This window comes from Pseudocolwellia antarctica (genome assembly GCF_049933045.1).
Classification (GTDB): domain Bacteria; phylum Pseudomonadota; class Gammaproteobacteria; order Enterobacterales; family Alteromonadaceae; genus Pseudocolwellia.
In genome coordinates this window covers 2,883,568-3,806,313 of sequence record NZ_CP187926.1, presented here as the reverse complement: position 1 = coordinate 3,806,313, position 922,746 = coordinate 2,883,568, and the positions used below count along the sequence as shown (strand labels likewise).

General features: G+C 36.2%; 789 protein-coding genes, 13 tRNA genes, 4 rRNA genes, 8 pseudogenes and 3 riboswitches (2 of these 817 cut by a window edge). Of the genes and pseudogenes, 471 read left to right on the top strand and 343 right to left on the bottom strand.

All coding sequences use genetic code 11. From position 1 onward, the window contains the following. The 6 genes from ACPUVN_RS16525 to rpmH form a co-directional block, all read right to left on the bottom strand. A protein-coding gene (locus tag ACPUVN_RS16525) for a flavodoxin domain-containing protein (protein WP_426369472.1) crosses the window boundary here: on the bottom strand, positions 1-18 show its 5' end (the start). It extends 426 nt beyond the left edge of the window; only the first 18 of its 444 coding nucleotides appear in the window; its start codon is at positions 16-18; its stop codon lies off the left edge, out of view. A 42-nt stretch (positions 19-60) separates the two neighbouring features. Further along, on the bottom strand, positions 61-1,446 hold the full coding sequence (mnmE, locus tag ACPUVN_RS16520) for a tRNA uridine-5-carboxymethylaminomethyl(34) synthesis GTPase MnmE (RefSeq protein ID WP_426359220.1): 1,386 nt from the start codon (positions 1,444-1,446) through the stop codon (positions 61-63). Between the two features lie 133 nt (positions 1,447-1,579). Then, the gene (gene yidC, locus ACPUVN_RS16515; RefSeq protein WP_426359221.1) at positions 1,580-3,217 is read right to left on the bottom strand and encodes a membrane protein insertase YidC; all 1,638 of its coding nucleotides are present in this window, start codon (positions 3,215-3,217) and stop codon (positions 1,580-1,582) included. A gap of 6 nt (positions 3,218-3,223) precedes the next feature. Continuing rightward, the gene (yidD, locus tag ACPUVN_RS16510; protein ID WP_426359222.1) at positions 3,224-3,472 is read right to left on the bottom strand and encodes a membrane protein insertion efficiency factor YidD; all 249 of its coding nucleotides are present in this window, start codon (positions 3,470-3,472) and stop codon (positions 3,224-3,226) included. Then, complete coding sequence (gene rnpA / locus ACPUVN_RS16505) at positions 3,439-3,795, bottom strand: ribonuclease P protein component (protein WP_426369471.1); 357 nt, start codon at positions 3,793-3,795, stop codon at positions 3,439-3,441. Before rnpA ends, yidD begins: the two co-directional genes overlap by 34 nt. A 40-nt stretch (positions 3,796-3,835) precedes the next feature. Then, positions 3,836-3,970 (bottom strand): 50S ribosomal protein L34, encoded by a 135-nt coding sequence (gene rpmH, locus ACPUVN_RS16500; RefSeq protein ID WP_033080930.1) that lies wholly within the window; start codon positions 3,968-3,970, stop codon positions 3,836-3,838. Positions 3,971-4,431: 461 nt separating this feature from the next. Between rpmH and dnaA the strand changes: the two genes are divergently transcribed. The 6 genes from dnaA to glyS all read left to right on the top strand — a co-directional run bounded on the left by dnaA (position 4,432) and on the right by glyS (position 13,719). Further along, the gene (gene dnaA / locus ACPUVN_RS16495; protein WP_426359224.1) at positions 4,432-5,790 is read left to right on the top strand and encodes a chromosomal replication initiator protein DnaA; all 1,359 of its coding nucleotides are present in this window, start codon (positions 4,432-4,434) and stop codon (positions 5,788-5,790) included. 31 nt (positions 5,791-5,821) lie between these two features. Next, complete coding sequence (gene dnaN, locus ACPUVN_RS16490) at positions 5,822-6,925, top strand: DNA polymerase III subunit beta (RefSeq protein WP_426359225.1); 1,104 nt, start codon at positions 5,822-5,824, stop codon at positions 6,923-6,925. Positions 6,926-6,929: 4 nt separating this feature from the next. Further along, on the top strand, positions 6,930-8,018 hold the full coding sequence (gene recF / locus ACPUVN_RS16485; RefSeq protein WP_426369470.1) for a DNA replication/repair protein RecF: 1,089 nt from the start codon (positions 6,930-6,932) through the stop codon (positions 8,016-8,018). A 10-nt stretch (positions 8,019-8,028) separates the two neighbouring features. Then, on the top strand, positions 8,029-10,473 hold the full coding sequence (gyrB, locus tag ACPUVN_RS16480; protein WP_426359226.1) for a DNA topoisomerase (ATP-hydrolyzing) subunit B: 2,445 nt from the start codon (positions 8,029-8,031) through the stop codon (positions 10,471-10,473). 250 nt (positions 10,474-10,723) lie between these two features. Continuing rightward, on the top strand, positions 10,724-11,647 hold the full coding sequence (gene glyQ, locus ACPUVN_RS16475) for a glycine--tRNA ligase subunit alpha (RefSeq protein WP_426359227.1): 924 nt from the start codon (positions 10,724-10,726) through the stop codon (positions 11,645-11,647). Between the two features lie 5 nt (positions 11,648-11,652). Then, positions 11,653-13,719: a glycine--tRNA ligase subunit beta gene (glyS, locus tag ACPUVN_RS16470; RefSeq protein WP_426369469.1), complete on the top strand. Its 2,067-nt coding sequence runs from the start codon at positions 11,653-11,655 to the stop codon at positions 13,717-13,719. A 112-nt stretch (positions 13,720-13,831) separates the two neighbouring features. On the opposite strand, the gene tusA is transcribed toward glyS, so the two are convergent. Continuing rightward, on the bottom strand, positions 13,832-14,086 hold the full coding sequence (gene tusA / locus ACPUVN_RS16465) for a sulfurtransferase TusA (RefSeq protein ID WP_426359228.1): 255 nt from the start codon (positions 14,084-14,086) through the stop codon (positions 13,832-13,834). Positions 14,087-14,322: 236 nt separating this feature from the next. Between tusA and ACPUVN_RS16460 the strand changes: the two genes are divergently transcribed. From ACPUVN_RS16460 to ACPUVN_RS16445, 4 genes are all read left to right on the top strand, one after another. Continuing rightward, on the top strand, positions 14,323-16,227 hold the full coding sequence (locus tag ACPUVN_RS16460; RefSeq protein WP_426369468.1) for a transglycosylase SLT domain-containing protein: 1,905 nt from the start codon (positions 14,323-14,325) through the stop codon (positions 16,225-16,227). Between the two features lie 86 nt (positions 16,228-16,313). Continuing rightward, on the top strand, positions 16,314-17,630 hold the full coding sequence (gene pepQ / locus ACPUVN_RS16455) for a Xaa-Pro dipeptidase (protein WP_426369467.1): 1,317 nt from the start codon (positions 16,314-16,316) through the stop codon (positions 17,628-17,630). A 3-nt stretch (positions 17,631-17,633) separates the two neighbouring features. Continuing rightward, complete coding sequence (locus ACPUVN_RS16450; RefSeq protein ID WP_426369466.1) at positions 17,634-18,269, top strand: YigZ family protein; 636 nt, start codon at positions 17,634-17,636, stop codon at positions 18,267-18,269. 39 nt (positions 18,270-18,308) lie between these two features. After that, positions 18,309-19,790 carry a TrkH family potassium uptake protein gene (locus ACPUVN_RS16445; RefSeq protein WP_426359233.1) on the top strand — a complete coding sequence of 494 codons (1,482 nt, stop codon included), beginning with the start codon at positions 18,309-18,311 and terminating at the stop codon, positions 19,788-19,790. A gap of 79 nt (positions 19,791-19,869) precedes the next feature. Here ACPUVN_RS16445 and trkA read toward each other — a convergent pair whose 3' ends face one another. Genes trkA through def form a run of 4 tightly spaced genes read right to left on the bottom strand, consistent with a single transcriptional unit; the run spans position 19,870 to position 24,091 of the window. Then, positions 19,870-21,249: a Trk system potassium transporter TrkA gene (trkA, locus tag ACPUVN_RS16440; RefSeq protein WP_426359234.1), complete on the bottom strand. Its 1,380-nt coding sequence runs from the start codon at positions 21,247-21,249 to the stop codon at positions 19,870-19,872. A 1-nt stretch (position 21,250) separates the two neighbouring features. Beyond that, positions 21,251-22,555, bottom strand: a complete 1,305-nt coding sequence (gene rsmB / locus ACPUVN_RS16435; protein WP_426359235.1) for a 16S rRNA (cytosine(967)-C(5))-methyltransferase RsmB — start codon at positions 22,553-22,555, stop codon at positions 21,251-21,253. Between the two features lie 2 nt (positions 22,556-22,557). Then, a complete protein-coding gene (gene fmt, locus ACPUVN_RS16430) occupies positions 22,558-23,559 on the bottom strand; it encodes a methionyl-tRNA formyltransferase (RefSeq protein ID WP_426359236.1) in 1,002 nt (333 codons plus the stop codon). Between the two features lie 19 nt (positions 23,560-23,578). Next, positions 23,579-24,091 carry a peptide deformylase gene (gene def, locus ACPUVN_RS16425; RefSeq protein WP_426359237.1) on the bottom strand — a complete coding sequence of 171 codons (513 nt, stop codon included), beginning with the start codon at positions 24,089-24,091 and terminating at the stop codon, positions 23,579-23,581. Positions 24,092-24,206: 115 nt separating this feature from the next. On the opposite strand from def, the gene ACPUVN_RS16420 reads away from it, so the two are divergent. From ACPUVN_RS16420 to ACPUVN_RS16370, 11 genes are all read left to right on the top strand, one after another. Further along, a complete protein-coding gene (locus tag ACPUVN_RS16420; RefSeq protein ID WP_426359238.1) occupies positions 24,207-25,292 on the top strand; it encodes a LysM peptidoglycan-binding domain-containing protein in 1,086 nt (361 codons plus the stop codon). 40 nt (positions 25,293-25,332) lie between these two features. Then, positions 25,333-26,481: a DNA-processing protein DprA gene (gene dprA, locus ACPUVN_RS16415; protein ID WP_426359239.1), complete on the top strand. Its 1,149-nt coding sequence runs from the start codon at positions 25,333-25,335 to the stop codon at positions 26,479-26,481. A gap of 57 nt (positions 26,482-26,538) precedes the next feature. Beyond that, on the top strand, positions 26,539-27,012 hold the full coding sequence (locus tag ACPUVN_RS16410) for a DUF494 family protein (RefSeq protein ID WP_426359240.1): 474 nt from the start codon (positions 26,539-26,541) through the stop codon (positions 27,010-27,012). 222 nt (positions 27,013-27,234) lie between these two features. Then, positions 27,235-27,795, top strand: a complete 561-nt coding sequence (locus tag ACPUVN_RS16405) for a topoisomerase DNA-binding C4 zinc finger domain-containing protein (RefSeq protein ID WP_426359241.1) — start codon at positions 27,235-27,237, stop codon at positions 27,793-27,795. 335 nt (positions 27,796-28,130) lie between these two features. Continuing rightward, complete coding sequence (gene purE, locus ACPUVN_RS16400) at positions 28,131-28,613, top strand: 5-(carboxyamino)imidazole ribonucleotide mutase (RefSeq protein WP_426359242.1); 483 nt, start codon at positions 28,131-28,133, stop codon at positions 28,611-28,613. A gap of 9 nt (positions 28,614-28,622) precedes the next feature. Next, positions 28,623-29,762, top strand: a complete 1,140-nt coding sequence (locus tag ACPUVN_RS16395) for a 5-(carboxyamino)imidazole ribonucleotide synthase (protein ID WP_426359243.1) — start codon at positions 28,623-28,625, stop codon at positions 29,760-29,762. A 63-nt stretch (positions 29,763-29,825) separates the two neighbouring features. Further along, complete coding sequence (locus ACPUVN_RS16390) at positions 29,826-30,371, top strand: Sua5/YciO/YrdC/YwlC family protein (protein ID WP_426359244.1); 546 nt, start codon at positions 29,826-29,828, stop codon at positions 30,369-30,371. Next, positions 30,368-31,273: an oxygen-dependent coproporphyrinogen oxidase gene (hemF, locus tag ACPUVN_RS16385; protein ID WP_426359245.1), complete on the top strand. Its 906-nt coding sequence runs from the start codon at positions 30,368-30,370 to the stop codon at positions 31,271-31,273. Before ACPUVN_RS16390 ends, hemF begins: the two co-directional genes overlap by 4 nt. A 142-nt stretch (positions 31,274-31,415) precedes the next feature. Next, entirely contained in the window at positions 31,416-32,093 is a 678-nt protein-coding gene (locus tag ACPUVN_RS16380) for an OmpW/AlkL family protein (RefSeq protein WP_426359246.1), read from the top strand. A gap of 116 nt (positions 32,094-32,209) precedes the next feature. Beyond that, complete coding sequence (aroE, locus tag ACPUVN_RS16375; protein ID WP_426359247.1) at positions 32,210-33,037, top strand: shikimate dehydrogenase; 828 nt, start codon at positions 32,210-32,212, stop codon at positions 33,035-33,037. A gap of 83 nt (positions 33,038-33,120) precedes the next feature. Further along, positions 33,121-33,348 carry a hypothetical protein gene (locus ACPUVN_RS16370; RefSeq protein ID WP_426359248.1) on the top strand — a complete coding sequence of 76 codons (228 nt, stop codon included), beginning with the start codon at positions 33,121-33,123 and terminating at the stop codon, positions 33,346-33,348. A gap of 12 nt (positions 33,349-33,360) precedes the next feature. Here the strand turns inward: ACPUVN_RS16370 and ACPUVN_RS16365 are convergent, their stop codons facing one another. Further along, the gene (locus tag ACPUVN_RS16365) at positions 33,361-33,903 is read right to left on the bottom strand and encodes a gamma carbonic anhydrase family protein (RefSeq protein WP_426359249.1); all 543 of its coding nucleotides are present in this window, start codon (positions 33,901-33,903) and stop codon (positions 33,361-33,363) included. A 784-nt stretch (positions 33,904-34,687) separates the two neighbouring features. Between ACPUVN_RS16365 and ACPUVN_RS16360 the strand changes: the two genes are divergently transcribed. The 6 genes from ACPUVN_RS16360 to ACPUVN_RS16335 all read left to right on the top strand — a co-directional run bounded on the left by ACPUVN_RS16360 (position 34,688) and on the right by ACPUVN_RS16335 (position 40,416). Further along, positions 34,688-36,234 (top strand): 16S ribosomal RNA (locus ACPUVN_RS16360). 112 nt (positions 36,235-36,346) lie between these two features. Further along, a tRNA-Ala gene (locus ACPUVN_RS16355) sits at positions 36,347-36,422 on the top strand. Between the two features lie 408 nt (positions 36,423-36,830). Then, positions 36,831-39,726 (top strand): 23S ribosomal RNA (locus tag ACPUVN_RS16350). 250 nt (positions 39,727-39,976) lie between these two features. Next, positions 39,977-40,091: ribosomal RNA gene (gene rrf / locus ACPUVN_RS16345) — 5S ribosomal RNA — on the top strand. A gap of 93 nt (positions 40,092-40,184) precedes the next feature. After that, a 5S ribosomal RNA gene (gene rrf / locus ACPUVN_RS16340) occupies positions 40,185-40,299 on the top strand. Together the 16S, 23S and 5S rRNA genes with 2 tRNA genes alongside form the textbook arrangement of a ribosomal RNA operon. Positions 40,300-40,331: 32 nt before the next feature. Further along, positions 40,332-40,416: transfer RNA gene (locus ACPUVN_RS16335), tRNA-Tyr, on the top strand. A 62-nt stretch (positions 40,417-40,478) separates the two neighbouring features. Here ACPUVN_RS16335 and ACPUVN_RS16330 read toward each other — a convergent pair. Continuing rightward, positions 40,479-42,095, bottom strand: a complete 1,617-nt coding sequence (locus ACPUVN_RS16330; RefSeq protein ID WP_426359250.1) for a response regulator — start codon at positions 42,093-42,095, stop codon at positions 40,479-40,481. Between the two features lie 210 nt (positions 42,096-42,305). Between ACPUVN_RS16330 and ACPUVN_RS16325 the strand changes: the two genes are divergently transcribed. Next, the gene (locus ACPUVN_RS16325) at positions 42,306-43,658 is read left to right on the top strand and encodes a DEAD/DEAH box helicase (RefSeq protein WP_426359251.1); all 1,353 of its coding nucleotides are present in this window, start codon (positions 42,306-42,308) and stop codon (positions 43,656-43,658) included. A gap of 3 nt (positions 43,659-43,661) precedes the next feature. Here ACPUVN_RS16325 and ACPUVN_RS16320 read toward each other — a convergent pair whose 3' ends face one another. After that, complete coding sequence (locus tag ACPUVN_RS16320; protein WP_426359252.1) at positions 43,662-44,114, bottom strand: YaiI/YqxD family protein; 453 nt, start codon at positions 44,112-44,114, stop codon at positions 43,662-43,664. Positions 44,115-44,322: 208 nt separating this feature from the next. On the opposite strand from ACPUVN_RS16320, the gene ACPUVN_RS16315 reads away from it, so the two are divergent. The 3 genes from ACPUVN_RS16315 to ACPUVN_RS16305 all read left to right on the top strand — a co-directional run bounded on the left by ACPUVN_RS16315 (position 44,323) and on the right by ACPUVN_RS16305 (position 45,774). Then, positions 44,323-44,811, top strand: a complete 489-nt coding sequence (locus tag ACPUVN_RS16315; protein WP_426359253.1) for an acyl-CoA thioesterase — start codon at positions 44,323-44,325, stop codon at positions 44,809-44,811. Positions 44,812-44,823: 12 nt separating this feature from the next. Then, the gene (locus tag ACPUVN_RS16310; protein ID WP_426359254.1) at positions 44,824-45,195 is read left to right on the top strand and encodes a DUF2750 domain-containing protein; all 372 of its coding nucleotides are present in this window, start codon (positions 44,824-44,826) and stop codon (positions 45,193-45,195) included. A 108-nt stretch (positions 45,196-45,303) separates the two neighbouring features. Next, entirely contained in the window at positions 45,304-45,774 is a 471-nt protein-coding gene (locus ACPUVN_RS16305) for a c-type cytochrome (protein WP_426359255.1), read from the top strand. Positions 45,775-45,888: 114 nt separating this feature from the next. On the opposite strand, the gene ACPUVN_RS16300 is transcribed toward ACPUVN_RS16305, so the two are convergent. Next, positions 45,889-46,575: a cytochrome b/b6 domain-containing protein gene (locus ACPUVN_RS16300; RefSeq protein WP_426359256.1), complete on the bottom strand. Its 687-nt coding sequence runs from the start codon at positions 46,573-46,575 to the stop codon at positions 45,889-45,891. A 196-nt stretch (positions 46,576-46,771) separates the two neighbouring features. Between ACPUVN_RS16300 and ACPUVN_RS16295 the strand changes: the two genes are divergently transcribed. Beyond that, complete coding sequence (locus tag ACPUVN_RS16295) at positions 46,772-48,001, top strand: DEAD/DEAH box helicase (RefSeq protein ID WP_426359257.1); 1,230 nt, start codon at positions 46,772-46,774, stop codon at positions 47,999-48,001. 342 nt (positions 48,002-48,343) lie between these two features. Next, entirely contained in the window at positions 48,344-49,534 is a 1,191-nt protein-coding gene (locus ACPUVN_RS16290) for a hypothetical protein (RefSeq protein ID WP_426369465.1), read from the top strand. 97 nt (positions 49,535-49,631) lie between these two features. Here ACPUVN_RS16290 and ACPUVN_RS16285 read toward each other — a convergent pair whose 3' ends face one another. The 3 genes from ACPUVN_RS16285 to cynS all read right to left on the bottom strand — a co-directional run bounded on the left by ACPUVN_RS16285 (position 49,632) and on the right by cynS (position 51,620). Further along, a complete protein-coding gene (locus ACPUVN_RS16285; RefSeq protein WP_426359259.1) occupies positions 49,632-49,832 on the bottom strand; it encodes a cysteine-rich CWC family protein in 201 nt (66 codons plus the stop codon). Between the two features lie 201 nt (positions 49,833-50,033). Beyond that, entirely contained in the window at positions 50,034-50,846 is an 813-nt protein-coding gene (locus ACPUVN_RS16280) for a formate/nitrite transporter family protein (RefSeq protein ID WP_426359260.1), read from the bottom strand. Between the two features lie 318 nt (positions 50,847-51,164). Then, complete coding sequence (gene cynS / locus ACPUVN_RS16275; protein ID WP_426359261.1) at positions 51,165-51,620, bottom strand: cyanase; 456 nt, start codon at positions 51,618-51,620, stop codon at positions 51,165-51,167. A 362-nt stretch (positions 51,621-51,982) separates the two neighbouring features. Between cynS and ACPUVN_RS16270 the strand changes: the two genes are divergently transcribed. Next, positions 51,983-53,848: a sigma-54 interaction domain-containing protein gene (locus tag ACPUVN_RS16270; RefSeq protein WP_426369464.1), complete on the top strand. Its 1,866-nt coding sequence runs from the start codon at positions 51,983-51,985 to the stop codon at positions 53,846-53,848. Between the two features lie 47 nt (positions 53,849-53,895). Here ACPUVN_RS16270 and ACPUVN_RS16265 read toward each other — a convergent pair whose 3' ends face one another. Next, positions 53,896-55,437, bottom strand: a complete 1,542-nt coding sequence (locus tag ACPUVN_RS16265) for a GAF domain-containing sensor histidine kinase (RefSeq protein ID WP_426359264.1) — start codon at positions 55,435-55,437, stop codon at positions 53,896-53,898. A 427-nt stretch (positions 55,438-55,864) separates the two neighbouring features. On the opposite strand from ACPUVN_RS16265, the gene ACPUVN_RS16260 reads away from it, so the two are divergent. The 16 genes from ACPUVN_RS16260 to ACPUVN_RS16185 all read left to right on the top strand — a co-directional run bounded on the left by ACPUVN_RS16260 (position 55,865) and on the right by ACPUVN_RS16185 (position 68,881). Then, positions 55,865-56,665: a dual specificity protein phosphatase family protein gene (locus ACPUVN_RS16260; protein ID WP_426369463.1), complete on the top strand. Its 801-nt coding sequence runs from the start codon at positions 55,865-55,867 to the stop codon at positions 56,663-56,665. 264 nt (positions 56,666-56,929) lie between these two features. Then, entirely contained in the window at positions 56,930-57,838 is a 909-nt protein-coding gene (locus ACPUVN_RS16255; RefSeq protein ID WP_426369462.1) for a mechanosensitive ion channel family protein, read from the top strand. Between the two features lie 168 nt (positions 57,839-58,006). Next, positions 58,007-58,870 (top strand): MlaA family lipoprotein, encoded by an 864-nt coding sequence (locus ACPUVN_RS16250; RefSeq protein ID WP_426359267.1) that lies wholly within the window; start codon positions 58,007-58,009, stop codon positions 58,868-58,870. Between the two features lie 2 nt (positions 58,871-58,872). After that, complete coding sequence (locus tag ACPUVN_RS16245; RefSeq protein WP_426359268.1) at positions 58,873-61,302, top strand: efflux RND transporter permease subunit; 2,430 nt, start codon at positions 58,873-58,875, stop codon at positions 61,300-61,302. A 294-nt stretch (positions 61,303-61,596) separates the two neighbouring features. Next, the gene (locus ACPUVN_RS16240) at positions 61,597-62,148 is read left to right on the top strand and encodes a BON domain-containing protein (RefSeq protein WP_426369461.1); all 552 of its coding nucleotides are present in this window, start codon (positions 61,597-61,599) and stop codon (positions 62,146-62,148) included. Between the two features lie 153 nt (positions 62,149-62,301). Continuing rightward, positions 62,302-63,288, top strand: a complete 987-nt coding sequence (locus ACPUVN_RS16235) for a GGDEF domain-containing response regulator (RefSeq protein WP_426359270.1) — start codon at positions 62,302-62,304, stop codon at positions 63,286-63,288. 359 nt (positions 63,289-63,647) lie between these two features. Further along, positions 63,648-64,076, top strand: coding sequence for a hemerythrin domain-containing protein (locus tag ACPUVN_RS16230; RefSeq protein ID WP_426369460.1), 429 nt, complete (start codon positions 63,648-63,650; stop codon positions 64,074-64,076). Between the two features lie 262 nt (positions 64,077-64,338). Continuing rightward, positions 64,339-64,653: a DUF883 domain-containing protein gene (locus tag ACPUVN_RS16225; RefSeq protein ID WP_426359272.1), complete on the top strand. Its 315-nt coding sequence runs from the start codon at positions 64,339-64,341 to the stop codon at positions 64,651-64,653. A gap of 17 nt (positions 64,654-64,670) precedes the next feature. Beyond that, complete coding sequence (locus ACPUVN_RS16220; protein WP_426359273.1) at positions 64,671-65,093, top strand: hypothetical protein; 423 nt, start codon at positions 64,671-64,673, stop codon at positions 65,091-65,093. Between the two features lies 1 nt (position 65,094). Further along, positions 65,095-65,340 (top strand): hypothetical protein, encoded by a 246-nt coding sequence (locus ACPUVN_RS16215; protein ID WP_426359274.1) that lies wholly within the window; start codon positions 65,095-65,097, stop codon positions 65,338-65,340. A 495-nt stretch (positions 65,341-65,835) separates the two neighbouring features. Next, positions 65,836-66,294 (top strand): DUF2846 domain-containing protein, encoded by a 459-nt coding sequence (locus ACPUVN_RS16210; protein ID WP_426369459.1) that lies wholly within the window; start codon positions 65,836-65,838, stop codon positions 66,292-66,294. Positions 66,295-66,442: 148 nt separating this feature from the next. Then, complete coding sequence (locus tag ACPUVN_RS16205; protein WP_426369458.1) at positions 66,443-66,778, top strand: hypothetical protein; 336 nt, start codon at positions 66,443-66,445, stop codon at positions 66,776-66,778. 1 nt (position 66,779) lies between these two features. Further along, the gene (locus ACPUVN_RS16200; protein WP_426369457.1) at positions 66,780-67,076 is read left to right on the top strand and encodes a hypothetical protein; all 297 of its coding nucleotides are present in this window, start codon (positions 66,780-66,782) and stop codon (positions 67,074-67,076) included. Between the two features lie 400 nt (positions 67,077-67,476). Then, positions 67,477-67,857, top strand: coding sequence for a hypothetical protein (locus tag ACPUVN_RS16195; RefSeq protein WP_426369456.1), 381 nt, complete (start codon positions 67,477-67,479; stop codon positions 67,855-67,857). Between the two features lie 145 nt (positions 67,858-68,002). Next, complete coding sequence (locus tag ACPUVN_RS16190) at positions 68,003-68,353, top strand: DOPA 4,5-dioxygenase family protein (protein ID WP_426369455.1); 351 nt, start codon at positions 68,003-68,005, stop codon at positions 68,351-68,353. A gap of 18 nt (positions 68,354-68,371) precedes the next feature. Next, positions 68,372-68,881, top strand: a complete 510-nt coding sequence (locus ACPUVN_RS16185; RefSeq protein ID WP_426369454.1) for a lipocalin family protein — start codon at positions 68,372-68,374, stop codon at positions 68,879-68,881. Between the two features lie 61 nt (positions 68,882-68,942). On the opposite strand, the gene ACPUVN_RS16180 is transcribed toward ACPUVN_RS16185, so the two are convergent. From ACPUVN_RS16180 to ACPUVN_RS16130, 11 genes are all read right to left on the bottom strand, one after another. Next, the gene (locus tag ACPUVN_RS16180; RefSeq protein WP_426359279.1) at positions 68,943-69,191 is read right to left on the bottom strand and encodes a hypothetical protein; all 249 of its coding nucleotides are present in this window, start codon (positions 69,189-69,191) and stop codon (positions 68,943-68,945) included. A 47-nt stretch (positions 69,192-69,238) separates the two neighbouring features. Next, on the bottom strand, positions 69,239-69,415 hold the full coding sequence (locus tag ACPUVN_RS16175; RefSeq protein ID WP_426359280.1) for a DUF1328 domain-containing protein: 177 nt from the start codon (positions 69,413-69,415) through the stop codon (positions 69,239-69,241). Between the two features lie 51 nt (positions 69,416-69,466). Then, positions 69,467-69,661, bottom strand: a complete 195-nt coding sequence (locus tag ACPUVN_RS16170) for a DUF1328 domain-containing protein (RefSeq protein ID WP_426359281.1) — start codon at positions 69,659-69,661, stop codon at positions 69,467-69,469. Between the two features lie 282 nt (positions 69,662-69,943). Next, a complete protein-coding gene (locus tag ACPUVN_RS16165; RefSeq protein ID WP_426369453.1) occupies positions 69,944-71,995 on the bottom strand; it encodes an ATP-binding response regulator in 2,052 nt (683 codons plus the stop codon). A gap of 43 nt (positions 71,996-72,038) precedes the next feature. Then, positions 72,039-72,491, bottom strand: coding sequence for a response regulator (locus tag ACPUVN_RS16160; protein WP_426359283.1), 453 nt, complete (start codon positions 72,489-72,491; stop codon positions 72,039-72,041). 9 nt (positions 72,492-72,500) lie between these two features. Further along, on the bottom strand, positions 72,501-73,979 hold the full coding sequence (locus ACPUVN_RS16155; RefSeq protein WP_426359284.1) for a sensor histidine kinase: 1,479 nt from the start codon (positions 73,977-73,979) through the stop codon (positions 72,501-72,503). Positions 73,980-73,991: 12 nt separating this feature from the next. Then, the gene (locus tag ACPUVN_RS16150) at positions 73,992-74,213 is read right to left on the bottom strand and encodes a histidine kinase (RefSeq protein WP_426359285.1); all 222 of its coding nucleotides are present in this window, start codon (positions 74,211-74,213) and stop codon (positions 73,992-73,994) included. A gap of 13 nt (positions 74,214-74,226) precedes the next feature. Continuing rightward, positions 74,227-75,573, bottom strand: a complete 1,347-nt coding sequence (locus tag ACPUVN_RS16145) for a sigma-54-dependent transcriptional regulator (protein WP_426369452.1) — start codon at positions 75,571-75,573, stop codon at positions 74,227-74,229. 264 nt (positions 75,574-75,837) lie between these two features. Continuing rightward, positions 75,838-76,974: an N-acetylglucosamine-6-phosphate deacetylase gene (gene nagA, locus ACPUVN_RS16140; protein ID WP_426369451.1), complete on the bottom strand. Its 1,137-nt coding sequence runs from the start codon at positions 76,972-76,974 to the stop codon at positions 75,838-75,840. Between the two features lie 9 nt (positions 76,975-76,983). After that, entirely contained in the window at positions 76,984-77,853 is an 870-nt protein-coding gene (locus ACPUVN_RS16135; protein ID WP_426369450.1) for a BadF/BadG/BcrA/BcrD ATPase family protein, read from the bottom strand. A 52-nt stretch (positions 77,854-77,905) separates the two neighbouring features. After that, entirely contained in the window at positions 77,906-78,772 is an 867-nt protein-coding gene (locus tag ACPUVN_RS16130) for an alpha/beta hydrolase family protein (RefSeq protein ID WP_426359304.1), read from the bottom strand. A 322-nt stretch (positions 78,773-79,094) separates the two neighbouring features. Between ACPUVN_RS16130 and ACPUVN_RS16125 the strand changes: the two genes are divergently transcribed. Beyond that, positions 79,095-80,951, top strand: coding sequence for a GNAT family N-acetyltransferase (locus tag ACPUVN_RS16125; RefSeq protein WP_426369449.1), 1,857 nt, complete (start codon positions 79,095-79,097; stop codon positions 80,949-80,951). 8 nt (positions 80,952-80,959) lie between these two features. Beyond that, the gene (locus tag ACPUVN_RS16120; protein WP_426369448.1) at positions 80,960-81,913 is read left to right on the top strand and encodes a histone deacetylase family protein; all 954 of its coding nucleotides are present in this window, start codon (positions 80,960-80,962) and stop codon (positions 81,911-81,913) included. An 88-nt stretch (positions 81,914-82,001) separates the two neighbouring features. On the opposite strand, the gene ACPUVN_RS16115 is transcribed toward ACPUVN_RS16120, so the two are convergent. Further along, positions 82,002-83,186, bottom strand: coding sequence for an NAD(P)/FAD-dependent oxidoreductase (locus ACPUVN_RS16115; RefSeq protein ID WP_426369447.1), 1,185 nt, complete (start codon positions 83,184-83,186; stop codon positions 82,002-82,004). 245 nt (positions 83,187-83,431) lie between these two features. Here ACPUVN_RS16115 and ACPUVN_RS16110 point away from each other — a divergent pair, with 245 nt between their 5' ends. The 6 genes from ACPUVN_RS16110 (at position 83,432) to ACPUVN_RS16085 (ending at position 88,797) form a co-directional block, all read left to right on the top strand. Next, positions 83,432-83,671 carry a hypothetical protein gene (locus ACPUVN_RS16110; RefSeq protein ID WP_426359307.1) on the top strand — a complete coding sequence of 80 codons (240 nt, stop codon included), beginning with the start codon at positions 83,432-83,434 and terminating at the stop codon, positions 83,669-83,671. A 120-nt stretch (positions 83,672-83,791) separates the two neighbouring features. Further along, on the top strand, positions 83,792-84,262 hold the full coding sequence (locus tag ACPUVN_RS16105; protein ID WP_426359308.1) for a hypothetical protein: 471 nt from the start codon (positions 83,792-83,794) through the stop codon (positions 84,260-84,262). Positions 84,263-84,545: 283 nt separating this feature from the next. Continuing rightward, positions 84,546-85,622: an endonuclease/exonuclease/phosphatase family protein gene (locus tag ACPUVN_RS16100; protein WP_426359309.1), complete on the top strand. Its 1,077-nt coding sequence runs from the start codon at positions 84,546-84,548 to the stop codon at positions 85,620-85,622. Positions 85,623-85,799: 177 nt separating this feature from the next. After that, the gene (locus ACPUVN_RS16095) at positions 85,800-86,375 is read left to right on the top strand and encodes a porin family protein (RefSeq protein WP_426359310.1); all 576 of its coding nucleotides are present in this window, start codon (positions 85,800-85,802) and stop codon (positions 86,373-86,375) included. Between the two features lie 106 nt (positions 86,376-86,481). Beyond that, positions 86,482-87,525, top strand: a complete 1,044-nt coding sequence (locus tag ACPUVN_RS16090; RefSeq protein WP_426359311.1) for an OmpA family protein — start codon at positions 86,482-86,484, stop codon at positions 87,523-87,525. 153 nt (positions 87,526-87,678) lie between these two features. After that, positions 87,679-88,797 carry an AI-2E family transporter gene (locus tag ACPUVN_RS16085; RefSeq protein ID WP_426359312.1) on the top strand — a complete coding sequence of 373 codons (1,119 nt, stop codon included), beginning with the start codon at positions 87,679-87,681 and terminating at the stop codon, positions 88,795-88,797. A gap of 71 nt (positions 88,798-88,868) precedes the next feature. On the opposite strand, the gene ftnA is transcribed toward ACPUVN_RS16085, so the two are convergent. The 3 genes from ftnA to ACPUVN_RS16070 all read right to left on the bottom strand — a co-directional run bounded on the left by ftnA (position 88,869) and on the right by ACPUVN_RS16070 (position 90,285). Next, positions 88,869-89,393, bottom strand: coding sequence for a non-heme ferritin (gene ftnA, locus ACPUVN_RS16080; protein WP_426359313.1), 525 nt, complete (start codon positions 89,391-89,393; stop codon positions 88,869-88,871). A gap of 151 nt (positions 89,394-89,544) precedes the next feature. Continuing rightward, positions 89,545-90,018 carry a peroxiredoxin gene (locus ACPUVN_RS16075; protein WP_426359314.1) on the bottom strand — a complete coding sequence of 158 codons (474 nt, stop codon included), beginning with the start codon at positions 90,016-90,018 and terminating at the stop codon, positions 89,545-89,547. A gap of 102 nt (positions 90,019-90,120) precedes the next feature. Then, complete coding sequence (locus ACPUVN_RS16070) at positions 90,121-90,285, bottom strand: hypothetical protein (protein ID WP_426359315.1); 165 nt, start codon at positions 90,283-90,285, stop codon at positions 90,121-90,123. A 222-nt stretch (positions 90,286-90,507) separates the two neighbouring features. Between ACPUVN_RS16070 and ACPUVN_RS16065 the strand changes: the two genes are divergently transcribed. The 3 genes from ACPUVN_RS16065 (at position 90,508) to ACPUVN_RS16055 (ending at position 92,577) form a co-directional block, all read left to right on the top strand. Beyond that, positions 90,508-91,212, top strand: a complete 705-nt coding sequence (locus ACPUVN_RS16065) for a CoA transferase subunit A (RefSeq protein WP_304368824.1) — start codon at positions 90,508-90,510, stop codon at positions 91,210-91,212. Between the two features lie 12 nt (positions 91,213-91,224). Further along, on the top strand, positions 91,225-91,884 hold the full coding sequence (locus ACPUVN_RS16060) for a 3-oxoacid CoA-transferase subunit B (protein ID WP_426359316.1): 660 nt from the start codon (positions 91,225-91,227) through the stop codon (positions 91,882-91,884). 210 nt (positions 91,885-92,094) lie between these two features. Then, the gene (locus ACPUVN_RS16055) at positions 92,095-92,577 is read left to right on the top strand and encodes a chemotaxis protein CheW (RefSeq protein WP_426359317.1); all 483 of its coding nucleotides are present in this window, start codon (positions 92,095-92,097) and stop codon (positions 92,575-92,577) included. A 247-nt stretch (positions 92,578-92,824) separates the two neighbouring features. Here the strand turns inward: ACPUVN_RS16055 and ACPUVN_RS16050 are convergent, their stop codons facing one another. Together ACPUVN_RS16050 and ACPUVN_RS16045 are read right to left on the bottom strand one after the other, a co-directional pair. Next, positions 92,825-93,268, bottom strand: coding sequence for a response regulator (locus ACPUVN_RS16050; protein WP_426359318.1), 444 nt, complete (start codon positions 93,266-93,268; stop codon positions 92,825-92,827). Positions 93,269-93,323: 55 nt separating this feature from the next. Continuing rightward, on the bottom strand, positions 93,324-94,391 hold the full coding sequence (locus ACPUVN_RS16045; protein ID WP_426359319.1) for a sensor histidine kinase: 1,068 nt from the start codon (positions 94,389-94,391) through the stop codon (positions 93,324-93,326). Positions 94,392-94,591: 200 nt separating this feature from the next. Here ACPUVN_RS16045 and ACPUVN_RS16040 point away from each other — a divergent pair, with 200 nt between their 5' ends. The 4 genes from ACPUVN_RS16040 to ACPUVN_RS16025 are packed head-to-tail and all read left to right on the top strand — an operon-like array spanning position 94,592 to position 99,619. After that, positions 94,592-96,310, top strand: a complete 1,719-nt coding sequence (locus tag ACPUVN_RS16040; protein WP_426369446.1) for a two-component system response regulator — start codon at positions 94,592-94,594, stop codon at positions 96,308-96,310. Between the two features lie 48 nt (positions 96,311-96,358). Continuing rightward, entirely contained in the window at positions 96,359-97,573 is a 1,215-nt protein-coding gene (locus ACPUVN_RS16035) for a sensor histidine kinase (protein WP_426369445.1), read from the top strand. Positions 97,574-97,613: 40 nt separating this feature from the next. After that, positions 97,614-98,162 carry a hypothetical protein gene (locus tag ACPUVN_RS16030; RefSeq protein WP_426359323.1) on the top strand — a complete coding sequence of 183 codons (549 nt, stop codon included), beginning with the start codon at positions 97,614-97,616 and terminating at the stop codon, positions 98,160-98,162. 32 nt (positions 98,163-98,194) lie between these two features. Next, the gene (locus tag ACPUVN_RS16025) at positions 98,195-99,619 is read left to right on the top strand and encodes a sensor histidine kinase (protein WP_426359324.1); all 1,425 of its coding nucleotides are present in this window, start codon (positions 98,195-98,197) and stop codon (positions 99,617-99,619) included. Between the two features lie 180 nt (positions 99,620-99,799). Here ACPUVN_RS16025 and ACPUVN_RS16020 read toward each other — a convergent pair whose 3' ends face one another. Beyond that, on the bottom strand, positions 99,800-100,717 hold the full coding sequence (locus tag ACPUVN_RS16020; RefSeq protein ID WP_426359325.1) for a GGDEF domain-containing response regulator: 918 nt from the start codon (positions 100,715-100,717) through the stop codon (positions 99,800-99,802). Positions 100,718-101,168: 451 nt separating this feature from the next. Between ACPUVN_RS16020 and ACPUVN_RS16015 the strand changes: the two genes are divergently transcribed. The 7 genes from ACPUVN_RS16015 (at position 101,169) to ACPUVN_RS15985 (ending at position 107,814) form a co-directional block, all read left to right on the top strand. Then, positions 101,169-102,581, top strand: coding sequence for an OmpA family protein (locus ACPUVN_RS16015; RefSeq protein WP_426369444.1), 1,413 nt, complete (start codon positions 101,169-101,171; stop codon positions 102,579-102,581). A 40-nt stretch (positions 102,582-102,621) separates the two neighbouring features. Continuing rightward, complete coding sequence (locus tag ACPUVN_RS16010) at positions 102,622-102,930, top strand: hypothetical protein (RefSeq protein WP_426359327.1); 309 nt, start codon at positions 102,622-102,624, stop codon at positions 102,928-102,930. After that, a complete protein-coding gene (locus tag ACPUVN_RS16005) occupies positions 102,927-103,772 on the top strand; it encodes a mechanosensitive ion channel family protein (protein WP_426359328.1) in 846 nt (281 codons plus the stop codon). Before ACPUVN_RS16010 ends, ACPUVN_RS16005 begins: the two co-directional genes overlap by 4 nt. 104 nt (positions 103,773-103,876) lie before the next feature. After that, a complete protein-coding gene (locus tag ACPUVN_RS16000) occupies positions 103,877-104,374 on the top strand; it encodes a sigma-70 family RNA polymerase sigma factor (protein WP_426369443.1) in 498 nt (165 codons plus the stop codon). A 122-nt stretch (positions 104,375-104,496) separates the two neighbouring features. Beyond that, positions 104,497-105,312 (top strand): glucosaminidase domain-containing protein, encoded by an 816-nt coding sequence (locus ACPUVN_RS15995; RefSeq protein WP_426369442.1) that lies wholly within the window; start codon positions 104,497-104,499, stop codon positions 105,310-105,312. A 236-nt stretch (positions 105,313-105,548) separates the two neighbouring features. After that, entirely contained in the window at positions 105,549-106,667 is a 1,119-nt protein-coding gene (locus ACPUVN_RS15990) for an OmpA family protein (protein ID WP_426359331.1), read from the top strand. A gap of 346 nt (positions 106,668-107,013) precedes the next feature. After that, positions 107,014-107,814 (top strand): hypothetical protein, encoded by an 801-nt coding sequence (locus tag ACPUVN_RS15985; protein WP_426359332.1) that lies wholly within the window; start codon positions 107,014-107,016, stop codon positions 107,812-107,814. A 151-nt stretch (positions 107,815-107,965) separates the two neighbouring features. On the opposite strand, the gene ACPUVN_RS15980 is transcribed toward ACPUVN_RS15985, so the two are convergent. Continuing rightward, positions 107,966-108,484: a hypothetical protein gene (locus ACPUVN_RS15980; protein WP_426359333.1), complete on the bottom strand. Its 519-nt coding sequence runs from the start codon at positions 108,482-108,484 to the stop codon at positions 107,966-107,968. A gap of 1,002 nt (positions 108,485-109,486) precedes the next feature. On the opposite strand from ACPUVN_RS15980, the gene ACPUVN_RS15975 reads away from it, so the two are divergent. Together ACPUVN_RS15975 and ACPUVN_RS15970 are read left to right on the top strand one after the other, a co-directional pair. Further along, complete coding sequence (locus ACPUVN_RS15975; protein WP_426369441.1) at positions 109,487-122,791, top strand: tandem-95 repeat protein; 13,305 nt, start codon at positions 109,487-109,489, stop codon at positions 122,789-122,791. Then, positions 122,781-123,512: an outer membrane beta-barrel protein gene (locus ACPUVN_RS15970; protein WP_426369440.1), complete on the top strand. Its 732-nt coding sequence runs from the start codon at positions 122,781-122,783 to the stop codon at positions 123,510-123,512. Before ACPUVN_RS15975 ends, ACPUVN_RS15970 begins: the two co-directional genes overlap by 11 nt. Positions 123,513-123,623: 111 nt before the next feature. On the opposite strand, the gene ACPUVN_RS15965 is transcribed toward ACPUVN_RS15970, so the two are convergent. From ACPUVN_RS15965 to prlC, 3 genes are all read right to left on the bottom strand, one after another. Beyond that, the gene (locus ACPUVN_RS15965) at positions 123,624-124,442 is read right to left on the bottom strand and encodes a class I SAM-dependent methyltransferase (RefSeq protein WP_426369439.1); all 819 of its coding nucleotides are present in this window, start codon (positions 124,440-124,442) and stop codon (positions 123,624-123,626) included. A gap of 64 nt (positions 124,443-124,506) precedes the next feature. Next, positions 124,507-125,253 (bottom strand): DNA-3-methyladenine glycosylase I, encoded by a 747-nt coding sequence (locus ACPUVN_RS15960; RefSeq protein WP_426369438.1) that lies wholly within the window; start codon positions 125,251-125,253, stop codon positions 124,507-124,509. 61 nt (positions 125,254-125,314) lie between these two features. After that, positions 125,315-127,345 (bottom strand): oligopeptidase A, encoded by a 2,031-nt coding sequence (prlC, locus tag ACPUVN_RS15955; protein ID WP_426369437.1) that lies wholly within the window; start codon positions 127,343-127,345, stop codon positions 125,315-125,317. Between the two features lie 364 nt (positions 127,346-127,709). Between prlC and gorA the strand changes: the two genes are divergently transcribed. Further along, positions 127,710-129,062: a glutathione-disulfide reductase gene (gene gorA, locus ACPUVN_RS15950; RefSeq protein ID WP_426359339.1), complete on the top strand. Its 1,353-nt coding sequence runs from the start codon at positions 127,710-127,712 to the stop codon at positions 129,060-129,062. 162 nt (positions 129,063-129,224) lie between these two features. Here the strand turns inward: gorA and ACPUVN_RS15945 are convergent, their stop codons facing one another. The 3 genes from ACPUVN_RS15945 to ACPUVN_RS15935 all read right to left on the bottom strand — a co-directional run bounded on the left by ACPUVN_RS15945 (position 129,225) and on the right by ACPUVN_RS15935 (position 132,633). Next, positions 129,225-130,325, bottom strand: a complete 1,101-nt coding sequence (locus ACPUVN_RS15945; RefSeq protein ID WP_426359340.1) for a mechanosensitive ion channel family protein — start codon at positions 130,323-130,325, stop codon at positions 129,225-129,227. Positions 130,326-130,763: 438 nt separating this feature from the next. After that, complete coding sequence (locus ACPUVN_RS15940) at positions 130,764-132,023, bottom strand: cysteine desulfurase-like protein (protein WP_426369436.1); 1,260 nt, start codon at positions 132,021-132,023, stop codon at positions 130,764-130,766. Further along, complete coding sequence (locus ACPUVN_RS15935; protein WP_426359342.1) at positions 132,001-132,633, bottom strand: 2OG-Fe dioxygenase family protein; 633 nt, start codon at positions 132,631-132,633, stop codon at positions 132,001-132,003. The genes ACPUVN_RS15940 and ACPUVN_RS15935 overlap by 23 nt, the downstream gene beginning before the upstream one ends. A 244-nt stretch (positions 132,634-132,877) precedes the next feature. On the opposite strand from ACPUVN_RS15935, the gene ACPUVN_RS15930 reads away from it, so the two are divergent. After that, positions 132,878-133,342: an Lrp/AsnC family transcriptional regulator gene (locus ACPUVN_RS15930; protein WP_304368849.1), complete on the top strand. Its 465-nt coding sequence runs from the start codon at positions 132,878-132,880 to the stop codon at positions 133,340-133,342. Between the two features lie 421 nt (positions 133,343-133,763). On the opposite strand, the gene ACPUVN_RS15925 is transcribed toward ACPUVN_RS15930, so the two are convergent. Then, positions 133,764-134,234 (bottom strand): YHS domain-containing (seleno)protein, encoded by a 471-nt coding sequence (locus ACPUVN_RS15925; protein ID WP_426359343.1) that lies wholly within the window; start codon positions 134,232-134,234, stop codon positions 133,764-133,766. 344 nt (positions 134,235-134,578) lie between these two features. On the opposite strand from ACPUVN_RS15925, the gene ACPUVN_RS15920 reads away from it, so the two are divergent. From ACPUVN_RS15920 to ACPUVN_RS15895, 6 genes are all read left to right on the top strand, one after another. Further along, the gene (locus ACPUVN_RS15920; protein WP_426359344.1) at positions 134,579-135,061 is read left to right on the top strand and encodes a redoxin family protein; all 483 of its coding nucleotides are present in this window, start codon (positions 134,579-134,581) and stop codon (positions 135,059-135,061) included. A 198-nt stretch (positions 135,062-135,259) separates the two neighbouring features. Further along, on the top strand, positions 135,260-135,835 hold the full coding sequence (locus ACPUVN_RS15915; protein WP_426359345.1) for a DUF2780 domain-containing protein: 576 nt from the start codon (positions 135,260-135,262) through the stop codon (positions 135,833-135,835). Between the two features lie 606 nt (positions 135,836-136,441). Continuing rightward, positions 136,442-139,192: a DNA polymerase I gene (gene polA / locus ACPUVN_RS15910; RefSeq protein WP_426359346.1), complete on the top strand. Its 2,751-nt coding sequence runs from the start codon at positions 136,442-136,444 to the stop codon at positions 139,190-139,192. Between the two features lie 538 nt (positions 139,193-139,730). Next, positions 139,731-142,580 carry a M16 family metallopeptidase gene (locus ACPUVN_RS15905; protein WP_426369435.1) on the top strand — a complete coding sequence of 950 codons (2,850 nt, stop codon included), beginning with the start codon at positions 139,731-139,733 and terminating at the stop codon, positions 142,578-142,580. Positions 142,581-142,684: 104 nt separating this feature from the next. Continuing rightward, positions 142,685-143,062 carry a hypothetical protein gene (locus tag ACPUVN_RS15900; RefSeq protein WP_426369434.1) on the top strand — a complete coding sequence of 126 codons (378 nt, stop codon included), beginning with the start codon at positions 142,685-142,687 and terminating at the stop codon, positions 143,060-143,062. A gap of 90 nt (positions 143,063-143,152) precedes the next feature. Then, positions 143,153-143,581: a hypothetical protein gene (locus ACPUVN_RS15895; RefSeq protein WP_426359349.1), complete on the top strand. Its 429-nt coding sequence runs from the start codon at positions 143,153-143,155 to the stop codon at positions 143,579-143,581. Positions 143,582-143,659: 78 nt separating this feature from the next. Here the strand turns inward: ACPUVN_RS15895 and ACPUVN_RS15890 are convergent, their stop codons facing one another. The 6 genes from ACPUVN_RS15890 to ACPUVN_RS15865 form a co-directional block, all read right to left on the bottom strand. Next, positions 143,660-144,163: a 2TM domain-containing protein gene (locus tag ACPUVN_RS15890; RefSeq protein WP_426359350.1), complete on the bottom strand. Its 504-nt coding sequence runs from the start codon at positions 144,161-144,163 to the stop codon at positions 143,660-143,662. Positions 144,164-144,618: 455 nt separating this feature from the next. After that, on the bottom strand, positions 144,619-145,632 hold the full coding sequence (locus tag ACPUVN_RS15885) for an MBL fold metallo-hydrolase (protein ID WP_426359351.1): 1,014 nt from the start codon (positions 145,630-145,632) through the stop codon (positions 144,619-144,621). 121 nt (positions 145,633-145,753) lie between these two features. Further along, entirely contained in the window at positions 145,754-146,341 is a 588-nt protein-coding gene (locus tag ACPUVN_RS15880; protein ID WP_426359352.1) for a HutD/Ves family protein, read from the bottom strand. Positions 146,342-146,352: 11 nt separating this feature from the next. Next, entirely contained in the window at positions 146,353-147,189 is an 837-nt protein-coding gene (gene fghA, locus ACPUVN_RS15875; protein ID WP_426370579.1) for an S-formylglutathione hydrolase, read from the bottom strand. Between the two features lie 45 nt (positions 147,190-147,234). Continuing rightward, a complete protein-coding gene (locus tag ACPUVN_RS15870; protein WP_426369433.1) occupies positions 147,235-148,368 on the bottom strand; it encodes an S-(hydroxymethyl)glutathione dehydrogenase/class III alcohol dehydrogenase in 1,134 nt (377 codons plus the stop codon). Between the two features lie 47 nt (positions 148,369-148,415). Then, entirely contained in the window at positions 148,416-150,122 is a 1,707-nt protein-coding gene (locus tag ACPUVN_RS15865) for a M1 family metallopeptidase (RefSeq protein WP_426369432.1), read from the bottom strand. Positions 150,123-150,534: 412 nt separating this feature from the next. Then, positions 150,535-150,634: riboswitch (TPP riboswitch) on the top strand. 174 nt (positions 150,635-150,808) lie between these two features. Between ACPUVN_RS15865 and thiC the strand changes: the two genes are divergently transcribed. From thiC to thiE, 5 genes are all read left to right on the top strand, one after another. After that, positions 150,809-152,785, top strand: coding sequence for a phosphomethylpyrimidine synthase ThiC (gene thiC, locus ACPUVN_RS15860; RefSeq protein WP_426369431.1), 1,977 nt, complete (start codon positions 150,809-150,811; stop codon positions 152,783-152,785). 19 nt (positions 152,786-152,804) lie between these two features. Continuing rightward, positions 152,805-154,040 (top strand): FAD-dependent oxidoreductase, encoded by a 1,236-nt coding sequence (locus tag ACPUVN_RS15855; RefSeq protein ID WP_426369430.1) that lies wholly within the window; start codon positions 152,805-152,807, stop codon positions 154,038-154,040. Between the two features lie 30 nt (positions 154,041-154,070). Beyond that, positions 154,071-154,304, top strand: a complete 234-nt coding sequence (gene thiS / locus ACPUVN_RS15850) for a sulfur carrier protein ThiS (RefSeq protein WP_426359358.1) — start codon at positions 154,071-154,073, stop codon at positions 154,302-154,304. A gap of 18 nt (positions 154,305-154,322) precedes the next feature. Then, positions 154,323-155,117 carry a thiazole synthase gene (locus tag ACPUVN_RS15845; protein ID WP_426359359.1) on the top strand — a complete coding sequence of 265 codons (795 nt, stop codon included), beginning with the start codon at positions 154,323-154,325 and terminating at the stop codon, positions 155,115-155,117. Positions 155,118-155,293: 176 nt separating this feature from the next. Continuing rightward, positions 155,294-156,871 carry a thiamine phosphate synthase gene (gene thiE / locus ACPUVN_RS15840; RefSeq protein WP_426359360.1) on the top strand — a complete coding sequence of 526 codons (1,578 nt, stop codon included), beginning with the start codon at positions 155,294-155,296 and terminating at the stop codon, positions 156,869-156,871. A 160-nt stretch (positions 156,872-157,031) separates the two neighbouring features. On the opposite strand, the gene ACPUVN_RS15835 is transcribed toward thiE, so the two are convergent. From ACPUVN_RS15835 to ACPUVN_RS15820, 4 genes are all read right to left on the bottom strand, one after another. After that, positions 157,032-157,991 carry a PA2778 family cysteine peptidase gene (locus tag ACPUVN_RS15835; protein WP_426359361.1) on the bottom strand — a complete coding sequence of 320 codons (960 nt, stop codon included), beginning with the start codon at positions 157,989-157,991 and terminating at the stop codon, positions 157,032-157,034. Positions 157,992-158,031: 40 nt separating this feature from the next. Continuing rightward, complete coding sequence (locus ACPUVN_RS15830) at positions 158,032-158,403, bottom strand: PA2779 family protein (protein ID WP_426359362.1); 372 nt, start codon at positions 158,401-158,403, stop codon at positions 158,032-158,034. Positions 158,404-158,606: 203 nt separating this feature from the next. Then, positions 158,607-159,704, bottom strand: a complete 1,098-nt coding sequence (locus ACPUVN_RS15825; RefSeq protein ID WP_426369429.1) for a PQQ-dependent sugar dehydrogenase — start codon at positions 159,702-159,704, stop codon at positions 158,607-158,609. Between the two features lie 222 nt (positions 159,705-159,926). Next, positions 159,927-160,217, bottom strand: a complete 291-nt coding sequence (locus tag ACPUVN_RS15820; RefSeq protein ID WP_426369428.1) for a hypothetical protein — start codon at positions 160,215-160,217, stop codon at positions 159,927-159,929. On the opposite strand from ACPUVN_RS15820, the gene ACPUVN_RS15815 reads away from it, so the two are divergent. Then, complete coding sequence (locus ACPUVN_RS15815) at positions 160,216-160,527, top strand: thiamine phosphate synthase (RefSeq protein ID WP_426370578.1); 312 nt, start codon at positions 160,216-160,218, stop codon at positions 160,525-160,527. The genes ACPUVN_RS15820 and ACPUVN_RS15815 overlap by 2 nt on opposite strands. Position 160,528: 1 nt before the next feature. Here ACPUVN_RS15815 and ACPUVN_RS15810 read toward each other — a convergent pair whose 3' ends face one another. The 8 genes from ACPUVN_RS15810 to ACPUVN_RS15775 all read right to left on the bottom strand — a co-directional run bounded on the left by ACPUVN_RS15810 (position 160,529) and on the right by ACPUVN_RS15775 (position 171,416). Further along, positions 160,529-161,569, bottom strand: a complete 1,041-nt coding sequence (locus ACPUVN_RS15810; RefSeq protein WP_426359366.1) for a CDP-glycerol--glycerophosphate glycerophosphotransferase — start codon at positions 161,567-161,569, stop codon at positions 160,529-160,531. Positions 161,570-161,886: 317 nt separating this feature from the next. Beyond that, positions 161,887-162,984 carry a PQQ-dependent sugar dehydrogenase gene (locus ACPUVN_RS15805; protein ID WP_426369427.1) on the bottom strand — a complete coding sequence of 366 codons (1,098 nt, stop codon included), beginning with the start codon at positions 162,982-162,984 and terminating at the stop codon, positions 161,887-161,889. A gap of 222 nt (positions 162,985-163,206) precedes the next feature. Continuing rightward, a complete protein-coding gene (locus tag ACPUVN_RS15800; protein ID WP_426369426.1) occupies positions 163,207-164,742 on the bottom strand; it encodes a methyl-accepting chemotaxis protein in 1,536 nt (511 codons plus the stop codon). A 236-nt stretch (positions 164,743-164,978) separates the two neighbouring features. Continuing rightward, positions 164,979-165,599, bottom strand: a complete 621-nt coding sequence (locus tag ACPUVN_RS15795) for a c-type cytochrome (RefSeq protein ID WP_426359369.1) — start codon at positions 165,597-165,599, stop codon at positions 164,979-164,981. Positions 165,600-165,717: 118 nt separating this feature from the next. After that, on the bottom strand, positions 165,718-166,968 hold the full coding sequence (locus ACPUVN_RS15790; RefSeq protein WP_426359370.1) for a hypothetical protein: 1,251 nt from the start codon (positions 166,966-166,968) through the stop codon (positions 165,718-165,720). A 3-nt stretch (positions 166,969-166,971) separates the two neighbouring features. After that, entirely contained in the window at positions 166,972-169,296 is a 2,325-nt protein-coding gene (locus tag ACPUVN_RS15785; RefSeq protein ID WP_426359371.1) for an EAL domain-containing protein, read from the bottom strand. A gap of 26 nt (positions 169,297-169,322) precedes the next feature. Next, positions 169,323-169,997 (bottom strand): hypothetical protein, encoded by a 675-nt coding sequence (locus ACPUVN_RS15780; protein WP_426359372.1) that lies wholly within the window; start codon positions 169,995-169,997, stop codon positions 169,323-169,325. A 183-nt stretch (positions 169,998-170,180) separates the two neighbouring features. After that, positions 170,181-171,416, bottom strand: a complete 1,236-nt coding sequence (locus ACPUVN_RS15775; RefSeq protein WP_426369425.1) for a c-type cytochrome — start codon at positions 171,414-171,416, stop codon at positions 170,181-170,183. Positions 171,417-171,619: 203 nt separating this feature from the next. Here ACPUVN_RS15775 and yihA point away from each other — a divergent pair, with 203 nt between their 5' ends. The 8 genes and pseudogenes from yihA (at position 171,620) to ACPUVN_RS15735 (ending at position 176,894) form a co-directional block, all read left to right on the top strand. After that, a complete protein-coding gene (gene yihA / locus ACPUVN_RS15770) occupies positions 171,620-172,267 on the top strand; it encodes a ribosome biogenesis GTP-binding protein YihA/YsxC (protein WP_426359374.1) in 648 nt (215 codons plus the stop codon). Between the two features lie 343 nt (positions 172,268-172,610). Continuing rightward, a complete protein-coding gene (locus tag ACPUVN_RS15765) occupies positions 172,611-173,486 on the top strand; it encodes an RHS repeat domain-containing protein (RefSeq protein WP_426369424.1) in 876 nt (291 codons plus the stop codon). A 30-nt stretch (positions 173,487-173,516) separates the two neighbouring features. Continuing rightward, positions 173,517-173,762, top strand: a complete 246-nt coding sequence (locus ACPUVN_RS15760; protein WP_426369423.1) for a hypothetical protein — start codon at positions 173,517-173,519, stop codon at positions 173,760-173,762. A 193-nt stretch (positions 173,763-173,955) separates the two neighbouring features. Continuing rightward, positions 173,956-174,735 carry an AAA family ATPase gene (locus tag ACPUVN_RS15755; RefSeq protein WP_426369422.1) on the top strand — a complete coding sequence of 260 codons (780 nt, stop codon included), beginning with the start codon at positions 173,956-173,958 and terminating at the stop codon, positions 174,733-174,735. A gap of 484 nt (positions 174,736-175,219) precedes the next feature. Beyond that, the gene (locus ACPUVN_RS15750; RefSeq protein ID WP_426369421.1) at positions 175,220-175,540 is read left to right on the top strand and encodes a hypothetical protein; all 321 of its coding nucleotides are present in this window, start codon (positions 175,220-175,222) and stop codon (positions 175,538-175,540) included. Between the two features lie 15 nt (positions 175,541-175,555). Continuing rightward, positions 175,556-176,242 (top strand): annotated as a pseudogene (locus ACPUVN_RS15745) (RHS repeat-associated core domain-containing protein); the annotation flags it as partial. Positions 176,243-176,282: 40 nt separating this feature from the next. Next, on the top strand, positions 176,283-176,555 hold the full coding sequence (locus tag ACPUVN_RS15740) for a hypothetical protein (RefSeq protein ID WP_426369420.1): 273 nt from the start codon (positions 176,283-176,285) through the stop codon (positions 176,553-176,555). Positions 176,556-176,669: 114 nt separating this feature from the next. Further along, the gene (locus ACPUVN_RS15735) at positions 176,670-176,894 is read left to right on the top strand and encodes an RHS repeat-associated core domain-containing protein (protein WP_426369419.1); all 225 of its coding nucleotides are present in this window, start codon (positions 176,670-176,672) and stop codon (positions 176,892-176,894) included. Here the strand turns inward: ACPUVN_RS15735 and ACPUVN_RS15730 are convergent. Then, a protein-coding gene (locus ACPUVN_RS15730) for an IS3 family transposase (RefSeq protein WP_426358342.1) occupies positions 176,856-177,970 on the bottom strand; the annotation gives its coding sequence in 2 pieces (ribosomal slippage) (positions 176,856-177,718 and positions 177,718-177,970; 1,116 coding nt in all). The two genes, ACPUVN_RS15735 and ACPUVN_RS15730, sit on opposite strands and share 39 nt — an antisense overlap. A gap of 406 nt (positions 177,971-178,376) precedes the next feature. Between ACPUVN_RS15730 and ACPUVN_RS15725 the strand changes: the two genes are divergently transcribed. The 3 genes from ACPUVN_RS15725 (at position 178,377) to ACPUVN_RS15715 (ending at position 181,384) form a co-directional block, all read left to right on the top strand. Further along, on the top strand, positions 178,377-179,774 hold the full coding sequence (locus tag ACPUVN_RS15725; RefSeq protein ID WP_426359394.1) for an ATP-binding protein: 1,398 nt from the start codon (positions 178,377-178,379) through the stop codon (positions 179,772-179,774). Positions 179,775-179,783: 9 nt separating this feature from the next. Beyond that, complete coding sequence (locus ACPUVN_RS15720; protein WP_426369418.1) at positions 179,784-180,458, top strand: response regulator; 675 nt, start codon at positions 179,784-179,786, stop codon at positions 180,456-180,458. A gap of 176 nt (positions 180,459-180,634) precedes the next feature. Then, complete coding sequence (locus ACPUVN_RS15715) at positions 180,635-181,384, top strand: EF-hand domain-containing protein (RefSeq protein ID WP_426369417.1); 750 nt, start codon at positions 180,635-180,637, stop codon at positions 181,382-181,384. Between the two features lie 277 nt (positions 181,385-181,661). Here ACPUVN_RS15715 and ACPUVN_RS15710 read toward each other — a convergent pair whose 3' ends face one another. Continuing rightward, entirely contained in the window at positions 181,662-185,210 is a 3,549-nt protein-coding gene (locus ACPUVN_RS15710) for a PAS domain S-box protein (protein ID WP_426369416.1), read from the bottom strand. Positions 185,211-185,569: 359 nt separating this feature from the next. Here ACPUVN_RS15710 and ACPUVN_RS15705 point away from each other — a divergent pair, with 359 nt between their 5' ends. Next, positions 185,570-186,754 (top strand): efflux RND transporter periplasmic adaptor subunit, encoded by a 1,185-nt coding sequence (locus tag ACPUVN_RS15705; protein WP_426359399.1) that lies wholly within the window; start codon positions 185,570-185,572, stop codon positions 186,752-186,754. A 3-nt stretch (positions 186,755-186,757) separates the two neighbouring features. Continuing rightward, the gene (locus ACPUVN_RS15700; protein WP_426369415.1) at positions 186,758-189,868 is read left to right on the top strand and encodes an efflux RND transporter permease subunit; all 3,111 of its coding nucleotides are present in this window, start codon (positions 186,758-186,760) and stop codon (positions 189,866-189,868) included. Between the two features lie 87 nt (positions 189,869-189,955). Here the strand turns inward: ACPUVN_RS15700 and ACPUVN_RS15695 are convergent, their stop codons facing one another. The 4 genes from ACPUVN_RS15695 to ACPUVN_RS15680 form a co-directional block, all read right to left on the bottom strand. Next, positions 189,956-191,008 carry an NADP-dependent oxidoreductase gene (locus tag ACPUVN_RS15695; RefSeq protein WP_426359401.1) on the bottom strand — a complete coding sequence of 351 codons (1,053 nt, stop codon included), beginning with the start codon at positions 191,006-191,008 and terminating at the stop codon, positions 189,956-189,958. A gap of 23 nt (positions 191,009-191,031) precedes the next feature. Then, positions 191,032-191,460, bottom strand: a complete 429-nt coding sequence (locus ACPUVN_RS15690) for an organic hydroperoxide resistance protein (protein WP_426359402.1) — start codon at positions 191,458-191,460, stop codon at positions 191,032-191,034. A gap of 36 nt (positions 191,461-191,496) precedes the next feature. Then, entirely contained in the window at positions 191,497-192,654 is a 1,158-nt protein-coding gene (locus tag ACPUVN_RS15685) for an iron-containing alcohol dehydrogenase (RefSeq protein ID WP_426359403.1), read from the bottom strand. 154 nt (positions 192,655-192,808) lie between these two features. Continuing rightward, positions 192,809-193,498 (bottom strand): type 1 glutamine amidotransferase domain-containing protein, encoded by a 690-nt coding sequence (locus ACPUVN_RS15680; RefSeq protein WP_426359404.1) that lies wholly within the window; start codon positions 193,496-193,498, stop codon positions 192,809-192,811. 197 nt (positions 193,499-193,695) lie between these two features. Between ACPUVN_RS15680 and ACPUVN_RS15675 the strand changes: the two genes are divergently transcribed. The 3 genes from ACPUVN_RS15675 (at position 193,696) to ACPUVN_RS15665 (ending at position 197,301) form a co-directional block, all read left to right on the top strand. Beyond that, positions 193,696-194,598 (top strand): LysR family transcriptional regulator, encoded by a 903-nt coding sequence (locus ACPUVN_RS15675; RefSeq protein WP_426359405.1) that lies wholly within the window; start codon positions 193,696-193,698, stop codon positions 194,596-194,598. 346 nt (positions 194,599-194,944) lie between these two features. Then, on the top strand, positions 194,945-196,432 hold the full coding sequence (locus ACPUVN_RS15670) for a SulP family inorganic anion transporter (RefSeq protein ID WP_426369414.1): 1,488 nt from the start codon (positions 194,945-194,947) through the stop codon (positions 196,430-196,432). A gap of 17 nt (positions 196,433-196,449) precedes the next feature. Beyond that, on the top strand, positions 196,450-197,301 hold the full coding sequence (locus ACPUVN_RS15665) for a universal stress protein (RefSeq protein WP_426369413.1): 852 nt from the start codon (positions 196,450-196,452) through the stop codon (positions 197,299-197,301). Between the two features lie 96 nt (positions 197,302-197,397). Here the strand turns inward: ACPUVN_RS15665 and ACPUVN_RS15660 are convergent, their stop codons facing one another. After that, positions 197,398-197,982, bottom strand: a complete 585-nt coding sequence (locus ACPUVN_RS15660; RefSeq protein WP_426369412.1) for a TetR/AcrR family transcriptional regulator — start codon at positions 197,980-197,982, stop codon at positions 197,398-197,400. Between the two features lie 193 nt (positions 197,983-198,175). On the opposite strand from ACPUVN_RS15660, the gene ACPUVN_RS15655 reads away from it, so the two are divergent. Beyond that, positions 198,176-198,646 carry a DUF1348 family protein gene (locus ACPUVN_RS15655; protein WP_426369411.1) on the top strand — a complete coding sequence of 157 codons (471 nt, stop codon included), beginning with the start codon at positions 198,176-198,178 and terminating at the stop codon, positions 198,644-198,646. A 117-nt stretch (positions 198,647-198,763) separates the two neighbouring features. Here ACPUVN_RS15655 and ACPUVN_RS15650 read toward each other — a convergent pair whose 3' ends face one another. Then, positions 198,764-199,444 carry a 2OG-Fe(II) oxygenase gene (locus ACPUVN_RS15650; protein ID WP_426369410.1) on the bottom strand — a complete coding sequence of 227 codons (681 nt, stop codon included), beginning with the start codon at positions 199,442-199,444 and terminating at the stop codon, positions 198,764-198,766. 250 nt (positions 199,445-199,694) lie between these two features. Between ACPUVN_RS15650 and ACPUVN_RS15645 the strand changes: the two genes are divergently transcribed. Next, the gene (locus tag ACPUVN_RS15645; RefSeq protein ID WP_426369409.1) at positions 199,695-201,680 is read left to right on the top strand and encodes a S1 family peptidase; all 1,986 of its coding nucleotides are present in this window, start codon (positions 199,695-199,697) and stop codon (positions 201,678-201,680) included. A gap of 206 nt (positions 201,681-201,886) precedes the next feature. Next, positions 201,887-202,027: a CcdB family protein gene (locus ACPUVN_RS15640; RefSeq protein ID WP_426359412.1), complete on the top strand. Its 141-nt coding sequence runs from the start codon at positions 201,887-201,889 to the stop codon at positions 202,025-202,027. A gap of 132 nt (positions 202,028-202,159) precedes the next feature. Here the strand turns inward: ACPUVN_RS15640 and ACPUVN_RS15635 are convergent, their stop codons facing one another. Further along, on the bottom strand, positions 202,160-202,843 hold the full coding sequence (locus tag ACPUVN_RS15635; RefSeq protein WP_426359413.1) for a hypothetical protein: 684 nt from the start codon (positions 202,841-202,843) through the stop codon (positions 202,160-202,162). A gap of 168 nt (positions 202,844-203,011) precedes the next feature. On the opposite strand from ACPUVN_RS15635, the gene ACPUVN_RS15630 reads away from it, so the two are divergent. After that, on the top strand, positions 203,012-203,899 hold the full coding sequence (locus ACPUVN_RS15630; protein ID WP_426359414.1) for a LysR family transcriptional regulator: 888 nt from the start codon (positions 203,012-203,014) through the stop codon (positions 203,897-203,899). 225 nt (positions 203,900-204,124) lie between these two features. On the opposite strand, the gene ACPUVN_RS15625 is transcribed toward ACPUVN_RS15630, so the two are convergent. The 8 genes and pseudogenes from ACPUVN_RS15625 to ACPUVN_RS15590 form a co-directional block, all read right to left on the bottom strand. Further along, positions 204,125-204,589 (bottom strand): DUF5071 domain-containing protein, encoded by a 465-nt coding sequence (locus ACPUVN_RS15625; protein WP_426369408.1) that lies wholly within the window; start codon positions 204,587-204,589, stop codon positions 204,125-204,127. Beyond that, complete coding sequence (locus ACPUVN_RS15620; protein WP_426369407.1) at positions 204,558-205,688, bottom strand: AAA family ATPase; 1,131 nt, start codon at positions 205,686-205,688, stop codon at positions 204,558-204,560. The genes ACPUVN_RS15625 and ACPUVN_RS15620 overlap by 32 nt, the downstream gene beginning before the upstream one ends. A 258-nt stretch (positions 205,689-205,946) precedes the next feature. Beyond that, positions 205,947-206,213: a hypothetical protein gene (locus ACPUVN_RS15615; protein WP_426369406.1), complete on the bottom strand. Its 267-nt coding sequence runs from the start codon at positions 206,211-206,213 to the stop codon at positions 205,947-205,949. A gap of 110 nt (positions 206,214-206,323) precedes the next feature. After that, a complete protein-coding gene (locus ACPUVN_RS15610) occupies positions 206,324-206,692 on the bottom strand; it encodes a hypothetical protein (protein WP_426369405.1) in 369 nt (122 codons plus the stop codon). 120 nt (positions 206,693-206,812) lie between these two features. Continuing rightward, positions 206,813-207,445, bottom strand: coding sequence for a hypothetical protein (locus ACPUVN_RS15605; RefSeq protein WP_426369404.1), 633 nt, complete (start codon positions 207,443-207,445; stop codon positions 206,813-206,815). A gap of 131 nt (positions 207,446-207,576) precedes the next feature. After that, positions 207,577-208,419 (bottom strand): annotated as a pseudogene (locus tag ACPUVN_RS15600) (SDR family NAD(P)-dependent oxidoreductase). Between the two features lie 763 nt (positions 208,420-209,182). Continuing rightward, positions 209,183-209,887, bottom strand: coding sequence for a hypothetical protein (locus tag ACPUVN_RS15595; RefSeq protein WP_426369403.1), 705 nt, complete (start codon positions 209,885-209,887; stop codon positions 209,183-209,185). Positions 209,888-210,198: 311 nt separating this feature from the next. Continuing rightward, positions 210,199-211,113: a LysR substrate-binding domain-containing protein gene (locus ACPUVN_RS15590; protein WP_426369402.1), complete on the bottom strand. Its 915-nt coding sequence runs from the start codon at positions 211,111-211,113 to the stop codon at positions 210,199-210,201. 321 nt (positions 211,114-211,434) lie between these two features. Here ACPUVN_RS15590 and katG point away from each other — a divergent pair, with 321 nt between their 5' ends. From katG to ACPUVN_RS15575, 3 genes are all read left to right on the top strand, one after another. Further along, positions 211,435-213,690 carry a catalase/peroxidase HPI gene (katG, locus tag ACPUVN_RS15585; protein ID WP_426369401.1) on the top strand — a complete coding sequence of 752 codons (2,256 nt, stop codon included), beginning with the start codon at positions 211,435-211,437 and terminating at the stop codon, positions 213,688-213,690. Positions 213,691-213,867: 177 nt separating this feature from the next. After that, positions 213,868-214,854 carry a cytochrome-c peroxidase gene (locus ACPUVN_RS15580; protein ID WP_426369400.1) on the top strand — a complete coding sequence of 329 codons (987 nt, stop codon included), beginning with the start codon at positions 213,868-213,870 and terminating at the stop codon, positions 214,852-214,854. A gap of 117 nt (positions 214,855-214,971) precedes the next feature. Continuing rightward, positions 214,972-215,208 (top strand): RNA recognition motif domain-containing protein, encoded by a 237-nt coding sequence (locus ACPUVN_RS15575; protein WP_426369399.1) that lies wholly within the window; start codon positions 214,972-214,974, stop codon positions 215,206-215,208. Positions 215,209-215,311: 103 nt separating this feature from the next. Here ACPUVN_RS15575 and ACPUVN_RS15570 read toward each other — a convergent pair whose 3' ends face one another. Next, positions 215,312-216,583 (bottom strand): alpha/beta hydrolase, encoded by a 1,272-nt coding sequence (locus ACPUVN_RS15570; protein WP_426369398.1) that lies wholly within the window; start codon positions 216,581-216,583, stop codon positions 215,312-215,314. A 216-nt stretch (positions 216,584-216,799) separates the two neighbouring features. Between ACPUVN_RS15570 and ACPUVN_RS15565 the strand changes: the two genes are divergently transcribed. The 3 genes from ACPUVN_RS15565 to ACPUVN_RS15555 all read left to right on the top strand — a co-directional run bounded on the left by ACPUVN_RS15565 (position 216,800) and on the right by ACPUVN_RS15555 (position 218,765). Beyond that, complete coding sequence (locus ACPUVN_RS15565; RefSeq protein ID WP_426369397.1) at positions 216,800-217,639, top strand: AraC family ligand binding domain-containing protein; 840 nt, start codon at positions 216,800-216,802, stop codon at positions 217,637-217,639. Between the two features lie 179 nt (positions 217,640-217,818). Further along, positions 217,819-218,466: an AzlC family ABC transporter permease gene (locus tag ACPUVN_RS15560; protein ID WP_426370577.1), complete on the top strand. Its 648-nt coding sequence runs from the start codon at positions 217,819-217,821 to the stop codon at positions 218,464-218,466. Then, positions 218,463-218,765, top strand: coding sequence for an AzlD domain-containing protein (locus tag ACPUVN_RS15555; protein ID WP_426369396.1), 303 nt, complete (start codon positions 218,463-218,465; stop codon positions 218,763-218,765). The genes ACPUVN_RS15560 and ACPUVN_RS15555 overlap by 4 nt, the downstream gene beginning before the upstream one ends. A gap of 35 nt (positions 218,766-218,800) precedes the next feature. On the opposite strand, the gene ACPUVN_RS15550 is transcribed toward ACPUVN_RS15555, so the two are convergent. From ACPUVN_RS15550 to ACPUVN_RS15525, 6 genes are all read right to left on the bottom strand, one after another. Further along, on the bottom strand, positions 218,801-219,136 hold the full coding sequence (locus ACPUVN_RS15550) for a tRNA-binding protein (protein ID WP_304367725.1): 336 nt from the start codon (positions 219,134-219,136) through the stop codon (positions 218,801-218,803). 15 nt (positions 219,137-219,151) lie between these two features. Beyond that, a complete protein-coding gene (locus ACPUVN_RS15545) occupies positions 219,152-219,733 on the bottom strand; it encodes an EamA family transporter (RefSeq protein WP_426369395.1) in 582 nt (193 codons plus the stop codon). A gap of 14 nt (positions 219,734-219,747) precedes the next feature. Continuing rightward, complete coding sequence (locus tag ACPUVN_RS15540) at positions 219,748-220,107, bottom strand: EamA family transporter (RefSeq protein WP_426369394.1); 360 nt, start codon at positions 220,105-220,107, stop codon at positions 219,748-219,750. A gap of 107 nt (positions 220,108-220,214) precedes the next feature. After that, positions 220,215-220,928 carry a helix-turn-helix domain-containing protein gene (locus tag ACPUVN_RS15535; protein WP_426369393.1) on the bottom strand — a complete coding sequence of 238 codons (714 nt, stop codon included), beginning with the start codon at positions 220,926-220,928 and terminating at the stop codon, positions 220,215-220,217. Positions 220,929-220,971: 43 nt separating this feature from the next. After that, on the bottom strand, positions 220,972-224,055 hold the full coding sequence (locus ACPUVN_RS15530; protein WP_426369392.1) for a DUF2339 domain-containing protein: 3,084 nt from the start codon (positions 224,053-224,055) through the stop codon (positions 220,972-220,974). Positions 224,056-224,099: 44 nt separating this feature from the next. Further along, positions 224,100-225,731, bottom strand: coding sequence for a phospholipase D family protein (locus ACPUVN_RS15525; RefSeq protein ID WP_426359429.1), 1,632 nt, complete (start codon positions 225,729-225,731; stop codon positions 224,100-224,102). A 334-nt stretch (positions 225,732-226,065) separates the two neighbouring features. Between ACPUVN_RS15525 and ACPUVN_RS15520 the strand changes: the two genes are divergently transcribed. Then, complete coding sequence (locus ACPUVN_RS15520) at positions 226,066-227,832, top strand: lysophospholipid acyltransferase family protein (RefSeq protein WP_426359430.1); 1,767 nt, start codon at positions 226,066-226,068, stop codon at positions 227,830-227,832. A gap of 156 nt (positions 227,833-227,988) precedes the next feature. On the opposite strand, the gene ACPUVN_RS15515 is transcribed toward ACPUVN_RS15520, so the two are convergent. From ACPUVN_RS15515 to ACPUVN_RS15505, 3 genes are all read right to left on the bottom strand, one after another. After that, a complete protein-coding gene (locus tag ACPUVN_RS15515) occupies positions 227,989-228,501 on the bottom strand; it encodes a DinB family protein (protein WP_426369391.1) in 513 nt (170 codons plus the stop codon). A gap of 241 nt (positions 228,502-228,742) precedes the next feature. Next, positions 228,743-230,446 carry a protein kinase domain-containing protein gene (locus ACPUVN_RS15510; RefSeq protein WP_426359432.1) on the bottom strand — a complete coding sequence of 568 codons (1,704 nt, stop codon included), beginning with the start codon at positions 230,444-230,446 and terminating at the stop codon, positions 228,743-228,745. Between the two features lie 181 nt (positions 230,447-230,627). After that, complete coding sequence (locus ACPUVN_RS15505) at positions 230,628-231,440, bottom strand: formate/nitrite transporter family protein (protein ID WP_426359433.1); 813 nt, start codon at positions 231,438-231,440, stop codon at positions 230,628-230,630. Positions 231,441-231,786: 346 nt separating this feature from the next. On the opposite strand from ACPUVN_RS15505, the gene oxyR reads away from it, so the two are divergent. Beyond that, positions 231,787-232,683 carry a DNA-binding transcriptional regulator OxyR gene (gene oxyR / locus ACPUVN_RS15500; RefSeq protein WP_426369390.1) on the top strand — a complete coding sequence of 299 codons (897 nt, stop codon included), beginning with the start codon at positions 231,787-231,789 and terminating at the stop codon, positions 232,681-232,683. A gap of 21 nt (positions 232,684-232,704) precedes the next feature. Here oxyR and ACPUVN_RS15495 read toward each other — a convergent pair whose 3' ends face one another. The 9 genes from ACPUVN_RS15495 to ACPUVN_RS15455 all read right to left on the bottom strand — a co-directional run bounded on the left by ACPUVN_RS15495 (position 232,705) and on the right by ACPUVN_RS15455 (position 242,245). After that, complete coding sequence (locus ACPUVN_RS15495; RefSeq protein ID WP_426370576.1) at positions 232,705-233,322, bottom strand: putative manganese transporter; 618 nt, start codon at positions 233,320-233,322, stop codon at positions 232,705-232,707. Then, positions 233,213-233,902, bottom strand: a complete 690-nt coding sequence (locus tag ACPUVN_RS15490) for a putative manganese transporter (RefSeq protein WP_426369389.1) — start codon at positions 233,900-233,902, stop codon at positions 233,213-233,215. The genes ACPUVN_RS15495 and ACPUVN_RS15490 overlap by 110 nt, the downstream gene beginning before the upstream one ends. Positions 233,903-233,920: 18 nt before the next feature. After that, positions 233,921-234,352, bottom strand: a complete 432-nt coding sequence (locus tag ACPUVN_RS15485; RefSeq protein WP_426369388.1) for a plastocyanin/azurin family copper-binding protein — start codon at positions 234,350-234,352, stop codon at positions 233,921-233,923. 470 nt (positions 234,353-234,822) lie between these two features. Beyond that, positions 234,823-236,430 (bottom strand): alkyl hydroperoxide reductase subunit F, encoded by a 1,608-nt coding sequence (gene ahpF / locus ACPUVN_RS15480; protein WP_426369387.1) that lies wholly within the window; start codon positions 236,428-236,430, stop codon positions 234,823-234,825. A gap of 172 nt (positions 236,431-236,602) precedes the next feature. Next, positions 236,603-237,172 carry an alkyl hydroperoxide reductase subunit C gene (gene ahpC, locus ACPUVN_RS15475; protein WP_426359437.1) on the bottom strand — a complete coding sequence of 190 codons (570 nt, stop codon included), beginning with the start codon at positions 237,170-237,172 and terminating at the stop codon, positions 236,603-236,605. Positions 237,173-237,591: 419 nt separating this feature from the next. Then, positions 237,592-238,449 (bottom strand): MBL fold metallo-hydrolase, encoded by an 858-nt coding sequence (locus ACPUVN_RS15470; RefSeq protein ID WP_426369386.1) that lies wholly within the window; start codon positions 238,447-238,449, stop codon positions 237,592-237,594. An 89-nt stretch (positions 238,450-238,538) separates the two neighbouring features. Beyond that, positions 238,539-239,846: a TMEM143 family protein gene (locus tag ACPUVN_RS15465; protein WP_426359439.1), complete on the bottom strand. Its 1,308-nt coding sequence runs from the start codon at positions 239,844-239,846 to the stop codon at positions 238,539-238,541. Between the two features lie 85 nt (positions 239,847-239,931). Continuing rightward, positions 239,932-240,480 carry a hypothetical protein gene (locus ACPUVN_RS15460; protein ID WP_426359440.1) on the bottom strand — a complete coding sequence of 183 codons (549 nt, stop codon included), beginning with the start codon at positions 240,478-240,480 and terminating at the stop codon, positions 239,932-239,934. Positions 240,481-240,628: 148 nt separating this feature from the next. After that, complete coding sequence (locus ACPUVN_RS15455; protein WP_426369385.1) at positions 240,629-242,245, bottom strand: YHYH protein; 1,617 nt, start codon at positions 242,243-242,245, stop codon at positions 240,629-240,631. 153 nt (positions 242,246-242,398) lie between these two features. Here ACPUVN_RS15455 and ACPUVN_RS15450 point away from each other — a divergent pair, with 153 nt between their 5' ends. Then, positions 242,399-243,100 carry a response regulator transcription factor gene (locus tag ACPUVN_RS15450; RefSeq protein WP_426369384.1) on the top strand — a complete coding sequence of 234 codons (702 nt, stop codon included), beginning with the start codon at positions 242,399-242,401 and terminating at the stop codon, positions 243,098-243,100. After that, entirely contained in the window at positions 243,090-244,514 is a 1,425-nt protein-coding gene (locus tag ACPUVN_RS15445; protein WP_426369383.1) for a histidine kinase dimerization/phospho-acceptor domain-containing protein, read from the top strand. The genes ACPUVN_RS15450 and ACPUVN_RS15445 overlap by 11 nt, the downstream gene beginning before the upstream one ends. 328 nt (positions 244,515-244,842) lie before the next feature. Here the strand turns inward: ACPUVN_RS15445 and ACPUVN_RS15440 are convergent, their stop codons facing one another. Continuing rightward, on the bottom strand, positions 244,843-256,230 hold the full coding sequence (locus ACPUVN_RS15440; RefSeq protein ID WP_426369382.1) for an Ig-like domain-containing protein: 11,388 nt from the start codon (positions 256,228-256,230) through the stop codon (positions 244,843-244,845). Between the two features lie 431 nt (positions 256,231-256,661). Between ACPUVN_RS15440 and ACPUVN_RS15435 the strand changes: the two genes are divergently transcribed. Continuing rightward, positions 256,662-257,441 (top strand): spermidine synthase, encoded by a 780-nt coding sequence (locus ACPUVN_RS15435; RefSeq protein ID WP_426359445.1) that lies wholly within the window; start codon positions 256,662-256,664, stop codon positions 257,439-257,441. Between the two features lie 219 nt (positions 257,442-257,660). On the opposite strand, the gene ACPUVN_RS15430 is transcribed toward ACPUVN_RS15435, so the two are convergent. Further along, positions 257,661-258,164 (bottom strand): hypothetical protein, encoded by a 504-nt coding sequence (locus tag ACPUVN_RS15430; RefSeq protein WP_426359446.1) that lies wholly within the window; start codon positions 258,162-258,164, stop codon positions 257,661-257,663. Between the two features lie 115 nt (positions 258,165-258,279). Here ACPUVN_RS15430 and ACPUVN_RS15425 point away from each other — a divergent pair, with 115 nt between their 5' ends. The 3 genes from ACPUVN_RS15425 to ACPUVN_RS15415 all read left to right on the top strand — a co-directional run bounded on the left by ACPUVN_RS15425 (position 258,280) and on the right by ACPUVN_RS15415 (position 260,286). Then, positions 258,280-258,627 (top strand): rhodanese-like domain-containing protein, encoded by a 348-nt coding sequence (locus tag ACPUVN_RS15425; RefSeq protein ID WP_426369381.1) that lies wholly within the window; start codon positions 258,280-258,282, stop codon positions 258,625-258,627. Between the two features lie 86 nt (positions 258,628-258,713). Further along, positions 258,714-259,130 carry a Zn(2+)-responsive transcriptional regulator gene (zntR, locus tag ACPUVN_RS15420; RefSeq protein ID WP_426369380.1) on the top strand — a complete coding sequence of 139 codons (417 nt, stop codon included), beginning with the start codon at positions 258,714-258,716 and terminating at the stop codon, positions 259,128-259,130. Then, positions 259,114-260,286 (top strand): SO_0444 family Cu/Zn efflux transporter, encoded by a 1,173-nt coding sequence (locus tag ACPUVN_RS15415; protein WP_426369379.1) that lies wholly within the window; start codon positions 259,114-259,116, stop codon positions 260,284-260,286. Before zntR ends, ACPUVN_RS15415 begins: the two co-directional genes overlap by 17 nt. 39 nt (positions 260,287-260,325) lie before the next feature. Here ACPUVN_RS15415 and ACPUVN_RS15410 read toward each other — a convergent pair whose 3' ends face one another. The 4 genes from ACPUVN_RS15410 to ACPUVN_RS15395 form a co-directional block, all read right to left on the bottom strand. Next, positions 260,326-261,372, bottom strand: coding sequence for a WD40 repeat domain-containing protein (locus ACPUVN_RS15410; RefSeq protein ID WP_426359450.1), 1,047 nt, complete (start codon positions 261,370-261,372; stop codon positions 260,326-260,328). 5 nt (positions 261,373-261,377) lie between these two features. After that, positions 261,378-261,845 (bottom strand): copper chaperone PCu(A)C, encoded by a 468-nt coding sequence (locus ACPUVN_RS15405; RefSeq protein ID WP_426369378.1) that lies wholly within the window; start codon positions 261,843-261,845, stop codon positions 261,378-261,380. Positions 261,846-261,953: 108 nt separating this feature from the next. After that, a complete protein-coding gene (locus ACPUVN_RS15400) occupies positions 261,954-262,511 on the bottom strand; it encodes a DUF6436 domain-containing protein (protein ID WP_426359452.1) in 558 nt (185 codons plus the stop codon). Beyond that, positions 262,495-263,961 (bottom strand): methyl-accepting chemotaxis protein, encoded by a 1,467-nt coding sequence (locus tag ACPUVN_RS15395; RefSeq protein WP_426369377.1) that lies wholly within the window; start codon positions 263,959-263,961, stop codon positions 262,495-262,497. The genes ACPUVN_RS15400 and ACPUVN_RS15395 overlap by 17 nt, the downstream gene beginning before the upstream one ends. A 223-nt stretch (positions 263,962-264,184) precedes the next feature. On the opposite strand from ACPUVN_RS15395, the gene ACPUVN_RS15390 reads away from it, so the two are divergent. The 6 genes from ACPUVN_RS15390 (at position 264,185) to ACPUVN_RS15365 (ending at position 270,087) form a co-directional block, all read left to right on the top strand. After that, positions 264,185-264,787 (top strand): energy transducer TonB, encoded by a 603-nt coding sequence (locus tag ACPUVN_RS15390; RefSeq protein ID WP_426359454.1) that lies wholly within the window; start codon positions 264,185-264,187, stop codon positions 264,785-264,787. Between the two features lie 53 nt (positions 264,788-264,840). After that, on the top strand, positions 264,841-265,434 hold the full coding sequence (locus tag ACPUVN_RS15385; protein ID WP_426369376.1) for an RNA polymerase sigma factor: 594 nt from the start codon (positions 264,841-264,843) through the stop codon (positions 265,432-265,434). Next, positions 265,431-266,171 (top strand): TonB family protein, encoded by a 741-nt coding sequence (locus ACPUVN_RS15380; protein ID WP_426359456.1) that lies wholly within the window; start codon positions 265,431-265,433, stop codon positions 266,169-266,171. Before ACPUVN_RS15385 ends, ACPUVN_RS15380 begins: the two co-directional genes overlap by 4 nt. A 53-nt stretch (positions 266,172-266,224) precedes the next feature. Beyond that, positions 266,225-266,932, top strand: coding sequence for an SIMPL domain-containing protein (locus tag ACPUVN_RS15375; RefSeq protein WP_426359457.1), 708 nt, complete (start codon positions 266,225-266,227; stop codon positions 266,930-266,932). 313 nt (positions 266,933-267,245) lie between these two features. Further along, entirely contained in the window at positions 267,246-267,785 is a 540-nt protein-coding gene (locus ACPUVN_RS15370) for a DUF1294 domain-containing protein (RefSeq protein WP_426369375.1), read from the top strand. A 229-nt stretch (positions 267,786-268,014) separates the two neighbouring features. After that, positions 268,015-270,087, top strand: a complete 2,073-nt coding sequence (locus ACPUVN_RS15365; RefSeq protein WP_426359459.1) for a TonB-dependent receptor — start codon at positions 268,015-268,017, stop codon at positions 270,085-270,087. Between the two features lie 195 nt (positions 270,088-270,282). Here the strand turns inward: ACPUVN_RS15365 and ACPUVN_RS15360 are convergent, their stop codons facing one another. The 4 genes from ACPUVN_RS15360 to ACPUVN_RS15345 form a co-directional block, all read right to left on the bottom strand. Beyond that, positions 270,283-271,518, bottom strand: a complete 1,236-nt coding sequence (locus ACPUVN_RS15360; protein WP_426359460.1) for a serine hydrolase domain-containing protein — start codon at positions 271,516-271,518, stop codon at positions 270,283-270,285. Between the two features lie 2 nt (positions 271,519-271,520). Beyond that, on the bottom strand, positions 271,521-272,702 hold the full coding sequence (locus tag ACPUVN_RS15355; RefSeq protein WP_426369374.1) for a c-type cytochrome: 1,182 nt from the start codon (positions 272,700-272,702) through the stop codon (positions 271,521-271,523). 54 nt (positions 272,703-272,756) lie between these two features. Then, complete coding sequence (locus tag ACPUVN_RS15350) at positions 272,757-274,856, bottom strand: serine hydrolase (RefSeq protein WP_426369373.1); 2,100 nt, start codon at positions 274,854-274,856, stop codon at positions 272,757-272,759. A gap of 309 nt (positions 274,857-275,165) precedes the next feature. Continuing rightward, positions 275,166-277,529 (bottom strand): TonB-dependent receptor, encoded by a 2,364-nt coding sequence (locus ACPUVN_RS15345; protein ID WP_426369372.1) that lies wholly within the window; start codon positions 277,527-277,529, stop codon positions 275,166-275,168. A 777-nt stretch (positions 277,530-278,306) separates the two neighbouring features. On the opposite strand from ACPUVN_RS15345, the gene ACPUVN_RS15340 reads away from it, so the two are divergent. The 7 genes from ACPUVN_RS15340 to ACPUVN_RS15310 all read left to right on the top strand — a co-directional run bounded on the left by ACPUVN_RS15340 (position 278,307) and on the right by ACPUVN_RS15310 (position 287,300). Next, positions 278,307-279,686, top strand: coding sequence for a M24 family metallopeptidase (locus tag ACPUVN_RS15340; protein WP_426359465.1), 1,380 nt, complete (start codon positions 278,307-278,309; stop codon positions 279,684-279,686). 120 nt (positions 279,687-279,806) lie between these two features. After that, positions 279,807-280,829 (top strand): DUF1838 family protein, encoded by a 1,023-nt coding sequence (locus ACPUVN_RS15335; protein ID WP_426369371.1) that lies wholly within the window; start codon positions 279,807-279,809, stop codon positions 280,827-280,829. A gap of 621 nt (positions 280,830-281,450) precedes the next feature. Beyond that, complete coding sequence (gene lexA / locus ACPUVN_RS15330) at positions 281,451-282,065, top strand: transcriptional repressor LexA (RefSeq protein ID WP_426369370.1); 615 nt, start codon at positions 281,451-281,453, stop codon at positions 282,063-282,065. 604 nt (positions 282,066-282,669) lie between these two features. Further along, positions 282,670-284,154, top strand: a complete 1,485-nt coding sequence (gene coxB / locus ACPUVN_RS15325; protein WP_426360523.1) for a cytochrome c oxidase subunit II — start codon at positions 282,670-282,672, stop codon at positions 284,152-284,154. A 9-nt stretch (positions 284,155-284,163) separates the two neighbouring features. Then, the gene (gene ctaD / locus ACPUVN_RS15320; protein WP_426359469.1) at positions 284,164-285,768 is read left to right on the top strand and encodes a cytochrome c oxidase subunit I; all 1,605 of its coding nucleotides are present in this window, start codon (positions 284,164-284,166) and stop codon (positions 285,766-285,768) included. Between the two features lie 57 nt (positions 285,769-285,825). Continuing rightward, positions 285,826-286,377, top strand: coding sequence for a cytochrome c oxidase assembly protein (locus ACPUVN_RS15315; protein ID WP_426359470.1), 552 nt, complete (start codon positions 285,826-285,828; stop codon positions 286,375-286,377). A 38-nt stretch (positions 286,378-286,415) separates the two neighbouring features. Continuing rightward, the gene (locus ACPUVN_RS15310; protein WP_426359471.1) at positions 286,416-287,300 is read left to right on the top strand and encodes a cytochrome c oxidase subunit 3; all 885 of its coding nucleotides are present in this window, start codon (positions 286,416-286,418) and stop codon (positions 287,298-287,300) included. A 71-nt stretch (positions 287,301-287,371) separates the two neighbouring features. Here the strand turns inward: ACPUVN_RS15310 and ACPUVN_RS15305 are convergent, their stop codons facing one another. Continuing rightward, on the bottom strand, positions 287,372-287,644 hold the full coding sequence (locus ACPUVN_RS15305) for a DUF2909 domain-containing protein (RefSeq protein WP_426359472.1): 273 nt from the start codon (positions 287,642-287,644) through the stop codon (positions 287,372-287,374). Here ACPUVN_RS15305 and ACPUVN_RS15300 point away from each other — a divergent pair. The 5 genes from ACPUVN_RS15300 to ACPUVN_RS15280 all read left to right on the top strand — a co-directional run bounded on the left by ACPUVN_RS15300 (position 287,622) and on the right by ACPUVN_RS15280 (position 291,637). Next, entirely contained in the window at positions 287,622-288,353 is a 732-nt protein-coding gene (locus tag ACPUVN_RS15300; protein ID WP_426359473.1) for an SURF1 family protein, read from the top strand. The two genes, ACPUVN_RS15305 and ACPUVN_RS15300, sit on opposite strands and share 23 nt — an antisense overlap. Before the next feature lie 36 nt (positions 288,354-288,389). Next, positions 288,390-288,950: a hypothetical protein gene (locus ACPUVN_RS15295; RefSeq protein WP_426369369.1), complete on the top strand. Its 561-nt coding sequence runs from the start codon at positions 288,390-288,392 to the stop codon at positions 288,948-288,950. A gap of 68 nt (positions 288,951-289,018) precedes the next feature. Further along, positions 289,019-290,023 carry a COX15/CtaA family protein gene (locus ACPUVN_RS15290; protein ID WP_426359475.1) on the top strand — a complete coding sequence of 335 codons (1,005 nt, stop codon included), beginning with the start codon at positions 289,019-289,021 and terminating at the stop codon, positions 290,021-290,023. Positions 290,024-290,031: 8 nt separating this feature from the next. Then, positions 290,032-290,940 carry a heme o synthase gene (gene cyoE, locus ACPUVN_RS15285; RefSeq protein WP_426359476.1) on the top strand — a complete coding sequence of 303 codons (909 nt, stop codon included), beginning with the start codon at positions 290,032-290,034 and terminating at the stop codon, positions 290,938-290,940. Between the two features lie 58 nt (positions 290,941-290,998). Further along, positions 290,999-291,637 (top strand): SCO family protein, encoded by a 639-nt coding sequence (locus tag ACPUVN_RS15280; protein WP_426359477.1) that lies wholly within the window; start codon positions 290,999-291,001, stop codon positions 291,635-291,637. Positions 291,638-291,910: 273 nt separating this feature from the next. Here ACPUVN_RS15280 and ACPUVN_RS15275 read toward each other — a convergent pair whose 3' ends face one another. Then, positions 291,911-292,999: a polysaccharide deacetylase family protein gene (locus ACPUVN_RS15275; RefSeq protein ID WP_426359478.1), complete on the bottom strand. Its 1,089-nt coding sequence runs from the start codon at positions 292,997-292,999 to the stop codon at positions 291,911-291,913. A gap of 284 nt (positions 293,000-293,283) precedes the next feature. Between ACPUVN_RS15275 and ACPUVN_RS15270 the strand changes: the two genes are divergently transcribed. After that, positions 293,284-293,706 carry a GNAT family N-acetyltransferase gene (locus tag ACPUVN_RS15270; RefSeq protein WP_426359479.1) on the top strand — a complete coding sequence of 141 codons (423 nt, stop codon included), beginning with the start codon at positions 293,284-293,286 and terminating at the stop codon, positions 293,704-293,706. Positions 293,707-293,973: 267 nt separating this feature from the next. On the opposite strand, the gene nfuA is transcribed toward ACPUVN_RS15270, so the two are convergent. Continuing rightward, on the bottom strand, positions 293,974-294,552 hold the full coding sequence (gene nfuA / locus ACPUVN_RS15265; RefSeq protein ID WP_426359480.1) for a Fe-S biogenesis protein NfuA: 579 nt from the start codon (positions 294,550-294,552) through the stop codon (positions 293,974-293,976). A 456-nt stretch (positions 294,553-295,008) separates the two neighbouring features. Between nfuA and ACPUVN_RS15260 the strand changes: the two genes are divergently transcribed. Continuing rightward, positions 295,009-296,982 carry a M14 family zinc carboxypeptidase gene (locus ACPUVN_RS15260; RefSeq protein WP_426369368.1) on the top strand — a complete coding sequence of 658 codons (1,974 nt, stop codon included), beginning with the start codon at positions 295,009-295,011 and terminating at the stop codon, positions 296,980-296,982. Between the two features lie 25 nt (positions 296,983-297,007). After that, the gene (locus ACPUVN_RS15255; protein ID WP_426369367.1) at positions 297,008-297,589 is read left to right on the top strand and encodes a hypothetical protein; all 582 of its coding nucleotides are present in this window, start codon (positions 297,008-297,010) and stop codon (positions 297,587-297,589) included. Between the two features lie 154 nt (positions 297,590-297,743). Here the strand turns inward: ACPUVN_RS15255 and ACPUVN_RS15250 are convergent, their stop codons facing one another. Then, positions 297,744-298,217 (bottom strand): VOC family protein, encoded by a 474-nt coding sequence (locus tag ACPUVN_RS15250; RefSeq protein WP_426359482.1) that lies wholly within the window; start codon positions 298,215-298,217, stop codon positions 297,744-297,746. Positions 298,218-298,340: 123 nt separating this feature from the next. Further along, entirely contained in the window at positions 298,341-299,114 is a 774-nt protein-coding gene (locus ACPUVN_RS15245) for a ComF family protein (RefSeq protein WP_426359483.1), read from the bottom strand. A 54-nt stretch (positions 299,115-299,168) separates the two neighbouring features. On the opposite strand from ACPUVN_RS15245, the gene bioH reads away from it, so the two are divergent. From bioH to ACPUVN_RS15230, 3 genes are all read left to right on the top strand, one after another. Then, on the top strand, positions 299,169-299,984 hold the full coding sequence (gene bioH / locus ACPUVN_RS15240; protein ID WP_426359484.1) for a pimeloyl-ACP methyl ester esterase BioH: 816 nt from the start codon (positions 299,169-299,171) through the stop codon (positions 299,982-299,984). Positions 299,985-300,213: 229 nt separating this feature from the next. Beyond that, positions 300,214-300,498, top strand: a complete 285-nt coding sequence (locus tag ACPUVN_RS15235; RefSeq protein ID WP_426359485.1) for a hypothetical protein — start codon at positions 300,214-300,216, stop codon at positions 300,496-300,498. Between the two features lies 1 nt (position 300,499). Next, entirely contained in the window at positions 300,500-301,444 is a 945-nt protein-coding gene (locus ACPUVN_RS15230) for a putative metalloprotease CJM1_0395 family protein (protein ID WP_426359486.1), read from the top strand. Positions 301,445-301,530: 86 nt separating this feature from the next. Here the strand turns inward: ACPUVN_RS15230 and pyrE are convergent, their stop codons facing one another. Further along, positions 301,531-302,184, bottom strand: coding sequence for an orotate phosphoribosyltransferase (gene pyrE, locus ACPUVN_RS15225; protein ID WP_426369366.1), 654 nt, complete (start codon positions 302,182-302,184; stop codon positions 301,531-301,533). A 15-nt stretch (positions 302,185-302,199) separates the two neighbouring features. Beyond that, on the bottom strand, positions 302,200-302,913 hold the full coding sequence (rph, locus tag ACPUVN_RS15220; RefSeq protein ID WP_426359488.1) for a ribonuclease PH: 714 nt from the start codon (positions 302,911-302,913) through the stop codon (positions 302,200-302,202). Between the two features lie 208 nt (positions 302,914-303,121). Here rph and ACPUVN_RS15215 point away from each other — a divergent pair, with 208 nt between their 5' ends. The 4 genes from ACPUVN_RS15215 to ACPUVN_RS15200 all read left to right on the top strand — a co-directional run bounded on the left by ACPUVN_RS15215 (position 303,122) and on the right by ACPUVN_RS15200 (position 307,413). Next, the gene (locus tag ACPUVN_RS15215; RefSeq protein ID WP_426359489.1) at positions 303,122-303,547 is read left to right on the top strand and encodes a group I truncated hemoglobin; all 426 of its coding nucleotides are present in this window, start codon (positions 303,122-303,124) and stop codon (positions 303,545-303,547) included. 718 nt (positions 303,548-304,265) lie between these two features. Beyond that, the gene (locus ACPUVN_RS15210; protein WP_426369365.1) at positions 304,266-306,098 is read left to right on the top strand and encodes a YfiR/HmsC family protein; all 1,833 of its coding nucleotides are present in this window, start codon (positions 304,266-304,268) and stop codon (positions 306,096-306,098) included. A gap of 137 nt (positions 306,099-306,235) precedes the next feature. Continuing rightward, a complete protein-coding gene (locus ACPUVN_RS15205; protein WP_426370575.1) occupies positions 306,236-306,466 on the top strand; it encodes a DM13 domain-containing protein in 231 nt (76 codons plus the stop codon). Between the two features lie 83 nt (positions 306,467-306,549). Continuing rightward, positions 306,550-307,413 carry a YicC/YloC family endoribonuclease gene (locus ACPUVN_RS15200; RefSeq protein WP_426359491.1) on the top strand — a complete coding sequence of 288 codons (864 nt, stop codon included), beginning with the start codon at positions 306,550-306,552 and terminating at the stop codon, positions 307,411-307,413. A 140-nt stretch (positions 307,414-307,553) separates the two neighbouring features. On the opposite strand, the gene ACPUVN_RS15195 is transcribed toward ACPUVN_RS15200, so the two are convergent. The 3 genes from ACPUVN_RS15195 to ACPUVN_RS15185 form a co-directional block, all read right to left on the bottom strand. Further along, positions 307,554-310,793 (bottom strand): DUF748 domain-containing protein, encoded by a 3,240-nt coding sequence (locus ACPUVN_RS15195; RefSeq protein ID WP_426369364.1) that lies wholly within the window; start codon positions 310,791-310,793, stop codon positions 307,554-307,556. A 114-nt stretch (positions 310,794-310,907) separates the two neighbouring features. Further along, positions 310,908-311,912 (bottom strand): 1-aminocyclopropane-1-carboxylate deaminase/D-cysteine desulfhydrase, encoded by a 1,005-nt coding sequence (locus ACPUVN_RS15190; protein WP_426369363.1) that lies wholly within the window; start codon positions 311,910-311,912, stop codon positions 310,908-310,910. Between the two features lie 96 nt (positions 311,913-312,008). Further along, on the bottom strand, positions 312,009-312,320 hold the full coding sequence (locus ACPUVN_RS15185; RefSeq protein WP_426369362.1) for a BolA family protein: 312 nt from the start codon (positions 312,318-312,320) through the stop codon (positions 312,009-312,011). 303 nt (positions 312,321-312,623) lie between these two features. Here ACPUVN_RS15185 and ACPUVN_RS15180 point away from each other — a divergent pair, with 303 nt between their 5' ends. Beyond that, entirely contained in the window at positions 312,624-313,772 is a 1,149-nt protein-coding gene (locus tag ACPUVN_RS15180) for an MltA domain-containing protein (RefSeq protein WP_426359495.1), read from the top strand. An 82-nt stretch (positions 313,773-313,854) separates the two neighbouring features. Here the strand turns inward: ACPUVN_RS15180 and ACPUVN_RS15175 are convergent, their stop codons facing one another. Next, the gene (locus tag ACPUVN_RS15175) at positions 313,855-314,307 is read right to left on the bottom strand and encodes a TlpA family protein disulfide reductase (protein WP_426369361.1); all 453 of its coding nucleotides are present in this window, start codon (positions 314,305-314,307) and stop codon (positions 313,855-313,857) included. A 206-nt stretch (positions 314,308-314,513) separates the two neighbouring features. Here ACPUVN_RS15175 and ACPUVN_RS15170 point away from each other — a divergent pair, with 206 nt between their 5' ends. Further along, a complete protein-coding gene (locus tag ACPUVN_RS15170; RefSeq protein ID WP_426369360.1) occupies positions 314,514-314,993 on the top strand; it encodes a hypothetical protein in 480 nt (159 codons plus the stop codon). 40 nt (positions 314,994-315,033) lie between these two features. On the opposite strand, the gene ACPUVN_RS15165 is transcribed toward ACPUVN_RS15170, so the two are convergent. The 6 genes from ACPUVN_RS15165 to ACPUVN_RS15140 all read right to left on the bottom strand — a co-directional run bounded on the left by ACPUVN_RS15165 (position 315,034) and on the right by ACPUVN_RS15140 (position 321,239). Beyond that, entirely contained in the window at positions 315,034-315,393 is a 360-nt protein-coding gene (locus ACPUVN_RS15165) for a hypothetical protein (RefSeq protein WP_426359498.1), read from the bottom strand. 133 nt (positions 315,394-315,526) lie between these two features. Next, entirely contained in the window at positions 315,527-316,567 is a 1,041-nt protein-coding gene (locus ACPUVN_RS15160) for an XrtA/PEP-CTERM system-associated ATPase (protein WP_426359499.1), read from the bottom strand. 4 nt (positions 316,568-316,571) lie between these two features. Next, positions 316,572-318,149: a TIGR03016 family PEP-CTERM system-associated outer membrane protein gene (locus ACPUVN_RS15155; RefSeq protein WP_426359500.1), complete on the bottom strand. Its 1,578-nt coding sequence runs from the start codon at positions 318,147-318,149 to the stop codon at positions 316,572-316,574. Next, a complete protein-coding gene (locus tag ACPUVN_RS15150) occupies positions 318,112-318,957 on the bottom strand; it encodes an XrtA-associated tyrosine autokinase (RefSeq protein WP_426369359.1) in 846 nt (281 codons plus the stop codon). Before ACPUVN_RS15150 ends, ACPUVN_RS15155 begins: the two co-directional genes overlap by 38 nt. A gap of 3 nt (positions 318,958-318,960) precedes the next feature. Next, positions 318,961-320,550, bottom strand: a complete 1,590-nt coding sequence (locus ACPUVN_RS15145; protein WP_426359502.1) for an XrtA system polysaccharide chain length determinant — start codon at positions 320,548-320,550, stop codon at positions 318,961-318,963. 47 nt (positions 320,551-320,597) lie between these two features. Continuing rightward, positions 320,598-321,239: an XrtA/PEP-CTERM system exopolysaccharide export protein gene (locus ACPUVN_RS15140; RefSeq protein ID WP_426359503.1), complete on the bottom strand. Its 642-nt coding sequence runs from the start codon at positions 321,237-321,239 to the stop codon at positions 320,598-320,600. Positions 321,240-321,454: 215 nt separating this feature from the next. On the opposite strand from ACPUVN_RS15140, the gene ACPUVN_RS15135 reads away from it, so the two are divergent. From ACPUVN_RS15135 to ACPUVN_RS15070, 14 genes are all read left to right on the top strand, one after another. Then, positions 321,455-322,858: a TIGR03013 family XrtA/PEP-CTERM system glycosyltransferase gene (locus ACPUVN_RS15135; RefSeq protein ID WP_426359504.1), complete on the top strand. Its 1,404-nt coding sequence runs from the start codon at positions 321,455-321,457 to the stop codon at positions 322,856-322,858. A 29-nt stretch (positions 322,859-322,887) separates the two neighbouring features. Then, complete coding sequence (locus tag ACPUVN_RS15130; RefSeq protein ID WP_426369358.1) at positions 322,888-324,090, top strand: TIGR04063 family PEP-CTERM/XrtA system glycosyltransferase; 1,203 nt, start codon at positions 322,888-322,890, stop codon at positions 324,088-324,090. Next, positions 324,090-325,217, top strand: a complete 1,128-nt coding sequence (locus tag ACPUVN_RS15125) for a glycosyltransferase (protein WP_426359506.1) — start codon at positions 324,090-324,092, stop codon at positions 325,215-325,217. The genes ACPUVN_RS15130 and ACPUVN_RS15125 overlap by 1 nt, the downstream gene beginning before the upstream one ends. Further along, the gene (locus tag ACPUVN_RS15120) at positions 325,198-325,719 is read left to right on the top strand and encodes a serine O-acetyltransferase (protein WP_426369357.1); all 522 of its coding nucleotides are present in this window, start codon (positions 325,198-325,200) and stop codon (positions 325,717-325,719) included. The genes ACPUVN_RS15125 and ACPUVN_RS15120 overlap by 20 nt, the downstream gene beginning before the upstream one ends. Then, complete coding sequence (locus tag ACPUVN_RS15115) at positions 325,713-326,855, top strand: glycosyltransferase family 2 protein (protein ID WP_426359508.1); 1,143 nt, start codon at positions 325,713-325,715, stop codon at positions 326,853-326,855. The genes ACPUVN_RS15120 and ACPUVN_RS15115 overlap by 7 nt, the downstream gene beginning before the upstream one ends. Continuing rightward, the gene (locus ACPUVN_RS15110) at positions 326,855-328,018 is read left to right on the top strand and encodes a hypothetical protein (RefSeq protein WP_426359509.1); all 1,164 of its coding nucleotides are present in this window, start codon (positions 326,855-326,857) and stop codon (positions 328,016-328,018) included. The genes ACPUVN_RS15115 and ACPUVN_RS15110 overlap by 1 nt, the downstream gene beginning before the upstream one ends. A gap of 16 nt (positions 328,019-328,034) precedes the next feature. After that, positions 328,035-329,033, top strand: coding sequence for a polysaccharide deacetylase family protein (locus tag ACPUVN_RS15105; RefSeq protein WP_426369356.1), 999 nt, complete (start codon positions 328,035-328,037; stop codon positions 329,031-329,033). 2 nt (positions 329,034-329,035) lie between these two features. Further along, complete coding sequence (locus tag ACPUVN_RS15100) at positions 329,036-330,382, top strand: phenylacetate--CoA ligase family protein (protein ID WP_426359511.1); 1,347 nt, start codon at positions 329,036-329,038, stop codon at positions 330,380-330,382. A gap of 20 nt (positions 330,383-330,402) precedes the next feature. Next, positions 330,403-331,479 (top strand): glycosyltransferase family 4 protein, encoded by a 1,077-nt coding sequence (locus ACPUVN_RS15095; RefSeq protein ID WP_426369355.1) that lies wholly within the window; start codon positions 330,403-330,405, stop codon positions 331,477-331,479. 27 nt (positions 331,480-331,506) lie between these two features. Continuing rightward, complete coding sequence (locus ACPUVN_RS15090) at positions 331,507-332,430, top strand: glycosyltransferase family 2 protein (RefSeq protein ID WP_426369354.1); 924 nt, start codon at positions 331,507-331,509, stop codon at positions 332,428-332,430. A gap of 77 nt (positions 332,431-332,507) precedes the next feature. Next, positions 332,508-333,383 (top strand): oligosaccharide flippase family protein, encoded by an 876-nt coding sequence (locus ACPUVN_RS15085; protein WP_426369353.1) that lies wholly within the window; start codon positions 332,508-332,510, stop codon positions 333,381-333,383. Beyond that, positions 333,376-334,023, top strand: a complete 648-nt coding sequence (locus tag ACPUVN_RS15080; protein WP_426369352.1) for a polysaccharide biosynthesis C-terminal domain-containing protein — start codon at positions 333,376-333,378, stop codon at positions 334,021-334,023. Before ACPUVN_RS15085 ends, ACPUVN_RS15080 begins: the two co-directional genes overlap by 8 nt. A 105-nt stretch (positions 334,024-334,128) precedes the next feature. Next, positions 334,129-335,223 carry an acyltransferase family protein gene (locus ACPUVN_RS15075; protein ID WP_426369351.1) on the top strand — a complete coding sequence of 365 codons (1,095 nt, stop codon included), beginning with the start codon at positions 334,129-334,131 and terminating at the stop codon, positions 335,221-335,223. 98 nt (positions 335,224-335,321) lie between these two features. Beyond that, positions 335,322-336,101: a hypothetical protein gene (locus ACPUVN_RS15070; RefSeq protein ID WP_426369350.1), complete on the top strand. Its 780-nt coding sequence runs from the start codon at positions 335,322-335,324 to the stop codon at positions 336,099-336,101. A 37-nt stretch (positions 336,102-336,138) separates the two neighbouring features. On the opposite strand, the gene ACPUVN_RS15065 is transcribed toward ACPUVN_RS15070, so the two are convergent. The 8 genes from ACPUVN_RS15065 to xrt all read right to left on the bottom strand — a co-directional run bounded on the left by ACPUVN_RS15065 (position 336,139) and on the right by xrt (position 345,760). Next, positions 336,139-337,335: a polysaccharide pyruvyl transferase family protein gene (locus ACPUVN_RS15065; protein ID WP_426369349.1), complete on the bottom strand. Its 1,197-nt coding sequence runs from the start codon at positions 337,333-337,335 to the stop codon at positions 336,139-336,141. A 239-nt stretch (positions 337,336-337,574) separates the two neighbouring features. Then, positions 337,575-338,369, bottom strand: coding sequence for a hypothetical protein (locus ACPUVN_RS15060; RefSeq protein WP_426369348.1), 795 nt, complete (start codon positions 338,367-338,369; stop codon positions 337,575-337,577). Between the two features lie 2 nt (positions 338,370-338,371). Further along, a complete protein-coding gene (locus tag ACPUVN_RS15055; protein ID WP_426369347.1) occupies positions 338,372-338,767 on the bottom strand; it encodes an adenylyltransferase/cytidyltransferase family protein in 396 nt (131 codons plus the stop codon). A gap of 12 nt (positions 338,768-338,779) precedes the next feature. Further along, a complete protein-coding gene (locus tag ACPUVN_RS15050) occupies positions 338,780-339,967 on the bottom strand; it encodes a CDP-glycerol glycerophosphotransferase family protein (RefSeq protein ID WP_426369346.1) in 1,188 nt (395 codons plus the stop codon). Positions 339,968-340,029: 62 nt separating this feature from the next. Continuing rightward, positions 340,030-341,385, bottom strand: a complete 1,356-nt coding sequence (locus ACPUVN_RS15045; protein ID WP_426369345.1) for an O-antigen ligase family protein — start codon at positions 341,383-341,385, stop codon at positions 340,030-340,032. 127 nt (positions 341,386-341,512) lie between these two features. Then, a complete protein-coding gene (locus ACPUVN_RS15040; RefSeq protein ID WP_426369344.1) occupies positions 341,513-342,601 on the bottom strand; it encodes a GNAT family N-acetyltransferase in 1,089 nt (362 codons plus the stop codon). Then, entirely contained in the window at positions 342,602-344,116 is a 1,515-nt protein-coding gene (locus ACPUVN_RS15035) for a hypothetical protein (RefSeq protein ID WP_426369343.1), read from the bottom strand. It abuts the gene before it with no gap. Between the two features lie 252 nt (positions 344,117-344,368). Further along, the gene (xrt, locus tag ACPUVN_RS15030) at positions 344,369-345,760 is read right to left on the bottom strand and encodes an exosortase (RefSeq protein ID WP_426369342.1); all 1,392 of its coding nucleotides are present in this window, start codon (positions 345,758-345,760) and stop codon (positions 344,369-344,371) included. A 323-nt stretch (positions 345,761-346,083) separates the two neighbouring features. Here xrt and prsT (ACPUVN_RS15025) point away from each other — a divergent pair, with 323 nt between their 5' ends. Together prsT (ACPUVN_RS15025) and prsT (ACPUVN_RS15020) are read left to right on the top strand one after the other, a co-directional pair. Then, the gene (gene prsT / locus ACPUVN_RS15025) at positions 346,084-348,828 is read left to right on the top strand and encodes an XrtA/PEP-CTERM system TPR-repeat protein PrsT (protein ID WP_426359524.1); all 2,745 of its coding nucleotides are present in this window, start codon (positions 346,084-346,086) and stop codon (positions 348,826-348,828) included. A 39-nt stretch (positions 348,829-348,867) separates the two neighbouring features. Next, the gene (prsT, locus tag ACPUVN_RS15020; protein WP_426369341.1) at positions 348,868-351,630 is read left to right on the top strand and encodes an XrtA/PEP-CTERM system TPR-repeat protein PrsT; all 2,763 of its coding nucleotides are present in this window, start codon (positions 348,868-348,870) and stop codon (positions 351,628-351,630) included. Between the two features lie 462 nt (positions 351,631-352,092). Here the strand turns inward: prsT (ACPUVN_RS15020) and ACPUVN_RS15015 are convergent, their stop codons facing one another. After that, positions 352,093-354,048 (bottom strand): ThiF family adenylyltransferase, encoded by a 1,956-nt coding sequence (locus ACPUVN_RS15015; RefSeq protein ID WP_426369340.1) that lies wholly within the window; start codon positions 354,046-354,048, stop codon positions 352,093-352,095. Positions 354,049-354,060: 12 nt separating this feature from the next. Then, positions 354,061-354,831, bottom strand: coding sequence for a PEP-CTERM/exosortase system-associated acyltransferase (locus ACPUVN_RS15010; RefSeq protein WP_426359528.1), 771 nt, complete (start codon positions 354,829-354,831; stop codon positions 354,061-354,063). 262 nt (positions 354,832-355,093) lie between these two features. Here ACPUVN_RS15010 and ACPUVN_RS15005 point away from each other — a divergent pair, with 262 nt between their 5' ends. Beyond that, positions 355,094-355,858: a S1C family serine protease gene (locus ACPUVN_RS15005; protein ID WP_426359529.1), complete on the top strand. Its 765-nt coding sequence runs from the start codon at positions 355,094-355,096 to the stop codon at positions 355,856-355,858. Between the two features lie 30 nt (positions 355,859-355,888). Here the strand turns inward: ACPUVN_RS15005 and ACPUVN_RS15000 are convergent, their stop codons facing one another. The 4 genes from ACPUVN_RS15000 to gpmI are packed head-to-tail and all read right to left on the bottom strand — an operon-like array spanning position 355,889 to position 359,445. Further along, entirely contained in the window at positions 355,889-356,680 is a 792-nt protein-coding gene (locus ACPUVN_RS15000; protein ID WP_426359530.1) for a divergent polysaccharide deacetylase family protein, read from the bottom strand. 43 nt (positions 356,681-356,723) lie between these two features. Continuing rightward, positions 356,724-357,356 carry a murein hydrolase activator EnvC family protein gene (locus ACPUVN_RS14995; RefSeq protein WP_426369339.1) on the bottom strand — a complete coding sequence of 211 codons (633 nt, stop codon included), beginning with the start codon at positions 357,354-357,356 and terminating at the stop codon, positions 356,724-356,726. Between the two features lie 49 nt (positions 357,357-357,405). Next, positions 357,406-357,876 (bottom strand): murein hydrolase activator EnvC family protein, encoded by a 471-nt coding sequence (locus ACPUVN_RS14990; RefSeq protein ID WP_426369338.1) that lies wholly within the window; start codon positions 357,874-357,876, stop codon positions 357,406-357,408. Between the two features lie 9 nt (positions 357,877-357,885). Continuing rightward, a complete protein-coding gene (gene gpmI / locus ACPUVN_RS14985; protein ID WP_426359532.1) occupies positions 357,886-359,445 on the bottom strand; it encodes a 2,3-bisphosphoglycerate-independent phosphoglycerate mutase in 1,560 nt (519 codons plus the stop codon). 235 nt (positions 359,446-359,680) lie between these two features. Between gpmI and ACPUVN_RS14980 the strand changes: the two genes are divergently transcribed. From ACPUVN_RS14980 to gpsA, 4 genes are all read left to right on the top strand, one after another. Further along, positions 359,681-360,124 carry a rhodanese-like domain-containing protein gene (locus tag ACPUVN_RS14980; protein WP_426359533.1) on the top strand — a complete coding sequence of 148 codons (444 nt, stop codon included), beginning with the start codon at positions 359,681-359,683 and terminating at the stop codon, positions 360,122-360,124. Positions 360,125-360,139: 15 nt separating this feature from the next. Continuing rightward, entirely contained in the window at positions 360,140-360,394 is a 255-nt protein-coding gene (gene grxC, locus ACPUVN_RS14975) for a glutaredoxin 3 (protein ID WP_426359534.1), read from the top strand. Positions 360,395-360,469: 75 nt separating this feature from the next. Next, positions 360,470-360,979: a protein-export chaperone SecB gene (gene secB / locus ACPUVN_RS14970; protein ID WP_426359535.1), complete on the top strand. Its 510-nt coding sequence runs from the start codon at positions 360,470-360,472 to the stop codon at positions 360,977-360,979. Continuing rightward, positions 360,980-361,987: an NAD(P)H-dependent glycerol-3-phosphate dehydrogenase gene (gene gpsA, locus ACPUVN_RS14965; protein WP_426359536.1), complete on the top strand. Its 1,008-nt coding sequence runs from the start codon at positions 360,980-360,982 to the stop codon at positions 361,985-361,987. A gap of 114 nt (positions 361,988-362,101) precedes the next feature. Here the strand turns inward: gpsA and trmL are convergent, their stop codons facing one another. Continuing rightward, positions 362,102-362,566, bottom strand: a complete 465-nt coding sequence (gene trmL, locus ACPUVN_RS14960) for a tRNA (uridine(34)/cytosine(34)/5-carboxymethylaminomethyluridine(34)-2'-O)-methyltransferase TrmL (RefSeq protein ID WP_426359537.1) — start codon at positions 362,564-362,566, stop codon at positions 362,102-362,104. Positions 362,567-362,738: 172 nt separating this feature from the next. Between trmL and ACPUVN_RS14955 the strand changes: the two genes are divergently transcribed. Then, positions 362,739-363,653, top strand: coding sequence for a cation diffusion facilitator family transporter (locus ACPUVN_RS14955; protein ID WP_426369337.1), 915 nt, complete (start codon positions 362,739-362,741; stop codon positions 363,651-363,653). Here the strand turns inward: ACPUVN_RS14955 and ACPUVN_RS14950 are convergent. From ACPUVN_RS14950 to rsgA, 5 genes are all read right to left on the bottom strand, one after another. Next, positions 363,617-364,594: an alpha/beta fold hydrolase gene (locus ACPUVN_RS14950; protein WP_426359539.1), complete on the bottom strand. Its 978-nt coding sequence runs from the start codon at positions 364,592-364,594 to the stop codon at positions 363,617-363,619. The two genes, ACPUVN_RS14955 and ACPUVN_RS14950, sit on opposite strands and share 37 nt — an antisense overlap. Positions 364,595-364,757: 163 nt before the next feature. Continuing rightward, positions 364,758-366,635 (bottom strand): M56 family metallopeptidase, encoded by a 1,878-nt coding sequence (locus tag ACPUVN_RS14945; RefSeq protein ID WP_426359540.1) that lies wholly within the window; start codon positions 366,633-366,635, stop codon positions 364,758-364,760. A gap of 22 nt (positions 366,636-366,657) precedes the next feature. Beyond that, on the bottom strand, positions 366,658-367,041 hold the full coding sequence (locus tag ACPUVN_RS14940) for a BlaI/MecI/CopY family transcriptional regulator (protein WP_426359541.1): 384 nt from the start codon (positions 367,039-367,041) through the stop codon (positions 366,658-366,660). A gap of 93 nt (positions 367,042-367,134) precedes the next feature. Beyond that, complete coding sequence (gene asd / locus ACPUVN_RS14935) at positions 367,135-368,010, bottom strand: archaetidylserine decarboxylase (RefSeq protein WP_426359542.1); 876 nt, start codon at positions 368,008-368,010, stop codon at positions 367,135-367,137. A gap of 75 nt (positions 368,011-368,085) precedes the next feature. Then, complete coding sequence (gene rsgA / locus ACPUVN_RS14930; protein WP_426359543.1) at positions 368,086-369,123, bottom strand: small ribosomal subunit biogenesis GTPase RsgA; 1,038 nt, start codon at positions 369,121-369,123, stop codon at positions 368,086-368,088. Positions 369,124-369,298: 175 nt separating this feature from the next. Here rsgA and orn point away from each other — a divergent pair, with 175 nt between their 5' ends. The 3 genes from orn (at position 369,299) to ACPUVN_RS14915 (ending at position 373,914) form a co-directional block, all read left to right on the top strand. Next, positions 369,299-369,844 (top strand): oligoribonuclease, encoded by a 546-nt coding sequence (gene orn / locus ACPUVN_RS14925; RefSeq protein WP_426369336.1) that lies wholly within the window; start codon positions 369,299-369,301, stop codon positions 369,842-369,844. Positions 369,845-370,054: 210 nt separating this feature from the next. Then, a complete protein-coding gene (locus ACPUVN_RS14920; protein ID WP_426369335.1) occupies positions 370,055-373,669 on the top strand; it encodes a hypothetical protein in 3,615 nt (1,204 codons plus the stop codon). Between the two features lie 2 nt (positions 373,670-373,671). Next, a complete protein-coding gene (locus tag ACPUVN_RS14915) occupies positions 373,672-373,914 on the top strand; it encodes a DUF1289 domain-containing protein (RefSeq protein ID WP_426359546.1) in 243 nt (80 codons plus the stop codon). 420 nt (positions 373,915-374,334) lie between these two features. Here ACPUVN_RS14915 and queG read toward each other — a convergent pair whose 3' ends face one another. Next, a complete protein-coding gene (queG, locus tag ACPUVN_RS14910; protein WP_426359548.1) occupies positions 374,335-375,498 on the bottom strand; it encodes a tRNA epoxyqueuosine(34) reductase QueG in 1,164 nt (387 codons plus the stop codon). Between queG and ACPUVN_RS14905 the strand changes: the two genes are divergently transcribed. From ACPUVN_RS14905 to hflC, 9 genes are all read left to right on the top strand, one after another. After that, a complete protein-coding gene (locus tag ACPUVN_RS14905) occupies positions 375,497-375,637 on the top strand; it encodes a hypothetical protein (protein ID WP_426359549.1) in 141 nt (46 codons plus the stop codon). The genes queG and ACPUVN_RS14905 overlap by 2 nt on opposite strands. Positions 375,638-375,720: 83 nt before the next feature. Further along, positions 375,721-376,236, top strand: a complete 516-nt coding sequence (gene tsaE, locus ACPUVN_RS14900) for a tRNA (adenosine(37)-N6)-threonylcarbamoyltransferase complex ATPase subunit type 1 TsaE (protein ID WP_426359550.1) — start codon at positions 375,721-375,723, stop codon at positions 376,234-376,236. A gap of 7 nt (positions 376,237-376,243) precedes the next feature. After that, positions 376,244-377,566 carry an N-acetylmuramoyl-L-alanine amidase gene (locus ACPUVN_RS14895; RefSeq protein WP_426369334.1) on the top strand — a complete coding sequence of 441 codons (1,323 nt, stop codon included), beginning with the start codon at positions 376,244-376,246 and terminating at the stop codon, positions 377,564-377,566. Positions 377,567-377,571: 5 nt separating this feature from the next. Beyond that, a complete protein-coding gene (gene mutL / locus ACPUVN_RS14890) occupies positions 377,572-379,527 on the top strand; it encodes a DNA mismatch repair endonuclease MutL (RefSeq protein ID WP_426369333.1) in 1,956 nt (651 codons plus the stop codon). A gap of 25 nt (positions 379,528-379,552) precedes the next feature. Beyond that, a complete protein-coding gene (gene miaA, locus ACPUVN_RS14885) occupies positions 379,553-380,500 on the top strand; it encodes a tRNA (adenosine(37)-N6)-dimethylallyltransferase MiaA (RefSeq protein ID WP_426359553.1) in 948 nt (315 codons plus the stop codon). 91 nt (positions 380,501-380,591) lie between these two features. Next, positions 380,592-380,840 carry an RNA chaperone Hfq gene (gene hfq / locus ACPUVN_RS14880; RefSeq protein ID WP_304367606.1) on the top strand — a complete coding sequence of 83 codons (249 nt, stop codon included), beginning with the start codon at positions 380,592-380,594 and terminating at the stop codon, positions 380,838-380,840. 175 nt (positions 380,841-381,015) lie between these two features. Beyond that, on the top strand, positions 381,016-382,302 hold the full coding sequence (gene hflX, locus ACPUVN_RS14875) for a ribosome rescue GTPase HflX (protein ID WP_426359554.1): 1,287 nt from the start codon (positions 381,016-381,018) through the stop codon (positions 382,300-382,302). Positions 382,303-382,345: 43 nt separating this feature from the next. After that, the gene (gene hflK / locus ACPUVN_RS14870; RefSeq protein WP_426369332.1) at positions 382,346-383,488 is read left to right on the top strand and encodes an FtsH protease activity modulator HflK; all 1,143 of its coding nucleotides are present in this window, start codon (positions 382,346-382,348) and stop codon (positions 383,486-383,488) included. A 3-nt stretch (positions 383,489-383,491) separates the two neighbouring features. Further along, a complete protein-coding gene (hflC, locus tag ACPUVN_RS14865; RefSeq protein WP_426359555.1) occupies positions 383,492-384,373 on the top strand; it encodes a protease modulator HflC in 882 nt (293 codons plus the stop codon). A gap of 709 nt (positions 384,374-385,082) precedes the next feature. Here hflC and ACPUVN_RS14860 read toward each other — a convergent pair. From ACPUVN_RS14860 to ACPUVN_RS14850, 3 genes are all read right to left on the bottom strand, one after another. Continuing rightward, positions 385,083-385,304, bottom strand: coding sequence for a hypothetical protein (locus ACPUVN_RS14860; RefSeq protein WP_426369331.1), 222 nt, complete (start codon positions 385,302-385,304; stop codon positions 385,083-385,085). Next, the gene (locus tag ACPUVN_RS14855) at positions 385,291-385,467 is read right to left on the bottom strand and encodes a transposase (protein WP_426369330.1); all 177 of its coding nucleotides are present in this window, start codon (positions 385,465-385,467) and stop codon (positions 385,291-385,293) included. The genes ACPUVN_RS14860 and ACPUVN_RS14855 overlap by 14 nt, the downstream gene beginning before the upstream one ends. Before the next feature lie 84 nt (positions 385,468-385,551). Then, positions 385,552-386,016 carry a hypothetical protein gene (locus ACPUVN_RS14850; protein WP_426369329.1) on the bottom strand — a complete coding sequence of 155 codons (465 nt, stop codon included), beginning with the start codon at positions 386,014-386,016 and terminating at the stop codon, positions 385,552-385,554. Positions 386,017-386,628: 612 nt separating this feature from the next. Here ACPUVN_RS14850 and ACPUVN_RS14845 point away from each other — a divergent pair. The 3 genes from ACPUVN_RS14845 to ACPUVN_RS14835 all read left to right on the top strand — a co-directional run bounded on the left by ACPUVN_RS14845 (position 386,629) and on the right by ACPUVN_RS14835 (position 390,719). Further along, on the top strand, positions 386,629-387,927 hold the full coding sequence (locus ACPUVN_RS14845) for an adenylosuccinate synthase (RefSeq protein WP_426369328.1): 1,299 nt from the start codon (positions 386,629-386,631) through the stop codon (positions 387,925-387,927). Positions 387,928-388,574: 647 nt separating this feature from the next. Continuing rightward, complete coding sequence (locus ACPUVN_RS14840) at positions 388,575-389,816, top strand: malic enzyme-like NAD(P)-binding protein (protein WP_426369327.1); 1,242 nt, start codon at positions 388,575-388,577, stop codon at positions 389,814-389,816. A gap of 489 nt (positions 389,817-390,305) precedes the next feature. Further along, on the top strand, positions 390,306-390,719 hold the full coding sequence (locus tag ACPUVN_RS14835; protein WP_426369326.1) for a hypothetical protein: 414 nt from the start codon (positions 390,306-390,308) through the stop codon (positions 390,717-390,719). Positions 390,720-390,729: 10 nt separating this feature from the next. On the opposite strand, the gene metJ is transcribed toward ACPUVN_RS14835, so the two are convergent. Then, positions 390,730-391,059, bottom strand: coding sequence for a met regulon transcriptional regulator MetJ (gene metJ / locus ACPUVN_RS14830; RefSeq protein ID WP_426369325.1), 330 nt, complete (start codon positions 391,057-391,059; stop codon positions 390,730-390,732). A 211-nt stretch (positions 391,060-391,270) separates the two neighbouring features. On the opposite strand from metJ, the gene metB reads away from it, so the two are divergent. The 3 genes from metB to ACPUVN_RS14815 all read left to right on the top strand — a co-directional run bounded on the left by metB (position 391,271) and on the right by ACPUVN_RS14815 (position 396,450). After that, positions 391,271-392,428: a cystathionine gamma-synthase gene (gene metB / locus ACPUVN_RS14825; protein WP_426359559.1), complete on the top strand. Its 1,158-nt coding sequence runs from the start codon at positions 391,271-391,273 to the stop codon at positions 392,426-392,428. A 70-nt stretch (positions 392,429-392,498) separates the two neighbouring features. Further along, positions 392,499-394,964: a bifunctional aspartate kinase/homoserine dehydrogenase II gene (gene metL / locus ACPUVN_RS14820; RefSeq protein ID WP_426369324.1), complete on the top strand. Its 2,466-nt coding sequence runs from the start codon at positions 392,499-392,501 to the stop codon at positions 394,962-394,964. A 58-nt stretch (positions 394,965-395,022) separates the two neighbouring features. Next, a complete protein-coding gene (locus ACPUVN_RS14815; RefSeq protein ID WP_426359562.1) occupies positions 395,023-396,450 on the top strand; it encodes a hypothetical protein in 1,428 nt (475 codons plus the stop codon). Positions 396,451-396,539: 89 nt separating this feature from the next. Here ACPUVN_RS14815 and argE read toward each other — a convergent pair whose 3' ends face one another. Continuing rightward, entirely contained in the window at positions 396,540-397,694 is a 1,155-nt protein-coding gene (gene argE, locus ACPUVN_RS14810; RefSeq protein ID WP_426369323.1) for an acetylornithine deacetylase, read from the bottom strand. Positions 397,695-397,940: 246 nt separating this feature from the next. Here argE and argC point away from each other — a divergent pair, with 246 nt between their 5' ends. The 16 genes from argC to tuf (ACPUVN_RS14730) all read left to right on the top strand — a co-directional run bounded on the left by argC (position 397,941) and on the right by tuf (ACPUVN_RS14730) (position 413,175). Beyond that, positions 397,941-398,981 (top strand): N-acetyl-gamma-glutamyl-phosphate reductase, encoded by a 1,041-nt coding sequence (argC, locus tag ACPUVN_RS14805; RefSeq protein WP_426369322.1) that lies wholly within the window; start codon positions 397,941-397,943, stop codon positions 398,979-398,981. After that, on the top strand, positions 398,981-399,787 hold the full coding sequence (argB, locus tag ACPUVN_RS14800; RefSeq protein WP_426359566.1) for an acetylglutamate kinase: 807 nt from the start codon (positions 398,981-398,983) through the stop codon (positions 399,785-399,787). Before argC ends, argB begins: the two co-directional genes overlap by 1 nt. Before the next feature lie 93 nt (positions 399,788-399,880). Next, on the top strand, positions 399,881-400,801 hold the full coding sequence (locus tag ACPUVN_RS14795; RefSeq protein ID WP_426359567.1) for an ornithine carbamoyltransferase: 921 nt from the start codon (positions 399,881-399,883) through the stop codon (positions 400,799-400,801). A gap of 251 nt (positions 400,802-401,052) precedes the next feature. After that, the gene (locus tag ACPUVN_RS14790; protein ID WP_426369321.1) at positions 401,053-402,327 is read left to right on the top strand and encodes an argininosuccinate synthase; all 1,275 of its coding nucleotides are present in this window, start codon (positions 401,053-401,055) and stop codon (positions 402,325-402,327) included. A gap of 2 nt (positions 402,328-402,329) precedes the next feature. After that, complete coding sequence (argH, locus tag ACPUVN_RS14785; protein WP_426369320.1) at positions 402,330-404,261, top strand: argininosuccinate lyase; 1,932 nt, start codon at positions 402,330-402,332, stop codon at positions 404,259-404,261. A 41-nt stretch (positions 404,262-404,302) separates the two neighbouring features. Then, positions 404,303-405,613 carry an amino-acid N-acetyltransferase gene (gene argA / locus ACPUVN_RS14780; RefSeq protein ID WP_426359570.1) on the top strand — a complete coding sequence of 437 codons (1,311 nt, stop codon included), beginning with the start codon at positions 404,303-404,305 and terminating at the stop codon, positions 405,611-405,613. A 271-nt stretch (positions 405,614-405,884) separates the two neighbouring features. Next, positions 405,885-406,391, top strand: a complete 507-nt coding sequence (locus tag ACPUVN_RS14775; protein WP_426369319.1) for a polysaccharide biosynthesis/export family protein — start codon at positions 405,885-405,887, stop codon at positions 406,389-406,391. Next, complete coding sequence (locus ACPUVN_RS14770) at positions 406,388-408,550, top strand: GumC family protein (protein WP_426369318.1); 2,163 nt, start codon at positions 406,388-406,390, stop codon at positions 408,548-408,550. Before ACPUVN_RS14775 ends, ACPUVN_RS14770 begins: the two co-directional genes overlap by 4 nt. Positions 408,551-408,623: 73 nt before the next feature. Continuing rightward, the gene (gene murB / locus ACPUVN_RS14765; protein ID WP_426369317.1) at positions 408,624-409,655 is read left to right on the top strand and encodes a UDP-N-acetylmuramate dehydrogenase; all 1,032 of its coding nucleotides are present in this window, start codon (positions 408,624-408,626) and stop codon (positions 409,653-409,655) included. Next, positions 409,642-410,625 carry a bifunctional biotin--[acetyl-CoA-carboxylase] ligase/biotin operon repressor BirA gene (birA, locus tag ACPUVN_RS14760; protein WP_426360525.1) on the top strand — a complete coding sequence of 328 codons (984 nt, stop codon included), beginning with the start codon at positions 409,642-409,644 and terminating at the stop codon, positions 410,623-410,625. Before murB ends, birA begins: the two co-directional genes overlap by 14 nt. Beyond that, positions 410,622-411,350 carry a type III pantothenate kinase gene (locus ACPUVN_RS14755; RefSeq protein ID WP_426359575.1) on the top strand — a complete coding sequence of 243 codons (729 nt, stop codon included), beginning with the start codon at positions 410,622-410,624 and terminating at the stop codon, positions 411,348-411,350. The genes birA and ACPUVN_RS14755 overlap by 4 nt, the downstream gene beginning before the upstream one ends. A 171-nt stretch (positions 411,351-411,521) precedes the next feature. After that, positions 411,522-411,597 (top strand) — tRNA-Thr (locus tag ACPUVN_RS14750). A gap of 44 nt (positions 411,598-411,641) precedes the next feature. Next, positions 411,642-411,726 (top strand) — tRNA-Tyr (locus ACPUVN_RS14745). A gap of 28 nt (positions 411,727-411,754) precedes the next feature. Continuing rightward, positions 411,755-411,829: transfer RNA gene (locus ACPUVN_RS14740), tRNA-Gly, on the top strand. A 15-nt stretch (positions 411,830-411,844) separates the two neighbouring features. Then, positions 411,845-411,920: transfer RNA gene (locus tag ACPUVN_RS14735), tRNA-Thr, on the top strand. A gap of 70 nt (positions 411,921-411,990) precedes the next feature. Beyond that, positions 411,991-413,175 carry an elongation factor Tu gene (tuf, locus tag ACPUVN_RS14730; protein ID WP_426359576.1) on the top strand — a complete coding sequence of 395 codons (1,185 nt, stop codon included), beginning with the start codon at positions 411,991-411,993 and terminating at the stop codon, positions 413,173-413,175. 505 nt (positions 413,176-413,680) lie between these two features. Here tuf (ACPUVN_RS14730) and ACPUVN_RS14725 read toward each other — a convergent pair. Next, positions 413,681-414,310, bottom strand: coding sequence for an OmpA family protein (locus tag ACPUVN_RS14725; protein WP_426369316.1), 630 nt, complete (start codon positions 414,308-414,310; stop codon positions 413,681-413,683). Between the two features lie 306 nt (positions 414,311-414,616). On the opposite strand from ACPUVN_RS14725, the gene ACPUVN_RS14720 reads away from it, so the two are divergent. The 13 genes from ACPUVN_RS14720 to tuf (ACPUVN_RS14660) all read left to right on the top strand — a co-directional run bounded on the left by ACPUVN_RS14720 (position 414,617) and on the right by tuf (ACPUVN_RS14660) (position 431,580). Further along, positions 414,617-414,693, top strand: a tRNA-Trp gene (locus ACPUVN_RS14720). Between the two features lie 86 nt (positions 414,694-414,779). Beyond that, a complete protein-coding gene (gene secE, locus ACPUVN_RS14715; RefSeq protein WP_426359578.1) occupies positions 414,780-415,160 on the top strand; it encodes a preprotein translocase subunit SecE in 381 nt (126 codons plus the stop codon). 3 nt (positions 415,161-415,163) lie between these two features. Beyond that, positions 415,164-415,778: a transcription termination/antitermination protein NusG gene (gene nusG / locus ACPUVN_RS14710; RefSeq protein ID WP_426359579.1), complete on the top strand. Its 615-nt coding sequence runs from the start codon at positions 415,164-415,166 to the stop codon at positions 415,776-415,778. 270 nt (positions 415,779-416,048) lie between these two features. Next, positions 416,049-416,477: a 50S ribosomal protein L11 gene (gene rplK, locus ACPUVN_RS14705; RefSeq protein WP_426359580.1), complete on the top strand. Its 429-nt coding sequence runs from the start codon at positions 416,049-416,051 to the stop codon at positions 416,475-416,477. Positions 416,478-416,480: 3 nt separating this feature from the next. Beyond that, the gene (gene rplA, locus ACPUVN_RS14700) at positions 416,481-417,176 is read left to right on the top strand and encodes a 50S ribosomal protein L1 (RefSeq protein ID WP_426359581.1); all 696 of its coding nucleotides are present in this window, start codon (positions 416,481-416,483) and stop codon (positions 417,174-417,176) included. Positions 417,177-417,481: 305 nt separating this feature from the next. Continuing rightward, positions 417,482-417,976, top strand: coding sequence for a 50S ribosomal protein L10 (gene rplJ, locus ACPUVN_RS14695; protein WP_426359582.1), 495 nt, complete (start codon positions 417,482-417,484; stop codon positions 417,974-417,976). 100 nt (positions 417,977-418,076) lie between these two features. Beyond that, positions 418,077-418,439, top strand: a complete 363-nt coding sequence (gene rplL / locus ACPUVN_RS14690; RefSeq protein ID WP_426359583.1) for a 50S ribosomal protein L7/L12 — start codon at positions 418,077-418,079, stop codon at positions 418,437-418,439. A gap of 204 nt (positions 418,440-418,643) precedes the next feature. Continuing rightward, on the top strand, positions 418,644-422,672 hold the full coding sequence (gene rpoB, locus ACPUVN_RS14685) for a DNA-directed RNA polymerase subunit beta (RefSeq protein WP_426359584.1): 4,029 nt from the start codon (positions 418,644-418,646) through the stop codon (positions 422,670-422,672). A gap of 95 nt (positions 422,673-422,767) precedes the next feature. Continuing rightward, a complete protein-coding gene (gene rpoC / locus ACPUVN_RS14680) occupies positions 422,768-426,964 on the top strand; it encodes a DNA-directed RNA polymerase subunit beta' (RefSeq protein WP_426359585.1) in 4,197 nt (1,398 codons plus the stop codon). 201 nt (positions 426,965-427,165) lie between these two features. After that, positions 427,166-427,540 (top strand): 30S ribosomal protein S12, encoded by a 375-nt coding sequence (gene rpsL, locus ACPUVN_RS14675; RefSeq protein WP_077343579.1) that lies wholly within the window; start codon positions 427,166-427,168, stop codon positions 427,538-427,540. Between the two features lie 96 nt (positions 427,541-427,636). Continuing rightward, complete coding sequence (gene rpsG, locus ACPUVN_RS14670; protein ID WP_426359586.1) at positions 427,637-428,107, top strand: 30S ribosomal protein S7; 471 nt, start codon at positions 427,637-427,639, stop codon at positions 428,105-428,107. 90 nt (positions 428,108-428,197) lie between these two features. Beyond that, positions 428,198-430,303 (top strand): elongation factor G, encoded by a 2,106-nt coding sequence (fusA, locus tag ACPUVN_RS14665; protein WP_426359587.1) that lies wholly within the window; start codon positions 428,198-428,200, stop codon positions 430,301-430,303. A 92-nt stretch (positions 430,304-430,395) separates the two neighbouring features. Further along, positions 430,396-431,580 (top strand): elongation factor Tu, encoded by a 1,185-nt coding sequence (tuf, locus tag ACPUVN_RS14660; protein ID WP_426359588.1) that lies wholly within the window; start codon positions 430,396-430,398, stop codon positions 431,578-431,580. A gap of 746 nt (positions 431,581-432,326) precedes the next feature. Here the strand turns inward: tuf (ACPUVN_RS14660) and ACPUVN_RS14655 are convergent. Both ACPUVN_RS14655 and fusA (ACPUVN_RS14650) read right to left on the bottom strand, forming a co-directional pair. Next, the gene (locus tag ACPUVN_RS14655; protein ID WP_426358621.1) at positions 432,327-433,076 is read right to left on the bottom strand and encodes an IS5 family transposase; all 750 of its coding nucleotides are present in this window, start codon (positions 433,074-433,076) and stop codon (positions 432,327-432,329) included. Positions 433,077-433,247: 171 nt separating this feature from the next. Next, entirely contained in the window at positions 433,248-435,350 is a 2,103-nt protein-coding gene (fusA, locus tag ACPUVN_RS14650) for an elongation factor G (RefSeq protein ID WP_426359589.1), read from the bottom strand. 550 nt (positions 435,351-435,900) lie between these two features. On the opposite strand from fusA (ACPUVN_RS14650), the gene rpsJ reads away from it, so the two are divergent. The 29 genes and pseudogenes from rpsJ to ACPUVN_RS14505 all read left to right on the top strand — a co-directional run bounded on the left by rpsJ (position 435,901) and on the right by ACPUVN_RS14505 (position 451,272). Beyond that, positions 435,901-436,212, top strand: a complete 312-nt coding sequence (gene rpsJ / locus ACPUVN_RS14645; RefSeq protein ID WP_019026497.1) for a 30S ribosomal protein S10 — start codon at positions 435,901-435,903, stop codon at positions 436,210-436,212. Positions 436,213-436,226: 14 nt separating this feature from the next. Then, the gene (gene rplC / locus ACPUVN_RS14640; RefSeq protein ID WP_426359590.1) at positions 436,227-436,865 is read left to right on the top strand and encodes a 50S ribosomal protein L3; all 639 of its coding nucleotides are present in this window, start codon (positions 436,227-436,229) and stop codon (positions 436,863-436,865) included. 17 nt (positions 436,866-436,882) lie between these two features. Then, complete coding sequence (gene rplD / locus ACPUVN_RS14635) at positions 436,883-437,488, top strand: 50S ribosomal protein L4 (RefSeq protein WP_426359591.1); 606 nt, start codon at positions 436,883-436,885, stop codon at positions 437,486-437,488. After that, positions 437,485-437,787 carry a 50S ribosomal protein L23 gene (rplW, locus tag ACPUVN_RS14630; RefSeq protein ID WP_304369574.1) on the top strand — a complete coding sequence of 101 codons (303 nt, stop codon included), beginning with the start codon at positions 437,485-437,487 and terminating at the stop codon, positions 437,785-437,787. The genes rplD and rplW overlap by 4 nt, the downstream gene beginning before the upstream one ends. Positions 437,788-437,798: 11 nt before the next feature. Continuing rightward, the gene (gene rplB, locus ACPUVN_RS14625) at positions 437,799-438,623 is read left to right on the top strand and encodes a 50S ribosomal protein L2 (protein ID WP_426359592.1); all 825 of its coding nucleotides are present in this window, start codon (positions 437,799-437,801) and stop codon (positions 438,621-438,623) included. Between the two features lie 26 nt (positions 438,624-438,649). Beyond that, positions 438,650-438,926, top strand: a pseudogene (gene rpsS, locus ACPUVN_RS14620) (30S ribosomal protein S19). 10 nt (positions 438,927-438,936) lie between these two features. Next, positions 438,937-439,269, top strand: a complete 333-nt coding sequence (gene rplV, locus ACPUVN_RS14615; protein WP_304369576.1) for a 50S ribosomal protein L22 — start codon at positions 438,937-438,939, stop codon at positions 439,267-439,269. Between the two features lie 11 nt (positions 439,270-439,280). Beyond that, entirely contained in the window at positions 439,281-439,979 is a 699-nt protein-coding gene (rpsC, locus tag ACPUVN_RS14610) for a 30S ribosomal protein S3 (protein WP_076420827.1), read from the top strand. 11 nt (positions 439,980-439,990) lie between these two features. Further along, a complete protein-coding gene (rplP, locus tag ACPUVN_RS14605) occupies positions 439,991-440,404 on the top strand; it encodes a 50S ribosomal protein L16 (RefSeq protein ID WP_426359593.1) in 414 nt (137 codons plus the stop codon). After that, a complete protein-coding gene (gene rpmC / locus ACPUVN_RS14600) occupies positions 440,404-440,595 on the top strand; it encodes a 50S ribosomal protein L29 (protein ID WP_426359594.1) in 192 nt (63 codons plus the stop codon). Before rplP ends, rpmC begins: the two co-directional genes overlap by 1 nt. Continuing rightward, complete coding sequence (gene rpsQ, locus ACPUVN_RS14595) at positions 440,595-440,846, top strand: 30S ribosomal protein S17 (RefSeq protein ID WP_304369579.1); 252 nt, start codon at positions 440,595-440,597, stop codon at positions 440,844-440,846. Before rpmC ends, rpsQ begins: the two co-directional genes overlap by 1 nt. 872 nt (positions 440,847-441,718) lie before the next feature. Further along, complete coding sequence (gene rplN / locus ACPUVN_RS14590) at positions 441,719-442,087, top strand: 50S ribosomal protein L14 (RefSeq protein ID WP_070375069.1); 369 nt, start codon at positions 441,719-441,721, stop codon at positions 442,085-442,087. Positions 442,088-442,099: 12 nt separating this feature from the next. Further along, positions 442,100-442,414, top strand: a complete 315-nt coding sequence (gene rplX / locus ACPUVN_RS14585) for a 50S ribosomal protein L24 (RefSeq protein WP_426359596.1) — start codon at positions 442,100-442,102, stop codon at positions 442,412-442,414. 12 nt (positions 442,415-442,426) lie between these two features. Beyond that, the gene (rplE, locus tag ACPUVN_RS14580; protein WP_426359597.1) at positions 442,427-442,972 is read left to right on the top strand and encodes a 50S ribosomal protein L5; all 546 of its coding nucleotides are present in this window, start codon (positions 442,427-442,429) and stop codon (positions 442,970-442,972) included. A 4-nt stretch (positions 442,973-442,976) separates the two neighbouring features. Next, the gene (gene rpsN / locus ACPUVN_RS14575) at positions 442,977-443,282 is read left to right on the top strand and encodes a 30S ribosomal protein S14 (RefSeq protein ID WP_426359598.1); all 306 of its coding nucleotides are present in this window, start codon (positions 442,977-442,979) and stop codon (positions 443,280-443,282) included. A gap of 19 nt (positions 443,283-443,301) precedes the next feature. After that, positions 443,302-443,691: a 30S ribosomal protein S8 gene (gene rpsH / locus ACPUVN_RS14570; protein WP_426359599.1), complete on the top strand. Its 390-nt coding sequence runs from the start codon at positions 443,302-443,304 to the stop codon at positions 443,689-443,691. Positions 443,692-443,701: 10 nt separating this feature from the next. Continuing rightward, positions 443,702-444,235, top strand: a complete 534-nt coding sequence (gene rplF, locus ACPUVN_RS14565; RefSeq protein ID WP_426359600.1) for a 50S ribosomal protein L6 — start codon at positions 443,702-443,704, stop codon at positions 444,233-444,235. Positions 444,236-444,244: 9 nt separating this feature from the next. Next, positions 444,245-444,598 carry a 50S ribosomal protein L18 gene (gene rplR / locus ACPUVN_RS14560; RefSeq protein ID WP_304369584.1) on the top strand — a complete coding sequence of 118 codons (354 nt, stop codon included), beginning with the start codon at positions 444,245-444,247 and terminating at the stop codon, positions 444,596-444,598. 9 nt (positions 444,599-444,607) lie between these two features. Next, entirely contained in the window at positions 444,608-445,111 is a 504-nt protein-coding gene (gene rpsE, locus ACPUVN_RS14555; protein WP_426359601.1) for a 30S ribosomal protein S5, read from the top strand. Between the two features lie 6 nt (positions 445,112-445,117). Then, positions 445,118-445,297 (top strand): 50S ribosomal protein L30, encoded by a 180-nt coding sequence (rpmD, locus tag ACPUVN_RS14550; protein WP_304369585.1) that lies wholly within the window; start codon positions 445,118-445,120, stop codon positions 445,295-445,297. 2 nt (positions 445,298-445,299) lie between these two features. Further along, a complete protein-coding gene (gene rplO, locus ACPUVN_RS14545; protein WP_426359602.1) occupies positions 445,300-445,734 on the top strand; it encodes a 50S ribosomal protein L15 in 435 nt (144 codons plus the stop codon). Between the two features lie 8 nt (positions 445,735-445,742). Further along, positions 445,743-447,068 (top strand): preprotein translocase subunit SecY, encoded by a 1,326-nt coding sequence (gene secY, locus ACPUVN_RS14540; RefSeq protein WP_426359603.1) that lies wholly within the window; start codon positions 445,743-445,745, stop codon positions 447,066-447,068. A gap of 33 nt (positions 447,069-447,101) precedes the next feature. Then, entirely contained in the window at positions 447,102-447,215 is a 114-nt protein-coding gene (gene rpmJ, locus ACPUVN_RS14535; protein WP_009839384.1) for a 50S ribosomal protein L36, read from the top strand. Between the two features lie 129 nt (positions 447,216-447,344). Continuing rightward, positions 447,345-447,701, top strand: coding sequence for a 30S ribosomal protein S13 (gene rpsM / locus ACPUVN_RS14530; RefSeq protein WP_304369590.1), 357 nt, complete (start codon positions 447,345-447,347; stop codon positions 447,699-447,701). Between the two features lie 12 nt (positions 447,702-447,713). Beyond that, positions 447,714-448,103, top strand: a complete 390-nt coding sequence (gene rpsK / locus ACPUVN_RS14525; protein ID WP_076420861.1) for a 30S ribosomal protein S11 — start codon at positions 447,714-447,716, stop codon at positions 448,101-448,103. A gap of 34 nt (positions 448,104-448,137) precedes the next feature. Further along, positions 448,138-448,758 (top strand): 30S ribosomal protein S4, encoded by a 621-nt coding sequence (rpsD, locus tag ACPUVN_RS14520; protein ID WP_426359604.1) that lies wholly within the window; start codon positions 448,138-448,140, stop codon positions 448,756-448,758. Between the two features lie 24 nt (positions 448,759-448,782). Further along, positions 448,783-449,772, top strand: coding sequence for a DNA-directed RNA polymerase subunit alpha (locus tag ACPUVN_RS14515; protein ID WP_426369315.1), 990 nt, complete (start codon positions 448,783-448,785; stop codon positions 449,770-449,772). Between the two features lie 41 nt (positions 449,773-449,813). Then, positions 449,814-450,215, top strand: coding sequence for a 50S ribosomal protein L17 (gene rplQ, locus ACPUVN_RS14510; RefSeq protein ID WP_304369596.1), 402 nt, complete (start codon positions 449,814-449,816; stop codon positions 450,213-450,215). A gap of 157 nt (positions 450,216-450,372) precedes the next feature. Next, positions 450,373-451,272 (top strand): phosphoribulokinase, encoded by a 900-nt coding sequence (locus tag ACPUVN_RS14505; RefSeq protein ID WP_426369314.1) that lies wholly within the window; start codon positions 450,373-450,375, stop codon positions 451,270-451,272. A gap of 65 nt (positions 451,273-451,337) precedes the next feature. On the opposite strand, the gene ACPUVN_RS14500 is transcribed toward ACPUVN_RS14505, so the two are convergent. Beyond that, complete coding sequence (locus tag ACPUVN_RS14500) at positions 451,338-451,748, bottom strand: OsmC family protein (protein WP_426359606.1); 411 nt, start codon at positions 451,746-451,748, stop codon at positions 451,338-451,340. Between the two features lie 14 nt (positions 451,749-451,762). Next, entirely contained in the window at positions 451,763-452,116 is a 354-nt protein-coding gene (locus tag ACPUVN_RS14495) for a DUF3802 family protein (RefSeq protein WP_426369312.1), read from the bottom strand. A gap of 579 nt (positions 452,117-452,695) precedes the next feature. On the opposite strand from ACPUVN_RS14495, the gene ACPUVN_RS14490 reads away from it, so the two are divergent. After that, the gene (locus ACPUVN_RS14490; protein WP_426369311.1) at positions 452,696-455,626 is read left to right on the top strand and encodes a TonB-dependent receptor; all 2,931 of its coding nucleotides are present in this window, start codon (positions 452,696-452,698) and stop codon (positions 455,624-455,626) included. 350 nt (positions 455,627-455,976) lie between these two features. Here ACPUVN_RS14490 and ACPUVN_RS14485 read toward each other — a convergent pair whose 3' ends face one another. The 9 genes from ACPUVN_RS14485 to nirB all read right to left on the bottom strand — a co-directional run bounded on the left by ACPUVN_RS14485 (position 455,977) and on the right by nirB (position 468,466). Beyond that, positions 455,977-457,416 (bottom strand): tetratricopeptide repeat-containing sulfotransferase family protein, encoded by a 1,440-nt coding sequence (locus ACPUVN_RS14485; RefSeq protein ID WP_426359609.1) that lies wholly within the window; start codon positions 457,414-457,416, stop codon positions 455,977-455,979. A 92-nt stretch (positions 457,417-457,508) separates the two neighbouring features. Then, positions 457,509-458,318, bottom strand: a complete 810-nt coding sequence (locus tag ACPUVN_RS14480; RefSeq protein ID WP_426359610.1) for a DUF1338 domain-containing protein — start codon at positions 458,316-458,318, stop codon at positions 457,509-457,511. Between the two features lie 268 nt (positions 458,319-458,586). Further along, positions 458,587-460,059, bottom strand: coding sequence for a succinylglutamate-semialdehyde dehydrogenase (astD, locus tag ACPUVN_RS14475; protein WP_426359611.1), 1,473 nt, complete (start codon positions 460,057-460,059; stop codon positions 458,587-458,589). Between the two features lie 121 nt (positions 460,060-460,180). Then, complete coding sequence (gene astA, locus ACPUVN_RS14470; protein ID WP_426359612.1) at positions 460,181-461,197, bottom strand: arginine N-succinyltransferase; 1,017 nt, start codon at positions 461,195-461,197, stop codon at positions 460,181-460,183. A 306-nt stretch (positions 461,198-461,503) separates the two neighbouring features. Further along, the gene (locus ACPUVN_RS14465; RefSeq protein WP_426359613.1) at positions 461,504-462,718 is read right to left on the bottom strand and encodes an aspartate aminotransferase family protein; all 1,215 of its coding nucleotides are present in this window, start codon (positions 462,716-462,718) and stop codon (positions 461,504-461,506) included. Positions 462,719-463,100: 382 nt separating this feature from the next. Then, the gene (locus tag ACPUVN_RS14460; RefSeq protein WP_426369310.1) at positions 463,101-464,246 is read right to left on the bottom strand and encodes an HDOD domain-containing protein; all 1,146 of its coding nucleotides are present in this window, start codon (positions 464,244-464,246) and stop codon (positions 463,101-463,103) included. Between the two features lie 117 nt (positions 464,247-464,363). After that, positions 464,364-464,963 carry an anthranilate synthase component II gene (locus ACPUVN_RS14455; RefSeq protein ID WP_426359615.1) on the bottom strand — a complete coding sequence of 200 codons (600 nt, stop codon included), beginning with the start codon at positions 464,961-464,963 and terminating at the stop codon, positions 464,364-464,366. A 597-nt stretch (positions 464,964-465,560) separates the two neighbouring features. Then, positions 465,561-465,893, bottom strand: coding sequence for a nitrite reductase small subunit NirD (nirD, locus tag ACPUVN_RS14450; RefSeq protein ID WP_426359616.1), 333 nt, complete (start codon positions 465,891-465,893; stop codon positions 465,561-465,563). A gap of 11 nt (positions 465,894-465,904) precedes the next feature. Then, positions 465,905-468,466: a nitrite reductase large subunit NirB gene (nirB, locus tag ACPUVN_RS14445; RefSeq protein ID WP_426359617.1), complete on the bottom strand. Its 2,562-nt coding sequence runs from the start codon at positions 468,464-468,466 to the stop codon at positions 465,905-465,907. 455 nt (positions 468,467-468,921) lie between these two features. Between nirB and ACPUVN_RS14440 the strand changes: the two genes are divergently transcribed. Next, positions 468,922-471,438 carry a TonB-dependent receptor plug domain-containing protein gene (locus ACPUVN_RS14440; RefSeq protein WP_426360526.1) on the top strand — a complete coding sequence of 839 codons (2,517 nt, stop codon included), beginning with the start codon at positions 468,922-468,924 and terminating at the stop codon, positions 471,436-471,438. A gap of 113 nt (positions 471,439-471,551) precedes the next feature. Here the strand turns inward: ACPUVN_RS14440 and ACPUVN_RS14435 are convergent, their stop codons facing one another. The 6 genes from ACPUVN_RS14435 to ACPUVN_RS14410 form a co-directional block, all read right to left on the bottom strand. Further along, positions 471,552-473,354: a protein kinase domain-containing protein gene (locus ACPUVN_RS14435; protein WP_426359618.1), complete on the bottom strand. Its 1,803-nt coding sequence runs from the start codon at positions 473,352-473,354 to the stop codon at positions 471,552-471,554. Continuing rightward, entirely contained in the window at positions 473,344-474,813 is a 1,470-nt protein-coding gene (locus ACPUVN_RS14430) for a NarK family nitrate/nitrite MFS transporter (protein WP_426359619.1), read from the bottom strand. The genes ACPUVN_RS14435 and ACPUVN_RS14430 overlap by 11 nt, the downstream gene beginning before the upstream one ends. Positions 474,814-475,033: 220 nt before the next feature. Further along, positions 475,034-476,203, bottom strand: coding sequence for a biotin-dependent carboxyltransferase family protein (locus tag ACPUVN_RS14425; protein WP_426359620.1), 1,170 nt, complete (start codon positions 476,201-476,203; stop codon positions 475,034-475,036). Beyond that, positions 476,203-477,051 (bottom strand): 5-oxoprolinase subunit PxpB, encoded by an 849-nt coding sequence (pxpB, locus tag ACPUVN_RS14420; protein WP_426369309.1) that lies wholly within the window; start codon positions 477,049-477,051, stop codon positions 476,203-476,205. The genes ACPUVN_RS14425 and pxpB overlap by 1 nt, the downstream gene beginning before the upstream one ends. Further along, positions 477,045-477,818, bottom strand: coding sequence for a 5-oxoprolinase subunit PxpA (locus ACPUVN_RS14415; RefSeq protein WP_426359622.1), 774 nt, complete (start codon positions 477,816-477,818; stop codon positions 477,045-477,047). Before ACPUVN_RS14415 ends, pxpB begins: the two co-directional genes overlap by 7 nt. Positions 477,819-477,828: 10 nt before the next feature. Continuing rightward, on the bottom strand, positions 477,829-479,019 hold the full coding sequence (locus ACPUVN_RS14410; protein ID WP_426369308.1) for a YcbX family protein: 1,191 nt from the start codon (positions 479,017-479,019) through the stop codon (positions 477,829-477,831). A 223-nt stretch (positions 479,020-479,242) separates the two neighbouring features. On the opposite strand from ACPUVN_RS14410, the gene mpl reads away from it, so the two are divergent. The 3 genes from mpl (at position 479,243) to ACPUVN_RS14395 (ending at position 482,003) form a co-directional block, all read left to right on the top strand. Next, positions 479,243-480,622 (top strand): UDP-N-acetylmuramate:L-alanyl-gamma-D-glutamyl-meso-diaminopimelate ligase, encoded by a 1,380-nt coding sequence (mpl, locus tag ACPUVN_RS14405; RefSeq protein ID WP_426359624.1) that lies wholly within the window; start codon positions 479,243-479,245, stop codon positions 480,620-480,622. Between the two features lies 1 nt (position 480,623). Further along, positions 480,624-481,265 carry a flavin prenyltransferase UbiX gene (locus ACPUVN_RS14400; protein ID WP_426359625.1) on the top strand — a complete coding sequence of 214 codons (642 nt, stop codon included), beginning with the start codon at positions 480,624-480,626 and terminating at the stop codon, positions 481,263-481,265. Between the two features lie 81 nt (positions 481,266-481,346). Further along, the gene (locus tag ACPUVN_RS14395; RefSeq protein ID WP_426359626.1) at positions 481,347-482,003 is read left to right on the top strand and encodes a Bax inhibitor-1 family protein; all 657 of its coding nucleotides are present in this window, start codon (positions 481,347-481,349) and stop codon (positions 482,001-482,003) included. A 180-nt stretch (positions 482,004-482,183) separates the two neighbouring features. Here ACPUVN_RS14395 and ACPUVN_RS14390 read toward each other — a convergent pair whose 3' ends face one another. Beyond that, on the bottom strand, positions 482,184-483,986 hold the full coding sequence (locus ACPUVN_RS14390) for a metallophosphoesterase (RefSeq protein WP_426369307.1): 1,803 nt from the start codon (positions 483,984-483,986) through the stop codon (positions 482,184-482,186). A 383-nt stretch (positions 483,987-484,369) separates the two neighbouring features. On the opposite strand from ACPUVN_RS14390, the gene ACPUVN_RS14385 reads away from it, so the two are divergent. The 4 genes from ACPUVN_RS14385 to ACPUVN_RS14370 all read left to right on the top strand — a co-directional run bounded on the left by ACPUVN_RS14385 (position 484,370) and on the right by ACPUVN_RS14370 (position 486,312). Beyond that, positions 484,370-485,065: an aspartate/glutamate racemase family protein gene (locus tag ACPUVN_RS14385; RefSeq protein ID WP_426359629.1), complete on the top strand. Its 696-nt coding sequence runs from the start codon at positions 484,370-484,372 to the stop codon at positions 485,063-485,065. 105 nt (positions 485,066-485,170) lie between these two features. Continuing rightward, positions 485,171-485,431 (top strand): hypothetical protein, encoded by a 261-nt coding sequence (locus tag ACPUVN_RS14380; protein ID WP_426359630.1) that lies wholly within the window; start codon positions 485,171-485,173, stop codon positions 485,429-485,431. Positions 485,432-485,542: 111 nt separating this feature from the next. Continuing rightward, positions 485,543-485,779, top strand: coding sequence for a hypothetical protein (locus ACPUVN_RS14375; RefSeq protein WP_426359631.1), 237 nt, complete (start codon positions 485,543-485,545; stop codon positions 485,777-485,779). Positions 485,780-486,003: 224 nt separating this feature from the next. Continuing rightward, the gene (locus ACPUVN_RS14370; protein ID WP_426359632.1) at positions 486,004-486,312 is read left to right on the top strand and encodes a DUF1272 domain-containing protein; all 309 of its coding nucleotides are present in this window, start codon (positions 486,004-486,006) and stop codon (positions 486,310-486,312) included. Positions 486,313-486,372: 60 nt separating this feature from the next. On the opposite strand, the gene ACPUVN_RS14365 is transcribed toward ACPUVN_RS14370, so the two are convergent. Continuing rightward, positions 486,373-488,256, bottom strand: coding sequence for a methyl-accepting chemotaxis protein (locus ACPUVN_RS14365; protein WP_426359633.1), 1,884 nt, complete (start codon positions 488,254-488,256; stop codon positions 486,373-486,375). Positions 488,257-488,814: 558 nt separating this feature from the next. On the opposite strand from ACPUVN_RS14365, the gene ACPUVN_RS14360 reads away from it, so the two are divergent. From ACPUVN_RS14360 to ACPUVN_RS14315, 10 genes are all read left to right on the top strand, one after another. Next, on the top strand, positions 488,815-489,441 hold the full coding sequence (locus ACPUVN_RS14360) for a LysE family translocator (RefSeq protein WP_426359634.1): 627 nt from the start codon (positions 488,815-488,817) through the stop codon (positions 489,439-489,441). Positions 489,442-489,507: 66 nt separating this feature from the next. Next, entirely contained in the window at positions 489,508-490,164 is a 657-nt protein-coding gene (locus ACPUVN_RS14355) for a peroxiredoxin-like family protein (protein ID WP_426359635.1), read from the top strand. Positions 490,165-490,292: 128 nt separating this feature from the next. Beyond that, entirely contained in the window at positions 490,293-490,424 is a 132-nt protein-coding gene (locus tag ACPUVN_RS14350) for a hypothetical protein (RefSeq protein ID WP_426369306.1), read from the top strand. 41 nt (positions 490,425-490,465) lie between these two features. Then, positions 490,466-490,678, top strand: a complete 213-nt coding sequence (locus ACPUVN_RS14345; RefSeq protein ID WP_426369305.1) for a DUF3565 domain-containing protein — start codon at positions 490,466-490,468, stop codon at positions 490,676-490,678. Positions 490,679-490,719: 41 nt separating this feature from the next. Further along, the gene (locus tag ACPUVN_RS14340) at positions 490,720-491,187 is read left to right on the top strand and encodes an OsmC family protein (protein ID WP_426359638.1); all 468 of its coding nucleotides are present in this window, start codon (positions 490,720-490,722) and stop codon (positions 491,185-491,187) included. 26 nt (positions 491,188-491,213) lie between these two features. Further along, a complete protein-coding gene (locus ACPUVN_RS14335; RefSeq protein ID WP_426369304.1) occupies positions 491,214-491,576 on the top strand; it encodes a VOC family protein in 363 nt (120 codons plus the stop codon). Between the two features lie 51 nt (positions 491,577-491,627). Continuing rightward, positions 491,628-492,332, top strand: coding sequence for a dienelactone hydrolase family protein (locus ACPUVN_RS14330; RefSeq protein WP_426369303.1), 705 nt, complete (start codon positions 491,628-491,630; stop codon positions 492,330-492,332). A gap of 104 nt (positions 492,333-492,436) precedes the next feature. Then, a complete protein-coding gene (locus ACPUVN_RS14325; RefSeq protein WP_426369302.1) occupies positions 492,437-494,251 on the top strand; it encodes an assimilatory sulfite reductase (NADPH) flavoprotein subunit in 1,815 nt (604 codons plus the stop codon). Next, a complete protein-coding gene (gene cysI, locus ACPUVN_RS14320; protein ID WP_426369301.1) occupies positions 494,251-495,984 on the top strand; it encodes an assimilatory sulfite reductase (NADPH) hemoprotein subunit in 1,734 nt (577 codons plus the stop codon). Before ACPUVN_RS14325 ends, cysI begins: the two co-directional genes overlap by 1 nt. Further along, a complete protein-coding gene (locus ACPUVN_RS14315) occupies positions 495,977-496,726 on the top strand; it encodes a phosphoadenylyl-sulfate reductase (protein WP_426369300.1) in 750 nt (249 codons plus the stop codon). Before cysI ends, ACPUVN_RS14315 begins: the two co-directional genes overlap by 8 nt. A gap of 47 nt (positions 496,727-496,773) precedes the next feature. Here ACPUVN_RS14315 and ACPUVN_RS14310 read toward each other — a convergent pair whose 3' ends face one another. Together ACPUVN_RS14310 and ACPUVN_RS14305 are read right to left on the bottom strand one after the other, a co-directional pair. After that, on the bottom strand, positions 496,774-497,301 hold the full coding sequence (locus tag ACPUVN_RS14310; protein ID WP_426359644.1) for a GNAT family N-acetyltransferase: 528 nt from the start codon (positions 497,299-497,301) through the stop codon (positions 496,774-496,776). Next, positions 497,291-497,572, bottom strand: a complete 282-nt coding sequence (locus ACPUVN_RS14305) for a DUF1778 domain-containing protein (protein ID WP_426359645.1) — start codon at positions 497,570-497,572, stop codon at positions 497,291-497,293. The genes ACPUVN_RS14310 and ACPUVN_RS14305 overlap by 11 nt, the downstream gene beginning before the upstream one ends. Positions 497,573-497,889: 317 nt before the next feature. On the opposite strand from ACPUVN_RS14305, the gene ACPUVN_RS14300 reads away from it, so the two are divergent. Beyond that, on the top strand, positions 497,890-498,639 hold the full coding sequence (locus ACPUVN_RS14300; RefSeq protein WP_426358621.1) for an IS5 family transposase: 750 nt from the start codon (positions 497,890-497,892) through the stop codon (positions 498,637-498,639). A gap of 710 nt (positions 498,640-499,349) precedes the next feature. Here ACPUVN_RS14300 and ACPUVN_RS14295 read toward each other — a convergent pair. From ACPUVN_RS14295 to ACPUVN_RS14285, 3 genes are all read right to left on the bottom strand, one after another. Further along, complete coding sequence (locus ACPUVN_RS14295) at positions 499,350-499,694, bottom strand: hypothetical protein (protein WP_426369299.1); 345 nt, start codon at positions 499,692-499,694, stop codon at positions 499,350-499,352. Between the two features lie 37 nt (positions 499,695-499,731). Continuing rightward, positions 499,732-500,055: a transposase gene (locus tag ACPUVN_RS14290; RefSeq protein WP_426359646.1), complete on the bottom strand. Its 324-nt coding sequence runs from the start codon at positions 500,053-500,055 to the stop codon at positions 499,732-499,734. Between the two features lie 67 nt (positions 500,056-500,122). Then, positions 500,123-501,031 carry a TIGR03899 family protein gene (locus ACPUVN_RS14285; RefSeq protein WP_426359647.1) on the bottom strand — a complete coding sequence of 303 codons (909 nt, stop codon included), beginning with the start codon at positions 501,029-501,031 and terminating at the stop codon, positions 500,123-500,125. Between the two features lie 427 nt (positions 501,032-501,458). Here ACPUVN_RS14285 and fadB point away from each other — a divergent pair, with 427 nt between their 5' ends. Both fadB and fadA read left to right on the top strand, forming a co-directional pair. Continuing rightward, positions 501,459-503,627 (top strand): fatty acid oxidation complex subunit alpha FadB, encoded by a 2,169-nt coding sequence (gene fadB / locus ACPUVN_RS14280; RefSeq protein ID WP_426369298.1) that lies wholly within the window; start codon positions 501,459-501,461, stop codon positions 503,625-503,627. A gap of 15 nt (positions 503,628-503,642) precedes the next feature. Beyond that, entirely contained in the window at positions 503,643-504,806 is a 1,164-nt protein-coding gene (fadA, locus tag ACPUVN_RS14275; protein ID WP_426369297.1) for an acetyl-CoA C-acyltransferase FadA, read from the top strand. Positions 504,807-505,042: 236 nt separating this feature from the next. On the opposite strand, the gene ACPUVN_RS14270 is transcribed toward fadA, so the two are convergent. From ACPUVN_RS14270 to ACPUVN_RS14235, 8 genes are all read right to left on the bottom strand, one after another. Beyond that, on the bottom strand, positions 505,043-506,191 hold the full coding sequence (locus tag ACPUVN_RS14270; protein ID WP_426359650.1) for a lipase family protein: 1,149 nt from the start codon (positions 506,189-506,191) through the stop codon (positions 505,043-505,045). Beyond that, positions 506,188-506,733 carry a DUF6795 domain-containing protein gene (locus ACPUVN_RS14265; protein ID WP_426359651.1) on the bottom strand — a complete coding sequence of 182 codons (546 nt, stop codon included), beginning with the start codon at positions 506,731-506,733 and terminating at the stop codon, positions 506,188-506,190. The genes ACPUVN_RS14270 and ACPUVN_RS14265 overlap by 4 nt, the downstream gene beginning before the upstream one ends. 300 nt (positions 506,734-507,033) lie before the next feature. Then, positions 507,034-507,558 carry a DUF6795 domain-containing protein gene (locus ACPUVN_RS14260; protein ID WP_426369296.1) on the bottom strand — a complete coding sequence of 175 codons (525 nt, stop codon included), beginning with the start codon at positions 507,556-507,558 and terminating at the stop codon, positions 507,034-507,036. Positions 507,559-507,859: 301 nt separating this feature from the next. Further along, the gene (locus tag ACPUVN_RS14255) at positions 507,860-508,117 is read right to left on the bottom strand and encodes a hypothetical protein (protein WP_426369295.1); all 258 of its coding nucleotides are present in this window, start codon (positions 508,115-508,117) and stop codon (positions 507,860-507,862) included. Positions 508,118-508,165: 48 nt separating this feature from the next. Continuing rightward, positions 508,166-508,705, bottom strand: coding sequence for a GNAT family N-acetyltransferase (locus tag ACPUVN_RS14250; protein ID WP_426370574.1), 540 nt, complete (start codon positions 508,703-508,705; stop codon positions 508,166-508,168). A 118-nt stretch (positions 508,706-508,823) separates the two neighbouring features. Beyond that, positions 508,824-509,747 carry a manganese-dependent inorganic pyrophosphatase gene (locus tag ACPUVN_RS14245; protein ID WP_426369294.1) on the bottom strand — a complete coding sequence of 308 codons (924 nt, stop codon included), beginning with the start codon at positions 509,745-509,747 and terminating at the stop codon, positions 508,824-508,826. A 202-nt stretch (positions 509,748-509,949) separates the two neighbouring features. Beyond that, complete coding sequence (locus ACPUVN_RS14240; RefSeq protein ID WP_426359655.1) at positions 509,950-510,918, bottom strand: class 1 fructose-bisphosphatase; 969 nt, start codon at positions 510,916-510,918, stop codon at positions 509,950-509,952. 284 nt (positions 510,919-511,202) lie between these two features. Continuing rightward, complete coding sequence (locus ACPUVN_RS14235; protein ID WP_426359656.1) at positions 511,203-512,192, bottom strand: DMT family transporter; 990 nt, start codon at positions 512,190-512,192, stop codon at positions 511,203-511,205. A 96-nt stretch (positions 512,193-512,288) separates the two neighbouring features. Between ACPUVN_RS14235 and ACPUVN_RS14230 the strand changes: the two genes are divergently transcribed. Further along, positions 512,289-513,734, top strand: a complete 1,446-nt coding sequence (locus ACPUVN_RS14230) for a PLP-dependent aminotransferase family protein (RefSeq protein WP_426359657.1) — start codon at positions 512,289-512,291, stop codon at positions 513,732-513,734. 252 nt (positions 513,735-513,986) lie between these two features. Here the strand turns inward: ACPUVN_RS14230 and ACPUVN_RS14225 are convergent, their stop codons facing one another. The 4 genes from ACPUVN_RS14225 to aroQ form a co-directional block, all read right to left on the bottom strand. Beyond that, positions 513,987-514,160: an oxidoreductase-like domain-containing protein gene (locus ACPUVN_RS14225; RefSeq protein WP_426369293.1), complete on the bottom strand. Its 174-nt coding sequence runs from the start codon at positions 514,158-514,160 to the stop codon at positions 513,987-513,989. 129 nt (positions 514,161-514,289) lie between these two features. After that, positions 514,290-515,636, bottom strand: a complete 1,347-nt coding sequence (gene accC, locus ACPUVN_RS14220) for an acetyl-CoA carboxylase biotin carboxylase subunit (RefSeq protein WP_426359659.1) — start codon at positions 515,634-515,636, stop codon at positions 514,290-514,292. Positions 515,637-515,659: 23 nt separating this feature from the next. Then, positions 515,660-516,094 (bottom strand): acetyl-CoA carboxylase biotin carboxyl carrier protein, encoded by a 435-nt coding sequence (gene accB, locus ACPUVN_RS14215; RefSeq protein ID WP_426369292.1) that lies wholly within the window; start codon positions 516,092-516,094, stop codon positions 515,660-515,662. A gap of 76 nt (positions 516,095-516,170) precedes the next feature. After that, positions 516,171-516,620 (bottom strand): type II 3-dehydroquinate dehydratase, encoded by a 450-nt coding sequence (gene aroQ / locus ACPUVN_RS14210; RefSeq protein WP_426369291.1) that lies wholly within the window; start codon positions 516,618-516,620, stop codon positions 516,171-516,173. A 339-nt stretch (positions 516,621-516,959) separates the two neighbouring features. Between aroQ and ACPUVN_RS14205 the strand changes: the two genes are divergently transcribed. The 3 genes from ACPUVN_RS14205 to ACPUVN_RS14195 are packed head-to-tail and all read left to right on the top strand — an operon-like array spanning position 516,960 to position 521,067. Beyond that, positions 516,960-517,418, top strand: coding sequence for a substrate-binding domain-containing protein (locus ACPUVN_RS14205; RefSeq protein WP_426369290.1), 459 nt, complete (start codon positions 516,960-516,962; stop codon positions 517,416-517,418). Then, positions 517,390-518,631 carry a hypothetical protein gene (locus tag ACPUVN_RS14200; RefSeq protein WP_426369289.1) on the top strand — a complete coding sequence of 414 codons (1,242 nt, stop codon included), beginning with the start codon at positions 517,390-517,392 and terminating at the stop codon, positions 518,629-518,631. The genes ACPUVN_RS14205 and ACPUVN_RS14200 overlap by 29 nt, the downstream gene beginning before the upstream one ends. A gap of 3 nt (positions 518,632-518,634) precedes the next feature. Beyond that, entirely contained in the window at positions 518,635-521,067 is a 2,433-nt protein-coding gene (locus tag ACPUVN_RS14195; RefSeq protein ID WP_426359664.1) for a putative bifunctional diguanylate cyclase/phosphodiesterase, read from the top strand. A 182-nt stretch (positions 521,068-521,249) separates the two neighbouring features. Here ACPUVN_RS14195 and ACPUVN_RS14190 read toward each other — a convergent pair whose 3' ends face one another. Together ACPUVN_RS14190 and cutA are read right to left on the bottom strand one after the other, a co-directional pair. Further along, positions 521,250-523,154 carry a protein-disulfide reductase DsbD gene (locus ACPUVN_RS14190; protein WP_426369288.1) on the bottom strand — a complete coding sequence of 635 codons (1,905 nt, stop codon included), beginning with the start codon at positions 523,152-523,154 and terminating at the stop codon, positions 521,250-521,252. Positions 523,155-523,156: 2 nt separating this feature from the next. After that, positions 523,157-523,471: a divalent-cation tolerance protein CutA gene (gene cutA / locus ACPUVN_RS14185; RefSeq protein WP_426359666.1), complete on the bottom strand. Its 315-nt coding sequence runs from the start codon at positions 523,469-523,471 to the stop codon at positions 523,157-523,159. 402 nt (positions 523,472-523,873) lie between these two features. Here cutA and ACPUVN_RS14180 point away from each other — a divergent pair, with 402 nt between their 5' ends. From ACPUVN_RS14180 to groL, 3 genes are all read left to right on the top strand, one after another. Then, positions 523,874-524,413 carry an FxsA family protein gene (locus ACPUVN_RS14180; RefSeq protein WP_426369287.1) on the top strand — a complete coding sequence of 180 codons (540 nt, stop codon included), beginning with the start codon at positions 523,874-523,876 and terminating at the stop codon, positions 524,411-524,413. A 315-nt stretch (positions 524,414-524,728) separates the two neighbouring features. Then, positions 524,729-525,019, top strand: a complete 291-nt coding sequence (locus tag ACPUVN_RS14175) for a co-chaperone GroES (protein ID WP_426359668.1) — start codon at positions 524,729-524,731, stop codon at positions 525,017-525,019. Positions 525,020-525,193: 174 nt separating this feature from the next. Then, positions 525,194-526,846 (top strand): chaperonin GroEL, encoded by a 1,653-nt coding sequence (gene groL / locus ACPUVN_RS14170; protein ID WP_426359669.1) that lies wholly within the window; start codon positions 525,194-525,196, stop codon positions 526,844-526,846. Positions 526,847-527,199: 353 nt separating this feature from the next. Here groL and ACPUVN_RS14165 read toward each other — a convergent pair whose 3' ends face one another. Beyond that, on the bottom strand, positions 527,200-528,015 hold the full coding sequence (locus ACPUVN_RS14165; protein ID WP_426359681.1) for a RecX family transcriptional regulator: 816 nt from the start codon (positions 528,013-528,015) through the stop codon (positions 527,200-527,202). A gap of 210 nt (positions 528,016-528,225) precedes the next feature. Between ACPUVN_RS14165 and grxB the strand changes: the two genes are divergently transcribed. After that, a complete protein-coding gene (grxB, locus tag ACPUVN_RS14160) occupies positions 528,226-528,885 on the top strand; it encodes a glutaredoxin 2 (RefSeq protein WP_426359682.1) in 660 nt (219 codons plus the stop codon). 54 nt (positions 528,886-528,939) lie between these two features. Here the strand turns inward: grxB and ACPUVN_RS14155 are convergent, their stop codons facing one another. Continuing rightward, positions 528,940-529,854, bottom strand: coding sequence for a hypothetical protein (locus ACPUVN_RS14155; protein ID WP_426359683.1), 915 nt, complete (start codon positions 529,852-529,854; stop codon positions 528,940-528,942). Positions 529,855-530,516: 662 nt separating this feature from the next. On the opposite strand from ACPUVN_RS14155, the gene ACPUVN_RS14150 reads away from it, so the two are divergent. The 3 genes from ACPUVN_RS14150 to ACPUVN_RS14140 all read left to right on the top strand — a co-directional run bounded on the left by ACPUVN_RS14150 (position 530,517) and on the right by ACPUVN_RS14140 (position 533,993). Beyond that, positions 530,517-532,025, top strand: coding sequence for a hypothetical protein (locus ACPUVN_RS14150; protein WP_426369286.1), 1,509 nt, complete (start codon positions 530,517-530,519; stop codon positions 532,023-532,025). Positions 532,026-532,043: 18 nt separating this feature from the next. Beyond that, a complete protein-coding gene (locus ACPUVN_RS14145; RefSeq protein WP_426369285.1) occupies positions 532,044-532,751 on the top strand; it encodes a winged helix-turn-helix domain-containing protein in 708 nt (235 codons plus the stop codon). A 192-nt stretch (positions 532,752-532,943) separates the two neighbouring features. Further along, positions 532,944-533,993 carry a hypothetical protein gene (locus tag ACPUVN_RS14140; protein WP_426359687.1) on the top strand — a complete coding sequence of 350 codons (1,050 nt, stop codon included), beginning with the start codon at positions 532,944-532,946 and terminating at the stop codon, positions 533,991-533,993. Between the two features lie 121 nt (positions 533,994-534,114). Here the strand turns inward: ACPUVN_RS14140 and ACPUVN_RS14135 are convergent, their stop codons facing one another. Continuing rightward, positions 534,115-534,759 carry a peroxiredoxin-like family protein gene (locus tag ACPUVN_RS14135; protein WP_426369284.1) on the bottom strand — a complete coding sequence of 215 codons (645 nt, stop codon included), beginning with the start codon at positions 534,757-534,759 and terminating at the stop codon, positions 534,115-534,117. A gap of 134 nt (positions 534,760-534,893) precedes the next feature. On the opposite strand from ACPUVN_RS14135, the gene ACPUVN_RS14130 reads away from it, so the two are divergent. Together ACPUVN_RS14130 and ACPUVN_RS14125 are read left to right on the top strand one after the other, a co-directional pair. Next, complete coding sequence (locus tag ACPUVN_RS14130) at positions 534,894-535,466, top strand: TetR/AcrR family transcriptional regulator (RefSeq protein ID WP_426359689.1); 573 nt, start codon at positions 534,894-534,896, stop codon at positions 535,464-535,466. Between the two features lie 92 nt (positions 535,467-535,558). Beyond that, positions 535,559-535,882: a ribonuclease E inhibitor RraB gene (locus ACPUVN_RS14125; RefSeq protein ID WP_426359690.1), complete on the top strand. Its 324-nt coding sequence runs from the start codon at positions 535,559-535,561 to the stop codon at positions 535,880-535,882. A gap of 108 nt (positions 535,883-535,990) precedes the next feature. Here the strand turns inward: ACPUVN_RS14125 and ACPUVN_RS14120 are convergent, their stop codons facing one another. Continuing rightward, positions 535,991-536,980, bottom strand: a complete 990-nt coding sequence (locus tag ACPUVN_RS14120; protein ID WP_426359691.1) for a LysR family transcriptional regulator — start codon at positions 536,978-536,980, stop codon at positions 535,991-535,993. A 314-nt stretch (positions 536,981-537,294) separates the two neighbouring features. Between ACPUVN_RS14120 and ACPUVN_RS14115 the strand changes: the two genes are divergently transcribed. The 4 genes from ACPUVN_RS14115 to ACPUVN_RS14100 all read left to right on the top strand — a co-directional run bounded on the left by ACPUVN_RS14115 (position 537,295) and on the right by ACPUVN_RS14100 (position 542,706). Then, positions 537,295-538,884, top strand: coding sequence for a flavin monoamine oxidase family protein (locus tag ACPUVN_RS14115; protein ID WP_426369283.1), 1,590 nt, complete (start codon positions 537,295-537,297; stop codon positions 538,882-538,884). After that, positions 538,874-539,488 (top strand): c-type cytochrome, encoded by a 615-nt coding sequence (locus ACPUVN_RS14110; protein ID WP_426359693.1) that lies wholly within the window; start codon positions 538,874-538,876, stop codon positions 539,486-539,488. The genes ACPUVN_RS14115 and ACPUVN_RS14110 overlap by 11 nt, the downstream gene beginning before the upstream one ends. A 16-nt stretch (positions 539,489-539,504) precedes the next feature. Then, positions 539,505-539,999, top strand: coding sequence for a RidA family protein (locus ACPUVN_RS14105; RefSeq protein ID WP_426369282.1), 495 nt, complete (start codon positions 539,505-539,507; stop codon positions 539,997-539,999). 91 nt (positions 540,000-540,090) lie between these two features. Then, complete coding sequence (locus ACPUVN_RS14100; RefSeq protein ID WP_426369281.1) at positions 540,091-542,706, top strand: TonB-dependent receptor plug domain-containing protein; 2,616 nt, start codon at positions 540,091-540,093, stop codon at positions 542,704-542,706. 103 nt (positions 542,707-542,809) lie between these two features. On the opposite strand, the gene ACPUVN_RS14095 is transcribed toward ACPUVN_RS14100, so the two are convergent. From ACPUVN_RS14095 to ACPUVN_RS14060, 8 genes are all read right to left on the bottom strand, one after another. Continuing rightward, positions 542,810-543,238, bottom strand: coding sequence for a rhodanese-like domain-containing protein (locus ACPUVN_RS14095; protein ID WP_426359696.1), 429 nt, complete (start codon positions 543,236-543,238; stop codon positions 542,810-542,812). A gap of 42 nt (positions 543,239-543,280) precedes the next feature. Beyond that, a complete protein-coding gene (locus ACPUVN_RS14090) occupies positions 543,281-544,144 on the bottom strand; it encodes a cobalamin biosynthesis protein CobD/CbiB (protein ID WP_426369280.1) in 864 nt (287 codons plus the stop codon). A gap of 126 nt (positions 544,145-544,270) precedes the next feature. Then, the gene (mtnN, locus tag ACPUVN_RS14085) at positions 544,271-544,996 is read right to left on the bottom strand and encodes a 5'-methylthioadenosine/S-adenosylhomocysteine nucleosidase (RefSeq protein WP_426369279.1); all 726 of its coding nucleotides are present in this window, start codon (positions 544,994-544,996) and stop codon (positions 544,271-544,273) included. A 270-nt stretch (positions 544,997-545,266) separates the two neighbouring features. Continuing rightward, positions 545,267-545,932 carry a DUF2726 domain-containing protein gene (locus ACPUVN_RS14080; RefSeq protein WP_426359699.1) on the bottom strand — a complete coding sequence of 222 codons (666 nt, stop codon included), beginning with the start codon at positions 545,930-545,932 and terminating at the stop codon, positions 545,267-545,269. 340 nt (positions 545,933-546,272) lie between these two features. Then, positions 546,273-547,337, bottom strand: coding sequence for a DcaP family trimeric outer membrane transporter (locus ACPUVN_RS14075; protein ID WP_426359700.1), 1,065 nt, complete (start codon positions 547,335-547,337; stop codon positions 546,273-546,275). Between the two features lie 165 nt (positions 547,338-547,502). Continuing rightward, positions 547,503-548,066, bottom strand: a complete 564-nt coding sequence (locus ACPUVN_RS14070; RefSeq protein WP_426359701.1) for an AMP-binding enzyme — start codon at positions 548,064-548,066, stop codon at positions 547,503-547,505. A gap of 182 nt (positions 548,067-548,248) precedes the next feature. Beyond that, positions 548,249-548,938 carry an exonuclease domain-containing protein gene (locus ACPUVN_RS14065; protein ID WP_426359702.1) on the bottom strand — a complete coding sequence of 230 codons (690 nt, stop codon included), beginning with the start codon at positions 548,936-548,938 and terminating at the stop codon, positions 548,249-548,251. Between the two features lie 12 nt (positions 548,939-548,950). Beyond that, a complete protein-coding gene (locus ACPUVN_RS14060; RefSeq protein WP_426359703.1) occupies positions 548,951-550,795 on the bottom strand; it encodes a putative nucleotidyltransferase substrate binding domain-containing protein in 1,845 nt (614 codons plus the stop codon). 396 nt (positions 550,796-551,191) lie between these two features. On the opposite strand from ACPUVN_RS14060, the gene ACPUVN_RS14055 reads away from it, so the two are divergent. The 4 genes from ACPUVN_RS14055 (at position 551,192) to ACPUVN_RS14040 (ending at position 557,259) form a co-directional block, all read left to right on the top strand. Further along, positions 551,192-551,443 carry a DUF4212 domain-containing protein gene (locus ACPUVN_RS14055; RefSeq protein WP_426359704.1) on the top strand — a complete coding sequence of 84 codons (252 nt, stop codon included), beginning with the start codon at positions 551,192-551,194 and terminating at the stop codon, positions 551,441-551,443. Next, complete coding sequence (locus ACPUVN_RS14050) at positions 551,443-553,182, top strand: sodium:solute symporter family protein (RefSeq protein ID WP_426359705.1); 1,740 nt, start codon at positions 551,443-551,445, stop codon at positions 553,180-553,182. Before ACPUVN_RS14055 ends, ACPUVN_RS14050 begins: the two co-directional genes overlap by 1 nt. A gap of 100 nt (positions 553,183-553,282) precedes the next feature. Beyond that, positions 553,283-553,720 carry a hypothetical protein gene (locus ACPUVN_RS14045; protein ID WP_426359706.1) on the top strand — a complete coding sequence of 146 codons (438 nt, stop codon included), beginning with the start codon at positions 553,283-553,285 and terminating at the stop codon, positions 553,718-553,720. A gap of 101 nt (positions 553,721-553,821) precedes the next feature. After that, entirely contained in the window at positions 553,822-557,259 is a 3,438-nt protein-coding gene (locus ACPUVN_RS14040; RefSeq protein WP_426359707.1) for a hybrid sensor histidine kinase/response regulator, read from the top strand. 77 nt (positions 557,260-557,336) lie between these two features. On the opposite strand, the gene ACPUVN_RS14035 is transcribed toward ACPUVN_RS14040, so the two are convergent. Both ACPUVN_RS14035 and agaR read right to left on the bottom strand, forming a co-directional pair. Beyond that, positions 557,337-557,990: a response regulator gene (locus ACPUVN_RS14035; protein ID WP_426359708.1), complete on the bottom strand. Its 654-nt coding sequence runs from the start codon at positions 557,988-557,990 to the stop codon at positions 557,337-557,339. Positions 557,991-558,524: 534 nt separating this feature from the next. Further along, positions 558,525-559,301, bottom strand: a complete 777-nt coding sequence (gene agaR / locus ACPUVN_RS14030; protein ID WP_426359709.1) for a transcriptional repressor AgaR — start codon at positions 559,299-559,301, stop codon at positions 558,525-558,527. A gap of 418 nt (positions 559,302-559,719) precedes the next feature. On the opposite strand from agaR, the gene ACPUVN_RS14025 reads away from it, so the two are divergent. After that, positions 559,720-561,006 carry a glycoside hydrolase family 27 protein gene (locus tag ACPUVN_RS14025; protein ID WP_426359710.1) on the top strand — a complete coding sequence of 429 codons (1,287 nt, stop codon included), beginning with the start codon at positions 559,720-559,722 and terminating at the stop codon, positions 561,004-561,006. A 132-nt stretch (positions 561,007-561,138) separates the two neighbouring features. On the opposite strand, the gene ACPUVN_RS14020 is transcribed toward ACPUVN_RS14025, so the two are convergent. Further along, positions 561,139-562,167, bottom strand: a complete 1,029-nt coding sequence (locus tag ACPUVN_RS14020) for a zinc-binding alcohol dehydrogenase family protein (RefSeq protein ID WP_426369278.1) — start codon at positions 562,165-562,167, stop codon at positions 561,139-561,141. 143 nt (positions 562,168-562,310) lie between these two features. Between ACPUVN_RS14020 and ACPUVN_RS14015 the strand changes: the two genes are divergently transcribed. Beyond that, positions 562,311-563,246: a LysR substrate-binding domain-containing protein gene (locus tag ACPUVN_RS14015; RefSeq protein WP_426369277.1), complete on the top strand. Its 936-nt coding sequence runs from the start codon at positions 562,311-562,313 to the stop codon at positions 563,244-563,246. A 205-nt stretch (positions 563,247-563,451) separates the two neighbouring features. On the opposite strand, the gene ACPUVN_RS14010 is transcribed toward ACPUVN_RS14015, so the two are convergent. From ACPUVN_RS14010 to ACPUVN_RS13995, 4 genes are read right to left on the bottom strand one after another with little or no spacing between them, the layout of a single operon-like run. Continuing rightward, positions 563,452-564,375, bottom strand: coding sequence for a DMT family transporter (locus tag ACPUVN_RS14010; RefSeq protein ID WP_426369276.1), 924 nt, complete (start codon positions 564,373-564,375; stop codon positions 563,452-563,454). Between the two features lie 46 nt (positions 564,376-564,421). Continuing rightward, positions 564,422-565,381: an N-acetylglucosamine kinase gene (locus ACPUVN_RS14005; protein ID WP_426369275.1), complete on the bottom strand. Its 960-nt coding sequence runs from the start codon at positions 565,379-565,381 to the stop codon at positions 564,422-564,424. A gap of 38 nt (positions 565,382-565,419) precedes the next feature. After that, entirely contained in the window at positions 565,420-566,577 is a 1,158-nt protein-coding gene (locus ACPUVN_RS14000; RefSeq protein WP_426369274.1) for an SIS domain-containing protein, read from the bottom strand. A 16-nt stretch (positions 566,578-566,593) separates the two neighbouring features. Next, entirely contained in the window at positions 566,594-567,877 is a 1,284-nt protein-coding gene (locus tag ACPUVN_RS13995) for a D-tagatose-bisphosphate aldolase, class II, non-catalytic subunit (protein ID WP_426359716.1), read from the bottom strand. Positions 567,878-568,129: 252 nt separating this feature from the next. Here ACPUVN_RS13995 and ACPUVN_RS13990 point away from each other — a divergent pair, with 252 nt between their 5' ends. The 4 genes from ACPUVN_RS13990 to ACPUVN_RS13975 all read left to right on the top strand — a co-directional run bounded on the left by ACPUVN_RS13990 (position 568,130) and on the right by ACPUVN_RS13975 (position 575,135). Beyond that, positions 568,130-569,269, top strand: coding sequence for an amidohydrolase family protein (locus ACPUVN_RS13990; protein ID WP_426369273.1), 1,140 nt, complete (start codon positions 568,130-568,132; stop codon positions 569,267-569,269). A gap of 76 nt (positions 569,270-569,345) precedes the next feature. Next, positions 569,346-571,472, top strand: coding sequence for a glycoside hydrolase family 36 protein (locus ACPUVN_RS13985; protein ID WP_426359718.1), 2,127 nt, complete (start codon positions 569,346-569,348; stop codon positions 571,470-571,472). Continuing rightward, the gene (locus ACPUVN_RS13980) at positions 571,465-572,061 is read left to right on the top strand and encodes a TlpA family protein disulfide reductase (RefSeq protein ID WP_426359719.1); all 597 of its coding nucleotides are present in this window, start codon (positions 571,465-571,467) and stop codon (positions 572,059-572,061) included. The genes ACPUVN_RS13985 and ACPUVN_RS13980 overlap by 8 nt, the downstream gene beginning before the upstream one ends. Before the next feature lie 329 nt (positions 572,062-572,390). Continuing rightward, on the top strand, positions 572,391-575,135 hold the full coding sequence (locus tag ACPUVN_RS13975) for a TonB-dependent receptor (protein WP_426359720.1): 2,745 nt from the start codon (positions 572,391-572,393) through the stop codon (positions 575,133-575,135). A 131-nt stretch (positions 575,136-575,266) separates the two neighbouring features. Here the strand turns inward: ACPUVN_RS13975 and ACPUVN_RS13970 are convergent, their stop codons facing one another. Continuing rightward, positions 575,267-575,872: an NUDIX domain-containing protein gene (locus ACPUVN_RS13970; protein WP_426359721.1), complete on the bottom strand. Its 606-nt coding sequence runs from the start codon at positions 575,870-575,872 to the stop codon at positions 575,267-575,269. Positions 575,873-576,160: 288 nt separating this feature from the next. Between ACPUVN_RS13970 and ACPUVN_RS13965 the strand changes: the two genes are divergently transcribed. The 6 genes from ACPUVN_RS13965 to ACPUVN_RS13940 all read left to right on the top strand — a co-directional run bounded on the left by ACPUVN_RS13965 (position 576,161) and on the right by ACPUVN_RS13940 (position 581,801). Further along, entirely contained in the window at positions 576,161-576,502 is a 342-nt protein-coding gene (locus ACPUVN_RS13965) for a DUF2956 domain-containing protein (protein ID WP_426369272.1), read from the top strand. Positions 576,503-576,580: 78 nt separating this feature from the next. After that, the gene (locus tag ACPUVN_RS13960) at positions 576,581-577,525 is read left to right on the top strand and encodes an ABC transporter ATP-binding protein (RefSeq protein WP_426369271.1); all 945 of its coding nucleotides are present in this window, start codon (positions 576,581-576,583) and stop codon (positions 577,523-577,525) included. Between the two features lies 1 nt (position 577,526). Next, a complete protein-coding gene (locus ACPUVN_RS13955) occupies positions 577,527-578,300 on the top strand; it encodes an ABC transporter permease (RefSeq protein ID WP_426369270.1) in 774 nt (257 codons plus the stop codon). Next, a complete protein-coding gene (trmB, locus tag ACPUVN_RS13950; RefSeq protein ID WP_426359725.1) occupies positions 578,300-578,998 on the top strand; it encodes a tRNA (guanine(46)-N(7))-methyltransferase TrmB in 699 nt (232 codons plus the stop codon). Before ACPUVN_RS13955 ends, trmB (ACPUVN_RS13950) begins: the two co-directional genes overlap by 1 nt. A 412-nt stretch (positions 578,999-579,410) precedes the next feature. Then, a complete protein-coding gene (gene panP, locus ACPUVN_RS13945; protein ID WP_426369269.1) occupies positions 579,411-581,042 on the top strand; it encodes a pyridoxal-dependent aspartate 1-decarboxylase PanP in 1,632 nt (543 codons plus the stop codon). 609 nt (positions 581,043-581,651) lie between these two features. Further along, positions 581,652-581,801, top strand: a complete 150-nt coding sequence (locus ACPUVN_RS13940; RefSeq protein ID WP_426359726.1) for a hypothetical protein — start codon at positions 581,652-581,654, stop codon at positions 581,799-581,801. A gap of 439 nt (positions 581,802-582,240) precedes the next feature. On the opposite strand, the gene panC is transcribed toward ACPUVN_RS13940, so the two are convergent. The 7 genes from panC to sfsA all read right to left on the bottom strand — a co-directional run bounded on the left by panC (position 582,241) and on the right by sfsA (position 588,372). Next, a complete protein-coding gene (panC, locus tag ACPUVN_RS13935) occupies positions 582,241-583,098 on the bottom strand; it encodes a pantoate--beta-alanine ligase (RefSeq protein WP_426369268.1) in 858 nt (285 codons plus the stop codon). Between the two features lie 10 nt (positions 583,099-583,108). Next, positions 583,109-583,903, bottom strand: coding sequence for a 3-methyl-2-oxobutanoate hydroxymethyltransferase (gene panB, locus ACPUVN_RS13930; RefSeq protein ID WP_426359728.1), 795 nt, complete (start codon positions 583,901-583,903; stop codon positions 583,109-583,111). A 41-nt stretch (positions 583,904-583,944) separates the two neighbouring features. Further along, positions 583,945-584,436 carry a 2-amino-4-hydroxy-6-hydroxymethyldihydropteridine diphosphokinase gene (folK, locus tag ACPUVN_RS13925; protein ID WP_426359729.1) on the bottom strand — a complete coding sequence of 164 codons (492 nt, stop codon included), beginning with the start codon at positions 584,434-584,436 and terminating at the stop codon, positions 583,945-583,947. After that, entirely contained in the window at positions 584,437-585,846 is a 1,410-nt protein-coding gene (gene pcnB, locus ACPUVN_RS13920) for a polynucleotide adenylyltransferase PcnB (protein WP_426370573.1), read from the bottom strand. It lies immediately after the preceding gene. 139 nt (positions 585,847-585,985) lie between these two features. Further along, complete coding sequence (gene gluQRS / locus ACPUVN_RS13915; protein ID WP_426359731.1) at positions 585,986-586,882, bottom strand: tRNA glutamyl-Q(34) synthetase GluQRS; 897 nt, start codon at positions 586,880-586,882, stop codon at positions 585,986-585,988. Positions 586,883-586,928: 46 nt separating this feature from the next. After that, the gene (gene dksA, locus ACPUVN_RS13910) at positions 586,929-587,375 is read right to left on the bottom strand and encodes an RNA polymerase-binding protein DksA (RefSeq protein ID WP_426359732.1); all 447 of its coding nucleotides are present in this window, start codon (positions 587,373-587,375) and stop codon (positions 586,929-586,931) included. Positions 587,376-587,688: 313 nt separating this feature from the next. Then, the gene (sfsA, locus tag ACPUVN_RS13905) at positions 587,689-588,372 is read right to left on the bottom strand and encodes a DNA/RNA nuclease SfsA (RefSeq protein WP_426359733.1); all 684 of its coding nucleotides are present in this window, start codon (positions 588,370-588,372) and stop codon (positions 587,689-587,691) included. 193 nt (positions 588,373-588,565) lie between these two features. On the opposite strand from sfsA, the gene hrpB reads away from it, so the two are divergent. After that, positions 588,566-591,220: an ATP-dependent helicase HrpB gene (hrpB, locus tag ACPUVN_RS13900; protein WP_426359734.1), complete on the top strand. Its 2,655-nt coding sequence runs from the start codon at positions 588,566-588,568 to the stop codon at positions 591,218-591,220. Between the two features lie 118 nt (positions 591,221-591,338). Here hrpB and ACPUVN_RS13895 read toward each other — a convergent pair whose 3' ends face one another. Both ACPUVN_RS13895 and miaA (ACPUVN_RS13890) read right to left on the bottom strand, forming a co-directional pair. Beyond that, entirely contained in the window at positions 591,339-592,193 is an 855-nt protein-coding gene (locus tag ACPUVN_RS13895; protein WP_426369267.1) for a hypothetical protein, read from the bottom strand. Positions 592,194-592,202: 9 nt separating this feature from the next. Beyond that, positions 592,203-593,108 (bottom strand): tRNA (adenosine(37)-N6)-dimethylallyltransferase MiaA, encoded by a 906-nt coding sequence (miaA, locus tag ACPUVN_RS13890; protein ID WP_426369266.1) that lies wholly within the window; start codon positions 593,106-593,108, stop codon positions 592,203-592,205. Positions 593,109-593,293: 185 nt separating this feature from the next. On the opposite strand from miaA (ACPUVN_RS13890), the gene mrcB reads away from it, so the two are divergent. Together mrcB and ACPUVN_RS13880 are read left to right on the top strand one after the other, a co-directional pair. Beyond that, complete coding sequence (gene mrcB / locus ACPUVN_RS13885) at positions 593,294-595,624, top strand: penicillin-binding protein 1B (protein WP_426359737.1); 2,331 nt, start codon at positions 593,294-593,296, stop codon at positions 595,622-595,624. Positions 595,625-596,001: 377 nt separating this feature from the next. Next, positions 596,002-596,436: a hypothetical protein gene (locus ACPUVN_RS13880; protein WP_426359738.1), complete on the top strand. Its 435-nt coding sequence runs from the start codon at positions 596,002-596,004 to the stop codon at positions 596,434-596,436. Positions 596,437-596,664: 228 nt separating this feature from the next. Here ACPUVN_RS13880 and hemL read toward each other — a convergent pair whose 3' ends face one another. The 4 genes from hemL to ACPUVN_RS13860 all read right to left on the bottom strand — a co-directional run bounded on the left by hemL (position 596,665) and on the right by ACPUVN_RS13860 (position 601,298). After that, positions 596,665-597,948 (bottom strand): glutamate-1-semialdehyde 2,1-aminomutase, encoded by a 1,284-nt coding sequence (hemL, locus tag ACPUVN_RS13875; RefSeq protein WP_426359739.1) that lies wholly within the window; start codon positions 597,946-597,948, stop codon positions 596,665-596,667. Between the two features lie 28 nt (positions 597,949-597,976). Beyond that, entirely contained in the window at positions 597,977-598,984 is a 1,008-nt protein-coding gene (locus ACPUVN_RS13870; RefSeq protein ID WP_426359740.1) for an aspartate carbamoyltransferase, read from the bottom strand. A gap of 167 nt (positions 598,985-599,151) precedes the next feature. After that, entirely contained in the window at positions 599,152-599,583 is a 432-nt protein-coding gene (locus tag ACPUVN_RS13865; protein ID WP_426369265.1) for a CopD family protein, read from the bottom strand. Further along, positions 599,583-601,298, bottom strand: coding sequence for a chloride channel protein (locus ACPUVN_RS13860; RefSeq protein WP_426369264.1), 1,716 nt, complete (start codon positions 601,296-601,298; stop codon positions 599,583-599,585). The genes ACPUVN_RS13865 and ACPUVN_RS13860 overlap by 1 nt, the downstream gene beginning before the upstream one ends. Positions 601,299-601,432: 134 nt before the next feature. Here ACPUVN_RS13860 and ACPUVN_RS13855 point away from each other — a divergent pair, with 134 nt between their 5' ends. From ACPUVN_RS13855 to ACPUVN_RS13845, 3 genes are all read left to right on the top strand, one after another. Beyond that, on the top strand, positions 601,433-602,188 hold the full coding sequence (locus ACPUVN_RS13855) for a DUF6776 family protein (RefSeq protein ID WP_426369263.1): 756 nt from the start codon (positions 601,433-601,435) through the stop codon (positions 602,186-602,188). Positions 602,189-602,242: 54 nt separating this feature from the next. Further along, positions 602,243-602,584 (top strand): iron-sulfur cluster insertion protein ErpA, encoded by a 342-nt coding sequence (erpA, locus tag ACPUVN_RS13850; RefSeq protein ID WP_426359744.1) that lies wholly within the window; start codon positions 602,243-602,245, stop codon positions 602,582-602,584. 225 nt (positions 602,585-602,809) lie between these two features. Next, positions 602,810-604,207 (top strand): M20/M25/M40 family metallo-hydrolase, encoded by a 1,398-nt coding sequence (locus ACPUVN_RS13845; protein WP_426359745.1) that lies wholly within the window; start codon positions 602,810-602,812, stop codon positions 604,205-604,207. A 100-nt stretch (positions 604,208-604,307) separates the two neighbouring features. Here ACPUVN_RS13845 and ACPUVN_RS13840 read toward each other — a convergent pair whose 3' ends face one another. Together ACPUVN_RS13840 and ACPUVN_RS13835 are read right to left on the bottom strand one after the other, a co-directional pair. Beyond that, positions 604,308-604,835, bottom strand: a complete 528-nt coding sequence (locus ACPUVN_RS13840) for a GGDEF domain-containing protein (protein WP_426370572.1) — start codon at positions 604,833-604,835, stop codon at positions 604,308-604,310. A gap of 6 nt (positions 604,836-604,841) precedes the next feature. Then, positions 604,842-605,333: pseudogene (locus ACPUVN_RS13835) on the bottom strand (DUF484 family protein); the annotation flags it as partial. Positions 605,334-605,575: 242 nt separating this feature from the next. On the opposite strand from ACPUVN_RS13835, the gene ACPUVN_RS13830 reads away from it, so the two are divergent. Then, on the top strand, positions 605,576-606,193 hold the full coding sequence (locus ACPUVN_RS13830; RefSeq protein WP_426359747.1) for a tetratricopeptide repeat protein: 618 nt from the start codon (positions 605,576-605,578) through the stop codon (positions 606,191-606,193). Between the two features lie 71 nt (positions 606,194-606,264). Here the strand turns inward: ACPUVN_RS13830 and ACPUVN_RS13825 are convergent, their stop codons facing one another. Continuing rightward, positions 606,265-608,130 (bottom strand): DUF885 domain-containing protein, encoded by a 1,866-nt coding sequence (locus ACPUVN_RS13825; RefSeq protein ID WP_426359748.1) that lies wholly within the window; start codon positions 608,128-608,130, stop codon positions 606,265-606,267. A gap of 168 nt (positions 608,131-608,298) precedes the next feature. On the opposite strand from ACPUVN_RS13825, the pseudogene rnr reads away from it, so the two are divergent. From rnr to tldD, 30 genes and pseudogenes are all read left to right on the top strand, one after another. Further along, positions 608,299-610,711: pseudogene (rnr, locus tag ACPUVN_RS13820) on the top strand (ribonuclease R). Between the two features lie 58 nt (positions 610,712-610,769). Further along, the gene (gene rlmB, locus ACPUVN_RS13815) at positions 610,770-611,525 is read left to right on the top strand and encodes a 23S rRNA (guanosine(2251)-2'-O)-methyltransferase RlmB (protein WP_426359750.1); all 756 of its coding nucleotides are present in this window, start codon (positions 610,770-610,772) and stop codon (positions 611,523-611,525) included. A 402-nt stretch (positions 611,526-611,927) separates the two neighbouring features. Next, positions 611,928-612,347 carry a 30S ribosomal protein S6 gene (gene rpsF / locus ACPUVN_RS13810; protein ID WP_426359751.1) on the top strand — a complete coding sequence of 140 codons (420 nt, stop codon included), beginning with the start codon at positions 611,928-611,930 and terminating at the stop codon, positions 612,345-612,347. A 6-nt stretch (positions 612,348-612,353) separates the two neighbouring features. After that, positions 612,354-612,674: a primosomal replication protein N gene (priB, locus tag ACPUVN_RS13805; protein ID WP_426359752.1), complete on the top strand. Its 321-nt coding sequence runs from the start codon at positions 612,354-612,356 to the stop codon at positions 612,672-612,674. Between the two features lie 9 nt (positions 612,675-612,683). Further along, complete coding sequence (gene rpsR / locus ACPUVN_RS13800) at positions 612,684-612,911, top strand: 30S ribosomal protein S18 (protein ID WP_076417170.1); 228 nt, start codon at positions 612,684-612,686, stop codon at positions 612,909-612,911. Between the two features lie 20 nt (positions 612,912-612,931). Further along, a complete protein-coding gene (gene rplI / locus ACPUVN_RS13795; protein ID WP_426369262.1) occupies positions 612,932-613,384 on the top strand; it encodes a 50S ribosomal protein L9 in 453 nt (150 codons plus the stop codon). A 309-nt stretch (positions 613,385-613,693) separates the two neighbouring features. Next, entirely contained in the window at positions 613,694-614,593 is a 900-nt protein-coding gene (locus tag ACPUVN_RS13790) for a hypothetical protein (protein WP_426359754.1), read from the top strand. Next, the gene (locus ACPUVN_RS13785; protein ID WP_426359755.1) at positions 614,590-615,213 is read left to right on the top strand and encodes a PilN domain-containing protein; all 624 of its coding nucleotides are present in this window, start codon (positions 614,590-614,592) and stop codon (positions 615,211-615,213) included. The genes ACPUVN_RS13790 and ACPUVN_RS13785 overlap by 4 nt, the downstream gene beginning before the upstream one ends. Continuing rightward, positions 615,206-615,922 (top strand): hypothetical protein, encoded by a 717-nt coding sequence (locus tag ACPUVN_RS13780; RefSeq protein ID WP_426359756.1) that lies wholly within the window; start codon positions 615,206-615,208, stop codon positions 615,920-615,922. Before ACPUVN_RS13785 ends, ACPUVN_RS13780 begins: the two co-directional genes overlap by 8 nt. Continuing rightward, positions 615,915-616,226 (top strand): hypothetical protein, encoded by a 312-nt coding sequence (locus tag ACPUVN_RS13775; protein ID WP_426359757.1) that lies wholly within the window; start codon positions 615,915-615,917, stop codon positions 616,224-616,226. Before ACPUVN_RS13780 ends, ACPUVN_RS13775 begins: the two co-directional genes overlap by 8 nt. A gap of 20 nt (positions 616,227-616,246) precedes the next feature. Beyond that, complete coding sequence (gene mshL, locus ACPUVN_RS13770; protein WP_426369261.1) at positions 616,247-617,965, top strand: pilus (MSHA type) biogenesis protein MshL; 1,719 nt, start codon at positions 616,247-616,249, stop codon at positions 617,963-617,965. Positions 617,966-617,970: 5 nt separating this feature from the next. Beyond that, complete coding sequence (locus ACPUVN_RS13765) at positions 617,971-618,873, top strand: ExeA family protein (RefSeq protein ID WP_426359758.1); 903 nt, start codon at positions 617,971-617,973, stop codon at positions 618,871-618,873. Beyond that, positions 618,870-620,084 carry a tetratricopeptide repeat protein gene (locus ACPUVN_RS13760; RefSeq protein ID WP_426359759.1) on the top strand — a complete coding sequence of 405 codons (1,215 nt, stop codon included), beginning with the start codon at positions 618,870-618,872 and terminating at the stop codon, positions 620,082-620,084. Before ACPUVN_RS13765 ends, ACPUVN_RS13760 begins: the two co-directional genes overlap by 4 nt. A 2-nt stretch (positions 620,085-620,086) precedes the next feature. After that, positions 620,087-621,802, top strand: coding sequence for a GspE/PulE family protein (locus tag ACPUVN_RS13755; protein WP_426359760.1), 1,716 nt, complete (start codon positions 620,087-620,089; stop codon positions 621,800-621,802). Positions 621,803-621,810: 8 nt separating this feature from the next. Next, positions 621,811-623,049 (top strand): type II secretion system F family protein, encoded by a 1,239-nt coding sequence (locus ACPUVN_RS13750; RefSeq protein WP_426359761.1) that lies wholly within the window; start codon positions 621,811-621,813, stop codon positions 623,047-623,049. Positions 623,050-623,083: 34 nt separating this feature from the next. Continuing rightward, complete coding sequence (locus ACPUVN_RS13745) at positions 623,084-623,584, top strand: hypothetical protein (protein ID WP_426359762.1); 501 nt, start codon at positions 623,084-623,086, stop codon at positions 623,582-623,584. Between the two features lie 102 nt (positions 623,585-623,686). Beyond that, complete coding sequence (locus tag ACPUVN_RS13740; RefSeq protein ID WP_426359763.1) at positions 623,687-624,310, top strand: type II secretion system protein; 624 nt, start codon at positions 623,687-623,689, stop codon at positions 624,308-624,310. A gap of 52 nt (positions 624,311-624,362) precedes the next feature. Then, entirely contained in the window at positions 624,363-624,860 is a 498-nt protein-coding gene (locus ACPUVN_RS13735; protein WP_426369260.1) for a type II secretion system protein, read from the top strand. A 174-nt stretch (positions 624,861-625,034) separates the two neighbouring features. Beyond that, positions 625,035-625,562, top strand: a complete 528-nt coding sequence (locus ACPUVN_RS13730; RefSeq protein ID WP_426369259.1) for a type II secretion system protein — start codon at positions 625,035-625,037, stop codon at positions 625,560-625,562. Continuing rightward, complete coding sequence (locus tag ACPUVN_RS13725; protein ID WP_426369258.1) at positions 625,552-626,127, top strand: type IV pilus modification PilV family protein; 576 nt, start codon at positions 625,552-625,554, stop codon at positions 626,125-626,127. The genes ACPUVN_RS13730 and ACPUVN_RS13725 overlap by 11 nt, the downstream gene beginning before the upstream one ends. Beyond that, positions 626,127-626,987: a PilW family protein gene (locus tag ACPUVN_RS13720; RefSeq protein ID WP_426359767.1), complete on the top strand. Its 861-nt coding sequence runs from the start codon at positions 626,127-626,129 to the stop codon at positions 626,985-626,987. Before ACPUVN_RS13725 ends, ACPUVN_RS13720 begins: the two co-directional genes overlap by 1 nt. Beyond that, the gene (locus ACPUVN_RS13715; RefSeq protein ID WP_426359768.1) at positions 626,977-627,447 is read left to right on the top strand and encodes a hypothetical protein; all 471 of its coding nucleotides are present in this window, start codon (positions 626,977-626,979) and stop codon (positions 627,445-627,447) included. Before ACPUVN_RS13720 ends, ACPUVN_RS13715 begins: the two co-directional genes overlap by 11 nt. Before the next feature lie 345 nt (positions 627,448-627,792). Then, complete coding sequence (locus ACPUVN_RS13710; protein ID WP_426359769.1) at positions 627,793-628,836, top strand: rod shape-determining protein; 1,044 nt, start codon at positions 627,793-627,795, stop codon at positions 628,834-628,836. A gap of 43 nt (positions 628,837-628,879) precedes the next feature. Continuing rightward, positions 628,880-629,824, top strand: coding sequence for a rod shape-determining protein MreC (mreC, locus tag ACPUVN_RS13705; protein ID WP_426359770.1), 945 nt, complete (start codon positions 628,880-628,882; stop codon positions 629,822-629,824). Further along, positions 629,811-630,290: a rod shape-determining protein MreD gene (mreD, locus tag ACPUVN_RS13700; protein ID WP_304367848.1), complete on the top strand. Its 480-nt coding sequence runs from the start codon at positions 629,811-629,813 to the stop codon at positions 630,288-630,290. Before mreC ends, mreD begins: the two co-directional genes overlap by 14 nt. Positions 630,291-630,332: 42 nt before the next feature. Next, complete coding sequence (locus ACPUVN_RS13695) at positions 630,333-630,947, top strand: Maf family protein (RefSeq protein ID WP_426359771.1); 615 nt, start codon at positions 630,333-630,335, stop codon at positions 630,945-630,947. Then, positions 630,944-632,422 (top strand): ribonuclease G, encoded by a 1,479-nt coding sequence (rng, locus tag ACPUVN_RS13690; protein WP_426359772.1) that lies wholly within the window; start codon positions 630,944-630,946, stop codon positions 632,420-632,422. The genes ACPUVN_RS13695 and rng overlap by 4 nt, the downstream gene beginning before the upstream one ends. Positions 632,423-632,556: 134 nt before the next feature. Beyond that, entirely contained in the window at positions 632,557-636,549 is a 3,993-nt protein-coding gene (locus ACPUVN_RS13685; protein ID WP_426359773.1) for a YhdP family protein, read from the top strand. After that, positions 636,542-637,396 carry a carbon-nitrogen hydrolase family protein gene (locus ACPUVN_RS13680; RefSeq protein ID WP_426359774.1) on the top strand — a complete coding sequence of 285 codons (855 nt, stop codon included), beginning with the start codon at positions 636,542-636,544 and terminating at the stop codon, positions 637,394-637,396. Before ACPUVN_RS13685 ends, ACPUVN_RS13680 begins: the two co-directional genes overlap by 8 nt. Further along, positions 637,389-638,828 carry a metalloprotease TldD gene (gene tldD, locus ACPUVN_RS13675; RefSeq protein WP_426359775.1) on the top strand — a complete coding sequence of 480 codons (1,440 nt, stop codon included), beginning with the start codon at positions 637,389-637,391 and terminating at the stop codon, positions 638,826-638,828. Before ACPUVN_RS13680 ends, tldD begins: the two co-directional genes overlap by 8 nt. Before the next feature lie 133 nt (positions 638,829-638,961). Here the strand turns inward: tldD and ACPUVN_RS13670 are convergent, their stop codons facing one another. The 4 genes from ACPUVN_RS13670 to ACPUVN_RS13655 all read right to left on the bottom strand — a co-directional run bounded on the left by ACPUVN_RS13670 (position 638,962) and on the right by ACPUVN_RS13655 (position 643,942). Then, a complete protein-coding gene (locus ACPUVN_RS13670) occupies positions 638,962-641,157 on the bottom strand; it encodes a hypothetical protein (protein WP_426369257.1) in 2,196 nt (731 codons plus the stop codon). Between the two features lie 455 nt (positions 641,158-641,612). Continuing rightward, positions 641,613-642,521: a mechanosensitive ion channel family protein gene (locus ACPUVN_RS13665; protein ID WP_426359778.1), complete on the bottom strand. Its 909-nt coding sequence runs from the start codon at positions 642,519-642,521 to the stop codon at positions 641,613-641,615. 47 nt (positions 642,522-642,568) lie between these two features. Further along, positions 642,569-643,399: a CvfB family protein gene (locus tag ACPUVN_RS13660; RefSeq protein WP_426359779.1), complete on the bottom strand. Its 831-nt coding sequence runs from the start codon at positions 643,397-643,399 to the stop codon at positions 642,569-642,571. Positions 643,400-643,489: 90 nt separating this feature from the next. Then, a complete protein-coding gene (locus ACPUVN_RS13655) occupies positions 643,490-643,942 on the bottom strand; it encodes a TerB family tellurite resistance protein (protein WP_426359780.1) in 453 nt (150 codons plus the stop codon). Between the two features lie 478 nt (positions 643,943-644,420). Between ACPUVN_RS13655 and ACPUVN_RS13650 the strand changes: the two genes are divergently transcribed. The 6 genes from ACPUVN_RS13650 to ACPUVN_RS13625 all read left to right on the top strand — a co-directional run bounded on the left by ACPUVN_RS13650 (position 644,421) and on the right by ACPUVN_RS13625 (position 655,250). Then, positions 644,421-645,617: an efflux RND transporter periplasmic adaptor subunit gene (locus ACPUVN_RS13650; protein WP_426359781.1), complete on the top strand. Its 1,197-nt coding sequence runs from the start codon at positions 644,421-644,423 to the stop codon at positions 645,615-645,617. A 2-nt stretch (positions 645,618-645,619) separates the two neighbouring features. After that, positions 645,620-648,802, top strand: coding sequence for an efflux RND transporter permease subunit (locus ACPUVN_RS13645; RefSeq protein ID WP_426359782.1), 3,183 nt, complete (start codon positions 645,620-645,622; stop codon positions 648,800-648,802). 222 nt (positions 648,803-649,024) lie between these two features. Then, entirely contained in the window at positions 649,025-651,589 is a 2,565-nt protein-coding gene (locus ACPUVN_RS13640; RefSeq protein ID WP_426369256.1) for an EAL domain-containing protein, read from the top strand. A 255-nt stretch (positions 651,590-651,844) separates the two neighbouring features. Further along, positions 651,845-652,690: an HDOD domain-containing protein gene (locus ACPUVN_RS13635; protein ID WP_426359784.1), complete on the top strand. Its 846-nt coding sequence runs from the start codon at positions 651,845-651,847 to the stop codon at positions 652,688-652,690. 113 nt (positions 652,691-652,803) lie between these two features. Beyond that, a complete protein-coding gene (locus ACPUVN_RS13630; RefSeq protein WP_426359785.1) occupies positions 652,804-654,228 on the top strand; it encodes a sodium-dependent transporter in 1,425 nt (474 codons plus the stop codon). Between the two features lie 128 nt (positions 654,229-654,356). Next, positions 654,357-655,250 carry a class I SAM-dependent methyltransferase gene (locus ACPUVN_RS13625; protein WP_426359786.1) on the top strand — a complete coding sequence of 298 codons (894 nt, stop codon included), beginning with the start codon at positions 654,357-654,359 and terminating at the stop codon, positions 655,248-655,250. Positions 655,251-655,329: 79 nt separating this feature from the next. Here the strand turns inward: ACPUVN_RS13625 and ACPUVN_RS13620 are convergent, their stop codons facing one another. Both ACPUVN_RS13620 and ACPUVN_RS13615 read right to left on the bottom strand, forming a co-directional pair. Further along, positions 655,330-655,944: a LysE family translocator gene (locus ACPUVN_RS13620; protein WP_426359787.1), complete on the bottom strand. Its 615-nt coding sequence runs from the start codon at positions 655,942-655,944 to the stop codon at positions 655,330-655,332. A 2-nt stretch (positions 655,945-655,946) separates the two neighbouring features. Then, entirely contained in the window at positions 655,947-656,786 is an 840-nt protein-coding gene (locus ACPUVN_RS13615) for a DNA ligase (RefSeq protein WP_426369255.1), read from the bottom strand. A 112-nt stretch (positions 656,787-656,898) separates the two neighbouring features. On the opposite strand from ACPUVN_RS13615, the gene ACPUVN_RS13610 reads away from it, so the two are divergent. Continuing rightward, positions 656,899-657,375, top strand: coding sequence for a hypothetical protein (locus ACPUVN_RS13610; RefSeq protein ID WP_426369254.1), 477 nt, complete (start codon positions 656,899-656,901; stop codon positions 657,373-657,375). A 149-nt stretch (positions 657,376-657,524) separates the two neighbouring features. Then, a complete protein-coding gene (locus ACPUVN_RS13605) occupies positions 657,525-657,776 on the top strand; it encodes a PGPGW domain-containing protein (protein ID WP_426369253.1) in 252 nt (83 codons plus the stop codon). Between the two features lie 61 nt (positions 657,777-657,837). On the opposite strand, the gene ACPUVN_RS13600 is transcribed toward ACPUVN_RS13605, so the two are convergent. Both ACPUVN_RS13600 and ACPUVN_RS13595 read right to left on the bottom strand, forming a co-directional pair. Further along, positions 657,838-658,545 (bottom strand): DUF3581 family protein, encoded by a 708-nt coding sequence (locus ACPUVN_RS13600; protein WP_426359791.1) that lies wholly within the window; start codon positions 658,543-658,545, stop codon positions 657,838-657,840. 173 nt (positions 658,546-658,718) lie between these two features. Next, on the bottom strand, positions 658,719-659,024 hold the full coding sequence (locus ACPUVN_RS13595; RefSeq protein ID WP_426359792.1) for a GIY-YIG nuclease family protein: 306 nt from the start codon (positions 659,022-659,024) through the stop codon (positions 658,719-658,721). 117 nt (positions 659,025-659,141) lie between these two features. Between ACPUVN_RS13595 and ACPUVN_RS13590 the strand changes: the two genes are divergently transcribed. The 5 genes from ACPUVN_RS13590 to ACPUVN_RS13570 all read left to right on the top strand — a co-directional run bounded on the left by ACPUVN_RS13590 (position 659,142) and on the right by ACPUVN_RS13570 (position 664,020). Then, positions 659,142-659,975: a DUF2797 domain-containing protein gene (locus tag ACPUVN_RS13590; protein ID WP_426359793.1), complete on the top strand. Its 834-nt coding sequence runs from the start codon at positions 659,142-659,144 to the stop codon at positions 659,973-659,975. An 83-nt stretch (positions 659,976-660,058) separates the two neighbouring features. Then, positions 660,059-660,904 carry an HDOD domain-containing protein gene (locus ACPUVN_RS13585; RefSeq protein WP_426359794.1) on the top strand — a complete coding sequence of 282 codons (846 nt, stop codon included), beginning with the start codon at positions 660,059-660,061 and terminating at the stop codon, positions 660,902-660,904. 285 nt (positions 660,905-661,189) lie between these two features. Beyond that, positions 661,190-661,528 carry a P-II family nitrogen regulator gene (gene glnK, locus ACPUVN_RS13580; RefSeq protein ID WP_304367871.1) on the top strand — a complete coding sequence of 113 codons (339 nt, stop codon included), beginning with the start codon at positions 661,190-661,192 and terminating at the stop codon, positions 661,526-661,528. A 12-nt stretch (positions 661,529-661,540) separates the two neighbouring features. Continuing rightward, positions 661,541-662,821, top strand: coding sequence for an ammonium transporter (locus ACPUVN_RS13575; protein ID WP_426359795.1), 1,281 nt, complete (start codon positions 661,541-661,543; stop codon positions 662,819-662,821). Positions 662,822-663,084: 263 nt separating this feature from the next. After that, positions 663,085-664,020 (top strand): Dyp-type peroxidase, encoded by a 936-nt coding sequence (locus ACPUVN_RS13570; protein ID WP_426359796.1) that lies wholly within the window; start codon positions 663,085-663,087, stop codon positions 664,018-664,020. A 346-nt stretch (positions 664,021-664,366) separates the two neighbouring features. On the opposite strand, the gene argR is transcribed toward ACPUVN_RS13570, so the two are convergent. After that, positions 664,367-664,825 (bottom strand): transcriptional regulator ArgR, encoded by a 459-nt coding sequence (gene argR / locus ACPUVN_RS13565; protein ID WP_426369252.1) that lies wholly within the window; start codon positions 664,823-664,825, stop codon positions 664,367-664,369. 229 nt (positions 664,826-665,054) lie between these two features. Between argR and mdh the strand changes: the two genes are divergently transcribed. Beyond that, positions 665,055-665,990, top strand: coding sequence for a malate dehydrogenase (gene mdh, locus ACPUVN_RS13560; RefSeq protein ID WP_426369251.1), 936 nt, complete (start codon positions 665,055-665,057; stop codon positions 665,988-665,990). A 99-nt stretch (positions 665,991-666,089) separates the two neighbouring features. On the opposite strand, the gene ispB is transcribed toward mdh, so the two are convergent. Then, positions 666,090-667,061: an octaprenyl diphosphate synthase gene (gene ispB, locus ACPUVN_RS13555; protein WP_426369250.1), complete on the bottom strand. Its 972-nt coding sequence runs from the start codon at positions 667,059-667,061 to the stop codon at positions 666,090-666,092. Between the two features lie 233 nt (positions 667,062-667,294). Between ispB and rplU the strand changes: the two genes are divergently transcribed. The 4 genes from rplU (at position 667,295) to folA (ending at position 670,094) form a co-directional block, all read left to right on the top strand. Beyond that, on the top strand, positions 667,295-667,606 hold the full coding sequence (gene rplU, locus ACPUVN_RS13550; protein WP_304367876.1) for a 50S ribosomal protein L21: 312 nt from the start codon (positions 667,295-667,297) through the stop codon (positions 667,604-667,606). 16 nt (positions 667,607-667,622) lie between these two features. Then, positions 667,623-667,880: a 50S ribosomal protein L27 gene (gene rpmA / locus ACPUVN_RS13545; protein ID WP_304367877.1), complete on the top strand. Its 258-nt coding sequence runs from the start codon at positions 667,623-667,625 to the stop codon at positions 667,878-667,880. A gap of 132 nt (positions 667,881-668,012) precedes the next feature. Further along, positions 668,013-669,173 carry an Obg family GTPase CgtA gene (cgtA, locus tag ACPUVN_RS13540; protein ID WP_426359799.1) on the top strand — a complete coding sequence of 387 codons (1,161 nt, stop codon included), beginning with the start codon at positions 668,013-668,015 and terminating at the stop codon, positions 669,171-669,173. Positions 669,174-669,608: 435 nt separating this feature from the next. Then, positions 669,609-670,094 (top strand): type 3 dihydrofolate reductase, encoded by a 486-nt coding sequence (folA, locus tag ACPUVN_RS13535; RefSeq protein ID WP_426359800.1) that lies wholly within the window; start codon positions 669,609-669,611, stop codon positions 670,092-670,094. Between the two features lie 89 nt (positions 670,095-670,183). Here the strand turns inward: folA and ACPUVN_RS13530 are convergent, their stop codons facing one another. The 7 genes and pseudogenes from ACPUVN_RS13530 to lptD all read right to left on the bottom strand — a co-directional run bounded on the left by ACPUVN_RS13530 (position 670,184) and on the right by lptD (position 678,973). Further along, positions 670,184-672,202 carry a methyl-accepting chemotaxis protein gene (locus ACPUVN_RS13530; RefSeq protein WP_426359801.1) on the bottom strand — a complete coding sequence of 673 codons (2,019 nt, stop codon included), beginning with the start codon at positions 672,200-672,202 and terminating at the stop codon, positions 670,184-670,186. A gap of 157 nt (positions 672,203-672,359) precedes the next feature. Beyond that, the gene (locus ACPUVN_RS13525; protein WP_426359802.1) at positions 672,360-673,187 is read right to left on the bottom strand and encodes a symmetrical bis(5'-nucleosyl)-tetraphosphatase; all 828 of its coding nucleotides are present in this window, start codon (positions 673,185-673,187) and stop codon (positions 672,360-672,362) included. A gap of 2 nt (positions 673,188-673,189) precedes the next feature. Continuing rightward, on the bottom strand, positions 673,190-673,573 hold the full coding sequence (gene apaG, locus ACPUVN_RS13520; protein ID WP_426359803.1) for a Co2+/Mg2+ efflux protein ApaG: 384 nt from the start codon (positions 673,571-673,573) through the stop codon (positions 673,190-673,192). 3 nt (positions 673,574-673,576) lie between these two features. Continuing rightward, positions 673,577-674,392 (bottom strand): 16S rRNA (adenine(1518)-N(6)/adenine(1519)-N(6))-dimethyltransferase RsmA, encoded by an 816-nt coding sequence (rsmA, locus tag ACPUVN_RS13515; protein WP_426359804.1) that lies wholly within the window; start codon positions 674,390-674,392, stop codon positions 673,577-673,579. Then, positions 674,392-675,373: pseudogene (gene pdxA / locus ACPUVN_RS13510) on the bottom strand (4-hydroxythreonine-4-phosphate dehydrogenase PdxA). The gene rsmA and the pseudogene pdxA overlap by 1 nt, the downstream one beginning before the upstream one ends. Then, positions 675,373-676,671 (bottom strand): peptidylprolyl isomerase SurA, encoded by a 1,299-nt coding sequence (surA, locus tag ACPUVN_RS13505; protein ID WP_426359806.1) that lies wholly within the window; start codon positions 676,669-676,671, stop codon positions 675,373-675,375. Before surA ends, pdxA begins: the two are co-directional and overlap by 1 nt. Before the next feature lie 16 nt (positions 676,672-676,687). Further along, positions 676,688-678,973, bottom strand: a complete 2,286-nt coding sequence (gene lptD, locus ACPUVN_RS13500) for an LPS assembly protein LptD (RefSeq protein WP_426369249.1) — start codon at positions 678,971-678,973, stop codon at positions 676,688-676,690. Between the two features lie 362 nt (positions 678,974-679,335). Between lptD and ACPUVN_RS13495 the strand changes: the two genes are divergently transcribed. Genes ACPUVN_RS13495 through djlA form a run of 3 tightly spaced genes read left to right on the top strand, consistent with a single transcriptional unit; the run spans position 679,336 to position 682,003 of the window. After that, positions 679,336-680,397: an aminoglycoside phosphotransferase family protein gene (locus ACPUVN_RS13495; RefSeq protein ID WP_426369247.1), complete on the top strand. Its 1,062-nt coding sequence runs from the start codon at positions 679,336-679,338 to the stop codon at positions 680,395-680,397. Continuing rightward, positions 680,394-681,155: an N-acetylmuramate alpha-1-phosphate uridylyltransferase MurU gene (gene murU / locus ACPUVN_RS13490; protein WP_426359809.1), complete on the top strand. Its 762-nt coding sequence runs from the start codon at positions 680,394-680,396 to the stop codon at positions 681,153-681,155. Before ACPUVN_RS13495 ends, murU begins: the two co-directional genes overlap by 4 nt. A gap of 47 nt (positions 681,156-681,202) precedes the next feature. Next, complete coding sequence (djlA, locus tag ACPUVN_RS13485) at positions 681,203-682,003, top strand: co-chaperone DjlA (RefSeq protein WP_426369246.1); 801 nt, start codon at positions 681,203-681,205, stop codon at positions 682,001-682,003. Between the two features lie 262 nt (positions 682,004-682,265). On the opposite strand, the gene ACPUVN_RS13480 is transcribed toward djlA, so the two are convergent. From ACPUVN_RS13480 to rapA, 3 genes are all read right to left on the bottom strand, one after another. Further along, positions 682,266-683,189 (bottom strand): DUF3530 family protein, encoded by a 924-nt coding sequence (locus ACPUVN_RS13480; protein ID WP_426369245.1) that lies wholly within the window; start codon positions 683,187-683,189, stop codon positions 682,266-682,268. A gap of 231 nt (positions 683,190-683,420) precedes the next feature. Next, positions 683,421-684,089, bottom strand: coding sequence for a bifunctional tRNA pseudouridine(32) synthase/23S rRNA pseudouridine(746) synthase RluA (gene rluA, locus ACPUVN_RS13475; RefSeq protein ID WP_426359813.1), 669 nt, complete (start codon positions 684,087-684,089; stop codon positions 683,421-683,423). Continuing rightward, on the bottom strand, positions 684,089-687,007 hold the full coding sequence (gene rapA / locus ACPUVN_RS13470; RefSeq protein ID WP_426369244.1) for an RNA polymerase-associated protein RapA: 2,919 nt from the start codon (positions 687,005-687,007) through the stop codon (positions 684,089-684,091). The genes rluA and rapA overlap by 1 nt, the downstream gene beginning before the upstream one ends. Before the next feature lie 762 nt (positions 687,008-687,769). Here rapA and ACPUVN_RS13465 point away from each other — a divergent pair. Continuing rightward, entirely contained in the window at positions 687,770-689,149 is a 1,380-nt protein-coding gene (locus ACPUVN_RS13465; RefSeq protein WP_426359815.1) for a PhoH family protein, read from the top strand. Positions 689,150-689,241: 92 nt separating this feature from the next. Here ACPUVN_RS13465 and ACPUVN_RS13460 read toward each other — a convergent pair. From ACPUVN_RS13460 to ACPUVN_RS13445, 4 genes and pseudogenes are all read right to left on the bottom strand, one after another. After that, positions 689,242-689,742, bottom strand: a pseudogene (locus ACPUVN_RS13460) (GGDEF domain-containing protein); the annotation flags it as partial. Positions 689,743-689,911: 169 nt separating this feature from the next. After that, positions 689,912-690,466, bottom strand: coding sequence for a carboxymuconolactone decarboxylase family protein (locus ACPUVN_RS13455; RefSeq protein WP_426359816.1), 555 nt, complete (start codon positions 690,464-690,466; stop codon positions 689,912-689,914). 1,064 nt (positions 690,467-691,530) lie between these two features. Then, positions 691,531-693,903, bottom strand: a complete 2,373-nt coding sequence (locus tag ACPUVN_RS13450) for a fatty acid cis/trans isomerase (protein WP_426369243.1) — start codon at positions 693,901-693,903, stop codon at positions 691,531-691,533. Between the two features lie 173 nt (positions 693,904-694,076). Then, positions 694,077-694,679: a TetR/AcrR family transcriptional regulator gene (locus ACPUVN_RS13445; protein ID WP_426359819.1), complete on the bottom strand. Its 603-nt coding sequence runs from the start codon at positions 694,677-694,679 to the stop codon at positions 694,077-694,079. A gap of 285 nt (positions 694,680-694,964) precedes the next feature. Between ACPUVN_RS13445 and ACPUVN_RS13440 the strand changes: the two genes are divergently transcribed. The 4 genes from ACPUVN_RS13440 to ACPUVN_RS13425 all read left to right on the top strand — a co-directional run bounded on the left by ACPUVN_RS13440 (position 694,965) and on the right by ACPUVN_RS13425 (position 701,272). Next, positions 694,965-696,098 (top strand): hypothetical protein, encoded by a 1,134-nt coding sequence (locus ACPUVN_RS13440; protein WP_426359820.1) that lies wholly within the window; start codon positions 694,965-694,967, stop codon positions 696,096-696,098. 59 nt (positions 696,099-696,157) lie between these two features. Continuing rightward, entirely contained in the window at positions 696,158-698,305 is a 2,148-nt protein-coding gene (gene ovoA / locus ACPUVN_RS13435) for a 5-histidylcysteine sulfoxide synthase (RefSeq protein WP_426359821.1), read from the top strand. A 220-nt stretch (positions 698,306-698,525) separates the two neighbouring features. Further along, a complete protein-coding gene (locus tag ACPUVN_RS13430; protein WP_426359822.1) occupies positions 698,526-699,227 on the top strand; it encodes a glutathione S-transferase family protein in 702 nt (233 codons plus the stop codon). 107 nt (positions 699,228-699,334) lie between these two features. After that, positions 699,335-701,272 (top strand): RecQ family ATP-dependent DNA helicase, encoded by a 1,938-nt coding sequence (locus tag ACPUVN_RS13425; RefSeq protein ID WP_426359823.1) that lies wholly within the window; start codon positions 699,335-699,337, stop codon positions 701,270-701,272. Between the two features lie 109 nt (positions 701,273-701,381). Here the strand turns inward: ACPUVN_RS13425 and ACPUVN_RS13420 are convergent, their stop codons facing one another. Both ACPUVN_RS13420 and ygfZ read right to left on the bottom strand, forming a co-directional pair. Further along, a complete protein-coding gene (locus tag ACPUVN_RS13420; RefSeq protein WP_426369242.1) occupies positions 701,382-701,870 on the bottom strand; it encodes an FKBP-type peptidyl-prolyl cis-trans isomerase in 489 nt (162 codons plus the stop codon). Positions 701,871-701,886: 16 nt separating this feature from the next. After that, complete coding sequence (ygfZ, locus tag ACPUVN_RS13415) at positions 701,887-702,867, bottom strand: tRNA-modifying protein YgfZ (RefSeq protein ID WP_426369241.1); 981 nt, start codon at positions 702,865-702,867, stop codon at positions 701,887-701,889. A gap of 133 nt (positions 702,868-703,000) precedes the next feature. On the opposite strand from ygfZ, the gene ACPUVN_RS13410 reads away from it, so the two are divergent. After that, the gene (locus tag ACPUVN_RS13410; RefSeq protein WP_426359826.1) at positions 703,001-703,252 is read left to right on the top strand and encodes a succinate dehydrogenase assembly factor 2; all 252 of its coding nucleotides are present in this window, start codon (positions 703,001-703,003) and stop codon (positions 703,250-703,252) included. Positions 703,253-703,289: 37 nt separating this feature from the next. Then, positions 703,290-703,697, top strand: a complete 408-nt coding sequence (locus tag ACPUVN_RS13405; protein WP_426359827.1) for a hypothetical protein — start codon at positions 703,290-703,292, stop codon at positions 703,695-703,697. Between the two features lie 11 nt (positions 703,698-703,708). Here the strand turns inward: ACPUVN_RS13405 and nadB are convergent, their stop codons facing one another. Continuing rightward, positions 703,709-705,307, bottom strand: a complete 1,599-nt coding sequence (gene nadB, locus ACPUVN_RS13400) for an L-aspartate oxidase (RefSeq protein ID WP_426359828.1) — start codon at positions 705,305-705,307, stop codon at positions 703,709-703,711. A 217-nt stretch (positions 705,308-705,524) separates the two neighbouring features. Here nadB and rpoE point away from each other — a divergent pair, with 217 nt between their 5' ends. The 12 genes from rpoE (at position 705,525) to ACPUVN_RS13340 (ending at position 715,044) form a co-directional block, all read left to right on the top strand. Next, the gene (gene rpoE / locus ACPUVN_RS13395) at positions 705,525-706,103 is read left to right on the top strand and encodes an RNA polymerase sigma factor RpoE (RefSeq protein WP_426359829.1); all 579 of its coding nucleotides are present in this window, start codon (positions 705,525-705,527) and stop codon (positions 706,101-706,103) included. Between the two features lie 40 nt (positions 706,104-706,143). Beyond that, entirely contained in the window at positions 706,144-706,764 is a 621-nt protein-coding gene (locus ACPUVN_RS13390) for a sigma-E factor negative regulatory protein (RefSeq protein WP_426359830.1), read from the top strand. Then, positions 706,761-707,723, top strand: coding sequence for a MucB/RseB C-terminal domain-containing protein (locus tag ACPUVN_RS13385; protein ID WP_426359831.1), 963 nt, complete (start codon positions 706,761-706,763; stop codon positions 707,721-707,723). The genes ACPUVN_RS13390 and ACPUVN_RS13385 overlap by 4 nt, the downstream gene beginning before the upstream one ends. Next, entirely contained in the window at positions 707,723-708,190 is a 468-nt protein-coding gene (locus tag ACPUVN_RS13380) for a SoxR reducing system RseC family protein (protein WP_426369240.1), read from the top strand. Before ACPUVN_RS13385 ends, ACPUVN_RS13380 begins: the two co-directional genes overlap by 1 nt. An 87-nt stretch (positions 708,191-708,277) precedes the next feature. Continuing rightward, entirely contained in the window at positions 708,278-710,068 is a 1,791-nt protein-coding gene (lepA, locus tag ACPUVN_RS13375) for a translation elongation factor 4 (RefSeq protein WP_426359833.1), read from the top strand. A gap of 31 nt (positions 710,069-710,099) precedes the next feature. After that, a complete protein-coding gene (gene lepB, locus ACPUVN_RS13370) occupies positions 710,100-711,020 on the top strand; it encodes a signal peptidase I (RefSeq protein ID WP_426359834.1) in 921 nt (306 codons plus the stop codon). Positions 711,021-711,023: 3 nt separating this feature from the next. Continuing rightward, complete coding sequence (gene rnc / locus ACPUVN_RS13365; protein ID WP_426360529.1) at positions 711,024-711,701, top strand: ribonuclease III; 678 nt, start codon at positions 711,024-711,026, stop codon at positions 711,699-711,701. A 2-nt stretch (positions 711,702-711,703) separates the two neighbouring features. After that, positions 711,704-712,615: a GTPase Era gene (era, locus tag ACPUVN_RS13360; RefSeq protein WP_426359835.1), complete on the top strand. Its 912-nt coding sequence runs from the start codon at positions 711,704-711,706 to the stop codon at positions 712,613-712,615. A 43-nt stretch (positions 712,616-712,658) separates the two neighbouring features. Continuing rightward, positions 712,659-713,339 carry a DNA repair protein RecO gene (gene recO, locus ACPUVN_RS13355; protein ID WP_426359836.1) on the top strand — a complete coding sequence of 227 codons (681 nt, stop codon included), beginning with the start codon at positions 712,659-712,661 and terminating at the stop codon, positions 713,337-713,339. An 84-nt stretch (positions 713,340-713,423) separates the two neighbouring features. Further along, positions 713,424-714,161: a pyridoxine 5'-phosphate synthase gene (pdxJ, locus tag ACPUVN_RS13350; protein WP_426359837.1), complete on the top strand. Its 738-nt coding sequence runs from the start codon at positions 713,424-713,426 to the stop codon at positions 714,159-714,161. A gap of 57 nt (positions 714,162-714,218) precedes the next feature. Then, complete coding sequence (gene acpS, locus ACPUVN_RS13345; RefSeq protein WP_426359838.1) at positions 714,219-714,599, top strand: holo-ACP synthase; 381 nt, start codon at positions 714,219-714,221, stop codon at positions 714,597-714,599. Between the two features lie 196 nt (positions 714,600-714,795). After that, complete coding sequence (locus ACPUVN_RS13340) at positions 714,796-715,044, top strand: hypothetical protein (RefSeq protein WP_426359839.1); 249 nt, start codon at positions 714,796-714,798, stop codon at positions 715,042-715,044. A gap of 14 nt (positions 715,045-715,058) precedes the next feature. Here ACPUVN_RS13340 and barA read toward each other — a convergent pair whose 3' ends face one another. Further along, positions 715,059-717,872 (bottom strand): two-component sensor histidine kinase BarA, encoded by a 2,814-nt coding sequence (gene barA, locus ACPUVN_RS13335; RefSeq protein WP_426369239.1) that lies wholly within the window; start codon positions 717,870-717,872, stop codon positions 715,059-715,061. Positions 717,873-718,025: 153 nt separating this feature from the next. On the opposite strand from barA, the gene rlmD reads away from it, so the two are divergent. From rlmD to mazG, 3 genes are all read left to right on the top strand, one after another. Then, positions 718,026-719,369, top strand: a complete 1,344-nt coding sequence (gene rlmD, locus ACPUVN_RS13330) for a 23S rRNA (uracil(1939)-C(5))-methyltransferase RlmD (protein ID WP_426359842.1) — start codon at positions 718,026-718,028, stop codon at positions 719,367-719,369. A 124-nt stretch (positions 719,370-719,493) separates the two neighbouring features. After that, entirely contained in the window at positions 719,494-721,689 is a 2,196-nt protein-coding gene (gene relA, locus ACPUVN_RS13325; protein WP_426369238.1) for a GTP diphosphokinase, read from the top strand. Between the two features lie 73 nt (positions 721,690-721,762). After that, entirely contained in the window at positions 721,763-722,596 is an 834-nt protein-coding gene (gene mazG, locus ACPUVN_RS13320; RefSeq protein ID WP_426369237.1) for a nucleoside triphosphate pyrophosphohydrolase, read from the top strand. A gap of 97 nt (positions 722,597-722,693) precedes the next feature. Here mazG and ACPUVN_RS13315 read toward each other — a convergent pair whose 3' ends face one another. Both ACPUVN_RS13315 and ACPUVN_RS13310 read right to left on the bottom strand, forming a co-directional pair. Next, positions 722,694-723,428: a YebC/PmpR family DNA-binding transcriptional regulator gene (locus ACPUVN_RS13315; protein WP_426359845.1), complete on the bottom strand. Its 735-nt coding sequence runs from the start codon at positions 723,426-723,428 to the stop codon at positions 722,694-722,696. A gap of 99 nt (positions 723,429-723,527) precedes the next feature. Then, positions 723,528-724,412 carry a LysR family transcriptional regulator gene (locus ACPUVN_RS13310; RefSeq protein ID WP_426360530.1) on the bottom strand — a complete coding sequence of 295 codons (885 nt, stop codon included), beginning with the start codon at positions 724,410-724,412 and terminating at the stop codon, positions 723,528-723,530. Between the two features lie 847 nt (positions 724,413-725,259). Between ACPUVN_RS13310 and ACPUVN_RS13305 the strand changes: the two genes are divergently transcribed. After that, positions 725,260-726,279: a YHYH protein gene (locus ACPUVN_RS13305; RefSeq protein ID WP_426359846.1), complete on the top strand. Its 1,020-nt coding sequence runs from the start codon at positions 725,260-725,262 to the stop codon at positions 726,277-726,279. Continuing rightward, positions 726,279-726,593, top strand: coding sequence for a hypothetical protein (locus tag ACPUVN_RS13300; protein ID WP_426359847.1), 315 nt, complete (start codon positions 726,279-726,281; stop codon positions 726,591-726,593). Before ACPUVN_RS13305 ends, ACPUVN_RS13300 begins: the two co-directional genes overlap by 1 nt. Before the next feature lie 154 nt (positions 726,594-726,747). Here ACPUVN_RS13300 and ACPUVN_RS13295 read toward each other — a convergent pair whose 3' ends face one another. The 11 genes from ACPUVN_RS13295 to mutY form a co-directional block, all read right to left on the bottom strand. Next, positions 726,748-728,679: a putative bifunctional diguanylate cyclase/phosphodiesterase gene (locus ACPUVN_RS13295; RefSeq protein WP_426369236.1), complete on the bottom strand. Its 1,932-nt coding sequence runs from the start codon at positions 728,677-728,679 to the stop codon at positions 726,748-726,750. A 209-nt stretch (positions 728,680-728,888) separates the two neighbouring features. After that, on the bottom strand, positions 728,889-729,602 hold the full coding sequence (locus tag ACPUVN_RS13290; RefSeq protein WP_426359849.1) for a hypothetical protein: 714 nt from the start codon (positions 729,600-729,602) through the stop codon (positions 728,889-728,891). Between the two features lie 79 nt (positions 729,603-729,681). After that, on the bottom strand, positions 729,682-730,479 hold the full coding sequence (locus tag ACPUVN_RS13285) for a class I SAM-dependent methyltransferase (protein ID WP_426359850.1): 798 nt from the start codon (positions 730,477-730,479) through the stop codon (positions 729,682-729,684). Positions 730,480-730,647: 168 nt separating this feature from the next. Continuing rightward, positions 730,648-732,351, bottom strand: a complete 1,704-nt coding sequence (locus tag ACPUVN_RS13280) for a sensor domain-containing diguanylate cyclase (protein ID WP_426359851.1) — start codon at positions 732,349-732,351, stop codon at positions 730,648-730,650. 354 nt (positions 732,352-732,705) lie between these two features. Beyond that, the gene (locus ACPUVN_RS13275) at positions 732,706-733,221 is read right to left on the bottom strand and encodes a DUF6702 family protein (RefSeq protein ID WP_426359852.1); all 516 of its coding nucleotides are present in this window, start codon (positions 733,219-733,221) and stop codon (positions 732,706-732,708) included. Next, positions 733,221-735,695, bottom strand: coding sequence for a M1 family metallopeptidase (locus ACPUVN_RS13270; RefSeq protein WP_426369235.1), 2,475 nt, complete (start codon positions 735,693-735,695; stop codon positions 733,221-733,223). Before ACPUVN_RS13270 ends, ACPUVN_RS13275 begins: the two co-directional genes overlap by 1 nt. A gap of 983 nt (positions 735,696-736,678) precedes the next feature. After that, positions 736,679-736,754 (bottom strand) — tRNA-Thr (locus tag ACPUVN_RS13265). 614 nt (positions 736,755-737,368) lie between these two features. After that, positions 737,369-737,444: transfer RNA gene (locus ACPUVN_RS13260), tRNA-Thr, on the bottom strand. A 93-nt stretch (positions 737,445-737,537) separates the two neighbouring features. Beyond that, positions 737,538-737,613, bottom strand: a tRNA-Phe gene (locus tag ACPUVN_RS13255). 190 nt (positions 737,614-737,803) lie between these two features. Next, entirely contained in the window at positions 737,804-738,076 is a 273-nt protein-coding gene (locus tag ACPUVN_RS13250; RefSeq protein ID WP_426359853.1) for an oxidative damage protection protein, read from the bottom strand. Positions 738,077-738,105: 29 nt separating this feature from the next. After that, the gene (mutY, locus tag ACPUVN_RS13245; RefSeq protein WP_426359854.1) at positions 738,106-739,197 is read right to left on the bottom strand and encodes an A/G-specific adenine glycosylase; all 1,092 of its coding nucleotides are present in this window, start codon (positions 739,195-739,197) and stop codon (positions 738,106-738,108) included. A gap of 178 nt (positions 739,198-739,375) precedes the next feature. Between mutY and ACPUVN_RS13240 the strand changes: the two genes are divergently transcribed. After that, a complete protein-coding gene (locus tag ACPUVN_RS13240) occupies positions 739,376-739,714 on the top strand; it encodes a 50S ribosome-binding protein YggL (RefSeq protein WP_426359855.1) in 339 nt (112 codons plus the stop codon). 123 nt (positions 739,715-739,837) lie between these two features. Then, on the top strand, positions 739,838-740,566 hold the full coding sequence (trmB, locus tag ACPUVN_RS13235) for a tRNA (guanosine(46)-N7)-methyltransferase TrmB (RefSeq protein WP_426359856.1): 729 nt from the start codon (positions 739,838-739,840) through the stop codon (positions 740,564-740,566). 48 nt (positions 740,567-740,614) lie between these two features. On the opposite strand, the gene ACPUVN_RS13230 is transcribed toward trmB (ACPUVN_RS13235), so the two are convergent. The 9 genes from ACPUVN_RS13230 to ACPUVN_RS13190 all read right to left on the bottom strand — a co-directional run bounded on the left by ACPUVN_RS13230 (position 740,615) and on the right by ACPUVN_RS13190 (position 751,175). Next, a complete protein-coding gene (locus tag ACPUVN_RS13230) occupies positions 740,615-740,953 on the bottom strand; it encodes a hypothetical protein (protein WP_426359857.1) in 339 nt (112 codons plus the stop codon). A gap of 91 nt (positions 740,954-741,044) precedes the next feature. Then, positions 741,045-741,743 carry a uracil-DNA glycosylase gene (gene ung / locus ACPUVN_RS13225; RefSeq protein WP_426369234.1) on the bottom strand — a complete coding sequence of 233 codons (699 nt, stop codon included), beginning with the start codon at positions 741,741-741,743 and terminating at the stop codon, positions 741,045-741,047. A gap of 125 nt (positions 741,744-741,868) precedes the next feature. Then, complete coding sequence (gene thrC / locus ACPUVN_RS13220) at positions 741,869-743,161, bottom strand: threonine synthase (protein ID WP_426359859.1); 1,293 nt, start codon at positions 743,159-743,161, stop codon at positions 741,869-741,871. Positions 743,162-743,261: 100 nt separating this feature from the next. Beyond that, on the bottom strand, positions 743,262-744,242 hold the full coding sequence (thrB, locus tag ACPUVN_RS13215) for a homoserine kinase (protein WP_426359860.1): 981 nt from the start codon (positions 744,240-744,242) through the stop codon (positions 743,262-743,264). Further along, complete coding sequence (gene thrA / locus ACPUVN_RS13210; RefSeq protein WP_426369233.1) at positions 744,224-746,680, bottom strand: bifunctional aspartate kinase/homoserine dehydrogenase I; 2,457 nt, start codon at positions 746,678-746,680, stop codon at positions 744,224-744,226. Before thrA ends, thrB begins: the two co-directional genes overlap by 19 nt. 961 nt (positions 746,681-747,641) lie before the next feature. Continuing rightward, a complete protein-coding gene (locus ACPUVN_RS13205) occupies positions 747,642-748,355 on the bottom strand; it encodes a M48 family metallopeptidase (RefSeq protein ID WP_426369232.1) in 714 nt (237 codons plus the stop codon). Positions 748,356-748,427: 72 nt separating this feature from the next. Further along, complete coding sequence (locus ACPUVN_RS13200; protein WP_426369231.1) at positions 748,428-748,826, bottom strand: YebG family protein; 399 nt, start codon at positions 748,824-748,826, stop codon at positions 748,428-748,430. 115 nt (positions 748,827-748,941) lie between these two features. Beyond that, a complete protein-coding gene (gene dbpA, locus ACPUVN_RS13195) occupies positions 748,942-750,330 on the bottom strand; it encodes an ATP-dependent RNA helicase DbpA (protein WP_426359865.1) in 1,389 nt (462 codons plus the stop codon). Between the two features lie 107 nt (positions 750,331-750,437). Further along, positions 750,438-751,175 carry an alpha/beta fold hydrolase gene (locus ACPUVN_RS13190; RefSeq protein WP_426359866.1) on the bottom strand — a complete coding sequence of 246 codons (738 nt, stop codon included), beginning with the start codon at positions 751,173-751,175 and terminating at the stop codon, positions 750,438-750,440. Positions 751,176-751,336: 161 nt separating this feature from the next. Between ACPUVN_RS13190 and ACPUVN_RS13185 the strand changes: the two genes are divergently transcribed. From ACPUVN_RS13185 to ACPUVN_RS13170, 4 genes are all read left to right on the top strand, one after another. Further along, positions 751,337-752,983 (top strand): response regulator, encoded by a 1,647-nt coding sequence (locus ACPUVN_RS13185; protein WP_426359867.1) that lies wholly within the window; start codon positions 751,337-751,339, stop codon positions 752,981-752,983. Positions 752,984-753,141: 158 nt separating this feature from the next. Beyond that, positions 753,142-753,810: a GntR family transcriptional regulator gene (locus ACPUVN_RS13180; protein WP_426359868.1), complete on the top strand. Its 669-nt coding sequence runs from the start codon at positions 753,142-753,144 to the stop codon at positions 753,808-753,810. Positions 753,811-754,156: 346 nt separating this feature from the next. Beyond that, a complete protein-coding gene (locus ACPUVN_RS13175; protein ID WP_426370571.1) occupies positions 754,157-754,480 on the top strand; it encodes a DUF1289 domain-containing protein in 324 nt (107 codons plus the stop codon). Positions 754,481-754,591: 111 nt separating this feature from the next. Continuing rightward, positions 754,592-754,667: transfer RNA gene (locus ACPUVN_RS13170), tRNA-Phe, on the top strand. A gap of 492 nt (positions 754,668-755,159) precedes the next feature. Here ACPUVN_RS13170 and ACPUVN_RS13165 read toward each other — a convergent pair. From ACPUVN_RS13165 to ACPUVN_RS13125, 9 genes are all read right to left on the bottom strand, one after another. After that, complete coding sequence (locus tag ACPUVN_RS13165) at positions 755,160-758,993, bottom strand: response regulator (protein ID WP_426369230.1); 3,834 nt, start codon at positions 758,991-758,993, stop codon at positions 755,160-755,162. A 398-nt stretch (positions 758,994-759,391) separates the two neighbouring features. Continuing rightward, on the bottom strand, positions 759,392-760,066 hold the full coding sequence (locus ACPUVN_RS13160; RefSeq protein ID WP_426369229.1) for a hypothetical protein: 675 nt from the start codon (positions 760,064-760,066) through the stop codon (positions 759,392-759,394). Positions 760,067-760,283: 217 nt separating this feature from the next. Then, the gene (locus tag ACPUVN_RS13155; protein WP_426359871.1) at positions 760,284-761,195 is read right to left on the bottom strand and encodes a cobalamin-binding protein; all 912 of its coding nucleotides are present in this window, start codon (positions 761,193-761,195) and stop codon (positions 760,284-760,286) included. Between the two features lie 4 nt (positions 761,196-761,199). Beyond that, positions 761,200-761,805, bottom strand: a complete 606-nt coding sequence (gene cobO / locus ACPUVN_RS13150) for a cob(I)yrinic acid a,c-diamide adenosyltransferase (protein WP_426359872.1) — start codon at positions 761,803-761,805, stop codon at positions 761,200-761,202. A 13-nt stretch (positions 761,806-761,818) separates the two neighbouring features. Further along, positions 761,819-762,529: a histidine phosphatase family protein gene (locus ACPUVN_RS13145; protein WP_426359873.1), complete on the bottom strand. Its 711-nt coding sequence runs from the start codon at positions 762,527-762,529 to the stop codon at positions 761,819-761,821. A gap of 5 nt (positions 762,530-762,534) precedes the next feature. Beyond that, positions 762,535-763,353 (bottom strand): adenosylcobinamide-GDP ribazoletransferase, encoded by an 819-nt coding sequence (locus ACPUVN_RS13140; protein WP_426359874.1) that lies wholly within the window; start codon positions 763,351-763,353, stop codon positions 762,535-762,537. Continuing rightward, on the bottom strand, positions 763,350-764,390 hold the full coding sequence (gene cobT / locus ACPUVN_RS13135; protein WP_426359875.1) for a nicotinate-nucleotide--dimethylbenzimidazole phosphoribosyltransferase: 1,041 nt from the start codon (positions 764,388-764,390) through the stop codon (positions 763,350-763,352). Before cobT ends, ACPUVN_RS13140 begins: the two co-directional genes overlap by 4 nt. A 12-nt stretch (positions 764,391-764,402) precedes the next feature. After that, on the bottom strand, positions 764,403-765,389 hold the full coding sequence (locus tag ACPUVN_RS13130) for a FecCD family ABC transporter permease (RefSeq protein WP_426359876.1): 987 nt from the start codon (positions 765,387-765,389) through the stop codon (positions 764,403-764,405). Next, complete coding sequence (locus tag ACPUVN_RS13125) at positions 765,386-766,198, bottom strand: ABC transporter ATP-binding protein (protein WP_426369228.1); 813 nt, start codon at positions 766,196-766,198, stop codon at positions 765,386-765,388. The genes ACPUVN_RS13130 and ACPUVN_RS13125 overlap by 4 nt, the downstream gene beginning before the upstream one ends. A gap of 156 nt (positions 766,199-766,354) precedes the next feature. Then, positions 766,355-766,551: riboswitch (cobalamin riboswitch) on the bottom strand. Between the two features lie 170 nt (positions 766,552-766,721). Here ACPUVN_RS13125 and ACPUVN_RS13120 point away from each other — a divergent pair. Further along, complete coding sequence (locus tag ACPUVN_RS13120) at positions 766,722-768,707, top strand: methyl-accepting chemotaxis protein (RefSeq protein ID WP_426359878.1); 1,986 nt, start codon at positions 766,722-766,724, stop codon at positions 768,705-768,707. Between the two features lie 77 nt (positions 768,708-768,784). Here ACPUVN_RS13120 and ACPUVN_RS13115 read toward each other — a convergent pair whose 3' ends face one another. After that, positions 768,785-769,714 carry a PhzF family phenazine biosynthesis protein gene (locus ACPUVN_RS13115; protein WP_426369227.1) on the bottom strand — a complete coding sequence of 310 codons (930 nt, stop codon included), beginning with the start codon at positions 769,712-769,714 and terminating at the stop codon, positions 768,785-768,787. A 79-nt stretch (positions 769,715-769,793) separates the two neighbouring features. Between ACPUVN_RS13115 and ACPUVN_RS13110 the strand changes: the two genes are divergently transcribed. The 9 genes from ACPUVN_RS13110 to ACPUVN_RS13070 all read left to right on the top strand — a co-directional run bounded on the left by ACPUVN_RS13110 (position 769,794) and on the right by ACPUVN_RS13070 (position 779,444). Continuing rightward, entirely contained in the window at positions 769,794-771,242 is a 1,449-nt protein-coding gene (locus ACPUVN_RS13110) for an alpha/beta hydrolase (RefSeq protein ID WP_426369226.1), read from the top strand. Positions 771,243-771,252: 10 nt separating this feature from the next. Next, positions 771,253-772,002 (top strand): ATP-binding cassette domain-containing protein, encoded by a 750-nt coding sequence (locus ACPUVN_RS13105; RefSeq protein WP_426359882.1) that lies wholly within the window; start codon positions 771,253-771,255, stop codon positions 772,000-772,002. Continuing rightward, a complete protein-coding gene (locus tag ACPUVN_RS13100; protein ID WP_426359883.1) occupies positions 771,999-773,162 on the top strand; it encodes an ABC transporter permease in 1,164 nt (387 codons plus the stop codon). The genes ACPUVN_RS13105 and ACPUVN_RS13100 overlap by 4 nt, the downstream gene beginning before the upstream one ends. Positions 773,163-773,962: 800 nt before the next feature. Next, complete coding sequence (gene glyA, locus ACPUVN_RS13095) at positions 773,963-775,219, top strand: serine hydroxymethyltransferase (protein WP_426359884.1); 1,257 nt, start codon at positions 773,963-773,965, stop codon at positions 775,217-775,219. Between the two features lie 156 nt (positions 775,220-775,375). Beyond that, positions 775,376-775,831, top strand: a complete 456-nt coding sequence (gene nrdR / locus ACPUVN_RS13090) for a transcriptional regulator NrdR (RefSeq protein ID WP_426359885.1) — start codon at positions 775,376-775,378, stop codon at positions 775,829-775,831. A gap of 3 nt (positions 775,832-775,834) precedes the next feature. After that, a complete protein-coding gene (gene ribD / locus ACPUVN_RS13085; protein ID WP_426359886.1) occupies positions 775,835-777,025 on the top strand; it encodes a bifunctional diaminohydroxyphosphoribosylaminopyrimidine deaminase/5-amino-6-(5-phosphoribosylamino)uracil reductase RibD in 1,191 nt (396 codons plus the stop codon). A gap of 43 nt (positions 777,026-777,068) precedes the next feature. Next, on the top strand, positions 777,069-777,728 hold the full coding sequence (locus ACPUVN_RS13080; RefSeq protein WP_426359887.1) for a riboflavin synthase: 660 nt from the start codon (positions 777,069-777,071) through the stop codon (positions 777,726-777,728). A 10-nt stretch (positions 777,729-777,738) separates the two neighbouring features. Continuing rightward, positions 777,739-778,848, top strand: a complete 1,110-nt coding sequence (gene ribBA / locus ACPUVN_RS13075) for a bifunctional 3,4-dihydroxy-2-butanone-4-phosphate synthase/GTP cyclohydrolase II (RefSeq protein ID WP_426369225.1) — start codon at positions 777,739-777,741, stop codon at positions 778,846-778,848. A gap of 221 nt (positions 778,849-779,069) precedes the next feature. Next, the gene (locus tag ACPUVN_RS13070) at positions 779,070-779,444 is read left to right on the top strand and encodes a PH domain-containing protein (RefSeq protein WP_426359888.1); all 375 of its coding nucleotides are present in this window, start codon (positions 779,070-779,072) and stop codon (positions 779,442-779,444) included. A gap of 15 nt (positions 779,445-779,459) precedes the next feature. Here ACPUVN_RS13070 and ACPUVN_RS13065 read toward each other — a convergent pair whose 3' ends face one another. Beyond that, positions 779,460-780,194, bottom strand: a complete 735-nt coding sequence (locus ACPUVN_RS13065; protein WP_426359889.1) for a FadR/GntR family transcriptional regulator — start codon at positions 780,192-780,194, stop codon at positions 779,460-779,462. A 576-nt stretch (positions 780,195-780,770) separates the two neighbouring features. On the opposite strand from ACPUVN_RS13065, the gene ACPUVN_RS13060 reads away from it, so the two are divergent. Further along, positions 780,771-781,655 carry an NAD(P)-dependent oxidoreductase gene (locus tag ACPUVN_RS13060; protein WP_426359890.1) on the top strand — a complete coding sequence of 295 codons (885 nt, stop codon included), beginning with the start codon at positions 780,771-780,773 and terminating at the stop codon, positions 781,653-781,655. Positions 781,656-781,775: 120 nt separating this feature from the next. On the opposite strand, the gene ACPUVN_RS13055 is transcribed toward ACPUVN_RS13060, so the two are convergent. Together ACPUVN_RS13055 and ACPUVN_RS13050 are read right to left on the bottom strand one after the other, a co-directional pair. After that, a complete protein-coding gene (locus ACPUVN_RS13055) occupies positions 781,776-782,516 on the bottom strand; it encodes a FadR/GntR family transcriptional regulator (protein ID WP_426359891.1) in 741 nt (246 codons plus the stop codon). Between the two features lie 266 nt (positions 782,517-782,782). Next, positions 782,783-783,046 (bottom strand): hypothetical protein, encoded by a 264-nt coding sequence (locus ACPUVN_RS13050; RefSeq protein WP_426359892.1) that lies wholly within the window; start codon positions 783,044-783,046, stop codon positions 782,783-782,785. 171 nt (positions 783,047-783,217) lie between these two features. Here ACPUVN_RS13050 and ACPUVN_RS13045 point away from each other — a divergent pair, with 171 nt between their 5' ends. The 4 genes from ACPUVN_RS13045 (at position 783,218) to ACPUVN_RS13030 (ending at position 788,351) form a co-directional block, all read left to right on the top strand. After that, positions 783,218-785,491: a chondroitinase-B domain-containing protein gene (locus ACPUVN_RS13045; protein WP_426359893.1), complete on the top strand. Its 2,274-nt coding sequence runs from the start codon at positions 783,218-783,220 to the stop codon at positions 785,489-785,491. Positions 785,492-785,692: 201 nt separating this feature from the next. After that, positions 785,693-786,070: a cupin domain-containing protein gene (locus ACPUVN_RS13040; RefSeq protein ID WP_426359894.1), complete on the top strand. Its 378-nt coding sequence runs from the start codon at positions 785,693-785,695 to the stop codon at positions 786,068-786,070. Then, positions 786,070-787,389, top strand: a complete 1,320-nt coding sequence (locus ACPUVN_RS13035; RefSeq protein WP_426369224.1) for an MFS transporter — start codon at positions 786,070-786,072, stop codon at positions 787,387-787,389. The genes ACPUVN_RS13040 and ACPUVN_RS13035 overlap by 1 nt, the downstream gene beginning before the upstream one ends. 5 nt (positions 787,390-787,394) lie before the next feature. Then, positions 787,395-788,351 carry a sugar kinase gene (locus ACPUVN_RS13030; protein WP_426359896.1) on the top strand — a complete coding sequence of 319 codons (957 nt, stop codon included), beginning with the start codon at positions 787,395-787,397 and terminating at the stop codon, positions 788,349-788,351. A 228-nt stretch (positions 788,352-788,579) separates the two neighbouring features. Here the strand turns inward: ACPUVN_RS13030 and ACPUVN_RS13025 are convergent, their stop codons facing one another. Both ACPUVN_RS13025 and ACPUVN_RS13020 read right to left on the bottom strand, forming a co-directional pair. Beyond that, complete coding sequence (locus tag ACPUVN_RS13025; RefSeq protein ID WP_426359897.1) at positions 788,580-789,152, bottom strand: CBS domain-containing protein; 573 nt, start codon at positions 789,150-789,152, stop codon at positions 788,580-788,582. Between the two features lie 135 nt (positions 789,153-789,287). Further along, the gene (locus ACPUVN_RS13020) at positions 789,288-789,572 is read right to left on the bottom strand and encodes a hypothetical protein (protein ID WP_426359898.1); all 285 of its coding nucleotides are present in this window, start codon (positions 789,570-789,572) and stop codon (positions 789,288-789,290) included. 744 nt (positions 789,573-790,316) lie between these two features. Here ACPUVN_RS13020 and ACPUVN_RS13015 point away from each other — a divergent pair. Continuing rightward, entirely contained in the window at positions 790,317-793,172 is a 2,856-nt protein-coding gene (locus ACPUVN_RS13015; RefSeq protein WP_426370570.1) for a TonB-dependent receptor, read from the top strand. A gap of 595 nt (positions 793,173-793,767) precedes the next feature. Here ACPUVN_RS13015 and dxs read toward each other — a convergent pair. Genes dxs through ACPUVN_RS13000 form a run of 3 tightly spaced genes read right to left on the bottom strand, consistent with a single transcriptional unit; the run spans position 793,768 to position 796,814 of the window. Next, positions 793,768-795,633, bottom strand: a complete 1,866-nt coding sequence (gene dxs / locus ACPUVN_RS13010; protein ID WP_426359899.1) for a 1-deoxy-D-xylulose-5-phosphate synthase — start codon at positions 795,631-795,633, stop codon at positions 793,768-793,770. Positions 795,634-795,671: 38 nt separating this feature from the next. Next, on the bottom strand, positions 795,672-796,562 hold the full coding sequence (gene ispA, locus ACPUVN_RS13005) for a (2E,6E)-farnesyl diphosphate synthase (RefSeq protein ID WP_426359900.1): 891 nt from the start codon (positions 796,560-796,562) through the stop codon (positions 795,672-795,674). Further along, positions 796,563-796,814: an exodeoxyribonuclease VII small subunit gene (locus tag ACPUVN_RS13000; protein WP_426359901.1), complete on the bottom strand. Its 252-nt coding sequence runs from the start codon at positions 796,812-796,814 to the stop codon at positions 796,563-796,565. It lies immediately after the preceding gene. A gap of 222 nt (positions 796,815-797,036) precedes the next feature. Here ACPUVN_RS13000 and pomA point away from each other — a divergent pair, with 222 nt between their 5' ends. The 3 genes from pomA (at position 797,037) to thiI (ending at position 800,535) form a co-directional block, all read left to right on the top strand. Beyond that, complete coding sequence (pomA, locus tag ACPUVN_RS12995; protein WP_426359902.1) at positions 797,037-797,801, top strand: flagellar motor protein PomA; 765 nt, start codon at positions 797,037-797,039, stop codon at positions 797,799-797,801. Between the two features lie 11 nt (positions 797,802-797,812). Further along, positions 797,813-798,751 (top strand): flagellar motor protein MotB, encoded by a 939-nt coding sequence (locus tag ACPUVN_RS12990; RefSeq protein WP_426359903.1) that lies wholly within the window; start codon positions 797,813-797,815, stop codon positions 798,749-798,751. Positions 798,752-799,080: 329 nt separating this feature from the next. Then, positions 799,081-800,535, top strand: coding sequence for a tRNA uracil 4-sulfurtransferase ThiI (thiI, locus tag ACPUVN_RS12985; RefSeq protein WP_426359904.1), 1,455 nt, complete (start codon positions 799,081-799,083; stop codon positions 800,533-800,535). Between the two features lie 60 nt (positions 800,536-800,595). On the opposite strand, the gene ACPUVN_RS12980 is transcribed toward thiI, so the two are convergent. Together ACPUVN_RS12980 and ACPUVN_RS12975 are read right to left on the bottom strand one after the other, a co-directional pair. Next, positions 800,596-801,552: a ketopantoate reductase family protein gene (locus tag ACPUVN_RS12980; RefSeq protein WP_426359905.1), complete on the bottom strand. Its 957-nt coding sequence runs from the start codon at positions 801,550-801,552 to the stop codon at positions 800,596-800,598. Then, entirely contained in the window at positions 801,536-801,832 is a 297-nt protein-coding gene (locus tag ACPUVN_RS12975) for a VanZ family protein (protein WP_426359906.1), read from the bottom strand. Before ACPUVN_RS12975 ends, ACPUVN_RS12980 begins: the two co-directional genes overlap by 17 nt. A gap of 260 nt (positions 801,833-802,092) precedes the next feature. On the opposite strand from ACPUVN_RS12975, the gene ACPUVN_RS12970 reads away from it, so the two are divergent. Both ACPUVN_RS12970 and ACPUVN_RS12965 read left to right on the top strand, forming a co-directional pair. Next, positions 802,093-802,575: a YajQ family cyclic di-GMP-binding protein gene (locus ACPUVN_RS12970; protein WP_426369223.1), complete on the top strand. Its 483-nt coding sequence runs from the start codon at positions 802,093-802,095 to the stop codon at positions 802,573-802,575. Positions 802,576-802,861: 286 nt separating this feature from the next. Further along, the gene (locus tag ACPUVN_RS12965) at positions 802,862-804,208 is read left to right on the top strand and encodes a sodium-dependent transporter (protein WP_426359907.1); all 1,347 of its coding nucleotides are present in this window, start codon (positions 802,862-802,864) and stop codon (positions 804,206-804,208) included. Between the two features lie 106 nt (positions 804,209-804,314). On the opposite strand, the gene trxA is transcribed toward ACPUVN_RS12965, so the two are convergent. Next, a complete protein-coding gene (gene trxA, locus ACPUVN_RS12960) occupies positions 804,315-804,626 on the bottom strand; it encodes a thioredoxin (RefSeq protein WP_426359908.1) in 312 nt (103 codons plus the stop codon). 155 nt (positions 804,627-804,781) lie between these two features. Between trxA and ACPUVN_RS12955 the strand changes: the two genes are divergently transcribed. Continuing rightward, positions 804,782-805,660, top strand: a complete 879-nt coding sequence (locus ACPUVN_RS12955) for a LysR family transcriptional regulator (RefSeq protein ID WP_426369222.1) — start codon at positions 804,782-804,784, stop codon at positions 805,658-805,660. Positions 805,661-805,720: 60 nt separating this feature from the next. Here ACPUVN_RS12955 and ACPUVN_RS12950 read toward each other — a convergent pair whose 3' ends face one another. Both ACPUVN_RS12950 and ACPUVN_RS12945 read right to left on the bottom strand, forming a co-directional pair. Beyond that, complete coding sequence (locus tag ACPUVN_RS12950; protein WP_426359910.1) at positions 805,721-806,473, bottom strand: TIGR01621 family pseudouridine synthase; 753 nt, start codon at positions 806,471-806,473, stop codon at positions 805,721-805,723. A 50-nt stretch (positions 806,474-806,523) separates the two neighbouring features. Beyond that, a complete protein-coding gene (locus ACPUVN_RS12945) occupies positions 806,524-807,885 on the bottom strand; it encodes a Na+/H+ antiporter NhaC family protein (RefSeq protein WP_426359911.1) in 1,362 nt (453 codons plus the stop codon). 376 nt (positions 807,886-808,261) lie between these two features. Here ACPUVN_RS12945 and gshA point away from each other — a divergent pair, with 376 nt between their 5' ends. Next, complete coding sequence (gshA, locus tag ACPUVN_RS12940) at positions 808,262-809,833, top strand: glutamate--cysteine ligase (RefSeq protein ID WP_426359912.1); 1,572 nt, start codon at positions 808,262-808,264, stop codon at positions 809,831-809,833. A 135-nt stretch (positions 809,834-809,968) separates the two neighbouring features. On the opposite strand, the gene bluB is transcribed toward gshA, so the two are convergent. After that, entirely contained in the window at positions 809,969-810,622 is a 654-nt protein-coding gene (gene bluB, locus ACPUVN_RS12935) for a 5,6-dimethylbenzimidazole synthase (RefSeq protein WP_426359913.1), read from the bottom strand. Positions 810,623-810,773: 151 nt separating this feature from the next. Between bluB and ACPUVN_RS12930 the strand changes: the two genes are divergently transcribed. The 3 genes from ACPUVN_RS12930 to ACPUVN_RS12920 all read left to right on the top strand — a co-directional run bounded on the left by ACPUVN_RS12930 (position 810,774) and on the right by ACPUVN_RS12920 (position 813,180). Continuing rightward, entirely contained in the window at positions 810,774-811,379 is a 606-nt protein-coding gene (locus ACPUVN_RS12930; RefSeq protein WP_426370569.1) for a hypothetical protein, read from the top strand. A gap of 606 nt (positions 811,380-811,985) precedes the next feature. Then, positions 811,986-812,246 (top strand): hypothetical protein, encoded by a 261-nt coding sequence (locus ACPUVN_RS12925; RefSeq protein WP_426359914.1) that lies wholly within the window; start codon positions 811,986-811,988, stop codon positions 812,244-812,246. 178 nt (positions 812,247-812,424) lie between these two features. After that, positions 812,425-813,180: a hypothetical protein gene (locus ACPUVN_RS12920; protein ID WP_426359915.1), complete on the top strand. Its 756-nt coding sequence runs from the start codon at positions 812,425-812,427 to the stop codon at positions 813,178-813,180. Between the two features lie 623 nt (positions 813,181-813,803). Here the strand turns inward: ACPUVN_RS12920 and ACPUVN_RS12915 are convergent. Both ACPUVN_RS12915 and ACPUVN_RS12910 read right to left on the bottom strand, forming a co-directional pair. After that, positions 813,804-815,090 (bottom strand): HlyC/CorC family transporter, encoded by a 1,287-nt coding sequence (locus ACPUVN_RS12915; RefSeq protein WP_426359916.1) that lies wholly within the window; start codon positions 815,088-815,090, stop codon positions 813,804-813,806. Between the two features lie 92 nt (positions 815,091-815,182). Then, a complete protein-coding gene (locus tag ACPUVN_RS12910) occupies positions 815,183-815,983 on the bottom strand; it encodes a cytochrome C assembly family protein (protein WP_426359917.1) in 801 nt (266 codons plus the stop codon). 567 nt (positions 815,984-816,550) lie between these two features. Between ACPUVN_RS12910 and ffh the strand changes: the two genes are divergently transcribed. Further along, positions 816,551-817,942 (top strand): signal recognition particle protein, encoded by a 1,392-nt coding sequence (gene ffh / locus ACPUVN_RS12905; protein WP_426359918.1) that lies wholly within the window; start codon positions 816,551-816,553, stop codon positions 817,940-817,942. 506 nt (positions 817,943-818,448) lie between these two features. Beyond that, positions 818,449-819,498, top strand: coding sequence for a TIGR04552 family protein (locus ACPUVN_RS12900; RefSeq protein WP_426359919.1), 1,050 nt, complete (start codon positions 818,449-818,451; stop codon positions 819,496-819,498). Between the two features lie 66 nt (positions 819,499-819,564). On the opposite strand, the gene ACPUVN_RS12895 is transcribed toward ACPUVN_RS12900, so the two are convergent. Continuing rightward, on the bottom strand, positions 819,565-820,854 hold the full coding sequence (locus tag ACPUVN_RS12895) for an ammonium transporter (protein WP_426359920.1): 1,290 nt from the start codon (positions 820,852-820,854) through the stop codon (positions 819,565-819,567). A 460-nt stretch (positions 820,855-821,314) separates the two neighbouring features. Here ACPUVN_RS12895 and ACPUVN_RS12890 point away from each other — a divergent pair, with 460 nt between their 5' ends. Beyond that, complete coding sequence (locus tag ACPUVN_RS12890; protein ID WP_426369221.1) at positions 821,315-824,509, top strand: ATP-binding protein; 3,195 nt, start codon at positions 821,315-821,317, stop codon at positions 824,507-824,509. A gap of 614 nt (positions 824,510-825,123) precedes the next feature. Here the strand turns inward: ACPUVN_RS12890 and ACPUVN_RS12885 are convergent. Further along, the gene (locus ACPUVN_RS12885; protein WP_426359921.1) at positions 825,124-826,068 is read right to left on the bottom strand and encodes a hypothetical protein; all 945 of its coding nucleotides are present in this window, start codon (positions 826,066-826,068) and stop codon (positions 825,124-825,126) included. A gap of 181 nt (positions 826,069-826,249) precedes the next feature. Between ACPUVN_RS12885 and ACPUVN_RS12880 the strand changes: the two genes are divergently transcribed. The 4 genes from ACPUVN_RS12880 (at position 826,250) to ACPUVN_RS12865 (ending at position 830,711) form a co-directional block, all read left to right on the top strand. Next, entirely contained in the window at positions 826,250-828,037 is a 1,788-nt protein-coding gene (locus tag ACPUVN_RS12880; protein ID WP_426370568.1) for an acyl-CoA dehydrogenase C-terminal domain-containing protein, read from the top strand. 635 nt (positions 828,038-828,672) lie between these two features. Beyond that, positions 828,673-829,407, top strand: a complete 735-nt coding sequence (locus tag ACPUVN_RS12875; protein WP_426369220.1) for a 1-acylglycerol-3-phosphate O-acyltransferase — start codon at positions 828,673-828,675, stop codon at positions 829,405-829,407. Next, positions 829,407-829,757: a ribonuclease E inhibitor RraB gene (rraB, locus tag ACPUVN_RS12870; protein WP_426359923.1), complete on the top strand. Its 351-nt coding sequence runs from the start codon at positions 829,407-829,409 to the stop codon at positions 829,755-829,757. Before ACPUVN_RS12875 ends, rraB begins: the two co-directional genes overlap by 1 nt. A gap of 732 nt (positions 829,758-830,489) precedes the next feature. After that, positions 830,490-830,711 (top strand): TIGR02922 family protein, encoded by a 222-nt coding sequence (locus ACPUVN_RS12865; RefSeq protein ID WP_426359924.1) that lies wholly within the window; start codon positions 830,490-830,492, stop codon positions 830,709-830,711. Between the two features lie 110 nt (positions 830,712-830,821). Here the strand turns inward: ACPUVN_RS12865 and ccmE are convergent, their stop codons facing one another. Genes ccmE through ccmA form a run of 5 tightly spaced genes read right to left on the bottom strand, consistent with a single transcriptional unit; the run spans position 830,822 to position 833,704 of the window. Then, positions 830,822-831,319: a cytochrome c maturation protein CcmE gene (gene ccmE, locus ACPUVN_RS12860; RefSeq protein ID WP_426359925.1), complete on the bottom strand. Its 498-nt coding sequence runs from the start codon at positions 831,317-831,319 to the stop codon at positions 830,822-830,824. Then, complete coding sequence (gene ccmD / locus ACPUVN_RS12855) at positions 831,303-831,566, bottom strand: heme exporter protein CcmD (RefSeq protein ID WP_426359926.1); 264 nt, start codon at positions 831,564-831,566, stop codon at positions 831,303-831,305. Before ccmD ends, ccmE begins: the two co-directional genes overlap by 17 nt. Continuing rightward, positions 831,566-832,312 (bottom strand): heme ABC transporter permease, encoded by a 747-nt coding sequence (locus tag ACPUVN_RS12850; RefSeq protein WP_426359927.1) that lies wholly within the window; start codon positions 832,310-832,312, stop codon positions 831,566-831,568. The genes ccmD and ACPUVN_RS12850 overlap by 1 nt, the downstream gene beginning before the upstream one ends. A 1-nt stretch (position 832,313) precedes the next feature. Then, entirely contained in the window at positions 832,314-833,018 is a 705-nt protein-coding gene (ccmB, locus tag ACPUVN_RS12845) for a heme exporter protein CcmB (protein WP_426359928.1), read from the bottom strand. Positions 833,019-833,059: 41 nt separating this feature from the next. Continuing rightward, complete coding sequence (ccmA, locus tag ACPUVN_RS12840) at positions 833,060-833,704, bottom strand: cytochrome c biogenesis heme-transporting ATPase CcmA (protein WP_426360535.1); 645 nt, start codon at positions 833,702-833,704, stop codon at positions 833,060-833,062. Between the two features lie 396 nt (positions 833,705-834,100). Between ccmA and ACPUVN_RS12835 the strand changes: the two genes are divergently transcribed. Genes ACPUVN_RS12835 through hemH form a run of 5 tightly spaced genes read left to right on the top strand, consistent with a single transcriptional unit; the run spans position 834,101 to position 839,450 of the window. Then, positions 834,101-836,092 carry a heme lyase CcmF/NrfE family subunit gene (locus ACPUVN_RS12835; RefSeq protein WP_426359929.1) on the top strand — a complete coding sequence of 664 codons (1,992 nt, stop codon included), beginning with the start codon at positions 834,101-834,103 and terminating at the stop codon, positions 836,090-836,092. After that, positions 836,092-836,640: a DsbE family thiol:disulfide interchange protein gene (locus tag ACPUVN_RS12830; protein ID WP_426359930.1), complete on the top strand. Its 549-nt coding sequence runs from the start codon at positions 836,092-836,094 to the stop codon at positions 836,638-836,640. The genes ACPUVN_RS12835 and ACPUVN_RS12830 overlap by 1 nt, the downstream gene beginning before the upstream one ends. After that, positions 836,640-837,122, top strand: coding sequence for a cytochrome c-type biogenesis protein (locus ACPUVN_RS12825; protein WP_426359931.1), 483 nt, complete (start codon positions 836,640-836,642; stop codon positions 837,120-837,122). Before ACPUVN_RS12830 ends, ACPUVN_RS12825 begins: the two co-directional genes overlap by 1 nt. A gap of 4 nt (positions 837,123-837,126) precedes the next feature. Continuing rightward, complete coding sequence (gene ccmI, locus ACPUVN_RS12820) at positions 837,127-838,407, top strand: c-type cytochrome biogenesis protein CcmI (protein WP_426369219.1); 1,281 nt, start codon at positions 837,127-837,129, stop codon at positions 838,405-838,407. 23 nt (positions 838,408-838,430) lie between these two features. Next, the gene (gene hemH / locus ACPUVN_RS12815; protein ID WP_426369218.1) at positions 838,431-839,450 is read left to right on the top strand and encodes a ferrochelatase; all 1,020 of its coding nucleotides are present in this window, start codon (positions 838,431-838,433) and stop codon (positions 839,448-839,450) included. An 899-nt stretch (positions 839,451-840,349) separates the two neighbouring features. Here the strand turns inward: hemH and ACPUVN_RS12810 are convergent. The 4 genes from ACPUVN_RS12810 to pepA form a co-directional block, all read right to left on the bottom strand. Beyond that, positions 840,350-840,559 (bottom strand): cold-shock protein, encoded by a 210-nt coding sequence (locus tag ACPUVN_RS12810; protein ID WP_426359934.1) that lies wholly within the window; start codon positions 840,557-840,559, stop codon positions 840,350-840,352. A gap of 294 nt (positions 840,560-840,853) precedes the next feature. After that, positions 840,854-843,727 carry a valine--tRNA ligase gene (locus ACPUVN_RS12805; RefSeq protein WP_426359935.1) on the bottom strand — a complete coding sequence of 958 codons (2,874 nt, stop codon included), beginning with the start codon at positions 843,725-843,727 and terminating at the stop codon, positions 840,854-840,856. Between the two features lie 75 nt (positions 843,728-843,802). Continuing rightward, the gene (locus ACPUVN_RS12800; RefSeq protein ID WP_426369217.1) at positions 843,803-844,288 is read right to left on the bottom strand and encodes a DNA polymerase III subunit chi; all 486 of its coding nucleotides are present in this window, start codon (positions 844,286-844,288) and stop codon (positions 843,803-843,805) included. 105 nt (positions 844,289-844,393) lie between these two features. After that, entirely contained in the window at positions 844,394-845,902 is a 1,509-nt protein-coding gene (gene pepA, locus ACPUVN_RS12795) for a leucyl aminopeptidase (protein ID WP_426359937.1), read from the bottom strand. 241 nt (positions 845,903-846,143) lie between these two features. Here pepA and lptF point away from each other — a divergent pair, with 241 nt between their 5' ends. Continuing rightward, positions 846,144-847,289, top strand: a complete 1,146-nt coding sequence (gene lptF, locus ACPUVN_RS12790) for an LPS export ABC transporter permease LptF (protein WP_426359938.1) — start codon at positions 846,144-846,146, stop codon at positions 847,287-847,289. After that, positions 847,286-848,350, top strand: a complete 1,065-nt coding sequence (lptG, locus tag ACPUVN_RS12785; protein ID WP_426360536.1) for an LPS export ABC transporter permease LptG — start codon at positions 847,286-847,288, stop codon at positions 848,348-848,350. The genes lptF and lptG overlap by 4 nt, the downstream gene beginning before the upstream one ends. Positions 848,351-848,385: 35 nt before the next feature. Here lptG and ACPUVN_RS12780 read toward each other — a convergent pair whose 3' ends face one another. Then, positions 848,386-848,889, bottom strand: coding sequence for an RDD family protein (locus ACPUVN_RS12780; protein WP_426359939.1), 504 nt, complete (start codon positions 848,887-848,889; stop codon positions 848,386-848,388). A gap of 210 nt (positions 848,890-849,099) precedes the next feature. On the opposite strand from ACPUVN_RS12780, the pseudogene ACPUVN_RS12775 reads away from it, so the two are divergent. The 12 genes and pseudogenes from ACPUVN_RS12775 (at position 849,100) to ACPUVN_RS12720 (ending at position 874,140) form a co-directional block, all read left to right on the top strand. Beyond that, positions 849,100-850,571 (top strand): annotated as a pseudogene (locus tag ACPUVN_RS12775) (NAD-dependent succinate-semialdehyde dehydrogenase). Between the two features lie 497 nt (positions 850,572-851,068). Then, a tRNA-Leu gene (locus ACPUVN_RS12770) sits at positions 851,069-851,153 on the top strand. Between the two features lie 151 nt (positions 851,154-851,304). Further along, positions 851,305-851,583: a peptidylprolyl isomerase gene (locus tag ACPUVN_RS12765; protein WP_426359941.1), complete on the top strand. Its 279-nt coding sequence runs from the start codon at positions 851,305-851,307 to the stop codon at positions 851,581-851,583. 375 nt (positions 851,584-851,958) lie between these two features. Next, entirely contained in the window at positions 851,959-853,038 is a 1,080-nt protein-coding gene (locus tag ACPUVN_RS12760; RefSeq protein ID WP_426369216.1) for a glycoside hydrolase family 26 protein, read from the top strand. Between the two features lie 323 nt (positions 853,039-853,361). Further along, positions 853,362-853,943, top strand: coding sequence for a PEP-CTERM sorting domain-containing protein (locus ACPUVN_RS12755; protein WP_426359943.1), 582 nt, complete (start codon positions 853,362-853,364; stop codon positions 853,941-853,943). A gap of 280 nt (positions 853,944-854,223) precedes the next feature. Further along, on the top strand, positions 854,224-865,770 hold the full coding sequence (locus tag ACPUVN_RS12750; RefSeq protein ID WP_426369215.1) for an Ig-like domain-containing protein: 11,547 nt from the start codon (positions 854,224-854,226) through the stop codon (positions 865,768-865,770). Positions 865,771-865,869: 99 nt separating this feature from the next. Next, the gene (locus ACPUVN_RS12745) at positions 865,870-868,044 is read left to right on the top strand and encodes a type I secretion system permease/ATPase (protein ID WP_426359945.1); all 2,175 of its coding nucleotides are present in this window, start codon (positions 865,870-865,872) and stop codon (positions 868,042-868,044) included. Then, complete coding sequence (locus tag ACPUVN_RS12740) at positions 868,041-869,414, top strand: HlyD family type I secretion periplasmic adaptor subunit (protein WP_426369214.1); 1,374 nt, start codon at positions 868,041-868,043, stop codon at positions 869,412-869,414. Before ACPUVN_RS12745 ends, ACPUVN_RS12740 begins: the two co-directional genes overlap by 4 nt. Positions 869,415-869,461: 47 nt before the next feature. Further along, the gene (locus ACPUVN_RS12735; RefSeq protein ID WP_426360537.1) at positions 869,462-870,862 is read left to right on the top strand and encodes a TolC family outer membrane protein; all 1,401 of its coding nucleotides are present in this window, start codon (positions 869,462-869,464) and stop codon (positions 870,860-870,862) included. Next, positions 870,855-871,487 (top strand): OmpA family protein, encoded by a 633-nt coding sequence (locus ACPUVN_RS12730; RefSeq protein WP_426359947.1) that lies wholly within the window; start codon positions 870,855-870,857, stop codon positions 871,485-871,487. Before ACPUVN_RS12735 ends, ACPUVN_RS12730 begins: the two co-directional genes overlap by 8 nt. A gap of 15 nt (positions 871,488-871,502) precedes the next feature. Next, a complete protein-coding gene (locus ACPUVN_RS12725; RefSeq protein ID WP_426369213.1) occupies positions 871,503-872,210 on the top strand; it encodes a transglutaminase-like cysteine peptidase in 708 nt (235 codons plus the stop codon). A gap of 4 nt (positions 872,211-872,214) precedes the next feature. Further along, positions 872,215-874,140: a bifunctional diguanylate cyclase/phosphodiesterase gene (locus ACPUVN_RS12720; RefSeq protein ID WP_426369212.1), complete on the top strand. Its 1,926-nt coding sequence runs from the start codon at positions 872,215-872,217 to the stop codon at positions 874,138-874,140. A 412-nt stretch (positions 874,141-874,552) separates the two neighbouring features. Here ACPUVN_RS12720 and ACPUVN_RS12715 read toward each other — a convergent pair whose 3' ends face one another. Further along, positions 874,553-874,951 (bottom strand): hypothetical protein, encoded by a 399-nt coding sequence (locus ACPUVN_RS12715; protein WP_426359950.1) that lies wholly within the window; start codon positions 874,949-874,951, stop codon positions 874,553-874,555. Positions 874,952-875,232: 281 nt separating this feature from the next. On the opposite strand from ACPUVN_RS12715, the gene tpx reads away from it, so the two are divergent. Then, positions 875,233-875,733, top strand: a complete 501-nt coding sequence (gene tpx / locus ACPUVN_RS12710) for a thiol peroxidase (protein WP_426359951.1) — start codon at positions 875,233-875,235, stop codon at positions 875,731-875,733. 82 nt (positions 875,734-875,815) lie between these two features. Next, on the top strand, positions 875,816-876,121 hold the full coding sequence (locus tag ACPUVN_RS12705; RefSeq protein ID WP_426359952.1) for a DUF2007 domain-containing protein: 306 nt from the start codon (positions 875,816-875,818) through the stop codon (positions 876,119-876,121). Positions 876,122-876,194: 73 nt separating this feature from the next. Here ACPUVN_RS12705 and ACPUVN_RS12700 read toward each other — a convergent pair whose 3' ends face one another. Further along, a complete protein-coding gene (locus ACPUVN_RS12700) occupies positions 876,195-879,335 on the bottom strand; it encodes a response regulator (protein WP_426369211.1) in 3,141 nt (1,046 codons plus the stop codon). 298 nt (positions 879,336-879,633) lie between these two features. On the opposite strand from ACPUVN_RS12700, the gene ACPUVN_RS12695 reads away from it, so the two are divergent. Together ACPUVN_RS12695 and ACPUVN_RS12690 are read left to right on the top strand one after the other, a co-directional pair. Continuing rightward, on the top strand, positions 879,634-880,152 hold the full coding sequence (locus ACPUVN_RS12695; RefSeq protein ID WP_426359954.1) for a hypothetical protein: 519 nt from the start codon (positions 879,634-879,636) through the stop codon (positions 880,150-880,152). Next, complete coding sequence (locus ACPUVN_RS12690; RefSeq protein ID WP_426369210.1) at positions 880,149-881,243, top strand: hypothetical protein; 1,095 nt, start codon at positions 880,149-880,151, stop codon at positions 881,241-881,243. The genes ACPUVN_RS12695 and ACPUVN_RS12690 overlap by 4 nt, the downstream gene beginning before the upstream one ends. A 138-nt stretch (positions 881,244-881,381) precedes the next feature. Here the strand turns inward: ACPUVN_RS12690 and nhaR are convergent, their stop codons facing one another. Then, the gene (gene nhaR / locus ACPUVN_RS12685) at positions 881,382-882,290 is read right to left on the bottom strand and encodes a transcriptional activator NhaR (RefSeq protein WP_426359957.1); all 909 of its coding nucleotides are present in this window, start codon (positions 882,288-882,290) and stop codon (positions 881,382-881,384) included. A gap of 152 nt (positions 882,291-882,442) precedes the next feature. Between nhaR and nhaA the strand changes: the two genes are divergently transcribed. The 3 genes from nhaA to ACPUVN_RS12670 are packed head-to-tail and all read left to right on the top strand — an operon-like array spanning position 882,443 to position 884,557. Continuing rightward, positions 882,443-883,633, top strand: a complete 1,191-nt coding sequence (gene nhaA, locus ACPUVN_RS12680; protein ID WP_426359958.1) for a Na+/H+ antiporter NhaA — start codon at positions 882,443-882,445, stop codon at positions 883,631-883,633. A gap of 46 nt (positions 883,634-883,679) precedes the next feature. Continuing rightward, on the top strand, positions 883,680-884,141 hold the full coding sequence (locus tag ACPUVN_RS12675) for a hypothetical protein (protein ID WP_426359959.1): 462 nt from the start codon (positions 883,680-883,682) through the stop codon (positions 884,139-884,141). A 41-nt stretch (positions 884,142-884,182) separates the two neighbouring features. After that, a complete protein-coding gene (locus tag ACPUVN_RS12670) occupies positions 884,183-884,557 on the top strand; it encodes a hypothetical protein (RefSeq protein ID WP_426359960.1) in 375 nt (124 codons plus the stop codon). 192 nt (positions 884,558-884,749) lie between these two features. Here ACPUVN_RS12670 and ACPUVN_RS12665 read toward each other — a convergent pair whose 3' ends face one another. The 8 genes from ACPUVN_RS12665 to rpsU all read right to left on the bottom strand — a co-directional run bounded on the left by ACPUVN_RS12665 (position 884,750) and on the right by rpsU (position 892,987). After that, positions 884,750-885,484, bottom strand: a complete 735-nt coding sequence (locus ACPUVN_RS12665) for an endonuclease (protein WP_426359961.1) — start codon at positions 885,482-885,484, stop codon at positions 884,750-884,752. 219 nt (positions 885,485-885,703) lie between these two features. Beyond that, positions 885,704-885,780 (bottom strand) — tRNA-Ile (locus tag ACPUVN_RS12660). 219 nt (positions 885,781-885,999) lie between these two features. After that, positions 886,000-886,593 (bottom strand): peptidoglycan-binding domain-containing protein, encoded by a 594-nt coding sequence (locus ACPUVN_RS12655; RefSeq protein ID WP_426359962.1) that lies wholly within the window; start codon positions 886,591-886,593, stop codon positions 886,000-886,002. Between the two features lie 118 nt (positions 886,594-886,711). After that, on the bottom strand, positions 886,712-888,154 hold the full coding sequence (locus tag ACPUVN_RS12650) for a choice-of-anchor L domain-containing protein (RefSeq protein WP_426359963.1): 1,443 nt from the start codon (positions 888,152-888,154) through the stop codon (positions 886,712-886,714). 198 nt (positions 888,155-888,352) lie between these two features. Further along, positions 888,353-890,194 carry an RNA polymerase sigma factor RpoD gene (gene rpoD / locus ACPUVN_RS12645; protein ID WP_426369209.1) on the bottom strand — a complete coding sequence of 614 codons (1,842 nt, stop codon included), beginning with the start codon at positions 890,192-890,194 and terminating at the stop codon, positions 888,353-888,355. A gap of 172 nt (positions 890,195-890,366) precedes the next feature. Then, on the bottom strand, positions 890,367-892,118 hold the full coding sequence (gene dnaG / locus ACPUVN_RS12640) for a DNA primase (RefSeq protein ID WP_426359965.1): 1,752 nt from the start codon (positions 892,116-892,118) through the stop codon (positions 890,367-890,369). Between the two features lie 168 nt (positions 892,119-892,286). Continuing rightward, entirely contained in the window at positions 892,287-892,733 is a 447-nt protein-coding gene (locus ACPUVN_RS12635; protein ID WP_426359966.1) for a GatB/YqeY domain-containing protein, read from the bottom strand. Positions 892,734-892,771: 38 nt separating this feature from the next. Beyond that, positions 892,772-892,987: a 30S ribosomal protein S21 gene (rpsU, locus tag ACPUVN_RS12630; protein WP_076420232.1), complete on the bottom strand. Its 216-nt coding sequence runs from the start codon at positions 892,985-892,987 to the stop codon at positions 892,772-892,774. Between the two features lie 198 nt (positions 892,988-893,185). Between rpsU and tsaD the strand changes: the two genes are divergently transcribed. Further along, positions 893,186-894,211 carry a tRNA (adenosine(37)-N6)-threonylcarbamoyltransferase complex transferase subunit TsaD gene (gene tsaD, locus ACPUVN_RS12625; protein ID WP_426359967.1) on the top strand — a complete coding sequence of 342 codons (1,026 nt, stop codon included), beginning with the start codon at positions 893,186-893,188 and terminating at the stop codon, positions 894,209-894,211. A 34-nt stretch (positions 894,212-894,245) separates the two neighbouring features. Here tsaD and plsY read toward each other — a convergent pair whose 3' ends face one another. Next, the gene (gene plsY, locus ACPUVN_RS12620) at positions 894,246-894,842 is read right to left on the bottom strand and encodes a glycerol-3-phosphate 1-O-acyltransferase PlsY (protein ID WP_426370567.1); all 597 of its coding nucleotides are present in this window, start codon (positions 894,840-894,842) and stop codon (positions 894,246-894,248) included. A gap of 611 nt (positions 894,843-895,453) precedes the next feature. On the opposite strand from plsY, the gene folB reads away from it, so the two are divergent. From folB to ACPUVN_RS12600, 4 genes are all read left to right on the top strand, one after another. Beyond that, positions 895,454-895,810, top strand: a complete 357-nt coding sequence (gene folB, locus ACPUVN_RS12615) for a dihydroneopterin aldolase (RefSeq protein ID WP_426359969.1) — start codon at positions 895,454-895,456, stop codon at positions 895,808-895,810. After that, positions 895,810-896,322: a 2-amino-4-hydroxy-6-hydroxymethyldihydropteridine diphosphokinase gene (gene folK / locus ACPUVN_RS12610; RefSeq protein WP_426359970.1), complete on the top strand. Its 513-nt coding sequence runs from the start codon at positions 895,810-895,812 to the stop codon at positions 896,320-896,322. The genes folB and folK (ACPUVN_RS12610) overlap by 1 nt, the downstream gene beginning before the upstream one ends. Then, positions 896,319-897,134: an undecaprenyl-diphosphate phosphatase gene (locus ACPUVN_RS12605; protein WP_426359971.1), complete on the top strand. Its 816-nt coding sequence runs from the start codon at positions 896,319-896,321 to the stop codon at positions 897,132-897,134. Before folK (ACPUVN_RS12610) ends, ACPUVN_RS12605 begins: the two co-directional genes overlap by 4 nt. Before the next feature lie 152 nt (positions 897,135-897,286). Then, positions 897,287-898,135 carry a co-chaperone YbbN gene (locus ACPUVN_RS12600; protein ID WP_426359972.1) on the top strand — a complete coding sequence of 283 codons (849 nt, stop codon included), beginning with the start codon at positions 897,287-897,289 and terminating at the stop codon, positions 898,133-898,135. Positions 898,136-898,325: 190 nt separating this feature from the next. Here ACPUVN_RS12600 and msrA read toward each other — a convergent pair whose 3' ends face one another. Further along, a complete protein-coding gene (msrA, locus tag ACPUVN_RS12595) occupies positions 898,326-898,865 on the bottom strand; it encodes a peptide-methionine (S)-S-oxide reductase MsrA (RefSeq protein WP_426359973.1) in 540 nt (179 codons plus the stop codon). A 392-nt stretch (positions 898,866-899,257) separates the two neighbouring features. On the opposite strand from msrA, the gene ACPUVN_RS12590 reads away from it, so the two are divergent. Continuing rightward, entirely contained in the window at positions 899,258-899,473 is a 216-nt protein-coding gene (locus ACPUVN_RS12590) for a DUF3820 family protein (protein WP_304370195.1), read from the top strand. Between the two features lie 379 nt (positions 899,474-899,852). Further along, a complete protein-coding gene (gene rmf / locus ACPUVN_RS12585; RefSeq protein WP_426359974.1) occupies positions 899,853-900,026 on the top strand; it encodes a ribosome modulation factor in 174 nt (57 codons plus the stop codon). A gap of 167 nt (positions 900,027-900,193) precedes the next feature. Here the strand turns inward: rmf and ACPUVN_RS12580 are convergent, their stop codons facing one another. From ACPUVN_RS12580 to moaA, 10 genes are all read right to left on the bottom strand, one after another. Next, the gene (locus ACPUVN_RS12580) at positions 900,194-900,946 is read right to left on the bottom strand and encodes a HesA/MoeB/ThiF family protein (protein WP_426359975.1); all 753 of its coding nucleotides are present in this window, start codon (positions 900,944-900,946) and stop codon (positions 900,194-900,196) included. After that, positions 900,947-902,101: a molybdenum ABC transporter ATP-binding protein gene (gene modC, locus ACPUVN_RS12575; RefSeq protein WP_426359976.1), complete on the bottom strand. Its 1,155-nt coding sequence runs from the start codon at positions 902,099-902,101 to the stop codon at positions 900,947-900,949. Beyond that, the gene (modB, locus tag ACPUVN_RS12570; protein ID WP_426359977.1) at positions 902,098-902,817 is read right to left on the bottom strand and encodes a molybdate ABC transporter permease subunit; all 720 of its coding nucleotides are present in this window, start codon (positions 902,815-902,817) and stop codon (positions 902,098-902,100) included. The genes modC and modB overlap by 4 nt, the downstream gene beginning before the upstream one ends. Next, positions 902,814-903,608, bottom strand: coding sequence for a molybdate ABC transporter substrate-binding protein (gene modA / locus ACPUVN_RS12565; RefSeq protein WP_426359978.1), 795 nt, complete (start codon positions 903,606-903,608; stop codon positions 902,814-902,816). Before modA ends, modB begins: the two co-directional genes overlap by 4 nt. A 67-nt stretch (positions 903,609-903,675) precedes the next feature. Beyond that, complete coding sequence (moaE, locus tag ACPUVN_RS12560; RefSeq protein WP_426359979.1) at positions 903,676-904,152, bottom strand: molybdopterin synthase catalytic subunit MoaE; 477 nt, start codon at positions 904,150-904,152, stop codon at positions 903,676-903,678. A 5-nt stretch (positions 904,153-904,157) separates the two neighbouring features. After that, the gene (locus tag ACPUVN_RS12555) at positions 904,158-904,406 is read right to left on the bottom strand and encodes a MoaD/ThiS family protein (protein ID WP_426359980.1); all 249 of its coding nucleotides are present in this window, start codon (positions 904,404-904,406) and stop codon (positions 904,158-904,160) included. Beyond that, positions 904,403-904,948, bottom strand: coding sequence for a cyclic pyranopterin monophosphate synthase MoaC (gene moaC, locus ACPUVN_RS12550; RefSeq protein WP_426359982.1), 546 nt, complete (start codon positions 904,946-904,948; stop codon positions 904,403-904,405). The genes ACPUVN_RS12555 and moaC overlap by 4 nt, the downstream gene beginning before the upstream one ends. Further along, on the bottom strand, positions 904,948-905,502 hold the full coding sequence (gene moaB, locus ACPUVN_RS12545) for a molybdenum cofactor biosynthesis protein B (RefSeq protein ID WP_426369208.1): 555 nt from the start codon (positions 905,500-905,502) through the stop codon (positions 904,948-904,950). Before moaB ends, moaC begins: the two co-directional genes overlap by 1 nt. Positions 905,503-905,580: 78 nt before the next feature. Then, on the bottom strand, positions 905,581-906,264 hold the full coding sequence (gene mobA, locus ACPUVN_RS12540) for a molybdenum cofactor guanylyltransferase (protein ID WP_426359984.1): 684 nt from the start codon (positions 906,262-906,264) through the stop codon (positions 905,581-905,583). A gap of 3 nt (positions 906,265-906,267) precedes the next feature. Beyond that, positions 906,268-907,239 (bottom strand): GTP 3',8-cyclase MoaA, encoded by a 972-nt coding sequence (moaA, locus tag ACPUVN_RS12535; RefSeq protein ID WP_426369207.1) that lies wholly within the window; start codon positions 907,237-907,239, stop codon positions 906,268-906,270. Next, positions 907,226-907,391: riboswitch (molybdenum cofactor riboswitch) on the bottom strand. (Overlaps the previous gene by 14 nt.) Before the next feature lie 184 nt (positions 907,392-907,575). On the opposite strand from moaA, the gene glp reads away from it, so the two are divergent. Further along, positions 907,576-908,841, top strand: coding sequence for a gephyrin-like molybdotransferase Glp (gene glp, locus ACPUVN_RS12530; RefSeq protein ID WP_426359986.1), 1,266 nt, complete (start codon positions 907,576-907,578; stop codon positions 908,839-908,841). Between the two features lie 148 nt (positions 908,842-908,989). Here the strand turns inward: glp and ACPUVN_RS12525 are convergent, their stop codons facing one another. Further along, positions 908,990-910,111, bottom strand: coding sequence for an ISAs1 family transposase (locus ACPUVN_RS12525; protein WP_426369206.1), 1,122 nt, complete (start codon positions 910,109-910,111; stop codon positions 908,990-908,992). Between the two features lie 249 nt (positions 910,112-910,360). Between ACPUVN_RS12525 and iscX the strand changes: the two genes are divergently transcribed. From iscX to ACPUVN_RS12475, 10 genes are all read left to right on the top strand, one after another. Further along, positions 910,361-910,561 (top strand): Fe-S cluster assembly protein IscX, encoded by a 201-nt coding sequence (iscX, locus tag ACPUVN_RS12520; RefSeq protein ID WP_304370182.1) that lies wholly within the window; start codon positions 910,361-910,363, stop codon positions 910,559-910,561. Between the two features lie 155 nt (positions 910,562-910,716). After that, on the top strand, positions 910,717-912,408 hold the full coding sequence (locus tag ACPUVN_RS12515; protein WP_426359987.1) for an NAD-dependent malic enzyme: 1,692 nt from the start codon (positions 910,717-910,719) through the stop codon (positions 912,406-912,408). A 227-nt stretch (positions 912,409-912,635) separates the two neighbouring features. Continuing rightward, positions 912,636-912,884, top strand: a complete 249-nt coding sequence (gene rpsP / locus ACPUVN_RS12510; protein WP_426359988.1) for a 30S ribosomal protein S16 — start codon at positions 912,636-912,638, stop codon at positions 912,882-912,884. A gap of 25 nt (positions 912,885-912,909) precedes the next feature. Next, positions 912,910-913,443, top strand: a complete 534-nt coding sequence (gene rimM / locus ACPUVN_RS12505) for a ribosome maturation factor RimM (protein WP_426360539.1) — start codon at positions 912,910-912,912, stop codon at positions 913,441-913,443. Between the two features lie 30 nt (positions 913,444-913,473). Then, entirely contained in the window at positions 913,474-914,256 is a 783-nt protein-coding gene (gene trmD / locus ACPUVN_RS12500; protein WP_426369205.1) for a tRNA (guanosine(37)-N1)-methyltransferase TrmD, read from the top strand. A 12-nt stretch (positions 914,257-914,268) separates the two neighbouring features. Further along, positions 914,269-914,622 carry a 50S ribosomal protein L19 gene (rplS, locus tag ACPUVN_RS12495; RefSeq protein WP_077341269.1) on the top strand — a complete coding sequence of 118 codons (354 nt, stop codon included), beginning with the start codon at positions 914,269-914,271 and terminating at the stop codon, positions 914,620-914,622. Positions 914,623-915,385: 763 nt separating this feature from the next. Further along, positions 915,386-917,332 (top strand): acetate--CoA ligase, encoded by a 1,947-nt coding sequence (gene acs / locus ACPUVN_RS12490; RefSeq protein WP_426369204.1) that lies wholly within the window; start codon positions 915,386-915,388, stop codon positions 917,330-917,332. A 253-nt stretch (positions 917,333-917,585) separates the two neighbouring features. Then, on the top strand, positions 917,586-918,680 hold the full coding sequence (locus ACPUVN_RS12485) for a 3-deoxy-7-phosphoheptulonate synthase (RefSeq protein ID WP_426359990.1): 1,095 nt from the start codon (positions 917,586-917,588) through the stop codon (positions 918,678-918,680). 340 nt (positions 918,681-919,020) lie between these two features. Further along, entirely contained in the window at positions 919,021-920,157 is a 1,137-nt protein-coding gene (gene tyrA, locus ACPUVN_RS12480) for a bifunctional chorismate mutase/prephenate dehydrogenase (RefSeq protein WP_426359991.1), read from the top strand. 32 nt (positions 920,158-920,189) lie between these two features. After that, positions 920,190-920,726, top strand: a complete 537-nt coding sequence (locus tag ACPUVN_RS12475; protein WP_426359992.1) for a thioredoxin family protein — start codon at positions 920,190-920,192, stop codon at positions 920,724-920,726. Here the strand turns inward: ACPUVN_RS12475 and ACPUVN_RS12470 are convergent. Beyond that, a complete protein-coding gene (locus ACPUVN_RS12470) occupies positions 920,723-921,328 on the bottom strand; it encodes a hypothetical protein (RefSeq protein ID WP_426359993.1) in 606 nt (201 codons plus the stop codon). The genes ACPUVN_RS12475 and ACPUVN_RS12470 overlap by 4 nt on opposite strands. A gap of 74 nt (positions 921,329-921,402) precedes the next feature. Further along, positions 921,403-922,143 carry a hypothetical protein gene (locus ACPUVN_RS12465; protein ID WP_426359994.1) on the bottom strand — a complete coding sequence of 247 codons (741 nt, stop codon included), beginning with the start codon at positions 922,141-922,143 and terminating at the stop codon, positions 921,403-921,405. 226 nt (positions 922,144-922,369) lie between these two features. On the opposite strand from ACPUVN_RS12465, the gene ACPUVN_RS12460 reads away from it, so the two are divergent. Continuing rightward, positions 922,370-922,746: the 5' portion of an RNA methyltransferase gene (locus ACPUVN_RS12460; RefSeq protein ID WP_426359995.1), read on the top strand. It continues 148 nt past the right edge of the window; the window shows 377 of its 525 coding nt (coding positions 1-377); it begins with the start codon at positions 922,370-922,372; the stop codon falls past the right edge of the window.

Here is a 922,746-nt window from a genome sequence, read left to right as displayed (position 1 = left end):
AATTTGATATGAACTCATATTTCTCTCATAAATGGGGTTAAATAATACGGATTTTTAGCTTTATTTACCGATACAAAACGATGAAAATATCTCAGTTAATAAGTCATCATTAGTAAATTCACCTGTTATTTGGTTAAGTTCTTCTTGGCAAAACCTTAGTTCTTCAGCAAGTATTTCACCTGCTACATAAGATTCTAGTTGTTCTAAACCTATCTCTAAATGATTATGTGCTTTTTCCAATGAAGATAAATGCCTACGGCGAGCCATAAAACCACCTTCAGTACTTCCCTGATAGCCCATAATCTCTTTTAAATGCTCTTTTAGTACAGCAACACCATCGCCACTTTTAGCTGATAATGTGATTGTAGGTGTGTTATTTGGATTTGAGTATCCTGTTTGAACTTTACTAATGTCAGCTTTATTACGAATAACCGTTAAACCAATTTTTTCAGGTAGTTTGGCAAAAAACTCAGGCCATTGTTGCTTAGGATCCTCATCAATATTTAGTGATGAATCCACCATAAGTAATACACGATCGGCTTGGCTAATTTCGTTCCATGCGCGCTCAATACCTATTTGTTCAACCTTATCTGTGCTTTCTCGTAAACCTGCAGTATCAATAATATGTAGTGGCATTCCGTCAATATGTATTTGCTCTGAGAGGACGTCGCGAGTTGTGCCAGCTATGTCAGTTACTATCGCGCTTTCTTTACCGCTTAGTGCATTCAGTAAACTTGATTTACCTGCGTTAGGTCTACCTGCGATAACAACACGCATCCCTTCTCTAATAATCGCTCCTTGGTGTGCTTGCTTACGCACATCAATCACTTGAGCAATGATACTTTTTAGCTTATCTACAACTTTTTTATCTGCTAGAAAATCAATTTCTTCTTCTGGAAAATCTATGGCAGCTTCTACGTACATTCTTAAATGAATTGTATCTTCAACGAGTTGATTAATAAGTTTAGAGAAATCACCTTGTAGGGAATTAAGTGCACACTTTGCTGCTTGCTCTGAGCTTGAATTGATTAAATCAGCAATGGCTTCTGCTTGTGTTAAATCGAGTTTATCGTTTAAAAATGCTTGTTCACTGAATTCACCAGGATTTGCCATTCTGACTTTAGGTACGGATAAAATTTCTTTAAGTAACATATCTAAAATTACAGGGCCGCCGTGACCTTGAAATTCAATAATATCTTCACCAGTAAATGAATTTGGACCTTTAAAATAAAGTGCGATGCCCTGATCTAATATTTCATTATTTAAGCTTTTAAAAGGCAGGTATTCAGCTTTTCTTAGTTCAGGAACTTTACCTAAAATAGCTTTAGCTACATTTTGTACTTCTGGGCCAGATACTCTGATAATGCCAACTCCACCTCTACCTGGTGCGGTAGCTTGTGCAGCAATGGTTTCTTTAGATGTATTAGAAAAGCTAAGCTCTGTCATTGTTTATCTCAGTTAAATCGATTTAATTTTCAACTGTATTATAAACGTAGAATGCTTTTGATGAAACGAGAGGATTTTTTTATAGGTATAAAAAAAGGTGGCATGAGCCACCTTTGTTATATTGCATCAACTATTATGCTTGTTGTGCTTTCTTTTTCTCTATGCCGGAAAATATAATTTTCATTTGAGCGATAGATATCAAGTTACTTATGAACCAGTAAAGTACAAGACCTGATGGGAACCATGCCATAAAGACCGAAAAGGCTACAGGCATATACTGCATAATTTTTTGTTGCATTGGATCTTGTACAGTCATAGGTTGCATTTTTTGCATTACAAACATACTAGCTCCCATAAATACAGGTAGTACAAAGTATGGATCCATAGCAGATAAATCTTGTATCCATAACATAAATGGCGCATGGCGTAATTCAACACTTTCTAAAAATACCCAGTATAACGCTAAGAAAATTGGCATTTGTATTATAAGAGGTAAACAACCACCAGCTGGGTTTACTTTCTCTTTACGATACATTTCCATAGTAGCTTGCGACATCTTCTGTCTGTCGTCACCGAAGCGTTCTTTAAGCTGTGCCATTTTAGGTGCTAATGCACGCATTTTTGCCATAGAGGTATATTGCGCTTTAGTTAATGGGTACATACCACCTTTAACTATTAAGGTAATAACAATAATAGCTAATCCCCAGTTAGAAACGAGAGATTGTATTTTAATAAGCAACCAGAATAATGGTTGGCTTATCATTGATAAAAATCCGTAATCAATAGTCAAGCCTAAATGAGGTGCTATAGATTCTAGTAATACTTGATCCTTCGGTCCTACATAAAAAATAGCCGATGTAACGGCTTCAGTATTGGGTTGTACACTAAGAACTGGTGCTTTAAAGCCTATTACTGCATCTTGATTTATATAAGAGCTATAAAATTGATTTGAATCATCTTGATGTGGAACCCATGAAGAAACAAAGTAATGTTCTAACATAGCTACCCAACCACCCATAGTTGAAATATTCAACTTAGTTTCTGCAATATCATCAAAGCTATATTTTTCGTATCTATCATCATCAGTTGAATAAGCAGCTCCGCGATACGTTGGCATAAGTGCTGAACCGCTTTCTACTAGTGTTGATTGCTTAAGTTGACCATACATTTGAACACTAGCCACAGTCGCTGTGTTGTTTTTAACAATGTATTCTATATTAATACTATAGCTCGACTTATTAAATGTGAAACGCTTAGTTACTGCTAAACCGTCGTTAGTCACAAAATCTAAATCAACAGTTAATGACTCTTTATCTGCTAAGTCGTACTGTTTTTCGGATGTTTGATAAATAGGGCGACCAGCTATTACACGGTCAATACCTTGCTCACCAATTAAGCCACTTTGTGCTACATATTTTTTAGGTCCATTTTGCATTACTGTAAATGGAATACCGTTACCTTGTTCGGTATCGAATTTTAATAATTTGGCGTCAACAATGTCACCACCACGAGTATCAATTTTTAATGTCAAAACATCAGTATTAATTGAAATTAGTTGTTTAACAGGACTCGCTACTTCTTGAACAATTGAAGTATTTGAAGAAGACTCTGGAATATATTCGCCATCAGCGTTTTGAATAGTATTTGTTGGTACTTGCTCTGATTGTTCAATTATTACTGGTGCAGGGGCATTTGATTGTTGCCATTCACTAAATAATAAATAGGTTACAACCAGAAGCGCAATGAACAGAAAACTGCGTTGAGATTCCATAATGAGTTATTTCTCTTTTTTTGATGGTGGCACGGGATCAGATCCTCCCGCATTAAGTGGATGGCATTTTAGTATACGTTTGCTCGCTAACCAACAACCTTTTAACACACCAAAGCGATTAATTGCTTCAATAGCATAAAAAGAGCAAGTTGGATTGAATCTACAATTGTTACCAAGTAGAGGGCTGAGTAAGCGTTGGTAAGCTTTTATAAAAAATATAGCTACGCTTTGTGGCGCTGAATTATTTTTCGCCATATTTTTTCTAATTGTTGATTAATTTCGCTGTTGTCTAGTTTATCAGTACCTGATTTCACCATAACGACAATATCTATATGGGGGAGGTCATGCTGATTTAAACGAAAACTTTCTCTAATCAATCTTTTAATTCTGTTTCGCTGAACAGCAAGCTTCACTCGTTTTTTAGCTATAGCTAAACCCAAGCGATTGTTATTATCAGGATTTTGAGAAACAAGAATTGTGATGTGGTTAGAACCAAATCTAATTGGCTTAGTAAAAACTGATTGAAATTGACCGGGAGTCAACAAACGTGACTCCCGATTAAATTCATAAGTAACCATGGTAGTTACTCGAACTCTATTTGATAAATCAAGATAGAGATTATGCGCTTAAGCTTGCGCGGCCTTTAGCACGACGACGTGCTATAACTGCACGACCGTTCTTAGTTGCCATACGAGCACGAAAGCCGTGGTTGCGTTTACGCTTTAATACACTAGGTTGAAATGTTCTTTTCATTACGCTAATCCGTCGGTTGTTGTTGCCCTGGCAAGTCGCCTTAAAATGAGCACACTGGTCTAAAAAAGAGGCAGAATTATATACAGAATAATTATAGGCGTCAACATCAACTCAATGTATTTTTTTAAAGGATCGTTGGTGATCTTTATTAAAAATACTCAAGTATCCACAGTTTCATCACATTTTGAATATATCATTAAAATAATTTGATATTTTTATGATTAAATTTCTTCGTTTTTTAATATAAATATTATAATGTTATTAAATTTAAATGTTATAATAAATAATTACTTAGATGTAATTCTAGTATCTTTGTTACATTATTCTAAATGTCAATATTGAAGTTGTGGATAAGTACGTAGATAATGCTATTTATAGTTATTAATTTTAGTTAATTTCCTGTCATATAATTTGTTCTTCTAATTTAGAATAAATAAAAACTGACATCTTAGGAGTTTTGGTTGGATCAATCACATTGGCAACGTTGTCTGTCTATCTTACAAGAAGAGTTGCCTGCCCAACAATTTAGCATGTGGATTCGTCCATTACAGTGCGTTATTGATAATAATGTTGTTACTTTATTCGCACCTAATAGATTTGTATTAGATTGGGTAAGAGATAAATATCTAAATCGTTTAACTGAACTTGTTTCTTTAAACGATCCTGCTAACCCTCCTATGTTACGTTTTGATGTTGGTAGTATTCCCACAGCCAATACGGCGAAAGTTGCAACTAAAGTCCCTGCAGCTGAACCTGACACGGTTAAAAAAGCTAAAGCACCTATTGATTCTAACTTACCTAAAACCGCTAATGTTCGTAACAAGTATACTTTCGATAACTTTGTAGAAGGTAAATCTAACCAATTAGCAAGAGCCGCTGCTTCTCAAGTAGCAGACAATCCAGGTACTGCATATAACCCTTTGTTTATATATGGTGGCACTGGTTTAGGTAAAACGCATTTATTACACGCAGTAGGTAACGGTATTTTAGCCAATAAACCTGATGCAAAAATTGCTTATATGCATTCAGAACGATTTGTTCAAGACATGGTCCGTGCTCTGCAAAATAATGAGATGGAAAAGTTTAAGCAATATTATCGATCTGTAGATGCTCTATTAATAGATGATATTCAATTCTTTGTTGGTAAGGATCGTACGCAAGAAGAATTTTTCCATACCTTTAATGCATTACTTGAAGGTAATCAGCAAATTATTTTAACGAGTGATCGTTACCCTAAAGAAGTTGATGTTGAAGACCGACTTAAATCTCGTTTTGGTTGGGGTCTCACTATAGCGATTGAACCACCAGAATTAGAAACACGTGTAGCGATCCTAAAACGTAAAGCTCAAGAGAGTAATATTAATCTAGCTGATGAAGTTGCTTTCTTTATTGCGAAACGTTTGCGCTCTAATGTACGTGAACTTGAAGGCGCTCTTAATCGAGTTGTAGCTAACGCAAACTTTACTGGCAGGGCTATTACTATAGATTTTGTTAGAGAAGCTCTACGTGATTTACTTGCACTTCAGGATAAACTTGTCACAATTGACAACATACAAAGAACCGTTGCTGAATATTACAAAATTAAAGTATCAGATCTGTTATCTAAAAGGCGTAATCGTTCTGTCGCAAGACCAAGACAAATAGCTATGGCGCTTTCTAAAGAACTTACCAATCACAGCTTACCTGAAATTGGTGATGCATTTGGTGGTAGAGATCACACAACTGTTCTGCATGCTTGTCGTAAAGTTAAATCTTTGAGAGAAGAAACTCACGACATTAAAGAAGATTATTCAAACTTAATAAGAACACTTTCATCTTAATCAGTCAGTTTAAATTTTTATAGGTATAAAAATGAAGTTTTCAATAAATAGGGAATTACTTTTAAAACCATTATTACTTGTTTCTGGTGCTGTTGAAAGAAAGAGTACTTTGCCAATTTTAAGTAATGTGCTTTTAGAAGTTAGTGGGCAATCACTTACTTTAACAGCTACAGATTTAGAGCTTGAAATGGTTTCTTATGCTCAAATTGATAACCATGCTGAAGATTCAAAAGTAACCATACCAGCTCGTAAACTTTTAGATATCTGTAAAAGCTTACCTGATGACTCACTTTTAGAGTTTGAGTTAGAAAATGATGTTATTAAGATTTCTACAGGTAGAAGTAAATATTCTCTTTCAACTTTATCAGCTGAAGACTTTCCTAATATTGAAGAGTGGAAAGGTGACGTTGAATTTCAATTACTAAAATCTGAATTTTTAAGATTAATTGAAAGTACTCATTTTTCAATGGCGAACCAAGATGTTCGATACTACCTAAATGGTATGTCGATTGAAACTGAGGGTAATGAAATACGTTCGGTTGCTACAGATGGTCACCGTTTAGCTATTTGTAAAATATCTAACGACTCTTTAGCTTTACCTACGAGACAAGTGATTGTTCCTCGTAAAGGTATACTTGAAATTATTAGACTGCTTGATCCTGTAGAAGAAACTGTAAAAGTATTTTTAGGTTCAAACCATATTCGTATTATTGATACAGAGTTTTCATTTACGAGTAAATTAGTTGATGGTCGCTTTCCTGATTACAGAAGAGTTCTACCTCGTAATGGCGATAAAATATTATTGACGAGTCGTGAACAAATGCGTCAAGTATTATCACGTGCTGCAATTTTATCGAATGAAAAGTTTAGAGGTGTTCGTTTAAATTTTTCTAGTACAGAATTAAAAATCACTGCCAACAACCCAGAGCAAGAACAAGCTGAAGAAGTTGTTGAAATAGAATTTCCGTTTGATGATGTTGAAGTTGGTTTTAACGTGAGTTATGTATTAGATGTACTTAATGCAATTAAAGATACTAACGTTAAATTTACTTTAGCTGACGCGAACAGTAGTGTAGTAATCGAAGGTGCAGATACTGGCGAAGCTACTTACGTTGTTATGCCAATGCGTTTGTAATTAAATGAGTGTAGTACGTTTAATTACGCAAAATTTTCGAAATATAGAACAAGCTAAAATAGATTTACATCCGCAACTAAATTTTCTAGTGGGCGATAATGGAAGTGGTAAAAGTAGTTTCTTAGAAGCTATTTTTTTTCTTGGACATGGAAAGTCATTTCGCACGTCTAAGATTGAAAACTTAGTTTCACATGACCAATCTAGTTTTGTTGTAAGTGTAAAAGATGATTTAGATGCTCAGATAGGTATCTCCAAAAATTTTACTTCTAATCAAACAGAAATAAAAATTAATGGAGAGCGTCATACTAAACTATCAGAACTTGCTAAAAATATAGCTGTTCAAATAATTACACCTGAAAGTTTTAAATTATTTTTTGGTGGACCAAAAGAACGCAGACGTTTTGTAGATTTAGGATTGTTTCACGTGGAACAATCATTTTCTAGAGAATGGAAAGATTTTAATCGTATTTTAAAACAAAGAAATGCTTACTTAAGATCAGGTATAAATATAGAAGGTATAAAATATTGGGATGAAGTTTTCTGTGTTCATTCTAATAATGTTTCTGAATTAAGAATTAAATACATAACTAGTTTTAAAGAAGAGTTTTTACATTGGGCTAAGTTACTACTGCCTAATATTTTTGAGAACATTCAAATTCAATACTCTCAAGGTTGGAAACAAAATACTAAACTAGAAGATATATTACAAAATAATAGATCAAGAGAAGTGCTACTAGGTTACACCACTTCAGGTACACATAAATTTGATTTAAGATTTATTATGAATAAACAGCCCTTAGAAAATCAACTCTCAAGAGGGCAACAGAAGTTGTTTTTACTCGCTTTAACTTTTGCACAAGCTAAGCTAATTGAAAAAGTAAAACGAGTAAAACCAATTTTATTGATTGATGATGTTGGAGCAGAGCTAGATTCAAACTCTAGAACTGTTTTGAATAACGCTATTAATCAGTTAAATTGTCAGGTAATTATTACCGCAATTGATAAAGTCGCTGTGGAACCTTTGATTCCAAATGACCATGATTACAAAATGTTTCACGTGAAACATGGTAAAATTTTTGAAATGAGTGAATAGGCTAAAAGCTATGACAATAGAAAATGAATATGATTCGGCCAGTATAAAAGTACTAAAAGGTCTTGATGCAGTACGTAAAAGACCAGGTATGTATATAGGTGATACAGATGATGGGTCTGGATTACATCATATGGTATTTGAAGTATTAGATAACTCGATTGATGAAGCATTAGCTGGTCACTGTAGTGAAATTGTAGTTAGAATTCACTTAGACGGTTCAGTATCTGTTAGAGATGATGGTCGTGGTATTCCTACTGAAATACATCCTGAAGAAGGTGTTTCTGCTGCAGAAGTTATCATGACAGTATTACATGCTGGTGGTAAGTTTGGTGGAGAAGACTCAGGTTATAAAGTTTCTGGTGGTTTACATGGTGTTGGTATTTCAGTTGTAAATGCCTTAAGTGATAAATTGAAGTTAAATATTCGTCGAGGTGGCAAATTATTTGAGCAATTTTATCATCATGGTGAGCCTGAAGCACCATTAGCCGAAATTGGTGAAAGTGATAAAACAGGAACAGAAGTAAGGTTCTGGCCTAGTTCAAATACATTTTCTGATGTTTTATTTCATTACGATTTATTAGTAAAACGTATACGTGAACTTTCTTTCTTAAACTCAGGTATATCAATAAGATTAATTGATGATCGTGAAGAAGGTAAAGAAGACCATTTTAAATTCGATGGTGGCATACAAGCATTTGTGGATTATTTAAATACAAATAAAACACCAGTTAATGAAGAAATATTTTATTTTGATTTAGAACGTGAAGACGGAATCATTGTAGAAGTGGCTATGCAATGGAATGATGGTTTTCAAGAAAACATCCATTGTTTTACCAATAATATTCCACAAAAAGATGGTGGAACACATTTAAGTGGTTTCAGAACCGCATTAACCAGAACGCTAAATAGCTATATGGTTAAAGAAGGGTTAAACAAAAGTAAGAAAGGCGGAGCCACAGAGACTAATGCTTCAGGTGATGATGCTCGAGAAGGTTTAACTGCAGTTATTTCTGTTAAGGTTCCTGATCCTAAGTTTTCTTCACAAACAAAAGACAAATTAGTTTCATCAGAAGTTAAAACGGCTGTTGAACAAGCTATGGGTGAAAAATTAGGTGAATACCTATTAGAAAAACCTTCAATAGCTCGTACAATCATAATGAAGATAGTTGACGCAGCAAGAGCTCGTGAAGCGGCACGTAAAGCACGTGAAATGACACGACGTAAAGGTGCATTAGATATTGCGGGTTTACCTGGCAAGTTAGCTGATTGCCAAGAAAAAGATCCTGCACTTTCTGAACTATATATAGTGGAAGGGGACTCTGCTGGCGGATCAGCCAAGCAGGGAAGAAACAGAAAAAACCAAGCTATACTTCCGTTAAAAGGTAAAATATTAAACGTAGAAAAAGCTCGTTTTGATAAAATGATCTCTTCACAAGAAGTTGGAACCTTAATTACAGCATTAGGTTGTGGTATTGGTAGAGATGAATATGACCCTGAAAAGTTAAGATATCATAGTATCATTATAATGACCGATGCTGATGTCGATGGATCTCATATCCGAACATTACTACTAACTTTCTTTTATCGTCAAATGCCTGAAATTATGGAACGTGGTTATATCTACATTGCTCAGCCTCCATTGTATAAAGTGAAAAAAGGTAAGCAAGAAAGATATATTAAAGATGACGATGGCTTAACAGAGTACTTAACAACATTAGCATTAGATAATGCTGAATTACATGTTAATGAATCTGCTCCTGCTATATCTGGTGTTGCTTTAGAAAGTTTAGTAAACCAATACAGAAAAACCATGGATACGATTAAAACACTTTCAAGACAGATACCAGCTGATATCTTAGAGAAAATGATTTACTCAAAACCTATTGCTAAAGAAGACTTTAGTAATGAAACATTAGTTGATGCGTGGACAGCTGATTTAATTAAGCAGTTAGACGATCAAGACGGCAACGGTTCTATCTATTCCGTAATTGTTAAACAAGACAAAGAAAGAAAAGTATTCTACCCAAGCTTTATTGTTCGTAAACATGGTATTGATACAGAATATAACTGTAGCTACGAGTTTATAGAATCTAACGAATTCAAATCAATTGTTGGATTAAATACGGCAATTAATGGTCTGATAGAAGAAGGTGGCTACGTTAAACGTGGTGAAAAAATCAAACCAGTTACAGAGTTTGAAGAAGCACTAACTTGGTTAATGGCAGAATCTAAACGTGGTCAGTATATACAACGCTATAAAGGATTGGGTGAGATGAACCCTGATCAATTATGGGAAACGACTATGGATCCAGCAACACGAAGAATGCTTCGAGTAACTATTGAAGATGCAATTGCTGCTGATCAGTTGTTTACAACGTTAATGGGTGATCATGTAGAACCAAGAAGAAACTTTATTGAAGAAAATGCACTTAAAGTAGCTAACTTAGATATATAGTTATCATATAGTTCTTTATATTCAATAAGATAAAGCCATTCTAGTAACTAGAATGGCTTTTTTATTATCCCAAGAAAAGTGAACTGAAATAAGAGGTAAAAATATGATGTCCGAGTGTGTAATTTAACAGCAATAATAACTATTACAAAATAATCACAAAAAAATACGATACATACTAGGCTAACAAAAGCACAGTGCGTATAATTGCTAACAAAATAGAAACTTATACACTATTTAAAATTGGATATTCATGAGTACGTTTAATATAAAAACATTTCAAGGTTTAATCTTACAGTTACAAGATTATTGGGCAAGACAGGGCTGTGTAATTATTCAGCCTTTAGATTTAGAAGTAGGTGCTGGTACTTTCCATCCTATGACTTTCTTACGAGCTATTGGTCCAGAACCAATGAGTAGCGCGTATGTACAACCTTGTAGACGTCCTACTGATGGTCGCTATGGTGAAAACCCAAATAGACTGCAACATTATTACCAATTTCAGGTCATGTTGAAACCATCACCAAAGAATATCCAAGAGTTATATTTAAATTCGTTGAAAGAGTTAGGTATAGATCCATTAGTACATGATATTAGATTCGTAGAAGATAACTGGGAATCTCCAACATTAGGTGCTTGGGGTTTAGGTTGGGAGATTTGGTTAAATGGTATGGAAGTTACCCAGTTTACTTATTTCCAACAAGTAGGCGGCTTAGAGTGTGCACCAGTAACAGGTGAAATCACTTATGGTTTAGAGCGCTTAGCTATGTACATTCAAAATGTTGATAGTATTTATGACCTAGTGTGGACTGATGGTCCAATGGGTACAGTATTATATGGTGATATATTTCATCAAAATGAAGTTGAGCAATCAACGTATAATTTTGAACATGCAGATGTTGAAGCCTTGTTTAAACAATTTGACCAATGCGAGCTAGAAAGCCAACGTTTAAACGAAGCTAATCTTCCTTTACCTGCTTATGAACAAGTAATGAAAGCCTCACATGCATTTAACTTATTAGATGCTCGTCACGCTATTTCAGTAACTGAAAGACAACGTTATATTCTTCGAGTTAGAGCTTTATCGAAAGCATGTGCAGAATCTTATTATGCTAAACGTGAAGAACTTGGTTTTCCACTTTGCAATAAAAAACCATCAAAAGTGGGACAGGAGTAACTAATATGACTAAAGAAACATTATTAATTGAATTAGGTACTGAAGAGTTACCACCGAAAAGCTTAAAAACATTAGCAACTACATTTTATGATCAAATCAAAAGCCAGTTAGATAGCGCTAATTTAGAATATAGTGATATTAAATGGTTTGCTACTCCAAGACGCTTAGCCGTTAAAGTTATTGATCTAGATGAAAAACAGCAAGATAAAGAGATTGAAAAGCGTGGACCAGCAGTAAACGTTGCATTTGATGAAGCAGGCAATGCAAGCAAAGCGGCGCAAGGTTGGGCACGTTCAAATGGAATTACAGTTGAACAAGCTGAACGCTTAGTTACTGATAAAGGTGAATGGTTACTTCATAAAGCAGTGCAAGTAGGTAAGTCAGTTGATGACTTAATACCTGATATGGTTAATCAAGCGGTTACTAAATTACCTATTCCAAAGCCAATGCGTTGGGGCAGTTCACGTACGCAATTTATTAGACCCGTTCATACTTTAGTACTTATGTATGGCGACAAAGTAATTGCTGGTGAAACTTTAGGTGTTAAATCAAATAATTTAGTAACAGGTCATAGATTTCATCATGAAGGCTTAGTGACTATTGATCACGCTAATAATTATGAAACGATAATGCATAGCGCATACGTTATGGTTGATTTCGAAGAACGCCAACAATTAATCTTAAAGCAAATTAGTGCAGTAGCAGACGAAATTAACGGTGTACCATTATTAGATGATGATCTAGTTAATGAAGTAACCGCAATAGTAGAATGGCCTGTAGCTTTAGCTGGAAGCTTTGATAAAGAGTTTTTAAATGTACCACCAGAGCCATTAATATATTCGATGAAAGATCATCAAAAATATTTCCCAGTAAATGATAAAGATGGAAAACTTTTAAACCAATTTATCTTTATTACTAACATTGAGAGTAAAGATCCAAATCAGATTATATTTGGTAATGAAAAGGTTATTCGTCCACGTTTAGCTGATGCTGAATTTTTCTTTAAAACAGATAAAAAGCAAAAGCTAGAAGACAGATTAGAAAGCTTAGAGTCAGTATTGTTTCAAAAACAGCTAGGCACACTTAAAAGTAAATCAGTACGTATTGGTTCATTAAGTGAATTTATTGCCAGCATTATTGGTGAGAATACTCAAGACGCTAATAGAGCAGGTTTATTAAGTAAAACCGACTTAATGTCTGAAATGGTATTAGAATTCCCACAAGTGCAAGGTACTATGGGGAAATACTATGCTCAAAATGATGGTGAAAATGAAGCTGTAGCTCAAGCATTAGAAGATCAATACAAACCTAGATTCTCAGGTGATACATTACCAGAAGGTAATATTGGTTGTGCAGTAGCAATTGCTGACAAAGTTGATACGTTAGTGGGTATTTTTGGTATTAACCAACAGCCAAAAGGTGATAAAGACCCATTTGCACTACGTCGTGCGGCTATTGGTTTGATCCGTATCATTATTGAAAAACAACTTGAACTCGATATAACTGAATTACTCAAGAAAAGCATAGAGCTTTATGGTGAAAAGCTAACAAATAAAAACACTTTAGATGAAGTAGTAGAGTTTGTTCTTGGTCGTTATAAAGCTTATTACCAAGAGAAAAACATAAGTGTTGATGTTATTCAGGCAGTATTAAATAACTCACCTACAGCACCGTTAGACTTTGATAAACGTATTAATGCAGTAACTCATTTTAAACAGTTACCTGAAGCAATAAACTTAGCTGCAGCTAACAAACGTGTTGGTAACATATTAGCTAAATTTAAAGGTGAGTTATTTACTAACGTGAAAGCTGAGTATGCTTCAGAAGCAGCTGAAAAAGATTTATTAGCTGTTTTCGAACAGGTAAGTGCTAAAGTTAAACCATTAACTGAAGCTAAAGAATATCAAGCTGCATTAACTGAGTTAGCGTTATTAAGAGATCCTATTGATACATTTTTTGATAATGTAATGGTAATGGCTGATGATGAAAACGTGAAAACCAACCGTTTAACGTTATTAAACGATGTACGTAATAGTTTTTTTGCTATTGCTGATATATCAGTTCTTCAGTAAAAACTATTAACAGTCCATATTTACTGTGAATAAAGTTAAAACTAAAAAGGAAGCATTATGCTTCCTTTTTTTGTCTGCAACAAAGAAAAACCTAATAAAGAGAATATAAATTTTACTGCTTTTTAATTAAATAACAGTAGGGCTTATCATCAATTTTTTTAGCTACAAGCTCATGATCCATAAAACGACAGAAGCTTGGAATATCTCGAGTTGTTGATGTGTCATCAGCGGTAATTAATAATGTTTCACCACTCTCCAATTGTCTTATCTTTTTTCTAATCATCATTACAGGTTCTGGACAACGTAAACCAATGGTGTCTAATTGATGATCTGCTTGAAGAAATAAATCGTTTAAATCGTTAGACATTAAACCCTCGGTAGCCTTGTAAAAAGAAGCATAAGTTTAAGCATTGCATTCATTTTATCAACCATTAAAAATATATAACTATGAAAAACTCATGAATTAAATGTTTTTTAAAAAGAACTCAGTTATTTGGTTACAAATTTATTTTACAAAAATATTCATTTTACCTTGATTTATAAGGCGTTGAGAGAATAATGTATATATAGTTTTCAAACATACTTTTTAGGCTTGGAGCCAACTTGTTTTTTAAAAATGTCTTATTAATTTCCGTACTTTTACCGAGTTTCTTTGCCAACTCTAGTTCTGCAGTAAATAGCTCTCAGCGTAATGTTTTTTTAGAAGCAGAGAAAAAAATATGGCAATCTAAGCCCGATGAGTTTCAAAAGTTATATGAACAGCTAGATAACTATCCGTTAAGACCTTACCTAGATCAGCAACGTTTAATGCATAAAATAAGCATTACCGACGGTAACGAAATAACTCAGTTTTTAAAAAAATATGAAGGGACACCTTTAGATTGGCCATTAAGAAAAAAATGGTTAGAGTTTTTAATAGAAAATAAACAACAAAACTTATTCTTATATCACTACAAACCAACAAGCGTAGCTACTTTAAACTGTGCGTATTATCGATACAGCTTAGATAAAGGTGTAGCAAAAGAAGTTATTTTACCTAAAGTAACTAAGCTTTGGACTGTGGGTAAATCTCAACCTAAGATTTGTGATCCGTTATTTAAAAAATGGAAAACGGCCGGTTATTTAACGGAAGATGTTGTTTGGCAAAGAATTGGTTTAGCAGCCGATGGAGGCAAACATACTTTATTACCTTATTTAACAAAATTACTTCCTAGCTCTGAACGTTATTTGGGAACTCTATGGCATAAGGTTAGACGCAGTCCAGCTTATATAACTCGAAGCAATGTTTTTAAAAAGTTCAACGCGAGAGAAGCTGAAATTTTTACTTACGGTATAAAACGGCTTATTTGGCGTGAGCCTGAAAAAGCCATTGATATATATAGTAAATTAAAAATAAAACTAAAATTAACTCAACAACAGCAACAAGAAATCACCCAAAAATTTGCACTGTCGCTAGCAAATAATAACCATCCTGAAGCTCAAAAATGGTTACATCAGGTAGATGAAGAGTTTTTAACTTCTAGCATAGCGCAATGGCGAATAGCTGATGTATTGAGAAAACAGAATTGGGATCTCATATTAAGAGAACTTGAAAGCTTTCCTGTAGCAAAGCAAAGTAGTAATCAGTGGCAGTACTGGCATAGCCGTAGTTTGGTCGAAACAAATAATAAAGAACAAGGCTTAGCAGGGCTTAAAATATTAGCCGAAAATAGGCATTACTATGGATTTTTAGCGGCTGGGTATCTAAAAGCACCTTATAATTTGCAAGATGAACCCATAAAAATAACAGACATTGAAAGAAATACCTTACTTAAAGATGATGCTGCAATAAGGGCGTTTGAACTTTTTCATATTAAAAAATATAGTGAGGCACGAAAAGAGTGGAACTATTGGTTAGCTAAACTAACTGAACGTGAAAAGTTAATTGCATCTAAAGTATCAAATGAACATCACTGGTTCGATCGAGCTATTTTTACCTTACCTAAAGTTGGGTACTTAAATGATGTTGATTTAAGATTTCCACTCGCTTTTGGAGACGATATTAAATTACATGCTAACAAAAATAATATTGATCCTGCTTGGGCATTTGCTATTGCTCGTAGAGAAAGTTCTTTTATGCCTGATGCTAACTCGGGAGCTGGCGCTAGAGGCTTGATGCAAATAATGCCAGCAACAGCAAAACAATTAGATCGTAAAAGAGTTTCCAGCCATTATTTATTTAACGCTGAATATAATGTGAAGTTAGGTACTAAATATTTAAAAATGCTGTCAGACCAATACATAGGTAATCATGTTTTAGCTACAGCATCATATAACGCAGGACCTCATCGAGTTAAGCAATGGGTAAAAGACGTGCAGGGCATGCCTATTGATATGTGGATAGAAACAATCCCTTTTAAAGAAACGCGTGAATATGTAAAAAGTGTATTAGCGTACCAACAAATATATCAATTTAAGCTTGGGGAAAATGATCCTATATTTGAAGATCTGCTTAAAAGTAAAATATAGTTAAGCATAATCGAGATCAGTCGACCCTAAACTTAACTCTAGTGGTACAATGTGTTTAGTCGCAAAGTTTTAATGGAATTTCTAATATGAATGAATTACAAAAATATTACCCTAGTCACATAGCTGAACTACAAAGCAGAAGTAAAAAAGCACTACAGAGAGACAACCTGCAAGGTTTTGTTATTCATTCTGGTCAAGAAATTAAAGTGTTCTTAGATGATTACAGCTACCCATTTAAAGTTAACCCTCACTTTAAAGCATGGCTACCTTTAACTAACTTGCCTAACTCTTGGTTAATTATTAATGGTGAAGATAAGCCTACGCTTATTTATTATCAGCCAGATGATTTTTGGCATAAAGTTGAGGTGCTCGAAGATAACTATTGGAATGAAAGCTTTGATATTAAGGTGATCAGCAACGCTAAAGATGTAGAAAAGTTATTACCTTATGATAAAAAAGGTTTTGCCTACATTGGCGCGCATACAGAAGTTGCTAAAGCTTTAGGTTTTGAGTTTATTAATCCTGAATCATCATTAAACTATATTCATTATCACCGAGCTTATAAAACAGAATACGAGCTAGTGTGTTTACGTCGTGCAAATACTATTGCAGTTAAAGGGCATAAAGCTGCTAAAGCTGCATTTTTAGATGGCGCTTCAGAATTTGATATTCAACAACATTATTTAAAAACCATTCAACATACTGCAAACGAAACACCTTATGGAAATATTGTTGCATTAAATAAAAATGCATCGATATTGCATTATACCGCTCTTGAAAAAAGCGTACCTCAAGCTCATCGTTCATTTTTAATTGATGCAGGTGCTAGCTTCAGTGGTTATGGTGCTGATATTACTCGTACATATTCTTTTAAACGTGACAAATTTGCAGATCTTATTGCACGTATGGATAGCTTAATGCTTAAAGCGGTAGATAGATTAAAGCCTGGTGCTAGTTATGTTGATTTACATATTCAAACATACAAAGATATAGGTAATGTTTTAGCCGAATTTGATTTTATCAATGTTACTGCAGAACAAGCTTTTGAAGCGGGTATTATTTCAACATTCTTCCCTCATGGTTTAGGTCATCACTTAGGCTTACAAACACATGATGTTGGTGGCTTTATGGCAGATGAGCGAGGTACACATGTTACCTCTCCAGAAGAACATCCATTCTTAAGAACAAGTCGTATCATTGAAGCTAATCAAGTTTTTACTATTGAGCCAGGCTTATATTTTATTGATTCACTTTTAAGTAAATTAAAAGCATCAAAAAATTCTAAGATGATCAATTGGAGCGCTATAGACGAAATGAAAGTTTATGGTGGTATTCGTATTGAAGATAATATTATTGTTCATCAACTTCATAACGAAAATATGACTAGAGACCTCGACTTATAAATTGTGTCTACCTCTTATCTAGTTGCTGACAATGATGTTATTGAAGAAATAATAGTTAATCGTAGTCGGTTTATTTGTTACCTAACACCTTGTACGTCAATAGACGCTTGCAAGGTGTTTGTTAAAGACATTCAGCAACTACATCCCCAAGCTTCACATCATTGTTATGCCTATTTGTCTGAAAGACCCGATAGTAGTCAGTATTATGGTTTTTCAGATGATGGAGAACCTTCAGGTACTGCAGGGCGGCCTATGTTGTCAGTATTGCAAGGTCATGGCGTTGGTGAGGTTTGTGCTGTAGTTGTTCGCTATTTTGGTGGTACTAAATTAGGTACTGGTGGCTTGCAAAGAGCTTATGGTGGCAGCGTTAGAGAAGCTTTAACTTTGTTAACCAGTAAAATAAAAATACCTATGGTTTCTAGAACGCTAGCGTGTCAATATACTCAAATAAATGATGTACTACATGTTATTGAAAAATCAAAAGGTCTTGTTGTAGAACAAGATTTTTCAGCTGAAATTAAGTTATTAGTTAACGTACCACAAGATAATCTTGAACAAATAGAGCAACAAATACAAATCATTTCATCAGGCTCTATTACGTTACGTAAAGTAGACAAACAGCCTAGTGAAAATAACTGATAAATAACCAGTCATAACAACAATTAAGATCGACAAAACGTGCAATACAAAAATATAATTCGAATTTTAGGGCTACTCGTTGCTATTCTTAGTGTAACCATGTTGCCGCCAGCATTTATCTCTTTGATATATAGGGATGGTGGTGGCTTACCATTTTTAATGGCTTTTATATTTTGTTTAGTGGTTGGTATCGCCTCTTGGTATCCGAATCGAACATATAAAGATGACTTAAGACCTCGAGAGGGTTTTCTCATTGTTGTACTTTTCTGGACCGTTCTCGCCAGTTTCTCTGCTATTCCACTGCTACTTCTTGAAGAACCTAATTTATCGTTTGCAGATGCTTTTTTTGAATCTTTTTCAGGGCTAACAACAACAGGCGCAACCATATTAACTAAAATTGATGGTTTGCCTCATGCCGTATTATGGTATCGCCAGCAACTACAATGGTTAGGTGGTATGGGGATAATCGTATTAGCTGTAGCCGTTTTACCTATGCTTGGTGTAGGGGGGATGCAGCTATATAGAGCAGAAACTCCTGGGCCAGTAAAAGACTCAAAAATGACACCACGGATTGCTGATACCGCTAAACATTTGTGGTATATCTATCTTTCGTTAACAGTGCTTTGTTCGTTGTGTTATTGGTTGGCAGGTATGTCGACATTTGATGCTATTTGTCATGCTTTCTCAACAATCGCTATTGGTGGTTTTTCAACTCATGATGCAAGTATGGGAGCTTTTGGTAGCCCACTTATTAACTTCATTTGTGTTTTCTTTTTGTTGGTAGCTGGTGTTAATTTCGCATTACATTTTGCTGTATTGCATAGTAAATCATTACGTAATTATTTTTACGATCCAGAATTTAAAGTATTCATCTCCATTCAATTTGTATTAACCGCTATTTGTTTTGCTGTGTTATTGGCACACAATACCTATAACAATGAATTTGAAGCATTCGATCAAGCTTTATTTCATGCTGTATCTATGAGTACGACAGCAGGCTTCTCATCTTCAGTTCCTATAGTTGATGGTGTTACTCCTGTTTCGTTTGCTAGTTGGCCAACACTACTGCCTTTGTTACTTATTTTCTCAAGTTTTATTGGTGGCTGTGCTGGTAGTACGGGCGGTGGTATGAAAGTAGTTCGTATATTACTTTTATACCTACAAGGCTTTAGAGAGCTAAATAAATTGATCCACCCTAAAGCTATTTTCAGTATTAAATTAGGCAAAAAAGCTTTACCGAACAAAGTAGTGGAAGCTATTTGGGGATTCTTCTCAGCATATACTGCTGTATTTGTAGTGTGTATGTTGTTATTGCTTGCCTCAGGTGTCGACGAAATTACAGCTTTTACTGCTGTTGCGGCATGCTTAAATAATTTAGGGCCGGGGTTAGGTGAGGTGGCGAGTAACTTTTCTAGCTTAGGTGACTTTAGTAAGTGGGTGTTAATTGTTGCTATGCTGTTTGGGCGACTTGAGATATTTACACTATTGGTTTTATTTACACCAGGATTTTGGCGTTCATAATTTATCAATAAGTAATGTTTAAACCAACACACCCTTTGGATATGTTGATTTGATTAGTTTGAAACACGCCAACAGAATATTAATAGAAGCTTAAAGCGTCTAATTGAAATAAAGCTTCAACTTCAGATATATAGCGCTTGTTCACTAGGAATATTATCACTTGGTCTTCTGACAATATTTTAGTATTTGAATGAGCAATAATTACTTCATTACCACGCACAATAGCACCAATATTAGCACCTGGCGGTAACTTCAAAGATTTGATTGTTCTACCTACTACTTTTGATGATTTCTCATCACCTTGAGCCGCTATCTCTATAGCTTCGGCTGAACCACCTCGTAAACTATATACATTAGCGATATTACCTCGACGTACATGTGTCAGTAACGCTGAAATAGTCGCGTGTTGCGGCGATACGGCAATATCTATGTTGCCACCATGAAGTAAGTCAACATAAGCATCACGTTGAATGAGTACCATGGCTTTTCTTACACCTAATTTTTTAGCTAATAACGACGACATAATATTTGCTTCATCGTCATTAGTAACGGCAATAAACACATCAAATTGATCTATGTGTTCTTCTAGGAGTAATTCTTGATCTGAAGAATCGCCTGTAAATACAAGTGTATCACTTAATTCTGATGCTAAATATTCAGCACGTGCTGGTGAGCGCTCGATCAATTTAACTTGATGGTTTTTTTCTAATATACGCGCTAAGCCAGAACCGATATTACCGCCACCTGCAATCATAATACGTTTATATGCGGGTTCTAGTTTCTGTAGCTCGTTCATTACTGCACGAATATGAATACTTGCCGCAATAAAAAACACTTCATCATCAGCTTCAATGATTGTTGTACCTAAAGGTCTAATTGGCTTCCCGTTTCGATAAATTGCAGCAACACGGGTATCAATATTTGGAATGTGTTCTTTTAATGTAGAAAGGGCATGACCAACTAATAAACCACCATAGTAGGCTTTAACCGCAACTAAGCTCACTTTACCTTCAGCAAATTCTAATACTTGTAATGCCCCTGGATAATCAATTAAACGTGCAATATCACGTGTGACAAGCTGCTCAGGCGCAATTATGTGATCAACAGGGATATTTTCGTTTTGAAATAATTGTTCTTGGTATTTCAATATTTTAGATGAACGGATACGAGCTATTTTAGTACTAGTTCTAAATAAAGAATAACAAATTTGGCAGGCGATCATATTGGTTGCGTCATCACTGGTTACTGCTATAACCAAATCAGCATCTTCAATACCTGCTTTTATTAGCACATCTGGGTGACAACCTTGTCCTTGAACGACTTGTAAATCCATTTTATCTTGAAGTTCAAGTAAGGTGTCGTTGTTGATATCTATAAGTGTTATATCGTTTTCTTCTCTAACTAAATTCTCAGCTAGAGTACCACCCACTTGACCTGCGCCAATAATAACTATTTTCATTTTATTGTTCTTTTTTTACTAGTTTAGCGTAATAAAATCCATCCATTGAATGCTCATTAGGTAGTATTTGCCAACCAATATCTGAATCATTCTCTGTAATTGGAATAAGGTCTACATCGTTATTATTTTCAATAAAGCGTTGAACTTGTGTACTATTTTCTTCAGGTAAAATACTACAGGTTGCGTACAGCAAAGTACCACCCGGTTTGAGTAATGACCATATGTTTTTTAGTATTTTTGCTTGTAGTTCAGCGAGTTTTTCAATGTCGTCAGCTTTACGTAGCCATTTAATATCTGGGTGTCTTCGAATAACACCAGTAGCAGAGCAGGGAACATCAAGTAATATTTTGTCGTAAAGTTTTCCATCCCACCAATCTTGGCTGGCGGCATCTCCAGTAATAACTTTAGCTTCTAGCTGAAGGCGTTCAAGGTTCTCGTTTACTCGAACAAGTCTGTTTTCGTCAATATCTATCGCTGTCATGCTTGCTATGTCAGGTGTGCTTTCTAATATATGACAGGTTTTACCGCCTGGGGCTGCACAGCAATCAAGTACATTATCGCTAGGCTTACAATCTAATAATATTGCTGCCTGTTGTGCCGCACCATCTTGAATAGAAACATGACCAAGCGAAAAACCAGGTAGTTTTTCTACGCCAACGGCTTGGCTAAGTTTAATTGCTTGGCTTTTCGGGTCGATGTAATCAAAACCAACTTCAACACTTTTAAGCTGTTCAATATAGTTTTCTGGAGAGTTATGTTGTTGATTTACTCTTAACCACATAGGCGGGCGTTCTTGGTTAGCAATGAGTATATTTTGCCATTGGTCAGGGTAGGCGACTTTGATTTTTTTAATAAACCAACCCGGGTGACTGTATTTCACTGGATCTGATAATTCAGGTTGTTCAGTATCATCCGTTTGTTTTTCTATTTTGCGTTGGTAGTTTCTTAACACACCGTTAATTAGCCCACCAAGATGACGACTTTTAAGTGCATTAGCAGCCTCCACTGTTTCACTAACAGCAGCATGATCTGGAATACGCATGTATTTTAATTGGTAGATACCAACAAGCATCAAAAAATGGAAAACACGTTGTTTTCCTTTTAATGGCTTTTGAATGAGTTGCTGAACTTCGTTTTCTAATTCAGGTAGATAACGTAAAACACCATAACAAATTTCTTGTAATAGACCTTTGTCTTTTGGATCTATTTTCGCTATTTGTTTTGGTAGCTCATCGCCTAAGCTTCTACCTTGATCAATAACAGCATAAGCACATTTAGCGGCAAGCGCTCTAATATTAGCAGCCATTTCTATTGTGCTCCGAAGTCAGTTGAGTTTGCACCTGTTATTACTTGTCCAGCAACAAACCAATCGGCTTTCGAATTAAGAATATCACTCACAGCTAAGGCTTTTTTACCTGGTATTTGTAATATTTCTAATTGAATAGCTTGGTTAGCGGTACCCGTGGCAACAGCGATGCCGTGTTTATCAGCTGATATAATCGTACCTGCTGTAGCATTTGATTCAGTTGCAACAACACTGGCTTGCCAAATTCTAATGCGATGCTCTTTCATTGATGAAGCTTCAACATAAGTAAATTGAGCTACAGGCCAAGGAATGTAAGCTCTAATTTTACGATGTAAAACTACAGCGTCTTCTTGCCAATTGAGTTCAGCTTCAGCTTTGTCTAATTTAGCAGCATAAGTAGCAAGATCATTGTTTTGTGGAACACTAGTATGTAAGTGAGTACTCATTAACTTTAAAGCATCAGTTAATGCGGCAGGACCTGCTATGGCTAATTTCTCATATAAAGTTGTACTGGTATCTTCAAGGGTAATATCGCAAGTAGCTGTTGAAATCATGTCTCCAGTATCAAGACCTTTATCCATTTGCATTATGGTTACACCTGTAATGTCATCACCAGCTTCAAGTGAACGCTGTATTGGCGCAGCACCACGCCATTTAGGTAATATTGAACCATGTACATTAATACAACCTAAACGGGGGGCCTCTAAAATAACTTCAGGTAATAAAAGTCCGTAAGCAACCACTACCATTACATCAGCTTTATAAGTGGCTAGATGAACTTGGTCAGCTTCAGCTTTAAAGTTTACAGGTTGTTCAACCGGTAAGTTATGCTCTAAGGCTAATAGCTTAGTAGCGCATGCCATCATTTTTTTACCACGACCCGCTGGTTTGTCAGGAGGACAATAGACAGCTACTACGTTATGTTCAGAGTCGATTAATGCTTTCAGGTGTTTTGCAGCAAAATCAGGCGTACCTGCAAAAATGATATTAAGTGCTTTAGACAATTTATTTCCTAAATATTATTTATTTGGCGTTATTTAAACGAGCTTCTTTTTCAAGCTTGGTTTTTATACGCTGGCGTTTTAATGGTGAAAGGTAATCAACAAACAAAATACCTTTTAAATGGTCTAGTTCGTGTTGAATACAAATAGCTAATAACTCTTCGCCGTCTAAGGTAAATTCTTTACCGTTAATGTCGAGTGCTTTAACAGTAACTTGTGTATGTCTATCAACTTTAGCGTAACAACCCGGTACTGATAAACAGCCTTCTTCATTGATCAGAGTTTCTTCACCTCTAGCAATAATTTCAGGATTTATGAGTACAATAGGTGTTTCTTTATTTTCAGAAACATCTATTACTACAATTTGTTGATGAATATTGACTTGAGTTGCAGCTAAACCAACACCATTTTCGTCGTACATGGTTTCAAACATATCATTAACAATAGTTTTAATATTATCGTTAACTTCAGTAACTTGTGTTGCTTTGGTCTTTAATCTCTCGTCTGGAAAGCGTAAAACAGATAAAATGGTCATAATTTTCCAAAAGGGTTCGCGAAAATTCGCATAGGATGTTATGTTTCAATTTTAGCTACTAATTTAAGTTAATAATAGTGGTTTAGGATAAATGCTTAAGAATAGGAAGACTAGCATGAGAAAAAAGGTCTTATTAATAATAATTACCCTACTTTTACCTATGGGTTTATTAGCAGATGAATTAACATTAAATAAGAATGCACCTAAATCGTATACCGTTGTAAAAGGGGATACACTTTGGGATATTTCAGGAATATTTTTAAAGCAACCTTGGTTGTGGCCGAAGTTGTGGCGTATAAATCCTGATATTAGTAATCCACATTTAATTTATCCTGGTGATGTATTACGTTTAGTTTTCGATAAAGACGGTAATCCAATGTTGGTTAAGGGCAAACCGCAACTAAAATGGTCTCCTTCCATAAGAACAACGTTAAAAGATTTATCTCCCGTAAATACCATTCCTTTGAATGTTGTAGCGCCTTTTATTAAATACGATGCTCTTTTTTCAGAAGATGAATACGATAACTTACCTTATGTACTTGGTAACGAAGGTGGTTATAAGTCAGGTATTGATGGTATTAAAGCTTACGTGAAAGGCAATTTAGATGTTGGCCAAAGCTATGCGATATACGAAAAAGGCGAAGAGGTTTTTGATCCGGAAAGTTTTAAAAGCTTAGGTTATTACGCTCGCTTAGTAGGAACAGCTAAAGCAATTAGAGCTGGAGACATTGATAATAAAGAGCCATCTACACTTTACATAGATAGCGCTAAGCGTGAAATTCGCTCAGGCGATTTTGTTGCTCCTATTAATGAAGGACAAATGTTACCTTCGTTTTTCACTATGCAAGCAGCTAAAACGACTTTAGAAGCCTCAATTATTAAAGCCTCATCAGACTCTCGTGAATTTGGTAAGTTTGAAGTGGTTATGATTAATAAAGGTCAGCAAGATGAAGTTCAGCTAGGTGATGTGTTATCAATAAAAAGACAAAGCCCTGCTGTAATTGAAACGGATAATGGTCCTGAGTATAAGAAAGATACTTCACGTTGGAATTTATTATCATCAGACTCTAATGAATATAAGATGCCTATAGAGTCTGTAGGCCATATGATGGTATTTAAAACTTATGATGAAGTTAGTATGGCGTTAATATTAAGTACCTCTTTGCCAATTAGAATTACAGATATGGTGACCGCACCATAAATTAATTATCCCTATCAGCCTAATCTTAAGGAGAAGATGAATGGCGATAAATACAGTATCGGATATTAAAAAAACAAATGCGCATTATTGGCTAGCCCTAAAGTTTATACCTAGGCTAGCCATTCATAAAAAACTTCAATTAGTTCAAGAGATTGGACTGATGAAGCTTTTTTCATTTTTACCTCCTTCCCAATTAGCTTCTTTAAAATTAACAGATAAACAACAAGCCGCGATTACACATCCTGATTGGGACAAAATTAATAAAATAATTAACGATTGTCATTTATGCGGCTGCGATATTATTTGTTTTGATGAAGCTGAATACCCAGAACGTTTAAAACAAATATACGATCCGCCACTGGTTTTATTTACTCAAGGTAATAAACAATTACTATCTGAACCTCAAGTCGCTATTGTAGGTAGTAGAGGCGCTACAGCTTTTGGTAGAGAAAATGCATTTATATTTTCAAGAGACTTAGTTCAACATGGAATTGTTGTAACGAGCGGTTTAGCTTTAGGCATAGATGGTGCGGCTCATAAAGGAGCTGTATCTAATGGAGGTAGAACCATTGCAGTAGTCGCTACAGGTTTAGACAGAGTTTATCCTAGCCGCCATAAAAAGCTGGCGCATGACATAGTTAATAATAACGGACTTATTATTAGCGAGTTTATACCTGGCACTATTCCCAAAGCTGGTTTTTTCCCTAAACGAAATCGTATCATTAGTGGTATGAGCCATGGCGTGTTGGTAGTGGAAGCAACTATAAAAAGTGGCTCATTAATTACAGCTCGTTGTGCGCTTGAGCAAAACCGAGAAGTATTCGCTATTCCAAGTTCAATTAATAATCCGCAGGGCAAAGGATGTCACTGGTTAATTAAACAAGGAGCTAAGTTAGTAGAAGAGTGTAACGATATTATTGAAGATCTTAATCTTCCTACAAAAACTGGTCTACACTTAAATAAACACATTGAAAAAGAAAATGATTATTCCGAACCATTAGCTAAAAAAAATCTCCAACAGGGCTTGTTTAACGATTCATTGTTAGATAATGTTGGATATGAAGTTACTCCAATAGATGCCATTGTATTGAGGAGTAAGCTACCCATAGACGTAGTATTAACACAGTTAACAATTTTAGAGCTGAAAGGTTTAGTTTCAGCAGTTCCAGGGGGATACCTCAGAACTTAATCAGTAAAGTTATCGTTCGTTAGTTTGTTATATCAGTGTTTTTTAAAGGGGCTAGTTATGTTTGATATATTAATGTATTTATTTGAAAATTATATTCATAGTGAAGCCGAAGTAATGGTTGATCATGATGTTCTAACTGATGAGTTAACCCGAGCGGGTTTCCATCAAGACGAAATATATAAAGCACTCGCTTGGTTAGAAAAACTTGCAGCTCTGCAAGATAGTGATGCTTATCCTTACTTAACACGTATTGGTAGTCAATCTACACGTGTTTACACTTCTGAAGAAATGCAATTATTAGATGTAGAATCTCGTGGATTCTTAATGTTTCTTGAGCAAGTGAATGTTTTAGACTTCACCACACGCGAGATGGTTATTGACCGAGTGATGGAACTGGATACTAAGTTCTTCTCGATTGATGATCTTAAGTGGGTTGTTCTTATGGTGCTATTTAATGTACCAGGAAAAGAAAGTGCTTATTCTCAAATGGAAGATCTGATTTTTGATGAGCAAGAAGGTCCACTTCATTAATATCAAGTATCTTTAAATGGTTGATTACTTGGTCTCACTAAAACAAATCAAATAAACAAAGCGATTAACTTTAATCCTATTGTTCTGTTTTGGTTTGTTTTTCCTGCTTCCGAGTAACTAAAAATTTAGTCGGATAACTGTTTAGTTAATCACCTCAAGTTTATGGCATAATGCGCACTTGAACTAAAGCAATCGACTTAGTTTATGTTAAATAGGTGCGTTATGTCTAAACCCGACAATTCAATTTTTAAACATCATGAGCATGCATTAGAAAAAAGCCATGAGCCTTGCCCAAGCTGTGGCGCAGAGCTATCTATCAAACGTGGTAAATCAGGACCCTTTCTAGGTTGTAATAATTACCCTAGTTGCGAATATACGCGTCCTGTTGTTGAACATGAAAAAGTTGAAGACACTATTTTACCTGGCACACATTGTCCAAATTGTGACAGTCCGCTTGCAGTTAAGCAGGGGCGCTATGGTATGTTTATTGGTTGCACTAACTTTCCTGAATGTGAACATATCGAAGATACCAACCAAAACGATGATATTGATGTACATTGTCCAAGTTGTGCTAAAGGTAAACTTTTCGAAAAAACTAATCGCTACGGTAAAACTTTCTATTCATGCGATCAGTATCCATCATGTAAATATGTCATAAATTATCCACCAGTGAATGAGTCTTGTCCTGAATGTCATTGGGCAATTTTAGTGACTCGTAAAATGGCAAGTGGTGATGTGGTTATATGTCCACAGAAGAAATGTAGCTACAAACGAAAACTTTAGGGCATGTTAAACTTTTAGGGTTAAATCTTAAATAAACCCAAAGAGCAGCACATGTTTTAAACTCCTAATTTTGAATAGACAGGGTATTATCGTATGTTCAAGTAGCTAGTTACACGCAACATACTCTGCTTTGTCTAAACATCAAACATGTTACTGTAAAAGTAATTTCGAAAGATCAATAGAGCTTAGTAATAACGAGTTGAGCTATCAAAGTACAAAAATTGATAGTTACTGAGTTTTTATCTAATTCGAACAAGGTTATAATGTTCGATTGTGATGTCTCTTATTGAGGCATTTTTAGAATTTAATATTAAATAATATAAAGGCGTTTGATCATGACAGTAGGTATTATCATGGGTTCTAAGTCGGATTGGCCGACAATGAAACATACAACCGATATGCTAGATCTTCTTAATGTTCCATATGAAACTAAAGTAGTATCAGCTCATAGAACTCCTCACTTACTTGCTGAATATGCAGAAAGTGCAAAAGACCGTGGTATTAAAGTTATTGTTGCTGGCGCTGGTGGCGCAGCTCATTTACCAGGTATGGCTGCTGCATTTACAAGTTTACCTGTATTAGGTGTGCCTGTTCAGTCTAAAGCGTTAAGTGGTCAAGACTCTTTATTGTCTATTGTACAAATGCCAAAAGGTATTGCTGTAGGTACTTTAGCTATTGGTAATGCTGGCGCGGCAAATGCTGGTTTATTAGCAGCTCAAATTATAGGTACTTACGACGAAACGGTAATGACTGCTATTGAGAAGTTCAGAAAAGAACAAACTCAAAACATTCTTGATAACCCAAACCCAGCTGAGTAGGTTATTTACATGAAGGTTTTAGTATTAGGCGCAGGTCAGTTAGCCAGAATGATGGCATTAGCAAGTAAGCCACTTAATATAGACGTTAAAGCTTATGATGTTGGTAGCAATCGAGTGGTTGATCCCTTATCGCTAAGTGTAGATTATGGTGATTTAGCTCAAGGTATTGCAGATGCAGACTTTATAACGGCTGAATTCGAACATATTAGCCACGATGTCTTAGCTCTTTGTGAGCAATCAGGAAAATTATTTCCTAGTAGCCAAGCGATTAAAACAGGTGGAGATAGAAGGTTAGAAAAAACCTTACTTGAACAAACCCATGTCACTAATGCTAAACATAAAGTTGTTGCTAACAAAGCAGATTTTGATGCAGCAATCGCCTCATTAACTTTACCTCTTATTATGAAAAGCGCTTTAGCTGGCTATGATGGTAAAGGTCAGTGGCGCTTAAAAGATAAGTCTGAAGCTGAAGCTATTTGGCAAGACATTCAATTATTTATTGAAGGTGATACGAGCGGTCAGCCACAAGCTATTGTTGTTGAACAAATGGTACCTTTTGATAGAGAAGTTTCAATGGTAGGTGTTCGTAGTAAAACAGGCGAAACACTGGCTTATCCATTAACTGAAAATCATCACAGTAAAGGTGTGTTAAGTGTTTCATTAGCACTCAATGAACATCAACACCTACAAGCACAAGCCACTGAAGCTTTTGATAAAATAGCTAATGCTTTAGATTATGTAGGCATACTTGCTATAGAATTTTTTCAAGTTGGAGACTCATTATTAGTTAATGAGATTGCCCCACGTGTTCATAACTCAGGACATTGGACACAACAGGGTGCTGATACTTCTCAATTTGAAAATCATATCCGTGCTGTTTGCCAACTACCTTTAGGTTCCACAGAGTTAGTTAAACCATCAGCTATGGTTAACATATTAGGAACGGATACTGTTCCTAATAGTGTTTTTGAAATACCTAGCGTGACTATGCACTGGTACGGCAAAGGTAAACGTCCAGGTCGTAAAATGGGTCATATTAATGTTTGCGGTAAAGACCGAGCTGAATTGGTTAGTCGATTAAATCAGTTAGCTGAAATATTACCTAAAGATGATTTCCCCGACGTTAGTGAATATGTGAAGTCACTTTAATTAATATTAAGCGCCGCGATAGGCGCTTTTTATTTGAGTGCTAATATAAATATGATGAGCAACATGTCTACAGTATTTGATACTTATCACCAAGGTGGCGTTATTGCCTACCCAACAGAAGCTGTATTTGGTTTAGGATGTGATCCTGATAATGAACAAGCTATTGTTAAACTATTAGAGATTAAGAACAGACCTAAATCTAAAGGTTTGATTTTACTTGCGAGTAGTTTTGAGCAATTAACACCTTATCTTGATCTAACTCAACTGAGCGATGCACAAATTACGCTAATATTAAGCCGCTGGCCAAATGGTGTTACACAAGTATTACCTGCTAACGCTGAAATATCGTCATACTTAACAGGCGACTTTTCAACGATAGCTGTACGAGTTACAGATCAACCTGATGTTGTATCTTTGTGTACACAAACTAATAAACCTATTGTTTCAACCAGTGCTAACTTATCTGGGTTAGAACCTGCCAAAATTTGGCAAACTCTTGATCCAGAATTATTACACATGATTGATCACTTAGTAGAAGGTGAAACATTAGGATTCACACAACCATCAACAATTATTGATGGTTTAACAGGCGAGGTTTTTCGCACATGAGTGCTGTAGATATAAATACTGTTGTTGAATTTTTAAAAGGCTTACAAGATCAAATTTGTGATGCATTAGAACAAGCTGATGGCGAAGCTAAGTTTGTTGAAGATAATTGGGTCCGAGCCGAAGGTGGCGGTGGTCGTACGCGAGTGATCACGAACGGCAATATTATTGAACAAGGTGGCGTGAACTTTTCTTTAGTATCAGGTGATAAATTACCTCCTTCTGCTTCAGTACATCGTCCAGAATTAGCGGGTAGAAAATGGAAAGCCTGTGGTGTTTCATTAGTTATTCATCCTAAAAATCCATATATACCCACATCTCACGCTAACGTTCGTTTTTTTATTGCTGAAAAAGAAGGTGAAGAGCCTGTTTGGTGGTTTGGTGGCGGATTTGATTTAACGCCATTTTATGCATTTGAAGATGACATCATTCATTGGCACCAAACAGCAAAAACACTTTGTCAGCCTTTTGATGAATCCATCTATCAAGCTCATAAAGAATGGTGTGATGACTACTTCTACTTAAAACATCGTGATGAAACGCGCGGTGTTGGCGGATTATTCTTTGATGATTTAAATAAATGGGACTTTGAAAAGTGTTTTGATTACATCAAAGCCGTAGGCGCTGGTTTTATCGATGCTTACGTACCTATTATTGAAAAGCGTAAAAACATTGAATATGGAGAGCGTGAGCGTCAATTCCAACTATACCGACGTGGACGTTATGTAGAATTTAACCTAGTGTTTGACCGTGGTACTTTATTTGGTCTGCAATCAGGCGGTAGAACTGAATCTATATTAATGTCTATGCCACCATTAGCTCGTTGGGAATATAACTATCAAGCAGAAGCAAGCTCTGAAGAATATAAACTTAATGAATATTTAGTACCTCGTTCTTGGGTATAACTTACCTTTAACTTGATTTAGATCAGGTATCGTTTAGTTACCTATTAACAAGAGTTAAGTTGAACCTAATAACTTGAGCTAAATCAAAATTCTATTTAATTATTCCCTTTAAAATGGCTTCATTAATTTAAAGGGAATAATCATGAAAAAAAATATACTTACACTCACTCTTCTTTCAATTCTTACTGCTTCTTCTTATGGCGCTGATTATCAAGCTGGCGACTTTGTTGTTCGTGGTGGTTTAACCAATGTGAATCCAGACAGTGATCATGCTGCTGTTATACTTGCTGGCGCAGATTCAACAATGACATTAACCGCAGATGATAGTACACAGCTAGGCTTAAACTTCTTATATTTCTACACTGATAACATCGCAGTAGAATTATTAGCAGCAACTCCGTTTGCACATGATGTAACTATTCATGATAAAAACTCAGTTTTAAATGTAGATGGCTTAAGATTAGCTGAGGCAAAGCAACTACCACCAACCTTAAGTGTATTATATTATTTTGATACGCAGTCTGTGATTAAGCCTTATGTTGGTGTTGGAGTTAACTACACCATATTTTTCGACGAAGGGTTTGAAGAGGCTCCAAAAGAACTAGGCTTAAGTAACTTAGAGTTAGATTCATCAGTAGGCTTGTCTTTTCAAGTTGGAGTGGACTATTTGTTAAATGATAAATTTCATATTAACTTTTCTGCTCGTTATATTGATATTGCAACAGAAGCTACATTTGATGTTGGTGGAGAGAGTATTGGTAAAGCCGATATAGATATAGACCCTATGGTGTATTCAGTAATGCTTGGTTATAAGTTCTAAATAACCTTTTATATAATATGTTTAAACCAATTTCATCTAAAAAAGCATCGATAAGTCGATGCTTTTTTTTCGTATCTGATTTAAGCTGAAAAAAATTGCATTAAATAGAAGTCATCATGGATCAGTATCTCGTTTACGGTAACCCAATAAAACAATCTAAATCTCCAACTATTCATACAGCCTTCGCTAAAGAAACAAATCAAAATATTGAATATAAAATTCAATTTGCAGAATTAGACGCTTTTGAAGAAACCGTCAAAGTATTTATTAAGGCAGGAGGTAAGGGCGCAAACGTTACTGCTCCTTTTAAAGAAGAAGCCATGGCAATGTGTGATGAACTGTCTGAGCATGCCAAATTTTCGGGTGCAGTTAATACACTAACGTTTAAAAACGGTAAAATTTATGGTGATACAACCGATGGCGTAGGTCTAGTGAATGATCTTCTATCTCAAAATGTTAAATTAGAAAACAGTCGTATTTTATTACTAGGCGCTGGCGGGGCATCAAAAGGTGTTGTATTACCTTTATTGCACCAAAACCCAAAACAGCTAACCATAGCAAATCGAACCGTATCAAAAGCTGAAGCTATAGCAGAGCAATATAGCGATCAACCTATACAAGCCATGTCATTTGAAGATGCTAATAAAGAAGCGTTCGATCTGATCATTAATGCCACATCAGCAGGGTTGTCAGGAAGTGGAGTACCTATTTCAGAGAAAATCATAACCGCAAATACTATTTGTTATGACATGACTTACGGAAAAGAACTAACGCCATTTCTTAAAATGGCTACAGAGTGTGAAGCAAAACAGGTTATTGATGGTTTAGGTATGTTAGTAGGGCAAGCTGCAGAGAGTTTTTATCTATGGCGAAATGTACGTCCAAAAACCGATAACGTTTTGAGCCAATTACGAGAAGAGCTAAATAACCTGAACTCGGTTTAAATAGCTAAGTTCTTATTACTAAGCCCGTATTATAAGTATTAGTGAGTATATCTATATACTCACCCCAACATTGAAGTCTTCGCATGAACCAAGCAATTATCATTAATGATGATCACGAATATCATCATGAAAACAAATACTGGCAATGTACCGCTATGCTGTCAGGTGAAAAAATTATAATAAAAATAGCTAGCGAGATATTACCTGAGCAACTTACTCAAGATAATAAGTTTGATTGGGAATGTGAGATAGAAGATTGGCTCGAATCAAACGAACCAATCAATAGTATAATAGAGCTTGATATGAATTAATGTAGAGCTTACTTATACCTCTGCTAAATATTCATTTTTAAATTGAACATAATTTTCAGCCGACTTCTTTAAAAAGCCTAACTCAGCTTCAGTAAGTTCTCTCGCTTGTTTCATAGGGTTACCCATATATAAGTAACCGCTCTTTAATACCTTGCCAGGAGGAACAAGCGTACCCGCACCAATAAACACATCATCTTCAACAACAGCATTGTCCATAATAATAGCGCCCATACCTACTAAGATGCGATTACCTACAGTACAACCATGCAACATACATTTATGCCCAATAGTTACATCATCTCCAATGATTAGTGGGTAACCTTCAGGATTCTTCTTATTTTTATGAGTAACATGTAATACCGAACCATCTTGTACATTTGATCTATCACCAATAACAATATGATTAACGTCACCTCTAATGGCAACTAATGGCCAAATACTCACTTCATCACCTATTCTAATATCTCCAATAAGAACAGCAGACGAATCAATATAGTTATTTTTTCCAAACGTAGGGGAGGTATTTTTAAAAGATCTAATATTTAAAGTGTTCATATCGAGAAAATGTTCCAGTTTTATCAAAGTTATTTAAATCTAATAGGACAAAAACAACTAAAAAAGCATTCAAATGAAAATAGATACCCAATATAAGCCATATTAAGGAGGGGTTCAACGCTCTTTAAATGCACTATATGTTCGTAAAGAAAGCAATAAAACCGTGGTCTGTACGAAAATAAAGCAAACAAACATTAATTATCAAATAAGTGTTGACGTACCCTCAGAAATCTCTAAAATGCGCTCCACTTCTTAAGGGAAACCAAGAGAAGCCAAGTATAGGAAATACTTGTTTCACTTAATATGGATAGCGAAGTGAGAGTTTTGAACTGTTTAGTTAAGCTTAACTGATTAATTAGACATGAGATAACTTAGAATTTGATTTGAAATTAAATCAAAAGAATTCAAAAAGTTGTTGACATCAAAACTGAGTTGCGTAGAATGCGCATCTCGCTTCAGGCAAGGCCTGCAGCAACAAGAGCTTAACGAATGCGATTAACCTCTTTATTCTCAATGAGAATATTTCTTTAACAATTAGTTATCATGCAATTTGTGTGAACACTCACATTAAGATTGATTTTACATAGTCGGCCTTTTTACTTGATATTTATATCAGTGTTTAGGAAGACGTAAAACAGCTTATGTTGAATGTCACACAAAAAAGTATGATTTGATATTTATATCAAATCATACGTTTTATGTAGTTATCTACTTATGTAGGTAACACGACAGAATTCATTGAGCAGTAACACATCGCTTGCGATGAGGTTACACAAACGATTTATAATTGAAGAGTTTGATCATGGCTCAGATTGAACGCTGGCGGCAGGCTTAACACATGCAAGTCGAGCGGTAACAGAGAATAGCTTGCTATTCTGCTGACGAGCGGCGGACGGGTGAGTAATGCTTGGGAATATGCCTTATGGTGGGGGACAACAGTTGGAAACGACTGCTAATACCGCATAACGTCTACGGACCAAAGGAGGGGATTCTTCGGAACCTTTCGCCATTTGATTAGCCCAAGTGAGATTAGCTAGTTGGTAAGGTAAAGGCTTACCAAGGCGACGATCTCTAGCTGGTTTGAGAGGATGATCAGCCACACTGGGACTGAGACACGGCCCAGACTCCTACGGGAGGCAGCAGTGGGGAATATTGCACAATGGGCGAAAGCCTGATGCAGCCATGCCGCGTGTGTGAAGAAGGCCTTCGGGTTGTAAAGCACTTTCAGCGAGGAGGAAAGGGTATAAGCTAATAACTTATATCTGTGACGTTACTCGCAGAAGAAGCACCGGCTAACTTCGTGCCAGCAGCCGCGGTAATACGAGGGGTGCAAGCGTTAATCGGAATTACTGGGCGTAAAGCGTGCGTAGGTGGTTTGTTAAGCAAGATGTGAAAGCCCCGGGCTCAACCTGGGAACTGCATTTTGAACTGGCAAACTAGAGTTTTGTAGAGGGTAGTGGAATTTCCAGTGTAGCGGTGAAATGCGTAGAGATTGGAAGGAACATCAGTGGCGAAGGCGGCTACCTGGACAGAGACTGACACTGAGGCACGAAAGCGTGGGGAGCAAACAGGATTAGATACCCTGGTAGTCCACGCCGTAAACGATGTCAACTAGCCGTCTGTAGACTTGATCTGTGGGTGGCGTAGCTAACGCGCTAAGTTGACCGCCTGGGGAGTACGGCCGCAAGGTTAAAACTCAAATGAATTGACGGGGGCCCGCACAAGCGGTGGAGCATGTGGTTTAATTCGATGCAACGCGAAGAACCTTACCATCCCTTGACATCCTACTAAGTTACTAGAGATAGTTTCGTGCCTTCGGGAAAGTAGTGACAGGTGCTGCATGGCTGTCGTCAGCTCGTGTTGTGAAATGTTGGGTTAAGTCCCGCAACGAGCGCAACCCCTATCCTTATTTGCTAGCGCGTAATGGCGAGAACTCTAAGGAGACTGCCGGTGATAAACCGGAGGAAGGTGGGGACGACGTCAAGTCATCATGGCCCTTACGGGATGGGCTACACACGTGCTACAATGGCAAGTACAGAGGGCAGCAATACCGCGAGGTGGAGCGAATCCCACAAAGCTTGTCGTAGTCCGGATTGGAGTCTGCAACTCGACTCCATGAAGTCGGAATCGCTAGTAATCGTAGATCAGAATGCTACGGTGAATACGTTCCCGGGCCTTGTACACACCGCCCGTCACACCATGGGAGTGGGTTGCAAAAGAAGTGGCTAGTTTAACCCTTCGGGGAGGACGGTCACCACTTTGTGATTCATGACTGGGGTGAAGTCGTAACAAGGTAACCCTAGGGGAACCTGGGGTTGGATCACCTCCTTATCTTGAAGTAAAACGTTTTAATGGAATTTACATGCAAATGTACTTTCTGAGTGTTCACACAAATTGCCTGATAACGAAATTGAAGAAGTGTACAGCTCTTATAGCAATATAAGGGGCTATAGCTCAGCTGGGAGAGCGCCTGCCTTGCACGCAGGAGGTCAGCAGTTCGATCCTGCTTAGCTCCACCACTTCTTCTTTAAAGAAAGAGACCAAATTTAACGTATCTCAACGTGTAAAATGAGATGGTTTAAATTTGGTTTTTTAAACCAAATTTTTCAGTCGAATGCGTACTGGAAATTGATTCTTTAACAATCTGGAAAGCTGATATAAATACCGGTATTTATATAGCACTCAACGGTGTCGCGCTGTTGTTTGTACGTTATAAATACCAAGCTGTTGTTACTTCTTTTATCGGGAAGTAATAATGGTGATTATGTTTCCTCCTCGGAAATGTAATCAACCCGATAAAACCGTAAGGTTTTATCAACTCTTATTCAAGACACACTTTGTGTGCGTGAAAATGTCAGACTTTACAATTGGGAAGGTTTTGTCACCTTCTTGTACTGAATATCTTTCGAGACTATTTAGGGTTGTATGGTTAAGTGACTAAGCGTATGTGGTGGATGCCTTGGCAGTTAGAGGCGATGAAGGACGTGTTAATCTGCGAAAAGCTCAGATAAGGTGATAAAAACCGTTATAGTCTGAGATGTCCGAATGGGGAAACCCACCCGTCGTAAGGCGGGTATCGTTAAGTGAATACATAGCTTAACGAGGCGAACCGGGAGAACTGAAACATCTAAGTACCCCGAGGAAAAGAAATCAACCGAGATTTCGTTAGTAGCGGCGAGCGAACGCGAATTAGCCCTTAAGTGGTTTGTAAGTTAGTGGAATCTACTGGAAAGTAGAGCGATACAGGGTGATAGCCCCGTACACGAAAATAAACTTACCATGAAATCGAGTAGGTCGGCACACGTGAAACGTTGACTGAACATGGGGGGACCATCCTCCAAGGCTAAATACTCCTAACTGACCGATAGTGAACCAGTACCGTGAGGGAAAGGCGAAAAGAACCCCTGTGAGGGGAGTGAAATAGAACCTGAAACCGCATACGTACAAGCAGTGAGAGCTAGATTTAGTCTAGTGATTGCGTACCTTTTGTATAATGGGTCAGCGACTTATATTTTGTAGCAAGGTTAACCGAATAGGGGAGCCGTAGCGAAAGCGAGTGTTAACTGCGCGTTTAGTTGCAAGGTATAGACCCGAAACCCGGCGATCTACCCATGGGCAGGTTGAAGGTTGAGTAACATCAACTGGAGGACCGAACACACGTATGTTGAAAAATGCGGTGATGACTTGTGGGTCGGAGTGAAAGGCTAATCAAGCCGGGAGATAGCTGGTTCTCCCCGAAATCTATTTAGGTAGAGCCTCGCACGAACACCATTGGGGGTAGAGCACTGTTAAGGCTAGGGGGTCATCCCGACTTACCAACCCTTTGCAAACTCCGAATACCAATGAGTGATATGCGGGAGACACACTACGGGTGCTAACGTCCGTTGTGAAGAGGGAAACAACCCAGACCGCCAGCTAAGGTCCCAAAGTACTAGTTAAGTGGGAAACGATGTGGAAAGGCATAGACAGCTAGGAGGTTGGCTTAGAAGCAGCCATCCTTTAAAGAAAGCGTAATAGCTCACTAGTCGAGTCGGTCTGCGCGGAAGATGTAACGGGGCTAAACTAGTCACCGAAGCTGCGGATTTGAACTTAGGTTCAAGTGGTAGGGGAGCGTTCTGTAAGCCGTTGAAGGTGTGTTGTAAAGCATGCTGGAGGTATCAGAAGTGCGAATGCTGACATGAGTAACGATAAGGGGAGTGAAAAACTCCCCCGCCGAAAGACCAAGGTTTCCTGTCCCATGTTAATCAGGGCAGGGTAAGTCGGCCCCTAAGGCGAGGCGGAAACGCGTAGTCGATGGGAAACAGATTAATATTTCTGTACTTCTATATATTGCGAAGGAGGGACGGAGTAGGCTAAACAAGCACGGCGTTGGTAGTCCGTGTGAAAGTAAGTAGGTGGTTGTCTTAGGTAAATCCGGGACTTCATTTAAACACTGAGATACGAGACGAGACTCTACGGAGTTGAAGTTGTTGATGCCATGCTTCCAGGAAAAGCTTCTAAGCTTCAGATATATAGGAACCGTACCCCAAACCGACACAGGTGGTTAGGTAGAGAATACTAAGGCGCTTGAGAGAACTCGGGTGAAGGAACTAGGCAAAATAGTACCGTAACTTCGGGAGAAGGTACGCTCTCTCGTGTGAAACCCTTGCGGTGTAAGCACAGGAGAGTCGAAGTAACCAGGTGGCTGGAACTGTTTATTAAAAACACAGCACTGTGCAAAATCGAAAGATGACGTATACGGTGTGACGCCTGCCCGGTGCCGGAAGGTTAATTGATTCGGTTAGTCCTCGGACGAAGCTGATGATCGAAGCCCCGGTAAACGGCGGCCGTAACTATAACGGTCCTAAGGTAGCGAAATTCCTTGTCGGGTAAGTTCCGACCTGCACGAATGGCGTAATCATGGCCACACTGTCTCCACCCGAGACTCAGTGAAATTGAAATTGCGGTTAAGATGCCGTATACCCGCGGCTAGACGGAAAGACCCCGTGAACCTTTACTATAGCTTGACAGTGAACATTGCTCCTACATGTGTAGGATAGGTGGGAGGCTTTGAAGATGTGTCGCCAGATACATTGGAGCCAACCTTGAAATACCACCCTTGTATGCGTGATGTTCTAACCTAGGGCCCTAATCGGGCTTGGGGACACTGTCTGGTGGGTAGTTTGACTGGGGCGGTCTCCTCCCAAAGAGTAACGGAGGAGCACGAAGGTTGGCTAAGTATGGTCGGACATCATACGGTTAGTGCAATGGCATAAGCCAGCTTAACTGCGAGACAGACACGTCGAGCAGGTACGAAAGTAGGTCATAGTGATCCGGTGGTTCTGTATGGAAGGGCCATCGCTCAACGGATAAAAGGTACTCCGGGGATAACAGGCTGATACCGCCCAAGAGTTCATATCGACGGCGGTGTTTGGCACCTCGATGTCGGCTCATCACATCCTGGGGCTGAAGTCGGTCCCAAGGGTATGGCTGTTCGCCATTTAAAGTGGTACGCGAGCTGGGTTTAGAACGTCGTGAGACAGTTCGGTCCCTATCTGCCGTGGGCGTTTGAGAATTGAAGAGGGCTGCTCCTAGTACGAGAGGACCGGAGTGGACGAACCGCTGGTGTTCGGGTTGTTATGCCAATAGCATTGCCCGGTAGCTACGTTCGGAACTGATAACCGCTGAAAGCATCTAAGCGGGAAACAGGCTTTGAGATGAGTTCTCACTGGAGCTTTAAGCTCCCTAAAGGGTCGTTGGAGACTACAACGTTGATAGGTCAGGTGTGTAAGGACTGCGAGGTCTTGAGCTAACTGATACTAATTGCCCGTGAGGCTTAACCATACAACACCTAAATAGTTTTGGCTATGAAGTGAATTGTATGAAGTTTGACAAAATTACCGAGAGGTAGGTGTAGGAATACACCATCGCGTATATAAAATGTGCGAATAAGAGATTAAAATGTATTTATATTGAACATTGTATAGGACGTCCATCGCTCCTGCCATCCATGGCATTGCGATATTAGTACATCCTGTACGTCAGCTTTCTAAGATTTTAAATCTTGTTATTAATTTAACAAGTACAGTTTTTGTCTAGCGACAATAGCGACATGGCCCCACCTGATCCCATTCCGAACTCAGAAGTGAAACGTGTTAGCGCCGATGGTAGTGTGGGAGTTCCCATGTGAGAGTAGGACATTGCTAGGCTTCTAATTATAAAAGCCCGTTGCTGATGTAACGGGCTTTTAAACTCTAGAAGTTAGTTAATTTATTAAGTTATTTAACTTCTAAAGTTTTTTGTTTAGCGACAATAGCGACATGGCCCCACCTGATCCCATTCCGAACTCAGAAGTGAAACGTGTTAGCGCCGATGGTAGTGTGGGAGTTCCCATGTGAGAGTAGGACATTGCTAAGCGTCTATTTCAACCTAGAGATAGGTTACCCCGTGGAGGGGTTCCCGAGTGGCCAAAGGGACCAGACTGTAAATCTGATGGCTCAGCCTTCGGTGGTTCGAATCCACCTCCCTCCACCACTTCTTTCTTTTCTATATATTCTTATTTTAAATCCTTAAAACTTCATTTATTCCTTATTTATTCAATCGTTCAATCTATTCTTTAATTTCTGATATCTATTATATGACTCAGTATTTTCTGATAATTTACTAAACTCTTTCGTTAAAATACCCAACTGTTCTATATCTCGATCTCTTTCTACACCTGTTTCTCTCGATATGAGTATTGCTTGAAACAAGTTAAGCTTAATTCCAATATGATTTGGGAAGAGTAAAGACGCCTTATTTAACTTATCAATCGCTAAACTATATTCACCAGCACGATATAAGTTTGTGCCTGTTTCTAATGCAATTTGAGCATCAATCTTATTCTGGTCACTGATTGGCTGATTAATCATTTTAGATATATCAGACATAAGTTCTGAATCATCAGGATGAGATTGAGCTAGAGTCGTTATAAGCTTGTTTGCTAAATCATTTTTATCCATAGATATAAGTGATTTTGCTATAGATAACGATCCCTTAGGAGAATATTCAGTATTAACTTTACTGAGTAAACGCTCGGCTTCGCTTAGTGATGTTGAAGCTAAGGTAAAATCTTTAACTTTATTGTGTAATCGAGAAGATATTAATAAAGACAATACTTTCAACTCAGGAAGTTTAAAGTCGTGAGTCATTTTCTTCAAAGCACTAAAGGCTTTAATATTTAATTGTTTGATTTGAAATACAGACAACTGATCTGCATATTCTAATAATGCTTCAGCAAAGTTTATCGTATTCTCAGGTTTTCTATGAATTGAATGGTAGGCTAAATCGTGAGTATTACTATAAGCCGTAGTCGCATTTTCATAGTTTTTGTTTGCTAAGCATTGATCTGCATATCGTTTTAAACGCATTACAGAACGTGGAGATACATGAATGGCTTTTTCTAAGGTTATTTCAACCTCTATAGGTTCATTAAGTAGCTCGTGTGTATTAGCTAACCAATCATAAGAAGAAAGGTAATGAGGATAATCGTCTATAACTGTTAATAAATAACTTTTAGCAAGTTCGTAATCTTTATTAATAATCGCTATTTTACTTAACCCAATAATCGCCCACTGACAATTTTCTTCACTCTCGTAAGCAAGGTATATCTTTTTAGCGAGATCATATTGCTTAAGTTCATAATATTGTCTTGAAATTATTCCTAAACACTCATGCTTATATAAACTATTTTTTCTCACCATCTTATTACATAGTGTTATTACTTTAGCGTAATCATATTCATCCATCGCTACATAAACTGGAGCCATAGCTTGTTTTTTGATTAAGCATTTTTCTAGGCGCGATGAAATAGTGCCTAAAGTATAAGGTTTAGTTAAATAATCATCGGGTTTATGTTCTAAAGCTGCGAGAACCATAGCTTGTGATATTTCGGCTGTGATCATTATGACTACGCAATGACGTGATATTACATTTTTAACACGTAACTCTTCTAAGATCTGTTGGCCATTTTTTCGATCTTCGCCAAGGTCGTAACCCAGCAAAATAACATCGTAATCAACATTCTCACATTTATTAATAATATCAGGCGCATGCTGACTGGTATCAATACGTAAAGCATTAATACTCTGTGCAAATTGTTTTAAAATTTCTCGTGACTGGCGAACACCATCAATAATTAAAATGTTCTTGTTATAACAAACAGCGTCAAGCATGAAATACCTTTAATATCATTGAGATAATGACTTTTGAATAAATCCATTTATTTGATTTTAACAGTAATTTATCTTTTATATAAGTAAGCCCTTAGCCTATATTGTAATAATGAATTAATGGTAGCGACGATCTAGGTAAATTGCCTTAATAACAGCTATAATGTAAGCTTCAGCGCCGCAATTGGCGGTGCATTATGCATTGAGAAAATTATGAGCTTTACATCTTTAGGCCTTTCGACAGAAATATTGACCGCTTTATCTGAAAAAGGTTATGAAAAACCTTCCCCTATTCAAGAGCAAGCAATTCCTGCCGTATTGTCTGGAAAAGACGTTATGGCTGCAGCTCAAACGGGTACAGGTAAAACAGCTGGTTTTACATTACCTATTTTAGAAATATTATCTAAAGGTCAAAAAGTTAAGACTAATCAAGCGAGAAGCTTAATCTTAACTCCTACACGTGAACTAGCGGCTCAAATCGCAGTGAATGTAGAAACATACAGCAAATATTTATCTCTTAGTTCTACCGTAGTATTCGGTGGAGTTAAAATAAATCCTCAAATGATGAGATTACGTCAAGGTGCAGATATTGTTATCGCTACGCCGGGTCGATTATTAGATTTGTATAACCAAAAAGCGATTCGTTTCGATCAACTTGAAATCTTAGTATTAGATGAAGCTGACAGAATGCTTGATATGGGCTTTCTTCGCGATATCAAAAAAATCCTATCTTTCTTACCTAAGCAAAGACAAAACTTATTATTCTCAGCGACTTTCTCTGATGATATTCGTGATCTTGCTCGTGGTTTAGTTAATAACCCTGTTGAAATTTCGGTAACACCAAAAAACAGTGCAGCAGAAAGTGTAGAGCAACTGGTTTATCCTGTTGATAAAAAGAAGAAGCCTGATCTATTAATTAAATTAATTTTAGATAACGACTGGCAACAAGTTCTTGTGTTTATGAAAACTAAACATGGCGCGAACAAGTTAACAAAAACGTTAGAAGGTGCAGGCATTAAAGCTGCAGCTATTCATGGTAATAAAAGCCAAGGAGCTCGTACTAAAGCTTTAGCTAACTTTAAAGAAGGTAGTATCAGTGTATTAGTTGCTACAGATATTGCTGCGCGCGGAATCGATATTGATCAATTACCACAAGTGGTTAACTTTGAATTACCGAATGTACCAGAAGATTATGTACATAGAATTGGTAGAACAGGTCGTGCAGGCGCAAGTGGTCATGCGGTTTCATTAGTTTGTTCAGATGAAATAGATTTATTAAATGACATTCAACACGTTATGCAGAAGTTTATTCCTCGTGATATCCACGAAGGTTTTGCACCATTTAACGAGTTGCCTGAATCTAGAACTTTACGCCCATTAAAGGCTAATAAATCTAAAAAACCTAAAGCTAGCTTTGAACATAAAGATGGTCAACGTTCTGGTGAAAATGCTCGCGGACATAAACCTAAAAGTAAAAACTCAAGCCATAAAGTACAAGGTGGAGGAGCTCGTAAGCCTAACCCACAAAGTACAGGCTCAAAAGACCCTTATGCAGGTTCAAGATAGTTTTTATTTAGCCTGATTAGCAGCAAGCCATTTGTCTAAATTATTAGCGAAGGCTTGCCTATCATTTTGACTAATAGGTGGTACGCCACCTGTTTGTATTCCACTTGATCTCAATGTATCCATAAAGTCTCTCATATTAAGTTTTTGCTTAATATTTTGAGTCGTATAAAGCTCTCCTCTCGGATTCAAAGCAGTACAACCTTTTTCAACAACTTCAGCAGCTAACGGTATATCAGCGGTTATCACTAAATCTTTTGGATCGGCTCTTTTAACTATCTCATCATCAGCGACATCAAACCCTGAGCTCACTTGAACAAAGTTGATAAATTTAGAAGGTGGTGTTTTTAAATAATGATTCGCGACTAGAGTTACTTCAATTTTAGCTCGGTCAGCAGCACGAAAAAGTATATCTTTAACCACTACTGGACATGCATCAGCATCAACCCAAATTTTCATTTTTAATTCCTATTCTTATCAAGTAATGCTTCTTTTTGGTGCAATTAAAAAGCGTTAATATTCTATATCTCAATTTTGGCTGTTTTAACGCTGTTATTAAAGGTTTAAATAGGAAAAACAGCGCTTTTAAGGTTATTATTAATGTGGAACAGAAACTGCTTAACTATATCTATTAGATTTAGCTATCCATTACATAAGAGACGTAAAGATGAACAAACCACAAAGAGATATAACACTAAGATTTTTAGCTGAACCACAAGATGTAAACTTTGGTGGTAAAGTTCATGGTGGAGCTGTAATGAAATGGATCGATTTAGCGGCTTATGCTTGTGCTGCTGGTTGGAGTGGTCGTTACTGTGTAACTGCATACGCGGGTGGTATTAAATTTGTAGCACCTATTCATGTAGGTAGTTTAGTAGAAGTTTCAGCAAAAGTTATTTATACAGGTACATCTTCAATGCATATCGCGTTAGAAGTAAATGCTTGTGATCCTAAGTCACTTATCCGTCGTAAAACCACACATTGTATTGTGATCATGGTAGCGGTTGATGAAACAGGACAAAAAATTGAAATACCAGAATATATTCCAGAAACCGAAGAAGATATTTCTCAACACGATGCAGCATTTAAGTTGATGGAAATGAGAAAGAAAATAGGTGCTGAAATGGAAATATTTGCAATGCCTAAGCAAAAATAGAAAAGGTTAAATATGAGTAACGAACAAAGCTTAAAGCAAATTATTAATTTAAATGATGAAGACCGCGTTAAATATTTTTTAAAAGAGGTTCGTCAACAACAAGCTATTTGGATATTAACAGACGAACACGGTTGTGTGATGTTAAATACCGAAGATGAAGATTGCGTACCTGTTTGGCCTTCACAAGAAACAGCAGAGCTTTGGATAAACGAAGAATGGACAACGTGTAAAGCTGAATCTATCGGCTTAAACAAATGGTACAGCCGTTGGACCAACGGTTTAATGGATGACGAGCTAGCGATTGTTGTTTTTCCTAATACCAATGAAGAAGGACACGTTTTTTATCCTGATGAATTAGAAAACGAATTAAGAAAGAAAGGTTAACTTTAATGTTACCTTTACTGACAAATTACCTTAATAAAAAACTTTACTCGGTAATGCGTATTCAATTATGCTAAATATCTATACATTTAATTTAGGGAGCTAATAAGAATGAGAAAATTATTAACAGCTATCGTTGTAGCATCTTCATTTGTAGTAACTGCAACAGCTACTGCTGATACAGCAACGTCATTAAAGCATGCTGAAAAATCTGCAGAAACGCGTAAAGCGGTATTCGGTTTATTAGGTAGCAACATGGGCCCATTAGGCGCTATGGCTAAAGGTAAAATCCCTTTTGATGCAAAAGCTGTTGAAAAATATGCTTTACGTATTAACCAATTATCATTAATGATCGAAGATTACATGAGTACAGATACGTCAGGATTTAAAGTTCCTGGTGATGCACTTAAAGATATTTGGGAAAAGCCTGAAGCATTCGAAAAGCGTACTACTGCATTAGTATCTGCATCAGCTGATTTATTAGCAGCAGCTAAATTAGGTGAAGAAGCAGCAATCAAAAAAGCGATTGGTGGTGTAGGTAAATCTTGTGGCGGTTGTCATAACGAATTTAGAGAAGATTAATTTAATCCCAATCTAAACCATCTACGTAAAAATTCAAAAGGCTGCTATTAGAAATAATAGCAGCCTTTTTTTATGTGTTTTTTTAGCAAATTCGTATCAATAATCCAAAAAATATTAGTAGTAATATTCTTCCACGACAGGAGCATTTATTATTACTAGCCAATAAATAAAAGCGGCGACGGCAAGTGCAATAATTACAGCCAGTATTATTTTTGAATGTTTTATTCCATCGCTTTCAGATACATCTTTAGATGATTTTTTACCTGTGATCATAGGTAATACTAACGATTTATTCTTAAACTTTTTATAACCAATAATCGCGATAATATGCATGGCAATAGCACCTAAAATGAAATCAAAACTATTACGATGTATAAAAACTAAAATAGCCTCTATGTCTTTATCTATAGCTCCGTTATAAGGCCCTGCAGTAAAAATATCATCATTCATAAACAAACCACTTATGGCTTGTAATAAAATAATGGTCAACATGAAAACAACCATTAAACTGCCTAAAGGATTATGCCCTGCAGGCTCTTTTGCTTGTTCGTTTTGTTTTACATAATTAATCAGCTTATTTGGTGTTGGAATAAAGTTTTTAAATTGAGAATGTCGTGTACCAAAAAATCCCCAAAGTATTCTAAATACCATTAAACCTAATGCGACATAACCACAAATAAGATGGTAATCAATTACGCCATTATCTTGATCTGATGTATACCAAGCTACCGCTATAGTGACGACTAAAACCCAATGAAATATTCTTAGCGGTAAATCCCAAATTAAATGTTTTGTTGTCATTAAACCTTATCCCTAATGGATTGAATTGTTTTAAGCATTAATGAATTTTACGCGTTATAAATGCGCAGCAAAAGCTTTTACCCTTACAATAAATTAATCTATTGGGTATCAATTGTAAAAGTTCTTTACGGCATTCATTATTCATTAACTCTGGTACAATAGCGCTATTAGAAATTTTAACAACTGTGAACATTGTATGAGCTTTACCTCTTTAGGATTAAACCCTGTTTTATTAAAAGCGATTGAAGATTCTGGCTACGAAAAACCTACGCCAATTCAGTTAGCTGCAATTCCCGCTATTTTAGAAAATCACGACGTTATGGCAGGCGCACAAACAGGTACAGGTAAAACAGCTGCTTTTACATTACCCATCTTGCACCACATCTTATCTAAACCTGCTACCAGAGCGGTTAAAGCTTTAGTTTTAACGCCGACTCGAGAGTTAGCTCAGCAAGTGTTTAAAAATATAGAAACCTATGCAAAGCATACCGAAATTAAAGCTGTGTTGGTTTATGGCGGAGTAAGTATAAGGCCACAAACTGAAGCTATAAATGCAGGTGCAGACATTATTGTTGCTACGCCTGGTCGATTATTAGATCACTTAATTAATGGTTCATTAACTTTAGCTGACCTAGAATATCTAGTTTTTGATGAAGCCGACAGAATGCTTGATATGGGCTTTAAAGATGAAATAAATAACATCCTAAAAAGAATCCCAGCTAAACGTCAAACCCTACTTTTTTCCGCAACCTTCGACGACAGCATATTTAAATTAAGTAAAACCTTATTAAATGAACCGAAACTTATCGAAGTAGGTGAACGTAATACTGCTGCAGCAGACGTAGAGCAAGTTGTTTACACCGTAGATGCGGATAGAAAACGTGAATTAACGTCATTCTTAATAGGTTCGAAAAATTGGCGACAAGTGCTTATTTTTATCCGTACTAAGCAGGGTGCTGATGCGCTTGCCAAAGAAATGTGTAAAGACGGAATAAAAACGCAATCGATTCATGGCGATAAATCTCAAGGCGCGCGTGACAAAGCTTTAGCTGAATTCAAAGAAGGTAAAACAAGAGCCCTTGTTGCAACTGATGTTGCCGCTCGTGGTATTGATATTATCGATCTCCAGTATGTGATTAATTATGAATTACCTTATGTGGCTGAAGATTATATTCATCGAATAGGTAGAACAGGTCGAGCTGGTAAAGCGGGTTTAGCTCTATCTTTAATGAGCCCTGATGAAGAATGGTTATTAAAAGCGGTTGAAGAAGTGCTTGATACTCGACTTTTACCACAATGGTTACCAGGCTATGAACCTGATCCAAATAAACCTGCAAAAAATGGTCGAAGAACTCAAAGTCCACCATCTAAGAAAACAGCACGAAAAAAAGCTTTAGGCGAACGATCAAATCGTAGAAAACGCTAAGCCACTTTTCGTTGTTTTAGTTACACCCAATCCGATGAGGCAGAACTGATGACTTTGCTAGTAATATATGGTTGTAATATTGTGCTTTTTAACGTTATATTTGCTCAATAAATATTTATCCCCTAACACTCAAATGAGCATCCTAGGGGTTAACAGATTAAGGTTGTTGTTATTAGAATTTCACTTCAAACATGGATAGTTACGTTACTTTGCTGCTTTACTTTAAGTTGTGGTGGAGGTAGCAAAGCGACAACTGACAATACCGTACAGGTAAATATCACTCCAGAAACAGAGCCTTTCATTAACCTAACTTTGCAAAGTAAAGTTGAGCAAGTGCAACCTATGACAGGTATTGTTTTTTGGGATACTCACGAGACGTGGAAATCAGCTGAAAAAGCTGCTTTAGCTGATGCGACTTCACTAGAATATAGCTACATATCTATTAATCAAATTGTTACAGCTGAGGACGTTTACGACTGGACTTACCTTGATAACAAACTCGATAAAATAGCCGCGCGAAACCATCAAGCCATTTTTAGGCTGTATTATACTTACCCAGGTAGAAACACAACAGTTCCCGACTATATTAAAAGCTTACCTGACTACAACGAAACTGTAGGTACAACGGAAGGTTTAACCACACACTTTCCTGATTGGAGTCATGCTGAGCTACAAGCTTTTACACAAGAGTTTCATAGCAAATTTGCACAACGCTACGACAATGATAATCGCATCGCCTTTTTACAGGTAGGATTTGGATTATGGGGCGAATATCATATATATGATGGACCTGACCGATTAGGCGATACCTTTCCAAGCAAAGCCTACCAAAAAACCTTTTTAACCCACCTAGCAGGCCTTTACAGCAACTTACCTTGGTCTATATCAATAGATGCATCAGATATACAACAAACGCCGATGAATGAAGCTGAGGTCATCAATTTACCTTTTGGTTTATTTGACGATTCCTTCATGCATCAAGATCATTCTGGCTATAACGAAAGCGCTTGGAATTTCTTTAATTACAACGAGCGTTATAAAACGGTGCCTTTTGGTGGCGAGTTTAGTTATGCAGAAGCTACTGATCAGCTTAATGTTTTGAAACCCGATGTAGGCGCTTACGGCACATCGTATGAAGAGTTTGCCGATAAATTTCACATCTCATATATGATAGGTAACGATACTTATCATGGTGATTCAAGTGAAGAGCAACCTATTTCACGTATCAAAGAAGCCTCGATGGCAAGTGGTTATCAGTTTACCATCACCGCTTTTTCAGCTAACTCAACGCATATTAAAGTAACCGTTAAAAACACGGGTGTTGCGCCGATATACTACGATGCTTTTGTGGTGATTGATGAGATAAAATCGACAGTATCATTAAAGGGGCTTTTACCTAACAGCTCTCAAGAATTCATTATCGAGAAAAGCGTTGATATAAATACTGCTACAACAACTGACTCACCAAGCGTCACTATCGTTAGTGATCATATCTTATCGAGTCAAACTATCGAGTTTAATGCTGATTTATAAGGTTTAAACGCGATAAAGAAAGAGTTTGATAAGATAAAGAGCTTGAGAATATAAAGCTTTGGAAGAAAGAAATTTTAAAACAAAGAAGCATCAAAAATCAGTTAACACTTTTGGCTAGCTGATTAAATTTTTCTACACAGCTTGCACAAATACACGATTTATTCTTTTTTTCGCTCGGTACTTGCCTGATAAGTCCTTCAGGGATCTTTTTAGCCATACACCAACAAGGCTCAGCTGAATTTACAGCGCAACTATTTAGCTGTTGGCATAAAGGGCAGTTCAATTCAGTTTCAGTCATTATTAACACTTATCAGCGGTAGTTTTCATATTCGCTATAGTAACGTTAAAAATGTCATATCGTAATAATAATTCTTATCGGTTACTTCTTAAAAACTAACAACAGCTTATAAAAAAGGCTCCGAGAGATAACTCACGAAGCCTAAAATTAAACATTTAATCGTATTAACAATAATACATTAGGTCTTTTACAGTCTGTATTCTAAGACATTTTACGCTCAGGTGAAGTTCTCACATGGGTAAAGTACAACGGTAAGCCTACTAATAATAAGCCACCTGCTAAGTTACCTAAAACCGTAGGGATCTCATTCCATAAAATATAATCGTAAACAGTAAAGTCACCACCCATGATCATAGAGAAAGGGAATAAAAACATATTCACAATTGAATGCTCAAAACCCATGAAGAAGAACAACATAACAGGCATCCACATCGCTGCCATTTTAGCGCCAGCCGATGTAGAAATCATCGCACCGACAACACCCATAGATACCATCCAGTTACATAACATGCCACGGATAAATATCGTTAACCAACCGCCAATACCGTGCTCTTGATAACCAACGGTTCTTGATTCACCTATATGAGCTACTTTAGCTGCAATCGCACCACCATCTGTTCCGTAACCGTAGGTTAAAATAAACGACATAAAGAATGCGGTTGTTAATGCACCACCGAAATTGCCTAGAAATACTAAGCCCCAGTTACGCATTACGCCGCCAAAAGTAACACCTGGTCGCTTATCTAATAAAGCTAAAGGCACTAATGTAAATACACCGGTTAATAAATCAAACTTCATTAAATAAAGCATGATGAAACCAACAGGGAATAAACATGCGCCTAAAATAGGGCTACCTGTTTTGGTTGCTACAGTAATAGCAAAAATAGCGGCTAGGCCAAGAATAGCCCCCGCCATAAATGCACGAATAATGGTGTCTTTCGTCGACATGTAAACTTTCTGTTCACCAGAGTCGACCATTTTGGTTACAAATTCACTTGGTTCAATATAAGCCATGGAGTTTTCTCTCTTATTAGATTGATGGAGCTAAGGATTGATAAACCTCAGCTCGGGTTAAGCTATTTTACTCAATAATGCTATTTAAGCGCCTATCAGCGTTGCCTGCATGGATGCAGGTACTTGGTTTTTATCAGGAATAAAAAAAACCGTATTTTTACGCCCAATAGCCAGCTATTGGTTTATAAAAATGCCTTGATAACCACATAAATATTATCATTGAGATAAGATTAAAATTTTTTAGTATATTTATCAGCATAAAGCTAAATATAAGATTATAAATCAACAATATATAAAACCCATTAACCCGAGCTAAGGTTAATAAGTTTTATAAGGTAAAAATTTACCACTTAATAAAATTTGAACACGATCACCGTTCTCGTTAGGCTCACGTTTTAAATCCATATTGAAATCAATCGCACTCATTATTCCGTCACCAAACTCTTCATGTATTAATTCTTTAAAAGTGGTTCCGTAAACGCTAATTAATTCGTAAAAACGGTAAATAAGAGGATCAGTCGGTACAGCTGTTGGTAACGAACCTTTGTAAGGCACAACTTGTAGTTGAATAATGGCAGCTTCAGGTAAATCTAATTTAGCGCCAATCTTCTTAGCTTGTTCAGCTGTTAACGTCATTTGTCCTAATAAAGCAGCAGTCGTCCACTCTTTACTTAAACCCAGTACTTCAGCTAATTCGCTCCACGAAACTTTCTTGTAAAGTTTTTGAGTCACAATAAGTTCAGTTACTTCGTTACGTGTTATCGTATTTGTCATGGGTAATCCTCGTTAAGTTTTAAAAAGCGTAAAAATAAATAAGTTGGTTTTAAATTACATTGCACAGGTATAGAACAAAGCTTCGACATATTGTTTATCAATAAAGCAATAAGTCGTCGGCTGTTTACCTTGGTTAACTTATTTAAAATATAAAATGAAAGTTAACCTGATATAGCGATAACCGTGCCATAGCTTTCAAAGTTTTTATTTTATTGATTTATAAGGATAAAATTCATTATTTAGCAAAGAGGAATAACAACGAGTTTTCGTTATAAACGATTTTTCGTTGGTAAGTAACGATAATTCGTTGTTTGGCATAGCAATTGTATAAAGATAAGCAGTGAATGTTTTAGGAAAAGAATATGCTGAATCCATTGTTTATGAACGCACCAACAGCCATGTTATTGATCGATCCAACCAATAACCATATTTTGCAGGCTAACAATAAAGCAAAAGCTCTCTTTGGTTTAAACGCTGATGAAGCAACTCACGCTTTGGCACATTATCAAGTTTCAGCATTTTTTCCTGATTGCTTAGAGCAACTCATTCACTTTACTCAGCAAGTGTTAATTCAAAAAGAAGCTTGGACAAGTAACTTAAGTATCAAGGTAAATAAACAGACTATTCATCTTGAAATCAACGCTTCACAAATAGATGAAAACATCTTAATGAGTTGTCAAAATAGTGTTGAAAGCTTTGCTCGATACCATCAAGCGATTGTTGAATCTAATTATCAATCAGGCTTAACTCACTGGCGTAAAAATGAAACCGTTTTTGAAGAAATAGAACGTCAAAATCAACTGCTATTAACCGCTGTGGGCGATGGGATTTATGGTGTTGATGCACAAGGCAATACTACCTTTGTTAATTTAGCCGCAGAGCAAATTATCGGTTGGAAAAAAGAAGACCTTATTGGCAAAAATATTCACCAAGTTATGCATCATTCCCATCTTGATGGCAGTAAATATCACGCTCACGATTGTCCAATATATGCAGCATTTAATGACGGTGAAATACACAGTGTTGATAACGAAGTCTTTTGGGCAAAAGAGGGGACCCCTATTCCTGTGGAATACACCAGCACGCCAGTGACTGAACACGGAATATTAATAGGTGCGGTGGTTATTTTTAGAGACATTACCGAGCGTAAACGTATACAAGAAAAACTCCTCAATGCCGTTGAAGAAATAGACTCGTTAAAGCGCCGTTTAGAAATGGAAAATGCTTACTTACTTGAAGAGCTGAACGCTGATTTTAACTATCATCAAATTATTGGGCAAAGTGCGCAAGTACAACACATGGCTCAACAAATTGAATTAGTGGGACCAACTAACGCCAACGTTTTAATTATAGGTGAGTCGGGTACAGGTAAAGAGCTTATTGCTCGCGCGATACATGAAGTGAGTGAGCGTAAAGCAAGACCACTCATTCGTGTGAATTGTGCCGCGATTCCTGCAGACTTATTTGAGAGTGAGTTTTTTGGTCATGTTAAAGGTGCATTCTCGGGGGCTATTTCAGATCGCGTTGGGCGATTCGAGCTTGCTGATGGCGCAACCATATTTTTAGACGAAGTAGGCGAAATACCTATTCAACTGCAAGGTAAGCTATTACGTGTTTTACAAGAACAGCAGTTTGAACGCGTCGGTGAATCAAAAACACGCAGTGTCGATTTACGTGTTATTTCAGCCACCAATCAAGACCTAAGACAGCTAATAAAAGAGAACAAGTTCAGAGAAGATTTATATTACCGACTAAACGTTTTTCCTATTCAGTCACCCGCACTACGAGATCGTATTGATGATTTACCGCTGTTAGCAAAACACTTTATTGATAAGGTTTGTACGCGTATTAATAAACCTCAACCTAAAATATCTTTAGCGCAAATGCACTTACTCGAACAGTACAGTTGGCCTGGGAATATACGCGAATTAGAAAACATTATTGAACGACAAATTATTTTAGCGAAAGATCAGAAAATCAACTTCGACATTTTAACGAAACAGAATAACAATATTCAACACACCACTAAGACAGTAGCGCCATTAGAATTGATGAGCGCGATACAACACAAAGCCTTAGAGAAAACTAATATCGAGCAGGCATTGCAACACTGTAAAGGGAAGATTTATGGAGCGGATGGTGCAGCTGAGTTATTAGCATTAAAGCCCACAACTCTTGCTTCTAAAATAAAAAAATACGATATAAACCGTCATCTACATAAAATGTAGATCACAAAGCTGAGTCATATTTTATATAAACACATAGGCGTGTTTATTTATGAGTTTGGGGGAATATCAATTTTTGGCCAATTGATAATAAACTTACAACCTTTACCTTCTTCTGACTCAATCTTGATTGTTCCGTCATAAAAGTTAATCGCTTTTTGTACCATAGACAAACCTAAGCCACTGCCTTCAATTTCATCTTTAGAGTTCAGTTTGTTAAAGCGTAAAAATATTTTCTCATGGTATTTTGGATCTATGCCTGGACCATCATCTTCAATACAAAGTTGGTAACGGTCAGCTTGCTCAATACAGGTAATATCAATTCTGCCATTTTTCTTAGTGTGATGTTTTATGGCATTAGATAAAAGATTCGTTAATATCATTTCTAACGGTATTCTCGGTAATAAAACATCTATTGCTTGCGTATTAATGGTGAATTCTTTAGGCATGTTTAATAAGAATAAACAGTCGGTTACCACTGATTTTAAATTCAATGTGTGAACTTCTTTACCACATCGTTCAATTTTAGAATAACTCAGTAAGTCTTCTACTAAGCGTTTCATTCTACTGACGCGCTTCTTGATTAAACGAAAGTGCTCTTGGCTATCTTCATCAAGTTTGCCTTCTGTATCTTCTTCTATCCAATCAACTAAGTTTTCAATCGCATTTAAAGGCGACTTCAAATCGTGAGATGCGCTGTGAGCGAACTCATCTAAATCTTTGTTGGATTTTTTCAATAAGTCGATAAGGTTTTCATTTTCAGTAATATCTCGAGCAATACCTAAAATGTAATCTTCACCCTTCGCATTTTTAAAGCGTTTCTTTATAGTAAATAGCGATTTAGTTTCACCACTTGGGAAAGCTATTTTCTCTATTACTTCAGATATACCTTTTTCAAAAGCGATTTTATCTTGCTCTAGAAAAACATCAATATCTTCTTTTTTGTAATTTTCTAAAGTGGTGTAGCCGAGAATTTTATCGCGATTTTCTTCAGGGTATAAATTGATAAAGGCAGAATTTGCATGAATAATTTTAAAGTCTTTATCTTTTGCAAAGATAATATCGGGATTAGTTTCACTGATCAGTTCGTATATCTCTAAAATCCGATCAAATTGATCATTCTTTTTACTGAGCTCAAATTGTGTTGTAGCGTTTTGGGCTAACAAGATTAAAAAGGATATTTGAACGTCATCCAATAACTTGGCTTTAGTATCCATAGCAACAAGGTAGCCTAACAAATAACCTGTTGATGAAATTAAAGGTGCACTGCCATAAAAGCGAATTTGGTTGCTTGTTAAAGGGGAGGTTTTATCTTCAAAGCTTTCTTCAGTTGTAATATCGGCTATCTGAATAAAATTACAATGTTGAGTTACATGAGCCGCAATAGAATGATTAGGAATAACATCTTCATCAAAGCCTATTTTGGCTTTAACCAAAATATTACCTGAATTAATGATTTGGATAAATGCGTAAGGTACATCGCAATTCTTGCGTGTTTGTTCCATAACATTATTAAACATAGGGGCTAAATCTATTTGAGTAATATCAAAATTGATTAGCTCTATTGGTTTTAAATTCCCTTGATGTGGCATGTATCTTCCTAACCTTGTAAAGGCTACGTGTAAATTTATAAGAAATAGCAGTACATATAATAATAGCAGGGAGTTTATTTTCAGCAAGGTTATATGGAAATTTTCATTACATGAAAAAGACTTACACCAATATACATACCGTATACATAGTGCATTACAAAGAAAATCATTTAATTTAAATTAAGAACACACCCTTTAAAATAACGATGTAAGGCTTTTATCTTCAGCTAATTTTTGCTGTTAATAACAATTGTTAAGTGGAGTCAGTAAATCCCGAGCTTAGATTACATAGAAGCGTGTAAATTTTACACATATGAGTATTTATTTTAGGTGTCTATAATATTAATTATATTATTATCAATAGCTTGTGTTATGGCGTGAGGCTTGCAATATAACTGATATAAATTACAAATAAAGAGAAATCCTTATGGTTATTCACTTCTATTATTTTATATCGGCTATCGTTTTAGGTTTATTGGGTTATTACACTAGCTCTGTAACGTCTTTTATCTTTTATTGGTCCTGCTCATCATTTTTAGTGGTTACATCCGCTTATCTTATCAAACAGCCGAATGTGTTTAACAAAAGTAGTCATGGTGAAATACCACTGCATATCAATCTATTACTTTTACCTTTTATTTCAGTTAACTATTTGCATAACTTGATTGCTCAATACTTTGATAAAACAGACAAAGTACAACAAATAGATAAAGGTTTTTTTATTGCCTCGCGTTTAAATATTGATGATCTAAAAGCTAGAGACTTAAATGCTACAGATGAAAAAATCACATACGCTATTGTTGATATGACAGCAGAATCTAGCAGCCTAAATTGGCAGGCTCCAAGGTTAAAATTGGCTTACTTAAATACGCCAACATTAGCTCAGAAAACTCCAGATATTGATTCACTACAAAGAACCTTATTTTGGATTGATGAACATATTAACCAAGGTCATAAGGTTATTGTGCAATGTGGTTTGGGTACTGAGAGTTCAGTATTTGTAGCTGCGGCTTATTTACTGATTAAATACCCGCAACTTACTGTTGCTGGCGCATTGCAAAAAATACAGACTATTCGTCCACAAGCAAATATGTACTCAGAGCATATAAATGAATTAGTTGAGTATCGTCGAACACATGAGTTATACGCTTATCCAACATCTAAACTTGCTATGAGCGCAGTCATACGAGAAGCTAAATGGAAGCCTCAGTATGCTAATGGAATGTAACTAAAAGGCTGCCCTAAGTATGTAAACCAAATCATTTAAGCAGTTCCAAAAATTAATAAAGACTCTCAAGTCAGTTAATTATTCATTTACCCAAAAGGTATAGTGAATAATTAACAATTTCTTTGTAAAAATTACTCTCCAATTTTAAATTATTTACCTCACCACAAATAAATTCATTGTTTATCAATGTATTAAGTTTAGGCGCGAATGTTGCTCTACTTTGTACATACGCACATAAAAATAATACTGAATGTAGGAATGATAATGGATCTTTTGAATGTAGATAAATATTGGGAGCTTATTAGAGATAAGCTCATCAATTGGTTAGAAACCGCCGTGCAGCACATACCTAACCTTATTGTTGCTATCGTCTTTATTATTTTCTTCTCTTTCTTTGTCGGCATTGTTGGTAAGGTATTACAAAAGGGCTTGAGAAAAGCTTTCGACTCAGTACAAATTGCAGACCTAATTGCAGCTATTTTGAAAACCGCTCTGATCATGGTGGGTATATTCATCTGTTTAGACTTTATGGGCTTAAAAGGTACGGTAACCTCATTGCTTGCGGGTGCTGGTATTATTGGGCTTGCGATTGGTTTTGCTTTTCAAGACATGACGGAAAATCTTATTGCAGGTATCTTTATGGGCATTCGCAAACCCTTTAAAACAGGCGATGTTATTCAAGCTGATCACGTGTTTGGCTCTGTTAAAATGATCAACTTAAGAAACACCTTAGTTGAAACCTTTTCAGGTCAGATAGAAATTATCCCCAATAAAATATTATTCCGAAATATTCTGACCAACTTTTCTATTATGGGCGTGAGAAAAGTCGAAGTACCTGTTTCCATTTCTTATGCTGATGACCCTGATCACGCAAGCGGAGTTATTGTTAATGCCATTAAAGATTGTGACTTTGTTATAAAGCCAGAAGAAACCAGCGTATTTGCTGAAAGCTTTGGCGATAGTGGTATTAACTTACTGGTTTGGTTTTGGATTGATTACCCAGGAGAACCTGGTTTTATGGTCGCTAGACATGAAGCCATCACGCGTATTAAAAAATCTTTAGAAGCAGCAGATATCTTAATTCCATTTCCTATTAGAACACTCGATTTTGGTGCGAAGGGCGGTAAAGAGCTTGGCGATGTATTAGCCGAACAAACCAAAGCCACAAAGTAGATCATATTAATAAACTAAATAATCAACTATAAACGTACGCTAAGGCTCCCTTCATGCTCATCAGGTGTTATCTGATAAAGCATGTTAGGTGATTAATCACTTAAACATACCCCTTAAATAAAGGGAGATGGCGTTCAATAAAAAGAGATAAAAATACAAGAGGTTAATATGTTAAAAACTCATAAAAATAATCTTATAACGGCTATCACTCAAAAGCTGACTTACGTATTTGTAGCACTCAGCTTTACGGTATTATCGGCATGTTCATCTACGCCCTCGTCACAAAATGATCAGCTCGAACAAGCTGGTGCAACCGCTCAACAAGTAGCGCCTCAAAAAGGACCTTACGAAACGGATGTAATGAATCAACCGAGTGTTGTTAGTTACGTTGCACCAGAAGATCCACTTCGGTTTATCAACGAACCTATCTTTTCCTTTAACGACACGGCATACACGTATGTATTCAGTCCGTTAGCGGCAGGCTATAAAAAAATAATGCCAGAAGCGGTTGCCGAAGCTATCTCCAACTTCTTTTACAATTTACGCGAGCCACTTTATGCCTTGAATCATTTATTACAGGGTAACTTCAATGAAAGTTGGGAAAGCGTAAAGCGTGTTGTGGTTAACAGCACCGTAGGTTTAGCAGGCTTATTTGATGCCGCTGACGGCTTAATGGAAATTGAAAGAAACAAAACCACCTTCGGTAATACCTTGCAGTCTTATGGGGTAGGTCATGGTGCTTATCTTGTTTTACCTTTGCTAGGTCCGTCAGATTTTCGTGATACGGGTTCATTGGCTTTTAACTACTTTGCTCATCCACTTAATTTTATTAACGACGAAAGCGCAGCTCAGCACTTATTGATTATTGATGCAGCCCAATCGCAAGTACCTGTGTTATCTAATTATCCTAAAGTGCTTGGCGATGTAGAAAACAAATACGAATTTGTTAGAAACCTCTACATGCAAAATTTGCAGCGCGACGGAAACGCTAAGCGCCAAGAAGCCTTCACGCCTAAACAAGCAGAAGAGTAATTATGCCTAAATATAAACTTAACTTTAAAGCCTTGGCTTATACACTGTGTGTTTTATTTAGCATTATCACAGTGGCGTTAGCATGGCAGGCTCGAAACTTCGAAATTAACGCTTCTGCAGATACCTTGCTGGTAGACGACAACAAGCATTTTATTTTAACTCAGTTAGCTGATCAGCGTTATGGCTCAGAAGAGTTCATTCTTATTGCTTATCAACCAAAAACAGACAGTGTGTTTGACGAAGCCACGTTAAATACGGTGTCAAATATTGGTAAAGAGATCTCTACTATTGCTCGTGTTAAAAAAGTAAATAGTATTGTGAATGTTCCAATCTTCTCTGCAGCTAAAACCTTTTCTACCGACATTGAAAAACTTACGAGGGAAGAACAAAAGTTTCCTAAAAACCAACTGTTATTGAGTTTGAAGAACCATCCTTTGTACGAAGATTTGTTAATTAACAAAGCGCAAACAGCCTTATCGCTACAAGTTATTTTTAACAGTGAACCTGAGCTGGTTGAGTTAAATAACCAAATCATCAATATTAAAAAGCATTTGTTAACACGCGAACTCACTGAAAAAGAACGTACACAGCTAAATACGTTAAAAGACAAAAGGGCGCTAGCCAATAAAAAGCTAGAAACAAAACGCATTAATGAAATTGAAGAAATACGAAAAGTATTAAAACCTTACCAAGCCAATGGCGAGTTTTATCTCGGTGGCAATAACTTACTCACTTACGAGCTGATCAAAATTATAAAGAATGATTTATTACTATTCGGCACCGCTATTTTTGCCTTAGTTATTATTATTCTCGCGTACTTATTTCGTCGTACAAGCTGGGTGCTGTTACCTATTGTATGTTGTGCCACAAGTGTCATTATTACTGTAGGTTTATTAACTGCCTTAGCGTTTAAAGTTACGGTGATCTCAGCCAATGTTTTTGCTCTGCAAATTATTTTATCGCTGGCGATGATCATTCATCTGATTGTTCACTACCAAGAGTTAGTGACTAAGCATCAAGACTGGTCTCATAAAAAACTTGTGATTGAAACCATTAAACAAAAGGTTCGTCCGTGTTTTTATGCAGGCTTAACAACCACAATAGGTTTTGGTTCACTTATATTTAGTGGTGTTCAACCCGTTATTAGTTTTGGTTGGATGATGGTTGTGGCTATGCTGGTGAGTTTTTTAGTGAGCTTGTTATTTTTCCCTGCATTGCTACTCGCCTTTTTTAATAAACAATCTTATGTAGCGCAACATAAAGGCATTGAGCGTGGCATGTCGTGGTGCGCTAAAACCGTTAACCAAAAACCTAAACGTTTAGTTATTGGATCCATTTTATTAACGGCGATTGGTTTAGGCGGTTGTTTGTTATTAACAGCAGAAAACAGCTTTTTAAATTACTTTGATGAGTCGACAGATGTTCGTAAAGAGCTTACTTTTATTGATCAACAGTTTGGTGGTTCAACCCCGTTAGATGTTTTATACACCATTCCAGAAGATGAAAGAGAAACTGATCTCGTTATCTCAGCGGCAGCGGTTCAAACAGTTACTAGCATTCAAAACATGCTTGCCGAGCAAAAAGCTGTTGGGTCAATTACCTCGTTGGCAGATTTTACTAAAATCGCCCAGGTAGTTAACGGTAAGCCTTTAACCGAATACGAACTTACCTTGCTCTATAAAAGCTTGTCGCCTGATTTACAAAAAGATTTATTCGGCGCTTATTTCTCTGAGAAAGATAACCAAGCGCGCATTTCAGTACGCATACAAGACAGCACTGAAGGGCTAAACCGTGCTGAGCTATTAACTGCAATTCATCAAAACCTAGCAGAGTTAGGTATAGAGAAAGAAGAATACACACTCACTAGCTTATTTATATTGTACGAAGACATATTGTCGCGCTTGGTGGACTCGCAAATATTAACCTTAGCGATAGTGTATAGCGCCATGGCGATAACCTTAATGATCATCTTCTCGTCAATCAAAGTCGCGCTTATCGCTTTAGTGCCTAACTTTATTACCACCGCAATTATTATGGGAGTAATGGGGATTTTTGCGATACCTCTCGATTTAATGACAATAACCATCGCCGCTGTTGCTATGGGAATATCCATGGACGATACAATACATTACGTACATCGTTACTTAGGTGAGTTAAAAAATAGTGATAATGACGATAAAACCGACCTTGTATTAACAACAAATGTGTCAGTAGGTTACGCCTTAATGTATACCACCACGATTATTGTTGTTGGCTTTGGTTCGCTTATTTTTTCAAACTTTGTACCTAGCATGTTGTTTGGCTTACTCACCAGTATCGCTATGCTTGTCGCCTTAATAACCGACATTACTATTTTGCCAGTTATGTTAAAAAGGTATTTGAATAGTTCTGCAAAAACGTCTTATCAAGCACCAGCTATTAAAGAGGCTTAAGCTACATCTAGAAACATATGAAATAATTCTTAACAAAAGTGATCTTTATTAACGCCATTGTTGTAGTGACAATGGCGTTTATGTTTTTTAGTGTTTGTATTTATCAAACGGAAATAAAATAGCAATGAATAACGCTGTAATCGCTGTGTAATTTTTACATAACAGCATGTAAAAAAATACAGATATAAGCAGAGTAGAATTGAAGTGAATCTAAATGTCCCTTTAAAATCAGTATTTTAGCTTGTGGCACGGAAGTGGCATTAGTTAAAGTGAATTAATTAAAAGGAGATTACTATGAACAACTCAATTCGTTCTATTGTTACGTTAACGTTATTAACTCTTGGTTCATCTGCGGTTTATGCAGACAACACTTGGGAAGATAAATCTAAAGATGCATGGTTAGACGGCAAAGCCGAAAGCACTTTGCTATTTAACGGAAATCTAAATTCTTTTGATATAAACACAGATGTCAAAGACGGCGTCGTTATTCTTACAGGTAAGGTCGATAGTAAAGTAGACAAAGCCTTAGCTGCTGAATTAGTGCAAAGTTTAGAAGGCGTTAAATCGGTAGAGAACAAACTTACTGTCCTTAACGATAAAGAGCCAGAAGATAGCACAATAGTGGCTACCTTAACTGACTCAAAAGTAGAAGCGGTTGTTAAAGCTAAGCTTTTATTGGAATCAGAAGTTAGTGGTACCAACATCGAAGTAGAAGTGAATGCTGGTGTAGTAACCCTAACAGGTAAAGTTGGCTCAGACAGCGCAAAACAATTAGCCGTTGCCATAGCTAACAATACTAAAGACGTTAAGTCAGTGGTAAATAAATTAGAAGTCGCATTAAGTTAATCGGATTAATTAGCCTGGTTAAAAAAAAAGCACATAAATGTGTGCTTTTATCTGGCAAATGTTGTGATTCACGTCTATACATAGGTGTTGATTAATTAATCACTCGTTAAACTTAAAAGCTCAATAACATTATGGATAATTGGAGAATATGGGATGAAGATCAGAAAGGAGGCTAAAAACAAAGTACATCATTTGGCCTCAGCTAAAAACAATCTTCATTTAGTGACGCGTGTAAAAGAAAACTTAACCATTTTACTTGTACACGAACACGACAGCCAATTAGCTCATTGGGTTGATATTTTTAAACATGATTATTCGATTAAAATTGCTCACGATGCCATCACAGCATTAAAGCTAGTATTAGACGAGAACATCGATCTTGTTCTATCTGCTGTGAACTTACCTGATATGTCTGGGTTAGATGTTTGTAAATTTGTTAAGCAGCATATTACAACGAAAGACATTCAAGTAATGTTCGTGAGTGATCACTACAACGAACTTGAAGAAGAACAAGCTATTGAATTAGGCGCAATAGATTATATTTCGCGCGACACCCAAAGTAACATTCTATTCAACCGTGTAAAAAATCAAATGAAGCTGATTCAACGCAGTAACGAGCTTGAACACGTTTCAAAAACTGATTCTTTAACGGGTATTGCTAACAGAATGTGTTTTGATCTTCAGCTTAAACAAGATTGGACAACAGCGATAAGAGGTGAGAGTACAATCTCTCTTATCATGATAGACATTGACCATTTTAAACTTTATAACGACGAGTTTGGTCATGTAAAAGGTGACGAGTGTTTAACATTAATTGCTCAAATCCTATCAAGATCTAACTATCGTTCTCAAGATCTTGTTGCCCGATTTGGTGGTGAAGAATTTGTTATTTTATTGCCTTTTACAGACGCTGCTGGCGCTAAGAAAATAGCCAAAGATGTGGTTAATGCTATTAATAGCTTAAACATACCGCATGCATCTAAAGCTAGCCATAGCAACGTTACTATCAGTGCAGGCGTAACATCTTACTCACCAACTTATAAGAATAAAGTTGACTTCAGTTCGACAGAACTACTACAAGCAGCGGATTCTAAATTATATCAAGCGAAGAAAAACGGTCGTAACCAATACTGCTGTTAATACACATCTTGAATTGGTTTTTATAAAATCAGAGGTATCAGATGATGAAATCATACGTTAATCAGCTTTTATTCATTTTTAAAAAGATGAATAAAAGAAGCACACCAATCGCACCAGCTACAATCAGTCAATGTTACTGTTGGTACAGCGAAAATAAATAACAAGGCAGTTGGTCATTTAAGTCAGTATAAATGACCAACTAGTTAACCTGAACTCGAGATAATGGGTTTTGTAAGTTATTTTGATTGGTATATATCAAAGGGTATTCATCCCTTAAATTTTCAAAGAAAACCTCACATTTATAAGGTATTAGAACCTTAATCTATATCGAGTTAGTTCATTAACTTTAGGAGATAAAGATGAAAATATTTGAAGCATTACGAAACGATCATGACAAACAAAGAGCATTGATCAATCTGCTATTAAACACCCACGGCAAGTCAGACGTTAGAAACGAATACTATCAACAACTAAAAGCCGAACTTGAAACCCATGCCGTAGCAGAAGAACGCTACTTCTATGCGCCCTTGATACAACTAGACAACACAGTTGGGCTTTCTCGTCATGGTGTTGCTGAGCATCATCAAATCGACAAATACATAGCCGAATTAGATGATCTCGAAATGAGTTCACCACAATGGTTAGCTACATTTAAAAAGCTCGCTCATAAAGTAGATCATCACCTAGCGGAAGAAGAACACGAATTCTTTCAGCAGGCAGGTAAAGCACTTACCGAAAAAGATAAGAACAAAATGGCTGATAACTACCTCACCGAAATTGCTTCATAACGCCAATAGTTACATCACCATTTTGAATAAACACTAGCGCTCTTAACGGGCGCTTTTTTTTGCAAAACTTTCAATATACCTTGCAATATTTACATACCTTTCTACAACCCAATAAACACTACATTCACAAGTGACTGATATGGTTATATAAAATAACTGGTTTGATAGTTGCAACACTAAGTATGAGACAACGTTATAAGTACGAAAATAACGTAATCGCAATGAAAATTGTATATTTCAATAACTGAAAAGGAAAATCAACATGGCACAGTCAAAACAAGCAACTAAAGCTGACTTAGAAAATACTATCCAAGAAGAGCACCCAGTTACTGATAAGTTACAAGGCACGTTACACAACTCTGTAGACACATTAGCGGGCAAAGCAGGTAAAGCGGAACAAACCATCCGTGAAACTGCACAAAGTAGCTCAGAAACGCTGGCGCAAAAGCAAAGCGAAATGGAAGACAAATGGAATAAGTCATCTGTTAAAAAATATGCCGTAGAAAACCCTGTAGCAACCGCAGGTATCGCATTTACTGTAGGTATGCTGGTTTCATCTCTTCTAAAAAGAAAATAATCGAGGCGTAGATTAGCATGGACACTTCAGAGCAAAATAACACGTTTGAAAAACAACCTCATGATAACGAGCTAGACGTACCAGCAGCATCGTTCAAGAAAACCTACGAAAGTATTGAGGCGTTATTTGGAAGTAAAATCGCCAGGCTGATCGCGTCTAAAAACCTAATAGCTGCTGAGGCTAAACTTAGCCTCAGCGCTATCTTACTTTCGTTTGCTATTAGCTTAACCTTAGTCGTTATCGCCGCCGTAGTATGGATACTGTTAAATATAGGCGTCGGGTTAATCGTATATCACTTAATTCAATCGTTAAGTTTGTCGATAATTTTATTACTGATCATCAATATTTCTTTAGGTTTGTGGCTGTTTAGCCAACTTAAAAAAATATGGGATTTAGTAGGATTTCACTCAACCGTCGCACAAATTGTAGAAGGAGAATAGTATGAAGTTTATTATTGAAGACGAAATAAAAGCCGCTCAAAACGCACAACAAATTTATACCGCCGCTTGCGCCTTCGATAATCATACAAGCAAGGTGGTTAAAGCCAACATCAACACCTTACTTGCTTCTAAAGAAGGTATCATGGCGTCTTTCGGCGCAGGTTTTGCCAAAGGAATGGTAAGCCAACCAAGCACTTCATCTAAATCAGCATTGCCTGGTTTAATGCAAATTTTAATGAAGTTGTAAGGTGTTATTGCTTTTATCTTTTTTTACTCAGTGAAACACCTTCAACAACAGCCCCAATAAATAAAATTTAACTACACTAAAAAAACCTACTTAATTCAGTTATGAATTTAACTTTATAACTATTAGCTTGCACCATTCAAACTTAAGCAACAAAAGCAATCTACAAACCTTAATACCATGCGATATATACTTTAATTGATACTGTTTCTAGGCTTAGTATATTCAGCGATGCTTAACCTCTTTTTCTATAAGAAAGCATAATCGCACCCTCTTTTTACACCTTAAATAGCCAAACTTATATTTTTAACTTATTGATTTATAAATAATGATCGCGTAATGTCGATGCCAATTATTAATTAAAGATGATTATCGACCTTTATAGAAAGGCGGATTTAATCTTTTTAATAAGTTGTTATGCATTTTAAATCTCATCTATTTCAAACCAATAAAAAACAAATGAGTAGTTGAAGCTCATGAATATAAAAAGGGAAAACAATGAATAAAGTTTTACTAACGATCGCAGTTACAGCATCACTAATTACAGGGTGTACAAGTGTACCAATGGAATCTAAAGAAAAAAGTGAATTAGCAAAACAGTATAATTCACCATCCGAAGGGAAGTCTGGTATATATGTTTATAGATCAGGTAGTTTTGGTGGAGCTTTAAAGAAAGATATATGGCTAGACGATAAATGTGTAGGTGAAACAGCACCTAACATGTTTTTTTATGAGGAAGTAAGTGGTGATAGTGAGCATAAGATCTCAACAGAATCAGAATTTTCGGCAAATGATTTAATTATTAATACAGAAAGTGGTAAAAACTACTTCGTGAGTCAATATATTAAAATGGGGGTTTTTGTTGGTGGTGCAGGTGTTGAGTTAGTTGATGAAAATAAAGGAAAGAAAAAAGTATCAAAATTAGACATGGCCATAAAAGGTAAGTGTAGTTCATAGCATACAAGAAAATTAACATAAGCTTTACAGCTGGCTGTTTTGTTCCTTAACATTATCAGCCAGCAATAAAGCCTATTATTTTGCGTTTATGTTTTTTTTTGTACTTTTAGTACGAAAAAATTCGTTTCACTATCAAACAGGAATTATAATGAAACTTAGTAGTAAAGCAGCCCTAATGTTAACTCTATTATCCACAGCTGTAATCGCAAGCGAATACAGTTCGCCTGTAGAAAATGTCGAAGTTTATAAAACTGAATTCTCGACTTTATCAATACAAAACCTTTCAAATGAAAAAATTGAAATTGACCTTTATGGTCAAAATTTCAATTTAACTCCTGCGTCTGGAGTTCAATTTGAGTGTTCAGGTTATGACAACCTTGAACTTCAAATTAAGAACAATGATCATGAGTACTTTGAAGTCCCTTGCAAGTCTCGAGTAGTGATCACTGAATTATTTACTAATCAATTTATGCAAGGCGAATAACATGAGAAAATCATTAATCTTAACAGCTATATTTGCTTTAACTGCATGTGGCGGCAGCAACGATGACGGTTCATCTAAATCTACATACTCATCTTGCAAAATAACGAGCTCTAAAGCTTTGTTCGCCGCAGATCGCTCTAATGATTTAGAACAATGCTGGAATGCTGGTGGTAAAGGTTACGAAAGCAAAGGCGATGCACTACAATGGTGTGAACAACAAGTGAATACATATATTGCCAACCAATACTTATTTGGTCACACTGTTGAATATGCAATAGAATCAACCAACTGTACATAATAGAAATATAATAAGCTGTTAAAGTCAGGAAATGATCTTCCTTCGCCTTAAAGAGCACCTCCTCATTAAAATGAGGAGGTTGAAATGCCCAGATTATCCCACTTAAAAATTAGAGTAGTTACGTTAAGCTTATTAAACGATGTATTATCAAAGAATACTAAATATTTGGCTTTAATGTTACTCAACCTAATACTTTAAAATGAAAAACCTCAACAGTCTATTTGAAATAGATGCGACTATTTATAAAACTTCTAAAATAGTTACAATTAATGCTATGGAGCTATTTATAATTTAAGCTTATATTGGGAAGAAAAATTTTTCTCATATCTGGTGTGACTAATGCTTTTTAGTATAGAGCCTAATGGCTTGATATATGGAATGTGTAAAACTAGGTGTTGTTATGAAAAGAATATTTATTATTTTTTGTATGTTATTTACTCTCTCTTGCTCTGAACTAGATAAGGGAGATTCCTGCTCTATTACAGTTGATTCAGTGAGTATAATTGATTCAATTGTTATTAAAAATAAAACATATTACTTAGTTTATAGGGTTTCAGGCTGGAGCGATAAAACTGAAATTCTAGAATTATACGATAGTAAACCTATATTTGATAATTGCTCAAATAGTAAAACAGCAATGGTTTTTGGTGATTCGTTAGAGTCATCAAAAATAGTTACCCATGTCTACCTAAATCCAAGTCAAAATACTTTGGAGATAACATATATAGATGGGATCCCTGACGGCAAAAGTAATAGCATATTAAAATTACAAATTAGGTGATTTAAATGATAACGCTAACAACACTCAAACAGACAAATTCGACTTTAGTGTAATTTGTGTGGATTTAACTTTTAACTCAATAAAAAAGTCTGCTCCACTTGAATTAATGCAGACGCTTTAATATTACCCAACCTGGTATCTTAAAATGAAAAAAGCCAAACTTCCTGTAAATATTCACGATGCGTATCATGCTCATGTTTATTTTGATGCAACAACCGCTGTGCAAGCGAAAGCCTTGTGTGATGCGATTAATACAAACTTTGCTTTAAAGGTGGGGCGTTTTCATGAAAAACCTGTAGGTCCTCATCCTTGTTGGAGTTGCCAAATAATTTTTGCGGCTAAAGATTTTGATGTGTTTGTTGCATGGCTTGAAGAACACCGAAACGGCTTAACTATTTTTATTCATGGTTTAACAGGTGATAACTTAAAAGATCATACCGATTATGCTTACTGGCTAGGTGAGGAAAAACAGCTAAACTTAGCTTTATTTTTATAGATATTTATAAGGCATATTATGAATAAAATCTTATTAATTATTAGCGTTTTTCTTTTAAGTAGCTGCTTAGGTATGCCTGAGTCGGTAAAGCCTGTATCTGATTTTGAATTACCCAAGTATTTAGGTAAATGGTACGAAATTGCTCGGTTGGACCATCCTTTTGAACGTGGTTTAAGCCAAATATCGGCTGAATACAGTTTGAAAGAAGATGGTGGTGTTAAGGTAATTAATCGAGGCTTTTCTAAAGAGGATAAGCAGTGGGATCAGGCGGAAGGCAAAGCTTATTTTGTTAATGACACTGCTCAGGGCTATTTAAAGGTTTCGTTCTTTGGTCCATTTTATGGTTCTTATGTTGTTTTTGAATTAGACGAAAACTATCAATATGCTTTTGTATCAGGACCTGACACTGAATATTTATGGTTGTTAGCAAGAACGCCAACGGTTGATAACAAGGTACTTGAGAAGTTTATAACTATGTCGAAAGCGCGAGGCTTTGATACCGATAAGCTTATTTATGTAGAGCAGTAAACGCGCGAACATCAGCGCTGGAAGGGGAGGTCCAGAACTGATGTTCGCGATAGTTAGTGAATTAACAATCCTTGTCTTTTGCACCTAATCCATCTTTGATATTTTCACAGGCATCTTCTACTGCGTTACCTGCATCCGTTGCAGAATCTTTAATTGAATCGCCAATATCAGATGTTGCATCTTTTGCGTCTGAAATTACGTGTTCAACTTTCTCACCCGCAGTTTCTTCTTTCGGTTCACTACATGCTGCTAAACCTAAAGCTGCAACAATTGTTAATAATAGTAATGACTTGTTTTTGTTAATATTCATAATAATACTCCGTTAAAAATAATTAGTTTGTAAGTGGCACTTAGCGATTAAGGCTTAGGTGCTTTCCCTCGTATGGCATTGGAAATTAAGGAAATAACCAATAATACGATGAAGATAAAAAATATAACTTTTGCTATACCTGTTGCGGCTCCAGCTATTCCGCCAAAACCTAATATGGCTGCAATGATAGCAATAACAAAAAAAGTAAATGCCCAACCTAACATCTGTTTCTCCTTTTCAATTGATAGTTAAATAATGTGTGTCTAGAGTTCAACTTAATAACTTATTCTTGCCTCGTCGGCTTTACATCTAATAGCATTTATCGTTAATGAAATTGCTAATAATACGATGAAAATAAAGAATACGCCTTTTGCTATTAATGTTGCGATTCCTGCTCCGACTGTTCCGCCAAAACCGAATATGCTCGCAATAACTGCTATAACCAAAAAGGTTAATGAAAAAACTAACATGTGTTCTCCTTTCTGATTTATTGCTTAAGTGCGTTGTTCTTACTTATAGATAATGCGATTGTTGTGCCAATAGGTAAGTTATTGTTATTAAATGGATTTGTGTCTTATGGGTTTTTAGGTGGCATGAGGTAACAGTAAAGTTTACAAGAGGAAGTGTATTATTTTCACGGTTGGATAACGTAAGCTGAATTAAATAAGGGTTTTAATCCAGCTTGGTATAAATTTAATAGGAATTAGTTAATCTCAGCTCGGAGCTATTTAGAAATGGTTATTAATAGCAGACTAATCTAGGCTTTTCAGCATGTTTAAGTTAATAGGCTTTAATAGCGCTTGGTCGATTGAGAAGTCGACTAAAACCTTTGCCGAAATATCGTTACCACTAATAATGGTAATTTTACTGGCTGGCGATAATTCACGTATCTCTTTAGACAGTTCTAATCCGTTAGCATCAGGTAAATTAATGTCTAATAATATGCGATCATAAGCAGGGCTGCTGGCGTTATGTGTATTGCTTGTTAAAAGCGGTAAAGCTTCTGCAGCGCTATGAGCTATGGTTGTTTCGATGTTAAGGCTATTAAGCAGTAGGGCGGTTATTTGTGCTGCGTCTTTATCATCTTCAATAATAAGAAAGTGTTTAGCACTTACGCTTTCTGTTGTTGCTAGCGTTGGCTGTGTTGATGGTTGTATTGAAGGTTGTATTGAAGATAATGCGGACGTTTGTACTGAGGCTTGTGTAGTCAGTTCAGCTAAGGTTTGCTTGTTTAAGCAACGAGATAAGGCTTGATACAAACCGTGTTTATCGACAGGTTTCGCCACTACATCATTAAAACCTAAACTTTTAAGCTCTTTGTGAACACCTTTCATGGTTGCTGCAGTAACCGCTATAATTGGCGCAGTAATGCCCATTTCTCTTAACTGTAAAATGGTGCGCTTACCATCTAAAACAGGCATGTGAATATCCATCAAAATAGCATAGAATTGATTAGCTTGTTGTTGAGCTTCAACTATTTTGGTCATGGCGTGTTCACCATTTATAGCAAAAGATGTTTCTAAACCAAACGAGGCACAAATAAAGCCCATAAGGTTTCTAATATCTTTTATATCGTCAACAATTAATACATGACCAGCTAAAGATGGCAGGCTTTCTAGCATAGGGCTGGCGTTTACGTGATTAAACGATAATTGCTCAATACGGGTATTGGATAAATCACCTAAATCTAGGCTGATAGTAAACTTGCTGCCTACGTTTACTTCAGACTCTACACGGATTGTGCCGTTCATTTGTTTTAATAATTCGCAACAAATTGCTAAGCCTAAGCCTGCACCTTCTTCGTTACGAGAAACAATATCTTCCACTTGCTCAAAAGGCTTAAATATAGTGTTGAGTAAGTGCTTGGGTATGCCAATGCCAGTGTCTGTAATAGTGCAATGTAATGTGTTGTTAAGTGGGTTTTCGTTATTTGTGTCTAACCAAATATCAACAGTCACTTCACCTTTGTCGGTAAACTTTATCGCGTTATGGATCAGATTAATAAAAACTTGTCGTAACCTGAGTTCATCAGCATTAATGTTGAGAGGCAAAGGTGTTGTAGCGTTAATATTTAACTTTATACCTTTGTCTTGTGCTGCTACAGATAACAAGGCATACAAGTCGACTATAAAGCTATCGACAGCAACCGTTGCATAGTTAAGTTCTAGTTTGTCAGCAGCAATTTTAGAAAGGTCTAATACGTTATTAAGTAGCCCAAGTAGATGTTTGCCATTGCTTAAAATAGTGTTTAATTCAGATTGAATATGAATATTATCTTTATTAAATAAGAGTAACTCGGTATAGCCTAAAATAGAGGTTAACGGTGTGCGTAATTCATGGCTAAGGTGTGCAACAAATTTATCTTTGGAGCGGTTTCTGGTTTCAGCTTTAATGCGTTCTAACCGTTCATTTTCAATTTCTTTTCGAGAAAGGGCATAACGAATCGCACGATGGAATCGATTGGTATTTAGTTCTGACTTTACAACATAATCAACAGCACCAGCATCTAACGCATCGTTATCGAGTTGATTGTCTGACTGTCCCGTAAGCATAATAATGGGTATGCCACAGCCTTCACTTATCGCTTGTTTAAGTACGGTTAAACCATTAATTGAGCCAAGTTGATAATCTAATAAGCAGATGTCGTGTTTGTTTTGCTTAAGTAATTCAAGTGCTTCAGTAGAGCTATCGGTCCACTGAATATCAAACTCATAGTTAGAGACTTGCTGAAGATAATCACTAGTAAGTATGTAATCGTCTTCATCATCTTCTACTAATAAAACACTTTTAATCGAACTCGACATAGCTTAATTATTACCGTTTGGCTGAGGTTAATCTAAATTAAGGTTATTTATCGTCAGAGTCTGGAAATTCAACAAACTCTATCCAATATTTTCCTAGGGTTTTCATTAAATCGACTAAGCCTTCAAAGTTTACTGGCTTGGTGATATATGATGCTGCACCTAGGTTGTAGCCTTTTACTTTGTCTTCTTCTTGCTTTGATGTTGTTAAAATAACAACAGGAATACCTTTGAGCGCAGGGTTTGCTTTAATTTCTTTAAGGGCTTCGCGACCGTCTTTACGCGGCATGTTTAAATCTAACAAAATCAAGTTAGGTCGAGGTGACTTAGCTTTGTCTTGATATTTACCTTCGCGATTCAAATATTCAAGTAGCTCTACACCGTCTTCAACACAATAAAGTGTATTAAGTACGCGGCTTTCGGTTAGGGCATCTTGTGTTAATAATCTGTCGTCTTCATCGTCGTCAGCTATTAAAATAGTGATTGCATTTGTGTTCATTGAATTACCTTAACCAGTTGTTGTATATATAAAATTATGTGGAATTTTTATGATGAATTCAGAACCTAAGTCGGTTTCACTTTTTACTGAAATTGCGCCACCATGGCGCTCAACTATACGTCTACATACCGCTAAACCAATACCTGTACCTTTGTATTGAGTGCGTGCATGTAAGCGTTGAAACGGGATAAATATTTTGTCTTCAAATTCTTGTGAAAACCCTATGCCATTGTCTTTAACTTTAATTTCGTACCATAAACTATCTGTTTGGAGTACGGTATCGAAAACCATTTCTTCTCTGTAACTAATGTTGATAACAGGCGCTATGTCGGTTTTTCTAAATTTAATCGCATTACTTAATAGGTTTAAGAAGAGTTGATTAAGCTGTGTAACATCGCCATTAATTATAGGTAACGGATCAGCGCTAATAACGGCTGAACTTTCTTCTACCGCAACTTCTAAATCACCAATCACATCAACTAATACTTGATCGAGAGATACTTCTACAAACTCTTTACCACGGGTGTTTATACGTGAATACTCGAGTAGATCGCTGATCAAGTTAGACATACGTTCGGCAGCATTGTACATACGTTTTAGGTAGTCTTGCCCTGTTGGATCTATGTCGGCAGCGTAGGTTGTCATGAGTCGGTCACCAAAAGCCCTGATCTTTCTTAAAGGCTCTTGTAGATCATGAGAGGCAACAAAAGCAAAGTCTTCTAACTCGCGGTTACTACGTGAAAGCTCTTCAGAATAAAGAGTTAGTTCTTTAGTTCTTACTTTTACTTCATCAAGAAGTTTTAGGTTTTGTGCTTCTAAAGAATCTTTATATTGCTGTTCAGCTTTGTTATTTACGCGCACTAAAACCCATAAGCCAAGTAATAATAAAAAGCTGGTGATAGCTGAAATGCTGAAGGTGAATTTGGCTTCTTTTTCAATAAGGGCTAGTTTTTTATAGAGGTGGTTACGGTGTTCTATTTCAGCACCTTGTAGCTCGTCGAAATGCAGTTTTATTTCATTGTAGAAGTTTTTTCCGCGCCCAGTCATCATGGCTTTTAGGGCTCTTTTTTCTTCATCACCTAACGCCAATTCAACGGTATAACTAAGTTCTATGAGTTTTTGTTCAACTAGACTAAGTAGCTCTTGTTGTTTGCTTTCAAGCCCAACCATATCAAGACGTAGTTTTTTAACCTCTTTAATTTGGCTCATAACTAACGAGATAGCTTCTTGGTAAGGTGCTAAGTATTCTTCATTTTCAGTTAACAAATAGCCGCGTTGACCTGTTTCAGCAGACAATACAAGAATGTGCAATTTGTCGAGAGATAGAATCACTTCACCTGTATTGGTTAGGCCTTTTTGTGTTTTAGCTAATTCGTCAACGGTATTGATTGCTAGGCTGACATTGATAAAAATGACCCCAGTAATAATGATATAAACTAACGCCCACGATACTTTTTTATTATTGAATAATCGTTCGATGGTTGACATTAAATGACTCGTTTATTTATTCGAAATTTGTTCCAAGAACTGACTACATTCTTGGCATGAATTAATGATTTTAGTGGCTGCCTCTATCGCTTTTTCTGGTGGCATATTATTTTCTAAAACCAGCTTTATGAGTTCAGCTTGCATAGATATTCTATTTAACGGCGCGCGCGCATCGTGTATTAATTCATTGATGTTTTTTGATGTAGAACTTTCATTGTTTTCTGTCGCACTCATATTTATTACCTGTTTATTCTTTAAATTCGCCATAAGCATGCAGACGGTTGTAAAGGGTTTTGGTGCTAATACCTAACATTTCTGCGGCTAATGATTTGTTTCCATCAACATCGGCAAGGGTAACTTTTATGAGCTCTTTTTCAACGTCTTCTATTGTTTGACCTGCCGCTAAGCTATGTTTCTTGTCTGAAACCGATGAGAAAGGCGATCTGAAATCTTTTGGTAATTCTATCGATGTTGATTGTGGATCCGACATAATAAATGCGCGATGAATGGTATGGCGTAATTCACGCACATTACCTGGCCAATCGTAATCCACTAAGCGTTGTAGCTGTACCGCAGCCCATTGGTAATTACGTTCGTATTCGTCATTTAATTCGCTTAAAAAGGTATTGGCTAATAAAGGAATATCTTCTTTACGTTCACGCAGAGCTGGGATTGAAATTGGGAAAACAGCAAGACGGAAATAGATATCTTCACGCAGACATTTTTTCTCAGCTATTTCGGCTACAGAACGGTTTGATGCTGATATTACACGACAATTAACGTCAACTTCTTTGATACCACCAACAGGTGTTACTTTTTTGTTTTCAAGCACTCGCAATAAGTTAGGTTGCATATCTATTGGCATTTCGGTGACTTCATCTAAAAATAAAGTACCGTTGCCAGCGCGTTCAAACACGCCAACTTTTTTCGCGATAGCGCCTGTAAATGCGCCTTTTTCATGACCAAATAATTCACTCACAATTAAGTCTTTAGTCATAGCTCCACAGTTAGTGGCAACGAGTTTATGCTGACTATTGTTAGCTTTGTTGGTGGCTTGATGTATAGCTTGCGCAACCACTTCTTTACCTACGCCACTTTCACCCATCAACATAACATTGGCTTGAGTAAGAGCTACGCGCTCTATCATGGTATAAAGCTCTTGCATGACTGGTGATTCGCCAATTAAACAATCGAAATGTTTATTTGGCATTGAAGTTTTATTCTTTTTGCCTGCCGCAGGTTTAGCTTTTTGGTTTAACGCTTGCTCTAAGTCTTCGCGTTGTAGAGGTTTAGCTATGTAACCTATTTTAGGTCCACACAAGCTAGTTAACATACCTTTAACTAAAGGATGACCAGTAATTAGGGTGATGTAAGGCGTTTTCTCTTGTTTATTGATGTGATCTATTAAATGTAAACCGCTGCCATCGGGAAGCATAAAGTCTAAAAATATGTGATCGAATTCGTTGTGCTCAAGAACTTGATAAGCATCTTGTAAAGAGTTGGCTGTTAAAACGTCGTGACCAAGAAATTCTATAATATGACAAGCGACATCGGTAAATTCTTCGTCATCATCAACTAGTAGTATATTTAACACGTTTATATTTCACTCATTTTATTTAGGCAACATGGGTTGTTAGCATTTTTGTTTGTATTTATAAGCACTTGAATAACAAAACTTGAATATGCGTTGTAAATTTTGATTTGAACAATTGTAAATGATTTATGATGAAACCTCACTATCTATGAGGGTTTGAAATAAAAAACGTACATTACATGCCATACGTTTGCTTAATCATTTTAGATCACAATGATAGTAAAAATATATCGCCGATGATGCTCTTATTAAACAAAGCTCTGGTTAAATACTGAAGACTTGTTCGCCTCCAATATAGGTTTGTGTAACGTGAAAGTCATCCGTTAAAACCACCCAATCTGCATCATAACCTTCACTCAACTGACCTTTGTTATGATGTAATTCAATAAACTTGGCAGGAGTTGAAGACGCCATTTGTAAGGTTTGATCTAACGGAGTATCAAGGTTAGTTACGGTATTCCGTACTGCTGTTGCCATGTCTAACGCTGAGCCTGCTAAGCGACCGCCTTCAATCGTTAATTTGTTACCTGTTCTCGAAATTTCCATACCCGCGAACGTTAATGAGGTTTGGTTACTACCGACATGAGACATAGCATCGGTGACTAACATGAGCTTTTTGCTGGTTTTGCATTTTATTGCTAGCTGGCAGCTCACTTTATCAACGTGTTCGTGATCTACAATAAGCCCACAATAAGCTTCATCTCTGAGTAAAGCGGCTCCTACCATACCAGCAGCACGGCTAGTGAGTGGTGACATCGCATTATATAAATGAGTGAAGCCTGTCGATCCTGTGTCTATAGCAGCAAGGGTTTGTTCAACACTTGCATTTGAATGCCCTAAACATACTTTAACGCCTGCGCTAACCAATTCTTTTATAACATCGCATGAAACATTTTCTGGCGCTAATGTGATACAAACCACACCTAAATCTTTACGCTTAAATATGGCTAATTCTTTTTCTGATATTGGGCGAATATGAGATTCTGGGTGAATGCCTTTTTTAGGTGAACTTAAATGCGGACCTTCAAAATGAATGCCTATAATTCCAGGCACTTTATTTTTTAACGCTAAAGATACGGCATTAGCAGCTAATTCCATAGTGACTAAACTATCAGTGATAAGTGTAGGCAGCATAGCTGTGGTGCCAAAGGTTTGGTGGGCACGGCTCATGGTTTTTAACGTGTCTAAACTCGGCTCATTATTAAATAACTTACCGCCACCACCGTTAACTTGCACATCAATAAAACCTGGAGCAACTAAACCTGAGAGTAGAATGTCAGCTTCATCAGTATTGTCAGGTGAGCTTTGTTCTATTGAAACAATTTTATGATTTTTTACGGTAATGATTTGATTGCTTTTGAAGTTTAATCCATCAAATAAACGTTTTGCAAAGTAGCGCATTTTTTTACCCTAATACTTTGAATATAAAATAGCCCCTTGTTCAGGACTCCCTAACGGGTTTTGAATTTTTTCTCTAAGCTCTAGATCTAAATACGGTGTAATAATATCGGTAAGTCCGCCAATTAATGAAAACCTCGCCGGCTTTAACTTAAATAACTGATTGCTTAGTTTGTTAATGTAATCGGCAGCGTCTTCTACTAATATTTTGGCATAAGGTTCTTCTTGTTTAGCCAGAGAAAATACCAAGGGTGCAAGTGTGGCAAAAAAGTGTGGCTTAGCGGCCAAAGTTAATGTGACTAATTGATGCGCTGTAGAACACCCGAAAAATGCCATGACTTCATCAGTAAACTTATCTCGGTTTTTAATGCCATCAAGCGCTTCTAAAGTATAAGTTACCGCCATTTTTCCTAACCAAGCGCCACTGGCTTTATCACCAACCGCAAAACCATGACCACCTAATTCAAATTGTTGCTTACCTTTTATAGCAACACCTGAAGAGCCCGTTCCAATAATCACTATCGCTCCATCATCTATTTGATGAGCGCCTAAACAGGCAATGTATAGATCGGTGGTAATGTTGGTGTTGGCAAAGGGCAGTGATTTTGCTTTAAACTCGGTCATCACTTCGGGAATATTTAACCCGGCTAAACCTATGCCAGCATTAACATTCTGCGGCGTTAAGTTCGCTATACCTGACTCAGAAATGACTTTGTCGGTAGCCTCTAAAATAGAATGAATTGAACCATCGAGATCACCTGCAGCATTTGCAGGCCCAGCAAAGGCTTCCGCTAATAAGTTACCTTGAGCATCTTCTAAACGTGCTTTGCATTTTGTGCCTCCGCCATCGATACCGATAAAGTATTTTTGATGATTATTCACCTATTGCTCCTAATGTCATTATTGATTGAACACTGTGAATATTCATTTCAGGCTACTTACAATTATCATTTAAAAAGTTAACAGTTGTTTCAATTAACTGGGTACGAGACGAGTTAAAGCTATGGTCGTCGTTTATTAACTTGTAAGATATTTTATTGTTTTTAGTGCCACGTAATGCTTTTAATAATGGTGTGATATGCGATTCCATAGGAATAACTGCGGTATCGGCTGCAATAAGCATCACAGGTCTGCCGTTTAATGTATTTACTCGGCGCACTAAGTTAAGAGCTTTAGCATTTTCTTTTAGCTCGGTTAGTGCTTTTTTGCCAGACCATCCTTCTAACATAAACAAAGTATCGCTATATTCTGCCCAAGGAATTGTTGTTGCCGGATCTGCTGCTATGCCTAAATCATTAACACCTAAATTAGCTCCGTCGTAAGCGATGGCACAACTTACTTCTGGGTTATCCAGTATGCCTGCTATCGACAGGTGACCTCCCATGCTATGACCGACAAGGGATATGGATTTTTCATCTATGCGTAACTTATCAGCGTTGTTTTTCATGTATTTCAGCACACTTTGCACATCAGCTTCTGCATTTAAAAAAGAGAATTCGCCTTCACTTCCCCAAGCGCCACGATAATGGAAAAAAACTACGTTCCAGCCTATGCTTCTTAGGGCTTGAGCAACATCTAAATTCTTTTCATTTCCAGGGTAGCCATGTAATAACAACACGCTTGGGTGAGACCCTTTACCTGCAGCTTGGTAAATAAAACCTGACATTTTTTTGCCATCAGACTCAAAGGTTAATTCTTCTGAACTTGCTGCATATTCGCCATGAGACTTTGCCTGAGTTAGATTTGATAAGCCCAATGCAGCTAGCATGCAGAGCAAATGTAGTTTTGAAAAGCGTTTCATGAACTTACCTTTTTAGGTTATTAAAAAATATGTGATTTAGTTTAAGTTCAACTAAAGTCTCATTGATAGTCTTGGTAAAGATTGAGATTATAATGTATCAGTATATACCCAAGCCATTTTATTCTACATCTACAAATAGTTGAGTAAAACCAAGATACAATTGATAGCGGTCAATAAACACTTTTTTAATAAGCGCATACTTGAGAAGTTAACTTTAGACATTCATTTCAGACGTAAATAAGCTTTCAGGTGTTAGCGCAGGCTAAAATGAAAGATGATAACCGCGATAGCTCAACACATAGATTTCAGCAAAGGAAACATTATGACGACACAACATGAGTCAGCTGGTAGTAATAAACAAACCATTAAATGGGGCGATTATCTTAAGTCAGGTAACCGTATATTTATTGGCTCTAATGCCGCTGTGCCTAATGCATTAATTGATGATTTAATTGCCAATAGCCAAGGTTTGCACGATATTGAAACGGTGCACATGTTAACTCTGTCTGAAAACGTTTGGGCAAAGCCAGAGCATAAAGATTTATTTAAAGTAAATAGCTTGTTTATTGGCGGCAAGAATATTCGTGAAGCTATTGCTGAAGGACGTGGCGACTATACGCCATGTTTTATCTCTGATGTGCCGCGTTTATTTAATGAAAATGTATTACCGCTGGATGTAGCATTAATTATGGTAAGTCCGCCAGATGAATATGGTTACTGCTCTCTTGGTGTGAGTGTTGACATTGTTTCATCTGCATTGAAATCTGCTAAATATGTTATTGCACAAATAAACTCTAAAATGCCACGTACCAATGGTCATAGCTTTGTTCATGTAAACCAAATTCATGCCTCTATTCATGTTGACCAAGCTATTCCTGAAATAATGCCGCCAGAGATGGATCAGCGTACAGAACAAATAGGTCAGTATGTTTCTATGTTGGTCGAAAATGGCGCTACATTGCAAATAGGTATAGGTAAAATCCCTGAAGCAGTATTAACGTATTTAGGTAATCATAAAGATTTAGGCGTACACAGCGAAATGATCTCTGACGGCTTGATTGACCTGATGCTTAAAGGCGTGATCAACAACCGTAAGAAAACCTATCATAAAGGTAAATCTGTCGCGACTTTCTGTATTGGCAGTCAAAAGGTTTACGACTATGTTGATGGTAATCCTCATATAGAGTTTTATCCATCAGAGCATGTTAACTCGCCCGTTAAAATTGCTAGAAATGACAATATGATTTCTATTAATAGTGCCATTGAAGTCGATTTAACAGGGCAAGTGGTTTCCGATTCTATTGGCTATCAATTTTATAGTGGTATTGGAGGGCAAGTAGACTTTGTGCGTGGCGCTTCGTTAAGTAGTGGTGGCAAGCCGATTATTGCACTGCCTTCAACCACTAAAGACGGTAAAATTTCACGTATTGTTGCACATATAACTGAAGGTGGTGGAGTGGTTACGTCTCGTGGTCATGTATCGTATGTGGTGACTGAATTTGGTATCGCGTCGTTACGTGGCAAAAGCATACGAGAGCGTGCTTTAGAGCTTATTCGTATTGCGCATCCTAAATTTAGAGATCAACTACTTAATGATGTACGTAAACATTATTGGGTACCTGAATATCAAGAAACTTCACCAAGCTCTGTGCCTGAATTAGGCCGAATTGAAATGAAGCATTTCATCTTCGACAAAATGAAATATATATTGCGTCCTTTAGCTCCAGCAGATGAACGCAAGCTGCAAGAGTTCTTTTATTCTCACAATAAAGAAACCTTGATGATGCGTTATAACCATCATGTGACTCAAATGACACGAGAAAAATCGTGTAATTTGGTGAGTGTAAATCAGCATACTGATCTGGCGTTATGTTTCACTAAAAAAGATGCGTTAGGCGAAGCCATATATGCGGTTGCTCGATACTATTATCTTGAAACCATTAATAGCGGAGAAGTCGCCTTTGTGATCAAAGAAAGCTTACGCGGTTTAGGTATGGCGAGCACCTTGTTGGGAGAGATTATTGCCATTGCCAAAATTCGTAAACTAAACAGTTTAGTTGCTTGTGTACGACGCGATAATGCCTCTATGTTAAAAGTATTTGAGAGAGCAGGATTTATTCGTCAACCAAGTGAAGATTTTGATGAAGTAAGTTTAGAACTACCACTACAAGAAAAATAGGAATTAGCATGACTGTTGGAATAATAGGACATTATCACTGTGCTGAGCACGACATGGGCGAGCATCATCCAGAAAGTGGCAAACGCTTAGATGCGATATCTGATCAACTTATCCGCAGTGGCTTGGAATATGTTATCAGGCAGTTTGATTCTAAACCTATTGATAAAAGCTTATTTGCGTTAGCGCATACACAAGAACACATAGATTTTGTTTATGATAATGCGCCACAAGCAGGTGAAGAAAACTTTACAGCGGGTGCAGATGCTGTGATGAATGACAAAACCCTTACTTCTATTTTATATTCTGCTGGCGCTGCGGTTGATGCTGTAGATTTAGTGATGGATAAGAAATTAAGAGCGGCATTTTGTTTAACCAGACCGCCTGGCCATCACGCCACACGTAATGAAAGTATGGGCTTTTGCTTTTTCAATAATGTCGCTATTGCTGCTGCTTATGCGAAACAGAAATACGGCTTAAAGCGTGTTGCTATTGTTGATTTTGATGTGCATCACGGTAATGGCACTGAAGACATCATCACAAATCACTTTAATGCGACAGCAGAAGACGATAAAGGCTTTTTGTTCTGCTCAAGCTATGAATATCCGCTTTATCCTTTTGAGGTAACAGAAAGCGATACACCCCCTATTATCAACGTACCTTTAGCCGCAACAACGAAAGGTCCACAGTTTCGTGAAAAACTTGCAGAACATTGGTTGCCTGCGCTGCATAAATTTAAGCCTGAGATGATTTTTATCTCCGCTGGCTTTGATGCACATATTGAAGACGAAATGTCGCAAGTGAGTTTAACTGAAGCTGATTATCGCTGGATAACTGACGAGGTAAGAGTTATTGCTAACGAATATAGTGAAGGGCGCATTGTGTCTGTACTTGAAGGCGGATATGCACCCAGCGCACTAGGCAGAAGTGTTGTGGCTCATATTAATGGTTTGATTGGTAATTAGAGTTAACTAAGCTGGGACTCTATTAATAATAAAAAATAAGCGTTGTAATAATTACAGCGCTTATTTTTAGTTTACACAAAGAGTTTTTCTAAACCGCCAACCCACAAGCAACTCCAGCAGCCCAGCAAAATGAAAAATTGTAGCCTCCCAACCAACCCGTTACATCAATAACTTCACCAATAAAATAAAGGTTAGGTTCTTTTTTAGCAGCGAAAGTTTTTGAGCTCAGTTCGTCAGTATCAACACCACCTAGAGTGACTTCCGCTGTTCGGTATCCTTCTGTGCCATTAGGTTTTATTACCCAAGCATGCAGGTAGTTACTGATTTGAGTTACATCATCTTTACTTAGCTGATTTATAGCTTTGCCGGTTATTTCATTTTTGCTGACCATAGCTTCAATAAAGCTTTTAGGTAGTAGGGTCGCTAGCATGTTTTTAAGGGATTTTTTCGGGTTGCTGTCGCGCCATTCTTCAATATGTTCAGCTATATTTGAGTCAGGTAGAAGATTGAGTGTAACTGCTTGTCCTGCTTGCCAGAACGAGGATATTTGTAAAATAGCAGGGCCTGATAAGCCTCGGTGGGTAAATAAAATGTTTTCTTTAAAACTAACGCCATTTTCGCTGCTTATTTCAGTTGGAATACTGATACCTGAAAGGCCATCGAAACGCTCTTTGTCAAAGTCGTGCAAGGTAAAAGGAACTAATGCTGCTGTAGTTGGTAATACGTTTAAACCAAACTGTTCTGCAATTTTATAACCTATTGGCGAAGCGCCTAACTTGGGCATAGTTAGCCCACCAGATGCGACGATCAATGACGAACATTGATATTGCTCGGTTGTGGTTGAAACTAAGTAGCCTTGCTCGTTTTTGGTAACACTTGAAACTTCGCTACGTAGGTTTACTTCAACACCTGCCCAATCACACTCGGTCATCAATACATCAACAATATCTTGTGCGCTATTGTCACAAAAAAGCTGACCTAAGGTTTTATGATGATATTCAACACCATGACGTTCAACTAATTCTATAAAGTCTTGCGCGCCATAACGGCTAAGAGCTGATTTTACAAAATGAGGGTTGCCACATAAGTAGTTATCAGGTGTTGGATTTTCGTTGGTAAAATTGCAACGGCCACCGCCACTGATCAGTATTTTTCTACCAGGCTTTTTGCCCATATCAACAACAATAACTTTTTTGCCGCGATAACCTGCTGTAGCTGCTGCCATTAAACCTGCGGCACCTGCGCCAATAATTAATATGTCGGTAGTGATCAAAGTAGAACCTAAAAATATGTTTTGTATTAGTAGCACTATTATACGGGTAAAAGGAAAGGAGCATATAGCTGCTTTTTACTCTGCTGTGAAAACTATACATTCTTACTCTGTAAAATTTACTGCCTCTTTAGTGTTTTTACACACCTAAACAAAATAAAGCACTAAATAACAACGAGTTAATAGTTGGCTTAACTATCGCATTATAGTGATTAGATCGAATTTCAGTTTTGGCGGAAGAGCAGGTATTGCGTCAGGATAGTGAATATTCTATTTTTCAACGGAGAATTATTATAATTATCAATAAAAACAGACCATTACTCGTATTAACACTTGTCGCTACTTCAGGCTTAACAGCTTGTGCATACGATGGAGCTGATAATACGGGGGAACAAATAGACAAGGTAATTTCTGATGCAGCCAATGCACTAGAAGATGCTTGTGAAAATGCAAAAGAAGATATGAGCGCTAAAAACGAAGACTGCTAAATCGTATTCTATCCTAACCATAAACACTGTTATTTATAAGTAGCCGTGTTTTTCTTGGTTCAATAATTTAATTACCCAATTGACCGAAATAATATTTTTCGTAGTCAGGAGTCATAATCAATGAACAATACGATGCACTTAGCGATAAGAAGAGTTTTTGCCTTATCATTTACGATAATATTTTTAGGACTAGCCGCAGCTATACTCATATCTTTAGTGATTAATGTATTTAATCAGCTCGCTACAGGGGTTGATATCATGCAAATATTTTTAAATAGTATTAATACAGGTGTAATAGGTTTAGCTGTATTTGAGCTAGCTCTTGTTATTAATAAAGAATATTCAAATAGTAAAGAAGACGAGCATGAAGATGACGCTATTGCGGTATTAAGAAGAACAATGCCAAGGTTTATAGGTACAGTATGTGTTGCCTTATCACTTGAAGGATTGATTATGGTAATCAAATATAGCCAATTAGATCTTGCGGGTAATCTTTATTACCCCGTCGCGATAATATCTTGTACGGCTTTGTTATTAAGTGCTTTAGGTGTGTTTTTACACTTAACCCGTGAACATAGAGTTAATGCCTAATTTCAATACTTAGACTTAATGTTGAGCCTTAATATTTAACCTTATTACCCACTTTAAATAGCAATCACTTACCAAGGTCATAAAATAAAATAGTCGTAAGAGTAAGTCGCCAGTGTGAAGGTTAAAGGTGATTTACTCTTAATTATCCTCATAGATCGTTAACTTGAATTATACTGAGTATATTGCCGATAAAGGTTTTGATAGGTGAAGCTTTGAGATAAAACGATCAGATCGCTCAGGTTGTTTTTCTGTAAATTGATAAAATCAAATAATAGGATTTAAAATGCTCTTTCTTACAATCAGCCTAACGTTTCTATTTGTTGCAACAACGCTTATACCGTTATCACGTTGTTCTCATTGGCTTGTAAGAGTTTTTGATTTTCCTCGATTACAATTTGTTTTTTTTGGGATGATCTTATTAATAAGCCAATTTATCTTTATACAAATCCCGTCTACTTTGTTTTTCGCGTGTTTTATCCCGACAATATCTTCTATCGTTTGGCAGTTATGGTGGGTTTTGCCTTATACAAGGTTTTGGCGTAAAGAGGTCAAAGCATCAAGAGAACCTAGTGAAGAAAATCAATTAACCGTCCTTAATTCTAATGTGCTTATGACAAATAGAAATGCTGAGGCTTTAATTGAGTTAGTTGAGCTTCATAAGCCTGATGTACTTGTTACTTTAGAATCTGACTTATGGTGGGAAAACGCGCTAAGTAGTTTAAAAAATGAAATGTCTTATACCATTAATTGTCCTTTAGATAATTTATATGGAATGCATGTTTTTTCTAAACTGCCTTTAACAGATCAAGAAACTAAATATCTTGTTGAATCACATATACCCTCAATGCATACCTCAATAACATTGAGAAACGGCGTTAAAGTGCGCGCTCACTTTCTACATCCTGCACCACCAAGCCCAACTGAAAACGAACGTTCGGCTGAGCGCGATGCAGAATTAATTATAGTTGCAGAGAGTATTGCTAAAACTGAACAGCCTGTTGTAGTTTCAGGAGATCTTAATGATGTGGCTTGGTCTTCTACCACTCGACTTTTTAGGAAAATAAGTGGTTTGTTAGACCCTCGTATAGGCAGAGGTATGTTTAATACCTTTCATACATCTTATGTGTTTGCGCGCTGGCCTTTAGATCACTTATTTCATAGCCAACACTTCACTGTGGCTAAAATCATACGTTTGCCTTCAATAGGCTCTGATCACTTTCCGTTACTTACAACCCTGACCTATGGACCTAACAAAAACTATAAAGGAATTACTCCTGAGTCTGATGATATCAAAAGAACAAAAGATATTACTCAGGCAGAAAGTGTTAGTCATCACGATGTACCTCAGCCAGGAAATTAAGTTCCCCAGATTTTGTAAAATTTTCTTATCCCTTGTTATTTTTACAATTTATCTTTCATAAACCCTTCCATAAAAATCAACTTAAACATATAACTTACTGAATATAATGGCTTTTATGTTTTGGTATGTGATTTGCTTTGTACTTAGTGAACTTTTTAATTAGTACAAGGAAAACTTATGAAAAATAAATCAATAATATCTTTAGCTCTATCATCGATGTTTTTCATTCCTGCTTATGCTGCTGACGATTCTCCTATTGATACTCATGGTTTGTATGTAGGTGCTGGTTATGGATTAACGAGTGCGGATAGCGAAAGTGATTTTGATGAAGATGATAATGCTTACAGCGTTTACGTCGGTACTCAATTTAACGAAATAGTATCACTAGAAGCTGGTTACATTGATTTTGGTAAGTATGGCAGCAGTAATCTTAATGCTGAACTCGATGGTTACACTTTAGGGTTGAAACTAAGTTACCCAATTAACGACTACATTTCGCTATTTGTTAACGGAGGACAATTATGGTGGGACGCTGATATTAATGGCGCTACTGGAAATACCTCAACAGATGGTAATGAATTCTTTTACGGAGCAGGAGCTACATTCGCTATTGCTCAAGACTGGGATTTAAACGTGAATTACACAAGATTTGATTTCAATTTTGATGAAGACGAAATTGGTGTTTTGTCGAATATAGATAATCTAGATACTGAAATTGATTACGCGAGTGTATCTGTTCAGTACACATTTTAAATCACCAAAGAATACTCAAAACATATAACTAAATAATTACTTAATACATTGTTTTTTTCTTAAATATTTATTCAAAGCATACAATGTATTTCACAAAGGATAACACATGAAAATTTTTAAAATATCTATCTTAACTGCATTAATCAGTACATCAGCAATGGCAGACGAAACTATTGATAAAACCTGGGAAGTAGGCGTTTTCGGCGACTATGTTAAATCGAGTACAGGTAAAGAAACAGCATTAGATTGGCAACAAATAGAAGCGGGTAAATCATTAGGTATCGATTTACAAAGAGCAGTTAATGACTTTTGGAAAGTAAGAATAGAGTTTGCTCGTACTCGCTACGACGTTTTAAACGGTAATGAAAAATCATACGGTAATCGTTACGGTGTAGACGCTATTTATTCGCCTGAAGATTCTGATATGTATTTATTTACGGGTGTAAAACGTTTCAATAATGTTAAAAGCTACAACGCGGTAAATGTGGGTATTGGTTATGACTTCGAACTGAGCACACGTTCTTCAATTTATACTGAAGCTGCAATGTATCGTGATGTGAATAATGGCTATACAGACCATGGTTTCAAACTAGGTTATAAATATGCCTTTGGAGACACTAAAAAGTCTGCTCCAATAAAAGCAGAAAAACCAGCCAATATTCAGCCTGTAGTAAGGAATTTAGATGGCGATAAAGATGGTGTTTTTGATAAAGACGATTTTTGTAAAGATACACCAATGAGCGTTAAAGTTGACTCTAGAGGTTGTACTTTATATGCCGAAGAAAGTGTGTCTATTAACTTAAATGTTAACTTCCCTATCGAAAGTGCAGGATTAAGCCCTAAAGGTATGATAGAAATTCAACGTTTAGCTGACTTTATGAAAGAATATAAAGATACCGATGTTGTAATTGAAGGCCATAGTTCTTCAACAGGTGAAGCTAGTTACAACCTAGACTTATCAGAAAAACGAGCTTATTCAGTACAAAATGCTTTGATTAACAATTTCGATATTAGCCCAGCTCGTCTTAGTGTGAAAAGCTTTGGTGAAACTCAACTTCTATCGGAAGGTAATACAGCAGCCGACCATAGGTTAAATCAACGTGTTGTTGCTCAAATACAAACAACAACGAAAGAAGTTGTTGAGAAGTAACATAAGCAGCATTAATAGCGGTATTCATTTACATCGCTAAATAATACGAAGTAAAAACAGTGATAAATACTTTTAATTTATCACTGTTTTTTTGTTTTTAACTTACAATAAGCCCAATCCATTTAAGCACCTAAAAATAAGGTTGGAATATAAGTGACATCAATCCCTCAAGAAAACAAACCTGTAAATAAAAGCTTAGTTTGTACTGTTACGCTAACCGTTTTAGCTGTTCTTTATACTGCCTATTTCGCGCAAGAATTAATTCTCCTTTTAGTGGCGTCTGCTTTAATATCATTATTACTCAGCTCAGGTGTTAATGCGCTAGAGCGTTTATATGTGCCAAGAGTTTTGGGTGCGATATTTCTATTAAGTTGTTTAATTGTGCCTACCAGTGCGTTAGTGGTTCAACTGGAAGAGCCTGTGACTAAATGGACCAAGATGCTTCCGCAAATATCGACACATATTTCAGAAAAGTTAGATAAGTATCAAAATATTATCGATACTAAAAGTGCAGATATTGTAGATAACACAAACGATACAAGTAATAGCTGGTTTTCATGGTTTAAAGAAAAACCAAAAATTGATAAAAATTCAGAGAATAAATCTCTGATCCAAACGCGATTAAAAGAATCATTATTTTCTTTTGCTGCAGAGTTTATGGTTCTAGCGCCTTTTGCCTTGATACAGCTTATTACCGCGATCATTTTAATTTTATTTACCTTGGTCTATTCACCCAAACTTTTTAGACATTATGTGCAGCTTTTCGTTATTGAAAGTAGGCAAAAAAAGGCCTTTAAATTTGTTCTAGATGTGCAGCAACAACTGTCTCGATATATATTAACCGTTAGCTTAATTAACTTATTTCTTAGTTTAATCGCTACGATTTTATTTACATTTATGGGATTGGAAGATGCTTTGCTGTGGGGGTTAATTGTCGGTTTTGTTAATTTTATTCCATTCGTTGGACCTGCTTTTGCTTTGGGCGCTCTCACGCTTGCAAGCTCAGTTCAATGGGGTATAGATATTAAAGTATTGATAGTCGTAGGTGGCGTATTATCACTGAATGTACTTGAATCACAATTTATCACGCCTTTAGTCTTGTCTAAAAATATGCGTATTAATCCATTTATCATTATTGTTTGGTTATTAATAGTAGGGTGGTTATGGGGATTGATTGGGCTGTTGATTGCCGTACCTTTACTGGTTTGTATTAAGCTAATACTGACATTGTCTGATCGAACATTATCATGGGTTCGGTTTTTAGAAACTTAGATTTTTATTAAATTATAAACAAAAAAAAGGAGCATATTGCTCCTTTTTAGTACGGTAAGTTAACTGATGTTTTAGTTAGCTTTAATAATACTGCCTTCTGCGTTTGAGTTAGCCATAGCTGCTAAATCTTTATCAACGAAGAATAATGCGTGGCCGTCGTCGCCCACTAAGTTGATTTTGTCTAATACACTTTTAAATAGTGTTTCTTCTTCGTGCTGTTCAGCAACATACCACTGTAAGAAGTTAAACGTAGAGTAATCTTGGTTAGAAAATGCTTCGTGCGCTAACGAGTTAATACGTTCTGTAATTAAACATTCGTGCTCGTATGTTTTTCTGAAAAGGTCACCTAAAGATTCAAACTCATGTGGTGCAGCTTCAATTGCGCCTAAAATAGGTAATGCACCTGTTTCACTTACGTAGGTAAATAGGCGAGTCATGTGATCCATTTCTTCAGCCGCGTGCTTACGCATAAACTTAGCAGCACCTTCAAAGCCATTTTCTTCACACCAAGCACTCATTTGTAAATAAAGGTTTGATGAATAAAATTCTAAATTAATTTGGGTATTTAGTTTTTCAACCATTTGAGGTTTTAGCATTGTGTTTCTCGAGTGTTGTTTTATGGGGCGTATTCTGCATGGTTTATCTAATTAATTCAAGTTAAAAATAAAGAAAACCATAATAAAAACAGTAACATATAATGATAATGGTTTTCGTTTCTTTTACTAATTAGAATAGTATTAGTATTGTTTATAAACTTGCTAGAACAGTTTCAGCTTTGCTTGCTTCAAATTCTTTTGGTTTTTCAACAAGTAATGTTGTTACAACGCCGTTGTCGATTACCATAGCGTAACGTTGTGAGCGTGTTCCGCCAAAAGCTGCAGTTTCTAATGCTAAGCCTAACTGTTTTGTGTAACTGCCATCGCCGTCTGCAACCATAGTAATATGTTCAGCATTACTTGCCTTACCCCAAGCGCTCATTACAAATGCATCGTTTACTGATAAACAAATAATTTGATCAACGCCCTTAGCTTGAAGTTGGTCAGCTAATACAACATAACCTGGTAAATGAGATTCTGAACACGTAGGTGTAAATGCGCCTGGTACAGCAAATAATACAACTTTCTTGTTAGCAAATAGCTCGTCTGTGTTATGAGTAACCATACCGTCAGCTGTTAATTCTGATAATTCACCTGTTGGCATTTTCTCGTTTTGCTTAATCATTTGTTGTCCTTACTCTAAAGAGTTTATTAGGGATTGATGTAATGTCTTTTACTTAACCTGAACTCTGGATAATGAATTTTGTCATTAATTGGTTCAGGTTACTTAATTCGATAAAGGTAACTTTACTGGTTTACACAGGTAACCTTTATCGTGTGCTACTCGCGCGCAGTCTTTACAAACAAAGCGCGGCTTATCAACAATATGTACTAATTCGTGAAGACCTTTTTCAATCTCTTTCTTTTTCCACTTACATAAAGTTTTAGTCATAGGTTTAGCCTTCTGCCTGCTATCACCTTATTCTAGATTATTATTAAGCTCTTTGGCTAGAAAATGGTGCTATTTCTCCAAGCCTATCTGTAACCATATATTAAGTACGTATTGATAGATAAAACTTATTAATAGTTTGAATCTTTAAATTTGATAAAACTATAGCTGTGGTAGAGAATAAAAGATTAGGTTTTAGCGATTTATATTTTGGAGAAAAATATCATGTCGGGTTTTAACAAAGTGGTTGAAAGTTACGAAGAGGCCATGTCTGGCTTAGAAGACGGTATGACAATTATTGCAGGCGGCTTCGGTCTTTGTGGTAATCCAGAAAATTTAATTAAAGAAATTAAAAAGAAAGGCACTAAAGGCCTAACCATAGTTTCAAATAACTGTGGCACAACGAATCACGGTTTAGGTATTTTGTTACATGATAAGCAAGTCAAAAAGATGGTGGCTTCTTACGTGGGCGAGAACGAAGAATTTGAACGCCAAATGATGAGTGGCGAGCTAGAAGTTGAATTAACGCCACAAGGTACGCTAGCTGAAAAAATGCGTGCAGCAGGTGCGGGTATTCCAGCATTTTTTACTGCGACAGGTTACGGAACGCCCGTTGCTGAAGGTAAAGAAACACGCGAAATAAATGGTCGTCATTACATTTTAGAAGAGTCTATTAAAGGTGACTTCGCCATTGTTAAAGCTTGGAAGGCGGATACCTACGGTAATTTAGTTTTCCGTAAAACTGCGCGTAACTTTAATCCTATGGCTGCAACGGCAGGAAAAATTACAGTCGTTGAAGTGGAAGAAATTGTTCAGCCAGGCGAGTTAGACCCAGATCATATTCATACGCCAGGTATTTATGTTGACCGTGTTATTAAGGGCAACTTCGAGAAAGTAATTGAACAACGTACTACACGTCCTTCAGCTTAAGGGAGCAATATTATGGCTTTATCAAGAGAACAATTAGCGCAGCGCGTTGCACAAGAATTACAAGACGGATATTACGTTAACTTAGGCATTGGTATTCCAACCTTAGTTGCCAACTATGTTCCTGAAGGTATTGAAGTTATGCTTCAATCAGAAAACGGCTTACTCGGCATGGGTCAGTTTCCAACAGATGAAGAAGTGGATGCTGATTTAATTAATGCAGGTAAACAAACGGTCACTATGGCAACAGGAGCATCGTTATTTGATAGCGCAGAGTCTTTTGCCATGATACGTGGTGGCCATGTAGACTTAACGGTTTTAGGTGCGTTTGAAGTAGATTGCCAAGGTAATATCGCTTCGTACATGATCCCAGGCAAGTTAATTAAAGGCATGGGCGGCGCAATGGATTTAGTGGCTGGCGCAGATAACATTATTGTTACCATGACACATGCTTCTAAACACGGTGAGTCTAAACTTCTAGCTGAATGTACCTTACCGTTAACAGGTAAAGGCTGCATTAAGAAGGTACTTACTGATTTGGCGTTTATTGAAATTAAAGATGGTAAATTCCATTTACTTGAACGTGCGCCAGGTGTTTCAGTAGAAGACATTATTAAATTAACGGCAGGTGAGTTAGTTGTACCTGCAAATGTACCTGAGATGACATTCTCTTAATACTCGTTAAAAATGATATTAAAGCCCCTATGCAAACTTTGTAGCAGGGGCTTTTTTGTATCTACGATTTGGTGATTGATCTCTGTTTTGTGCGACCTACTTAATTAACTTTATTAAATCAGTACTTAGCGGTATTTAATTGTATAATTCAGTAGTACCAACTAAAGTATTTATATACAGCAACTATTAAAGTGCACACTGGAGTTAAACATGAGTAAATCAACAACGGGATCTAATTCACAAAATGAAACAACACAGTGGGTAAAATTTAGTTTAGGCGGTGAGAGTTACGGTATCCGTGTGCTTAAAGTTCAAGAAATTCAACGTTACAGTGAAATATCTCCAATTCCAGGTGCACCAAGCTATGTATTAGGTATTATTAATTTACGTGGTAGTGTGATCAGTGTTTTAAATACGCGTGAAAAATTCGGTTTACCTGATTATGAAATCACTGACGATTCTCGTATTGTTATTTTAGAAGTTGGAAAACAAATTATAGGTATTCTTGTTGATAGTGTTGCTGAAGTGATCAGCTTACAAGCAAGCGATGTTGATGTAGCGCCTAATGTTGGTAACGATGAAACCGCTAAATTTATTGATGGTGTGTCGAACAAGAGCGGAGAGCTTTTGATTTTATTAGATGCAGAAAAAATATTGAATGAAGATGAATGGGAAGACCTTAGTCATTTATAGTAAATAACTCTCATCATTTATTACTCATTACTCATTACTCATTACTCAGAATCAATCAAATTAATAATCTAAGTTAAACTAGCGCAAGGGTATAGTTAACTTAGATTACTCAAATCATTTAGAACACTCAAAATATACTCACAGTTTTGTTATTCCCGATAAAAACTAAGTACCTGCATCCATATAGGCAACGCAGATAGACGGTTAAATAACAATATTAGGCATAATTGCTTATCCAGTTTTCAGGTTACTTAGGCAGTTCAGAAGTTAACACCCAGTAATAATTTAATTCTGCCATTTTATTCGAAAACTCTTCAAATTGTAATGGCTTAGTTACATAGCCGCTAGCGCCTAATCGGTAACATTCTTTAATTTCTGGTCCTGTGGTGGATGTACTGATCATAACAACTGGTATATCTTGTAAATCAGTGTCCTTTTTAATTATTTTAAGTGTTTCTATACCACCTTGTCGTGGCATTCTAATATCTAAAAATATAATGTCAGGTCGAGAGTATCTTTCTTTATCTTCGTAAGGAGGCAGATTCTTTAAATAAACAATTGCCTGTTCACCATCCATCACATGATCAATAGCATTTTTAACATTAAATTCATGGAAAGCGTCCAGCATTAATTCAGCATGGTCTATATTATCTTCAACCATTAGCCCCGAGATCGCTTTAAAGTTATTCATTTTATATCCTTTATTCATTTCTAATTATCGTCAGACGCAAGCGCCTGAAATTCAATTATTCTTTTATAAAATTGAGGGTAAATAAGCTGCCTTTATCTATTTCTGATTCAACTTTAATACTACCGTCATGTTTTTCAACAATTCTTTTCACAATACTTAAACCTAAGCCTGAGCCGTTGTAGCTGTTTTTATGTGCAAGGCGCTTAAACGGAGTAAACATATCATAGGATTTATCGGTATCAAAACCAATGCCGTTATCTTTAACTGATATTTGCAGCAACTGATCTGTTTCTTCAAATGTTACAGTAATGATAGGTGAGTTCTCATTAAACTTAATACTGTTACTAAATAAATTATGAAAAAGTAAATGCATTAGTGCGGTATTACCACGGAATTTAGGTAAAGGTCTTTCAACCTTAATAACGAATTCTTTCTCAACAGATACTTTTAATACCGCCGATGCTTTGTTGATGACTCTATTAAGATCGACTATATCGTTAGACTTTTGCGAATACTCCATAGCTAAGTAATGCTGCAGATCATCAACAAGCTGATGGATTTCAGCGGTACTATTATTTAAATATTCGAATAAGGTGACTTCTCCAGGTGTAAGATCAAGTCTTTCTTCTAAATCTAATTTAAGAATAGCTGATACGCCTTTAATACGAATAATTTGACCGTTAAAGTCGTGTGACAAGCTAGAACAAAACGCTTTCATGTCTTTATTATAAGTTTCAATTTCACGCTGATGTTTCCATCTTTCTATCGCATATCTACAGGTACGAAAGAGAAGTAGTGGTGAAATATCATCTTTTATTATGTAATCTTGAATGCCCTTATTAAGTAAGGTTTTCGTTATTTGGATACTATTAATCGACGTTAAAATAACTATTGGCGCTGGAAAATTACGTGTTGCTAACCATTCAACCGTTTGCTCTAAAGGTGAGTCAGGTAAGTTTAAATCACATAAACAAGCATCAAAGTGCTCAGTAAGTAATAAGCGATTTCCTTCCGCGATTGAATCTACTGCTATTGTTGTAACATCAACTTCTGTTATTGATTCTAATGCATCTTTTATAACATCAAGATGATCAGAGTTATCTTCAATAATTAAAATGTTCAATAGTGAGTGTCCCTATTTATTTTCTGTAAAGTAAAAAAAAGATCTATTTTGTAAATATAGTCTAAAATTAACTTATTACTTATCTACAGCAATTTTTTTTATAAGAATGTTAAAAATAAATGCTTAACATTAGTTTTATGTTAAAAATTTGTCTTGTCTTGTCTTGTCTTGTTCTGTCTTGTTTTAGCTTGGAGTTATGAATGCGAATACTGATTGTTGATGATAACGTGATAGATATAGCGCTACTAAAAAGAGAATTAGATACATCACTGCTCTGTGATTTTACCATTAAAACATCAATCTCAGTGGCTGATGGTTTAAAGAAGTTAGAAACTGAAAGCTTTGATGTAATCTTGTTAGATTATGAAATGCCTGAAATTGACGGCATAGAAATGATCATTGAAATTCGTTCAAAACCTAACTTAGGCAATACTGCCATTATTATTGTCAGCGCATCGTTAGACTCTAGCGTCGCGCTCAATTGCATAGAGGCGGGCGCGCAAGACTTTATTCCCAAAAGTAGCATCACCCAAGTGAAACTCTATCAAGCTATTATTCATTCTCGTAAGCGTTTTGAGATGGAACAGAAAATGTACGAAAGTTATTTGTCTGTTAAAACCATGGCTGAAAAAGATCCGCTAACAGGCTTGCACAATCGATACTTTTTCGATGAAAATTTACAAATGATGATTGCTGCCAGTCAGCGCTCTAATACTGCGATTGGTATGCTGGCGCTCGATTTAGATAATTTTAAACATATTAATGATTCGATGGGTCATGAAGCGGGTGACTTATTGTTAAAAGAAGTCGTTGCACGTATAAAAAGATGTTTAAGAGTTAATGATGGTTTTGCTCGATTAGGTGGAGACGAATTTGCGATAACCCTTTCAAACATTAACGCAATAAGTGAAATTAATATGGTTACAGACCGTATTACTAATGCTTTTAAAGAGCAGTTTGAACTCTCAGGTAAAAAAGTCACTTGTACTATGAGTATTGGTGCTGCTTTATATCCCAATGATGCGCCTAGTGGTAGTGAGCTAGTAAAGTGTGCTGATATTGCCATGTATAGAGCAAAACAAGGTGGAAAAAATGGCGTCTGTTTTTATGAGTCTCATTATCAAGCTGAGTTTAATCGCCGTTTCACTATTCAAAACGACATTATTGATACCTTAGCCGACTCTACTTTTAGGCTTTTTTATCAACCCATTTTTTGTGATCAAGGTAAGAATATATTGGGCTTCGAAGCTTTGATCCGCTGGCCTGACAGTGCTAATTCACACTTCCCTGATATTTTTATTCCTATCGCAGAAGAGAGCCGTTTAATCAATGATATTGGCATTTGGGTCATTAAAACCGCGATAAAACAGTTATCAGAATGGCAAAAAAAATACTCAGATGCTTTGTATATGTCTGTCAATATTTCACCTATGCAGTTACATGACAGTGCTTTGCTCGACTTATTAAAATCAATAACAAGTAAATATGATATTAGCCCTGAGTTAGTCACTCTTGAAATTACAGAAACCGCTTTACTCGAACATAACGATACAACAGTAAAAACCCTCAAAGATTTATCGGCTTACGGATTTAAAATAGCCTTGGATGACTTTGGCATGGGCTATTCGTCAATATCTCACCTAACGAACTTTGTTATTGATGTTGTAAAGATTGATAAATCAATGCAACCTGTTGATAAAAATGACAATAAACGTAAAAATTTACTTGAGGCGCTTGCCATGATGTTAATACAGCTTAACTTCAAAGTAGTTGCTGAAGGTGTTGAAACAGAAGAACAACTGTCTTTGTGTAAAACACTCCACATCGATTTAATTCAAGGCTATTTACTCAGTGTGCCTATGTCGGCAGATAAAGTAGAACTACAATTAAACACCGCCTTTCATAATGTACTTGCCTGAAATAAAGACACATTGAGTGCTCTAAGTAAATCAACGGATTAATAATGAATGAGACCTAAGCTAAAAGCTGAAGAGGGATTACGCCTTGAAGCTTTATACGAATACAATATTTTAGATACTGAAAATGAAGAAGTTTATGATCAGTTAACTGAGCTTGTGGCTAATATTTGCTCAACCCCCATTGCCTTAATTTCAATAATTGATGAGGAAAGAGAATGGTTCAAATCGCGTTACGGATTAACAGATATTGAAAAACCTAAAGATTGGGCGTTTTGCAGTGAAACCTTATTAAAAGATGGTGTGTTTGAAATTAAAGATTGCTTGAATGATGAGCGAGTTGAAAATATTCCATTATTGCAGAATGGTCTTCAAGTAATATTTTATGCCGGTGCACCTATCATCAATGCTGAAGGGCATCATATTGGTACCTTGTGCGTTATCGACCATCAACCATCTTGCCTGCAAGATGAGAAAAAGGTGCAATTAAAAATATTAGCTAAGCAGGTTTTATATTTATTAGAATTAAGAAAGGGTCATGATGTTAAAGAAGCATTACTACGCCAATCTATTAAAGATGCAAAAGAATTAGAGCAAAAAAACAAACAGCTTGAACAGTTTGTATATACAGTATCTCATGATCTAAAAGCGCCTTTGATAACGCTTTCTGCTTTTGCAAAAACTTTATCAAAGGAACTTGAACCCCATACAAATGATAAACAAAAGTACCGTTTTACTCGTATTCAAGAGAATGTTTCTCAGATGGGAGATTTACTTGCAGATCTTTTAGAATTATCGCGTGTAATGAGTCAAAATATTAAACGAGAGCATTTAGATACAGAGTTACTCATAAGAAAACAATGGCAAAGCTTAAACCTTGAAGACGAGATGATTAATTGTGTTATTGATCTTCCTGTAGATAGTATATTGGCTAATAAAACCTTGTTTTCGCGCAGTATCTTAAATGTTTGTTATTATGCCATTCAGAATAAAGTGCCGAATGGGACTTTAGATATTAGAATTTATACAGAAAATTGTGGCTCTCATGTCTCCTTGTTTATTATTGATAACAGTTTAGGCATGGCTGAAGAAGATCAAGAACGTGCTTTTTGTATTTTTGAACAAGTAGAGAAACAAAAAGGTACAGGCATGGGGTTATGTATTGTAAAAGCTGCAATGGAAAAACATGGTGGTGAAATAAAGCTGACTTCTACCTTAGGTGTAGGTAATCGGTTTGAATTAATCTTTCCCGTAGCCGCCTATTAAACTTGCTGTTAAAAGCATGTATGTAAATTAAGGAAAAACGATGAATGAATGGCTTCAGCAATTTGTAAACCCTAGTTTTATGCCGCATGGGCATTGTTACTTATGGCGTCCTGATATTTTATGGACACATGTAATTTCAGATGCCGTAATAGGTGTAGCGTATTATGTTATTCCTATCGTATTTGGCCTTTTGATCATGAAGAGAAAAGGCGTATTACCTCATAAAGATATTTTTGCGTTATTTACCGCTTTTATTTTCTTTTGCGGCACAACGCATTTCGTACAGATATATATTACTTGGTATCCAATGTACGAGTATCAAGGCTGGCTTAAAGTATTAACGGCATTCACTTCCATCTTAACCGCATTGGTTCTTGCGCCTAAACTACCTGAGCTACTTAAATTCTCTACGTTGGAAGACGATTATAGAAGTAACTTAAAAGAGTTAGATACGTTAAAAATTAAAAACGAACAAATGAACGCTGTGTATTCTGCCACTATTCGTCGAGAGCAAAAGGTGATTGAATTACAAAAAGAGATCAATGACTTGATGACTGAGATGGGTCGAGAGAAACGCTATGACGTTTAACTTTAACATTCAACAATTAGACATGTGTAATTATGAATATTAAAAGCCTCATATTAAGCACACTACTCTTATTTTTGATCACATTAGAGGTGTTAATCGCTTTAGATTATCTCGCCCAAGAAAAACAAATGCGAGGTAAACGCATTGAAATTTACCAAACAATTATTGAGCTACAAAGTCAGATTGGTTACGTAGGGCTTATTCATAATTTTAAAAATTATATGTTAAGACCTGAGCAAACAAATTATCGAGATAGAGCCATTGTGAACTACAAAATGGCGTCAAAACAAGTGGAGTCATTAGAAGTTATGGGTGACGAGTTGATAGGTAACATTCGTATGCCTGAAACACGCATCATGTTATTAGCTTATAAAGAGCGCTTAGATAGATTACCTGGGTTGATGATAGAAAATGTGTCTGCTCGTGAATTAGATAACTTTGTAAAATTTAACGATTTACCATCAAGAAATGAAATTGAACTTGTTTTTAGAGAGTTTTCTCAAGCACTCGATTCGAAAGCAACAAACGTACTTTATAGTAGTTTAACGTCTTGTTTAGTGATTCTAATTGGACTGATATTTACTCTAGTGCTGATGATACGTTCTTTATTTAAAGAGCAACGCGGAGCATTAACAACAAGTAATCAGCTTAATGCTGAGCTAGAAGAAAATAAAGTCAAAATAGAATGTTCTCAGATCGTATTATTGAATGTGATGAAAGATGTAGAAAATGAAAAGCAAGCAGCATCAATATTAAATAAAGAGCTTGTTAGTAAGAATAATGAGATGGAACAGTTTATTTATACGGTTTCTCATGACCTTAAATCACCCTTAGTTACCATCAGTGGTTTCGCCAACAAGTTACATTCAGAATTAGCCGATACACTAACGGAGCGACAGGCACACCGTCTTAACCGAATCATTGAAAATGTTAATAACATGGAACACCTGCTCTCAGATTTGTTAGAGCTATCAAAAATAGTTCAACAACCTATTGTTATTGAAGATGTTGATGTAGGAAAAATAATTCAAGAGCAATCACTTGTGCTCGAAGATACCATTATTGAAAGTGAAGCCACTATTAACTTGGCTGATAATTTACATACAATTAAAGCAAATGAACGTTTGTTTTCTGAAATTATATTAAACTTGTTGAGTAACTCTCTTCGTTATAGAGAGCCTAGCCGTAAACTAGTTATTGATATTTCTACATCTCAAACCGACAAAGCGACCATAGTTCATGTGAAAGATAACGGCACAGGTATTGATGCGAAATATCATGCACTTGTTTTTGATATTTTTGAAAGGCTATCAACTCATGAAGGTAGCGGTGTTGGCTTAACCATTGTTAGAACGGTTATGGAAAAACATAAAGGCAAGGTATCGTTAAAATCAGAACTAGGAAAAGGTTGTCACTTTTTATTAGAGTTTCCGAATAATGAAAAAGATTTGTTTTAACTTGTTTTTAAAGCTTATTTTTAAATTCTAGGTGTAAAGCTAATGTCGAATTAAAGGCATTAGTTCAAGGTATTAATTCAAGGTGTTAATGCAAATTTTAGGATAGAGTTTTGATATCAGATGTTTACAAAAACTTTAACGGATATCTTTTAAGATCCGTTAAAGTCTTCAATTATAGAATTATGCGCAAGCATTTCTGCCTAATCTTTTAGCTTCATATAATTGTCTATCGGCAACGCTAAATAGTTCTTTATGGTTACCTACACTGTTTAATGAAGACACGCCCGCACTTGTTGTAACAATATGATAAGGCGAACAAATATGAGGAGTTTTTTGCGCCATAATCGCAGATATAATTTTATTAGCGACATATCTTGCACCATTAAGATCTGTGTCAGGTAAGATTAAAACAAACTCTTCTCCACCATAACGCATCGCTGAATCAGTAGGTCGGTGTAACTGTGACTTTATGGCTTGAGCAACATTAATTAAACATTGGTCGCCTTGCTGATGACCATATTTATCATTAAATTGCTTAAAATAATCTAGATCTAATACAACAATAGATAAGTCTTTTTTAGTTCTTAAAGCTAAAGAAACTTGTTCTTTGTAAATATTATTATAATGGCGTCTGTTGCCTAGCCCAGTTAAGCTATCGAAGTAAGCAAGTTCTTGCTGCGCATCCGATTTTAATTTGAGTTGCAGGTGAGCTTCAATACGCTTCATCAAGGTTTGAGGTATGCCTGGCTTAGTGACAAAGTCAGAGCCGCCCGCTTCCCAGCAAGCAATCTCATCTTCAACAGTTTCTAATGTTGTTGAAAATATAATAGGGCAATTTTCCATCTCAGGCATAGATTTAAGTATTTTACAGGTAGCGTAGCCATCCATTGAAGGCATCACTACATCTAATATCACTAAATCGGGAGGGGTTTCTTTACAAAACTCAATGGCGTCGACGCCAGAATGTACTTCATAAACTTGTTGAAACATTTTTAGTGATCTAACTAAAATTGCTGTATTGATTTTATCGTCATCCACTAAAAGTATTTTAGCGTTAACCACATCCTGTGATGATAAATTCGTTGTAGAATTTTGCATCTTATTACCTTTTTTAAATAAGTTTTCTCTGATCTTGGTTATGTATTTTTAAACGTTATCAGATTAACTTTGAAATATAGTTATTTTTCTATCTTATGTGTAGAGCTCGTTAACTTATCATTATTTTGGTAACTCATTGAATGTAAGGTTTAAAATCATGTGAGATCTTTGTTTTTATCACCTTGATTATCATCCTACGTTAAAAAAAAGTTTATGTCTTTAGCTTTTTAAAGGTTTGTGTACAGCGTTTTTGCGTTAAATAAACAATTATATTTATTAGTTTTTTCTAATACAGGGAAGATATTTAGCTCTATTTGCGGCGCTTATTTTTAGTTAAATAAAATAGTTAATAATAAAAATAATATTTTTTGTGACTTTTTAGATCTAACCTTCGTCTAACTCAGTATTGAATATTTATAACCTTACTTTTTAACTAATAAAGAGAACTAAAATGAAAAAAACAATAATTGCTAGCAGCCTGTCGTTTTTATTATTTACGGGGTGTGCGTCAAACACAGTTTTATCTCAAAATGATATTATGGAACAGTTTCCAAATATTAAAGAAGCACGCTTGTTATTAGAAAAAGCGAGCAACGAAAATATCGAATACTACTCACCTGAAAAAATGGAAACAGCTCAAAGTGTTTTCGATGAAGCGGTTAAACAAGCTAAATCGGGTAAAACATCAGCAAATACTGCTGCAGCTAATGCTATAACTGCTGTTAACGCTGCGGTTAAACAATCTGAAAAAGCTAAATATGTTTTAGAAGAAGTTTTTGTTGCACGTAACAAAGCAATGGCAACTAATGCCAACAATTTAGTACCTGAGAAGTTTGAAGTTGTAGAAAAGCAATTAAAGAAAATGCTTGGCTTGTTAGAAAATGGCGAAGAAGATCGTGCAAAACGTGATATTACGTCATTAAAAAACCAATACTTAGGTTTAGAATTAGCAGCACTTAAAACGAATATGTTAGGTGTAGCAGATAAAACCATTAAAACAGCAATGAATAAAGATTTGGATGATGTAACTCCAATTCTAATTACCCAAGCTAAAAACGAATACCAATTAGCGTTAGATACTTTAGAAGTAAACAGAACAGATACTGAAAAAGCTAACGTGCATTCTAATAAAGCTATCTGGATTGTTAAGCGCGCAGAAGGCGTAGCTGAAATTAACCAGTACTTTAAAGATGCTGACTTTACAGAAGAACAAAAAATTGTGTGGTTTCAAGATCAATTAGCGTTGGCATTTTCTCCGCTAAACAGTGCGTTACCTTTTAACCAATCAAACAAAGAAGTGCTTAACGGCGCTAAAGATAGCTTGAGCCAAGTGATGGATCAAAACCAAACATTAAGCTTCAATGTTTCAGAGCTTAAAGATCGATTAGAGTCGACGCAACAATCGTCTAAATTAGAGTTACAAAAAGAACAAACGGCTAAGCGTGAAGATATTGCTCGATTTAATGGTGTTCAATCATTGTTTAATGAAGATGAAGCAACTGTTTATCGTCAAGTAAATAATGTGTTGATCAGAGCGCAAGGTTTCTCATTCAAGCCAGGTGGCAGTGAAATTGAATCAACTAACTTTGTACTACTTAACAAAATTATTGATGCAGTGAATCGTTTCCCTAAAGCAAATATCGTAGTGTCTGGTCATACAGATTCAACGGGTAGCAACGACTTGAACTTACAATTGTCTCAAGACCGAGCTAAAACAGTTGCTAACTTTATGACACAAGTAGGTAATATCAACGCTAGCCGTATTCAGTTTAAAGGCTATGGTAAAGGCAAGCCTGTTGCAAGTAACGAAATAGCAGAAGGTCGTGCACAAAACCGTCGCGTTGAAATACTTATTATCAACTAATTGTTAGCGTTGTGAATACAAATAAATAGCAGGATACATAATGAAATTTAATGAAGACGAACTCAAATTAATGTGGCAAGAAAGCGAGCCAGTTGTTAATGAAGAAGAAGAGCTTAAAAAGGTGCTGAATAAGTCATCAAACGTAACAGCTGCTAAAGATGTTACTGGGCTGTTTTTTGGATGGGTGTGGGTTGTCTTCTTAGGTTTTGGTGCTTCTATGTATTCTGCTAAACGTAAACTCGAACTACACAAAAAAAACGATTCAAAGAAAAACACGATCATTAACAAACAATCAGGAGACGCTGCAGAAGTGGCTCTATTAAGTAACACCACTGGAGACCAGAAATGAATTTAGACGTTTGGACACAATCTTTAAGTAATGCACTATCCAGATTTTGGACAGAAATAGCAGGCTTCTTACCTAATTTACTGGCAACTATTTTGGTTGTTGTTATCGGATTGTTTTTATCAAAAATCATTACAAAGTGGGTTGCTAAAATAATAGAAACACTCGGTTTCGATAAATTATGTGACAAGTTAGGTGTAAATAAGATTTTAAAAACGCTGGGTTTGCAATCAACGCCTTCTCAATTAATTGGCGGTTTACTGCATGTGTTTTTTGTTCTGATTATTCTTGTGGCAGGTTCTGAAACTTTAGGGCTGGATAGATTTTCAGCTATTTTAGATTCATTCGTTTTATATTTACCTAAACTATTAGGTGCTTTGGTTATTACCTTATTAGGTTTATTCATTGCTAAGTCAGGTAAAGCTAAAATAGAAGCTTCACTTGACAATATGGGTGTTGAATATGGTTCTTCAGTAGGACGCGTTTTACAAATACTTGTACTGGCTATCACTTTTTCTTTAGTTATTGGTCAGCTTGAGCTTGAAACAGAATTATTAAATACAATATTCACCGTATTAATCGCAAGCTTAGGTGTTGCACTCGCTTTAGCCTTAGGTTTGGGTACTAAAAGTATCGCTAACAGTATCGTTTCAGGTATTTATGCTAGAGAACAATTACTCCCAGGTGATGAAGTAGAATTTGAAGGTTTTATTGGTAACGTGGTTGCAGTAAGCACTGTAAATACATTGCTCGAAAACAAGGAAGGTCGTCGACTAAGCGTACCAAACCAAGACTTATTAACGCATAAGTTTATTGTTACGCCAATGAATGACTCGATTAAATAGACTTTAACAATGAGTTAACTATGAAAACACCAGAGAACGAGAGAAACCTTGTCTCTGATTGATTGTCACAACAGGAAGATTCTGAGCTGGTACGTATTGCCTGCATGCAATTACCTTATGTGACAACGGCTTATGAAGTGCTCTTTCATCGATACCATAACAAGTTAATACAAATCTGTTATCGATACCTAAACTCGACAGAAGAAGCTGAAGAGGCGGTTAATGACACTATGTTAAATGTGTTTAACAACCTCAAAAGCTTTGAACAACGAGCTAGTTTTAAAACGTGGATATTTCGAATTGCATACAATCAGGCGTTAACTAGACTAAGAAAGAAGAAATTAGATCAGGTCGACTTAGATGAAACCCATGAGGAGGTTTCACAAGAGACCTCTGACGATTCTACTGATAGAAGCAACCAACTTAATAGTTTGTTGGCTCAGCTTAGTTTAGAAGAGCGTTCAATCGTAGTTTTTCGTATTGCGGGTGATCTTGAGTTTAATGATATTGCTTTAATCGTGGAGCAAAAACTAAGTACCGTAAAAATGCGTTATAAAAGAGCATTAGAAAAAATGGCCGGCAGTGCTAGCACTGAAGATTAAGAGAGAGAACGAAGAGAAGAATTAATAATAAGTTAGGTAAAATTAGCCTGACCAGCAGGCGTCTTTTTTAAATATTATAAAAAATAAAGACCCTGATAAATCTTTAAAATGGATACAAAATAATGAACATACTAAAAAATAAAATAATGTTAGTCATAAGTTTACTTGTTATAGGTGCGCTTATCTTTTTAGCTACATCGGAAGAAGGTGATATACATTTAATTTCGGTTGCCGAAGCACAAACACAAAACAAATTAGATAAGCTACCTGATTTTTCACAGATCAATGATGTTAAAGAGAAAAAAGAACAATTCTTTAATACCCTTTACCCAATTATTAAAGAAGAAAATAAACATGTATTAAAACTCAGACAAATTATTGTTTTGTTACAAAGTGTTCCTGAAGAAGAATTAACGAGTAAACAAAAGATATGGCTAAATAAGGTAGCGACTCATTATAAAGTGAGTAGTGAATACGGTGGAGATAGTTTTTTTGCTAATCTTCTTGAAAGAGTTGATGTTATTCCTCCGTCTTTAGCATTAACCCAAGCCGCGATAGAATCGGGTTGGGGAACGTCTCGTTTTTCTAAAAAAGGTAATAATCTTTTTGGTCAGTGGTGTTTTTCAAAGGGTTGCGGCATTGTTCCATCGTCTAGAGACTCTGAAAAGTTTCATGAAGTGGCTAAGTTCGCTTCTGTTAATTTAGCAGTAAGAGCTTACATAAAAAATCTGAATACAAACGCAGCTTATATCGAATTGAGAAAGATGCGCTCTAAGCTTCGTAAAAATGAAGAAGACATTACAGGACTTGTTTTAGCAAAAACTCTCGATAAATACTCAGAAGAAGGTCAGCATTATGTGACTAAAGTGAGTAAATTTATCGATCAAAACAAATTACAGCGTTTCACTAATGAGTTTAATGAATCAATTGAGCTATAATAGTTAATAGGTGATACAAGAGCGCATTTTTAAAGGTATTAAAATAGCAGGTAACTCAAGGGGATTTTTGTACCTGATATTTTATTTCACATTATTTTAAATTGATTGTGACTTTTCAACTTTTGCTGTCGTCTAAGGTTATGAAACTAGTAATACCGAATTGGTTAACTTATTCGATTCGGTATAAACAACTATGTTAAAAATAAATTAAACATGAATCTAAAGGTAATATTAAAATGAAAAACAAACTTTTTGCATTAAGCGTGCTTACTCTTTTATCACAAACTGCTTATGCAGATAACTCGTCAGAAAATCAATCTTGGTTTGGCGGTTTTGGCGAATTTTATAATTCAGATAATGAGAAATTTTTACCTGGTCCACAATACAACAACGGTTTAGGGTTAGGTCTTGAATTTGGTACTCGTTTTAGTGAATCTTGGGGTGCTAGAGTTGAATGGTCACACCTTAATATTGATGCAAAGAACCCAAGCCAAAGCATTGGTGGTGATAGAGGTGGTGTAGACATCTTATTCTACCCTCAACAATCAGACTACTATGTATTTACGGGTTTAAAAGCTGAGAAATTTGATGAAACACAAGGCTTAGTAAATGTTGGTTTAGGTCGTCACTGGGATGTAAGTTCTAACTTCAGAGTGATTACTGAAGTTGCTGCTTACCATGACTTTGGTGAAGCTTACCTTGATCACAGTGTAAAACTAGGTTTTGCTTATTCTTTTGGCGGTAATGCTAAGCCTGCACAAGTTGTAGAAAAAGTTATCGATACAGACAATGATAGTGTTGAAGATAGCCGTGACTTATGTCCTAACACACCATTAAACAGCAATGTTGATAGTAACGGTTGTGTTGTTACTAAGTCTGTAGTTGCAGACAATGATAACGATGGCGTTTCTAATAAAACAGATATGTGTGCTGATACTCCGTCAACTGACAAAGTAGACAGCAAAGGTTGTAGTATATTTGAAGAACAAGAAGTTGAAATGCAACTTGATATTAAGTTTGCACATAACTCTAGTCTTGTTAAAACAGGCGATATGTCTGAATTAGCTGACTTTGCAGCTTTCTTGAAACGCTTCCCTAATACAAATGCGGTAATCGAAGGTCATAGTTCATCGTTAGGTGACAAACAGTATAACGTATGGTTATCACAAAAAAGAGCTGAATCAGTTCGTGACATATTAGTTAAACAATATGGTATTAAATTCGATCGTGTAGATGTTAAAGGCTACGGTGCTTCTCAGTTATTAGATAACAGCGGCACAATTAAAGCACATACAGTAAACAGACGTATCGTTGCTAATGTAACAGCTGTAGAACGTAAAAAAGTAACTAAGTAATCTAGTAACTTTTAAGTAGACAGTAAGGGAGCTATTTAGCTCCCTTTTTTATTGTCTAAAACTTTGTGTCATATAGGATGAACGAATGAAAAGAGTTCTGTACTTGGCCTTAAATTTCAAATTTTTAGCAATTATTTATACGAGTATTGGTTTGGATTTAATTGCTAGTCTATGATTAATATTAATACCTAGTTGATCAATTTATTTTTGAAAACGGTATAGGTCCTCTCAAACTTAAGTTAAATCATCATATCTCTTATCATCTCTTAACGTATCAGAAAACATTGCCAGTATGTCTAATGAGCGTGGAAAGCAATCTGAATTATGAATTTCAAAAGGTGTTTATATGAATAAATATGTAGTGGGGACTTTGTTCTTTACTTATGTGTTTTTGGTAGAGAATGTTAGTGCAGAAGTACTGCAGAGCGATACTATCATTAATGATCCACAAACAAGTCGGCACGCCGCCTTTGAGCATACTCAATCAACTAATTCAGATAAGGCTTTTGGCTGGGACTCGCGTATTTTCATTGAAAGTGATTATATAACTGAGGGTAGAGATAACCTTTCTGGTCGTGGTCTTTATTCTGTTTCGACTGAATTTAACTATGGTGATTTTTATATAACCCCTTGGTTAGCTAAAGGCATAAGCGCTGATTATTCAGAGGTTAACTTAAATGTTAATTATGGGATTTATGCCGTCGATAAATTAGAAGTATTCGTCGGCTACGGTTATTTGAAGTCTTATGAAGGGGATATTGACGCAACAGATCATGAAGTGAATATCGACTTTTCTTACGATTACCGCAACGACATTCAAATACTAGCCAGTATTTACCATTCGTTTGATGCCGATGGATTATTCTCAGAAATAGCTTTCATAAAAAGTTATAAATTTAAGGGGGTTTTACTTGTGGATGTTAGTAGTTCGTTGGGCTTTAATTCAGGCTATATAGCTGATGGTCATAATGGACTTAACTTTGGTCAGCTTCGTGTGCATGCATCTTATGTGCTTAAAAATAAAATTGAGCTACATGCTTATACAAGTTACAGCGTAGCGGTAAATGAAGATAGCCAACGCTTTGCTGGTGATGAGTCGTTATCTAATATGTTATCTGGCGGGGCAGGTTTAAGTTATCGCTTTTAAGATGTTGATTTGGTTTTACCATAAAGTAATTTTTCATAAAAAAGGCGAGTAAGTTAATTAACTTACTCGCCTTTTTATTGTTTCACTGGCTTACTTTAAATAAAGGGTATTGCCTTAACTTAAGTATCGAGCTTAAGCTACCAAGCTTAGGTTACTTAGTTTCAGAAGTTAAAGGTTGCTCAAGTCTCATGCGTTGGCTATTGCGAATAAAGTTAGTGCCTTGCTCAACAAGTTTACGACCGTTTGAAATTTGTTGTTGGCCTTCTACTTTTTTCTTTTCAGACTGCGCAATCAATTTATTACCTTCTTTCACACTATCTTGTGCATCTTCCCAATTTTCACCTATTGACGCTAAACGCTCAGCTTCGTACTCAATTTCTTTTGGACTAGATGAACGACCCGCTTTACTGGCTTCTAGTTGGTAATCCTGACGTGATCTTTGGATCGCATCATTACCCGATAATATAAGCGCTTTGCCTTTATTAGCGTTAATACGTGCATTCTCTATGGTTTTCTCGCCTTTAATAATCAGAGCTTCACCTTTTTTGGATAACGCCTTACCTTCTTCCCATAATCCGCTTGGATTATTGGTGTAATCTTCTAATTTTGGTTGTGTAGCACAGCCTGTAAATAATAATGCTGCACAAGTTATGATGATAATACGATTCATGTTTTTCCTTAATATTACTGCTATATAGCGCGTTGTTAATAAGTTAGATGAGTGTGTTGAGGAAAAAGTCACATAAATGATTAAAATAAATGTTTATTTCGGCTACTTCTCAAAATAACCAGCTAACGTGTATAAATAACCTGAATTCTGGATAAGCAATATTCCACAATAACGTTATTTTAAACGTTCTCGGCGTTACTTTTACGTACTCAATAACCCGTTATTGAGTACGTAAAAGTGCCTTGATAACGAATAAACTATCATCATTGTGACGTTAACTAGGGGCTGTTGATCTTTCAGGGTTAAATTTTATTCAATTTAAAACGGATTTAATCGCGATGTGAGCTTTGTCTAATAGTCATTCTCGGCTTTGTCTCCTGAGTCGCCCTACCTTCTGCATCCATGCAGTCGTATTAAAAAAGCGAACACGGGTTATACGTTCCAACATAACCCAAGTACCTGCATCCATGCAGGCAGCAATGAGTAAATTCGTTTTAAATGAACCCAAAGGGCAGCATGTGTTTGAAATTCCTAACTTTGGATAGACAGGGCGTTATCGTCTGTTCGAGTAGCCAGCTACACGTCACATACTCTGCCTTGTCTAAATATCAAACACCTTGCAGTAAAAATAATCTCGAAAGATCAACAGACCCTAAAATATTGATTAATTTTCATGGATTTAAAAATTCATTATCCAGAACTCGGGTTAAATAAATTATCAGATATATGAATGAGTGATGACGTTTAATTTTTTGTAAAATTATAAATTATTTTCAAGCATTTTTATGAACTGTTTAGATAATGTTATTGCTCTTAAATAACCCTATTTAATGTAGGTTTAATAAGCAGTTTGTTATTAGGTTGTAAATAGGGAGTTTATGATATGTTTGAGTTATGTAAAGGTTATGTGTAAGTGTAATTTTTTATGTTTTTTCTTTGTATTCAATGGTTTGTTATTTTATTCTTGTACAATAATAACAACTGAATTTTGGATCTGCCTGCATGCTAACTCACTTTTTTCGACACTTATTTATTGCTACTTCAGCATTAACTTTAAGCTTTCAAGCTTTTGGTGCAACTCCGACTGTGACGAATGAATTACCAGCTTCAGCATTTGCTGGAGAAGAGCAGTGTTTTGATGTTGGTTTTAGTAATACGGGCACTACAGGATATGGCCCTTATATTCGCTTAATAACCGATGCCAAAATTACACTTAACAGTGCGAGCATGTTTGGTAATGCATTAAGTGTTGAATCATTAGGTGATTTTTCTTCATCAGGAACAATTACTGATTCGTTGAGTAATTCTGAGGTAACTGGTACGCAGGGCGACGCGTTACATATAATAAAACTATCAGTAGGCTCGGTAGTTGCGAACGGACCTATGCTTAATACGTCGGTATGTATAACATTAGGTGCGAGTGCAGATATAGGTGAAAACTTAAATGTAGATGCGCAACCTGTGTATCAATATGGCGACTCTGCAACAGGCGATACAGCCATTATAGGTACAAAGCTGAGTGCTAATATTCAAGCAACAGTGACATCGTATGAATATCGCAATGACGCTATCGAATCAGAAATTGTTCCAGGGCCAAACTTTCTTCTAACTTATCGCCATATTATTGATGTTGCCAATTCAAAACAGATTTTTAACACCCTTTTACAAGATACCTTAGATAATAACTTACAGTTTACAGCTCCCGTGTCTATTACCGGAGGAACTAATTGTACGGTGGATGATGAACCTGAAAGCGCTAACCAAGGAGGTATGATAAGTGTTAGCTGTGACAATATTCAGGGTTCAAATAGCTTAAATGATTCTGAAATCAGGATTTCTGGTTATGTACCTGAAAGTGTTCTAAATGGTGCTAGCTGTAGTGCTGTCACTATTCAAAATAATGCAACATTTGATAGCGAATATCCTGCTGGCACAACGCTTACTCAACTTGCATCAACAGGCACAACAATAACAGCCAAACATTTAGCGGTTCAGCAAAGCTTTTCTGAAACAGCTTTATCGCCAGGCCAAGTGATCACGATTACCGATAACATTCAGTTAAGTGAGTATGATGAAGCTAATGGTTTAGTGTTAGTAGATACACTTCCTGACGGCTTAATATTTACTGCTCATACAAGTATGACTGTATCGGGCGTAACTACATCAATTACACCTACAACAGGTACAAGTGGCGACGATACTACCGTAACTTATGATATCCATTCAGTAACGGGCGATTTAGCTGCAAGTACAACTATTACCATTCAATATACCGCAACGGTTCAGCAAGCATATAAATCTACAGACTCTGTATTTGCATCAGACGCATTAGGTAGTGCTAGTTTGGCTACTTATTCTCTAACCGCTGGCGCTGTAAACTGTATGGATAATTCATCTGCTGGCGGCGTTATTATTCCTATTACTACCAGTAAAGTTATTGTTAATTCAGCAGCTGAATATGTACCAGGGCAGGCGGTTACGTTTAGATTAAGCATGAACATTCCGTCGGGCGATACACAAAATATTGTGTTTGATGATTTCTTCCCTTTACCGGTATTCGACGTAACAAGTATCAGCACATCGTTTGGTACAGATATCGTATTATCAGTTGATGATACAGCGGGTTTAACGCCTAGCAATATTGAGCATGTTAGTTCAACTAATTCACTTAACATTACTTGGCCAGATTTAAATACGACTGAAGCTAAGGTTATTTCGGTAGATATTACTGCAACCATATCTACAGACCCTTTTTCTGATGAACTTTCTTTAACTAATTTATTTCAGGGCAGTACAGAAAATACCGCTGGCGAGGCTGCACTCGAAATTAATAGCGTGCCATTAATGGTTAGAGCCCCAAGCTTATCTATCACATTAATTGATAACGCATCTGCAACGGTAGATGCTGGCGATGTTATAACCTACACATTAACCATTGAGAATACTGGCGGTGCAGATGCACATGATATTACGGCTAACGCACCAGCAATAACAGGATTAGACGGCGCAGTATTAACAAGTGTTACTGTAGATGACACGGCTACAACAGCATATTCTGGAACATTAGCTGACGGCGATTTAACGTTGAACAATGCTGTTCCTGCAGGCTCAATTGTAGTTATTACTTATACACGCGATGTTTCTGACGATGTTACACCACGCCAAACCATTAACTCAACTGCTGAAGCTGCATGGGCTAGTGCTAATGGGGCTCCAGCTTTTCCTGCAGAAAGTAGCGAAAAAACTTTAACGGTAGCCAGTGCGTCTATAAGTACATCTATCAATAGTGTTTCACCTAATGGTTCAGGCTCGAGTAGCAACTTTGTTGTTGGCGATACCGTAACGTATCTTGTTGAAGTTACTTTACCTGAAGGTGAAACATCGGGTTTAAGTATTACAACCGAACTACCGGGCGGTGTAGAGTTTGATGCAAGTTCTCCTGCTGTTTCAATATCAGGTTTTGCAGGCACAGTTGATACAGATCCAACAGTTACTCCGACAGGCTCGTTTACGAGTGGACAAGATGTTGTGTTTAACTTTGATTCGCCATCTACAACTACTGTTACAGGTGATAATGATACAAGCAACAACACCTTTTCTTTTACTTTTGATGCTATTGTTCGAGATGTTGCAGCTAACGCGGCATTAAATGCACCGCAAACAAAAACGCTTGATACTGATTTAACTTATAATTCGTTCTCAGGAACTACTGTAAATACAAGTGTATCTGGCTCTTTTGTAGAGCACGAGTTAGAGGTTACGACTTCACTTTCACCGAGTAGTTCTTTACAAGCGGGCGATACTGTTACCACAACTATTACTGTAAAGAATGTGGGTACAGCAACAGCGTACGATATAGATATTAATAGCGCGCTTAACGCTAATTTATTTGATCTAACTACAGGTGCAACAGCAGATACAACTGCCCCAGGTTATACTTATACTTATAATGGCACTTCAGTAGACTATATAACAACGGGTTCTCTTGCTGTAAATGAAACAGTGACCTTTACTTATACTGCCGTTGTTAAAGATGACGTACAATCTGGCGCATCATACTCGACGGTAACGTCAGGTACTGCAGACAGCCAAAGTGGTGATGTAGCGTTAGAGCGAGATAACTCAACTAACGTTACTGAAACGGCTTCTACTACTAACCCAACAGCGGATAGCTTAACGCTTATTTCATCGAGCGAAAGCTGGACAAGCGAATCAGGCACACCAGTGTTTGCGATTGGCGAAGTAGCAAAATATTCATTACAAGTAACCATTCCAGAAGGTACAACAGCCGCTACAGCAGCTAATGCATTGATTGATGTTACCTTACCAGCAGGCGTTGGTTATGTTGATGGTACTGCGACAGTACGAGGCGTTTTCGATACAGGTTTATCATCAGCAGTAGAGAGTAATCTTTCAACTACAGATCAAAGTATTACTGCCACGGTTGATGCTAATAACGTACTTAAATTCGACTTAGGTGATATTACTAATATCGACAATGATGGAAATGCCGAATATATTATTGTTACTTTTGATGCGGTATATCTGAATACTGAAGACAACAACCGTACCGATAACAAAACTCTTAACGGGCAAATACACTACAATAATCAGTCAAATGTTGCTCAAGCAGATAGCGCTTCAACAAGTGGCGTTATAGGAACACCACATTTATCGTTAACTAACATAGCCACACCAGACAGTGTAGACGGTGGCGATACTTTAAATTACACGTTAACTGCTACCAACGACAACCAAACAGATGTAGTACGTGGTTGGGAATGGCTAATAGAAGAAACATTACCAACACGCTTAAATTCACCATCAATAACAAGTGCAACAATTACACGTGCTAATAGCAGTACTGTTGACGTATCAAGTTGTGCGAGTTTTTCAGGGAACGATTTAACTGTTGATAGTTCATGTTTAACAGACGAGGAACAACGCTATTTAGATGCGGGCGAGTCTCTTGAAGTTAAATACAGTGCTAATGTAGATGTAAGTATTGGTTTTGAAGAACAAGTTTCTACAATCGCAGACTTTAGCATAACAACTCTACCAGGCGCTAAAGGTACAAACGATGCAGCTCCCGGTGCAGCAGATAGTGATACAGGTGAACGCACAGGTAGCCAAGAAAATAATACATCGAGCCAAGCAGTTAACGACTTAATTGTAATGACTACAGAGGTTATTACAGCAAATGCACCAACAGTAAGCCTAATTACATCAGCAGAAAACGCTAATATTAAAGATACAGTTACGCTAACGGCTACGTTTGGTATTCCTACAGGAACAACCGATGACTTTGTTTATACCTTAGATTTACCAGCAGGCTTAACCTTTGATAACACGCCAATAGCAATTAATTTACCAGCAAGCGATTTTTCTGCAACGCTTAACCCAAGTACCACTCCGGGTTCAGGTACTGATCCAATAATTTTAGATTTTGGAACGATAGAAAACAGCAGCACTAATGCACAAAGCGTATCAATAGAAATAGAGGTTTCTGTAGATAACATTTTAACTAATCAACAAGGTGTCGAGCTAGATTCAACAGCAACGTTAAACTATGCAGGTGTAACAACTCCGCCAAGCAGTGATGTTACAATTGCAGTAACTGAACCAAACTTAGCCATAAGCCATACTATAATTTCGGGTGCTACAGGTAGTGACGCAGGCGATACTATTTCGTATCAAACGGTATTAACCAATACATCAACAGACAGTACCGCATTTCGTGCAGATTTATTAAATATTATACCAGCGTCTTTATTAGGTGCACCAGATGGAACAGGTTCTGGTTCTGAGGCTTTTTCTAATATTACATTAACTAATACCAATAATGATGTTGTATTAACGGGTACATCAACAGTGGCAAGTGTAAGTGATGTAAGCCAACAAACCACGAATCTAACAGGTGATACTTTACAATTAGCCACTGTAGACTTACCGCCATTGTCTACTTTAACGCTTACTTATGATGTTGTTGTTGCTAACTCAGCAAGTGCTGGCGATAGTGTAAGCGACCAAATTACTGCATCATATTTCAGTACGTTAACTGGAGATGCTAGAGATGGAAGCACAGAAAATAGCGACGATGATAGCGACACGTTACTTAATAACTATAACGAGTCAGGCTCAAGCACGGTAACTATTCATAACTCTATTGCAGTTCAATCTGAGTTAAATGAGCTTCATGCAAATAATAATCATATAACGATTGGTGAAACGGTAAGTATCGATCTTCGTGTAGACGTAATTGAGGGTGATATTAGCGATGTACTTGTTATCAATACATTGCCAGACAATCTAGAATTTAAGTCGAGCACCTTATCTGCAGGTAGTAACATTCATGTAACTGGAGATGCAACAATAGGATCGGTAGATGGCAACAACGTCACTATTGATTTAGGTGATGTTAGCAACGTGTCTGACGGAGATACAACGAACGACTTCTTTATGTTAACAATAGTCGCAACTGTATTAGATGAAGCTGATAACTCTCAAGGCACTACATTAACTAATTCAGCAATAGCAAGTGGTGGTGGTGCAACCGCAACCGCATCTACATTAGATATTGTTATTATTGAACCTAATTTAGTAGCAGAAATCACCTCAAACAAAAGTACAGTATCTTTAGGCGATAGCGTTGTATATACAGTAGAAATAACACCTGATACCAATGGCAGTGATGCGTTTGATACTTCGTTAGAGCTAAAAATTCCAAGTGGACTTACCTATGTAAATAGTAGTTTTGACGGCAATGGAACATTAGATGATACAGACAGCGCATTACTAAAAGTTGATTTAGGCAGTATTACCGTTGTTAATGGCAAAAAGACCTTTTCGTTTGAAATGACTGTAGATAATAACGCTGATATTGACCATGCTTTACTGGTTGAATTACAAAACGGAAAATATTCAAGTTTAGTGGGTGAAGACACAAATGAACGTGAATATAGTTTTAGTGACTCTTTAGCGGTAACGTCTAACAGCGCTAGTTTTATCAATGCAGGTCAAACATTTATCATAAGTAATGATTTAAATGGCGATGGTTATGCTGATCCAGGTGACACATTAACCATTGAAGCTACATTATATAATGATGGATCTGATACTACTGGTGTTGTTTTCACGGGCAATATCCCAAATAACACAACTTATGTTGCTAACTCGGTAACAACTACAGGTACTATTACTGAAACAGCTACGCAAATTACTGCTGATATAGGTAGTTTAAATAGCGGCACGTCTGCAATTATTACCTATGAAGTGGTTGTGAATGAAAACGTTGCAGATGGTACAACCATTACCGCACAAGGTAGCGTAGATTCAGACCTTACTGTATCAGAGCTTACCGATGCAGATAACGATGACAGCAACGGCGACCAAGCAAATAGCTTAGTGGTAGGTGCTCCTACAGAAGCAACCAATAATTTATATGTTGAGCAAAGCATTCAGTTATCAGATGATACCGATAATAATACAGCCGTTAGTGTTGGCGACACATTAACCGTTACTTATAACCTAAGTAACCTAGGCACAGAAGAACTTACGGGTATTACTTTAGCCGACATCATTCCTGCAGGATTAAGCTACTTAGATGGTACGTTTACCATTAGTGATGGAACAGGTAGCGTTACTACCGATAATTTATCGGCTGTTATAAATACATTAGCCGCAGGTAGTTCTGTTTCAGTAACGTTTGATGTGAGTGTTGAGACCGAAGGTTCGTATGATTTACAAGGTAATGTTGGAAGCGACCAAACGCCAACGGAAAATACCGATAGTAACAGCTCAGAAGTAGACGGATATCAAGCCTCTTCAATCAATGCGATTGCTCAAAATGCAAACGCAACTGAAGGTGCACCAGATGTTGTAGTGAATGAATATTGGACGTTAACGAATGATGTTGATGGCGATGGTAATGTTGACCCAGGTGATACGGTTCGATACGACTTTTCATTACTCAACCAAGGTTCAGTAACCGCAACGGACGTAGATTTACAACAACCAATACCGACTAATACAACGTTAGTATCTGGCTCTGGTATTGTAAGCCAAGGCTCTATTGTAACCACAGAACCTTATGATGCTAACGTGGGCAGTGTTCTGCCAGGGAGCAGTGTTACAGGTTCATTCAGTGTTGTAGTTGATGCAGGTGTTGCTGACGATACGGTTATATCCTCTCAATTAACGGCTTCAGGTACTAACTTTACAGACACAATGTCTGATGATAATGCCAACAGCGCTGATAACAATAACCCTACTTTATTTACAGTAACCAGTGCAGACGAACTGTCAATTTCAGTTGTAGCCGAATTAACAGAAACCTCAGATACAGATACTGTAGATGCAAACTTTGTTCAAGGCGAAGAGTTATCGTTAGCTCTTACCGTTTCAATTCCAGCAGGTAGTCTTAATGATGCAAATTTAGTATTCACGCTGCCTCCATTGTTAACCTATGTTGAAAACTCAGCCACATTAACATCTATATTCGAAACAGGTTTGCATACAGCAAATAACCCTAACGATATAAATGATGCGGCTACTGATGTTCCTGTAAATTTAGATGTGACTCAAAGTGGACAGTTAATAACGCTACCTTTAGGTGGAATAGTTAACTCTGACAATGATACTAACCTTGAACAATATGTACTCTTCTTAAAAGTGAATACAGATAACCTTGTACCTGAACAAGCAACAACTGAATTGGCGGTATTAGGTGAGTTGAATTATGTAGATGGGCTAAATCAACGTCAGCAAGTTGAAGCAACTAACTTAGCACTTACATTAGTAAACCAAACGCCTGTTGCTAACAATGATAGCCAAAATGTTGATGAAGATTCTAACGCAACATTTATTGACGTTTTAACAAACGATACAGAAAGTGATACAGGTCAAACATTAACGGTATTAAGCGTCGACAGTATAAGTTCAGGTGGTAGTGCCATTATATCAACAGGACCAAGTGGTATTTCTTACCAGCCAGCAGCTGATTTTTATGGCACAGAAACTATTACTTATTCAATTAGTGATGGTGCAGGCGGATCAGCGTCAGCAACATTAACTGTTGAAGTTAGCGCAACGCCAGATGCTCCTCAAGCGAATGGCGACACAGCATCATTAAATGAAGATGGTATGGTAACTATTATCGCGTTGAGTAACGATGTTGATGTAGATGATGAAGACATAACTATTCTTAGTGTTAGTGTACCTGCAAATGAAGGTACAGTTATCATAAACAGTGATGGCAATATTGTATTTACTCCACTTGCAGACTTTAATGGTATTGCAACCATAACTTATACAATTACAGACGGTAATACCGATGCAGGCAGTAGTTCTGCAACTAATCAGGTTGCAGTAACGGTTGTTAGCGTAAATGATGCACCCGTTGTTGTCTCTGAAACACGCAGTGTTGACGAAGACAATAGCTTAACGATTGACGTGTTAAATAACGACAGCGATGTAGATGGCGACACGTTAACTGTAACCGCGTATAGCACAGAAGAAGGTACCGTTGAGCTATCTGAAAATGGCGAGATTATTTATACGCCAAGTGAGCACTTCCACGGTACTAATATCATTAACTATACGGTTTCTGACGGTACCATTGGTGTTGATGGCACAGTAACAGTCACGGTGAATAGCATTAATGATTTACCGATACTTGAGATAGATGCGGCAACGATTGATGAAGATACCAGTGTAGAAATTGATGTATTAGCGAACGATAGTGATGCTGATGGCGATACGTTATCAGTGACAGGACTGTCAGTAGATAATGGTACTGTATCGATTACAGAAGAAGGCGCAATACTGTTTGTTCCTGATGCAGACTTTAACGGTACAAGTACTATCAGCTATACCGTTTTTGATGGACAAGAAGGCGTAGAAACTACGACGATTGTTACGGTTGACAGTGTTAATGATGCACCTATAGCGAATAGCGATATAGCAACAACCGATGAAGATACGACCGTTATTATCGATGTACTAAACAACGATACGGATGTTGATGACGATGCATTAACTATCATCGATGTATCAACAGATTCTGGTGAAGCCACGATAACAGAAGAAGGTAAAGTTGAGTTTGTTCCAACAGCCAACTTCAATGGTGAAGCGACACTGAGCTATACCATTTCAGATGGTAACGACGCAGAAGTGGTTGGTACGGTTGCAATAACCGTCAATAGCGTTAACGATGTGCCCGTTATAGGTATTAATGAAGAAAGCGTGAATGAAGATACAAGTATAACAATCACAGGTTTAGCGAATGTTACTGATGTTGACGGCGATACCTTAACGGTTTCAGGTCAGTCAGTTGATACTGGTAGTGTATCTTTATCTGAATCAGGCTCAATTGTTTACGTACCTGACGCTGACTTTAATGGTACAGCGACCATAACCTATACCATTAAAGACGGTAATGGCGCAGAGATTGAAGTAACAGCCGAAGTCACCGTTGTTAGCGTTAATGATGCACCGGTTGTTGTCTCTGAAACACGCAGTGTTGACGAAGACAATAGCTTAACGATTGACGTGTTAAATAACGACAGCGATGTAGATGGCGACACGTTAACGGTAACCGCGTATAGCACAGAAGAAGGTATCGTTGAGCTATCTGAAAATGGCGAGATTATTTATACGCCAAGTGAGCATTTCCACGGTACTAATATCATTAACTATACGGTTTCTGACGGTACCATCGATGTTGATGGCACAGTAACAGTCACGGTGAATAGCATTAATGATTTACCGATACCTGAGATAGATGCGGCAACGATTGATGAAGATACCAGTGTAGAAATTGATGTATTAGCGAACGATAGTGATGCTGATGGCGATACGTTATCAGTAACTGAACTGTCAGTAGACAATGGCACGGTGTCCATTACAGAAAAAGGCGCAATACTGTTTGTTCCTGATGCAGACTTTAACGGTACAAGTACTATCAGCTATACCGTTTTTGATGGACAAGAAGGCGTAGAAACTACGACGATTGTTACGGTTGACAGTGTTAATGATGCACCTATAGCCAATAGCGATATAGCAACATTAAATGAAGATACAAATATTACGTTTGATGTATTGATTAACGATACGGATGTTGAGGGCGACACCTTAACAATAACCGAAATATCTGTTGATACAGGTATCGTTAATATATCAGCTACGGGCGAAGTGACTTATACACCGTTACCTGAATTTAATGGAACAGCGATTATTAGTTATACCATTTCAGATGGTCAAGATGCTGAAGCAAGTACAACGGCAACTATAACGGTTATCAGCATAAACGACTCACCTGTTATTAATGACATAACGGCTAATACACTGTTATCACAAGGCGTAATTATTGATGTGCTAAGTGCTACTAATGATGTTGATATGGATGCCCTTAGTATTTCATCAGCAATCAGTGAAAATGGTACAGTAATAATTAATTCAGACGGTACAATAACATTTACACCTACAGATGAATTTGTTGGTGTCGCTATAGTTAATGTATGTGTGTCGGATATTAATGGTGGAGTAACATGTACGGATGTTTCGGTTACCGTAGTTGACCCTAATGTGGCACCAACCGTTAATGATGTGGCTTTAAAAGCAATTGAAGATACCTCTTTAACCTTTACGTTAGTGGGTTCAGATTTAGAAAATGATGATTTAACCTTCATCTTAATCGACCAACCTAATGGAGAAGTTAGCGGATCATTACCATTGGTAACTTATACACCACCAGCAAACTTTAACGGCGAAACAACCCTTACTTATCAAGCAAACGATGGCAAGCTTGACTCTAATATCGCAACAATAACGATAACGGTAGAATCAGAAAATGACTTACCAGTAGCGATTGATGACAACGTAACCATATTTTCTTTCGACCCAACTGAAATTGACGTATTAGCGAATGATACTGATGTAGATGAAGATGATGTGCTTAGTGTAATTGGTGCAACAGCTTCTATTGGTGAAGTGAGTTGGACAACTACAGGTTTAAGCTATACGCCAGATGCAAGTTTTGTTGGCAGCACGTTTGTTGAATACACTATCGAAGATAGTAGTGGCGCTACAGATACTGCAATTGTATTTATTGATATAAATACTGAAGGCGACGAGTTACTCCCTGTGATTTCTGTACCTGAAGACATATTTATTGATGCTAATGCCTTGTTTACCAAAGTTGATTTAGGTGAAGCAAGCGCAGTTGATCGATTTGGACAGCCATTACCTGTGTCGTTAGTTGATGGGCTTATTTTCTACGAGCCAGGTGTAAATACTGCGTTTTGGTCTGCTATGGATGAAGAAGGTAGAGTTAGCATTGCTAGCCAGTTAGTTAAAGTTAGACCTTTAGTGTCTATCGATAAAGACCAAGAAGTATTAGAAGGTCATACAATTTCGGTAGGTGTTCATTTAAATGGTCATTCACCAGAATATCCACTTTCAATACCTTATACGGTAACAGGTAGTGCAGACGGCAGTGATCATACATTAGTGGATGGTGTTTTAATCTTCGAATCGGGCAGTAACGAACTGATCAAGTTTGAAGTATTAGCCGATGATGTGATGGATCCACTAGAAACCATAACTATTACCTTATCAGACACGATCAACCGAGGTAACAAGTTTGAACATAACATTACGATTAGAGAAGACAACGTAGATCCTGATGTTACTTTAGTGGCAACTCAATCAAACGAACAACGTGTAGTTATAACGCAAGGTGGCGAAAACGTTACTATTTCAAGTAATATTATTCACCCAAATGCTAATAACGAATACTTATACACTTGGGACAACATTGAAGGTGTGCTTATTGATGAAGATAGCGAGATAGATACGTTCAGCTTTAATCCTAATAATGTACCTTTAGGTTTATACCAAGTGACCTTAGACATTGTTGACCTTGACGATACTGAGTTTGATGACAAAGCTACTATTTTCATTGAAGTTGTATCAACATTAGCAACATTAACAAGTGCTGATAGTGACGGCGACGGCATACCTGATGACCAAGAAGGGTTTAGTGACAGCGATGGTGATGGTATACCTGATTACTTAGATGCAATTTCAGAATGTAATGTTTTACCTGAACAAGGTTCATTTACTAAAGGATACTTAGTAGAAGGTGACCCAGGAGTATGTTTACATATTGGTACTTACGCATTTACGAGTAATACAGGTGGAGCTCAAGTAAGCGACGAAACTGATTCAGATAATACTGACGAGAATACAGAAGTATTAGAAGACGATCTTGAAGCAACAAACGTTGGCGGTATATTTAACTTTATTGCTTACGGTTTACCTGACGAAGGTCAATCGTACAAAATTGTAATGCCACAACGCAGACCTGTACCTGAAAATGCTGTGTACCGAAAATACTTTGAAGATACCGGTTGGTTTAACTTTGTAGAAACGGGCAATAACTTTGTACGCTCTACTGCTGGTGAACCAGGATATTGTCCTCCTCCAGGTGGTAATGTTTGGGAAGCGGGCTTAATTGAAGGTTACTGGTGTGTTGAAATTGAAATTGTAGATGGTGGACCGAACGACGCTGATGGCTTAGTTAACGGTACTATTATTGACCCAGGCGGAGTAGGTGTTTTAGGTACAGGTGGTAATACATTACCTGAAGCTGAAGACGACGAGGTTGAACTGGTTTTCAATACATCAATAGAGATAGATATTCTTGGTAACGATGTAGATGCTGACGGCGATTTACTGGAAATAACATCAGCAACAGCATTCTTTGGTGAAGTTGAAATTATTAATAATGCGTTGTTCTATACTCCACCTGAAAACTTTATCGGGCAAGAGCAAATAACTTACGGTATTTCTGACGGTAATGGCGGTACAGATATAGGAACAGTTCGCATAAATATTATTAGTAATAACCCACCTATCGCAGTTGACGATGTAGCAACAGTTGATGTGGAAAATTCAATTATTATTGATGTGCTAAGTAACGATACTGATCCAAATAACGACATTATTACCTTAGTGGATGTTACAAGCACAAGCGGTACTGTATTTATCATGTCAGACGGAACCATTAGCTTTACACCAGCAGCAGGAGAGAGCGGCATTGTATTCTTAGATTACATAATCGCCGATGAAAGAGGTGCAGAAGCTACTGCACAAGTTACTATAACGGTAAATAAAGTCACGGTACGAATAGATAACTCATCAGGTGGTGCAATTAACTTTGGTACATTATTCATGCTAATTTCATTTACTTTATTCGTGATTCTACGTCGTAACAACAATAGGAAGTCAGCACATTATGCACATTAAAACCACTTCAAAACTTATAGCTCTTACTGGGCTAATGGCAGTGGCATTTGGTGCCAATGCTAAACAAGACACAACAGTTATAAATGCATCAGACAAGCCGGTATATACATTAAAATCGCACTGTGTTGCAGAGCAAGATTGTTTGTTTGAACAGTTTTATATTTCTGCAGGCATAGGTTGGGTTAAAGGTGATTGGTCTGACGGTGATGTTACTAGTCAAACAAGTAACTTAGGTTTTGATGTTTTTGATATTGACGTTGACGACGACAGAGTAGGCGGAAAAATTAACCTAGGTACTTCGTTAACTGAAAAATGGAGTTTAGAGCTAGGTTATACTAACCTCGGCAAAGTTAATGCTGCTTTTTCAACAACAACTGCAGTTCCATCAGACTTTTTTAAGTTAACACAGGTTGTACATCCAACCTCAGTGAAAGGTTTTACTTTATCTGCCGTGTATTCTTTTTGGGAACACGACGATTGGTACTTACATGGTAAAGTAGGAGCTTTTAAATGGCGTGGTGATTACGACTCATTAGACGTATTTGAAACACAAGATATTGAACGTGAAGCTGATATAAACGATACCGATTTATATGCAGGTATAGGTGCAAATTATAAATGGGACGAGAACATACAGCTTATTTTAGAATGGGATCATTACCGCGTTGATGGGGCTAAAATTAACTTTATTTCAATTGGCTTAGCGTATCATTTTGATTAGTTAATTTGATCTTAACGATATGTCGTTAGACAAAATTAAAGGTTAATATATGAGGTGATCAATTTACGTTGGTTACCTCATTTTTTATTTTTAACTTATGATTTTATTGATTTATTTTTCTTTATCTAGCTTAGGAATACCTTGAATCACATACACATCGAATCTGTTTTTCTTCATTTTTATACTGGTAGACGGTTTTTTATTTGCTAAAGGTGGTGCATAAGTAGGGCGCTTAACAACAACTCTATATTTTGCTATAGCAAGTGCTGGTGCTAATAAGGCATCGGCATCTAAGTCTTCACCCACTAAGGTTTGAAATACACGCATTTCTTTTTTAACGGCTGCTGACTTTTCTCTGTGCGGGTACATAGGATCTAAATACACGACATCAGGCATTAATGTATCAAAACTGTCTTCGGTTAATGATGTATGTACCAGCTCCATATTGCTAATAATGTCAGACACTTCAGTACTTAGCCTTGCGCGTTCTAAACCATTCTCTAGAAGTGCGGCTACAATCGGCATACGTTCAATCATAGTAACTTGGCAACCTAATGAGGCTAATACAAATGAGTCTCTGCCTAGTCCTGCGGTTGCGTCTAACACATGTGGAGTAAAACCATGTTTGAGTCCTACGGCTTTAGCAATATCTTGACCTCTACCTCCACCAAACTTACGGCGATGAGCTGCAGCACCTTCAACAAAGTCGACTTTAATCGCGCTGAGTTTAGGTTCGTCTATTTTTACCAATTCAAGCACTTGAAAGTTAACTTGTAGCAAAAAGGTAAGCTTTGGATGTTTATCAAGTGAAGCCACATGACCTATGTATTGTAGTCGCCATTTTTGCGCGACTTGTTTTGCCAACTCTGCATCAGAGCTATCTACATAACCAACGGCAACATGGGAAAAGGCTTCATTTAACTCAATCATTTAATTTACTCATTCAGTTCACTCATTTGGTTCAGTCATTTAGTTTATGCATGTCGTATGGCTGTTAGGCAACTTGTACACTGTTATCGCCTGTTGAATAAGCGACTAAACGACTTAGCTGGCTTAAAGATAAATCACATTCAGTCTGCCATTGGTTAAAGCTGTCTTGAATCGCTTTTAAGCTGGATTTCGTTTGAATGCCGCCTGTTACAATATCATGGGCACGGAAGTAAGCTTCAATATCACGCGTAATTAAAAAGGTATCTATACCTAAAGCTCTCAAAGCGTAAGGACCTGTATTACCACCTAAACGTTGACCGTTCTTTTTAAGGTAAGCCCATAAGCCTATCATGTCGCTTGCTGACCAGTTTGCGATAAATTCGATAAAACTATGACCGTTCTGCTGTTCGTCAAATATCATTTGGGCATTGGCTTTAATGGTTTTAACTTTGTTGTAATTACGAATTATTTTAGGATCGGCGGCTTTTCTTTCCATCATTTCTTCAGGCATCATTAACACTTTTTCTAGGTTAAATTGAAAAAATGATTCTTCAAATCCGTCCCATTTGTTTTCGACAACACGCCATACAAAACCTGATTGAAATATCTTTTTTGTAAAAGCTGATAATACCCGGTTATCAGTAACGACTTCTTTTAATTCGGCATTACTCAAGTAATGAACCTCATCTAATAAAAAGTCTAATGCGCGCTTACCGCCTTTACGCTCAGCAGCTCTATGATATAAAGATTTAAATGACTCTAATTTATCCATGGAATGAAAGGGGTCTTGTTGGTTAAATGAAAAATGCATTGGCTAACAAGCCAATGCATTTACAGTTTTGTGATTATACTAAAGTTTAACTTTTAGTACCTTAAAGAATACCACTATGGCGTAGTAAAGCGTCAATATTTGGCTCTCTACCTCTAAAGGCTTTAAATAAGTCACTTGGCTCTTGCGAACCGCCTTTTTCAAGAATATTTGTCAAGAAATCGTTACCTACTTCTTTATTAAATACACCTTCTTTTTCGAATCTTGAAAAAGCATCTGCAGATAGTACTTCAGCCCATTTATAGCTGTAATAACCTGCAGCATAACCGCCACCAAATATATGACCAAATCCATGTTGAAAACGGTTAAAGCTTGCGGCTTTAGTTACTGAATATTCAGCTCTTACTTCATCTAAAACCGATTGAATGTAAGTTGAGTTGTCTTTAGTGTTATCAAAATTTAAATGCATTTTAAAATCAAACAACGAGAACTCTAATTGACGTAGCATTTGCATAGCCGATTGGAAGTTTTTAGCTGCAAGCATTTTGTCTAGCATTTCTTTTGGAAGTGGTTCGCCTGTTTCGTAATGACCCGACATAAAAGCTAAAGCTTCAGGTTCGTAACACCAGTTTTCTAAAAATTGACTTGGTAATTCAACAGCATCCCAAGGAACACCATTGATACCAGATACACCGCTTGCATTAATTTGTGTAAGCATGTGATGAATACCATGACCAAACTCATGAAATAAGGTAACCACTTCGTCGTGGGTAAATAACGCAGGCTTGTTACCTACAGGCTTATTAAAGTTACATGTTAAGTAAGCAACAGGTAGTTGAATTTCACCATTCGGTAATTCTCTGCGACCAACACAATCATCCATCCAAGCGCCGCCACGCTTTTTAGAACGAGCATACAAGTCTAAATAAAAGCTACCACGCTGATTGTTGTTAGCATCGAACACATCGTAAAACTTAACGTCTTTGTGCCAAGTATCAATGTCGTTACGTTCAGTAATGGTTAAACCAAATAATTTATGAACAACCTCAAATAAGCCCGCAACAATTTTATTCTCTGGGAAGTAAGGGCGTAACTCTTCATCTGAAATTGAGTATTTTTCTTGTTTCAGCTTTTCGCCGTAATAAGCTAAATCCCACGCTTGTAAATTAGTTGCTGAAGCATCGACTGTTTTCGCAAATTCAGTTAATTCGTTAAGTTCAGTTTGACCTTGGCTTTTTGATTTAGCCGCTAAGTCTTCTAAAAACTGAATAACTTGAGTCGTTTCTGAAGCCATTTTAGTCGCAATAGACTTTTCAGCGTAATTATTAAAACCTAATAGTTGAGCAATTTCATGACGAAGGTTAAGAATTTCTAGCATGTTGTCGCTGTTATCAAACTCCCCAGCGTTAGGGCCTTGATCAGACGATCGAGTAGCAAAAGCTGTGTACATTTTTTCACGCAAGTCGCGATTGTCGCTGTAGGTCATTACAGGTAAGTAACTTGGGAAATCTAAAGTAAATAACCAGCCTGATAAATCTTGCTCTGCTGCTAAAGCTTGTGCTGCTTCTTTCGCGCTTTCAGGTAATCCTGCTAATTCAGCTTCGTCAGTAATATTCACAGTAAATGCTTGCGTTGCATCTAATACGTTGTTGCTAAATTGCGAGCTAAGTTCTGACAAGCGTGTTGAAATTTCACCATAACGCTTTTGCTGATCATCAGCTAAAGCGATACCTGATAAAGTAAAATCACGTAAAGCGTTATCAATCACTTTCTTTTGTGCTGTGTTTAAGGTGTTGTAATGCTCGCTGTCAGCAAGTTGTTGGTACGCTTGGTAAAGCGGTTTGTGTTGACCGACAAAAGTACCGTACTCAGACAATAACGGTAAACATGACTCGTACGCTTCGCGCAGCTCATCACTACTCACTACTGAGTTCATATGAGAAATAGGAGAGAAGAGTTTACCTAAGGTATCGTCTATATCGTCGATAGGTTCAACGAGAGATGTCCATGTGTATTCTTTGGTTGAAGATAAAACATCGGCAATCACTTGCTTACAATCATCAATGGCTTTTTCAACGCTAGCTTTAATGTCTTTTGGTAAAATTTCTGAAAATACGGGTAATGTTTGTGCCATAAATAATGTTCAAGGTGATGAATTATCTTATATATGTAATAACGCTTAACGCATATTTCAAGGTGTTGGCACGATTAAACCCTATAATTAGATATCTAAGACGTTAATTTATATATTTACTAGGGCTAATTGCAAATCGAGTAATGAACAGTATTGATGTCACTTAATATTTATTACATCATGGGGGAAATAGCACTGTTTGCTTGATAAAGTAGAGTTTTGTACCCATTTATTCTATATATATTAAGTAAATCGAAATGGTTTCAACATTTCATCGGTCTTTAATTTACATCTTTTATGCATAATCTGAAAAATTTAATGTATTAATCAGGTTACTTACTTTTATTCTTTTATCGGGGCATTCATGACTCAACATTTTGATTATATTTCTATCGGAGGCGGTAGCGGTGGTATTGCATCAGCTAATCGTGCAGCTAAATTAGGTAAAAAAGCGGCGGTTATTGAAGCTAAATATATTGGCGGTACCTGTGTAAATGTGGGTTGTGTACCTAAAAAAGCGATGTGGTATGCAGGGCAAATTTCTGATGCATTAAAATATGCGACAGACTTTGGTTTTAAAGCGCCATTACAAAGTTTTGATTGGGGCAAACTAGTTGCTAATCGTGAAGCTTATATTGAGCGTATTCATGCAGCTTACCAAAGAGGCTTCGATGCCAACAAGGTTACTGTAATTAATGGTTTTGCTAAGTTTGTTGATAAAAACACAGTTGAAGTAAACGGTGAATTATACACAGCCGATCATATAACTATTGCTACAGGCGGTCGCCCAAGCATTCCTACTATTGAAGGTGCTGAGCACGGTATTGATTCTGATGGATTCTTTGCCTTAACTGAACAACCTAAAAGTGTTGCTGTTGTAGGTGCGGGTTACATTGCTGTAGAACTTGCTGGCGTATTTCATGCGTTAGGCACAGATGCTCATTTATTAGTGAGAAAAGACAAGCCATTACGTGCTTTTGATGAAATGTTAAGTGAGACTTTAGTTGAGCAAATGGCTAAACATGGTCCTACATTACACACAAATAGCACACCTAAAAATATTGAAAAACATGATAACGGTCAAGTCACTGTTCATTTAGAAAGTGGTGAATCTGTTGGTCCTGTTGATCAGCTTATTTGGGCAATCGGTCGTGAGCCAGCAACTGACAATATTAATATTGAAGCTGCAGGTATTACGTTAGATGAACGCGGTTTTATCCCAACAGATAAATATCAAAATACTAACGTAAGTAATATTTACGCAGTAGGTGATAATACAGGTCGAGCTCAACTTACACCTGTTGCTGTTGCTGCTGGTCGTCGTTTATGTGAACGTTTATTTAATAACAAACCTGATGAGCATTTAGATTATTCAAACATAGCTACGGTTGTGTTTAGTCACCCTGTTATTGGTACGGTTGGCTTAAGTGAAAAAGAAGCGATTGAAGAACATGGTGAAGAAAACGTAAAAGTGTATAAGTCTCAATTTACGGCTTTATACCAAGCGATCACTGAAGATTATCGTGATCCAACACGCATGAAACTTGTATGTGTTGGTAAAGAAGAAAAGATTGTTGGTATTCATAGTATTGGTTTTGGTAGCGACGAGTTACTACAAGGTTTTGCTGTGGCAATGAAAATGGGCGCAACAAAAGCTGATTTTGATAATACAATTGCAATACATCCAACGTCTGCTGAAGAATTTGTGACTATGTAGGCATAGCTATAAAACCTAAAGCTATAAATTTATAATCTCAGGAAAGTCATACTAAGCTTAATATAGATACCCTTTGGGCAGATCTTATTTTAGTGTGACTTTTATGATTAAGTTAGATAATTTTAATATTGACCGTAAATGCCTTTTCCATGATTATCAATCTTAAGTCTTGTCATTTTTTATAAGTTCTTTAATGACTTCATTTGATTTTTCTTGAGAGAAATTAACCGCACTGATTGGATAAGGTATCACTATTCCTTCAAGTTTAAAGCGTTTATGTAATGCTTTGATATAGGCTGATTTTATAAAAAATCTATTAAAATACTCTTGAGCTCTTAACATGACAGTAAAGTTTATACTTGAATTGTCAAAGGTATGAAAGATAACAAAAGTATCATAGTCATCAATTCCCCACTTGTGAGAAATTAGAACCTCCCTCGCTACCTCTAATGCAACTTGCTCCACTCTTTCCAGATCAGAGTCATAATGAACAGAACAATCTACAGGTACAGAAAGCTGCTTTTCAGGGTAGTAATAATTAATTATTTTAGATTTTGCTAATAGCGAGTTAGGAATAATAATGATGTTGTTAGGAAGCATTTTTATCCAGACAGATCGCCAGCCAATCTTCTCTACAAAACCTTGTTCGCCAGACTCTAACTCAACATAGTCGCCAACCCTAATGGGTTTATCTGCTAAAATTTGCATACCAGAAAATAAATTTTCAAGCGTTGGTTGAAGTGCTAATGCAACGGCTAAGGAACCGATCCCTAGTGATGCCAAAATAGGCGTAATGGATACCCCAAATGTTCCTAAAAGGACCAGTATGCCAATGACGAAAATAATAATTCGTAAGGCACTTTTTACAAGATTTCCACTCGTTTTAAGTAACGGGGATTGGGCTTCATAATGAAGAATTGTCTGTTTTAGCATTTTGTCGATAAACAAAATCAGTGCAAGTATAAATATGACTTTTGATATTAATACTACATTTGATTTAAATGAGTCATCAATAATTTCTTGTTGTCTAAGTATTGCTTCAGTTGTAAATAAACTAATAGCTACTAGGAGTAAGCTTAAGGGGCGCTTTGATGCTTCAAGTAAAATGGTAGCAAAAGCAAATGATGATACTTTTGAAATAGCGAACAACAAGGTTCGCTTGGTAAGCCAAATTAATATAGCTATTACTAAGAATAATGAAACCATAGTGACAAGAAGTGGCATTGTATGAAATATGTCAACAAGCTTATTTAAAAATTGCATTGTTTTATGTTCTCTTGCTCAAGTAATATTTATATGCTTATAAGGTCTATATGCAAAAAACAATCCATAGAGAAACCTCTTATATATCATTTGTATAAGTATTTTAGATGCGAGTTATTTGCCTCGTTCCTGTGAAACGTGCACCTTTATAGAGAAGAAAAAATATGAACTAGGTAGATTTGGTGTCTTTAAACTCATATTGATTTTAATATGAGGCTGCTTTGAATAGCCTCTTTCAATATCAACACATAAAGTGATTTAAATAAGTTTTTACGTTTGTATGCAGCTGAAGGAATAAATCCTTGTTGGTTAAGTGGTTTTTATGATGACTATCAAATAATGTAAAAATACACAGCCAATATCTAATACACCTAAAAAAAAGAAGGTTTGATGAGAAATAGTTGAATAAATAAAGCACTATTTCTCTGTATGTGATGTCTACTCCACGGTCGAACTATCTAGTATTTTATTAAGTACTTCAAAAAAGTAACTAACTTCCTCAATCGTATTATAGTGAGTAAGGCCAACCCGCAATACACCTCCTGACTCGCTTAATGATAATGCCTCGATTAATTTGTCAGCATATAAATGTCCACTCCAAGTGCAAATACTCTTTTCGCCTAGTTTTCTCGCAATATTATTAGGGTCATGAGCTTCAAAAGAGAGTGCAAAAGTAGGTGTACGCCTATTCAAATTGTGATCTGGAATTCCATAAAGCGTGACGTTTTCTAGTCGATTTGTTTCTTCCAAGAACAACTTTGTTAGATACTGCTCATATTCTATAATATTGCTATAAGCATCATTTAACTGTTCATCTAATGTACTGCCTTCACCTAAGGAAGCTATATAATCAACGGCGGAAATAGTTCCTGCTAATGCTTCAAAATTCAGTGTTCCTGTTTCCCAACAATTAGGTGCGTAGTTTGGTGCAGGTATGACTTTATAAGGGTGTAGAGTATTAAGAAGGTGCTTCTTACCATAAACAACCCCAAGATGTGGACCAAAGAATTTATAGACAGAACAGGCTAAAAAATCGCAATCTATCTGCTTAACATCCACACGCCGATGTGGCAGTAGGTGAACAGCATCTATATAACTTATCGCATTGACTGTTTTTGCCTTTTGAACAATATATTCTATATCGGTAAGTGTACCGGTTACATTACTAGCTGCAGTAACGGCAACTAAACGTGTTCTTTCATTTAATAACTGATCAAATTGTTGCAAATCGAGTTGACACTGTTTATCGCTGATCGTCAAGTAATGTACTTTAACACCGCGTTCTATTGCTATTCGCTCCCATGCACTGCGATTACCAGCATGGTCTAACTCTGACAAAATAATATTATCACCAGCCTGCCAACTCTCGCTAATTGAGCGGCTCATGTGCAAAGTCAGTGTTGTCATATTCGCACCAAATATAATATTTTCTGAAGATGGTGCTCCAATTAATATTGCCATACGCTCACGAGCTGTTTGAACCAAAGCCACGGTTTGTTGGCTCGCTAAAAAATGACCGCCAAGATTAGAGTTACCTTGTTGCAAATAAGAACTTATAGATTGAATAACAACATTAGGAATTTGCGTACCTCCTGGTCCGTCAAAATAAACAGGGGTTGGCTTAACCTGTAATGCAGGAAACTGTTGTCGAATATAATCAATATTATTCGCTATTTTAGGCTGTAAATACGAAGACATCTCTCACTCCTTTTTGACCTTTTTTGTTAGATAAAATTTCAGAAACATAATGATAATAACGTTTATCATTAAAAATAATGAATTGATTTTCCTCTAGAACCGTATCAATGTGAGCATGTTGTCCTGCTGCATCGCTAAAAATTCGAGTGTTCCCACCACTGATATCCACCCGTTTCAAACAACAAATACCGACATAGTCAAAACCATCTTGATGAATACCTTCTGGTACCGGGCTACCGGTACTACCTTCATCACATGTTACCCGAATTTGATGTACTTCTATCACGCCATCAGTATCAGCTCCTAGTGTGTACTCAGCAAAGGATTTAAGTAAATGTTGGAACTCTTCGGTACAATCAATTTCATCAACCATGGGTGAGAAATCTCGCTCAATATTCCCTACAAGATGATTAATATTTGAAGTTTGGCAAAAAAAAGCATGAGGTAATCGGGTATATACATCGCCCTTTTTTTCGTAACGTGCATAAGTTCTAAATCGGTAATCACCTTCAATATAAGGATCTTTGGGGAGTTCAGTAAAATAGCACCCCAAGTTTTGATTAAGGTACTCAGGAGTTTTAAAAGCCGCGAGTAGCAAGTCATTTTTCATTGTTTCATCCTCTATATAAAGTCGCTATTTTACAAATATGTCTTCACCCACCTTTGGATACCTTCGGCTTTTTCCTCTTGATAAGTTATATTTACTATATCAACTACGGACTGTGAAAATTATGCTTTATATCTAACAGGAACAATATTTTTGAATAATTTATTCAATACAATTCAATTTATAGATAATTTAATTGCTAGTGGTATTATATTGTTAATAATTATTCCGAGATTACAGGTGTGAAATGATAGATACATTAGATAAAACTGATTTAGCCATATTGCAGTTATTACAGATAGACTCCAGCCTTTCAACTTCTGAAATCGCGGAACGTGTCAATTTGTCACAAGCCCCTTGTTGGCGAAGAATCCAACGATTAGAAAATAAAGGATATATTCAAAAACGAATAGCGGTATTAAATCGGAAAGCTTTGGGGTTTAGTCTTGTAATGTATACCGAGGTTAAATTAATCGATAATAATCTAAAAACCTTAAAGGAATTTGAATCTGCGGTCTGTAAATACCCCGAAATTACGGAATGCTATTCTATGCTAGGTAATGCTGATTTTTTATTACGCATAGTGACAAAAGACATGCAAAGCTGCGAACACTTTTTTTACCAACATCTATCAAAATTACCTAATATACATGCATTTAATTCTAATGTTGTATTGAGTGAGCTAAAAAACACTCAAGCATTGCCCTTATAATTGATTGGTTCTAAGAATATTTTTGCACTGACTTTTAATGGGACGTGGCTTATTGTCTAAAAAGATAAGCCATGTTGCAGAAGATCAATGACCTAAGTTTAGATTCTACATTCGGTGATAAACATGCTTTATATCTTCAGGTTATAGAGGCATATACACAAGACCAAATGTGTGAGTTTAAACTAACCTTTGAAGGATAACCGAACATGGCACAGCATCATTATCATATTTTAATGAGGCAAAAGCGCTCATTGTGTTGTTTATCTGTAATCATTGTCCTTATTGTTATAAGTTGGGCTTTGTAAAAGCTTTAGTGATTACAGTTTAAGGGAGAATAACAAGATACGGGGAGTTTTTTGATTGAATAGATAGAGTCAAATTTTGACCCTATCGATTTCAACTATCTGAAGTTTTTAAATTCTTATTTCTTAGAAAAAGTATTTATATTAGTGACTTCAGGGTAGTACAAGTTAGCATCATCAATTCGATACATTTTGTCTGCTAACCATTTTTTCTGAATACGTTTACTGTAGTTTAAGTAAAGCTTACCATCTGTGATATGCCATGCTTCAGGGTCGATACGCACAGTAGCTTCATTCGACATACCATAAGCACACCAACCACCATATTGTGCAGCATATTTTTCAGGGTTTTCATTAAATAAAGCTAGGTTCTCTTCACTAGAAAACTGCCAAGTTGCGTCATGCCAAACAGCGGTGATTTTTTTATCGCCTTTAACTGGTTTGCTTTCAGTAAAATAAGCAACGGTATCGTAACCATCAATGGCAATATCATTAAAACGGCCAGTGTTTACTGCATCGTCTAATGCTAAAGCAGGTAATGCAAAAGCGGTAATAGCAATAACTGCTAAATATTTAAATAAATGTCTCATGTGTATCCCTTTGGTGAATAATGTTTTACCTCGGTATTGACCGTTCTATTGAGGTGAATATTTCAAGAAATTTAATCTACACTCGATATTCTGGTTAAGTCACAGCTGTATGTAGCCTGACTTGATTGTAATACCTGATATAAGCATCAACTTCTTTTTTCATCCCCTGACGTGCTAAATGATAAATATGTAACAGCCATTCGTTTTATAATAGCCTAACTATACAGAAACGCTTGAAATGTTAATAAAAGGTTAATATAGTAAAACCATTGCTATGAATTTTGTTTAAATTCATTCAAAATAGGCGCCGTAAAATAAACATCCCTTATTTTTAGGCGAAAAACATGGCAATGACAGAATCAACAATGATGGCATTAGGTACACAAGCTCCATCATTTACATTAAAAAACACAGAACACGGCACTACTTCATTATCTGATTTTGACGATGCTAAAGCGCTTGTTGTGTTATTTATCTGTAATCATTGTCCTTATGTTATTCATATCGCGCCAAAGCTTGCTCAACTTGCAAAGCAATATTCAGGTAAAGGTGTTCAGTTTGTTGCTATTAATAGTAATGATGCTAAGAACTTCCCAGCTGATAACTTTGAACATATGATCAAAGAGAAACACTACGCGATTATACTTTCCCTTATTTATTTGATGAAACGCAATCAGTCGCTAAAGCGTTTGATGCGACATGTACGCCAGATATTTTTGTTTTTGATGATCAGCAGAAACTTGCTTATCGAGGACAATTTGATGCAACCCGACCGACAAGAATTTCGTCAGGTAATTATAATTCAGATAGCGGAGCTACAGGTGTAGATTTAAAAACAGCACTTGATGACTTATTAACAAATAAAGAGATCAGCGTAAAACAAATACCCTCTGTTGGCTGCAATATTAAATGGCAGGCGGGTAACGAACCACAATATTAATACCACGGGCGACATTAAACAGAATGGCAGCTCGTTAACTTTTAAAACACACAACACATTATTTATATAACATTTAAGGATTAACATGAAATTACGTACAATTTTAGCTTCATCGCTTTTAGTAGCAACAACATTTTCTGCTAACGCAGAAGGCTTTTTAGATTCAATTAAAAATGCATTTGGTTTTGGCGATAAAGAAGTTGCTGAGCAAGTACAAACGGTAGCAGAAGCAAATACTGTAGTTGAAGACATCAAAGAAGCTACGGGAATTAATACTGATCTTGTTGGCTATGCTTCTGAGCAATTAGGCTTATCTTCAGATATGACTTCAGGCGCATTAGGTGCTTTATTTAAAGTTGCTCAAGATAACTTAGGCGATAACTTCTCTTCAATTAGCGAAGCTATTCCTGATGTGAGCAGCTACATTGATAGTGCTCCTGTTTTATCTGAGTCTTCTTTAGGCGGTTTAGCTTCTTCATTAGGTGGAGAGCAATTAGGTCAAGCAGCTGCAAGCTTAAGTTACTTAAACTCAGCATTTGAATCATTAGGTATCCCAAAAGAAACTATTTTACCTTTAGTAGAAACAGTAACTGGTTACTTAGAAGCAAATGATTACGGTACAGCTGCTTCTATGCTTAAACAAGGCGTTAACTTTTTATAAGTTTGAGCTGATGTATTAATTAATATTAGCCTTGTATCGGCTTCTATTAGATTAGGAGGTTATTGGTTTTGCTTATGATATTTTTCATATGCAAATAATCAATAATCTCTTTTTTATTTATTTTTATATTAAATTTTTGTTAATTTATTTTTAATAAGTTTGCACTAATATCTACAAGCCTTGTGTTTCCTCGCTTATGTTTTTTTGTTATTTAGCACTGTCTTATTTCTTTCAAAATAGTTTAATAATTATCTGGTAATCGTCTAAAAATCTGGTAATCTTTCGTCTCGATTAATTATGCCGTTCATAAAGTGAACAGCACTTAGGTCAACGCAATGTTAACCATGTAATTAATTTATCCACAAAACATATAATAATAATAATTAGTTAATTTAAACCTCGATTTATTAAATTTTCCAGTTATAACAATAAGTTAAAACAACGCCTTCGTATCGGTCATCAGATCTTTATGATAATTAACTATGTTTTCAACAAACTTATCCACAATTATAACGATTATTTTTAGCTAATTTTTACCTTATAAGTAGAGTCAATTAGCGTTATATGGCATTCTTGTTTCAAATTGTCAGTCAGTAAAAACTTATCATGCCAACTTCATCTTTATCTCCACTTATTTTAGTGGATGGTTCTTCATATTTATTTCGTGCTTACCATGTTCCATATTTACAAGCGTTGTCTACTTCCGATGGTCAATCTACAGGGGCAATAACTGGCGTATTAAATATGCTAGGTAGTTTGAAAAAAGATTATCCTAATGGAAATATTATCGTTATTTTTGATGCGAAGGGTAAAACTTTCCGTAATGATTTATACCCAGAATACAAAGCCAATCGCCCACCAATGCCAGACGATTTACGTACTCAAATAGCACCATTGCATCAAATTGTTGAAGCTATGGGTTTACCGCTATTGGTTATTGAGGGTGTAGAGGCTGATGATGTAATTGGAACTTTAGCTCAACAAGCGAGTAATGAAGGCATAGAAACTGTTATATCTACAGGTGATAAAGATATGGCTCAGCTCGTTACTGAGCATGTGCGTTTAATTAACACCATGACCAACGTAGAGCTTGATGTTGAAGGCGTTAAAGAAAAGTTTGGCGTTCGTCCTGATCAAATCATCGATTACCTCGCTTTAATGGGCGATAAAGTGGATAACATTCCAGGTGTTGAAAAATGTGGGCCTAAAACAGCCGTTAAATGGTTACTTGAGCATGAAACCTTAGATAACGTAATGGCTAATGCAGACAATGTTAAAGGTAAAATTGGTGAAAACCTTCGCACAGCCTTAACTCAGTTACCATTATCTTATGAATTGGCAACAATAAAGCTCGATGTTGAGTTAGATGTAACAGCCAGCAGCTTAGCGCCTAAAGAGCGTGACGTTGAAGCGTTAACTGAACTGTATACTAAATATGAATTACGTCGTTTATTAGCTGATCTTTCTAAAGCTAAAAACAGTGATAAAGGCGAAAGTGCAACTGAATCTGCTGATGTAGAAGAAGCGGTAACGGTATCTGATATTGAATCAGAATATGAAACCGTATTAACAAAAGAAGCCTTTGAAGCGTGGATCACTAAACTTAAATCAGCTGATTACTTTGCCTTTGATACTGAAACCACTAGTGTTGAATACATGAAAGCTGAATTAGTTGGCTTATCATTTAGTGTTGAAGTGGGTAAGGCCGCTTATGTTCCACTTACTCATGATTATGAAGATGCTCCAGAGCAGTTAGACTTAGCATGGGTATTAGCATTACTTAAACCTTTATTAGAAGATAAAACGGTAGCTAAGGTTGGACAAAACCTTAAATATGATGCGAACGTACTTTCTCATTACGATATTCAAATGCAGGGTATTGTGTTCGATACCATGATCGAATCTTACTGTTTAAATAGCGTAGCAACACGTCACAATATGGACGCGTTGGCTGATAAGTATTTAGGTTATAAAACGGTACATTTTGAAGATATTGCTGGCAAAGGCGCTAAGCAATTAACCTTCAATCAAATTGAAATTGAGAAAGCCAGCCATTATGCCGCTGAAGATGCCGACATTACATTAAGACTACACGAAGCTATTTACCCTAAGTTAAGTAAATCTGCAGATCAGTTAACTGTGTTTAACGAAATAGAAATGCCGTTATTGCCTGTTTTAGCAAGAATGGAGCAACATGGCGTACTTATCGATAGCTATTTACTCGATCAGCAAAGTCATGCCCTAGGAATGCGTTTAAACGAGCTAGAAATTGAAGCACATAATATTGCAGGGCAAAGTTTCAACTTAAGTTCGCCTAAGCAATTACAAAAAATACTGTTTGAAGACTTAAAAATTCCTGTAATTAAGAAAACACCAAAAGGTGCGCCATCAACGGCTGAAGAAGTACTGCAAGAACTTGCACTTGATTACCCTCTACCTAAAGTGATTTTAGAAAATAGAGGATTAAGCAAACTTAAATCGACTTATACCGATAAGCTGCCTTTGTTAGTGCGTGAAAAAACAGGTCGTGTGCATACTTCTTATCATCAAGCCGTTACGGCAACGGGTCGTTTATCTTCGACCGATCCTAATTTACAAAACATTCCAATTAGAAGTGAAGAAGGGCGTAAAATTCGCCAAGCCTTTATTGCACCAACTGATCATAAAATTGTGGCAATAGATTACTCTCAAATTGAATTACGTATTATGGCGCATTTATCTGATGATCCAGGTTTAGTGTCTGCGTTTAGTAAAGGCTTAGATGTTCATAAAGCTACAGCCGCTGAAATATTCTCAGTATCGTTAGATGAAGTAACCACAGATCAACGTCGCAGCGCAAAAGCCGTTAACTTTGGTTTGATTTACGGTATGTCGGCTTTTGGTTTAGCGAAGCAACTTGATGTACCACGCCATAAAGCACAAGAATATATGGATACTTACTTTGAGCGTTATCCTAATGTGCAAAATTATATGGAAGATACACGTCAAAATGCGACAGAGAATGGTTATGTAGAAACCTTGTTTGGTAGACGTTTATATTTACCAGACATTAAATCTAAAAATGGTATGAGAAGAAAAGGTGCTGAACGTGCTGCGATAAATGCACCAATGCAAGGTACTGCTGCCGATATCATTAAAAAAGCGATGCTAAATGTTGATGCTTGGATTGAAGCGCAACAAGATCCACGCATTAAAATGACCATGCAAGTTCACGATGAATTAATTTTCGAAATTCACAAAGATATAGTAGAAGAGATGACTCAAACCCTTGTTCAGTTAATGAATGATGCTGTTACTTTGAGTGTTCCACTTATTGCTGAAGCAGGAATTGGCAATAATTGGGACGAAGCCCATTAAAAAAAAGTTACAAGATATTAACAATTTAGCAGTAATTACGTAATTTTATTACATTTGGGCTTTACACATTAAGCCCATGTATCTTATAATTCCTTTGTGCTCCTGTTGGACGTTCGTTGTAAGATTGTAATTTTTAAACTTTCCTCATAGTAAAGTATGCCGATGATTCTATCATCGGTTTTTTTTTGCTTAAAAAATAATGAAAGCGCTATCAATCAGATAATTCATTTATATTCATCGACTATACCCACCTTTCTTTATTCAATAAATAACGTAATAAAATTACAAAATGGTATATTAACTACATTGGTTAACATGAGTTAGCCTGAACTCGGGATAAGTTATTAAGCTCAACTTAAACTTTATGCCCTGTACCCCGCGTAACAATTGTAAATAATAATGTCTGCTACTGGTTAAACTAGCGTTTTTCAGTTCTAATAAAGCATAGCTTTGCTAATCTACTCATTACTTTAGACATTATTCGAGATTGTTTTATATTGTCTTACAGTCGCTACACCTTTGCTTAGGAGCATCAACGTTGAAAAAATTGACTCTTCCTTTACTTATTACTGTTTTGGCAGCCTGTGAAAATACAGCCATTAACCATGATAAAAACAATGTATCTCTTAGTGATATCACTTTTGTTGAGCAAGTTGAGAAGATAAGTGATGAAACTGTTATCCCTTATCAAAAATATGTTTTAGATAATGGCTTAACCTTAATTCTGCATACCGATAAATCAGATCCTTTAGTGCATGTAGACATGACCTACCATGTAGGTTCAGGTCGTGAAGACGTTGGGAAGTCAGGCTTTGCTCACTTTTTCGAACACATGATGTTTCAAGGTTCTGAACATGTTGCAGACGAGCAGCATTTTAAATTAGTGACAGAGGCGGGTGGTACCATGAACGGTACAACCAACAGCGATCGCACTAACTATTTCCAAACAGTACCAGCTAATCAATTAGAAAAAATGTTGTGGCTAGAATCTGATCGTATGGGATTCTTACTTGATGCTGTTACTCAAGAAAAATTCGAAGTGCAGCGCGAAACCGTAAAAAATGAACGTGGTCAAAGTGTTGATAATCGTCCATACGGTCGCTTAAACGAACGTGTCGCTGAAGCTTTATATCCAGAAGGACATCCATACTCTTGGCCAGTGATCGGTCATATGGAAGATTTAGACCGTGTTGATGTGAACGACTTAAAAGCATTCTTCAAACGCTGGTACGGACCAAATAATGCAACTTTAACTATTGGTGGCGATATCAATACGAGAGAGACTTTAGCTTTAGTCAAAAAATACTTTGGTAGTATTCCTCGTGGACCTGAAGTGAAGATGCCAGAAAAACCAAGTTTCAACATTGCAGAAGACCGTTATATTTCGATGGAAGATAACGTGCATTTACCACTTATCTACATGTCTTATCCAACAGTATCTGTGCGTGATGAAGACGAAGCACCTCTTGATTTACTTTCTAGTATTTTAGGTGGTGGTAAAACTTCTCTATTCTACAAAAATTTAGTTAAAAATCAGCTTGCTGTTCAAGCTTCTGTCAGTCACCCATGTGCAGAGTTAGCTTGTACCTTTAATTTATACGCACTACCTCATCCAGCTTCAGGAAAATCGTTAGCCGATATCGAAAAAGTGATGCGAGATACTTTAGTTGAATTTGAAGCTAGAGGTGTTGAAGACGACGATTTAATTAAAGCCAAAGCGGGTATGGAATCGAATTTCGTTTTTGGTTTGCAAAGTGTGCAAGGCAAAGTAAGCCAACTAGCGTCTAATGAAACCTTTAAAGGCAACCCTAATTATATCGCAGAAGATATAGCTCGTTATGCTGGCGTAACTAAAGCTGACGTAATGCGTGTGTATAAAGAATATATTAAAGGTAAGCATGGCGTGATCATGAGTGTTGTTCCTACAGGCAAGCTTGATATGGTTGCTAGAAAAGATACCTTCACTCCTCAAGAAAGAACCTTTGATAGAACCGAAGCAACAACTAAAACGGCATTAATTAATACTGTTAAACCGAAAGACAATTTTGACCGTAATGTTATTCCAAAAGCTAAAGCGAATAAGGCTGTAATGGTTCCACAAATGTGGCAAAGCGAGTTAGCTAACGGTATTAAAATACTAGGTACAGAAAGTCTTGAAACGCCAACAACGTCTTTATTGCTTAAAATACCAGCAGGACATTATTACGAAACCAAAGACAAAGCGGGTTTAGTTAATCTTCTCGCGGCAATGTTAAATGAGTCTACGGCAGTGCGCAGTGCTGAGAGTATGAGTAATGAGCTAGAAAAGCTAGGTAGTTCAGTACATATTTCATCTTCAGATGAATACCTAAGTGTGAGTGTGAACTCGTTAACCAAGCACTTAAATGCAACGATGGCTTTAGTAAACGAAAAGCTTATGCAACCCGCATTTATTGAAAGTGAATTTCAGCGTAATCAAAATAATGCGATTCAAGGCGTTAATAACAGTAAGAAAGATGCAGGCTACTTAGCTTCAACAGCTTTTAACCAGTTATTACAGGCTGATAATATTGCGGCAATGCCAAGTGGCGGTACTGAAGAAAGTTTGAAAAACATTACTTTAGACGACGTTAAAGCTTTTTATCTTAAGCAAATAAAACCTAGCGGCGGACAGCTTATTGTTGTGTCTGATCTTAAGAAAAAAGACCTACTTAAAACCTTAGACGTATTTAAAACATGGCAAGGTAAAGGTGAAAAGCTTGAGCTAGCCTTGCCTAAACCTGACACTAAAATGGGCGTTATCTACTTAGTTAATAAAGACGATGCAGCTCAATCTGTGATTCGTATGGGTAAACGTTCAATCACTCAAGATATTACGGGTGAATATTATAAATCTTACCTAATGAACTTCCCTTTAGGCGGTGATTTTAACAGTCGTATCAATCTAAACTTACGCGAAGACAAAGGTTATACCTACGGCGCACGTTCATATTTCAGTGCCGATAAACTTTCAGGGGCCTTTATAGCAAGCGCTGAAGTAAGAGCTGATGTAACCGATAAATCTATTATTGAGTTTGTGAACGAAATTAAGAACTACGCACAAAACGGTATTACACCAGAAGAGCTAGCGTTTATGCGTAAAGCTATTAACCAAAAAGATGCGTTAAAATATGAAACACCACGCGCTAAACTTGGTTTTTTAGCACAGATTTTAGAGCATGATTTATCACCTGATTTTGTCAAAGAACGTAACGAAATTGTTGAAAACATCACAGCTGAAGAAATTAATGCGCTAGCTAAAAAGCATTTAAACTTGAGTGATATGTTAACGGTTGTTGTGGGTGATGCGAGTGTGTTGAAACCTCAACTTGAAGCGTTAGGTTATGAAGTTTTAGATTACGATATTTAATGACTTAATTAAGTTAAATATGTAATAGCACAACTTAAAAACCTGCATTGTTGCAGGTTTTTAAGTATATGAAGTTTAAATTAATATCTAGCAAGAGTTTGAATATGAAAGTATATATTGATCATAATATTATTAATTTACACCTTAAAAATGAGTTTATACTGCTCCGAAAATCAAACTTAGATTGGGTGTACTCAAATGAACATTTTGATGAAATCAGAAGATCAGTAGATCCAGAAAAATATCTTACTGTTTTAAAAGAATTAAATGCTACATACATTGAGTTAATCCTTGATAGAAACTACAGATTAACAGGTGAAGTAAGCTTTAAAAGCGATCATTGCCCCTTTGAGCTTTATAAAATTTATGAAGATAGAAACAAGGAAGTTGATTTTAATGATAAATTATTTGACCCATTTTTAGCTTGGATAAATGGGGGAGGAGAACCTTTAAAACTTTTGGATTTTCCAAATGTTTTATGAGAACAAATAGATGGTTTATCAAGATCAATAACATATGACATACCTGATATTTATCAGAAATATGATGATCTTCATAGTATAGTTTCTGATATGTTAGAAAGTGAAAATAACATTTTAAAAACAAGAGAAAATTTTCTAAATTCTAAATCAAGAGTAGCTGATATAACGGGAGTAAATATCTTACTTGGGATATGGAATCTATTGAAACCATGTCCAACAGTAAGAGGGGAATCACCCGAACAGTTTTTTGGGTTTAATCCGATAGAAAAGCATGGCTTCAGTGAATTACCATCATATTTAGGGATTATCAGTTGCTGTGCAGTATTAGATATTTTGGGTTTTCAATCGGAGCCAAAATGTCGAAAAATAAAACAGATACCAAACATAATGAGTGATGCTGGTCATATAGCTATGGGATCTTATTGTGATGTAATCTTATCAAATGATAAAAAGTTGGTTAATCGAGCAAAGGCTATATTTGAGTTCAGAGACATTCAAACCAAGGTTATTGAAATTTAATGCCCCTATTTTTAATAAAACCATAGAAACCTACTTTAGGCTTCTATGGTTGATAGGTCTAGCGACTGAAAATTAAGTTTATAACTTACGCCCTAAGCGCTTTTCAATTTGTTTCTTTTCCCATTGAGGGCTGAAAAAACTAAATACTTCAAATACTGAAAGTCCGTGAGAAATAACACCAATTCCCCAGCCTAGCGCAGGCCATATCACCCAAACATAGTTTGGACTTGTTACTAAATTAATAATAACTAATAGGGTCATCACACAAGCATATTTTATTAGGTGCGAATAAAAACCTTTTATATCTTTTACGTATTCAATAGCGCTGGCTTCATCTTGAGTGATAGACGCATGAGGCGCATTGGGTGCAGAATCGAGTTGAGCTGTATTGTCGTTCATTTCCTTCTCCTGTGTTAAATCGGTTAGTTGTATTTCAAAAACAGCAGCTAAAGATTTTAAAGATTCAACACTGGCATTTTGACCTCGTTCAATTCTTTGAATAGTACGAATACTTAAACCACTAAACTCAGATAATTGTTCTTGAGACCATCCTTGCTGTAATCTTAATTTTCTAACGATCATTGTTTCTTCCTTAGCTGTTATCTTCATTCTATTTTGAACTAAACCTAGCTCTTAACACCACGTCATCATGACGACACTTACACGACAATACTTTAATATCAAACAGTTACCATTAAACAATGACAGGTTGAAGTCATATTTATTATGGACCTATTTGAGCAAAGTAAGTATTTTATTTCAAAATTTATTAAGGGTTAAAGAAAAGCATAGCGGTTTATGAAGGCTATTTACAGATGATTTTTAAAAGATGGAAGGAGTACTGTACCTAATTTATAAGAGACATTATTGTGAGGTGGAATTAGATATCACCGTATGTTTTCTGAGGATAAACATACAGTGTCCACATGAGTATTGGGTCGATTAGCAAAGCTATTTTTTATATCTTTCTTAGGGTCTGTTGACCTTTCGAGGTTAAATTGAATAAAATTTAACCCTGAAAGATCAACAGGCCCTAGTTATAGTAAGATTTTATTGCCTTGTTTTGCCATTACAAAATTTAAGCCTAATGCGTTATGTTGCTGTAATTCTTTCTCGATAATTTCTCTGGCATTAACGTCTTTTAATGTACTGCTTTTAACATGACTAATGATCACTTTTGTTTTTTGTAATAAGCTTGGTTCATCGAGTAGAGATGAAAAATGGGTTAATTCTTTTGTTAGCCATTTAGGTGTTAAATGGCCGTACAATAACTTGTCGTCACGGTCATCAGGAAATGATACTTCTATCACAATACCACGCAGATTTTTATGCTGAACTTGCTTAGCAAGGTATTCCCATACTTGTGTCAGTTTGTTTTCTTTTTCTAGTTCATCAGGTCCTGTATCACCAAAATAAATCATAATATCTTTGTCGTTTTCAACCACGAAAGCAGAAGACTCAACAGGGTGACTCAAGCTAAAGGTTTTCACGTTTAAAGAGGTATTGGGGATCTTAATGGCTTGTTGTAGAGGTAAATCAACCATCTTATATTTATTTAGATGAGGTAAGGTCCCTCGGTCGGAAAAGTTTGCCCATCCTTGCCAATTAAAGTAACTGTTACTTATTGTTTTGTTAACTGAAGGCAACGCATACATAGGTTTAGAATTATCATCAGGGGATGCGATTAACAAACCTGATATATGATCTAAATGCCCGTGGCTTATCATATAGGCTGCGATATGGTTGTGTAATATATTGATTCTCGGAATCGTTTTTTGTGTGGTATCTATAGGCAAGTCGTCAAATACATTGTTCTCTAACGACTTTTCAATACCATTTAATAAAGTCCCAGCATCAAGACCAATATACTTATTATCAGCTAAAGCTCTTAGCAGAAAGGCACTTAAATTACCGTCTCGTGTTCCTCCTGTATCACCTAAAACAATCAGTTCAAAAGCTGGCTTTGTGTTAGCACTCACTTCTTTCGCTGCTGAATTAAAAGAAAAGCATGTGAAAAATATGAGTGAGAATGAGGTGATAAGTTTAAACATAGTATTCTTTTATCCGAATTTTTTATTTATTTAGAGTGATTGAGTTTATAAGGTTTTTAGTAATAAATTCATGACTTAGTAGTGTAAATATTTGGCGGTAAGTTTATTGATTTACCTGAGCTTATTTTTTAAAAAGATAAACAATGATTAAATGAGTACCTGATATATGCACGAAGTTATCAGTTTCATCTTCAGGCATATTACTGATTTTAAGTAGATGACCTGCAGGTAATTTTATAGCTTCTGGAGACGTGTTAATCACTAACTCTGCATCGCGATATAAGCTGTAAACAAAGCATAAATCGGCTTTTTCTAGAGGATGATTAACGGCTTTATTTTGGGTGACGACTTTGGTATCAAAACATTCTGTACGGGTAATAATGTTGAAGTCGGTTATTTCACCTGAATGTAAATTACCGACTGTTTTATTACCACCATCGAAGGTCGCCATATCAAGTAAGTTATTGAGTTTGTCTATTTTACTGTCGTTGTGTTGCAGGTTAATGCCGTTACCTTCAATTAAAATAAGGTTGCGAGTGTAGTCTGTGAAGTTAGAAAAAACGCCATCTTCAACTACGCTCGCCATGCTTAAACGCCAATCAAAATTGTTTAACGTTCCACCGTTATTAATCGCCAGTTCTATGGTTTCACCTAAACCGTTTTTCCATGGAACTGTTTTGAATTGTTTAGGGGGAATTATGTTAATCATTTCAGTTACTACTAGCTAAAGTGTTTAGCATGAAAACGTATATGTTCTTCAATAAAGCTCGCGATAAAAAAGTAGCTGTGATCATAACCGTTATGTTGGTTTATGGTGATCGGGTAGTTAGCCGCTTTCGCTTGTGCTATTAGGTTTTCAGGCTTAAGTTGCCCAGCTAAAAAGTTATCTGTTAAACCTTGCTCAATTAACATAGGTAACTGCGGTGACGATTGCTTTATAAGCTCACAAGCGTCGTATTCTCGCCATGTTTCTACATTTTCACCTAAGTATGCCGTTAATGCTTTTTGACCCCAAGGACAGTCAATAGGATTAACGATAGGGCTAAAAGCAGATACCGATGAATAGCGAGATGTATTTCTTAACGCAATGGTTAAAGCTCCATGACCACCCATCGAATGTCCGCTAATGGCTCGCTGATTCGATACAGGAAAGTTAGCTTCAATTAAATCAGGCAGTTCACTCACCACATAATCGTACATTTGGTAGTGATCAGCCCAAGGCGCTTGGGTCGAATTTACATAAAAACCTGCGCCTTGACCTAAATCGTAACCTGCATCATTCGCAACATTTTCGCCTCGTGGGCTAGTGTCCGGACATACTATCGCCATGCCTAATTCAGCGGCAATACGTTGTGCTCCCGCTTTTTGTACGAAGTTTTCATCAGTACAAGTTAAACCAGAAAGCCAATATAAAACGGGTACTTTATTGGTTTCATTGGCTTCAGGTGGCAAGTAAATAGCAAATTGCATAACACAGTTTGTGCTACTTGATTGATGAGTAAACTGTTGTTGTTTACCATCAAACATTTTCACGTTACTGACTTGAGTTAAGCTGATTTGTGTTGAATGAGTGTGAGTTACCATAATATATTTTCGCCAGGCTTATTTATGATCAAAATGAATAACGCTACGAATACTCTTACCTTCATGCATTAAATCAAAAGCATCGTTAATACCTTCAAGTGCCATGGTATGAGTAATAAAGTCATCTAATTTGAATTCGCCTGCTAAGTAACGTTCTACATATTCTGGTAATTCTGTACGACCTTTAACACCACCAAATGCGGTGCCACGCCATACTCTACCTGTAACCAGTTGGAACGGACGTGTTGAAATCTCTTTGCCAGCACCAGCAACACCAATGATCACTGATTCGCCCCAACCTTTATGACAACACTCAAGTGCTGAACGCATAATGTCTACGTTACCAATACATTCAAACGAGTAATCTACGCCACCGTCGGTTAATTCAACGATAACGTCTTGGATTGGTTTGTCGTGATCTTTCGGGTTAATACAATCAGTTGCGCCTAATTTCTTAGCTAACTCAAACTTACTTTCATTTATGTCGATAACAATAATGCGTGAAGCTTTTGCCATGGTTGCGCCAATAATTGCAGATAAACCAATGCCACCCAAACCGAAAATAGCAACAGTGTCGCCTTCTTCAACTTTAGCGGTATTCATTACTGCGCCCATGCCTGTTGTAACCCCACAACCTAATAAACAAACTTCTTCAAGCGGTGCTTTAGGGTTTACTTTAGCTAATGATATTTCAGGTAAAACAGTGTATTCAGAAAATGTAGAACAGCCCATGTAATGATAAATAGGTTGGCCATCTTTATAAAAACGTGTGGTGCCATCAGGCATTAAACCTTTACCTTGCGTTTCACGGATTTGCTGACATAAATTAGTTTTACCCGATAAACAGAATTTACATTCACGACACTCAGGTGTGTAAAGTGGAATAACATGATCGCCAACGGCAACGCTCGTTACACCTTCGCCAACTTGTTCAACAATACCGCCGCCTTCATGACCAAGGATAACAGGGAAAATACCTTCTGGATCTTCGCCAGAAAGGGTAAATGCATCCGTATGACATACACCAGAAGCGATAATTTTGACTAATACTTCGCCTTTTCTGGGCAGCATTACATCAATTTCTTCAATACTTAGTGGCTGGTTTGGACCCCATGCAATTGCGGCTTTTGATTTAATAAATTGGTCAGTCATGTTTGATACCTTTCACGGTTAAATTTTTTAAAGTGTAGAGTTTAAATCTAATGATTGCCTAGTATATTTAATGTATTCACATAAAAATTAGGATCTACTGAGATTGTTGGATCAGCTGCTTTTATTTCAACGTCTGTCCATGTTGACGTTGGCGTGATCCATGTTTCTTTATTATTGATAAAAATCTTAATGGGCATAGTAAAATCGTCAACGACATTACTCCATTTAACTTTCAATATGGTGCCTTTAACAAAGTATTCCAAGGTCGGTATACGTATATCTCTTAAATATTGATCAAACACTTTTGAAAAATCGTAGCCTGTTGTTTGATTGATATATTGCTCTACTTGCTGAGTAGTGACTGTTTGATGGAAAAATGTTTTGTTCAGCCCACGTAATAGTTCACGCCAAGTGGTATCGTTATTGACTACTTGCCTGATGGTATGCAGCATATTGGCGCCTTTGTCGTACATATCGCCAGAGCCTTCTTGATGAATATTATAAGTCCCTATGATGGGACTTTTATTTTTAATATTCATACGTTGCCCACGTACATATTCAAAACTTTTTTCTTTACCAAAATGATATTCAACAAATAAGCTTTCAGAGTAACTCGTAAAGCTCTCATGTATCCACATATCCGCAATATCTACGCTGGTAATGTTGTTGGCAAACCACTCATGACCAGTTTCATGCACAATAATAAAGTCGAAAAGCATGCCAACACCTGTTTGACTGCGATCTGAACCTAAATAACCGTTTTGATAACCATTGCCATAAGTAACAGAGCTTTGATGTTCCATGCCTAAATAAGGTGCTTCAACAAGCTTGTAGCTGTCTTCATAAAATGGGTAAGGACCAAACCAATGTTCTAATGCTTCAATGGTACGTTTTGCTTCTTTAAATTGCTTTTTGGCTTTAGCTAAATTATCGCGTAAAACATAATAATTCATATCAAGCTTGCCGTTTTCGCCTTGATAAACTTCATTAAAATTAACATAGTCACCAATATTAATATTTACACCATAGTTATTGATTGGGTTCATTACTTCCCAGTGATAAGTTTTAGTTTTAGCGACTTTGTTGTGATCAATATGAGTGAGGCGACCATTCGATACATCAAACAAATGCTCAGGCACTTCAACGCTCATTAATACGCCGTTGTTAGGTTCGTCGTAAGCGTGATCTTTATTTGGCCACCAAATACTTGCGCCTAAACCTTGGCAAGATGAAGCAATAAAATCGATATCGTTTTCATCTTTATTCCATGTAATACCGCCATCCCAAGGAGCTTTTATCGCTTCTTTTGGAATACCTGAAAAATGCATGACTACTGCATATTCTTTACCTATTTCAGCATTAGGCAGCGCTTTAATAAAATAAGAATATCCTTGTTGAGTAACGTCTAAAATTTTTCCATTCTGGGTTACTTTGTCTAAAAGTAGCGGTTGCTGTAGCTCAACTTGTAACGCTTTTTGTTGGCTGAGAACCTTATATTTCATGGTGTTTGTGCCAGAAATAGATTTGTTTTCTGGGTCAACTTTTATATCAAGGTGATAATGCGTTAAATCCCACCACTCGCGCTCAGGTGTGATTGAACCACGTAATATATCTTGTTGAGTTACTTCACCTTTAGATGCAAAAAGTTGTGCTGCAAAAATCTGAGAGCTTGGGAATAAAACGGCGATAAATAAAAGGTTTGTTATTAATCGCTTAAAACTGAAGGCAGTAGAGTCGCTTTGAAATATTGTCATTGTGTTTTCCATTGGAGAATATAAGGAATGAGCTTTTGATCTTAGAAGCACTAGAATATTAACGTATTACACCATAACAAGTGAATAAATAACATTTGCTTGCGCTTAAGATTTCACGTTAGAATCATGTCGCGTTTAATATGTAACCTGAACTCTGGTTAATGGATTTTGTAAAATATCGATTTATAATAATTTTTTATTGAAAAATTCAATTTAACTTACGCTTTTATTAAGACAACAAGTTCAGTGATTGTATTTAAGTGTATATCAAGGCGTTTTTCTGTACCAATAACTAGTTATTGGTACAGAAAAACAACGCAGGTAGGCGCTTAAATAAAGTTACTGAATAAAATAGCTTAACCAGAGTTCAGGTTAAGTAAATATAAGTTAACGCATAGGCTAATTTATTAGCCAAGACTTGTCGGAGTGCCAAAAGGCTGAGATCGCGAAAGCGGGATCCGTAGAACCTGATTCAGATTAGTATCTGCGAAGGGAACAAGGTGTAAAGTTTATTAGCACCAACTCAAAACTTTATTTCTCGTTTATACACATCCATAAGTATCTAACTGTTCATGTATTTACATAGTTCTTTTTCATGCTGTGTAAAAATCATCGATCTATTTGGGTATTTATCACCTTAAGCTCCGCCTATTTTTTATTGATCACAAATAAATCAGGTGAGAGAAATGACAACAACGAAGTTAAATAAGAACGAAAAACCACAAACTCGACGTGAAAAACGTGAAGCCGCCGAAGCTTTTCTAAAAAACGTTTCAGATCAGTCATTCCCAAATTCTAAAAAAGTTTATGTACAAGGTAAAATTCACAATATCAAAGTAGGCATGCGTGAAATCAATTTAACCGATACGTTATTACCAGGTAGTCCTAAAGACGATCCACAATACGAAAAAAATGCACCTTTATGCGTATACGATACCTCAGGTTTTTACACAGACGAAAATGTTGAAATTGATGTACACAAAGGTATTCCGCGTCTACGTGAAACTTGGATTGATGCGCGTGATGATGTTGAAACATTCACTACAACAAATTCAACCTTTGCACAGCAACGTCTTGACGACGAAAACGTTGATGAAATACGTTTTGAACATCTACCGACTAAACGCATTGCGAAAAAAGGTAAGAATGTTACTCAAATGCACTACGCTCGCCAAGGTATTATCACCCCAGAAATGGAATACATCGCCATTCGTGAAAACCTTAAGCGTGAAGAAGTCAAAGATGAAATGTTACTTCAGCAACACAAAGGGCAATCTTTTGGTGCCAGTATTCCAGAGCAAATCACCCCTGAATTTGTTCGTGATGAAGTCGCTCGTGGTCGAGCAATTATTCCTGTAAATATTAATCACCCTGAATGTGAACCTATGATCATCGGTCGTAACTTTCTAATTAAAGTTAACGCTAATATCGGTAACTCAGCAGTGACGTCTTCAATCGAAGAAGAAGTTGAAAAGCTGGTTTGGTCAACTAAATGGGGTGCTGACACAGTAATGGATTTATCAACGGGCAGAAATATTCATGAAACCCGTGAATGGATTTTACGTAATTCACCCGTTCCTATTGGCACCGTACCTATCTATCAAGCGCTAGAAAAAGTAAATGGCGTAGCTGAAGATTTAACATGGGAGATTTTCCGCGATACGTTAATTGAACAAGCCGAGCAGGGTGTTGACTACTTTACTATTCATGCGGGCGTTTTATTGCGTTATGTACCTATGACGGCTAAGCGAGTAACGGGTATTGTTTCGCGCGGTGGTTCAATCATGGCGAAATGGTGTTTAGCGCATCATAAAGAAAACTTCTTATACACACACTTTGAAGACATTTGTGAAATTTTAAAACAGTACGATGTTTCATTCTCATTAGGTGATGGCTTACGTCCAGGTTCAGTTGCCGATGCAAACGACGAAGCACAATTTGCCGAACTACATACCTTAGGTGAGTTAACTAAAATTGCATGGAAGCATGACGTGCAAACCATTATTGAAGGCCCAGGTCACGTGCCAATGCATATGATAAAAGCCAATATAGATGAACAGTTAGAGCATTGTGGCGAAGCACCTTTTTATACTTTAGGTCCTTTAACGACTGATATCGCGCCAGGTTACGATCATATTACTTCAGGTATTGGTGCTGCCAATATTGGTTGGTACGGCTGTGCTATGCTTTGTTATGTAACACCGAAAGAGCATTTAGGTTTACCGAACAAAGATGATGTGAAAGAAGGCTTAATGACTTACAAAATTGCTGCTCATGCTGGCGATTTAGCTAAAGGTCATCCAGGTGCACAAATTCGTGATAACGCTATGTCGAAAGCACGTTTTGAGTTCCGCTGGTACGATCAATTCAACATAGGTTTAGACCCTGAAACGGCTAAGTCTTATCACGATGAAACGCTTCCACAAGAATCAGGTAAAGTCGCGCATTTCTGTTCTATGTGTGGTCCTAAGTTCTGTTCAATGAAAATATCTCAAGAAGTGCGAGATTACGCGGCTGACTTGGACAAAAACTCGATCAAAATTCAATTGCTTGATGAAACAATAACCTTAACGTCAGACGATGCGATTGAAAAAGCGATGCAAGAAAAATCAGCTGAATTCAAAGCAACGGGTAGTGAAATTTATCATCCCGCAAAAGTTTAGTGGTTTGTGATACCTGATCATGAAAAATAACATCGCCATTATTGGTGCTGGTTTGATAGGAAGGCTTATAGCTTTGTCGTTAACTCGGCAAGGTTATAAACCAACCTTGATCGATAAAGATGACACCAAAGCACATAACAGTGCGGCTTATGCGGCGGCGGCTTTACTTACACCCTTAGGCGAAGCCATGCATTGCGAACCTAATATTGTTGCAATGGGCATCGAATCTCTTAAGTTGTGGCCACAATTGCTGGCGACACTTAAGGAGGATGTTTTCTTTCAACAAGAAGGTGCAATTATGGTGAGTCATGCACAAGATCAAGGTGACTATCTGCACTTTGCGCGTTACATCAAAGCACATTATCCGCAAAATAATCTTGAAGCGTTAAATCGCAATCAATTGGAAGCTCTTGAACCCGACATCGGCCGAGCTTTTAACCAAGGATTATTTTTACCTGAAGAAGGGCAATTAGATAACCGTGAATTACTTACCGCTTTAGCGACAGAGCTTAAAGCAGCAGATATATCTTGGTTGAGTAATACTGAGGTTATTGCAATAACGTCGCTGGATGAAAGTACGGAAATTAGTTACCAAAGTACTAATATCGAAGGGTTAAATAAGGAGTGTGTAACGCAAACATTTGATCTGGTGATTGATTGTAGAGGCACAGGAGCTAAGCCAGTTAAAGGGTCACATGACGATATTGATAATACTGGCAGCACCGATAGCTTAGATAGTGTTAGCGATGCTGTTTGTGATAAAGCTGAGTTATCCGACTTACGTGCGGTGCGTGGTGAGGTTTTTCGACTTTATGCACCTGACGTCAATATAACTCGTCCTATCCGCTTAATGCATCCTAGGTATCAGCTCTATATTGCTCCCAAAGGCAATGGCCATTTTGCTGTAGGCGCAACTGAAATTGAAAGTGACGATATGTCACCCATAACAGTGCAGTCAGCTATGGAGTTATTGAGTGCAGCTTACAGTGTTCACCCTGGTTTTGCAGAAGCTAATATTCAGCAACAAATAGCACAGTGCCGACCTGCATTTAGTGATAATCAGCCAAAAATCATTGTAAATAAACATACTGTGCACGTGAATGGCTTATATCGACATGGTTTTTTAATTGCGCCCGTGGTGTTAGCTCAAGTGAACGAATTAATTCAATTGCACAATGAAAATGGCGGTTTATCTAACAAAACGAGTAGTGATTACGCAAATTTTAAGTATTCACATCTTTTACCAATAAGTTAAACGTCACATGAAATAAGAGTATTAATTAATATGAATGTTTTTATAAATGGAAAAGGCTTCATTCTTGATGCTACCGAACGTAGAGATAACAAAGAAGATGTTTATATTGCACATGCATTAGAACAATTTCTCAATGAATATCAGCAACAAACTACCTTTGCCGTAGCATTAAATAGCGACTTTGTTGGCAGAGGCGATTACATCAATACCCCAATAAAAGAGGGTGACAGTATTGATGTACTGTTTCCTATTCAAGGCGGTTAACTCGTAAAGGAGAGTTTCATGTCGTTAACAATTTACGGACAAAAGCTAAATAGCCGCTTATTGATTGGTAGTGCTTTGTATTCGTCACCCCAAGTGATGAAAGACGCTATTTTAGCGAGTGGTTCGCAAGTAGTAACACTGTCGTTAAAAAGGCAAAATCCTGAAGAAAATTCAGGTGCCCAGATTTGGCAATATATTCAAGATATTGTTACCCAAACTAACGGTTTTTTACTGCCTAATACAGCAGGCTGTAAAAGCGCTAAAGAAGCGATAACGCTGGCGCAAATGAGTCGAGAGATTTTTAATACCGATTGGATAAAGTTAGAAGTGATTGGCGATGAATATAACTTACAGCCAGATCCAATCGAGTTACTTAAAGCCACAGAGCAATTGATAGCGCAGGGCTTTAAAGTATTACCTTATTGCACTGACGATTTAGTTTTGTGTCAGCGATTAAGTGATTTAGGTTGCGAAGTGGTTATGCCTTGGGCTTCACCAATAGGTACAGGTAAAGGTTTGATGAATCCTTATAACTTAGAAACCATACGCCTACGTTTACCCAATACCACACTGATTTTAGATGCAGGAATAGGTAAGCCGTCAGATGCATGCTTAGCCATGGAAATGGGGTACGACGGAGTATTACTGAATAGTGCGGTGGCGTTAGCCGATGATCCTGTGATGATGGCAAAAGGGTTTTCGTTGGCGTTGCAAGCAGGGGAATTGGGGTATTCAGGTGGGACGATGCCAGAAAGACAAACTGCACACCCCAGCACGCCCACACTCTCTACTCCATTTTGGCATCAAAATTAAACAGTTTGATTTTGTATCTTTGAATTTATGCGTCAGAGGTTCTCATTGGTAATTACCAACTCCGAGCCTCTTCCTTTAAATTCTTTGATACAAGCATCAACCTGAATTAATTTCATAACTATTTTTAATAAGAAGTATGAATTGATAAAACCACTTTACGTTAATAAGAAAATAAAATGACAAAACCGAATAAACCGATTATCTGGACTATTTCTGGTAGCGACTGCTCTGGTGGTGCTGGCATTGCGGCTGATATTAAAACAGGACATGCGCTGGGTGTTGAGGTGTGTCATTTAACTACAGCGAATACGGTGCAGAACTCAGAAAAATTGGTATCGATTAATCCTGTTGATGTGGATATTTTATCTCAGCAAGCAGAGTTATTACTTACCGATAAAATGCCAAATGTCATAAAAGTGGGTTTGTTGGCCAATATTGAACAAGTAAAGTGGCTATCTGTGTGGTTAAGTGAGGTTAAAGAGCGTAATTCGTCTATAAAAGTGGTTTATGACCCAGTTGGGCAAGCATCTGTGGGTGGTAAGTTTTCTCATTTATCGGTTTCTGACCTTCGATTGTTTTTGAAGATGGTTGATGTTATTACGCCAAATAGCCATGAAGCACAATGGCTGGCGACTTCAAAATCGATCGAGGTAAAAGCCTTAGCTGTAGATATTATGAAACTTGGTGTTAATTCGGTCATCATAAAGGGTGGGCATGCTTTTACAGAAGGTGCTTCAAATGAAGACTTTTGTACAGACTACTGTTTACATACTTTAACAGACGATGACTCAAGTAAAATGAGCGAAGATGAAACTATCGAATATGCTTTACGTTCAGCTAAAGTTGATACAAATTATAGTCATGGCGGAGGTTGTAGTTTTGCCAGCGCATTAGCTGCTTTTATTGCACATGGGCATTTAGTTCGAGATGCATTTACTTTAACTAAAGCATTTATTAATCAAGGCTTAAGTAAAAATGCAGGTAAGCATGATCACTACGGTGCTTTTGAGCAAACTTATTGCCCAACCGAAAAAAGCTTTTTCCCAACGGTTTCATCCAGTATTAATCATAAATATCGTAAACTAGCGGCGTTTAAATCTTTAGGGTTAAAGCGACAGACTCATAATCCAAATAGCATGAATAATACAGGCGAGCAAAAGTTAGGTTTATATCCTGTTATTGACTCACTTTATTGGTTGAAGCGTTTATTACCTCTGGGTTTACAGATCATTCAGTTGCGCATAAAAAATAAAACTGAAGCGGAACTTGATGCCATTATTGCTGAAGCCGTTGAATTAGCTAAGCCTTATCAAACTCGTTTATTTATTAATGATTATTGGCAGCTGGCGATAAAGCATGGCGCTTACGGTGTGCATATTGGGCAAGAAGATTTACAAACAACACCTATTGAGCAAATACATAAAGCAGGAATTCGCTTAGGTATTAGTACTCATGGTTGTTACGAATTTTTATTAGCTCAACAATTGAAACCATCATATCTGGCGATTGGGGCTATTTATCCTACTAAAACAAAAAATATGACAGGACAAATTCAAGGCGTAGCAAATCTGGCTGAACTCTTAAACTTAGCTACCGATATTCCCGTTGTTGCCATTGGTGGAATTAATCATGAAAGAGCGCCCGAAGTTTTAGCCACAGGCGTTGATAGTATTGCTGTAGTAACAGGGATCACCGAAGCTGAAAGTCCTGAAGAGTCGGTGAGGTTGTTTCAAAAACTGTTAGGTCATACCTGACATCCGTATGAGTAGATTTTTATTCAATTTGACTGTCAGAAATGCCCATCAAACCCATCATTAGTTAATGGTAATAAAGTTAATAATATTAGTAATGGGTATGATCAGTTATTAAATTCTCAGTGAGAATAAATAATATCAGACATTTTTTGACGATCATCTAGTTTAGACTTGTTGCTTGACAGTACGCTGTTTCTTGAGAGGTAGACTGCTTAATTTGTTGTTTTGTATCAAGTACACTCTCTGCTTTTGGTGACAGTGCTAAAGCTCGCTCAATCAAGATGTTTGCCTTCTCTTTACAACCAAGTTTAGCAAGCACATAGGCATAATTATTTAGGTATGGTACTTGAGTCTGGACTTCGGCTGGCGCCAACTGGTAGCCTTTATGGTACCACTGGGCTGCAATTCTTGGGTTAGTTGGCAAATAATGATTGGCAAGTAAAAAATAAGGTAGCCAGTAGTCTTGCCATTCTTGACTGGCACGCTGCATAGCAGTCAAGCCTGCAGAAGTTTGTCCAGTACTTAGTAAATCTTGGGCTGCTTTGGTATAGATAAATTTGTTAAAGTGCTGACTGCTAACACTGCCAGGTACAGCGGCTAAAAACCAATAATTACTACGCTGCCACGTGCGTTCAAATGTGGCTAGGTTCAGCTTGTGTGCTTTAGTTTCTCCGGTGTGCAAGATAATATTTTCTTCTGCTAAGTCATATCCTATAACCACAGCATAGTGCCACATTGGAAACATCGATATAGAATTGTTCTGCAGTACAATAACAGGGATATTATCTCTCACCAAGCCCAGTAACTGTGTTAAAGAACCTCGTTCTGCATAGGAAAGTAGTCCATTTTGACGGGCACTAGAAATCATTTCGACTTGTAATGTGCCTTCTAGTTCCGGAATGAAAGTAGCTGGTGCAATATCATTAGGTGCAGCATTACCACCATAAAAGTTAATGACTTCTGAAAGAGTCGTCGGCCCACAGAAAAATGCTTGCTGAGGATAAAACGGTACATTTGGAATGGTATGTTGACTAAAACCAAAGTGATTATCTGATAATAACACTTTGGTTTGTATTGGAGTTTGACAGGCAGTGAGTAATAATAAAATACTAACAAACATACTAGTCTTGATGATTATACTCCTTTTGAAACATTAGGAATTAGATAGGTCTAATAAAAGGATAGACGTCTGTAATTCCCATTACATCTAGTACAGCAACTACTACTAGAACAGTTACAACAGTACCTACTATTCCGCCTGCTGGCATATCATTCATCTGTGTATTTAAAGATGCTAATTCTTCTTGTGTCATGTTAGCGATACGCATTTTTGCATTAGCTTGATTTACACCTAAAGCTGCTAACTTTTGTTGCACAGCATCTGAATCTACAAAAGCCAAGACATGTTGTTTATTATAGCTATGTTGTTGACTTGCAAGTACCTGTTCTGAACCATACACTCCGGCAGAAACTTGTCCCAACCCTAATATAAGTAACAGACAACCTAAGGTAGTTTTTATATATTTATTCATAAATTAACAATCCTATTTAATGTGAATCTTATACTTTAAGAGATAAGATCGAATATGCTATGTGATAAAGAAGCGCTTTACCACTACCACTACCACTACCACTATACCTTAATTAAGCAATATAGACTCAAGGTACTTTTTCTATAACTCAATTGTTATCAAGCATTACTCAAGAAACATAATATTTATGACGATTTATGTCTCTAAGGCACAAGCTGATAGACAATACCTTTACCAAACTCAGCTACGTAAATTTCGCCATTGGCATCTATTGCAAAGGTTGAAAGGTTGCCTTGGTTAGATAGTAATTTAGTTGGTGATGTGAAAGACGGGTACTCAGCACTCCAAATATTTCCTGAAACAAAGTCACCGTAAATGTAGTGGCTTTTTAGTTCAGTATTTAGCTCGCCTTGATAAACATAACCTCCTGTAATCGATTGACCTTGGTCACGACCATATTCTAATTTAGGTAGGGTTAAGCCTGTGGTATCGCAATTCTTTTTAGGTTGAAAGCAATGTGATGCTTCCATGGTATTCCAACCCATGTTTTGACCTTTTTCTACTATCGAAATTTCTTCGTATTTATGTTGTCCAACATCTGCAGCAATAAGAGCACCTTGATAAAACGAAAAGCGCCATGGGTTTCTTAAACCATAAGCCCAAATTTCTGGTTCAAAGCTCGCTTGTTTAACAAAAGGATTATCTTGTGGAATCGCATATGGAATATCATCTGTGGTGTTTATATCAATACGTAACATGTTACCTAAAAGTGTTTTAGTGTTTTGACTATGTCCTTTAGGATCTCCACCTGAGCCGCCATCGCCCATACCAATATATAAATAACCATCAGGACCAAAAATAATTTGACCACCATTATGATTACCGTAAGGTTGTTCTATTTCTAGGATGATCTTTTCGTTGGTTAAATTGTAGCTTTTACCTGATTTGTTCAGTGAAAATCTTGAAACACGTGTTCTACGTTCACCTTTTTTAGGAAAGTAATTAACAAATAGAAAGTTGTTTTTAGTTTGATTTTCAGCATAAGAAGGATGAAATGCTAAACCTAATAACCCCATTTCAGAACCACTTTTTACATCAAAGTCATATACCAAATAGGTGTTATTTTTTGATAAGTCTGTGAAGGTGAGTTGTCCTTCTTTACCCGCAACTAACAATTTCTCGCTGGAGTTAGGGAAAAACTTGATATCGGTAGGTTGCTCTAAATCAGTAACTCGAGCTTTTAACTCAACGGCTTGGCTGGCGAAAGATATTAAAAGGACGATAAAAATACTAAATTTCATGGGAGCTCAATGGCGAATAATTAATAACAATAATATTACTTATCGTACGAGTTTTTTCAAGTAGTAGCCTGTAACTAAGTATCTCCATATTCTGTACTCTCACTCCAATTAACATCTTGAAAGGCCACAGGATGAAATAATCATAGGGAGTAGTGCAAGTTCTGAAAATAAGGTAGCTAGTCGATTAGCTACCTATTTATATTTAACCTGAACTCTGGTTATTTAACGAAATGTAGAACTTAACCCTTCTAGTTCATCAGCACTTTTACTCATCTGAGTACTATTTTCATTCACATGCTCAGCACTTTCTGTATTTTGTTTTGAAATGCTTTCAATGGTATAAATGTTTTTATTAATTTCATCAGCAACAACGCTTTGTTCTTCTGCTGCTGTAGCTATTTGTGCAGTAATATTGCTTACGTTATCTATCATAGATTTTATGTTGTTCATTCGTGATTTAGCATCATTAGTACTGACTACACATTGATTAGCATCGTCACTACTTACTAACATAATATTACTCCATGGTTGTTACGAGTTTTTATTAGCTGATCAGTTAAAACCATCTTATTTAGCTATTGGGGCGATTTATCCTACTAAAACAAAAAACATGACAGGGCAAATTCAAGGTGTCGCAAATCTAGCGGATATCTTAAATTTAGCTACAGATATTCCCGTTGTTGCCATTGGTGGAATTAATCATGAAAGAGCGCCCGAAGTTTTAGCCACAGGCGTTTATAGTATTGCGGTAGTAACCGCGATCACCGAAGCTGAAAACGCTGAGGCGTCAGTTGCTTTATTTCGAAAATTACTAAGCCACTAATTTATATACGCCAGTAGTTCAAACGTTTTCTGAATTTTAAGTTTGCTAATATATTTAAAGGCTTAGATTTATTTAAAGGATACTTATTTGCAAGGACATCATCTATTGCTTTGATAACTCTACTAGATGAATTCCCATCAGTATAAGGGTGTGTTTGTGCATTAAAATTTGAGATCTCTTGCATCAGTTCTTGTGGGTACGATAATGCTGTTTCAATAGCTGATTTTAAGTCACTTGAATCATTAATGTTTAGTAGATGAGGTTGTGCATTTATATTTTTAACTGTTACTGCTGGCTTATTTTGAATCATAAACATTGTTAAAGCAGAAGAGGTATCACCCACCATGATATCTGCTTCTTGCAATATAGGAATAAGATCATCAGTTGCTTCATAGTGTAAATTTTTATTTTCTATTGTTTTATATAGCTCAATAACTTTAGGGTCAGATTTTGGGTGTAGCGACACTATCCATTTCCAATCCATAGTTACACTTAATAGCTTAACTTGTGGAAATATATACTCTGCCTGAGTTAGTCGTTTACTAAAAGTAGAACCAAGAAAGATCGTAGGACGTTTATTTTCTTTTGTATCTAACGTTGGGGTAAATAATTTATCGAACGTAGACCAACCCGTTTCGATCACGTTAAAATGTCCATATTTCTGCTGAAGTTCTTTAAATTTATCCGTTGTGTTAGGGCCTTGTGTGCAATAAAGATCAAAACATCCACGTACTTTGAAATGATCATTATTACCTCTGTTGTCCAGTTTTCCTGCATCAAAGCCATGAAAAACTGCAACTTTTAACCCTGGTAAAAAACTAGGTATGCTATTCGAAGGTGCAACGATTACATCAGGGGCGTAATCAAAGATTTCCGCTACCGTATCAATTAAAGATTCTTCTTGGCTAAAGTAGCTTTTAGTTACTCTAGCACCTTCAATAAACCAACTTACTTTATCTCCTCTCGCTAACAATATTTCTTGAAGAGGGCGCAATATAGCAAAACTATAATCTTGCGATATGTAAAAAAGAAAGTTATTCAAGAATGATCTCCTATTTGAATAGAAAAATGTGTTGTGAATGAGCTAAAACAATTACTTATGATAAATGTTTTTAAGATCATACTATATTAAAGCTTCGAGAAGTTAGAAGCTTATTGTAAATTATTTTAATAATGTTGGACTGAGTTTTTAAGAAACGCTTGCTTTATGTATCATAGTGCTCATAGATTTAGATGAGCTTCCAAAACTTACTGTTATTTAGCTACTTATTATATTTAATTAAGCTTTAATACCTAGAAAGGTAGTTTAAGTTATTGCCCATTACTTAGCTCTAATCATAGCCATGATTACTTTGTGTTCTAAGGCACTAACTGATAAACAACACCTTTACCAAATTCAGCTACGTAAATTTCGCCATTGGCATCTATTGCAAAGGTTGAAAGGTTGCCTTGGTTAGATAGTAATTTAGTTGGTGATGTGAAAGACGGGTACTCAGCACTCCAAATATTTCCTGAAACAAAGTCACCGTAAATGTAGTGGCTTTTTAGTTCAGTATTTAGCTCGCCTTGATAAACATAACCTCCTGTAATCGATTGGCCTTGGTCACGCCCATATTCTAATTTAGGTAGGGTTAAGCCTGTGGTATCGCAATTCTTTTTAGGTTTAAAGCAATGTGTTGCTTCCATGGTATTCCAACCCATGTTTTGACCTTTTTCTACTATCGAAATTTCTTCGTATTTATGTTGTCCAACATCTGCAGCAATAAGAGCACCTTGATAAAACGAAAAGCGCCATGGGTTTCTTAAACCATAAGCCCAAATTTCTGGTTCAAAGCTCGCTTGTTTAACAAAAGGATTATCTTGTGGAATCGCATATGGAATATCATCTGTGGTGTTTATATCAATACGTAACATGTTACCTAAAAGTGTTTTAGTGTTTTGACTATGTCCTTTAGGATCTCCACCTGAGCCGCCATCGCCCATACCAATATATAAATAACCATCAGGACCAAAAATAATTTGACCACCATTATGATTACCGTAAGGTTGTTCTATTTCTAGGATGATCTTTTCGTTGGTTAAATTGTAGCTTTTACCTGATTTGTTCAGTGAAAATCTTGAAACACGTGTTCTACGTTCACCTTTTTTAGGAAAGTAATTAACAAATAGAAAGTTGTTTTTAGTTTGATTTTCAGCATAAGAAGGATGAAATGCTAAACCTAATAACCCCATTTCAGAACCACTTTTTACATCAAAGTCATATACCAAATAGGTGTTATTTTTTGATAAGTCTGTGAAGGTGAGTTGTCCTTCTTTACCCGCAACTAACAATTTCTCGCTGGAGTTAGGGAAAAACTTGATATCGGTAGGTTGCTCTAAATCAGTAACTCGAGCTTTTAACTCAACGGCTTGGCTGGCGAAAGATATTAAAAGGACGATAAAAATACTAAATTTCATGGGAGCTCAATGGCGAATAATTAATAACAATAATATTACTTATCGTACGAGTTTTTTCAAGTAGTAGCCTGTAACTAAGTATCTCCATATTCTGTACTCTCACTCCAATTAACATCTTGAAAGGCCACAGGATGAAATAATCATAGGGAGCAGTGCAAGTTCTGAAAATAAGGTAGCTAGTCGATTAGCTACCTATTTATATTTAACCTGAACTCTGGTTATTTAACGAAATGTAGAACTTAACCCTTCTAGTTCATCAGCACTTTTACTCATCTGAGTACTATTTTCATTCACATGCTCAGCACTTTCTGTATTTTGTTTTGAAATGCTTTCAATGGTATAAATGTTTTTATTAATTTCATCAGCAACAACGCTTTGTTCTTCAGCTGCTGTAGCTATTTGTGCAGTAATATTACTTACGTTATCTATCATAGATTTTATGTTGTTCATGCGTAATTTAGTATCACTAGTGCTAACTACACATTGATTAGCATTGTCTCGACTGAGCAACATAATATCGCTCCATGACGCTAAGGTGTTTTGTAAAGTGATTACAGACTTACTAATGTGCTCAGTCGCTGATTGTGTTCGACTGGCTAAAGTTCTTACTTCATCGGCTACAACAGCAAAGCCTCGACCTTGTTCACCAGCTCGCGCAGCTTCAATTGCTGCGTTAAGTGCAAGTAAATTAGTTTGGTCTGCTATACCTGTAATTTCGGCCATTATATGAGCGATGTTATCAACGTCTTGAACTAAACCCTGTGCACTTTCTGCCGCACTTCCGACTTCTTGTGAAAGCTTATTAATTTTTACTTCGTTGTCATCCATGGTGTTAATTGAGTGATCACATTCTTGGACAATATCTACTACCTTGTCATGAGCATCGTTGGTGTTTTTGCTCACCTCACTGATTGTAGCGCTCATTTCGGTGATCGCAGTTGCTAGTTGATCTAATTGGTTATTTTCTTCAAGTAAGCCCGCTAATGTTTGTTCAGAATTTTGGGATAAATCTGATGCCAATTGAGATACAAATACACCTGAATCTCTACTTCTCCCTAATATAGTTCGTACTTTGGCTTGTTGTAATAACGAAGGATATTCTAATAAAGCGGCCATTCCTTTTCCTGCGAACAGCAAGCGAGATGGGCTATCGTATTTGTTTTTAATTTGTTTGATATAACCAGGTAATATGATTAATTCTTCGGTAAAAACAAGAATAAATAAAACAAAGGTAGTAAACTGAATAAGTGCTGCCAACATGCCAAAATTTAGCGCAATAAATGCAGTGCTCACTAATACAATAATCGCAGCGAGTATGCGTTTTAATGAGATATTAAGAGAGAACTCAGCTAAAGATTTTCCAGCATTAAGATCTTTATAGAGTTTTGTTGCTGCAGACTTTTGTTCTTGAGTTGGACAAGTACGTACTGACTGATAACCCATAATAGTATTATTTTCATAAACGGGAGTAATGTAAGCATCTACCCAATAATAATCGTTATTGTTTTTACAACGATTTTTTACCATACCTCGCCATGAGTCACCGCGTTTTAATTTAGACCATAAATCAGCAAAAGCTTGTTTTGGCATATCTGAATGGCGAACAATATTATGGTGTTGCCCAATCAATTCTTTTCTTGAGTAACCCGCAATACGACAAAAATCGTCATTAACATACGTAATATCACCTTTTAAATCTGTGATTGATATTAATTGCTCTGTTGGTAAGAAAGTTATTTCATTCCCTAAATTACTCATGTTATTACCTAATATTCAAGTTTATGATTGTACTTAACTTAATTGTAGGTGAAAAATCAAATAGTACACAAGTTATAAAAGAGGTTTACTTATCAAGTGGTTACATATTTAACGCTAATGCATTGATGTGAAATTATCACAGGCGAGGTTATAAAGTATTAGGCAATAAAAAAGCCACTAGCAAATAGTGGCTTTGATAATAATTTACACTGAGATACTTATCTCAACGCAATAACTTACTTTAAAGAGGCGATAAACTGCGTTAATGCTTCAATGTCAGCATCTTCTAACTTCATGGCAATGTTACGCATCATGCTAGCTTTGTCATTTGAACGTGCGCCAGAGCGGAATTTTTCAAGCTGAGATTGAATGTAAGCTGCATTTTGCTCACCAATTGAAGGAAAGCCAGCTTGTTCCATACCTTTACCTGTAATGCCATGACAAGCAACACATGCAGTAATACCACGTGAAGAATCGCCACCTAGGTATAATTTTCTACCCGTTTCATTACTTGTGTCTGTACCAGCTGATTGCTTTTGTGAAGAAAAGTAAGCCGCTAAGTCAGCCATATCTTGCTCAGATAAAGCCATAGTCATGCCACCCATTACTGGATCTGCACGGCCTTCTTTACCACCTGAAGACATGCCTAATTTAAAATCAGCAAGTTGTTTAGCGATGTAAGCTGCACTTTGACCTGCGATTTTTGGATATATAGTAACTACGCTATTACCGTCTACACCATGACATGCTGCACATATAGCTGATTTGTTCTTGCCAGCTTCAGCGTCGCCTTCAACAGCTGATGCTGTATTTAATGCGCCTAATCCTAATAATAGTGTGAAAAGTATTTTTTTCATAAATGACTCTCAGGTTAACGCTAGTACTTAGCGTGTCATGGGTTAAATAAGGGAATATGAGCGCATTTTACACTAATTTTATGATTGTTAAATATATTCCCATGTATATTCAATAAAATTAGTAAAAATAGCGTGCTGAGAAGCTAAGTTGGCGCTCAGTTAAATTGATCGGATCGTTGGTATAACTTCGTGCCGGACGGTAGCTATCAAGCCAAGTAAATTCTGTAGATAAAAACCAAGGTTTTGAAAGTCGGTAGGTGTAATTTAAGGTAAATGCTTTTCCGCGTTCAGTGTTATCGTCACCTACGGTTGAATCATTATCTTTTACATTAAAGCGCTCAATAAGTGAAGTAATTCTGTGGGCTTTTATTCGTTTAGATAAGGCAATATAACCATTAGTATAATCGTTATTTACCACATCCATTTGTTCAGGGTTTTGCATTAGTGTGTCACCTTTTAAAAGCTGACTGGTTAACAAAATGCCCTTAGGAAGTAACCAACTAAGCTCTATATGCGCAAAACGTGTTTTCCATGCGTATTGACCATTTTCTACAATATAAGGTTTGCCATTATTGTTGTAGTAGCCTGCAGAAATAGCACCTTTTTTATGGAATTTAACTTCAGCTCGAACATGACCGCCAATTCTATCGTCTACGTCTAAAAAAGGGTCTGAGCTTGAAGCTTGCTCAGATAAGTCGTAGCCATCTGCTCGCGCTGTAAATCCAGGTAGCTGAAGTTTTTCGTAATATAAAGTTTGTCGATTACTGATTGTCCAACCATGCCACGACAACATACTACCTGACGGATCGTTATTAACAAAAGCACTTAGACTGAGGGATAAATCAAACGAGTTGTTATTAATTCTGCCCAAGCGGGTTAACGTTACTTCGTTACCCAACACACGAACTTCTTCACCAATCCAAGTATTTAAGCTTGATGAATTTAATGTATTTTTACTCGCCCAAGCATATGCATTATTTTCGAGAGATATTTTAGGGTAAAACACGCCGAGTTTAGTTTGCCAGCGATAGCCTGAAGCATTCGGTAAGCCTGAGTATTTTAAATAACCTTCGGTGAGCCCTAACTTAAAGTCGCCATTATTATTGTAGGCATTAGTAACAATATGTGCGCTAATACCATTATCCCAAGCTAGTGTTAATTGCCCTCCAGCATGAGAAAGAGTGAGTTCTTCACCATCGTCAGAGCCGAACTTTCCGTACCCACCTTTAGTATAACTGGTTAACGAATCGGTTACTGTGGCTCTTAAATCAATCAAACCATGAAAGTTTACTTCTAATTCAAAGGCTTGGATCGGGTTAGCGATCGGTAAACTTAGCAGGAGTAATAGGGCAGCAAAGTATTTTTGCACGGTTTAACCTTGTTCAGACTTAGATGACAATTGTTCTTTCATCCAAGTTGTAAAATCATTCGTCGGTTTAGGTCGGCTAATAAAATAACCTTGCCCAAGTTCACAGCCATGTTTTGCTAACCAACGTAAGGCGAAATCGTCTTCTATGCCTTCTGATACTACAGATAAACCCATGTTATGAGCTAATTCGATGGTAGATCTTACAATAATTCTATCGTCTTCATCTTCATGCAAATGTTGCACAAAAGATTTGTCTATTTTCAGTTCATGTACAGGCAGTTGTTTTAATTGTGCTAATGACGAATACCCTGTGCCGTAATCATCTATAGATATTTTGATACCGGCATCTTTAAAGCGTTGTAATAACTTAATGGCTTCTTCAGGGTTATCAACAACCGCACTTTCAGTGACCTCTAAAGTTACCTTGTTTTCAGGTACATTATTGGCAGTAATCTCATCACGAATAAAGCGATAAAAGTCAGCCTCTTTTAAATCTTCAGCTGATATATTAACTGCTATATTTAGGTCTATTCCATCTGCTCGCCAACTCGCTGATTGTTTAAGTGCTGTAGCTACAACCCATTGTGTTAGCTTATTTATTTGGCCTGTTTGTTCTGCAATATGAATAAAGTTGTCAGGTGGGATCATACCTAATGTAGGATGATACCAGCGTACCAAAGCTTCAGCGTGAGTAACTATATTGGTTTTAAGATCAAGCTTAGGCTGATAATGAAGTTCTAATTGGTTGTCTGAAATTGCGTGTTTTAAATCGTTAATAAGGTTTAAGCGTTCAACACTATTTACGTCTAACGATTTGTCGTAGCAAAGGTAGTTAGCATTGCTTTTACGTGCGCTTTGTAAAGCGGTATCTGCCATTTGTAGTAGTGTTTTATCAACATCACTATGTTCAGGGAAAGATGAAATACCCATACGCACTTGCAGTTGAAGATTAATACCATCGTAATCACAATGATTTTCTAGCGAGGTATTAATGTTGCTTACCAACCCAGAAATTGAGTGCTCATTCTGTTTTTCAAATAATAAAATAAATTCATCGCCGCCAAGATGACAAAGTATATTAAACTTGGATAATTTCGATAAACGTTCTGCTGTGCGTTGAATAAGCCAGTCACCTACATCATGACCTAGCGTCTCGTTTACATCTTTTAAACGACTTAAGTTCATATGAAATAACAGAAAACTGCTTTTATCGTTAATCAGTTGATTCAATGTTTTAACAAGAACATTTCGATTTGGAAGCTCAGTTAACGGGTCGTGATTGGCTCTGTGAGTCAATTCTTGCTCACGCGTAAGAACGGCTTGTTGCATAACATTAAATTCGTTAGCAAGTTGCCCTAATTCACCACTGTCGGTTAAATCGATTTTTTGTTGATAATCACCTTGTGCGATCATCTTAGCTTGTTGTACCAAACGTTTAATAGGCTTAGTTATTGAAGATGCAATCACGTAAGCGCTAGTTAAAGACAGTAATAAAGTAATGAAAGTCAGCATCAGAAACTGCCACCATTGTTCTTGTAATACTTCAACAATGTCAGCTCGTAACGCATACATAGCTAAACCAAATGGTTGGTTGTCGAATTCAGTAATTAACTCACCAATACCTATGTATTCTTCAGGTGTTTTACCTTCAACAATATTTCTGGCGAAGTTAATATCTGCTGTCGGGTTTGACGAAGCAATTAATAGCCATTCATTGTTTTGCTTAAGAATAAAGTCTACTTGTAAGTGAGTTATTTCTAAAAAGTGATCTGCTAATGCCTGGTTTATTTCAAAACCAAAGGCTAACCAACCAATAGTAGAAGAACCAACCGTTAGAGGCGATAAACTGAGTTGGTATAAGGTGCCATCAAGCATGTAAAGGTGGGCTTTGTCTTGGCTTTCTAGCCACTCAGTATGCTTAAATAGTTTGCCTAATTCAGAGCCTTTTTGCACTTTGGTTTTAGCATCATCTACACGAGCAACTTGTAATTGAGCTGTTATAATATTGTCTGCCGAAATCGCCATCGCTAGATCTGCATTGATGCGTTTACGGTGGTTATTTAAAGCAAATAATAAACTGCGGGTGTCGCCTTCAAATACATCTTTAATGCCGTAATCTTTTGCGGCTGTTTCAGCAAAGGCTGCTAGGTAATCACGTTGGCTGTTAAATTGTTCAGTAAAAATGGTTTTAGCAGTGTTTAGCCTATTACTAATTTCTTGTTGTTCTTGAGCATCATTACCTTTTACTAAAGTCCATAATGCAATGGACTGAACTAGTAATAACAACAGAACAAAAAATAGAAAAATTTTAGTTTTTAAGCTTTTCATACTAATACTTTACCTTCGCTTATTAATTAGTAATCAGACAAAAAATCGAAGTCGTCTTCGTTTTGCTGCGTAGGAATGTCAAACATAGGTTTAGACAATTGCATAGACACTTCCGTTGCACTATTCACATTAATTGTTTTAGCTATTCGATTGTCGGTTTCATCCATTTGAGGATGCCAAACAACCACTTTATATTGACCTGGTTTATCTATAATTATTTCTGAACTTCCATTTTCGTCTGACTTAGCGAAAAAAGGCGTATCAACAATCAACATATAACCACTCATCCAGTCATGAATGTTACAGCCCATTGAAACATCGCCAACGGTAGTAAAGTCAGTTTTCATAATTTGCTCACCAGAGCGAATTTTTACTGAAAACTTATTATCACCCACAGGAGAATAAATATGATGAGTAATGTTGTCTTGATTATTAAATCTTACGTCACTACCTAATTGCATAACACTGATGTAAGGAATAAATGATTTGTTTTTCTGACCCACTTCTAATGTTGAAGAGTTTTTAAGAGTAATTTGGTGATCAACAGGTTCAACATAAACCACCATGTTTTCTAATGGTTTTTGATTAACATCAAGAATATTTATCTTAAGGGAATTATTGGCGTTTGCAGTAAAGGCAGTAGCAAAAAAAGATAAACCAATCAGTAAAAATCTTATTTGAGTAAATAGCTTATTAAACAACAGTAAATTCCCCGTGACAAAATAATAAGTATAGATAAGAAATTGATAGTATCAACAAGCAGATAAATAACAACTAAGATCAGCTATTTAGGCGTGAAAAAGGCACGTAAGTAAATAACTTGTTAATTTAAAGCAAAAAAAAACAGCATATTAAATGCTGTTTTTTATTGGACCTTTAAAAGGTTATTTTAATGTTGCAACAAATTGCGCTAATTCATCAATATCATTGTCTGATAATTTTATAGCGATATCACGCATCATGTTTGCTTTATCGTTAGCACGGACGCCAGATTTAAACTGTTTAAGCTGGCTAGTAATATATTCAACACTTTGGTTAGCTAATGAAGGGAAACCTGCTTTAGCCATGCCTTTACCTGTAGCACCATGACAAGCAACACAAGCTGTAATAGCTTGGTTTACGTGATTAACCTTACCACCGTAATAAAGCTTGCTACCTGTGTCTGAACCTTTACCGTTACCAGCAAGAGGTTTCTGAGCAGCAAAGTAAGCTGATAATTCAATCATATCTTGTTCAGAAAGTGCAGCAGCCATTCCAGACATTACCGCGTTTACACGAACGCCACTTTTAAATTCAGTTAATTGCTTAACAAGGTATTGAGAGCTTTGACCCGCTAATCGAGGATAGTCAGCAATAGGTTTATTACCACCTGGACCATGACACGCAGCACAAGTTGCAGCTTTCTTTTCACCCGCAAGTACTTCAGCAGTAATTGCAACAGCAATAACCTTCTTCGGTTTAACATTAGCTAAAGCTTGAGTGTCAGCTAAGTAAGCACCAATATCTAAAATCTCTTCATCAGTCATTTGACCAGCAAATTGATTCATTGGGTAATTAGCACGATTCTCATTAGCTTTAAAATTATGTAATTGCTTTTGAATATATTCAGGATGCTGTTTAGCAAGGTTAGGGTAGATAAGAACATCGCTGTTACCATCTTTACCATGACAACCAATACAAGCACCAATAGCGCGAGAAGCATCACCTAATTCATACAAGCTCTTACCAGCAATAGCGTCAGGCTCATATTTCGCAGCAGGAGCAGCTGCACTTGCCGTTGAATCGCTACCAGCAGTACTAGATTCAGCAGCTGTACGAGGTAAACTGTTGTAGTAAGCACCAATGTCCATCATGTCTTGTTCAGACAAACCAGCAGCCATAGGTCCCATTACAGGATCACTACGGTCAGTACTGTTTTTTAAGGCTTTAAGCTGTTTTACAATATAGTCAGCATGTTGGCCAGCAAGATTAGGGTAAGCATCGCTTGCACTAATACCGTTAGCGCCATGACAACTAGCACATAAAGCTACTTTACCTTTACCAGCTTCAATATCTCCAGCGGCAACAGCAACATTCATTCCTGTAAATAGTACTAATATAGAAAAAATAAAACGTTTCATTTGAAAAGATCTCTTCTCGTCTTTAACTAAGCGAATTTGCCTAATTAAAAAAAATGTATATAAAAACTGGCAGTATTTTACACAAAATATCGCGGCGTGTAATAAGCTTAGTAAAAATAAGGTGATTTTTTATGAGTTTTTTTATTTATAAAAGAAAAAAAAAAGATATAATGAGGTAATTATTATTGTTATTGGAAACTATTTTGTCATCATCAAGCATAAATTTACATAGAGCGACGTTTACACTTAGCGCGCCAGACATTCGTCGGTTGCCTGATGATAGCGGAATAGAAGTCGCATTTGCTGGTCGATCTAACGCAGGTAAATCAAGCGCATTAAATACCCTAACGAACCAAAGAAGCTTAGCTAGAACCAGTAAAACTCCTGGTCGAACTCAGTTAATTAACGTATTCGAAATTGCAGAAAACAAACGATTAATCGATTTACCGGGTTATGGTTTTGCAAAAGTGCCATTAGAAATGAAAATTAAATGGCAAAAAGCCCTTGGCGAATACTTAGAAAAGCGCCAATGTTTAAAAGGTTTAGTTATTTTAATGGATATTCGTCACCCATTAAAAGATTTAGATAAAGACTTAATTCAATGGGCAGTTGATAGTGAACTACCTATTTTAGCTTTGTTAACCAAATGTGATAAATTATCACAAGGTCAACGCAGCACAGAAGTTCTTAAAGTAAAAAAAGCATTAAAAGATTTAAATGCTGACATTACTGTTCAAGCTTTTTCATCGTTAAAACGTACAGGTTCAGACCAAGCTACTGCAGTTATCCAAGCTTGGTTTGACGACGAAAACATAGAAGAACTTGCAGAAAACGAAATTATTGAAGAATAAAAACCGCTGAAAGAGTTAACTCTTAAATAAGTTAACAATAACGTTTTAGCTAAAGCCTTGTAACCTTGTTACAGGGCTTTTTTTTGATCTGCTTTAAGGGAGAAAGTATGAAAAAAATAAAAAATAAATGTACGTAGTAAATTTTGGGCAAAAAAAAAGCCAATATCTTAATATTGGCTCAAAGTAATAAGTTTTTTGGGGAAAACTTAGAATTCAATAAACTGTCCGTTAGGAGCAAGTGAAGTATAGAGCAAGTACTCTATTAAAGTAAAGCAAATACTCTAAAATAAATGAAAATAATTCAACTGTAGTGTTTTTGTTTATTTATAATTCAGCAAATCAAATGGTAGTAAGTGGCACTAATTCTTACTTATATGACGGGAATAATAAACGTGTAAAAGTTATCGACTCAAAAGGTGTTAGTTACTCTTTCTACGGAAGTAATGGAAAATTGATGTACCGTCAGGTTGATGAGCAGGATGTTGAGTATTATTACTTAGGTAATAAGCTAGTTAGCAAGAAAAAAGGTAGTACGATAAACTACTTACACGCAGATTATTTAGGGAGTACCGCAGCAGAATCTAATGCTTCAGGCACCGTGACTGATCGAATGCATTATCAACCTTTTGGAGAAAGTATAGAAACGCCTAAAGATGATGTAGGTTATACAGGCCATAAGTTTGATACAGACTTAGGGTTAAGTTATATGCAAGCACGATACTATGATCCAGTCATAGGTCGTTTCTATTCGAATGATCCTGTTGGTGTTCGTGATGTTCACTCGTTTAATCGCTATGCTTATGTGAATAATAACCCCTATAAGTACACTGACCCTACAGGGAAAATCGCTGTCGCTATAGCTGGTCCAGGAGCATCAGCAATACCAATAGCTGGCCAGAATGATATTACTGGTCAAGGTGCTAGAAATAAAGTGATAGCAAAGGGAGTAGATGGCTTTATTGACGATGTTATTCAGAGGATGGAGGATATAATCGGGAATAATGATGAAGAAATACTTGATATTATTCGATGTAAAAAAGATGAGTGTATAGAGGAAGAAGTAGAGAAGGGTGGTAGAATATGTCCTGCATCAATTGCTAGATGTACGGATAAAAAGGTTGAAGAGGAATTAGAAAGAAGGAGACAACAAAAGGAAAGGGAAGAAGAAGAAGCAAGAGAAGCACAAGAAAGGTTAGACGAACTACAGGATTCAGAATGAAAAAGTTACACAACTCAAATAGGAGTGCTTATGACAGAATTACGAGAAAAAATGGAAAATTTTTTCCCAGGCGATAAAGATCTTGCAGTAGAAATGTTGGTTGAAATAAAAAATGTAGGAAAATCAATTGAATCATTGGATCTAATGTTAAGTAAAAAACTTGATTTAGATGATAGAAAATATATGGTTAAATCTTTGATTACTTCGTATGCAGAAATTTCTGCAAGCATTGAAATTCCAATATATTATAAGTTTCCTGAACTGAAGAAGTTTTAAATCATTTCTTTGACCCTGTAACAAGGTTTGTTGCAGGGTATCTAAAAGGTCAATCGCATATCTAATAATTTTTTCAAGGCTATATGCTGCATACGATAATTAAGTCCATTGGACAAACGATAAATTTGTATGGTCTTAGTGTTGCTATGCGATAAAATTGACCTCTGATATGGGTATTTAAGGAGAATACATATTGAAAAAATTTCCATATTTACAAAATGTTTCTTTAAAACTCGATAGAATGATGAATTTTTCATCCTACCCATTTAATACATTAGCATTAAAAAATTTTGAAAGTATAGAATTTACTGAACCTGTAACATTTATCATTGGTGAAAATGGTAGTGGTAAATCAACTTTAATTGAAGCAATTGCAACATCATATGGTTTTAATCCAGAAGGTGGAAGTAAAAACTTTAGTTTTGATACAAGGAAATCTCATTCAGAACTTCATGAATTTTTGCGACTTAGTAAATCATTTTGTCTCCCTAAGGATGGTTTTTTTCTAAGAGCAGAAAGTTTCTTTAATCTGGCAACTAATATTGAAACGCTCGACAAAGATCCTCTTGATAGTTCTATGTATCTAAATCTCCCCAAAGTTATAGATTCATTTGGTGGAGAGTCATTACATGAACAATCACATGGGGAGTCGTTCATGTCACTTGTTGTAAATAGGTTTTTTGGCCATGGACTATATATACTTGATGAGCCTGAAGCTGCATTATCACCAACCCGACAATTGACACTATTAGCACGAATAAATCAGCTATGTGAACTCCAATCTCAATTCATTATAGCTACTCACTCACCAATATTATTAGCTTACCCTGGTGCGCAAATTTACCAAGTTACAAACTCAGGTTTAGAACTGACAAAATATGAAGATACTGAACATTATGCGATAACAAAGTCTTTTTTATTAAACCCAGAACGTATGTTGCAAGAACTGTTTAAAGAAGATAACAAAGAATAAAATTAATCGTTGAAACTTGAGAATTATTCTCATTCGATCTTTCTAATTACTATCAAAAACAGAGACAATATACCAATCCTTTACAATAGAATTCATGTCACCACCCCAGATAAAAAAAAGTGTATATCTTAGAAAATGGTGATGGTTTTTACCAATAATATTATCGACAGCAGTGAGTGCTTTTTACTTATAAATGTTATTTCACAATATTCTTTATTAATTCAGGCTAGAGAACGGTTGATTTATTAACAGATAAAGAAATTAATGCTTGGTCAAATGGATAAGTTAAATTAATATCTAGTTAAACTAAAATATCGACTATTAATATTCTCGTTATTTATGAATTTATTGACAATTTTCTCATAAAGTTTGACACTAAAAGTCACAAATAAATTCATTTACTTGTCTATAGAGCCTATCAAACCTGTTTACTCATTCTTGAAGTTTTCGAAGATCCACATTTATTTATAATTCAGCAAATCAAATGGTAGTAAGTGGCACTAATTCTTACTTATATGACGGGAATAATAAACGTGTAAAAGTTATCGACTCAAAAGGTGTTAGTTACTCTTTCTACGGAAGTAATGGAAAATTGATGTACCGTCAGGTTGATGAGCAGGTTGATGAGCAGGATGTTGAGTATTATTACTTAGGTAATAAGCTAGTTAGCAAGAAAAAAGGTAGTACGATAAACTACTTACACGCAGATTATTTAGGGAGTACCGCAGCAGAATCTAATGCTTCAGGCACCGTGACTGATCGAATGCATTATCAACCTTTTGGAGAAAGTATAGAAACACCTTAAGATGATGTTGGTTACACGGGACATAAATTTGATACTGACCTGGGGTTAAGCTATATGCAGGCACGATACTATGATCCAGTTATAGGTCGTTTCTATTCGAATGATCCGATAGGGTTCCGTGATATACATAGCTTTAATCGTTATGCTTATGGCAATAATAATCCGTATAAATATATAGATCCTAATGGTATGGCAAGTGAACCAGCATGGACTATGTTTGATTCAACATTTGAAGGAATGAAAGTTTTTTCAAGTCTATCTTCTAATCAGATACATTCTTTGGAACAAAGTGGGATAACAGTTTTAAAAGAAGGAGAAATAAAGAGTTTTACAACAACTCCAGCGAAAGCTGTTAGTACAATCTTTGGTTTTGGACGTGGAATACGACCTACAATAATATCGACTACTGCAAGTATTATTGATTTGTATCAAACAGGTACCTTTTCTGGGTTAGGGAGTAATGCAGGTGCACAATTATCAGAGCGTTTGATGGAACATCATAAAATAAAGTCCCCTTGGATAAGGCGTATCTTTGCAATATCGGCAGGATATCTATTTGGAGATGTTGTAAGTACCCATGAAGAATCAGAAAACAATGACTCTAAAAAGTCAATTAAAAGACCAAATGAAACTCCTGATGGAAGAAGAACAGAACCGTGGCAAGACGTTCGAAATAGAATTGGTGATGGGCCAGCACGTTAACTCATTTGTGAGTATGCCTTAACTTGAAATCGGAGATAATATGAAATTACAATTAAAAAAGAATTTTACTAGCATTGATTTATTTGGAGTAGTTCTATTTTTTGGAGGAAGTAAATATTTATATGATGCAGTTTTAATTGGTGAAATTCAAATAAGAGCAATTTCAATAGCTCTTTCTGAATCACCATTATTATATTGGGTTTCTGTTTTTTCTTCTTTAATATTAAATTTACTGCTTGTATTTTATTTAATCTTTTATGATTTTAAAAAGCAAGGTTACCTTTTAAGCTGTGATAAAAGTCATAAGCTCTAATATCAAGGAGCAGATAATTTGATTTAGCTATGTTTGCATGAACTTAATGCTTTGGGCCAAGCGAAGTAGGTTAGTAATTATACCACTAATGCATCAGACACCGTCACTGATCGAATGCATTATTACCCTTTTGGAGAAAGTATAGAAACACCTAAAGATGATGTTGGTTATACGGGACATAAATTTGATACTGACTTAGGGTTAAGCTATATGCAGGCACGATACTATGATCCAGTTATCGGGCGTTTTTATTCGAATGATCCTGTTGGTGTTCGTGATGTTCAGGTAATCCCCCCATTTTTAATGGAGTTCAAAAGTAGACGTTTTTCTCTGTGTTAGTTTGCGTTTTTGAATTGGTGTTATACCACCAATTCCCATGTTAGGTCGCTCATGGTTATAAGTCCATAACCATTGTGTGGCCCTGTTCTGTAATTCTTCAATATCACGATAAATATAATGGCTTAGCCAATCATATCTCACCGTTCGATTAAAACGTTCAATGTAAGCATTTTGCTGTGGGTTGCCTGGCTGAATGAAACATAATTCAATATCGTGTTTTGATGCCCAAGCTGCAAGTTTATGACTAATATATTCGGGTCCGTTATCAGAACGTATACGTTTAGGTTTACCACGCCATTCGATGATCCTATCAAGTGATTGGATCACACGCTCTGCGGGCAATGATATATCAGCATCTATTGCCAAACCTTCCCGGTTAAAGTCATCAATCACATTAAACAAGCGACAACTCCTTCCATCTGATAATTGGTCATGCATGAAGTCCATCGACCAACATTCATTCATCGCTTCGGGCACTGCTAATGGCTCAGGAACTTCACGTTTCAGCCGTTTATGAGGCTTTATTCGCATATTCAGTTCGAGTTCACGATAGATACGATAAACGCGCTTATGATTCCAGTGATAGCCTTTTACGTTTCTCAAATATAAAAAGCATAAGCCAAACCCCCAGTTTCGTTGATTCTGCACTAAACCTAACAGCAAGTCGGCGATAAGCTCATTATCGTCATTAAGTTTAGGCTGATAACGATAACAGGTTTCGCTGATTAAGAATGCACGGCATGCTTGGCTAATACTGACGTCATGGCTTTGAATTGCTACTTTAGCCATCGCTTTGCGCTCAGAAGCCTTTACCACTTTTTTGCCATGGCCTCCGTAATGATTTCAGCCTTTAAACGCTCTTCGGCATACATCTTTTTTAAGCGCCGATTTTCATCTTCTAGCTCTTTCATTCTTGCCATAAGTGAGGCATCCATGCCGCCATACTTAGAGCGCCATTTATAAAACGATGAGTTACTCATGCCGTGTTCACGACATAGTTCGGGAATAGGTACGCCATTTTCGGCTTGCTTTAAAATGGCTAAAATTTGACTGTCACTAAAATGTGCTTTTTTCATGAATGATCTCCTGCGGTTAAGCATACGAGAAAATTCTACTTTTGACTTCGATTATTTTTCGGGGGGATTACCCTTTATTTTATAAAGAAGCGTAAAGAATAGGTATTTAATTAAATAACCTCAGCTCGGGATAAGTCATTTAGCCTAATAAAGTAATTTAAACTGCATAGTTAACAAAATTAATCATATGTTTATACAATTTATAATCCTGAGTTGAGGCTAAACCAAGTTAGTCGAACATGCACTTCAAGCTTATTTCAATGATTGGCTTATATAATATTTATGCCATACGTGAGCGCAAAGAAATTAAATTTAAGATCTAGGTTAATTAAAAACGCATTTACGAATGTCATTTTTGCGTTAAAGTAAGGCTAACTAAATTTATAGATGTTTAAAAGAGTTGAAAATGCGCTTTACCTTGTTCAAAAAAATCCTTCTATCACTATTATTCATCAGTACTTTGATGCTTGTTGGGATAATGTGGTTAGTGAACTCTAGCTTTCATCATGGTTTGCAGGATTATATTAATCAAGGCGAAAAAGAAAAACTGATATTGGTTGCAGAGAAAGTTTCTCCTTATTACTCAGAAGAGTTTGGCTGGCAACAAATAGAGTTTAAACAATGGGAGGTCGCCTTATCACAAGTTTTTACACGTTCATTTAAAAGTAATAAAGGGCCAAAGTCATCTAAGCGTAATAAAGGTATTCTTAAGCGTGTTAATTTATTAGATAAAGGTTTTAATAGCGTTTTTCAAATAGAGAAGTCTTACCCTAAAAATCAACAAGTTTTTATCCCTATAATATATAAGCAACAAACGGTAGGTTGGATTTTAACGAGAAAGAACAGTGCTATTGCAGGTGAATTAGAAGAAAGCTTTTATTCTCAGCAACAACGTAATTTTTTGTGGATAGTTCTGTGGCTCACCTTAATTTCTTTTTCTTTAGCATGGTTTTTAGTTCGACACTTATTAACGCCTTTAAAGCGCCTTGAGAGTGTTGCAAACTCATTGCAGCAAGGTGATTATACAATGCAAATTAAAGTGACGGGTGAAGATGAACTGTCAGTTTTATCTAATCGTTTTAATGAATTAAGCTGTAGTTTATTGCAGCAAAAAGAAAATAGAGAACAATGGTTAGCTGATATCTCTCATGAATTGCGTACGCCAATTTCGGTATTAAAAAGTGAGATTGAAGCATTGCAAGATGGTGTTCGCCAACCTGAGCCTAAGTACATTGATTCCTTACACGACCAAGTACAAAACCTGAGTCATTTAGTGAACGACTTATATCAACTGTCACTTTCTGATTCAGGCATGCAATTTAATATGGCAGAGAAAGTAGATATTTTGGACGTTCTGAAAAAAAGTTGCAGCTTATACAAATTACGCTGTCAGGAACAAAGTATTCAACTACATATGAACGTTGACTCTAGCCAAGCAATTTTTATGAAAGGTGATGAAAAGTCGTTAACACAGCTGTTTTCTAACTTATTGGAAAACAGCTTGCGTTACACTGATGCCCCAGGACAGATAAAAGTAGTAATGAAAGTTGATAACCAGCAGCTTAACATCATTATCGAAGATAGTTCGCCAGGCGTACCTAATGAGGCGCTACCTAAGTTATTTGATCGTTTGTATCGTGTTGATGAATCTCGCAGTCGACTAAGTGGGGGCTCAGGCTTAGGGTTATCAATTTGTGAGAACATTGTAAAAGCTCATCAAGGTAAGATGATTGCTACACATTCTAAGTTAGGCGGGTTAACTATCACCATCAATATACCGTTGCTATCAGTTAATAAGTTATAGGGCGTTATTATGTCGCAGAATATTTTAATAGTAGAAGATGAACAATCACTTGCTCAAGTTTTAGGTGAATACCTCTCTCAATCTGGGTTTAGTGTCAGCATTTTAAATGATGGACTTGGCGTGATTGATTGGGTTCAGAACAACCATGTTGATTTGATCATATTAGACTTAATGTTACCCGGTAAAAATGGTTTAGACATTTATCGTGAACTACGAGTGTTTAGTAATGTGCCTGTTGTAATGGCAACGGCTAGAATTGATGAAATAGACCGTTTGATAGGATTAGAGTTAGGTGCAGATGATTATATTTGTAAACCGTACAGTCCTAGAGAGGTCGTTGTACGAGTAAGAAATATATTACATCGCTCTGTTGATGACGTAAAAGTAAAAGTAACAGCACAAGTGCTTAGCATTGATGAAAAAACAATGAAGGTGTTAGTAAAAGGTAAAGAAGTCAGCTTAACTCGTGCTGAGTTTGGTTTATTACTGCATTTTTATCAGCATAAAGATCAAGTGTTTAATCGAGAGCAACTTATGTCAAAAATCTATTCAGACAACCGTGTTGTTACTGATAGAACAATTGATAGCCACATAAAAAACTTACGTAAAAAAATTCAAAGCGTCGATGCTGAAGTAGATTGTATTCAATCTATTTATGGTGTTGGTTATAAATTTGCTTTGTAAGTTACTCTTCTACTCATATTAATGCCTATACACGGCATTAATATGTTTCATCCTTAATTCTTGCTTTATTTTAGTTAAATTGAACAACTCCATTTTTTCTCCATATTCTCTCCACAATTATTCTCTATAGTCTCTACATCAGCTCAGAACGAGCCTAACTAGTGAAGGAAGTTAACATGAAAAAATTATTTATTTTAAGTGGTGCAGTATTAATGGCAACGAGTGCATTAGCAATGGCAGCTAATGGTAAAGGTAAAGTTGATTTTTCTACTCTTGATATTAACAGCGATGGCGTTATCGTTGCAGAAGAAGCAACAGGTAAAGTCGCTAAGTATTTCGATAATATAGATGCCGATGGAAATAGCTCTATCACTCAAGCTGAATTTGATGTGATGAAAGATATGATGAAAGGCAACAAACGAGGCGGAAAAGGTAAGCGTAGTCACTTTAAGCATATGGATGCAGACAAAAGTGGTGATATAACAGAGCAAGAATTTAATGCTGCCATTGAAGCTAAGCAGACCGCACAAGCAAAAAGAATTGCTGAACGCCCTACGTTTGCGCTATTAGATACTGATGCAAATGGTCAAATTTCAGAGCAAGAATTTGATGCAGCACATGAAGCAAAAAAAGTAGCGCATAAAGCGGATAAAAAAGCTAAAGGCAAAAAAGGTCATAAAGGTAAAAATAAAAGAAACCGTACAATATTTACTGCTCTAGATACTGATGAAAATGGTCAAATTTCAGAGCAAGAGTTTAATGATGTGCGCACAGCAAAAGATGCTAAACACGCTAAAAGAATGGAAAAGCGCCCAACATTTTCAATGTTAGACGCCGATGGTGACGGTGTTATTACAAAAGCAGAGAGCAAAGCATTTTCTAAGCAACGCTCAGAAGAAAGAAAATTAAAAAAGCAGTCTTCGTAATCTTTTAAAAGTAACTGTTTTTAGTTAAAGCAAGTAAACAGTACATGCGTTTTAACTTTATTTAAAATATGCTTGGTGGATGATTCTGCCAAGCATTTTTTTGTTTTATTCAAAATATTTAGTTAAAGAATAAAACGATTATGTTTTAAGGTTATTTCACTCTAATGAGGGTAAGTATTATTAGTTGAAATGCCGTGTGGGTGAGAATTCATCCAGACTGTTTAGGTTTACTAGATATGTTTAATTATTCGACTACAGGTTAAGCACAGACTAATACCTATTTGATTAAGTTTTCTGTGATTTGATTTAAAATTTTAAATACTTCTACGAAGTCGGTTAAATCACTTCGTGCAGATTCTCTCTGTCCTGATTGGTATTTAAGCTGCATTGCTTTGGCAATAACATGTATTTCTTTATGAATGCTTTCTAGGTGAAGCATCATTTCATTTGCAAATAGTTGTTCTTGCATATGTGAGCGGATCCAATTACCGCAATGGCATTCCTTACTATCAATGATAGGCCAAGGTCTAACATCAGTAGATGGGGCTACAATTTTCTTTATAAAACAATCTTTCCATTGAGCGGTAATAAGTTTGAATATTTCTACACTACTTTCTTTGTAGCTAAGTTGCTTATTACCAAAATTAAGCCATTGTTTGTTAGGCATATAATTACTTAACCATGGGTTAAAGTCTTTTGCAGGCATAGGTTTAGCTATACCATATCCTTGTGCTTGCTCACATCCCATACATATAAGCATTAATCCATGGTTAGTGGTTTCAACACCTTCAGCAATAACGCTACGCTTAAACGATTTAGATAAAGAAATAACACCATCTATGATCGAGTAATCACTGGGGTCATCGAGCATATCTCTGACAAATGTTTGATCAATTTTAATTGTGCTTACAGGTAAGCTTCTCAAATGAGTCAGCGAAGAATAACCCGTACCAAAATCATCTAAAGAAGCACTAACGCCTAACAGGTTTAAACACCTTTGGATAATCTCGGTAATTTTCTTAAGATCACCTAAAGCCGAACTTTCTAATATTTCTAATTGTAAACATTTAGCATTAATAGAAGGATATGCAGCTAATGATTTTTCAAGTGAATTAAAAAAAGACGGAGAAACCAAATGATTTGAAGAAATGTTAACACTAACTTCAAGCCTTATACCTTGTTTTTGCCAATCATCAAGTTGTTGTAATGCTTCATCTATAACCCACTCTCCAATCATCCTTTCTAACGGAGTACCATCTATATAAGGTAAAAAGTCTAATGGCGGGATCAATCCTTTTTGTGGATGAAACCATCGTATTAAGGCTTCAACGCCAAATACTTTACCCGTTATCATGTTAACTTTAGGTTGATAATACAGTTGAAATTCACGCTTAATTAAAGCTTGTTCAATTTCTTCTAGCTGTAGATTTTTTTTGATTATTTGTTGGTCTGAATCTGGATTATACAGTTGAGAGCGATGTTTACCTGATAACTTAGATTGGTACATAGCATGATCAGCATGACGTAATAGGGTATCGATATCACCATTGTCTGAAGGGTATAAGGTAACACCACTGGAAGCCGAAATATTATGTTGAATACCATTAATAAAATAGGGCAGAGCTAACGATTGGTGAATACGTTGTATTGTAATTTCATATTGTGATGCTGATTTAATATCGTTAAGTAATATTGCAAATTCATCGCCGCCTTGACGAGATACTGTATCTTCTTTTCTTATACAGTTAGTAATACGATCTGCAACTTCAATAAGTAATTTATCTCCAGCTTCATGTCCGTAGGTATCATTTACTGGTTTGAAATTATCTAAATCAAGAAAACAAATAGCGAGTTGATGACCTGTACGTTTACTATGAGCAATAGATTGATGAAAGCGGTCTATAAATAAAGCTCTGTTGGGTAACTTAGTTAGGACATCATAATGAGCCATTAAATTGAGTTTATCTTGCTGGTGTTTGATATTCGTAATATCGGAAAATATAGCGACAAAGTGAGTAACTTCATTCTGTTTATTTTTTACGGATGAAATATTAAGTAATTCAGAATAAAGCTCACCATGTTTTGTTCTATTCCATACTTCGCCTTGCCAGTGCCCATGAGTTGTGACCGACTCCCACATTTGGTTATAAAATTGAGGTGTTTGTTGCCCTGAACTTAAAATTAATGGGGATTCTCCAATAATTTCTTCATGATCATATCCTGTAATTTTCACAAAGGCGGGATTCACATCAACAATATGCCGTTGCTCGTCTATAATCATAATGCCTTCTTGGGTATCACTAAATACTCGAGAAGATAGTTGTAATACTTGTTCTGCTTTTTTACGTGCACTAATATCCTGAATTACAACAATAATACTTTGAGGTTGCTCATCTGATTCCCAAGTAGCTGATATAGTTGTTTCTACCCAAACTGTATGTCCCTTTTTGTGTATGTAGCGTTTTTCTATTGTGCTTTCTCTTATTTCACCGCTGAGTAATTTATTCAGACTATCTAAAGATATATCGATGTCGTTAGGGTGTGTTAGATCATGAAAAACATTGCAACTCGTTATTTCTTCTAAACTGTAACCGACCATCTCACAATATCGTTGATTAATACGAATAACATTCCCATTATTAAAGTCTATCAATGCAACACCAACCGCTGCTTGATCAAAAATGGTTCGAAATAACTGTTCACTTTTATCTAAAGATTTTTTAGAAATAAATTCACTGGTTATATCGCGAATAACACAAATAAGCTGGTCGTTTAGAGGAATTCTATTAAGGCGAGCTTCGAAATGGGTGCATTGATTATTGATCATTAATTGATATTCGAAGGCAAGCACTTGGTTTGTATTAATGGCTTCATTAATTTTTAATTGAAAGAGTATCGCTATTTGCTCTGGCAAAATATCTTGTAAATGTTTACCGACTAAATCTTTAGTATTTTTATACGGTTCAATGGTGTTTTGCGTACGATAATCTAAAATAGTTCCATCTGGCATTATGCGTAAATAGGTATCAGGCAATGCATTAAACAAGCTTTCTAATTCGGCATTATGATGTAACTTATTAATTTCAGCTTGTTTCAAATCAGTAATATCAAGAACAACGCCTACCATTAAAGTAGGCTGACCTGTGACGTCAAGTGAATGACCTCCTGAAACGATAATCCAACGAGTTTCGCCATCTTTTCGAAGAATTTGGCATTCTATATTCCAATCTGTTTTATTACTAATAGCTTGTTGAAATTTTGTTTCTACGTTATCTCTTTCATCCGGGATAACGTGTTCAATGAATCTTTTATAGGTCCATTGATCTTGTAACGTTTCATAACCAAATATTTTATCATGGGTGATAGATCGGTAAGAGGTTCGGTCAATCAAATTAAGTTCCCAATGGCCGATATGGCTTTGTTTGAGAATAAACTCTAATCGGGCCTCATTTTTTTGGTTTTGAATTTCTATACGGCGCCGCTTTGTTGTATCTACAGCTTGAATAACATATCCAGAGACTTGCTGACTTGCGTTTGCACAAATAGCAGTAGTTGATACTTCTGCATAGTGCAGTGACCCACTATCAGTTTCAAAAACATCTTCAGTAATTACGGGGTTTTGTTGATTTTTTGCGTCACTTAAGCGTTGCTTCCAAATACTCTCCCACTGAGGAAAGTCGCACCAGGTGGGAGATTTCCAAAGTGATTTCCCAACATAATCTACTTTTGGCATACCTTGAAGCGTTAAAGCCAATTCATTAACTTCTACTATGTTACCTTCAGGAGACAATACAACCATATATTTAAATTGCTGATTAAAAAGCATTTTAAATAATGGGTCAGAATTGTTCAGCGTGAGATGGGGGATTATATTTGAATTTTTTATTTGCATGCTTTGAGTATTATACAAAAATTAATATTTTCAAATAATTAGATAAAATATATTTTATTTATAATCAAACTACTGTTTCGTGATTATGTTTAGCATATTTCGACCGAAATTGTTTTGTTCTTGTATCTTTATGTTTTTCATTGAATCTTATGCAATATAAGTAATGAAACTAATTTAAAAACAATTGTTTACAGTTAATTCTTTGTAAGAAGAAACGCTTAACCCAACCTTAACCTTAACCTTGCTATACTTGTTTTATATTACGTATTCTATTTTTAATTTAAGGTCTTTTTATGTTGCTAGCTAAATCATTTAAATACAGCTTATACATTTTACTTCCGTTCATATTAGTTGCTTGTGGCGGACAAGCTGAGCCCGAAAAAAAAGTACCGGCTGATCTTCATGTTGATACACTAAAGATGACACCTACTCTTTTACGTTTAACTAAAGAATTACCTGGTCGTATTGCAGCATTCAAAAAAGCTGAAGTAAGGCCGCAAGTTACGGGTATTTTAAAAACCCGTTTATATAAAGAAGGCAGTATGGTTAAAGCGGGTGATGTGCTTTATCAAATTGATCCTACCACTTATGAATCTGCAGTTAAAAGTGCTGAAGCACAATTAGCTAAAGCGATAGCAAGCGAGAAATCAGCCGAAAAAATTGCTGTTCGTTATACCAAGCTTTTAAAGCAAAAACTTGCTAGTCAAACCCTTTACGATGATGCTGAGTCAACGTACGAACAAGCTAAAGCTGAAGTCGCTATTCGTCAGGCAGAATTAGACACTGCTAATGTTCAGCTTTCTTATACCAAAGTTAAAGCACCTATCTCAGGACAAGTAGGTATATCGTTAGTGTCAGAAGGTTCATTACTCACTGCAGAACAATCTAGTTATTTAACCACTATTATTCAAACTTCTAATGTTTATATAGATATGCAGCAATCGTCGGTGTCACTTTATAAAATAAGGAAAGACTTCAATACTATAGATATGCCTGAACCGTTATTTATTGCGGTGTCTATCACTTTAGAAGATGGAACTCCTTACGATATGAGTGGACATTTAGAGTTTGCTGATACTCAAGTAACAGGTTCAACTGGTACTGTAACCCTTAGAGCCATTATTCCTAATCCTACAAATACATTACTTGCCGGTATGTATGTGCGTGCACATATATCATCACCCATAGAGCGAAATTATCTTGTTGTGCCTCAATCAGCAGTGGTTAGAAGCCAGTCAGGCGAACCGTCTGTATATATTGTTAATGAAGAAAATATAACAGTGAAAAAATCTGTAGTGTTAGGTAACGAAGTAAAAAATGGTTGGATTGTTAGTGAAGGTTTAACTGAAAATGACCAAGTCGTGATCAGTAACTTAATTAAAATAAAAAACAATCAAAAAGTGATTATCGATACCACAACTGATGCTAATGAAGTAAATGCCCAAAAGAATTCATCTCAGACTACAGAGCAGGATTAATTTATGTCTAAATTCTTCATTAACAGACCCATTTTTGCATGGGTGTTAGCTATAGTTATTATGCTTTCTGGCGTTGTATCTATTATGACTTTACCAATATCCCAGTACCCGACTATTGCTCCACCTGCGATTACAATTTCTGCTACCTACTCAGGCGCATCGGCAAAAACAATTGAAGACAGTGTTACACAAGTTATTGAACAAGGTATGACTGGACTCGATAATTTACTTTATATGTCATCAACCAGTGATTCTTCAGGCAGCGCATCAACAACATTAACTTTTAGTGCGGATACTGATCCTGATATTGCACAAGTACAGGTACAGAATAACTTACAGCAAGTAACAAACCGTTTACCTGCTTCAGTGCAAAGCCAAGGAACATCTGTTACTAAAAGTACATCGGGTTTTATGTCGGTTACTATTCTTTATTCACCTACAGGCTCTATCAGTACGGCTGATATACAAGATTACGCAAATTCAAGTATTAAAGATATTATCAGCCGTGTAAATGGCGTAGGTAGTGTAACTATTTTTGGTCCTTCTTATGCTATGCGTATTTGGTTAGATCCTGCCAAGTTAAATAGCTACAGCTTAACGCCCGTAGATATATCTAGTGCCGTATCTGAACAAAATAGCCAAGTAACTGTTGGCCAATTAGGTGGTACGCCCGCAGCAGCAGAGCAATTAATTAATGCAACGATCACGGCGCAGAGCTTATTAACTACGGTTGACGAATTTAAAAATATTTTAGTTAAAGTTAATAGCGATGGGTCACAAATTCTTTTACAAGATGTTGCTCGTGTTGAATTGGCGAGTGAAGGCTCTAGTGTTATTCCTCGATTCCAAGGTCATGGCGCATCAGGAATTGCGGTTACTTTAGCATCAGGTGCTAATTCTTTAGAGACACAAATTGCGGTAGACGAAAAGCTGGCTCAATTATCTGAAGGCTTTCCTCAAGGATTAGAATTAGCAAAGGCTGTAGATAATAATGAATTTATACGCCTTTCTATTAGTGAAGTGGTAACAACCCTTATAGAAGCTATTGTATTAGTTTTCTTTGTTATGTTGTTATTTTTACAGAATGTTCGCGCTACATTAATTCCTACTATTGCGGTACCTGTAGTATTACTTGGTACCTTTGCCGTTATGTCGGTATTAGGATTCTCTATTAACACGTTAACCATGTTTGGTATGGTATTAGCTATCGGTTTATTAGTTGATGACGCTATTGTTGTAGTAGAAAACGTAGAAAGAATAATGCATGAAGAAGGTTTATCTCCTTTAGAGGCAACTAAAAAATCGATGCAACAGATCACAAGTGCATTGGTTGGTATTACTATGGTTTTAGCCGTAGTGTTTATACCTATGGCATTTATGTCGGGTTCAACCGGAGTTATTTACAAGCAGTTTTCATTAACAATTGTTACCGCAATGGTACTTTCAGTGTTAGTGGCTTTAGTGCTTACGCCTGTACTTTGTTCTACGTTATTAAAACCTGCAGATAAAAAACCTAAAAACAAATTATTTACTGTATTTAATAGCTTATTTGACAAGTTATTAGTGAACTACAAAGGCTCTGTAAATAAGGTGTTATTGCGTCCTATTCGCTGTGTTTTAGTTTATGTTTTATTATTTGGTGGTGCTGCTTATTTGTACAATGTTGTGCCAAGTTCATTTTTACCAAGTGAAGACCAAGGTGACTTTATGGTAATGGTGCAATTACCAACAGGTTCAACTTTAGCTGAAACGAATAAAGTGATGAACGAAGTACGAGAGTATTTTGAAGATAATGAAGTTGATACGGTTGATACTGTGTTTACCGTAGCGGGATTTAACTTTTCAGGCAGAGGACAAAATGCAGGTATGGCATTTGTTGGTTTAAAAGACTGGTCTGAAAGAACGGAACTAGCTACCGGAGTCAATGCGATAATTGAACGAGCAACAAAAAACTTCTCAACGTATAAAAAGGCATCAGTATTTGCGTTTAGTAGTCCTGCAATTAGAGAACTAGGTCAATCTTCTGGTTTTGATTTTTATCTTCAAGATATTGGAGGGTTAGGTCACGATAAACTAATAGATATTCGTAATCAATTATTAGCAAAAATAGCTGAAAGCCCTATTTTACAAAAAGTAAGAGCTAATGGCTTGGAAGACAATGCGCAATTCTTCCTTGATATTGATTATGAGAAAGCTAAGGTACTTGGTATTGAAATAAGTGATATTAATAACTCACTATCCATTGCTTGGGCTTCATCTTATGTAAACGACTTTATCGACAGAGGTCGCTCTAAAAAAGTATATATTCAAGCTGATGCTGAATACCGTATGACACCTGAAGATTTAGACCTTTGGTTTGTTCGTAACAACCTAGACGAAATGGTGCCTTTATCTGCATTTAGTTCATCACACTGGGGTCGAGGTTCACCACAGTTGATGCGTTATAACGGAAACTCTGCGGTAGAACTATTAGGTGAAGCAGCTCCTGGGTACAGTACGGGTGATGCTATGGCAGAAGTTGATAGACTTGCGGCTGAGTTATCTAAAGATGTTCAAGTGAGTTGGACTGGTATGTCGTATCAAGAACTTGAAGCAGGTAATCAAGCACCTATTTTATATGGCATATCATTACTTATGGTATTCCTATGTTTAGCCGCTCTTTATGAAAGCTGGAGTATTCCTATTGCTATTATTTTAGTGGTTCCATTAGGTGTGTTAGGGGCGTTGTTAGCTATTACTTTTAGAGGCTTTGAAAACGATGTGTATTTCCAAGTGGGGGTATTAACCACTATCGGTTTAACGGCTAAAAATGCCATATTAATTGTTGAGTTTGCAAAAGAATTGTATGACAAAGGCATGAATATGGTTGATGCAACAGTAAAAGCCTGTGAAATGCGTTTACGTCCGATAATAATGACATCGCTCGCGTTTGTATTAGGGGTAACACCATTAGTGATAAGTAGTGGTGCTGGCGCGAATGCACGTAATGCTATTGGTACTTCTGTAATGGGTGGGATGATTGCTGCAACATTGTTGGTTATTTACTTTGCTCCATTGTTCTTTGTTTTAATTTTGAAAATGTTTAAAACAAAAAAGGCAGATGTTGAGTTTTAGCTAAATAGCCAAAAACTAAATTAAAGACAAAAAAACGGTGAGCTATAAGCTCACCGTTTTTATATGTTTTGCATTATAAAAACAAATTTAACTTAAGCTATCAGGTCCTACTCGCATTACCAACTTACCAAAGTTTTCACCTTTAAGTAATCCGATAAACGATGGAACGGTATTTTCTAAACCTTCAACCAAATGCTCTCTGTATTTGATTTTGCCATCAACAATCCACTGCATCATGGCTTCGCTGAATTCATTGTAACGGTGTCCATAATCGTCAAATACAATAAAGCCCTGCATTTTAATACGTTTCACTAACAAAGCACCCATTAAGGCAAACATTCTGTCTGGTCCTTCAGGTAACTCTGTTGTGTTGTATTGTGAAATAAGACCACATAAAGGGATACGAGCACTTGTGTTTAGTAATGGTAATACAGCATCAAATACTTTACCGCCTACATTTTCATAATATACATCAATACCGTCGCTACAGGCGTTAGCAAGTTGCTCTGCAAGGTCGTCTGAATAGTGATCTACACAAGCATCGAATCCAAGCGTGTCTACAGCGTATTTACACTTTTCAGCGCCGCCTGCAATGCCTACAACTTTACAGCCTTTAATTTTAGCTATTTGTCCTACTAAGCTACCAACAGCACCTGTTGCCGCTGCGACTACTACGGTTTCGCCAGCTTTAGGTTGACCTATATCTAATAGCCCCATGTAAGCTGTTAAACCAGGCATACCTAAAATACCTAAAGCGTATGATGGGTTAGCTAAGTTGTTATCTAATTTAAGTAAGTTAACACCATCTGAGATGCTGTAATCTTGCCAGCCGCCAAACGATACAACCCAATCACCTTTTTGGTAGTCAGCATGGTTTGATTCTTCAACACGACAAACACTTCCGCCTACCATTACTTCGTTTATCCCAACAGGTTCAGCATACGACTTAGCGTCACTCATGCGTCCTCTCATGTAAGGGTCAAGAGAAAGATAAATAGTACGTAATAAAATCTCTCCTGCTTTCGGTGTTGGTTTTTCGGTTTGTACAAATTCAAAGTTTTCGTTTGTAGGTGCGCCAAAAGGGCGTGAAGCTAAAACTATCTGTCTGTTAATTTCTGTAGTTTGTGTTAATTTAGTCATTACTAATCCTTTATATATTCCGTTTATAAAACATTCAAAGTCACTTCGATATTGCCGCGAGTTGCATTTGAATATGGACAAACAACATGGGCTTTTTTTACAAGCGATTGAGCCGTGTCTTTGTCTATACTGCCTAAATAAATATTTAATTCAGCGGCTATACCAAAACCATTAGGTATTGGGCCAATAGCAACTTTTGCATTAATGTAAGCATCTTCTGGGTAAGCTATTTTCTCTTGTCCCATTACTACTTTTAAAGCACCAATAAAACAAGCTGAGTAACCGGCAGCAAATAATTGCTCTGGATTTGTGCCTTCTCCGCCTGCACCACCTAATGATTTAGGGGTTGATAATGAAACCTTTAACTTTCCGTCATCTGATTTTGATGATCCATCACGACCGCCATTGGTTGTTACTTCTGCTGTGTAAAGTACATTATCAAGTTTGTTCATTTCGATATTCCTTCCGTTTATATCCTAAGAAAATGACTATAGTGCTGTTTCTAAAATTTTGCGGCTAACTTCTAATGTAATGTCGCCATGTTCACCGAGTTCAGTCATACCGTGTTTTTCTAATCCGTCAATCAAACCATCTATTTGGTCTTTTGTTATTTCTATTTCAGATAATCGAACAGGTACATCCATGCGTTTGAAGAAGTCTTCAGTTAAGGCGATAGCTTTATCAATTTTAACTTCTTCGTCTGTATCTGTTAACTGCCATACACGCTCTGCGTATTGTACTAATTTGGCATGTTTTTCTTTACGTTTAACTTTCATTACCGCAGGTAAAACGATTGATAAAGTGCGAGCGTGATCAATACCAAACCCACCTGTTAATTCGTGACCAATCATGTGAGTAGACCAATCTTGTGGAACACCAGCGCCTAATAAACCGTTTAATGCCATAGTGGCAGACCACATGATGTTTGCACGTACTTCTAGATCATTTTTTGTTTCAGCTTGTAACGCTTTAGGACCTTCTTCAATCAAGGTTTGTAGTAAGCCTTCTGCGAAACGGTCTTGAACTTTGCCATTTACGCTGTAAGTTAGGTATTGCTCCATAACATGAATAAATGCATCAACTACACCATTACTTATTTGGCGATCAGATAACGATAACGTTACTTTAGGATCTAATACAGCAAACTGTGGACGAACTAAAACGCTAGCAAAAGGTAATTTGTTACCATCACGTGTAACAACTGAGTTACCGTTACTTTCAGAACCTGTTGCTGGCAATGTTAATACTGCACCAAGTGGTAATGCTTTTTCTATTTTCGCTTGCTTAGCGAGAATATCCCAAGGATCATCACCTTCAAACAATGCAGCTGCTGCTATAAATTTAGCACCATCAACTACTGAACCACCACCTACAGCTAGCAAATAATCAATGCCTTCTTTTTTAATGATTTCTAATGATTTCATTAATGTTTGGTATTTAGGGTTTGGTTCGATACCTGAAAACTCAAACCAAGTATGATCAGCTAATGCTGCTACAACTTGATCGTAAACACCGTTACTTTTAATTGAGCCACCGCCGTATACTAATAATACTTTTGCGTCAGCTGGAATTTCTTTAGCGATAAGGTGAATCTGATCTTCACCAAAATGAATTTTTGTTGGATTTTGAAAGCTAAAATTTAACATAAGAGAAAATCTCTCTATAAAAGGGGAAACAGCTAACTGATCTATGCTAGTTAGCTAGAAACTAGATTGTGTAGCTATTTAAAGGTGTAGCTATTTAAAGGTATAGCTACAAAACACCGTAATACTATAGGTTTTATTACTTCAGGCTCTATTACTATTTACTTAGCTGGTTAAGTAATTTTTCAGCTACAAGTACTGAACTTGCCGGGTTTTGGCCAGTAATAAATAATGCATCTTGTACTGCAAAAGCATGCCAGTCATCAGTTTTTTGATAATCTGCACCACGTTTAACTAACTCATCTTCAAGTAAAAATGGCACGACATCGGTAAGCTCTACAGCGGCTTCTTCACTGTTAGTAAAACCTGAGATTGCTTTGCCTTTTACTGCATATTCACCAGCACTAGTTTTAACATTTAACAATGCTGCAGTAGCATGACAAACCGTTGCTACAAGCTTATTGGCTTTAAGGAAGTTTTCAATTAATTTAATTGAATCATTGTTTGATGCCAAATCCCATAACGGACCATGACCACCCGGATAAAATACAGCATCAAAGTCTTCAGCATTCATTCCAGCTAAAACATTTGTGTTAGCGATTAACGCTTGTGTTTCAGCATCAGCATAATATTTTACAGTGGCTGGCGTTTGAAAGTCGTCTAACTCACTTTTAGGATCTATTGGTGCTTGACCGCCTAATGGAGAAGCTAAGGTAATTTGTAATCCTGCCTCTTTAAATGCGTAATAAGGTGCGGCAAATTCTTCTACCCAGAAACCTGTTTTTTCACCTGTATCACCTAAATCAGTATGCGATGTTAATACCATTAATACTTTTTTCGTATTCATTTTGAACTCCTAATTTATTAAGTTGTTTTACAAGTAATTTTCTAACTGGGATAAGTGTACACAAGCAAACTAAAGCTAACAATGCAGCCAATATGATTAACTTTGTATCAATAAATGATACAATGACTTCGTTTACACAATAAGACTTCTATCGTTGAATTAACTTGTTGTGTCTTTAGTTAAGTATGAGGTAAGTGTTGAATATTTCATTTGAACAGTTAAAAAGTATGGTGGTTTTTGCCCAAGTTATTGAGCAGGGAACCTTAAGTGGCGCAGCTAGACGTATAGGTTTGTCGCGTGCGGTAGTGAGTTATCATATTAAAAAACTTGAAGAGCATTTAGGCATAAAGCTTCTGAACCGTTCTACACGAACAATTTCCTTAACAGAGGCGGGCAGTGAGTATTATGAGCATTGTAGGATCATTGCTGAACAAGCAACGGCAGCAAATCAGCAAATTGAAAACTTAAAACATGAACCTGTAGGTTTATTAAAAATTACCTGCCCTGTAAATGTGGGGTTGCAAACGATTGTACCTGCTTTAAATGAGTTTAGAACCCTTTATCCTAAAATTGAACTTGATGTTATGTTAACGGATGAAGTAGTCAATATTATTAAAGAGGGGATAGACTTAGCGATAAGAGGAGCACCTCTAGCTGATTCCGGTTTACAGGCCGTTAAGTTATCAACACTAGATACTTGCCTTTGTGCCTCACCATCGTATTTTGAAAAGTTTGGTGTTCCCAAACACCCTAGCGAACTAAACAAACATCAATGGGTAGTGTACAAACTAACATCTGGAAGCCTTGAACTAACAAAAGGCTCTCGATCTTTTAGTGTTGAAATGAAAGGAACAATCACAACAAACAATGCGGCAGCACGAACCGCGTTTGTTGAAGGTGGTCATGGTTTAGGTCGAATTCCTAGATACGACGCTAAACCTAAAATTAAACAAGGGACTTTAGTGTCTGTACTCGACGATTACAAAATGAAAGCCATTAACATTTATGGTGTATTCCCTCCTGGCGGCGCGGAGTCGAAGAAATTACGTTTACTTATCGATTTCTTAAAAGCTTATTTTAAGAAACCAAGCTTGTTGTAAGCGTTAATGATCTGGCATGCTAAAAATAAGGCTATTATTAATCGCCTTGTATCGATAGGTTCTTATTTAATTGTTCAGCATATTTACTGTATAATAGACATTCGTACTTTTTGAAATAAAAGTAAGGTCTGTCGATTATGCAACCTCACTATTTCTCTTCTTTAAGTCACTCGATTCAGTGTGGCATTCTCGTACCGTAACTGCGGTGGGTACGTTAGTACAAAAGCTTTTATAAACCATTAAAACAAAAAACATAAACGTTAAAGCATAGATGAATAGCATAAATGTGCTGTTCATCATCCATTGCTTGTAAGGCGTTGCTGTTAAACATACTACAAGGTTATTTATGTTAGAAAAAATGAAACTAGATTGGCTCTCTAATGTTCGAGGCGATCTACTCGCAGGTATGGTTGTAGCGTTAGCTTTGATCCCCGAAGCTATCGCATTTTCGATTATTGCAGGTGTTGATCCTAAAGTAGGTTTATACGCATCATTCTGTATCGCCGTTATTATTGCAATTGTTGGTGGACGTCCAGGTATGATTTCTGCCGCTACCGGTGCAATGGCATTGTTAATGGTAACGTTAGTTAAAGATCATGGTCTTGAGTATCTTCTTGCTGCAACTTTATTAACAGGTGTATTTCAAATACTTGCCGGCTATTTAAAGCTGGGGAGTTTAATGCGTTTTGTTTCTAGTTCAGTAGTTACTGGCTTTGTAAATGCACTGGCTATTCTTATTTTTATGGCGCAATTACCAGAGCTTACCAACGTTACATGGCATGTATATGCGATGACAGCTGCAGGTCTTGGTATTATTTATTTATTCCCATACTTACCTGTTATAGGCAAAACTATTCCATCTCCATTGGTGTGTATTGTTGTACTAACGGGTGTTGCTATGACTGTTGGGCTAGATATTCGTACCGTTGGTGATATGGGCGAACTACCTGATACCTTACCAATCTTTTTATGGCCAGATGTTCCGTTAAACCTAGATACATTAATGATTATTTTACCTTATTCAATTGGCCTTGCCGTTGTTGGTTTACTTGAATCTATGATGACAGCAACTATTGTTGATGACTTAACCGACACAAAAAGTGATAAAAACCGTGAGTGTAAAGGTCAAGGTATTGCCAACATTGGTGCTGGCTTAATGGGCGGTATGGCTGGTTGTGCGATGATTGGTCAATCTATTATCAACGTAAAGTCAGGTGGTAGAGGTCGATTATCTACATTTGTTGCAGGTTTGTTTTTAATTATCATGGTTGTATTTATGGACCAATGGATAAAACAAATTCCTATGGCTGCACTTGTTGCGGTAATGATCATGGTTTCAATTGGTACTTTCTCTTGGACATCAGTTATCGATTTAAAGAAAAACCCGCTTTCAAGCAGCATTGTTATGATAGCAACCGTTGTTGTTGTAGTCGCTACACATAACTTAGCGATGGGCGTGTTAGTAGGGGTGTTATTAGCAACCTTATTCTTCGCCAACAAAATTGGTCGTTTTATGGTAGTTAAAACTGATAAATCTACTGAAGATACACGTGTTTACCAAGTTATTGGTCAAGTTTTCTTTGCATCTTCAGAGCAGTTTGTTGAATCGTTTGACTTTAAAGAAGTAGTAACTAAAGTTGTTATTGATTTAACTAACGCACATTTTTGGGATATAACATCAGTATCAACGCTAGACAAAGTTGTCATTAAATTTAGACGTGAAGGCGCTGAAGTAGAAATTATCGGAATGAGCGAAGCAACAGAAACGATTGTTGATAAGTTTGGTGTACATAACGATCCGAAAGAAGTTGAAAAGTTCATGGCAGGACACTAAAAACAAAGGACATGACGATGAAAAATATTATTACATGTGTAGATAGTTCAGGTTATGCAAATGATGTTTGTAATGCAGGTATTTGGGTGGCTAATAAGCTCGATAAAACACTTCTGTTTTTACATGCTATCGAAAAGGTAAATACGCCTGTAGTAGAAAATTTAAGTGGCAGTATTGGCTTAGGCGCACATTCATCTTTACTCGAAGAAATGTCTTTATTAGATGAACAGCGCAGCAAGTTAGCATTAACTGTAGGTAATGAAATGTTAGAGCAAGCGTGTAAGCTTGCAACTGATAGTAACTGTAGCTCGGTTGAAAAAACGCAGCGTCACAGTGACATTACTGAAGCTATTTGTGATCTTGAAGATGATGCTCGTTTTATCGTGATTGGTCGCTCAGGTGAAAACCATGGCAAAAACTTTAAAGCGTTAGGTTCACACATCGAACACATTATTCGTCAGGTAAATACTCCGGTACTTATTGCGAATAAAGGCTTTAGAGAACCTGAAAACTTTATGCTAGCTTATGATGGACGTGAAACTGCGGACACAGCGGTTAAGCGTATTATTGAAGGTGGATTACTGCATAATTTAACTTGTCATTTAGTAACAGTAAATAATAAGCAAAGCGCTATAGCAGAGAAGTTTGAGCAAACTAAAAAGTTATTAATAGAAAGCGGATTTGAAGTAAAAGCCAGCTTTTTAGAAGGTAATATTTATGATGCTCTACTGGATTATAAAATTGAAAATAAAATAGAAATGCTAGTGATGGGCGCTTTTTCTCGCTCTAAAATTGCACAAGTGTTTTTAGGCAGCAATACGTTAAAAATGATGGAAAAAACAAACTTACCTATGGTGATTTTGCGTTAATTCTGTTTTGAGCTAGTTTGCCATTCAAATATATTTAGCAGCCGAAGTGATCATCAAGGCTGCTTTTTTATGTCTAAATTTTGCTAGTACCTGTTATCAAATTCGGTTAAACGCCAAAGCTAAAGGTTTAGCTTTTAAAGCGGCTTGTTTGTCGTTCATAACATACGCGCAATTAATAATGCCTTCTTTAAGTAACAATAACAAATCAGTCAGATCTTTTAATGCTTTGGCATTGTTAACCACTAAGCCAAGTTGCTGTTCAATACATAGCTTAATGTTCAGCTTATGCTGCATACATAACTGATAAATTTCACTCTCTGTTTCACCATATTCTGCTGCGGTATTTACAAAAAAACAGCCATTAAAATACCCGATTTTTAAGGCACGATTGTTGATCCAATCATCTAAGCCATCAAATAACTTTTCAATAAACTCAGTGGCCGAATTAGCGTGGCTACATTGCAGCTCAAACCATGCCATAAAACGTTTGTCTCGTTCTATTACACAGGCTTGTATCAACGCTTCTTTACTTGCAAAGTGGTTGTATAAAGTTTTTTTTGCTATGCCAGATGTCGCTAATATTTCATTAATGCCAATGGCATGAATACCTTGTTTATAAAACAGCTGTAGTGCGGTATCAATTAATTGGGTACGTTTATTATTTACTTTCTCAACTGACATTTTACGTCTCTACTCGCCGTTTATTTATACACTTTTGAATAAAAGCATTGCGTAAGTATACAAAGTTGTCTACTCTAACTCAATAGACAGGTCGGTCTCCTTGTTTGCGGCTAGACTTAAGACTTACCTAACCTTAACTGTAACGTTTAAGACAATTAAACCTAAAACTGAATTAACACTCGGAGAAACAATAATGGAAAACCCACGTCCACCGCTACCACCTTTTAATGCTGAAAGTGCAAAAACAAAAGTCAGAGCAGCAGAAAATGGCTGGAACAACAGAAACCCAGAAGCTGTTTCTTTGGCGTATAGTCCAGATAGTGTCTGGCGTAACCGTTCATCTTTTATTAACGGTAGAGCTGAAATTGTCGAGTTTCTTACTAAGAAGTGGGCGAAAGAATTAGACTATAAACTCATTAAAGAATTGTGGGCATTTACTGAAAATCGCATCGCTGTGCGTTTTGCTTATGAATATAAAAATTCTGAAAACCAATGGTTTCGTGCTTACGGAAATGAGAATTGGGAATTTGATGAACTCGGCTTAATGCAAAAACGTTTTGCTTGTATTAACGACTTACTTATTGAAGAAAAAGACCGATTGTTTACGTGGGAAGGGACAGTGCGTCCAGATGACTTTCCAAGCTTATCTGAGTTAGGTTTGTAGGTGTTTGTCGAAGTTGTAAGTTACTTTGATATTGAGTCCTATCTCTAGTAAACCTATTCGCTCAAATGATTACTGATGAGAATAATCGTTTGAGCTTACAACTCCTAAACTTCCTATTTAGCTAGGTGGGTCAATATTATTAGCAATACTATTATTTAATCTAAACCAGCCAGCTATAGAGTATCGGTCGCGCTTTGCAGGCAGCACTTCATGAGGAAATTCTTCACTTAAAAACACCACAATAGTGCCAAAATTTGGCGTTACTTTAATAATACTGTTATCAATTACAGCTGATGTTGATTGTTGTTTATCGTAAATAACCAACTCGCCTCCATCATCAGGCAACCAATATTGATTAAGGTAAACCACAACCGATAGCATGCGGTTATCTTCACCTTTAAAAGCGTCTTTATGCTTTTTGTAAAAATCACCTTTTGCGTAATGAGCAAAATGACTTTCAAAAGAAAACAACCCTAAGAATAAACGTTGATTTAAAAAAACACGTAATGATTCTGTCCACTTTATCCAAGCACTGCCCGCGTCACTTTTACCTGTTATCCAGCATATCTCGTCGGTACGAATAAAGTTATTCACTACATGATCTTTCGCACGACCAATACCTGCGGGCTTAAATTTCTCTTCATCTAAAATAGTAACTTGTTGTAATAACAGCTGAGCTAAATGCTCGGGTAAAGCATAAGGGCGAATGCTATACCCTTTATCAACTATATTATTAGTAATCGATTCAAAAAGCGAAGTGGTATCGTCTGAAGAGGAGGTTTTGGGAAAGCTTAACATGGGTCTAGCTTAGTTATTAAAACTAACATGGAGTGCTAATTTAATTAAATGAAAGTAAAGCATAGTAGCACTGTATTGTTTATATCTGTTATATAAAAAAATGATCATATACATGCACTTGTGCGGCGATTATTGTTAATTTATTCAAGCATTAATAATTTATACTTTTGATGCTATATTAAATAAGCTTTATCAAAATTTTACAGGTTTTGATTCAGGACAAAAATAATAACTAAAAGGAATAAAGTTAATGTATAAAGCTTATAGAACTATCTTAAAGTTGGTTTTGGTGTTGAGTATTTCACTACCTGCTTATGCCGAACAAGAAGAGCTATTATCCAGTCAGATCAAAACATTAAAAAAAGGAATTTTTGAAGTTGTCACCCTAAAGTTAGAAGACAACACTATTTACAAAGATGAATTCCCTGAAGATTTAATCCCCTTTCATATCCGTAAAGACAAGCAACACAGTGTAGGTACAGCCTTTTTAATTGATGACAATACCTTAGTGTCTGCGGCACACGTTTTTAACATTGGTAACTATTCTTTATTCGCAAAAAACTATGCTGTTCGCGACAACAAAGGTAACTTATTTAAAATTAAAAAGGTTGAAAAGTTTTCTAACTATCGAGATCTTATTCAGTTTTCTATTGAAGGTGATACCTCTAAATATCATAAATTCGAATTTAGTGACGACTACGAAGAAGGCGATGTAGTTTATGCTGCTGGTAATGCTCTAGGCGAAGGCGTTATTTTTAGAAAAGGCTCGTTAACTTCATTTACTTATGAATCTATAGACGGGCAATGGAAAAACATTCGTTATTCTGCTGCAGCATCACCAGGTAATAGTGGTGGTCCATTACTTAACTTAGCAGGTGAAGTTGTAGGTATAGTTACCAAAAAGTCATCTAACGAAAATCTCAATTACGCGCTACCAATTCAAGAGTTTATTAACTTTAGTGATAAAGAAGCTGAATTTTATATGACACAACTGGCTGAAGTCGAGTCGTTGCAAAGACACAGATACAGCTGGAAATTTAGCACTAAGTTACCTCAAAATATTATGGATTTAAGAGCTGAGGCAGAAAAAAGCTTTTACACACGCTTTGCTAATGCCAGAGGTGAATTTACTGCTAAGTTTGAGAGTGAAATATTTCCTAAACATAAGAATGTTGATAAATATTTAAAAAACCAACCGAACGATAATATGCTGTCTATTATAGATATTAACGGTAACGGCGAGTGGTTGTTGTATAGCCCTGAAAATGAGCGCGAAGTAACCATCACTAAAAACCAGTCACTATCGTATGGCAGTAATAATAAAATGCTGGGTAACTACCAATTTATATTAGAAAAGCCAGAAGACACTAAATTAGCCTCATTTATTAAAGACAAGAAAACCATTTTAGACACCTTCTTGTCGTCAGTACAATGGAACCGAAAAATTGCAGGTACACCTGTGTATATCGCTTCTTACGGCGAGCCAGTTTTCGAAGAACTACACACTGATAAATACGGTCGAGTATGGCAAACAGCCGCATGGAATGATCAATATTCAGACCAAGCAATTATGATTTACTGTTTACCTATTCCAAAAGGTGTAGCGTGCGACTTATTACAAACATCAGTCGCTTGGCTTGAAGTTCAAAAACAAGCGTATCCCGACAATCTTCACAGAATTATGCTGTCTTACTCAGGTAAATTAAGTGAATGGAAAGAGTTTTTAAAACTACCTGATAAGTTTCTTCCGAAGAACTTCCATGACTCAAGCGTTGAAATTAATAAGAATAATGTTGAGTTTGAACTTGCGAGTTTTTCTGGTGACTTGGAAAAACTAAAACTGACTAACGACAGTAATTTATATGTGGCAATGGAAGTAACTCCTGAAAATACCAACGAGCTAGCTGTGGGCACATTAGATTTTAGCCCGAATATTAATGAAGATGGTGTATTTTATATCTCTAAATATTACGACTTAGCTGATGAAGCCAGCGACAGTTATAAAGATTTTTGGCAGAAATTTACCAAGCTAGAAACACCTTACAATTTTGAATTATTAAATGAAGGTAAACAGATCAGTAAATACATGAATTTTGGCGCTAACTTTAAAGATAAAAAATTAATTAAAAATAAAGCCAAAGGTGTAAGTTATTTAGTCGGCTGTCAGTTACAGTCTGAAGTAAAAGAAGCTGAATTTAATGAATCGTGTGACGCTTTCATAAAAGGCATTCATTAATTATTTTTTTAAAGCTATAACTTAAGTATGTAATCAGTCAGATCTGTTTATTACAGGTTAAAAAAAGAGGAAATAGATAAGGTATCTATTTCCTCTTTTTATGTAGCTCGAACAGTTACATTGAATTGCCAAAATGCATTGTTTATTAAGATTTGACACTATAGTTACTTGTTATATGCCCATTTACAATGGGCATACTTAATTCAATGATTAATTGGAGACATATTTTACTCACACCTCAGATTGCTTCAATGTCATCCAAATTACTCAAAGATCCTATTGGTTCAGTTGAACCATTAAGAGACGAAATTATTGCAGCGATCGACTTTGCCATTACGGGCATATAACGCCACCTACAGTTGTAAAAAATTGTTTGTTAAAATGTTGTTCAAAGCGGAAGTGGATATCTATATTTTCTTTGATTTAACATGTTGTTATGTGTAAATGATGTGTTGGTGAAGTTAAAAGGTATAGCCTTATCACCCAATCCTTTTTTTATCTAACCAAAATGCAATTATTGAGAATAAACAATAAGCTACCATAGCCGAAATTGCTGTACTAGTTTTAGTGTCTTCAACAGACAATGGACCAAAAATATTTACAACATTTATAGCCAGCAACAATATGACAAAGGCAAGCATGCCAAACCGTGATAAAAGTGTTATTTTCTGCACCGACTTATGAGTTGATTTAAGATAAAAGCAAAGACCAGCGATCAGTAGTATTGCTTCAAGCAGATAAGTAAGCACTGCATTATTCCATAAGCCAAATCCAAGAAGATATGTATTATCTAAAAATACAGGGAGATCAGGGGTATGGACGATTAAATCTAAGAACCAATGAGAGAGTATTGCGATAGCTATTAACAGACAAAAGTGTCCTTTAGCTTGTTTTTTATTAAACTGTAAAACCTTCAATATAATGAAGGCGGCTAATGTCCAAAAAACAACGGCAACGAGACTATGACTATAAGGCATAAAATCAAGTCTGAAGTGGGTAGAATCAGTATAATTCTCGATAATAGAAAACCTCTCTATATTAAAAAAGGTCATCGCGAAAAATAATAAATCAACAAATTGTACCGCTAGAAATAACACACCTAATGATGCTTTATTATGAGTCGCTCTTAGTGCAAAACTTACGGCATAATGACCTACAAACATAGTAAACCTCTTTTTTAATTGGATATAAATATAATAAATTTGAATATGCAACTTACTATACTCACATATTTTTATGAACGAATAGCAAGATTTTGATTGTCGCTATTCATATATGAATAGCGTATGTTGATATAATAGCTATACCAAATTAAATTAAAGAGAAATTCAATGAACCATTTGCCTTGGGATCTCATTCAAGCTTTTTCTGCGGTAGCAAAGTTAGGGAGCCTCTCGAAAGCGGCAAAAGTACTAAAGACCTCGCAACCAACGTTAAGCAGACAAATTTTATTACTAGAGAAAAAATTAGAAATCACGCTTTTTGAACGAAGTACACAAGGATTAAAGATTACTGATTTAGGGGCTAAGTTATTGGAAAGTAGCAATACTATGCTTTCAGCCTCAGAACAGTTTTTGAGAACAGCCTCTGGCTCTACTTACTCACTTGCAGGCAGTGTAAGGCTTAGTGCAAACGAAATTATTGGCCTTTACTACCTACCTCAAGCCATTACTCAATTCAATCAGCTTTATCCTGAAATCCAAGTTGAAGTTGATATTTCTAATCAATCAACAAGTTTACATAAAAGAGATGCAGATATTGCATTAAGGATGTTTAGGCCAACACAACCCGAATTAGTTGCTAAACGCTTGCCTGACATTTCACTTAGCTTAACAGCAAGTAAAAACTATTTATCATCTTTTGGTCATCCAGAAAGCATTGATAACATTTACCAACATACTTTAATCGGGTTCGATAAAGATTCTCAATTTGTAAGGTCATTACAGCAATTAAGCTTTGCTGTGACAGACAAAGACTTCTATCTAAAAACTGACTTTTTACCTTTGCAAATAGAATTAGCAAAGCAAGGGGCAGGAATAACGATTACACATAATCACTTAATAAAGAGGTGGTCAGAATTAAAAGTGATTTTGCCAGAAATAACACTCCCTAACTTGGAATTTTGGTTAGTTTGTCATGCTGATGTTCAACATAATCGAAGAATAAGAGTGTTGATGGACTTTTTAACTACATTTATGAGTGAACTATTGTCTGAATAGGAGATTTTACCAACGCCACGTTAAGCGCAAATAATAGCTGGCTAGGTGTGAAGACGAATAACAGCCAGATATTATCTGTCCCGCTTGAACAGCTTATATTTTTGCGCTTATATTCCCGATATATGGATCCGGCAATAGTTCTTTATTATATGAAACTTTCGGTTTAGCTTTGAGATTAAACTCCTCTATTAGAATTTTACCTAAATGATGAATTGCAGCTTTTTGTTATGCTGTTTTTCTTGCAAGGAGCAGTTCACACACAACATCATGTACTTCTTCGTCTACTTCCCCTTTTGTCGGGTGTAGCTTTATGCTATTTAGCTTAAAGCGCAACAACTGAAAAATTTCTTTTTCCACCTGATATAGGAAGTGCGAAACTATCCAGTATTTCCATACATCGTCATCACTATTTAGGATATCTAATACTGGCTCAACTAGCTCCACACTCAGCTTAGACAAACGTTCAGAAACAGGTCCGGCTATAGGCCAATTTAAATCCTGCAAGCATTCAAGCAAACCATCTATATATGGCACGAGATCTTCGTTTGATGCAGCCATCATATTTTCACAAGCTTCATCATCGAATTTATCTATTGGAACTAACCTCATTGTATAAATACCAACTGTTTTTTGTCCGTTTGAACGTGTTGTTAGATTTTTAGTTAAGTTTAAATAACCTTTTAAGCACATTTTCAGACGTCTCGTCTTTATGCAACATTATTCTAATGCACATTAAGTATCGTGGATCAGTTAACGAGTAAGAACTCGAGTGGGCAATCTTTTTAAGAACAGGTTTATCTCCTTTCGCTAAGTTAGAGAGTACTTGGCCAATACCCGATTTACTTCTAGGACAGTTATTCGGAAACTCTATTTCGATTTGTTTACCAATAGTTTCTGTATTCACTTGGTGTTGGGCTATTCTCCCTAAAGCATAGATAACTTGATTTCTTCTTCCGTTTGCCGTCTCATCTGAGTTTAAATATGTCTCTATTACAGAGTAGTTTTCACGTAACCCTTTTCTTAACCAGTCATGATCTGCTAAATCTAACTGGGTAGGTTGATAAGTCCATTTGTTATCCTCAATTATATAAGATAACCCTTCACAATATTCATGCACCCTTTGGGGAACACCTAAAGTAATATCAAAAATGTGTCGTGCTAGTCGCTTCAATTGTGTCTCACCAATGTTAACTTTTAGATGATCTTGAAAGCCATTTTCACAAAAAGTTACCACTTGACCAGGAACTAAGCCTGTAACTCTAGATATTTCTTGAATTCTATTACCGACTGAGGATGGGTTTTTAGCAGAAGAAAAGTATTCAAGTACTTGGTTAGGGACACCAACAATTAAAAACTTTACGTTATATTGTGAGTAACGAGAATCATCTAATAGAATAATGATGTCTGACAATTCACTCATTAACTCTTCATTTTTGAAAATTGTTTCGACATTGTCAAAAACAATTACTACAGGTTTATTACAAGATTTTTCATTGATGGCTATAAAAGATTCAATTAACCTGTCTTCTTGTTTTATATCATAGCTTCCTTGATGAGCTAATTCAGCTGTAACACCTGCTTTAACTCCTGCTTTCTTAGTTTCCGTATAGGAAACTTTCTGTGAAGTTCCATTTTGTACACATACTGAATGAATTTCATCGAGAATAGACTTCTTCATTGAAGCTCTTGCACAATTAGCAACAACATATTCTATTTTCTTTTCAGCGAATACTTTCTTATATAGCCATGATTTACCATTACCACTCTCACCAAATAAAAATGAGTGCATACTCCCCTTAATTGAACGAAATAATTCTTTTTCTAGAGCTACCCTCTCAATGTACATATTCGTATTTACTTCTGAATTCCTAGGTGTAAACACCTCATTTATTTCGGCTCTTCCAAATATGAATCATCCTATGCACGTGATAAAAATCTAACGCCACGTTAAGCGGCAAATAATAGCTGGCTAAAATGTGTGAGGCACGAACAACAGCCAGCTGTTATTTGTCCGTTTGAACGCCTTGTTAGCAGTTTTTTAGTTAAATCATGAACTTGAATACATAATGAGTTGCTTACGCTCTAATTTTTTGAATAACTCGACTCTCTGCTTAATAAGCTTAATTTCATTCTCAATATTGTCTTTGAGTTGCGAACTTTCAGGGCTAGTGGTAGTGAAATTAGACTTAATTTCTTTTAATTCAGCTTCAAGTACAACTATTGTTTTTTGAGCATCAATATAATATTGAGTGCTTGGCACTACAGCATAAACATTACAACACATTAAAATGAACGTTAAAATAATAGTTTTCATCAGAACCTTTGAAACTGCTAACGCCCCACTAAGAGGCTTTTGATAGTTGGTTATAATGTGAAGCGAAGCGGAACCTAACCAACTGTTAAAAGTCCTGCTTGAGTGGCTTGTTATGTGTTGATGCATTCCAGTGTGCCTATTTCAGGCCAAGTGCTAAACTCACCTCCACATACAGACCATGCCTCTAATTCAGTTAATTGTGAGCCTTGAGCCATAAGTGCTACACCAACTTTAGTTCCATTACTCATGGTGCCTAAGTATCTAGTTATATCTGAAGCATTTAATATAGCTTCAGAAGTTAAGCTAGTTCCGAGTAAAACAGTTGGACAAACTCCACAACCACAGCGTGCAACCACTTTTAAATGTTTTACACTTGGCAGTAATTCACTAAAACCGGAATCAGTTAAGAGAAATACAATTAACTCTCTTTCCGTTTTACTCAGCTCTCTTTTATGAGAAATACAATATTCTGGACTCATAATAACCTAAACACATAACGCCTCACTAAGAGGCAAATAATAGTTGGCTAAAATAAGCGACGAAGGAGCAAACAGCCAACTGTTATTTGTCCTTTTGAGTGACTTGTTAAGTTTCGATTACTACTTGATTTTCAGTCTACGTTTATTGAATGCATTGTATATGATGCTAACCAAATATAACCCAATTGCAAAGGATACCAAACTACAAAACATCTCGGAATATAGGCCAGATAAACTCTCAATACCTTGTAGATTTTTATATATTGCAGTGTCTTTAAAGTAAAAGTATATAGCTCCGTAAATAAAACTAATCGTTACAAGGAAGTAAATAAAAGTAAGGTGGATTGTTTGGGTTTCCAATTTCACCCTTTCCCAGTCATGTTTGAGTATTAATTGAACTCCTTTCTCTAGTTCTTTAAAGCTCTCGTACGAAGGTGAATCACAAATCTCATCAAGTTTTCCCAACGCGGAAGAGTCAGTAGAATGGTTAGGATTTGGGTTTAAGCAGAGTTTTATATACGTCGCTTTTTTTCTTACTGTTTTCAGTTTATCGGCATCACTATCAGGAAGGCTAACCAATTCAGAAAGTTCACTCATTGCTAATTTTAAACTTTCTCTCCACTTCTCTCTTTCTTCTGTGACATAGCGGACTGTTATGCTCTTTGAGTGCTGAATTCTTGAAAATATTGCTGTAACCAATGCAGCCAAAACACTTGAACCAATAATTGCGATAATTATTTTAGAATCTAACACAAATCATCCTTAAGAAACTTAACGCCCGCTTAAGCGGAAAAATATAGTTGGCTAAAATGTTGAACGGAGTGAAAACAGCCAACTGTATTTTTTCCGTTTGAAGCGCTTGTTATGCATACGTTCACTTCAGTTTAAGCGTACTTAAAGCCTGTAAGCCGTATACTTTCATTCCACAACCAATCTATCAGTGATTGATTATTGCCGTTATTACTTACTGCTTTAATTTTGGCATCTTTGAAGTATTCGCCTGAGACTGTTTGGCATATTAATGTTTGAGAAAGATATACACCTGTTTCTGCGCCTTTTTGTGGCGAACGTGCAATGTACTTTCTAAACATTGGATATATAAGGCTTAATGACTTGGGGAAAGCATCTTTTAACATAGGCGTATCCACAACCCCTGGATCGAAGCAATTAACTGTAATATTTGTACTTTTCAATAACTGAGCTAATTTTTTAGTAAATAAAACCGAATATAACTTACTATTACAATAAGCTTGTTCAGCATTAAAGATCTCTCGTAATTCTATATCTTTAATGTCAACTTTAGCATCTTTGTGCCGAAATGAAGCTGTATTTATAACCTTTGGGTTAACCGAATTTTTAAGTAAAGGCAGAAGTTGTCCAGTCAATAAGTAAGGAGCTAGTTGATTAACCGCGACTGTAATTTCAATATTATCTTTAGAAGTTGAAAATTTATTGCTTGATCAAACTCCTGCATTATTTATTAAAGTATCTACAGTATTAGTTAATGTCTTTACAGAATTTACAGCATTAGCAATTGATTGGAACGAGTCTAATTCACATTGAATAAAGTGAATTGAGTTAGTTAATGGATTTTGTTTTAAAAGAGAATTAAACTTTTCTTCGTTGCGCGCTAAAATAAAAAAAGTAATATCACTTCCCTTATCTAATTCGTACAACCAATTAATTCCGAATCCCGAAGTGACTCCTGTGATTACAATATTTTCCATAATATCCTCAGTGGTAATGGTATGCATAACGCCTCATTCAGAGGCTAAAAATTGTTGGCCAAAATAGCGAGGCACGAGCAACGGCCAGCTGTTTTTAGTCCTTTGCAATGCCTTGTTAGCCGTGGAAGATAAACGTTTGCGGTTTACCGCTATAACTACCAAATAATACAACTAACGCTTTTTAATACACTTTACTTAAAAATTAACACCGAGAAAACAACACAAAGCAATTAACGATAAGTAAATTTTAATTAGGGAGAGGTAAAGTGAAACGTAAAACCTTTTTACTTAAAACCAATCCCGGATTTATACAAACTGAATAAGACTGCTAACGCCCATATTAACAGGCTAAAAATAGTAGGCCAAAATAAGCGAGGCACGAGCAATGGCCAGCTGTTTTTAGTCCTTGTTGAATTGCCTTGTTATGAGTAACTTACATTAACTCAAAACACGACGCTATTAGTAAACACCTAATGTGTAAATGAAGTTTAACTTGAGCTACCCAATCAACTTTTACGAACCGATGTATTTGCTACAAAAGTCTCTTCAAAAGCAAATACTATTGGTGACCTTTGATAAACTTTAACTAGCGATACTCGTTTGAAACAAGCACAAATTCCACTTGTTAAAGCCAACCTATTTTACAAAAAATAACAGACAAAAAGCAGTAGACTCATAACGCCTCATTAAGAGGCTAAAAATAGTGGGCTAAAATGGAGCGAAGCGAACAGCCCGCTGTTTTTAGTCCTGCTTTAATGACTTGTTATGTTTTGGTAAACGGCTGAATTTTAACTTTATTAATACCTTTTTTATTATGATATGGAAGCCACGCTTGATCCATACCACGGTATATTATATCAAAGCTAGCATAGGCAATTTTCACTGCATAGTTTCCTATAATATAGAAAAAACAGCAATAAATAACATTTCCGGTTTTAGGGTGATATTCAACCCATAAATCCGATAATGCTGTATATTTTTGGTGCTCGGTACTGTGGAAACTAAGCAATATATTTCTATTACCTATACCCTTTAAAATAGATTCAGCAAAACATTCTGTTTTCAATGGAATTGGTGATTGTAATGTCTGACAAGACTCAATGGCACAGCCAAGCTGCTTTACAAAATAGAGGTGAACATTTAGCATGTTTTGTCTATATTCGTCACCCCAAACATCCTCAAAACAAAGTTCCTGTAGTTTAGGGTTTTCATACAAGAAATTAGAAAGTACAGACCATGATTTATCATGCTTTGATGTAGTTCCGCTGTTACAATTTACACATATTCTCGATGAATAGTGAAGACACTTACTTTTAGCTGTTCCTATCTCTTTACTAACTTTACCGTTATCAGTTTTATGAAGAATTGGATTTTTTTGACTTAAATCAGGGAAAAACAGTCTAAGGTCTGACGCTTTTATCATATGCTCACCCGAATTAGCTATGTTGCCACAAATCCAACAGTTCATAGATACTCCTTGAAAAACATAACAGCTTAATATGAGGATGTAATCCGCCTTTCTGAAAAGACAAACAATCCCCTTTAAATTATAATTACCATCGACATTACGTGATTGTTATCGTTAGATCAATGACTTAAAAAATAGAGTTTAATTGGTTGATGTGTGAAAGGAGGGTTTAATCCCGCTTTCTTGTAGAAAGAAGGATTACTTACTATTTGTATACAAAAACAGGGTAAATGTTAGATGGCATTTTTTAAGTCTGCTTGTAGTTATTTTCTATAGCTTATTGATAGTTACTTATCTCAATACCATTAGCGCTATTCTGCTGTTACACCACACGAACTGCCTAGTTCATCTTTAAATATATTCATCAGTATTGTTAACTCGCTTGTTCTTACGTAGTTTGGTCGTATAACCAAAGCAATAGAACGATGCGGACCGGGTTCATTTAAATGTACGGCTCTAATTTCTGATTCATTACATATCAACTGATCTAGCGCCATATGTGGCACCAAGGTAGAACCTAACTTACTTGCCACCATTTGGATCAAAGTATATAAAGTGGTTGAGTCAAAGTCAGACTCTTGCGTTTTGTTTTGTAAGCTACATGCAGCTAAAGCGTGTTGCTTTAAACAATGTCCGTCTTTTAACAGCATCAGTTTATCTATTTCTAATTGATCACTGGTAATTTCTTGCATCGAAGGCAGGTATTCATCTTTATGACAAATCCAATAGAAGTCTTCTTCCCAAAATTCAAAGCTCATTAAGCCTTCAATAGGGAAGGGCAAGGCAAGTATTGCAGCATCAATATCACCGGTACGTACCATCTCAACTAAGTTGTGTGATTGTTCTTCAATAATACGTAATTTGAAATCAGGGTATTGCGCTCTAACTTCCGGCAATACTTTAGGTAAAAGGTAAGGGCCAATAGTTGGAATAACACCAATTTTCATTGGGTTAGCGAATGGTTGATTATCAACTTGTGCTATTTGTAGTAATTCATCTAATTCTAATTTCACTCTTCTCGCTTTGTTGAGAATAAGCTCGCCTTTATCTGTAATAAGTACTTGCTTGTTATTTCGTTCAAAAATAGTGACATCTAATTGCCTCTCAAGCTCTGTTATAGCAGTACTTAAAGCGGATTGAGAAACATTGCAGGCTTCAGCTGCTTTTTTAAAATGTAAGGTTTTTTCAATAGCTAAAGCATAAGAGAGTTGTTTGAATGAAATCATAGCGAAACGATAGTTTAAATGGAATGAAGTAGTTATATTAATAAATTTTTTAGAACATTAACAGCTGCATTATGTGGTTATAGGTTCCAAATGCTTAATTCTCACCATAAGAACACATAGCAATATGTTGATTTTTAAATCAATAAATAGATAAATTTAAAAAACAGAACGTTATCTTCAAATTAATCAAATATCCAGAAGATACTCCAGCCTCTACACTACACTTGAAATTAAATATTACAAATTGAAAACTTAATCTACACATAACCTGAGATTAATTATTACACACCTTAAAACGAAGTAGTAAAAGAGGAAAGACTAATGATCAAAAAAGCATTACCAATGGCAGCAGCAATTACTGTTGCTTTATCATCAATGGCTGTAACGGTTTCAGCATTTGCTGAAGGTGGGCACACATCTTCAACCACTAATACAAGTCCAAAAACATTAACCAATGCTTTTTGGTGGCCTGATCAATTAAACCTTAGTGCCTTAAGACAACATGGCGCAGAATCTAACCCATACGGGGAGCAATTCAACTACGCTAAAGAATTCGAAAAAGTTGATATTGAAACACTTAAAAAAGATATTGAAACAACATTAGTTGACTCAAAAGCCTGGTGGCCAGCAGATTGGGGACATTACGGTCCTTTAATGATTCGTATGGCTTGGCATAGCGCTGGTGTATACCGTGTAAACGATGGCCGTGGTGGTGCATCAGGTGGACAACAACGTTTTGACCCGCTAAATAGCTGGCCAGACAATGCAAACTTAGATAAAGCTCGTCGTTTATTATGGCCAGTTAAACAAAAGTACGGTCGCCAAGTTTCTTGGGCTGATTTAATGGTACTTTCTGGTAACGTAGCACTTGAATCTATGGGCTTTAAAACCTTCGGTTTTGCTGGTGGACGTAGCGATGATTGGGAACCTGATTTAGTTTACTGGGGTTCTGAAACTAAAATGCTTACCGACGAACGTCGTGACAATAAAGGCAAACTTAAAGGACCACTTGCTGCAGTAGAAATGGGCTTAATTTATGTTAACCCTGAAGGACCGCACGGCAAACCTGATCCTCTTTTAGCTGCTGACGACATTAGATTATCTTTTGGTCGCATGGCAATGAACGATGAAGAAATTGTAGCCTTACTTGCTGGTGGTCACACATTAGGTAAAGCACATGGCGCGAAAAAACCGAGTGATTGTTTAGGTGAAGCACCAGCTGCTGCAGCAATTGAAGAACAAGGTTTAGGTTGGAAAAACGCATGTGGAACTGGCGTTGGTGCTGATACATCTACAAGTGGTATAGAAGGCGCTTGGACAGTTACACCTACAAAATGGTCTTCAAACTACTTAGACAACTTAATGAACTTTAACTGGGTTTTAACTAAAAGTCCTGCAGGCGCTAAACAATGGACACCAGATGATCCAGCGGCAGCTTACTTAGTACCAGATGCACATATTCCTAATAAGCGTAATGCGCCTATTATGTTTACAACTGATATTGCATTAAAAGAAGATCCAGAATTCAGAAAAATTGTTGAACGCTTTAGAGCTGAAGATGGTGCCTTTGATAAAGCATTTGCTAAAGCTTGGTTCAAGTTAACTCACCGTGATATGGGACCTCGTGCAAGATACGTTGGCACAGAAGTACCAAGTGAAGTTTTATTATGGCAAGACCCTCTTTCAGAAGTTACTTACAAGTTAGTTTCTGATAGAGATGTAACTAAGCTTAAAAAATCAATACTTGATTCAGGATTAACAACGTCTGAATTAGTAAGAGTTGCTTGGGCTTCAGCGTCAAGTCACCGTGTAACAGATATGCGTGGTGGTGCAAACGGTGCACGTATTAACCTTGCTCCTCAAAACGAGTGGGCTGTTAATAACCCGAAAGAACTAAGTAAAGTTATTGCTAAGCTTGAATCTATTCAAACTAAGTTCAACAAGAAATCATCTAAGAAACAGGTTTCTCTTGCTGACTTAATCGTTCTTGGTGGCGGTGCAGCAATTGAAAAAGCAGCTAAAGATGCTGGCTTTAAAGTTAAGGTTCCATTTACAGCAGGTCGTGCTGATGCAACACAAGCACAAACAAGTGTTAAATCGTTTAACTACTTAAAACCTAATGCTGATGGTTTCCGTAATTACTACAGCGAAGAAAGCTACATGGCTCCAGCAGAAATGTTAGTAGACAAAGCTAATACTCTTGGCTTAAATGTTCCTGAAATGACGGTACTTGTTGGTGGTATGCGTGCATTAAATGCTAACTTCGATGGTTCTGCACTAGGTGTATTTACAGACAAGCCTGGCGTATTAACTAACGATTTCTTTGTTAACTTATTAGATATGTCTAACAAATGGACTAAAGCTAAATCTGAAGTAGGTATCTACGAAGGTCGTGACCGTGCTACAGGTGAGTTAAAGTGGAAAGCAACACCAGTTGACTTAATCTTTGGTTCAAGCACAGAGTTAAGAGCAATTGCAGAAGTTTACGCTTCAAAAGATGCTGACCAGAAATTTGTTGATGATTTCGTAAGCGCATGGGACAAAGTAATGAAGTTAGATCGCTTTGACCTGAAATAAGCCTGAAATATACAAGAAAACCTACATACACAAAGGTGTAAGTAATAAAGGTTAACTCAGTATCATTACAGAGTTAACCTTATAGCAAGAGAAGAATGAGTACTAACAGGTTTATTGCCTAAGCACTTATTCTTCTCTTTTTTCATATTAAGAAATGCTCAGGAGAAAAGAAGCCTCATGAACAAAACTTTACTACTTTGTGCCATTACTCTTTTATTCACACTAAGCAATATAAGTAAAAGTCACGCAACTAACAGTCTTATCGAATCTACATTACAATTTTTCCAGCCCATGCCTGATAAAATGAAAGGCAGTGAAGCTGACAACAAACAGCAACAAACCTTAGGCGAAAAACTTTACTTTGAAACCGCGCTTTCAATTAACCAAACACAATCATGTAATAGCTGCCATAACATTATTAATAATGCCGCAGGTGTTGATAACTTAAAGGTATCTCTAGGTGCCTTAGGCAAGTTGGGTACACGAAACTCAACCTCCACATGGAATGCAGGAATGCATGTCGCTCAGTTCTGGGACGGACGCGCTAAAACCTTAGAAGCACAAGTTGCCTTTCCACTTTTCGATATAAAAGAAATGGCGATGCCGTCTGAAAACGAAGTGCTCACAAGATTAATCAATAAATGCTATTTAGCTGAGTTTAAACAAGCATTTACAGAACAAGAACAACCTATTTCCATAAAGAATATTTCGCAGGCGCTAGCGGCTTTTCAGCGCACTTTAATTACCCGAGACAGGCTCGACGAATATTTAAAAGGTGATGAAACAGCCATCACACAAGCTGAAAAAATAGGGCTAAATACTTTTATCGAAAAAGGCTGTGTGGCATGTCATAACGGACCGTTATTGGGCAGCCGTTTATTTATGAAAATGGGCATAGTACATCCTTACCCAAATACAATAGATAAAGGCGTTGGTGATATAACCAAGAATCCTGGCGATAACTATTTCTTTAAAGTACCTTCATTACGTAACGTATTAAATACCGCGCCTTACTTTCACGATGGTGCAGCAACTACTATTGAACAAGCGATAGAAGACACAGGCTGGCATCAATTAGGTATTAGATTAACCGGCGAAGAAACCAGCCAAATCAAAGACTTTTTTAATACCTTAAACAATAAAGCGACAATAGTTGAAAGATAGAATACTCAGCTGTAAAAACCTGAAACAGTGAGATAGCGATAAAATACACAAACTAATATGGTCTGTAGAAGAATTGTGAGATAATTGCAGTATAAAGAAACACACCAATGGTTAATTATGAAACTTTTAGTTCGTAACCTTTCTCGTTCAACAACTGAACAAGAAATTCGTATTTTATTTTCTGCTCATGGTTTAGTAACCGAATGTACGCTGGTTTTAGATCAAGCGACAGGTCTATCAAAAGGCTTTGCTTTTGTAGTTATGCCGAAAGAAATTGACGCAAAAAAAGCATTAGCAGCTTTGCATGAACAACGTATTGCAAAAAACAGAATTCGAGTGAAAATGGCTCAATAATAGCTATTCTATTATTAATAAAATTAAGTCAGCTTCGTAAGTCGTTGGCTTTTTTTGTGCTTGGAATTTAGTAGGAAAACTAATACCTAAGAGAGGTTAGAAGTTATTTCTCTATCAAATAATCCGAACCGAGCGACCAAAAGTTATTCTCAAGCTTCTTCAATGGACGTTCTTTTGAACCAGGAGCGGCTTTGTATAATAGTAGATTAATAAGATCAGAACTTACCGCTGGATTACTATGAAAGTAATCATGCCCGATAAAGCCGCTTGATTTAGGTACTTTAATTAAGCTAACATTTCCTACTGAGTTAAAGATATTTTGCTCATTTACGTTCACATCTTTTGTATTTAATCGGCCAAAGCTCAAGCTGTTTGTTAACCACGAAGAAATACCTAAAGCGCTATCTTCTTGAGAGGTGTAAATGGTGATTTTTCCGAAAGCGGGCCCAAACTGTTCTGCCATTAATCTTTGTTTAATTATACCAAAATCTAAATCGGGAGCTGCGAGAACTAGGTTTTCTATGCGTAAGTCTTTTTTCGGGTTTCCACCGCTGGCTCTGTTTTCTATGATGAGTTCACGAAGTGTTGTTGTTACTACGTCAGTGCCACGGCTATGGGCAATAATATGAATATTTTCTATTTCAGGGTTCTTGAAAAGTATTCGTAAGGTTTCTTTCAAATGGAAAATAGTAAATTGTCCTGACTCTTTATCTGCAAAATAAGCGTTAAAGCCTTTCGCCGCCGCTGGCCAAGAATATACGATAGGTACACCTTGGCGTTTCATAAAGTGCCAAATACCAGCAAGGGTAAATACCGATTCATCAAAGGTGTTGTTAAAACCGTGAACAAATAAAACAACGTCTTTATTCTCGCTGTTTTTTAGGCGTTGATTGATCTTGTTGTTGATTTGGTTTTCATGGAAAGATTTCTTTTCTAAAATGTCTTCGTCAATTTGAAGTTGCTCTCCTATCATCTTAAATTTATAAGGTGATAAAGGAAAACGCCCTTGTTCATCAACTTGCTCCATAACATAAGTTAAATCGGCAGAACGTTTTTGTAGGTTACTTTGTTCAACCAACTCATTCCACGGTAGTGAATTGTCTCCAAAATTTACTTTGGCAATACCGTAGGCAATGGATGATGAACGACTGGCATCGTATTTAACGCCTTTTTTTTCTGAAGTACCTCTGTCGGTTACATAAATCAGCTCCATACTGGTTTCACGTAAAGTTTTAGGTATATCGTTTTCTGAATAAGGTGTGTTCACAAATACATTAGGGGTTGGCATTAAAGTTGGGCTGGAAGTACAAGCAGATAATAAAAAAACAGAAAGTGAAACGAAAATAGAGCATTTACCTTTAAGGTAGGAAAACATATTTATTCCTTATTTTCGATTCATAAGTTAGTTAAAAAAGGCCAATACAATAGGTAATAACCAAGCTCATAAAATATAGCAGACTTATGCTTTTTTAGGAATGTTGTGGATGACTTTCTCTGGAAAGGGTTAGTTAAGACTTACATGCTCATATTGTACAAAACATGCTAATCTCGATGAATTATAATGTATAAAAATGGGTAACTACGAATCAGTATGACGGCGTTAAAAGAAAGGGCGAAATTTCAGTTAACAGAAGAGTTAGGCGGTATTGAACTGCTTGACGCGACTTACTATAAACAGAATTTCTCTCGGCATAGTCATGCTGGATATACTGTGGGTGTTATCGATAATGGCGCGCAAAAATTCTATCGCACAGGTGATAATCATATTGCTCCACAGCACAGTATTATTTTAGTGAATGCCGATGAAGTACATAATGGCTGTTCAGCATCTGAAGGTGGATGGTCGTATCGTGCGATGTATCCACTGCCTGCTGTATTTGAATCTATCAGTCAAGAGTTAGGGCTAAATAAAGGCGCTCCTTACTTCCCACAAGCTGTGGTTTACGATCCTCATTTAGCGCAAGTATTACGTACAACTTTTACCACCCTTAATACTTCTAAAAATACTTTGTTGCGTGAAAGTGTACTTTATTCTGCTCTGGTAAAGTTAGTGGTGCGTCATAGTAAAACCAGTTTCGATATCAACCTAGCTCAACCTAATAAAAGTAATGTATTGCTCGTTAAAGAGTTTTTAGATGAATATCCTGCTGCAGATGTTTCTTTGGAGAAATTAGCGACGATTTCAGGCTTAAGTCCATGTCATTTATTAAGGCAGTTTCAACGTTCATTTGGGCTACCACCACATACTTATCAAATACAAAGCCGATTAAGACTCGCTAAAAAGTTGATTCAACAAGGTCATAAAATGATGGATGTTGCGCTTGATAGTGGTTTTCATGATCAAAGCCATCTATATCGTCATTTTAAACGTGCCATGGGTGTAACACCTGGTGTTTATTCAAAAGCGTTAAGAGCCAATTTTGTACAATAAATTTATCATTTTTTGTCGTAAAATAACTTTTATTAAAGGCCGTATTTAAAAGTAACTTTCCTAAGCGATTAGAACTAAGAGAAGCGCCAGTGCAAGCCGAAGAACAATTCAAAAGCAAGTTCAAAGAGAAGCCCAAAACCCAATCGAAGCAGGAGTCATTCTGGCAAGGCGTTATCGCTATGTTGCCATTAAGTATCGCTGTGATCCCATGGGGTATTTTAGTGGGATCTTATGCCATTGAGGTTGGGTTAACATCACTTGAGTCGCAAGGTTTATCAATGATAGTTTTTGCTGGAGCCGCTCAGCTTGTCGCTTTAGGTATGATAAAAGCGGGCATAGGTTTAACAAGTATATTGCTAACTACGTTGCTGATCACTTCCCGACATTTACTTTACGGTATGGCGTTAAGAAAAGACGTAAGTCCTCTACCATTAAAGTGGCGCCTGTCCCTTGGCTTTCTATTAACTGATGAACTCTTTGCCATTGTTACTACAAGCAAAGAGCAGCAATTTAACCGTTGGTATGCGCTAGGTGGTGGCTTAAGTTTTTATGTATTTTGGAACATCGCTACCTTACTCGGCATTATTGCAGGGCAAAGCATACCGAATATGGAAAACTGGGGTTTAGATTTTGCTATCGCTTCTACCTTTATCGCGATTATTATTCCTATGGTTAAAGCCAAATCTATATTGGTATGTGTATTAGTGTCGTTGGTGAGTTCGGTGGTTTGTAGCATTTACAATATTGAAATAGGCTTGTTAATTTCGGCTCTTATTGGCATGGCTTGCGGTACTTTGTATGCAAGAATGACTGGTGAAGCAGTATGATTTGGATAACCATAGGGTTAATGGCTGCAATCGTTTTTATCAGTTGTTACTTATTTTTAGAACCTAAGTTACCGTTAAAACTTAACAAACATTCTTTGCAGTTTCTTAGTTATGCGGCACCTGCTGTACTTACGGCAATAATAGCGCCCTTGGTTTTAGTCAAAGAGCAGGCGCTTTATTTAAGTATTGATAATAACTACTTAGTGGGCGCTATTATCGCGTGTTTACTGGCTTACTTTACGCGAAATACCTTACTTACCGTGGTAGTTAGTATGGGCATATTCTTTTTCGTTTTGTAGCATAGACTCATATTTAAGTCATAATCTAAATAAGTTTAAATAAGCTTAGAACCGTTTGGTACATCAAATTCAGGCATCGCTAGCGCAATATCTTTATTGGTATTGTAGAAACCTGTTACTAAACATTCCGACATAAATGGGCCTATTTGCTTAGGTGGAAAGTTAGTTACGGCAAGCACTTGCTTACCGAGTAAATCGTCTAAGTTATAAAGCTTAGTAATTTGTGCGCTAGACTTTTTAATACCAATTTCATCACCAAAATCTATTCTCATTTTGTACGAAGGGTTATGAGCTTCAGGAAACTCAGTAACTTCGATAATAGTGCCAATTCTTAAATCTACTTTCTGAAAATCGTCCCATGTTATTTGCATGTTATCGCCTTATATTTACGTTGAGATTTTGTGTGTTTTTCGTTTCGCTTTTAATTTTATGTATAAAAGCAGAGCTGAGAACGAAAGAGTTCGCGTATTAGAAACCAGCGCGCCTAGCAGTATTAAACTTAATGAAATCAGTATATTCGAAGACCATAAGTTAAGTCCAACAAGTGCTAAGATAATAGATGATATTAGGGGCGTACAAAAGCTTAACGAGGCTAAAAGCTTCTTATTTCCCTGCTTTAAAGCGATGTCCCATAAGTAAAATGCACCACCAACAGGGCCTATTCCCAATAAAATGATGCTAATCCATTGTTGAGCTGTGAACTGCCAATCTTGAGAACTTAATTGAGAACTTAGAGAATTTAACGGATCACCAGTCTCTAATTGAAAGTATGCAATTAGCGCTAATAAAACAGTAACTAACGATAACCAACCAATGTTATCAACTGAGTTTGCAGCGTTACTATCTGACTTTGAAAAGAACCAAGAATAAGTCGACCATAATATTGCGCAGCAAGCAGCTAATGTATAACCCTTAATATAGTCAGGATTGTAAGCCAGATCAGTATCACCCACTATAATAAAACTCACACCAATAAAGCCTATTAGCCGCCTAATAATGCTTTGATACGAGTCGCTTTAGTTGCAATAAATACCGCTAGCAGCATCGGCCATAAATAAGCAATTAAGCTTACTTCAATTGCTGGCGCTATTTTTAAAGCGGTAAAATAACAGTAATGAAAGCCAAATAATCCACCAACGCCCACTAACCATTGCTTAACTGATAACGTTGGCTTGGAGAATAAATTTTCTTTTAAAATAAGGCGTTTAATAAACATCAGTAACGCCGAAATAGCAAAGCATATAGACAACAATTGAAATGCAGGAATAGCCGCAGTGTTAACCCCTAAGAAGGCTAAGCAGCTCCACATAACAATGGCTAAAATACCCAAGGTAGTTTTCATAATCATAGGCCTCAAAGGAATTAACACAGAGGCATATTATCGAGCTTATAAAACTAATAAGTGTGCAGGAAGGACGCTTTTGTTGTTTTGGAAGACGCGATTTATTTCTACTGACTAAAAGCCTTAGGTGAATTACCAAAATGTGCTTTAAATTTACGGCTAAATGCTGACGGACTTTGATAACCCACTTGCTCTGCAATTATCGCTATAGGTGTATCGGTATGAGTAAGCAGGGTTTTCGCTTTATCCATTCTTTGCTGTGTAATGTATTGCTGGGTTGTTACGCCGATGTTTTCTTTAAACACTTTTTTAAATTGCGTAATACTCAGAAAAGCGAGTTGGGCTAACTGCGTATTCGTCATGTCAGTCGCTAGGTGTTGGTTAATATAACTGAGTACTTTGTTTAAGCGTTTATCTCTGTTATTTGATAGCGGTTGTTGTGCTAAAAGCAGATAAAAGAAGTCATAAGTGGCTGATTCTATGGTTTGATTAATATGATGATTTAATTGGGTTTCAATAAATTGAATAAGAGCTAGTAAAGGTGCGTTAATCGCAACTTTTTCGTTAGGTGATCTCATTATGTTTTCAGGCAATTCATCGCTGTCTACCACAATAAATCTGGCGTCCTGGTGGGCTTTAAATTGATGTATTTCGCCAGATTTTATAATGACACAATCACCAATGTTGACCAGCCCTGAAAAGTCTCCAACCTTAATGTCAATAGAGCCATGCAAGGGCAGCACTAGCTGATGATAGTTGTGAGCATGGCTTTCTATTTTGTTAGTGTAAGAGCGTATTGAAATACGATTAACTTGGTTCATTACTCCATTACTCATTACCTTTTAGTCATCGCACTATATTTCATCACTCTACATTCCATCCCTTGCTTACAGGTGATTGGTTTTGATCTTCTTCAAATTGTTGTTCATTTTCATCATTTAAAGTCGATTCAATTTTCATTTTATTAACTAACTTTTGATACCAAAAAGACGCAGCTAAAATAAAAGCGCCAATTCCCATAAATAAAATCACTTTTTGCCAAAGTAAGGCATGTGCAGCATCAATTAATGCAAGCTTTGCGATACCTAATAATATAAGGGCAAAACTGTATCGAATGGTGGTTATATGTCGATTTTTCATAAAGAGTATTATTGCGCCGTGTATTGCTAATGCTGGCGCTATTAATAACGGTAATCGATATCCTGACAATGTACTAAACAATGTTAAATAGGTAATAATAGCCAGAGAGTGAATGAACAAATAGCTATTCACTTGAGTAAATTTATTAATGAAGGCAAGCTTCGCAAACTCATGTTTTTGGTAAATAAGTGCGGCTATAAATAACATAGGGATGATGATAAATTCAGAAGACAGATCTGTCAGTATCCAGCCAGCTACAACCAATAGAATATTTACAATGTAAACTAATAAAAGGTTTCTTGTTATAAGTTGCACGCGATTCATAAGGGCTAAACATCCTGACCAATAAACAATGCCCGCCATTAATCCAATAAATAAGCTATCCGCATAAAAGATCAAAGCATTAGATATAGCAATACCGAGTGCGAAGAGTCCCCAGCTAGATATAAACTGATACAGATCAGACGCTGATTTCTTGTTAATTAAGTAACTAGCACCATATAAAACAGTGAAGCCTAAGAAAGCTAATGTGGCGGATAGTAAGCTGAGTTGTCCAATACCTAGCATAAATATGATGCTGGCTATTACGGTGAGAACTTTGGCTTCTTTAACCAGTAAGTGATGTTTGATCTTCTGAGCTAAAAATAATGCGATGGCGGGTGATAGCCATAAAACCATTAATAAATCTTCTTCCAGCTTTCTAAAAGCGCTACTTAACCAGAGAATAGGGAGTAGCAAGTAGAATAGAATGCGCAGGGTTTCAGCTATATTCTTGAGAGGACTGGTTGGATGATATTTACGATAAAAAGCTGACCATAACCATAATTGAGCAAACACAGAAATAGCGGCTAGTTTGGCAAATAATGGTAAAGCCGAAAAGCGGTAACTGTTTATGTAAGGGTCTATCAGCATAGCCCCTTGGAATATATAAAATACAGGGATAACAATTAATAGGGCTGCGAATATTTCAATCGTCATTTCTTTACAGTAACGCGCTCTAAATAATATACACGCTTGCAATACGATAGCTGCAACGCCTGTCCATTCACCTAACCAAATACTACTGCTAGCAATGACTAATACTGAGATCCAAACCACTTCTACTAGCTGTAAGAAAGGCTTGATGTATTGTTGAGAAAATTCATCAAAACCTTTAGGAGTGATCATACGTTGCCAAATGCCGATAATCAGTACAATGGCAACTGATAAAACCCAGCCATCTAGCGTTTGTAATGCAGGTAATGGGAAGTATTGTGCAATAGCTGCCCATGAGTAAACTAAGGCAATAGTGAGTAAGGCTTGAGCTTGATTACTTACAACATTAAGCAGGTATTTACGGCCTACATACAATAATAACAGCCCTTCAACTGCCCACGATATGCCCCAATAAGCATTACTTACCACACTGATAATAGCGAGCATTCCCCAAAGGGCGCTGAGTAAGATAATGAAAGGCGTTATTTCATGTTTAACTTTGTAAAACAGTATGGCTACAGCAACGCTAAGTAAGGTATTAAACGTAAAGCATAGTGTCATTTGCGTGCTAAATAAATCACTCGCTTGGAAGAATATAAATACGGTTGAGCCCACGAGTGCCGCAATAAATAGTAAGCCACTTTTGAATAAGCCTGCTGGATTATTTGTATGACTCTTTGAATCCGTTTTCTCGTTAGCTTCTGCTGTGTTTTCCGTATTGTCAGTGCTTTCTTTAGCGCTCTCTTCAGTGTCCGTAAACAAGCTGTTGGTTAAGTTTTTATTAAAGAAAAACCCTAATGCAGCGTAGGTGAAGAAGATAATATAAAACAGATTAACAGCCCAAACAGACAGTTGAACATTTTCAAAACCGATGACCCATTCGATAGAGGCGAAGGTGAAAACTAAGGTTAAGGTCGCTAACCATTTTTCGTTAGTTTTGAAGGCAAAATATAAGCTGCTGATCACAACAAACGACAAAGATAATAAATAATAAAGAGGTTCAATTTGTACGGTGTTCGACAAGATAGGCATGGTTGCAATACCTATAACGCCTAAGCTAGCCACTATTTTTGTGTCGAACCAATGGGCAATACCATGACAACCTAAGGCAATAATAAAGTAACTTATTAGCACTAATGCGCTCGGAATAATGCCATAAACACTGCCTGCGAAATAAACGGTGCAATAGGACAGCAGCACACCTAAGGTGATTATCGCAGTAGCAAACTCGCTGAATTGGGTTTTTATCTTCAAACCTATGCCAAAACTCATCACCAGCAAGGCGGCTAAGCACATAAGTAAGGATTTGGAGCCGACACCGAGCTGATCAATCAGCAACTGCATTAAGTAACCAAAGCCGGCTAAAACCAGCGCAATACCTGCGATAGTTAAAACAAAAATACCTAACATGCCTTTTTCTTTATACGATTTATAAATGTTTACTGCAGGCGTAAACCAATCAAAAATAAAACCAAGTATGGCTTGTATAAAAGCTTTGATGTTTGATTCTATGAAAACAGCAATGGGAGAAGGCTTGTGTACATATTTTGGTTTTTTAGGTGCCGCAACTTGAGACTGTCTGTTTGAAACAGAAGCTGATTCTGAAATGGCAGCGCTTGTGACGCCTGAAACACCAGCCACTTGATAGTGTTGGTCTGGATATGCTGGCGCTTGACTTTGATCACTTTGAACAGCTGAGTTGGTATCATCAACTGCTAAGTTTTCTTGTTCAAGTAAATTGTTTAAACGCGCCTCAACCTGATTGACCCGTTCACTAAACTGTAGTTTAAGCAAAGCGAGTTCAGACCTGAGAACTCTAATTTCTTCATTCATATAAAGTGATCCATTCCTTTATTTTCGAACTGTTAAGGCATTATCTAAAGTATATTTTTAGGTACGACTCTTCGTAATTTTACTTTTATTTGTTTGAGCATGCTGACTTCGCCATCGGGATTCCAATCTGCTGTAGTTCGCCAAGCATTTTGTGGTTCCATTTCTTCAAGCATACCTTGTTTTACATCTAGGGTTAGTGCTTTTGAAGGAATCACCGTAATACTTTCTGTGTTTAAATTGGCGCTGCGCGGGTCTAAATTGAAAGTCCCGATCACCGTTATTTCATCATCAATCACCATCGACTTTGAATGTAAGCCAAAAATAGGTGGTGTGGTGAGTTGTTTATCCATAACTTCAGACATGATCTTCTGTCTAATTTCAGCATCAGGTTTAAATTCGTAAATTTCTACGCCTGTTTTTAATAACTTTTTTCTATCACGTTGATAACCATTAAAAGCTTCAAGGTTGTCGTTAGACGCTAAGCTGTTTGTGAGTATTTTTATTTCAACACCCTTGTCTGTTAAGGCTTTAAATAAATCACGACTTAAGTCGGTGGTAACTAAATAAGGAGTTTGAATGATGATCGATTTTTTAGCATTACGTACTAGCTCAATCAGTTTATCTGTAGAAAGTCCGCTGCCGCCTAGGAATTTATTTTTGTTATTTTTTCCTGGAATATCTGAAATATATTCCACATCTTTTAACCAATAAACTTTGCCTTCAGTTTCTTGCTGCAAAAATGCTTCAGGTATTTTCTTCATTTTTTCACGTACAAGAGGAACATAGTTTGCTGGGTCGCAAGCGTATTGATGCAATGCATCGTAATTAGCTAAGTCTGACGCTGTAATGTCAGTATCTTTATTTTCACTTTTAACCAGTTGTGTTACTGGTACGCTAAGCTCGTCGTTCCAAAAATCTTCGAAAGACGATTCTATTTCACTAACGGAACCACCTAATAATAAAACATCACGATCTCTAAAATTATATTCGTGGTCGTAACCAAAGTATTCATCCGCTACATTTCTACCGCCTGTTATTGAGACTTTGCCATCTACAGTAAAGGTTTTATTGTGCATGCGTTGATTAAAACCATGAAAATTAGTAGCAAGGTTGGTCACTTTCTGAAAAATATTTTTACCTATATTAGCCAGTGGATTATATATTTTGATCGATAGGTTTTCGTGAGCGTCTAACTTTAGTAATTCATCACCTTTTGCATCTACCATTAAATCGTCAACAAGTAAGCGAATTTTTACACCACGATCTGCAGCTTTTATTAAATAGTCAGCCGCGATGAGCCCGATGTTGTCAGCGGTAAAAATGAAGTATTGAATATCAATGGTCTTTTCAGCTTTATGGGTTAACCAACCACGCGATAATAGCGATTCAATACCTTCTTCAAGCACATAAACACCAGTACTATTTTGCATTTTTTCAGCATAAGGCGCTAAGTGTTGCAACAAAGAAGTTTGGTTAGGCTTACTCAACGCAGCACAGGTCTCAATACTGTTTTCAGCATAACTGTCTTGAGTATTTTCTTGAGCATGTATTTGTAAAACGCTCTGTTGAGCTGACGAGCATGCTGTTGTTAAAAAGCTGACACACAAAATTGATGTTTTAATGAGTGTGAATATCTGATGTTTTAATGATGACTTGGTGAATATAATTTTTTTCATATAATTTATAGCTCTCAATAAATAATGTGCGTTATTAGATAATGAGTAGGCGTAAACATCCTGCGTTGCTTTCTATCAAGAATAAGAGGCTCAGCTTAAGGGCTGAGGCTTTATGGAGAAGTTAATATAAACCAATATGCTAAACAGGTGTTAATTGTTAGCAGTAAAGTTATGTTTTTGTGCTAGTTTTATTTGTGTGAAAGGTTATTATTAATGACAGTGAATAGTTTTTCTGTTGTTCAGGGTCTTGTGTACATACCAAGCCTTTAAATAGGTAAAATAGATAGACTGCCCATAATAATTAAATTGTCGAGAGTTGTTGTAACCCCATCATATGAATAAACCCAATGAAAACGTTTCTGATTTGCGCTTAGCTGCGTTATTACCTGATACCTTATTAGGTAACGTGTTAAGACCTATTTCGCCCTTATTAGATAAGATATTAGGCATAGATAAACTTCATCAACTTTATGTAAAAGGTGATTTGTGGGGTCGAGAAAAACAAGACTTTTCTGAACGCTTATTAGATCAATTAGGTGTACGTGTTTTTGGTGTTGATGATGTTTTAGCTAAAATTCCTAAAGAAGGACGTTGTGTTGTTGTATGCAATCATCCTTATGGCATGGTTGAAGGCGTTATTATTGCTAAGATTCTGACGGCATATCGTGCTGATACTAAAATAATGGCTAATTTAGGTTTACGCGTTTTTAAAGAAATTGCTGATTATTTTATTTTCGCCAATCCGTTACAACCTAAAGCTGCGATAAATACTTCGGCGATTAAACAATGCTTTAAACATGTTGATAATGAAGGTTTGTTAGTAGTATTTCCTGCAGGCAAGGTCTCTTCTTTTCAAGATGACAGACAACGTATTACTGATGCAGAATGGAACCGAATCGCTATTCAAATTGCTGTTAAAAAGAAAGCCCCTATTTTACCTGTATTTATATCGGGTACTAACAGCAAGCTGTTCCATAAAATGGGACAAATATATTACCGTTTCCGCCTGTTAATGCTGGCGAGAGAAATGGTAAAATTAAATGAACATCCTATTAACTTAGTGACAAATAACCTCATTAAGCCTAAGCAGCTTAACGTATTTAATGGTATTGAGAGCATGAACGATTTTGTAAGATTACAGTGTTATTTGAATGATGAAACCTATTTAACACCTTGGATAGAAGACGATAGAACAGTTGAATTTAAATATATTATTCCAACGGCGAATAAAAACTTAATGACTCAAGAACTTGCTGCGTTACCTGAAGAACAAGTTTTAGTTAAGTTTAAATCTTTTACTGTGTACAACGGTTATCAGCATCAAATGCCTACCTGTGTACAAGAAATTACACGTTTAAGAGAAATAACCTTCAGAGAACATAATGAAGGCAGTGGCGAAGCTTGTGATACCGATCACTTTGACGCGACTTATATGCATTTGTTTATATTCGATCATGAAAATGAAGAAATTATTGGTGCTTACCGTATTGGCCAAACAGATCTTTTACAAAAAGATGCGGATATTTCTAAGCTGTATTTATCACAAATATTTACCTTCAAACCTGAGTTTATTAACCAAAACCAACCGTGTTTAGAAATGGGACGTTCGTTTATTGTAGCTGAGCATCAAAACAGCTTTCATGGCTTGTTGTTATTGTGGAAGGGCATAGGCGCTTACGTATGTAAAAACCCAAGATATAGAACCTTATACGGCACTGTATCGCTAAGTAAATTATATGATCCGCGTTCTGTTGCCTTAATTAATGAAGTAATGATCACTGAGCGTGAAGGCGTTGAAGCTAAATCACCTTTTGAAGGTAATTTACATCCTGAAGCGCAAGACTTTCTGAAAGCGAACTCGGTAACTATGGAGCAATTATCTGCCATGGTAGAAGGGATAGAAGTCGACGGAAAAGACGTGCCTGTATTGTTAAAGCAGTATTATAAGTTGGGTGCTAAGTTTCATTGCATGGGAATTGATATTAACTTTAATCACACACCGGGCTTATTACTCAGTGTTGATTTACCAAAGGCGCCAGAGAAATTACTTAAATTGTATTTGGGTAAAGATAAAGACGAGTATTTGAGTTACACGGAGTAGCTTATTGAACAAGGAAGGCCCGTCATTGATTAGTTTATTTGTATAAATACAATCTAAATAGACTAATCAATAACTTAAAAAACCCATATCTTAATTTGGGTTAACTTGGTTCTTGTCGTTAATCTGTTCTTACTAAGCTATTTTTAAATGAAATAATTAAGCTGATGCGTTTTTCTCACGTAAGTAAGTCGCTGTTGCTGGTGCAATACCAAAAGATGTATTGGCTGTTGTGGTTTGTGCGAAAGTAATTTGTGTGATCATCGCATAATGATGAACAGCATGACTACCTACAAAAATAAGCTCGCGTGCTAATGATGTTTGTACAATTTGTAATTCTTTAGTGCTTGTACTTACTTCAGTTGAAAGTGAAATGGTTTGATTTAAATCGCTATGAGTTAGATTTGACATCCAAGCTTCAATTTCATCAAATTTGTTCAACGCTAATTGAGGGTTCTCTTCTACTTTACTGCCACGTAAACGTAAATCGTAATCGATAACGCCTGATTCAATACCTGAAATAACTGATTGGTAATGATCGATTATATGACGGATGTGTGAGCCTGCTGAGCTGATAAAGTTTGGAGAGATAATTTCAACGTATTCTTCTTGTGTGATACTCCTCAGATATAAACGTGCTTGTTCAAGTATTTCTATTTGGCTAGTGATCATAATTTTTCTTTTCTCTCGTTTATTCGCTTCGTGATTTAGATATTTTTATGCTGCCTAATAGTAGACCGTTGATCTTAAATAAATATTCTTAAATAACCTGAATTTATCTAAATATATAAACAATCTCTGCTAATTCTTCTGGTAAAACAAGCATCAATACAGCTGTTTGATATTGTATATCTTTCTATAATAAAGTAAAAATATGTAAATTTCATTACACGTATTTAATATTTAAGCCAAATTACACTAGCTGAGCTATTAACAATACAAATAAAACTAAGCTAACCCCTTGCCAAAACATAACAGGATCTCGCTCCATTAAAGGTGGTTTTGTTTGCGCCAAATAAACCTTATTTGGATGTCTAAGATCATGCATAAACTCTGATAACTCAGGGTGACGTTTTAATGGGTTGATATGTAACGCTCTTTTTAAAGTATAGTCTAACCAGGCTGGAAGTTCTGAATCTTTAGTCATTAAACTGCGGTAGCCTAGTTTCTCTTGTGCTGAAAGGGTATTTGCTTGTGCAATAGCTTGGCTATATGGAAACCCGCCAGACAGCATCTGGTAAGTGATAGCGGCTAACGAATAAATGTCTGATTGTTGTGTTCCTAATTGCCCTAAAAAATACTCAGGTGCCGAATAACGAATGGTGCCACGCATAACATCTTCAGTATTTGCATCGGTAACGCCCGCAATAAAAGTAGAGCCAAAATCAATGATTTTAACTGTGTTGGTACTATCAATCATGATGTTGTTTGGGCGTAAATCTTGATGGATCATTTCTTGGCGATGAAAAGCCTGTAACCCCTTAGCTACTTGCTCGATAATGTCGCGAACTTGCTCTAACTTCGGCTTAGGGTTGTCTATCATCCATTGATTTAATGATATTCCCTCAATATATTCAGTCACTAAATAGAGAAAGTTTCGTTTACGTTTGGGCTCTATCGCTTTGGCTACATTCGGATTATTAACACGTTTGGCTATCCACTCTTCCAACATAAAACGTTCTAAATATTTACTGTCGTTACGTAGCTCAGTTGACGGCGTTTTAATAACCACAGTTTCGCTCGTCTCGGTATCGCGCGCTAAAAATACATGGCTGCGGCTACTGATGTAAATTTCACGGAGTATTTCGTAACCATCAAATTCCATACGCGGAGTTAGCCTTGGCGGTAAAGGCAACATAGTCAGTTGATGCACTTCATCTAATTGATATTCAGGTATGTTATCAACTCGCGCTATTTGAACACTGAGATTATCGTCACTGCCTTGTGCAAGGGCTTGTTCAATAATTATCTGTGCTGCGCTATTTAACGAATCTGTCGTGCTAATCGCTTTCGTAATGTCTGAACTTTTAATGAATTCGTATATACCATCGGTAGCTAAAACAAAGGTATCGCCTTGTTCTATGGTGAGGGATTGATAATCTATTTCTAAGGTTTGATCTATGCCTAAAGCACGCGTTAAATAAGTCACTTCAGATGAAACGACGCGACGGTGATCTTCGGTAAGTTGTTCAAGCCCATCGCCTGATAAACGATAGATACGTGTATCGCCTGAATGAAATAAATGTGCCGTATTTGATTTGAAAACTAAAGCGCTAAAGGTACAAATATAACCTTTGTCTTTATCGAATCGGTAAGGGCTATTTCGAGTTTGAGAATACAACCAAGAGTTAACGGATTTGATGACTTTTTGCACTGAGCTTTTTACTGACCAAGAGTCAGAGGTGCAATAATAGTCATCTAAAAAACTAGCAACAGCAGTCTCACTGGCTATTTGACTTACTTTACTTGAGCTAATACCGTCAGCCATAGCCAGTGCAATACCTTTGGCACTTAACAAGGGTTCTTTAGGTGTTACGCTACCTAAAAAATCTTGGTTAATGGCTTTTACGCCCTTATCGGTGGCGCCACCAATACTGACACTGAGTGATTTGCTCATGATTTATTCCTATCAAACTTGGTTATAACGCTTTTAATCTGTTCCGTTTATTCAAGTGTGAATAAACGGAACAAGTTAATTAAAAGTCTACCAGAGTTATGCTCTTTCATAAGGTTTAAAATAAAAAGGCTTCGTGAAATTAATCACGAAGCCAGTTCTTAAAGTAATATTTTAACAGAGCTTATGAAAGTTTACGCTCAGGTGAAGTTCTCACATGGGTAAAGTACAACGGTAAGCCAACTAACAATAAACCACCTGCTAAGTTACCTAAAACCGTAGGGATCTCATTCCATAAAATATAATCGTAAACAGTAAAGTCACCACCCATGATCATAGAGAAAGGGAATAAAAACATATTCACAATTGAATGCTCAAAACCCATGAAGAAGAACAACATAACAGGCATCCACATCGCTGCCATTTTAGCGCCAGCCGACGTAGAAATCATCGCACCGACAACACCCATCGACACCATCCAGTTACATAACATGCCACGGATAAATATCGTTAACCAACCGCCAATACCGTGCTCTTGATAACCGACGGTTCTTGATTCACCTATATGAGCTACTTTGGCTGCAATCGCACCACCATCTGTTCCATAACCATAGGTTAAAATAAACGACATAAAGAATGCGGTTGTTAATGCACCACCGAAATTACCTAAAAATACTAAGCCCCAGTTACGCATCACGCCGCCAAAAGTAACACCTGGTCGTTTATCTAATAAAGCTAAAGGCACTAATGTAAATACACCGGTTAATAAATCGAACTTCATCAAATAAAGCATGATGAAACCAACAGGGAATAAACATGCGCCTAAAATAGGGCTACCTGTTTTGGTTGCTACAGTAATAGCAAAAATAGCGGCTAGGCCAAGAATAGCCCCCGCCATAAATGCACGAATAATGGTGTCTTTCGTCGACATATAAACTTTCTGTTCACCAGAGTCGACCATTTTGGTTACAAACTCACTCGGTTCAATATAAGCCATGGTTTCTCACTTCTTTGTATTTAATGTTTAATCTACTTATGTATAGAGCAAGTCTGATACCAATAAGTTAACTGACTGTTTTTATTGTTTAAAGTGGTTTTATCTTTATGGTTTTCAAGTGAGATATGTTCAGTGATGGGCATGCTGCACTATGCTGAAGCGTGATCCGCATGATTTAGTCGATTGCCATAATTGGTTCTTCATCCTTTCAATAACTATAAATAACGAATGTGTTATAGTTAAAATAGATTGTTTTTTAATTATTGATAGGGTGTAACTATTAACTCAGATTTTAATATAGTTATTAATAAGCCTTCAATAAAGCTCATTATTTGTAGAGATTCGTATGATCAAAATTCGTGATTTAGAATATTTAGATGCCATTGATACACACCGACATTTTGGTCGTGCTGCTGAAGCCTGCTTTGTAAGCCAACCGACATTAAGCGGTCAAATTATGAAGCTAGAGGAACACTTAGGTTTAACCTTAGTAGAAAGACAAACCAGAAAAGTTATGCTGACACCTGCTGGCGAGCAATTAGTGGCAGAAGCACGTAATGTATTACGGGCAGCTAATAATTTTGAAGCCTCAGCTAAAGCGCTGTTAGACCCGTTTTCAGGGGATTTACATATTGGGCTAATACCTACGTTAGCGCCATATTTGTTGCCACATATTATGCAAGATTTGAATGACAAACTACCTAATATAAAATTCTATTTGCATGAAGATAAAACCAAGAATCTTTTAAAGTCTTTAGATGATGGTAAGTTAGATTTAATCATTTTGCCTTGGTTAGAAGATATGGATAAGTTTGATCGCTACGACTTATTTGAAGAGCCACTGGTATTAGCGACCTCGCAAGGTCATCAACTTTCATCTAAAAAAGTGGTGAATTTAAGTGAGCTAAAAGACTATGAAATATTAACTTTAGAAGATGGTCATTGTTTACGAGATCAAGCCCTAGGTTTTTGTTTTACGGCTGGCGCTAAAGAAGATCATCGTTTTCAAGCGACGAGTTTAGAAACCTTACGTTATATGGTTTCAAGCAATATGGGCATTACTTTATTACCTCAACTCGCGACGGTTAATCACCATATCACCAGTACGATTAATTATATTCCTTTTGAAGACCCAAAGCCGAATCGACAAATATCTCTCATGTTGAGATCGGGCTATTCAAGAATGCAGTGTATTAGAGCGGTTGTGAGTAGTGTTAAAAACTCGATGAAAGAGGTTATTTGATTTTAGCGATCCTGCTCTCACTTACTCAAATAACCAATAATAACTATAAGCAACGATCACCGCAGGGATAGATGAATACATTGTTGCGATCAGAGCGACTTTGGGTGAAAGAGCGATAGCGGGAAACAAAGCATCACCGTCATTACTAATGGCATTACCTATTTGTGCTGATAATGGAATAGCGCCAGAAAGGTATAAAGAGGTGGTAATAATTTGCGGTCCACAACCAGGTATCATCCCAATAACAACACCCGCTAAAGGTGCAAAAGTAGCAAACTTAAGAAATAAACTTTCAAGTTGTACGTTGCCATATAACATAAGCAATTCAAATAAAATGAATGCGACTACAACCCAGCTCGTTACAAAGTTAGTATCAAGGGCTACCTTTTGAAATATCTTGTTTTGGCGTTCCTTTTTATCTTCAGAAACCATTGATTCGTAATTTGTAACTTCACAGGTTGCTGCCCATAAAAATATTAACGTTAAAGCTATTGCCGCTCCAAGTATTCGTATAACTGACTCGTTAACATTAAATAGTGAAACAATATCTACCTGCGCAGCCATGAGTAGTCCGACAATGGCACCAGGGATCATGATCCACTGCCACACAAGCCCCTGAAACTTTAAAGTTGTAGGAATAGTATTGGCTTTTTTTTTTCTCATCGGTTTGTTTTTTATTGGTTTTGATTGTGTGTCTTAAAAAATCAGGGCCATGAATTTTATTAACAATTAAGCCTGAAGCAATGCCAACAAAAAAACATAATATAACAATACCTGTGCCTGTTAATGGCTCTGCTGCTAATAGTAGAAATGCTGCATCTCCCATGGTTGAGGTAAGTGCCGCCGCAACAGAACCAAACCCCATTTGACCACTAACATATTGTGTAATAACAACTATTGCTCCACCACAACCAGGTAATACGCCCATAAAACTTGCGGTAATTATTTCTTTATAAGGCTTACTTTCTCTTTTGCTGTTTGTATAAAGGTTACGAACTTTATCTGCGAACAAATGGTAAATGGTTAAGCTCATGGCAACAAATACAGCCACTTGCCAAAATGCATCAGACAATACGTTAAGGGTAATATCTCGAGTATGACCTTGTATTAATAACAAGCAGACGATTACGGGTAAAGCCATACGTTTATATTGCGGTAGTAATGCCCATAATTTTAGAGACTGAACTTTAGTCATAAATAAATTTGCTGATATGTTCATGGATTAACTCTTTTTGACTTATTTTGCTTGTGATAAATAACCGTTAATACGTTCTTTATTCATAACAACACCAGAGCTTATCTTTTGCCAATCTTGTTCTACTTTTAAACGATTTTCTGCTTCACCCACCTGAATTACACCCAACATGCCTAATGCAAAATGAGGTGAACATTTATAGAGGTAAACGCCTTTGTTACTAAAGGTATAACTGAAGGTTTGTCCCATTGGGCTTGCGAAGGCTGAGGCTTGCTCGGGAATAGAAACAGACTCTACGTTATGGGAAGGATCAGATGGTATGAAGGTAACTGTATCGCCTTGAAATATTTTCAAATATCCAGGAGACATCAACATCATTTTTCCGCTTGCATCACTAGTGAGTAGTTTTACTTCATAATGCTTAGCATGAATAACAGAGCTAAACGTAACCAAAATAAGGAATAAATATTTCATAGTTTTCTTTATTAGTTAATTTACATAAATGATAATCATTATCATTTGTGTTTGCAAGGTAGGATTTGAAATTAAAGATTTTTAACTGGTAGTGTAGTATTAAATATTTTCAGTATTTTTGAGTTGAATTAAAAGAAAGCGAGTCAGGCTTTATATATTTCCTGTGACATATTTTTAAAGTATGAGTAAGACAGGGTGAAGTGAATTAGCAATGTGGGCTTTGGTAAAATAGTGGCAGGACTAACAATAACTAATTAATAAAAACAGTATTTTATCGGCGCCTTTTTTATTAGAGCCCATAAAAAAGCACTACCGCCACTATAGTATCCTTCAAAAAAAGAGATACAGTGACGGTAGCGCTGGGGGGAATTATAAAAATGTTGGTCTTAACTTAAATGGGGGGTTTAAGTTAAGACATACTCTGCAATTTATAAGCTAATAATAAATTTTAGGGTTATTCGTTAGAATAACTAAGCAGCCTGAGTTTCCTTCTCTACTACCAATTCTTCTTCTGCTGCATTTGGTGTTCTGATTAAGTAATCAAAAGCGCCAAGTGCTGCTGTTGCGCCACTTCCCATTGCAATAATGATCTGCTTGAAAGGTGTGTGAGTTACATCACCTGCAGCATAAACACCGGCAACGCTTGTTTCGCCGTGGTTGTTGGTAATAATTTCGCCACGTGGTGTTAAATCTACCGTACCTTCTAAAAACTGTGAGTTAGGCACTAAACCAATTTGAACAAATATACCTGCTAGCTCTACGCTTTTAGTTTCATTTGTTTGGCGGTCTAAGTAGTTAAGACCTGTTACATGATTGCCGTTACCTAATACTTCTGTCGTTTGTGCATTCATAATAATTTCAACGTTGCCTAAAGAACGGGCTTTAGCTTGTAAAACGGCATCAGCTCGTAAGCTTGTATCAAATTCTAAAACCGTTACGTGGCTAACAATACCGGCTAAATCTATTGCGGCTTCTATACCTGAGTTACCACCGCCAATTACGGCTACTGATTTACCTTTAAATAATGGTCCATCACAATGTGGGCAGTATGCTACGCCTTTACCTTTGTACTCTTGCTCGCCTGGTACGTTCATTTCTCTCCATCTTGCTCCTGTGGCAATAATGGCTGAGCGAGTTTGAATAATGGCGTCGTTTTCAAGTTGAACTTGGATCAATCCACCAGGTACGTCGCTTTCAATAATCTTTTTAACGCGTTGACCATTCATAATGTCTACGTCGTATTCTTTAACGTGTTCTTCTAAGCTGGCAACAAGCTTTGGACCATCAGTTGCTTTAACCGAGATAAAGTTTTCAATTGCCATGGTGTCTTGTAATTGTCCGCCAAAACGGTCTGCTACTACACCTGTTTTTATGCCTTTACGTGCACTGTAAATTGCTGAAGATGCGCCCGCTGGACCGCCACCTATCACTAATACATCGAAAGCTTCTTTCTTGTTAATTGTGTCCGCTTGGCGTGAATGTGCATTTACATCCACTTTGTTTAGTATTTCTGTAACCGACATTCTGCCTTGCGCAAACGGTTGTCCGTTTAGGTAAACTGCGGGTACAGATAAAATATCTTTGCTGTAAACTTCTTGTGAGAATACCGATCCATCTACCATTACATTGGTGATTTGTGGATTAATTGCTGACATCATATTCAATGCCTGAACAACATCAGGACAATTCTGACAGCTTAATGATACGTAGGTTTCAAACGCATATTCGCCTTCTAAGTTACGCACTTGTTCTATAATTTCTTCACTCAATTTAATTGGGTGTCCGCCACTGTGTAATAACGCTAATATCAGTGAGGTAAATTCATGTCCCATTGGGATACCTGCAAAACGTATTTCAGTATTGTTGGTAACCGATCTTACTAGCATTGACGGAGCGCGTTCATTGCTACCATCTAGTTCTACTAGGTTTAAAAGTGGTGACATTGTTGCAATTTCTTGTACTAATTCGTTTAATTCTTTTGATTTTGGGCCATCATCTAAAAACACTGCTAATTCAACTGTAGACGTTAAATTTTGTAGGTAATTCTGTAATTGGGCTTTTAAGTTTGCATCTAACATGTTGAAGATTCCTTAGCGAATGCGCTAAATAAAGTAAAAATTCAAACCTTGTTTTAACGTTGTTTATTGTGCGTAAAACAAGGTTTGGAACTATTGGAAAAATTATTAATTAACTCTTGCTAACTACCGAGCTCTGTATAAGTTAATGATGAGCTCGACGTTAACGGGATAATTAAATTTTGCCAATTAAGTCTAAAGAAGGAGCTAATGTTTCTAAGCCTGGCTCCCATGCTGCTGGACAAACTTCACCGTCATGCGCTGCAACATATTGTGCTGCTTGAATTTTACGAACTAATTCTTTAGCAGAACGACCTATACCTAAGTCATGTACTTCAGCTACTTTGATTTCGCCTTCAGGATTGATTACGAATGTACCGCGAAGTGCTAAGCCATCTTCTTCAATCATTACACCGAAGTTACGTGTAATTCTTCCTGTTGGGTCACCAATCATTGGGTATTGGATTTTGTTAATTGTGTCTGAACTGTCGTGCCATGCTTTATGAGTAAAGTGTGTATCAGTTGATACTGAGTAAACTTCAACGCCCATCTCTTGAAGTTGTGCGTAATGGTCAGCCATGTCGCCTAATTCTGTAGGACAAACAAATGTGAAATCAGCTGGGTAGAAAAATACTACTGCCCATTTTCCTGCTAAGTCTGCTTCACTTACTTCAACGAAGTCGCCGTTGCTGTATGCTGTAGCGTTGAAAGGTAAGATTTTTGAATTGATAATTGATTGTGTCATGTCGAGCTCCAAAGTTAATTTAAATGTATGTTTGAACGTTTTGTTCAGTGCTTTCGTTTAAGTTGAGATAAGTATATGGAACATCACTCAATAGGCATAATCGAATGAATCTATTTTATTTATAGGTTTTGCCTATCGAAAGGCTTGTAGAACTGAAGTATTAGCTAAAATTTGTAGAGGATTGTTGAGAGTGAATATTGGTAATTCGTTATTTAACAGCTGGTTATAGTGGTTTTTTGTGTTTTTAAAAAATTGAGAGGATAAAGATGTACAAAAGGAATTTTGTGAGAATTAGCAAGAAAATACAGTTGTAAACTCTATTTTCTTACTTTACGAGGGGATTTTTATCGTTTTATTCTATTTATCAGCTGTATTTCGCTTATGTAAATGCAGGGAAAGCTGAATGTATAGTAATAGGTCTACTTTAAGTCGGTATATAAAGTCGTTAACCACTTTTCTTCAGTGATAAAGTTCCATGTTAGGCTTTTATACTTCTCGCCAATACCTTGCTCAATAACTTGTTCTAGCGTTAAGCCTTTCGCAATCGCTTGCTCAACACGGTTAATGCTGAAATCTATCATAGCGATAAAGTCTTGTAGGCCATTCATATCGCTTAAGTCGCCATGACCAGGGATGATTTTTACGTCTTTAGGGAAAGTCTTAGCAATACTTTGTACATTAGCTAAATAACCTTTTACAGAACCACCGCTGTTTAAGTCGATAAACGGGAAACGACCTGAAAAGAATAAGTCGCCCATATGTAATACGTTCGCTTTTTTGAAAAACACTACGCTATCACCGTCAGTATGACCACTTGGGTAATGAGATAAAGCAATGGTTTCGTCACTTAAATGAATGGTAATGCCATCGTCGTAAGTTACTACAGGTAGTGCCGCATGGTCGTGATCATCAGCACTTGATAAACGTTTTCTTACGTTAGTATGTGCAAAGATAGGCGCATGATTAGCAAAGTGGTTATTACTGCCGGTGTGGTCGCCATGAAAATGCGTGTTTACTATATATTTTAATGGTTTGTTCACTATATTAACCATGGCATGTTCAATTCTTTCTGCCAGTGGCTTGAATTGATCATCTACAAGTAACAAACCGTCTGCTGTTGCTAACACACCTATATTTCCGCCAGCGCCTTCAAGCATATAAACATCGCCTGCTACCGCATGAGTTTTAATTTTCACTTCATCGAATTGAGCTGCTTGTACTGAAGATCCAACAAGACAACTGAGACTGAGTGCAATACCTGTAATAAGTTTTTTCATGTGATACCTATAATTTATATGAGTGTGAGTTTATATGGATGTAAGTTTATTTGTTAATCCGTTAGCGTTAAGCGATACATCAGCAAACCCTAATATTGAAATATATTATCCCAATAGTGATCTAATGTCTTTTTAGCCACTGACAATTCCACCGCATTGTAGGTGACCGTGTGAGTTGCCATATTCGTTCCTAAGGCATTGTCTGGATTAGTATCTAAATTAGTGCCTGGATGAGTGTTTGAACTTTTAGTGACTAACTTCATTGCTTCTAATTTTTGTAAAGCATCATCCACTTCAAAGTCTAATGTGCATTGATATTGACTGTCGAACCACGCTTCTATTTCGTTATCTAATGCTTGTTCAGTTAATCCTTCAGGGTGCTTCAAAAGAAAAGAGTAGGCGAGTAGGGCTTCTTTAAAGTCTTCTTCTTCAGCTTCGTTAACTAAGGTATGGAATACGCCCGCGTTATTATCTAAATTTTTGTAATACAAATTATCGGTGAGAGCTTTCATAAACTTAATTTTACGGTTCTTGAATTTACTCCACTCTTTAAATATAAAACTGCCAAATACACCAAAGCCTAGCGCTAATGCGATCAGCTGTTTTTGATTCATTTCAACAGATTCGTCGCTCATACCTATCCAAAAAGCGAATAAGGTAGCTAATAAGATTAATGATGCACCTAATTTGGTAATTAAAACCACCGCGCCACCTACTATGGCAGATGCGCCAATAATCACTTTATCGATAGGGCGCATGCGTATTTCACTATTAGGAAATAGCATTTCTAAATCAGCTTTAGGTACGTTTTGAAATAACTTGATAACTGTTGCGCCAGGCTCAAAACCTGCAGGTAAAGCTTTGTTGGCGAAATGTTCTTTACCTTTAAACTTAATGTAAACGGCAACACGGTCGTAATTGGTGAAGGTTAAGGGTTTTTTCTTTAAGCCAAAAAATTGCTGGAGTATTTCTGTTTTTTGAGACTCGCCACGTCGGTAAAATACAATCTCGTCGAAATCGTCAAAGGCGACTTCAAGCCTTACTTTAAACAGCGATTCTTCGGTTAATGCCGCTTGAATATCAGCTTCTGTTATTTTCTCGAAGTTGGCTGCGGTAAGCACTTTCTCAAAATCTTTAGCGAATTGCGCTTGGTGTTCAGCGAGCTCATTTTCTGTGAGCGTGGCTAATTGTCGAGTATCTGAATTTGGATCGAAAGGCGCGTATGAACGTTTTAGGTTTTCAAGCAAGTCGTGATATTGAAAATGTAAAACACTTGATAAAATTTGACTAACCTGTGAAAAGGCATCTATATCGTACAACGTGTTTTTACTGACATCTTCAGCACATAAAGCAATAACGTCTTGCTTGGTAAAAGGGATAAATCGTTCAGCAGTCATAAGTTAAACACGGGTTGTTTTTATATTATGCTGCTTAGTTTATCACTGTTTTATAGAGGTGTTGATAAATATGGTTTTAATACACCTACTTGCTCACTGGAAAACTCTCAAACTTATGTTTGATTAGATCAGGTAGGCTAGCATCAATATAAAGGGTTGAAACTATTTTCTTATCTTGAGCCGTCCAAAACATATGACCATGATTATTTAAGGTAACAGATACGGTGTTAATCCCACTTTTAAAATGCTTAGCAGGTATATGTAGATCTGCGCCATACACACGCTGAATTTTTATGCCGTTAATATATAAGTGGGCATGACCTTCAACAAAACCTGTTTTTTTGTTGATAGAGACAGACATCAGATCAGCCATACTCAAAACACCAAGCGGCGGAGGTGTTAAATTATAATGCTGAGTTTTAATATGTAGGTTATAGCCTGACATAGCGTCTTCATATATCTCTAAACTTATTGCAGGTGTTTTTACATCAGAGGGTACGGCAATAGGGAGATGAGAATGATCCATTGTCATGGTTTTTGCTGGAGCTTGCTCGGGAGGTGTTGCTTGAGCATAGAGGTTACTTGTTTGTGTACTTAATGCGATAACTAGAATAATAAAAGACTTCTTTATCATGTGCTTGACCATTTACTTGAACCTATTTTTTAATGTGTTACTTGAGTATAGAACCAAAATAAAACTAACGCAGAGAAATATTTATCTACGTTAGTTTTTGTTTATCAGGTCGCTTTATTTTTAATCAATAAGCTCGCATGGGTATCAATTAGCCTGCTGGAGGAAGTTCTCCGTCTGCAGGGCCTTCACCATCAGGAGGACCGCCGCCATCTGGAGGACCGCCACCTGCAGCAGAAGTACCACATTGGCTTATAGAATTTGAGGCAAGTTCACCTTTAAAGTCTGGTCCAATCGTATAAGGGTAAGACGGAGTTAATGTGCCATCTGCATCTTGTGTTAACGTAATATGGTAGTGATAACCTTTACCATCGTTAGTATCGTGACCATTATGTTTGTCTAACTGAGCACCTGTTACAGCTTCATCTGCAAAGTAGTAATCTTCGTAAAAATAACCATCGTCTGCAGCGATAACATTACCTGATAAGGTATTTACATTTTCGCCAATCGCTGGACCACTTTCTGCAGTTTCAACGCCTTGAGAAATATCAGCAGGGTCAACTAAAACACAGCTTCTTTCGCCTTCTGTACTACAACCGCCTTCGCTTGCATCTGAACCGTAGTCACGAATTTTCCAGCCACTTACGGCTAAAGTGTTCGCGCTTTCGTATGGTCCATAAAGTGGGTAACCATCAGCAGCAAAACCATAAACAGGAGAATGAGCATCGCTACTATCGCCTACTAATGTTGCTAAACAACTTGTGTAAAAATGATGATGATAATCACCTTGTGCAGCATGACCGCCACAAATGTCTACATCGTATTGCTCAGCAACAGGCGCTAAGCTATACCAAACATTGTTGCCTTCACTCATGCCATCGCCCCAGTTATAAATACTGGTGCCGTTAACCATTAAACCAATTTTACCTAAGCCTGTTTCACATGCTTCTTCAGTTTCTTCTAGTACTGTTGGTTCAGCCGGAAAGTAAGCTTCAGTTGTTTGTGCTATAGGGCAACCTGGACCTGGAGGCCAGTAACCATCACCACCTGTATCTAAACAGTTTTCAGTACTACTGTTGTAACCAATATCTTCACCAAAAGTAACCAATTGGCCTTCTACAGCAGGAGTGCTGCCAGAACTAAAATCTGTTGATGCTTTAGGACGTTGGTTAAGTTGTTCAACCATAGATTCAGTGATTGTTACGTCGTATTTAGGAATGCCAGTTGTTTCAACATACGCATATTCAACGTCAACGCTATCTTCAACTACAGTAACAATCTCAGCACTTTGTACGTTTTCTAATACGCTACCAGAAGTGGATGAAATCTTGTCTGAACTGGTTTCGTTGTTAATTATCCAGCTTGATACAAGTGTCGCATTGGCTGGGTTTACAATAATATCAATGCTGTCTGAAACTGCTGCATTGGTGCCATCGTCTACCGATAGTTCAAAAGTAAGTGTTTCTTGCGTATCAACACTTGGCGCTTCAAATATAATCACATCATCGTCTGATAGATTAATGGTAACGCTTGTTCCTGAAGTTTGGGTCCAAGTCGATGTTACAACGTCGTCATCTGTAATTGATGGCGTTACGGTAACTTCTTGGCTTGATTCAACCGTTTGATCTGCTCCAGCATCTACAATAGGTGCTGCGTTAGTTGTCTCAGATGTATCTGTAGTGTCAGTAGCATCTGACGAATCACTACCTCCACAAGCTGTTAATCCTAATATAGGGATCAAAGCCAAGGCTATAATCGATCTTTTCATATAAACTTCCATTAAAAGTGTGATGAGTAAAATAAATTTGATGATAAAAGCTTAGCACATGATAGGTGAATTTTAGGTGAACTGAGCCATTTCAGCTAAGTTATACTTAACGTACTAAGCATCACATCAGATTTTTAATATAAGGCTATTTAAGTGGTTGTACTTGTTGTTGAAGATAATAGGGCGTTAGCCGCTAATATGATTGAGTTTCTTGAAGCTTATGGCTTTGAATGCGATTACGCTGACAATGGCGCGTTAGGCTTCAAACTGGCAATGAATCAGTCATTTAATGCCATTATTTTAGATATTATGATGCCCGAAAAAGATGGCATGACACTGTGTGCTGAGCTAAGACAAGCTGGCGTCAATACACCTGTTTTAATATTAACTGCCAGAGATACCTTAGACGATAAACTACAAGGCTTTGAAGCAGGAGCAGATGACTACTTAGTTAAACCCTTCGATTTACCTGAACTGGTTGCCCGAGTGAAAGTATTAACTAAACGCTTTGGTAAAAGTGATACTAAATTAAATGTATTCGACTTAGTGATGGACATTGATTTAAGGGAAGTCACTCGCTCAGGTAAAAAAATTGAGTTAAATAAAGCCTGCTGGCAAATATTAGAAGCTTTAATGAAAACCTACCCAAAAGTGGTTACCCGCCAACAAATAGAACAGATTATTTGGCCTGATCAATTGCCTGATTCTGATGTCCTTAAGTCTCATATTTATAAATTACGACAGGTTGTAGATAAACCCTTTGGCAAGTCGCTTATTCAAACCGTGAGAGGTGTCGGTTTGGTGCTAAAGGATGAACATGACAGTGAAATTCAAGGAGAGAATAGTGAAAAATAAGAACAGTTTACAATACCAGTTCAAAAAACAATTAGCCTTGAGTATTGGTTTGTTAGTGATTGTTTTCTCCTTTTTACTGTATCAGATATTTTTGATCAGCATTGGTTCTACTATGCATCGCACCATGATGTCGATGGCAGGTCATTACGCTAAGCAAGTTGAGCGCGATGCTAACTTTGTATTACCTAACGACGACACCTATTCTGTTTATCTTGGTAAAGAAAATATCCCTGAAGATATAGCTACATTATTCGATTTTGATACCATGAAAGATTATGGTTTTTCGGTGAATGATGGCGGTAAAGTCATTAAAACCTCTAAGGCTGATAAAGTTGTTTTTATTGTTAAGCATCCGATCCGTAATAACTCACAAAGACTTTATCTATTATATGATGACAGCCCTAAAAGAAGAGGCCCGCCACATAAAGCAGGCTTCGCTCCACCACATGGTTCAGATTTACCACCTCCGCCTAGACTAGAAAGGCCTGAAGGTGCTCCTCCTCATTTTGGACCTGAATTGCCTAAGCCTGGACCCTTTCTTAATGTGCCTATTTCTATAGTATTTGTGACCTTATTGGCTATTTTATTAGTTTATGGTGTTGCTCGACGTTTAATTAAAACCGTACTTGAACCGCTAAGTGAACTTACTGTTATGGCGAAAAGTTTAGATGAAAATAATCCTGAGTTGTCGTTTGAAGTCGTAAATAACAAAACAGAGATTGGCGAGGTAGCAAAAACCTTACATCAAACGATGGACCGAATTCATCAATATCATCAGCGAGAAAAACAATTTTTACAAAATGCGAGTCATGAACTTCGTACGCCAATCGCGGTTGTATCTTCTTCATTAGACATAATCGACTTAAGAACAAGCCAAGGTAATACCAATATTTTTGATCAACACACTAATATTCGTAGAGCCAATAAGAACATGGCTGAATTGACGAATGCCTTGTTATTACTCAGTCGTAAAGATGGTACTAACATGGGGTTAGATGCCGTAAACCTTAAGCAGTTATCAACAATTATTACTGATGAACACAGTTATTTGCTTAAAGGCAAAAACGTTAATTTTAAGATAAGAGGCGATGATGATTCATCTCATGAATTACCCAAAGCCTTGTGCCGAATTGCGTTAAGTAACCTTATAAGAAATGCTTTTGAACATACATCCGCAGGTATTGTAAATGTAGAAATTTCAGGGCTGAGCGTATTGATCACTAATTCTAGCTCAGGCTTAACTGACGGTTATAACAATGCTGGCGATGAACAAACATGCCAAGGATTTGGGATAGGTTTAGATATAGTGAGAAAAATAGTAGAGCAACAAGGTTGGCAGCTTGCGTTATCTTCAGATAAACACAAAGGTAGTCAGGTGATCATTTCTTTTGAAGAAAAAGGTCAATTGGGTTAATTCTGATTTGTGTCAATTGGGTTCGGTCTTACTAACTAAAGTTGGTGTGAGTTCATCTGGCTTAGAAGGATTTAAACACAGATTAAGTGAGTTCAGCTTACTTAATCTATGTTTGATTTTTATAATACTTAAATGTGTTTTTATAGCATTTGAACTTATAAGAAATGCTCAGCCGTTAGTTAATCATTAGCTAGCCATTCATTATCTAGGCATGAGCCATTAATCTGCTCATCGTTTTTCCTCTCAAGGCTATTACAGCATAGATGAGCAAATTAGCTCGCAATCAGGTGGCTCGTCTTTTAACGATAACCAAACTGCGAGCTATAACTTATCTGCTTTTATTCACTTTAAGTTGGCGACGCATAAACATCATACTCATAAAGAATAGAATGGTTAGATAACCTAAACTTCCGCCTCCACTACTGTTTTTTATTTTGAACTCAGTATCACGCTTCAAAACAATTGTTACATTAACGGTACTCTCCGCAGTATTTCCGAATGCGTCAGATATCTCATAGCTTATCGTATCTGAGTCAACCAAGGCTATTGGTGGTGTGTAAACTATATGGTCATCAACAAAGGTCACATTACCTGATAGCGCACTAGCTGCTGTTACCTTAATTGTATCATTGTCGTTATCAGTATCGTTTTCTAATACTTGGATGATAACTGACTCTGGACCATTAACGGTAATGTTGTCGCTATTTGCTATTGGTGCTTCATTTATTGTTACTACAATATAAGCCGTGCCTGTTGCAGTAGCACCGCTATCATCTGAAATTTCATAATCAACAGTTTCAATACCTTCTGTACCTATTGCTGGTGTATAAACAATTTCAGTACCTGTGAATGTTACGCTACCTAAAAATGCGCTTGCTGCAGTAATGGTAAGTGTGTCACCTTCAGGATCAGTATCATTAGTTAATACATCAAGGGTAATCGCTTGTACATCACTAGTGGCATAACTATCGTCATTGGCTGTAGGCGTTTGATTAGCTTCTACAGTAAGTACAATTGTTGCTGTTGCTGTACCACCTTCACTGTCGCTTAAGGTATAGCTGATGTTTGTTGTGCCAATAAAGGCTGAGTCTGCTACATACAGTACTTGATTATTTTCAATGCTTACTGTGCCAAAATCAACAGCAACATTCATGAGTGTTAATTCATGGTCGTCTGCGTCAGTATCATTACTTAAAGCATCTATAGTGACTGATAAATTGATGCGTACACTCGCCGCATCATCAACAGCTACAGGTAAGTTATTAGATGTTGATGGCGATGCAACACCACTTGGATCAATAATTGAACCATTAGCTAAGCCGTCATCGTCGTTCGGTCCACCATCTTCTATCAGTAGTTGTACACACCAGTTACCTGATGTTAATCCTTCAGTCCATAAATCACTTCCTGGAGCTGGGCAGTAACCAATCAAACCTAAAGTAGAATAAACTTTATTTTTATCATCACTGATAAAGTTATGCCATTTCTCTGTTTGGTTATATTTTCTATAAACAGCACCTGTAGGTATAGGTAACCTTTGTGGAATAACCACTCGATAACTTTGACCTGCTTTAGGTAGGTTGTAAGCAATAAAGTCGAAAACTCCACCTGTATTCATTGCTTCGGTATCGGCCCCTAAATTACTATCTGCTTCACCAGTTGTAATAAGTGAGGCTTTCGAGCCTATATTAGCAACTGACCCACCAATTCTTAAACAAGCACCGGCTTCACCCTCCATAAGGTAAGAATTAGTATCGTTAACTTTGGTATGTAATGTTTGACAGTCGCCAATTCCATCTAAATAGTTTGGAATACCATCGTTATCATCATCTGCATGACCTTCTAAGTTATCTGGGATTGAATCACCATCTGAATCTTCTTCACCTAGAACGACTAACTCATTAGCTATTTCGATATACACAGTATTAGTAACGCCTAATGACGGTACGCCATTGTCTGTTACCGTAATTTCCACAGTGTACATTCCAACATCTAATAACGCTGGGTTGAAGCTAAATAAGGTGCTTTCAGTACTCGTATTAACAATAGTAGATGCCCACGTTGTAGTGTGAGTATCTTGGCTATTTGCATCAGAAATGGAGGCATTAATTAAAGCTTCAGCTTCACTCTTAGTAATAATAAAGCGCTTCTCACTTGATTGAGTAACAAGTAATTCAACTTCAGGTGCAAGATTAGCCTCGGTAATGCTAAGTGTTTGTATAGATTTACTGCCGCGATTAATTGTGTCGCCTAATGAAATGATAATAGTTTCATTGTCTTCAACTATTACATCGTCAAAAATAGTAAAGCTAATTGATGCTTGGTGTCCGCTAGTAAATACAACCTTACCTGAAACCAAGCTGTGATCGCTACTGCTTGCGCTGCCTGATACCGTATAAGGTACTGTTAAAGGATAACTCGGAGCATCACCGTTTAGGTAAACCTTAGTGGTTACTGTTTTACCTTCAAGAATGCTCTTATCTGGTCCTAAATTCACTAACGGATTAATTTTAACGTTTTGCGTTTTAAGCACGAAGTTGCCTTCGCTGTCTTCAGCTCGCCAGTACACTTGATTGTCACCAGGAGGGAACAACGTAGTATCGTTGAGTATTTGTACAGCAAGAGAGTTACCTGAACTATCGAAAGCTTGAGCAATTCCTATCTCTAACCAAGTAAATAGTCCTGTTGCATTAGCTTCTATGTCCTCAGGTAAAGTCAGGTCAGGGGTGGTGTCTGATTCTTCTGGCGAAATAGCGATAGATACTTCAGCCGTAGCCTGGCTACCTGATGCGTCCTCAATAGTATATTTAATTGTGTCAGGCGTTTGAGTTGTACCGTTTTGATAGGTTAAACCATTTTCATTTATGCTAACGCTACCTACTTTGGCTGTTGCACTGACTATACTGAACGAATCATTTACATCTTCATCATAATCATTCTCTAATACATTAAGGGAGTAACTTCCCGTTACGTTTTGTATCAGTAGATAACTATCGTTTACTGCAAATGGAGCGTCATTAACATTACTAACAGTTAATGAAAAGTCAGGTAAAGATGCTTGACTTTCGCCATCTGAAACGATGATTTGAATGTTGCTAAATGTACCTACATCGGCGTTTGTTGGAATACCCGTTAAACTACCTGAACTAGTGTTGAAAACTACCCAGCTAGGTTTGTTCTCAATACTAAAGGTGAATGTTGCCGTACCATCATCACTAGAAACATTTGGCGTAAAACTATAGCTTTCGTCTTCATTAATCACATTAGCAGGTACACCTGAAATAACAGGTACATCAGCTACGGCAGTAACGGTAATCGCTACAGTTGCGGTATTAGAAGTGTCGTTACTATTGTCTTTAACGTTATAAGAGAAAGTATCGCTTCCATTAAAGTTTGCACTTGGCGTGTAAGTCACCGCACCTGTGGTCATATTAACGCTGATAATACCGTCTGATGGCATAGTTACTATGCTGACAGAGTTAGTGTTTAGTGTGCCATCACTATCGCTATCATTGGCTAAAACATTAATAACGATTGATGAGTCTTCTTGTACATTAGCGCTATCATCTACTGCGGCAGGTGCAACATTAGGTGGACCTTCTACAAAAGTAACCGTAATACTCACAGTAGCAGGTTTTGATGTAGCTCCTGCATTGTCTTTAATTGTGTAGGTAAACGTATCAACTCCATAGAAGGTAGCGTTAGGTGTGTAATCAACCTTATTGGTTGCACTATTTAATATGGCTGTTCCGTTTGAAGCTTCTTTGACAATAGCGATAGTTGTTGGGTTTAAGCTATCACCTGTATCTTTATCGATATCGTTAGCTGCAACATCTATTGAAACTAAGGTATTCATTGGTGTAGATGCTGTATCAGCCAGTACAACAGGAGCATCGTTTTGGGCATATATGGTGACCGTAACTGATGCAGTTTCAGAAACTTGGCCTTGATCATCTTCAACAGTGTATACAAAGGTATCTGTACCACTTACATCTAAAGCCGGTGTGTAAGCAATAGTTCCTGTGATGGTATTAACCGAAACACTGCCATTAGTCGGTGAAGTTACAATGAATACACTCGTCTTATTTAATGTACCATCAGCATCACTATCGTTAGCTAAAACATCAATAATCACGGTGCTATCTTCAGTAGTTGATGCTATATCGTTAGTACTATTTGGTGCATCGTTTTGTGGTGTTATAACTAAGGTAAAGTCGAAGTTTTCAGCGCCATTGTCGTTCACATTACCTAATGAATCAGATAATGAGAAAGCAAAGGTGTCACTTGTCGATTCGCCACCGTCATGGGTATAAGTGATCGCACCATTATCAATATCTGCTTGGCTAAAGGTATTGTTTGTTTTCAATACTGTATCAGCTTTACTCAACTCACCATTATCAGGCGTAGTCACTAAGGTATAAGTAATGTTTGCTGCGCTATCGGCATTATCAGAGCTGCTTAAATTACTTGTCGGAATGACAACTGCAATAGCGCCTTCATCTAGAGTGTTTGGTAATAATACATCTACTGATGGAGCTGTTATATCAATTGCAAAAGTCGTTAGCAGCAACTCACTTTTATTACCTATGGCATCAGTTACGGTAACGGTACAATCTGAATATTCACCAGAAGCTAATGGCGTTACATTATCTGTTTTAGTTAGCGTAACAGTATGCTCGCCCGTGTTGATCACGCCAGTGTCTGAACTACCACATGCACCTTCAACAGCGAAAGTACCTGGTTTTGAAGTAGAGAAACTAACCTCTGGTGTAGTATCCGTTCCAAGCACTACTACTGGAGTAATTTCAGTTAATAAGGGCGCATCTGCATCAAATAATATGGCAGTTAAGTCATCTATATTATTAAGGTTTATATCTATAGTATTACCTGCGGTGTCTGTTAATGAACCACCATTCGCATCAATGCTCTCATTAAGCACTAAACCATCGATATCTTCATCATCGGCAACTACGGTGTAGTTAAATACAAGTGCTGTAGTACCTGAGCCAGAAACATACTCGGCATAACGAACCGTTTCCCCTATGGTTATCGCCAATCTAGGCGTGCCATTACTTGTGTTTATAATTACACCTTCATCAAAATTAACGATAAAGCTTAAGGTTTCACCTAACCCATAAGTATCATTAGATGGAGCTGACACTGACGTTACCATAGGATTAGTGTTGTCTGTTATAACTGCACCAGAACCATTAGTTACAGGTGTTGTTACAGCCATTTTAGTACCAGCAGATAAGGTTAAGTCAGTATCACCATCTAGGCTCAGGATAAGCGTATCATCATGAGTTAAGCCCGTTGCGTCATGATAAAAAGCTTTAATGGTTAATATCTCGCTAGTACTGTCTGCAATAGAAAGTGCTGGCGTTGCAAAAGTAATGGTATTGTCGATCGAGTTGTAAATACCAAGTTTATAATTTACATCGATATTTGGTAGATTACTGTCTAAATACCAGGTGATTTTAGCTAGGTCGGTTTCGCTGATAGTACCAGCAACATTAATAACAACTGTGCTTACTGCAGTAGGATATCCATCAGCAGTGCCACCATCGGTAATAGTAAAATCAAGCAGGTCAACGGTTCTATTTGACGCATTGGCTGATGAAGGAAATGCTACAGGTTCAGCAACAAACGCTGCGTCAGTTACTGTTGCATCTATATCAGAAGGCAGGGCAGTCATTGATACTTGAATGTCTTGTGGAGTAGAGGTTCCACCATCACCATCTTCAAGTGTTAATCTTATAGTTCGATCTGTTGTTGTCGCGGTAATAGGGTTGGTATTTGCATAAGTTAGTGCACGAACTAGAGCTTGAACATTAAGAGGCGTTGCGCTGCTATTAAGCTCAATAACTAAATCATTACCTGTTACTAGATCTTCCACTAAGAAGCCAATAACTTGACCATTAACGGTAACACTACCGCCAGCATCAAAATAACTAAGCTCTACAGTGTCATCAACACCTAATAAGTCTTCAGTTTCTTGCTTGTTAGTAAGGACAGATAGTGTGAGAGTACCGCCGTCGAAATCAAGAGAATCGTTGTCATCTACAGTAGCTAAATCATTTTGGTCGAGGTTTTGTGCTGAACTACCTTGTACATAATTTAAAATATCAGCATTTAGATTAAGTACAACTGGCGCGTCATTTCCTTGGGTTATTACTAACGCAAAGGTAAAATTAACCGAACCATTATTATTCACGTTACCTGCCGAATCAGACACAGTAAAAGTAAAGCTGTCTACGCTTAGCTCAGCACCATTATGAGAATAGGTGATAGCTTCATTATCTATGTCAGCTTGTGTAAATGTGTCATTTACTAGCAGGTTTACTGCGTTTTTACTTAAACTACCGTTACTTGGCACTCCCAATAAGGTGTAAGTAATATCAGCTGCACTATCGTTATTATCAGCACTACTTAAATTGGTACTCGTAATAATAATATCGCTTGCACCTTCATTAACTGTATTAGGTGCAAACACATCAACACTAGGCGCTAGCGTATCAATAGTGAAAGCCGTTAATGTTAACTCTGTTGCATTACCTGCCGCATCGGTAACGGTTACCGTACAATCAGAATAATCACCTGAGGTTAATGGCGTAAAGCCATCGGTACTCGTTAATGAGATTGTTGTATTACCTGAAGAGATTGAACCAACATCGCTACTACCACAAGCACCACCTACCGTAAGATTCCCTGCTTCAGAGCTAGAGAAAGTAAATGCTGGCGTAGCATTCATGGTTGGAGAAACCACAGTGGTCACTTCAGTTAACACAGGCGCATCGCCATCAGCAAGTACGCCCGTTAATGTTGGTATATTGTTGAGACTGGTATTAATCGCGTTACCTAATGCATCAGCTAACGTACCTGAATTCACATCTAAGCTTGTGCTTAATACCAGACCATCTGAATCAATATCACCCGCAACAAGTCTATAGGTAAAGGTTAGGGCATTAGATCCCGAGCCAGAAACATAATCTACATAACGAGTGGTTGCGCCAATTGTGATTGTTAATCTTGGTGTTCCGCCTGCGGTATTAACTACAATCGCTTCATCAAAATTCACGGTAAAGGTTAAGTCATCACCTATGGCATAGGTACCATTTGTTGGAGCAGAAACAGAAGTGACAATTGGCCCTATATCATCAGTAATAATTGAACCTAAGCCATTATTCACAGGAGATGAAGTACTACTCATTTCACTGCCTGCCGCTAAAGTTAAATTAGTATATCCGTCAATATTAAGTAACAGAGTATCGCCATGAGTTAAACCTGTTGGGTCGTTATAGTAAGCATTAACGGTAAGGATTTCGCTGCTACCATCAGCAATAGAAAGTGTTGGCGTATCAAAGGTTACTGTACTGTCATTCGTATTATATACACCGATAACATTGCTTACATTCGCGTTTGGATCATTACTGTTTAAGCGCCATGTTATTTTAGCTATATCTGTGTCGCTAATAGAACCCGCAACATTGACGGCTACATGAGAAACCACCATAGGTGTACCGTCATTGGTGCCGCCATCGGTAATAGTAAAGTCAAATAAGTCTACAGCGTTAGCATCGGTGTTAGCTGATAAAGGCAGATTTACGGGTTCAGAAACGTCTGGAGCCGATGTTAAGGTACCGTCACTATCTATTGGTGCACTGGTAACTGATACGTTTAAGGTTTGTGATGTGGATGTTCCACCGTCACCATCTTCAAGTATCAAACTAAGAGTACGAGTACCTGTTGTTACTGCTCCTGCCGTATTAACGTAAGTTATTGCTCTAACAAGATCTTGCACATTAGCTAATGTCGCATCTGTGTTAAACCCGATAACTAAATTACTGCCAGTGACTAATTCTTCCGTTAACGTACCAACAAGAATGCTGTTAATAGTTACAGAACTACCTGCTGCTGAACCGTCGAGTATCACGTTTATATCAAAACCTAATAGATCTTCAGAAGCTTGTTTACCTGCAGTAATAGAAACATTCAAACTACCGCCATCAAAGTCCGCTGAATCAGCATCTGAAATGAGTGCGAAGGCTGGATGATCTAACAGTTGAGCAGTCTCGCCTTGTACATAATTTAAAGTATCGTCATTTAAATGAAGTACGCTTGGTGCATCATTTTGTGGTGTAACGGTTACCGTAAAGGTTAAGTTTGAACCATTGTTATCATTCACATTACCTACAGCATCAGACACTGTAAAAGTAAAGGTATCTGAAGTTGACTCATTACCATCATGAGAATACGTGATATCACTATTTGCAATATCAGCTTGAGTAAAGGTATCGTCTGAATTGAGTTCAACCCCCGCATTACTTAACGTACCATTGCTTGGTGCTGCAACTAGCGTGTAAGTAATATCAGCTGCACTTGCATTATTATCTGAACTCGTTAAGTAAGTGTCTGAAATTACAGTATCTGTAGAGCCTTCGTCTAAAGTAATGTCAGCAACACTTACCGTAGGTGCTGTCGCATCAATAGTGAAAGCCGTTAATGTTAACTCTGTTGCATTACCTGCAGCATCGGTAACTGTAACCGTACAACCTGAATATGTACCTGATGCAAAAGCGGTTAAGTTATCAATTTGAGTTAATGTGATTGTTGAATTGCCTGAAAGTATAGAGCCTTCATTTAAGCTGCCGCAAGCACCACCTACATCAAGAGTTCCTGCTTCATTACTAGAAAAAGTAAATGCTGGCGTAGTATACAGAGTCGGAGAAATCACAGCGGTCACTTCAGCTAATACAGGAGCACTACCATCAGAAAGTACGCCTATTAGTGTTGGTATATTATTTAGGGTGGTATCAACAGTATTACCTGCAGCATCTAATAAAGTGCCCAAGTTTAAGTCTAGTGTAGTGTTTAATACCAATCCATCGTTATCAATATCACCTGCAACAAGTGTGTAGGTAAAAACAAGAGCAGTGCTACCATCGCCTGAAACATAATCTATATAACGAGTGTTTTCGCCGATTGTGATTGCTAACCTTGGTGTTCCAGCTGTTATATCAACGTTAACCGCTTCATCAAAATTCACTGTAAAAGATAGAAGATCGCCAATGGCATAGGTATCGTCTGCTGGAACAGAAACTGAAGTAACGGTTGGACCAACATCATCAGTGATAAGCGAACCAGAGCCATTGGTAACAGGAGTCGAATTCCCGTCCATTGTACTGCCCACGGCTAAGGTTAAGTCAGTGTCGCCATCAATGCTGAGTTGAAGTGTATTATCGTGAGTTAAGCCTGTTGGGTCATTAAAGTAAGCATTTACCGTAAGGATTTCATTGGTTCCATCTGCGATAGAAAGGGCAGGTGTTAAGAAAGTTACTGTATTGTTTGATGAGTTATAAACGCCCGCTACATTTTCTACATCAGTATTTAGTGTGTTGCTGTTTAGGCGCCAAGTGATTTTAGCTAGATCTGTTTCACTGATGGTGCCAGCTACATTTACCACAACTTGAGAAACCATCATAGGTGTGCTGTCAGAGCTGCCGCCATCGGTAATCGTAAAGTCAAATAAATCGACTGCTTCGCCAATTGAGTCAGCTGACAAAGGAAGATCGACAGGCTCAATAACAACTGCAGCATCTGTTAACGTACCATCGTTATCATACGTTGGAGCAGCAAGGTTTACGGTTAATAGCTGCGCTGTAGATGTTCCACCGTCGCCATCATTAAGCGTAATGGTAATGGTACGGCTAAGAAGGCTCGCATCAACAATATCTTTATTAAGATAAACTAGAGCTCGTATAAGTACTTGAATATTTAAGATGGTTGCATTGGCATTTAAGTCAATCAGTAAATCGCTACCTTCAATGATCTCGTTGGCGAGTGTACCAACGACAACAGCCCCCACACTCACTTCACCGCCTACAGTTAAACCCGCTACACTGACCAATGCGCTAACATCAACATCAACACCCGCACCTAAGCTTAAAATATCTTCACTGCTGTCTTTATTGTTGGTTATTGAAACTGAAAGATAACCATTAAGAAAGTTAAGAGAATCTACATCAACAACAAGGGTTAAGTCACCTTGGTCAAGGTATTGTGAACCGCTACCGAGTACGTAACTTAGTATATCTGTATTTAAATTAGTGAGTGTTGGCGCATCATTTTGCGACGCAACCGTTATGCTTATAGCGCTAACATTTGAAGTTTCGCCATCAGCATCAGTTAAAGTAACACTAACAACTCTTACTCCTTCTGTTGGGTCGTCTGTCTCGACGTTTTCGTAGGCTAAACCTTGTAGTAATATTTGTAATAACGCAGGAGTAGCAAAATCATTTAAGGTAAAAGATAAAATATTGCCGGGTAAAATATCGTTTACCAATTCACCAATAATGACTCCACTTACAGTTAAAGCACCACCAACGAGATTATTGGCTAGTGAAACCACACCAGTATCTATGGTTAATGTATCTTCTGCTGATATAATCCCTGACGTTATTTCTGCTGTTAATGTACCGCCTGTGTATGCGCCAGTTAATAAACCTGGGTCTGTAAGTAACGCTGCAACACCTTGATCTAGTTTTTGAACACCACTGCCTTCGGTATAGGTAAAAGCATCGCCATTTAAATTTGAAATACTAGGTAAGCTAACAACATTAGCTATTGAGATATGGGATAAAGCTAACAGACTTAGGGGCACACCATCACTGTATTCAATTGTTATTCTAGTGATCTCTTCCCAGTCAGTTCCTGAAAAATCGAGGGGTACGCCAAGTAATGAGTAAAGCAAAGTGTCGCTTTCAACAATACCACCTTTGTTGGAGGTTACTTTTACTTTATGAGAAACCCCAAAACCTAAACCTAAATCTAAATTTAAAATTGTTAGGTTAGTTAAATCAAACGTTTCACCGCTTTCTAAATAAATGTCCACACTAGTGTGTGTTGTTAAAGCACTTGCTAATAAAACATGACCTAATACAGCCTGTATGTCTGATACACCACCTGAAGATTCAATCTTTAACACATGATCGGTGCCACCAATGCTGACATCAATAACTGGAGCACTAACAAGGGGTAAAGCTGTTAAATCTAAAGTTGCATCAACTAACAAAACAGAGTCAAAACTCTGCATCGTTGAAGCAGTAAATAAGGGTGATGTATTAATATCACCTTTGTGAACTTCTAACTGCCAATCTCCACCTTGTAACGCCGAACCTGTTGGGTTGTTTGAAGCAGCAACGTCTACATTGGCTTGTTGAGAAATAAAATCTAAAAGCGCATTACCTTTTTCTGTTTTTGCTAAATTACAACCATAAAATAATACATCGGCGTTGGCCGTCAGTGCATGATTCATTGTTGATAATAACGTGATTTTTTCAGACAAGGCTTGCTGGGTAATTTGGCTATCGCCGAAATATAAAACACCATCATCAGCATGAGAAATTAGATGGAGAGCTGAGAGATTTTTATATTTATTAAGAGTACTTTCTAGTTGTTTGAAGCCACTTTGAGATGAGTTTATTTCAACAACGTCTGTTCCTGCTTTTAGATGTTGAAAAAACAAATGTTTATTAGGTACCGCAGCATCAATAATCACTAATTCATTAACTAAAGAATTTTGTTCTTTAGTTAAGACTTTGTTTGTTTTATTTTTATCAGCTGCTGCTATAGCTTGTTCTTCTGGAGATTTTGCTAAAGAAGAAGTGCAAATAGGTAACAGCATACAAACTAAAATACCTAGAACATGTTTATGCATGTTTGAGATTTCCTTTTTTATTATTAACTTCCTTTAACTTCCTTAACTGCTTTTATTGTAATTATTATTTATAGGTAATATTAAAAGGGGACAGACGTTAATAATAAGAATAGCAGTTATTTTTTTTGTCGCTGAAAAATTGGATATTTTATGTAAATAGCCTTTTTGGTTAGCTTTAAAGATAAAATAAAAATAAGTAAAAGATATATAAATTAGTTAGATGCAGTAACTTTTTTTATACATTTTGGTTACAAAACTCATGAGTAGAATTTGAATTAAATAACCTTGTAAAGGACTAAAATACAATGGTAAAAACGAAAGCTTACATTAAATTATGTGATCATTTACTCCTATAAGAGCTAAGTTTGTTAATATTAAGTTTAGTTGCGCTTAACAATATTTTTGATGGGTTATAGGTTTTATATATTTTTATGGATTTTAAAAAATTATTAACAAAAAAACATAGTTTAGTGCATCAGCAAGATGTAAATGGCAGTGTGTTAAGTGTTAAAGAAACTACAGATTACCGATGGTTTGAATACGGTGGCGAGGTTGTTCAATCTTTAATGTGTAAAGCTACGCCTGAGCAAATTTTAACGCCGATATCTCAATCGTTATTAGTGTTTTTATTATGGAAGAATCGACCACTTAAAGTTTTAAACTTAGGATTAGGAGGAGCTTCGCTAGAGCGTGCTTTGGCAACTATTCCTAGTGTTATAATTACCTCGGTTGAATCATCTCAAGCTGTTATTGATATGGCGAAACGTTATTTTAATTTACCTAAAAAAGTGCATGTGGTTTGCCAAAAAGCTGAAGATTTTATCCAACAACCCCATAGCCAAGCTTATACCAAATATGATGTGGTTTTGTGTGACTTATTTATAGAAGAAAAAAGCCCTGAATTTCTCTTTACGCAAGATTTTTATTTTCAACTCAAAAGCATTACCACCGATAAAACCGTTGTGATGATCAACTTGCAAGCAGAGTCAGATGAGCAGCTGTTAACCGCGCTAATCGGTATTAAACAACACTTCCCATATATTGCTTTGATTGAATTTGATGATTATAAAAATATTGTGTTGATTTGTAGTTTAGCTGAAATACCCAACAGAAATATCTTGAATGAACAGCTTAAAAACTTTGATCAAATAAACTTCACTGAGCTAAAAAAAGTGATTAAGAAAATTCGTTATATTCCATACAGTGGCTAATTTGAAATACTCATATAAAAACGGATAAGCATGAGGTGAGTTCTTCTTTAGTTATTATACCAAACGGATTAAATTCTCGCCCTTCGGGAGCTCATTAGCAAACTGATAACATCACAAAATTAAAAAAATATAGAATAACTATGTTTAATCAATTTTTCTTGTTCTAAGCTTGCTAATGTAGCTCTAAGTTGCTCAATAAATTAATCCGTTTGGTATTAGCTAGTTACTAGGTAAGTCACTAAAGTTTGCTAGTAAGAAAAGCGCTGAACTATTGTTTACACAGCAGCGAAGAAATTGTGGCAAGTAGTTAGAATTATTGATGATATGTTCTGCATCAGGGCTGGTTGAACCAGCAATATTAACGAGTTTTTCAGGCAGTGCGATACGTGTGGCTAATAACATTCTGTAGCCATGACGTTGATGATAAATGTCTTGTAGAAAGAAAATGTCGTAGCAAATCCCCATACGTGCCACACGGTCTGGCGTTAAAATATATTCAGCTAATGCGATAACAACAAAAGTGAATTTTGTTTTTTTGTCGAGCGTTGGGCTTAACGAAATAACAGGGCTTTTTGTCTCGCCTTCTAAATGTATTTCACACAGGTTTTTGATTTCAGGTCGAAGCGCTATTGTTACACCTAATGCTTCACAAAAAGCTTTCACGTCGATGTGATCTTCGCGAGTACAACTTTCTATTAATTTTTCAACGAGGGATGGCAGCATAAAATCTCAAAATGAATGTAATTAATATTAACTGAAGTTTAAAATTCATGTAATTATACTTCAAATACGTCATTAATCTTAGCCATTTAATACACTTATATGAAAGGAAATTATCATGCTTAAAACCATTCCAACAGTGATAGCCGACATAAAAACCAATATTAATATAACTACAGCCGCTGTTGCTTTTAATGAAGTTAAACAAAATAACGGTGTTGTTGTGGATGTGCGAGAGCCTAGCGAAGTTGCGGATAATGTTATTGCAGGCACTATTAATATTCCTCGTGGGTTATTAGAAATGAAAATGTTGCAGCTATATCCGAATGCTGAATTACCTATTTATATTCATTGCTCGTCAGGTGTTAGAGCCGTATTCGCGGCAGAGCAATTACAGCGTGTCGGCTATGAAAATGTTAAAGCGATAACTTGTCATATTGATGAGATTAAGAAATCGGTAGGTTAAAAAGTAAAAAAGTCATTGACCTTGGTCTTAACTCCAAGGTGTACAGTTAAGCTAGAATAAATTTAAAGAGTTATGTTGAGTAGGTTATGTATCAAATAGGTGAACTAGCAAAAAAACTGTCGGTAACTACAGATACTTTAAGATATTACGAGAAACATGGTTTGTTAAAACCCTGTTCACGATCTGAAACAGGTTATCGATTATATAACGATAATAATCTGCGCAGTTTACAGTTTATTATTAGTGCTAAAAAATGTGGTTTTACGTTAAAAGACATTCAAGAGTTACTGTCTATTCAAGTAGATAAGGGCAGTCATAAATGTCATGAGGTTAAATCCTTTACTGAACATAAGTTACAACAAGTTGACGAAAAAATCAGTGAACTGATAGCAATACAATCATCTTTAAAAAAATTGATACAAGCATGTGATGGTGGCGACAAAAGCGCGGCTAACTGCTCTATTTTGACAACTTTGGAGGACGACGATGGAATTACTTACTAATTTTGGTCAATTGTTTTTAATATCAGCTCCGTGGCTATTGTTGGGGTTGTTTATTGCAGGCTTAATTAATGTGTATTTACCTAAAGACTTTTTAAATAAGCATTTAGGTGAAGAAGGCTTTTTAACAACCGTGAAAGCGGCATTAATAGGTGCGCCTATGCCATTATGTTCATGTGGTGTTATACCTGCAGCATTAGGTTTAAGACGAGCTGGAGCATCAAAAAGTGCAACTACTGCTTTCCTGGTTTCTACACCTGAAACGGGCGTAGATTCTATTACGGTATCTTATGTTTTACTCGGCCCTTTTATGGCGATAATAAGACCTATAGCGGCAATATGTAGCGCGATTGTAGCGGGTGTATTAGTGGGCAGTGAGAAAAAGCCAATTGAAGTTACTGCTGAATCTTTACCTGAAAAAAACACACAAGCAGCAACAAGTGCGTGTTGTAGTACAAAGGCAAAAGTAGAAGCTGAACCTGCTAAAACTTCATGTTGTAGTACTAAAGCTGTGGCTGAACCTGTTAAAAAGTCTTGTTGTGCTAAGACGGATGCTAGTGCACTTAATACAGGTGCTACAACTCAAAGCCATTGGGCTAAGTTTAGCCAAGCTGTTGCCTATAGCAGTACTTCGTTATTAGCTGATACAGCAAAATGGTTACTCATTGGTTTATTCTTTGCTGCACTGGTACAAACCTTTGTACCTGAGAATTTCTTTCTACAATGGGGTAATGGCATTGTTGCTATGGTCGTTGTGATTTTAGTGAGTATTCCAATGTATATATGTGCAACGGCATCAACACCTATTGCTGCTGGATTATTATTATCAGGCGTATCGCCAGGTGCTGTACTTGTGTTCATGTTAGCGGGTCCTGCAACTAATGTTGCTACCTTAGGTATAGTCGCAAAAGAATTAGGTAAAAGAGCGATTGTGGCTTATTTAGTTGGTGTGATTGGTGTTGCGGTATTATTTGGTTTATTAACCGATTACCTTGTTGAACATTACGGTATTGTGGTTGCTCCTATGTTAGGCGAGCATCACGAAATATTACCAGAATGGTTTATGTACATGACATCGTTTGTGTTAGCTGGATTGTTATTAAGATTAGTGTGGAAGCACTTCTCACAGCCTAAACATGTTCATGCTGCAAGTGTTTAATTGTTCTTGCTAAACTTATAAATCGGCTAAAAGTAAAAGTTAAGGCTGATTAATAATAGACGGCGACGGTAACTGCCACTCTTCTAAAATACCGTCGCTGGTACTGCTTAGTATCGAATTTCCTTTAAAGGCAACACTCAACACGGAAGAACGTTTTTTAAGGTGAGTTGCTTGCCATTCAGCAATCAGTTTTCCGTCGGTTAGTCGCCATAGTTGGATAGTTTGTTTAGGTGAGCCTGTGAGTAATAAGCTATTGTCAGCTGAAATTTCTGAATCGTTAAACACCATAAAGCGTACATGAGAATCAAGCTCTGAAATTAACTCGCCTGTTTTTAAATTCCATATGTTTTTATCTTTGATCCCATCAATTGAAAAGCCAATACTTTGATCTGCACTTAATGCCACATGATTAACGCGTGACATGTGATTGAAGTTATAAATTGTTTCGCCTGTAAGCACATTCCAGTACTTGGCTGTTTTATCGCTAGAGCCTGTAAAAGCCGTTAAACCATCGTCTGAAATACTCACCGAATTAATATCTAGTTTATGCATTTGGTAAGTCGCCATCACTTTGGTAAAAGGGTTAATAACACTTACTTTTCCACTTCTAAATCCTAATAAAATAACATCAGAGTCTTTTGATAAAGCGATGTCGGTAATAATGTGATCTGGTAACGACCACTCTCCAATCAGTAAGCCACTTTGTATTGAATATAAACGCACCGAGACACGGTTTGAGGTAATAAAATATTGATTGTTTTTAGCAATTTTTACTATTTCTATATATTTTCTAGCTTCACCTGTTAAGCATGGTAATTGTGGATTTTGAGTTAGATTATTCCACAAGCAAATGCTTTTTTCGTCAGTAATTAAGGTGTATTTACCATCGTAAGAAATATCAGACGTTTCAACTAATGAGTCGGTTTGAGGGAAGGAAGAGGTTGGGCTAGAAGTATGCACATCGGTCATATCACAGCTAGTAAGCAGTAAAATCGTTAGCGCGGTAACGATAACTCTTACTTTGACTTTTAGTTGAGAGAAACCCGCTAAATTAAAGTGAAACGGGTATAAACGCGATAGCTGCATACGGTTTACTTTTTACGTATTGGAAAATTCATTTGTACAACACCAGCGCGTTCAAATTCAAAGTTGATCACTAGCGTTTCGTTTTCAATTAACGGACTTTTTATGCCCATCATCATGAGGTGATAACCACCAGGTTGTAATACAAGTTTTCCGTTAGGCGGTATGGTTGGGTTTTCTGCTTCTAACATTTTAAAAATGCCATCTACTTGCTTGGTTTGATGTATTTCTATTGTAGTGATTGCTGAGCTCCATACGTTAATGAGTTTATCAGCAACAGGGCTCGCGTTATGTATTTCAGCATAACCAGCCGTATGCATAACCGTAGGCGGCATTGCGCGTACCCAAGGTGCATTAAATGATATATGTTCATTAGCTTGTGTTGTTTCAGCGAATGAAGCTTGGCTCGACATAACAATAAAAAGTGCAAATAGTGGTGTTATTAATTTTGATAATAAATTCTTAAAAATAAACATTATTTCATCCTTGTCGACTTGGATTTAAAATTCCGATGCTAAAGTGTGCCATTAACAATAGGTCTTTAAAACCTTTTTATGTGGGGTGTTAGGCTCTATGTGTTGTAGCTATATATTACAGTAACAGCCTTCGGTGCTTGTCATGATCAATTTCGCGTTAAAGCCTTTCTTATAATTAGACATGACTAAATCAATTATTCCTTCACCACTACCACATGATAAACCTTCAGAGTAAGGACCGAAATAAATAAGCTCGCTGTTATGGTCTAGTGCTAATACGGCAGGAGTAGAAGGAATAATACCTGAGAAGTTATCTGGAATAACAACATTAATAACCGACATGTTTTCTCTTTCAGCTGTCATTTTTACATCAGACAAATGCGAACTACTGGTTTGATTACAGCGGCAGTTCTCACTCACAAAATTAATGAGTGTATTAGATAAGTTATTAGGTAATTCAAATTCAGCCTTAATTTTTTCTACTAAGGCATTTTGAGACATATTGTTGAGCTTTTGACTTGGATCAAACGCCACCAAACGATCAGTAATAAAATATGCAGCAGCAAGAACAGTAAAACCTAACCATACAAAAACAATAATATATAAATGTAGTGGGGCTTCGGTTTTACTTCCATTCTGAGGATTTGGGTTACTTGAAGTTGGCAACACTTTCGCCCATCGCGTCTGACGTTGCTTGAATTCTTACGGCTTCGTCAACTAGCATAGTAATTTTTTGTGCATCTAAAGCGCCCATTTCACGTAAGTTTTTAGTGCTTTGTGAAATGCTGTCGGTTGTTCTAGATTGCTCTTCAACCGCTGCGGCAACATCAACAGCAACAGCGCTTGATTCTGATACTAGTGCTGAGGCTTGATAAATAATGTCAGAGGCTTCATCAGTACGAGTAATAATTTCATTGATTACCGTAATGTTAACTTCCATAGATTCTGTTGAACGCTTTGAATAGCCAGATAGCTGATTAACTGTGTCTGAAATTTTATTGGTACTGTCTTTAGTTCTTGTCGCTAAAGCTCTAACTTCGTCTGCTACTACGGCAAACCCTCGACCATGTTCACCTGCTCTAGCGGCTTCAATAGCTGCGTTTAATGCTAATAAATTTGTTTGGTCAGCAATGCTTGTTATTTCAGATAATACCGTTGCAATGGCAATGCTTGAGTTCGCTAATTCACTAATTTCATTACTGGTTTGTTGTAGAGATGAAGTGAGCTGAGAGTTTTGTTTATTTACCGTTGATATTTGTTCGTTAGCGCTTTGCGTTAGTTGATTCGCTTCAAGCATTTTTTGGCTTAACTGCGATGCACTTTCTGCAATAGATGCCACATTAACTACCATGTGTTCAATCGAGTCTGTAATAATCTCGGTTTCTTGTTGGCGCTGATTAACCGACGTTTCTAATTCATCTTTGGTTGTGTTTAGGGCATTCGCGTTGTGTTTTAGGTCGTCTGAAATACTTTTAACTTGCGTAACCATAGTGCTGAACAATGAAAGCAAACGGTTGAAGTTAGATAAAATAGGATTCGATTTTTCATTAGCACGAACATGTACATCAATTGAATGTGCATCAGCCATAATATTTTCTGACACATGAGATAATTGATTACCTAAGTAGCTTTCATCTTTCATCAATTTAGCGACATAACCCGCAACAATACCTTCTGCGGTAGCGTATGCACCATGGATAAGTATGGTAGTGAAAATAAGGTTTCCTGGAGTGAAAACATAAACTCCCATGTTTGCAGACTGCATAAAATAAAACGAAACATGATGAACAATAATTAAAGATACTGCGGTAACAAATACTTTCCAGTCACTAAATACAATTAAGAAAGCCATTAAAATGAATACTTCGAAATGTACTTCTATCAATCCGTTTGTTTGATGGATATGTAAACAAGCAAAGATCATAGTTGCAAGGGCAGCGGTATGTCTGGTTAATGCTGACTTAGGGGCTTGACTGAACATCCATAACGGGATTAATAAACTCGGAAGCCCGATAACTAAAGCTTCAATATAAGTGCCGTGCAGTGTTGCTAGTGCGATTGATTCTATAAATAAAATCACTAATAGATAGGAGAATAAATTTGTTATTTTCTGCATCTTATTTTTATCCTAATGAGGCACGTTCAAGCCTGTTTAAGTCGTTGTTATATCGAAAGTAAGGGTGTGATGTTAGCACTTAATGTTCTAAAGATAATTATTTAAATAAATAATTAACCCCTTTTTCCTTTTCTCTTCGTTCTATTAAAGAACATGTTGTTAAAAATACAAAATCCGTGTGATCGCACCTCTTTATTAATTAAAGATAAACAGAGGAATCAAAATGAAAAAAGCATTCAGTATAATATCGGCAGCTAGTATCGTAACCTTTAGCTTATTTATTTTTATGGCGTATTTAGTGAGTAGTGATGAGGTCAGAATTACAGAATCTTTACCACCTGTTTTTGTTGAAGTAAACCAGAACAAACCCGACACACCACCAAGAGTTAAAGTAAAAAAATTACCAGAACCGCCTATAGCACCTAAACCGATGCCAAAACTTATTACGGCTATTGATAAAGGTCCAGGTGTTGCTGTAGGTGGCGTTATTCACATTAAACCCCCAACGAATACCAGTACAATAGGGGAAATACCTATAGCGCCAGATCATGATGCTCGACCTATTGTGCGTATTAGTCCTAAATATCCTATTGCGGCAGCGCGTGATGGTATTGAAGGTTGGGTTCAGTTAGCATTTGATATAAATACCTTAGGCGAAGTGATTAATATATCTGTACTTGATTCAAATCCAAAACGTATGTTTGATCGTGCAGCTAAACAAGCCCTGAAAAAGTGGAAATATAAAGCCAAGTCGATGAATGGTGAGTTTGTTAATCAAATAAACCAAACAGTACAATTAGATTTCAATATGGATCAGCAAATATAAGGTAATGATTTGAAGGTAACTGATATCAATATAAAAATAATGACGGTAATTATTTGAATTTACAGTCAAAAATTAAAGGCTGGCTGAGCACTGCTCAAGTTAGCCTTTCTCACGTAACAAGCAACGCCAGTCCTGAAGAGGTGATGGCGCAATATATTGCTACGGGGAAAAAACACTATTTAACGCTTTTAGTTGAAGCATTTAATGGGAGCTTGTATCACTATTTATTAAGTCAGTCTGATAAAGCAACGGCTGAAGATGTTGTACAAACAGTCTGGCTTAAGGTTATGAATAGCCAAAGTCAGATGACTCCTACTCATATCAAAAGTTGGTTGTTTACTATTGCAAGACATACGTTAATAGATGAATTAAGAAAACAAAATAAATGGCAACATATAGAATTTGACGATCAGCTGTCTCATTCTCATAATCTTGAGCAAGCTATCGAAAAAGACACGCAAATCAATCTGTTTAATCAAGCATTATTAGACTTACCCTTTTTACAAAGGGAAGCTTTCATTTTTCAACAAGAGGGCTTTTCGTTAATGCAAATAGCCGAGCTGACTCACGAATCCCAAGAAACTATTAAAAGTCGTTTACGTTACGCAAGAAATCATATTAAAAGTAAAGTTGGAGCTAAATCATGAGTACTGAAAAGGGTCGCGATCAGTTTGATAAAGATATCGATGCTCTTTATTCGCAGCGAAAAAATACGATACATGCACCTAAAATAAACTTTACTGAAAAGCCTATAAAACCAAAGTTGAGAATGAAAGAGATGTTTTCTATATTAACTTTAGGTGGCGTAGCCTCATTTGGTATTTTTGCGGTTATTAATCACTTTGCCTACTTACCTGATCAAGCCACAAAACAAGATGTTACGGCTATGGTATTTGTTGATACGATTGAATTGGAACGCTTTGATAAAGACAATCAAGCAATCAATATGAAACGGGAACATAAGGCGCTTAAAGAAAAGCAAATTCTTGAACAACAGCCTGAAAGAAGTTTCGACTTAAATGCGGCGATTCAAGTTAAACCACAACCGGCAAAAGCTATTACTTTAGATAGCAGTAAAGTGAGTAAGATTGCTCTTATTCCTAATGCTTTAGAACATGAAGTTATTCAGCCTACCTTTAAAGTAATGCCTTCACTTAATCGAGTGTTAACTACCCATCAAGGTGGAAGAGTAAAACTTGCTTACAATATAACTAAGGAAGGTAAGGTAAAAAACATTAAAATAATACAAAGTAATGTACCAAGAGATTTAGAAAAGTCGGCGAAAAAAGCCTTGTCTCAATGGCGATATCCTCAACCGACAGTTAAGGAGGGAAATCAACAAGCCAACGAAGAGCTACAGGTAGAATTTAAATTTAATGACTAGAGTCTTTTGATCTGTCGAGATTACTTTACGCAACGTTAATTAAGGAAAATATAATGAAGTATTTAATCGCAATGCTAGGATGTATGAGTTTTTTTACTGCTGCGGCATCACTACCCGATGTTCCACATTTTTATGTAAAAGGTACAGGTAAAATAACGGTAGTACCTGATACGGCTCAAGTATCGTTTTCAATTGTTACACGTAATAAAGATCTTGTAGCCGCTAAAAAAGAAGCGGACACATTGTCTGCCGCTGTGATCAAAATAGCGAAAGATTATAAACTTGATACAAAAGATATATCAGCGTCTGAGCTATATATTCAACGCGAAACTCAATACGACAATATTACGCGTAAGCAAGTTTTTATCGGTCATAAAGTGACACGCTCAGTGCAATTATATCTTAAAGATTTAAGTCGTTATTCTCATTTAGTTCAGAGTTTAGTTAATGTGGGTATTACCGAAATGCAAGGCGTTAAATTAATGGCGTCTAATATTGAAGAGTTAAGTAAAAAAGCTGCATTACTTGCTATAGCTGACGCTAAGCGATCAGCGAAAGAACTAGCAAAAGGTTTTGAAGTAAATCTAGGTCAACTTTATCGTGCATCTGCAGAAGCTATACGTGGCGAAGCAGCATATTCAAGTATGGCTAAGGTGAGTATGATGCGAGATTCAGCTCCAGCAAATATCGTTAATGGTGCTTTTGAACCTGGTTCGATAGATGTTGTTCAGTCTATTTATGCGGTATACCTTATTGATTAAATAACCTGAGCTCAGCTTAATATATGCTTCTCTAACAGCTACTTTTAGTTGCTTCATCGTTAAATTTACTTGCAATAGGCTAGCTATTGACGCGAAATTTTCCTTGAAGAAAGAAAAACTATCAAGCTAGAGTCTAAGTTGATTTTATTAGTAATAATTTCAATGAATTAAAAATATATTAAACCGAGTTCAGGTTAAATAAAGTTTTATTAGGATTGTTATTTTAAATATGGCTAAATATGGATTATGCCCTAATATTTAAATTGAATTAAATAACTAGAACTCAGGTTAAATATAAATAAAGGATTATTAAATGCTACTCAAAGGGAAGTTGATTAAGTGGGATGAAACCAAAGCTTTTGGTTTTATCTTACCTCATGGAGGAGGAGAACATATTTTTATTCGTAAAAATGCATTCTCAAATAAACAGCGCGTACCTCAAATTAATGACGTTATTACGTTTTCTATTACTAAAGACAGGCAAGAACGTTATTGTGCCGATAACGCTTACTTTACGGGTGAAAAAATGAAACCTAAAAATGGTAAGCAATTTAATTTATTTTCGATTTATTTATCTTGTACTTTTCTCGCTTTTTTATCTATCGCCTTTATTCAAGGTAAGATTCCTCAACACTTACTTGTGTTTTATATGGTGACCAGTGTGGTTTCATTTATTGCTTATGCATTAGATAAATCAAGGGCACAGCAGGGCGCATGGCGGATCAAAGAAAGTACTCTGCATCTTATTGCCTTACTTGGTGGCTGGCCAGGTGCTGCACTTGCACAACAAGTTTTACGTCATAAATCACAGAAAAAAGAATTTAGAAACGTTATTGGCTTACTGTTGTCGTAAATTGCGGTGTTTTAGCTTGGCTTATGTCTTCAGGCGTTGAGTATCTCTTCATTTTTAAGTAAATACATAAAGTAAATTTATCTTGATGGGATTTTTTTGTTGTAAAAAACCTACCAGTAGCACACATTTCTATTATTACAAATAACCATTCAAATGGTAATTGATATCATTCGTGTTTGTGTTATGATTCCCGCACTTAAAAATAATTGAACGAATGAATGGAATTGTAATGAAGTTAAGTCATGTTTTTATTAGTGTTAATCTTGCGCTTTTTTCACTGTCGAGTGCAGCTGAAATAAAAGACAATAATGAAAAAGATATTGAAGTAATTAAGGTAAAAGGAACCTATTTTAATAACTACCAAGTTGAAAACGCTTCAGGTGCGATGCGTGCAAATGTTTCTTTATTAGAAACTTCACAATCCGTTACCGTCATTCCAGAAACAATTATTGATGAACAATTAGCTACTACGTTAGGCGAAGTGCTAAATAATGATGCGAGTTTATCTCCAGGTTCTAAACAAAGAAACCGCGAAGTTTTTAGTTCTAGAGGATTTGAGTTAAGTTCAGGCACAGGTTACCTAAGAGACGGACATCAGCATTGGTCTCACTATCAACAACCTATTGAAACTTTATCTCGTGTTGAAGTGATCAAAGGTCCATCAAGTATTCTATATGGTCAATCTGCTCCAGGCGGTTTGATTAACATGGTAACTAAGCAACCAACGGCTACTCCATTATTAGAAGTGAGTGCAGACGTTGATCAAAACGGCTCAACTCGTTTTATGTTAGATGCAGCAGGTGAAATTTTTGCTGACACTAATTACCGAGCAGTTTTAGTTAAGCAAGATGTCGACTTTGAACGTGAATACCATAACGGTGAAGAACGTGAACGTGATCGCTTTTTAGGTTCATTAGTGGTTGAACATAAACTTAGTGATAATTTTATTATTAATGCTTACTACGATAGAACCAACGATAAAGCAGGTTTAGATACAGGTGCTTGGTTAAATACTGATGGCGATGTGATCAGTAACGAACATACCATCAACGATTTCTCTTGGGCATTTACAGACATAACTGTTGAGAACAAAGGTGTTAAATTAACTTATTTTGTGAACCCTGAATGGGAAGTTAAAGTCGGTTATAACGAACAAGATTTTGAACGTCAACGTTTCGAGTCAAACCCTAGTTACAGTACTGGTGATAGCTATACTTCAAACCCGTATGATCGTCATGACGACTGGAAATTCAAAACAGCTTTCATCGATATTAATGGTGAAGTATCTTTTGCTGGTGTTGAACACAATATTTTAGTTGGAGCTAACAGCCTTGATTATTACTACGGTCAGTTAATTGAAAGAGGTGATTCAATAACTTTCACTCCAGGTCAAACTGAGCCATCAAGACCTGATCTTGACTACAATAGAGACCTAACGGTGAGTGAAACTGAATACGATTACTATGGTATTTATTTTCAAGATTTGATTACCTTTAATGATCATTGGCAAGTTGCTATTGGCGGTCGTTACGATAAGCAAAATAAAGAAGGTGCTGACAACCAATCATTATTACCTAAAGTGGGTGTGTTATTTCATCCAGATGAAAACAGCACTATATATGTTAATTACTCAGAAGGATTTGAGCCACAATCAAGTGAAACAATTAATGATGAACTTGATCAAAACTTTGGTATGGAAATCGATGCGGTTTCATCTAAGCAAGTTGAAATTGGTGCGAAATGGAAAGTATCAGATCGTTTACTGATCAACACAGCCATTTTTGATATTGAGAAAAGTGGTACGCTTATCAGTGAGAACCTACTTGATAGCTCAGAATTTACATCAGTAACAACTCAGTCAGGTTTACAGGTACATAAAGGTATCGAACTTTCTGCCCAAGGTGCAGTAACTGATAAGTGGTTTGTTATGTCTTCAGTTATGTATTTAGATGCTAAATTTGAAGAAGATAAAAGCTTTGAAGGTAATACGCCTGTTGATGCGCCAAAATGGTCAGCTTCTATATGGTCACGTTACGAGTTAACTGAGCAATTAGCATTAAATGCTGGTATTTTTTACCAAGGCACACGCTTTGCTGATAGTGCTAATACTGTTAAGAAAGGTGCATATAGCCGAGTAGATGTAGGCGCTGCTTATAAAACTAAATTTATGGGCAAAAATGTTGATTTACGTCTAAATATTGAAAATTTATTTGACGAAGATTACCTAGCGGGTGGCGGTATTAGTAACGTAACGATTGGTGATGGTGCAACAGCTAGATTTGAAGTTAAAACATCGTTCTAATGATACGTAATTTGATTAAAGTAGAGTGAGCATAATATTTACTCTTCTTATCTCAAAACGTAATCAGGTTAAATAAAAAAGCCCTTGTTGATATTCAACAAGGGCTTTTTATTATTTCAATAACTACTGTTTATTAAGGTCTGAACCTAGAGAACAAAGTATTAAGGTTAGATTATTCGCAATTAATAGGAGAGTTTAACCTTCAGTATCTTGCTTTTCTAATATACCTCTAATGATTGTATTGGGTATATATGAATTATCCCACTCTTTACCTGGAGCCCAAGAGAAGCCACCGGTACGTACAATCACCAACTCTAGCGAAGGTATGATATAAACCACTTGGTTACCACTGCCATCAAACAAGAATAAGTCAGAAGCTAAGTAGGGTTCGCTATGAATAACACCAAACTTTGTAGGTGTTCCTACTTCAGTCCATGAACGTGTTGGTAGGTAAGGTTCGCCTAACCAAATGTGTAGTCCCATCGCAGGGTTAGCTGGAGATGGCTCTAAATAATCTTTCATCCAATTGTCAGGAAATAAAGACACATTATTCACAACACCTTGATTAGCTAACATTATGCCAATACGCAACCAGCTTTCTGAAGGAAGTAATAAACAACAACCTGTATGAGCTAGACCTTCAGGGCGGTTCATCATCACTTGACCACCTTGCGCTTCTAAAGGAACGATGAGCGATTGAGATAAATACTCACCATAAGGTTGTTTTGTTGCACGTTCTAAGATCAAGCCAAGAAGATCCGATACTACTTGGCTGTAGTCATATACGGTGCCTGGCTCATTAATAAGCTCGTAACCATTAATCATTACACCTTCATTTTTACCAGCGAGATATGAGCGAGTAAAATTACTAAATGGGCTCATATCTAAGGTATAGAAAGGTTCAAACCCTGCAGCCATATGCAACATGTTACGTATAGTAATTGTCGCTTTCTCAGTACCTTGCCATTCGGTTATATAGTTTGAAGCAGGTTCATCTAAGTTATCGATGTATCCGTCTTTTATTGCACGACCAATCACAATACTTACAACCATCTTCGCCATACTTTTACCAATAATTAGCGATTCAGGTGTGTAGTCTTGAAAATGTTCTCTGGTTTGTAATTTACCACGGTGCCAAACTAATAATGATGTTGATTTTCTTGCGGCTGCATAATCAATAACATCTGTAAGTGCATCAGCTGAAATAGTACGTTCATCAGGTTTAGTTAGCCTTAAAAGAGAGTGTTGCCCTCCATTAACTGTATATTCTGAATCTTCCCAGCCTGATTGTGGCAATACACCTTTATTAGTAGCAATAAGGTAATAGCGATCCCAAAAGCGAGTATCTTGTAAGTAAAGCGCACCCGCTACGACGATGCATACACCGACTGTAGCGCCCAGCACTTTAAATGCAGTTTTTGTTTTACTCATAACTAGTCCTGCTCTGTAGCTGAAATGTATTCTAAGAAGTCGATTACTTTCTCACGTCTCGCTGGATCAGATAAATCTGTTTGCTGATTCATTAAATTGCCAGGGATAAGGTCTTGTCCATGTAATAAAAATTCTGATAAGTTTTCGCGAGTCCAAAACGTGCCACGTAAGCCAGCATCTATCATAGCTTTTGAATATCGACCATAACCTTTTACAGTACCAGCTTGACGGTTGTATACATTGACTAAGTTTGGACCTAATAAATGTGTTTCGCTTGCTGTTGCGTTATGACATTGAGTACACCATGATGCTGTCTTTTTAGCTTCAGCTAAACTTGCTTCATCTGGAAATATTTCACTTTTAGTACGAGCAGGTATTAGTGCCGTTTTAGATTCAACTAAAACAGTTTCACCCGCTGCAGTTTGATGCCAAGGTGGCAATACTTTAAATGCAAAGTAAGGCAGGTACATAAATAGAACAAAGAATACGGCATAGATTGGCCAGTAAACAAATTTACGATTATTTGCCAAGCTGTATATTGCTAGTGCAATAAAGTAATACATTGGCGTTAAAACATAAGTACCAAAAGCCGCGATTGGATGAATTGATGGTGGTTTAGGTAAGTTAATCAGTAAATGTAAGACAATTAATAAGGCGACCGCAATGCCTGGGCTTACATACTTTTTTAAATGAGAAAAAAGATAAACAAATACAATACCAGAAAATAATGCAGCAGATAGGGTTGAGAAAGAAGAGTGCATGTAACCAGCTGTTCCCCAAGACCAATCGACAAAATGCGGTAAATTAAATACACCTAAAAATGCTGTTTCTTCATCTTTAGCCCACGCTTGAGCTAAGCCATTCAACATACTGAAGAACATCATGATAAAGAATAATGAGATAGCTGTACTTTTACCGTCGCTAAACGCAGATTTCAACTTGGTAACCACTGAACCACCTGGTTTAAACAACCAGATCAGAAAGCAAAATATAAGGAACACAAATAAAGTGGCTCCTATACTTAAATGAGCATGATGAATGGCCTCACGTTCTGCGCTGCCACGAATTAATCGAGGTGCTACGCCTGACCACCAAAAGTGCCATGAGAACAGCACATAAAATAAAACTGAAAAGAACAAGCCTGCTTGTTCTAAAAAACCACCATTTTTTTTGTTAGTCGTCATATCTACGATCCTACTTTTTTATTGAGAATTATTGAGAAACATTAAACGTTATTATTATCTGTGTTCGAACTGAACAACCTCAGAAAAATCATCAAGTTGTAAGTCTGAAAATGGGGTTACTATTGTATTGTTATTATTCATATATGTTTGCATAAAATGTAATGAAATATCTGAAGCGTTTTGTAAAGCTTGTTTTTGGGGATTTACTACGTGATCGAGTCGACCAATCAAGTTGCCAAAATAATGATCTACTTCATTTAAAACTAATAGATAATTTTCACCAGCTAGAGCATTTTCATAAGATACTTTATGCATTTCATAATTTGGCCAAAATGGAGGTAATACATCTTTAGTACCAGTTATAACTAACTGAGGAGTATCCATTGTTGTCCAAGCTTTCGCCGTTAATCTATTTTCCATAACACCAGGAGGTGAGAACGCTACAACACCCACTACTCTGTCATCTTTTAAAGAGTTTGGGATATTACGTGAAGAGTCACCTTGAACTTGTAAACTAGCACCACCAAGAATTTGAGCGGCTAATGCACCATATGAATGCCCTGCAGCAATATATTTATTTGTTAGCACTTGTCCTTTGAAGTTTTCAGTATCTTCTAGAATAGTTGATATTTGATTTGCGGTTACTTGCATGTCAAGTACACGAGAAGCTGTTAACCAATCACTACCATGTTCTTTTCTGGCCTGAGAACCTGCTTCAAAACCACCGGCATCTAAATGGGTTGGTGCAGCCACAACGTAGCCTTTTTTGACCCATGTATCAATTAATTGATGATAGGCGTTAGCGGTTAAAAAATTACCGTGAGAGAATACAATCAATGGGAATTCTCCCTGAGAATTGGCAGGGTAGGTGACTTGTATATCAAGCGTATCAGTGTGATCTGCTTTAATAGTTGTATCTATCATTCCAAGTGTGAATTTGTGATGTTGAGATGCTTCCTCTTTAACTTTCTTAGCATCTAATGAACTAATCACACGGTTAGGGATAATAGAATCATCAAAATCCATACGCGTTTCACCAACTCTTACAATGATAAGTTCTCGTGAAGGTACAATATAAACACGTTGCCCACCAAAACCATCAAAGAATATTACATCATCAGCTAGGTAAGGTTCTGAATGCAAAGCTGTAAATGGTCCTGTAGCCGAATACTTTCTTTGTTTCACATAAGGTGTACCACGCCACATTAAATAGCCGTAGTTTGGGTTATCTGCAGAAGGTCTTGTTGCATCTTCAATCCAGCTTTCTGGTACAACTTGTTCGCCATTAATTTTACCTTTATTTAATACGAGTAAACCAATACGTAACAGATCTTCAGGTTGTGAAATAAGGCAACAATATCCATGGGGAGTACCGTCTTCTCTGTCCATCCATAAATAGCCTGATTTGGCTGCCATTTTTGACCAGATTTTATCTTGTAAATAAGTTTCGTATGATTGCCCTGTAGCAGATTCAATTACATCTACTAATAATTGAGGATTAGTATTTATATATTCGAATTCAGTTCCCGGAGCTATCTTTTGTGGTAATGATTGAGCAACCGCTGAAATGTCAGGGTCATTTAATAAGCGCATAAACTGACTAAATAAGAAGAAGTTTGGTGGTTTTTTCTCACCTAAACCTGATGTCATAGTTAATAAATTTTTAACGGTAATTTGACCTAAAGGTTGATCAACCCATTCGCCAATGTATTTAGATGCATAATCATCAACAGAAGTGATTTTACCTTCGTCTATTGCTATACCCACTAACATAGATAATAGAGATTTATGAATAGAATGTGTTTGAGTGTAATTATCTGCGCTATATGGCGCCCAATATTTGTCGAGAATTAATTCTCCACCTTGCCAAATTAAAAAGGCACTACTGTTAATTTGTTCTGCGTATTCAATAGCGTCTGAATATTGCTCATTCATCGCATCATTGTTATTTGGAATTTTATTAATTTTTTCGGGTTCTGGTGTTGCTCGCATCTCAACGGTAGGTTCGTACCAATCGACAACTCGAACTTGTTCGATTCCATTACTGGTGACAATACGTTTTAAATAGGTAAAGTTGAAAGCAATAAAAATTGCGAGAATTGTTAGAGCCGTTAACAAAACAAGACCTAACGATTTAAGAATTTTTTTTATCATCTTTTTTCCTTTACGGTGAGTATAATCTTTATCTTTTATTTGCTAACTAACTTGAGCTCGGCTTAACAAATGTTTCTCTAGCATCTATTTTTCCTTACTTCTGTGTTAAATTTACTTGCAATAGCTCACTATTGACGCGAAATTTTCCTTGAATTAAGAAAAACTATCAAGCTAGAGAGTCAATTAAAAATTATTACTTATTTTTCAATTTGTTAAGTATCTCTTAAACCAAGTTCAGGTTAACTAAAAAGAGGGCCAAATAGCCCTCTTTATTAGCATAGCAATATTATCTTTATAGCTGAGTTATAATTAGAAATTATATTTAGCTGAAATACCTACTCGACGAAGATTACCCCAAGTTGGAACATAATCTACGAAGAATGGACTAGCGATATAAAATGCATTTGATACATATTCTTCATCTGTCGCATTTTTAACCCATAAGTCTACAGACCAATCTTCTGAGCTTATTCCTGCACGTAGGTTAAGCAGTGTTCTTGATGGAATAGTTGCAGCGTTCATTTCTGATAAGTATTGCTCAGATTGATAAGCTACATCAGCGCGAGCATAATAATTTAAGTCACTATTGATTTGGCCATCGTACTGTATACCAAAATTGAACTGTGTATCTGAACTTCTTTGTAATGTATTGCCACCGATATTTCCTTCAGCATCACATACTATATCGTCACAAAGACCTGCGCGAATAAGGCGCTGTGAAATAGTATCGTCATTATAAGTCGCATCGTTTAATGCTAAGCCGAAGTTTAATGTTAGGTTATCTGTAGCAGCAAAAGTTGACTCAATTTCAATACCTTTTGATGTAGCTGCACCTAAGTTAGCTGTAATTGTTGATGTAGTTGAAGTAGAACCTTCAGCAGCAACACTAACTTGTAAGTCACTCCAATCGATGTAATACAATGCAGCGTTTAACTCAAGGCGTCCATCAAACAATCTATTTTTTGAACCAATTTCATAACTGGTGTTTTCATCAGGACCATAAAAACGTTCATTATCTGGTAAATCAATAAGTGCAAAACTAGCGTCACGTACAACAGCATTGTTTATACCACCAGATTTTAAACCCTGGGCATAAGATGCATATATTAATTTATTATCGTCTAGATGGTAATCAAGTGAAAAGCGTGGTTTAAGGTAGCTATCTTCATAAACAAATGAACCTGTATCATCAGACCCTGTTTTCTCTTCGTCGGTATAACGAGCTTCTGCAGCAAAAACAAGCTTCTCGGTAATAGGTACTGAAACTCGACCAAATATAGCGGTTGATTTAGTTTCAATAACTGCATTATTTGTAGCGCCGGCAGCTATGGTTGATGGCAATATAGGGTCTGTAGAGTCCGTCCAAAGAGGGCCTGCATAACCAGGTTGACCATCATCTAAATCTCTACCGTCACTTGTGTAAAGACCTACCATCCAATAAAGACCACTCTGTGCTAAGTATTCAAGACGTAATTCGTGAGAGTCATAATCAAATTCACCTACAGGTAAAACAGTGAAAAAATTATTTGTAGCAAAAGGAGGAGCGAAGCCTGTTGTTCCTTCTAATGGGCTTCGATCTGCGTTACCTACACTAAATACTTCACCTTGAATATTTGAAAATTGGTATTTTACGTTCATTTCTGCACTTAATTCATAAGTACCCGCGAAACGAAGGATGTTATTTTCTGATTTTGTATATGAACGAGGATCAATTAAAAAGCCAGTTTCTTCTTCTGAGCCAGCTACTCTTGGAGCATCAGGTATTTCGCCACAAAGTACTTTTGAGAAACCAAATGAAGAACCACCACAATTTAAATCACCAGAGAATGCTGAAAGTCTTGATTGAGCTTTACTTTCGGTAGTTGAGTTGAAGGCATTATAGGCAAGTTCTAAATTAAGCGAATCGGTAGGTTGTGCAACAAAAGACACACCGTATGAATCGTTGTCCCAACCACCTAAATCTTCATCTGTACCTAGATCTGTTGCATGATCAGCTGCTGGATGTGAATTGTCCCAATCACCATCGTATGTACTTATTGAACCAGTAACTTTTACCGCTAATACATCTTCAATTAAGGGTGTACTAAACTCACCCGAAATATCTCTACGACCGCCATCACCTACTACAACTTCAACATCGCCATACGAGAAAGAAAGATCTGGTTTACGAGTTACATAATTGATCGCACCTAAAAATGCGTTTGCACCATATAAGGCACTTTGCGGGCCTTTAACAACTTCAATTCGCTCCATATCTAGTGTACCTAAATCTAAAGCGTATTGACGTGGTATATAAACACCATCAATAAATGTAGAAACGTTTTGTTCTAATTGGTCAACACTGAACTGAGATGCACCACGAATTACAGGAGAGCCATAACTTCCGTTAGAAAAATCTTCAAAAGATAAACCAGGTGTATATAAGGCTACATCATCTAACTCTTCTATACTCTTTTGGCGCATATCTTTTGCTGAGAAAGCGGTTACGGCGATAGGAATATCTAATATTCTTTCTTCAACCTTACGTGCTGTAACGGTAATGCTTTCTATACGTTCTTTCGTTTCAATTTCTGGTGTTTCGGCTTCTTGAGCCATTGTTGGAAGCGTATGCAGAGAACTTAATATTGTTGCTACTGCTAAGGGTAAAGCTTTAATTTTAAAGTTAGTGCTCATGTGATTATCCCGCTGCTGTGTTGTAATTATCATTATTAAAGTGCGCTCAATTTAAATAGTTTGAGTCTCTCTTTAATCATTTTGTATTATTATTATTTTTGATTGCGTAATGATACTAGTATATATCATTATGACTTTCAAGCATTAACTGATTAAAAAATAAACTTAATGTTGTTGTTTTATTTTCTTTATAAACATGTACTTATTTTAATTTGTATACAGTTGTCGATGGTTTTATTAAAATAAAAATAATTTTAATAACACATAAATATGTAAAAAAAGGTCATTTTTCAACAGAGAAGTTGTACTGAATTTGAACATTTCTATTTCATTAGTTTTGTTGGTAAGTTGACAAAAATCAAGGTTGAAGATTGCCTTTTAAGTCATAAAGGTAACTATAAAGTACCGCGAGAATAATCTTCTCGATTAAATTAGATAAATCTTTATATAACGTAAATCATTTACTTAGTTAACCTGAACTCTGGATAATGGGTTTTGTCATATATTGATTTTCAATACTTTATAAGTAAATTATGGCAACACCATTTGTTTAAATGATTTATTACTCTCCTAATGTTGGAATTTAATTCTATAACAAGGCATTTTTCTTGACTAATAGCTGGCTATTAGCAATAAAAATAACGACGTTAGAGGGTTAAATAACAATATTAGGCATAACTGCTTATCCAGAGTTCAGGTTAGTTATATAAGTTAGCATCACAAAATTTTAAAAATATATTTTAATTGAACACGGCATACTTAAAACGAGGGGTGATTATGCTCAGTAGAAGAGATTTATTAAAAGGCTCATTAGTTTTAGGTGGTGCAGCTATAGGAGGTTTAGCCTCTAACACGGCTTCAGCGAACTGGGGTATGCCAGAACAAAATGTTAATACGGACGGTCGTTCTCTTATTAACTTACCACATATCCATAAAATACTTGAAGAACATAACTTAGACGGATTAGTTGCTGTGAATCCCGTTAATGTTTTCTACCTAACTAACCTCGTCAGTTTTTATGACAAAATGCAGCGCCCTGATGCAAGCTTCGCTGTATTTCCTCGTGATAAGTCTAAGCCTTGTATTCTAGTTGTAGGTAGTGGAGATCTTTGGACAATAGCTAACGGCACCAAAGAATATCCAATGATTATTCCTTATTCACTTCCTGCAAATTGGCAAGAGTTTGAAGGTAAAGCACATAGTGCAAAAGCTCCTGAGGCTTATTCTGGCTTTTCTACAATATGGGGTCAAAACCCTTCAGGCTTTTCTGATAGAGAAAAAGAGTGGGTGGCAATGGACGAAAAGTTCAAAGGTGAATTTATGCCTACCCCTGAGCATGCATTAGTAAAAGCGTTAAAAGAAGCCGGATTAGATAAAGCAAAAGTTGCTGTTGATGATATAGGCATAGAGCTTACATTAGCGCGGGCAGGACATGATAAAACAACATGTATAGAAGGTGATAATATTTTCCGAAAAATTCGAGTGGTTAAATCAACCGTTGAATTAGGACACATGGAAAGTATAGCGAAAAAGAATCAGAAAGCAGCAATGAACATGCTTTCACAGCTGGATAAAGGTACTAACAATGCAGAAATGGACCACATCTTTAGAGTTGAAGCTGCAAAACAAGGTGCCATGGTAACTTGGTTAGTGGGTGGTTCTGTGGGGGGCTTTCCAAGTGGTGAGCTTGAAGAAGGGGTACCATTTTTAATTGATGCTGTAAGTCAAAGTAATTACTACCATGGTGACTTTGCACGAACCATAGTGCTTGGCGAACCTAGTAAAAAAGTACGTGAACGTACGGCACTACTGCAAGTGGGTTGGCAAGCAGCATTACAGATAATGCGTCCGGGTGTACGTTATAGTGAAATTGAAAAAGTTGCTAGGCACGCTATGGCAAGTAAAAACGTAACTGTACCTCCAATTGGCGTGATCCCGCATTCCGTTGGTTTACAACATACAGATGAACCTTATCGAGATAACATTCCATTTTTGGTTAAAGATGATCTGGTACTAGAAGAAAATATGACATTAACGGTAGATTTCCCTTGCTTAGAACTTGGTTGGGGTAACTGTCATTTAGAAGATTTAGTACGTATAACAAAAGATGGTGTAGAACCGTTAGCAACAATAGATGATCCTTTGGTGATCATATAATTTTACATTTGATTGAAAAAACATTTGTAATTAGAAATAAAGATATACTATTATAACAATTCGGTGATCGGAAAACAGATAAACAAGATCGCCTCACTTAACGATAACTGGAGAGAAATAATGCAAAAGAAATCCAATGAGGTCGATTCAGCTGTACCTAATTCACGACGAAATTTCATAAAAACGGCAAGTGTTGCCATTGGTGGTACGGTTGCTGGTGCAAGTATCGGTAAGGCGATGGCATCGTCAGGTAAGCCAAAAAATATGAAAGCGCTGGGTGTTGATTACTCAACCTTAAAATATGATGATAATGAATGGAACCGTGATGCTTTTGCCAGAATTATGGGCGATTTAGATTTTGGTAAGCAGAAGTTTGGCTGGTATAAAGGTACTGTTAAAGGTGTTAGACCAGGTAAACCAATTGATGACTTATGTGGTTTTGAAGGGTTTTCTTATGCTCGACTAAAAGATAATGGTGATGGTACTTACCAAAAACTTTTACGAGAAGTGGGCTATTACATAGATTTAAAAACAGGTGAGGTATTAGAAGAATTCTATAACCCTTATCTTGATGAAACAGTAAAAGTTGTACATATTGCAAACGACCCTTTTAATCATGTTATTTCAGCATTTTTTCCACAACCACCATCATACGGTGGGTTAAACGGTGATAAGAAACCACCAAAAATTCCATTTATTATGCCTTGGATTGAAGTTGGTGATGGTAAAGTGTTATTACAAAATGATATTAATTTATTTTATCCTTCAGCACTTCAACCAGACAAATGGCCTAGAGAATCATCAGGCAAAATGAATCAAGTATCAGAAATGTTTAACTACGTGTTTGATAAAGATGATTTAGCTAATCCAAATATTACGGGTTTAGAGTTTTCAGGTTCTTGGTCACGTATAACACCATGGTTACCGTGGATGCTTATGGGGCAAACTGCAGGACATATTTCTTATGACTGTGTTCAAGGTTGTTATAATAACACTGATATGATGTCACCTAAGGTTCGTGAGTATGCTAAAAAGCATCATCCGGAGTTCTTTGAAGCACCAACTGAATGGAAAGATCCAAGTTGGTCTAGTCTTGAGCATTATGCTCACGAGCAAACTCCAGCACCGGTTAAAAAAGGTTAATTACAACGTTTAGAAAATTGTTGTAAATATTATTAAAGATGGTCAGTTACACTTATTTTTATTATAAGTTGTGCTGGCCATTTTTTGTTTAAATCGAATTTGTACTTCTTCATTAGCTCATCTATTCAATTTAATTGATTACTTCTTTTTAAGCTTCAGACTTACATATTGAGTAAATTCAAATTTCTTATTCATTAGGAAAACAAAAAAGGTATTTATACTTTATAAAAGTTACAACCTTAACCATTAATTAACCTGAGATCTACTTAATATATTCTTCACTAACAGCTAATTTTACTTGCTTCATCGTTAAATTTACTTGCAATAGGCTAGCTATTGACGCGAAATTTTCCTTGAAGAAAGAAAAACTATCAAGCTAGCGTATAAGTTAAATTTTATGAGTAATAATTTTTATGAATTAAAAACATCTTAAGCCGAGTTAAGGTTAATTAGCGCTAACTTTACTTTATTAGAGTAATTTTCTCTAAGAAAACAGGGCTGATTCACACCAAAAACAACAAATAAAATCGAGCAATTACATGAGACTTGCGTTTATTTACAGGCTGTATATACTGACAGTTATTACTGTTGAAAAATACAGGTTACAACCTAAGGAATATAATGCGTCCATTAACTCCCAGACAATCACAAATTTTTGATTTAATTAAAGAAAAAATATCTGAAACAGGTATGCCACCAACACGTGCAGAAATAGCAGATTTTTTTGGCTTTAAGTCAGCAAATGCTGCTGAAGAACACCTGAAAGCATTAGCTAAAAAAGGCTATATTAATATGTTGCCAGGTACTTCGCGTGGTATTCGCTTAGCCGAAGAGTTTGTTGAGCAAGATGGTTTACCACTTATTGGTAAAGTTGCTGCTGGTGAGCCAATTTTGGCGCTAGAACACGTAGAAGAGCATTACAAAATAGATGGCACGCTGTTTAAACCTTCTGCGGATTATCTTTTACGTGTAGATGGTGAAAGCATGAAAGATATTGGTATTCTTGATGGTGACTTACTTGCTGTGCATCAAACTACCGATGTTAAAAATGGGCAAGTAATTGTTGCAAGAGTTGAAGACGATGTTACTGTGAAACGTTTTAAACGAGAAGGTAACGTTGTTTATTTACATGCTGAGAATGAAGACTTTTCACCTATTGTTGTCGATCTCACTACTCAACAGTTTAATGTAGAAGGTATTGCAGTAGGTGTTATTCGAGCAGCAGATTGGATGTAATAGTAATTCATTGTTTACTATACATAGTTAACTATTAAGAGTTTATTTTGTGAACGATTTCTTTTCAAAGTAAACTCTGTTTTCCCTCCTTTAGTTCTATATTCCCCTTTAGTTTCTTATTTTTATACTTCAATTATCATAATTCAAATGAATGTTAATAAGTTAGTATGAAAATTGAACACAAAAGTTTTATCCTAATAAAATTTAAATTTCTGTAGTTTTTATCATTGTTTAAAAATAAAACAACTCATATCCTCACTGTTTATGCGGCTTTAACGGTCTTAGAGCTCTTACTCTATTGTATTTATTATATTTTATTTAAGTAGCTACTCTAATTTAAAATTTGACGTAGTTTAATATTTGAGTAATTCTAGAATAGAAAGCATACAAAAAATTATATTGAGTAGCTTGTTAAGACTCAACACTCGTAAAGAAAATAATAATAATAGTGTAGCCAAACGTACAAAGTATGACTGTTCATTGAGCAGGTTTTGTCTTTTTTGCGTTAAGTTAAATAGAGGAGTGAGGGAGATGTCGTGTGATAAGACGTAACCTATGTTTACTGATCTTGGGAAGTATATTTTCAAGTTCAGTTTGGGCAGAGATGCAGTTAAATCTAACAAAAGGTGTAACCGAAATAAGTAGGGAAGTTTATGACCTACATATGTTGGTTATGTATATTTGTACTGGAATTGGTGTTGTCGTTTTTGGCGCCATGTTCTGGTCTATGGCTTTCCATCGGAAGTCTAAAGGGGCAAAAGCTGCTTCCTTCCATGAAAGTACCAAAGTAGAGATACTTTGGACCGCTATTCCAATCGTAATTCTAATCGCTATGGCTATTCCAGCCACTAAAACCTTAATTGAAATGGAAAATAATGACGATTCCGACGTCACCATTCAAGTAACGGGATCTCAATGGAAATGGCACTATAAATACTTCGATCAAGACATCGAATTTTATTCTGTTTTATCTACTCCAAGAGATCAATACGAAAATCAATTAGGTAATCTTGCTGAGAAAGGTGAGCACTATTTACTTGAAGTCGACAGACATCTGGTTATCCCTGTTAACAAAAAAGTAAGATTTTTAATAACTTCTGATGATGTTATTCATGCTTGGTGGGTTCCTGCATTTGCAGTTAAACAAGATGCTAACCCTGGCTTTATCAATGAGGCTTGGACCAAAGTTGATGAGCCTGGCATTTACCGAGGTCAGTGTGCTGAGCTTTGTGGTAAAGATCATGGCTTTATGCCTATTGTTGTTGAAGTGAGAACTGAAGAGGGCTATGCGCAGTGGCTTGATGAACAACATGAATTATTAGCCAAAGCAGCTGAAGCTGAAAAAGCCTCTTTGAACGCATCTGTTTCTATGGATGAACTAATGACATTGGGTGAAACTACCTATGTTGCATATTGTGCAGCTTGTCATCAAGTTTCAGGTTTAGGTCTTCCTCCTGCATTTCCTGCGCTTAAAGGTAGTGCTATAGCTACAGGCGCAGTTAATGGTCATATCTCAACGGTTTTCAATGGTATAGCTGGCACAGGTATGCAGGGTTATGGCAAGCAATTGTCGTTAAAACAAATTGCAGCTGTTGTAACTTACGAGCGTAATGCTTGGGGTAATAATACAGGTGATGCAGTTCAAGCCGCAGATGTTCAATCCGCCGTGGGTGCTGGAGTAACAAGTATGGATACAGTCGCTACTGATGGAGAAAATCAGGTTAGTGAAGTTGTTGAAGCCGTTATTCCCGCTGAAGATTTATCTAAAGAATATACCAAAGACGAATTAATGAAGATGGGTGAGCAGGTTTATATGACGGCTTGTGTTGCTTGTCATCAAGCTACAGGTAGTGGTTTACCTCCTGCATTTCCAGCTTTAAAAGGTGGTCCAATTGTACTTGGCGACGTAGCGATTCATATCGATATGGTTGTTAATGGCAGTAAGAAGAATCCATCAATGGTGGCTTTTGGTAATCAATTAACTAAAACGCAGATTGCAGCAGTCGTTACCTATGAGCGTAATGCTTGGGGTAACGATACTGGTGATGTAGTTCAACCCGCAGCAGTTGATGCTGCCAGTGCGAAGTAGGAGGTAGACATGACAACAGAAAATATAACAGCAGAGCAGTCTGATCACGATTCGCACGACGAGCATCACGATCATAAAATGACAGGTGTAAAACGTTGGTTGTATACCACTAACCATAAAGATATAGGCACATTGTATCTATGGTTCTCATTTATTATGTTACTCACTGGCGGTGCATTAGCCATGGTAATTCGAGCTGAGCTTTTTCAGCCTGGATTACAAATAGTTGAACCTGATTTTTTTAATCAGTTAACCACCGTGCATGGTTTAATTATGGTGTTTGGCGCCATCATGCCAGCATTTACTGGTTTTGCTAACTGGATGCTACCTATGATGATCGGTGCTCCAGATATGGCTTTACCACGTATGAATAACTGGAGCTTTTGGATTTTACCTTTTGCTTTTGGGATTTTACTCAGTTCATTCTTTATGGAATCGGGTGCGCCAAACTTCGGTTGGACATTCTATGCTCCGTTATCAACAACGTTTTCAAATGGTAGTACAGCATTTTTCGTTTTTGCTGTTCACATTATGGGTATTTCATCCATCATGGGGGCTATCAATATTGTTGTAACTATCATGAATTTGCGTGCCCCTGGCATGACATACATGAAAATGCCTTTATTTGTTTGGACCTTTTTCATCACTGCTTATTTATTAATTGCAGTAATGCCCGTACTCGCGGGTGTAGTGACTATGGTACTGACTGATACGTATTTTGGGACAAGTTTCTTTGATGCGGCAGGTGGCGGTGATCCCGTTATGTTCCAGCATATCTTTTGGTTCTTCGGACACCCTGAAGTATATATTATGATCCTGCCAGCTTTTGGTATTGTGTCTACAATTATTCCTGCATTTTCACGTAAAAAACTCTTTGGTTATGCGTCAATGGTTTACGCAACATCGTCTATCGCTTTATTGTCGTTCATCGTATGGGCTCATCATATGTTTACAACAGGTATGCCGTTGTTTGGTGAACTGTTCTTTATGTATTGTACTATGCTGATTGCGGTGCCAACGGGTGTGAAAGTATTTAACTGGGTAGCAACCATGTGGCGTGGTTCTTTAACTTTTGAAACGCCTATGCTGTTTTCAATTGCCTTTGTTATTTTATTCACTATTGGCGGATTTTCAGGGTTAATGTTAGCTATGACGCCTGTAGATTTTCAATATCACGATACCTATTTTGTTGTAGCGCATTTCCATTATGTATTAGTTACAGGGTCACTATTTTCTATCTATGCGGGAGCCTATTACTGGTTACCTAAATGGACAGGGTTTATGTATAACGACTCTTTATCTAAATGGCATTTTTGGTGCTCACTTATCTCGGTTAACTTACTGTTCTTCCCAATGCACTTCTTAGGTTTAGCTGGTATGCCTCGTCGTATACCTGACTATGCTCTACAGTTTGCAGATTTTAATAAATGGGTAAGTATTGGCGGGTTTGCTTTTGGTTTATCGCAATTAATATTCTTAGCTGTAGTTATTAAGTGTATTAGAGGTGGAGATAAAGCTGCTGCTAAACCATGGGATGGCGCTGAAGGTTTAGAATGGGAAGTGGCAAGTCCTGCACCATATCATACGTTTTCTACACCACCGAAAATTGATTAGTAATGATCTACTCGTCATTAGTTATGGCGAGTTAGTGATTTAAATAAGGCGGTTAATGTGACTGAACAAAAAGCAGAAAGTACTAAAAAAAATAAAACGGTATTAACTAAATTAATACTGATTGTTTTCGGTATGTTTGGTTTTGGCTTTGCATTAGTGCCTTTATATGATGTTTTTTGTGACATTACTGGATTAAACGGGAAAACCAATGAAACGGCGGCTAGTTATTCTGCTAGTGGAGTTGATACATCCCGTACAGTAAGCGTTCAGTTTATCAGTCGAACAGCTCAAGGGATCCCTTGGAAGTTTGAGCCCGTTCAAAGAGAGATTACTGTTCATCCAGGTGAAACGAAATTTGTAACTTTTTACGCTAAAAACGAATCAAATCGAGACATTATAGGACAAGCGGTTCCATCCGTTTCGCCAGGTTTAGCTGCAGCATACTTTCAAAAGATAGAATGCTTTTGTTTTACTCAGCAACCTTTAAAAGGTAATGAAGAAGTAGAAATGGGATTGCAGTTTTATGTTGATCCTGAATTACCTAAAGATATCTCAACACTTACCTTGTCGTACACCTTGTATGACGTAACAGGCAAAGTTGACTCGTAAAAAGAGTATTGCGTATACGCATAATTAGGGGAAATTTAATGGCTACTAAAGAATATGAAAATTATTATGTACCAGCACAAAGTCATTGGCCGATAGTCGGTGCCGTAGCGCTATTTTTGATAGCAATAGGTGCAGCAAATTTTGTATCTAATATGAATAATGAAGAAGGTGGTGTGGGCGGTTATTTACTTATTGCTGGCATTGGTTTAGTTGTTTACATGTTATATGGCTGGTTCAGTAATGTTATAAATGAATCTATGTCAGGAAAATATAGTCACCAAATGGATAACTCATTTCGACAAGGTATGAGTTGGTTTATATTTTCAGAGGTTATGTTTTTCGCCGCTTTTTTTGGCGCATTATTTTATGCTAGAACCTTATCAGTACCTTGGTTAGGGGGGGCGGGTAATAATGAAATGACAGGTGCTGTTTTATGGCCTGAATTTGAAGCTATTTGGCCATTAATTACTACTCCTGATGGTACAGAAACAACTCAAATGGGTTGGTACGGTTTACCGCTAATTAATACAATATTGTTACTCACATCTTCAATTACCGCACATTTCGCACACTCTGCTTTGGCAAAAGATAATAGAGAAGGAATTAAACTTTGGTTAGGTTTAACCATTGTTTTAGGTGTGGTTTTCTTGTTTTTTCAGGTGCAAGAATATGCACATGGCTATTCTGAAGAAATGCAGCTTTACTTAACAAGTGGTATTTATGGTTCAACATTCTATTTATTAACGGGTTTCCATGGGATGCACGTAACCCTTGGTACCATAATGTTAATTGTTGTATTCATTAGAGTATTGAAAGGTCACTTTACTTCAACTAATGCCTTTGCTTTTGAAGCGGCGAGTTGGTATTGGCATTTTGTCGATGTGGTTTGGGTAATATTATTTGTGTTTGTTTATGTATTGTAAATTGATGTGATTATTCTAATCAACGTAAGGTGCTTATTGTAAGTACTTTACGTTATTAGGTTTAGTATTGATTAGTGCGGTGTAGGATTTGGCGTAATAACCCCAGTCATAATGCCAACGAGTATTAACATAACAATGAATGCGGACATCATAACTCTTCGACCAATAAACTTAGACATTGATGGTTGGTTAGGATCGTTCTTATTCATAATGATTAAAGCTTTAAATAGGTTGTAAACCATAAAAATTAAACAACCAACAATTATTATTTTAATGATCAAAGCGTCGTCTCCTATTGTTTTACTGTAAGGAATTAACTGTTTGAAAAATGTATTCTCAAACATTCGTTTACCTTGGTTGATATTTACCCTACTGGTTTTTTCATCATTAGTAAAATTAGGATTATGGCAAAGTGATAGAGCCATAGAAAAAGAAACACGTTTGAACAGTATTGCACAATTGAGTCAAACCGCAGCAATGTCTTTACCAGAGATACTAAAGCTTCCTTTAAATGAGATTAATGATTATCCCATTCAACTGAATGGTGCATTTGAAAGTGATGTTTTATTTTTATTAGATAACCAAACGAATAAAGGGCAATTAGGCTATCGCGTGTATCAAATATTTACTGGCGATGGGCATTCGGTACTGGTTAATTTAGGTTGGGTGTTGGGGTCAATAAATCGAGCCGAAATACCTGATATTAAACCTATAACGGGTACCTTTAAAATAAATGGTCATATACGTTTACAGGATAAAGGTATATTGTTGATGGAACAAAATTTCACCGATATTTCATGGCCTTTACGAATTCAACAAATAGAAATAGATAAATTATCAGCGGTTGTAAATGAAGAACTTTTACCTTTTATTGTTTATGTAAATAAAGACGAAGAGTTGGGATATAAGAAGAATTGGCAGCCTATTGTCATGCCACCTGAGAAGCATCAAGCATACGCATTTCAATGGTTTAGTTTAGCAATAGCTTGGTTGATTTTGATGTTATGGGCTTCAATTAAATTTAACCGAACTGACCATGATAGTAACGAATAAAAAAATACTAATAATAAAATATAAGGATCTAGATGCATGAGTGACGTTCAAAAACATAAATCTCGCCGTAATTTATTACTGGTAATAGCCGTTTTTGTTTTACCTATTGTTTTAGCTAAATTAGCACTAACGCAAAACTGGCTTGAGTATGGTGTTACCAATAAAGGAACACTTATTGAAAATCAGTTAACTTTACAAGATCTTGGTATTTCCAATACTGAATTAGATAACATGTGGTTAATTTTATATGCACTCCCTAATGACTGTAATAAGCATTGTGAGCAAACGCTATTAAGTGTAAATAATACGCTTATTGCGCTAGGTAAATATAAACCAAAAGTTAGAAATGTTGCCTTATACAAACATACATTATCTAACGACCAATTAAGTCATTTAGATCATGATGAATGGTCAGTAATTCCATCTCCCAATAATCAACATCTTCTTATTCAAGAATCCACCGTATTATTAGTAGATCCGCTAGGTAATATTATTTTAGAACATAAAGCACCCATGCATGTAGAAGAGCAAGCCATGTTTGGAAAAGGTATCCTTGCTGATATGAAAAAGTTATTAAAGTATTCAAAAATTGGTTAAATATTAACTTGGTTAGATATTTATTTGATTAAATGTAAATTAATAAACATTAAAAATGGATAGTCGTGATGAGCCGTAACATTACAAATATAAAAACATTGGTGTTAGTTAGTATCTTGTTAGCCATTATAGTCGTTAGTTTAGGTGCATATACACGTTTAACGCATGCTGGTTTAGGCTGTCCAGATTGGCCTGGTTGTTATGGTTTTCATGATGTTCCACATACCAGTGAAGAAATCTTAAAAGCAGAAGCTGCTTTTCCAGATAGACCTGTTGAACCTGCAAAAGCATGGAACGAAATGATCCATAGATATTTCGCAGGTGCGCTGGGTTTATTGATACTTCTTATTACTTTCTTATCAATTAAAAATAGAGAGGTGGGTTCTCCAATCTTTCTGCCTATTTTGATTTTATGTGTAGTTACCTTTCAAGCAGCTTTAGGAATGTGGACTGTTACCATGAAGCTTATGCCTATTGTGGTAATGGCACATTTGTTAGGGGGGTTAACGACACTTTGCTTATTGTTCTTATTGTACTTAAGAATGAAACGCTTTCATGTGCGAGAAGGTAATACCACATTAAGAAGAATGGCCAAATTTGGTTTATTGGGTATTGTTTTACTAACTGGACAAATAGCTTTAGGTGGATGGACTTCTTCAAATTACGCCGCACTTACTTGTACAGAGTTACCTATCTGCCAAGCTGGGTGGCAAGAACAACTTACCTTTGAAGATTCTTTTGATTTAATTCCTCCTAAGTTAGATACATATGAATATGGGCATTTAAGTCATGCGTCACGAATTACTATTCATGTTATGCACAGGTTTGGCGCTATCGTTGTTTCACTTTATTTATTGTGGTTGTCTTTTGCTGTAATGAGTAAAGCATCATCATCTTTTTTTCAACAAACTTCTTTGACACTTGTTACCGTTTTGGTTTGTCAGATTGGGTTAGGTATAAGTAATGTTTGGTTTTCTTTACCATTAGGCGTAGCTGTTGCACACAATGTGGTGGCTGCATGTTTGATGTTAACGTTGATCCTTCTCACGTACGGCTTACAGCGTAAAATATAGGGGTTATTATGAGTACAACAACGTCAGAATTAACAATTAAAACTTCACACGCTACATGGCGTGACTATTACGAAATAACCAAACCTAAAGTAGTCGCTTTATTAGTGTTAACCGCATTAGTAGGAATGAGTTTATCGGTACCAGGTGCTATTCCATGGCAACTTTTAATACCTGCAATGTTAGGTATAGGTTTATTATCTTCAGCTGCTGCTGCGATTAACCATATTGTTGATGAGAAAATAGATAGTGAAATGGGACGAACCTATAATCGCCCATTGCCCAATGGAAGGCTAACATCTAAAAATGCCATTATATTTGCAGTAAGTATTGCCGTTATTGGTTTTGCTACCCTATACGGTTTAGTGAATCCGCTTACTGCATGGTTAACTCTGTCTGGCTTAGTGGGTTATAGCTTTGTTTATACAATGTACTTAAAGCGCGCCACGTCTCAAAATATTACTATTGGCGGCTTAGCGGGTGCTATTCCTCCATTACTTGGTTGGACAGCAATGACCAATGAAATTCATCCACATGCTTTGCTTCTTGTTTTAATTATATTTACTTGGACCCCACCTCATTTTTGGGCACTCGCTATTCACCGTAAAGATGAATACGCCAAAGTGAATATTCCTATGATGCCTGTAACTCATGGCGTTAGCTTTACTAAAACCCAAATATTACTTTATACCGTTTTATTGTTTGTAGTGGGGTTATTGCCTTACTTAGTGGGCATGTGTAATTGGTTATATTTGATTGGCGCAGTTTCTCTAAATATAATTTTCTTTGCGTACGCATGGAAGCTGAAGTTTAATGCGGATGAAAATACAGCAATGGATACCTTTAAATTCTCGATCATACATTTAATGTTACTGTTTATTATCTTATTGGTTGATCATTATCTGTTGCCTTTATCTTAATGTGTAGAATAATAGCGTTACATTTTTTACTGTAAATACAATGAGTACAAATTAAGTTATGAACAAAGTTATATATGTTGTAGTTGCATTGGCGGCTTTAATTACGGGTGTTTTGTTATTTTCTCAGCTCAACCAAGAAGCTAAGCCAGAGCATGCTCTATATTATGAAACAGAGCGCGTAATCAAACCGTTTAAAATGACAGATCAAGATGGAAATGGTTTTACGAATGAGCAGTTAAAAGACCAATGGTCTTGGGTGTTTTTTGGTTATACCTCTTGTCCTGATGTTTGTCCTACAACTCTCCAAGAACTTAATTTTATCTATGATGATATGAAAGCTATAGCATCAAATACTCAAGTTATATTAGTTTCAGTAGATCCTAAGCGTGATACAACAGAAAGGCTTGCAGGCTACATAAAGTATTTTAATAAAGAATTTATAGCGCTAAACAGTGGTCATGAAGTGCTGTTTCCATTTGCGCGTAATTTAGGTTTGATGTACGCCATTAACGACGGTGAACGCTCTGAAGATGGTATGTACACAGTAGATCATAGTGCTTCAATCGTACTTATTAATCCCAACGGAAATATAGCTGCTATTTTCCAACCTCATCAAGTACTTGGTAAATTACCAACGATTGAAGGCGATAAATTAATGAGCGACTTTTCTAAAATAGTAGCATTAAATATTAAGTAACCTGAGCTCGGCCTAATACATTTTTCTCTAACAGCTACTTTTACTTGCTTCATCGTTAAATTTACTTGCAATAGGGTAACTATTGACGCGAAATTTGCCTTGAAGAAAGAAAAACTATCAAGCTAGCGTATAAGTTAAATTTTATGAGTATTAATTTTAATGAATTAAAAACATCTTTAACCGAGTTCAGGTTAAGTAAATTTCATAAAATGGTTTGATACAAAATATTTAAAGCTTAATGCAATGATAGCGTTAAGCTTTTTTAATGTAGAACTATAGTGGATACCAGCTTCCATCTGCATTTAAAACAAACCAAGGTTGAGAAAACCAATAAAATCGTCCTGATTGTTTAATGCTTGGCGCTGTACAATTACTTCGTACTCTACCTACAGGTAAAGGTTCTGAAAAAGTTAAAGTAAACTTGTCAGTGCTTATCCATTCAACTTCCTGCTTTCCTATTCCTGATATATAACAAGTTAATAAATTACGATTAAAGTCTTCAACTTTTACATTGAAAGTTACATCCTCAATGCTGTTGTAATGAGTTATAGGACTCTGATCATTGTTTACATCTGTAACTACCATAGATAGATCAAGTGGTAGTGAATTAAGCTTATCTATAAGGCTTTCTAGTTGATCATAAGGTTGCGATGCAGGAAATCGCGGAATAGCCGTTAAGTTTGTATCAAACCCTGCAGCACCTGATTGCTGAGTAAAGGCAATAAAATCATTTTCTTCTAACCAGTTCTGTAGCTCAAGTGTGTATTCACCATAAGGGTAAGCAAAGAATTTAAAACTCTTTCCTGTATGTTCTTCTATGATTGATTCAGCTAAAAGTAAATTACTGGTTTGTTGCTTGAACCATTCTTCTTTACTTTGGCTTTTTGATTGCCTAGCAAAAGAGTCATGAGTTAACCCATGATTCGCTATAGTTACATTCTGGTTAGGCAGGTTAGACAATTCAGTGATCTGGTCCCATGAAAGGTAAGGCTCAGAAGATGAGCTGATCAGCTTAGGGTTAATGAAAATAGTATAAGGAAAATTAAACTTATCGATAATAGGTTTGGCTTGCGACAATATATTGCTGTAGGCATCGTCAAACGTAATTGCGACGGTTTTATCTGGTAAACTTTTCTTGTTTTTTAATGCATCGACCAAAATAGGTAATGGGATAACATTAAAGTTTTCATCAGCTAAATGTTGTAAATGAACTTCAAACTGTTGTGGAGTAATAGAGGTACTTTTTGGCGTAGAATCACTCACATGATGATACTGTAAAATTACTGCCGCTTCGCTAGTGATAAAAATTGAAGGCATTAAAGTAATTATAAAAAACAGAAAGGTGAGTTTTTTAATGAGCATGTTAATCTCTCGTTCAGGTAAGGTGAATATAATAAGGCGCAAATAACATAATGTTTACCTGCTATAAGGTGGGTCATCTTAATCTACATGAGTGTTGATTGTTATACTGATTGATTAAGAAAATGTTTCTATTCAGATGTGTTTGATTAGTATTACGAAGCAGAACTCTTTAATCGTCAGATTATTATGTAAAGTCATATTATATGAGATAGAAATGGGACTTTTATATAAATAAACGTTACAGTTTGAACTCCCCGTGTAGACAACCGTATTAAGGAACTAAAATGGAAGTGAAATTAGCCGATAGCAATTCAAATATTTTAGGGATAGCAGCTGTTCTTCAACAGTTACGCACTCAATTTCCCGTTGCTTATATCAAAACGCAAATCCGTGAACAAATGGAAGATGGCTACAATATCGCTTACATAGAAGAAGAGGGCGAAATAGTTTGTGTAGGTGGTTTTGTTATAGGCCAGAAGCTTGCTTGGGGTAAATATCTTTATATAGATGACTTAGTAACGAATGAATATGCACGTTCTAAATCTGCAGGTGCTGTTATGGTAAAATGGCTTAAAGAGTATGCTAAGTCTAACGGTTGTCAGCAATTACATATAGATTCTGGAGTACAGCGTTATATGGCACACAAGTTTTATTTACGTGAAGGTTTTATTATTGCCAGCCATCATTTTTCTATGAGTCCGCTTTAAGAACTAATCTTTATTTCGTTGGAATATATTGAGTAGCCTATTAGCAAACATACCTATGTACCCGTAGGCCGCTAATAGGATGGCAGGTATTAAAAAACATAATCCTAATATTTGCCAGTAGTGATGAAAGTAGTAACCCACAAAAATGAATAAAGTCCCAACAGCAAAAAGACCAAGCCCACGCATAAAAAATGATAAACTGCGTTGTGGGTTTTGGCCTAGTTTTTCTAATAACTTGTTCAATGAATAAACTGAGTTAACAAAAGCTTAGTAGTAAGAGTGATCACCACGTTCATGCTCAGTCATATCTTTCACACCTTTGATCTCATCGCCCATTACATCAATTAACTGTTTTTCAATACCGTCTTTTACAGTTACATCAATTTGGCTACAGCCATTACAACCACCACCAAACTGTAGTATTGCATAACCTTCTTCAGTAATTTCCATTAGCGTACATTCACCACCGTGACCTGCTAATTGAGGATTAACTTCAGCTTTCAAAAAGTAATCAACACGTTCAAATAATGGAGCGTCATCGCCTACTTTACGTAATTTTGCATTAGGCGCTTTCAGTGTTAACTGAGAGCCCATTTGATCTGTTGTGAAGTCTATTTCAGCGTCTTCTAAATAAAGTTTACTAGCACCATCGATATAAGCGGAGAATTTTTCGAAAGGTAATTCAATATCTTCAGGTTCAATAGCGTCAGCAGGACAATAAGAAACACCACATTCAGCGCTAGCTGTTCCAGGATTTACTACAAATACGCGAATACTTGTACCTTCAGCTTGTTGTGATAATAGCTTAACAAAATGCTCTTGTGCGGTTTCAGAAATATTGATCATAGCAGTGTTCTACTCTCTAGATATACGTTAACAGAAAAGATAAAAATACCTGAGTAAAACACTCAAGTATCTTCATTTTACTCTCCAAAGATGATTGGTGCTAGTGGTAGATTAAAATAAAAGCTCTAATTTAGCTGTTAGCCCTAGTTTCACTGTTATTATTTTGTTATTTTGATGTGTCTGTTGATCTTTCGAGATTGTTTTTACAGCTGTTTTTGGATATTTGTACAAGACTTAATCTTTGTCTGTGATTATTTACCTGAAAAGGTGATATGAATTAATAATGCTCCAAAATGCTAATCGAAGGATTAGACCCCTTACTTATCGTGTTTAAATATTTTATCTCAAACAAGGTTTAATCCGTTTGGTATAACCACGAAGATAAACAGACCCTAACCCTAAACCGAACTGTTAAGATCATTCTTAATCGCTTGGCATTATTTTAAGGATGATTGAATGTCTCTTTCCCGCACATTTACAGTAGTTTTTTCCGCTTTTTCATTTTTTTATGTTTTCTTAGCTCAAGCAGCATCAGTTACCGAATATTTACCCGCAGGTCATATTTATAACAAAGACATTCCTACCCCTCATGATGTTTTAGGATTTGGGCTGGGCGAGAGACATATCCGATACGACCAACTTTCTAATTATATTAAGGCGATAGATAGTCATTCTGATCTTGTTCAAACCACTGTTATGGGTAGAACAAATCATTTCAGAGAACAATTGCTTGTCACCATCACTAGTGAAAAAAATCATGCAAAGCTAAATGAACTGTTAAATTCGAGAGCTGACTTTTCAATTAAAAAAGCTGACGAACCTTTAGTTATTTGGCTAGGTTATAGCGTACATGGCGATGAACTCAGTGGTGCAAATGCAGCGTTAGCGGTTATTTATCATCTTGCGGCAAGCGAAAATCAATCAGTTAAAGCATGGTTAGACGATACGATTATTGTAATGGAACCAAGCAGTAATCCTGATGGTATGGATAGGTTTGTTAGTTGGGCTAGTGACAATAAAGGTACGGTTGCGAATCCTGATCCTAATCATATTGAGCATCATCAAGGCTGGAGAACAGGGCGTGGTAATCACTTTGAGTTTGACTTAAACCGAGATTGGCTATTGCTTTCTCAAGTTGAAACTCAAAATAGAATGGCTTACTTTCAGCGTTATCAACCCAATATAGTGGGCGATTTTCATGAGTTAGGTTCAGATAAAAGTTATTTCTTTCAACCTGGCGTTGCAACCCGTATTAATCCCTTAACCCCTAAAAATAATATAACCCTTACCCATTTGATGGCGACATATCACGCCAAAGCATTAGATAAAGAAAACCATTTATACTTTAGCCAAGAACAGTTTGACGATTTTTATTACGGCAAAGGTTCTACCTATCCTGATATTAATGGCAGCGTCGGTATTTTGTTTGAACAAGCCAGTAGTATGGGTATGCAAATTGAAACAGACAGCGGAATACTCACACTAGAATATGGTATTAAAAATCATATTGTTACGTCTCTTTCTACCATAGAAGGTGCTTGGGCGAATAAAGATAAGTTTATTGAAAACAGAAAAACATTTTATGAAAATGTAGAAAAAGAAGCTAAACAAGAGAAATTTAATGGCTATTTGATTACAGAAAAACATGACAGTTATCGCTTAACAGCCTTCTTAAGTAAACTAAAACAACATCATATTGATGTGTATAAATTAACAGATGATTTCAAAGTGAAGTCTACTGTATTCGAGCCTGCTTATAGCTATTACATCCCGCTAAATCAGCCTAAATATAAAGTTATCAGAACCTTATTTGATACACCAACGACTTTTGTAGATAACACTTTTTATGATGTTTCAGGTTGGACTTTACCTTTAGCAATGAACATTGAATTTCATAAGGTTAATAGTACTCGAGGACTAGAACTCGCTGAAACACCTTGGAAACAACAAACGAAACAACTCAATATAACAGCTGAAAATACAAAATTAGAAACTGATGCTTACGCTTATGTATTCGAATGGAATGACTTCTTAGCACCCAAACTATTAAATCAAATATTGAGTGCTAATATTAAAGCGAAAGTTGCAACTGAAAGCTTTACGACTATTGTTGAGGGTAAAAACCAGCAATTTGAAGCAGGCAGTATTGTCATTCCTACAGCTTTACAAGACCAAACTAATTGGCAAGAATTACTTAAAGAATTTTCACATAACAGCCAAATATCTATAACGGCACTTACATCAGGGCATACTCCTGAAGGTGCAGATATCGGTAGCCCGTCATTAAAAATCCTTAAACCAATAAAGGTATTATTAATCGGTGGAAAAGGAGTTTCAGAAACAGAAGCAGGAGAAATACTCTTCTATCTAGACGATACCTTAAACATTCCTGTAACCGTAATAGAAAAAGAATCGTTTAGACAAAATTGAGTTAAATGCTTACACACACATTGTAATGGTTAATGGTAACTACCAAACGTTAAGTCCTATTGTTGTTATCAAGCTAGAGAGTTGGCTTAAAGAGGGCGGTGTTGTTTTTGCTCAAAAATATGCAGCGCAATGGTTAGCTAGCAAAGATATATTGAAAGCATCGTTCGTCAGTAGAAATCAAATAAATCAATTGTTTGATACTTCTGAATTATCTTATAAAGATAAAGATTATTTAGCTGCGAGAAAGCGTATAGCGGGTGCTATTTATGAAACGAACTTAGACACAACTCATCCGTTAACATTCGGCTTTAATCAGAAGAAGTTACCAGTTTATAAAAATAACACCTTGATAATGGAGCCTTTACATTATCCATTTACAAACGTAGGAACTTACTCTGCATCGCCATTATTAAGTGGTTACACAGATAAAAACTTAATTGCCAGAATTGCTAATACATCTTCTTTGGTTGCTCATAACGTAGGAGAAGGGCGTGTTATCGCTACTACGGATAACTTTGTATTCAGAGGGTATTGGTATGGTAGTGCGAAGTTGTTAGCTAATAGTTTGTTCTTTGGAAAAGTATTCAGCGCACCAGCGACGCGCTAAATTTCATCAGTATTTTATTTATGATTATCAATCGACAGCATATTGTAGAGCTAGGGTCTGGAGCTGTATTGTCTAACTAAGTTGCCTAATTAAGTTACCTAACTCAGTTGAAGAGCTTTACTGTATAGCCGATTGATAATCTGGAAAATCAGCTTTAGTTTACCGATTTGAACTCTAATCTATTACCGCTTGGCTCTCTTATCATCATATGTTGGGCAGGACCTTTATAAAATAGCTCTGGCGCAAACTCTATCACTACACCAGGGGCTTTCTTAAAGCGTTCATATAATGTTTTTAAAGCGTCTATATTTTTAACTGAGATGGCTAAGTGATGTAAACCTACATTATTTTTTCGATCAAAACTTACGGCTTCACTGGGTGTAGTGGTTTGCCAAAGTGTTATAAGCATTTCTCCGTCACTAAGAAAACTAGCAGGATAAGAGGTGTCTTTACCTTTTAATTCCCAGCCTAAAGTATCAACAAAAAAGTTCGTTGAAGCGTTTAAATCAGTAACCGTTAAACCAATATGGTTAAAACCTGTTGTTAAAATGGCATCTTTTGCTGATAAGTTAAGGCTAGTAAATAAAGTAAGAGTGATTATAAGTAAACGAATGATACGATTGTTCATGATTTTAAGTACATAAATGATTGATACTAAAACAGACCTGATCAGACGTAATTAAATTTTATAGATAAGAATTATTTTTCAATGGTGAGCTCGTATTTATATAAATAAGGCTATAAATGATGATTACTCTGATTTAGGTAAAGCAATGGTTACGCTCATCACAGATACTATTTCTACACCATTTTGCTTAAGTAATGCAGATATTTCATTAACAGTAGTACCTGTGGTAACCACATCATCGATAAGTATTACATGCTTAGGTAATGTCATTATTTGAGTATTTACAGTAAACGCATTCTTAATATTTTTACGCCTTTCCACACCAGATTTACCTACTTGTGCTTCTGTTTCTAAAATACGGCTGATCACATTGTTTTTATATTTTATGCCACTGTACTTAGCGAATTTTTTAGCAATTAAGTGAGCTTGGTTATAACCTCTGAATTGCCATTTAGAAAGATAAAGAGGCACAGATAATACAAGTTCAGGTTTTGGCTTATCATTTAATTTGTTGATACTTTTTATATTGGTTTGCCAACTATCATTAAGAAGACGTCCTAATAAGCCTGCTAGCTCAAATCTACCGTTATATTTTAATGATCCCACCCATTGACTATAAGGCCACGCGTGGGGAGATAAAGAATACAGATGATCAAAAGCTTGTTTGGGTATTAATTTATTAATGGCTGGCCAATTAAGTAAATCAGCCGATATGATGGGATAATTGAAAGTAGGTAAATCTTGTAAACAAAACTGACAAATTAGAGGGTATTCTTGGCATTTATTTCCGCATAAATCACATGACGATAAAACCAATGACGACTTATGTATAAGGCGTTTAAACTTATTAATATAGCGCCATGTACCACGCTTAAAACTTACAGTATCAAATTCCATTTTGAACACTCATCAAGTAAACTTCAATCCATCTAAAATCAGTATATAAACAAAATGAATAATTCGCTAATTACAACTCGATATTCTCTCAAAAATAATCAAACAGCAAACAAAAATATCCCGTTAGTGTTTATTCATGGTTGGGGCTTAAACTCTGCTGTTTGGGAACCAACGATTCAAAAATTACAACAAGATGTGGATATTATAACGGTGGATCTACCAGGTTTTGGTTTGAATATAGATCATACGTTAACTGATTATTCGCTAGAAAATATTGCTAAAGAAATTCAGTCAGCCGTAGGTATCCCTGCTATTTATGTTGGGTGGTCGTTAGGTGGTTTAGTTGCGACTCAGCTAGCGTTAAGCTTTCCTGAAAAAGTATTAGCGTGTATTACTGTCGCTAGCTCGCCACGTTTTTTAAGCCAAGAAAGTGATGTTCTACCATGGCCAGGTATATTGCCTAAAGTGTTAACTATGTTTTACCAACAACTAGCACAAGACACCAAAAAAACTTTAGAAGGCTTTTTGAAAATTCAAGCCATGGGAAGCCCAAATATAAGACAAGATATAAAAACGATTCGAAACCTTGTTATGCAACATCCAGTGCCAACAGAACAAACCTTAAATGATTCATTACAGTTACTTGAAAAGGTGGATTTACGCGATGACTTATCAAAATTAACGCTACCTTTTTTACGTTTTTATGGCAGATTAGACAGTTTAGTTCCTAAAGCCGTTATTGAACAAATAGACGAATTGCTACCTCATAGCGATAAACATATTTTTGATAAAGCTTCTCATGCGCCGTTTATTTCTCATGGAGAAGAGTTTAATGATGTACTTTTATCATGGGTTCAAAAACATCTATAAAACTTGAATTGTATAGAATTGAACTTTAGAAGGTTAATACAACCTAAACTATTACTTTAGGGTTATCTTATATTTACGTTTTATCTTGTTTATAAAGGCGCCATAACATTTACTTTTTAACGTTTATGGTCAATAATTAAGCTATGAAGCATGGTTTAAAAATACAGAAATTTTTCTTCAATAATAAAGTTTAAGTATTATTTTTGTGAAGCTAAATTAGGAGACACCAATGGAAATACAATCTGCATTCAACAGTGGGTTACAAGGCTTTCAAAAGGCGAATGAAGATGCAAGTAAGGCGGCGTCAGATATAGCTGCGAGCACATCTTATGGTGCCCAAGCTGTAAAAGAAAGCACAACAACTACAGCTCCACAATTACAAACCCAAGCACAACCCGACTTAACACAGTCGATTGTAGATTTGAAAGTTGCCGAATTCCAAGCGAAAGGTTCTGCTAACGTTATAAAAACTGCGGATGAAACCTTAGGCACCTTATTAGACGTACGAGTATAAAATGAACATTACACCGCATGTTAATCCGTTACCTGTTGCTACAGCGGTCAATCCGCCTACGGATAACTTGCGTCAAGAAAATGCTAGCCGACCTATTATTACTGCTCCCACTCAAACCAGTGGCTCACCTGCAGAAAAAGGCACAGCCGATAAGCACAAGGCATCTGATCAATCAGGTGATCAGTTTAATTTTACTGAGTTACAAAAGTCTGCTGAGAAAAATGCTAACCAAATTGCAGAAAGATCGGGGCAAGGTGAGCAAGAGCATAATCAAGAAAACAATCAAGAAAGTGCTAATCAAAGCTCAGAAGAAAAACCTGAAAATAGCCAAGAAAGTGTAGAAGCGGTTCAAAACGAAAAAGAGATCCAACAACTTAAAGCGCGCGACCAAGAAGTTAGATCTCATGAATTAGCACATGCCTCAGTAGGGGGAGCTTCAACAGGAACACCTTCCTATGAATTTGAAATTGGTCCAGATGGTAATAAATATGCTGTTGCAGGGGAAGTATCTGTAGACTTATCTCCAGTAGCTGACGATCCACAAGCTACCATCACTAAAATGGAACAGGTTTATGCAGCAGCACTTGCACCCGCTGATCCGTCATCGCAAGATATAAAAGTAGCGGCGCAAGCTGCAGACCTCATTGCTCAAGCTCAAGTTGATTTAGCAACAGCAGAATTAGATGATAGCGAGCGTACTAATCAGCCACAAAAAGCATCGCCTTATATTGGTAATAGCGATGTGTTTCGTGATGAAGCGAATTCAGCAAGTCAAAGTAAGTCATTTGATACACAAATAAATCAAACCTTAAAAGCTCAAGAAGAAGTTGCTCCTTCTATTTCTAATGATGTCAAAGCAAGATCTGAGCGTATTGAAGGTTACTACTCAAATATTATACAAGCTTATGAAAAGCAGCCATCGCATCAGTTTGAGTTAAGTGTTTAAGTGTTGAAGTTTTTCTAGTTAAAAAGAAACCCGCTAAAAAGCGGGTTTTTTATTGTATCATTTTTGTTAAATACATAAATACTAACTTAAATTCCGTAAGTTTCTCTGTATTGTTTAATGCTATTTAAGCTTTCTATCAAGCTAGGTGTTTCAGTGATTTTCTCTTCTAAATAACTGATCAAATCAGCTAAAGTCACGATTGAAATAACTTGCGTTCCAAAGTCACGCTCAACTTCTTGGATCGCTGATAGTTCACCTTTGCCTTTTTCTTGACGGTCTAAAGCGATAAGAACACCTGATAACTCAGCGCCGTGTGCTTTAATAATTTCCATCGATTCACGAATAGCTGTGCCTGCAGTAATTACGTCGTCAACCAACATAATTTTACCTTCAAGCGGAGATCCCACTAAAGAACCACCTTCTCCATGAGTTTTAGCTTCTTTGCGGTTAAAGCAATATGGAATGTCTAAGTCATGATGATCAGCTAATGCTACTGCTGTAGTAGTAGCAATAGGAATACCTTTATAAGCAGGGCCAAAGAGTAAATCGAACTCAATAGACGAATCAGCTAAAGCCGATGCATAATAACGACCTAACTTAGCTAAATCACCACCGGTATTAAATAAACCCGCATTGAAAAAGTAGGGGCTTGTGCGGCCAGACTTTAAAGTAAACTCACCAAAGCGTAATACGTTCTTAGCTAAAGCAAACTCGATAAATTCACGTTGATAATTTTTCATTAATTTTTGTCCTAATTAACTTAAAGCAGATTTTTGAATATCAAATAACTCGTTAATACCATCTTTTGCGAGTACTAACATTTCTTGCATTTCATCAAAGCTAAACGGTTCTTCTTCAGCCGTGCCTTGTACTTCAATAAGCTTACCCGTATCTGTCATTACAACGTTCATATCTGTTTCAGCGGCAGAATCTTCAGGGTAATCTAAATCAGCAACTGCTTCACCTTTGTAAATACCAACTGATACTGCAGCGATCATATGTTTTAGTGGGTTAGTTTTAATTATATCTTTAGCACGCATATAGTTAAGCGCATCAACCAATGCAACACAAGCGCCTGTTATAGAAGCTGTACGTGTACCACCATCTGCCTGAATAACATCACAATCAAAGCTAATTGTGTTTTCACCTAATGCTTTTAAGTCAACCGCTGCACGTAAAGAACGAGCGATTAAACGTGATATTTCAAGTGTACGACCGCTTTGTTTGCCATTTGCTGCTTCACGTCTCATACGCGTATGAGTTGAACGCGGTAACATACCATATTCAGCGGTTATCCAACCTTTGCCTTGGCCTTTTAAAAAACGAGGAACACCTACTTCAACTGAGGCAGTACAAATAACTTTAGTGTCGCCAAATTCGATTAAAACCGAACCTTCAGCATGTGCAGTGAATTGACGAGTAATAGTAACTGGGCGAATTTGCCCTAGTGTTCTGCCGCTTGGACGCATGATTAAATTCCTAACATTAAATAATTGCTGAGCATTATAAAGCCTCAAATGCTAATTTGACATAATGATGTATGAAGTATTTTGAAATAGAGTGATATTTATTTTAAGGAAAGCTATTTGTGCTTGTATATCTTTAGTTCTGACGACTTGCATTAAACAACCAACAGAAACAAACAGGCTGGTACCTTTCAACTATGTGGTATTTATAATGACTCGTTTTACTCAACTACAGATTAGCTTTTTAATATTGTTTTGCATGTCCTGTAGCCAAACAAATAATGCCACACTTTATGATCGGATGGGTGGGCAAGTCGCTATTGATAATATTGTTAAACATGTTATTCAAAACATTGGACGAGATGAAGTTGTTTTTGACTATTTTTCTGACAGTAATGTAACTCGATTTCAAAAAATGCTGGCGTTACATTTATGTGAAGTGACCGATGGTCCATGTAAATATAATGGTGACTCCATGAAAGATATACATACAGGAATGAATATCACCGAAAGTCACTTTAATCATGTGGTTGAGATTTTAATTAGTGCAATGGACTCTTCGGGAATTCCTTATCCTTTGCAAAATGAATTGTTAAAACGTTTAGCCCCTCTCAGAGCCGATATTATTAAAATTTAGTAAACCTTTTTCTAATTAATCATTTTCCTTTATGTTGAGAGTTTTAAAAACTATCAGCATAGACTCAGCACTAATTGAACATATAACCACTCACATATCCTCCATCAATCATAATATCACTTAAAAAACGTTAAAGTAAACTTACGGACATGCTACTTATCTGTATTACAAGTTTTGGTGTTTACTATAAAAACTGCATTTCTCGTAGCTGAGCTTTTGATAAATATCTTTAGTAAGGCGAGTATTCAAGCGTTTACTCCATCTGTCGACATTAAACTTATTTAATAAAAGCATGTTATCAAAGATATACAATTTATAAATAATAAGTAGTCTGTATAAAGATATTTGACAGGTTGAATATCTTTGAAATGTATTGAGATTGCTTTTATGTTGAATGTTATTTTCTAAAAAGTAGATATCTTATCTTATTTTTCATTCAAGTAGTTGTATACAAAGAACAAGTATCTCGATATATTTAATACAATACTGCCGTAGTATACATAGTCGAATTAGTCAAATTATTAAAAATTAACAAGATAAATAATTTTCTTTGGAAATATATTCGCCTCTATATTGCTTAAATATTCGTACTTATTAAGCATCGTAGTAAAGTTTACATATAAAAAATAGTAGAACATCATTCAAAGGAAGTTAGTAAGGTCGGTAGATAAAGCGATAAAGTTATAACCGATTAAAAATAATTATAATAAGGAATGTCATGAAAGCAAATATTATACGATTACAATCAAGTCTTATGTTGTTAATTGTTATTGTAGGAACTTTATTAGGTGTACAAGCTGGAGCGCAGTCATCAACACTTGATTTCGAGAAAGTAACGCTAGTCAGTAAATTAGCCAAACATGTTAGTTGGCCAAATAGTGATGAACAATCTAAATTTGTTATAGGTGTATATAAAGACGCTGAGAAGTACGAATATTTTAGTGATTTTTTTGCTAATAAAGCCGTTAACAATGAAGATATTGTTGTACGTTTAGTTAACGAAGTTAGTGAAACTAAAGACATGAATATTTTATATGTATCTTCATTAACAAGTAGAAGGAATATAATAACATTAGCAAAAAAAACAAGTGGTTCACATATTTTACTGATCACCGAAAATAATAAAATAACCTCTGATGTTATGGTTAACATTTCATATGATCAAAAAAAATTAGCAATGAGCTTTGACGTTTATTATGCTGCTTTTGATGATGAAAAATTAAAGATGCCCGATCTGTCTTATTTTCAAGACGAAAAGAATAATGAAGAAATATTAACAGTAAGTCCTACTTTTGCTATAGAGCAACAAGAAGATAAAAAACTATCAGAAGCTGAATTACTTAATAAAAAAATAAAACAGCAGCAATCTTCATTAGAACAGTTAAATAAAAAATTAAAGCAGAGTGAAGAGAGTTCAGATTCATATAAATTTGTTTTAGAAAAAAATGCTGAACGTTTGAAAGTTGCACAACAAAAAAATACAGAAAATAACAAAGAGATAAAATCTAAAGATAAAAAGTTACAGAGCCTAGAAAAGCAATTAAAAACACAAAACACACAATTGCAAACGCAAAAAACACAATTGCAAATGAATAAAGATGAGTGGCAACTGGCTGACCAAAATAAAGCGGAAGAACAAGAAAAAACATTAATTGATTTAACTGAAAAACTCAAAAAACAAAAACAAGTTACAAGTAGTACCAGTAAAAAGTTAACAGATCAGATCAAAAGTAATGAAGCTTTATCTAAATTCGAAATGCTATTTTATGTATTCTTACTTATCGCCATTATTGCTTTAATTATTGTATTGGTTATGTGGAATAAAGTTAAAAAATCAGCATCACAAGTTATTCTGCCACCAATAAGTGAAGTAGAACCGTTATTACCAATAAGAGAAGAGCAATTAATTAAATCAGAAAATATGGCTGCTTTTGGATATATAGCTTCTGATATTACTTACGCAGTTGGTTTGTCTTTAGATGAGTTTTTGACTCAAGCAGGATCAGGCAAAGATGAAGAAAAAACGATAACACTTAAACCAGTAATTACTTTATTAGAGAACTTTAATCTTATTGCTGCGGATCAAGATGAGACTCAAGTTCAACGTTTTGATCTTATTGCTTACGCTCAAAAAATGATGATGCTTTATGATTTCGAATTTAAGCAGAGTGATGTTCTTTATAGTTATTCGGGTGAAGAAGAGTTAATACTTAACTCAGTTCCTAGTTATATTGCATTAGTACTTTTACATTTAATTAATAACTCGTTAAAGCACGGTTTTGATAATAACGGTAAGGGTAAAGTATCTCTGAAAATTGAAAAAGGGACTAAAAGTGGAGTGCAAATTACATATGCTGACGACGGAAAAGGAATGAACAAAGAAACGTTGAAGCAAGTATTCACACCATTTTTCACAACACATAATGATCGAGGTTATGTCGGCATAGGTATGAGTACCACTTACGATCTCATCAAAAATAAACTCGGTGGCGAGATTAAAATAGAGAGCCAAGTAAGTAAAGGTACAACGGTTATAATTAACTTGTCGTAAGCTCTACTTTATTTAAGCTAAACATAAATTTAATGACATTATTTAACGGGAATGATTATTCATCCCGTTTTTTTATGCACGATGAATTTATGCTTCAGTTATGAAAATACCCTTTTAAAATCATTTCTCTTTAAAACATACTGTTTCAAGAATCGCTTTATTTTTATGGCGATACGAGCAGTAACTTTTTATCAAGTAATGTATTTATTTTAGGCGATACTCTTCGAGATAATAGTGTTGAATATGTGAACGAAAATATCACATTAAAATTACCTAACAATAAAACATTAGACGATCTTCAATACCTTAGTGTTTGGTGTATCGACTTTAATGCAAACTTTGGTGATTTACGCTTTACTGCACCGTAAAATAGGCGATATAAAAAAGGCAGTACTAGCGCCATTTATCTCATTCGGGCATAATTATACAAAATATTTTATTAGGCTAAATTATGATCCACAGTATGACAGCATTTTCACGTGTTGAGGTGAAAGGTGATTGGGGCAACGCCGTATGGGAAATCCGTAGCGTAAACCAACGATTTTTAGAAACATACTTTAGGCTCCCTGAGCAATTTCGTAGTGTTGAACCTGTGTTAAGAGAACGTTTTAGAAAACAACTTAACCGCGGTAAAGTTGAATGTAACTTGCGTTTCAATGCTAATGCCTCAGAAAAAAACAACCTAACATTAAATAAAGACCTTGCCCTTCAGCTTATTGAACATGCAGGTTGGATAAATGAACAAACACTAAACAGCAAACTTAACCCTGTTGAGATTATGCGCTGGCCCGGTGTTATGGAAGCTGAAGAAGCTGACATGAGCAAAATCCAAACAGAAATATTAGCTGGCTTTGACCAAGCCCTTACTGACTTTATTGCAGCAAGGGCAAGTGAAGGTAGCAACATGGCTACTTTAATTGAACAACGTCTTGATGGAATAACCGCAGAAGCTGAAAAAGTAAAAGCTTTCATGCCTGAAGTTATCGAGTGGCAACGTAATCGCATTATCGATAAATTCAATAGCGCTAAAATAGAATTAGAATCAACTCGTGTTGAGCAAGAACTTGTTTTACTTGCACAAAAGATGGATGTAGATGAAGAAATTGATCGCTTATACAGCCATGTAAAAGAGACCAAAAGCATTCTTAAAAAAGGTGGCGCACAAGGTCGTCGTTTAGACTTTATGATGCAAGAGTTTAATCGTGAAGCTAATACACTTGGCTCAAAATCAATCAACTCAGATATCACTAATTCAGCTGTTGAATTAAAAGTGTTAATTGAACAGATGAGAGAGCAGATCCAGAATATTGAATAGTGTAATATTAAGAATAAAAATGTCTCAATAAAAGAGCCAGTTGAATCTATTCAACTGGCTCTTTTTCGTTATAGATATGTTGTGTGATTTTTATGTGTGACTCTAAGCAATGCATCTAAATACAGAGCAAACACATCAGATTAAACTGAAATCACCATTCTTGGTATTGCACCTTTACTACTATCTATTTGCGGAGTACATAATAGTATTCTGCCTGATTCAATCTGAGCTTGTTCAACAACGTGATCTTTAAAGGCTTGTTCACGTTGATCACCCATTTCTTTAAGTGTTTTGATTTCTTCAGGTGTTAGCTTTTGTCCTACAGGTAAGCCAATATCACCAGGCACGCTGATAGCACAAACTTTCACTCGTGTATCTTTTCTATCTTTCATTAAAGCTGCAAACTGTTGTATATATATTTGCTGCTTTTCATCAAGTTCTACTTGCTGAGGGTCATAAGGAAGATCTTCAAAACGAAGCTTCAATATGAACTCTCCAGCGGTCATAGCAACTGATACTATATTGGCGTAAGGCACGAAGGTTGTCATTAAATAGTCTTGCGTTGCAGACATGACTGCTTTTTTAGTAATAAGTGCGATAAAGCTACTAATACCAAATGATGGTGATGATGTTTTACCTGATAAAGGTACATCAAGTACTAAGTCTCCATTGCCATCTTTAAGCATACCTAAGGCTACATTAAAGGGGATGCCGACTTGGTCTTTTACTGCGTTAACTTCGTCATTTGCTGCAGCTGTTTCAAGACCATTAATCTTAATATTCACATCGCCATCTATGTCATCGTTAATCAGGGTGATGTCTAATTTTGTATTTAATTGACCACTTTTTAAGACGAGTTTTAAAGCATCTTTCATATAAGTAGAAACATCAGGTAATGATAATTCGTTCAAGCTACCTTTAAGATGATAAGTCTGTTTAGCGGCAAAAGGTTGAATAAAGCCTTCGAATGCGAAGTTTGCGTATCTGTTACTTCTACCTTTTAACAATATAGGTGTTTTGTTATTGGCATTTTCTTTGATATTACTAAGTTTACCTACAGAAAGTTCGTCTATTGTGAAGCTGCGCTTATAAATAGGGTTAACACTGTTATCAATGAAATTGATTTGATTGGTATTTATAACATTGATTGCATTTAAGCTAATGTAAAATGGCGCTTCTGTACTAACAGCTTCGATAGGTGGCTCGACGGGTAATTCTGATTTTTTAGTTTTCTTCGACTTTTTAGCTTTTTTATTACTATTTTTAGCAACTTTTGTTGTTTTTTCTTCAACTTTTACTTGTGGTACTTCTTGCTCTTTAACTACTACTTTATCCTCAGAAGCAATATTCACGAGGTTCGCTAATACTTTTTCTTTATTTAAAATAATATCGCCTTTGATGGTGTCGATATTAATTTCGTTCAATGATAGAGCAACGGCTGAGCCATTGATGTCAGTGATGCTTATGTTATTGATAGTAGCAACAGGAGGAAGCTCTGTTGCATTGGTTTGTGAGAACAGTAGTTGTTTAATATTTAATGAATCAACAAGAACAGAAAGATCTGCTTCTATATTTCCCGTTGGGTTCTCAGCTAGTTTTGGCGATATATTACTTAGATTTAATTCCTCAAAAAAGAGGATTTTAGGTAAGTTGCTGTGATCTGTTTCATTATTGTCAGTAGTTGCTTCTGGTAATGCTTCTACAGATGCTTTAGTTAACACAAACTGAGCTTTCGCATCTATACTTGTTATTTGGTCTTTTTGTTGTTCATCTTTACCCATATTTATTGAAAAGCCTGCCATGCTATAAAGTAGGTTTTCTAAATGAATACGTTGTTTTTGGGTATATGCCGCAACATCTTTAGTTGTTAACTCTGTGTTTTCAACAGTGACCTCAATCTCACTTTTTGGTAATGCCTCAGCACTTGTGAACTCACCTTGGCTTATGTCTACCGATAAACCTTCAATGTTATATAACAAGTTACTTAAATTAACTCGCTGTTCTTTTGTGTTAGCACTTAAGTTCTTAGTGGATAATTGAGTGGCTTTAACTACTGCATTGATTTTACTCGCCGCTGTAGCTTGAGGTTGGTCGCTGTTTAATTCGCTTTGATCAATACTTACGGAAACATCATCCATTTTATAAGAAAAATCATCTAAATTGACACTTTGTTCTTTAGTATTAGCCTTAAGGTTTTTGGTCGATAGTTGAGTGGTTTGAACTGTTGCGTTAATTTTATTAGCTGCTATCGCTTGCGGTTGTTTACTGTTTAATTGGCCTTTATCAAGCTTTACATCAATATTATCCATGCTATAAACAAAGTCATCTAGAGCAATATTCTGCTCTTTGGTATTAGCTTTCAAATTATTGGCAGTTAATTGTGTGTTATTAATTTTTGCCGTTATTTTACTTGCCGAGCCTTGAGTTTCATCAGTAGTACTCATGCTAAGAGCAATATCGCTAACGGTATACACTAAACTGTCGTAGTTAATATGTTGTTCTTGAGTGTCTACAATAATGTTTTCAGTGGCTAATTTTGTATTTTCTATCTCAACATTGATACTGTTATTCGTAATTTGAATATTTGGAGTGCTTGAAAACGAAAGTAAACCACTAAGTGTTTCTATCGGTTGAATGAGATGGTTAATTTTATTAAGTGAATACTCACTTACATCAATAGTGCTTTTTATTGAGCCTTCATTGTTTTCTAAATTAAGTTGGCTGGTAATGTTAATTGCTGCATCATCAAGTAAAGAGGTTAGCTCAAGGCTTGCTGATTGCTGAGTTTGACTCGCTTTAATATGACTTATCAATAGCTTTTTAATATCAAATTGATGTGCATTGCCATCTACTAAAGCTGCTATTACTGTGTTTGATAATATTAAATTTTCTAGCTGAACTTCAAATGCAGAGGGTTCTGTAGAGGCTTCTTCAGTCGATTCGTTGGTACTTGCTTCAGCAGTTAATTCTTCTTCGTTTGCTTCAGCTTTCTCAGGTGTAAGATTAACTCCTGCAACAAAAAGGTCGTTTTGTTGTTTATCAATTTTTACAAATACCCCGTCAATCATAAACTCTTCTAACTCTATGACTTTGAAAGGTACTTTATGTAAGGCTATTTGTAATGCTAATTCATCAGTTTTAAATACCGCTTCATTATCTTTTAATAAAACTAAATCATTAATATCTATACGCGTTAGGAAAGGGTTGTAACTGATATAGGCATCTTCAGATAAGGTTAACCCGTATTCAGCTAAAGGATCTTTTGCAAAGTATTTAATAATGGGAGAAGAAAGTACCCAGATTAAACAATATAAAATGAATATAAAGGCGGCGATTATAAATAATAGTCGTTTATAAAAAGGTAAAGCAGGTGATGGCATTTAAAATAACCTTGGTAAATAGAGACTTAATTTAAGTGTTCTAATTTTATCAAAGGCTTTATTAAATAGCTTTATTCTTTTGGTGGTATTGTGATTAAAAACGCAACAAATTGTTTAAAACATCTCTGGGTATTTCCGTTTGTAACGAGGTAACATGGTTTGATTACCAACTAAACCACCTTGATGAAGATAGAAAATAGCGCTTGAGCTAGATGCTGTAATTTTTTCACTTGAATCACTCTCTAAATATTCAAGTAAGCATTGCCAACCGATAGGATCATACAATAAATCAAATTCAATCTCTGTTTCTTGCAATAACTGATGCCATAACTGATAGTGGCTTTGGTTGATCTTACCAAAATGAAACTTTTTACTGTTTTTTAATATTGTTGGCCAATGGGATTTATTACTATTAAGTTCGTTAAATTGTTTTTCTAGATAACTCTCATCTCCAACACAAGGGCAGGTTAATACTTCAATAGAAACATTATTTTCTTTAAACCAAGTTTGTAAAAATAGCGCTGTGGTGCCTGTTCCTGAAGGGAACATTATTTGTATTTTGTTATGGTTTTCAAAAAGACGATGATTATGGCAATAATCTGCGACTTCTTGAGCTAAGGTGTTGATACCTATTTGAGCTAGAGAATGACGACCTCCTTCAGGAATAAACAACGTATTACTTGGCAGATTTTTTGAAAATGAAGCCATTATGCTATCAAGGTTTTCTGTTTTTACGGCTGAATTAATATTCATACTTGATAGTAAATCATCATCCAATTCAATAATGTTTGCACCTAGCGCTATCGCTTGTCCGTAATTCCCCAACGTCGAATCTTTTAACCAAGTAGGAATGCGGCTAACGTAATAATTAAGTTGCCAACCTTTAAGAAAAGCTAAAGCGGCTAAAGAATATAAAGAGTTGGCTTGAATTGAACCGTAACTAACAAGATGAGTTATATTAGCTAAATCTTGATTTTGTTGAAGGTAATAAGCAAACTTACGCGCTTTATTACCTGAGAAATGAGTATTGAGTAGATCATCACGTTTGATGTAAATACTGTGTCCAGCAACGTTTACTTTTTCAATAGGGGATACAGATAGAGTAGCCGTGACCTTCATGAATTCTCCATCTGTGAGCTGTGTTTATGCGAATTAATCTTAGTATTCATTATTAGTACTGGGTGAAGCTAAAGAGTCAATACGATAAAAGCACTATCAGCTTTTAGAGCCACCAGCACAAGCAGGAGAAAGTGTTGCTGTATGACCTTTGTCTTCCCATTCTTTTGGTGTAAAGGTATGAAGAGCTAAAGCATGTATTTCGTTGGCAAGCTCATGTGCGAGCAAGCTGTTTATTTTTCGATGTCTACCTATTAATCGTAAGCCTTCAAATACTTCTGTAACAATAACCACTCTGAAGTGACTTGTTGTAGAGCTTCCACCATGATTATGACTTTCGTTTTCAATCTCTAAAAATAACGGGGAGAATTCAGCTTGTAATTTTGTTTGTAAAGTATTTTCAATAGTCATAAGTTAAACCAATAGAGGAGCAAAATTAATAAGAAATCTATTATGACAGCTTGTTGTTTTAGGAGCAAAGTAGAAGGAACGTAAAATAAGAAGGTAAATAGAATGCTGTCAGCCATTTTATTGATTTATCTAACTTAATATTTCTTTTGGTTGGTGTTTATTTCACAAATATAACAGGCGTTTATTTGAGTTTATGTCGAGAGCTTTATTGTTATTTTCTGAAACAAAATAGATCAATTAAGTAATGAAAAACCTCTTACTTTTAAGCTACTATGCTATTGATTACTTCACTTGGGTTTTTTCATGCTAAATAAATTTTTCTTAATATTATTTCTTCTATCTTCTAACTTTAGTCTTTTAAATACTTCGTACGCTTTTGATTTTGTAGAAGTTAAATCTAATGAAATAGGTGATGGCTTGGCTCTTGATTTAGGTGTAATGAGAAACTTTAAAGGTAGTCAATTATGTTCAGTAGCCGAAAACACCAAAACCTATATTAATAATCACAGTGATGATACTTTTGCTGTAAAAGCGGGTGATGTTTTTGGGCAAAAAATTTCGTTAGATCAAGTAAAAGTTACACTCGATTTTATCTGTGAAATATACCGTGATGATCTCAAAGCAGAAAGGCAGAGTCGATTACATGATACTGACTTTTTAGAACAAAATTTTGTTTTTTATCGTTGGATGCCAGATGTTAAAACGGCAAAAAAAATCGCTATTAAAAGTACAAATGCTGTTAAATCTAGAATGTTAAATAATATTCCTGATGATGAGATATTTCTAACTAAATATTACACCAAAACACTAACGGCTAGCCCCATAAGAACAGATGAATATAACCAGGCACTTTATGCTCTACCAGCAGACGAATTAGACCTTACACTTGAAGAAGCCAATAAAGACAAAACGTTAACGCGGTTTAAGTATACTCGCCAAGAAGTTATTAATGGAGCACTACTTAAAGGTGATTTAGCTAAACCGTTAGTGTGGATTAGTGAAGAGTCATTACATGATGTTTTATTGCAAGGCACAGGCGTACTTACGGTAAACAACGAGTTACGTTACTTCAATGTTCATCGTAATAACGGTATTGCTTATGATTACAGTATAGGAAAAAGAGAACAGGCACGTTATTGGTACTTTGCTGAAGTCCCAAGCATTATGGGCTATGGCAAAACATTGGCGAGTAAAATTGCTGTTAAACCCCATGTCACTTTTGCGGGCAATGTAAAAGATCTTGGTCTGGGGAAACTTTTCTTAGTGAGCTTTGTAGAGCAGGGCGAAAGAGTCAGTCGAATGGGAGTTCTAGCCGATCAAGGTGGCGCATTCGACAATAATTTATTTCAATTAGATTTATTAGTAGATAGCTATAAAGGCTGGGAAGATTATCATCAAGCTAATAAAACTATGCCTGACTATGCGCAAGCCTGGTTGTTGCTGAAAAAGTAACATTAGGTTAATTGCTTTAGTAAGCAAAAAGAACAAGCTTGACTGCTTTTACTTATTCTCTGAAAAATAAGAAAGTGAAGGATTACTCTTTCATAAATTCTTGCAGTTCTAATTCATATGCTTTTTGTTTTGCTTCTGTAAAACCTATATGAGCATTAACGAGCTCACCATCCTTATTAAATATGTAACTGCTTGGCATACCTTGTACTTTATATTGCTTAGCTAGCCTACCTTTAGGATCGTAAATAATTGAAAAGTTAGCGGGTGTATTGGTTAAAAATTCAGTCGCGAGCTCTTTATTTTGATCAAGGTTAATACTGATTATTTTCAAATTATCATATTTACTTTGCATCTCGTTCATCCAAGGGAATGATTTGCGGCAAGGACCGCACCACGAAGCCCAGAAATCGACGTAAATAACACTACCCTTATGTTGTTGTAATAGTTCTTGTAACTGCTCAGAAGAAGACTTAGCAAAGCTGTTATTTGAAAAGAAAAGAAAAAGAAGAGCTAAAATTGGTAGAGATCTAAACATGATATTATCCAACATAAAGTTTGATGTTATTTAAACATGGGGTGGCATGAATGAAAAGTAACCTTTACCAAAATAAGAGTGGCGTATTCTTAAATAATAATGACTAGTTGTTACAACAAGCTAAAATAGTTACCGAAAGTTATTAAGTAAAACTATATAAGCCTAATAAGCGTTAAATATACAAGTTTAAATGAGTGAGAAGCAAAATGAGTTTATATCCTAAAATATTGATCCCATTGTTAACGTTAATGTGCAGTTTTAACGCATTATCAGCGGAAGAAAAGGATTTGTCGGAACATCAAGAGTGGTTAAAAAGTAAGTTTGCAGAACAGCATAAGCAATTAGTTCCTATTGTTGCTGTTGCTGATATACTTTTTGCTTGTAACAAAGTGAATGATCAAGGCTATGGTGGTTATTCGTTAGATATTTTGATCACCAAAATGGATAAAGCTCAATTAGCTGGAAAATTGAGTAGTTGTTTGGGGGATGAATCTGTTAGCTCGGAACGGGCTATTAATTATGGCTTATTAGGGTGTTTTAGTGATCAGTTGAATGATTTACCCGCTAATGAAAAAAGTGAAAGGATGACCTTGGTTAAAAAGGCAATAAATTCGCTTTCTTTAGAAGAGAAAAAGAAAAGTTTTACACAATGTGTAACGGATCAGTCAATTTCATACTTACAGTAAAAGTAGCTGTTAGAGAAGAACATATTAAGCCAAGCTTAGGTTATTTAGGCTTCTGGTCACGATTAAATGAACTAGGTAAAATATCTACACCTACCATTTTACCTATTTTGATTAATATAGGGATCGTAATAGGGGCGAAAGGTAATACAGCAAAAACACCTAGCCCTAAACCTTTTAAAATATCGACAAATTGTTTATTTGCTAAAACTATTTCTTCTGGAGTTGCTTGTCTCTTTGTGTATTTTCTATAAATACTCAGCATTTCTTTTGTTTCTGCTTTTTCTTGAGATAGAGCAAGCTTAAGCCTGACCATTTGACGCTTTAATTTTGAGTAGGTACGCCTTCGGCTTATTGATGACACTCGGATGGGCGCTCTTACAAAATGGATCCATACTTTCATTCTAAGTAGTCTCGTTATATCCAAAAGATTAAGCGGGTGTGTTTGATTTGAAGTGACATTGTTGGTGATTTATAAGTAAGCTTAATGTGCAAATAAAAAATGAGCTTAAATCAAAGCTCATTTTTTATGTTTCTTATTCTTTATCGTCAAAATTAGTTTCAGCATATAGCCTGTTTTTATGTTTCAATAACTTATCGACATATCGAGCCATCTTGATTTTTTGTTTAATAGAAGTCTCTAATATTTCTTCAACTTCTCGTAAAACATCTTTAATGTTTTCTACTTTCTCAGGAGAGTTTACAACAACTTGTTGTTGCTGTGATGGTTCATTACTTTCTAGCGTATTATTGTTAATAGAGCCTGTTAATTCCATCTCCATTTCAACCGCGACTTCTTTTATAGCCGTTTCATCAATGCAGGATAATTCTTCTAAAAATCCAAAAAGTAATAGACGATCGACAAAAATGTTTATTTTTCTAGGTACACCTAATGTTTTCTCATAAATGATCGCAAAAGCTGATTCTGAAAATACATTTTCTCGTGTACAGCCCGCTTGTAGAAGTCGATGGTTAATATATTCTTTAACTTCTTCTTCTGTTAAAGGCTTTAGATGAGCAGAAGCAATAATTCTTTGTCTGAATTGCTCCATTGTCGGTGCTTGAATAATACCTTTCAACTCTTCTTGTCCGAGTAAAAAGCTTTGTATAAGTGGTTTATTATCTAACTGGAAGTTAGATAGCATTCTTAATTCTTCCACTGTTTCGAGCGGCAGGTTTTGTGCTTCATCCACTAACAACAAAGCTTTTTTACCTTGTTGGTGTAAAGAGATTAAGAATTTTTCAATAGCTTGTAGTAACTCAGCTTTACTTTTTCCTGTTGATTGAATATTAAACTCTGATATTACAAGTTCTAATAATTCAACAGGATCAAGTTTAGTTGTTACCAATTGAGCTGCAACAATTTTAGAGTCAGTAATGTTATTAAGCAGATTACGGGCTAATGTCGATTTCCCTGTCCCTATAGGGCCAGTGATCACAATAAAACCTTCACCTTGGTCTAATCCATATTGAAGATAAGACATGGCTCTTTGGTGATGATTAGAGGCAAAGAAGAAACGTGGATCAGGACTTAGCTGAAACGGACGTTCTTTAAATCCATAATAACTCTCGTACATGCTGCTATAAAACCTTTTTCAATTCTAAACTGATGCGATTCTCTTTATACACAAAGTCTGCAAAATTAGAGGCCCTGTTTAAATGCGAGAAGCTTACATCAAATGTTAATGTTTTATTAAGCTCTCGATTGTAACTCACTTTGTAGTATCTATACTGACTATTTCTTTCTTGGGGGAAACCTATCACATCATCAGTTTTGGTATATGTAGTAGTAAAGTCTACAGTAGAGTAACGGCTAACATTTCTAGAAACTCTAAAGTCAGCTGATTCTCTTAAGCTTTTAATTTGTGTCGCTAGATTTTCTCTATCACTTCTCTCTACGTTTAATGAAAAGGTAGTACGTCTAAGATTCAGTACTGAATTCCACGAAAAAGTTTTATACAAAGAGAAAGATTCATCTTCAGTGATAACAAGTGGTATATCTTGCTGTGGATCAATAATAAGTGCTTCTTGTACTAACGCAAAGCAATCTGTAGTTGCATCACTGAATGAGCAAAGGTCACCATCAATTAGAAAATTGAAGTTATCACGTGTAAATACCTGCAGCGATTCACTGTATGAAATAGTGTTGGTTAATCGTTTATTAGAATGGCTTAAATTAAAATTATAACTATCACCATAAAAACGCTGTGATACACCTGCATTTAATGAAGTGCGTTGTGTTGGTTGCCAACTTACATTTACATCGTAGTAGTTATCCTGTTGATCATCATCTTCAACTGAATTGTCATTAACAGGGATGTTGTAAGAAACATCGGCAGTAAGTCGCGTTGCTATTAACCATCTGAAACCAGCACCGTATGAATTGGATTCAGATGTCGTACCATTACCTACATTACCAGAGTTATCTTCATCATAATAACGTATAAATGGATTGAATTGATAAGGAGTAATGTAACCTACTTTAAATTCACTTTGATACGAACGGCCATTACTACTGTTATTTTTTCTTTCTAAATAGTTATTGGTAATATCCCAGAATATGGGTGCTGAATTTGTACCATTTTGTGAATTCAATATTGCAGAATAACCTTCATTTTCACCAATGTTGTCTTCAGATTTAGTCGTATTATAAATCAAATTAGTGTCTAAGCTATATTTGCTATTATCAACAGAATAAGACAACCCACCCGAATATCTTTCTACTTGAACGGTGTCACCAAAAACGATATCAGCATAAATGTTATTAGCTGTATTTCTTGGTTCATTGGTAATTGATGCATTACCAATAAGTGATAAGCCGTTAGTCCATAATTGAATGTCGGCATTACTTGTTAAATTATAATAGATGTCATTAAAGTCGCTATCATGACTATATGTAGCGTTTATAGCTTCAAAATCGATATTATACGAAGTGCTTGCACTATTATAATTTGTGACCAAGCCTAAACTTGTTTGATTAACGAAACTCGAGTCTTCATTCTGAGTATCGTTATTAATGTTATCAGAATAAGTTTCATTAGTTTTTATCGATGGTTCAAAAGTCCACTCATTAGCAGATACTAATGAGGGAGTTAATAATAAAGCAGCGAGTAAATAAACGTTACGCTTTTGAACCATATCCATAGCCGTAATAGCCATACATATCCTTATGAGATTTTATTGCTTTGTTTAATACTATACCTAAAGCTAAATCATCACTTAAGTTTTCAGTAGCTTTTTGAATATCAGAAAGTTGTGTTTTTGATTCTTCAACCACTACAATTGCTTGCCCCATTAAATTGGCAAGTACGAGAGTTTCAGTTACACCAATTAATGGTGGGCAATCAAAAATTACGATTCTATCAGGGTAACGTTCCGCTAACTCTTTTGCTAACGATTCCATTTTATCACTGGCTAATAGCTCATTAGATAAATGGTGAGGTTCACCTGCAGGAATAACTTTTAACTTATCTATATTCGTATTGTAGATAATGTCAGCAATAGTTTCTTTTTCACCAAGTAAATACTCAATTAAACCAGGTACGTTACCGACACCTAGTTCACGATTAATACTTGGTCTAAGTACGTCAGCATCAATAAGTAATACAGTTTTATCTTGCTCAAGAGCAATACTTAAAGCTAAGTTAATTGAAACAAAGGTTTTACCTTCATTAGGCTTAGAACTACTCACCATAACTAAGTTGCTGTTGTCTAATGTTTTAGACGCAGCACCAAATGCATTGTTTAGTAGTTTGCGTTTGATTTGCCTAAATTCATCTTTAATGCTTTTACGTGTACCGTTATCAATTAAATAACCTCTTTCTTCAAGAGACTTTTTATCAATATTAAGAATATCCGCTGGGCTGCTTACAACTTGTTCAAATTCTTGGTGAGAAGTAGTTACTTCTTTTTTTATCTGAGCTTCAGCATTATTCTGCTTGGCTAGTGCCTTTTCTATAGTACTCATAAGTTACAGAAACCCTCTTAATGGTGCTTTGATTGCTTCAGGGTAAAGCGCATAAGCTAAAAATACAGCCAGTAGCATTAACAATAATACATTTGAAAGTACAAAGATTAAGGTCTTTTTCCTATGCCACTTTTGAAGCCCTAAGTTTTCAGAGGCTGAAACTATACCGAAAATAGGAATACCCGTTAATCTTGCTACCTGACTACTTGATGTAACAATAGGATTAATTTGGCTAACAAGAAGTGATAACCCAGTTCCTGCTCCTACACCTAAGAAGAGTATTGCTATAGTAAACAATATACGTTTCGGTCCTACTGCATCAGTAGAAACTCTAGGTGGCTCAATTACATTAAACTTGATTTTACTATTAGAGTCATCTGCTTGTTTAGCTAGTTGAGCTGTTTCTCTTCTCGTTAGTAACTCTTCATATTTTTCTTTAGTAATATTATAGCCACGGTTAAGAGCAACCAATTCAGCTTCTATTTCAGGTAAAATATGGATTTTACTTTCTAGGTCAACAACTTCTTTTCTGTAGTTGTCGGCTCTAACAGTGAAAGAAGCAACTTGAGTTTCTAGTTGATTAATCTGCATCAATATCCCTTGAGTTACAGGGCTTTGGCTTGAAGAATAACTAGCGTTATCATTTGTTGACTCATTAAGATATTGATCAATTTCATCACTACGTTTCTTAGTTAAATGAGCTAATCTATTTTGTATTTCTTTAACGTCAGGATGTTTTTCTGTATATCTTACCAGTAAGCTATCTAATGATGACTCTAACTCTGAAATACGTTCATCGTATGTCGTTTCGATTGAGTTATTGTTTTTGATATTATTAGATGTTTTATTTGACTCACTATTTTGATCAGGTAATTGTGCTTTAGCTGATGCTAATTGAGTCTCTGTTTCTAATAATCCTAGCTCAATAGACTTCAATTGATCTTTAGCAATTGTCAGCTTTTGATAATAACCGCCATATTGATTAGGCAGTACATCATTATATTTTTGTTTAAAATCAGTTAAACGACTTTCCGCTGCAAGTAGACGACTTTCATAATCGTTTATTTGTGTGGTTAAGAATTTTTGTGCTGAATCTGAGTCGTTTCTATTTTCACCAATAGTTGTTTCAATAAATACAGTTAATACCGCTTGAACAACATCTCTAGCCATTTCAGGGTCTTGATCTTCAAAAGATATGCGGAAAATATTTTGACGTTTCCCACCCGTTTTTTTGATGATAATCCCTTTTTTCAAAGCATCAATTAGGCTTTCATATTCTTTGTCATTATTCACACGTACATCAAAATCTGTCATACGAGTAATACGTTCAAGATTAGTTCGGCTTAATAGTGTTTTAACCATAAGCTGAATTTGTGCTTCTGTATTTGTCTCAATAGTGATCCCTTTTAGTAAAGGCCCTAAAATAGACTGTGTATCAGCAAATACGATTGCTTCTGATTCATAGACATCATCGAGTTGGGCAACAAAAATCCATCCTATAGGGCAGATTATCCACGTACATAACATTAAATATCTACGTTTGTTCCAAATACCTTTGAGATAATCTACCGCTTGTTCAATTATATCTTGCATTCCCGACCTCTAAATATGGGATAAAATATTGTTATAAAAACTTTCATTTAAAACCATGTTTCAGGAATAACAATAATATCGCCAGGCAATACATCAACATTAGCTGATATTTGACCATTCTTTATTAAATCATTAATAAATATTTGATATTGCTTTTGAACGCCATCTTCTACGCGAACAAGTACTGAACTGTTTCCATTAGCAAATTCAGTTAAACCACCAACACCAATCATTACATCAAGTAAAGTCATGTGCTGAGTGTAGTTAATTGCTCTAGGTGTTGAAGCTTCACCTATTACTCTAATTTGTTCACTAAAAGGACCGTTAAATTCATTAACCGTTACCGTTACTACGGGTTCTTTTATGTAAGTACTTAAAATACTTTCAACTGTTCTAGCTAATTCTGTTGGTGTTTTACCTGAAACTTCGATGTCTTCAACTAAAGATGTTGTGATCATGCCATCAGGTCTTACAGTAAATGTTCCTGAAACTTCAGGGTTACGCCATACAAAAATATTAACTACATCTCCTGCGCCAATTAAATATTTATATGAAGCTACATCGGTAGTTGTTGAAGAGTGAACTGTCGCTGAAGGAAGTGTTGAATTTGTAGATGCACAGCCCGAAATCAGTTGAGCAGTTAGTAAAAATCCAATAAATATTATTCGTTTAATTAAGCAATTATCCATGGTTGCAACCTTTATTATCAAAACCAAATTTATATATGTTCTTATAATTATATTTGATTTCCATCTAGGATGCACATCATTTAAGTGATGTTAAATTTTATCGATATTGTTACTATATAAGTATGTGTCTTTACATTTGCTGTACTATCCATTGTAATACGCCCAAATTCTAAAAGCTTCAATATACCCACTGCTTAAAGGAAAGTTTAGAACCTATGTCTAGCCCTAATTTACGAGATATGTCCACAGGTAACCAAGTTGTTGTTTTGGTTGAGTTTGTTTTATTCTCTGGCGCTTTTTTACTTACCCATTATGTAAATGATTTATACAACTTGATTCAAGATACCTCTATTACCACAGGAGCTCTTTCCCTTCACGCCGTACTTTTTGCTTTAATAATACAGTTGTCTTCACTTGCCTTAGGTTTATATGACTCTAAATTAAGAGAAAATTTTAGAGGTGTTTCTAGACGAGTTTTAGTCTCTATAGCGGTTGCTTTTTTTATAGTGACACTTACCAACCCTTTTTATGGCGATAATGCATTGCCTGTAAATTTATTGGCTGTTGCCTCTTTACTGAGTCTTATTTGGGGCTGTGGTTTTCGTTATATTACTTTGAAATTAGATTTTTTTGGTTTTAATAAGCGTAAAGTTTTAGTTTTAGGTGCTGGGCAACGAGCTTCTATTATTGAAAAACGTATGAGAAGAGATGTTGACCGACAAGGATTTCATGTACATGGCTTTATCGTTATGGAAGGTGATCTTGACGGTGGTGTTGTTAACGAAAATCGTATTGTATTTGATGCTTCTTTAGTTAATTACGTACTTGAAAATGAAATTGATGAGATTGTAGTAGCAAGTGATGAAAGACGAAACAATTTACCAGTAGATGAACTATTCGCATGTAAAATTCGTGGCGTAGAAATCACTGAAATATTAGATTTCATTGAAAGAGAAACAGCTCAAATAGCTGTGAATCTTATTTACCCAAGTTGGGTTATATATTCAAATGGTTTTGCTTCAGCGAATCATTTACGAAATACATTAGATTGGATCTTTAATGCGAGCATGGGGCTACTCTTGCTATCTGTTACTTGGCCTATAATGTTGATCACAGCTATTTTAATAAAGCTTGATGAAGGGTTAAATGCGCCTATTTTTTATCTTCAAGAGCGTGTTGGTTTAGATGGTGAAGCTTTTAATATTTTCAAATTTCGTAGTATGAGACTAGATGCCGAAAAAGACGGTGCACAAATGGCTCAGCTGAATGATGATAGAACGACGAAAATTGGTAAATTTATCAGAAAATATAGAATTGATGAGTTACCACAAATTTATAATGTTATTAAAGGCGATATGGGATTTGTAGGGCCGAGACCTGAAAGACCTGAGTTTGTTCAGCAATTGATCAAAAACATTCCGTATTTCAATGAAAGACATAATGTTAAACCCGGCTTAACAGGTTGGGCTCAGTTAAAATACCCTTATGGATCTACTGAGAAAGACTCATTAGAAAAACTGAAATACGACTTATATTATATTAAACACCGTAGCTTTTTATTAGATTTACTTATTTTGATCAGAACGGTCGAAATAGTGTTGTTTGGTAAAGGTAGGTAACCGTTAGGTTTAAATTATAAGGCTTCAAATTGAAAATTTTACATATATTAGAATATTCACGCCCTAACATTAGTGGCTATTCATTAAGATCTGACGCTATCATTAGGCATCAAAGAAAGATTGGTATTGTTACCAAGCAGCTTACCAGTCAAAGATATCAAGACTTCAAGGAAATGGAAGAAAATGTTGATGGAGTAATATATGAACGCACTCAAGCATCACAATCTTTTTTAACAAAAATCCCATTTGTAAATTACTTACATCATATTAACCATTTAGCTAAAAGAATAGAGCAAGCGGTTATTGCAGATAAGCCAGATGTTATTCAAACACATTCTCCTATGTTTAATGCCCTAGCGGCAATTAAAGTAGGTAAAAAATACAACATACCTGTGACTTATGAAGTAAGAGCTTTATGGGAAGATGCGGCTGTTGATACAGGAAAAACTACTGAAGGTAGCTTAAAATACAAAACAATCAAAGCTATCGAACAAAGTGCTTTTGATAAAGCTGATGCGGTAAGTTGTATATGTAATGGCTTAAAGGAAGACTTAATCAAGCGCGGTATTCCAGAGTCTAAACTTTATGTTACGCCTAATGCGGTTGATATCGATAACTTTAAACCTTTATATCAACGTAACGCTGAATTAGAGAAATTATTTAATTTAGCGAACAAAAAAGTGGTTGCATTTGTTGGTACATTTTTTAAATACGAAGGCCTATCTTACGCTATAGATGCCATAAACATCATATCTAAAACTCGAGACGATATTCATTTATTACTTGTAGGTGCAGGTAATGAATTAGAGAACTTACAGAAACAAGTGACAGCATTAAATTTAGAAAAATTTGTAACTTTTGTTGGTCGAGTGCCTTTTGAAAATGTAGGCGATTATTATAGCTTAGCTGACGTTATGGTATTCCCGCGTGAGAGTATCCGATTAACAGAATTAGTAACACCACTTAAGCCTTTAGAGTCTATGGCGCAATTTAAGCCCGTTATCGCTTCAGATATTGGTGGCCACAGAGAACTTATAAACCATAACAAAACAGGCTTTCTGTTTGAAGCCGACAATTCAGATGCATTAGCTAATACTATTTTAAATGTAATTGATGACACTCAACTATTAACGCAAATAAGTGAAGCTGGATTGGTGTATGTTACAGAAGAAAGGAATTGGTTAAATACAGCGAAACAGTATCTTCCAGTTTACGAGAGACTGGCTAAGTAATGTCTGCGCAAAGTAAAAATGTATTAATCATTACTAACTTGTATCCTGTACCTTGGGGACCTAATCGGGCAAGCTTTAATAAACAACAGTTTGATTTTTTAGGTAAAAGTAACGATGTGAAAATTGTATTGTTACTTCCTTGGACTGAATGGTTTAAAAATCGTTCAGTGTGCAAATCGAATGATAGCCTTCAATATTGCCCATATTTTTATATACCTAAAATAGGTCGAAGATTGGTTCCTTTTTTCCAAGCTTTTTCATTGTTTTTTATGTTGCCTTGGATGAAGAAACAAAAGTCAGACATTCTATATACATCGTGGGGATTTCCCGATGCAGTAGCATCCTCTATGATCAACAAATGGTTAAAGCTGCCTTTATTCGTAAAAGTTCATGGCACTGATGTTAATGAAAATACGTTATTCCCCTCTAGACGTAAGCTCATTAAAAAATGGCTTTCGAAAGCTAATACCATATTTTGTGCTAGCCAAGCATTAGCTGATTCTCTTGAAGATACGGGCATTGCTAAAGAACAACTGTTAGTGAATTACAATGGCGTGAATCGTGAAATATTCTATCCGAGTGATCAGTTATCAAATGAAAAACGTATCATCTTTGTAGGTAGCTTGATCCCAACGAAAGGGGTTAATGAATTAGTCTCAGCTTTTGAAGGTGTGCAAGCAAATAACCCTGATGTGATCTTAGATATTATAGGTGAAGGTCCTTTAAAAGAGTCTATCCAGCAACGTGCTCAATCTCATCATTTAAATATTAATCTGCATGGTTCAATTCCTTTAAATATAGTTGCTGAGAAAGTTAGAACCAGCGCATTACTTGTTTTACCTAGTTATCGTGAAGGTGTGCCCAATGTGTTGCTCGAAGCCTTTGCATGTGGGATCCCCGTTGTTGCAACTACAGTAGGCGGAATACCTGAGGTAGTGACAGAAGATGTGGGCTTATTGGTTGAATCTAAAAATACAATTCAGCTAGAAAAGGCAATTGCAGAAGCGTTAACTACGGATTGGGAACAAAGCAAGATCTTGAAGCATTCAAGTAGGTTTGATTGGCAACAAAACGTAGAGTGTGTTCTACAAAGAATGGAAGTAGCTAATGCAATATCTAAAAAGTGATATAAAACGTAAACAACAGATATTAATGGGCGAAGGTTATCAAGTATCTACCTTTAGAACATTGATGAGTGATGGCACTTCGGCTAACTTTTTTTACAGAGCTACTCAGTTCTTAATGAAGTATCGTTTATCTCCTCTTGCCATAATCACTCTTTGGTTAAATAGAGTGATTAATGGGTGTGTTATTGGCGCTCAAGCTACGTTTGATAAAGGTTTTGTGATAATGCACCCTGTGGGTGTAGTTATAAATTCGAAAGTACGTGGCGGAATTGATATTACTGTTGAAAGCGGCGTAGTTATTGGCGACGAAAAAGGTAAAGCTCCATTATTGGGGAATAACATTTTTATAGGGGCAGGAGCAAAAATTATTGGTGGTATTACTATTGGTGACAACGTTAAAGTTGGCGCTAATGCTGTTGTAGTTAAAGACGTACCGAGCAATGTTACTGTTGTCGGTATTCCCGCAAGAATAATTAATAAACCTCAGGATGAAAAATGCTAACCCTATTTTGGATTTCTCTAGTTGTATTGGCGTATTCGTATTTTATTTTCCCATTATTGTTAAAAATCTTTGTTACTCCAAAAAGTATTGAAAGCACAGATATTCAAGAATATCCTGATGTTGATATAATTATCGCAGCATATAATGAAGAATCTTGTATAAAAGAGCGTATTGAAAATGCACTAGCTCAAGAGTATGCAGGTAACTTAAATGTACTTGTTGCTTCAGATGGTAGTAAAGATAATACAGGCGCTATTATTACACGTTTCACAGATCCAAGAGTTAAAGCTTTTAACTTTGAAGAGAATCGAGGGAAAATATCAATTCTCAATGATCTTGTAGCTGAATCACAAGCTGAATTCTTAGTTTTTACTGATGCTAATACCGAATTTGAAACTAATGCTGTTGATGTACTTATTAAGAGCTTTTCAGAGAAAACAGGTGCAGTTTCGGGTGAACTTTTATTAATTACTGATGATGGTAATCAGAATAAAGATGGCTTGTATTGGAAGTACGAACAATTCCTCAAAAAATGTGAATCTGCTCTAGGTGGTATATTAGGCGCAAACGGCGCTATTTATGCTATTCGAAAAGAGTTATATATACCTCTATCTAAAGACACAATTGTTGATGATTTTTGTATAGCGATGAATGTTAAAAAGCAGGGCTATGATGTTTTATATAATGATAAAGCTATCGCTTCAGAAGAAGTTGCGCCATCTTTGAATGATGAAATTGGGCGTAGAGTAAGAATTGGAGTGGGTAATTATAAAGCCTTCAACAGTAATTTATGGGCACTATCACCCACTCAAGGTTGGTTTAGTTTTTGTTATTGGTCTCATAAAGTATTTCGATGGTATGCACCTCACTTAATGGTATTGGTGTTTATCGCTAACTTCTTTTTATTAGGTGAGCCTTTATATGTTGCTCTTTTAATTGGGCAAGTAGCTTTTTATACTATTGGCTGGTATGGCACCAAAAAGATCAGTCAAGGAGTTAAAGTCGGTAGTGTAGTGGCTATTATTAGCTTCTTTTTATCTATGAATACCGCATTAGGCAAAGGCTTTATATTATTTTTAAAAGGTCAAAAAAACGGTGGCTGGCAACGTACAGCACGACAAGGAGAAACTAAATAATGTTAGGTTTTATCACTGTATTATTATTGTTAGCTGGAAGTACTTTATTTTGGCTCGTATTAAAAAAGAAAAATATGGATATGTGGTTTTTCCCCTATTTAAAAAATAGATTAAATAAACCGAAAACGGATAAACCTATTCATGTTTTATTTTGTTTTGTCGATCATTTCGAACCTCAATGGAAAAATCGCGATAATATCGAATTAGAGCGTAAAAGAGTTGATCGTTGGTTTAAAGATTACCCTTTAATGGCTGAGCAACATAAAGATGCTGATGGTGTTATGCCAAAGCACTCGTTTTTCTACCCAGAAGAAGAGTACAGGCATGAGCATTTAGCTAAGTTATCGGATATGTGTTATCGCGGCTTTGGTGAAATAGAAATACATTTACACCACGATAATGATACGCCAGAAAACTTCACTAAAGTAATGACTGATTTTGCCAATAAATTACATCATGACCATGGTGCTTTACCTGTTCATCCTGAAACTGAGCAAATAATGTATGCCTTTATTCATGGTAACTGGTCACTTGATAACTCACTTCCTGATGGTTACATGTGTGGAATAGATAATGAACTTGCTTTACTAAATCAAACAGGTTGTTATGTTGATATGACACTGCCTGCAACACCAAGTCCTGCACAAACAAGTAAAGTTAATTCTATTTATTACGCAACTGGAAGACCAGGTATGTGTAAAAGTCATGATAGTGGCGTTGATGTTGAAGTAGGCAAAGAAGAATCTGGCGATATCATGTTAATTCAAGGACCTATCGGAATTAACTTTAAATGGCGAACGCCAAAAGGTTTACCTCATGTAGAAAATGCTGATGTGAGAAAAGCTTGTCCACCACTTAAAAGTAGAATTGATCAATGGGTTAGTTCGCATATACATGTGAAAGGTCGACCAGAATGGACTTTTATAAAAGTGCATACCCACGGTACACAAGAAAATGATATGGATACCTTATTAGGGCAGCCTCGTCATAATATGCATACCTATTTAGAAACAAAATATAATGATGGTGAAAATTATATACTTCATTATGTTTCAGCAAGAGAAATGTACAATATTGCTAAAGCCGCAGAGGCTGGAAAGGATGGAAATCCTAATGAGTACAGAGACTTTATTTTAGCTAAACCGACATTTAAGCAGCTATAGCTGTATGGGAGCTAGGATGCTTAAAAATGTTAAACATGCAGTCGGCAAATGTATCGCTAATGCAGTTCTGCCAAATGGACTTTACTGTTTTAACTATCATCGGATAGGCGAAGCTAGTCTAACCGAATATGACCCTAATGTTTTTAGCTGTGATGAAGCTAATTTTTCTGAACATATGTTGTATTTAAAGAAGAATTTCACCGTTGTCAGTATTGATGATCTTTCTGAAATATTGAATGGAAAAATTCGAGATAAAAGGTATGCATTAATTACTTTTGATGATGGTTATATAGATAATTACAGTAAAGCCTTTCCTATATTGCTAGAAAACAAAATAGCGTCTACTTTCTTTTTAGCCACAAACTTCATGAATAATGCCGAAATTCCATGGTGGGATAGAATTGCCTACTTGGTTCGTCATGCTCAAGTTGATGAAGTTAAGCTCACAAACTGGTCTGAAAGTATTGTGCTATCTAAAGACAATGTTTCGAACAGTATTAGACAAGTTCTCGATCTCGTTAAAGTTAATAATGGTTCAACTATTGAAGAGATACTCATAGAGTTAGAGCAAAAACTACAAATACCTGATACAAAACTTGTGGATAAAGAACCACTTTTCATGACTTGGGATATGGCGAGAGAAATGAGTGATGCGGGTATGGCGTTTGGTTCACAAACCTGTAGTCATAGAATCATGTCTCACTTAAGTATTGAAGAGCAAGATCATGAAGCGAAAGCTTCTAAAGAGCTTATAGAAAAAGAACTCAATACAAGTATTAAGGCTTTTGCTTATCCTGTAGGTGGTAAAGACAGCTTTACAGCAGACACAGTTAAAATCATAAAAAAATATTATCAAATCTCATTTTCTTTTATTTCAGGTATAAACACCTCTAAGAATTTAGATGAATTTTGTATAGAAAGAATTTCTGTCGACAGCAATTGTAACGCCACACAATTATCCCATAAGTTATTAAAGCTCTTATTAAGAAAACTGCATAAGAGTGTTTGGAAGTAAAAATGAATTATAAAAAATTTTTTATTAAAGTATTGTTTCCTTTCTACTATACAACCTTGAAAAAAAGTAATGTCGTTGAAAAGGTTAATCAGGCAAACGAGCGTCTATTATGGAAGCAGGACGAACTTAAAACATACCAGTGGCAGCAACTTGAAAAACTACTCCACTTTTGTTGGGACAATGTACCTTACTACAAGCGTGTCTGGCAGAGTGTTGGTATTGAATCTGTAGAACAAATTGACAGTCTTGAAAAGTTCTCAACATTACCAGCATTAACGAAACAAGATGTTATGACTTACTATGACGAACTTGTGCCTGCTTGCAATAAAGCAACAAACATCAAAAAATCTACAGGTGGCTCTACAGGACAACCTTTTCATTTTGAATTAAATATGGAAAGCCACGAAGCCAGGTTAGCTATAGCTTGGCGCGGATATGGTGAAGTTGGTGCTGATTTAGGTACTAAAGCTGTATATTTATGGGGTGCGAGCTTAGGTAATGTATCTGCCTTTCGCCAGCTTAAAGAAGATCTTTATCATCGTTTTTTTAATAATTACATGCTGAACTCTTTTGAGATGAACAGCAGTAATATTGATGAATATGCAAAGCGTATCAATAAAATAAAACCTGATGCCATCGTAAGTTACGTAAATCCTCTTGTTGAATTAGCAAAATACATTATCGCTAATAATATCAAAATGCATCAGCCAAAGACTATTGTCACAGGAGCTGAAGCACTTTATGAGCATCAAAGAGAATTAATCGAAAAAGCATTTAATTGTCCTGTTCATAATACCTATGGCTGTCGTGAAGTGATGCTTATTTCTTCTGAATGTAAAAAACAGCAAGGCTTACACATCAACATTGATCAACTCGTGGTTGAAACCCTTGTTGATGGCAAAAGTGTCATGGGAGAAAGTGGTGATATTGCCATAACGGATCTAACAAATTACGGTATGCCACTCATTCGATACCTTAATGGTGATTGTGCAACCTTATCTCATGAGACATGTGACTGTGGCAATCCATTACCTATGATGAATTCAGTTGATGGGCGGAAGTTAGATATTATAAAATGCCCTAATGGTCAGCTACTTCCTGGAGAGTTATTTCCACATATGTTTAAAGACTTCTCTTGGATCGCAAAATTTCAAGTGGTGCAAACAGAATTAGAATCTATTAACGTAAAAATTGTACTTAATGATCAAAGTACATCGCCAGACTTTCAGCCAATAGAGAAAATAATCAATAAATATTCGGAAGATAGTTTAGCCATTAATTTTGATATTGTAGATGATATTCCTTTAACACCTTCAGGTAAAAGACGAGTAACAGTGTGCAAAATATAGAAAGCACATCAGGAGAAAACGTGACTATTAAACCTAAAAGTGTGCTGCATATATTATCAAGTTTAAATATAGGTGGGGCAGAGCGTTTTGTTATCGACTTAGCTATTGAACAACGTCAGTCATTAAAACTTAACAGTGCTATTTTGTCTTTTGGTGAAGAGGATGATGTTTTAGTTGCTGAATGTATAAAAAACAACATCCCAGTACATTTTGTTAAAGGCAGTCGATTAGAAAAAATACAAACATTTAAACGTGTGGTAAGCGAGTTTGATGTTTTACATTTTCATTCACCCTTCACCTTATTGTTTACTTGTTATAGCCCAATATTATGTAGACGAAAAAAAGTTATTTATACACGTCACGGAGCTGAACCATTTAATCAGTTTAAGTGGCGAGTTATGCATAAAATTACTCACTCCATTGTTGATCAAATAACTTTCGTTTCAAATGAAGGACAGACGGTTTTTGGTCAAGTAAATGGTTGGCAAAGTAAACCACAGTCAGTAGTTGATAATGGAATTTTAATTCCGAAAGAAAATAATCGACAAGCGCTTGATCAACAAAACCTTAAAATAAAATTAGGCTCCGTAGCTAGAATGGTGCCTTTGAAAAATCAGATCTGTTTATTAAAAGCTATTTCATCAATGCCTGAAGTATTAGCAAATAAATTTGAAGTTCACTTTTTTGGTAATGGTCCATGTGAAGAGCTATTAAAGTCTGCTGCAGCTGAGAGTAAACTAGTTGATAATACTCATTTTCATGGCATGTTAGTCGACCGAGAAAACATATATAAACATATCGATGTCATGATTGTTACATCCGAGATGGAAGGATTATCCATTGCCATTTTAGAAGCTATGGCGCGAAGTATACCTGTGCTAGCGACTAAAGTCGGTGGAAATCCTAAACTCGTGCAAAGTAATGTAACAGGTCAGTTATTTAACTATGACGATGATAAAGAGCTTTCAAGACTGTTAACTGATATAGCCGAAAACCCTCAACTTATTGAAAAGTGGGGGAGTGAAGCTTATCAACTAGTGGAACAATATTACTCACTAGAAACAGTCGCACAAAAATATATGATGCTTTATAGCTAATTGAACATTAATCATTAAGGACTCTGCATGAACGCATTAGTTTCTGTTGTCATACCTGTATATAACGGGGCTGAATACCTAGAAGCAACGGTTAATACTATTTTAGCCCAAGACTACGATAACGTTGAAATATTGCTAATTAACGATGGTAGTAAAGACAACTCTGAACAATTGATAAATACCTTAGTAGAAAACCATAGCTCTATTAAAGGCTTTCACAAACAAAATGGTGGTGTGGCGGCAGCTCGAAACTACGGCATAGAAAGAGCAGGTGGAGATCTTGTCGCTTTTTGTGATCAAGATGACTTTTGGTTACCGACTAAGTTAAGCAAACAAGTCCCTTTATTCGAAAATCCTAAAGTAGGTCTCGTTTATTGCGGCGCTATCGCTGACTATGCACATCTAAACAAGCAAGATAAGCCAAGTTTTGAACGTAAGTATCGCGGTGATGTGTTCGATAGGCTTATTCAAGTAAACATGTTCACGTGCTGTACAGCCATTGCACGTAAGAGCTTATTGAAAGAAACACAAGCATTTGATGACGAACGTAGCCTAATGGGAGTAGATGACTGGTTAGCATGGTTAAAACTTTCTTTAGTTTGTGAGCTTGATTTTGTACCTGAACATTTAGCCATTCATGTATTCCATGGTGATAACTATTCATCAAATGAAGAAAAAATGCATGCTGCTGAGTTAGTCTGTTTAGATAAAATTCAACCAATGGCTGAGAAACATAATAAGACCGTTGATTGGAATGAGATAAAACAGAACCTACATGTTAGATACGCCAATACCTATATTTACAATGGGATGTTTAACCTAGCAGGTGACACTCTGCTCAAAGCATCTAAATTGAAAAACAACAGTAAATTGTCAGTAAAAGGGAGATTGTTTAAAATAGTCCCTAATTTTATTTGGCAATTAATACAAAAAACAAAACGCGCTATCTAATTTGTTAAATAGCGTAAAAGACAAAGCCATTATCTACAAAGAGTTAATTATGAATGTTTTTCCACGAGTACTGAATAATGAGTACTAAAAAACTATTTTTTAAGAGTTCCATTTTTCGATTTATAGAAAGAATAGTATTAGTTGTATCTTCATTATTACTTACTCCTTACTTTATCAATGTACTTGGCGCTAATGGATACGGATTTTGGTTATTGATTCTTTCGATAATTGGCTGGTTTAATGTGATTGAACTAGGCTTTCCGTCAGCAGTTCAACGCCATACTATATTAGCGTTGGAAAAAGATGACCCTGTAGAAGTTAATACCGTTTTTTCTACCAGCATAGTGCTTTTTGGTTGTCTTGGTCTCGCTGCTGTTGCTTTGTTGGCTTGTGTTGCACTATTTTCAGCTGATTTTTTTGGCTCTAGTGTTGATGCTGATGCCCTCAAAATGGCTTTATTCGTATTATCTGCAAAGATAATCATGGATTTTCTAATGAACCCTTTTCATGGTTTCATTACTGCTTTCTTAAGACTAGATATTGACTCTAATTTGGTTATGGTAAATGTATTAATAAAGTCTATTTTAATCTTCTTATTAATACCAACCATGAACATTTGGGGAGCAATAATAGCGACTCTTTTTGCTGATGTATTAACGAATGGAGTGAAGATTTATTACATAAAGAAGCTTTATCCAGCCATGAAATTCAGCTTCAAGTTAGTCTCGAAAGAAGAGTTAAAGTCACTTTTTGCGTTTTCTAAGCATGTAGTAGCAAACGGTGTTGCTAACACCTTAAATTCAAAAGCTGATCCGTTTATCGTTACTAAGCTTATTGGTCTTTCATCTGTTGCTGTTTATGGTGTGGCTAATCGCTTAGCTGAACATATTAAGTCATTTGTGTTCACTGTGAATGGTTTCTTATCTCCTGTTTTTATGAGAAAAAATGTCTAAAAATGAAAGTTTAGATGAGTTATTTCATAATGCGATAATGATTAACTTGTTTTTTGCGACACTGTTTTCAGCGCCTTTAATTATTTTAGGAAAAGCTTTTATCGTACTTTGGGTTGGTGAAGAGTTTGAGTCAGCTGCATATATTCTTTATTTCTTAATTTTCACCTTCTTTTGTCAGGCAATTTATACTTCAGTTAATCAAGTTTTATTGGCACAGGCTCAACATAAGTATATTTCATTAGTGAGTCTTTTTGGGGCCATAACTAATATCTCATTATCAATTGTACTTGGTTTGAAGTATGGACTCGTTGGTGTCGCTATCGGGACTTCAATCGGCTCTTTTATCGCAAATGTTGTGCTAAGCTTATGGTTATATAGTTTTTATAATCAGTTAAAGCTTTGGTTGATCATACGTAAACTATTTTGGGCTAACTTCTTAGTTTTTGGTGTTGGTTTGTGGCTTGCGCTTGTTGTTATGACAACAATTTCTTGGTTCGAACTTGTTATATGTGGCGCACTAAGTTTTGCTATCTTCTTGATACTTAGTTGGCTATTAGTACTAGACAAAAACTTAAGAAAGATATCTGGAGATTATTTTCTGTCTATTAGTAAAAAAATAATTTCTAAGAGATCAAATTAATTTTGATAAGTTGTTTTTATTTTAGTGATAATAGTTTGGGTTTTAAATTGAAGCCATTCAAGACTTAAGTCTTCTATTATATAACTCTCTTCTGGAGAAGAAGTTTTGCGCAAATCTTTAGCATGTTTTTTAGAGTCGAGAGATAATAATTTCAATTTAGTCCGTTTTATTGCAGCTTTTGGTGTGTTACTTAGTCATAGCTATGCTTTGTCTATAGGTAATAATGCTACTGAGCCTTTTAAACAACTCGTTAATATGTCATTCGGGCATATTGCTGTTGATATTTTTTTCATCTCGAGTGGTTTTTTAATTGCTAATAGTTTATTTGTTAAAAAGGATTTAGCTAATTTCTTGTGGGCAAGGTTTCTTCGTATTTATCCCGGCTTATTTATAGCTGTAATATTTTGTGTATTTATTGTAGGCGCATTCTTCACAAGTTATTCATTAATACAGTATCTAACAGATGCTCAAACTTATATTTTCCTTATAAAAAATACAGTACTATTTTTTGGCGAGGAAGCTAGTTTACCTGGTGTATTCGAATCTTTACCTTGGTCGGGAGTTGTAAATGGCTCTTTGTGGACATTACCGTTTGAGGTTAAAGCTTATTGTCTTCTCGTCTTTTTTAGCATTGCGATTAATCGTTTACTCATTTGGTCGAATGGCGCGTTAAATGAACGTTTAATATATTTATTAATACCTCTGCTTGGTATGCTAATTTATATTACTAATCATTTTTTTACTTTCTTACCTATTTCATATTTTGCTTCTGAAGATTTTAGATTGTACTCATTGTTTTTTATTGGAACTGCATGTTACATTTTTAAGGATTATTTGATACTTTCCGAGCAAATATTTTATCCTATACTCTTTACTTTACTTGCCTCTTCAATAAACACTGAACTCTTTTTTGTTGTTTATAATGTCACTATCTTTTATGTCATATTCTATATCGCCTATATCCCTAAAGGTTGGATCCGAGGATTTAACAAATATGGTGATTACTCTTATGGTATATATATCTATGCTTGGCCAGTACAACAAAGTGTTATTGCTTTTATACCTGGGGTTAATGTTTTAGAGCTATGTGTTTATTCTTTTATTGGGACTATGTTTATATCTTATCTCTCTTGGCATCTTGTTGAAAAAAAGGCGTTGAAATTTAAAGGGAAAATACCATTTAACTTTAAAAAATCATGAGTGTTTTTATTTTTTATCAAGAGTGTTTAAGCAACTACATGTCGATCACTTTCGCGGGTAACATCTACTTAAGCAATTAAAAGGATAAGGAAAGCAAAATGAAAAATGTCGCTGTATTATCCTGTTGGTTTGGCCACAAATTCAATAAACCGCTGAAAATTAATTCACTTATCACCTGTAAGCAATGGCTTTACGCCAAAATAAAAAACCTTTTATCATATAGGATATTAGATGTTCTCGGGTTTATATCTATAATTCCTCAGGCACCTCAAGGGGTTGAAAGTTGTTATTTTTATTCAAATAATAAAAGACTAAAAACAGAAGTTCAGTTCAAAGGATGGCATTTCTGTTTTGTTGAAAGTGATATTAATAATGGCGAAAGCATTGCATCCTCATTACTCGCTAAGAAAGTTAAGTTTCTCCAGATTGATGACGCTAACTTCAGCCACTTTGAACATCTTATATATATGGATAGTCGACGAGTTACTGACGAGATTACTCATATCATTGAGAAGAATCAAAAAGGCGTTCTTCTGCGATACGAAGCTAAGCTTAAACCTAGCATTTGGCATGAGGTAGAAGAAGCGAAAGGACAGGAAAGGTATGCTAAGCATATGGATAAAACGATAGACTTTATTCACACTAAGCTACAAAAGGGTTATTGTGCTAATAATCGTATAATGAACACGGGCATCCTTGCCTATGCTATGAATGCTCAAGGCAGTGAAATAAAAGCCCTGTGTAATGAAGTATATAATGCCTGCATTCAGCTAAAACAGCCAGAATGCCAAATACTCTGGTGTCTTCTCTCACAACCTTACAGTGATATTATACAAGCCGTTGAGTCTTCAGAAATAAAAAGCCGTTCAGGACTATAAAAAATCATCCACTCTTACGATTTTTAAAACATAAATTCTAAAAACTTGAACTCATGCTTTTAAAGTTACTCATGTAAGTATCCGTTAATTTTTGCCCCAATGATTTCAAATCCTTACTTGGAGTCGTCATAGCAATACCAACAGCTTCTGATAAATCTTCGGGCATAACACCTTTAGGCATATGTGGTAGATCCCATGTATTCATGTAATTAATTTGCTTTCTTAATGTTGGTAATAGAGCAACTCTTGGCACACTAAAAGACATTGATGTAATTAAGCCATGTAGACTAGTACCGCAATAGCAAGAGGCGTTACGGATGATATTCATTAAATCGAAAATATTTCCATCTAAGTAGGTGCTGTAAGTTGTGCCCTTAGTCAGTAACGAAGCAACTTTATGAACGCCTGTAACGTCATTGTGGCCAGCTGCGTTACCTATTGCTATAAATACTATAGGTAAGTTAAAAGCTTTACTCGTTTGAGATAGAGCTTCAGCAAATGCTTTTTCTTTGCCTCTTACATGCCCTTGAGATATTTGGAATACTATATATCCCTCGATATGCGTTTCTATGAGATCTTTAGTTGCAAATGAAGACTTCTGTTCAAGCTCATCGATAGTAATATAAGACGACATAATCGTGGCCGAATCAGGAGCTAAATTGGGTGTTGAACAACCTACTCTTTCTAATTGAGATTGAGAAAATTTATCCCTTACTGAAACAAAATCAGTCTCATTCATTAACTCACATAAAGCATTTACATCCTGCTCCTTAGTGACATTTGAAACGCCTGTAGCTCCCACTGAATTGTAAATAACTTTTCTTGAAGTTCCCATGTCATTACGGCTTAAATTGAACGGCAAATCAGAGGTTAAACCCACAAGACGAGAGGTTATATACTGTGTGAACTTAGGGAAATAATAACAAGCTATACGCTCATATAATGGGAATAGAGACTTTGGTAAAAGGTATCCATAGGCTGATTGCCAATCACAAGCTACTACATCGCCACCAGCCAGTATTAACGTGGCATCATTCTTACTCATTTTTAATGCTTTCTTTATTGTTATAGTTTTTCTTGCTCCATATTTTGATAAATTACTATTGATTAAACCAGCTATGAGCACTTTCTTTTTAGGATGCAAATCATTAATAACTCGCTCCATAATTAAAGGGAATAAGAGATCGCCATAATTGTGTCGATCAAAAGCGCCATATAAAATAATGTCATTCATAGAGTTTAAACTGATAAAGATATTTGCAGCTAAACTACCAAGTGTATATGAACAAAATATGACAAAAAGTTGATATATGTATCCTTAAGATAAAATATGAGTAACTATAATATTTCCAGTTTCGATATTGAAAATATTAATTCAAAATCAACTCACTTCTTTCTAAGACTTTAGGGGTTGAAAAACAATGTGACTATCTATAATAATCTGAAGTTTTCTTAGTACATTTCGAATATTAATTACGCGCCAGTACGAGTTTGTATAACTGAGAAATCTAGTTGATTGATAATTTGAGTATATCTCTGAGACAAAATGCACCAAAAAATCTGGCATTCTGGTTGTGCCAAATCTAAGCATGCATTATATACTTCATCACAGAGTGAATGAATTTCAGCTTTAACTTCAGGTGACTTCATATGATATGCAATAACCCCTGTATTCATTACTCTAGACTCTGGCGAATAGCCCATATCAATTTTAGCGTTTATAAAATCTACAGTTTGGGCCATACTTTTAGCATACCTTTCCTGTCCTTTTGCTTCATCGACTTCATGCCAAACTGTTGTCTTCTCTCTCGGAGTCTTCCGGATTAAAATACCTTTCGTATTTAATTTGATTATTTTTATAATGTCATCTGTAATTCGACGACTGTCCATGTATATTAAATGTTCAAAGCTATAAATCGCACTTGTATTTTCATCATTGAGTTGTAAAAACTTTACCTTTTTTGCAAGTAAAGAAGATTCAATACTTTCACCATTATTAATAGTGCTATCAAGGAAACAAAATATCCATCCCTTATCAATAATTTCTTTTTTTAATTTTAAGTTGTTGGAATAAAAATAACAGTTTCTAATATCTTTAGGAGACTTAGGTATTATAGAGTCGAACCCCAGCTTATCTAATAATTGATAAGGTAAAAAACTTTTTATTGTGGCATATAGCCATACCTTTAAGTCATAAATTGAATTGATTTTTTGAGGTTTATTAAACTTTTCACCAAACCAACATGATAATATAGCTATATTGTTCATTTTTAATTTATGCTCCTAACTATCTCAATAATTTCAGTTGTAGAAACTGAGGGTGTTCTTGGTAGATAGACCACTTCGCAAATGTCTTTAAATTCATCAAAGCGTCCCTTCCAATCATCTCCCATCACTAATACATCCGCTTTAGTATCAATAATATATTGGCGTTTCAGTTCTAAAGATTCTTCAAAAAAAACTTCGTCAACACATTTCAACTCTTGGATTATTTCTTTCCGCTGTGTTTCATTACATATAGGGTTACGTTGTTTTTTAGAAAAATTTAAAGCGTCTGTAGATATCCCTACAATTAAGTATGAGCCTAAAGTTTTCGCCCTTTTTAATATTTGTAAATGACCGATATGAAATAAATCAAATGTACCAAATGTGAGTACTCTTTTCATAAGTTAATATCCTTATTGACTATCTAAATGGCTAAATAATTTAGCTGAGAATGGAGACTTACCATCGATAGGTTTTTCATGAAACTTGTCTTTTAAAGCACTGTATTCACTTTTGTATTCATCATCGACGGGGTGTTCTTTTAATGAGATTAAACGTTCTAATATTTCATTCCAAGAATAACAATAAGGTTTTAATGTAACATCTTCAAATTCAAAATAAAGAGAACGCTCACGATTCTTGTATTCATCTAAATCAAAAGGAGCGAAAATGATTGGCTTATTCGATAATAAGAAATCAAAGTAAATACTCGAATAGTCGGTTATTAAACAATCATATTGGCTGATTGATTGATAAATATCGCTCCCGGCATCTAATTTAATTACTGTTGAATTTTTAATTTCTTCAACAATTTGAACTGGTGGTTTATTTACAGGGTGCATTCTGAGCGTTAGTTGTATGTTATGTTTAATTAGTTGACTTTCTATTGCTTTAAAGTCAAAACCATAACGTTCAAATAAGTCACATTCTGAGGCTATTCCACCTCGAAATGTAGGCATATAAATACATTTAAATGGGACGTTTTTTGATTTTTCGATATGTTCGAAAAATACATCATTACGAGGGAAGCCTGAGGTTAAAACTTGAACTTTATCTAGTCTAAAAGCTTGAGCTAATGTTGCTTGAGTTAATTCACTGGTGGAAATAACTAAATCATTTCTGTGTTCATTATAAGGCGATAAGTAATCTACAAATTGACCAAATATATTCTTTTGTTCTTTTTTATCGGCAAAAGCATCAAACATGATCTTTTTTAAAGGGATGCCATGCCAAAGTTGAATGACTTTAGTTTTTTTACCAATACAGGGAGCGAACAGATCATCGTGTAAAGATTGACAAATTATAACTTTACTCGCCCTTAGTTGGTGCCAAATTCCGGATAAACTTTTTTCGTGATAAGCAATGTAACCTAATTGTCGCACCTCACTTATAACGTCAATATTCTTAGAGATCCAAACTACTTTGATCTTTTGTTTATGATGTTTATTCACATACTCAAAAAATGCTTTTGGATTATCATTATATTTTTGACCAAACCATGCACTAAATACCCATACCGATTTATCTTTTGGGATGATATTACCTAAAGCATAAAAGATAATATTTATTAGTAATGTGAAGATAAGTTTAATTTTTTTCATTTAATGAACTCATAATATTTTAGTAATTTTACACTGCATGAACTAGGAATAGCTACTAGGCTTTAAAGGCCTAGTTTTAATGAAATATACACAGCAACTATAACGACCCAACAGTATCCCATAGACCTTAATGCGGGAGAGCTACTGAAGTGTTCTTGGTATTCGGGACAAACTTTAACCATACGAATATGAGACGCAATTGCCATACCCATAAAAATGAAGAGTGTTAAGGTAAACATACGGCTGATAAAAAAACCGGTGATCATAAAGCCAATCATAGAGAAGAATAATGTTTTATTCAGTAATCGTTCATTTTCAAATGCTTCATTTATATTTTCATTTAAATCTTTATTTATTATCGATTCAGCAGCAGCGGCTTCTTTTTTTAGCTTACTTGCTTTAATAAATAGATAGCCTGTTAATACTGTAAAAATTAAGGCCCCACCCCATAAAGAATAACCAGGAACACCTAATTCACCAGCAACATGTATATAGGAGTTATGGGCAACTAGACCATGATGATCATAAAACCTACCTTTGCCAACACCAAATACTGGATTGGCCATGAGCATTTGTATACCAGCATACCAAGCTTCTAGTCGTCCATTGGCAGAAGAATCAATACTACTTTGTAATGAAGTAATAACAGTAGCAGCAATAGGTGCCAATAATACAACTGAGATAAATAATTTAGGTCCCGCATTTACAACTAATAGATAAATACCAATTAATCCACCGGCACCAAGCATACTACCTCTTGAACCTGTTAAGAAAATGCCATAACCCAAAGCGCATAATATAGCTAACATGATTAATTTTATTAAAAACTTACCTTTAGAATAAAAGTACATAGCAAAAGGAAGATTCATAACTAAAAACATGCCTAAATCATTAGGGTCATTAAAAAAACCTAAATAGGTAATTCTTCGTTCACCTAAGTCTATATAACCAACGGAATGAGTATGTAATGCCCAACCAAAGCCTTCATATGCCGTTTGTTGCACATGACCATTATGTACCATCAATAATGCAGCTATTAAGCAAACCACCATCAATATATGCTGACGTTTGATTGTTGTAATACAAGTACTCATTAAAAATAAAGGAATAATTGCGCTTATAAGAAGCATCTTTGCTTCTTCTATGCCAAACATACCTGAGCCATTTAAAAAACCAGATATTATAATTAAGGGCACTAAAGAAAGTAACATCCAATGTTGTGGGTATAATTTTAGTGGCCTCTGTACCATTAGAACTAAACCAAAAGCAATAATGGCAAATACTTTAATGACTATCCATTCGACACTTGCTTGAAACATTTCATGAGGACGAATTAATGTGGAGGCGGTATAAAGGAATAAAAAGAAAAAAGCCGCTTTAGAGTCTTTTTCATTATTCATGGGAAACTTACGTGCCATTTGAAATTAAGTCCTTTAGGTATCTATAAAGTATTAGTATGGAGAAACAAGAGTGTAATAATCAGGATTATTATCTATCAAAAAGGGTAAATGTCTCTTCCATTTCTTATGAAGCATATTATACATCTTACTTATCAAAAGACATGATCTTACGCATTAACTTATGTATAAAAATTTTTTTGGGACTAATCGTTATGTTTACATTAATCATAGGTTCTTGCTGAACACCAAATTTCTCTTTGTAGCTATCTTTCATTTCGCCCATCATAAAATCATAATATTTATAATCGCAATTTTCGATACTCCACAAGTGTAAAGATAACCCAAGTGAAAAATTCGAATATTGTTCACTATCCCAGCCACTTTGATAAAAATAAAGTGAGTTTTCGTCATCAAAATAGTAATTAATTGCTATAGGTGTACCATCAACTGTTACTGCACTCATTTTTATAGAGCTTTGAGATCTATATTGCTCATGAAAATCTTTAAAGCTTGCATGAGAAAAAGCACCGTCTTTATTTCTGCTGTTCCAGAGTTTTTGATGATATTTAATTAGTAATTTTATGTATTCGTCATAGTCTTTAGGTTCAACCCAGTGAAGCGTTGCGTTAATCTTATTTAATTGATTAATTGAACGCTTATAACGTGCTCGTGTGTTTTTGCTCAGAGATTCTAGTGACCATTCTGTGCGCTCTACAAAATATCGAGTGTGAGTTGATAGTGCTTCATAGCGGAATGATTTTTCTAATAGTTTTTTTATATAGCTATTTTGTACAGTGGCATTCCATCGAATCTGATCTATATCGAGCAGCATTATTTTTTCTTGAAGCTCAACTAACGCAATTTCTGTAATACTTTTGGATACAATGACATCACAATATTCTGATGATATTTCTTCTTCTTCAGGTTCGCCTTGCCCTAAAGGGTACAATACTTTCAGATATGGAAATTTAGGAGAGTGTTGAATATAACATGGCAATATCACAACCAGTTGATTGTTAATGTAGCCAGCATGTGTTGATAATTCCCAACCTTTTTGCCAATAGTTGTTATACCAAGTTAAAACCCATTGTGGAGATGAGAATGGGCTGAGATCTGAAGATTGATCTACTAAACGTTGCCATTGTTGTGTAATAGCCGTTAATTTATGGAAATCGTTAATCAATTCCCATTTAATATTACTGCTATTTTGCTTTTGCATAGAAGGTATATTCATTTAGCCCGCTGAAGAACTTAGCCATGACGTTAGCCAAGGTAAATCACTTGTTGTTGAGTATGTCCAGCCAAAGCGTCTTGGAGGGAGCATAGGCACATAATCTTTCTTATTATATTTATCTTTTTTGTTCATTTCTTTGCATTGTTGAACAAATACATTAAATAGTTCTTCTAATAACACTGTATTTTCATTTGTTTTTTTCTTTATATATAAAGATTTTCCAATGAGGCTAGCAACATCACATGAATGTTGACGATCAGTCCATTGGTTTGTTATTTCTAAAAGTTGATTATCCATGGAGGAAAGGTAGATAGGGAGTACCATGTTTTTTAATCTTTTGTCTGCAAAATGAATTCCATGATTAGGCATGAAATCACCAAAAGCATTAAGTAATGCTGAAGATTTTTTATCATCAATTAAACGATAATATCGCCATAATGCGTCGCCAAGTAATGCCATCATCCAAGGTGAGCACACAGGAGAGTTACCTGATTTACCTTCGTGTGATTTATAAGTATGTTGAGGGCAACCTCTTAAAGGCCAATTGTTGGTAGGATTAAATACCATTTGCACCGTAGCTTCAATAATTTCATCTATTCTGTTTTTAGCACGTTGACTGCCTGATATTTCCCAATAAGCTATTGCCACATTTAATGCTGAAGCTTGGTGACGTTCGGTCCAAAATTTATTTTCGTTTTCGTAGCTAGGTGACCAAACCAATGACTTTTCAAAAAGGGTTTCTAAAACATTCTCTATTTTGTGATCACCTGTAAGGAAGTAATGGTAAAGCAAACCGTTAGGCATTAAATACTTTAAGTCGAAGTTTTCTTTTAATGTAAATTTTCCTGAAGTATCTAAGTTGTTCAAATAAAAGTGTGTTAATTGAGTTCCTGCATTCAGCCATTTAGGTTCACCTGTTAAAATATATAATTGGTAAATTGCTCTTGGGCGATCAAATAACCATTGAGAATACCTAGTGTTTGGATAACCTTTTTCATTTAATAAAGACTCACTAGTAACAAAGTTAGCGTATAAAGTTTGTCCTTTGGTATACCAGCTACTATTCGTTTCTTTATTTTCAGGGTGCAACAAAATACTTTCTGCTAACCATGATTGATTTGGAAATATTAAATGAGGCTGATTATTAAAGGTAAAAACGTCACTTTTAAGACTTTCATTTGAATGAAACCAGCTTAATGTGAACTTTAAAGGTTTATCGTTTGTTAAGAGTTTTATATTTTTTAGTTGAATAGCTAACAAGCGAACAAATTTTGGTGTGTTATCTGTATTCCATACTTTAAGCAAAGAATAAGAAGCATTTATAATTTTATCTTGTTGAGTGATTATTAATGCAGAATTTAATGGGATTATCATATTCGGTACAGGCAATAATAATATAGATTTATTGCTAGGAACTGAAAATTCAATTGAAGTGCTCTGGGCGAGACTGTTCAAAGATATTAGGCTTAATATCAAAAAGGTAATCGTTGAACATTGTTTTATATAATTAGCCATTATTAATGCTCTTTCAATGAAATATCGATTGAAATAAGATAATGCTCATTGCTTAACCTTTCTAACATTGTCTCTTTTTTATATTCAACTTTTGTGACGCTGATATTACCAATTCAAATGCCTGATAGTGCTAACACTCAAAAATCATAACTACTTTACTTAATGTAGCGATATTAAAGGGTTTAATGTATTAGATTATAAAAGTCTGCTTTGTGAGAATGTTTCCATTAAAGCAGACATTCCTTTAGACCATTACACTATTATCAATTGGTTGTTTGTAGCGTGTTTTTTTTCTGCATCACAATCACGTAGGCAGTCAAAGAATTGCCAATACATGTAAGTTTCGCTTTTACCTGTTAGTGCTTCTATCAAACGTTGCTTTTTAAAGGCTACAGGAGAAGCCATTTGCTGCTTGTTAATTTCATACGTGTATCGAACTAATGCGGCATTTCTTCTATTAGCTACTCTTATATAACGCCATTTCCCTACTATTTCTTGATCAACTTCCTGCCAGCCTTTTGGAAGGTAATCATTACCAAAACCTGTAGGTTTACCATTATCAAGTACACCGTTGAAAAAATATTTTAAGTTAACCATTGGAGTAAGGTCAGACGCATTAGATGATAATTGTTCAACACTTGTATAACGTTCAATAGTTGGTTGTATCTCGGTTAAAGCTATAACGTCTGCGTTGTTAGGTAGTGTAGGTATAAAAAATGATTTTAGTGTTGTAGATGAAACAGTAATAGCCACTAATAAAAGCAATACATTCGATTGTTTAGGGTAACTGCCAAGAGGGCTTAAAGTGTTATTTTCAGGTGTTGAAAGTAGATCATGATTAGCTAATTTATTACCCCACATAAATAACAAAAACATAAATGGAATATATAAATACCAGCCAAAGGTATTGTGATCTTCCATTAAACTACTTTGCATATCCGTATACTCACCAATAAGTATTAATGCCGTAATGCGTATCCAATTAGTCAGTAATGCACCTAAAATGGCTACCGTTAAAAACGTAGCAGCTTTCTTTGTATTGTTGATGTACATAAATATAAATAATGTACTTATTGCTAACGATACAATGATGTAACGTAAACCGCTGCAGCCATCTGCTATTTCAAATACGCCTGCTGGTATTGTAATGTACTGCGCTTCAACATAAGTCGGTATACCTGTAAAACTCATCATATAAGTTACAGCAGTTACGGATATTGCTTGTAAGACTTCGGTTAATAATCCCCATAAAGGAAAGATGAAAATTAAGAATAGTGTAGGGAAGAGGACATACCAATTAAAACGAAACAGTGACATCACGCCAAATGTTAATACGGCTAAGAAAGAAAGCCAGTAACCGATACTAATTTGAGCATTTGATGTAACAAATAAGAGGAACCCACTGCCTATTAATAAGGCAAGAGAAACATATGAAATAGATTCTCTATAAGCAAGTAAGCCATTAGCCGAAAGTTTGAAGTACAAATAGAGGGTAATAATAGGGATCAAATACGCGTGCGAGTATGTACCATCATCAAAACTATGTCGCCAGAGTGTTGCTAAAATAGGAAGATTTAATACAGAAACAACTGCAAATAAAAAAACTAAACCTGCAAAAGGCTTATAAATGCTGGGTATATTCATACTGTTTATTTTTACCAAACTCTAATAGTGGGCTGAGAGACTATGATAAATATGATGTGGAAATACGAAAAAAGCTTCTCGACGTCCATATCTAATAAATCATTTCCATAACAAATTTTATAATAACACTTAAATAGTATTTAGTTGAAGCAACATAGATAAAACCTAGCTATTAATTTTAAACATTGTGAGAAAAATGCGTATGAAAAAGTTCTGTTAAAAGTTTTGTTTAGCGTTAGAATAATGAAATAGCAAAGAATTAGTTTGTTTGCTCTAAAATTTATAGCCTGTTTAAAAATAAATAGATAAAGGATTACAACATCATGAAGCTAGCAAAAATATTCGTGGGTATTGGTATCATTTCAACTTTAGCTGCTTGTGGCGAAAGTGAAACTGCCATAACACACATAGAAAAAGCCAAAAGCTTCAAAGCCAGTGAAATAGATTTAAAACTAATCGCCTTGAAAAATGCCGTGCAGCTTGAGCCTAAAAACGCAGAAGCTCGATACCTTCTTGGTGAAACTTATCTTGCACAAGGGTTTGGTGTTGGTGCAGTTAAAGAATTAGAAAAAGCTTACAGCTTTAAATATGATAAAAATGAAGTCATACCTTCTTTAGCTCGAGCATACATACTTACAACTTCAGACGAAGATGTTATTGATTTAGATAAAGACTCTTCCGAGTTATCTGATGAATCTAAAGTACATTTTTTAGCATATAAAGTATTAGCCGATATCCGTACTAATAACATAGAACAAGCAGAAAAAGACATTAAACTGGCAGAACAGTTACTCCCTAATAATGCCTATGTGTTACTCGCTAATGGCTATTTAAAAATGGCACAAGGAGAGTTTGATACTGCTAAAGGCTCTGTAAATAAAGCACTTACCATTCTCCCTGAACAAGTTGACGCAATTCTATTACTTGCCCAAGTTAACACCGCCTTACGTGAACATTCAGAAGCTACCCCACTTTATTTACGTTATGCCAAGTTACAGCCTAAATCGAGTATTGTTGTTCTTTTGTTAGCGCAATCGTTATTACAAGAGAAGAAGTTTTTAGAAGCAGAAAGGTATGCGGACAGTATTTTAGCTGCTGCACCTAGTCAGCCGTTAGCACATTATATAAAAGCGATGTCGCAATTCGAGTTGAAGAATTATCAAAAAGCATTAGAACATTCAGAAGCTGCTTTAAAAGCACAATTTAACCAAGCTCAATTAAAGCTTATTGCGGGTGTTAGTGCTTATTTCTTGGGTAACTATGAGATCAGTTATTCTCACTTAGAAGATATTGTTAAGTTTTTAGTACCAGAACATCCCGCTCGTAAAATGTTTGCGGTAAGTCAGCTACAGTTAGGAATGGTAGATGATATTTCAGAAACACTTGAAGGCTTTAACTCAACAACCAAAGAAGATGAGAAATTTTTATCATCTTTGAGTTACCAATTAGCTGAGTTAGGTGCTTTTGAAAATGCGAAAGAAGTGGCTAAACAAGCAATGTCTGAAACACCAGAAAGTGCTGAGCAAAATATGCGTGATGGTATTTTGAAGCTTATGTTAAATGATCCTTCTGGTTTACAAAACTTAAAAGAAGCTGTTGCCCTTAAACCAGATCTCCTAGGTGCTGAGTTGGCACTTGCTTATGCGGCTATCCAATCAAAAGATTACGATCAAGCAATAGCTATTTCTAATCAATGGAAAAAGAAATATCCGGATAAGCCAGGTAGTTATAACATTTTAGCCGCTGTATATTTAAAGCAAGGATTACCGCAACAAGCAAAAGCTGCGTTAAATAAGAGTTTAGAAATATCTCAAAAAAATGCATTTGCTCTTCTAGAGCTAACGAATCTTGCAATGTTAGAAAATGATAAGGATGAAGCAAAAAGGTTATCAAGTATTGCCGTACAAGAGTTTCCTAATAACCCAAATATTCTTAGACAATACTTTTCTATCCACAATAATGATGAAGCCTTTGAACGAATTAAAGAGCTGTACAAGTCAGATGAGAACAACGTAGCGATCGGGATGTTATACACCGAGTTATTAATTAAAGGCAAAAAGTTTACAGAAGCCATTAATGTGATTGATGCTTATGAAACTTCGGTTAAAACACCTAAAAAATTGTGGCAACTAAAAGTAATTAGTCATAGTGGACTAAACAACGTTCATAAAGCACAAAGTATTCTTGAAGATTGGATGAGAATAAATCCATATCATGTAGAACCTATTATTTTATTGGCTGATTATTATTCTAGAAATAAAGATGTAGATACGGCTTTAAATTTAGTTGAAAAAGCATTACGAAATCAACATGCTAATAACAACATGTTGAAAATGGGGAAAATGCAATTACTGATAGATAAAGGCTCAGTAAGAGAAGCTAAAAGCTATTTTGAAGAAATCAAAACTTTAGGCATAAAAAAGTTTGTTGCGCAGGGTATTGAAGGGAAAATTGCATTACTCGACAAAAATTATAACAAAGCTGTTGAGTTACTCTCTGCTTTTTATCAAGCTCAACCTACCTCAAAAAATGCGATTTTGTTATCATCGGCACTACAAGGTGATAACAAAAAAATTCAAGCCATCAAGCATTTAGAAACTTATTTAGAAAAAAACAAAAGTGACCAAAATGTTCGAGCTGTATTAGCCAATATGTATATTAGTGGGCAGCCTGAAAAAGCAATTAAAGCTTATAAAGATATATTAGAGTATTTCCCTAATAATGTTTTAGTACTAAATAATGTTGCTTGGTTATCGATGGAACAGGGTAACCTGAGTGAAGCTTTATCCTTTTCAGAACATGCTCTTTCAGTGGCTCCTAAAGTTGTTAATGTTATTGATACTTATGCCATGATCCTCTTAAAACTTGATAAGAAAAGCGAAGCGTTGAGTCATTTAGTAAAGGCTTATGAATTATCAGAAGGTAAAAATAATGAGGTAACTTTAAATTATGCTGAAGCACTCATTACAAATAGTCGCCTTAAAAAAGCAGCTCAAATATTATCTTTAATTAAAAATACTACGCCATCAGAAGAGAAACGCAAAACAACATTACAAAGTAAGCTGTAATTTTAACGAATATAAATGCTAAATAAAGGCACTATTATTATGAAAAATAACAAAATCAAGTTTATTACCTTATCTGCTGCGTTGTCTGTTGCTATGTTAAGTGGTTGTACAAAAGATCTATCATATGATGAATATATCGTTGCAGCTAAATCTCAGATAGAAGCAGGCGATGCATCAAGTGCAATAGTCTCTTTGAAAAATGCGGTTAGACTACAACCCGATAATGCGAGTAGTCGTTATGAGTTAGGTAGTCTATATCTCAACGAAGGTGATTTATGGTCAGCCGAAAAAGAACTAGAAAAAGCAATCGAACTTGGTCTTGAAGCACCTTTGTTATTGCCTAAGTTAGCTAAAGTTAAAATGTTATTAAATAAGTTTGATGAAACTTATGATATTGCAGATAATTCTGGCGGGTATGATAATGAACAATATGTCATGATCTTAACCTATGCAGGTCTAGCGGCTATATCAGATAATAAAAAAAATAAAGCTGAAGATTATATTAGCCAAGCTTCAATGCTTAGTGCTGATTCGCTTTATAGTCGAGTAGGAAGTGCTTGGCTGAATTTTTCAAATGAGAAATATAATGAAGTATCGGACACATTAGATACGATTTTATCTCAATCGGGTGACTTTTCTGATGCATTACTTTTATCAGGACATTTACACCAAGCACGATTTGAATATGAAAAAGCTATTGAGATGTATACTTTATATTTAGAAAAGCACCCTCGCCAATTCCAAATAAAACTATATTTAATCAATAGCTTATTAAGTGCTCAAAAATATGATGAAGCAGAAAAAAACCTCGTTGTATTAAATAAAATATATAAAGATCATGCGCTTGTAAGTTTGTATAACGCTCAGGTTGAATATCATAATGAAAAGTTTTCAGAAGCTAAGTTATCTGCTGAAAGAGCAATTAATAATAATAATTCTCTATATTTAGGTCAACTGATTGCAGGAATGAGTGCTTATAGATTAGGAGAGCTAGAGTTAGCTTATAGTTACTTAAGTAAAGTTGGGCCATTGTTACCTGCCAATCATGACATAAAAAAATTATTGGCTATGCTCCAATTCCAGCTAGGATTCTCTAGTGATGCACAAGCCTCTTTCGAAGACATGAGCGCAACTACAGTAAATGATATGACGATTTTAACAGCCGCGAGTAGAGCTTTTGCTGATAAAGGTCAAATTGATGTAGCTCAGAATTTATTACAGAAGGTTGTTAAAGCTAATCCTAATGATAGTGAATTAGCATTTCAATACAGTGCATTAAAATTAGCCAACGGGGATCGAAGACAAGTTGATTTATTAGAAGAGCTTTCAAAAAGTAGTGAGAAAACTAAAGATGCTCCAATGATTCTAGCTACTTACTATATCAATGATAGAGATTATGAAAATGCTTTTAGAGTAGCGAGAGAATGGCAAAGTACTGAGGATGGAAAGATAAAAGGTCAGTTATTAGAAGGCTTTATTTTTGTTCATAGTAAAGATGTTGAGTCTGCTAAGAAGATCTTTAATCAAGTTTTAGAGCAAGATAGTCAAAATATTCCAGCAATTTACTATCTAGGTGAGTTCGATTTTGATAGTGAAAAGTGGGAAGAGTCAAAATCGTATTACAAAAAGATTCTAAGCTTTGAGCCCATGCATAAAGCTTCTGTTGCTCGTTTGTCTTATATAAATTTCAAGTTAGGGAAAGAAGAAGAAACAATCGAGTATCTTAATGATTTACTAGTTAAGTACCCAAATAACCAAGATATATTAATAGATCTATCAATCAACTTAAGTTCAATAAATAAAATTAAAGAAGCCATACAACTTATAGAAAAATCAACGGTTGAAGATCAATCAGAAAGATTTAAAAGAAATTTAGCCCAACTTTATGTAAAAGACTTTAGATTTTCTGAGGCGAAAATACTTTATACTAATTTACTTGAAGTAGAATCCTCTGATAGTCGACTTTGGTTAGAGTCTGCTTTAGTTGATGAGAAGGTAGGGAAAATTGAGTCGGCCTTAACAACAGTGAATAGAGGGTTAAATGTTGTAGTAAATAAAGAAAGCTTACTACTATTAAAAGCTAATCTTTTATTAATTATAGATAGAGATAATTCAGCCTCTGAAATCATTGATGAATTACTTAAGAAATATCCAAACGATAAAAAAATTGTATATTTAAAAGCTCAGCTAAACTTAAAAAAAGGTAATGTTTCTGAAGCTAGCAAGCAATTCTTTTCATTGTATGAAGCTAATGCTTCGAATGAATTTGCGCTTAAATGGGCTCAATCAAATATAAAAAGTGGTAATAGCATAAAAGCTATTGAAATACTTGAAGCACATGAAAAAGCAGAAGGTCTAGACGCATCGAATAAAGCTTTATTGGCTGAGTTATTATTAGAAGTGAATTCAGAGAAATCTAAAAATCTTTATTTAGAATTGGAGAAAGAACATCCTAATAATATTGCTGTACTGAATAATTTAGCCTGGGCTTATTATAATTTAGGTGAGTTTGATAGCGGGTTACCTTATGCTAAGCAAGCATATACTGTGTCTAAATCAAGCACTACAATTGATACGTACGCTATGTTACTTATATCCACTAAGAAAGAACTTCAGGCTATTGAGCTAATTAACCATAGTGATAATGAATCGTTTTTAAACGAAAGTTTAAAACTAACACTTATCGAAGGTTACATATCACAGAATCAATTGACTGAAGCAAAAGCAGTATTTAATGAATTCACTCAGATATCAGATGATTTAAAAGAAAGATATAACGTAATATCTGAACAGTTAAATTGATCTTTTAGTTCTCTTATACAAGAGAGTCAGAAAACATGTTGATAAAGAAGGCTAGGGGATTACTCCTAGCCTTTTTAGTTACTTGATACACATTTATGACGATTGATATTAAACTGCTTTAAATGAGAGCTTATAGCTCTAAATACTTCTTTTTAGGTTAAGTAACCTGAAAACTGGATAAGCAATTATGCCTAATATTGTTATTTAACCGTCTATCTGCGTTGATTTTATTACTAATAGCCAGCTATTAGTACATAAAACCGCCTTGTTATACGGGCTAAATCCCAACATTAGGAGAGAAGTAAATGATATTTTTTAGTGAAATCATCTAGTCTTACTTTTAAGTCATATTAATCAATGCATCACAAAATTCATTATCCAGAGTTCAGGTTAAGTAAACTCTACAAATAAAAAAACCAGCATTTTATTGCTGGTTTTTGTTTCTATATATTGTTCATTTCGTTAATCGTTAATCAATAAGTCTTTCAGTGGTCTACGTATTGAACGTGATAGCGGAGCTTCTGAACGACCTAAGCGACCAAGAAAAACAACATGATCAGGCTGTCCCATAATTGATTCAAATAATGCCTTACCTTTAGCAGCATTGGCATTTACTTTACGATCTTCTGTGAACTGAAGGTTGTTATCAATATAGCGTGAAAATATGACTGGAGTTTGCTCTGGTTGAAAACCAAGATTGAGCTTGGCAGAGGTTAACCAAAATCGTTGAACCGCTCTTCCTGCAGCAACAAACTCTTCAGGTGTTTTAGGTATTGATTCAGCGGTAATAGCAAAATGTGCTGAGCTTTTAAGGCTAGGAATAAAATCTAATTGTATTCTTGGTAAAACAGTACCTGCTAAATAAGTATTCGCAAATTTAACTCGATCCCAACTTTTGAATAATGACTGCATCATTCTTGCCGTTAGCCAATCAACACCTAATGCCTGTTCTGGAATTTTTGTTTCACTGTAACGCTGATTCCAATCGATTATCTCTTTATGAACTTGATAGCCTTCATACATAGTTAATCGGGTTTTGGCATTGCGGAAGTTAAGCTTAGCAATAGCCATTTTGTCATCTTTACTTTCAAACCATTGAATAGAATAGCCTGCAGGTAAAGTACCCTCAAGTTGTGCCTTTTCAGGGTTTGATAAGGCTTGAGTTCCCATCGCTCTGCGTTGAACTGAACGTACTTTTATATACGGAGCTAACTCGTCTGCTTTTACTGAATCGTCTTGTGTTAAAGATACAGTAAATTTTAATGATGTTTCATCTGAATAATCAGATTCAATACTTACAGTAAAACCTAATTGACTAGCCGCAATTTCAATGGTCTCAAGTAAAATCCCATGAGCTAGATGGCTTGAATGTCCATCTGCATCATAGACGACTGATTCACGGGTATCATTGGCATGTATAACAAAAGATAGATCATCTATAAGCTTAAAGCGCCAACATTGCGTATTATCGCCACTAGGTGCCCATCTTGCTATATTTAGTACTTTTTCGGCACTTGTTAAACTTTCATCAATAGAAGGTTCAGGTGCAACAACAGGTGTATCAAGCAAACGTTTTTTACCTATTTTGAAGGCTAGCTTCTGTATAGGATTACTATTCCCACCAGGACGCCATGTCTTTTTGTATTGATTGGTATATGCATCAAAATGCAATCCATGAGGAACATTCAATACATCACCTCGATTTAAGAATATTTTAGCGACTTGAGCTGCAGTAACACCTGCGGCAAGTTGACAACCTACTATAGTAGAAGGACCTTTCTTATTGGCTAAGTCTAATCGACTTGGGTCAACTAAGTAAGCTTGTTGCAATGCAGAAGGCGTTAAGCCTAGGAAAAATCGTAAATATTGTTCATTTTCGGTATAACCATTCAGCTTGAAATATTCTTCAAAAGTCATTTTACCAGGAAGAAAGTTTAAGTAGGCTGTTCCCATGCCTATAGGCGCTGCTGTTGTAGCTGGAATACCTTTATCAGCACATAACTTAAAAATGAGTTTTCTTGCTTCAAGCGCAAAAAAGTCGAGAGAGTCAACATAACAGTCAACACCTTCAAGAAAGTCATCGGTATTATCTGGATTAATACCTTCAGGCCAAAGTTTAATTTCTATTTCTGGGTTTATAGCCTTTGCCATAGACACCATAGTATCAAGTTTTTTTTGGTCGTAAGTATCAACGTTAGCACCTGCTTGTCTATTGGTGTTCTCGCAAGCGAATTCGTCAAAATCAGAAAGGTGAAACTTTGTAATACCTAATCTTACCAGTGTTAATACATGAGAGCCGCCAACGCCACCCATACCTGCAATAGCAACTCGTTTGGTTTTCAGAATTGATTGTTCTTCTTCGGTAACCCAACCAATATTACGAGAGAATGCTAGTTCGTAATTAAAAGAATGGCTCATATTGTTGTCCTCTTATTTATCCGTATTATCTGTAAACGGGACAAGACTAATTTGTTCAGAAAGGTCTTTATAAATTATTTTATAAAGAGCAAGTAGCTCATCAGAAAGCTCTGAATTGAATTTATTTCTATCTAAGTAGAACATGGCTCGCATACCGTGATAATCAACTACATCACCGACTTGCTCAAAAGGTAAACCAAAGCGTTGCAGTCTTTTATTTAATCTAGGTTCCATCATGACAAACATGCCTTTATGGTTACAGAGATTTGCGAGTGCAAGGCCACCTAAATACAAACCTATAGCGATATTAGGGAAGTTACGACGTTCTTCTTCACTGAAAACTGTCTCTGGATTTACTTCAGTAAGAACATAAGGAACACTTTTTTCTTTATTACGACGTCTGAAAGACTCTAATACAGCCAATCGTGATATTTCAGAAAAGCTACCGCGCTCTAAACTTGTAGGATCCAATACTTCTTTACGTGCGCTGTCTAAACAATTTGCTTCAAAAGGTAACTGTAAATCAGGATTCTGTACTGGAGGTATTATTAATCTTATACAGCCAGCATAAACTTCTGTACGTCTATGCTCTAGTAAACAATGATAGGAATGGTCATCATATTCATCTGTTTCCATTTCTGATTCATTTTCAGGCTCCCAGCCCAATTCTCGGCTATAAACACCATAACGAATTTTGAAGGCTTCTTGCCTAAGTGATTTACTGCTAGCAAATTTAATTTTAAAGTATTTATTAAAATTCTCTGCGATGGAGTATGAACTCATAACTTATATTACTCTTCTTATAGGCAAAAAATAATTGTAAATAAATATAACAGTTATCTAATGCTTAGTGCTAATTTTTTGAATCTAATGTCTTGTTTTACCTGAAAGTAAGACTCCGAATAGTACTTCTACCTTTAAATATAAGGTGCAGCTATTTCTTTTTTGCTTCCTTTTAGTATGGCGCAAAAAATTAATTAAGTGATTATTATTCACCGAATGTGCGTTTTTCTTGCTAACATATTATTCATTAAGGGAGTTTCAAATGAATAATGTTTTTAAATATCTTTGTTTTATATCTTTGTTTTTTATTCAACCTGTATCTGCTGAACTTGCAGATACTTTAGAAAAAGTGAAACCTTCAATTGTAGGGGTTGGGGTTTACACACCAACGGGACGACCAAAGAATGTCTTAAGTGGTAGTGGTTTTGTTATAGGGAATGGGCGTTATGTTGTTACTAATCATCACGTTGTACCTAAGGAGTTAAACGTAAAACTGCTTCAGGAAATGGCTGTGTTTGTCGGTTCAGGGAAAACAGCTAAAGTACGCAAAGCATCATTAATCGCAAGTTCTGAAAGATATGACCTCGCTATTTTAGAAATTAAAGGTGCTAAGTTACCTGCATTAAGTTTGGCTTCATCGCCTTACATAAGAGAAGGTTCTTCAATTGCTTTTACTGGTTTTCCTATTGGTTCTGTACTTGGTTTATATCCTGTAACGCACAGAGGTATTATTGCAGCAATAACACCCACTATCACGCCTGTAAGTGATATTAAACAACTTAGTATCAAGATGCTGAAAAAGCTAAGAGACCCATTTATGGTGTATCAACTGGATGCCACGGCATATCCAGGTAATAGTGGTAGTGCTATGTACGATGCGAAAACAGGGAAGGTCGTTGGCGTTATTAATAAAGTGTTTATTCAAGAAAGCAAAGAAGCTGTTATTAGTAAGCCTAGCGGCATTACTTATGCCATTCCCGTTAAGTATTTACATGAACTTTTAGAAGAAAATAACATTAAGCTTTAAGTTGTTAATAAAGCCATTAACGCGTTTTTCTTATTCTGTATGGCGCGTTTCTTTTAAGTACTGCTGGCGTTCAAATAATTGTGAAACTGGAACTAATTCTACACTTTGCTGGTCTAGTAAAGGCAATAGCTTTAATAAAGCATGTATTGTTTCAGGGTGAGGGTGAGCAATAGCTATTGCCATCTTATGCTCTTTAGCTCGCTCTATCAGTAAAGCGAATTGCTTAGCAATATATTTATGTTCAAGTTTATTGTCTAAAAAGATATCACGCTCTAGGGCTGGTATTCCTAGTTGTTTAGCGATGGCACTTGCTTGGCTTTTCGAAGAGGTAATACTGTCTACAAAAACCACATCCTTTTCTTTAAGAAACTGCATTACCCAAAGCATTGACTGAGGTCGTGTTGTTAGTAAACTTCCCATATGATTATTAATCCCAATAGCAAAAGGGACTTCTGTAAATGCATCATTGAGTTTTTCACGGATCGATATCTCATCCATATTACTGGTTAAACCGCCAGGCCCTAGAAACTTGCCGTTCTCAGCTTCCATCGGAATATGTAGCATTATTTCATGATGTTTTTCGAAACCTTGCAGAGCTAATGATTTACCGTATGGAGTATGCGGTAATACGGATAGTGTAATATTTGTAGGTAGCTTTAAAACGTCACAATCTGTTTTTCTATAACCAATATCGTCAATAATAATAGATATTTTGGCTTTTTCGGCGATAGAGTAATATGAAGTGAAGCTTAATAATATAAGTAGGAATATACGCAAGGTAATAGCAATAGAGGTTGTTTTGATGAATGTTAAGAGTAGCACTTAAAGCAAGTTTAATCGAATTGAAATAAAAAAGTTAGTCGGTTTATCTGCACCAGAGTTTAGGGTTTTGAGCTTGTCCTGAACTGCGTACTTCAAAATATAGCGCAGGCTCTGATTGTCCACCACTTTGCCCAACTAATGAAATAGGTTCACCTTGCTCAACATAGTCACCTACTTTTTTAAGTAAGGTTTGGTTATGTCCATATAAACTCATATAGCCTTTGCCATGGTCGATAATCGTTACTAAGCCGTAACCTTTTAACCAATCGGAAAATAAAACCTTACCGTTAGCAATAGATTTAACTTGTTGCCCTGTTTTAGCTCTTAATAAAACACCTTTCCATTTTATGTAGCCATGTTTTTGAGTGCCAAAACTATGAACAATTTTACCTGCGACTGGCCATTTCAATTTTCGTTTTAATTTAGCTAATCCATTCAGTTTTTTACTCGACTTAGCTAATGTTTGGATTTTTTCTAGGGTATATTTTAAACTTTTTTCTTCAGCTACTAACTGATTTAGTTGTTGTTCTGTGCTGAGCTGTTCTTTTTTTATAAGAGCTAATGTCGCCGTTCTTTTATCTTTATTTTTTTCTAACGATTTTTTATTAGCGATAAGATCTATTGTAATTTTGTCTAAGGCAATTGATTGTGTTCTATGTTCTTCTTCTACAACCACAAGTTCATTAATGGTTTGTTTAAAGCTATCTATTTCTTTAATACGTGCATTATTTACATATTGGTAATTTGTAATAGTACGTTGAATTGTTGCTGGATTCTTTTTGGTTTAAAAGCAGCATGATATAATCGTGATGACCTGCTGAATAGGCTGCTCTAAGTTGTTTAGCCAACAGTTTTTCTTGGCGTTGTTTACTGGTTATTAATATTATTTTTTCTTGCTCAAGCTTTTTTAATTTATTTTGGATTTCTGATTTATTTTTATTATTCTGTTGTATTTTTGCTGTTATTGAAGAAATTGAAATATCGCTTTCTTTCAGTTGATTTTCTAATGAGTTTCTTCTTTTATTAACGTTTTTAAGTTGTGATTTAGCATCGGATATTTCAGATTTTACATTTTTGAGCTTTTCATTTGTTGTATTTTGATTATTAAAAAAAGGCTCAGCTGAACAAGAAAAAGCAAATACACACAGGAGTGTGTATAGGCTTATTGTGTTTCTAAACAGATATCTTAATTTCATTAACGAAATTTAATCTTTTAGGTTCATTAATACAGAACCTGTCATTTCTTCAGGTTGAGGCAAGCCCATCAATTTTAAAATCGTTGGTGATATATCACTTAGTGCACCCGTTTTAACAGGAGTAGCATCTCGACCTACATAAATTAATGGCACAGGTTCACAGGTATGAGCTGTATGTGCTTGACCTGTTTTAGGATCAAGCATTTGTTCCGCATTACCATGATCGGCTGTAATTAAACATTCACTGCCTGTTGCTCTAACTGCTTTTACTACTCGCGCAATCGCACCATCAACAGCTTCACAAGCTTTCACTGCAGCATCAAATTTACCTGTGTGACCTACCATGTCACCATTAGGGTAATTACAAACAATAAAGTCGTATTTGCCGCTTTCAATAGCGCCGACTAACTCATCTGTTAAAAGTTTTGAATTCATTTCTGGTTGTAAGTCATAAGTTGCAACAGAAGGTGACGGAACTAAAATACGCTCTTCACCTACATATTCATCCTCTTTACCGCCGCTGAAGAAGAAAGTAACGTGTGCATATTTCTCAGTTTCTGAAATGCGTAATTGTGTTTTATTGTTCTTCTCTAACCACTCACCCATTACATTATGTAATGCTGTAGGAGGGAATGCGCTAACTGCTTCAATGTCTTCTGCGTATTGCGTTAATGTAACAAAGTCAGCCAATTCTGGTGTTCTATTTCTGTGAAAACCAGTGAAATCTTTTTCAGTAAAGCAACGGCTAAATTGTCTTGCTCTATCGGCTCTGAAATTCATAAAGATAAGAGAATCACCATCATTAACTTTAATTACATTTCCATCAGCATCTAAAATTGCAGAAGCATCTACAAACTCATCGTTCTCGTCTCTTGCGTATGCGGCATTTAATGCATCACTAGCGTTAGTGAACTGAAACTCTCCTTCACCATCAACTAATAAGTTATAGGCTTTTTCTACTCGGTCCCAGCGTGAATCTCTATCCATTGCATAATAACGACCGATAACTGAAGCAATTTGTCCTTTGGCTTCTGAACCTGAGAATAATTCTTCAAATTTTTGCTGTGCTTTAATAAGTGGCCCTTCTGCACTGCGTGGCGGTGTATCTCTGCCGTCTAAAAATGCATGTAAATAAACCTGTTTGGCGCCTTTTTCTTTAGCAAGCTTAATCATAGCGAGAATATGTTCATCATGGCTATGTACACCACCTGGCGACAGTAAACCGAAAATATGAACAGCTTTATCATTTGCTACGGCTTTATCAACAGCTGCAGATAACGCTGGATTTGAATTAAACTCATTATCAGCAATGGCTTTAGTAATACGTGTAAAGTCTTGATAAACAATACGACCAGCGCCTAAGTTTACATGTCCTACTTCAGAGTTACCCATTTGCCCATCAGGTAAGCCAACAGCCATGCCAGAAGTTTCAATTAGCATACTTGGGCACGTTGCCATTAAGTTATCTATAAAAGGTGTTTTCGCATGGTAAATAGCATTTGAATCATGGTTTTCGCTATAACCCCAACCATCTAAAATAATAAGTACAGTAGATTTTTTATGTGACATGAATTTTCCTATAGAACTAAGTTTGTATATCAATAGCCCAAATATTAAATGGTATGCTACGAAGTAGAGAATATAACTCAGAGTATATCAAGGAGAAAATATAATTTCTTGTGAAGATGATTATAAAATGTTCCTTACCTACATTCATAACTAATTAATAATTTCCCGTTGTGGAATAGGGTGAATCTTTATTGCGGCAATAACTTATTAGCCTGTATACTATGCAGCAAATTTAATGAAAAAATGGCTTTTTATGGAACAACTTATCGCTTTTGCGACAGATAATGCTTTATTGAGTGCTGCATGGGCTGCAATTGTAATTTTACTTATTTTTACAACCATTAAGATCCAACTATCTCCTATTAAAAAAATTAGCACGCAAGAGCTGACATTTTTAATGAATAAAGAAGATGGTTTGGTGGTAGATATCAGAGCAGAAAAAGAATTTAAAGCAGGTCATATCATTGATTCAAAACACTTAAGTAGTGAAAAAACGAATAGTAATGATTTTACTAACCTTGAAAATTATAAAGATAAACCCATTATTGTAGTATGCGCAGCTGGATTAACTTCCGCTAAAGTTGCAAATTCTCTTTATAAAGCAGGTTTCACCCAAACAAGTATTTTAAAAGGTGGAATGAATTCATGGCTTAGCGGTGGATTACCTGTTTCAAAATAATCCATAGGAGTTACCATGGCTACAGTTGATATTTATACTAAACAAACGTGTCCTTTCTGTGTAAGAGCTAAAGCTTTACTAACAGAAAAAAATGTCGCATTTAATGAAATCAAAATTGATGGCGATAACGATCTTCGTACTAAGATGATTGATCGCAGCAAAGGCGCATACACAGTTCCACAAATCTTTTTTAATGAAAACCATGTTGGTGGTTGTGATGATTTATTCGCATTACACGCAAATGGAAAATTAGATGAGTTATTAAAATAAACATTAACGAATAATGTTTTTGAAATTGAATAATAAGGTGCTATTCAAGCACCATTAATATAGGAAATATTTATTATGTCTGATGACATTCAAAGTAACGAAGCCGCTACAGCTGAATCAGCTCCTCAATTTGCTATTCAACGTGTTTATACAAAAGATGTTTCATTTGAAACACCTAATTCACCTGCAATTTTCCAAGAAGATTGGAAGCCTGAAGTTAAATTAGATATTGATACACGTTCGGACAAATTAGCTGACGATACTTATGAAGTTGTTTTATCTTTAACGGTTACAGCAACAGTTAATGAAAAAACTGCGTTTTTAGCAGAAGTACAACAAGCAGGTATTTTCACTATTGGTAATTTACCAGAAGCTCAATTAGCTCATGCAATTGGTGCTTTTTGTCCAACTACATTATTCCCATACGCAAGAGAAACTGTAGCTAACCTTGTAAACAGAGGTTCTTTCCCTCAGTTAAACTTAGCGCCTGTGAACTTTGAAGCTTTATTTGCTTCTTATGTTCAACAAAAAGCACAAGCTGCACAACAAGCTGAAGCTAATCCTTCAGGTGCTGAGACTCACTAGTTGTCAGTTCTCAATAAAAGCATTTCAGTTATAGGAGCAGGCTCTTACGGCACTGCTCTTGCTATTTCTTTAGCTCGTAATGGTCATCAAACAACCTTATGGGCTCGAGATCCTGCACATATAGCTGAAATGGCTACAACACGCGAGAATAATAAATATCTGCCAGGTTGCACGTTTCCTGAAACTTTGACGTTAGAAGCTGATTTAGAAAAAGCTGTCCGTTCGAGTGATAATATCCTTGTTGTTGTTCCTAGCCATGTTTTTGGTGAGACACTTAAACAATTAAAACCTTATGTTACACCTACTTCACGTCTTGCTTGGGCAACTAAAGGTTTAGACCCTGACTCAGGTCGCTTATTACAAGATGTAGCGTGTGATATTTTAGGTAAAGATATATCACTAGCTGTATTATCAGGACCAACATTTGCTAAAGAAATGGCAATGGGTTTACCTACCGCTATATCAGTATCATCTACCGATGATGAATTCGTTAAAGAAATTTCAAGTTTATTACATTGTGGAAAAACCTTTAGGGTTTACAGTAATAATGACTTTATCGGTGTTCAACTAGGTGGAGCGGTTAAAAATGTAATTGCTATCGGTGCAGGTATGGCAGATGGTATTGGCTTTGGTGCTAACGCAAGAACAGCATTAATTACCCGTGGTTTAGTTGAAATGACTCGGCTAGGCGCTGCATTAGGTGCAGAACCAACCACTTTTATGGGAATGGCGGGCTTAGGTGATTTAGTACTAACTTGTACTGATGATCAATCGAGAAACAGACGTTTTGGTTTGGCTCTTGGGCGTGGTGTTGAAACTAAACAAGCCATGAAAGATATTGGGCAAGTGGTTGAAGGCTATCGAAATACCAATGAAGTTTATATGCTTGCTAAGCGAATGAATGTTGAAATGCCAATTGTTGAACAAGTTTATCAAGTATTATATTGCGACAAACCTGCTAAAGCGGCTGCAGCTGACTTACTTTCTCGTGAACCAACCTACGAATAATTCTTATTGGATTCTCTTTAAAATAATTTAAATAAACCATCCTTTTACGACGGTTTATTGTTTGAGAAAGTTTATAATCTTGATGTTATGCCAATTCGATTAATTAACTTGGTATTATACCGCGTTAGGAAAACCTAACTGCCTCCAAGCATCATATACAATTACCGCTGTTGCATTCGACAAGTTCATACTTCTACTACCTTCTAGCATAGGTATACGTATTTTATTCTCGTCAGGTATCTGCTGTCTTACTTCCTCAGGTAATCCACTGGTCTCAGAACCAAAGAGTAAAAAATCACCTTCTGTAAATTGAACATCGCCATAATAGTTATCTGTTTTAGTAGTAATGGCTAATATTCTTTTAGGCGATTCACTGGCTAAGAATGCTTCAAAATTACTATGGCGTTTTGTTGCCGCAAATTCGTGATAATCTAACCCTGCTCGTTTTAACTTTTTATCATCAAAATCAAATCCTAATGGTTCGATCAAATGTAATCGAAAGCCTGAATTTGCACACAAGCGGATAATATTGCCTGTATTTGGTGGGATTTGTGGTTGGTAAAGTACAACATCTAACATAGTAACACTCTGTATTTAGTCTATTCTTCAATTATAACAACCTTAACAGCTTTGCTAAAACTTATTTGTATGTGCTTTATTAACGACTTGGTTTTAACAAATGTTAAGGCTATGCTAATCAACTTGAGAACAGTGTTTATAAACCTCATCAAATAAACAGGAAGAGACTTTTTTGGAAACTGCAGATAAAGAGAAAAACTATAGCATTTTAGTTAAACTTGCTGCTTACAGCGCCTCAGGTACCGCTTTATTGCTTGTTATTATAAAACTATATGCATGGTTTATTACTGATGCGAGTTCAATGCTGGCATCAACAACTGATTCTTTACTCGATTTATTCGCTTCTATAATGAATGTTGTCATTTTACGTTATGCATTAGCACCAGCAGATAACGAACATAGGTTCGGTCATGGTAAAGCAGAAAGTTTAGCAGGTTTGGTACAGTCGGCATTCGTTATGGGTTCTGCATTATTACTTATATTTCATGGCGTGGGTCGGATGATCACGCCACAAGCGATTGTACATTCAAATATTGGGATCGTAGTCACCGTTATCGCAATTATTCTTACCTTGGGTTTAGTTGTGATTCAAAAAATTGTTATTAAAAAAACAAAATCAGTAGCGATCAGTGCCGATGCTTTGCATTATCAATCTGATCTAGTTCTTAATGCTGGTGTGCTGTTAGCTTTATTTTTAAGTGGTGGTATATGGTTAAGAGCAGACGGTTTTTTTACTATTTTAGTGGGTTTGTTTTTATTATGGGGAGCAGGACAAATTGTTTGGCTAAGTGTTTATCAGTTAATGGATCACGAACTTACAAAAGATGAGCAGAATATCATTACTAATATAGTGATTAATCATAAAGAAACCTACGGTTTACATGACTTAAGAACAAGACAATCAGGCCCTGATAAGTTTATTCAATTTCATTTAGAGCTTGATGACAAGCTATCTTTATTTGAAGCTCATGCTATTGGAGAAATGATTGAAAAAGAAATAGAAGAAGCGCTAAAACCTTGTGAAGTGCTTATTCATCACGATCCGCACCCTCAACCTGATGTTGTAGAAGCAACTGAAAAGAATTGACGTATCTGTGTTAATGTTTCGTCTCTAATGCTATCTTTTTCGAAAAGTAACTCATGATAAGCTCCTTCAATAACAACAGGTTTTGGCGTTATTAGCTCAGGAGATAAAGCATTAAGCTGCCGACAGAAATTGTTTTGTTTTTTATTATCGATAACAATGTCGTCACTCGCTTGAAGTAAACAAATAGGTGTACTGATTTTGTTTAAGTTAGAGAAGATTAGATGCTCTGTTTTAAATGCTTCATATAACCACTTAACCGTCACACCACCCAATTGTATAGCATGATTATCTTGATATAAATCTGCAAAAGCGTGATAACGTTTTTCACAATGGGTTAGTGGGTTATTTTTAAATGGCTTAACTTTAAAGTTAGATTGCCCTGCAAAATACCAAGATTCTTTTGATAGTATTTGATTAAGTTTATCAGTAAATCTAATAATATTAATCGCTAATAAGTAAGGTAGTGGTCCTGTATTTATGGCAATCATAGGTGAAAGTAATACTGCTTTTTTTATCACTTTAGGGTAAAGCTGCAGCATTCTTAAGGTGATTGCACATCCCATAGAATGGGCTAATAAATAAGGAAGTGTATTGCCTGAATAAGGCGCTACGATAGTCGTGACAAATTGATATAAGTCGTCAGCATAATCATCAAATTTTTTCACATAGCCTTTGTACTTATTGGCTAGCATACGACTCGACAAACCTTGGCCTCGATGATCTACAATAAAGATGCTGTAACCTGATTGATATAATTCAAAAGCTGTTTCTTTGTATTTGAGGTAGCTTTCACATCGACCAGGTGAAATAACAATAATAGGTGAAGTAGGGCTGTGTTTGAAATGAGCATAGTGAATATCTAGATCATCTTTTCCTTTGAAAGCATTAAAAACCCCTTGCTCCCAGAAAATATCTTGCTCGTTATGTACATTATTACCCAACTTAATTTCCCTTATGCCTTTAATACTTATACTCAATAGTGAATTTACCAAGTATTAAAACACGATGCCATCTAAAACGAGGGATAGTCTATACAAGATAACTCATGAAGTGAGTTACAACGAATAAATAACTGAATTAATCTATGGGTGGGACTAATAAATGCTACTTCTCTAAGCTGAACGAGAATATCTTCGACATTTCACTCTCTACTGCTTCACCATTATGTTGAGCAGGTATAAAACGCCATTTTTCCATAGCGTAGCGAACTGAACTTTTGAAATAGTTACGGTGATATTTCACAGGTGGAAAATCTACATCTTTAACGTAGCCATTCTCGTCAATAGTAAAAGTAACTTTTACTTCTAACTCAATACCTTTACGTTTAGCCATTATCGGATATCTAGGAGGAACTGAGAAGATCAATTCAGCATTATCATGTGAAACAGTATCTTTACTAGAACTCGAAGCTAAAACAAGGTTTGTATTCTCAAGAGAATTGTAAGCATCAATATTTCTAAGTTGGATATGTTGGTTACTTTGGTCAAGCGTTGTTTTTAATTCTGATAACTGTTTTGAATAGTTATTTTTAGATGAGTTAATCGCTGAACTTGAATCTGTTTTTTCAAAAGCTATTTCAGATGTTGTTTTATTTGATGAGCTGTTATTTGAATTCCCCAATAAATTATTAATGGTTTTATTGGGTAAATCTGCTGTTGGTGATAGTTTAGCTTCAATGTCACTGAAGGTTTGATTCTGGATAACAGGTGTCTGTCTATCTACTGTTTTTGTAGAAAGTGACTTATCTTGGTTTGCTATTGATTGTCGTTCGTTTTTTGTTAAAGCAGTAGGTTCGACTATCTGAACTGAATTCTTAGCTTGTTGAGCTTTTATTGTGTAATTGTTTTTAATTGATTGAGCTAATGTTGTGCTTAATTCATTCGGGCTTTTAGTTTCAGTATGTAAAGGAGCATCTATAATTCTTACTGTCGGCGTAAAGTAAGCTGCATTTAACTCCATTTTTAATAAGGTAATAAGTTGCTGAGATGAGGCGATTAGCACAACAGATAAAACGGCTAAAGAAGCAAACCACTTGCTGGCTTGGTTACTTGAAGCACAGTGATGTTCATTAACCAGTCTTAAAACCCTTTGGGTTAAATCTCCACCAGAAGCTGCCATTGCCATATTAGGGATTGAATGATTGCGATGCTTATTACATAAGGTTGCTGTATCAGCAAGCGTATGAGCATAAGCTATAGGATCACCTGAATGTTTAACAGCGATATCATCACTACAATACTCTCTTTCATTTCGCATTTGATTCGATACCCAAAGTACAGCGGGATGAAAGAATAAAATGATCTCGACAAGCGATTGTATAAAGTTAACAAAGTAATCGTACCGACGAATATGCGCTAATTCGTGCAGGATCAACATATCTAATTGCGTTGGTGTTAATCCTGTCAGCATACTTACAGGTAAAAGCACCATAGGTTTTAACCAACCAATCGCCATAGGTACATGAGTATCTAACGACAATAATAAATTTGGTGTTTTTTGTAGACCTACTTTTTTAGCAAGTGCTTCAAAGCGCTCATATAGTTCATTGTCAGGCGCTAACACATTATTTTTAGGCAGTTGATTTACTGAATAGAGCTCAATTAAAAACTTTAACGATAATATAGAAATAATACTTAACCACAGCAGAGTTAAATAAGGTAAGTATTCAACAATGTTGGTATACCACGCGTTATTTATTAAAGACTGCACATAAATCATGTCAGTCACTGAAATAACTGTTAACTGCGGTGTTAACTGCAAATTGTTGTGTTGGTAAATAATAAAGAAAGTGATCAGTGGGCTAATAAAGTTAAGTAACATTGCCCCCGATGTAAACGCATAACGTAATTGGGACTTTTGATGTGGTGTAAATATTAAAGCAACTTTTAGGGCAAGTGCGATTAATGCCCCTTGCCATAGAAAATGGATAAGAGTTAGAGCGATACTGTAAACTAGAGGGCTGTTTAAAAAGCTGTCTTGCATTACTTATCCATTAACTAAATATTTATTTTTGCTCTAATTCGTTAAGCAATTTACGAATGTCGGCAATTTCTTCACTGCTGGTTGTATCATCCAATGCTCTTAAAACAAGTTTAGATGTAGAACCACCAAAGGCTTTGCTTACTAAGTCTTTTAATAAAGATGATTGCGTTTGTATTTCACTGTTTGCTGGTGCGTATACATGTGCTCTGTTGCTTTCATCTCTAACAACTAATGTTTTTTCGTGCATAATTTGTAGAATTTTTAAAACAGTTGAATAACCTGTGTTTTGCTTTTCACTGACTATGTTATGAATCTGTCTTACTGTTGCAGGGCCTATTTGCCATAAAACATTGAGAAGAGATAGCTCCGCTGCAGTTGGTTTTAAACCAGACTTACTACGACTCATTGCATTTCCTTAAAATTATTAAATTGTGTCTCAAAAGAGCACGGAATTGTATATTACAATCCTATATCGTGTTGTTTAAATGAGCAACAAAAATCAACGGTTTAAATTACTGATATCCGCATAATGCTCACCAAGTCGAGTTACAGTTTCTGGACCTGCATCTTTATTAAATTCGATCATATTAGGTGAGAATGTAGAAACAACTGTTGAACCAAGCTTAAATCTGCCCATCTCTTCACCTTTCTTTAAGTGAACAGAATCAGGCCCTGAGATAGGGTAATGCCAAGTAAAAATATTCTTTCCTGCTGGTGGTGTAATTGTACCAGCCCAAGCTGTTTCAATACTTGCAACAATTGTCGCTCCCACTAATACCATAGCAAGCGAACCATGTTCAGTATCAAAAATCGTAACAACCCTTTCGTTTCTAGCAAATAAGTTAGGTACATTTTGAGCAGTAAGAGGATTTACTGAAAACAACTCACCAGGCACATAAATCATTTTTCTTAAAGTAGCTGCCATAGGCATATGAATACGGTGATAATCTTTTGGAGCTAAATAAATACAAGAAAATTTACCATTCTCAAATGGAACAGCATCATCTTCATTACCACCTAATAAACTCGCTAGGCTGTAATTAAAGCCTTTAGCTTGTATTAATTGATCTTTTTCAATATCGCCTTGTTGGCTAATAGCACCATCAACGGGATAACAAAGTGTGTCGTTATTATCGTCGATGTTACGAGCGCCTTCTTCTAATTCACGAGTGAAGAAGTCATTAAAGGTTTTAAAGTCGCTCGCGTTTTTTAATTTAGCTTCGCCCATATTGATGTTGTAAGCTTTGATAAATTTTTCTATAGCTTTAGTGGTTAACCAGCCCGCTTCTGCTGCTGCAAATTTTCCTACTAAACGAGAAATAGCATGTTTAGGCATTAAGTACTGAAGTGCTATTTTGATATTGTCAGTGTTCACGGGTTTTCCTTTAAATATAGTCTTAGTTGTATTTTGAATTATTTATTTACGAACTTAGCTTACATGCTATAACCTTTAGTCGTTAAAGCGTGATGTTAGTGTGTTTTCACCTAAGCTTGATAAAATACGTTGAAAGCTAGCTAATCGTTTTTCATGTATTTTCTTTTCTTCTGTCGCGGCAATTAATGCACAGCCAGGATCTGTTTTATGTTTACAGTCTCTAAACTTACAAGTACCTATGTAATCTGAAAACTCGATAAACCCAGAGCAAACTTGTTCAGGCGTTAAATGCCATAAACCAAACTCACGTATACCCGGAGAGTCGATCAAATCACCACCATCATTAAAGTGAAATAATCTCGCAACGGTTGTTGTATGTTGACCTAAGCCTGAGTTTTCTGAGACTTGTTTAGTCACCAAGCCTAATTCAGGCATCAAGCTGTTAGTTAACGTTGACTTACCAACACCTGACTGACCTACAAAAATACTCGTCTTTTCATCAAGCTGGGCTTTTAATGTATCAATACCTTCTTGAGTTACATTACTTACATAAAGTATTTGATAGCCAATATTTTTATAAATATCGAGTTGTGCTTCAATTGCAGCACGATTAGTTTCGTCAAATAAGTCGGTTTTATTGAGAACAATAATAGGAGTGATGCCTGTTTGTTCAGCAGCAACTAAATATCTATCAATAATATCGGGGTTAAAAGCAGGTAATACAGAAGAAACAATTAAGATCTGACTGATGTTAGCTGCAATAGGTTTTACCCCATCATAAACATCAGGTCGGCTTAAAATAGAGGTTCTTTCATGAACCGCTTCAATAACACCCGTAATACTATGTTTGGTTTCTTTACCTAGGCGCCATAAAACCTTGTCGCCACAAACTAAAGATTTAACACCACGACGAATATTACAGCGATGACAATTTTGGTTTTCATCTTCAACATCAGCATGTTGACCGAATCGGCTAATCACTGTGCCGAGTTGAGGCTCACCTAATTCTTCGTCAAACCATTGCACGCTATCAGTTTTCTTATTGAGTTTTTTGTCCTGATTCGCATTAATGCGTCTGACCTGACCTTTAGTCAGTTTTGTTCGTTTAGCCACGAGAAGTCATCATAGTTATTACTTATTATCCGCTTAAAGGGTTATGAACATTATTTATTCTCACGTATTATACTGAAAAATGAATAATTCATCTAACCTTGTCTGATCATTAATAGATAATCATAGCATTATGTTCGATGGTATAACTGAATTAGCAAGGAATAAGGACACATTTATGGCGTGCAATGATACAAATTTAATATGGCTTGATCTTGAAATGACAGGATTAGAGCCTGAAACCGATGTGATTTTAGAAATCGCGAGCATAGTGACAGACAGTCAACTGAATGTTTTAGCAGAAGGTCCTGTATTTGCTATTCATCAATCTGACGATACCTTAGATAATATGAATGAATGGTGTGTAGATCATCATGGCAAGTCTGGTTTAACGCAGCGTTGTAAAGACAGTACTACTGATTTAGCCACAGCAACAAAAGAAACTATTAAATTTGTTGAGCAATATGTGTCAAAAGGCAAGTCGCCGATGTGTGGTAATAGCATAGGGCAAGACCGTCGTTTTATTAACAAATACATGCCTGACTTTGAAGATTACTTTCATTACCGCAATTTAGATGTAAGTACAGTGAAAGAACTGGCAAGACGATGGAAGCCAGAAGTCTTAGATAAAGTGGTTAAAACAGGTGCGCATTTAGCTATGGATGATATTCGTGAGTCTATTGCTGAGCTTAAAGTTTACCAAGAGCATTTCTTCAAGCTCTAATTTATTATTTTAGCTACTCCTTAATATAAATAAAGACTGTAATGGTATGGATACATGCCTTACAGTTTTTTTAGGCATAATTTCTTATCCAGTTTTCAGGTTATATTAATAAACATTGATTCTTCCTCGTATTTAAATAAACTATGTCACACCATAAATGAGTTGAGCTAAGCATTTCATTCATACATATCAACAGAGAACTGCATCTTCATGAGTTTTAAGTCACACATACCTTTTCATCGTCAAATTTCTGGTTCTTTAGTTTTCTTATATTTGTCGTTTATTTTTATCATCGGCTTCGCATCTTTTTTGCTTTATCAACGTAATGTACAAATAAACGAATTAGTTGAAATACAAATTCCAGAATTAGAATTTGTCTATCAATATAAAGAGTATTTAAAACTCAATAATGATCTGATGCTTGCATTAAATAATAGTGAAACAGCAGATCAGTTAGTTAGTGTTTTTACGGATATAAAGAAAAACTTAAAAGACACGTCTACATTAAACTTAGTCAATGTGCGAAACGTTAACCGTTTAATTGCAGAACTTGATGATATTGATAATGTAGTTGACCGTATTGTTGCCAACGACCCAAGAAACCACACCTTAAAGCAAACCTCAGTTATACAATTAAATATACTGGCTGATACCTTAATCGAGCAAATAGAACGTAATACTACAGCACAACTCATGCATCATAAAAAAGTTACCATGAACGGTGTTAATGGTTATATTCCTGCAGGTAATGCAATTGAATATGTAGAGACTACTCGCATATTAAACCAGTTAAACAAAAGCTTAGACTTAATTGACGAAGCTATTTTTGGCTTTGAATCTCTCAGCATCAAATATTCAGTTGATGAACTCGAAGGTGTTACCCGAAAAGTTGATTTAGCTATAACCACTTGGTTGAGTGCTTTAGGAAGTGATCCTGAAGACATGGAGATCAGGAATAAGATAGAAGAGTTGCAAATATTACTCAATGTAGATCAAAGAGTATTGGGGAAGTGGTACAGCCATTTAAGATTGTCAGAAGAAGTATTCAACCGAGTTCAACTTATTAATCAGAAGCTTGCCGGCTTATACCCATCAACTAATGTACCCGTTAACTATATTTCGTCTGATCAAGTTGTTCCAAGTTTTGTTAGCTTAGTGACTGAAAAAATAAATTATAAAATCACCGTTCAAGAATATTATTATGTACTGATAGGTTTATTGCTTATCAGTCTATTATCCATTCTTGCCATGTTATTTAGATTTCAAACGCGAGTTAAAGTTTATGGTGAAAACACAGTCGATTTATGTGCAAGTATTTTGTCTGACGATAACGGCAATAAAGATCAAAGCGACTATGTAAAAACAGCTGAACAACTACGTATTGTTGGCTTAATACAGCAGATACAAAAACCTGAACATAGTGAAAGCCAATACCAAGTATTGAGAGACTTACATCAACGCGACTTAAATTTTATTAATGAGCAACATCATATTGTTATTTGGCAATACCAACCTCTTAATACTTACATTGATGTAAATGATTTCTTAGTTCATTTATCAACAGATTTCGATAATAAAGTAACAAGCTGGCGTCATTTATTTGATCGAAAGTCTTTGGCTGAAATCATTTCAATTGCTAAAGATGTTCGTGATTCAAAAATTATTCAGTCTTATGGTTTGAAACTCAAAAACGGTGTTCAACTCGAAGTTTTAATTGGCTTCGATGGCATATCATGGTTTGGTACATTAAGTCATCATAAGAAACTTGAGCTGTTAAAGAACACAGTGACAAGCTTGAAGAAAAAACATAAAAACACAGAAAATGTCGCGGTGGAAGAACTGTCAGAAACCATCGACAAATTCAGCCAAATGATATTAAGAGCTATGATCCAAAGCCAAGGCAGTTCAGTTGATATAAATGGTAGCTCGTTACCTGTTTATCGTCAATTAACGCGCATGTTAGATTGGTGTGGTCAAACAAACATAGTCACGCAGCTACAGAATCATCCTAAAAGCGCACACTATATTGATATTAGCTTTAAAGATGAATTACATGCGGCTGTTTTTAACGCTATGTCTGAAGCTTCTCTACAAAAGAATAAAGTGTACCTTAACGTTGATAGCAAAATTTTACCTTTTAGTAATATCGACCACTTATTATTTCACCGTATGTTAACGAGCGTTATTCGCGTTATTCTCGCTGAATTGTTTAACGCGACCATGCAATTAGACTTACAAGTTATTGATAGTGATGCTGGTAAGCAAACGGTTCAATTTAGCTTTGTTATAACTCCTGTTAAGCCGCTAAAAGTCATGCCAGATTTAGTGACTCGATTAGTTAATGAAGATAAGAAGAGCGAGTCAGCTTCAGATATCATCGTATATCTCAATGCCTTAATGCAGCGTCTTAATATTCATCAAGTGCAAAGTGAATTAAATGACAATGGTTTTAAAGTCATATTCAATATGCCATTGATTGCGCAAGATATTCATCCTGCAGATAAAGAAATCGCTAAAGTTAATTTACAAAATACGTCAATTATTTACCTTGGCGCATGTCAACAATCGCAACAGATTATTGAACAGCATATTAAAGATGCGGGCGCAGATATCATTACATTAAATAATGTTGAAGCACTTACTAAAGAATTTACCGTGCAAACGTTAGAGCGTAAGCCTATTCATCTCATTATTGTAAATGACGATATAGCTAAGACCAGCTTAGACGAGATAAAAAATTATCAGAAAATCTTGCCTAATAACATGCAACCTAAGCTCTTTGTTATGCAATCGCCTATGAATCCGCGATACCACAAGCAAGGTTTGTACAATCAAATATCGACACCTTTATTAAAAGGTAGCTTTCAAACGCAATTAGATAAATTATTAAAAAGCGAAGCTACCGACAACTTATTAATTGATGCTGAAGTGTTAAGTCAGTACCAATATTTACCTACGCGAGTTGAAGTGCTTTTAGCTGTATCAGAACCTGCAGAGCATCAAGTCTTAATTAACATCCTGCATTGGTTAGGTTTACAAGTTCATGTGGTATCTCAGTCGGAAGCTATGCTGAAAAGCTGGCAGTCAGGACGTTACTTAGTGTTGATGTCTGAATTTTCGCAATCACCTTATATCATGCTATCAACAGGTAAAAACATTCAACGCGGTGTTTTCACCTTCAAAAGTGAGTTATTTGATAAGCCAACAGGTAGATTATTAAATACAACGAAACAATGGAAAGTTTCTACCTTACCTAATATTTTAGATATTAAAGGCTTAGTAACCTTACTCGAACCTTGGTTAAAATCTAAAGCAGCTTCAGTTAAACAGTTAAATAAACCTGAAAAAGTGATCTCGACTCAACATCAATCATATGATGAGTTTTTGAATGAAAGCAATAAATTAGATGATGCAGATAAAGATTACCTAAATCATTATCAGTTATTACATCCTAACGTTGAAATCGAACAAGAAAATGATTTACAAAGTGAAGTATTAGATATGGAAAAATACGCACTTAATCAAGGTTCTTCCGAGCTTGCGGCCTATATGTTAGATGAATATCTTGATGATATAGATAATGCTATTGGTAACATTGAAAAATCGATTTCTGCTCAATTGGTTGATGATATGAAACAATCTATTCGTATTATATTGAAATTATCTGAGGTGCTAGGCGCGAATAATTTAAACAATGAGATCAAAATAGTTAAAACACTACTTAATGAAGACTTAAGTAATAACGACTTCTCTCGTTTTGTAAAATGTAGCGTTAATTTACGCAGTCATTTAAAAGCACTTAAAGAATTCTCTGAGGGCATATAGAAATGGGTAGTAATTCAAATGAGATCCGTATCAGTACATCAGCAATAAAAAGCCCTTGTGTGCTTAAGTGCTGCTTAGATAAAAATGAAGTTTGTACGGGCTGTTTCCGTCATATAAAAGAAATTATGGATTGGAAACACTTATCAGATGACGGGAAAAAACAAGTATTAGATATTTGTTCGGAGCGTAAAAAAGAAATTAAAACTGTGAGTGAGCCTCATGTTCACCCAGCAAGAACTCGTTAGCGTTTAAATGAGATGCCATACATATGGTTAAGGATTCAACCAATGAAAAATAAAACATTACCCCTATTATTACTTTGTTTTATTCAAGGCTGCACAGCGCTTGGAATGATTGTAGAAGGTGCATTACCTCAAAAAAAATGACAATAGAAGAAACCTTTCTGCTATAGGACTACAGGCAGATATCGAGATAGTAGATTCTATTATATATGACGAACCCTTAACAAAGGTAGAGCCTAAGGTTGTAACTGGTTGTGAAACTTTAAAAGGTAATAAAAAAACTGAATGTTATGAGGGCGCAAATCAAATTAATAAAAGTCTGCAAAAATACACTAAGCAATAATACTTAAGAGATGCTTAACGAAAAGTTAGGTGCCTATTTTATAATAAGCCCTCAAGTAGCTATGTCTCTTAAGTAACTAGCTATGCATCTCTAGGTAAACCTTTCTCAATACTTCTAATCAAACGTCCTGTTAAACGTGTTTGATCTGAGCCAACATCGATGGCTAATGCGGCTACTTTCTTTTTCTCATTTTGCTGGACCAAAGCCCACTCAATATGTTCTACAACCATAGCTGTGCTTGTAGATAGCTTTTCATTTAAAGCCGTTATTATGGCTTCATCAAAAGCTGCATTACCTAAAGCTATGGCTATATTACGTTGCCAGCATTCATGACCAATTCTGCGTATTGGCGAGCCTTCAGTTTTACGCAGGAAGTAAACCTCGTCCCATGAAAACAGCTCTAATAGTTCTATTTCGTCTAAGTTTTCGCGCGCATTAAAATCATCGGTGTGTGTAGTTTTGGCAAACTTATTCCAAGGGCAAATTAGCTGGCAATCATCACAACCATAAATGCGGTTTCCCATCGGCGCTCTAAATTCAACAGGAATCGCTTCTTTTAGTTCTATGGTTAAATAAGAAATACAACGACGGGCATCGACTAAGTAAGGTTCAACAATAGCGCCAGTTGGGCAAATTTTAATACAAGATACACATTTACCACATTCATTTGCAGCTGGCGTTGTTGTCGGTAAAGGAATATTAACGAGTAGTTCCCCTAGAAAAAACCAAGAGCCTGCTTCTCTGTTTATAATTAAGCTATGTTTACCTGACCAACCTAAGCCAGCTTTTTCAGCTAAAGGGCGCTCAAGTATCGGTGCAGAATCAACAAAAGGTCTAAAGTTAAAACCTTCTTCGCAATAATCACTTATTTTGGTGCCTAATTGTTTTAAGCGTTTACGCATCAATTTATGATAATCGCGACCTAACGCATATCGACTAATATATGCGTGGTCTGTCTTTTTTAGAATTTGAGCAAATTTGGCATTCGCGGGTAAGTAATCCATACGCACACTAATACAACTTAAGGTGCCTTCTACAAGTTCGTCAGGGCGAGTTCGCATAGAACCATGCCTAGCCATGTAATCCATATTGCCGTGGTAACCTTTTGCAATCCATTGGCTGAACTTTTCTTCATGCTCTGATAAATCAATATCAGAAAACCCCACTTGTGAAAATCCCAACTCTTCACTCCATTGGATGATTTTTTCTGTGAGTTCAGTGTAATTGATGGAGACAAGTGTCATGGCTAGAATTCTAGAAACTGTTTTATTTATGGTTATAGTTTATCATCGTTTTAATTGGATAAATAACATACCTAAGTTGAAAGTTTGTATTGTTGAAACTGATTTAAGCCAAGTTGAACAAAAAGTTACACTTAAATAGCTATTTACACCAATATCTATTGCGACAAAACAGCATTTAGGTAAACTATCTTTATATATAAAATATCGATATCACTATTCGAAATGAATAAGAAAATAGACACATTACGCTATGATTTAGTTGATAGCGAAGCCACCATTGCCATGGGGAATACCCTTGCTCAGTTGATAAAAGATGAGCTAAAAAAGGGAATTATTGTATATTTGCATGGCGATCTAGGTGCAGGAAAAACAACATTAACACGTGGCTTTGTTCAAGGTATGGGACATAAAGGCAACGTGAAAAGCCCTACGTATACGCTAGTTGAACCTTATGAATTAAACGCATGGAATGTTTATCATTTTGATTTATATCGATTAGCTGATCCAGAAGAGCTTGAATACATGGGTATTCGAGATTATTTTGGAGAAAACAGTTGCTGCTTTATTGAATGGCCTGAGAAAGGTGAAGGTTTATTACCTAAACCTGATTTAATTATTACTATTGAATATGTAGGTTCGCAACGACAAATTACCCTTGAGTCGAAAACAGAGTTATCACAATTATTAGTAGATAAAATGTTAGAACTGCCCAATCAACCACTTAACACTTGTTTATAGGAACTCCATGCTTTTTGCTGTAACCAAAAAACATTTTATTTTATTCATTACTTTTTTAAGCATATTTACGTCTCAAGTTTATGCGGCGAATAAAATAGAAGGTATTCGTGTTTGGCCTGCGCCAGAAAGTACGCGTGTTGTTTTTGATTTATCAGCAAAGCCTGAGTTTACCTATTTTAGTTTGTCTAAACCGCAACGTTTAGTTATCGACTTTGCTAATAGCAAGTCATCAGTATCATTAAACGGCTTGTTAAAAGATGATAAGCGCATCAAAGTTATTCGTACAAGTGGTACTAAAAAAGATGGTTCAACCCGTCTGGTTTTAGAGCTTGCCGATAATTACCAACTGTCAGTTTTTCCTTTAGCTCCTGCTGGAACTTATGGTGACCGATTGGTTCTTGATATTTATGATAACGATAATCAAGCACCTGTCGTTAAAAGAGAACCCGTTGCCAGTCAAAGAGATATTGTTATCGCAATTGTTGCAGGACATGGTGGTGAAGATCCAGGTTCGATTGGTGCACGCGGTACTTATGAAAAAAAAGTGACCTTAAGTATTGCTAAAAAACTAGAGCGTCTAATTAATAATCGCGCGGGTTTAAAAGCGGTTATGATCAGAACAGGTGATTATTATGTTAATCACAACCGAAAAATAGAACTCGCGAGAAAGAACAAAGCTGATTTATTGATCTCAATTCATGCTGATGCTTTTACCTCAACCCAGCCTCACGGTGCTTCGGTACTTGTTCAATCAACCCGTCGTGCTAATTCTGAATTTACGCGTTGGATCGCTAACCGTCAAAAAGAGTCTGAGTTATTAGGTGGTGCGGGCGAAACGATTAGAAAAACCACAGATAAAAACTTAGCTTTTACGTTAGCTGATATGAAAAAAGAACATACCATGGGCAGTAGTTATACTTTTGCTGAACATGTAATTAAGCAGTTGAAAAAAGTCACTAAAATGCATAAGTCAAAACCTGAAGGTTTGAGTTTAGCGGTATTAAAATCGTCAGACATTCCATCAGTACTTATTGAAACGGGCTTCATTTCAAATCCGCAAGAAGAGCGAAATTTAACAAGCTCAATGCATCAACAAAAGCTTGCCCGCGCTATTTACACAGCGGTCGATTCTTATTTTGGAAGTAACCCACCAGATGGCAGTTTGTATGCTTCAACGCGTTTACATCAGCACAAAATACGCCGAGGTGAGTCGTTAAGTACTATTGCTCAGCGTTATAAAGTGTCGGTTACGAGCTTAAAGAACAAAAATAACCTCAGATCTAATGTCATTAAAATTGGCCAAGTACTTACTATTCCCCGAGCTGAATAACCCTCATGTCTATAGAAATATTACCTGCCCAATTGGCAAACCAAATTGCAGCAGGTGAAGTTGTAGAAAGACCCGCCTCTGTTATTAAAGAATTAGTTGAAAACAGCCTAGATGCTGGCGCTACTAACATTAAAATTCAAATTGAAAAGGGGGGCGCTAAACGAATTAAAATAAGCGACAACGGCAGTGGTATATCGAAAGCCGAGCTCGCTTTAGCCTTAAGTCGACACGCAACCAGTAAAATTAAAACCCTTAATGATCTTGAAGGTATTAGCAGTTTAGGTTTTAGAGGCGAGGCTTTAGCTTCTATCAGTTCAGTATCTCGACTTACGTTAACGTCTAAACCTGCCGACCAAGAATCAGCATGGCAAGCTTCTGCTGAAGGTCGAGATATGGCAGTTGATATAAAACCTGCGGCACATCCAACAGGCACAACTATTGATGTGCAAGATTTGTTTTTTAATACACCTGCTCGACGCAAGTTTTTACGAACCGATAAAACCGAATTTACACATATTGAAGAAGTGATAAAGCGTATCGCACTTGCCTGCCTAGATGTCACGTTTGTGCTTATGCATAACGATAAAATTATTCGCCAATATCGAGCGGCTAATACTAAAGCGCAATGTGCTAAACGTGTTGCTCAAATTTGTGGTCAAAAGTTTATTGAGCACGCAATCGAAGTTGAATGTCAGCACGACGATTTACATTTTAGTGGTTGGTTAGCTAAACCCAGTTTTGCGCGCAATCAAAATGATCTTTGTTACAGCTATGTAAATGGTCGTATGATGCGTGATAAGTTGATCAATCATGCGATTAGACAAGCTTATAGCGACTTATTACCACTAGATACTTATCCCGCATTTGTACTGTTTTTAACGTTAAATCATCGCGATGTTGACGTAAACGTTCACCCTGCTAAGCACGAAGTAAGATTTCATCAAGGTCGATATATTCACGACTTTATTTTTTCTGTTTGTCAAAGAGCATTACTGGATGAAGGTGTTGTTCAAGCCTCGTTAAATGAATTACATGATCAAGGTACTTATGAATCGGTTAACCGTGAACCCCCTTATCAAGCAAATAGTCTGCATCAAGCTCATCAAGCAGAGCCAGTTGAACAAGAAGCACAAAGTTACATAAAGCCTTTATCGTATGTAGGTGAAGCGAGCCGAGCTCAATATTCACCTTCTTACTCAGGTAATCAAAGTGCTAGACTATCAACTAAACAACAAAATGCTTATTATCAGTTAATGAGTAATGATGCTGAACAAAAAGGCGGAGAGCTGTCAGGTTCAGCTGCTTCAAACCATAGTACAGGTAATGTTCATAGTGATGATTCACAGCTAAATAACAACTCTCACTCTGAAGAAAATAATAGCTCGACGGGTATTTTAGGTAATGTAATTGATAACTTGTCTGTACTGCATATTGTGCAAGATACTCATGCCTTAGTATTATTCAATAAAGAACTAAGGCTATTATCTTTAGCAAAATTAGAAGCTAATGTTTGTATTGGTGAATTACAATCAAAATGGGACGCAGGTTTTGTAAGCCAACCGTTATTGTTGCCAGTGAAAATAGAGCTAGATAAGATTCAGTTACAATTTTTAGAATTAAACCAATCATACTTCGAACGTTTGGGCATTATTGTTAATATTGTAAATAATAACGCGATTCAAATTAGACAATTTCCTGCACTTTTACGTAATAAAGACGTAACGAACAGCTTCTCACACATAATTGATGCGGTATTCAAGCGTAATGAAGCCAATGAGTTAACTGAAGCTGATTGGCTATTGGCGGTTATTTCCTTATTACAACCCAGTAGTTATACAACAGAAATTACCCATACTTTGTTCAATAGATTGAAAAATTCGCAATCAAACGTAATAGATCAATTACTCCTCTTGAATTCTACCCCTGTAGACCTTACATCTGAATTAGAGCAATTGATGTAACTTACCTTTAAATGATGGCGTTAAAATGACACAAAGCACAACCGATACAAATACATCATTACCCATCATTTGTATTATGGGGCCAACCGCCTCAGGTAAAACAGCTTTAGCCATGGGGCTACAAGACCATTTACCTGTAGATATTATTAGTGTTGACTCCGCATTAGTTTACAAAGACATGGACATAGGCACAGCAAAACCAACAGCGGAAGAGCTAGCCGAGTACCCACATCAATTAATTAATATGATAGATGCAGCTGAAAGTTACTCTGCATCTGACTTTTGCCATGATGCGCTAAAAGCTATTGAGCAATCGCATCAGAATAATAGAATTCCAGTGCTTGTCGGTGGAACTATGATGTACTTTAAAAGTCTTATAGAAGGTATATCACCGTTACCTGCAGCTGATGCTAAAGTAAGAAGTGATATTGAGGCTGAAGTCGCTGAAAAAGGTTGGGACGCGCTTTATCAAGAGTTAGCGCAAATCGACCCTGTATCGGCGGCGAGAATACATAAAAATGATCCGCAACGATTATCCCGCGCGTTAGAGGTTTATCGCGTAACAGGAAAAACGTTAACAGAGTTAACTGCTGTTAAAGGTGAAACGTTAAAAGGCAATGTATTACAGTTTGCTTTAACACCTAAAAATCGCACCATTTTACACGACCGAATTGAATTGCGATTTAATCAAATGATCGCTCAAGGTTTTGAAAACGAGGTCGTTAAGCTAAAACAACGATCAGATTTGCATATCGATTTACCTTCCATTAGATGTGTTGGTTATCGTCAAATGTGGCAATATTTAGATGGGGATTATGATCACGAAGAGATGATTTTTAGAGGCGTATGTGCAACGCGTCAGCTGGCGAAACGTCAATTAACATGGCTACGTAGCTGGGAAAAAGCAGTGAACCTTACGATGGAAGATGAATCTAATTTGCAACAAATTATATCAATCGTAAAAAAACTTTAAATATTGATGTATAATTAATAACTTGGCTTAAAGTAAGCCATAATGTGCAGAAATAAAATAACTTAAACAAAAATAAAAAGAGGGCCACAAAATGGCAAAGGGGCAATCGTTACAAGACCCGTTTTTGAATGCTTTACGACGTGATCGCATTCCTGTAGCAATATACTTAGTTAATGGTATAAAATTACAAGGACAAGTTGAATCATTTGATCAATTCGTAATTTTACTTAAAAACACTGTAAGCCAAATGGTTTACAAACATGCAATATCTACTGTAGTACCTTCACGCGCTGTGAATACTGCTCCGGTAGCGTCTGAATCATCAGATTCACAAGATTAATGAAGTTAATTGCTAAAATTGTTGTAGATATTCGAAACTTGAAGACTCGCTGTAGAATTGAATATATTAATTTATCCAAAATTTCCTTCAAAAAACTCAGTTGAACGTTTTTAAATGTTAATGATTTCTGAGTTTTTTTCTTGTCGCTATAATCTAATCAACAGGTATTTTTCTATTGTTTGATCGTTACCAAGCTGGCGAAAAAGCCGTACTTGTTCATGTCGACTTTCCTGATGATAATGCTCGTGAAGACTTACAAGAGTTTGAAATGCTTGTAAGTTCTGCGGGTGTTACAGCCTTAACGGTTGTTAAAGGAAAGCGCGATAAACCACATGTTAAATTTTTTGTAGGTAGTGGTAAAGTTGAAGAAATAGCAGAAGCTGTTCGTTTGTTCGAAGCTAATGTTATTTTATTTAATCATACACTGTCTCCTTCCCAAGAAAAAAATGTTGAAGCATTTTGTCAATGCCGTGTTATTGATAGAACTACGCTGATACTTGATATCTTTGCGCAAAGAGCGCGTACTCATGAAGGTAAGTTGCAGGTTGAATTAGCGCAACTTAGACACATGAGCACTCGACTTATCCGAGGCTGGACTCACTTAGAAAGACAAAAAGGTGGTGTTGGCTTAAGAGGTCCAGGGGAAACGCAGCTAGAAACCGATAGACGTTTATTACGTGAGCGTATGACCAATATTCGCAAACGTTTAGAAAAAGTGGAACGTCAAAGACAACAAGGCCGTAGAGCAAGAACTCGGGCTGAAATTCCTACTATTTCACTTGTAGGGTATACCAATGCGGGCAAATCAACATTATTCAATCACATTACTAATGCTGATGTTTATGCCGCTGACCAATTATTCGCAACACTCGATCCAACCTTAAGAAAAATTGAAGTTGAAGACGTGGGTCGTGTGATTTTGGCAGATACCGTTGGTTTTATAAGACATTTACCTCATGATCTTGTTGATGCTTTTAAAGCAACGTTAACAGAAACTCGTGAAGCTGAACTACTTTTACATGTAATAGATATTGCAGATGAAAGGCGTTCTGAAAATATTGACCAAGTTCAACATGTATTAACAGAAATTGAAGCGGGCGATGTACCACAACTATTAATTTGTAATAAAATTGATAAGTTAGATGATATTGAACCTCGAATCGATAGAGATGATACAGGTATGCCTATACGTGTGTGGCTTTCAGCTCATGCAGGTATTGGAATTGAATTATTGTTTGAAGCTTTAGCAGAGCGTTTAGGCAGAGAAATTGTTACACAAAAGCTAACAATACCCCCTCATGAAGGGAAATTACGTGGTATTTTATATACCTTAAATTGCATTACAAATGAATCATATGACGAGGAAGGTAACTGTATACTTGATATAAAATTACCTAGTCGTGAGTGGAATAGATTATTAAAACAAGATAAGGCTGCAATAGAAGGCTTTATCATAGATTAACAGACTGATATATTAGCAGCAATTGTATTTACTGGAGAGCAACATGGCTTGGAATGAACCGGGGAAAGATGATAAAGACCCCTGGAAAAATAAAGGTGGCAAAAATCAAGGACCACCTGATCTAGATGACTTATTTAAAGACTTAGGTAATAAGTTTGGCGGCATATTTGGTGGTAAATCATCAGGTGGCAAGCCAGGTAAAAACTTCTCTAGTATTGGTATTAGTTTAGCTGTGATCGTTGCAGTACTTGTTTATGTATTTAGTGGTTTTTATACCATTAAAGAAGCAGAGCAAGGCATTGTATTACGATTTGGTCAATATACGGGTAATGTAGAACCAGGTCTTCGTTGGAAATGGACATTTGTTGACAGAGTCATTCCTGTTGATATTCAAACAACAAGAAACTTACCTGCTTCAGGCTTTATGCTAACGCAAGATGAAAATGTTGTGCGTGTAGAAATGCAAATACAATATCGTGTAGTTAATGCACGTAATTATGTATTTAGTGTAACTAATGCTGACGATAGCTTAAGTCAATCATTAGACAGCGCATTACGTTATGTTGTGGGTCATTCTAAAATGGATGATGTATTAACAAGTGGTCGTGAAATTGTAAGACAATCTGTTTGGACTGAATTAGAAAGTATTATTGAACCTTATAACTTAGGTTTAATTATTGTTGATGTTAACTTTAAAGATGCACGTCCTCCTGAAGAAGTTAAAGATGCATTCGATGATGCTATTTCAGCACAAGAAGATGAAGTACGTTATTTACGTGAAGCTGAAGCTTATGCTCGTGGTATTGAGCCAATAGCTCGTGGTCGAGTTAAGCGTATGGAACAAGAAGCTTTAGCTTATAAAGAGCAAATCGTATTAGATGCTGAAGGTGATGTAGCGAAATTTAATAAACTACTTCCTGAGTATCAAGCGGCTCCTATTGTAACAAGAGAACGTATGTACCTTGCAACAATGGAAAAAGTATACGCTAACACAAGTAAAGTGATGGTTGATGTTGATGGTGGTAATAACATGATGTACTTACCATTAGATAAAATTATTCAGCAACAATCAACACAACCGAACAGTGCAACGTCGCAACCTAACACGCAACAGCCTGTAACAAGAAGCCCGTCTACTACAACAAATAGTAATCGTGCTGACCGTTTTAACAGTGGGAGAAACTAAGCGATGAAAAACTTTATTATTGCTATTGTGGCAGCATTATTTTTGCTGACAGTTTCTTCAGTGTTTGTAGTTTCTGAAGGGCAACGCGGTATTGTATTTCAATTCTCTAAAATCAAAAGAGATGCGACTGGCGAAATGCTGGTATATGAACCAGGACTTCATTTGAAATTCCCACTGATTAACACAGTGAAAAAAATTGATGCTCGCATACAAACACTTGATGAAGGTGCAGATCGCTTTGTTACTTCTGAAAAGAAAGATGTGATTGTTGATTCATTTGTTAAGTGGCGTATTGTAGATTTTTCTACATATTACTTACGTACAACTGGCTCAATCGATAATGCAAGAGCGCTTTTAAAACAGAAAGTAAATAATGGTTTAAGAACTGAGTTTGGTTCAAGAACAATTAAAGAAATTGTTTCAGGTGATCGTGACTCTATTATGGAAAAAGCACTTGTTAGCGCTAAAAGTAGTAGAGAAGACTTGGGTATCGAAGTTATTGATGTACGAATTAAAGCGATAAACCTACCTGCAGAGGTAAGTGCATCAATTTATGATCGTATGCGTGCTGAACGTACTGCAGTGGCTAAAGAGCATCGCTCTCAAGGTCAAGAACAGTCTGAAATTATTCGTGCAACTATTGATGCTAAAGTAACAGTAATGTTAGCTACGGCACAAAAGAACTCTTTTGAAATTCGAGGTAGTGGTGACGCTTCAGCCGCTAAGGTTTATGCTGACTCTTATACTCAAGATGCAGATTTCTATAAGTTCTTCAGAAGTTTAGAGGCTTATGAGAACAGCTTTAATAGTAAGAATGACATCATGGTAATTAAACCTGATAGTGATTTCTTCCACTACTTAAAGAATCCAACATCAACTAAATAACATTTAAGTTATTGTTAATGTTATCAAAGGCCATGATTTATCATGGCCTTTTTTTTGCTCTAAAATGTATAAATCCATAGTCAGTGAATAGGAGCTTAAAGGCTTAGGTTAAGGTAAAGGTTTAAATTAATGCTTGGGTTAGGGTAACGGAGACTTATGTTTTACATTAGCGCGTGAGGGCTTAGATGATGATACACGAAGCTTTAATAGCGAATATAACCTAACGTTAGACGTGAAAGAACAAGTCAGCACATGGCTACCTATCTTTATTCCTTCTGTAACATTCAATATTTATAACTAACCTGATCTCGGCTTAATATATCCTTCTCTAACAGCTGATTTTACTTGCTTCATTGTTAAATTTACTTGTAATAGGCTAGCTATTGACGCGAAATCTGCCTTGAAGAAAGAAAAACTATCAAGCTAGCGTATAAGTTAAATTTTATTAGTCATAATTTCTATGAATTTAAAGCATCTTAAACCGTATATGGACTCCACCTGTTTAGCAACTGCTTTTACAAAAAGATTAGATGCGCACGTATATACGGTTTTTAATTGAAGAAGCTATCTTCTAACCAGTGATCTATTCGCACCCTCTGTCCTAATCGAAATAGTAGCGTTATTAACGCTGTCGGTTTAAACAGGTTTTCAGAAGGTTGGTCTTACCTATTTGTTAATGCATTTTGCTGAACTTTTTTGAAACTTTAACTTATACTGCTTGGATTTTATATTCTGTACCGTAATTGAGTAATGCCCACGCTGTGCGCACCGTTTTATTCATAAACGCAACACAGGCTCGTTTAATACCTACTCGCTTAACTAAAGCAATGAGCCATTGTTGTTTATACATTTTGGGTTCGGATGGTAACCTGGAAATCACCGAAAGTGCACCTTGGTAGAGGATTGAACGAAGCAGTTTATCTCCCCCCATGTTTGTCTATGCCAACCATGACGACCTTACCACCACTACTATGTTGTTTTGGTGTCAAGCCAACATAAACTGAGGCATGACGACCCTTTTTGAAACTTTTACCATCACCTAAGCATGAAATTAAACCAGCAGCACCTATATAACTAACACCTTCGAGCTTCATCAATCGCTTACATGGCTCAGATTGATTAACTAATTGCTTTAGTTGTAATGTGATTGCTTGATAATGATTTTCTGTTGTTTGATATTACTGCCACAAAATCATGAGTAATTGTTTTATAGGTATGGGTAAATGACTAGATTCTGGAGAGATAAAATAACTAATAGATTCTCTCAATGATTTTTTACCAAAAGGAATTGTTGCTCCGTATTCAAAGCATAAAGCTCGAATATGATTTCCTAGTGACGTTGTTGCTCGGTCAAACCATTTTCGACTAGTCTGAATTGCCTGAATGTTTTGTTGCGATAATGTTTTTACTTGGCAAAAGGTCATACCTAATTGAGCTGAGGCTACAGCAATTCCAACGGCATCATTGGCATCCGTCTTTTGATTGCTGATATAAGGTTTTACTTTTTTAGGGGCCATTCCTTTAACTTCGTGACCAAAAGACTCTGCTGTTCTGGCCCAATAGTGAAAACTAGCACAACCTTCCATTGCTACTACGCAGGGTAGTGAGTTAGCGAGTAGTTCTTTAGTCTTTTGCGGCGACATGACTTTATTGAATAAGATCTCACCGTGCTTGTTTACTTTACATACTTGAATTACTTTTTTGCTAAGTCGAGTGATATTATTGTACGCTTACTCATGTATGGACTCCTTTTGTTTTAGTCGACACCAATCTATAACTGTAGAGTGGTGGAGTCCATACATCGAGTTCAGGTTAATTAACTTAACTACAAAAATATGATTTATTTAACAAATAAGCTTTTTATATAAAGAAGTAGGCTTCGAGCTGAAAAAAAATTGGCGTGGTGCCATTTGATACTCAATCACTTGTGCTAGTAAATAAAGATAAAACTAATTGGATATAGAGCTACATTCAATATTTTCTGACTTTCCTCTTTTTAATATGTTTTTAAATTTTTATTCAAAATTAGATTTATTCATCAATAAATAATTAATTTATCTTAGCAAAGGTAAATGGCGTCAATAGGTTAAATACTTCACATAACTTGTTCAATTTACAAGTTATAACCTTTAATTCTAATAAATATTATTTTGTTTATTTTATCATCTTCAGGAAAACTGCCATTTAGTGCTTGGACTGTGTTTTCATATTTGATAGAATCCTCGCCTAATTTTTTCTATTAAAAATTTTCTAACATGGGTAAAAACGTTGTAGTTCTAGGCACTCAATGGGGTGACGAAGGTAAAGGTAAGGTAGTTGACTTACTTACAGATAAAGCTAAATACGTAGTTCGTTATCAAGGTGGGCACAATGCGGGTCACACTTTAGTTATCGACGGTCAAAAAACAGTATTACATTTAATACCATCAGGTGTTTTACGTGAAAACGTGAAATGTTTAATTGGTAACGGTGTTGTTTTATGTCCAAAAGCATTAATGACTGAAATCGGCATGTTAGAAGATCGCGGTGTACCGGTTAGAGAGCGTCTATTAATTAGTGATGCTTGTCCTCTAATTCTTCCTTATCACAATGCTTTAGATGCAGCTCGTGAAATTGCCCGTGGTAATAAGCCGATTGGTACTACAGGTCGTGGTATTGGTCCAGCGTATGAAGATAAAGTAGCTCGTAGAGGTTTACGTGTTGGTGATCTAATCAATGCTGAAACATTTGCTGAAAAGTTAAAAGAAATTATGGAATACCATAACTTTGCATTAACTCAGTATTATAAAGTTGAAGCAGTAAGCTACGAAGAAGTACTTGCTGATGCATTAGCTGTTCGTGACGTAATCATTAATATGATTGCTGATATCCCTGAACTTTTAGACCAATCGCGTAAAGCAGGCGAGTCTATTATGTTTGAAGGTGCTCAAGGTACTTTATTAGATATCGATCACGGTACATACCCTTATGTAACTTCATCTAATACAACAGCGGGTGGTGTTTCTACTGGTTGTGGTTTTGGTCCTCGTAACCTTGATTATATTCTAGGTATTACCAAAGCTTACACTACACGTGTTGGTTCAGGTCCATTCCCTACGGAATTAGATGATGAAATAGGTGAGCACTTAGGAACTGTAGGCCATGAATTTGGTGCTACTACAGGTCGTGAGCGTCGTTGTGGCTGGTTTGATGCCGTAGCAATGCATCGTGCTGTTCAAATTAATAGTATCACAGGCTTTTGTTTAACTAAGCTTGACGTACTAGATGGTTTGAAAGAACTTAAAATCTGTACAGGTTATAAGAAACCTTCAGGTGAAATTATTACTGTTTCTCCTACAGCTGCAGAAGGCTACGAAGAAATTACACCAGTTTATGAAACTCTACCAGGTTGGAGTGAACAAACTGCAGGTGTAACTAAGCGTGAAAATCTTCCAGCTAATGCTATTGCTTACATTAAGCGTATTGAAGAAATTACAGGTGTTCCAGTTGATATTATCTCTACTGGGCCAGACCGTAACGAAACGATTATTTTAGTTAATCCATTTGATGAATAGTTAAACTGTTCTTCATCTTCAAAAAGCTACTCATTTGAGTGGCTTTTTTTATGCCTAAAATTTATCAGTAGAATAATTACTTAACCTGAACTCTGGATAAGCAGTTATGTCTAATATTGTTATTTACCCCTCTAACGTCGTTGCCTGAATGGATGCAGGTACTTAGTTTTTATCGGGAATAAAAAAACTGTATTTTTATTGCTAATAGCCAGCTATTAGTCAAGAAAAATGTTCTTGTTATAGAATTAAATTCCAACATTAGGAGAGTAATAAATCATTTAAACAAATGGTGTTGCAATAATTTACTTATAAAGTATTGAAAATCACTATTTTACAAAACCCATTATTCAGAGTTCAGGTTACTTACTAAGTTTTATGCATTGTAATTATTCATTTTTCCTAATGAAAAAAGTAGATCACTTAATTAATCAAATTGGTATAGAAGCTTATAAATAGAAGCCTGCAGTGAAGGTAAGGTTGTAATTATGGGTTCTATAGAGTTTATAAGTATTGTATATAGTGAAACACTATTTAAATTACAGGGTCATTGGTGATTTTTCGTGTTATTTTATTCAGATAATAATAAACCGTAATTTTTGTACCTTAGTATGTAATATTACATCCCACTTTTATAATTAGGACATTCAATGACAGACTTTCGCCAACAAGCACTTGATTATCATCAATATCCAACTCCGGGTAAAATTAGTGTAGAACTTACAACAGCAGCAGAAACTAGCCTAGATTTATCATTAGCTTATAGCCCTGGTGTTGCGGAACCTGTAAGAGAAATTGCGAAAAACCCTGACGATGTTTACAAATATACAGGTAAAGGTAATACCGTTGCCGTTATCACTAATGGCACAGCAATTTTAGGTTTAGGCAACTTAGGGCCTATGGCGTCAAAACCTGTAATGGAAGGTAAAGCATTATTATTTAAACGTTTTGCTAATATTGACTCTTTTGATATTGAAGTAAAGCATAATACCGTTGAAGAATTTATTAACACAGTAGCTAATATTGCTGACAGTTTTGGTGGTATTAATTTAGAAGATATTAAAGCGCCAGAATGTTTTGTGATTGAAAAAGCCTTGATAGAACGCTGTAAAATACCAGTGTTTCACGATGATCAACATGGCACGGCTATAGTAACAGCGGCAGGTATGATCAATGCATTAGAAATACAAGGTAAAGATATATCATCAGCTCGAATTGTTTGTTTAGGCGCGGGTGCTGCAGCTATCGCTTGTATGGAGCTTCTTATTAAATGTGGAGCTCAGCGTGAACAAATATACATGTTGGATACTAAAGGGGTTATTCATACTCGACGTGATAATTTAAATGAATACAAAAAGCTATTCGCTAACAATACTGACAAGAGAACATTAGAAGATGCCATTGATGGTGCTGATGTATTTGTTGGTGTTTCAGGACCGAACTTATTAACAGCTGAACATGTAAAAATGATGGCAAACAATCCTGTTATATTTGCTTGCTCAAACCCAGATCCGGAAATAAAACCTGAACTTGCCCATGCGGCACGCAACGATATTATTATAGCGACAGGGCGTTCAGATTATCCTAACCAGGTAAACAACGTTTTATGTTTCCCGTTTATTTTCCGTGGTGCGTTAGATGTTCGTGCTAGAACAATAAATGATGAAATGAAAATTGCCGCAGTACATGCAATAAGAGCCTTAGCTAAAGAAGAAGTGCCTCAAAAAGTATTAGATGCAAGTGGCGTAACTAGCTTAGTCTTTGGTAAAGAATACATCATACCTAAGCCTATGGATCCTCGCTTATGTGCTAATGTAGCTCAAGCAGTTGCTAAAGCTGCGGTAGATTCAGGTGTAGCTGCTTTAGAATATCCGGAAAACTATATGCTTTAGACATCACCAAACCGTGTGATTAGTTGTAAATATAATTAAGGGCGTAAGCCCTTTTTATTTGTATTAAATCTGAATAATATATTTTCGGGTTTTGGTCTTAGGGCTCTAAATAAAATTCATCTATCAATGCTCATGCATAAGTAACCTGAACTCTGGATAAGCAGTTATGCCTAATATTGTTATTTAACCCTCTAACGTCGTTGCCTGCATGGATGCAGGTACTTAGTTTTTATCGGGAATAAAAAAACTGTATTTTTATTGCTAATAGCCAGCTATTAGTCAAGAAAAATGCCTTGTTATAGAATTAAATTCCAACATTAGGAGAGTAATAAATCATTTAAACAAATGGTGTTGCAATAATTTACTTATAAAGCATTTAAAATCAATGTATTACAAAACCCATTATCCAGAGTTCAGGTTAAGTAGCAAAAAAATTAATTGTTTTGTATATAATAGAGCTAGGTATACATCAACGTAAAGTATTGAGTAATGGAAGAAACGTTACCTATAACTATTAGTACCAGTGAAAGTTTAGCAAAACGCTATAACAAATTAACGAGTGTGGTGAACAAGCAAGAAGCTCAAGTTAATTTTCAAACGTTGGCGGCGGGTTGGTATGAAGATGAAAACAACATTACCCAACTAAATATGATCTTAGTAGGTAATGATGAATACCTGCAACAATTGGCGCTTGAGAGTAGTGATGATAAAACCGAGATCTCTGATGATGTAATGCTTTACATCAATCAAACTCAGTTAAAGTGTCTTATCGCGATAACAGATGCTGAAATGGAGTTACTAGATAAACAGCCCAAAGTATTATCAGGCTATATATCAATTAAAGTGAAAAAAGTGATTAACGAAATTGCTGAAAAACAAGGGTTACTCGCGTTACCCTTGTAAACTTTTGTGCTTAATCATCTTCAGTATCATAAGCACTAAAGTCAGTAATACCTTTAGCTTCAAGTATTTTACGAACACTTGCAGGTAACTTCTCATTATTGTCTTTAGCTAAATCGTTATCGTCTGGTAAAGGTTGACCAGTAAAAGCATGTAAAAATGCTTCACATAATAATTCACTGTTAGTTGCATGGCGAAGGTTATTAACTTGGCGACGAGTTCTCTCATCAGTTAATACCTTGAGAACACGTAAAGGGATAGATACAGTGATCTTCTTTACTTGTTCGCTTTTTTTCCCGTGTTCGGCGTATGGATTAATATACTCGTCATTCCACTCTGCCATAAGTTCTACACCTTTTATAAAGAAACATGTTATTGAAGGTAAAAATCAATTACATAGATAATAAACCAATTTTACTGTTTGTGAGCCTTGAGTCAATAACGAATGTGTAGAAGTTTAGAAGTCTAAAATTTCTTGACCAAATATAGTAAAGCGTTTAGAGTTTTAGACATCTAAACATCTATTTAAAAATGTACGCACAGCTGGAGTCAAAATGACCAAGAAAAGTATGGCAACAATAGCGGCAAGGGCTGGTATTAATAGCGATAAACAACATGTTGGTGTAGTGCCAGCAATACATTTATCAAGTACGTATGCATTAAAAGGCTTTAACCAAAAGCGTGATTACGATTATTCACGTACTGGAAACCCAACACGTGCAACTTTTGCGGGTGCAGTAGCTGAGCTTGAAGAAGGTACTAAAGGTATAGTAACCAGCACAGGTATGGCAGCAGTGCATTTAATTTGCCAATTACTAACAACTGATGATTTGTTAGTTGTGCCTCATGATTGTTACGGTGGCAGCTATAGATTGTTTACCCATTTGGCTAAAAAAGGTAACTTTAAACTCATTATTGTTGATCAAAATGACGATGCAGCTTTAGCTGATGCTTTTACACAAAAACCTAAGTTGGTGTTAATCGAGTCACCAAGTAACCCATTATTACGCATTGTTGATATTGAAAAAGTAACAAAAGCAGCACATGACGTTGGTGCCTTGGTTGCTGTAGACAATACGTTTATGTCACCACTTTTACAAAAGCCGTTACTTTTAGGTGCTGATATCGTTTTTCATTCAACAACTAAGTATATTAATGGTCATAGTGATGTGGTCGGTGGTGTTTTAGTCACTAAAGATGAAGCTTTAGGTGATGAACTCGCTTGGTGGGCAAACTGTATTGGTATTACAGGATCACCGTTCGATAGTTATCTTGCTTTACGTGGCTTGAAGACTTTGCCAGTAAGAATGAGACAGCATCAAATAAACGCCGATAAAATAGCAAATTTCTTGAATGAGAATGATGCGGTAGAAGTTGTGTATTATCCTGGTTTAGCTGATCATCCTGGCTACGAAATTGCTAAAAAGCAACAAGTAAGCGCTGGCGCTATGATGAGCTTTGAAGTAAAAGGTGGTGTTGAAGCCGTTAAGAAATTATTTGAAAACTTAAATATGTTCACCTTAGCGCAATCGTTAGGTGGTGTTGAAAGTTTAATTAGTCATCCATCAACCATGACACATGCAGGTATGGAAATTTCAGCTCAGCTAGAAGCGGGAATTACACAGTCGTTAGTACGTCTTTCAGTTGGTATAGAATACGTAGACGACTTAATTGAAGATTTAGAGCAGGGGCTTTTAGCCTGCCAAAAATAATAATCACTTATCTACAGTTGTTAACACTAAAAATAAACAGCTGTAGAATTAAATATTCTTGTTGGTATAAATGAAATCAGTAAACGAAATAGAACAACTAGTTAGTGAAAATAATCAGTTAGCAAAACATGCTATTCATGTACATAAATTTGGTGGCAGCAGTTTAGCTAGCGTCGAATGTATCGAGCGTGTTGTTAACATTATTAAAAACCATTGTAAGCTTAATGACTTTGTAGTGGTTTCTGCTAATGGTAAAACGACTGATGCTTTAGTTAATATATACCAACAAGCACTTGATGCTTCTGCTGAACTTGACGCTTCTATTCATGGGCTTCAATTAGCTCAGCAATTGCTGATTAATACCTTACTTAAAAGCCATTCAAAACAGCTAATCACATTACTTGAACAAGACATCGAGTTATTAAAAGCTTGGGTCGTTAATACACCTACTGATGATAAAAATATCGAGAAAAACGAAGCTAACATTCTTGCTTTAGGTGAGTTATGGTCAGCACGTTTATTGTCAGCTATATTAAGTGAGCGAGTATGCCCAAGCTACTTTGTTGATGCGCGCGACTTTCTTGTTGTTAATAACGACCAAGATTGTGTGGTTGACGATAGCTTAAGCCAGCAGCAATTTTCAGTTTTATTACAAAACGAAAAGCTAGCCGTAGTTACAGGTTTCATTGCTAAAAATGCAGCAGGGGATAACTGTACTTTAGGTCGTAATGGCAGTGATTACTCAGCAACTATTGTTGCCTCGTTAGTGGGTGCATTACATGTCACCTTATGGACAGATGTTGATGGTATTTACAGTGCTGATCCACGTATTGTTCCGCTAGCAAGAAAGCTAAACCGTTTACCTAATGGTGTAGCAAGAGAGCTAGGACGTTTAGGCAACCCTGTATTGCATGCTAAAACGCTACAACCGCTCGAAAATCATAGTGCACACTTACATATTGCTAGCAGTTTTGATCCAAATACTAGCGGCACCGAAGTGGGACGCTTTGGTCAAATTGCTAAATCTGAATTATCGGTTACTTATCTTAATGACCTAATCATCGCGAAATCAGTCAGCTTAACAGGCTCGTATGGTGAACAAGCCATTAAACAATTTTCAGCTATTTGCTCTGATATCAATGCAGGCTTTATTGTTATTACGCAAAACAGACAAAAAGCTTTAAGCCAATGGTTAGCAAGTCATGATACTGAAGTATCTTTCACGCCTGTTTCTATCATCGCTATTGTAGGTCATGAAGTGGCAAAGCATGGTGATGTAAAAGCTCAATTCAAACGCGCCTTAAAAAACTACCAAACTATGCATATAGTTAGCTCGACTAACGAACATAGTTTAATTGCTGTTTTACCACATTCTTGTACAGGCGAGACGGTGAATAATGTTCATCATGATATGACAAAAGACGCTCGCCATATTGGTGTTGTAATTGCTGGAGTTGGTAATATCGGTGAACGCTTCTTAGAAATGTTACCTGCACAAATGGAGCGTATACCTGCACTTGAGAATGTTCATTTAGTAGGATTAGTTAGTTCGAAAAAAGCCATTATTAGTCGTGATGGAATTGATGCAACCCAAGCTTATGAGCTTTTTCAAAAAGAAGCTACGCCGTACAAAAAAGAAGATTTATTATCATGGTTATCTAACCACCCATACGATGAACTGATTGTGGTTGATATTACGCCGAGTGAAGACTTTAGCTTGTTATACCAAGAATTTTTTGAAAAAGGTATTCATGTTATCGGTGCCAATAAGTGGGCAGCATCATCGTCTACAGAGCAATACAATAAGCTTTTTAATACAGCGAAGAATAATCATAGTTTATGGTTAGGTAATACAACCGTAGGTGCTGGTTTACCTATTAATTTTGCGATCGATAACTTGTTAGAATGTGGTGATTCAATTAAAGAAATATCAGGTATATTTTCAGGGACATTATCTTGGTTATTTGAAACCTATGATGGCTCAGTACCTTTTTCTGAGTTATTAACGTCAGCGTTAGCGCAAGGCATTACTGAACCAGATCCGCGTGAAGATTTGTCAGGTCGAGACGTACAACGTAAGTTATTAATTTTAGCGCGTTTAGCCGGTTTCGAATTAGCTTTAGAAGATATTGACTGTCAAAACTTAGTACCTGAAAACCTACAAAGTTTATCAATTACTGAGTTTTTAGCTAACCTAAATCAACTGGATAGCTACTTTGCCGATAAGCTTGAACAAGCGAATAAACAAAATGCTTGTATACGTTATGTAGCGGCTTTTATTTGCGAGAGTAATAAACTTAAAGCGAAAGTAAGTTTAGAGGTATTACCTAAGAATGATGCTTTTGCAAACCTGACACCTGGCGATAATATTTTTAAAATTATTAGCCAATGTTATGAAGATAATCCGCTTATTATTAGAGGCGCTGGCGCAGGAAGAGATGTAACATCAGCAGGCTTACATTCAGATTTAGCTATAATCTGTAAAAGGTTAGCACACAGAAAACAACCCGTTAAATTAAAAGGCTCTCAGCAATAAGCTTGTGAGCTTTAGATGTTTATTTTTTAGGATGTTAAATGATTATTTTATGTAATAGATGGCTGTAAGTATTAGCCAAGATACAAATTTTACCACGAGTGTGAAAAACCTTTCACAGCAAATTTTTGGTAAAAATCCGAAAAAAGAATCTATGCTTCAATTAGCGGTAGGGTATTTTCATATCGCAAATATCCAACAGCTTGCAGCAAAAGAAGTGTCAAATAAAGCAGAGAGTGATGTAAGAAGTCATACAAGAAGTAGAGTCAAAAATCATGCTAATGATTTAATTAGACATGATTTATATCGAGAGCAAAGATATACGCAACTTGATAATCTTTGCCGAGATATTTTATTGTTATCAGAAGGTGATTCGTTTACCGAAGATAACCGTAAGTCAGCTCGCTTATTAGCAACAATACAATTGCTAAGTCCTAACGATATTAGCAAAGTTCCAGCATCTAATGAATTAAATAAACCTCTGTATAAAGCAGTATTGTGCTTAAGAGTATTAGATAAGTTATGTATTGATAACTCTATTTCAGAGCCTTATATTAAAGAACGCTTAGCTGGTATTCCTCCAGAAAAGTATGCTCGTTTCTCTTCAATTGACCCTATCTCCTATAAAGGGTTTGTAGAGGAAGTTAAAATTCCTCTGATAAAAGCCGCACTATTACAAGATATAGGAAATAACCATCCTGATGCTCAGCTGATCTTAAAAGGAAAAAGCGGTAAAGAAGATCCTTTTAGAGTGCTGAGTGTAGAAGACCGAAAAAGTTTACTGCAAATTGATTACCGAGAAACTATTAAATATCTTGTTGAAGGAATTGGTGTCGCTAAATATGTAGGTAACTTAAAAGTAGAACGAGATTACTTTGATGTAAAAGAAAAACAAAAACTACTTTTTATTAAAACATTATTAAAAGGCAGTATTAACCCTAAAAAAGGCATAGGAAACTTACTTAAAGTTCCTCAAATTTACAGCTCAATTGTTTTATCAACTAAATCAAACTACAACTACGCGCTTTTACCTAAGGTGTATCAGGCATTGTATAAAAATGCAGAGAAGGGCGTTTGCCATCATATTGTTGTTGATGCGATGCACGCGATCACAGGAACCTTTCCTTTAGGCTACGGGGTTACTTATATTGCTGAAAATACCCAAGGCGATAAACAGTATTGTTATGAATATGCCATTGTTAAAGGTTTGTACCCTGATAATCCAGAAGCACCTTTGTGTAGAACAACAACACGTAATCTATCTTTTATTTCTTTCGGGCAAGATATTGTGGTGCCTAAAGAGCGCAATTTACACTTTACAGAAGTATCTAAAAAGCTTGTAACAATAGACAAAGGACGACTGAATGAGATCTTAAGTTTGTTGTCTTCCAATCATACAGAACGAAGTAAAGATGATCTTATTCCTCGTTATTGGTTGGCGAATGAATACTTTACTACTAAGGCACATCAGAATCTGTGGAATAAATAGATAAGAAATCTATCTATTTATTGTTATTTAACGCTTCAGTGATGTGCTTTGACTTATCAATATTAAAAATAGTCTTTCTAACTTCGTATCTAATCTTTTAAGCAATATTTCTTTATCATTTGAGTCAGTAGTTTTTCAGTTTTTGTGATTTCTGACAAAGCTAAGAATTCGTTAGGTTGATGTGCCTGATCAATAGAGCCAGGTCCCATCACAATCGTTTGACAGCCTAACCCCTGAATAAATGGGGCTTCAGTTGCGTAATTTACTGCACAGCATTTATGACCCGAAAAGTGCTCGGCTGTTTCAATTAAGTCGCTGGGTTGGCTTTGTTCAAAACTAGGTGAACTTGGGTGTAATTCATTAACCTTAATTCTACCAGGATATTTTTCAGCTAACGATTTCAAACTATCTGTTAGGCAAGTAATTAACTCTTCATCTGCCATACCAGGCAAAGAACGCATGTCTATATCAAGATCACAATGACCACATATTCTATTGGCATTATCGCCACCTTTAATCGCGCCAAGATTTAGGGTAGGTGAAGTAACATCAAATTGAGTATTTTTATAGTTTACTGATAATTGCTCTTTTAATGTAAGTAAGGCACCAATCACTTGGTACATTATTTCAATAGCGTTGATACCTAAACTGGGTTTACTTGAATGACCTGATTGACCTTCAATACTAATTCGGTGAGACATGTGTCCTTTATGCATAACAACAGGCACTAAGTTTGTTGGCTCGCCAATAATGGCTACGTCAGGTTTAATATCTTGAGATTCTGCAAAGAAACGGGCACCTGCCATAGTTGTTTCTTCATCAGCTGTTGCGAGTATGTATAACGGCTTTTTAAGCATGGTTGCATCTAAGCCTTTACAAGCTTGTAGAATGAAAGCAAAAAAGCCTTTCATGTCACATGTACCTAAGCCAAAAAACTTATCATCTTTTTCAATAATAGCGAAAGGATCTGATTGCCATCTATTCTCATCAAAAGGCACAGTGTCACTATGACCTGCGAGCAATAAACCACCTTCGCCCGAGCCTAATTTTGCTAATAGATTATATTTATCGCGAGTATTGGGTACTTTTTGAATAGTAATGCTGAAACCTAAAGCTTCAAACCAACCTGCTAGTAAATGAATTATTTCTTTATTTCCTTGATCCCATTTCTCTTGAGTTGAACTTATAGATGGGCTTGAGATTAATTCTTTAAGTGCTGTAGTAAAATTAGGCAATTTTTTCATACGATTTATCTTAAATGTTTTTCGTGGGTAGTTATGTTGATTTATTGCATAACTAGTTATCGGGTGATAACATGTTTCTTTAGTGTAGATAACCTAAATCAAGAACGCTATTTAAAAATATAAAGAGAAAATTCATCTCCTTTCATTTTTTTCAAAATACTTATTTAACATCCTGTTTTATTTGATAAAATAAATGTTAATCTCTGGTTTAGTTTTTACAAATATCAAAAGGTTTTAAGGAATAATATGAAAGTCGCAATTATTGGAGCTAGCGGTTACGTTGGCGCAGAATTAATTAATTTATTAACCGCTCACAATAAAATCTCTATTGTTCATCTTTTAGTGTCTGAAAATAGCTCATCTGAAGGATTATTATTTTCAGACTTACATGCAAAATACCAAGGGATTTGTGATTTACCTTTACAAGCCTTTTCTCCTGCTTGGTTTGATGAAAATATTAAAAATGCAGAAGAGAAAATTGACGCTGTATTTTTTGCTACACCACATGAGTATAGCGCAGAGTGGGCAAATATCTTTTTAGATGAAGGTGTAAAAGTACTCGACTTATCAGGTGGCTTTCGTTTGAAAGACGCTTCAGATTACCCAGCCTATTACGGTTTCGAGCATAAAAATTTAGCGGCTTTAGAGCAAGCTAACTATGGTTTAGTTGAATGGTTAGATGAGTCGTTTGCTGATTCTAAAATTGTTGCTGTGCCAGGCTGTTATCCAACAGCGAGTTTATTAGGCTTAAAGCCTATGACAGCAAACAACTTACATATAGAAAATTCATTGATTGTTGTAAATGGTATTAGTGGTGTATCGGGTGCAGGACGTAAAGCTTCTTTAGGCACTAGCTTTAATGAAGTGAGCTTAACGGCTTATAATATTTTACAACACAGACATCAGCCTGAAATTAGTCAGGAAGCTAACTCTCAAGTTATTTTTAATCCACATTTAGCACCATACAAGCGTGGCTTATTATCAACAGTTACTTTGCAACTAAAAGCTGGCGTAACAGAAGAGCAAGTTAATCAAGCTTATCATAATGCTTACGACGACAAACCATTAGTACGTATCGCAGCAACATGGCCAAAAATTGATAACGTAGCATACACACCTTTCGCCGATATTCATTGGAAGTATGATGCTGATAAACAAGTAGTGGTTGTGAGTACTGCGATAGATAACCTATTAAAAGGTGCGGCATCACAAGCGGTTCAATGTGCTAACTTGATTATGGGGTTACCAAGCGAATACGGTTTAATCCCTAATGTAGGTGTTAAATAATGTCGTTATCAGTACAAGCGTCTATAGCTAAACCATTAGTGATAAAAATTGGTGGGGCTATATTAGATCATGATCCTGAAAAAGCCTCAGCACTAAAAGCTTTATTAGTTGCATTATCAACATTAGAAAACCAACAAATTGTGTTAGTACACGGTGGTGGTAGTTCTGTTGATAAACAACTAACACAAGCAGGTTTCAAAACTGAGAAAAAAGATGGTAAGCGTATTACACCCACTGAACAAATGCCTATTATTGCAGGCACGTTAGCAGGTTTTGTAAATAAAACGATTGTTGGTGTAGCAAACGAATTAAAGCTATCGGCTGTAGGCTTATCATTAGGTGATGGTGATATGGTTAGCTGTACATTAGCCGATGCAACTTTAGGTAATGTAGGCGATCCAAGTCCTAAAAATAGTGCATTATTAACAACATTGTTAGCGAATAATTTTTTCCCTATTGTTTCTTCAATAGGAGCGTTAGATAATGGCGAATTAGTGAATGTAAATGCTGATGATGCAGCGGTTGCTATTTGCCAATTATTAGAAGCAGAATTGTTATTATTAACTGATGTACCAGGCGTAAAAGGCGCTGAAGGTGAATGGTTAAGTGAACTTGGTAGCAAACAAGCTGCCCAACTTATTGAACAAGGTGTTATTGCTGGTGGTATGACAGCAAAAGTAAATGCAGCATTACTCGCTGCTAATCAGTTACGACGAAGTATCGCGGTTGCCAGTTGGAAGTCTCCTGAACAGATCGTGAACTTGATCAAAGGTGACAATGTAGGTACCCGTATTTTAGCTGACTAAACATATTTATCCTGAGCTCAGGTTATTTATTACTGTATAACTTATTGCGCGAAATGTCATAGACTGTCGCATAACACTTAGAAGGTTTCTTGTATGTCTTTACAGAATTTTTTAGCTGACGATCAGCTAAACAAAGAGCAAACGCTTGGACTTATCGAGCTTGCTAAAAAAATCAAAAATAATCCTGCTGACTATTCACAAGCTTTAGCGGGTAAATCTGTGGTAATGCTTTTTGAAAAACCATCATTACGTACTCATGTAAGTTTCGATATGGGCATCAATAAATTAGGTGGTCATGCTTTATACCTAGGTCAACAAAACGGTAAGTTAGGTGAGCGTGAACGTATTAGTGATTATGCTAATAACTTGTCATGTTATGCCGATGCTATTGTTGCTCGTGTATTTAGTAATGACTCGATTGAAGGTTTAGCACAACACGCTAGCGTACCTGTTATTAATGCTTTATGTGATTTATATCATCCGTGCCAATCATTAGCTGATTTTGTTACTTTATCAGAAAATTTTGATGATTTAAGCCAAGTGAAATTTGCTTATATTGGTGACGGAAATAACGTATCAAATTCATTAATGCTAATGGCAGCAACTATAGGAATGGACTTTACGTTAATTTGTCCTGAAGGTTGTGGTCCAACAGATGCGATGTTCGATAAAGCACAAAACATTGCTAAAGCATCGGGTTCTAAAATGGAACTGAGTCATGATATCAATGCTATTGGTTCGCAAGATGTTATTGCAACGGATACATGGGTTTCTATGGGTGATGAAGACGCAAGTAAAAAAGCAGAGATTTTAAAGAAATTTGCTCCTTATCAAGTGAATCACGCATTAATGGCAAAAGCGGGCGCAAATGTAGTTATGCATTGTCAGCCAGCTCATTTGGGTGAAGAAATCACAGAAGAGCTATTTGACGATAAAGAAAAGTCAGTGGTTTTCCAAGAAGCAGAAAACAGAATGTGGGCTCAAGCAGCCGTATTAGTAACTCTACTTCGTTGATTAAACACTGTTCTTGTTATTTGCCACAATAGCTGCGGCAAAAGTACTCGTTGATACTTATCAATTCCGTGCTTTTTTCTTGCTCTTGAGGCAAATGACAGACGAACAGTATTCAATCAAAAAAAATTACTTTTAGTGAAACTTACATTGTGTAAACTTCATTAAAGCAAAATTTTAATTAAACAGTTTGTAATCACGTACTCGGCATTTACGCCGTATAAATGCCGATTACAAAGATTAAGGAATATATAATGGCTTTAGCAGAAAAGAAAAAGATCAAAAAAATAGTATTAGCATACTCAGGTGGTTTAGACACATCAGCAATCATTCCATGGTTGAAAGAAAACTATGAAGGTTGTGAAGTTATCGCATTTTGTGCTGATGTTGGCCAAGGTGAAGAAGAGCTTGTTGGTATTCAAGAAAAAGCAATCGCTTCAGGTGCTACTGAATGTCACGTTGTAGATCTTAAAGAAGAATATGTTAAAGAATATATTTACCCAATTCTTAAAACAGGTGCAGTTTATGAAGGCCAATACCTTTTAGGTACTTCAATGGCTCGTCCTGTTATTGCTAAAGCACACGTTGAAGTTGCTTTAAAAGTAGGTGCTGACGCTGTATGTCACGGTTGTACTGGTAAAGGTAACGACCAAGTACGTTTTGAATCTTGTTTTGCTGCATTAGCACCAGAGTTAACTGTTATTGCTCCATGGCGTGAGTGGGACATGGTTTCTCGTGAAGACTTATTAGATTACTTAGCAGAGCGTAATGTTCCATGTTCAGCTTCATTAACAAAAATTTATAGTCGTGATGCTAACGCATGGCACATTTCTCACGAAGGTGGTGAGTTAGAAGACCCTTGGTGTGAGCCGTCTAAAGAAGTTTGGACTATGACTGTAGATCCAATGGATGCTCCTGATGAAGCAGAGCGTGTTGAATTAAGCTTCTTTAAAGGTGAGTTAGTATCTGTAGACGGTAAAGACTTTACTGAAAATGGTTCACCTGCTCATGACGCATTAATGTACCTAAACGATAAAGGTGCTGCACATGGTGTAGGTCGTATCGATATCGTAGAAAACCGTTTAGTTGGTATGAAGTCTCGTGGTTGTTATGAAACTCCAGGTGGCACAATCTTAATGGCAGCTTACAAAGGATTAGAAACTCTAATTTTAGATAAAGAGTCATTAAAATACCGTGAGTCAATTGGACATGAATTTTCGCACGTAATATACGATGGTCGTTGGTTTACTCCATTGGCTAAAGCACAACTTGCTGGCGCAGCTTCTTTTGCTGAACAGTTAACAGGTGATGTTGTTGTTAAATTATATAAAGGTATGGCGCAAGTGACTCAACGTCGTTCGCCTAACTCGTTATACTCAGAAGAGTTTGCAACATTTGGGGCTGATGATGTATACGACCAAAAACATGCTGAAGGTTTTATCCGTTTATTCAGCTTATCTAGTCGTATTACTGCGCTTTCTCAAAAAGGCAGTAAGTTAGCTGCTCCTTCAGAAAATAAGGATAGCTAAGCATGGCATTATGGGGCGGCCGTTTTAAAGGCGAAGCTAGCGTACAGTTTAAAAAGTTTAATGACTCACTGCCTGTGGATTACCGCATGGCAGTGCAAGATATTGTAGGTTCAATTGCATGGGCTGGCGCTATTCACAGTGTTGGTGTTATCAATGCAGACGAGCATGTACGATTAGTTGAAGCACTTAACGAATTAAAAGTATCTGTTGAAGCGGATCCAGAGCAAATTTTAAGCTCTGATGCTGAAGATATACATAGCTGGGTTGAAATTAAACTAATTGAAGCGACAGGTGATTTAGGTAAAAAACTTCATACAGGTCGTAGCCGTAATGATCAAGTAGCTACTGATTTGAAACTTTGGTGTAAAGAGACGGGCGGTGAATTATTACTTGCTCTAGTTTCTCTACAACAAGCCTTGTTAGAACTTGCAGAGCGTGAAAAAGATACGGTATTACCTGGCTACACTCATTTACAACGAGCTCAACCTGTAACTTTTGGTCACTGGTGTTTAGCTTATGTTGAAATGTTTAACCGTGATATTGGTCGTTTAAAAGATGCTATCTATCGTTTTGACACTTCACCATTAGGTTCAGGCGCATTAGCGGGTACAGCTTACCCAATTGATCGTGATTTATTAGCAAACAACTTAGGTTTTCGTCGTGCCACATTAAACAGTTTAGACGCTGTATCAGATCGTGATCACGTAATTGAATTATTATCTACAGCAAGTATTAGCATGATGCATATGTCGCGCTTTGCTGAAGATTTAATTTTTTACAACTCAGGTGAAGCAGGCTTTGTTGAAATGAGTGATTTAGTGAGCTCAGGTTCTTCACTAATGCCGCAAAAGAAAAACCCTGATGCGTGTGAGCTCATTCGTGGTAAAGCAGGTCGTGTTGTCGGTTCGTTAGCGGGTATGTTAATTACTATGAAAGGCTTACCATTAGCTTATAACAAAGATATGCAAGAAGACAAAGAAGGTTTGTTTGATGCATTAGATACTTGGTTAGAAGTGATGGAAATGGCTGTTCTAGTAGCTGATGGTTTAAAAGTAAACCGTTCACGTACATTAGCTGCTGCACAACAAGGTTATTCAAACGCTACAGAATTAGCTGATTACTTAGTAGCTAAAGACATTCCGTTCCGTGAAGCCCATCATATTGTTGGCGAAGCTGTTCTAGCTGCTATTGACGCAGGTCATGCATTAGAAGACTTTACACTTGCTCAGTTACAAGAGTTTAGTGACAGAATTGAGAATGATGTTTATCAGTATTTATCAATTGAATCTTGTTTAGACAAGCGCGAAGTATTAGGTGGAACTTCACCAGGTCAAGTTCAGAAAGCTCTTGATACTATGTCAGGCGAAAACGCGAGCTTAAATGCTCAAGTGATAGGTGCGCCAGGTAAAGTACAAATTCAGCATGCATTAAAACAAGTTCAACAACGTTTAAATGCACAACTTGCAGCAGCATTATCAGTACGTCGTGCTCGTATGTCTGATGTAGATAAAATTGCTGAGATAGTGGCTTACTGGGCTGAGAAAGGTGAAATTTTACCACGCAGCCGAGACAACATCATTCACGACATTCAAAACTTTGTTGTGGCTGAGATTGATGGTCAAGTTGTTGGTAGTGCATCACTTTATATTTACCAAAAAGGCTTAGCTGAAATACGCTCAGTTGTGGTTGATGAAGCATTCCATAACCAAGGTCAAGGTCAAGCAATGGTTCAATACTTATTGCAATTCGCTTATGAAATCGAATTACAAAAAATTATTGTACTGACTTATGCCCCAGAATATTTCAATAAGTTAGGTTTTGCACTTATCGAAAAAAGTTCATTAGCAGATAATATTATTGAAGACAGTGAACAAAGTCCTCATAAAAACCCTGATGATGAAGTGGCAATGGAATATCTTGTTCAACGTGCATAACGTAAACAAGTTAAGTTAATAGAAAAGTAGTGACTCTGTAAATGCATAACGATAGCGAAAATAACGTTAAATGGTTTAGAAACGCGGCACCTTACATCAATGCTCACCGTGGGAAAACGGTGGTATTAATGTTTGGTGGTGAAGCAGTAACACATCCAAATTTTGCCAATATCATTCATGATATTGCCTTATTAAGAAGTTTAGGTGTGAAGCTCGTTTTGGTACATGGTGCCAGACCACAAATTGAAGAACGCATGAAGCTTCAAAATGTAGAACCATTGATGCAAGATAATATTCGTATTACCGATGCAGGAACCTTATCAGCTGTAAAAGATGCAACAGGTTCACTACGTATTCATATTGAAGCACTATTAACCATGGGTTTAGTTAATTCGCCTATGCATGGCTCGCAAATAAGAGTGAGCACAGGTAATTTTGTTATTGCTAAACCTATTGGCGTTAAAAACGGTGTCGATTTTAAACATACAGGCACGGTTAGAAGAATTGATACTGTAGGTATAAATACTCAATTGGACTTCGGTTCAATTGTTTTGTTATCTCCTGTGGGTTATTCATCTACAGGCGAAGTTTTTAATTTATCATTAGAAGATGTAGCTACTCAAACGGCTATTTCTTTAAAAGCCGATAAACTCATTACCTTTACTGATGATGAAGGTCTCGTTGACGAAAGTGGTAAGCTAATTAAAAGCTGCGGTGTTAGCACAGTAAAAAGACTACTAGATATAAGCACAGATCCTATTAAACAATTATTGATGCGTGCGATTATTCAAAGTGGTGAGAATGGCGTAGAACGTTGTCACTGTTTGAACTATCAAAGTGACAGTGCATTACTTCAAGAGTTATTCACTCGAGATGGTGCAGGGACGTTAATCGCTAAAGATCATCAAGAACAAATATCTACAGCAACTATTGATGATGTGGGTGGTATTTTAGAATTACTAGCGCCATTAGAAGCTGAAGGTATATTGGTTAAACGCTCAAGAGAGCTTTTAGAAGTTGAGATATCTCGTTTTACCGTGATCAAAAAAGAAGATGTGATCATTGCGTGTGCAGCACTTTATCCTTATCCAGAGGAGAATTCAGGTGAAGTCGCGTGTGTTGCTATTCACCCTGATTACCGTAAAGGTAACAGAGGACTTAGGCTGATTAATACCTTAGAAGAATTAGCTAAAGAGCAAAAGCTATCTTCAATATTTGTACTTACCACAGTAAGTGGCCATTGGTTTTTAGAGAAAGGATTTACTGAACAGCCCATTGATAAATTGCCTGAAGGTAAAAAGAAAATGTACAACTTTCAACGTAATTCAAAAGTCTTCACTAAAGAAATATAACCCTTCAAATTAATATTATTACAGTGAGTGAAAAAAACTCACTGTACATTCCTTTTATTCAGCGTATTTTATTTACTCATTCTGTTACAAAAGTGTTACTGTTGACACAACTTGTTCCAAAATATAGGTTCAAGTAACTGATACTCATAGTCAATGAGAAAAATAAGTTTGTATTAAAGCTGAATCGTAATAGGCCAATAAACCTATTTATGAATGCAGTATTGAGCAAACATTAATAAATATTATTAAAATAAAAACCATCAGGTTATATATGCGTTGTTTAATATTTCTATTATTATTTAGCCCGCTCGTGCTTGCTAATAATTATAAGTTGGGATCTGGCGATAAAATTCAAATTATCGTTTATGGTGAAGAAGACTTAACCACCGAGATCACCATTGATAAATCAGGCGTTATCTCCTTTCCTTTTTTAAAAGATATACAAGTAGTTGACCTCTCTGTAAAAGAACTTGAAAGAGTTATTTATCAGGGGTTATTAGGTGACTATTTAATTTCTCCACAGGTATCTGTTTCTGTTGTTCAATATCGGCCTTTTTATATTCACGGGCAAGTAAACCGTCCTGGCGGTTATCCCTATCAAGAAAACTTAACGTTTGATAAAGCTATAGCTGTCGCTGGCGGTTTATCAATAAGAGCCTCTAAAACTAATTGGGCAATAACTCGCAAAGTTAACGGTAAAGTGGTTATCGTTGATGCTAATGTCGCGACTCAAATAATGCCTGACGATATAATAAAAGTAGAGCAGAGTTTCTTTTGAATAACGTAAATAATCATCAAGAGAATCTTTCCGCCTCGAACGAAGAGATTGATTTAGGCGAATTGTTACAACCGTTATGGGCACGTCGTTGGAAACTTATATTTGCTACCTTACTTGTGACGCTAGCTTTAGGGTTTTATGTATCTTTATTAAAGTCGACTTATTCTGCCACTGCTACATTACAAATAAGTAATAACCAACCTAAAAATATCCTTTCAATTAACAATGCTTTTAATGAATCTAATGTCAGTAAAGAGCAGGTTAAAACGCAATATGAGTTATTAAAATCAAGAAATTTTGCAGAAAGAGTGCTGACCAACCTTAACCTATTTGAACATGACGAATTTTATAGCAACCGATACAACCATAACTTCCCTTTTTTAGCCGAAGTAGACAAAGATGAAGCACCTTTGTCACACGATGCTATTGTTAGTCAATTTCAAACACGGCTAACAATTCAACCAATTAATGATACTGAGTTAGTGAACATTAGCTTTAGATCATATTACCCCGAGTTATCTCAGCAAGTAGCTAATGAAGTAGGTAAAACCTATTTAGCTTACCAAGATGAAATCTCTAGCGCCTCCAAAGAATCTACATCGCAATGGCTAGTCGATCAGCTATATGAATTAGGGAATAAATTACAAGCCTCGGAGTTAGCACTTCAGGAATATAGAGAAGCTGAAGGTATAATAGATATTAAAGGTGTTGTTGGCTTGGTTGGATCTGAACTAACAGAGTTAACTTCTTCTGCGTTAAAAGCAGAAAAATACAGAGATGATTTAAAGATCACCTACGAGTACATTCAAAATAACCGAGATAATTTTAATGTTCTAATGGAGTTGAATGAAGTCAGTAACCATTCAACTTATATTCAATTACGTCGTTCACAAGAAGTGGTTGAACGAAAGGTATTTGAATTATCTAAACGCTATGGTCCTAAACATCCAAAACGTATTGCCATTGAAGCTGAATTAGAGTCGATAGAATCAAGAATTGATTTACAAATTAGTGAGATCATTATCTCAGTTGAAAAGCTTTATTTATCAGCTATTCAAAAAGCTACAGTGAATAAACAAAGATTAGAAACAGCTAAAGCTGACTTCTTAAGGTTGAACCGCCTACAAAACAAATTTTTTCAGTTACAAAGAGAAGTGGATACAAACAAAGAGCTTTACGGTAACTACTTGATACGAATTAAAGAAGCTGATGCTATGGGAGGGTATAAAGCCAATTTCTATGTACAGTTTATTGATAAAGCTATTTTACCTAAATCAGCTGTAGGACCGAAGAAAAAACTATATGTCGTACTCGGTTTTATTTTGTCTCTTATGGTTTTGTCACTTTTTATTATTATGCGTGAAGTTTTTGTTGATACCTTAAACTCAAGACGTAAATTAGATAACTTCCAAGAAGCTGATATTTTAGCGATATTACCTAAGTTTAAACTCAATAATAGCAACGAATCACATTCAGATTTAAAAGATACAAGGTTTACTGAAGCCATCAGAACCTTACGCACTACCTTATTATTCAATGGAAAGAAAAAAGCCCCTAAAGTTATTGCTATTACTTCATCGGTTCCGAACGAAGGTAAATCAACAGTTGCTTTGCATTTAGCTCGCTCATTTAGTGAAATGGAAAAAGTACTGCTGATTGAAGCTGATTTGCGCCATCCAACGGTAGCTAAGAATTTGAATTTAGACATTCATCGTCCTGGGCTTTCAAACCTTCTCGCGAAAACCCATTTAATAAACGAATGTATTGTAAGAGATAAAAACCTTAAGTTAGATATTTTAACGTCAGGTATTTCTCCCGCAAATCCATTGGCGTTTTTATCAATGAAGCGTTTTGGTATGTTGATCAAAGTATTCTCGAACTTTTACGATAGAATTATTATTGAAACGCCACCTGTAAATACAGTAAGTGATGCGGTGATTATTTCTAAAATTGTAGATAGTGTTATTTATGTTGTTCATGGTTCTAAAACGAAGCGTGAACATATATCGCAAGGTTTACGTATGCTGAAACAGGTTAATGCGCCTATTGAAGGGATTGTTATTAATCAAAGTGAGAATATTGATAAAGAAGATTATCAAAGCAAATATTATAATGACATGGCTAATATTATAAAACTGCCTGTACGCAAACAGGTGTAATTGAAGTCTTCTTTAAATTTAATAGTTAGAAATTAACGCTGCTAAAAATTGGCGTTATATGTAAAATAGCTAAATGAAAACAATATCTAATTTTTCCCTAAAAAAAATCAACAGCTTCAATGTTGAATCTATAGCTCCTATAGCTTATTTCCCTAGTTGTATTGATGATTTAATCACATTGTCGACTTTAGGCTTATCTTCTTTTTATATTTTAGGCGAAGGTTTTAATACCTTACTTGTCGAAAATGAATCACCTATTATTATAAAGCCCGAATTTAAAGGCATTGAAATAGATGAACAGGCTGATTGTACTATTGTTAAAGCGGCAGCAAGTGAGAACTGGCATGAGTTTGTTGGATTTTGTATCGAACGTGGAATTAATGGCTTAGAAAATTTAGCCCTTATTCCTGGTAGTGTCGGTGCAGCCCCAGTACAAAACATCGGAGCTTATGGTGTAGAGTTAGCGCAATACTGCCAAGAAGTATTATGGTTTGATTTCGAAACTCAAAGTGTTATCCAATATCAACACAAAGACTGTGGATTTGCTTACCGAGAAAGTATTTTTAAAAAAAAGTTAAAGAATAAAGGCTTAATAATTAGCGTGACCTTTTGTTTCCCTAAAAAGTGGTCTGCTAATTTATCGTATGCAGGTTTAGATCACTTACCTGCATCTGCTTCAAGTAAAGATGTAATGAATGCAGTGATCAAAGTACGCCAATCTAAATTACCTGATCCTTACAAACTGCCTAATGCAGGTAGTTTCTTCAAAAACCCTGTTATTGAATATGAGCGATGGCAAGCCTTAAAAAGCAAACATCCTACTATGCCTAGTTATCCTCAAGCTGATAATAAGGTAAAAATTGCAGCAGGGTGGTTAATTGAACAAGCCGGTTTGAAAGGTTACAAAGTAAATGGTGTTGGGGTACATGAAAAACAAGCTTTAGTGATTGTAAATTATGAAGCTGCATCAGGTAAACATATTGCAGATTTGGCTTTATATATAAGAAGGCAAGTTGAAGAGCAATTCAATATTACTTTAGAGCCTGAAGTTCGAGCTGTTTTTTCGAAAGGCGAGTACAACTTAACAGAGTATAAAAATGGCTAAGGCGATAAAAGAACTACTGATAAATAAATTAGCTGCTGGTGAATTTGTATCAGGTCAAATACTGGGTGATGAACTGGGCGTAAGTCGTACAGCAATATCAAAACAGATAAATAGCCTTGCTGAAATGGGGTTAGATATTTTCAGGGTTACAGGTAAAGGCTATAAGCTTGTTGCACCTATCGAATTATTAGACAAAAACTTTATTTTACAAAAGTTAGTGGCTAACAACGTTCATAGCCCTGTAGAAATACATAACATTATTGATTCAACTAATGATTATTTAATGCGTCGTATACCTAACCATGTTCAAAACGGTCAGGTATGTATTGCTGAATATCAAAGTTCAGGGCGTGGTAGAAGAGGGCGACAATGGATTTCACCATTTGGCTCTCATATTTATATGTCTATGTATTGGTTATTACCCCAAGGTATGACTGCTGCTATGGGATTGAACACTATTGTCGCATTAGCGATAAGTGATGCAATTGCTTCATTATATAAAATTAATGTTCAATTAAAGTGGCCGAACGATATCTATATCAACGGATTAAAACTCGCGGGTATCTTAATTGATTTAGAAGGGACACCAAACGAGCCTTGCCATGCCGTTATAGGTATTGGTTTGAATTTAAATATGCCAGATAAAAGTGGTGAGAAAGTTGATCAACCTTGGACTGACTTACAACGCCATACTTCCGTTAACATTAATAGAAACGAATTAGTGGCTGAGATCATTAAAAGTTTAGCATCTCGCTTAGAACAACATAAAGCTTCAGGCTTAGCTAATGTGGTTAATGAATGGAATGAACTCGATTATTTTTACGATCAACCCGTAAGGTTAATTACAGGTAAGAATGAAACACATGGCATATGCAAAGGTATTAACGAACAAGGTGCTTTGTTACTAGAAGTAGACAAAGAGCTCAAAGTTATTTATGGCGGTGAAGTCAGTTTACGAGGTACGAGATGATTGTATTAGTAGACATAGGCAATACTCGTACTAAGTGCTTAATAGAAACAACGGGTAAGAATCAACGTATTGTCATTGAAAATAGCCAAATAACACTTTTATGGTTAAGTGAGTATTGGAGTGATGCGAGTAAAGTTATTATTGGTAGTGTTAAAACAGGTCTATTAACTGAACTTATTTCAACGTGGGCAATGGCTAATAACAAGACTGTTGATTTTATAGAAAGTGAAAAGCAGCGTTTTGGTATCACAAATAGCTATGAAGAGCCTAAATCCTTAGGTGTAGATCGTTGGCTTACATTAATAGGTGCATCAATACTTTTTCCAAAATCAGGCGTTGCTGTTATTGATGCAGGTACCGCGACAACCTTTGATGTATTAGATGAAAAAGGACTACATCAAGGTGGCTTAATATTAGCAGGTATAGATTTAATGCTTGCGCAGTTAACAACAAACACATCAAAAGTTAAGTTTGAAGTAAGTAGCACTACAAATATTGGTTTAGGTAAAAGTACATCTGAATGTGTTAATAATGCCGCATGGGCTGCCACAATTACCATGATAAATTCAGCCATTAAAGAAGCGGAAGATTTACATAATATTCAGCACTGTATTTTATTAGGAGGTAATGCTCAGCGTATATTGCCTTTTATCATCAGTGATGCTTCAAAAGTCAGCATAATTGACGATCTTATTTTTGAAGGGTTAAAGCGTTACTCTATATAGTGAATAAGGTGTGTAGCTTCGATTTATTTACACCAAACTAGTGCAATGTGAATAAAAAAACATCAAACCTGAGTTAAACCTTGGACAAAGATAAAAAAACATCAAACTTTTTGTTTTTTTCTATTGCAAGCTGGAAAACATTACTCTAGAATTCGCTCCACTTAATGTAGTGCCGACTTAGCTCAGTTGGTAGAGCAACTGACTTGTAATCAGTAGGTCGCCAGTTCGACTCCGGCAGTCGGCACCATTAGTACTTTTTATTTTATACGGATAAAGAGTAAGTAAGAATTTGGAGGGGTTCCCGAGTGGCCAAAGGGATCAGACTGTAAATCTGACGGCTCAGCCTTCGGTGGTTCGAATCCACCTCCCTCCACCAATTTTACAGGATGAACAGATAGAATTTAGCGGGTGTCGTATACTGGCTATTACCTCAGCCTTCCAAGCTGATGAAGCGGGTTCGATTCCCGCCACCCGCTCCAATCTTTAAATCGAATGCTGATATGGCTCAGTTGGTAGAGCGCACCCTTGGTAAGGGTGAGGTCGGCAGTTCGAATCTGCCTATCAGCACCATTCAAAGATTACTTCTATTTGCTTATCTTAAACCATTAAACTTTTGTTAATCTACCCAAGGTATTTTAAAATGGCTAAAGCAAAATTTGAACGTAACAAACCACATGTAAACGTTGGTACAATCGGACACGTTGATCACGGTAAAACAACGTTAACAGCTGCAATCTCTGCGGTATTAACGAAAGTTCACGGTGGTGAAGTTAAAGATTTCGCACAAATCGATAATGCTCCAGAAGAGCGTGAGCGTGGTATTACAATCAATACTTCTCACATCGAATATGATACAGAAGTACGTCACTACGCACACGTAGATTGTCCTGGTCATGCCGATTATATCAAAAATATGATCACTGGTGCTGCACAAATGGATGGTGCTATCTTAGTAGTTGCTGCTACAGATGGTCCTATGCCACAAACACGTGAGCACATCTTATTATCTCGTCAAGTTGGTGTGCCATACATCATCGTATTCATGAACAAATGTGATGTTGTTGATGATGAAGAGTTATTAGAATTAGTAGAAATGGAAATCCGTGAACTACTTTCTGAATATGAATTCCCAGGTGATGACTTACCAGTAATTCAAGGTTCTGCTTTAGGCGCGCTACAAGGCGAAGAAAAGTGGGAAGCTAAAGTAATCGAACTTGCTAACCAGTTAGATACATACATTCCAGAGCCAGAGCGTGCAATTGATGGTGCATTCATCATGCCTATCGAAGATGTATTCTCAATCGCTGGTCGTGGTACAGTTGTTACTGGTCGTGTTGAGCGCGGTATCATCAAAGTAGGCGAAGAAGTAGAAGTTGTTGGTATCCGTGATACACAAAAATCAACTTGTACTGGTGTTGAAATGTTCCGTAAGCTTCTTGACGAAGGTCGTGCGGGCGAGAACTGTGGTGTTCTTTTACGTGGTCTTAAGCGTGAAGACGTAGAACGTGGTCAAGTATTATGTAAGCCTGGTTCAATTTCACCTCATACTAAATTCGAATCAGAAGTATACGTGTTAAGTAAAGATGAAGGTGGTCGTCATACTCCATTCTTCAAAGGATACCGTCCACAGTTTTACTTCCGCACAACAGATATCACAGGTGCTGTAGAGCTTCCTGAAGGTGTTGAAATGGTAATGCCAGGCGACAACCTTAAGTTTGTTGTTGAGCTAATCAACCCAGTAGCGATGGACGAAGGTTTACGCTTCGCTATCCGTGAAGGTGGTCGTACTGTAGGTGCTGGTGTAGTATCTAAAATCATAGCTTAATATCGTTTAATCGATAAGCTGTTTATAAAGGTCGCTTTTGCGGCCTTTTTTTTATGTAAAATTTAAGTACGACTATCTTCACGGATCATCCGTGATGACAAAATGCGTTAAGAAAAGTGTCCTCATGGACAGTTTTTAGTGATTTTGGCGAGTTGCTCTGCAACGAAGCTGAGAGTCGTACTGTAGGTGCTGGTGTTGTATCTAAGATTATGGCTTAATTCTCATTTGAGAAAGTCTTGATTTAGATAAACATCTAAATCAAAAAAAGAGCGCTTCGGTGCTCTTTTTTATTGCCTAAAGAAAAGTGATTAGTGTTGGTTAGGTCTTTGTAATAAGTAATTCATACTAGGTTCATGAGGGAATTATCTACCGAAAGGTACTCTCTAAAAATGGTTGGATTAATGTAAGCTGCTAAAGCATTTAGTCTTATTATTTTTACTAGAGCATAAAAAAGAGCACCTAGATGCTCTTTTATAAATTATGTACGAGAGGTGCGTTATAAATACTACGCTTGGCTTGGAATAATTTGAATTTCTACTCTACGGTTTAAAGAACGATTTTTTTCAGTTGAATTATCAACTAAAGGCATTGATTCACCAAAACCTGTTACTTTTAATCGAGACTCCATAATACTCTGTTGAGTCAGATAGTTTCTAACACTCATCGCTCTTTTTTCTGATAAGGTTTGATTAAATTCACTACTACCTTGGCTATCCGTATGACCCTCAATACTTAATAATGTTTTATCAAACTTGATTAATACTTTAGCCACATCATTTAATGTCGCGTGAAAACCTGAAGTAATATAAGACTGACTTGTCGCAAACGTAATATTTGAAGGCATAACTAAACGAATATTATCACCTTCTCGGATCACTTCGATACCAGAACCTGAAAGTTCTTCTCTAAACTCTTCTTCTTGTTTATCCATATAGTCACCAACTGCAGCACCTGCAATTGCGCCTATTGCTGCGCCCCAAATTAAACGCTTATCTTTGTGGTTGCTTGTTGATTTACCTAACACAGCACCAGCTACAGCACCTATAGCTGCACCTTTGCCAGCGTTTGTTGTTGCACAACCAGAAATGATCAAAGAAAGGGTAATAGCAGAAATGATAGATTTTTTAAATTGCATTTGGAACCTCTAGACTAATAAATAACACAGGGAAACGACTCAATAACCACTTAAATATTAAGAACATTATAGTGTTAATAGTTCCATTTTATTGAGTTTATCTTTAATAACGACTAACAATAACATTTTATTGTAATTAACATTAACCCAAGCTGAACGTTAATGTTTTAGTTAGTTAAAATATCCCTTGAGTAAAATACACGTCTGAGTATAATAGCGCCTCACTTCTAGAGTCTCTCTTATTTCCAAACTAACTAAGAAACACTCGATAAGTGCAGCTATTTAACAGTAAATGTTGAATATGATAGGGGTATAGTTCCAATTGGTAGAACAGCGGTCTCCAAAACCGACGGTTGGGAGTTCGAATCTCTCTACCCCTGCCAAATTAATAAACATGAAAATGTTTGAAGTAAAACCTCAAATGAGGTTGTTTCGTCTTAGTTTAGACGCGTAATTACAGGTTAAGAATATGAACGCAAGTACTGAAAGCCAACCTAGCGGTTCTTTAGATTTTTTGAAATGGGCATTAGTTCTCATTATATTAGCAAGTGCAGTTGCAGGAAATTATATCTTTGGTGAAGAGTCAGTTCTTTATCGTGCAATTGGTGTAGTTGTTGCTATAGCAATCGCTGGATTAATCGCTATGCAAACTGAAAAAGGTCGCGCAGCGGTTATTTTTGCTAAAGAATCAAAAACAGAAATACGTAAAGTTGTATGGCCAACTCGTCAAGAAGCTATTCAAACAACGGCTATCGTATTAGTGGCAACACTTATCATGTCTATTATTATGTGGGGTCTAGACTCAGTATTATTCTGGGTTGTTGGCTTTATTACTGGCTTACAGGTTTAAATTATGACTGAAGAAATTATTAACGACGAAGAACATATTCCAAGCGAAGAAGAAATCGCAGCTGAAAAGGCTGAAATTGAACGAAGAAGTCATTTACGTTGGTATGTAGTACAAGCCTTTTCTGGTTATGAAGGACGAGTACAAAAAACGCTTCTTGAACATATTGAAATTAATGAGATCCAAGACAAGTTCGGTCAAATCTTAGTACCTACTGAAGAAGTAGTAGAGATGCGTGCAGGACAAAAACGTAAAAGTTCTCGTAAATTTTTCCCTGGCTATGTATTAGTACAAATGGCGATGGATGAAGAAGCATGGCATTTAGTTAAAAGTGTGCCACGTGTATTAGGTTTTATTGGTGGTACAAGTGATCGACCAGCACCTATTACACAAAAAGAAGCTGACCGTATACTTCAACGTTTAGAAGATACAGATAAGCCTAAGCCTAAGACATTATTTGAGCCAGGCGAAGTTATCCGTGTTATTGACGGACCATTTGCAGACTTTAATGGCGTAGTTGAAGAACTTGATTACGAGAAAAACCGTATTAAAGTTTCAGTACTTATTTTTGGTCGTTCTACACCAGTAGATTTAGAATTCGGTCAAGTAGAGAAAGGTTAAACCTTAGCTCTCGTAAGATTATAAAAAACCAAAGCTTAGCTTTGGTTTTTTGCTTTTAGTAATAAAAATTTCATCCTACCTCTCCAAATCTGCTTAAAAATAAATCTAAAGTATAAATCACTTGAAACAAGCTGGTTGTTTAATATATAATCCGCTGCCGATTTTTTTTAAGGTCAAGTAATTGGGCTTAAAAAAAGATTGGTATTTTTATAACGGGGAGCTAGTTTAAATAATAATTAGCGTTAGAACCCACACTAAAGGTATTGAAAAATGGCTAAGAAAGTCCAAGCTTTAATCAAGCTACAGGTTGCTGCTGGTGCAGCTAATCCGTCACCGCCAGTTGGTCCTGCACTAGGTCAACATGGTGTTAATATAATGGAATTCTGTAAAGCGTTTAACGCAAAAACAGATTCATTAGAAAAAGGCGCTCCAGTTCCAGTAGTAATTACTGTATACAACGATCGTTCTTTTACATTTGAAACAAAAACTCCACCTGCTTCTTTCTTATTGAAAAAAGCGGCTGGTATTAAAAGTGGTTCAGGCCGTCCTAACACAGATAAAGTTGGTACTGTTACAACAGCACAACTTGAAGAAATCGTTAAGACTAAAGAACCTGATTTAACTGCTGGTTCACTTGAAGCTGCAGTGCGTACCATTGCGGGTTCTGCTCGTTCAATGGGTTTAGTGGTAGAGGACTAATCAATGGCTAAATTATCAAAACGCGCTCGTCTTATCCGTGAAAAAGTAGACGTATTAAAAGAATATGAAATCAGCGAAGCAATTACTTTATTAAAAGAATTTGCTACTGCTAAGTTCCGTGAAAGTGTAGATGTTGCTATAAACTTAGGCATCGATGCACGTAAATCTGATCAAAACGTACGTGGCGCAACAGTATTACCAAATGGTACTGGTCGTGATGTTCGTGTTGCTGTATTTACACAAGGCGCTAACGCTGAAAAAGCTAAAGAAGCTGGTGCTGACATTGTTGGTATGGAAGATTTAGCTGAGTTAGTTAAAAAAGGCGAAATGAACTTTGACGTTGTAATCGCTACTCCAGACGCTATGCGCGTTGTTGGCCAATTAGGTCAGATTTTAGGTCCGCGTGGCTTAATGCCTAACCCTAAAGTTGGAACTGTAACTCCAGACGTAGTAACTGCAATCAACAATGCAAAAGCTGGTCAAATTCGTTACCGCAATGACAAAAACGGCATTATCCATACTACTATTGGTAAAGCTGATTTTGAAGAAGCACAGTTACAACAAAACCTTGAAGCATTATTGGAAGCTTTGAAAAAAGCTAAACCAGCAAATGCTAAAGGTCAGTACATCAAGAAAATTTCTGTATCAACTACAATGGGTGCCGGTGTAACCGTTAACCAAGCTAGTTTAACAGCATAATTTTTTTCAAAGCATCTATTTTATAGCTGCTTTACAAGGGGGAGATTATAAACTATAATCTCGCCCCTTAAAATTTGGTAGATGTTGTTAACTTTTAATTTTAATTAATTGTAAACAACCTCGTCAAAGACCGTAGGCGCTTTGTTAATACTTAGCTTAATTTTTACCTACGTAGATGGTGATTACCCAGTATTTCCAAATTCTGGTCCTCGCCGTAACGGCCTAGAGATTATGAGCGTTAGCTTATATTTTTAGGGATAGTAAATACCGGTTTTTTATTGCCGGTGAACCAGGAGTTAAAGCCAATGGCTATCAATCTTGATGACAAAAAAGCAATTGTTGCTGAAGTTCAAGAAGCTGCTAAAGGCGCTCAATCAGCTGTAGTCGCAGATTCACGCGGTGTTCCAGTTGAAGCAATAACGACTTTACGTAAAGAAGCTCGTGAAAATGGCGTATGGATGAAAGTTATCCGTAATACATTAGCACGTCGCGCTTTACAAGGTACTGACTTTGAATGTGTTTCTGACACATTAGTTGGTCCATCGTTAATTGCATTTTCAAACGAGCATCCAGGTGCAGCAGCGCGTTTATTTACAGACTTTGCGAAGAAAAATCCAGAGTTTGAAGTAAAAGCAGCAGCATTTGAAGGTAACGCTGTAGACGTAAATGTATTAGCTAAGCTACCTACATACGACGAAGCAATTGCACGTTTAATGAGCGCGATGAAAGAAGCATCTGCTGGCAAATTATGCCGCACGATTGCTGCAGTACGCGATCAGAAAGAGCAAGAAGCTGCTTAAAAATTGTCTACCTCTTAAAAATAAGAGAACAATTTGCACTTTTTGTATTTTTAGTTATTTATAACAATCATAAGATTGTTACTTAAACAGGAAATTTATAATGTCTATTTCTAAAGACGATATCCTAAACGCTATTGCTGACATGTCAGTAATGGATGTAGTTGCTCTAGTTGAAGCAATGGAAGAAAAATTCGGCGTATCTGCTGCTACTGCTGTTGCAGCTGCTGCTGGTCCAGGTGAAGCTGCTGAAGAGCAGTCTGAATTTGACGTAGTTATGACTAGCTTCGGTGAGAAGAAAGTTGCAGTAATCAAAGCTGTTCGTGGCGCTACAGGTTTAGGCCTTAAAGAAGCTAAAGATTTAGTTGAAGCTCTTGGCGTTGTAAAAGAAGGCGTAGAAAAAGCTGAAGCTGAAGAGCTTAAGAAAGCTCTTGAAGAAGCTGGTGCTTCTATAGAGATCAAATAATCTGTTTTTAAACAGATTGTTTGCCTGAAAAGGCAATGGCTGGTGATTTAAAAATCACCGGCCTTTTTGCGCTAAAGAAAATGGTTTTATAATAAAATCAACACAGTGCATTATTGACGTCTAGACGTAGATGTCACTGTAATACTCTGCCACATACGAATGTATTTAGGCAGTTCGGTCATAACCAGCTAGCTGAGGAAACCCATGGCTTACTCATATTTTGAGAAGAAGCGAATTAGAAAGGATTTTGGTAAAAGTGTACAAGTAATGGATTATCCATTTTTGTTATCGATCCAATTAGAATCTTTCCGCAAGTTTATAGATATTGATCCGACAGGTGAAACAGGCCTAGAGGCTGCGTTTGGTTCTATCTTTCCAATTAAAGCGTATTCTGGTAGTTCAGAATTACAATATGTTAGTTACCGTTTAGGTGAACCATTATTTGACGTTAAAGAATGTCAAATCCGTGGTGTAACTTATTCTGCTCCTTTGCGTGTGAAGCTTCGTTTAGTTGTATACGATAAAGAAGCTGCAGCTGGTACGGTAAAAGATATTAAAGAACAAGAAGTATATATGGGCGAAATCCCATTAATGACAGATAACGGTACATTTGTTATTAACGGTACAGAACGTGTAATTGTTTCTCAATTACATCGCTCTCCAGGTGTATTCTTCGATCATGATAAAGGTAAAACGCATTCATCAGGTAAAGTGTTATATAACGCACGCGTTATTCCTTACCGTGGTTCATGGTTAGACTTTGAATTCGATCCAAAAGATAACTTATTTGTACGTATTGATCGCCGTCGTAAATTACCAGCATCAATCTTATTACGTGCATTAGAATATTCTACTGAAGAAATTTTAGATATTTTTTACGATACTACATCGTATCAAATCAAAGGCGATAAGCTTGTAATGGAGCTTGTGCCAGAACGTTTACGTGGTGAAACTGCGACGTTCGATATAATTATCGGTAAAGGCGAAGTACTTGTTGAGCAAGGTCGTCGTATTACTGCTCGTCATATCCGTTCTTTAGAGAAAGCTAAATTAACGACATTAGACGTTCCAGCAGAATACATTGTTGGTAAAGTTTTATCTAAAGCATACATTGACGAATCTACTGGCGAAGTTATTGCTGAAGCAAATGCTGAATTAACATTAGAGTTATTAGCAGAGTTAAGCCAAGCTGGTCATAAAAAAATCTCTACTTTATATATGAACGAATTTGATGTTGGTTCATATATGTCAGACACATTACGTGTAGATAGTTCAACTAACCGTTTAGAAGCGTTAGTAGAAATTTACCGTATGATGAGACCTGGCGAGCCACCTACAAAAGACGCGGCAGAAACATTATTTAATAACTTGTTTTTTGCATTAGAACGTTACGACTTATCTACAGTTGGTCGTATGAAGTTCAACCGTCGTGTTGGTAACGCTGACGAAGTTGGTGATGGTATCTTATCAAGAGAAGATATTATTTCAGTAATGCAAACACTGATCGGCATACGTGATGGTAAAGGCGAGGTTGATGATATCGATCACCTTGGTAACCGTCGTATCCGTAGTGTTGGTGAAATGGCTGAAAACCAATTCCGTGTTGGTCTAGTTCGTGTAGAAAGAGCTGTTCGTGAACGTTTAAGTCTTGGTGACTTAGATGCGATCATGCCACAAGATTTAATTAACGCTAAGCCTATTTCTGCTGCCGTTAAAGAATTCTTCGGTTCTTCACAACTTTCACAATTTATGGATCAAAACAATCCATTATCAGAAGTTACACATAAACGTCGTATTTCTGCTTTAGGTCCGGGTGGTTTAACTCGTGAACGTGCAGGCTTTGAAGTTCGAGATGTACATCCAACCCATTATGGTCGTGTATGTCCAATCGAAACTCCAGAGGGACCAAACATTGGTCTAATCAACTCATTGTCTTGTTATGCAAGAACAAACGACTATGGTTTCTTAGAAACTCCATACCGTAAGTTAGTTGATGGTGTTGTAACAGATAATATTGAATATTTATCAGCAATTGAAGAAGGTAACTTTGTTATCGCTCAAGCAAATGCTGAATTAGATAAAGGCAATCGTTTAACGCAAGAGCATGTACCTTGTCGTTACAAAAACGAATTTACATTGAAAGCTGCTGATTCAGTTCAGTATATGGATGTATCGCCACAACAAATTATTTCAGTTGCTGCAAGTTTAATCCCGTTCTTAGAACACGATGATGCTAACCGTGCATTAATGGGATCGAACATGCAACGTCAAGCTGTTCCAACATTGAAAGTGGATAAACCGCTTGTTGGTACAGGTATGGAAAAAATTGTTGCTGTTGACTCAGGTGTAACTGCAGTTGCTAAACGTGGTGGTGTTGTAACTTACGTAGATGCATCACGTATCGTTGTAAAAGTTAATGAAGATGAAATGGTAGCTGGTGAAGCTGGTATAGACATTTATAACTTAACCAAATACACACGTTCTAACCAAAATACATGTATCAATCAACGTCCAGTGTGTCGTATGGATGAACCTGTAACACGTGGTGATGTATTAGCCGATGGCCCATCAACAGATATGGGTGAGTTAGCACTAGGTCAAAATATGCGTATCGCATTTATGCCTTGGAATGGTTACAACTTCGAAGATTCAATGTTGTTATCTGAGCGCGTTGCGATAGAAGATCGTTTTACTACGATTCATATCCAAGAGCTTACTTGTATTGCTCGTGATACTAAATTAGGTTCAGAAGAAATTACTTCTGATATTCCTAACGTTGGTGAATCTGCATTATCTAAACTTGATGAAGCTGGTGTTGTATATATTGGTGCTGAAGTAAATGGCGGCGATATCCTTGTAGGTAAAGTAACACCTAAAGGTGAAACACAATTAACACCAGAAGAAAAACTATTACGTGCAATCTTTGGTGAAAAAGCAGCTGACGTTAAAGACAGCTCGCTACGTGTTCCAAATTCTGTTTCAGGTACAATTATCGATGTTCAAATATTCACTCGTGATGGTGTTGAAAAAGATAAACGTGCTGTTGAAATCGAAGAAATGCAATTAAAAGAAGTTAAGAAAGATCTTGGCGATGAATTTAGCATTTTAGAAGATGGTATTTATGCACGTGCGAAGAAACTATTATTATCAGCTGGTTTAAATGAAGCTGACTTAAATGGTATGACTCGTGACAAGTGGTTAGTTCAGAATTTATCTGATGAAGGACAACAGTCTGAATTAGAGCAAATTGCAGAACAATACGAAACGATTAGAGCAGATTTCGATAAGAAATTTGAAGTTAAACGTCGTAAAATCACTCAAGGTGATGATCTAGCTCCAGGTGTACTTAAAATTGTTAAAGTATACTTAGCCGTTAAACGTCGTATACAGCCTGGTGATAAAATGGCTGGTCGTCACGGTAACAAAGGTGTTATTTCAAACGTTGTACCAGTTGAAGATATGCCTTATGACCAACATGGTGTTCCAGTAGACGTTGTATTGAACCCACTAGGTGTTCCATCGCGTATGAACATCGGTCAGATATTAGAAACACATCTAGGTATGGCTGCTCGTGGTGTGGGTGAGAAAATCAACCGCATGTTAGAAGCACAGCAAGAGATCCATAAGTTACGTAACTTCCTACAAGAAGTTTATAACGTGGGTGAATCTCGTCAGGTAGTTGATATTGCAAGCTTCTCTGATGACGAAGTTATGCGTTTAGCAGGTAACTTACGTGCAGGCTTACCAATTGCAACACCAGCATTTGATGGTGCAGCAGAAAAAGAAATTAAAGAGCTATTCAAACTAGCAGATATGCCAGAAAGTGGACAATTTACATTAACTGATGGTCGTACAGGTCGTGAATTTGAACGTCCAGTGACTGTAGGTTACATGTACATGCTGAAACTAAACCATTTAGTTGATGATAAAATGCATGCACGTTCTACTGGTTCATACTCACTTGTTACGCAACAACCTCTTGGTGGTAAAGCACAATTTGGTGGACAGCGTTTTGGTGAGATGGAAGTATGGGCACTAGAAGCATACGGTGCTGCATATACTCTACAAGAAATGCTAACAGTTAAATCAGATGATGTTAACGGTCGTACTAAGATGTATAAAAACTTAGTAGATGGTGATCATCGTATGGAACCAGGTATTCCTGAGTCATTCAACGTATTGTTGAAAGAAATTCGTTCGTTAGGTATTAACATCGAATTAGACCAAGAATAGCAAATAACTGATTTGCTGGCTTTTTGTTATAAAGGTTAGTACATGGAGAGGGTAGAAATACTCTCTCGCGTATTTAACTCCGACAGGAGAATAGTGTGAAAGATTTACTTAAGTTTCTTAAGCAACAAAATCAAACAGAAGAGTTCGATGGCATTCGCATCGGGCTAGCATCACCTGACATGATCCGTTCATGGTCATTTGGTGAAGTTAAAAAACCAGAAACAATTAACTACCGTACGTTTAAACCTGAGCGTGATGGTTTATTCTGTGCACGCATATTTGGACCAGTTAAAGACTACGAATGTCTTTGTGGTAAATATAAGCGTCTTAAGCATCGTGGTGTTATTTGTGAAAAATGTGGCGTTGAAGTTACATTAACTAAAGTTCGTCGTGACCGTATGGGTCATATCGAATTAGCAAGCCCAGTTGCACATATTTGGTTCTTAAAATCATTACCTTCACGTATTGGTTTATTACTAGATATGACATTACGTGATATCGAACGTGTTTTATATTTCGAATCATACGTAGTTACAGAACCAGGTTTAACGACTTTAGAAAAGAGCCAGATTCTTACTGAAGAAGAATACCTAGATGCTTTAGAAGAGCATGGTGATGAATTTGACGCGAAAATGGGTGCTGAAGCAGTACTAGCATTATTGCAACAAATTGACCTTGACGGTGAAGTTGCGCAAATGCGTGAAGAACTTCCTGAAATTGGTTCTGAAACTAAACGTAAGAAAATCACTAAACGTTTAAAATTAATGGAAGCATTCGCTGCTTCAGGCAACAAGCCTGAGTGGATGATTATGTCTGTTCTTCCTATTTTACCACCTGATTTACGTCCTCTAGTTCCACTAGATGGTGGTCGTTTTGCTACGTCTGATTTGAACGACTTATACCGTCGTGTAATTAACCGTAACAACCGTCTTAAACGTCTTCTTGATTTAGTAGCACCAGATATTATCGTACGTAACGAAAAACGTATGTTACAAGAGTCTGTTGATGCATTATTAGATAATGGTCGTCGTGGTAGAGCTATTACTGGTTCAAACAAACGTCCATTAAAATCACTTGCTGACATGATCAAAGGTAAGCAAGGTCGTTTCCGTCAAAACTTACTAGGTAAACGTGTAGATTATTCAGGTCGTTCTGTAATCACAGTTGGTCCTACACTACGTTTACACCAGTGTGGTTTACCTAAGAAAATGGCACTTGAATTATTCAAACCATTTATCTACGGTAAATTAGAAGCTCGTGGTTTAGCGACTACGATTAAAGCGGCTAAAAAATTAGTTGAACGTGAAGGCGCTGAAGTTTGGGATGTACTTGATGAAGTAATCCGTGAACATCCAGTTATGCTTAACCGTGCACCAACACTTCATAGACTAGGTATCCAAGCATTTGAACCTGTTCTTATTGAAGGTAAAGCAATCCATTTACATCCATTAGTTTGTGCGGCATACAATGCCGATTTCGATGGTGACCAAATGGCGGTACACGTACCATTAACTATCGAAGCTCAAATGGAAGCTCGTACATTAATGATGTCAACAAACAACGTACTTTCTCCTGCTAACGGTGATCCAATCATCGTACCATCACAAGATGTTGTATTAGGTTTATATTACCTAACGCGTGATCGTGTAAATGGTTTAGGTGAAGGCATGGTATTTGCTGACACTAAAGAAGCTGAAAAAGCATACCGTACAGGTTTTGCTGAACTTCATGCTCGTGTTAAAATTCGTATTACTGAACATGTACGTAACGAAGCAGGTGAGTTAGTTGAAACTGTTTCACTTCGTGATACTACTGTTGGTCGTGCAATTTTATGGCAAGTATGTCCTGACGGCTTACCGTATGACTTAATTGATCAGCCTCTTGGTAAAAAACCAATTTCAAAACTGATTAACCATGCTTACCGTAATCTTGGATTAAAAGAAACGGTAATGTTTGCTGACCACATCATGTACACAGGTTTTCATTACGCAATGATAGCTGGAGCATCTGTTGGTATAGACGATATGGTTATTCCTGCTGCTAAGTACACTATCATCGAAGATGCTGAAGAAGAAGTTGCTGAAATTCAAACACAGTTTGAACAAGGTCTTGTTACAGCGGGTGAGAAGTACAACAAAGTAATCGATATTTGGTCATCAGCTAACGAAAAAGTTTCGAAAGCGATGATGGATAACTTATCTAAAGAAACTGTGATCAATCGTGACGGTGAGCCAGAAGAGCAAGACTCTTTCAACTCAATCTTTATGATGGCAGATTCTGGTGCTCGTGGTAGTGCTGCGCAAATACGTCAGCTTGCTGGTATGCGTGGCCTGATGGCTAAACCAGATGGTTCTATCATCGAAACACCAATTACCGCTAACTTCCGTGAAGGTCTAAACGTATTACAATACTTTATATCTACTCATGGTGCGCGTAAAGGTCTTGCCGATACGGCACTTAAAACAGCTAACTCGGGTTACTTAACTCGTCGTTTAGTTGATGTTGCACAAGATTTAGTTGTAACTAACCATGACTGTGGCACGTTAGATGGTCTATTAATGACTCCATTGATTGAAGGTGGTGACGTTGTAGAACCGTTAAGAGAACGTGTACTTGGTCGTGTAGTTGCAGAAGATGTATTAAAACCTGGTACTAACGAAGTTTTATTACCACGTAACACATTAATTGACGAAGCACTTTGTGATTTCATTGAAGAAAACTCAGTGGATCAAATGATGGTTCGTTCAATCATTACATGTAAAACAGATTTCGGTATCTGTGCACATTGTTACGGTCGTGATTTGGCTCGTGGTCATATGATCAATCAAGGTGAAGCAATTGGTGTTGTGGCAGCACAATCAATCGGTGAACCTGGTACACAGTTAACAATGCGTACGTTCCATATCGGTGGTGCTGCATCTCGTGCATCTGCTGAAAACAACGTACAAGTTAAAAACAACGGTACTTTAAAATTACAAAACGCTAAGTTTGTAACAAACTCTTCTAACCATTTGGTTATCACTTCTCGTTCATCAGAATTAACAGTTATTGATGAGCATGGTCGTGAGAAAGAACGTTATAAAGTACCTTACGGTTCTGTAATCTCGAAACAAGACGGTGAAGAACTTCAAGCAGGCGACATCATAGCTAATTGGGATCCGCATACGCATCCAATTATTACTGAGGTTGGCGGTAGAGTTCAATTTGTTGAATTAATCGATGGCGTAACTATGGTTCGCCAAACTGATGAATTAACAGGTTTATCTAGTGTTGTTGTAACGGATGCTGGTCAACGTAACTCTGCAGGTAAAGAGATGCGTCCTATGGTTAAGCTAATCGATGCTAAAGGTAACGATGTAATGATTGCTGGTACAGAAATTCCAGCACAATATTACTTACCTGGTAACGCAATTGTTAACTTAGAAGATGGTGCAGAAGTAAACATTGGTGACGCACTAGCGCGTATACCACAAGAAAGCTCAAAAACTCGTGATATCACGGGTGGTCTACCTCGCGTTGCTGATTTATTTGAAGCACGTAAGCCTAAGCTACCAGCTATTCTTGCAGAGAAAACAGGTATCATCGGTTTCGGTAAAGAAACAAAAGGTAAAGTTCGCCTTCTTATTACTCAACCAAGTGGTGAAGTATACGAAGAAATGATACCTAAGATGCGTCAACTTACAGTGTTCGAAGGTGAATCAGTTCTTAAAGGTGAAGTTATTGCCGATGGTCCAGAGTCTCCACATGACATTCTAAGATTACGTGGCGTAGCTCCAGTAGCAAATTACATTGTTAACGAAGTACAAGAAGTATATCGTTTACAAGGTGTTAAAATTAACGATAAGCATATCGAAGTTATTGTTCGTCAAATGATTCGTAAGTGTGAAATCTTAGATGCTGGTGATAGTGATTTCTTAAAAGGCGAACAGCTTGAAGTTGCTCATGTAAACATTGCAAACCGTGAATTAGAATTACAGGGTAAGCAACCTGCTGAATACGTTATGCAAATGATGGGTATTACTAAAGCATCACTTTCTACAGAGTCATTTATCTCTGCTGCTTCTTTCCAAGAAACAACAAGAGTATTAACTGAAGCTGCAGTTGCAGGTAAGAAAGATAGCTTACGTGGCTTGAAAGAAAACGTAATTGTTGGTCGATTAATACCAGCAGGTACGGGTTATTCATACCACCAAGAAAGAGCACGTAAACGTAATGCTGTTCCAGTTGAAGAAACTACGGTTTCTGCAGATGATGCAGCACAAGCGTTAACAGATGCTTTAAATGCTGATTAATTAAAATCGCTATTTAAAGTAGAAAATTAGGTAAAGTAAGCTGTAAAACTTGACAGCTTACTACTTGACCTATAGAATTCCGCGACCTTATATTCTGTACGTATTACGTATAAAATATGAGGTCGCGGATTTTCACGTTTATAAGGGTATAAATTTTCATTGATTGAATTTATACAAGTTTAACTAATCGGGAGCTATTTAATGGCAACTATTAACCAATTAGTACGTAAACCTCGTGTTAGACAAGTAACAAAAAGTAATGTTCCGGCATTACAAGCTTGTCCACAACGTCGTGGCGTATGTACTCGTGTGTATACAACTACACCAAAGAAACCAAACTCAGCACTTCGTAAAGTTGCTCGTGTTCGTTTAACTAACGGATTCGAAGTTACTTCATACATCGGTGGTGAAGGTCATAACTTACAAGAGCATAGCGTTATTTTAATACGCGGTGGTCGTGTTAAAGATTTACCAGGTGTGCGTTATCACACTGTTCGTGGCGCGCTAGATTGTTCTGGTGTAAACGATAGAAGACAAGGCCGTTCTAAATACGGTGCTAAACGACCTAAATCTTAAGCTATTCCTTTTCTTTAATTAGAAATCGAAAGCGTTAAGTAAGGCCAAATAAAATATTAAATTTTGGGTTATACCTGAAAATAACGGAGAATTAAGATGCCAAGAAGACGCGTCGTAGGGCAACGTAAAATATTGCCAGATCCTAAGTTCCATAACGAACTTTTAGCAAAATTCATCAACATCCTTATGGTTGATGGTAAAAAATCTACTGCAGAAAAAATTGTATATGGTGCACTAGACATTTTAGTTGAGAAATCTGATAAGCCTCAGTTAGAGCTTTTCGAAGAAGCGTTAGAAAACATCCGCCCACAAGTGGAAGTTAAATCGCGTCGTGTAGGTGGTTCTACTTACCAGGTTCCAGTTGAAGTACGTCCAGTTCGTCGTAATGCTCTAGCCATGCGTTGGTTAGTTGACGCAGCTCGTAAACGTGGTGAAAAATCAATGGCTCAGCGCCTAGCTAACGAAATGTTAGATGCGTCTGATAGCAAAGGTTCAGCGGTTAAGAAACGTGAAGACGTTCACCGTATGGCTGAAGCAAACAAAGCATTCGCTCACTACCGTTGGTAGAAAAGTGTTTGTAGTGATTACCGTTTGTCATAAAACGGTAATCACAACTTTTTAATATCTGGGTATATAACTCAGAAAGAGGATGTAATAGTGGCACGTACTACCCCTATAGAGCACTATCGTAACATTGGTATCTGTGCTCATGTTGATGCCGGTAAAACGACAACTACAGAAAGGGTACTTTTCTATACAGGCCTTTCTCACAAAATTGGTGAGGTGCACGATGGTGCAGCTACAATGGACTGGATGGAACAGGAACAAGAGCGAGGCATAACAATAACCTCAGCGGCTACAACTTGTTTTTGGAAGGGTATGAATGCGCAGTTTGAAGATCATCGCATTAATATCATCGACACTCCTGGTCACGTTGATTTTACTATTGAAGTAGAGCGTTCATTACGCGTACTTGATGGTGCAGTACTTGTATTATGTGGTTCTTCTGGTGTTCAACCACAAACTGAAACCGTATGGCGACAAATGGAAAAATATTCTGTTCCGCGTATTGTTTTTGTAAACAAAATGGACCGTACTGGAGCTAATTTTCTTAATGTAATCGATCAGATGAAAACTCGTCTGGGTGCGAATGCAGTCCCTATCCATTTAGCTATTGGTGCAGAAGAAGAATTTAAAGGTGTAATTGACCTTATAAAGATGAAAGCGATTAACTGGAACGAAGCAGACCAGGGAATGACTTTTACTTATGAAGAAATCCCAGCAGAAATGTTGGATGACGCAGAAGAATGGCGTGAAAATTTAATTTCTGAGGCTGCAGAAGCTACAGAAGAGCTTATGGATAAATACCTCGAAGAAGGTGATTTAACAGAAGCAGAAATAAAAGCAGGATTAAGACAAAGAACATTAAATAACGAAATTATTTTATGTAGCTGTGGTTCAGCCTTTAAAAATAAAGGTGTTCAAGCAGTATTAGATGCCGTTATCGAATATTTACCATCTCCAGTTGAAGTACCTGCAATAACCGGTATTAATGACGATAAAGATGAAACAGAAGGAACACGTGCAGCTGACGACAACGCTCCGTTTTCTGCGTTAGCTTTTAAAATAGCAACAGACCCTTTTGTTGGAACCCTTACGTTCTTTAGAGTTTATTCAGGCGTCGTAAAAACAGGCGATACTGTTTATAATCCTATTAAGGGTAAGAAAGAGCGTTTAGGCCGTATAGTACAAATGCATGCTAACGACCGAAAAGAAATTAAAGAAGTTCATGCGGGTGATATTGCAGCGGCAATCAGCTTAAAAGATGTAACAACAGGTGAGACACTTTGTGATCCTAATCATGTTATTACACTTGAACGTATGGAATTTCCTGAGCCAGTAATTTCAGTAGCAGTTGAACCTAAAACATTAGCTGACCAAGAAAAATTAGCGTTAGCATTAGGGAAACTTGCTGCAGAAGATCCTTCATTTAGAGTAGAAACAAATGAAGAAACTGGACAAACAATAATTTCAGGTATGGGGGAATTACATCTCGATATCTTAGTAGAACGTATGAAACGCGAATTTAGTGTTTCATGTAACGTGGGTAATCCTCAAGTTGCTTATCGCGAAACTATCCGTTCAACAGTTAATGTTGAGGGGAAATTTGTAAGACAATCAGGTGGTAAAGGTCAATTTGGCCACGTCTGGTTGAAAATGGAACCATTACCAGAAGGTAAAGGTTTCGAGTTTGTTAACGAAATTGTTGGTGGTACGATTCCAAAAGAATTTATCCCAGCAATTGAAAAAGGTTGTAGTGAGCAGATGGACAGCGGTGTAATTGCTGGTTATCCTATGCTTGATGTAAAGGTTACTCTTTACGATGGCTCTTTTCATGACGTTGATTCAAACGAAATGGCGTTTAAAGTGGCTGCATCAATGGGCTTTAGACAGGGAGCTATAGACGCTTCTCCTGCACTATTAGAACCTATGATGAAAGTCGAAGTTACTACGCCAGAAGAAAATATGGGTGACGTTGTTGGTGATTTAAATCGTCGACGCGGATTAATCGATGGTATGGATGAAGGACCTGCGGGTTCTAAAATAGTGAATGCTACGGTACCACTATCTGAAATGTTTGGTTATGCAACTGCATTGCGCAGTGCCACTCAAGGGCGAGCTTCTTACTCGATGGAATTTCAGCGCTATAGCGAAGCTCCACAGAAAGTACTCGACGCATTAACAAACTCTAATGGATTCTAATGAATTCTCGTAAGGCGCTCACTTAATATTTAGTGAAAGTCTAGCTCGGTCAACATGGCTGCGCTTTTAATAAACTTTAAGGTAATTGTAAAATGGCTAAAGCAAAATTTGAACGTAATAAACCACATGTAAACGTTGGTACAATCGGACACGTCGATCACGGTAAAACTACGTTAACAGCTGCAATCTCTGCAGTATTAACAAAAGTACACGGTGGTGAAGTTAAAGATTTCGCACAAATCGATAATGCTCCAGAAGAGCGTGAGCGTGGTATTACAATCAATACATCTCACATCGAATATGACACAGAAGTACGTCACTACGCACACGTAGATTGTCCTGGCCATGCCGATTATATCAAAAACATGATCACTGGTGCAGCACAAATGGATGGTGCTATCTTAGTAGTTGCTGCTACAGATGGTCCTATGCCACAAACACGTGAGCATATCTTATTATCTCGCCAAGTTGGTGTTCCATACATCATCGTATTCATGAACAAATGTGATGTTGTTGATGATGAAGAGTTATTAGAATTAGTAGAAATGGAAATCCGTGAACTACTTTCTGAATATGAATTCCCAGGTGATGACTTACCAGTAATTCAAGGTTCTGCTTTAGGCGCGCTACAAGGCGAAGAGAAGTGGGAAGCGAAAATAATCGAACTTGCTAACCAATTAGATACATACATTCCAGAGCCAGAGCGTGCAATTGACGGTGCATTCATCATGCCTATCGAAGATGTATTCTCGATCGCTGGTCGTGGTACTGTTGTAACGGGTCGTGTTGAACGTGGTATCATCAAAGTTGGTGAAGAAGTAGAAGTTGTTGGTATCCGTGATACACAAAAATCAACTTGTACTGGTGTTGAAATGTTCCGTAAACTTCTTGACGAAGGTCGTGCGGGCGAAAACTGTGGTGTTCTTTTACGTGGTCTTAAACGTGAAGACGTTGAACGTGGTCAAGTATTATGTAAGCCTGGTTCTATCTCTCCACATACTAAATTCGAATCAGAAGTATACGTGTTAAGTAAAGATGAAGGTGGTCGTCATACTCCATTCTTCAAAGGTTACCGTCCACAGTTTTACTTCCGTACAACAGATATCACAGGTGCTGTAGAGCTTCCTGAGGGTGTTGAAATGGTAATGCCTGGTGACAACCTTAAGTTTGTTGTTGAGCTTATCAACCCAGTAGCGATGGATGAAGGTTTACGCTTCGCTATCCGTGAAGGTGGTCGTACTGTAGGTGCTGGTGTTGTATCTAAAATCATGGATTAATTCCTGATTTAGATTAATATCTAAACCAAAAAAAGAGCGCTTCGGTGCTCTTTTTTATTGCCTAAAGAAAAGTGATGGGAGTTGGTTAGGTATTTCTAATCAAGTATTTAACACTGAGTAGTAGCGATCAATTATCTAATATAATGTAATGATTAAAAACAGATAAAGCTTGATAGGTAAGCAGATCTTGATGTCTCCCATGAAGTAAGTAGTAAATAAATTAGTATGATTGAGTCTATCTAAAATACGATTTTTTAAGCCATATTGACCTAACAGTGAATTACTATTAACAAAGAAGATAACTATTCTTCATTTTTCATTCCCTCTTTTAAAACACCTAGTTTAAGTGATTGCACTCCTGTTTAGTTTAAAAAACTCATAGTAATACTTTTAGATAGATTAAGTTCTATTACTTTTAAAGGACGCTATTTAATTTAAAAGGACAATGACTAAATATTAATGAATTCGCTATAAACGTTCTAAGGAATGAATATCAGAAAACTCATGATTTATAAATACAACAACATAGAGCCTTAGAATTTTCACATGACAAGTATGTTGTTGAAGTTGAAATGAATGACTAATAAGGCTGTCAGAGTGGTTTAGTGCTTTATTTAACGATCAGAATAGATATTGAAAGATGATAATTAAAGATGAGATCATAAATGGGATGGCGAAGCACAAATCCATAAGAGTTGTTTATTTGGAAAGGTTTAATTTAGTCGTAACTAGGGGCTGTTGATCTTTCACATTGACAGCCAAATCATTGCGCACGCCAGTGCTAGCATACTCTCGAACTGTAATTTCAATTTATCATACCTTGTAGCTATAGAACGGAAATGTTTTAGCCTTGCAAATGCATTTTCAACTAAGTGCCTATATTTATACAAGCACCAATCAATATCACCATTACCTGTTTTTGAATTTTGCTTTCTCGGTATTATAGGGATTGAGTTGCGCTCTCGAACTTTATTTCTTATAGCTTCACTATCATAGCCTTTGTCTGCGATAACAAAATCACCTTGAGGTAATAATTCAATCAGCTCATTTGCCACTTTACTATCATGAACATCACCACCTGTAATAATAAATTCGATAGGCAAACCATAACTATCAACAGCTAAGTGAATTTTACTCGTATTACCCCCTCGACTTAACGCTATCGCTTGCTCTTGTTTAGATGCAGCACCTGTACTGTGTTGGTGTGCTTTAATATAGCTACCATCAATGAACTCCCACTCTACATCACTATTAGCGGATAACGATTTGAATAACCTCATCAATATTCCCTTTCTCGACCAAAGAAGGAACCTGCGATAAATGGTATTCCATAAACCAAAACACTCTGGTAAGTCACGCCATGGGCAGCCGACACGCAAGCGATATAAAATTCCTTCCATCGTTTGTCTGTGTTCAAGCTTGTTATAAACTCTATCTTCAAGCAAAATAGCTTTTAGCTTCGACCACAACTCATCAGTGAGCATTAATCGGGGCATGGTGATCTCGTAAGGTTTGTTTTTGGCGAAGTAAATTATACGAGATTACCGCTTACGTATAAAATTAAAACAAAGATCAACACCCCCTAATAAAATAAAATAAAATAAAATAAAATAAAAAAGGATGCCGAAGCATCCTTTTTAGTTATGAGCAGTTGTTATAAATAACGACTACTTATTTTTTCTCTTTTCAGCTTCACGCTCTTTAACTTCAGCAATAACTGTTTCAGCTACGTTGCTAGGACATGGTGAGTAGTGTGAGAACTCCATAGAGAACTGACCACGACCTGATGTCATAGTACGTAATGATCCGATGTAACCGAACATTTCTGAAAGAGGAACGTCAGCTTTTATACGAACACCAGAAACACCAGCGTCTTGACCACCGATCATTCCACGACGACGGTTTAAATCACCAATAACATCACCAACGTGATCATCAGGAGTAAACACATCAACTTTCATGATAGGTTCGATTAACTGTGCACCAGCTTTTGGAATTGATTGACGGAAAGCGCCTTTAGCAGCAATTTCAAATGCAACAGCAGATGAATCTACAGCATGGAAGCCACCATCGTATAATTCAACTTCTACATCTAATACAGGGAAACCAGCTAAAGTACCGGTATCCATCATAGACTTAAAGCCTTTCTCTACAGCCGGGAAGAATTCTTTTGGTACATTACCACCAACAACTTTAGATGTGAAAGTAAAGCCAGAGTTTGGTTCACCAGGACGGATAATGTAATCAATTTTACCAAATTGACCAGAACCACCAGATTGTTTCTTATGCGTGTAAGAATCATCAATTTCTTGAGTGATTGTTTCACGGTAAGCAACTTGTGGTTTACCAACAACTAGATCAACACCATAGGTACGTTTTAGAATATCTACTTTGATATCTAAGTGAAGCTCACCCATACCAGATAAAATCGTTTCACCTGAATCTTCATCAGTTTCAACTTTAAACGTAGGATCTTCAGCAACCATTTTCCCGATAGCTATACCCATTTTTTCAGTAGAACCTTTATCTTTAGGTGTTACAGAAATAGAGATAACTGGCTTAGGGAATACCATGGCTTCTAAAACGATTGGATGCTTAGGATCACATAATGTGTGACCAGTCTGAACATTACCTTTCATACCAACAATCGCGATGATATCACCAGCTTGTGCTGACGATAATTCATTACGGTCTTCGGCTTGCATTTCACACATACGGCCAACACGTTCAGTTTTACCTGTGGCAGCATTAAGAATCGTATCGCCTTTCTTCAGTGTACCTGAATAAATACGTACGAAAGTTAAAGTACCAAAACGGTCATCAGTAATTTTGAATGCTAACGCTTTGAATGTTTCATCTGCAGAAACAATAGCGTACTCGCCATTAGGAGCACCTTCTTCATCTGTAAGAGGTTGAGGATCAACATCAGTAGGAGAAGGTAAGTAATCTACAACGGCATCAAGAAGAATTTGCATACCTTTGTTTTTAAATGCAGAACCACAGTATGTAGGGAAGAACATAATTTCACGTGTACCTTTACGGATACATGCTTTAATTTGTTCTTCAGTCGGTGTAAGTTCACCTTCTAAGTAATCCATTAATAAATCTTCATCTGCTTCCAAAGCAGTTTCGATCATTTGCTCACGATACATAGCAGCATCATCAACCATATCAGCTGGAATATCTGTAATTTCGTAGTTTTCAGGTTGACCAGAGTCATCCCAAATGTAAGCTTTTTGACTTAGTACATCAACAACACCAATGAAGTCATCTTCTTCACCAATAGGTAAAGTCATAATAAGTGGGTGAGCACCTAATACGTTTTTAACTTGGTCAGTTACGCGGTAAAAGTTAGCACCTAAACGGTCTAATTTATTAACGAATATTAAACGAGCTACTTTAGAGTCGTTCGCGTAACGCCAGTTAGTTTCTGATTGTGGTTCAACACCACCAGAACCACAGAATACACCAATACCACCATCAAGTACTTTTAATGAACGGTATACTTCAACTGTGAAATCAACGTGACCAGGAGTATCGATTACATTGAAGCGGTGATCTTTCCAAAAACAGCTTACTGCAGCTGATTGGATAGTAATACCGCGCTCAGCTTCTTGTTCCATGAAATCTGTTGTTGACTCACCGTCATGTACTTCACCAATTTTGTGGATCATACCTGTAAGTTTTAATATACGTTCAGTTGTTGTTGTTTTACCAGCATCAACGTGAGCGAAGATACCTATATTTCTGTATTTAGATAAATCTGCCATTACTTTACTCTATTTTAAGTTCTACTAAGAAAGTGGAATTGTTGAAAATTTGCGCGCGAGTATAACATTACTAAAAATAAATCTACATAAAAATCTGGTGAACTTTGATAATTTGAAAGTATTCTTTAAATAAATATGAAAATAGCGCCCTTATTAGCTTCTTGTTATAAAGTTATTTATAAATGTAGATAATCTCAATAGCTATTAATATGTGTTGAAATATACTTACTAAAGTTATAATTATTTTGAATCCGAATATAATAGCTCTGCTTATATATGGGTAAACTTAATACTGCATTTTATAGGTAAACATAATATTGCATTTTATTAAGCGTCTTTCTATTAAGGGTTGCGCAAGACTTATAATTATGTATAATATGCGTCCACGTTGAGCTTGCTCTCGTGTATTTAGCTAGTTTTGTTTGATGAAAATTAGTTTACAGCAATCCCGATATGGGATTGAATGATTTATATAGCGACACTCCCCCCTTTAATATATTGAAAGGTGATGGGCTGTGTTTTGTTGTTCTTTAAAATGGGGATTTGATTAATGTCAAATCAAAGAATTCGCATTCGTTTGAAAGCGTTCGATCATCGTTTGATTGATCAATCAACTGCAGAAATCGTAGATACTGCAAAGCGTACTGGCGCGCAGGTTCGTGGTCCAATTCCACTACCTACACGTAAAGAACGTTTTACTATCTTGACTTCTCCACACGTTAACAAAGATGCTCGTGATCAATACGAAATTCGTACTCACAAGCGCTTAATTGATATCGTTGAACCAACTGAAAAGACTGTAGATGCATTAATGCGTTTAGATCTTGCAGCTGGTGTTGATGTTCAAATTAGCTTGGGTTAATAGGGGTATTTAACATGACTATAGGTCTAGTTGGACGTAAAGTAGGTATGACTCGCATCTTCACTGAAGATGGTGTTTCAACGCCTGTTACAGTCCTAGAAGTTGAAGCCAACCGTGTTGCTCAGGTTAAAACTGTTGACAACGATGGTTATTCAGCGCTTCAAGTTACTACGGGTAGCAAAAAAGCTAATCGTACTAACAAGCCAACAGCTGGTCATTTTGCTAAAGCTGGTATCGAAGCAGGTCGTGGCCTGTGGGAATTCCGTTTAAATGCAAATGAAGGCGAAGGTCTTGAAACTGGCAGTGAAATCACTGTTGAGTTATTCAACGACACTAAATTAGTAGACGTAACCGGTACTTCGAAAGGTAAAGGTTTCCAAGGCGGTATCAAACGTTGGAATTTTTCAATGCAAGATGCTACTCATGGTAACTCATTATCACATCGTTCGAACGGTTCAATCGGCATGTGTCAAACACCAGGTCGTGTCTTCAAAGGCAAAAAGATGTCTGGTCACATGGGTGCTGTGAAGGTAACTACACAAAACCTTGAATTGGTTCGCGTCGATGCAGAACGTAACTTGCTCCTTATTAAAGGTGCGGTTCCGGGTGCTATCAACGGTAGCGTAATCATTAAACCAGCTGTTAAAGCCTAACGTCCCGGAGATTTGTGATGGAATTAGCATTAAAAGACGCTTCAGGCGCTCTTGAAGTTTCTGAAACAACTTTTGGACGTGAGTTTAATGAAGCATTAGTACATCAAGTAGTTGTTGCATACGCAGCAGGCGCTCGTCAAGGTACTCGTGCTCAGAAAACTCGTTCAGAAGTTAGTGGTGGTGGCGCAAAACCATGGCGTCAAAAAGGTACTGGCCGTGCACGTGCTGGTACTACTCGTGGTCCAATTTGGCGTTCAGGTGGTGTTACATTTGCCGCTAAACCTCAAGACCACAGCCAAAAAGTTAACCGTAAAATGTACCGTGGTGCTATCGCTAGCATCCTATCTGAGTTGATCCGTCAAGATCGCTTAGTAGTGGTAGAAAATTTTGCTGTTGAAACACCTAAAACAAAAGAGTTAGTAGCTAAGCTAAACGGTTTGGAGTTAAAAGACGTATTAATCGTTACTCCAGAAGTTGATGAGAACTTGTTCTTATCAGCACGCAACTTGTATAAAGTTGACGTACGTGATGTAGATGGTATTGACCCAGTAAGTTTAGTTGGTTTCGAAAAAGTTTTGATGACTGCTACTGCAGTTAAGCAAATAGAGGAGATGTTATCATGATAAACGAAGAACGTTTGTTAAAGGTGCTTTTAGCGCCGAACATTTCTGAAAAAAGCACAATGGCTGCTGAAGCAAACAACACTGTTGTTTTCAAAGTTGCTACTACTGCTACTAAAGCTGAAATCAAAGCAGCCGTAGAGAAACTTTTCGAAGTTTCTGTAGAAGGTGTTCGTACTCTAAATGTTAAAGGTAAGACTAAACGTACAGGTGCTCGTATCGGTCGTCGTAACGATTGGAAAAAAGCATATGTAACTCTTGCTGAAGGCAGCGACATCGACTTTGTCGGCGCGGAATCATAGGAGCAGTTCAAATGGCTATAGTAAAATGTAAACCTACTTCTCCGGGTCGTCGCCACTTAGTTAAAGTGGTAAACACGGAGTTGCATAAAGGTAAGCCTTACGCACCATTACTTGATACTAAATCAAAGTCTGGTGGTCGTAATAACAACGGTCGTATTACAGTTCGTCATATTGGTGGTGGTCATAAGCAACACTACCGCATGATTGATTTTAAACGTACTAAAGATGGTATCCCTGCAAAAGTTGAACGTTTGGAATATGATCCAAACCGTACAGCTAACATTGCACTTGTATTATATGCAGATGGTGAACGTCGTTACATCTTAGCCCCTAAAGGCTTAAAAACTGGTGATACGATCCAGTCTGGTGTTGATGCTCCAATCAAAGCAGGTAATACGTTACCATTACGCAATACTCCATTAGGTAGTGTTGTACACGCAATTGAACTTAAGCCAGGCAAAGGTGCTCAAATCGCACGTGCAGCTGGAGCATATGCTCAATTAGTAGCTAAAGACGGAGCGTATGTAACATTACGTTTACGTTCAGGCGAAATGCGTAAAATTGAGTCTGATTGTCGTGCTACATTAGGTGAAATTGGTAACGCTGAACACATGCTTCGCTCTTTGGGTAAAGCAGGTGCTTCAAGATGGCGCGGTGTTCGTCCAACTGTTCGTGGTGTTGCCATGAACCCAGTTGACCATCCACACGGTGGTGGTGAAGGTAAAACTTCAGGCGGTCGTCATCCGGTATCACCTTGGGGTGTACCAACTAAGGGTTACAAGACTCGTTCAAACAAGCGTACCGATAAATTTATCGTACGTCGTCGTACTAAATAGTACTTACTAAGTAAAGAGGATTCACCATGCCACGTTCTCTCAAGAAAGGTCCATTTATAGACCTGCACTTGTTGACGAAGGTAGAGAAAGCTTCTGGAAAGCGGGAATAAAAAGCCAATTAAGACTTGGTCCCGTCGTTCAATGATCATACCTAACATGATCGGATTGACCATAGCTGTCCATAATGGCCGTCAACACGTACCTGTATTTGTAACTGATGAAATGATCGGTCACAAATTAGGAGAATTTGCACCAACTCGTACTTACCGTGGCCATGTCGCGGATAAGAAAGCGAAAAGATAGGGGAAATTAAATGGAAGCTATTGCTACACATAAATTTGCCCGCGGTTCTGCTCAAAAAGCACGTTTAGTTGTGGATCAAATCCGCGGCTTACATGTTGAGAAAGCACTTGAAATACTAACTTACAGCAACAAACAAGCTGCTGTGTTAGTTAAAAAAGTACTTGATTCAGCAATTGCTAATGCTGAGCATAACGAAGGTGCAGATATTGATGAACTAATCGTTAAAACTATAATGGTTGACGATGGTCCAACAATGAAGCGTATTAGACCTCGAGCGAAAGGCCGTGCCGATCGTATAATTAAGCGTACAAGCCACATTACTGTGATTGTATCTGATAGCTAGGAGATATTAGTATGGGTCAAAAAGTACATCCAAACGGTATACGCCTAGGTATCACGAAACCTTTCGCGTCTACTTGGTTTGCAAGTAACAAAGATTTTGCTGCTAATTTGCACGGTGACCATTTGGTTCGTGCATACTTAACTGAAAAGTTAAAACGTGCTTCATTATCTAAAGTTGTAATTGAACGTCCAGCTAAATCTATCCGCGTAACAATTCACACGGCTCGTCCAGGTGTTGTTATTGGTAAGAAAGGCGAAGACGTAGAAAAATTACGTTTACAAGTATCAAAAATTGCTGGTGTTCCAGCTCAAATCAACATCGCTGAAGTACGTAAGCCAGAAATGGATGCGCAGTTAGTTGCTGAGAGTATCACTAGTCAATTAGAACGTCGTGTTATGTTCCGTCGCGCTATGAAGCGTGCAGTACAGAATGCAATGCGTTTAGGTGCTAAAGGTATTAAAGTTCAAGTTAGCGGTCGTTTAGGCGGAGCAGAAATTGCTCGTGCTGAATGGTATCGTGAAGGTCGTGTTCCATTACACACTTTACGTGCTGATATCGATTACGCAACAGCTGAAGCTAATACTACCTATGGTATTATCGGTGTTAAAGTTTGGATCTTTAAAGGCGAAATTATTGGCAACATGCCATTACAAGCAGAGCAACCAGCTGCTAAGCCTAAAAGAAAGAACAACCGCAAGAGCAGTAAGTAGAGGAATAAGTAATGTTACAACCAAAACGTACTAAATTCCGTAAGCAATTTAAACTGCGTAACCGTGGTCTTTCACACACTGGTAGCGCTGTTAGCTTCGGTACTTTCGGGTTGAAATCTCTTGAACGTGGTCGTATGACTGCGCGTCAAATAGAAGCAGCTCGTCGAGCTATGACTCGTCACGTTAAACGTCAAGGTAAAATTTGGATCCGTGTATTTCCTGATAAGCCAATTACTAAAAAACCATTAGAAGTACGTATGGGTAAAGGTAAAGGTTCAGTGGAATATTGGGTATGTCAAATTCTTCCTGGTCGTGTTCTTTATGAAATGGAAGGTGTTTCTGAAGAGATTGCACGTGAAGCATTTGCATTAGCAGCTGCTAAACTGCCATTCAAAACCTCTTTCGTAACTAGGACGGTGATGTAATGAAAGTTAGTGAACTTAAAGATAAAAGCATTGAAGAGCTAAACGCTGAATTACTAAGCTTACTTCGCGAGCAGTTTAATTACCGCATGCAAGCAAGCACTGGTCAATTAGCCCAAACTCACTTGCTAAGAATTGTGCGTCGTAATATCGCGCGTGTTAAGACTATCATAACTGAAAAGGCAGGTAAGTAATGAGCGAAGCTAAAGTTCGTACACTACAAGGTCGTGTTATCAGTGACAAAATGGAAAAGTCTATCACTGTCCTGATTGAACGTCGTGTTAAGCACCCTATGTACGGTAAATTCATTACGCGTTCAACTAAGTTGAAAGCACATGATGAAACTAACCAATGTGCAGCTGGTGATATTGTAACTATCCGTGAATGTGCGCCAATTTCTAAGTCTAAAAACTGGACATTAGTTGACGTTATCACTAAAGCATAATTTATCTTTTAGATAAGTTGCTTTAAGTAGTTAGCTAAAAACCCTATCATTTATTTGGTAGGGTTTTTTTATGCCTATTAATATATGTATTAGTGAATCCTCTTATTAATAAAAGAAATATCTAACCTCAATATTGTGTTCAAGCATTTCTCACTAATTTGTAATATCGTAATTAAATAACCTGAACTCGAGATAATCGATTATGCCAAACATTGTTATTTAACCGCCTGGCGTCGTTTCTTACGTGCAGGTACTTTGTTTTTACCAGGAATAAAAACTGTTTTTTTATTGCTAATTACTAGCTATTAGTACATAAAACGCCTTTGTATACAGACTCAATACCAAGATTAAGGGTATAAAAAATCATTTAGATGAGTTAATGACAATTACTTGATAGGTGAGGCCATATAAATAATTTTTTGCACAAAACCTATTATCCCGAATTAAGTTTCAATACGTCTTCTTAAAGATAAATCAATACTCGTTCAGCTCTTCAATATAATACTTCTTATTTTTAACTCGAAAACAAGACATGTACATAGCCTTGAAGCATAAAATTAATAAGGTCTTACAAGTGATTTTATCTTCTATATAAACAGTAACTGAATAGAAGATAGTAAAAAACATTTCTCAAACCAGTTAAATCTAACAAGTGTAATACCATCTAAGTCAACAATAATAGTGGCTGTAATAGTAATGGTGTAGATTTTATGAACTGTATGTTTTTTAGTAATTTAAAGTATCACTTTTATGGGGTTGATGTTATAATCTCGCGCCCACTCGTTGTGAGTGGGATTTAGAAGGCAGTGACGGGTCAAATTTCTGGCCTTGAATTTAATCTTTTATAAGATAATTTAGCGGAGACATATTAAATGATCCAAATGCAATCACAATTGAACGTAGCTGATAACAGCGGCGCTCGACGTGTACAATGTATAAAGGTTCTTGGTGGTTCGCACCGTCGCTACGCACGCATTGGTGACATCATTAAAATTGCAGTGAAGGAATCAAATCCTCGCGGCAAGGTTAAGAAAGGTGATGTTCTTACTGCAGTAGTGGTGCGCACTAAGAAGGGTGTTCGTCGTTCAGATGGTTCTACTATCCGTTTCGATGAAAACGCGGCTGTAATGTTAAATGCTAACTTACAACCAATTGGTACTCGTATTTTCGGTCCTGTGACACGTGAACTTCGTAATGAAAAGTTCATGAAAATCGTTTCACTTGCACCAGAAGTACTTTAAGGAGTCCTGATAATGGCATCTAAAATTCGTCGTGATGATGAAGTAATCGTACTTGCAGGCAAAGACAAGGGCAAAACTGGTAAAGTTACTAAAGTTCTTGTTGAAGACAGCAAAGTATTTGTTGAAGGTATTAACTTAATCAAAAAGCACACTAAGCCTGTACCTCAGTTACAGCAGCCTGGTGGGATTGTTGAAAAAGAAGCACCTTTAAATGTATCCAACGTTGCGATTGTTAACCCAGCTACTGGGAAAGCAGATCGTGTTGGCTTTAGAGATGAAAACGGAAAGAAAGTACGTTTTTTCAAATCTAATAACGAATTAATATAATTGGAGTAAACGATGGCGAAACTGCATGAGTTTTACAAAGATACAGTTGTAGCTGAATTGCAAAAGCAATTTGCCTATAAAAGTATCATGCAAGTCCCTCGGATTGAAAAGATCACCCTTAATATGGGTGTTGGTGAAGCTATATCTGATAAAAAGGTATTAGAACACGCCACAAATGATCTTACTGCAATCTCTGGGCAAAAGCCGGTAACGACAGTAGCACGCAAATCAGTTGCGGGCTTCAAGATTCGTGAAGGCTACCCGATAGGTACGAAAGTAACTCTTCGTGGTGATCGTATGTGGGAATTTTTAGAGCGTTTAATCTCTATTTCTATTCCTCGTATTCGTGATTTTCGTGGCTTAAATCCTAAGTCATTCGACGGTCGTGGTAACTACAGCATGGGCGTTCGTGAGCAAATCATTTTCCCTGAAATCGAATACGATAAAATCGATAAGATTCGTGGAATGGATATCACTATCACTACAAGTGCGAAGAATAATGAAGAAGGTCACGCTTTATTGACTGCATTCAACTTCCCATTTAAGAAGAAGGTGTAGAGTTATGGCTAAAACGTCAATGAAAGCTCGTGAAGACAAAAGAACTAAACTAGTAGCACAGCATGCTGAAAAGCGAGCTGCGTTGAAAAAAATCATCTCTGGCGTAGATTCTTCTGAAGAAGAACGTTGGGATGCGGTATTGAAACTTCAAAGTTTACCTCGTGATTCAAGCAGTAGTCGTCAACGTAACCGTTGTAATATTACTGGTCGTCCACATGGATACTTACGTAAATTTGGCTTAAGCCGAATCAAGTTGCGTGAAGCAACTATGCGTGGTGAAGTTCCAGGTCTTAAGAAAGCTAGTTGGTAATTCACGGGAGTAAATGGTTATGATGACTGATCCTATCGCGGACATGTTTACACGCATCCGCAACGGTCAATCTGCAGCTAAATCTGCAGTAACAATGCCATCTTCGAAGGTTAAAGTAGCAATTGCTAACTTACTTAAAGAAGAAGGTTACATCTCAGAGTATTCAGTATCAGGCGAAGCAAAACCTGAACTTGCTGTTACTTTGAAATATTTCGAAGGTAAAGAAGTAATCGAAACAATTAAACGTGTTTCACGTCCTGGTCTTCGCGTATACAAAGGTGCAAATGATTTACCTAAAGTATTAGCGGGAATGGGGATTGCGATTATTTCTACTTCAAAAGGTATGATGTCTGATCGCGCCGCTCGCACTGCGGGTCTTGGTGGCGAAATCATCGGTTTCGTAGAGTAAGGAGTAGAATATGTCTCGTGTTGCAAAAGCACCTGTCGATGTACCTGCTGGCGTTACTATTACGTTATCTGGTCAAGACATTAAAGTAAAAGGTCCTGTAGGTGAACTTTCACGTACTATCCATAGTTTAGTAGCGGTATCTTATGAAGATAACACTATTACTACTGGCGTAGTTACTGAAGATAAAGCTTCTTGGGCACAAGCCGGTACTACACGCGCTTTAATCAATAATATGGTTGAAGGTGTTAGTAAAGGTTTTGAAAAGAAATTAGTTTTAAACGGTGTTGGTTACCGTGCAAAAGCAGCAGGTAAGAACTTAAACTTATCTCTTGGTTTTTCACATCCGGTAGATCACGCTATTCCTGAAGGAATAACTGTTGAAACTCCTAGCCAAACTGAAATCACACTGAAAGGTGCTGATAAGCATTTAGTTGGTCAAACTGCAGCGAACATTCGTGAATACCGTAAGCCAGAGCCTTATAAAGGTAAAGGTATACGTTATTTAGACGAAAATGTTCGTCGTAAAGAAGCTAAGAAGAAGTAGGGTAATACGATGGATAAGAAAACATCTCGTTTGCGCCGCGCTAAACGCGCCCGTGCAAAAATTAGCGAGCTGGGTGCGAATCGTTTAGTAGTGTTCCGTACTCCTCGCCACATTTACGCGCAATTGATTGCACCAACTGGTTCTGAAGTTATTGTAGCAGCGTCTACATTAGATAAAGAATTAAGTGCTCAGTTAGAAAAAACAGGTAACGTTGAAGCAGCAACTGCTGTAGGTAAAGCTATCGCAGAACGCGCTGTAGCTAAAGGTATTACTAAAATTGCCTTTGACCGTTCAGGTTTCCGTTACCATGGTCGCGTAAAAGCGTTAGCAGATGCAGCTCGTGAAGCTGGTCTACAGTTCTAGGGGTTGATGATGGCTAATCAAGAAAACTCACAACAAAGTGATATGGCTGAAAAGTTAATCGCAGTTAACCGTGTTTCAAAAGTGGTTAAAGGTGGTCGTATTTTCAGTTTCACTGCACTAACAGTAGTTGGTGATGGCAACGGTCGCGTTGGTTTTGGTTACGGTAAGGCACGTGAAGTTCCTGCTGCAATCCAAAAAGCAATGGAAAAGGCTCGTCGTAACTTAGTAACAGTTGATTTGAAGGGTACTACTCTTCAACACCCTATCAAGGGTCGTCATTCTGGTTCTAAAGTTTACATGCAACCAGCATCTGAAGGTACAGGTATCATCGCCGGTGGCGCGATGCGTGCAGTACTAGAAGTTGCAGGCGTACAGAACGTATTGTCAAAAGCATACGGTTCTACTAACCCAATTAACGTAGTTCGCGCTACTGTATCTGCTCTAGCGAATATGCATTCGCCAGAAGCTGTTGCAGCAAAACGTGGCAAAAGCGTTTCAGACATTTTGGGGTAATTGAGCATGGCTAAAACAGTTAAAATAACTCAAGTTAAAAGTTCTATAGGTCGTTTACCTAAGCATAGAGCTACTTTAAAAGGTCTTGGTTTACGTCGTATCCGTCATACAGTAGAGTTAGAAGATACTCCATCTGTACGTGGTATGATTAACCGAGTGTCTTACATGATTAAGGTGGAGGATTAATAATGCATTTAAATACTTTATCTCCTGCACCAGGCGCTAAGAAAGCTAGAAAGCGTTGTGGTCGTGGTATAGGTTCTGGTATCGGTAAAACAGGTGGTCGTGGTCACAAAGGTCAGAAGTCTCGTTCTGGCGGTAGTGTACGTCCTGGTTTCGAAGGTGGTCAAATGCCATTGAAACAACGTTTACCTAAGTTTGGTTTTACATCACGTAAATCTTTAGTTCACGCTGAAGTACGTTTACATGAACTAAACACAATCACAGGTGACGTGGTTGATATCTTTACTTTGAAAGATGCAAACCTAATTACACGTAACATCAAAACAGCAAAAATTATGTTGTCTGGTGAAATCACTAAACCTGTAACGGTTCGTGGTTTAAGTGTTACTAAAGGCGCACGTGCAGCTATTGAAGCTGCAGGCGGAAAAATCGAGGAATAGTACAGGCTATGGCTACACCAGGTACGGATAACAAAGCGCAAGGCGGTATGTCTGAGCTTAAACAAAGATTATGGTTTGTATTCGGAGCACTTATTGTATTTCGTCTAGGATCATTTGTGCCAATCCCTGGTATTGACGCCGCTGTATTAGCTCAGTTGTTTGAACAACAACAGGGTACTATCGTAGAGATGTTTAACATGTTCTCTGGTGGTGCTCTGGAGCGTGCCTCTGTATTGGCTCTAGGTATTATGCCGTACATCTCAGCTTCAATTATTATGCAATTGCTTACGGTAATACACCCAGCAATGGCAGAATTAAAGAAAGAAGGTGAAGCTGGACGTCGTAAGATCAGCCAATATACTCGCTACGGTACTTTAGTACTTGCAATTGTACAATCTATAGCAATAGCAAAAAGCTTACCGGGTATGATGCCTGGTTTAGTAATGAATGCAGGAATGGGTTTCTATTTCGCTGCTGTAGTTAGTTTGGTTACCGGCACCATGTTTTTAATGTGGTTAGGTGAGCAAATTACAGAGCGCGGTATTGGGAACGGTATTTCGGTTCTAATATTTGCTGGTATTGTTGCAGGTATGCCATCAGCTGTTGGTCAAACAGCAGAGATGGCGCGTCAAGGTGAATTGCACTTATTAGTATTATTGCTTATTGGTGTTATTGTATTTGCTACTACTTTTTTCGTAGTATTTGTGGAACGTGGTCAACGACGCATTGTTGTTAACTATGCTAAACGTCAGCAAGGCCGTAAGGTTTTCGCTGCTCAAAGCACGCATTTACCGTTAAAAGTTAATATGGCAGGTGTTATACCTCCAATTTTTGCTTCAAGTATAATCTTGTTCCCAGGAACACTTGCAAGTTGGTTTGGTCAGGGTGAAGGAATGGTTGCAGACTTCTTACAAGAAGTTTCAATCGCGATGTCTCCAGGACAACCACTTTATGTAATGTTACTAGCAGCAGCGATTATTTTCTTTTGTTTTTTCTACACGGCTCTTGTTTTCAATCCGCGTGAAACTGCAGATAACTTGAAAAAATCAGGTGCGTTTATTCCAGGGATTCGTCCAGGTGAGCAAACGTCAAAGTATATAGATAAAGTAATGACACGTTTAACCCTAGCGGGCGCGTTGTACATCACATTTATCTGTTTAGTACCTCAGTTTATAATTATAGCTTGGGACGTCAATTTTTACTTTGGCGGAACATCACTACTAATCGTAGTAGTTGTAATTATGGATTTTATGGCCCAAGTGCAAACGCATATGATGTCTCATCAATATGACAATGTACTTAAGAAAGCTAATCTTAAAGGCTATGGCAAGTAAGATTAACTTACGTTTATATAACGGAGTAGTAAGATGAAAGTTCGTGCATCCGTAAAAAAGATCTGCCGTAACTGTAAAGTTGTTAAGCGTGCTGGTGTTGTTCGTGTAATTTGTAGCGAACCAAAACATAAGCAACGTCAAGGCTAAATCTTTAGCAGTAGCATTATGCAGATAACTCTGTATAATGCCGCTTCGATTGCAAAAAAGAGACAGGTTGAGTATCCTAACGGGCTTTTCAACCTGATGTAATTTTAATTTAAATAGGAGATGTGTTTAGTGGCCCGTATCGCTGGCATTAACATCCCTGATCGTAAGCATGCAGTAATCGCCATTACTGCGATCTACGGTATCGGAGCAACACGCGCAAAGTCAATTTGTGCTGCTACTGGTATTGCAGAAACAACTAAGATCAGTGAATTGGACGAAGCACAAATTGATTTGCTTCGTGCAGAAGTGGATAAATTCACCGTTGAAGGTGATTTACGCCGTGAAGTTTCAATGAATATTAAACGTCTTATGGATTTAGGTTGCTACCGTGGTATTCGCCACCGTCGCAGTCTTCCTCTACGTGGTCAACGCACTAAAACTAATGCGCGCACACGTAAAGGTCCTCGTAAGCCAATTAAGAAGTAAGAGGAACTAACAATGGCTAAAACACCTGTACGTACGCGTAAGCGCGTAAAAAAACAAGTTGCTGATGGCATGGCTCATATCCATGCATCTTTCAACAACACAATCGTGACTCTTACAGATCGTCAAGGTAATGCTTTATCTTGGGCGACTGCTGGTGGCTCAGGTTTCCGTGGTTCACGTAAATCTACACCGTTTGCTGCACAAGTTGCTGCAGATCGTGCTGGTAAAGCAGCACAAGAGTTTGGTTTGAAGAATATTGAAGTGTTCGTTAAAGGTCCAGGTCCAGGTCGTGAATCTGCTATCCGTGCCTTAAATGCTGCTGGTTTTAAAATCACCAACATTACTGACGTTACACCTATTCCTCATAATGGTTGTCGTCCTCCTAAGAAACGTCGCGTTTAATCGCACTTTTTTTTAGGAATGTTGGAGAAAGAAAATGGCTAGATATTTAGGTCCTAAGTTAAAGCTTAGTCGTCGCGAAGGAACAGATTTATTCCTTAAAAGCGGTGTTAGAGCAATTGACACTAAATGTAAATTCGATATGGTTCCTGGTCAGCATGGCGCACGTAAAGGTCGCCTTTCTGATTATGGTATTCAGCTTCGTGAAAAACAAAAAGTTCGTCGTATATACGGTGTACTTGAAAAACAATTCCGCAACTACTATAAAGAAGCGGCTCGTCTAAAAGGTAATACTGGTGAAAACTTATTACAACTTTTAGAAAAACGTTTAGACAATGTTGTATACCGTATGGGTTATGCAAGTACTCGAGCTGAAGCTCGTCAACTTGTAAGCCATAAAGCTATTACAGTAAACGGCGTTGTTGTTAATATTCCATCTTTCACTGTAAAAGCCGAAGATGTAGTTTCTGTACGTGAGAAATCTAAAACTCAAGCGCGTATTATCGCTGCTTTAGAATTAGCTGAACAACGTGAGAAGCCAGTTTGGGTTGAAGTAGATAATAAGAAATTAGAAGGTGTTTTCAAACGCATCCCTGATCGCTCAGATTTATCTGCCGAAATTAATGAACAGTTGATTGTTGAACTTTACTCTAAGTAAAGTTGCACTTTAAGAGAGGACATAATGCAGGGTTCTGTAACCGAATTCCTTAGACCACGATTGGTTGATATTGAAACAGTTAGCCCAACAAGGGCTAAGGTAACTTTAGAGCCATTAGAACGTGGTTTTGGTCACACTTTAGGTAATGCGTTACGCCGCATACTTTTATCTTCTATGCCGGGTTGTGCCGTAACAGAAGTGGAAATTGATGGCGTACTCCATGAGTACAGCAGTAAAGAAGGTGTTCAAGAAGACGTCATTGAAATACTGCTTAACCTTAAAGGACTAGCCATAAGTTTAGAAGGCAAAAACGAAGCCGTTCTTACTTTAACCAAGTCCGGTGAAGGCCCTGTAACGGCTGCTGACATTCAACATGATGGTGATGTAGAAATTGCAAATCCAGATCATGTAATCTGTAATCTTACAGGTGATGGTTCAGTAAATATGCGAATCAAAGTTGAAATGGGTAGAGGTTATGTACCTGCGTCAACTCGTCGTGATGCCGAGGAAGAAGATCGTGCAATTGGCCGTTTATTAGTAGACGCGTCTTTTAGCCCTGTTGTAAGAATAGCTTATGATGTTGATTCTGCCCGCGTTGAACAACGCACAGATTTAGACAAGCTAGTTCTAGATATGGAAACTAATGGTACATTAGATCCAGAAGAAGCTATCCGTCGCGCTTCAACAATTTTAGCTGAACAGCTAGATGCGTTTGTAGAATTACGTGATGTGACTGAAGTAGAGCAGAAAGAAGAGAAACCTCTTTTCGATCCAATCTTACTTCGTCCAGTGGATGACTTAGAACTAACTGTTCGATCTGCTAATTGTTTGAAAGCTGAAGCGATTCAATACATTGGTGATTTAGTACAACGAGCTGAAGTTGAACTTCTTAAAACACCTAATTTAGGTAAGAAGTCATTAACTGAAATTAAAGACGTGTTAGCATCTCGTGGTTTATCTCTAGGCATGCGCTTAGAAAATTGGCCACCTGAAAGCATTGCTGATAACGATTAATTCGATCATTGTTTTTTAATAGTTGAGATAAGGATTAACTTATGCGTCATCGTAAAAGCGGTCGCCAGTTAAACCGTAATAGCAGTCATCGCCAGGCGATGTTCCGCAATATGGCAAGTTCTTTAGTTAAACACGGCGTTATTAAAACGACTGTTGCTAAAGCTAAAGAATTACGTCGCGTTGTTGAGCCACTAATTACATTGGCCAAAACCGACAGTGTAGCAAACCGCCGTTTGGCATTTGCTCGCACACGTGATAAAGAAGTTGTAGGTATTTTATTTAATGAACTTGGTGCTCGTTACCAAGAACGTCCAGGTGGTTACACTCGCATTTTAAAATGTGGTTTCCGTACTGGTGATAAAGCGCCAATGGCTTATGTAGAACTTGTAGATCGCCCAGTAGTTGAAGACGAAGTGATCGAAGAAGTTAGCGCAGAAGCATAATTCAGAAATTGAATTGTTTCTCGTATTAAAAAACGGAGCTTAGGCTCCGTTTTTTATTTTTAATTGTTATATAATTTAGAATAAAATATCTCCTATTACTTGACCCCACAAAGTTTTATTCGTATAACAAATACCCTTCTTATTTTGGATAGCATTTATGTCAGCAAGAAACCCTATAATTGCAGTTACTGGTTCATCAGGAGCTGGAACATCGACGACTACAGATTCTTTTGAACATATATTTAGATATTTAGGTATTACTTCGGCGAAAGTGGAAGGTGATAGTTTTCATCGCTATTCAAGACAAGAAATGGATTTAGAGAAAAGAAAAGCCAGCGAAGACAATCGAAACATTAGTTATTTCGGTGATACTGCGAATGATTTTGATGCTCTAGAAACATTATTTAAAGACTACTCAGAAACGGGTAAGGGGAAAATGCGAAGATATTTACATACTTTCGATGAAGCCGTCCCTTATAACCAAATGCCTGGTACTTTTACACCTTGGGAGGGATTAGGTGAGGGAACAGACTTACTCTTCTATGAAGGACTCCATGGCGGTGTAGTAACAGAAAAAAATGATGTTGCTCAACATGTAGATTTACTCATAGGTATGGTACCTATTGTTAATCTTGAGTGGATACAAAAGATAGTAAGAGATACCAATAAACGTGGTCATAGTCGAGAAGCGGTTACAGCAAGTATTGTTAAAAGTATGGAAGACTATATTTCATATATTACACCACAATTCTCGCGTACACATATTAACTTTCAGCGTGTGCCTACGGTAGATACATCTAATCCATTTAGCGCTAAAGTTATACCAACACTTGATGAAAGTTTTGTAGTTATCCGATTTAGAGAGGGAACAAAGGTCGATTTTCCCTACTACCTCAGTATGATCGATGGTGCTTTTATGTCACGTGTGAACACACTTGTTGTACCAGGTGGAAAGATGGGATTAGCAATGGAATTATTACTAACACCATTGATTCAAGAACTCATGCGTAAAAAAGATGTCGCAAATAAACAATTAGATTGGATGAGTGATTTATAAAACACTTGTTTGAAAGATTAAATTGTTTTAAACCTATCTGGATTAAGAGCTAAATATTCTAAGCGCTAAACTTCTTCAGATATTACTTCAAAGCTATGAGTAATATTAACGTTTTTATTTAACATTAATGCAACTGAACAATACTTATCAGCAGACAATGAAACGGCACGCTCAACATGCTTATCTTTGATGCCATTACCTGTAATAATAAACTTTAAATGAATATCAGAAATCAGCTTAGGTACAGAATCAACCCTTAGCCCTTCTATTTCTACCTCACAGGTAGTTACAACCTGCTTAGACTTTTTTAAAATACTCACTACATCAACGGATGAACAACCACCTAATGAAATTAATACATTTTCCAATGGTGTTGGAGCTAATTTCCCACCATCTGTATCCATTAATAAAGTGTGACCAGACTCAGAATAGCCAATAAATAATCCTTCGTTAGCCCATTTTACAACTGCTTTCATTTTTATTCCTAGTGTTATATTTCTTCGTAAGTTATTGCTTCATCAAATAAATTCTTTATTAAGATTGAAAACTCTTTGATGAATGTTGTTTGTTCTTTCGTTATTTTATTATTCAATACAGCTGAAAGTATTTCTTCTAAATCGTATAGAATTGAATCAACTTCACGAACAATAGCATTTCGTTGACTAAATGAAAGTTTCTGATTCTGAGTGCAAACATTGATTATTTGACAGCCTAACTCCTCTTCAATAGTTTCTATTATTGTTGATGATGAAGAATTTTGAGCATTAGTTATGTTCTCGAATAAACTTAAATGTTTGGTCAAGTATTCAATTAAGTGAATATAGCCATTTTGATCAGTTACCATTTTATAAAATCTAGTCTATAGTTAAATGTGGTTTATAAATTGTTGTATTTAGCTTATTCTATTATGTCGTAAATAGCATATAAAAGATATAAGTGGGTTAGTCAATGTATTTTTTATCATGTGTACATAACAGAAATTTAGTTAAAATAGCATAGGTAATGATCTATTGTTTATCGTGATTAATTGTATTTTTGTCGTAAAATCATTGAATTTTGGTTTTATTGTCGGCAAAATGTGGAGTTATTGCGATTTATGACACAGTTATAGATCACATGAATTTGTTTATAAGATTATTACTATTTAACGAAGAGTAATAAAATTAAAAACAATTTATTTAAAATATTTACTAGAACAATCACTTTACTGGTTGCCCCTGTAGTATTAGGTATGGCTTTTCTAGCCATAGCTGGAATAGCCTTTATAAAGGTGGACCAGTTGGTCAAAGTGTAGCGCGATGATTAGTTCATTTATAATAATTTAATTCTTAATTAAAAAGAGAAAAAATAAACATGAAAAATAATTTATCTAAAACATTTAAAAGAATCAGTTACTGCCTTAGCAGTTTCAGTATCTTTAGGCATGGCTTTACCAGCTATTGCTGCATCTAATACTCAAGGTGGACTAGTTGGTCAAGCTGTTACTTCAAGTGGCAACACTATTGGCCAAGCTACTGTAGTTATCAAGAACAAAAACACTGGTTTAACGCGTAGTGTTGAAAGTGATTCTGAAGGTAACTACCGTTTTCCTTTATTACCAGCAGGTACTTATGAAGTATCAGCAACAAAAGACGGTTTTGGTTCTTCAAACATTTCAACTGTAAGAGTTGTAATTGGCCAAAATGCAAATATTGACCTTAACGTTAGAAGTAATACTGAAGTAATCGAAGTTACAGGTTCATCAGTAGCTATGATTGATGCTACTAGTGCTGAATCAGTAATGCTAATTGATAGTGAAACTATTGATAGACTACCAATTTCAAGAGATATTACCTCGGTAGCTTTATTAGCTCCAGGTGTAAACCAAGGTGATTCTGCATTTGAAGGCGATGGTAGTTTAGCTTCTTTTGGTGGTTCTTCAGTTGGTGAAAATGCATATTACATCAATGGTTTGAACACAACTAACTTCCGTAACGGTTTAGGTGGCTCACAAGTTCCATTTGAATTCTATGAGCAATTTGAAGTTAAAAGTGGTGGTTATGGAGCTGAGTACGGCCGTTCAACTGGTGGTGTAGTTTCAGCGATTACAAAATCTGGTGGTAATGAAAGTAAATATACTTTCTCAGCATTTTTTGAACCTGATTCATTAAGAGCTGATAAGCCTAACGTTTATAATAACTCTGGTGAATTAATTCAGATTAACGACCAGGATGAAGTTGACGAGTATGATTTCAATATTTCAGCATCAGGTGCTTTAATTGAAGATGAATTATTCTATTACGTACTATTAAACCCAACTAAGAGTGAATCTGCATATAACACTTCAACATTAGGTGGCTCTAGCTACTTTGAGAGAGAAACAGAATCTTTATTCTGGGGCTTAAATGTTGATTGGTATATTAACGATGATAATATTGTTGAATTAACTGCTTTTAGTGATGAACGTGAAACTGATGTTGTTACATCTACTTGGGTTCAATCAACACAATCAACTATTGACCCTGCAGCATCAGAAGAAAGTCGTGGTGGTTTGAACGTAGCATTAAAATACACATCTATTATTTCAGATGACTTACAAGTAAGCGCGTTAGTTGGTCTTAACCGTTACGATCGTACTGATTCAAGTGAATTTGATGCTGATTGTCCATGGATATATGATTCAAGAGATGGCGGTTTAACTAAATTAGGTTGTTGGGCTACTGCAAACGTTGTTGAAGCGGATGATGAGCGTAAAGCATTCCGTCTAGATGTTGATTACTATATAGGTGATCACTCATTAAGATTTGGTGTTGATTACGAAGAAAACTCAATAAACAATATTGAACAATATTCTGGTGGTGGTGGTTACTACCGTTATTATACTGCAGGTGAAGGTGGTGCTTTTGATGGTGCTTTAGCTGAAGGTGACGAATATTACCGTTTAAGAGAACGTACTAATAATGGTTCTTTCGAGACTATAACTAGCGCAATTTATATTGAAGATACATGGCAAGTAACTGATGATGTTGTTTTAACATTAGGTTTACGTAATGAAACTTTCAATAATAAAAATATTGACGGTGAATCATTTATTAAAGTAGATAATCAATTAGCTCCTCGTTTAGGTGCTGCTTGGGATATCAATGGTGATGGAGAGAGTAAGTTATACGCTCATTATGGTCATTACTTCTTACCTGTTGCTGCAAACACTAACCTACGTATGGCTGGTGCAGAATTATATACATCACGTAACTTTGCTTTAGATGGTTTAGATGCTAACTCTTTACCTACTAATGATTATTTTTCTGCTGTTTCAGGAACAATTGCTGACCATCCAGATCAATTAGATGGAACTTCAGTATTTGGTAACGGAACAGTAGCCGATACAAGAGAATTAGTAGATTCAACTATTGAACCTATGTTCCAAGAAGAGATAATCATTGGTTATGAAACTATGGTTAACGAAGAATGGACTATTGGTGTTCGAGCTACTTACCGTAACTTAGATACTTCTTTAGAAGATATCGCTATCGATAAAGGTTTTAACGACTACTTAGAGAGAGACTTCGGTTCTTCTTGTACAGTATGTACTGGTTTCCATTATTACGTATTAACAAATCCAGGTACAGATTTAACATTTACAACTGACCCTGATGGCGATGGCCCGTTACTTAACCAAGAATACACAATTTCTGCAGCTGACTTAGGCTACCCTGAAGCTAAGCGTCAATACGGTTCTGTTGATATTACTTTTGACCGTGCATGGGATGGCGTATGGATGTTAAAAGGTTCATACACTTGGTCACATAGTTGGGGTAATACAGAAGGCGCAGTTCGTTCAGATAATGGACAAGATGATGCAGGTTTAACAACTAACTTTGACCAACCTGGCTTAACTGATGGCGCTAACGGTAACCTACCTAACGATAGAAGACATCAAGTTAAATTATTTGGTGGCTATCAAGTTACTGAAAACTTCTTAGTAGGTGCTAACTTTGTATGGCAATCTGGTCGTCCTAAGAATGCATTTGGCTATCATCCAACAGATGTATTTGCTCAAGCATACGATAGTGAAGCTTTTTACCAAAATGGTGAAAGAGTTGCTCGTGGTTCTTTAGGTAACTTACCTAGTTATTGGAACATTGATGTAAATGCTAAATACTTAACCGAGATAAACGGTGCGGATGTTACATTCTCATTAGATGTATTCAACATCTTTAACAATGATACTGTAAGACAAATTTACGAAGTTGCAGATTCAGAAGATGCAGGTTTCGTAGGTATAGGTCAACAACCTGCTGACGAATATTATGGTTATGCTGATAACCACCAAACACCACGTTATGTGCGTTTGAGTGCATCATTACGTTTCTAATATTATTTAGTTAATATTACTAACCAAGTAATGCCGTTCACTTTATTGTGAACGGCATTTTTTATGTCTAGATTATTAACTTTGACTGTTAGATGAGTAATTTATTTTATGCTGAATTTAAAGAGGGAAACTGACAAGGGCTTATTGATACGTGTTTTAATATCGATTGTGTCATGAAATGAAGATAAGAAAAATTCATTAATGTAGATTTGAAAACCTGATTTATCTATTGGCTAAATAATAAGGCACCCATAAGATAAGGAGCCTTATTTAAATAATTTAACTAATTTTTGTGATGTATTTAGCCCTTATTCCTCACTATATATCTCGCTTAATATAAATAGTCATTTCTATTTTGATAACAATTCATAACGATTAGTAAAGGCTTTGAGCTCTTCAGTGATAGGTTTAGCACTGTTCACCGAATTTGTATTGATAGGGCTTCTTGCTTGTTTCACGCTAGATGTTTGTATTAAGCTATTTTTCTTGTAAAAAGATAACATATCATTTTCAAAAGTTAATCCTATATAGTTTAAGCATTTTGTTAATGTTTCTGTCGGATTATTAACAAGTTCTTCGTATGAAATCTCAAGGATCCTCTTATTTATAAGGGTTGACCAATGTTCCGATAATCTATTCTCATGATAAAAGTATTCAGCAATGCTTTCTAAGTCATAGCTCCAAGATATCCCTTGGTTGAAAAAAGCTCTGTAGCATGACCAAGCCGTATCTTTCGAATCTCTGATTATTCTGATGATAGGAGCATTAGGAAATGATTTCGTGATGACACCTAAGTGATGATTTAAGTCTAATGATTTATCAATACACGGTAATACAGAGTCAATCTGTTGCTCTAAATAATAAAAATAATCAGTTCTGAACTTATCAAATAGACTTTTTTGTTCTTCACTATCTAAGTTATTTACATTGTTTATATGTGCTTGTCCAACTTCTGACGTAGGGTAAGTTAAACACTTTAATTCTCCGCCTTCATTTAACTTACTATGTGCACTAAGCATTTGTTGAAGTAAAGTTGTTCCACTGCGAGGAAGTCCAATTATAAATATAGGATCTGCTTTATCGCTTTTCTCTGTAGGTGTTATATTTTCAAAGAATTGTGTATTTTGGTTTTCAATTATTTCATCAACAAACTTTCTATGCTGGTTTGGAATATATTGAGTGTTTTTCATTAGCTGATTTGCTTTTTTAAAATGTGAAAAAGCTAACTTTTCATTACCTATGTCTAAGCATGCTTTTCCTAGAGCAAACCAGTAGGGAGGTACTTTAGTCTGAGTATTTTGAATTGCATTTAATTGTGTAAATAATGCTTCTTGCTCATTAAAATGGTGGATTGCTGAAAGTGTTAACCAAGAAATACCAGAATTAGGACTCTTTTCTAAAAGTTCGGTAAGGTATTTTTCAGCTAGTTCTACTTGCCCAACTTGCGTATAAACAGTTCCTAAAAAATGTAAAACATCGGACGTTCTACTTTTCTCTAAAAGAGGCAGTACCATATTAATCGCAGCATCTGCTTGCCTAATCTCTGCTAATATTGCCGCACATTGAATTATACGTCGAGGTTCATCTGGAGCAAGTTCTAGAAATTTTTGGCTAGCAGCTTTTGCTTGTTCAAGTTCACCTATTGTAACCGCTAGGCGAGTTATAGCTCCCCATTTTTCTTTAAGATCAGCGTTACAATCTAAAAGGGATTGAATTTTTTCTGCAGCACTTTTATGGTTTCTAGTTTGTACGTCTTTTACAACGCTATTTCCAATTTCAGTAATATTCAAAGCTTATCCTTTAATAAATCTATTCATACTAGATTACTATATTCAATATTTAAGACATATAGTAATCTTTAGCACTTGAGCAAATAGTTTATTTAACTAGCATTCGTACTTTCAAAAATTTTATCAGCTGAAGCTGCAACAAAGCCTGTGTATAGCTCGCCATTCGCTAAAGGATATCTTTTAGCAAACTCATAAAAACAACTTGGAATTAATACTGTTTGGTCAGTAAAGGCAACCTCAGCTTTATCTGCAATAGTTGACGATTGCTCAAGCATGACCGTTTTATCACCTTTGATCTCGCCACCTGATGTATTTAAAGAGAATCCACCATTCTTCACTGCAGTGTTTACGTTTTCAATATCATCAAAGTTTTCTAAGTGGTTAATGCTTACTGTAAAATGATTGGCTCTATAACCCCATGCAGCCATCCAAGCGGCATATTCACTTTCTGCTAATAATGTTTGGTAGTCAGCATAGCTTACTCGCCAATGCGTACCTGAATACAAGAAGCTACTTTTATTGGTCGCGTTTGCATCGATAGAATCAACCATTTTTCCAATAATATTTTGTATTGCTTGTGGGAATTTCTCGACTAACAATTCGCTCACAAATACTTTAGGCAAAGTGCTATCGCTGTGCTCGTAATGTTTAGCATAGAGTTTTTTAGCTTCGAAGTGATATTCACCACCTTCTTTGTAACCTAAAGCGATTAAGTGATCTGCTAGCTTACTCATATTAACTTTTGCAGTATTAAAGGTCCTGTAAGCTACGTGGTCATTAATTAAATCATTTCCAGATGATAACAGATCATGAATTTTTAAAGCCGAAGGTGTAACTTCTAGGTAGTTATTCCAAATATGGTTGAATAATTCTTTTACTGCTGCAGTGTTTTGTTGAGTCATGGTTGTTCTCCTAAAATACGTTATAACAAATTGATGGTTAGATTTTTGGCGTTATAAGCACATTTTATGCAGTTGTTTAGACAAACAGTGATGCAATTGGCTGTTCAATTACTTACGTAATTAATAATAGATAGGTGTGTTAAATCCGCCAGAAAGAAATTGGCTAAAGTTGATCGATACTTTTGAAAAAGCTGGGACGTATCCCAGCTAATTTAATTGGATTGTTTGTTTTCATTACGTCCGTTTTGCGTAAAAGTGTTAACAATACTTACTTAATAGTAATACCTGGGCTTAATGTCGCAGGTAAAGCTACTTTTTCTGCTTCAACAGAAGCTACAGGGTAAGAACAGTAGTCAGCAGCATAGTAAGCGCTCGCTCTATGATTGCCGCTGGCGCCAATGCCACCAAATGGAGCAGCACTACTTGCACCTGTTAATGGTTTGTTCCAGTTTACTATACCTGCACGAATTCTACGGAAGAAGTGTTGGTAAGTTGCTTCGTCATCAGACAATAAACCTGCTGATAAACCGAATGATGTATTGTTTGCTTCATCAATCGCTTTATCTAGATCTGAGTATCTATAAACCTTAAGTAATGGTCCAAAATGTTCATCGTCAGGCATGTCTTCAATGTTTGTCACATCAATAATACCAGGAGAGATAAAACCAGTACCTACTTCAAGGTGCTTCATTAATAATAAAGACTCACCGCCTAAACCAAGTAATTGCGCTTGCGCTGCAACTAAGCCTAAAGCTGCTTTTTCAGAAATCATTGAACCGATAAATGGTTGCTCTTCGTCATCAAAATAACCAATCTTAATCGCTTCAGTTGATGCAATCAGTTTTTCTAAAATAGCATCGCCAGCGGCATTACTTTCAATGAATAAGCGTCGAGAACATGTACAACGTTGTCCTGTAGTTACAAAAGCAGATTGAATAATATCGTGAACAACAGCATCTATATCAGCAACATCTTTAACGATAAGCGGGTTATTACCACCCATTTCTAAAGCTAGAATTTTACCTGGCTGACCACCAAATTGCTCATGCAGTAATTGACCTGTTGTTGAGCTACCTGTAAAAAATAGACCGTCAATTTGAGGATGACTCGCTAATGCTTTACCTGTTTCAACTTCACCTTGAACTAAATTAATAACGCCACTAGGTAAACCTGCTTGTAACCAAATTTTTAATGTTTCTTCAGCAACTTTTGGTGTTAATTCACTTGGCTTAAATACAACGGTGTTACCTGCAATTAATGCTGGAACAATATGCCCATTAGGTAAATGACCTGGGAAGTTGTAAGGACCAAATATAGCAACAACACCATGAGGCTTATGACGTACAAATGCTTTTGCGCCAGGCATAGGGTTTTCAACTGTACCTGTTCTTTCATTGTACGCTTTGATTGAAATGTTGATTTTACCTACCATAGCGCCAACTTCGGTACGTGTTTCCCAAAGTGGTTTGCCTGTTTCTAAAGCGATGGTGTAGGCTAAGCTTTCTTTGTTTTCTGCTAATAATTCAGCAAACTTAGTCACGATAACAATACGTGCATCAACGCTTAAGTCTGCCCATTTTTCAAAAGCAGCACGTGCGCTTAATACCGCTTCATTTACTTGGCTTTGAGACGCTGATTTACCTTGCCAAATAAGTTCATTTTTCGCAGGGTTTAATGATGTAACATCATGACCAAGACCTTCCTGCCATTTACCATCGATTAATTGTATTGCTTGCGACATGCTGTTTCCTTATTACCTAAAAAACGGGTAAGAGTTATTTTGTTAAATGATTATCGTGTAATAAGTTTTACGTTATTACGGTTTAGCTAGTTTATTATTATCTAGCTTGATCTCATGCTTTCTAATTTTCTACTAAACGCACCCAGTCACCATCAGTAACGTTAAGGGCTTGAGCAGTACTTTTTGATAGCACAACATCTTCTGAATCTTCTTTAAGGATTATCGCTGCTTGTACGGCAACAAAACCTTCAATTTTTGTATTACACACTATGTAATTATTTTCTTCGTTCACGTCACCAATAATGACTTTGCAACGCTTACTTTTGGCCACTGTTTTAATGTTGCTGATGTTACATTCAACCGTTGGTCCAGCATCAAAAATATCGACATAACCGCGACGACAAAAACCTTCTGCTTCTAATAGTTTTAAAGCAGGTATGGTTTTTTCATGTACTTGGTTAATAACTGCTTGAGCTGACTCACTGAGTAAGTTTACATACACAGGATGTTTCGGCATTAATTCAGCGATGAAAGATTTATTGCCTATACCCGTTAGATAATCAACGGTAGGAAAGTCCATCGAGAAAAAGTGAGCTTCTAACCAATTCCAAAAAGGTGAACGTCCATTGTCGTCTGACACGCCACGCATTTCAGCGATAACTGTTTCATCAAAACGTTCTGGATGTTCAGCCATAAACAAAAAGCGTACGCGAGATAAAAATCTACCATTACGACCTTTACGATGGCTTTCGCTTAAAAACAAGGTACATATTTCTGAAGCACCCGTGTAGTCGTTACATAAAGTAAGAGTTTCCACTCGGTTATAAATGTTTAACTCTCTAGAGCTATGTACTACTTTACCTAGGTGATAATGGTAAAAGGTATCTTCTAAACCTACAGCAGCTTCAATACCTGTTGTACCTACAACTTTACCCGTATCGGTATCTTCCATTACAAATAAATAGCCTTCACTACCCGCTTTAGATACTTCTTTTTTGAAAGAAACTTCAGCGCAGTTTATACGTTTTCTTAATAAGCCTTCATTTACTGGTAAGGAAGTAAAACCATGTCCAGATTCTTCTGCAATACGATATAACGCATCGTAATCATGCTGTTGAATAGGGCGAATAATGATCATAAAGTTTTCTCTACTAGTAATTTAGTGTTACAGAACTATCGAAACGGTATTTAACCCATCGGATTAAGTGACTTTATTCAATAATACTCTTTAAGTGCTTATCTGCGTGATTTAGACAATAGTCAGCTGTTTGTAAGCGAATAAAATTTTATAATTATATAAATTCAATAAGTTATATTTTTATAGAAATCGCCACGAGCAGAAATTACGCATTACAAAAGCCTACTTAGCGAATTATGTTTGCTAAGTAGAGCTTTTTTATTCAGTTAGGATCTTTTGAGTGTAGTCGATATTTTGAAATACAGACTATTGCGCTATTTTAGCCACTGCTTTTTCGAAACGAGATAAAGCTTCAGCAATATCTGCATCAGGTATTACTAATGATGGTGTTAAACGAAGAACATTAGGACCTGCTACTAAGATCATTAAACCTTCATCCATAGAAGCATTTAAAAAGTCTTTAGCTTTGCCAGCGTATTTTTCAGTTAATTCAGCACCAATTAATAGACCTTGGCCTCGAATATCAGCAAAAATATCGTATTTAGCATTAACCGCTTTAAGACCATCTACAAGTAGTTGCGCTTTATCTTTAACACCTTGTAAAACTTCTGGTGTATTAATGGTATCGATAGTTGCTTCAGCAACAGCACAAGCTAATGGATTACCGCCGTAAGTACTACCATGAGTACCTATTTTTAAATGGCTGGCGATAGCTGTAGACGTTAACATTGCTGCAATAGGGAAACCGCCACCTAATGATTTAGCACTTGTTAAAATGTCAGGAGTAACATCCATACCCATATAAGCGTAAAGCTCGCCTGTTCTACCTGCGCCTGTTTGCACTTCATCAAAAATTAATAATGCGTTGTGTTGGTCACATAATTCACGAACACCTTTCACAAACTCATCAGTAGGTGAGATAACGCCGCCTTCACCTTGTAATGGTTCCATTACTACAGCACAAGTTTTGTCTGAGATAAGTGCTTTAAGGCTTTCAAGGTTGTTGTATTCAGCATGGCAAATGTTACCAGGCTTAGGACCAAAACCATCTGAGTAAGCTTCTTGTCCGCCTACAGTAACGGTAAAGAATGTTCTACCGTGAAAACCTTTTTTGAATGCAATGATTTGTGATTTTTCAGCATTGTATTCTTCTAATGCCCAACGACGAGCTAATTTAAATGCAGCTTCGTTTGCTTCAGCACCTGAGTTAGCAAAAAATACTTTTTCAGCAAATGTTGCATCAACTAATTTCTTAGCAAGTCTTAATGCTGGTTCGTTGGTCATTACATTTGATAAATGCCAAATCTTTTCGCCTTGCTCTTTAAGAGCCGCTGTTAATGCAGGATGACAATGACCTAAACAGTTAACTGCAATACCGCCAGCCAAATCGATATATTCGCGATCTTCTTGATCCCAAACACGAGAGCCTTGACCACGAACTGGGATCACTGCAGATGGTGAATAGTTTGGTGCCATTACATCATCAAATAATGCGCGATTTACTGGGAATTTGTTAGTCATTTCTTACTCCGCTAATTACTGGCATTTTGCCATTTAATAAGGTTCTATTTTGTTAAAAATTAAGATCCAAAAATACAGGTTAATTCCACTTGTCTTGATTCATTCAATCATGGGATTTAGCTTATTTGTTAAGGCTATTATGGTATTAAATTTTAGGTTTGTCTTGTTTAAAGTGATTAAAATTTGAGTTGCTCAATTCAATAATCACGGGCTTGACAGGTTTTATTCATTTTAATTGAATAAGTATAGTTGGATAAATGAAGTGATATATTTCTACTCCATGTGTGGTGCTGAAATGCGCGCCAATTTAAGTGAATTTCTAGAGAGTTATAAATAATCAGAAAAAAAATCTAAATTATTTTACATAAATAACAATTAAATCTTAATTAAACCTAAGTTTTATGTGATCAATGTCACTTTTTTTCAATAAAGTGAGATCTTTTTGTGTGATTTTTACTTGAGATAATAGTGTTTTTACTTCACTTTTAGAGATCAATTCTTCCCGTGCTAAACCTCTAAAAGTTACGTACGCTTTTGCCTGAGCAACCACTTGTGCAATAGGGCACATTTTCTTATATTCAGTGGCGTAAGCTAGGTCAAAAATGGCTTCTGTAATTTGTAGTCTTTCAAAGCGCATAAGCTCAACAATATCTGCTGTTATTTTATCGCTACGCGAGATAAGTTGCTCTAATAATAGTTCAGGTGATGAATCAAATTCGAGCAGGGCATTATGCACTTTTTTATCTTTATTTTCGTAAGCTTTTTGTAATTCACTTCTATGCAATTCATCATAGGTTTGTAAATAGCAGCGAGTCACCACTAAACGACCTATATTACTAAACATACCTGCGGTAAAAGCCGTAAAACTGTCTAGTCCTGCATCTTCAGCAAGTACCGCTGAGGCTAAACCCATAGCTAAACTGTCGTTCCACAGCTTACGCTTTAGTAATTTAAAAGGTGCTGTGGTGTTTGGTAATATGTGTTTTAGTGTAAAAGTGGGGATAACTTGCTTTAAGTTGTCTAATCCAACATAGCTAAGGGCTAAGTTAGGATCGGTTACTTGTACGTCGGCACGTTTTCTATATTGTGGCTTGTTGACTAAAGCAATAAGTTCGCTTGAAAGCCAAGGTAATGAATTAACTAAAGGTGATATACGCTTAATTGATGCTGCCTTTAAACATAAAACCTCTAACACTTCAGCCGCCGTATCTTTAATTGATAAGGTGTTGTAGAAAAGGCTTTCTGTGTTATCTAACTGTTGATCCATTTTTTCGTTTACTTTCGTAAAGAGCTGTTCCATCACTTGTTTTTTAAAATGATTTTTACCGTGAGTTTCTATAATTTTGTTTTTGTTGGTTTCTTCTTCTACGGCTAATAACTCTCTTCTACGATTAACTTGCTCACTGTCTTGATGACCGCTAAGTGATATTTTTCCACTCATTTTTTCCGCAAAGTCTTTACCGATTAATAAACTAAGCGATTTGTCATAAATAGGAGAAGCGTGTTCGTTGTTATTAAGTATTAGCATATAAAAAAATTCTAGAACTCTTAAGATGGAAAGTGGGTGTTATCTCTATATCGGATAGTGATAGCGGAACATGAGTATTATAGTTAACTTACACAAAATAATTTAGCGTATAAATTACTACTCACAATGGCATGAATAGTTCTCGTACAGGGTAATAAAGTTTTTCAATAACTCATGCCCTTGCTCTGTTAATACAGATTCAGGATGAAATTGAACACTTTCTATCGGTAAGCTTTTATGCGAAAGCGCCATTATTTCATCGCTATCATTGTCGTGGCTCCAAGCCGTAACCGTTAGCTCTTCAGGTAAGGTATGCTTATTCACAACTAATGAATGATAGCGAGTAACAGTGAGCGGATTATTTAAATTTTCAAATATTCCACTGTTGTTATGGCTAATACTACTGGTTTTACCGTGCATAACTTTAGAGGCTTTTTCTACAACTGCACCATAATGTTGAGCAATACATTGATGCCCTAAACAGACACCCAATAAAGGGATTTTTCCGGCAAAGTGTTCTATAACGGCTAGCGAAATACCTGCTGAATTTGGATCGCAAGGTCCTGGTGATATAACAATGTACTGGGGAGCGAGTGCTGTTATTTCTTCAATGGTTATTTGATCATTTCTACAGACTTTTACTTCTTGATGCAGTGATTGAAAATAATGCACTAAGTTGAAGGTAAAAGAGTCGTAATTGTCGATCATTAATAACAAGAAGATTGTCCTTTGATAGGTAAATAAGAGAATAACGAGCGGCGCTATTCTAATAGGGTAGAGCTAACAATACATCTATTATTTTAATTAAAAAACTTTAAATCAGTCATTTAAAATAATACCAAACGGATTAATTTATTACTCACTTAGCGAGAATTAAAAGGTTTAGAGGCACAGGTTCATAGTTCCAGACTGAACCTAAGCACCTACATCCATGTAGGCGAGGCATTGATTGAAGAGAATGGTTATTCTCGGTAACTGCTCCTGCGTTACCCTAATGTCCTACATCCATGTAGGAACCTTGTCAAAATCAATAACGCTGCATATGAGCCTTTAAATTCTCGCCCTTCGGGAGCTCATTAGCAAACTGATAACATCACAAAATTAAAAAAATATAGAATAACTATGTTTAATCAATTTTGCTTGTTCTAAGCTTGCTAATGTAGCTCTAAGTTGCTCAATAAATTAATCCGTTTGGTATAACGCATTAAGTGAATAGCCAAAAATGGGAAGTTTAAATGAGAATAAAAAAAACGCAGCGACTAAAAACTAGTTGCTGCGTGATAACCCATCAAAATTTTAAGTATGGTAGTTTTGTTAAACTAACACTTGTACTTCGTCATTCTGTAAACGTGTGTCGTAAGTTTTAATAGCAACGCTTTCGTCGTCTAAACATTTTCCACTGTTTAAAACAAAACGTTGTTTATATAAAGGTGAAGCAACATAAATATCACCTTTACTATCGCCTACTAAGCCACGATATAAAACATTAGCTTCGCCAATAGGATCCCAATTTCCTACTGAGTACACTTCATCTTTTACTTGAAATATAGCAATTTGCTCTTCGTTTGCTAATAACGCACAAACACCTGAGTTTTTAACTAAATCATCTTTGTGGCAGATGGTTTGCCATTGTTTTTCAATTGTCATTTTAACTATTCCTACGCAGGTTCTACTGTGCGTTCATTGGTAATATCTACAGTGTGAATTTGTACGCCTTTATAGCTTTTTTCTTCGCCACGAGCTGGACGAATTTGCTCGCGCTCTGTTACAAATTCAATGTTTTCATCTGTTTCTTTAGAGTTAACAAATTGACGGAAACGTTTTAATTGCTCAGGATCTTCAATCGTTGTTTTCCATTCACATTGATATGTATCAACAACACTTTGCATTTGACTTTCAAGTTCAGCATTTACGCCTAAGTGATCATCAATAACAACTTTCTGCATATATTCTAAGCCGCCTTCAAGGTTTTCTAACCATACTGAAGTACGTGTTAAACGATCTGCGGTACGTACATAAAACATTAAGTAACGGTCAATGTATTTCACTAAGGTTTCGTCATCAAGATCGGTAGCAAATAAGTCACCATGGCGAGGCTTCATACCACCATTACCACTTACATATAAGTTCCAACCATTTTCCGTAGCGATAATACCAAAATCTTTACTTTGTGCTTCAGCACACTCACGTGTACAACCCGATACACCTAATTTGAATTTGTGCGGTGTACGTAAACCTTTGTAGCGATTCTCTAAGAAAATAGCCATTGCCATGCTGTCTTGAACACCGTAACGACACCAAGTGCTACCCACACATGATTTAACTGTACGTAAAGATTTACCGTAAGCGTGACCTGTTTCCATACCTGCATTGATTAACTTTTCCCAAATATCAGGTAATTGGTCAACACGTGCACCAAATAAATCGATACGTTGTCCGCCTGTTATTTTGGTATATAAGTTGTATTCTTTTGCTACTTCACCAATCACAATTAAGCGCTCTGGTGTTACTTCACCACCTGGCATACGAGGTACAATTGAGTAAGTACCGTCTTTTTGCATGTTACCTAGGTAAGTATCGTTAGTGTCTTGTAGCGGTAAATGATCTTCTTTTAAGATGTAGTCGTTCCATACTGAAGATAAAATAGAACCCACAGCTGGCTTACAAATTTCACAACCAATACCACAACCATGTTTTTCAATTAAGGTATCAAAGTTTCTGATTTTTTCTACTTTAACGATATGGAAAAGTTCTACACGGCTATGAGCAAAATGTTCACAAATGTCTGTGCTAACTTCTACACCACGTTTTTCTAATTCGTGATCTGTTACTGTTTTAACTAAAGCTGCACAACCGCCACAACCTGTCGTTGCTTTAGTACAAGACTTAACGCCAGCTACATCACATGCGCCTGCATCAATCGCACTAATAATGTCGCCTTTGGTCACGTTCAAACATGAACAAATAGTCGCAGTATCAGGTAGGGCATCTACACCTAATGTTGGTTTTTCACCTGAGCTTGGTAAAATTAAGCCGTCTGGATTTTCAGGTAATTCAATCGCATTTAATGCGTATTGTAATAATGAATCATATTCGCTGGTATCACCAACAAGTACAGCACCTATTAATGTTTTGCCATCTGAACTTACAACAATCTTTTTGTAGATATCGTCAGGTTCGTTAAAGTAAGTATAAGATTTAGCGCCAGCTGTGCGTGCGTGTGCATCGCCAATTGAACCAACATCCATTCCCATAAGCTTTAACTTGGTGCTCATGTCAGCACCCGTAAATTGTTGTACACCACCAATAATGTTATCTACAGCAACTTTAGCCATGGTGTAACCTGGAGCTACAAGACCATATATAAAGTTATTCCAAAGAGCACACTCACCAATTGCATAAATGTGTTCGTCTGAAGTTTGACATTCATTGTTAACAACAATACCGCCACGTTCGCCTATTTGTAGGTCAAAATCGCGCGCTAAATTGTCATATGGACGAATACCTGCAGAGAATAAAATAACGTCGGTTTCTAAATGCGTGCCATCAGCAAATACCATGCGGTGAACACAATCTTCGCCGTCAATAATTTCGTTAGTGGCTTTTTGTGTATGAACTTGAACGCCAATGCCTTCAATCATATTTCTAAGTAATTCGCCGCCGTCTTTATCTAGCTGAACACCCATTAATTGTGGCGCAAATTCTACAACGTGAGTTTGTAAGCCTAATTCTTTTAATGCGTTCGCAGCTTCAAGACCTAATAAACCACCACCAACAACAACACCTACTTTGCCTGAATTAGCAGAGGCTTGAATAGCATCAAGGTCGTCGATTGTGCGGTAAACTAAACAGTGATCTCTTTCTTTACCTGGAATAGGAGGAACAAAAGGATAAGAACCTGTTGCTAAAATAAGTTTGTCGTAAGCATATTTTTCGCCAGTTTCAGTACTGACCGTTTTTTCTGCTTTATTGATATTGGTAACTTTAGCGTCGGTAAAAAACTTAACACCTAACTCGTTATAATGCTCGGGTGTTGTAAGGGCTAAATCCTCAGCGGTTTTACCTGAAAAGTATTCAGAAAGGTGTACACGGTCATAGGCAAGTCTATCTTCCGCCGACAATACAGTAATTTCATAACCTTCATGTTTAGCCATTTCATCAACAAAGTGATGACCAACCATGCCGTTACCTACAACTACAATCTTTTGTTTTGCGCTCATACTACAATCCTACTTTGCTATTTAATGCCGCATCGATGCGGAACTGAGGTGATGTATACAGGACGTTGTTATACCCCTCGACTTAGTAGATATAGAGCAAACACAGTGCCATGAATTTTATTCTTTATTAATCATGTGTTTATGTTTTTTAGACGTGAAAAAAATTGACTCATGCACAAGTGTGAGTACTTTTCCGCACAAGTGCTGTGCACATTTAAAGGGATGAAAGCTTATTAAGTGTGTGGATAAAGCTATAAATAAGGTAGCTATGATTGAATTTATTTTATCTATACGAGAATCTTCGTATTTAATGTTGCATTTTTATGACTAAGCCATCAATATAATTACCAATATAGACATTAATAAACATGATACAAATATATATAAAATAAGGCATTCGCCATACAAGGAGAAACATTTTGTTAAATACCTCTTATAAAAAACTAACTCAAAATATTCGTCATTCATTTAAAGCTCATTCCGCTATTGGTTTAGGGCTAGCTTTGTCGGTAAGTGCTATTCCTGCTTTTGAAATACAGGCCGCACCTGCAGCAGAAGAAGCTAACGTTGAACGTATTATTGTTACAGGTTCACGTCGAAATGACCGAACGGTATCTGAAAGTATGGTACCTATTGATGTACTAAGTGCAGATGATATTGCTAAAACAGGTCAGTTAGAAGTGAGCCAAGTGCTATCTAATCTTGTACCTAGTTTTAACTACCCAAATGCAACGGTTGCTGATGGAACTGATCATGCACGCCCAGCGGTACTTCGTGGCTTAGCTCCTGATCACACTTTAGTGCTTATTAATGGTAAGCGTCGTCATAGTGGCGCACTACTTAATTTAAACGGTACTGTAGGTCGCGGTTCAACAGCCGTTGATTTAAATACTATTCCTACAGCCGCGATTGAACGTATAGAAATTCTTCGCGATGGCGCAGCAGCTCAATATGGTTCTGATGCTATTGCTGGCGTTATCAACATCATTCTTAAAAAGAGTGAAGGCGGCAGCATTAATGTTACTTACGGTAAGCATGTAACAACAATGGATGGTGTACCTGAGTTACAACAAACTCAAGTCGATGCAAACGGTGATTTAGATTTTGTAACGGGTGGCTATAGATCGCGTACTGATGGCGCAACTACTACACTTTCTGCTAACTGGGGAACCACATTTGAAAACGATGGTTTCATCAATTTATCATTAGAATCTCGCGACCGTGATGCAACCAACCGTTCAGGCTTCGATCCTCGTGAACAATACGATCGCATTAATGGTGAATTAGACCCGCGTGAATTAACTTTTAATCGCTACAATCACAACTTCGGTAAAGCTGAAATTAAAGATACGGCTTTCTTCTATAATGCTGGTGTATCGTTAAGTAACGATGTTGAGCTTTATTCATTTGGTAGTTACGCACAACGTGACGGTTTATCAGGTGGTTTTTACCGAGAAGCTAACGATAGCAATAACATTCCTGAAATTTACCCTGATGGTTTCTTACCTCAAATTGGATCTGATGTTAAAGATCAGGCCATTGTTGTGGGCGTAAATGGTGAAGTTGATGATTGGACATGGGATTTCAGTGTTAACTACGGAAAAAATGATTTCGAATTTGAAGTGGTTAATAGCTTAAATGCTTCAATGGGACTTGATAGCCCAACTGAATTTAAAAACGGTAGCCTTGTTTATGATCAAACAGTAGTTAACTTTGCTGTAACTAATATGGTTGATTTCGGTTTAGAAAATGAAGTTTTCCTTGCGATGGGAGCTGAATATCGCTCTGAAGGTTATCAAATTATTGCAGGTGAAGAAGCTTCTTACATTACCGTTCTTGATGGTGATGGTATTCCTGTAGCTGCTGGTGGTGCGCAAGTATTATCTGGTTTTTCTCCAGAAAGTGCCGTTGATGAAAGCAGACACAATGTTGCTTTATATGTTGATTTAGATACCGACTTAACAGATAAGTTAAATATCGCTATAGCAGCCCGCTATGAAGACTACAGTGATTTTGGTTCTACGCTAACGTCAAAATTAGCAGCAAGATATGAAGTGTCAGATACCTTAGCGTTTCGTGGTGCAATTAGTACAGGTTTTAGAGCGCCAAGCTTAGCGCAAACTTCTTATAAATCTATTGCGACCGTATTTGAAAATGGTATTCCAAGCGAAGTGGGTTTATTCCCAGTTTCTGCATCAGCAGCACAAGCGTTAGGTGCAAAAGAGCTAGAAGCTGAAGACTCAGTAAACGGCACATTAGGTTTTGTTTATGAGAAAGAAAACTTCAACTTAACAGTAGATGCTTACCAAATTACTATTGATGACCGTATCGTATTGTCTGAAAACTTAAGTGGTGATGCTGTTGTTAGCATTTTACAAGAAGCTGGCGAACTCAATACACAACGTGCGCGTTACTTTACTAATGCTATCGACACCAAAACAAAAGGTGTTGATGTTGTTGCAACGTACGACCTTGACTTAAGTACTAACGGCGATCTACGTTTAAGCGCAGCCCTTAACATCAATGAAACTGAAGTCACTCACGTAAAAGAAAACCCAAGTGAGTTATCAGCATTAGGTGATAGCTATGTTGTATTCTCACGTAGAGAAATTGCACGTTTTGAAGATGGTACACCTAAAAACAAGCTTAACTTAGCTGCGGGTTGGACCTTAGATGAACTACAAGTTAACTTACGAGCAACACGTTACGGCGAAGTTATTGATTCAGGTACAACTGTTGAAAATGATGAAGTATTAGATCCGAACTGGATTGTTGATTTAGATGTATCGTATGCACTTACTGATAATCTTAAAATATCTTTAGGGGCGAATAACTTATTCGACGAATACCCAGAAGATACAATCAGCAACATTGGTCAATCTAACTTTAACCAAATATTCCCGTATTCTGGCTTTTCATCGTATAGCATTGACGGACGCTTTTTATATACGCGTTTGAACTATACTTTTTAACGTTATAGTAAGCTAAGCTAGATAAACAAAAGCGCCTGAATCAACCAATGATTCAGGCGCTTTTTTTGTTTAATATATTCTGTTGTTTTTACATATTTAGAGCAGGTTCTAAATTAATAAATAAGCGCAATAATAAAAGCAACAAACAATATGGCTGACATGCTTTGCCAGAATTGAATAGGGTTACGTTCCATTATGGGCTGTTTTTTATATTCTTGTAGCGCATTGATATTAGGCTTACTTAAATCAGCAAAGAACTCAGAGAAGGCTTTATATCTAAGTGAAGGATCTGCTTCAGTGGCTTTTTTCAGCGCTAGGTCTAACCATAAAGGTAAATCACTTCTAAAGTGAGTGATACGTTTGTACTGAAATGGTGAATAGTCGCTAAAGGTGACTTCAGCTCTTACCATAGGTTTGTAAGGTAAACTTCCACATAACATTTCATAAGTGATAACACCTAACGAGAATAAGTCACTTTTATGATCGGCATGTAAGGTAAGCAATGTTTCAGGCGCAATATAATTTAACGTGCCTTGTGGAACCGACTCAGCTAAGTGGTTGCTGTTTTCTTCTAGCGAAGCAACAAGAACAGTGCCGTAATCAATCAAGGTTACTTTGCCATAAGCATCTATCATGATGTTATCGGGCTTTAAATCTCGGTGTACCAAGTCTAATCGCTGAAAGGTGCGCAGAGCTTTAATAACTTGTTCTAAAATATCGCGAACTTGTGCAATGCTTGGATTCTTATTGTCGTGCATCCATTCTGAAAGAGTTTGCCCGTCAATGTATTCACACACATGATATAAAAATTTGCTGTTAGTTTTCGCGCTTTGAATACGCATCACATTACGATGATTTACGCGTTCACCAATCCAAGCTTCGCGCATAAATCCTTGCAGATAAATCATATCGTCAGCAAAGTTTTCTGAAGGTACTTTCAATACAAAAGGAGTAGGGTCTGACTCATGCTCAACAAGATATAAATGTGAGCGTATGCTGGCGTGAATAACTTTGCGTACTTTGTAATTGTCTAATTTCATACCTACTTCAAGTGCTGGAGGTATGGTTTTACTCAGTAAGTCTCTTTCTATTTCAATTAACTCACGATTCGGCGTACTGCCAATATACATAAGCAAGCAACTAACATTGTCGTCACTGCCCATTTCTAAAGCAAAGTCGACGATGGATTTACTGGCTTTTTCTAAATCTTCATTGCTCGGGTTTTCTGGTAAGTCATGTAATCTAGATTTTATTGCCGTTGCTGATAAAAAGTCGTGTACGCCATCACAAGTTAATACATAAATATCGCCAGCTTTAACATCTATTTGATGCACATCTACTTTTAGTCGCGGATCAGCACCCAAAGCTCGCGTTAAAATAACATCTTTGCTGTTAGTACCACTTCTTCGATTATGATCACGAGTAATGATTTCAATGTCATTTTCACGATAGACACTTAAACGTGTATCACCCACATGAAAAACATAACCCGTAGAAGATTTGACGATTAATGAAGTGAAGGTGGTTAGCCATTGTAATGATTCACCGTTGGCTGAATCGGTTTGAGAAGATAGCCATTGGTTTAAACTGGTAAGAACTTTTGAAGCTGACTTTTGGGTAGACCAAGTGTCAGAGGTGGCATAATAGTCGTTAATAAATTGAGTAACAGAAATTTGAGCTGCATCAGCAGCTCGGCTTGCGCTTGAAACACCATCAGCTAGTGTGGCAACGACACCTTTAGATATTATTTCGGTGGCTTTAGGAACAAGGGCTGCAAATGCATCTTGGTTTTCTGCTTTTTTACCTGCTGTGCTGTAGCCACCAAAACACACATCTAATTTGTCAGGTGTGTTTTGGTTTACAGCCGATGTTTTTTCTGTACTTTTTTCAGCGTTAACTGAAGTGTTATGAGACATTTATTAGCTCAATGCTACCGTCTTCACGTACTTCGGTAATTGTTCCTTTTGGCTCTTGCATAAATAACAATGCAACAAAGCCAACAACTGCCGTCGCCGCAATAACAAGAAAGAATGTTGAATAGTCTACCACTGACAATACAGTTAAATAAACCACGGCACCTACGTTACCGTAAGCACCTGTCATACCTGCAATTTGTCCTGTTAAACGACGCTTAATTAATGGAACTGCAGCAAATACTGCACCTTCACCCGCTTGTACGAAGAAAGAACAAGCCATTGCCGTAATTACAGCAATAACTAAAGGCCATGAACTATCAATTAACGACATAGCAAAATAACCTACCGCTAAACCTGCTGTTAAAATAAGTAAGGTTTTCTTACGACCAAACTTATCACTTAACCAACCGCCACCAGGACGCGACATTAAGTTCATAAAGGCGTAAGTCGATGCTAACATTGCCGCGTAAACCATATCTAATTCGAAGGTTTCAGCAAAGAATAAAGGTAACATTGAAATAACAGCTAACTCAGAACCAAACGTTGCAAAATAAAGTATGTTTAAAACCGCAACTTGTTTGAATTTATAACGATGAGATTCAGGTACTTCATTTTTAAATAAGTGACCATTCACTTTAAAAGTTTGTTTTACTTCAAGTAAAAATAAAACAACGAGTGATAAGTAAGCGATTAACGTTGTGCTTTCTGTAAGTAATGAAACGCCAGACGGTGAAAGTTTCCATGCAAGTAATGCTAAAGCACCGTACATAGGGATTTTCATTATTAATAATAAGTAGAAGTCAGGAACACTGGTTACTTCCATTGCACCTGTTTGTTTCGGTTTAAAGTAGGTTGAACCTTTAGGTGTATCGGTAACGTTTGCGTACCAAATCAAACTAAACACTAAGCTTAACAAACCCGTTAACGCTACAGAGTATCTCCAGCCATCTTCACCACCAAACATTAAAGCGATAGTAGGTAAAGTCATAGCTGCAGCAGCTGAACCAAAGTTACCCCAACCACCGTAAATACCTTCAGCAGTACCTAATTCGTTAGCAGGAAACCATTCCGAAACCATACGAATACCGATAACAAAACCAGCACCAATAAAGCCTAATAAAAAGCGCGCAATAGCGGCTTGTTCAAAGGTGTCAGCAAAAGCGAACATAAAACACGGGATACTACATATGGCTAATAGCAGGGCGTAAACTAAGCGAGGTCCGTATTTATCGGTAAGCATACCAATAATGACACGGGCTGGAATAGTAAGGGCTACGTTAAGTAGCATAAGAGTTTTAAGCTCACTACCTGTTAAGCCTAAGCTATCGCCAATCACGGAGATTAATGGAGCAAAGTTAAACCAAACCATAAAGGTGATGAAAAAAGCCATCCAGCTTAAATGGAGTACTTTCATTTTGCCTGTAAATGACAATATATTGATGCCTGCTTGTCCGCTCATAAGTTTTCACCGTGTTATTTCAAATTGAAATTTAAAAATCTATGGTTAGGAGAAAGCAAGGCTAGTGCCATAGCCAGAAAATATATTTTATTTATATATATCAGGTGGTTATTTTTAGTTTGTTGTTTTTATTAATATTTGATTACGTTATTGTGCACTGATCTTGCTATGTTGCACGGTTACAGTGCGTAATAAAATGCAGATAAGAAATGTATTTGAATTAATTAGAGAAATGAAATTTTTGATGAAAAGCGCTGAGTTGCTGTTGTGCAAAGTTAAGAGTAGTCGGTGAAAATTGTACTTTATTTCCTGGGCGTAACTGACTGAGTTTAAATAAGTCGGTTTGTATTACTGCACCTAAAACAGGGTAACCACCTATGGTTTGTCTTTCTTTCATTAGAACAATAGGTTGGTTGTTGCTAGGTAGTTGAATAGTGCCAAAAGTAACGGGTTTAGACAGGTTAGATTTTTTGTTCGTGTTTGAACTGAGGTTTAGATTTGAGCTTGTATTTGAGCTTAGGTTTGGCTCTAACTCTGGTTTTATGCTGTCGTTAGGCATTTCAGATAATCGGTAGCCCATGCGATTGCTGTCTGCACTAATCGTAAATTGATGTTCACAAAAAGCTGTTTGCTGCTTTTCACTAAGAGAATGCCATAGCGTTTGAGGAATAAAGCGTAGCGTTAACGGCATGCTTAACTCGTTATAGAATTGGCTAGGCGTTAATTGCTTTTGCTGAAATGCGATTTTAGATGCTTGCTCCAGATCAAAATTACTAGAAGAAAAGTTGTGAGACTTCATCTTTTCAGAGCTTAGACTACAGTGCTCAGCTAAAGGAATATGATAGTCAGTTGATATTATGTCTGCTGGCGCTGTATTAAAGCCTAAGTGTTTTTCAGTTGAGGTTTGTGAACGACTGCCCAGCCAGGGTTTATTTTGAATGCCACCTACAACTGCTAAGTAACTATGTAAGCCTAGTTTAGGTTGGTTGAAACTCACAATATCATGGGTGTTTAAATGATGAACTTGCCAGTTATTTACTGGTTTATCGTTTATACATACCGAGCAATCTGCACCTGTTATAGCTATAGTACAACTTTGCTCTGCTTTAAATGTTATTTGCCCTAAGGTTATTTCTAATTGAGCCAGACTAAGGTGGTGATTGAGTAACTGGTTATCTGGTGAATGATTTACCGAATGAATATGTGCATCTGATTGTGAAAGATTCTGAGCTAAACATAATAAATAATTAGCATACAAAAATGCATATTCATCTGCCGCACCACCTGCACTAAAACCTAAATGTTGACTCGACATCCGACCAAGATCTTGAACACTGCAAAAGCCATTTTGCTTGATAACGGTTAAGTGGTTTTTTAGCTTATTAGTCATTAGCGTGTTTCCTTAATAAATTCACCACCTAAAGACAAAAACTCTGTACGAGTAATAGAAATGAATCTTACTGATTGTCCTACTTGAATCGTGCTTTTGAATTGTGAGTCTTGAGAGTTGTTATTTTCTTTATCGAATGTATTTTCTTTGGAATTCTCAATATTTTTATCAGAAGTAACGTCTAAATTAACATGATACATATCTAAAGGCGTTTGCCCAATTATATGCCAACCACCAGGGCTGGTATTAGGGTAAATAGCGGTTTGTTGCTCTGCAATGGCAACAGCACCTTTAGGCACACTAAGGCGCGGAGATGACTTTCTCGGAAGTTGTAATTGCGCAGGTAATTTACCTAAATAACAAAAGCCAGGAGTAAAGCCTAAAGCGTAAGCTCGATAAGTGGTTTGACTATGCAACTGGATAACTTCATCAATACTTAATTGAGTTTGTTGAGCAACCGTTTGAATATCCCAGCCTGCTTCTTCATCATAATAAACGGGTATTTCTATGATTGAGTTTTCTACTGGAACAATATGTTTGGAGCTATCTGAAGCGCTTGTTTGGTTGTTGTTGTGGATAGGTCTTTGGATCAGCTCAAGCAAGAATGTGTTTAAGGTGTCGTGTTGTATTTTTTCAAACTTATAATAAATAATCAGGCTGGCGTAACTCGCTATGGAATCAATCATTATTTCTTTAAGAAAAGCTGCCGCTTGTTGCTGGCAAAACATAATATGTTGATGTTGCTCAGCACAAATTTTCTCAGGCCATTCAAGTAATACGGCATTTTCACTAATGTATGAAAGGGTAATTAAAGGCTTATCCTCTGTTTTATCAGATGCTTTTAACATGAGCTTGGCGCTATGTTGTTTGTATTATTTGAACATTCAGCGTTGAGTAATTGATGTAGTTGTTTAACGACTGCTATTGCCTCAGGATTATCGCCGTGAACACATAGAGTATCTACTTTTAGAGTTAAAGGTTTTCCGTTAACACTGATGAATTTATTATGGCGGATCAATTGTTCACATCGACTTATGATTTTGTCTATATCGTGTATAACCGCATTGCTTTCTTGGCGAGAAACAAGCAAGCCTTGGTCGGTATATTCTCTGTCGGCAAAGGCTTCAAATAACAAAGATATATGATATTTAGCTGCAATGGCTTTTAACTGAATAAAGATATTATCGGTTTCAGGTAAGGCTTGAATAAGTAATGGCAGTGGATGTTTTAACGCTGAAATTGCTTGGCAAACTTGTTCGAATATTTCAGCGTTTTTCATCATGTCGTTATACAAAGCGCCATGTGGTTTCACATAACTCAAAGTCGCATTGTTGCTGTCGCATATCGCTTGCATCGCACCTGTTTGGTATTGAATTATCGCGATAAGTTCTGCAGCTGAATAACTAACACTAATACGCCCAAAGTTATCTTTATCGTTATAACTAGGATGCGCACCAATAATTACCTTGTTGGTAAGTGCTAACTTAACTGTGTTATCCATGGTTAATGGGTCGGAAGCATGAAAGCCACACGCGATATTTGCCATGTGAATAAAGGGCATGATCAACGCATCGTTATCATGTACTTTTTCACCTAAATCGCAGTTTAACTTCATGGTTTATCCTTTAGTTTCTTGGTGCCTTACTCAGCACAATGTCAGATTTTGGAATAGCGCTACAAGCTAAAACGTAACCATTTTCTATATCTTCAGCAGACAAACCATCTGTGGCTAGTTGTTCCACATCACCACTTTCTAGTTTTATTTTACAGCGTCCACACATTCCGCCACGACATGAATAAGGCAAAATTAAGCCTGCATCTTCACCTTGATCTAAAATTGTCGCCTTGTTGTTGCCAACTACTTCTTTATTCCATGAGCTAAAGTTTATTTTAGGCTTTTTATTTACTTTCATTGATGCTGAGCCTTGGTTAGTGTTTTCTTTAATTTCTTTAATTTCTTTAATTTCTTTAATTTCTTTAATTTCTTTAATCACAAAAGTCGGTGCTTGTTTGGTTTCGATAACTTCAACTTTATCGCCTAGTTTAATTTGTCCTTGGTTGAGTGGTACCAAGTTTTGACCAAACATAACATCACCACTTTCAATTTGTCTGAAGGTTTTCAATGTTGTTAATGGTTCTTGCTGACTATTACTTTCAGCTGTTTTAGGGTTAATTGTTGTGAAGATACAACGTGAGCAAGGTGAGGTAACTTCAAATTCTACTTCACCAATACGAATGTGTTTCCATGTATCTTCATCAAAACCATCGCAGCCATCTATCACTAAGTTAGGTCTAAACTGATCCATGGTAACCATATTATCAGTGCCTAATCTTTGATTGAGCTGAGCTAAAGATTGTTGAGAAATAAGTAAAATCGGGTAACCGTCAGCAAAACCGACTTGGCTATTCTTATTTTTAACAAAGCGCTCTGAGTTTTCACCAAAAAATAATAGCTGACAAGGCTGCTCTAAATAACGGCTAAACCATTGATTGTAATGTTCAGCGCCTATTTGAGCATTTATATCGCTTGCCCAAACCGTTACATTTTGATATTCAGAAGAAAACTTAGCATATTCTATCGATAAAATAGGCATGCCTGGCGCGGTGATGTTTATACCTGTAGAGGTTAAATTTGCCTGAATTAAACATAAGCGTGGTTCAGTGCGAGCTGTAAACATTTCGCCTTTATCGTTTGCGACAATAAAGCGTCGATCAAAAGACAGCCCAAGTTCTTCTACCCAACTATTTGAAAGGTGAATACCTGATGATGATTTTATTGGGTAAACCGAGATTGACTGTAATGCTATATTCGCCACGTTATTTCCTTTTTAACCTTAAATGATAGTGCACTGGGGTTATTTAATTTTACCGCGTTAATGTAAGCCGAATTTACTTGTGATTCAATTACTGAGCCTAGATAAATGATGTTAACGTCAATTAAGGGCAATTAAATCTGTGTGTGGCTGGTTTTACCTACTGTGACTAAGGTATATTACTAGCATATTACAAGGTTCTTATTTCTCATTTTTTGGTAAACGTATGCATATTCATATTTTAGGTATTTGTGGCACATTTATGGGCGGAATAGCCGCCATAGCAAAACAGTTAGGACATCGAGTTTCAGGTTGCGATGCTAACGTATATCCTCCGATGAGCACTCAGCTCGAAGAGTTAGGCATAGAGTTAAAACAAGGTTATTTAACCGAGCATTTAAAAGATGAACCTGATTTAGTGATTGTTGGTAATGCGATGTCGCGCGGTAATCCTATGGTTGAGTATGTATTAGACCGAAATATTGCTTACACTTCTGGACCTCAGTGGTTGCTTGAAAATGTATTAAAAGACCGTTGGGTGCTAGCCGTTTCAGGAACTCATGGAAAAACCACTACCAGCAGTATGATCACCTGGATTTTAGAATACGCTAACATGGCACCAGGTTATTTAATTGGTGGCGTTCCACAAAACTTTGAGAGCTCAGCTAGATTAGGTGAAGCTCCTTTTTTTGTGATTGAAGCTGACGAATACGACACCGCCTTTTTTGATAAACGTTCTAAGTTTGTTCATTACCGTCCACGTACGTTAGTGATCAATAATTTAGAATTTGATCATGCTGATATTTTTGATGATTTAAGTGATATCCAAAAACAATTTCATCATCTTATTCGAATGGTACCGAGTAATGGGTTAGTACTATATCCACAAAACGAACAAGCGATTACTGAAACTATTGAAAAAGGCTGTTGGACACCTACTCAACAAAGTGTTGACGAGCTTAATCGTGATAAAGGTTGGTTTGCTGAAAAACTTAAAGCAGACGGCAGCGAATTTGTTGTTAGTTTCAAAGGTGACATTCAAGGTACTGTAAAGTGGAACTTAATCGGCGACTTTAATATCGATAATGGCTTAATGGCGATTGCTGCAGCACGACATGCAGGCGTACCAAGCGAAGTAGGGATAGAAGCCCTAAGTGAATTTATAAACACTAAGCGCCGTTTAGAATTACGCGGCACGGTAAATGGCATTCGTGTATTTGATGATTTTGCTCACCATCCAACGGCAATTAATAAAACCTTAACGGGTGTGCGTCATCATGTAGGTAAAGAACGTATTATTGCAGTACTTGAACCTCGTTCAAATACTATGAAGTCAGGCGTTCATAAAGATACGTTAGCCGCTTCACTTGATCATGCTGATCTAATTTATATCTACCAAGGTGACGGTGTTGATTGGTCGGTTGAAGATTTGATTAAAGATTGTAAAGCGCCTTGTATTGTCAGTGCTGACTTAGCCAGTTTAGTCGAGAGTATTACTGATGAAACACAAGCAAACGACACTATAGTTGTAATGAGTAATGGTGGCTTTGGCGATATACACAACAAGCTATTAAATGCTTTAACAGACAAACAAAATAAGGTTTAGCATGAGCTCAACGTTAGTTAAAAATACCCAGTTCGAAAAGCAAATTACCTTAGCTATTACAGGCGCTTCAGGTTCTGCTTATGCCTTGCGTTTGATCGAATGTTTAGTCGCGGCCAATTATCAAATTTACCTATTATGTTCGAGTGCTGCAAAAGTAGTATTTGATACAGAAGTGGGGTTGAAAGTCCCATCATCACCTGATGCAGCAAGCCAATTTTTTATCGATAAATTCAATGCAAAAGCAGAGCAAATTATTGTTTTTGGTAAAGAGCAATGGTTCTCGCCTGTGGCATCTGGTTCAGCTGCTCCCAAGTTAATGGTGGTTTGTCCATGTTCAACAGGAACCCTTGCTGCAATAAGCCAAGGTATGAGCGATAACTTAATCGAACGCGCTGCTGATGTGGTTATAAAAGAACGTGGACAGCTTATTTTAGTTGTGCGCGAAACACCGTATTCAACTATTCATTTGCAAAACATGCTAACTCTTTCGCAAATGGGCGTAACTATTATGCCGGCATCTCCAGGGTTTTATCATCATCCTGAATCAATCAACGATTTGATTGATTTTATGGTGGGAAGAATGTTGGATCATCTTGGTATCGATCAGAACATTATGCCACGCTGGGGATATCAGAAAGGATAGCTTTTTTCTGCTTTGATGAATTGTATTTAATAAGTTAAAAATCAAGAATAACTAAAATTATAAAAACAAAGGAAACTTACAATGGAAGTAAATGTATTTGATAGAACTCACACCAACGACAAAATTATAAGTGTTACTGCATATAATATTGTTATTGGTTTAGCCCTTATTTGGGGCTTTGCGGTTAACTGGTTTATGGTTTTAAATATATCGCCAGAATCTATTAGCAGTGTTAATCCTATTATATTTTTTGTCGGTTATTTTGCTTGTTGTTTTTTTGGTATTTATCTTTTCAATAAATCAGATAATCCCGCTATAAGCTTCATTGGCTATAATTTCGTTGTAGTGCCTTTTGGTTTAATTATTAATGTAGTCGTAAGCCAATATAACCCTGACATTGTACTTGAAGCGATTAGAGTCACTGGTTTAGTAACCTTTGTAATGATGCTTTTGGGCTCTATGTATCCTGCCTTTTTTAATAAGATTATTGGTGGGCTAAGTGTCGCTTTAATCAGTGTGATTATTGTTGAACTGGTGATGGTTTTTGTTTTTGATACCCATCACGGTATTTTAGATTGGATTGTAGCAATCATTTTCTGTGGCTATATCGGTTACGATTGGGCTAGAGCAAATGCCATACCTAAAACCTACGATAATGCGATAGATAGTGCCGCTGCATTGTATATGGATATTATTAACTTGTTCTTACGCATACTACGTATATTGGGTCGAAAGTAGTTTAGCGCTTAAATAACTTTAGGTTTAAACACTTTATGTTGTAATAGCTTCATTATTTAAAGCTATTACAACAATTAACTTTGAGTTACAGACTAACTATATTTTCAATTGTCGTTGTTCATAGCCATTCAATTTTAAGTATTTATCTTAATTACTTAAATTAAACGTAATCAAGTAAAATCAAAGTGATGTGCTTAAACTGTCACTTTTCTCACCACGCAACATCTTCTGCATTATGTTAACTAGGCGTCCAAGTTTGCATTGTGTGTTATCTATTACGCTACAACCTTGTATTAACTTTGTTGCATCTAACGATAAATAAAATTTATCACTCATAGCTAGTTTCGATATTGAGTCAGCATTACGAATACGATAAAAGTCGAATGCGAGTTCTTTACCATTTTTAGACAATAGTTTTTTGTTATCTTTAATTACTGAAGCACTGTTTGTTTTTGTTGCTAGCATAGGTTTTACAAGTGAGTAGAGTGTATTGTTGTTTATATATTCAACAAGATCTTGCGGCCAGTCTTTAACAAAGAATCTTTGTAGAACAACTTGCTGTAAGTGTTGATCTGTAAAGTCTAAATAATTTTTGCTCGATAATATTTCTTTATTCCAATTAGGCAGCTCATGCTGGTTTCTGTATTGCCATTCTGTTTCATAAAAAGGGAATAAACTTTTGAAATTTTTAACTGTATCTAATGCAACGGTATCAATTTGAACGTTATTTTTTGAATCGAAAGTTAATAGCTTATAAGCAGGGCGATAAGCGGCTAGTGACGGTATTTGAATGTTATAAAAAGGTGTGTTGTTTTTTCGCTTTATAACACCGGTATCATTGATATGCATATGTCCGGCAAAGTGTAATGTTAGGCCCATATTTGCCAAAATATTTTCAGTTTCTTGTGTTGGCATTCGCTTGAGTTGTAATTTATCTTTTCCAAATAGTTCCGCTATATCGGCAGCCGTATTGTCGTAAAAGTCGGTTGCAGGAAAGTGGCTAAAAGCAATAAGCTTTTTATTTTGTAACTTCGCTCTTTTAGCCACATCTTTGATCCATGTTAGCACCGGCTTTTTGTATACCAGCATTTGATTATAACCGGCATTACTCGAACCATTATAAGTTGTTGATTCGTTGCTGTTAGCTGAATATTTAGGTGTGTAAACATTGGCATCTATAGCTAATAACCATAAACCTTCTACAGGCTCTACTAGATAACTAGCGTCAGGCATTTTTACACAATTTTTTATATTGTTTGGATCACACCAAGTGAGGTGACGGCTCTCAAATGATTCATCTTGGTGATGAGTACTTTTACCCTCTTTTACTTGTTTAGTTTGTGTTTGGGTAAAAGGAGTTTCGTAATAAATATCTTGTTGTTGAGGGTGAAAACCATGTTGTCCCATCGTATTCATTATTTCTTTATATCCCCACTGTAAAAGGGAATTAGAACAATGTTGGTTTTTAGTTCTTTTAAGTGTATTACATTTTTTATGATTTAGGCTGTGAATCCCAATCTCTGAACCATCAGCTGATAAAAAGTCTGTTTTTCCCCCTTCTACCGTACTCGGTCTTACGGGATCGTGATTACCTGTAATAGCGAAAAATCGCATGCCATATTTTTTGGTATATTCATCTAATATATGACTAATAGCTTTTACGTTAATCGGTTGTCCGTCATCGGTTAAATCACCCGGTAAAGCGACAAGTTTTACGTTTTTTTCAACAAGATCATCTAAAGCTGTTTTTAGTACAAAATAATTTTCGTTAAATAATCGAGTTGAAGATAATTGCGCATTCATACTTCGTATAAGTAATTGGGTGTTCGCTTGAGGAAGCTTACCTTCAGGCATTTTTTCTATTTGAGCATGGATATCATGTAAATGAATATCAGCTAAAAAACCAACCTTTGTTCCCGTTAAATCTTGAGCGGTTATTTGTAGACTAATGAAAATCACACTTAAAAATATTAAAAATTTCACGATTAATTAACTCTAGAATGTGTTGTTTTATCTTGTGTAAGAAGATTATCCTATAAGGTAATACGAATGGAAGCGATTATATTGGATCTTTTATTAGGAATATTGTTCAAATTTGAAGGTATACAATCAAGCTCTTTGTGTGGTTAAACTTATGTTGTTAAAAGTATTAATAAGGCTTGATTATCTAGTTATTGATGAATATTAAGCCATGCGGTAATGTGTGACTTTTGATTTTAAGCGCTTTATTTCGCGTAAATTAACGATTAAAAATAATCGCAGGTATGTTTAAAGACCTAATTTCTTAAATTCACAGATGCTTAGTTTCTTAAATTCAGAGAGGCTGACTTCTTAAATTTATAAAACATAGTTTAGAAGGATTTCAAATGAAAACAATCGGCATGTTAGGTGGAATGAGCTGGGAATCAACAGCCAGTTATTACAAAACGATTAACCAAGGTATTAAACAAAAACTTGGAGGTTTGTCTTCAGCACAAATTTGCTTATATAGCGTTAATTTTGAAGAGATTGAAAAGCTGCAGCATGATGGGCAATGGGACGAAACTGCCATTATATTAACTAAAGCTGCTCAATCTGTAGAAGCAGGCGGCGCTGACTTTTTAATTATTTGCACTAATACCATGCATAAAGTTGCGGATGAAATTCAAGCGCATATCTCTATTCCCCTTTTACATATTGCTGATGCTACAGCGGCTAAATTAGTGCTAAATGGCATCACACAAGTTGGCTTGCTAGGTACTCGATTTACCATGGAACAAGACTTTTACAAGAGTCGCTTAACAGAACGTTTCGGCATTCAAGTGATTGTTCCTTCTACGGATGATCAAACCATAGTTCATAACGTTATATATGATGAACTTTGTCGAGGTGTGATTAATTCTAACTCAAAAGCGCAATATTTAACGATTGTAAAAAGCTTATTTAACCAAGGTGCGCAAGCCGTAATTTTAGGCTGTACAGAAATCGCTTTATTGATTAATCAAAATGATACTTCAGTTCCTCTATACGATACCGCTGAAATACACGCTGAAGCAGCTATTAAGTTAGCACTATCGGATTAAGTACTTAGCGCCTTAGAGATAAGAAATAAGTAACTCCAGATAAATCCATGTGATATAACAGCACCATTAAAATAGAGTTTAACGAATAAGATTATTAAGAGTGTTATGAATAAGAGTGCAATAGCAAAATTTATTGGTGTATTTGTTAGTTTGTTAGTTATCTGGGTAATTAACGATTTATTATTAATTCAGCCTTGTTTAAATGAGGGTGGCGTATTCCAGTATGAAAAAGGTCAATGCTTATTGGAGAATGGCAACATTTTCACAACAGGTTTTGAAATGCCTTTAGTTATTTTGTATGTTTTTATCGGCTTTGGTGTTTCATATCTCGTTTCCAAGCTTATTCGAAAATTTATAAAAGATTAATATCTGTGCCTTAGGGGGCATTTAACCCTAAAGATAAACAGACTCTAACTTTCCGTAAATAATATGCTCTATGCATTAGATGTAACCGTAATATAAATAATAGGATTTAACATGAAAACAATGACTTGTAATCAACTGGGTGGAGCATGCGAAGAGCAGTTTCAAGCTGAAACTTTTGAAGAAATCGTTGAACTAAGTAAAGTTCACGGTATGCAAATGTTCCAAAAGCAAGATGCAGATCACATGAAAGCGATGCAAAAAGTAATGATGATGATGCAGCAACCTGAAGTGATGAAGGAATATTTTGCAGAAAAGAAAAAAGTATTTGAAGCGCTAGCGGAAGATTAAAGTAGGCAGCTAATTTATACAGGTGATATTTTTTCTTGTATATACTTGTTAGCTCTTGGTTTTTTCACTATTAATTTAGTTATAAGTAATAAATAATGAGTTTGGTGGTTTTTTGAGCTTTCCCTTGAGTTTTTTAGTAGGATCGATTTTGTACCCTATTTAGTAATGGGTTTAAGGGCGTATTTAAATATGAACGTTTTAGAAAGTAGAAGGAGTAAGAATTAGTGTTAGAGCTACATCCAAACTGCGAAAATTGCGATAAAGATCTTCCTCCTGAATCTACAGAAGCTTGCATTTGTAGTTATGAATGCACTTTTTGCACAGCCTGTGTTGAAGGAATTTTACAAAACGTTTGCCCTAATTGTGGTGGTGGTTTCTCTGCTAGACCTATTCGCCCTGCAAAAGAATTAAGAAATGGTGTTGGTCTTCAACATCAACCAGCCTCTACGAAGCGTGTTAGAACGGTTTTAACTGAAACTGAAATTATTGAATTCGCAGCTTCTGTTAAAGATACCCAGCCAGAAAATAGATAACGACTTTTTATAAGTAAAAAGTCGCTGTCGTTTCTCTTTTTTAGATTTACTTATCTAATGCTAAACTTTTAATTTGTCCAATGACGTTGTTTGCTCAATGGTTATATCAACCATGTTTTCGCACAGAGCAGACTGTTCTTTTACTGCGTCGGAAAGTGATTGGCTAATATCTCGTATTCTTGTTGTATTATGATCAATCTCTTGAGCAGAGGTGCTTTGCATATCTGCAGCTGATGCTATTTGGCCTGTCATATCACTAATTTCGTGAATACTGTTACGTATTGTCTCTAAAGCTGAACTGGCTTCTTTAGCAATTAATTGAGTGGAATTAGCTTTGTCTTTATTTTCAAGAATAGCTTTTTCTGCCTCTCTTACACCTTCTTGCAATTGATTGATCATATCGTGTATCTGTTTTGTCGACTCTTGGGTTTTCGAGGCTAAAGTTCGTACTTCGTCCGCTACTACAGCAAAACCTCTACCATGTTCACCTGCGCGGGCTGCTTCAATAGCTGCGTTCAAGGCTAACAAGTTTGTTTGGTCGGCAATATTAGTAATAACGGTAAGAATTGATTCAATATTGTTACTGTAATCTACTAAGTGAGTAATGGTTTCAACCACATTTCCCATCTGATCTGTTAACTGTAAAATAGACGCGGTGGTGCGATCTACAACTTGTTCACCTTCTTGTGTTGCCATATCTGCTTGATTAGCTCGTTCTGCTGCTGTTTGCGCATTAGCCGCAACATCATTCGCCGTTGCCGACATTTGATTGATTGATAAAGCTAAGTTATCTAATTCCACTAATTGTGTGTTTAATTCAGTAGAAGACTGAGCAGCAGATAGTGCCGTTTTATCGGTGTTCTCACGAACATTTCTCGACCGACCTTTTACTTCAGTTATTAGGTTTTGTAGATAATTAATAAAGATATTAAATTCGTTAGACACATCACTAAATTCATCATTACTCGTGATCTCTAAACGCTTGGTTAAGTCGCCTTTACCGCTATTAATTTCTTGTAGTGATTGATGCAAAGCGTGTAATGGTTCAAGTAAGCGAGTTATCACTAAATATAAAACAACAGAAACGATTAGAGCAGCAATAAGGGTGCTCCAAAAGGCAGCCCAACCAAATTCGCGCACATCAGCTAAAAGTTTATGTTCATCTAATACCACACCAACATACCATTCTGAACCGTAAAGATTAGGCAGGGGACTAAACGATAAATACACAGGAGTTCCATCTATTAATTGGCTACGAACTAAGTTGCTGTTAAGAGAGGGCATACCGCCTTGGATAAAATCAGTAACGGATTTATCATTGAGCTTTTCATCAGGGTGGCTAATGACTTTTCCTTTTTGATTTATAAGGAATGAATAACCAGTGTGATTAAAGTGAAGCGCATTAACTGCGTCAGATACAGTTTTAAGGCTTAAGTCGCCACCAAAACCACCTTTAAAAGTACCTTTGTTTTTTATACTGGCAACCGCTGAAATAATGACATCACCCGTTACAGTATCAATATAAGGTTCGGTTAATATGGCTTGATCGTGATCTCTTGCTAAATTATACCAAGGGCGTTGTCGAGCATCATAGTCGGTAGGGTTCCATGTTCTATCATTGGTAATTCTGATGCCATCGGTATCTAAGCCACCAAAAATTAAAATAAATTCTTTTTTGAAAATAGGGAGGTCGACATTTTTCTGAATATTATCAGCACTAAAGTCCGCATCAATAGACTGAGCTATTGTGTCAATTAACCCCAGTTTACCATCTAGCCAATTATTAACTTGAGCCGCCAGTACCATGCTTTTTTCTTGGGTATTAGCGTTGGTTTGTTCTATGAGTTCTGTGCGAAGCTTGTTGTATTCTATATAAGAATAAGTGGTAAATGCTAAAGTAACTATGATTGAAGCATATAAAACAACTTTATGTGACACCTTCATTATTTTTTAACCTTTTTTCATCAAGAGATTGTTTACGATTATTGGGCTGTGAACTGTTGAACATGATTTTTATTTAAATTTATAACGTTTTAAAATGGATAGAGGGATTACTTTTAAACTTGTTTAAATTTTTCCTCAATATGTTCCTTGTTTTAATAAACTAGGGCCTGTTGATCTTTCAGGGTTAAATTTTATTCAATTTAAAACGGATTTAATCGCGATGTGAGCTTTGTCTAATAGTTATTCTATTAAAAAAGCGAACAGCAATGAGTAAATTCGTTTTAAATGAACCCAAAGGGCAGCATGTGTTTGAAATTTATACCACGTTATCGTCTGTTCGGGTAGCCAGCTACACATCACATACTCTGTCTTGTCTAAATATCAAACACCTTGCTGTAAAAACAATCTCGAAAGATCAACAGACCCTAATAGTCATTTTTAGATACATAAGGCGTTACAATAAACTGCTGTAGTTGATGTTAGAATTAATCAAAAACCTTCTTTTTAATAGTAGCTCAGTTTAAAATAATTGTGATGAAAATAGCTTAAGGAACATTTGTGATCCCACTTGAAACACTATTGCTTTTCTTTATGACAACCTTAGTTGTAGTACTTTCACCAGGACCTGCAGCACTTGCTGTAACTGCTGAAGCAGCATCCAATGGATTTAAGAAATCCACACTGGTGGTTCTAGGAATAGCGACGGCAAATGTGGTCTTCTTTATTTTATCGGCAACAGGCATTATTACTTTAATTATTGCTTCACAGACTTTGTTTTTAACTATCAAATGGATAGGTGTTGTTTACCTTTTATATCTGGGCTTTACAGCTGTCTTTAGTCAATCAGGTCCTTTGAGTATTCAAGCATCGAATAAAAAACACAGTAAAGCCTATAAAATATTTATGAGGGGTTTTGTTTTAGAAATATCTAACCCTAAGGCATTACTGTATTTTTCTGCTTTATTGCCGCAATTTGTCGATATTAATGCTCCGATTGTTCCTCAACTTATAACTTTATGTTTAATTACCATGGTTTTATATTTAGTGTGCTATTCCCTCTACGGATATTTAGGTTTTAAATCGAGAGGCAAGTTTATTAAACCGATAATCATAAAGCTTATTAATCGCTCAGCTGGCGCTATGTTGATTTTTGCAGGATTAAAAATGGCGACGGTAGAAAGTTAAAATCATAAAACGTATTCTCAAGAATTTAAAATTTTTTAAATCTAAAGTAAAAAAATAGGAATCAAAATGACAACACTTAAACAGCAAACTGAAGCTCAAATAGCAAAAACACGTGCAGTAAAACCTGAATTTATGCAAAAGCTAGACGAAGTGCTGAATACGGCAAGAGAATTTCAAGAAGGTGGTAATGCAATAGCGATAGGCGCACAAGCACCTAATTTCACATTACCAAACGAAGTTAATCAAAATGTTGAATTAGCTGGATTACTAGCTAAAGGACCTGTTGTTGTAACATTTTACCGAGGCAGTTGGTGTCCTTACTGTAATTTACAATTAAGAGCCTTAAAAGAACGTTTAACTGAAATTCATGGTTTAGGCGCTGAATTAGTAGCGATTAGTCCTGAAGTTCCAGATGACTCATTATCAGAAGATGAACGTATTAGCTTAGAGTTTCCTGTGCTTTCAGACCAAGATGCACTTATTGCCGCTGCCTATGGCGTTGCTTGGAAAGTACCTGAACTTGTTTTAGACCACATGCGTAAAGACAGAAATTTAGAATTGTCAGACATCAATAATGGCAATGGAAGTGTATTACCTCTTCCTGCAACATTTGTGATTAATACAGACGGCAATGTTGTTTGGCGTTTTGTTGATGTTGATTATCGAATAAGATCAGAGCCAGAAGATATTGTTAACGCGCTTAAAGCACTTGCGGCTAAATAACCAAAATTCAGGTTATACAAGCAAGACGAACACTTTATAGGAACAAAAAAGAATGGATTTTACATTAACTCAAATGGCTTCAGTTGTTGTCGCCTTTATGATTGTTATCGGTATTACCAGCTACATTATTGGTAAGAAAAAAAAGCACAACACCTATCCGCGCAGCAGCATTAGGCACCGTATTTTCAGTGATCCCAGTATTAGGCATTATTTATGTTTTCTATTTAGCCAATAAAGAAGATTTAGGCACTCCTAAATAGAAGAGCTAATATCAATATACTGAAGATGACTAAGGTTAAACGTGAATAGAGCAATTGCCGATTATCATAAAGATGAAGAAGACCATTGGGTGGCAAGGCTAAACTGCGGACACTTTCAACATGTTAGGCATAATCCTCCTTGGACGAATCGACCTTGGGTTATAACCCTTGAAGGGCGACAAGCGATGATAGGGCAGGAGCTTAATTGTAAAAAGTGTGATCAAGGTGCTGAGCCAGACTATAAGGTACTTTAGCGTTAAAAGGTCTTAAAGGTTTTTTTTAAAAGGAATAAGAGATGTCGACATATTTTGCACAGATTAATTGGGCTAAACAAGATAATGAAAACTATCTAGACAACAAATACAGTCACGCGCACACTTGGTCTTTTGATGGTGGCGCTATTGTGGCCGCTTCTTCCTCCCCTCATATTGTGCCTTTACCGTATTCAGTTGAAACGAATGTAGATCCTGAAGAAGCTTTTATAGCTTCTATTTCAAGTTGTCATATGTTGTTTTTCTTATCGATTGCTGCAAAAAACAAGCTGATTATTGAGTGTTATGAGGATAAAGCTGAAGGTGTTATGGAAAAAGACATCCAAGGTCATGTTTCTATCACTAAAGTCACGTTAAAGCCTAAAGTGACTTTTTCAGCAGATACTCAACCTGTGTATGAATTACTCGAAAAAATGCATCATCAAGCTCATCAACAATGTTTTATCGCTAATTCAGTTAAAGCAGACGTTGTGACTGAAATTCAAGAGTGAATCAAAACTGAAATAAGGAAAGCATAATGACAGTTCACAACAATCACGAAAAAATAAATTATGTAGAGTTTCCAGCAAAAGATCTTAATGGGACAAAAGCTTTTTTCGAAGCTGCGTTTAGCTGGACCTTTCAAGATTTTGGACCAGAATACACAGCCTTTACTCATCAAGGTTTAGATGGTGGATTCTTCAAAGCTGAATTATCAAGTACGCAAGCTACAGGTGGAGCGCTAATTGTACTCTTTAGCCAAAACCTGATTACAACACAAAACAAAATCAAAGCAGCGGGCGGTATTATTACTCAAGACATTTTTGAATTTCCAGGTGGTAAACGTTTTCACTTTACTGAGCCGAGTGGTAATGAATTTGCTGTATGGGGCGAGCTTTAGCTTTTGATAATTAAAAGCAGCTAATTCAAAAAAACCAAGGATACAATTTAGATGACAGATCAAGTGAAGCTATCACCTGTAAGTGCTAATAATATAACTAACATTTATATAGTCGCCGACATCTTTGGTATTACTCCTGCTTTGCTTGAACTGAAAGATGAATTAGCTACGTCACTCGCTTTAGCCAATAAAAGCGTATCATTTATTATTATTGTTGATCCTTATCAAGGGCAACAGATGAATTTTGATAATGAAACGAACGCGTATGAATATTTTATTGAGCGTGTAGGTGTCGAAAAATATGCTCAACATTTATATTCGATTCTCTCTAATCAAACTATTAACTTATTAAACAAATCTCAAAACTCACTTAAAGCTAAAACCAGAGCTAAAACCAAAGCTAAAACTAAAGTGATTGGCTTTAGTGTAGGCGCTGCCGCTATGTGGTCTATTTCAGATAAAGACAATCTTAATGTAGAACAAGCCATCTATTTTTATGGTTCACAAATTCGGCATTTAACACATATTCATCCTAAAATGGAAAGCACAGTTGTTTTACCCGCGATGGAAGAGCATTTTGATCTTGATGTTTTACAAGAAAGGCTTGAAAACTTGTCTTTGATATCAATTAAACGCAGTCGTTTTTATCATGGATTTATGAACAAAAAATCAATTAACTTTGATCCGCAGGCCTACAGAACATACAATGCTTGGCTTTTCGAAGAACTTACTAGACCGAGAGGTCTGTTATCTTAAGCCTATATTCTTTTTTGGAATAAAAAGGCAACTTCTAATCTTTTTCTTTTTCGGGCAAGACTATTATTATTTGCCTATTACTTCTAAATGGGCGAGTTGACATTATGTTGCCAGGTCAGAAAAATTTAAACCAAACAATGCTAGATGCAAACCAGCTTGCATCTTTACAAGAAGCTATAGCAGCTTATACACCGCTACAATTAGCATGGACAAGTGGTTACTTAGCAGCAAAAAGTGAAGGTGGCTCTGTTGCTGCACTTCCTACTGCTACAGCTGGTGCATCTGCACAAGTGCAGGCAGCGCTTACTATCCTATTTTCATCGCAAACAGGTAATGCCAAAGGTGTTGCTAAAAAGTTAGCTGAAAGTGCGAAAGCTGCGGGTATTACTGTTAACTTGAAAAACGTTTCAGAATACAAACCTAAATCTTTAAAATCAGAAACACATCTACTTATCGTTACTAGTACTAACGGTGAAGGCGAAGCGCCAGATGATGCGATTGAATTTCATGAGTTTTTAGCCTCTAAAAAAGCACCTAAATTACCAACATTAAAATATAGCGTATTGTCATTAGGCGATAGTAGCTACGAATTTTACTGCCAAACAGGTAAAGATTTTGACGAACGCTTAAAAGCATTAGGAGCAACTGCAGTTTCACCTCGTGTTGATTGTGATGTTGACTATGAAGAAGATGCTCAATCTTGGTCTGTTCATATTATTGACACGTTAAAAGAAGAGTTAACTCAATCTGGCGACGCAGGTGTTGCACCAGTAGCTGGTTTAACAGGCTCTGTTGAAGTTGAAAGTCAGTATACGAAACAAACGCCATATGCAGCTGAATTATTAGTTAGCCAAAAAATTACCGGACGAGATTCTGCTAAAGATGTTCGTCACGTTGAAATAGATTTAGGCGAGTCAGGCTTAACTTACCAAGTAGGTGATGCTTTAGGTGTTTGGTTTGAAAACTCTACAGCTTTAGTTGAAGAGTTAATTGCCGTATTAAAATTAAGTGCTGATGAAAACGTTAGTATTAAAGGCGAAAACTTTACGTTAAGCCAAGCATTAACATCTGAATTAGAAATTACCCAAACGGCTCCAGCTTTTATTGAATTTTGGGCAAGTATTTCAGGTGATGCAAAACTTAAAGCTTTAGCTGAAGACAAAAACGCAGCACGCGAATATTCAGCTGAACACCAAATTGTTGATATTGTTAGTGCTGCGCCAAGTGATGTAGCCGCACAAGTATTTGTTGATGCACTTCGTAAAATCACACCGCGTTTATATTCAATAGCATCAAGCCAAACTGAAGTTGAAGAAGAAGTTCACTTAACGGTTGGTTTAGTTAGTTATGAAGAAAATGGCGTTACACGTTTTGGTGGTGCTTCAGGTTTCTTAACAAACGATGCTGAAGAAGGCGCTACTGTTAAAGTATTTGTTGAACACAACGATAACTTCCGTTTACCAGCTGACGGTAATACGCCAGTGATAATGGTAGGTCCAGGTACAGGTGTTGCTCCATTTAGAGCATTCATGCAAGAGCGTGATGCTGCTGAAGCTGAAGGTGATAACTGGATGTTTTTCGGTGATCAAACCTTTACGCAAGACTTCTTATATCAAGTTGAATGGCAAGGTTACTTAAAATCAGGCTTATTAACTAAAATGGACGTAGCTTTCTCTCGCGACCAAGCTGAAAAAGTTTATGTACAAGACAGAATTAAAGAAAACGCTAAAGAAGTATTTGAATGGTTAGAGCGTGGTGCACACTTATATATTTGTGGTGATGCAAATCGTATGGCAAAAGACGTTCACAATACTTTAGTTGACGTTATCGCCTCTCAAGGTGGTTTAACACCTGAGCAAGCAGAAGACTATTTGAAATCGTTACGCAGCAACAAACGTTACCAGAAGGACGTATACTAATGACAAATGAATTTAAAGACATTAAATCTACCGGTGATGGTCCAATCATTGTTGAAGGTAAACATGCGGATAACGAGCGTTTAAAGTTAGAAAGTAACTACTTACGCGGAACGATTGTTGCCGATCTAGCTGACAGAATGACAGGTGGTTTTACACCTGATAACTACCAGTTAATCCGTACTCATGGCATGTATCAACAAGATGACCGTGACATTCGTGCAGAGCGTCAAAAGCAAAAGTTAGAACCATTACATAACGTAATGCTTCGTGCTCGTATGCCTGGCGGTATTATTACGCCATCGCAATGGTTAGCAATTGACAAGTTTGCTGCAGATTATACCTCTTACGGAAGTATTCGTTTAACAACACGTCAAACGTTTCAATTCCACGGTGTTTTAAAGCCAAACATTAAGTTAATGCACCAAACGTTAAATAGCATCGGTATTGATGGTATTGCGACTGCTGGTGATGTTAACCGAAACGTATTATGTACAAGTAACCCAATTGAATCTGAACTTCATCAAGAAGCTTATGAATGGGCGAAAAAAATCAGCGAACATTTGTTACCAAAAACGAAAGCCTATGCTGAAATTTGGTTAGACGCTGAAAAAGTTGAATCAACGGAAGAACCTATTTTAGGTGAGAGTTACTTACCACGTAAATTCAAAACTACTGTTGTTATTCCACCTAAGAATGACATTGATGTGCATGCAAACGATTTAAACTTTGTAGCCATTGCTGAAAACGGTAAGTTAGTTGGTTTTAACGTATTAGTGGGTGGTGGTTTAGCCATGACTCATGGTGATAATTCTACTTATCCACGTAAAGCTGACGATTTTGGCTATATCTCAATTGAAGATACGTTACAGGTTGCAGAAGCTGTTGTAACTACTCAACGTGATTGGGGTAACCGCGTAAACCGTAAAAATGCTAAAACTAAATACACATTAGATCGTGTAGGTATTGATACCTTTAAAGCTGAAGTTGAAAAGCGTGCGGGTATTAAATTTGGTGAAAGTCGTTCATACGAATTCACGAGCCGTGGTGATAGCATAGGTTGGGTTGAAGGTTTTGACGGTAAGCATCATTTATCACTATTTATTGAAAATGGTCGTTTAATTGATGCTCCAGACAGCCCACTTAAAACGGGTGTAGCTGAAATTGCTAAAGTTCACAAAGGTGACTTTAGAATGACAGCCAACCAAAACTTAATTGTTGCGGGTGTTGCTGAAGCTGATAAAGCGAATATTGAAACATTAGCGCGTCAATACGGCTTAATTAAAGACGAAACATCTAATCAACGTAAAAACTCAATGGCTTGTGTGGCATTTCCGACTTGTCCATTAGCCATGGCTGAAGCTGAGCGTTACTTACCTGGTTTAGTAACTGATGTTGAAGGTATTTTAGCTAAGCACAAGGTAGCTGAAGAACATGTGATTTTACGTGTTACAGGTTGTCCAAATGGTTGTGGTCGTGCAATGCTTGCCGAAATTGGTTTAGTAGGTAAAGGTCCAGGTAAATACAACATGTATTTAGGTGGTAACCATGCAGGTACTCGTGTACCTAAGCTATACAAAGATGGCGTTGACGAAGCGGGCGTTTTAACTGAAATCGATCAGTTAGTTGAACGTTGGTCAAAAGAACGTAATGCAAATGAAGGTTTTGGTGATTTTACCATACGTGCTGGTATTGTTGCTGAAGTTAAAGTTAGCAAGCGTGACTTCCATGCCTAATACAAGCCAAGCAGTCACTAATAACCATTCTCCGGCATCTGTGCCAGAGCCATTGATGAATCAATGGAATGAGTTATTAGAGAAGGAATCGGCTGTTGCGCGTGTTGAATGGACAATGGAAAACTTGCCATCTCAGTTTGTTTTATCATCAAGCTTTGGTATTCAGTCAGCGGTAATGTTGCACTTGTTAACGCAAGTGGATAAAAACATTCCTGTATTGATCACTGATACAGGACATTTATTTCCTGAAACTTATCAATTTATTGATCAGTTAACGGAACGCTTAGATCTTAATCTTCATGTATACAGCGCTAAAGAAAGTGCAGCTTGGCAACAAGCTAAATACGGTGAAGAATGGGATAAAGGCGATGCTGAATTAAAAGCATATAACCGTCGTAATAAAGTTGAGCCATTAGAACACGGCTTGAGTGAATTAGGTGCAAATACTTGGTTTACAGGTGTGCGTCGTCAACAAACGGCGCATCGTGAAAATTTACCTGTAGTAAGTACGTTACGTGGTCGTTTTAAGGTTCATCCGATTATTGATTGGACTAATAAAGACGTTCACCAATATTTAACTAAGCACGGTTTACCGTATCATCCATTATGGGATCAAGGTTATGTTTCTGTAGGTGATGTACATAGTACAAAACCACTGACTTTAGGTATGGACGAAAGTGATACACGTTTCTCAGGTGGTCAAAGAGAATGTGGTTTGCATACCGATGGTGATGGTATATAGATTGTTCAGGCTACATAGTAATTGTGTAGCCTTTTATAATTCATGTTCTAATCTAACAAGCTATTAATAGTATCAATACTCAAAAACATTTTCCCAATATCATCTAAGCTTCCACTATCTAATCGAGTAAACCCTAAAGATAAATAAAATTTTATTGCGTTAGGATCTGCATCTAAATACAAACCATAAATACCTATCTCTTTAGAAGCCCTGTGTACTCGATGTAAAGCATCAGACATTAGTTTTCTGCCTAAGCCTTTATTCTGCAATGAAATATTAACGCCTAACATGACAAGGCGTACACAAGGTATGTCTCTTGGTAAGCTACCTTTAGATATAATCTCTAACTCATTTCCTTGTAATTTAAAGGAAGTTAATGTGTAAAAAGCAGAAAATCGCTCATTTTCTTCTACATCAAGCAAAACATAAGCTTGTGAAAAGTGACGACTTACCTGCTTTTTAAGTGAGGAATGTACAAATTTATTAATTAGTTTATTACCACAATCAAATTTTTTCTGTTGAAAATAACTCGTGGTAGGTAAATATTTTTCTAATATAAATCGATTATCGCTCACTAAAGGTACCTGCCGATAATAACTCTTTTAAATCATCAGTTGCTGTAGGCGATTTAGATAATGCAGCAAATAATGAACGCTGCTCTTCTCTATCAAGCTTAAGCTTCTCATTGTGCTCAATCACTTCTCTTGCTGCTTTTAAGGCAGGCATCATAATAAATGTTGTCATATCAACACCACGTATTAAAGCTGCTTGTGCAAGCAACTCTTTATTTTGAGCCGTTGTTTTTAAATCTAATCGAGCATCTTTCTTAAGAGCTACTGATAACATAGTACTTCTCCATACGTGTTGTATACGTACATAATACATTAAGAGTGACTGATGTTGCAAATATACGTCTGTAGTACGTATGAAGAAGGCAAAAGGGGAGAGGAAATAGTAAGAAAGAACCTACTTTATTAATGTTCTCTTTATGCTTTATAGATTTAAATATACCAATCAAGTTAGCTGGCTGTGATAAATCCTATGAAATATAAAATAAAAACAATAAATTAATTCTAGGGGGTGTTGATCTTTGTTTTAATTTTATACGTAAGCGGTAATCTCGTATAATTTACTTCGCCAAAAACAAACCTTACGAGATCACCATGCCCCGATTAATGCTCACTGATGAGTTGTGGTCGAAGCTAAAAGCTATTTTGCTTGAAGATAGAGTTTATAATAAGCTTGAACACAGACAAACGATGGAAGGAATTTTATATCGCTTGCGTGTCGGCTGCCCATGGCGTGACTTACCAGAGTGTTTTGGTTTATGGAATACCATTTATCGCAGGTTCCTTCTTTGGTCGAGAAAGGGAATATTGATGAGGTTATTCAAATCGTTATCCGCTAATAGTGATGTAGAGTGGGAGTTCATTGATGGTAGCTATATTAAAGCACACCAACACAGTACAGGTGCTGCATCTAAACAAGAGCAAGCGATAGCGTTAAGTCGAGGGGGTAATACGAGTAAAATTCACTTAGCTGTTGATAGTTATGGTTTGCCTATCGAATTTATTATTACAGGTGGTGATGTTCATGATAGTAAAGTGGCAAATGAGCTGATTGAATTATTACCTCAAGGTGATTTTGTTATCGCAGACAAAGGCTATGATAGTGAAGCTATAAGAAATAAAGTTCGAGAGCGCAACTCAATCCCTATAATACCGAGAAAGCAAAATTCAAAAACAGGTAATGGTGATATTGATTGGTGCTTGTATAAATATAGGCACTTAGTTGAAAATGCATTTGCAAGGCTAAAACATTTCCGTTCTATAGCTACAAGGTATGATAAATTGAAATTACAGTTCGAGAGTATGCTAGCACTGGCGTGCGCAATGATTTGGCTGTCAATGTGAAAGATCAACAGCCCCTAGTCAGAAGGATTTCACAACGCATTTTTGATTAAATTATATATCAAGTTCTCTGACCCCTTAATCTTTCTCTGACCCCTTAATCTTTCTCTGACCCCTTGATTTTTTCCTTCTTTTTAATAAAGTATAAACGATAGATTAAGTCGCCAGCCGCTAGAATAAACAGAAGTACAAAAATGATATTCACCCCGCTTTTCCTCATCTTTAGTAAATTCCTATTAAATATCTCAATTTCTGCGTGAGTCACCTGAACAAAAATATGTCCTACACTCTCCACTTCAATATGATCTCCGATTTCTATTTGAGAAATGGAATTACAAGGTATATCTAATCTATTTCTAAAGCTCTAATTATTGGATGTTAATATATGGTAAGAATAAGTCCCCTTTATTTTTACATCTTCATGGCAATCGATTTTTTCAACATAACCTTTGACAAAATTATGGCTAGAAAGCAAATTTTTAACGATTAAAAATCCCATTACAAAGATTATAATTAATGAGAATGCAACATTGAGATTACTTATTATGTTCTTAATTTTCATTGTCATCCTTAGAAAGTCCTTTCCGTGTTTCTTTTGTTTGAGCACTATCATTGACTAGAGCAGCAGCTCCTTTAGTCATTCCTGATCCTACATCCCATGTCTGCGATTTCTGCTGGCTTTATATCGAGATCTCTTGCATGAAAATCAAGGGTCAACTAATTTGATTTTTGTATATTTTACTCTTTCTATCCCTACCATGTGCTGATAGCTTTGTGGGGCGCGTGAGAGATTTCTCAATATACTGATGAAAATTTTCACTACCATAAACTTCACCACGTAATGTTGCCTGCGTAATATTATCGTTTTGCTTAGTTAGCTCTACTTTAATAAATAACGATTGATAACCTTTGCATCTAGCTTCTACCGTTTTGCCTAATGCTTGATATAAAACATGTTCACTGACAAGTTTATCTTTTTTCCCTAAAGCATTATGTGCATAGCTAGACCATTTATAATCATTAAGCGATTTAACCATTTTCGCTTTAATAGGGTTCATCTCTATATATTTATATAGCGTAAATAAATACTATCAACTAAACATGACTTATAACGCCCTCCCAAATAGTGCCTGTTCGTGCATACTTTGAATTAAAATAACGCACATACTTGTTCGCCATCGTTTGCATAAAAATAGCAAGTTGGTCTTTATTTTCAGGGGGAATGAGTAAATGTAAATGATTGGTCATTATTACATAGGAGTGAAGTTGACAGCCTGACTTTTCCAGTGCGTAGAAAATATCTTCTTTTATTCGAAGCATATCTTCTTCACACAGAAAAATATCTTGACGGTTATTTCTTCTATGTCTGATGTGTAGAGGTTGATTTGGGATAACTATTCGATTAATCCATAGTTGCATAACACACCTTTAAAATAATAGGGGGGACGATGATACTTACACTTGACCTTGATTTAGTGAGTTTATTTTATGATGAGATTACAGAAAAATGCGACTGTAATGATGACTCTAATAAAGGTATTAAATCTTTATTAGGGTGATCTGAAATAAGTAGAGCAAGTTCACTGCCAACAGGAGTGAACTTGTAAAAACTTAAACCACATTGGTTTCTTTTAGCCATTAGCGTTAAGTTTTTTCCATTAAAGTTGAATACCATCTTCTCTCCCTTTTGTAACTCGTTTGACTCTGCTTCCTGCATAAAAATAAGATGATTATCCGCAAGGCTTAAGATCTCTGTATAACTTAATCCACATTGATTTAAATTAACTCTTTGCTGTGTTGTTTTGCTAAAAAAGCTGAATATGCCAGGCGTATTATAAGCACCCGAAATAATACGAATATTTTTCTTACTACTGTCTTTTACGGCAATACCACATACTTTAGCTAATAGCTTGGCATCGGTAATACTCATTGATTTAAAAACGGTGAGTGACTTTAGTGAAAAAGAGCCAGGGTGGGTAATTTCGCCCGCCAAAATCTTAGCCCATAAATCTTGCATCGTATTATTACTAATGTCTTCAGCTAAGCTTGTAAAACGGTTGAACCAGTCAGGATCTGCTTTTGTGGTGCTAGTGCTATTAGGGCAGTAGGTTAACGATCTTTTTATAATTGATTCTAAGTTTTGTTGCTGGCGTAATCGCGATAAGCGCTCTCTTTTTACCACTCTTTCTTCAAGCGGCATTTGTTTGTCTTCAGGAATTAAGGCGCCGTCGAGCACATATTGTCTCGCTAAAGCTAAGAGTTGTTTTTGAGACGTAAAGCTAGATGCCGACTCAGCTGTTTTAGTTTCTGTGGTTATATTTGAAGGTTTAGCCGAGGACGAAGTAACTAAATTACTTTCTGTGTTCGGCGCTAATTCAGCTTTATCTTTGTCCACGATTCATCCTTAATTTTTATTATCATAATAAACCTAATTGCTCTTAATACTAAGATTAATAGTATCAGACCATTTATATAATAAGATGTATTCGCCTTTTATGGTAGTTGACAGGGCTTTTAGTTTTTAAAAACAGGTAAACTTAAAGCGAAATAACAAATTTAAACAAGAGATTTAAACGGTTGTTTTAATCTCTTGTTTAAATTTATTGATTTCCTCATTTTTTCAAGGCAAACTCAATGGCAACTAAAATAGAATTATTGAATTTTATTTGTCGAGTTTCTATAAAAAATAGTGAACTTAAGACATATTTTATAGCTCATATATTCTAATTTAACTCATCATTTAGGCGGCAATGCTAATTTGATGATTGTGGTCTATTATTCAGACAGACTAAATACAGCGAAAGTTTTCGAGGAGAGCAGGCATGATCTATCAAGGCAAGAGCCTTTCTGTACAAATGCTAGAAGATGGCATTGTGGAACTCAAGTTTGATGCGCAGGGTTCAGTAAATAAGTTTGATGAACAAACCTTTATTGAATTTAAAGCGGCTATCGACATTATTAGTAATTCCGCAGAAGCGAAAGGCGTATTAGTTACTTCAGGAAAACCTACTTATATAGTAGGAGCAGACATTACTGAATTTTTAGGTATGTTTGATAAACCTGTTGATGAATTACTTAGCTGGATCAAAGAAACAACAGATGTATTTGATTCTTTTGAAGATTTAAAAATTCCTACCATGGCGGTTGTTAATGGTATTGCTTTAGGTGGCGGTTGTGAGCTTACTCTAGCGTGTGATTATCGTATAGCTGACACCAATGTAAGCATAGGTTTACCAGAAGTTAAATTAGGCATTATGCCTGGTTTTGGTGGAACAGTTCGTTTACCAAGAGTTATTGGTGCAGACAATGCAGTTGAGTGGATTTCTACAGGTACTGCTTATCGTGGTGAACCTGCCTTAGCTGCTGGCTTATTAGATGCATTAGTAGCACCAGAAGACTTAATGGTATCTGCTGTTAAAATGCTTAAAGATGCAATTGCTGGAAAACTAGATTGGAAAGCTCAGCGTCAACCAAAATTAGAGCCTCTTAAATTAAGTGCTACTGAAAGCATTATGACCTTCAGTACATGTAAAGGCATGATCGCAGCTAAAGCTGGAAAACATTATCCAGCGCCTATGGTAATGGTAAACACTATTGAAGCGGCTTCGACGTTAGATCGTGCAGGTGCAATGGCTTTAGAAAACCAAGGTTTTGTTAAATTATCTCAAACTGATTCTGCTACAGCGCAAATTGGTTTATTTATGGCAGACCAAGTTGTTAAAGGTAAAGCTAAAAAAGCCGGTAAGTTAGCGACTAAAAAAATTAATAAAGCGGCTGTTTTAGGTGCGGGTATTATGGGCGGTGGTATCGCTTATCAATCAGCATACAAAGGCACGCCAATTATAATGAAAGACATTAACGATGCTGCTCTTGATTTAGGATTAAGTACCGCTTCAGGTATTTTAACTAAGCAAGTAGAACGTGGTCGTTTAAATGTTAAGAAAATGGCAGCTACGTTAAATAACATTACTCCATCGTTATCTTACGATAGCGTTAAAGGTGTTGATATTGTTGTAGAAGCTGTTATTGAAAACCCTAAGATTAAAGGTTTGGTTCTAGCTGAAGTAGAAGGAGTGGTAAGTGAAGACACAATTATTACGTCAAACACTTCAACCATATCTATCGATTTATTAGCAAAAAGTGTGAAACGTCCAGAAAAATTCTGTGGTATGCATTTCTTTAATCCAGTGAACAAAATGCCACTAGTAGAAGTTATTCGTGGTAAAGACACTTCAGATGAAACTGTTGCTACTGTTGTTGCTTACGCTGCTAAAATGGGTAAATCACCTATTGTGGTTAACGACTGTGCTGGTTTTTATGTAAACCGTGTTCTATTCCCATATCTTGCTGGCTTAGGTCAATTAGTACTTGAAGGTGCTGACTTTGTTAAGATTGATAAGATCATGGAAAAAGATTTTGGTTGGCCGATGGGTCCTGCTTATCTTATTGATGTAGTGGGTATTGATACTGCTGATCATTGTACAAGTGTTATGGCAGACGGTTTTCCAACTCGCATGCCTAAGATTGAGAATGATCCAATTAGTTTATTATATAAAAATGAGCGTTTTGGTCAGAAGAATGCAAAAGGCTTTTATGATCACGGTAAAGATAAACGTGGTCGTCCAACTAAAGTTGCATCACAAGATGCTTACGAATTATTAGCACCACTTTGTGCCGATACTCAAGAGTTCTCTAAAGAAGATATTATTGCACGCCTGATGATCCCTATGGTGAATGAAGTTGTACGCTGTTTAGAAGAAGGGGTTGTAGACACCGCCGCTGAAGCTGATATGGGCTTAATTTACGGTTTAGGTTTTCCTCCATTTAGAGGAGGACCAATTCGTTATTTAGAAACTGTAGGCTTAAATGAGTTTATAGCTACAGCAGATAAATTCGCTCACCTTGGTGAAATGTACCAAGTGACAGATGGATTACGCGAAATGGCCAAATCTGGTCAATCTTATTTCACTACTGATGTTAAAACAGCCTAACCTGAGGAGAATACAATGAAAGAAGTTGTAATAATTGATTGCATAAGAACTCCGATGGGACGTTCAAAAGCTGGTGTATTCCGTAATGTACGTGCAGAAACATTATCAGCACATTTAATGGAACAAATTTTAGTAAGAAACCCTAAGCTTGATCCAAACGATATTGAAGATGTTATTTGGGGTTGTGTAAAACAAACCAAAGAGCAGGGCTTTAACATTGCGCGTAATGCATCGTTACTTGCTGGTTTACCAAAATCTATCGGTGGCGTAACTGTTAACCGTTTATGTGGTTCATCTATGCAAGCTTTACATGATGCTTCTACTAGCATTATGTCTGGACAAGGCGACGTATTTTTAATTGGTGGCGTTGAGCACATGGGGCATGTTCCTATGATGTACGATGTAGATATGGCTCCATCATTAAGCAAACATGTAGCAAGAGCTTCAGGCAACATGGGTTTAACTGCAGAACTGCTAGGTAAGCAACACGGAATTACCCGTGAAATGCAAGACGCTTTTGGTGCTCGTTCACATCAACGCGCTCATCAAGCCATGTTAGAAGGGCGTTGGGATAATGAAATTGTGCCTACGCTAGGTCATGATGCAAAAGGTGCACTAACCTTAATTGAACATGATGAAGTTATTCGACCAGAAACAACGGTAGAAGGCTTGTCAGCATTACGCCCAGTATTTGATCCTGTAAACGGCACTGTTACCGCAGGCACATCGTCCGCGTTATCTGATGGTGCTTCAGCTATGTTAGTAATGTCGGCAGACAAAGCGAAAGAGCTAGGTTTAACACCACGCGTTAAAATTAGAGGTATGGGTGTAGCAGGTTGTGATCCTGCAACTATGGGTTACGGTCCTGTTCCTGCCACTCAAAAAGCATTGAAACGTGCGGGCTTATCTATAGATGATATTGAGCTATTTGAATTTAACGAAGCTTTTGCAGCTCAAGCACTTTCATGTGTAAGAGCACTTAAAGTAGAAGACAAGTTAGACGATAAAATTAATTTAAATGGTGGCGCAATAGCATTAGGTCATCCATTAGGTTGTTCAGGTTCTCGTATTTCGGGTACCTTAATTAACTTAATGGAAGGGCAAGATGTAAACATTGGTTTAGCGACTATGTGTATTGGTTTAGGCCAAGGTATCGCAACGGTATTTGAGCGTGTATAACACTTAATACGTATAAAACCTGATAGTCTTATAAATCATAAAGCCCAACATATTCATACGAATATGTTGGGCTTTTTTATGATTGATATTAAGAGTATTAAGTGACATAAGCATAGTCTGCTTTTAGCCATTTTAATACATCATCAAGAAATTAAGGCTGTTGCTCAAAACGAGAAAAAATTAAGTAACTGTTTTAGTCATATTAAATAACTTATAACTGAAGTTATGACAAATATTTAAAATATAAGCTCAATAGCTTGTTTTGCTGTGGTATATAACGTTTTTATCATTAAACCTAAGACCCAACGAATGAACTTAGCAGTCATCTCTTTAACTGCTTGATTTCTTTTTCCTGAAAACACTAGCATATGGCCTAATAAGCCTCTTAATTCTTCCGCTATTTCTTTAGACTTTACGATAGTTTCATGTAAACAACGTGCCAATATGTCGTAAAATGATAACCCTACACTTGCGGTTGCTTGTGCAACAATCATGGCATATTGACCTGTTTTCTTTAAAAAGGTCACTAATGCATCGGTAATTATTTGTTGCCAGCGCTGAGAAAATGAAGCATTTTGGCGCTGCTCATACTTTAATACTGTGTGTTTATAGTGTTGTGTTTTAAGTGCTGCACTCATACTGCTGTAATCTTTATAAGCATTTACAGTATTGACATATCCTGGCGCTGACTTTGCCATAGAATGAGCTCCTAGACTAAAAAAAGCTCCACCATTCATGGCGGTTTGATATTCACCTACGGTATGAGTAAATGGCCAAACAGGTACACACGGCACAGGGTCTGCGCCATGAGTGACACGGTAATGCTCTATATTAGTAGATGCTCTATGTGCGGAGTTTTGAAGTACAACACGTGGTGCGCCAAAGGTATATAGTTTAGTTGCTAAGCCACGCTCACTTGCCCAAATAGCCGTTAATTCGGCAATGGCTCCCCCTAAACTATGTCCGACAATGTGTAAACAACTGGGATTATGTTGTGTTACATATTGATTGAACGAAGATTGCATACTGCTAAAAGCTTTTTGAAAACCTGAATGAACTTCAAGGTTTTTAGGGCCAAGTGTCACTGCGACATTAGCGTTCGTCAACCAATCGGCAAATGAGGAAAACTTAGTGCCACGAATACCAATAATATGATGATTCTTAAATTGTGGGGAAGTACCTTGAGCAGTTAATGCAAAACCGGTACTGCGATTTAGCACTTGGTTTATTAAACCGCCACTAATGCCTTGTATTTGGCTGTTAGTGATTTTGAAATTACGTATAAAATCAAGATGGAATTCATCGACAAATTCTTTTGATTTTCTGACATCATAGACCCTATCGGCAACACTTGCCGCAATGCTTGGCGATATTGTTTTATTCATAGTTTGGCTTCCTTTCCTGTAAAACGATCCGTTAGTGTATTAAAGTCCCCATTTTCAACAATATACTGATTTTCCCCATCATAAAGTAGAAAAGGGATGTAGTCATCATCCCAGCGACAAATGCTAGAGGCTTGATATTCTCGGTTATTGGGATTGTTATTTTTAAACTGAAAACTCACTCGTTTGTTAGTTAACTCACAGTTCAAAAAATCTAATTTTTTGGTATATTCTGGTATTTCGGTAATACCTACATGAGTCGCTATCCATAAAGGAATAAGTTCACCATCACGGTCAATGGTTATCTGTTGTGACACTCTATCCTCAGAAAAAGGCTTGCTCGGAATAGATGAAAGGATACTCTTTTGCGGAAAATGAAAATGCCCTTGTTCATCAGTAACGGCAATATCACGATGATCTTTTTCATCTATATACATTAATGAACGAATAACTTTAAGGTTAACAACAGGCTTACCGTTTTCGGTAACAATACCGTTTACTTCTGAACTTAAAAATACGTCTTGTTTTTTAAACCAACCAAACATATCTACTCCTTGGCTTATTATAGGAAACATGAGTGCACATGAAATAACTAAGAATAAAAAGGAACGAAAACGAAGAGGTGAGAAAAGGCGTTTCCTACGCTTAATCATTAGCTGTCCTTGCTGAAATAATTTTTTCAATTTTATCCTATAGAGAAAATGAAGTAAATACGATGAGTTATGCTTTTAAAATATGGATTAAAAGAAAAGATTTCCAGTTAACGAGTTTGTCGATTTTACTTTCTATTTTATAAATAGTATTGCTACCTGTGGTGTTAGTGCTGTCATATTTCATCCTTAAAATTAATCAATTTCTTCATAAGAAATTATAACTTCATTGTTATAATAAGTACTAACCTTCTCATTTTGCCAATAACAAATAGTTGAAACTAATTGCTCATTTCTCGTGTTGTATCCTGAAGTATTTATCATTTGATCTACTTCTTTATTTTGTAAGTCAGCATTTAATTGAAGCATTAAATCATTCAGTGGTGGAGCTGTACGCCAATGTTTACTTGCTCCCCACAATAAAAACAATTTACCTTCATTCTCATTAGTTTCTTTTTTAATATATATATCTTGAGATACAGGAAGGTTTTGTCCAAAAATATCATTTGGTGATCGTGATTTAACTATTTTTTCATCAAATGAGAATTCACCATTCGTATTAGTTAACGCGTAATCAATAAGAGAATTTTCTTTATCATAGCCACTATAAAAAAGTTCACGTACTACTTCTAGACCCAGTAAAGGTTGTCCATTATCTGTAATTCGACCTTTTACAAAGGGGGATAACTGAACTTTAGTCTTTTTAAAAAAACTAAACATGGCTTAACTCTCCATAGAATAAAGGAATATTGCTACAAGGGTAGAACATAAAATGAATAAACTGGCAGGAGAAAGAAGATAAGGGTATTTACAGGAAGCTCTATCCTTAAACAATGTAACATCCTCCTTTGACGTTATGATTAATAATAAGCTGTACATCTTATTTAGCTATTTATTGTAAATCAATGAGTAATGTATGCATTAATTGTTCAACATAAATAATTAATGCAGATCAAGTCGATTATTTTATCTCATCGTAAGATGATTATAACCTCATCATTATGATTGGGTGTTCTTTCAATCAACAAAAAATACTTTCAGGATTACGCATTACGGCTTTTCCGTCACGTATTATAAACCCAAGCTTTTCAAGAAAAACCATGATCATCTCAAACTCTTTTTCTGAGTGCCAATCTACGCCTAAGTTCTTTAAGTCGGAGCCAAGTTTTATGCTATTTAAGTGATGTATCATTGTAAACTTAACGGGAAATAAGGCTTTAACGTTATTTTCGTTTGATCTAAGCCAACTCTCATTTCCTAAAGTATCCTGTATCGACATGCAAAATTTCCTATGATATTTATTTTATAGGGTAACGATTATTCTTGTTTAAATCGTTAATCTGTAGAGTACGGCTTCAGTTTCACCTAATTCATTATCTGAATGTAAGTAAGTTTTTATGTGAGTCATGCCCAGTTTTTTCATTATGCTTATAGAACCGATATTATCGATTAAAGCGGTGGCGCTAAAATGTTTAATTTCAGATTGTAGGCTGAGTATGTTTTTTATATGTATAGCTGCTTCGGTTGCATAGCCTTTTCCCCAGCTATTTTTCATAAAACGCCAACCCAGTTCAAGATCATGTAGATTAGGAGCGTCGGAGAAGAAGTCCATTGGTCTAACCAATATCCAACCAATGTCTTGTTGAGTTTCGGTAATCGTTACTTTCCATAAACCCCAGCCTTTTTCTTTATTTCTGTATGCATTTAAGCGAGGTATAAAGGTATTTTCAATAACATCTTTAGATGTCGGCTTTCCACCGTTAAGGTATTTCATTACTTGTGGGTCTTGATCTAGCTGAAAGAGAAAATCTTTATCTGTTTCATCAATCAAGTGAAAGCTCAGCCGTGATGAATTGGTTATCACCATCATTATGCTCCTGATAATTAGGAAGTACTTCGAATATTAAATAATAGAAATGAAAAACGCTAAACAGGTTGTTTAGCGTTTTAGTTGTTTAGCCGTTAAAGTTGTTACTCATTATTGCTTATGCAAGCGAGTCTTGTAATGGTGGAACAACTTGCTTTTTACGACTCATAATTCCGTCTATCCATACTTTGCCATCAGTAAGTGATTTACCAAAAGCTTTGTCGGTTAAATCAGCGTTGTCGCTCACGACTAATACTTCAGAACCTTCTTTCATAATGTCTGTTAAAAGTAACATAACACTATGACGCGAACCTTCAGCTTTTAAAGCAGCCATATCCGCTAAAAAGTCTTCTTTCATTTCGTCAAATACAGCAAGGTCGATAACTTCTAGTTGACCTATACCAACTGTTTTTCCGTGCATGTTGAAGTCTTTAAAGTCACGTAAAACAAGATCACGAATGGGTGTACCTTCAACGGCAGATTTTACTCTGAACATTTCCATGCCCAATTCTTTGTAGTCTTCAATACCTGCAATTTCTGCAAGTGCTTCAACACATTTAATGTCAGCAGTTGTACATGTTGGTGATTTGAAGATTACTGTGTCAGATAAAATGGCACACATCATAGCGCCAGCAATATCTTTAGGAATAGCTACACTGTGAAAATCATACATCATTTTAATAATGGTGTTAGTACAACCTACAGGACGGATCCAACACTCAAGCGGAGTAGATGTAGTGATATCACCTAATTTGTGATGATCAATAATGCCTAATATTGTAGTGTCATCAATATCATCAGGACCTTGAATACGGTCTGAATGATCAACAACATAGATGCCATCAGTATCAGCAAATGTCATTTTTAGTTCAGGTTGCTCAAAACCAAATTTTTCTAGAATAAAAAGAGTTTCAGGAGATAGCTCACCTAAACGTGCTGGTTTAACGTCTTCGCCTGTCGCGTTTTTTAAATAAGAAAGGGCGATAGCTGAACATATTGAATCTGAGTCTGGAACTTTGTGTCCCACGGCATAAGCTGACATATTAATTTCTCTGTTAGAAGTGTCGGTTATTAAAGCTGAATTGGCGCTATTCTAACAAAAAGGTTTATATCTATACAATGAAGTTATTTTGGCTAGCAGCAATGACAAATGTAAAAGGTAGATGTTGTATACAATAGATAGGTATTAGTTGGAAAGAAAGTTAAAAGAGGGAAGGGCTCCCTCTTTCATTAAAATGTTTGTGTTACTTATAGTAAGATAAACATTTATTGACTTCGTTTTTTGAACCTAAAATAACTTCAACACGTTGGTGAATATCAGTTGGTTCAATATCCATAATTCTTTGCGTTGAAGTAACACTTAAGCCACCCGCTTGTTCAACTAAAAAGCTCATTGGGTTTGCTTCGTACATTAAACGTAATTTACTTGGCTTAGCCGGATCTTTTAAATCAGCAGGGTATGTAAAAAGCCCACCGCGCGTTAATACTCTATGCACATCACCAACCATAGCTGCACTCCATCTCATGTTGAAGTTTTTGCCACGAGGACCAGAGTCACCTAATAATAAGTCGTTAATGTACGCTTGCATTGGAGCGTGCCAAAAACGTTGATTAGACATGTTAACAGCGAACTCTTGTGTATCTTCAGATATTTGAACATTACGCTCAACTAATATAAAGCTGCTTGTTGTGCGGTCAAATACATAAAAGTGGGTGCCGTTACCTGTTGTCATTACCAACATAGTGGCAGGACCATATAAAACATAACCCGCACATACTTGCTTGTTACCTGACTGTTTAAACATTTCCGGGTCGCTAGCATCCATACCTTCAATCGCTGGATGAATAGAGAAGATAGTACCGATTAATGAATTGATTTCGATATTAGAGCTACCGTCTAATGGATCAAACGATACAATGTATTTACCGTTAGGATTACCAGCAACAGACGTATCTTCTTCTTCAGACGAAATAGCTTTTACTAAGTCAGATTCTAAAAGGATGTCTTTAATTAAGTCGTTTGATACAACATCAAGTTCTTTTTGAACTTCACCTTGAATATTTTCATCCGTTGTAGCGCCCATAAGGCCACTTAAATGAGCTTGGCTTACGCGAAAAGAGATATCTTTCGATGCGTCTAACACAGTGTTGATTACAGAAATCAGATCACTTGGAACGTTATCTTCGTGTAGAGCTGGTGCTAATCGTTGCATAAGGGTCCCTAAATTTATTTTATTGATAAAAGTGTTGAAAAATTAATCTTCAAATCTATACAGTTGATTGATTATAAACCGTTTCGAGTCATATTTAGAGTAATTAATCAGATTAAATTTTAATTACACTTTATTCGGTAGAATAAGGAAGGTTTAGAAGGCGATTGAAGAGTACGTTAAGGTTCAGCTCAGTATGTTTAAACACCATATTTTGATGAATACTGAGCTATTTAAATGCCTTTATCTAATGTTTTTATTTAGTCACTTTAATAAAGGCGTTTTCGCTAAGTGGCTTTAAGCGTTTGTGATTCGCCTGCCTCAATTGTTTCATTTACGATGAGTGAATCGTTAGAAACTTGTTGTTTAGCTTCTTGTTCTTCAACCACTGTATTTTGAGGCTTAGCTTTCTTTTTAGATAACACAATAATATTACCAGCAAAAATACAGCTCAGGCCAATAACGGTAAAGATACTCCATTGAAAATCTTCTACAAAAGATGAAATTAATACCGCTATTGCAGGGAACATAATGTTTGCATAAGAGGTTTTTTGTGCCCCTATTCTATTTAATAAGGTTAAATAACAACCGAAAGCGATAACAGAGCCAAATACAGATAAATATAATAAAGAGCTAATGTAAGCAGCATTCATAGGGAGAATAAAAGCTTCACCTTTGAAAAAAGCCCACAAGCCAATAGACAGAGCACCATAAGCCATTCCCCATGCATTAGCTGCATGTAGAGGAGCCTGTTTTCTTTGGTTTCTGATAGAAATCATATTACCAAAAGACGCTAGAATAGTACCTGCAAGACAGAAACCTAAACCAATGAGAGTTTGTTCACCTAAAGATATATTGTTAATTTGTGGCCAGAACAAAGTAAAGATGCCCATTATTCCAAGCAGACCACCCATATAGAACTCTTTAGTAATTTTTGTTTTGTACCAAATGCGCGCATTCAGAATATTAAAAATCATGATCATTGAGAAGCCAATACACACCAACGCTGAGTTAATGTTTTGTTGGGCACTATAAAGAAAATAGTAATTACACCCAAACAAGGTTAGCCCAAAAGCCAAAAATTGAATGTGCAGCTTAAGTGGAAACTTAAGCTGCACTTTTTGCTGTTTACAAAACGCAAATAAAATAACCGCGGCTAACGAAAAACGATAGCTAAGGGACACGGCCGGGGAAACGTCACCTAATTGATAATTAATAGCAATCCAAGTTGAGCCCCAAATAAGAACAGTAACAATGTATAAAACAACATTATTCATGATTGAATCTGATTTTCTCTGAAGAAGTAATGACAGTTTAATGAAACTTTGATTTAATAACATATACAAAAAAACAAAAATGATACCTATACAGTTATGCAGCTACTTGATAAATCATCTTCAGACTTTTTATATCAACAAGTGATCGACTACGTTGAAAAACAAGAGAAAAATGGTGTTTTTCGCGCAGGAGACAAATTACCTAGCTTACGCAAGCTAAGTAAGCAGTTAGATATAAGTGTGCCAACTGTAAAGCAAGCCTACATAGAGTTAGAGCGACAAGGAGCTATATATGCTCGTCCTCAATCAGGCTATTATTTTAAAGCAAAAGATGTTCGTACTTTATTACCTATGCGAGATAGTTGGCTGCATTCATCTCCTGCTAAAATTCAATTTAGAAGCCTTATCGAGCAAGTTCATGCCGCTATTCATTTACCTAATACCGTTGCTTTAGGTATTTCAAATCCCGTTAATGCTCACCCACCTGATAAAGCTTTATCGCGATTAATGAAAGGTGTTTTAAGTCGTGTTGCTGAAAAAGCGGTAAGTTATGGACCTGTGAATGGTGACTCTAAACTGCGTTTAAGTATTGCTTTGCGTTACCAAGAGCAAGGTGTTGATGTAGATCATGAAGATATTATTATCACAAATGGCGCACAAGAAGCGCTTTCAATAGCATTACAATGTGTTGCTTCAAAAGGCGATGTCGTTGTTGTTGAATCACCGTGTTTTTTTGGTTTACTCGAATTGGTAGAAAGTTTAGGGATGAATGTTGTTGAGGTGTATACCTGTACCGAGAATGGTATTTGCCTTAATGATTTAGAGAAAACACTCAAAGAACACGAAGTCAAAGCCTGCTTATTTACCACAACGATAAATAACCCGCTGGGTTCAATGATGAGCAATAAAGATCGAAAGAAACTGGTTGAATTAGTCGAGAAATACAATACGCCACTGATTGAAGATGAAGTATACAGCGAGCTTTATTTTACCGACGAAAAACCTAAACCTGCCGAGCTTTATTCTAAAAAAGGTTTGGTGATGACGTGTTCTTCTTTCTCAAAAACCGCAGCACCAGGGTATAGAATCGGTTGGTTATTAGCGGGTAAATATGAAGAAAATGCTAAGCGTATAAAAAGAGCTATATCTTGTTCTACCGCGATGCTTCCACAGTGGACTCTAACAGATTATTTGATGAGTGGTGAATACGACAAACACTTAAATGTATTACGTAAAAAGCTGCAATATAACTGTGAACGTATGCGCGCTTTAATTACTAAACATTTTCCTGAAGAAGTTTGTATATCAGAGCCTAAAGGTGGTGGTGTTTTATGGGTGAGATGTCGCTCTCATGTTGATACGGGTAAGCTGTTCCATGAAGCAATTGAAAATGGTGTAAGTTTTGCGCCAGGGACTATTTTTTCAGCTTCAGGAAAATATAATAACTTTATGCGCATCAGTTTCGCTGTTCAGTGGAGCGATGAAAAAATTGAAGCCATTGCAACCTTAGGAAAGATTGTTAAAAAGTATTCGCAGAAGTAAGTTTATGGATGTGTCATTATCTGAATGATCTTTTCAGCGCTTCTAGAGGACTGAATCGAGAAGACTTGAGCTGAATCTATAAGAACTGAACATAGTTAAAAGAAGATAGCAGAAAGAGCAGAGCTGAATTCAGATGATTGGGTTAAGCTCTGCCGAGCAGTATCAAGCAAAGATAAATTAAGTTAAATCGAATTATTTGAAGTAAACAGAGCTTACTTGAAGTGAACCAAATTTATTTAATTCGGGTTGAGTCTATTTGCTTTCATCGTTATTAGATGTGTTTTCAGCTTCTTGAGCGAGTAGGGTTTGTTGATCTTTCCATGCTTTTCGGTCTTCATAGAAATAATCCCAAACACATGGGCTGCAACCGCCACCACAACAATCATCATCAGCAGGTTGGCTAGGCTTTTCTAATAGTTTTCTCATGCTTGTCCCGTTGCTCATCGGCTTATAGAATCATTATGATAAATGGCATTGTATAATAAATTTGGATGAAAAAAAAAGCCCTGTAACAACAGAGCTTTTAATAGGTTTTATTCAAAGAGCAGTTTAAATCTATTCAGATTCAGCTAGCTTCTTCTCTAAGTAATGGATGTTTGCACCACCATTAACAAAACCTGAATCATTTAAAATATCTTGATGTAAAGTGATGTTAGTTTTAATACCATCAATCACTAACTCAGATAAAGCATTACGCATACGAGCTATAGCTACATCGCGATTATCGCCCCATGTGATTAGCTTACCAATCATAGAGTCGTAATGTGGAGGCACTACATAATCTGCATAAATATGAGAATCCCAACGAACACCTAAACCACCTGGAGGATGGAAACGTGTAATTTTACCCGGTGAAGGAATAAAAGTGCGTGGATCTTCAGCATTAATTCGACATTCAATTGAATGGCCTGCGATTTTAATATCATCTTGTGTATAAGATAACGGTTGACCAGCAGCAATACGAAGTTGTTCTTTAATTAAATCAACACCTGTGATCATCTCTGTTACAGGATGCTCAACTTGGATACGTGTATTCATTTCAATGAAATAGAATTCGCCGTTCTCGTATAAGAATTCAAAAGTACCAGCACCTCGGTAATTGATTTCAATACACGCATTACAACAACGTTCACCAATCTTGGCACGCATTTCAGCAGTAATGCCTGGTGCTGGAGCTTCTTCAACAACTTTTTGATGACGACGTTGCATTGAACAATCACGCTCACCTAAGTGAATTGCGTTACCTTGACCGTCAGCAATTATCTGAATTTCAACATGACGAGGGTTTTCAAGGAATTTTTCCATGTAAACCATGTCATTTTTGAAGATAGTACCTGCTTCTTTTTTCGTTAACGCAATAGAGTCTGTTAATTCTTCTTCAGAACGAACAACACGCATACCACGTCCACCACCGCCACCAGCAGCTTTAACTATAATTGGGTAGCCGATACGCTTAGCATGAGCTTTGTTAGCTTCTTCGTCTTCTGTTAATGGTCCATCAGAACCAGGAACACAAGGAACACCAGATGCTTTCATCGCACGAATCGCGGCTACTTTATCGCCCATGATACGAATGCTTTCAGCTTTAGGACCGATAAAGACAAAACCTGAATTTTCAACTTGTTCAGCAAAGTCAGCATTTTCAGCTAAAAAACCATATCCTGGGTGAATAGCTACTGCATCAGTTACTTCAGCTGCCGTAATAATTGCAGGAATGTTTAAGTAACTGTCTAGTGCAGATGGCTTACCAATACATATAGTTTCGTCTGCTAATAAAACGTGTTTTAACGTTTTATCTGCTGTTGAATGTACAGCAACTGTTTTAATACCTAACTCTTTACAAGCTCTAAGTATTCTTAATGCTATTTCGCCTCGGTTGGCGATAACTACTTTATCTAACATGAAATTACCCTTTTTGGTTGGGCTTATTCAATGATGAATAGCGGTTGATCAAATTCAATAGCATCTTCGTTTTGAGCAAGTATTTCTTTAACAACACCTGATTTATCTGCTTCAATTTGGTTCATCATTTTCATTGCTTCAACAATACATAATGTATCACCAGCATTCACATGTTGGCCAACTTCAACAAAAGATGGTGATTCAGGAGAGCCTGAAGAATAAAATGTACCAACCATAGGTGAACGAACAACATGACCTGTTTGAACAGGCGCAGCAGCCGGCGCAGCAGCCGGCGCAGCAGCAACTGGAGCAGCGGCAACTGGTGCAGCTACAGGAGCAGCAACATAAGTCTGACCACGGCTGATTCTTACTGACTCTTCACCTTCAGAAATTTCTAATTCATTGATACCTGATTCTTCAACAAGCTCAATTAGTTTTTTGATTTTACGAATATCCATAATTTATACCTTTGTTCGTTATATATTTAAGTAGAAAATAACGGGTCGAATATACCAACACGTTATTGTTAATTTATTATTTTTTAATTAGCCATGAATGTGCAGCGCTTAATGCGTATTCATAACCGTTTGTACCTAAGCCACAAATCACACCAACAGCAACATCAGATAAGTAAGAATGATGTTTAAATTTCTCACGCGCATGAACATTTGATAAATGAACTTCAATAAAAGGAATACTAACCGATAACAAGGCATCTCTTAATGCTACACTTGTATGTGTAAATGCCGCGGGGTTAATAATGATGAAGTCAATTTTATGATGGCTATCATGTATAGCATCAATAAGTTCATGTTCAGCGTTTGATTGTAAATGTGTAAGTTGTATATCTTTATTTTTAGCAGATAGTTCTAACTGTGAAACAATATCACCAAGGGTGGCAGAGCCATATATTTCAGGCTCTCTTTTACCTAACATATTTAGATTAGGACCATTCAGTAATAAAACATTAAACTTTGTAGTCATTGTCTGTAAAAAACCATGATATTGTAATAGATGCGTACTATTACACATTTGCAGACTTGATCAAAGTGTATTTACAAAAAAAATGCCTTAGATCTTCCAAAAAGTGTTATCTACGTTGTTTTAGGCGAATATACATGCTTTTTCTCGGAAAATAGCCTAGGTAGCGGTTTAAATTTAATGTTAAAATATATTTCAATTATCTTTGCGGTTTTGTATATTTTTACTAAGATTAATATAATTACTGTAGTTGCTTAATCTATTGATTTTTAATTAATCTATTGATTTATAATATATTGCATTCACATTCTTCGTGGGTGCATAATCTATAAAGTCGCTAGGATGTGTTTTAGTGATATTTATAAGGGTGTTGTTATTACCAAAATATTTTTTAAAATTAGCATTTTGCTCTTTGTTCTGATTAGTTTTAAATCAGAAAGCATGCATGTTATTAGTCATTATTCTGTTGAAGTGAAAACACTTTCATCATCACAACTTCGCAGGATTTATTCTATGAGGCAGACCCGCTGGCCCAATAAAGAACCAATAGTTGTTTTTGTTTTACCTAGTCAGCATACAGTTCATAAAACTTTCTCTAAAGAAACGCTTCATATCTTCCCATATCAGCTCGATCGAATTTGGAACAAATTAACATTCTCAGGGTTAGGTGTTGCACCACGAATAGTACAATCTCAAACTGAGCTATTACAGGCAGTAAGTACCACACCTGGAGCCATTGGCTATGTTGAAACACTCGATAAGGAAAAACAGCATGTCAATGTTATTAACATTACAGAATAGGTGGGTAAATGAATTGAATAGTAAATTAATTACCATACTTTTGGGTTGTTGTTTTCTTACTGCAGGTGTAACACATGCTCACGACTTAGGTGGCACTAAAGATCTACAAGTTCATGGCTTTGTTGCGCAAGGTATAATAGATGTAAATGGCAGTAACTTTGTTAGTGATGACCAAGGGGCTTCATTAGAGTTAACTGAAATAGGTATTAATGCATCTTATCAATTAACTCCAGATATTAGACTAGCAGGACAAGCTGTTTATTTAGATGGTGGTAATCGCTATAACAAAGGTACACGAGTTGATTATTTACTTGTTGAGTGGGCGTTACAGAATACGGTGAACTGGCAAACTAAATTATATTTAGGGCGTATAAAAAATTATCATTGGTTATATTCGAGTACGCGTGATGTGCCAATGGCGAGACCGAGTATTATACTGCCTCAATCTGTTTATTTTGATGCCACACGCGATATGTCTATTGGTGGTGATGGTGGTGCAATAGCTACTCGTTATTCTAATGAGAGCATTGGTGATATTGATATTACTGTAAGCATGGCGGCATCAACACTTTCAAAAACTCAAACTACGATTGTGATGGGAAGTCAGTCTAGAGGCAAATTGACACATGAAAATGACTTCCAAGGAAGTATTTATTGGACACCTAGTATGTCTCAATGGAAGTTTGGTTTAGCAACAACCAGTGCTGACTTTACTTATAGTCGAGGTCATCGAGATGTTTTTATTGACGGTGGTTTAGCTTTAAAACGTTATTATTTTAATGCTGAATACCAAGCAGAAAAATGGACGTTTAGTGCGGAGTTTCTCCAGGAAAGCATAGATCTTTATGGTTTGCTTACCCCTGATTTTACGAATGAGACAACAGGACAAGGTGGTTTTGTTCAAGGGCAGTTTACACTAACACCAGAATTAAAGTTTTTAGCACGTTATGAACATTATTATGCAGATAAAAATGACAAGCACGGTAGACAGCTTGAACTTGGTTCTGGGGGCAATGTACCTAACTACTTTGGTTATCAATACGATACAACCTTAGGTTTGAATTACAGAATAGCTTCTAATGTTGAATTACAGTTTGAACATCATTGGATACAAGGTACAGCAAGATTAACACCTGTACTTATACCTGAACCAGGAGTCAATGAAGAAGAATATTGGCAGTTATGGGCATTACAATTAAGGTATTGGTTTTAAATAATGACACAAGTTTTTATTAGTGTTCCAACAAAACTATTATTACTCGTTATAGGCGCTTTACTTTTATTGAGTGCCGGCTTTTCTGTGGTTTCATTATCTCGACTAAATGCTGAGTTCAAAAGCTATCAAGCAGAAACACTTGTTCAAGGGCAAGAGCAATTTAAGTTTCATGAAAAAACCTTAAAAGATCAGCTAAGAGTTTGGATTGAATCTTTTTCTGATGTTATTCATCTACAAGAAAAAAATGACTTTATTGATTTAACGAATGAATTATCAAAGCAGTTTGATGCACTACAGTTACATCATAATGTTGAAAAAATGTGGTTAATTGATAGTAAGAAAAACGTTCTATATAGCTCCAGCCCAACACCAAACTATGTTGTCGACAGTGTTAACAAAACCCTTGATATGCAAGAGCCACAACACTTACTTTATTGTCAGGTATATTGTGAACAGCTACTTACAGTGCCTTTACTTAATAAACAAGGTGACATGATCGTTGTTGCTTTGTCTGTGTCGTTGGTTGATATGATTTATGCGATAAACCAATCGATAAAAAGTCAAATTGCTATCGTAAGTTATCCTAATACAACTAATACTAAACTTCATGACGCTAAGTTTTTATCTTCTTCTAATATAGATTTAATGCAAGCTTTGTTTATTCAAGAAAATACTTCAATATCAGTTGAAGAAGTAAGAAAACTAGGTATTCAAGTTGATCATAATTTAGAAAGCTATCTTATAAACTTAATGCCACTAGCCTCTAATAATCAACGCTCATATTATATGGCGTTAATTGATGACGTAACGAGGATCACTACTGAATCTAAACAATACCGTTATCAATTTTTACTTTCTGCTGTTTTGATTTTTGTGACGTTAGCAGGCTTGGTTTATTTTGTAGCGAGCCCTTTAACTCAACGCTTACTTGTTTTATCAAACGCTCTGCCATTACTTGCTCGCAAAGAATTTGATCAATTTAGACGTATTAAATTTAAACGCAAGAGTATATTTTCTGATGAATTAGATGTTTTAGCTGATGCTTCGAGCGAACTCAGTTATGAATTAGAACAGCTGAATATAGAGGTTGAACAAAAGACCAAAGAATTAGAAAACATCGCCATGTACGATTTACTTACGGGCTTACCTAATCGTAATATGCTGAATTATCAATTGCGTAAATCGGTGGCTAATTTGTCACAATTTAAGCAAAAAGTTGCGGTACTGTTTCTTGATTTAGATGACTTTAAAAAAGTAAATGATAGTCATGGACATGGACAAGGTGATCGACTACTTATTGAAGCCGCAAACCGAGTAAGGTTAAGTATTCGTAATGTAGATGTTGCCTGTCGTTTTGGTGGTGATGAGTTTGTTGTTGTATTAGGTAAAATTGAATCGGTTGAAGAAGCTAAAACAGTTGCAGAAGAAATTTTACAACGCTTTAAAACGCCGATTAAAATTGGAAGCAGCGTTTTCTACGTTTCAACCAGTATAGGTATCGCTTACACCGAAGACAAAATGGTTAAAGCAGAAGAGTTGATCAGTTATGCTGATATCGCAATGTATGAAGCAAAAGATAATGGTGGCGCTCAATATCATATCTATCATCCTGAAATGTATCAGCGTGTTGCTCATCGCGTTATGCTCGAAGGCGAGGTAAGGCAAGCATTAGCAAAAAATCAATTTAGCTTAAGCTTGCAACCTCAATTAGTTGCAAAAACAAATCGAATTTATGGTTTCGAAGCCTTATTACGTTGGAAGCATCCGACTAGAGGAATGATATCTCCAGACGATTTTATTCCTATTTTAGAAAACTCTACTCATATGATTGAGCTCGGGTATTGGATTATTCGTCGCTGTTTCGAATTAGCTGTTGATATCAGAAATGAAGGTTTGAACGGAGCTCGCATTGCTATAAATCTGTCAGCTGGACAATTTATCGACCAAGGTTTACCTAAGTACCTTCAAGACTTATTAGTTGAGTTTTCAATTTCCGCATCGAGTTTTGAATTAGAGCTTACAGAGCAAACCTTAGTTAAAAATGTTGAACATACGATCACTATGATGGAAACCTTGAAAAGCTTAGGTTTTAGTTTTGCCATTGATGACTTTGGTACGGGCTATTCGTCGTTAGCTTATTTAAAACAAATGCCTGTTGATGTTATTAAAATAGATAAAAGTTTTATCTTTGGTATGTTAGAAAATCATTCTGATTATCAAATCATAATGTCGACCATTGCTATGGTGAAGAACTTAGGTTTAATGGTAGTGGCAGAAGGTGTTGAAACAAGTGCGCAATTAAGAAGTTTGATGCAAAACGATTGTGATTTGATTCAAGGGTATTACTTCTCTAAACCTATTCCTGAAGTTGAACTGATTGATTTCATTAAAACACATATTGTTGATAGTCACTGGAAAACTAAAGCACAGTAATATGGTAGGGTTGACCTGAATAGCTAGGGCTATAACTCAGTGATCACATCTCGTCGATATTTTTGTTGCTAGATACAGCATAAAAAAAGAAGTTAGAGGCTAATATTAACATCCCTTAACTTCTTCTATTTCGTTTACATTTCTTATAAAAAAACCTTTGTTTTTAGAGTTTATCCTGTAAATTATAATATTTGCTTCAATAACGCTGAAAAGTCTTTAGCACCCATAAAGCCTGTAACTCTGTTTTGAGTTAACTCTTCTCCATCAGTATTAAAAAACAAGATAGAAGGTAGGCCAAATACTTGAAAGTTATCCATCAATTCAACGCTTGAATCTGAACCACTCTCTGTTAAATCAACTTGTATTAATACCGTATTCTCAAGAGCAGCCTGTACCATAGGATCGCTAAACGTGTAATGCTCAAACTCTTTACACGCGATGCACCAGTCAGCATATAAATCGACCATGACAGTTTTACCATTGGCATTCGCTTTTTGTATGGCATCATATAATTCAGTAAGGCTAGCAACCCTAGTAAACGTATTATCGTTAGTTTTTACAGGTATTGAGCTTTGAGTACCTGTTTGGCTTGATGTTTGAGCTAAAGCAGCAGGAGCTAAAGCATTATCAATTAACTTATAGCCTTGCATAGCCCCATAAAACAATATTAAAAAGATAGCTAAAGCACGTGCACCATGCCAAAAGTTTATGTTAGTTGATTTATTTGCCGTGTAAAAATAGGCACCAGTCACTAAGAGTAATACAACCCAAAGTACTTCAGTAACAAGTTCTGGAACAATACGCTCTAATAAGAAAATAGGTACAGCGAGTAATAACAACCCGAATATGTTTTTAATAATATTCATCCACGCACCAGCTTTTGGCAGTAACTTACCACCTGAACTACCTAATATTAATAAAGGTAGACCCATGCCTAAACTTAAAGCATATAAAGCTGAAGCACCTAAAACTATATCGCCTGTTTGAGATATGTAAAGTAAAGCGCCTGTTAATGGTGCTGTAGTACAAGGAGATGCGACTAAACCCGATATTATCCCCATACATACCACGCCGAAGATAGAGCCTCCTTTTTGGCTATTGCTCATATCATTTAATTTGTTTTGCCAGCTGCTTGGTAGTGCCAAATTAAAGAGTCCGAACATGGAAAGGGCTAAAAATATAAATAAAATACTTAAGGCTATTAATACCGCCGGTGCTTGGAAGGCTGCTTGAAATTGAGCTCCAGCTAAAGCAACCACAATACCTAATATGGTGTAAGTAATTGCCATACCTTGAACATAAAAGAATGAAAGAGTGAATGCTCTTTTAGTCGTTAACTTGTTACCTTGGCCAACAATAATTCCGGTGAGGATAGGGTACATAGGGAATACACAAGGAGTAAACGATAACAAAAGTCCACCTATAAAAAAGGCGACTAACGTTAACCATAAACTGTCTTGCTTGAGCATATCGAGTAACTGATGTTGTTCGCTTTTAGTTTCAATGTTTTTGTTAGCGCTTGGCTCAGTGATTGAAGGTTGTGTTACTTCAGTGGCTCTATTGGAATTAGCATCTGAACCAGTATTCGAGCTTAGGTTATTTAAAACATCATCAGCTTGTGCTGCGAAAGAGTTTAAATAAACGATTTGTTTGGTAGGTGAATAACAAAGACCTTTCTCGGCACAACCTTGATAGCGAATAGTTACGGTTGGGTTTTCTTGCGTGCTTTCAACATCTATATCAAAGGTTAAACTTTCAGTAAAAACTTTTTGAATGCCAAAGAATTCATCTTCATGATCTTCTCCAATAGGTAAATCTACTTCACTGATACTCGATTGCTCGGGAGTAAATTTAAACTGGTGACGATATAAATAGTAACCTTCGGCAATATCAAAGGTCACGGTTACTTTGTTGTCTTTTTGACTGAAGTTAAATGCGAAAGCTTCATCAACTCTTAAAAATTCGTCGTCATTACTGAAAACAGAAGCAGAAGACAGATCAAAAAATGAATCTTGCGCACTGACTTGCGTGGTGAATAAAAATAGGCTGATAAAACCTAAGCAAAAAGAGGAATATAGTTTTTTCATTATCACGATTTCGTAGACTCATTGATCCAGTGTAAATATTCTTCATTACCTTGCTGGATATTCATGGCAATAATTTCAGGTGTATCATGAGGATGTAAATCGTTAATGCTTGATTCGATTAGTGGGAACAGTTTCGCTGTTGATTTGATCACTAATTTCACTTCATTATCACACATGACTTGATCGTCCCATTGATAAACGGACACCACATTAGGAACGATATTCACACATGCGGCTAATTTGTTTTTTACTAATGTTGTTGCAATTAACTTGGCCACTTCATCAGATGGGCATGTACAAAATATAACTTGATACATTATAAGTATTACCTTAAAAAAAACTTAAATATTTAATCTATTTGAACAGAGGATACAACAATAGTTGATTAATTTACTGATTTATATGAATTAAAATATAGATAAACACGCTAAACTTTGTAAAAGTGTATTTCAGCCATAAAGTGTTAAATGATTAACTTATCTAATTAATGTTTTTTTACATCAAAGAGCAAAAATTATTAATAAAAAACAACATGAATAAGCCGTTAAACACACCAGCTTACTTATGCTTTCTTAAATCAGATTTAAACTATTTTAATAAATAAAGCTTACTCCATTCATTTATATCTTTGTAGCTTAAATACAATGTAATCGCCTTACTGCTTGAAAAAGACCTGTTAAACCCCATATTAGTTTCATTAAAACGTATTGAGGTTGCTCATGTTTAGATTCTTATTTCTTTTATTCATAATCATTCCGATTATTGAAATCACTCTTTTAATTAACATAGGTGAAGTGATTGGCGCATGGCCAACTATCGCTATTGTTATTACAACAGCTTGGTTAGGTGCTAAAAATGTTCGTCAGCAAGGCTTAGCTACTATGCAGTCAGTACAAACTAAAATGGCACAAGGTGAAATGCCGTCAGCTGAAATAGTAACAGGGTTGATGTTAATGGTGGCAGGTGTTTTATTAGTAACGCCTGGCTTTGTTACCGACATTTTAGGCTTATTATTACTTGTTCCTAGTGTTCGTAAAGCCTTAGGTACCTCTGTACAAAAGCACTTACATACACGACAGGGTAATACCTTTGGTGCAAACGCTCATTTTCATTCATCAGACTTTTCACAAGGTGGTAACGTTTATGAAAATGAAGTAGATAACTCAACAGTTTCTACTGAGAAAGAGCCCGCTATTTTAGAGCGTAAACCTCATCAAGGTGAAACCATCGAAGGCGACTTTGAGCGCAAAGATAAATAATCACCTCATCTTCTATAAATTTCCCATTGTCATCTAATATCGTTTAGTGACAATGGTTATTAGTAAAATCCTTTCCTGTTTTATCAAAACTAACTCGTGGCTATTCGCATTATTCTTTGATCAAATAACAACATATATATGTTTTATAAAAGTATCAGAATGAAAAAATCTTACGTTATATCATTAAGGTTTTTCTTTTTAGAAATTATTAACTAAAAAAATAGCTAAAAGACTTGTGAAGTACATTTTTAACCCCATTTACTTACACAAGAATAAAAACAAATTTGTTAAACCTAATCGTTTCAGGAGATAAAAATGAGTATTCGTCCATTACATGATCGCGTAATTATTAAACGTAAAGAAGTAGAATCAAAATCTGCTGGTGGTATCGTTCTTACTGGTAGTGCTGCAGAAAAGTCTACTCGTGGTGAAGTGGTAGCTGTAGGTAAAGGTCGTATGTTAGAAAACGGCGATATACGTGCATTAGACGTAAAAATTGGCGACCAAGTAATTTTCAGTGAAGGCTACGGCGTAAAAACTGAAAAAATTGACGGCGAAGAAGTATTAATTCTTAGCGAAGCTGATATTTTAGCGATTGTAGAATAATCAAATAAATTTATATGTCGTTACTACAGAAGTAGCGATATCAGAAGTGACTACTTACTAGGTGAGTAACATACTTCTTCTTTGCATTAGCATGAGTTCGAAAGTGGAATGACTCACTAAGGCAACAATTTAAAATTAATTTTTTAATTAAAACAAATTATAGGAATAAATAACATGGCGGCAAAAGACATATTATTTGGTAACGACGCACGAGTAAAAATGCTACGTGGTGTTAACGTTTTAGCAGATGCAGTAAAAGTAACATTAGGTCCTAAAGGACGTAACGTAGTATTAGACAAATCATTTGGCGGCCCAACAATCACTAAAGATGGTGTATCTGTTGCGAAAGAAATCGAATTAGAAGATAAATTCGAAAACATGGGCGCACAAATGGTTAAAGAAGTAGCGTCTAAAGCAAATGATGAAGCGGGTGACGGTACAACTACTGCAACTGTTTTAGCACAAGCGATTGTAAACGAAGGTTTAAAATCTATTGCTGCTGGCATGAATCCAATGGACCTTAAGCGCGGTATCGACCAAGCGGTTATTGCTGCAGTTGAAGAACTTAAAAAGCTTTCACAAGCATGTACAGACAACAAAGCCATTGAGCAAGTAGGTACTATCTCTGCAAACTCAGATGCTACTGTTGGTAAAATCATTGCAACAGCAATGGAAAAAGTAGGCACTGAAGGTGTTATTACTGTTGAAGAAGGTCAAGCATTAACTGACGAACTTGACGTAGTTGAAGGTATGCAGTTTGACCGTGGTTACCTTTCTCCATACTTCATCAACAACCAAGAAAGTGGCAGCGTTGAATTAGAAAACCCATTTATCTTATTAGTAGATAAAAAAGTGTCTAACATTCGTGAACTACTAACGACATTAGAAGGCGTTGCTAAAGCAGGTAAACCTCTTCTAATTATTGCTGAAGACGTTGAAGGCGAAGCATTAGCAACATTAGTTGTTAACAACATGCGTGGCATCGTTAAAGTAGCAGCTGTTAAAGCTCCAGGTTTTGGTGACCGTCGTAAAGCAATGTTACAAGACATCGCAACATTAACTGCGGGTACAGTAATTTCAGAAGAAATCGGAATGGAACTTGAAAAAGTAACATTAGAAGATTTAGGCCAAGCGAAACGTGTAGTTATCTCTAAAGACAACACAACAATCATTGACGGTATCGGCCAAGAAGCTGAAATCCAAGGTCGTGTTTCACAAATTCGTGGTCAAATCGAAGATTCATCTTCAGATTACGACAAAGAAAAACTTCAAGAGCGTCTTGCTAAATTAGCAGGCGGTGTAGCAGTAATTAAAATTGGTGCAGCAACTGAAGTTGAAATGAAAGAGAAAAAAGCTCGTGTTGAAGATGCATTACATGCGACTCGCGCAGCGGTTGAAGAAGGTGTTGTTGCCGGTGGTGGTGTTGCATTAGTTCGCGCTGCTGAAGCAATTAAAAACCTTGAAGGATTTAACGAAGATCAAACTCACGGTATCAACGTAGCTATCCGTGCAATGTCAGCTCCATTACGTCAAATCGCAACTAACTCAGGCGACGAAGCCTCAGTAGTATTAAACGAAGTACTTAAAGGCGGCACAGGTAACTACGGTTATAACGCTGGTAACAGTACTTTCGGCGATATGTTAGAAATGGGTATTCTTGACCCAACTAAAGTAACTCGTAGTGCATTACAATTCGCAGCATCAGTTGCGGGCTTAATGTTAACTACAGAAGCTATGATCACCGACGCTCCAGCTAAAGATGCTGGTGGTTCTATGCCTAGTATGGATGGAATGGGTGGTATGGGTGGAATGGGCGGCATGATGTAATTATGCTTGCTTAAATTGCCTATTTCATCGTTGCTTTATTACTCGTTTAAGAAACACTAAACGTCGTAATGAAACCGCCTTGAATTAAACAATTTACTCTTCGCCTAAATAGCATTCGCTAATTAACGCTTTAATAAAAACCTGCTTCGGCAGGTTTTTTGTTTCTTTAAGTTATGGATAGTAAAAAAATTATAGCTATTAAGCTTATCTCAAAAATTGAGAAGGATTTTACTAAGATTCAAGCTAGCTATTTTTTATCGTATCAGAAGCAATAGATAGTATAAAAAAGTAAGTTTTAAGTGGTATTAAAAATGTGTTTTCTTTGGCGTCGTTATATTATTTTACGTAGAGGGCTATTTTTCATCTTGATCTAAAGACATCGTTTCTTGTATTTCATCACTAGTAAAACCTTTTCGAGACAAATAAGCATAGGCCTTTGATTTGTCTTTATAATCAGATAAATCATAATTCTTTTTAGCTAGTTGGTTACTACAACTTTGATAGAAATCAATATCACCTGCAAGTGTTAGTTGATATATGGTTTCTTCAAATTCTGTCACATCAATAAGCTGCTGTTTTAATTCACGAAGGATAAGTGTTTGTCCTTTTCCTTTTCGATATAACTTCATTATTTCAGAAGTTAAATCTGCTTTTTCAGCTTTTATTGCCATTTTACTGCGTAATGTCTCTAGTGCAGGATGTTCCAACAGAGCTTGATCTATTTGCTGAATAGAAAAACCGCGAGTGGTCATGTGCGAGTATACTTTTTCTTTACTCACGCCATGAAATGTTAGGTAACGAGAGAGTAACCGATTACTCGCCATTTCATTAAAATTTATATTGTTTTGTTCAATGACTTGTTCAAGAGCCGCTTCAATATCACTGGATGAAACACCGCGTCTTCTTAATTTGTGTTGTATTGCCGCTTTTCCGATTTCATTGTTAAATGCTGATTCACAATAACGAATTGTAAACTCAATATCACTTTTCAAATAACCGTGCTCAATAAGATGTGTAAGTACCTTTTCTATCCATTCAGCATTATCTGTTTTACGTTCTAGTTTGCTACGAATTTCTGCAATCGTGAAGTCTTGTTGGCTTAGATGCCAATAAGCACTGTTGAACACATTATCGATACTTTTGGCTTGTTTAAGTGGAGGACGTTGCATAGGTCAAATTTTAATTTTAATGTTATCAACGTTAGTGTAGCAGAACCTGAGGTGCATTAGAAAATGGTGGTTATTGAGGATGAAGAATAATACTGTTCAGAATGATATAATTATGATCATTTACCTAATAGAAATAAAAGAGCCCTTAAAATAATCAAAGATTATTAGAGAGATTGGCACTTTATTTTGTGTTTATTTGAGAACTTAATTATGACAACCATGCGTTTATTTATTTATGACCACTGCCCATACTGCGTTAGAGCACGTATGCCTTTTAGTATGAAAAACATTCCTGTTGATATATCGGTATTATCTAACGACGACGAGGCTACGCCAATTTCCATGATAGGCGTTAAAGCTTGTCCTATTTTGGAAAAACCTGACGGCAGCTTTATGGCCGAGAGTTTGGATATAGTTAAATACTTGGATCAATTAGATGGGTCACCGATCTTTGCTGAATCAGCAAACCGTGAAGATTTAAATGCGTGGTTAAAAAAGGTGAATGTGTTATTTAAAAAGCTACTTTACCCGCGTTGGATAATATCGGGAGTAGGGGAGTTTCAAACACAAAGTGCGATTGATTATTTCACTCATAAAAAAACCAAAGAGTTAGGTTCATTTTCTGAAGCTTTAGCAAACAGCTATGCGTTAATAAAAGAGTTGGAAGACGAATTGAAAGTACTGGCACCAATGATACATAGCGAAAAGCATGTAAACGCACAGCTATCAATCGACGATGTTGATTTGTTTGGTCGGTTACGAGCAATAACGCTTATTAAAGGTTTAAATATACCTAAAGAAATAAGCGCTTATATTGAACATTTTTCAAATATAAGCGGCATTCCTACTTTTTATGATGTAGCTCAGTAGTTTATTGTATTGTTTAAATAAATAATCGCTGTTCTCTGTTGTTAATTCTCTCGATTATTTTAACAAAGCAGCTAATGGTGATAACTGTATTTCAGCCTGAAAAAGTATTTTGTGGTTTGACAATATACAAGTGCAGTAGTGAGTTACATATTCTGAGCTTTCATCTGTAGACTTTTCTGGTGGGCTCACTAATATATTTAAACAGTCATTACTTTTTAACGTATTTAATACTGCTTTATCGATAGAAAGCTTATGTGAGATATAAATCATAGGCTCTTCTATTAAATCTTGCCCAACCGCTTGTGCACGCTCTAGTAATGCTGATGACAATAAACTCATCGGGTACATTTCCGGAAAGCTTACTTTATCAATAAACTCATCTATGTATTCTGATTGTTCAGCAAAAGAACTTGTTAAAAAGTTTTTAGCATTACCTACAATCATGTACTTACGTTTAACAAAGTATTGTTCAGGGGTGATAAAAGTACGATCTTCACTGTTTATAATTTCAGAAAAGTCAGGCAGTTTAGGAATACCTGCAACAATATGTGCACTGGTTGAGCGTTTATAACCGAGCAATACAGTCTTCCCATTCGCCTTAAGTGCTATACGATTAGAAAAACACTCAACACCTGCAATATCTGAAAGCCTTCCATCACGAACCACTAGTGCAATGCTGTCACCGGGTTTAACTGAGCCTGCAAAGGTAAACTCGTACTGACTGAAGTTAAGAGAATTAACGCTGACTTTAGCTGTTTCGGTTTGCTTAAGTTGTTGGTCGTAATTTTTAGGAGAACGGTTTACTTGGTCTTCTACAAAACAACCTAATTGAAAGCCAAGAGCAACGGTGCCTTGAAAAGGGTTTTCTTTAATTCTATGCCAACGATTTTTATCATGGAACAGATTAAAGTCATCGGTAGAATTACGTGCGGCTTCAATGTGCATCTGACTGATTATATATTCAGACATATTATTTCCTATTTATTCGTCGTTGTTTTATTGATACACGATCTCATTTTATTTAATCATACGTCGGTTAGGCGTTTTTATCACCTATTCTTATATGAGTTTAACTATAGCTGTTAAATTCTATTTAAAGTAAAAGGTTTTAGATCTATTTATCTGCTGATCACTTTATGTCGTTATCATCTTTTTATACTAAATTACGGTCAAAAAATCAGTCCGTATCAATATTTGAAATACGACTAAAAAACCGATGAATTTGAAATAATCTTACCTAAAATCTAGCTCGTACTCGCTGACTTTACCCAACTAAATAAACAATAATTGAGCTGTTTCTCGGAATATTTATAGCTCTTTTATTTTAAATGTCGAAGAATATTCAGCTTTTTATTGTGTTTTTTAACTAAAGGAAACATTTTATTACATGCTAAAGAAATATATTTTTAGCTCTACTTTTATGGGTTAACCTATTGTTTTATAGGTTTGTTATTGTTGTTTTTCTAGCTTGTATCTAAATAAATAAAAGTAAAGAAATGTAAATTTTATCACAAGTGAAGAACCATTTTTAAAGGGATTACGTCTATGACTCGAGTGATCAGCTGACTTCTTAATTAAGTGATGCAGCTATCAATGTAGTTATTCAACTTATTATTTATAAGGTTTTATTGATGAATTTAGACAAACGTTCCAATCTAAGCGTTAACCCGTGGTTTTGCGCTGCATTTTTTATAATGGCACTCATGTTATCAGCTTGTGGTTCAAGCGATGATGATAGTACCGGTGATATAAGATTTTATAATCTATCTGAAAATTCTCCAGCAATTTATTTAACCATTGATGAAGATTTAGATGACGAGGATGACGATGCTTATGAAAAAACATATACGGGCGTTGACTTTTTATCTTTAAGTTCTGCTAGTAGCATTGAGAATGGCGATTATTTTTATGAAATCGCTTTCCAAAATGACGATAGTACTTCACGAGACGATTTAGAAATATTATTAGAAGGTAGCCTTAATATTGTAAAAGAATCAACACAGTTATTAGTATTAAATGGTGATATTCACTCTCCAGAGCTTCTAATTTATAATGTACCTACTATTGACGATGATGAAATTGATGATGATGTAGATGACGACTTATTTAATATTCGAGTATTAAACATGTACTCAAGCGATCAAAACGTTGCTATGTACATGTCTAAAGATGACGAAACATTCAATGAAGCTGTTTTTGTTGGTGAGTTTAGCTACCAAGCATTATCAGACAATCAAAAAATTGACCAAGAAACTTATATCTTTTACTTGGCTGATGTAGATACAAATGAAGTGTTATTTGAGTCAGACGAAATTACGTTTTCTTATGCAACTCAATATATTATTACAGTAAGAGCAAATATCTCAGAAGGTGGTTCTCCATATACTATCGACCTGATTTCTACTTCATCAATTACAGAATATATTGATATAAACTCACAAAGTACGTTTAAAGCTTACAACGCGATTAAAACACACGAGTTACTTCCTGAATATCAAGGTAATGTAACTTTAACGCTTGAAAGCTTAGCAAGTACAGCTACTACGTCTACTTTTTCTTACGGCTCATTTAGTGAAGAGCTAGTACAAGAAAATGGCGATTATAGTGTAATGCTTACTAACTCAGATACAGATAATGTGATCATTGAAAATCACTTATTAACGTTGCCTGAAGATTCAGATAAAACTATTTTCTTTTACATCCAAGAAGACAGTGTTGATGCCGATGGTGATGGCGATATTGATGAAAATAACGATGGTGAAATTGATGAAATTGAAATCACTATCCAATCGTTAGTTGTTGATAACAGCGTTGACTCTAGTATTTATGATCATGAAATGACGTCGATTAACTTTATAGATTCTGACGATTTCAGTCTTGTAAGATTATATTATGTAAAAAATAATGAATCGATTGATACAACATCTAATGAGCAGTCAGTGTCTTATGGTGACTCATCAACAATTACGTTATTAAACAATACTTATACGGTTTATGTTGTGGCGCAAGATGACTCAAGCGAGTTGATACTAACGAGTTTTGAACTAACCTTAGATGAAGACTCTATACCTCAATATATAATTTTAGAAAATGACGAGTCAACTGCTACAGGTTACCGAGCTACGTTAGCAGAGCAGTAATTTAAACAGGTTAATATCATGAATTTTCATGAACGTATTTTAATTTTAAGTGACCGTAATGGCGATGCTAATAAAGAACAGCCAGTATGGTCACGCGGTTTAAAAGAAGAATATAGCGGGTTGGTTTATTGTTACTCTGTGGTGGATTTAGCTAAGCAGGTAATGAGTAACTCGTTTGATTTGATTTTTATTGATATACAAAAACCGTCTGAATATTTAGTTGATGTCATTAAGTATATTCGAAAAACGACACGCTTAGTCATTTGGAGCTTTGTAGACGACGCGAAAGAATCTGATGTTGTAATGTTACTTAAGGCGGGTGCTGATAATTGTTTAAAAAGAAGCAGCAGCCAAGAGGTTATATTAACGCAAATAGAGGTTTTTTCTCGACGTAAGCAACTTGATAGATTGTGTGTTGAAAAAAATCAGTTACAGTTAAACTCATTCTTGTTGTGTCGTGATAAACGCGAATTGTATTGTCATGACGATTTAGTGGTAACAACAGGCATAGAGTTTGAATTGCTGAACATGTTAATGACGAATAATGGTGAAGTTGTTTCCAGAGAAGATATTGCTAAAAGTATTTTCAAACGAAATGTACTTTATTGTAGTCAGAGTATTAACATGCATATTTCAAATATTAGACGTAAATTACGCGCTATAAGCAACAATGTAACCATTAAAAGTGTACGTGGTAATGGTTATATTTTTGTCTTCGATTTTTAATCGTATAATTCGTTATTTATAACAAATATAGAAATATATAGTATGAATCGTAGTAGAGCTCGAATAGAAATATTCGGGCTTTTTTATTATTTTAAGTTTTATAATTTAATCTAAATAGGCTATTGATTGACCCTTGCATCTTGTTGATTTACATTAATTACTATCGTCTTAAAAATAGTTGTAATAACTACAATGCCAAATAAAAATAAATTTTTGCTCTTGTTATTGGCTATCGTCTTAGCTATTTTTTCGATACTCATTCTTTATTCTGATGCTGTGGAGTCAGTGTTTAATAGGTTAAATGATCCCGTCAATATTATTGCAGAACATAATCCCCAACAAGCTCAGAAACAGAATGAAAGTAAAACGGTAAACTCATCGAATCAACAACAGCTTTCAGAATTATTTGCTCACTCTACGTCAGCCACATGCTTTGCTCCGTTGCTTTCAGCCACAACCACTGAAACTAAAGCCATTTTAAATAATGACAATTCTGAGCATCATCAAACGACAAAAAAATATTATGTGTTAACAACCAATTTAGACGATCAAAGTGGTGTGTTTACTAACGAGTTAAACCAAAAGCTATTTTTTGTATTTCAGCACATTGAAAACGAATTCAATATCAACTTCAGTCATAAATTAGACTTGAGCATAGCTTATCAAGGTAGCCGAACAGATTATGAAGACTACGTAATGGAGCAAGGTCGCTCACCAGAAGGAACTATTGGTGTTTATCTTTATCCTGAGCACGCTTCCGTTATTGAGTTTATTGATCATAAGCAAGCAATAACAACTTCAATACATGAAACTATTCATGCTTTTAATCGTAGTTATTGGGGTGAACTACTGCGCTTTTTTAATGAAGGAATGGCTGAGTATTTTGAGAAGGTTGCTATAAGTGGAGAATTCAAAGCTTTCGATTTTTCAGGCTTACAAGATCAAAAATATCCGATGGAAATAGAGAACTTGTTATTTTCTGAAACCGATTGGCATGGTGATAATAACCATAAGCTTTATCAAAACAGCAATGCACTCTTTCATTTTTTAATGAGTAATGAAAAAGGACGAAGCTTAATATGGGAAATTATGCAGCTTGAGAAAGAAGAATCATGCTCTGTATTGCCAGAGAGTACGATCTTAGAAGTATTATTTGAAATGTATCCTAATCATCAGCAAGAATTCGATTATTGGTTTGAAGACGGTTTAGCGCTATTCCTTAAAAATAAAAAGCAGTCATAATTATTTTTATGGATACACAATACCCATGAAATAAATGTTGTGTATTTCAGCTATAAAAAAACCTGCATCAGCAGGTTTTTAATTACTTTAAACAATTTAAACACGAAATCTTAATTTCAGTTTATAAAGTCTTCAATGTTGCTATTACGTCACTTGGCTCTTGTCTTGCTGTGTAATCAGCATCAACAAAAGCACTAGTAACAGTACCATCTTTAGCAATAACAAAAGTTGCCGCTAAAGGTAAATCGAATTGTCCTTCACCATTATGCGCAGCTACATCAATACCAAATGATAAATAGATAGGTTTTAATGCCTCAGGTAAAGTGAAAACTAAGCCTAAGCTTTTCGCATAGTCAGCATTAACGTCTGATAATACGTCAAATGCTAGTTCATTTTTTTCTGAAGTAGAAAGCGATGCATCAGGTAATTCTGGCGTGATAGCAACTAATGTTGCACCTAACGACTTAATCTCTTCAAGAGAATTTTGGTATTCACGTAATTCAAGATTACAGTATGGACACCAACCGCCACGATAAAACGTAACAACGACAGGACCATTCTCTAATAAGCTTGCTAATGAAACTGTTTCGCCTTTATGGTTAGGCAGTGTAAACAAAGGCATGGCTTCGTTAACTTTAGGTGCGTTTAACGTTATACCTGAATCAGCAAGGCTTTTAGTTGTTTGTTGCATAAGTTCTTGTATGTTTTGAGGAACATTTTCTACAAAGCCCTCTTTGAATTCGTTAATTTTTTCGGTTAATGACATTTGTTGTCTCACTGATTATTTCTTATTGAACGTTCATTCAATCATTTTTTTAACTATTCTTCAAGTTGTTTTTTGAACAAGCATTCAAGATGATGTAATATATTATTAACAAAGCGAGTAAGGACTCTACACTTATGCCAAAAATACAATTCGACCGACAAGATGTTCTCAACAAAGCCACATCACTATTTTGGCGAGAAGGCTATAGTGCTACTTCAATGCAGGCACTATTTGAAGTAACAGGCTTAAAACCAGGAAGTGTTTATTTAGCCTTTGGTAATAAGGAAGATTTATTTAAAGAGTCGATCGACTTCTACGGCAAAAGGTCTATCGAGTTTTTACAAGCTAAATTAAGTCATGATGAAACGATAGAGTCTGGAATTTGTGAGCTATTACTTTCTTTCGTGGATGAATCAACACAAACTGATTACTGCAGTTGTTTCCTGCTTAAAAGCCAACTTGAGTTAGACAATCAGGCGCCATTAAAGCAACATATTTCTGATTATCTTCTCAATATAGAAAATATATATAGCACACGACTTTCGACTATCTATGGTGAAGAAGAAGCCAAGCAAAAGGCAGCAAGTGTTATGGTACATATATTTGGTATTCGAGTTTATGGTTACCATACCAACAGTAAAGAGCAAATTTTAAGTAGCTTAAAGCTAGGCTTGCATTGGTTACCATGGTCGCAGTTAGCTCACTAGCGCTTTTATTTTATATCCATTTAAAACATTGGCGTTTATAATGTGGGGATTATTTAAGGCAAATGCCGCACTTTATTAGAGCTATACAGAATATGACTTTTCCAAACGATGAAACAGGCCAAGTATTGGCAGAAATGCAGGAAGCGGGTATTGATTTAACAATTATACATAACGTTGTTTTTTTTCAATTATTTGCCAATAAAGAAGACGCTGAAGCTATGGCTGCTCACCTTGCTGAAGTTGCGCCTGATATTAAGTGCGATATTCACCCTGATGAAACGCCTAATGTTTGGGATTTAGATTGTTCAATTCAACTTCTGCCTATTTACGACGCTATTATTGCTCAAGAAGCACAATTCGAACAAATAGCCACTAAGTTTAATGGCTACAATGATGGCTGGGGAATGGAAGGTTAAGCCTAACCTTAGATCAAATAATACAGTAAATAGTTTCAGACTGTTTACTGTGTTTTTAGTTTAAGTACTTCAACTCTTATCTTTCAAATTAAATTCAAGCTTAAACTATTAACCTTCAACCATCGCTTCAATCGCTATTTCAGACTGTCGAACATATTGGGTATCTACCAGTTCTCCTTGCCACGTATTGTTAGCATGAGCAGTCGCTGCAGTTTCACGAATTAATTCGTATACAGCTAATACCGCAGGTGTCTGACTGTCTTTATCAGCAAAATGTAAATATACATCACGCCAAATATTGGGCTGAATAATATCAATTTTTCTTAGTTGTTGGCTTAACTCTAAATGAAACGTTGCTGATGATGGCACTATGATTAGTCCTAAACCTTGAGTTACATAATGTAAGGTTGTCATCAACTGACCAAAAGCTTTTTTAGTTTTTAGTTTTATACCCATTTTTTTAGCCTGCTTATGAAGAAATGTACTTAACGCATCATTTTCATCAGGCATAAAAATTTCGTAATGTTGCAACTCTTCAAAGGGAATAGAAGCGTACATTGCTAATTCACTATAGGTAGGGTTTTTAGGCTGTTTTGATATGTATAAAGACAGCGCTTCTCGAAGAAGTAATATGCCTTTTTCAGTACCATCTTGATTGTAACGAATAGCTAGGTCGACCTCTTTATCCACAAGCCACTTATCAACTATGTGTGAAGGGCCTATTCTAAAAGATAAATCTATACTTGGATGCCTATGCTCCAACTCGGTTAATAGAACAGCTGAAAGCACGTTACAAGCCGCTTGACTAACACCTACCACTACCTTGCCTTTGCAATCCATTTCACCTTGCATAAGCTCAGCTTTCGCATCGAATATCTGAGACAAAATAATACGTGCGTGTTGCTCAAATAACTTTCCTGCAGCATTTAAAGTTACGCCTCGGAAGTCTCGTTCAAACAATTTGGTTTTTAATTCATGTTCTAAATTGGCTAACTGCAAACTAATTGCGGGTTGAGCAACATCTAATTCTCGAGCTGCTGCTGTAATGCTGCCTTGATCGGCGGTAGTTAAAAAATATTGTAGCTGTTTAGAGTTCATTTCTAACCTAATGTTGTGAGTTGTTTAAGTTGGATCTGTGTGTGTATTTACTACGAATTATGTTTTGGCTTTAGATAAATAATTTCCTGATAAGGCATCAGTCCAAATTAAGCAGCAAATTTAATGCCAGCGAATATTTTCATTTTATTCTTCTTTGAAAATAGCCTCAAAAGCGATGGTTTACAAGGCTATAAAAAAAATATGGGGGGGCACAATATTTTTCAGTGTTCTGTTGTACGAAGAGTCTCGTTAGTATCAATTCCATGTTTTGACCTAGTGTCTAAATCAATTATACGGAGTTAACGAAAGCCATTATGCTCAATATTACAAGACGACAATTTCTGACGTATGTCGGTGCTGCTGGTGGTTCATCAGCGTTACTAAAAACGAGCTTAGCATTAGGCTTAACCCCTGAAAGCACTTACGAAGGGCCTGTTAATATTAAGCCTGCAGCTAAAGGTGAAAAACCAACGGCACTCATTTTAGGCGCAGGGATATCTAGTTTAGCAACAGCTTTAGAATTAGAACAAGCAGGATATGAATGCACCATTTTAGAAGCGTCTTTTAGACCTGGTGGACGTAACTTAACGGTTCGCCATGGCGACAAAATTGATGAAATGGGTCGACCTCAAATATGTAATTTTGATAAACAAGAAAATTTATATTTAAACTGTGGACCAGCCCGAATTCCAGGCCATCACCGCAGAGTTTTGCACTATTGTAGAACACTCAATGTGCCATTACAGGTCAAAGCTAATAGTAGCAAAATGGCCTATTTCCATGATGAAAAGTCACTAGGCGGTAAACCTAAGCGTATTGTTGAATACCATACAGATGTTCGTGGACTAATGTCTGAGTTGCTATGGAAAGCAGCTGATAACAGTCAATATGATCAACTCTTGTCAGAAGAAGATGTAGCAAAGCTTATGTCTTTTTCTAAATCTTATGGCGATTTAACCGAGAATGGTAAATATCGTGGCAGTGAAAGAGGTGGTTCAGTAACCGACAGAATGATGGAATACCCTGTTCCTAATGTGCCAATAGAACTAAAAGACATGTTAGACAGTAGTTTTTGGTATGGCGGTCTATTAGGAGCTGAACAATATGATTGGTGTGAACCTTTAATGGAACCTGTAGGTGGTATGGATTCTATAGTTAAAGGGTTTCTGAGGAATGTAAAAACAACACCTGTATTGAATGCTCAAGTTAAAAAAATCTTCAACACAGATAGCGGTGTAGAGGTAACTTATGAACAAGGTGGTTCATTTAAAACCATTAAAGCCGACTATTGTTTCAATAGCATCCCATCATACTTTATGGCAGGCATAGAAAATAATTTCGATGCAGCTTACCTAAAAGCATTAAATAGTTATAAACGCGGACACTTATTCAAAATTGGTTTCCAAATGAAAGAGCGTTTTTGGGAACGCGATGGCATTTATGGTGGCATTAGTTACACCACTGGGCCAGCTAACCAAATTTGGTACCCATCTCATGACATTCACGCTCAAAAAGGCGTTGTTTTAGGCGCATACACTTGGAAAGAGAAAGCTGCAAAAATGTTTGAAGCATTATCTCATGAAGAACGCCTAAAAGTAGCAATTACTAATGCAGAAAAAATCCATCCGGGCTACGGAAAATACATCGAAAGTGGCGTTTCAATCCCTTGGGCAAGAATGAATTATCAAATGGGTTGTGGATCTCGTATACCTGCAGATGTATGGGATGAACATTTCACATTATTACAAAAGCCTGAAGGGCGTCATTTCATGATTGGTGATCAAGTTAGCCACCACACAGCTTGGCAAGAAGGTGCATTAGCTTCTAGTGAGCAAGCGCTTCAGCAACTAAACAAACTAGTTGAGTTAGGTGCTAACAAAAAAGGAGTTTCTTATGCACGTTAAAACCCTGTTATTCAGTTTGTTTATGGCTTCATTAGGGCATAGCGCTCAAGCCAAAGAAACTCCAACTCCAGCGGGACTAGAATACTGCACCGTTTGTCATGGTAGTCAATTAATGGGCAACGTAAATATTGGTGCGCCAAGACTTACGGAGTTATCTAGCTGGTATGTAGAGCGACAATTACAAAACTTTAAGTTAGGCAAAAGAGGTGCTCATCCTGCCGATAAAACCGGTGGTGAAATGATGTTGATGGTAGGCAAGTTGTCTGATGAAGAAATCGCTGAAATTGCTGACTGGGTTACACAAACAGTATCGACTAAACCAGAAGCCGTGATTGAAGGAGATATCCATTTAGGTGAACAACAATACCAAGCATGTGCGGCATGTCACGGAGAAAGTGGTCAGGGAAATAAGGTATTAGGTGCACCTAAGCTGAATGGTTTGAATGACTGGTACCTGGTTACTCAATTAAATCATTTCAGACTGGGCTATCGAGGTACTGATAAGTCAGACATTTATGGTCAACAGATGAAGGCTGCAAGCAATGTAGTTTTATCAGAAGAAGATGCGGCGAACTTAGCCACTTACATATATCAATTAAAATAAACTTAGGAGTATTACCATGAAGAAAATCTTATTAGTTGCTGCGAGCACACTATTTATGAGCAGCGCTATGGCTGATGTTACACGCCACGCTTTACCAAATAACAATCCGTTTCCTATCTCTAGAGCAGTAGAAGTTACACCAGACACGACTTTGATTTTTCACAGCGGCATGGTGCCAGGCCCAGTAGATGCTACAGCCGAAAAGGGCAGTAGCAAATATTATGGCGATACAGAAACTCAAGCCTTAAATGTATTCAAACGCTTTGAAGCTTCTTTTAAAGAGCTAGGTGTAGATTTTGGTGACGTTATAAAAATGCAGGTATTTATGGTGGGTGATCCTGCTATGGGCGGAAAAATGGATTTTTCAGGCTTTATGAAAGCCTACACAAAATACTTTGGCACCAAAGAACAACCGAATAAACCAGCACGTTCAGCCTTTCAAATCGCAGGCTTAGCCGGCGGTCCTAATATGTTAATTGAAATTGAAATGGTGATTGCAAAACCTGAATAATTTTATTTCTACAAAGAACACCCATGCCTCTATTTAGAGGCAAAAAAACAACAAGAAAACCACACCAAAACATGAGAGATAGAGGTTCACTATGGCTAAATATTCATTACTCAGTAAAGCAATAAAAACCAGTTTAATCACCTGTGCAATTAGCACAATATCTATGAGTTCAGCATCAGCCCAAGAAGAAACTGAAGTAGAAGCCGAAAAAGTTTACGAGAAAATAGTGGTGACCGGTGCTCGAGGGGTGCCACGCTCATTAGCCGATTCAGCTGTTCCTATTGATGTATTAAGTGAAGCCGATTTAGCCGCGGTTCCTTTTACCGACACCAATGATATTCTGAAAACATTAGTACCTTCTTACTCTCTATCTCGCCAGCCTATTTCTGATGGTGCTTCATTTATTCGTCCAGCTACATTACGTGGTATGCCTACCGATAAAACCTTAGTTCTGGTTAATTCAAAACGTCGTCACCGCTCTGCATTAGTACAAATTGGTGGTTCAGGTACACAAGGTCCAGATGTTGCAACAATCCCTTCTTCCGCTTTAAAAGGTGTTGAAGTACTTCGTGATGGTGCAGCTGCGCAATACGGTTCAGATGCTATTGCTGGTGTTATTAACTTCCAACTAAAAGATAATGATGAAGGTGGATCTTTATCTGTAGAAATGGGGCAACATTATGAAGGTGATGGAGAGCTAGTTACTATTAGCGGTAACATCGGTTTTTCGCTTGGTGAAAAAGGTTTTTTGAGCTTGTCAGGTGAAATTTCTGATTCAAACTCAACATCTCGTGCAGAACAGTATTGTGAAGATTGGGCTTGTGTTGATGTTAATGAACCGCGTTTTGGTGGATTCGATACTTCTTTAGCTGGATATTCTGAAGAAGCTTTTATTGCTGGTTTAGGTGCAGCTAATTTAGGCGGTGAAGATGTTGTACAACCTTGGGGCCAACCTAATACATCTGCAACTCGAATTTTCTTTAACTCAGGTTATGAGATAAGCAATACCATGCGATTTTATGCCTTTGGTAACTATTCAGATAGTGAAGGAGATGGAGGTTTCTTTTATCGTTACCCAGGTAACGGCACAATCGAAAATATTCGTTTAGAGGATGGATCGCTTTATTCTCCTTTAGAAAAATTCCCAGGTGGTTTTACCCCTAGATTTACAGGTGAGATCGAAGATATTTCAATTCTTGCTGGTTTAGAAGGGGAGTTCGCTAATGAGATGACGTATGACATTAGTGCTCGTTTTGGTTCAAACGCAATTTCTTATACCTTAGATAACACCATTAACCCATCTTTAGGCCCAGATTCACCTACTTCATTCAAGCCAGGAGATTTAACCAACGAAGAGCTACAATTTTCTGCTGATTTTACACAACTTTTTGATGTGGGCTTTGCCAACGAATTAGTGTTAGCGTTTGGTTTTACTTATATGGAAGAAAGCTATGAGTTGGGCGAAGGCGGTGAGTTGTCATATGCTGTAGGCCCTTATTCAAGTTCTGATCCTCATGGTTTTTGTAATGCTGACGGAACGAGTACTGCTGCCGGTTTAGGTGTAATAAGTAATGGTTCAACATTAAACTGTGCTGACAGCGATGATGCGGTTTATCAAGCCGTTGGTGTAGGTTCAAATGGCTTCCCTGGTTTTTCCCCTGAGTACTCTGGTAAGTATGAAAGAGATATGATGGGTATTTATGTTGATTTAAGTAGTGATATTACTGACGAACTATTTTTACAAACCGCTTTCAGATATGAAGATTATTCTGATTTTGGCTCAGAGCTCGTGGGTAAACTCGCCTTTAAATACACGCTAACCGATGAGGTGAATTTACGTGGCTCAGTGGGTACAGGCTTCCGTGCTCCTACACCAGGTCAGCAGGGTACAACGAACGTATCAACACGTTTACCTGATGGTTTCCCTGTTGCTACCGGTTTATTCCCAGCATTAAGTAATGTGGGTCAAGCGTTAGGTGCAGAAGCATTAAGACCAGAAACCTCAGTAAACTATAGCTTAGGTCTTTCGGGTAGCTTTGATGAACTAACATTAACGTTAGACTTCTATAACATTGCCTTAGATGATCGTTTCTATGCAGTATCAACTATCGATGTATCAACGGATCCAACATCAGGTGATGCCTATGATAAATTTCTAGCTTTAGAAGCTGCTGGTGTTGAAGGTGCTAATACAATTGGTGGTGTTAACTACTTCCAAAATGCATTTGATACAACTACATCAGGGATGGATTTTGTTGCCACTTACACAATGGATAACACTGTTCTAACCGGTTCTGTAAACTATAATACGACAAAAATTGATTCAGAAATTAGTGATTTCTTAAGTGAAGAAGATGCTTTTGACTTAGAAAACTCTATTCCTGAGTGGAAAGGTGTTGTATCAGCGAAACATGACTATGATAATTTCACCTTCTTAGTACGTGCAAATATCTATGGTTCGTATGAAAATGCTATTGATACATCAGCAACAGAAATCCAAAAATATGACCCTGTTGTATTGTTTGATTTAGAGATGAGCTATCAATTAAGTGATGACTTAACCCTTGCTGCTGGCGCTCGAAACATTTTTGACACTTATCCAGATACGGATAATGGTGATGATTGTTGTGGTGCGATTTATTGGTCAGGTAATACAGTTGATTGGATGGGCGGTTACTACTACGCACGTTTAAATTACACTTTCTAACCTAAACACTCTGCTTTAGCACCGAAGTATAAAAAGTAAAAAGCCGTTAGTGATAACGGCTTTTTTGTGTCTTTGGTAAAGATAAATATATAGGTTATTAGAACTATTCTTTTATTAGAGGTAACTTCGCTTTAACCCAAGCATTCATATCGCCTTCAAGGTGACGGATATTTGAAAAACCATTATCTTGCAATACACTTTCTGCAGTAATTGCTCTTCGACCTGAACGACAATGTACAACTATCATTTTATCTTTATGCTGAGTTAAAAGGGATAAGTTATCGGCAACGGTATTATGACTAATATTGATGGCATTTTTAATATGACCTCGATTAAATTCTACAGGCGTTCTCACATCCAACACAATAAAATTTGAAGCTTCTTCTGTTGCGTTAATACCTTTTTCAGATACAGACAGTAACTTCATTAATTCATCTTGAGATATTGTAGGTGTTTGAGCTGCAAATACATTCACTGAAAAAGCAGAAATTGAAATAAAAGTAGCAAAAGCGAGTAGTTTTTTTATTAACATGTAAATCACCTTAAGGTTGTATTTAGTTTGTATCGTTTGAATTTATATTTTAAGGGTAAGAACTAGAGTTAAGGCAGAGCTGAAAACAAGACAGAGAAATGAAAAGTACAATACTTGATTAACACGCTTAACAGCATGAACAATACTGCTCGCATCTGGCTCTAATGCACTGTCGTTAAAACTCGCACGTCTTAATTTTGTATCGTTATATAGGGCAACACCGCCGAGTTTTTTCTCAATAGCTAAAGCAAGCGCATAAACACTAATAGTATTGTTAAGGCTAAAGAAATGCTTTTTAATTAGTTGCCAAAATAAGCGTGAATTTTGTCCTATCGTACCAAGCATAATAAATAATACAAATAAGCGAGTGGGTAGCCATTGTAGTATTTGTACTAAGTTATTAACTAAAGCACCAAAGGCTCGAAATTGTGGGAGTTTAATATTCCAGCTGTAATGCATTTCAAGTAATAGTCTAAAGGTTAAAGCAGCATAGGGGCCCCATAAAACATAGAAAAAGGCGACACTAAAGCATTGTTGCATGGTTTGCAGTAAATGCATTTCAATACAGGCTTTACTTAGCCCTAACGACGAGAGTTTTTCGGTATTTCGTAAAGTTAAAGGAGCGATTAATTGCTTAGCTTCTGAGGTGTTTTTAGCAAGTAAAGCTTTTGCTGTTTTAATTGTTGCTCTTGTTAAGCCAAAGGATCCTAATGCGAAATACAGTAAAAAACCGTGCCATAGCCAATTAACTTCAATAAAGCTTTCAAACAACCATAAAATTATAAGTAAAGGCGATAAGGTCACAAGTGTTGAAAGGGCACCTGCTATTTTCTGTTGGCTTGGTTTGTTGTTTTGATTGTTCACTTTTTTTGCAAGCTGAGTGCAGAAAAACCGAAACCAGTGCATAGGTTCTTTAATAAAGAATATAGAGAGAAACACTTTTACTAGCACCACGACGGTAAATATCAATAAAGATAATATGAAGGGATGTTCTAGTAAAAAGTGATTCATAGTTGTTGGTTTGCTGCCTAGTTACGCTAAGGTTTTATCTTTCATGGCATTTAACATATTCATTACCAATTGAGACGAGTTAACTGAAGCTGTTTCTAAATATGCTTCGAATGAGGTTGGTGACTCTTTACCTGCAATATCAGACATTGAACGAATGATCACAAAAGGAACATTTAACTGATGACAAGTATGTGCAATAGCCGCACCTTCCATTTCAACAGCAGCCATTGTAGGGAAATTTTTACGCGCTTTAGCAATGTCTGCATCAGCCGTCATAAATGTATCGCCAGTGGTAATTAAACCTAATAACGTTTGAATAGGAGTATCAGACGTTGAGCTTAGCTCAGCAATACCAGCTTGAGCCGCTTCAACCAATGTACTATGAGGAATATAAGCAGGAGGATTAGAAGGTAATTGTCCTACTTCATAACCGAAAGCTGTTACATCAACATCGTGATATCTTACTTCACTACTGATCACAATATCGCCGACTTTCAACGATTGTTCAAAACCACCAGCAGAGCCAGTATTTACGATGTAATCAGGGCTAAATTTATCAATTAAGAAAGCCGTTGCTAAAGCTGCAGCAACTTTACCAATACCTGATTGCACAATAACAACATCACTGCCTGCTAAAGTACCTTCATAAAATGTAAAACTGGCATATTCAGTGGTTACACAGTTTTCTAATTTTTCTTTTAAAATGGCAACTTCAGGTTCCATTGCGCCAATAATTCCAGCTTTCATTACGTATTTCCGTTGATTAATATCTAAATAATAAGGCAATTATAGCTGTAATATTATGGAAAAGCAGGAGTATTTTATTCACAGAAAGATTACGTTTAGTCAGTAGGTATGTAGTTATGTTTATGTATTAGTAGAAATAAGTAGGTAGTTAATACGAAATAAATATAGGAGTGACGTAATAAGAGAGGTTATTAAATCTAACAACTTGGGTTATCAGGCTGTTAGATTTTTGAAACTTACAAGCGAATCATTATTTTACTGGTGAGTTTACTAATGTGGAAGAGCTGCAACGCGTGGTGCTGGTATTTGACGTGCTGCTTTAGGGCGATTCATTTCTTCTAATTGAGAGCGTGCGGCCGCAGGGCTAAGTACACCCGAGGTATTTTTAGATCTTACTCTTATCATAGGAGCAGGAATAACACTGCCTTTCATTTTAGGTTCTGGTTTTGCTTGCCCAATTAAACGTGTGTTAATACATGCACGTATTTCTTCAACCGTATAATTAGCTTTTACTTTAATTCTTAAATGAGGGATTGATGCCGCTTCTAATGCGCCACTTACAAACCAATCTTTTTTAAGTTTATAGCCTCGACCTTGTGTATCAACTAAGTCAATCGCACCAAGAAGCTTCATGGTTTTACGATCACACAATACGAAGTCTAAGTATTTCTTATCAGCATTATTAGCAGCTGCTTGGCTCGCTTTATTCGATACGCCATTTCGTATGGTTAAAATATCAGAAAGCTTTACTCGGTTAAGGACGCGGTATTCAGATCCCATAGCCTGCTCAACTAAGTTTTGAAAATTCTTTTCTGCTGGCGTAAAAATGGCACTTTTACGATCAAATGGAAAAGGAAAGCTATTATCATTTAAGCGGCTCGCCAATAAAGCGACAATAACAACAAGACTCACCATGGCAAATAATATTAATTCCATAAGCTTCTCCACTAATTCAAAATTTTGACGGTTTAATTTATGTATTGAATAAAGCAGTATTTATGCCAAAAAGTTGTATCATTTCTTTTAGGGCTGAATCTATTTTTTATAAGTATGGAAGAGTATGGAAATTGAATTTTATTTTTAACTAGAGGTGATGGTAATTGTTTGATTTATAGTATGTATGTATTAAGTGATGAGATGTTTGTTTATTTATATTTAAAGCTGATGTTTTTCAATAAGTAGATCAAAAAAGAGGGAAGCATAGCTTCCCTCAAACGCAACCTAATAGCAAAGGTTGACTAATAGAAGTTGATTAGGAATCTCAACAACTGTTTAACTAAAGCGTATATTTTGCAGAAACTTGAAAGTAGTTAGAATCTGCATCAAATTCAGCCATTTCGAAATTACCTACTTCAACACCAAAAGAAAGTTCTTTAGTGTAGTTTTTAAATAAGTTGATACCCCAATGCGTTCTATCACGATCAGTCTCATCAGTTGTTGTATTACCATAGAATACCGAACTACGCATGTCTTCTGTCCAAAAATGACGGTAAGCTACCATAACTGAAGTGGTGTCTTCTACTTCTTCGCCAACGATATCAGTAGATGCTACTACGCCAATGTAACGACCTACATTGCCTCCATATACTTGAAAGCGGAAATCATCTTTACCTGAAGTATTAATACGACCAGCAACACCATAACCAAATGCTGAATGAGTGTTACCCAAAGTAGATTCTAATTTACGGCCTAAACCTGATACTGAAACATTACCCCAGTCACCAGAGAAGGTGTATTTAGCGATAAAATCAGGAGCACCATCACCCGCTGTATCACTGGTTGCTATTCTATTACCACCATATGATTCAGGGTTTTCAATCGAAACTTGTAAACCACCCATGGTATAACGAATTTGACCTTGGCGTATGAAAGCCGATGCAACTAAAGGTCCACCAAAATCAGCTGCTTCAGCTAATGCGCTGGTATTTTGGAAGGTAGTCCAAGTTTGACCAACTAAAATGTTTTTGTATTGAATAAAGGCATGACGTATACGTGGGTTTGAAGAGTTAGAAATAATTTCGTTACCGCCACCAGAAACAGCGTCGCCATAAAAATCCATTTCAATGAAGCCGGTAACATCGCCATGTATATATTTGGTATTTATACGTGTTTCGTTTGCTGATATACCAAAGTTAGATTGATCTTCAGCAAGTACATTTCCACCGCCATACCAATAGTCATTAGCTTCGATATTACCGTTTGTATATCGAGTATCTACTTTAATATAACCACCAAAAATAATTTTACTGTCTTCGCCTGTTTTAATTTCATAGCCTGCATTTGCTGTACTTGTGATAGCAAATAGTCCGCCCATTAATAGTGCTTTTTTAGTTGTATTCATGTTATCCCCTGTATAGCTTCTTAGACGAAACAAACTGCCTTGTAGCTAATTTATTTAATATTATTATGGTGTTATATTTTATGTGAGATTTAACTCTCACGAGTTATGCCTAGTTTATTCAATAGTACTTGAAAATAGTTTGTTTAATTTTTATTAGTATTTTTGTTAATTAAGTAACGCTAGTTTTTGTTCTAACTTCTGAGCTTTTAATGTTTTTCGTATTACTTTTCCTGAAGATGTTTTTGGTAAACATTCCATAAACTCAATACATTCAGGTACAGCGATGCTTCCGATTTCTGTGCTAACCATTTCTTGTAATGCTTGTTTAATGTTTTCATTAACTAAAGTATTTGTCTTTAATATAACGAAAGCATGAATCACGTTACCTTTTTGCTCATGCGGAAGCCCAATAACAGCCACTTCTTGAACTTGTGGGTGATTTTGTAAAACACCTTCAATTACTGAGCTAGCTAAACGATGACGTTGTATGTTTAATGCTTGGCTTGGATCTTCAATAACCCAAATATAGTCACCAGCTACAATTTCTGCCCATTTATTTTCTAAGCCCTGATTATTTGTAGAGATACTTACGCCATGGTTCTTGTTTAAAAAGTTCTTCCAAGGCTGAGGGTTATTCAAAGTTAAGTCTTTAGATTCGTCAGTTGAATAGCCAGTTTTAGCTTGGCAATCGTTGGTTTGATAAATATCAGACTTACGCGTTGTATTCATGACTGACTTCTCTCGACTAAAAGTAGTGAATTAATGTTTTTTTAAATTACACAATAAACTAAACATTTCTCATGCAAGTTAACATTAGACCTAAGTCTAAATTTTCATCAAAACATCTATGACTTTAGTCTAATAAGAGGTGGTGAGTTCTGTGGTTTAGAGATTTTTGAGAGAAAAAATATTTATAATAAAATATCGGAGAGTGTCGTTTCATTAGGTTTTTGTCTGGCATTAACTTGCGCCATAAGCAACTCTGCCGTTGCTATGGCATCGTTTAAAGCATTATGAGCATGATGTTCGGGTAGTTGATATTGAGAGCGTAATGCAGATAAACGTAGTGAAGAAGGGTCATAAGGTACGTCACGAGCATCTAAACGCTTTTTCGCTACCATTAAAGTGTCTATCATCGGAAATACAGGTGCAACACCATAAAGCTTAATACATGCTTGTTGTAAAAATTCGCGCTCTATACGAGCAAAGTGCACTAGCATCACCTTACCTGTTAATGCTTTTAATAAAATTTCAATTACTACTCTAAGTGGCTCTCCTTGATCTTTTTCAGTGTCAGTAATTTGATGAATCGTAACATTGTCTGACTTTAATAAGCCTTTACTACGTACTATTTGGTGGTAGCTGTTTTTTAACGGGATCCTATTCGATTGTAGATCGACAAAACCAATGCTGAGTAACTTGTCTGTTTTAGGGTTTAACCCTGTTGTTTCAAAATCGACAGATAAAATGGGTGTATCAACAAAAAACTGCTTCTCATCAGGAAAAGGCACAGATAAAAAATCATGTAAAGCACCTGCTGGTACTTGTTTTAATAGACGCTTTCTTTTCGCTTCATAACCAAATAAGTTTTTAAAAATCATTAACCAATTCCTTTAGTATGAAGACTGTCTAACGTCTTGCATGGTTTTTATTACTTTAAAGGCGTCTTTCAAATGTTCACGTTCTAGCTTTGATAAGGCTTTAGGTGGTAACAAGTTATTGGGCTTTTTATTGTTTTGCATCCTATTTGACTGATTTTGCATACGGAGCATCGAAATAAACTCATAAGCAGCAATTAAATTTGCTGCAGACTCTTTAGTTAATGACCTTGTACCTGCCGCTTGTCGTAAACGGGTTATGGTATTCGTGCTACTAATGCCTTCTGCTAACGCATAAATTCTCGCTAGATCTACAATCGGTGCTATCCCGTTATGTTTTAAGTCGAGTACTGATTTGTTTTCACCATCGTGCTTAAGTACAAAGTCTCGGAAAAAACCTAAAGGCGGTTTTAATCTTAAAGCGTTTTTCGATAGATGCGCGATAAACATAGTGCTTCGTTTGGTTTTTTCTAACATACCAGAACGAACATTTTCAAGTAATGATGTGTCTCCATAAACCGTAGTTAAATCAAAAAATATGCTGGCGTTTAATAAAGAGGCTGAGCTTGGTGTATTTACCCACTCGTCGAAATAGCGGTGCCATATTTTTTGCGGTTGTCGCCATTTTTGATTCGTTGCCATAATATCGCCAGGGCAATAAATAAACCCACAAGCAGCTAAGCCATCAGAAACAAAAGTCGCGAGGTCAAAAAACCAAGCTTGATCCTCTGGCTTTATATCATCAGATATGATCAAGGCATTGTCTTGGTCTGAATGAGCAAGTTGTTCTTGCCGAGCTTGTGAACCTGCAGCTAACCAAGCATAAGGTACAGGCGCAGGGCCTAATAATTTTTCAGCCATTTCAATTAAACGTATAGTGAATGCCATCGTAATTGCGCTGATACTTTTTCCCACATGATCTGCTGTTGTACCTAGCTTAGCCATGCGTATTTGTAATTTAGGTATCATGGTACTTATTTTTGCTAGCTCGCTTACCGTTGTCGCTTTATGAATAATACTGGTTAAGTTAACGGCGTGTTGGCCTTCATAATTCATCAGGTCGGTAACCGTTAACATGCCCTCTAATTTACCTTGATTGGTAACAGGTAGGTGATGGATATGTTTTCCCGTCATCAACATTAAAGCGTCGTAAGCATTACTGTTTACATCAAGTGTCGTTGGATTTTTTGTGATGATATCGCTTATTGGCTGGCTAAGAGATAAGCCTTTTGCGACACAACGACGGCGTATGTCTTTGTCGGTAACTATGCCGATAAAATTGTCTTCTTCTAAAATAATTAAGCAAGAATAGCCTTGTTCAGTCATTGATATAGCGGCTTCTTGAATAGTACTTTTATGATCGATACTAGCGACAGGCGTATGATAAAAATGCGTAATAGGTGTATTCATTAATGACGATGAAATAATGGCGTCTTCATTTACTCGAGTCATTTTTTTATGTAAACGTTGCTCAGCACTTTGTTCAAAGAAAGCGATAACGTCAGGGAAGTCATGCAATATTTCTTGTAGTGCGGGATAGGGCAACGCGTACAGTAAGGTATCTTCGTTACTGCATAATCTTATCTCGATGTTTGTTTGTGCATGACAATACAGAGTACAAATATCACTTTCGCTAAACATACCTAACAGTTCATTTTCAGATGAGTAGTAGCTTAACGCGCCTTTTCTTAAAACAAATAAAGTTTCTGCTGACAATTCATCAGGCGGTAAATCTTCTTGTTTACGTAAATAACAAATGCTTATTTCTTTTACTACGGTGTCTAATAACGAATCTGGGAGTAAGTCAAAAGGTGGGATTAGCTTTAAAAATCCTCTTATGTCAGCGAGTTCGTTGCTCATATCTTATTTTCCATTAAATAATTCCACCTAGATCTAAGTGCTTTTTTATTAAGCAAACAAACGTATTTATTAGCCATGCAGCGCAGTACTTGCCAATAAACTAGTCCTATTGGTGGTAGCCCGTCAACAATAAACCGTGAGGTTTAGACTAAAGTGTAATACTCCAATTCAAAAAAGCTTGTTAGTGTTGATACCCATGCCACCTCAAGATGCAGGATTCATCCGAAACTCGCCTCTTGAGGTTGTATGGAGATAAAATAGATAGGCTTAGTATTCCCTGAGACTTTAATGATTTTTTCATTAGACATTAATCATGAATATTTAACCTTTCTCAACATAACTATTTGTTAACTTGGCGTATAAAAATAAGAAACGCTCAATTGCTAGGAGAAAATGATGGAAGGTGAAACTACATATTGGCAGGAAAATCTGCGCTTAATATTTATTAGTCTTGTCATTTGGTTTGTCGTCTCATTTGGTTTAGGCATATTACTTGTCGAGCCATTAAATGAATTTCGATTAGGTGGATACAAGCTAGGTTTCTGGTTTGCACAACAGGGTTCAATTTACACATTTGTTGCATTAGTTTTTTGGTACTCAGCTAAAATGAACAAACTAGATAAAAAATATAATGTGGAGGAGTCATAATGGATGAGTTAAAACTATATACGTATATTGCAGTTTTTGGTTCATTTGCTTTATATTTTGCAATTGCTTGGTGGGCTCGTGCGGGTTCTACAAGTGACTTTTATGTTGCAGGGGGAGATATAACACCGTTACAAAATGGTATGGCAATTGGTGCCGATTGGATGAGCGCAGCGTCGTTTATTTCAATGGCTGGTTTAATTGCTTTCTTAGGTTACGGTGGTTCAGTATTTTTAATGGGTTGGACGGGCGGTTATGTATTACTCGCCATGCTTTTAGCTCCTTACATGCGTAAACACGGTAAGTTTACAGTTCCAGAATTTATTTCGGATCGTTACTATTCAAAAACTGCACGTATTGTTGCTGTTATTTGTTTAATTATCGCTTCGTTAACTTACATCATCGGTCAAATGAAAGGTGTAGGTGTTGCTTTCTCTCGCTTCTTAGAAGTTGATTACGGTTTAGGTTTAGGCATAGGTATGGGCGTTGTTTGGGTATACGCTGTACTAGGTGGTATGAAAGGTATTACTTACACACAGATTGCTCAATATTGTGTACTAATCTTTGCTTATACAATTCCTGCAGTATTTATCTCTCTACAATTAACAGGTAACCCAATTCCACAGTTAGGTTTAGGTTCTACACTTGCTGATGGTAGCGGTGTTTACTTACTTGATAAACTTGATCTGGTTGTTACTGATTTAGGCTTTAAAGAATATACCACTGACAACTTAGGCGGCACGTTAAACATGTTCGCATATACTATGTCGTTAATGATTGGTACTGCTGGTTTACCTCATGTAATCATGCGTTTCTTCACTGTTCCATCTGTACAAGCTGCTCGTTCATCTGCTGGTTATGCTTTAGTATTTATCGCATTACTTTATACAATTGCTCCAGCTGTTGGTGCAATGGCTCGTTTAAACCTAATGAATACTATAGAACCTGCTGCGGGTCAAAATCTTGAATACGAAGCACGTCCACAATGGTTTAAAGATTGGGAAAAAACTGGCTTATTGAAGTTTGAAGATAAGAATGGCGATGGTAAAATTACTTATGTAGCTGATAAAGAAACTAATGAAATGGTTAAAGTTGACCAAGACATTATGGTACTTGCTAACCCAGCTATTGCTAACTTACCTAACTGGGTGATTGCATTAGTAGCTGCTGGTGGTTTGGCTGCCGCGTTATCAACCGCCGCCGGTTTATTGTTGGCGATATCATCCTCTATCTCTCATGATTTAATGAAAGGGGTGTTAACACCAGACTTGTCCGATAAAAACGAGTTACTAGCGGGGCGGATTGTGATGACAATTGCTATTCTGATCTCCGGTTATCTCGGGCTGCATCCTCCTGGCTTCGCCGCTGGAACGGTCGCCTTAGCATTCGGCTTGGCTGCCTCGTCAATATTTCCTGCACTAATGATGGGTATATTCGCTAAGAAAATGAGTGGTCCAGCTGCTGTATGGGGTATGTGTTCTGGTATCGGTGTAACTATGTTGTATGTATTCCAACATAAAGGCATCATGTTTATTCCAGGTACATCATTCTTAGGTGATATGGGTCCAGATTGGTTCTTCGGTATTTCACCGAATGCGTTTGGTGCAGTCGGTGCTCTTGTAAACTTTGCGGTAGCGTTTATCGTGGTAAGATTTACAGGTCCAGCTCCAGCTCATATTCAGGCAATGGTTGATAACTTCCGTAGCCCTTATGGTAAGATTGAAGCATCACACGATCACTAGTCACTTAGTGTAATGTGAAGCTAGAATGAGGCTAGACGATTTATCGCCTAGCCTTTTATTTTTTAACCTTTTAACTTTCAGATAAGAGCATCATTATTTTATGAATAAACACACTAAACTTGCATTATTAGTTGCCCCTTTTCTTATTCTAGGTGGATATATTGCTTCTGACTTATATGTTGAAAACCAAGCAGAAAAAAATCGTGTTTTTCAATTAGAGCCAGCGGGTAATTGCGATGTTATTAATAAAAGCTGTATTTTGAAATCTGGCGAATTTGAAGTGAACATTTATGATGAGGCTGGTATAACAACAGTTAATTCTACTTTCCCATTAGATACCGCAACCTTGTTCTTAGTGAGTAACGATGAAGAAGTAACTGCACATCCTTTAGGCATGAAAGAGAGTCCTTATTATTGGAAAAGCCCAACGGCTTTAAGAGAACTTGCATCAGCTAAAGGATCTAAATATAAGCTACGTTTAATTACTAATATTAAAGGTGGTCAATATATCAGTGAATTTACAACTAACACCATGTAATAGATAAAACTTACAGTAGTTTACTCATAATGATTAAAATACAATAAGATGAAGCACTGTAACCATCTATTATTTAGTTATCTAATTACAAGAGAATACCTATGTTTCCCAATTGGCAATTAACAACATTAAGCTTCTTTTACATTTGCTTATTATTTTTAATTGCTTTTATTGGAGACAAATATCGCAATAAACTTCTAGAACGTTACCAATCGAGTATTTACGCCTTAACACTTGGGGTTTATTGTACTTCGTGGAGTTTTTTGGGAACAACAGGGCAAACAGCTAATAATATTCTTTCTCATTTACCTATTTATTTAGGTCCTATTTTCCTCTTCTTTTTTGCTTGGCCTTTCATACAACGCATTATTCGAGTTAGCTTAAAGTTAAACTTAACCTCTATTGCTGATTTATTGGCAGCTCGTTATGGTAAGTCGCATAAACTCGCGGTTTTAGTCACCTTAGTGGCTTTAGTGGGAACCATGCCGTATATCGCTTTACAGCTTAAAGCGATTGTTTATTCGTTTACACAATTACAAGCCGAGCAAGACTTTAACCATTGGCAGCTAGGATTAGCCATTAGCTTAGTGCTAGCGGGGTTTACAATAGTTTTTGGTATTAGAAACATTGATGTAACGGAGCGTCACCCCGGCATTATGCTGGCGATAGCATTTGAGTCGTTAGTTAAGCTGTTTGCATTTTTAGCGGTTGGTGTGTTTGTTACTTTTTTCCTTTTCGATTCACCTGCAGATTTATGGGAACAAACAAGTGTAACTATTAACCTTGAAGACCAATTTAGCTTGCCGAGTATTGCTTCGGTACTGGCGATGTTAGTTATCACTATGGCGGCTTTTTTATCTTTACCTCGTCAGTTTCAAGTGATGGTGGTTGAGTTAAAAGAAGAAAAAAACATACACCTCAGTCGTCGCTTATTCCCTTTATATTTATTTATATTTGCATTATTTGCTGTGCCGTTAGGTTTAGCTGGGCAGCTACTATTAGGCGATAGTGTTCCTTCAGACGCTTATGTATTATTTTTACCAAGCTTAAAAGATCAAACATGGTTAACGCTATTAACTTTCCTTGGCGCCATATCATCTGCTAGCTCTATGGTGATTATTTCTGCTATCGCGTTAAGTACCATGCTCAGTAACGAAATTGTTTTCCCTCATTTATATCGTGCTAAAAAGTCCAGTAATGTTGATTACGACAGCTTTAGACAGCGCCTACTTTATATTCGTAAGTTTTTAGTATTCAGCGTTATCTTTTTAGGTTTTGGTGTTTCGCTAATGCTGCCATCAGATACTTTATCATCATTAGGTGAAATTGCTTTTGGTGCTTTTGCACAACTAACACCTGCATTGGTTGCCGCCTTTTATTGGCGTAGAGCAACTTTAACTGGAGTATATGCAGGTATATTAGTTGGCTTTATGTTGTGGCTAATGTTTAACTTTTTACCGCAATTTGGTTTATATATTCCACCATTTTCTGACGGAATTATTCCTGCTAGCAGCATGGCAACCTTAGTCAGCTTAACGGTAAATGTGTTTGTTATTTGGAGCTTGTCGCAGGTCAGTCGACAGAGTGTGCAAGAGCGTGTGCAAGCGTCAATATTTTTAGAATGGCAATCCCCTAAAGTGCTGACTTCACAAAAGTATCGTCATCTTGATTTTCGTGAGCTAGAACTGCTTGTTTCACGTTTTGTAGGGGAAGAGAAAACGGGTACGAGCTTTGATGAATTTCAACGTAAAACCCTTGAAATGAAAGTGGGTAATAACACCTACAATCAAATGCTACTTGAACATACCGAAAATACATTAGCGAGTGTTATGGGGGCTTCTTCTGCGCGATTAGTATTGTATTCAGCATTAGAAGGTCGAGACATAGCGCTAGATGAGCTTACTGTTTTGGTTGAAGAAGCTTCAACTCATCGCCAAAAATACAGTCGTAACTTATTACAGAGTGCGATAGAAAATGCCAGCCAAGGTTTTTCGGTGATTGATGCTGATTTAAAAATAGTGGCGTGGAACAAAAAGTACATCGACTTTTTTGATTATCCAAAAGAGCTAGTTTATGTCGGGTGTCCGATTGAAGATCTACTTAGATATAATGGTAAACGAGGCTTATTTGGCTCAAATGGCGTAACCGAGGCCGTTAATAAACGTCTTGAATACTTACGTAAAGGTAGCCCGCACTCTACAGAACGCATGTACAAAAATGGTAAATCTATCCGTATTGAAGGTAACCCTTTACCTGATGGCGGCTTTGTTATGATGTTCTCTGATGTTACGGCTTATCGACAAGCTGAGCGAGTATTAAAGGACGCTAACTTAGATTTAGAAAGCATAGTACAAGAGCGTACACAGAAGCTTGAACAAGTTAATGAAGCCTTAGCGAGTGCACGATATAAAGCTGAAGAAGCTCATATTAAAAAGAGCCAATATTTGAAAGCCTGTAGCCATGATTTGATGCAACCTTTAGAAGCGGCTCGACTTTTCACTTCAGCTTTAGCGGATCAAAAAAATCTAAATCCGGTGCAAGAACGACAAGTCAATAATATTGATCGCTCTTTGAAAGTGGCTAGTGATTTGTTATCTGATTTAAGTGAAATCGCTCGCATTGAAAGTGGCAACATCAAACCACAGTTAGAAATTTTTAAAGTTAATGAACTGTTTGATAACTTAGCTCAAGAGTTTTCAGCTTCTGCTGTTGAAGCTGAAGTAGATTTTCGTGTTGTCGGAAGCTCTGCATGGATAAAGTCAGACAAACGCTTACTCCGCAGAATACTACAAAACCTTATAGGCAATGCTTTTCGTTATGCCAGTTCAGGTAAGGTTTTATTAGGTGCTCGGGTTGTCGGTGACTCTGTAAATATTCAAGTTTTAGATAACGGCCCAGGTATTCCAGAAGATAAACAATTATTGGTATTTGAACAGTTCACGCAATTAGACACTTCAAGCCGTCAATCCACTCAAGGTTTAGGGCTTGGTTTAAACATTACGCAAAGTTTAGCTCAACTGTTGGGTCACAGCTTAGAGCTTAAATCGAAAGAGGATCAAGGTTGTAAATTTACCTTACTGGTTGAAAAAGCCGTTGCAGGTAATATTCGAAAAGCAAACGCACCTATCATAAGTACAGGGTTTAAAGACGTTACTGTGTTATGTATTGATAACGATCCTGATGTATTAGCAGGTATGGTGGCGCTTTTAGAAGCTTGGCAATGTAACGTGCTAACTGCAGATTCTTATGATTCAGCCAATCAAATTTTTGATGAAGAGGGCGAGAGCGTTAGAATTTTATTGGCTGATTATCAGTTAAATAATAATGAGGATGGTTTAACGCTTATTGCGCAAATACGTGAACGTTGTCCATACTATTTACCTGCTATATTGATCACTGCGGCTACTGAGAGCGAAGTTGATATTAAAGCCGAACAAGCCGATGTAGGTTTTATGAGAAAGATAGTGAAACCAGCAGCCTTACGAGCAATGATGAGTGCTAAATTAGCAAAAAACCTTCAAGACAATTACTTATCTTAAAGGTTTTCTATAATAACGAGTTCACTGTTTTAGCTTAACTCGTTATATTAATGTGCATCGCTTATCTATAGCTTAGATTATTTAAGGTTAACTTCTGCAATATCTAATTGACTGATCGCGATAACCGCTTGTGTGCGATTACGTACATTTAACTTGCGAAAAATTGCTGTTGCGTGCGCTTTTATTGTCGCCTCAGAAACATGTAAGTCGTAAGCTATTTGCTTGTTTAGTAAGCCTTGGGCAAACATCAACAAAATTTTATATTGTTGCTGAGTTAAACTTGCAACACGTGTTGATATATCTGTACTTTCATGATCATTTTCAAGCGCTTGAAAAGCTTCTGGAACCCATACATTTCCAAATAACACTTGTTGAATCGCCGTAAAAATAAGGTCAACAGGTGTTGATTTTGGAATGAAACCTGCAGCGCCAAACTCCATTGATTTACTGATGGTTTCTTGATCTTCATGCGCAGAAACAATCACCACAGGTATTTGTGGAAAATGATTTCGTACATGTATCAAGGTATTAAAACCATGAGCACCAGGTATGTTCAAATCAAGCAAAAGCAAATCGCTGTCGCTGTGACTCGTCAATTGTTGTTCAAGTTCAGGTATTGTTTGTGCCTCTAGCCAAGCGGTATCAATAAATTTTGATTTTAAAGTCCCCAATAAAGCTTGTCTAAATAAAGGATGGTCATCAGCTATTATAATTTTTTCTGGCTGAATCATAAGAATATTCCTTAGGATATAGTTTATTAAGTATAAATGAATTAACGAAAAATCTTTATTAGACTTTAGCATAATAAAGAGAAACTGCTCGTATCGTTTTAAATAATTATTCGAGGTAAGATTTTATAGTTATATTTTTATGTTCGTTAGTAATACTAATTGATTAATTAAACGAGCTATTCTTGCATGGGAAAAATGGATAATTACAAGACATAAAACTTAGTAAGTAGTTATTCTACTTATAAATTTTATAACGTAGTCTTATTAATTTTAACCATTAAAAATGAGTAGTTAATTAATCAATTTGGTATAACACGAGGGCGAATACTATAGCAGTGTCAGAGGGAATAATAGTAAAGGTTGGTATTTTGATCCGTGATAATGAGAATGCTTAATTAAAACAGGATGAAAGCAAAGTTTAAAGGCTATTGATGTGAAAATATAGTAAGGGTTTAAGCTATCTAAATCATTATGTGAAAGATTGTAGATAGCTGTAATATTCTAAATAAATAACTTAATCTGACATGCAAATATTTATTGATCAACCACTATCACTTCGATACCAATGTTAATCAGGCTTTCTTTAAATTCAGCAGAAATACCTGAGTCTGTTATTAGTTTACTCACATTTGATGGTTCGATAATTTTATATAAACACACTTTATTAAATTTTGATGAGTCGGCAACAACAATAACTTCACTTGCCGCGCTACACATAATTCTGTTTAGCGTTGCTTCTGCTTCAAAGTGTGTGGTTATGCCTTTATCCATGTGAAAGCCATCAACGCCTAAAAATAGCTTGTCAGCATGTAATTCTTTTAAGGTTTTTTCTGCTTGTGTGCCATGGAAATACATACTTTTACGACGCAATGTACCACCCAACACCACTAATTCAACATTCGGATAATTAGTAATAGAATTAATCGCATTTAAATCGTTAGTGATAACCGTAATATTTTCTTTGTCGGCTAGCTGTTCGGCAATTCTTTTAGTCGTTGTACCTGAATCAAGAATTATCGAATCACCTTCACAGATCATATCAGCAGCAGCTTGTGCAATTTTACACTTACTATCAACATTAAGTTTTTCTTTTAAATGAATGTTAGTTTCAGTTGTTTCACTACTTTCTGAATTTAAAAAAGCGCCGCCATATGTACGTGTTACCACACCACGTTGTTCTAAAAATTTTAAATCTTTTCGGATGCTAACGGTTGAAATATTAAAGAGATTAGATAGTTGCTGTACTTGCACACTACCATTTTCATTAAGTAGACCAATGATTTTTTTACGTCTAGCGCTTGTATCTCGCATTAATTATTTCTCTAAATACATTTAATTATCTGGTCATTATTGTAACAGGCGAAACATTGAAGTGAAACTTTTAATATGATTTAGGCGAATATTGCAAAAATAATGAGTAACTGTAACTAAAAATATAGTAAGTGGTATATAAGCCATAAATAATTCACTCATGTTTGCATTTTATCTAATTTTTTAAAATAGAATGTTATTTATATTTATCTGTTTTATAAGAATATTCTGGTATTTAAAATCAATATAAGTACGAATTTATTTTGCTAATCTCACTTATATATTTTAACTAAAAACCACCTGTGTGTTTTGTTATGTTTCTTTTTGTTTTCTCTTTACCCTTTCGATTATTTCATTTACTATGTTTTAGTTGTTTGATCATAGTTAAAACTCTTTACACCTATTGTTAGGAAAATATATGAAATTTATAACCTGTTCGCGTACTTTTAAACTACTTACTGTTTTGGCGTTGTCTATGACCTTTTTGGTAGGACAAGTTCAACTAGCGTCAGCCAAAGAAAACACCTTTGCCTTTGAAAAGCTTAATAATGGTTTGGCTAAAACACCACCTATGGGATGGAGTAGTTGGAACCAGTTCGGCGTTGAAATTAATGAGCAACTGATTATTGAAACCATAGACGTTATGGTTGAAAACGGTATGAGAGATGCAGGTTATATTTATGTCAACTTAGACGATGGTTGGCAACAAGATAAAGGTAAGCGAACAAACAAACCTTTGGATTACGATAAAGAAAAGTTTCCACGTGGTATTAAGTACTTATCTGAATATGCGCATAAAAAAGGTATGAAGTTAGGGATCTACTCAGGTCCTGGTGAAACAACTTGCGCGGGTTATGCTGGTAGCCAAGGTCACGAAAAACAAGATGCTGATATGTTTGCTTCGTGGGATGTTGATCATTTGAAATATGATGCGTGTTGTTCTCATGAAAAATCGAGTAAAAGTGAAGTACAAGAAGTATTTTATAAAATGTCGAAACCGCTTATTGATAATCCTAAAGATATCGTTTTACACGCCTGTCATTGTGGTTGGACTGATATATGGGAATGGGCAGGTGATATAGGCGCTAATCACTGGCGAGTAGGACAAGACATTTCTGATGATTTTGATTTTCCAGAAAATAGAGAAGGTTACTATTTTGATGTATTAGATATGCTGGATCGTGGTGAAGGACTTGATGGATACAACATGCCAGGTCAGTGGAATGATTTCGATATGTTGATTGTTGGTCTTAATGGGAAAAGCAAAGAGCTTGTTGGTGCTGGCGCATCAAACATTGAATACAGAACACACTTTAGTTTGTGGTCTATTTTATCTTCACCTTTATTAACAGGTACTGATGTACGTAATTTAGATGCTTATACTTTAGAAACACTTACCAACAAAGAAGTGATCGCGTTAAATCAAGACCCTTTAGGTAAACAAGCAAAAACCATAAAGAAAGTTGGAAACATTCATATTTTAGCTAAAGAAATGTCTGACGGAAGTTGGGGAATTGCTATGTTAAATCGAGGTAGCGAAACGGAAGTTATATCGGTTAACTGGATTGAAGATCTCGGACTGAAATCAGATAAAGTTAGCGTTAGAGATTTATGGAAACATAAAGATATGGGCGAATTTCCAAAAAGTTATGAAGCCGAGGTTATCTCACATCAAGCCGTTATGTTAAGAGTTTACCTAAACTAACCTTTTAACGTCTAATACTAAAAGGCACGATTAACAGTATAAGTTAATCGTGCCTTTATTTTTTAGCCTATGTGTCTTCGTCGAACAGCCATATATTAGTGATTATTTAACGAGATATTCGCTTAATATTGGTTAGAAGCCTTCTAAAACAATTTTACCTATCGAATTTCCTGCTTCTAATTCTTTATGTGCTAGTTTAAGATTTTCTGCATTAATCGTTCCTAAGCTTTTACCTACAGTTGTTTTTACAAAACCTTTATCAATAAGGTCTGCTACTTTATTAAGTAAGTGGCTTTGCTCTTCAATATCACTCGCGTCAAACATCGCACGTGCAAACATAAATTCAATATGAAGAGATAAACTTTTCAATTTAAGCTTCATTACATCTAAGCTTTCTGAAGGATCGTCAATTAAGGCAATTTTACCAAACGGAACGAGTAGTTCTATATAGCTATCAAAGTAGCTACCTGTACCATTCAAACTTGCTACATGAGTTACAGAACCAATATTTAATACATCTATTTGAGGTTTTAATGGCTTAGTATGATCTACCACATAATCAGCGCCTAATTCTTTAACCCAAGCCTGTGAGCTTTCACGAGAAGCTGTCGCGATAACGGTAGCTCCTGTAATTGCTTTTGCTAATTGAATAAGAATAGAACCAACACCACCTGCAGCGCCTACGACTAAAATAACTTCATTAGATTTAGCATTTGAACCTGCTTCTTGCTGTTTAATAGCTAAATGTTCAAACAAAAGTTCGTACGCAGTAATTGTTGTTAAAGGTAAAGCCGCTGCTTCTACATCAGACAAGCTTTTTGGTTTAAAGCCAACAATACGCTCATCTACTAATTGATATTCTGCATTACTACCTTGACGAGCTAGAGCGCCTGCATAATAAACTTTATCACCAATTTCAAATTTAGATGCTTGATCGCCTTTCTCAAATACTTCACCAACAGCATCCCAACCAAGTACTTTATATTCACCTTCTTCCGCTGACATTCGTGTTCTAATTTTATAATCAACAGGGTTTACAGCTATCGCATTTACTTTTACCAAAATATCGCGACCTGTAGCTTTTGGTTGCGGTAATTCAATATTCATTAACGATTCAGCTTCATTAATAGGTAACGATTCTTTATATCCAACAGCTTTCATAGGTGTAACTCCAATAAAGTTATTTAAATGGTTAATTTAAAATTTTGTTATTCAATGTGTAACTCATGACAACATAATAGGGTTTCATTTAACAAAGATAAACAGCATAATAATTAGAACATTATCAAAAATAATTTGACAATATGCTGTTAGAAGATTTACAGGTTGTATTAAAAGTAGCTGAGTTTAAAGGCATCACCGCGGCAGCTAAAAGTTTAAACATGCAAACGGCGACAGCTAGTGCAGCGATTAAACGTGTAGAAAAAGCTTTAGGTAAAGATTTGTTTGTTAGAACAACTCGACAGTTAAGACTTTCAAGTGCTGGAGAACGGTATATTCCTCAATGTCAGCAAGCACTCTTAACACTAGATCAAGCTAAAAAGAATATGCGTGATGATCTTGATGTAATAGATGGCGAACTGCGTATTGCTTCATCGTCAGATTTTGGTCGTAACTTAGCAGCAGTATGGCTTGATGAGTTTTTAGAAGCTCACCCTAAAGTTAATTTAAAATTAAGTATTAGTGACAGCAATATTGATCTATACCGAGACTCGATTGATATTGCCTTACGTTATGGCTATCCATCGGATTCAAATCTTTACGGGTTTAAAATTTGTAATGTGCCTCGGCTGTTATGTGCAGCACCAGAGTATTTAGAGAAAAATGGAACACCAAAACATCCCCACGATCTAGCTGAGCATAATGGATTGTTTTATCAACTTAAAGATGTCGTAAACGATACATGGCGTTTTACGCGCGAAGAAGAAGAATTCAAAATAAGAGTGCTGGGCAATCGGGCTTCCAACGACGGTGATTTAGTGAGGCGTTGGTGTGTTGATGGTAAAGGTTTGGCGTTTAAGTCTTGTTTAGACATCTCTGAGGATCTTTTGTCTGGGCGTCTTGTGAAAGTTATGCCTGAATATAAAACGACTATGACAGAATTATGGTTAGTGTGTCCTAGCAAACAATCTATAACGCCTGTTGTACGATTACTAAGAGATGTTTTTAAAGAAAAGTGTGCTGTTATTCTCACGCGATTAGTAAACCAAGGGTTGTTAGATAAAAAGGATATTGTCTAATATTCTGTAATATTAGACATATTAGACATATTATTCACCTTTGTTTAACGCTTGTTTCTTCTATTTTACATCAGGGGAGTAAAGTTATTTTATTGGTTGTTCACGAAATAAAAATAAAACTAATGAGGCGATCTAACCCAAGTTATTTGGGCTAAATCTCGTTAACCGGGGGGAGTTAACTTTAAACAAGCAGGTGAGTGTTGAGTTAATTATCAAAAGCTAAGAAGTAAGCTGAAACTAAGGCGATTAACATACCAATAGCAACAATAGGTGCAGGCAGAACAGACAACATAATTAATGATAAAATACTGGTAATGATTGGCGGTAAGCAATTAACCAACGGGCTAACGACAATAGCTTTGCCGTATCTAAAAGCAAATACTAAGAATAGGGCACCAAAAGAGTTTAATAAGCCAATAGCAAAAGCTAAACCAGCACCGTCCCAATTCCAATTTGCAGAAGCTGGAGAGTCCACCATAAACCATGCGATAGGACATAATAATAAGCTGGTTAGTGCCATATAAAAGAAGATACTTTCAGCGGCAATTTTTTCATTAGCATATTTGATAAAGTAACCTTGAACACCCCAAGCAAGAAATACTAATAATGCATACAGAAACCAACCAGAATATTCAGCGCCAGCACCAGGTTCAGAATAATTTAAAAAAGGTACAGCAATAAGTGCCAATGCAATACCAATCCAGCCCTTTTTGCCAGCTCGCTCTTTTAGCAAAACTAATGACATTAAAATAGTAACAACGGGGGCAAGTGCAATAATAGGAAAGATTAAATAAGCGGGACCATTGGCGATAGCCCCAGAATATAAAATTAACTGCCCAATACCACCTAATAATCCGATAATAGAACCAAAAATGATTGAAAACGCACTTTTATCTAATTTAAAGTTAGCTGACTTTAAAGCAAAAAAAGCCGTAACTCCCATAGACAATGCCCACATAATAAAACCTAGTTCAGCAGGGAAGTTATTTCCTTCAGGAATTGATATTAATGCGCCCCAAGTCCCCCATAATACGATGGTTAATATTGAAAATGTTAACCAACTATATTTACTGCTTTTTCCTTTTGAAGAATGTATAGATCCTTCTAGATTATTATCTGCTGAGCTCATTACTTACCCTTATATTTATTATGTAAATCTGTTTAAGTTATTTGGCTTAATTTTCTAATGCTGTTAAATCATCAGATGAAAATTGATGACCATTTAACTTGGCTGCGTAAAGTGCAGAGCCAATAACAGGTTGGTATTTAGGTTTTACTAATGTAAAGCAACCGACTGCTTCAGATAAGTATTTATTTAAAGGTTTTAGGATCAAATCTTTGGCATTAAAAACACCGCCAGAGTATGACACTATAACTTCTTCATCTTCTTTATATCCAAGCTGTTTACGTGTGCTTTCAATAATTAATGTTAGTTCTTGTGCAGCTTTATCAAAAATAGCTAAAGCCGTTGTATCTCCAGCTAAAGCGGCATCCGCAACAATGACCGATAACTGGGCTATTTTACTTCTTGATGCTTGCCATTGATTTAAAACTACACCACAAATATCAAGATCGTTAGTTAAGTTAAAATGAGATTTAATTAACGTATAAAGAGGTCCTTGTTCAAGTCTGCCGTCACTCATACGAGTAAAAGCTTCAAGACCTAATTTTGCCACCCAATAAGCAGAACCTTCATCACTAAACACTTCACCCCAACCACCACAACGAGCTTGAGTACCATTAAACTCGCCGTAAGCTATTGAACCTGTTCCAGCAACAATGTTAATACCATTTTTACAGCCTAATGCAGATGCCCAACCGGGTATCATGTCGTTACCGCAAATGTATTTACTAATAGGAAACAGTTCAGATGGAATAGCGGTTATTTGATCAATTACTTGGCTATCTTCACCATAAGCGGGTAACCCGAAAAAGGCGTAATCTATTTGGTCAGCTGATAATTTTGCTTTTATCAGTGTTTTAATTACGCCGTTAACGAGTAATGTTTTTAAACCGTCCAAACCTATTTCGATATAATACGAAGTGGTTTCCTCATGTTGCGCGAGTACTTTTCCTGCTTTATCAATGATGATAAAAGCTGTTTTTGTACCACCACCGTCTATACCTAAATACATCTGTTTTTCCTTTTTCTTTTGTAACTTAGCGCTAAAACTTATGCATTCAATGGATGAATGATCACGCCTTGAACAACACGGTTTACTGTACCAGAAACACTTGGCGTATCTGGTTTGTTTTGAAGTGCTAATGCATGATGAAAAGCATAAATTTGAGCACAGACAATGTATGGGAAAATTAATAAGCTATCTGTTAATGCAGCATCATGATTAATAAAGATATGATCGCCATCAATACTGGCATCTTTTTGAGTGGTAATAGCAACAACTTGTCCTACTTCACCGTCATTGCGTAATTCTGCTAATAAATCAAGATCATACTTTCTTGTGTAGCTGTCGTTAGACATGTAAATAACGACTAAAGTATCGCTATTTACTATGGTTTTAGGACCATGACGGAAACCTAAAGGAGAATCATAAACGGCAACCGTTTGTCCGTCAGTTAATTCAAGTAACTTTAACGCTGACTCTTCAGCTAATGCTTTTAAACCACCACTACCTAAAAATACTACTCGGCTGTATTTTCTATTCGCCATCGATTTTAATAAATCATTGTATTGATTAATGACTTGTTGTGCAGAATCACCAATCAATTGAGCATTTTTAGCTAAGTCTTCATTTTTTGTTAGTACAGTTAGTGCTGTAAACATCATTGATGTGAAACTAGATGTCATAGCAAAGCTTTGATCGTTTGTTTCTGCAGGCATCAGTATAGCTAAACATTTATCGTTGTTTTGACAGTGCTTAAATAAAAGGCCTGATTCGTTACAAGTAACAACTAAGTGATAACAGTTTGTTACTAATTCTGACGCAATTTCAACGGCTGTTACGCTTTCAGGGCTATTACCTGAACGAGCAAAAGATACAACTAATGTTGGCTTATCTTTTAATAAAAATTGTGAAGGATTAGATACGATATCTGTAGTGGCTATAGCTTCTACGGTGCGATTTAATTTTTCTGATAATGCAGGAGCAATGCTACCACCAGCAAAAGCTGAAGTACCAGCACCTGTGAGGATGATACGTAAATCACTATCGGCAATCAAAGGTGCTAAAAATGCCTCTATTGTACTTGCATTTTTTTCAATGATTCCTTGTGCATTTAACCAAGATGTTGGTTGTTGGCTAATTTCTTTTGCAGTCCAAAACCCGCCGAGTGTCGTTAGCTTTTCTTCGCTAATATCTAAATATTTCATTTACTTTCCTTACTGTTTAAACGTTGGCAGGTCTACATGCATTTAAGTATTGCTTAAGTACTGCGTTAATATGATGAATAACTATTTTTTCTACTGTTGCTGTAATTTCACCCGCTCTTACTGCTTGGTATTGAAGCGGCAAGTATTGGCTTAATAATGTTAATGGTACTGACTTGTTTTCAAAATTATCAGACATCACTTTATAAGCGTTTAATACCTGAGTTTGAGGCCAGTAATAACGAACACGATCACTTAAGCTATATTGACAATCAAGCTCTAACTGTTGGCCTTCACTGGTATAATAAGGCTGCCAATATTTAGGTAAGTCTTTCATTACCTTTTTCATTGTTGCTTTCAAGTTAGACGTTTGGTCTGCCGCTAACCATTCTTGTTCAATTTGATCTAATGCCCATAAAGCTTCACGAAGCGCAAAGGTAACACCAGGACCAACTTTTAAAATAGCGAAATGATCGCGTACTAAATTGCTTAAGTTATTTTCTGTTTGATAATCTGTTGAATGAGCTTCGAAGATCATATGAGGCTGGCTATTAATAAACTCACTTAATTCTTTAGCTTTAGTATCTTGATAATCAATCACTTTATGATGATCAAACTCTACACCAGGTTGAACAACTAATGCGACAATTCTAGGCCAAACGGCCTCAAGACCATGAGCATCAAACACTGTTTTATGAGCCAAAATGGTTTGTTTTGCTGCATCTGGAGAGGTTACTTCAAGTTCATCTAATTCTTCTGTAGCGCCGCCCGGAACAGGAACTTCAGTTCCTATAATATATACAGGTGCTTCGCCGCCAGTTTCTTTCCATGCTTTTTCAGCTATTTGACATAATTTTGCGGCACGACCAGCAACTGTTTCGTCACTTAATGGAATAGGATCATCAGAGCAAGACATTGAACAATCTAAATGAATCTTCTTAAAACCAGCTTTCACATATTCTGCAATAAGTATTTCTGATTTTTGCATAGCAACTTCTGCTGTAAGGCTCTGCCAGCAATTTGGACCTAAATGATCGCCACCTAAAATTATTTTATCTCTCGGTAATTTAACTTTATCTGCAATAGTAAAAACTAGCTCTCTAAAGTCGGCAGGTTGCATGCCTGTATAGCCACCATCTTGATTTACTTGATTCGATGTTGCTTCTATTAAGGCATATGTATCAGTTGTTAATGCAAGCTCTAAAGCAGCTTGTATTACTAGAGGATGTGCTGAACACACAGAATAAATACCTAAAGGAACTCCCTCTTTATGCTTTTTCACTATATCGAGTATTGCTTTCATTCTTTTGGCCTTAAATTCGTTTCACTTTGTTTAGGTGTGAGTTTCAATGTTTCGATCATTATGAAACAAAAAAAGTCATTGGTAAATGCTTATTTGTTTCGTTTTATTGTTTTTGTTGTTTGATGTAAGTGTTTTTTGATTGCTTTGTGTGTATCTAGTTGTTTTTTAGATAGGTTTTTATAACTAAAATAAGTTCATTGTATTTCAATTTGTTTCGTTGTAGATTGGTGCAATAATAAATACGAGATGGGAATGAATATTATGAAAATTGCACAACGACTCAAATCCTGGGGAATAAAGACCTTAGCTTTAAGTACAGCAACCGGGTTGATGGCTATTAATCCTGCTTATGCTGCTGAAGAATTTTATAGTTTGAATGATTTTTTAGCGGTTAATAAAATTGATGCTCACGTACATACAAATAGTAGTAATAGCGCATTTATTGAGTTAGCAATAAAAAACAATTTTAAGTTACTTAGTATAAATGTTGATTATCCTGATTTCCCTGGCATTGATAAGCAATTAGCTATAACGACAGAGTTTAAAGCACAGCATCCTAACGTTTTAGCCTTTGCCAGTACCTTCTCAATGAGAGATTGGAACGATGAGCAATGGGGGAGTAATGTGATAACGTCTCTTAAAAGTAGTTTTGATAAAGGCGCTGTGGCGGTAAAGGTTTGGAAAAACATTGGAATGGATTTTCGTGATAAGAATAATGCGTTAATTCAGCTTAATAATTCTAAACTTACTCCTATATTCAACTTTTTATCAGATCAGGGTGTACCGCTTATTGGTCATCAAGCTGAGCCTAAAAATTGTTGGTTACCAGTATCAGAAATGACAGTAACTAATGATCAGCAATATTTCACTAATCATCCTCAATACCATATGTACTTACATCCTGAACTACCAAGTTACGAAGATCATATGCACATAAGAAATGAAGTTTTATCAAACTACCCTAAGCTGAATTTTGTAGGTGCCCATTTGGCGAGTATTGAATGGAGTGTTGACGAATTAGCGAAATTTCTTGATAGGTTTCCATTAGCTACTGTAGATATGGCAGCCCGTATGGGACAAATTCAATATCAATCAAAGCGTGGCTATAACAAGGTAAGAAACTTCTTTATCAAGTATCAAGACCGATTACTTTATGCGACAGATTTAACTCATCAACCTCAAGAACCAATAAGTGAATCATCTGCTAAAAGCTTTGCGAGTGATGTTGAAAAAAGATGGCGCTCAGATTGGGAATACTTAACAAGTGCTAATGAGATGACCACTATTGAAGTTGAAGGTAATTTTAAAGGACTTCATTTACCTAAAAAAATCATCAATAAAATTTACGAAACAAATGCGTTAAAAACTTATAAAAACGCATTTAAAGAATAAGTTAATCAACTTGGTATTAAGTAAAAAAGAACAACCATACCTTTTAATTCAGACTAACTAAAAATGAAGAGATATTATGAGCCGAACCCAACCTAAATATATAAATAGTATGTTTATATTACTGAGTGCTTTATTGTTTTCGTGTACTCAGATGACAAGTCAAAAAAGCAACACCAGTGAAGATAAGAATCTAATTGCTATAGCTAATACTGATATTACGATTGAATTTGATCAACTATTACATAGTCGAATTACATCAAACTATGATAATAAAAGTTTGGCTTTAACAGGCTTTAACGCAAGTGAATATGTAACGCTAGATGACAAACAAATAAAAGATTTCACCTATGTAGAACATCAGCTTATTGATGTGAAAGATGATATAGGTAAAGGTCAAGAACTTACACTTATTGGTCAATCTACAGAAGGGCTACAGAAAAAACTTGTTACCACCACTTATGATAAGTTTCCATCGCTTGTTTTATTTAAAGTAACTTATAAAAACACCAGTTCACAATTGTTAAAAATAACCAATTGGAAAAACAATGCGTATCAATTAATTGATACGAATCTAACGAATGCTTTTACTAAAAATAATGCTTCAAATCCTGTCGCATTTTGGTCGTATCAAGGTGCATCTTATGAAGATAGACGCGACTGGGTATTACCAATAGCTTCTGGTTTTCATCAAGAAAATTACATGGGTATGAATTCAAGCGATTACGGTAGTGGTACAGCGATTAGTGATGTTTGGCGTAAAGATGTTGGTTTAGCTGTTGGTCATGTTGAAATAACCCCTAAATTAGTATCGTTACCTGTTAAATATCATGAAATGCAAACTGGTGTTGATATTTCAGTTGATTATGATCGCGTGTTTCGTTTAGAACCAAATGAAAGCTTTGATACGTTTAATACTTTTGTAAATGTTCATCAAAAAGATTATTACCAAACCTTAGTAACTTATCGTGAAGTTATGGCACTAAAAGGGTTAAAAGCGCCAGAGTTCCCAGACTCAAGTTACGAAGCTGTATGGTGTGCATGGGGTTATGAACGTGGCTTTAACGTAGAAGAGATTCTTGCCACCTTACCTAAAGCTAAAGAGTTAGGTCTTGAATGGGCAGTATTAGACGATGGTTGGCAAACAGCAGAGGGTGATTGGTATTTACACCCTGAGAAATTCCCTAAAGGGGATGCTGATATGAAAGACTTTGTGAAGCAAATTAATGATGCAGGTTTAAAAGCAAAATTATGGTGGGCACCATTAGCTGTTGATCCGGGCACTGACTTATTACATGAACATTCCGACATGCTACTTTTAGACGAGAATGGCGCTGTAGTAGATGTTACATGGTGGAACAGTTTCTATTTATGTCCAGCATATGAAAAAACCATTCAACACAGCAAAAGCTTAGTTAAAAAAATCATGGGTGAATGGGGTTACTCAGGGTTAAAAATTGATGGTCAACACTTAAACGGTGTTCCGCCTTGTTACAACCCTAAACATAATCATGCACGACCTGAAGAATCTACCGAAAAGCTTCAAGATTATTGGAAAATGATCTACGAAACAGCTCAAGAGATCGATAAAGAGTCGATTGTAGAAATTTGCCCTTGTGGTACTTCATATGCATTTCATAACATGGCTTACATGAATCAATCAGTAAGCTCAGATCCTTTATCTTCATGGCAGATACGCCTTAAAGGTAAAACTTTAAAAGGCTTAATGGGGGAGTCGTCGCCTTACTACGGTGATCATGTTGAACTTAGTGATGATGCAAGCGATTTTGCTTCTTCTGTAGGTATAGGCGCTGTTGTAGGTACTAAATTTACTTGGCCTAAAGATAAGCATCCTGAATTAGGTTTTGTATTAACAGCAGAAAAAGAAAAGTCTTTTGCACATTGGATCGATATTTATAAAGAAAAAATGTTATCAAAAGGTGTTTATTTAGGTGCGCTATACGATATTGCTTACGACAAGCCTGAAACACATGCTATTGCTAAGGATAACGATATATATTTTGCTTTTTACGCTGAAGAGTGGAATGGCGAAGTTGAGTTAAGAGGCCTAGAAAAGGGCAAATATCAACTTGTTGATTACGTTAATAACATAGATTTAGGCACAGTGAATGTTGAAGACACTACAGTTAAACATAACGTTAACTTCAAGCAACATTTATTAATAGAAGCTAAACGTCTTGATTAATCGTAACTATACACTAGGGCATAAACTTGCCCTAGTTATGCTATTAGGATGTTTATCTTACTCTGTTCATTCGGCAAGTGTACGTAACATGCTTGATACATTTAATGCAGAGTTTGAACTCTCTTTATTACAAACATCTATTCTTGATGATGAAAGTTTATTAGAGGTAGCAGGTCACACACATGGTCATTTACCTGAGTCTTCACCAAAACTACGTTTGAGTGATTACAAAGGGAAGGTGTTATACATAGACTTTTGGGCTTCATGGTGCGGACCTTGTGTAGTTTCTATGCCATTACTCAACGATTTACGTAATACCCATAAAGATGCTGGCTTTGAAGTTATTGCTATTAATCTTGATGAGGATTTACTCTTAGCCGCTCAATTTATCAAGCAAGTGAATATTGATTATCCCGTTGTATCTGATATTCACGGCATAGTCGGTAAACAATACAAGGTTAACGGCTTACCAACCGCTTATATTATTGATGCTAATGGCAAGGTACAGTTAATACATAAAGGCTTTAAAAAATCAGATATTAACTTTATCGAAGCTGTTGTTGATAAAGCCCTTTCTGAAGTGGAATAAATCTCAAATAGTTAAATTGTATTTATAAAAAGTATATAACTCTCATTTAAGTGAAACTTGTTCAATCGTTCAAGTTTCACTTTCTGTGTTTTGTTTGTACAGTGTATTATAGGTGAATTTATTTAAACTGTATGTATATCATATTGTTAGCTCCTATTTTTCAAGTGATTCCGTTTTTGTTTGCTATATTTCGTTTTCGTCTATTTACTTTTCTTTTTGCTTTCATTATGCTTCGTTGTGTTCTGTTAATAAAATGTTTCAAATAAAAAATTCTGACGACAGATAATCAAATTAAATTTATATTTAAAATGAACATTGAGGGTGAAAAAATGATAATTACAAAGAACCAATTTAAACGCACAATATTGTCCGCTGCGATTTTGATGTCTGCAAGTAATGCGGTAGCAGAAGAAGTTGTTCCTACAGGTGAAACTGAAGTTATTCAGGTTGTGGGCGTAAGAAGTAGTTTAACGGAATCTTTAGCGAATAAAAAAGACGCTAAGTCATTAGTAGATTCTATTGCGGCTGAAGAATTAGGCCGTTTTCCTGATGATAACGTAGCTGATTCACTTTCTCATATTCCTGGTCTTACTGTTAGTAGAACGCGCGGTGGTGAAGCTCAATACGTTAATATTCGTGGTTTAGGTCCAGAATTTACAATCGTAACCCTTAATAATCGCATACTGGCAACTGATGATGGCGGAAGAAACTTTGCGTTTGATGTTATTCCATCAGAAATGATCAGTGGTGCTGATGTTTGGAAAACAGTTCAGTCAAAAAACATTGAAGGTAGTATTGGTGGTGCTGTTAATCTTAAGTCAGCCCGTCCACTTGATAACCCAGGCATGCAAGGTGCTGTATCACTTACGGGTGACTATAATGATTTTTCAGAAGAAACAGGCACTAAGTTTAATGGCGTAATCAGCAACACATTTGCTGATGATACTTTTGGTGTAATCGTTGGTTTCAGTTCTTCGAAAGGTACCGACAGAGCTGATGATATGCTTGATAATTTCTTCTTCGGTGTGAATGATGAAATTGAGTATGACGTTAACAATGATGGCAATATAACGGCTGATGAACAAAATCTAGTTATGCCAGGTTCATACGCGATTGGTTCATACGCTAAAGAGTTTGAACGTACTGGTTTTACTTCTACCTTACAATGGCGACCAAATGATCGTTTAGAACTAACTGCCGATATACTACTTACTAAATTAGAAGCTAATTCAACAGGTTTTGCTCAATCTTTCTATCTAGTAGATGAAAGTGAAGCTCAAAATCGCCTTTCAAATCTAACGTTAGATGGTAACGTTGTAACGGGCATGGATGTTTCTGACGTTACAATGGAAGTTTTAACATTAGATGAGCACCGTACCGTTGATACAAGCTTATTTGCATTAAATGCTGAATACATGGTGACTGATGCATTAACAATATCGGCTGACATTTATCGTTCAAATTCTTCTCGTGATTCAGGTGGTAAAGATACCTTTGTAGTTGCTGGTGCTCCAGGCGCGCATAGTGGCAGATATGATTTAAATGAAGGTGGATTACCGAGTTATGTACCAACATTTACTGAAGGTCGTTCATCTGATGACTTTGGTAATGAAGACTTTTCTCCTCATTATGCTGAACGTAGCGGTAGTGATATTGAAGATACGGTAACTGGCTATACTTTTGATGCAGAATGGGAATTAGATCACGATTATATAATGAGTGTTGATTTTGGCTTTGCTTATACAAGTAGAGAGAAAACTAACGAAGCTTTTGATAACTTCTCTGGTGTTGATGGTGCTTGTAATTATTGTGGTTACCCATTCACTTTTGCTGAAGTAGGTGTTGATGTAGTTCGCGCGTTCCCGTTCGATAATTTTTTCGATGGCGATGGTGCTGATATTCCACGTTCATTTCCTATTTTTAGTATCCCTGATTACAAGGCTGGTTTAGCTGCATCTGATGGGCAAACTATTACCGACTATAAAGGTGATACTAGAACATTTGGTGAGAATGAATCTGAATTATGGGAACCTAGATTTAACCCTGTAAATTCATATGACATTACAGAAGATACTACCGCTGCTTATTTTCAAGTTAACTTAGAAGGTGATAATTGGTTTGGTAATATTGGTGCGCGTTATATCAGCACTGACGTTACTGCGTCTTATGCGGTTAACGAAATATTATCTATTCAAATTGTAGATGCAAATACGGCTAACCCTTCATGGGATGTATTGTATTCAGATGGATCAGCTCAAAGCGCTGATGGTAGTTATAATAAACTTCTACCTAGCTTGAACTTTGGGATGTTTTTACAAGAAGACTTATTACTAAGAGTAGGTGCAGGACAATCATTATCTCGTCCAACACTTGATCAAATGGCACCTTTAACTACTGATAATGCTCAATCAGGCTTATTCACAATGGACATCAGTGGTAACGCAGCAATTGAACCTGTATTTGCAGACCAATTTGATTTAGCGCTTGAATGGTATTTCTCAGAAGGTAGTTTACTTAGTGGTTCTATTTTCTTAAAAGAGTTAGATGGCTTTATCACAACAAATACTACAAATAGAATGATTGCTGGTGAAAACTTTACTATTACGCAACCTATTAACGGTGATTCAGCTAAAGTAAAGGGTATTGAAATCGCTATCCAAAAATTCTTTGATAATGGTTTTGGTGTTACTGCAAGTTATGCTTATACCGACTCAAGCACTGTAGTTGATGGTGAAAGTGCTGGTCCGTTAACGGGTGTAGCTGATACGTCTTACTCATTATCATTAATTTATGAGAAAGATAAAATCAGTACACAGATTTCTTTAGATTATACGGGTGATTATGTTTCAGACTCATTTAGTCCGCTAGGTGATGATTACCAAACGACTGGTGAAGAGGTGTCTATCGTTACTGCATCATTTAACTATAACATTACTGAAGATGCACAGTTATTTATCGAAGGTAACAACCTTTTAGATGAATCTAACCGCACATTCCAAGGGCGTAGTGACATACCTGGTTCAATCCAAGTTTATGGTCGTACTCTTAAATTTGGTGCTCGTTATACGTTTTAATGATTAAACACTACATTAGTTTGTAGTGCTTTGATTTGAAGCTGTAAATTTATAAATAAAAAAAGCTGATAATATTTCTATTATCAGCTTTTTTCTTAATTTTTTGGGTAGTTAGTTGGTGCTACTTGGTTTTACGCAAGTTCTTTTTCTACAAGTATTTCACAAATAATACGCGCCCAAGCTTCAATATTATAATCGCCTGAAAGTAATTCTTTAGGTGAAAGAAAACCAACCGTTTTTAATTGGTCTTCACAAGACTCGATGCCTTCACCATCAAGTTCATGCACATAAACAACCGCTAAATGTACACGATCAACTTCAGTGTCATCAGCACACACCTTTTTTTCAAGCTCAATAGTTTTTACGATAGATGAAGTAAGGTTAACTTCTTCTTCAAGTTCACGTGCCATAGTATTAGCGAGTGATTGCTCAAGATCGATTACGCTGTTCTCAATAACTAAATCTTCTAAATCCCAATGACCACCTACAGCAACGGCGATTTTGTTATGTAAACGGCTTTCTCCGCCTTTAGACGTACGTTCGTAAGCCCAAACTTTACCTTTATGAGTAAAGATTGAAATAGGTAACAACTGACGGAAATCATCATCTTTTTCAAGCGTTGCTCTTTGACCAAGCATAAGATCACTGTTATTAAGTTTGTAATCAACAAAGCCGTGTTCACGGTGTTTTACTTTCTCGGATTTAATACAAACAATGTGCTCTTGATGTTTCTTCATTATAACTCTCAGTGTTAATTTATTAGTGCGTATGTGGGTATTATACGTGGATCAAAGGTTAGGAATAAAGACTATCAAACATAAACTTATTTTAATCTTTCTTTTAATGCAGGGTCTTTTACTCTTAACGTACATGACCACTATAAGCGTTAATTTATGAGAAGCTTTATAGCTTAGTGTATTTTCATCTAAATTAAGGCTGATATCTGGCAAGCATTATCCAGATAAAAACAGTATAATACTGCGATTAATCGCTATTATTTTTATTCACATTAACTGTAACAATTTATGAACCAAAATTCCTCAAAAGAAACCCAAGAAGACGCTCTTAAAGTTGCGAAATCTATTCAAAAGCAGGGTCAAACAAAAGAGCAAACTAAGTTGATTGCTCAAGGTATTGAAAAGGGCATAAGTGAATATAAAAAACAACAAAAAGCAAAAGCCAGAGAACGTGATAAGCAACGCAAGCAGCAGTTAAAAATAAAAAATACTGCAGGAGATAATGATTCTGATGAGCAGTCGGAACAAGATGAATTTCAATCTCCAAATAAAAGCGCTATGTTTATCGTTCTTCCATGGGGTTTGCTTATTATGAGTTGGTTTTTATTTGTTTTATATTTTACTCGATAAACTTGTAAATAGAACAAAATACCCAATTTATTACACCATACTATATCGAACAACCCTATTGCTAATCAGGATTTTATTATGCGTAAAGCGTTAGAAATATCTAACTTAAAGAAAATTTATAAAGGTGGTTTTGAAGCACTCAAAGGGATTGATTTAACTGTAAACGAAGGTGATTTTTTTGCGCTACTTGGTCCAAACGGGGCAGGTAAGTCAACATCCATTGGTATTATTACTTCGTTAGTAAATAAAACATCTGGCTCTGTGAGTGTTTTTGGTAAAAACATTGATACCGAACTTGAAGCAGCAAAGTCTTTTATTGGTTTAGTACCACAAGAATTTAACTTTAATCAGTTTGAATCGTTAATGAGAATATTAGTGAATCAAGCGGGTTACTACGGTGTTGATCGTAAAACAGCTCATGAACGTGCTGAAAAGTACTTAAAGAAGCTAGATTTATGGGATAAAAGAGATAACGCTTCACGTATGCTTTCTGGCGGTATGAAAAGACGTTTGATGATAGCGCGTGCGTTAATGCATGAACCTAAAATTTTGATTTTAGATGAACCAACTGCTGGCGTAGATATAGAGCTGCGTCGTTCTATGTGGGAGTTTCTAAAAGAGCTGAATCAACAAGGTATTACGATTATTCTAACGACTCATTATTTAGAAGAAGCTGAAATGTTGTGTCGTAACATCGCGATTATCGACAAAGGCATTATTGTGAAAAATACCGATATGAAATCGTTATTAGCTTCGCTGAATGTTGAAACCTTTATTTTAGATTTAGATAGCAAAGATTTAACTGATCATTCATCAATAGAGCTTACCGGGTTTGTTAGTCGCTTAGTGGGTGAGTGCACATTAGAAGTAGATATAGACAAGTCGCAAACGATGAATCAAATATTTACTCAATTAACTGATTTAGGCATTAATGTGAAAAGTATGCGTAATAAGAGTAACCGTTTAGAAGAGCTTTTTGTCAATATGATTAATCAGTCTCACGATTCTGTAGAGGAGAAATAAGATGAGTTCTTCAGTTAACGCTATCGCATTAAAAAGTATTTTGCATAAAGAAGTCCATCGTTTTATGCGTATTTGGATACAAACCCTTGTACCACCAGCCATTACTATTAGTTTATATTTTGTTATTTTTGGCGAATTGATTGGTTCTAGAATCGGGCAAATGGGCGGCTTTGATTACATGTCGTTTATCGTACCTGGCTTGATCATGATGAGTGTTATTACTAATTCGTACTCGAATGTTGCGTCATCTTTCTATAGTGCCAAATGGCAGCATAACATTGAAGAAATGCTGGTTGCGCCTGTACCTAACTGGGTAATTGTTGCTGGCTATGTTGGCGGCGGAATGGCACGTGGTATTTTAGTGGGCTTGATTGTTACTTTGGTTTCATTATTTTTTGTGGATATTCAAATTCATAATATTTGGGTGATCATTGCTACGGTTTTTTTAACGTCTGCTACCTTCTCTTTAGGAGGCTTAATTAATGCGATATTTGCTTCAAGCTTTGATGATATCTCTATTATTCCTACCTTTATTTTAACGCCGTTAACGTATCTTGGCGGTGTGTTTTACTCTATCAGTTTGTTGCCAGATTTTTGGCAAGGAGTATCACATGCTAATCCTATTGTTTATATGGTTAATGCATTCAGATACGGTTTTTTAGGTATTACTGATGTGAGTTTAACGATTGCCTTTTCAGTTTTAGGTTTATTTATTGTGGTTTTATATACATTAGCCATGGTGTTAATTACAAAAGGCGTAGGGTTACGTACTTAATGACTGAGCAAATGAATAAAATGGGCGACTCTAAAGCGATTATTACTAATCAAGAAGGCATACATGAAAAGCTTGAAGAGATTGTTTTAAAGCATATAAAGCACCCATTTAAAAAACCTTATCAGCAACATACACAAGATGCTTTTGCTGAAATAGATAAAGTGGTACAAGCCTTTGATGGCGAGATCATTTTAGACTCATGCTGTGGTGTTGGGCAAAGTACACGGTTACTTGCGAAACGAAACCCTAATGCGTTAGTGATAGGTGTAGATAAGTCGGCTAATCGGATTAATCGCAATGTTGATGAATTAGTGGATGAAGATAGTTGCCAAAAGGTTGATAACTTCTATTTAATTCGTGCAGACTTGAATGACTTTTATCGCTTAGTATTAGCCGCTGAATGGCCTGTTACACAACATTATGTTTTGTATCCTAATCCTTGGCCTAAATCTAAACATGTGCAGCGTCGTTGGCATGGTAGTGCAGTATTTCCTGATATGTTGAAAATAGGCCATACCATGATCTTACGCAGTAATTGGCGTTTGTATCTTGAAGAGTTTAACTTCGCGGTATCTTTACTTAACTTGAAGGGTGAGTTTTCAACAGTTAACGATATTGAACCATTAACGCCGTTTGAAGCTAAATATCTTGCTAGTCAGCAAGAATGTTTTCAATTAACGATTCAAATTAATTCTTAAGACAAATAAAAGCTAAGTGGGCGACCTTAAATGCTCACTTTACTTTTTGTTTGTGGAATGTGAAAAACTCCAATTATTAGTGTAATTGACCTCGTTTTTATAAAAACACAAAATGATATTTTATTTTATTTAATAATATCAGTTGTTTAATTTTGGTCTGAATATTGATACCTATTTTATATAAATAATAAAAAATAGGACTTCACTTATGATCCGCAAAATTAAAACCCAAGTTTTAGCCTTTTCTTTGATAGGTGTTTTAGCTTTAGAACTTAGTTTTATCTATATATCTCGGGCTTTAGCGTAATCATTACTTATAAAAGAAGAGACTTTTCAGTTAATTTTTATTAAAGTGCCGCAATAATAAAAATAACCCACCTATTATATTGATAGGTTGTTGTAAGTGATAAGTATGAAAACTAACAAGCGCAAAGCTAAAGCGACTCCAGAAGCTTTACATAGAATTTTTACCATTCCAGAAGCGCCTAATTCAACCTTAGGCTCTATTGAAAAAGAGATGTCGCAAAACCTTGCGGGATTTCTTGGTAATCATATCGCTGCGTCTAATAAAGCATTAGCCGATATAGAAAAAGACTTTGCAACTTCTGCTATTCCAGAAGATCCTAGTTTTGTGTCTGATCACATGCGCCATTTATTAGATAAACTGGTTTCTCAATCTGTTCATACCTCAAGCCCTAGCTTTATCGGGCATATGACGTCTGCATTGCCTTACTTCATTTTACCTCTGTCTAAATTGATGGTTGGGTTAAATCAAAACCTTGTAAAAGTTGAAACCTCTAAAGCATTTACCCCACTTGAACGACAAGTACTGGGCATGATGCACAGACTTGTTTATCAAGATAATGAAGCTTTTTACGACCAGTGGATGCACAGTCCTAATCATTCGTTAGGTGCGTTTTGTTCAGGTGGTACAGTCGCAAACATTACGGCTTTATGGGTTGCTCGCAATAATTTATTAAAAGCGGATGGCGACTTTAAAGGTATTGCTAAAGCAGGATTGTTTAATGCGTTAATGCATTACGGTTATAAAGGTTTAGCGATACTGGTTTCTGAACGAGGTCATTACTCACTTAAAAAATCTGCTGACATTTTAGGTATTGGTGAAGAAAGCGTTATAAAAATTCCAACCGACGAGTTTAATAAAATTGATTGCGACAAGCTACGTGAAAAGTGCCAAGAGCTTGCTGAAAAAAATATTAAAGTATTAAGTATTGTCGGTGTTGCAGGAACAACTGAAACAGGTAATGTTGACCCATTAGATGCTATGGCTGATATAGCTGAAGAATTTAGCTGTAACCTTCATGTGGATGCTGCATGGGGCGGAGCAACATTACTATCTAATAAACATCGTTCTATTCTTAAAGGCATTGAACGAGCTGACTCAGTTACTATCGATGCTCACAAGCAAATGTATATTCCTATGGGAGCTGGTTTAGTTGTTTTCAAAAATCCAGGTTCTGTTTCTTCAATTGAACATCATGCTGAATATATTTTACGTAAAGGTTCAAAAGATTTAGGTAGTCATACCCTTGAAGGATCTCGTCCAGGTATGGCAATGTTAGTTTATGCAAGTTTGCATGTTATTAGCCGACAAGGTTATGAAATGCTAATCAATCAGAGTATCGATAAAGCGAACTACTTTGCTAATAGTATTGATATGCATGATGATTTTGAACTGATCACACGGCCAGAACTTTGTTTATTAACTTATCGTTACGTGCCTAAAGTTGTACAGCAATACCTTGCAACAGCGACTGTTGACCAACAAGATGAAATTAATAATTTATTGCATAAACTCACTAAGTTTATTCAAAAGCGTCAACGTGAAAATGGTAAGTCATTTGTTTCTAGAACACGTATTGAAGTATCGCGCTATCAAGGCAACAAGATTTTAGTGTTTAGAGTGGTATTAGCTAATCCGTTAACATCAGAAGAAATTCTACAATCTATTCTTGCAGAACAATGTGTTTTAGCCAACGAAAGTAAAGACTTCTTACCTGAATTATTACGCATTTGTAGTTAATTCGTTTCCATATTTACAATCAAGCCATCCATTAATCTGAGTTTATTCTTTTGGCTATAACTATTAGTTGTAGCCTAAAGGCACAGAATTTATAGATTAATCGCTGTAGGTATCGCTTAGTTATCATCTGACGACTGAGCTAACGAGTCGATTTTACATATCGAACCATACGTTATATTCACGCTACACTCAGATACCTCATATCCCTACAAAGCATAATTGCTTGCACCGACATTTCAAATTCATGTTATTTGTATTTGATGACAAAATACTCACTACTTTATTCGCCTGATCAAAAATAATTTCATGTTTGATCATTTATTATTACATGAATTTTTTTAACTGGTTTCATCATGAAATCAGCGAAATCTTATGCCTGAAAAATAAGTGAGGTATTTGAAATTTATTTAATATCAATCGTTTATGTTTTTATATTGGATATGTTTATACGGTTTTATAATTTGAATTTATTAAATGACACTAGTAGCTCTGCTTTCGTTGATCTTTCGTTGTGGTTTCATAAGTGTTTCAAGTAGGTTTTTTTGTTGATTTATGTAATTAGGTCTGTAATACTACATCCATAGTTACATTAACTTTAGGTGGTGATTTATGGAACAGTTCAATAATAACGTTGTATCGCAGTCAGCAGCACAAGATCAAATGAATTACGCAGTGATAGAAGAACAACTTCTTGAAGCAAATAAGAAGATTGAAGAGTTAGAATCTGCATTAGCATGGTCATCACGCGCATACGAATAAAGTTTCGGGGAAATATCAATTCCAATAATATATAACCTGAACTCTGGATAAGCAGTTATGCCTAATATTGTTATTTAACCCTCTAACGTCGTTATTTTTATTGCTAATAGCCAGCTATTAGTCAAGAAAAATGCCTTGTTATAGAATTAAATTCCAACATTAGGAGAGTAATAAATCATTTAAACAAATGGTGTTGCAATAATTTACTTATAAAGTATTTAAAATCAATACATTACAAAACCCATTATCTAGAGTTCAGGTTATATAGATACTGTCTACTGATTTGATGTGCAGGTTATTTGACTTGTCATTAAATCCACATAAAAGATAGATCATATTTTAATTGGAATGGTATAAACAAAAAAGCTGAACGTTAGGAATAACGTTCAGCTTTTTTATTATCTTATCATTGCTTTAAAAGCAGTATTTTTTGATTGGATTAAAATATCGCAGGTAAGCTGAATCTTAGGTTATCGATTAAACGAGCTTTACCACAATATGCTGCAGCTAAAATAACAATATCGGTATCATCTTCGCTCGCAGGTTGTAAGGTTTTTGCATTACAAACATGAATATAATCAGTTTTCAAACCAGCATTGTTTATATAAAGTGCAGCTGTTTTTGCTAAACCAATAAAATCGTTACCATTCTTTAATTCTTTAGCTAACCATTGGATATTTTGACTTAATGCTGGTGCAATTTTTAACTCTTCTTCTGTTAAATAACCATTTCTAGAGCTTAGTGCTAAACCTGAATCTTCTCTGATAGTTTCAACAGGAATAATTTTAATCGGCATAGATAAGTCTTCAACCATAGTCTCAATTACTTGAACTTGTTGATAGTCTTTCAAACCAAAACAAGCAATGTCTGGTTGTACTAAGTTAAATAGCTTACAAACTATGGTTGAAACGCCTCTGAAATGCCCTGGGCGGCTTTCACCGCAATAGCCTTCAGAAACTGTAGGTACTTCAACGAAAGTCTGTTTATCTAAGCCCTTAGGGTAAATAATCTCAGGTGTGGGAGTGAATAATAAATCAGTTCCTTCTGCAGCAAGTTTTTGTTGGTCGGCTTCCATGGTTCTAGGGTAGTTATCAACATCTTCATTTGCACCAAATTGCATTGGATTGATGAAGATACTGGCAACAATTTTATCTGCATGTTTGTGAGCTTCTGTTACCAATGAAATATGGCCAGCATGCAAGTTTCCCATAGTAGGAACAAAACCAACTTTTAAACCTTGTTGACGCCATTCACTAACTATTTGGCGTAAATCATTTATGTTATCAACAGTTTTCATCTAAATTCCGTTATTCAAATATATGTTCTTGGCCAGGAAAGTTACCTAGCGATACTTCTTTAATATAAAGCTCAATGGCTTTTTTGATGTCGCCAGTGTCTACTAAAAAGTTACGTGAAAACTTAGGCATGTAACTGAACGAAATGCCTAAGGCATCGTGCATTACTAATATTTGACCATCAGTATCTTTACCTGCGCCAATACCTATTGTAGGAATTGAAACAGCTTCAGTAATGGCTTTACCTAAACTTGCAGGAATACATTCTAATACTAAAAGTTGAGCGCCTGCAGCTTCTAATTGTTTAGCATGTTCGATCATTTCTAATGCTTTGTCTTGGTTACGACCTTGTACTCTAAAGCCGCCAAATACATTCACTGACTGCGGTGTTAAACCTAAGTGTGCACATACTGGAATACCACGTTCAACAAGCTTTTGAATAGTTTCAACTAACCAGCTCCCACCTTCCATTTTTACCATGCTAGCGCCTGCTTGCATAAGCTTAGTTGCGTTAACAAAGGCTTGCTCTGTTGTTGCGTAACTCATAAATGGCATGTCAGCAATCACTAAGCTACTTTCAACACCGTTGCGTACTGATTTTGTATGGTAAGCCATATCATCAATACTTACAGGTAAGGTATCGTTCTCACCTTGCAGTACCATACCAAGAGAATCGCCAATTAAAATAGCGTGTATGCCTGCTTGATCAAACAATTTGGCAAAACTTGCATCATATGCAGTAATTGTTGAAATTTTTTCGCCTTGTTGTTTCATTTTGATCAGGGTTGAAGTTGTGATCTTTGCCATAACGATTTCCAGTACAGTGTTATTTAAATAGGGAGATTATGTTAGCTTAATTTACTATGAAATTTTAGCCCGTTAGAGGGGATATTCTTGCTCAAATTTTCTATGCTATCGCCATCAGGAAGACAGAGGTCTGGCGCTATTTCATTCAGAGGAATAAGAACAAATTCTCTTTCTTTTAAGCCGTAATGTGGCACGACTAATCGCTCTGAATTGATCACGTTATTATCGTATAAAAGTATATCAAGGTCTAAAACACGTGGTCCCCAACGATTATCTTTTCTTACTCTACCTGCTTGGTTTTCAATTTTTTGTAAGGCGTCTAATAAAGCAATAGCTGAAAGCGATGTATCTAATCGAGCAACGGCATTCATATAGTCAGGCTGGTCTTGAGGTCCCATAGGCCGACTATAATAAAGAACGGAAATGCTGAACATCACCGTTCTTTCTATCGTTTGAAGCGCATCAACGGCGTTTCTTATTTGTTGCTCAGGGTTTTCTAAATTACTGCCTAAGCCGATATATGCCGTGACCATTTATTCGCTTTCTGTTGTATTAACTGCAGTTTTTGCTTTTGGCTTACGCTTTTTACGAGGTGAGCGTTTAGTCGTTGAGCGACTATAGACAACACTTTTTATCATCTGCTCTCTAGTTTCAGGAGGAGTAACTTGGAAGTCAGTCCACCATTTTGCTAATTCAGCTAATTCTGGTGAGTTAACTCCTTCTATTTCAGAACGTAACAGTAGGAAGTCGTAACCTGCTCTAAATTTAGGATGTTCAAACGCCTTATAAGCTCTTTTACCTTCACGACGAGATAACTTGTCTTGTAGTATTAGAATGTCTTTCATCACGCCTTGGAAGCGCTTAGGGATGCCTATGCTACGTTGTTGCTCAGACATTATTTCACTCATTGCTGAGAAAAATGCATCTTGAGGCGTTAAATGCGCGGTTTCATTTAATGCTTTTATTTGTTCTTGTAACGGATACCAAAGCATAGCTGCAAATAAAAATGCAGGTGTTACACGTTGTTCGTTGTTAATTCTTTCATCGGTGTTTTGTAGTGCTTTCGTAATGAAAGGCAATAAATAAACTTCAGTCTCTTGATTAAGCACTTGATCAACTAATGGGAAGAAGTGTTTAAATAAACTGTATTCGCGAAGCATATTGAAGTTAGCTTCAGCTTTACCTGACATAAATAATTTTAAGAACTCTTCAAACATTCTTGCTGGTGGAATATTTTCTAGCAACGAACCTAGCTCTTTAATCGGCGCTTTGGTTTCAGAGCTAATTTCCATATCCAGTTTAGTTGCAAAGCGTATTGCTCTTAACATACGTACTGGATCTTCACGATAGCGAGTTTCAGGGTCGCCAATCAGTCTTATCTGCTTAGCGTTTATATCGGCTATACCGTTAGCAAAATCGTGAACAGTAAAATCTTTCGCTGAATAGTAAAGGGCGTTGATTGTAAAGTCTCTGCGCTCGGCATCTTCATCAATCGAACCATAAATATTGTCGCGTAGTAACATACCTTCATCACTTTGCTTAGATACTTTAGAGGCGCTATCGTCTTTAGTGGAGTCGTGATGTCCTCTAAATGTCGCAACTTCTATAATTTCACGACCAAATACAATATGAGCTAATCTAAATCGTCGACCGATCAAACGACAGTTTCTAAACAAGCCTTTAATTTCTTCAGGCGTAGCATTGGTAACTATGTCGAAATCTTTAGGAGTCACGCCTAATAAAATATCACGTACGCCGCCACCAACAAGGTATGCATCGTAACCACCGCTATTTAATCGGTAGAGAACTTTTAGGGCACTATTACTCATCAGCTTACGTGATACGGGGTGCTGATCTCTGGTTAGTACCGTAGGCTCTGTTGATGTAGGAGCTTTAGATTTTCTAGAAGTACTTTTTTTAAGTACTCGTTTGCATAAGTTGATAACGCTTTTGATAGTGCAGGCCTTAGAAAGTGGATAAAGGAAATAATTAAATTAGAATTCTTCGTTATATAGCTAATGATATAACACAGTGCTTAAAAATAGAATGAAAACAGTACATTTTCCAACATTGAGAAGTCTATTATATAGCTATTTCTTTCTTTTGGGTGATTTTACTGATCGACCAGTGACTTATTGCCCATTTTATAATGCTTTCTACTGGTTCAAATATCAGATCTTCAGGCGGATTTTGGCCCAAATAATGTAGAGCAGCGATAAGGGCGGGTTGAGGATTTTTATTGTTTATAGCGGGTGCTTTATTCTGTTTACTTAATTTGTAGCCATCTTGCGTTACAGCTAATGGAATATGACTGTAAATTGGAGCTTTTACGTTTAATACGTTAAAGAAACTTAGTTGTCGTAATGTGGGCTCTAATAAATCACAGCCTCTTACAACATGGGTAATATTTTGAAAAATGTCATCAACCACTACAGCCAATTGGTAGGCAAATAAACCATCTTTTCTGACTAAGGTAAAGTCTTCCGCCGCAGAGCTTTGATCACCAATATATTGACCTTGAATTGTGTCGTTAAATTCAAATATGCCAACATTATTCACTAAGCGAGTTGCGTTATTCGTGGCCGGTAAATGTAAAGCACGACAGATTGAAGAGTATATGCCGCCTAGCTTTTTTATTTGCGCACGTGTGCATTGGCAATTATAAGTAAGCTGTTTATCTGCTAATTGTTGTAATGTTTGTTGGTAATGCTGCGATTGCTGGCTTTGATATAAAATATCTTCGTCCCAATGTAACCCATAAGCTTCTAAAGTATTGAGGATTTCTGAGCTGGCTCCGACTAATTCTCTAGGCGGATCTATGTCTTCAATGCGAACAAGCCAAGTGCCGTGATGATGTTTAGCGTCTAAATAGCTAGCAAGTGCAGTAACTAAAGAGCCAAAGTGGAGTAAACCAGAGGGGGAAGGAGCAAAACGACCACGATATGATAATGGTGGTCGTTTATTATCAAGATTTACCATAAGTAAACCAAATTACTAAAGTGAGGCTAAAGTAATTAAGCAGGAATTAACCTGCCATTTGGCGTTCTTTGATTTCTTGAAGTGTTTTACATTCAATACATAAATCTGCAGTTGGACGCGCTTCTAAACGACGAATACCAATTTCAATACCACAAGACTTACAGAAGCCGAAATCATCGTCTTCAATTAATTGTAAAGTTTTTTCAATTTTCTTGATAAGTTTACGTTCACGGTCACGCGTACGTAATTCTAAACTGAATTCTTCTTCTTGAGCTGCGCGATCTACAGGGTCAGGAAAATTAGCAGCTTCGTCTTGCATGTGAGTAACTGTACGATCAACTTCTTGACGTAATTGTGAGCGCCAAGCATCTAAAATCAATCTAAAATGCTTAAGTTGAGGCTCGCCCATATATTCTTCGTCAGGCTTTTCTTGGTAAGGTTGTACACCTGCTAATGCCAGAAGTCCTAATGCTTTATTTGCTGCGTTTGGCATGCTTTATCTCCTAAATACGACTTAACTTTTATTGTAATAATGTTATTAAAATAACTTACTACAATTTAAATTATAGTTACGGCCTATGTTCTAGGCGTTAAATATCCCAACTATATGGTGTTTCACTTGTAAAAAAACAAGCTTTTTTATACAAAAAATAAATTTAATTAGCTTAATCAATTAGTTAAGGATTAAATTCATAAAAACACAGTTTGTAGCTAATTTTTAACATGACCTTTTAGCAGTCTTTCAACGCCTGAGTCAATCTTTTTCATGCTTTATACCATATAAACTCGCTTTAAACTAAAGTCAGCTATTGGTTGAGTTTATAAAAATTTAATAAAGGTACATGATATTCGATAACCGTAACTCCAGCCTTTTGGGCTTGTACAAATAATTGAGCGTATTTATTGTCGATATGTTCTGCAGGTAATACAGATTTAATACCTGAATGCATTACGGCAAAAATTAATACGGAACATTCACCATTAACCACTACATTCATTAATTCAGAGAGATGCTTTTGTCCGCGCACGGTTGAAGTGTCGGGAAAATAGCCTTGAACCTCTTCTAGCAATGTTGCGCTTTTTACTTCTACGTAATGATCGGGTTTGTCGGCATAACTTAATAAGATATCAATTTTACTGTTTTCTACACCGTATTTAACTTCACGCTTTAATTCAGTAAAACCTGTTAATGCTTTAATTTCATCATTTTCTATTGCAGCTTGAACAAATACATTGGCTTGGTGAGTATTAACACAAATAAGATCACCATTGGCTTTCTCTGTTAATTCCCAGCTGAAAGGGTACTTTCTTTTTTTGTTATCAGAGGTGCTATACCAAACCGTATCACCTGGGCTACCACAACCACTCATTGCTCCAGTATTGGCAACATGCATAGTTGTTTCTTCGCCGTTTTCTAAAATCACATCAGCAAGGAAGCGTTTATAACGTTTAATGAGTGTGGCTTTACGTAGCGTGATTTTTTGCGTCATAGTTTATTTACGGTTTTTAAAAGTAGGAGAGGATAGTACCTTAAGTTAATTATAAATAGTTAAAATAGAGCCGAAAAAAGCAATACAGAAGTCATCATAAGTTTTGTTTTTTCTCTGTAGAACCTAAACACTCACTGCGAACTTGCGTTACTTATGTTATAACGCCTGTAACTTTGTTTTAGCTATATTTCTCATGACTCAAAACTTTCCAATAGATGCGATTAAAGATGAATTTCTTGATGCGCTTACACAACATAATACGTTGATTTTAACGGCTCCTCCTGGTGCAGGTAAGTCAACGCGTTTACCTTTATGGCTATTGTCGTTAGAGCAATATCAGCATAAGAAAATCTATTTATTACAACCACGTCGTGTCGCGGCTAAAAATATCGCCTGCTATTTAAGTGAGCAAATAGGTGAGCCAGTTGGGCAAACTATTGGTTATCGATTAAAGAATGAATCTAAGGTTTCAAGCAATACACGTTTAGAAGTGATCACTGAAGGTATTTTAACGCAAATTATTCAGAACGATCCTGAGCTTAGCGGCTGTGGATTAGTAATTTTAGATGAATTTCATGAACGCTCATTACATGGCGATTTAGCTTACGCGTTAGCAAGGGATGTGCAGCAAGCGCTAAGAGACGATTTACAGCTCGTCATTATGTCGGCTACCTTGGCGGTAAAGTCGTTAACCGAAAAGTTACCTGATGCGATAACGCTAGCAAGTGAAGGACGTAGTTATCCTGTTGATATCGAATATTCTCCTGTTTTAAATACTAAACGTCTTCAACAAGGTTATTCATCGGCAAAGCAATGGCGAGAGTATGCGTTAAAAGTTATTGCTGAACAAGCGGTTGAACATCAAGGGTCTATTTTAGTGTTTTTACCTGGTGTTGCAGACATCAAATACTTATGTGAACAGTTGGCTTATAACTTACCTAAAAGCATGCAGCTTTGTCCTTTATACGGTGAGCTCTCTTTGGCTGAACAACAAAAAGCGATAGCACCTTTAACTAATGGTGAACGTAAACTTGTACTTGCCACTAATATTGCAGAAACCAGTTTAACGATTGAAGGCGTGACCTTAGTTATTGATTGTGGTTTTGAAAAAACAGCCATTTATGATCCTAAAAGCTTAACCAATAAACTACAGCAACATACTATTTCTAAAGCTTCGGCTATTCAAAGGGCAGGGCGTGCTGGTCGATTAAGCGCTGGTAAGTGCTTACGTTTATATAGCCAAGAGGACTTTAGCCGACGTGACGAAAATAGTAAGAGTGAAATTCAACAAGCTGATTTATTACCTTTTGTGATTGAAGCTGCACGTTGGGGCGTTACTCAATTATCTGATTTACCTTTGATTGAGTTACCCTCACCAGTAAAAGAGCAACAAGCTTGGCAAGAGCTACAATCGTTAAATATTGTCAGTGAAAATAATCAATTAACATCACATGGTAAAGCGGTTGCTAAAGTATCTTGCCATCCACGTTATGCCCATATGATTATTATGGCAAAGACCTTAGAAGATAAATATAAAGAGAAGGGCTTATTGTCTTTAGCGTGCTTAATCGCGGCAATGTTAGAAGAACGAGATGTTTTCTCTCGAGATCAGGGGCGTTTTAATTGTAATTTAGTGCATAGAATTGACGGTTTATTACATGAAAAAATTCGAGGGCATAGTGCTTATCAAATTTTTAAACAAGCCAATCAATTAGCAAAAAAATTCAGCCATAGTGTTAAGTCTTCTAGCTCATTATCTGTTCATTATGCGGGGGTATTATTAGCATTAGCTTATCCAGAGCGAATAGCTAAATATCGTTATGACACTAATGCTCAATCAACAAGTAAATCCAGCCAGCAAACGGGCGAATATGTAACTACAGCGGGTAAAGGCATTACAATAAACCTTGAAGATGCTTTATTAGGTGAAACCTATATTGTTGCCGCACAAGTAAGCGAAGTGCAAATACGAACACCGCAAACAAGAGGCTTACCTAATATGATGGTACAGCTTGCTGCTCCTGTGGATATTGAACAGCTTATTGAGTGGGATATTGTTCAAACCGCTGACGAAATTATTACTACCTATAACGCCAAAGTAGATCGAATTACTGCGCAAAAACTAACAAAAGTAAATGCTTTGGTGATTGATGAAAGAGCATCGCCTGAACAGCTCAGTAATGATTTGGTTGCACAGTTATGGTCGAAAGAATTAGTCAAACAAGGTTTAAGTCTTCTAGCATTAAAAGACCAAGACAAAGCGTTATTATTAAGATGGCGCTGGTTAACTTTATACAACAAAAGCTTAGATTTACCGTGTGTAGATGAAGCCAGTTTATTGGCAAGCAGTGATACTTGGTTTCTGCCTTTTGTAGGTGATATAAAAAGTAAAAAGCAGTTAAATAAGTGTGATTTCTCTGAGATGTTTTTATCGCTGTTAAGTTATCAGCAACAACAAACCTTAGTAAAAGCAGCACCTGAATACTTTATCGGTCCTACTAAAAGACGATGTGCTATTCGTTATACAGACGAACGTTTACCTATAGTGTCGCTCCCTATGCAAGAGCTTTATGGCTTAACATCAACACCCTGTGTAGGAACAGTTGGTCATAATGAAAACGGAAATAATGAGACGAGTGATAAAGGCGCTATTCCTTTAGTACTTGAAATTTTATCTCCAGCAAAAAGACCTATTCAAGTGACACAAGATTTAGCCGCATTTTGGCAAGGGAGTTATAAGGCAGTGCAAAAGGATATGAAATCTCAATACCCACGCCATTTCTGGCCTGATGACCCAGTGAACGCCAAAGCAACGCGTCAAACTAAGCGTCATTTGATGAAAGACTAATTTGAGCTAACATGAACTTTACTTAAGTTTGGTTGATGTTAGCTAAATTTACTTAACCTCAACTTGGATTGAGGTTAGTTATTGTTAAGTCTTAGATTAATACAATTAAGAAGCTACCTTAGTGAATAGGTGAACTTAGTTCTAAGCCTTTACTCATATAAATGTCGTCGTATTTTACACCGCCATTTCCATAGGGTTTATTTTTAGGGCCTGTATTACAAATCGCCATAAAGTGCGTAAGTGCTTGTTCACGCTTCATTCTAAAGTTGGCATCAGTAAATACTTTCTGTTGGGTTTTGAACTCGCCACCTTTTACATATAAGTCGTAACTTTGGCCGCCATCTTTAAGTGGTGAGTTATTGATAACGTACCATATCTCATACCATTGACCTTCCTGCAAAGGCTCTGCTTTATTACCTGTTTCAGGGTTTACTATCGATTTGTATTTTTTATGCGCACCACTTAATACCATTAATGAACCATCGTTTTTTGATCCGTCAGACTCTTTTTTATCTGTAATACGTATCATAGGTTCAAAGGCGTTATAGTTTTCTGTTTTGATTTTTTCAGGTGTTAAGTTACTTAATCCAAAAGAGTGATTATTAGGAAAGTATTCAACGTTAACACGGGTATAAAAAGTATAGGTTTCACCAACATTTACTGAAACAGGTAGGGGAAGAATACTAAGCGCTTTTCTATTGCCAACAACACCTTCAGCTGCGGGTTTTCTTAATAAGTATTTATTATTCTGATCTGACTCGCTTTTAATAATGGTTACTTGTGGATTTTTGATAAAGGGTTTTGTTTCGTTTTGAACGTCAGCATTTACCCAATTATTGATAGATGTTGGTGATTCAAAGTTATCTACTAGCAACCAATGATTACCTTGATGGGCAAATACATTTGAAGTAAAAAATACTGCTAATAGTAAGCTAAATATTGTTGTCGAATTTATACGTATTCTAGAAATCATAATTAGTTCCTAATGAGTCGATGAAATATGTTTCATTGCTTGCTCTAAAGTCGGTTGAGTGCCGTCTAACCAATGTATTTTAGTGCCATTTTTTTCTAAGCGTCTTAACCACGTTGCCTGCTTTTTAGAGAATAAATGGATCGCACTATTAAGTTTCTGAAACATATCGTTTTTCGTTAACTGACCTTGTAAGTATTGAGCTACAAATCGATACTCTAAACCATAAAAATTCAATGTTTCCCACGATACACCTTGCTGATGCAGTTGTTCCACTTCTTCTATTAAACCTTGCTCTAAACGTTCTTTTAAACGTGTGGTAATTCTTTGTTTAACAATTTCTTTTTCCCAATTAATCGCGGTAATAAAAGGCGTAAGTTTAGGGAAGTAAACCACATTTTCTGGCGTGTTTTTCTCACCTTCAGCAATCTCTATGGCTCTAATTAAGCGTTGAGTATCAATAAGGTCGGTAGTGTTATGTAAATTGGGTTTAAGTTGTTTTAATCGTTCAACCAGGTTTTCGTGATCTTGCTCGGCTAACTCTGCACGCAACTCTGGATTTTCAGGTACTTCAACCAGTCTATAACCTTTAATAATTGAATCCACATATAAGGCTGAGCCACCCGCTAATATTGGTAATTTATTACGAGCACTTATGTCTTCAAACGCTGTGATAAAGTCGCGTTGAAAATCAAAAATATTATATTCGTATCCAGGTTCAACTATGTCAATTAGGTGATAAGGAATTTCTTGATACTCTTCAAGGTCTTTACCGCTACCTATATCTAAACCTTTATATACTTGTCTTGAGTCAGCTGACATAACTTCGCCATTTAAAAATCGAGCGAGATCGACAGCAAGCTTTGTTTTACCAGAAGCTGTAGAGCCGAGAATAACGAGTAAGTTGAATGCAGACATGGTTTTTCCTAATACCAAAATATTTGAATGGTATGAACATAATAAGTATCGCTATTATACCGATTGGCTTGATGAATTCATCCGTTGATGAGTGTTTAAAATGGCATATCTGCACATTCATGTGGTTTGGGTATATAATGCCGAGATAATTTTTCATCAAAATATTCATGTAATTCAAGTTATTTATGCCGACAAAAAAAGATAAAAAAGAAACAACAAAAAAAGCTTCAACGCCTGAAGTAAAAAACTCCCCTTCAAAATCTAAACGGATCTTCACATGGTGTGCAATCACTGCCGCTAAATTGTTCTTTATTTTAGTATTAATCCTATTTCTTTATAGTATTTATTTAGATGGAAAAGTAAGGAATAAGTTTGAAGGGCAGCGTTGGGAAGTGCCTATTCAAGTATTCTCAAAAGCTGAAGACTTTATGTTGGATGATCCTATCAATTTACCAGCTTTATCATCGTCATTAAAATTTGCAGGTTATACACGAGTAAGTGAGGTAAAGAATCCTGGTGAGTATGCGATGTCGGCTTCGCGTATTGTGCTTTATCGTCGAGCTTTTAATTATACTAATGAGATGCAAGTTGCTAATAAAATTCAAATTGATGTTGTTAATGGCAGTATAAATAAACTTTTTGTTGATAACCACGGCGTTAACTTAGTGCGCTTAGAACCTATATTGATGGATAGGATTTTACCTGCAAGCAAAGAAGATCGTGTTTTAACGCCAATAGGCAATGTGCCTGTACTTTTACTTGATACTTTATTGTTGGTGGAAGATCGTAATTTTTACTTTCATAAAGGTGTATCTCCATTAGGTATTGCAAGAGCACTTTACAGCAATATTTTAGCAGGCAGAACCGTTCAAGGTGGTAGTACTTTAACGCAGCAATTAGTTAAGAATATGTTTTTAACGCGTGATAAAACGCTATGGCGTAAAGTGAATGAAGCCATAATGTCGCTAATATTAGAGTATCGTTATAATAAAGATCAGTTGCTTGAAGCTTATATTAATGAAGTGTATTTAGGGCAAAATTATGCCAATGCTATTCATGGTTTTGGCTTAGCCGCAGAGTTCTATTTTAATCAAAATATTGATCAATTAACTGTTGAGCAAACGGCAATGCTGGTAGGTATTGTTAAAGGTCCTAGTTATTACGATCCTTGGTTAAAACCTGAGAATGCGAAGTCTAGACGTGACTTAGTATTAAAGTTGATGTTTGAGAAAGAGTTAGTCAGTAAAGCTGATTTTGTGACAGCGATTGAATCGCCTTTAACTGTAAGAGAAGAGCGTAGGCTTTCTCGTCAAAAATTCCCAAGCTACATGCAGTTGGTTAAACAAGAACTGGCTGAGTTGATGAGTAAATATGATCAACAATCAGGTATTTCAGTATTTACAGGCTTCTCTCATTACAGCCAAGAGCTTTTAGAAGAAACTGTTGAAGAACGTTTACCTAAACTTGATGCAGCAAATGAACTACAAGCGGCTATGGTAGTAAGTGACATTAAAACAGGTGAAATTAAGGCTATAGTGGGTGGTAAGAAAAGTGGCTATGCTGGTTTTAATCGTGCAATAAATGCTAACAGACCTATAGGTTCATTAGTTAAACCTGCGATCTATTTAGCTGCTTTAGAGCGTTATGAAAACTACTCTTTGGCTACTGTATTAGAAGATAAATCAATAACCTTAACCTCAGATAACGGCAGTAAATGGAGTCCAAAAAACTATGATGGTGAATATCGCGGCCAAGTTAATTTAATTGATGGTTTAGTGCAGTCGTTAAATATTCCTACCGTTAATTTAGGTATGCAAATAGGCTTGCCAAATGTTGCAGATGTATTTCATGTTTTAGGATTTGATAAAGATATTACTATTCGCCCTTCAATGTTATTGGGCTCTATCAATATGTCGCCAGTAGAAGTTAATCAGTTTTATTTAGCAATAGCTTCAGGTGGTTATGCTAAAGAAGGTCATGCTATTACTCGTGTTATTTCTTCGCAAGGCGAAACACTTTGGCAGTTTGAAAGAGCAGACACACAGCTATTTTCTTCTCAAGCATCGTACTTACTTGATTATGCCTTATCAAAAGTTTCTAAAGAAGGCACAGCTAGATCATTAACTTGGCGGCTTCCAAATAAAGAAATACTAGGTAAAACAGGAACAACCAATGATCAAAGAGACAGTTGGTTTGTTGGTTACGATAATAAGCATTTAGTTACATCATGGGTTGGGCGAGATGACAATAAACCTACTACACTTACTGGAAGTAGTGGGGCGTTAGTACTTTTTGCTGATTATATGAATAAGCAAGGTGTAGAAAATAAGCAATTAATACCGCCTGAAAATATTGATTTGGTTACTTTTGAGAAAAGTACAGGCAATGCTGTTTCAGATAATTGCAATGAAACAGTTATTTTGCCGGTCAATAGTAATTATCTACAGACATTAGAAACTTGTGCTTATAGTTCATCTAAAAAAGATTCATGGTTTGATAAGATTTTTAGAAAATAGAGTTGTGATAGATATAACGTTATAAGGTTATGTGTTTAATTTTTTTATTTTTTAAATATTAACTTTATATATGTGTTGTTTTTTTTAATCTAAGCTTTTGTATTTATTGTTTTATTATTACTCGTTGTTATGTTCTTAAGCTCTTATTGAGATAGCCGAATATCAAGTTTTATAAATTACACTTTACAACTTGTAACAGAAAGTGTTAATTTTTGTTAATGTAATGTAAAGGTTAAGCGGTATTTTACATATCAAAATGTAATTGACCTGAAGTTGATTCAGGCAAGAAATTAAAATACTCATTATCCTTCCCATTATATTCTAGATGTTCTCGATCTTAGTTTGATGTTTGTTCAGAAATCACAACAGAGGTATGTATGAAATATCGTTTAGATTATGTCACCTTTAATATTTTGCCTAATAATATTATTGAAACCATTATTGATGAAGGTGTTACGCTCACTTTAGAGATGAGCGAAGAAATACGAAAGACTTTAGCGCCAGTAAAAACTAAAGATTTCGCTTGTTTGTTTAATAACATTAATGATTATAAATTATCGTTTGAAACTCAATTTAATATGATTTCAGAAGATAATCTTATTGCATTAGCATTTGTTTATTACACTGAAGAATCAAGGCTACAAGCCGAGAAATTGGTTAAGCTGCGAGCAGTTGATAATTGGAATGTTAAAATGTTTTCGGGGTTAGAAATGGGCTGGCAAGAAGCTCATGATTGGTTAACTAGTGAAGTGAACCGTTCTCAAACTATTGCTCCTGCTCCCAGGCAACCTCAAACGATAACTGAACAATAGAATTTTTACTTTTATATTGTTATTTCACCGTTCTAATCTCCATAAAAGCCCTTACATTTTACCGCTTGTTCAGATTTCAGATTACCACTTACTAAAAAGGTAGATACATTGAAGTTATCTACCTTTAGTTTTATCTAACATTCTAATTTTTGACTTCAAAAGTTCTTAATTTGTTGATTTAAAAATTAAACCAACAAATACACTCTCGTTTATCTCTGCGCTAATTTATTATAATTGCGCGAAACATTTATCTGCTGCAGCTAACGTTTTATCAATAATGTCATCTGTATGAGCTGTTGATAAAAAGCCTGTTTCGAAAGCTGATGGTGCTAAGTAAATACCTTCATCTAACATTAAATGAAAGAACTTTTGAAACCTTTCGCCGTCACAGGCTGTTGCTTGAGCAAAAGTTGTAATGGTTTCTTTTGAATCAGTGAAGAAAAATCCAAACATACCACCCACGTAATTAATGCTTAATGCAATGCCATGTTTTTCTGCAGCAGCTTTCAAGCCTAAAGATAACTTTTTAGTGCCTTCAGATAACTGCTGATACTTATTACCTTTTGATAATTCATTTAAAGACGCTAAGCCAGCTGCCATTGCAATTGGGTTACCTGATAATGTACCTGCTTGGTAAACTGGACCAATAGGTGCGATATAATCCATGATTTCAGTTTTACCGCCAAAAGCACCAACGGGCATGCCACCACCAATAACTTTACCTAATGTGGTTAAGTCTGGAACTATGTTGTAATGAGCTTGTGCGCCGCCAAGTGCTACACGAAAACCTGTCATTACTTCATCAAAAATTAATACACTCTTGTGCTGATCACAAACTGCTCTTAAACCTTCAAGAAATCCTGCTACTGGAGGAATACAGTTCATGTTACCTGCAACAGGTTCAACAATAATACAGGCTATTTCGTCTTTATATTCTTCGAAAATAGCTTTTACTTCTTCAATATTATTAAAGCTTACTGTTAGTGTATGTTTAGCAAAATCTGCAGGAATACCTGGAGAGTTTGGGATCCCCATCGTTAATGCACCTGAACCTGCTTTAACAAGTAATGAGTCAGCATGACCGTGATAACAACCTTCAAATTTTAATATTTTATCGCGACCTGTATAACCTCTCGCTAAACGAATTGCGCTCATGGTAGCTTCTGTACCTGAACTTACCATACGAAGCTTTTCCATTGATGGAACAAGTTCTTTAACTTTTTCAGCCATGGTAATTTCAATTTCGGTAGGAGCACCAAAACTTAAACCATTTTTAGCTGTAGTGATAACGGCATCTAAAATTGCAGGGTGATTATGACCTAAAATCATAGGTCCCCATGAACCTACGTAATCTATATAGGCTTTATCGTCAGCATCATAAATGTAAGCACCTTCAGCACGTTTTATAAAACGAGGCGTTCCACCTACACCATTAAAAGCGCGTACAGGGGAGTTAACGCCACCAGGGATAGTTTGTTGTGCATTTTCAAATAGTTGTTCAGATTTATTCATGTGTCATTCCAGTCTTTAGTCGAGCTAATTATTTATTTGTATGCCAAGTTACTGGCTGTTCATATTGGGTAAGCTTATTTTCAACATTCAAGGTAAGAGCAAATAATGCCATACGTACAAGTACGCCATTTTGTGCTTGTCTGAAAATAGCTAAGTTATCTAGCCCATTTAAGTCGTCATCTAATTCATTCGCATCAGGGCGAGAGTCTCTAGGTAACGGGTGCATGATAACGGTGTTTTCTTTACAATATTGATGATAAACATCTTTATTCAAACTAAAGTGACCACGATATAAGTCGGCTTCATCTTTACTAGCAAAACGTTCTTGCTGAATACGTGTTTGATAAATAACGTCGCAAGCAAGATTACCTTCTATTTTATCTGTTTGAATAACTTCATGACCGGCATTGGTTAATGTAGATATTACGCTGTCTGGCATTTTTAATGCATCAGGCGAAATCATGGTTACTTTCACATTTTTGTATAAACTTAATAACTTAGATAATGAGTGAACTGTTCTTCCGTGCTTTAAATCACCCATTAGTGTGATGTTTAAATTATCTAAACCTTTATTAAAAGGAGTCATTTCAGATTTTATTGTAAATAGATCAAGTAATGCTTGAGTAGGGTGCTCGTTTGCACCATCGCCACCATTAATAACGGGTACGCTGCTACCTTTGGCGAACTCTTCTACTGAGTGCATTTGAGGATGACGCATAGCAATAACGTCTGAATAACCACTGATAACTCTAGCGGTATCAAATAATGATTCGCCTTTGCTTAAAGATGAGTTTTCTTGGCCTACCGTTTCTCTAACAAAACCACCAAGTAAATTAAATGCAGCACCAAAGCTAACGCGAGTACGCGTACTCGGTTCAAAAAATAAGTTATTTAAAATTGCACCATCAAGCACAGTACAACGTTTTTGCCTCATCGCATAAGGTGCCATGAGAGAAGATACTTCTAAAATACGAGAAATGGAATCGCGGTCAAATTGCGACACAGAAAGTATATGACTTCCTTCAAATTTCATCATGTTTATATACCTAAATGTGGGTAGTTTTGTTGTGAAGGTAAAGGCTAAGAATAATCTTTACCATGCTATCTGTATTTCATTTTTAACGAGCAGGAATATAGCATAAAAGGCAATTTAATATCATTAATATTGCCGTGAGCTTGTGCTGTTTATTTATCGAGTTATTACTAAAATGGTTTCACATAAACCAGAATAATAATGGAAAATAAAGCTAATACGGGTAATTCATTGAATAAACGATAAAAGCGCCCCGATCTAGTGTTAGCGTCATTTTGAAATGTTTTAACTATTTTAGAACAGTACAAATGATAAATAACCACTAAAATTACTAGAAAGAGTTTTGCGTGTAACCAGTCAGATGTAGCGAACCAATCTAAACCATACTGAGCAATTATCGCAATGCCAAAGCCTATAGTTAACAAGGCAAATGGCGTGATAAACCGAATTAACCTTTTTTCCATTCCTTTTAAATGTTCACTGACTTCTTTTGATTCTGTTTCTGCGTGATTTACAAATAAGCGTGGCAGGTAAAAAATACCCGCAAACCATGCCACCATAAAACCAACATGAAAGGCTTTTAACCATAAAATTGTAGTCATTAATTTATATTTCCTTCAACTAAAAATCGTCTAACTTGAGCAAAAGTAATGATGCCAAGAACATCATCCATATTATCGCCATAAATATAAACAGCGCCCTTACGCTTTTTTTCTAAAAGTGAATACACTTCCATAAGGGTAGCTTGTGCATGAAGTGGCAGTAATAATTGCTGTGTTAGCTTAATACTGTTATCCGCTTGGTTATTTGTGTGGCTTTCTGAGCTTTCCGTAACTTCGTTATGGATTGAATAATAAACACCACTTGTTGATTCATCGTCATTTACTTGTTCAAGTAAAAAGTGTTTTTCTTCAAGCTGGCTTAAATGTTCAATTTTTTGTTGTTCTGATAACTGGTTTATTATTTCGAAATTCTCGTTCATTACTCCCAGTACACCGACGCGTTGTAATGACTTTTCTAAAGGGGGTTTGCGATAGATTAAATTCTGTATTTCAAGCTGCATAACAAAAAGTGATCTATTACCAAGAAATTGCCCCGAAACTATGCACGAAGTTCCTATTATTATCATCGCAGGCATAATAACTTCTAACTGGTTAGATAATTCTACAACGGTAATTAATGCTGCTAAAGGAGCATTTAAAGTCGCAGCCATCATTCCTGCCATACCCATTAAAGCGAAATCACTCGTGAGATATACATCAGGATAATAAGACTGAATGAATACGGCTGTACAACTGCCTGCAATTGCACCTATACCTAATATAGGACCTATTGCTCCGCCAGGGATACCTAATCCTAACGCACTGATGGTCATAATTAATTTAGCAATTAATAAACCCATTAAAAAGAAAAGTGAAGGGTTATCGCTGATAGAGAAATCAATCGCACCAAAGTTAGTGCCTAAAGCTTGAGGTACTACATAGCTTAATAAAGACGTGATTAGCGCGGCTAACATTAAACGACTAACAATATGATATTTCTCTGAATGTTTAATAGTTGCGACTAAATATTTATTAAAACCAAAAGATAGAACACCGATGGCAATCGCGAATAAAATAAGTACAGGGAAATGTTCAAGCTCTAAAACAATGGTCTGAAAATATTCAAACTCGTGGGCAGGTCCTAAGACACTGGTTGTGATCATAGAACCGACAAGTGATGCCATCATAATAGGAATGAATATATGAACTTTGTATTCTCTTAGGATTACTTCCATGACAAAAATAACCGCAGCAACTGGAGTATTAAAACTAGCTGAAATAGCTGCAGCAATACCACAGGCAGATAGAGTACGAATACTATTGTGAGGTAGTTTTAAAAAGCTACCTAAATAGCCACTAAATGCAGCACCAAGGTGAATAGCAGGGCCTTCTCTTCCCACTGAAAAACCAGACGCTAGTGCAATGGCACTGCCAATAAATTGATGAATGGTATTACGTAAAGGGATAACGCCATGAGCAACTTTTAAGCGATGTAGAACAAAAGGTATACCTGTTCTTAAATATTTGTATCCAGTGATCCAAGACACTAATAAAATAACGATAGCGCCGAATATAGGGAGAAGAAAACGACTTAGCTCACTTATACTGTTATAGTTATCTTTCTCGCTTAAATATAATTCTTGTAAAGCGGTTGTTGCCATTGTAAAACCCACAATAAGCATAGCCGACAAAGCACCACCTATACTTGCCAATAAACAAAGTTGCCAAGAGGTAATAGGAAGCGATAAACGCTTTTTTAATGAGAATAAAATCATTATAAATAAGTCGTACAGAGGTCGTTGTTATTCATATAAATATGATTGTAAATCCTTGTATAAAATACAGGCTTTAATAGCATATACTGTGAAAAATAATTTTTTAAAATATACAATATATTAATACTTTTTATATGAATTGGTTAGCAAAAATAGATCTCAATGCTGTGGTGAATAAAATAGGTGTTTTTCGTTCATCTATTCTATTAGGCATGCTTATTATTACTTGCATCTTTGTTGGCTATAGAATGGGTAACTATTTTCATGGTCATCAAGAACAGTCTCTATCTTATCATAAAAAAAGATTAGAGCTTTTGTATAACCAGCAAGCAGGTCAAATAAAAAGAATAAACACATTAGAAGTTGAGTTAGAGCTTGAGAAAATGGCGAGTCAAAAGTCATTAGCCCTATTAAAAGACGTTGAGAATGAACATTTCCAACTAAAAAAAGAACTCGCTTTTTATGAAAAAATTATGGCACCTGAAAAAGAAGCTAATGGTGTTGTGCTTGATAATTTCCTTGTCTCTAAAACAGAGACTGCTAATCGATATATTTTCCGAACGTTTTTAGTGCATCAATTAATTCAAAAACGTTACGCCAAAGGTTATATCGATATAAAAATATCAGGCAATGTAAAAGGGAAAACTACAGTATTAAGTATCGACAAACTTTCAGAGCTTACAAAAAAAGATTTATCTTTTAGTTTTAAGTTCTTCCAAGTTGTTGAAGGTGCTTTTGTTTTACCTGAAGATTTCTCGCCTGAAAAAATTAATGTCATTGTTACTTTGCCCAAAGGGCGTTGGCAAAAATATCATCGTTTAGAAGAAAGCTTTAAATGGAATCTTAAATCAGGCCGTTTAACTAAATCACTTCCTGTAATACTTGACTAAAACAGTCAAGTTTACGATAATCGCACCCAGTTTCAATGTAACAAGTAGAGAGTTATGTCTAACCCAGATTTACCTATTAAATTTTCAGACGCTGCAGCAACTAAAGTACTTTCTTTAATTTCTGAAGAAGAAAATCCAGAACTTAAATTACGTGTTTATGTAACAGGTGGTGGATGTTCAGGTTTTCAATACGGATTTACCTTTGATGAGAAGGTGAATGAAGGGGATATGACTATAGAGAAAAAAGGTGTAACTATGGTAGTTGACCCTATGAGTATTCAATATTTAGTTGACGGTGAAGTTGATTATGTTGAAGGCTTAGAAGGCAGTCGCTTTTTAGTTAATAATCCTAATGCAACAACAACATGTGGTTGTGGTTCTTCTTTTTCTATCTAAATCCCTCACTGTTCAAATATCATTTTCAGTTTAGTTATACTTCTATATTTAACGATAATATAGCTAAGCTGAAAAGAAAATTCTTCCTTTTCATTTTCTTATATTCCTCTATTATAAATGTAGCTGTTATAGCTCAACTTTCTGTTGATTAGTTTGTTTAAACTATACGCATGTCACATTAATTTTATGAATACTATCATTCACAATACAATTATAGGATCTTCAATGTTTAATAACTTGTTTAAAATAGGGATGTTTTCACTCGCTTTAGTTAGTGGTGTGTCGAATGCCGACGTACTTAGTACAACTGAAGAAAAGCAATTGATGGCTTTAAAAGAAACAGCATTATCGTCTAACTTATCTTACGATTTGATTGAGTCGTTAACGACAGAAGTCGGTCATCGTTTAGTGGGCTCTGAAGGTGATAAAAAGTCAATCGCCTGGGCTGTAGATAAAATGAAAGCGCTGGGTTTCGATAAAGTATGGACTGAAGACTTAACGGCAACTTACTGGCACCGTGGTGAAGTAGATGCAAAAGTTATTGCTCCATACCCACATGATGTTGTAGCTATCGCATTAGGCGGTAGTGTTGGAACGGGTGAAAAGGGGATTACAGCAAACCTTGTTCATTTTAAAACATTTGAAGATTTAGAAGCTGCAGAAGATAATAGCTTAAATGGAAAGATAGTTTTCATTTCTAATCGTATGGAACGCCATATTGATGGTAAAGGCTATGGTCCTGCTGTTGCAGCAAGAGTTCATGGCGCTGCCGTTGCTGGTAAAAAAGGCGCTTCGGCTATTATCATTCGCTCAATTGGTACTGATGATAATCGTTTAGCTCATACGGGTTCAGTTCGATACCCTGAAGGTAGCGTGAAAGTTGCTGCGGCAAGTATTTCAAACCCTGATGCTGATATGTTATTAAACCAGCTTAAGCGTTCTGATGAAGTAGAATTCTTTTTAAAGCTAACATCACATAGTGATCCTAAAGTTGTAGCAAATACAGCTAACGTTATCGGTGAACTAACAGGTAGTGAATTTCCAAACGAATATATAACATTAGGTGCTCATCTTGATAGCTGGGATGTAGGAACTGGTGCCGTTGATGATGGTATAGGTGTAGGTATGATGATGGCAACGGTACATCATATAGCTCAATTACCTGTTAAACCTAAGCGTACTATTCGTGTTATTTTATTTGCCGCTGAAGAGATTGGTTTAGTAGGCGCAAAAGCTTATGTTGAAAAGCGTAAGGGTAATATGAAAGGTCATGCTATTGGTGCTGAATGGGACTTTGGTGTGGGTCCAATTTACGAAATGAGAACAGGCGTAGGTAAAAAGTCACTTCCTGCATTACATGAATTTGGTGAATATTTAGAGCCTTTAGGTGTAACGGTAAGTAAAACTAATACAGCTCAAGCGCAATCTGATATGAGCTTAATGAGTAAAGCGGGTATGCCTAGCGTAAACTTTGCACCTGATGGTAGTTTATATTTTGATTATCATCATACACAAAATGATACGTTAGATAAGGTAGACGCTGAGGCGTTAAAACATAATACAGCGGTTTATACTATGTTTGCTTATTTTGCTGCTCAATCAGGTGTAGATTTTAGCAAGTAACCTGAATGTAAATTAAATACGATAACTTTATCATTAGTTTAGTACTAACGCTGATGTAAAGTTATCGTTTATCTTATTCAAAAATAACTCACTCACTTCTTTAATCTTCAAACTCAGTCATTTTCTTACTTAAATATAATTGTTGATCTGCTTTTTTTAATAACTCTTGCATCGTTAACGTGCCATCACTGACCGCAGAGCCACAACTAATGGTAATTGGTAGGCTTTTATCTTCGTATTGCATTGGATGATCGACAAAGTATTTACATAGCCTTCTGGCGGCAACTAATGATTCATCATACGTTTGGCTTGCTAACGTAACAACAAACTCATCTCCAGCGTATCGGAAGCAACGATCATTTTCTCTGATCAGCTGTTTAAGTGTTTGCGCGACATAAACTAATACTTGGTCTCCACAATCATGACCATAGGTATCATTAATCTTTTTGAAACGATTACAATCAATAAATAGTACAGCAAATGAAACGCCGTATCTTTTTTGACGTATAAGCTCTTCGCTAATTGACGACTCCATTAATCTACGATTAGCGACACCTGTTAATCTATCGTAATTCGCTATATATTCTAGCTGCTCGCGTGCGAGGACATTGGATAAACATAAACTCACTTTTACTGCCAGTTGCTCCAAATGAAAGGTACCTAAATTAGGTGTAAATCGAGTTTTGTCTGTGTCGGTAAATAATAAGCTACCAAACAATTTATTTTCTAAAATGAGCGGTGTTAAAGCAAAAGATTGACCGCCTTCTAATATTTTAGACGGAATACTATGCAATAAATCATCAACATTGTCAGTAAGGAAAGGACGGTTATTAAGGTGAAACTCTTTGAGTTCTGGATAGCTAACCGCTGTAGTGTTTTGCTGATACCAATAAGACTGAATACTTTCATTCATTAAAAATGAAATAGGAGTCGGATCTACTAATAACAAACGAATGTTGGTTAAGTTAAACTTATCTTTAATGGAGTTTAATAAACGTTGCAGTAATTCGTCACTGGAATTACATGCTAATACTTCAGTTTCAATCTCAAATAACTTTTTTGCTATGGCTTCGTTTGCTTTAGCCTTTTCAATTAATTGCTTTAATTCAGACATCACAACTCTTTTCTTATTATCTCTTAAAGCATTGTTATATGAAGCTTGTTCTTGTGCAAGAGCTTAGCTGCTATTTTATGGTATTAAACTTGCTGCATTTTATGAAGGCTTAATTGTCAAAGATCGGACGTTGCGGTTAATGTTTTTATTTAACGGCCGATAACGAGTAACTAATGTGATTAATTGATCGTATTAATGAATAGAAAATACGTAACACTTTTAGTTTTTTATACTTTTATTTAATGGGTTTTTATATGAAGTTTTCTTATTTCTCCGTTTTCTTAAGCTTATTTATTTCGTTTCAGTCATCTGCTGAAGCCTTAAAGGTTGTGCAAATTTATACCGACAATCAATTGCTCGACCTCATAAAAGAAAATAAACATTTAGGACAAGTTGTTCTTGATGGATGCCAACTGGTTCAAGATATTGAAGCACGTGCAACTAAATCTAAAATGCCAGCTTATATCTTTTTATGGGGTGATATGTTGGCTTATGGTGTATGTGTAAAAAAAGACGTTGAATTAGGACTTTATTACATGCAAGAAGCCGCTGACCAAGGTTTAGCAGAAGGGCTTGAGCAACTAGGGCGTTATTATCATATAGGTAAATTTGTTCAGGTTGATATGGATAAAGCTATTCGTTATTTAAAAGAAGCGGCAACATTAAAAAACTTAAGAGCACAAATTAGATTGGCTGAAATATACGATAAAGGTTTTGGTAGCCCACTTGATTACCCTGCGTTGTATTCTCAACTTCATCGTGCCGTAACAGAAGATAAAAAAGTACATAAGCAAATATCAACACTCTTACTAAAGCTTGCCGATAAAATGCCTGAGCGTGTGGTAAATGCGGCAAAAGTTACCGAATATTAGAATTTATTACCTTGAGAATTTTTCTTTGAAAAAAAAACGTGATTAGCTCACGGTTTTTATTCTGAGTATTATTACGCTTTATTGCTTTCTATATAACTATCAACAAGCTCAGACAGCACATTTAAAGGTACAGGACCATTTTTTAGTACAATGTCATGAAACTCTTTTATATCGAATTTATCACCTAGTAATGCTCTAGACTTTTCTCGTAATTCAATTATTTTCATCATGCCAATTTTATAAGCTGTTGCTTGTGATGGCATTACAATATGTCGTTCTACCATTTTAACCGCATCAGACTTAGCATTAGGAGTATTGGTTACATAGTATTCAATACCTTGTTCACGAGTCCATTTTTTACTGTGAATACCTGTATCTACAACTAATCTACAAGCTCGCCATAACTCCATGGCTAAACGTCCAAAGTCCGAATAAGGGTCTTGGTATAAGCCTATTTCTTTTGGGATCATTTCTGAATAAAGTCCCCAACCTTCAGTATAAGCAGTATAACCACCAAACTTTCTAAACTTAGGAATATCTGTTAATTCTTGTTTTATAGCTATTTGCATGTGATGACCAGGTATACCTTCATGGTAAGCTAATGCCGCCATTTGATAACTTGGCATTGCTGCCATATCGTAAAGGTTTGCATAGTAAATTCCTGGGCGTGAACCATCAGGAGCAGGTTGTTGATAAAAGGCTTTGCCTGCTGATTTTTCACGGAAGCTTTCAACCGCTTTAACTTTCAATTTAGCTTTAGGCTTTGTTAAAAATAAACTATCTAATCGACCTTCCATATCGTCAATAAGTGCCACAGCTTCATTCAAATATTGTGTTTTTCCTGTTTCACTTTGCGCATAGTAAAATTGTTTGTCATTTCGCATAAAGTTAAAAAATTGATTCAAGTCGCCTTTAAAATCAACTTTTTTCATAATCAGACGCATCTCATTATGAATACGTTCAACTTCACTTAATCCTATGTTATGAATTTCATTAGACGTTAATTCTGTTGTGGTTGTGCGTTGTAAGGCATTATTGAAATAAGCATCACCATCAGGGAATTTCCACACACCATCTCGGGTATCAGCTTTATTTTGTAGCTCAGTAATGTATGAAATAAGTTTTTCATATGCGGGTTTCAAATCAGTAATTAATGCTGTGTTAAGCTCAGAAATTAAAGTAGATTTTTCAGCATCTGATAAATCTAATTTTTCTATTTTTCCAGTAAAGTCTTCTAATAAAGTGCTACTTTTCCCATTACTCTCTGTAAAAGGCGCACCAACTAATATGTTGTTTGAATCACGAATTACATGATTAAAAACAAATTTAGGTGCAATAATACCTTTGGCTTCTCTAGTTTTTAGTTGCTCAACTACTTGTGCCATGAGTTTTTTAGTTCGATGAACACGGCTGATATAATCTTTAGCTTCTTTAACATTACTGATTGTGTGCTGATTAATTAAAAATGAAGGTACTTGTGCATGAAAACCTCGCATTTGGTTTACAGGATAAGAATGGAAGCGCCATTTGTGATCCGAAATTGTATTCTCTAATTTTTGTACAAGTAAACGATGGCTAAGCTTAGTTTGAGTATCTAATAAGCTCATATCAATCGCTTTTACTTTTAATAAATCAGCTTTTGAAAATGCGAGTTCTTTTAATGTGTTTTCTTCAGAAATATCATTCCATTTATCATAATCTGTTTTAATGCCAAGATAGGTTTGCATCATTGGACTACGGTTAACACCTTCCGTAAAAATCGTATCAAATAACTCATTGGCTTTTTTAGAAGCTAAGGTTATTTGTTCAGTATTATTTTTTGATTCACCATTAATTTCTTTTGAATCAGTATTTTTATGTGTGACTTTATTTTCTGCACAAGCAGAGAGTAAAGCGGTAGATATTGCTATAACGAGTAGAGATCGTTTAAGTTTCATATTCTTCCTTTTATATGGGCTATATTTACGTTATATAACGAATATACATTAATAAGAACTAAACATTATAGTGGCGATTTAATTGAAGACAAAACTTAATTAAGTTCATTAATTCGCATAATGAAAGCAATAGCGTATAATGAAGAAAAATATTATTGAAACTACGCTGTGACCATAAAAGACCCTTTTTCAAAACGAGAAGCCGAAAAATACGAGCAACCTGTTGCTAGCCGAGAAGCTTATTCTGTCTGTTATTCAAGATGCTCCAATTCCTCCTACCTTCAATGCACTACTCAAAACTTTCAAATACACCGAAGAAAATAATAAAGTAGGTTTGAAACGTCGTTTACGTGCGATGGAAACTAGCGGGCAAATAATATTTAATAAATTTAAACAATACGCGATTGCACCTAAAGATAGTGTGTTAACGGGTAGAGTGACTGGCCATAGAGATGGATTTGGATTCTTTATTCCTGATGTAGCTCCAGGTGAAAAGCCAGGTAAAGACTTATACATATCCGCTCATGAAATGAAGCGTGTTATTCATGGTGATATTGTCGAAGCTATTCTAGTTGATAGAACCGATCGCAAGGGCAGAAAAGAAGTTCGCATTTTAGATGTGATCCAGCCTAGAAAGAGCGGTGTTGTTGGTCGAATCTTTGTAGAAAAACATATTGTTTACATGAAGCCTGACGATGCTCGAATTAAAATAGATATTTTAATTCAGCCTGATGATCGTATGGGTGCAAGACACGGACAAGTGGTTGTTGCAGAAGTAACACAACGTCCATCTAAAAGAGCTAATGCTGTAGGTAAAGTAGTTGAAGTACTTGGTGAGCATATGGCTCCAGGTATGGAAATTGAAATAGCTTTACGTGAGCATGATTTACCTCATGAGTTTTCTACAGAAGTTATGGAAGAAGTCAGTGTACTTTCTGATGAAGTAGAAGACGCGCCTAAAGCCTGTAGGAAAGACTTAAGAGATTTACCATTAGTTACGATAGATGGTGAAGATGCTCGAGATTTTGATGATGCGGTTTATTGTCGTCCTAACGAAAAGGGTGGTTGGACATTATGGGTCGCTATTGCAGATGTTAGCTACTATGTTCGAGATAAAACAGCGTTAGATGAAGAAGCAATATCAAGAGGCAACTCTGTTTACTTCCCAAGCCAAGTTATCCCTATGCTACCTGAAAAACTTTCTAATGGTTTATGTTCATTAAACCCAAATGTAGATCGTTTGTGTATGGTATGTGAAATGTCGATTGATGCTCAAGGTGAGCTAGTCGATTCTACATTTTACTCAGCGGTAATGCGTTCTCATGCACGTTTTACTTATACAAAAGTTGCTGCAATTCTTGATGGTGACGAAACACTTAAAGCTGAATATGCTGCATTAGTACCTGATTTAGAAAATCTAAATAGTATGTATCAAGCATTAAATGATTCACGCTTAAAACGTGGTGCTATCGCGTTTGAAACAGAAGAATCTAAGTTCATTTTTAATGACGATAAGAAAATTGCTTCTATCGAATCGCTTGTACGTAACGATGCGCATAAAATTATTGAAGAATGTATGATTTTAGCGAACGTTTCTACTGCTAAGTTTATTGAAAAGCATAAAGCTCATGGTTTATTCAGAGTACATGAAAAACCAAGTGGCGATAAATACAATAACTTCGTTACCTATATCCGAGAATTAGGTATTGAAACTCCAGCAAAAGAAGAACCAACGCCTGCTGATTACGGACAAATATTAAAACGAATTGCTGATCGACCTGATCAAGAACTTATTCAAACGATGTTGCTAAGATCGATGAAGCAAGCGGTTTATCAAAGTGATAATTTAGGTCACTTTGGTTTAGCACTTGAATCATATAGTCATTTTACTTCTCCAATTCGTCGTTACCCTGATCTTGTTGTACATCGTGTTATTAAAGCGATTCTAGAGAAACAAGCAGATAAGAAATTAACTGGCGCTAATGATGGTGAATATACTTACACCTCAGAGCAAGTGATTGAGCTTGGCGAGCATTGTTCTATGACAGAGCGCAGAGCTGATGATGCAACAAGAGATGTATCTGATTGGCTTAAATGTGAGTTTATGCAAGACCACATCGGCGATAGCTTTAATGGTGTTATATCAACTGTTACGAATTTCGGCTTATTTGTAAGGCTGGCTAACTTAGGTATTGAAGGCTTAATTCATATTAACTCACTCGGTCGTGATTATTATCGATTTGACGAAGTGAGGTTGTGTTTAACGGGTGAAAATACAGGAACTAAATACAAGGTGGGTGATGCCATTGAAGTTAAGGTTGCTGCCGTTAATTTAGATGAGAAAAAAATAGACCTAATGATTGATGGCGTTGTAGTTGATGAGAAATATCAGCGACGTTCACGCTCACCTCGTAAAGGTATGAAGAAAAATAGTGCGAGTGATACAGGTGCTAAAAAAGGAGCTAAAGGCTCTAAAGGAACTCCTGCCACAGTATCGGGTGATGCAAAGAAACCGAAGGCTAAAAAGAAAAAAGTTAAGAAGCCACGCCCTGGTAAAAATGCCCGCTCAAAAGTTAAATAGTTGATACAGTTAACCGTTAGTTAAACAAATTTGAAACATAAATAGATAAGTAATAAACATGGCAAAGCAAGACGAAGTAGTATTTGGTATTCACGCAATTAATTCTATGCTTAAAAGAGCGCCTGAATTATTTATAGAGTTATGGTTTTTAAAAGGTCGTGAAGACGAACGTTTAAAACCTATTATCAATTTAGCTAGAAAATACGGGATCCCTACACAGTTAGTGAACCGTAAAGTACTCGATGAGAAGAGTGAAGGCGAGCAGCATCAAGGCGTATTAGCCCGTGTAAAAGCAGGTAAAATATATACAGAGTCTGACCTTGATGACATAGTTGCAGCTGCTAATAAGAAAGAAGAACTTCCATTTTTCTTAATATTAGACGGTGTAACCGATCCTCATAACTTAGGTGCTTGTTTACGTAATGCTGACGCTGCTGGCGTACACGCTATTATTGTTCCTAAAGATAATGCCGCACGTATTACTGCAACGGTAAGAAAGGTTGCTGTTGGCGCTGCTGACACTGTACCTTTGGTACAAGTGACTAACTTATCTAGAACGATGAAACAGCTACAAGATTTAGGTGTTTGGATAGTTGGAACTGCTGGCGAAACTGATATCAACTTATACGATGTTAAGTTTGAAGGTGCTATGGCACTTGTTATGGGTGCTGAAGGCAAGGGTATGCGCCGTTTGACTCGCGAAAACTGTGATCAAATAGTCAAACTTCCTATGGCTGGAAGTGTCTCAAGTTTGAATGTCTCCGTTGCGACGGGCATATGCTTATTTGAAATTGTTAGGCAGAGATTGTCTTAACGATTTATAGATATGAATACACAGAGTGAATGTTTTTTACTTATTGTTGTACTTCAATCTTTAAAGATAATATGAGCGGCTTATGCCGCTTTTTTAATTTTTAATTCTTTATTTTTAACACCAAGCTATATTTCTAAAAGGTAGCATTTTTTTATTTTTAACTATTGATTTTAATAAGAAATATTTATTATCCTTTTATGTTAACAACAAGGATAAATAGAGATGAAACAGCTCTTTTATCTCCTTATTCAGTTTAACGCAGTATGTTGATAACAATAGCTTGCCTTTGTTGCTTAAATTCCCTACACTACGCGTCCTTAAATCAGCCTTAATTTTTGTTCCTTGTCTCAATACTGGTGTTGGCTGATCCAGGTAAGAGGCTACAACCGTAGGGAGCTCGTAATGCGTCATTACGAAATCGTATTTATGGTTCACCCTGATCAGAGTGAACAAGTACCTGGTATGATCCAGCGTTATACTGACTTGATCAATGCTGCTGAAGGCAAGATCCACCGTCTAGAAGACTGGGGTCGTCGTCAATTAGCATATCCAATCAATAAATTGCATAAAGCACACTATGTTTTAATTAACATTGAAGCGCCTCAATCAGTTATTGATGAATTAGAAACTTCTTTCCGTTATAACGATGTTGTTATTCGTAACATGATCATGCGTACTAAAGCTGCAGTAACTGAAGCTTCAGCTATGGCTGTAGCTAAAGAAGATCGCCGTGAAGTTAAGAAAGATGTTGCTGAAGAAGCGCCTGCTCAAGCAGAAACTGCTGAGAAAGCTACTACTGAAGAAGCTGCTGGCGAAGAATAAGTAACAGTGACAGTCTCTTTAACAGAGAATTGCCTTGTGTTGGTGGGAACGGTTGTTAAACGGCCAAAAACATCAACAAGCCCTGCAGGTATTCAACATTGTCAGTTTTCAATAGATCATCATTCTATTCAAAACGAAGCAGGTATGAACAGACAAGCGTTTGTTCGAATACAAGTAGTTGCTACAGGTGATATGTCGCAAAACTTAACTCGTGATTTAACTGAGGGCTGTAATATCAAAGTGACTGGTTTTATAAACCGCCACGAATCAAGAAATGGTAATCCACTTCTTGTATTACATGCTCAACAGATTGAAATGATTAATTAGGAGAAATCCATGTCTCGTTTTTTTAGACGTCGTAAGTTCTGCCGTTTTACTGCAGAAGGTGCTGTTTCTATCGATTATAAAGATATTGCAACACTAAAAAACTATATCACTGAAAGTGGTAAAATCGTTCCTAGCCGTATTACTGGTACAGCTGCTAAATATCAACGTCAACTTGGTCGAGCGATCAAGCGTGCTCGTTATTTAGCATTGTTACCATATACAGATTTACATAAGTAACCTAAAAAGGGGTTTTGAAAATGGAAGTAATCCTTCTTGATAAAATCGCCAAATTAGGCGGCCTTGGTGACAAGGTAACAGTTAAGTCTGGCTACGCGCGTAACTACTTATTACCTAAAGGTAAGGCAGTATTTGCATCTTCAGCTAACGTTGAGCACTTTGAAGCTCGTCGCGCTGAATTAGAAGCTAAATTAGCTGAAACTTTAACAGCTGCTGAAGCTCGTGCTGTTAAGTTAACTGAACTTGCTGAAGTTACTATCGCATCTAAAGCTGGTGAAGAAGGTAAATTATTCGGTTCTATAGGTACTCGTGACATCGCTGATGCAATTTCAGAAGCTGGTGTTGCAGTAGTTAAAGCTGAAGTACGTTTACCATTAGGCTCTATACGCGAAACTGGTGAATTCGATATCGTAATTCACTTACATAATGATGTTGATTCAAGTATCAAAATCATTGTTATCGCTGAAGCATAATTTAAAAACTATTTAGTTAGTTCTTAAATTAAAAACCGTATTGTGAATAACAATACGGTTTTTTTATGTCCAAAATTTCAAAAAAATCCATTTTTATCAGAAAAAATCTGCGTATTTAAGAAATTTACGTTACAGTTAACAGTAGGTTTTTGAAATATACGTAAATTATCAATTTAATTATTTTCTATGTAGTTAATTTAACTTTTATTAAAGTCAGGCAATAAGTTTATTAAAAACTTGCGCCAGTTAACGAATAGAGGATAATGGAAATTAGTTAATTCGTTATAAATAAACAATAAAAATATAAAAATGTCATTTATACATAAAATTAATAAACTATTTTCTAAAAATAAATCTAACGATATTATAGGCGTGAGTTTACAGCCTGATTCGTTATCTTATTGCTATCGCCCATTAAACGCCTCTCCCGTTTGTCAAAATATTGCTAAGCCAAATATATCTGCTTCATTTTCGGCTTTGGCTGATGAAGTTGATGGTAATGGACTTTGTCATATCGTTTTATCTGCAGGCCAATATCAGATTGTACAAGTAGATAAACCTAATGTGCCTGATACTGAAATTAATGCCGCATTAAAATGGCATGTGAAAGACCTAGTCCCGTTTAAACCTGAAAATATGGTTTTAGATTACTTTGATGGTCCGCAGTTATCGAATAATGTCGCCAAAATTAATGTTGTGTGCGCTGATCTTACTGAACTAAGTGCCATTGTTGAACAGGTTTCTAAAAACCAATTAGATGTGGCTTTAATTACAACAGTCGAATTCGCCTTTGCACAATTAATTCCTGAAAGTGATGTTGCTACGCTACTTGTATGTCAGCATGCTAATGAAGACCTTTTAATATTAATTATTAAACAAGGTAAAATCTTCTTTCAAAGACGTATACGTGGCTTAGCTCAGATTTCGCATAAAACTGAAGAAGAACTTGTTATGGGTCCAGTCGACATGTTGAGCTTGGAAATACAGCGTTCTACCGATTATTTTGAAAGGCAATTAAAGCAAGCGCCGATCAAAGAAATTCAAGTTATTTTACCTATGGATAACGAAGCCTTTTTAGTTCGAAAAATATCAGAGAATACTAACCTGCCTGTTAACCTTTTATCGATGCCAGAAGGCTTTGAGCAATACCGTAAATTTCCATGTTCTGTTGGAGCTTCTATGCTATCAAGCGAGGAGGCTAAACTATGACAGACGTAATGAGTGGTAAGCACAATATAAACCTACTTCGACCTGAGTTAATCCCAGTAAAGCCATTATGGTCTTTAAAGCGGGTTTGTATTGTTTGGGCTGTTGTAACTGTTGCTATGATTGGTTGGATTTTGTTAAGTCAAAACCAGTTACTAAAAGCCGATGAACGTTATGCTCAGCTAAAAAGTGAAAAAACTATGTTAAATGAGCAAATGGCTCGTTTAGAAAATGACTTAGAAGCACACAAACCAAGCAATAAACTAAAAAACAAAATTGACTTACTGACCTTAATATTAAATAACAAAACTCGATTACACCAAGAATTAACCGATACCACAAAAACTCAAGTAGCGGGTTTTGCACAGTCGATGACAGAATTATCTCAAAATCATCATAAAGGTATTAGCTTATCGGAAGTTCGTATCAATAACGATGCTATGGTTTTCTCAGGCTTAACTAAAAACCCACAATCTGTTCCTGCCTGGTTAGCGGGCTTTGAGAATTCAACCTTTTTGTCAGGTAAACGTTTTATTAACTTTGTGATGCAAGAGAACGACGATCAAGTGATTGAATTTACAGTAAGCTCTAAAGGTGATTTGGGGACTTTAAAAGATGAGTAAATGGCAAGAATATTCAGATAAGTTTGAAAGCATCTCATCAAGAGAACAGTACTTAATATTATTTACAGGTTTAGTTGCTGTAATATTTATCTCTTTTAGTTTGTTTATTGATTCGTCCTTAATTCAAACTGAAGATATTAACAAAAAATCTAAAAGCTTAATTACTGAAAATAAATCAATTAAATCATCAGTCTCTATTTTTGAAGAAGCATTAACTCTAGATCCTAATAAAACATTAAATAAGCAAATATTATCTTATGAAGCTAAAGTAAAAGAAGTCGATGATAAGTTATTATTATTGACCTCTGAGTTGATTGATCCTATTCAGATGCGTTTTGCACTACTTGATATGCTTAGAGTGCAAAAAGGTGTTTCACTTATTTCTTTTGAATTACTTGGTGCCAAACCTTTAATGAATAAAGATGGTGATTTAGCTGATAAAAATAATAAAGAAGAACAGGTTACAGCCGATAACGTATTAGAAGGCGGTGCGGAAGCAGAGCCTACGATAAATTTATATCAACACGGTATTCGACTTAAGTTAACAGGTAAGTATTTTCAACTGCGTGATTACTTAACTCAATTAGAAGCTATGTCGTGGAAATTCTTTTGGAAAGACTTCCGTTACAAAATTAAAGAATACCCATTAGGTGAACTTGAAATCGAACTATATAGCTTAAGCGTGAATGAGGAGTTCATAGGTGTATAAATTTTTATTAACGACCCTATTAGTCACTTTTTCACTACAAAGCCAAGCACAGGATATAGATCCTACTAAGCCTTTATCTGGGTCTAGTAGTGTAAGTAAAGTAGAAAATAAAAAAAGTCTAACACTAGAAACTATTATTTATAGCGATAAAAATAAATCTGCAATTATAAGTGGAAAGTTAATGAAGTTAGGTGATTACATTGGTGAGCATGAGCTAATCATTGTTAATGCTTCACATGTGATATTACGCTTAGACGAAGAGCGCATAAAATTATCAATGTTTTCTAATATTGTAACTAAATAACTATGAAAAGAAACAATCATATGAAATTGTCAAAATTGAGTTTAAATAACTGTTTAATTTCCCTTTTATCTATAACGACATTTGGTTGCCAAACAGTTCCAGATGCGCCAACAGCGATCAATAATGAATTAGATAAAGCAATTGAAGAGTCCACTCAGCGTAAAGCTCCTAAGCCATTAACTCAATTACCTAGTTCGGTTCAACAAGAATTAATGCAGCAAAGTATGCAAACTGCAAAGAATGGTTTGTTAGCTGAAAAACGCTTAGAGATTGCTGCAAGTGATGTACAAGCACGCGACTTCTTTGCAGCCTTGGTGGATGATTCTTCATATAGCATAGCCGTACATCCTGATGTTGAAGGTACGATTACCTTGCATTTAAAAGAAGTTACGATTCAAGAAACTTTAGATGTTATCGAAGAACTTTATGGTTTTGATATTCGCCGCCAAGGTAATATTATTCAAGTGTATGCTGCCGGTATGCGTACAGAAACTATGCCTTTAGATTACCTTTTTGTGTCTCGTAGTGGTACTTCAAGCATGAATGTAAATTCAGGTGGCGTTTCAGAAAATGATCCTAACTCGGGTGGCTCTTCAAATGGCAGTAATTCAAGTAACAACAGCAATAGTTCGAATAATCAAAATAATAACAGCCAAAATAATCAAAGCAGTAATAGTAGCAGCGGTACTAATATCTATACCAGCAATGAATCTAATTACTGGGAAGAGTTAAAAGAGAATTTAGCTTCTTTAATTGGTGTTTCGGGTGAAAATGGTTTAGATAGTGGAGGGCGTTCGGTTATTGTTTCTCCTCAGGCTGGATTAGTAACAGTACGTGCGTTACCTAGTGAACTGGCTGCAGTTAAGAAGTTTTTAAGTGACTCTCAAGAGCACTTACGCAGACAAGTTATTATTGAAGCCAAAATTATGGAAGTTACCCTTAATGATGATTATCAACAAGGGGTTAAGTGGGACCAAGTATTAGGTAGTGTGGGCTCAACAGATCTTGCTTTTCAAACAACAGGTAATATTGTTGGTAATGCAATATCAGCGACTCTTGGTGGCATAAGTGGATTGAGTTTTACTAATGCGGACTTTTCGGGCGTTATAGAATTATTGTCTACTCAAGGTAATGTTCAAGTTTTATCAAGCCCTCGTATTACAGCAACGAACAATCAAAAAGCGGTTATTAAAGTAGGTGAAGATGAGTACTTCGTTACAGAAATATCATCAACCACCACAACAGGTACTGCAACAACTACCACACCTGAAATACAATTAACGCCATTCTTTTCGGGTATAGCATTAGACGTTACTCCACAAATTGATAAAAACGGTGAAGTTATATTACATGTTCACCCATCAGTAACCCTTACTGATGAGCAAACTAAAACTATTAGAATAGGCGATGATACTTATTCACTACCATTAGCACAAAGTAGTGTTCGTGAATCAGACACTATTATTCGTGCTAAATCAGGTGAAATAGTTGTTATAGGTGGTTTAATTGAATCACGTAAAGTGGATATGGAATCTAAAACACCGTTACTTGGTGATATCCCATTTTTAGGTGAATTATTTAAGAGTAAAAGTGAAACGACTCAGAAGAAAGAATTAATCATTATGCTTAAACCTATAGTGGTTGATCAAAATACATGGAAAACACAATTGCAGGACGCTAGAGCTTTGTTAAAACAATGGTTCCCTGAAGAAGTTGAAAAAACAAATAGCGAACAGTAAAAGTAATGTATCTGTACCATTTTGGTTTACGTGAGTTACCTTTCACACTAACACCAAACACTAACTTTTTTTTAGGACTAGAGCCTCACAACGAGGCTTTAGCTGTTTTACTTACAGCACTTAAAACAGGTGAAGGTTTCATCAAAGTGATTGGTGAAGTAGGTACGGGGAAAACCTTATTATGCAGAAAACTATTAAACGAAATTCCTGAGCATTTTGTTACCGCATACATTCCAGACCCTTATTTGAAACCTGATGAATTAAGACGCGCTGTTGCAATTGAATTAGGTGTAAAACAAGCACAACGCATGTCAGTTCAACTGCTTACACAACGTATTCAGCAAAAGGTTATTGATTTACATAAAGAAGGTCGCTCAGTCGTTCTTATATTAGATGAAGCTCAAGCGTTACCTGAAGAAAGCTTAGAAGCTCTACGATTATTTACTAATTTAGAAACGGAAACGAGAAAGCTTTTACAAGTGGTGTTATTTGCTCAACCCGAATTAGATGAGCGCTTAAGCCAAAAAAACTTTAGACAGCTACGCCAAAGAATAACCTTTGCCTACAAATTAAGAGCCATGACGAGTAGTGAAGTTGAGCGCTACATTGAGCATCGATTACATGTTGCAGGCTACAAAGGGGCCACTTTGTTTAATACAAACCTTTGTAAAAAAATAGCTAAAGCAACGCAAGGTATTCCAAGGTTAGTTAACATTTTATGCCATAAAATGTTAATGCTAACTTATGGGCAAGGACATTATCAAATTAATACAAAACATTTGAAAGCAGCCATCGATGATACAGAAGATACATCTTTGTCTACTATAAATTTTATGTGGATCTTCACAAGTACATTACTTATTGCAGGTGTGGTTAGCGCTTATTTATTTTGGAGACATCAAGCGTGAGTGTTATTAATCAAATGCTAAAAGAGCTAGAGGAGAGAAACGATCCTCAAGGCAATAATTCAAATGTATCTGTATCACAAGGGCAACCTGCAGCTTTGTCTAAAGTTAAAATAATGTTGATCATATTACTCATTATTTTAATTAATATAGGCGGTATTTATGGCTGGAGTTTATATTCTGAGAATCAAACATTAAAACAATCGGTTTATGACAATTCACAATCTGTTGTTGAAGATACACAAAGAAATTCAGTTGAAAATATACAGGCAAAGACTTTACCGAGTGAGCAACAAAACATAAAGCCAGAGCTTGCTTTTAATGTTCAAAAATCGCTTAAAGACACTATTGAAGTAACGTCAATTGAAACAGCCAAAAAAGTCACTGAACAAAAAACGGTTTCAACAACTGAACTGACAGCTAAACCAGAAATTAAACAAGCCGCGGATATTGCCTACCAAGCACCTGTAGCTAAAACTCAGACGGAATCGCTTAAATCATTTCAGTTGGTCAGTGAAAAAGAAAATATGGTTATTACACCATTAAACGATAATATGAATTATCAACGTAAGATAGAACCAGCAACTGAAACACCCGCACCACAACAGAAGCAAGCTTCATTAAGTATATCTCGCAGTCATTTATCTGCAGAGCGTGTTGTGCAAAATAAGTTACAAAAAGCTGAGCGTGCAATAACCGATAATGAAGTGACGAAAGCTGAAAAATTATTTGAAGAGGTCTTGCTTATTCAGCCAGACCATAACGATGCTCGAAAACAGCTATCGGCATTATGGTTTGGTCGTAAACTTTACCGCCCAGCATTAAATTTACTATCTCAAGGAATGGATATATATCCTGATGATATAGATTTCAGATTAATGAAAGCGCGTATTTTATTAAATCAAAACAACAATAAAGAAGCGCTATATGTATTAAATGGTTTCGCTACCGCTCAACATGTAGAGTATCAAGTGTTGCTAGCAAATACGGCACAAATGGTGGGTAATTCAGATAGTGCTATTTTAGCTTATCGTCAGCTCGTTAATTTAGAGCCTCATCAAGGTAAGTGGTGGATGGGACTCGGTGTTGAACTTGATCGTGATAGCCAATTCGAAAAAGCAAAATTAGCATATAAAACGGCTTTGTCCACTCAGAGTTTATCCAATAATTCTGCTCAATTTATCAGACAAAGAATGTCAGAGTTAGGAGAATAATAATGGCCGCACCTAAATTAAAAATGCGATTGGGTGATTTATTAGTACATGAACATATTGTGACTAATGAACAACTAATGCAGGCATTAAACAGCCAAAAATCTACAGGTAGAAAACTCGGTGATACGCTGATTGAGCTAGGTCACATTGGTGAAAAACAATTACTTGAGTTTTTAGCTCAGCAACTTGGTGTTCCATTTCTTGATATTAGCCAAAGGCGTATTCCATCAGAAGTCGCTTCATTATTACCTGAAGTACATGCCCGACGTTTACGTGCATTAATTATTGAAGACTTAGGTGAATCTGTACTTATAGGTATGAGTGATCCTGCCGATTTAGGTGGGTTAGACCAGCTTGAGCAAATGCTCGCACCTAAACGCTTAGAGTTAGCCGTTGTTATGGAATCACAGCTTTTTGAAGCTTTTGATGGCCTATATCGTAAAACAGCTGATATTGAATCGTTTGCGAGTCAGCTAGAAGAAGAATACGATCAAACAGCTGATTTTAACTTAACCACTTCTTTTGGTGATGAAGGCGGCGACGCTACAGTAGGTAAGTTATTACAATCAGTATTTGAAGATGCAATTCAAATGCGTGCTTCAGATATTCATATCGAACCTGATGAAAACCAATTACGTATTCGTCAACGTATTGATGGCGTTTTACAAGAGAACATTCTTAAAGAAAACAAAATTGCCTCCGCCATGGTTTTACGTTTGAAATTAATGGCTGGTCTAGATATTTCAGAAAAACGCTTACCGCAAGATGGTCGTTTTAACTTACAAATAAGTGGTCATAATGTTGATGTTCGTATGTCAACAATGCCTGTTCAGCATGGTGAATCCGTAGTAATGCGTTTGCTTGATCAAACAGCAGGACTACTGACTTTTGATGAAACAGGTATGCCAGCAGATTTAATTGCACGTATACGTCATCAAATTAGCCGACCGCATGGCATGGTGTTAGTTACTGGACCAACAGGTAGTGGTAAAACAACAACTCTTTATGCAGCCTTGAGTGAATTAAATCAATCAAGTAAAAAAATTATTACTGTTGAAGATCCCGTTGAGTATCGATTACCTCGTGTTAATCAGGTTCAAATTAACAGTAAAATAGATTTAACCTTTTCGGCTGTACTAAGAACCGCATTACGACAAGATCCCGATATTATTATGATTGGGGAAATGCGAGACAAAGAAACAGTAGAAATTGGCTTAAGAGGCGCATTAACTGGTCATTTAGTATTATCTACATTACATACCAACGATGCTATAACCAGCGCGCTAAGATTAATTGATATGGGCGCAGCAGGTTTCTTAGTTGGGAGTTCGTTAAGAGCGATTATTGCTCAACGATTAGTGAGAAAAGTATGTGATAGCTGTGCGATTGATTATGAACCTAACAGCCAAGAAAAGTTATGGTTGACTAACCTAGTAGATGAGAGTGCAACATCACACCAATTTAAACATGGTAAAGGTTGTCAAAGTTGCCAATACACAGGCTATAAAGGTCGAATTGGTGTATTTGAATTACTTGAAATGAATGAGCCCATGATGACGGCACTTAAAAAAGATGATTCAGAAGGTTTTGCAAACTTAGCTAAGGCTAACCCAACCTTCACACCATTGGCTATGGCTGCTTTTGATTATGCTACTCAAGGGGTCACAAGTGTAGAAGAAGTTCTTCGATTAGTTGAAACCGTAGATGTGGCTGGGTAAACAATAATATGGCAGCGTATAGTTATATTGGTCGAGACGCTAAAGGCTCTCAAATTAAAGGAAAGCTTGAAGCTAAAAGCTCTGCAGCAGCAGCAGAGCAGCTTTCTCGCCAACAAATTATACCTATTTCTATTGAAGTGGCTAAAGGTAATGGAAAAGAAACGAGCCTGGCTCAGATAGATATAAATGAATTACTCGGCTTTGAGTTAGTTTCATTAGACGACCTCATCATCTTTTGTCGTCAAATGTATGCATTGATGCGTTCAGGTGTACCAATATTACGCGCAATAAACGGTATGGCTGACTCTACGACTTCTGAGAAACTTAAAGCTGCGTTAATGACTGTTTCAGATCAACTTGAAGGTGGTTATACACTTTCGACAGCTTTAAACCAGCATCCTAAGATTTTTCCACCGTTATTTATCTCTCTTATTCATGTGGGAGAAAATACAGGTAAATTAGATGATGCGTTTGCTAAGTTAGCCAGCTACTTTGATCGCGAACAAGAAACGCGTAAAAGAATTAAAAGTGCCTTACGTTATCCATCATTTGTACTTATAGCAATTGTTATGGCTATGGTCATTCTGAATATTTTTGTTGTACCTACATTCGCGAACATGTTTACTAAATTAGGCGCAGACTTACCTGTGGCGACTAAGATATTGATCGCCAGCTCAGACTTCTTTCTCAATTATTGGCCTCACTTATTAATTGGCTGTGTATTTGCTTTTTTTGGGATTCGTCATTACGTGCAAACAGATAAAGGCAGATACTGGTGGGATAAACGCAAAGTTAATTTACCTATAGTAGGTAGTATTATAGAACGTTCAATTTTATCAAGGTTCTCTCATAGTTTTGCCATTGTATTACGTGCGGGTGTGCCTATGACATCAGGGCTGAATTTAGTATCAGATGCTGTTGATAACAGTTATATGAAAGAAAAAATATTAACCATGCGTAAGTCAATTGAAAGTGGTGAAAGCCTTTTAAGATCTGCAGTCTCAAGTAGTTTGTTTACGTCACTCGTATTACAAATGATCGCAGTTGGTGAAGAAACAGGGCGCGTAGATGAACTACTTGAAGAAGTAGGTGAATACTACGAACGTGAAGTAGATTACGAACTCGGTAATTTAACTGCGAAGATTGAGCCTATTATGATAATGATTGTTGCAGGAATGGTACTCATACTTGCTCTAGGTATATTTACACCAATGTGGGATATGATGTCAGCATTCCAAGGTAAATAATGATAAATACAGCTTTTATAATTAAAGAGTAGCTATGTATAAACATAAAGCTTCCAATAAAAAACAAAGAACATTAGCCGAAATCGTGATAATTGTTGTTTTGTTAGCTATATTAATGATGAGCTTTATTCATTATTTCTTTAAACAAGAAGATCAACTAAAACAAGTAGGGTTTAATAAAGTAACTCAAAGCTTTGCAGGTAAAGTAACGGCAGTTCACGCGCAATGGTTTATGGATAAGCAGCCTAATATTGTTAAAGCGGTTTTTGATAATAAAGTTCAGCCTATAAAAGTAAATAGTAAAGGTTGGATAGATACAACAGATGATGATCTTGCTTGCGCAAAAATCTGGGACATAGTGATCATGGAGCCTATGGTACTAATGAAAATGCCCATAGCCGCTGTAGAAGTTAAAAAGCATAATATGGACATAGGTAGAATTTGCCAATTTGAATTACCCTTGGGTGAATATTTTCAATATAACTCACAAAATGGCAAAGTTAGCGGTACATTATCTCGAAATGATGAGCCGTGAAAATTATATATTGAAACAAATATACTTACCCTATAGGGTAACGTAGTATTGTAAGTAAATCGTTGTTACAATTAATTTAATGATAAAAGTTATGGTGTTATGATGAAAAAACAGTCTGGTTTTACACTAATAGAATTAGTGATTGTGGTTGCTATTTTAGGTTTCTTAGCAGCAACTGCTATCCCTAGATTCCTTGATTTAACAGATCAAGCTAAACAAGCTAATATTGAAGGTATGGCTGGTGGTTTTGCTACCGCAGTTTCTCTCGCAAGAGCGCAATGGGAAGCTGAAGCCCGACCAACAGATACAACCAACCGAAATGTTGTTGATTACGATGGCACATTTGTTCTTCTAACCACACAAAATACAACCGAAGGCATTCGTGCAGGTTATATTGTTAGCTCTGTTTCAGGGGTAAACAATGGAAACACGTTAGCAGCAGGCTTTACTGAAGCTAATTGTTTAGACGTATTAAATAGTATATTGCAACAACCACCAAGAGCCACAACATCTATTACAACATTGAATGATGTTAACTCTACTGATTACTATGTTACTAATTCAGGAAGTGACGCTGATTCTTTATGTCATTACTTCTTAAAAGAAACATTAAATAAGAATGCTTCAGGAGAATTTGTAGTTCCATCTGGAACAATAACTGAAGTGGGCAATAGCTTTACGTATAAACCAGCAACAAGTGAAATTGTTGTCTATATAAATATTTAACTGTAATTAAAACAAAAAACATAATAATCACTTTTTAACTGTAGGTACTTTTATGAAAATAATAAATCAATCTCCTCTAAAAACTCAGCAAGGTTTTACACTAATTGAGTTAGTTGTTGTCATCGTTATTTTAGGTATTTTAGCTGCAACAGCAGCACCTAAATTTATCGATTTAACGGGTGATGCTAAAGCGTCAACCATTAAAGCAGTAAGAGGCTCGGTAGAAAGTGCCACAACTATGGTGCACGCTAAGGTTTTAGTGAAAGGGGCAACAGCAGCAACAACAGTGGATATTGATGATTCAACAACAATAGCTATAGTAAATGGTTGGCCATCAGCTACAACTGAAGTATGGGATGAAGTATTAGACCTAAGCTCTGATGATTTTATATCTATAGATGATGCTGGTAAAATTGTTTGGTACCCAACACAAGACACTCCACATGCTGATATTGATGATGCTGAAGATGCTAAGTGTTTTGTTTCTTATACAGATAGCACGAGCTCCGATACAAGACCAGTTATAACTGTCGATACGGATGACTGTTAATTTTCTATAATATTTTTTATATAAGAAGAGAGCATAGGCTCTCTTTTTTTTATTCATTTTTTAGGTTGATATGGCGTTTAATAAATTACTAGCTGATATTTCTTGGATTCAAGATACTAATTTATGTACTATCATTGTACTAACTATTAAGAAAGTTTTTCATTTGTTATGTCTATGAATAATAAAAATAACATTCCATTTACTTTGCAATCGCGCATTAAAACTTTTATAGGTTCAAAAAATAGAGCTAATAAAGGTTTTACCATTATAGAGTTAGTACTCGTTATTGTACTTATGGGGATTTTAGCCGTTACCGTTGCGCCTAAAATGTTTAATTCTGAAGGATTTGAAGAATACGCTTACCAAGCCGAGTTAGTTTCTACATTAAGAAACATTCAGCTACGTGCAATGCAGCAAACAGAAGATTATGTTACTACCAATGGAGATGGTTGTCATACCGTTGTTGTTGCCTCAAAAAAAGTATCAGTAAGTGCTAGTTGTAATATTAATACTGATAACTTGGATGTGCCGACGGTTGAAATAGATAATGCTCATAGCCTGTCATTTTCTCCTGTGATGTCATTTACCTTTGACTCAATGGGCAGACCTACTTCCTGCAACAACCCGTGTCAAATTCAGCTTGTCGCTAACGATAACTTAAGTGTGGTTATAGAGTCAGAAGGTTTTATTCATGCACAATAAAAAAGCATCAGGCTTTACCCTTATTGAGCTTGTTATTGGCATAGTGGTGTTATCTATTTCATTCACAGTGCTTTTTCAAATGATCTTGCCTACAGCCACGCAAGGCGCAACACAAATACATCAAATTAGAGCCGCTGAATTAGGTCAATCCATAATGAGCGAAATTATGGGTAAAGCTTTTGATGATAACTCAGATATGATGGGTGGAATGCTTCGTTGTGGAGAAGACGCAGATAAAGATGGCAATGTTGATCAAACGTGTACGGTTATTTCTGGTGATGAAACTGATAGTGAAGAAGGAAATAATAGAAGCTTATTTGATGACGTAGATGATTATAATTACTATCTTAATAATTCACTTATTGAAGACTCATTAAGTAGTAACTCTGATACAGCACTCGCTGATCTTTACAAAGGTTTTACAGTAAATATAAATGTCATCAATGATGGTAATTATGATGGTGTACCTGATAGTGACTTTAGTATTGCTAAACTTATTACTATTACGGTAACTACAGCTGAAGGTGTGGAAATAACCTTTTCAAGTTATAAGGCTAACTTCTAATGAATCGCCTATCAAAAATGAATGGCTTTACCTTAATTGAGCTGGTTACTGTTATTATTTTACTCGGCGTTTTGTCTGTAGGCATTAGTGGCTTTTTAAAGATAGGTTCAGAAATGTTTGTTGATGTGAAAAATCGCTCTGAAATTATTGCTACCGCAAGATTTTCTATGGAAAGATTAAATCGTGAGTTACGCTCAGCATTACCTAATAGTGTGATGAGTAATCCGACTACGGGTTTTCATACTTCAGAAATTCAATGTATTCAATATACGCCTATTTTAAATGCAGTACATTATTTAGATATTCCAACGAGCGATGCTAATGAGGTACAAAGTAAAACACTTTCTGTTGTTGAATTTGATTTAAATGGCTTAGTTTTAGATGGCACAAGTGACGTACAAGTTGCCGTTTATCCTCTTAATACAGCCGATATATATAACGCTAGTAGCAATAAAGTTTGGTTATTAGAAAATGCTATTATTGATGATTCAAAAGCGGTGGGTAACAGTAAACAATGGGATATTAACTTTAGTAATGATATTTTATTTGAAACCGACTCACCCACAGAACGTTTGTATTTTATTGATAGCAAAGTCAGTTATTGTGTAAGAAGAACAGAGCTAAAACGCTTTGTAGGCAATGATCCTTTTGATAATGCAACACCCGCTACTTTTTTTGACACTAACGGTGTATTAATGGCGACTGATTTACTATTTGATGCCGCTGCAGGGGAATACCCATTTAGAGTATCTGAATCAACTCAATCTAGGAATTCAACGGCATTAATTAAATTGATTTTTAGTAGAAATGAAGAGTTTGTTGTTTTTAACAATGAGGTACATATTCCAAATGCGCCATAACTCAAAAAGTATATTTAGCATGTTATTGCTTAATCAAAAGTTAAAAACTACTCAAACAGGTAGCTCATTAGTCATTGGTATTTTTATTTTAGTGATCATGTCTTTATTAGGAGCTGCATTAATTGAAATAATGGAAAGCAACGAAGATGCTTATACTTATGAAGTATTAGGGACTCGTGCCTATAACGCAGCACAATCGGGTATCCAAATCGAAATGCAGAACGTTTTTCCATTAATTGAAGCATCAGGTGGGACGCCTAGCGTTTGCGACAATAATTCTCGAGATGAATCATTCACAAGTATTGATGGGTTGAGTGGGTGTTTAGCTACATTGCAATGTTCTTCAATAACTCACGAATCATCTACCACTTATTATACTATTTCGAGTATTGGCCAGTGTGAAATTAATGGTGAAGTTACATCCAGAACCATCGAAGTTCAGGCTAAAGCAATTAATTAACTTTAATTAATTATTTAAAAGTTCACTTACTACAAATTATGTAACAAATTTTAGATTTTTCACTTCTATTTACATTCATTTTTATATTTTAATCCTTCAGTTATTGCTTATTCAGTCTATAGCGAATGTAAAATTAAAGTCCAACATGTGTCGATGTCTTTTAAAATATTATAAAAAACGAAATATTTCTGTATTTTTGAAAAAAGGTAGCACACATCCGATTGATACTGGGTTATGATTAGCAACTTAAATTTAAATTCTATTTATTTGCGTTTTTTATCATTTTAAACGTGGATAACAGCATGAGTATTTTCTTATGCAATTTGTAAAGGACATTTTCACCGTATGTTTAAAAAATTACGCGGCATGTTTTCTAATGACTTATCAATCGATTTGGGAACAGCTAACACGCTGATATATGTTAAAGATCAAGGTATCGTACTAAACGAACCTTCGGTTGTAGCTATTAGACAAGACAAATCAGGCGGTTCAAAGAGTGTAGCAGCTGTAGGTTCTGCTGCTAAGCAAATGCTAGGTAGAACACCTGGTAATATTGAAGCTATTCGTCCAATGAAAGATGGCGTTATCGCTAACTTTTTTGTTACTGAAAAAATGCTTCAACATTTTATAAAGCAAATTCACAGCAATAACTTTTTACGCCCAAGCCCAAGAGTTTTAGTGTGTGTTCCATGTGGTTCAACACAAGTTGAGCGTAGAGCAATTAAAGAGTCAGCCGAAGGTGCAGGCGCACGTGAAGTTTATCTTATAGATGAGCCAATGGCGGCAGCAATTGGTGCAGGTATGCCAGTTTCAGAAGCTACAGGTTCTATGGTTGTAGATATAGGTGGTGGTACAACTGAAGTGGGTATTATCTCACTTAACGGTGTTGTGTATTCATCATCAGTACGTATTGGCGGCGACAAATTTGACGAAGCTATTATCAACTATGTACGTCGTAATTTTGGTAGCTTAATTGGTGAAGCCACTGCTGAGCGTATCAAGCATGAAATTGGTTCAGCTTATCCTGGCGAAGAAGTCGTTGAAATTGAAGTAAGAGGACGTAACCTTGCTGAAGGTGTTCCACGTAGCTTTACGTTAAACAGCAATGAAATTTTAGAAGCACTACAAGAGCCACTAACAGGCATTGTTAGCGCGATTATGGTTGCTTTAGAGCAGTCTCCTCCAGAATTAGCATCAGACATCTCAGAAAGAGGTATGGTACTAACAGGCGGTGGTGCTTTATTAAAAGATTTAGACCGTTTATTAATGGAAGAAACAGGTATACCTGTTGTTGTAGCTGATGATCCATTAACGTGTGTTGCACGTGGCGGCGGAAAAGCCTTAGAAATGGTTGATATGCATGGCGGCGATTTATTCTCTTACGAATAACAAACCTTAGCCTCAAATATTCAGCAATGATAAAGCTATATCTATGAGCCCAATATTTAAACATGGCCCTTCTGCTCGGCACCGACTCTTGTTGGTGCTGATTTTTTCGATATTCCTGATATTTTTTGATCACTACATTAGTAGTTTTGAAACTACTCGTGGATATTTACAGTCATTTGTTAGTCCTCTTCAATATTTAGCTACAGCTCCAAAGCGCATGATGACTTGGACAGCTGAAAACCTTACTTCTCGACAAGATCTCATCGAACAAAATCAACGTTATGAAGTAGATGAATTACTTTTACGTGAACAACTCATGCAACTTTCCATGCTTGAGAAAGAAAACATCCGTTTACGCTCGTTACTTGAATCTCCTGTACGTAAAGAGACGAGAAAGATGGTTGCGGAAGTTATTGCGGTAGATAGTGACCCTTATACTCATCAAATTGTGATAAACCGTGGTGCAAATGATGGTGTTTACGAAGGGCAGGCTGTTGTTGATGAACGAGGCATTGTTGGACAAATTCAGAACGTTGGCACCATAAGTAGCCGTGTGATTTTAATTACAGATGTTACTCATGCTGTACCTGTGCGTGTAAGTCGTAACGGAATACGTATGATAGCGAATGGCATGGGGCATATAGATACATTAATACATAATTTTGTACCGCACAGTAGTGATGTAAAAACAGGTGACGTTTTAGTCACTTCAGGTTTAGGTGGCAAATACCCTGAGGGTTATCCCGTTTCAACGATTATAAAAGTGAATCAAGATGAATCTCGCGCTTTTGCTCAACTTTACAGTAAGCCTGTTGCACAAATAGATCGCTTACGTTATTTGTTATTGCTTTGGACAGGAAATGAAGCTGAAACTGCTGACGTTATCGATAATAAGAAGAGCACTAAAACGCCTGCCGAAACTGAGACAAAAGAAGTTGAAACAAAAAGTACAGACACTACTAAGGTGACCAATAATGCTAGCTCATAACGGTATTATTATTTTATTAACATTATTATTAGCGTTAATCGCTAGTATTATACCTATGCCGCTAAGTGTTGATGCCTTTAGGCCTGATTGGGTTTTAGTGGTTTTAATTTATTGGTGTTTGGCTTTACCTTCACGTGTTAACGTTATTACCGCTTGGGTATTAGGTTTTATTTTAGATGTACTTTTAGGGTCTATATTAGGTGTTCATGCTGCAGCATTAGCCATTAGTGTATTTATTATTGCTGAAAACTTTCAAAAAATTAGAAACTTCTCTATCTGGCAGCAGTCTATTATTGTAGGTGTTGTTGCTGCTTTGTACCATTTACTTGTATTTTGGATACAGCGATTTTTAACGGATGTTGTTTTTCTCCCAAGTTATTTATATCCCGTTATTACAACTATCATTTTATGGCCATGGGCACTATTTTTATTAAGAAAAATACGTCGCCATTTTCAGATTAAATAGCATCTCATAGCTACTTCTAACCAGATATAAAAAGACAACCTTATGACATTATCTTTAGTTTTAGCTTCACAATCTCCTCGCCGACAAGAATTGCTTACACAAATTGGTTATACGTTTACGTGTAAACCTGCCAATATTAATGAAGATATTAAAGGGAACGAAACACCCTTCGATTACGTTAATAGATTAGCGATTGAAAAAGCCCAAGCCTCTTATCAAAATATAGAAGAATCGCATCAAGATTCTGCTGTTGTATTAGGTTCAGATACTAGCGTAGTTTATAACGACTGTATTTTAGGAAAGCCTGCTGATCTTGATGAATGTATTGCGCAGCTGCAAATGCTATCAGGCAATACCCACCAAGTATTAACTTCTATAGCCGTAATCAGTAAAGATAAAGTACTATCAGAGGCCATAACAACAGATGTTACGTTTAAAGTCCTTAGTTTAGATGAAATTACGTGCTACTGGGAAACAGGTGAACCTCAAGACAAAGCTGGGTCTTATGGCATTCAAGGCATAGCTGCACAATTTGTTATTAATATTTCAGGTAGTTATTCCGCCGTAGTTGGTTTACCTTTATATGAAACGGCACAATTACTGTCTAAATTTGGTGTACATACGCCAATACAATGTAGATCAGAGGATAAGATATGAGTGGAGAGTTACTGGTAAACGTAACACCTAGTGAAACTCGCGTTGCACTAATCGAAAATGGCACATTACAAGAAGTTCATGTTGAACGTGAAGCTAACCGTGGCATTGTCGGTAACATATATTTAGGTAAAATCATTAGAGTTTTACCTGGAATGCAAGCTGCCTTTGTTGATATTAGTTTAGACAAAGCCGCTTTTTTGCATGCCTCTGATATTAATTCGAAACTTATTCTTAATAAAGACGATTCAGCTAATGAATCATCAAGCGATCAAGTTCCTGATATTCGTACCTTAGTTCGAGAAGGTCAGCACTTAATGGTGCAGGTTGTTAAAGAGCCTTTAGGAACTAAAGGTGCACGTTTAACTACAGATATTACTATCGCAGCACGTTACTTAGTCTTGATGCCTGAAACAGGTAGAGCAGGCATTTCGCAGCGTATTGAAGATGAAAAAGAACGTAATCGTTTGAAAAAAATCATCACACCATTTTGTGATGATGTTCATGGCTTTATTGTAAGAACAGCAGCTGAAGGTGCTTTAGAGCAAGAGCTTAAACAAGATGCTGAGTTTTTACGAAGAGTTTGGGCAAAAGTGGTTGAAAGAAAAAAGCGCAAAGTAACCAAAACCGCAATTTATCAAGATTTGTCTTTGATTTTCCGCGTATTAAGAGATTTTGTTGGTACAGAATTAGAGCGTATTCGTATCGATTCAAAGTTAACTTATGATCAAGTTATTGAGTTCACCGCAGAGTTTGCACCTAACTTAAGTCATGGTCTTGAGTATTACCCTGGTGAGCGTCCAATATTTGATTTGTTTGATGTTGAAAATGAAATACAACGAGCGTTGCACCGACGAATCGATTTAAAGTCAGGTGGCTACTTAATTATTGATCAAACAGAAGCTATGACCACGGTTGATATCAATACAGGTGCTTTTGTTGGACATCGTAATCTAGAAGAAACCATTTTCAATACAAATATAGAAGCAACACAAGCTATAGCAAGGCAACTACGTTTAAGAAACTTAGGTGGCATTATCATTGTCGATTTTATCGATATGAATGAAAAAGATCACCAACGTCGGGTTTTAAGTAGTTTAGAGAATGCTATGGCTAAAGATAATGTTAAATTTAGCATCAGTGGATTTTCAGCATTAGGGCTTGTTGAAATGACACGTAAACGTACCCGAGAAAGTCTCGAACATATTTTATGTGGAGAGTGTTCGGTTTGTGCGGGTCGTGGTCATCTAAAAACATGTGAAAGTGTTTGTTATGAAATACTCAGAGAAATTGTAAGAGTTAACCGAGCACACGATGCTGACAAGTTTATTGTTTATGCTTCTAAAGCAGTTAGTGAAGCCTTGATAAATGATGAATATCATAACTTAGCAGAGCTTGAAGTGTTTATTGGTAAGGATATTAAAATACAAACGGAACTTATGTATAATCAAGAACAGTTTGATGTTGTTATGATCTAGTTATAACTCAGCTATAATAGAGTTATAGCCGAACATTTCGTTACCACTGAGATGATATTTTAGTGATTTTTTGGGATGTAATATTCAATGTAAAATTTTTCCTAATGTAATTAATAAGTGATGCCGTAAAATTAATGAGCACTTCTCGCGTAATTAACCGTTGGTTAAACAGAGTCTACAAAACTATTGCCATTTTATTGGTGATTTTTGCTGTATTAATTAGTGCCTTACGCTTATTCCTTCCTTATGTTGAAAATTATAAAGACGGTTTAGAAAACTTCATCAACAATGCTAATGGCAGTCATATCAGCATTGGTAAATTGAGTATGGAATGGGAGAAATTAGGTCCATCAATCGTGCTCAAGCAAGTCAGCTTATTAGAAACCCAATCTACCGATATATTCATTGATAAAATTCATGTGCATTTAGACTTCTGGCAAAGTTTACTTAAAGGTCGTGTGATTACCCAAGATGTAACCCTTGATGGCGCTCAAGTATTTATCAAAAGCTTGCACAAATCTTCAAAAGAAATTGATAAAGACAAACCCTTAATCGCTCGAGTCACGGAGATGTTTTTAGATCAAATCAGTCGGTTTTCTTTGCATAATAGCCAAATTATTTTTCAAACCAATCAAACTGAAAAAGTATTGGTTATTAATGAACTTGATTGGTTGAACGATGGCGATAGACATAGAGCCAAAGGCTACGTAATTTTAGATGGCTTAACATCGAATAACATTAAAGTTTTATTAGACCTACATGGTGACGATATCGAGGATCTTGATGGTCAAGTGTACCTTCAAGCTAATCAATTAAACATCACACCTTGGCTTGATACTATTTTCGCCATAGACAACAGAGACACTCATTCCGCTATTAACTTTGATGGTTGGTTATCTATTAAAAAAGGTATGCCATCGTCGTTACTTATTGCTTTAGGTAATAATGAAATAAGCTGGACACATAAAAATATAGATCAGTTTTTTAGTATCAACCAAGGATATTTATTAGCAAACTTTGGTGATGGTATAAATCAAAATAATGAGTTCAAAACCTTTAATGTAGCATCAAGCCCGTTAACCATTATTACACCTAAAAATACGTGGGATCCTACCAGTATTCAGTTCGAAAAAAAGGCAGGGGTTTATAACGGATATATTAGTCATTTGAACGTACAAGGGTTAACTGAAATATCACCTTTATTTTCTAATAATGAAAACCTAACTGAACTACTCACCCACATTAATCCTAATGGCTTTGTCGAAAACTTGTTTGTACAACTTTCTGAAAATCAGCAGTCGATTATCGCTGATCTTAAAGACATTAATAGTTATCCCTATGAAAAAATTCCAGGTATATCAAACTTAGGCGGAGAAGTTTCATTTAAAGATAAAACACTGCGCTTTAAACTGAATGCAGAAAAAGGTGTATTAGATTATGGTGAGCATTTTGTAAAACCTATTCCATATAATCAATTTTACTCTGATTCAAGATTCACATTTGGTGAAGACTCTTGGATTTTTAGTAGTAATGATATTGAATTTACTTCTGATGAAATATCAGTGTCGGCTGATGTTGTTGTTGAAAAGCCACAAAATGAAGACGCCAAAATGTCTCTCCTTACTGTAATTAACAGAGGTGATGCTGGTTTAGCTAATCATTATTACCCTCAAAAAATTATGGGTGATGTGCTTGTAAATTACTTAAATGGTGCGCTTGTCAAAGGGAATATAGACCAAGGTCAAGTTCTCTTTAATGGCCCTTTAAATAAATTTCCTTTTGAAAATAATGAAGGCATATTCACAGTTGATTTGGAAATTAGTGATGCTGAATTTAAATTCCAACCAAAGTGGCCTGCAATTAAAAACTTTAATGCTAACTTAAACTTCACCAATAATAGTATGTTAATTACTGGTCGCAGTGGTGATTTAGAAAACATCGACGTGAGTGGTGTTAGTGTTGAAATTGAAGACTTAAAGCATGCGACTATTTTAGAAGTTAATGCAACCTTTGATAATTTAAAACCTGAATACGTAAGTAACTTGATGGAGAAAAGTCCGCTACAAAAAACAGTGGGCGCAGCATTGAAGAGCTTAGTTATTACAGGGCCTATTTCGGGAGACTTTGGTGTTGTTTTACCACTTAGAAAGCCTGCAACGGGAATAGTTAAAGGTACGGTGAATTTTTCTGATAATAACATTAACTTGCAAGCACCTAATATGCTGTTTACCAAAGTTAATGGCCAACTTACTTTTAATAACGATAAAATATTAACAAAGGATATTAATTTATTATGGCGCGGTATGCCTTTGGCATTATCGGTAAATGCTCAAGATAAAGGTATTCTTTATAATACCAATATCGAAATAGATGCCGATTGGAATACTAAGCAATGGCAAGATCAATTACCTGAACAGTTACAAACTTATGGTTCAGGGAATTTAGCTTGGGATGGCATATTATCCTTGAACATGTTTAATCAAGGCGGCTTTACTTATGATCTGGATATTAATTCTACATTAGATACATTGGTACTTGAATTGCCTGAGCCTTATGCAAAGACCTCAAATGAAAAGGTTAGCGCTAATATTCAAGTGACGGGACAAAACAAAAATACAACGATTAATGCAGCGATCGGTGAACAATTAACATTTTATGGTGTACTTGATCACGAAAAAGTAAGCTTCAATAAAGCCCATTTAGTTTTAGGCAGTGAAGACATGCTGTTACCTACTAGAGGCTTTCATATTAGTTCGAAATTAGCCCAAGCTGATGTTGCACAATGGCAACCTTTTATTACTGATGTTATTGATTGTATAAGTGGCTTTAGTCATCCATACGAACCTCAACAAACGGTTATACTGGAAAGTCCTGAACGGATAACAGCAAAAGTAGACACTTTATTATATGGTGATTATAGCTTATCTGATGCGCTTTTGACTTTAACCAAAAATGAACAGGCTTGGCTTATAGATATCAATTCAAAGGAAGTTCGCAGCGAAGTTATCCTAAACCAAGATCTTTATGAAAATGGTATAGAAATTAATGCTGACTTTGTTCATCTAACAAAATTACTTCCTGATGCCCCTATAAATGAGGCAACTGAGCTTGAAACAGCGATGGATATTGCTGTTAAGCAAGATGAAATAAATAAATTTAATCAAAAATTTTATACGCAACTCCCACCATTATTAGTGAATTGTGAAAGTTGTAAACTTGATAATCTTGATTTTGGTAAGGTGAGCTTTACGATAAAAAGAGATGATGAAAATCAGATCTACTTAGAACAATTCAAAGCCACAAGAGACAAATTCACTCTAAATTTAGAGGGTTATTGGAGCCAGTTTGAAAACGATAATATAACTAATATCCAAGGCACGTTAGATCTTAAAGATCTTGAACAAGAAACTGAAAAATTAGGCTATACGCCAACCATTAAAGATAGTGGCTTAAAAAGTAAGTTTGCTTTTGATTGGCAAGCCAGCCCTTATGATTTTTCAATCGCAAAAGTAAACGGTCAATTTAACGCCTCCCTTGATGATGGTTATTTAGCTGAGGTACCCGATCAAGCCCGTGTTTTCTCTGTACTTAGTTTACAATCATTAGTGCGTAAATTAAGTTTCGATTTTAGAGACATCTTTGCTGATGGTATGTTTTATCGCAGTATTGAAGGTGATTTCCAGATGAAAGGTGGCATCATGTATACCGATAACATGTTTATGCAAGGTGCGGCAGGCGACTTAGAAGTGAAAGGTAATACTGATTTAGGTAAAGAAGTGCTTGATATTAGAATGTCATACAAACCTAATGTAACCTCTAGTTTACCTGCATTAGCTTGGATTGCGACTCTGAATCCAGTGACCTTTTTAGCAGGGCTTGCACTGGAAGAAGTTATTACCTCCAAAGTGTATTACGAGATGAATTTTGAGCTTACGGGAAGTATGTCACAACCTATATTTAAAGACGTAAACCGTAAAACACGTAATATTAGTGTAGGTAAAACAACGCCACCTCAAATTATTGACGAATTAAGTCCACCAGATGTTATTCTCCCTAGCAATGAGCAAGAATTAAATAGTGAATCTAAAACAATTGAATTACCGAAGAAGAGTGAAGTAGATGGTTAGTTTGTCCGCAATTCAGCTATGTTCAAAACCGGATGTTGAACATAACTTAGTAACGATAGAAGTATTCTTAAAAGCGTTAACTCCAGCAGATGAACATATAGTGGTATTGCCAGAATGTTGTTTGTTTTTTGGTGGTTCAGAGAAAGACCAGTTAAACCTAGCTAAACTCAATAACAAAGATAATTTTGCGGCTGACGCATTAGCTGCTTTAGCAAAAAAATATCAATTATATCTAGTGGCAGGCAGTATTCCATTATTACTAACGAATGAAGAGCAAGAAACAGATAATGAAAGGTTTACTAATTCGAGCTTAGTGTTTTCACCTAGCGGTGAACTTATTCAACGCTACGATAAAATTCACCTTTTTGACGCAAAAGTTACAGACGGTCAAAAACAATATTTAGAGTCAACGCATACTCAAGCAGGTAAAAAACTCAGGGTTGCTGAAACTAAAAGCACTCATATTGGTTTAAGTATTTGCTATGATTTACGTTTTCCTGAATTATACCGCCAGTTAAGAACATTAGGTGCTGATATTATTACTGTACCTAGCGCATTTACAGCAACAACAGGTAAAGCGCATTGGCAGGCATTATTACAAGCTAGAGCGATTGAAAACCAAGTGTATGTTATTGCTGCAGGGCAACAAGGTACACACGAGAACGGAAGAGAAACATGGGGGCACAGTATGATTATATCACCTTGGGGTGAAATAAAAGCGTGTGCACCTGATGGTGAAGGCATTATAACGATAACTTATTCACCAGAAGAGTTGGCAAAAGTACGAGAGGCTATGCCAGTAATGAACCATAATAAATTTACATCTAAGTTGACCCCATATGAATAATATTGAGCGCGAGCTCTTGGCTGATAGCCAGATAGATACCGATTTTTTAAATCAAACGTTACATAACATGGTTCAACGTAATGTTGATTTTGCAGATTTATACTTTCAATCAAGTCGACATGAGTCTTGGATGTTGGAAGACGGTATTGTTAAAGAAGGATCTTACAATATTGAACGTGGTGTTGGTGTTAGAGCTATTTCAGGTGAAAAAACAGGTTTTGCTTATTCAGATGATATTTCTCCAGAAGCATTAACTAAAGCTGCTGATGCCGCTAAAGGTATTACTAAAGCCGAACAAAGTGGATCGGTGAAAGCTTTTAGCCGTCAAACTCAACCTGAAATTTATCTCGGTGTAGATCCTTTAGATAGTTTAGGACAAGAACAAAAGATCAATCTATTACATGAAGTTGAAGCTCATGCGCGTTCAATGGATAAACGTGTTAAACAGGTTATTGTTAGCTTGTCTGGCGTGTTTGAGAAAATTCTTGTGGCAGCAACAGATGGCACGTACGCAACAGATATTCGTCCATTAATTCGTTTAAATTGTTCAGTATTAGTTGAAGAAAACGGTAAACGTGAACGTGCAAGTTCAGGTGGTGGAGCTCGAACTGATTACAGCTATTTCTTTGAAGTTGAAGGCAAACAAGCTCGATACTTAAACTATGCTGAAGAAGCGGTGCGCCAAGCCTTAGTTAATTTAGTCGCGATTGAAGCGCCTGCTGGAAACTTCCCTGTAGTATTAGGTGCTGGTTGGCCTGGCGTATTACTTCATGAAGCTGTTGGTCATGGTTTAGAAGGTGATTTTAACCGTAAAGGTTCTTCTGCATTTTCTGGCAAGGTAGGTCAACAAGTGACTTCAGAGCTTTGTACGATTGTTGATGATGGCACTATGGCGAATCGCCGTGGTTCTATTAATATTGATGATGAAGGTACACCAGGACAATACAATGTGCTGATTGAAAAAGGTATCTTAAAAGGTTACATGCAAGATAAGCATAATGCCTCATTAATGGGCGTTAAACCTACTGGTAATGGCCGTAGAGAGTCTTACGCTCATCTTCCTATGCCAAGAATGACAAATACCTATATGTTAGCGGGGGAGAGTGATCCGCAAGATATTATAAAGTCAGTTAAAAGAGGTATTTATGCGCCTCAGTTTGCTGGTGGGCAAGTGGATATTACATCAGGTAAATTTGTATTTACAAGTTCAGAAGCTTACTTGATTGAAGATGGTGTTATTACCTCTCCAGTTAAAGGCGCAACTTTAATCGGTAGCGGTCCAGAAGCAATGAAAAATGTAAGCATGGTAGGTAACGATTTAGCTATTGATGCAGGTGTTGGTGTATGTGGTAAAGATGGTCAAAGCCTTCCTGTTGGTGTGGGTCAGCCGACATTGAAAGTTGATGAAATGACTATTGGTGGCACGCAGTAATATTGTTTCATTACTCAAGTGACTATGAGTCGTGAACGTTAGATAAGAAAAAGGCGCTTTATGCGCCTTTTTTGTTTTAAATTTTCAAGAAAAATAATAGATATCATCGCTTAGCTAGGGTCTAAGTTGAGTATTACAATAGCGAGCTTCTTTCTTGGTATGGGCTTTGTTTATGCCTTGTTTTGATTGCATCATAAATACCTAACATACCTTTTTCTAAGGTTATAATTTCAATACTGCCGCACGAGAAAGTGTCCATTGTTTGATGAATACCATCTAATATTTTCACCATGGATGGATGTGCCATCATATTTGAAAAGTCGCTAAGCGAACGGGAAGCTTCTGCTTGTGCACAAATTTTATTACACATTGAGACCAAAGATGTGGGGATATTGTAATCGCTGTATAAGGCGACACTGTCTTGTTTTTCAACCGTGTTGCCATATTGATTAACAATAGAGTATGCCTTTGTATCAGAACGAATACTTAGCTTTTGCTGAGAGCGATCACAATCAGGATATTTCTGGTCAAATAAATGTAAGTAGTATTCCGCAAAATAAGGAAATAGATTTAAGGTATTCTCTTTAGGTTGTTTAACGCCTGTTGATTTTATAATTGCGTTAGTAACCAGTATCTGATCTTTATATCGATCAACTATCGCACTTGTATATTGTTCATTCTGTTTTTTAAACTCTCCGTAATTATTATTGTAAATGGCGATAATAAAGTCGGATGCAGAAAAGTTACAGTATGCTTTTGTTAAACAATTTTTACTGTGTGAATAGGTGAGTTTTTTAGCGTTTAGTAATTTAGCTTGAGGTGATAATTCTTGATATAGGGTAAGTGCAGCTTTTTCACTATGAGTTACAAAGAGCTGATTTCTTCCTACGCTGTTTATTTTTTGAGGGCAGGTGGATGATGCCTCTTCGCCTTGCCATATAGGACATACTTGATATTGACTTGGGTTCGTTGCAATTAACGTAAACACTGAACCACCAAAGTGTTCTATCGCATTATCAACAGGTGTAAATATAGCTTCTACGGTATCCTCTTTATATGCAAAATTTTTGTCTGAATGGAAATCTTTATAGTAAGACAAGGATGTTGCTTTTTGTAGCTTATCTGACCAAATGAATTTACGAGTAAAATCACCTGATCGAAATATGCCCGTTACACCATAGCGGCGTAAAGCTATATTCTCTTCAGAGATTGATGTTTTAGTACGAACTACATCTATGCCTGTTTTTTCTACAATAAAAATATCTTTTGATTTAGTCATCATCTGATGATGATTTGAGTGAGATGTTGGTAAACGACTATATTTTTCGATAAGACCATAAGCCGACGCTATTTTATGTGCGTCAGCAAAAACACAGCCATTATCACCAGCGTAGTTTTTGTCTGAAGCTAACGTTAATGCTTGCCATTGAATTGAGGATAAAAGCGCTTGGTCTGACGTTGTGATTTTATGTTCAATGTATTGTTCTTCATTTTTCTTACTTATTCTAATGAACAGATCATCGTTAAGTGGAAAGGTGATGATCCTATCAATTCCTTTATCTTCAATACTATTTCTTGTTTGAGCATAAAAATCGCTGCACCCTTTTACGACCAAGTTGCTAGCTAAGTCAGGTGTAAGCTTTTGTTTTGAATCTTCTAGCATTGTCATTTCTGAAAGGTTTGGAGTTTCTAATTGTAATTTTTTTGCAGTAAGTATTAATTGCTCCATTGGTTTTGAAGGAGAGCTGCGAACCAGTTTTCCTTTGGCACTTTTAGTTCTACCTGAACGGTTATTGCGTTGGCTAAAATCAATAGTAAAGCGTTTGTTATCTCCTCCAGCTAATGTAAAAGTAAGCTTAAAAGATTGTCTTCTTTTAAGTAAACCATGAACAAAACAATTAGAGTCATTGAGGGCTGGTTCAGCCAAATAAGATACATAAACAGGGTTGTTTAGGTTTTTCAGGGATTGTTTTACTCCAACAGGATAGTCCCCGGTTGTTTCTTTATGATAGAAGTTTTCATGTTTCAATTTATAGGTACATTGTGCTTTGTTTTTTCCTGTGATCATTGTTCCTGAGACTTCTGCATGATCGTATTTACTATCTTTAATAGTAAACCAAAGTGCGATTTCTATAGGAACAGGAGTTTTAAAACCTAGCATTCCAGAATAAGTACCGACTAGATACTTTTGAGCGTCAACACTTTCGCTTTCATCTGAAGCATGAACTGAATGTGAGAATAAGCTAATAAATAGAGTAATGAAGATGATTGACGTTAGTAAGAGTTTTGAGGTTAGCTGTTTTGAGTGTGCCGAGTGATAGACTGCCATGTGTTGATATCCTTATATAAACCATTAACAACACAATAATGGTATTCCTCAATACGAGGGAAAGTGAACTTAGCGTAACCTGAACTCTGCTTAACTAATGTTTCTCTAGCTTTTACTTTTTCTACATTAATGCAAAAAGTATCTTGCCTGTCTTATGGACTAAAGTAGATGAACTGTCAGCTAAAGAGTTAAAGCAGAGGTTAAAATATTATTAGAAATTGTAATCAATCAAAAATATCTTAAACCGAACTCAGCTTACATATTATTATTTTTAGTGAACAAATAATAACCAGAAAGTTTAAAGTATTCAACTGCAGCTATTTTTTGGCTATATAAAAGAAGTAGGGAGGTATATTTTAAAGGAAAGGTTATTTACTGTTGGTATTACTGAAACGTGAATAGATAAGCTTTATACGGCGAGGTATGATGATACCTCGCTGTATAATATAACAGCCTTAAACCTTAGTTTCAGGCTGTATCATATGAACATCGCGTTGCGGGAATGGTATTTGAATATTAGCTTCATCAAGCGCTAAGTAAATGGCTTTATAAGCGGTGAATTTAGCTGTATATAAATTAACGGTAGGTGTCCATAAACGGACAGAGATGTTAATAGAGCTATCGGCAAATTCATCAATACCTATTTGTGGCTCACGCGTTTTGCTTACTACACCTGTTGTTGAAATTACCTTTTCTAAAAGTGCGATGACTTCTATAGGGTTTTCACTATAGGCAATGCCAACATTCAATTCTAGTAGCGAATCATGTAGTGAGTTTTGTAATATTTCACCTACGATGTGTTTGTTAGGAATGGTAATTCTAACGTTGTCTTCATCATAAATAATGGTGTGAGCCAGTAATACTTCTCTAACAACACCCGTTACGTTTTTTACTACAATCGTATCGCCAACAACAAAAGGGCGAGTAATAATAATATTAAAACCTGCGGCATAGTTTGATAATAAACCTTGTAAGGCTAAACCAGCACCTAAAGAAACAGCACCAATGGCAGCAATAAATGGTGTAACACTTATGCCTAGTTTTCCTAAAGCCATAATAGCGATCATCAGTACTAAGATCATACGGCTGCTATTAGCAATAAAACGGCTTAATGTTACATCAAGTTTATGGCGTTCACATACGCGTAAAAGCATGCCAGCTACTTTACCTGCTAATATATAGCCGATAATAAAAATAATTATAGCGCCAACGATTTGGAAGCTGTAATTAGTGAAGAAGTCGATGACGATTTGGTAAATCTGCGCCATTTGATCTATTTCATTTTTTAATAAGTTTGCTGGATTAATAACTTCGACCACTTTTTGTGATGTACTTATTGATTCTGCTGCTTGTTCTGCCATCATTTATTTCTATCTTATTCGTTAATAAAGTCTTATTAAGTAAAGTTAACTTAAATAAGTGTAATGCCTTCAGGTGTTATTTTAACTTTACCTTTTTTAAGTAAATTACCTACAGTGGCTTTAAAGGTTTTTTTACTTACGCCTAAGGCTTTCTGAATATCGTCAGGCGAGCTTTTATCATGTAATGGACTAACACCATTATGCTCAGCTATGTAATCTAAAAGCTTTTGGCTAAAATCATTTACTTTACCTTCACCCGGACGAGATAAGCTTAAATCAATGCGTTCATCTTCACGCACTTGTTTAATATACCCTGTAATTTTTTTACCAATTCTTAAGGGCTGAAAAATCTCATTATCGTACAGTAAACCCCAATGTAGGTTATTGATAATAGCTTTAAAGCCTAAATCTGTTTTGCCACCAATAATAAGATCAACTTTGTCCCATTTTTGGTAGTCAGCTGGCCAAACATCAATAAATTTGTCTAATTTACTTGAAGCTACAATGCGCTCTGTACGTAAATCTAAATAAATTCGTACTAGGTAATATTTACCCACTTCCATTTCGGTATGTTGTTCGTTGTAAGGCACCAATAATTCTTTTGGTAGACCCCAATCTAAAAAAGCACCCATTTTATTGATGGCGGCAACTTTTAATGAAACAAATTGGTTAACTTCACCTAAAGGTTGTTGAGTTGTTGCAGCAACTCTATCGGCTGAGTCTTTATATAAAAAAACACTCACTTGTGAACCTGCTGCACAGTTTTCTGGGATCAAACGATTTGGCAGAAGTACTTCACCTAAATCATCAGCATTTAAATATGCGCCCGTGTCATTTACTGTAATTACAGAAAGTGTATTAAATTTACCTAAGTCAGCCATTTATGTTCGCCGTTATTCTAGAAATAATAAGAAGTCGTAGTTAATCAAAAGTAATTAAATACATTATAATATACATAATACATCATCAGCTTAAGATGAGGGAGTATTTGCTAACTTTGTTTGAATATATTCACTGTGTCTTAAATGAAGTAAATCGGCAATTTTTCGAATAATATGTTCTTCAAGAGTCGCCAATTCACCATCAACGTAAGCAAGTTTCCACAAATAACCTATTATTTCCATACGTTGTTCTATGGTATAGTGCTGGTTTATTTTGTTAGTAAACTGATAAAAATCAGTCGCATCATCACTGGCTGTTAAAGCAAGCTGAATTATTTCGTTAATTGCGCTTTCTTCAAGATTAAATTGTTCAGCAATAAAAGCATTAAGAGAGACTTTTTCAGCTTTTTGTAAAATACCGTCAGCTTTCATTACTTCACATAAAAGTACGGTGCATGCTATTTCTAAAGAAAGCTCGTTTTCATCATTTTCTTTATGAGCGGAATGTAGTTGTTTGAAAAACGCACCGATTTTATCAATCATTGTGGATCCCTATCGTCAGTTATTTCGTATGTAATATATATGAATGTGAGTTAGAGGTTATTCAAGGTTTGTTTTAGTTTGTGTTTATTGGATAAATCTAACGCTTTGTTACCTTGAGTGTGTACTTTATAAAAGCAACATAACTTAAGTATATCGTTAATAATTAGTGTAAAAATTAAAAAAATAGTTAAATTTACTAGTCTTTATTTTTCTATTGCCTAATATCAAACATCATAGGTTTTATCTGGTGTTTTTAACTTATTGTTTAATATGTCTTTTGTTTTATTTTTTATTAAATAAACTGCCTTGTAACTTTTAGGCTCAAATATTGTAACAAGTATTTGCAACTCGAGAGTTTTATAGATAGAAGTTAGACAATAAATTAGCTTTCATTTTAATATTTCATAATAAAAATATTGTTATTCACCTTATAAATTCAACTTGTATGACTTATAAGGCTACCCATAAGGAGTGTTTTGTGACACGGAAAAAACAAATAATCTTACCCTTCGTTATTTTAATAATAGGTATTTTACTCACCTTTGCTTTTATAAGTATGAGGAAACCACCTGAAGCTAAAGTTGAGGTTGTGAATACTCCTATTGTATCGGTTGAAACTATTACTGTATCTCCAATGACTCTTAATATTGAGTCATATGGGATTGTAAAACCTAAATATGAAACTGAAATGGTGGCACAAGTGAGTGGTCAAATAGTTGAGTTATCTCCGTTATTTGTTCCAGGTGGTTTTGTAACAAAAGGCCAACTACTTGCGCGAATTGATCCAAGTGATTATGAAGCCAACTTGATTGATGCTGAAGCGAATATGGCTTCAGCTGAAGCTTCTTTAGAGCAGGAAACAGCTCAAGGTAAGGTTGCTGAAAGTGAGTGGGAAACTATTACTAATGCTTCACCATCAGAACTAAGCTTACGTAAACCACAGTTAGCGCAAGAGCTTGCTAAAGTAAAAGCCGCGCAAGCTTCTGTTCTTCGAGCAAAACGTAATTTAGAACGAACAGAAATAAGAGCGCCTTATGATGCCATGATCGAAAGTCGTAATATTGGCTTAGGTTCATTTGTTAGTGTGACGTTTAATGTTGGTAAATTGTTAGGAACAGCCGTTGCTGAAATTCGTTTACCTGTTGCAGACCAGCAACTCAAATTTCTTGACGGTAGTGGTGTTGACACTATTGCTATGCTTGAAGGAACGTATTCAGGTGAAACCAAAGAATGGTCAGCTAAAATAATAAGAAGTGAAGGTGTTATTGATAGTACAAGTCGTATGAACTATCTGGTTGCTGAAGTAAAAGACCCTTATGTTTTAACATCTCAAAAAGCTAACGTATTACCTTTACGATTTGGTTCATATGTTAATGCCCAAATTATTGGTCAGCATATTGAACAAGCAACTACATTACCGCGTTATTTAGTTAAAGAGGGTCGAGTAGCACTTTTAGATGAAGAGTCTACATTACATTATGCTGAAATTAATATTATTCGAAATAGTGGCGCAAACGTTATTATCTCAGGTGGCTTAAAGTCAGGTGATCAAATCATTGTATCAACACTTGAATATCCTATTGAAGGGATGAATCTTGCTTTAACTGGAGATAAAGATAATTTAGAAAAAGAAGATAATACCCCAACGGCAGAAATTGCTAGTGTTGAGGATTAATCATGGATAACGAAAATATTGAAAATTTAAGTGACGATAGCACGAAGAAAGGCTTAATCGCTTGGTTTGCTCGTAATCCTGTAGCCGCTAATTTATTGATGATATTTATATTAGTAGGCGGTTTTCTAACAGCTTTTACTATTAATAAACAAATTTTCCCACAAGTTAAAATTAACTGGATTGAGTTTCAAGCACCTTACCCAGGCGCTGCACCGCAAGAAGTGGAAGAAGGTATCACCATTAAAATTGAAGAAGCACTTGAAACAATTCAAGGGCTTGATCGGGTGATCACTTATTCAAATCGTAATTCATCAAGTGGCTTTTTCCGAGTCGATGAAAGCTATGATCCTCAAATTGTTTTAGAAGAAGTTAAATCTCAAATCGATTCTATTTCTAGTTTTCCTGATGGTATGGAAAGGCCAACAGTTGAGCGTATTAAATATCGACAAGAGGTTATGTATATCAGTCTGTTTGGCGATGTGAGTAATGCTGAACTTAAAATACTGGGACGAAAAATACATGACGAAATTCAACAGTTACCTCAAGTTAATATATCTGAATTTTATAGTGGATTGGGTTATGAAATATCCGTAGAAGTTAGTAAAGACAAGTTACGAGAGTACGGGCTTAACTTTACCGATGTTGCACAAGCTATCCGTAACAGTTCTCGTAATATGTCTGCAGGGCAAATTAGAGCTGAAAATGGTTACATTAATTTACGTGTAGAGTCACAAGCTTATAGAGGTTATGAATTCGAGCAAATTCCTGTTGTTACCTTAAACGATGGTACGAAAATATTGCTTGGAGACCTAGCCACAGTAAATGATGGTTTTGAAGAAGGACTACAATACTCTAAATTCAATGGACAAAACTCAACAACCTTCTTTATAGGCGCTGCAGATAATCAAAGCATTACTGATATTGCCGATATTGTTAATGAGTACATCGCTGAAAAATCTAAAATCCTACCTGCTAATATTCATTTAGAACCTTGGGTTGATTTAACTTATTACCTTGAAGGCCGTTTGGGTATGATGCTCAATAATATGCTCAGTGGAGCTGTATTGGTTTTCTTAATACTTGCTGTGTTTCTACGTGTACGTTTAGCTTTTTGGGTAATGATGGGCCTACCTGTGTGTTTCTTGGGTACGCTGTTTGTTATGCCGTTAGAATTTGTAAACGTAACGATTAACCTAGTGAGCTTATTCGCCTTTATTCTAGTGCTGGGCATCGTTGTTGATGACGCCATTGTTATGGGTGAAAGTGCCCATGATGAAATAGAAAAAAATGGTCAGAGTATTGATAGTGTAATACGTGGTGTACAGCGTGTTGCTATCCCCGCTACTTTTGGAGTTTTAACAACTATTGCCGCGTTTGTTCCTTCTGTGCTGAGTGATGGTCCATCTTCAGAGTTTGAAGGTGCGATAGGCTTTGTTGTTATCTTTTGTTTAATCTTCTCCTTAATTGAATCTAAACTCATTTTACCTGCACATTTAGCGCAAATGAAAGTAAAAAAATATAACCATAAAAATCCATTAGATAGATTGCGTAATGTTATTGATAAGTCTTTAAAAGGTTTTGTTGCTAACTATTACATGCCTGCTTTACAAACGTGTATTACTTATCGTTATGCTGTGTTTATGGCTTTTTTGAGTATATTACTTGTTTGTGGTGGATTATTTGCAGGCGGTATTGTTAAGTTTATTGGTCAACCTAAAATACCTCACGATTTCCCTCGTATTACAGTGAATATGAATGTTGATATTGCTGAAAAACATACTTTAGCAACAGTATTAGACATTCAAAACATACTGCAAGATGTAGACCTTCAAATAGAGAAAGAATTTGGTCAAAAAATGATTTCTGATGTTGAAGTAAGACTTACAGACCGTACATCGAGTGAAATAACAATTAAGCTTGTAGATCCTGATGATCGTGTAATGGACACCTTTGAATTAGCAGATAGATGGCGAAAGGCTTTTCCTGATTTTCCAGGAGTTAAAGCACTCACTATTTCGGACAACTTATTTGGTAGTGAACGCGAAGATGGAGACATCGCTTTCAGACTAGAAAGCAAAGATGATACTCAACTATTAGCAGCAGCCCAAGAATTAGAAGCTAAATTAAAAACTATAAAGGGGATTGGAGATGTTAATGATAGCCGCCAAACCAGCGCCAAAGAAGTACAGTTTGAGCTGAATCCATTAGCTTATAGCTTAGGTCTTACTGTTGCAGATATTGCTTCACAAGTAGGTTACAGCTTTTATGGCTTAGAAGCTCAGCGTATATTGCGTGATACTGAAGAGATTAAAGTGATGCTGCGTTATCCACTTGAACAACGTAGCTCTATCGGCCATGTAAGTGAAGTTATGATCCAAGCACCTAATGGCGCAGAACTTCCACTTGCTGAACTCGCTGATATTACATTAACTGAAGGTGTTACTCGTATTCGTCGTGAAAACGGTAACAGAACCATTAATGTATGGGCAAGTGTTGATGCTGAACAAGTTGAACCTTTCAAAGTCGCTAAAGATATTCGTGATAATTTTATTCCTGAACTTTTGAGAAAATATCCAACCGTTCAGAGTGAAATTGCAGGTAAAGTTCAAGAAGAAATGGAAAGTGGTGATACTCAATTGCGTAACTTTGTTATTTCGTTAATGGTTATATTCTCACTGTTGGCTGTACCTTTACGCTCATACTCACAACCTCTTATGATTATGACTGTTATCCCCTTTGGTGTTGTAGGTGCTGTTATAGGTCATTTACTGTTAGACATACAGTTAAGTGCTTTATCAGTTACTGGGATAATTGCTGCTGCAGGAGTTGTTATTAATGACTCACTTGTAATGGTGGACTATGTTAATAATTGTCGAAAACAAGGTGTTCGTTTACATGAGGCAGTTATATATGCAGGCAGTAAGCGATTTAGAGCTATATTATTAACTTCGTTAACTACTTTTATTGGCTTAGTGCCTATCGTGTTTTTCGAAACCAGTATGCAAGCACAAATGGTAGTACCTATGGCTGTTTCTTTATCATTTGGTGTATTGTTCTCAACTGTAGTTACACTAATTTTGATTCCAGTTATTTACATCATTATTGAAGATATACGTTCATTATGTGGTGGTAATAAACATGAAAAATTACTCGAAGATAAGAATGAGGCATTACATTCTAATTAACCAAATATAAGTTAATAAGAAAATTACAACCCGTTAACAAGATTATAAAGGCATATATCAGAATATGGCTACTACTAAGCCAGTTAAGTCTGATGTATGCCTTTTTTGCGTATTTTATCTGTATTTTGAACGAACAAACTGGATATTTTTATGATTAACCGTCAGAATAAACTTATGAAATTATTACTTTATTAGTCATTAATGTATTTGTATTCTCAAAATTTGGATAACTTAACAGGCTCGGAAAAAGAACTTGCCAAGGAAGTTATTGATCTACGTGATAAATACCTAAAACTGGAAAATCGTCACGCGATTTTATGCCAGCTGAATCAGCTTGCCGATAATACGGATAATGCTTATGACTTCTTAAAAGGCATCTATAAGATCCTTTGTGGTGTTATTTCCGTTGAAAAATTTCATATCGCTTTTTTTAACCCAACGTTTGATACGTTAACATTTCCCTATTTTGTCGATGATACACAACCTTTTTCGAATACACCTGTTGCTATTGAAGATTATAAAGGCTCACTCTTAAAGTATGTTTTAGATACAAAGAAACCTCTTTTTGCTAATAAAACGTCAATTCAACAACTCGTTGATACAAACAAAGTTAACCACATTGATAACAGTGATTTTCAATGGTTGGGTGCTCCATTAATTAAAGATGGTTATATCATGGGTTGTATTTCAGTTGAAAATAACGACAGCTCAATATCTTATACAGAACATGATTTAGATTTACTGACCTTTATTTCTCAGCATTTGGTGATAGGTTTAAATCGTTTACAAGAATTAGACATATTACAAACAGCTGTAGATAAACGTACGACTGAGTTAATGCAGCAAATACGAGATCGAGAAAAATCAGATTTACTACAAGACTCCTTGTATAAAATTTCTGAACTAGCAAATGATTCAGACCTTGAAATCTTAGACTTCTATTCTAGTGTTCATGAAATTGTAGGTCGATTAATTAATGCACCAAACTTTTATATTGCCAAGTACTCTGAAAAATCTGACTTATTAACCTTTGTTTATTATGTAGATCATAACGGTAAAAATACCAATACAAGCCTTGCTCCTAGAAAGTTAGGCAAACACCTTACCGAGTTAGTTATAAGTAAAGGCAAAGCTTTATTATTAAACGCTGGCGAGATTGAAAAGCTTTACCAAGAAGGGGAGATTGGTACTTACGATAAAAATACAGCTGCATGGCTAGGTGTACCTTTAATACATACCAATCACTTATTAGGTGTAATGGTTATTCAAAGCTACCAGAAAAAAGTGTCTTATACCGCACAAGATAGAGAATTATTGAATTTTGTATCTGACCATATTTCTTCAGCAATAAGACGGAGAGAGTTAGCTGCTATCGAACGTCAAAGTCACGGTGTATTAGAACAAAAAGTTAAAATAAGAACACTCGCATTAGAAGAAGAAATTTCGCAGCGTAAGTTAGTTGAAAAACAATTAACTCATACGGCATCTCACGATAGCTTAACTGGGCTAGCCAATAGAGATATTTTCATTGATTTGCTTAATCATACTATTTTATCTACTAAGCATTTCCCTGAACGCTTGTTCGCTATTTTATTTTTAGATTTAGATCGCTTTAAAATTGTTAATGACAGTTTAGGCCATCATGCTGGCGATAGTTTATTAAAGACCGTTGCCAATGAACTCGTTGCTATGGTCCGCAGTAAAGACACTGTTGCTCGTTTTGGTGGTGATGAGTTTGTTATCTTAATTGAAAATTTAGACTCAGAACAAGAAGCTTATGATATTGCGGGAAGGATCACTAAGTTTTTATCATCACCTTTTATTATTGAAGATCACCCTGTATATATTGGTACAAGTATAGGTATATTGTTCAATAATGAACGCTATGATAACGCTGACTTTATGTTACGTGATGCCGATACTGCTATGTATCATGCAAAAGAGAATGGTCGAGGTCGTTACGAAGTTTTTGATTCAAGTATGCACAGCGATATTCAAAATGCTTTGAGCCTTGAATTAGATATTCGTAATGCAATTAAAGATGAAGAGTTTACTCCTTATTTTCAACCTATTGTTGATTTAGAAACGGGTGCTATGAAAGGCTTTGAAGCCTTAGCTCGTTGGGAAAGTAAAAAAAGAGGCTTTGTATTTCCGAACGATTTTATTCCATTGGCTGAAGAACGTAATTTAGTGATGCCGATAGATTTACAAATATTAGAGAAATCTTGTCGTCAGTTGAAAAAATGGCAAACTCAATTTGGTTGTCATAATCTTTATATAAGTTGTAATTTGTATGGTGACCACTTTTTCAGTTTATCGCTAGCTGAAGATATTAGTAAAATCTTAGAAAAGGTCGGTGTTGAGGCTTCGCAACTTCGTATTGAATTGACCGAGCGCGCATTACTTAATAATAGTGATGTTGTACTGGGTAATATGAAAGCACTGAAAAAACTGGGAGTTAAAATCTTATTAGATGATTTTGGTACCGGTTATTCAAGCTTAAGTTATCTGCATTTATTCCCTATTGATGTATTGAAAATAGATCGCTCGTTCATTACCAACGTTCATGATCATGAAAGCCATCAAGCCATTATAAAAACGATTATTGATTTAGCCACTAACCTTAATATGGCAACTGTCGGTGAAGGAATAGAAAGCCTTGAAGATGCTGAAATATTGAATAAGATGGAATGTAAATATGGTCAAGGTTATTACTTTTCTAAACCTATGGAAGCTTCTGAGGCTGAAAAGCTTTTATTTAACACCTTTAATGTGAAATTTTCTTAATTAGTACTTATTTCCCACAATTTAATGATAACCAATAAAAAAACTCTGTATATACACCTCCCAAAAATGTGATTGGAAAAGTCACAACAACTCGAATACTTATGTTAATCAGCAAATAATTTAGTTATTTATGCTAAAAGTGCCTATTTTATCACTGGTTTTTGATGTTTTAGGCATAGTTTACAATTTTTATCTTTATCTTTAAAAACTTCGGGTTACACTGTTAATAAGACAAATACTACAGAAAAACTCCCTATGAATGCTAATGACTATGCCAAACAAGCAAATGGTTCTTTTGCTTTACCTGATGCTTGCTTCAAAATTAAATCATTAATGGAAGACGAAAGCTCTACTATTGAAGACTTTGCTAATGTGATCAGCGTTGACCCTTCTTTAACTTCACGCTTACTACAAATTGCCAATAGTGCTATTTATAGTTTTTCGGGAGAGATCAGTACTATTTCTCGAGCAATTACCATTATTGGTACACAAGCTATTTATAATATGATGTTAGTTGATGTTGCTGCCACGGCTTTTAAGCACTTTTCAAATCAAGCTATCGATTTGAAGCGTTTTTGGCGAATGAGTATTTTTTGTGGATTAGCCACTAAAAATTTAGCCATTAAAGCGGGTATTAGAGATATAGAACGTTTATTTGTTGCGGGTTTACTGCAAAACTTTGGTGAACTTATTGTTGCCAAAGTTTCTCCGGAACTTGCTCAGCAATGTGAAAAGTATTCAGCAGAGAATTTGCCTTGGAGCTTACAGAAAGAGTGTTTAAATTTCACTTACACCGATGTGTCTGCTGAATTACTAAAAATATGGCAAATACCTGAAAAAATAATTCTTCCTATTCGTCATTATAACGAAGCGAGTTCTAATCAAATCAACAAAGATGTTAAAATATTGTATTTAGCATCAAGACTTGCTCTTGTTGATAGCCATCCTGAAGAATTTACCTATGACGAAACAGTTGATGAAAGCTTATGTCAGTCGTTAAATATTTCAGCTGAAGATTTAATTGATGCAGCTTCTTTTGCAAGTAAAGAAGCTGAAAATATTCTTAACATTATGAATGTAAGTTTATTTACGCGTAAATAAGAGTAAAGACAAAAGGGCATTAAGTTTTATTAACGTCGATAACAGTTATCTTAATATCAATGATATTATTAATAATAATTAATGCCTTATAAAAATTATAATGAAGGACATTCATGACAACACAAAAAGAACATTTTAGTTCCCGCATTGGATTTATATTAGCTGCAGCGGGTTCTGCCGTAGGTATTGGTAATTTAGTTGGTTTCCCTGTAAACGCCGCAAAAAATGGTGGCGGTGCATTCTTACTTGTTTACGCACTGTTTATATTTATTATTTGTTTACCTGTAATGATTGCTGAAATGGCTGTGGGTCGTAAAACAGGAAAACAACCTGTAGGTGCCTATAAATCGTTAACTAATAACAATACCTTATGGGGAGCTGCTGGTTTTATCGGTGTATTAACTCCGTTTATGATTGCTGTATTTTATATGGTGATCACCGTTTGGTTATTTGGATATCTCGCTTTAACTGTAACAGGTAATTTAGATTACTTGGCAAGCGAGAAAGGCTTTGGCGAATTTATAAATAGCCCATACCTTTTTGGTGTTATGGCGGTTGTGGCAGCTATTCTTTATTATATTTTAGTTGCTGGCGTTAAAGAAGGCATAGAAAAAGCAGCTAAAATATTAATGCCTGCCTTATTCGTTATGCTGTTATTAATGGTGATCTTTGTATTAACTTTAGATAACGCGTTAGCGGGTGTTAAGTTCTTTATCATTCCTGATTTTACGAAAATTACGCCAAGTGTTATTAATGGAGCATTGTCGCAAGCCTTCTTTTCACTTTCTTTAGGTATGGGTATTTTAATTACTTATGGCTCGTACATTAATCGTGAAACCAATATAGCTAACTCCGCTAAATTAGTTGCTATTACCGATACAGCTGTCGCCTTTACTGCCGGCTTAATGATATTACCGGCTATATTTTCATTTGATCCTGCTATCAATCCGGCTGACTTAAGTGAAAGCTCTGTTTCTCTAATTTTTACTTTCTTACCTAAGATATTCTTAGCGCTACAAGTATCTATTGGTTATGTTGGAGCTAGTGCGGTTGCTGCATTCTTTTTCTTGTTAGTGTTTTTTGCAGCGATAACTTCATTGGTTTCTATTATTGAAGTACCTGTTTCTTATCTTATAACAGAGAAAAAACATACACGTAGAAAAGCGTTATTTACTTTACTTTTTAGTGCTGGTTTACTGACTGTGTTTGCAACCCTTTCTTTTGGGATGGTGAGCTTCTTTACTGACTTTGTTGATTACGCAGGTAAGAGTAAATCCTTCTTTGACGTAATATATGACATTTTCTATGACACGATACTTCCGCTCAATGGCTTTTTATTATGTATTTTTGTTAGCTACCGTTGGAAAAAGCATAATTTGTCGGCTGAGTTAGCGATAGGAAATCCAAATTATGTTGGTTCTTGGGTTGAGAAATACGTTAACTTTTCATTAGGAACTTTTATCCCAGCAATCGTTTTATGTATTTTTATTAATACCGTTGCTCAAAAGTTCTTTAACTATAATCTTTTTGGTTTCTAGTTAATCTGAGGTTAATTAATTATCCTCAAATCAAACAAAAAGCCGTATCATACGGCTTTTTTATTGTCTGATGTTTATTACCTGTCCAGATAGAGCTTTTATAGATTAGCAACAAACTTGAGAAATATATGATTGAATACATTACAGCAACCGATTTTAATGAATGCCAACGACTATTTCACGGTCGAGGTCACGCCTATCCAGAATTAGAACATGTAAATGTTGATTGGTTATCACCTGTCGTATTCATTACTTTATATCAAGCAGTGGAGTCTGAGTGGCTTGAAAAGCAAGTTGCTGCACTTAGTCAGTTAATACCTGATTGTGAATCAGTTCAAGTACAACACCGATATCAAAAGTTTGCGCCAACAGAGGTTTTATGGGGAAAAGATTTTTCTCATACTGTGGTGGTAGAGTCTGACCTTAAATATAATATTGAATTTGGTAAGTCTCAAAATACTGGACTATTTCTTGATATGAAAAATGGTCGAGACTGGGTAAAAGACTCTTGTGAAAATAAAAATGTACTTAATTTGTTTTCATATACTTGTGCCTTTTCAGTTGCTGCTATTGCAGGTAATGCTAAACAAGTTGTTAATGTTGATGTAAGTAAATCATCACTTTCTAAAGGGCGTGATAATCACCGATTAAATAAACAAGATACAACTAAAGTTAAGTTTGAAGGTGTAGATATATTTAAATCTTATGGGCGTTTGAAAAAATATGGACCGTATGAATTATTAATCTGTGATCCACCTTCTTTTCAAAAAGGCAGTGTAGATATTGAAAGAGATTACAGCAAAATTATAAGAAGGTTACCACAATTAATGTCGCCTGAAGGCGATGTGATCTTATGCTTAAACTCTCCTGATTTAGACGAAGAGTTTTTATTAGCAGAAGTTGCAAGAGAATGTCCGGATTGTCAATTTGTTAGAAAAATGGAATCACCAGAGGTTTTTAAAGAAGCTCATAAAGGTAAAGGGCTTAAAGTGTTGTTATTTAAGTATTCACCTAGAGCCTGAACTTAGCTTTATATGGATGTGAATTATAAATATTAAAACTTGTGTTGATTGATCATTAGCACAAGTTTCTATTTCTAATTTAATTAACTACAACTCTAACGGCTAAAGCAATTAGAAAACAGCCTGTTACTTTATCTACAATATAGCTATTTTCTTTAAGCTTATTAATGATGTTTCCTTTAGATATAAGGAAGGTAACAAAGCAATACCATAAAGCATCTAACGTACCTACCGTAACCGTCATTATTACTTTTTGTTCAATGCCCGAATCACTATTCAAAAACTGGCTAAACAGAGCAATAAAAAAGATAGCAAGTTTAGGGTTTAAAAAAGCGATCAAAAAGCCATCTCGCCAACCATTTATATTATTTGTTACTACAACTCCTTCTTCAGAAGGAATTAGTTTTGATTTTTTACTTAGCAGAGACTTCACACCCAAAAATAATAAAAATGCTGCTCCAGCATATTGAATCAGTGAGAATAAAAAAGGCGTGTTAACTATAACTACCGCAACACCTGTAGCTGTTATAGCAGCGTACAAAGCAACACCTAAACCATGGCTTATCGCTGTTGCATAACCTTTAGCAACACCGCCATTAACCGCATTCTTTATTACTAAGGCTAAGCTTGGCCCCGGAGACAAAGCACCTAATATACAAATAACCACAAATGATAACCAGAGATGAAGTTCCATTATTATTCTTTTCCTCTAATGCGTAAAAAACTTGCGAATTTTGGCACACCTTTTTGGGTTTTACCAAGATATTTATACGTAATTATTGAGCCAACTGGCGGAGGGGTTTTTCTTTCATCATCGCTAAATCCAGACCCTATTTTGAATATAATGCCATCCATTGTTCTTACTTGTATAGCACCTAACATATTTAAATACTTTCCTTTACCTTTGTGGTGCTTAATAACTATAGCTTCAGCATCTTGGTAGAGTTTAAGTTTCATTATGTTTTTGGTTCTACCTGTACTATAAAATGCATTTTCATAATGTAACATTAACCCTTCACCTTCGATCTTTACTACTTCGGCTAGCTTTTGATTTAAAGCATCTATGGTGAGTAATTTAAATTGTTGAACAGCTTGAAAGTAGGGGGATTCAACTTGCTTAACCAGGGTATTTATTTCTTCAATGCGCTGACTAAAATTTTGTTTGCTTTCGGGTAAGTCAAAAATCATGAACTTTATGTTCTGCCAGCAGGGTTGAGCTTCTTTTTTTTTAACACATGAAATCACTTGTTCAAAGGTATGCCTTTTAATCCATAACTCTCCATCAATAGCCGCATCAGGCCAGTTAGCGGTGAACCAGGTAGGAGGATTAAGAGGATTCCCGTTTTTAGTGAGCAATACTTTACCGTCCCAATAACCTCTAACACCATCGAGCTTTTCACTGATCCAATACTGGCTAATATTATATTGTGCTTTATATGGCGTGGCTAATTGAATAGCAGGTGCTTTAATCGCAATAGCATTAGAGCTAATAAACAATAAAAGAAGAATAAAGAGGGCTTTAAGGTAATTAGTCATACTGAACATCCTGTTCGATTAATAAACAAATTATCATTGTACTGTACATCAAGCTTTATTATGATTGAAGTGATTTGTATGAAATTCAAACAATTATCAAGGAGTGATTTAGATGTTTATTCGATTAATAGCACTAATGTTAATGGTAATGTCGTTCCAATCCTATGGAGCAAAAAAAGAGTGTGCTGGATTGTTAGATAAGTTCCAGAATATTCAATCTCAGCTAAAGCAAGGACAGTCGATTAAAAGCAGTGCGTCTCTGAGAAAGAAAGAAGATATAGCGCGCGAGAAGTGGTGGGATTGCGAAAATAACAAAACGACTTCTTCAAGTACAAGTAAAAAGAAGGTCGTTAAACTTAAAAAAACTGATAAATCTATACTAGAAGATGCACCGAAAGTTTTCTCTTCAAATAAAAATATAGTCATTAAAGGACGTTTTTCAGGCGACAAACAATTACAGTGGCTTGAATATTATCAACGTCCGAAAAAGTGTGGCAGACCTAAAACTACACAAGTATTTGCCTTTTGTATGGAAGATAAAACAGAGCAGCAGAATAAATTTGAACAAGAGTATCAAAATAACAAATAAAGTGTGAAATATACTATAAATTCATCATATATAGCATCGCATATGTTTTATTTTTATTTAATTTATTGATTAATATAGACTTATTTATTGGTCTTAAATTTGCTAGTTATAAGCTACTAGCAAACTTAAGATTAACGAAGGAAATAAGTATGGGAAAACAAATCAAGTCTTTGATGATCAATATTGTCGGTGCCTTTTTAACACTAATAGGTGCCATTTTTATCGTATTACCCGGACCCGCATTTCTCTTTTTGCCTATTGGCTTAGCTATTTTAAGTTTAGAACATGCTTGGGCAAAAGTATGGTTGAGGCATTGCCAACGAATGATGCGCAAAGGAGCAGTTAAAATGGATGCTTTAATTGCAAAACTCACTAAACGAAAAAACGCTAATAATAGATAATTATTAGCGTTTTATTGAATCAGTCTGTTTGACGTTATTTTACTTAACTTCAAACATCAGCCTACTTAATATAAGCTGCTTTTGTTTCGTTATAATCTTGTACTATAACGTCTATAGTGTCTTGGCAATATTCTCGTAAGCCACTAAGTAACATGTGCTTCCTACCATGACCGACTTTAACGTCGTTCGATATTAAGTCGAAAGCTAAACAAGCACTGCCACGTTTACCATCAATAGTGAGTTTTGAATTAGATTCAATTAATTTTACACTGGTAAAATCGACACTGTCTAACTCAATAGACATGCTTTCATACATAACCATTGGACGTGAAGGGTTGATCATCGTGTTATTTTCAGCCATTAACTTAACCAATATGTGTGGGAAAGTGTGACCTGAAAATTCAACATATGCTCTTATCAAAGCTTCAATGCTTGCTTCATTTTTAGTTGAGTTACCTGATACATTAACATGCATGTAATCTTTGCCGTTATCGTCGGTAACGCTAGCTTTATCATCAATTTCATTTGGGAAATTTAAGTGAATATCGTTTGAAACCATACCTGAAAAGGTAAAATCCATTTTCTGAAATAAACCAGATTTAGCCAGTATGAGTGAAAATAATAAGTCACCAGGTACACAAAACCTTTTCGCATCAATATTATGCAATGGATTAAAATCATCAGCGACTTGCTTAGCAAAGTTACTTGCCTGTTGGCGTGTGAAGTTTATTTTGTTGTTTGAGGTGGTGTAGAAATCATCAAGAAACATAGTTTATTATTTTCACTTATGTGTATTTAATTGATTAGTAATGAGCGTATGGTTTAAAGCGCGGCTATTCTAACACCATCAATTGGAAAAATCGAAAGTTATAATAGATGGTTATAAGGAATAGAGCAGGTAGATGTTTTTTCTGAATGCTTAACTGATAAATATAGCTATTATTACGTCTTTTTAGAGGTAAATTGTTTTATCACAAGAGATTCTTTGGCTGCTTTTTTTAGTTTTTTGAGTGCATATTCTCGTTTGCTTGCTGTTGTTCTATTTGACTGTTCCTCAGAATAAACCAGCTCAACAGGACGACGAACACGGGTGTATTTCGCGCCTAATTTATTAGAAGTATTGTGTTCGAATAGACGGCGTTCTAGATCCGTCGTTATACCAGTATAAAGACTATTATCAGAACACCTTAAAAAATATACGTACCAAGTTGAGGTCATATTAAGTTTATGATTAGTAGCGGTTTGCATTAAGTTTTCATAGTATACTTGGCATCAGCGAGAGATAAACGCATTTCTTTATTAAAAGCATTAATCAACTTGATATTAATTAGCTTTATACATTCTTTACTAATTTAGGTTCTATTCATGTTCTTATCAGACACAGGTCCACTCAGAAAACTTACCGCTCAACTCGATTCACAAGGCAATATTGAATATCAATTACCTATTGGTGAACAGAGCATTGCCTTAAATGAACTTATTGGTAAAGAAATCACGCTTGAACATATTGGTGTTATTAACTGTAGTAATTGCGGGAAGAAAACTAAAAAAAGTTATTCGCAAGGTCACTGTTACCCATGTATGCAAAAATTAGCTCAATGTGACATGTGTATTATGAAGCCTGAAACGTGTCATCATCATTTAGGTACTTGTCGTGATCCTGAGTGGGGAACAAAGAATTGTTTTGTGCCTCATTATGTTTATTTAGCTAATAGTTCAGGGTTGAAAGTGGGCATAACTCGGCATACACAAATACCTACACGTTGGATTGATCAAGGTGCAATTCAAGCCTTACCTATTTTCAAAGTGGCTTCTAGAATTCAATCGGGATTAGTTGAAATTGCACTTTCTGAGTTTGTTGCCGATAAAACAAATTGGCGAGCTATGCTAAAAGGTTCACCAGAGAAAATAGATTTAATTGCTAGAGCAAAAGAATTAAAACCTAAAATTTCTCAAAAACTTGCCGATATTGCACTACAATATGGTAATGATGCTGTTGAATCACTTGATAGTGAAGTAATTGAATTAAATTACCCAGTACAGCAGTACTTAGAAAAGATAAGTTCTTTTAATTTTGACAAAACGCCAATTGTTTCAGGTGTTTTACTAGGAATTAAAGGGCAATACCTTATTTTTGATAAAGGAGTTATTAATATGCGTAAATTTACTTCATACCATATTAATCTAAAATGGACTTAAGCTAACAAACGGTTAGCGATGCAAAGCATTACTTTGTAAATAGTTGTAGGTCTACATTTTTATTACCTTTAGGAAATTATGTTATGAATGCGTTTGAATGTGCAGAAAATGCTGAAGAAGTTTTTATTCTTTCGGACTCTTTTTCTCGTATAAAAGAATTAATTGATAATGATTCATCAACCATTGATGACATAGCTGACATTATAATTTTAGATCCTACCTTATCAATAACGATCCTTAAGTTAGCGAATAGCTCGTTTTTTAATTATCCAGGTAAGATAGAAACCATTTCAAAAGCTGTTTTAGTTTTAGGTATCACCGAAGTTTATAATTTAATTATTGCTTACTTTATTACAGACGCATTTAAATCGATTGATGGTGACCCCGAATATTTAGAAAGCTTTTGGGAACAAGCTGTTGATTGTGCTTTAATTATTAAATTTTTAGGGACAGAATTAAATGTACCTAATGCAGAACGCTTATTTATATTAGGTTTATTACATAATATTGGCGAACTAGCGGTACACCAAAGTATGCCGACTAAAATTGAAGCTTGTAATACTTTTACCTCTGCTGAACTGCCATGGGATAAACAAAAAAGTGAAATTGGATTTACTTATGCGGAATGTAGTGGCGATTTACTTAAGCTGTGGCAGCTACCTTATACTTTAATTGAGCCTATTCGAGATCAAGACCAATACGACTTTGAATTTGCAACAGTTGAAACTAAGTTATTGTATTTATCTAAACGCGCCATGCTATTGAATTATAGTTGTAAAAAACATAAGCCATCTTCATTGATTAGCGCCGAAATATTGGCTGATTTAAAAGTTAACCCTAAGATGATACTTGCTGCTAACCATTTTTGTAATGTTGATCGACTCAGTATTTTATCTATTTTATCTCCAGGATCTTCTGTTATTTTTTAAAAGTTCTATATAAAAAACTCAATAGATATAAATTGGCTTTAAGTTTATATCTATTGAATTCCCCTCCGATTATTTTCTCTAAATTCAGCTTATTAATTAAAGACTAAATCTTGCCTCTATTTTTGCACCAATTAATATCATGCCAAACTTCTACTGGTTTGTTTTGGTGCAATAAAAACATTGAAAATACATTTTAACCTTTTAACTATTTGATTTTTATTGTAAAAATTAATTGGCATACCATTTGTATATTAGATGTTAATACAAAACATAGGGGTCAACTAAATGAAAATAATAAATGCAATAATAAAGCCTTTCAAGCTTGATGATGTTCGTGAAGCTATATCTGAAATAGGTGTTGAAGGTCTTACTGTGAGTGAAGTTAAAGGCTTCGGTCGTCAGAAAGGTCATACCGAGCTTTATCGTGGTGCTGAATACCAAGTAGATTTTTTACCTAAAGTGAAATTGGAAATTGCTGTAAACGACGATATTGTTGAGCGTTTAGTTGAAGTAATCGCTAAAGCAGCTTACACAGGTAAAATTGGCGATGGTAAAATCTTCGTATACAACTTAGAACAAGCTGTACGTATTCGTACTGGCGAAAACGATGCTGAAGCACTTTAAGGAGTAATTATTATGGAACAAAATATTTTTCAACTTCAATATGCAATGGACACATTTTATTTCTTAATTTGTGGTGCATTAGTTATGTGGATGGCTGCTGGTTTCTCAATGTTAGAAGCGGGTTTAGTTAGAGCTAAAAACACCACTGAAATATTAACTAAGAACGTAGCCTTATATGCTATTTCTTCAATCATGTATTTAGTTATCGGTTACGACATCATGTACGGTGGTGGTGTATTCTTAAACGGTATTGCACTTGACGGTGCTGCAGATGCAGATGCTCTAGTTGCAACTGTTTTAGCTGAGTCTGCTGAAGCTGGTTTTGACGGTGGTTCAGTTTACTCAAACGCTTCTGACTTCTTTTTCCAAGTAGTATTCGTTGCTACAGCAATGTCTATTGTTTCTGGTGCAGTTGCTGAGCGTATGAAGCTTTGGGCTTTCTTAGCATTTACAGTTGTTTTAACTGGCTTTATCTACCCTATGGAAGGTAGCTGGACTTGGAATGGCGATGCTGTATTTGGTTTATATACATTAGGTGACCTTGGTTTCTCTGATTTCGCTGGTTCAGGTATCGTACATATGGCTGGTGCTTCTGCTGCTTTAGCTGGTGTATTATTACTTGGTGCTCGTAAAGGTAAATACACTGCAGACGGTAAAGTAAACGCTATCCCAGGTGCTAACTTACCAATGGCAACATTAGGTACATTCATTTTATGGATGGGTTGGTTTGGTTTTAACGGTGGTTCTGTATTAAAACTTGGCGATATCAGCAGTGCAAACTCTGTTGCTATGGTATTTTTAAATACTAACGCTGCTGCTGCTGCAGGTGCTGTTGCCGCTTTATTATTTGCTAAAATCTTATTTAAGAAAGCAGATTTAACTATGTGTTTAAACGGTGCGTTAGCAGGTCTTGTTGCTATTACAGCTGAACCTTCAACACCTACTCCAATTCAAGCAACTATCTTTGGTGCTATCGCTGGTATCATCGTAGTATTATCTATCTTAGCGCTTGATAAAATTAAGATTGATGATCCTGTAGGTGCTATCTCTGTTCACGGTGTAGTTGGTTTATTTGGTTTATTATTAGTACCAGTAACTAACTCTGCATCTTCATTTAGTGGTCAGCTGATTGGTGCTGCAACTATATTTACTTGGGTATTTGTAACAAGTTTCATCGTTTGGTTTGTATTGAAACTAGTAATGGGTATTCGTGTAACAGAAGAAGAAGAATACGAAGGTGTTGATAAGGCTGATTGTGGTATGGAAGCATACCCTGAATTTACACGCGGCTAATTACGTGTAAAGTAAGCTTATTAAACATGTAAAGCAGCCTACGGGCTGCTTTTTTAATATTTATCATTTGATATTTTTACAGTGTTTATAATCAGTTAGAATCGACTATATTCGATGATTCTTTCATCAAAGTATTAAAAGTAGTTTATAATACTTAAGATTATAAAAAAGCTACGTTAAAGCTTTTCTACAATAGAATTATGATCATCTCCTTAAATAATAAAATGTGTAAAATAAAGTCGTAACAGACAAATAGGATTTTTATGGCTAGAGAGCAATTTGGTGTTTGTGCAGAACCTAACTTACATGGCAATTATCTGCTGTTTAATGTTTTAGATGATAAAAAAGATTACTTGCGCCAAGCATTATCAAGACTTCCAGCTTTACTCGATAAATACGCCGACAGATTTTCTGAAGCCAACCTTATTGGTGTTTTTGCTATAGGCGCTGGTTATTGGGATGAGTTTTATCCTAACGCTCGTCCTAAAGAGTTAACCAACTTTCCGCTAATGGCTTGCGAAGATCGTACTGCTCCAGCGAACAATTACGATCTTTATATAGAAATAAGAAGTGATCGGGCAGACGTAAACCACATCGTTACAACTAAAGTTTGTGCCTTATTAGGAGACAGTGTTGAGTTAGCTGAACAAGTACGTGCATTTCGTTTTCTTGATGGCAGGGATTTAACCGGTTTTGTTGACGGTACCGAAAACCCTAAAGGTATGCATAGAAGAGAAGTCGCTTTAGTGAGTGAAGATGAAGACAGTGAATTTGCCAAAGGCAGTTATTTACATGTTCAGCGTTATCGTCATAACTTAAATCTATGGAATACGTTAGAAGTTAAAGCGCAAGAAGATGTGTTTGCGCGTACAAAAATTGATAACGAAGAATATAGTACAGAAAACAAATTACCTACATCTCACATTAAACGTACGGGTTTAAAGGATGAAGAGGGTAATGCCCTTGAGATATTAAGACAAAGCATGCCTTATGGCGATATGAAGCAACAAGGTTTGTTTTTTGTATCTTACTGTCAATCTCCTAAGCCTTTTGAAATTATGCTTAAAAGTATGATTTTTGGTGATGAGAATGGAGATTTTGATCATATGCTGAAATATACACAAGCAGAAACTGGCGCAGCTTTCTTTGCACCAAGTTTAACATTCTTAGAAAAGCTGGCTGACGACATCGATAGCTAGGTACGAATATAGAAACATAATAAGAGCAGTATAAATACTCAGATCAAAGTCTAGTTTTACCGCTCTTTTTTTTTGCTTAAAATATAAAGTCAGTTAATCACATTAATGAACCTGAACTCGGTTTAAGGTGTTTTTAATTCATTGGAATTATGACTAATAAAATTTAACGATGAAGCAAGTAAAAATAGCTGTTAACGTTTAATATTTTTTGACGTTTATATATCAAGAAATGATTTTTATAAACGAAGAAGAGGTTTTTTAATTAAATACTTCAGAAGGGATCAAACAAGGTAAACAAAGAAGCGTTAATAATTACTGACTTCTTCATTTACCAATAGGGACAAAGTTAAAAGTTTTTAGAAAAAAGTACTTCTAATCTTTCAATCGTCTTTTGTATTTTTGTTACATCAGTTGGTGCTATAAATATAGTATCGTCACCCGCAATTGTTCCCAACACACCATCACTTTTACTTAAACTATCTAACAAGCGTGCAATTAATTGAGCTGCACCTGGGCTTGTTCGTATAATAATCATTACATCATTATGTTCAATATCTAAAACAAGTTGTTTAAGTGGGCTTTTAGCTGTTGGCACACTCAACTCTGCAGGTAAACAGTACACCATTTCTTGACGTGCATTGCGTGTTCTTACTGCACCAAATTTACTGAGCATTCTTGAAACTTTAGATTGACTAATGTTATCAAAATCTTGAGCTTTTAAAGCTTCTACAATTTCTCCTTGAGAGGCAAACTGCTCTTGTTTTAAGAGATCTTTAAAGGCTTGTACTAATGCTTCTTGTTTCAATGGAACCGCCAAATTATATTGTTTTACTGTGAAAAATACTGAGAAAACGTTAGCTTATTTAGTTAGAGCTTACTAAAGCTAACACTTGATTATATGGGGTTTTAATAAAAACGTCATTAAACTATAAGCTATATTGCATATTTATTAATAAAATTTGTTTTTTATTGGTCAATACTATATCTTTCATGCATCATTATTTACGTATTTACTCAAATAACGGAGACATCACATGAAAGTTGCTGTTTTAGGCGCTGCTGGCGGAATTGGCCAAGCATTATCTTTATTATTAAAAACTCAATTACCTGCGGGTTCTGAATTGTCATTATATGATGTTGCACCAGTTGTTCCTGGTGTTGCTGTTGATCTTAGCCACATCCCTACAGCTGTAACAGTTGAAGGTTTTGGTGCTGATAATTTAGCGGGTGCATTAACTGGTGCTGATATTGTTATCATTCCAGCGGGTATGCCACGTAAGCCAGGTATGGACCGTGCTGATTTATTCGCAGTAAATGCGGGTATTATCAAAACTTTAGCGGAAGGTATTGTTGCTAACTGTCCTAAAGCATTGGTTGGTGTTATCACTAACCCTGTAAACGGAACAGTTCCAATTGTTGCTGAAGTATTTAAAAAAGCAGGCACTTATGATGCTAAGCGTGTTTTCGGTATTACAACATTAGATGTTATCCGTTCTGAAGCGTTTATTGCTGAATTAAAAGGCTTAAATGTTGCTGAAGTTAAAGTTCCTGTAATCGGTGGTCACTCAGGTACAACTATTCTTCCTCTTCTTTCACAAGTTGAAGGCGTTACTTTTACTGATGAAGAAGTTGCTGCATTAACTCCTCGCATTCAAAATGCAGGTACTGAAGTTGTAAATGCTAAAGCTGGTGGTGGTTCTGCTACTTTATCAATGGGCGCTGCTGCTGCACGTTTTTGTTTGTCTTTAGTTAAAGGCTTACAAGGTGAAGACGTTGTAGATTATGCATATGTTGCTGTTGAAAATGGTGATGCTGCATACTTTGCACACCCAGTTCGTTTAGGTAAGAACGGCGTTGAAGAAATTTTATCTTATGGTGAGCTAAGTGCTTTTGAACAAAAAGCAAAAGATGATATGTTAGCGACACTTAACAATGATATTAATGAAGGTATTGATTTTATCAATAGCTAATTGATGGTTTAACTACTATCAAACATTAAAAAAAACCGCTCATTGAGCGGTTTTTTATTTTGTAAGTAACGCAAATATGTTGTTATTTAAAAAGCAATATTAAGCGGTTCTATTAGCTGCAATATGAGCTAATTCTACTAATGCTTGTTTGTATTCAGAATCAGGTAATGGGTTTAAGGATTTTATCGCTTTATCAGCTTCTTCTTCTGCTTTTTGCTGAGTATATTTTAAGGCACCTGTTTCTTCCATTGCCGTTAAAATAGCTTTTAAGTTGTCCATGCCATTACTATGCTCTATCGCATCACGTATTAGTTGTTTCTGAGCTTCTGAACCGTGTTTCATGGCATAAAGTAACGGTAATGTAGGTTTGCCTTCTGCTAAGTCATCACCTACGTTTTTTCCCATCTCTTTAGCGTCGGCAGTGTAATCCATAATATCGTCAACTAATTGAAATGCTGTACCTAAGTGTTTGCCATAATTAAGCATGGCAAGTTCAACGTCTTCAGGTTGATCTGATATTACAGCAGCTAAACGTGTTGCGGCTTCAAATAATTTAGCCGTTTTACAATAAATAACTTCTAAGTAACTTTCTTCTGTTGTATCAGGATCGTTACAATTCATTAATTGTAATACTTCACCCTCAGCTACTATGTTTGTAGCATCAGACAAAATATCCATAATGTTCATATTATTTAATTTTGTCATCATCTGAAAAGAGCGGGTATATAAGAAATCACCAACAAGTACACTCGCGCTATTACCAAATAATGCATTAGCAGTTTCCCTGCCTCTGCGCATATTTGACTCATCAACAACGTCATCATGTAACAAGGTTGCCGTGTGTATAAATTCAATAATAGCGGCAATAGAAATATGATCTTTACCTTTATAACCCAAAGCTTTAGCGGCTAAAACCGTTAGCATCGGACGCATGCGTTTACCACCAGCATTCACAATGTAAATACCAAGTTGGTTAATTAAAGCAACATCTGATTGAAGCTGAGAGTAAATAAGATCGTTAACTAATGACATATCGTCATTAGAAAGTAGTTGTATGTTTTTAAGATCCATAAAGCGTAGGGAATAACCTGTTTTCGTGATAAAATTTTTACAAGTGAAAGCATGAGTTTACACGATCTAGCGCCTAAATGAAGCGTACAATAACGACTCTTTTTAACGTAAGTAAAAATAATGATAAATGATCACTTTTATACTTGCCCTAGTCGATTTGTTAGCGTAGAATTCGCGCCCTATATTTTAAAAATCAAAGCGTCATACAAATGATGGCGCAGTACGGAGTAGCTATGTACGCGGTATTCCAGAGCGGTGGCAAACAGCATCGTGTAACTGAAGGTCAAACCCTTCGTCTAGAGAAACTTGAACTTGAAGTTGGTTCTTCAGTTGAGTTTGATAATGTTTTAATGATCGCTGATGGCGAAGCTATCAATGTAGGCGCGCCTTACATTGCTGGTGGTAAAGTTGTGGCTGAGATTGTATCTCAAGGTCGCGCTGACAAAATCAAGATTGTTAAATTTAAACGTCGTAAGCATTCACGTAAGCAAGCGGGCCATCGTCAATGGTTCACTGAAGTGAAAATTACTGGTATTAACGGCTAATTAGGAGCGCTATAAAATGGCACATAAAAAGGCTGCAGGTAGTACACGTAACGGTCGCGATTCAGAAGCTAAACGCCTAGGTGTTAAACGCTTTGGTGGTGAATCAATTTTGGCTGGTAACATTATTGTTCGTCAACGTGGAACAAAATTTCACCCAGGTACTAACATGGGTATCGGTAAAGACCATACATTATTTGCTTTAACTGACGGTAAAGTTCAGTTTGAAGTTAAAGGTCCTAAGAACCGTAAATTTGTAAGCATTGTTGCTGAGTAGTTTTATTTAATAACAATCACAAATTGTTCTAAAACCCGCGACTAGCGGGTTTTTTTTTGTAAAAATATTGTAAGTTTAAAAAATAGTTTATAATAGATCAAAAGTTAGCATCACTTGGAGTGTTGTACTGAAATGAAATTCGTTGATGAAGTTGAAATTAGAGTTGAAGCTGGAGACGGCGGAAATGGCTGCGTAAGCTTTCGAAAAGAAAAATATATCGAATTCGGTGGCCCTAATGGAGGTGACGGCGGAGATGGTGGCGATGTCTACTTAATGGCTGACGAAAGTTTAAATACACTTATCGACTACCGTTTTGAACGTTTTCATAGAGCAAAACGTGGAGAGAATGGTCGTAGCCGAGATTGTACAGGTAGAGGCTCAGAAGATTTAATATTAAAAGTTCCTGTTGGAACGCGTACTGTTGACGTTGATACAGGTGAACAGTTGGGCGATTTAACTCAACATGAACAAAAATTGTTAGTTGCTAAAGGCGGCTGGCATGGTTTAGGCAATAGCCGATTCAAAAGTAGTACTAACCGAGCGCCTCGTCAGAAATCTGATGGTACGCCAGGTGAAATAAGAAATTTACAACTTGAGTTACTTTTATTAGCAGACGTTGGTCTTTTAGGCTTACCTAATGCAGGTAAATCTACCCTTATTCGTAGTGTTTCTGCGGCGAAACCAAAAGTTGCTGATTACCCGTTTACCACTTTAGTACCTAATTTAGGTGTTGTGAGATTAGACAGCCAACGTAGTTTTGTTATTGCTGATATTCCTGGTCTTATTGAAGGTGCCGCTGATGGTGCTGGTTTAGGTACTCAGTTCTTAAAGCATCTTGAACGTTGTCGTATCTTACTTCATATTATTGATATATTACCTGCGGATGGTTCAGATCCTCTTGAAAATGCTCTTACTATTATTAGTGAGTTAGAGCAACATTCTCCTGAATTAGCTGGTAAGCCAAGATGGGTTGTCTTTAATAAACTTGATTTATTATTAGAAGATGAAGCTCAAGAAGTTATGGACAGAGTGATTGAAGGTTTAGCTTGGGAAGGACATATTCAAAGTATTTCAGCCTTTGCTAAAACAGGTACAGAAAAGCTTTGTTATAACGTTATGGACTTTATTGAAGCATTACCTAAGGTTACTGAAGAAGAAATCATTGATGGTAAGTCAGTTGAATTTAAATGGGATACGTATCATGAAGATGCAATGTCTGATTTAACCGACGACTTAGATGATGAAGAGTGGGACGAAGATGATTACGATGTAGAAGTTGAATATCGTAAGTAGTTCAAATTCAATTTAAGTATAAATATTCAACTTAATACTTGAATTCAAGAACGTTAAAAAGGTGTAGAGATGATTATCTCACACCTTTTTTAATATATAGCCGTTATCATTCAAAATGCTGGTTTCAGAGTGGTAATAGACACTTAATACCAAACGGATTAATTTATTGAGCAACTTAGAGCTACATTATCAAGCTTAGAACAAGCAAAATTGATTAAACATAGTTATTCTATATTTTTTTAATTTTGTGATGTTATCAGTTTGCTAATGAGCTCCCGAAGGGCGAGAATTTAAAGGCTCATATGCCGCGTTATTGATTTTGACAAGGGAATAACCATTCTCTTCAATCAATGTCTCGCCTCTAAGCCTTTAAATTCTCGCTAAGTGAGCAATAAATAAATCCGTTTGGTATAACTTATTTAGCAGACTAAAAATATGACAATACTCTCTATGGTAGTGGCAACAGCCAATAATCGTATTATCGGAAAAGATAATGACATGCCTTGGCATTTACCTGCTGATCTTGCTTATTTTAAGAAAACAACTTTAGGTAAGCCAGTTATTATGGGGCGAAAAACCTATGAGTCGATAGGGCGTCCATTACCAGGTAGACAAAATATTGTTATCTCGCGTGATGAAAATTATAAAGCTGAAGGTATTGAAACGGTAATCTCTGTAGATGCAGCTTTAGCTTTGGTGAATGATGTAGAAGAAGTTATGGTGATAGGTGGAGGCGCAATTTATCAACATTGTTTACCAGCCGCCGACCGTTTATACATTACCCATATAGAAGCTGAGATTGAAGGTGATACACAATTCCCATTTTATGATACAAATATATGGAAAAAGGTGAGTAGCACTAAGCGTCTGGCGGATGATAAAAACCACTATAACTTAGATTTTTGTGTGTACGAGAAATAGAATTATTTCAGTATCGTTGAATAGAATTAAATAATCGAAAAAAAACCGCTAATTAGCGGTTTTTTTAGGTAAGCTTTTTAACTAAATATCTATAGTTTAAACTCTTGTACTGATTGCTGTAATTCTTCCGCTAATTTAGCGACTTCATCGGTAGATTCAGAGGTTTGTTTAGAACCTTCTGTTGTTTGTTCTGCAATCGCAACAATAGACTCTAAGTTACTACTTATTTCATGTGCCACCATGCTTTGTTCTTCTGCTGCCGTAGCGATTTGAGATGAACGGTCGTAAGCTTCATGAACAGCATGAGTAATCGTATCTAGCGCTTTCTCTGCTTCTTGGCTTTGCTCTACACAATTTGCCGCTTGCTCTTTACCAGTATCCATAACAGATACCGCTTTTTCAGCACCTGTTTGCAAGGCGGTGATCATGGTTTGAATTTCTTGAGTCGATTCTTGTGTTCTACTAGCAAGTGTACGAACTTCATCAGCAACAACAGCAAAGCCTCGACCATGTTCACCAGCTCGTGCTGCTTCAATCGCTGCATTTAATGCTAATAAGTTAGTTTGGTCAGCAATACCTCTTATAACGTCAAGAATACCACCGATAGAAGCGCTGTCTTGCTGTAGTCGATTAATCACTTGCGAAGCATCTTCAACTTCATTAGCTAATAACTGAATAGTGTTACGGTTACGTTCAGATATAATTCGTACGCGTTCAGCTTCATTATCGGCTTGTTTAATTTCATTCAAAGCATCGTTAGCACTTGTTAACACTGATTGAGCGGTACTACTCATTTCTGTAGTAGCAGATGCTGCTTGTTCTACTTGAGCTCTTTGTTCTTCGATTGCGGTACTACCTTGAGAAGTAATCGCTGATGTTTGTTCTGCCGCTGTTGCTAGTTGAATAGAGCGGCTAACAATACTTTGTATTAAGCTACGTAAACTATCGATAAGTAAATTACAGTTTTTTGATAACTGTGCAAATTCGTCATGACCTGACTCATCTAGTTTTCTTGATAAATCACCCGAAGCTACAACATTTAGCATTTCATTTACTCGGCTAAGTGGACGAGTAATACTAATGAGTGTTGCCCAAGCAATACCAATAGCAAACAGAAGTGAAATGATCATTATCGCTGTAGTTTGAGTTGTTCCACTTGATACGGCATCATCAACGAGTTGGCTTGCTTTACTTGTTGTTTCATTAGCCAGCTTAACTTGTGTGACTAAAAGTTCGTTAACAATGGCTATGTCATTTTCCGCAGCAGATAGTTTTGTCGTCGCTAGCTCTAGAGCTTTTAACTGTAAAGCTTTATTGTTGAAAATACTGTTGTTTTCAGAAAGTAACTCATGCAAGCTAAGTAGTGAATCTGATAATTCAACTGAAACATCTGTTAGGCCGTTATTATTAAGGTCGCTAATAACATCTTGGATAGAGATATCTAGTTGAGCAAGTATGTTTTTCATTTCGTTCGCAACTAACTCGACAGTAACACTATCTTTTAAACCTCTGTATTCAAAGGCTGAGCTAACAATAGCATTAAATTGAGTTTCTATAGTTTCGGCTAAACCAACAGTTCGTCTTAATTCGGTATCTGCTAATTCATGATCAGCAAGATCAACAAGTAAAGTTACAGCGTCATCAGATTTTTCTTCTAATTCATCAATTCTGTCTGATAATAATAGGGTTTGTTCAATCGATATTTTTCGGTTTTGGTAAACGCCATCTACATCTTTTAATAAAGATTGATATAAATCTTCAACCTTTTGAAGATTACTTAATAACTGTTGTTTTGAAGTAACAATTCTTTTTAAATCGGTTAATTCAGTCGCGAATGCTGCTTCTGTGTTTTCAAGCAGAGTTAATTGCTCTGCTAAAGGCTCTAAATCTGTAAGGTAATAACCTTTTAAAGTTAGGTTACCCATTAAAGAAAGCTTATTTGCAAGAGTATTACTGGCTTTTAGAGTAGGAATTGCTACCGTATTTTGTTCATCTGTGGAGAGTTGAATGGTATTTAAATTACTTAAAGAAAAGAGGCTGGTAGCTATTAAAAAAATAGAAATAATGGTGAAGCCACCAATTATCTTTATCGCGACTGTTAAATTCATATATTTCACCCAGTAAAGTTACATCTGACAATATTATTATTGTTATCGACTTATTTTCTTAAAAGTTGAGTCATTTTATTAATTCTTCCCTGAACAGATATTACTTTACCTGATCTAGTTATGAATTCAACTCATTACTGGATAATCTTTAATGAAATTAAGAGCTTTTGTGAACATGATGTAAATATTCTTGAGTGAATAGTTGTTTGTCATGCCAGCGGAGTAATGTTAAATGATTTCCCCATACGCAACCTGTATCTAAAGCAAAAGCATTTGGATTAGAGCAGCTTCCTAAAAGGGCTGCCCAATGACCAAAAATCCAATGTACACTTTCTAAATGATCTGGAAAATCAAACCAAGGGTTTAGGTTTTTAGGGGAACTTTTAGGTGTACTTTTATGTTCAAAATCTAATGAGCCGTCTTTATAACAAAAACGCATACGAGTGAGAGAATTGATAGTGAAACGAAACTTTTCTATTTCTGTTTCCGCTTTATCCCAGCTGTTAGGGGTTTCACCGTACATTGAGCTTAACCACTTTACTCGATTTTTAGAGCTAAGGTGCTTTTGAGCTTTTTTTGCTTGTTTTAAAGCGGTAGCTGGAGTCCATTGTGGTGATAAACCCGCATGAGACATGTAAACATCTTCGTTAGGGATTTTTTGTATAAGTGGTTGGTTAGAAAGCCATTCCATAATGTTATCAACATCAGGAGCATTTAAAATATCGGTTAGATGATCTTTAACTTTAACTTTTTTGAGTTTGTAGTAAGTAGCCAATAGGTGTAAATCATGATTACCTAATACGACTTTTGCAGAGGATCCAAGCGAAATGATAAATCGGAGTGTTTCAAGTGATTGTGTACCACGGGCAACCATGTCGCCAGCTACCCATAGTTCATCTTCTTTTTTATTAAAATTAACTTGTTCAAGTAATAGGGATAATTCAGAAAAGCAGCCTTGAATGTCTCCTACAAAATAAATCGCCATAACTAATGAATAATATTAGGCAATGCTAGCTGAAATACCGGAATATCTATAATGCTTGTTACTTGATTATCATCTTCAACTTGATAATAGCCTTGCATAGTACCCAATGGCGTTTTTAATAAACAACCACTGGTATAAGTATAACTAGTACCAGGAATAATATGAGGCTGTTCACCTACTATTCCACTACCTTCAACAGTTGATGTTTCACCATCAGCATCAGTAATTAACCAATAACGACTCATTACCTGAAATGCCTTTTCGGTATTGTTTGTAATGGTAATGGTATAGCTAAATACAAACTGAGAATCACTTGAACTTGATTGCTCTGCTATGAACTTAGTTTGTACTGATACTGTCTCTAAAGAGGTACTTTCTTGTGTCATAAATTATTTAATTTCAGTAGGGTTATCGGAAAGGTAATTTGCGATTCTAATAAAATCATCAACGGCTAAGTTTTCAGGACGTAAAGTCGCATCAATATTTAAATCTTGTAAAATTTCATGAGATATTAACTTTTTAAAGCTATTTCTGATGGTTTTTCTACGTTGGTTAAATGCACTTAAACATACTGTATTTAGCATTTTAATGTCTTTAACAGGATTTTTGATATTGGTATGCGGAACTAATCTTACAATCGCAGAATCTACTTTAGGTGCCGGAGTAAAATGCTCTGGACCTATTTCCATAACTGGAATTACCTGACATTGGTATTGTGTCATTATTGATAATCGGCCAAAAGATTTACTGTTTTCGCCTGACGCCATACGCTCAACTACTTCTTTTTGAAGCATGAAGTGCATGTCTTTTACATTTTCTTTAAAGCTTAATAAATGAAAAATAAGCGGTGTAGAGATGTTATACGGTAAATTACCGAATATTCTTAATGGTTGTTCGTCTTTAACCAAACTAGCAAAATCAAATTTAAGAGCATCAGCTTCATAAATTGTTAATTTTGGGGCTAAAAAAGGGTGATGTCTTAAACGATGTGCTAAATCTCTATCTAATTCAACTACGGATAAGTTGCCAGCACGTTCAACAACAGGTTCTGTTAATGCGCCTAAGCCTGGACCTATTTCTACTAAATTTTCATTAGGTTCAGGATTGATTGCATCAACAATTTTTTCAATAACCATTTCGTTATTAAGAAAGTTTTGACCGAACCTTTTTTTTGCTTGATGGCCTAAATGTATACTTGAATTCATTATTGATTATTCACTAATTCGATGGCTGTTTTTAATGCTTCGATCATGCTACCTGCGTCAGCAACATTTTTCCCTGCTAAATCTGTAGCAGTTCCATGATCAACTGACGTTCTAATAAAAGGTAAGCCTAGGGTTATATTTACTGAAGAGCCAAAGCCTTTGTATTTAAGAACAGGTAAGCCCTGATCGTGATACATAGTTAATATTGCGTCAGCTTCTTTTAGATATTTTTTCTTGGAAAATAGTATCAGCAGGTAATGGACCTATTAAATTCATTCCTTCTGCTCTAAGAGCATCTAATGTTGGGTTCATTACTTCAATTTCTTCACGACCTAAGTGGCCACCTTCACCTGCATGAGGATTAATACCACATACATAAATTGCAGGGTTTTCAATACCAAACTTATTAACTAAATCTTTATGTAAGATTGAAGTCACTTGATGAAGTCTGTCAGGCGTTATTGCTTTTGATACATAAGCAAGCGGGATATGTGTAGTAACAAGTGCTACACGTAATCCTTCAGTTGCTAACATCATCACAACGTCTGAACAGTTAGCTTGGTGAGCAAAGTATTCGGTATGACCACTAAAGGCTATACCAGACTGATTGATCAAACCTTTGTGAACCGGACCTGTAACCACAGCATCAAATTCACCTTGCATATTTTTCTCACAGGCGACTCTTAATGTTTCTACAACATAAGCACCATTGGTAGGGTTAAGCTCACCAGGAACGCAAGGTTCCGCTAGTTCAACAGGTAAAATAGTTAATGTACCTGGCTGTGAAAGTTGTGCTGGTAATTCCGGATCATAAGAAATAAGTGTTAGCGGTAAATTTAATAACGCCGCTCTTTCTTTTAATAGATCTGGTGAAGCAACAACAATCAATTGTGCCGGCCATGATAATTGTGCCATCGCTATGACTAAGTCTGGGCCTATTCCAGCAGGTTCACCAGGTGTTATTGCTATTCGACTTGTCATTATCGAGTTCCACCATCAATAACTTCGATGTAAGCTTCTTCACGTGTTTCTTTGATCCAACGTGCGCTTTCCATTCCAAACTTTCTGTTGTAAATGATATTTTGTGCTTTAATCTCATTCATTTGATCTGTCGTATCTTGCATTCTTCTACCCGTTAATTGAGTAATATGCCAACCGAATGATGAACGGAAAGGTTTACTGTATTGATCTACTTTTAATCCTGCTAATGCGGTACTAAAAGCAGGGTCATAGTTTTTAGGATCTGACCAGCCTAAATCACCACCACGAACGGATGTTGGACCTTCAGAGAACTCTTTCGCTAGTTCAGCAAAGTCTGCTTCGCCTGCCGCAATTTTATCTAAGAATCCTTGGAGTGTAGCTTCAGCTTTTGCTTCGCTCATGATCACAGAAGGTTTGATTAAAATATGTCTTGATTTTACTTCTTCTATTTCAACTATTTCTCTACCGCGGATATCAAGTATTTTTACAATACTAAAACCTAAGCCTGTACGAATTGGACCAACAACTGTGCCTTTTTCTTTACCATCAACTAACTCAGAAAATAGAGTTGGCATTTCGTTAATACTTTTCCACCCCATATCACCACCGTCTAGTGCTGTTTCATCACCTGAAGATGCAATGGCTATTTTAGTAAAGTCACTACCGTCATTAAGTAACTCTATAACCTTTTGAGCGCGGTCTTTTTCAGTAATAATTTGCTCTTGACTTGGTTCACCAGGAAAAGCGATTAAGATATGTCCTAAGTGATACTCAATATTGTCGCTTGTTTGTTCTTTCATTAAACCAAGTAAGTTATTAATTTCTTGTGGTGATACATAAATGCGTCTACCTACACTTGAACGTTTAACTTCGTTAGTGATAATTTCATTTCTAACATTCTCACGGTAAGTGTCGTAGTCAGTACCGCTAGCAATAATTGTTTGGCGGAACTGCTCCAAACTTAATTTGTTTTCCCCAGCGATGTTTGAAATTGTTTGATCAAGTTGTGCATCACTAATTTGAACACCCATACGCTCACCAATTTGTAGAAGTAACTCTGTTGTAATGAGTTTATCTATAACTTGGGTGCGTAATGCTTTGTCTGAAGGTAAGCTTTGGTTATTTAATTCAGATTGTTGCTTAATATCTTTTATTAAAGCCGTTACTTCAGACTTTAAAACAACGCCGGTATTTACAATCGCTGCAACACGGTCAAGTTCAACCTCTTTAGCGTTAGTTTGAAATGTTGTTACTAGGCAAGTTGTTATAAAGGTTAATGCTGATAATGTATTTTTCATATTCAGTTAAATTCTTTTAATTATTGAGAAAGTAAGGGCGCTTATAGCCAAATATACTTGAGTTAAACATGTCTGATATAGTATCTGATGTTTGTGAACTGTTCACACCATTATATACAAAATTAAGTTTAAATCCGCTATCAAATTCATCGCGACTATCAATGTCAGTTAGGTTGCCTTGCGTTTCATCAATCGTTGAATTGATGGCTCGGTGGAAGGATAAACGTATCCCCCAACAACAACTGCTGTACTGTACACCCAAATAACTTTCTAAACTTCTTTTGTTTTGAAGGTCTTGTGTTACTTGGCCAACGATCTGCCAATTTGGGTCTATATTTACATTACTTAATAGTGATAATTGCTCAAGTCTAATACCTGAGACATTACGAGTATAACGATGGTTCAATTGAATTGTCTGATTTTTACTAAATTGGTAATCAATCTTGCTTTGGCTTTTATTCGTTTTATTGGTTTTGGTGTTGTATTGAATGTCGCCAGTGAACTCCCAACGGTCATTTATTTTTGCGTAAATCTCAGTGGCTAAAGCAGATTCACTCACAGCAATATTTTGTGATGTGTCACTCTCTAATGATGCTTCATCGGTATTTAAGAAAACAATTCTACCTAAACTGACTCTTAATCTTTCTTGACTTTGAGGATCCAAAATACGTGTAGTTAAACCCCAAGAATATTGATTTGCTTCAGCAATTCTATCTAAACCACTGAATCGTCTATCCCTAAATAAGCCATCAAAGTCATCTTGTAATGAGGTGGTATCGTATAGAGCTATAGCGCTTTGGTCTTTGTCTGGTATGTATAAGTATTGTAATTGTGGTTCTAGTGTTTGAGTATAGGTTTGATCGCCAAAGGTTAGGGCTTTTTCAAAGTTCATACCACCGTGGATCCTAACTTTAGGTAAGGTACGGCTAACTTTTTCTTCAAGTAAACTCGTGGCAACAATATTATCTTGTCGATAAGTGGTTTGCAGTACTTTAAGCTCAGAATTAAGGAACCAAGCGGGGCGAGTTATAGGTAAAGTAACGCCTGCTTCAAAGTGATAACGCTCTGCTGTCGGTAAATCAACTTCTTCTGTAATAAAACGTGTCATTTCAGAATACATGTTAAATACAGCATTGCCAAAAGGCAGTGCCTGACTTTTGCTAAGCTCGATATGAGGTTCTGTTTGATAACTTGGCGTATGGTTACCTAAAATTTCGAAATCTTGTAATTTAACAGTCGCGCTCCATGTATCACCAAAATAAGATAATTCACCAATTTGGTATAGGTAAGCGTCGTTAGAGTTATATTGTTCGCTGTCTAAATCGACTAAATAGTTATCATCACTAATCGTTGTATAGTCTACATATGCACGAAAACGATCTGAAAAAGTACCTACATGTTGTATACGTGCTAAATAACGAGGATCTTCATTTTGAGTTAACTTGATATCTCTATTGAGATATTCAACATCGATAACACCAGACTGTTGTCCCATTAAATACCTAAATTCAGTATTTAATTGTGTGCCACGCTCAGACATATAACGTGGTGTTAAGGTGGCATCGAAGTTCTCGGCTATGTTCCAATAATAAGGAACACTAACTTCAAATCCAGAACTACTCGATGTTTTAATATTAGGATACAAGATACCTGAGTGACGCTCATCACCAATCGGCATAGTAAAGTAGGGTACGTAAAAAACAGGAATATCAAATACTTCAAACTTTGCGTTATAGGCTTCTAACTGTTTATCTGCAGTATTTATCGTTATTTCACTGGCATTAATACTCCAGTCAGGTGTTTCACCAAAACAAGTGGTAAAAGACGAATCAACCAATGTTAAAACACCATCTTGATTAACTGATATTGTTTTTGCTGAGCCGTGTCCCGCATTTGCGGTTAATTGATACGAGGTATCGCTTAAGGTTGTACCACCCGCTGCTCTACTTGCATTAAGTTGTGAAGCAAAAACATCAATTCCTGTATTCTGGAAGTGAATGTTACCTTCGGCATTAATTAGTAAATCTTGTCTATTTAGTTCTATTTGATCTGCCACTATAGCTTCTGTTGGAGTAAGTAAGGTTACACCACCAGTAAATCTCGCGAACTGATTTTTTTCTATTTGAGTAAATTTAGAAGTGATCGTAATTGATTGGCTGTTTGTATTAACATCTTGATACGATAACTTGTCGAAACTTGGTATTGGGCAGTGTTCGCCCAGACGGAAATCATCACTGGCAAAAGCATATTGAGTGCTAAATAAACCTAAAAAAAGCAATGTAGTAGTTTGGGGGAAAGACATTTATATTCCGAAAATTAGCTTTTAATTATAATTTATAGAGGAGAAATTTAATTTTCGCGTATTTTAACGTTAAATTTCACAATAATATAGTTATTATGATTTTCATATTAAAAAGATATGACAATCATGTGACATATAGGCTTAACTTTCAAATTTATAATGCTGTATTTACCACGAGGCGTGATGATTTATATCCTAAATTACTAAAGCATAGCCTTAAATGCCAATCAAAAGCTAAATTATTAAAAACCTAGCAATATTCATACTATTTTACTCTTTAACAAGAATAAAGGCTTTGTATTGCTTATGTTATTGTTGAAATTTTCATATAATACATAAAATATAATTTTAAGGGTTAACTATTGAATCAGTCTCGTTTATCACTTCTTGAAGAATGGCTATGTAACTACTTTAAGCTCGATTCAATTACCTTAAAAGCTTTAACTGGCGATGCTGGTTTCAGAAAATATTATCGATTTTCTATTAGCGGGCAACCTTATATTGCCGTTGATGCTATTCCAGATAAGTCTAACAATTTAGCTTTTGTTGAAATTCAACAGGTACTACATCAACAAAATATTAATGTACCCAATATTATTACCTATGACTTAGCGCAAGGTTTTTTGTGTTTAAGTGATTTTGGCAACGCGTTGTTTAGTGATTTATTAACTTTAGATAATATGGACGCTTCTTATAAAGAGGCAATAAAATTATTACCATTAATTGCTGGATCAGCGATACCTACAAATTATAAATTACCACGCTACGACGCTGACTTTGTACATCTGGAATGTAATATCTTTAGTGAATGGTTATTAGGTACGCATTTAAATATCAATCTTAGTGAACAAGAACGCTCTCAGCTTCATACGTGTTTTACAGTACTCGTTGGTAATGCTTTAGAGCAACCACAAGTTGTTATGCATCGTGATTTTCATAGTCGAAACCTGATGATACTTAACTCAAGTGAAGTAACCCAAGACCTTGGTGCTATTCAATTAGGTGTTATCGATTTTCAAGATGCTGTTATCGGACCTATAACTTACGATATTGTCTCATTACTAAGAGATTGTTATGTAAAATGGCCTAACGATAAAGTGACAGGATTATTTCAGTACTTTTGTCAGTTGATGGATATAGAGAATAAATACCCAAACATAAGTCAAGCTCAATGGCAGCGTTGGTTTGACTTAATGGGAATGCAACGTCATGTGAAAGCGAGTGGCATTTTTGCTCGCCTATATCATCGTGATGATAAAACTGGTTACCTCCAAGATATTCCATTAACCCTATCGTATATTGTTGATATCAGTGCTAAGTATTCTGAGTTGAGCTTTTTACATGATTTAGTTTTACATAAAGTTATACCCGCATTAGCAGAAAAAGAGTTAAAAAAAGTCGATACAGAGGATCATTCTTTATGAAAGCTATGATCCTAGCTGCAGGTCGTGGTGAAAGAATGCGTCCATTAACGGATAGCTTGCCAAAACCTATGTTAAAAGTGGCAGGCATTCCATTAATTGAACATCATATTATTAAATTAGCTCAAGCAGGTATTACCGATATAGTGATTAATCATGCTTGGTTAGGTGATAAAATTGAAAACTATTTAAAAGACGGTAGTCAGTGGGGCGTTTCAATAAAATATAGTCGAGAAAGTGAAGGTGGGCTAGAAACTGCGGGTGGCATTATTAACGCTTTACCTTTATTACTAGAAAACACTGATGCTAATGCTCCATTCTTAGTTGTAAATGGTGATGTTTATACCGATTTTGATTTTGCTGACATCAAGCCTCTTACTGAAGATTGCTTAGCTAATATTTGGTTGGTTAAAAACCCTGAACATAATAGTAAAGGTGACTTTTTATTAGCTGACATAGCAAGTATGAATGTAAATAATTCAGATATTAGTGAAAGCAGCGACTCGCAGAAAGTTAGAAATATAACAGCCAAAATTACAGACAAAACAGAGCCATTACCGTTTACTTTTAGTGGTATTGGCTTATACAAACCTGAGTTTTTTAATGCCCACAAGAATGAAAATATTTTAGCTTTAGGTCCATTACTGAGAGAAGCCGCCGATAATCAGCAACTTTCTGGTAAACTACTCACATGCCATTGGACTGATGTAGGAACACCTGAGCGATTAGATGAGCTTAATCGAATAGTCTCAGGAAAGTAACAAACAATCTATCAAACAACGAACGAATATAAGAGTGTAAATATCAAATGAGAATTTGGGGAAAAGTTTTAGGTGGTTTATTTGGCTTTATGCTGAGTAAGAACATTTTTGGTGCATTACTTGGCATTTGGCTAGGTCATCGTTTCGATAAAGGTTTAGGTCTTAACTTTAATAACTTATCAGGTGGTGGTTTTACTGAAGAAGACAGACAACAAGCTTTCTTCGATACCACTTTCTCGGTAATGGGCTATGTAGCGAAAGCAAATGGTGTTGTTAGCTCACAAGAAATTGCTTTTGCCACAGCTTATATGGATAAACTTTCTTTAAAAGGCGCGTTAAGGCAACAAGCTCAAAATGCTTTTAGAGAAGGTAAAAGTACAGCCTTCCCATTAGATGAACGCTTGAAAGATTTTACGAACAAGTGTGGCAGACGTCATGACTTGTTACTTATGTTTTTAGAAATTCAAATTCAAGTCGCTTTCGCTGACGGCACGTTAGATAGCGAAGAAAGAGCAGCACTTCATCAAATAGCTAAACTGTTAGGTTTTTCTGTAAGAGACTTAGATAGATTACTTGAAATGATCATTGCAGGCGATCGCTTTAATGGTCAAGGAGGACAACGTCCTCAATCAACTAAATCACAACTTAGCAACGCTTATAAAGTTTTAGGTTGTTCGGCTGATATGACAGATCAAGAAATCAAAAAAGCGTATCGTAAACTCATGTCTCAAAATCATCCTGATAAGCTCGTCGCTAAAGGTTTACCACCAGAGATGATGGAAACAGCTAAGGAAAAAGCACAAGATATTCAAGCAGCATACGAAACAGTGACGAAAGCAAGAGCTTAGAGCAAAGCCTTCGATATTTTGGTCTTTGTCCGACAAATGGCCTGTTATTAATTAAATCTAGTTAAAAACTTAATAACAGGTGATGCTAATGTTCATATAAACCTTCCATAACATCATTCCCTTTTCTATAAAAATGCTTTTTTAGCTAGTATTAACTATTCAATCTAAGCTAAAAGCGAATGTTCTAATTGATGACTCAAGTTATTGAGTTGTTCTCACATTCAACGTTCTTTGGTATTTAATAAGTTCAGTCTCCAAAAAATTACCAACCTATACTTTTTAACCAACCATTAATCTCTATGATCAAGCTCTGTTCAGGGTAATAACCTGGCATTATATTCGATAGGCTTTTCTGTCGATAAAAGACTTTTAATTCTTTATTGGAGTATTTTTTTCTTAATAACGCATTTTCTAAAACTGACCGACTGTCCCTTTTTAATATTAAATCTAAAATAGGTAATTCTGATGTCGCAATATTATGGGCAAAGGTATCGTTTTCTAAATGTGAATACATACCTCCACTCAAGATAACTAAGGTACTAGGTAATAACTCTTCATTGTTTTTATATAAATCAATTAGCATTGCTGCTTGGCTACCTTGAGTGATCACAAGAAAGATCCCAGGATAGTCTTTAGCTTTTTTCATTACCTCCATCATCAAGCTTTTTAATTCATTTTTATAAGGCATTAGCGCGACTTTATTTTGCTCTGCCAGTTCAGATTGAGTTGATGCAGAAGAAGGGTAGTTGCTAGGCTTATTAGGCGACTGAATACTGAGAGTTGCCCATCCATGAGTTGGCAATTCTTTTCTTAAAAAATTAAGGGCTTTGGCATTAGTGAGGCCTTGCTGCCAATCAGGTATTAAAATAGCGACACCTTTATCGTTTTTAGTCGAGCTGGTGCCTTTTATCAGGGTATATTCGTTATCACCCGCTTTGAGTAATTCAACTTCATTGCTTGGTAAGTAATGATTTAAATCTTGTTTTTGCAGCTCGAAAGAACTAATAGGTTGGGCTATTTTGATATCACTACGTTGTAATTTTCCAGAGCCATCTTTAGTTGCATTTTCTTGTTCATCGCTCTTGGCTGGTTCTTCTTGAAAGTAGAAAAAAGCGTGTGCTTGTGAAATACCTAAAACATGAGGTAATAAAGAGAAAAGGGCAGTAATGAGAAAAAGTCGGAACAATGTAAATCCTTATAGAAATCTAATGTAGTCACTATAACTCATAGTATCGACCCAGATTCTTGTTTACTTAATAAAATAAGTTGATAAGTAAGTGTAGATGTTTTGCAAGGAAGTGGAAAACCTAAAGTTGAGATCATTCATTCTACTCAGCATTTAGGTCTTGCTTGGGGATACTCTGACTTATTAATATTTAGCTAAAGGCTCAGCTAATATATTAAATTAAGTGTTTATCTATTCAAATGGACAATCGGCTAAGAAAGTCATTTCTTCGTTACTCACTGGATGGTGAATACTTAACATTTGCGCATGTAGATTTAGGCGTTTTGCCATCGCTAGCGCCTCATCATGAGCATACAATCGATCGCCTAAAATAGGGTGTTCAAGGGATAACATATGAACTCTTAATTGATGAGAGCGGCCAGTAACAGGTGTTAGTTCAACTAAGGTTGAGTTATCGCTATAACTTAATACTTTGTAATGGGTTAAAGACTGTTTGCCTCTTTCATAATCTATCATTTGTTTAGGACGATTAGGCCAATCACAAATTAAGGGTTGGTCAACAGATCCTTGCTCTTCTTTTACATGGCCGAAAACTCGAGCTATGTATCTTTTCTGTGTTTTACGCTTTTCAAATTGTTGACTAATAGCCACATGGGCAGGCTTATTTAACGCCATAATAATAATGCCCGATGTAGCCATATCTAATCTGTGCACAATAGTAGCGCTAGGTAATACCCGTGCTACTCGGTTTTCTAAACAATCTTTGTGTTCCGGCAATCGGCCAGGAACTGTCAACAAACCGCTGCCTTTATTTAATACCACAATATCATTGTCCCTATAAACAATATGTAAATAGGGATCTAACGGTGGCTGATAAACAAAATCAGGATTAGCGCTCATTAATGAGTAACAACAATAAGTCGTATGGCTTCAAATTTTAGCTGTGCTTTATTGATATAGCTTTCAAGTTCAGTTTTCTGTAGCAATATAAAATCGACTTCTTCTTGTCGAACACTTGGGTTTATTTTAGCTAATGCAGCTAAGCGAGCATGTTCTTCATCTAACTTCTGATGCATTGAATCAAGTGCGCTTTGTTGAATACTTGCTACATTTACTTCAGCATGCGCTTCAGCTTTAGTCACTAACGGACTAATTTGTAGTTTTAATGCTTTAACTAACTGAAGTGCCACTTGCTTTTTAGTAGGGCTTAACTGTTGATCTAATACTTCTTCACCGACCTTATCTGCTAAATCGTTACCGTTTTTATCAACTAAAACGCGTATTGGCGTAGTTGGTAAGTATCGACCTAACTGCAATTGGCTAGGTGCAGTAGCTTCAACCGTGAAAATACATTCAACAAAGAAAGTACCCACAGGAAGAGCAGGGTTCTTTAATAAACCTATACACGAATTACCCAGTTCATCAGAAAGCACTAAATCCATAGCGCCACGCACCATAGGGTGATCCCAAGTAAGTAATTGATAATTTTCAGAGACTAACGCCGTATCACGGTTAAAGGTAATGGTCGTTCCATCTTCAGGTAAACATGGAAAGTTACTGTTTAACATGTGCTCAGACGGTTGTAGCGCAATAGAATTATCTGCTTTATCATCTTGTTGAATACCAAATACATCGAGTACTTGAAACATAAATTGCGGTAATTCAATTTGCTGATCAAGCTTTTCTATTTTCTTCACTAACTCAAGGGCTCTGCCTTGACCAGAAGAATGTAGCTCGAGTAATTTATCTCTGCCGTTTTCTAATTCTTTTTTAATAACGAGATGTTTCTCATGACTCGCTTCAATAAGCTGAGTCGACTCGTCTGATTGCCATTGCGCTGTTAAAGCTAAGTTTTGTAACGCCTCGCCAAACTCTTTGAAAACAGCATGCCCAGTAATGCAAGTATGTTCAAAGGCGTTAAGACCTTGGTTATACCAATTAAATAATAAACTTTGCGGAGAATCTTCAAAGTAAGGGACATGAATACGTATAGTTTGATTTTGACCAATACGATCTAAACGACCGATACGTTGCTCTAACAAGTCTGGATTTTTTGGTAAATCGAAAAGTACCATGTGATGAGCAAATTGGAAGTTTCGACCTTCACTACCTATTTCAGAACAAAGTAATACTTGGGCGCTGTCTTCATCTTGAGCAAAGTAGGCTGCGGCTTTATCACGATCAAAAATACTTAAACCTTCATGGAATACTGCTGCGCGTATGCCTTCTTTAACACGTAAAGCAGTTTCTAAGTCAATCGCTGTTTGCGCATGAGCACAAATCACTAGTAGCTTTTCTTTACCTAAGTTTTCTAACAAATCAATTAAGTAATCAACTCTTGGGTCAATGTCGTACCAATTGTCGTGTTGCTCTAAACTAAATAAAATTTCTGGTGTAAATAACAGTTTGCTTTGAGAAAGCTCAGCTATGTTTTCAGCACTGTCACTTAACAATAAATCGTTAATAATGGTTTGATATTGCTCAGGCATAGCTAAAGGCGTTGGTAATAATTTACGCTCAGGGAAACCTTCAATAGTGTTACGCGAGTTTCTAAATAGAATACGACCTGTGCCATGGCGATCTAACAATTGTTCAAGCACTTGCTGGCGCGCTTCACTTTGCTCAGACACTTTAACGCTATCGTCATTAATAATGCTAAGTTGTGAACTAATATCTGCTTCTTTCAATAATTCAGTTAGAGTATTTAACTGAGGTTGAGTCAGTTGATCGCCAGCGACTAATGAATTTGCAGCATCAGCAACTTCAATATAGTTTTCTTCTTCAGCAATGAATTTCTTATAATCAAAGAAACGATCAGGATCAAGTAATCTTAAGCGTGCAAAATGACTTTCATGACCTAATTGATCGGGTGTTGCTGTAAGTAATAATACGCCAGGTATTACTTGTGCTAATTGCTCAATACATTGGTATTCAATACTTGGATTGTCTTGCGACCAATTTAAATGATGGGCTTCATCAACAACCATCAAGTCCCAATCTTCGGCGATAAGCGCTTCGTACCATTTTGGATTATCAGTAATAAAGCCTAAGTTCACTAATACTAATTGTTCAGAACTAAAAGGATTCGCGCCATCTTCAGCGTTTGAACCTTCAACACAACGTTCATTATCAAAAATACTAAAAGGTAAATTGAATCTGCGTAGCATTTCCACAAGCCATTGATGAGTTAATGACTCAGGTACAATAATTAAAATACGTTGAGCTCTACCACTCACAAGCTGCTGATGAATAATCAAACCAGCTTCAATAGTTTTACCTAAGCCTACTTCATCGGCTAATAAAACACGTGGAGCAAAACGGCTACCGACTTCTTCAGCTATATATAATTGGTGAGGAATTAAGCTTACACGACCACCACTTAATCCCATTAACTCTGATTGCTGTTGAATATGTTGATGTTTAAGACTGTCTTTACGCAGTTGAAACCAGTCTAAACGGTCGGTTTGACCATTCAATAAACGATCATGCGGTTTATTGAATTTTAAGAAATGGTCGATCATCACTTCTTTAATCGAAGCTTGCTCGCCAGTATCTTGTCGAACACCATGATAGGTAATTAAATTGCTGATTTCTTCAAATGATTCAACAAGTAACGTCCAGCCTTCATGGCTAGGAATAGTATCGCCTTCATTAAAAATAACACGAGTAAGTGGAGCATTCGCTATTGCGTACTGTCTTGACTCTCCTGTAGCAGTAAAAACAATACTTACAAATCTGTGTTCAACAGAAGTAACAGTACCAAGTCCTTGATTCGACTCTCCATCACTTATCCAACGTTGACCAGGGTGAAACGACATAACAACTCCAACTTATAAAATTTAATGATAGGGCATGTAAAACGGGCGCTATAGTAACGTTTTTCACTAAAGGGTTCATTAAAAAGTGTTAAAAATAATAAAGAAATCAGCCTGTTTTTTATAAATACATAAAATAATTGAAAATAAAGCTCTATACGCTCGCTCACTGTTTTTATAAAAGCTTACTAAAGGCAAACTCACAGCTAAGTTAAAGGCTTATATTATTGTTGTACTTTGTAAATTATGATGCATAAATCTCTTTGTGTTCGTTCATTTTAGTTCAAATATTTAATATTTCATTTAGGTGTTAAAAACGACGAGATTTTGTTTGATTGGTTTGAGTTTTATTTTTAGAAGGATCATTTGATTAAGTAAATATATTCTCTTAGATGATTAATTTTCAGTTATAAACTTACTGAGAATAGTCTATATTTATTTATAAGGGGTGAAGAAATCGGTAAGGGTTAAGTACTAAACTAACGTCATAATATGGTAATAAAGGGGATATATCCTTCAGTTATCTGTTGTGCAATCTAAACACTAGTTCAACAGTCTTCAGGATATTTATGATCTACAACCCATAAACGAAAAGGAGCATCTTATTAAAAATAATCATTACAATGTTTGGCAGGCCATTTGAGTGAAATCAGTTTATGTTTTCCTCCTCATTTAAATACTGACAAAAACTTTTGATTGTATTTATAGCTAAACTTTTGACTATATATATGACAAGGTTTTTGCATCTAAGCTAAGGATGCCTATATGAATGACCATAAAATTATTTATATTTTAGATACCAATATTTTACTGCACGAACCTTTCGCTTTTCTCTCCTTTAAAGAACACAATGTCGTTGTGCCCATGACAGTGTTAGAAGAACTAGACTCCATTAAAGACCGCAACAAAGACGTTAGCCGAGATGCTCGTGTCGCTATTAGAGCGCTCGAAGACTCTTTAGCTGAGGCTACACCAGAAGAAGTATTATCGGGTGTTAAATTACCAGAAGCTGATCCTAATAACCCTAGTGGCTCACTGTCTATATTCAACGATTACACCTTAGAACAAATTGCTGGCACCTTGTCATTTAATGAAAATGATAACCGTATTATTAACGCCGCTTTACATATTCAGAAACAAAAACCAGATAATAAAGTCGTTTTAGTCACTAAAGACATTAATATGCGCCTTAAAGCTAAAGGTGCAGGCTTAGCACATGTTGAAGATTACAGAACTGATCAGCTTATTGAAGATATTCAATTCTTAGCGACAGGTTATTATAAATTTGAAGGTGACTTTTGGCAGCAAGTTGAAGAATGCGAAAGTGAAACTGAAGGTCGAAATACCACACATTACGTAAAGCGTGATTTATTGCCTAATAGCTACATGAATGAATACATATTAGATGAAACAGGACACTTTGCGGGTAAAGTTACAGGTTGGGATGATGAACGATTAGCGATTGCGGATTTGTCTTGTGAACGTTTAATGGCAAAACAAGCATGGGGAATTAATCCTAAAAATATCTATCAAGGTATGGCGATGGATGCATTGTTAGATCCTACAATAGATCTTGTGATACTGACTGGTGCTGCAGGTAGCGGCAAAACATTATTAGCGTTAGCTTCTGCATTAGAGCAAGTGGTAGAACGTGGCTTATACGATAAAATAATTGTCACACGAAGTACGCCTGAAATAGCTGAATCTATTGGCTTTTTACCTGGCACAGAAGAAGAGAAAATGGCGCCTTGGCTATCGGCAATTACCGACTCATTAGAAGTGCTTCATAAAAGCGATGAGAACATGAGCGGCAGCTTAAATTATATTATGGAGAAAGCGAATATTCAGTTCAAGTCTGTTAATTTTATGCGAGGTAGGAGTATTCAAAATGCTTTTGTTATTCTAGATGAATGCCAAAACTTAACTGCGTCGCAGCTTAAAACAATTATTACACGATGTGGCGAAGGCACTAAATTAGTATGTTCAGGCAACTTAGCACAAATAGATAGTAATTATTTAAGTGCTGTAACTTCAGGGTTAACTTATATTGTTGAAAGGTTTAAGGACTTTCCTGGAAGCAGTACAGTTCATCTCAATGGTGTTGTTCGTAGTCGATTAGCTTCATTTGCAGAAGAGAATTTATAGCTCGCTTTATAGGTTTAGCTACAAAGTGAAAGTACTACCTTTATACCAAAACTCAGTATGATTGATACTGAGTTTTTTGCTCTTAAAACCAGCTAAATATGTTTTATAGTAAATTGATTACGACCATTGTTTTTTGAGAGATATAGGCTCTTATCACTTGCCTCTAACATTGATTCACAAGTGGATTTGTTTTTCTTGTCTTTTATCGCACAGCCTATTGACAAAGTAACAGGTATTTCTTCACATTTAAGTTCAGTATTATTTGAACCAATAGGTTGAGTTTTTATGTTTCCTAAAGCGCTTAATTTATTACAGTTACTCTCAACTTTTTCTTGAGAAGTATCGAACAGAATAACAGCCATTTCATCCCCTCCAATTCTAAAGCAATAATCACAAGGGCGATGAGCTTCTTGTTTAATAAAGATAGCTATGTTTTGTAAAACGATATCGTCAGCGGAATGACCAAATTTTTCGTTAATTGATATGAAATGATCAACATCAATAAGAAGTAAAGCTAAGTTACACTCGTTTCGTTCAGATAATTGTAAAAGCCTTTTAAATTGTTCTTTAAAACAGCGTCGATTAAATAGTGTAGTTAGGGCTTTCTTTAATAGTGAGTTAAATTTGAGGTATTTCTGATGGTATTGGTATCAGAGATTGTTGTTTTATCTTTTTGTGTCTTTATTATTCTATTAAATAAAATGTTATTGAAACCCATTACTGTTAATTATTCGCAAAGGTTCCAATAACTATTTGTAAAACCTACTTAGCTTTAGTCCAAGCAAAAGTTTCAAAAGGAGCATCTACTGGTGTATTACCAATATGGTTAGTGTAGTTACTGATGATTTTTTGAGATAACGCTAAAATAATATCTAGCACTTGTTGCTCAGCATAACCTGCAGCATAAAAAGCGTCTAATTCTTCTTGAGATACATGTCCACGGTTACGTACAATAATTAATGTCATATCAAGTAAAGCTTGTAACTTAGCTGTTGGCATTGCCGCTTGGTTACGTAATGCTTCAGTGATTGCTGGATCAACATTCATTGAATGTGCAATGGCGGTATGCGCAGGCACACAGTAATGACAACCGTGCTCTACGTTTATTGCTTGCCATACAACAGTAAGTTCTTCAGCATCAAAAGAAGACTCTGTAAATAACTGATGAAGTTTTTGATACGCTTCAAGTATTTGAGGAGAACCAGCAAGTACGCCATGCAAGTTAGGAAGCATTCCGAAAGCTTTTACTGAACCTTCTAAAAGTGGCTTGCTGCCTTCAGGTGCTGACTCAATAGTGTGTATAGTTAATGTTGTCATTTTATTCCTCAATTCTGATTAAGCTAGTTATTAAAATAATTTATGTACCGATTGGTATAAAAATTATTGTACCGATAGGTATTTTAAAGTCAAGGGTTAAATCTATTAAGCTGAAGCTAAAGTTTATTCAGTAATCTTTCTATTATTACTAGGGCGTGTTGATCTTTCGCGGTTAAATTTTGTTCGAGATAAAAGCGTTTTAATCGCGGCGAGCTGTATGTAGACTAGTCATTCTAAGCAAATACTGCTCACAGATTATATGCTCCTGCATAATCTAAGTACCTGCATCCATGCAGGCAACAAAGAGTAAAACGCTTTTAGCCGAATCCTTTGGACAGCATTTGTTGGTCATTTCTACGGCGTTATCACCTTTTTATGTTGAACAACCACACGACAAAGCTTCTGCCTTGTATAAATACCCAACAAATTGCTGAAAAAATAATCTCGAAAGATCAACACGCCCTAAAGCTATAAAAAGTAGAGAGTATAGAATGTATATGTTTGTGGATCTTTGACTATTGATTTATGTAGAAATGCGTTAGGGATTTTTTGAAGGTAAGTTTTGGTTCTTGATATGTAAAGGTTAAATAATAAGGTTCAGTAATCGCGATAGGAAGGATGTGGTAAGAACACGTTTACCACATTGTAATTTATAATCTTGAATACAGTAGACTTTAAAATTTGTGTTCAAGATTAGGTTTACTAAATAACCTGAACTCTGAATAAGCAGTTATGCCTAATATTTTTATTTAACCCTCTAACGTCGTTGCCTGCATGCAGGTACTTAGTTTTTATCGGGAATAAAAAAACTGTATTTTTATTGCTAATAGCCAGCTATTAGTCAAGAAAAATGCCTTGTTATAGAATTAAATTCCAACATTAGGAGAGTAATAAATCATCTAAACAAATGGTGTTGCAATAATTTACTTATAAAGTATTGAAAATCAATGTATTAAAAAACCCATTATCCAGAGTTCAGGTTAAATACATATTAACCTAAAGCGAAATAAATATAAGAACAGTAGCTGAAGTATGAATGACTGTTCTTATATTCGGTAAGCGTATTATTTGTTTTCTAATCTATTGTAATCTAATAGTCCGTATTCAATAGATAATGCTTCCTTTGCAGTAGCATGTATTTTATCGCTGTGTTTCCAAAAGTCTTTATGGGTACGACGTATGCCATATTGATCTAATAATTTCCCGTAATCTAAAGTACTTGATACCGTTGATATTTGATGAACAAATTCAGCTAATTCTTCTGCGTTTATTCTCATGTAAACATTTGGATAGGCACCAATAAAACCACTAGCTAACGTTAATGTATCTCTTTTGGGGACTCTGCTAGCACTTTCTAAGAATAAATGACTAACACTTGTATAGGCACTGTTATTGGTTATTGTAAAATGATGTTCTTCATTTTTATCTACTACAGTAATAAAACTTACTTGAGAGAGGAAAGATATAGGCTTGCCTACCAACTTACTAAGCTTTGTTAATTGTTTTAATGAGTCTGTTGGTAAATTGACATTATTTAGCTCAAATTTGTTATCTAGTATAGGTGAAAGGTATGTAGATATTTTTTTCTGTAATTCTGCAAAATGATCATTGGTTTGATAAGCAATTCCAGAGTCGCTATTCAGAGTAAGTAGTGAGTTATTGAAGTACTCAGCTTTTGTGTCTGATTCATCTTGATACCATTGATCAATGATATCTTGACGGGAGCTTTTAGGTAAGAAGCTAATAAGATTGGATTCTCCTTCCATGCGTAAAAAATCCATATACAAACGTGTTTTTAATTGATGTCCATAATTACCATAAACATCAAAGCCAGCAACAAGTAGATAATGTATTTTTTCAAGTAATTGATAATCAATTAACCACATGGTTTGTGGAGAATCACCCACAAAACCATATTCTACAGAAGCTGTGTCAAAGTGACGGAATATAGTGAGTGCTGCATTTTTATTTACGCCATCGCCATCCCAAACAAAGTCTAATGTAGGTTTTAAACCGCCTTTAAAAATAGAATTTACATATTCTGCTTTTGCTTCGAGGTAAGCCATTTGGTGTTCAGAGTATTTTAACCAATCACTAAAAATGGTTGTACTACCTGAACCTGCAGGCAATCTGAGGTTATAGGTTGATTCAACTAAATGCTTTTTAAGTTTAGCTTCACCTAGTTCGGTGTTTTCTCTTTCAGGTTTAACAAATACCACCCAAAAGTGATCATTAATTACATTTAATGCAACTTGCCCACGACAAACAGAGCCTTTAATAAACCCCATAATAGTAAATCGTGCCTCATCAAGCATAAACTCATAGCGACTATTGGTAGGTAATTCTGCAAAGGTAATAAAAGGGTTTGCCGTTTTTACAGGATCGTAACCGGGGAGGTTAGTTACTGTGTAGTTATCATTTAGAAACCATTTTTCGAGCTTTTCAATGCGCTTTTGACTAAGTGCATATGGCATGTGGGTTTTAAACAAAATAGTATCGTGCACTGGTTTTATTCTGTAATAAACACGTTGCACACCAGGATCGTCAAAAGGACGACGAGTCGCAATTATTTTTATCGGAGCACCAGGCGGTGTGGAAGAACGTACTATTTTGAAAAACTGAGGTGATGTTGAGTCAGTTTTTATATCATTAAAATACAGGTTAGCTAAAAACCAATGTTCGTAAACATATCGAGACATGAGTTGTGCTTTTTTACTGTCTTTATTTAAAAAACTTTCCCATTGAACAATTAGGTCAGAATAAACCTGAGCAAGAGGTGCTGTATTTTTTGCTGGAGCTCCAGCTGCTATCCACTCATTTAAAGTGTTTTGTTCTTGTTCAGATAATGCTGGTAAACCATAAGGCATTCCGCCATGAGGTTGTGATTGCTCATAGTAAGCCATTTGTTCAATTGAAGGGCACGATTGTTCTCTATTAAGGCTAAAATCATATAAATCTGTGGGTAAAGGTTGATTATTTAGGTTTTCTGTTTTTTTATTTTTTAACGCTAAAATTCGGCTTATAACGCTAGCATCTATATCCCCCAACTGATTACGTTCGTTCAGTACAGGGAAAAAGTTTTTATCTCGCCATTGTGAAGGACTTGCTGCATCAACAAAAAGTCTAGAAGGGGAAGAGGCTAATAGCCTTGTACCATCATAAACTAATTCTTTATTTGCTCCTCGAGATAAACCTTCATACGAAGCCAAATTAAGTTGGCAAGGCGCATCGTAGCAACCATGACAAACAACGCATCGATTATTTAATATGGGTTTAATATCTTGATGGAATTCTAATTTTGTATCTTGAGTGGGGGCTACAGGTAATTCATATCGAGTAGGATCTGAAGTGCCATAAAGTTCATCGAAGTTTAATTGAGATATAAGAGTACACGCGCTGAGAAAAAGAATAAGTAGTAAAGTAGGAAAAGTACGCATTTAAATTGTGTTATTTAATTTGGATAGGGCAGAACTAACATTTAAACATAGAATTAATGTAAATATATACTTTATCGGTAACTTAATTTAAATCTAGTAAGTAGATTAATCGCTTAATTCGGAGAATAATGAAAACTTGAATCAGAGTTAATATTTACCATAAAGTATAAGGATTAATGAATAGTCATACCGGAGATAATAGTATCTACACAATATTCAAGATCAGATGTTTTTATACCCGAACGTGCCATTGATGCAGTGCCTTTTAACAAAGTATATATAGTTAGCGCATTAGCTTGAGCATTTTTATGGAGCTCTAATGCGATACATTCTTCATCGGTTTCAAATAATTTACTGTATATCTGAAGTGGAATTAAATCTGCTTCTTTAAGGAGTTGTTCCGCTTCTTTAGGTATATCACCACCGATCAGTTCTGACTGACATAGCGTTAAAAAACAGCCTTTACCTTTCTCTGGATCTGATTGCATAGCGACAATCGACATCATATGATTTTTTAAGCGTTGTTTTAACGAGCTCCCTTCTTGAAAAAGTAATTCTACATGAGGGGCTAATTTAGTATCAATATAACATTGAGTTGCTTTAACAAATAAGGCTTCTTTATTACCAAAAGCGCTGTACATACTTGGTTTATTAATACCCATGCGTGCAGTTAAATCTGTAAGTGAAGCACTTACATAACCTTTTTGCCAAAACACTTCCATTGCGGCGTTTAACGCAGTGTTTTCATCAAATGATTTTTTTCTACCACTAGCCACAATAGATCCTAATTTGGGGTAAATAATTCATATATTGTACCTAACGGTATGGTTTTGGTCAAATCTTACTTATAACTATAAATTAATAATAAGGTTAAAAATTTATAGAGGGGTTTATTGATCCCTATTACTTTATAATGTGTATATATCTATCGAATAGCGTAATTAAATTGTAGTGATAACAGTATTAGCTGTTTACATTATTGTTATTCAAAAAGTGACGGCTATTACAACCGACATAATCATAAATAACCAAAATAGATCAAAACCCCATGAGAATACATTATGTTAGCGGTTGATAATGTCGCAATACAAGCAATCAAATTACTTCAAATATATATTGAGCATTTAGGGTTTAAGCCATTAATTCATTTCGAATTAGAAGGTTGCTTTCAACGTACTTCAGACAAATCCCCTCAGCCATTAGATTACTCAATCATTAATAAACAGCTTGCTGCTTTAAATATTGATGGGCAAGTGATACCTGAATATTGGTCAAATCAATGGGAGTACATCTCATTGTTTAATGGTCAGTCGCCTTTAAAAGAAGCGAATAATTTAGCTGAAGCGATTAAAAAACTCCCCACGTTATTTGCTTTACAAGGCTTTGATAAAACCATGATCAAACCAGTTGTTTGGTCGGGAGATACAGGAAAGTTAGCCTTGGGCAGTAAAGATATTTTCACCAGCGACAAGCGCGCAGTACATATTCCTAATGCAATACAGATGAATATAAGTGCGATTGATCAAAAAGGGACTAATATTATTCCTCATCAACACTTTGGTGAGTATTTGCAGCAATGCTTTTTACGATCAAGCTTAGCGTGTTCGTTATTATACTTACCTGAAGAAGAAGCCTTTGAGCGATTAAAGTTGAGAGATCAGTATGGTTTGTTTGAAGAGTTATGCTCGCCTAATGATATATCTGGCGGTCACCAAGGCAGTATTGCCCTCTATAAAAAAGTAGGTAAACATAATCAGCCTATGGGGGAAGAACCTTTGTTATATGATCAAAATAATAAAGTTATGCTTTCAACCTATGATTGGGAAAAAACAGCACGCGTAGAACATCGTTTAGGTGCTTCAAGTGTTTATTATAATGCGTATACCAATGTTGTTTTTGGTTTACTTAATTTAGCTGAAGCATTAGAAGCTTATAATGAAAATGCTTGTGAGAAATTAGCCTCGATCAATAACACTTGCGATGCATTACCTGAGTTTTTATTCGATCAAAATAATAAAAAAGGTGCGCTTAGTTTATTCATTGAAAACGACTGGTTTAGTAACTCTTTGAATAAATTTGAAATTAAAGTGAACAAAATATTGTCTACTACGTATAGGGTTAATGAAAGGATAGGCGATAAGCTCAAATCTGAGGTAATAAAAACCTATCAACAAGCCATTATTATTAATAAATAGTACCGACAAAGTTATATAAAAATCATATAAAAAATTAAAATAATTCAAGAAAATAATTTATGAATACAACGTTGCAACAACTTAAAACGCCGTTACTTGATGGCACAAGCATAGAAAGTAAACGTGAAGAACTTAAGCTATATTTCCAAAATACATGGCAAACTTACGAATCGTTATTTTCTCAAATTAATAAAGACGAGGCTTACTTTTTAAAGCCCGAAAGACTTAGGCACCCGTTAATTTTTTATTATGGGCATACCGCCACCTTCTTTATTAATAAGCTAATTTTAGGTAAGTATCTTCATCAAAGACTCGATCAACGCATTGAATCTGTATGTGCTGTTGGTGTAGATGAAATGAGTTGGGATGATTTAAATACCGAAAACTATAATTGGCCAACCGTTACGGAGGTAAATGAATACAGAGATTCTGTTTATTCATTAATGCTTAACCTCATCGATACCATGGAGCTAACGCTACCTATTACTCAAGATTCACTTGCTTGGATTGTATTGATGGGCTGTGAGCATGAACGTATTCATTTAGAAACGTCTTCCGTTATTATGAGAATGTTACCGCTTGAGTTTTTAACACCTAATAAGGAATGGCAACCTTACGAAAAATCTGGCGATGCACCGGTAAATCAACTTATCCCTTTATCAAATAAGCAGTTAGTTTTAGGGAAGAAAGATGAAGACCAAACTTATGGTTGGGATAATGAATACGGTGAGCTAACTGTAGATGTAGCAGGTTTTAGTGCATCTAAATTTTTAGTAACTAACCAAGAATTTTTAAGTTTTATTAAAGCGGGCGGCTACAAAAATACAGATTATTGGACTAAGGAAGGACAACAGTGGTTGTTATTCAAAAAGCCATCTATGCCTGTTTTTTGGTTTGAAAAAGAGGGTGAATATTACCAGCGCAATTTAGCCTCGGTAATGCCATTACCTCTTAATTGGCCTGCAGAAGTTAACTATTTAGAAGCAAAAGCTTTTTGTAATTGGAAAAGTGAACAATCAGGTAAGTTTATTAGATTACCGACTGAAGCTGAATGGTACAGATTACGAGATGAGTTAAGTGGCGATATTGTGCAATGGAATAAAGCACCAGGTAATATTAATTTAGAATCTTTTGCTTCACCTTCTCCTGTTGATCTTTTTAGCAACGGCGAAACTGAATTTAGCGATATTATTGGTAATGTATGGCAATGGACAGAATCGGCTATCGACGGTTTCAATGGCTTTAATGTTCATCCGCTTTATGACGATTTCTCAACGCCAACGTTTGATGGAAAACACAATCTAATTAAAGGTGGTTCGTGGATCTCAACTGGCAACGAAGCGATTAAATCTTCACGCTATGCTTTTAGACGGCACTTTACTCAACATGCAGGCTTTCGTTATATAGAAAGTGATAATGAAGATATACCAACAGTAAGCGTTAACTTGTATGAGACGGATAATGTTGTTTGTCAGCAACTTGAAAGTCATTACGGTAATGATTATTTTAATTTTGCTAATTACTCGAAAACGATAGCGAATAGTGTTGTTGATTCAGTATCTAAGTATAAAGAAAATTCAGCTGAACATATTAATAGCCTTAAATGTTTAGACTTAGGTTGTAGTGTTGGGCGAACATCTTTCGAACTCTCTACTGCTTTCAAACATGTAGATGGGGTAGATTTTTCAGCACGTTATATTCAACATGGTGTGCAATTACAAAATAATGAGAATGTAAGATACACAGTTAAAAATGAAGGTGAGATAGTTGAGTTTAAAGAGATTTCTTTAGCTAAGTTATCACTAACACCTTCTGCCGATGCTGGAACTATTCATTTTAGCCAAGGTGATGCCGCTAACTTAAAAGCTAAGTATGCGCATTACGATGTTATTTTAGCTCAACATGTTTTAGAGCAAAGTTATGATCCAGCGCTTTTCTTAGCGTCAGTTCATCAACGTTTAAATGAAAATGGACTGTTAATTGTAGCGTCTGATTATCATTTTGATGAAAGCATAACAGCTAAAAATAAATGGATTGGTGGGATCAAAGTAAATGGTGAAAATCTTACTGGCTTCGATGGTTTAACTGAGCAATTAAGCGCTAATTTTAATTTACTTGAAGAGCAGAATATTCCTCGTGTATTGCTAAATAATCAACGTGAATTTGTCGTCTCTAATATTCATTTTACTGTATGGAAGAAAAAGTAATTACGGTTACTTAATATGTATTAAAGTGCTACCGATTACATTTCGATAGCACCTCTCCTCTTTTTTATCATCAATAAATCATTACTCACCTAATTTCCAATAGATATTTATCTAGTAGATGCTTATCGAATTAAAGAGGCTGGTAAGCTACACTGCTCTACTATAGATTTTTCACTGGTTGTTAATTGCTAATTATTAGTATTGAGGGAGTGTTATTTACATGGTTACTTTATATAGTTTTGGTCCAGGTTTTGGTGTGATGGACGCAAGCCCATTTGTAGTGAAAGTCGATTTATATTTGCGTATTGCTAAATTAGATTACGATGTAAAGGCTGGAACACAATATTTAAAAGCTTCACCTAAAGGTAAACTTCCATTCATTAAAGATGATAATCAAGATATTGGAGACTCATCTTTTATTATTGAATATTTAGATAAAAAGTATGATGTAAATATGGATGGCTTCTTAACCCAAGAGCAAAAAGCTATGGCTCACCTATTTACTAAATCAGTAGAAGAAAGCTTATATTGGTGCTTAGTTTATTCTCGATGGGCTGATGACACCGTATGGGAAATCTCTAAAGCAAAATTTTTTGCTGGCGTACCGTTTCTTGTTAAAGGCTTAGCATCAAGTTTAATCCGTAAAAAAGTTGTTAAAAACTTGTATGGTCAAGGTATTAGCCGTCATAGTCACGAAGAAGTTTTATCTATCGCAGATCAAACCTTTAATGCATTATCTAGTATATTAGGCGATAAGGATTACTTTTTTGGTGAAAAAATATCGAGTTTTGATGTAACCGCTTATTCGGTGCTGTGTCAGTTTTTAGTGGTAGATTATGACAGTGACTTTAATCGACTCGCTAAAAAATATGATAACTTAGATGCTTTTTGTCAGCGTATTAAATTGCTTTATTACCCATAAAGAAAAATAGAAATAAAAATATAAGTAAACGGCTATTAGCTAAAATGAAGGTTAATGTACTCTGCATTTAGTCCTAAGTTTTAGCTTTTTATTATCAAGGATATTCTTTGCAATTATTATCTAGTTTAAAACAAGTTTTTGGTTTTGATTCTTTCCGAGAAGGACAAGAACAAACAGTAAGACAATTGATTGCAGGACAGTCCTCTCTTGCTATATTTCCTACAGGCTCAGGTAAGTCACTTTGTTATCAGTTAAGTGCCTTACATTTACCGTATTTAACTTTAGTTGTATCGCCTTTGCTGGCGCTGATTAAAGATCAATTATCTTTTTTAGCGAGTAAAGGTATACCAGCAGCAAGCATTGATTCATCGTTAAGTTCAGAGCAACACCAGCAAGTCATTCAAGATGTAAAAGCCGGAAAGATAAAGATACTCATGGTGTCGGTTGAACGTTTTAAAAATGAACGTTTTAGACAGTTTATATCTTCAGTCGCTATTTCACAGTTAGTGGTAGACGAAGCCCATTGTATTTCTGAATGGGGACATAATTTTCGACCTGACTACTTAAAACTACCAGCTTATAAAAAAGAATTAAATATACCGCAAGTGTTGTTACTAACCGCTACGGCTACGGCTAAAGTAAAGCGTGATATGGCGGCTAAGTTCGATATTCAGCCAGAACATATAGTGCAAACAGGTTTTTATCGTCCGAACTTAAATTTGTCTGTAGTACCTATTGAACAACAAAATAAAAATGCTGAATTACTTAATACCATCAATCAGCAAAGTGGTTGCGGTATTGTGTATGTAACGCTGCAACATACTGCGGAAGTAGTTGCACAGTTTTTACAACAGCAAGGTATTAATGCCCACGCATATCATGCGGGCTTTGCTGATGATAAAAAACAAGATATTCAACAACGTTTTATGAGTGGTAATATTCCGGTGATGGTTGCCACTATTGCTTTTGGTATGGGCATTGATAAATCGGATATTCGCTTTGTTGTGCATTACGACTTACCTAAATCAATCGAAAATTACAGCCAAGAAATAGGTAGAGCAGGGCGAGACAAACAAGCGTCCAATTGTATAACGCTGGCGAATTTAGACAGCCTACACACCCTCGAAAATTTTGTGTATGGCGATACACCTACGTTAAATAGTATTGAGTTATTACTCGAAAATATTAAAAAAGAAAGCCAGTACAATCAATGGGAGGTGCAGATAACCGGACTTTCTAATGAAACCAACATTCGTCAATTACCTTTAAAAACCTTATTAGTTCAACTTGAGTTGATGGGATTATTAACACCTAAACACGCTTACTTTGCGGAGTTTAAATATAAGTTCATAGCCCAAGAGAATAAAATTTTAGCTATGTTTGAAGGTGAAAGAAAAGCTTTTGTTCAAGCTATTTTTGGTAATACAAAGTTTAAGAAGATTTGGGGTGAACCTGACTTTATGTCCTTACAGCAGCAGTATCAATGTGATCGCTCTAGAGTTGTTACGGCTTTAGATTATTTACATGAAAAGCAATTGATAGAACTGCAAACTAAGCGTATGACTGAGGTTTATCAAGTTTCTCCTGAACAGTTAAATTCGGCTGATTTAGCGCAAGATATTTTTAATTATTTTACTGATAAAGAACAAAGTGAAATCAACCGCATTGCGGCTTTAATTCGTTTTTTTGAATTAGATCGTTGTTTAAGTAGAAACTTGTCTTTGTATTTTGATGATAAAAATAGTCCAGAACATTGTCAGCATTGTTCGGTGTGTTTGGGACGTATTGCGAAGTTAAGTTATTCATCAGAAGCTATTTGGCCCGATGACGATGATATCAGTGCTGCCTGCAATGCTTTAACTCAACATTTACAGTCAGCGGGTATTTCAGATCTACCTATTAGTATTTATTGTCAGTTTTTGGTGGGATTAACAGTCCCCATGTTCACTAAACATAAAGTGAAAAAGCTACAAGGCTTTGCTTTGTGTGAGGCATTAAAATACGATGATATTAAGCGTAAGATTCAAGCCTTGAATACATTTTAGTTAACATAAACGGATGTGTTGTCTGCAAAGATATAGCTCATAAAAAAGCCCCATTGTTTAATAAATAATGAGGCTTTTAAAATAATGTTTTAGCTAAATGTAAAACGGCTTAATGTGAATGTCCACAACCGCCTTCACCGTGGACATGACCATGCTCAAGTTCATCTGCTGTAGCATCTCTAACTTCTAACACTTCAACGTCAAATTTTAAATCCATGCCTGATAATGGATGGTTACCATCAACAGTAATCGTGTCTTCTGTCATATCGACTACGATCACGGTTTGCTCACCTTCGTCAGTTGTTGCTCTTAATTGAGCGCCAACGTCAAGATCTTCAATATCGGCAAACATTTCTTTAGGCACTGTTTGTACGTAATCGTCAAAGCGCTCGCCGTAACCTTTTTCAGGAGGCACAGTGACTTCAAACTTATCACCTACTTCATGTCCATCTAATGCTTCTTCTAGCCCAGGAATTAAATAGCCTGAGCCAAAAATGACCGGCAATGGTTCGTGATCGTAAGAGCTATCAATTAATGTATCGTCTGAAGTAGATACTGAATAATGGATAACGGCGACTTTGTTTGCAGTAATTTTCATAATAATGTCTGAGTGATCAGTCCTGAGTAGTTAAAGAATAAGGTAATGTGTTTAAATGTAATTCAGTATCTGTAGCGTCTTTTATACGAAGGTTTGTGCTTTCGTCTGTGTCGCTTGCTAATACTGCTTGTAAATAATATTCGCCATTATCAGCCGTATAACTTGCTAATAAGTCTCCAGCTTTACGCCAGTTTTCACCCAGTTGCTTTTCAATAATACTTTGATCATTTACTAGAGAAGCTGTTTTACCTTTTAAGCTATATAAAGCTCGTTTGTTTTTACCAAGGTATTGCATTCTTGCTACTGTTTCTTGACCTAAGTAACAGCCTTTGGTGAAGCTAATGGCATTAACAGCCTGCAAGTTTAGCATCTGTGGTACGTAATCTGAAATAGCAGACTCACTTAAAGTAGGAAAGCCTTCAGTAATTTCTAATAGATCCCAAATTTTATGTGCATAGGTCGTTATATTAAGTTTATTGGCAAAATCAGTAATTTTATCTTCATCATCTATCACTAAATAACGGGGAGTTTTACCAGCGATATAAACAAAAGTCGTTGTACCTTCTGTTTCAACAGGAGATGATTCAGACGGTAATGTTGATAAATGTTTTGTTAACGTTGCTCCAGCTTCAGCACCACATACCGCTAAATAAGTTAAATCTTCCACAGCTTCAATAGTTACTTTAGCAAATACGCCAAACTTTTTAAGTTCAGCTAAAGATGCTTCAATTGTAGTTTTAGGTTGTATTAATAGATTGGCATTATTGCGTAGTATTAAACGAAACACCGAAAACACTTTACCTTTCGCATCACAATGAGAGCCATTAAGTAAACTGTGTTCGTTTACCGTATTAACATCACAAGTTACTTGTCCTTGTAGATATTTATTTTGCTCTTCACCAGACAGTGAAATAGCCGCTAGGTTATCAAGCTTAATAGCAAAAACGTTAGGTAGTTGCTCAAAGGTAGGTAAGGATTGATCTAATGTTATCGTCATTTTTTAAGGCATATTTTGCATAGAATATTAGTTTAATTAATGAGGTCATTTGAAAAAAATACAAGCTTATATTGCCGAAATTGTTAGAATAGCGACATATCGTTACTTTTACTTTAAATTTTACTGGTGCTGTATGACCCAAATAGATAATAAACCGAGATTACGATGGGCTTGTCGTCGAGGGATGTTAGAACTTGATCTTTTATTTTTACCGTTCGTAGATCAAGCTTATGATGATCTTCCTGAAGATGATAAAGCTATTTTTGAACGTTTACTAGTTTGCCAAGATCCTGAGTTGTTTGCTTGGTTTATGGGGCATGAAAAATGTGAAGACAAAGAACTTGACTCAATGGTCCAACTTATACTCAAACGTATCAAGCTTTAAGTTAAAAATATACTCGTCGTTACTACCGAAAATTATTATGGGTTCGGTTATATATTTATTAACGGTTGTTGTTGCGAGTATATTAATATTTGAGTTTAAACCACTTCTAGCACAATTGATTTTTGTAGCAGCAATCATGTTATTTATTGTTGTTCTTTGTTTATTCCCGTCTCGCTTTTCTTCAGTACGAGATAAGCCTTGTTACTTCCTTAAAGAAATAACTTTATCCCCAGATGGTATTGTTGAAATAAACAACAACTCTTATCGGATGCATTTGAATAGTCGAATGGGGTTCTTAGGTTGTTGGTTATGTTTGACGAACGAGAAGAGCGATAAAGTAAAAACCAACACACTCTTTATTTTTAAGTCGAGTGTATCTCAACAGCATTACTCTCAATTATGTAGAGTGATCAAACGAAATACTTTTGATCACTCTAGAGCTTGATAACCCGTCAGTTAATTTTTAATGGGTGATAAAATTGTTGTTTTAATTTCATTACTTAGTTCAGGGTAATCTAAAGTGTAATGAAGCCCACGGCTTTCTTTACGCTCCATAGCACTTTTTATTATTAACTCAGCAACTTGTACTAGGTTACGTAATTCTAATAAATTATTACTTACTCTGAAGTTTTGATAATACTCATCAATTTCGCGTTGTAATAACTCAACTCTATGTAGAGCACGTTCTAAGCGTTTGGTTGTTCTAACAATACCAACATAATCCCACATAAATAAACGCAGTTCATGCCAGTTGTGTTGAATAACCACTTCTTCATCCGAATCGGTTACTCGGCTATCATCCCAAGCAGGAAGCGCTATGTATTTTACTTCTCGTTTTAAGGTTTTTTCTATATCTTGAGCTGCACCGCGAGCAAAAACTAAACATTCCAATAATGAATTGCTTGCCAATCTATTTGCGCCATGTAAACCAGTATAAGCAACTTCACCTATCGCATATAAATTTTCTAAATCTGTCTTTCCTTGTTTATCGATCATCACGCCACCACAAGTATAATGAGCGGCAGGAACAATAGGGATCGGCTGTTTAGTTATATCTATACCAAGCTCTAAAGTTTTTTGATAAATAGTAGGAAAATGTTGTTTGATAAAGTCGTCTGGTCTGTGACTAATATCTAAATACATACAGTCAGCACCTAAACGTTTCATTTCATAATCTATTGCTCGAGCTACAATATCACGTGGCGCTAACTCTGCACGTTCATCAAAGCTTGGCATAAAACGACTACCGTCTGGACGTCTTAGTAATGCACCTTCGCCTCGAAGAGCTTCAGTTAATAAAAATGTGCCGGCTTCAGCATGAAATAAACAAGTAGGATGGAATTGATTAAATTCCATATTTGCGACTCGACAACCAGCTCGCCAAGCCATAGCAATACCATCGCCACTAGCAACATCTGGGTTAGACGTATATTGGTATACTTTACTTGCTCCACCTGTTGCTAAAATAATTTTTTGAGCAGAAATACTTTCAACTTTTTCAGTGTTTCTATTCCAAATATAAGCACCGATACATTCAGAATTGTTATCTTTATCCGTTTTAGAGATCAAATCGATAGCGTTGTAACGTTCAAATAAACGTATTCGGTTATTATTTTTTATTTGATCAACTAACGTGGTTTGAATCGCTTTACCAGTAGCATCTGTTGAATGCAAAATTCTACGATGACTGTGACCACCTTCACGGGTTAAATGATATTTCACTTTATTTCCAGTCGATTCTTCTTTGTCAAAATCAACACCTTGTCCTATTAACCACTCCATGCATTCTTTAGCATTTTCAGCGGTGTAACGAACAACGTCTTCATCACATAAGCCAGCACCTGCAATTAAAGTGTCAGTGACATGTGAATCAATATTATCATTTTCATCAAATACAGCGGCAACTCCACCTTGAGCATAATAGGTAGAGCCTGCATTAACTAGTGACTTACTGAGGACAACAACATCAGCATTTTTAGATAAATGTAGAGCAAGTGATAAGCCAGCAGCTCCACTTCCAATAATTAATACGTCACAGTTGTGTTGTTTGTTCATAAAATTTTAATATTGCTGTATTATATGTACAAAGATATTAACTTTTATTCATTGTCTAGAACAGTAAAAATAAAGGCTTATAGCGCAATTCTTTAATTTATTGTTAATTTATTTATTTTTATTTCGAACTTTTTCATATTAGGGCAGTCCTAATTTATACGTTTGCCATGAGCCAGATGTTAAAGAAGTTAAGTATTATTTAGGAGATGGGGCTCGAATGGGTGAACAAAACGTTGACCAGCAGTTGGTTGTACGAGTACAAAGCGGTGATAAACATGCCTTTAATCTTCTGGTTACTAAGTACCAGCATAAAGTAGCAAGTTTAGTTTCACGCTATGTTAAAAACCAAAGTGATGTGCCTGATATAGTACAAGAAGCTTTTATTAAAGCTTATCGAGCATTACCTAATTTTAGAGGCGATAGTGCCTTTTACACTTGGCTTTATCGTATTGCTGTAAACTGTGCAAAAAATCATCTTGTTGCAACTGGACGTAAACCACCAGGTTCAGATGTTGAAATTGAAGATGCAGAGATTTATGATAGTGGAGATGCTTTAAGAGAAAACGCGTCTCCTGAAAAATTACTATTAACAAACGAAATTAAGAAAGTAGTATTTAATACAATTGAGCAGTTACCTGAAGATTTACGCACCGCGATAAATTTAAGGGAGCTTGAAGGTTTAAGTTACGAAGAAATTGCCGTTATTATGGAATGTCCTGTTGGTACAGTTCGTTCAAGAATATTTAGAGCACGTGATGCTGTAGATAAAAAAATACGACCATTACTTCAGAGTTAAGTAACTATTTTAGTTACAACGCTAATTTTAAGGTGTATGTATGAGTGAAAGTAAGTTTGAGACAGTGTCATCTTTAGTTGATAATTATGGTCATGAAGATGAATCTTTTGATGAAATAGTCAAAGATAGTGAATTGTCTGATACTTGGGGTCGTTATCAATTGATGGGTGACATCATGAGAAACGATGTTCCTGAAACATTACAATTAGACCTTGCAGACAAAATTTCTGCAGCAATTGAAAATGAGCCAACTGTATTAGCACCAAAAAATACAGCGACAAAAGAAACTGGATTTAAAGCTCGAGTAGTGAGTTTTGTTAAACCATTTGGGCAATTAGCTATCGCTGCTTCTGCTGCTGGTTTAATGGTATTAGGTGTTCAACAAAACAATGTTGTTCAAACTGATGATGCCGCGCCAATTCAAAATATCCAAACAAGTGCTTTTGTTGGTATTGCTGAACCTGTTAGTTTTAACTACCAACAGCCTTCACAAAAATCTCAAAAAGAAGCTTATATTGAACAACAACGTCGCTTACAAGCTTTACTTGTTGATCATAAGCAACAAATTAAACTAACAGCTGTAACGACTACATCTACAAATGACGTTGCACCTGAGTTAGAAAACACTCCAAACAATAAGGTTGAAAACCTGCCTAAATGAGAATATTAGCATGCGTACTATTGCTGAGTACTAGTTTTACAGCAATCGCCGCAGAGGTAGAGCAAGCTTCAACTTGGCTTAATTCTCTATCTCAATCTTTAAAAACGCGCAATTTTAGTACGTCATTCGTGGTTATTAAAAATAACCACGCTGAACCTTATCATTGGTTTCATGGTGTTGATGAAGAAGGTAATGAACTAGAAATCTTATCTTTACTTAATGGTCCTCGAAGAGACGTATTAAGACGTAATGAAATTGTAAGTTATATTGAGCCTGAACTTCCTCCATATTCTGTTAAAACATATCAAATTAGTGGTCCTATTCCTGCGATCCTAAGTGGTGATATTTCTACTCTCCAAGAAAACTACGATTTTATTTCATTAGGAAAAAGTCGTGTTTTAGGTCGTTCTTCACAAGTTATTCGTATTGTTTCTAAAGATCCTAATCGTTATGGCTATCGTTTATGGATAGACCAAGAGTCTGGCATGTTATTGAAAATGTCTTTAATTACTCGTCAAGGTATCGTGCTAGAGCAAGTACAGTTTACTCATTTAGAGTTTTCTCAAGGTCTACCTGAGTCTTTAAAAATATTAAAAACCTCTGAATTACCTGCTGTGGTAGAAGTGCCTGAAGCGTCAACTGAAGCTGAACTTCAGTGGAACATTAACTGGTTACCAAGTGGTTTTGAAAAGATCAGAGCAAACCACCATCAACTGACTATTACTAAGCAAGCAACAGAATTCATGCTTTTCTCAGATGGTTTAGTGGATATTTCGGTTTATATTAATAAAGCTCCTGTTAATAACCGAGAAGCTGAATTTGTAATGAATGGTGCAACAGGTGTTTTCAACCAAGTATCAAATGGTGTTGAAGTTAGTGTTGTAGGTAAAATTCCATTAATTACAGCGCAAAGTATTGCTGATTCAGTTAGTTTTATACCAAATAAGAACATACCATAATGGAAGAGTTGGCAACTGTTGTTCATGTTGATAACAATACCGTATCTATAATGAGTGAGGTTAAGTCTGCTTGCTCGGGTTGTCAGCAAGTTGATAACTGTGGAAGCGGGCAAGTTGCCAAAGCCTTTCCTACTAAAAAGCTATCGTTAACCTTACAGAGTGATTTACCTCTTAAAGTTGGTGATACTGTTGTGCTGGGTCTTTCAGATGCTTGTTTACTGCAAAGTGCTTGGCAAGTGTATTTATTTCCGCTTATTGGTTTAATTTCTTTTGCTGGTGTAGGACAGTATTTTATCAGTAATGGTATGTTACCTCATGAATTTTTTGGCGTGTTATTATCAGCGTTAGGCGGTTATTTAGGTTATTCTTTAGCAAAAAACAAACAATCCTCTCCTAAAAATAAAGCCAGATTAACACCCAAAATTTTACGTATTCTTACAGAAAGAATCACTGTAATTGAAAGTTAATTGAGTATAAAGATAGCCCCCGTACGCTAAATTCGTTAAAATCCCGCTATTGTTAATTTTATAATTGTTGTACTTGAACCTCCATCTATGAAAAATATCCGAAACTTCTCGATAATAGCCCATATCGACCATGGCAAATCTACACTTTCTGATCGTCTTATTCAGCATTGTGGAGGTTTACAAGATCGTGAAATGTCTGCACAGGTTCTTGACTCAATGGACATTGAACGTGAACGTGGTATTACCATTAAAGCGCAAAGTGTAACTTTAGATTATAAAGCTAAAGATGGTGAAATTTACCAACTTAACTTTATCGACACTCCAGGCCATGTTGACTTCTCTTATGAGGTATCTCGCTCATTAGCTTCTTGTGAAGGTGCTTTATTAGTTGTTGATGCTGGACAAGGTGTTGAAGCTCAAACAGTTGCTAACTGTTATACGGCTATAGAAATGGAATTAGAAGTCATTCCAATCTTAAATAAAATAGATTTACCACAAGCCGACCCTGAGCGTGTTTCAGAAGAAATTGAAAACATTATTGGTATTGATGCAACTGATGCTGTGCAGTGTTCAGCTAAAACAGGTATTGGTATTGAAGATGTTTTAGAAACGATTGTAGCTAATGTTCCACCGCCAGTCGGTGAAAGAGATGCACCATTACAAGCGTTAATTATCGATTCATGGTTTGATAATTACCAAGGTGTTGTATCTTTAGTTCGTGTGATCAATGGCGAAGTTAAAAAAGGCGATAAAATGGTGGTCATGTCAACAGGACAAGTACACCTTATCGACAAAGTAGGTATTTTCACACCTAAGCAAAAAGAAACAGGCATTCTTAGAACTGGCGAAGTTGGTTTCATTATCGCGGGTATTAAAGAAATTCATGGTGCACCAGTAGGTGATACCATTACTATTTCTAAGAAAGAAGCTACAACGGCTTTACCAGGCTTTAAAAAAGTTCAACCACAAGTTTATGCGGGGATTTTCCCAGTAAGTTCAGAAGAATATGAAAACTTCCGTGATGCGCTAAATAAATTAAGCTTAAACGACGCCTCGTTACTTTTTGAACCTGAAAACTCTTCAGCATTAGGTTTTGGTTTCCGTATTGGTTTCCTTGGCATGCTCCACATGGAAATTGTTCAAGAGCGTTTAGAACGCGAATATAACCTAGACCTGATTACCACAGCGCCAACGGTAAACTATGAAATTGTTTGTACTAATGGCGATGTTTTATCGATTGATAATCCAAGTGATTTACCCGCAATCAATAACATTGAAGAAATTCGTGAACCTATCGTTCAAGCGAATATTTTAGTACCACAAGAACATTTAGGTAATGTAATTACCTTATGTATTGAAAAACGTGGTGTACAAAAAGATATTATTTACCATGGTAATCAAGTCGCTGTAACTTACGAGTTACCTATGGCTGAAGTGGTAATGGACTTTTTTGATAAACTTAAATCTACCAGCCGCGGTTACGCTTCTTTAGATTATAACTTTGTACGTTTTGAACCAGCAGACATGGTAAGAGTTGATGTAATGATCAACGGCGATCGTGTAGATGCGTTAGCAATGATCACTCATAGATCTCATTCTATAGCTCGTGGTCGTATGTTAGTTGAAAAGCTTAAAGAACTTATTCACAGACAGATGTTTGATATTGCGATTCAGGCAGCTATCGGCAATAACGTTATTGCACGTACAACAGTAAAACAATTACGTAAAAACGTAACAGCCAAATGTTACGGTGGTGATATTTCTCGTAAGAAGAAATTATTACAGAAACAAAAAGACGGTAAAAAACGTATGAAACAGGTAGGTAATGTTGAAATACCGCAAGAAGCATTTTTATCAGTATTGAAATTAGATAGTTAATTTCAGTTAAACAAGACGAAACGGAATATATATGGCAGTTTATTTTTCTATATTTTTAGTAGCATTAACGTTACTAACAGGGATAGTTTGGTTAGCAGATAAGTTTTATTTAGCACCAAAACGTGAATTAAAATTAGTGAGCGCAGAAGCCCAATGCGAAGGCGAGTTAGATGCAGATACTAAAGCATCGTTAGTTGAGCCTTCAGCTATGGTTGATACAGCAGTACAAATTTTCCCTGTTATTGCATTTGTGTTGATATTACGTTCATTTTTATATGAACCATTTCAGATCCCATCAGGATCTATGATGCCTACACTACTTGATGGCGACTTTATTTTAGTGAACAAGTTTAATTACGGTTTACGTGATCCTGTGCTTCGTCATAAATTTGTTGAAATCAATTTACCTGAGCGTGGCGATGTTGTGGTTTTTAAATACCCAATACAGCCAGAGATTGATTACATTAAGCGTGTTATCGGTTTACCAGGTGATCGTATTATTTACCGTAACAAATCGTTGTACATTAAGCCTGTATGTAAGCCTGCAGATAAAGCCTGTTCTGACTTTGAACAAGTTGTGCAAACGTTAAGACCAGAAGATTCTACACCTGATGGTTCATACGGTTTAAGTCGTTTCAGTTCAGAAATGCCTAATAAAACTCATGATATATTAATTAACAATAATGTTGTTGAGCGTACTCCTCAATATTATAAACAAGCAGGTACACAACGTGATGAATTTGTTGTGCCAGCAGGTCAATATTTTGTTATGGGTGATAATCGAGACAACAGCTTAGATGGTCGTTTTTGGGGCTTTGTGCCGGAAGAAAACTTAGTTGGAGAAGCTGTAGCTATTTGGATGAGCTTTACCTTTGGTAGAGAGCAAGACAGCATCATTCCAAACTGGATCCCTACAGGGGTTAGATTTGAACGCTTAGGTGGAATAAATTAATTGATCAAAAATACACCTATAACACTCGCAGCTTTATCTAAACGCATTGGATATAACTTCAATGATCAAGATATTTTATTGCAAGCATTAACCCATCGAAGCGCTAAAGGTTCACACAACGAACGTTTAGAATTTTTGGGTGATTCAATTTTAGGTTTTGTTATTGCAGAAGTGTTATTTCATAAATTTCCTGAGCATGACGAAGGTGACTTAACGCGTATGCGCTCAAGCTTAGTTAAAGGTGTTACCTTAGCTAAACTTGGTCGCGATTTTAAGTTAGGCGAGCATTTAATATTAGGTGCTGGCGAACTCAAAAGTGGTGGTCATAAACGTGATTCGATTCTTGAAGATGCTGTTGAAGCCATTATTGGCGCAGTTTATTTAGATTCAGATGAAGAAACTTGTAAAGCATTAATACTTAGTTGGTTTGAACATCATTTAAACATAATAAAACCAGGTAATGAGCAAAAAGACCCAAAGACACGATTACAAGAATATTTACAAGGCAGAAAAATACCTCTTCCTGAATATGAAGTAATAGAAGTCAGCGGGCAATCACATAACCAACAATTTACCGTAAAGTGTTTAACCAGTGTTATAAGCACTGAGGTTATCGCTAAAGGCACTAGCCGACGCAAGGCTGAACAATCAGCTGCTCAACAAGTATTGGACTTAATTTAAAAATGACAACAGAAATGAAATATTGTGGACTAATTGCTATTGTCGGACGTCCTAACGTCGGTAAATCAACGTTATTAAACAGCTTGTTAGGTCAAAAAATTAGTATCACGTCTAAAAAGCCACAAACTACGCGTCATCGTATTTTAGGTATTCTTACTGAAGAAAATCGTCAAGCAGTTCTCGTTGATACTCCTGGCTTACATACTGATGAAAAACGTGCCATTAATCGCTTAATGAACAGAGCCGCTAGTAGTTCAATAGCAGAAGTAGAACTTATTGTATTTTTAGTAGAGGGTACTCATTGGACAACGGATGACGAGCTTGTACTCAGCAAAATTAGAAAAAGTGGTGCGCCTTGCGTATTAGTTGTTAACAAAATTGATAACGTACAAAACAAAGAAGAGTTATTACCGCATTTACAAAAATTAGGTGCTAAGTATGACTTCCAAAACATTATCCCTATTTCAGCAAGTAAAGGCGATAATGTAGATAAGATCCACGACTTATGTATGGAATCATTACCTGAAGGCGATTTTTGGTTTCCTGAAGATTACATCACCGATCGCTCAAGTCGTTTTATGGCGTCTGAAATCATTAGAGAGAAGTTAATTCGTTTCACTGGTGATGAATTACCTTATTCAATAACTGTTGAAATAGAGCAGTTTAAGATGGATGAGAAGGGCGTATACCACATTAACGCACTTATTCTTGTTGAGCGCGAAACTCAAAAAAGAATGGTTATTGGTAACAAAGGCGCAAGACTTAAAACCATAGGACAAGAAGCTCGTCGTGATATGGAAGCTTTATTTGGTCAACAAGTGTTTTTAGAGACTTGGGTAAAAGTTAAGTCTGGTTGGGCTGATGACGAAAGAGCTTTACGTAGTTTAGGTTATGGCGATGATTACTCAGGCTAGAAAACTAAACCAAAATCAGAGTTAAACAACTATAAGTGTATCAATGGAAGCATTTGAACAAGAAGCCTTTATTCTTCACAGTAAGCCTTTTAAAGATAACCAATTAATTGTTGATTTACTTACTGAGCAAAGTGGTAAAGTTTCAGCTGTTGTTTATACAGGTAAAACACAAAAATCTAATAAAAAAGGGCTGTTACAGCCTTTTTTGCCATTACAAGTAGTATTAAAAGGCAAAGGGCAACTTAAAAATTTAAGTCGAATAGAAACAAGCCGACGTTCTTATGCTCTTTCGGGTAACTATGTTTTTTGTGGCTTTTATCTCAATGAATTATTAATTAGATTATTGGGCGAACATATAGAATGCCCAGAATTGTTTTATCGATATAAAATGAGTTTACAAGGTTTAGCTGAACAGCAACCCGTTGAACAAAACTTAAGATCATTTGAAATGACTTTATTAGATGAGCTAGGGCAGAGTTTTGATTTTAATAGTATCTTTGAATCACAAGAAAGCCATTTTTATTACATACTCGAAGAAGGCTTTGTACCTGTTTTAACTAAATTAAATATACCCAAGTATAGCCGAGAACATTTACTCGCTATTGCTGAAGAACGTCTTGAAGATGAACTCGTATTAAGAACATTTAAACTACTTATGCGACAAGTTATTAATAATTTACTAGGTGGCAAGCCACTTAACAGTAGAAAGCTTTTCACAAGATAGCTTAAGCCTAAACGATAGTTTTAGCTTAAAAGTAACTTGAAGACTAATTTTTGAATATAAAAAAGAATAAAAGAAGAATCAATTATGAATGATATTTTACTAGGCGTTAATGTTGACCATATTGCAACCTTAAGACAAGCCAGAGGCACAAACTTTCCAGATCCTGTTTATGCTGCAACTGTTGCCGAACATGCAGGTGCTGATGGTATTACAGTACATTTACGTGAAGACAGACGTCATATCCAAGACCGAGATATTCATGTGCTAAAGCAAACACTGAATACTCGCATGAATTTAGAAATGGCTGTTACCGATGAAATGCTAGATATAGCTTGTGATGTTAAACCCGTTTTTTGCTGTTTAGTTCCAGAGAAACGTGAAGAATTAACCACGGAAGGTGGTTTAGATGTTGTGGGTCAGCTTGAAAAAATTACTCAAGCAGTTAGTCGCTTAGCAGCGGTAGGAACTCAAACGAGTTTATTTATTGATGCTGATATAAAACAGATTGATGCAGCACTAGCCACCAAAGCGACCTATATCGAAATTCATACGGGGCATTATGCTGATGCAACGAATGAAGAAGATCAATTAGCTGAGCTAGCAAGGCTGACTAAAGGTATTCAATATGCCCATAGTAAAGGCTTAAAAGTAAATGCTGGTCATGGCTTAAACTATTTTAATGTTAAACCTATTGCTGCTATTCCTGAAATAATAGAACTTAATATTGGTCACAGCATTATTGCTCGTGCTGTTATTGATGGTTTAGATAAAGCGATTAGAGATATGAAGCGTCTTATGCTTGAAGCTCGTGGGCTTAAGTAAAAGAGATTATCAAATAAAAGCTAAGATTAACTCACGTTGTTGTGTTTAAGGTAGATCATGTCGGTTATCGGAATTGGAACAGATATTGTTGAAATTAATAGAATTTCGAGTATGTCAGAGCAAGTGCTTAATCGCCTTGCTTTACGTGTGCTAACCGACACTGAATACCAACATTACAAAACACTCAAACAACCGGAACGTTTCTTAGCAAAAAGATGGGCAGGTAAAGAAGCCTTATCTAAAGCTTTAGGTACAGGAATTGCTCAAGGCGTTTCTTTTAAACATATTGAAATTCAATCCTTAGCATCTGGTCAACCTAGTTTATTGTTAACAGATAAAGCCTTAGAAGTAGCCCAGTCATTAGGTGCAACTAAATGGCATATAACTTTATCTGATGAAGTGAATTACGCCACAGCCTTTGTTGTACTTTCTTTATAATCCGCTTTATTAAATAAAATTAGGTTTTGTATTTCCTACTACTTATCCCTATCTCTTAAATTTTATCTTTAAATTCATATCTTAAGTATATTTAGTCATCTAATTTTACATATAAAGAATTATTTTTTTAACTGTTTTTCTTATTTAGGTCTATACTTAATACATTGTACTTTATTATGGATAACGGAGTGTGGTTATGGAACTCCTAGAACCTCCGATGGTTGATAGACGTGGCGAGTCTCCCCAATCATCTATTTGGTGGGATAAATTGTCGTTAGCACAAAAGTTTTCAGCCAGTAGTTTAGGTAAATTTGGCTATGAATTAGTGTGTATTCGAAATATTGAAGGTGAAAATGTTGCTATTCTTGAATGTAATGGCGGGGTTGCCACTGTGTCTGAAGAAGGTGAGATTAACGCTGGAGCTAAAATCAACTTAAGATCTTAACCCTATCTAAAATACTATTCTTTATGAGTATCGAGTTTAACCGCAGCAATATTAAATGAGTTTAATATCTGCGGTGCTAGGCTCATCACATTATCTAAATGTTCAAACAACTCGAAAAACTCTGGCTCTAAGTCTTCAATACTTACATCTTGTTTTAAAGATGTTTCTATTTGCTGCGCCATTTTGTTTAAGTTAGGCACACCTGAATAACAACAAGCACCGTTTAATTTATGTATGTGTGTTTTTAATTGCTCAGTATCTAACGAGGTAATAGCTTCAGATATTTGTTGTTTAGCTATAGGTAAACTCTTCGTTAAACCTTCTAACATTTCTATTGCCAAACCTTCTTTATTTGCCGCTCTTTTTAAAGCTAATTTCCAATCAATAATTGTTGTTGAATACGAATCTATCACAGGCTCTGGGGTGGTGTTTTTTACCTGTGTATGAATACTTTCGAGTGAATGCTCATTAAACTGAGTTACATCGCAGTATTCATAAATAGTGTGTCCTAATATCGCCTCATCAATAGGTTTTGACATGTAAAAGTCAAAACCCTTATCCATTAGTTTATCTTTCTCGCCGTGTAAAGCATGAGCTGTTACTGCGATAATAGGTGTGGTTTCATTAAAGGTTTTTGTTTTTATCTCGGCTAACGCTGTTATTCCATCCATAACAGGCATTTGCACATCCATAAAGATAAGCGCATATTTTTCAGTTTTACATAGCTCTACAGCTTCTAAACCGTTTGTTGCCGTTACTACTTCAGCAACTTGTTCTAATAATAATGTTTTGATCAACTTCAAGTTAGCGTCGTTATCATCAACCGCAAGTACTTTAATAGGGATAATGTTTTTAATTTTGTTTTCTTCTATTACCTTATTCGATGGAGTGTCTTGATGGGTTAAAGCTTTATTCAATTTAGTTGGCGTTATTGGCTTACTGATACAATTTGAAGCTCCACTGGCAAACAATGTTTCATATATATGTGGCGAGTTACTATTTACCGCAATGTGAATTGATACATTACTCTTATTGAATTCTCTAATAGAGCCTTTTAACTCGTCTAATGCGATAGTACCTATATCATGACCAATTAAAACATGTTCATAGTCATGGGTTTGAGATAACGCATCTTTAATTTGTTCAATACTTGGTACATGAGATACATCCATACCCCAGTCAGTCATTATATGTGTTGTCGCCATTCTGCTATGCATATGTGGTTCAAGGTACAGTATTTTCTTACCTATTAACGATGCGGTCTGTAACTGGGTAATAAGTGGGATAGGGGTTAATTCTGACTCAAAAGTAAACCAGAAGGTAGAGCCTTTATTTTCTTCACTAGAGAATCCAATATTACCATTCATTTCAGTGACTAGGCGTTTAGAAATAACCAAGCCTAAACCAGAGCCACCATATAAACGCGTAATACTCGAATCTGCTTGGCTAAATGCTTCAAACAAAGCATCTTGTTGCTGGCTCTTAATACCTACACCCGTATCAACGACTTGTACTTTAAATAAGGCTTTACTCTGCTCAACTTGCTCGCATTTAATATCTATATTTACAGAACCATTATTGGTAAATTTAATGGCATTACTGGCTAAGTTTATGATGATTTGCTTAACGCGCATAGCATCACCAATAAGTGAGTCAGGTACTGAAGAGGTTATATTAAATGACAATTCGATATTTTTTTGATGCGCACTAGGAGCCAACAAAGTGATCGCTTCTTCAGTAGCTTCTCTTAATGAATATGGGATTTTTTCTAATACCATTTTCCCTGCATCTAGCTTAGAGAAATCGAGAATATCGTTAATGATTGAGAGTAAATTAGCTGCAGAACGTTCAATGGTATAAAGGTAGTCACGCTGTGTATCCGTTAAAGGGGTTTTTAATACCTGTCGAGTAAATCCAATAACTCCATTTAACGGAGTTCTTAACTCATGACTCATATTGGCTAAAAACTCAGATTTAACTTGGTTAGCATCTTGTGCTTTTCGTTTTGAGAAATTCAACTCAACGTTTTGCAGCTCAAACTGCTCTAAACTTTCACGCAAATCTATGGTGGCTTGGTCGATCTGACGTTGCATTCCGTCATTATAGTCGCCCAAAGATTGCGCCATTGAATTCACACCTTTTTTCAGGAAATTTAGCTCACCAATTAACTGACCACTAATACGGCTCTCTAACTTTCCTTCTCTAATTCTATCAACAACTTGCACCATAGATGAAATAGGAGAGGTTACATTTTTAATCAATTGAGAAGCAAAAATAAAATTAATTAAAATGCCAAATAAAACAATGGCGAAAGCGATAAGCACTTCGCTTTGTTGTATAAATTGTATTTTGCTTCTGTCGATCTGAATTGCGATATAACCCAAAGGAGTAATCTTGCTATTTACAGCGTTATATTCATCAATAATGGGTGCTCTAAAGACAATATAATCATCATAATCGGATTTAGATGTTTTAGTAGGGATCGCTTCGCCCGCGTTAAGGCGCATTATATCTATGTCGCCATGATACGAGCTGGTAACAAATATTTGGTTGTCGTTAGTAAAAATGGCAATGCTTTTTACTATGGAAGATTGACTTCGATGTGCAAAACTAATGAGGTGACGTAGTTTTTGTTGATCTTTATTAATTAAATCATCAGTGCTAGCAATAGCTAAAGGCTCAATAATACTTTGAGCTTGAGCATCTAAGAATTTATTTAGTTCGACATATCTACTGTAAGAAAAATAAGTCGCGATACTTAAACCAATCAAAATGGTTGGAATAATGGTAAGAAGAATGACCCAATCTTTAAGGCTAATTTTATGCATGTATCGGTTAACTTAGTGTAGAATTATAGGTACGTAATGAGTTTGTATTTTTGGGTGTTTATTCAAATAATACAAAGATTATTCTCTTATCATGTCATATACACGTTTGAATTTGTAGCGTTGGATCGACGGTAACCCAATTAAGATAAAAACATGGCCAATTTTTTCAAACCGAGTAATAAAAAACAACCTACAGGACAAGTGATTTCTGTCGTTATTGATAGACTAGATCATAATGGAACAGGTGTAGGGAAATATCAAAATAAACCTGTTTTTATAGAAAACGCCTTACCTCAAGAAAAAGTAACAGCTAAAATTATAGAGGCTAAAGGTAAGTTTTTTAAAGGCAGTGTTGTTGAAATAGTTCAGCCAAGTGAGCAGCGAATAAAACCTAGTTGTAAGCACTTTAAAACTTGTGGAGGTTGTGATCTTCAACACCTGTCTTTTGAACAACATTTAAGTTTTAAACAACAGAAGGTTGTTGATTTATTCTCGCGTAATAAAATAACCGCGCAACTACCTTGGCAAAACAGTATTAATAGCGAGCTATTCAATTACAGAAGAAAAGCGCGTATTGGTGTTCAATATAATAAAAATGGCGATCCTATTGTTGGGTTTCGACAAAAAGGCAGTAATAATTTAGCGCAATTAAAAGAATGTCCTGTGCTTGTTGAGCCTATTAAAAACATATTTACAACACTTAAAACCTTTATACAGTCGTTAAGCTTGGCTAAGTCTATTGGTCATATAGAAGTTATATCGACTCAACATGTAAGTATAGTTGTTAGGCAGTTAGTGCCATTAAATACACAAGATAGTGATTTATGGAATGGGATCGAAGAGCAGCAAGAATGGCAAGTGTATATTGATGATGGCACAAACATAAAGCCTCTCAACGCTACTACCGATTTATATTATTCAATAGATAGTGTCTTGCTTAATACCGATGATAAGGCAATAAATATTTATTTCGAGCCAAAAGATTTTATCCAAGTTAATCATAACGTCAATAGCAAAATGATCGCTCAAGCCATAGAATGGTTATCATTAAAAGCAGACGATCAAGTACTCGATTTATTCTGTGGTTTAGGTAACTTTAGTTTACCAATAGCAAAACAAGTTAACCGTGTTGTTGGTGTAGAAGGTCTTGATACCATGGTGAACAAAGCCACTTATAATGCTGAAGTTAATCAGATTGATAATACTCAGTTTTATCAAGCCGATTTGAATAGTTCTTGGGCCAATGCACCTTGGGTAAATAACGCTTATACAAAAGTATTATTAGATCCTGCAAGAGCTGGCGCTTATGAAGCGGTTAGTGAACTTGTTCAATTAAACATTCCTCATATTGTGTACGTAAGTTGTGATCCTGCTACCTTAGCTAGAGATAGCCAACTGCTATTAAATAAGGGATATGTTATAGAAAAAATTGCCATAATGGATATGTTTGCTCAAACTAAACATATAGAGACTATGGTATTGTATAAAAAGAAATAGCTCAGGGTCTGTTGAACTTGAATGTAGAGGTTTTATATTTTAAATAAACGTAAAACTTATACATTATTCAGACAAGGCAAATGTTTTGTAATCTAGTTATCGCATTTCAAAAAAGTAGGATTTTATGGTTTCAGTTCGTCGTTCACATCAAACATCATCATTAAATTTTGAGCAATGGTTAAAAACTTTAGAGCTTATTGATGTAAAAAAAGATGCGATAAAAGTGTTATGGGAAAAGATATCCCCATTTTTTGATGGCCAAGATGAGTGCCTGACTAAATCACAAGAAATGGTTGAAATTCTTTCTGCACTTAATCTTGATAAAGATTCATTGTGCGCTGCTTTTATGTGTCCTTTACTTGAATATAAATGTATTGAACTAACCTACATAGAAGAAAACTTTAACCCATCCATTTATGGTTTGTGTGATGGCGTCAATCAAATGGACGCGATTAAAATCCTACAAAAAAGACACAGTGGACAAGTTTCGGGCACACATATCGACAACATTCGTAAAATGTTACTCGCCATGGTGGACGATGTACGCGCTGTAGTGATCAAATTATCTGAACGTTTATGCCATTTACGTATGGTAAAAAATGAAGACGAAGAAACCAAAGTTATAAGCGCAAAAGAAACCGTTAATATCTATGCACCACTTGCTAACCGTTTAGGTATTGGTCAATTAAAATGGGAGCTTGAAGACTTAGCTTTCAGATATTTACATCCTAATACCTACAAGAAAATAGCTAAACTACTTGATGAAAAGCGTCTCGACCGCGAACAATACATGGTTGATTTCGTAAGTAACTTGTCTACGCAACTCAAAACATTAGAAGTACGCGGTGAAGTGTTTGGTCGTCCTAAGCATATTTTTAGCATATGGAAAAAGATGCAACAAAAGTCGTTAGACTTTGAGCAACTGTTTGACGTACGTGCCGTAAGGATCATTGTAGATCGCCTACAAGATTGTTATAGCGCTTTAGGTGTTGTACACACCAACTGGAAACATTTATCTAGCGAATTTGATGATTACGTAGCAACACCAAAATCTAACGGCTATCAGTCGATTCATACCGTTGTACTTGGACCAGAAGGTAAAGCGGTTGAAGTACAAATTAGAACGCAACAAATGGATGATGATGCCGAATTAGGTGTTGCTGCTCATTGGCGTTACAAAGAAGGTACAGCATCAGGAAAAACCACAGGTTTTGATGACAAGATTAGCTGGTTAAGAAAAATATTACAGTGGCAAGAAGATGTAACTGAAAGCGGCGAGTTAATTGACGAATTCAGAAGCCAAGTATTTGAAGACCGTATTTATGTCTTTACTCCAAGCGGAGAGGTGATTGATTTACCAGTTAACTCTACGCCATTAGACTTTGCCTATTATATTCATTCAAACGTAGGTAATACGTGTGTTGGCGCAAAAGTTTTTGGGCGTATAGTACCTTTCACTCATAAATTAAAAACAGGCGATCAAGTTGAAATTTTACGTAGTAAAAAGGCAACACCGAGTCGAGATTGGTTAAATCCTAATTTACATTACATACATACATCGCGTGCTCGCTCTAAAGTACAATATTTCTTTAAGCATGCAGACAAAGATAAAAATATTGCATCAGGTAAAGAGTTACTCGACGCTGAGCTTAATAAGTTACACCTTTCACAGGTTGACCTAACGCAAACCTTTAAACGTTTTAATGTAAGCAGTGTAGATGAACTTTATGCGGCTATTGGCTCGGGTGGTGCACGTTTACAGCAAATAGTTAATTGCCTAAATCAACAAGATGATGATGTTAAAGCTTTTGAAGATATTGATCCTCAATCACTTGTAAAAGAACCTAATCCATCACAAAAATTAAAAGCTGATGCTAATGGTGTAACTGTTTCAGGTGTTGGTAACTTAATGACCCATATGGCGAAATGTTGTCATCCTGTACCAGGCGATAATATCTTAGGTTTTATCACGCAAGGTCGTGGAATATCAGTACATAGAATTGACTGTGATCAGCTTGCCAATGCACTTCATTCGCAACCTGAAAGGGAAATCGAAGTTCAGTGGGGTGACGAGCAGAAATCTAGCTATCAGGTCACCGTGCAACTTATAGCGAGTGATAGGCAAGGTTTAGTACGAGACATTTCTACTATTATCGCTAATGAACGTGTGAGTATTGTTGGTATGGATACGCATTCAGATCATACACAGCAAACGACCTCGATGTTTTTGAAACTTGAATTAACGAATCATGAAGTTTTGAAAAGGCTAATAGTTAAATTACTACAACTTGACGATATTATTGAAGCTAAGCGTGTTTAAATCTTAAATATGCGTTTTTTAATACTTACTAACGTTTAGAAAAGTGACTCTGAAAATAAAGCGGTAAAATAACATGTTAAACGATAAAGCTTCCATCGAAAAACTGCGTTGGATAATGACTTGCTTACGAGATCCTGAAACAGGCTGTCCTTGGGGTATAAAGCAAACCTTCGCCTCTGTAGTTTCTCATACTATTGAAGAAGCCTATGAAGTGGCTGATGCGATAGAGCAAAAAGACTATGCGGAGCTAAAAAAAGAATTAGGCGACTTACTCTTTCAAGTGATTTTTTATAGCCAACTAGGCGAAGAAGAAAAGCTCTTTGGTTTTGATGATGTTGTTGATGCTATATGTGAAAAGTTGATCAGGCGTCATCCTCATGTGTTTTCAGATACTGATTTATCAACAGATGCTGATATTAAAGCTAATTGGGAAAATGAAAAAGCGAAAGAGCGTGAGCAAAAAAACACGCAAGAAAGCACAAGCACTGATCAACATACATTGAGTATTCTTGCTGATATTCCTAAAAACTTACCCGCATTATCGCAAGCAGCCAAAATACAAAAACGTTGTTCACATGTTGGGTTTGACTGGGATAACCTTGATGATGTTTTCGATAAAATTGAAGAAGAAGTTCAAGAAGTTAAAGCTGAATTACATCGTGATCCCGATGCCTTAGCTGAAGAACTAGGTGACTTGTTATTTGCTGTTGTTAATTTGTGTCGCCATGCTAAACAAGATCCTGAAACGATATTACGAAAAGCGAATAGCAAGTTCACAAAGCGTTTCCAGTCGGTAGAAGCTAAAGTGAATGATTCATCTAAAGCTTTTACAGAACACAAGTTAGAAGAGCTTGAAGGTTTTTGGCAAGAAGTAAAACAAGAAGAAAGAAAGTTCAACTCGAGCTAAGCTCTTTCATATTTATTGTTTTTATAAATAACAGATATAAAAAAAGCATCTAAGCCAAGCGGCTAGATGCTTTTTTATTGAATACTATAAATATTTTTTATTCTTCTATTTCAGCAACTTCAGCATTATGATAAACGTTTTGTACGTCATCACAATCGTCTAACATAGCGATAAACTTCTCAAAGTTAGCCACATCTTCTTCATCAGTAACTTCAGTGTAGCTTTGAGGAACAAATGTGATTTCTTCAACTTCTAAGTCATACTCTGGCATGCTATCAGCAAACGCTGTTTTAATTTTGAAGAACTCAGTATGCGGAGCAAAAACAGTAATTATACCATCTTCAACTTCAACATCAGTTACGTCAATCTCAGCCATTAATAAGTTTTCAAATACGGACTCATCATCTTCACCTTTAAATGCAAATACCGCTTGGTGAGAAAACATATGAGAAACAGTGCCTGAAGAGCCTATTTTTGAATTTGTTTTAGTGAAGCATTGACGTACGTCTTTAATGGTTCTGTTGCCGTTATCAGTCAAGCAATCAATAATAACCATACAGCCGCCAGGTCCGTAACCTTCATACCTAGCTTCGTTATAATCTTCTCCGCCAGCACCTTTAGCTTTTTCAATAGCTTTATCAATTACATGAGTAGGTACTTGGTCTTTTTTAGCTTTTTCAATTAAGCGACGAAGGGATAAGTTACTATCAGGATCTGTACTTCCGTTTTTAGCACTAACGTATATCTCTTTACCGTATTTTGAATATACTTTAGTTTTGGCGCCTTGAGTTTTGGCCATCGATAATTTACGGTTTTGGTAAGCTCTTCCCATCTTAAATCGGTCTCTTTATTTTTTTACAATAAATTTACCTTCAATTCTACCAGTGAATAGCTGGTTTTGACTAGTGTATAGCTAAAAATTGATTAAATTTTACTGAGTACTGGTATCTAAAAACGTTGTTTTAACCCACTTGGCGAATATTTCAAGTTCACTTTGATTTTCTAAATTCTCATGCTGAATTAAGTAATAACGATCATTTGTTACAAGTTCGTCTTCAAATAACTTAACTAACGAACCTTCATTAAACCACGCATCACTCATAGGTAAAGGGATTAATGCTATTCCCATGCCTTGTTGTGCGGCACGAGCAACACCAAACATACTATCAAATTGTATGATTTGTTTAGGATCGAAATCTAGAATGCCTTTTTTCTCAGCCCATTGATGCCAAGACCACGGACGTGAGCGATGTAATAGTAATGGAATAGACTTAAGAGCGTCTACGCCACTTTCTTTCCACTTTTCATAAAGCGCTTTATTACAGGCTGGAGCGTATCTGATCGGAAATAGATCGTGAACTATGCTTGCATTAGGTTTTCCATTTGCCAATACAATCGACAAATCAGCAACTTGAGATGGCTTTGAACCTGACTTTACGGTTTCAAGCTGTAAGTTAATGGTTGGATTTTCTTCTGCCCATTGGCTTAATTTCGGAATAAATAGCTCACTAGCAAAGAACTCAGGCATGCTAATAATGATATTTGTATTCTGCTGACTGTTAGTAAAATCAGATATGGTAGATTCTAACTGGTTTATCAAAGGGTTAACTGATTGATAAAATAACTTTCCAGCACTGGTTAACTCAATAGCACGGGTTTGTCTTTTAAATAAACAAATACCAAGTTGCTCTTCTAACTGTTTAATTTGATGACTAACAGCGGAAGGCGTTAAAAAAAGTTGTGAAGCTGCATGTTTAAAACTTAAACATTTAGCGGCTATACAAAAAGACCTTAGGCCTCTGATCGGAGTTTGAATTGGCATATTATTTACAACAAGGTAGTTATTTATAATCAATTAAAGCAATAATTAGACCCGTAATATAACATTTAAATTAAACTTAAAAAACAACCAGTTAAATAGAAAGCTACAAGTATTTTCGTACTTTAAGATTTTATGACTTATTTTGGTGCAGCACAATGCACCAAACCAGTTCTAACTATAGTAAATTATATATAATAGTCAAAACTAAATTTAGAAAAAAAGCACATAAGAGCGCTTAAAATAACACCTTGTTTGATGAATCAGGAAGATTCAAAACACATTCATATTATTAAGAAGTATCGTTGATCACAAATGCTAAAAAATCATCCATGAACTGAGTAATATTCACTTGTGTTGCCCATTCAGTAAGGCTAAATGTGAAGTGCAGTTAAATATTTATTGAAAGGAAGTACTTATAAATAGGTAATGAAAGTGTTCTTTTCTTATTTAATATATCGAAAAAATAAGAAAAAAAAAGGACGCTCAAATGGCGTCCAAAAATATAAAATGCTTTTCAATCGGGGAGATTTAAAAACAAGATAATAATATATCCTTGCAAGAATAGTGACAAACGTTAAAAAATCATCCGACGAGTGAATATAATTCATCTGTTTGATTGCTATTAGCTACCTATAACGAAATAATTAAAGGTAAATAGTAAATACAATAAAAGTAAGATCCCTAGAATATTTATATAAGCATAAGATCTTTTTTAAAGTGTGTATTCAGGCATGTTAAAAGTTGATCATATTTTCTTATTTCTTCTCATCTCCTTACTATTTCCACAATTCTTGCACAATTGTAATGCACTATTACATAAATTTATAAATAGAGAGTTGTCATGAATAAAGTTTTAACGTTAGGTGTACCTGTATTAAGCCTTTTACTTTTTGCTGGTTGCGGCGGCAGTGATTCAGAAAATACAACTTCAGAAGATAGTGCCGAAGTAGTGATTGAAACAGAAACTGAAACCGAACCAACAGGTGAAGTTAGTGGTTATTCTGTTGATACCACTAAATTTGATTCGTCAGCTTCTATTACTGAAGTATCTTGTACTTTATCTAATGGCGAATCATCGACTTGTTACTCTATTACCGTGAGTGGTTTCCCTTCAGATCGAAGTGAACTAGGTCCATTTTGTCCAGAAAGCACTTCAACTGAAGCCGTTGATGCGGGTAAATGGTTTGATGATGGCGTGTTATATGATCTTACTGGCGAGTTTGTTAGTAATTTAGATAGCTTTTATGGCGATAGTAACTGGCAGTTATTCAACGAAGCAACGGGTGCTATTAATATCACTGATACGCAAACATCATGTGAGGCAGCAGCAAGACCTGATGTAGCAGCCGAATATAATAACTTTTGTGTGCAGTGTGATATTAACTATTACAGTGATGCTGAAGGTGAGGGCATAGAATCTACCTTCTTAATTCCTGTAACTCCTGTTGCACGTTCTAGTGCTGGGGCTGTTGGTCGAGACAGTATTGGTGTAACTTTTAATGGTGTAACTCTAGATGCGGCTGCACCTACTGAAGCTATTTTAAGTGCATATACTATTGCTGCATTCGATGACTGTGTTGGACATGTAAATCCATTTGCTGGCTATCATTACCATGGCGCAAATCATGGCGAAGGTACTTGTCCTGCTATTGCTGTTGAAGCCGATGGACACGGTGGTGCTTTTGGCTATGCACTTGATGGTTACGCTATTCACAGTATGCTAGATGAAAATAACGAAGAAGAAACTGATTTAGATTCGTGTCGTGGACATACAGATGATGTTCGTGGTTATCATTATCATTCAGCAGGTCCTGGTGAAAATCTTTTTATCGGCTGTTTCACAGGTGAGACTGCACAATAATGACTATTTTTAATCGAATTGCATTTACCTTTTTTGTACTGTTAGCAGGCATATCAAGTGCTAATGCGCACGACTCTCATACTCATCAAGCTCCTTGGCAAGCTTGTGCTGATAAACAGATAAAAGAGGCGTGTTCTTACACCAATGGTGATGAAGACTTATTTAAAGGCTCGTGTCAGTTATTCAATGAAGCATTAATGTGTGTAAGAAATGAACCTATTATTCATGTTAAAGCCTTAGCCAAAGCAGCTGAAAAAGAAGCTAAGCAAACAGCTGAGAGTAAAGTGACTGAAGCAACACATACACATCATTAATCTTGATAGATAAGAAAGAGCTAAGAATCAAGCTATTGATTGATTGTTTATTTTGTTGTGAAAAATATTAAGTATGTGAAGTAGAAACTAGCCTCAACATTATTGTTGGGGCTTTTTTATAAGCGGTGTTTGTAAGCATGTTTAGAAGGTGTTTTTAAGCGGTATTACTATGTTTGCTTTCCAAATAGCTTGGAATATTCTCTATTTCTATCGGTCTAGAATAATAATAACCTTGAAAGTAATGTACACCGAGCTGTAACAACGCTTGAGACTGTTCTTCGGTTTCAACACCTTCAGCAATTACTGTGAAGTTAAGAGCTGAAGACATATGCATTACAGCGGAGATAATCGCCTTGCCATTGCTGTCTACTTTATTTACAAATGAGCGATCTATTTTAACCATGTTTACGGCTAAGTCTTGCATCGCTGAAAGGGAAGAGTAGCCTGTACCAAAGTCATCAATAGAGACTTGGACCCCCATAGATTGCAGTGACTTTATTTGATTGGTGATAACAACTAAATCAGAAGCGAAAACCGATTCTGTAATTTCAATATGCAATAACTCGGCGGGTAATAAACTGCTTGAAAGTGCTTCTTCAACAATTCCGATAAAGTTTTCATCTTGCAGCTGAATAATCGATACATTCACACAAACAATAATTTCTCGTTTGTTGTCCCATTGTTTAGCTTGCATACAAGCGTGTTGTAATACCCATGCGCCTATCTCATGAATTAAACCATATTGCTCTGCGATAGGAATAAATTCGTCAGGCGGAATATTTTCATCGTCAAGCTGCCACCTGAGCAGTGCTTCAAAAGCCGCTATATTTAAAGTTTTAGAACATATAATCGGTTGAAACACCAATCTGAGCTGTTTGTTTTCAATGGCTTTGGTTAATCCATTCTTTAAATGTAAATCGTAAGCAAAGAGTTTTTCCATTTCTTCTGTAAATACACATACTGCGGAGCGCATTTGTTTTTTCTGATAGTACATTGCCATATCAGCTAACTGGATCAAACGATCTTCTGTTTTGGCATGAATAGGGTAGAGAGCTATTCCTATTGTTGCGCCAACCGATAATATGCTGTTTTCGGTATTATGAGGTTCAGAAAGTAAGGCTATGAGCTGCTTGGACTTTTCAACAGCAGAAGCCTCATCGATATCTGAAAATACAATGAGAAACTCATCTCCTCCCCAACGGCATAAAAGCTGAGAGTCTTTTGTAAATTGACTCAAACGGTTTGCTGTTTCTCTTAAAATATCATCACCAGCCTTATGTCCTATCGAATCATTAATCTTTTTAAAGCCATCAAGATCAATAAACAATAAAGCAAAAGGTTTTTGGGGTGTTGTTGTTACTACTTTTAATTGTTCTAAAAAAGCCGTTCTATTGAATAAGCGCGTGAGTGGGTCTAGGTTTGATAACTCATAGATTTTATGAGTACGTTGCTTAACCTTCTCTTCCATTTGATGAACTAAAATAGAGTTTTCATTTTTTAAAAATAAAGTATTAGCGGTAAATTTTGCTGAGTTTCTAGAAATAACCAACATAACAATAGAGAAAGATAAGCCAAGAATACCTAATAATTGAAGATGTTTCTGGTCTGATAATATTAAGCCTATAGAGCCAGGGGTAAGTAAAATACAAGGGAAAAAAATAGCGGTATATTTGTGAGCTGCAAGCACAGTTGATGAGCCGCCTGCCATAGCGGCAATAGCAATAATTGTTGTGGTTAGCTCAATATCATTACCTTGCGTAGTACAATAAACTAGATAAACCGACCACATTAAGGCTGTTAAATTTGCGCCTGTAATAAAGCGGATGGTCGCTATATTGCCATCAAACTGTGTTTTTTTGAGTTTGACTTCCCACCAAATCATATCGAAGAATCTTATGAGTAAGAGGCAGGTCATCACCCACCACCATATCTTTTTGAGAGGATCAATTCGGGGATAGCTAAAAGCAAAAACTAAAAAACTAGAGGTTAATAAGCTTATTAAAATACCTGCAACCGCATTGCCATATAATATAACTGCGGCATCGCGTTGCATGAATTTATTTAATTTTGAATTAGTTTCGGTCAAATATACACTTTCTACAACTTAGGCGTTTATATAATAATAGACCAAATAATGAGAATATACAGTATACTTTAATCTGATTTTATCAGCTGGAAGATAGACTTTTTTGCAAATATTAACGCTTATCTCAACTCTTAAGAATGACGCTACGGTAGAATAAATAACTAATGCTATAACCCTCTATTACTTTCAATACTATGTTTATATTAAGTTTATATTATTCCTATATCTTGAGTAACTTCTTCTATCGACTTTGTATAATAAGTCGCAATTAACAGGGTACGTTGTAAACCTTTGTTAGCCAGTGCTGCTTGTTCTTTATATAAAACTTTCAGCGTTTTAATAAATAAAGGGTAATTAGCTTGAGTTACGTCTTGCTGCTTACTTTCAATTTCTATTAAAGCCAATAACGCCGTTAGTTCGTGATTCGCTAATGATGTTAAATTTTTATTAGTCAATAAATACGCTTCTATCGGAGTGAGGTTTTGTTTGTCTCGTTGGCAAAGTCCATCACATAAAGTGATGTTACTGCCAAATAACATCATCGAACGTAAATAATTGAATGGTGGCTGACCAGAGGTGGTAAGCACTTTGTTATTCGTAAATAAATAATGAAGTACATTACGTTGATGATCGTCTACTTTTTTAAAATTATCGGCTAATTGCAGTGCGGGCGTAAAAAAGTTTAAGGTATTGCTGGTTTGTATTCTGGCGATAAGCGAATGTGATAAACCTTTTGCTTCAATGAAGCTTGTCGCTAGCTGCTGAAAATAATCAAAATGAGATAACTTTATCTCTCCCTGTTGAAACATAAAGCCTAATTGAGCTGTATTCTGAACCTCACTCGAATCTAAGTAATGTTGAAGAAGACCTTTTAGATCGTTTTTCTGTAATAAGCGGATCAGGGTTTGTAAATGTTCCTGCATGGTTTAGCCTTTTTAAATATGTTGAATACTGAGCGTTACAATAGTAGTAAAGTTAAGACTTTTAATGGCTCTATACTCGTTACTTAATGTCAGCAAGCCATTGCTGTTCAAATCTATCCATCTGCTGATGCCTTTTGCTGGCGAGGTGATTCACTCTATCTTGCTCTGTATGAAACGGGCCAACGCGACATGCAGTACAATAGTTTTCACTTAAGTACTTAGGTTTTACTAGCATGCTAGCAAGCTCCGTCGTGTTTTTACGACTAAAAGCATAACTGATCCCTTGAGTGTCTTTTACATGTTTATCTCGGTCTACATTCCTGATTTTATAACCTGGGAATTTTTCAATCTCAAAGGGCATATTGCCAAGATAATTAATATCAGTATGCAGTGTTAACGCTGCTTCGATATTCCACTGACGATAAGGTTTCACATCTTTTGAGGTAATAAACGCGAGTTGTGCGCCTTCGCTATCTAAAAACTCATTAAAACAATTTAATAAGTATTTACGCAGTAACCGTCTGTGCAAAGTATTTAAGCTAACTGTTTTTAAGTTATCACCGCATTGCTGATTAAAGTCTTCAACTGAATTGAATGCAGGCAACAGTGGAAACTGAAAAATAACCACATCAAATTGATGCTTGTTTAACTCTCCCCATGTTTCACTCTTGGTGACATCAAAACGGGTTAGCACATCACAATTTTTAGCCTGTAATTGCTGATAGTGCTCGGCACTGTATTTATCTGTTAACGAAGCATAATCGTCAAAAATGGTCGCCGTTAATGTTGCTGGTTGATAATGCTTTAATAAAGAACAAGAGAAGGATAAGTCACCATCACCTATTGTTAATATGCGCCACGTGGGATTGATATACATAGAGAAGTTAAGTTATAGAAAAACTTTATTGTAAGCGATAGAAGAGGGTATTGCAGATAATTAAGCAAAAATTTTAAAGCGGCATAAGGCTTTGTTTATACATTAGGCTATATTCGTTCATATTTTTCTATGTTTGTAAGAGAAAACAATCAGTTATATAAAAATAAACTATATAAAAAATTGAGACTGATTTCTCCCGTTATTTTTTGCTTTGTAAAGTGCTTTATCAGCCCTGTTAATTGTTTCTTGTATGTCTGGCTGTTTAAAATCAACGCCTGAAATTCCTGCGCTAATGGTAAAACTGAATTCATTTTTATCGACTTTAAATATTGTGTTTTCTAACTCGATTCTAATACGTTCTGACAATTTAAAAGCATCGTGTACTGAAGTACTCGGCATAAGAATAATAAACTCCTCGCCACCATAACGAGCTAAAACATCTTGAGCTCGAGATTTTCCTCTTATCACTTCAGCTGCTTGTTTAATGGCTTGATCTCCAGAGGCATGGCCATAAGTGTCGTTGATCTTTTTGAAGAGGTCTATATCAATAATAACGATAGAAGTCGCTTGTTGAGTACGGATAGCTTGCTTTAATAACAAGTTAGCAGCATCACTGAAATAACGTCGGTTAAATAATTGAGTTAAAGGGTCCGTTGTAGCCAGCAGTTGTAAGTCTGCTTGAGATGACTTCAACTTCTCTAACATACGAATGCGGTAAGCAATAATAAGCGACAGGACAAGAGCTTCTAGCAGTATTCCAATACCGACTCCATGACTGTTGATATAACCAAAATCTGCTTTGCCTTTATAAAAAAGCACAGCGCAGGTGCTAAATATTACAAATAACCCATGACCAATTAAAAAGAAAAGAGCGATAGGCTGTTTTCGAACCAGCATTGAAAGCGTTACTGAAAGGCTAACAAACATCATTATTGCAGCTAAAGTGCTGGCATAGTTAAGTGCGGTAATAATATCAAATAGGCCATAAACTAAATCTACGATCAATAAAGCAAGAATGGATAATAATGCCCAATGTTCAATAGGATATTTTTTCTTGGTTTCAAAAATATTCATCATGAACAACAATAAGAATATAGGCATGCAAACTAGAGATAAATGCCATTTGAGGATATTGGTACCGTACACATTAAAAAGGTCTGCGATTAACCCATAAGAAAGGGCAATCCAAAAACCGCCAGAAACGAGATAACAGGCGTAATAAAAATGCTCTCTTAAACGTGAGGTAAAGAATAATAAAAAGTTATAAATGATAAGTGCTAACAGCATTCCAACGGCTAATGCAATGTCGGTGTATTGACCTAGTAGCACTCTTTTTGATTGATCTTCGTTATAAATATTAAGTGCATACCACTGGTGTGAAAAGGCCACGCTTTTAACAAACAACGTTTTATGTTGAGAGGGCTTCAAGGTAATATCAAATACACCACTACCACGATACATCCACTCTTGAGTTTCTCTGTTGTCCATATCAAGTAAACGCTCACGTACTAGTTTGCCATCAATAACTTCATAGAGTTCTAGTTTACTATTGTGATAAGCGTAAGGATGATGAAGGTAAACCTTTATTGTTGATGTGTTTGCATTATTAAGCTTTATTTTAGACCAGGTCGTTTTAGACGTAGTGCCTAAAGATAATGCATTAGGTGCTAATTTAAATTCTTGCTGCTGTACCTCAGTAAAAGTCATGTCTTGTTTGCTGTCGACAAAATATCCCATTTCAAATTGTTCAAGTTTGATCACATCATCTTTAATAATTTGTGTCGGGATCTCCGCATGGGTCGCGCGGGAAAATAACGAAAAGAATAGATATAAGAAAGTTAAAATAAGAGTGTACTGGCGAATACGAGTCATTAATTACCTTCCATAGAAAAGATATACACAATTTGTAACATTTAGAATTATCCTAACCGATCGTTCAACAAAAATGTACCTTTAATGTAAATAGTAGTCACCATTATTAAGAAAGCGAATAATTTATTGTAGATCAAAATAATTACAATACATCCATGGGTTAGTGTTTTTTAAAGTTATCAATTTCAGATAAAAAAAGCCTCAACATTTCTGTTAAGGCTTTGTTATTAATGATACCAACTGTGGTCGCTCGCTTAACTACAAATACAATAATATCTTTATCATGTTTTGTAAAAAGCACAGAGCTAACTCAGGTCAAAATCAAATTAATACCTGTATAGCATAAGCAATAGATTAGTTAAATTTCGTTATTAACCAGTCTTTGTTGTCGCTAAAGTATAAAGTACGAATTTTGTCTTTACCTTCAATATTAACCATATTGATTTGTGTTGGCCAAAGATCGCGTAATGTACCATTAAACAACTTCAAACCATCTAGTCCAGTTGGTATTGCTGTTTCTTGATACACCCAGAAAAACTTACCTTCTACTTCATAACCCACAGAAGTTAAAGGCAGTTCTTCATCTGCTAAAGAGCGAACTAAAAATTGCTTAGCCACATAGTCAGCAAATTGCTGCTGTGTTTTCTTTAGGTTAATGATGTCAGCATTCTTATCAAATAATGATTGAACTGCATGCTCAGTGTCATGCATGTAAAATCTATGTGATACCTCTAATTGACCAGAGCGTTTGTTAAAGGTTACCGTTGTTTCAGCTGCTTTTTGTTGGTGCGCAAACGCTACGTTTGTAGAAGCGATACTTGTTACCACCATTAGAAAAACAGCTATAAAAATGATTAAACTTTTAGACATTATTTGTCCTTCTTATCTTCTGTTTCATCATCTTCTTCGGTTTTAAGTTCTGTTTTTATATCTTTCATGATATCGCGACTAACTTTAGCTGTGCTCTTCTTAGCTTTGTATGCTTCAACACGTGTTGGAATTATTTGACGTGGGTAGTGATTGTTCTCTACGTCAACATCAGCAGTTTCCCAACCTGGATCAACAGTAACACTAACTAACTCTTTGTCGCTATCGCTCACGACAAGTTTACTCACGTGTTTTGGTGTTCTACGCCAAATTTCAGCAGGAATGTACTGACTTTCTTTTGAACCATCTTTATATGTTAGCTCTAAAATAATTGGCATAACTAAACCACCAAGATTTGAGAACTCTAATACGTAATAGTTTTTATCTTCTTTCACTGCACGTTCTAGCGCTTTAACTTCCCAAGGCTTTAAACCTTTTAAGAATTTATTGTACTTATTACGTTCTTTATTTGTAACGGTGAAACGATCGTTTTCGTCGTAAAAATCAGTTACGTCAGAGTTACGATCAACCCACAACTCTTTACCTTCTGCTTTGTTACGTTCAACAAATAATGAAGACGGCTTATCCAGTTCAATTTGACGTAAACGACCGTAATCAATATCTGGATTATGAGTATCTAAACGCATTTTATATACTTTATCTATTGAGATATCTACGTGATCTGTAGAGTAGAACCAACCACGCCAGAACCAATCTAAATCAACACCAGATGCTTCTTCCATTGTACGGAAAAAGTCAGATGGAGTAGGGCGTTTGAACTTCCAGCGAGCAGCATATTCTTTGAAAGCAAAATCAAATAGTTCACGACCTAAAATCACTTCACGTAAAACGTTAAGTGCAGCAGCAGGTTTTGTATAAGCATTAGGGCCTAAACGTAAAACGCTGTCAGACTGTGTCATAATTGGTACCTGGTTTTGAGACTTCATGTAACCAGTAATATCGCGAGGTTCAACTCCCCAAGGAATTGTAGGATCCCATTCACGACCAGCAATACCATCTAAGAAGCTGTTTAAGCCTTCGTCCATCCAAGTCCATTGACGTTCGTCAGAGTTAACCACCATAGGGAAATAAATGTGACCTACTTCGTGAATGACAACACCAATTAAGAAGCGTTTTTCAGCTTGTGAATAAGTGCGAGAACCATCGTCTTGTAACTCAGTACGTGGTCCATTAAAAGTGATCATCGGATATTCCATTCCACCTACAGGGCCATTAACTGATTGGGCTGTTGGGTATGGGTAGTCAAACGAGTAGCGAGAGTAAACCTCCATTGTATGAACAATAGATTCTGTAGAGTACTTCTTCCAAAGATCTCCACCTTCTTTAGGATAGAAAGACATTGCCATAACAAATGGCATATCATCGCCACCTTGTTTATAACCTTTAGCATCCCACATAAACTTACGTGAAGAAGCCCAAGCAAAGTCACGTACATTGTCAGCTTTAAACTTCCAGGTTTTACGCTTGTTAGTGCCTTCTTTCTCGTTTTCTAAAGCTTCTTCTTCAGTAACAACAAATACTGGGCGCTTAGATGTTTCAGCTTTTTCTAAACGATTACGTTGCGTTCTTGTTAGTACATCTTTAGGGTTAGCTAATTTACCTGTAGCACTAACGATATGATCCGCAGGAACTTCAATCTCTACTTCATAATTACCAAATTCTAGCGTGAACTCACCACGACCTAAGAATTCTTTGTTATTCCAACCTTCGTAATCTGTATAGGCGTGAAGGCGAGGGAACCATTGTGCTAGTAAGAAAATGTCGTTACCGCCTTCGCGATCGTCTTTTTCAAAATGTTCGTAACCTGAACGTGCTGACACTGCATCTTCTTCAACAATGTTGAAAGCGAAGTCGATAGAAAACTCAACGTTACCACCTGATTTTACAGGCTTAGGTAGGTCGATACGCATTTGCGTACCAACAACAGTAAAGTCTAGCTTTCTGCCTCTGCTGTCTTTAATAGCACTAATTTCATAACCTAATTCGTTATCAGCCATAAATTGCTGGCGACGTAATTCACCTAAACTAATTTTTGCTGGTGTTTCTGCATCACCTGTTTTTGTGTATGGACCACGACGACCAATACCACCAAAGTTGTTTGCCATATTAGCAATAGAGTCTTCTTTGAAGATGTTTTGATCTAATTGCACCCATAAGTACTTTAACTTGTACGGAGAGTTATTTTGGTATGTAATTTTTTCACTGGCTGTTATACGGCGTTTTTCTTCATCAAGTGATGCCTTGATTTTATAGTCAACTTTTTGTTGCCAATAATTCTCACCTGGCTCACCCGCTGCATTTCGGTAGACATTGGGTGTAGGAAGAACTTCTTCTAGTTGACGAAATTTGTCTTCAAAATCGCCTTTGGTCTGTTTAATTGCTGATGCATTAACTGATGACGCTATTGAAAGCGGCAAAAATATTACAGCAAACGCTTTAATAATTTTAAGTTTCATGTTTATTTCTTATCTTATTGTTCTAGTTAATTAAAACCTTAAAGTGTTTAAGATTTTAATGCTCGGAATCACATAGTATGAATAAATTTATTGCTACTATGATCAGAGACTAGTTTTAGATGCGGAGAACGTTCTTATTAAGGTAGATTCGTATAAGAGAATTCTTCATTCTTGTTTTTGAATAGTCACTAATAGCAGTTGTTGAATTAAAACCGTTACAATATAACAATATATCAGCCATTTAAAAACAGCTTTTATTGCACTATAACTAAAGGTTCTATTAATACAACTTGATTAGATGGTCAGATAATAAGGTTGTCTTTATAAACTAAGCTTGATCTTAGTTAATTAGAGCTTAAATTTATAATTATATGAGAAAAAAATTAAATAACTTTAGTTACTGTTAGTGAGTTATAACATGTGAATGTTACCTCGTTTATAATTCTATTAATCATTAGAGCAATAGACTTAATTGAGGTTATGACTTGATGCTTTTAACAAAGGGGTGGTGTCGACGGCTAGTGGTTTAAACCGAACTGGCGACCTGCTTATTTTTCGGGTAAGCATTTATCGGTAGATACAAAAACGCCTAGCCGAAGTTAGGGCTTGATACTTCCTAGGAATGAATAGTGTTGACTGACAGCTGTTTAAACCGAGCTGGCGACCTACTTATTTTTCGGGTTAGCATATTAATCTTAGAAATAAATAAACCTTAACAGATGTTAGGTTTTTCTTATAAATGCTGCTGACTGCCAGCTGTTTAAACCGAGCTGGCGACCTGCTTATTTTTCGGGTAAGCACTTATCGGTAGATACAAAAACGCCTAGCCGAAGTTAGGGCTTGATACTTCCTAGGAATGAATAGTGTCGACTGCCAGCTGTTTAAACCGAGCTGGCGACCTACTTATTTTTCGGGTAAGCATTTAATCTTAGATACAAAAAAGCCCTAACCGAGGTTAGGGCTTGATGCTTCCTACGAAGGAATGGTGCCGACTGCCGGAGTCGAACTGGCGACCTACTGATTACAAGTCAGTTGCTCTACCAACTGAGCTAAGTCGGCACACGAAAACGTGTGCGATAATTATGTTCATTGAACTAACTATCTTGGCACCGAATCAACAGAGTTGATTCAATTGTATTCTCTACTTCATCAGTTGTAGGCTGATGGATATTAACCTTTGAAATAAAAAAGCCTTAACAAATATTAGGGTTTTCTTATAAATGCTGTCGACTGCCTTTGGTTTAAACCGAACTGGCGACCTGCTTACTTATCGGATTAACATATTAACCTTTGAAATAAAAAAGCCTTAACAAATATTAGGGTTTTCTTATAAATGCTGTCGACTGCCTTTGGTTTAAACCGAACTGGCGACCTGCTTACTTATCGGATTAACATATTAACCTTTGAAATAAAAAAGCCTTAACAAATATTAGGGTTTTCTTATAAATGCTGTCGACTGCCTTTGGTTTAAACCGAACTGGCGACCTGCTTACTTATCGGATTAACATATTAACCTTTGAAATAAAAAATCCTTAATAAATATTAGGGTTTTCTTATAAATGCTACTGACTGCCTTTGGTTTAAACCGAACTGGCGACCTGCTTATTTTTCGGGTAAGCATATTAATCTGAGAAATAAAAAAGCCCTAACAAATGTTAGGGCTTCGTTATGAATGGTGCCGACTGCCGGAGTCGAACTGGCGACCTACTGATTACAAGTCAGTTGCTCTACCAACTGAGCTAAGTCGGCACACAAAGCTGTGTGCGATAAATTAATAGTTAACTAATCTATCTTGGCACCGAATAAACATTTATTAAATTAATAAACACCTACTCTGTAAAATGGTGCCCCGACCCGGATTTGAACCAGGGACACGAGGATTTTCAATCCTCTGCTCTACCAACTGAGCTATCGGGGCTTTTTCTAAATCTTTCGTCTTTTTAGCTTTGCCTTGAAGACGGGCGCTATTAGACTGTTTTTCTTTTTATCAGTCAACACTTTTTTTATAAAAAAGTGTTGTTTGATTGTTTTTTCTACTTGTTGCTGCCTTTAACGTCTATCTTTAGGTGATTTTTACACAGCAGCTAGTTAGTTCTATATTTTAACGCTTACTTTTGAACAGGAACGTAGCCTTCGATTTCTGGTTCTTTTCCTTCAAAAAGATATTCAATCATAGCTTTTTCTAAAAATGCACGGTCGTTTGCTTCCATCATGTTCATTTTTTTCTCATTAATTAGCATGATTTGTTTTTTTTGCCAAAGAGTCCAAGCTTCTTTACTAATATTATCGAAAATTCTTTTACCTACCTCACCTGGGTAAAGTTGATAACCTAATCCTTCGGCTTCTTTATTTAAGTGCTGACATAAAACGGTGCGGCTCATAATAATGTTCTCTTTGTTAATAAATTTTATTAATAATGTTCAAGTGTTAGTTGGGTTATTAGCTTTTTAGTGGAAGCGGCTAATCCTACTGACGATTGTTTGGTTAGATCATACCATTGTTGCTGATCTATTTCGTTTATTTCATGTTCTGTTATGCCGTTTATTCTTTCACAATCAACTATTACTGCTGTTATATCTAAATGAAAGTGGCTGAAAGTATGTCTAAACTCAGGTAATGTTTGCTGACCATTAGCTTTTAAGTTCAATGTTTCGAGTAATGGATTGATATCTTCTAATGTTTCAACTTCTACAAAACACCATAATCCACCCCATATACCTGTAGGAGGGCGCTTTTCCATAAGTACTTCATCGTTAACACGTGGAATAACCATAATAGTGCTTTTTTCTGGTGTGACTTTTTTAGGCTTTTTCTGTGGGTAGTTAGCTTGTTCGTTTAATGAATAAGCTAAACAACCTGATTGAAGAGGGCATTCATCACATTTAGGCTTGCTACGCGTACAAATAAGCGAGCCTAAGTCCATCATTGCTTGATTGAACTGAGCAACAGATTCTTTAGGTGTTAGTGTTTCAGCTATTGGCCATAGGGCTTTTTCGTATTTAGCTTGGCCGTTATGGCCGTCTACTGTGTAGCATCGCGCTAAAACACGTTTTACATTACCATCGAGTATTGCATGATGCTGATTTAAGGCTAAGCTTAATATTGCGCCTGCAGTTGAGCGACCAATGCCTGGAAGAGCTACTACTTCTTCTATTGTTAAGGGAAACTCGCCTTTATATTGCTCAGCCATTATTTTTGAGGCTTTATGCAGGTTTCTGGCGCGAGCGTAATAACCTAAGCCTGTCCAATGATGTAATACTTTATCTTCATCAGCATTTGCTAAGTCTGTAATGGTGGGAAAGCTTTCCATAAAACGTTGGTAGTAAGGAATTACTGTAGCAACTTGTGTTTGTTGCAACATAACTTCTGAAATCCATACGCGATAAGGGGTTTTGTTTTGCTGCCAAGGTAGGTGCTTTCTACCTTGTTTGTGATACCACTCAACAACTTGTGAGCCAAATTTCTTGGCTGAAGTCGGAGATATTTTTATAGTATTTGTCATAGGGGCGTTAGTGTAGCTAATAATAGAGGGGGTCTCAATTTGTTATTGTGTGGTGTTAAACGCTAAATAATCTTGCAATAATTTGGGTAACCATTATCCTCTCGCCCTTGTACTGCTAATATCTTATTAAGCGTGCAAATAATCTCTGAGTAAAATATGACACTTTTAAGGATCATCAATGAAAATTAATGCAAAAAATAGAAACCGTCGTTTACGTAAAAAATTACGTGTTGAAGAGTATCAAGAGTTAGGTTTTGACATTGGCTTTACATTAGATGAAAAAAGTACTGACGAGCAAGTTGATACTTTTATGAATAAATTTTTCGCTGAAGCAATTGAACCACAAGGCTTAGGTTTTGGTGGTGAAGGCGATACTTTATGGCATGGCTTAGTTTGTACGCAAAAACTAGGTAAATGTACTGAAGAGCACCGCACAAGTGTTGAGAAATGGTTAACTGAGAATGGCGCTAAAGCTGTTTCAGTAAGCGCATTATACGATGTTTGGTGGGCTGCATAGTCTATTTCGATTAATCGACTTATTTGCTAACCACTATATTGTTAGCAAATAAGCCATTATAATGTGCCCTTATGCATGTTTTGAACATATCCTATTTAACCTTTTAATAAATTAAGAAACGTTATGACTGAAGAAAGAAACCATAAAACCATTGAGCAAGCTGAACAAGAAGGTAAGTACATTAGAAAAGTACGTAGTTTTGTTAAGCGAGAAGGTCGATTAACTAATGGCCAAGCGAAAGCCCTTGAAGATTTTTGGGGTGTTATGGGGTTAAGTCATAGCGATGGTTTAATTAATGCTGAAGCGTTATTTGGTAATACCAACCCTGTTGTTTTAGAAATAGGTTTTGGTATGGGCAAGTCCCTTGTTGAAATGGCTAAGAATGCGCCTGAAGTAAACTTTATTGGTGTAGAAGTACATAGACCAGGTGTTGGTGCTTGTATTTCGTTAGCGCAGGAAGAGGGCGTTAATAACCTTAAAGTTTATGAGCATGATGCGATTGAAGTTTTAGCTGATTGTATTCCTGATGGTTCATTAACTACGGTACAGTTATTCTTCCCTGATCCTTGGCATAAAAAGAAGCATCATAAACGCAGAATTGTACAACCAGAATTTGTTGAAACAATCCGTCAAAAGCTAAAGTCTGACGGTGTATTTCATATGGCAACAGATTGGGAAAACTATGCGGAATGTATGCTTGAAGATATGAATTCAGCACCAGGCTATAAAAACTTGTCAGAAACAAGTGACTACGTACCGCGTCCTGATTCACGTCCGCTAACTAAGTTTGAAAATCGTGGTCAACGTTTAGGTCATGGCGTTTGGGATATTCAATTCCAACGTATCAGCTAATCTAGATAGGTTAGCTTTTTTAAGAGCATGAGTATTGGCTTTTATAAGTTATAAATACTCTTGCTCTACATGAAAAAGGTGCTGACTGTTTCTTAAGTTACCTGTGCTCTTCAACCATTCTTCATCAATTATTTCGTGAATTAACGCAGCTTTTAAAATACGTCCTTTGTATTGTGTCCAGTAATACAGTGCCGCTTGTTCGTGTATGGCATTATTCGGAAATAGCTCAGATCTGTTGTCATTCAAATCTTCAATTATTTTTGCTATCACCTTAGGTTTCAATTCTGTTTCTATAAGCACTTTAAAGCGCGTGTATTGCTTTGCTTTAAACAGTTGCCAAATTAGCCAAGCTAATATTAATACGGCAATTACAACAATAAATTCCACTAGTTATCTCTTATTTACAATGAGGTGATGCTGATCTATTTAATATCATACTAAATTAACCTTTGTTCGGGTTAAATTATCGAGGTATACGTTAAGTAATTTTCCAATCAATAGGCGTATGGTTATTTTCAGTTAACCAGGTATTGGCTTTTGAAAAATGCTGACAACCAAAAAAACCACGATATGCTGAAAGAGGAGAAGGATGAGGACCTGCTAATACTAAGTGTTTACCACCTTTATTTATGTCATCAATATTTTTTCCTTTTTTCTGCGCATGGCTACCCCACAAAATAAATACACAGCCTTTGTTGTGTGTATTAATTTCTTGAATAATCGCATCGGTAAATTTTTCCCAACCTAATTTAGCATGAGAGTGTGCGTTAGCTTTTTTAACCGTAAGTACAGTATTTAGTAATAATACGCCTTGTTCAGCCCAAGCACTTAAATTGCCATGTTGAGGTGTTACAAAGCCCTCTACATCTGTTGTTAGCTCTTTATACATATTAACGAGTGATGGTGGCACTTTAAAGCCGCGAGCGACTGAGAATGCTAATCCGTGAGCCTGAGGTGTATTTTCTTCATTACAACCGTGATAAGGATCTTGTCCAAGGATCACGACTTTCACATCAGCCAAATCGGTATAGCTAAAAGCGTTAAATACATCAGCTTGATTAGGATAAATTATTTCACCGCTTTCACGTTGGCTGGCTATGTTTTGTGTCAGCTCTTTGAAGTAGGGTTTACTTTGTTCTTGTTCAATAATAGTTTGCCACTGAGGAAGTGTTTTCATGAAATGTTTACCTTTAAAATTTTTTACTTAATCCGTTTGGTATTAGATATACGGATACAAAAAAGGCAACCAATTGGCTGCCTTAATTTTATATTTTTAGTTTAGCTTTTATTTATACTAGAAGTCTAAGCTTTAGCTAATAAATATTTACGTAATTCGCTGAAGTCAGCTGCCATATCAACCGAAAGAATAGTTTCAGTTGCACAATCAGCAAGCTCTTTAGGTAAACCAATAGGTTGGCCTAATGTGCTTTCTACTACATCTTTAAATTTAGCTGGATGAGCTGTACCTAAAAATACACCAAATTCGTTGTCTTGAGCACCGTATTGTAATGCTTTAAAAGCAACGGCTGCATGAGGTTCGCTGATGTAACCTAATTTAGCTAATTGGATCATAGTGATTTGAGTTTGTTGCTCGTCAATTGATACAGAGCTAACACTGTCTTCAGGCACTATGCCGCTTTTTAACATATGTTCTACACGTGGCCAGTTGTTAGGGTTACTAACATCCATAGCGTTAGAAATAGTTGCAACCGTATCGTGAGGTGTCCATTCGCCTGTCTCTAAATAACGAGGAACGGTATCATTTTCGTTAGTCGCAGCGATAAAACGCTTGATTGGTAAACCTAAAGCTTTAGCAAATAAGCCGGCTGTAAGGTTACCAAAGTTACCACTTGGAATAGAGAATATGATGTTGTCTAATTTCGTATTTCCTTTTTGGCGAGTCAATTGAGCAACTGCTTCAAAGTAATAACAAATTTGAGCTAATAAACGGCTAATGTTAATTGAGTTAGCTGAGTTTAAACCAATCGTTGTTTTAAGTTCTTCATCATCAAATGATTTTTTAACTAATGCCTGACAGTCATCAAAGTCGCCTTCAACAGCGATTGTTTCAATATTACCACCAAGAGTTGTAAACATTTTTTCTTGAAGTAAGCTGATTTTGCCTTTTGGATACATGATAACAACACGAATGTTTGGTATACCGTGAAAAGCATGAGCAACTGCAGCGCCAGTATCACCAGATGTCGCTGTTAAAATAGTAATTTTTTTGTCTTTGCTAAATGTTTGTAAACACTTAGCCATAAAGCGAGCACCAAAATCTTTAAAAGCTAATGTTGGACCATGGAACAATTCTAAAATTGCACGATCTTCGCTAATTGGTTGAATTTGAGCAGGGAAATTAAATGCTGAAGTTACGATGTCAGTTAATTGCTCTTTTGTTAAATCTTCACTTACAAAAGGGTATAAAACCTGAACGCTACGCTCTACTAATGGCATAGCGAGTAACTCTTCAATGTTATCTAGTTTAGGGATTTCTTGTGGGAAAAATAATCCCTGATTTCTACCTAAACCTTGTTTTACTGCACCAGCAAAACTGATAGTTTCATCATTTTCTTTAAGGTTATAAAATTTCACTATTTATATTTCCTACTAATTTTTTTGTTGCTAACCAGCCGCGAGGGTCGATTAGTATATATTAAGTCGTTACATTATTCATTCTGTAATCAAGAGCAACTTATAAAACACATGCGCCTACATCATCAACTTTACAAACATGAACAAAGCCTAAGTCTGTTTGTAGGTAGTTAACTTTAAGCCATTTAGCCATTTCTTGCGCTAGCTCTTTAGATTCAAATACACTGAAAAGTGTAGGACCTGAACCTGAAATACCTGCAGCTAATGCACCTTGCGCTATAAGATGTTCTTTAGCGTCGCTAAACTTAGGTAATAAATGTTCTCTGTAAGGTTCTGCTATAACATCTTTTACTACAGCAAAAGCTTCTAGCTTATCGTTACGATGACAAGCATCAACAAATGTTGCTAGGTTTTGAGCAAATTCAATCGCATCTTTTCTACTGTAGCTAGTCGGTAAAACTTCTCTAGCTGCTTTAGTTGATACTTCAATACCAGGGTAAGCCATAACGTAATAGCACTCTTCAAAACCAGGTAAGGCTTTACAGATAACTTGCTCGTTCGGCACCATAAGCTGTAAGTTGCCCAAATAGCATGGTGCAACATTATCATAATGCAGGCTACCACTGATTTGAGCTTCCATTTGACCCATCATGAAAAGCATTGTTTTTTTGCAAAAATAAGCTTCTGATAAGTTATGAGCTTTTTGGTAATAAGCATTTAAACCTTCTAATGCTGCTACCACAGAACAAGCACTTGAACCTAGTCCGCTGCCTACAGGCATTTTCTTATCAAGAACCATTTTTACAGGTTCAACTTTATGGCCTGCTTTTTCCATTGCTTTATTAAAAAGCAAAAGACTGTGCCATACGATATTGTCGGTTGGTGCGCCAGGTAGCTTATTAGCAAATTCGCCAATAACGACCAAGCTGTCTTCAGTTGCTGCTTCCACGGAAACAACATCACCTAATAATGTGCCATCAATAGGTTTAACGGCTAAACCTAATATGTCAAAACCAACACTTAAATTACCAATAGATGCTGGCGCGAAAACAGAAACAGACATTAGTGCTGTTGCTCCCATGCTAAAGTTCTTAGTAAGTCACCAAATACACCAGCAGCAGTAACTGCAGCACCCGCACCGTAACCACGTAAAACGAATGGTAATGGTTGGTAGTAACGACTGTGAATAGCTAAAGCATTTTCACCGTCTTTAATACTATAAAGTGGGTGGTCTGTGCCAACCGCTTCAATAGATACTTGGCATTGTCCGTCGATAATATTACCGATGTAACGTAATACGTTACCTTCAGCTTTAGCTGCTTCAACGCGTTGGTTAAACTCAACATCAATTGATTTTAAGTTAGCCATGAAAGTATCTACATCGCCACTTGCATCAAATGTGCTTGGTAATACTGATTCGATGTTGATGTCTGAAAGTTCTAATTTCATGCCGGCTTCACGTGCCATGATAAGTAACTTACGCGCTACATCCATACCACTTAAGTCATCTCTTGGATCAGGTTCTGTAAAGCCGTTGTCTTTAGCTATGCCTGTTGCTTGTGAAAGCGGCATACCTTCTTCCAATTTGCCAAACATGTATGACAATGAGCCTGATAAAATGCCTTCAAAACGTAGTAATTCATCACCTGCTTTTAATAAGCTTTGGAAAGTATCGATTACTGGTAAGCCAGCACCAACCGTAGTTTCGTATAAAAATCTACGGTTAGATTGTTGAGCAGCTGTGCGAAGTGCTTGGTAATATTCCCAAGAATCTGTATTCGCTTTTTTGTTTGGTGTAACTACGTGGAAGCCTTCGTTTAAGAAGTCTACGTAGCTCATAGCAATAGCTTCGTTAGAAGTAGAGTCTACTAATACAGGGTTAATTAGATGATTTTCACGAACGAATTTCTTTAAGTTTTCAGCGGTTACAGGAACTGCATCTTTACCTAAAGTCTCTTTCCAGTTTTCTAAGTCGATACCTTCAGAGTCAAAAACCATACCTTTGCTGTTCGCTAAACCGTATACTTTAACAACAATGTTTTGTTTAGTTAGTTTAGATTGTTGACGTGCTATTTGATCAATAAGCTCGCTACCTACAACACCACAACCTACCATAAATACGTCGATTGTTGGTTTATGCGAGAAGAAGTTTTGATGACTTACTTTCATTGCATCAGTACATTTATCTTCTTCTATTACAACAGAGATACTTCTTTCAGATGAGTCTTGTGCAATAGCAACTACGTTAACTTGTGCTTGCGCTAATGAACTGAAGAACTTAGCTGCTACACCACGTTGCTGGTGCATGCCATCGCCTACTAGCGATACAATTGATAACTTGCTTGTTAACGATAATGGCTCTAATAAACCATTAAGTAGTTCTAATTCAAACTCTTCTTGTAAGCTTGTTCTTGCACGTTCAGCATCGTCTGAATATATACAAAAGCTAATGCAGTATTCACTTGAAGATTGACTGATAAGAATTAATGAGATGTTTTCACGACTCATTGTAGCAAATACACGACTTGCCATACCGACCATGCCTTTCATACCTGGACCAGAAACGTTAACCATAGTTAAGTTATCAAGGTTTGAAATAGCTTTTACTTTTTTCTGTTGATCATTTTCGTTCGCAATTAATGTACCTGGCGCTTGTGGATTGCCAGTGTTTTTGATCAAACAAGGAATATGGTACTGAGCGATTGGACCAATCGTTTTAGGATGTAAAACACTTGCGCCGAAGTATGAAAGCTCCATAGCTTCTTGATATGATAAGTAATCAAGTAAAGACGCTTCTTTAATTACACGAGGGTCTGCGTTGTAAACACCGTCTACATCTGTCCAAATTTCACAACATTCAGCTTGAGCACAAACCGCTAAAACAGCAGCTGAATAATCTGAACCATTACGACCAAGTGTTGTTACTTGCTTCTCACTATTTACACCGATGAAACCAGGCATAAGAGCAATGTTTTCTAAAGTAGAATAAACACTTTGGAATGTTGTTCTACATTTAACTAAGTCAGCTACAGCATTAAGAGAAACATCGTTAGTAAATAAAAACTCTTCAGGCGCTAATACTGAAACTTTTTCGTTTTGAGCAACAAGTACCGATTGAAGTAAAGCAACACTTAATCTTTCACCCATACTGATGATGATAGCTCTGATATGCTCAGGGCAGAATGAAAGCATGTTTGCACCTTTAAGGTACTGGCCTAAACTATGTTCCCATTTTGCTAAGGTTTGCTCTGAATGTTCTCGATTAAAGCTAGTAAGTTGCGCGCTTAAATCATTAATAATGGTATCAATAGCAGTTCTAAATGAGTGTAAGTCAGAGGCTAGCTTGGCTTCATCATTAATGTTTTCAGCCATAGCAACTAAGTGATTCGTTACACCTTGAGGAGCAGAAACTACTACAGCTACTGGTGTTGTTGAACTCTGATCTTTGATGATTGCTGCAACTTGCAAAAACTTACTTGCATTTGCTAATGACGAACCACCAAATTTTAATACACGCATTTTAATTCCTCTTAAATACAAAAAAGCCCGTGAAGTTTAGGTCACGGGCTTTAATAAAATCTTTCGTTTTTACATTAGCCAGCGACTACCGTCCAAATAATGGTAGTAGTGTTAGTAATAATAATAATAGCTGTGCTGATTAATGTATTCATGGTGCGTAAAATGCCTGAATTAGAGGCCTCTGTCAACCCTAGTTTTGAATAAAGGGTAGTGGTTAATTGAATAAAACAGATGATTTTTGAATAAAAGAATGTGTTTGTGAATATTAAACTGAAAAAACAGCTAAAAGTATCCAGAAGTTTAATTCAATATCAAATATTAAAGCTTTTATACAGTCAAATATTTGAGAGTAAATTAAACGACTTAACACTTAATGACGTTATTTAGAGTCGGTTGTTATATAGAAAACATATTCACTATTAACGGTTTTATACCATTAAATAACAAATAGTGAATATAGATAAAGCGGTTGACGCAATGTATATAACAGCCATTGTAAAATTATCTCTATAAAGTTTCATGGTAGTACCCACCTTAAATTTAACTGAACACATTGTTTAAATGATATTGCCTTAGTCACATAGTTTAAATATTCAATAGGACTAAGCGCTTGCAGTGATCATAAAGCGATTTCTGTGCCATCATTTATATATAGCAGATGTACGACAGAAGCTTTTATTTCATTCATACCTTTTTAGAGTGTTTTTGATATCGTAAGTTCCGTTTATCAGGTGTTTTTATTTATTAATAAACGGCTAACTATTGATGCGAAATTTGCCTTGAAGAAAGAAAAACTATCAAGTTAGAGTATAAGTTAAATTTTATTCGTAATAATTTCAATGAATTAAAAATATCTTAAACCGAGTTCAGGATAGTTAATTTTCTGAATAAGGTTAGGTTTTGTGAGTTTTACAATGCATGAAAGTTGAAGTTGATATGAAGCGAAGAGGTTAGCGAGTTATCACCAATGCATTTTAGCTTGATGCTGCTTTAACCACTGATTGGCATCTTTATAGTTTGGCATATGTTTTTTCACTAATGCCCAAAAGTTTGCTGAATGATTTAAGTGCTTAATATGACAGAGCTCGTGCACAATCACGTAATCAAATACCCAAGCAGGAGCCATCACTAATAAGTAGTTAAAGCTGAGTTCATGTTTGTTATTACAGCTACCCCAACGAGCTTTGTAACGCTTTACTTGATATGAAGCTGGAGTAATTTTTAGTTGTTTTGAAAGTTCGTCTAATCTATACGATAAATAATTTTCTGCTTTTGCTTTCATCCAAGCGGCTAGCTGTTTTTTTATTTGAGTAACGAGATAGTCATGATCATCTGACTTTTTTTGTACATACAGAGGAAGTTTTAAATTTATTTCATGATCGGTAAGGTTTAAGGCTTCATCAGGCTTACTTCTTTGATATTCAATTTGAAGTTTTTTTTCAATACCGTAAATCAGAACCGTGCTATTAGGAAGATAAGTAGGGAGTGGGGTGGCAATGACCTGCCTTTGATTGGCAAGTTTATTCAGGATCCATTGTGCTTTATCGTTTATAAGTAATTGAATATATTCATGAGAAACACCTTTAGGTGCTCTCACAATGACTTCATTCTGTTTTATTTGTAGTGCTATAGTTTTACGTTTAGCACTACGAACAATTTTATAATCAATTTTCACGTTATACCCATTATTAACAATTAACAATTAACAATTAACAATTAACAATTAACGTTAATCTGTAGCTGTTTATTAAGCTGGGGTATTTGCAATGTCACTTGCTGTTTTGCTTTTGGTTTTTCTAACTGCTTTTTTAGCTGCAGGCTTTTCTTTAACAACTTCTACTGCTTCATCTACAGTGTCAGTCGTAATAGTTTCTTCAACGGTTACTTCTTCTATTGCAGCTTTAGGCGCTGGTTTAGCTTTTTTGGCTTGTAAGGCTACAAGTACATCTTCACGGTTTTGCGCTAAGTAGATACTTAAATCTTCTTTAACTTCGTCGCTTAGATCAAAAGGAGTAGAGTCTAACATAGCAGTTAAACTGTCTGCCATATCAAGCATTTTATCGTAATCATCTGCTGCTTTTTTGTCCATGAATGTTTGAACCTCTACACCGTGTCGAATGACAACAAACCGACTTTCAACTGCCATTTTTATTCCTTACTTAACATTATTGAGTAACGCTTAAAATTTATATTAACAATATTATTGATATCTGTATATAACAACAGTGGTTATTATATACAGATTTATTTTAGCTTTCTACTTAGTCTAGTATTTGGCGAGTTCTTACGTTTCGACCTTTTAACTTATCTTGTGAAAGTTTCTTTAAGGCTTTTTTAACAACACTTCTTTCAACTGCAACATAAGCCCAAGTAGCACCTAATTGTATTTTGCCTACTTGTGAACCTTCAATACCGTTATCGCCTGTTAGTGCACCTAAAATATCACCCGGTCTGATTTTCTGCTTTTTACCTGCATCAAGTTGTATGGTTGTCATTTTAGGTTGTACTGGTGTGTCACTTAAAACACTAGCGTCTGGTAATAATTCATTTTCAATGGTTTTATTTAAGTAATCTTCTAATAAGCCAAACTTGTAAGACTCTTTATCAGAGTAAAGTGTGCAAGCAATACCTTTGCTGCCAGCTCGACCTGTTCTACCTATACGGTGAACATGTACTTCGCTATCATGTGCAATTTGATAGTTAAATACAGCATCAAGGTTATCTATATCAAGTCCTCTTGCTGCTACATCAGTTGCCACCATAATTGATGCACTGTTGTTTGCGAATCTAACTAAGGTTTGATCTCTGTCACGCTGCTCTAAATCACCATGTAAAGATACTGCGCTAAAGCCGAAGTTATTTAATGCATCAGCAACCACTTGAACTTCTCTTTTAGTATTACAAAATACAATAGAGGTTTCTGGTTTGTGCGATAAAAGTAATAATCGAATAGCGTCAATGCGTTCAACGTCGTTTTCAACTTTGAAAAAGTGCTGAGCGATGGTTTGTTCTGTATGCTCGCTTTTCGCTTCTACCATTTCTGGGTTGTTCATTATCTTGTTAGAGATAGCTTGAATTTGCTTTGGAAAGGTAGCACTAAATAATAGTGTTTGGCGCTCGTCAGGTATTCTACTAATTATGGCGTCAAGTGATGCTTGAAAGCCCATATCTAGCATTCTATCTGCTTCATCTAATATTAAGGTATCAACATCATTAAGGGTTAAAGTCCCGCGTCCTAAATGATCTTCAATTCGGCCAGGTGTTCCCACAATAATATGTGCGCCATGTTCTAAAGACCCAACTTGTGGACCAAAAGGAACACCACCACATAAAGTTAATATTTTAATATTGTGAATGGTTCTGGCGAGTTTTCTTAATTCTTTAGCAACTTGGTCGGCAAGCTCTCGAGTAGGGCAAAGCACAACGGTTTGAATACGAAATCGTTTAACATTAAGTTTGTTAAGTAAACCTAAACCAAAAGCTGCTGTTTTACCTGAACCCGTTTTACCTTGGCCGATAAGATCTTTACCTAAAAGTATATGAGGTAAGCTTTGTGCTTGGATCTCGGTCATTTCTTCATAACCAAGGGATGTGAGGTTATGAAGAAGGTCAGGATTTAAATTTAAAGATGAAAAAGCTTTAGCAGTCAATGGTTGGATCTCGTAGTAAATATATGACGGCTATTTTACATGGTTTAGCTTAGTTTTGTCAGTGTTTTGTCTGCCTTTCACCTGATTGGTATACACAGCTATTTAAGTTATTGAGCTTTATCGTTTTCTGTAAACCACTTTGCAATAGTTTGCGCTAATATTTCAGGCTGTTCTAATGGCAACATATGACCTGTATTCGCGACTATTTCTAGGGTTTTATTGGTAGATGTTGTTTGGTTAAGTTGGTTTTGAATGCGGTCTATTTTTACTAAGCAGTCGGTATCGCCTATACAAAATGTTAACGGGCATTTTAACTCAACTAATTGAGGCAGTAAGTTGGCTCTGCGAGTTGTTACGTTAAGTTGATGTAAAAGTACGTCTACACCCATGGTTTTATCCATCGCACGAATGGTTTCTTTTATTTGTTCGTTATTGTGCGCACATGGATCAAGTAAATGATTAATACGTTTGTCTGGAACACCCGTATAGCCATTCGCTTTAATAAATTGGATGGTTCTTGCTCTCTCTTTACTTTCTTTTTCTGGTAAGGCGCTAGACATATTAGAAACGAGTAGAAGATTAGATACTTTTTGTGGAAATTCAATCGCGATTTCTGAAGCAAAATAACCACCTAAAGAGAATCCAACAAGGGCACTATTATCATCAAGCTGGGCGGCTAAGTGCTCTGCGATCTCGCTGATAGTTTCTAAAGAAGGGATGGTTAAATTAATAAATTCAACCTTATTGCCTAACCAAGGAGAGAGTGATTGCCAAACGTTCGTCCATAAACGTTCATCACACATGGTACCAGGGATAAAATAAATCTTTTGTTTTGAAGCGGACATAAAATAAATCGGTAAATTTTAGCTATAGTGTAATAAAGATAATATCTTATTTTTATCCGAGGATCCTTTATCTTTGCATTGCTTTTATAGATGCTAATTGATAAATATAAAGAAGACATTCATTTCAACGTATTGAGTATATTTTCTATGGTAGTAAGCAGATGAAAATAACAAGTAAGAATGATTTAGATAACTTTGGCAAACTAAACGTTTTAGTTATTGATGATAATCGACTAATACATGATTTTTTAAAGCATATTCTTTTTAATATCGGCTTTAAGGCGGTTAGGTGTGCTGAGAATGCTTATCATGGCTTACGACTCTGCGAAGAAACAAGCTTTCAAGTTATTATTTGCTCTTTTAATGTTAAAAGCGATAAAGATGGGTTTCATCTATTAGAAGAGTTGAAGTTCAAAGGCTATGTAAACAAAACTACCATTCTTATTTTTCTGAGTACGGAAACGAACGAATCACTTGTTAATTCTATTGTAGAACTTCAACCTGACGACTTTTGGGTTAAACCTTTATTACCTAAAACTGTGATTGAGCGCATCAAATACACGTTAGATATTAAAAAACACTTATATACATTATATAAAGCTATTGCGGAAGGAGAGCATTCAAAAGTTATTTATTATGCCGAGCGATTCTTATTAGATAATAGCCTAGTAAAATATCATCCGAATATTCAGCGCATGAAAGGTGAGGCTTTAATTAACTTACTTGAATATAAGGCAGCCGAAGTTTTTTTCAAAGAACTACAATCACAATATGGCTACGCTTGGGTGTCTTTGGGATATGTAAAAGCCTTATTGAAGCAAAATAAGATGGATGACATACAAGATTTACTTAATACCTTAGTTAATCAACCTGATACTCGTTTTGCTATGCATGATTTGTTAGCGCAATATTATATGGAGCAAAAAGACTATGAACTTGCTTACGAAGAAATAATAAAAGCCACCAAGTTAGCCCCTCGAAATATAGAACGAAATAGAAAGTCATGGGATCTCGCTCGACTAAATCATGATCATTTTGGACAATATATAGCAACAAAAAACATTGCCATTAATGCCAAAAACTCTATTCACGACTCGCCAGTATTACTGCTTAATGTTATTCGCTCAGGTATCGATCTCGCTTGTACTATTACAGATGAGTCGTCAAATAAAGTACTCGCTGAAACTGACAAGTTTATTAAGCAACTAGAGCATGATTATAAAGATGCTTCCTTATTTAAAGAGCAAATTATTATTGTGAAAGCGCGATTGCATAATGTAAGGAATGAGAAAAACAGAGCGGAAAGGTTAATTGAAACAAATATCTCGTTAAGACCTTCTGAATGTGTAGAAGATAATTTAGATAAGGTAAAAGTTTTTCACGAACTTGGTATGAGGGAAGAAGCCTTTTCTTTATTAAAAGCCGTTAAAAACCAAGTAGCAGGTGACTCTTTAACAAGTGAAGTGTTGAGTCAGTATGTAGAACAAGAAATTGATGAGCGTTCAGAAATCAACTTCACTCCTAAACAACTTAATAGTATGGCTGTCGAGTTTTTCCAGAAGAACAAGTTATTGCCTGCGCTTAACTCTGTTTTACAGGCATTAACACTCGCGCCAAGAAATATTAAGCTCTTATTTAGTTTGCTAAAAATACTCATTGTAATGAAGCAAAGAGATGAAATAAATACAGAACAAATAGTATTGGCTGAAGGTGCTATTGAAAAGTTAGAAAAAGCTAACCTTGATGATCAAAAGTTACAGGTGTTTATAGGGTTAAAAGTTCGCTGGGAACCTGAGAAAATTAACTAACAAAAACATCTATCTACGATATGCTTACTAAATATCGCTATAGTTACTTCCTTGTATGTTAAAAAAAGGTTAAAATCAGGTTAAGTTTAAAGCATCTGTGTTCAATCGTTTTACAGTAGTGCTACATTTTTCTTACCGTTCTCAGGGAATGCCAGAACATGTCTATTATTTATAAAACAAGAACTCAACTTGTTGTAGAAACTATTCGAGAAAAGATACTCAGTGGCTCAATAAAGGCAGGACAGCCTTTACGCCAAGCCGCATTGGCAACTGAGCTGAATGTGAGTCGAATTCCTATTCGTGAAGCATTGTTACAGCTCGAAGCAGAAGGTTTAGTCGCTTTTGAAGCACATAAAGGTGCTACAGCTACAGAGCTTAATGTTAGCCAAGTTGATGAATTATTTGAATTAAGAGCGATGTTAGAATCGGAATTACTTGCTTCATCTATCCCCAACCTATCTTATGAAAAACTTGAAGAAGCAACCGCCATTTTAAAGCAACTTGATCGTGCTTTAGGAACAGAAAATGCTGCCAATAAATGGAGTGAACTAAACTCTAAATACCATAACTGCTTGTATTCAGGTTCTGACAAACCTCAAACATTAGACTTGGTTAATACCTTAAATAAGAATGCTGACCGTTATATTCGTATGCATTTATTATGGGCGGGTGGCATATCTAAAGCAGAATCTGAACATAATGAAATTCTTGCTCACTGTAAAAATAAAGATATTGATAAAGCGACTGCTGTTTTAAGAAAGCATATTTTAGGTTCAAGAGATGAAATAAAGTCATTTTTACTTGAGCGTGAATTAGCTAACGCTTAACTTTTTTTGCAACAAAATTGTTTATATAATAAGCCAGATAAATTAATAATTTTTATCTGGCTTTTATTTTTTAGAGTGTCTAAAAAGCAGTCATTTATTGACATCTTTCTATATGGTCTATACTATTCCCGCCGCTTAAGCCCTTTGTAATTAATGTGTTACATGAATACTTCTCTTCGTAGATCTTACTTTGATAACTTAAATGATTTCGTTTGATATTTAACGTCAAGAATTTTCAATGAGGATTCTTTTCTTGAAAGGGTCGTAGATTCTAATGTGCTATAGTTGAATGAGTACGTTTTAATCATTTGTTTTTTGGTCAATTGCGTTAAGGTTTTATGTGAGTATGCAATTAGAGTTTTTTGATGTTCCTAGTCCCTGTGTTGGAATTTGTCAGTCAAATGATAAAGGCCAATGCTTAGGCTGTTTTCGAACTCGAGTTGAGCGTCAAACTTGGACGAATGTGAACTCTGATGAAAAACAAAAGATAATTAAGCGCGCTCTACAGCGGAAAAAACGTATAGAAAAGAAAGAAACCAGTAAAGTAACGATTGAAACTGAAACTGAAAGTGCGGAAACTAAGATAATTCAGCCCTCTTTATTAGATCCACCGAGTAAAAAGACCTTAGATACCTCAACAGATTTCGATTTTGACGATTTTGAGCTGTAAATAGGTTGCTAGAGAAACTAATTCGCTATATGATGTGCCCTCTTTTTAGAGGACTGATGTTTATATAGTTTTATAGTAAACAATCAGTAAAGTCTTAAAAAAGTAAATTTTGCCCCGATAGCTCAGTTGGTAGAGCAGAGGATTGAAAATCCTCGTGTCCCTGGTTCAAATCCGGGTCGGGGCACCATACAGCACTATATGAAAAGCCTGCATTTATGCAGGCTTTTTTTATGGAAAAATATAAGTAATCTAAGTTTAATACCCAACGGATTAATTTATTGCTCACTTAGCGAGAATTTAAAGGCTTAGAGGCACAGGTTCATAGTTCCAGACTGAACCTAAGCACCTACATCCATGTAGGCGAGGCATTGATTGAAGAGAATGGTTATTCTCGGTAACTGCTCCTGCGTTACCCTAATGTCCTACATCCATGTAGGAACCTTGTCAAAATCAATAACGCGGCATATGAGCCTTTAAATTCTCGCCCTTCGGGAGCTCATTAGCAAACTGATAACATCACAAAATTAAAAAAATATAGAATAACTATGTTTAATCAATTTTGCTTGTTCTAAGCTTGCTAATGTAGCTCTAAGTTGCTCAATAAATTAATCCGTTTGGTATAACTAACCAGGGCTCTGTTAAACTGAGTTTAGTTACCATAGGTTTAGTTAGCTTATGTTTAGCTCTCGGCTGATTCTTCATCTTCAATGAATTTATAAAAAATACTATGAACAGCTTCATACTCGTTAGTGAGCGAGATGACGATTTGTTCTACTTCCTTGAAATTTATCTTTTCAGGTTCAGTTAAAATAAGCTTTTCAATTTTCTTGGTAAGTGTGTGCATCTTATTTGCGGACAGATTACCTGCAGCGCCTTTTATACCATGAGTTATGGCTATTAAGTCTTCAATGCTTTTCTCTTTTGTTGACGTTTTCAAATTCTCAATATTTGTAGGCATATCTTCTAAGAACAAAGAGATGAGTTTATTTAATAACTTTTCATTACCTTTTACCCGTTTTAGCGCTGACTTTTGATCCCAAGTTATATTGGCTTTATTGAATGCTGTTACTTTTGCTTGAGAGGTTATGTTTTCGTTTGTTGCAACTAAAGCCTCTTGTTTAATAAAGTTTTGGGTCGATAATCCATTTTTGGTTAACAGCCAATAGTGCAGCTTTTTAAGTAATAAGTTGGGCTCAATAGGTTTACTTAAATAATCATTCATTCCTACACGAATACAATTTTCTTTATCGCCTTCCATGGCATTCGCTGTCATGGCTATTATGGTGATATTTTTGTTCTCTTCTTTGGCTTGGCTAGCTCTGATAGCTTTTGTCGCTTCGTAACCATCCATTTCTGGCATTTGGCAGTCCATAAGCACAAGTGAATAAGGCGTTGTATTTGACGCTTCCTTAATCTTCTCTAGTGCTTCTAACCCATTAACTGCAATATCAGCCTTGAGATTAAACTCTTTTAAAATGCCTAAAGCGACATGCTGATTAATTCTATTATCTTCAACAATTAATAAGCGAGTAGTATTCGGCCAAGTATATTGATTATTGAGGGCATCTTTTAATTCGGTTTTTTTAACAGGAGATTCTATCGGTTGTGTATTGGTTTTGTTTTGAAAGACAGTATCCAGCGCATAAAATAAATCACGAGTCGTAACGGGCTTAATGAACGTTTGACTAGCCACGCCTTCTTTAACTATTTGATAATCGTTAGCTGAAGCAATAGGGGTCATCATTACAATATTAATATCATCAAATTGCTGTTTTAATTTACTTGTAAGTTTATTGTCTTCTTGCTTGCAGACTTTGGTATCAACAAGTAAAAGATCAAACATCCTACCTTGATGTTTTAAAGCGAAATTTTGACAGCAATCCAATGCTTGCTTCACGGAATCTGCTTGATAAATAGTCGCTCCCCATAAGGAAAGTTGATCATCAATTACTTCTCTATTGGTTAAGTTATTATCAACAATTAAAATATGTAGAGGAGTAATATCAAACTTAGGAAGCACTTTAGTTGAGCGCATGCTCGGCATTATTTCTATGGTGAAATTGAACTGACTACCTTCGTCTAACTGACTGATGGCGTGAATATCCCCATTCATTAATATGCAAAGCTTTTTGGTTATGGCTAAGCCTAAGCCCGTGCCGCCAAACTTTCTGGTGGTAGATTTATCCACTTGAGTGAATTGATCAAAAAGTAGTTCTAATTTGTCTTTAGGTATCCCCATTCCTGTATCTCTTACCGAGCACGAGAAAATGAGTTTGTCGTTAGCGCCTTCGGAAGTAGAGGCACTGATCAGTATTTCCCCTGATGTTGTGAACTTCACTGCATTGGAAACAAGGTTAGTTAGTATTTGACGTATTCTGCCTGAATCACCTCGTACCATAGAGTGTTCAATGTTTTTTATATCGAGTATGAGTTCAACGCCTTTGTTTTGAGCATTTAAGGCGATTGATTCAGAAAAGCTGCCTAGCATATCTCTTAAATCGAAATCGATTAATTCTAATTCAAGTTTGCCAGCTTCTACTTTTGAGAAGTCTAAAATATCATTAATAATAACCAGTAACGATTCGGCACTTGATTGAGCAAGTTTGGCTTTTTCTATCTGATCTTTCGTTAATTCACTGCTAAGTAATAAACCTAGCATACCTAAAACTCCGTTCATCGGTGTTCTAATTTCATGACTCATACTTGCTAAAAATTCGCTTTTTAAATTACTGTTTTGTTGAGCAATAGATGACGCTTTTTTAAGAAGGTGATGGGCATTATTTTGGGTTATAGCTGCAGAGAACAGATCGCTTATTTCATTAATGATAAATAAACTTTCTTGGTAGTGTTCTAACTCATCAGGTGAGCTGAAAATAATAAAGCCTAATACGCTGTTATTAGTACCTAAGTTAAAGATTGGTGTTAGGTAATGAAAGCTTACGTCATTAATCTCTTCTACAAATAATTTTTGAGGATTTATGATACCTATTTTTTCGATGTTCTGGCTTTCGATACTTATGTTTTCAACATATCGCGCAGCTAAGGATTTTAATTTAGCTTCTTCATTAGAGGTGAGTTTAGTTTGGCTGTAACAATTCAAGAAGTCGTGCTTTTCAGGAAAATACTCAGTTTCATTTTCGAAAATTAATACCGTTGAAAAGTTTACATCTTGTAAGTTTATTAATTGTAAAACTGAAGTAAGTGCTTTAATTATTCGATCTTCAAAAGGTGCTTGTGCTGACAGTGCGCTGGTAACATTCAGTTTTATTTGAATAAGCTCGTGGTTCGTTTCTAATTGTTTTTCATGTGATTGTCTTATTTTTAGCATTTCGTTGAATGAGTTGAAAAGCTGGCTAATTTCTCTCGATGATTGCTGTACTTTTATATGCGCTATATTGCCTTTAGCGAAATTCTCACTCGCTTTTGCTAATAAGGCGATTGGGTTTGTAAAACGTTTAGCCACTAAAATAGAAACTATCAAAACTACAGCTATAGTAAATAAGATCGAAACGACTAAGGTGTTTAGCATCACCGAAGAGGCTGACAACACATCATATTCATCTTTAGTGCTGATCAAGCCCCAATGAACATTTCCGATACGGATAGTAGAGTGGATATGGATAACATCTTCTTTATTATCTGAATGGATTTCTTCTATGTTTGTGGTGTTATTCGGGGTATTAAAAGTTTGCAGCCAATCGGTAACGCAAGTATTTGATATTTTTTCACCTAACACACCACTTATATTATTGTGCAAAGGAGTGCGTAGGCGAGTGTCTTTGCCAACCATATAATGCAGCACAGGACTATGTTCATCGATATTTTCTTTGAATGCTTTGAATAATCGATCTAAAGAAAGCTCAATGGCAATGGCACCTATTATCTCTTGCTGATCACTAAGTATGGGTGACGTAATAAAAGCAGTTAGGCGTTTATCTTCAGTTAAATCTCTTTCTAAGTCAGAAAATTGGGTCTCTTTAGTTGATAAGCTTTCTTTTGCTGATTGAGCAAATTTTGTTGTCGCTAGCTTGTCTGTAAAAATGTTATCGCCAGCATTTTCTTTATTAATAAGTGTAAAAAGAATATTGCCTTTTTCATCCATTAAATACACATCGTAAATATATTTTGAGGCTTCTTTGAAAGCGACTAAGTCTTTTTGATAGGCATGAGTAACTTGTTGCCATTGTTGATTACCCACATAGCTTTTAGTCGGCAGCTTACTTTCACGTTGGCTTTGCTTTAGTTCGGACAAAAGTTGAATATTTGTAGGGAATTTCGCTTGTGCTTTTACATCTCTATATCGATCATCAAACCAGTCGGTAATATACAACTGAATGAGCTCCGATGATTGAATGAGTTCTTTCTCTGCTTGAATAGTCAGAATGTTTTTTGATTGGTAGTAATTGAAAATTGAATTGAGGGTTAAAGGCAGTAAAGAAATAATTAAAAACCATATAGATAGACTAACGCGTAGAGAGCGCTTTTTGTTTTCACTTCGAGGAATGTCTTCCATGTTTTACACCTAATAAAATGGTTCTAATATAAGTTTTATGTTTATCTTGAAAAGGGAACGCTTAGGTAAATAATCGTATTTTTTTGTTACTTAAGTATTTAACCTGAACTCTGGATAATGAATTTTGTAATCTATTGATTCATATAACTTAAAATAAGACGATATGATTTCACTAAAAATTATCATTTACTTTTCTCCTAATGTTGGGATTTAGCCCGTATAACAAGACGGTTTTATGTACTAATAGCTAGCTATTAGTAATAAAATCACAGTTTTGTTATTCCCGATAAAAACTAAGTACCTGCATCCATGCATCCATGCAGGCGACGCAGATAGACGGTTAAATAACAATATTAGGCATAATTGCTTATCCAGCTTTCAGGTTATTTAGTGTAAAACTACATAAAGTCTTCTGTATTGTAATAAAGTGGCTTCATAGCACCACAGTATGTGAGCTTATAGTGTATCTCGTTTTCTTCAGGTACAGGTGACGATGCGGTAAAGTTGGTCATACAGTTAATGTTATCTGACAGATAAATTAGATGTTCATAACTCGGTGGCTTTTGGATTTGATGGATCAGAATTCGTTGATTGTTTTTAACCTTAACTACGTCATATTTTTGTCTGTTATTTGATTCTTCTAAATCATCTAATACTTTTATAAAAAGCTGCTCATCAAATGATATTTTCATACTTGAAAAAGTTAACAATCCACCTTTTTTATAATGGCCCATGTAGATATCTGCTTTAACTTCAAAAGACTCGCCACGTATTAAACGCTGTAAATTGAAAGCTTCTGGTTTAATGGTAACTAAGTCAGCATCTTTTACTAATTGCAGTAATGAAAGGTGGTCTATGTTTAATTTATAGAGAATTTGCACATTTTTAGGTGGCTCTAAATCCAACATATATGAGGCGTATACACTTGGCCCCTTGTTGAATAACTTCATGCCATGAATCCCCATGTACTTAGGATCTAAAGGAGGAAGTGCTTTAGGCTCTTCTGCTATAACCAAGTGAGAAACTGAAAGTAGAATAAAAGATAAGATGAAAGATACAATTGTTGAACGCATAAATTCTAATAGCTAAAGAAACACTATTTTTAATATTAGCAGCTTTCTAAATAAAGGAGAGGAGGATCCTAAAATAGTTGAAATAAATGTTATTTATTAAAAGAGTAATTATTGTTTTTCTTCATTTGAAAAAGGTCTTTCATGAATTTAAAGGCTTTAAAAATAATCGAATGAGTATTAGTTTTTAAAGCCTTTTATATCTTTTGGACTTACCTGTTTAATCAGTTTTATGGTCAAGGTAATAGCTTCTTGAGTTATCTATGCTGATGCATAAACTTTCTAGCTCTTCTAATAATCTTGATGTCATTCGATGTAATTTGTCTGAGTTTGGCATTATCAACTGTTTATGCTTTGAAGCAGGGATCTCTTCCCACTGAAACCAGTTAACGGCGTTAGGATTGGGTTCGCCAGCAGACATGGGCTGAATGATTAATTGTGGCTTAGCAATAACAACTTGCTCTAAACCAATTTGTGGGTAATCCATAATACTTTTAACGAATGGGTTAGTTGCACCACAAACATTAAGGTGTTGCTGAGGCCAAGCGTTACTACTTATGGTGGTTAAAGGATTTGACCAAAGCTCGTAAAAGACTGAAATAGGGCTCTTATTTGCAAAAGTTTTACGTAGTTCTAGTAGGTCTGTTTCATATTTTTTAGCTAATACTTCAGCACGTTCTTGAGTGCCTGTTAATTTACCTAATGAACGTAATTCTGCTGCAACATCGTCTAAATTTCGTGGGTCTGAATACACAACTTTGAGACCTAGTTTTTCAAGTCTTTCTAGATCATCAATCGGATTACCTGTTCGCCAAGCAATAATTAGATCAGGTTCGTAAGCGAGTATTTTTTCTATTTTTAATCGTGAATAGTTACCTATACGAGGCACATGGTTTGCTGCTTCAGGAAAGTCTGAATGATCGGTTGTTGCAATCACTCTTTCGCCAACACCTAAATTAAAAAGCATCTCGATTATATGAGGTGCTAAGGTAATAATACGTTGATGTTCAAAAGCTTTGTTAAGGTTAACGTTAACTTCTACTTTTTCAGCGTCATTAGCCGAAACTAACAGTGAGAATGCTGTTAGTAATACGCATGAAAAGGCTAATGTCGCTTGTTGTAATCTTCTCATAAAGTTACCAATCTATGCCTTTTTGTACACGAACACCGTTATCAAAAGCATGTTTAAGAGATTGAACTTCTGATACGGTATCAGCAGCTTCTATAATTTTTCTATGACAAGCTCTTCCTGTAATAACAACGTGTTGCATGGCGGGTCTATTTGCTAACACAGTTAATACTTCTTCTAAATCAATGTAACCATAAGTCACCATGTAGGTAAGTTCATCAAGTAATACGGTGTTAATGCTTTCATCACTAAGGAGTTTTTTAGCTTCAGACCAGGCGAGTTGTGCTGCTGTTGTGTCAGATTCTTTATTTTGTGTTTCCCAGGTAAATCCTGTTTTCATGGTGTGATGAATAACACCGTGCTGCTTTAATAAATTAAGCTCGCCACATTCCCATGTGCCTTTAATAAACTGAATAATACCTGCTTTTAAACCATGGCCGACGGAACGTGTAACCACACCAAAACCTGCGGTTGACTTACCTTTACCGTTACCTGTTATTACAAGTAATAAGCCTTTGTCTTCAGTTGCTGCAGCAATACGTTTATCTACATTTTCTTTGATTTTTTGCTGGCGCTTTTTATGATTTTCTTTTTTTTGATTATCATCAATCATACAATAATTCCTCTTATTCGAATGCTTTAGGTGTTTGGCTGATACAAGTTAAAGGTGTCGAGATAGTAATAACATTATTATGCACATTAACTTGCTTGTCGGAATGTTTATCTGAGCGCATTGAGATACTTTTAATTAGCGTAATACTACTGTTTTTAATGGTGAGCTGGCTAAATAGTGCTTTGTTAGTGTGATCAAGGTTGAGAATATAAGACAATATCATACGTATAACGCCACCATGGCAAACGAGTAATATATTTTTGCCTTGATGCTTCTCTAATAATTGCTCCCAAGCTTGAGCAACTCGTTGATAGAAATGTAATAATAATTCTGCTTCAGGTAAAGGGTGTTGTTCAGGTTCTTTCCAAAAGTTTTCTAACTTTTGCCAGTTTTTCTCGCTATGTTCCGAGTCTCTAATTTCATCGAAAGATATGCCATCTAACTCGCCAAAATACATTTCTTTGAAGTTATCAGCTCTCTCAATTGGTACGCTATTCAATTGTGCAAATTGTTCAGCCACTTTAAAACAACGTTGCAGAGGTGAACTGACTATTTGAGTAATATTATTACTGCCTAGGTTCTTCTGTAACAGGTTTAGTTCACTAACGATTTTACTGTTAATTTCATCTGTTACATCAATATCAGTATGGCCATATAAAGCGGGTAGCCCGTTTACCTTGCCATGACGTAATAAATATAAGGTGGTTTGTATTGATGAGTGCATCACATTTATGCCTGAAGATAAGGAGTAAAGCACGCAATAATCACCAGATAAATAAGTAGTTCACTAATTTGCTGGCAAGCACCTAAACAATCACCCGTATATCCGCCCAAACGTTTTATTAACCAAGACTTAAAAAGTGCTCTAAAGATAAAAAGTGTTAACGCGATAAATAAGAGGGTAGTTAAGGAAAAATAGATAACAGGAATAACACCAATAATAAATAAGAGTGTTAATTCAAACCGTGTTTGTTTGCTGGCTAATGGCTTACTTTTACTTGTGTCTATATCCGCTACATAAGGAAGATCGTATATTAAGCTGGCTGCTACTGCTCTAGATAAGCTATAGCCTAAGAATAACGAGGGAATTAACATACTTATTTCAACAAGTTCGATAAGTAATAATAGCTTTAATGCTAATGCCATGAAAAGTGTAACCGAACCGTAAGTACCTATGCGGCTGTCTTTCATTATGGTGAGGCGTTTTTCTAGTGTCATGCCTCCGCCAATGCCATCGGCCATATCTGCAAGTCCATCTTCATGAAAAGCGCCTGTGATCAGCAAGCTCATAATAATGAGTAAAGCGGCACTAATCGAGGCAGGAAACAACGGGGTAATAACAGTAAATAGTACACTGAGTATGCCAGCGATGAGCAGCCCGACTAAAGAGAAATAGCGTCCTGACTTATTAAGCAAGCTAGGGCTGTAATACATACTTTTTGGCGCAGGAATGCGCGTGAAAAAAGTTAACGATAAATAAAACAGGTTAAGCTGTCGTTTCAAATATCGTTTATATACATTTACTTTTGAAAGTGTCGGTTCGGTCAAATGATGACTCCAGCATCTTCAAAACTTGCCATGTTATTGTAAAAAGCCGCTGCAGCATTTAATAGAGGTAAAGCGAGTGCGGCGCCAGTGCCTTCGCCTAAACGTAAACCTAAATTCAATAAAGGTTTTGCTCTTAAATGAGCAAGTAATAGCTGGTGACCAAACTCGTTCGATTCATGAGAGAAAATCAAATAATCGCGAACATTGTCATTTATTCTACAAGCTAAAAGCGCTGCGCTACTTACGATGAAACCATCAACTAAAATACTTACACCTGCTTTTGCTGCAGCTAATATTGCTCCAGTCATTTGAACAATTTCAAACCCTCCGACTTCTTTTAATACGGTTAATGGCTCATTTGAGGAAAAACGTTTTAAGGCTTTTTCAATAAGGCTTTTCTTTTTAAATAATTGCTCTGCACTAATGCCTGAGCCAACGCCTACACATAAATCGACATCAGCAAAAATTAAACGCGAGGTTATCGCTGTTGCTGCACTTGTATTACCGATACCCATTTCGCCAAATATAAGCAAGTTTGTACCGTTTTCAATCAATGGAGCTACAACTTGCTCGCCATAACTTAGACCTAACTCAACTTGTTCGTTAGTCATGGCTGGCTGGTTTACAAAGTTTTTAGTGCCCGCGCCTAATCTCATATTGATTAAGTTAGGGAATGATTCTGTTATAGGTTCAACAATGCCTGCATCTACTACTTTTAAGTCAATGTTATTCACTGCACAAAAACAGTTAATTGCTGCTCCGCCCGCTAAAAAGTTTTGCACCATTTGTCGGGTAACGGAACTTGGTGCTATTGAAATTCCTTCTTCGCTAATACCATGTTCAGCTGCAAAAACAACAGCGACAGGTTTAGTAATAACAATATTAGAAACTAGTTTTCCAGCTTTATTACTTTGAATACTAGCCAGTTGTAATGCTATATCTTCAAGTTGTCCTAAAGATCCAATAGGTTTAGTTTTTTGATTAATCTTTTCTTTGATTTCCGTTTCAAATTTAATGTCTAGTGCATTTATTTCCATGTGTGATCTCGCTTACATTTTTCTCAATAGAGCTAAAAAGAATAAACTTCCCATAGCTGAGGTAATTACGCCGATAGGTATTTCCTGACCACCCAAGGCTGTACGAGCAACAACATCTACCCATACTAAAAAACAGCCGCCAACTAATCCTGCGGCTATAAATAATTTTGAACTAGTAATGCCAACAAAGGGCCTAACCATATGTGGGATCATTAAACCTATAAAGCTAATGCCACCGCAATAAGACACGATAACTGCAGTTATAGCTGCACATAAAACTAGTGTAATAATACGTAACCTTTCAACTTTTATGCCAAGGGTCCGAGCACTGTCATCACTGAGTAATAAAGCATCAAGCTGTCGACCTAATAATATGGCAATAATTGTGGCAATAATAATGACGGGGGAAATCCATAGAAGCGCCGTACTATCTGCTCTGGCTAAGCTTCCCATTAACCAAAAAATCACACGATTTGTTGAAAAAGCTTCTCCACTATAAAGAATAAAAGATGTTAAAGAGCTTAATAAGAAGGATACAGCTACACCAGCCAATAATAAATGCTCGATACGTCGCCAATTATTCTGGTAGAGCACAATGAGAATAATTCCTACAGCTAAAAGTGAACCTAAAAAGGAAGCTATAGGTAAAGTGATCAGTTGCACCGTTGTGGGGAGAAATTGAGTCAGTGTTGCTCCTAAGCCTGCACCCGAAACAATGCCGAAGAGGTAAGGATCTGCCAGCGGGTTTCGAGTTACATTTTGCATAAGCGCGCCAGCAATAGCTAAACCAAAACCTGCAATAAAGCCGAGTAATACTCTTGGAAAACGTATCTCCCACAAGATCGTGTCATAAATACTTTTTTCACAACTTTGGGTAATACATTGCCATACCGCTTTATGACCTAACTCAACAACACCGAATCCCATTGAAGCGATAAGTGAAAAAACAACTAAGCCAGAAATAAGTAATAAAGAGGTTTTAAAGGAGAGTTTTTTCATGAATGTAACCAAGCTGATTCATCATTCGCACTATTATTAATGCCTGAAAATGTAATTCGAGTACTTTGTGTGAAAGGATTTTTATCAATAGCACATTCAAGTTTGAATACTTCGGTAAGCTTTTCGGCAGTAAATACTGCTTCAGGTGTATCGTCGGCCACTAATTCTCCATTATTTAACATAACAATTCGATCACAATACTGGGCAGCCAAATTAAGATCGTGAATAGTGATCAATAAAGTAATATTTAACGTTTTAGCTAACATTAATATTTGATGTTGATAATACATATCGAGATGATTTGTTGGCTCATCCATAATCAGAATATCTGGCGCTTGCACAATCGCTCGGGCAATTAATACTCGTTGTTGCTCGCCACCAGATAAGGTATTAAATAACTGATGTTGTTTACTTATTAAATCTACTTTTACTAAAGCTTGCTCAATACTATGTCGGTCGGCACTGGTATTAATATCAAATAAGCCTTTATGGGGAATTAATCCCATCGATACAATATCGAGAACAGTTAAATTGAATGCAGATTCAGAATGCTGACTAACAACCGCTATTTTTTTAGCAATATCTTTTAAATTTAAAAGGTTAAGTGATTTACCGTTTAAATAAATATTACCTGAATAATTAGAACATTCGCCATAAAGACATTTAAGTAGAGACGTTTTTCCTGCGCCATTAGGACCAACTATCGCAACCGTTTCGCCTACTTTTATATTGAGATCAATATCATTAAGAATGTGTTTTTTATTCACAGACCAAGTCAGGCTATTCGCTTGTAAAACAAAAGAGGACATAAACGTCTAATTTAAAAAACCACAAGATTACAGAAAGCCTAATTTTATAAAGAATTTTGGCTGAAGAAATACATTATTAGAAACATAGAGGGGATGAAATAAAAGAGCATCGACTATAACAGAAGTGATGTTCTAGATTTTCGTGTTACCCGCACGGTTACTAAAACTATTAAGGCAGGTGTTCTGACTTAAGGGCTTGCTAAAAAACGTATCAAGCTCTCATTACAGTTGCGGGAACAGTTATGGAATTAAGCATATTTAAGTATATGTTGCACCATATTCCCCTTTAAGTTTATCGTAAATTAATATTGTTCTTAATTCACAAATAAAACACCTTAAAAGTAGGTAAATATTACCATAAATACTGGCTAATTAAATAAAGGATAAAGCTTTTAACGAAGGTTTTGTAAGTTTTTGATATAAATGGTTATTCCATCAGCGGATAACGCCTATTTGTTGCTTTATTTGAATTTAAAGCTATTCTATTAGATAGCTTAAATTATCTAGGATTGATATTTACATTATGTTTACAAATCTTTCATTTAAAAGAAAAATATGTTTTTTATTATTACTTCCGTTAATCAGTTTTTTATGGATGAGTGTTGTTTCTGTTAATAATTATTTTACGCTTAAAAATGAGATGGAAAAACTGACACAACTTACTGAACTGTCGGTAGTTTATAGTAGCCTAGTACATGAATTACAAAAAGAACGAGGATTAACTGCGGGCTTTATTGGTTCTAATGGCAAGTCATTTAAAACTCAGTTGGCAGCACAAAGAAAGCTGACCAATAGTGAACAAGATAAGCAGCAAAGCTTTTGGCAAAAAAACGATGAAACTACAAAAGTTATCGTTGAACTACATAACAGTATAAATAAGCAATTAAACCAGTTAAGTACTATTAGAAGAAGTATTGATGCTAAAACAGTGTCATTAAACGCAGCACTTTCATATTACACAAGCCTTAATGCAAAGCTATTAAGCGTGTCTAAAGTTATTAGTTTGTTGAGTACCGAAGCTAACATAACCAAAGAAATGATCGCCTATTATAACTTCTTACAAGGTAAAGAAAGAGCTGGAATCGAGCGAGCGGTTTTAAGTAATGTGTTTTCTATCGATAGCATATCTTCTCCATTATTGGTTCGTACCATTAATCTTATCTCAGAACAAAATACTTACTTCCAAAACTTTAAAGATTTATCAACAACTGAAAATACTCAGTTTTATTCGCAAGCAATGCAAAAGCCCGCAGCTATTGAAGTTGAACGACTTAGGCAAGTTGTTATTAAAAAGTCGGCAGAGGGTGAGTTTGGTATTGATGAAAGTTATTGGTTTGAGCAAGCAACAGGCAGAATCAAACAACTAAAAGAAGTTGAAAATACATTAGGTACATCTTTAATAGCGTTAACACATGAAATTAGAAGTGATGCGAATCAGTCGTTAATTTTATCTATTGTGAGTGTTCTCATTATAAGCTTGTTGGTTATTTTGATTAGTTTAGCTGTTATCAATGATTTGAATAATCGCATTAAAGATTTACTTAGCGTGTTAGGCAAAGTAAGAGAAGAAAACGATTTAACCGTTAGAGCTCAATATAACGATAAAAGTGAATTAGGCACTATTTCTAATGTGTTGAATTTAACTCTAGAAAAGTTTTCAAATACCTTATCTGAGATTTCTGGCTCAAGTATTTCTTTAGCATCAGAGGCTGAAGAAACTGCACAAACATGTGAATACAGCTTTAAAAATATTGAAGAGCAACAAGCAGAAATTGCTTTAGTCGCAACATCAATTGAAGAATTATCAGTCACCGTAAAAGAAGTGGCTATGAATACTAAAAGTGCGGTCGATGCAGCAAAAGACGCTGATAAAGGAGCCAACGCAGGATTAGATATCGTTAAAATATCTTATCGATCTATTGAAGCTCTAGCAGAAGACATTTCAGACTTATCAGTCAAAATAACCAGCTTGCATGAAAGTAGTTTAAACATTACTAATATTGTTGATGTGATCAAATCTGTAGCTGAACAAACTAACTTATTAGCGTTAAATGCGGCGATTGAAGCGGCAAGAGCAGGGGAGCAAGGGAGAGGATTTGCTGTGGTGGCTGATGAAGTTAGAACTTTAGCGCAACGTACGCAACAATCAACCAACGAGATTGAAAGTTTTATTAGTGAATTACAGGGTAATGCGAACTTAGCGTTTGGCGTGATTGAAAATAGTCAAAGTAAAGCTAATGATGCCGTTGTAAATTCAAAAAATGTAGAGCAGGTATTAAGTAATATTACGCAATCGGTTAACCATATATTCTCACTAACTGAGCAGGTAGCGACAGCTGCCGAGCAACAAGCGGTTGTGACTCAGGATGTAGCTAAAAGTGTAGTGAATATTGAAGACGCTTCATTAGGTTCAGTCACTGGTGCTAAGCAAATAGCAACTACAGCGCAACATCAGGCTCAATTAGCCGCATCATTACAAGATACTGTTAATTCATTTAAAGTCGGTTAGTTCTATATATAAGCCCAATTTATAAAACATCAGTATCTAAAACGTAAAGCTAACATACGCTATTAATCTTAATAACTTCAGCTCATGTAATTAGTATTAATAGCGTATTTTTTAAGCGTAAATATATGCCCATGCCTACTCACTTCTACCTGAGAGATAATACCCTCAGTTTTATGCACCTTAGCTTGAAGTATTGAAGGTGAAGACATCATTTTTCCTTGTTCAAAAATATAATTATCAGTATCAAAAACTTTGTGCTTAGTTAGATAACAAGCGAGAGCGCCACATGCACTTCCTGTTGCAGATTCTTCTGAAATACCAAATAAAGGGGCGAAATTTCTACAGCTGATAGTCGTATTTTCTTTGAGTTTGCGGTCAATATTATTGCGGGTCTTTTGAGGTAATTCAAACAGGTGGATACCAACGGCGTTATGTTCTTCACTAAAGCGAGATATGTTATCTAAATGAGGGATGATTGAATCTAAAGACTCAAACGGTACAGGAATAATAACATCTGCTAATCCCGTAGAAATAATTTCACAAGGTAAGTTCGTAGAAGAAAATAACGTTTCGGGAATATTCAGCAGATCAGCAACTTCCTTATTGTCGATTTCACCTAAATATTGAGGAAGCGTTTGTTCCATGCTGACTAAGCCATCTTCAGCAATGTTAACTTTTAGTTTACCTGCCTTAGTGTGTTGGCTATAAGTACGAGCTGTAATTATGTTCTTTTTAAAGAGTAAAGCAAAAACTGCTAAGGTGGCATGACCACAAAAATCGACTTCATTATTGGGTGTGAAAAAGCGGACATTAAAGTCACACTGATCATCGGATGAGACAAAAGCAGTTTCAGAGTATCCCACTTGTGTGGCAATATACTGCATTTGTTGAGTTGTTAGTTTGTCTGCATTTAAAACAACACCTGCAGGGTTACCACTTTTTTCGGGAGTTATATTGGGTGTGTTATAAACAAATGAATTAATGCAATAAACTATTATTTCTATCATTACGTACGAAAGCTCTATTTTTAAGGGAACTCCTCAAATAGACATCAGATGGTTAATATTTACAAGGGAAGTTTACTGAATGAGAACAACATTACCCGTTCTACTTTTATTTATATCCGCGTTTACAGCAAATTTTGTTTGGGCTAATGATGAGGTTGCCAATATAGAAAATTGCCATCTTGACGGCATTCGCTCTCAAGTTACTTGCGGTACTTTACTGGTACCTGAAAATTATCAAAAGCCTGAAGGTAAAAAGATTTCAATTAACTTTGCTGTATTACCTGCGATAGATAACTCTCAAGATAAAGAAGCTTTGATGTTTTTAGCTGGCGGTCCTGGGCAAGCTGCCGTTGAACTTGCAGCACACATTATTAATGGCTTTGCAGAAATAAGAAAAACCCGCGACATAATATTGGTAGATCAACGCGGCACAGGTTTATCACAACCTATGTTATGCGATGAAGAAAAAACAGATCAGTTTTATAGTGTGATCCCTGAAGATTATGCGGAACAAGACGTTATTGATTGTGTAGAACAATTCAAAGAAAGCCATGAACTTAGCCAATACAACAGTGAAAATGCAATACGTGATTTTGATGCAGTAAGAAAAGCTTTAGGTCATAAGCAAGTGCATTTATATGGCGCTTCTTATGGGACTCGTGCTGCACTGGTTTATATGCGTCTATTTCCTGATTCAATTAAAAGTGTTGTGCTTGATAGTGTAGGTCCTATAGAAATTCCTATCGGCTTATTTGGCGCAAGTTCAGCTCGATCGTTTAACTTATTATTAGAACATTGTTTAAATGATGAAAGCTGTAACAAAGCCTATCCAAACTTAAGAGAAGAGTTTGATACCGTCGTAAAGCGTTTATCTAAAAATACAGTGTCATTAGCGATTAATCACCCAAGACTAGGCACCAAAACAGATTTTAACCTGAGCCATTTAAAGTTTATTAATAACATCTTTAAACAACTTTATAGTATGGAAACTCGCAGTTTAGTGCCTTTAATTATCCATCAAGCTTTTTTAGAAAACTACCAACCGTTAATTGGCCTTATTGCTACTAGTGATGGTGGTATGAACATGTACGTTGGCCTAACCTTTAATATCGTATGTAATGAAGATATACCAAGAGTTACTCAAAGCATGTTAACTCAAGACAGCGACAATGATTTTGGCAGAGGCAGTACCCAAACGGTTTACCAATCAGCTTGTAAAGTGTGGCCTAAATATGAAGTAGAATCGGCTTTTTATCAGCCTGTGGTTGCTAATATTCCTACCTTAATTCTTTCAGGTGATTTAGATCCTGTAACCCCACCGAGTAATGGTGAAATATCAGCAGGTACTTTAACTAATAGTCATCACATTATTTCAAAAAGCAATGCTCACATTGTTGCTTCTACGCCATGTAGTGTCGGTATGGTTAATGAGTTTTTAGGGCATTTAAATCCTAAAGATGTTGATTCATCTTGTTTAGCAGAATTACCTAGCGAGTCATTCATGACAAGTTTAAACGGCAGTATATAAGGCGATTGTTATGATTGAAGTTAATAATTTACATAAGTCTTTTTTACGAACTAAAAAGCAACAGGTTAAAGCCCTTAATGGTTTATCTTTTACAGCAAAAGATGGCGAGATCACTGGTATTTTAGGACCAAATGGCGCAGGTAAAACTACTTGCTTGCGTACACTTTATGGCTTGTTAAAAGCCGATTCAGGCTCAGCGATTATTGATGGTATTCAAGTAAGCCAGTCACCAATTGAAGCGCGAGCCAAATTAGGTATATTCCCTGATAAGTTTGGTTTGTATGAACGCTTAACGGCTTACGAACAAATTGACTATTTTGCCAGTATCCATGGTTTACAAGGCGCAGCTAAACACAAAGCTATTGAAGTGATTATTCAAGAATTAGAGATGGAAGAACTTGCTCACCGTAAAACCCAAGGTTTTTCTCAAGGTCAACGAATGAAGGTGACTTTAGCGCAAGCTTTAGTACATCAACCTCAAAACTTTGTATTGGATGAACCAACGCGTGGCTTAGATGTTATGAGTACGCGGGTATTGCGAAATCATTTAGCTAAGTTTAGAGATAAAGGTCACTGTATTTTGTTTTCATCTCACGTTATGCAAGAGGTTGCGGCTTTATGCGATCGCGTCATTATAGTGGCAAACGGTAAACTTGCGGCTCAAGGTACACCTCAGGAACTATGTGACTTGGCAGGTGAAAAATTATTAGAAGATGCCTTCGTTAAATTGATTGGTTCTGACGAAGGAGTTGCTGCATGATCCAGTTTAAGGCGTTATTAACAAAAGAATTTAAAGAAGCTTTTAGAGATAGGCGCGCACTTATGGTGGCCATGACCATGGCGATGTTAGCACCTGTTATGATTTTAGTATTGTCGAAAACCATGATCAAAGAGATGGTGGAAACCCCACCTGTATATTTAAATGTAACAGGCGAAAGTTTTGCGCCTAAGTTAATGACTCAGCTTAAACAAAATAATATTTTTTCATTAACAGACGCCCCTGAAAATTTAAAGGATCTTTGGCAAGAGCGTAATATTGAATTAATGATCCCTGATGATTTTGTTGAAAATATGCAAGAAGGGCGAGTGATCACTATTACTTTACGAGCTGATTTTAGCGAGAAAGCATTAAACTCACCCATTCGTCGTGTTAAAAATGAGATCAGCCTTTATGGTCAAAGTATTGGAGCCAAGCGTCTTATAGTTCGTGGTATTGATCCTCGTCTTTTAAGACCTATCAATATTAACGACCAAGATACTTCTCAACCGAATAGTAATGCGATGTTCATTTCATTAATGTTAGGTTTATACGTATTAATGGCGGCCTTTATGTCGGGTCTTTCTGTAGCTATTGATTCAAGTGCTGGCGAGCGTGAACGAAACGTATTAGAAATGTTGCTATGTCAGCCTGTTAGCACATTCAAAATAGTATTAGCTAAGTTGTGTTGTGCCAGTACTATTTCAATAATAGGTGTAACCTTAACCTTGGTATTAACGTCTTTCTCGGTGAGTTTTGTTGATTTAACTAAGATAGGAGCCACCTTTAACTTAGATATTTATATGGTTTTATTCTTAATTCTACTCTTATTACCTATCAGCTTTTTTGCCTCAGCTTTACAGTTGTTCGTATCTTTTCAAGCTAAAAGCTTTAAAGAAGCGCAGTCAACAGTGAGTATGATCATTATGTTACCCGCGATGATCCCTGTGGCTTTAATGTTTATTGATGATAAACCTGCATGGTTAGATTGGTTACCTGTTTCAGGTCAGTCACTACTCATGGACGATTTATTTAAAGGTTTAGCGATCAACTGGGCGGCTTTTGCTGGAACCGCTATTGTAACTATAGGTATAACAGCGGTTTTAGTGACTGTACTTTCTTTACGTTTAAAATCAGAGAAAGTAGTTTTAGCGCTAAGCTAGGGTTAACTTAGATTATTCTTATAGCGCAACCATGCACTATGCAAGGCTATATTTCTGAATTTTTTCAGTGCTATAGCCTTAATGTTATATTTTACTCTGTACAACACACTGAAACCTCCTTTAAACATTAATTGACTAAATAACCTGAGATCGGCTTAATATATTCTTCTCTAACAGCTACTTTTACTTGCTTCATCGTTAAATTTACTTGCAATAGGCTAGCTATTGACGCGAAATTTGCCTTGAAGAAAGAAAAACTATCAAGCTAGAGTCTGTTGATCTTTCAGGGTTAAATTTTATTAGTCATAATTTCAATGAATTGAAAACATCTTAAATCAAGTTCAGGTTAAGTAGTCAGTATATTATTCGTTGTATTGTTTCATTGTTCGTATTATATTCAGCTTATTGTTTGAATGTAGGTGTTTCTGTATTTTTATCAGACGTAAACTTATCTGATTATAGAAACGCTTTACAAACTAAATACTGACTTTTGGTGAAAATGTAGAGATCTTAAAGTGCTGATATAAGCCAAGTGTTGGCAGGTAGGCAGCATAGATTACTCGTTAGCTGATGTTTTTTAATCAATAGCTTAATAAAATAGTTGAATCGATTATTTTATTCGAACTATTAAGGTATAACCGATTACTAAATCGACTAACATTATCCCTTAATATTTATATATTTTGCATATACAAAATTACAAGATTCAGGCAAAATACTGCCCATAAATTTTATTGTTTTTTATTGAATGTACCCCACAGCCTAAGATGATTGACTGGCTGATTACTTGAGGATTTAACATGCTTACACGTGACATGAACATTGCAGATTTTGATGCTGAATTGTTTGAGGCTATTGCCAAAGAAACAGTTCGTCAAGAAGAACACATCGAACTTATCGCTTCAGAAAATTACTGTAGTACTCGCGTACTTGAAGCTCAAGGCTCTCAGTTAACAAATAAATATGCTGAAGGTTACCCTGGCAAACGTTATTACGGCGGTTGTGAGTTTGTTGATATTGCTGAGCAATTAGCTATTGACCGTGCTAAAGAACTTTTTGGTGCTACATACGCGAATGTTCAACCACATGCTGGTTCACAAGCAAACGCAGCAGTTTTTCAAGCGTTAGTAACACCAGGCGGAAAAGTATTAGGTATGAGCTTAGCTCATGGTGGTCATTTAACTCATGGTTCACATGTAAACTTTTCTGGTAAGTCTTATGAGGCTTTCCAATACGGTTTAGATCCAGAAACTGGTGATATTGATTACGTAGAATTAGAGCGTTTAGCTGTAGAACATAAACCAGAAATGATTATTGGTGGTTTTTCAGCGTTTTCAGGTATTGTTGACTGGGCTCGCATGCGTACTATCGCAGACAAAGTTGGTGCATATTTCTTCGTAGATATGGCTCACGTTGCTGGTTTAGTTGCTGCTGGTTTATACCCTAACCCAGTTCCACATGCTCATGTAGTTTCAACAACTACACATAAAACATTAGCTGGCCCACGTGGCGGTTTAATTGTTTCTGCATGTGATGATGAAGACATTTACAAAAAATTAAACAGTGCTGTATTCCCTGGTGGTCAAGGTGGTCCTTTAATGCACGTTATTGCAGCAAAAGCAGTAGCATTTAAAGAAGCTTTACAACCAGAATTCAAAGTTTATCAGCAAGGCGTTTTAGACAACGCTAAAGCTATGGTTGCTGTACTTCAAGGCCGTGGTTACAAAGTTGTATCAAACAAAACTGATAACCATTTATTATTATTAGACCTAATTGATAAAGACATTACTGGTAAAGATGCAGATGCTGCATTAGGTAAAGCTCATATCACAGTAAACAAAAACTCTGTTCCAAACGATCCTCGTTCTCCGTTTGTTACTTCAGGTTTACGTTTAGGTACGCCAGCAATTACACGTCGTGGTTTTGGTGTTGAAGAGACTAAAGAATTAACAAGCTGGATTTGTGATATTCTTGACGATATTACTAACGAAGAAACTATTACAACGGTTCAAGCTAAAGTTAAAGAGCTTTGTTCACGTTTCCCTGTTTACGGTTAATACGTAAAACAGAACAGTAGTTTGAATTGTTAATATCGAATAGAATGGCCGCATTAGCGGCCATTTTTATTTATTAAATTCATTTTATTTAGTTATTTAGCTCTATATTCAAAATGATTAAGTAAAATGTTTTAACACCAGTTGTAGGATCACACCATGCATTGTCCTTTTTGCTCTGAAACAGAGACTAAAGTTATCGATTCAAGATTAGTCGCTGACGGACATCAAGTTAGAAGAAGACGTGAATGTTTAGCTTGTAGTGAACGTTATACAACGTTTGAAATAGCTGAACTTGTTATGCCAAAAATCATTAAACGAGATGGTTCAAGAGAACCGTTTAATGAAGACAAAATGCGTAATGGTTTAGTGAGAGCTTTAGAGAAAAGACCTGTAAGTGTCGAGAATGTTGAACTTGCTATTAATAAAGTAAAGTCAGCATTACGAGCAACAGGTGAACGTGAAATTTCAAGCGAAATGCTAGGTAATACGATTATGGAACAACTGAAAGATTTAGATAAAGTGGCTTATGTTCGCTTTGCTTCAGTTTACAAGTCGTTTGAAGACATCAAAGAGTTTGGTGAAGAAATTGCTCGTTTAGGCGATGAAAAATAACTTATGAAAAGATTCACAGCATTAGATTATGAGTATATGCAAAGAGCTTTGTCTCTAGCAAAAGGTGCTCATTATACAACGTCTCCTAATCCGAGAGTGGGCTGTGTACTTGTTAAAGATAATGAAGCTGTAGGTGAAGGTTATCACGTTAAAGCAGGGCAGGGTCATGCTGAAGTGAATGCTCTGATGCAAGCCAAGCAGGCAGGTAAAAGTACTATAGGCGCTACGGCTTATGTAACTCTTGAACCGTGTAGTCATTATGGCCGAACTCCACCTTGTGCTGAAGGTTTAATTAAAGCGGGTGTAAAACACGTAATTGCGGCTATGGTGGATCCAAATCCTCAAGTTTCAGGTAATGGTTTGAAAATGCTTGAAGCCGCAGGTATAACTACACAATACGGTTTATTAGAGCAAGAAGCTAAAAGCTTAAATGTTGGTTTTATTCAATTAATGACAACTAAATTACCTTATGTTCGTTGTAAATTAGCGTCGAGCATTGATGGTAAAATCGCCATGTCTAGCGGTGAAAGTAAGTGGATCACAGGATCTGCAGCGAGACGAAATGTACAACGCTTACGCGCACAAAGCTGTGCTGTTATTACTGGAGCTGATTCTGTTTTAATTGATGATGCTAAAATGAATGTGCGTTGGAGTGAGTTAGGCGATCTTAAAAATAGCTATGCACAAGAAAGTGTACGCCAACCTATTCGCGTTATTATCGATTCTCAAAATAGATTAACGCCTGACTTAGCGCTTTTTTCTATTGAATCACCTGTAATTATATTCACTCATAACATTGAAAACAGCCATAAATGGCCACATTTTGTAGAACATATCAGTGCTCCTTTTAATGATGAGTTAGAAATCACTCAGTCAGCAATAAATAATTTAGAAACACAAAGTACAGCGCCTAAAAAATTAAACTTAAAGGCTGTTTTATCTACCTTAGGTAAACGTGGTTTGAATGATGTGTTGATTGAATCGGGTGCCCGACTAACTGGAGCATTTGTAGGGCAAAACTTAGTTGATGAGTTTATTCTTTTTCAAGCGCCTAAGTTAATGGGAGCAGACGGAAAAAGTTTACTTAATATGAATAATATTCAAGCTTTATCAGAAGCTAAAAAACTAACTTATACTGATGTGCGTATGGTAGGCGAAGATATACGCATAACAGCGAAAATACATAAAAACTAAAGTCAGAAGACTTATTAAATAGCTAAACTAACAAGAGTTACTCATGTTTACTGGAATAATAGAAGCAGTTGGTCAAATAAATACCGTACAAGTTAATGCGCAAGGCGCTAGAATATCAGTATCAACAGGCTTGCTGGATATGCAAGATGTTAAATTAGGTGATTCTATTGCCACTAATGGTATTTGTTTAACGGTTGTTGATGTAAGTACAAGTACTTTTAGTGCTGATGTTTCAAATGAAACGTTAAAGCGAACAGGCTTTGCTCATTACAAAAGTGGTCAAAAAGTTAATTTAGAAAAAGCTATGTTACCAACGACTCGTTTCGGTGGTCATATGGTTTCTGGGCACGTAGATGCTTTATCTGAAATTGTCGCAATAGAACATGATGGAAATAGTATTCATTATTGGGTTGCGATGCCGAATGATATAGCCGCGTATATTGCTGAAAAAGGTTCGATCACTATTGATGGTACAAGCTTAACGGTTAATGGGTTAAGCGACAGTAAATTTAGACTAACGGTTGTACCACATACAACGCAAGAAACGATTATTAGCAGCTACAAAGTCGGCTCTAAAGTAAATGTAGAAGTTGATTTAATAGCGCGCTATATAGAAAGGTTACTTACCAATAAAACCGCTGAGAATACTCAGCAATCTGGTGTTACACATGATTTGTTAGCACGTAATGGTTTTATCAAATAAAGAGGTTGATATGAAATTAAATACCCCACAAGAGATTATTGATGATATCGCTCTGGGTAAGATGGTTATCTTAATGGATGACGAAGATCGTGAAAATGAAGGTGACTTCATTATGGCTGCTGAAAAGGTAACACCTGAAGCAATCAACTTCATGGCAACTCATGGTCGTGGTTTGATTTGTATGCCTATGTCAGTAGAAAAGTGTGTTCAGTTAAAACTGCCGTTAATGGTAGATAATAACAATGCACAATTTAGTACAAATTTTACCGTATCTATTGAAGCTGCTGAAGGTGTTACTACAGGTATTTCAGCTGCAGACCGTGCTAAGACTGTATTAGCGGCTGTTGGACCTAATGCTAACCATTTAAGTATTGTTCAACCTGGACATATTTTTCCTTTAATGGCTAAAGATGGTGGTGTTTTAAATAGAGCGGGTCATACCGAAGCTTCTGTTGATTTATCTCGATTAGCTGGGCTAGAAGCTGCATCTGTTATTGTTGAAATTTTAAACGAAGATGGCAGCATGGCACGTCGTCCAGATCTTGAAGTTATTGCTGAAAAGCACGACATAAAAATGGGCACGATTGCCGATTTGATTGAATACCGTAATGCAAATGAAACAACAATAGAACGTGTTTCATCATGTAAATTACCAACTGCTTTTGGTGAGTTTGATCTTACCGTATTTAAAGACACCATTGATGGACAAGCACATTTTGCTTTAACCAAAGGTGAAATTAAAGCTGATGAACCTACTTTAGTTCGTGTTCATCTTGAAAACACATTTAGAGACTTATTGTTGAGCGAGCGTGAAAGTGTTGCTAAATGGCCAATGGCTGATGCGTTAAAGAGAATAGCTGATGAAGGTGGCGTACTTGTATTATTAGGTAAGCATGAATCTCCAGAATCATTAATTGCTCAAGTTCAAAAATATGCTAAACAAGATGCTGGTGAAGCGGTTAAAGATGTAGAACGTCATGTTGGATCGCGTAATGTAGGTGTAGGTTCGCAAATTTTATCTAATTTAGGTGTAAGCAAAATGCGCTTATTAAGCTCGCAAACTAAATACCACTCATTATCAGGTTTTGGTTTAGAAGTTGTTGAATATATCGCTGAATAAGATATTCATTACTATCAACTCATGATGACAAATTGATTATTAACCTTAACTCATTTTAATAAGGGGTAATAATCCTGAGACGCTACTTCGGTAGCGTTTTTAATATTATAGATATAGTATAAATTTGCTCGTCAAAATTATGCAGGCATCATTTAAATTATTGAGTTGAAACAAGTGTTATAAGTAATTTTTTGTATAATCATTAAAAGGAAGGAACTATTATGATCGACTTTAAAAATTCGTCAGTATTTAAGCTAAAGCCTATTGATAACGATGAGGCGAGAGAAGATTTTCATGTGTTTTTAATTGATGGCGAGGAAATATTTGCTACTTTTAAAAGTATTCGAGACCAAGTCGTGTTTACCAACAAGAGAGTCATATCCGCTAACGTACAAGGTATAACGGGCTCTAAGGTAGATTACACCTCATTACCGTATAGCAAGATTAACGCATTTTCTATCGAGACATCTGGCACACTTGACTTAGATTGTGAAATTCAATTATATATAAGTGAATTAGGCCAAGTAAATTTTGAAATTAAAGGTAGTTTTGATATTGTTGGTTTTAATAAACTGATAAGCCAATACTTACTTTAATTATTTACTTAGCATTTATTTAACTAGGTTTTCTAAAGAATATAAATCTCTTTTCTCATTATTTTTACGTTGAACTTCTGCTAATGCTTTAGATTCTATTGCATCAAATAACGTATTAATAAGGCGATTGAAATGTTGATGCATAGCTAAACGAGCTTTAGCTGCATCTTTTTCTTTAAGGGCTAAATAAATAGCCGTATGTTCTTTTAATGTCAGCTTATTATCGCTGCTACATACGTTTTTATAATCTTCAATAATCTCACGAGTAGAAGCTCTTAAAGACCATAAGTTTTTTACTGATAAAATCATTGCTTCATTTCGAGTCGCTGTAGAGATAATTTTATGAAATAATTTATCTGCTTCTTCAATACTGTCTGAATCTTGATTTTTTTCCATCATATCAAGGGTTGCAGATAGCGCCTCTAATTCTTCATCAGTAATGCTAATTGCCGCTAAAGCCGCAACTTCACCTTCAATTAAAGCTCTTGCTTGTGTGAGTTCAAATGCGTTCACTGCATTTGATTCTAATGATGCCGATTCGATTACATAAACACCTGAGCCTGTTTTAACTTCAACTTGACCTCTTACTTCAAGAGCAATAATTGCTTCTCGAATAGTGGGTCTACTTACATTGAATTTTTCAGCTAATTCACGTTCTGCTGGTAATCTACTACCTACGGTATATTCTCCGCTTTTTATAGAAGATTCTATGCCTTGGACAATTCGCCAGAATAATCGACGGTTTTTCATTTGTTTTCCTCTTACCTTGTTCTTTAAACTTACTTTACTCGCCTAAACTTGGGTAATTTATTGGTTAGTAATGTGTATTAAGTTTAAATGTTTATTTTTCTTATTTCGGTAATGTATCTTTATTTTATTGGTATTACCACTGTTTTTTGATTGGTAAATGTACTGAAAATATCATTTGTTACCCATATCATAGCAGCATAATCTAGATTTTAAAGGTTATAAATCGGTTTATGTTAAAAGTATAGGCGTTTATTACATTATCTGTTTTTATACTTTATGGGCAGTTTGTTTATAAATAACGCGTTAAATTAGCATTGTTATCTTTTTAATTTAAAAAATAATTACATTGGTAATGTATATGCTTGCTAATTGGTTTGACAATGGTTTTTTGTTTGGTTATATTTGTCTCATGTATTTATGTCTTTAGCATTATAAAGACAATGTATAAATTTAATGGTTCTTTATTAATAGTATTTATTGATGAAAAACTGAAAAATCGGTATCTAGCATACCAACCCATGAGGTGAATTTTTTCACACTCAGTTAAACATAAATCAATATATTTAGGAGTTAGATATGACAAAACCTATCATAGGTTTCATTGGACTTGGCCTTATGGGCGGCAACATGGTTGAAAACCTACAAACACGTGGTTTTCAAGTTAACGTAATGGATCTTAATAAAGATGCTGTTGCTAAAGTTCTTGCTCGTGGTAACGCTACTGAAGTTGCTACTGGTAAAGAATTAGCTGAAAAAAGTGACATCGTAATGCTTGCACTAACTACTTCAAAAGTTGTTGAGTTAGTTGTATATGCAGAAGACGGTATCTTAGCTGGTATGAGCGAAGGCAAAACATTAATTGATTTTGGTACTTCAATCCCAGATTCAACTCGTAAAATTGGTGCTGACCTTGCTGCTAAAGGCTGTGGCATGATCGATGCTCCTTTAGGTCGTACTCCTGCACACGCTAAAGATGGTTTATTAAACATCATGGCTGCTGGCGACATGGATACTTTCAACAAAGTTAAACCAGTATTAGACGAGCAAGGCGAAAACGTATTTCACCTTGGTGCACTAGGTGCAGGTCACACTACTAAGTTAATCAATAACTTTATCGGTATGACTACGGTTACTGCTATGTCACAAGCATTTGCTGTTGCAAAAGCTGCTGGTGTAGACGGTCAACAATTATTTGATATTATGTCAGCTGGTCCATCTAACTCTCCATTCATGCAGTTTACTAAGTTTTATGCTGTAGATGGTGAAGAGAAGTTAGGTTTCTCAGTTGCTAACGCAAACAAAGATCTTGGTTACTTTAACCAAATGGTTTCAGATTTAGGTGGTGAGTCTTTAATTGCTCAAGGTACTTCTGCTAACCTACAGGCTGCAGTTGATGCTGGTCTTGGTCAAAACGATGTTCCAGTAATCTTTGATTACTTTAATACTAAATTAGCTAAATAATCTTTAGCAACCTTATAGGTTGTTTGATTAGATAGTAAAAAAGCCTCATATTTGAGGCTTTTTTTATGCATAAAAAAAATTGGTAATAGAGGTTTGAAAGGGGTGAAATAGCTTAAAAAGTTATTTAATTAGGCTTTCCAGAGAGTATAAACCTCTTTTTTCATTATTTTTACGACGAACTTCTTCAAGTGACTTTGTTTCGATTGTGTCAAATAAGCTATTGATCAAACGATTAAAATGGCGGTGCATAGCTAGACGAGCTTTAGCAGCATCTCTTTCTTTTAATGCATTATATATTGCAGTATGTTCACTCAAAGTTAACTCACTATCTTTGCTACAAACATTTTTATATTCTTCGATAATTTCAATTGTTGATTCACGTAATGCCCATAAGTTATTAACTGAAATAATCATAGCGCCATTACGTGTCGCGTTTGCGATAATACTATGAAAGGTCTTATCTGCTTCTTCGATACTGCTCGCTTTTTTTGAGCTTTCCATCATGACTAAGGTTTTATGTAAGTCATCAAGCTCTTCTTCAGAAATGCATGTAGCTGCTAGGGCTGCAACTTCACCTTCTATTAAGGCTCTGGCTTGAGTTAGTTCAAAAGCGCTAATGTCTTTACTTGTATCAGAATGACTCGTACTTTGTAATACATATACACCCGAACCCGTTTTTACTTGGACTTTTTCTCTTACTTCGAGCGCTATAATTGCTTCACGAATAGTCGGTCTACTCACATCAAATTTTTCTGCAAGTTCACGCTCTGGCGGCAGGCGACTTCCAACAGTATATTCACCTTTATCGATAGAGGTTTCTATACTTTCAGCAATACGCCAAAACAATCGACGATTCTTCATTTTACTTCCTTTACTATTACAACATTTTTAAACACATTGTTTATATAGTATCTATTTACAAAAGCCATAGCAAAGAGATTATAGCTAGCAAACTACTGTGAGGCTGTACAACTATTGCTGGTTAAAGGGCTTAATATACCAGTTTGTATATTTGGTAATATAGCGGAGCTTGATTTGTTGTTTAATTGGTATAACAAAACGGTTGACAGAGGGGGGTGTGATTGGTTAGTTTATGATAGTAAGGTAATACCCACTGATCTATGGTGTCATTTAAGTGAATATAAAATAGATGTCAAAGTAAGGAAATATGTAAATAAAATTACTACGGCGCTAAAAGCAAGTGCACCAATAAAAAAATAAAGGTGTATTGTTTGGCGCTGCATTAGTGCTTCTTTAGCTACGTCTGTATTTGCGGCTGAAGCAGATACTAAAATAGAAGTTAAGAATAACAAAGTCGAAATAGAAGTTAAAAGTACTGAACGTATTAGAATAAGCACAAGTAATGACTCGTGGCTCGAGAACTGTTTCATACTATTCTTATTCAGGCCGTAAGTTCTTTGTTGGTATTAAAGCTAAGTTTTAAGTTGAAAGTACTAGTTGTAGTGAGTTTATATTTACTACCAACCTCTATAAGTTAGGGTTTCATGTTTAATCATATGAGGCCCTAAATTTTCTCGTTTAAAGATTATAAAGAGTCCCTTATGCATTATTTCAAAATGTCTAACGTATTTACTACATTTACGTTGTTAGTTCTGTGTACATTGTTTGCGTGTACTAATATAGCTAGTGTCGATAGTAATATTCATCTAGTTGATACTCCTCAGGCATACGATCAAGCGTTAAAAGACGTTAAGCCAGGCGACACTATCATGTTGGCTAATGGTGTATGGCAAGACTTTGAGATTTTATTTAAAGGAATGGGTACAGAACAATCTCCAATTACATTAACAGCTGAAACTAAAGGCAAAGTGATTTTGTCTGGTAGCTCTAACTTGCGCATAGCAGGTAAGCATTTAGTTGTTTCTGGTTTAGTATTTAAAAATGGTTTTACACCAAGTAGTGAAGTTATTTCATTTAGACGTAATAAAGATGATCTTGCATATCATTCACGTGTAACAGAAGTTGTTATAGATAATTACAGTAACCCAGATCGTTTCGAAGCAGATTACTGGGTAGGTATTTACGGACAATACAACCGTTTTGATCATAATCATTTAGTCGGTAAACGTAACAAAGGTGTTACGGTTGCTGTTCGTTTGACTACAGAAGATAGTCAAGAAAATCACCATAAAATAGATCATAACTATTTTGGCCCTAGACCAATTTTTGGATCTAACGGTGGTGAAACATTAAGAATTGGTACAAGTCATCATTCATTAACTAATTCATTTACATTAGTAGAAAATAACTACTTTGACCGTTGTAATGGTGAAGTTGAAATCATTTCAGTTAAATCAGGTAAAAACACGATTGTTAATAACACCTTTTTTGAATCACGCGGTACGCTAACACTTCGCCATGGTAATGGTAACCTTATTGAGAACAACGTGTTCTTTGGTAATGGTGTTGACCATACAGGTGGTATTCGTGTAATAAACAGAGATCAAACTGTACGTAATAACTATTTAGAAGGTTTAACTGGTTACCGTTTTGGTAGTGGTTTAACGGTAATGAACGGTGTACCAAACTCTAGTATTAATCGTTATCATCAAGTGGTTAACGCAAAAATAGCAAACAATTCAATTATCAATGTTGACCATGTACATTTAGCTGCAGGTTCTGATGCTGAACGTTCAGCCGTTCCTAAAGACAGTACTGTTTCAAATAACTTATTTTATAATAAAAATGGAAAAGCTCCATTTTCAGTATTTGATGATATTAGTGGCGTTACATTTAAAGACAATATCTCTAACAAGTTAACTGATAATAAAATTACTTCAGGTATTGCACCACAAACTCTAGTTTTAGAGAGAGCTGCAAATGGTTTGTTATACCCAACTAATAATCCAACTAATGCGGGTGTATCTAAAAACCTTCAACCAACTCAGAAAAACCAAACAGGTACAACTTGGTACGAGAAAGTAGAACCAGAAGTTGAATTTGGTTCAGGAAAAACAACGACAGTGAAAGCTGGTGGCGAATCTTTATATCAAGCGATTGAGCAAGCAGCATCAGGTGATACATTAGTATTAGAAGATGGTAACTATACGATTGAGAAAATCATCAAGCTTGAAAAAACAATTTCAATTCAAGCAAAAAATCGTCATATGGTAACTGTTGAGTTTGGTCGTTCTACCTTATTTGAAATTAATAATGGTGGTAGTTTGAGCATTGATGGTATTGTTGTGAGTGGTGCAAATAGTGCTGATTACTCAGGTAATACTTTTGTAAGAACAGCTAAATGGGGTATGTTCAAAAACTACCGTTTTGCAATGAAAAATAGTGTAGTTAAAGACTTAAACATTAACCATTCATTCCACTTCTTTGATTCAGGTAGCCGCGCATTTGCTTTATCAATTGATATTGAAAACAATACTTTTGAAAACATTACTGGTGATATATTTAGATTAAATAAAGAAACTGACGACCTTGGTATATACAATGCCGAGTACTTAAACATAAAAAATAATGAATTCAAAAATGTTGAAGGTATCTTAGTTAACTTATATCGTGGTGGTTCTGATGAAAGTACTTTTGGTCCTCACTTATTATTAAAAGATAATAAAATTAACAATGTAGGTAACGGCAAACGTAATAAATCTAAATCTGCAATTTTATTACATGGTGTACAGGTTTCTACTATTGAAAATAATACTTTTGAAAATACAGCGGTAATCAACGTAGAGCATACTGTTGGCGAACCTATAACGTATATCACTAACAATACATTGAATAATACACCACAACCAAGTGTTGTTGAATTACGTGCAAGTGGTGCGCACACTGCAATTATTAGCAATAATAAAATAAAATAATTAGAGATAATATTTTAAAAGAGAGTGTCTAAAAATAAATAAATATAACATCATAAAATTGTCATGTTGTATTTCTTAAATTTAGTTTAGCTTTTAAAAGTAAAAAATTAACAAACTAAAACATAATTAATTTTCTTGTAAAAACAACTTTGAATTTACGGATAATTTAATTTTTCGAAATAAAAATAGTAGGAGTTCATCATGAGTCAAAGTGAAATTTTTTCATTCGGTAACGAAACAGAAATCGAAGACATAGGCGGCGGTTTAAAGCGTCAAATGCTTGGTTATAACGAAGAGTTAATGGCCGTAAAAATTTGGTTTGAAAAAGGTGCTATTGGTTATAACCATGCGCATAGACATTCTCAAGTGACTTATATTGTTGAAGGCGAATTTCATTTCAATATTAACGGTGTAACTAAAGTAATGAAGCCTGGCGATAGCTGTTTAATTCCTCCATATGCTGATCATGGTGCTACTTGTCCAACTGGCGGTATTCTAATTGATACTTTTAGTCCTCCACGTGAAGATTTTGTAGAAGAAGGGCTTTTACCAAAGCCTGCTGATAAGGAAAGCATCTAATGCAATTGAAAAACTTACGTTGGTGGGTAATTGCTTTAATCGCATTAGCTACTGTTATTAACTATATTGACCGTTCTGCGCTAAGCGTATTATGGCCAGATATCGTAGAGGATCTTTTCCCTGACGAGTCGGCTTTAGAACGTAAACAAATCTATGCAAACATCTCAATTGTTTTCATATTGTCTTATGCGTTTGGTCAGGCTATTTTTGGTAAAATATTTGACTGGGTAGGTACACGTTTAGGTTTTGTTTTATCTATTGGTGTTTGGTCACTTGCTACTGCAGCCCATGCATTTGCTCAGGGCGTACTAAGTTTTAGTATATTCCGTGCTATTTTAGGTGTTGCTGAAGCTGGTAACTGGCCTGGTGCAGCAAAAAGTAATGCTGACTGGTTTCCAACGAAAGAGCGTGCTTTAGCTCAAGGTATTTTTAACTCTGGCGCAGCAATTGGTGGCATTATTGCTATTCCATTGATCGCTTACTTAACTGTTTATTTTAGCTGGCAGATGGTTTTTGTTGTGATAGGTTTAGTCGGTCTATTATGGCTTATCCCTTGGATTATCTTAGTTAAAGCTCCACCTAAATCTCATCCTTGGATCACAGCTGAAGAGCGTGAATATATTTTAACAGGTCAGCGTAACACTGATGCTAGTGACTCTTTTGGTGAAGAGGAAGAAGAATATAATCCAACTACACGTGAGTTACTTTCACGTAAGCAAAGCTGGGGTGTAATTATAGCTTCTGCAGCAATCGATCCTATCTGGTGGTTATTTGTTTTTTGGATCCCTATTTACTTAAACGAAGTATATGGCATGGATGTTAAATCTATTGGTATATACGGTTGGGTACCTTATGTCGGTGCTATGTTTGGTGCTTGGTTTGGTGGTCTTCTTGCGCAAAATCGTTTAAAAGCAGGCTGGAATACGGATAAAACACGTAAGCTAACTATTACTTTAGGCTGTTTGATCATGTTACCTGCACTTTTAGCTATGGCTAATCCTGGTGGGCCAACTACTGCTGTAATTATTATGGCTGTTATCTTGTTTGGTTTCCAAACGACTATCGGTAATGTCCAAACTTTACCAAGTGATTTATATGGTAAAAAAGCTGTTGGTACACTTTCAGGTTTCGCTGGTATGGCGGCTAAATTAGGCGCATTAGGCTTAACTGCATTAGTACCTATTCTTACTGCTGATGGTAACTACACTCCAGCATTTGTGATTGGTGCTTCTTTAGCTGTTATTGCTATAGCTGCAGTATGGATACTAATTCCAAAAATTGAACCTTTAAAACCTTTAAAACCTTTAAAAAGGAAGTAAGCTGAATGAAAAATATCTTTTTATTTGGTGAGTGTATGGTGGAACTATTAAACGTTTCACCTAATGCTCAATTGCCACAAACATTAAAGCAATCTTTTGCTGGTGATGTATTCAATACAGCAGTCTATTTAAAGCGTGTTTTTGCTGATATGAAGGTAAATATAGTTACGGCTGTAGGTACTGATGAATTTAGCTCGAATATGGTTGAATACTTTCAACAACAAAATATAGAAACAGATTTTGTTTATCGCTCTACTGATAAAATTGCAGGCTTATATTCAATTAAAACTGATAGTGAAGGTGAAAGAACTTTTACTTATTGGCGTGAAAACTCAGCTGCTAGACAAGTAATGAAATCGATTGATTCAGCAGAAATAGAGAAAATGTCACAAGGTGATGTTTTCTTCTTCTCAGGTATTTCATTAGCTGTTATTACACCAGAAGATCGTCCAAAATTCTGGGAAATGGTTGAACAATTGAAATCTGCAGGTGTAACGATAATTTTTGATCCTAATTATCGTGCAAGAATGTGGAGTTCTCCTGATGAAGCTAAGCAGGAATATCATCAAGCATTTACATTAAGTAATATAGCGTTACCAGGTGTAGATGACTTTAAACAGCTATATCAATTAAACACGGCTGAAGAAGTTATTACATTTAGTGAAGCTTATACATTTGATGAGTTAGTAATTAAAAATGGCGAGAAAGGTGTAGTGTATATTAAAGACAATACACGCACTGATATTGCGATAACTCCTGTTGAAAATGTAGTTGATACAACGTCGGCAGGTGACTCGTTTAATGGTGTATTTGTCGGTGCTCGTACTGCTGGTACGAATAGCAATGACGCTATAAAGTTAGCTTCGGCTTCAGCGGCTTTAGTTATTCAACATAAAGGCGCAATCGTTGAACAAGACGTTTTCCAAGCTTTTATTGATAATGACTTATATCGCTTAAATTAATCTATTTATTGGGCATTACATTCAACGTGTTTGCTTTACCTAATTAAAATAATTTAATAATATTGATCTAAAAAGGCCTTCTGAATGTTCAGAAGGCCTTTTTTAATGTTTAAGGGTTTTGTTTTCTCCTTTCTAGTTAACCTGAACTAATTCAGTTAATCAAAATACAAAGCTCTAGGGTTTACTCACCAAGTTACCATGAAGCGATTAATACACACCTCAGTTCATCTAATAAGCATTAATAACATTCATCTCATTAAATCTTTTAGCGAAAACAACATTCTTTGGTATATCAATAGGAATGTGTAATTTACGTTCAATTTCTTTAGAAGATATGATGCCGCGAATATGATGATTATAGGTATCCATTACTAAACAGTGATGTAAGCCATTTTGTTTTAAAGTATTTACTACATCTGCAACGGTCGCATGTTCAAGCTGTGAAATATCAAAAGTCATAATCTTGTCTTTAGGTAACATTAAATCGCTAACTAAGATTTCTTCTCTTGTATTACCTAATGTGATCTCATGCATAATCGATTGTTCAGAAACATCTGAATCAGTAATTACACCAACAAAATCATCATTTTCAGATATAACAAGATTAAGGTGAACATGGGTTTTTAACATTAAATCTAATGCATCTACTGCTTTAGTATTTTCTGTAATACTTGAAGGGTTAAACTGTTTAAAGTCAGTGAATATAGCTGTAGCAGGTGATTTTAAGGTGACTTGTTCGAAGTCATCAGGTTTTACGATGTAGTCGATATTATCTATGTTAACTAATTTTAGGTTTTTCATAATAGCCTCTGTACTTTGTTCGATATTTAAAGGTGCGAAGACTTAGATCCATAGATACTTTCGGCAATAAATACTCATGTACTTAAAGGGGAAGTTTTAACTATGTAAAAGTAATCTTCTATTTAATGTAAAGGTTTAAATATCGAATAATGGCGGAGCACGAATAAGGCTATAAGTTAGCGTTGCTTTGATTATAGAAGCATCACTAGAGGTGTATTGCTCTTCAGGAAAGCGAGGAAGGGAGGTTAATTCATATTTATAAATAGCCCAATCAATATCATGGCTATCTATGTCACTAATGGTTTCTTGTATTGATTGCTCAACATCCCACAAATCGCTTTCAGCAATAGCACTATTACTTTCGAAAGAAAATAATAGTATGCAAGGTAAAAGCAATATGAGTTGGAGTGTATTTTTCATCAATATTTAATAGTAATCATTCGTCATAACTAAATAATGGAGATCTTGATTAATACTTTCAAGTATAAAATTCAAATAAAAGAAAATAAAAAATAATTTGGCCGATAATTTATGAAAAAACTGTATAAATATTTGTGTTTATTAATTGAATATAAGAGAAAGTCTAATGACTAATTAAATATTATTAACTTTTCATAATATAAATTTACTTTTTATAAACGCATTTTAAATTCATAAAAGCATGACTTAATTATTAATTCAATTATTTATAAAAAGAAGAGGGAGGGAGAATTTTTACTATTGAATATACTGTAGTTTATAGCTACAAATGAATTTTCTTAATCTTTATATTCATGATGTTAGATTAAAACTCAAATTTACAGAGAGTTTAATCTACGCTTTATAAATCATTATTTACAAATTCAAGGATTAGTTAGAATCGAGTAAATAAATATTTATAAAGAACTTTTGGTATTAAAGCTAACTTCAAATATTTGTAATTTATTTGTTAATTGGTAAGGTCAAACTGATTGACAATGGTCATGATGTTGGTTAAGTTGAGGTTGATTATTGAACTGGTGATAATAAAAACAAAAAATCATCAGTTTTATTTTACTATTTTCATAAATCGGTTTAGGGGAATTTAATATGACAATAAAATTAAATAAAATTAGCTCAGCGTTACAAAAAAGTCGCTCAGCTAATAAAAACAAGTCAGCACTTTATAGTTCTGCTCTCGTTGCTATGTTAGCTATGCCAGCATACGCAGCAGAAGCTTCAGAAACAAAAAATTATGATGATATTGAAGTAATACAAGTAACAGGCATATTAGGTAGTATGAAGGCTGCTGCATTACTTAAACGTACAGACGCTCGTATTGTTGATGCCATTGTTGCTGAAGATATTGGTAAACTACCTGATAATAATATTGCAGAAGCATTACAGCGTATTACAGGCGTTTCAATTAGCACAGATTTTGGTGTCGGAAATGGAGTAACCATTCGTGGTATTTCACAAAACCGTGTTGAATTAAATGGTCGTTCAACTTCTGGTGCTGGTCGTGATGGTATTAGCCTTGATGATTTTCCATCAAGCTTCTTAAAAACAGTTGAAGTTATTAAATCACCTACCCCTGAAATGATTGAAGGTGCCTTAGGTGGTACGATCAATATGACAACAGTTCGTCCATTAGAATTAGATGAGCCACTAGTTGCTTTCACATTAGATGGTGAATACGCAGATAAGACTGAAAACTGGGCGCCTAAATTTAATATTTCAGCAGGTCGTAACTGGGACTTAGATGATGCAGGTACTTTTGGCGCATCATTTGTTTTAGCGTACCAAGATCGTGAATTACGTCGAGACGAGTTTATTAACTTAGTTACACCTACTGAACTTGATTTAGATGGTAACGGTGAGAGTGATCGAGCAAACAATCCTGCAGGTAACTTCTTAGTAAGAAGTCAAAATACCGTAGAGCAAAAAACAGAACAACGTGAAAGAACAGCATATGGCTTATCTTTACAATGGGCTCCTAAAAGTGGTGATGGCTTTATTTATTTAGATATTAATGCTACTGATCTAGATGGTGGTCAAGAAGCTTATTCGGTTCTTAACGACAGTAAAGATTATAGTGATTTAGTTCTTGATGATGCATTTGGTGATTCACAAGGTCAGCTTCAAAACTTTGGTTCAGGTAGTGTTTTTGTGCAACCTAAAACTTGGTCTGATTTTACGACTAATGACTCTTCATCTAGCGCACTAGGTGGTGAATTGCAGTTAACTGACCAATTAATGATATCTGGTGAAATTGCTTATACAAAATCTGAGTCTGAGAGAAGAAATTCAGAATTTAATTTACGTCCTATTTCACGTGATCAATATGAAGCTGATGGCACGATAACTGAACATCTTTTCACGCTTACAATGACAGACAGTGGGAATGAAGTTCCTGGTATTATCTTCTCAGATGAAGATGCACTTCTTAATCCTGATAACTTAGCTATTCGTCAATTTAGTCATCAACGACATGTGACAGAGAATGAAGAAACAGCAATCCGCTTAGATATAGAATATACCGAACCATTTGCAAACTTAGAGTTTATTAGCTCTATTAAAGCTGGTGTGCGTACTACAAGTCGTGATTACGAAATTGACCGCCATGACCTGAGAAATAATGGTGACGAACTTAAGAACTTACAAACAAGTGTTACAGTTGATGGTGTTGTAACTCCTGTATGGGTTGATGACTTTAATGATTCGTATGGTGGATTTAAAGCGATTAACCATGATAACTCTTTCGATCAAAGTGGTATTGCTGGAAATAACGCATTAACTAATTACTATGTATATGACGGTGCATTATTAGCATACGATATTAATGGTACTTACGACAGAGTTAAGCAAATGCTTGCTGGCACTAGCCATGAATTAACAGGTTCGCTTGATGACAATATGGTTCGCAACACAGGTTCATATGCGCATATTGAAGAAGAAACTAGAGCTATTTATACTCAGTTTCATTTAGACTTTGATGAACTTACTGCCGTTGTTGGTGCTCGTTACGTAACTACAGATTTAACATCGGCTACTTTTGATGAGTCACAAGAGCACGACTATTCAGATTTCTTACCAAGTATTAATGCAACATATACACTAAATGATGATACCGTTTTACGTTTTGCTGCTGCAAAAGTAATGCGTAGAGCTGAATTTGGTGAGTTAAGTCCAGCACTAAATATTGATAACTCGCTTGTAACTGGTACACAAGGCTCTTATCAACTAGACCCTTACCGTGTAACTCAATACGATTTAGGTATAGAGCATTACTTTGGTGAAGGTGGACTTGTATCTGCAGCTCTATTCTACAAAGATGTTAAATCTTTCACTCAAAGTAGTAGTTCTTGTGTTGCTGATCCTGAAACAGTTACAGGTCAGAACGTAAATGAATTTATAGATGTGTGTCTGTTAGATGTTGCAGGTGTAAGTCAAGATAATCTTGTTACTGCGGGTGTTGGCCAAGATTTAGCTTTTGTTGAAGCTCAGAAAGCTGCTGGTTTAACAGGTATTGTTATTGATACTGATGTTAATGGCGGAAGTGGCTCTATTAAAGGCTTAGAGTTAGCATACCAACAACAGCTTGATTTCTTACCAGGTGCTTGGGCTGGATTAGGCGTTAATGTAAACTACACATACGCATATAGTAAGCAACCAGATGGTAACCCATTATTAGATATTTCTAATAATACCTTTAATACTCAAGTTTACTGGGAGCACGAAGGTATTCAAATTCGTTTAGCTTATAACTGGCGTGACAAGTACTTAGATACTCAAGATGAGAAACGTGTTCGCCCTGTAGGTGCATTAGCCGCTCTTGCTGATAGTACTATAACTGATGTTACTCTAGGCAATAACTACCGTGATGCTCGTGGTCAAGTTGATTTCTCAGCAAGTTATGACTTGAATGACAACATTACTCTTGTAGCTAATGCGGTTAATTTAACTGGTGAGCCAATTCGCCAGGTTACCGAGTTAGGTAGCAACTGGCAATATAGTGAAGCAGATCGTCGTTACACTGTTGGCGTACGTGGTAAGTTCTAAATATTAAATAGAATTTAATCTGACTGAAAAACGAGCTAATTTAGCTCGTTTTTTTATGTCTTTTATAAATTATTAAATTTGGGTTCACACCTAGTCGTTCAGTATTATTAAATTTTCATAGTCACTATTTTGAGAGAAATAAAAAGCATTAGATGACTTAAGTAGGTATAGGGAATTATACCAAGTTGATTAATTAATTGATCACTTAGCGAGAATTAAAAGGCTTATATGCAAGGCATTGATTGAAGAGAATGGTTACTCCCTTGTCAAAATAAATAACGAAGCCAATAAGCCTTTTAAACTCGCCCTTGGGAGCTCATTAGCAAACTGATAACTGCACAAAATTACAGATAAATAGAATAACTATGTATAAATAATGTTGTTTGTTCTAAGTCTGCTAATGTAGCTCTAAGTTGAGCAATTTATTAATCAAATTGGTATTATATCTAAATGAATGAAATATACTGTCTGTTTGAATAAGGTTGAATGGAGCTAAATAAAAAATTTCGAAATAAGAGCAGGGGAGAAACGGTAGGAAAATGTTATAAAAAAGCTAGAATATAAGAAAGGCTATATTCTAGCTTAATGTGATTAACTATAACTTAATAAAGTTATTAATTTTGCTTAATATGCCTTCGCTATCTAAACCTAGTTCTTGATGTATTTCATCTTGAGTACCATGCTTAATGAAAGCGTCAGGTAAGCCAATATTTAATATTTTAATGGCAATGCCTTTACTAAGGATAAACTCATTCACAGCAGAGCCAGCGCCACCAGCAATGGCATTATCTTCTAACGTTACAATACAAGTATGGCTATTTACTAATTCTTCAATTAAGGCTTCATCTAAAGGTTTAACAAAACGCATATCAACTAATGTGGCATTAAGTGATTCTGCTACAGCGTTAGCTTCTTGTAATAACGTACCGAAGCTTAAAATAGTAATGTCTTTACCTTGCTGCTTAACAACGCCTTTACCAATTTCTATTGTTTCTGTTATAGATGGTAACTCAGCATCATTACCTGAACCTCTAGGGTATCTGACTGCAGCAGGGCCTGTATGTTGATGACCAGTAGTTAACATCAGTACACATTCACGTTCATCAGACGGCGCCATTATTACCATATTAGGTATACATCTTAAAAAGCTTAAGTCGAATGCCCCTTGATGTGTAGCTCCGTCAGCACCCACAATACCTGCACGATCTATAGCAAACATAACAGGTAAGTTTTGAATAGCTACATCATGAATAAGTTGATCATAACCACGCTGTAAAAAGCTAGAATAAATAGCAACAACAGGGTTATAGCCACCAATAGCTAAACCTGAAGCAAAAGTTACGGCATGCTGTTCAGCAATGGCAACATCATAATATTGATCAGGAAAACGTTGGCTAAACTCAACCATACCTGAACCTTCACGCATTGCTGGGGTTATAGCTGTTAGTTTTGGATCAATCTCTGCTGTGTTACATAACCAGTCACCAAAAATTTTTGAGTAGGTAGGTAAACTTGCTTTACTCTTAGGTAGTGTGGTTTCTTCAGGATTGAACTTAGGTACCGCATGATACTTTATTGGATCTTGTTCTGCCGCTTCGTAGCCTTTACCTTTTTTAGTGGCAATATGTAAAAGCTGAGGGCCTTTTAAGTTGCGCATATTCGAAATGGTATCAACTAAGCCATTAACATCATGACCATCAATTGGACCAATATAGTTAAAACCTAGCTCTTCGAAAAAAGTACTTGGTACAACCATGCCTTTAAGATGTTCTTCTGCACGACTGGCTAATTCTTTTATCGGAGGAATATTCTTAAGTATGCGCTTACTACCTTCACGAAGGCCAGTGTATAGGTTTCCTGAAAGCATTTTAGCTAAATGATTATTAAGCGCACCTACATTTTCAGATATCGACATCTCATTGTCGTTAAGTACAACAAGCATGTCTTTGTTAATATCACCGCCATGATTTAACGCTTCAAATGCCATACCTGCCGTCATAGCACCATCACCAATTACAGCAACAACTTTTCTATTCTTAGCTTCTTTTTCTGCAGCAACCGCCATACCTAATGCTGCGGATATAGAAGTACTTGAATGACCAACACTTAATACATCGTATTCACTCTCTTCTCGCCAAGGAAAAGGATGTAAGCCATCTTTTTGTCTAATGGTGTGCAGTTGATCGCGTCGACCTGTTAAAATTTTATGAGGATAAGCTTGATGACCCACATCCCAGATCAATTGATCAAAAGGTGTGTTATACACAAAATGTAAAGCTACTGTAAGCTCTATTGTGCCTAAACCCGAAGCGAAATGGCCACTACTTTTACTAACTGAGTTGAGTAAGTATCGACGTAATTCTTCACTCGCTTGAGTGAGTTTGCTTTTACCTAATAGCCTTAAATCTTCAGGCGTATTGATGTTTGATAAAAGGGGGTAGTCAGTTAGATCAATTGTCATGTGTTATCGGTTATTCTTATTAAAATTTATACAGTGAACTAGCTAGTACGCTTTACGATAAAAGTCGCAAAATCAGCTAAACATCGGGTATTGTAAGGCAAAGTAGACAAAGCTTGAAGTGCTTGTTGGTATAAGTCGTCAGCTTTTTGCTGAGCACCGTCTAAACCAAGCAAAGCAGGATACGTACTTTTATTTGCTGCTAGGTCTGAACCTGCTGGTTTTCCTAGCTCTTCTTCGCTTGATGTTATATCAATAATATCATCTCTTACTTGATAAGCTAAACCCACAAGTTGTGCGAAAGTTTTTAATTGTGCTTTTTCTTCTACAGAAACTGTACTACTACAATCTGCAGCCATTAATACCGAAGCTTCAATTAAAGCGCCTGTTTTTAATGAATGTAAATGTTGTAAAGCATCTAAAGATATTGAATGATCAGTTGCCGCTAAATCTAAAGCTTGTCCACCGCACATACCTTGATAACCAGAAGCATTAACAAGTTGTTGAACAAAGCTAATACGCTTACTTTGCAAATTTTCTGAAAAATGATGATTAGCTAAAATATCAAAAGCTAAAGTTTGTAAACTGTCGCCTGCTAAAATTGCTGTCGCTTCATCAAAAGCTTTATGACAGGTTGGTTTACCACGTCTTAAATCGTCATCATCCATAGCGGGTAAGTCATCATGTAATAATGAATACGCATGAATACATTCTAATGCTGCAGCAATGCCGTCTATATCTTCTAATTTTGCTCCAACACTCTTACCTGTAATATAAGCTAGATACGGACGCATGCGTTTGCCGCCAATAAGTAGGCCATAACGCATAGCTTCTAATAAACGCTCATCGTTACAAGTTAACTGATCTAATTTATGGGTAAGAAATTGATTAACACGTTGCTGGTATTCATCTAATTGAGGTAACTGACCCACTTAGCTATCGTCCTGTGTTAATTCAAATGTTGAAAGCGCTTGCTCAGGATTATTCTTATCGAGCAATATTTGTATTTTCTGTTCAGCATCTTGTAGCTTAGTTTGGCTAGCTTGACTAAGGTTTAATCCTCGTTCAAACAAATTCATCGAATCCTCTAAACTTAGTTCGCCTTGTTCTAAATTCTGAACAATTTCTTCTAATTCATTAAGTGATTCTTCGAAGGTTAAATTTTCAATTTTTTTTCTAGCCATTATTTTTCTGCTACATTTAATAGATAGGCGCAAAGGTACCTTAGCTTAACATTTTGGTCAATTAGCGTCGATTTATTAATTGATTGTTATGTTTTATTGAAAAGAACTTAAGTTATTGAGATTGTGGACGATAATATAGCTATAAGTATTCGCGTAACCCAAATCGTTATTGTACTATTATTTTATAAAGCACAACGGTAAGCATATAAACAGGAGAATTTTGTGGATTTAGCAACGTTAATAGGGATACTCGGTGCCATTGGCCTTTTAATTATGGCGATGTTATTGGCGGGTGATATCAGTATGTTCATCGACACTCAATCTTTGATCATTGTATTTGGTGGCTCAATCTTTGTTGTTTTATCTAATTATAATTTAGGGCAATTTTTCGGTATCGGGAAAATTTGTGGTAAAGCCTTTCTATTCAAACTTGAAACTCCTGAAGAACTTATCGAAAAATCTGTTGAAATGGCAGACGCAGCACGCAAAGGCGGTTTTTTAGCTTTAGAAGAAGCTGAGATTACCAACGCTTTTATGCAAAAAGGTGTTGATATGCTGGTTGATGGTCATGATGCCGATGTAGTACGTGCAACTTTACAAAAAGACATATCATTAACCAGTGAACGTCACGAAAGAGGTGTAGGTATGATGATGGCGCTAGCAGACGTAGCGCCAGCAATGGGAATGATCGGTACACTTATTGGTTTAGTTGCCATGCTTTCTAATATGGATGATCCAAAAGCCATTGGACCCGCAATGGCGGTAGCACTTTTAACGACTTTATACGGTGCTTTCTTAGCAAACGTAATTGCTATTCCAATCGCCAACAAATTAAAACTGAGACGTGAAGAAGAAAAAATGAATAGGCAATTGATCCTTGATGCTGTTCTAGGTATTCAAGATGGTCAAAACCCTCGCGTTATCGAAGGGCTATTAAGGAACTACATAGCTGAAGGTAAGCGCGCCGTCGATACAAATGAAGAGTAAGGGAGGCTAAAATGGAAGAAGAATGTAAATGTCCACCTCCAGGGCTCCCCGCTTGGATGGGAACCTTTGCCGACTTAATGTCGTTGCTTATGTGTTTTTTCGTTTTGCTTTTATCTTTTTCAGAAATGGATGTTTTAAAGTTTAAACAAATTGCAGGTTCAATGAAGTTTGCTTTTGGTGTGCAAAATAAAATTGAAGTGAAAGATATTCCAAAAGGCACTAGTATTATTGCTCAGGAATTTAGACCAGGTAAGCCTGAACCAACTCCTATTGAAGTGATTCAGCAACAAACCGTAGAAATGACTCAGCAAATGTTAGAGTTTCAGGCGGGAGATGAAACTTCCGCAGGTGGACGTCAAGAACAACGTGGCGCTCAACGTGGTGGTCAATCGCAAAGCACAGCAAATGAACAAGCGGCTCAAGAAATCATTCAAGCAGCAGAAGACGCAGAGCAAGCTTCTCAAGAACAAATAAATGACCTTATTAAGAAAATTGCAGATCAGCTAGATAAACAAATTCAAGATGGTGCCATCGAATTAGAATCTTTAGGGCAACAAATTATTATTCGTATTCGAGAAAATGGTTCATTTCCATCGGGTTCAGCATTTTTACAACCTCAGTTTAGACCGATTATTCGAGAGATTGGCGAGTTATTGTTGACGATCCCTGGTGAGATAATGATCTCAGGTCATACTGATAATCAAGGTATTAGCTCAGAGTTATTTACTTCTAATTGGGACTTATCAAGTAAGCGTGCAGTAGCCATCGCTCACGAGATAATAAAAGTACCTGAGTTTGATCAAAGCCGAATTATCGTAGCGGGTCATGCCGATGCTAAGCCTTTAGTCCCAAATACTAATGCTTTAAACCGACGTAAAAATCGTCGTGTAGAAATTGCTATAAACCAAGGTAAGGCTCAAGAAACTGAACCTGTATCTATTATTCAGTAAGTAGAAAGTCATATCAAACTTAAAAAGAGTTACATCAAGTAACTCTTTTTTTTGAGTATTTTTCTAATTTTTAGTTTAGAACTTTGATTGCTTCTTATTGATAATATAAGTAGAAGAAAAAATTATGCTAAATGCCCTTCGTTATCGTGTATAATTCGCGCCATTATTTTTTGATACCCATTCGATTAAAAAATTAACTTACTTTGTATAAATGATAAATTGCCAAATATAGAGCATTTATTTATCGCGTTTAAACGAGCGACACTTATATAAATAAATAATTAACCTATTCGGGTTGGTATAAGTACATTTGTTAGGTATTAGCGTCCATGAAATTTATTGTAAAGTTACAGTCTGAAATCACCATTAAAAGTAGGCCTGTTCGCAAGCGCTTTACTAAAATATTAGAATCTAACCTTAAAACTGTACTACGTCGTGTAGATCCACAAGTTCATGTTCGTATGACTTGGGACAATATTGAAGTGAATTCACCAAACGATACCCCAGAGAATCGTGAAAAGGTTATTGCAACCTTAAAGTGTGTTCCAGGTATTCCGATGTTTTTAGAAGTTGTACAAACCGACTTTACTGATATGCACAGCATTTACGAAAAAACTGCCGCTTTACATGCTAAAAGTATTGAAAACAAAACCTTTTGTGTTCGTGTTAAACGTACAGGTACTCACGAGTTTAAATCAATTCAAGTTGAGCAATATGTTGGTGGTGGTTTAAACCAAGCAGTTGAATCAGCTAAAGTAAAATTAAGTAAGCCTGACGTTACCGTTCATTTAGAAATAAAAAATGAAAAACTCTTTATTGTTACAGAACGTCATAAAGGTTTAGGCGGCTTCCCAATAGCAACTCAAGAAGATGTACTATCGTTAATGTCTGGTGGTTTTGACTCTGCTGTTGCAAGTTACCAAATGATCAAAAAAGGTGCACGTACTCATTATTGTTTCTTTAACTTAGGTGGTTCAGCACACGAAATTGGTGTTAAACAAGTCAGTTACTATTTGTGGAACAAGTTTGGTGCTTCACATAAAGTTAAGTTTTTCGCTATCGACTTTGAACCTGTTGTAGCTGAAATTTTAGAGAAAGTAGAAAACGGTCAAATGGGCGTTATTCTAAAACGTATGATGATGCGCGCAGCAGAAAAAGTTGCAGCACGCGCTAAAATACAAGCATTGGTTACAGGTGAAGCGTTAGGGCAGGTATCTAGCCAAACATTAACTAACTTAAATGTAATTGACCGCGTAACAGAAACCTTAATTTTAAGACCTTTAACAGCATATGATAAGCAAGATATTATCGATATTGCTCGTCAAATTGGCACTGAAGATTTCTCTAAAACTATCCCTGAATACTGTGGTGTTATTTCAAATAAACCAACAGTTAAAGCGGTTTTATCTAAAATTGAGCATGAAGAAAGTAACTTTGATTTTGATATTTTAGATAGCGTAGTAAAGAATACTCGTTTATATGACATTCGAGATATTGCCACTGAAACAGAAGCTGAAATTAAAGCGGTAGAAATGGTTGATCAACTTGACGATAGCGCTATTGTTGTTGATATCAGAAGCCCTGAAGAAGAAGATAACAATCCTCTGTCTTTAGATAAAGTAGAAGTGATACATATTCCTTTCTATAGACTTGCTACTAAGTTTGGTGATTTAGCGAAAGACAAAGAATATTTCCTTTACTGTGATCAAGGCGTTATGAGTAAGTTACAAGCTTTGTACTTATTAGATAATGGCTTTACTAACGTTAAAGTTTATCGTCCATAAGATAACTAGTCGAGTAAGATAAAAGAGCTATAGCAGTTTTTAAGTGCAAGATCTTTAAGATTAAAACGTTAGTGCTAAAACCTTTTGATATAGCTCAGTATTTTTCGGGGTAGGAATATTCAATTCTTGCCCTGATTTATGAATATAGCCGTTAATATATTCTATCTCTGTTTCTCTTTTTTGCTGAGCATCACAACGCATAGACGAACTATTATTAGCTGTGGCTTGTGCAACTAATAATACGGTTTCAATTAATTGTACTTTATCTAAACTAATACCTTTCGCCTGACCAATGGCGACTACTTCATCAATCACTTGCTCAATAATAGAAGTAAATTCTGGGTTAATCACTTCACCATTTTTAATATCAAACACAGCCGTTAATGGGTTTATCACACAGTTAATCGCTAACTTTAACCATTGTTTAGATAAAATATCATCACACCAAACAACCTCTGGTAATATGGTATGTAATAAATCACGGATGTCTTTTTGCTTATTCGATTCTAGATACTTTTCAGCGACATCAAACTTAACACCCAAATGAGATATACCTGCGCCCGTATGTTTTATTTCATTGTCAGCTACTTTCAAGCAACCATGGGTGGTTAGCATATTAAGCACAATATTATTTTCTAAATATTGATTTGATTGTGTATTTAGCGCACCTAAACCATTATGCGTTGTGATCACAAGTGTCTTAGGGCAGATAATACTTTGAATGTCAGCAATCGCTTGATTGAGCTGATAGCTTTTTACACAAACGAGAACAATATCCATTGGGCTTTTCGGCTGTGTAATGATGTTACTATGGATTACATGTGTAGTATCATTAATATTTGTAAATTTGATTTCGTCTGGTAAGGCTTTACGTTTAGCCGATTGATAAAGATAACAGTTAATCGAGTGTTTACTGTTTAATGCAAAATGGCTATACCACAATAAACCTATTGCACCTGATCCTACGATAAGAACATTAGTTTTTTGTTTATTCATCGCGTTATTGTCTACTTTCACAGAACTTTGCCCAAAAATATTGAATCGTTACAAATAATGTAATGCCTAGAACATCAGCGACAAAATCTCTAAACTCTCCATTTCTGAAACCTAAATAATGTTGGCCAACCTCAGTTAGTGCAGCATATAACGTTAAACACAGCGTTAAGTTAAGTAAAGGTTGTTTCAAAAGATAACTTAACAACCAAGTTAAAAAGAAAAAGCCTAGAAAATGTCCGATTGAATCTAATTTAGGGAATTGAAGTGTTAACTCATTTGTATTGTAAAACCAGGTTAACATCACCACAGAAATTACTATTAAAAGTAAACCAAGAAAGTAATGGCGGTATATCATAAAGTTTATCATTAATAATGAGCTAGAATTATTATCTTAACATGATGCTTTAGCACGAAGAAACCATTCAATCTGTTAGACCAAATCAATAAGGTAATTGATATGACTCATTAAAATTAGCGACTTTTATCGTCTTAAGATATTGGTTATAAGGTATGAGGCTGTTATTATTTACCCATCGTAATTTGTTTAAAAAGAGAAAAACTATGCCATCAATGGATATTGTTTCTGAAATCAATATGGAAGAAGTGCTTAACGCGAGCAATAACACTAAAAAAGAGTTAGAAACTCGTTTTGACTTTAGAGGTATTGAAGCAAGTATTGAGTGGAAAAAACCAAACGTTATTATAAAAGCTGAAGCTGAAATGCAATTGAAGCAGCTTGTGACTATGTTTAGAGCTCAACTAGCTAAGCGTAATATCGATGCTAAAGCATTAACTGTGTCTAAAGCTGAGTTTTCAGGAAAAACAGTTACTCAAACACTTTCTTTTCAAGAAGGTATTGAACAGCCTATGGCTAAGAAAGTTGTTAAGTTAATAAAAGACAGTAAGTTAAAAGTTCAAGCGGCAATTCAAGGTGAGCAAGTACGTGTAACAGGTAAGAAGCGTGATGATTTACAAGCTGTAATGCAACTTATCCGCGAAACTGATTTAGACCAAAGCTTCCAGTTTAATAACTTTAGAGACTAGTTCATTCTATTTTAAAGCAAACTACCTAACTAAAAGGGTAGCTATAATTGAAACCTTTTCATTTTCTTTATTAATAAAAGAAGTGGGAAGGTTTTTTTATATCTTACATTTAATATTCTATCTGACTATTAACTCTTGCTGTCAACTTGCTAGTACGTAAATGTTTACACCAAAATTTGATTGATATTCAATCAAAACACGGGTTTATTAAATTATTGCTGTTGTTTTGTGAATACATTAAGTAAATTACTTCATCATAATCCTAATAAAAAAAAGATTAACATTCATGGCAGGAAGTAGAGGCGGATTTAGTTCGCGACTTGGTTTTATTATGGCAGCTGCAGGTTCTGCAGTTGGTCTAGGAAATATTTGGGGTTTTCCAACCCAAACAGCAAGTAATGGCGGAGCTGCATTTGTACTTATGTATTTAGTGCTCGCTTTTTGTTTAGCTTATCCTGCATTTATGGCTGAGATTCTTATTGGTCGATATGGGCAAGCTAACGCAGTTACTGCACTGCAAAAAATGTCGAAAACCGTTTTTCAAAAGCGCTTTGCTTTTGTTGTTGGTTTTGGTGGCGTTATTTGTGCGGGTCTTATTTTAAGTTTCTACGGTATTGTTGCTGGTTGGATGATTGCTCATACTGCAGAGCCTGTTGCTAAATTAGTCGGTAGTACTGATGTTGCTGACTGGCTTGTCGCTTTTTCTTTCGAACGCAATTTAATCTTTACGGCATTGTTTGTCAGTTTAACTATTTTTATTATTTCTCGAGGTGTTGAAGAGGGAATTGAGAAATGGTCTAAGCGCTTAATGCCACTGATGCTGACTTTATTACTGATCTTAATTGGCTATGTATTAACATTAGATGGCGCAAGTGAAGGTTTAGAAGCTTACCTTAATCCTGACTTTTCTCGAATTTTTGAACCTGATTTAGTCTTAAGTGCACTGGGGCAAGCGTTTTTCTCTTTGTCTTTAGGTACTAGCGTTATGATCATTTACGGATCTTATATCTCTAAATCAGAGAATATGGTCAGCTTAGGTGCACAAGTTACGCTTATCGACGTTTCAATCGCATTCTTAGCGGGTTTATTAATTATTCCTGCTATGTATGTTGCTCAAGCACAAGGCGTTGAAATATTTGCTGCTGATGGCAGTTTGTTATCTGAAGACACTTTAGTATTCACTGTTTTACCTAGCTTATTTGAAAGTATGGGGGGCGTTGGCTTATTTGTCGCTATTGGCTTTTTTGCTTTAATGACGATTGCGGCTTTAACATCTTCAATCTCAATGCTTGAAGGTCCTGTTTCTTATGCCGTAGAGCGACACAATATGGAGCGTAAAAAAGCTTCTATTCTTATCGGCATCGGTATTTTCTTATTCAGCGTTATTATCATGGCTAACTTTGAAGCATTATTTGGCTTTGTGATTACATTGTCGACCAAATACGGTCAGCCAATTGTTGCTATGCTGTGTTGTGTATTTGTAGGTTGGATATGGCAACGTAATTCTTTACTTGAAGAAATTAAGTCAGGTAACGAATCAGTTGAAGACAGTTTCTTCTGGAAAATATGGCCTGTTTATACAAAGGTTGTATGTCCAACAGCTATCGCTATGGTGTTTTTACATTCACTTTAAGTGATAAGTTTGTAGAATATCAGCTTATAAAAAAGCCCGTAATGAGTAATATCATTACGGGCTTTTCTGATCTTTACCTACACTAAGTAGGTTGAATAAGCGCTAATTAAGCAACAAATTCTTTTAATTGTGTTAAAGATAATGCGCCAACTTTAGTTGCCGTTAATTCACCATCTTTAAATAATAATAATGTAGGAATGCCACGGATACCAAACTTAGTCATTAACTCTTGTGCGTGGTCAGCGTCAATTTTTACAATTTTTAGCGTATCGTTTTCAGAAGCTACTTGATCAAGTAATGGAGCGATCATTTTACAAGGTCCACACCATTCAGCAAAAAAGTCTACTAATACTGCGCCTTTATATGCAGTTACTTCTTGTTCAAAATCTTCAGCTTTAATTACTGTTACGTTGCTCATATTTATTTCTCTTTAATTTTTAATGTATGTAATGCTAAGTAGATCAATTTCTTATTCAAATTGGTCTAAATCAACTCGTCGCTATTCTATGCGGTTTTCATTTGGTTGAATAGATGGTTTAATAGGATTTATTGTTCTAAATATGAGACAAACGTATGCTTAACTTAGATGATCTTATTTTCTTCTCTACCATTATTGATGCAGGATCGTTAACTAAGGCTGCGAAATTAATGGATGTGCCTAAATCTAAATTAAGCCGTAGGTTAGCTAATTTAGAAAGTGAATTAGGTTATCAATTATTGATAAGAACCACGAGAAAACAAGAGCTTACTGCAAGTGGCTTGTTATTATATCGTTCTTGTAAACCTCATTTAGAAGCCTTAAGTGGTATTGAAAATGATATTCATGAACTGAACACTTCTCCTCGAGGTAGGCTAAATATTTTGTTGCCGAGTGAGTTTTTCAGCCAAGTGATCAGTCAAATTATTACTGACTTTGCGAAAATATATCCTGATATTGTGGTGCACTGTAGTCATTACAGCTCAAAATTACCTGAAGAAAACTATTATTATGATTTGATTTTTGTATTACACGAAACAGATTTACCCTCATCAAGCTGGGTAGGTAAGCAATTATTAAGTTTTCCTCAATCTATCTACGCTGGCGTTGATTATTCTACCGAGCATTTGCATACGCCTGAAGATATACAAACAGAGAAATGCATTACATCAAACAATAATGAGCAGTGGTTATTTCGAGAAAATAATAAAATTCAGCTTATTTCAGTGAACGAAAAGGTCATTTTATCAAGCCCACAAATGCGATTAGAAGCAACCTCACAACATCTAGGAATTGCTAAACTGCCTGATTACTTATGTCAATCGGGTGGGCATTTATTGAATGTTAAAAGGTTAAAGTTATCGAATGAACCCGTAGCATTACAGCTAACCGTACTGTATCAAAGTAGGAGTATTGCGTTTAAAACTAGGATGTTCTTGGAATACTTTCAATCAAATATCGGTAGCTTGAGCTAAGGCTTATTGGTTTGTTTATTTAAAAGGTTAAAAGGTTTAAAAAGTTTAATGTTAGATAAACTAAACTTTAGGCCAAGCTAAATCCCAAGGTGAACCTATTACATCTAATTGTTGAATTAACGATTTTGAGAGAAAAAGCGTGCCAGAATCAGGCGCTTGAATGTATTGGTAAGCTACGCCATTTAAAGTAAATTGTAGGGCGTAGGCATGTAGATAGCCTCTATCAATTGCTAAGTTTTCAGTCTCTGCACTTTCACTAGACACTGCTTTACCCAATGTTCCACCATACAAAGCATCACCCATTATAGGTGAGCCGATACTGCTTAAAGCTACACGTATTTGATGCGTTTTTCCTGAATGTGGTTTAACTAAATAAAGTCTTATGCCGTTTTCGATACTGTACGACATGAATTGGCTAATAGCTGGGTTTTCTTGAGTTCGAAGCAACTTCCATGCACTACGACGACTTTTAGCCATATCGCCTTTAATTAAGCCTTGTTTCTTTTTGGGTTTTTTATCACTTAGGGCAAGGTAGTATTTTTGAATATTGTGTTGTTCAAATAGCTGTTGAAAAGCCGTAGCTGTTTCACTATTTTTAGCAAAGATGAGTAAGCCAGAAGTCATTTTGTCTAGGCGATGAACAGGGTATAACTCGTGAGTTTTAGCCTTTGAATTTTGTTGAGTTAATTGATCTTTTACTGTGTTAAAAAAACCTGTACCCATATCACCTTCATCATGAAAGTTGGTGTTTTCAGGTTTGTTAACAACAATAAAGTCAGGCTGATCGTCAATAATTTTGAATGTTGTTTTCATCACACTAATCGCCTGATTTAGATAATTATATTGAACTAGTCACTGTAACTTTAGTAGCTAAGCCCAATAAGTATATAAGCCACAATCGTTACGGTTCCACCAAATAACGTATAGGGAAGCTGAGTTTTAACGTGTTCGATATGGTCGCAGCCACTGGCTATGGAAGCGACAATAGTTGTGTCAGATATAGGTGAAGCATGATCACCAAATACACCACCACCTAAAACGGCAGCAACCATAAATTCAACAGGTAAACCACTATGCAGTGCGATAGGTACAGCAATAGGGATCAAAATAGCGAAAGTCCCCCATGACGTCCCAGTAGCAAAAGCCATAACACCAGCTGCAATAAATAAGATAGGAGCCATCAAGAATAACGGAAATTCATGATTAATCAGCTGACTTACATACAAGCCAGTACCTAATAGCTTTATAGCGCTACCAAAAGCAAAAGATAAAATTAATACACCCACTGCAGGTAACATTTTTTTAGTCCCTGCGAGTATGCCGCTTAAAATTTCTTTAATCGACAAGAGTTTATAGCTGATTATAAATAGGATCAAAGAGACTAGCGCTGTAATGATTGCCCAAAATACTGAAAAGGATCCAGAACCTTGACGAATATCTCCATCACCACTAAACCAAAGTAAACCGAGTGTTGTTGTTAATAAAAGTAGTAACGGTAACCACATCACGATTGCAGGTGCTTTTTGCGTAACGAGTTCTTCATTAATTTGTGCAGGATCTACTGGCTGAGCTAATTTTAATGGACCATAGGCTTTACCTGTAAATGCAGTGTAGTAGGCAAGTACTAACGCAACAATAGCGTAAAAGTTATAGCCGATTGTACCGATTAAAATACCTACAGGATCTGTAAAGTCATAACCATCTAATAAGCCAAGAACATAAGCTCCCCAGCCATTGACTAAAAATAGGATACTCACTGGAGCACAGGTAGAGTCAAGTATGTAGGCAAGTCGAGCGCGACTGAGCTTATGTTTATCAAAAAGCTGTTGGCTAGCCATACCGCCAGTAAACATACTTAAATTAGTATCAGTAAATATACTGGTGCCGATAATTGTCGGTAACATAGCCGCTTGGCGTTGAGTTTTTACTAGGTTTAGCTTTGAAAGGCTTTCAATAAATCCGTTAACGGCACCTGACTGGTTCATTAAGGTAACTAAAGCACCAATTAATAAACTGAAGGCAACAATATAACTATTACCTGTTGAGCTAAACACATTCAATATGCCTAACGCACTATCGGTTGCACTGGTAAACGGGTTGAAATTATTAACTAAAAAATAGGTGAAAAATAAGCCACACAATAAAGCGGTTAATGCATTTCGTTTCCATACAGCAATCATAATTGCGATTAATGGAGGAAGTAAGCTAAGTGCGCTGTCTTGCATTTTCTATATACCTTGGGGATTTTGACGTGACTTTACCGTATAGACAGTAAATTGCAAATAATACCAAGAAAACTAAGCCATTGATCGCTTTAGTATTATTGATTTGAGTGAATATCATACAAAAGTTAGTGCTTAGACGTAAGTAAATTGTAATTATTCATGATTAAAGCTAACTATTATTAAATAGCTTGTTAATATGCACAACTAAATAACAGGTAACTAATGTAGTCGTACCATAGTACATTACATTACATTACATTTTATTAAGTTATAGCTGAAATTTATTTAACTATTTAATTGTCCTATAGTATTGAAATAGCATTATTTAGCCATAAATAGATTGATTAACTTCTGCGTAAAACGCATAGGAATTATTTTGAAATTATCTTTGAGTGAGTATCTTTCTGTTTTTAACAAAGAAGAGAACATTTCTTCGTTAACAGGTTTTGGTAGAGGCATTGAACGTGAAGGCTTACGTGTATTAGCTGAAGGTAAGCTGGCTGAAACGCCACATGCTTACAATATAGGTTCAGCGCTTACTAATCCTTATATAACAACAGATTATTCAGAAACCCTGTTAGAGTTTATTACGCCTGTAAGCAGAAATCCTGAAGATACTATTGCTCAACTGCAAGATATTCAAAAGTTTACATTAAGCCAAATTGATGATGAACTTTTATGGCCTATGAGCATGCCTTGTTTTGTTAATGATGCGAATAAAATTCCTTTAGCTCAATATGGATCATCAAACGTAGGCAGAATGAAAACCGTTTATCGCCAAGGTTTAAAAAATCGTTACGGCAGCATGATGCAGGTAATTTCTGGTATTCATTTTAACTTCTCTTTCCCTGAAAATTTTTGGGATGTACTACAAAGTACACTTAAAGATGAGCAGCCACGTGATGAATTTGTTTCAGCTAGATACTTCTCAGTATTAAGAAACTACAAACGTTTTTGTTGGTTGATCCCATATTTATACGGTAGCTCACCGAGTATTTGTAGCTCATTCCTACAAAACAAACCGCATCAATTGCCTTTTAAAAAATCTCCTAAAGGGTATTTATATTTAGAGCATGCAACGTCTTTAAGAATGAGCGATTTGGGTTATACCAATAATGAACAGTCGTCATTACATATTTGCTATAACCATATAGATACCTATGTAGAAGGTGTTAAACATGCTATTAATTTAGCATCTGAAGAGTTCGAAAAAATTGGCGTGAAAGTCGATGGTAAATACCAACAGCTAAATACCAATGTTTTACAAATTGAAAATGAGCTATATGCACCTATCCGACCTAAAAGAGTCGCTAAACCTGGTGAAAAGCCAACGGAAGCTCTGAAAAGTCGCGGTGTAGAGTACATTGAAGTGAGAGCTTTAGATGTAAACCCTTTTGTCGACACGGGTGTTAGTTTAGATCAAGTGTACTTTTTAGATATATTCTTAACTTACTGTGCGTTAACTGAACATGACACGCTTGATAGTGCAGAACAGAACATTTATGAAAGTAATATGGATGAGATTGTTTTAAGAGGCCGCGATCCTGCATTACGTCTAGCAGACAAAGGTGAACTTAAGTCTGTTAAACAATGGGGTAATAGCATTTTTGAAGAAATGTTACCTATTGCTAAAATATTAGACAAAGCAAATAGCACAACAAAATATCAGGAAGTATTGTCTGCTGAGCTAGCAAAAATTAATAACCCTGAACTAACACCTTCAGCTAAAATTTTAGATTTATTAGTGAATCAAAGTAAGAGCTTAACGCAAGTTGCTTTATCTATGGCGCAGACGTATAAAGATGGTTTATTAGCACAAGATTATAAAATCTTTAATGAAGAAATCTTTACTGAAAGCGTGAAGCAATCGCATATCGATCAAAAGAACATTGAAGATAGCGATACATTAAGTTTTGACGACTTTTTAACGAACTACTTTAATCGTTAGTATTGAAAATAAGTTTGCGCATTTATTCTTTATAAATGCGCAAATCACAGCATAAAATACCAAAGCCTAGAAAGTTAGGGTATAAACCTCTCTGCATTAAAAACTAGCTTAATACCTCTGTTCTTTACCTACTATTTAGCTGTTCTGATCAAAGCTATTTCTAAATATTAACTCTTCTTTATTTTTCTGTTGCTGCCAATTTTTGATTTTTAACTCAGGTTCATCTAAAAACTTATCAACATACCCTAAACATAAATAAGCAATAAGCTCGTTATCTTCAGGTGCATTAACGGCGGCCTTTACTTTTTCAGGATCAACAATACTTACCCAACCCATACCAATATTGAGAGAACGCGCCATTAACCACATATTCTGAATGGCACACACAACGCTGTATTTTCCCACTTCAGCCATGCTTGTTTGACCTAAAGTAGGTTCTTGCGAAGGTTTATAAAAAACAGCAATATTAAGAGGCGCTTCCACAATACCTTCTAACTTTAACGCTTGGTAAGCTTGTTGTTTTTTGTCTGAGAATAACGTTTTAGCTTGTTGATTTTCTTCATTGAAAGACTCAAGCACTTTTTGTTTTACTTGCTTATCGTCAATTAAAACAAACCGCCAAGGCTGTGAATATCCAACAGAAGGGGCTGAGAGGGCAGAGGTTAATACTTTATCTATCAACTCATTAGAAATAGGCTTATCAATAAAACGATTACCACGAACATCACGACGGTATTGCATTATCTCGTTTAAAACGTTGCTTTCATCTATACTAAATTCTTTACTCATGATTTTATAGTTTTCGCTTTAGCTGATGATTCTATTAAAAAATCATAAGAAATATATATTGTTAGGTATAATATAATAATTATAAAGAGATTATATTGTTTATGCTTATCTGACAGGCTAAACATCATTATTAAAGGTTATTCATTTGTCTATTAAACAAATCCTCATTATTTTGACATCGTTTTTATTAGTTTCTTGTTCAACGCTTCCTCCGAAGAATCCTGAAAATATTTGTAGTATTTTCGAACAGAACACAGATTGGTATTTTGCTGCTAAAGACGCGAAAGAAAAGTGGGGTGTGCCAATTCATGTTCCTATGAGCATGATGTACCAAGAAAGCTCTTTTAAACAGGATGCTACGCCACCTATGGACTATTTCTTAGGATTTATTCCTATCGGACGAGTAAGTTCAGCTTATGGATATTCTCAGGCTAAATCTATGACCTGGAAAGATTACATGAGAGAAACAGACAACAGCGGTGCAGACAGAGACGATTTTGATGATGCGATAGATTTTATGGGCTGGTTTATTTATAAATCTCAAAAAATAAATAAAACCTCGAAGTGGGATGCTTACAATCAATACTTAAATTATCACGAAGGTTGGGGCGGCTTTAAGCGTAAAAGCTATCATAAAAAGAAATGGTTAATGGCAGTTGCTAAAAAAGTGGATAGCCGTGCTCGACGTTATAGTGCTCAATTAAAAAAATGTGAAGCTTCTTTAGGTAAAGGTTGGTGGTCACGATTATTCTCTTAATTTAGTGAATCACTAATAAATAGCTAATGAATAAATAATGTTCACATAAAGTCTTAAGTTGATCACAAAACGATCCTTAATAACTAAGCCAATATTGCAATAATATTGGCTTTATTTTTTCTACACATAAATAAGTCATAAACCGAATTTTATACAACAATTATTGATAAAAGTGTGCCAAATAAATGACAAAAAATAATGTAAAAAAAACTTCATAAAATTGAAAAAATCGTTTGCAAATTTTGAGGGCATGATTCTATTGGGCTAGCATTTGTTATCCACAGAAATTGTGGAGAATTCCATTACATAAATCAACCTGTGGATAAGTCTGTGGTTAAAAAGTTCTATTACTTGTATTATCCACAATAAACAAGCTTTTCTTTTAAAATAAATCACTTAACTATGACTCTCTAAATGAATTAACTCCTCTCAAGTGAATAAAAATCTAGAAAATGTACAAAAGAATGCAGGCTATTTAGGTGGAGTAAACCGTAAGAAAAACAGTAGGGCTAAGTAAACTTTAGCGTAAGTTAATTCTCACTCATTAAGTATGATGAAACTTATACCAAGTAGCTTAAGTTATTATGTAAAGCGTATTAGGATCTTATGATCGTTTCCGTTGTTATAGATGATTATTTTGAGGCTTTTTGGAAAGTAATCCTGACAAGAACCACTGAATTACATTTACTACTAGCTTACAAAGACTGGTCTACAGGCGTTTCTACGACAAAAGGTTCCGATACTAGCAGAGAAGAATATCCAATTTTATTTACTTTTGAAACAGTAAGTAAAGTAGTGTTTGGTATTCTCATAATAGGAATTGCTTTTTTACCTCGAAATAAAGATGAGCAAAGTAATGATGAATGACAGCCAATGGCACAATTCCCCTTAGAGTTGACCTAACAACCTGAAAAGAATAATGTCTTCATAGATCGAGGAATATACGTTCAAAAATTTCCGATAGCTACAAATAGTGAAATTATATCTGTTAATGTCTTTAAGGTGGACGTAAATAAAATTTTCTATAAAAGGGATTACAATGTAGTTGAACACACACAGGATTTTGACTCTATTACTTTTCTTAACACCACATTGTGCTTTTTCAAAACAGACTTACAACTTACAGCATAGTCAGATACAGCCCGAAAAAATATTAAAACAACCAAGAGTCCAACAGGATGCAAACGTTTTTATTGGCTGTGTTGAATACACTGTTTCGTATGTAGTTGCGCCAACAGAAGATAATGAACGTAGAGACTTAGATCAGTTTGCAGCAACAGAGAACAAAAAATCGTATGGTGATAAACGCACTATTTGCTACAACGCAAACGGCGATTGGGTCCATATATATGGCAATTCAGAACTAGTCGATAAGGTTTGGTACTTTACAGATACGAATGAGGAATACACTTTCTTTAAAACGGATATTCTGAAATTTTCACTAAATGATATAGCTGAACCTGAAGGATTCACTGAGCTTGCGATTAAAGATGTTATTAAGACAAATGAAACAAAGAAATTATTGGGGTTTGAGACTGTAAGGGTAACGGCAAAAATAGAGTCTGGAACAGTAACCAATTATTGGGTCAGCGAAGAATTGATTAGGAATCCTGCTTCGTATAAAAACAATAAATTTGGTTATGCCGATAAACTCTTCAGTGCTGTGCGAGGTATCCCACTTAGGGAAGAAAAGAATGTATCCGATTTTTTAATTACTGTTAAAGAAGCTGTCAATATTAAAGAGGGCGAACCTGATGAGGAAATATTTATACTGCCAGCGGTGGATTTGTACGAATGGTAGAGTCCGTTAATGGCTAACAGTTGACCTAAGGAATAGTCAGCAGATAACGTCAGGATTACGCACAAAGTGATCATATTTATAACTGGCAAACCTAATGTTATTTGGTGGTCACTGTAAATGTTATTAGGTGGCAGAGTTGAATGATAATGACGGGCACTTATGATGAAATTGGCTGGCACAACTGATGTAATTGTCCACTTTTATAAAGTCGTTACTTTTTCTGTCGTCATCATATAAAAGAAATCAAAAACAATAAGTCACATACAAGGTATATAGAGGAAAAAGGTAATCGAAGAGAAGCTTAGATTAGTTAACCTGATCTCGGCTTAATATATTCTTCTCTAACAGCTACTTTTACTTGCTTCATCGTTAAATTTACTTGCAATAGGCTAGCTATTGACGCGAAATTTGCCTTGAAGAAAGAAAAACTATCAAGCTAGAGTATAAGTTAAATTTTATTAGTAATAATTTCTATGAATTAAAAACATCTTAAACCGAGTTCAGGTTAGTTAAATAAATCTGTTAAAACGTTTTATACAAACGAGGTTTAACCGATAAATAGTCGTAAGCTTTAGTCTTTTATAATGAGGCGAGAAGTAACTGAAAACAGAATAGCTTTAAAGCTACTCTTCTTCGTCGGACTTAATATTATAAAACTGAGGTAAAATACGAACAGTTTTGATCATGTTTTCACTTACATCGATAATTTCAATTGGATAGCCAGAAATGCGGACACTTAAGTTAGCCTCTGGAATATCTTCTAAATGCTCGATAATCAAACCATTTAATGTTTTAGGACCGTCACTTGCAAAGTTCCAAGACATCTCTTTATTGATATCTCTTATATTGGCACTACCATCTACAAGATAGCTGCCATCAGGCTGTAGAGTTACTTCTTCGCTCGCTGCTGGTGTCATGGTAGTAGTAAAATCACCAACAATTTCTTCAAGTATATCTTCAAGTGTTACTAAGCCTTGAATGTCACCATATTCATCTACAACTAAGCCTAAGCGTTCTTTAGCGTGTTGAAACTTCAATAATTGTACATTCAGTGTTGTGCCTTCAGGAATAAAATATAACTCCCTTACAGCTCTCACAAGTGTGGCTTTAGTAAATTGATTTTTCGATAATAATTTGAGTGCATCACGCATGTGAATATAGCCAACCACATCATCGATAGAGTCGCGATATAAAAGCACTCGAGTATGATTAGCTTGCGTTAAACGTTTTTGAATAACTTTCCAGTCGTCGTTTATATCGATACCCTGTAACTCACTGCGAGGTATCATAATATCTTCAACTGTAACTTTTTCTAAATCTAAAATACTCACAAGCATGTTTTGGTCACGCTTTGCTAATAAGCCGCCTGATTCACTTACAACTGTTTTTAGTTCTTCAGAGCTTAAACTATGCTGCTCTCTTTGCTCTGAGCTGATCCCAATAATTTTTAATATCCCATTTGTTAACCAATTAACTGCAATAACAAATGGAAATAATATTTTTAGTAATAGGTTGAGAAATATAGAACTCGGAAATGCTATTTTTTCAGGGTATAAAGCCGCAAGAGTTTTAGGAGTCACTTCTGCAAAAATCAATATAACAAAGGTTAGTGCTAAACCAGCATAAAAAATTCCAGCGTCACCATATAACCTCTCGGCTATTATACCTGCAATTAAGGATGCAAAAATGTTTACGAGGTTATTACCTATTAGAATTAAACCTATTAATCTATCAGGTTTCGCTAATAGCTTACTAACTCGCTTAGCTCCTTTATGTTTTTGATTTTCTAAGTGACGAAGACGATATCTATTTAAAGACATCATGCTGGTTTCTGAGCTAGAGAAATAAGCAGAAAAGAGTATTAAAAACCCTAATATGAGAAAAAGAGTTTCCGTTGATATGTTATCCAAAAAGTGGATCCTATAAAAATTAAAAAATACGGAGCTTAACTTGAATGCATTTTATTAAAGTATTCGTTTTAATGCCCCGCAATTATATGTGCTTATTGTAATATAAACTCTTTCACAAATCTGCTACCAAAATAAGCTAATGTTAATAAAAATGTAGCGATGTTAGTTAAAATAAGCACTTTATGACCACGCCAGCCTAGTTTGAAATGTCCCCATAAAATAGTGAGGTAGACGACAAGCGCTACAACAGATAAAACTATTTTATGTCCATTTTGTACAGACAAAAAGTTTTCTAAAAAAACAAACCCTATGAGCAAGCTCAAAATTAAACAAAAAGTTCCCATAGCCAGTAATGTAAATAGCTGACCTTCAACTTGCATTAAAGGTGGCAAGTGATTTACGGCTTGTATATTTTTATGTTTCAGCTTGTAGTTAATATAAGACACTTGAAAGGCATATAAAGTTGCAATAACAAGTACACAATAAGCAATTAATGAAAAACTGATATGGCTAACCATGCTGAGTTTATCTGAAACTATCTGGCTTTTAGTGCCGCTTGGAATAAGAAATAGAATAAATTGCCAAAACGACGCAAAGCTATAAACCACAGGTAACAATAAGTTAACTTTAAATTTAATGGCGATTGCTGACACCGTGAGAGAAATAATTAAGCTGACCAAGGAAATAACATTAGGCAAGCTAAAGTTAATGGTCTCATCAGGGAATAATAGCTGAGTACTACTAATTGAATGTGCAACTATAGCAATACAGCCTAAGCACAATACTAAAATAATATTGGGCCCTTTATCTGTAAAGAGGGTGGTTATTGCGATAAAAGCAGCTAATAAATAACTAGCAGATGCCACTATAGATAGAATGTCAGGTAAACTCACAAAGTGCTCCACACTTAATATAGAACGTAAATAAAATACATGGTAATAGGATCTACAGACCCAGAAGCTTCGATTCTATCAGATTGATTTTGCTACGCCATAACTAATCATTAAATAGTCAGTTAAATTAATGCTCTATGCGCTTTAATTCTTTAGCTTTATTAAGTGATTCTTTATCTGAAAATATGATGTTCGATTTTAATTTTCGTTATTTATTCAATGCATGTACTGAAAATCAATATTAAATCAATTGCTTAGAGCGTATTTTGTTCTTGTTGACCGAGTTAATAATACGCGTTTAATTTTAATAACTTTATTATAAATTAGTGCTTTATCTCTCATAAAATTGAAATGAAAAACATAGAGTTTTACATTTTTAATTCATAACTCATTGTTTTTAAGCTTCACCTACTCACTCTTCTACATTTAGCTATTTTTATACAAGGTAGTGGGCTAACAATCTATGCTTGATTTATGCGCTATCAAGACATACCTAAACTAGCATCTTTAAGTGGTTTGGGTATAATACAAAGTAATTTGTGATATTCGTAATATATAGAGCTCTCCATGTTTGAAAATCTTTCCGATCGATTAACTAAATCACTAAAAAATATCAGTGGTCGTGGCCGTTTAACTGACGACAACATTAAAGATACCTTGCGTGAAGTTCGCATGGCATTACTTGAAGCCGATGTTGCACTTCCTGTTATTAAAGAATTCATTAATAAAGTAAAAGAACGAGCGGTAGGGCAAGATGTATCTAAAAGCCTAACGCCTGGTCAAGTATTTGTAAAAATTGTTCAATCAGAACTTGAACAAGCTATGGGTGAAGTAAACGAAGGACTCGACTTAAAAGCGGTTCCTCCAGCTGTTGTTTTAATGGCGGGTTTACAAGGTGCGGGTAAAACCACATCTGTAGCTAAGTTAGCTAAGTTTTTAACAGAACGTGAAAAGAAAAAAGTACTTGTAGTAAGTGCTGATGTTTACCGTCCTGCGGCTATTAAACAGCTAGAAACGTTAGCAGCTGAAATTAACGTAGAATTCTTCCCAAGTGATATTTCTCAAAAACCTATTGATATAGGTAATGCTGCAATAGCTCATGCAAAACTTAACTTCTTTGATGTAGTTATTGTGGATACTGCAGGTCGCTTACATGTTGACGAAAACATGATGGCGGAAATTCAAGAGCTTCACGCGGCAATTAACCCAGTAGAAACATTATTTACTGTTGATGCAATGACAGGGCAAGATGCTGCAAATACAGCGAAAGCTTTTGGTGATGCTTTACCATTAACGGGTGTTATTTTAACAAAAACCGATGGCGATGCTCGCGGTGGTGCTGCTTTATCTATCCGTCATATTACGGGTAAGCCAATCAAATTTATGGGTGTTGGTGAAAAAACCGATGCTTTAGAACCTTTCCATCCTGATCGTATTGCTTCACGTATATTAGGAATGGGCGATGTTTTATCTCTTATTGAAGAAGTAGAGCAAAAGGTTGATAGAAAACAAGCTGAGAGATTAGCGAATAAAGTTAAGTCGGGTAAAGGTTTTGATTTAGAAGATTTTCGTGATCAACTTAAGCAAATGCAAAATATGGGCGGCATGATGGGCTTGATGGATAAATTACCTGGAATGGGTAATATGTCTGAGCAAGTAAAAGGCCAAATGGATGACAAGATCACCATACGTATGGAGGCTATGATTAATTCAATGACACCTGGTGAACGCCAACGTCCTGAAATTATCAAAGGCTCTCGTAAACGTCGTATTGCGCTAGGTTCAGGTACACAGATCCAAGATGTGAATAAATTACTTAAACAATTCACTCAAATGCAAAAAATGATGAAAAAAATGTCAGGTAAAGGTGGTATGCAAAAAATGATGCGTAGCATGAAAGGTATGATGCCTCCAGGTGGCGGTGGCGGCGGTATGGGTGGAATGTTCGGCGGTAGATAACTGCAGTTCTGAACTCATATAAAAAAGGTAGCGAAAGCTACCTTTTTGCTTTCTAAATATTTAATATAGTTAACCTTATTTCGGGTTAGTTAATTTAGTAACTCATTGATTTGTTAGTATATAGTTAATATTTTTCTGGATTAAGAACATAAGAAGTCTTAACTCTCCAGTGATTAAATTTATGTGATTATCAAGGCATTTCTATAAAACAATAGCCGCCTATTGGGCGTGAAAATACAGTTTTTTTATTCCCGATAAAAAATAAGTACCTGCATTCATGCAGGTAATGTAGATAGGCGCTTAAATAGCATTGTTGAGTAAAATAGCTTAGCCCGAGTTGAGGTTAGTTATTAATTATCTTCTTCTCTCTATTTTTAGCTTTTCTTAGAGCTGAAACGATTACCTTTTACTCTCCTTTACTTAGCTAAATATACAATCTTGAACTATTCTTTTAAATGACTTTATTAAAGCACTGTATTTAATTTTTTGTCACTTGAGGAGTATGAATGAATATCAATCCTTGGCGTAGTACATCTGTTCGAGCTGCTTTGAATGGTTTATCTTTTATTGACGAAAAACGTATTCATATACATAGTTTGAAAGAAGCTCAGAATTTTCTAGAAAGTTATGGTTTTGATCTTGATGATAAAGCTGATGTCAGTGAATTAGAGAATTTACGTCAAGAGGCTATTAAACTGATTCAAGAAGAGTTATTAACCCATGATGAAGTGATACCTGATGTTTTACTTAAGCAAAAAGATATCAGGCAATACCTTATTAATGCTTCAGGTCATGGTGATAGAGGATTAGCTCCTTGGAGCGCTGCTATTCTACGTATTATTCACACCTTATCTCATAGTCACTCTTATCTAAACGATATGTACCATCTACCGATCAGAGAGCAAATATTTAATCGTTTTAACAAACATATCGTACGTAACGACGAAGGCTGTTTTTTAGGAGATATTAAACTCGACTCCCTTAACTTTAGAGAAGCTAAATCTCGTCGCTCAGTGGCTTTAAAACTACTACATAAAGTTGAGAATGTTGCTGCAGATATATTTGATTGGATAGGCATTCGTTTCATTACCGAACACAAAGCTGATGTTTTAGATGTGTTAACTTATTTACGACAAAAACATATTATTACCTACGCTAATCTAAAGCCTTCGCGCTCGCGTAATAACTTAATCGACTTAACTTGGATAGATGAATGTTTAGCTAAAGGTATGTCGACAGATGAGATAAGGATTGCGATGCAAACAACTCAATTTCCATCAACAGAAGCGTCTTCTAGAAACAGCCATGCCGCGAATGCGTCGAATCCTTTCAGTGGTATTAATTATAAATCAGTTCAAATAACCTGCCGTCATCGTATTAAAATAAAACAAGATAATGGAGAGAAAATGTCGTTCTTCTTTCCCTTTGAAATACAATTGATGGATCGTAAAAGTTATAGAAATACGCGGGAAGGGCTGGCGTCTCATAGCGAATATAAAAAGCGCCAGAAAGAAGCTATCAGGCAGAGAGTACTACCGTTTTTATCTTTTAATTAAGATAAAAAAAAGGCATAACGAATACGCTATGCCTTTCTTAGTAATAAATGTCAGTATTTATGAAGCTTAAAGGTTATAACCCGACTCGTCATGATCAACGAGATCTAAACCGTTCTCTTCACCTTCTTCATCAACACGTAATCCATTTGTCATCAACGAAACCAACTTAAGCAGTATGTAAGTTACTACGGCGGTATAAACGAGTGTTGAAACAATACCGACTAATTGCACGTATACTTGTCCGCCCATTGTCGTTATGCCATCAGCAAAGCCAAAGCCACTGAATACACCTAAACTTGTCGCAGATAGAATACCTGCTAAAAACGTACCTAAAATACCACCTACACCATGCACAGGGAAAACATCTAAAGAGTCATCTATACGTAGTTTTTGTTTGATAAACACAGTTGAATAATAACAAACGACACCCGCTGAAATACCTATGATTAATGCGCCACCTGGCCCTACAAAACCTGATGCAGGAGTAATTGTACCTAAACCAGCTACCATACCTGTTACTGCACCAATAACACTTGCTTTACCGAACTTTCTCCACTCAATAAATGCCCACGTTAATGTACCTGCAGCAGCAGAAATATGAGTTACTAACATCGCCATTGACGCATCGCCATTCGCTGCTAATGCACTACCACCGTTAAAGCCAAACCAGCCAACCCATAACATACCTGCGCCTGTTACTGTCATGGTTAAGTTATGTGGTAGTAGTGGTGCTGTACCAAAACCTCGACGAGGACCTAAAACCATAGCAGCCACTAAAGCCGCTGTACCTGCTGTAATATGTACAACAATACCACCAGCAAAATCGAATACACCCATTTCGCTTAACCAGCCACCACCCCATACCCAGTGAGTAACAGGTGTATAAACAGCTAGTAGCCATAAGCCACTGAAGATAAGTACCGCTGAAAACTTCATACGTTCAGCAAAACCACCAATAATAAGTGCAGGTGTTATTACAGCGAAAGTCATTTGAAACAACATAAATAAACTTTCTGGAATGTCACCCGCAAGGGTTTCTTTAGTAATACCTACCATAAAGACTTTACTGAAATCGCCAATAAAGCCATTACCTTCACCAAAGGCAAGGCTATAGCCAACAACTAACCATAAGATTGAAGATAAGGAACCTATAGCAAAACATTGCATAAGAATGGATAAAACATTTTTCTTACGAACCAGACCGCCATAAAATAGAGCAAGACCCGGCAGTGTCATAAAAAGAACGAGGGCGGTGGAGGTTAATATCCACGCTGTGTTTGAACCATTAAGTTCACCTTCACTCGCAAAAGCTAGAGAAGGTAAAAAGAGAAAAATTAAAGTAAGTAATTTATGCATAGATTTGTTCCCACATCTTTATGTTATTAGCAATATTAAATTTATTATTTTAGCTGGTTGCTATCTTTGCACAAAATAGACCAATTATTTAAAGGTTTTTAAATCAAGTGTTTAAATGTGTTACTCACCAATATGAATATGCTTGTGCACTTTATTGGTGCCTTTGTGTGTGTTTGTTGTTTTGTTTTGGTGCAAATTATTTTAAATTGGTCTTATTTGGTGAGGTACTGTTAAACTGTCCATTTTAGATGGCGCTTAAGCCATACAGTTGCATGTGATAAACCTATAATTTGGCTTGTAAGCACCACTTTGAACACTGGTTTGGTATATGATATATCAAATGAAGCAGTGATTAATAAGAAACATTCTCACTTAGTAATTTAATGTAATGGTATAATATTAACGTCTGCTCAATAATAGTTTAGAGCTATATCGTTTGATAATTAGGAAGAGTTAATTCGTGTTAACCGAAGTAGAAAAAAGTAAAGTTTTTAGTCAATACAACCTGTTGGTTGTCGTTGTCTTTTTACTGATTGTTTTTTCTGCATACTTCATTGCTACTGTGCGTTATTTCTCAGATCTTACTGACTTAAAGAAAGCTGAGATTGAAGTGTTAAACCAGCAAGTTGATACCGTTAATGATGTATTATCTTCTAATGTAAATGCCTTACAAGATATTCAAAAATTTGCTAACTACTTCTTAAAATATCCAGAAGAACTTCTCACCAAAACGCCTGTACTCTCCCAGGAAGGCGATCATTACTATATCAAACATCGTCATTATGATGTTTTAGATCACAAAGATTATGTGCGTAATAATATTACGGGTATAGGCGATATTAATTCTCTTAGCAAAGCTCATAAAGAAGAGTTAGCCATGGCGAATATGTTAACGCCTGCTTTTGTTAGTACTAAGCAAGCCAATAAAGAAGCTGTTTGGCTTTATTATGTTTCTAAGAAAAGATTTGTCAGTATTTATCCTTCAATTAATCGAAATAGCTGGCAATACAATGACGCGTTATTAGAAGGTGAACACACAAGAGAATTATTAGAAAATGAGCTAGATGATAAGTCAGTTATTTGGTCAACACCTTACTCTTCTACTGCTGGAACAGGTTTGAATGCTTCTATCGGGATCAGTGTATTTAATCGAGCTGAAATGGTGGGCATTATATTTATGGATATCAGCCTAGCTCGCTTACAACAAAACCTAGATGAAATTAGTCAAAAAAATACAGGCTTGTTAATACTTGATCGTAATAATAATGTATTAGTGCATCACACGTTAAACAAAGATATGGTTAAAAACATAGGTTCATGGGAGCAACTTGCTCCTGCGGGTTTATCGTCCTTAACCAGTGACCAAATAAATGATTTAGGTGTTTACCAAGAGATAGATGGTTTACTAGTACAAAAGAAAATCTTGTCTATTAATGGCTGGAAGGTTATTAAATACCAATCATATAATGACTTTAGAGAGCCGCTGTTAACTCATTATATTATCAATTTTTGTGTATTGTTTATCGGTGTATTTCTCTTCTTGGTTTTTGTTTATTTGATCACTCATTTTACTTTTGTGAAACCAACTAAACGTTTTATCAGCCATATTGAATATTGTGCTCAAGGTGATCCAGGTAAAATAAAACCGACAAGTGATTGGTTACGCTGGTATCAAGTCGTTGAAAATATATTTGGGCAAAACAGGAGTTTATTACAACGTTTAACTGATCAAAATTTATTACTCGATTCACTCGTTAATGTAAAAACTAAAGAGCTACAAGAGAAAATTGTTCAGCATGAGCGCGATTATGCGTTATTAACCTCGGTGATGAATGCGATACCTGAATATATTATTTTTACGAATACTGAAGGTGATATCGTTGGTTTTAATAATGCTTTTGGTGACTTTATAGGTAAAACTCGTCAAGACGTTTTGGGTTACAAAGCCAATGAGATTATTCATAGCGAGCTCGGTACAGAATTAACCAAATTAAGTACATCTCCCCAAGTTAAAGATGGTCTGCAACGCATAATACAAACAGGCGATAAAACTTACGATATCTATTGTTCAAATATACATAGTGATACGGGTATTGAAGTTGGAACAATCGATATTATTCGAGACGTTACTGCGCAATACACTACGCAAGCTGCATTAGAGAAAACCAGAGATCAGGCTGAATTTGCTAACAAAGCTAAGAGCCAATTTTTAGCAAATATGAGTCACGAAATCAGAACCCCAATTAATGCCATGCAAGGTATGATCACCTTACTAGGGCGCTCTGATTTAACAAATAACCAACGACTACATATTGATAATGCTTACGGTGCATCAAAATCACTTCTATATTTAGTTGATCAACTACTCGACCTTGCAAAAATTGAGTCAGGTGAAATGACTATCGTAAAAGAAAGAACCAGTATTGACTCTATTATTGATAAAGCCATTAACCTTAATATTGGTATGATCAATAAAAAGCAGCTGGATATTTTTGTTGATATATCTCCAGCGGTACCTCTGTTTATTGAAACAGATGAAATGCGCTTAATACAGGTGTTAACTAACTTACTGCAAAACTCAGTTAAGTTTACTGAGTCAGGTGGCATCAAAATAACTCTCGATATCATTCATCAAAATGTACTGTGTTTTAAAGTAAAAGATACGGGTATAGGTATAGCGTTAGAGAAACAATCTCATTTATTTGAAGCCTTCAAACAAGCTGATGAATCTATGACTAGACGTTATGGTGGTTCAGGTTTAGGTTTATCTATTTGTCAGCAAATAGTCGAGTTGCTTGGTGGTGATATTTCTCTTGAAAGTGAAATTTATCAAGGCTGTGAATTTACTGTTGAGTTACCTTATATTGAAAGTGATGAAACAACTCAGCATCTAGCGTCTCGAGCTTTAACTATTTACAACTTCGGTATTAGCTTACCCAATAATATTCTAGAATCGATAAAGACATTGGGATGGAAGTATCAAAATATCTCCACTCTAGAGCAGCTTGAAACCGTGTCTAAAGATGAAAGTATTGTTTTATTAGCCTCTCAGGATAGTTTGCAAAATATTATATCAACGAATACTCAAGAAATAGTTGAGCTGTTGTGTATTTTCCAAAACAAAGAACAAAGTATCAATATAGAAGAACCTATTTTAGAGCAATTAACTGTGCCTTACATTTTACAGGAGCAGCCTTTGTATAGACATATGCTGCTTTCTATTAGTAAAACATTATCTCGCATCAAAAAAGCAGCGCTATCAGAAGCTATACGAGAAAAAGAAAGCTTAACAGGTGTAAGAGTTTTACTGGTTGAAGATAACCTTGTTAATCAATTGGTTGCTAGAGAGCTCTTAGTGAGTATGAAAGCGGAAGTGATTATTGCTGAAAATGGTAAAGTAGCTCTCGATTTATTAGAGAAGAATACGATTGATATCGTCTTAATGGATATACAAATGCCTGTTATGGATGGTTTGACGGCAACTCGACTTATTAGAGAGCAAGACAAGTTTAAAGACCTACCTATTATTGCTATGACAGCTCATGCAAGAGAAGAAGACAGAGATAACTCACTTGCTGCGGGTATGAATCTTCACATGGCTAAACCTGTTAGATACGAATCTTTGCTTACGCAAATTCTAACATTAGTTAGATAGTTTCAGTTCAGGTTAAACCAGTTGATTGAAGTCTCAAATCAGACATTTCTTCAGTACAATATTTTTCAATAGAACACCTTTAAATACAGCACCTTTAAATAGAACACTTCTCAGAAAATACTTATCATAAGGTGCTGTTCTTTAAAGTACTGCTTTAGCTTTAACCACTTGGTTTTACTTATCTGGCTTTATTGATGTAGTTTTCACTATTCTTCTTTATCTGCTCAGTCTTATACCAAACGGATTAATTTATTGAGCAACTTAGAGCTACATTAGCAAGCTTAGAACAAGCAAAATTGATTAAACATAGTTATTCTATATTTTTTTAATTTTGTGATGTTATCAGTTTGCTAATGAGCTCCCGAAGGGCGAGAATTTAAAGACTCATATGCCGCGTTATTGATTTTGACAAGGTTCCTACATGGATGTAGGACATTAGGGTAACGCAGGAGCAGTTACCGAGAATAACCATTCTCTTCAATCAATGCCTCGCCTACATGGATGTAGGTGCTTAGGTTCAGTCTGGAACTATGAACCTGTGCCTCTAAGCCTTTAAATTCTCGCTAAGTGAGCAATAAATTAATTCGTTTGGTATTAATTAAATGATTCATTTTTTACTGAAAGACTTCAGCGCTATATTGTCCTTGAGCGATGGCAAGTTCCGATGCTTGATCTAGTTGACCTAAAACTAATGGCGCAGGACCCGTAGGTTCTCCTAAAAGGTAAGTTGTACCATCAATTGTAATTGTCGTTTCATTGCCTTGAGCTTGTGCATCTATACCTATTAGCGCGTGATTATCAATAAAAACCAATACCATTTTAATTCTAGGCATTAATGTACGTAATATCGCTGCGGCTAATGTAACTTTACTGTCGCAATCTCCCTGATTTTCCCATAATAACTTCAAAGGAGGGTTAAAACCTGCGCCAGATGAGTCAACTCTAGACTCTAATGGTGAATAGGGGATACTTTGAACAAAAGCTAAAACGTAATCAGTCGCCTGACGAATGTTTTTAACCGACACCTTTTCTAAAATTAACGGCTTTAATGGTTTCATATCTTCTGCTGATAAGGCAGCGAAAGTGGCGTGGTCTGGTTTTATCGCTTGTAATTGTTGATATGTAGTAAAGGTGTGGTACCAATGTTTTTTCATATAAGCATCGGTAAATTCTTTATTAAGCTCCGCTACTTTCTTTTCGGCTGTCTGAAGAGAAGCTGAGTCAGTGCCTTTCGCAACAATACTTCCCGTTTGGCTGTTATAACTGATTCGAACACCATCGATTGGGTTTTTATTGAGATATCTAACAACCTTTCTACTAATATATTTGGACGCTAATTCAGGTTTATATTCTTTGAAGTTTCTGAACTTATTAAATAACGACGATTTAGTGATAGAAAAAGCAATAGATTGAGCTTGTTGTTGATGATCTAACCATTGGTAATTAAATTGGTAAGAATCGCCTTTTTCTACTTTACTGAAGTGGAGTTGTTGCGCATTAGCGGTATGAAAAATAAATACTAATAATACAGATAAAAATAAACGCTTGATGCGACTCACCTTAAATAGTTTACCTAGAAAGCTTCTATTATTAATTTAAGCATTAGTTGTAATGCTTAGCAAGTTTCAACAAGGCATACATATTTTGCTTTTGTATAATATTTATCGTAATATTAAAACAAGTGTTTTAATTGCTTGTTTCAATGCTTAGCAGTTAATAAAAATAATTTTTGTTATGGAGATGATTGTGGCTGATTACCAAGTACCTTTAAAAGATATGAATTTTTTGTTGTTTGATGTATTTAAATTAGAAGCTTTATGGGAAAAGTTACCCACATTAGCTGATCATGTAGATCGTGAAACCACAGAAGCGATATTACAAGAGTGTGCAAAAATAGCAGAACAAGAAGTCGCTCCATTATCACGTATCGGTGACGAAACAGGCGTAAGCTTTAACAATGGGGTTGTAACAACGGCTCCTGGTTATAAAGAAGCTTATGCAACGTATGCTGCAGGCGGCTGGACAGCTTTAGGTGGCGATGTAGAGTACGGCGGCATGGGCATGCCAAAGGTTGTTACTGCGTTTCATGAAGAAATGCTGTGCTCGGCTGATATATCGTTTTCTTTATTCCCAGGTCTAACGGCTGGCGCAGGTTTATCACTTGCTAAGCATGGTAGCGAAGCATTAAAAGAAAGATACTTAACGCGTTTATATTCGGGTGAGTGGACAGGCACCATGTGTTTAACTGAATCACATTCAGGTACTGATTTAGGTTTAATTCGTACTAAAGCTATTCCTCAAGAAAATGGCAGCTACAAAGTCACGGGTACTAAAATATTTATTACAGGTGGCGAGCATGATCTTACAGAAAATATTGTTCATTTAGTTTTAGCTAAATTACCTGACGCGCCTGCTGGAGCTAAAGGTATTTCACTTTTCCTTGTACCTAAATTTAAAGTTAATGACGATGAAAGCATTGGTGAAGCTAACCATGTAAGTTGTGGTTCTATCGAGCATAAAATGGGGATCCATGCCTCAGCAACGTGTGTAATGAACTTTGATGAGTCTGAAGGTTACCTAATTGGAGAAGTGAACAAAGGTCTTAATTGTATGTTCACTATGATGAACTTTGAACGTATCGGTGTTGGTATTCAAGGCATAGGTGCTGCTGCAAAGTCTTATCAAAATGCTCTTGAATACGCTAAAGATAGATTACAAGGTCGTTCATTAACGGGCGTTAAAAATTCAGAAGGTATTGCTGATTCAATTATGGTTCATGGTGATGTTCGAAGAATGTTATTAAACATGAAAGCCTTAACTGAAGGTTCACGTGCACTATCTACCTATATTTCAATGCAATTAGATATTTCTACTTATGGTGAAGGCGAGTTTAAGAAAAAAGGTGAAGCATTAGCAGCATTAATGACGCCTTTAGCAAAAGCCTTTTTTACTGATATGGGCTTCGACAGCACAATTACAGGTCAGCAAGTATTTGGTGGTCACGGTTATATTCGTGAATGGGGCCAAGAGCAATTAGTACGTGACACTCGTATTTCTCAAATATATGAAGGTACTAATGGCGTTCAAGCGATGGATTTACTTGCGCGTAAAGTTGCAGGTAGTAAAGGCGAGTTAATGAATATATTCATTGGCGAAGTTCGAGAGTATATGGCTGCAACGTCTGCAAGTAATATGGAACAGTTTATTACGCCATTAAAAACCTCTATTGATGATTTAGAAAGCTTAACTCAAGAAGTATTAGTTGCAGCAAGTAAAAATACTGAAGAATTAGGCACAGCAGCAAACGATTATTTACACCTGTTTGGTTATACCGCTATGGCTTATATTTGGGCGAGAATGGCTGAAGAAGCATTCACCAAAGAAGACTCAAGCGATAATTTTTACACAAGTAAAATTAAAACAGCACAGTTTTACTTTGCTAAATTATTACCACGTAGAGTTTCATTAATGGAATCGATAAAAGCAGGTAGTAATACATTATTTGATATGGAAGACGAGTTGTTTTAATCAGTTAACTCATACTGTGCAATAAATAATAAAATCGAAGGCTCATAAATTAAAAAATTATGAGCCTTTTTATTGATTGAAGATAAACTAAAATAAACCTAACTCACCGTTTCTGTACTTATCACGAAAATGTAACTATTTTTTATTCTAAGAGCATTTTAGCTATTCTTTATAAAACACCTAAAAATCAGATGTAGTAGATAAAAGCTGAGTTTATATTTATGGTTGATCTAACGACTAAGTTATCGCTCATCTTTAAGTAATACCAAACGGATTAATTTATTGAGCAACTTAGAGCTACATTAGCAAGCTTAGAACAAGCAAAATTGATTAAACATAGTTATTCTATATTTTTTTAATTTTGTGATGTTATCAGTTTGCTAATGAGCTCCCAAAGGGCGAGAATTTAAAGGCTCATATGCCGCGTTATTGATTTTGACAAGGGAATAACCATTCTCTTCAATCAATGCCTTGCCTCTAAGCCTTTAAAATTCTCGCTAAGTGAGCAATAAATTAATCCGTTTGGTATAATTGTTAGCCCCTAAGTTAATAGAAAATGGGCCTAACAACTAATGTACTAATTGACTAATTTAAGGGGTATACTAGCGCCCTTAAATTTTATGTAGGATATAACTTTGTTAGCGATTCTTAGAATATTACTTATCACCATAGCATTGGTATTTATATGTTTATTCTCATGTATATTTTGTTTGTTTAAACCTTTTCATAAAAATAATGCTCACTTAACGTGTCGTTATTTATCTAAGGTTACAGCATTATTAGGTGTAGAGATCGAAGTTAGGATCCCTGATTCCGTTAAAGATTTGAATTCTGTAGTGTATATTTGTAATCATCAAAATACTTGGGATATGTTTACATTAGCCCGAGCAGTTAGACCAAACACGGTAAGTGTAGGTAAACAAAGTCTTAAATGGATACCTTTTTTTGGACAAATGTACTGGCTAACAGGCAACATACTTATTGATCGTAAAAATAGCAGTAAAGCTAAAAGTACGATTGCACATACAGCAAGTAGAATTAATAGCGACGGGTTATCTGTTTGGCTTTTCCCTGAAGGCACACGTAGTAACGGAAAAGGCATTCTACCTTTTAAAACTGGCGCTTTTCGTACTGCACAGCAAGCTAATGTACCTGTAGTGCCTATTTGTGCAAGTAGTACAAATAATATTAAACTAAACCGTTGGAATAACGGAAAAGTTATTATCGAATTTTTAGAACCTATCAATATTAATAACGAAACTAATGACACCATTAAATCAGTTACTCAAGCAGCACAGCAAATGATCTCTGAAAAATTTAATGACCTTAATCGAGAAGTAAACGCAGCTATAGAAAAAGAGAGTAAATAATGATTGAAGATGAATTACAACAATGGTTAACCCACACTGAAAACTTAATTGCTGATCTTATTGAAGATGAAACAAATGAAGAAGTTGATCATACTATTGAACATCATTTTTCTAGTGCTAACTTTGAGTTACTTGAAGCCGCAGCGGTAATAGCGTTTAAAAAAGGTTATGACGTTGAAGAGCCTGAAGAAGCTGAAACAGATAATGGTGAGAAGGTTTTCGCATTCGACATCATTACAGAGCAACCACTTGAAGTAGATATAATCTCAGAAGAAACTAAGCTTATGTTTCAATTGGCAAAACAATGTAAAGTAGATTATGATGGATGGGGAACATATTTCGAAGAATAAGACTTATCAAGGAATGATACAATGGAATGGATCAATAATATTACAGATTCGATTATACTATCGGAACTAATACCGCATCTACTTATAGTCACTATTATAGTTGTAATTGGCGCTTTTAGCCTGTCAGCTGTTAAAGCTCACTACAGACATCTTAAACTTTTAGAAAGAATTAAGCAGGGCTTAGACCCTGACTGTTAAAGTTTTTTGAAAATAAAATTTTTCAAAGCCTTAGCCAGTTCATCACTCTTTTATTTAAGCGCTATTTTATTTATCTTTTCTGAAGATAGCGCTCATATTCACATCTAATTTTATCCCCAATCTAGTACTCAAAACGAATAAAATAACATAAGTAGAATTATAAGAAGTTAGCAACTTCATTATTATTCATTAAATAATCGATAACTATTTAATGATAATTTAGGTGATTTCATTCTTTATGTACTAAGATTAATCATAAAGTAAGAATGATTGCTAATTAGTCTTTAAAGTTATTGTTATACTAATTTTAATGTATTGCCTTAATCTTATGTTTAATAATATCTTTTTCAAAGTGTAGATTGTATGCAATTAGTTCTGGTAATTTATAAAGATTTATATAACTATATAAACATAAAGAATTTTTATGATGTAAATCTGCATAAATAGATTGAATATTAAGTTATGTCGAAAAGGGATGTTCGCCTAAATATTACCAAAACTGAAATCATTTAGTTAAATAAATTAGGAAAAAAAATGCCTGACCCTGAACAACGTATCGTAACTGTTATATATTACATTGAAGGCTCATTAGAGTTGAAGCATGACGTTTGTTCGTTTGATGAAAATTTAAATGGCCGAGTGATTATTCCCAACGAGTTTAAACAAGATAAATCGATTATTGCTGTTTGTGACGGCGAAATTGAGATTCTGAACAAGGTAGGTGAGCGTATTTTATCTGTGGAATATGTTGCTTAGTTTAATAGACGTATTATCTGAATAGATTAACGATTTAAATCAGTATTTACTTCGTAATATAATGAAGTTCTTTACCTATTAAGCAAGAACTTCATTACTTTAATCGTAACCTAGTAACTTTTTGTTGTTTCTTCCATAGATGCTTTAGCATTATCCATTTCTAGCTCTTTTGGCATATAGTTTTCATCATGCTTGGCTAAGACTTCTGTCGCTTCAATAATAAAACCATCAGTATTTAAAACGCCATTAGCAACAATACCTTGTCCCTCTCTAAATAAATCTGGCAAAATCCCATCATATTTAACTGTGATCATAGGGTCATTATCATCAAAGGTAATTGGCATTTTCATATCAGCTAGTTTAAACGCTATTTTTAAACTATGTTCATCGCGCTTAACACTACCAGGTACAACTAAACCACCAATTCTCAAACGTTGTCCGTTAATCGCTTTAGTACCAGTACCTTCTTTACCATTATAGATTTCAGACGGTTTATAAAACAAATCAATGTTTTGGCTTAAAGCATATAACACTAATCCTGAAACTAGGCTTAATGCAATAAGGATAGAGGCTACAATGGTTAATCGTTTTTTACGGCGTGGATTCATTACTTTTCTCGACTACTTCTGAATATGATGAGTTGTTTTGCTTAAGCTCTTGTTGTTGCTTAGCCGCTTCTTTACGCTTTAATTCTCTTGTATAACGTTGGTTAATTGCTAGTAGCGTATTCTTATGTTTTTGTTTACTTAAAATAATAAGTAATATAATCGCTAAAGCGGTAACTCCATATGAAAGCCATACATAAAATCCGTAGCCTCCCATATCAAAAAATGCATTTATATTATCAAATTGCATTATTTAGCTCCTTGATTAAGCACTAATTCTCTTACCCAAGGTCGCATACTGTTTCTAGATAGTATTTCACTTCTAAAGCGGATACAGGTGATCACAACAATAAGAAAAATAAAGCCCATATAACAAAATATGAAAGGCCATAACATATCGATAGTCATGGATGGTTTGCCCATTTTACTTACCGTGGCACCTTGATGCAGAGTATTCCACCATTCTACAGAGTACTTAATAATAGGAATGTTGATAACACCCACTAAAGTTAAAATTCCAGCGGCTTTGCCAGCAGATGTTTTATCTTCAAAAGCATTATGCAAAGCGATAACACCTAAGAATAAAAATAAGAGTATAAGTTGAGAGGTTAATCTAGCATCCCAAATCCACCATGTTCCCCACATTGGTTTACCCCAAGCTGCGCCAGTAACTAAAGACACAAAGGTAAAAACTGCACCGATGGGAGCGAGAGCTGCGGCAGAGGCATCAGCAAGTCGCAATTGCCACACTAAGCTACATAAAGCCGCTATTGCCATTCCAACATAAATACCCATAGATAGGGTCGCTGTAGGTACATGAATATAGAAAATTCTGAAGCTGTCGCCTTGCTGATAATCGGCAGGCGCAAAAAGTAAAGCCCAGGTAATACCAATCGTTAATAAGGTGATTGTGATAGCGCTAAACCAAGGAATTATTCTACCCGTTAAATGATAGGTTGTTTCAGGATTTGCGTAAGGGTGTAACCATTTCCACATGTTAGTTTGTACTCACTTTTAAAGCTGACGAAACAGCAAAAGGTGCTAAGGTTAAAGTCGTAAAAAATAGCGCGGCAATTATAGCAAGCTGCCCTGTAAAAGGTAAGTTCAACGCTGCAGTATCTATTGCGCTAGTCGCAAATATTAATACAGGTATATACAAAGGTAATATTAATAAACTCAGTAATACACCTCCCTTTTTAATCCCTACGGTAAGCGCCACACCTATCGCACCAAGTAAACTTAATATGGGCGTTCCTAATAAAAGCGTCAACATAAGTGCGCCATAGCTGTTTTCATTTAAGTGTAATAACACAGCTAATAAAGGCGCGATAAAAATAAGCGGTAAACCCGTTAGTAGCCAATGAGCTGTTATTTTAGCAAGCACTAAAACAAAAATAGGGTGGGGGCTTAATAACATTTGCTCTAACGAACCGTCATTAAAATCTGACTTAAATAATCGATCTAATGATAAAAGTGTTGATAGTAAAGCCGCTACCCAAATAATGCCTGGCGCGATACGCGATAATGTATTTATTTCAGGACCAATACCTAAAGGGAAAAGCGTGATGACAATAATGAAAAATAAAATAGGATTAACCACATCGTCTTTATGTCTAAAGGCTATGGTGAGATCTCGCTTAAGAACAAGCATAAAAGCTGAACGATAAGACAAGCTATTTAAATTGTGAATGTTATCTGTCATTTTTTGGATCGTTGCTCTACATTATTTATTCAATAAACATCTTAAAAGAAACGATATTCTAAGGTGATCTTCTTTAAGCGTTCTACTGGTAAGTCTAAATCTTGATGTGTGGTTAAAATTACACACCCACCATTATCAGCATGAGCCAAAAGTAGCGACTCTAAGGTTTTTACACCCGCTTTATCAATAGCCGTAAAAGGTTCATCTAGAATCCAAATCGGTGCTTTTGTTTGCCATAGCTGAGCTAAAGCGATTCTACGATGCTGTCCTGCACTTAAATGTGACGCTAAAGAATCTTCAAAACCTAATAAGTTAACTTGTTTTAATGTTTCTTCTGCTAAGTCAGGTGATATACCTTGAAGCGCTAGATTAAATGCTAAGTTTTCTTGTGCAGTCATTTCACCTTTAACACCAGGTAAATGACCTAGGTAAAGTAAGTTTTGATGAAAGTCTTCGCGTACTTTGTTTATGTTGTTTTCTTTAAAAAACACATCACCTTCATAGGGTGAAGATAATCCAGCTAAAATACGCAATAAACTGGTTTTACCTGCGCCATTAGGTCCTTCAATTTGAATAATCTCTCCTGCGTGAATTGCCAGGCTTAATACTTCAAATAAAATACGGTCTTCTCTAATACACGTTAGGTTTTCAGCTGAGATTAAAGGAGTCGACGTGTTGTTCTGAATTGTAGGCAAAGAAAAATCCACATAAGAGATATTAATGTTTAGTTTGATATAAAACACATCAAATTTATGAGCATTATCATACTATAAAGGCTGGTATAGCAACAGTTCGAAATATAATTGTATATTATCGACAACTTTAATGAATATTAATTAAGGTAAATGCTAGAATAACGGCAATTTTTAGGCTTGAACGGCTGAAAAATAAGTATTTATATAAGCTTGTTTGTCATAAGTTTTTACACTTTTTATTGCATGAGCAAGGCAAATACCTTTTAAAATACAATTCAAATTATTTGTTTGAGTAAGTATTAAGTTTTGACTTAATTTGTTGCTTAATTAGTTTTACAGCGCGACCTACCTAACTAGGTACAAAGAACGATAAATTCGGAGAAATAAATGATACCTGAACTAGGGCACTTTGCCCTTATAATTGGTTTAGCTTTTGCGATTTGCTTAAGTATAGTGCCTTTGGTTGGGGTTGTTACTAAACAACAACAACTTATTACCTACGCTAAACCATTAACCTTTGGTATGTTCGCTTTTGTCGCTATTAGTATTATCACTCTGGGTTATAGCTTTGTTACCGACGATTTCTCTGTGCTTTATGTCGCTGGCCATTCAAATAGTCATTTACCTTATTATTTTAAGATCAGTGCCGTATGGGGTGGACATGAAGGTTCATTACTCCTTTGGGTATTCTCATTAACAGCATGGACTGCAGCTGTTGCTAAATTTAGTGATGGTGTTGAAGATGCATTTATTGCTCGTGTTTTAGCTGTGCTAGGCATGGTTGTTGTTGGCTTTGCTGTATTTACATTATTAACCTCTAATCCTTTCGAACGCATCTGGCCTAATGTTCCTTTAGAAGGTCGTGATTTAAATCCGCTACTACAAGATATTGGTTTAATTATTCATCCACCGTTGCTTTACATGGGCTATGTTGGCTTTTCTGTTGCTTTTGCTTTTGCTGTTGCTGCTTTAATGTGTGGCAAGTTAGATGCTGCTTGGGCTCGATGGGCTCGTCCTTGGACTGTAGGTGCTTGGGTTTTCTTAACTGCAGGTATTGCATTAGGTAGCTGGTGGGCATATTACGAACTTGGTTGGGGCGGCTGGTGGTTCTGGGATCCAGTAGAAAATGCTTCATTTATGCCTTGGTTAGTTGGTACTGCACTTATCCATTCATTAGCGGTAACTGAAAAACGCGGTACCTTTAGAAACTGGACTGTACTTTTATCAATATTTGCCTTTAGCTTAAGCTTATTAGGTACCTTTATTGTTCGTTCGGGAGTTATTACTTCTGTGCATTCTTTTGCCGCTGATCCAGGCCGAGGTATGTTTATTCTTATGTTATTAGGTATCGCTGTTGGTGGTTCATTAACCTTGTTTGCTATTCGAGCATCTAATGTCGCCAGCTTTAGCCGTTTTGCCTTTTACTCAAGAGAAACAGCGTTACTTATTTGTAATGTTATTCTTGTTATCGCTGCTGTTACGGTACTACTCGGAACCTTATATCCATTATTAGTTGATGCGTTAGGTTACGGAAAAATATCTGTTGGACCTCCTTATTTCAATGCGGTGTTTGTTCCAATAATGAGCTTACTCTTTATTGTTATGGGTATTGGCCCGATGATCCGTTGGAAAAAAGCTAAAAAAGGCGAATTACGTAAGCAGTTATTCTCACCTTCAATTATTAGTATTGTTATTGGTTTAGCTTTCCCATTTTTATATGGTGGTGAGTTTGATGCTTGGGTAGCTATGGGTATTACATTAGCCTGTTGGGTTGAGTTAGTCGTATTAAAAGAGCTCTACAATAATGCTAAAAACACTGATGGTACTTTAACTTGGTCACGCTTAACGCTAAGCCAAATAGGTATGACGCTAGCGCATAAAGGTATCGCAATAACGATTGTGGGTGTAACTCTTGTTTCTTCTTATGAAACCGAAACCAACGTGAAAATGTCGCAAGGCGAGACTGCTGTTATTTCTGGCTATGACGTTAAGTTTAACGGCGTTAAAGATGTCAAAGGACCTAACTATTCAGCAGTACAAGGTCAAATTGAAGTTTATAAGGATGGTGAGTTTGTTAGCTTGTTGAAACCAGAGAGACGTACTTACTTAGTGCAAACAATGGGAATGACAGAAGCAGCTATTGATCCAGGTTTATTCAGAGACGTATATGTCGCCTTAGGTGACCCTCTACCTAATAATGCTTGGGCGGTGCGTGTTCACTACAAACCATTTGTTAGATGGATTTGGTTGGGTGCTATTTTCATGTCAATCGGCGGCATATTTACTATATTAGATAAACGTTATCGTAGAAAAAAAACTGTTAAGAAAAAAGCGGCTAACTTACAAGATACAAACACAAAATTAGCAGGAGCGGAATAATGAATAAGGTTATTAGATTTATTCCTCTTATATTGTTTGTTGTATTAGGAGTGGTTTTATATCGTGGTTTGTCGTTAAACCCAACAGAATTACCTTCTGCCTTAGTAGGGAAAACCTTCCCTAGCTTTGCGTTATACACAGTGGAAGACGCAAAAGACTTAAAAACTAACGCTGATTTAAAAGAAGGCATTAAGTTAGTTAATGTTTGGGGGACATGGTGTCCATCATGTCGTGCTGAACATGAGTACTTATTGCAAATAGCAAACACAGACCGTTTCACTATTTACGGTTTGAACTATGATGATGAACGAGAATTAGCTCAAAAGTGGTTAGCTAACTTAGGTAACCCATATCAGTTTTCCATGTTTGATGAATCAGGCAAGTTAAGTATTGATTTAGGTGTTTACGCAGCACCTGAAACCTTTGTGATTGATCATAACAACGTTATTCGTAAACGCTTTGCTGGACCATTAGATGCAAATGTTTGGCGACATGAATTTGAAGGTTTAATCACTCAAATTATTGCAGAACAAAAGGCAGGTAAATAATGAACACTAAATTTATAGCCGTTATTACCTCAACACTTTTATTTTTACTCATTTCATTAGCTTCTTCTGTTGCGCAAGCAAGCCCCGTAGATACTTATGAGTTTAGAGATGAAGTGACAAAAATAAGATTCAATGCGTTAACTAAAGAATTACGTTGCCCTAAGTGTCAGAACCAAAACTTAGCAGATTCTAACTCACCTATTGCTGCCGATTTAAGAAGAGAAGTTTACGACTTACTTCAAGAAGGTAAAGCTGACATTGAAATTGTTAACTTTATGGTCGCTCGATATGGCGAATTTGTATTGTACCGACCAAGAGTGTCTAGCCTGACTTACATTTTATGGTTTGGACCTGCATTGTTAGTACTTATAGGTGTAATAGTGGTTGTTATGGTTATTCGCAAAAAACCTAAAGTACAAGTTGAAGAAACGCTCTCTGCTGAACAGCAAAGTAAATTAGATAACTTACTAAAAGAAAAATAAATTCATGCCTGAACTCATTATATTTATTGTCGTTTTTCTCCTTCTCATACTCATTGCAGTATGGGGACACTTTATTAAACGAAATAACAAAACAAATATTGTAAATAACTCAGACCGTGACGATACCAATGTCACTCTGTATCACGAACATAAAGCCGAAATTGAGAGTGATTTCAAACAAGGTCGTATCGATGACGAAAACTACCAATACCTTATTGCAGAACTCGATAAAAGCTTACTGCAAGATATAGATGAAAATAAAAAAGCGTCTACCAATGAAGTTATCGAGAACAAAAGCCTTTCAGTTGTTTGGCCTGCATCTTTAACTTTATTTGTATTGATATTTAGTTTTTGGTTATACAGTTTTAATGGTGCTTACCAACAATTAAGCCAACCACTTAACCAGCAAGCTCAAGGTGGTTCTGAAGATCAAGCGCAGCAAATAATTGCTCAAATTAAGTCTATAATTGATTTAACAGTAAAAGAGCCTGAAAATTCTGATGCTTGGTATGCGTTAGGACAAGCCTTTATCAATATAGGTGAGTTCAACAGAGCAGGAGAAGCTTTCGATAAAGTTATTGAAATTGAAGGTGAATCAGCAGAATTGTTCGGTGCAAAAGCTCAAGCGTTTTATTATCGAGATCAGCAAGTTATGTCAGCTGATGTTCAGCAGATGATAGATAAAGCTTTAGCTTTAGATCCTACTGATGCGTCTACTAATATTTTAATCGGTATGCATAATTTTCAAAATCAGAATTATCCATTAGCCATTCAACATTGGGAAAGAGTGATTAACTCTAATAAAACCAATGTTGAAACAGATGCTTTACGTGAAGCAGTAAATGAAGCCAAAAATAGATTACAAAAAGCTAATGATGGGCAAAGTGTAGTTGAAGAAGATACAACTCAAGAAGCTGTTGTTTCAGGTCCTCAATTAACGGTTAATGTTGATGTTAGTGAAGAAATTAAAGAACTACTGATCCAAGGTGAAGATAAAGTCGTATTTATCTATGCGGTATCAGCAGATGCAAAACATGGCAGAATGCCAGTTGCAGCGGTTAAGTTAAAAGCCAGCGATTTACCTGTCACTATTGTTTTGAATGACAGTAAAGCTATGTCTCCACAAGCTAAATTAAGTGATGTTCCAGCAGTTAATATATACGCTGTTGTATCTGCTAGCGGTGGTGTAGGTGTTAAATCGGGTGACTTTAAAACAGAGTTACTTAATGCTGATGTGTTAACAACTGAACCTGTATCACTTCTTATCGATACAATTGTTCCTTAAACAGGTATTTAGGTAAAAGAATTATGGCAAGATTTTTAGGTCGTACCAAAGAGCTTCATAATAAAAAAGCGAAAGTGGGCGTACTCATTACCAATTTAGGTACACCAGAGGCACCAACAGCAGCGGGATTAAGAACTTTTTTAAGAGAGTTTTTATCAGATCCGCGTGTTGTAGAAATCCCTCGTATAGTGTGGATGATTATTCTTCACGGTATTATCTTACGTATCCGACCTAAAAAATCTGCGGCTTTATATAAAACAGTATGGACAGATGAAGGTTCACCGTTAATGGTGATCAGTAAACAACAAGAAGTTAAAATCACTCAATCTTTAGCTGAAAAATATGGTGACGATGTTACTGTTTCACTCGCTATGCGTTATGGTGAACCGTCTATTGAAAAAGCTTTAAACGACTTTCAAGAATCGGGTATTAACGATATTGTTATTTTACCTTTATATCCACAATATTCAGGACCAACAACGGCTTCTACCTTTGATGCTGTTGTTAAAACCATTCAAAAATGGCGTTGGATCCCTAGCTTACGCTTTATTAGTGGTTATCATGACAACCCAAAATATATTAAAGCACTAGCCCATAGTGTAACTAAGCATATTGAACAACATGGAAAACCAGACAAACTCGTCCTTTCATATCACGGTATGCCTAAACTTTTTTTAGAGCAGGGTGACCCATATTATTGTTTTTGTAGCATGACGACACGTTTATTAGCTGAATACTTAGGGCTTGCTAAAGAAGACTTCGAAATGACCTTTCAATCACGATTTGGTAAAGCCGAATGGTTAAAGCCATACACTGATGTCACTTTAGAAAAACTGGCTCAGGATGGTCACAAACACATCGCAATTATTAGCCCAGCATTTAGTGCCGACTGTTTAGAAACTTTGGAAGAACTAGAGCACGAAAACCGAGCTGTGTTTATGGAAGCAGGTGGTGAGACTTATCACTACATTCCAGCACTAAACGACGATGACTTACACATTGAAGCACTAGTCGATGTGATCTCTGCTTCTATTAATAAATAACTCGAGTTAAATAGATAAGCTCAACCAAGTGAACTCAAATAAATTAGGTTTAATTTATTAAGCCTAGTTATACCAAACGGATTAATTTATTGAGCAACTTAGAGCTACATTAGCAAGCTTAGAACAAGCAAAATTGATTAAACATAGTTATTCTATATTTTTTAATTTTGTGATGTTATCAGTTTGCTAATGAGCTCCCGAAGGGCGAGAATTTAAAGGCTCATATGCCGCGTTATTGATTTTGACAAGGTTCGTACATGGATGTAGGACATTAGGGTAACGCAGGAGCAGTTACCGAGAATAACCATTCTCTTCAATCAATGCCTCGCCTACATGGATGTAGGTGCTTAGGTTCAGTCTGGAACTATGAACCTGTGCCTCTAAGCCTTTAAATTTTCGCTAAGTGAGCAATAAATTAATCCGTTTGGTATTAGTTATCTCAATGACCTTTCCTCTGATCTAGCCCTACACTAATTATCCTATTACATTCGTTATTAACATAAGCTAGTTTGCTAAACACTTCTGTATAGTTTATTTATTGTGAATAAAAACTCTCTGAACAATTTAACATTAGTAAATTAACTGTCTTTTAAAGATAGCTATCGGTGCTATTAGCTCGAAGTTATAACTAACCTGATCTCGGCTTAATATATTCTTCTCTAACAGCTACTTTTACTTGCTTCATCGTTAAATTTACTTGCAATAGGCTAAATGAGCACTGAGATTAATAACTGATATAGGAATATTGCTGCAAAGCTAAAATTAATCTTTATATGAAAGAAAGCTAGAAGGGGAGTTGTACTTGAATGCTAGATTGGTTTTTAACATGAATTTTAGGCAATAAAAAAGGCGAATCATAAATGATTCACCTTTTTCGAATTTGTTTTAAGTATTAAAACTTAAATAGCATTTACGTTTTCAGCTTCAGGACCTTTTTGGCCTTGTTTAACTGTAAAAGATACTGCTTGACCATCAGTTAAAGTGCGGAAACCGTCACCTTGGATAGCGCTAAAATGAACAAAAACATCTGGACCGCTTTCTTGCTCGATGAAACCAAAACCTTTAGATTCGTTAAAAAATTTTACTTTACCAGTTACTGAATCAGACATACTTACATTTCTCACAAAAGAATAAATTAAACACGGCCAAATGGCCAACATACGGAGTAAATGCTCTCTACCTCGAAGTACAGACAGAGAAAGGCTTCCAATAACACAATAACAGCGTTCAGGACAACTAACTATTGCTAGTCAATCTTTCCTTCTTCCGAAACGCAAAAACTCAACGCGACAACATACTATCATAATGGTTCTGAGATATCTTCACTTTTTTGTGACAAAAAAAAGCCAGCTAACATGCTGGCTTGTAACAATTTTTTAACAATCGGCTGGAAGTCCCTTAGTCTATAAGGCTTCTATCTGTATTACTTGCTCGCGAAGTTTAGTTAATGCTGATTCAGCTTCAAGTAATTTTGCTTTTTCTTTGTTAATAACTGCTTCAGGTGCTTTACCAACAAATTTTTCATTACCTAATTTACTGCGTGTTTTATCTGCTTCTTTATTCAGCTTTTCAATTGATTTAGTTAAGCGTGCAATTTCAGCATCTTTATCAATTAAACCAGCCATAGGAATAAGTACTGATAAGTTACCAACAACGGCTGTCGCAGATAAAGGGGCATCAGCACCTTCAGCTAAAACCTCAATACTTTCTAACTTAGCTAAAGCGCTTAAAAACTGTTGATTTTCGTCTATACGACGTTGATCAATCTCACTTACATTTTTAAGTAACACAGGTAATGACTTACTTGGTGAAATATCCATTTCGCCACGAATATTACGAATAGCAACAATGAACTGTTTAACCCATTCTAAATCGTCAATAGCTTGTTGATCACATTGGCTTTCGTCAAACGCAGGGAATGACTGAACCATAATGCTATCACCTAACTTACTACCATGTTCTTGGATAAAGTTAGTTAACGGAACAACACGTTGCCATATTGTTTCAGTAATATAAGGCATGATTGGGTGCATTAAGCGTAATAAGCCTTCTAATACGTTAACTAAGGTATGACGAGTTGCACGCTGCTGTGCTTCGTTTCCTTTGAAAAACACAGGTTTAGTTAGCTCTAAGTACCAATCACAGAATTGATTCCATGTGAATTCGTAAAGCGCTTGTGATGCTAAATCGAATCTAAAGGTGTCAAAAGCTTCATGTACGGTTTTAACCGTTTGCTGGAATTGACCTAAGATCCAACGATCGGCTAATGAAAACTCCATTTCAGCATTGCTGTCTTTTCCACAATCATGCTCTTCAGTATTCATTAATACGTAACGGCTAGCATTCCATAATTTATTAGTAAAATTACGGTAACCTTCAAGACGTTTCATGTCCCAGCTAATATCACGACCTGTAGTCGCTACAGATGTTAGCGTGAAACGTAAAGCGTCGGTACCATGTGCTTCAATACCTTCAGGGAATTCTTTTTTAGTTAACTTAGCTATTTTAGCGGCTAACTTAGGCTGCATCATGTTGCCAGTACGTTTCTCTAATAAATCATCTAAAGAAATACCGTCAATCATGTCTAAAGGATCAATAACATTACCTTTAGATTTACTCATTTTATCGCCATTCTCATCACGAATAAGGCCAGTAACATATACCTTTTTAAATGGAACTTGTGGTTTGCCATTTTCGTCTTTGTTGAAATGCATAGTCATCATGATCATACGAGCAACCCAGAAGAAAATAATATCGAAACCTGTTACTAACACATCAGTAGAGTGAAAGTTTTTCAGGTCTTCAGTATTTTTCGGCCAACCCAATGTTGAGAAAGTCCATAATGCTGAAGAGAACCATGTATCAAGTACATCTTCATCTTGTCTCAAACTTATATCAGCAGAAAGTTCGTATTTAGCTCTTACTTCTTCTTCAGTTCTGCCAACGTAAAATTTATCGTTTTCATCGTACCAAGCTGGAATTCTATGTCCCCACCAAAGCTGACGAGAGATACACCAATCTTGAATGTCTTTCATCCAAGAAAAGTACATGTTTTCGTATTGCTTAGGTACAAACTCAATTTCACCTGACTTTACTGCATCTACAGCTGGTTCAGCTAAAGGTCCTGCTCTTACGTACCATTGATCCGTTAATAATGGCTCAATAATTACACCTGAGCGATCGCCGTATGGTGCAACTAAGTCATGCTCTTTAACTTCAACTAAAAAACCAAGCTCATCAAATTTTTCAACAATAGCTTTACGGGCAACAAAGCGATCTAAACCTGCAAACTCTGCTGGTAAAGCTGTATCGTATGCATCGCTAACTTCACCAGTGCCATTATAAACTTCAGCTTCGGCTAAGATTTCAGCATTTTTATTTAATATATTGATAAGTGGTAAATTGTGACGCTTACCTACTTCATTATCATTAAAGTCATGAGCAGGTGTTATTTTTACACAGCCCGTGCCTTTATCCATGTCGGCATGATCATCGCCAACAATAGGAATTAATCGGTTAACTAAAGGTAAAAGTATATGTTTACCAATAAGATCTTTGTAACGATCGTCTTTAGGGTTAACAGCTACGCCAGTATCACCAAGTACGGTTTCTGGTCGCGTAGTTGCTACAACTAAGTAGTCTTTACCTTCAGCTGTTTTTTCGCCGTTGGCTAATGGGTAACGTAAGTACCACATATGACCTTTTTTATCTTTGTTCTCAACTTCAAGATCTGAAATAGCGGTATGGAATTTAGGATCCCAGTTAACTAATCTTTTACCACGATAAATTAAGTCGTCTTCAAATAAACGTACAAATACTTCTTGTACAGCTTCAGACATACCATCATCCATTGTAAAACGTTCGCGAGACCAATCAATAGAGTTACCTAAACGGCGCATTTGCTTGCCGATAGTTCCGCCTGATTCTTCTTTCCATTCCCAGACTTTATCGATGAATTTTTCACGTCCGTAATCGTGACGTGTTTTTTCTTCTTCTGCTGCTATTTTGCGTTCAACAACCATTTGCGTTGCGATACCTGCGTGGTCGCAACCTGTTTGCCAAAGGGTGTTTTTACCTTGCATACGTTGATAACGGATCAAAGTGTCCATTATCGTTTGTTGGAAGGCGTGTCCCATGTGCAAGCTACCCGTCACATTTGGTGGCGGTATAGCAATACAATAGCCGTCACCTTCGCCTGTTGGGCTAAAGTAACCTTGGTCTTCCCAGCTTTTATAGAGGGATTGTTCAATGTCAGAAGGGGTAAATGTTTTTTCCATCAGAATTCCGTAAGAAGAGTTTCACTTTAATTAGTTTGTAATTAATAAACCTGTATTAAATTTTTAATAACAGCGTTAATTAATAACGGGAGCAGGTTGGCTTTCAACTAAAAAGCCCCATTGCTTGCAAGCTCTGTATCTATCTCGAGCTTGTTGCTTTAATAATTCGTTTGTTGGTACAAAATCAACCACAGTTGAAAAATTATTCGTAAAGTTCGGCATCGTACCTGTTAGGTTAATAAGAACAGGGCGTCTAATTGTTGGATTTTTCCAGCTAATTTCAACTGGAGAACCACCTCTTGGACCTTCACCTAACAAATTGTGAGCAACGAATGAATCGGGTTCAAATGCCCATAACATTTCATCAATGTCATGAGCTTGTGTTTGATCTTGCGTATAAATAAATACTTTTTGGTTTTGTCTGTAAAAATAAGCGGCCTGCAAACAAGCTTGATGAATCAAAGCATGTTTTTCTTGTTCAGCTGTTTTATCGTTATGCGCTGTTTCTTCTGAAGTTTTATCTGTTTCAGGAAGAACATAAAACATGACTTTTGTTTGCATTTTTACTTACCCATTACGTGTCAATTAACTGTATTTATTTAGCCAAGTAACTTATCAGTGAATAATAACTAAAATAGCGGAATGCCTAAACATTCCGCTTATGTATTATTCGCCTTGTTCAGCACCAGATTTATTTAATAAATACTGAGTTAACATGCTAACAGGTCTACCTGTTGAACCTTTGTCTTTACCACCACTGCGCCATGCTGTACCAGCAATGTCTAAATGTGCCCAGTTGTACTTTTTAGTAAAACGAGACAAGAAACATGCAGCTGTAATTGCGCCGCCACCTTTACCACCTAAGTTAGTAAAGTCAGCAAATGGGCTTTCAAGTTGATCTTGGTATTCTTCCCATAAAGGTAAACGCCAAGCTCTATCGCCACTTTGCTCTGAAGCATTAAGTAATTCATGTGCTAATGGGTTATGCGCACTGAATAAACCGGTTGCGTGTTTACCTAAAGCAACAACACAAGCACCCGTTAACGTAGCAAGGTCGACAACCGCTTCAGGTTCAAAACGCTCAACGTAAGTTAATGCGTCACATAATACTAAGCGACCTTCAGCATCAGTGTTTAACACTTCAACTGTTTGACCCGACATCGTTGTTAAAATATCACCAGGGCGATAAGCATTTCCGCCAGGCATGTTTTCACAACCAGCAACAACACCAATAACATTGATAGATAAGTTTAACTCAGCTAATGAATGCATAGCGCCTAATACACTTGCAGCACCACCCATGTCATATTTCATTTCATCCATGCCAGCGCCAGGTTTTAAAGAAATCCCGCCACTGTCGAATGTTAAGCCTTTACCCACAAGTACGATTGGAGCTGAATCATCACCTGCACCATTGTATTTCATGATGCTCATCATTGATTCGTTTACTGAACCACGACCAACAGCTAAGTATGAACCCATACCAAGCTCTTCCATTTCTTTCTCACCAATAATGGTAGTACTTATGTTGTCGTAGTCGTTATCTAAAATACGTGCTTGCTCAGCTAAGTAAGCAGGGTTACAGATGTTTGGCGGCATGTTAGCAACATTCTTACATGTTGAAACACCTTCAGACACAGCTAAGCCGTGTGCTATCGCACGCTCACCCATAGGTAGTTCTTTACGTGTAGGTACATTAAATACAATTTTACGTAATGGACGACGAGCTTCAGCTTTGCGTGTTTTTAAACTGTCAAAACTGTATAAACAATCTTGAGTCGCTTCAATTGCTTGACGTATTTTCCAATAAGTTCCGCGACCTTTAACGTGTAGGTCAGAAAGATAACATACAGCTTCCATTGAACCCGTTTCATTTAACGTGTTGATGGTTTTGCTAATGATTTGGCGATATTGACGTTCGTCTAATTCACGCTCTTTACCACAACCAACAAGTAAAACGCGTTCACTTAATACATTAGGAACGTGATGAAGTAATAACATTTGACCAGACTTACCTTCAAGGTCGCCTTTTCGTAACAAATTGCTAATATAACCTTCACTTATTTCATCAAGTTGCTCAGCTATAGCAGACAAACGACGTGGTTCAAATACACCAACTACAATACATGCGCTGCGTTGTTTTTCTGGGCTACCACTTTTTACACTGAACTCCATGAGCTCTCCTTAATTGGCTATTTAAATACGATAAATTGTTCATATTCGTTGTTTAAACAGCTTAAAACGTTAAATAATAAGGAAGATTAGTTTTAAATCTATGGTGCTAAAGGCTATAATCTTAGCTGGCTTGAACAGCTTCGTGCCTCTAGCGTACTTATTATTTTGTGATGAAAACAACCAGTTTACTTAAAAATAGTGCGATTGTCAGAAAAAACACCGTTATTTATAGGATCTATTTGTGATTATTTTTCGCTATTTATTAAAAGAAGTTGCTAAAACACAGCTTGCTGTATTTTTTGTACTTATGGCGATATTTATTAGCAATAAATTTGTACGTATTTTAGACGATGCATCAGAAGGTGGTATACCAGGTCACTTGGTGATGATATTTATCGCTTTAAAGATCCCTGATTTAGCAGGCATGATTTTACCTTTGAGTTTATTTTTAGGTATTTTGCTGGCATACGGACGTATTTACGCAGATAACGAAATGGCGGTTTTACACGCTTGTGGCATAAGTGAATGGTATGTTGTGCGAGTAACCTTGGTCGTAGGCTTAGTTACTGCGATTATTACGGGGATATTTACCTTACATTTAGCTCCTTTTGCGTCTGAATATGAATATCAGGTTAAAGAAGAGCTTGCTGCCGACTCAGGTTTAAGTTCTTTAATGGCAGGGCGCTTTCAAAAAACAGGTAACGAAAAAGCTGTTGTATTTATTCATGATAAAGACAATGCTTCGTCAACCCTCAATAAAGTATTCGTAGCACAACTTCCCAGTGAAAATCTCACCAATGAAAGCATTATTAATGCAAGTTTAGTGTATGCAGCTAAAGGTCAAGTTATCGAAGAAGACACTGGATCTCAGCGTTTAGTATTAACCGATGGTATTCGTTATCAAAACGATGAAAAGAATAAAGAATTTAGAGAAGTTGCTTTCAGTAAATATTATATTCAAATACAAGATCAAAAAGTTGAACATAAACGTCGTAAGTTAAGTGCTATTTCAACTCATAAACTCTTTGATGAAGACGACAGTGAACTCCAAACAGAATATCGAGCTGAAATTCAATGGCGTATGGCATTTCCATTAGTATGTTTAGTGGTTACTTTAATTGCAGTACCGCTAAGCTCTGTTAATCCTCGCCAAGGAAAGTTTGGTAAAATGTTACCTGCTCTTATTTTATTTTTAAGTTATTTCTTATTATTAACGGCTTCACGTTCGGCGATGGAAAGTGGAGCTATTCCAAGTGCTGTTGGTTTATGGCCAGTTCATATATGTGCTTTTATTTTAGGTGTTATTTTAATACTTCAGCACAGAAGTGCAGGCTTAAAAGTTAAATCGATACTTCCTTCTTTTCCACGTAAAAAAGCAGCAGCATAATGAAAATACTTGATGTATACATCGGAAAAATAATAGCTTCAACTACGGCTATTACCTTGTCTGTTTTTGTTAGTTTAAGTGGCATTATTAAGTTTGTTGAGCAAATGAAAGCCGTAGGGCGTGGTAATTACGATTTATCTCATGCGGCTCTTTATGTTTTATATGCGATACCTCGTGATATTGAAATCTTCTTTCCTATGGCAACTTTAATTGGTGGGCTGATCGGTATTGGAATGCTGGCGAGTAATAGTGAATTGGTGGTGATGCAAGCTTCTGGCTGGTCGCGCTTAGATATTATTAAATCTGTAATGAAAACTGCTGTTATTATGATATTGATCAGTATGGCAGTAGGCGAATGGTTAGCACCAAGAGGTGAAGCCGCTGCACGTGAAATTAGAGCTCAAGCTATTTCAGGTGGTAGTTTAGTATCATCTAAAAATGGGGTCTGGGCAAAAGATGGCGATTACTTTGTTCACATTGGTGAAATAAAAGAGCATGGCGAATTAAGTAATATTCAAATATATAAATTTAATGAACAGTTAAAGCTATCCAGCTGGATTGCTGCTGAAAGTGCTCATTACAAAACAGAAAATTGGGTATTAACGGGGGTTGTTGAAACCTTTGTAACCGATGAAAATATCACTTCAGAAACTTTAGCCGTTAAGCCTTGGCGCTCATCATTAACACCAGACAAGTTAGGTGTTATAACGCCTGAGTCATTGTCGATAAGCGGTTTGTCTGACTACCTTCAATACTTAGAAGATAATGAACAAGATACCAGCCGTTACCAATTAGCCTTTTGGCGTAAAATAGTTCAGCCGATAACGGTTGCTGTTATGTTGTTAGTGGCGCTGTCGTTTATTTTTGGCCCGTTGCGCTCAGTATCAATGGGCGCAAGAATTATGATGGGTGTTGCTACAGGTATATTGTTTTACATTAGTAATGAAGTGATGGGCTCTATGAGCTTGGTTTATCAATTGCCACCTTTATTTGGGGCCGTTATGCCAAGCATCATATTCGTGAGTGTCGCGCTGTACCTGATGCAGCGAAAACCAAGTTAGGTCTTAGATATGCACGAAGTTACTCGCTAGTAGAGCTATCTGTTTTTAGCTCTACTTACTTCAATCGGTAATACAACCACTTCAGTTTGTGTCAATCTATCTTGCAAGCTTAGCTTGTTTTTTCTATCAAATATTACTGCGAAATTACCAAAACCTATCAAAGTAGGAAGTAATCTTTTTAGCCCTGTTTTTTTAGATATTAAGCTGCCATCTAAATTTTGAACACGTAAACGCCATGCTTTCATTCCAATAGTTTGACCACTTCTATTCCAAAACCAGACAAAGAAAAAAGCTACCCAGAAGAAGTTCCAACTATAAATTAATCCGCTGTATAAAACTGAGTTTTGTTGCACTTCAATTAAATGCTCATATTCACCCATATCTATAAAGCCTAAATTGTTAAACAGCATGAATATACAGAATGAGATCAGTCCTGCTACCATGTAAACAGCTACTGAGGTGAGGAAGTCGTACATCCAACAGGCCATGCGGCGTCTAAAGCCTGCGCGTGGGAAATCGTTATAATTTATAGAAGTCATGAGAATACCTTTGAATAATTTGAGTAGTCTATCAAAGAGCGCTGTTAAATCGCATTATTTTACATAATAATTATTAATAAAAGTAAAATAAGGCTGTTTAACCTAACGGAATAATTTAAATCTGCAGTAAGGTATTATGATAATGTGAAGATTCAGTATTGAATTTCACCATCTAACTTAAACTTATATCAGTTAATAACGGACACATTCATGAAAGAGCAAAAATCATTAGGTTTACAAGATAATACTTTAGTAAAAAACTCGTCTTATATTAATGGTGGCTGGCACAGAAGTGAAACACAGTTCGCAGTAATTAATCCTGCTAACAATGAATTAGTAGCAAATGTAAATAATGCAGGTGTAATAGAAACTGAGCTAGCAGTAAAAGCCGCTAAAAGTGCCTTAAAAATGTGGTCGTCTAAGTCAGCCAATGAACGTTCTATTTTATTACGTAATTGGTTTAATTTAATGATACAACATCAGACGACCTCGGAAAAATATTAACGTTAGAGCAGGGCAAGCCTCTTGCTGAAGCAAAAGGTGAAATTGGCTACGGTGCTTCATTTATTGAATGGGTTGCTGAAGAAGGTAAGCGTGTTTATGGTGATACTATTCCTGGTCCATCAGGTGATAAGCGTATTGTTGTAATCAAACAACCTGTAGGTGTAGTCGCTTCAATCACTCCATGGAATTTTCCTAATGCTATGATCGCAAGAAAAGCCGCTGCAGCCTTAGCTGCAGGTTGTACTTTTGTGGTTCGTCCTGCAACGCAAACACCTTTGTCGGCATTAGCAATGGCTGAATTGGCTGAAAGGGCGGGTATTCCTGCTGGCGTATTTAATGTTGTTGTTGGAGAAGACGCTCGCGGTATGGGAGAAGTATTAACTCAACATCCTGATGTAGCTAAATTTACTTTTACGGGTTCAACACAAGTAGGCAAAGCTCTGATAAGTCAATGTGCAACTACCGTGAAAAAAGTATCCATGGAGCTAGGTGGTAACGCGCCTTTTATTGTTTTTGATGATGCAGACATTGATGCCGCAGTTCAAGGTGCTCTGGTATCAAAGTACCGTAATGCAGGCCAAACTTGCGTGTGTACAAATAGAATTTTTGTTCAAAAATCGGTGCTTGAACAGTTTACTGATAAATTCTCAGTGGCTGTTGCTGCTTTATCTGTAGGTAATGGTTTAGCTGATGGTGTGACTGTAGGACCTATGATATCGAGTGATGCCGTGGACGGTGTTGATAAACTTGTTAATGACTCTGTCGCTGCTGGCGCCAAACTTATACTTGGCGGTAAAAGAGGTGCCTCGGGTGAAAGCTTCTATCAACCTACAATTTTAACAAATGTTACTAATGAGATGCCTGTTGCTAGCAATGAAATATTTGGTCCTATTTCACCTATTATAAGCTTTGAAACAGAAGCTGAAGTTATCGCTATGGCTAATGATACTGAATATGGTTTAGCAGCTTATTTCTATTCAAGAGATATTGGTCGTATTTGGCGTGTATCTGAAGAGTTGGAATTTGGTATGATTGGCATTAATGAAGGATTAATCTCCAATGTGGCAGCACCTTTTGGTGGCGTAAAACAATCAGGAAGTGGTCGAGAAGGATCTAAATACGGGTTAGACGATTATTTAGAAATTAAATATTTATGTATGGGCGGCTTAGATAAATAATTGAAGTGTTGTGAAGTTATAGTAAAGCTGTAACTGGAAAGTGATTTTAGTAAATACGATAGTTATTTTAATCTCTTAATCTTACGTCAGTATGCTTATGGGCTAATGAATTATATAAGGAATTAGTACTTTCAATATTTATTATGTTGTCATAATCTCTGATGAAATAGCTTAACTATCGTCATTTAAAATGAATGAAACTTAAACTTAAACCTGAATAATTGTGATGTTTGAAATAAGACCTAATTTATATTGCACTGTGGACTTCCTAAATGTGAACGATCGAGCAAGCCATCATTTTTCGAGTAACAGCCTTATACGGTCAAATAAACAACATCTAAACTCATTGTTTTGTAAAAACTATTGCTAACACCTGAGTATTTCGTATAATGCCGCTCTCTGAAACGTTTGAATGAATATTTCAGAGTAGTTTATAAAGCTATTGGTTTTTATATAAAGCTTATTGCTTTGTAAACTAACGTTTACTTCCTCTTATTGCCGGTGTGGTGGAATTGGTAGACACGACGGATTCAAAATCCGTTGCCTTCGGGCGTGACGGTTCAAGTCCGTCTTCCGGTACCATATTGAAAGCCCTGATTCTAAAGAGTCAGGGCTTTTTTATGTTAAAAAATAAGATTTAAATAAATGGCTTATGAGTCGATATAGGATCTATTGAGGTTCAATGTTTTTCCTGTTTAGATTTAGTTATCTATTGGTATTAGAAAGGTTTTTTATGGCAGCTACAGCTTACGCACTCCACATATTAGTTAAACACAAAGAAATTGCAGAAGACATTCTCAAGCAATTAGGGAAGGGAGCTAAGTTTCAGACGTTAGCTAAAAAGTATTCGTCATGTCCTACTGGTAAAAAGGGCGGTGACTTAGGTGAGTTTAAACGCGGCACTATGGTTCCGCAATTTGATAAAATTGCATTTAACGGTGCAATATTGGAACCACACCTGGTTAAAACTAAATTTGGTTGGCATGTAATAAAGGTGCTTTATAGGACTTAATTTGTAACTGTTTTGAAATTAATGTTCTTTTCAAAACCCCTGTCGTAAGACGTGTTGGTTCGAGTCCGAGAGCTGGTACCATATTGAAAGCCTTGATTTGAAAGAGTAGGGGCTTTTTTATATCAAAAATATTAGAATTATAAATAAGTAAGGTTAAGTGAAATTCTATTGTCCCCTTTGTCAATTCAATGATTTACCTGTCAGCAGGGTAGTTTTAAATTAAATGCTTTGCTTCTTAATTACTCGCTATATGCACTACATGTTTAATTCATCAATATTTATTTTAAATAATTTGTTTATTTATGAATCTTATGGTCATAATGACATTAAATGATTTATTATTAAATAAAACAAACTTTAAAAAGAGGTAAATAGATGAAACATCTTTATTTCATATTATTGGTATTAGTAACTGTAGCTTGTTCTAACAACCTAAGTAATGTCAGTAGCAATAAATTAGATAATCTACAGCAAGTTAATATTGTGGCTAAAAGTGATTATAAACAGAGATTAAATTTCGGTGCTAAATTAGAACCTGAGTTTGGGATTATACATGGGGCAGGGCAGGATATAGACAGTTATAACCGTTATAGTGATTTAATGCCTAATAATAGTAAGCCTTTGATGTATATGACGTATGTTTCACTCACACAATCTACTGATGAAGTTATTAATTGGCATAAAAAAGTTAAAGCTGAAATTACTGCGATGAAAGACACCAATGTTGTTCTTCAAATTGGTGTAAATTTAACATCTGGTAAGGATAATGGTTCAGGCGAAGCAGAACGTTTATCTCAAGGTGAATTTGATGAACAAATAAAACATTTTATAAATGCTTTAGCAGATCTAAATACTCCAACATATTTACGAATTGGATATGAATTCGAAGGTAAGTGGAATAACTATACACCAGAAGGCTTTATTGGAGCCTTTAGGTTAATCACTGAAAAAGTTCGTTCAAGCAAGATTAAAAATATAGCAACAGTTTGGTGCAGCGCAGGTGGATCTGCTGGGTTTATTTCGAAAGAAGCATTGATGAACTATTATCCTGGAGATGATGTAGTTGATTGGTGGGGAGTTGATATCTTTTCACCACAAGAAATAACTAACCCTTGGCTTGGTGAGTTTTATCGAGATGCACAGAAGCATGGAAAGCCGGTTATGATTGGTGAAACAACTCCACGCTATGTTGGTGTTGATGATGGAATTAAAAGCTGGATGGATTGGTATCAACCTTTCTTTGACATGATTAAAGAATATCCTCAAATTAAAGCAATAAGCTATATAAATTGGGATTGGAATTTTTGGTCTAATGAATTAGGCTTTTCATGGCATAATTGGAAAGATGCAAGATTAGAAAAAAATAGTGTGGTTAGTGATAAGTATATTCAAGAGATCGCTGATCCTGTTTGGTTACACGCAGATGACTTTAGATTTGTACCATTAGAAAATTAATTATCGAAATTAGTATAAATATTTGAGCTTAAATTGTTTAGTTATCTCAATAATGAAAAGTAATTATTTTAGTTTTTATCTATTGGCAGTACAATAAGATATAGATAATAAGTGATTAATACTTTTGAATTTACATATTTTAAGTTTTATTTATTGTCAGTATTTTTGACAATGCATTTATTTTATTTTTATAGTTTATTTTATGATTTTGATATATATAAGTATTTATTTATTGGAACAATTTTTGCATTGAAATGTCACTTGTAAGTATTTTCAATTGTTCAATAATAAAATTCCTGTAATTAGGAAATCTGAGAGGTTGTATGAACATTAAATTTTTAAATATCGTATTCGCTAGTTTTGTATTGTTTTCTTCTAGTATGGCTAATGCAGGTATATTAAATGTAAACGATATCGTTAGTGATGCATCAGGCGTGGAATGGTTCTATATTGGTGAATATGATATGGCATCAGGCCCAAGTTACCTCGATGGTAATGGTGATGGTACAACAGGAGATGCAGCAAAAATTTATTCAGGTATCACTGCAGCTGAAGCCATTTTTGGTGAGTTATCTTTTAGTGACTTGTACGCAATCAGTACAGTAGAAGATGTTGTAGAGCATGAAGCTTGGTACGATAGAATTCATAACAGTTATGTTCAATTAGATGAAAGTCTTATAATTGATAATAACCTTGATGGTTTCTATAATGGTTCTGATGGCACTCTTGATACTAGAGGAGATGCATCTGCTTGGGTTCAAGATCGTGCATTACCAGGATCTGGAAGCGAGAATAAAATTAACTATGTTTTTAGTAGTTCAGCTGTGAGCGTACCAGAACCTTCTTCATTAGCTATTTTCTCATTAGCGTTATTAGCTTTTGGTAGACGTTACTTTAAGAAGTAACCATTTATACCCTTTAGTTTTTATTTAGAATGGCGATATAGAAATATATCGCCATTTTTTATTGTGTAAATATAATTCTGCTATAATGAATTATTTATTGTTAAACCAGTCATTAATGTTACAAAATAAATATTAAATTTCTAACTTGCTTAGAATATAATCAAGATGACAATTGTTTTTTATTATTTGTATAACAAACCTCTAGCCGTGATCCAAAATGTTTACTTCCATATGTTAAAAATAGTAAAAAATTAAAATAATTATTAGGAGTGTTAAGTAAATGCAACAATTTATAGCCCCAAAGAATGCTGATGTTATTGATGTTAAAGGGGTCATCCATACGGACTTGGATAAAAATACACTTCTGAGTACAGGCGATAAAGTGCAACAAGGGATGCTACTTATATTACCTAAAGAGAGTGCAATAACTCTTGTTTATGAAGATGGTAGTGAAGAAGTTGTATCAGGTAACTCAATAACAGATGAAAGTGTTGATATACAAATTGCAGACGAAACTATTGCCTTAGAACCCACCGACGATCTACTTGATGATATTAATGCTATTCAAGACTTAATCGAATCAGGTGATGATGTTGAACTTCCTGATACTGCAGCAGGTGGTGTTTTAAATAACGCAGGTACTAGTTTTGTAACATTAGACCGAGATGCTGAAGAACTTCTAGCACAAGCTCGATATGATACGACTGAACCCGCAAATACAGCTGCTATTATTTTAAATAATGACCCAGACCCATTAAATGAAGCATCAGATTTAACGTTTACTCAAAACGATCAAATTACTATAGATGAAGATCAAGTGGCTCAAGGTAATGTACTTGATAATGACATTGATGCTAACGATGATTTAACTGTCCAGTCTTTCACCATATCAGGTGACGCAACTGATTACCTCAGTGGTCAAACAGCTGAAGTAGAAGGCGGAAGCTTAACCATAAACTCAGACGGAAGCTTTATTTTTACCCCTCTAAGTAATTGGAATGGCGAACTTCCTTTAATAACATATACAACTAATACTGACGCTACAGGAACCTTATCAATTACGGTTACCCCAGTAAGTGATCTTATAGATGATGGTGAAACCCTATCAGTTAATGAAGATACACCGACTTCAGGTAACGTATTAGATAACGCTTCAAGTCCAGACGGACCTATAACCATCACCAGTGTTGTGATCGGTGGTGTTGAAGTGGGTGTTGACGCAACCACTCAGCTTGATGAAGGTGCGTTTACACTTAACGAAGATGGCAGTTACACCTTCGTACCCGCCGATAATTTCAACGGTGACTTACCCGAAATCAGTTACACAGTGACGGATGCTGCGGGCGATACACAAACCTCGACGCTAGCAATAAGCGTAACGCCAGAGTCAGATCTAACCGACGATGGTGAAACGATTTCAGTACAAGAAGATACACCCACTTCAGGTAACGTATTAGATAACGCTTCAAGTCCAGACGGACCATTAACCATCACCAGTGTTGTGATCGGTGGTGTTGAAGTGGCTGTTGGCGCAACAACTCAGCTTGATGAAGGTGCGTTTACACTTAACGAAGATGGCAGTTACACATTCGTACCCGCCGATAATTTTAACGGTGACTTACCAGAAATCAGTTACACAGTAACGGATGGGGCGGGCGATACACAAACCTCTACTCTTGCTATCAGCGTAACACCCGTGTCAGATCTTACCGACGATGGTGAAACGATTTCAATACAAGAAGATACACCCACTTCAGGTAACGTATTAGATAACGCTTCAAGTCCAGACGGACCATTAATCATCACGAGTGTTGTGATCGGTGGTGTTGAAGTGGTTGTTGGCGCAACCACTCAACTTGATGAAGGTGATTTCACATTAAATGAAGATGGCAGTTACACCTTTGTACCCGCTGACAATTTCAACGGTGACTTACCCGAAATCAGTTACACAGTAACGGATGGGGCGGGCGATACACAAACCTCGACTATCGCTATCAGCGTGACGCCAGTATCAGATCTAACCGACGATAGTGAAACGATTTCAGTACAAGAAGATACGCCGACTTCAGGTAACGTATTAGATAACGCTTCAAGTCCAGACGGACCTATAACCATCACCAGTGTTGTGATCGGTGGTGTTGAAGTGGTTGTTGGCGCAACCACTCAGCTTGATGAAGGTGCGTTTACACTTAACGAAGATGGCAGTTACACCTTCGTACCCGCCGATAATTTCAACGGTGACTTACCCGAAATCAGTTACACAGTGACGGATGCTGCGGGCGATACACAAACCTCGACGCTAGCAATAAGCGTAACGCCAGAGTCAGATCTAACCGACGATGGTGAAACGATTTCAGTACAAGAAGATACACCCACTTCAGGTAACGTATTAGATAACGCTTCAAGTCCAGACGGACCATTAACCATCACCAGTGTTGTGATCGGTGGTGTTGAAGTGGCTGTTGGCGCAACAACTCAGCTTGATGAAGGTGCGTTTACACTTAACGAAGATGGCAGTTACACATTCGTACCCGCCGATAATTTTAACGGTGACTTACCAGAAATCAGTTACACAGTAACGGATGGGGCGGGCGATACACAAACCTCTACTCTTGCTATCAGCGTAACACCCGTGTCAGATCTTACCGACGATGGTGAAACGATTTCAATACAAGAAGATACGCCGACTTCAGGTAACGTATTAGATAACGCTTCAAGTCCAGACGGACCATTAATCATCACGAGTGTTGTGATCGGTGGTGTTGAAGTGGTTGTTGGCGCAACCACTCAACTTGATGAAGGTGATTTCACATTAAATGAAGATGGCAGTTACACCTTTGTACCCGCTGACAATTTCAACGGTGACTTACCCGAAATCAGTTACACAGTAACGGATGCTGCGGGCGATACACAAACCTCGACTATCGCTATCAGCGTGACGCCAGTATCAGATCTAACCGACGATAGTGAAACGATTTCAGTACAAGAAGATACGCCAACTTCAGGTAACGTATTAGATAACGCTTCAAGTCCAGACGGACCATTAACTATCACCAGTGTTGTGATCGGTGGTGTTGAAGTGGCTGTTGGCGCAACCACTCAGCTTGATGAAGGTGCGTTTACACTTAACGAAGATGGCAGTTACACCTTCGTACCCGCCGATAATTTCAACGGTGACTTACCCGAAATCAGTTACACAGTGACGGATGCTGCGGGCGATACACAAACCTCGACGCTAGCAATAAGCGTAACGCCAGAGTCAGATCTAACTGACGATGGTGAAACGATTTCAGTACAAGAAGATACGCCGACTTCAGGTAACGTATTAGATAATGCTTCAAGTCCAGATGGACCATTAACCATCACCAGTGTTGTGATCGGTGGCGTTGAAGTGGTTGTTGGCGCAACCACTCAACTTGATGAAGGTGACTTCACCTTAAACGAAGACGGTAGTTATACCTTCATACCCGCTGACAATTTCAACGGAGACTTACCCGAAATAAGTTACACAGTAACGGATGGTGCGGGCGATACACAAACATCGACGCTGACGATAACAGTAGAACCAGTAAATGATGCACCGACTGCTGTGAATGATAATTACAGCGTTGACGAAGGCCAAACGGTCAGCGGCAACGTGATCAACGACACCACAGGCGGCGCAGCCGACAGTGATGTCGATGGCGACCCATTAACGATCACGCAAGTGAACGGTATTGATTTAGTGTTTGGCGCCGATGGTTTTGCAGACGTAGCGGTCGAAGGCGGTACATTACATATCAACGCCGCAGGTGACTTTGAGTATACAAACACCGGTTTTGAGCCAGGTGATGATGCGCCAACGTTTGACTACACCTTAAGTGATGGCAGCGATATCAGCACAGCCAGCGTCAGCATTACCGTGACCGATGTGCCGGTGATCATCCCAAACACTGCACCGACTGCTGTGAATGATAATTACAGCGTTGACGAAGGCCAAACGGTCAGCGGCAACATGATCAACGACACCACAGGCGGCGCAGCCGACAGTGATGTCGATGGCGACCCATTAACGGTCACGCAAGTGAACGGTATTGATTTAGTGTTTGGCGCGGATGGTTTTGCAGACGTAGCGGTCGAAGGCGGTACATTACGTATCAAGGCTGCGGGTGAATTTGAGTACACTAATACCGGTTTTGAGCCAGGTGATGCTGTCCCAACGTTTGACTACACCTTAAGTGATGGCGAAGACACAAGCACAGCGACGGTGACGATCGCGGTGACGGATGTGCCGGTGATCATCCCGAACACTGCACCGACTGCTGTGAATGATAATTACAGCGTTGACGAAGGCCAAACGGTCAGCGGCAACGCGATCAACGACACCACAGGCGGCGCAGCCGACAGTGATGTCGATGGCGACCCATTAACGGTCACGCAAGTGAACGGTATTGATTTAGTGTTTGGCGCCGATGGTTTTGCAGACGTAGCGGTCGAAGGCGGTACATTACGTATCAAGGCTGCGGGTGATTTTGAGTATACAAACACCGGTTTTGAGCCAGGTGATGCTGTCCCAACGTTTGACTACACCTTAAGTGATGGCGAAGACACAAGCACAGCGACGGTGACGATCGCGGTGACGGATGTGCCGGTGATCATCCCGAACACTGCACCGACTGCTGTGAATGATAATTACAGCGTTGACGAAGGCCAAACGGTCAGCGGCAACGTGATCAACGACACCACAGGCGGCGCAGCCGACAGTGATGTCGATGGCGACCCATTAACGATCACGCAAGTGAACGGTATTGATTTAGTGTTTGGCGCCGATGGTTTTGCAGACGTAGCGGTCGAAGGCGGTACATTACATATCAACGCCGCAGGTGACTTTGAGTATACAAACACCGGTTTTGAGCCAGGTGATGATGCGCCAACGTTTGACTACACCTTAAGTGATGGCAGCGATATCAGCACAGCCAGCGTCAGCATTACCGTGACCGATGTGCCGGTGATCATCCCAAACACTGCACCGACTGCTGTGAATGATAATTACAGCGTTGACGAAGGCCAAACGGTCAGCGGCAACATGATCAACGACACCACAGGCGGCGCAGCCGACAGTGATGTCGATGGCGACCCATTAACGGTCACGCAAGTGAACGGTATTGATTTAGTGTTTGGCGCGGATGGTTTTGCAGACGTAGCGGTCGAAGGCGGTACATTACGTATCAACGCTGCGGGTGAATTTGAGTACACTAATACCGGTTTTGAGCCAGGTGATGATGCGCCAACGTTTGACTACACGTTAAGTGATGGCGAAGCCACAAGCACAGCGACGGTGACGATCGCGGTGACGGATGTGCCGGTGATCATCCCGAACACTGCACCAACTGCTGTGAATGATAATTACAGCGTTGACGAAGGCCAAACGGTCAGCGGCAACGTGATCAACGACACCACAGGCGGCGCAGCCGACAGTGATGTCGATGGCGACCCATTAACGATCACGCAAGTGAACGGTATTGATTTAGTGTTTGGCGCCGATGGTTTTGCAGACGTAGCGGTCGAAGGCGGTACATTACGTATCAACGCCGCGGGTGACTTTGAGTACACTAATACCGGTTTTGAGCCAGGTGATGATGCGCCAACGTTTGACTACACCTTAAGTGATGGCGAAGACACAAGCACAGCGACGGTGACGATCGCGGTGACGGATGTGCCGGTGATCATCCCAAACACTGCACCGACTGCTGTGAATGATAATTACAGCGTTGACGAAGGCCAAACGGTCAGCGGCAACGTGATCAACGACACCACAGGCGGCACAGCCGACAGTGATGTCGATGGCGACCCATTAACGATCACGCAAGTGAACGGTATTGATTTAGTGTTTGGCGCCGATGGTTTTGCAGACGTAGCGGTCGAAGGCGGTACATTACGTATCAACGCTGCGGGTGATTTTGAGTATACAAACACCGGTTTTGAGCCAGGTGATGCTGTCCCAACGTTTGACTACACCTTAAGTGATGGCGAAGACACAAGCACAGCGACGGTGACGATCGCGGTGACGGATGTGCCGGTGATCATCCCGAACACTGCACCGACTGCTGTGAATGATAATTACAGCGTTGACGAAGGCCAAACGGTCAGCGGCAACGCGATCAACGACACCACAGGCGGCGCAGCCGACAGTGATGTCGATGGCGACCCATTAACGGTCACGCAAGTGAACGGTATTGATTTAGTGTTTGGCGCCGATGGTTTTGCAGACGTAGCGGTCGAAGGCGGTACATTACGTATCAACGCCGCGGGTGACTTTGAGTACACTAATACCGGTTTTGAGCCAGGTGATGATGCGCCAACGTTTGACTACACCTTAAGTGATGGCGAAGACACAAGCACAGCGACGGTGACGATCGCGGTGACGGATGTGCCGGTGATCATCCCAAACACTGCACCGACTGCTGTGAATGATAATTACAGCGTTGACGAAGGCCAAACGGTCAGCGGCAACGTGATCAACGACACCACAGGCGGCACAGCCGACAGTGATGTCGATGGCGACCCATTAACGATCACGCAAGTGAACGGTATTGATTTAGTGTTTGGCGCCGATGGTTTTGCAGACGTAGCGGTCGAAGGCGGTACATTACGTATCAACGCTGCGGGTGATTTTGAGTATACAAACACCGGTTTTGAGCCAGGTGATGCTGTCCCAACGTTTGACTACACCTTAAGTGATGGCGAAGACACAAGCACAGCGACGGTGACGATCGCGGTGACGGATGTGCCGGTGATCATCCCGAACACTGCACCGACTGCTGTGAATGATAATTACAGCGTTGACGAAGGCCAAACGGTCAGCGGCAACGCGATCAACGACACCACAGGCGGCGCAGCCGACAGTGATGTCGATGGCGACCCATTAACGGTCACGCAAGTGAACGGTATTGATTTAGTGTTTGGCGCCGATGGTTTTGCAGACGTAGCGGTCGAAGGCGGTACATTACGTATCAACGCTGCGGGTGATTTTGAGTATACAAACACCGGTTTTGAGCCAGGTGATGCTGTCCCAACGTTTGACTACACCTTAAGTGATGGCGAAGACACAAGCACAGCGACGGTGACGATCGCGGTGACGGATGTGCCGGTGATCATCCCGAACACTGCACCGACTGCTGTGAATGATAATTACAGCGTTGACGAAGGCCAAACGGTCAGCGGCAACGCGATCAACGACACCACAGGCGGCGCAGCCGACAGTGATGTCGATGGCGACCCATTAACGATCACGCAAGTGAACGGTATTGATTTAGTGTTTGGCGCCGATGGTTTTGCAGACGTAGCGGTCGAAGGCGGTACATTACGTATCAACGCTGCGGGTGATTTTGAGTATACAAACACCGGTTTTGAGCCAGGTGATGCTGTCCCAACGTTTGACTACACCTTAAGTGATGGCGAAGACACAAGCACAGCGACGGTGACGATCGCGGTGACGGATGTGCCGGTGATCATCCCGAACACTGCACCGACTGCTGTGAATGATAATTACAGCGTTGACGAAGGCCAAACGGTCAGCGGCAACGTGATCAACGACACCACAGGCGGCACAGCCGACAGTGATGTCGATGGCGACCCATTAACGATCACGCAAGTGAACGGTATTGATTTAGTGTTTGGCGCCGATGGTTTTGCAGACGTAGCGGTCGAAGGCGGTACATTACGTATCAACGCTGCGGGTGATTTTGAGTATACAAACACCGGTTTTGAGCCAGGTGATGCTGTCCCAACGTTTGACTACACCTTAAGTGATGGCGAAGACACAAGCACAGCGACGGTGACGATCGCGGTGACGGATGTGCCGGTGATCATCCCGAACACTGCACCGACTGCTGTGAATGATAATTACAGCGTTGACGAAGGCCAAACGGTCAGCGGCAACGCGATCAACGACACCACAGGCGGCGCAGCCGACAGTGATGTCGATGGCGACCCATTAACGGTCACGCAAGTAAACGGTATTGATTTAGTGTTTGGCGCCGATGGTTTTGCAGACGTAGCGGTCGAAGGCGGTACATTACGTATCAACGCTGCGGGTGATTTTGAGTATACAAACACCGGTTTTGAGCCAGGTGATGCTGTCCCAACGTTTGACTACACCTTAAGTGATGGCGAAGACACAAGCACAGCGACGGTGACGATCGCGGTGACGGATGTGCCGGTGATCATCCCGAACACTGCACCGACTGCTGTGAATGATAATTACAGCGTTGACGAAGGCCAAACGGTCAGCGGCAACGCGATCAACGACACCACAGGCGGCGCAGCCGACAGTGATGTCGATGGCGACCCATTAACGATCACGCAAGTGAACGGTATTGATTTAGTGTTTGGCGCCGATGGTTTTGCAGACGTAGCGGTCGAAGGCGGTACATTACGTATCAACGCTGCGGGTGATTTTGAGTATACAAACACCGGTTTTGAGCCAGGTGATGCTGTCCCAACGTTTGACTACACCTTAAGTGATGGCGAAGACACAAGCACAGCGACGGTGACGATCGCGGTGACGGATGTGCCGGTGATCATCCCGAACACTGCACCGACTGCTGTGAATGATAATTACAGCGTTGACGAAGGCCAAACGGTCAGCGGCAACGTGATCAACGACACCACAGGCGGCACAGCCGACAGTGATGTCGATGGCGACCCATTAACGATCACGCAAGTGAACGGTATTGATTTAGTGTTTGGCGCCGATGGTTTTGCAGACGTAGCGGTCGAAGGCGGTACATTACGTATCAACGTCGCGGGTGACTTTGAGTACACTAATACCGGTTTTGAGCCCGGTGATGATGCGCCAACGTTTGACTACACCTTAAGTGATGGTGAAGCCACAAGCACAGCGACGGTGACGATCGCGGTGACGGATGTGCCGGTGATCATCCCGAACACTGCACCAACTGCTGTGAATGATAATTACAGCGTTGACGAAGGCCAAACGGTCAGCGGCAACGTGATCAACGACACCACAGGCGGCACAGCCGACAGTGATGTCGATGGCGACCCATTAACGATCACGCAAGTAAACGGTATTGATTTAGTGTTTGGCGCCGATGGTTTTGCAGACGTAGCGGTCGAAGGCGGTACATTACGTATCAACGCTGCGGGTGATTTTGAGTATACAAACACCGGTTTTGAGCCAGGTGATGCTGTCCCAACGTTTGACTACACCTTAAGTGATGGCGAAGACACAAGCACAGCGACGGTGACGATCGCGGTGACGGATGTGCCGGTGATCATCCCGAACACTGCACCGACTGCTGTGAATGATAATTACAGCGTTGACGAAGGCCAAACGGTCAGCGGCAACGCGATCAACGACACCACAGGCGGCGCAGCCGACAGTGATGTCGATGGCGACCCATTAACGGTCACGCAAGTGAACGGTATTGATTTAGTGTTTGGCGCCGATGGTTTTGCAGACGTAGCGGTCGAAGGCGGTACATTACGTATCAACGCTGCGGGTGAATTTGAGTACACTAATACCGGTTTTGAGCCCGGTGATGATGCGCCAACGTTTGACTACACCTTAAGTGATGGCGAAGACACAAGCACAGCGACGGTGACGATCGCGGTGACGGATGTGCCGGTGATCATCCCGAACACTGCACCAACTGCTGTGAATGATAATTACAGCGTTGACGAAGGCCAAACGGTCAGCGGCAACGTGATCAACGACACCACAGGCGGCGCAGCCGACAGTGATGTCGATGGCGACCCATTAACGATCACGCAAGTGAACGGTATTGATTTAGTGTTTGGCGCCGATGGTTTTGCAGACGTAGCGGTCGAAGGCGGTACATTACGTATCAACGCTGCGGGTGAATTTGAGTACACTAATACCGGTTTTGAGCCCGGTGATGATGCGCCAACGTTTGACTACACCTTAAGTGATGGCGAAGACACAAGCACAGCGACGGTGACGATCGCGGTGACGGATGTGCCGGTGATCATCCCGAACACTGCACCAACTGCTGTGAATGATAATTACAGCGTTGACGAAGGCCAAACGGTCAGCGGCAACGTGATCAACGACACCACAGGCGGCGCAGCCGACAGTGATGTCGATGGCGACCCATTAACGATCACGCAAGTGAACGGTATTGATTTAGTGTTTGGCGCCGATGGTTTTGCAGACGTAGCGGTCGAAGGCGGTACATTACGTATCAACGCCGCGGGTGACTTTGAGTACACTAATACCGGTTTTGAGCCAGGTGATGATGCGCCAACGTTTGACTACACCTTAAGTGATGGCGAAGACACAAGCACAGCGACGGTGACGATCGCGGTGACGGATGTGCCGGTGATCATCCCAAACACTGCACCGATTGCGACCGATGACAACTTCAGTGTGAATGAAGGTGAAACCGTTTCAGGTAACGTGATCAGCCACGATGATGGCGATGGTGTTATCGACAGTGACGCGGACAACGACACGTTAACGATCACGCAAGTAAACGGTATTGATTTAGTGTTTGATGACAATGTTGATAGCGGTTTTGTGAGTGTCGATATTAACGGTGATACGTTGCGCATCAATGCCCAAGGTGAATTTAGCTACACCAACACCGGTTCTGAGCCAGGTGATACCACGCCAAGTTTTGAGTACACCTTAAGTGATGGTGAGGACACCAGCACAGCGACTGCGACTATAAGTGTTATTGATACAGCGCCTATCGCGAATGACGATAATAATTATATTTCACTTATTCAAAATGACAATGGTGATATCCCAACGAGTAAAGTTGGGGGCAGTATTATTCTTTCAGGCAGTTCAGGTGATAATAAGGATATTTCAGCTGACGGCGTTATAAATCTTATATCTATATCGCATAATGGTGATGAATATGTGTTTAATGATACTGATACGTCATTTGTTATTACAACTGAATACGGATCATTAACTATAGATGATACAGGTATATACAGTTATACATCTAACCCCGACATTGAGATGCCTGTAGGCGGAGGAGTCAGTGACGTATTTACTTACACCATACAAGATGGTGATATAAATAACCCAGAAATAGATACTGCTGATCTGACTATTTATTTAACGCCTGGTTTGAATGATGCTAATGAAACGACTAAAGATACAACAGGTAATGTTCTCGATAATGCATTTAGCTATGGTTTAACATGGCCTGACAATATGAGCTATGAATTAGACCTTTCAGTTAAAGAATTTAGAGTTAATGGCGTATTGTATAAGGCGGGTCAAACAGCGGAGTTAACTGAAGGTGATTTCACTCTTAATTCTGATGGTAGCTTTATTTTTGAACCTACAGACGGGTTTAGTGGAGAAGTTCCTGATGTTATTTACAAAGTAACGGATAGTGACTATGCAAGTAATACCTCAACTTTAACTATTGACACAAGTGTTCCAAGTTCTACACCTGTTAAAGATGATGGAAGTTTTGATACAAGTACTATAGATACATCACTTATAAAAAGTAGTCTTGTAGCTAGTAGTGAATTTAGCCAAACTGCTGTAAATGATGAGCAGCCTGATTTAAGTGATCTATTAAGTGATGATGCAAATAATTCTCTTGATGATTACTTAGCATTTGACGAAGTAGAAGGGGCCACTGCATTAAATGATGGATTCATAGCAGGTGAAAATGATGCATTAAATGATGAAACAGTCGAGTTAGTTACGATTGAGAGTGACGATACAAGTCAACAAGTTACCAATGGATTGTTAGCTGATGGTGCAATTATTGTAAGTGATGCCGCAGCACCATCTGCACCAACTCTTGCTGAGATGGACTCAACCGATATATTATAATTAGACTTTTTATCTGGTTAACAATATATTAACATACTGAATAAGTAGCACAGTTTATGCTGTGTTACTGTTTAGCGCTTTTATAGGAATTCACATTCATTGCAATCCACAGTAGAACCATCGTCACAATGGAGAATTAATGCTTCACAGCGTTTAAATTCTGATCCATTGCTTGATAGCTTAGTACTTCTTACTGAACACTTCGGGAACCCTTGTTCCGCCGAAGCGTTGACTGCTGGGTTACCTATAACCAGTAATAACATGTCACCTGAATTATTACCTCAAGCAGCTTCAAGAGCAGGTCTTAGTGCAAAACTTGTGCGTAAAGGCTTAAACGAACTGCCTTCAATGTTATTACCATGTATTTTAATGTTGAAAGACAAAAGTGCCTGTGTTTTACAAGAACTGAATATAGAAGAAAACAAAGCAATTGTTACCTTACCTGAAACAGGTGGTGAAGAACGTTTAACAATAGAAGAGTTAGAATCTAATTACGTCGGTTATCTGTTCCTGATTAAGCAACAATATCGAGGCGATAGAGAATTTGATGTACATATAAATGACACAACAGAATATTGGTTATTCAAGCATTTAAGAGCAGCAGCACCTATTTATCGCGATGTAATTATTGCATCGATTATGGTGAACATTTTTGCTTTAGTTTCACCATTATTTATCATGAATATTTACGACAAAGTTGTACCTAACTTAGCATTTGAATCCCTTTGGGTACTTGCTATTGGTGCGGGTATTGCTTATATATTCGATTTCATCTTAAAGCAGTTACGTGGCTATCTCATTGATGTCGCAGGTAAGAAAATAGACATTGAAGTATCATCTAAATTGTTTGCCAAAGTTATCGGGATCCCTCTTGAAAAAAGAGCACCAAGTATTGGTGGAATGGCTAAGCAAATAAGTGAATTTGATAACGTGAGGGAGTTCTTTTCCTCGGCGACAATAACTGCATTGGTCGATCTACCTTTTTCATTTTTATTTATGTTTTGTATTTGGCTGGTGGCAGGTGATTTAGTTTTATTTCCTATCATTTCATCTTTGCTTATTATCGGTTATACCGTCTTAAAGCAACCTAAGCTTAGAGCCGCTATTGAAGAAAGTAATAAGTTTTCTGGTTTGCGTCATGGTCACTTGATTGAGTGTTTAGGCGCTGTCGAATCAATTAAAGCGAATGGTGCAGAAGGTGTTGTACAAAATGCTTGGCAGCAAATGGTTGGTCATACATCAACATGGTTACTTAAATCAAAAGTTATTACTAACTCAGTGGTTAACTTTGCTAGCTTCATTTTACAAGTATCTGTTGTTGCGGTAGTTGTACTTGGTGTTTATCGTGTTTCTGAAAACCTAATATCGATGGGTGGGATCATTGCAGCGGTCATGTTAACAAGTAGAGCTATATCTCCTATTGCAAAATTAGCAGGCTTAATGACACGTTCAAATCAAACAATAAGTGCATTACGTCAACTTGATAGCTTAATGCAAGAGAAAGGCGAGTTTGAAGATAAAGGACACTTAGCCAGTCGTACTAAATTATCAGGCAATATTTCTGCAGATAATATCAGTTTTACCTATCCTGGAACGGATGTTGAAACCTTGCATAAAATGTCGGTTAACATCAAGCAAGGTGAGAAAATTGCCATCATTGGTCGTAATGGATCAGGCAAAACCACCTTAGCAAAGTTATTACTCGGCTTATACCAAACAACCAGTGGTAGTATTCGTTTTGATGGTTTGAATCATCAACAAATACACCCAAGTGATTTACGTCGTAATGTGGGTTATCTACCACAAGATATCACTCTTTTTCACGGTACTATTCGCGATAATATTTTATTTGGTACTCGTCAAGTCACAGAATATCAATTGATCAGAGCTGTACAGCTTTCAGGTGTAAGCGCCTTTACTGATCACGAAGCGCAAGGGCTTGATCGCCAAGTCGGTGAAAGTGGTAATGCATTATCAAGAGGTCAACGTCAGTCCATTGCTTTAGCTAGAGCTATTCTTAATACGCCTCAAATATTATTACTTGATGAACCTACAGCAAGTCTTGATGCGAGAGCAGAAAAACAATTTATAAAGTCACTTTCTGCCACTGCCAATGAACGTACCTTATTACTTATCACCCATAAAACAGAGCTTTTACACTTAGTTGATCGCATTATTGTTATCGAAAATGGAAAACTTGTTGTTGATGGTCCAAAAGATGTTGTTTTAAAACAGCTTAAAGGCGAGAAAGTAGATCAGGAGGGTTCACTTTGAAAGTAAGCCAAAAAGATCTAGAAATGGCAGACGATGTATACGGCGCGATGTTAACAGAAGTGCCGAGCTTACATCGATTAACTATATGGGCAATGGCAGGATTACTCTTCAGCTTTATCTTATGGGCAAGTTTTTCCTCATTAGAGAAAGTTACTTCGGGCTCAGGTAAGGTTATCCCTTCATCACAAATACAAATTATTCAAAGTTTAGATGGTGGTGTACTTGAAAAGCTTTTTGTTCAAGAAGGTATGCAAGTTGTCAAAGGTCAGCCTATTGCGAGAATTGACGATACACGTTTTCGTTCTGACTTTGCAGAGCAAAAGCAAGAAGTTGACAGTTTAAGAGCTAACATCATTCGATTGAGAGCAGAATTGTCGAGTATTTTAGTGGGTGTAAATGATGATTGGAAACTGCAAATAGATATAAATAAACAAATTCCTATTTATCCAGAAGATTTGAATGAAAAGGCAGGTCTTCTCGTTGAGAGACAACAAGACGAATATGCAGGACGGTTAGATAATTTAATTAACCAATTAGCCATACAATACCAGAAAATACAGCAACGTGAGCAAGAAATTGCTGAACTTGATTCTAAAATAGCCACTTTAAAAGTTAGTTATAGTTTAGCCAGTAAAGAGCTCGATTTAACTCGACCTTTGGCACAGAAAAATATTGTGTCAAAAATAGAATTATATAAGCTTGAACGCAGTGTTAACGAATTAAAAGGTGAGTTAGACGGTATACAGTTATTGTCACCTAAATTAAGATCAGCCTTGCAAGAATCAATACTTAATCGCCGTGAAACCGCTTTAGCTTATCGCGCTGAAGCAAGAGCAAAATTAAATGAGTTACAAAATACGCTGTCTAGAATAAACGAAGCGCAAGTTGGAGCTCAAGATAAAGTAACCAAAGCACAAATTGTATCACCTGTTGTAGGTACAATTAAAACCATATATATTAATACGTTAGGTGGCGTTGTAAAGCCAGGGGAAACAATTGTAGAAATTGTACCTACAGAAGATATGTTAATGGTTGAAGCAAAAGTAACCCCTAGAGATATAGGCTTTATTTATCCAGGTTTACCTGCTGTTGTGAAAATCACCGCGTATGACTTTGCAAGATACGGTGGTTTAAAAGGGAAGGTTGTGCATATTAGTGCTGACACAACCCAAGATAAGGAAGGAAATAGTTTTTATATAATACGAGTTAAAACAGAAGCATCAAGTATTAGAAATAAAAACAACGAAGAAATGCCTATTATTCCAGGGATGCTGAGTAATGTAGATGTAATTACCGGTAAGCGGACAATATTAGAATATATATTGAACCCAATATTACGTGCCAACGAAGCCGCCTTGAGAGAAAGATAGAGTATGATTTTAGTGTTAAACAACAAAATATGGAAATTAAAATGAAAATGAAAATGTTTGGTATAAACCGATTAGGAATATATAGCCTACTTGGTTTATCTGCGTTATGTTCGCCAATAATTAACGCCCAAAGTTTAGAAATGGCTGTGGCTCAAGCGTTAGATACACACCCTGATATAAAACAAGCGTTCGCCCGCTTTAAATCAAAAGAAGAAGACGTGAATAGAGCTTCTGCGGGCTACTTACCTACTATTGATTTAAATGCTGGTTACGGGTACGAGTATACCGATACCCCTGGTAATCGTAGAAGTTCACTAGGTTTCAGTGATGGAGAAACAGAGCTAAAACGTGGTGAATTTGGTGTTAGTTTAAGTCAAATGATTTTTGATGGAATGCTTACAAGCAGTGAAGTTGATAGAACAACTTATGAAGCAAGTGCTGAAAAGTGGACACTTATCGCTGAAGCAGAAGATTTAGCATTAGAAGTCAGTCAAGCATATTTAAATCACATTAAAACAGAACAGATTATTACATTATCAGAAAAAAATGTAAGTTCTCATCAAGAGATTTATGAGCAAATTAAAGAGCGAACTGAATCTGGTTTAGGTAGCGTAGCTGACTTATCACAAGTAACAGGTCGTTTAGCTCGAGCTCAATCAAACTTGATTGCGGCACGAAATAACGCTTTAGATGCTCGTACTCTTTTTATGCGTTTAACTAATACACCACCAAAAAACTTAGTAGTACCTGTACCAGATGCAGATATGTTACCTAAAAGTCGTGAACAGGGGTTAGAAATAGCAACAGTAAATCATCCTGTTATTAAATCAGCGGGTCAAGATATTGAAGCTGCACACTCTTTTAGAAAGTCAGTTAAAGCAAGCTATTACCCAACCATAACGTTTGAGTTAAATGCTAACTCTGATAACGATCTTGCTGGTGAAAGTGGTATTAATCGATTTGGTGATAACGTAGGCGGACATCGAAATGATGTAACAGCCATGATACGTTTAAAATATAACTTATTTTCTGGTGGCAAAGATGTTGCTCAAGAACGAAGTGCTGCATATAAAGTGAATGAAGCTCGAGAAATAAACTACAGTGCACATCGTCAAGTAACCGAAAGCTATGACTATGCATGGAGTGCATTTGAAATGCTTAGCTTACAAAAAGGTTATATTAAACAACACATCATTACTTCTAAAGAAACGCAACTAGCCTATAAAGAGCAATTCAGTTTAGGACAAAGAAACTTATTAGATTTACTTGATACTGAAAACGAACTTTTCCAAGCTAGACAAGATTATTTAGATGCAAAATATAGCGAATTAAGTGCTCGATATAGATTACTAAATTCTACAGGACAATTGCTTGATTCATTACGTGTAACACGTTCTATAGCGTGGCAAGGAGAACATGATTATGAGCAAGGAGCTAACAATGAATAATCAAATGTTAAGTATTTCAAAAACAAATATTGCTGTTGTCATTTTTACCACAATATTAATAAGTGCTTGTGCAGGAAATAGAATTGTTAACAATGACGCACCTGTTGAGCAATTAAAAAACCTAAATGATTATGACAGTGATGGTGTCATTAAAGCGCGTGAAAAATGTGATGAAACAGTGCTTGGTGCATCTATAGATAATTATGGCTGTGGTAATCAAATTACTAAAATGGAACCATTCAAAATAAACGTTAAGTTTGCTAATGACTCGTTTGCTATACCTGATTTAGCTTACGATAAAATTAAAGAGCTAGCTGACTTCCTTAAAGAAAATGAAAAAATAGAAGTCGTTATTGAAGGTCATACAAGTAAAGTAGGTAAAGTTACTCATAACCAAACGTTATCAGAACAAAGAGCCAAAGCTGTTGTTTTAGTATTAATACATGACTTTAAAATACCAGAAGCTCGTCTTAACTACGTAGGTTATGGTTTTCAACGCTTAGAAAATGAAGCGCAAACTGATGAGGCTCATGCAGCTAATCGACGTATTATGGCTGAGCTAACGCATACTGAACATTTTGATGAGATGGAATGGACCATTTATAGCGTTGATCAAGAACTGTAATGACAAGAGAGTAATATGAATAAACCTCGCTTTCTAGCAGCGTTGTTATCAAAACCTATTCAAGTATTACTCTTTAGTTTTACGCTTGTATCTGTGCATTCGGCTTCCGAGAATTCACAGTTAGATGAAGCTAAAATTGTTAAGTCATTAAAAAATAATTATGGAAATAGAGCAGAGAAAAGAGGTAAAGCTTGGTTTAAGTTAATGAAGCCAGCAACAGTCAATACTGAAAAAGAAACCTTAAAAAAGGTTAACCGATTTTTTAATATGTTCCATTTTATTGATGACAGTAAGTTGTGGGGAGTTAATAACTACTGGGCGACTCCCGTTGAGTTTATTGGTGTAAATGGCGGCGATTGTGAAGATTATTCCATTGCTAAGTATTTTACCTTACTGGAGTTGGGCATACCTGACGAGAAGATGCGTATTACTATGGTAAAAGCCGTACATCTCGATCAATATCATATGGTATTAGCTTATTATGATACGCCAGGCTCCATTCCTCTTATTTTAGATAATATTGATGGTGTAATAAAACCCGCCACTAAACGTAACGATCTTATACCTGTATATAGTTTTAATGGTAGCCAACTATGGCTAAATAAAGATAAAGGGCGTGGGGTGCTTAGCGGCAAATCTTCTCGTTTAAAATCTTGGCGTGATTTACGCCAACGCATAAATACAGCCACACTTAAACAACCCAAGCTAAAGCTGGAGTTTTAAAGCAATGACCTTATTCCGACAAATAAACTCGTTATTATTTGGACTGTTTCTGTTAGTAATGACCAGCTTGGTTTACTTTCAGTTTAGCCAAGCCAAAGATTTCATGAGCAAACAAATGGAGTCTGATTTAAACAATACCATGACCTCGCTAGGTTTGATGTTACAACCCCATATAGAAACAGGGGATATAGCGTCAGCCGAAACTTTAGTAAATGTTATTTTTGAAGGCGGATTTTATCGTAAAGTAACGTTAACGTGGCTTGTTGATGGTAAAGAGCAAGTATGGGAAAACCCTGTTGTTATAGAAGGTGTTCCAAAGTGGCTTGTTGATTTAGATTTATTTGATGTACAGAAAAAACAAAGCACAATTACTTCAGGCTGGATGCAATTAGCAACGCTTGAAATAGAAGGACATCCTGCTTTAGGTTATCAAGAATTATGGAGAATAATGAATGATACGGTGATGATCTTATCTTTCTTATTTATCCTCTCTATTTTTGCACTAAGACTTAGATTAAACAGAATTTTAAAGCCATTGAATAAGATGGCAGTGCAAGCGAAAGAAATTGCGCAACGTAAGTTTGGCGATGACATTGAAATGCCAAAAACAACAGAACTACAAGAGCTAGTAACGGCAATTAACTCAATGTCAGGACAATTGAAAAATGTTTTTACTACATTAGAAGATGAAGTTAGCGAGCTAAAAGAAAATAAACTTATTGATCAAGTTTCTCATCTGCCTAATCGACAATATTTATCTGCTCAAATGAATAACTGGTTGAACGAACCTGGTTATGGCGGACTTATTTTAGCTAAATTTGATTGGCTAGAAGAAGTGTATAGTAAATACGGTTATCAAGGGCGAGATGAAATTATAAAAGCCCTTTCTAGTAGAATGAAGGAAGAGTTACCTGAGATTGCTGATAGTATTATTGCACGTATTGCCAATACAGAATTTGCCTTTTTAATTACTAAGGCTGAGCATCATCAAATAGAAAAATACTTACAAACACTCATTCGTATTATCAACCAAGAGATTACCAAAGCAGGCTGTTTAGCTAATGATAAGTTTTACTTGGGTGTAAGTCAGCGTTTCGACAATATGCAGCCATCAGATCTTATGTCACAAACAGATAATGCATTACAACAAGCTTATCGAGAAAACAAAATAAGTCATTGGATAGATGCCGAACAGCCACAAAAGTACAGTAGAGCTCAATGGCGCAGTAAACTAGAAGATTCTATATCGAACTACCACTTTATTTTTCAGTGGCAACCTGTGTTAAACATGAACACTAAAGAAGTTATTCACCGAGAAATATATTGTCGTTTAAGTATTGATGAAAGCATAGTAACGGCTGCTGAATTTATGCCGTTTATTGAGTTACTTTCTTTAGGTAGTCAACTTGATAAATGTTTATTAGAAACGATTGAACAGCAACATATTTTAGCTATCGAGCTACAGCCAATTGCGATAAATTTAAGTCATGATAGCTTGATTGATGCTAACTTCTTAATTTGGTTAGGTCAGTTTTTACGAAAAGCCTCACATGTAGATCGTATGTTGTTTGAAATACCTGAGTCAGCATTATTAAGCTCATTTGAACAATGTAATAATATTGTACAAGTAATTAAAGCCGCAGGAGCTAAAATAGGAATAGATCATTGCGGACGTCAGATAGGCTCTCTTGATTATCTACAGAAGTTACAGCCTGACTATATTAAGCTTGATCAGTCTTTTACCTTCTATGACAAGTTAAACCAGAGTAATGAGTTATGTCGTGCCCTGATGAATGTTGCTAAAGGCTTAAACATTGAAGTAATTATTACGGGAGTTGAAGACCAAGAGCAACTTACTCATTTTACAGGGTTAAAAGCGAATGGTTACCAAGGTTATATTTCTGCACCAGAAGATGTTGTAGTTAAGTAAGCTTGTAGTTATACCAAACGGATTAATTTATTGAGCAACTTAGAACTACATTAGCAAGCTTAGAACAAGCAAAATTGATTAAACATAGTCATTCTATATTTCTTCAATTTTGTGATGTTATCAGTTTGCTAATGAGCTCCCGAAGGGCGAGAATTTAAAGGCTCATATGCTGCGTTATTGATTTTGACAAGGTTCCTACATGGATGTAGGACATTAGGGTAACGCAGGAGCAGTTACCGAGAATAACCATTCTCTTCAATCAATGCCTTGCCTCTAAGCCTTTAAATTCTCGCTAAGTGAGCAATAAATTAATCCGTTTGGTATTATTAGGTGCTCCCAAGTACACCTCAAAAAATAGGTAGCTAAATGCTATCTATTTTTTTATTCATCATTTTTATAAAATATTTATACATTAACGTAAAGTAAATAAAGTATCTTTATCGCGCATTAAGTACAGCCCAATACAAGCACCCAGCATAGGTAAAGAGCCAAAATATAGTAATTGATGAATCTCATAAGGTGGGAGCAAACGCCATGCGGAAACTAAGGTTGTTATTGAGTGTGCAATTAACACGATAGCGTAGGTGATATTTTTAAACTTCCCGACTAGAAAGAGTAGTACAACGATTAGTTCTGCAATCCCAACAGCCATTAATATAGGCTGATTGATCGTTACACTATAATAATGGGCTATCATTCCACTATTATGAGAATAGTTAACAATTTTATCTATTGTCCATGCTAAGAAAACTATAGCGACACCTACACGCATCGCGAATAAAGATATTTTTACTTTCATTTCATCTGACATAACTTTCCCTATTAATTTTGAATAATGTATATCTTTCCGATAAGGAAATCGGAATAGACAGTATGAAAATTTAGTATACATACATTCATATATAACATTTGTTTATAATATTTCGTCATTAATAAATAATATTTATTAATATGCAAAGTCACTTTTATCGAGATGATGAAATGAAATGTCTAAACTCAAGGTCTAGTTAATTACTAATAAAATACAGATAGTAAATATCAAAAGTTACTTTTTCGTATTACTTTTAACTAGATAATTTATAAAGGCATCATATGACATCGCTTACATTTAAAGGCACTGAAATCCAAACTAAAGGGGCTTTCCCTACTATAGGCGAATCAGCACCTGACTTCTCATTAGTGACAAAAGAACTGTCTGAAATATCATTAGCTGATCTAAAAGGCAAAAGAGTCATTTTTAATATTTTTCCTAGTATTGATACTCCTGTTTGCGCATTACAATTGAAAAAATTTAATGGCATGGTGTCTAGTTTAGAAAATACAGTACTTTTATTTTCATCTCTTGATTTACCTTTCGCTTTTAGCCGTTTTTGTGCAGCAGAGAATATCGACAATGCGATAACAACATCAGATTATAGACATGGTAGTTTAGCTGAATCTTATGGCGTGAAAATGTTTGGTGGGCCTCTTGATGGTTTGTACGCAAGAGCTGTTATAATTTTAGATGAAGAACATAAGGTGATTTATAGTGAGCTTGTTTCGGAAGTAACAGATGAGCCAAACTATGATGCAGCACTAGCAGCGTTAAAGTAAACCTTAGTAACAACCAAAGCGAATTGTCTGATTTCTCCATAATTATCAGAAAGCTTTTATTTGAACCAAGAGTATTTAAATTATGAAGATGGTTTATGCCAACGAAAATCATTTTCTTGTGACTAATGTAAGAAACCTTATTGAAGCACAAGGCATCAGAACTTTTATCAAAAATGAATTTGCTCAAGGGGCTGTGGGTGAAATTTCGGCTTTTGACTCATGGCCAGAAGTTTGGGTTTTTGATGACGCTGACTTTGATCTTGCTAATGAAATAGCGATAAGCTCTCAAACTATTACTAAATCTGATGATTGGGTGTGTGAGCATTGTTCTGAATCGAACGATCCCTCATTCGAAATTTGCTGGAAGTGTCAGAGTGATAATACATAGCTTTTCAATCAACGACAACTAAGCTCATGAGGAAATGACTCCAGCATTTGTTAATAGGTACTGGAGTTTTTTATTAGATTTTTGTATTTAAACAATTATTAATTTCATCATGTAATTTTTCTGACTGAATAGGCTTAGGTATAAAAGCATTCATCCCTATTTTAAAGCATTGTTCAATATCGTCGTTCACAACACTTGCTGTTACTGCAATGATAGGGGTAGCTGGTAGGTTATGAGTCTTCTCGTAGCTTCTTATTTCTTCACTTGCTTCAAAGCCATCTTTTATCGGCATCATTAAGTCCATCAAAATAATATCGAAACTCTGATCTTTCGTGTAAATATCAATAGCCTCTTGTCCATCATTTGCCAAAACAAACTGATAGTTTTTTTGTTTAAGGATTAAAGATGCTACTTTTTGGTTGATCCTATTATCTTCAACAATTAATACTTTTATTGCAGAAGTTGGTGCTTTGCTTTCTTTATTGTCTTCTACTTGAATTAACTTCTTCTCTTTTTTATTTTTCACTGAGAGGGCATTAACAATACGACTCTTAAGCATTTCTGGTTTGAATGGTTTTGGTAGGTAATCATCCATACCCGCTAAGAAACAATTTTTAATATCACCTTCAATAACACTGGCCGTTAAAGCAATAATAATAGATCGAGTTTTATTCTCTTTAGCTTCGTATTCTCGAATCTCTTTAGTTGCTGTAAATCCGTCTTTTATCGGCATCATGCAATCCATTAGTACAAGATCGTATTCACCAGACTTAAACATTTCTACAGCTTCTTCACCATCGTTAGCTATATCGAACTTATAGCCTAAAGCTTTGATGTGTAAAGAGGCTATTTTCTGATTTATTTTATTGTCGTCAACTAATAGGATCCTATGATCCATCGATGTGTCTTGTTCTGTATCAGACTCTTCATTATGTTGAGATATAACCCTTTTATGGCTCCGCTCTAGTGCTTTCTTGAGTCGGTTTCCTAATAATGGGAAAGTCAGTAGGGCGCTAATACTTTGTTGAAAATCAAGTGGTTTAACATTCAGCGGACTAACTAAACATACTGCGCTATTGCCTCGGTTATAAATCTGTAGCTTGGCTAAATCAAGATATTCATATTGTTTTGGAGTAATCGCATAAACAATGATTTGTGAAGTGCTTTCACTTTGGTTAGGTACACTCTCAAGTGATAACTTGTAATCTGTGATGGTTAAGCCCAAAAATTCAAGTTGTTGCATCATGGTTTTAGTGATTACTGAATCATCACATACAAGAATAATTTGAGTTTCATCGAGTAAGGTATATTTTTCTATATTCTGTTGTGGAACATCTAAGGGTAGAGAAAAGTAGAAACGGCTGCCTTTACCTTTTTCGGAATCTAACGCAAGCTTGCCACCCATAAGCTCAATAAGTTGAGTGCTAATGGCTAAGCCTAAACCCGTTCCGCCAAACTGTCTGGTTGTTGAGTTATCTTCTTGAGAAAATGGTTCGAATATGTTCTTTCTCTGCGCTTCATCGATACCGATACCTGTATCGGTTACTTCAAATAAGCATGAGGTGTCATCGCCTTTTTTCTCACATGTTATGCTTATAGTGATGCAGCCCTTTTCGGTAAATTTAACGGCGTTAGACATTAAATTCATTAATACTTGTCTTATACGGTGATCATCCGCCATTACTCTTAAAGGTAAGTTTTGGTCTATATTTATTTGCAGTGAAATTGCTTTTTCTTTAATTTTAGGCGTAACAATAGCGGCAATATCATAAACACTTTCACGCAAACAAGTAGAGTATGCGCTAATCGGAAGTTTGCCTGATTCTATTTTAGAGAAATCCAATATGTCGTTAATTAAACTGAGTAAAAGCTGAGAAGATATTTCTATTGTATCCACATAATCTTTTTGAGTTGCACTCAGGTTGGTGCTAGCAAGTATTTCCGAAATACCAATAACACCGTTAAGTGGCGTACGAATTTCATGAGACATATTTGCAAGAAAGCTACTTTTGGCTTTACTGGCTTTAATCGCTATTTCTTTTGCTTCTACAGCATCATTTTTACTAGCAATTAAATCTCTTTGGTTTTGTTGATGTTCTATAGCGAGTCGTTCAACTTCAACAGCAAACTTACTGAGTTCGTCATTACCTTCAATATGCAGTTTTAGTTCGCGTTCGTGATCGCCTTTATGATCTAAGAAGTCTAATACGGTATTCAAGTTTGAAATAATATGTTTTGCTAATTTACTGCCAAACACGAGTAATAATAAAATGGATAAGGCAGTGATACTGAAAAATATAATACGATATTGCTCAAAGGTACTTACTGATTTTTGGATGTTTTGTTGTAGTTGTTCGTTTATTGCCTTAGCTACATTTTGGAAAAGCGATAGTCGTTGAGAAAATGCTTCTGTGCCTTGCTCAAGTGCTTGAGGTGTTATTTGAGTGATTAAATTATTATCAAGAAGCTGCTCTCGGAAAGTATTACTTTGTTCGAAAGCTATATTAGAAAATACACTAAGTAATAATTTAGTTTGAGATTTATCGGCATTTATTGCCAAAAATCTATCGACAAAGAGTTGCTGATTTTGAATTAAGGCACGTATCTCGTCTCTTACCAATTCTGTTAAGTCTTTATGTTCATATTCGAGAATTATTTCACTTTGCCAAATTTCGTCTTGTACCCAAAAAGATAACCACTCTAGCTGGAGTAAAGCTTGTAAATTACTATCCACAACTTCCATAGGGGCTTTGAAATGGGTTTTTTCTATGGTTAATAAAAGTTCTTTATATACACTTGTTTGCCATTGAATTGCATCGTGTTTACTTTCTTTATCTTCGGCATTTTCTATTGCGTTGATAGCTTCTTTATATTGCTCGATAAGTTGTTGGTATTGCTGTACTTCATATTCAGAAAATATTTCAGTATTTTGATCTGTAATTATCGCTAATTTAGATAACACTTTCTGTTGAAGCGTAAATTTATTAGACGAATTGCTATCTGAAAAATGTAATTCATGTGCCGCATTATTAAGGTTTTTTAGTTGGCTGATAACATCAACTAGATGAGTTGCTTTTTCTAAGCTCGTTAATTGGTCGTTAACTTCTAAAACCTGTCGGCTAGAAATCCCAATAATAACGATGGCAGGTAACAGTACTAGCCCCCATACTTTTTTTCTTATACTTAAATTGTTTCTTAAACGGCGAAAAAACATTTAGGTTTCCATTCCTTAATTCACGAGGGTTTACTAGGTTATGATCGACTTTTCAAATATGTGCTTTGTTAAACTTAAAGACGTTTTAATAAACGACGTATTACTTTAAAGCATCACTAAAAAGATAACTGTTCCTAATTTGATTATTTTATTTTAGGACACTAATTCAATTATTACTATGTCATACCAATTTTTATCCTCTTAATTGATAAATAATAATTCTAATGTAATGTTTACTTGAGTATTTTTATCTATAGTCTAGGCTATAATCATAATAACTAATTCATTAAACTGTAAGATGGTTAAAATGGTAGCAAGGGCGCATCAGTCACATCACTCAAATTTAATAAAAAAGAATAAACGTGTTGTTAATACATTATTTATTTTTTGCCTTATATGCATCCCGTTTAGTTTTATCATTACCTCTCAAGCACAGGCCAACGAGGCATTGGCTGTATTTACATTAACGGAAGACTTTAATAAATTATCTAAAAGTAAGGTGCGAATGTTATTTCGTGGGAAATTAAAATATTTACAAGGAAATAAAGTGGAATTGTCTGACTGGCCACAGAGTAATAGTATACGAAATGAATTTTATCAGGAGCTACTAGGTAAAGATTTAGCTCAAATGAATGCATATTGGGCAAGCCTCTCCTTTTCAGGAAAGGCTAGGCCGCCAAAAGAAATAAATCAAGACTCAATGGAAGCTCTACTCCTTTGGTTATCAGCTAAGCGCTTTCGTATCGGCTACGCTCCTGTTAGCGTTATACCTAAAGATGCTAATGTGCTTTATATTGTAGAAAAGGAGGATCTATGATGCTTAAAAAACTCATGGTATTACTCCTATCAAGTGCTAGTTTTTATTCAGCGGCAACGATTGAGTTAACAGAACAGCTGTCATTAAGTGGCTTTGGCTCTACGTCATTAACCAAATCTGATAACTCAACCCCATTAATTATTAACCGCAAAATTACAGATGAAACTTGCCGGGATTGTGATACAACATTTGGTATTCAGCTCGATTATTATAATGATGCTTTTAAAGCGTCAGCACAATTAGTTAAACGCCCGCAAGATGAATGGAGCGAGCCTGAATTGGAATGGGCTTATGTTGGTTATAATATTGGTGAGTTAGAGATAAGAGCAGGTCGTTTAAGGCTTCCTGTGTTCTTAGCATCTGAATATTATTATGTTGGGCATGCTTATAACTATGCTAGACCTCCTGTAGAACTTTATAATTCTATATTAGGTATAACAGCATACAATGGTGTTAATCTTGTTTGGAACACTGTTTTATTTGATGAGTATCAATTATCTATTACGCCTTTTATTTCATTATCGGAAACTAACACAATAGATGCGACTCAGACATTAGATATAGAGCTAGACATAGATAAAATGTCGGGTATAAGTTTGGCACTTTCTGGTGAATACTATCGTTGGAACTTATCTTATTTTTCTGCAGATTTCGATCAGACATTCAAATTTACAAATGCGAGAAGAGCTCCTCCGTACTTTGAATTATCCTTTCCTAATGATCATATCGAACTATTTTCTTTAGGCGCAGAATATGAATTTGATGCTTTATTATTAACTGCGGAAAGACAGATAGCCAACTTACGTTCAACTTGGTATGCGAGCGTAGCTTACAAAATAGATAAATTTGTTCCTTATGTGCAATATGGCGAAAACAGAGCAAAGCAAACCAGTGTTTCAACATTTGCCGATAAATCGGGTAGCAGCTTAGTCGTAGGTATGCGCTACGATTTACTATATAACGTCTCACTTAATCTTGAATGGCAGCACTTTAAAAGTTTTGGTGGGCAAAGAGGCTCATTTGTTGAAACGCCATCACCACAAGATACTGAAGCTAAGCTTTATACCTTAATGTTGAATTTTGTGTTTTAGCTTTATTTAAATATTACTGTTTCCAACCTAGCCCCATAGCTTATTTTATGGGGCTTTTTTATGAGACTAAGGCTATAAAATATAACATTATGAAGTTAATTTTATAGAGTGACCTTTATGATAAAAAATACAACCGGATTAGCTGATTGACTGCTCGAAGAGTTTTTTCCCTTCTTTAAGAATATGCTGAACAGCAGGGTGTTTTACTTTTCGTTCAGGAGATATTAAATAGTATTGCTCTGATATTTCAGTTGTTCTACCTATGAGTTCAACACCAAATTGTTCAATAACATGTTCATCAATAATACTCGGGGCACAAAATGTTCCATAACCCGCCTTACCAAAATATTTAGCTAATACAGAGTCATCAAATTCACCTATGATCACAGGTGATATGTTGAGTTGATCAAACCAAGATAAAACACTCAATCGTTGACTAGAACCTTCACCTGCAGTGAAAAATGGTGTGTTATCTAATGATTGTGGAAAATCTACTCTCAACTTATCAGCTATATCTTTATGGGCAAAAAAGCTAAACCCACATTTACCCACCAAATGGCTATAAGCTTTTAAAGGCGAACCTGTAGGTAGTGCAGTATCCGTTAGTACGGCATCTAATTTGTTAATTGCTAGTTCTCCGAGTAGCACCTCTAAATTGGTTTCTTTACATACTAGCTTTATAGAATCGTCCATGGTGTAAACGGCTTTTAAAAAATTAAAAGAGAATACCTTAGCGATAACATCGGTAACTCCAATCGAGAATCGATAAGTGAAGTCTGTTGAATGATTTTTTAATGAATGTAATAGCTCATCACCTAAACTAAATATCTCTTGTGCGTAACTCAACGTTATTCGACCCATATCATTTAAAATCAGTCGCTTACCATTTCTCTCGAATAACTCATAACCTAACTGCTCTTCAAGCAAGCTAAGTTGCGCACTTAGCGTTTGTGGCGTGATATGTATAACTCTTGACGCTTTAGCAATACTGCCGTGCATTGCAATCGCCTGAAAGTACTGCAAATGGTGGTAATTAAGCCTAGACATAGTTTTTCCCTTAAACAAAAGACATACCTATTTATATTTAAACAATAACATTCCTTATCAACTTTTTGTTGATGATATCGCAAATTTATACGACTTTTTTTGTTTAGGTTAATTGACTATAACTTAAGGTATCAAGTCATAAAGGAGGGAATATGTCGGAAAATAAACTGATACTACATTGGAAACAATTTATAAAAACGGATGCGAGCTCAGGGATCATTTTAGTTTTCTCTGCAGCGCTTGCATTGATCATGGCTAATAGTTTGTTTAGTGCGAATTACAATGATTTTTTAGAGTTTCCAGTCAGTATTACATTAGGTAGTTTTGCTATCAGTAAACCATTAGTGCTTTGGGTAAATGATGGCTTAATGGCTGTATTCTTTTTTGTTGTCGGGTTAGAGATCAAACGGGAACTCTTTTACGGACAATTATCTAAACCTGATCAAATTGTTTTACCTTTTCTAGCTGCGGTAGCGGGTATTATTTTTCCAGCATTAATTTATGTTGGCTTTAACTACCAAGACGCTATTGCAATGAACGGCTGGGCAATACCCTCAGCCACCGACATCGCTTTCGCTTTAGGTATATTTATTTTATTTGGTAAGCATCTACCACCGAGTTTAAAGCTGTTTTTATTATCGGTAGCCATCATTGATGATATTGGTGCCGTTATCATTATTGCTATTTTCTATTCTCAAGATTTAGCACCAAATTCTTTGGTAATAGCGAGTATTGCCGTAGCCACTTTGTTTATCTTTAATCGCTTGAAATTAGAAAATAAAACACCTTATATTTTAGTGTCGGTTATCGTTTGGGCTGCCGTATTAAAATCAGGCGTACATGCAACTTTAGCTGGTTTCATTGTGGCTTGGTTCATACCTATTGCACGCGAACATGATAAGTCGATGTCTTATCAAATAGAGCACGGTTTACATCCTTGGATAGCTTTTTTTGTGTTACCTCTGTTTGCTTTTGCTAATGCAGGTGTTGGTTTAACTAATGTTTCTGTAGATGAGTTATTCACCTCTATATCTATCGGTATTATTGGTGGGCTTTTTATTGGTAAACAATTAGGTATTTTTGCTGCTTGTTATATTGCCGTTAAGTTAAAACTTTGTAATTTACCTAAAGATGCATCTTGGAGCCAGCTATACGGCGTATGTTTATTATGTGGCGTCGGGTTCACCATGAGTTTGTTTATTGGCTCTTTAGCTTTTGAAGAACAAGGACTCGCTTACCAAACCCAAGTAAAAGTAGGCGTATTAGTTGGTTCATTAATTTCAGCTTTTGCGGGTACTTGGTTGATCCGTAAATCATCAAATAAAGTAGCAAGTAACAAATAGCTATAAAAATTCAACATTCACTACAACGTACAGTTAGGAGAGCAGAATGAAAATTTTTCAAAGTAATCTAGGTAAACTATTTACTATAAGTTTGGTGTTAATACCTGGTATTGCGCTTGCCGATTTTAAGTCAGATATTATTGAGTCATGCACCAACTACCAAAAAGATATCGATAAAAGCGAGATTAATGCATGTAAGTTATATATCGATGGGTTTATTGACTCTTCATTACTGTCTGAAAATGCAGTAGTAAAACCTAAAGCGATGATAGGAAACGATGAAACACAGCAAAGTGAATTTTTGCAAAGAGCTTATAGAACACGAGTGTTAAGTTTACCTACAAGCTTAGCGACAGAAGCGAACTATCAGTTTTGTATTCCACTTGAATATGATCGAAAAATAGTCGCGTCTACTGTTGCCAAATCACTGGATATAGCGAGCTTAGAAGATAAAGCGCTGAAAGTTGTACTTTCGGAAAGTTTAATAAGCAACTTTCCGTGTGATTAGATAATAAGTTGTAGATAACATTAACTTAAAATAGGTGTTTTATGGAACTAACAATTACTGATTTAAATGTCGATATCACAAGCGAAAAAATGGCATTAATCCGAGAGAAAGCACGTAAAGTGTTTAATAAAGTATGTGACAATATTCAGAAAGTAACCATCACGATAAATGATATTAATGGTCCTAAAGGAGGAAAGGATAAACTCTGCAAAGTAGTACTTTTTGTAAGAGGCATGCCTGACATTATTGTTACTGATAATCAGTCATCGGTGAGCACAGCGGTTAATGTTGCCTTGTCGCGAGCACGTGTGACATTGATAAAGAAATTGAAACGTAAACAGAAAAACATGCCTAATTTAGCGGTTAAAGAGGAGTCAGATGTTCCTCAGAATGAGAAAACCAGTATTACCTTTTAGTATTATTAGTTTTACCTAGTAAAACCTTATAAAAGACTATGTGTAATAGTCCAATTAAATAAAGGATCTTTAAACGGTCTTTGAATCGATTTATTAAAAGACCGTTTACTCATTTTCTGTTGAACAAATAAATGTAAGCTCGAAAAAGAAAGTTAAAAAGATTACTAAATATTGATATGAGTTCTTCTAACTTTACCAAAGACTTTTATTGGCACATCTAGACTCAACAACAAAGTTTTGATTACCTTGTAATTTTGATATTTTCTTTGCTCTTGCACATTCCCACTTATCTACAGGGTACATTTTATCCCAAGCATTCATTAATTTTTGTTGTTGGCTGCTCATGCTATAACGTTTATAAGTTTCTTCCATGTATAAATAGGTTCTAGAAATTCGTCCTCTAGCTTCTATCGGTGGCTCAGCTTTATTATTGTTAATTTTCATTGCACAGCTGCCAAAACTACTGTCTTCTGCAGGTAGCATAGTGAAATTGTAATTACTTCTCAGTGCATTCACAGAGCCAATAGCAGGATAAAGGTTAAACATATCGGCTTGCATGTATTTGTACTCTGAACTCGCTTTATTTGCGCATTTACGGCCTTTATAACGCTTAGCTTTCCTATCTACACATTTATTATCGCCTTCACGCCATTCGGTAAAGGTTCTACCAAAGTTTTCTGCTGGAACTACATGTTCCCATTCTATTTTTTTAGAGCGCTTTTTATATTTATTTGAAGTAAAGCCACTTGGGAAGTTAACTTGTTTGGCTTCATTGAAAGTTGCATTGCAATAAAGTGTTTGGCGGTGATCATTATAAACTTGTGTTTGTAAGGTCTTTTTAGCTTTACTGAAAGATGTAATTGTTTGATTTGTAGCGAATGAAAATTGACAAATTGAAGTCAAGATCAAGAGTATAATTAGCTTCATGTTTTATAAGGTCTTTTAGCTGGAAGTATAGGGATGAATTTGGAACGTTTGGTAGGCGGTTATTTTTACATGAGTTCTTAAAGGGTAGAGTGATGTAACTATTTTATTTATTAAGGATTTTCTAAGGTTAGATTATTATTATTACAATAATATCAGTGACTAGTATGTAAAAAGGATTTAGTTTTAGAAATGCTTAATGATTGAACGTAGTAATGAAAATGGTGGGCCCTCCCCGACTTGAACGGGGGACCTGCCGATTATGAGTCGGATGCTCTAACCAACTGAGCTAAGGGCCCATTTTCATGACATAGTCTGAAAACTTATACCTGCCTGAAACATTACATCTCAAAGCGGCGTGAAGTATAAGCATTTTTTATTTTGTTGTCACCATTATAAACTGAAATATTTTATAAATAATGACTGTTAGCTCAATTGTTAAACAAAAACATACTTATTAATACTAGATATAGTTATGGTTCTTTCATAGTGGTGAATTTTATTAGGATTTAATCATCTTATTTTGCTTTAAGAAATAAACTTGCTAAGGTTTTCTGATCCAATACTCCTGTTGCTATATGTCCTATTGCTTTTTGATAGTTTTCAACAGCAATTGCATCTTCTTGACTAAACGCTGAACTAATATCTCCTTTTATAAAGCCTAAAACTTTCAATCTTTTTTTTGCTCTATTGATAATTTCTTGATAATAATAAGTTTGAGATTTACCTACTTGGATTTTTACAAAGTTACTGTTTTCACTTAGCCTGATTGGAAATAATGTTTTTATTAGAGCATTGGTTGCACTGAGAAATTTTACCTCAGGATTACTTGCACAATGAGTTTGTAAAAGTGCAAGGATTAGCTCCGTTGTTTGCCATGGAGTTATATCAAAGTTCTCTGGTTGGAATCGATTATATGAACTAACAAATCCTTCTACCCATCCACCGAACAAGTAGTAGTTTGTCGTTTTATTAGTAATAGCTTCGGTAAAGCTTGCACAGGTTTGCTTTCCAGCCCCCTTTACTGCAAATTTACCATCTTTATCAGCTGCTATAGTTTGAAATGATAAGCTGATGCAACAAATGATAATTAATCTAATTAACTTTTCCATGATCCCTCTTTATTTTTTCTTATATAAAAATAAAGCTTAAGTTAATAATTAACTTAAGCTTTATTATATCCATATGAAATTTACGTGATATGAATCAAAACGTAAACCTTATACTATTTTACAGATAACTTTTACGACGCAAAGCACCTAAACCAATTATAGATAGTCCGAATAAAACAAGTGAGCTTGGCTCCGGAACTGAAGTACTATTATCAACAAATGTTATTATAGGAGCTTGTGTAAGGGACTGCCCAACTATGTTAAAAGAGACGCCTAGCGTAAATGCTCCACCATCTGTAGGGTCAAGACCTAAATCGGGGTTAATTCCATCAAGTGTAAAAGTAGAAATTCCCGAGTTAAAAGCATATGTTTGACCTGCTGAAAGCATAACTGATTGAGGCCCAAAAGCATCAGTAAAATGCAACATGTAACCATCTAAATCATTGACTGTTAATAATGTAGGAGCAGTAACAGAACTAAACTCACCATCAGTTTCGTATACATAACCAGTCGCAACCTCTGGATCTATCCAGATAGTTTGACCCGGTTCAATGTCAGGTAAATTAAATACAAATGCACCTTCATCGTTTGTTGGATTACTTGGGTCTGGTAAAATAGGTGTAAACTCTGAACTACCACTGTCATCTTCAAAATTACCAAAGCTACTTAAGAATACAGTGCTATCGTAACTTGAATCTCCTGCATCAGCTATAATAATTGAGAAAGTATTACCTACACTACCTGGAACAACAGGGATATCGAATCGTAATAATGGGTTACCATTTGGAGCTAGCATACCATTTAACTCAGTCCCTTGAATTTCTGCAAAGTCAGGATGGTTAATGTTAACTGGTAGAAGTCCATCACCTGGTGAAGCGTCTGCTGGCAACACACCAGAGACTAATTTTCCATTTAAAAACATACCGAATGCATCAGTAAACCCACTACTTACAAATTCAGGGTATTCTTCTGAGCCAAAAGCTGCAATAAATGAAATAGTTTCAACAGTAGCATCTACATCAAAAACGATATCTAATTGGATAGGATCAAAATGGCTAAGTTGTCCGCTTATTGAAGATAAAACATCGTTTTGTTCTTCTGTTGCAGAGAAGCCTAAATTTCCACTATTACTACCAGAACTATTCGGACCGTCTTGATAGTCAGATACAAAACCAGAACTTAGTACAACTCCACCTTGACTTGGTAACCCATAAACTCCAGAAGCATTAGTATATAAACCGGCTTGTGTAGAGGTGAATGATGATTGTGCTGTGGTAGAGAACGCTTGAGGAGCAATTTGAGGTGATATTTCAGGGAACTGAGGTTCACTACAGTCTATTTCACATTCACCATTTCCACCACCATCAAATAAAGTTCCTCCAGTTAATGTCGAACTTATAACTGTGATACCAGAACCAGGAATGATAAGAGAATTAGTCAATGCTTGTGCTGTCTGATCAGATTGAATAATAATTGCTGATGCTGACGTTGTAGATAAGGTTAGTGCGATAGCACAAGATATTTGACCCACATATTTTAAATTATTTTTTGTTATTGGCATAAAACTTTCCATGTGTTTTGTTAATATAAATTTACATTAAGTCTTAAGCAAAAAATGAGCCTTATTTTTTATTTATTTCAACTGCATGAATTTTATGAGTATTTAATTTATTTTCTTTGTTGAATGTAACTGATTGTAAAAAAAACTGACAAAAAATCCAGCACTTGGCTGGATTTTTAAAGATAAAACTAAAGCTTTTTATTCGCCGTCTAAGAAACTCTTAAGTTGCTCAGAACGAGAAGGGTGACGTAATTTACGTAATGCTTTTGCTTCAATTTGACGAATACGTTCACGTGTTACATCAAACTGTTTACCCACTTCTTCTAAAGTATGGTCAGTATTCATATCAATACCGAAACGCATTCTTAAAACTTTAGCTTCACGCGCTGTTAAACCAGCAAGAACTTCGTGAGTGGCATCTTTTAAGTTTTCTGAAGTTGCAGAATCAACAGGTAATTCACCACTACCATCTTCAATAAAGTCGCCTAAGTGTGAATCTTCGTCATCACCGATAGGAGTTTCCATTGAGATTGGTTCTTTTGCTATTTTTAATACCTTACGAATTTTATCTTCAGGCATTACCATGCGCTCAGCTAACTCTTCTGGAGTTGGCTCACGACCCATTTCTTGTAACATTTGGCGAGAGATACGGTTAAGTTTGTTAATCGTTTCAATCATGTGTACAGGAATACGGATTGTACGTGCTTGGTCGGCAATAGAACGTGTAATTGCTTGGCGTATCCACCATGTAGCATACGTTGAGAATTTGTAACCACGACGGTATTCAAATTTATCAACAGCTTTCATTAAACCGATGTTACCTTCTTGGATTAAATCTAAGAACTGTAAACCACGGTTTGTGTATTTTTTAGCGATTGAAATTACAAGACGTAAGTTAGCTTCTACCATTTCTTTTTTCGCACGGCGAGCTTTAGCTTCACCAATTGACATACGACGGTTAATGTCTTTTATGCCATGTACGTTTAAGTAGGTTTCTTCTTCAATCATGTTTAGTTTGTAGATACAGCGCTCTACGTCTAATTCGATATCAGATAATCTAGCTGAATGAGGTAGACCTGCTTTTTTCTGCTCGTCAAACCAATCTTTTGATGTTTCGTTACCAGGGAAGATTTTGATGAAAGTAGTTTTTGGCATACCAGCGCCAACAACACAGTGTTTCATGATCAAACGTTCTTGAACACGTAAACGGTCCATCACACTACGCATGTTTTTAACTAAACGATCAAAAACTTTAGGTACGATTCTAAATTCTTTAAATACTTCTGCTAATGCATCAATAGCGGCTTGTGCGTCTGCATGGCCTCTACCTTTACTTTCGATAACTTTGTTTGCGAATTCGTAAGCATCACGAAGTAAGCCAAATTTTTCTTTAGCTAGTTCAGGACATGGTCCTGTGTCTTCTTCTTCTTCTTCGTCGTCATCAGTAGAGTTTTTATCTTCATCAGCTAATTCTTCTTTAGATAGCTCTGATCCGATATGCGTTGCAGCAGCAGGAATTTCTTCTTCTACGGCATCAGGGTCTAAAAAGCCAACGATGATATCGCTTAAGCGAACTTCTTCGGCTTCAAAATTATCCCATTGCTCTAATAAGTAGTTAATTGCTGGTGGGTATTCAGAAACAGATCGTTGAACTTCTTTGATCCCTTCTTCAATACGCTTAGCGATAACTATTTCACCTTTACGGGTTAATAGTTCAACAGTACCCATTTCTCGCATATACATACGAACAGGATCTGTTGTGCGACCAATTTCACTTTCTACTGAAGCAAGTGCTTGTGCAGCAGCCTCGGCAGCGTCTTCATCGGTATTCGCTTCACTCATCATTAACGTGTCGTTGTCAGGTGCGTTTTCAAACACCTGTATACCCATGTCGTTGATCATTCTAACGATGTCTTCAACTTGATCAGAGTCTATAATCTCTTGAGGAAGATGATCGTTAACTTGAGCGAATGTTAAATAACCTTGCTCTTTACCTTTGGTTATTAGCTCTTTAAGTCTAGATTGTGGGGCTTGATCCATTGACGAGTGTCCACCTATTTATGGGTATAAAATACAAAACAGTAAGCCTTTAATTATAGCAATGCACTTGCATAATTACCAGACGTAAACCGATATTTGTTAACTAGTTGTTATACCAAGTTGAGTGTTTTATCATTCATTTTGGTATTTTGTATACAATTAAGAGCATGTGTTAAGCACTTAATAAGCTGTATAATTCTTGTTTTTCAGCTTTTGTTAAACCTGTTATTTGTTCTTTTGATAATAATGCTTCAGTGCGTTGTTCGATAAATATATTTAAAAAACGTTCAATTATATCTAAAAATGTTGATTCTGCATTTTCAGGTTCAATATGATGTTGTAGGCACATTAACTTTGTAAGTTGTTTGCCTTCAATACGATCTCTATATTTTTCAATTATTTGTGCACTTTTAATATTAGGATTCTGTTTACAAAGTACCAGTAACTCATTTAACAATGGTATGCCTGGTATGTTTAAATGCGCTAATATTGAAATATCAGGTAAAGCATTAACGATATGGGGATGTTCAAGTAATAATGCAATAGCTAATCGCACAGGAGTTATTTTTGTTTGCTTAACGGTGGCTTTTTCTTTTTGTTGATGGTGCCTACGTAATTCTTCTAATCTCTTTTCACTACCTCGTGCAAATTTGTTTGCAATAGATGAGATAATACTTTGTTTGAGGTAACTATCAGGCAGTTTATTTAAGTAAGGTTGAAACAATTCAACTAACTTAGAGGTTCCTTCATTGGTATTTAAGTCTGTTTGCTCTGAAAGGTTTGATAATAAAAACTCTGATAATGGCATAGCGTCATCTAGAATTTTCTCAAAAGCTTCTTGTCCTTGTTCACGAATAAGTGAATCTGGATCTTCTCCGTCAGGTAAGAATACAAACTTTAAGATATAACCGTCTTGAATTAAGGGTAGGGCATTGTCCATTGCTCGCCATGCTGCATCACGACCTGCTCTATCGCCATCGTAACAACATATAACTTCTCTTACTGTTCTAAAAAGTGTTTGTAGTTGTTCTGGTGTAGTGGCTGTTCCTAATGAAGCTACAGCATAGTTAACACCATGTTGAGCGAGGGCAACCACATCCATATAACCTTCAACAACAACAAGACGAGAGAGTTGTTTATTGGCTAATTTTGCTTCGTATAAGCCATACAGTTCATGACCTTTATGATAGATACGCGTTTCTGGCGAGTTTAAGTATTTTGGGGTGGCGTCAGCAAGTACGCGACCACCAAATCCGATCACACGACCACGTTTATCTCTAATAGGAAATTGTATTCTGCCTCTAAAACGGTCGTAAGGTTTATTTTTATCACCTTGGATCGCCATACCTAAATCAACAAGTTGTCTTGTAATAGGTGCGCTTGTGGCAAACACTTTCATCATGCCATCCCAAGCATCACTAATATAGCCAATACCAAATGTTTTAACTATTTCGCCACTTAACCCACGCCCTTTTAAGTAATCTATAGCGGTGTCTTTGTCGGAAGCTACACGAAGTTGTTTCTGATAAAAACGACTAATTTGTTCCATCAGTGCGTAGTCATCTTGTTTTTGTGCGTAAACTTGTTGTTGCTGTTTTTGCTGGGCAGGCGTTTGTTTAATATCTTCTCGAGGAACAGTCATACCGTAATGAGAAGCTAATTCTTCAATAGCGTCAGGAAACTCTAATCTGTCAAATTCCATTAAAAACGAAATAGCATTGCCATGCTCACCACAGCCAAAGCAATGATAAAACTGTTTGTCTTGGCTAACACTAAATGAAGGAGATTTTTCAGTATGAAAAGGACAACAAGCTTGGTAGTTTTTCCCAGCCTTTTTTAAAGGCACTCGGCTATCAATAAGTTCTACAATATCAGCTCTTGCTAATAAATCATCGATGAACTGTTTGGGGATCATACCTGCCATAAAATTAGAACACTCGAATGTTGAGAATAGGGATCTACGTTTCTTTATTTTACACAATAAATTCGTTGGATTGGTATTAGTATTTGATTTTTAAATTTTAGGGAATAAAAAACCGCGAGGCATAAGCAATCGCGGTTTGTTTGAGATCCCCTTATTAGGGATATTGAATTAACTATTTAGCGTATTTCTAACTTGACCACTTACAGCGCCCAAATCAGCTTTACCTTGCATAATAGGTTTTAATATTGCCATTACTTTACCCATGTCAGCCATTGAAGCTGCACCAGTTTCTGTAATTGCTTTATTAATTAATTCATTAATCTCATCTGCATTAAAAGGTTGAGGTAAGAACGTGTTTAACGCTTCTACTTCAGCAGCTTCTTTTGCAGCTAATTCATCACGACCACCGTCAGTAAACATTTTAATAGATTCTTTACGTTGTTTTACCATTTTAGTTAAAACGGTTAATACGTTTTCATCTGTTGCTTCTGTACCGTGATCTATTTCAGCTTGTTTAATAGCTGATATTGCCATGCGAATAACGCCAAGACGTAATTTGTCTTTAGCTCGCATAGCAACTTTCATTTCATCTTTTAGTTGACTAAGTAGACTCATAGGTTGACTCAGTTGACTTAAGTAAGTACTAAACTTTCTTAGTACATACGAACGCGACGAGCGTTCTCACGAGAAACTTTTTTAGCAGCACGTTTTACAGCAGCGGCTTTCTTACGTTTACGTTCCCAAGTTGGCTTTTCATAACATTCGCGACGACGAACTTCTGAAAGGATACCTGCTTTCTCACATGAACGTTTAAAACGACGAAGTGCTACGTCAAACGGTTCGTTCTCTCTTACTTTAATTACTGGCATTGTCTTTGTTAACCTTTAGGTCTATTAATCTATAAAATTGGTAACCTTCTCAGCATAATTGCCTCGAAATCACCCGCTCTATCAAAAATTGGTGCCGTATTCTAAAGCTAACTGGTCTGTAAAGTAAAGTAATAATAGTGGAGAATTACTTTTATCGCAGGTAAAATTGCGTGCTTAACTTTTAAGGGTTGTATTTATATGCGTATTTTAGGTATTGAAACATCATGTGATGAAACAGGTATTGCTATTTATGATGACGAGCAAGGCATTATGGCTCATCGTTTATATAGTCAAATTGCTGTTCATGCTGATTATGGCGGGGTAGTGCCAGAACTAGCTTCACGCGATCACGTGCGTAAAACAATTCCATTAATTAAAGAAGTGTTAGCTGATGCCAATTTAACACCTAAAGATTTAGATGGTGTTGCCTATACCGCAGGCCCAGGCTTAGTTGGTGCATTATTAGTTGGCTGTTCTATTGGACGAAGCTTAGCTTATGGTTGGGGAATACCTGCTGTACCTGTTCATCACATGGAAGGGCATTTATTAGCACCTATGCTAGAAGATAATGTGCCTGAGTTTCCTTTTGTTGCTTTACTCGTTTCAGGCGGGCATACCATGTTGGTTCGTGTTGATGGTATTGGACAATATGAATTATTAGGTGAATCTGTTGATGATGCTGCAGGTGAAGCCTTTGATAAAACAGCTAAATTACTTGGTTTAGATTACCCTGGTGGTCCAGTTTTAGCTAAAATGGCTGAAAAAGGTGTTCATGGGCGCTTTGTATTTCCTCGACCTATGACAAATAAACCAGGCTTAGATTTTAGCTTTAGTGGTTTAAAAACAGCAACAGGAACAGCTATCCGCGAAGAACATGCTAAAGGCACAATGGATGAGCAAACTCATGCAGACATTGCTTATGCGTTTCAAGATGCGGTTATAGATACCATAGCGATTAAATGTAAAAGAGCATTAAAAGCTTGTGACTTAAAACGATTAGTGATTGCCGGCGGAGTAAGTGCTAATACAGCATTGCGTGAGAAACTTGCGATTATTACTAAGAATTTAGGTGGTGAAGTATTTTATCCGCGACCTGAGTTTTGTACCGATAATGGTGCGATGATCGCTTATGCGGGTTTGCAACGTTTAAAGTCAGGTGGTGAACAAGAGCTAACATTTAAAGCAACACCACGTTGGCCTTTAGATACCTTACCTCCGGTTTAAAACCCATTCAGTCAAAATGAATTAAGAAAGTGATTTATCTTTTTATGGATATTTTACTTTCCGATCCATTAAGTAAGCGTTGAATATTGTCTTTATGTCTGAAGACAATCAGCGCACTTAACATAAACACTGGATATACATAACTTGGCTTTATCATCCATGTATATAGTGGCGCTAAGCTTACCGTTACTATGGCGGCTAAGCTTGAATAGCGTGTTAATTTAGCCACAAGCATCCAAGTTACAATTAACAATCCCCCCAAAGTAAAACCTATAGGTAATAAAACACCAAACGCTGTTGCTACTGCTTTACCACCTTTGAAACCAAAAAAGATAGGGTACATATGCCCTAAGCAAGCAGCGACACCAATAAAACCAATCGATATTGGCTCTATACCCAAAAAGTAAGCCCCCCAAACGGGGATCACACCTTTAATAATATCGAAAAATAGTACGATAGCCGCGGTAAGCTTATTGGTGTTGCGTAATACGTTTGTTGCGCCAGGATTGTTTGATCCTACTTCACGTGGATCGGGCAGATTTTTGATTTTACATATTATTATGGCACTAGAGATCGAGCCTGCTATGTAAGCAAGTATGATCATTCCTAGTATTAAAAAATAATATGTAATAACAGTTCTCTTAAAGTTTGATGTAAAACGAGAGTGAATTAAAATCTATCAGGGCAATAAAATCAATCATTCTTATTATTTAACCTGAACTTGGAATAAGTGATTATGTCTAATATTTGTCTTTAATCGCCTAACTTCGTTATTTTTCTTGCTAACAGCCCCTACTATTAGTCAAGAAAAATGCTTTATTATCTAAGTAAATTCCAACATCATAAACGTAATTAAATTTTCTAAAAAATAAATACTTTACTATTTCTTATCTTGTATTTATAAATCAATAGATTACAAAATCATTATCCTGAGTCCAGGTTGTTTAAGCCAGTTATAAACTTTCTTAAGGTCTAAAATTTATACGCTTCTTTAATTGTCACGTCTATTAACTTTGTTTTTGAAGGGCGTTTCAAGATAAGTTTCAGGAAAAATTTAAGACAAGGTTTAAGGTAATATATTTATGTTTTATGCTGAGAATTTAGTGATTAATTACAGCTATATATTCTAAAGCATTACTAGTTTTTAATGGTCGAGAAAGGTAAACTCGCACCCAATAAATAATTACTGGTATTAAGTTTACTCTTTAAAATAATACCCGTGTAATAAAAGAGTTCTGAAATATGGATAAAGTGTGCATAGAAGGCTTAAGCATTCAAACCACTATTGGTTTTTATGAATGGGAAAAGCAAATCAAGCAAACATTGATTATAGATTTAACCTTAGGCTGGGATATCGCTAAAGCGGCATTGAATGACGAGTTAGATAAAACTTTAGACTACGCAAAAATTTCTGAAGATGTAGAGGCTTTTGCTAACGCTAATCCTGTTGATTTGATTGAAACCTTGGCTGAGCGTTTGGCACAATATCTAATGAGCACTTATCATATTCCTTGGTTAAAGCTTAAAGTAGGCAAGCCAGGCGCAGTGCATAATACCAAAACTGTTGGTGTTGAAATTGAAAGAGGCGTGTTCGGCTAATGTCATACATTTATATTTCTTTAGGCAGCAATATAAATAGAGAATATTATGTAAAGCACGGGCTAACTGAGCTAACAAAAGCTTTTGGTGCACTTACTCTTTCTTCATTGTATGAAAGTAAAGCCGTTGGCTTCAATGGTTCAGACTTTTATAATATGGTTATTGGTGCTGAAACATCTCATACCATAGACGAAGTTGCTGAGCTATTACGCAATATAGAATTTGAATATGGTCGAGAGCAAAACGCTAAGAAATTTAGCCCACGAACGTTAGATTTAGATTTACTGTTATTTGACGAACTCGTGTTAGCGACACCAGCACAAATTCCTAGAGATGAAATTACAAAAAATGCCTTTGTTTTATGGCCTCTTGCTGAAATAGCAGACGCGGTAAAACATCCCATTATTAACCAATCGTACGGTCAGCTTTGGAGCGATTTTAACAAAGCTAGCCAATCGATAACCCAAATACCATTTTCATGGTCACACATTATGGATAATCAAAAGACATGAGTACTTTAGAAATATTTTTATTAGCTGTTATTCAAGGCTTAACCGAATTTTTACCTATCAGTAGTTCCGCCCATTTAATACTTCCTTCTGCTGTTTTAGGTTGGCAAGATCAAGGCTTAGCTTTTGACGTAGCTGTACACGTAGGCACTTTGCTTGCTGTTGTTATCTACTTTAGAAAAGAAGTTGGTAATATGGCTGTTGCTTGGGTTTCAACAATTACTAACCGTAATAAAGAGAATCAAGTAACCGACTTTGACGGCACACTTGCATGGTGGATATTATTCGCGACCATTCCTGCTGGATTGTTTGGCTTGTTAGGTAAAGACATTATTGAAGAGTATTTACGTTCGGCTCTTGTGATTGCAGGTACAACTATTATTTTTGGTGTTTTACTTGGATTTGCAGACATTAAAGCAAAGCAAAATGTAAGCATTGAAAAAATGGGTTTTAAAGGCGCAATGTTAATTGGTCTTGCACAAGCTATCGCTTTAATTCCTGGTACTTCTCGTTCAGGTATTACTATGACTGTTGGCTTAATGTTAGGTCTAAGCAGAGAAAATGCTGCTAGATTTTCATTTCTATTATCTATTCCTGCTATCGCAATGGCAGGTAGTTACTTAACATTAAAGCTTATAACATCTGCAGATGCGGTTGATTGGCATGCTATTAGTTTAGGTAGTGTATTAGCTTTTGTTAGTGCTTATACTTGTATCCACTTCTTTTTAATCATACTCGATAAAATAGGTATGATGCCATTTGTTATCTATCGCTTAGTATTAGGTTTTGGCTTGTTATGGTTTGTATTAGGTTAATCGCTTAATCATTACACCACATATTAAACGCGCTATTAGCGCGTTTTTTGTTACAGGCATTTAATTAACATTAAAGATAGTTATTCGTTGAACCTTGTAACTTTAAGGTTCGCCCCAAAATATTAGAAAAGATTATTTTAATAGGAAAGCCTATGAGTTCAAATATTGTTGCTATTACTTTAGAAAACTTCCAACAAATTGTTATTGAAGAATCAAAGTTAAAACCAATCCTTGTTAGTTTTTGGGCTGATCAAGTGCCAGAAAGTGTGCAGTTACGTGATGCCTTAACCGCTAAAATATCAGCTTTTCCAGATCATATGATATTAGCAACGGTTGATTGCCAAGCTCATGCGCAAATAGCTCAACAGTTTGGTATTCAAGGTTTACCTACTGCGGTATTAGTTAAAGACGGCCAACCGATTGATGGCTTATCAGGGCCTCAAACCGAAGAACAGGTGCAAACCTTCTTAGATAACCATTTACCTAAAGTAGAAGATGGCTTATTAAATGAAGCTAAATTGGCTTTAGTTGAGAATGATAGTAATACGGCTTACGCAGCGGCTTCGAAAGCTTATCAAATAGATAATCAAAGAGCTGATATTAAAATAGTATTAGCTGATGCGGCTATTCAATTAGGTAAAAATACAGATGCTGAAGCCTTACTAGAAACGGTTCTGATGGTTGACCAAGATGGTGCTTATCAAGCGATAATGGCTAAATTAGAGCTAGCCAATCAAGCTGCAGAGTCGCCAGAAATTAAAGCACTAGAAACACAGCTTGAAATTGAACCTGATAATGATGACTTGAAACATCAGTTAGCCGTGCAATATTCACAAGTAAACCGAAATGAAGAAGCGCTAGAATTGTTATTTCGATTAGTACAAAAAGACTTATCAAACACAAGCAGTAAAGATTTGATGTTAGATGTATTAAAAGTACTACCAGAAGGTGATGCTTTAGCCACTAAATATAGAAGAAAGCTTTATACCTTAATGTATTAAAGTTGCTTGTTATTAGCGAAGCATCGGTAATGATTATCTCTAAATAGATAGATCATTAGCTTCACTTTAAGCTGCAGAAAACAAAAAGGCCACGTCATGCCATTAATGAGTCATGGTAACGTGGCTTTTTTATTCTTTAGTTTTACCTAACTCTTATAGGTTGTAATAAGAGTTCGTAAACTTATTAAGGCTACTTAAGCTTGGTAGCAAAGGTCTTTTTAAATTTAGCTAACTTAGGTGATACCACGGCTTGGCAGTATTGATTTTCTGGGTTGCGATTAAAGTAACCCTGATGCATATCTTCACCTGAATGAAATTCTGACATAGCTGTTACTTCTGTAACAACAGGATCTGGCCATATTTCATCTTGAGCAATTTCATCAATAATCGCTAATGCCGCTTGTTTCTGTTCTTCAGTATGGAAAAACACACCAGAGCGATATTGAGTTCCAGTGTCATTACCTTGCCTGTTTAATTGCGTCGGATTATGTAGAGCGAAGAATATTTCTAGTATTTCACGAAAACTAATCACAGCAGGATCAAAAGACAGCTGAACCACTTCAGCATGACCTGTAGTACCAGAACAAACCGTCTCGTAAGTTGGATCGTCAGTTTCGCCACCCATATAACCTGATATTGCACTTTCAATACCTTTAACGCTATTGAAGGCTGATTCTATACACCAAAAGCAGCCGCCTGCTAAGGTTGTTTTTTCAATTGTAGTTGCCATGTAAATCTTTATCCGTAGGTCATATTTAATAGATAAATTATAAGTAAATTACTGCTATATAGAAAGCGACAGGTGTAATAAAATATGTAATACCAAACGGATTAAATTCTCGCCCTTCGGGAGCTCATTAGCAAACTGATAACATCACAAAATTAAAAAAATATAGAATAACTATGTTTAATCAATTTTTCTTGTTCTAAGCTTGCTAATGTAGCTCTAAGTTGCTCAATAAATTAATCCGTTTGGTATAATATAAGCTTTTTTTGTTAACCTCTGTTTGGGTTAATGGTTTATATCTAGAATGAGCTTTATTTGCCCAGTACGTTGAGTTTTTATGAGCCAGTTTCATTCAGCTAAAAAGCTATTTAATTATTAGATAAGAGAAGAATACAGTGTCAGACCAACAAAAATTATTAGAAGCCGTTAATCAAGTTATGCCATTTGGAAAATATGCAGGTAGAAAGCTCCTTCAATTACCTGAACCTTATTTAGTCTGGTTTCACAGTAAAGGTTTTCCTGAAGGAAAATTAGGCGAGCAGCTGGCGCTAATGTACGAAGTAAAACTTAACGGTTTAGAAAAAATGTTACAGCCTTTACTACGAGATTAAGTTATTTGTATTAGAAGACGAAATTGTTACTAATTTTGACATATCACTTTTTTATGACTTTAAAGCGTTAAAAAACAACTTTTCATAAATCAAATTTTTATATTAACTTTGTTATTATTTCTAATTGGAATATTGCATTTTTATTAAGAAATTGTTTTGTAATAAAAAAGTCATTCTTACGTCTTTTTGTAATGATTTATGTTGTTATTTTAAGCATTTTTTACGCCGTTATTTTCATTTTGTTCTGTTGCAAACCCTATCTATTTAGTCTTAAATTGAAGCTCATTGGATTGCTTAACTAAATGAGACTCAATGAAATTCAATGTCGATGAAGTTACAGTTTTTAATTAATTATCAAATGGTTAAGAGGAACAAGTTCATGAGAAGACAAAAAAGGGATCGTTTAGGAAGAGCACATTCTAATGGCTATCAAGCGGGAATGAATGGTAAAGCAAAGGAAAAATGTCCTTATCAGAGTATCAACGCAAAGTCGGAGTGGTTAGGTGGATGGCGAGAAGCTGTTGAAGATAGGAATACAGGCTTGTTTAAGTAATATCTATCAGATTAAGTAAGCAGTGTTAGAGAGTGTTAGGTTAAATAACTAAGTTACTACACTTCAAATAACTGATTTCTTTTTTGCTGTAAAGGTTTCAGTATATTCACTTTCAATTTATAAACGATTTGAGCCCTAAACTGAAGGTATGTTGAGGGCTTTTTAGTTTAAGCGTTATTACTACATACCTTACAGCTTTCTTGTTTTTTCATTTTAAACTGCTGCCATTGATTCGATAATCCATCAAACAAATTGAGCTGATTAATATGTATTGTGTTACCTGTGAGTAACTTTATTGCTTGTAACGACTGCATACCCGCAACAATAGATAACACAGGACCCACAATACCTACCGTTTGACAGTTATTTTCAGGTGGCTTTTTACTTTCTGGGAATAAACAATGGTAACAAGCACTCTCGATGTTTCGCGGATCAACTACAAGTTGTTGTCCGTCAAAGCCTATCGCTGCACCTACAATTAAAGGGACTTTATGAGCAACACAATATTGGTTGATTAAATAGCGTGTTTGAATATTGTCGCTGCAATCTATAACTAAATCCATAGTAGGGAAGTAGTAGTCGCATAACTCACTATCGAGCATTTCATCAATTACTTCAATGGTTATATCGCTATTATGGTCTTGTAGTTTTTCAGCTGCAGTGTCGGCTTTATTCTTCTCTAGATCGTTTTCAGTAAAGAGTATTTGTCTTTGTAGGTTGGTTATATCAACGCTATCGCCATCAGCAATAAATAAGTGACCAATCCCCGCTGTTGCTAAGTAAAGTGCTACAGGGTTACCCAGTCCGCCCATGCCTACGATCATTACTTTGGCATTTTGAAGAGATAATTGACCTTCTTCACCAATGTTTTTCAACATGATTTGTCGACTGTATCTAAGTTGTTCTTTTGAAGTTAGCACTTATCCCTCTCTAATATTTGCTAAACAATGTACCGCGCTTGCTTTAAATTGAATGTAAACAAGGTCATCAATACTTAACGATAAACGCTCAGCCGACCATAAACTAATGGTTGAGTAAAATACTTGGTCTGAGCAGGTTAATGTGATTAAAAGTGTATTACTTTGTTTTTTGATACTTACGATTTTAGCCTGAAAATGATTCACAATTGACGAATCAAAGACTTCGCTTTTACTGATACTAATATCGCTAGCGGCTATGTAACAACGTACTAGTTTACTCGCTAGCTCTTCATTAAAAAGTGCATTTTTCTGTAACGGTAGAAAGATATTAATGTCAGACGTTAATTGTAACGATGTTAATCCGTATTGAGGTAAATGCTCATTAACTTTTAAGGCTAAACTCGTTTGCTGCAAGGTTGTTTGGCTGCTATTCAAAGTATGAATTATGTGATGAATAGATCCAAAATGCTCGACTTTACCTTGATTCATTACTAACAAGTTATCTGCCACTTGCTGTAATTCAGCCAAGCTATGGCTTACATAAAGCATAGGTATTTTTAACGTACGTTGAACATTAAGTAATAGCGTGATCATTAATGCTCTGTTTTGATTATCTAAAGCACTTAAAGGCTCGTCTAACAGCAATAATTCTGGTTCAGACAATATAGCTCTAGCTATTGCGACTCTTTGTTTTTCACCGCCTGATAATAAGGTGGTTTTTTTGTGTAATAGAGGCTGTAGCTGGGTTAGTTGAATAATGTCGTTAATGTTAAGTCGTTTGTTTATGCAACGTTTATGAGCATATTCTAAATTTTGTAAAACATTTAAATGAGGAAATAAACGCGAGTCTTGAAAAACCAATCCAATGCGTCTTTTTTCAGGTTTAATGGTTATGCTTTTAGCTGAGTCGAATAAGATTTTACCATTAAGTATTAACTGACCTGATGATGAGTCTTCTAACCCTGAAATTAAACGTAGTAGGGTAGACTTACCTGAACCTGAATGACCAAAAACACCTGTAATGCCTTGAGTCGAAAGGCGCTGATTTACCGTTAACGTAAAACCATCAAACTCAGTGATGAAATTGAAGCTCAGCTCATTCATGCTTAACTCATTAAAATTTTCACTAACTTGCTCTGTTATCGCGCTACTCATAAGGTATTCACCGTTTTGTTTGAGTTAACAGAAGTTGGCTTTTTGTAATTTAATAAATAGATCAACCCGAGAACAATAAAAGATCCCACTAATAAGCTAGCGGCAAGAATATGCGCTTTTTCATAATTAAAGGCTTCTACGTGCTCAAAAAGGGCGATAGACAATACTTTGGTTTCTCCCGAAATATTGCCACCTATCATAAGTACAATACCAAATTCACCTACGGTATGAGCAAAACCTAAGCTAGCTGCTGTTATAAAGCTGGCCTTGGTAATAGGCAATACAATTGTGAAAAAACGATCAAAAGCATTGGCGCCAAGCATGGCACCAGCCTCAAGAATATCGTCGCCCAGTTGTTCAAACGCTTTTTGTAAAGGCTGAACTACAAAGGGAAGCGAGTAAAACACGGACCCAATAACGATGGCACTAAAGCTAAACGCGAGTTGTTGCCCTGTAACGCTTTGCCAAACTTGCCCAGGAAGATGTTGAGGTGAAAAAGCGATAAGTAAATAAAAGCCCAATACGGTTGGTGGTAAAACTATAGGTAAAGCAACAAAAGCTTCTATCGCTATTTTATAACGACTTTTCATTTTAGCTAAATACCACGCCAAAGGAGTACCAATAATCATGAGAATGATGGTCGTGACTAACGCCATTTTTAATGTTGTGAATAAAGCAATCATATCGCTGCTGGCGAATAACGAAGTATCACTCATAAACTATTCTCTAGTGAATTTTCTACTGTTTGAGAAGGGGTAGTCGATATAACTTTAGCTGAGCTAATTGATTCGATTTTTTTATAACCGTATTGAGAAATACTTTCTTGTGTTTTAGCCTTGAGTAAAAAAGCGCATAACTGTTGAGCTGCTGCTATTTTTTTACTGTTTTTCAAAATAACCAACTGTTGTTTTATCGGATTATAAAGTGCTTCAGGTACGGTTAAACCCTGTAAGTTATTAATTTTCAATTGGCTTAAAGCAACAAAGCCAGCTCCTACCGCATGACTTCTAACTTGTTGAAATGTTTGGCTTACATTAATGCCGATAATCAACTTATTCTGAAAAACATTCCATAAGTTTAACGATTCAAGAGTTTCAAAAGCTCGTTGACCATAAGGTGCCGTATTAGGGTTCGCCATAGCAATTTTTGCTGAATTACTCGTATTATTTGAATAACTTAATAATAGGCTTGAAAGATCTTGCTCAGACGAGAAGTCTTTACTGGCTGACCAAAAGGCAAGCTGTCCAATCGCATAAGTATGTAAACTACCCGCAACAATAAAATCCGCATCGGCTAATCGTTGAGGGTGAATATCATCTGCAGATAAAAACATGTCGTAGGGCGCACCATGTAATATTTGTTGATATAGAGTACCTGATGAGCCGCTGATAATTTCGCTATCAATACCTGACTCATTTAAAAATAGGGGTATTAGTTTAGTTAAAACAGGGGAGAAGTTTGCTGATACAGCAATGCGCAAAGGTTTGTTGTTTGAATTCTTAGCCAAGCTAGATGGACTTATTAACAATAAACTTAAAAAAGTTATTATAGGGAAGGTTAAAGCAGTGAGTAACTTATTCACCTTGCCACTCTTGTGCTTTGTTTGTATCTGACGATTTAGCGCCTAGCCACTTTTCACCTTCGCTGGTTAACTCTTTCTTCCAAAATGGTGCTTTTACTTTTAGAAAATCCATAATAAATTCATTAGCAGCGAATGCATCACCACGATGTTTACAGGTAACGCCTACAAATACAATTTGCTCACCAATTAAAAGTTTACCGACACGATGAATAACTGTGACTCGACCTAATGACCACTTTTTACGAGCTGTATTTACTATGTTTTGCAGAGACTTTTCTGTCATTCCAGGATAGTGTTCAAGGGTTAAGCCTTTAACGTCTAAACCTAAATTATTGTTTCTAACACGGCCACAAAAAGTAACAACAGCGCCATCTTCATTATTGTCCTTTTCTAATAAGTTAACTTCGTCACCGTGATTAAAATCAGCAGTTTGAATAACAATACGGTCGTTTGGAAGATTCGTCGACATCGAAATTAACCACCGGTCACTGGAGGGAAAAAAGCTAATTCGTCATTTTGGTTCACGATGAAGTCATCTTGAACGAGTTCCTGGTTAACTGCTGTAAGTAACGAGTTATTGGTTAAGCTTTTTGCCCAACTAGGGTTTGATTCTATAAGTAATAATCTCGCTTGATCTACTGTTACAGGTCCATTAATCTTTAATTGAGTTTCGTTGCAGTTAAGGGCTTCTCTTAGTGCTGCAAAAAAATTTACCTTGATCATAACTTGTCCTGATTGGAGTCTAGAATAGAGTCATGGTTAGAGTTTTGCTTAGCTGCCCAACTACCAGACTTTCCACCTTCTTTTGAAAGTACCTTGATGCCATGAATCTCCATAAAAGGATCTGCAGCTTTACACATATCAAATAAAGTTAAACAAGCCACTGATACCGCAGTAAGAGCTTCCATCTCAACGCCTGTTTGTCCTGTTAAGCGACATAAACTATTAACAATAACTTGATTGTTGTGTTCATCAATTTCAAACTCAACTTTTACTTTAGTCAACATAAGCGGATGACATAAAGGGATCAAATCGCTACATTTTTTAGCCGCTTGAATACCTGCAATACGAGCAACTGAAAATACATCACCTTTTTTGTTATCGCCTTGAGTGATTAATGTAAGTGTTGCTGGCGACATGGTTATTCTACCTTCAGCTGTAGCGGTACGAGAGGTTACTGCTTTTTCAGTAACATCAACCATGTTCGCTTCACCTTTCTTGTTAATATGGCTTAACGCGACACCTTGTGAACGATTATCTGTCATTAGCTTCGAGTCTCGCATTGTTCAGCAGAAACATTTAAATGTGTTACAAAATTACATGGGCGATGACCTGCATCTAATTGCTCAGCGATTAATTTATCCCAAGCTGTTTTACAGGCGTTGGTTGATCCTGGTACTGATAAAATAACGGTTTTATTAGCCATGCCACCAAAGGCTCTAGATTGAACTGTTGCTGTACCTATTTCTGTTAGAGAAATCGCGCGAAATACTTCACCGAACCCTTCTACATTTTTATCAAATAAAGGGAGTAAAGCTTCTGGTGTATTGTCACGTTCGGTAAAGCCTGTGCCACCTGTTGTGATGATAGCGTGAATGTTTTCGTCTGCTATCCACTGTGAAACAATAGAACGTAATTGGTAAACGTCATCTTTTATTATTTTTTTTGCTGCTAGCTTATGTCCTGCAGAGGTTAAACGTTCAACCAATGCTTGCCCTGAAGTATCTGTAGATTCAGTTCGTGTGTCAGATACGGTTAGTACGGCAATAGATAATGGGATAAATGCACTTCTTTCTTGCTTAGACACTTGATTAGACATGTTCTTTCCTAAAATTTATAAGTTGTTTTTTGATATTTTAAAATAATATGTAGAATTTTTTTACTTCAATATTTATTCCTAAAAGCGTTTTTGAGCTAAAGCCCAATCTTCAGGAGTATTGGCATTAAATAAGCTTGCTAGCGTATTAATTGAAATAGCCTTGTGAGGTATTTGATTAAGTAAGGCACGCATAGAAGGCCCGCTTTTACTTTTAGCCATATTGTTATGAACAAAACTTTTGTTATCCATCTTTTCATTACTGGGATTTTGCTTAGCTTGATGAATAAATGCCGTTTTTAAAAAGTTTTCTGTATGAGCGTTTACAGGTAAATAAAGAGGCAAGTAATTGTCGTTATAAAAACATGCTTGTTGGCTTAGTTCGCCTACTTGCTTTAATTTTTGTAATGCTTCCATTGTCATCAGCGGAAGATCGACAGGTAGAATTAATAAGGCTGCAGGTTTATATTTTTCAATAACACTCGCAATTCCACCCATAGGACCCGCTTCTTTGTATTTGTCTGCCACGAGAACGTCTTGCTGAGAAGAGCAGCTAGGTTGGCCGCTTATTACTATATTATTTATGCCTGAGCCCGTAAGTAATTGCTTACTGTAACTTAGCATATCGACCTTATTTCGTTGTAAGCTGGCTTTATCTATCCCCATTCGTGAAGATAAACCGCCAGCAAGTACAACACCTAAACATGTGCTGTGTTGCACAATAGTAGGATTGTTTAAGGGAGTATTATTAGCTAAACGGATCATTGATTAACCGCCTAACATCGCTAAGTTAGTTGTGGCACCTGTTAGCTTTTCATGTAAAAAATGCGTCGCTTTTTTGTTACCCATCATATTTATAATATGTTGCTTCAAAGGTTCAACATCATCTTGCTGTAAATAATCTTTAAGAGATAAGCCTTCTTCAGTAAATAAACATAAATGAAGCTTACCCAGAGAACTTACCCTTAAACGATTACAGGTTGAGCAAAAGTCGTTACTGTAAGGCATGATCAAACCAATACGACCTGCATAATCAGGATGATAAAATTCTTGAGCAGGACCTGCTGACTTATCTCTAATAGCAGGTAACCAACCATCTAGAATCAAATTCTGTTTAATACGAGAACCTTGAACATGTTGTGCATCAAAGAACTCTTGGTTTTCACCCGTTTGCATTAATTCAATAAAACGTAAAGTTACAGGTGTGTCTTTTAGCCAATCTAAGAAGGTTTGCATGTCGTAAGCATTATATTCGCGCATCAACACAGTATTTACTTTTACTGTGATTTGACCGTGAGCCAATGCCATATCAATGCCTTTTAAAATATGGGGTAACTTGTTGTGACCTGTAATACTATGAAACTGCCTCGGATCTAAGCTATCGATACTAATATTAATCGCATCAATCCCTGCATCTAACCAACTAGGTAAATGTTCCGGAAGTTTAAAAGCATTGGTTGTTATTGCTACGCGTTTGATGCCTTGAGTTTCTTTACAGGCAGCAATGATCTCAGGTAGGTCTTTACGTAAAGAGGGTTCACCGCCAGTAATACGGATCTTCTCTGTGCCTAATTGCGCAAAGCCATTAGCAATACGCTTTATCTCAGGCAAAGATAGAAAGTCACGCGGCTGATCACACTGATAACCATCAGGTAAACAGTAGGTACAACTAAAGTTGCATACGTCAGTAATAGATAGGCGTAAGTAATAAAACTTACGGCCAAAGTTGTCTGTTAACATCTCACCTTTCCAAATGTGGGGAGGCTTACACGTTTCCATGCAAACCCTGGCGGTTTTATATAAAAACCACGGCTAAACTAACATTCCAAACAAGACCATATTCAAGTCGTGATAATTGGGGTAGCTAGAGAAGCTCGGCGAATAATTTGATTATTACTATACCTTAATTTTGGTTTACCATAGTAATATAATTTTAAATGCTATGAAGTTCATAAAGTATATTTTTATTATCAACATATTTATTATAGCTTGGTAATAAGACACACTTTTTATGAAATTAATTCCAGTGTATTTTATAAAATCCCCCAATTGAATCAAACGAGAGAGTTAAAAACCATGGTTGACTGCTACTCAGCACCAAATTTATTGCCATTCGAACAAGCCTTATCAAACATACTTAATCAAGTTCCGTCGGTCACTGAAACGGAAGAGGTATTAATAAGCGAAGCATTAAATAGAGTGTTAGCGAATGTAACCAAAAGCCCTTTAAATGTTCCTCCACATAATAATTCAGCAATGGATGGTTATGCTTTTGCTAAAGAAAGCTTCACCGAGCAAAACTCAGCTAATACGTTAACGCTTATTGGCCGTTCTATGGCTGGCGAACCTTTTCAAGGGGAATGTTTGGTAGGACAATGTGTTCGCATTATGACTGGCGCTAAATTACCAAAAGGTTGCGATACCGTTGAGATGCAAGAGAATTGTGACGTTGTTAATAATGAAGCCGATAATTTATCTCGTATTACTTTTTTAGAGCCTAAAGAGCAGGGCGATAATGTGAGATATGCAGGAGAAGACATTAAAGAAAACCAAGTCGTGTTTGAGCAAGGTAGAAAGTTATCGGCAATCGACGTAGGTGTTTTAGCTTCATTAGGTGTTCCTACCGTTACTGTATATAGAAAACTTACTGTAGCACTAATTTCTACAGGTGATGAACTTAAATTACCTGGCGAAAGCTTAACAGAAGGCGATATATTCGAAAGTAACAGTTTTACTTTAGCTGCGATGCTGGAAAAACTGAACATTAATATTTTAAAGTTAGGCGTAATAAAAGACGATAAAAAAGCCATTACTGCCGCTTTTATTAAAGCCGATAAAGAAGCTGACGCTATATTCAGTTCTGGTGGTGTATCTGTTGGTGAAGCCGATTATACGAAAGAAGTATTGGATGAGTTGGGTGATATTAGCTTTTGGAAAATAGCGATGAAGCCAGGTAAACCTTTTGCTTTTGGTAAACTTCCTAATAGCGTGTTTTTTGGATTACCAGGCAATCCTGTTTCTGCAACCGTTACGGCTCATATGTTAGCCGTGCCTGCACTTACTAAAATGCAGAATTGTATTAATACTGCCCCTGTTAAATTAAGAGTTAAAACTGCAACGAATATTAGAAAATCACCAGGAAGAATGGATTTTCAACGCGGTATTTTAAGTACAAACGAGCAAGGTGAAATGTTGGTATCAAGTACTGGAAATCAAGGCTCAGGTGTATTGACGAGTTTAGCTAAAGCTAATTGTTATATAGTACTGCCTGCAGAACAAGGAAATATATCAGCTAATGAAGTGGTTACAGTGCAATTATTTGATTCAGTGATCCAGCACTAGCAGCATACTTTCAACAAAGTTATTAAATATTTTATCTAGAAAGCTTTTAACTTATTTATTTCATGGTCATTGTTCGACTGAAATAAGTCGTTATAACGCTGACTTTTAAATTGACTGTAAGTGCTATAATGATCCAGGGCAAGAGCATTTAGCTTTTCCCTTTAAGTAGCTTAGTTCTATATTTATCATCAAGCGCTGCCATTTTTAGCTTGCGTTTCATGCTAGCATTACGAGTATTGTCATTCCTAACAATATTTAATGCTAACTTTCTAAACGCATTCATGACTTCGGCTCCATCACCTCGTCTAATGCGAGAGTCATCTTCCTTGAATGTCATATCTAGCGTCCAGTGTAGACTGTTTTCTACTTGCCAATGTTTACGGATAACATCGCTAGCCCTCTGTGCATTTATGCCGAGTGAACTAATGAAATAACGATTTTCTTTCGTCTTTTTATCTCCAATAATTCGAGTAGATTCAACACAAACAACACTGTGAATGCTTGACCAATTTTGTGCGCTTGTTAGCCAACCGTTGGGGATTTCCAGCTGTAAACATTTTCTCACTTCTATCCGACCATGACCTGCGTCAGTATGCTCATACGAGGAATGCCTTATATCTTGATACTTTTCTCTCCAAGCCTTTTGAAACCAAGCTTGAACTTCTTTATTCAAGGTGCCTTGATTGCCTTTGAGTGAGATAACGTAATCTTCTTCTTTTTCTGTGATCAGTTTTGTGATTTTATGCTGACAGCCCATTGCATCCATCGTTAATACGCTGCCTTTTACATCTAATAATTCAAGTAGTTTTGGAATGGCGGTGATCTCGTTAGACTTTCCTTCCACTTTTTGTTGCCCTAATACTAATCCATGCTCACAGCTCCAAGCACTCACCATATGCAGAGCGTTCTTCCTATCTTTCGTGGTAAAGCTTCGTCTGGCAACCTTGCCATCTATTGCTATAACATCAGCATTGACTTGCTCTGCGACTTCTTTTACCCAATTGATGAAACACTGTTGAATGCTGGCAGGCTCAAGTCGACTTAATACCCTTGCAATAGTGTCATGGCTAGGAATGCCATATTTAAAAGGTAGAAATTCCCTTAACCAATCGAGTTTTGCTTGACCGAAATCTTCAATATCTTCCCAACCTTCAGCGCCAGATAGCACTGAACTTACGGCGAGGAATAAAATATCTATTAGTTGATGGCGTTTATTTGATTCTCTTGGATCAGTAATTGAAGAAAAGTGATGAATGAAGTTATTTTCCATGCGGGAAACCCTTTGTAGTTATTTTTTGATCTGATCAATAACTTACTAAAAAGTTCCCTTCAAATGATCTTGCCCTGTATAATGATCCTTATATAGATAAGTTATATTTGAAAATAATGAAAAAATCTTGGTGGCACACGCAATGCAAATATTGTAAAAAAGCGCGTTTAATTTTCTTATGGTTAGTTTTAATGCTAATTGTAGATGCAATGTGGTTTCACTTATTAATTAAATAAAAAGGAAAGCGTTATGGGATATCGTTGGACAGATTCATTAGACATTGCATTAGACCTTATGGAAGAACACCCCGATGCAGACCCAATGAAACTTAATTTTACACAATTAAATAAATGGGTTTTAGCATTAGAAAATTTTGACGATGATCCTGAACATTGCGGCGAAAGGGTGCTTGAAGCTATTCAACTTGCTTGGTTATCAGAAGTTGATTAATTAGTGTAAGTTTTAAATGATTTTTGGTGTTATAACTTAGCTTTTTCATTAAGCATTAATAAAAATTTATGTTAGCCTATTTACAATAATGTGAAGCTTAGTATTTCACATACTCATTATAAAAAATCCAACAAGAGAAAGTCACTCAAATTACTATGACCAACAATAAAAAACATCCGTTATATATACCGTTTTCAGGACCTTCATTATTAGAAACTCCTTTATTAAATAAAGGCAGTGCTTTTAGTTCTGAAGAGCGAGCAAATTTCAATTTAACAGGTCTTTTACCTCCTCGTTATGAAACGATTGATGAGCAAGTTGAACGTGCTTACATGCAATACAAAAGTTTTGATGAAGATTTAAATAAGCATATTTATTTAAGGGCGATTCACGATAATAACGAAACTTTATTTTATAAGCTTGTTCAAGCGCATTTAGCTGAAATGATGCCGATCATATATACCCCAACAGTGGGCGATGCATGTGAGCAGTTTTCAGATATATATAGAAGCTCAAGAGGTTTATTTATCTCTTATGAAGAACGTCATAGCATGGACGACATTCTACGCAACGCGACTAAAAATAAAGTTAAAGTTATTGTTGTTACCGATGGTGAGCGAATTTTAGGTTTAGGTGACCAAGGTATTGGCGGTATGGGAATACCTATTGGTAAGCTTTCATTATATACCGCTTGTGGTGGTATTAGCCCTGCCTATACATTACCAGTAATGCTTGATGTAGGAACAAATAATGAAAAGCTATTAGCGGATCCTATGTACATGGGACGTCGTCATAAACGTATCGGACAAGAAGAATATAACGAATTTGTTGATATGTTTATTACTGCGGTTAAGCGTCGTTGGCCTCGTGTTTTATTACAATTTGAAGATTTTGCACAACCTAACGCAACTCCGTTACTGAATAAATATCGTGATGAAATTTGTTGTTTTAATGATGACATTCAAGGAACCGCCTGTGTAACTGTCGGTTCTTTACTTGCTGCTTGTAGAGCAAAAGGCGCTAAGCTTTCTGAGCAAAACGTTGTATTTGTTGGTTCAGGTTCTGCTGGCTGTGGTATTGCTGAACAAATCATTACGCAAATGATCAGCGAAGGTGCTTCACCTGAACAAGCAAGAAGCCAAATTTATATGATAGACCGTTCAGGTTTACTTATAGAAGGTATGGAAGGTTTAAGAGATTTCCAAAGTAAGCTTTGTCAGTCTTTATCTAATATAGCCGACTGGGATACTAGCGGAACTTCACCGACATTATTAGAAGTTGTTAATAATGCCCAACCCGATATTTTGATTGGTGTTTCAGGCGTTGCGGGTTTATTTACCGAAGAAGTGATAAGAGCAATGAAGTCTCATTGTGCTTTACCTATCGTGTTCCCTTTAAGTAACCCAATAAAACAAGTTGAAGCTAAACCTGACGATGTTATTGAATGGTGTAATGGTGAAGTGATTATAGCTACAGGTAGTCCTTTTAAACCTGTGCATTTTCAAGGTAAAACCTTCCCAATTCCACAATGTAATAACAGCTATATATTCCCAGGTTTAGGCTTAGGCGTTGTTGCTGCAAACATTAATCGAATTACTGACGAAATGTTAATGGTGGCAAGTGAGATGTTAGCAAGTGAATCTCCATTAGCGAATACAGGCAAGGGTGAATTGTTACCGCCTTTAACTTCTATTGCACAGCTAAGTAAAAAAATAGCCTTTGCTGTAGCTAAGGTTGCATATGAGCAAGGTTTAGCATTAGAAATAAGTGACGAAATGTTATTGGCAAAAATTGATCGTAATTTTTGGAATCCAGAATATCGTCAATACAAAAGAATTAGCACTTAAACAGCTAGTTATATATACCCATTAACATGCAATTTAAATGCTAACGGGTATATATATGTTGATAAATGAATCATTCACAGTTTATTTATTAGCAAGTTTTTACTTTCGAACCAGATATCATTTGCATTATTAATGTAAAAGCGTAGAATACGCGAGCTTTTCTGTCACTATGGTGACGGAAATGTCTGGAAAATCCGTTTTAACACTTAAATATAATAGAGGGCGATATGGTTACCATTCGTTTAGCTCGTGGTGGCGCTAAAAAGCGTCCATTTTATCAGGTTGTAGTTGCAGATAGCCGTAACTCTCGCGATGGTCGTTTCATCGAGAAAGTTGGTTTCTTCAATCCAACAGCACAAGGTCAAGCTGAGAAATTACGCTTAGACCTAGACCGTATCAACCATTGGGTTGGTCAAGGTGCTGGTTTATCTGATCGTGTAGCTAAGTTAATTAAAGATGCTCAAGTAGCAGCTTAATTATACTTAGAAGGTTTTAGGAGTCATTGTGGAAGAATTAGGTAAAGAAATCACTTTAGGTAAAGTAGGCGCAGTCTATGGTATCAAAGGTTGGTTAAAGATCCATTCGTTTACTGACGACCAAGAAGCCATTTTAGACTATTTTCCTTGGTCTTTAAAATTAGGGAATAAAACGCAATTAGTGGAAATAACTGATTGGCGTCGACACAGTAATTCACTTATTGTCAAAGTAGCAAATGTTGATGACCGAGATATTGCGCAAGCATATGTAGGTTCTGAAATAATTGTTAATGAAAAAGCGTTACCTGAACTACCTGATGGTGAGTTTTATTGGCGTGACTTAATTGGTATGACTGTTGTTACTAATCAAGGTTATAACCTTGGTAGTGTTTCTGATGTTATGGAAACGGGCGCTAACGACGTACTGGTTGTAAAAGCTAATCTAAATGATGGATTTGGTAAAAAAGAAAGGTTAATCCCTTACTTATTTGAGCAAGTCGTAGAGTCAGTTAGTTTAGAAAATAAACAAATTTGTGTTGACTGGGATCCAGGTTTTTAACTCGTGAGTAACTGCAAATTATGGATAGGGGTGATAAGCCTTTTTCCTGAAATGTTTGATGCAATCACTGAGTACGGAGTAACTGGCCGAGCAATTCGTAATGGTTTGATTGACTTTCATAAGTGGAATCCTCGTGATTTTACGCATGATAAGCATCGCACTGTTGATGACCGACCTTATGGCGGTGGTCCAGGAATGCTGATGATGGTTCAACCACTACGAGATGCCATTATTGCTGCACGCGCTGCAGCAGATGTTGATGGTAGTTCTCATAAAGAGAAAGCTAAGGTTATTTATTTATCTCCGCAAGGCCGTAAATTAGATCAAGCTGGCGTACGCGAATTATCACAACATGACCGACTGATATTTATAGCAGGACGTTATGAAGGCATAGACGAGAGACTAATTGAGTCGGATATCGACGAAGAGTGGTCTGTTGGTGATTATGTATTAAGTGGTGGGGAATTACCTGCTATGAACGTAATCGATGCTATAGCACGCTTTGTTCCTGGTGTATTAGGGCACGAACAATCAGCCGAACAGGATTCATTTTCTGAAGGTTTATTAGATTGTCCGCATTACACAAGGCCTGAAGTATTGAGTACATCTTCTTCGGAAGAAAAATCAGTACCTAAAGTTTTGCTAAGTGGTGATCACAAACGTATTGAACAGTGGCGTCAATTTAAGTCTTTAGAAAGAACATGGACTAGAAGACCCGAACTATTAACTAACCTAGCTCTGACAGCAGAACAAGAAAAACACCTACTCTTAATTAAGAATGGTAAAAAGATTGTTGATGACTGTGAAACCTAGGAAGAAGGTATTATGAGTAATATTATTAAGCAGCTTGAAGCTGAGCAAATGAAAAAAGATGTACCAGCATATTCACCAGGTGATACTGTTGTTGTACAAGTAAAAGTTACAGAAGGTGATAAATCTCGTCTACAAGCATTTGAAGGCGTAGTTATTGCTATAAAAAACCGTGGCATCAATTCTGCATTCACTGTTCGTAAAATATCTAACGGTGTTGGTGTAGAACGTGTATTCCAGACACATAGCCCTATCGTTGATTCAATTGAAATCAAACGTCGCGGTGATGTTCGTCAAGCTAAACTTTACTATCTTCGTGAACGTTCAGGTCGCTCTGCACGTATCAAAGAGAAGTTGGGTAAAAAGTAGACTCTTATATTTAAGAGATTTACTTAGTAGCTTGAAAAAACCTGTGTTGGAAACAACACAGGTTTTTTTTGTTTTAATAAGTGCAAGTTTTCAATCATATCCAAGTCATTTAAATCACATCATAAAATACATGCCTTCAAAACTGTCTAAGTTTGCATTTCATCTATTCTTTTTTACTCAAATAAAATCATTAATTAAATGTAAACGTGATTTATACCAAACGGATTAATTTATTGAGCAACTTAGAGCTACATTATCAAGCTTAGAACAAGCAAAATTGATTAAACATAGTTATTCTATATTTTTTTAATTTTGTGATGTTATCAGTTTGCTAATGAGCTCCCGAAGGGCGAGAATTTAAAGGCTCATATGCCGCGTTATTGATTTTGACAAGGTTCCTACATGGATGTAGGACATTAGGGTAACGCAGGAGCAGTTACCGAGAATAACCATTCTCTTCAATCAATGCCCTGCCTCTAAGCCTTTAAATTCTCGCTAAGTGAGCAATAAATTAATCCGTTTGGTATTAAATAATAAAGACATCCGCTTTGAATAAATTAGCCACAATGTAATCACTTCTCTTGAATTGTTATTATTTCTTCAATAGATTGTTATAAATCTCTAAAGTTTCGACTTTAGTCGAGTATGCCAACTAGCTTAGTTAATATATGATTGGTTTAATTCATTTTATTCAACGTAGTTACGATTTAGTGTTTTTAACTAAATGACCAGCGTTAAAGTTTTACAATACAAAGGAAGGCCCATGAAAGATTTAAAGACCCTTTACCCTGTTTCAGAAAGTGCCAAACAGCATACTCATATTGATAGCGCAACTTATGATGCGATGTACAAACAATCAATAGAGCAACCTGATGTGTTTTGGGCAGAACAAGCAGATAAGTTTTTAGATTGGTACAAGCCTTGGGATAGTGTTTCAGATGTTGATTTAAAAACTGCAGACATAAAATGGTTTTCTGGTGGTAAATTAAATGCTTCTTATAATTGTATTGATCGCCATCTAGCAACTAAAGCAAATGACACCGCTATTATTTTTGAGGGTGATAACCCAAATGAAGATGATCATATTAGCTATCAACAGTTACATGATCATGTATGTCGCTTTGCTAACTTATTAAAAGCACGAGGCGTTAAAAAGGGTGATCGTGTTTGTATTTATATGCCGATGATCCCTGAAGTGGGTTATGCAATGCTAGCATGTGCGCGTATCGGTGCTGTGCATTCAGTTGTTTTTGGTGGTTTTTCAACAGAGTCAATCAAAGCACGTATCGTTGATGCCGATTGTAAGGTTGTACTTACAGCGGATCAAAGTTTACGTGGTGGTAAGGCTATTCCATTAAAATCAAACGTGGATGCTGCGGTTGCTGAATGCCCTAATGTTAATACTGTTATTGTCGTTAAACGTACAGGTGGCGAAATTAACTGGAATGATAAAATTGATTTAGATTACGCTACAGAAGTAAGTAAATATCCAGCCGTGTGTGAACCTGAAGAGATGGATGCTGAAGATCCTTTATTTATTTTATATACCTCTGGCTCAACAGGTACACCAAAAGGTGTATTACACACTTGTGGTGGCTATTTATTATATGCAGCAATGACACATAAATATGTTTTCGATTACAAAGAAGGCGAAGTTTATTGGTGTACTGCTGATGCAGGTTGGATAACAGGTCATTCATATATCTTTTATGGACCATTAGCTAACGGTGCTACAACATTAGTTTTTGAAGGTATTCCTACTTATCCTGATGCAGGTCGTTTTTGGCAGGTATGTGAAAAACATAAAGTGAATATCTTCTACACAGCCCCTACAGCGATCAGAGCCTTAATGAGTGTAGGAAATGAGTTGGTGGATCAAGCGGATCTGTCTTCTTTACGTTTATTAGGTACGGTAGGCGAGCCTATTAATCCTGAAGCTTGGCATTGGTATTACGAAGTTGTTGGTCAATCTAGGTGTCCTATTGTTGATACGTGGTGGCAAACTGAAACAGGTGGTATTTTAATTACCTCTCTACCTGGTGCGGTTGATATGAAACCAGGCGCTGCAGGTAAACCATTTTTTGGTGTTCAACCTGCGTTATTTGATAAAGATGGTAATACTCTTGAAGGTGAGAATAACGGTTTACTTGTAATGACAGCGAGTTGGCCAGGACAATTAAGAAGTGTTTATGGCGATCATAAGCGTTTTTATGACACTTACTTAGGACAATACCCTGGAAACTACTTTACAGGTGATGGTGCCAAACGTGATGAAGACGGTTTTTATTGGATAACAGGTCGAGTGGATGATGTACTTAATGTTTCAGGACATCGCTTAGGTACAGCTGAGATTGAAAGTGCTTTAGTACTTCATCCTGCCGTTGCGGAAGCTGCTGTTGTTGGTTATCCGCATGAGATTAAAGGACAGGGCGTTTATGCTTATGTTTCTTTAATGAAAGGCGCTGTAGAAACTGATGAGCTTGTTAAAGAGCTTACTGAGTTTGTAGCGAAAGAGTTAGGGCGCTTTGCGAAACCCGACTATATTCAATATGCGCCAGGGTTACCTAAAACACGTTCAGGTAAAATTATGAGAAGAATCCTTCGTAAAATTGCTGAGAACGATATTGATACATTAGGTGATACATCAACCTTAGCGGATCCTTCTGTTGTTGATAACCTTATTGCTAAACGAATAGTCCATAACGGATAATTCTTTTGGAAAGTAAAGTTTACAATTAATGTTAATTAAAAAGCGCCTAAAGGCGCTTTTTTTGTATCTATCCTATGTACCTATGCAATTAAAGCGTGTAACATAATTGATACAGATCGAGTAAATATAAGTTTACAGTTTGTTTGTGTAAGAGTTTTGATTGATTTTATAACTATTCTGGCCTTTTACTATTACATTTAAGTAAGACTATTGGATTTATTCTTATTTCATTACCTATGAAGAGGCTAACGTTATGACACTAGAAAACAGCACCGAAACTAAAAAAAGTCGTTTAGACAATGTTCATGTAAATTCTGAAGAAGTATTGATCACACCTGAAGATTTAAGAAACGAATTACCTTTACCAGAGTCAGGCAGAGTATTTGTACAGCAAGCGCGTAATGTTATTGCTGACATCATTCATAAAAGAGACAGTCGCTTACTTATTATCAGTGGTCCATGTTCTATACATGATATTGACGCAGCTAAAGAATACGCTAGAGAGCTTAAAAAACTTCATGAGCAATACAAAGACAGCTTATACATTGTAATGCGCGTTTACTTTGAAAAACCAAGAACAACTGTCGGTTGGAAAGGGCTAATTAATGACCCTCATATGGATGGTTCATTTGATGTTGAAACAGGCTTAAGAAAAGCGAGAGAGTTATTAATCTTTTTAACTGAACTTGGTTTACCGTTAGCTTCAGAAGCTTTAGATCCTATTAGCCCACAATATTTAGCTGAGTTATTTAGTTGGTCTGCAATTGGTGCTAGAACAACTGAATCGCAAACACACAGAGAAATGGCATCAGGTTTATCTATGCCAATTGGTTTTAAAAATGGTACTAAAGGTAGCTTAGATGTTGCTATCAATGCGATGGAATCTGCAGCGTCTTCGCATCGTTTTATGGGTATTAATAAACAAGGCCAAGTATCTTTAATCAAAACATCAGGTAATCCAGATGGTCATGTAATTTTACGTGGTGGTAAAAAGCCTAACTACAATGCAGGCGATGTAGCTATTTGTGAAGAGGCTTTAGCAAAACAAGGCTTAGAACCTGGTATTGTTGTTGATTGCTCACATGGTAATTCAAGCAAAGATTATGCTCGTCAACCGATTGTAGCTCATGATGTATTTGATCAAATAGTTGATGGTAATAAATCAATTATAGGCATTATGCTTGAAAGCCATTTAAATGCAGGTAAGCAAAGTGATAGTATTCCTATTGCTGAACGTGCTTACGGTGTTTCAATCACAGATGGTTGTATTGATTTAGCCAGTACACAAGAACTTATAGCAAAAGCTGATGAGAAGCTGAAAACAGTTTTAAAATCACGTACTGCATAGGTTATTCTGCCGACATTACACTTTATTCAATATTAATGTCTTTTGGTAAATCATTTCTATCGAAGTATATGAATACCAATTTGATTAATTTATTATTCAAATTGGTATAATATCTAGTCATAAATACGTTACGAATAAAGCAGGCATTGATGTGAATGTTTAGAAACGTATTGATAGGGAGATCACTCAGCGTAATTAATCTAATTTGTAGGATAACTTCATTTTAGAGCATCATTATCTTATAACTCTCCCACTATTTTTAAAATTAAACACTAAAAGCCAACATACATAGTTAATTGGCACTATATTTAACATATAACCGTACATTGTTGAGACACAAATGGAAAAACACGTATTTGATGAGAAGCTCGCTGATTTAAGAAACGAAATTGACGACATCGATTCTCAATTAGTTAATTTATTAAAAAATCGACGTACGGTTACGACTAAAGTTGGTGCGCTAAAAAATGAAGTGGGTATGCCTATTTATGCCCCAGAGCGTGAAGAAGAATTATTAACTAAGCGCAGACAACAAGCGCAAGAAGCTGGTCTGAATCCTGATGTTATTGAGGATGTATTACGCCGTTTAATGAGCGACTCCTACTTAAGCCAAGATGCTAGTGGTTATTTGTGTGTAAACCCTGATTGCGAAAAGATTGTTGTGATTGGTGGTAAAGGGCAGTTAGGTAAAATATTCGTAGACTTATTTACTCGCTCAAACTACCAAGTAGAAGTTATGGAGCAAGAAGACTGGTGTAATAGTGAAACTATTTTTACTAATGCTACGGCTGTTATTGTTGCAGTACCTATTTGTTTAACAAAAACCATTATTCAAGAATTAACTAACTTACCTGAAAAATGTATTCTTGCTGATGTAACGAGTATAAAAGAATCACCGCTTTATGAAATGCTTAAAGTTCATAAAGGGCCTGTTGTTGGCCTACATCCTATGTTTGGACCTGATGTAACAAGTTTGGTTAAACAAACTGTTATCGCATGTGAAGGGCGTGATCCTGAGAATTATCAGTGGTTATTACAACAAATAGAGGTTTGGGGCGCTAAAATTTATCCAGTAGATGCAGCAGCTCATGATCAAGCAATGGCTATGGTGCAAGTGATGCGTCATTTCTCTACTATTGTTTATGGCTATCATTTAATGACTGAAGGGGCTGATTTAGCTCAATTAGTTGAAATGAGTTCACCTATCTATCGTCTAGAGTTAATTATGGTAGGGCGACTGTTTGCTCAGAATCCTGTTTTATATAGTGATATTATATTTTCTAATACTGATAATATAGATATGATGAAACGATTTGCTTATCGCTTTTTAGAACTGCTTGAAGATGTTGAAATGGGAGATAAAGAATCCTTCATCAATATGTTTAATCAAGTATCGGATTGGTTTGGTGATTATGCGGGTGAGTTTTTAAAAGAAAGTAAATCTATGCTACTTAAAGCTAACGAGCTTAAAAAGTAACATTGTTCATATTTATAAATAAAGGATTATTCATGTTTGTTTCTCAGAAGGTTTCAAAGGTTATTGTACTGGCTTGTTTTATTTTTATAACATCGTGTAGCCATAATGCGTCAACATCAGAGATGGCAGTAGAAGAAACATTAACAGCTGAAAAGAATATGGTAGGAATTATCTCTAAAAATGATTTATTGAGCCATGAAGCTTTATTTAAAAAAGGCTATGAGTCTTTTGTTGTTTCTGAGGAAGATAAGTTACAAGTTAGTGATTGGCCTAGTAATTTACATATTGATATTTATTTTGGAACTTGGTGTCACGATAGCGAAAGAGAAGTGCCTAAATTATTATCTATTTTAGATAACAATGTAGATGTTAACTTTAAACTAATCGCCTTAGATCTTAATAAAGGTGATCCACAAAAGTTAGCTCTCCGTAATAGTATTAACTATACGCCGACGTTTGTTGTGTTTTTAGGGGATAAAGAAATAGGTCGTATTATTGAACGACCTATTGATAGTTTAGTAACGGATATTACAAAGTTATATATTAACTCTGTAAAAATTAATGACTAAAATTTGTAAGAAAAACCAATAGAAATAGAAGTGTTTATCCAAACCGTATCATCATATTCAGCAGAACATAGATCGTTTTGACAGAATAATGTATCACCATCTTGCATCAAGCTTGCATAGCCTCTTAGCTCTGTAACAATAGATGCTACATCAGATATTTCATATCGTGTGCCTATTGCTGCTGTGAAAGATGGTGCAATTTCACTACCGCCATCACTACTAAAACGTGCAGCACCTAGCCCAATAGAAACTGTAGTTATATACTGTCTTTGTCTGAATTGAGCTACACCATTAAAATGTGCATACAATATGTCTAAAGAGCTTGTTTGACCTTCATCCCCGTATTCAAAGTCCTGACTTGAATAATTTACAAGTATTTGGCCTTGACCGTTTGGTGATTCTTGCCAAGCAACACCTATTCCAAAGTGAGCGGCACTATCCATAGAAATGGACGTACCAGAATCAGGAACCGTTAAGTCTGAACTCGACATTACTCCTATATAAGGCGTAATTTCGAATTCCGTTGCTATAGACGAGCTTGCAGGTAATGCTAAAGCAAGCGTGAAAGCTACCTTGGTTAAGAGGCTGGTTGAACGTGACATATTCGGTTCCCTTTTATTTATTCTTATTTTATATTTCTGATTAAATTTATAGTATTAATTAATAACACTAACAACTAATTAAAAAATCCACCAAGTTTCTCTAAAGCTTTTTCTTTTAATTTTTCTTTGACTTTTTCAGTAAGCTTTTTCTTTTGTTCTGCTTTAGCTTCTTTCCAAATAGACGATAATGCCTGTTTGGCAATTTCTGCACCTAGTTGACTTGCTGGTAAACCTTTCTCTCCACCAATGTTTGTTAAATTAATATCAGGTAAAGTTAATTGATGTTCTTTATTACCTAGTGCTGATAAATCTAAAGATAATTGAGTGCTAGATAGAATCAGCTTACTTACACGGATGTTAGGTTCTGATTGAGTACTTGTTTCAGTCTCAGCTTCGGTTGTGTCGATTTTCGGTATATTCTTTTCTATTTCATCTAATATATCTGATAAGTTTGCTGTACCGCTTTGAGCTAACTCAACAAACGCTTGAGGGTTGTTAATTCTTATTTCGTCTATAACAATCGTATCTTCTGTAAGGCTCGAGATATTAATATCTAATAATATTGTTTCGAAAGAAAAGGCGTTCGGATAGTTATATTTTTCAGGGTTGCTAAGGCTGAAACCATTAATCGCGCCTGAACCTTTGGTTAGTTTCATTTCAACACTTTTAACAAGTACTGTTTGATTTGTTATTTTACTACCTTGTGTTTGTATTTGTTGCTTGATGAAATCATCTAAAGACCCATTTGCTAAAAACCACAAAGCGGCACCACAAAATAATAAGATAATAAAAACGAAAGAGGCTAATTTATTCACGAATAATCCTTAAGAGTAAATTTTAGATAAGTACAAAAGTATAATTGTACGCATTTGATAAAATTATAGATGATCTACTATATAAAAAATACCGATAAAAGTAATGGGTATACAAACAATTAAATCAATATAACGTTCATATATTTGAAATAAGAGTAACAGGTTAGTTTATAAGATAAATTAATTCTTTATAATGCAGTATAAATGTCATTAACCCTCAACATATATGTCTAATTTTGAATTAAATATAGGTTTAATTAACCCTAAAAGCCCAACGAATGTTGGAGCTGTTATGCGTGCTGCTGGATGTTATAAAGCGAATAATGTTTATTACACAGGGAAGCGTTACGAAAATGCTGCAAAATTTAATACCGATACTAAAAATGTAAAAGATAAAATCCCATTAGTCGCTGTTGAAGATATTACTGACGCTGTACCCGAACATGTAAAAATCGTATGTGTTGATTTAGTTGAAGGCTCTATCCCATTACCTCACTTTGAGCACCCAGAAAATGCAATTTATATTTTTGGTCCAGAAGATGGGACCATCCCTCAAGCTATTATAAATAAAGCTGATGCCGTAGTTTATATACCAACGGTAGG

What these genes read in the sequence shown, in the direction of transcription:
- ACPUVN_RS13440 (WP_426359820.1), top strand. Translation starts at nt 694,965, where the DNA reads ATGTTAGCGGTTGATAATGTCGCAATACAAGCAATCAAATTACTTCAA.
- ACPUVN_RS12895 (WP_426359920.1), bottom strand. Translation starts at nt 820,854, where the DNA reads ATGCATAAATTACTTACTTTAATTTTTCTCTTTTTACCTTCTCTAGCT.
- rpoD (WP_426369209.1), bottom strand. Translation starts at nt 890,194, where the DNA reads ATGGATCAAGCCCCACAATCTAGACTTAAAGAGCTAATAACCAAAGGT.
- cobT (WP_426359875.1), bottom strand. Translation starts at nt 764,390, where the DNA reads ATGGAAATAAATGCACTAGACATTAAATTTGAAACGGAAATCAAAGAA.
- ACPUVN_RS12665 (WP_426359961.1), bottom strand. Translation starts at nt 885,484, where the DNA reads ATGAAGCTAATTATACTCTTGATCTTGACTTCAATTTGTCAATTTTCA.
- ACPUVN_RS12470 (WP_426359993.1), bottom strand. Translation starts at nt 921,328, where the DNA reads ATGTCACGTTCAACCAGCCTCTTAACCAAGGTAGCTTTCACGCTTGCT.
- ACPUVN_RS14125 (WP_426359690.1), top strand. Translation starts at nt 535,559, where the DNA reads ATGACTTTTCCAAACGATGAAACAGGCCAAGTATTGGCAGAAATGCAG.
- rpsP (WP_426359988.1), top strand. Translation starts at nt 912,636, where the DNA reads ATGGTTACCATTCGTTTAGCTCGTGGTGGCGCTAAAAAGCGTCCATTT.
- ACPUVN_RS15280 (WP_426359477.1), top strand. Translation starts at nt 290,999, where the DNA reads ATGAACAAAGTTATATATGTTGTAGTTGCATTGGCGGCTTTAATTACG.
- orn (WP_426369336.1), top strand. Translation starts at nt 369,299, where the DNA reads ATGGCGTGCAATGATACAAATTTAATATGGCTTGATCTTGAAATGACA.
- ACPUVN_RS13040 (WP_426359894.1), top strand. Translation starts at nt 785,693, where the DNA reads ATGAGTCAAAGTGAAATTTTTTCATTCGGTAACGAAACAGAAATCGAA.
- ACPUVN_RS15140 (WP_426359503.1), bottom strand. Translation starts at nt 321,239, where the DNA reads ATGGATAATTGCTTAATTAAACGAATAATATTTATTGGATTTTTACTA.
- ACPUVN_RS15360 (WP_426359460.1), bottom strand. Translation starts at nt 271,518, where the DNA reads ATGAGTAAAACAAAAACTGCATTTAAAGTGCTGGGCGCTACAGTCGGT.
- ACPUVN_RS14015 (WP_426369277.1), top strand. Translation starts at nt 562,311, where the DNA reads ATGCTGTTAGAAGATTTACAGGTTGTATTAAAAGTAGCTGAGTTTAAA.
- mshL (WP_426369261.1), top strand. Translation starts at nt 616,247, where the DNA reads ATGAAATTGTCAAAATTGAGTTTAAATAACTGTTTAATTTCCCTTTTA.
- ACPUVN_RS12755 (WP_426359943.1), top strand. Translation starts at nt 853,362, where the DNA reads ATGAACATTAAATTTTTAAATATCGTATTCGCTAGTTTTGTATTGTTT.
- ACPUVN_RS14130 (WP_426359689.1), top strand. Translation starts at nt 534,894, where the DNA reads ATGCCAAAAATACAATTCGACCGACAAGATGTTCTCAACAAAGCCACA.
- ACPUVN_RS13420 (WP_426369242.1), bottom strand. Translation starts at nt 701,870, where the DNA reads ATGAAAATTACTGCAAACAAAGTCGCCGTTATCCATTATTCAGTATCT.
- ACPUVN_RS15090 (WP_426369354.1), top strand. Translation starts at nt 331,507, where the DNA reads ATGAACGCATTAGTTTCTGTTGTCATACCTGTATATAACGGGGCTGAA.
- ACPUVN_RS13065 (WP_426359889.1), bottom strand. Translation starts at nt 780,194, where the DNA reads ATGAAAAACCGTCGATTATTCTGGCGAATTGTCCAAGGCATAGAATCT.
- ACPUVN_RS13680 (WP_426359774.1), top strand. Translation starts at nt 636,542, where the DNA reads ATGGTTAGTTTGTCCGCAATTCAGCTATGTTCAAAACCGGATGTTGAA.
- ACPUVN_RS13115 (WP_426369227.1), bottom strand. Translation starts at nt 769,714, where the DNA reads ATGATAGAAATAATAGTTTATTGCATTAATTCATTTGTTTATAACACA.
- ACPUVN_RS12760 (WP_426369216.1), top strand. Translation starts at nt 851,959, where the DNA reads ATGAAACATCTTTATTTCATATTATTGGTATTAGTAACTGTAGCTTGT.
- tuf (WP_426359588.1), top strand. Translation starts at nt 430,396, where the DNA reads ATGGCTAAAGCAAAATTTGAACGTAATAAACCACATGTAAACGTTGGT.
- ACPUVN_RS15405 (WP_426369378.1), bottom strand. Translation starts at nt 261,845, where the DNA reads ATGTTTATTTTTAAGAATTTATTATCAAAATTAATAACACCACTATTT.
- ispB (WP_426369250.1), bottom strand. Translation starts at nt 667,061, where the DNA reads ATGGATCTTAAAAACATACAACTACTTTCTAATGACGATATGTCATTA.
- ACPUVN_RS13035 (WP_426369224.1), top strand. Translation starts at nt 786,070, where the DNA reads ATGCAATTGAAAAACTTACGTTGGTGGGTAATTGCTTTAATCGCATTA.
- ACPUVN_RS16285 (WP_426359259.1), bottom strand. Translation starts at nt 49,832, where the DNA reads ATGACTGAAACTGAATTGAACTGCCCTTTATGCCAACAGCTAAATAGT.
- dnaG (WP_426359965.1), bottom strand. Translation starts at nt 892,118, where the DNA reads ATGGCAGGTATGATCCCCAAACAGTTCATCGATGATTTATTAGCAAGA.
- ACPUVN_RS12835 (WP_426359929.1), top strand. Translation starts at nt 834,101, where the DNA reads ATGATACCTGAACTAGGGCACTTTGCCCTTATAATTGGTTTAGCTTTT.
- ACPUVN_RS16300 (WP_426359256.1), bottom strand. Translation starts at nt 46,575, where the DNA reads ATGACAACAAAACATTTAATTTGGGATTTACCGCTAAGAATATTTCAT.
- ACPUVN_RS15715 (WP_426369417.1), top strand. Translation starts at nt 180,635, where the DNA reads ATGAAAAAATTATTTATTTTAAGTGGTGCAGTATTAATGGCAACGAGT.
- tsaD (WP_426359967.1), top strand. Translation starts at nt 893,186, where the DNA reads ATGCGTATTTTAGGTATTGAAACATCATGTGATGAAACAGGTATTGCT.
- ACPUVN_RS15235 (WP_426359485.1), top strand. Translation starts at nt 300,214, where the DNA reads ATGGAAATACAATCTGCATTCAACAGTGGGTTACAAGGCTTTCAAAAG.
- ACPUVN_RS15365 (WP_426359459.1), top strand. Translation starts at nt 268,015, where the DNA reads ATGAAGTTAAGTCATGTTTTTATTAGTGTTAATCTTGCGCTTTTTTCA.
- ACPUVN_RS14120 (WP_426359691.1), bottom strand. Translation starts at nt 536,980, where the DNA reads ATGAACTCTAAACAGCTACAATATTTTTTAACTACCGCCGATCAAGGC.
- ACPUVN_RS15295 (WP_426369369.1), top strand. Translation starts at nt 288,390, where the DNA reads ATGAGTGACGTTCAAAAACATAAATCTCGCCGTAATTTATTACTGGTA.
- ACPUVN_RS13110 (WP_426369226.1), top strand. Translation starts at nt 769,794, where the DNA reads ATGAGAACAACATTACCCGTTCTACTTTTATTTATATCCGCGTTTACA.
- pepQ (WP_426369467.1), top strand. Translation starts at nt 16,314, where the DNA reads ATGAATGAATTACAAAAATATTACCCTAGTCACATAGCTGAACTACAA.
- ACPUVN_RS14245 (WP_426369294.1), bottom strand. Translation starts at nt 509,747, where the DNA reads ATGTCAGCTTATGCCGTGGGACACAAAGTTCCAGACTCAGATTCAATA.
- ACPUVN_RS13390 (WP_426359830.1), top strand. Translation starts at nt 706,144, where the DNA reads ATGAGTGAAAGTAAGTTTGAGACAGTGTCATCTTTAGTTGATAATTAT.
- ACPUVN_RS15410 (WP_426359450.1), bottom strand. Translation starts at nt 261,372, where the DNA reads ATGCAGCTATCGCGTTTATACCCGTTTCACTTTAATTTAGCGGGTTTC.
- ccmB (WP_426359928.1), bottom strand. Translation starts at nt 833,018, where the DNA reads ATGACAGATAACATTCACAATTTAAATAGCTTGTCTTATCGTTCAGCT.
- ACPUVN_RS13300 (WP_426359847.1), top strand. Translation starts at nt 726,279, where the DNA reads ATGACTATTTTTAATCGAATTGCATTTACCTTTTTTGTACTGTTAGCA.
- ACPUVN_RS15350 (WP_426369373.1), bottom strand. Translation starts at nt 274,856, where the DNA reads ATGATAAAAAAAATTCTTAAATCGTTAGGTCTTGTTTTGTTAACGGCT.
- ACPUVN_RS15180 (WP_426359495.1), top strand. Translation starts at nt 312,624, where the DNA reads ATGCTAAATAAATTTTTCTTAATATTATTTCTTCTATCTTCTAACTTT.
- ACPUVN_RS16245 (WP_426359268.1), top strand. Translation starts at nt 58,873, where the DNA reads ATGCCTAAATATAAACTTAACTTTAAAGCCTTGGCTTATACACTGTGT.
- glyQ (WP_426359227.1), top strand. Translation starts at nt 10,724, where the DNA reads ATGAGTACGTTTAATATAAAAACATTTCAAGGTTTAATCTTACAGTTA.
- ACPUVN_RS13000 (WP_426359901.1), bottom strand. Translation starts at nt 796,814, where the DNA reads ATGGCTAGAAAAAAAATTGAAAATTTAACCTTCGAAGAATCACTTAAT.
- ACPUVN_RS15490 (WP_426369389.1), bottom strand. Translation starts at nt 233,902, where the DNA reads ATGAACATATCAGCAAATTTATTTATGACTAAAGTTCAGTCTCTAAAA.
- ACPUVN_RS13830 (WP_426359747.1), top strand. Translation starts at nt 605,576, where the DNA reads ATGAAGTTTTCTTATTTCTCCGTTTTCTTAAGCTTATTTATTTCGTTT.
- ACPUVN_RS13620 (WP_426359787.1), bottom strand. Translation starts at nt 655,944, where the DNA reads ATGGAACTTCATCTCTGGTTATCATTTGTGGTTATTTGTATATTAGGT.
- ACPUVN_RS15505 (WP_426359433.1), bottom strand. Translation starts at nt 231,440, where the DNA reads ATGGCTTATATTGAACCGAGTGAGTTTGTAACCAAAATGGTCGACTCT.
- ACPUVN_RS14095 (WP_426359696.1), bottom strand. Translation starts at nt 543,238, where the DNA reads ATGTTAATAAAAAAACTACTCGCTTTTGCTACTTTTATTTCAATTTCT.
- ACPUVN_RS15355 (WP_426369374.1), bottom strand. Translation starts at nt 272,702, where the DNA reads ATGACGACTAACAAAAAAAATGGTGGTTTTTTAGAACAAGCAGGCTTG.
- ACPUVN_RS15455 (WP_426369385.1), bottom strand. Translation starts at nt 242,245, where the DNA reads ATGAAAAGATCGATTATAGCCTTGGCTTTGATCCCTATATTAGGATTA.
- nfuA (WP_426359480.1), bottom strand. Translation starts at nt 294,552, where the DNA reads ATGATCAATATTTCTGAAACCGCACAAGAGCATTTTGTTAAGCTATTA.
- ACPUVN_RS16240 (WP_426369461.1), top strand. Translation starts at nt 61,597, where the DNA reads ATGAACAACTCAATTCGTTCTATTGTTACGTTAACGTTATTAACTCTT.
- metB (WP_426359559.1), top strand. Translation starts at nt 391,271, where the DNA reads ATGACCAAGAAAAGTATGGCAACAATAGCGGCAAGGGCTGGTATTAAT.
- ACPUVN_RS15690 (WP_426359402.1), bottom strand. Translation starts at nt 191,460, where the DNA reads ATGAACAAACTTGATAATGTACTTTACACAGCAGAAGTAACAACCAAT.
- purE (WP_426359242.1), top strand. Translation starts at nt 28,131, where the DNA reads ATGACAGTAGGTATTATCATGGGTTCTAAGTCGGATTGGCCGACAATG.
- ACPUVN_RS15440 (WP_426369382.1), bottom strand. Translation starts at nt 256,230, where the DNA reads ATGCATAAACATGTTCTAGGTATTTTAGTTTGTATGCTGTTACCTATT.
- oxyR (WP_426369390.1), top strand. Translation starts at nt 231,787, where the DNA reads ATGATCAAAATTCGTGATTTAGAATATTTAGATGCCATTGATACACAC.
- ACPUVN_RS14815 (WP_426359562.1), top strand. Translation starts at nt 395,023, where the DNA reads ATGGCTGTAAGTATTAGCCAAGATACAAATTTTACCACGAGTGTGAAA.
- ACPUVN_RS16165 (WP_426369453.1), bottom strand. Translation starts at nt 71,995, where the DNA reads ATGTCGAGTTCGATTAAAAGTGTTTTATTAGTAGAAGATGATGAAGAC.
- rmf (WP_426359974.1), top strand. Translation starts at nt 899,853, where the DNA reads ATGAGAAGACAAAAAAGGGATCGTTTAGGAAGAGCACATTCTAATGGC.
- mtnN (WP_426369279.1), bottom strand. Translation starts at nt 544,996, where the DNA reads ATGAAAGCTGGAATTATTGGCGCAATGGAACCTGAAGTTGCCATTTTA.
- coxB (WP_426360523.1), top strand. Translation starts at nt 282,670, where the DNA reads ATGCAGTTAAATCTAACAAAAGGTGTAACCGAAATAAGTAGGGAAGTT.
- ACPUVN_RS13755 (WP_426359760.1), top strand. Translation starts at nt 620,087, where the DNA reads ATGGCCGCACCTAAATTAAAAATGCGATTGGGTGATTTATTAGTACAT.
- ACPUVN_RS14050 (WP_426359705.1), top strand. Translation starts at nt 551,443, where the DNA reads ATGGATGAGTTAAAACTATATACGTATATTGCAGTTTTTGGTTCATTT.
- ACPUVN_RS15965 (WP_426369439.1), bottom strand. Translation starts at nt 124,442, where the DNA reads ATGATTGAGTTAAATGAAGCCTTTTCCCATGTTGCCGTTGGTTATGTA.
- ACPUVN_RS14000 (WP_426369274.1), bottom strand. Translation starts at nt 566,577, where the DNA reads ATGAAATATTTAGATATTAGCGAAGAAAAGCTAACGACACTCGGCGGG.
- ACPUVN_RS15985 (WP_426359332.1), top strand. Translation starts at nt 107,014, where the DNA reads ATGAATAAATATGTAGTGGGGACTTTGTTCTTTACTTATGTGTTTTTG.
- ccmD (WP_426359926.1), bottom strand. Translation starts at nt 831,566, where the DNA reads ATGCAATTTGATAATATAAATGCATTTTTTGATATGGGAGGCTACGGA.
- rpsL (WP_077343579.1), top strand. Translation starts at nt 427,166, where the DNA reads ATGGCAACTATTAACCAATTAGTACGTAAACCTCGTGTTAGACAAGTA.
- ACPUVN_RS15975 (WP_426369441.1), top strand. Translation starts at nt 109,487, where the DNA reads ATGCTAACTCACTTTTTTCGACACTTATTTATTGCTACTTCAGCATTA.
- ACPUVN_RS15275 (WP_426359478.1), bottom strand. Translation starts at nt 292,999, where the DNA reads ATGCTCATTAAAAAACTCACCTTTCTGTTTTTTATAATTACTTTAATG.
- ACPUVN_RS15595 (WP_426369403.1), bottom strand. Translation starts at nt 209,887, where the DNA reads ATGAACTGTTGGATTTGTGGCAACATAGCTAATTCGGGTGAGCATATG.
- ACPUVN_RS12705 (WP_426359952.1), top strand. Translation starts at nt 875,816, where the DNA reads ATGAAGATGGTTTATGCCAACGAAAATCATTTTCTTGTGACTAATGTA.
- ACPUVN_RS16280 (WP_426359260.1), bottom strand. Translation starts at nt 50,846, where the DNA reads ATGGCTTATATTGAACCAAGTGAATTTGTAACCAAAATGGTCGACTCT.
- ACPUVN_RS13710 (WP_426359769.1), top strand. Translation starts at nt 627,793, where the DNA reads ATGTTTAAAAAATTACGCGGCATGTTTTCTAATGACTTATCAATCGAT.
- ACPUVN_RS15920 (WP_426359344.1), top strand. Translation starts at nt 134,579, where the DNA reads ATGGCAATGACAGAATCAACAATGATGGCATTAGGTACACAAGCTCCA.
- ACPUVN_RS13200 (WP_426369231.1), bottom strand. Translation starts at nt 748,826, where the DNA reads ATGGCAGTTGAAAGTCGGTTTGTTGTCATTCGACACGGTGTAGAGGTT.
- ACPUVN_RS13575 (WP_426359795.1), top strand. Translation starts at nt 661,541, where the DNA reads ATGGAACAAAATATTTTTCAACTTCAATATGCAATGGACACATTTTAT.
- rsmB (WP_426359235.1), bottom strand. Translation starts at nt 22,555, where the DNA reads ATGGCTGCTAATATTAGAGCGCTTGCCGCTAAATGTGCTTATGCTGTT.
- pxpB (WP_426369309.1), bottom strand. Translation starts at nt 477,051, where the DNA reads ATGTTAAAAGCATCTGATAAAACAGAGGATAAGCCTTTAATTACCCTT.
- ACPUVN_RS16100 (WP_426359309.1), top strand. Translation starts at nt 84,546, where the DNA reads ATGCTCTTTCTTACAATCAGCCTAACGTTTCTATTTGTTGCAACAACG.
- rpmA (WP_304367877.1), top strand. Translation starts at nt 667,623, where the DNA reads ATGGCACATAAAAAGGCTGCAGGTAGTACACGTAACGGTCGCGATTCA.
- modB (WP_426359977.1), bottom strand. Translation starts at nt 902,817, where the DNA reads ATGAGTGATACTTCGTTATTCGCCAGCAGCGATATGATTGCTTTATTC.
- miaA (WP_426369266.1), bottom strand. Translation starts at nt 593,108, where the DNA reads ATGTCTGCATTCAACTTACTCGTTATTCTCGGCTCTACAGCTTCTGGT.
- rplQ (WP_304369596.1), top strand. Translation starts at nt 449,814, where the DNA reads ATGCGTCATCGTAAAAGCGGTCGCCAGTTAAACCGTAATAGCAGTCAT.
- trkA (WP_426359234.1), bottom strand. Translation starts at nt 21,249, where the DNA reads ATGAAAATAGTTATTATTGGCGCAGGTCAAGTGGGTGGTACTCTAGCT.
- ACPUVN_RS13780 (WP_426359756.1), top strand. Translation starts at nt 615,206, where the DNA reads ATGAGTAAATGGCAAGAATATTCAGATAAGTTTGAAAGCATCTCATCA.
- rplD (WP_426359591.1), top strand. Translation starts at nt 436,883, where the DNA reads ATGGAATTAGCATTAAAAGACGCTTCAGGCGCTCTTGAAGTTTCTGAA.
- ACPUVN_RS12880 (WP_426370568.1), top strand. Translation starts at nt 826,250, where the DNA reads ATGATTGTGGCTGATTACCAAGTACCTTTAAAAGATATGAATTTTTTG.
- dxs (WP_426359899.1), bottom strand. Translation starts at nt 795,633, where the DNA reads ATGACAATTGATCTAACTGACTACCCCCTTTTATCAAACATCAATACG.
- ACPUVN_RS16015 (WP_426369444.1), top strand. Translation starts at nt 101,169, where the DNA reads ATGAAAAAAACAATAATTGCTAGCAGCCTGTCGTTTTTATTATTTACG.
- ACPUVN_RS12690 (WP_426369210.1), top strand. Translation starts at nt 880,149, where the DNA reads ATGATGCTTAAAAAACTCATGGTATTACTCCTATCAAGTGCTAGTTTT.
- rpmC (WP_426359594.1), top strand. Translation starts at nt 440,404, where the DNA reads ATGAAAGTTAGTGAACTTAAAGATAAAAGCATTGAAGAGCTAAACGCT.
- ACPUVN_RS13670 (WP_426369257.1), bottom strand. Translation starts at nt 641,157, where the DNA reads ATGGCAGTCTATCACTCGGCACACTCAAAACAGCTAACCTCAAAACTC.
- ACPUVN_RS13585 (WP_426359794.1), top strand. Translation starts at nt 660,059, where the DNA reads ATGAATGCGTTTGAATGTGCAGAAAATGCTGAAGAAGTTTTTATTCTT.
- ACPUVN_RS12670 (WP_426359960.1), top strand. Translation starts at nt 884,183, where the DNA reads ATGGAACTAACAATTACTGATTTAAATGTCGATATCACAAGCGAAAAA.
- ACPUVN_RS16125 (WP_426369449.1), top strand. Translation starts at nt 79,095, where the DNA reads ATGACGACACAACATGAGTCAGCTGGTAGTAATAAACAAACCATTAAA.
- ACPUVN_RS15160 (WP_426359499.1), bottom strand. Translation starts at nt 316,567, where the DNA reads ATGTACGAGAGTTATTATGGATTTAAAGAACGTCCGTTTCAGCTAAGT.
- ACPUVN_RS15615 (WP_426369406.1), bottom strand. Translation starts at nt 206,213, where the DNA reads ATGAAAACTATTATTTTAACGTTCATTTTAATGTGTTGTAATGTTTAT.
- ribBA (WP_426369225.1), top strand. Translation starts at nt 777,739, where the DNA reads ATGAAATTAAATACCCCACAAGAGATTATTGATGATATCGCTCTGGGT.
- dksA (WP_426359732.1), bottom strand. Translation starts at nt 587,375, where the DNA reads ATGCCAAACGCAGCAAATAAAGCATTAGGACTTCTGGCATTAGCAGGT.
- agaR (WP_426359709.1), bottom strand. Translation starts at nt 559,301, where the DNA reads ATGCGAGATACAAGCGCTAGACGTAAAAAAATCATTGGTCTACTTAAT.
- ACPUVN_RS14235 (WP_426359656.1), bottom strand. Translation starts at nt 512,192, where the DNA reads ATGAATAATGTTGTTTTATACATTGTTACTGTTCTTATTTGGGGCTCA.
- ACPUVN_RS15430 (WP_426359446.1), bottom strand. Translation starts at nt 258,164, where the DNA reads ATGCTGCCATCCCTCGTTGAAAAATTAATAGAAAGTTGTACTCGCGAA.
- ACPUVN_RS15885 (WP_426359351.1), bottom strand. Translation starts at nt 145,632, where the DNA reads ATGTTTAAACTTATCACCTCATTCTCACTCATATTTTTCACATGCTTT.
- ACPUVN_RS16175 (WP_426359280.1), bottom strand. Translation starts at nt 69,415, where the DNA reads ATGTTAGGTTGGGCATTTACTTTTTTTGTTATTGCTATCATTGCAGCC.
- ACPUVN_RS15125 (WP_426359506.1), top strand. Translation starts at nt 324,090, where the DNA reads ATGTCTGCGCAAAGTAAAAATGTATTAATCATTACTAACTTGTATCCT.
- rpsG (WP_426359586.1), top strand. Translation starts at nt 427,637, where the DNA reads ATGCCAAGAAGACGCGTCGTAGGGCAACGTAAAATATTGCCAGATCCT.
- ACPUVN_RS13625 (WP_426359786.1), top strand. Translation starts at nt 654,357, where the DNA reads ATGATTGAATACATTACAGCAACCGATTTTAATGAATGCCAACGACTA.
- ACPUVN_RS13765 (WP_426359758.1), top strand. Translation starts at nt 617,971, where the DNA reads ATGTATCTGTACCATTTTGGTTTACGTGAGTTACCTTTCACACTAACA.
- ACPUVN_RS13685 (WP_426359773.1), top strand. Translation starts at nt 632,557, where the DNA reads ATGAGCACTTCTCGCGTAATTAACCGTTGGTTAAACAGAGTCTACAAA.
- ACPUVN_RS15925 (WP_426359343.1), bottom strand. Translation starts at nt 134,234, where the DNA reads ATGAGACATTTATTTAAATATTTAGCAGTTATTGCTATTACCGCTTTT.
- ACPUVN_RS13855 (WP_426369263.1), top strand. Translation starts at nt 601,433, where the DNA reads ATGAATTGGTTAGCAAAAATAGATCTCAATGCTGTGGTGAATAAAATA.
- rlmD (WP_426359842.1), top strand. Translation starts at nt 718,026, where the DNA reads ATGGCCAATTTTTTCAAACCGAGTAATAAAAAACAACCTACAGGACAA.
- ACPUVN_RS16295 (WP_426359257.1), top strand. Translation starts at nt 46,772, where the DNA reads ATGAGCTTTACCTCTTTAGGATTAAACCCTGTTTTATTAAAAGCGATT.
- ACPUVN_RS15035 (WP_426369343.1), bottom strand. Translation starts at nt 344,116, where the DNA reads ATGGCTAATTATATAAAACAATGTTCAACGATTACCTTTTTGATATTA.
- ACPUVN_RS13785 (WP_426359755.1), top strand. Translation starts at nt 614,590, where the DNA reads ATGACAGACGTAATGAGTGGTAAGCACAATATAAACCTACTTCGACCT.
- ACPUVN_RS15185 (WP_426369362.1), bottom strand. Translation starts at nt 312,320, where the DNA reads ATGACTATTGAAAATACTTTACAAACAAAATTACAAGCTGAATTCTCC.
- ACPUVN_RS15935 (WP_426359342.1), bottom strand. Translation starts at nt 132,633, where the DNA reads ATGAAAAATGACTTGCTACTCGCGGCTTTTAAAACTCCTGAGTACCTT.
- ACPUVN_RS13240 (WP_426359855.1), top strand. Translation starts at nt 739,376, where the DNA reads ATGAAAATTAATGCAAAAAATAGAAACCGTCGTTTACGTAAAAAATTA.
- ACPUVN_RS16255 (WP_426369462.1), top strand. Translation starts at nt 56,930, where the DNA reads ATGGATCTTTTGAATGTAGATAAATATTGGGAGCTTATTAGAGATAAG.
- prsT (WP_426359524.1), top strand. Translation starts at nt 346,084, where the DNA reads ATGAAGCTAGCAAAAATATTCGTGGGTATTGGTATCATTTCAACTTTA.
- ACPUVN_RS14065 (WP_426359702.1), bottom strand. Translation starts at nt 548,938, where the DNA reads ATGATTTTTAAAAACTTATTTGGTTATGAAGCGAAAAGAAAGCGTCTA.
- ACPUVN_RS15705 (WP_426359399.1), top strand. Translation starts at nt 185,570, where the DNA reads ATGTTGCTAGCTAAATCATTTAAATACAGCTTATACATTTTACTTCCG.
- ACPUVN_RS15145 (WP_426359502.1), bottom strand. Translation starts at nt 320,550, where the DNA reads ATGCAAGATATAATTGAACAAGCGGTAGATTATCTCAAAGGTATTTGG.
- ACPUVN_RS16185 (WP_426369454.1), top strand. Translation starts at nt 68,372, where the DNA reads ATGAATAAAATCTTATTAATTATTAGCGTTTTTCTTTTAAGTAGCTGC.
- hemH (WP_426369218.1), top strand. Translation starts at nt 838,431, where the DNA reads ATGGCAAGATTTTTAGGTCGTACCAAAGAGCTTCATAATAAAAAAGCG.
- bluB (WP_426359913.1), bottom strand. Translation starts at nt 810,622, where the DNA reads ATGAGTAAAGAATTTAGTATAGATGAAAGCAACGTTTTAAACGAGATA.
- ACPUVN_RS14100 (WP_426369281.1), top strand. Translation starts at nt 540,091, where the DNA reads ATGGCTAAATATTCATTACTCAGTAAAGCAATAAAAACCAGTTTAATC.
- ACPUVN_RS12900 (WP_426359919.1), top strand. Translation starts at nt 818,449, where the DNA reads ATGAATATCAATCCTTGGCGTAGTACATCTGTTCGAGCTGCTTTGAAT.
- ACPUVN_RS12525 (WP_426369206.1), bottom strand. Translation starts at nt 910,111, where the DNA reads ATGGAAAATAACTTCATTCATCACTTTTCTTCAATTACTGATCCAAGA.
- ACPUVN_RS13275 (WP_426359852.1), bottom strand. Translation starts at nt 733,221, where the DNA reads ATGTCTAAAAGTTTAATCATTTTTATAGCTGTTTTTCTAATGGTGGTA.
- gyrB (WP_426359226.1), top strand. Translation starts at nt 8,029, where the DNA reads ATGACAATAGAAAATGAATATGATTCGGCCAGTATAAAAGTACTAAAA.
- ACPUVN_RS16420 (WP_426359238.1), top strand. Translation starts at nt 24,207, where the DNA reads ATGAGAAAAAAGGTCTTATTAATAATAATTACCCTACTTTTACCTATG.
- mpl (WP_426359624.1), top strand. Translation starts at nt 479,243, where the DNA reads ATGCATATTCATATTTTAGGTATTTGTGGCACATTTATGGGCGGAATA.
- ACPUVN_RS14230 (WP_426359657.1), top strand. Translation starts at nt 512,289, where the DNA reads ATGCAGCTACTTGATAAATCATCTTCAGACTTTTTATATCAACAAGTG.
- ACPUVN_RS14505 (WP_426369314.1), top strand. Translation starts at nt 450,373, where the DNA reads ATGTCAGCAAGAAACCCTATAATTGCAGTTACTGGTTCATCAGGAGCT.
- ACPUVN_RS14180 (WP_426369287.1), top strand. Translation starts at nt 523,874, where the DNA reads ATGTTTAGATTCTTATTTCTTTTATTCATAATCATTCCGATTATTGAA.
- ACPUVN_RS15625 (WP_426369408.1), bottom strand. Translation starts at nt 204,589, where the DNA reads ATGTGCTTAAAAGGTTATTTAAACTTAACTAAAAATCTAACAACACGT.
- ACPUVN_RS14240 (WP_426359655.1), bottom strand. Translation starts at nt 510,918, where the DNA reads ATGCAACGATTAGCACCAGCTCTACACGAAGATAACGTTCCAAGTGAT.
- ACPUVN_RS13735 (WP_426369260.1), top strand. Translation starts at nt 624,363, where the DNA reads ATGAAAATAATAAATCAATCTCCTCTAAAAACTCAGCAAGGTTTTACA.
- polA (WP_426359346.1), top strand. Translation starts at nt 136,442, where the DNA reads ATGCCAACTTCATCTTTATCTCCACTTATTTTAGTGGATGGTTCTTCA.
- ACPUVN_RS14515 (WP_426369315.1), top strand. Translation starts at nt 448,783, where the DNA reads ATGCAGGGTTCTGTAACCGAATTCCTTAGACCACGATTGGTTGATATT.
- ACPUVN_RS16040 (WP_426369446.1), top strand. Translation starts at nt 94,592, where the DNA reads ATGCGAATACTGATTGTTGATGATAACGTGATAGATATAGCGCTACTA.
- thiC (WP_426369431.1), top strand. Translation starts at nt 150,809, where the DNA reads ATGACAACAACGAAGTTAAATAAGAACGAAAAACCACAAACTCGACGT.
- ACPUVN_RS15750 (WP_426369421.1), top strand. Translation starts at nt 175,220, where the DNA reads ATGGTAGTAAGTGGCACTAATTCTTACTTATATGACGGGAATAATAAA.
- argC (WP_426369322.1), top strand. Translation starts at nt 397,941, where the DNA reads ATGAAAGTCGCAATTATTGGAGCTAGCGGTTACGTTGGCGCAGAATTA.
- ACPUVN_RS13720 (WP_426359767.1), top strand. Translation starts at nt 626,127, where the DNA reads ATGAATCGCCTATCAAAAATGAATGGCTTTACCTTAATTGAGCTGGTT.
- ACPUVN_RS12715 (WP_426359950.1), bottom strand. Translation starts at nt 874,951, where the DNA reads ATGTCAGATGAAATGAAAGTAAAAATATCTTTATTCGCGATGCGTGTA.
- ACPUVN_RS16170 (WP_426359281.1), bottom strand. Translation starts at nt 69,661, where the DNA reads ATGTTAGTTTTTTCATTAACCTTTTTGGTTATAGCAGTTATTGCGAGC.
- folK (WP_426359729.1), bottom strand. Translation starts at nt 584,436, where the DNA reads ATGGTCACGGCATATATCGGCTTAGGCAGTAATTTAGAAAACCCTGAG.
- murU (WP_426359809.1), top strand. Translation starts at nt 680,394, where the DNA reads ATGAAAGCTATGATCCTAGCTGCAGGTCGTGGTGAAAGAATGCGTCCA.
- ACPUVN_RS13180 (WP_426359868.1), top strand. Translation starts at nt 753,142, where the DNA reads ATGTCTATTATTTATAAAACAAGAACTCAACTTGTTGTAGAAACTATT.
- ACPUVN_RS15080 (WP_426369352.1), top strand. Translation starts at nt 333,376, where the DNA reads ATGTCTAAAAATGAAAGTTTAGATGAGTTATTTCATAATGCGATAATG.
- ACPUVN_RS13655 (WP_426359780.1), bottom strand. Translation starts at nt 643,942, where the DNA reads ATGATTGATAAAATCGGTGCGTTTTTCAAACAACTACATTCCGCTCAT.
- miaA (WP_426359553.1), top strand. Translation starts at nt 379,553, where the DNA reads ATGACACAAAGCACAACCGATACAAATACATCATTACCCATCATTTGT.
- rpsQ (WP_304369579.1), top strand. Translation starts at nt 440,595, where the DNA reads ATGAGCGAAGCTAAAGTTCGTACACTACAAGGTCGTGTTATCAGTGAC.
- ACPUVN_RS16090 (WP_426359311.1), top strand. Translation starts at nt 86,482, where the DNA reads ATGAAAATTTTTAAAATATCTATCTTAACTGCATTAATCAGTACATCA.
- ACPUVN_RS16010 (WP_426359327.1), top strand. Translation starts at nt 102,622, where the DNA reads ATGAAATTTAATGAAGACGAACTCAAATTAATGTGGCAAGAAAGCGAG.
- ACPUVN_RS13590 (WP_426359793.1), top strand. Translation starts at nt 659,142, where the DNA reads ATGTTCTTATCAGACACAGGTCCACTCAGAAAACTTACCGCTCAACTC.
- ACPUVN_RS15720 (WP_426369418.1), top strand. Translation starts at nt 179,784, where the DNA reads ATGTCGCAGAATATTTTAATAGTAGAAGATGAACAATCACTTGCTCAA.
- ACPUVN_RS15120 (WP_426369357.1), top strand. Translation starts at nt 325,198, where the DNA reads ATGCAATATCTAAAAAGTGATATAAAACGTAAACAACAGATATTAATG.
- era (WP_426359835.1), top strand. Translation starts at nt 711,704, where the DNA reads ATGACAACAGAAATGAAATATTGTGGACTAATTGCTATTGTCGGACGT.
- ACPUVN_RS14400 (WP_426359625.1), top strand. Translation starts at nt 480,624, where the DNA reads ATGAGCTCAACGTTAGTTAAAAATACCCAGTTCGAAAAGCAAATTACC.
- ACPUVN_RS15560 (WP_426370577.1), top strand. Translation starts at nt 217,819, where the DNA reads ATGTTGCCATTAAGTATCGCTGTGATCCCATGGGGTATTTTAGTGGGA.
- ACPUVN_RS14225 (WP_426369293.1), bottom strand. Translation starts at nt 514,160, where the DNA reads ATGAGAAAACTATTAGAAAAGCCTAGCCAACCTGCTGATGATGATTGT.
- ACPUVN_RS14480 (WP_426359610.1), bottom strand. Translation starts at nt 458,318, where the DNA reads ATGACTCAACAAAACACTGCAGCAGTAAAAGAATTATTCAACCATATT.
- ACPUVN_RS13190 (WP_426359866.1), bottom strand. Translation starts at nt 751,175, where the DNA reads ATGTCCGCTTCAAAACAAAAGATTTATTTTATCCCTGGTACCATGTGT.
- ACPUVN_RS15555 (WP_426369396.1), top strand. Translation starts at nt 218,463, where the DNA reads ATGATTTGGATAACCATAGGGTTAATGGCTGCAATCGTTTTTATCAGT.
- glp (WP_426359986.1), top strand. Translation starts at nt 907,576, where the DNA reads ATGGTTGACTGCTACTCAGCACCAAATTTATTGCCATTCGAACAAGCC.
- ACPUVN_RS15775 (WP_426369425.1), bottom strand. Translation starts at nt 171,416, where the DNA reads ATGAAACGTTTTATTTTTTCTATATTAGTACTATTTACAGGAATGAAT.
- ACPUVN_RS12945 (WP_426359911.1), bottom strand. Translation starts at nt 807,885, where the DNA reads ATGCAAGACAGCGCACTTAGCTTACTTCCTCCATTAATCGCAATTATG.
- ACPUVN_RS13965 (WP_426369272.1), top strand. Translation starts at nt 576,161, where the DNA reads ATGAACCAAAATTCCTCAAAAGAAACCCAAGAAGACGCTCTTAAAGTT.
- ahpF (WP_426369387.1), bottom strand. Translation starts at nt 236,430, where the DNA reads ATGTTAGATGCAAACTTAAAAGCCCAATTACAGAATTACCTACAAAAT.
- ACPUVN_RS16395 (WP_426359243.1), top strand. Translation starts at nt 28,623, where the DNA reads ATGAAGGTTTTAGTATTAGGCGCAGGTCAGTTAGCCAGAATGATGGCA.
- ACPUVN_RS15680 (WP_426359404.1), bottom strand. Translation starts at nt 193,498, where the DNA reads ATGAATACGAAAAAAGTATTAATGGTATTAACATCGCATACTGATTTA.
- gluQRS (WP_426359731.1), bottom strand. Translation starts at nt 586,882, where the DNA reads ATGGTAAATCTTGATAATAAACGACCACCATTATCATATCGTGGTCGT.
- argB (WP_426359566.1), top strand. Translation starts at nt 398,981, where the DNA reads ATGTCGTTATCAGTACAAGCGTCTATAGCTAAACCATTAGTGATAAAA.
- glyS (WP_426369469.1), top strand. Translation starts at nt 11,653, where the DNA reads ATGACTAAAGAAACATTATTAATTGAATTAGGTACTGAAGAGTTACCA.
- ribD (WP_426359886.1), top strand. Translation starts at nt 775,835, where the DNA reads ATGAAAAGATTCACAGCATTAGATTATGAGTATATGCAAAGAGCTTTG.
- moaB (WP_426369208.1), bottom strand. Translation starts at nt 905,502, where the DNA reads ATGTCTAATCAAGTGTCTAAGCAAGAAAGAAGTGCATTTATCCCATTA.
- ACPUVN_RS16000 (WP_426369443.1), top strand. Translation starts at nt 103,877, where the DNA reads ATGCAATTACCTTATGTGACAACGGCTTATGAAGTGCTCTTTCATCGA.
- ACPUVN_RS13615 (WP_426369255.1), bottom strand. Translation starts at nt 656,786, where the DNA reads ATGACTAATTACCTTAAAGCCCTCTTTATTCTTCTTTTATTGTTTATT.
- ACPUVN_RS16315 (WP_426359253.1), top strand. Translation starts at nt 44,323, where the DNA reads ATGAACAAACCACAAAGAGATATAACACTAAGATTTTTAGCTGAACCA.
- ACPUVN_RS14915 (WP_426359546.1), top strand. Translation starts at nt 373,672, where the DNA reads ATGGGTAGTAATTCAAATGAGATCCGTATCAGTACATCAGCAATAAAA.
- ACPUVN_RS15565 (WP_426369397.1), top strand. Translation starts at nt 216,800, where the DNA reads ATGACGGCGTTAAAAGAAAGGGCGAAATTTCAGTTAACAGAAGAGTTA.
- ACPUVN_RS14205 (WP_426369290.1), top strand. Translation starts at nt 516,960, where the DNA reads ATGTGTTTTAGTGATATTTATAAGGGTGTTGTTATTACCAAAATATTT.
- ACPUVN_RS15005 (WP_426359529.1), top strand. Translation starts at nt 355,094, where the DNA reads ATGAATAATGTTTTTAAATATCTTTGTTTTATATCTTTGTTTTTTATT.
- ACPUVN_RS14945 (WP_426359540.1), bottom strand. Translation starts at nt 366,635, where the DNA reads ATGCAAGACAGCTTTTTAAACAGCCCTCTAGTTTACAGTATCGCTCTA.
- ACPUVN_RS12605 (WP_426359971.1), top strand. Translation starts at nt 896,319, where the DNA reads ATGAGTACTTTAGAAATATTTTTATTAGCTGTTATTCAAGGCTTAACC.
- rpsU (WP_076420232.1), bottom strand. Translation starts at nt 892,987, where the DNA reads ATGCCAGTAATTAAAGTAAGAGAGAACGAACCGTTTGACGTAGCACTT.
- ACPUVN_RS16410 (WP_426359240.1), top strand. Translation starts at nt 26,539, where the DNA reads ATGTTTGATATATTAATGTATTTATTTGAAAATTATATTCATAGTGAA.
- panC (WP_426369268.1), bottom strand. Translation starts at nt 583,098, where the DNA reads ATGAAAACTGTTGATAACATAAATGATTTACGCCAAATAGTTAGTGAA.
- rpsH (WP_426359599.1), top strand. Translation starts at nt 443,302, where the DNA reads ATGATGACTGATCCTATCGCGGACATGTTTACACGCATCCGCAACGGT.
- zntR (WP_426369380.1), top strand. Translation starts at nt 258,714, where the DNA reads ATGTATCAAATAGGTGAACTAGCAAAAAAACTGTCGGTAACTACAGAT.
- ACPUVN_RS15760 (WP_426369423.1), top strand. Translation starts at nt 173,517, where the DNA reads ATGACAGAATTACGAGAAAAAATGGAAAATTTTTTCCCAGGCGATAAA.
- ACPUVN_RS15970 (WP_426369440.1), top strand. Translation starts at nt 122,781, where the DNA reads ATGCACATTAAAACCACTTCAAAACTTATAGCTCTTACTGGGCTAATG.
- ACPUVN_RS15895 (WP_426359349.1), top strand. Translation starts at nt 143,153, where the DNA reads ATGTTAGAAAGTGAAAATAACATTTTAAAAACAAGAGAAAATTTTCTA.
- ACPUVN_RS15800 (WP_426369426.1), bottom strand. Translation starts at nt 164,742, where the DNA reads ATGAGTAATTTAGGGAATGAAATAACTTTCTTACCAACAGAGCAATTA.
- rplS (WP_077341269.1), top strand. Translation starts at nt 914,269, where the DNA reads ATGAGTAATATTATTAAGCAGCTTGAAGCTGAGCAAATGAAAAAAGAT.
- metL (WP_426369324.1), top strand. Translation starts at nt 392,499, where the DNA reads ATGAAATCAGTAAACGAAATAGAACAACTAGTTAGTGAAAATAATCAG.
- ACPUVN_RS15170 (WP_426369360.1), top strand. Translation starts at nt 314,514, where the DNA reads ATGAGTTTATATCCTAAAATATTGATCCCATTGTTAACGTTAATGTGC.
- ACPUVN_RS13130 (WP_426359876.1), bottom strand. Translation starts at nt 765,389, where the DNA reads ATGAAAAAACTCTCCTTTAAAACCTCTTTATTACTTATTTCTGGCTTA.
- ACPUVN_RS14895 (WP_426369334.1), top strand. Translation starts at nt 376,244, where the DNA reads ATGCTTTTTGCTGTAACCAAAAAACATTTTATTTTATTCATTACTTTT.
- ACPUVN_RS14175 (WP_426359668.1), top strand. Translation starts at nt 524,729, where the DNA reads ATGAGTATTCGTCCATTACATGATCGCGTAATTATTAAACGTAAAGAA.
- gpmI (WP_426359532.1), bottom strand. Translation starts at nt 359,445, where the DNA reads ATGTCACATAAAAAATCTACTGTACTTATTATTTTAGATGGTTGGGGT.
- ACPUVN_RS16070 (WP_426359315.1), bottom strand. Translation starts at nt 90,285, where the DNA reads ATGACTAAAACTTTATGTAAGTGGAAAAAGAAAGAGATTGAAAAAGGT.
- ACPUVN_RS12750 (WP_426369215.1), top strand. Translation starts at nt 854,224, where the DNA reads ATGCAACAATTTATAGCCCCAAAGAATGCTGATGTTATTGATGTTAAA.
- ACPUVN_RS16320 (WP_426359252.1), bottom strand. Translation starts at nt 44,114, where the DNA reads ATGAAAATTTGGGTTGATGCTGATGCATGTCCAGTAGTGGTTAAAGAT.
- pyrE (WP_426369366.1), bottom strand. Translation starts at nt 302,184, where the DNA reads ATGAAAAATTATCAACGTGAATTTATCGAGTTTGCTTTAGCTAAGAAC.
- ACPUVN_RS12955 (WP_426369222.1), top strand. Translation starts at nt 804,782, where the DNA reads ATGCTTAACTTAGATGATCTTATTTTCTTCTCTACCATTATTGATGCA.
- ACPUVN_RS15640 (WP_426359412.1), top strand. Translation starts at nt 201,887, where the DNA reads ATGATTAATTGGAGACATATTTTACTCACACCTCAGATTGCTTCAATG.
- queG (WP_426359548.1), bottom strand. Translation starts at nt 375,498, where the DNA reads ATGACACTTGTCTCCATCAATTACACTGAACTCACAGAAAAAATCATC.
- acpS (WP_426359838.1), top strand. Translation starts at nt 714,219, where the DNA reads ATGTCGGTTATCGGAATTGGAACAGATATTGTTGAAATTAATAGAATT.
- ACPUVN_RS12695 (WP_426359954.1), top strand. Translation starts at nt 879,634, where the DNA reads ATGGTTAAAATGGTAGCAAGGGCGCATCAGTCACATCACTCAAATTTA.
- ACPUVN_RS15530 (WP_426369392.1), bottom strand. Translation starts at nt 224,055, where the DNA reads ATGAATGAAGAAATTAGAGTTCTCAGGTCTGAACTCGCTTTGCTTAAA.
- ACPUVN_RS15065 (WP_426369349.1), bottom strand. Translation starts at nt 337,335, where the DNA reads ATGAATGACATTATTTTATATGGCGCTTTTGATCGACACAATTATGGC.
- ACPUVN_RS15865 (WP_426369432.1), bottom strand. Translation starts at nt 150,122, where the DNA reads ATGACAATATTTCAAAGCGACTCTACTGCCTTCAGTTTTAAGCGATTA.
- ACPUVN_RS16025 (WP_426359324.1), top strand. Translation starts at nt 98,195, where the DNA reads ATGAATATTAAAAGCCTCATATTAAGCACACTACTCTTATTTTTGATC.
- ACPUVN_RS14040 (WP_426359707.1), top strand. Translation starts at nt 553,822, where the DNA reads ATGTTTCCCAATTGGCAATTAACAACATTAAGCTTCTTTTACATTTGC.
- fadB (WP_426369298.1), top strand. Translation starts at nt 501,459, where the DNA reads ATGATCTATCAAGGCAAGAGCCTTTCTGTACAAATGCTAGAAGATGGC.
- ACPUVN_RS12600 (WP_426359972.1), top strand. Translation starts at nt 897,287, where the DNA reads ATGAGTTCAAATATTGTTGCTATTACTTTAGAAAACTTCCAACAAATT.
- ACPUVN_RS16365 (WP_426359249.1), bottom strand. Translation starts at nt 33,903, where the DNA reads ATGAACACTTTAAATATTAGATCTTTTAAAAATACCTCCCCTACGTTT.
- ACPUVN_RS14165 (WP_426359681.1), bottom strand. Translation starts at nt 528,015, where the DNA reads ATGCAACGTCCTCCACTTAAACAAGCCAAAAGTATCGATAATGTGTTC.
- rng (WP_426359772.1), top strand. Translation starts at nt 630,944, where the DNA reads ATGAGTGGAGAGTTACTGGTAAACGTAACACCTAGTGAAACTCGCGTT.
- ACPUVN_RS14010 (WP_426369276.1), bottom strand. Translation starts at nt 564,375, where the DNA reads ATGAGCTCAGCAGATAATAATCTAGAAGGATCTATACATTCTTCAAAA.
- rpsE (WP_426359601.1), top strand. Translation starts at nt 444,608, where the DNA reads ATGGCTAATCAAGAAAACTCACAACAAAGTGATATGGCTGAAAAGTTA.
- ACPUVN_RS13155 (WP_426359871.1), bottom strand. Translation starts at nt 761,195, where the DNA reads ATGAGAAGATTACAACAAGCGACATTAGCCTTTTCATGCGTATTACTA.
- moaE (WP_426359979.1), bottom strand. Translation starts at nt 904,152, where the DNA reads ATGTCGACGAATCTTCCAAACGACCGTATTGTTATTCAAACTGCTGAT.
- rplA (WP_426359581.1), top strand. Translation starts at nt 416,481, where the DNA reads ATGGCTAAATTATCAAAACGCGCTCGTCTTATCCGTGAAAAAGTAGAC.
- ACPUVN_RS13725 (WP_426369258.1), top strand. Translation starts at nt 625,552, where the DNA reads ATGCACAATAAAAAAGCATCAGGCTTTACCCTTATTGAGCTTGTTATT.
- ACPUVN_RS15980 (WP_426359333.1), bottom strand. Translation starts at nt 108,484, where the DNA reads ATGAATCGTATTATCATCATAACTTGTGCAGCATTATTATTTACAGGC.
- ACPUVN_RS15040 (WP_426369344.1), bottom strand. Translation starts at nt 342,601, where the DNA reads ATGAATATACCTTCTATGCAAAAGCAAAATAGCAGTAATATTAAATGG.
- ACPUVN_RS15650 (WP_426369410.1), bottom strand. Translation starts at nt 199,444, where the DNA reads ATGTTAAGCTTTCCCAAAACCTCCTCTTCAGACGATACCACTTCGCTT.
- ACPUVN_RS16330 (WP_426359250.1), bottom strand. Translation starts at nt 42,095, where the DNA reads ATGCTTGACGCTGTTTGTTATAACAAGAACATTTTAATTATTGATGGT.
- ACPUVN_RS15155 (WP_426359500.1), bottom strand. Translation starts at nt 318,149, where the DNA reads ATGGCTATTACGGCTATGGATATGGTTCAAAAGCGTAACGTTTATTTA.
- thiS (WP_426359358.1), top strand. Translation starts at nt 154,071, where the DNA reads ATGAATGTTTTTATAAATGGAAAAGGCTTCATTCTTGATGCTACCGAA.
- surA (WP_426359806.1), bottom strand. Translation starts at nt 676,671, where the DNA reads ATGAAAAATACATTATCAGCATTAACCTTTATAACAACTTGCCTAGTA.
- cobO (WP_426359872.1), bottom strand. Translation starts at nt 761,805, where the DNA reads ATGATTGATGATAATCAAAAAAAAGAAAATCATAAAAAGCGCCAGCAA.
- metJ (WP_426369325.1), bottom strand. Translation starts at nt 391,059, where the DNA reads ATGGCAGAGTGGAATGACGAGTATATTAATCCATACGCCGAACACGGG.
- rpsJ (WP_019026497.1), top strand. Translation starts at nt 435,901, where the DNA reads ATGTCAAATCAAAGAATTCGCATTCGTTTGAAAGCGTTCGATCATCGT.
- ACPUVN_RS15695 (WP_426359401.1), bottom strand. Translation starts at nt 191,008, where the DNA reads ATGACTAAATTAACACAAACTACAGAAATTAACAGACAGATAGTTTTA.
- ACPUVN_RS15050 (WP_426369346.1), bottom strand. Translation starts at nt 339,967, where the DNA reads ATGAAAAAAATTAAACTTATCTTCACATTACTAATAAATATTATCTTT.
- ACPUVN_RS16120 (WP_426369448.1), top strand. Translation starts at nt 80,960, where the DNA reads ATGACTGTTGGAATAATAGGACATTATCACTGTGCTGAGCACGACATG.
- ACPUVN_RS15915 (WP_426359345.1), top strand. Translation starts at nt 135,260, where the DNA reads ATGAAATTACGTACAATTTTAGCTTCATCGCTTTTAGTAGCAACAACA.
- ACPUVN_RS13955 (WP_426369270.1), top strand. Translation starts at nt 577,527, where the DNA reads ATGAGTTCTTCAGTTAACGCTATCGCATTAAAAAGTATTTTGCATAAA.
- ACPUVN_RS16095 (WP_426359310.1), top strand. Translation starts at nt 85,800, where the DNA reads ATGAAAAATAAATCAATAATATCTTTAGCTCTATCATCGATGTTTTTC.
- nhaA (WP_426359958.1), top strand. Translation starts at nt 882,443, where the DNA reads ATGTCGGAAAATAAACTGATACTACATTGGAAACAATTTATAAAAACG.
- nagA (WP_426369451.1), bottom strand. Translation starts at nt 76,974, where the DNA reads ATGCGCTACTTTGCAAAACGTTTATTTGATGGATTAAACTTCAAAAGC.
- astD (WP_426359611.1), bottom strand. Translation starts at nt 460,059, where the DNA reads ATGTCGCAAGCAATACAATTAATCGATGGTAAATGGCAGGAAGGTCTT.
- mnmE (WP_426359220.1), bottom strand. Translation starts at nt 1,446, where the DNA reads ATGACAGAGCTTAGCTTTTCTAATACATCTAAAGAAACCATTGCTGCA.
- ACPUVN_RS16270 (WP_426369464.1), top strand. Translation starts at nt 51,983, where the DNA reads ATGCTGAATCCATTGTTTATGAACGCACCAACAGCCATGTTATTGATC.
- tldD (WP_426359775.1), top strand. Translation starts at nt 637,389, where the DNA reads ATGAATAATATTGAGCGCGAGCTCTTGGCTGATAGCCAGATAGATACC.
- ctaD (WP_426359469.1), top strand. Translation starts at nt 284,164, where the DNA reads ATGACAACAGAAAATATAACAGCAGAGCAGTCTGATCACGATTCGCAC.
- ACPUVN_RS15535 (WP_426369393.1), bottom strand. Translation starts at nt 220,928, where the DNA reads ATGAACCAAGTTAATCGTATTTCAATACGCTCTTACACTAACAAAATA.
- ACPUVN_RS14020 (WP_426369278.1), bottom strand. Translation starts at nt 562,167, where the DNA reads ATGAAAGCTGTTGGATATAAAGAATCGTTACCTATTAATGAAGCTGAA.
- mreD (WP_304367848.1), top strand. Translation starts at nt 629,811, where the DNA reads ATGCTAGCTCATAACGGTATTATTATTTTATTAACATTATTATTAGCG.
- ACPUVN_RS13060 (WP_426359890.1), top strand. Translation starts at nt 780,771, where the DNA reads ATGACAAAACCTATCATAGGTTTCATTGGACTTGGCCTTATGGGCGGC.
- ACPUVN_RS14155 (WP_426359683.1), bottom strand. Translation starts at nt 529,854, where the DNA reads ATGTCTGAATATATAATCAGTCAGATGCACATTGAAGCCGCACGTAAT.
- ACPUVN_RS15175 (WP_426369361.1), bottom strand. Translation starts at nt 314,307, where the DNA reads ATGTTTAGATCTCTACCAATTTTAGCTCTTCTTTTTCTTTTCTTTTCA.
- glyA (WP_426359884.1), top strand. Translation starts at nt 773,963, where the DNA reads ATGCTTACACGTGACATGAACATTGCAGATTTTGATGCTGAATTGTTT.
- ACPUVN_RS13385 (WP_426359831.1), top strand. Translation starts at nt 706,761, where the DNA reads ATGAGAATATTAGCATGCGTACTATTGCTGAGTACTAGTTTTACAGCA.
- ACPUVN_RS13125 (WP_426369228.1), bottom strand. Translation starts at nt 766,198, where the DNA reads ATGTCCTCTTTTGTTTTACAAGCGAATAGCCTGACTTGGTCTGTGAAT.
- ACPUVN_RS14655 (WP_426358621.1), bottom strand. Translation starts at nt 433,076, where the DNA reads ATGCCCCGATTAATGCTCACTGATGAGTTGTGGTCGAAGCTAAAAGCT.
- rph (WP_426359488.1), bottom strand. Translation starts at nt 302,913, where the DNA reads ATGCGTCCAAGCGGCAGAACACTAGGGCAAATTCGCCCAGTTACTATT.
- modC (WP_426359976.1), bottom strand. Translation starts at nt 902,101, where the DNA reads ATGAGTAGCGCGATAACAGAGCAAGTTAGTGAAAATTTTAATGAGTTA.
- ung (WP_426369234.1), bottom strand. Translation starts at nt 741,743, where the DNA reads ATGAAAACACTTCCTCAGTGGCAAACTATTATTGAACAAGAACAAAGT.
- tuf (WP_426359576.1), top strand. Translation starts at nt 411,991, where the DNA reads ATGGCTAAAGCAAAATTTGAACGTAACAAACCACATGTAAACGTTGGT.
- ACPUVN_RS15270 (WP_426359479.1), top strand. Translation starts at nt 293,284, where the DNA reads ATGGAAGTGAAATTAGCCGATAGCAATTCAAATATTTTAGGGATAGCA.
- ACPUVN_RS13750 (WP_426359761.1), top strand. Translation starts at nt 621,811, where the DNA reads ATGGCAGCGTATAGTTATATTGGTCGAGACGCTAAAGGCTCTCAAATT.
- ACPUVN_RS13080 (WP_426359887.1), top strand. Translation starts at nt 777,069, where the DNA reads ATGTTTACTGGAATAATAGAAGCAGTTGGTCAAATAAATACCGTACAA.
- ACPUVN_RS15415 (WP_426369379.1), top strand. Translation starts at nt 259,114, where the DNA reads ATGGAATTACTTACTAATTTTGGTCAATTGTTTTTAATATCAGCTCCG.
- ACPUVN_RS14265 (WP_426359651.1), bottom strand. Translation starts at nt 506,733, where the DNA reads ATGTTTGGTTGGTTTAAAAAACAAGACGTATTTTTAAGTTCAGAAGTA.
- ACPUVN_RS12735 (WP_426360537.1), top strand. Translation starts at nt 869,462, where the DNA reads ATGAAAATGTTTGGTATAAACCGATTAGGAATATATAGCCTACTTGGT.
- ACPUVN_RS15115 (WP_426359508.1), top strand. Translation starts at nt 325,713, where the DNA reads ATGCTAACCCTATTTTGGATTTCTCTAGTTGTATTGGCGTATTCGTAT.
- rplL (WP_426359583.1), top strand. Translation starts at nt 418,077, where the DNA reads ATGTCTATTTCTAAAGACGATATCCTAAACGCTATTGCTGACATGTCA.
- ACPUVN_RS15245 (WP_426359483.1), bottom strand. Translation starts at nt 299,114, where the DNA reads ATGGAATTTGATACTGTAAGTTTTAAGCGTGGTACATGGCGCTATATT.
- folA (WP_426359800.1), top strand. Translation starts at nt 669,609, where the DNA reads ATGACAATACTCTCTATGGTAGTGGCAACAGCCAATAATCGTATTATC.
- ACPUVN_RS12725 (WP_426369213.1), top strand. Translation starts at nt 871,503, where the DNA reads ATGAATAAACCTCGCTTTCTAGCAGCGTTGTTATCAAAACCTATTCAA.
- ACPUVN_RS13315 (WP_426359845.1), bottom strand. Translation starts at nt 723,428, where the DNA reads ATGGGAAGAGCTTACCAAAACCGTAAATTATCGATGGCCAAAACTCAA.
- ACPUVN_RS16210 (WP_426369459.1), top strand. Translation starts at nt 65,836, where the DNA reads ATGAATAAAGTTTTACTAACGATCGCAGTTACAGCATCACTAATTACA.
- ACPUVN_RS16155 (WP_426359284.1), bottom strand. Translation starts at nt 73,979, where the DNA reads ATGTCAACCATCGAACGATTATTCAATAATAAAAAAGTATCGTGGGCG.
- ACPUVN_RS14435 (WP_426359618.1), bottom strand. Translation starts at nt 473,354, where the DNA reads ATGTCTCATAACACTTCAGTTAACGCTGAAAAAAGTACAGAAAAAACA.
- ACPUVN_RS13595 (WP_426359792.1), bottom strand. Translation starts at nt 659,024, where the DNA reads ATGCAAACCGCTACTAATCATAAACTTAATATGACCTCAACTTGGTAC.
- accB (WP_426369292.1), bottom strand. Translation starts at nt 516,094, where the DNA reads ATGGATATTCGTAAAATCAAAAAACTAATTGAGCTTGTTGAAGAATCA.
- ACPUVN_RS13025 (WP_426359897.1), bottom strand. Translation starts at nt 789,152, where the DNA reads ATGAAAAACCTAAAATTAGTTAACATAGATAATATCGACTACATCGTA.
- ACPUVN_RS13285 (WP_426359850.1), bottom strand. Translation starts at nt 730,479, where the DNA reads ATGTATATCAATCCCACGTGGCGCATATTAACAATAGGTGATGGTGAC.
- ACPUVN_RS15100 (WP_426359511.1), top strand. Translation starts at nt 329,036, where the DNA reads ATGAATTATAAAAAATTTTTTATTAAAGTATTGTTTCCTTTCTACTAT.
- ACPUVN_RS14315 (WP_426369300.1), top strand. Translation starts at nt 495,977, where the DNA reads ATGCCTAATACAAGCCAAGCAGTCACTAATAACCATTCTCCGGCATCT.
- ACPUVN_RS13960 (WP_426369271.1), top strand. Translation starts at nt 576,581, where the DNA reads ATGCGTAAAGCGTTAGAAATATCTAACTTAAAGAAAATTTATAAAGGT.
- ACPUVN_RS13015 (WP_426370570.1), top strand. Translation starts at nt 790,317, where the DNA reads ATGTTAGCTATGCCAGCATACGCAGCAGAAGCTTCAGAAACAAAAAAT.
- rplW (WP_304369574.1), top strand. Translation starts at nt 437,485, where the DNA reads ATGATAAACGAAGAACGTTTGTTAAAGGTGCTTTTAGCGCCGAACATT.
- ACPUVN_RS15310 (WP_426359471.1), top strand. Translation starts at nt 286,416, where the DNA reads ATGGCTACTAAAGAATATGAAAATTATTATGTACCAGCACAAAGTCAT.
- ACPUVN_RS12780 (WP_426359939.1), bottom strand. Translation starts at nt 848,889, where the DNA reads ATGACTTCTATAAATTATAACGATTTCCCACGCGCAGGCTTTAGACGC.
- ACPUVN_RS15110 (WP_426359509.1), top strand. Translation starts at nt 326,855, where the DNA reads ATGTTAGGTTTTATCACTGTATTATTATTGTTAGCTGGAAGTACTTTA.
- ACPUVN_RS14115 (WP_426369283.1), top strand. Translation starts at nt 537,295, where the DNA reads ATGCTCAATATTACAAGACGACAATTTCTGACGTATGTCGGTGCTGCT.
- ACPUVN_RS13100 (WP_426359883.1), top strand. Translation starts at nt 771,999, where the DNA reads ATGATCCAGTTTAAGGCGTTATTAACAAAAGAATTTAAAGAAGCTTTT.
- ACPUVN_RS14135 (WP_426369284.1), bottom strand. Translation starts at nt 534,759, where the DNA reads ATGTCATTAACCGAAAAAATTAACGAATTCAAAGAGGGCTTTGTAGAA.
- ACPUVN_RS13145 (WP_426359873.1), bottom strand. Translation starts at nt 762,529, where the DNA reads ATGCACTCATCAATACAAACCACCTTATATTTATTACGTCATGGCAAG.
- ACPUVN_RS15375 (WP_426359457.1), top strand. Translation starts at nt 266,225, where the DNA reads ATGAAGTATTTAATCGCAATGCTAGGATGTATGAGTTTTTTTACTGCT.
- ACPUVN_RS14255 (WP_426369295.1), bottom strand. Translation starts at nt 508,117, where the DNA reads ATGTCGATACAGGATACTTTAGGAAATGAGAGTTGGCTTAGATCAAAC.
- ACPUVN_RS13665 (WP_426359778.1), bottom strand. Translation starts at nt 642,521, where the DNA reads ATGATGGCAGAACAAGCAGCAGAATCAATAAGTACATCACAAAAAGTG.
- mreC (WP_426359770.1), top strand. Translation starts at nt 628,880, where the DNA reads ATGAGCCCAATATTTAAACATGGCCCTTCTGCTCGGCACCGACTCTTG.
- rplF (WP_426359600.1), top strand. Translation starts at nt 443,702, where the DNA reads ATGTCTCGTGTTGCAAAAGCACCTGTCGATGTACCTGCTGGCGTTACT.
- rpsK (WP_076420861.1), top strand. Translation starts at nt 447,714, where the DNA reads ATGGCTAAAACACCTGTACGTACGCGTAAGCGCGTAAAAAAACAAGTT.
- rpsF (WP_426359751.1), top strand. Translation starts at nt 611,928, where the DNA reads ATGCGTCATTACGAAATCGTATTTATGGTTCACCCTGATCAGAGTGAA.
- ACPUVN_RS14500 (WP_426359606.1), bottom strand. Translation starts at nt 451,748, where the DNA reads ATGAAAGCAGTTGTAAAATGGGCTAACGAAGGATTATTTATTGGCTAT.
- nrdR (WP_426359885.1), top strand. Translation starts at nt 775,376, where the DNA reads ATGCATTGTCCTTTTTGCTCTGAAACAGAGACTAAAGTTATCGATTCA.
- ACPUVN_RS15830 (WP_426359362.1), bottom strand. Translation starts at nt 158,403, where the DNA reads ATGAATAAATATATAAAAACTACCTTAGGTTGTCTGTTACTTATATTA.
- aroQ (WP_426369291.1), bottom strand. Translation starts at nt 516,620, where the DNA reads ATGACTACAAAGTTTAATGTTTTATTACTGAATGGTCCTAATCTAAAT.
- ACPUVN_RS13645 (WP_426359782.1), top strand. Translation starts at nt 645,620, where the DNA reads ATGGATAACGAAAATATTGAAAATTTAAGTGACGATAGCACGAAGAAA.
- ACPUVN_RS15370 (WP_426369375.1), top strand. Translation starts at nt 267,246, where the DNA reads ATGCTACTCAAAGGGAAGTTGATTAAGTGGGATGAAACCAAAGCTTTT.
- nirB (WP_426359617.1), bottom strand. Translation starts at nt 468,466, where the DNA reads ATGAGCGCAAAACAAAAGATTGTAGTTGTAGGTAACGGCATGGTTGGT.
- ACPUVN_RS12675 (WP_426359959.1), top strand. Translation starts at nt 883,680, where the DNA reads ATGAAAATTTTTCAAAGTAATCTAGGTAAACTATTTACTATAAGTTTG.
- ACPUVN_RS14415 (WP_426359622.1), bottom strand. Translation starts at nt 477,818, where the DNA reads ATGAAGTTAAACTGCGATTTAGGTGAAAAAGTACATGATAACGATGCG.
- trxA (WP_426359908.1), bottom strand. Translation starts at nt 804,626, where the DNA reads ATGAGCAACGTAACAGTAATTAAAGCTGAAGATTTTGAACAAGAAGTA.
- ACPUVN_RS13970 (WP_426359721.1), bottom strand. Translation starts at nt 575,872, where the DNA reads ATGAAGAAACATCAAGAGCACATTGTTTGTATTAAATCCGAGAAAGTA.
- ACPUVN_RS14075 (WP_426359700.1), bottom strand. Translation starts at nt 547,337, where the DNA reads ATGAATACAACTAAAAAAGCACTATTAATGGGCGGACTATTTGCTATC.
- ACPUVN_RS15195 (WP_426369364.1), bottom strand. Translation starts at nt 310,793, where the DNA reads ATGCCATCACCTGCTTTACCTTTTTATAAACGACTATTATTTATAATC.
- lptD (WP_426369249.1), bottom strand. Translation starts at nt 678,973, where the DNA reads ATGTCTTTCCCCCAAACTACTACATTGCTTTTTTTAGGTTTATTTAGC.
- ACPUVN_RS15390 (WP_426359454.1), top strand. Translation starts at nt 264,185, where the DNA reads ATGAAAAAAGCATTCAGTATAATATCGGCAGCTAGTATCGTAACCTTT.
- ACPUVN_RS14340 (WP_426359638.1), top strand. Translation starts at nt 490,720, where the DNA reads ATGTCGACATATTTTGCACAGATTAATTGGGCTAAACAAGATAATGAA.
- ACPUVN_RS16075 (WP_426359314.1), bottom strand. Translation starts at nt 90,018, where the DNA reads ATGATTAAGCAAAACGAGAAAATGCCAACAGGTGAATTATCAGAATTA.
- cutA (WP_426359666.1), bottom strand. Translation starts at nt 523,471, where the DNA reads ATGTATCAAGTTATATTTTGTACATGCCCATCTGATGAAGTGGCCAAG.
- ACPUVN_RS14250 (WP_426370574.1), bottom strand. Translation starts at nt 508,705, where the DNA reads ATGGTGATAACCAATTCATCACGGCTGAGCTTTCACTTGATTGATGAA.
- ACPUVN_RS14270 (WP_426359650.1), bottom strand. Translation starts at nt 506,191, where the DNA reads ATGAATAAAACAATATCGCCAAGCATTGCGGCAAGTGTTGCCGATAGG.
- ACPUVN_RS13030 (WP_426359896.1), top strand. Translation starts at nt 787,395, where the DNA reads ATGAAAAATATCTTTTTATTTGGTGAGTGTATGGTGGAACTATTAAAC.
- rpsN (WP_426359598.1), top strand. Translation starts at nt 442,977, where the DNA reads ATGGCTAAAACGTCAATGAAAGCTCGTGAAGACAAAAGAACTAAACTA.
- rapA (WP_426369244.1), bottom strand. Translation starts at nt 687,007, where the DNA reads ATGTCGTTTCACCCTGGTCAACGTTGGATAAGTGATGGAGAGTCGAAT.
- ACPUVN_RS15070 (WP_426369350.1), top strand. Translation starts at nt 335,322, where the DNA reads ATGAAAAATGTCGCTGTATTATCCTGTTGGTTTGGCCACAAATTCAAT.
- yidD (WP_426359222.1), bottom strand. Translation starts at nt 3,472, where the DNA reads ATGGCGAAAAATAATTCAGCGCCACAAAGCGTAGCTATATTTTTTATA.
- prsT (WP_426369341.1), top strand. Translation starts at nt 348,868, where the DNA reads ATGAAAAATAACAAAATCAAGTTTATTACCTTATCTGCTGCGTTGTCT.
- ACPUVN_RS15945 (WP_426359340.1), bottom strand. Translation starts at nt 130,325, where the DNA reads ATGCAATTTTTAAATAAGCTTGTTGACATATTTCATACAATGCCACTT.
- ACPUVN_RS14860 (WP_426369331.1), bottom strand. Translation starts at nt 385,304, where the DNA reads ATGGGGGGAGATAAACTGCTTCGTTCAATCCTCTACCAAGGTGCACTT.
- ACPUVN_RS13455 (WP_426359816.1), bottom strand. Translation starts at nt 690,466, where the DNA reads ATGACAACATTAACTATACACACTATTGAGTCAGCACCTGAAGGCAGC.
- mobA (WP_426359984.1), bottom strand. Translation starts at nt 906,264, where the DNA reads ATGATCCGTTTAGCTAATAATACTCCCTTAAACAATCCTACTATTGTG.
- ACPUVN_RS14330 (WP_426369303.1), top strand. Translation starts at nt 491,628, where the DNA reads ATGACAGATCAAGTGAAGCTATCACCTGTAAGTGCTAATAATATAACT.
- ACPUVN_RS13270 (WP_426369235.1), bottom strand. Translation starts at nt 735,695, where the DNA reads ATGAAACTTAAAATTATTAAAGCGTTTGCTGTAATATTTTTGCCGCTT.
- barA (WP_426369239.1), bottom strand. Translation starts at nt 717,872, where the DNA reads ATGCATAAAATTAGCCTTAAAGATTGGGTCATTCTTCTTACCATTATT.
- def (WP_426359237.1), bottom strand. Translation starts at nt 24,091, where the DNA reads ATGACCATTTTATCTGTTTTACGCTTTCCAGACGAGAGATTAAAGACC.
- ACPUVN_RS15010 (WP_426359528.1), bottom strand. Translation starts at nt 354,831, where the DNA reads ATGAGTTCATACTCCATCGCAGAGAATTTTAATAAATACTTTAAAATT.
- ftnA (WP_426359313.1), bottom strand. Translation starts at nt 89,393, where the DNA reads ATGCTAAAACCTCAAATGGTTGAAAAACTAAATACCCAAATTAATTTA.
- yidC (WP_426359221.1), bottom strand. Translation starts at nt 3,217, where the DNA reads ATGGAATCTCAACGCAGTTTTCTGTTCATTGCGCTTCTGGTTGTAACC.
- ACPUVN_RS15670 (WP_426369414.1), top strand. Translation starts at nt 194,945, where the DNA reads ATGTTAGAAAAAATGAAACTAGATTGGCTCTCTAATGTTCGAGGCGAT.
- ACPUVN_RS15940 (WP_426369436.1), bottom strand. Translation starts at nt 132,023, where the DNA reads ATGTCTTCGTATTTACAGCCTAAAATAGCGAATAATATTGATTATATT.
- ACPUVN_RS14300 (WP_426358621.1), top strand. Translation starts at nt 497,890, where the DNA reads ATGCCCCGATTAATGCTCACTGATGAGTTGTGGTCGAAGCTAAAAGCT.
- ACPUVN_RS12865 (WP_426359924.1), top strand. Translation starts at nt 830,490, where the DNA reads ATGCCTGACCCTGAACAACGTATCGTAACTGTTATATATTACATTGAA.
- folB (WP_426359969.1), top strand. Translation starts at nt 895,454, where the DNA reads ATGGATAAAGTGTGCATAGAAGGCTTAAGCATTCAAACCACTATTGGT.
- ACPUVN_RS16405 (WP_426359241.1), top strand. Translation starts at nt 27,235, where the DNA reads ATGTCTAAACCCGACAATTCAATTTTTAAACATCATGAGCATGCATTA.
- ACPUVN_RS14855 (WP_426369330.1), bottom strand. Translation starts at nt 385,467, where the DNA reads ATGAAGCTCGAAGGTGTTAGTTATATAGGTGCTGCTGGTTTAATTTCA.
- hflC (WP_426359555.1), top strand. Translation starts at nt 383,492, where the DNA reads ATGAAAAACTTTATTATTGCTATTGTGGCAGCATTATTTTTGCTGACA.
- ACPUVN_RS12475 (WP_426359992.1), top strand. Translation starts at nt 920,190, where the DNA reads ATGTTTGTTTCTCAGAAGGTTTCAAAGGTTATTGTACTGGCTTGTTTT.
- ACPUVN_RS16005 (WP_426359328.1), top strand. Translation starts at nt 102,927, where the DNA reads ATGAATTTAGACGTTTGGACACAATCTTTAAGTAATGCACTATCCAGA.
- ACPUVN_RS15105 (WP_426369356.1), top strand. Translation starts at nt 328,035, where the DNA reads ATGCTTAAAAATGTTAAACATGCAGTCGGCAAATGTATCGCTAATGCA.
- ACPUVN_RS12850 (WP_426359927.1), bottom strand. Translation starts at nt 832,312, where the DNA reads ATGTGGAAATGGTTACACCCTTACGCAAATCCTGAAACAACCTATCAT.
- ACPUVN_RS15785 (WP_426359371.1), bottom strand. Translation starts at nt 169,296, where the DNA reads ATGAAAAGCTTAAAAACTAAAATTTTTCTATTTTTTGTTCTGTTGTTA.
- ACPUVN_RS16180 (WP_426359279.1), bottom strand. Translation starts at nt 69,191, where the DNA reads ATGAATATTAACAAAAACAAGTCATTACTATTATTAACAATTGTTGCA.
- thiI (WP_426359904.1), top strand. Translation starts at nt 799,081, where the DNA reads ATGAAATTTATTGTAAAGTTACAGTCTGAAATCACCATTAAAAGTAGG.
- ACPUVN_RS16380 (WP_426359246.1), top strand. Translation starts at nt 31,416, where the DNA reads ATGAAAAAAAATATACTTACACTCACTCTTCTTTCAATTCTTACTGCT.
- ACPUVN_RS12830 (WP_426359930.1), top strand. Translation starts at nt 836,092, where the DNA reads ATGAATAAGGTTATTAGATTTATTCCTCTTATATTGTTTGTTGTATTA.
- ACPUVN_RS13250 (WP_426359853.1), bottom strand. Translation starts at nt 738,076, where the DNA reads ATGAGCCGCACCGTTTTATGTCAGCACTTAAATAAAGAAGCCGAAGGA.
- ACPUVN_RS16050 (WP_426359318.1), bottom strand. Translation starts at nt 93,268, where the DNA reads ATGAATAACTTTAAAGCGATCTCGGGGCTAATGGTTGAAGATAATATA.
- ACPUVN_RS14795 (WP_426359567.1), top strand. Translation starts at nt 399,881, where the DNA reads ATGTCTTTACAGAATTTTTTAGCTGACGATCAGCTAAACAAAGAGCAA.
- ACPUVN_RS13305 (WP_426359846.1), top strand. Translation starts at nt 725,260, where the DNA reads ATGAATAAAGTTTTAACGTTAGGTGTACCTGTATTAAGCCTTTTACTT.
- ACPUVN_RS15765 (WP_426369424.1), top strand. Translation starts at nt 172,611, where the DNA reads ATGGTAGTAAGTGGCACTAATTCTTACTTATATGACGGGAATAATAAA.
- ACPUVN_RS14035 (WP_426359708.1), bottom strand. Translation starts at nt 557,990, where the DNA reads ATGATTCAGCCAGAAAAAATTATAATAGCTGATGACCATCCTTTATTT.
- ACPUVN_RS13825 (WP_426359748.1), bottom strand. Translation starts at nt 608,130, where the DNA reads ATGAAACTTAAACGATCTCTACTCGTTATAGCAATATCTACCGCTTTA.
- ACPUVN_RS14150 (WP_426369286.1), top strand. Translation starts at nt 530,517, where the DNA reads ATGAATTTAGACAAACGTTCCAATCTAAGCGTTAACCCGTGGTTTTGC.
- groL (WP_426359669.1), top strand. Translation starts at nt 525,194, where the DNA reads ATGGCGGCAAAAGACATATTATTTGGTAACGACGCACGAGTAAAAATG.
- ACPUVN_RS13045 (WP_426359893.1), top strand. Translation starts at nt 783,218, where the DNA reads ATGCATTATTTCAAAATGTCTAACGTATTTACTACATTTACGTTGTTA.
- ACPUVN_RS14845 (WP_426369328.1), top strand. Translation starts at nt 386,629, where the DNA reads ATGGGTAAAAACGTTGTAGTTCTAGGCACTCAATGGGGTGACGAAGGT.
- ACPUVN_RS15260 (WP_426369368.1), top strand. Translation starts at nt 295,009, where the DNA reads ATGTCTCTTTCCCGCACATTTACAGTAGTTTTTTCCGCTTTTTCATTT.
- ygfZ (WP_426369241.1), bottom strand. Translation starts at nt 702,867, where the DNA reads ATGACGATAACATTAGATCAATCCTTACCTACCTTTGAGCAACTACCT.
- ACPUVN_RS14145 (WP_426369285.1), top strand. Translation starts at nt 532,044, where the DNA reads ATGAATTTTCATGAACGTATTTTAATTTTAAGTGACCGTAATGGCGAT.
- ACPUVN_RS13995 (WP_426359716.1), bottom strand. Translation starts at nt 567,877, where the DNA reads ATGAAAGCAATACTCGATATAGTGAAAAAGCATAAAGAGGGAGTTCCT.
- ACPUVN_RS16370 (WP_426359248.1), top strand. Translation starts at nt 33,121, where the DNA reads ATGAACCAAGCAATTATCATTAATGATGATCACGAATATCATCATGAA.
- ACPUVN_RS12700 (WP_426369211.1), bottom strand. Translation starts at nt 879,335, where the DNA reads ATGTTTTTTCGCCGTTTAAGAAACAATTTAAGTATAAGAAAAAAAGTA.
- ACPUVN_RS15660 (WP_426369412.1), bottom strand. Translation starts at nt 197,982, where the DNA reads ATGTCAGTTGAGAAAGTAAATAATAAACGTACCCAATTAATTGATACC.
- ACPUVN_RS13465 (WP_426359815.1), top strand. Translation starts at nt 687,770, where the DNA reads ATGAATGACCATAAAATTATTTATATTTTAGATACCAATATTTTACTG.
- ACPUVN_RS14060 (WP_426359703.1), bottom strand. Translation starts at nt 550,795, where the DNA reads ATGAGCAACGAACTCGCTGACATAAGAGGATTTTTAAAGCTAATCCCA.
- ACPUVN_RS13175 (WP_426370571.1), top strand. Translation starts at nt 754,157, where the DNA reads ATGCAATTAGAGTTTTTTGATGTTCCTAGTCCCTGTGTTGGAATTTGT.
- ACPUVN_RS15250 (WP_426359482.1), bottom strand. Translation starts at nt 298,217, where the DNA reads ATGAACAATCGTATCATTCGTTTACTTATAATCACTCTTACTTTATTT.
- ACPUVN_RS13845 (WP_426359745.1), top strand. Translation starts at nt 602,810, where the DNA reads ATGTTTAATAACTTGTTTAAAATAGGGATGTTTTCACTCGCTTTAGTT.
- ACPUVN_RS13280 (WP_426359851.1), bottom strand. Translation starts at nt 732,351, where the DNA reads ATGACTCGTATTCGCCAGTACACTCTTATTTTAACTTTCTTATATCTA.
- argA (WP_426359570.1), top strand. Translation starts at nt 404,303, where the DNA reads ATGCATAACGATAGCGAAAATAACGTTAAATGGTTTAGAAACGCGGCA.
- ACPUVN_RS13410 (WP_426359826.1), top strand. Translation starts at nt 703,001, where the DNA reads ATGACCCAAATAGATAATAAACCGAGATTACGATGGGCTTGTCGTCGA.
- ACPUVN_RS15335 (WP_426369371.1), top strand. Translation starts at nt 279,807, where the DNA reads ATGCAAAAGAAATCCAATGAGGTCGATTCAGCTGTACCTAATTCACGA.
- ACPUVN_RS12720 (WP_426369212.1), top strand. Translation starts at nt 872,215, where the DNA reads ATGACCTTATTCCGACAAATAAACTCGTTATTATTTGGACTGTTTCTG.
- ACPUVN_RS15880 (WP_426359352.1), bottom strand. Translation starts at nt 146,341, where the DNA reads ATGATTAACATAATTCCCCCTAAACAATTCAAAACAGTTCCATGGAAA.
- ACPUVN_RS13895 (WP_426369267.1), bottom strand. Translation starts at nt 592,193, where the DNA reads ATGATTTCTAGAATACGTATAAATTCGACAACAATATTTAGCTTACTA.
- ACPUVN_RS15165 (WP_426359498.1), bottom strand. Translation starts at nt 315,393, where the DNA reads ATGAAAGTATGGATCCATTTTGTAAGAGCGCCCATCCGAGTGTCATCA.
- ACPUVN_RS15685 (WP_426359403.1), bottom strand. Translation starts at nt 192,654, where the DNA reads ATGTTAAATTTTAGCTTTCAAAATCCAACAAAAATTCATTTTGGTGAA.
- ACPUVN_RS15520 (WP_426359430.1), top strand. Translation starts at nt 226,066, where the DNA reads ATGAATAAACCCAATGAAAACGTTTCTGATTTGCGCTTAGCTGCGTTA.
- argH (WP_426369320.1), top strand. Translation starts at nt 402,330, where the DNA reads ATGGCATTATGGGGCGGCCGTTTTAAAGGCGAAGCTAGCGTACAGTTT.
- ACPUVN_RS15835 (WP_426359361.1), bottom strand. Translation starts at nt 157,991, where the DNA reads ATGTTTGTTAGTATTTTATTATTACTCACTGCCTGTCAAACTCCAATA.
- ACPUVN_RS12765 (WP_426359941.1), top strand. Translation starts at nt 851,305, where the DNA reads ATGGCAGCTACAGCTTACGCACTCCACATATTAGTTAAACACAAAGAA.
- ACPUVN_RS12810 (WP_426359934.1), bottom strand. Translation starts at nt 840,559, where the DNA reads ATGTCTGATTCAGTAACTGGTAAAGTAAAATTTTTTAACGAATCTAAA.
- ACPUVN_RS15930 (WP_304368849.1), top strand. Translation starts at nt 132,878, where the DNA reads ATGATAGATACATTAGATAAAACTGATTTAGCCATATTGCAGTTATTA.
- ACPUVN_RS14290 (WP_426359646.1), bottom strand. Translation starts at nt 500,055, where the DNA reads ATGCAACTATGGATTAATCGAATAGTTATCCCAAATCAACCTCTACAC.
- ACPUVN_RS13290 (WP_426359849.1), bottom strand. Translation starts at nt 729,602, where the DNA reads ATGCAGGAACATTTACAAACCCTGATCCGCTTATTACAGAAAAACGAT.
- ccmI (WP_426369219.1), top strand. Translation starts at nt 837,127, where the DNA reads ATGCCTGAACTCATTATATTTATTGTCGTTTTTCTCCTTCTCATACTC.
- ACPUVN_RS15635 (WP_426359413.1), bottom strand. Translation starts at nt 202,843, where the DNA reads ATGTTTGTAGGTCATTATGCCGTAAGTTTTGCACTAAGAGCGACTCAT.
- ACPUVN_RS15345 (WP_426369372.1), bottom strand. Translation starts at nt 277,529, where the DNA reads ATGAGCACTAACTTTAAAATTAAAGCTTTACCCTTAGCAGTAGCAACA.
- mutY (WP_426359854.1), bottom strand. Translation starts at nt 739,197, where the DNA reads ATGACAAATACTATAAAAATATCTCCGACTTCAGCCAAGAAATTTGGC.
- ACPUVN_RS15620 (WP_426369407.1), bottom strand. Translation starts at nt 205,688, where the DNA reads ATGCACTCATTTTTATTTGGTGAGAGTGGTAATGGTAAATCATGGCTA.
- ACPUVN_RS12635 (WP_426359966.1), bottom strand. Translation starts at nt 892,733, where the DNA reads ATGAGTCTACTTAGTCAACTAAAAGATGAAATGAAAGTTGCTATGCGA.
- ACPUVN_RS12515 (WP_426359987.1), top strand. Translation starts at nt 910,717, where the DNA reads ATGACCAACAATAAAAAACATCCGTTATATATACCGTTTTCAGGACCT.
- ACPUVN_RS15465 (WP_426359439.1), bottom strand. Translation starts at nt 239,846, where the DNA reads ATGACTGCTGAACGATTTATCCCTTTTACCAAGCAAGACGTTATTGCT.
- ACPUVN_RS15210 (WP_426369365.1), top strand. Translation starts at nt 304,266, where the DNA reads ATGAAAGCAAATATTATACGATTACAATCAAGTCTTATGTTGTTAATT.
- ACPUVN_RS12990 (WP_426359903.1), top strand. Translation starts at nt 797,813, where the DNA reads ATGGAAGAAGAATGTAAATGTCCACCTCCAGGGCTCCCCGCTTGGATG.
- ACPUVN_RS14305 (WP_426359645.1), bottom strand. Translation starts at nt 497,572, where the DNA reads ATGTTATCAGTAGCTCTTAAGAAAGATGCTCGATTAGATTTAAAAACA.
- ACPUVN_RS12800 (WP_426369217.1), bottom strand. Translation starts at nt 844,288, where the DNA reads ATGCAAACAAAAGTCATGTTTTATGTTCTTCCTGAAACAGATAAAACT.
- ACPUVN_RS15425 (WP_426369381.1), top strand. Translation starts at nt 258,280, where the DNA reads ATGCTTAAAACCATTCCAACAGTGATAGCCGACATAAAAACCAATATT.
- xrt (WP_426369342.1), bottom strand. Translation starts at nt 345,760, where the DNA reads ATGAATATACCCAGCATTTATAAGCCTTTTGCAGGTTTAGTTTTTTTA.
- astA (WP_426359612.1), bottom strand. Translation starts at nt 461,197, where the DNA reads ATGATCATTATTCGCCCTATTCAACAGCATGATTACGATGCGTTATAT.
- ACPUVN_RS12485 (WP_426359990.1), top strand. Translation starts at nt 917,586, where the DNA reads ATGACACTAGAAAACAGCACCGAAACTAAAAAAAGTCGTTTAGACAAT.
- ACPUVN_RS14355 (WP_426359635.1), top strand. Translation starts at nt 489,508, where the DNA reads ATGACAACACTTAAACAGCAAACTGAAGCTCAAATAGCAAAAACACGT.
- recO (WP_426359836.1), top strand. Translation starts at nt 712,659, where the DNA reads ATGGAAGCATTTGAACAAGAAGCCTTTATTCTTCACAGTAAGCCTTTT.
- ACPUVN_RS15795 (WP_426359369.1), bottom strand. Translation starts at nt 165,599, where the DNA reads ATGAAAAAAATACTTTTCACACTATTATTAGGATTAGGCGCATTAAAT.
- ACPUVN_RS12975 (WP_426359906.1), bottom strand. Translation starts at nt 801,832, where the DNA reads ATGTTAACCTGGTTTTACAATACAAATGAGTTAACACTTCAATTCCCT.
- ACPUVN_RS12925 (WP_426359914.1), top strand. Translation starts at nt 811,986, where the DNA reads ATGATCGTTTCCGTTGTTATAGATGATTATTTTGAGGCTTTTTGGAAA.
- cysI (WP_426369301.1), top strand. Translation starts at nt 494,251, where the DNA reads ATGACAAATGAATTTAAAGACATTAAATCTACCGGTGATGGTCCAATC.
- ACPUVN_RS13405 (WP_426359827.1), top strand. Translation starts at nt 703,290, where the DNA reads ATGGGTTCGGTTATATATTTATTAACGGTTGTTGTTGCGAGTATATTA.
- ACPUVN_RS15395 (WP_426369377.1), bottom strand. Translation starts at nt 263,961, where the DNA reads ATGCAGAAAATAACAAATTTATTCTCCTATCTATTAGTGATTTTATTT.
- rplJ (WP_426359582.1), top strand. Translation starts at nt 417,482, where the DNA reads ATGGCTATCAATCTTGATGACAAAAAAGCAATTGTTGCTGAAGTTCAA.
- rplN (WP_070375069.1), top strand. Translation starts at nt 441,719, where the DNA reads ATGATCCAAATGCAATCACAATTGAACGTAGCTGATAACAGCGGCGCT.
- rplV (WP_304369576.1), top strand. Translation starts at nt 438,937, where the DNA reads ATGGAAGCTATTGCTACACATAAATTTGCCCGCGGTTCTGCTCAAAAA.
- rpmH (WP_033080930.1), bottom strand. Translation starts at nt 3,970, where the DNA reads ATGAAAAGAACATTTCAACCTAGTGTATTAAAGCGTAAACGCAACCAC.
- ACPUVN_RS13120 (WP_426359878.1), top strand. Translation starts at nt 766,722, where the DNA reads ATGTTTACAAATCTTTCATTTAAAAGAAAAATATGTTTTTTATTATTA.
- ACPUVN_RS15190 (WP_426369363.1), bottom strand. Translation starts at nt 311,912, where the DNA reads ATGAAGGTCACGGCTACTCTATCTGTATCCCCTATTGAAAAAGTAAAC.
- ACPUVN_RS15825 (WP_426369429.1), bottom strand. Translation starts at nt 159,704, where the DNA reads ATGAAATTTAGTATTTTTATCGTCCTTTTAATATCTTTCGCCAGCCAA.
- mutL (WP_426369333.1), top strand. Translation starts at nt 377,572, where the DNA reads ATGTCTATAGAAATATTACCTGCCCAATTGGCAAACCAAATTGCAGCA.
- ACPUVN_RS13635 (WP_426359784.1), top strand. Translation starts at nt 651,845, where the DNA reads ATGAATGCTAATGACTATGCCAAACAAGCAAATGGTTCTTTTGCTTTA.
- rpoE (WP_426359829.1), top strand. Translation starts at nt 705,525, where the DNA reads ATGGGTGAACAAAACGTTGACCAGCAGTTGGTTGTACGAGTACAAAGC.
- ccmE (WP_426359925.1), bottom strand. Translation starts at nt 831,319, where the DNA reads ATGAATCCACGCCGTAAAAAACGATTAACCATTGTAGCCTCTATCCTT.
- ACPUVN_RS14025 (WP_426359710.1), top strand. Translation starts at nt 559,720, where the DNA reads ATGAAATTTATAACCTGTTCGCGTACTTTTAAACTACTTACTGTTTTG.
- ACPUVN_RS13740 (WP_426359763.1), top strand. Translation starts at nt 623,687, where the DNA reads ATGAAAAAACAGTCTGGTTTTACACTAATAGAATTAGTGATTGTGGTT.
- hemL (WP_426359739.1), bottom strand. Translation starts at nt 597,948, where the DNA reads ATGAATAAATCTGAACAACTATTTGAAAATGCACAACAAACTATCCCT.
- rpoB (WP_426359584.1), top strand. Translation starts at nt 418,644, where the DNA reads ATGGCTTACTCATATTTTGAGAAGAAGCGAATTAGAAAGGATTTTGGT.
- ACPUVN_RS13790 (WP_426359754.1), top strand. Translation starts at nt 613,694, where the DNA reads ATGTCATTTATACATAAAATTAATAAACTATTTTCTAAAAATAAATCT.
- ACPUVN_RS14260 (WP_426369296.1), bottom strand. Translation starts at nt 507,558, where the DNA reads ATGTTTAGTTTTTTTAAAAAGACTAAAGTTCAGTTATCCCCCTTTGTA.
- ACPUVN_RS14005 (WP_426369275.1), bottom strand. Translation starts at nt 565,381, where the DNA reads ATGTATTTAGGTATAGACGGTGGTGGTACAAAAACAGCTTTTATCATC.
- ACPUVN_RS15655 (WP_426369411.1), top strand. Translation starts at nt 198,176, where the DNA reads ATGGAAAACCCACGTCCACCGCTACCACCTTTTAATGCTGAAAGTGCA.
- ACPUVN_RS14835 (WP_426369326.1), top strand. Translation starts at nt 390,306, where the DNA reads ATGGAAGAAACGTTACCTATAACTATTAGTACCAGTGAAAGTTTAGCA.
- ACPUVN_RS14425 (WP_426359620.1), bottom strand. Translation starts at nt 476,203, where the DNA reads ATGACTAATAAGCTAAAAAACCACTTAACCGTTATCAAGCAAAATGGC.
- ACPUVN_RS12655 (WP_426359962.1), bottom strand. Translation starts at nt 886,593, where the DNA reads ATGGAAAAGTTAATTAGATTAATTATCATTTGTTGCATCAGCTTATCA.
- nadB (WP_426359828.1), bottom strand. Translation starts at nt 705,307, where the DNA reads ATGAACAAACAACACAACTGTGACGTATTAATTATTGGAAGTGGAGCT.
- ACPUVN_RS15630 (WP_426359414.1), top strand. Translation starts at nt 203,012, where the DNA reads ATGAACCATTTGCCTTGGGATCTCATTCAAGCTTTTTCTGCGGTAGCA.
- ACPUVN_RS13530 (WP_426359801.1), bottom strand. Translation starts at nt 672,202, where the DNA reads ATGAATTTAACAGTCGCGATAAAGATAATTGGTGGCTTCACCATTATT.
- ACPUVN_RS15290 (WP_426359475.1), top strand. Translation starts at nt 289,019, where the DNA reads ATGAGCCGTAACATTACAAATATAAAAACATTGGTGTTAGTTAGTATC.
- rsmA (WP_426359804.1), bottom strand. Translation starts at nt 674,392, where the DNA reads ATGAATTCAAGTATACATTTAGGCCATCAAGCAAAAAAAAGGTTCGGT.
- rplC (WP_426359590.1), top strand. Translation starts at nt 436,227, where the DNA reads ATGACTATAGGTCTAGTTGGACGTAAAGTAGGTATGACTCGCATCTTC.
- ACPUVN_RS14990 (WP_426369338.1), bottom strand. Translation starts at nt 357,876, where the DNA reads ATGAAATTAAGATATCTGTTTAGAAACACAATAAGCCTATACACACTC.
- secY (WP_426359603.1), top strand. Translation starts at nt 445,743, where the DNA reads ATGGCTACACCAGGTACGGATAACAAAGCGCAAGGCGGTATGTCTGAG.
- ACPUVN_RS16055 (WP_426359317.1), top strand. Translation starts at nt 92,095, where the DNA reads ATGAGTAAATCAACAACGGGATCTAATTCACAAAATGAAACAACACAG.
- ACPUVN_RS14940 (WP_426359541.1), bottom strand. Translation starts at nt 367,041, where the DNA reads ATGAGTCGTAGTAAGTCTGGTTTAAAACCAACTGCAGCGGAGCTATCT.
- trmL (WP_426359537.1), bottom strand. Translation starts at nt 362,566, where the DNA reads ATGTTAGATGTTGTACTTTACCAACCACAAATCCCACCAAATACAGGC.
- ACPUVN_RS15725 (WP_426359394.1), top strand. Translation starts at nt 178,377, where the DNA reads ATGCGCTTTACCTTGTTCAAAAAAATCCTTCTATCACTATTATTCATC.
- ACPUVN_RS15990 (WP_426359331.1), top strand. Translation starts at nt 105,549, where the DNA reads ATGAAAAACAAACTTTTTGCATTAAGCGTGCTTACTCTTTTATCACAA.
- secB (WP_426359535.1), top strand. Translation starts at nt 360,470, where the DNA reads ATGTCTGATGACATTCAAAGTAACGAAGCCGCTACAGCTGAATCAGCT.
- ACPUVN_RS15550 (WP_304367725.1), bottom strand. Translation starts at nt 219,136, where the DNA reads ATGCAAATAACATGGGACGATTTTCAGAAAGTAGATTTAAGAATTGGC.
- ACPUVN_RS16265 (WP_426359264.1), bottom strand. Translation starts at nt 55,437, where the DNA reads ATGCCACATCAAGGGAATTTAAAACCAATAGAGCTAATCAATTTTGAT.
- ACPUVN_RS14195 (WP_426359664.1), top strand. Translation starts at nt 518,635, where the DNA reads ATGACACAAGTTTTTATTAGTGTTCCAACAAAACTATTATTACTCGTT.
- ACPUVN_RS15085 (WP_426369353.1), top strand. Translation starts at nt 332,508, where the DNA reads ATGAGTACTAAAAAACTATTTTTTAAGAGTTCCATTTTTCGATTTATA.
- ACPUVN_RS13880 (WP_426359738.1), top strand. Translation starts at nt 596,002, where the DNA reads ATGAAATATCGTTTAGATTATGTCACCTTTAATATTTTGCCTAATAAT.
- ACPUVN_RS16325 (WP_426359251.1), top strand. Translation starts at nt 42,306, where the DNA reads ATGAGCTTTACATCTTTAGGCCTTTCGACAGAAATATTGACCGCTTTA.
- ACPUVN_RS13055 (WP_426359891.1), bottom strand. Translation starts at nt 782,516, where the DNA reads ATGAAGAATCGTCGATTGTTTTGGCGTATTGCTGAAAGTATAGAAACC.
- fusA (WP_426359589.1), bottom strand. Translation starts at nt 435,350, where the DNA reads ATGGCAGATTTATCTAAATACAGAAATATAGGTATCTTCGCTCACGTT.
- ACPUVN_RS15515 (WP_426369391.1), bottom strand. Translation starts at nt 228,501, where the DNA reads ATGATCACTAGCCAAATAGAAATACTTGAACAAGCACGTTTATATCTG.
- ACPUVN_RS14790 (WP_426369321.1), top strand. Translation starts at nt 401,053, where the DNA reads ATGGCTTTAGCAGAAAAGAAAAAGATCAAAAAAATAGTATTAGCATAC.
- ACPUVN_RS13050 (WP_426359892.1), bottom strand. Translation starts at nt 783,046, where the DNA reads ATGAAACAGTTCTCGAGCCACGAGTCATTACTTGTGCTTATTCTAATA.
- msrA (WP_426359973.1), bottom strand. Translation starts at nt 898,865, where the DNA reads ATGGCAACTACAATTGAAAAAACAACCTTAGCAGGCGGCTGCTTTTGG.
- ACPUVN_RS14090 (WP_426369280.1), bottom strand. Translation starts at nt 544,144, where the DNA reads ATGCACTGGTTTCGGTTTTTCTGCACTCAGCTTGCAAAAAAAGTGAAC.
- ACPUVN_RS13600 (WP_426359791.1), bottom strand. Translation starts at nt 658,545, where the DNA reads ATGTTTCTTGATGATTTCTACACCACCTCAAACAACAAAATAAACTTC.
- dnaN (WP_426359225.1), top strand. Translation starts at nt 5,822, where the DNA reads ATGAAGTTTTCAATAAATAGGGAATTACTTTTAAAACCATTATTACTT.
- argE (WP_426369323.1), bottom strand. Translation starts at nt 397,694, where the DNA reads ATGAAAAAATTGCCTAATTTTACTACAGCACTTAAAGAATTAATCTCA.
- ACPUVN_RS14200 (WP_426369289.1), top strand. Translation starts at nt 517,390, where the DNA reads ATGTCAATGTTATTAACATTACAGAATAGGTGGGTAAATGAATTGAAT.
- ACPUVN_RS15470 (WP_426369386.1), bottom strand. Translation starts at nt 238,449, where the DNA reads ATGAAAAAACTTATTACAGGTATTGCACTCAGTCTCAGTTGTCTTGTT.
- ACPUVN_RS15890 (WP_426359350.1), bottom strand. Translation starts at nt 144,163, where the DNA reads ATGATCGTTAGAAAATTAAGATTACAGCAAGGATGGTCTCAAGAACAA.
- glnK (WP_304367871.1), top strand. Translation starts at nt 661,190, where the DNA reads ATGAAAATAATAAATGCAATAATAAAGCCTTTCAAGCTTGATGATGTT.
- nirD (WP_426359616.1), bottom strand. Translation starts at nt 465,893, where the DNA reads ATGACAATTGAAAAACAATGGCAAACCATCTGCCACAAAGATGATTTA.
- ACPUVN_RS14980 (WP_426359533.1), top strand. Translation starts at nt 359,681, where the DNA reads ATGAAAAAATGGCTTTTTATGGAACAACTTATCGCTTTTGCGACAGAT.
- ACPUVN_RS16105 (WP_426359308.1), top strand. Translation starts at nt 83,792, where the DNA reads ATGAACAATACGATGCACTTAGCGATAAGAAGAGTTTTTGCCTTATCA.
- hrpB (WP_426359734.1), top strand. Translation starts at nt 588,566, where the DNA reads ATGACTCAAAACTTTCCAATAGATGCGATTAAAGATGAATTTCTTGAT.
- ACPUVN_RS14375 (WP_426359631.1), top strand. Translation starts at nt 485,543, where the DNA reads ATGAAAACAATGACTTGTAATCAACTGGGTGGAGCATGCGAAGAGCAG.
- ACPUVN_RS13105 (WP_426359882.1), top strand. Translation starts at nt 771,253, where the DNA reads ATGATTGAAGTTAATAATTTACATAAGTCTTTTTTACGAACTAAAAAG.
- ACPUVN_RS15460 (WP_426359440.1), bottom strand. Translation starts at nt 240,480, where the DNA reads ATGATAAAGAAGTCTTTTATTATTCTAGTTATCGCATTAAGTACACAA.
- ACPUVN_RS15805 (WP_426369427.1), bottom strand. Translation starts at nt 162,984, where the DNA reads ATGAAATTTAGTATTTTTATCGTCCTTTTAATATCTTTCGCCAGCCAA.
- rpmJ (WP_009839384.1), top strand. Translation starts at nt 447,102, where the DNA reads ATGAAAGTTCGTGCATCCGTAAAAAAGATCTGCCGTAACTGTAAAGTT.
- panP (WP_426369269.1), top strand. Translation starts at nt 579,411, where the DNA reads ATGAAAACTAACAAGCGCAAAGCTAAAGCGACTCCAGAAGCTTTACAT.
- ACPUVN_RS16250 (WP_426359267.1), top strand. Translation starts at nt 58,007, where the DNA reads ATGTTAAAAACTCATAAAAATAATCTTATAACGGCTATCACTCAAAAG.
- ACPUVN_RS15845 (WP_426359359.1), top strand. Translation starts at nt 154,323, where the DNA reads ATGTCGTTAACAATTTACGGACAAAAGCTAAATAGCCGCTTATTGATT.
- ACPUVN_RS14840 (WP_426369327.1), top strand. Translation starts at nt 388,575, where the DNA reads ATGACAGACTTTCGCCAACAAGCACTTGATTATCATCAATATCCAACT.
- ACPUVN_RS13185 (WP_426359867.1), top strand. Translation starts at nt 751,337, where the DNA reads ATGAAAATAACAAGTAAGAATGATTTAGATAACTTTGGCAAACTAAAC.
- ACPUVN_RS15575 (WP_426369399.1), top strand. Translation starts at nt 214,972, where the DNA reads ATGAAACTTTTAGTTCGTAACCTTTCTCGTTCAACAACTGAACAAGAA.
- ACPUVN_RS14080 (WP_426359699.1), bottom strand. Translation starts at nt 545,932, where the DNA reads ATGGAATTAATATTATTTGCCATGGTGAGTCTTGTTGTTATTGTCGCT.
- ACPUVN_RS15340 (WP_426359465.1), top strand. Translation starts at nt 278,307, where the DNA reads ATGCTCAGTAGAAGAGATTTATTAAAAGGCTCATTAGTTTTAGGTGGT.
- moaA (WP_426369207.1), bottom strand. Translation starts at nt 907,239, where the DNA reads ATGTTAACAGACAACTTTGGCCGTAAGTTTTATTACTTACGCCTATCT.
- pdxJ (WP_426359837.1), top strand. Translation starts at nt 713,424, where the DNA reads ATGAATGATATTTTACTAGGCGTTAATGTTGACCATATTGCAACCTTA.
- ACPUVN_RS15700 (WP_426369415.1), top strand. Translation starts at nt 186,758, where the DNA reads ATGTCTAAATTCTTCATTAACAGACCCATTTTTGCATGGGTGTTAGCT.
- ACPUVN_RS13745 (WP_426359762.1), top strand. Translation starts at nt 623,084, where the DNA reads ATGTATAAACATAAAGCTTCCAATAAAAAACAAAGAACATTAGCCGAA.
- ACPUVN_RS16390 (WP_426359244.1), top strand. Translation starts at nt 29,826, where the DNA reads ATGTCTACAGTATTTGATACTTATCACCAAGGTGGCGTTATTGCCTAC.
- nhaR (WP_426359957.1), bottom strand. Translation starts at nt 882,290, where the DNA reads ATGTCTAGGCTTAATTACCACCATTTGCAGTACTTTCAGGCGATTGCA.
- ACPUVN_RS13975 (WP_426359720.1), top strand. Translation starts at nt 572,391, where the DNA reads ATGATAATTACAAAGAACCAATTTAAACGCACAATATTGTCCGCTGCG.
- ACPUVN_RS16035 (WP_426369445.1), top strand. Translation starts at nt 96,359, where the DNA reads ATGAGACCTAAGCTAAAAGCTGAAGAGGGATTACGCCTTGAAGCTTTA.
- rraB (WP_426359923.1), top strand. Translation starts at nt 829,407, where the DNA reads ATGATTGAAGATGAATTACAACAATGGTTAACCCACACTGAAAACTTA.
- murB (WP_426369317.1), top strand. Translation starts at nt 408,624, where the DNA reads ATGAAAACAATATCTAATTTTTCCCTAAAAAAAATCAACAGCTTCAAT.
- ACPUVN_RS15645 (WP_426369409.1), top strand. Translation starts at nt 199,695, where the DNA reads ATGTATAAAGCTTATAGAACTATCTTAAAGTTGGTTTTGGTGTTGAGT.
- ACPUVN_RS13340 (WP_426359839.1), top strand. Translation starts at nt 714,796, where the DNA reads ATGGAACTCCTAGAACCTCCGATGGTTGATAGACGTGGCGAGTCTCCC.
- ACPUVN_RS15230 (WP_426359486.1), top strand. Translation starts at nt 300,500, where the DNA reads ATGAACATTACACCGCATGTTAATCCGTTACCTGTTGCTACAGCGGTC.
- ACPUVN_RS16030 (WP_426359323.1), top strand. Translation starts at nt 97,614, where the DNA reads ATGAATGAATGGCTTCAGCAATTTGTAAACCCTAGTTTTATGCCGCAT.
- hflK (WP_426369332.1), top strand. Translation starts at nt 382,346, where the DNA reads ATGGCTTGGAATGAACCGGGGAAAGATGATAAAGACCCCTGGAAAAAT.
- ACPUVN_RS15540 (WP_426369394.1), bottom strand. Translation starts at nt 220,107, where the DNA reads ATGAAAACTACCTTGGGTATTTTAGCCATTGTTATGTGGAGCTGCTTA.
- ffh (WP_426359918.1), top strand. Translation starts at nt 816,551, where the DNA reads ATGTTTGAAAATCTTTCCGATCGATTAACTAAATCACTAAAAAATATC.
- secE (WP_426359578.1), top strand. Translation starts at nt 414,780, where the DNA reads ATGAACGCAAGTACTGAAAGCCAACCTAGCGGTTCTTTAGATTTTTTG.
- ACPUVN_RS14755 (WP_426359575.1), top strand. Translation starts at nt 410,622, where the DNA reads ATGATTGTATTAGTAGACATAGGCAATACTCGTACTAAGTGCTTAATA.
- ACPUVN_RS14385 (WP_426359629.1), top strand. Translation starts at nt 484,370, where the DNA reads ATGAAAACAATCGGCATGTTAGGTGGAATGAGCTGGGAATCAACAGCC.
- thrB (WP_426359860.1), bottom strand. Translation starts at nt 744,242, where the DNA reads ATGGGAGCAACAGCACTAATGTCTGTTTCTGTTTTCGCGCCAGCATCT.
- accC (WP_426359659.1), bottom strand. Translation starts at nt 515,636, where the DNA reads ATGTTAGATAAAGTAGTTATCGCCAACCGAGGCGAAATAGCATTAAGA.
- ACPUVN_RS14430 (WP_426359619.1), bottom strand. Translation starts at nt 474,813, where the DNA reads ATGAGCGGACAAGCAGGCATCAATATATTGTCATTTACAGGCAAAATG.
- ACPUVN_RS13990 (WP_426369273.1), top strand. Translation starts at nt 568,130, where the DNA reads ATGAATATTATGAAAATTGCACAACGACTCAAATCCTGGGGAATAAAG.
- ACPUVN_RS15200 (WP_426359491.1), top strand. Translation starts at nt 306,550, where the DNA reads ATGATCCACAGTATGACAGCATTTTCACGTGTTGAGGTGAAAGGTGAT.
- cynS (WP_426359261.1), bottom strand. Translation starts at nt 51,620, where the DNA reads ATGACAAATACGATAACACGTAACGAAGTAACTGAACTTATTGTGACT.
- ACPUVN_RS16225 (WP_426359272.1), top strand. Translation starts at nt 64,339, where the DNA reads ATGGCACAGTCAAAACAAGCAACTAAAGCTGACTTAGAAAATACTATC.
- bioH (WP_426359484.1), top strand. Translation starts at nt 299,169, where the DNA reads ATGAATAATTCGCTAATTACAACTCGATATTCTCTCAAAAATAATCAA.
- mrcB (WP_426359737.1), top strand. Translation starts at nt 593,294, where the DNA reads ATGCCGACAAAAAAAGATAAAAAAGAAACAACAAAAAAAGCTTCAACG.
- rpsR (WP_076417170.1), top strand. Translation starts at nt 612,684, where the DNA reads ATGTCTCGTTTTTTTAGACGTCGTAAGTTCTGCCGTTTTACTGCAGAA.
- ahpC (WP_426359437.1), bottom strand. Translation starts at nt 237,172, where the DNA reads ATGACACAATCAATTATCAATTCAAAAATCTTACCTTTCAACGCTACA.
- ACPUVN_RS16290 (WP_426369465.1), top strand. Translation starts at nt 48,344, where the DNA reads ATGACAGGTATTGTTTTTTGGGATACTCACGAGACGTGGAAATCAGCT.
- ACPUVN_RS12805 (WP_426359935.1), bottom strand. Translation starts at nt 843,727, where the DNA reads ATGGAAAAAACATTTACCCCTTCTGACATTGAACAATCCCTCTATAAA.
- ACPUVN_RS15305 (WP_426359472.1), bottom strand. Translation starts at nt 287,644, where the DNA reads ATGTTTGAGAATACATTTTTCAAACAGTTAATTCCTTACAGTAAAACA.
- erpA (WP_426359744.1), top strand. Translation starts at nt 602,243, where the DNA reads ATGTCTAACCCAGATTTACCTATTAAATTTTCAGACGCTGCAGCAACT.
- ACPUVN_RS15590 (WP_426369402.1), bottom strand. Translation starts at nt 211,113, where the DNA reads ATGATTTCATTCAAACAACTCTCTTATGCTTTAGCTATTGAAAAAACC.
- ACPUVN_RS13630 (WP_426359785.1), top strand. Translation starts at nt 652,804, where the DNA reads ATGACAACACAAAAAGAACATTTTAGTTCCCGCATTGGATTTATATTA.
- rplR (WP_304369584.1), top strand. Translation starts at nt 444,245, where the DNA reads ATGGATAAGAAAACATCTCGTTTGCGCCGCGCTAAACGCGCCCGTGCA.
- rplP (WP_426359593.1), top strand. Translation starts at nt 439,991, where the DNA reads ATGTTACAACCAAAACGTACTAAATTCCGTAAGCAATTTAAACTGCGT.
- rnpA (WP_426369471.1), bottom strand. Translation starts at nt 3,795, where the DNA reads ATGGTTACTTATGAATTTAATCGGGAGTCACGTTTGTTGACTCCCGGT.
- lepA (WP_426359833.1), top strand. Translation starts at nt 708,278, where the DNA reads ATGAAAAATATCCGAAACTTCTCGATAATAGCCCATATCGACCATGGC.
- rplI (WP_426369262.1), top strand. Translation starts at nt 612,932, where the DNA reads ATGGAAGTAATCCTTCTTGATAAAATCGCCAAATTAGGCGGCCTTGGT.
- ACPUVN_RS13715 (WP_426359768.1), top strand. Translation starts at nt 626,977, where the DNA reads ATGCGCCATAACTCAAAAAGTATATTTAGCATGTTATTGCTTAATCAA.
- ACPUVN_RS14490 (WP_426369311.1), top strand. Translation starts at nt 452,696, where the DNA reads ATGGCTTTACCAGCTATTGCTGCATCTAATACTCAAGGTGGACTAGTT.
- ACPUVN_RS13570 (WP_426359796.1), top strand. Translation starts at nt 663,085, where the DNA reads ATGGCTAGAGAGCAATTTGGTGTTTGTGCAGAACCTAACTTACATGGC.
- ACPUVN_RS16160 (WP_426359283.1), bottom strand. Translation starts at nt 72,491, where the DNA reads ATGAACACAAATGCAATCACTATTTTAATAGCTGACGACGATGAAGAC.
- ACPUVN_RS15215 (WP_426359489.1), top strand. Translation starts at nt 303,122, where the DNA reads ATGACTCGTTTTACTCAACTACAGATTAGCTTTTTAATATTGTTTTGC.
- aroE (WP_426359247.1), top strand. Translation starts at nt 32,210, where the DNA reads ATGGATCAGTATCTCGTTTACGGTAACCCAATAAAACAATCTAAATCT.
- gorA (WP_426359339.1), top strand. Translation starts at nt 127,710, where the DNA reads ATGACTCAACATTTTGATTATATTTCTATCGGAGGCGGTAGCGGTGGT.
- tusA (WP_426359228.1), bottom strand. Translation starts at nt 14,086, where the DNA reads ATGTCTAACGATTTAAACGATTTATTTCTTCAAGCAGATCATCAATTA.
- dprA (WP_426359239.1), top strand. Translation starts at nt 25,333, where the DNA reads ATGGCGATAAATACAGTATCGGATATTAAAAAAACAAATGCGCATTAT.
- cgtA (WP_426359799.1), top strand. Translation starts at nt 668,013, where the DNA reads ATGAAATTCGTTGATGAAGTTGAAATTAGAGTTGAAGCTGGAGACGGC.
- ACPUVN_RS14380 (WP_426359630.1), top strand. Translation starts at nt 485,171, where the DNA reads ATGAATAAGAGTGCAATAGCAAAATTTATTGGTGTATTTGTTAGTTTG.
- lexA (WP_426369370.1), top strand. Translation starts at nt 281,451, where the DNA reads ATGCGTCCATTAACTCCCAGACAATCACAAATTTTTGATTTAATTAAA.
- ACPUVN_RS15150 (WP_426369359.1), bottom strand. Translation starts at nt 318,957, where the DNA reads ATGAGTACTATAGAAAAGGCACTAGCCAAGCAGAATAATGCTGAAGCT.
- ACPUVN_RS15570 (WP_426369398.1), bottom strand. Translation starts at nt 216,583, where the DNA reads ATGTTTTCCTACCTTAAAGGTAAATGCTCTATTTTCGTTTCACTTTCT.
- ACPUVN_RS12730 (WP_426359947.1), top strand. Translation starts at nt 870,855, where the DNA reads ATGAATAATCAAATGTTAAGTATTTCAAAAACAAATATTGCTGTTGTC.
- ACPUVN_RS15665 (WP_426369413.1), top strand. Translation starts at nt 196,450, where the DNA reads ATGAAAAATATTATTACATGTGTAGATAGTTCAGGTTATGCAAATGAT.
- ACPUVN_RS14920 (WP_426369335.1), top strand. Translation starts at nt 370,055, where the DNA reads ATGAGTTTTAAGTCACACATACCTTTTCATCGTCAAATTTCTGGTTCT.
- ACPUVN_RS16230 (WP_426369460.1), top strand. Translation starts at nt 63,648, where the DNA reads ATGAAAATATTTGAAGCATTACGAAACGATCATGACAAACAAAGAGCA.
- ACPUVN_RS15870 (WP_426369433.1), bottom strand. Translation starts at nt 148,368, where the DNA reads ATGACTGACCAATTTATTAAATCAAAAGCCGCAATTGCATGGGGTCCA.
- iscX (WP_304370182.1), top strand. Translation starts at nt 910,361, where the DNA reads ATGGGATATCGTTGGACAGATTCATTAGACATTGCATTAGACCTTATG.
- ACPUVN_RS15855 (WP_426369430.1), top strand. Translation starts at nt 152,805, where the DNA reads ATGAAAAATAACATCGCCATTATTGGTGCTGGTTTGATAGGAAGGCTT.
- ACPUVN_RS16195 (WP_426369456.1), top strand. Translation starts at nt 67,477, where the DNA reads ATGAAAAGAATATTTATTATTTTTTGTATGTTATTTACTCTCTCTTGC.
- ACPUVN_RS13020 (WP_426359898.1), bottom strand. Translation starts at nt 789,572, where the DNA reads ATGAAAAATACACTCCAACTCATATTGCTTTTACCTTGCATACTATTA.
- ACPUVN_RS12650 (WP_426359963.1), bottom strand. Translation starts at nt 888,154, where the DNA reads ATGCCAATAACAAAAAATAATTTAAAATATGTGGGTCAAATATCTTGT.
- ACPUVN_RS13450 (WP_426369243.1), bottom strand. Translation starts at nt 693,903, where the DNA reads ATGCGTACTTTTCCTACTTTACTACTTATTCTTTTTCTCAGCGCGTGT.
- ACPUVN_RS14365 (WP_426359633.1), bottom strand. Translation starts at nt 488,256, where the DNA reads ATGAAGGTGTCACATAAAGTTGTTTTATATGCTTCAATCATAGTTACT.
- ACPUVN_RS15015 (WP_426369340.1), bottom strand. Translation starts at nt 354,048, where the DNA reads ATGAGCCATTCTTTTAATTACGAACTAGCATTCTCTCGTAATATTGGT.
- ACPUVN_RS13940 (WP_426359726.1), top strand. Translation starts at nt 581,652, where the DNA reads ATGGAACAGTTCAATAATAACGTTGTATCGCAGTCAGCAGCACAAGAT.
- ACPUVN_RS14395 (WP_426359626.1), top strand. Translation starts at nt 481,347, where the DNA reads ATGGAAGTAAATGTATTTGATAGAACTCACACCAACGACAAAATTATA.
- ACPUVN_RS14110 (WP_426359693.1), top strand. Translation starts at nt 538,874, where the DNA reads ATGCACGTTAAAACCCTGTTATTCAGTTTGTTTATGGCTTCATTAGGG.
- ACPUVN_RS12950 (WP_426359910.1), bottom strand. Translation starts at nt 806,473, where the DNA reads ATGAAAACAACATTCAAAATTATTGACGATCAGCCTGACTTTATTGTT.
- ACPUVN_RS13525 (WP_426359802.1), bottom strand. Translation starts at nt 673,187, where the DNA reads ATGGCGATTTATTTTGTAGGAGACATTCAAGGCTGCTTTTCTGAATTA.
- ACPUVN_RS15055 (WP_426369347.1), bottom strand. Translation starts at nt 338,767, where the DNA reads ATGAAAAGAGTACTCACATTTGGTACATTTGATTTATTTCATATCGGT.
- tyrA (WP_426359991.1), top strand. Translation starts at nt 919,021, where the DNA reads ATGGAAAAACACGTATTTGATGAGAAGCTCGCTGATTTAAGAAACGAA.
- grxB (WP_426359682.1), top strand. Translation starts at nt 528,226, where the DNA reads ATGACAACCATGCGTTTATTTATTTATGACCACTGCCCATACTGCGTT.
- ACPUVN_RS15740 (WP_426369420.1), top strand. Translation starts at nt 176,283, where the DNA reads ATGAAATTACAATTAAAAAAGAATTTTACTAGCATTGATTTATTTGGA.
- ovoA (WP_426359821.1), top strand. Translation starts at nt 696,158, where the DNA reads ATGAATACAACGTTGCAACAACTTAAAACGCCGTTACTTGATGGCACA.
- hemF (WP_426359245.1), top strand. Translation starts at nt 30,368, where the DNA reads ATGAGTGCTGTAGATATAAATACTGTTGTTGAATTTTTAAAAGGCTTA.
- tpx (WP_426359951.1), top strand. Translation starts at nt 875,233, where the DNA reads ATGACATCGCTTACATTTAAAGGCACTGAAATCCAAACTAAAGGGGCT.
- ACPUVN_RS15960 (WP_426369438.1), bottom strand. Translation starts at nt 125,253, where the DNA reads ATGCATTTTTCATTTAACCAACAAGACCCCTTTCATTCCATGGATAAA.
- relA (WP_426369238.1), top strand. Translation starts at nt 719,494, where the DNA reads ATGGTTTCAGTTCGTCGTTCACATCAAACATCATCATTAAATTTTGAG.
- ACPUVN_RS16190 (WP_426369455.1), top strand. Translation starts at nt 68,003, where the DNA reads ATGAAAAAAGCCAAACTTCCTGTAAATATTCACGATGCGTATCATGCT.
- apaG (WP_426359803.1), bottom strand. Translation starts at nt 673,573, where the DNA reads ATGACACAAGAAAGTACCTCTTTAGAGACAGTATCAGTACAAACTAAG.
- ACPUVN_RS16020 (WP_426359325.1), bottom strand. Translation starts at nt 100,717, where the DNA reads ATGCAAAATTCTACAACGAATTTATCATCACAGGATGTGGTTAACGCT.
- trmB (WP_426359856.1), top strand. Translation starts at nt 739,838, where the DNA reads ATGACTGAAGAAAGAAACCATAAAACCATTGAGCAAGCTGAACAAGAA.
- lepB (WP_426359834.1), top strand. Translation starts at nt 710,100, where the DNA reads ATGGCAGTTTATTTTTCTATATTTTTAGTAGCATTAACGTTACTAACA.
- ACPUVN_RS15255 (WP_426369367.1), top strand. Translation starts at nt 297,008, where the DNA reads ATGGTTAATGGTAACTACCAAACGTTAAGTCCTATTGTTGTTATCAAG.
- ACPUVN_RS14045 (WP_426359706.1), top strand. Translation starts at nt 553,283, where the DNA reads ATGAATAAACACACTAAACTTGCATTATTAGTTGCCCCTTTTCTTATT.
- thrA (WP_426369233.1), bottom strand. Translation starts at nt 746,680, where the DNA reads ATGCGTGTATTAAAATTTGGTGGTTCGTCATTAGCAAATGCAAGTAAG.
- rpsC (WP_076420827.1), top strand. Translation starts at nt 439,281, where the DNA reads ATGGGTCAAAAAGTACATCCAAACGGTATACGCCTAGGTATCACGAAA.
- rplB (WP_426359592.1), top strand. Translation starts at nt 437,799, where the DNA reads ATGGCTATAGTAAAATGTAAACCTACTTCTCCGGGTCGTCGCCACTTA.
- rplE (WP_426359597.1), top strand. Translation starts at nt 442,427, where the DNA reads ATGGCGAAACTGCATGAGTTTTACAAAGATACAGTTGTAGCTGAATTG.
- ACPUVN_RS15380 (WP_426359456.1), top strand. Translation starts at nt 265,431, where the DNA reads ATGAGTACTGAAAAGGGTCGCGATCAGTTTGATAAAGATATCGATGCT.
- ACPUVN_RS14140 (WP_426359687.1), top strand. Translation starts at nt 532,944, where the DNA reads ATGCCAAATAAAAATAAATTTTTGCTCTTGTTATTGGCTATCGTCTTA.
- sfsA (WP_426359733.1), bottom strand. Translation starts at nt 588,372, where the DNA reads ATGACGCAAAAAATCACGCTACGTAAAGCCACACTCATTAAACGTTAT.
- ACPUVN_RS16235 (WP_426359270.1), top strand. Translation starts at nt 62,302, where the DNA reads ATGAAGATCAGAAAGGAGGCTAAAAACAAAGTACATCATTTGGCCTCA.
- pepA (WP_426359937.1), bottom strand. Translation starts at nt 845,902, where the DNA reads ATGGAGTTCAGTGTAAAAAGTGGTAGCCCAGAAAAACAACGCAGCGCA.
- ACPUVN_RS15900 (WP_426369434.1), top strand. Translation starts at nt 142,685, where the DNA reads ATGAAAGTATATATTGATCATAATATTATTAATTTACACCTTAAAAAT.
- ACPUVN_RS14775 (WP_426369319.1), top strand. Translation starts at nt 405,885, where the DNA reads ATGCGTTGTTTAATATTTCTATTATTATTTAGCCCGCTCGTGCTTGCT.
- ACPUVN_RS13870 (WP_426359740.1), bottom strand. Translation starts at nt 598,984, where the DNA reads ATGATGAAATTTGAAGGAAGTCATATACTTTCTGTGTCGCAATTTGAC.
- djlA (WP_426369246.1), top strand. Translation starts at nt 681,203, where the DNA reads ATGAGAATTTGGGGAAAAGTTTTAGGTGGTTTATTTGGCTTTATGCTG.
- ACPUVN_RS13660 (WP_426359779.1), bottom strand. Translation starts at nt 643,399, where the DNA reads ATGGCTGACTTAGGTAAATTTAATACACTTTCTGTAATTACAGTAAAT.
- rplK (WP_426359580.1), top strand. Translation starts at nt 416,049, where the DNA reads ATGGCTAAGAAAGTCCAAGCTTTAATCAAGCTACAGGTTGCTGCTGGT.
- katG (WP_426369401.1), top strand. Translation starts at nt 211,435, where the DNA reads ATGATCAAAAAAGCATTACCAATGGCAGCAGCAATTACTGTTGCTTTA.
- ACPUVN_RS14070 (WP_426359701.1), bottom strand. Translation starts at nt 548,066, where the DNA reads ATGAATACAACGCGTAAGTCTGATATTTATCAAACCAACGATTGCCAA.
- ACPUVN_RS15710 (WP_426369416.1), bottom strand. Translation starts at nt 185,210, where the DNA reads ATGCTTTTTAATCAGCAATTTAAATATATGGTTGTATTGTCTCCTGAA.
- ACPUVN_RS13160 (WP_426369229.1), bottom strand. Translation starts at nt 760,066, where the DNA reads ATGCGTTCAACAATTGTATCTTTCATCTTATCTTTTATTCTACTTTCA.
- ACPUVN_RS12555 (WP_426359980.1), bottom strand. Translation starts at nt 904,406, where the DNA reads ATGATCAAGGTAAATTTTTTTGCAGCACTAAGAGAAGCCCTTAACTGC.
- panB (WP_426359728.1), bottom strand. Translation starts at nt 583,903, where the DNA reads ATGGCAAAGATCACAACTTCAACCCTGATCAAAATGAAACAACAAGGC.
- rluA (WP_426359813.1), bottom strand. Translation starts at nt 684,089, where the DNA reads ATGAGCGCTAATCCTGATTTTGTTTATCAGCCACCGTTAGATCCCTAT.
- rplX (WP_426359596.1), top strand. Translation starts at nt 442,100, where the DNA reads ATGGCATCTAAAATTCGTCGTGATGATGAAGTAATCGTACTTGCAGGC.
- cyoE (WP_426359476.1), top strand. Translation starts at nt 290,032, where the DNA reads ATGAGTACAACAACGTCAGAATTAACAATTAAAACTTCACACGCTACA.
- tsaE (WP_426359550.1), top strand. Translation starts at nt 375,721, where the DNA reads ATGAATAAGAAAATAGACACATTACGCTATGATTTAGTTGATAGCGAA.
- ACPUVN_RS16200 (WP_426369457.1), top strand. Translation starts at nt 66,780, where the DNA reads ATGAGAAAATCATTAATCTTAACAGCTATATTTGCTTTAACTGCATGT.
- ACPUVN_RS16220 (WP_426359273.1), top strand. Translation starts at nt 64,671, where the DNA reads ATGGACACTTCAGAGCAAAATAACACGTTTGAAAAACAACCTCATGAT.
- ACPUVN_RS15820 (WP_426369428.1), bottom strand. Translation starts at nt 160,217, where the DNA reads ATGTTAGTAAGTAGTGACGATGCTAATCAATGTGTAGTCAGTACTAAT.
- ACPUVN_RS13070 (WP_426359888.1), top strand. Translation starts at nt 779,070, where the DNA reads ATGATCGACTTTAAAAATTCGTCAGTATTTAAGCTAAAGCCTATTGAT.
- acs (WP_426369204.1), top strand. Translation starts at nt 915,386, where the DNA reads ATGAAAGATTTAAAGACCCTTTACCCTGTTTCAGAAAGTGCCAAACAG.
- ACPUVN_RS15045 (WP_426369345.1), bottom strand. Translation starts at nt 341,385, where the DNA reads ATGGCACGTAAGTTTCCCATGAATAATGAAAAAGACTCTAAAGCGGCT.
- ACPUVN_RS15580 (WP_426369400.1), top strand. Translation starts at nt 213,868, where the DNA reads ATGAACAAAACTTTACTACTTTGTGCCATTACTCTTTTATTCACACTA.
- trmB (WP_426359725.1), top strand. Translation starts at nt 578,300, where the DNA reads ATGACTGAGCAAATGAATAAAATGGGCGACTCTAAAGCGATTATTACT.
- ACPUVN_RS16260 (WP_426369463.1), top strand. Translation starts at nt 55,865, where the DNA reads ATGGTTATTCACTTCTATTATTTTATATCGGCTATCGTTTTAGGTTTA.
- folK (WP_426359970.1), top strand. Translation starts at nt 895,810, where the DNA reads ATGTCATACATTTATATTTCTTTAGGCAGCAATATAAATAGAGAATAT.
- ACPUVN_RS13605 (WP_426369253.1), top strand. Translation starts at nt 657,525, where the DNA reads ATGGGAAAACAAATCAAGTCTTTGATGATCAATATTGTCGGTGCCTTT.
- ACPUVN_RS15735 (WP_426369419.1), top strand. Translation starts at nt 176,670, where the DNA reads ATGCATTATTACCCTTTTGGAGAAAGTATAGAAACACCTAAAGATGAT.
- ACPUVN_RS14325 (WP_426369302.1), top strand. Translation starts at nt 492,437, where the DNA reads ATGTTGCCAGGTCAGAAAAATTTAAACCAAACAATGCTAGATGCAAAC.
- ACPUVN_RS16215 (WP_426359274.1), top strand. Translation starts at nt 65,095, where the DNA reads ATGAAGTTTATTATTGAAGACGAAATAAAAGCCGCTCAAAACGCACAA.
- ACPUVN_RS14335 (WP_426369304.1), top strand. Translation starts at nt 491,214, where the DNA reads ATGACAGTTCACAACAATCACGAAAAAATAAATTATGTAGAGTTTCCA.
- ACPUVN_RS14460 (WP_426369310.1), bottom strand. Translation starts at nt 464,246, where the DNA reads ATGCTAATACTTAATAACAACGAACACGCTTCTCCTATTTATGACAAA.
- ACPUVN_RS16305 (WP_426359255.1), top strand. Translation starts at nt 45,304, where the DNA reads ATGAGAAAATTATTAACAGCTATCGTTGTAGCATCTTCATTTGTAGTA.
- thiE (WP_426359360.1), top strand. Translation starts at nt 155,294, where the DNA reads ATGACAAAACCGAATAAACCGATTATCTGGACTATTTCTGGTAGCGAC.
- ACPUVN_RS12970 (WP_426369223.1), top strand. Translation starts at nt 802,093, where the DNA reads ATGCCATCAATGGATATTGTTTCTGAAATCAATATGGAAGAAGTGCTT.
- ACPUVN_RS15435 (WP_426359445.1), top strand. Translation starts at nt 256,662, where the DNA reads ATGGATTTTAAAAAATTATTAACAAAAAAACATAGTTTAGTGCATCAG.
- ACPUVN_RS16150 (WP_426359285.1), bottom strand. Translation starts at nt 74,213, where the DNA reads ATGAGTGCGACAGAAAACAATGAAAGTTCTACATCAAAAAACATCAAT.
- moaC (WP_426359982.1), bottom strand. Translation starts at nt 904,948, where the DNA reads ATGACAGATAATCGTTCACAAGGTGTCGCGTTAAGCCATATTAACAAG.
- mazG (WP_426369237.1), top strand. Translation starts at nt 721,763, where the DNA reads ATGTTAAACGATAAAGCTTCCATCGAAAAACTGCGTTGGATAATGACT.
- ACPUVN_RS14055 (WP_426359704.1), top strand. Translation starts at nt 551,192, where the DNA reads ATGGAAGGTGAAACTACATATTGGCAGGAAAATCTGCGCTTAATATTT.
- ACPUVN_RS15525 (WP_426359429.1), bottom strand. Translation starts at nt 225,731, where the DNA reads ATGAAAAAAATTATATTCACCAAGTCATCATTAAAACATCAGATATTC.
- ACPUVN_RS14905 (WP_426359549.1), top strand. Translation starts at nt 375,497, where the DNA reads ATGGCTAGAATTCTAGAAACTGTTTTATTTATGGTTATAGTTTATCAT.
- ACPUVN_RS13695 (WP_426359771.1), top strand. Translation starts at nt 630,333, where the DNA reads ATGACATTATCTTTAGTTTTAGCTTCACAATCTCCTCGCCGACAAGAA.
- ACPUVN_RS13380 (WP_426369240.1), top strand. Translation starts at nt 707,723, where the DNA reads ATGGAAGAGTTGGCAACTGTTGTTCATGTTGATAACAATACCGTATCT.
- ACPUVN_RS16060 (WP_426359316.1), top strand. Translation starts at nt 91,225, where the DNA reads ATGGCTTTATCAAGAGAACAATTAGCGCAGCGCGTTGCACAAGAATTA.
- ACPUVN_RS15510 (WP_426359432.1), bottom strand. Translation starts at nt 230,446, where the DNA reads ATGAGCAAATCACTCAGTGTCAGTATTGGTGGCGCCACCGATAAGGGC.
- ACPUVN_RS16065 (WP_304368824.1), top strand. Translation starts at nt 90,508, where the DNA reads ATGTCGGGTTTTAACAAAGTGGTTGAAAGTTACGAAGAGGCCATGTCT.
- fadA (WP_426369297.1), top strand. Translation starts at nt 503,643, where the DNA reads ATGAAAGAAGTTGTAATAATTGATTGCATAAGAACTCCGATGGGACGT.
- rplU (WP_304367876.1), top strand. Translation starts at nt 667,295, where the DNA reads ATGTACGCGGTATTCCAGAGCGGTGGCAAACAGCATCGTGTAACTGAA.
- rlmB (WP_426359750.1), top strand. Translation starts at nt 610,770, where the DNA reads ATGGCAAAGCAAGACGAAGTAGTATTTGGTATTCACGCAATTAATTCT.
- ACPUVN_RS15485 (WP_426369388.1), bottom strand. Translation starts at nt 234,352, where the DNA reads ATGAAATATTTATTCCTTATTTTGGTTACGTTTAGCTCTGTTATTCAT.
- ACPUVN_RS13985 (WP_426359718.1), top strand. Translation starts at nt 569,346, where the DNA reads ATGAGCCGAACCCAACCTAAATATATAAATAGTATGTTTATATTACTG.
- ACPUVN_RS13430 (WP_426359822.1), top strand. Translation starts at nt 698,526, where the DNA reads ATGGTTACTTTATATAGTTTTGGTCCAGGTTTTGGTGTGATGGACGCA.
- nusG (WP_426359579.1), top strand. Translation starts at nt 415,164, where the DNA reads ATGACTGAAGAAATTATTAACGACGAAGAACATATTCCAAGCGAAGAA.
- ACPUVN_RS14190 (WP_426369288.1), bottom strand. Translation starts at nt 523,154, where the DNA reads ATGAAAAAACTATATTCCTCTTTTTGCTTAGGTTTTATCAGCCTATTT.
- ACPUVN_RS14725 (WP_426369316.1), bottom strand. Translation starts at nt 414,310, where the DNA reads ATGCAATTTAAAAAATCTATCATTTCTGCTATTACCCTTTCTTTGATC.
- rplO (WP_426359602.1), top strand. Translation starts at nt 445,300, where the DNA reads ATGCATTTAAATACTTTATCTCCTGCACCAGGCGCTAAGAAAGCTAGA.
- rpmD (WP_304369585.1), top strand. Translation starts at nt 445,118, where the DNA reads ATGGCTAAAACAGTTAAAATAACTCAAGTTAAAAGTTCTATAGGTCGT.
- ACPUVN_RS15995 (WP_426369442.1), top strand. Translation starts at nt 104,497, where the DNA reads ATGAACATACTAAAAAATAAAATAATGTTAGTCATAAGTTTACTTGTT.
- ACPUVN_RS15135 (WP_426359504.1), top strand. Translation starts at nt 321,455, where the DNA reads ATGTCTAGCCCTAATTTACGAGATATGTCCACAGGTAACCAAGTTGTT.
- rpsD (WP_426359604.1), top strand. Translation starts at nt 448,138, where the DNA reads ATGGCTAGATATTTAGGTCCTAAGTTAAAGCTTAGTCGTCGCGAAGGA.
- ACPUVN_RS16130 (WP_426359304.1), bottom strand. Translation starts at nt 78,772, where the DNA reads ATGAAACGCTTTTCAAAACTACATTTGCTCTGCATGCTAGCTGCATTG.
- ACPUVN_RS14465 (WP_426359613.1), bottom strand. Translation starts at nt 462,718, where the DNA reads ATGACTAACAAATTCCCAGTAAATCGCGCATTATTTGATGATGTAATG.
- ACPUVN_RS16205 (WP_426369458.1), top strand. Translation starts at nt 66,443, where the DNA reads ATGAAACTTAGTAGTAAAGCAGCCCTAATGTTAACTCTATTATCCACA.
- hfq (WP_304367606.1), top strand. Translation starts at nt 380,592, where the DNA reads ATGGCAAAGGGGCAATCGTTACAAGACCCGTTTTTGAATGCTTTACGA.
- ACPUVN_RS14105 (WP_426369282.1), top strand. Translation starts at nt 539,505, where the DNA reads ATGAAGAAAATCTTATTAGTTGCTGCGAGCACACTATTTATGAGCAGC.
- ACPUVN_RS14495 (WP_426369312.1), bottom strand. Translation starts at nt 452,116, where the DNA reads ATGGTAACTGATCAAAATGGCTATATTCACTTAATTGAATACTTGACC.
- ACPUVN_RS14850 (WP_426369329.1), bottom strand. Translation starts at nt 386,016, where the DNA reads ATGTCGCCGCAAAAGACTAAAGAACTACTCGCTAACTCACTACCCTGC.
- ACPUVN_RS12825 (WP_426359931.1), top strand. Translation starts at nt 836,640, where the DNA reads ATGAACACTAAATTTATAGCCGTTATTACCTCAACACTTTTATTTTTA.
- ACPUVN_RS13860 (WP_426369264.1), bottom strand. Translation starts at nt 601,298, where the DNA reads ATGATTTTATTCTCATTAAAAAAGCGTTTATCGCTTCCTATTACCTCT.
- prlC (WP_426369437.1), bottom strand. Translation starts at nt 127,345, where the DNA reads ATGGCACAAACATTACCCGTATTTTCAGAAATTTTACCAAAAGACATT.
- recF (WP_426369470.1), top strand. Translation starts at nt 6,930, where the DNA reads ATGAGTGTAGTACGTTTAATTACGCAAAATTTTCGAAATATAGAACAA.
- ACPUVN_RS13610 (WP_426369254.1), top strand. Translation starts at nt 656,899, where the DNA reads ATGTTTATTCGATTAATAGCACTAATGTTAATGGTAATGTCGTTCCAA.
- ACPUVN_RS15060 (WP_426369348.1), bottom strand. Translation starts at nt 338,369, where the DNA reads ATGAACAATATAGCTATATTATCATGTTGGTTTGGTGAAAAGTTTAAT.
- grxC (WP_426359534.1), top strand. Translation starts at nt 360,140, where the DNA reads ATGGCTACAGTTGATATTTATACTAAACAAACGTGTCCTTTCTGTGTA.
- ACPUVN_RS16310 (WP_426359254.1), top strand. Translation starts at nt 44,824, where the DNA reads ATGAGTAACGAACAAAGCTTAAAGCAAATTATTAATTTAAATGATGAA.
- ACPUVN_RS12965 (WP_426359907.1), top strand. Translation starts at nt 802,862, where the DNA reads ATGGCAGGAAGTAGAGGCGGATTTAGTTCGCGACTTGGTTTTATTATG.
- ACPUVN_RS14295 (WP_426369299.1), bottom strand. Translation starts at nt 499,694, where the DNA reads ATGAACCCTATTAAAGCGAAAATGGTTAAATCGCTTAATGATTATAAA.
- mdh (WP_426369251.1), top strand. Translation starts at nt 665,055, where the DNA reads ATGAAAGTTGCTGTTTTAGGCGCTGCTGGCGGAATTGGCCAAGCATTA.
- ACPUVN_RS15610 (WP_426369405.1), bottom strand. Translation starts at nt 206,692, where the DNA reads ATGAGTCCAGAATATTGTATTTCTCATAAAAGAGAGCTGAGTAAAACG.
- ACPUVN_RS13165 (WP_426369230.1), bottom strand. Translation starts at nt 758,993, where the DNA reads ATGGAAGACATTCCTCGAAGTGAAAACAAAAAGCGCTCTCTACGCGTT.
- ACPUVN_RS13865 (WP_426369265.1), bottom strand. Translation starts at nt 599,583, where the DNA reads ATGACTACAATTTTATGGTTAAAAGCCTTTCATGTTGGTTTTATGGTG.
- ACPUVN_RS13730 (WP_426369259.1), top strand. Translation starts at nt 625,035, where the DNA reads ATGAATAATAAAAATAACATTCCATTTACTTTGCAATCGCGCATTAAA.